The sequence below is a fragment of the Qipengyuania soli genome, from assembly GCF_015529805.1.
Lineage (GTDB): Bacteria > Pseudomonadota > Alphaproteobacteria > Sphingomonadales > Sphingomonadaceae > Qipengyuania > Qipengyuania soli.
This window is the reverse complement of sequence record NZ_CP064654.1, coordinates 563084-1466148: the sequence shown is the minus strand read 5'-3', so window position 1 is coordinate 1466148 and position 903065 is coordinate 563084. Positions and strand designations below refer to the sequence as shown.

892 protein-coding genes, 20 tRNA genes, 2 other RNA genes and 1 pseudogene (2 of these 915 running past the window's edge) are annotated in these 903065 nt (G+C 62.7%); 472 read left to right on the top strand and 443 right to left on the bottom strand.

Annotated elements, in window-relative coordinates:
- Nucleotides 1-988: the 3' portion of a glycosyltransferase family 4 protein gene (locus IRL76_RS07335; RefSeq protein WP_200980738.1), read on the top strand. Its footprint begins 368 nt before the window's first position; the window shows 988 of its 1356 coding nt (coding positions 369-1356); the start codon falls outside the window, past its left edge; it ends in the stop codon at nucleotides 986-988.
- Entirely contained in the window at nucleotides 988-2160 is a 1173-nt protein-coding gene (locus IRL76_RS07330; RefSeq protein WP_200980737.1) for a polysaccharide biosynthesis/export family protein, read from the top strand. The genes IRL76_RS07335 and IRL76_RS07330 overlap by 1 nt, the downstream gene beginning before the upstream one ends.
- Here IRL76_RS07330 and IRL76_RS07325 read toward each other — a convergent pair.
- From IRL76_RS07325 to IRL76_RS07315, 3 genes are all read right to left on the bottom strand, one after another.
- Nucleotides 2157-3815: a bifunctional GNAT family N-acetyltransferase/carbon-nitrogen hydrolase family protein gene (locus tag IRL76_RS07325; RefSeq protein ID WP_200980736.1), complete on the bottom strand. Its 1659-nt coding sequence runs from the start codon at nucleotides 3813-3815 to the stop codon at nucleotides 2157-2159. The genes IRL76_RS07330 and IRL76_RS07325 overlap by 4 nt on opposite strands.
- A 104-nt stretch (nucleotides 3816-3919) precedes the next feature.
- Entirely contained in the window at nucleotides 3920-5143 is a 1224-nt protein-coding gene (locus IRL76_RS07320; protein ID WP_200980735.1) for an NADP-dependent isocitrate dehydrogenase, read from the bottom strand.
- 102 nt (nucleotides 5144-5245) lie between these two features.
- Complete coding sequence (locus IRL76_RS07315; protein WP_246449578.1) at nucleotides 5246-6478, bottom strand: WcaI family glycosyltransferase; 1233 nt, start codon at nucleotides 6476-6478, stop codon at nucleotides 5246-5248.
- A 493-nt stretch (nucleotides 6479-6971) separates the two neighbouring features.
- Between IRL76_RS07315 and IRL76_RS07310 the strand changes: the two genes are divergently transcribed.
- The 12 genes from IRL76_RS07310 to IRL76_RS07255 all read left to right on the top strand — a co-directional run bounded on the left by IRL76_RS07310 (nucleotide 6972) and on the right by IRL76_RS07255 (nucleotide 20341).
- Nucleotides 6972-8339 carry an exopolysaccharide biosynthesis polyprenyl glycosylphosphotransferase gene (locus tag IRL76_RS07310; RefSeq protein WP_200980733.1) on the top strand — a complete coding sequence of 456 codons (1368 nt, stop codon included), beginning with the start codon at nucleotides 6972-6974 and terminating at the stop codon, nucleotides 8337-8339.
- A gap of 181 nt (nucleotides 8340-8520) precedes the next feature.
- Entirely contained in the window at nucleotides 8521-8787 is a 267-nt protein-coding gene (locus tag IRL76_RS07305) for a hypothetical protein (protein WP_246449575.1), read from the top strand.
- Nucleotides 8788-8931: 144 nt separating this feature from the next.
- Nucleotides 8932-10203 carry an O-antigen ligase family protein gene (locus tag IRL76_RS07300; protein WP_246450076.1) on the top strand — a complete coding sequence of 424 codons (1272 nt, stop codon included), beginning with the start codon at nucleotides 8932-8934 and terminating at the stop codon, nucleotides 10201-10203.
- On the top strand, nucleotides 10200-10889 hold the full coding sequence (locus IRL76_RS07295) for a polysaccharide biosynthesis/export family protein (RefSeq protein ID WP_246449572.1): 690 nt from the start codon (nucleotides 10200-10202) through the stop codon (nucleotides 10887-10889). Before IRL76_RS07300 ends, IRL76_RS07295 begins: the two co-directional genes overlap by 4 nt.
- A gap of 20 nt (nucleotides 10890-10909) precedes the next feature.
- On the top strand, nucleotides 10910-13123 hold the full coding sequence (locus tag IRL76_RS07290) for a GumC family protein (RefSeq protein ID WP_200984105.1): 2214 nt from the start codon (nucleotides 10910-10912) through the stop codon (nucleotides 13121-13123).
- Complete coding sequence (locus IRL76_RS07285) at nucleotides 13123-14274, top strand: hypothetical protein (RefSeq protein WP_200984104.1); 1152 nt, start codon at nucleotides 13123-13125, stop codon at nucleotides 14272-14274. Before IRL76_RS07290 ends, IRL76_RS07285 begins: the two co-directional genes overlap by 1 nt.
- Nucleotides 14271-15197 (top strand): glycosyltransferase family 2 protein, encoded by a 927-nt coding sequence (locus IRL76_RS07280; protein WP_200984103.1) that lies wholly within the window; start codon nucleotides 14271-14273, stop codon nucleotides 15195-15197. The genes IRL76_RS07285 and IRL76_RS07280 overlap by 4 nt, the downstream gene beginning before the upstream one ends.
- Before the next feature lie 4 nt (nucleotides 15198-15201).
- A complete protein-coding gene (locus IRL76_RS14650) occupies nucleotides 15202-15801 on the top strand; it encodes an acyltransferase (RefSeq protein ID WP_281388133.1) in 600 nt (199 codons plus the stop codon).
- Complete coding sequence (locus IRL76_RS07270; protein WP_343072323.1) at nucleotides 15794-17125, top strand: O-antigen ligase family protein; 1332 nt, start codon at nucleotides 15794-15796, stop codon at nucleotides 17123-17125. Before IRL76_RS14650 ends, IRL76_RS07270 begins: the two co-directional genes overlap by 8 nt.
- A gap of 60 nt (nucleotides 17126-17185) precedes the next feature.
- Entirely contained in the window at nucleotides 17186-17875 is a 690-nt protein-coding gene (locus tag IRL76_RS07265; protein ID WP_200984101.1) for an FkbM family methyltransferase, read from the top strand.
- A 75-nt stretch (nucleotides 17876-17950) separates the two neighbouring features.
- Nucleotides 17951-19144 carry a lipopolysaccharide biosynthesis protein gene (locus IRL76_RS07260; RefSeq protein ID WP_200984100.1) on the top strand — a complete coding sequence of 398 codons (1194 nt, stop codon included), beginning with the start codon at nucleotides 17951-17953 and terminating at the stop codon, nucleotides 19142-19144.
- 69 nt (nucleotides 19145-19213) lie between these two features.
- Complete coding sequence (locus IRL76_RS07255) at nucleotides 19214-20341, top strand: SGNH/GDSL hydrolase family protein (RefSeq protein ID WP_200984099.1); 1128 nt, start codon at nucleotides 19214-19216, stop codon at nucleotides 20339-20341.
- Nucleotides 20342-20352: 11 nt separating this feature from the next.
- On the opposite strand, the gene IRL76_RS07250 is transcribed toward IRL76_RS07255, so the two are convergent.
- The 7 genes from IRL76_RS07250 to cpdR all read right to left on the bottom strand — a co-directional run bounded on the left by IRL76_RS07250 (nucleotide 20353) and on the right by cpdR (nucleotide 26324).
- Nucleotides 20353-21489, bottom strand: a complete 1137-nt coding sequence (locus IRL76_RS07250; RefSeq protein ID WP_200984098.1) for a glycosyltransferase family 4 protein — start codon at nucleotides 21487-21489, stop codon at nucleotides 20353-20355.
- On the bottom strand, nucleotides 21486-22709 hold the full coding sequence (locus tag IRL76_RS07245) for a glycosyltransferase family 4 protein (protein ID WP_200984097.1): 1224 nt from the start codon (nucleotides 22707-22709) through the stop codon (nucleotides 21486-21488). The genes IRL76_RS07250 and IRL76_RS07245 overlap by 4 nt, the downstream gene beginning before the upstream one ends.
- Complete coding sequence (locus IRL76_RS07240; protein ID WP_200984096.1) at nucleotides 22706-23461, bottom strand: WecB/TagA/CpsF family glycosyltransferase; 756 nt, start codon at nucleotides 23459-23461, stop codon at nucleotides 22706-22708. The genes IRL76_RS07245 and IRL76_RS07240 overlap by 4 nt, the downstream gene beginning before the upstream one ends.
- A 31-nt stretch (nucleotides 23462-23492) precedes the next feature.
- A complete protein-coding gene (gene fcl / locus IRL76_RS07235) occupies nucleotides 23493-24458 on the bottom strand; it encodes a GDP-L-fucose synthase (protein ID WP_200984095.1) in 966 nt (321 codons plus the stop codon).
- Nucleotides 24455-25516, bottom strand: coding sequence for a GDP-mannose 4,6-dehydratase (gmd, locus tag IRL76_RS07230; protein ID WP_200984094.1), 1062 nt, complete (start codon nucleotides 25514-25516; stop codon nucleotides 24455-24457). Before gmd ends, fcl begins: the two co-directional genes overlap by 4 nt.
- A 266-nt stretch (nucleotides 25517-25782) precedes the next feature.
- Nucleotides 25783-25857 (bottom strand) — tRNA-Val (locus tag IRL76_RS07225).
- A 77-nt stretch (nucleotides 25858-25934) separates the two neighbouring features.
- Nucleotides 25935-26324 carry a cell cycle two-component system response regulator CpdR gene (gene cpdR / locus IRL76_RS07220; RefSeq protein WP_200984093.1) on the bottom strand — a complete coding sequence of 130 codons (390 nt, stop codon included), beginning with the start codon at nucleotides 26322-26324 and terminating at the stop codon, nucleotides 25935-25937.
- Between the two features lie 160 nt (nucleotides 26325-26484).
- On the opposite strand from cpdR, the gene IRL76_RS07215 reads away from it, so the two are divergent.
- Nucleotides 26485-27771, top strand: coding sequence for a lipopolysaccharide biosynthesis protein (locus IRL76_RS07215; RefSeq protein WP_200984092.1), 1287 nt, complete (start codon nucleotides 26485-26487; stop codon nucleotides 27769-27771).
- 31 nt (nucleotides 27772-27802) lie between these two features.
- On the top strand, nucleotides 27803-28744 hold the full coding sequence (locus IRL76_RS07210) for an N-formylglutamate amidohydrolase (RefSeq protein ID WP_200984091.1): 942 nt from the start codon (nucleotides 27803-27805) through the stop codon (nucleotides 28742-28744).
- A gap of 201 nt (nucleotides 28745-28945) precedes the next feature.
- Here IRL76_RS07210 and IRL76_RS07205 read toward each other — a convergent pair whose 3' ends face one another.
- The 5 genes from IRL76_RS07205 to IRL76_RS07185 all read right to left on the bottom strand — a co-directional run bounded on the left by IRL76_RS07205 (nucleotide 28946) and on the right by IRL76_RS07185 (nucleotide 34189).
- Nucleotides 28946-29743 (bottom strand): class I mannose-6-phosphate isomerase, encoded by a 798-nt coding sequence (locus IRL76_RS07205; RefSeq protein ID WP_200984090.1) that lies wholly within the window; start codon nucleotides 29741-29743, stop codon nucleotides 28946-28948.
- The gene (locus IRL76_RS07200; RefSeq protein WP_200984089.1) at nucleotides 29743-30780 is read right to left on the bottom strand and encodes a mannose-1-phosphate guanylyltransferase; all 1038 of its coding nucleotides are present in this window, start codon (nucleotides 30778-30780) and stop codon (nucleotides 29743-29745) included. Before IRL76_RS07200 ends, IRL76_RS07205 begins: the two co-directional genes overlap by 1 nt.
- 90 nt (nucleotides 30781-30870) lie before the next feature.
- Complete coding sequence (locus IRL76_RS07195; protein WP_200984088.1) at nucleotides 30871-31881, bottom strand: M48 family metalloprotease; 1011 nt, start codon at nucleotides 31879-31881, stop codon at nucleotides 30871-30873.
- Nucleotides 31882-31885: 4 nt separating this feature from the next.
- Nucleotides 31886-32674 carry a SapC family protein gene (locus IRL76_RS07190; RefSeq protein WP_200984087.1) on the bottom strand — a complete coding sequence of 263 codons (789 nt, stop codon included), beginning with the start codon at nucleotides 32672-32674 and terminating at the stop codon, nucleotides 31886-31888.
- Nucleotides 32675-32740: 66 nt separating this feature from the next.
- Nucleotides 32741-34189 carry an FAD-binding oxidoreductase gene (locus IRL76_RS07185; protein ID WP_200984086.1) on the bottom strand — a complete coding sequence of 483 codons (1449 nt, stop codon included), beginning with the start codon at nucleotides 34187-34189 and terminating at the stop codon, nucleotides 32741-32743.
- Nucleotides 34190-34440: 251 nt separating this feature from the next.
- Here IRL76_RS07185 and IRL76_RS07180 point away from each other — a divergent pair, with 251 nt between their 5' ends.
- From IRL76_RS07180 to IRL76_RS07165, 4 genes are all read left to right on the top strand, one after another.
- Nucleotides 34441-34908, top strand: a complete 468-nt coding sequence (locus IRL76_RS07180; protein WP_200984085.1) for a hypothetical protein — start codon at nucleotides 34441-34443, stop codon at nucleotides 34906-34908.
- 127 nt (nucleotides 34909-35035) lie between these two features.
- Nucleotides 35036-36418 carry a DEAD/DEAH box helicase gene (locus IRL76_RS07175; protein ID WP_200984084.1) on the top strand — a complete coding sequence of 461 codons (1383 nt, stop codon included), beginning with the start codon at nucleotides 35036-35038 and terminating at the stop codon, nucleotides 36416-36418.
- Between the two features lie 69 nt (nucleotides 36419-36487).
- Nucleotides 36488-37309 (top strand): sterol desaturase family protein, encoded by an 822-nt coding sequence (locus IRL76_RS07170; protein WP_200984083.1) that lies wholly within the window; start codon nucleotides 36488-36490, stop codon nucleotides 37307-37309.
- 37 nt (nucleotides 37310-37346) lie between these two features.
- Nucleotides 37347-38018: an O-methyltransferase gene (locus IRL76_RS07165; protein WP_200984082.1), complete on the top strand. Its 672-nt coding sequence runs from the start codon at nucleotides 37347-37349 to the stop codon at nucleotides 38016-38018.
- Here IRL76_RS07165 and IRL76_RS07160 read toward each other — a convergent pair.
- Nucleotides 38002-40311, bottom strand: a complete 2310-nt coding sequence (locus IRL76_RS07160; protein ID WP_200984222.1) for an ATP-dependent helicase — start codon at nucleotides 40309-40311, stop codon at nucleotides 38002-38004. The two genes, IRL76_RS07165 and IRL76_RS07160, sit on opposite strands and share 17 nt — an antisense overlap.
- A 119-nt stretch (nucleotides 40312-40430) precedes the next feature.
- Here IRL76_RS07160 and IRL76_RS07155 point away from each other — a divergent pair, with 119 nt between their 5' ends.
- Nucleotides 40431-41033 (top strand): hypothetical protein, encoded by a 603-nt coding sequence (locus IRL76_RS07155; RefSeq protein WP_200984081.1) that lies wholly within the window; start codon nucleotides 40431-40433, stop codon nucleotides 41031-41033.
- 95 nt (nucleotides 41034-41128) lie between these two features.
- Here IRL76_RS07155 and rsmD read toward each other — a convergent pair whose 3' ends face one another.
- Genes rsmD through IRL76_RS07140 form a run of 3 tightly spaced genes read right to left on the bottom strand, consistent with a single transcriptional unit; the run spans nucleotide 41129 to nucleotide 43620 of the window.
- Nucleotides 41129-41674 (bottom strand): 16S rRNA (guanine(966)-N(2))-methyltransferase RsmD, encoded by a 546-nt coding sequence (gene rsmD, locus IRL76_RS07150; RefSeq protein ID WP_200984080.1) that lies wholly within the window; start codon nucleotides 41672-41674, stop codon nucleotides 41129-41131.
- Nucleotides 41671-42438, bottom strand: coding sequence for a pseudouridine synthase (locus IRL76_RS07145; protein WP_200984079.1), 768 nt, complete (start codon nucleotides 42436-42438; stop codon nucleotides 41671-41673). Before IRL76_RS07145 ends, rsmD begins: the two co-directional genes overlap by 4 nt.
- Before the next feature lie 18 nt (nucleotides 42439-42456).
- Nucleotides 42457-43620, bottom strand: a complete 1164-nt coding sequence (locus IRL76_RS07140; protein ID WP_200984078.1) for an aromatic ring-hydroxylating oxygenase subunit alpha — start codon at nucleotides 43618-43620, stop codon at nucleotides 42457-42459.
- A gap of 73 nt (nucleotides 43621-43693) precedes the next feature.
- Between IRL76_RS07140 and IRL76_RS07135 the strand changes: the two genes are divergently transcribed.
- Nucleotides 43694-45421, top strand: a complete 1728-nt coding sequence (locus tag IRL76_RS07135) for an AmpG family muropeptide MFS transporter (protein ID WP_200984077.1) — start codon at nucleotides 43694-43696, stop codon at nucleotides 45419-45421.
- 34 nt (nucleotides 45422-45455) lie between these two features.
- Nucleotides 45456-45791 (top strand): hypothetical protein, encoded by a 336-nt coding sequence (locus IRL76_RS07130; RefSeq protein ID WP_200984076.1) that lies wholly within the window; start codon nucleotides 45456-45458, stop codon nucleotides 45789-45791.
- A 3-nt stretch (nucleotides 45792-45794) separates the two neighbouring features.
- Here IRL76_RS07130 and IRL76_RS07125 read toward each other — a convergent pair whose 3' ends face one another.
- The 4 genes from IRL76_RS07125 to trpB all read right to left on the bottom strand — a co-directional run bounded on the left by IRL76_RS07125 (nucleotide 45795) and on the right by trpB (nucleotide 50138).
- The gene (locus IRL76_RS07125) at nucleotides 45795-47090 is read right to left on the bottom strand and encodes a bifunctional folylpolyglutamate synthase/dihydrofolate synthase (RefSeq protein WP_200984075.1); all 1296 of its coding nucleotides are present in this window, start codon (nucleotides 47088-47090) and stop codon (nucleotides 45795-45797) included.
- Nucleotides 47091-47098: 8 nt separating this feature from the next.
- Complete coding sequence (gene accD, locus IRL76_RS07120; RefSeq protein WP_200984074.1) at nucleotides 47099-47947, bottom strand: acetyl-CoA carboxylase, carboxyltransferase subunit beta; 849 nt, start codon at nucleotides 47945-47947, stop codon at nucleotides 47099-47101.
- A 3-nt stretch (nucleotides 47948-47950) separates the two neighbouring features.
- A complete protein-coding gene (trpA, locus tag IRL76_RS07115) occupies nucleotides 47951-48736 on the bottom strand; it encodes a tryptophan synthase subunit alpha (RefSeq protein ID WP_200984073.1) in 786 nt (261 codons plus the stop codon).
- A gap of 187 nt (nucleotides 48737-48923) precedes the next feature.
- On the bottom strand, nucleotides 48924-50138 hold the full coding sequence (gene trpB, locus IRL76_RS07110) for a tryptophan synthase subunit beta (protein WP_200984072.1): 1215 nt from the start codon (nucleotides 50136-50138) through the stop codon (nucleotides 48924-48926).
- 265 nt (nucleotides 50139-50403) lie between these two features.
- Between trpB and IRL76_RS07105 the strand changes: the two genes are divergently transcribed.
- Nucleotides 50404-50850 (top strand): outer membrane protein, encoded by a 447-nt coding sequence (locus tag IRL76_RS07105; RefSeq protein WP_200984071.1) that lies wholly within the window; start codon nucleotides 50404-50406, stop codon nucleotides 50848-50850.
- A gap of 51 nt (nucleotides 50851-50901) precedes the next feature.
- On the opposite strand, the gene IRL76_RS07100 is transcribed toward IRL76_RS07105, so the two are convergent.
- From IRL76_RS07100 to purB, 5 genes are read right to left on the bottom strand one after another with little or no spacing between them, the layout of a single operon-like run.
- Nucleotides 50902-51537 (bottom strand): phosphoribosylanthranilate isomerase, encoded by a 636-nt coding sequence (locus IRL76_RS07100; protein ID WP_200984070.1) that lies wholly within the window; start codon nucleotides 51535-51537, stop codon nucleotides 50902-50904.
- 2 nt (nucleotides 51538-51539) lie between these two features.
- Complete coding sequence (locus tag IRL76_RS07095; RefSeq protein WP_200984069.1) at nucleotides 51540-51902, bottom strand: bleomycin resistance protein; 363 nt, start codon at nucleotides 51900-51902, stop codon at nucleotides 51540-51542.
- 1 nt (nucleotide 51903) lies between these two features.
- Nucleotides 51904-52578 carry an orotidine-5'-phosphate decarboxylase gene (gene pyrF, locus IRL76_RS07090; protein WP_200984068.1) on the bottom strand — a complete coding sequence of 225 codons (675 nt, stop codon included), beginning with the start codon at nucleotides 52576-52578 and terminating at the stop codon, nucleotides 51904-51906.
- Nucleotides 52575-52904 (bottom strand): DUF1049 domain-containing protein, encoded by a 330-nt coding sequence (locus tag IRL76_RS07085; protein ID WP_200984067.1) that lies wholly within the window; start codon nucleotides 52902-52904, stop codon nucleotides 52575-52577. Before IRL76_RS07085 ends, pyrF begins: the two co-directional genes overlap by 4 nt.
- A 60-nt stretch (nucleotides 52905-52964) precedes the next feature.
- Nucleotides 52965-54275: an adenylosuccinate lyase gene (purB, locus tag IRL76_RS07080; protein ID WP_200984066.1), complete on the bottom strand. Its 1311-nt coding sequence runs from the start codon at nucleotides 54273-54275 to the stop codon at nucleotides 52965-52967.
- A 201-nt stretch (nucleotides 54276-54476) separates the two neighbouring features.
- Between purB and IRL76_RS07075 the strand changes: the two genes are divergently transcribed.
- Nucleotides 54477-57260 (top strand): DUF3857 domain-containing protein, encoded by a 2784-nt coding sequence (locus tag IRL76_RS07075; RefSeq protein WP_200984065.1) that lies wholly within the window; start codon nucleotides 54477-54479, stop codon nucleotides 57258-57260.
- Here IRL76_RS07075 and radC read toward each other — a convergent pair.
- Nucleotides 57257-57967, bottom strand: a complete 711-nt coding sequence (gene radC, locus IRL76_RS07070; RefSeq protein WP_200984221.1) for a RadC family protein — start codon at nucleotides 57965-57967, stop codon at nucleotides 57257-57259. The genes IRL76_RS07075 and radC overlap by 4 nt on opposite strands.
- A 59-nt stretch (nucleotides 57968-58026) precedes the next feature.
- On the opposite strand from radC, the gene IRL76_RS07065 reads away from it, so the two are divergent.
- The 8 genes from IRL76_RS07065 (at nucleotide 58027) to IRL76_RS07030 (ending at nucleotide 64693) form a co-directional block, all read left to right on the top strand.
- A complete protein-coding gene (locus IRL76_RS07065) occupies nucleotides 58027-61263 on the top strand; it encodes an intermembrane phospholipid transport protein YdbH family protein (protein WP_200984064.1) in 3237 nt (1078 codons plus the stop codon).
- Between the two features lie 74 nt (nucleotides 61264-61337).
- Nucleotides 61338-61523: a YnbE family lipoprotein gene (locus IRL76_RS07060; protein WP_246450048.1), complete on the top strand. Its 186-nt coding sequence runs from the start codon at nucleotides 61338-61340 to the stop codon at nucleotides 61521-61523.
- Nucleotides 61523-61927, top strand: coding sequence for a YdbL family probable chaperone protein (locus tag IRL76_RS07055; protein WP_425504515.1), 405 nt, complete (start codon nucleotides 61523-61525; stop codon nucleotides 61925-61927). The genes IRL76_RS07060 and IRL76_RS07055 overlap by 1 nt, the downstream gene beginning before the upstream one ends.
- A gap of 189 nt (nucleotides 61928-62116) precedes the next feature.
- Nucleotides 62117-62443 carry an AtpZ/AtpI family protein gene (locus IRL76_RS07050; RefSeq protein WP_200984063.1) on the top strand — a complete coding sequence of 109 codons (327 nt, stop codon included), beginning with the start codon at nucleotides 62117-62119 and terminating at the stop codon, nucleotides 62441-62443.
- 46 nt (nucleotides 62444-62489) lie between these two features.
- Nucleotides 62490-63275: a F0F1 ATP synthase subunit A gene (locus IRL76_RS07045; protein WP_200984062.1), complete on the top strand. Its 786-nt coding sequence runs from the start codon at nucleotides 62490-62492 to the stop codon at nucleotides 63273-63275.
- Nucleotides 63276-63315: 40 nt separating this feature from the next.
- Nucleotides 63316-63543 carry a F0F1 ATP synthase subunit C gene (locus tag IRL76_RS07040; protein ID WP_040964046.1) on the top strand — a complete coding sequence of 76 codons (228 nt, stop codon included), beginning with the start codon at nucleotides 63316-63318 and terminating at the stop codon, nucleotides 63541-63543.
- An 84-nt stretch (nucleotides 63544-63627) separates the two neighbouring features.
- A complete protein-coding gene (locus IRL76_RS07035; protein ID WP_200984061.1) occupies nucleotides 63628-64122 on the top strand; it encodes a F0F1 ATP synthase subunit B family protein in 495 nt (164 codons plus the stop codon).
- A complete protein-coding gene (locus tag IRL76_RS07030; RefSeq protein ID WP_200984060.1) occupies nucleotides 64115-64693 on the top strand; it encodes a F0F1 ATP synthase subunit B family protein in 579 nt (192 codons plus the stop codon). Before IRL76_RS07035 ends, IRL76_RS07030 begins: the two co-directional genes overlap by 8 nt.
- A gap of 57 nt (nucleotides 64694-64750) precedes the next feature.
- On the opposite strand, the gene IRL76_RS07025 is transcribed toward IRL76_RS07030, so the two are convergent.
- The 10 genes from IRL76_RS07025 to aroA all read right to left on the bottom strand — a co-directional run bounded on the left by IRL76_RS07025 (nucleotide 64751) and on the right by aroA (nucleotide 73346).
- Nucleotides 64751-65725, bottom strand: a complete 975-nt coding sequence (locus tag IRL76_RS07025; protein ID WP_200984059.1) for an NADPH:quinone oxidoreductase family protein — start codon at nucleotides 65723-65725, stop codon at nucleotides 64751-64753.
- Between the two features lies 1 nt (nucleotide 65726).
- Nucleotides 65727-66053: a DOPA 4,5-dioxygenase family protein gene (locus IRL76_RS07020; RefSeq protein WP_200984058.1), complete on the bottom strand. Its 327-nt coding sequence runs from the start codon at nucleotides 66051-66053 to the stop codon at nucleotides 65727-65729.
- Between the two features lie 2 nt (nucleotides 66054-66055).
- Nucleotides 66056-66811 carry a hydroxyacylglutathione hydrolase gene (gene gloB / locus IRL76_RS07015; RefSeq protein ID WP_200984057.1) on the bottom strand — a complete coding sequence of 252 codons (756 nt, stop codon included), beginning with the start codon at nucleotides 66809-66811 and terminating at the stop codon, nucleotides 66056-66058.
- Nucleotides 66812-66936: 125 nt separating this feature from the next.
- Nucleotides 66937-68640, bottom strand: a complete 1704-nt coding sequence (gene rpsA, locus IRL76_RS07010; RefSeq protein ID WP_200984056.1) for a 30S ribosomal protein S1 — start codon at nucleotides 68638-68640, stop codon at nucleotides 66937-66939.
- Between the two features lie 274 nt (nucleotides 68641-68914).
- The gene (locus IRL76_RS07005) at nucleotides 68915-69286 is read right to left on the bottom strand and encodes a hypothetical protein (protein ID WP_200984055.1); all 372 of its coding nucleotides are present in this window, start codon (nucleotides 69284-69286) and stop codon (nucleotides 68915-68917) included.
- 155 nt (nucleotides 69287-69441) lie between these two features.
- Entirely contained in the window at nucleotides 69442-70065 is a 624-nt protein-coding gene (locus tag IRL76_RS07000) for a DUF2238 domain-containing protein (protein ID WP_246450047.1), read from the bottom strand.
- A gap of 74 nt (nucleotides 70066-70139) precedes the next feature.
- On the bottom strand, nucleotides 70140-71090 hold the full coding sequence (locus tag IRL76_RS06995) for a bifunctional helix-turn-helix transcriptional regulator/GNAT family N-acetyltransferase (protein WP_200984053.1): 951 nt from the start codon (nucleotides 71088-71090) through the stop codon (nucleotides 70140-70142).
- A 71-nt stretch (nucleotides 71091-71161) separates the two neighbouring features.
- A complete protein-coding gene (locus IRL76_RS06990; RefSeq protein ID WP_200984052.1) occupies nucleotides 71162-71782 on the bottom strand; it encodes a (d)CMP kinase in 621 nt (206 codons plus the stop codon).
- Nucleotides 71779-72027 (bottom strand): CBU_0592 family membrane protein, encoded by a 249-nt coding sequence (locus IRL76_RS06985; RefSeq protein ID WP_200984218.1) that lies wholly within the window; start codon nucleotides 72025-72027, stop codon nucleotides 71779-71781. The genes IRL76_RS06990 and IRL76_RS06985 overlap by 4 nt, the downstream gene beginning before the upstream one ends.
- 5 nt (nucleotides 72028-72032) lie before the next feature.
- The gene (aroA, locus tag IRL76_RS06980) at nucleotides 72033-73346 is read right to left on the bottom strand and encodes a 3-phosphoshikimate 1-carboxyvinyltransferase (protein ID WP_200984051.1); all 1314 of its coding nucleotides are present in this window, start codon (nucleotides 73344-73346) and stop codon (nucleotides 72033-72035) included.
- Between the two features lie 169 nt (nucleotides 73347-73515).
- On the opposite strand from aroA, the gene IRL76_RS06975 reads away from it, so the two are divergent.
- The 7 genes from IRL76_RS06975 to IRL76_RS06945 all read left to right on the top strand — a co-directional run bounded on the left by IRL76_RS06975 (nucleotide 73516) and on the right by IRL76_RS06945 (nucleotide 78125).
- Nucleotides 73516-73854, top strand: a complete 339-nt coding sequence (locus tag IRL76_RS06975; protein ID WP_200984050.1) for an FYDLN acid domain-containing protein — start codon at nucleotides 73516-73518, stop codon at nucleotides 73852-73854.
- Nucleotides 73855-73944: 90 nt separating this feature from the next.
- Nucleotides 73945-74020, top strand: a tRNA-Ala gene (locus IRL76_RS06970).
- Between the two features lie 178 nt (nucleotides 74021-74198).
- Nucleotides 74199-75671: a signal recognition particle protein gene (ffh, locus tag IRL76_RS06965; protein WP_200984049.1), complete on the top strand. Its 1473-nt coding sequence runs from the start codon at nucleotides 74199-74201 to the stop codon at nucleotides 75669-75671.
- A 34-nt stretch (nucleotides 75672-75705) separates the two neighbouring features.
- The gene (gene rpsP / locus IRL76_RS06960; protein ID WP_200984048.1) at nucleotides 75706-76227 is read left to right on the top strand and encodes a 30S ribosomal protein S16; all 522 of its coding nucleotides are present in this window, start codon (nucleotides 75706-75708) and stop codon (nucleotides 76225-76227) included.
- A 9-nt stretch (nucleotides 76228-76236) separates the two neighbouring features.
- Complete coding sequence (rimM, locus tag IRL76_RS06955; protein ID WP_200984047.1) at nucleotides 76237-76725, top strand: ribosome maturation factor RimM; 489 nt, start codon at nucleotides 76237-76239, stop codon at nucleotides 76723-76725.
- A gap of 6 nt (nucleotides 76726-76731) precedes the next feature.
- Nucleotides 76732-77283 (top strand): glycine-rich domain-containing protein, encoded by a 552-nt coding sequence (locus tag IRL76_RS06950; RefSeq protein WP_200984046.1) that lies wholly within the window; start codon nucleotides 76732-76734, stop codon nucleotides 77281-77283.
- A 2-nt stretch (nucleotides 77284-77285) separates the two neighbouring features.
- Entirely contained in the window at nucleotides 77286-78125 is an 840-nt protein-coding gene (locus tag IRL76_RS06945) for a TIGR04222 domain-containing membrane protein (RefSeq protein ID WP_200984045.1), read from the top strand.
- Here IRL76_RS06945 and IRL76_RS06940 read toward each other — a convergent pair.
- Nucleotides 78122-79042, bottom strand: coding sequence for an NAD(P)/FAD-dependent oxidoreductase (locus IRL76_RS06940; protein ID WP_200984044.1), 921 nt, complete (start codon nucleotides 79040-79042; stop codon nucleotides 78122-78124). The two genes, IRL76_RS06945 and IRL76_RS06940, sit on opposite strands and share 4 nt — an antisense overlap.
- Nucleotides 79043-79098: 56 nt before the next feature.
- On the opposite strand from IRL76_RS06940, the gene trmD reads away from it, so the two are divergent.
- The 6 genes from trmD to IRL76_RS06910 all read left to right on the top strand — a co-directional run bounded on the left by trmD (nucleotide 79099) and on the right by IRL76_RS06910 (nucleotide 85252).
- Nucleotides 79099-79824, top strand: coding sequence for a tRNA (guanosine(37)-N1)-methyltransferase TrmD (gene trmD, locus IRL76_RS06935; RefSeq protein ID WP_200984043.1), 726 nt, complete (start codon nucleotides 79099-79101; stop codon nucleotides 79822-79824).
- A gap of 12 nt (nucleotides 79825-79836) precedes the next feature.
- The gene (gene rplS / locus IRL76_RS06930) at nucleotides 79837-80205 is read left to right on the top strand and encodes a 50S ribosomal protein L19 (protein WP_281388132.1); all 369 of its coding nucleotides are present in this window, start codon (nucleotides 79837-79839) and stop codon (nucleotides 80203-80205) included.
- A 396-nt stretch (nucleotides 80206-80601) separates the two neighbouring features.
- Nucleotides 80602-82746, top strand: a complete 2145-nt coding sequence (locus IRL76_RS06925) for a S9 family peptidase (protein WP_246450073.1) — start codon at nucleotides 80602-80604, stop codon at nucleotides 82744-82746.
- Nucleotides 82747-82831: 85 nt separating this feature from the next.
- Nucleotides 82832-83857, top strand: a complete 1026-nt coding sequence (locus tag IRL76_RS06920; RefSeq protein WP_200984041.1) for an aspartate-semialdehyde dehydrogenase — start codon at nucleotides 82832-82834, stop codon at nucleotides 83855-83857.
- Between the two features lie 55 nt (nucleotides 83858-83912).
- Nucleotides 83913-84644 carry a dimethylarginine dimethylaminohydrolase family protein gene (locus IRL76_RS06915; RefSeq protein ID WP_246450046.1) on the top strand — a complete coding sequence of 244 codons (732 nt, stop codon included), beginning with the start codon at nucleotides 83913-83915 and terminating at the stop codon, nucleotides 84642-84644.
- A gap of 38 nt (nucleotides 84645-84682) precedes the next feature.
- Complete coding sequence (locus IRL76_RS06910; RefSeq protein WP_200984040.1) at nucleotides 84683-85252, top strand: hypothetical protein; 570 nt, start codon at nucleotides 84683-84685, stop codon at nucleotides 85250-85252.
- On the opposite strand, the gene IRL76_RS06905 is transcribed toward IRL76_RS06910, so the two are convergent.
- The 3 genes from IRL76_RS06905 to IRL76_RS06895 are packed head-to-tail and all read right to left on the bottom strand — an operon-like array spanning nucleotide 85253 to nucleotide 88361.
- The gene (locus IRL76_RS06905) at nucleotides 85253-86836 is read right to left on the bottom strand and encodes a DHA2 family efflux MFS transporter permease subunit (RefSeq protein ID WP_200984039.1); all 1584 of its coding nucleotides are present in this window, start codon (nucleotides 86834-86836) and stop codon (nucleotides 85253-85255) included.
- A gap of 3 nt (nucleotides 86837-86839) precedes the next feature.
- On the bottom strand, nucleotides 86840-87922 hold the full coding sequence (locus tag IRL76_RS06900) for an HlyD family secretion protein (RefSeq protein ID WP_200984038.1): 1083 nt from the start codon (nucleotides 87920-87922) through the stop codon (nucleotides 86840-86842).
- Nucleotides 87915-88361: a MarR family winged helix-turn-helix transcriptional regulator gene (locus IRL76_RS06895; protein WP_200984037.1), complete on the bottom strand. Its 447-nt coding sequence runs from the start codon at nucleotides 88359-88361 to the stop codon at nucleotides 87915-87917. The genes IRL76_RS06900 and IRL76_RS06895 overlap by 8 nt, the downstream gene beginning before the upstream one ends.
- Nucleotides 88362-88439: 78 nt before the next feature.
- Between IRL76_RS06895 and IRL76_RS06890 the strand changes: the two genes are divergently transcribed.
- From IRL76_RS06890 to IRL76_RS06850, 9 genes are all read left to right on the top strand, one after another.
- A complete protein-coding gene (locus tag IRL76_RS06890; protein ID WP_200984036.1) occupies nucleotides 88440-89087 on the top strand; it encodes a 2-hydroxychromene-2-carboxylate isomerase in 648 nt (215 codons plus the stop codon).
- Nucleotides 89084-89533, top strand: coding sequence for a GFA family protein (locus tag IRL76_RS06885; protein WP_200984035.1), 450 nt, complete (start codon nucleotides 89084-89086; stop codon nucleotides 89531-89533). Before IRL76_RS06890 ends, IRL76_RS06885 begins: the two co-directional genes overlap by 4 nt.
- Nucleotides 89530-89979, top strand: coding sequence for a GFA family protein (locus tag IRL76_RS06880; protein ID WP_200984034.1), 450 nt, complete (start codon nucleotides 89530-89532; stop codon nucleotides 89977-89979). The genes IRL76_RS06885 and IRL76_RS06880 overlap by 4 nt, the downstream gene beginning before the upstream one ends.
- Nucleotides 89976-90731, top strand: coding sequence for an alpha/beta fold hydrolase (locus IRL76_RS06875; protein WP_200984033.1), 756 nt, complete (start codon nucleotides 89976-89978; stop codon nucleotides 90729-90731). Before IRL76_RS06880 ends, IRL76_RS06875 begins: the two co-directional genes overlap by 4 nt.
- Nucleotides 90728-91246, top strand: a complete 519-nt coding sequence (locus IRL76_RS06870; RefSeq protein ID WP_200984032.1) for a hypothetical protein — start codon at nucleotides 90728-90730, stop codon at nucleotides 91244-91246. The genes IRL76_RS06875 and IRL76_RS06870 overlap by 4 nt, the downstream gene beginning before the upstream one ends.
- A 71-nt stretch (nucleotides 91247-91317) precedes the next feature.
- Nucleotides 91318-93183: a M2 family metallopeptidase gene (locus IRL76_RS06865; protein ID WP_200984031.1), complete on the top strand. Its 1866-nt coding sequence runs from the start codon at nucleotides 91318-91320 to the stop codon at nucleotides 93181-93183.
- Between the two features lie 67 nt (nucleotides 93184-93250).
- The gene (locus IRL76_RS06860; RefSeq protein ID WP_200984030.1) at nucleotides 93251-93712 is read left to right on the top strand and encodes an ATP-dependent zinc protease family protein; all 462 of its coding nucleotides are present in this window, start codon (nucleotides 93251-93253) and stop codon (nucleotides 93710-93712) included.
- A complete protein-coding gene (gene rimK / locus IRL76_RS06855; protein WP_200984029.1) occupies nucleotides 93709-94614 on the top strand; it encodes a 30S ribosomal protein S6--L-glutamate ligase in 906 nt (301 codons plus the stop codon). The genes IRL76_RS06860 and rimK overlap by 4 nt, the downstream gene beginning before the upstream one ends.
- Nucleotides 94611-95426: an alpha/beta fold hydrolase gene (locus IRL76_RS06850; RefSeq protein WP_246450044.1), complete on the top strand. Its 816-nt coding sequence runs from the start codon at nucleotides 94611-94613 to the stop codon at nucleotides 95424-95426. The genes rimK and IRL76_RS06850 overlap by 4 nt, the downstream gene beginning before the upstream one ends.
- Nucleotides 95427-95478: 52 nt before the next feature.
- On the opposite strand, the gene IRL76_RS06845 is transcribed toward IRL76_RS06850, so the two are convergent.
- The 5 genes from IRL76_RS06845 to rpsF all read right to left on the bottom strand — a co-directional run bounded on the left by IRL76_RS06845 (nucleotide 95479) and on the right by rpsF (nucleotide 99083).
- A complete protein-coding gene (locus IRL76_RS06845; protein ID WP_200984028.1) occupies nucleotides 95479-96252 on the bottom strand; it encodes an SDR family NAD(P)-dependent oxidoreductase in 774 nt (257 codons plus the stop codon).
- A 31-nt stretch (nucleotides 96253-96283) separates the two neighbouring features.
- Nucleotides 96284-97723 (bottom strand): AMP nucleosidase, encoded by a 1440-nt coding sequence (locus IRL76_RS06840; RefSeq protein WP_200984027.1) that lies wholly within the window; start codon nucleotides 97721-97723, stop codon nucleotides 96284-96286.
- A 142-nt stretch (nucleotides 97724-97865) separates the two neighbouring features.
- Entirely contained in the window at nucleotides 97866-98480 is a 615-nt protein-coding gene (rplI, locus tag IRL76_RS06835; RefSeq protein ID WP_200984026.1) for a 50S ribosomal protein L9, read from the bottom strand.
- Between the two features lie 13 nt (nucleotides 98481-98493).
- A complete protein-coding gene (gene rpsR / locus IRL76_RS06830) occupies nucleotides 98494-98718 on the bottom strand; it encodes a 30S ribosomal protein S18 (RefSeq protein ID WP_094062939.1) in 225 nt (74 codons plus the stop codon).
- Nucleotides 98718-99083 carry a 30S ribosomal protein S6 gene (gene rpsF, locus IRL76_RS06825; protein ID WP_200984025.1) on the bottom strand — a complete coding sequence of 122 codons (366 nt, stop codon included), beginning with the start codon at nucleotides 99081-99083 and terminating at the stop codon, nucleotides 98718-98720. Before rpsF ends, rpsR begins: the two co-directional genes overlap by 1 nt.
- Nucleotides 99084-99274: 191 nt before the next feature.
- Here rpsF and IRL76_RS06820 point away from each other — a divergent pair, with 191 nt between their 5' ends.
- Entirely contained in the window at nucleotides 99275-100222 is a 948-nt protein-coding gene (locus tag IRL76_RS06820) for a DUF808 domain-containing protein (protein ID WP_200984024.1), read from the top strand.
- Nucleotides 100215-100853, top strand: coding sequence for a glutathione S-transferase family protein (locus IRL76_RS06815; RefSeq protein ID WP_200984023.1), 639 nt, complete (start codon nucleotides 100215-100217; stop codon nucleotides 100851-100853). The genes IRL76_RS06820 and IRL76_RS06815 overlap by 8 nt, the downstream gene beginning before the upstream one ends.
- On the opposite strand, the gene IRL76_RS06810 is transcribed toward IRL76_RS06815, so the two are convergent.
- Nucleotides 100850-102289: a glutamate ligase domain-containing protein gene (locus tag IRL76_RS06810; protein WP_200984022.1), complete on the bottom strand. Its 1440-nt coding sequence runs from the start codon at nucleotides 102287-102289 to the stop codon at nucleotides 100850-100852. The genes IRL76_RS06815 and IRL76_RS06810 overlap by 4 nt on opposite strands.
- Nucleotides 102290-102356: 67 nt before the next feature.
- On the opposite strand from IRL76_RS06810, the gene IRL76_RS06805 reads away from it, so the two are divergent.
- The 4 genes from IRL76_RS06805 (at nucleotide 102357) to dnaN (ending at nucleotide 106171) form a co-directional block, all read left to right on the top strand.
- The gene (locus IRL76_RS06805; protein WP_200984214.1) at nucleotides 102357-103184 is read left to right on the top strand and encodes an LD-carboxypeptidase; all 828 of its coding nucleotides are present in this window, start codon (nucleotides 102357-102359) and stop codon (nucleotides 103182-103184) included.
- Between the two features lie 26 nt (nucleotides 103185-103210).
- Nucleotides 103211-104149, top strand: coding sequence for an ACP S-malonyltransferase (fabD, locus tag IRL76_RS06800; protein WP_200984021.1), 939 nt, complete (start codon nucleotides 103211-103213; stop codon nucleotides 104147-104149).
- Nucleotides 104149-104901, top strand: coding sequence for a 3-oxoacyl-[acyl-carrier-protein] reductase (fabG, locus tag IRL76_RS06795; protein ID WP_200984020.1), 753 nt, complete (start codon nucleotides 104149-104151; stop codon nucleotides 104899-104901). The genes fabD and fabG overlap by 1 nt, the downstream gene beginning before the upstream one ends.
- Nucleotides 104902-105046: 145 nt before the next feature.
- On the top strand, nucleotides 105047-106171 hold the full coding sequence (gene dnaN / locus IRL76_RS06790) for a DNA polymerase III subunit beta (RefSeq protein WP_200984019.1): 1125 nt from the start codon (nucleotides 105047-105049) through the stop codon (nucleotides 106169-106171).
- On the opposite strand, the gene IRL76_RS06785 is transcribed toward dnaN, so the two are convergent.
- The gene (locus tag IRL76_RS06785) at nucleotides 106152-107132 is read right to left on the bottom strand and encodes an acyltransferase family protein (RefSeq protein WP_200984018.1); all 981 of its coding nucleotides are present in this window, start codon (nucleotides 107130-107132) and stop codon (nucleotides 106152-106154) included. The genes dnaN and IRL76_RS06785 overlap by 20 nt on opposite strands.
- Nucleotides 107133-107229: 97 nt before the next feature.
- Between IRL76_RS06785 and IRL76_RS06780 the strand changes: the two genes are divergently transcribed.
- Entirely contained in the window at nucleotides 107230-108300 is a 1071-nt protein-coding gene (locus IRL76_RS06780; RefSeq protein ID WP_200984017.1) for a DUF2855 family protein, read from the top strand.
- Here the strand turns inward: IRL76_RS06780 and IRL76_RS06775 are convergent.
- From IRL76_RS06775 to IRL76_RS06745, 7 genes are all read right to left on the bottom strand, one after another.
- Nucleotides 108297-109724 carry an amidase gene (locus tag IRL76_RS06775; protein ID WP_200984016.1) on the bottom strand — a complete coding sequence of 476 codons (1428 nt, stop codon included), beginning with the start codon at nucleotides 109722-109724 and terminating at the stop codon, nucleotides 108297-108299. The genes IRL76_RS06780 and IRL76_RS06775 overlap by 4 nt on opposite strands.
- 14 nt (nucleotides 109725-109738) lie before the next feature.
- Nucleotides 109739-110749 (bottom strand): zinc-dependent alcohol dehydrogenase family protein, encoded by a 1011-nt coding sequence (locus IRL76_RS06770; RefSeq protein WP_200984015.1) that lies wholly within the window; start codon nucleotides 110747-110749, stop codon nucleotides 109739-109741.
- Entirely contained in the window at nucleotides 110746-112497 is a 1752-nt protein-coding gene (locus tag IRL76_RS06765; RefSeq protein WP_200984014.1) for an N-acyl-D-amino-acid deacylase family protein, read from the bottom strand. Before IRL76_RS06765 ends, IRL76_RS06770 begins: the two co-directional genes overlap by 4 nt.
- Before the next feature lie 55 nt (nucleotides 112498-112552).
- On the bottom strand, nucleotides 112553-114043 hold the full coding sequence (locus tag IRL76_RS06760) for an MFS transporter (protein ID WP_200984013.1): 1491 nt from the start codon (nucleotides 114041-114043) through the stop codon (nucleotides 112553-112555).
- Between the two features lie 44 nt (nucleotides 114044-114087).
- A complete protein-coding gene (locus IRL76_RS06755; RefSeq protein WP_246450043.1) occupies nucleotides 114088-114930 on the bottom strand; it encodes an alpha/beta fold hydrolase in 843 nt (280 codons plus the stop codon).
- 46 nt (nucleotides 114931-114976) lie between these two features.
- A complete protein-coding gene (locus tag IRL76_RS06750; protein ID WP_200984012.1) occupies nucleotides 114977-116665 on the bottom strand; it encodes a PHA/PHB synthase family protein in 1689 nt (562 codons plus the stop codon).
- 88 nt (nucleotides 116666-116753) lie between these two features.
- Complete coding sequence (locus IRL76_RS06745; RefSeq protein WP_200984011.1) at nucleotides 116754-118064, bottom strand: FAD-dependent oxidoreductase; 1311 nt, start codon at nucleotides 118062-118064, stop codon at nucleotides 116754-116756.
- A gap of 189 nt (nucleotides 118065-118253) precedes the next feature.
- On the opposite strand from IRL76_RS06745, the gene IRL76_RS06740 reads away from it, so the two are divergent.
- The 5 genes from IRL76_RS06740 to IRL76_RS06720 all read left to right on the top strand — a co-directional run bounded on the left by IRL76_RS06740 (nucleotide 118254) and on the right by IRL76_RS06720 (nucleotide 126807).
- Nucleotides 118254-120458: a putative bifunctional diguanylate cyclase/phosphodiesterase gene (locus tag IRL76_RS06740; protein WP_200984010.1), complete on the top strand. Its 2205-nt coding sequence runs from the start codon at nucleotides 118254-118256 to the stop codon at nucleotides 120456-120458.
- 101 nt (nucleotides 120459-120559) lie between these two features.
- On the top strand, nucleotides 120560-122752 hold the full coding sequence (locus tag IRL76_RS06735; RefSeq protein WP_200984009.1) for a putative bifunctional diguanylate cyclase/phosphodiesterase: 2193 nt from the start codon (nucleotides 120560-120562) through the stop codon (nucleotides 122750-122752).
- Between the two features lie 53 nt (nucleotides 122753-122805).
- Nucleotides 122806-124623 (top strand): translation elongation factor 4, encoded by a 1818-nt coding sequence (gene lepA / locus IRL76_RS06730; protein ID WP_200984008.1) that lies wholly within the window; start codon nucleotides 122806-122808, stop codon nucleotides 124621-124623.
- A gap of 64 nt (nucleotides 124624-124687) precedes the next feature.
- Nucleotides 124688-125818, top strand: coding sequence for a hypothetical protein (locus IRL76_RS06725; RefSeq protein WP_200984007.1), 1131 nt, complete (start codon nucleotides 124688-124690; stop codon nucleotides 125816-125818).
- Nucleotides 125818-126807, top strand: a complete 990-nt coding sequence (locus IRL76_RS06720; protein ID WP_200984006.1) for a hypothetical protein — start codon at nucleotides 125818-125820, stop codon at nucleotides 126805-126807. The genes IRL76_RS06725 and IRL76_RS06720 overlap by 1 nt, the downstream gene beginning before the upstream one ends.
- Here the strand turns inward: IRL76_RS06720 and IRL76_RS06715 are convergent.
- The 5 genes from IRL76_RS06715 to IRL76_RS06695 all read right to left on the bottom strand — a co-directional run bounded on the left by IRL76_RS06715 (nucleotide 126804) and on the right by IRL76_RS06695 (nucleotide 131383).
- Nucleotides 126804-127649, bottom strand: a complete 846-nt coding sequence (locus tag IRL76_RS06715; protein WP_200984005.1) for a DNA adenine methylase — start codon at nucleotides 127647-127649, stop codon at nucleotides 126804-126806. The two genes, IRL76_RS06720 and IRL76_RS06715, sit on opposite strands and share 4 nt — an antisense overlap.
- 151 nt (nucleotides 127650-127800) lie before the next feature.
- Complete coding sequence (locus tag IRL76_RS06710; protein ID WP_200984004.1) at nucleotides 127801-128637, bottom strand: hypothetical protein; 837 nt, start codon at nucleotides 128635-128637, stop codon at nucleotides 127801-127803.
- 55 nt (nucleotides 128638-128692) lie between these two features.
- Nucleotides 128693-129223 carry an SRPBCC family protein gene (locus tag IRL76_RS06705; RefSeq protein WP_200984003.1) on the bottom strand — a complete coding sequence of 177 codons (531 nt, stop codon included), beginning with the start codon at nucleotides 129221-129223 and terminating at the stop codon, nucleotides 128693-128695.
- Nucleotides 129224-129291: 68 nt separating this feature from the next.
- A complete protein-coding gene (locus IRL76_RS06700) occupies nucleotides 129292-130557 on the bottom strand; it encodes a glutamate-5-semialdehyde dehydrogenase (RefSeq protein WP_200984002.1) in 1266 nt (421 codons plus the stop codon).
- A 4-nt stretch (nucleotides 130558-130561) separates the two neighbouring features.
- Nucleotides 130562-131383, bottom strand: coding sequence for a pyrroline-5-carboxylate reductase family protein (locus tag IRL76_RS06695; RefSeq protein ID WP_246450042.1), 822 nt, complete (start codon nucleotides 131381-131383; stop codon nucleotides 130562-130564).
- A 249-nt stretch (nucleotides 131384-131632) separates the two neighbouring features.
- On the opposite strand from IRL76_RS06695, the gene IRL76_RS06690 reads away from it, so the two are divergent.
- Nucleotides 131633-131806 (top strand): DUF465 domain-containing protein, encoded by a 174-nt coding sequence (locus IRL76_RS06690; RefSeq protein WP_200984001.1) that lies wholly within the window; start codon nucleotides 131633-131635, stop codon nucleotides 131804-131806.
- Nucleotides 131807-131916: 110 nt separating this feature from the next.
- The gene (locus IRL76_RS06685; protein WP_200984211.1) at nucleotides 131917-132915 is read left to right on the top strand and encodes a TerC family protein; all 999 of its coding nucleotides are present in this window, start codon (nucleotides 131917-131919) and stop codon (nucleotides 132913-132915) included.
- A gap of 15 nt (nucleotides 132916-132930) precedes the next feature.
- Here the strand turns inward: IRL76_RS06685 and IRL76_RS06680 are convergent, their stop codons facing one another.
- Nucleotides 132931-133110 carry a Flp family type IVb pilin gene (locus IRL76_RS06680; protein WP_200984000.1) on the bottom strand — a complete coding sequence of 60 codons (180 nt, stop codon included), beginning with the start codon at nucleotides 133108-133110 and terminating at the stop codon, nucleotides 132931-132933.
- Nucleotides 133111-133279: 169 nt separating this feature from the next.
- Between IRL76_RS06680 and IRL76_RS06675 the strand changes: the two genes are divergently transcribed.
- Complete coding sequence (locus IRL76_RS06675) at nucleotides 133280-134089, top strand: outer membrane protein assembly factor BamD (protein ID WP_200983999.1); 810 nt, start codon at nucleotides 133280-133282, stop codon at nucleotides 134087-134089.
- Nucleotides 134090-134101: 12 nt separating this feature from the next.
- On the opposite strand, the gene IRL76_RS06670 is transcribed toward IRL76_RS06675, so the two are convergent.
- A complete protein-coding gene (locus tag IRL76_RS06670; protein WP_200983998.1) occupies nucleotides 134102-135271 on the bottom strand; it encodes a GGDEF domain-containing protein in 1170 nt (389 codons plus the stop codon).
- Between the two features lie 114 nt (nucleotides 135272-135385).
- Between IRL76_RS06670 and recN the strand changes: the two genes are divergently transcribed.
- Both recN and IRL76_RS06660 read left to right on the top strand, forming a co-directional pair.
- Nucleotides 135386-137050 carry a DNA repair protein RecN gene (gene recN / locus IRL76_RS06665; RefSeq protein ID WP_200984210.1) on the top strand — a complete coding sequence of 555 codons (1665 nt, stop codon included), beginning with the start codon at nucleotides 135386-135388 and terminating at the stop codon, nucleotides 137048-137050.
- 20 nt (nucleotides 137051-137070) lie between these two features.
- Nucleotides 137071-137625, top strand: coding sequence for a hypothetical protein (locus IRL76_RS06660; protein ID WP_200983997.1), 555 nt, complete (start codon nucleotides 137071-137073; stop codon nucleotides 137623-137625).
- Nucleotides 137626-137634: 9 nt separating this feature from the next.
- Here IRL76_RS06660 and IRL76_RS06655 read toward each other — a convergent pair whose 3' ends face one another.
- Complete coding sequence (locus IRL76_RS06655) at nucleotides 137635-138132, bottom strand: DUF2165 family protein (protein WP_200983996.1); 498 nt, start codon at nucleotides 138130-138132, stop codon at nucleotides 137635-137637.
- 77 nt (nucleotides 138133-138209) lie between these two features.
- On the opposite strand from IRL76_RS06655, the gene ligA reads away from it, so the two are divergent.
- From ligA to IRL76_RS06635, 4 genes are all read left to right on the top strand, one after another.
- Nucleotides 138210-140288 carry an NAD-dependent DNA ligase LigA gene (gene ligA / locus IRL76_RS06650; protein WP_200983995.1) on the top strand — a complete coding sequence of 693 codons (2079 nt, stop codon included), beginning with the start codon at nucleotides 138210-138212 and terminating at the stop codon, nucleotides 140286-140288.
- 39 nt (nucleotides 140289-140327) lie between these two features.
- Nucleotides 140328-141116 carry a c-type cytochrome gene (locus tag IRL76_RS06645; protein ID WP_200983994.1) on the top strand — a complete coding sequence of 263 codons (789 nt, stop codon included), beginning with the start codon at nucleotides 140328-140330 and terminating at the stop codon, nucleotides 141114-141116.
- Nucleotides 141113-141607, top strand: a complete 495-nt coding sequence (locus IRL76_RS06640; RefSeq protein ID WP_200983993.1) for a CinA family protein — start codon at nucleotides 141113-141115, stop codon at nucleotides 141605-141607. The genes IRL76_RS06645 and IRL76_RS06640 overlap by 4 nt, the downstream gene beginning before the upstream one ends.
- A gap of 93 nt (nucleotides 141608-141700) precedes the next feature.
- The gene (locus tag IRL76_RS06635; protein ID WP_200983992.1) at nucleotides 141701-143167 is read left to right on the top strand and encodes an FAD-binding protein; all 1467 of its coding nucleotides are present in this window, start codon (nucleotides 141701-141703) and stop codon (nucleotides 143165-143167) included.
- On the opposite strand, the gene IRL76_RS06630 is transcribed toward IRL76_RS06635, so the two are convergent.
- From IRL76_RS06630 to IRL76_RS06615, 4 genes are read right to left on the bottom strand one after another with little or no spacing between them, the layout of a single operon-like run.
- Complete coding sequence (locus IRL76_RS06630; RefSeq protein WP_246450041.1) at nucleotides 143164-143859, bottom strand: TIGR02117 family protein; 696 nt, start codon at nucleotides 143857-143859, stop codon at nucleotides 143164-143166. The genes IRL76_RS06635 and IRL76_RS06630 overlap by 4 nt on opposite strands.
- Nucleotides 143832-144737 (bottom strand): 50S ribosomal protein L11 methyltransferase, encoded by a 906-nt coding sequence (locus tag IRL76_RS06625; RefSeq protein WP_246450040.1) that lies wholly within the window; start codon nucleotides 144735-144737, stop codon nucleotides 143832-143834. Before IRL76_RS06625 ends, IRL76_RS06630 begins: the two co-directional genes overlap by 28 nt.
- Nucleotides 144730-145707 carry a subclass B3 metallo-beta-lactamase gene (bla, locus tag IRL76_RS06620; RefSeq protein WP_200983990.1) on the bottom strand — a complete coding sequence of 326 codons (978 nt, stop codon included), beginning with the start codon at nucleotides 145705-145707 and terminating at the stop codon, nucleotides 144730-144732. The genes IRL76_RS06625 and bla overlap by 8 nt, the downstream gene beginning before the upstream one ends.
- Nucleotides 145697-146407: an SDR family NAD(P)-dependent oxidoreductase gene (locus IRL76_RS06615; RefSeq protein ID WP_200983989.1), complete on the bottom strand. Its 711-nt coding sequence runs from the start codon at nucleotides 146405-146407 to the stop codon at nucleotides 145697-145699. The genes bla and IRL76_RS06615 overlap by 11 nt, the downstream gene beginning before the upstream one ends.
- Nucleotides 146408-146515: 108 nt before the next feature.
- On the opposite strand from IRL76_RS06615, the gene sdhC reads away from it, so the two are divergent.
- The 5 genes from sdhC to IRL76_RS06590 are packed head-to-tail and all read left to right on the top strand — an operon-like array spanning nucleotide 146516 to nucleotide 151265.
- Nucleotides 146516-146896 carry a succinate dehydrogenase, cytochrome b556 subunit gene (gene sdhC, locus IRL76_RS06610; RefSeq protein WP_200983988.1) on the top strand — a complete coding sequence of 127 codons (381 nt, stop codon included), beginning with the start codon at nucleotides 146516-146518 and terminating at the stop codon, nucleotides 146894-146896.
- 9 nt (nucleotides 146897-146905) lie between these two features.
- Nucleotides 146906-147292 carry a succinate dehydrogenase, hydrophobic membrane anchor protein gene (sdhD, locus tag IRL76_RS06605; protein ID WP_200983987.1) on the top strand — a complete coding sequence of 129 codons (387 nt, stop codon included), beginning with the start codon at nucleotides 146906-146908 and terminating at the stop codon, nucleotides 147290-147292.
- On the top strand, nucleotides 147292-149133 hold the full coding sequence (gene sdhA / locus IRL76_RS06600) for a succinate dehydrogenase flavoprotein subunit (protein ID WP_200983986.1): 1842 nt from the start codon (nucleotides 147292-147294) through the stop codon (nucleotides 149131-149133). The genes sdhD and sdhA overlap by 1 nt, the downstream gene beginning before the upstream one ends.
- Nucleotides 149130-149900, top strand: a complete 771-nt coding sequence (locus IRL76_RS06595; protein WP_200983985.1) for a hypothetical protein — start codon at nucleotides 149130-149132, stop codon at nucleotides 149898-149900. Before sdhA ends, IRL76_RS06595 begins: the two co-directional genes overlap by 4 nt.
- 48 nt (nucleotides 149901-149948) lie before the next feature.
- On the top strand, nucleotides 149949-151265 hold the full coding sequence (locus tag IRL76_RS06590; protein WP_200983984.1) for a M20/M25/M40 family metallo-hydrolase: 1317 nt from the start codon (nucleotides 149949-149951) through the stop codon (nucleotides 151263-151265).
- Here the strand turns inward: IRL76_RS06590 and IRL76_RS06585 are convergent.
- Nucleotides 151262-151786: a cysteine dioxygenase gene (locus IRL76_RS06585; RefSeq protein WP_200983983.1), complete on the bottom strand. Its 525-nt coding sequence runs from the start codon at nucleotides 151784-151786 to the stop codon at nucleotides 151262-151264. The two genes, IRL76_RS06590 and IRL76_RS06585, sit on opposite strands and share 4 nt — an antisense overlap.
- A 92-nt stretch (nucleotides 151787-151878) precedes the next feature.
- Between IRL76_RS06585 and IRL76_RS06580 the strand changes: the two genes are divergently transcribed.
- The gene (locus IRL76_RS06580; protein ID WP_246450038.1) at nucleotides 151879-152745 is read left to right on the top strand and encodes a glycoside hydrolase; all 867 of its coding nucleotides are present in this window, start codon (nucleotides 151879-151881) and stop codon (nucleotides 152743-152745) included.
- 108 nt (nucleotides 152746-152853) lie between these two features.
- Nucleotides 152854-154131, top strand: a complete 1278-nt coding sequence (locus IRL76_RS06575) for an amino acid permease (protein ID WP_200983982.1) — start codon at nucleotides 152854-152856, stop codon at nucleotides 154129-154131.
- Here IRL76_RS06575 and IRL76_RS06570 read toward each other — a convergent pair.
- Complete coding sequence (locus IRL76_RS06570; protein ID WP_200983981.1) at nucleotides 154128-154760, bottom strand: peptidylprolyl isomerase; 633 nt, start codon at nucleotides 154758-154760, stop codon at nucleotides 154128-154130. The two genes, IRL76_RS06575 and IRL76_RS06570, sit on opposite strands and share 4 nt — an antisense overlap.
- A gap of 132 nt (nucleotides 154761-154892) precedes the next feature.
- On the opposite strand from IRL76_RS06570, the gene IRL76_RS06565 reads away from it, so the two are divergent.
- On the top strand, nucleotides 154893-155282 hold the full coding sequence (locus tag IRL76_RS06565; protein WP_200983980.1) for a BlaI/MecI/CopY family transcriptional regulator: 390 nt from the start codon (nucleotides 154893-154895) through the stop codon (nucleotides 155280-155282).
- Entirely contained in the window at nucleotides 155279-156973 is a 1695-nt protein-coding gene (locus IRL76_RS06560) for a M56 family metallopeptidase (protein WP_200983979.1), read from the top strand. The genes IRL76_RS06565 and IRL76_RS06560 overlap by 4 nt, the downstream gene beginning before the upstream one ends.
- Nucleotides 156974-157048: 75 nt before the next feature.
- Here the strand turns inward: IRL76_RS06560 and ypfJ are convergent, their stop codons facing one another.
- Nucleotides 157049-157900 carry a KPN_02809 family neutral zinc metallopeptidase gene (gene ypfJ / locus IRL76_RS06555; protein WP_200983978.1) on the bottom strand — a complete coding sequence of 284 codons (852 nt, stop codon included), beginning with the start codon at nucleotides 157898-157900 and terminating at the stop codon, nucleotides 157049-157051.
- 78 nt (nucleotides 157901-157978) lie between these two features.
- Here ypfJ and IRL76_RS06550 point away from each other — a divergent pair, with 78 nt between their 5' ends.
- Nucleotides 157979-158734, top strand: a complete 756-nt coding sequence (locus IRL76_RS06550) for a 3-hydroxybutyrate dehydrogenase (protein WP_200983977.1) — start codon at nucleotides 157979-157981, stop codon at nucleotides 158732-158734.
- Between the two features lie 6 nt (nucleotides 158735-158740).
- Here the strand turns inward: IRL76_RS06550 and IRL76_RS06545 are convergent, their stop codons facing one another.
- Nucleotides 158741-159679 carry a homocysteine S-methyltransferase family protein gene (locus IRL76_RS06545; protein ID WP_200983976.1) on the bottom strand — a complete coding sequence of 313 codons (939 nt, stop codon included), beginning with the start codon at nucleotides 159677-159679 and terminating at the stop codon, nucleotides 158741-158743.
- A gap of 133 nt (nucleotides 159680-159812) precedes the next feature.
- Between IRL76_RS06545 and guaB the strand changes: the two genes are divergently transcribed.
- From guaB to IRL76_RS06530, 3 genes are all read left to right on the top strand, one after another.
- Nucleotides 159813-161312: an IMP dehydrogenase gene (guaB, locus tag IRL76_RS06540; protein ID WP_200983975.1), complete on the top strand. Its 1500-nt coding sequence runs from the start codon at nucleotides 159813-159815 to the stop codon at nucleotides 161310-161312.
- Nucleotides 161313-161315: 3 nt separating this feature from the next.
- Nucleotides 161316-162494 (top strand): RsmB/NOP family class I SAM-dependent RNA methyltransferase, encoded by a 1179-nt coding sequence (locus tag IRL76_RS06535; protein ID WP_200983974.1) that lies wholly within the window; start codon nucleotides 161316-161318, stop codon nucleotides 162492-162494.
- A 62-nt stretch (nucleotides 162495-162556) separates the two neighbouring features.
- Entirely contained in the window at nucleotides 162557-163063 is a 507-nt protein-coding gene (locus IRL76_RS06530; protein ID WP_200983973.1) for a tetratricopeptide repeat protein, read from the top strand.
- Nucleotides 163064-163067: 4 nt separating this feature from the next.
- Here the strand turns inward: IRL76_RS06530 and IRL76_RS06525 are convergent, their stop codons facing one another.
- Nucleotides 163068-163544 (bottom strand): RNA pyrophosphohydrolase, encoded by a 477-nt coding sequence (locus IRL76_RS06525; protein WP_200983972.1) that lies wholly within the window; start codon nucleotides 163542-163544, stop codon nucleotides 163068-163070.
- Entirely contained in the window at nucleotides 163541-164491 is a 951-nt protein-coding gene (locus tag IRL76_RS06520) for an alpha/beta hydrolase (RefSeq protein WP_200983971.1), read from the bottom strand. The genes IRL76_RS06525 and IRL76_RS06520 overlap by 4 nt, the downstream gene beginning before the upstream one ends.
- 180 nt (nucleotides 164492-164671) lie before the next feature.
- Here IRL76_RS06520 and IRL76_RS06515 point away from each other — a divergent pair, with 180 nt between their 5' ends.
- The 3 genes from IRL76_RS06515 to IRL76_RS06505 are packed head-to-tail and all read left to right on the top strand — an operon-like array spanning nucleotide 164672 to nucleotide 168617.
- Nucleotides 164672-166612 carry a 2-oxoacid:acceptor oxidoreductase subunit alpha gene (locus IRL76_RS06515; protein ID WP_200983970.1) on the top strand — a complete coding sequence of 647 codons (1941 nt, stop codon included), beginning with the start codon at nucleotides 164672-164674 and terminating at the stop codon, nucleotides 166610-166612.
- Nucleotides 166612-167646, top strand: a complete 1035-nt coding sequence (locus IRL76_RS06510; protein WP_200983969.1) for a 2-oxoacid:ferredoxin oxidoreductase subunit beta — start codon at nucleotides 166612-166614, stop codon at nucleotides 167644-167646. Before IRL76_RS06515 ends, IRL76_RS06510 begins: the two co-directional genes overlap by 1 nt.
- Before the next feature lie 20 nt (nucleotides 167647-167666).
- Nucleotides 167667-168617 carry a metal-dependent hydrolase gene (locus IRL76_RS06505; protein ID WP_200983968.1) on the top strand — a complete coding sequence of 317 codons (951 nt, stop codon included), beginning with the start codon at nucleotides 167667-167669 and terminating at the stop codon, nucleotides 168615-168617.
- Here the strand turns inward: IRL76_RS06505 and IRL76_RS06500 are convergent.
- Complete coding sequence (locus IRL76_RS06500) at nucleotides 168614-169378, bottom strand: phosphatase PAP2 family protein (protein ID WP_200983967.1); 765 nt, start codon at nucleotides 169376-169378, stop codon at nucleotides 168614-168616. The genes IRL76_RS06505 and IRL76_RS06500 overlap by 4 nt on opposite strands.
- A 47-nt stretch (nucleotides 169379-169425) precedes the next feature.
- Between IRL76_RS06500 and IRL76_RS06495 the strand changes: the two genes are divergently transcribed.
- The 3 genes from IRL76_RS06495 to IRL76_RS06485 are packed head-to-tail and all read left to right on the top strand — an operon-like array spanning nucleotide 169426 to nucleotide 173301.
- Entirely contained in the window at nucleotides 169426-170820 is a 1395-nt protein-coding gene (locus IRL76_RS06495) for a cryptochrome/photolyase family protein (protein ID WP_200983966.1), read from the top strand.
- Nucleotides 170821-170857: 37 nt separating this feature from the next.
- A complete protein-coding gene (locus IRL76_RS06490; RefSeq protein WP_200983965.1) occupies nucleotides 170858-172108 on the top strand; it encodes an SAM-dependent methyltransferase in 1251 nt (416 codons plus the stop codon).
- Nucleotides 172105-173301, top strand: a complete 1197-nt coding sequence (locus tag IRL76_RS06485; RefSeq protein ID WP_200983964.1) for a serine hydrolase domain-containing protein — start codon at nucleotides 172105-172107, stop codon at nucleotides 173299-173301. Before IRL76_RS06490 ends, IRL76_RS06485 begins: the two co-directional genes overlap by 4 nt.
- A 134-nt stretch (nucleotides 173302-173435) precedes the next feature.
- Here IRL76_RS06485 and IRL76_RS06480 read toward each other — a convergent pair whose 3' ends face one another.
- The 3 genes from IRL76_RS06480 to purF all read right to left on the bottom strand — a co-directional run bounded on the left by IRL76_RS06480 (nucleotide 173436) and on the right by purF (nucleotide 176082).
- Complete coding sequence (locus IRL76_RS06480) at nucleotides 173436-173783, bottom strand: PilZ domain-containing protein (RefSeq protein WP_200984207.1); 348 nt, start codon at nucleotides 173781-173783, stop codon at nucleotides 173436-173438.
- A 116-nt stretch (nucleotides 173784-173899) separates the two neighbouring features.
- Entirely contained in the window at nucleotides 173900-174610 is a 711-nt protein-coding gene (locus IRL76_RS06475) for an SDR family NAD(P)-dependent oxidoreductase (RefSeq protein WP_200983963.1), read from the bottom strand.
- Complete coding sequence (gene purF / locus IRL76_RS06470) at nucleotides 174610-176082, bottom strand: amidophosphoribosyltransferase (RefSeq protein WP_200983962.1); 1473 nt, start codon at nucleotides 176080-176082, stop codon at nucleotides 174610-174612. Before purF ends, IRL76_RS06475 begins: the two co-directional genes overlap by 1 nt.
- A gap of 170 nt (nucleotides 176083-176252) precedes the next feature.
- Here purF and IRL76_RS06465 point away from each other — a divergent pair, with 170 nt between their 5' ends.
- The 10 genes from IRL76_RS06465 to IRL76_RS06420 all read left to right on the top strand — a co-directional run bounded on the left by IRL76_RS06465 (nucleotide 176253) and on the right by IRL76_RS06420 (nucleotide 186894).
- Entirely contained in the window at nucleotides 176253-177494 is a 1242-nt protein-coding gene (locus IRL76_RS06465) for a lipoprotein-releasing ABC transporter permease subunit (RefSeq protein WP_200983961.1), read from the top strand.
- Nucleotides 177487-178173, top strand: a complete 687-nt coding sequence (locus tag IRL76_RS06460) for an ABC transporter ATP-binding protein (protein ID WP_200983960.1) — start codon at nucleotides 177487-177489, stop codon at nucleotides 178171-178173. Before IRL76_RS06465 ends, IRL76_RS06460 begins: the two co-directional genes overlap by 8 nt.
- 45 nt (nucleotides 178174-178218) lie before the next feature.
- Nucleotides 178219-178497 (top strand): hypothetical protein, encoded by a 279-nt coding sequence (locus tag IRL76_RS06455; RefSeq protein WP_200983959.1) that lies wholly within the window; start codon nucleotides 178219-178221, stop codon nucleotides 178495-178497.
- Between the two features lie 91 nt (nucleotides 178498-178588).
- Nucleotides 178589-179068, top strand: a complete 480-nt coding sequence (locus tag IRL76_RS06450; RefSeq protein ID WP_200983958.1) for a glutathione peroxidase — start codon at nucleotides 178589-178591, stop codon at nucleotides 179066-179068.
- Nucleotides 179069-179099: 31 nt separating this feature from the next.
- Nucleotides 179100-179423, top strand: coding sequence for a hypothetical protein (locus IRL76_RS06445; RefSeq protein WP_200983957.1), 324 nt, complete (start codon nucleotides 179100-179102; stop codon nucleotides 179421-179423).
- 35 nt (nucleotides 179424-179458) lie between these two features.
- Nucleotides 179459-180769 (top strand): DUF418 domain-containing protein, encoded by a 1311-nt coding sequence (locus IRL76_RS06440; RefSeq protein WP_200983956.1) that lies wholly within the window; start codon nucleotides 179459-179461, stop codon nucleotides 180767-180769.
- Nucleotides 180770-180842: 73 nt separating this feature from the next.
- Nucleotides 180843-184316, top strand: a complete 3474-nt coding sequence (dnaE, locus tag IRL76_RS06435) for a DNA polymerase III subunit alpha (RefSeq protein WP_200983955.1) — start codon at nucleotides 180843-180845, stop codon at nucleotides 184314-184316.
- 41 nt (nucleotides 184317-184357) lie between these two features.
- The gene (locus IRL76_RS06430; RefSeq protein ID WP_246450036.1) at nucleotides 184358-185956 is read left to right on the top strand and encodes a long-chain fatty acid--CoA ligase; all 1599 of its coding nucleotides are present in this window, start codon (nucleotides 184358-184360) and stop codon (nucleotides 185954-185956) included.
- Nucleotides 185949-186470 carry a GNAT family N-acetyltransferase gene (locus IRL76_RS06425; protein ID WP_246450034.1) on the top strand — a complete coding sequence of 174 codons (522 nt, stop codon included), beginning with the start codon at nucleotides 185949-185951 and terminating at the stop codon, nucleotides 186468-186470. The genes IRL76_RS06430 and IRL76_RS06425 overlap by 8 nt, the downstream gene beginning before the upstream one ends.
- Entirely contained in the window at nucleotides 186463-186894 is a 432-nt protein-coding gene (locus tag IRL76_RS06420; protein ID WP_200983953.1) for a DUF1330 domain-containing protein, read from the top strand. Before IRL76_RS06425 ends, IRL76_RS06420 begins: the two co-directional genes overlap by 8 nt.
- 7 nt (nucleotides 186895-186901) lie before the next feature.
- On the opposite strand, the gene IRL76_RS06415 is transcribed toward IRL76_RS06420, so the two are convergent.
- The 5 genes from IRL76_RS06415 to IRL76_RS06395 form a co-directional block, all read right to left on the bottom strand.
- Nucleotides 186902-188413, bottom strand: a complete 1512-nt coding sequence (locus tag IRL76_RS06415; protein ID WP_200983952.1) for a M20/M25/M40 family metallo-hydrolase — start codon at nucleotides 188411-188413, stop codon at nucleotides 186902-186904.
- Nucleotides 188414-188478: 65 nt separating this feature from the next.
- The gene (locus IRL76_RS06410; protein WP_425504513.1) at nucleotides 188479-189576 is read right to left on the bottom strand and encodes a PA0069 family radical SAM protein; all 1098 of its coding nucleotides are present in this window, start codon (nucleotides 189574-189576) and stop codon (nucleotides 188479-188481) included.
- 40 nt (nucleotides 189577-189616) lie between these two features.
- Nucleotides 189617-190144, bottom strand: a complete 528-nt coding sequence (gene moaB / locus IRL76_RS06405; protein ID WP_200983950.1) for a molybdenum cofactor biosynthesis protein B — start codon at nucleotides 190142-190144, stop codon at nucleotides 189617-189619.
- 12 nt (nucleotides 190145-190156) lie between these two features.
- Nucleotides 190157-191908, bottom strand: a complete 1752-nt coding sequence (locus IRL76_RS06400) for a lytic transglycosylase domain-containing protein (protein ID WP_246450031.1) — start codon at nucleotides 191906-191908, stop codon at nucleotides 190157-190159.
- Nucleotides 191878-192663, bottom strand: coding sequence for a uracil-DNA glycosylase family protein (locus IRL76_RS06395; protein ID WP_200983948.1), 786 nt, complete (start codon nucleotides 192661-192663; stop codon nucleotides 191878-191880). Before IRL76_RS06395 ends, IRL76_RS06400 begins: the two co-directional genes overlap by 31 nt.
- A 79-nt stretch (nucleotides 192664-192742) precedes the next feature.
- Here IRL76_RS06395 and IRL76_RS06390 point away from each other — a divergent pair, with 79 nt between their 5' ends.
- The 8 genes from IRL76_RS06390 to IRL76_RS06355 all read left to right on the top strand — a co-directional run bounded on the left by IRL76_RS06390 (nucleotide 192743) and on the right by IRL76_RS06355 (nucleotide 201339).
- On the top strand, nucleotides 192743-194392 hold the full coding sequence (locus IRL76_RS06390; RefSeq protein ID WP_200983947.1) for an electron transfer flavoprotein-ubiquinone oxidoreductase: 1650 nt from the start codon (nucleotides 192743-192745) through the stop codon (nucleotides 194390-194392).
- A gap of 8 nt (nucleotides 194393-194400) precedes the next feature.
- The gene (locus tag IRL76_RS06385; protein ID WP_200983946.1) at nucleotides 194401-194904 is read left to right on the top strand and encodes a hypothetical protein; all 504 of its coding nucleotides are present in this window, start codon (nucleotides 194401-194403) and stop codon (nucleotides 194902-194904) included.
- Between the two features lie 7 nt (nucleotides 194905-194911).
- The gene (locus IRL76_RS06380; protein WP_200983945.1) at nucleotides 194912-195718 is read left to right on the top strand and encodes a 4-(cytidine 5'-diphospho)-2-C-methyl-D-erythritol kinase; all 807 of its coding nucleotides are present in this window, start codon (nucleotides 194912-194914) and stop codon (nucleotides 195716-195718) included.
- Complete coding sequence (locus IRL76_RS06375) at nucleotides 195715-196440, top strand: N-formylglutamate amidohydrolase (protein WP_200983944.1); 726 nt, start codon at nucleotides 195715-195717, stop codon at nucleotides 196438-196440. The genes IRL76_RS06380 and IRL76_RS06375 overlap by 4 nt, the downstream gene beginning before the upstream one ends.
- 90 nt (nucleotides 196441-196530) lie before the next feature.
- Nucleotides 196531-198375 carry a dihydroxy-acid dehydratase gene (gene ilvD, locus IRL76_RS06370; RefSeq protein WP_200983943.1) on the top strand — a complete coding sequence of 615 codons (1845 nt, stop codon included), beginning with the start codon at nucleotides 196531-196533 and terminating at the stop codon, nucleotides 198373-198375.
- A gap of 38 nt (nucleotides 198376-198413) precedes the next feature.
- On the top strand, nucleotides 198414-198770 hold the full coding sequence (locus IRL76_RS06365; RefSeq protein WP_200983942.1) for a hypothetical protein: 357 nt from the start codon (nucleotides 198414-198416) through the stop codon (nucleotides 198768-198770).
- Nucleotides 198767-200152, top strand: coding sequence for an NAD(P)H-hydrate dehydratase (locus tag IRL76_RS06360; RefSeq protein WP_246450029.1), 1386 nt, complete (start codon nucleotides 198767-198769; stop codon nucleotides 200150-200152). The genes IRL76_RS06365 and IRL76_RS06360 overlap by 4 nt, the downstream gene beginning before the upstream one ends.
- Entirely contained in the window at nucleotides 200149-201339 is a 1191-nt protein-coding gene (locus IRL76_RS06355) for a class I SAM-dependent RNA methyltransferase (RefSeq protein ID WP_200983941.1), read from the top strand. Before IRL76_RS06360 ends, IRL76_RS06355 begins: the two co-directional genes overlap by 4 nt.
- Here the strand turns inward: IRL76_RS06355 and IRL76_RS06350 are convergent.
- From IRL76_RS06350 to IRL76_RS06335, 4 genes are read right to left on the bottom strand one after another with little or no spacing between them, the layout of a single operon-like run.
- Nucleotides 201336-202115: a hydrolase 1, exosortase A system-associated gene (locus tag IRL76_RS06350; RefSeq protein WP_200983940.1), complete on the bottom strand. Its 780-nt coding sequence runs from the start codon at nucleotides 202113-202115 to the stop codon at nucleotides 201336-201338. The two genes, IRL76_RS06355 and IRL76_RS06350, sit on opposite strands and share 4 nt — an antisense overlap.
- Nucleotides 202112-202741 (bottom strand): alpha/beta hydrolase family protein, encoded by a 630-nt coding sequence (locus IRL76_RS06345; RefSeq protein ID WP_246450027.1) that lies wholly within the window; start codon nucleotides 202739-202741, stop codon nucleotides 202112-202114. Before IRL76_RS06345 ends, IRL76_RS06350 begins: the two co-directional genes overlap by 4 nt.
- A gap of 58 nt (nucleotides 202742-202799) precedes the next feature.
- On the bottom strand, nucleotides 202800-203078 hold the full coding sequence (locus IRL76_RS06340; protein ID WP_200983938.1) for an acyl carrier protein: 279 nt from the start codon (nucleotides 203076-203078) through the stop codon (nucleotides 202800-202802).
- Nucleotides 203079-203116: 38 nt separating this feature from the next.
- The gene (locus IRL76_RS06335; RefSeq protein WP_246450026.1) at nucleotides 203117-204106 is read right to left on the bottom strand and encodes a GNAT family N-acetyltransferase; all 990 of its coding nucleotides are present in this window, start codon (nucleotides 204104-204106) and stop codon (nucleotides 203117-203119) included.
- Nucleotides 204107-204132: 26 nt separating this feature from the next.
- On the opposite strand from IRL76_RS06335, the gene IRL76_RS06330 reads away from it, so the two are divergent.
- The 12 genes from IRL76_RS06330 to IRL76_RS06275 all read left to right on the top strand — a co-directional run bounded on the left by IRL76_RS06330 (nucleotide 204133) and on the right by IRL76_RS06275 (nucleotide 219202).
- On the top strand, nucleotides 204133-205647 hold the full coding sequence (locus IRL76_RS06330; protein WP_200983937.1) for an acyl-CoA ligase (AMP-forming), exosortase A system-associated: 1515 nt from the start codon (nucleotides 204133-204135) through the stop codon (nucleotides 205645-205647).
- Nucleotides 205644-206870 carry a pyridoxal-dependent decarboxylase, exosortase A system-associated gene (locus tag IRL76_RS06325; RefSeq protein ID WP_200983936.1) on the top strand — a complete coding sequence of 409 codons (1227 nt, stop codon included), beginning with the start codon at nucleotides 205644-205646 and terminating at the stop codon, nucleotides 206868-206870. The genes IRL76_RS06330 and IRL76_RS06325 overlap by 4 nt, the downstream gene beginning before the upstream one ends.
- A 162-nt stretch (nucleotides 206871-207032) precedes the next feature.
- Nucleotides 207033-207674 carry an XrtA/PEP-CTERM system exopolysaccharide export protein gene (locus tag IRL76_RS06320; RefSeq protein WP_200983935.1) on the top strand — a complete coding sequence of 214 codons (642 nt, stop codon included), beginning with the start codon at nucleotides 207033-207035 and terminating at the stop codon, nucleotides 207672-207674.
- 15 nt (nucleotides 207675-207689) lie between these two features.
- Nucleotides 207690-209210, top strand: a complete 1521-nt coding sequence (locus IRL76_RS06315; RefSeq protein WP_200983934.1) for an XrtA system polysaccharide chain length determinant — start codon at nucleotides 207690-207692, stop codon at nucleotides 209208-209210.
- Nucleotides 209211-209225: 15 nt separating this feature from the next.
- Nucleotides 209226-210260, top strand: coding sequence for a P-loop NTPase family protein (locus tag IRL76_RS06310; RefSeq protein ID WP_246450025.1), 1035 nt, complete (start codon nucleotides 209226-209228; stop codon nucleotides 210258-210260).
- A gap of 4 nt (nucleotides 210261-210264) precedes the next feature.
- Complete coding sequence (locus IRL76_RS06305; RefSeq protein WP_200983932.1) at nucleotides 210265-211926, top strand: preprotein translocase subunit YajC; 1662 nt, start codon at nucleotides 210265-210267, stop codon at nucleotides 211924-211926.
- Between the two features lie 13 nt (nucleotides 211927-211939).
- The gene (locus IRL76_RS06300) at nucleotides 211940-213157 is read left to right on the top strand and encodes an XrtA/PEP-CTERM system-associated ATPase (protein WP_200983931.1); all 1218 of its coding nucleotides are present in this window, start codon (nucleotides 211940-211942) and stop codon (nucleotides 213155-213157) included.
- Nucleotides 213158-213173: 16 nt separating this feature from the next.
- Nucleotides 213174-214046, top strand: coding sequence for an XrtA system polysaccharide deacetylase (locus IRL76_RS06295; protein ID WP_200983930.1), 873 nt, complete (start codon nucleotides 213174-213176; stop codon nucleotides 214044-214046).
- Nucleotides 214043-215104 carry a FemAB family XrtA/PEP-CTERM system-associated protein gene (locus IRL76_RS06290; protein ID WP_200983929.1) on the top strand — a complete coding sequence of 354 codons (1062 nt, stop codon included), beginning with the start codon at nucleotides 214043-214045 and terminating at the stop codon, nucleotides 215102-215104. Before IRL76_RS06295 ends, IRL76_RS06290 begins: the two co-directional genes overlap by 4 nt.
- A 3-nt stretch (nucleotides 215105-215107) precedes the next feature.
- Complete coding sequence (locus IRL76_RS06285) at nucleotides 215108-216331, top strand: TIGR03087 family PEP-CTERM/XrtA system glycosyltransferase (protein ID WP_200983928.1); 1224 nt, start codon at nucleotides 215108-215110, stop codon at nucleotides 216329-216331.
- Nucleotides 216321-217292, top strand: a complete 972-nt coding sequence (gene xrtA, locus IRL76_RS06280; protein ID WP_200983927.1) for an exosortase A — start codon at nucleotides 216321-216323, stop codon at nucleotides 217290-217292. The genes IRL76_RS06285 and xrtA overlap by 11 nt, the downstream gene beginning before the upstream one ends.
- 11 nt (nucleotides 217293-217303) lie before the next feature.
- Nucleotides 217304-219202 carry an XrtA/PEP-CTERM system amidotransferase gene (locus IRL76_RS06275; protein ID WP_200983926.1) on the top strand — a complete coding sequence of 633 codons (1899 nt, stop codon included), beginning with the start codon at nucleotides 217304-217306 and terminating at the stop codon, nucleotides 219200-219202.
- Here the strand turns inward: IRL76_RS06275 and IRL76_RS06270 are convergent.
- Together IRL76_RS06270 and IRL76_RS06265 are read right to left on the bottom strand one after the other, a co-directional pair.
- On the bottom strand, nucleotides 219199-219897 hold the full coding sequence (locus tag IRL76_RS06270; RefSeq protein WP_200983925.1) for a pirin family protein: 699 nt from the start codon (nucleotides 219895-219897) through the stop codon (nucleotides 219199-219201). The genes IRL76_RS06275 and IRL76_RS06270 overlap by 4 nt on opposite strands.
- 64 nt (nucleotides 219898-219961) lie before the next feature.
- Nucleotides 219962-220771 carry a COG4705 family protein gene (locus tag IRL76_RS06265; RefSeq protein ID WP_200983924.1) on the bottom strand — a complete coding sequence of 270 codons (810 nt, stop codon included), beginning with the start codon at nucleotides 220769-220771 and terminating at the stop codon, nucleotides 219962-219964.
- Between the two features lie 120 nt (nucleotides 220772-220891).
- Between IRL76_RS06265 and IRL76_RS06260 the strand changes: the two genes are divergently transcribed.
- A complete protein-coding gene (locus IRL76_RS06260) occupies nucleotides 220892-221368 on the top strand; it encodes a helix-turn-helix transcriptional regulator (protein WP_200983923.1) in 477 nt (158 codons plus the stop codon).
- Here the strand turns inward: IRL76_RS06260 and zapE are convergent.
- The 3 genes from zapE to IRL76_RS06245 are packed head-to-tail and all read right to left on the bottom strand — an operon-like array spanning nucleotide 221365 to nucleotide 223726.
- Nucleotides 221365-222477, bottom strand: coding sequence for a cell division protein ZapE (zapE, locus tag IRL76_RS06255; RefSeq protein ID WP_200983922.1), 1113 nt, complete (start codon nucleotides 222475-222477; stop codon nucleotides 221365-221367). The genes IRL76_RS06260 and zapE overlap by 4 nt on opposite strands.
- Nucleotides 222474-222944 carry a PaaI family thioesterase gene (locus tag IRL76_RS06250; protein WP_200983921.1) on the bottom strand — a complete coding sequence of 157 codons (471 nt, stop codon included), beginning with the start codon at nucleotides 222942-222944 and terminating at the stop codon, nucleotides 222474-222476. The genes zapE and IRL76_RS06250 overlap by 4 nt, the downstream gene beginning before the upstream one ends.
- Entirely contained in the window at nucleotides 222944-223726 is a 783-nt protein-coding gene (locus tag IRL76_RS06245) for a succinate dehydrogenase iron-sulfur subunit (protein WP_281388130.1), read from the bottom strand. Before IRL76_RS06245 ends, IRL76_RS06250 begins: the two co-directional genes overlap by 1 nt.
- Nucleotides 223727-223936: 210 nt before the next feature.
- Between IRL76_RS06245 and IRL76_RS06240 the strand changes: the two genes are divergently transcribed.
- Nucleotides 223937-224665, top strand: coding sequence for an SDR family NAD(P)-dependent oxidoreductase (locus IRL76_RS06240; protein WP_200983920.1), 729 nt, complete (start codon nucleotides 223937-223939; stop codon nucleotides 224663-224665).
- Nucleotides 224666-224701: 36 nt separating this feature from the next.
- Nucleotides 224702-225349 (top strand): HAD family hydrolase, encoded by a 648-nt coding sequence (locus IRL76_RS06235; protein ID WP_200983919.1) that lies wholly within the window; start codon nucleotides 224702-224704, stop codon nucleotides 225347-225349.
- On the opposite strand, the gene IRL76_RS06230 is transcribed toward IRL76_RS06235, so the two are convergent.
- Nucleotides 225336-226430: a glycosyltransferase gene (locus tag IRL76_RS06230; RefSeq protein WP_246450024.1), complete on the bottom strand. Its 1095-nt coding sequence runs from the start codon at nucleotides 226428-226430 to the stop codon at nucleotides 225336-225338. The genes IRL76_RS06235 and IRL76_RS06230 overlap by 14 nt on opposite strands.
- Before the next feature lie 3 nt (nucleotides 226431-226433).
- Nucleotides 226434-227606: a hypothetical protein gene (locus IRL76_RS06225; RefSeq protein WP_200983918.1), complete on the bottom strand. Its 1173-nt coding sequence runs from the start codon at nucleotides 227604-227606 to the stop codon at nucleotides 226434-226436.
- Nucleotides 227607-227734: 128 nt separating this feature from the next.
- Between IRL76_RS06225 and IRL76_RS06220 the strand changes: the two genes are divergently transcribed.
- The 3 genes from IRL76_RS06220 (at nucleotide 227735) to IRL76_RS06210 (ending at nucleotide 230538) form a co-directional block, all read left to right on the top strand.
- The gene (locus IRL76_RS06220) at nucleotides 227735-229081 is read left to right on the top strand and encodes a lipopolysaccharide biosynthesis protein (protein ID WP_246450023.1); all 1347 of its coding nucleotides are present in this window, start codon (nucleotides 227735-227737) and stop codon (nucleotides 229079-229081) included.
- Nucleotides 229078-229830, top strand: a complete 753-nt coding sequence (locus tag IRL76_RS06215) for a nucleotidyltransferase family protein (RefSeq protein ID WP_200983917.1) — start codon at nucleotides 229078-229080, stop codon at nucleotides 229828-229830. The genes IRL76_RS06220 and IRL76_RS06215 overlap by 4 nt, the downstream gene beginning before the upstream one ends.
- Nucleotides 229831-229935: 105 nt before the next feature.
- A complete protein-coding gene (locus tag IRL76_RS06210) occupies nucleotides 229936-230538 on the top strand; it encodes a class I SAM-dependent methyltransferase (protein WP_246450071.1) in 603 nt (200 codons plus the stop codon).
- 7 nt (nucleotides 230539-230545) lie between these two features.
- On the opposite strand, the gene IRL76_RS06205 is transcribed toward IRL76_RS06210, so the two are convergent.
- Nucleotides 230546-231526 (bottom strand): MBL fold metallo-hydrolase, encoded by a 981-nt coding sequence (locus IRL76_RS06205; protein WP_200983915.1) that lies wholly within the window; start codon nucleotides 231524-231526, stop codon nucleotides 230546-230548.
- A 2-nt stretch (nucleotides 231527-231528) separates the two neighbouring features.
- Nucleotides 231529-234186, bottom strand: coding sequence for an Rne/Rng family ribonuclease (locus IRL76_RS06200; protein WP_200983914.1), 2658 nt, complete (start codon nucleotides 234184-234186; stop codon nucleotides 231529-231531).
- A 397-nt stretch (nucleotides 234187-234583) separates the two neighbouring features.
- Here IRL76_RS06200 and IRL76_RS06195 point away from each other — a divergent pair, with 397 nt between their 5' ends.
- From IRL76_RS06195 to IRL76_RS06170, 6 genes are all read left to right on the top strand, one after another.
- Entirely contained in the window at nucleotides 234584-235441 is an 858-nt protein-coding gene (locus IRL76_RS06195; RefSeq protein WP_200983913.1) for an N-acetylmuramoyl-L-alanine amidase family protein, read from the top strand.
- Between the two features lie 63 nt (nucleotides 235442-235504).
- Entirely contained in the window at nucleotides 235505-238006 is a 2502-nt protein-coding gene (locus IRL76_RS06190; protein ID WP_425504510.1) for a penicillin-binding protein 1A, read from the top strand.
- A gap of 75 nt (nucleotides 238007-238081) precedes the next feature.
- Complete coding sequence (gene prfB, locus IRL76_RS06185) at nucleotides 238082-239209, top strand: peptide chain release factor 2 (protein ID WP_200983912.1); 1128 nt, start codon at nucleotides 238082-238084, stop codon at nucleotides 239207-239209.
- A gap of 53 nt (nucleotides 239210-239262) precedes the next feature.
- Nucleotides 239263-239964 (top strand): class I SAM-dependent methyltransferase, encoded by a 702-nt coding sequence (locus tag IRL76_RS06180; protein ID WP_200984199.1) that lies wholly within the window; start codon nucleotides 239263-239265, stop codon nucleotides 239962-239964.
- Complete coding sequence (locus IRL76_RS06175; RefSeq protein WP_200983911.1) at nucleotides 239964-241370, top strand: NAD(P)H-dependent flavin oxidoreductase; 1407 nt, start codon at nucleotides 239964-239966, stop codon at nucleotides 241368-241370. Before IRL76_RS06180 ends, IRL76_RS06175 begins: the two co-directional genes overlap by 1 nt.
- A gap of 27 nt (nucleotides 241371-241397) precedes the next feature.
- Nucleotides 241398-241868, top strand: coding sequence for a GNAT family N-acetyltransferase (locus IRL76_RS06170; RefSeq protein WP_200983910.1), 471 nt, complete (start codon nucleotides 241398-241400; stop codon nucleotides 241866-241868).
- A gap of 26 nt (nucleotides 241869-241894) precedes the next feature.
- Here IRL76_RS06170 and IRL76_RS06165 read toward each other — a convergent pair whose 3' ends face one another.
- Nucleotides 241895-242911 carry a 2-hydroxyacid dehydrogenase gene (locus IRL76_RS06165; protein WP_200983909.1) on the bottom strand — a complete coding sequence of 339 codons (1017 nt, stop codon included), beginning with the start codon at nucleotides 242909-242911 and terminating at the stop codon, nucleotides 241895-241897.
- Between the two features lie 105 nt (nucleotides 242912-243016).
- Between IRL76_RS06165 and IRL76_RS06160 the strand changes: the two genes are divergently transcribed.
- On the top strand, nucleotides 243017-243484 hold the full coding sequence (locus IRL76_RS06160) for an SH3 domain-containing protein (RefSeq protein ID WP_200983908.1): 468 nt from the start codon (nucleotides 243017-243019) through the stop codon (nucleotides 243482-243484).
- Nucleotides 243485-243536: 52 nt separating this feature from the next.
- Here the strand turns inward: IRL76_RS06160 and IRL76_RS06155 are convergent, their stop codons facing one another.
- From IRL76_RS06155 to IRL76_RS06140, 4 genes are all read right to left on the bottom strand, one after another.
- On the bottom strand, nucleotides 243537-243962 hold the full coding sequence (locus IRL76_RS06155; RefSeq protein ID WP_200983907.1) for a hypothetical protein: 426 nt from the start codon (nucleotides 243960-243962) through the stop codon (nucleotides 243537-243539).
- A 125-nt stretch (nucleotides 243963-244087) separates the two neighbouring features.
- The gene (locus IRL76_RS06150) at nucleotides 244088-244504 is read right to left on the bottom strand and encodes a hypothetical protein (protein ID WP_200983906.1); all 417 of its coding nucleotides are present in this window, start codon (nucleotides 244502-244504) and stop codon (nucleotides 244088-244090) included.
- Nucleotides 244505-244682: 178 nt separating this feature from the next.
- Nucleotides 244683-245096 carry a hypothetical protein gene (locus tag IRL76_RS06145; RefSeq protein WP_200983905.1) on the bottom strand — a complete coding sequence of 138 codons (414 nt, stop codon included), beginning with the start codon at nucleotides 245094-245096 and terminating at the stop codon, nucleotides 244683-244685.
- Nucleotides 245097-245183: 87 nt separating this feature from the next.
- Nucleotides 245184-246380, bottom strand: coding sequence for a thiolase family protein (locus tag IRL76_RS06140; protein ID WP_200983904.1), 1197 nt, complete (start codon nucleotides 246378-246380; stop codon nucleotides 245184-245186).
- An 88-nt stretch (nucleotides 246381-246468) separates the two neighbouring features.
- On the opposite strand from IRL76_RS06140, the gene IRL76_RS06135 reads away from it, so the two are divergent.
- The 21 genes from IRL76_RS06135 (at nucleotide 246469) to IRL76_RS06035 (ending at nucleotide 266711) form a co-directional block, all read left to right on the top strand.
- Nucleotides 246469-247899 carry a coniferyl aldehyde dehydrogenase gene (locus IRL76_RS06135; protein ID WP_200983903.1) on the top strand — a complete coding sequence of 477 codons (1431 nt, stop codon included), beginning with the start codon at nucleotides 246469-246471 and terminating at the stop codon, nucleotides 247897-247899.
- Nucleotides 247900-248034: 135 nt separating this feature from the next.
- Nucleotides 248035-248409 carry an NADH-quinone oxidoreductase subunit A gene (ndhC, locus tag IRL76_RS06130; RefSeq protein ID WP_200983902.1) on the top strand — a complete coding sequence of 125 codons (375 nt, stop codon included), beginning with the start codon at nucleotides 248035-248037 and terminating at the stop codon, nucleotides 248407-248409.
- 4 nt (nucleotides 248410-248413) lie between these two features.
- The gene (locus IRL76_RS06125; protein ID WP_200983901.1) at nucleotides 248414-248968 is read left to right on the top strand and encodes a NuoB/complex I 20 kDa subunit family protein; all 555 of its coding nucleotides are present in this window, start codon (nucleotides 248414-248416) and stop codon (nucleotides 248966-248968) included.
- Between the two features lie 7 nt (nucleotides 248969-248975).
- The gene (locus IRL76_RS06120; protein ID WP_200983900.1) at nucleotides 248976-249890 is read left to right on the top strand and encodes an NADH-quinone oxidoreductase subunit C; all 915 of its coding nucleotides are present in this window, start codon (nucleotides 248976-248978) and stop codon (nucleotides 249888-249890) included.
- Complete coding sequence (locus IRL76_RS06115; RefSeq protein WP_200983899.1) at nucleotides 249890-250432, top strand: hypothetical protein; 543 nt, start codon at nucleotides 249890-249892, stop codon at nucleotides 250430-250432. The genes IRL76_RS06120 and IRL76_RS06115 overlap by 1 nt, the downstream gene beginning before the upstream one ends.
- Nucleotides 250429-251646, top strand: coding sequence for an NADH-quinone oxidoreductase subunit D (locus tag IRL76_RS06110; RefSeq protein WP_200983898.1), 1218 nt, complete (start codon nucleotides 250429-250431; stop codon nucleotides 251644-251646). Before IRL76_RS06115 ends, IRL76_RS06110 begins: the two co-directional genes overlap by 4 nt.
- Entirely contained in the window at nucleotides 251646-252314 is a 669-nt protein-coding gene (locus IRL76_RS06105) for a complex I 24 kDa subunit family protein (RefSeq protein ID WP_200983897.1), read from the top strand. The genes IRL76_RS06110 and IRL76_RS06105 overlap by 1 nt, the downstream gene beginning before the upstream one ends.
- On the top strand, nucleotides 252314-252454 hold the full coding sequence (locus IRL76_RS06100) for a hypothetical protein (RefSeq protein ID WP_200983896.1): 141 nt from the start codon (nucleotides 252314-252316) through the stop codon (nucleotides 252452-252454). The genes IRL76_RS06105 and IRL76_RS06100 overlap by 1 nt, the downstream gene beginning before the upstream one ends.
- A complete protein-coding gene (gene nuoF, locus IRL76_RS06095; protein WP_200983895.1) occupies nucleotides 252454-253746 on the top strand; it encodes an NADH-quinone oxidoreductase subunit NuoF in 1293 nt (430 codons plus the stop codon). The genes IRL76_RS06100 and nuoF overlap by 1 nt, the downstream gene beginning before the upstream one ends.
- Nucleotides 253746-255755 (top strand): NADH-quinone oxidoreductase subunit NuoG, encoded by a 2010-nt coding sequence (gene nuoG / locus IRL76_RS06090; protein WP_200983894.1) that lies wholly within the window; start codon nucleotides 253746-253748, stop codon nucleotides 255753-255755. The genes nuoF and nuoG overlap by 1 nt, the downstream gene beginning before the upstream one ends.
- Entirely contained in the window at nucleotides 255752-256834 is a 1083-nt protein-coding gene (gene nuoH / locus IRL76_RS06085) for an NADH-quinone oxidoreductase subunit NuoH (RefSeq protein ID WP_200983893.1), read from the top strand. Before nuoG ends, nuoH begins: the two co-directional genes overlap by 4 nt.
- Nucleotides 256831-257319, top strand: a complete 489-nt coding sequence (gene nuoI / locus IRL76_RS06080) for an NADH-quinone oxidoreductase subunit NuoI (protein WP_200983892.1) — start codon at nucleotides 256831-256833, stop codon at nucleotides 257317-257319. Before nuoH ends, nuoI begins: the two co-directional genes overlap by 4 nt.
- A 12-nt stretch (nucleotides 257320-257331) precedes the next feature.
- On the top strand, nucleotides 257332-257955 hold the full coding sequence (locus tag IRL76_RS06075; protein ID WP_200983891.1) for an NADH-quinone oxidoreductase subunit J: 624 nt from the start codon (nucleotides 257332-257334) through the stop codon (nucleotides 257953-257955).
- Nucleotides 257952-258257 carry an NADH-quinone oxidoreductase subunit NuoK gene (gene nuoK, locus IRL76_RS06070; protein ID WP_200983890.1) on the top strand — a complete coding sequence of 102 codons (306 nt, stop codon included), beginning with the start codon at nucleotides 257952-257954 and terminating at the stop codon, nucleotides 258255-258257. The genes IRL76_RS06075 and nuoK overlap by 4 nt, the downstream gene beginning before the upstream one ends.
- 6 nt (nucleotides 258258-258263) lie before the next feature.
- Entirely contained in the window at nucleotides 258264-260255 is a 1992-nt protein-coding gene (gene nuoL / locus IRL76_RS06065; protein WP_200983889.1) for an NADH-quinone oxidoreductase subunit L, read from the top strand.
- Nucleotides 260255-261826, top strand: coding sequence for an NADH-quinone oxidoreductase subunit M (locus IRL76_RS06060; protein ID WP_200983888.1), 1572 nt, complete (start codon nucleotides 260255-260257; stop codon nucleotides 261824-261826). Before nuoL ends, IRL76_RS06060 begins: the two co-directional genes overlap by 1 nt.
- A complete protein-coding gene (gene nuoN / locus IRL76_RS06055; RefSeq protein WP_200983887.1) occupies nucleotides 261826-263289 on the top strand; it encodes an NADH-quinone oxidoreductase subunit NuoN in 1464 nt (487 codons plus the stop codon). The genes IRL76_RS06060 and nuoN overlap by 1 nt, the downstream gene beginning before the upstream one ends.
- On the top strand, nucleotides 263286-264008 hold the full coding sequence (locus IRL76_RS06050) for a biotin--[acetyl-CoA-carboxylase] ligase (protein WP_200983886.1): 723 nt from the start codon (nucleotides 263286-263288) through the stop codon (nucleotides 264006-264008). The genes nuoN and IRL76_RS06050 overlap by 4 nt, the downstream gene beginning before the upstream one ends.
- 3 nt (nucleotides 264009-264011) lie before the next feature.
- The gene (locus IRL76_RS06045; RefSeq protein ID WP_200983885.1) at nucleotides 264012-264785 is read left to right on the top strand and encodes a type III pantothenate kinase; all 774 of its coding nucleotides are present in this window, start codon (nucleotides 264012-264014) and stop codon (nucleotides 264783-264785) included.
- Nucleotides 264782-266431: a ribonuclease J gene (locus IRL76_RS06040; RefSeq protein ID WP_200983884.1), complete on the top strand. Its 1650-nt coding sequence runs from the start codon at nucleotides 264782-264784 to the stop codon at nucleotides 266429-266431. The genes IRL76_RS06045 and IRL76_RS06040 overlap by 4 nt, the downstream gene beginning before the upstream one ends.
- A gap of 7 nt (nucleotides 266432-266438) precedes the next feature.
- A complete protein-coding gene (locus IRL76_RS06035; protein ID WP_200983883.1) occupies nucleotides 266439-266711 on the top strand; it encodes a DUF1467 family protein in 273 nt (90 codons plus the stop codon).
- A 4-nt stretch (nucleotides 266712-266715) separates the two neighbouring features.
- On the opposite strand, the gene IRL76_RS06030 is transcribed toward IRL76_RS06035, so the two are convergent.
- On the bottom strand, nucleotides 266716-269334 hold the full coding sequence (locus IRL76_RS06030; RefSeq protein WP_200983882.1) for a coiled-coil domain-containing protein: 2619 nt from the start codon (nucleotides 269332-269334) through the stop codon (nucleotides 266716-266718).
- A gap of 72 nt (nucleotides 269335-269406) precedes the next feature.
- Between IRL76_RS06030 and IRL76_RS06025 the strand changes: the two genes are divergently transcribed.
- The 4 genes from IRL76_RS06025 to IRL76_RS06010 all read left to right on the top strand — a co-directional run bounded on the left by IRL76_RS06025 (nucleotide 269407) and on the right by IRL76_RS06010 (nucleotide 273439).
- Nucleotides 269407-269712, top strand: coding sequence for an Hpt domain-containing protein (locus IRL76_RS06025; RefSeq protein WP_200983881.1), 306 nt, complete (start codon nucleotides 269407-269409; stop codon nucleotides 269710-269712).
- 73 nt (nucleotides 269713-269785) lie between these two features.
- Complete coding sequence (locus IRL76_RS06020; protein ID WP_200983880.1) at nucleotides 269786-270988, top strand: hypothetical protein; 1203 nt, start codon at nucleotides 269786-269788, stop codon at nucleotides 270986-270988.
- A 35-nt stretch (nucleotides 270989-271023) separates the two neighbouring features.
- Complete coding sequence (locus tag IRL76_RS06015) at nucleotides 271024-271989, top strand: hypothetical protein (RefSeq protein ID WP_200983879.1); 966 nt, start codon at nucleotides 271024-271026, stop codon at nucleotides 271987-271989.
- 1 nt (nucleotide 271990) lies between these two features.
- Entirely contained in the window at nucleotides 271991-273439 is a 1449-nt protein-coding gene (locus tag IRL76_RS06010) for a sensor histidine kinase (protein ID WP_200983878.1), read from the top strand.
- A 51-nt stretch (nucleotides 273440-273490) separates the two neighbouring features.
- Here the strand turns inward: IRL76_RS06010 and IRL76_RS06005 are convergent, their stop codons facing one another.
- A complete protein-coding gene (locus IRL76_RS06005) occupies nucleotides 273491-274777 on the bottom strand; it encodes a citrate synthase (protein ID WP_200983877.1) in 1287 nt (428 codons plus the stop codon).
- A gap of 10 nt (nucleotides 274778-274787) precedes the next feature.
- On the bottom strand, nucleotides 274788-276248 hold the full coding sequence (gltX, locus tag IRL76_RS06000; RefSeq protein ID WP_200983876.1) for a glutamate--tRNA ligase: 1461 nt from the start codon (nucleotides 276246-276248) through the stop codon (nucleotides 274788-274790).
- A 265-nt stretch (nucleotides 276249-276513) separates the two neighbouring features.
- Here gltX and IRL76_RS05995 point away from each other — a divergent pair, with 265 nt between their 5' ends.
- The gene (locus tag IRL76_RS05995; protein WP_246450022.1) at nucleotides 276514-278538 is read left to right on the top strand and encodes a ComEC/Rec2 family competence protein; all 2025 of its coding nucleotides are present in this window, start codon (nucleotides 276514-276516) and stop codon (nucleotides 278536-278538) included.
- Nucleotides 278539-278567: 29 nt separating this feature from the next.
- On the opposite strand, the gene lexA is transcribed toward IRL76_RS05995, so the two are convergent.
- From lexA to IRL76_RS05955, 8 genes are all read right to left on the bottom strand, one after another.
- The gene (gene lexA / locus IRL76_RS05990) at nucleotides 278568-279257 is read right to left on the bottom strand and encodes a transcriptional repressor LexA (RefSeq protein ID WP_200983874.1); all 690 of its coding nucleotides are present in this window, start codon (nucleotides 279255-279257) and stop codon (nucleotides 278568-278570) included.
- Between the two features lie 138 nt (nucleotides 279258-279395).
- Nucleotides 279396-280181, bottom strand: a complete 786-nt coding sequence (gene trpC / locus IRL76_RS05985) for an indole-3-glycerol phosphate synthase TrpC (protein WP_200983873.1) — start codon at nucleotides 280179-280181, stop codon at nucleotides 279396-279398.
- Entirely contained in the window at nucleotides 280178-281170 is a 993-nt protein-coding gene (gene trpD, locus IRL76_RS05980; protein WP_200983872.1) for an anthranilate phosphoribosyltransferase, read from the bottom strand. The genes trpC and trpD overlap by 4 nt, the downstream gene beginning before the upstream one ends.
- Nucleotides 281167-281781 carry an anthranilate synthase component II gene (locus tag IRL76_RS05975; RefSeq protein WP_200983871.1) on the bottom strand — a complete coding sequence of 205 codons (615 nt, stop codon included), beginning with the start codon at nucleotides 281779-281781 and terminating at the stop codon, nucleotides 281167-281169. Before IRL76_RS05975 ends, trpD begins: the two co-directional genes overlap by 4 nt.
- Nucleotides 281782-281840: 59 nt before the next feature.
- A complete protein-coding gene (pip, locus tag IRL76_RS05970; RefSeq protein ID WP_200983870.1) occupies nucleotides 281841-282803 on the bottom strand; it encodes a prolyl aminopeptidase in 963 nt (320 codons plus the stop codon).
- Complete coding sequence (locus IRL76_RS05965) at nucleotides 282800-283630, bottom strand: phosphodiester glycosidase family protein (protein ID WP_200983869.1); 831 nt, start codon at nucleotides 283628-283630, stop codon at nucleotides 282800-282802. The genes pip and IRL76_RS05965 overlap by 4 nt, the downstream gene beginning before the upstream one ends.
- Entirely contained in the window at nucleotides 283627-285126 is a 1500-nt protein-coding gene (gene trpE / locus IRL76_RS05960) for an anthranilate synthase component I (protein WP_246450021.1), read from the bottom strand. The genes IRL76_RS05965 and trpE overlap by 4 nt, the downstream gene beginning before the upstream one ends.
- 7 nt (nucleotides 285127-285133) lie before the next feature.
- Nucleotides 285134-287071 carry a peptidylprolyl isomerase gene (locus tag IRL76_RS05955; RefSeq protein ID WP_200983867.1) on the bottom strand — a complete coding sequence of 646 codons (1938 nt, stop codon included), beginning with the start codon at nucleotides 287069-287071 and terminating at the stop codon, nucleotides 285134-285136.
- Between the two features lie 203 nt (nucleotides 287072-287274).
- On the opposite strand from IRL76_RS05955, the gene tpiA reads away from it, so the two are divergent.
- The 3 genes from tpiA to pyrG all read left to right on the top strand — a co-directional run bounded on the left by tpiA (nucleotide 287275) and on the right by pyrG (nucleotide 290248).
- On the top strand, nucleotides 287275-288036 hold the full coding sequence (gene tpiA / locus IRL76_RS05950) for a triose-phosphate isomerase (protein WP_200983866.1): 762 nt from the start codon (nucleotides 287275-287277) through the stop codon (nucleotides 288034-288036).
- Between the two features lie 90 nt (nucleotides 288037-288126).
- Nucleotides 288127-288510: a preprotein translocase subunit SecG gene (gene secG / locus IRL76_RS05945; protein ID WP_200983865.1), complete on the top strand. Its 384-nt coding sequence runs from the start codon at nucleotides 288127-288129 to the stop codon at nucleotides 288508-288510.
- 103 nt (nucleotides 288511-288613) lie between these two features.
- A complete protein-coding gene (pyrG, locus tag IRL76_RS05940) occupies nucleotides 288614-290248 on the top strand; it encodes a CTP synthase (protein ID WP_200983864.1) in 1635 nt (544 codons plus the stop codon).
- Between the two features lie 332 nt (nucleotides 290249-290580).
- Here pyrG and IRL76_RS05935 read toward each other — a convergent pair whose 3' ends face one another.
- Nucleotides 290581-291051 carry an Hsp20 family protein gene (locus tag IRL76_RS05935; protein WP_200983863.1) on the bottom strand — a complete coding sequence of 157 codons (471 nt, stop codon included), beginning with the start codon at nucleotides 291049-291051 and terminating at the stop codon, nucleotides 290581-290583.
- A 160-nt stretch (nucleotides 291052-291211) separates the two neighbouring features.
- Between IRL76_RS05935 and grxC the strand changes: the two genes are divergently transcribed.
- From grxC to IRL76_RS05915, 4 genes are all read left to right on the top strand, one after another.
- On the top strand, nucleotides 291212-291475 hold the full coding sequence (grxC, locus tag IRL76_RS05930) for a glutaredoxin 3 (RefSeq protein WP_200983862.1): 264 nt from the start codon (nucleotides 291212-291214) through the stop codon (nucleotides 291473-291475).
- A complete protein-coding gene (locus tag IRL76_RS05925; RefSeq protein ID WP_200983861.1) occupies nucleotides 291476-292294 on the top strand; it encodes a carbon-nitrogen hydrolase family protein in 819 nt (272 codons plus the stop codon). It abuts the gene before it with no gap.
- 8 nt (nucleotides 292295-292302) lie between these two features.
- Nucleotides 292303-292755: a DUF1178 family protein gene (locus IRL76_RS05920; protein WP_200983860.1), complete on the top strand. Its 453-nt coding sequence runs from the start codon at nucleotides 292303-292305 to the stop codon at nucleotides 292753-292755.
- A gap of 37 nt (nucleotides 292756-292792) precedes the next feature.
- Nucleotides 292793-292869, top strand: a tRNA-Arg gene (locus IRL76_RS05915).
- 10 nt (nucleotides 292870-292879) lie between these two features.
- Here the strand turns inward: IRL76_RS05915 and IRL76_RS05910 are convergent.
- The 5 genes from IRL76_RS05910 to hppD all read right to left on the bottom strand — a co-directional run bounded on the left by IRL76_RS05910 (nucleotide 292880) and on the right by hppD (nucleotide 297632).
- A complete protein-coding gene (locus tag IRL76_RS05910) occupies nucleotides 292880-294058 on the bottom strand; it encodes an MFS transporter (RefSeq protein ID WP_200983859.1) in 1179 nt (392 codons plus the stop codon).
- Entirely contained in the window at nucleotides 294055-294969 is a 915-nt protein-coding gene (locus tag IRL76_RS05905) for a haloalkane dehalogenase (RefSeq protein ID WP_200983858.1), read from the bottom strand. Before IRL76_RS05905 ends, IRL76_RS05910 begins: the two co-directional genes overlap by 4 nt.
- Before the next feature lie 45 nt (nucleotides 294970-295014).
- Nucleotides 295015-295893: a mechanosensitive ion channel family protein gene (locus tag IRL76_RS05900; RefSeq protein WP_246450020.1), complete on the bottom strand. Its 879-nt coding sequence runs from the start codon at nucleotides 295891-295893 to the stop codon at nucleotides 295015-295017.
- 81 nt (nucleotides 295894-295974) lie between these two features.
- The gene (locus IRL76_RS05895) at nucleotides 295975-296532 is read right to left on the bottom strand and encodes a VOC family protein (RefSeq protein ID WP_200983857.1); all 558 of its coding nucleotides are present in this window, start codon (nucleotides 296530-296532) and stop codon (nucleotides 295975-295977) included.
- A complete protein-coding gene (gene hppD / locus IRL76_RS05890) occupies nucleotides 296529-297632 on the bottom strand; it encodes a 4-hydroxyphenylpyruvate dioxygenase (protein ID WP_200983856.1) in 1104 nt (367 codons plus the stop codon). The genes IRL76_RS05895 and hppD overlap by 4 nt, the downstream gene beginning before the upstream one ends.
- A gap of 153 nt (nucleotides 297633-297785) precedes the next feature.
- Between hppD and IRL76_RS05885 the strand changes: the two genes are divergently transcribed.
- The 5 genes from IRL76_RS05885 to IRL76_RS05865 all read left to right on the top strand — a co-directional run bounded on the left by IRL76_RS05885 (nucleotide 297786) and on the right by IRL76_RS05865 (nucleotide 301935).
- Nucleotides 297786-298307, top strand: coding sequence for a VOC family protein (locus IRL76_RS05885; RefSeq protein ID WP_200983855.1), 522 nt, complete (start codon nucleotides 297786-297788; stop codon nucleotides 298305-298307).
- Complete coding sequence (locus IRL76_RS05880; RefSeq protein ID WP_200983854.1) at nucleotides 298307-298942, top strand: carboxymuconolactone decarboxylase family protein; 636 nt, start codon at nucleotides 298307-298309, stop codon at nucleotides 298940-298942. Before IRL76_RS05885 ends, IRL76_RS05880 begins: the two co-directional genes overlap by 1 nt.
- Nucleotides 298943-299038: 96 nt before the next feature.
- On the top strand, nucleotides 299039-299335 hold the full coding sequence (locus tag IRL76_RS05875; protein WP_246450018.1) for an FtsB family cell division protein: 297 nt from the start codon (nucleotides 299039-299041) through the stop codon (nucleotides 299333-299335).
- A gap of 128 nt (nucleotides 299336-299463) precedes the next feature.
- The gene (pdhA, locus tag IRL76_RS05870; RefSeq protein ID WP_200983852.1) at nucleotides 299464-300552 is read left to right on the top strand and encodes a pyruvate dehydrogenase (acetyl-transferring) E1 component subunit alpha; all 1089 of its coding nucleotides are present in this window, start codon (nucleotides 299464-299466) and stop codon (nucleotides 300550-300552) included.
- Between the two features lie 3 nt (nucleotides 300553-300555).
- Nucleotides 300556-301935, top strand: coding sequence for a pyruvate dehydrogenase complex E1 component subunit beta (locus IRL76_RS05865; protein WP_200983851.1), 1380 nt, complete (start codon nucleotides 300556-300558; stop codon nucleotides 301933-301935).
- Between the two features lie 18 nt (nucleotides 301936-301953).
- Here IRL76_RS05865 and IRL76_RS05860 read toward each other — a convergent pair whose 3' ends face one another.
- The 3 genes from IRL76_RS05860 to IRL76_RS05850 are packed head-to-tail and all read right to left on the bottom strand — an operon-like array spanning nucleotide 301954 to nucleotide 304396.
- A complete protein-coding gene (locus IRL76_RS05860) occupies nucleotides 301954-302385 on the bottom strand; it encodes a TadE/TadG family type IV pilus assembly protein (protein ID WP_200983850.1) in 432 nt (143 codons plus the stop codon).
- A complete protein-coding gene (locus tag IRL76_RS05855; protein ID WP_200983849.1) occupies nucleotides 302385-302837 on the bottom strand; it encodes a TadE/TadG family type IV pilus assembly protein in 453 nt (150 codons plus the stop codon). The genes IRL76_RS05860 and IRL76_RS05855 overlap by 1 nt, the downstream gene beginning before the upstream one ends.
- Nucleotides 302834-304396 (bottom strand): TadE/TadG family type IV pilus assembly protein, encoded by a 1563-nt coding sequence (locus tag IRL76_RS05850; protein WP_200983848.1) that lies wholly within the window; start codon nucleotides 304394-304396, stop codon nucleotides 302834-302836. The genes IRL76_RS05855 and IRL76_RS05850 overlap by 4 nt, the downstream gene beginning before the upstream one ends.
- A 362-nt stretch (nucleotides 304397-304758) precedes the next feature.
- Between IRL76_RS05850 and IRL76_RS05845 the strand changes: the two genes are divergently transcribed.
- The 5 genes from IRL76_RS05845 to IRL76_RS05825 are packed head-to-tail and all read left to right on the top strand — an operon-like array spanning nucleotide 304759 to nucleotide 308083.
- Nucleotides 304759-306021 (top strand): pilus assembly protein TadG-related protein, encoded by a 1263-nt coding sequence (locus IRL76_RS05845; RefSeq protein WP_200983847.1) that lies wholly within the window; start codon nucleotides 304759-304761, stop codon nucleotides 306019-306021.
- Complete coding sequence (locus tag IRL76_RS05840) at nucleotides 306018-306479, top strand: TadE/TadG family type IV pilus assembly protein (RefSeq protein ID WP_200983846.1); 462 nt, start codon at nucleotides 306018-306020, stop codon at nucleotides 306477-306479. Before IRL76_RS05845 ends, IRL76_RS05840 begins: the two co-directional genes overlap by 4 nt.
- Entirely contained in the window at nucleotides 306476-306880 is a 405-nt protein-coding gene (locus IRL76_RS05835; protein ID WP_200983845.1) for a TadE/TadG family type IV pilus assembly protein, read from the top strand. Before IRL76_RS05840 ends, IRL76_RS05835 begins: the two co-directional genes overlap by 4 nt.
- 48 nt (nucleotides 306881-306928) lie before the next feature.
- Complete coding sequence (locus IRL76_RS05830; RefSeq protein WP_200983844.1) at nucleotides 306929-307591, top strand: hypothetical protein; 663 nt, start codon at nucleotides 306929-306931, stop codon at nucleotides 307589-307591.
- Between the two features lie 33 nt (nucleotides 307592-307624).
- Nucleotides 307625-308083: an EF-hand domain-containing protein gene (locus IRL76_RS05825; protein ID WP_200983843.1), complete on the top strand. Its 459-nt coding sequence runs from the start codon at nucleotides 307625-307627 to the stop codon at nucleotides 308081-308083.
- Here the strand turns inward: IRL76_RS05825 and trmFO are convergent, their stop codons facing one another.
- On the bottom strand, nucleotides 308084-309451 hold the full coding sequence (gene trmFO / locus IRL76_RS05820; protein ID WP_200983842.1) for a methylenetetrahydrofolate--tRNA-(uracil(54)-C(5))-methyltransferase (FADH(2)-oxidizing) TrmFO: 1368 nt from the start codon (nucleotides 309449-309451) through the stop codon (nucleotides 308084-308086). It lies immediately after the preceding gene.
- Between the two features lie 66 nt (nucleotides 309452-309517).
- On the opposite strand from trmFO, the gene IRL76_RS05815 reads away from it, so the two are divergent.
- A complete protein-coding gene (locus IRL76_RS05815; protein ID WP_200983841.1) occupies nucleotides 309518-310183 on the top strand; it encodes a lysoplasmalogenase family protein in 666 nt (221 codons plus the stop codon).
- Here the strand turns inward: IRL76_RS05815 and IRL76_RS05810 are convergent.
- Together IRL76_RS05810 and gyrA are read right to left on the bottom strand one after the other, a co-directional pair.
- Nucleotides 310180-311022 (bottom strand): TauD/TfdA dioxygenase family protein, encoded by an 843-nt coding sequence (locus IRL76_RS05810; RefSeq protein ID WP_200983840.1) that lies wholly within the window; start codon nucleotides 311020-311022, stop codon nucleotides 310180-310182. The genes IRL76_RS05815 and IRL76_RS05810 overlap by 4 nt on opposite strands.
- Nucleotides 311019-313850, bottom strand: coding sequence for a DNA gyrase subunit A (gyrA, locus tag IRL76_RS05805; protein WP_200983839.1), 2832 nt, complete (start codon nucleotides 313848-313850; stop codon nucleotides 311019-311021). Before gyrA ends, IRL76_RS05810 begins: the two co-directional genes overlap by 4 nt.
- Before the next feature lie 298 nt (nucleotides 313851-314148).
- Here gyrA and IRL76_RS05800 point away from each other — a divergent pair, with 298 nt between their 5' ends.
- Nucleotides 314149-315441 carry a hypothetical protein gene (locus tag IRL76_RS05800; protein WP_200983838.1) on the top strand — a complete coding sequence of 431 codons (1293 nt, stop codon included), beginning with the start codon at nucleotides 314149-314151 and terminating at the stop codon, nucleotides 315439-315441.
- Between the two features lie 81 nt (nucleotides 315442-315522).
- On the opposite strand, the gene IRL76_RS05795 is transcribed toward IRL76_RS05800, so the two are convergent.
- Together IRL76_RS05795 and IRL76_RS05790 are read right to left on the bottom strand one after the other, a co-directional pair.
- Nucleotides 315523-316248, bottom strand: a complete 726-nt coding sequence (locus IRL76_RS05795; protein ID WP_200983837.1) for an NYN domain-containing protein — start codon at nucleotides 316246-316248, stop codon at nucleotides 315523-315525.
- Between the two features lie 39 nt (nucleotides 316249-316287).
- A complete protein-coding gene (locus IRL76_RS05790) occupies nucleotides 316288-316926 on the bottom strand; it encodes a carbonic anhydrase (RefSeq protein WP_200983836.1) in 639 nt (212 codons plus the stop codon).
- Between the two features lie 98 nt (nucleotides 316927-317024).
- Between IRL76_RS05790 and lipA the strand changes: the two genes are divergently transcribed.
- Entirely contained in the window at nucleotides 317025-317966 is a 942-nt protein-coding gene (gene lipA / locus IRL76_RS05785; protein ID WP_200983835.1) for a lipoyl synthase, read from the top strand.
- Nucleotides 317966-318424 (top strand): type II toxin-antitoxin system RatA family toxin, encoded by a 459-nt coding sequence (locus tag IRL76_RS05780; protein ID WP_200983834.1) that lies wholly within the window; start codon nucleotides 317966-317968, stop codon nucleotides 318422-318424. Before lipA ends, IRL76_RS05780 begins: the two co-directional genes overlap by 1 nt.
- Here the strand turns inward: IRL76_RS05780 and IRL76_RS05775 are convergent.
- Nucleotides 318385-318888: a CinA family protein gene (locus tag IRL76_RS05775; RefSeq protein WP_200983833.1), complete on the bottom strand. Its 504-nt coding sequence runs from the start codon at nucleotides 318886-318888 to the stop codon at nucleotides 318385-318387. The genes IRL76_RS05780 and IRL76_RS05775 overlap by 40 nt on opposite strands.
- A gap of 4 nt (nucleotides 318889-318892) precedes the next feature.
- Nucleotides 318893-320041, bottom strand: coding sequence for a bifunctional 2-C-methyl-D-erythritol 4-phosphate cytidylyltransferase/2-C-methyl-D-erythritol 2,4-cyclodiphosphate synthase (locus IRL76_RS05770; protein WP_200983832.1), 1149 nt, complete (start codon nucleotides 320039-320041; stop codon nucleotides 318893-318895).
- 79 nt (nucleotides 320042-320120) lie between these two features.
- Between IRL76_RS05770 and dusB the strand changes: the two genes are divergently transcribed.
- The 7 genes from dusB (at nucleotide 320121) to hflX (ending at nucleotide 329346) form a co-directional block, all read left to right on the top strand.
- A complete protein-coding gene (gene dusB / locus IRL76_RS05765; protein WP_200983831.1) occupies nucleotides 320121-321140 on the top strand; it encodes a tRNA dihydrouridine synthase DusB in 1020 nt (339 codons plus the stop codon).
- The gene (locus IRL76_RS05760; RefSeq protein WP_200983830.1) at nucleotides 321137-322195 is read left to right on the top strand and encodes a two-component system sensor histidine kinase NtrB; all 1059 of its coding nucleotides are present in this window, start codon (nucleotides 321137-321139) and stop codon (nucleotides 322193-322195) included. Before dusB ends, IRL76_RS05760 begins: the two co-directional genes overlap by 4 nt.
- 9 nt (nucleotides 322196-322204) lie before the next feature.
- Nucleotides 322205-323617 (top strand): nitrogen regulation protein NR(I), encoded by a 1413-nt coding sequence (gene ntrC / locus IRL76_RS05755; RefSeq protein ID WP_200983829.1) that lies wholly within the window; start codon nucleotides 322205-322207, stop codon nucleotides 323615-323617.
- Nucleotides 323618-323678: 61 nt separating this feature from the next.
- Nucleotides 323679-325892, top strand: coding sequence for a sensor histidine kinase (locus IRL76_RS05750; RefSeq protein WP_200983828.1), 2214 nt, complete (start codon nucleotides 323679-323681; stop codon nucleotides 325890-325892).
- A 22-nt stretch (nucleotides 325893-325914) separates the two neighbouring features.
- Nucleotides 325915-327300, top strand: a complete 1386-nt coding sequence (gene ntrX, locus IRL76_RS05745) for a nitrogen assimilation response regulator NtrX (RefSeq protein ID WP_200983827.1) — start codon at nucleotides 325915-325917, stop codon at nucleotides 327298-327300.
- Nucleotides 327301-327463: 163 nt separating this feature from the next.
- Nucleotides 327464-328021 (top strand): RNA chaperone Hfq, encoded by a 558-nt coding sequence (hfq, locus tag IRL76_RS05740; RefSeq protein WP_200983826.1) that lies wholly within the window; start codon nucleotides 327464-327466, stop codon nucleotides 328019-328021.
- Nucleotides 328000-329346, top strand: coding sequence for a GTPase HflX (gene hflX, locus IRL76_RS05735; protein ID WP_484573265.1), 1347 nt, complete (start codon nucleotides 328000-328002; stop codon nucleotides 329344-329346). Before hfq ends, hflX begins: the two co-directional genes overlap by 22 nt.
- A gap of 2 nt (nucleotides 329347-329348) precedes the next feature.
- Here hflX and mazG read toward each other — a convergent pair whose 3' ends face one another.
- The 9 genes from mazG to IRL76_RS05690 form a co-directional block, all read right to left on the bottom strand.
- Nucleotides 329349-330113, bottom strand: a complete 765-nt coding sequence (gene mazG, locus IRL76_RS05730; RefSeq protein ID WP_200983825.1) for a nucleoside triphosphate pyrophosphohydrolase — start codon at nucleotides 330111-330113, stop codon at nucleotides 329349-329351.
- Between the two features lie 288 nt (nucleotides 330114-330401).
- Nucleotides 330402-331169: an MBL fold metallo-hydrolase gene (locus tag IRL76_RS05725; protein ID WP_200983824.1), complete on the bottom strand. Its 768-nt coding sequence runs from the start codon at nucleotides 331167-331169 to the stop codon at nucleotides 330402-330404.
- A complete protein-coding gene (locus tag IRL76_RS05720) occupies nucleotides 331166-331942 on the bottom strand; it encodes a TatD family hydrolase (protein ID WP_200983823.1) in 777 nt (258 codons plus the stop codon). Before IRL76_RS05720 ends, IRL76_RS05725 begins: the two co-directional genes overlap by 4 nt.
- On the bottom strand, nucleotides 331942-333510 hold the full coding sequence (gene metG, locus IRL76_RS05715) for a methionine--tRNA ligase (protein WP_200983822.1): 1569 nt from the start codon (nucleotides 333508-333510) through the stop codon (nucleotides 331942-331944). The genes IRL76_RS05720 and metG overlap by 1 nt, the downstream gene beginning before the upstream one ends.
- Nucleotides 333503-334453 carry an AAA family ATPase gene (locus IRL76_RS05710; RefSeq protein WP_200983821.1) on the bottom strand — a complete coding sequence of 317 codons (951 nt, stop codon included), beginning with the start codon at nucleotides 334451-334453 and terminating at the stop codon, nucleotides 333503-333505. The genes metG and IRL76_RS05710 overlap by 8 nt, the downstream gene beginning before the upstream one ends.
- Entirely contained in the window at nucleotides 334450-335088 is a 639-nt protein-coding gene (gene tmk / locus IRL76_RS05705; protein ID WP_200983820.1) for a dTMP kinase, read from the bottom strand. Before tmk ends, IRL76_RS05710 begins: the two co-directional genes overlap by 4 nt.
- Complete coding sequence (locus IRL76_RS05700; RefSeq protein ID WP_200983819.1) at nucleotides 335085-336269, bottom strand: D-alanyl-D-alanine carboxypeptidase family protein; 1185 nt, start codon at nucleotides 336267-336269, stop codon at nucleotides 335085-335087. Before IRL76_RS05700 ends, tmk begins: the two co-directional genes overlap by 4 nt.
- 9 nt (nucleotides 336270-336278) lie before the next feature.
- Nucleotides 336279-337226, bottom strand: coding sequence for an SPOR domain-containing protein (locus tag IRL76_RS05695; protein WP_216629305.1), 948 nt, complete (start codon nucleotides 337224-337226; stop codon nucleotides 336279-336281).
- Nucleotides 337210-338232: a lytic murein transglycosylase gene (locus tag IRL76_RS05690; RefSeq protein WP_200983817.1), complete on the bottom strand. Its 1023-nt coding sequence runs from the start codon at nucleotides 338230-338232 to the stop codon at nucleotides 337210-337212. The genes IRL76_RS05695 and IRL76_RS05690 overlap by 17 nt, the downstream gene beginning before the upstream one ends.
- 120 nt (nucleotides 338233-338352) lie before the next feature.
- On the opposite strand from IRL76_RS05690, the gene IRL76_RS05685 reads away from it, so the two are divergent.
- Nucleotides 338353-338442 (top strand) — tRNA-Ser (locus IRL76_RS05685).
- A gap of 8 nt (nucleotides 338443-338450) precedes the next feature.
- Here the strand turns inward: IRL76_RS05685 and IRL76_RS05680 are convergent.
- The 8 genes from IRL76_RS05680 to IRL76_RS05645 all read right to left on the bottom strand — a co-directional run bounded on the left by IRL76_RS05680 (nucleotide 338451) and on the right by IRL76_RS05645 (nucleotide 345778).
- Nucleotides 338451-338624 (bottom strand): hypothetical protein, encoded by a 174-nt coding sequence (locus tag IRL76_RS05680; RefSeq protein WP_200983816.1) that lies wholly within the window; start codon nucleotides 338622-338624, stop codon nucleotides 338451-338453.
- Between the two features lie 85 nt (nucleotides 338625-338709).
- Nucleotides 338710-339441, bottom strand: a complete 732-nt coding sequence (locus IRL76_RS05675; protein ID WP_246450016.1) for a sulfotransferase-like domain-containing protein — start codon at nucleotides 339439-339441, stop codon at nucleotides 338710-338712.
- Nucleotides 339438-340364, bottom strand: a complete 927-nt coding sequence (locus IRL76_RS05670; RefSeq protein ID WP_200983815.1) for an aminotransferase class IV — start codon at nucleotides 340362-340364, stop codon at nucleotides 339438-339440. Before IRL76_RS05670 ends, IRL76_RS05675 begins: the two co-directional genes overlap by 4 nt.
- Before the next feature lie 4 nt (nucleotides 340365-340368).
- On the bottom strand, nucleotides 340369-342228 hold the full coding sequence (locus IRL76_RS05665; RefSeq protein ID WP_200983814.1) for a monovalent cation:proton antiporter-2 (CPA2) family protein: 1860 nt from the start codon (nucleotides 342226-342228) through the stop codon (nucleotides 340369-340371).
- Nucleotides 342229-342256: 28 nt separating this feature from the next.
- Nucleotides 342257-343669, bottom strand: a complete 1413-nt coding sequence (lpdA, locus tag IRL76_RS05660) for a dihydrolipoyl dehydrogenase (RefSeq protein ID WP_200983813.1) — start codon at nucleotides 343667-343669, stop codon at nucleotides 342257-342259.
- A 167-nt stretch (nucleotides 343670-343836) separates the two neighbouring features.
- Nucleotides 343837-344178 (bottom strand): acyl-CoA thioesterase, encoded by a 342-nt coding sequence (locus IRL76_RS05655; RefSeq protein WP_200984195.1) that lies wholly within the window; start codon nucleotides 344176-344178, stop codon nucleotides 343837-343839.
- Nucleotides 344179-344207: 29 nt separating this feature from the next.
- The gene (locus IRL76_RS05650) at nucleotides 344208-344501 is read right to left on the bottom strand and encodes a hypothetical protein (RefSeq protein WP_200983812.1); all 294 of its coding nucleotides are present in this window, start codon (nucleotides 344499-344501) and stop codon (nucleotides 344208-344210) included.
- A complete protein-coding gene (locus IRL76_RS05645) occupies nucleotides 344498-345778 on the bottom strand; it encodes a pyruvate dehydrogenase complex dihydrolipoamide acetyltransferase (protein WP_200983811.1) in 1281 nt (426 codons plus the stop codon). The genes IRL76_RS05650 and IRL76_RS05645 overlap by 4 nt, the downstream gene beginning before the upstream one ends.
- 130 nt (nucleotides 345779-345908) lie before the next feature.
- Here IRL76_RS05645 and IRL76_RS05640 point away from each other — a divergent pair, with 130 nt between their 5' ends.
- Nucleotides 345909-346361, top strand: coding sequence for a universal stress protein (locus tag IRL76_RS05640; RefSeq protein ID WP_200983810.1), 453 nt, complete (start codon nucleotides 345909-345911; stop codon nucleotides 346359-346361).
- Here IRL76_RS05640 and IRL76_RS05635 read toward each other — a convergent pair.
- Nucleotides 346358-346738 (bottom strand): hypothetical protein, encoded by a 381-nt coding sequence (locus IRL76_RS05635; RefSeq protein WP_200983809.1) that lies wholly within the window; start codon nucleotides 346736-346738, stop codon nucleotides 346358-346360. The two genes, IRL76_RS05640 and IRL76_RS05635, sit on opposite strands and share 4 nt — an antisense overlap.
- A 121-nt stretch (nucleotides 346739-346859) precedes the next feature.
- Here IRL76_RS05635 and IRL76_RS05630 point away from each other — a divergent pair, with 121 nt between their 5' ends.
- On the top strand, nucleotides 346860-347639 hold the full coding sequence (locus IRL76_RS05630) for a helix-turn-helix domain-containing protein (RefSeq protein WP_200983808.1): 780 nt from the start codon (nucleotides 346860-346862) through the stop codon (nucleotides 347637-347639).
- On the opposite strand, the gene rnr is transcribed toward IRL76_RS05630, so the two are convergent.
- From rnr to radA, 9 genes are all read right to left on the bottom strand, one after another.
- Complete coding sequence (rnr, locus tag IRL76_RS05625; protein ID WP_200983807.1) at nucleotides 347636-349897, bottom strand: ribonuclease R; 2262 nt, start codon at nucleotides 349895-349897, stop codon at nucleotides 347636-347638. The genes IRL76_RS05630 and rnr overlap by 4 nt on opposite strands.
- A 69-nt stretch (nucleotides 349898-349966) precedes the next feature.
- Nucleotides 349967-351328, bottom strand: a complete 1362-nt coding sequence (locus IRL76_RS05620; RefSeq protein ID WP_200983806.1) for a M28 family peptidase — start codon at nucleotides 351326-351328, stop codon at nucleotides 349967-349969.
- 37 nt (nucleotides 351329-351365) lie between these two features.
- Nucleotides 351366-352910 (bottom strand): proline--tRNA ligase, encoded by a 1545-nt coding sequence (gene proS, locus IRL76_RS05615; protein WP_200983805.1) that lies wholly within the window; start codon nucleotides 352908-352910, stop codon nucleotides 351366-351368.
- 50 nt (nucleotides 352911-352960) lie between these two features.
- A complete protein-coding gene (gene phaR / locus IRL76_RS05610) occupies nucleotides 352961-353503 on the bottom strand; it encodes a polyhydroxyalkanoate synthesis repressor PhaR (RefSeq protein ID WP_200983804.1) in 543 nt (180 codons plus the stop codon).
- Between the two features lie 73 nt (nucleotides 353504-353576).
- Nucleotides 353577-354614 (bottom strand): alanine racemase, encoded by a 1038-nt coding sequence (alr, locus tag IRL76_RS05605; protein WP_200983803.1) that lies wholly within the window; start codon nucleotides 354612-354614, stop codon nucleotides 353577-353579.
- Nucleotides 354615-354621: 7 nt separating this feature from the next.
- Complete coding sequence (locus IRL76_RS05600; RefSeq protein WP_200983802.1) at nucleotides 354622-356268, bottom strand: MFS transporter; 1647 nt, start codon at nucleotides 356266-356268, stop codon at nucleotides 354622-354624.
- Nucleotides 356269-356313: 45 nt separating this feature from the next.
- Nucleotides 356314-356748, bottom strand: a complete 435-nt coding sequence (locus IRL76_RS05595; RefSeq protein ID WP_200983801.1) for an iron-sulfur cluster assembly scaffold protein — start codon at nucleotides 356746-356748, stop codon at nucleotides 356314-356316.
- The gene (locus IRL76_RS05590) at nucleotides 356745-357269 is read right to left on the bottom strand and encodes a CvpA family protein (protein ID WP_200983800.1); all 525 of its coding nucleotides are present in this window, start codon (nucleotides 357267-357269) and stop codon (nucleotides 356745-356747) included. The genes IRL76_RS05595 and IRL76_RS05590 overlap by 4 nt, the downstream gene beginning before the upstream one ends.
- A gap of 17 nt (nucleotides 357270-357286) precedes the next feature.
- Nucleotides 357287-358651 carry a DNA repair protein RadA gene (gene radA / locus IRL76_RS05585; RefSeq protein WP_200983799.1) on the bottom strand — a complete coding sequence of 455 codons (1365 nt, stop codon included), beginning with the start codon at nucleotides 358649-358651 and terminating at the stop codon, nucleotides 357287-357289.
- A gap of 72 nt (nucleotides 358652-358723) precedes the next feature.
- On the opposite strand from radA, the gene IRL76_RS05580 reads away from it, so the two are divergent.
- Entirely contained in the window at nucleotides 358724-361039 is a 2316-nt protein-coding gene (locus IRL76_RS05580; RefSeq protein WP_200983798.1) for a patatin-like protein, read from the top strand.
- Here the strand turns inward: IRL76_RS05580 and dnaJ are convergent.
- Nucleotides 361036-362154 (bottom strand): molecular chaperone DnaJ, encoded by a 1119-nt coding sequence (dnaJ, locus tag IRL76_RS05575; protein WP_200983797.1) that lies wholly within the window; start codon nucleotides 362152-362154, stop codon nucleotides 361036-361038. The genes IRL76_RS05580 and dnaJ overlap by 4 nt on opposite strands.
- Nucleotides 362155-362228: 74 nt before the next feature.
- Nucleotides 362229-364160 (bottom strand): molecular chaperone DnaK, encoded by a 1932-nt coding sequence (gene dnaK / locus IRL76_RS05570; protein WP_200983796.1) that lies wholly within the window; start codon nucleotides 364158-364160, stop codon nucleotides 362229-362231.
- Between the two features lie 186 nt (nucleotides 364161-364346).
- Between dnaK and IRL76_RS05565 the strand changes: the two genes are divergently transcribed.
- The 4 genes from IRL76_RS05565 (at nucleotide 364347) to IRL76_RS05550 (ending at nucleotide 367143) form a co-directional block, all read left to right on the top strand.
- Nucleotides 364347-364829, top strand: a complete 483-nt coding sequence (locus tag IRL76_RS05565; RefSeq protein WP_200983795.1) for a copper chaperone PCu(A)C — start codon at nucleotides 364347-364349, stop codon at nucleotides 364827-364829.
- Between the two features lie 80 nt (nucleotides 364830-364909).
- A complete protein-coding gene (locus IRL76_RS05560) occupies nucleotides 364910-365365 on the top strand; it encodes a vgr related protein (RefSeq protein ID WP_246450015.1) in 456 nt (151 codons plus the stop codon).
- A gap of 108 nt (nucleotides 365366-365473) precedes the next feature.
- Nucleotides 365474-366637, top strand: a complete 1164-nt coding sequence (locus tag IRL76_RS05555; RefSeq protein ID WP_200983794.1) for a PrnB family protein — start codon at nucleotides 365474-365476, stop codon at nucleotides 366635-366637.
- 38 nt (nucleotides 366638-366675) lie between these two features.
- On the top strand, nucleotides 366676-367143 hold the full coding sequence (locus IRL76_RS05550; RefSeq protein ID WP_200983793.1) for a hypothetical protein: 468 nt from the start codon (nucleotides 366676-366678) through the stop codon (nucleotides 367141-367143).
- On the opposite strand, the gene IRL76_RS05545 is transcribed toward IRL76_RS05550, so the two are convergent.
- Genes IRL76_RS05545 through hrcA form a run of 3 tightly spaced genes read right to left on the bottom strand, consistent with a single transcriptional unit; the run spans nucleotide 367140 to nucleotide 370558 of the window.
- A complete protein-coding gene (locus IRL76_RS05545; protein WP_200983792.1) occupies nucleotides 367140-368888 on the bottom strand; it encodes a DUF885 domain-containing protein in 1749 nt (582 codons plus the stop codon). The genes IRL76_RS05550 and IRL76_RS05545 overlap by 4 nt on opposite strands.
- Before the next feature lie 22 nt (nucleotides 368889-368910).
- Nucleotides 368911-369498, bottom strand: a complete 588-nt coding sequence (locus IRL76_RS05540) for a nucleotide exchange factor GrpE (protein WP_246450069.1) — start codon at nucleotides 369496-369498, stop codon at nucleotides 368911-368913.
- Nucleotides 369499-369514: 16 nt separating this feature from the next.
- Nucleotides 369515-370558 carry a heat-inducible transcriptional repressor HrcA gene (gene hrcA, locus IRL76_RS05535; RefSeq protein ID WP_200983791.1) on the bottom strand — a complete coding sequence of 348 codons (1044 nt, stop codon included), beginning with the start codon at nucleotides 370556-370558 and terminating at the stop codon, nucleotides 369515-369517.
- 84 nt (nucleotides 370559-370642) lie between these two features.
- Here hrcA and rph point away from each other — a divergent pair, with 84 nt between their 5' ends.
- Both rph and rdgB read left to right on the top strand, forming a co-directional pair.
- Nucleotides 370643-371359 carry a ribonuclease PH gene (gene rph / locus IRL76_RS05530; RefSeq protein ID WP_200983790.1) on the top strand — a complete coding sequence of 239 codons (717 nt, stop codon included), beginning with the start codon at nucleotides 370643-370645 and terminating at the stop codon, nucleotides 371357-371359.
- Complete coding sequence (rdgB, locus tag IRL76_RS05525; RefSeq protein ID WP_200983789.1) at nucleotides 371356-371982, top strand: RdgB/HAM1 family non-canonical purine NTP pyrophosphatase; 627 nt, start codon at nucleotides 371356-371358, stop codon at nucleotides 371980-371982. Before rph ends, rdgB begins: the two co-directional genes overlap by 4 nt.
- A 4-nt stretch (nucleotides 371983-371986) precedes the next feature.
- On the opposite strand, the gene IRL76_RS05520 is transcribed toward rdgB, so the two are convergent.
- On the bottom strand, nucleotides 371987-372535 hold the full coding sequence (locus tag IRL76_RS05520; protein WP_200983788.1) for a CAP domain-containing protein: 549 nt from the start codon (nucleotides 372533-372535) through the stop codon (nucleotides 371987-371989).
- Nucleotides 372536-372581: 46 nt separating this feature from the next.
- Between IRL76_RS05520 and hemW the strand changes: the two genes are divergently transcribed.
- On the top strand, nucleotides 372582-373736 hold the full coding sequence (hemW, locus tag IRL76_RS05515) for a radical SAM family heme chaperone HemW (RefSeq protein WP_200983787.1): 1155 nt from the start codon (nucleotides 372582-372584) through the stop codon (nucleotides 373734-373736).
- Nucleotides 373733-374629, top strand: coding sequence for a tyrosine recombinase XerC (locus IRL76_RS05510; RefSeq protein WP_200983786.1), 897 nt, complete (start codon nucleotides 373733-373735; stop codon nucleotides 374627-374629). Before hemW ends, IRL76_RS05510 begins: the two co-directional genes overlap by 4 nt.
- On the opposite strand, the gene IRL76_RS05505 is transcribed toward IRL76_RS05510, so the two are convergent.
- From IRL76_RS05505 to rsmI, 4 genes are read right to left on the bottom strand one after another with little or no spacing between them, the layout of a single operon-like run.
- Complete coding sequence (locus tag IRL76_RS05505) at nucleotides 374626-375234, bottom strand: DedA family protein (protein WP_200983785.1); 609 nt, start codon at nucleotides 375232-375234, stop codon at nucleotides 374626-374628. The two genes, IRL76_RS05510 and IRL76_RS05505, sit on opposite strands and share 4 nt — an antisense overlap.
- A 22-nt stretch (nucleotides 375235-375256) precedes the next feature.
- Nucleotides 375257-376225 carry a glutathione synthase gene (gene gshB / locus IRL76_RS05500; protein ID WP_200983784.1) on the bottom strand — a complete coding sequence of 323 codons (969 nt, stop codon included), beginning with the start codon at nucleotides 376223-376225 and terminating at the stop codon, nucleotides 375257-375259.
- Between the two features lie 9 nt (nucleotides 376226-376234).
- The gene (locus IRL76_RS05495) at nucleotides 376235-376585 is read right to left on the bottom strand and encodes a YraN family protein (protein ID WP_200983783.1); all 351 of its coding nucleotides are present in this window, start codon (nucleotides 376583-376585) and stop codon (nucleotides 376235-376237) included.
- Nucleotides 376582-377433, bottom strand: a complete 852-nt coding sequence (gene rsmI, locus IRL76_RS05490; RefSeq protein WP_200983782.1) for a 16S rRNA (cytidine(1402)-2'-O)-methyltransferase — start codon at nucleotides 377431-377433, stop codon at nucleotides 376582-376584. The genes IRL76_RS05495 and rsmI overlap by 4 nt, the downstream gene beginning before the upstream one ends.
- Nucleotides 377434-377469: 36 nt before the next feature.
- Between rsmI and IRL76_RS05485 the strand changes: the two genes are divergently transcribed.
- From IRL76_RS05485 to IRL76_RS05470, 4 genes are all read left to right on the top strand, one after another.
- Nucleotides 377470-378624 (top strand): penicillin-binding protein activator, encoded by a 1155-nt coding sequence (locus IRL76_RS05485; protein ID WP_200983781.1) that lies wholly within the window; start codon nucleotides 377470-377472, stop codon nucleotides 378622-378624.
- Between the two features lie 62 nt (nucleotides 378625-378686).
- Entirely contained in the window at nucleotides 378687-380663 is a 1977-nt protein-coding gene (parE, locus tag IRL76_RS05480) for a DNA topoisomerase IV subunit B (protein WP_200983780.1), read from the top strand.
- A gap of 252 nt (nucleotides 380664-380915) precedes the next feature.
- Nucleotides 380916-382163: a DUF3422 domain-containing protein gene (locus IRL76_RS05475; RefSeq protein WP_246450014.1), complete on the top strand. Its 1248-nt coding sequence runs from the start codon at nucleotides 380916-380918 to the stop codon at nucleotides 382161-382163.
- A 92-nt stretch (nucleotides 382164-382255) separates the two neighbouring features.
- The gene (locus tag IRL76_RS05470) at nucleotides 382256-383110 is read left to right on the top strand and encodes an AAA family ATPase (protein ID WP_200983779.1); all 855 of its coding nucleotides are present in this window, start codon (nucleotides 382256-382258) and stop codon (nucleotides 383108-383110) included.
- Between the two features lie 73 nt (nucleotides 383111-383183).
- Here the strand turns inward: IRL76_RS05470 and IRL76_RS05465 are convergent, their stop codons facing one another.
- A complete protein-coding gene (locus IRL76_RS05465; RefSeq protein WP_200983778.1) occupies nucleotides 383184-384584 on the bottom strand; it encodes a methyl-accepting chemotaxis protein in 1401 nt (466 codons plus the stop codon).
- Nucleotides 384585-384704: 120 nt separating this feature from the next.
- Between IRL76_RS05465 and IRL76_RS05460 the strand changes: the two genes are divergently transcribed.
- Genes IRL76_RS05460 through IRL76_RS05445 form a run of 4 tightly spaced genes read left to right on the top strand, consistent with a single transcriptional unit; the run spans nucleotide 384705 to nucleotide 388208 of the window.
- Nucleotides 384705-385886, top strand: a complete 1182-nt coding sequence (locus IRL76_RS05460) for a vWA domain-containing protein (protein ID WP_200983777.1) — start codon at nucleotides 384705-384707, stop codon at nucleotides 385884-385886.
- Entirely contained in the window at nucleotides 385883-386512 is a 630-nt protein-coding gene (locus IRL76_RS05455; RefSeq protein WP_200983776.1) for a hypothetical protein, read from the top strand. The genes IRL76_RS05460 and IRL76_RS05455 overlap by 4 nt, the downstream gene beginning before the upstream one ends.
- 56 nt (nucleotides 386513-386568) lie before the next feature.
- A complete protein-coding gene (locus IRL76_RS05450; RefSeq protein WP_200983775.1) occupies nucleotides 386569-387372 on the top strand; it encodes a lipid II flippase Amj family protein in 804 nt (267 codons plus the stop codon).
- A complete protein-coding gene (locus IRL76_RS05445; protein WP_200983774.1) occupies nucleotides 387369-388208 on the top strand; it encodes a DUF817 domain-containing protein in 840 nt (279 codons plus the stop codon). Before IRL76_RS05450 ends, IRL76_RS05445 begins: the two co-directional genes overlap by 4 nt.
- On the opposite strand, the gene IRL76_RS05440 is transcribed toward IRL76_RS05445, so the two are convergent.
- From IRL76_RS05440 to IRL76_RS05430, 3 genes are all read right to left on the bottom strand, one after another.
- On the bottom strand, nucleotides 388205-389491 hold the full coding sequence (locus IRL76_RS05440) for a spinster family MFS transporter (RefSeq protein WP_200983773.1): 1287 nt from the start codon (nucleotides 389489-389491) through the stop codon (nucleotides 388205-388207). The genes IRL76_RS05445 and IRL76_RS05440 overlap by 4 nt on opposite strands.
- Nucleotides 389492-389570: 79 nt before the next feature.
- A complete protein-coding gene (locus tag IRL76_RS05435) occupies nucleotides 389571-390773 on the bottom strand; it encodes an exo-beta-N-acetylmuramidase NamZ family protein (RefSeq protein WP_200983772.1) in 1203 nt (400 codons plus the stop codon).
- Nucleotides 390774-390775: 2 nt separating this feature from the next.
- Complete coding sequence (locus IRL76_RS05430; RefSeq protein ID WP_200983771.1) at nucleotides 390776-391294, bottom strand: DOMON domain-containing protein; 519 nt, start codon at nucleotides 391292-391294, stop codon at nucleotides 390776-390778.
- Between the two features lie 79 nt (nucleotides 391295-391373).
- On the opposite strand from IRL76_RS05430, the gene tyrS reads away from it, so the two are divergent.
- The 5 genes from tyrS to IRL76_RS05405 all read left to right on the top strand — a co-directional run bounded on the left by tyrS (nucleotide 391374) and on the right by IRL76_RS05405 (nucleotide 396053).
- Entirely contained in the window at nucleotides 391374-392603 is a 1230-nt protein-coding gene (gene tyrS / locus IRL76_RS05425) for a tyrosine--tRNA ligase (RefSeq protein ID WP_200983770.1), read from the top strand.
- Nucleotides 392604-392713: 110 nt separating this feature from the next.
- Nucleotides 392714-393052, top strand: coding sequence for a PilZ domain-containing protein (locus tag IRL76_RS05420; RefSeq protein WP_200983769.1), 339 nt, complete (start codon nucleotides 392714-392716; stop codon nucleotides 393050-393052).
- 63 nt (nucleotides 393053-393115) lie between these two features.
- Nucleotides 393116-394444: an MFS transporter gene (locus tag IRL76_RS05415; RefSeq protein WP_200983768.1), complete on the top strand. Its 1329-nt coding sequence runs from the start codon at nucleotides 393116-393118 to the stop codon at nucleotides 394442-394444.
- Nucleotides 394441-395358 (top strand): cysteine synthase A, encoded by a 918-nt coding sequence (gene cysK, locus IRL76_RS05410; RefSeq protein ID WP_200983767.1) that lies wholly within the window; start codon nucleotides 394441-394443, stop codon nucleotides 395356-395358. Before IRL76_RS05415 ends, cysK begins: the two co-directional genes overlap by 4 nt.
- On the top strand, nucleotides 395355-396053 hold the full coding sequence (locus IRL76_RS05405; RefSeq protein WP_200983766.1) for a dienelactone hydrolase family protein: 699 nt from the start codon (nucleotides 395355-395357) through the stop codon (nucleotides 396051-396053). The genes cysK and IRL76_RS05405 overlap by 4 nt, the downstream gene beginning before the upstream one ends.
- A gap of 54 nt (nucleotides 396054-396107) precedes the next feature.
- Here the strand turns inward: IRL76_RS05405 and IRL76_RS05400 are convergent, their stop codons facing one another.
- The 4 genes from IRL76_RS05400 to IRL76_RS05385 form a co-directional block, all read right to left on the bottom strand.
- The gene (locus tag IRL76_RS05400; protein WP_200983765.1) at nucleotides 396108-397913 is read right to left on the bottom strand and encodes an acyl-CoA dehydrogenase C-terminal domain-containing protein; all 1806 of its coding nucleotides are present in this window, start codon (nucleotides 397911-397913) and stop codon (nucleotides 396108-396110) included.
- A gap of 51 nt (nucleotides 397914-397964) precedes the next feature.
- Nucleotides 397965-398420 carry a MerR family transcriptional regulator gene (locus IRL76_RS05395; RefSeq protein WP_200983764.1) on the bottom strand — a complete coding sequence of 152 codons (456 nt, stop codon included), beginning with the start codon at nucleotides 398418-398420 and terminating at the stop codon, nucleotides 397965-397967.
- A 32-nt stretch (nucleotides 398421-398452) separates the two neighbouring features.
- Nucleotides 398453-398785, bottom strand: coding sequence for a phosphoribosyl-AMP cyclohydrolase (gene hisI, locus IRL76_RS05390; RefSeq protein ID WP_200984191.1), 333 nt, complete (start codon nucleotides 398783-398785; stop codon nucleotides 398453-398455).
- Nucleotides 398786-399168: 383 nt separating this feature from the next.
- On the bottom strand, nucleotides 399169-399942 hold the full coding sequence (locus tag IRL76_RS05385; RefSeq protein WP_200983763.1) for a ComF family protein: 774 nt from the start codon (nucleotides 399940-399942) through the stop codon (nucleotides 399169-399171).
- A 108-nt stretch (nucleotides 399943-400050) separates the two neighbouring features.
- On the opposite strand from IRL76_RS05385, the gene IRL76_RS05380 reads away from it, so the two are divergent.
- Complete coding sequence (locus IRL76_RS05380; RefSeq protein WP_343072321.1) at nucleotides 400051-400755, top strand: methyltransferase domain-containing protein; 705 nt, start codon at nucleotides 400051-400053, stop codon at nucleotides 400753-400755.
- On the opposite strand, the gene ppdK is transcribed toward IRL76_RS05380, so the two are convergent.
- The 3 genes from ppdK to IRL76_RS05365 are packed head-to-tail and all read right to left on the bottom strand — an operon-like array spanning nucleotide 400752 to nucleotide 406531.
- Nucleotides 400752-403418 (bottom strand): pyruvate, phosphate dikinase, encoded by a 2667-nt coding sequence (gene ppdK / locus IRL76_RS05375; RefSeq protein WP_200983761.1) that lies wholly within the window; start codon nucleotides 403416-403418, stop codon nucleotides 400752-400754. The two genes, IRL76_RS05380 and ppdK, sit on opposite strands and share 4 nt — an antisense overlap.
- 57 nt (nucleotides 403419-403475) lie before the next feature.
- Nucleotides 403476-405635 (bottom strand): glycine--tRNA ligase subunit beta, encoded by a 2160-nt coding sequence (gene glyS, locus IRL76_RS05370; protein ID WP_200983760.1) that lies wholly within the window; start codon nucleotides 405633-405635, stop codon nucleotides 403476-403478.
- Nucleotides 405632-406531 carry a glycine--tRNA ligase subunit alpha gene (locus IRL76_RS05365; protein ID WP_200983759.1) on the bottom strand — a complete coding sequence of 300 codons (900 nt, stop codon included), beginning with the start codon at nucleotides 406529-406531 and terminating at the stop codon, nucleotides 405632-405634. Before IRL76_RS05365 ends, glyS begins: the two co-directional genes overlap by 4 nt.
- A gap of 193 nt (nucleotides 406532-406724) precedes the next feature.
- Here IRL76_RS05365 and IRL76_RS05360 point away from each other — a divergent pair, with 193 nt between their 5' ends.
- The 13 genes from IRL76_RS05360 to IRL76_RS05300 all read left to right on the top strand — a co-directional run bounded on the left by IRL76_RS05360 (nucleotide 406725) and on the right by IRL76_RS05300 (nucleotide 414430).
- Entirely contained in the window at nucleotides 406725-407045 is a 321-nt protein-coding gene (locus IRL76_RS05360; protein WP_200983758.1) for a UrcA family protein, read from the top strand.
- A gap of 61 nt (nucleotides 407046-407106) precedes the next feature.
- The gene (locus tag IRL76_RS05355) at nucleotides 407107-407502 is read left to right on the top strand and encodes a hypothetical protein (RefSeq protein WP_200983757.1); all 396 of its coding nucleotides are present in this window, start codon (nucleotides 407107-407109) and stop codon (nucleotides 407500-407502) included.
- Between the two features lie 16 nt (nucleotides 407503-407518).
- On the top strand, nucleotides 407519-407893 hold the full coding sequence (locus tag IRL76_RS05350) for a hypothetical protein (RefSeq protein WP_200983756.1): 375 nt from the start codon (nucleotides 407519-407521) through the stop codon (nucleotides 407891-407893).
- A 74-nt stretch (nucleotides 407894-407967) separates the two neighbouring features.
- On the top strand, nucleotides 407968-408402 hold the full coding sequence (locus tag IRL76_RS05345) for a hypothetical protein (RefSeq protein WP_200983755.1): 435 nt from the start codon (nucleotides 407968-407970) through the stop codon (nucleotides 408400-408402).
- Nucleotides 408399-408593, top strand: a complete 195-nt coding sequence (locus IRL76_RS05340; protein WP_200983754.1) for a helix-turn-helix transcriptional regulator — start codon at nucleotides 408399-408401, stop codon at nucleotides 408591-408593. Before IRL76_RS05345 ends, IRL76_RS05340 begins: the two co-directional genes overlap by 4 nt.
- The gene (locus tag IRL76_RS05335) at nucleotides 408580-409233 is read left to right on the top strand and encodes a hypothetical protein (RefSeq protein ID WP_200983753.1); all 654 of its coding nucleotides are present in this window, start codon (nucleotides 408580-408582) and stop codon (nucleotides 409231-409233) included. The genes IRL76_RS05340 and IRL76_RS05335 overlap by 14 nt, the downstream gene beginning before the upstream one ends.
- 60 nt (nucleotides 409234-409293) lie before the next feature.
- Nucleotides 409294-410226: a TraB/GumN family protein gene (locus IRL76_RS05330; RefSeq protein WP_200983752.1), complete on the top strand. Its 933-nt coding sequence runs from the start codon at nucleotides 409294-409296 to the stop codon at nucleotides 410224-410226.
- Nucleotides 410227-410245: 19 nt separating this feature from the next.
- Complete coding sequence (locus IRL76_RS05325) at nucleotides 410246-411136, top strand: TraB/GumN family protein (RefSeq protein ID WP_200983751.1); 891 nt, start codon at nucleotides 410246-410248, stop codon at nucleotides 411134-411136.
- 152 nt (nucleotides 411137-411288) lie between these two features.
- A complete protein-coding gene (locus tag IRL76_RS05320) occupies nucleotides 411289-411975 on the top strand; it encodes a 50S ribosomal protein L25/general stress protein Ctc (RefSeq protein WP_200983750.1) in 687 nt (228 codons plus the stop codon).
- Between the two features lie 80 nt (nucleotides 411976-412055).
- The gene (locus IRL76_RS05315; protein WP_200983749.1) at nucleotides 412056-412472 is read left to right on the top strand and encodes a DUF1330 domain-containing protein; all 417 of its coding nucleotides are present in this window, start codon (nucleotides 412056-412058) and stop codon (nucleotides 412470-412472) included.
- A 12-nt stretch (nucleotides 412473-412484) separates the two neighbouring features.
- Nucleotides 412485-412985, top strand: a complete 501-nt coding sequence (locus IRL76_RS05310; protein ID WP_200983748.1) for an AAA family ATPase — start codon at nucleotides 412485-412487, stop codon at nucleotides 412983-412985.
- 14 nt (nucleotides 412986-412999) lie between these two features.
- Nucleotides 413000-413569: an aminoacyl-tRNA hydrolase gene (gene pth, locus IRL76_RS05305; RefSeq protein ID WP_200983747.1), complete on the top strand. Its 570-nt coding sequence runs from the start codon at nucleotides 413000-413002 to the stop codon at nucleotides 413567-413569.
- Between the two features lie 138 nt (nucleotides 413570-413707).
- Nucleotides 413708-414430, top strand: a complete 723-nt coding sequence (locus IRL76_RS05300) for a cistern family PEP-CTERM protein (RefSeq protein ID WP_246450013.1) — start codon at nucleotides 413708-413710, stop codon at nucleotides 414428-414430.
- Nucleotides 414431-414513: 83 nt separating this feature from the next.
- Here IRL76_RS05300 and IRL76_RS05295 read toward each other — a convergent pair whose 3' ends face one another.
- Nucleotides 414514-416037 carry a tetratricopeptide repeat protein gene (locus IRL76_RS05295; RefSeq protein WP_200983746.1) on the bottom strand — a complete coding sequence of 508 codons (1524 nt, stop codon included), beginning with the start codon at nucleotides 416035-416037 and terminating at the stop codon, nucleotides 414514-414516.
- 82 nt (nucleotides 416038-416119) lie between these two features.
- On the opposite strand from IRL76_RS05295, the gene IRL76_RS05290 reads away from it, so the two are divergent.
- The 7 genes from IRL76_RS05290 (at nucleotide 416120) to IRL76_RS05260 (ending at nucleotide 423504) form a co-directional block, all read left to right on the top strand.
- Nucleotides 416120-417115, top strand: a complete 996-nt coding sequence (locus IRL76_RS05290) for an SDR family oxidoreductase (RefSeq protein ID WP_200983745.1) — start codon at nucleotides 416120-416122, stop codon at nucleotides 417113-417115.
- A 64-nt stretch (nucleotides 417116-417179) separates the two neighbouring features.
- Nucleotides 417180-418280: a redox-regulated ATPase YchF gene (gene ychF, locus IRL76_RS05285; protein WP_200983744.1), complete on the top strand. Its 1101-nt coding sequence runs from the start codon at nucleotides 417180-417182 to the stop codon at nucleotides 418278-418280.
- A gap of 407 nt (nucleotides 418281-418687) precedes the next feature.
- On the top strand, nucleotides 418688-420121 hold the full coding sequence (locus IRL76_RS05280) for a hypothetical protein (protein WP_200983743.1): 1434 nt from the start codon (nucleotides 418688-418690) through the stop codon (nucleotides 420119-420121).
- A 10-nt stretch (nucleotides 420122-420131) separates the two neighbouring features.
- Nucleotides 420132-421397 carry an alkaline phosphatase family protein gene (locus IRL76_RS05275; RefSeq protein ID WP_425504518.1) on the top strand — a complete coding sequence of 422 codons (1266 nt, stop codon included), beginning with the start codon at nucleotides 420132-420134 and terminating at the stop codon, nucleotides 421395-421397.
- Between the two features lie 71 nt (nucleotides 421398-421468).
- Entirely contained in the window at nucleotides 421469-422272 is an 804-nt protein-coding gene (locus IRL76_RS05270) for a DUF1206 domain-containing protein (protein ID WP_200983741.1), read from the top strand.
- Nucleotides 422273-422282: 10 nt separating this feature from the next.
- A complete protein-coding gene (locus IRL76_RS05265) occupies nucleotides 422283-423029 on the top strand; it encodes a MauE/DoxX family redox-associated membrane protein (protein WP_246450012.1) in 747 nt (248 codons plus the stop codon).
- Between the two features lie 16 nt (nucleotides 423030-423045).
- On the top strand, nucleotides 423046-423504 hold the full coding sequence (locus IRL76_RS05260; protein ID WP_200983740.1) for a MaoC family dehydratase: 459 nt from the start codon (nucleotides 423046-423048) through the stop codon (nucleotides 423502-423504).
- A gap of 1 nt (nucleotide 423505) precedes the next feature.
- On the opposite strand, the gene IRL76_RS05255 is transcribed toward IRL76_RS05260, so the two are convergent.
- The gene (locus IRL76_RS05255) at nucleotides 423506-423991 is read right to left on the bottom strand and encodes a hypothetical protein (RefSeq protein ID WP_200983739.1); all 486 of its coding nucleotides are present in this window, start codon (nucleotides 423989-423991) and stop codon (nucleotides 423506-423508) included.
- Nucleotides 423991-425793, bottom strand: coding sequence for a DNA mismatch repair endonuclease MutL (gene mutL / locus IRL76_RS05250; protein ID WP_200983738.1), 1803 nt, complete (start codon nucleotides 425791-425793; stop codon nucleotides 423991-423993). Before mutL ends, IRL76_RS05255 begins: the two co-directional genes overlap by 1 nt.
- Nucleotides 425794-425988: 195 nt before the next feature.
- Between mutL and IRL76_RS05245 the strand changes: the two genes are divergently transcribed.
- The 5 genes from IRL76_RS05245 (at nucleotide 425989) to rodA (ending at nucleotide 431746) form a co-directional block, all read left to right on the top strand.
- Nucleotides 425989-427032 (top strand): rod shape-determining protein, encoded by a 1044-nt coding sequence (locus tag IRL76_RS05245; protein WP_200983737.1) that lies wholly within the window; start codon nucleotides 425989-425991, stop codon nucleotides 427030-427032.
- Nucleotides 427033-427045: 13 nt separating this feature from the next.
- On the top strand, nucleotides 427046-427936 hold the full coding sequence (locus IRL76_RS05240) for a rod shape-determining protein MreC (RefSeq protein ID WP_200983736.1): 891 nt from the start codon (nucleotides 427046-427048) through the stop codon (nucleotides 427934-427936).
- Nucleotides 427937-428034: 98 nt separating this feature from the next.
- On the top strand, nucleotides 428035-428490 hold the full coding sequence (locus IRL76_RS05235; protein ID WP_343072320.1) for a rod shape-determining protein MreD: 456 nt from the start codon (nucleotides 428035-428037) through the stop codon (nucleotides 428488-428490).
- Nucleotides 428487-430631 carry a penicillin-binding protein 2 gene (gene mrdA / locus IRL76_RS05230; protein ID WP_200983734.1) on the top strand — a complete coding sequence of 715 codons (2145 nt, stop codon included), beginning with the start codon at nucleotides 428487-428489 and terminating at the stop codon, nucleotides 430629-430631. The genes IRL76_RS05235 and mrdA overlap by 4 nt, the downstream gene beginning before the upstream one ends.
- A complete protein-coding gene (rodA, locus tag IRL76_RS05225) occupies nucleotides 430628-431746 on the top strand; it encodes a rod shape-determining protein RodA (protein ID WP_200983733.1) in 1119 nt (372 codons plus the stop codon). Before mrdA ends, rodA begins: the two co-directional genes overlap by 4 nt.
- On the opposite strand, the gene IRL76_RS05220 is transcribed toward rodA, so the two are convergent.
- Nucleotides 431743-432450: a helix-turn-helix transcriptional regulator gene (locus IRL76_RS05220; RefSeq protein WP_200983732.1), complete on the bottom strand. Its 708-nt coding sequence runs from the start codon at nucleotides 432448-432450 to the stop codon at nucleotides 431743-431745. The genes rodA and IRL76_RS05220 overlap by 4 nt on opposite strands.
- A gap of 144 nt (nucleotides 432451-432594) precedes the next feature.
- Between IRL76_RS05220 and IRL76_RS05215 the strand changes: the two genes are divergently transcribed.
- The 6 genes from IRL76_RS05215 to IRL76_RS05190 all read left to right on the top strand — a co-directional run bounded on the left by IRL76_RS05215 (nucleotide 432595) and on the right by IRL76_RS05190 (nucleotide 436225).
- On the top strand, nucleotides 432595-432894 hold the full coding sequence (locus IRL76_RS05215; RefSeq protein ID WP_200983731.1) for a hypothetical protein: 300 nt from the start codon (nucleotides 432595-432597) through the stop codon (nucleotides 432892-432894).
- 111 nt (nucleotides 432895-433005) lie between these two features.
- Nucleotides 433006-433081: transfer RNA gene (locus tag IRL76_RS05210), tRNA-Lys, on the top strand.
- Nucleotides 433082-433151: 70 nt separating this feature from the next.
- Nucleotides 433152-434423 (top strand): 3,4-dihydroxy-2-butanone-4-phosphate synthase, encoded by a 1272-nt coding sequence (ribB, locus tag IRL76_RS05205; RefSeq protein WP_200983730.1) that lies wholly within the window; start codon nucleotides 433152-433154, stop codon nucleotides 434421-434423.
- Between the two features lie 26 nt (nucleotides 434424-434449).
- Nucleotides 434450-434965 (top strand): CYTH domain-containing protein, encoded by a 516-nt coding sequence (locus IRL76_RS05200; protein WP_200983729.1) that lies wholly within the window; start codon nucleotides 434450-434452, stop codon nucleotides 434963-434965.
- 2 nt (nucleotides 434966-434967) lie between these two features.
- Nucleotides 434968-435390 carry a 6,7-dimethyl-8-ribityllumazine synthase gene (ribH, locus tag IRL76_RS05195; RefSeq protein ID WP_200983728.1) on the top strand — a complete coding sequence of 141 codons (423 nt, stop codon included), beginning with the start codon at nucleotides 434968-434970 and terminating at the stop codon, nucleotides 435388-435390.
- Between the two features lie 4 nt (nucleotides 435391-435394).
- Nucleotides 435395-436225: a DMT family transporter gene (locus IRL76_RS05190; RefSeq protein ID WP_200983727.1), complete on the top strand. Its 831-nt coding sequence runs from the start codon at nucleotides 435395-435397 to the stop codon at nucleotides 436223-436225.
- Here the strand turns inward: IRL76_RS05190 and IRL76_RS05185 are convergent.
- The 4 genes from IRL76_RS05185 to IRL76_RS14530 form a co-directional block, all read right to left on the bottom strand.
- Entirely contained in the window at nucleotides 436222-437313 is a 1092-nt protein-coding gene (locus tag IRL76_RS05185) for an Rv3169 family protein (RefSeq protein ID WP_200983726.1), read from the bottom strand. The genes IRL76_RS05190 and IRL76_RS05185 overlap by 4 nt on opposite strands.
- A complete protein-coding gene (locus IRL76_RS05180) occupies nucleotides 437313-438362 on the bottom strand; it encodes a phosphotransferase family protein (protein WP_200983725.1) in 1050 nt (349 codons plus the stop codon). The genes IRL76_RS05185 and IRL76_RS05180 overlap by 1 nt, the downstream gene beginning before the upstream one ends.
- 78 nt (nucleotides 438363-438440) lie before the next feature.
- The gene (gene eno, locus IRL76_RS05175) at nucleotides 438441-439730 is read right to left on the bottom strand and encodes a phosphopyruvate hydratase (RefSeq protein WP_200983724.1); all 1290 of its coding nucleotides are present in this window, start codon (nucleotides 439728-439730) and stop codon (nucleotides 438441-438443) included.
- A gap of 106 nt (nucleotides 439731-439836) precedes the next feature.
- Nucleotides 439837-440043, bottom strand: a complete 207-nt coding sequence (locus IRL76_RS14530) for a hypothetical protein (protein WP_246450011.1) — start codon at nucleotides 440041-440043, stop codon at nucleotides 439837-439839.
- Here IRL76_RS14530 and IRL76_RS05170 point away from each other — a divergent pair.
- The 6 genes from IRL76_RS05170 to IRL76_RS05145 all read left to right on the top strand — a co-directional run bounded on the left by IRL76_RS05170 (nucleotide 440042) and on the right by IRL76_RS05145 (nucleotide 442723).
- Nucleotides 440042-440527 (top strand): hypothetical protein, encoded by a 486-nt coding sequence (locus IRL76_RS05170; RefSeq protein ID WP_246450010.1) that lies wholly within the window; start codon nucleotides 440042-440044, stop codon nucleotides 440525-440527. The genes IRL76_RS14530 and IRL76_RS05170 overlap by 2 nt on opposite strands.
- Before the next feature lie 24 nt (nucleotides 440528-440551).
- Nucleotides 440552-440980, top strand: a complete 429-nt coding sequence (locus tag IRL76_RS05165) for a phage holin family protein (RefSeq protein WP_200983722.1) — start codon at nucleotides 440552-440554, stop codon at nucleotides 440978-440980.
- On the top strand, nucleotides 440977-441300 hold the full coding sequence (locus tag IRL76_RS05160) for a hypothetical protein (RefSeq protein ID WP_200983721.1): 324 nt from the start codon (nucleotides 440977-440979) through the stop codon (nucleotides 441298-441300). Before IRL76_RS05165 ends, IRL76_RS05160 begins: the two co-directional genes overlap by 4 nt.
- Before the next feature lie 48 nt (nucleotides 441301-441348).
- Complete coding sequence (locus tag IRL76_RS05155) at nucleotides 441349-441882, top strand: hypothetical protein (RefSeq protein ID WP_200983720.1); 534 nt, start codon at nucleotides 441349-441351, stop codon at nucleotides 441880-441882.
- Between the two features lie 109 nt (nucleotides 441883-441991).
- The gene (locus tag IRL76_RS05150) at nucleotides 441992-442222 is read left to right on the top strand and encodes a DUF4170 domain-containing protein (RefSeq protein WP_200983719.1); all 231 of its coding nucleotides are present in this window, start codon (nucleotides 441992-441994) and stop codon (nucleotides 442220-442222) included.
- A gap of 12 nt (nucleotides 442223-442234) precedes the next feature.
- Nucleotides 442235-442723 (top strand): GNAT family N-acetyltransferase, encoded by a 489-nt coding sequence (locus IRL76_RS05145; RefSeq protein WP_200983718.1) that lies wholly within the window; start codon nucleotides 442235-442237, stop codon nucleotides 442721-442723.
- Between the two features lie 9 nt (nucleotides 442724-442732).
- Here IRL76_RS05145 and IRL76_RS05140 read toward each other — a convergent pair whose 3' ends face one another.
- The 4 genes from IRL76_RS05140 to carA form a co-directional block, all read right to left on the bottom strand.
- Nucleotides 442733-443020, bottom strand: coding sequence for a hypothetical protein (locus IRL76_RS05140; protein ID WP_200983717.1), 288 nt, complete (start codon nucleotides 443018-443020; stop codon nucleotides 442733-442735).
- Nucleotides 443021-443047: 27 nt separating this feature from the next.
- Nucleotides 443048-443515 carry a transcription elongation factor GreA gene (greA, locus tag IRL76_RS05135; protein ID WP_200983716.1) on the bottom strand — a complete coding sequence of 156 codons (468 nt, stop codon included), beginning with the start codon at nucleotides 443513-443515 and terminating at the stop codon, nucleotides 443048-443050.
- Between the two features lie 112 nt (nucleotides 443516-443627).
- Entirely contained in the window at nucleotides 443628-446951 is a 3324-nt protein-coding gene (carB, locus tag IRL76_RS05130) for a carbamoyl-phosphate synthase large subunit (RefSeq protein WP_200983715.1), read from the bottom strand.
- Nucleotides 446952-448130: a glutamine-hydrolyzing carbamoyl-phosphate synthase small subunit gene (gene carA / locus IRL76_RS05125; RefSeq protein WP_200983714.1), complete on the bottom strand. Its 1179-nt coding sequence runs from the start codon at nucleotides 448128-448130 to the stop codon at nucleotides 446952-446954.
- Nucleotides 448131-448294: 164 nt separating this feature from the next.
- Between carA and IRL76_RS05120 the strand changes: the two genes are divergently transcribed.
- Genes IRL76_RS05120 through rpoD form a run of 4 tightly spaced genes read left to right on the top strand, consistent with a single transcriptional unit; the run spans nucleotide 448295 to nucleotide 453424 of the window.
- Nucleotides 448295-448747 carry a GatB/YqeY domain-containing protein gene (locus tag IRL76_RS05120; protein WP_200983713.1) on the top strand — a complete coding sequence of 151 codons (453 nt, stop codon included), beginning with the start codon at nucleotides 448295-448297 and terminating at the stop codon, nucleotides 448745-448747.
- Nucleotides 448744-449436 carry a putative periplasmic lipoprotein gene (locus IRL76_RS05115; RefSeq protein WP_200983712.1) on the top strand — a complete coding sequence of 231 codons (693 nt, stop codon included), beginning with the start codon at nucleotides 448744-448746 and terminating at the stop codon, nucleotides 449434-449436. The genes IRL76_RS05120 and IRL76_RS05115 overlap by 4 nt, the downstream gene beginning before the upstream one ends.
- A 36-nt stretch (nucleotides 449437-449472) precedes the next feature.
- Nucleotides 449473-451320 carry a DNA primase gene (gene dnaG / locus IRL76_RS05110; RefSeq protein ID WP_200983711.1) on the top strand — a complete coding sequence of 616 codons (1848 nt, stop codon included), beginning with the start codon at nucleotides 449473-449475 and terminating at the stop codon, nucleotides 451318-451320.
- A 52-nt stretch (nucleotides 451321-451372) separates the two neighbouring features.
- The gene (gene rpoD, locus IRL76_RS05105) at nucleotides 451373-453424 is read left to right on the top strand and encodes an RNA polymerase sigma factor RpoD (protein WP_200983710.1); all 2052 of its coding nucleotides are present in this window, start codon (nucleotides 451373-451375) and stop codon (nucleotides 453422-453424) included.
- A 6-nt stretch (nucleotides 453425-453430) separates the two neighbouring features.
- Here the strand turns inward: rpoD and IRL76_RS05100 are convergent, their stop codons facing one another.
- Entirely contained in the window at nucleotides 453431-453922 is a 492-nt protein-coding gene (locus tag IRL76_RS05100; protein WP_200983709.1) for a GNAT family N-acetyltransferase, read from the bottom strand.
- 243 nt (nucleotides 453923-454165) lie between these two features.
- On the opposite strand from IRL76_RS05100, the gene rpiB reads away from it, so the two are divergent.
- From rpiB to IRL76_RS05065, 7 genes are all read left to right on the top strand, one after another.
- On the top strand, nucleotides 454166-454603 hold the full coding sequence (rpiB, locus tag IRL76_RS05095; RefSeq protein WP_200984188.1) for a ribose 5-phosphate isomerase B: 438 nt from the start codon (nucleotides 454166-454168) through the stop codon (nucleotides 454601-454603).
- A 37-nt stretch (nucleotides 454604-454640) separates the two neighbouring features.
- On the top strand, nucleotides 454641-455918 hold the full coding sequence (glyA, locus tag IRL76_RS05090) for a serine hydroxymethyltransferase (protein WP_200983708.1): 1278 nt from the start codon (nucleotides 454641-454643) through the stop codon (nucleotides 455916-455918).
- 11 nt (nucleotides 455919-455929) lie between these two features.
- The gene (locus tag IRL76_RS05085; protein ID WP_200983707.1) at nucleotides 455930-456154 is read left to right on the top strand and encodes a hypothetical protein; all 225 of its coding nucleotides are present in this window, start codon (nucleotides 455930-455932) and stop codon (nucleotides 456152-456154) included.
- 93 nt (nucleotides 456155-456247) lie between these two features.
- Nucleotides 456248-456472, top strand: a complete 225-nt coding sequence (locus IRL76_RS05080; protein ID WP_200983706.1) for a hypothetical protein — start codon at nucleotides 456248-456250, stop codon at nucleotides 456470-456472.
- Nucleotides 456473-456949 (top strand): transcriptional regulator NrdR, encoded by a 477-nt coding sequence (nrdR, locus tag IRL76_RS05075; protein ID WP_200983705.1) that lies wholly within the window; start codon nucleotides 456473-456475, stop codon nucleotides 456947-456949.
- Nucleotides 456942-457667: an RNA methyltransferase gene (locus IRL76_RS05070; protein ID WP_200983704.1), complete on the top strand. Its 726-nt coding sequence runs from the start codon at nucleotides 456942-456944 to the stop codon at nucleotides 457665-457667. The genes nrdR and IRL76_RS05070 overlap by 8 nt, the downstream gene beginning before the upstream one ends.
- Before the next feature lie 74 nt (nucleotides 457668-457741).
- Entirely contained in the window at nucleotides 457742-457966 is a 225-nt protein-coding gene (locus IRL76_RS05065; protein ID WP_200983703.1) for a hypothetical protein, read from the top strand.
- 12 nt (nucleotides 457967-457978) lie between these two features.
- Here IRL76_RS05065 and IRL76_RS05060 read toward each other — a convergent pair whose 3' ends face one another.
- Nucleotides 457979-458290 carry a chorismate mutase gene (locus tag IRL76_RS05060; protein WP_200983702.1) on the bottom strand — a complete coding sequence of 104 codons (312 nt, stop codon included), beginning with the start codon at nucleotides 458288-458290 and terminating at the stop codon, nucleotides 457979-457981.
- Nucleotides 458291-458347: 57 nt separating this feature from the next.
- Nucleotides 458348-460174 (bottom strand): GMC family oxidoreductase, encoded by a 1827-nt coding sequence (locus IRL76_RS05055; protein ID WP_200983701.1) that lies wholly within the window; start codon nucleotides 460172-460174, stop codon nucleotides 458348-458350.
- Between the two features lie 258 nt (nucleotides 460175-460432).
- Here IRL76_RS05055 and rpsD point away from each other — a divergent pair, with 258 nt between their 5' ends.
- Complete coding sequence (rpsD, locus tag IRL76_RS05050) at nucleotides 460433-461047, top strand: 30S ribosomal protein S4 (RefSeq protein ID WP_200983700.1); 615 nt, start codon at nucleotides 460433-460435, stop codon at nucleotides 461045-461047.
- 121 nt (nucleotides 461048-461168) lie between these two features.
- The gene (locus tag IRL76_RS05045) at nucleotides 461169-461339 is read left to right on the top strand and encodes a hypothetical protein (RefSeq protein WP_200983699.1); all 171 of its coding nucleotides are present in this window, start codon (nucleotides 461169-461171) and stop codon (nucleotides 461337-461339) included.
- Here the strand turns inward: IRL76_RS05045 and IRL76_RS05040 are convergent.
- From IRL76_RS05040 to IRL76_RS05010, 7 genes are all read right to left on the bottom strand, one after another.
- The gene (locus tag IRL76_RS05040) at nucleotides 461336-462097 is read right to left on the bottom strand and encodes a M50 family metallopeptidase (protein ID WP_246450007.1); all 762 of its coding nucleotides are present in this window, start codon (nucleotides 462095-462097) and stop codon (nucleotides 461336-461338) included. The genes IRL76_RS05045 and IRL76_RS05040 overlap by 4 nt on opposite strands.
- A 2-nt stretch (nucleotides 462098-462099) precedes the next feature.
- Complete coding sequence (locus IRL76_RS05035; protein ID WP_200983698.1) at nucleotides 462100-464097, bottom strand: alpha/beta hydrolase family protein; 1998 nt, start codon at nucleotides 464095-464097, stop codon at nucleotides 462100-462102.
- Nucleotides 464098-464156: 59 nt separating this feature from the next.
- Nucleotides 464157-465287: a tRNA guanosine(34) transglycosylase Tgt gene (gene tgt, locus IRL76_RS05030; protein ID WP_200983697.1), complete on the bottom strand. Its 1131-nt coding sequence runs from the start codon at nucleotides 465285-465287 to the stop codon at nucleotides 464157-464159.
- An 80-nt stretch (nucleotides 465288-465367) separates the two neighbouring features.
- On the bottom strand, nucleotides 465368-465922 hold the full coding sequence (locus IRL76_RS05025) for an outer membrane beta-barrel protein (RefSeq protein ID WP_200983696.1): 555 nt from the start codon (nucleotides 465920-465922) through the stop codon (nucleotides 465368-465370).
- A gap of 100 nt (nucleotides 465923-466022) precedes the next feature.
- The gene (locus IRL76_RS05020) at nucleotides 466023-466787 is read right to left on the bottom strand and encodes an ABC transporter permease (protein ID WP_200983695.1); all 765 of its coding nucleotides are present in this window, start codon (nucleotides 466785-466787) and stop codon (nucleotides 466023-466025) included.
- Nucleotides 466787-467719 carry an ABC transporter ATP-binding protein gene (locus IRL76_RS05015; protein WP_200983694.1) on the bottom strand — a complete coding sequence of 311 codons (933 nt, stop codon included), beginning with the start codon at nucleotides 467717-467719 and terminating at the stop codon, nucleotides 466787-466789. The genes IRL76_RS05020 and IRL76_RS05015 overlap by 1 nt, the downstream gene beginning before the upstream one ends.
- The gene (locus IRL76_RS05010) at nucleotides 467720-469150 is read right to left on the bottom strand and encodes an 8'-apo-carotenoid 13,14-cleaving dioxygenase (protein WP_200983693.1); all 1431 of its coding nucleotides are present in this window, start codon (nucleotides 469148-469150) and stop codon (nucleotides 467720-467722) included.
- Between the two features lie 45 nt (nucleotides 469151-469195).
- Here IRL76_RS05010 and IRL76_RS05005 point away from each other — a divergent pair, with 45 nt between their 5' ends.
- The gene (locus IRL76_RS05005) at nucleotides 469196-469774 is read left to right on the top strand and encodes a TetR/AcrR family transcriptional regulator (RefSeq protein WP_200984186.1); all 579 of its coding nucleotides are present in this window, start codon (nucleotides 469196-469198) and stop codon (nucleotides 469772-469774) included.
- On the opposite strand, the gene queA is transcribed toward IRL76_RS05005, so the two are convergent.
- From queA to IRL76_RS04980, 5 genes are all read right to left on the bottom strand, one after another.
- Nucleotides 469771-470802 (bottom strand): tRNA preQ1(34) S-adenosylmethionine ribosyltransferase-isomerase QueA, encoded by a 1032-nt coding sequence (gene queA / locus IRL76_RS05000; RefSeq protein WP_200983692.1) that lies wholly within the window; start codon nucleotides 470800-470802, stop codon nucleotides 469771-469773. The genes IRL76_RS05005 and queA overlap by 4 nt on opposite strands.
- A gap of 39 nt (nucleotides 470803-470841) precedes the next feature.
- A complete protein-coding gene (locus IRL76_RS04995; RefSeq protein ID WP_200983691.1) occupies nucleotides 470842-471540 on the bottom strand; it encodes a peptidylprolyl isomerase in 699 nt (232 codons plus the stop codon).
- An 85-nt stretch (nucleotides 471541-471625) separates the two neighbouring features.
- Nucleotides 471626-472138 carry a pantetheine-phosphate adenylyltransferase gene (coaD, locus tag IRL76_RS04990; RefSeq protein WP_200984185.1) on the bottom strand — a complete coding sequence of 171 codons (513 nt, stop codon included), beginning with the start codon at nucleotides 472136-472138 and terminating at the stop codon, nucleotides 471626-471628.
- Nucleotides 472135-473043: a polyprenyl synthetase family protein gene (locus IRL76_RS04985; RefSeq protein ID WP_200983690.1), complete on the bottom strand. Its 909-nt coding sequence runs from the start codon at nucleotides 473041-473043 to the stop codon at nucleotides 472135-472137. The genes coaD and IRL76_RS04985 overlap by 4 nt, the downstream gene beginning before the upstream one ends.
- A complete protein-coding gene (locus IRL76_RS04980) occupies nucleotides 473040-473297 on the bottom strand; it encodes an exodeoxyribonuclease VII small subunit (protein WP_200983689.1) in 258 nt (85 codons plus the stop codon). Before IRL76_RS04980 ends, IRL76_RS04985 begins: the two co-directional genes overlap by 4 nt.
- A gap of 64 nt (nucleotides 473298-473361) precedes the next feature.
- Here IRL76_RS04980 and IRL76_RS04975 point away from each other — a divergent pair, with 64 nt between their 5' ends.
- The 7 genes from IRL76_RS04975 to IRL76_RS04945 are packed head-to-tail and all read left to right on the top strand — an operon-like array spanning nucleotide 473362 to nucleotide 478802.
- Nucleotides 473362-473757: a DUF2177 family protein gene (locus tag IRL76_RS04975; RefSeq protein WP_200983688.1), complete on the top strand. Its 396-nt coding sequence runs from the start codon at nucleotides 473362-473364 to the stop codon at nucleotides 473755-473757.
- 7 nt (nucleotides 473758-473764) lie between these two features.
- Nucleotides 473765-474445 (top strand): hypothetical protein, encoded by a 681-nt coding sequence (locus IRL76_RS04970; RefSeq protein ID WP_200983687.1) that lies wholly within the window; start codon nucleotides 473765-473767, stop codon nucleotides 474443-474445.
- A gap of 10 nt (nucleotides 474446-474455) precedes the next feature.
- Entirely contained in the window at nucleotides 474456-476702 is a 2247-nt protein-coding gene (purL, locus tag IRL76_RS04965; RefSeq protein WP_200983686.1) for a phosphoribosylformylglycinamidine synthase subunit PurL, read from the top strand.
- Complete coding sequence (locus IRL76_RS04960) at nucleotides 476699-477094, top strand: DUF1801 domain-containing protein (protein ID WP_200983685.1); 396 nt, start codon at nucleotides 476699-476701, stop codon at nucleotides 477092-477094. The genes purL and IRL76_RS04960 overlap by 4 nt, the downstream gene beginning before the upstream one ends.
- Nucleotides 477095-477098: 4 nt before the next feature.
- Nucleotides 477099-477506 carry a DUF3052 family protein gene (locus tag IRL76_RS04955; protein ID WP_200983684.1) on the top strand — a complete coding sequence of 136 codons (408 nt, stop codon included), beginning with the start codon at nucleotides 477099-477101 and terminating at the stop codon, nucleotides 477504-477506.
- Entirely contained in the window at nucleotides 477506-478177 is a 672-nt protein-coding gene (locus tag IRL76_RS04950; protein WP_200983683.1) for a nitroreductase family protein, read from the top strand. Before IRL76_RS04955 ends, IRL76_RS04950 begins: the two co-directional genes overlap by 1 nt.
- Nucleotides 478178-478205: 28 nt before the next feature.
- Nucleotides 478206-478802, top strand: a complete 597-nt coding sequence (locus IRL76_RS04945) for a cytochrome b family protein (protein ID WP_200983682.1) — start codon at nucleotides 478206-478208, stop codon at nucleotides 478800-478802.
- On the opposite strand, the gene IRL76_RS04940 is transcribed toward IRL76_RS04945, so the two are convergent.
- Complete coding sequence (locus tag IRL76_RS04940; protein WP_200983681.1) at nucleotides 478799-479629, bottom strand: Coq4 family protein; 831 nt, start codon at nucleotides 479627-479629, stop codon at nucleotides 478799-478801. The two genes, IRL76_RS04945 and IRL76_RS04940, sit on opposite strands and share 4 nt — an antisense overlap.
- Nucleotides 479630-479699: 70 nt before the next feature.
- Nucleotides 479700-480593, bottom strand: coding sequence for a phosphoserine phosphatase SerB (serB, locus tag IRL76_RS04935; protein WP_246450005.1), 894 nt, complete (start codon nucleotides 480591-480593; stop codon nucleotides 479700-479702).
- On the opposite strand from serB, the gene miaA reads away from it, so the two are divergent.
- From miaA to IRL76_RS04895, 8 genes are all read left to right on the top strand, one after another.
- Nucleotides 480586-481551: a tRNA (adenosine(37)-N6)-dimethylallyltransferase MiaA gene (miaA, locus tag IRL76_RS04930; RefSeq protein ID WP_200983679.1), complete on the top strand. Its 966-nt coding sequence runs from the start codon at nucleotides 480586-480588 to the stop codon at nucleotides 481549-481551. The genes serB and miaA overlap by 8 nt on opposite strands.
- Before the next feature lie 109 nt (nucleotides 481552-481660).
- Nucleotides 481661-483412, top strand: a complete 1752-nt coding sequence (gene ilvB, locus IRL76_RS04925) for a biosynthetic-type acetolactate synthase large subunit (protein ID WP_200983678.1) — start codon at nucleotides 481661-481663, stop codon at nucleotides 483410-483412.
- Nucleotides 483412-483711 (top strand): hypothetical protein, encoded by a 300-nt coding sequence (locus IRL76_RS04920; protein WP_200983677.1) that lies wholly within the window; start codon nucleotides 483412-483414, stop codon nucleotides 483709-483711. The genes ilvB and IRL76_RS04920 overlap by 1 nt, the downstream gene beginning before the upstream one ends.
- Complete coding sequence (gene ilvN, locus IRL76_RS04915) at nucleotides 483708-484223, top strand: acetolactate synthase small subunit (RefSeq protein WP_200983676.1); 516 nt, start codon at nucleotides 483708-483710, stop codon at nucleotides 484221-484223. The genes IRL76_RS04920 and ilvN overlap by 4 nt, the downstream gene beginning before the upstream one ends.
- 13 nt (nucleotides 484224-484236) lie before the next feature.
- Entirely contained in the window at nucleotides 484237-485271 is a 1035-nt protein-coding gene (ilvC, locus tag IRL76_RS04910) for a ketol-acid reductoisomerase (RefSeq protein WP_200983675.1), read from the top strand.
- Between the two features lie 13 nt (nucleotides 485272-485284).
- Complete coding sequence (locus IRL76_RS04905) at nucleotides 485285-485635, top strand: DUF2200 domain-containing protein (protein WP_200983674.1); 351 nt, start codon at nucleotides 485285-485287, stop codon at nucleotides 485633-485635.
- Nucleotides 485632-486219 carry a DUF6151 family protein gene (locus IRL76_RS04900; RefSeq protein WP_246450004.1) on the top strand — a complete coding sequence of 196 codons (588 nt, stop codon included), beginning with the start codon at nucleotides 485632-485634 and terminating at the stop codon, nucleotides 486217-486219. Before IRL76_RS04905 ends, IRL76_RS04900 begins: the two co-directional genes overlap by 4 nt.
- Complete coding sequence (locus tag IRL76_RS04895) at nucleotides 486216-487364, top strand: alpha-hydroxy acid oxidase (RefSeq protein WP_200983672.1); 1149 nt, start codon at nucleotides 486216-486218, stop codon at nucleotides 487362-487364. Before IRL76_RS04900 ends, IRL76_RS04895 begins: the two co-directional genes overlap by 4 nt.
- On the opposite strand, the gene IRL76_RS04890 is transcribed toward IRL76_RS04895, so the two are convergent.
- Together IRL76_RS04890 and IRL76_RS04885 are read right to left on the bottom strand one after the other, a co-directional pair.
- The gene (locus IRL76_RS04890; protein WP_200983670.1) at nucleotides 487361-488488 is read right to left on the bottom strand and encodes an epoxide hydrolase family protein; all 1128 of its coding nucleotides are present in this window, start codon (nucleotides 488486-488488) and stop codon (nucleotides 487361-487363) included. The genes IRL76_RS04895 and IRL76_RS04890 overlap by 4 nt on opposite strands.
- Nucleotides 488489-488490: 2 nt before the next feature.
- Nucleotides 488491-488913, bottom strand: a complete 423-nt coding sequence (locus IRL76_RS04885; RefSeq protein WP_200983668.1) for a PaaI family thioesterase — start codon at nucleotides 488911-488913, stop codon at nucleotides 488491-488493.
- A gap of 225 nt (nucleotides 488914-489138) precedes the next feature.
- Between IRL76_RS04885 and leuA the strand changes: the two genes are divergently transcribed.
- Together leuA and IRL76_RS04875 are read left to right on the top strand one after the other, a co-directional pair.
- On the top strand, nucleotides 489139-490821 hold the full coding sequence (leuA, locus tag IRL76_RS04880) for a 2-isopropylmalate synthase (RefSeq protein WP_200983666.1): 1683 nt from the start codon (nucleotides 489139-489141) through the stop codon (nucleotides 490819-490821).
- A gap of 62 nt (nucleotides 490822-490883) precedes the next feature.
- The gene (locus IRL76_RS04875) at nucleotides 490884-491717 is read left to right on the top strand and encodes a hypothetical protein (protein WP_200983664.1); all 834 of its coding nucleotides are present in this window, start codon (nucleotides 490884-490886) and stop codon (nucleotides 491715-491717) included.
- A gap of 35 nt (nucleotides 491718-491752) precedes the next feature.
- Here IRL76_RS04875 and IRL76_RS04870 read toward each other — a convergent pair whose 3' ends face one another.
- Entirely contained in the window at nucleotides 491753-491890 is a 138-nt protein-coding gene (locus tag IRL76_RS04870; RefSeq protein WP_200983662.1) for a hypothetical protein, read from the bottom strand.
- A 358-nt stretch (nucleotides 491891-492248) separates the two neighbouring features.
- On the opposite strand from IRL76_RS04870, the gene IRL76_RS04865 reads away from it, so the two are divergent.
- Together IRL76_RS04865 and IRL76_RS04860 are read left to right on the top strand one after the other, a co-directional pair.
- Nucleotides 492249-493298: an amidohydrolase family protein gene (locus IRL76_RS04865; RefSeq protein WP_200983660.1), complete on the top strand. Its 1050-nt coding sequence runs from the start codon at nucleotides 492249-492251 to the stop codon at nucleotides 493296-493298.
- An 83-nt stretch (nucleotides 493299-493381) separates the two neighbouring features.
- Nucleotides 493382-494350, top strand: coding sequence for an NAD(P)H-dependent flavin oxidoreductase (locus IRL76_RS04860; RefSeq protein WP_200983659.1), 969 nt, complete (start codon nucleotides 493382-493384; stop codon nucleotides 494348-494350).
- Here the strand turns inward: IRL76_RS04860 and IRL76_RS04855 are convergent.
- The 3 genes from IRL76_RS04855 to IRL76_RS04845 form a co-directional block, all read right to left on the bottom strand.
- The gene (locus IRL76_RS04855) at nucleotides 494347-494841 is read right to left on the bottom strand and encodes an AHH domain-containing protein (RefSeq protein ID WP_200983658.1); all 495 of its coding nucleotides are present in this window, start codon (nucleotides 494839-494841) and stop codon (nucleotides 494347-494349) included. The two genes, IRL76_RS04860 and IRL76_RS04855, sit on opposite strands and share 4 nt — an antisense overlap.
- Nucleotides 494842-494879: 38 nt before the next feature.
- Nucleotides 494880-495632, bottom strand: coding sequence for a hypothetical protein (locus IRL76_RS04850; RefSeq protein ID WP_200983657.1), 753 nt, complete (start codon nucleotides 495630-495632; stop codon nucleotides 494880-494882).
- A 140-nt stretch (nucleotides 495633-495772) separates the two neighbouring features.
- The gene (locus IRL76_RS04845; RefSeq protein WP_200983656.1) at nucleotides 495773-496258 is read right to left on the bottom strand and encodes a flavodoxin family protein; all 486 of its coding nucleotides are present in this window, start codon (nucleotides 496256-496258) and stop codon (nucleotides 495773-495775) included.
- Between the two features lie 79 nt (nucleotides 496259-496337).
- On the opposite strand from IRL76_RS04845, the gene recJ reads away from it, so the two are divergent.
- From recJ to phoB, 11 genes are all read left to right on the top strand, one after another.
- Nucleotides 496338-498122 carry a single-stranded-DNA-specific exonuclease RecJ gene (gene recJ / locus IRL76_RS04840; protein WP_200983655.1) on the top strand — a complete coding sequence of 595 codons (1785 nt, stop codon included), beginning with the start codon at nucleotides 496338-496340 and terminating at the stop codon, nucleotides 498120-498122.
- An 82-nt stretch (nucleotides 498123-498204) separates the two neighbouring features.
- A tRNA-Glu gene (locus IRL76_RS04835) sits at nucleotides 498205-498279 on the top strand.
- A gap of 48 nt (nucleotides 498280-498327) precedes the next feature.
- Nucleotides 498328-498402: transfer RNA gene (locus IRL76_RS04830), tRNA-Glu, on the top strand.
- 156 nt (nucleotides 498403-498558) lie between these two features.
- Complete coding sequence (locus tag IRL76_RS04825; RefSeq protein ID WP_246450000.1) at nucleotides 498559-499653, top strand: sensor histidine kinase; 1095 nt, start codon at nucleotides 498559-498561, stop codon at nucleotides 499651-499653.
- A 133-nt stretch (nucleotides 499654-499786) separates the two neighbouring features.
- Nucleotides 499787-501163, top strand: a complete 1377-nt coding sequence (locus tag IRL76_RS04820) for an OprO/OprP family phosphate-selective porin (RefSeq protein WP_200983653.1) — start codon at nucleotides 499787-499789, stop codon at nucleotides 501161-501163.
- 79 nt (nucleotides 501164-501242) lie between these two features.
- On the top strand, nucleotides 501243-502289 hold the full coding sequence (locus tag IRL76_RS04815; protein ID WP_200983652.1) for a substrate-binding domain-containing protein: 1047 nt from the start codon (nucleotides 501243-501245) through the stop codon (nucleotides 502287-502289).
- Nucleotides 502290-502304: 15 nt separating this feature from the next.
- Nucleotides 502305-503690, top strand: a complete 1386-nt coding sequence (pstC, locus tag IRL76_RS04810) for a phosphate ABC transporter permease subunit PstC (RefSeq protein WP_200983650.1) — start codon at nucleotides 502305-502307, stop codon at nucleotides 503688-503690.
- Complete coding sequence (gene pstA / locus IRL76_RS04805; RefSeq protein WP_200983649.1) at nucleotides 503683-504933, top strand: phosphate ABC transporter permease PstA; 1251 nt, start codon at nucleotides 503683-503685, stop codon at nucleotides 504931-504933. Before pstC ends, pstA begins: the two co-directional genes overlap by 8 nt.
- Before the next feature lie 38 nt (nucleotides 504934-504971).
- A complete protein-coding gene (pstB, locus tag IRL76_RS04800) occupies nucleotides 504972-505718 on the top strand; it encodes a phosphate ABC transporter ATP-binding protein PstB (RefSeq protein ID WP_216629308.1) in 747 nt (248 codons plus the stop codon).
- A complete protein-coding gene (phoU, locus tag IRL76_RS04795) occupies nucleotides 505718-506389 on the top strand; it encodes a phosphate signaling complex protein PhoU (RefSeq protein ID WP_200983645.1) in 672 nt (223 codons plus the stop codon). Before pstB ends, phoU begins: the two co-directional genes overlap by 1 nt.
- Nucleotides 506390-506459: 70 nt before the next feature.
- Entirely contained in the window at nucleotides 506460-507149 is a 690-nt protein-coding gene (gene phoB, locus IRL76_RS04790; RefSeq protein WP_200983643.1) for a phosphate regulon transcriptional regulator PhoB, read from the top strand.
- A gap of 3 nt (nucleotides 507150-507152) precedes the next feature.
- On the opposite strand, the gene IRL76_RS04785 is transcribed toward phoB, so the two are convergent.
- Genes IRL76_RS04785 through IRL76_RS04765 form a run of 5 tightly spaced genes read right to left on the bottom strand, consistent with a single transcriptional unit; the run spans nucleotide 507153 to nucleotide 515035 of the window.
- Complete coding sequence (locus IRL76_RS04785; protein ID WP_200983640.1) at nucleotides 507153-508040, bottom strand: alpha/beta hydrolase family protein; 888 nt, start codon at nucleotides 508038-508040, stop codon at nucleotides 507153-507155.
- Nucleotides 508041-508068: 28 nt separating this feature from the next.
- Nucleotides 508069-508704, bottom strand: a complete 636-nt coding sequence (locus tag IRL76_RS04780; protein WP_200983639.1) for a LysE family translocator — start codon at nucleotides 508702-508704, stop codon at nucleotides 508069-508071.
- A gap of 10 nt (nucleotides 508705-508714) precedes the next feature.
- A complete protein-coding gene (locus IRL76_RS04775; protein ID WP_200983637.1) occupies nucleotides 508715-512326 on the bottom strand; it encodes an error-prone DNA polymerase in 3612 nt (1203 codons plus the stop codon).
- A 1-nt stretch (nucleotide 512327) separates the two neighbouring features.
- Nucleotides 512328-513794: a UdgX family uracil-DNA binding protein gene (locus tag IRL76_RS04770; protein ID WP_200983635.1), complete on the bottom strand. Its 1467-nt coding sequence runs from the start codon at nucleotides 513792-513794 to the stop codon at nucleotides 512328-512330.
- Nucleotides 513791-515035 carry a putative DNA modification/repair radical SAM protein gene (locus IRL76_RS04765; RefSeq protein ID WP_200983632.1) on the bottom strand — a complete coding sequence of 415 codons (1245 nt, stop codon included), beginning with the start codon at nucleotides 515033-515035 and terminating at the stop codon, nucleotides 513791-513793. The genes IRL76_RS04770 and IRL76_RS04765 overlap by 4 nt, the downstream gene beginning before the upstream one ends.
- Nucleotides 515036-515172: 137 nt before the next feature.
- Between IRL76_RS04765 and IRL76_RS04760 the strand changes: the two genes are divergently transcribed.
- Complete coding sequence (locus tag IRL76_RS04760; protein WP_200983630.1) at nucleotides 515173-515571, top strand: PilZ domain-containing protein; 399 nt, start codon at nucleotides 515173-515175, stop codon at nucleotides 515569-515571.
- 53 nt (nucleotides 515572-515624) lie between these two features.
- Entirely contained in the window at nucleotides 515625-515966 is a 342-nt protein-coding gene (locus IRL76_RS04755; RefSeq protein WP_200983628.1) for a hypothetical protein, read from the top strand.
- A gap of 2 nt (nucleotides 515967-515968) precedes the next feature.
- On the opposite strand, the gene IRL76_RS04750 is transcribed toward IRL76_RS04755, so the two are convergent.
- Together IRL76_RS04750 and IRL76_RS04745 are read right to left on the bottom strand one after the other, a co-directional pair.
- Nucleotides 515969-517552, bottom strand: a complete 1584-nt coding sequence (locus tag IRL76_RS04750) for a Y-family DNA polymerase (protein WP_246449996.1) — start codon at nucleotides 517550-517552, stop codon at nucleotides 515969-515971.
- A gap of 2 nt (nucleotides 517553-517554) precedes the next feature.
- Nucleotides 517555-518343: a hypothetical protein gene (locus IRL76_RS04745; protein WP_200983626.1), complete on the bottom strand. Its 789-nt coding sequence runs from the start codon at nucleotides 518341-518343 to the stop codon at nucleotides 517555-517557.
- 147 nt (nucleotides 518344-518490) lie between these two features.
- Here IRL76_RS04745 and IRL76_RS04740 point away from each other — a divergent pair, with 147 nt between their 5' ends.
- Nucleotides 518491-518976: a pyridoxamine 5'-phosphate oxidase family protein gene (locus tag IRL76_RS04740; RefSeq protein ID WP_200983624.1), complete on the top strand. Its 486-nt coding sequence runs from the start codon at nucleotides 518491-518493 to the stop codon at nucleotides 518974-518976.
- 72 nt (nucleotides 518977-519048) lie between these two features.
- Here the strand turns inward: IRL76_RS04740 and IRL76_RS04735 are convergent, their stop codons facing one another.
- Entirely contained in the window at nucleotides 519049-520629 is a 1581-nt protein-coding gene (locus tag IRL76_RS04735) for an amino acid permease (RefSeq protein WP_200983621.1), read from the bottom strand.
- A gap of 137 nt (nucleotides 520630-520766) precedes the next feature.
- On the opposite strand from IRL76_RS04735, the gene panB reads away from it, so the two are divergent.
- Nucleotides 520767-521639, top strand: a complete 873-nt coding sequence (gene panB / locus IRL76_RS04730) for a 3-methyl-2-oxobutanoate hydroxymethyltransferase (RefSeq protein ID WP_200983620.1) — start codon at nucleotides 520767-520769, stop codon at nucleotides 521637-521639.
- Nucleotides 521640-521648: 9 nt separating this feature from the next.
- Complete coding sequence (locus IRL76_RS04725) at nucleotides 521649-522716, top strand: DUF475 domain-containing protein (protein WP_200983619.1); 1068 nt, start codon at nucleotides 521649-521651, stop codon at nucleotides 522714-522716.
- Here IRL76_RS04725 and IRL76_RS04720 read toward each other — a convergent pair.
- The 3 genes and pseudogenes from IRL76_RS04720 to IRL76_RS14695 all read right to left on the bottom strand — a co-directional run.
- Nucleotides 522649-523650, bottom strand: coding sequence for a bile acid:sodium symporter family protein (locus IRL76_RS04720; RefSeq protein WP_200983618.1), 1002 nt, complete (start codon nucleotides 523648-523650; stop codon nucleotides 522649-522651). The genes IRL76_RS04725 and IRL76_RS04720 overlap by 68 nt on opposite strands.
- Nucleotides 523651-523689: 39 nt before the next feature.
- Nucleotides 523690-524031: a hypothetical protein gene (locus IRL76_RS14525; protein WP_246449994.1), complete on the bottom strand. Its 342-nt coding sequence runs from the start codon at nucleotides 524029-524031 to the stop codon at nucleotides 523690-523692.
- Between the two features lie 87 nt (nucleotides 524032-524118).
- Nucleotides 524119-525096, bottom strand: a pseudogene (locus IRL76_RS14695) (tetratricopeptide repeat protein); the annotation flags it as partial.
- Between the two features lie 27 nt (nucleotides 525097-525123).
- On the opposite strand from IRL76_RS14695, the gene IRL76_RS14515 reads away from it, so the two are divergent.
- Nucleotides 525124-525456, top strand: a complete 333-nt coding sequence (locus IRL76_RS14515) for a hypothetical protein (protein ID WP_246449990.1) — start codon at nucleotides 525124-525126, stop codon at nucleotides 525454-525456.
- Here the strand turns inward: IRL76_RS14515 and prsR are convergent.
- The 5 genes from prsR to IRL76_RS04690 all read right to left on the bottom strand — a co-directional run bounded on the left by prsR (nucleotide 525404) and on the right by IRL76_RS04690 (nucleotide 532160).
- The gene (prsR, locus tag IRL76_RS04710; RefSeq protein ID WP_200983616.1) at nucleotides 525404-526771 is read right to left on the bottom strand and encodes a PEP-CTERM-box response regulator transcription factor; all 1368 of its coding nucleotides are present in this window, start codon (nucleotides 526769-526771) and stop codon (nucleotides 525404-525406) included. The genes IRL76_RS14515 and prsR overlap by 53 nt on opposite strands.
- A 1-nt stretch (nucleotide 526772) precedes the next feature.
- Nucleotides 526773-528881, bottom strand: coding sequence for an XrtA/PEP-CTERM system histidine kinase PrsK (gene prsK / locus IRL76_RS04705; protein WP_200983615.1), 2109 nt, complete (start codon nucleotides 528879-528881; stop codon nucleotides 526773-526775).
- On the bottom strand, nucleotides 528881-530266 hold the full coding sequence (locus tag IRL76_RS04700; RefSeq protein WP_200983613.1) for a TIGR03013 family XrtA/PEP-CTERM system glycosyltransferase: 1386 nt from the start codon (nucleotides 530264-530266) through the stop codon (nucleotides 528881-528883). The genes prsK and IRL76_RS04700 overlap by 1 nt, the downstream gene beginning before the upstream one ends.
- A 135-nt stretch (nucleotides 530267-530401) precedes the next feature.
- Entirely contained in the window at nucleotides 530402-530695 is a 294-nt protein-coding gene (locus tag IRL76_RS04695) for a hypothetical protein (protein ID WP_200983611.1), read from the bottom strand.
- Nucleotides 530696-530777: 82 nt separating this feature from the next.
- A complete protein-coding gene (locus IRL76_RS04690) occupies nucleotides 530778-532160 on the bottom strand; it encodes a helix-turn-helix domain-containing protein (RefSeq protein WP_200983609.1) in 1383 nt (460 codons plus the stop codon).
- A gap of 152 nt (nucleotides 532161-532312) precedes the next feature.
- On the opposite strand from IRL76_RS04690, the gene IRL76_RS04685 reads away from it, so the two are divergent.
- The gene (locus IRL76_RS04685; protein ID WP_200983607.1) at nucleotides 532313-533911 is read left to right on the top strand and encodes an isocitrate lyase; all 1599 of its coding nucleotides are present in this window, start codon (nucleotides 532313-532315) and stop codon (nucleotides 533909-533911) included.
- Nucleotides 533912-533931: 20 nt separating this feature from the next.
- The gene (locus IRL76_RS04680) at nucleotides 533932-534114 is read left to right on the top strand and encodes a hypothetical protein (protein ID WP_200983605.1); all 183 of its coding nucleotides are present in this window, start codon (nucleotides 533932-533934) and stop codon (nucleotides 534112-534114) included.
- Nucleotides 534115-534201: 87 nt separating this feature from the next.
- Here the strand turns inward: IRL76_RS04680 and IRL76_RS04675 are convergent, their stop codons facing one another.
- From IRL76_RS04675 to efp, 6 genes are all read right to left on the bottom strand, one after another.
- Nucleotides 534202-535533: a M20 metallopeptidase family protein gene (locus IRL76_RS04675; RefSeq protein ID WP_200983603.1), complete on the bottom strand. Its 1332-nt coding sequence runs from the start codon at nucleotides 535531-535533 to the stop codon at nucleotides 534202-534204.
- Between the two features lie 123 nt (nucleotides 535534-535656).
- On the bottom strand, nucleotides 535657-537456 hold the full coding sequence (locus IRL76_RS04670; RefSeq protein ID WP_200983601.1) for an SLC13 family permease: 1800 nt from the start codon (nucleotides 537454-537456) through the stop codon (nucleotides 535657-535659).
- Between the two features lie 85 nt (nucleotides 537457-537541).
- Nucleotides 537542-537625: transfer RNA gene (locus tag IRL76_RS04665), tRNA-Leu, on the bottom strand.
- A gap of 35 nt (nucleotides 537626-537660) precedes the next feature.
- Nucleotides 537661-538482, bottom strand: a complete 822-nt coding sequence (locus tag IRL76_RS04660; protein ID WP_200983598.1) for an inositol monophosphatase family protein — start codon at nucleotides 538480-538482, stop codon at nucleotides 537661-537663.
- 10 nt (nucleotides 538483-538492) lie between these two features.
- A complete protein-coding gene (locus tag IRL76_RS04655) occupies nucleotides 538493-538846 on the bottom strand; it encodes a hypothetical protein (RefSeq protein ID WP_200983596.1) in 354 nt (117 codons plus the stop codon).
- A gap of 6 nt (nucleotides 538847-538852) precedes the next feature.
- Entirely contained in the window at nucleotides 538853-539416 is a 564-nt protein-coding gene (efp, locus tag IRL76_RS04650; RefSeq protein ID WP_200983594.1) for an elongation factor P, read from the bottom strand.
- 146 nt (nucleotides 539417-539562) lie between these two features.
- Between efp and IRL76_RS04645 the strand changes: the two genes are divergently transcribed.
- A complete protein-coding gene (locus tag IRL76_RS04645) occupies nucleotides 539563-539928 on the top strand; it encodes an elongation factor P (protein ID WP_200983592.1) in 366 nt (121 codons plus the stop codon).
- Nucleotides 539929-539931: 3 nt separating this feature from the next.
- Here IRL76_RS04645 and IRL76_RS04640 read toward each other — a convergent pair whose 3' ends face one another.
- Genes IRL76_RS04640 through thiE form a run of 3 tightly spaced genes read right to left on the bottom strand, consistent with a single transcriptional unit; the run spans nucleotide 539932 to nucleotide 542534 of the window.
- Nucleotides 539932-540621 carry a M23 family metallopeptidase gene (locus IRL76_RS04640; protein ID WP_200983590.1) on the bottom strand — a complete coding sequence of 230 codons (690 nt, stop codon included), beginning with the start codon at nucleotides 540619-540621 and terminating at the stop codon, nucleotides 539932-539934.
- Nucleotides 540622-540638: 17 nt separating this feature from the next.
- Complete coding sequence (locus IRL76_RS04635; RefSeq protein WP_200983588.1) at nucleotides 540639-541844, bottom strand: L,D-transpeptidase family protein; 1206 nt, start codon at nucleotides 541842-541844, stop codon at nucleotides 540639-540641.
- 54 nt (nucleotides 541845-541898) lie between these two features.
- Complete coding sequence (thiE, locus tag IRL76_RS04630; protein WP_200983586.1) at nucleotides 541899-542534, bottom strand: thiamine phosphate synthase; 636 nt, start codon at nucleotides 542532-542534, stop codon at nucleotides 541899-541901.
- Nucleotides 542535-542614: 80 nt separating this feature from the next.
- Between thiE and IRL76_RS04625 the strand changes: the two genes are divergently transcribed.
- Complete coding sequence (locus IRL76_RS04625) at nucleotides 542615-543040, top strand: hypothetical protein (protein WP_200983584.1); 426 nt, start codon at nucleotides 542615-542617, stop codon at nucleotides 543038-543040.
- Between the two features lie 3 nt (nucleotides 543041-543043).
- Here the strand turns inward: IRL76_RS04625 and IRL76_RS04620 are convergent, their stop codons facing one another.
- From IRL76_RS04620 to tkt, 5 genes are all read right to left on the bottom strand, one after another.
- Nucleotides 543044-543931, bottom strand: coding sequence for a fructose bisphosphate aldolase (locus tag IRL76_RS04620; protein WP_200983581.1), 888 nt, complete (start codon nucleotides 543929-543931; stop codon nucleotides 543044-543046).
- Between the two features lie 80 nt (nucleotides 543932-544011).
- The gene (locus tag IRL76_RS04615; RefSeq protein WP_200983579.1) at nucleotides 544012-544452 is read right to left on the bottom strand and encodes a PaaI family thioesterase; all 441 of its coding nucleotides are present in this window, start codon (nucleotides 544450-544452) and stop codon (nucleotides 544012-544014) included.
- The gene (locus IRL76_RS04610; protein WP_200983577.1) at nucleotides 544449-545648 is read right to left on the bottom strand and encodes a phosphoglycerate kinase; all 1200 of its coding nucleotides are present in this window, start codon (nucleotides 545646-545648) and stop codon (nucleotides 544449-544451) included. Before IRL76_RS04610 ends, IRL76_RS04615 begins: the two co-directional genes overlap by 4 nt.
- A 10-nt stretch (nucleotides 545649-545658) precedes the next feature.
- Nucleotides 545659-546666: a type I glyceraldehyde-3-phosphate dehydrogenase gene (gap, locus tag IRL76_RS04605; RefSeq protein ID WP_200983574.1), complete on the bottom strand. Its 1008-nt coding sequence runs from the start codon at nucleotides 546664-546666 to the stop codon at nucleotides 545659-545661.
- A 16-nt stretch (nucleotides 546667-546682) separates the two neighbouring features.
- Nucleotides 546683-548683: a transketolase gene (tkt, locus tag IRL76_RS04600; RefSeq protein ID WP_200983572.1), complete on the bottom strand. Its 2001-nt coding sequence runs from the start codon at nucleotides 548681-548683 to the stop codon at nucleotides 546683-546685.
- A gap of 175 nt (nucleotides 548684-548858) precedes the next feature.
- On the opposite strand from tkt, the gene IRL76_RS04595 reads away from it, so the two are divergent.
- From IRL76_RS04595 to IRL76_RS04565, 7 genes are all read left to right on the top strand, one after another.
- Complete coding sequence (locus tag IRL76_RS04595; RefSeq protein WP_246449988.1) at nucleotides 548859-549053, top strand: hypothetical protein; 195 nt, start codon at nucleotides 548859-548861, stop codon at nucleotides 549051-549053.
- Nucleotides 549050-549382 (top strand): cell division protein ZapA, encoded by a 333-nt coding sequence (locus tag IRL76_RS04590; RefSeq protein ID WP_200983571.1) that lies wholly within the window; start codon nucleotides 549050-549052, stop codon nucleotides 549380-549382. Before IRL76_RS04595 ends, IRL76_RS04590 begins: the two co-directional genes overlap by 4 nt.
- A gap of 10 nt (nucleotides 549383-549392) precedes the next feature.
- Nucleotides 549393-549563, top strand: a non-coding RNA gene (gene ssrS / locus IRL76_RS04585) — 6S RNA.
- Nucleotides 549564-549593: 30 nt separating this feature from the next.
- Nucleotides 549594-550175: a 5-formyltetrahydrofolate cyclo-ligase gene (locus tag IRL76_RS04580; protein WP_200983569.1), complete on the top strand. Its 582-nt coding sequence runs from the start codon at nucleotides 549594-549596 to the stop codon at nucleotides 550173-550175.
- Nucleotides 550172-550387, top strand: coding sequence for a DUF2842 domain-containing protein (locus IRL76_RS04575; RefSeq protein ID WP_200983567.1), 216 nt, complete (start codon nucleotides 550172-550174; stop codon nucleotides 550385-550387). The genes IRL76_RS04580 and IRL76_RS04575 overlap by 4 nt, the downstream gene beginning before the upstream one ends.
- Before the next feature lie 60 nt (nucleotides 550388-550447).
- Nucleotides 550448-551893, top strand: coding sequence for an MFS transporter (locus tag IRL76_RS04570; protein ID WP_246449986.1), 1446 nt, complete (start codon nucleotides 550448-550450; stop codon nucleotides 551891-551893).
- Nucleotides 551890-552948 (top strand): MBL fold metallo-hydrolase, encoded by a 1059-nt coding sequence (locus tag IRL76_RS04565; protein WP_200983566.1) that lies wholly within the window; start codon nucleotides 551890-551892, stop codon nucleotides 552946-552948. Before IRL76_RS04570 ends, IRL76_RS04565 begins: the two co-directional genes overlap by 4 nt.
- A 13-nt stretch (nucleotides 552949-552961) precedes the next feature.
- On the opposite strand, the gene IRL76_RS04560 is transcribed toward IRL76_RS04565, so the two are convergent.
- The 6 genes from IRL76_RS04560 to IRL76_RS04535 form a co-directional block, all read right to left on the bottom strand.
- A tRNA-Asp gene (locus IRL76_RS04560) sits at nucleotides 552962-553038 on the bottom strand.
- Nucleotides 553039-553340: 302 nt separating this feature from the next.
- On the bottom strand, nucleotides 553341-553931 hold the full coding sequence (locus IRL76_RS04555) for a YdeI/OmpD-associated family protein (RefSeq protein WP_200983564.1): 591 nt from the start codon (nucleotides 553929-553931) through the stop codon (nucleotides 553341-553343).
- A gap of 35 nt (nucleotides 553932-553966) precedes the next feature.
- Nucleotides 553967-555250, bottom strand: a complete 1284-nt coding sequence (locus IRL76_RS04550) for a dihydrolipoamide acetyltransferase family protein (protein ID WP_200983562.1) — start codon at nucleotides 555248-555250, stop codon at nucleotides 553967-553969.
- A 5-nt stretch (nucleotides 555251-555255) separates the two neighbouring features.
- Nucleotides 555256-556254, bottom strand: coding sequence for an alpha-ketoacid dehydrogenase subunit beta (locus IRL76_RS04545; RefSeq protein ID WP_200984180.1), 999 nt, complete (start codon nucleotides 556252-556254; stop codon nucleotides 555256-555258).
- Nucleotides 556255-556310: 56 nt separating this feature from the next.
- Nucleotides 556311-557612: a 3-methyl-2-oxobutanoate dehydrogenase (2-methylpropanoyl-transferring) subunit alpha gene (locus IRL76_RS04540; protein ID WP_200983560.1), complete on the bottom strand. Its 1302-nt coding sequence runs from the start codon at nucleotides 557610-557612 to the stop codon at nucleotides 556311-556313.
- Nucleotides 557613-557691: 79 nt separating this feature from the next.
- Nucleotides 557692-558618, bottom strand: a complete 927-nt coding sequence (locus tag IRL76_RS04535; protein ID WP_200983558.1) for a thymidylate synthase — start codon at nucleotides 558616-558618, stop codon at nucleotides 557692-557694.
- 137 nt (nucleotides 558619-558755) lie between these two features.
- On the opposite strand from IRL76_RS04535, the gene IRL76_RS04530 reads away from it, so the two are divergent.
- From IRL76_RS04530 to IRL76_RS04525, 3 genes are all read left to right on the top strand, one after another.
- Nucleotides 558756-558832: transfer RNA gene (locus IRL76_RS04530), tRNA-Pro, on the top strand.
- Between the two features lie 84 nt (nucleotides 558833-558916).
- Complete coding sequence (locus tag IRL76_RS14645; RefSeq protein WP_281388125.1) at nucleotides 558917-559045, top strand: hypothetical protein; 129 nt, start codon at nucleotides 558917-558919, stop codon at nucleotides 559043-559045.
- A gap of 8 nt (nucleotides 559046-559053) precedes the next feature.
- Nucleotides 559054-559515, top strand: a complete 462-nt coding sequence (locus tag IRL76_RS04525) for a low molecular weight protein-tyrosine-phosphatase (protein ID WP_200983556.1) — start codon at nucleotides 559054-559056, stop codon at nucleotides 559513-559515.
- A 9-nt stretch (nucleotides 559516-559524) separates the two neighbouring features.
- On the opposite strand, the gene IRL76_RS04520 is transcribed toward IRL76_RS04525, so the two are convergent.
- The 3 genes from IRL76_RS04520 to IRL76_RS04510 all read right to left on the bottom strand — a co-directional run bounded on the left by IRL76_RS04520 (nucleotide 559525) and on the right by IRL76_RS04510 (nucleotide 564860).
- Entirely contained in the window at nucleotides 559525-561288 is a 1764-nt protein-coding gene (locus tag IRL76_RS04520) for a TIR domain-containing protein (protein ID WP_200983554.1), read from the bottom strand.
- A gap of 69 nt (nucleotides 561289-561357) precedes the next feature.
- Entirely contained in the window at nucleotides 561358-563421 is a 2064-nt protein-coding gene (gene recG / locus IRL76_RS04515; protein ID WP_200983553.1) for an ATP-dependent DNA helicase RecG, read from the bottom strand.
- 17 nt (nucleotides 563422-563438) lie between these two features.
- Nucleotides 563439-564860: a pyridoxal phosphate-dependent decarboxylase family protein gene (locus IRL76_RS04510; RefSeq protein WP_200983551.1), complete on the bottom strand. Its 1422-nt coding sequence runs from the start codon at nucleotides 564858-564860 to the stop codon at nucleotides 563439-563441.
- Nucleotides 564861-564954: 94 nt separating this feature from the next.
- On the opposite strand from IRL76_RS04510, the gene IRL76_RS04505 reads away from it, so the two are divergent.
- The gene (locus tag IRL76_RS04505) at nucleotides 564955-565233 is read left to right on the top strand and encodes an FAD assembly factor SdhE (RefSeq protein WP_246449984.1); all 279 of its coding nucleotides are present in this window, start codon (nucleotides 564955-564957) and stop codon (nucleotides 565231-565233) included.
- Nucleotides 565234-565349: 116 nt separating this feature from the next.
- Nucleotides 565350-568841, top strand: a complete 3492-nt coding sequence (gene mfd, locus IRL76_RS04500; protein ID WP_200983547.1) for a transcription-repair coupling factor — start codon at nucleotides 565350-565352, stop codon at nucleotides 568839-568841.
- Here the strand turns inward: mfd and IRL76_RS04495 are convergent.
- Nucleotides 568838-570157, bottom strand: coding sequence for a bifunctional diguanylate cyclase/phosphodiesterase (locus IRL76_RS04495; RefSeq protein ID WP_200983545.1), 1320 nt, complete (start codon nucleotides 570155-570157; stop codon nucleotides 568838-568840). The two genes, mfd and IRL76_RS04495, sit on opposite strands and share 4 nt — an antisense overlap.
- Nucleotides 570158-570290: 133 nt before the next feature.
- On the opposite strand from IRL76_RS04495, the gene IRL76_RS04490 reads away from it, so the two are divergent.
- Together IRL76_RS04490 and IRL76_RS04485 are read left to right on the top strand one after the other, a co-directional pair.
- Nucleotides 570291-571070, top strand: coding sequence for an NAD kinase (locus tag IRL76_RS04490; RefSeq protein ID WP_200983543.1), 780 nt, complete (start codon nucleotides 570291-570293; stop codon nucleotides 571068-571070).
- Between the two features lie 96 nt (nucleotides 571071-571166).
- Nucleotides 571167-571241, top strand: a tRNA-Asn gene (locus IRL76_RS04485).
- 49 nt (nucleotides 571242-571290) lie between these two features.
- Here IRL76_RS04485 and IRL76_RS04480 read toward each other — a convergent pair.
- Nucleotides 571291-572028, bottom strand: coding sequence for a sulfite exporter TauE/SafE family protein (locus IRL76_RS04480; protein ID WP_200983541.1), 738 nt, complete (start codon nucleotides 572026-572028; stop codon nucleotides 571291-571293).
- 68 nt (nucleotides 572029-572096) lie between these two features.
- On the opposite strand from IRL76_RS04480, the gene IRL76_RS04475 reads away from it, so the two are divergent.
- Nucleotides 572097-572714 (top strand): GNAT family N-acetyltransferase, encoded by a 618-nt coding sequence (locus tag IRL76_RS04475; RefSeq protein WP_200983539.1) that lies wholly within the window; start codon nucleotides 572097-572099, stop codon nucleotides 572712-572714.
- 31 nt (nucleotides 572715-572745) lie between these two features.
- Here IRL76_RS04475 and secA read toward each other — a convergent pair whose 3' ends face one another.
- Nucleotides 572746-575496, bottom strand: a complete 2751-nt coding sequence (secA, locus tag IRL76_RS04470) for a preprotein translocase subunit SecA (protein ID WP_200983537.1) — start codon at nucleotides 575494-575496, stop codon at nucleotides 572746-572748.
- A gap of 92 nt (nucleotides 575497-575588) precedes the next feature.
- Nucleotides 575589-575861, bottom strand: coding sequence for a hypothetical protein (locus IRL76_RS04465; protein ID WP_200983535.1), 273 nt, complete (start codon nucleotides 575859-575861; stop codon nucleotides 575589-575591).
- Nucleotides 575862-575993: 132 nt separating this feature from the next.
- On the opposite strand from IRL76_RS04465, the gene IRL76_RS04460 reads away from it, so the two are divergent.
- From IRL76_RS04460 to IRL76_RS04445, 4 genes are read left to right on the top strand one after another with little or no spacing between them, the layout of a single operon-like run.
- On the top strand, nucleotides 575994-578036 hold the full coding sequence (locus tag IRL76_RS04460; RefSeq protein WP_246449982.1) for a spermine/spermidine synthase domain-containing protein: 2043 nt from the start codon (nucleotides 575994-575996) through the stop codon (nucleotides 578034-578036).
- A 40-nt stretch (nucleotides 578037-578076) separates the two neighbouring features.
- Entirely contained in the window at nucleotides 578077-579303 is a 1227-nt protein-coding gene (gene argJ / locus IRL76_RS04455) for a bifunctional glutamate N-acetyltransferase/amino-acid acetyltransferase ArgJ (RefSeq protein ID WP_200983531.1), read from the top strand.
- Between the two features lie 6 nt (nucleotides 579304-579309).
- Nucleotides 579310-579918 carry a glutathione S-transferase family protein gene (locus IRL76_RS04450; RefSeq protein WP_200983529.1) on the top strand — a complete coding sequence of 203 codons (609 nt, stop codon included), beginning with the start codon at nucleotides 579310-579312 and terminating at the stop codon, nucleotides 579916-579918.
- Nucleotides 579919-579959: 41 nt separating this feature from the next.
- Entirely contained in the window at nucleotides 579960-580727 is a 768-nt protein-coding gene (locus tag IRL76_RS04445) for an inositol monophosphatase family protein (protein ID WP_200984179.1), read from the top strand.
- Here the strand turns inward: IRL76_RS04445 and trxA are convergent.
- The 9 genes from trxA to IRL76_RS04400 form a co-directional block, all read right to left on the bottom strand.
- A complete protein-coding gene (gene trxA / locus IRL76_RS04440; RefSeq protein WP_200983527.1) occupies nucleotides 580724-581044 on the bottom strand; it encodes a thioredoxin in 321 nt (106 codons plus the stop codon). The genes IRL76_RS04445 and trxA overlap by 4 nt on opposite strands.
- Before the next feature lie 48 nt (nucleotides 581045-581092).
- A complete protein-coding gene (gene addA, locus IRL76_RS04435) occupies nucleotides 581093-584569 on the bottom strand; it encodes a double-strand break repair helicase AddA (RefSeq protein ID WP_200983525.1) in 3477 nt (1158 codons plus the stop codon).
- Nucleotides 584566-587568 (bottom strand): double-strand break repair protein AddB, encoded by a 3003-nt coding sequence (addB, locus tag IRL76_RS04430; protein ID WP_200983523.1) that lies wholly within the window; start codon nucleotides 587566-587568, stop codon nucleotides 584566-584568. Before addB ends, addA begins: the two co-directional genes overlap by 4 nt.
- Entirely contained in the window at nucleotides 587561-588283 is a 723-nt protein-coding gene (locus IRL76_RS04425) for a nucleotidyltransferase family protein (RefSeq protein WP_200983521.1), read from the bottom strand. The genes addB and IRL76_RS04425 overlap by 8 nt, the downstream gene beginning before the upstream one ends.
- Nucleotides 588280-589269 (bottom strand): aminoglycoside phosphotransferase family protein, encoded by a 990-nt coding sequence (locus tag IRL76_RS04420; protein WP_200983519.1) that lies wholly within the window; start codon nucleotides 589267-589269, stop codon nucleotides 588280-588282. Before IRL76_RS04420 ends, IRL76_RS04425 begins: the two co-directional genes overlap by 4 nt.
- Nucleotides 589266-589703 (bottom strand): tRNA (adenosine(37)-N6)-threonylcarbamoyltransferase complex ATPase subunit type 1 TsaE, encoded by a 438-nt coding sequence (gene tsaE / locus IRL76_RS04415; protein ID WP_200983517.1) that lies wholly within the window; start codon nucleotides 589701-589703, stop codon nucleotides 589266-589268. Before tsaE ends, IRL76_RS04420 begins: the two co-directional genes overlap by 4 nt.
- Entirely contained in the window at nucleotides 589700-592042 is a 2343-nt protein-coding gene (locus IRL76_RS04410) for a PAS domain-containing sensor histidine kinase (protein WP_200983516.1), read from the bottom strand. The genes tsaE and IRL76_RS04410 overlap by 4 nt, the downstream gene beginning before the upstream one ends.
- 73 nt (nucleotides 592043-592115) lie before the next feature.
- Nucleotides 592116-593525, bottom strand: a complete 1410-nt coding sequence (ahcY, locus tag IRL76_RS04405) for an adenosylhomocysteinase (protein ID WP_200983515.1) — start codon at nucleotides 593523-593525, stop codon at nucleotides 592116-592118.
- Nucleotides 593526-593653: 128 nt separating this feature from the next.
- Entirely contained in the window at nucleotides 593654-594118 is a 465-nt protein-coding gene (locus IRL76_RS04400) for an S-adenosyl-L-homocysteine hydrolase (RefSeq protein ID WP_200983514.1), read from the bottom strand.
- A gap of 175 nt (nucleotides 594119-594293) precedes the next feature.
- Here IRL76_RS04400 and IRL76_RS04395 point away from each other — a divergent pair, with 175 nt between their 5' ends.
- On the top strand, nucleotides 594294-594773 hold the full coding sequence (locus IRL76_RS04395) for a peroxiredoxin (protein ID WP_200983513.1): 480 nt from the start codon (nucleotides 594294-594296) through the stop codon (nucleotides 594771-594773).
- A gap of 86 nt (nucleotides 594774-594859) precedes the next feature.
- Nucleotides 594860-595123, top strand: coding sequence for a hypothetical protein (locus IRL76_RS04390; protein WP_200983512.1), 264 nt, complete (start codon nucleotides 594860-594862; stop codon nucleotides 595121-595123).
- A 4-nt stretch (nucleotides 595124-595127) separates the two neighbouring features.
- On the opposite strand, the gene folE is transcribed toward IRL76_RS04390, so the two are convergent.
- The 3 genes from folE to IRL76_RS04375 are packed head-to-tail and all read right to left on the bottom strand — an operon-like array spanning nucleotide 595128 to nucleotide 597786.
- On the bottom strand, nucleotides 595128-595739 hold the full coding sequence (folE, locus tag IRL76_RS04385) for a GTP cyclohydrolase I FolE (RefSeq protein WP_200983511.1): 612 nt from the start codon (nucleotides 595737-595739) through the stop codon (nucleotides 595128-595130).
- Nucleotides 595736-597271, bottom strand: a complete 1536-nt coding sequence (locus tag IRL76_RS04380; RefSeq protein ID WP_246449980.1) for a phospholipase D-like domain-containing protein — start codon at nucleotides 597269-597271, stop codon at nucleotides 595736-595738. The genes folE and IRL76_RS04380 overlap by 4 nt, the downstream gene beginning before the upstream one ends.
- 23 nt (nucleotides 597272-597294) lie before the next feature.
- Nucleotides 597295-597786 carry a hemerythrin domain-containing protein gene (locus tag IRL76_RS04375; RefSeq protein WP_200983510.1) on the bottom strand — a complete coding sequence of 164 codons (492 nt, stop codon included), beginning with the start codon at nucleotides 597784-597786 and terminating at the stop codon, nucleotides 597295-597297.
- An 89-nt stretch (nucleotides 597787-597875) separates the two neighbouring features.
- On the opposite strand from IRL76_RS04375, the gene IRL76_RS04370 reads away from it, so the two are divergent.
- The gene (locus tag IRL76_RS04370) at nucleotides 597876-598274 is read left to right on the top strand and encodes a metallopeptidase family protein (protein WP_200983509.1); all 399 of its coding nucleotides are present in this window, start codon (nucleotides 597876-597878) and stop codon (nucleotides 598272-598274) included.
- A gap of 47 nt (nucleotides 598275-598321) precedes the next feature.
- Here IRL76_RS04370 and IRL76_RS04365 read toward each other — a convergent pair.
- Nucleotides 598322-598398, bottom strand: a tRNA-Arg gene (locus tag IRL76_RS04365).
- A gap of 44 nt (nucleotides 598399-598442) precedes the next feature.
- Nucleotides 598443-598844 carry an NUDIX domain-containing protein gene (locus tag IRL76_RS04360; RefSeq protein WP_200984177.1) on the bottom strand — a complete coding sequence of 134 codons (402 nt, stop codon included), beginning with the start codon at nucleotides 598842-598844 and terminating at the stop codon, nucleotides 598443-598445.
- A gap of 112 nt (nucleotides 598845-598956) precedes the next feature.
- Between IRL76_RS04360 and IRL76_RS04355 the strand changes: the two genes are divergently transcribed.
- Together IRL76_RS04355 and IRL76_RS04350 are read left to right on the top strand one after the other, a co-directional pair.
- Entirely contained in the window at nucleotides 598957-599139 is a 183-nt protein-coding gene (locus IRL76_RS04355; protein ID WP_200983508.1) for a Flp family type IVb pilin, read from the top strand.
- Between the two features lie 121 nt (nucleotides 599140-599260).
- Nucleotides 599261-599440: a Flp family type IVb pilin gene (locus IRL76_RS04350; RefSeq protein ID WP_200983507.1), complete on the top strand. Its 180-nt coding sequence runs from the start codon at nucleotides 599261-599263 to the stop codon at nucleotides 599438-599440.
- An 82-nt stretch (nucleotides 599441-599522) separates the two neighbouring features.
- On the opposite strand, the gene IRL76_RS04345 is transcribed toward IRL76_RS04350, so the two are convergent.
- The 4 genes from IRL76_RS04345 to IRL76_RS04330 form a co-directional block, all read right to left on the bottom strand.
- Nucleotides 599523-600992 carry a M48 family metalloprotease gene (locus IRL76_RS04345; protein ID WP_200983505.1) on the bottom strand — a complete coding sequence of 490 codons (1470 nt, stop codon included), beginning with the start codon at nucleotides 600990-600992 and terminating at the stop codon, nucleotides 599523-599525.
- 113 nt (nucleotides 600993-601105) lie between these two features.
- Nucleotides 601106-602050, bottom strand: coding sequence for an acetyl-CoA carboxylase carboxyltransferase subunit alpha (locus IRL76_RS04340; RefSeq protein WP_200983503.1), 945 nt, complete (start codon nucleotides 602048-602050; stop codon nucleotides 601106-601108).
- A gap of 9 nt (nucleotides 602051-602059) precedes the next feature.
- Nucleotides 602060-602938, bottom strand: coding sequence for a tyrosine recombinase (locus IRL76_RS04335; RefSeq protein WP_200983501.1), 879 nt, complete (start codon nucleotides 602936-602938; stop codon nucleotides 602060-602062).
- 1 nt (nucleotide 602939) lies between these two features.
- Nucleotides 602940-604766 (bottom strand): beta-ketoacyl-[acyl-carrier-protein] synthase family protein, encoded by a 1827-nt coding sequence (locus IRL76_RS04330; protein ID WP_200983499.1) that lies wholly within the window; start codon nucleotides 604764-604766, stop codon nucleotides 602940-602942.
- Nucleotides 604767-604972: 206 nt separating this feature from the next.
- On the opposite strand from IRL76_RS04330, the gene IRL76_RS04325 reads away from it, so the two are divergent.
- From IRL76_RS04325 to IRL76_RS04310, 4 genes are read left to right on the top strand one after another with little or no spacing between them, the layout of a single operon-like run.
- A complete protein-coding gene (locus tag IRL76_RS04325; protein WP_200983497.1) occupies nucleotides 604973-605539 on the top strand; it encodes a shikimate kinase in 567 nt (188 codons plus the stop codon).
- Nucleotides 605530-606639, top strand: a complete 1110-nt coding sequence (gene aroB / locus IRL76_RS04320) for a 3-dehydroquinate synthase (RefSeq protein ID WP_200983495.1) — start codon at nucleotides 605530-605532, stop codon at nucleotides 606637-606639. Before IRL76_RS04325 ends, aroB begins: the two co-directional genes overlap by 10 nt.
- 32 nt (nucleotides 606640-606671) lie before the next feature.
- Complete coding sequence (locus IRL76_RS04315; RefSeq protein ID WP_200983493.1) at nucleotides 606672-607442, top strand: cyclase family protein; 771 nt, start codon at nucleotides 606672-606674, stop codon at nucleotides 607440-607442.
- Nucleotides 607442-607999 carry a phosphotransferase-like protein gene (locus tag IRL76_RS04310; RefSeq protein ID WP_200983491.1) on the top strand — a complete coding sequence of 186 codons (558 nt, stop codon included), beginning with the start codon at nucleotides 607442-607444 and terminating at the stop codon, nucleotides 607997-607999. The genes IRL76_RS04315 and IRL76_RS04310 overlap by 1 nt, the downstream gene beginning before the upstream one ends.
- Here the strand turns inward: IRL76_RS04310 and IRL76_RS04305 are convergent.
- From IRL76_RS04305 to IRL76_RS04255, 11 genes are all read right to left on the bottom strand, one after another.
- On the bottom strand, nucleotides 607996-608256 hold the full coding sequence (locus IRL76_RS04305; RefSeq protein ID WP_200983489.1) for a hypothetical protein: 261 nt from the start codon (nucleotides 608254-608256) through the stop codon (nucleotides 607996-607998). The genes IRL76_RS04310 and IRL76_RS04305 overlap by 4 nt on opposite strands.
- Nucleotides 608257-608440: 184 nt before the next feature.
- Complete coding sequence (locus IRL76_RS04300; protein ID WP_200983487.1) at nucleotides 608441-610462, bottom strand: acetyl-CoA carboxylase biotin carboxylase subunit; 2022 nt, start codon at nucleotides 610460-610462, stop codon at nucleotides 608441-608443.
- A gap of 89 nt (nucleotides 610463-610551) precedes the next feature.
- Nucleotides 610552-610989: a hypothetical protein gene (locus IRL76_RS04295; RefSeq protein ID WP_200983485.1), complete on the bottom strand. Its 438-nt coding sequence runs from the start codon at nucleotides 610987-610989 to the stop codon at nucleotides 610552-610554.
- A gap of 143 nt (nucleotides 610990-611132) precedes the next feature.
- Nucleotides 611133-612146, bottom strand: a complete 1014-nt coding sequence (gene bioB / locus IRL76_RS04290; protein ID WP_200983484.1) for a biotin synthase BioB — start codon at nucleotides 612144-612146, stop codon at nucleotides 611133-611135.
- Nucleotides 612143-612604 carry a DMT family transporter gene (locus IRL76_RS04285; RefSeq protein WP_246449976.1) on the bottom strand — a complete coding sequence of 154 codons (462 nt, stop codon included), beginning with the start codon at nucleotides 612602-612604 and terminating at the stop codon, nucleotides 612143-612145. The genes bioB and IRL76_RS04285 overlap by 4 nt, the downstream gene beginning before the upstream one ends.
- Nucleotides 612601-614850, bottom strand: coding sequence for a methylmalonyl-CoA mutase (scpA, locus tag IRL76_RS04280; RefSeq protein WP_200983483.1), 2250 nt, complete (start codon nucleotides 614848-614850; stop codon nucleotides 612601-612603). Before scpA ends, IRL76_RS04285 begins: the two co-directional genes overlap by 4 nt.
- An 8-nt stretch (nucleotides 614851-614858) precedes the next feature.
- The gene (locus IRL76_RS04275) at nucleotides 614859-615470 is read right to left on the bottom strand and encodes a glutathione S-transferase family protein (RefSeq protein ID WP_200983482.1); all 612 of its coding nucleotides are present in this window, start codon (nucleotides 615468-615470) and stop codon (nucleotides 614859-614861) included.
- Nucleotides 615471-615493: 23 nt separating this feature from the next.
- The gene (gene mce, locus IRL76_RS04270) at nucleotides 615494-615943 is read right to left on the bottom strand and encodes a methylmalonyl-CoA epimerase (RefSeq protein ID WP_200983481.1); all 450 of its coding nucleotides are present in this window, start codon (nucleotides 615941-615943) and stop codon (nucleotides 615494-615496) included.
- Nucleotides 615940-616179 carry a hypothetical protein gene (locus tag IRL76_RS04265; RefSeq protein WP_200983480.1) on the bottom strand — a complete coding sequence of 80 codons (240 nt, stop codon included), beginning with the start codon at nucleotides 616177-616179 and terminating at the stop codon, nucleotides 615940-615942. The genes mce and IRL76_RS04265 overlap by 4 nt, the downstream gene beginning before the upstream one ends.
- Before the next feature lie 12 nt (nucleotides 616180-616191).
- On the bottom strand, nucleotides 616192-617724 hold the full coding sequence (locus tag IRL76_RS04260; protein WP_200983479.1) for an acyl-CoA carboxylase subunit beta: 1533 nt from the start codon (nucleotides 617722-617724) through the stop codon (nucleotides 616192-616194).
- Nucleotides 617725-617778: 54 nt separating this feature from the next.
- Nucleotides 617779-618516 (bottom strand): TlyA family RNA methyltransferase, encoded by a 738-nt coding sequence (locus IRL76_RS04255; RefSeq protein WP_200983477.1) that lies wholly within the window; start codon nucleotides 618514-618516, stop codon nucleotides 617779-617781.
- 34 nt (nucleotides 618517-618550) lie between these two features.
- On the opposite strand from IRL76_RS04255, the gene IRL76_RS04250 reads away from it, so the two are divergent.
- Both IRL76_RS04250 and IRL76_RS04245 read left to right on the top strand, forming a co-directional pair.
- Nucleotides 618551-619093: a hypothetical protein gene (locus tag IRL76_RS04250; RefSeq protein ID WP_200983475.1), complete on the top strand. Its 543-nt coding sequence runs from the start codon at nucleotides 618551-618553 to the stop codon at nucleotides 619091-619093.
- Between the two features lie 394 nt (nucleotides 619094-619487).
- Nucleotides 619488-620564, top strand: coding sequence for a branched-chain amino acid aminotransferase (locus tag IRL76_RS04245; protein ID WP_200983473.1), 1077 nt, complete (start codon nucleotides 619488-619490; stop codon nucleotides 620562-620564).
- Here IRL76_RS04245 and IRL76_RS04240 read toward each other — a convergent pair whose 3' ends face one another.
- The 4 genes from IRL76_RS04240 to IRL76_RS04225 form a co-directional block, all read right to left on the bottom strand.
- The gene (locus IRL76_RS04240; protein WP_200983471.1) at nucleotides 620565-621452 is read right to left on the bottom strand and encodes a DMT family transporter; all 888 of its coding nucleotides are present in this window, start codon (nucleotides 621450-621452) and stop codon (nucleotides 620565-620567) included.
- On the bottom strand, nucleotides 621449-623521 hold the full coding sequence (locus IRL76_RS04235; protein WP_200984175.1) for an NAD(+) synthase: 2073 nt from the start codon (nucleotides 623519-623521) through the stop codon (nucleotides 621449-621451). Before IRL76_RS04235 ends, IRL76_RS04240 begins: the two co-directional genes overlap by 4 nt.
- A gap of 279 nt (nucleotides 623522-623800) precedes the next feature.
- Nucleotides 623801-624814, bottom strand: a complete 1014-nt coding sequence (locus tag IRL76_RS04230) for a sensor histidine kinase (protein ID WP_200983469.1) — start codon at nucleotides 624812-624814, stop codon at nucleotides 623801-623803.
- Between the two features lie 132 nt (nucleotides 624815-624946).
- A complete protein-coding gene (locus IRL76_RS04225; protein ID WP_200984174.1) occupies nucleotides 624947-625948 on the bottom strand; it encodes a DNA topoisomerase IB in 1002 nt (333 codons plus the stop codon).
- Nucleotides 625949-626047: 99 nt separating this feature from the next.
- Here IRL76_RS04225 and yghU point away from each other — a divergent pair, with 99 nt between their 5' ends.
- The 4 genes from yghU (at nucleotide 626048) to IRL76_RS04205 (ending at nucleotide 629480) form a co-directional block, all read left to right on the top strand.
- Nucleotides 626048-626899 (top strand): glutathione-dependent disulfide-bond oxidoreductase, encoded by an 852-nt coding sequence (gene yghU, locus IRL76_RS04220; protein ID WP_200983467.1) that lies wholly within the window; start codon nucleotides 626048-626050, stop codon nucleotides 626897-626899.
- A 50-nt stretch (nucleotides 626900-626949) separates the two neighbouring features.
- Nucleotides 626950-627024, top strand: a tRNA-Gln gene (locus IRL76_RS04215).
- A gap of 87 nt (nucleotides 627025-627111) precedes the next feature.
- Complete coding sequence (locus IRL76_RS04210) at nucleotides 627112-628617, top strand: acetyl-CoA acetyltransferase (RefSeq protein ID WP_200983465.1); 1506 nt, start codon at nucleotides 627112-627114, stop codon at nucleotides 628615-628617.
- 77 nt (nucleotides 628618-628694) lie between these two features.
- Nucleotides 628695-629480, top strand: a complete 786-nt coding sequence (locus IRL76_RS04205; RefSeq protein WP_200983462.1) for an enoyl-CoA hydratase-related protein — start codon at nucleotides 628695-628697, stop codon at nucleotides 629478-629480.
- Nucleotides 629481-629488: 8 nt separating this feature from the next.
- Here IRL76_RS04205 and IRL76_RS04200 read toward each other — a convergent pair whose 3' ends face one another.
- Genes IRL76_RS04200 through IRL76_RS04175 form a run of 6 tightly spaced genes read right to left on the bottom strand, consistent with a single transcriptional unit; the run spans nucleotide 629489 to nucleotide 636882 of the window.
- A complete protein-coding gene (locus tag IRL76_RS04200) occupies nucleotides 629489-630112 on the bottom strand; it encodes an isochorismatase family protein (RefSeq protein ID WP_200983460.1) in 624 nt (207 codons plus the stop codon).
- Entirely contained in the window at nucleotides 630112-631308 is a 1197-nt protein-coding gene (locus tag IRL76_RS04195) for a CaiB/BaiF CoA transferase family protein (protein WP_200983458.1), read from the bottom strand. Before IRL76_RS04195 ends, IRL76_RS04200 begins: the two co-directional genes overlap by 1 nt.
- Complete coding sequence (locus IRL76_RS04190; protein WP_200983456.1) at nucleotides 631305-633200, bottom strand: hydantoinase B/oxoprolinase family protein; 1896 nt, start codon at nucleotides 633198-633200, stop codon at nucleotides 631305-631307. The genes IRL76_RS04195 and IRL76_RS04190 overlap by 4 nt, the downstream gene beginning before the upstream one ends.
- 3 nt (nucleotides 633201-633203) lie before the next feature.
- Nucleotides 633204-635261, bottom strand: coding sequence for a hydantoinase/oxoprolinase family protein (locus IRL76_RS04185; protein ID WP_200983454.1), 2058 nt, complete (start codon nucleotides 635259-635261; stop codon nucleotides 633204-633206).
- Nucleotides 635261-636205 carry a hydroxymethylglutaryl-CoA lyase gene (locus tag IRL76_RS04180; RefSeq protein ID WP_246449975.1) on the bottom strand — a complete coding sequence of 315 codons (945 nt, stop codon included), beginning with the start codon at nucleotides 636203-636205 and terminating at the stop codon, nucleotides 635261-635263. Before IRL76_RS04180 ends, IRL76_RS04185 begins: the two co-directional genes overlap by 1 nt.
- The gene (locus tag IRL76_RS04175) at nucleotides 636202-636882 is read right to left on the bottom strand and encodes a GntR family transcriptional regulator (protein ID WP_200983452.1); all 681 of its coding nucleotides are present in this window, start codon (nucleotides 636880-636882) and stop codon (nucleotides 636202-636204) included. Before IRL76_RS04175 ends, IRL76_RS04180 begins: the two co-directional genes overlap by 4 nt.
- Nucleotides 636883-636997: 115 nt before the next feature.
- Between IRL76_RS04175 and IRL76_RS04170 the strand changes: the two genes are divergently transcribed.
- Genes IRL76_RS04170 through IRL76_RS04155 form a run of 4 tightly spaced genes read left to right on the top strand, consistent with a single transcriptional unit; the run spans nucleotide 636998 to nucleotide 641095 of the window.
- Nucleotides 636998-639514 (top strand): TonB-dependent receptor, encoded by a 2517-nt coding sequence (locus IRL76_RS04170; RefSeq protein WP_200983450.1) that lies wholly within the window; start codon nucleotides 636998-637000, stop codon nucleotides 639512-639514.
- On the top strand, nucleotides 639514-640272 hold the full coding sequence (locus tag IRL76_RS04165; RefSeq protein ID WP_200983448.1) for an aspartate/glutamate racemase family protein: 759 nt from the start codon (nucleotides 639514-639516) through the stop codon (nucleotides 640270-640272). Before IRL76_RS04170 ends, IRL76_RS04165 begins: the two co-directional genes overlap by 1 nt.
- On the top strand, nucleotides 640269-640697 hold the full coding sequence (locus IRL76_RS04160) for a nuclear transport factor 2 family protein (RefSeq protein ID WP_200983446.1): 429 nt from the start codon (nucleotides 640269-640271) through the stop codon (nucleotides 640695-640697). Before IRL76_RS04165 ends, IRL76_RS04160 begins: the two co-directional genes overlap by 4 nt.
- Nucleotides 640697-641095 carry a nuclear transport factor 2 family protein gene (locus IRL76_RS04155; RefSeq protein WP_200983443.1) on the top strand — a complete coding sequence of 133 codons (399 nt, stop codon included), beginning with the start codon at nucleotides 640697-640699 and terminating at the stop codon, nucleotides 641093-641095. Before IRL76_RS04160 ends, IRL76_RS04155 begins: the two co-directional genes overlap by 1 nt.
- Before the next feature lie 9 nt (nucleotides 641096-641104).
- Here the strand turns inward: IRL76_RS04155 and IRL76_RS04150 are convergent, their stop codons facing one another.
- Complete coding sequence (locus tag IRL76_RS04150) at nucleotides 641105-642433, bottom strand: surface lipoprotein assembly modifier (RefSeq protein WP_200983441.1); 1329 nt, start codon at nucleotides 642431-642433, stop codon at nucleotides 641105-641107.
- A 1-nt stretch (nucleotide 642434) separates the two neighbouring features.
- Entirely contained in the window at nucleotides 642435-642854 is a 420-nt protein-coding gene (locus IRL76_RS04145) for a HupA family protein (RefSeq protein WP_200983439.1), read from the bottom strand.
- A gap of 658 nt (nucleotides 642855-643512) precedes the next feature.
- On the opposite strand from IRL76_RS04145, the gene IRL76_RS04140 reads away from it, so the two are divergent.
- Nucleotides 643513-645561: a TonB-dependent receptor gene (locus IRL76_RS04140; protein WP_200983437.1), complete on the top strand. Its 2049-nt coding sequence runs from the start codon at nucleotides 643513-643515 to the stop codon at nucleotides 645559-645561.
- Between the two features lies 1 nt (nucleotide 645562).
- Here the strand turns inward: IRL76_RS04140 and IRL76_RS04135 are convergent, their stop codons facing one another.
- The gene (locus tag IRL76_RS04135) at nucleotides 645563-647119 is read right to left on the bottom strand and encodes a tetratricopeptide repeat protein (RefSeq protein ID WP_200983435.1); all 1557 of its coding nucleotides are present in this window, start codon (nucleotides 647117-647119) and stop codon (nucleotides 645563-645565) included.
- 243 nt (nucleotides 647120-647362) lie between these two features.
- On the opposite strand from IRL76_RS04135, the gene IRL76_RS04130 reads away from it, so the two are divergent.
- A complete protein-coding gene (locus IRL76_RS04130; protein WP_200983434.1) occupies nucleotides 647363-648046 on the top strand; it encodes an outer membrane protein in 684 nt (227 codons plus the stop codon).
- 46 nt (nucleotides 648047-648092) lie between these two features.
- On the opposite strand, the gene IRL76_RS04125 is transcribed toward IRL76_RS04130, so the two are convergent.
- Entirely contained in the window at nucleotides 648093-648719 is a 627-nt protein-coding gene (locus tag IRL76_RS04125) for a TetR/AcrR family transcriptional regulator (protein WP_200983432.1), read from the bottom strand.
- A gap of 73 nt (nucleotides 648720-648792) precedes the next feature.
- On the opposite strand from IRL76_RS04125, the gene IRL76_RS04120 reads away from it, so the two are divergent.
- From IRL76_RS04120 to IRL76_RS04105, 4 genes are read left to right on the top strand one after another with little or no spacing between them, the layout of a single operon-like run.
- Entirely contained in the window at nucleotides 648793-649929 is a 1137-nt protein-coding gene (locus IRL76_RS04120; RefSeq protein WP_200983430.1) for an ABC transporter permease, read from the top strand.
- Between the two features lie 11 nt (nucleotides 649930-649940).
- On the top strand, nucleotides 649941-650672 hold the full coding sequence (locus IRL76_RS04115; protein ID WP_200984172.1) for an ABC transporter ATP-binding protein: 732 nt from the start codon (nucleotides 649941-649943) through the stop codon (nucleotides 650670-650672).
- Nucleotide 650673: 1 nt separating this feature from the next.
- Nucleotides 650674-651657: an efflux RND transporter periplasmic adaptor subunit gene (locus IRL76_RS04110; RefSeq protein ID WP_200983428.1), complete on the top strand. Its 984-nt coding sequence runs from the start codon at nucleotides 650674-650676 to the stop codon at nucleotides 651655-651657.
- The gene (locus tag IRL76_RS04105) at nucleotides 651654-653060 is read left to right on the top strand and encodes an efflux transporter outer membrane subunit (protein ID WP_200983425.1); all 1407 of its coding nucleotides are present in this window, start codon (nucleotides 651654-651656) and stop codon (nucleotides 653058-653060) included. Before IRL76_RS04110 ends, IRL76_RS04105 begins: the two co-directional genes overlap by 4 nt.
- A gap of 20 nt (nucleotides 653061-653080) precedes the next feature.
- Here the strand turns inward: IRL76_RS04105 and IRL76_RS04100 are convergent, their stop codons facing one another.
- Nucleotides 653081-653725: a S41 family peptidase gene (locus tag IRL76_RS04100; RefSeq protein WP_200983423.1), complete on the bottom strand. Its 645-nt coding sequence runs from the start codon at nucleotides 653723-653725 to the stop codon at nucleotides 653081-653083.
- 88 nt (nucleotides 653726-653813) lie between these two features.
- Nucleotides 653814-655154 (bottom strand): L,D-transpeptidase family protein, encoded by a 1341-nt coding sequence (locus IRL76_RS04095; protein ID WP_246449974.1) that lies wholly within the window; start codon nucleotides 655152-655154, stop codon nucleotides 653814-653816.
- On the opposite strand from IRL76_RS04095, the gene IRL76_RS04090 reads away from it, so the two are divergent.
- Entirely contained in the window at nucleotides 655075-655710 is a 636-nt protein-coding gene (locus IRL76_RS04090; protein WP_200983419.1) for a murein L,D-transpeptidase catalytic domain family protein, read from the top strand. The two genes, IRL76_RS04095 and IRL76_RS04090, sit on opposite strands and share 80 nt — an antisense overlap.
- Nucleotides 655711-656390: 680 nt before the next feature.
- On the opposite strand, the gene IRL76_RS04085 is transcribed toward IRL76_RS04090, so the two are convergent.
- The 4 genes from IRL76_RS04085 to IRL76_RS04070 form a co-directional block, all read right to left on the bottom strand.
- Complete coding sequence (locus IRL76_RS04085) at nucleotides 656391-657302, bottom strand: DUF5655 domain-containing protein (protein ID WP_200983417.1); 912 nt, start codon at nucleotides 657300-657302, stop codon at nucleotides 656391-656393.
- 2 nt (nucleotides 657303-657304) lie between these two features.
- Entirely contained in the window at nucleotides 657305-658924 is a 1620-nt protein-coding gene (locus IRL76_RS04080; RefSeq protein WP_200983415.1) for an RNA-directed DNA polymerase, read from the bottom strand.
- Nucleotides 658925-658989: 65 nt separating this feature from the next.
- Nucleotides 658990-659937: a tyrosine-type recombinase/integrase gene (locus IRL76_RS04075; RefSeq protein ID WP_200983413.1), complete on the bottom strand. Its 948-nt coding sequence runs from the start codon at nucleotides 659935-659937 to the stop codon at nucleotides 658990-658992.
- A gap of 75 nt (nucleotides 659938-660012) precedes the next feature.
- Entirely contained in the window at nucleotides 660013-660315 is a 303-nt protein-coding gene (locus tag IRL76_RS04070; protein WP_200983411.1) for a hypothetical protein, read from the bottom strand.
- A 148-nt stretch (nucleotides 660316-660463) separates the two neighbouring features.
- Between IRL76_RS04070 and IRL76_RS04065 the strand changes: the two genes are divergently transcribed.
- Nucleotides 660464-660721, top strand: a complete 258-nt coding sequence (locus IRL76_RS04065; RefSeq protein WP_200983409.1) for a hypothetical protein — start codon at nucleotides 660464-660466, stop codon at nucleotides 660719-660721.
- Between the two features lie 477 nt (nucleotides 660722-661198).
- Here IRL76_RS04065 and IRL76_RS14500 read toward each other — a convergent pair whose 3' ends face one another.
- Together IRL76_RS14500 and IRL76_RS04060 are read right to left on the bottom strand one after the other, a co-directional pair.
- Nucleotides 661199-661912, bottom strand: coding sequence for a hypothetical protein (locus IRL76_RS14500; protein WP_216629304.1), 714 nt, complete (start codon nucleotides 661910-661912; stop codon nucleotides 661199-661201).
- Nucleotides 661913-663001: 1089 nt separating this feature from the next.
- A complete protein-coding gene (locus tag IRL76_RS04060) occupies nucleotides 663002-664228 on the bottom strand; it encodes a hypothetical protein (RefSeq protein WP_200983407.1) in 1227 nt (408 codons plus the stop codon).
- A 269-nt stretch (nucleotides 664229-664497) separates the two neighbouring features.
- Here IRL76_RS04060 and IRL76_RS04055 point away from each other — a divergent pair, with 269 nt between their 5' ends.
- Genes IRL76_RS04055 through IRL76_RS04040 form a run of 4 tightly spaced genes read left to right on the top strand, consistent with a single transcriptional unit; the run spans nucleotide 664498 to nucleotide 671773 of the window.
- A complete protein-coding gene (locus tag IRL76_RS04055) occupies nucleotides 664498-666012 on the top strand; it encodes an ATP-binding protein (protein WP_246449973.1) in 1515 nt (504 codons plus the stop codon).
- Nucleotides 665897-668755, top strand: coding sequence for a Z1 domain-containing protein (locus tag IRL76_RS04050; protein ID WP_246449972.1), 2859 nt, complete (start codon nucleotides 665897-665899; stop codon nucleotides 668753-668755). The genes IRL76_RS04055 and IRL76_RS04050 overlap by 116 nt, the downstream gene beginning before the upstream one ends.
- A complete protein-coding gene (locus tag IRL76_RS04045; protein ID WP_200983405.1) occupies nucleotides 668748-669716 on the top strand; it encodes a PD-(D/E)XK motif protein in 969 nt (322 codons plus the stop codon). Before IRL76_RS04050 ends, IRL76_RS04045 begins: the two co-directional genes overlap by 8 nt.
- Nucleotides 669713-671773 carry an AIPR family protein gene (locus tag IRL76_RS04040; RefSeq protein WP_200983403.1) on the top strand — a complete coding sequence of 687 codons (2061 nt, stop codon included), beginning with the start codon at nucleotides 669713-669715 and terminating at the stop codon, nucleotides 671771-671773. The genes IRL76_RS04045 and IRL76_RS04040 overlap by 4 nt, the downstream gene beginning before the upstream one ends.
- Here the strand turns inward: IRL76_RS04040 and IRL76_RS04035 are convergent.
- Nucleotides 671767-673332: a DNA cytosine methyltransferase gene (locus tag IRL76_RS04035; protein WP_246449971.1), complete on the bottom strand. Its 1566-nt coding sequence runs from the start codon at nucleotides 673330-673332 to the stop codon at nucleotides 671767-671769. The two genes, IRL76_RS04040 and IRL76_RS04035, sit on opposite strands and share 7 nt — an antisense overlap.
- A 45-nt stretch (nucleotides 673333-673377) precedes the next feature.
- Between IRL76_RS04035 and IRL76_RS04030 the strand changes: the two genes are divergently transcribed.
- Nucleotides 673378-673830 (top strand): very short patch repair endonuclease, encoded by a 453-nt coding sequence (locus tag IRL76_RS04030; RefSeq protein WP_200983401.1) that lies wholly within the window; start codon nucleotides 673378-673380, stop codon nucleotides 673828-673830.
- Nucleotides 673831-673926: 96 nt separating this feature from the next.
- Here the strand turns inward: IRL76_RS04030 and IRL76_RS04025 are convergent.
- From IRL76_RS04025 to IRL76_RS04005, 5 genes are all read right to left on the bottom strand, one after another.
- Nucleotides 673927-674003 (bottom strand) — tRNA-Met (locus IRL76_RS04025).
- Between the two features lie 273 nt (nucleotides 674004-674276).
- Nucleotides 674277-674819: a 2'-5' RNA ligase family protein gene (locus IRL76_RS04020; protein WP_246449970.1), complete on the bottom strand. Its 543-nt coding sequence runs from the start codon at nucleotides 674817-674819 to the stop codon at nucleotides 674277-674279.
- Nucleotides 674816-675790, bottom strand: a complete 975-nt coding sequence (gene mltG / locus IRL76_RS04015) for an endolytic transglycosylase MltG (RefSeq protein WP_200983397.1) — start codon at nucleotides 675788-675790, stop codon at nucleotides 674816-674818. Before mltG ends, IRL76_RS04020 begins: the two co-directional genes overlap by 4 nt.
- Nucleotide 675791: 1 nt before the next feature.
- The gene (gene fabF, locus IRL76_RS04010; RefSeq protein ID WP_200983395.1) at nucleotides 675792-677051 is read right to left on the bottom strand and encodes a beta-ketoacyl-ACP synthase II; all 1260 of its coding nucleotides are present in this window, start codon (nucleotides 677049-677051) and stop codon (nucleotides 675792-675794) included.
- A 93-nt stretch (nucleotides 677052-677144) separates the two neighbouring features.
- The gene (locus IRL76_RS04005; RefSeq protein ID WP_006834437.1) at nucleotides 677145-677381 is read right to left on the bottom strand and encodes an acyl carrier protein; all 237 of its coding nucleotides are present in this window, start codon (nucleotides 677379-677381) and stop codon (nucleotides 677145-677147) included.
- A 151-nt stretch (nucleotides 677382-677532) separates the two neighbouring features.
- Between IRL76_RS04005 and IRL76_RS04000 the strand changes: the two genes are divergently transcribed.
- Together IRL76_RS04000 and IRL76_RS03995 are read left to right on the top strand one after the other, a co-directional pair.
- On the top strand, nucleotides 677533-679512 hold the full coding sequence (locus IRL76_RS04000) for a serine hydrolase domain-containing protein (RefSeq protein ID WP_200983393.1): 1980 nt from the start codon (nucleotides 677533-677535) through the stop codon (nucleotides 679510-679512).
- Between the two features lie 111 nt (nucleotides 679513-679623).
- Nucleotides 679624-680055, top strand: a complete 432-nt coding sequence (locus IRL76_RS03995) for a ferritin-like domain-containing protein (RefSeq protein WP_200983391.1) — start codon at nucleotides 679624-679626, stop codon at nucleotides 680053-680055.
- 63 nt (nucleotides 680056-680118) lie between these two features.
- Here IRL76_RS03995 and aspS read toward each other — a convergent pair whose 3' ends face one another.
- Nucleotides 680119-681903 carry an aspartate--tRNA ligase gene (aspS, locus tag IRL76_RS03990; RefSeq protein ID WP_200983389.1) on the bottom strand — a complete coding sequence of 595 codons (1785 nt, stop codon included), beginning with the start codon at nucleotides 681901-681903 and terminating at the stop codon, nucleotides 680119-680121.
- A gap of 187 nt (nucleotides 681904-682090) precedes the next feature.
- On the opposite strand from aspS, the gene rnd reads away from it, so the two are divergent.
- Both rnd and IRL76_RS03980 read left to right on the top strand, forming a co-directional pair.
- The gene (rnd, locus tag IRL76_RS03985; RefSeq protein ID WP_200983388.1) at nucleotides 682091-683293 is read left to right on the top strand and encodes a ribonuclease D; all 1203 of its coding nucleotides are present in this window, start codon (nucleotides 682091-682093) and stop codon (nucleotides 683291-683293) included.
- A 7-nt stretch (nucleotides 683294-683300) separates the two neighbouring features.
- Complete coding sequence (locus tag IRL76_RS03980; RefSeq protein ID WP_200983386.1) at nucleotides 683301-684197, top strand: hydrogen peroxide-inducible genes activator; 897 nt, start codon at nucleotides 683301-683303, stop codon at nucleotides 684195-684197.
- On the opposite strand, the gene IRL76_RS03975 is transcribed toward IRL76_RS03980, so the two are convergent.
- On the bottom strand, nucleotides 684194-684442 hold the full coding sequence (locus IRL76_RS03975; RefSeq protein WP_200983384.1) for a hypothetical protein: 249 nt from the start codon (nucleotides 684440-684442) through the stop codon (nucleotides 684194-684196). The genes IRL76_RS03980 and IRL76_RS03975 overlap by 4 nt on opposite strands.
- Before the next feature lie 62 nt (nucleotides 684443-684504).
- On the bottom strand, nucleotides 684505-685098 hold the full coding sequence (pgsA, locus tag IRL76_RS03970; RefSeq protein ID WP_200983383.1) for a CDP-diacylglycerol--glycerol-3-phosphate 3-phosphatidyltransferase: 594 nt from the start codon (nucleotides 685096-685098) through the stop codon (nucleotides 684505-684507).
- A 113-nt stretch (nucleotides 685099-685211) separates the two neighbouring features.
- Between pgsA and IRL76_RS03965 the strand changes: the two genes are divergently transcribed.
- Nucleotides 685212-686540, top strand: a complete 1329-nt coding sequence (locus IRL76_RS03965) for an MFS transporter (protein ID WP_200983382.1) — start codon at nucleotides 685212-685214, stop codon at nucleotides 686538-686540.
- A gap of 4 nt (nucleotides 686541-686544) precedes the next feature.
- On the opposite strand, the gene IRL76_RS03960 is transcribed toward IRL76_RS03965, so the two are convergent.
- Nucleotides 686545-686739 carry a hypothetical protein gene (locus IRL76_RS03960; RefSeq protein WP_200983381.1) on the bottom strand — a complete coding sequence of 65 codons (195 nt, stop codon included), beginning with the start codon at nucleotides 686737-686739 and terminating at the stop codon, nucleotides 686545-686547.
- A 139-nt stretch (nucleotides 686740-686878) separates the two neighbouring features.
- Here IRL76_RS03960 and IRL76_RS03955 point away from each other — a divergent pair, with 139 nt between their 5' ends.
- A complete protein-coding gene (locus IRL76_RS03955) occupies nucleotides 686879-688546 on the top strand; it encodes a thiamine pyrophosphate-binding protein (RefSeq protein ID WP_200983380.1) in 1668 nt (555 codons plus the stop codon).
- A gap of 65 nt (nucleotides 688547-688611) precedes the next feature.
- Here the strand turns inward: IRL76_RS03955 and IRL76_RS03950 are convergent, their stop codons facing one another.
- Together IRL76_RS03950 and IRL76_RS03945 are read right to left on the bottom strand one after the other, a co-directional pair.
- A complete protein-coding gene (locus IRL76_RS03950) occupies nucleotides 688612-688794 on the bottom strand; it encodes a CsbD family protein (protein ID WP_200983379.1) in 183 nt (60 codons plus the stop codon).
- 117 nt (nucleotides 688795-688911) lie between these two features.
- A complete protein-coding gene (locus tag IRL76_RS03945) occupies nucleotides 688912-689319 on the bottom strand; it encodes an EVE domain-containing protein (RefSeq protein WP_200983377.1) in 408 nt (135 codons plus the stop codon).
- A 158-nt stretch (nucleotides 689320-689477) separates the two neighbouring features.
- Here IRL76_RS03945 and IRL76_RS03940 point away from each other — a divergent pair, with 158 nt between their 5' ends.
- The 7 genes from IRL76_RS03940 to IRL76_RS03910 all read left to right on the top strand — a co-directional run bounded on the left by IRL76_RS03940 (nucleotide 689478) and on the right by IRL76_RS03910 (nucleotide 697122).
- Nucleotides 689478-691169, top strand: coding sequence for a putative bifunctional diguanylate cyclase/phosphodiesterase (locus IRL76_RS03940; RefSeq protein WP_246449969.1), 1692 nt, complete (start codon nucleotides 689478-689480; stop codon nucleotides 691167-691169).
- Nucleotides 691170-691219: 50 nt separating this feature from the next.
- Nucleotides 691220-692029, top strand: a complete 810-nt coding sequence (gene dapF / locus IRL76_RS03935) for a diaminopimelate epimerase (protein WP_200983375.1) — start codon at nucleotides 691220-691222, stop codon at nucleotides 692027-692029.
- Nucleotides 692026-693198 carry a MiaB/RimO family radical SAM methylthiotransferase gene (locus IRL76_RS03930; RefSeq protein WP_200983373.1) on the top strand — a complete coding sequence of 391 codons (1173 nt, stop codon included), beginning with the start codon at nucleotides 692026-692028 and terminating at the stop codon, nucleotides 693196-693198. Before dapF ends, IRL76_RS03930 begins: the two co-directional genes overlap by 4 nt.
- Nucleotides 693195-694121 carry a signal recognition particle-docking protein FtsY gene (gene ftsY, locus IRL76_RS03925; RefSeq protein ID WP_200983371.1) on the top strand — a complete coding sequence of 309 codons (927 nt, stop codon included), beginning with the start codon at nucleotides 693195-693197 and terminating at the stop codon, nucleotides 694119-694121. Before IRL76_RS03930 ends, ftsY begins: the two co-directional genes overlap by 4 nt.
- On the top strand, nucleotides 694121-694774 hold the full coding sequence (locus IRL76_RS03920; RefSeq protein ID WP_200983369.1) for an inner membrane-spanning protein YciB: 654 nt from the start codon (nucleotides 694121-694123) through the stop codon (nucleotides 694772-694774). The genes ftsY and IRL76_RS03920 overlap by 1 nt, the downstream gene beginning before the upstream one ends.
- Nucleotides 694775-694797: 23 nt before the next feature.
- Nucleotides 694798-695097: a putative quinol monooxygenase gene (locus tag IRL76_RS03915; RefSeq protein ID WP_200983367.1), complete on the top strand. Its 300-nt coding sequence runs from the start codon at nucleotides 694798-694800 to the stop codon at nucleotides 695095-695097.
- 141 nt (nucleotides 695098-695238) lie between these two features.
- Nucleotides 695239-697122: a TIR domain-containing protein gene (locus tag IRL76_RS03910; RefSeq protein WP_200983365.1), complete on the top strand. Its 1884-nt coding sequence runs from the start codon at nucleotides 695239-695241 to the stop codon at nucleotides 697120-697122.
- Between the two features lie 60 nt (nucleotides 697123-697182).
- On the opposite strand, the gene IRL76_RS03905 is transcribed toward IRL76_RS03910, so the two are convergent.
- The 10 genes from IRL76_RS03905 to IRL76_RS03860 all read right to left on the bottom strand — a co-directional run bounded on the left by IRL76_RS03905 (nucleotide 697183) and on the right by IRL76_RS03860 (nucleotide 705400).
- Nucleotides 697183-699129 carry a potassium transporter Kup gene (locus IRL76_RS03905; protein ID WP_200983363.1) on the bottom strand — a complete coding sequence of 649 codons (1947 nt, stop codon included), beginning with the start codon at nucleotides 699127-699129 and terminating at the stop codon, nucleotides 697183-697185.
- Between the two features lie 119 nt (nucleotides 699130-699248).
- Nucleotides 699249-699905, bottom strand: coding sequence for a tetratricopeptide repeat protein (locus tag IRL76_RS03900; RefSeq protein WP_200983361.1), 657 nt, complete (start codon nucleotides 699903-699905; stop codon nucleotides 699249-699251).
- The gene (locus tag IRL76_RS03895) at nucleotides 699902-700318 is read right to left on the bottom strand and encodes a cytochrome c-type biogenesis protein (RefSeq protein ID WP_200983360.1); all 417 of its coding nucleotides are present in this window, start codon (nucleotides 700316-700318) and stop codon (nucleotides 699902-699904) included. Before IRL76_RS03895 ends, IRL76_RS03900 begins: the two co-directional genes overlap by 4 nt.
- On the bottom strand, nucleotides 700315-700842 hold the full coding sequence (locus IRL76_RS03890) for a DsbE family thiol:disulfide interchange protein (protein WP_200983358.1): 528 nt from the start codon (nucleotides 700840-700842) through the stop codon (nucleotides 700315-700317). Before IRL76_RS03890 ends, IRL76_RS03895 begins: the two co-directional genes overlap by 4 nt.
- Nucleotides 700839-702794 (bottom strand): heme lyase CcmF/NrfE family subunit, encoded by a 1956-nt coding sequence (locus tag IRL76_RS03885; RefSeq protein WP_200983356.1) that lies wholly within the window; start codon nucleotides 702792-702794, stop codon nucleotides 700839-700841. The genes IRL76_RS03890 and IRL76_RS03885 overlap by 4 nt, the downstream gene beginning before the upstream one ends.
- A complete protein-coding gene (gene ccmE, locus IRL76_RS03880) occupies nucleotides 702791-703252 on the bottom strand; it encodes a cytochrome c maturation protein CcmE (protein ID WP_200984167.1) in 462 nt (153 codons plus the stop codon). Before ccmE ends, IRL76_RS03885 begins: the two co-directional genes overlap by 4 nt.
- 5 nt (nucleotides 703253-703257) lie before the next feature.
- Entirely contained in the window at nucleotides 703258-703398 is a 141-nt protein-coding gene (locus IRL76_RS03875) for a hypothetical protein (RefSeq protein ID WP_200983354.1), read from the bottom strand.
- Nucleotides 703398-704120, bottom strand: a complete 723-nt coding sequence (gene ccmC, locus IRL76_RS03870) for a heme ABC transporter permease CcmC (protein ID WP_200983352.1) — start codon at nucleotides 704118-704120, stop codon at nucleotides 703398-703400. The genes IRL76_RS03875 and ccmC overlap by 1 nt, the downstream gene beginning before the upstream one ends.
- An 87-nt stretch (nucleotides 704121-704207) precedes the next feature.
- Nucleotides 704208-705272 carry a Leu/Phe/Val dehydrogenase gene (locus tag IRL76_RS03865; RefSeq protein WP_200983350.1) on the bottom strand — a complete coding sequence of 355 codons (1065 nt, stop codon included), beginning with the start codon at nucleotides 705270-705272 and terminating at the stop codon, nucleotides 704208-704210.
- A gap of 51 nt (nucleotides 705273-705323) precedes the next feature.
- A tRNA-His gene (locus IRL76_RS03860) sits at nucleotides 705324-705400 on the bottom strand.
- A 183-nt stretch (nucleotides 705401-705583) separates the two neighbouring features.
- Between IRL76_RS03860 and IRL76_RS03855 the strand changes: the two genes are divergently transcribed.
- Both IRL76_RS03855 and IRL76_RS03850 read left to right on the top strand, forming a co-directional pair.
- Nucleotides 705584-706219 (top strand): prolyl hydroxylase family protein, encoded by a 636-nt coding sequence (locus IRL76_RS03855; RefSeq protein ID WP_200983348.1) that lies wholly within the window; start codon nucleotides 705584-705586, stop codon nucleotides 706217-706219.
- Nucleotides 706219-706536 (top strand): TraR/DksA family transcriptional regulator, encoded by a 318-nt coding sequence (locus tag IRL76_RS03850; RefSeq protein WP_200983346.1) that lies wholly within the window; start codon nucleotides 706219-706221, stop codon nucleotides 706534-706536. Before IRL76_RS03855 ends, IRL76_RS03850 begins: the two co-directional genes overlap by 1 nt.
- A gap of 66 nt (nucleotides 706537-706602) precedes the next feature.
- Here the strand turns inward: IRL76_RS03850 and rpmE are convergent, their stop codons facing one another.
- From rpmE to rpsB, 14 genes are all read right to left on the bottom strand, one after another.
- Complete coding sequence (gene rpmE / locus IRL76_RS03845; RefSeq protein WP_200983343.1) at nucleotides 706603-706827, bottom strand: 50S ribosomal protein L31; 225 nt, start codon at nucleotides 706825-706827, stop codon at nucleotides 706603-706605.
- A gap of 94 nt (nucleotides 706828-706921) precedes the next feature.
- Nucleotides 706922-707380 carry a 3-hydroxyacyl-ACP dehydratase FabZ gene (gene fabZ / locus IRL76_RS03840; RefSeq protein ID WP_200983342.1) on the bottom strand — a complete coding sequence of 153 codons (459 nt, stop codon included), beginning with the start codon at nucleotides 707378-707380 and terminating at the stop codon, nucleotides 706922-706924.
- Nucleotides 707381-707403: 23 nt separating this feature from the next.
- Entirely contained in the window at nucleotides 707404-708081 is a 678-nt protein-coding gene (locus tag IRL76_RS03835) for an OmpH family outer membrane protein (RefSeq protein WP_200983341.1), read from the bottom strand.
- Entirely contained in the window at nucleotides 708081-710762 is a 2682-nt protein-coding gene (gene bamA / locus IRL76_RS03830; protein ID WP_200983339.1) for an outer membrane protein assembly factor BamA, read from the bottom strand. Before bamA ends, IRL76_RS03835 begins: the two co-directional genes overlap by 1 nt.
- A gap of 170 nt (nucleotides 710763-710932) precedes the next feature.
- A complete protein-coding gene (rseP, locus tag IRL76_RS03825; RefSeq protein WP_246449967.1) occupies nucleotides 710933-712075 on the bottom strand; it encodes an RIP metalloprotease RseP in 1143 nt (380 codons plus the stop codon).
- A gap of 1 nt (nucleotide 712076) precedes the next feature.
- Nucleotides 712077-713225, bottom strand: coding sequence for a 1-deoxy-D-xylulose-5-phosphate reductoisomerase (dxr, locus tag IRL76_RS03820; protein ID WP_200984166.1), 1149 nt, complete (start codon nucleotides 713223-713225; stop codon nucleotides 712077-712079).
- Nucleotides 713225-713944, bottom strand: coding sequence for a phosphatidate cytidylyltransferase (locus tag IRL76_RS03815; RefSeq protein ID WP_246449965.1), 720 nt, complete (start codon nucleotides 713942-713944; stop codon nucleotides 713225-713227). Before IRL76_RS03815 ends, dxr begins: the two co-directional genes overlap by 1 nt.
- A complete protein-coding gene (gene uppS / locus IRL76_RS03810) occupies nucleotides 713931-714614 on the bottom strand; it encodes a polyprenyl diphosphate synthase (RefSeq protein WP_200983335.1) in 684 nt (227 codons plus the stop codon). Before uppS ends, IRL76_RS03815 begins: the two co-directional genes overlap by 14 nt.
- A gap of 22 nt (nucleotides 714615-714636) precedes the next feature.
- Nucleotides 714637-715194, bottom strand: coding sequence for a ribosome recycling factor (gene frr, locus IRL76_RS03805; RefSeq protein WP_200983333.1), 558 nt, complete (start codon nucleotides 715192-715194; stop codon nucleotides 714637-714639).
- A gap of 28 nt (nucleotides 715195-715222) precedes the next feature.
- A complete protein-coding gene (gene pyrH, locus IRL76_RS03800) occupies nucleotides 715223-715939 on the bottom strand; it encodes a UMP kinase (RefSeq protein ID WP_200983331.1) in 717 nt (238 codons plus the stop codon).
- A 169-nt stretch (nucleotides 715940-716108) separates the two neighbouring features.
- A complete protein-coding gene (locus IRL76_RS03795; protein ID WP_200983329.1) occupies nucleotides 716109-716396 on the bottom strand; it encodes a hypothetical protein in 288 nt (95 codons plus the stop codon).
- A gap of 156 nt (nucleotides 716397-716552) precedes the next feature.
- On the bottom strand, nucleotides 716553-717683 hold the full coding sequence (locus tag IRL76_RS03790) for a right-handed parallel beta-helix repeat-containing protein (protein ID WP_200983327.1): 1131 nt from the start codon (nucleotides 717681-717683) through the stop codon (nucleotides 716553-716555).
- 166 nt (nucleotides 717684-717849) lie between these two features.
- A complete protein-coding gene (tsf, locus tag IRL76_RS03785; protein WP_200983325.1) occupies nucleotides 717850-718776 on the bottom strand; it encodes a translation elongation factor Ts in 927 nt (308 codons plus the stop codon).
- 111 nt (nucleotides 718777-718887) lie between these two features.
- Nucleotides 718888-719640: a 30S ribosomal protein S2 gene (gene rpsB / locus IRL76_RS03780; RefSeq protein WP_200983323.1), complete on the bottom strand. Its 753-nt coding sequence runs from the start codon at nucleotides 719638-719640 to the stop codon at nucleotides 718888-718890.
- A 297-nt stretch (nucleotides 719641-719937) separates the two neighbouring features.
- Between rpsB and IRL76_RS03775 the strand changes: the two genes are divergently transcribed.
- Together IRL76_RS03775 and IRL76_RS03770 are read left to right on the top strand one after the other, a co-directional pair.
- Entirely contained in the window at nucleotides 719938-720705 is a 768-nt protein-coding gene (locus IRL76_RS03775) for an SIMPL domain-containing protein (protein WP_200983321.1), read from the top strand.
- Between the two features lie 226 nt (nucleotides 720706-720931).
- Nucleotides 720932-721174 carry a hypothetical protein gene (locus IRL76_RS03770; RefSeq protein ID WP_200983319.1) on the top strand — a complete coding sequence of 81 codons (243 nt, stop codon included), beginning with the start codon at nucleotides 720932-720934 and terminating at the stop codon, nucleotides 721172-721174.
- Here IRL76_RS03770 and IRL76_RS03765 read toward each other — a convergent pair.
- The 3 genes from IRL76_RS03765 to IRL76_RS03755 are packed head-to-tail and all read right to left on the bottom strand — an operon-like array spanning nucleotide 721158 to nucleotide 723913.
- Complete coding sequence (locus IRL76_RS03765) at nucleotides 721158-721982, bottom strand: CDP-alcohol phosphatidyltransferase family protein (RefSeq protein ID WP_200983317.1); 825 nt, start codon at nucleotides 721980-721982, stop codon at nucleotides 721158-721160. The two genes, IRL76_RS03770 and IRL76_RS03765, sit on opposite strands and share 17 nt — an antisense overlap.
- The gene (locus tag IRL76_RS03760; RefSeq protein ID WP_200983315.1) at nucleotides 721979-722731 is read right to left on the bottom strand and encodes a phosphatidylserine decarboxylase; all 753 of its coding nucleotides are present in this window, start codon (nucleotides 722729-722731) and stop codon (nucleotides 721979-721981) included. Before IRL76_RS03760 ends, IRL76_RS03765 begins: the two co-directional genes overlap by 4 nt.
- Before the next feature lie 39 nt (nucleotides 722732-722770).
- The gene (locus IRL76_RS03755; protein ID WP_200983313.1) at nucleotides 722771-723913 is read right to left on the bottom strand and encodes a beta-ketoacyl-ACP synthase III; all 1143 of its coding nucleotides are present in this window, start codon (nucleotides 723911-723913) and stop codon (nucleotides 722771-722773) included.
- A 77-nt stretch (nucleotides 723914-723990) separates the two neighbouring features.
- Between IRL76_RS03755 and IRL76_RS03750 the strand changes: the two genes are divergently transcribed.
- On the top strand, nucleotides 723991-724716 hold the full coding sequence (locus IRL76_RS03750; RefSeq protein ID WP_200983311.1) for a Crp/Fnr family transcriptional regulator: 726 nt from the start codon (nucleotides 723991-723993) through the stop codon (nucleotides 724714-724716).
- A gap of 27 nt (nucleotides 724717-724743) precedes the next feature.
- On the opposite strand, the gene IRL76_RS03745 is transcribed toward IRL76_RS03750, so the two are convergent.
- Nucleotides 724744-724829 (bottom strand) — tRNA-Tyr (locus IRL76_RS03745).
- Nucleotides 724830-724980: 151 nt separating this feature from the next.
- On the opposite strand from IRL76_RS03745, the gene rlmB reads away from it, so the two are divergent.
- Complete coding sequence (rlmB, locus tag IRL76_RS03740) at nucleotides 724981-725769, top strand: 23S rRNA (guanosine(2251)-2'-O)-methyltransferase RlmB (RefSeq protein WP_200984164.1); 789 nt, start codon at nucleotides 724981-724983, stop codon at nucleotides 725767-725769.
- Between the two features lie 18 nt (nucleotides 725770-725787).
- The gene (locus IRL76_RS03735) at nucleotides 725788-726636 is read left to right on the top strand and encodes a hypothetical protein (protein ID WP_200983309.1); all 849 of its coding nucleotides are present in this window, start codon (nucleotides 725788-725790) and stop codon (nucleotides 726634-726636) included.
- Between the two features lie 100 nt (nucleotides 726637-726736).
- On the opposite strand, the gene IRL76_RS03730 is transcribed toward IRL76_RS03735, so the two are convergent.
- The 10 genes from IRL76_RS03730 to IRL76_RS03685 all read right to left on the bottom strand — a co-directional run bounded on the left by IRL76_RS03730 (nucleotide 726737) and on the right by IRL76_RS03685 (nucleotide 737576).
- Complete coding sequence (locus IRL76_RS03730) at nucleotides 726737-727009, bottom strand: HU family DNA-binding protein (RefSeq protein ID WP_200983307.1); 273 nt, start codon at nucleotides 727007-727009, stop codon at nucleotides 726737-726739.
- Between the two features lie 254 nt (nucleotides 727010-727263).
- The gene (gene lon, locus IRL76_RS03725) at nucleotides 727264-729657 is read right to left on the bottom strand and encodes an endopeptidase La (RefSeq protein WP_200983305.1); all 2394 of its coding nucleotides are present in this window, start codon (nucleotides 729655-729657) and stop codon (nucleotides 727264-727266) included.
- Between the two features lie 118 nt (nucleotides 729658-729775).
- On the bottom strand, nucleotides 729776-730111 hold the full coding sequence (locus IRL76_RS03720) for a YbaB/EbfC family nucleoid-associated protein (protein WP_200983303.1): 336 nt from the start codon (nucleotides 730109-730111) through the stop codon (nucleotides 729776-729778).
- Complete coding sequence (locus IRL76_RS03715) at nucleotides 730108-731916, bottom strand: DNA polymerase III subunit gamma/tau (protein ID WP_200983301.1); 1809 nt, start codon at nucleotides 731914-731916, stop codon at nucleotides 730108-730110. Before IRL76_RS03715 ends, IRL76_RS03720 begins: the two co-directional genes overlap by 4 nt.
- Nucleotides 731917-731921: 5 nt before the next feature.
- A complete protein-coding gene (locus IRL76_RS03710; RefSeq protein WP_200983299.1) occupies nucleotides 731922-732557 on the bottom strand; it encodes a hypothetical protein in 636 nt (211 codons plus the stop codon).
- 54 nt (nucleotides 732558-732611) lie between these two features.
- Nucleotides 732612-732706: signal recognition particle sRNA small type (gene ffs, locus IRL76_RS03705), an RNA gene on the bottom strand.
- A gap of 34 nt (nucleotides 732707-732740) precedes the next feature.
- Nucleotides 732741-733019: an ETC complex I subunit gene (locus tag IRL76_RS03700; protein ID WP_200983297.1), complete on the bottom strand. Its 279-nt coding sequence runs from the start codon at nucleotides 733017-733019 to the stop codon at nucleotides 732741-732743.
- Nucleotides 733020-733037: 18 nt separating this feature from the next.
- On the bottom strand, nucleotides 733038-735461 hold the full coding sequence (gene hrpB / locus IRL76_RS03695) for an ATP-dependent helicase HrpB (protein ID WP_200983295.1): 2424 nt from the start codon (nucleotides 735459-735461) through the stop codon (nucleotides 733038-733040).
- Between the two features lie 31 nt (nucleotides 735462-735492).
- Nucleotides 735493-736509 (bottom strand): aldo/keto reductase, encoded by a 1017-nt coding sequence (locus IRL76_RS03690; protein ID WP_200983293.1) that lies wholly within the window; start codon nucleotides 736507-736509, stop codon nucleotides 735493-735495.
- Between the two features lie 50 nt (nucleotides 736510-736559).
- Nucleotides 736560-737576: a polyprenyl synthetase family protein gene (locus tag IRL76_RS03685; protein ID WP_200983291.1), complete on the bottom strand. Its 1017-nt coding sequence runs from the start codon at nucleotides 737574-737576 to the stop codon at nucleotides 736560-736562.
- A gap of 65 nt (nucleotides 737577-737641) precedes the next feature.
- Here IRL76_RS03685 and IRL76_RS03680 point away from each other — a divergent pair, with 65 nt between their 5' ends.
- A complete protein-coding gene (locus IRL76_RS03680) occupies nucleotides 737642-737938 on the top strand; it encodes a chorismate mutase (RefSeq protein ID WP_200983290.1) in 297 nt (98 codons plus the stop codon).
- Here the strand turns inward: IRL76_RS03680 and IRL76_RS03675 are convergent, their stop codons facing one another.
- The 4 genes from IRL76_RS03675 to IRL76_RS03660 all read right to left on the bottom strand — a co-directional run bounded on the left by IRL76_RS03675 (nucleotide 737939) and on the right by IRL76_RS03660 (nucleotide 741253).
- The gene (locus IRL76_RS03675) at nucleotides 737939-739276 is read right to left on the bottom strand and encodes a sensor histidine kinase (RefSeq protein ID WP_200984163.1); all 1338 of its coding nucleotides are present in this window, start codon (nucleotides 739274-739276) and stop codon (nucleotides 737939-737941) included.
- Nucleotides 739277-739385: 109 nt separating this feature from the next.
- A complete protein-coding gene (locus tag IRL76_RS03670; RefSeq protein WP_200983288.1) occupies nucleotides 739386-740063 on the bottom strand; it encodes a response regulator transcription factor in 678 nt (225 codons plus the stop codon).
- A 96-nt stretch (nucleotides 740064-740159) separates the two neighbouring features.
- Nucleotides 740160-740465: a PepSY domain-containing protein gene (locus IRL76_RS03665; RefSeq protein ID WP_200983286.1), complete on the bottom strand. Its 306-nt coding sequence runs from the start codon at nucleotides 740463-740465 to the stop codon at nucleotides 740160-740162.
- Nucleotides 740466-740536: 71 nt separating this feature from the next.
- Entirely contained in the window at nucleotides 740537-741253 is a 717-nt protein-coding gene (locus IRL76_RS03660; RefSeq protein ID WP_200983284.1) for an SIMPL domain-containing protein, read from the bottom strand.
- A gap of 135 nt (nucleotides 741254-741388) precedes the next feature.
- On the opposite strand from IRL76_RS03660, the gene IRL76_RS03655 reads away from it, so the two are divergent.
- From IRL76_RS03655 to IRL76_RS03645, 3 genes are read left to right on the top strand one after another with little or no spacing between them, the layout of a single operon-like run.
- On the top strand, nucleotides 741389-742957 hold the full coding sequence (locus IRL76_RS03655; RefSeq protein WP_200983282.1) for an amidohydrolase family protein: 1569 nt from the start codon (nucleotides 741389-741391) through the stop codon (nucleotides 742955-742957).
- Nucleotides 742958-742999: 42 nt separating this feature from the next.
- Complete coding sequence (locus tag IRL76_RS03650) at nucleotides 743000-744805, top strand: ABC-F family ATP-binding cassette domain-containing protein (protein WP_200983280.1); 1806 nt, start codon at nucleotides 743000-743002, stop codon at nucleotides 744803-744805.
- Complete coding sequence (locus IRL76_RS03645) at nucleotides 744802-745368, top strand: uracil-DNA glycosylase family protein (protein ID WP_200983278.1); 567 nt, start codon at nucleotides 744802-744804, stop codon at nucleotides 745366-745368. The genes IRL76_RS03650 and IRL76_RS03645 overlap by 4 nt, the downstream gene beginning before the upstream one ends.
- 66 nt (nucleotides 745369-745434) lie before the next feature.
- Here IRL76_RS03645 and IRL76_RS03640 read toward each other — a convergent pair whose 3' ends face one another.
- Nucleotides 745435-745908, bottom strand: coding sequence for a DUF6456 domain-containing protein (locus IRL76_RS03640; protein ID WP_200983276.1), 474 nt, complete (start codon nucleotides 745906-745908; stop codon nucleotides 745435-745437).
- Between the two features lie 89 nt (nucleotides 745909-745997).
- Here IRL76_RS03640 and IRL76_RS03635 point away from each other — a divergent pair, with 89 nt between their 5' ends.
- Nucleotides 745998-746570 carry a helix-turn-helix transcriptional regulator gene (locus tag IRL76_RS03635; protein WP_200983274.1) on the top strand — a complete coding sequence of 191 codons (573 nt, stop codon included), beginning with the start codon at nucleotides 745998-746000 and terminating at the stop codon, nucleotides 746568-746570.
- Entirely contained in the window at nucleotides 746567-747757 is a 1191-nt protein-coding gene (locus tag IRL76_RS03630) for a glycosyltransferase (RefSeq protein WP_200983272.1), read from the top strand. The genes IRL76_RS03635 and IRL76_RS03630 overlap by 4 nt, the downstream gene beginning before the upstream one ends.
- Here the strand turns inward: IRL76_RS03630 and secF are convergent.
- The 3 genes from secF to yajC are packed head-to-tail and all read right to left on the bottom strand — an operon-like array spanning nucleotide 747754 to nucleotide 750691.
- Nucleotides 747754-748731: a protein translocase subunit SecF gene (secF, locus tag IRL76_RS03625; protein WP_200983270.1), complete on the bottom strand. Its 978-nt coding sequence runs from the start codon at nucleotides 748729-748731 to the stop codon at nucleotides 747754-747756. The two genes, IRL76_RS03630 and secF, sit on opposite strands and share 4 nt — an antisense overlap.
- Before the next feature lie 15 nt (nucleotides 748732-748746).
- Entirely contained in the window at nucleotides 748747-750345 is a 1599-nt protein-coding gene (secD, locus tag IRL76_RS03620; RefSeq protein WP_200983268.1) for a protein translocase subunit SecD, read from the bottom strand.
- A 19-nt stretch (nucleotides 750346-750364) separates the two neighbouring features.
- Complete coding sequence (gene yajC, locus IRL76_RS03615; protein WP_200983266.1) at nucleotides 750365-750691, bottom strand: preprotein translocase subunit YajC; 327 nt, start codon at nucleotides 750689-750691, stop codon at nucleotides 750365-750367.
- A gap of 200 nt (nucleotides 750692-750891) precedes the next feature.
- Here yajC and IRL76_RS03610 point away from each other — a divergent pair.
- Nucleotides 750892-750968 (top strand) — tRNA-Pro (locus tag IRL76_RS03610).
- A gap of 119 nt (nucleotides 750969-751087) precedes the next feature.
- Nucleotides 751088-751501 carry a holin family protein gene (locus IRL76_RS03605; RefSeq protein WP_200983264.1) on the top strand — a complete coding sequence of 138 codons (414 nt, stop codon included), beginning with the start codon at nucleotides 751088-751090 and terminating at the stop codon, nucleotides 751499-751501.
- Between the two features lie 6 nt (nucleotides 751502-751507).
- Here the strand turns inward: IRL76_RS03605 and IRL76_RS03600 are convergent, their stop codons facing one another.
- From IRL76_RS03600 to IRL76_RS03590, 3 genes are read right to left on the bottom strand one after another with little or no spacing between them, the layout of a single operon-like run.
- The gene (locus tag IRL76_RS03600) at nucleotides 751508-751819 is read right to left on the bottom strand and encodes a P-II family nitrogen regulator (RefSeq protein ID WP_200983262.1); all 312 of its coding nucleotides are present in this window, start codon (nucleotides 751817-751819) and stop codon (nucleotides 751508-751510) included.
- Nucleotides 751816-752778: a sodium-dependent bicarbonate transport family permease gene (locus IRL76_RS03595; RefSeq protein ID WP_200983260.1), complete on the bottom strand. Its 963-nt coding sequence runs from the start codon at nucleotides 752776-752778 to the stop codon at nucleotides 751816-751818. The genes IRL76_RS03600 and IRL76_RS03595 overlap by 4 nt, the downstream gene beginning before the upstream one ends.
- A 42-nt stretch (nucleotides 752779-752820) precedes the next feature.
- Nucleotides 752821-753618: a carbonic anhydrase gene (locus IRL76_RS03590; RefSeq protein ID WP_246449963.1), complete on the bottom strand. Its 798-nt coding sequence runs from the start codon at nucleotides 753616-753618 to the stop codon at nucleotides 752821-752823.
- Nucleotides 753619-753673: 55 nt separating this feature from the next.
- On the opposite strand from IRL76_RS03590, the gene IRL76_RS03585 reads away from it, so the two are divergent.
- The 4 genes from IRL76_RS03585 to accC all read left to right on the top strand — a co-directional run bounded on the left by IRL76_RS03585 (nucleotide 753674) and on the right by accC (nucleotide 757005).
- A complete protein-coding gene (locus IRL76_RS03585; protein WP_200983259.1) occupies nucleotides 753674-754579 on the top strand; it encodes a hydrogen peroxide-inducible genes activator in 906 nt (301 codons plus the stop codon).
- Nucleotides 754580-754655: 76 nt separating this feature from the next.
- Nucleotides 754656-755087 carry a type II 3-dehydroquinate dehydratase gene (locus tag IRL76_RS03580; protein ID WP_200983258.1) on the top strand — a complete coding sequence of 144 codons (432 nt, stop codon included), beginning with the start codon at nucleotides 754656-754658 and terminating at the stop codon, nucleotides 755085-755087.
- Nucleotides 755088-755163: 76 nt separating this feature from the next.
- Nucleotides 755164-755652 (top strand): acetyl-CoA carboxylase biotin carboxyl carrier protein, encoded by a 489-nt coding sequence (gene accB, locus IRL76_RS03575; protein WP_200983257.1) that lies wholly within the window; start codon nucleotides 755164-755166, stop codon nucleotides 755650-755652.
- A 3-nt stretch (nucleotides 755653-755655) separates the two neighbouring features.
- A complete protein-coding gene (accC, locus tag IRL76_RS03570; RefSeq protein ID WP_200983255.1) occupies nucleotides 755656-757005 on the top strand; it encodes an acetyl-CoA carboxylase biotin carboxylase subunit in 1350 nt (449 codons plus the stop codon).
- A 19-nt stretch (nucleotides 757006-757024) separates the two neighbouring features.
- Here the strand turns inward: accC and IRL76_RS03565 are convergent, their stop codons facing one another.
- On the bottom strand, nucleotides 757025-757600 hold the full coding sequence (locus IRL76_RS03565) for a TetR/AcrR family transcriptional regulator (RefSeq protein WP_281388124.1): 576 nt from the start codon (nucleotides 757598-757600) through the stop codon (nucleotides 757025-757027).
- 82 nt (nucleotides 757601-757682) lie between these two features.
- Here IRL76_RS03565 and IRL76_RS03560 point away from each other — a divergent pair, with 82 nt between their 5' ends.
- Nucleotides 757683-758057: a nuclear transport factor 2 family protein gene (locus IRL76_RS03560; RefSeq protein WP_200983250.1), complete on the top strand. Its 375-nt coding sequence runs from the start codon at nucleotides 757683-757685 to the stop codon at nucleotides 758055-758057.
- Nucleotides 758058-758106: 49 nt separating this feature from the next.
- On the opposite strand, the gene IRL76_RS03555 is transcribed toward IRL76_RS03560, so the two are convergent.
- Nucleotides 758107-758541, bottom strand: coding sequence for a GFA family protein (locus tag IRL76_RS03555; RefSeq protein ID WP_200983248.1), 435 nt, complete (start codon nucleotides 758539-758541; stop codon nucleotides 758107-758109).
- A gap of 8 nt (nucleotides 758542-758549) precedes the next feature.
- Nucleotides 758550-759014 carry an Lrp/AsnC family transcriptional regulator gene (locus IRL76_RS03550; RefSeq protein WP_200984161.1) on the bottom strand — a complete coding sequence of 155 codons (465 nt, stop codon included), beginning with the start codon at nucleotides 759012-759014 and terminating at the stop codon, nucleotides 758550-758552.
- 229 nt (nucleotides 759015-759243) lie between these two features.
- Here IRL76_RS03550 and IRL76_RS03545 point away from each other — a divergent pair, with 229 nt between their 5' ends.
- From IRL76_RS03545 to IRL76_RS03530, 4 genes are all read left to right on the top strand, one after another.
- A complete protein-coding gene (locus IRL76_RS03545) occupies nucleotides 759244-761019 on the top strand; it encodes a sensor histidine kinase (protein WP_200983247.1) in 1776 nt (591 codons plus the stop codon).
- Between the two features lie 234 nt (nucleotides 761020-761253).
- Complete coding sequence (locus IRL76_RS03540) at nucleotides 761254-762057, top strand: polysaccharide deacetylase family protein (protein WP_425504508.1); 804 nt, start codon at nucleotides 761254-761256, stop codon at nucleotides 762055-762057.
- A 57-nt stretch (nucleotides 762058-762114) separates the two neighbouring features.
- Nucleotides 762115-762191, top strand: a tRNA-Ile gene (locus tag IRL76_RS03535).
- A 26-nt stretch (nucleotides 762192-762217) separates the two neighbouring features.
- Nucleotides 762218-762294 (top strand) — tRNA-Pro (locus IRL76_RS03530).
- Between the two features lie 24 nt (nucleotides 762295-762318).
- Here IRL76_RS03530 and IRL76_RS03525 read toward each other — a convergent pair.
- From IRL76_RS03525 to IRL76_RS03515, 3 genes are read right to left on the bottom strand one after another with little or no spacing between them, the layout of a single operon-like run.
- The gene (locus tag IRL76_RS03525) at nucleotides 762319-762462 is read right to left on the bottom strand and encodes a DUF2474 domain-containing protein (protein ID WP_200983245.1); all 144 of its coding nucleotides are present in this window, start codon (nucleotides 762460-762462) and stop codon (nucleotides 762319-762321) included.
- The gene (cydB, locus tag IRL76_RS03520) at nucleotides 762462-763469 is read right to left on the bottom strand and encodes a cytochrome d ubiquinol oxidase subunit II (RefSeq protein WP_200983243.1); all 1008 of its coding nucleotides are present in this window, start codon (nucleotides 763467-763469) and stop codon (nucleotides 762462-762464) included. Before cydB ends, IRL76_RS03525 begins: the two co-directional genes overlap by 1 nt.
- Nucleotides 763459-764916, bottom strand: coding sequence for a cytochrome ubiquinol oxidase subunit I (locus IRL76_RS03515; RefSeq protein ID WP_281388123.1), 1458 nt, complete (start codon nucleotides 764914-764916; stop codon nucleotides 763459-763461). Before IRL76_RS03515 ends, cydB begins: the two co-directional genes overlap by 11 nt.
- 177 nt (nucleotides 764917-765093) lie before the next feature.
- Between IRL76_RS03515 and IRL76_RS03510 the strand changes: the two genes are divergently transcribed.
- Nucleotides 765094-765402 carry an ArsR/SmtB family transcription factor gene (locus tag IRL76_RS03510; RefSeq protein ID WP_200983241.1) on the top strand — a complete coding sequence of 103 codons (309 nt, stop codon included), beginning with the start codon at nucleotides 765094-765096 and terminating at the stop codon, nucleotides 765400-765402.
- 61 nt (nucleotides 765403-765463) lie between these two features.
- Nucleotides 765464-766789 carry an MATE family efflux transporter gene (locus IRL76_RS03505; RefSeq protein WP_200983239.1) on the top strand — a complete coding sequence of 442 codons (1326 nt, stop codon included), beginning with the start codon at nucleotides 765464-765466 and terminating at the stop codon, nucleotides 766787-766789.
- On the opposite strand, the gene IRL76_RS03500 is transcribed toward IRL76_RS03505, so the two are convergent.
- The 3 genes from IRL76_RS03500 to IRL76_RS03490 all read right to left on the bottom strand — a co-directional run bounded on the left by IRL76_RS03500 (nucleotide 766786) and on the right by IRL76_RS03490 (nucleotide 770686).
- Nucleotides 766786-767988 carry a GGDEF domain-containing protein gene (locus tag IRL76_RS03500; protein WP_200983238.1) on the bottom strand — a complete coding sequence of 401 codons (1203 nt, stop codon included), beginning with the start codon at nucleotides 767986-767988 and terminating at the stop codon, nucleotides 766786-766788. The genes IRL76_RS03505 and IRL76_RS03500 overlap by 4 nt on opposite strands.
- Nucleotides 767989-768061: 73 nt before the next feature.
- Nucleotides 768062-769441 carry a M20/M25/M40 family metallo-hydrolase gene (locus IRL76_RS03495; protein WP_200983215.1) on the bottom strand — a complete coding sequence of 460 codons (1380 nt, stop codon included), beginning with the start codon at nucleotides 769439-769441 and terminating at the stop codon, nucleotides 768062-768064.
- A 48-nt stretch (nucleotides 769442-769489) separates the two neighbouring features.
- Nucleotides 769490-770686 (bottom strand): glycosyltransferase, encoded by a 1197-nt coding sequence (locus IRL76_RS03490; RefSeq protein WP_200983213.1) that lies wholly within the window; start codon nucleotides 770684-770686, stop codon nucleotides 769490-769492.
- A gap of 138 nt (nucleotides 770687-770824) precedes the next feature.
- Here IRL76_RS03490 and ettA point away from each other — a divergent pair, with 138 nt between their 5' ends.
- Nucleotides 770825-772498 (top strand): energy-dependent translational throttle protein EttA, encoded by a 1674-nt coding sequence (ettA, locus tag IRL76_RS03485; protein WP_200983211.1) that lies wholly within the window; start codon nucleotides 770825-770827, stop codon nucleotides 772496-772498.
- A gap of 50 nt (nucleotides 772499-772548) precedes the next feature.
- Nucleotides 772549-774357: a sensor domain-containing diguanylate cyclase gene (locus IRL76_RS03480; protein WP_343072319.1), complete on the top strand. Its 1809-nt coding sequence runs from the start codon at nucleotides 772549-772551 to the stop codon at nucleotides 774355-774357.
- Here IRL76_RS03480 and IRL76_RS03475 read toward each other — a convergent pair.
- Entirely contained in the window at nucleotides 774347-775018 is a 672-nt protein-coding gene (locus tag IRL76_RS03475) for a pyridoxamine 5'-phosphate oxidase family protein (protein ID WP_246449961.1), read from the bottom strand. The two genes, IRL76_RS03480 and IRL76_RS03475, sit on opposite strands and share 11 nt — an antisense overlap.
- Before the next feature lie 87 nt (nucleotides 775019-775105).
- Between IRL76_RS03475 and IRL76_RS03470 the strand changes: the two genes are divergently transcribed.
- The gene (locus IRL76_RS03470) at nucleotides 775106-776077 is read left to right on the top strand and encodes an RcnB family protein (protein ID WP_200983207.1); all 972 of its coding nucleotides are present in this window, start codon (nucleotides 775106-775108) and stop codon (nucleotides 776075-776077) included.
- Nucleotides 776078-776160: 83 nt separating this feature from the next.
- On the opposite strand, the gene IRL76_RS03465 is transcribed toward IRL76_RS03470, so the two are convergent.
- On the bottom strand, nucleotides 776161-776715 hold the full coding sequence (locus IRL76_RS03465) for a cytochrome b (protein WP_200983205.1): 555 nt from the start codon (nucleotides 776713-776715) through the stop codon (nucleotides 776161-776163).
- Nucleotides 776716-776815: 100 nt separating this feature from the next.
- Here IRL76_RS03465 and IRL76_RS03460 point away from each other — a divergent pair, with 100 nt between their 5' ends.
- Nucleotides 776816-777484, top strand: a complete 669-nt coding sequence (locus IRL76_RS03460; RefSeq protein WP_200983203.1) for a prolyl hydroxylase family protein — start codon at nucleotides 776816-776818, stop codon at nucleotides 777482-777484.
- 4 nt (nucleotides 777485-777488) lie between these two features.
- On the opposite strand, the gene IRL76_RS03455 is transcribed toward IRL76_RS03460, so the two are convergent.
- Nucleotides 777489-779114: a lysine--tRNA ligase gene (locus tag IRL76_RS03455; protein WP_200983201.1), complete on the bottom strand. Its 1626-nt coding sequence runs from the start codon at nucleotides 779112-779114 to the stop codon at nucleotides 777489-777491.
- A 505-nt stretch (nucleotides 779115-779619) separates the two neighbouring features.
- On the opposite strand from IRL76_RS03455, the gene IRL76_RS03450 reads away from it, so the two are divergent.
- The 4 genes from IRL76_RS03450 to IRL76_RS03435 all read left to right on the top strand — a co-directional run bounded on the left by IRL76_RS03450 (nucleotide 779620) and on the right by IRL76_RS03435 (nucleotide 781448).
- A complete protein-coding gene (locus tag IRL76_RS03450; RefSeq protein ID WP_200983199.1) occupies nucleotides 779620-779847 on the top strand; it encodes a hypothetical protein in 228 nt (75 codons plus the stop codon).
- Nucleotides 779848-780259: 412 nt separating this feature from the next.
- Nucleotides 780260-780502, top strand: a complete 243-nt coding sequence (locus IRL76_RS03445; RefSeq protein WP_200983197.1) for a hypothetical protein — start codon at nucleotides 780260-780262, stop codon at nucleotides 780500-780502.
- 77 nt (nucleotides 780503-780579) lie between these two features.
- On the top strand, nucleotides 780580-780801 hold the full coding sequence (locus IRL76_RS03440; protein ID WP_200983195.1) for a hypothetical protein: 222 nt from the start codon (nucleotides 780580-780582) through the stop codon (nucleotides 780799-780801).
- A gap of 335 nt (nucleotides 780802-781136) precedes the next feature.
- Nucleotides 781137-781448: a hypothetical protein gene (locus tag IRL76_RS03435; RefSeq protein WP_200983193.1), complete on the top strand. Its 312-nt coding sequence runs from the start codon at nucleotides 781137-781139 to the stop codon at nucleotides 781446-781448.
- Nucleotides 781449-781519: 71 nt separating this feature from the next.
- On the opposite strand, the gene IRL76_RS03430 is transcribed toward IRL76_RS03435, so the two are convergent.
- Nucleotides 781520-781969 (bottom strand): Lrp/AsnC family transcriptional regulator, encoded by a 450-nt coding sequence (locus IRL76_RS03430; RefSeq protein WP_246449959.1) that lies wholly within the window; start codon nucleotides 781967-781969, stop codon nucleotides 781520-781522.
- 117 nt (nucleotides 781970-782086) lie between these two features.
- On the opposite strand from IRL76_RS03430, the gene IRL76_RS03425 reads away from it, so the two are divergent.
- Nucleotides 782087-783295 (top strand): methionine gamma-lyase, encoded by a 1209-nt coding sequence (locus tag IRL76_RS03425; RefSeq protein ID WP_200983189.1) that lies wholly within the window; start codon nucleotides 782087-782089, stop codon nucleotides 783293-783295.
- A 73-nt stretch (nucleotides 783296-783368) separates the two neighbouring features.
- On the opposite strand, the gene IRL76_RS03420 is transcribed toward IRL76_RS03425, so the two are convergent.
- On the bottom strand, nucleotides 783369-784307 hold the full coding sequence (locus IRL76_RS03420) for a hypothetical protein (RefSeq protein WP_200983187.1): 939 nt from the start codon (nucleotides 784305-784307) through the stop codon (nucleotides 783369-783371).
- A 195-nt stretch (nucleotides 784308-784502) separates the two neighbouring features.
- Here IRL76_RS03420 and IRL76_RS03415 point away from each other — a divergent pair, with 195 nt between their 5' ends.
- The 3 genes from IRL76_RS03415 to IRL76_RS03405 all read left to right on the top strand — a co-directional run bounded on the left by IRL76_RS03415 (nucleotide 784503) and on the right by IRL76_RS03405 (nucleotide 789051).
- Nucleotides 784503-787256 (top strand): ATP-dependent DNA helicase, encoded by a 2754-nt coding sequence (locus tag IRL76_RS03415; RefSeq protein ID WP_200983185.1) that lies wholly within the window; start codon nucleotides 784503-784505, stop codon nucleotides 787254-787256.
- Nucleotides 787253-787780 carry a SixA phosphatase family protein gene (locus IRL76_RS03410; RefSeq protein ID WP_200983183.1) on the top strand — a complete coding sequence of 176 codons (528 nt, stop codon included), beginning with the start codon at nucleotides 787253-787255 and terminating at the stop codon, nucleotides 787778-787780. Before IRL76_RS03415 ends, IRL76_RS03410 begins: the two co-directional genes overlap by 4 nt.
- Before the next feature lie 89 nt (nucleotides 787781-787869).
- Entirely contained in the window at nucleotides 787870-789051 is a 1182-nt protein-coding gene (locus tag IRL76_RS03405) for an acyltransferase family protein (protein WP_200983181.1), read from the top strand.
- A gap of 15 nt (nucleotides 789052-789066) precedes the next feature.
- Here IRL76_RS03405 and soxR read toward each other — a convergent pair whose 3' ends face one another.
- Nucleotides 789067-789504 carry a redox-sensitive transcriptional activator SoxR gene (gene soxR / locus IRL76_RS03400; RefSeq protein ID WP_200983179.1) on the bottom strand — a complete coding sequence of 146 codons (438 nt, stop codon included), beginning with the start codon at nucleotides 789502-789504 and terminating at the stop codon, nucleotides 789067-789069.
- A 113-nt stretch (nucleotides 789505-789617) separates the two neighbouring features.
- On the opposite strand from soxR, the gene IRL76_RS03395 reads away from it, so the two are divergent.
- Both IRL76_RS03395 and IRL76_RS03390 read left to right on the top strand, forming a co-directional pair.
- Nucleotides 789618-789992: a VOC family protein gene (locus IRL76_RS03395; protein ID WP_200983177.1), complete on the top strand. Its 375-nt coding sequence runs from the start codon at nucleotides 789618-789620 to the stop codon at nucleotides 789990-789992.
- Nucleotides 789993-790153: 161 nt separating this feature from the next.
- On the top strand, nucleotides 790154-791413 hold the full coding sequence (locus tag IRL76_RS03390) for a Xaa-Pro dipeptidase (RefSeq protein WP_200983175.1): 1260 nt from the start codon (nucleotides 790154-790156) through the stop codon (nucleotides 791411-791413).
- Here the strand turns inward: IRL76_RS03390 and IRL76_RS03385 are convergent.
- The 3 genes from IRL76_RS03385 to ubiA are packed head-to-tail and all read right to left on the bottom strand — an operon-like array spanning nucleotide 791388 to nucleotide 793296.
- Entirely contained in the window at nucleotides 791388-791714 is a 327-nt protein-coding gene (locus tag IRL76_RS03385) for an ArsR/SmtB family transcription factor (RefSeq protein WP_200983173.1), read from the bottom strand. The two genes, IRL76_RS03390 and IRL76_RS03385, sit on opposite strands and share 26 nt — an antisense overlap.
- 47 nt (nucleotides 791715-791761) lie before the next feature.
- Nucleotides 791762-792382, bottom strand: a complete 621-nt coding sequence (locus tag IRL76_RS03380) for an SOS response-associated peptidase (protein WP_200983171.1) — start codon at nucleotides 792380-792382, stop codon at nucleotides 791762-791764.
- Nucleotides 792382-793296, bottom strand: coding sequence for a 4-hydroxybenzoate octaprenyltransferase (ubiA, locus tag IRL76_RS03375; RefSeq protein ID WP_200983169.1), 915 nt, complete (start codon nucleotides 793294-793296; stop codon nucleotides 792382-792384). The genes IRL76_RS03380 and ubiA overlap by 1 nt, the downstream gene beginning before the upstream one ends.
- Nucleotides 793297-793335: 39 nt before the next feature.
- On the opposite strand from ubiA, the gene IRL76_RS03370 reads away from it, so the two are divergent.
- From IRL76_RS03370 to IRL76_RS03360, 3 genes are read left to right on the top strand one after another with little or no spacing between them, the layout of a single operon-like run.
- Nucleotides 793336-794091, top strand: a complete 756-nt coding sequence (locus tag IRL76_RS03370) for a 16S rRNA (uracil(1498)-N(3))-methyltransferase (RefSeq protein ID WP_200983168.1) — start codon at nucleotides 793336-793338, stop codon at nucleotides 794089-794091.
- A gap of 41 nt (nucleotides 794092-794132) precedes the next feature.
- Complete coding sequence (locus tag IRL76_RS03365) at nucleotides 794133-795503, top strand: glutamate--cysteine ligase (protein WP_200983166.1); 1371 nt, start codon at nucleotides 794133-794135, stop codon at nucleotides 795501-795503.
- Between the two features lie 16 nt (nucleotides 795504-795519).
- Nucleotides 795520-795822 carry a putative quinol monooxygenase gene (locus IRL76_RS03360; RefSeq protein ID WP_200983163.1) on the top strand — a complete coding sequence of 101 codons (303 nt, stop codon included), beginning with the start codon at nucleotides 795520-795522 and terminating at the stop codon, nucleotides 795820-795822.
- Here IRL76_RS03360 and IRL76_RS03355 read toward each other — a convergent pair.
- The 5 genes from IRL76_RS03355 to IRL76_RS03335 all read right to left on the bottom strand — a co-directional run bounded on the left by IRL76_RS03355 (nucleotide 795782) and on the right by IRL76_RS03335 (nucleotide 801488).
- Nucleotides 795782-797137 carry a methyltransferase family protein gene (locus tag IRL76_RS03355; RefSeq protein WP_200983161.1) on the bottom strand — a complete coding sequence of 452 codons (1356 nt, stop codon included), beginning with the start codon at nucleotides 797135-797137 and terminating at the stop codon, nucleotides 795782-795784. The genes IRL76_RS03360 and IRL76_RS03355 overlap by 41 nt on opposite strands.
- Before the next feature lie 56 nt (nucleotides 797138-797193).
- Nucleotides 797194-798534, bottom strand: a complete 1341-nt coding sequence (locus IRL76_RS03350; RefSeq protein WP_246449958.1) for an outer membrane protein assembly factor BamB family protein — start codon at nucleotides 798532-798534, stop codon at nucleotides 797194-797196.
- 38 nt (nucleotides 798535-798572) lie between these two features.
- On the bottom strand, nucleotides 798573-799367 hold the full coding sequence (locus tag IRL76_RS03345) for a tetratricopeptide repeat protein (protein WP_246449957.1): 795 nt from the start codon (nucleotides 799365-799367) through the stop codon (nucleotides 798573-798575).
- Between the two features lie 115 nt (nucleotides 799368-799482).
- Nucleotides 799483-800625 carry a glycosyltransferase family 4 protein gene (locus IRL76_RS03340; RefSeq protein ID WP_200983157.1) on the bottom strand — a complete coding sequence of 381 codons (1143 nt, stop codon included), beginning with the start codon at nucleotides 800623-800625 and terminating at the stop codon, nucleotides 799483-799485.
- Complete coding sequence (locus IRL76_RS03335) at nucleotides 800622-801488, bottom strand: alpha/beta fold hydrolase (protein WP_200983155.1); 867 nt, start codon at nucleotides 801486-801488, stop codon at nucleotides 800622-800624. The genes IRL76_RS03340 and IRL76_RS03335 overlap by 4 nt, the downstream gene beginning before the upstream one ends.
- A 74-nt stretch (nucleotides 801489-801562) precedes the next feature.
- Between IRL76_RS03335 and IRL76_RS03330 the strand changes: the two genes are divergently transcribed.
- Nucleotides 801563-802954, top strand: a complete 1392-nt coding sequence (locus tag IRL76_RS03330; protein ID WP_200983153.1) for a protein adenylyltransferase SelO family protein — start codon at nucleotides 801563-801565, stop codon at nucleotides 802952-802954.
- Between the two features lie 81 nt (nucleotides 802955-803035).
- Nucleotides 803036-804451: a succinylglutamate-semialdehyde dehydrogenase gene (gene astD / locus IRL76_RS03325; RefSeq protein ID WP_200983151.1), complete on the top strand. Its 1416-nt coding sequence runs from the start codon at nucleotides 803036-803038 to the stop codon at nucleotides 804449-804451.
- A gap of 9 nt (nucleotides 804452-804460) precedes the next feature.
- Here the strand turns inward: astD and IRL76_RS03320 are convergent, their stop codons facing one another.
- Together IRL76_RS03320 and IRL76_RS03315 are read right to left on the bottom strand one after the other, a co-directional pair.
- Nucleotides 804461-805171, bottom strand: a complete 711-nt coding sequence (locus IRL76_RS03320) for a hypothetical protein (RefSeq protein ID WP_200983149.1) — start codon at nucleotides 805169-805171, stop codon at nucleotides 804461-804463.
- 213 nt (nucleotides 805172-805384) lie between these two features.
- On the bottom strand, nucleotides 805385-805885 hold the full coding sequence (locus tag IRL76_RS03315; RefSeq protein WP_200983146.1) for a glycine zipper 2TM domain-containing protein: 501 nt from the start codon (nucleotides 805883-805885) through the stop codon (nucleotides 805385-805387).
- A gap of 182 nt (nucleotides 805886-806067) precedes the next feature.
- On the opposite strand from IRL76_RS03315, the gene rarD reads away from it, so the two are divergent.
- A complete protein-coding gene (gene rarD / locus IRL76_RS03310; RefSeq protein ID WP_200983144.1) occupies nucleotides 806068-806970 on the top strand; it encodes an EamA family transporter RarD in 903 nt (300 codons plus the stop codon).
- On the opposite strand, the gene pyrC is transcribed toward rarD, so the two are convergent.
- Entirely contained in the window at nucleotides 806948-807985 is a 1038-nt protein-coding gene (gene pyrC, locus IRL76_RS03305) for a dihydroorotase (RefSeq protein ID WP_200983142.1), read from the bottom strand. The genes rarD and pyrC overlap by 23 nt on opposite strands.
- Nucleotides 807986-808023: 38 nt before the next feature.
- On the opposite strand from pyrC, the gene ygfZ reads away from it, so the two are divergent.
- Nucleotides 808024-808764, top strand: a complete 741-nt coding sequence (ygfZ, locus tag IRL76_RS03300; RefSeq protein ID WP_200983140.1) for a CAF17-like 4Fe-4S cluster assembly/insertion protein YgfZ — start codon at nucleotides 808024-808026, stop codon at nucleotides 808762-808764.
- Here the strand turns inward: ygfZ and IRL76_RS03295 are convergent.
- Entirely contained in the window at nucleotides 808748-809347 is a 600-nt protein-coding gene (locus tag IRL76_RS03295; protein WP_200983138.1) for a TetR/AcrR family transcriptional regulator, read from the bottom strand. The genes ygfZ and IRL76_RS03295 overlap by 17 nt on opposite strands.
- Nucleotides 809348-809463: 116 nt before the next feature.
- Here IRL76_RS03295 and IRL76_RS03290 point away from each other — a divergent pair, with 116 nt between their 5' ends.
- Nucleotides 809464-810342, top strand: coding sequence for a metal-dependent hydrolase (locus IRL76_RS03290; protein ID WP_200983136.1), 879 nt, complete (start codon nucleotides 809464-809466; stop codon nucleotides 810340-810342).
- Between the two features lie 59 nt (nucleotides 810343-810401).
- Here the strand turns inward: IRL76_RS03290 and IRL76_RS03285 are convergent, their stop codons facing one another.
- From IRL76_RS03285 to rplU, 3 genes are all read right to left on the bottom strand, one after another.
- Nucleotides 810402-810935: a GNAT family N-acetyltransferase gene (locus IRL76_RS03285; RefSeq protein ID WP_200983134.1), complete on the bottom strand. Its 534-nt coding sequence runs from the start codon at nucleotides 810933-810935 to the stop codon at nucleotides 810402-810404.
- 203 nt (nucleotides 810936-811138) lie between these two features.
- Complete coding sequence (rpmA, locus tag IRL76_RS03280) at nucleotides 811139-811408, bottom strand: 50S ribosomal protein L27 (protein ID WP_200983133.1); 270 nt, start codon at nucleotides 811406-811408, stop codon at nucleotides 811139-811141.
- A gap of 12 nt (nucleotides 811409-811420) precedes the next feature.
- Complete coding sequence (gene rplU, locus IRL76_RS03275) at nucleotides 811421-811897, bottom strand: 50S ribosomal protein L21 (protein ID WP_200983131.1); 477 nt, start codon at nucleotides 811895-811897, stop codon at nucleotides 811421-811423.
- A 132-nt stretch (nucleotides 811898-812029) separates the two neighbouring features.
- On the opposite strand from rplU, the gene IRL76_RS03270 reads away from it, so the two are divergent.
- Nucleotides 812030-812605 (top strand): hypothetical protein, encoded by a 576-nt coding sequence (locus IRL76_RS03270; protein ID WP_216629303.1) that lies wholly within the window; start codon nucleotides 812030-812032, stop codon nucleotides 812603-812605.
- Nucleotides 812606-812671: 66 nt separating this feature from the next.
- Here IRL76_RS03270 and IRL76_RS03265 read toward each other — a convergent pair whose 3' ends face one another.
- From IRL76_RS03265 to coxB, 15 genes are all read right to left on the bottom strand, one after another.
- Entirely contained in the window at nucleotides 812672-813103 is a 432-nt protein-coding gene (locus IRL76_RS03265; protein WP_200983127.1) for a hypothetical protein, read from the bottom strand.
- Between the two features lie 79 nt (nucleotides 813104-813182).
- Nucleotides 813183-813650: a molybdenum cofactor biosynthesis protein MoaE gene (locus IRL76_RS03260; RefSeq protein WP_200983125.1), complete on the bottom strand. Its 468-nt coding sequence runs from the start codon at nucleotides 813648-813650 to the stop codon at nucleotides 813183-813185.
- A complete protein-coding gene (locus IRL76_RS03255) occupies nucleotides 813643-813882 on the bottom strand; it encodes a MoaD/ThiS family protein (protein WP_200983123.1) in 240 nt (79 codons plus the stop codon). Before IRL76_RS03255 ends, IRL76_RS03260 begins: the two co-directional genes overlap by 8 nt.
- 3 nt (nucleotides 813883-813885) lie before the next feature.
- Nucleotides 813886-814185, bottom strand: coding sequence for a Rossmann fold domain-containing protein (locus tag IRL76_RS03250; protein WP_200983121.1), 300 nt, complete (start codon nucleotides 814183-814185; stop codon nucleotides 813886-813888).
- Nucleotides 814185-814556, bottom strand: coding sequence for a dihydroneopterin aldolase (locus IRL76_RS03245; protein WP_200983119.1), 372 nt, complete (start codon nucleotides 814554-814556; stop codon nucleotides 814185-814187). Before IRL76_RS03245 ends, IRL76_RS03250 begins: the two co-directional genes overlap by 1 nt.
- 9 nt (nucleotides 814557-814565) lie before the next feature.
- Nucleotides 814566-815456, bottom strand: coding sequence for a class I SAM-dependent methyltransferase (locus tag IRL76_RS03240; protein ID WP_200983117.1), 891 nt, complete (start codon nucleotides 815454-815456; stop codon nucleotides 814566-814568).
- Nucleotides 815456-816847: a threonine synthase gene (thrC, locus tag IRL76_RS03235; RefSeq protein WP_200983115.1), complete on the bottom strand. Its 1392-nt coding sequence runs from the start codon at nucleotides 816845-816847 to the stop codon at nucleotides 815456-815458. Before thrC ends, IRL76_RS03240 begins: the two co-directional genes overlap by 1 nt.
- A 50-nt stretch (nucleotides 816848-816897) precedes the next feature.
- Nucleotides 816898-817488, bottom strand: a complete 591-nt coding sequence (locus tag IRL76_RS03230; protein WP_200983109.1) for an SURF1 family protein — start codon at nucleotides 817486-817488, stop codon at nucleotides 816898-816900.
- Nucleotides 817489-817566: 78 nt separating this feature from the next.
- Nucleotides 817567-818388 (bottom strand): cytochrome c oxidase subunit 3, encoded by an 822-nt coding sequence (locus tag IRL76_RS03225; protein WP_200983107.1) that lies wholly within the window; start codon nucleotides 818386-818388, stop codon nucleotides 817567-817569.
- A 65-nt stretch (nucleotides 818389-818453) separates the two neighbouring features.
- Nucleotides 818454-819026, bottom strand: a complete 573-nt coding sequence (locus IRL76_RS03220; RefSeq protein ID WP_200983105.1) for a cytochrome c oxidase assembly protein — start codon at nucleotides 819024-819026, stop codon at nucleotides 818454-818456.
- Between the two features lie 7 nt (nucleotides 819027-819033).
- The gene (locus tag IRL76_RS14640) at nucleotides 819034-819156 is read right to left on the bottom strand and encodes a hypothetical protein (RefSeq protein WP_281388141.1); all 123 of its coding nucleotides are present in this window, start codon (nucleotides 819154-819156) and stop codon (nucleotides 819034-819036) included.
- On the bottom strand, nucleotides 819156-820070 hold the full coding sequence (locus IRL76_RS03215) for a heme o synthase (RefSeq protein ID WP_200984156.1): 915 nt from the start codon (nucleotides 820068-820070) through the stop codon (nucleotides 819156-819158). Before IRL76_RS03215 ends, IRL76_RS14640 begins: the two co-directional genes overlap by 1 nt.
- Before the next feature lie 23 nt (nucleotides 820071-820093).
- A complete protein-coding gene (locus tag IRL76_RS03210) occupies nucleotides 820094-821065 on the bottom strand; it encodes an alpha/beta fold hydrolase (protein ID WP_246449955.1) in 972 nt (323 codons plus the stop codon).
- A gap of 76 nt (nucleotides 821066-821141) precedes the next feature.
- Nucleotides 821142-822854: a cytochrome c oxidase subunit I gene (gene ctaD / locus IRL76_RS03205; protein ID WP_200983103.1), complete on the bottom strand. Its 1713-nt coding sequence runs from the start codon at nucleotides 822852-822854 to the stop codon at nucleotides 821142-821144.
- 41 nt (nucleotides 822855-822895) lie between these two features.
- Entirely contained in the window at nucleotides 822896-823975 is a 1080-nt protein-coding gene (coxB, locus tag IRL76_RS03200; protein ID WP_200983102.1) for a cytochrome c oxidase subunit II, read from the bottom strand.
- A gap of 211 nt (nucleotides 823976-824186) precedes the next feature.
- On the opposite strand from coxB, the gene pyrE reads away from it, so the two are divergent.
- Genes pyrE through ruvX form a run of 7 tightly spaced genes read left to right on the top strand, consistent with a single transcriptional unit; the run spans nucleotide 824187 to nucleotide 829616 of the window.
- Nucleotides 824187-824768, top strand: a complete 582-nt coding sequence (pyrE, locus tag IRL76_RS03195; RefSeq protein WP_200983087.1) for an orotate phosphoribosyltransferase — start codon at nucleotides 824187-824189, stop codon at nucleotides 824766-824768.
- Nucleotides 824765-825508: a pyridoxine 5'-phosphate synthase gene (locus IRL76_RS03190; RefSeq protein ID WP_200983086.1), complete on the top strand. Its 744-nt coding sequence runs from the start codon at nucleotides 824765-824767 to the stop codon at nucleotides 825506-825508. The genes pyrE and IRL76_RS03190 overlap by 4 nt, the downstream gene beginning before the upstream one ends.
- On the top strand, nucleotides 825505-825906 hold the full coding sequence (gene acpS, locus IRL76_RS03185; protein WP_200983084.1) for a holo-ACP synthase: 402 nt from the start codon (nucleotides 825505-825507) through the stop codon (nucleotides 825904-825906). The genes IRL76_RS03190 and acpS overlap by 4 nt, the downstream gene beginning before the upstream one ends.
- Nucleotides 825903-826784, top strand: coding sequence for a signal peptidase I (gene lepB / locus IRL76_RS03180; RefSeq protein ID WP_200983082.1), 882 nt, complete (start codon nucleotides 825903-825905; stop codon nucleotides 826782-826784). Before acpS ends, lepB begins: the two co-directional genes overlap by 4 nt.
- Nucleotides 826781-827917, top strand: a complete 1137-nt coding sequence (locus tag IRL76_RS03175; protein WP_200983080.1) for an AI-2E family transporter — start codon at nucleotides 826781-826783, stop codon at nucleotides 827915-827917. Before lepB ends, IRL76_RS03175 begins: the two co-directional genes overlap by 4 nt.
- Nucleotides 827917-829152: a DUF3089 domain-containing protein gene (locus IRL76_RS03170; protein ID WP_200983078.1), complete on the top strand. Its 1236-nt coding sequence runs from the start codon at nucleotides 827917-827919 to the stop codon at nucleotides 829150-829152. Before IRL76_RS03175 ends, IRL76_RS03170 begins: the two co-directional genes overlap by 1 nt.
- Nucleotides 829131-829616, top strand: coding sequence for a Holliday junction resolvase RuvX (gene ruvX, locus IRL76_RS03165; RefSeq protein WP_200983076.1), 486 nt, complete (start codon nucleotides 829131-829133; stop codon nucleotides 829614-829616). The genes IRL76_RS03170 and ruvX overlap by 22 nt, the downstream gene beginning before the upstream one ends.
- Here ruvX and IRL76_RS03160 read toward each other — a convergent pair.
- The 3 genes from IRL76_RS03160 to IRL76_RS03150 are packed head-to-tail and all read right to left on the bottom strand — an operon-like array spanning nucleotide 829613 to nucleotide 831637.
- Nucleotides 829613-830509 (bottom strand): transposase, encoded by an 897-nt coding sequence (locus tag IRL76_RS03160; protein WP_200983074.1) that lies wholly within the window; start codon nucleotides 830507-830509, stop codon nucleotides 829613-829615. The genes ruvX and IRL76_RS03160 overlap by 4 nt on opposite strands.
- Nucleotides 830497-831468, bottom strand: coding sequence for a HEAT repeat domain-containing protein (locus IRL76_RS03155; RefSeq protein ID WP_200983072.1), 972 nt, complete (start codon nucleotides 831466-831468; stop codon nucleotides 830497-830499). Before IRL76_RS03155 ends, IRL76_RS03160 begins: the two co-directional genes overlap by 13 nt.
- A gap of 13 nt (nucleotides 831469-831481) precedes the next feature.
- Complete coding sequence (locus IRL76_RS03150) at nucleotides 831482-831637, bottom strand: hypothetical protein (protein WP_200983070.1); 156 nt, start codon at nucleotides 831635-831637, stop codon at nucleotides 831482-831484.
- Nucleotides 831638-831770: 133 nt separating this feature from the next.
- Between IRL76_RS03150 and IRL76_RS03145 the strand changes: the two genes are divergently transcribed.
- A complete protein-coding gene (locus IRL76_RS03145; RefSeq protein WP_200983068.1) occupies nucleotides 831771-832229 on the top strand; it encodes a PaaI family thioesterase in 459 nt (152 codons plus the stop codon).
- On the top strand, nucleotides 832222-832626 hold the full coding sequence (locus tag IRL76_RS03140; protein ID WP_200983066.1) for a PaaI family thioesterase: 405 nt from the start codon (nucleotides 832222-832224) through the stop codon (nucleotides 832624-832626). Before IRL76_RS03145 ends, IRL76_RS03140 begins: the two co-directional genes overlap by 8 nt.
- On the opposite strand, the gene IRL76_RS03135 is transcribed toward IRL76_RS03140, so the two are convergent.
- Together IRL76_RS03135 and cobS are read right to left on the bottom strand one after the other, a co-directional pair.
- The gene (locus IRL76_RS03135) at nucleotides 832623-834800 is read right to left on the bottom strand and encodes a transglycosylase domain-containing protein (protein ID WP_200983063.1); all 2178 of its coding nucleotides are present in this window, start codon (nucleotides 834798-834800) and stop codon (nucleotides 832623-832625) included. The two genes, IRL76_RS03140 and IRL76_RS03135, sit on opposite strands and share 4 nt — an antisense overlap.
- A gap of 60 nt (nucleotides 834801-834860) precedes the next feature.
- Nucleotides 834861-835856, bottom strand: coding sequence for a cobaltochelatase subunit CobS (gene cobS / locus IRL76_RS03130; protein ID WP_200983062.1), 996 nt, complete (start codon nucleotides 835854-835856; stop codon nucleotides 834861-834863).
- A 95-nt stretch (nucleotides 835857-835951) separates the two neighbouring features.
- On the opposite strand from cobS, the gene IRL76_RS03125 reads away from it, so the two are divergent.
- The 9 genes from IRL76_RS03125 (at nucleotide 835952) to IRL76_RS03085 (ending at nucleotide 841602) form a co-directional block, all read left to right on the top strand.
- The gene (locus IRL76_RS03125) at nucleotides 835952-836752 is read left to right on the top strand and encodes an oxygenase MpaB family protein (protein WP_246449954.1); all 801 of its coding nucleotides are present in this window, start codon (nucleotides 835952-835954) and stop codon (nucleotides 836750-836752) included.
- A gap of 77 nt (nucleotides 836753-836829) precedes the next feature.
- A complete protein-coding gene (locus IRL76_RS03120; RefSeq protein WP_200983060.1) occupies nucleotides 836830-837465 on the top strand; it encodes a TetR/AcrR family transcriptional regulator in 636 nt (211 codons plus the stop codon).
- The gene (locus IRL76_RS03115; RefSeq protein WP_200983059.1) at nucleotides 837462-837899 is read left to right on the top strand and encodes a VOC family protein; all 438 of its coding nucleotides are present in this window, start codon (nucleotides 837462-837464) and stop codon (nucleotides 837897-837899) included. Before IRL76_RS03120 ends, IRL76_RS03115 begins: the two co-directional genes overlap by 4 nt.
- Nucleotides 837899-838573, top strand: a complete 675-nt coding sequence (locus tag IRL76_RS03110; protein WP_200983058.1) for a glutathione S-transferase family protein — start codon at nucleotides 837899-837901, stop codon at nucleotides 838571-838573. Before IRL76_RS03115 ends, IRL76_RS03110 begins: the two co-directional genes overlap by 1 nt.
- 12 nt (nucleotides 838574-838585) lie before the next feature.
- Nucleotides 838586-838957, top strand: a complete 372-nt coding sequence (locus IRL76_RS03105; RefSeq protein WP_200983057.1) for a DUF1428 domain-containing protein — start codon at nucleotides 838586-838588, stop codon at nucleotides 838955-838957.
- A 3-nt stretch (nucleotides 838958-838960) separates the two neighbouring features.
- Nucleotides 838961-839773, top strand: a complete 813-nt coding sequence (locus IRL76_RS03100) for a VOC family protein (RefSeq protein WP_200983056.1) — start codon at nucleotides 838961-838963, stop codon at nucleotides 839771-839773.
- The gene (locus IRL76_RS03095) at nucleotides 839770-840249 is read left to right on the top strand and encodes a VOC family protein (protein ID WP_200983054.1); all 480 of its coding nucleotides are present in this window, start codon (nucleotides 839770-839772) and stop codon (nucleotides 840247-840249) included. The genes IRL76_RS03100 and IRL76_RS03095 overlap by 4 nt, the downstream gene beginning before the upstream one ends.
- Before the next feature lie 4 nt (nucleotides 840250-840253).
- On the top strand, nucleotides 840254-840928 hold the full coding sequence (locus tag IRL76_RS03090; RefSeq protein ID WP_200983053.1) for a dihydrofolate reductase family protein: 675 nt from the start codon (nucleotides 840254-840256) through the stop codon (nucleotides 840926-840928).
- Complete coding sequence (locus tag IRL76_RS03085) at nucleotides 840925-841602, top strand: glutathione S-transferase family protein (RefSeq protein WP_200983050.1); 678 nt, start codon at nucleotides 840925-840927, stop codon at nucleotides 841600-841602. The genes IRL76_RS03090 and IRL76_RS03085 overlap by 4 nt, the downstream gene beginning before the upstream one ends.
- A 3-nt stretch (nucleotides 841603-841605) precedes the next feature.
- Here the strand turns inward: IRL76_RS03085 and IRL76_RS03080 are convergent, their stop codons facing one another.
- A complete protein-coding gene (locus IRL76_RS03080; RefSeq protein ID WP_200983049.1) occupies nucleotides 841606-842199 on the bottom strand; it encodes a J domain-containing protein in 594 nt (197 codons plus the stop codon).
- Nucleotides 842200-842259: 60 nt separating this feature from the next.
- On the opposite strand from IRL76_RS03080, the gene IRL76_RS03075 reads away from it, so the two are divergent.
- The 4 genes from IRL76_RS03075 to IRL76_RS03060 are packed head-to-tail and all read left to right on the top strand — an operon-like array spanning nucleotide 842260 to nucleotide 845159.
- The gene (locus IRL76_RS03075) at nucleotides 842260-842532 is read left to right on the top strand and encodes a BolA family protein (protein WP_200983047.1); all 273 of its coding nucleotides are present in this window, start codon (nucleotides 842260-842262) and stop codon (nucleotides 842530-842532) included.
- An 11-nt stretch (nucleotides 842533-842543) separates the two neighbouring features.
- A complete protein-coding gene (locus IRL76_RS03070) occupies nucleotides 842544-843434 on the top strand; it encodes a pirin family protein (protein ID WP_200983045.1) in 891 nt (296 codons plus the stop codon).
- Nucleotides 843435-843444: 10 nt separating this feature from the next.
- Nucleotides 843445-844257, top strand: a complete 813-nt coding sequence (locus IRL76_RS03065; RefSeq protein WP_200983043.1) for an SDR family NAD(P)-dependent oxidoreductase — start codon at nucleotides 843445-843447, stop codon at nucleotides 844255-844257.
- Nucleotides 844258-844259: 2 nt separating this feature from the next.
- Nucleotides 844260-845159 (top strand): alpha/beta fold hydrolase, encoded by a 900-nt coding sequence (locus IRL76_RS03060; protein ID WP_200983041.1) that lies wholly within the window; start codon nucleotides 844260-844262, stop codon nucleotides 845157-845159.
- Here the strand turns inward: IRL76_RS03060 and IRL76_RS03055 are convergent.
- Complete coding sequence (locus IRL76_RS03055) at nucleotides 845156-846253, bottom strand: DUF2332 domain-containing protein (protein WP_200983040.1); 1098 nt, start codon at nucleotides 846251-846253, stop codon at nucleotides 845156-845158. The genes IRL76_RS03060 and IRL76_RS03055 overlap by 4 nt on opposite strands.
- Before the next feature lie 42 nt (nucleotides 846254-846295).
- Between IRL76_RS03055 and hisG the strand changes: the two genes are divergently transcribed.
- Genes hisG through nusB form a run of 3 tightly spaced genes read left to right on the top strand, consistent with a single transcriptional unit; the run spans nucleotide 846296 to nucleotide 848675 of the window.
- Complete coding sequence (gene hisG / locus IRL76_RS03050) at nucleotides 846296-846934, top strand: ATP phosphoribosyltransferase (protein ID WP_200983038.1); 639 nt, start codon at nucleotides 846296-846298, stop codon at nucleotides 846932-846934.
- Nucleotides 846934-848226 (top strand): histidinol dehydrogenase, encoded by a 1293-nt coding sequence (gene hisD / locus IRL76_RS03045; protein WP_200983036.1) that lies wholly within the window; start codon nucleotides 846934-846936, stop codon nucleotides 848224-848226. The genes hisG and hisD overlap by 1 nt, the downstream gene beginning before the upstream one ends.
- The gene (gene nusB, locus IRL76_RS03040; RefSeq protein ID WP_200983034.1) at nucleotides 848223-848675 is read left to right on the top strand and encodes a transcription antitermination factor NusB; all 453 of its coding nucleotides are present in this window, start codon (nucleotides 848223-848225) and stop codon (nucleotides 848673-848675) included. Before hisD ends, nusB begins: the two co-directional genes overlap by 4 nt.
- Nucleotides 848676-848679: 4 nt before the next feature.
- Here the strand turns inward: nusB and IRL76_RS03035 are convergent, their stop codons facing one another.
- A complete protein-coding gene (locus tag IRL76_RS03035) occupies nucleotides 848680-849651 on the bottom strand; it encodes an alpha/beta hydrolase (protein WP_200983032.1) in 972 nt (323 codons plus the stop codon).
- 59 nt (nucleotides 849652-849710) lie between these two features.
- Between IRL76_RS03035 and thiL the strand changes: the two genes are divergently transcribed.
- The 7 genes from thiL (at nucleotide 849711) to IRL76_RS03000 (ending at nucleotide 859642) form a co-directional block, all read left to right on the top strand.
- On the top strand, nucleotides 849711-850577 hold the full coding sequence (gene thiL / locus IRL76_RS03030; protein ID WP_246449952.1) for a thiamine-phosphate kinase: 867 nt from the start codon (nucleotides 849711-849713) through the stop codon (nucleotides 850575-850577).
- A 152-nt stretch (nucleotides 850578-850729) separates the two neighbouring features.
- Nucleotides 850730-852820, top strand: coding sequence for a sodium-translocating pyrophosphatase (locus IRL76_RS03025; RefSeq protein ID WP_200983030.1), 2091 nt, complete (start codon nucleotides 850730-850732; stop codon nucleotides 852818-852820).
- A gap of 100 nt (nucleotides 852821-852920) precedes the next feature.
- A complete protein-coding gene (locus IRL76_RS03020) occupies nucleotides 852921-854141 on the top strand; it encodes a GNAT family N-acetyltransferase (RefSeq protein ID WP_200983028.1) in 1221 nt (406 codons plus the stop codon).
- Entirely contained in the window at nucleotides 854138-854974 is an 837-nt protein-coding gene (locus IRL76_RS03015) for a lysine-specific demethylase (RefSeq protein ID WP_200983026.1), read from the top strand. Before IRL76_RS03020 ends, IRL76_RS03015 begins: the two co-directional genes overlap by 4 nt.
- A gap of 21 nt (nucleotides 854975-854995) precedes the next feature.
- Nucleotides 854996-855916 carry an acyl-CoA thioesterase gene (locus IRL76_RS03010; protein ID WP_200983024.1) on the top strand — a complete coding sequence of 307 codons (921 nt, stop codon included), beginning with the start codon at nucleotides 854996-854998 and terminating at the stop codon, nucleotides 855914-855916.
- Nucleotides 855917-856043: 127 nt separating this feature from the next.
- Nucleotides 856044-857870 (top strand): DEAD/DEAH box helicase, encoded by a 1827-nt coding sequence (locus IRL76_RS03005; protein ID WP_200983022.1) that lies wholly within the window; start codon nucleotides 856044-856046, stop codon nucleotides 857868-857870.
- 50 nt (nucleotides 857871-857920) lie between these two features.
- Nucleotides 857921-859642, top strand: a complete 1722-nt coding sequence (locus tag IRL76_RS03000) for an alpha/beta hydrolase family protein (protein ID WP_200983020.1) — start codon at nucleotides 857921-857923, stop codon at nucleotides 859640-859642.
- Here IRL76_RS03000 and IRL76_RS02995 read toward each other — a convergent pair.
- On the bottom strand, nucleotides 859639-860292 hold the full coding sequence (locus IRL76_RS02995) for a Crp/Fnr family transcriptional regulator (protein ID WP_200983018.1): 654 nt from the start codon (nucleotides 860290-860292) through the stop codon (nucleotides 859639-859641). The two genes, IRL76_RS03000 and IRL76_RS02995, sit on opposite strands and share 4 nt — an antisense overlap.
- A 58-nt stretch (nucleotides 860293-860350) precedes the next feature.
- On the opposite strand from IRL76_RS02995, the gene IRL76_RS02990 reads away from it, so the two are divergent.
- Nucleotides 860351-860944, top strand: coding sequence for an HD domain-containing protein (locus IRL76_RS02990; RefSeq protein ID WP_200983016.1), 594 nt, complete (start codon nucleotides 860351-860353; stop codon nucleotides 860942-860944).
- A gap of 11 nt (nucleotides 860945-860955) precedes the next feature.
- Nucleotides 860956-861750, top strand: a complete 795-nt coding sequence (locus IRL76_RS02985) for a class II aldolase/adducin family protein (protein WP_200983014.1) — start codon at nucleotides 860956-860958, stop codon at nucleotides 861748-861750.
- A 32-nt stretch (nucleotides 861751-861782) separates the two neighbouring features.
- Here the strand turns inward: IRL76_RS02985 and IRL76_RS02980 are convergent, their stop codons facing one another.
- From IRL76_RS02980 to uvrC, 4 genes are all read right to left on the bottom strand, one after another.
- Entirely contained in the window at nucleotides 861783-862601 is an 819-nt protein-coding gene (locus IRL76_RS02980; RefSeq protein WP_200983012.1) for a universal stress protein, read from the bottom strand.
- Nucleotides 862602-862765: 164 nt separating this feature from the next.
- Nucleotides 862766-863260, bottom strand: a complete 495-nt coding sequence (locus IRL76_RS02975; protein WP_200983010.1) for a hypothetical protein — start codon at nucleotides 863258-863260, stop codon at nucleotides 862766-862768.
- 118 nt (nucleotides 863261-863378) lie between these two features.
- Nucleotides 863379-863891: a lipocalin-like domain-containing protein gene (locus tag IRL76_RS02970; protein WP_200983008.1), complete on the bottom strand. Its 513-nt coding sequence runs from the start codon at nucleotides 863889-863891 to the stop codon at nucleotides 863379-863381.
- Nucleotides 863892-863966: 75 nt separating this feature from the next.
- Nucleotides 863967-865925, bottom strand: coding sequence for an excinuclease ABC subunit UvrC (gene uvrC, locus IRL76_RS02965; RefSeq protein ID WP_200983007.1), 1959 nt, complete (start codon nucleotides 865923-865925; stop codon nucleotides 863967-863969).
- 56 nt (nucleotides 865926-865981) lie between these two features.
- On the opposite strand from uvrC, the gene IRL76_RS02960 reads away from it, so the two are divergent.
- The 3 genes from IRL76_RS02960 (at nucleotide 865982) to IRL76_RS02950 (ending at nucleotide 869688) form a co-directional block, all read left to right on the top strand.
- Nucleotides 865982-867151 carry a BaiN/RdsA family NAD(P)/FAD-dependent oxidoreductase gene (locus IRL76_RS02960; RefSeq protein WP_200983005.1) on the top strand — a complete coding sequence of 390 codons (1170 nt, stop codon included), beginning with the start codon at nucleotides 865982-865984 and terminating at the stop codon, nucleotides 867149-867151.
- 156 nt (nucleotides 867152-867307) lie between these two features.
- Nucleotides 867308-868900 carry a WS/DGAT/MGAT family O-acyltransferase gene (locus tag IRL76_RS02955; protein ID WP_246449950.1) on the top strand — a complete coding sequence of 531 codons (1593 nt, stop codon included), beginning with the start codon at nucleotides 867308-867310 and terminating at the stop codon, nucleotides 868898-868900.
- Nucleotides 868897-869688 carry an esterase/lipase family protein gene (locus tag IRL76_RS02950; RefSeq protein ID WP_246449949.1) on the top strand — a complete coding sequence of 264 codons (792 nt, stop codon included), beginning with the start codon at nucleotides 868897-868899 and terminating at the stop codon, nucleotides 869686-869688. The genes IRL76_RS02955 and IRL76_RS02950 overlap by 4 nt, the downstream gene beginning before the upstream one ends.
- A 9-nt stretch (nucleotides 869689-869697) precedes the next feature.
- Here the strand turns inward: IRL76_RS02950 and IRL76_RS02945 are convergent, their stop codons facing one another.
- Nucleotides 869698-872478 (bottom strand): TonB-dependent receptor, encoded by a 2781-nt coding sequence (locus IRL76_RS02945; protein WP_200983003.1) that lies wholly within the window; start codon nucleotides 872476-872478, stop codon nucleotides 869698-869700.
- Nucleotides 872479-872698: 220 nt separating this feature from the next.
- Between IRL76_RS02945 and infA the strand changes: the two genes are divergently transcribed.
- The 5 genes from infA to IRL76_RS02920 all read left to right on the top strand — a co-directional run bounded on the left by infA (nucleotide 872699) and on the right by IRL76_RS02920 (nucleotide 874844).
- On the top strand, nucleotides 872699-872944 hold the full coding sequence (gene infA, locus IRL76_RS02940) for a translation initiation factor IF-1 (RefSeq protein ID WP_007163491.1): 246 nt from the start codon (nucleotides 872699-872701) through the stop codon (nucleotides 872942-872944).
- A 6-nt stretch (nucleotides 872945-872950) separates the two neighbouring features.
- On the top strand, nucleotides 872951-873526 hold the full coding sequence (locus IRL76_RS02935) for a Maf family protein (protein ID WP_200983001.1): 576 nt from the start codon (nucleotides 872951-872953) through the stop codon (nucleotides 873524-873526).
- Nucleotides 873519-874499, top strand: coding sequence for a ribonuclease (locus tag IRL76_RS02930; RefSeq protein ID WP_200982999.1), 981 nt, complete (start codon nucleotides 873519-873521; stop codon nucleotides 874497-874499). The genes IRL76_RS02935 and IRL76_RS02930 overlap by 8 nt, the downstream gene beginning before the upstream one ends.
- Nucleotides 874492-874680 carry a DNA gyrase inhibitor YacG gene (locus tag IRL76_RS02925; RefSeq protein ID WP_200982997.1) on the top strand — a complete coding sequence of 63 codons (189 nt, stop codon included), beginning with the start codon at nucleotides 874492-874494 and terminating at the stop codon, nucleotides 874678-874680. Before IRL76_RS02930 ends, IRL76_RS02925 begins: the two co-directional genes overlap by 8 nt.
- 89 nt (nucleotides 874681-874769) lie before the next feature.
- A tRNA-Phe gene (locus IRL76_RS02920) sits at nucleotides 874770-874844 on the top strand.
- A 5-nt stretch (nucleotides 874845-874849) separates the two neighbouring features.
- Here IRL76_RS02920 and IRL76_RS02915 read toward each other — a convergent pair.
- On the bottom strand, nucleotides 874850-875749 hold the full coding sequence (locus tag IRL76_RS02915) for a phosphoenolpyruvate carboxykinase (ATP) (RefSeq protein WP_200982995.1): 900 nt from the start codon (nucleotides 875747-875749) through the stop codon (nucleotides 874850-874852).
- A 76-nt stretch (nucleotides 875750-875825) separates the two neighbouring features.
- Between IRL76_RS02915 and IRL76_RS02910 the strand changes: the two genes are divergently transcribed.
- Complete coding sequence (locus tag IRL76_RS02910; RefSeq protein WP_200982992.1) at nucleotides 875826-877133, top strand: cation:proton antiporter; 1308 nt, start codon at nucleotides 875826-875828, stop codon at nucleotides 877131-877133.
- 124 nt (nucleotides 877134-877257) lie between these two features.
- Entirely contained in the window at nucleotides 877258-878061 is an 804-nt protein-coding gene (gene purC / locus IRL76_RS02905; RefSeq protein ID WP_200982990.1) for a phosphoribosylaminoimidazolesuccinocarboxamide synthase, read from the top strand.
- Here purC and IRL76_RS02900 read toward each other — a convergent pair whose 3' ends face one another.
- The gene (locus IRL76_RS02900) at nucleotides 878062-878949 is read right to left on the bottom strand and encodes a diacylglycerol/lipid kinase family protein (RefSeq protein ID WP_246449947.1); all 888 of its coding nucleotides are present in this window, start codon (nucleotides 878947-878949) and stop codon (nucleotides 878062-878064) included.
- A gap of 106 nt (nucleotides 878950-879055) precedes the next feature.
- Between IRL76_RS02900 and IRL76_RS02895 the strand changes: the two genes are divergently transcribed.
- Complete coding sequence (locus tag IRL76_RS02895; RefSeq protein WP_200982987.1) at nucleotides 879056-881884, top strand: M16 family metallopeptidase; 2829 nt, start codon at nucleotides 879056-879058, stop codon at nucleotides 881882-881884.
- Nucleotides 881885-881934: 50 nt separating this feature from the next.
- On the opposite strand, the gene IRL76_RS02890 is transcribed toward IRL76_RS02895, so the two are convergent.
- A complete protein-coding gene (locus tag IRL76_RS02890; protein ID WP_200982985.1) occupies nucleotides 881935-884160 on the bottom strand; it encodes a TonB-dependent receptor in 2226 nt (741 codons plus the stop codon).
- A 269-nt stretch (nucleotides 884161-884429) separates the two neighbouring features.
- Between IRL76_RS02890 and purS the strand changes: the two genes are divergently transcribed.
- Both purS and purQ read left to right on the top strand, forming a co-directional pair.
- Nucleotides 884430-884663: a phosphoribosylformylglycinamidine synthase subunit PurS gene (gene purS / locus IRL76_RS02885; protein WP_200982984.1), complete on the top strand. Its 234-nt coding sequence runs from the start codon at nucleotides 884430-884432 to the stop codon at nucleotides 884661-884663.
- Nucleotides 884663-885340 (top strand): phosphoribosylformylglycinamidine synthase subunit PurQ, encoded by a 678-nt coding sequence (gene purQ, locus IRL76_RS02880; protein ID WP_200982982.1) that lies wholly within the window; start codon nucleotides 884663-884665, stop codon nucleotides 885338-885340. Before purS ends, purQ begins: the two co-directional genes overlap by 1 nt.
- On the opposite strand, the gene IRL76_RS02875 is transcribed toward purQ, so the two are convergent.
- The 4 genes from IRL76_RS02875 to IRL76_RS02860 form a co-directional block, all read right to left on the bottom strand.
- Complete coding sequence (locus IRL76_RS02875) at nucleotides 885341-887707, bottom strand: putative bifunctional diguanylate cyclase/phosphodiesterase (protein WP_246449945.1); 2367 nt, start codon at nucleotides 887705-887707, stop codon at nucleotides 885341-885343. It lies immediately after the preceding gene.
- A gap of 80 nt (nucleotides 887708-887787) precedes the next feature.
- The gene (locus tag IRL76_RS02870) at nucleotides 887788-888165 is read right to left on the bottom strand and encodes a GFA family protein (RefSeq protein ID WP_200982980.1); all 378 of its coding nucleotides are present in this window, start codon (nucleotides 888163-888165) and stop codon (nucleotides 887788-887790) included.
- On the bottom strand, nucleotides 888162-889985 hold the full coding sequence (gene glmS, locus IRL76_RS02865; RefSeq protein WP_200982978.1) for a glutamine--fructose-6-phosphate transaminase (isomerizing): 1824 nt from the start codon (nucleotides 889983-889985) through the stop codon (nucleotides 888162-888164). Before glmS ends, IRL76_RS02870 begins: the two co-directional genes overlap by 4 nt.
- Before the next feature lie 60 nt (nucleotides 889986-890045).
- The gene (locus tag IRL76_RS02860; RefSeq protein ID WP_200982976.1) at nucleotides 890046-890942 is read right to left on the bottom strand and encodes a DMT family transporter; all 897 of its coding nucleotides are present in this window, start codon (nucleotides 890940-890942) and stop codon (nucleotides 890046-890048) included.
- A gap of 273 nt (nucleotides 890943-891215) precedes the next feature.
- Here IRL76_RS02860 and IRL76_RS02855 point away from each other — a divergent pair, with 273 nt between their 5' ends.
- Complete coding sequence (locus tag IRL76_RS02855) at nucleotides 891216-892727, top strand: TadA family conjugal transfer-associated ATPase (RefSeq protein ID WP_200982974.1); 1512 nt, start codon at nucleotides 891216-891218, stop codon at nucleotides 892725-892727.
- Between the two features lie 129 nt (nucleotides 892728-892856).
- On the opposite strand, the gene IRL76_RS02850 is transcribed toward IRL76_RS02855, so the two are convergent.
- Nucleotides 892857-893093: a hypothetical protein gene (locus tag IRL76_RS02850; protein ID WP_246449943.1), complete on the bottom strand. Its 237-nt coding sequence runs from the start codon at nucleotides 893091-893093 to the stop codon at nucleotides 892857-892859.
- A gap of 83 nt (nucleotides 893094-893176) precedes the next feature.
- On the opposite strand from IRL76_RS02850, the gene IRL76_RS02845 reads away from it, so the two are divergent.
- Both IRL76_RS02845 and IRL76_RS02840 read left to right on the top strand, forming a co-directional pair.
- The gene (locus IRL76_RS02845; RefSeq protein ID WP_246449941.1) at nucleotides 893177-894070 is read left to right on the top strand and encodes a DMT family transporter; all 894 of its coding nucleotides are present in this window, start codon (nucleotides 893177-893179) and stop codon (nucleotides 894068-894070) included.
- A 62-nt stretch (nucleotides 894071-894132) separates the two neighbouring features.
- Entirely contained in the window at nucleotides 894133-894264 is a 132-nt protein-coding gene (locus tag IRL76_RS02840) for an entericidin A/B family lipoprotein (RefSeq protein WP_200982970.1), read from the top strand.
- Nucleotides 894265-894297: 33 nt separating this feature from the next.
- Here IRL76_RS02840 and IRL76_RS02835 read toward each other — a convergent pair whose 3' ends face one another.
- The 9 genes from IRL76_RS02835 to IRL76_RS02795 form a co-directional block, all read right to left on the bottom strand.
- On the bottom strand, nucleotides 894298-895848 hold the full coding sequence (locus IRL76_RS02835) for a fatty acid--CoA ligase (RefSeq protein ID WP_200982968.1): 1551 nt from the start codon (nucleotides 895846-895848) through the stop codon (nucleotides 894298-894300).
- A gap of 93 nt (nucleotides 895849-895941) precedes the next feature.
- Nucleotides 895942-896394 carry an ABA4-like family protein gene (locus IRL76_RS02830; RefSeq protein WP_200982966.1) on the bottom strand — a complete coding sequence of 151 codons (453 nt, stop codon included), beginning with the start codon at nucleotides 896392-896394 and terminating at the stop codon, nucleotides 895942-895944.
- Between the two features lie 3 nt (nucleotides 896395-896397).
- On the bottom strand, nucleotides 896398-897375 hold the full coding sequence (locus IRL76_RS02825; RefSeq protein WP_200982964.1) for a bile acid:sodium symporter family protein: 978 nt from the start codon (nucleotides 897373-897375) through the stop codon (nucleotides 896398-896400).
- 20 nt (nucleotides 897376-897395) lie between these two features.
- Nucleotides 897396-898097 (bottom strand): NAD(P)H-binding protein, encoded by a 702-nt coding sequence (locus IRL76_RS02820; protein WP_200982962.1) that lies wholly within the window; start codon nucleotides 898095-898097, stop codon nucleotides 897396-897398.
- Complete coding sequence (locus tag IRL76_RS02815) at nucleotides 898090-899250, bottom strand: deoxyguanosinetriphosphate triphosphohydrolase (protein WP_200982960.1); 1161 nt, start codon at nucleotides 899248-899250, stop codon at nucleotides 898090-898092. The genes IRL76_RS02820 and IRL76_RS02815 overlap by 8 nt, the downstream gene beginning before the upstream one ends.
- A 130-nt stretch (nucleotides 899251-899380) precedes the next feature.
- On the bottom strand, nucleotides 899381-900508 hold the full coding sequence (locus tag IRL76_RS02810; RefSeq protein ID WP_246449939.1) for a S8 family serine peptidase: 1128 nt from the start codon (nucleotides 900506-900508) through the stop codon (nucleotides 899381-899383).
- 133 nt (nucleotides 900509-900641) lie between these two features.
- Nucleotides 900642-901331, bottom strand: coding sequence for an aspartate/glutamate racemase family protein (locus IRL76_RS02805; protein WP_200982958.1), 690 nt, complete (start codon nucleotides 901329-901331; stop codon nucleotides 900642-900644).
- 55 nt (nucleotides 901332-901386) lie between these two features.
- Nucleotides 901387-902388, bottom strand: coding sequence for an alpha/beta fold hydrolase (locus IRL76_RS02800; RefSeq protein ID WP_200982956.1), 1002 nt, complete (start codon nucleotides 902386-902388; stop codon nucleotides 901387-901389).
- On the bottom strand, nucleotides 902385-903065 hold the 3' portion of the coding sequence (locus tag IRL76_RS02795; protein ID WP_200982953.1) for an SO2930 family diheme c-type cytochrome. The gene runs 330 nt beyond the window's last position; the window shows 681 of its 1011 coding nt (coding positions 331-1011); its start codon lies beyond the right edge, outside the window; the stop codon is at nucleotides 902385-902387. Before IRL76_RS02795 ends, IRL76_RS02800 begins: the two co-directional genes overlap by 4 nt.

Sequence of the window (903065 nt, the reverse complement as noted above, 5' to 3'; positions counted from 1 at the left end):
GAATGCTCAGGGCGCGTTCTGGATGTGGCAGCGTCCGGTCAACATCCGCATGCCCGAACAACCCGACCTTGCGCACTGGACCTATCCGCTACCGGTTGCGATCAAGGGGCGACCGAACATTTACACGATGCACGATCTAGTGCCGCTGAAACTTCCCTACACGACTCTCGATAACAAGCGCCGTTACCTGAAGCTCATGCGCCTGCTCGGTCGTCGCGCGGACCACATCGTTACCGTCTCGGAGAACTCCAAGCGCGACCTTGTCGAGCTGGTCGGTATTCCCGAGGAGAAGATCACTAACACTTACCAGTCTGTCCAGATTCCCGCGAAATATCGCGACAAACCCGAAGAGCAGGTTGCCAGGGAGGTCGAAGGCGTGACCGGCTTCCCCCACAAGGGCTATTTCCTGTTCTGGGGCTCGCTGGAGCCGAAGAAGAATATCGGTCGCATGATCGAATCCTACCTCGCCAGCCAAGTGGAAACGCCGCTGGTCATTATCGGCGCGCAGGCATGGAAGGCCGAGCGGGAACTTGCTCTCCTCAACGAGGGCCGCGTAGAAATCTGGGACAACGGCAGCATGGCCGAAATCCGCGGCATCACAGGTCCGGAACGGCGGAGGGGCGCGCGCAAGCACATTATCCGGCTCGACTACGTGCCCTTCAGCCTTCTGGTTAGCCTGATACGCGGTGCAAAGGCGGCGCTTTTCCCATCGCTGTACGAGGGGTTTGGCCTGCCAGCGCTTGAAGCCATGCTGCTGGGAACCCCGGTGATCTGTTCGAACACGTCATCGCTGCCCGAAGTTGTCGGGGATGCCGCCATGACCGTCGATCCCTATGATCCGCAGGCTTTGACTGCCGCGATCAGGGCGATCGATGCGGATGGAGGCCTGCGCGAAGATCTCGCCCGGCGAGGTATGGTTCAGGCAGCCGAGTATAGTCCGGCAAATTATCGCGATCGCCTTCAGGCGGTCTATTCGAGGTTCCTGTGATGCTACGTAAATCCTCAAACATTTCCGGAGCCGTCGCACTTTCGCTGCTCGCGATCACGACCGCCGGTTGCTCCGCATTCGGTGCTGCGGGACCTGGCACAGGGGCGGTCCGCAAGCTTGAGGGGACGAGTTACGCCAATGCGGATATCGCCGTTGTCGATCTCGACGTGGCTGCAGCCGATCGCCTGACGGAGCATCGTCGCGCTACGAGCTTCGCGCAGGTGTTTGCGGGCGATCCGCGCATCACTCCGCTGATCGAAAGCGGAGACATCGTAGGCGTCACGATCTGGGAGGCACCGCCTGCGGTGCTCTTCGGTAGCGTCGTGCCCGGAGGCGCAAACGGGGCGATGGCATCGCAAAGCTCGACCATCCCCGAACAGCCAGTCGATGAGCAGGGCAATATCGCCGTGCCTTTTGTGGGCAAGGTGGCAGTCGCAGGACGGTCTCCCGAAGACGTCCAGCTTGAAATCGCGCGGCGGCTGAGGGGTAGGGCGCATGATCCCCAGGTTCTGGTACGTATGCTGGGGAACCAGGCCAACAATGTGACGGTGCTCGGGAAGGTTGCGAGCACGAGGCGCGTTCCCCTTACCGCCAGCGGCGAACGTCTTCTCGACGTACTGGCCGCTGCCGGGGGTCCCACGGAAGATGTCGACAAGACCACCGTACGCCTGACGCGAGGAGCGACCGCCGCGACCATGCCGCTCGATGCGGTCATCCTCGACCCCGCGCAGAACGTGCCGCTTCGCGCGAACGACGTGCTGACGGTGATCCACCAGCCGTACAGCTTCATTGCCCTCGGTGCGGTTGCCAAGAATGCCGAGGTGCCATTCGAAGGCTCGGGCCTGACGCTCGCCCAGGCGCTCGGTCGGATTGGCGGACTGCGCGATGACAGGGCTGACATTCGCGGCGTTTTCGTCTTCCGCTTCGAGGATCCCGATGTCCTGCCGGCGCAGGTGGCGGACGCCGGGCGACGCAATCCCGAGGGCAGGGTTCCGGTAGTTTACCGCCTCGACCTGTCCGACGCATCGAGCTTCTTCGTCGCGCAGGAATTCGCCATTCGCGACGACGATGTTCTCTACGTGTCGAGCGCTCCTGGTGCCGACCTGCAGAAGTTCCTCACGACCCTTTCCAGTGCTGCCTTGTCGACCATCGCAATCGGGAATTCGCTCTAGCCTCCACCGGGGCCGGTAGGTCCAAGGGGCTCGCGACGCGGGCGCGGTTTGCCTCTGTGCTTGCCGTCCTCGTCCCATTCGATGCGGTAGAGGTCAAAGCGACGGTCGGCGAGGTTGCGGACCGTACCCTCCGCACGAGCCCAGCTGAGGTCGGCGAGGTTGATGTCGCTAATGGTGAGCGTCTCCACGTTCTCGGTCGCTTCGGCGGCAATCCCGTCGCGGGCGAAGGGAAAATCGCACGGCGTCAGGATGCAGCTCTGGGCATACTGGATGTCCATGTTGCCGACATTGGGCAGGTTACCGACATTGCCGCTGAGGACGACGAAGCACTGGTTCTCGATCGCGCGAGCCTGACCGCAATAGCGCACACGCAGATACCCTTGGCGGCTGTCGGTGCAGAACGGCACGAATATGATGCGGGCACCTTCGTCCGCCAGGCGGCGACTGAGTTCCGGGAATTCGCTGTCATAGCATATCTGCACGCCAATCGGGCCGCAGTCGGTCTGGATGACGTCGATCTTGTCGCCACCCTTGATGTTCCACCAGTATCGCTCGTTGGGCGTGGGATGGATCTTTTCCTGCTCATGCACCGAACCGTCGCGGAGGCAGACGTAAGCGACATTATGGATGTCCCCATCGTCCATGCGGGTCGGGTGGCTCCCCGCGATGATATTGATGTTGAAGCGCATCGCCATGTCGGAGATGTCCTGCTTCAGGCGCGGAGTGTACTCGGAGAGACGCTCGATCGCCTCGACTGGGGAGAGTTCCTTTTCCTCGTAACTCAGCAGCATCAGGGTGAAGAGCTCGGGAAAGAGGATGAAGTCGCTCTCGTAATCGCTTGCGACATCGACGAAATATTCGATGGTTGAGAGGAATTCCGCGTAGTCCTTTACGGCGCGGGCCTGCAGTTGGCAGGTCGCCACGCGAACTGCCTCCACTCCGCGGGGCAGGCGCTTCTTGGGCGGCTGGTCGGCTTCCACATAGGGATTGCGCCATACCATCATCACGGCATTGGCTTCGGATGCCTTGTCCTCGGGCAGGTAGTTTTCGAGCACGCGTTCGGGCTCGAATCCGTTGGCCAGCTGGAAGCGCAACACGGGATCATGGATCTTCCCGGCGACGACCTGGTCGAGGTAATCCTGTGGGCCGTCGACCTTGCGTTTGTGCCGGCGGTAATTGGGCATCCGGCCTGCAAAGATCACGCCCTTAAGGTCGTTCTCCTCAGCCAGGGCACGGCGTTCCTCGTACAGCCTGCGGCCGATGCGCACGCCGCGTACCTTGGGATCGACGCACATTTCGTAGCCGTAGAGCCAGTCGCCGGTGGGGTCGTGGCGACTGCCGAATCCGTTGCCGGTGATCTCATCCCAGTCGTGGTCTTGAAAGGCCAGCGTCTCGGCCACCTGCATCGTCGCGCAATAGCCGACGACTTCCTCGTCGAGCAGGGCGACGAAACAGCCTTCGCGGAAGTTGTTGATCTGCCCGCGTACCTCACCGTGGGTGTAGGCCGGCATGTCGTTGTAGACCCGCCGCACGAGGTTCGCGATGCCGGGAATGTCCCTGATCCGTGCATTGCGGATCTCGAGCCGCCGCTGGCCGAACTTCTCGCTCGCCTTGCGGCGGGTAGCAGGTTTCTTCTTCGCAGGTGTCTTGGCCAATTGCCCCTCGTTTCGTCCGGATAAAGAAAATCCGGGACCGGCGCTGGGCCGATCCCGGATATGTCAGCCTTGGTAAGGCAATGCGGGAAGGGGGAGGGTGTTCCTTAGGCCCAGCCAGCCATTTCCTTCTCGAGGTTCTGAACGATTGCCTCGAAGAACTGCTCGGTGGTCATCCAGCTCTGTTCGGGGCCGATGAGGAGCGCGAGGTCCTTGGTCATCTTGCCGCTTTCGACGGTCTTGATGCAGACCTTCTCGAGCGTCTCTGCAAAGCGGACGACGTCGGGCGTATTGTCGAACTTGCCGCGATACATGAGGCCGCGGGTCCAGGCGAAGATCGAGGCAATCGGGTTGGTCGAGGTCGCCTTGCCTTGCTGGTGCTGGCGATAGTGGCGCGTGACCGTGCCGTGAGCGGCCTCCGCTTCCACGGTCTTGCCGTCCGGCGTCATCAGGACCGAAGTCATCAGGCCGAGCGAACCGAAGCCCTGCGCGACCGTATCGGACTGCACGTCGCCGTCATAGTTCTTGCAGGCCCAGACGAACTTGCCGTTCCACTTCAGCGCCGATGCGACCATGTCGTCGATCAGGCGGTGTTCGTAGACGATGTTCTTTTCCTTGAACTTCTCTGCGAAGCCCTCGGTGTCGAACACCTCCTGGAACAGGTCCTTGAAGCGCCCGTCGTATGCCTTCATGATCGTGTTCTTGGTCGACAGATACACCGGCCAACCGAGGTTGAGGCCGTAGTTGAAGCTCGCCCGGGCGAAGTCGCGGATCGAATCGTCGAGGTTGTACATCGCCATGGCGACGCCCGAACTCGGGAAGTCGAAGACCTCGAGATCGAGGTTTTCGCCATTCTCACCCTCGAACACCAGGCGCAGCTTGCCAGGCCCAGGGATCAGCGTGTCGGTTGCGCGATACTGGTCGCCGAATGCGTGGCGACCGACGACGATCGGATCGGTCCAGCCGGGCACCAGGCGCGGCACGTTGTCGATTACGATGGGTTCGCGGAAGACGACGCCGCCGAGGATGTTGCGGATCGTGCCGTTGGGCGACTTCCACATCTTCTTCAGGTTGAATTCCTCGACGCGGGCTTCGTCGGGAGTGATCGTGGCGCACTTAACGCCTACGCCATACTGCTTGATGGCATTTGCGGCATCGATGGTGATCTGGTCGTCCGTCTCGTCACGCTTCTCGACCGAGAGGTCGTAGTACTTCAGGTCGACATCGAGATAGGGCAGGATCAGCCGTTCGCGGATCCACTGCCAGATGATGCGGGTCATTTCGTCGCCGTCGAGTTCGACGACCGGGTTTGCCACCTTGATCTTCGCCATGGGTTTCCTGTCTTTTGCGAGATGAGTTGCGCGCGCCATAGCAGAGCCTTGCGAAGGGGCAAGGTTTGCGCGGGTGCGAATGGCTGCGAACGATCTTTCGGCTCAACGTTTCGCTAAACGAGGGACACCCGCAGCTTCCATGAAAGGCGCAAGTATCTCCTGCTTGTTCCAGCGCGTTTCGGCCCGGAGGCGTGCAGCGGCAGAAAAGCGGGAGTGTAGGGCTGGGTCTTCCATAAGCGTGACGATGGCTGAAGCAAATGCATCAGCGTCGCGCGGCGGGGTTACCAGCCCGACGCCTTCGACTTCCTGCGACAGGCCGGTTCCTTCGACCGCAGTTGCAACCACGGGCCGGCCGGATGCCAGCATGTTGGCCAGTTTCGATGGCAGCATAAGGTCGGCGGCCCGCTCGAGATGCGGCAAAAGGTGGATCGTCGCGAGGCCAAGCAGCTCCCCCAGTTCCGCACGCGGCTGGAGGTCGTGGAACTGCACGTTGGGGAGCGAACCTGATCGCTCTTCCAGGGCCGACCGGTCGGACCCATTGCCGCAGATTACGAAGGTCAGATCTTTGCGGTCCTTCAGGATCCTGGCTGCATCGATAATGAGGTCCAGCCCTTGCTTGTTCGCAATGTTGCCCGAGTAGAGCGCCACGTGAGGCGTCTTGACTGCCCAGCGTTCGCGATATGAGGACGGGGCGCTTAGCGGGGAGATCTGGTCCAGGTCTGCCCAGTTGCGCATCTCGACAATGCGGTCCTGCTGGACATCATTCTGGGCCAGGCGCTTGCACATCTGGGAAGATATCGTGCTCACGGTATCGAACTTGCCAAATGTCCAGCGCTCGAAGCGCTTGGCCAGGCGAGCAATGAACCCGCTATCACCCAGCAAGCCGGTCGCAAAAGCGGCCTGCACCTCGAAATCCTGCACGTGCAGCCAGCTTCTCGCCCCGCAAACTTTGGCTGCAACGAGTGCGATGGGCGCAGCGAGAAGCGATGGTGCGACGGTCATGACGATGTCGGGTCTGGTCCGTATCGCCGCCGTGATAGCGGGAAAGAAGGCCGAAAGGCCAAACGTCGCGTAGTGGACGATCCTCCTGAAGCCCGTAGGCTTCGAAGGGACGTAAATGGGGCATCGACAGATGCGCGCTGCGCCATGAGCACCGGATTGCCAGCCAGCCTTGTATCCTGGCCAGGTATGCCACTGGGGATAGTAAGGCTTGGCAGCTACGATCGTCGCTTCATGGCCATGGCCTAACCAATGCTCGACCAATTGCGTGCTGTAATGGCCTACGCCGATTTCCTCGGGTGCGAAATTGAGGCCCAGAAACAGAAGACGCGTCACCGCGCAGCTCCCCTGTGGGCTACGCAAGTGTGCCGCGACTGGTTCAACGCAAGAGCATGCGTTGAATTGCATTGCGTCTTCATATTGCCTTCACTGCTTCCCGAGGACCGCATTTCTGTTGTTGAGCCGGGCACGCGGCTTGTGCTGGGTGCCTGCCATCTGTAGTTCGGATGCCGGTCGCTACTCCTATTCTCCAGCCGGCAGCATTATGTCTCGCGTGAGCTGGCGATGGATTCCGGCCGACTAAACCAATCAGGATGCAGGCTCGGAAATTGCCGGATAGCTTCGAAAATAAAGTGCTCCGGGTGGCTCAGCGTGTGCAACTTGCGCGCGACTATGATGGCACCGCGCCTTCCGGAAAACCCGTTTGTGGGCCTTTTCGGGGGAAAGTGCTGCACGCAGGCCGCATCGTCGCCTATTCGGATCGCTTCGCAGCCCCGTCTTTGACTAGGACGATGCATGGGCTAGTCGGGGCAGCGTACGAGTATCAACAATGCTGAGACAAAAGCTCCCTGACAGTAAGCCGCGTACCTCGAAGGAGGATCTGCGGATTCGTTTGTACCTGTTCCAGGGCCTGGGGGACATTGCAGTCGTTCTGGGCAGCTTCTTGCTGGCCGGCGGGCTCTATATGGGCCAATGGCCCTCGCATTTCGCGCTCGCGATGAGCTATGCCTACATCCCGCTGTTCGTCATCATGTCGGTGTACCAGCGCAGCTATTCGATCCCCGCCCTGTACGACGTGAGGTATGCAGTCGGAAGGGCTACCTTGGCGCTCGTCACGTCCGCCCTCCTTTGTTTCGTGGTCATCTTCTATGCACAAGCGAACGAGAAATTCTCGCGCGTGATGTTCTCGATGGCACTGGTCTCGTCATGGATGGGCATCAGCGTAATCCGCTGGATTACCCACGAACTGATTGAGAAATACTACAGCGGCGCCGCGAGCAATGTGCTGATCGTCCACGACGGCGGTCCGCACGTGGAGGTCAAAGGCGCGCAATACATGTCTACCGAGGACTTGCCGGTCCACCTCGCCCGCTACGAACCCGAATCGCTGGACGTGTTCGGGCGATTGTTTCGCACAATGGACAGGGTGATCGTCAGTTGTTCTGTGGAGCGCCGCCTCGACTGGGCCGAGATTCTAAGGGCTGCAGGAGTACGAGGCGAGGTTGTATCGCAGTCGCTCGAGGAGCTTGGTGCTCTCGCACTTGAACGAGAGAATGGCTGGGTGAGTGTGGTCATTTCCACCGGACCGCTTGGCCTGCGCGACCGCTTCATCAAGCGGATCATGGATGTCGCAATCACCATACCTGCGCTGATCTTGCTGAGTCCCATCATGTTGATCACTGCCGTCGCCATCAAGCTCGAGGACGGCGGTCCAATTTTCTTCGTGCAAGAGCGCATGGGCAGGTCGAATTGCCTCTTCAAGATGCTCAAATTCCGATCGATGTCGGTTGGCGATCTGGATGTTCGAGGCGATCGGTCGACGTCCCGCACTGACAGCCGCGTGACACGTGTCGGATCATTCATCAGGAAGACAAGTATTGATGAGCTCCCTCAGCTAATAAATGTCCTTCGGTCAGAAATGAGTATTGTCGGTCCGCGCCCGCACGCCTTGGGGTCTCAGGCCGGCGACAAGCTGTTTTGGGAAATCCACAGCGACTACTGGCAGCGTCATTCGCTCAAGCCAGGCCTCACTGGCTTGGCGCAAGTCCGTGGATTCAGAGGCGCAACCGAAACGGAGGGGCATTTGACCGACCGTCTGACTGCCGATCTTGAGTACATTCGAAACTGGTCGCCGATGGGGGATATCCGCATCATGCTTGCGACCGCCAGGGTGCTGATACATCCCAATGCATATTAGCATTTGCTATAAATGAAATTGTGGATTTCGTCTTATTCTAGAAACCTTTCGCCGACATTTGTGTTTGTGCAACACCCTGTGGGGAAATGTCAGTAACTCAGTTTTAACCTGTTGCGCTTCAATGGGATCGTTGCTACCCGCCCTAACGCAAGCGCAAGAAAACAAATTTAGGAGATTACCAATGAAGACCAGCCGCCTTCTGATTGGCCTCGGTGCTGCCGCTATGTCGATCGCACCGGTTGCTGCCCAGGCAGGTACCCGTGCATCGGATGCCGGTGCCGTTGCGGTCCAGCCGGTCAAGATGTCGACCGTTACTCGTTCGGCTCAGACTGCTGAAAAGAAGAACGAACTCGGCGGCCCCGGCCTCATCATCGCGATCCTGGCCGTTGCCGCGATCATCGCCGGCATCGTTATCGCTGCCGACGACGACAAGTCGCCGGGCGCGTAAGCTTCCGCGAAGTTTCGAAACCCGCCGACCGCGAGGTCGGCGGGTTTTTTGTTATCTTTTCGCAATGTCGGGGTGGCAGTGAAAAGACCGAAAAGCTCCACTAGGCTGGGGCGGATTCTGCCATTCATTGCAGAGCCGTCCTTGGTGATATTCCTCGTGGCCGTCCTCCTGGGCGGGGGTGGCAGCCGCTATGCGCTGTCCAATCTTTCCGTTCAGCTGGTTGCCATCGGGTACCTGGTGTTCGCCATCGACCGCGCGATGACGGGGTGGCGTGACTTGCGAACATCACTGCGTGTCCTCGTGGCGATTACCCTTTTATTGCCGCTCGTGCAGCTGATCCCTCTTCCTCCGGCTCTCTGGCAAGCCCTCCCGGGCGGTGAGACCGCATTGCGGTCGCGAGAACTCGTCGGTGCCTCCAGCCAATGGTTCCCCTTGACGCAGGATAGGGCGCGAACCGTGCTCGCTTTCGCGGCACTTGTCCCTCCTTTCGTCATTGCTGTCCTGCGTCCGCGGGAAGACTTTTCGCAAATATTCGTGCGCTTGATCGTTGGTCTTGGCGTACTCAATATTTCGCTCGGTGCAGTGCAGTTCGTGGCGGGTGCCAACATACCTTACGGCTACCCGATGGTTGAGACGGGTCGGATCTACGGCTTGTTCGCAAACCACAACACCAGCGGCCTGTTTTTCGTCGTGGCATTGTGCTCGCTCGCCGGGCTCGAAATCGATGCAGCATCCAAACGTGTGCAGATGGCTTTGAAGATCGCCCTTGGCGGCCTGTTCGTCATTGGTGTGCTGTTGACGCAGTCGCGTTCGAGCGCAGTCTTGATGCTGATCCCGCTCCTGTATTTCGTTTTTGCGTTTCTGCGCGCAAGATCAAGGAGCGGCCGCTCGCTGAACTGGAAGGTTTTCGTTCCAGTCGTGGCATTCGCCCTGGTCGTCGCATGGTTCGGATTGACGCAGGAACGGCTCGGCCAGACCATGGAGCGCTTCGGCGATCTTCAGGATGAAAGGCCCGCAATCTGGCGGGATACCCTTGCCGCAATAACTGCCTATTTCCCTTTCGGGAGCGGGATCGGGTCATTCGACGAAGTATTCCAGTATTTCGAATCCCTGGAAACGCTGTCTCCCGCCTTCGCTCGCCGAGCGCACAACGACTACCTAGAGCTCGGAGTTGAGGCTGGCATTTTGGGCTGGCTGCTGCTCGGAGGATGGCTGTTTTGGGGTGCTTGGACGTGGCTGGCCCAGAAGTCGCGCGGACTTGATGGATCACAGGTAGCTGCGAGCCTCGCAATCCTGTCAATCGCAGGTCAATCGGCGATAGACTACCCGCTCCGCAATCAGGCCTTTTTGTGCCTTGCTGTCATTTTTGTCGTTATGCTAGCTGGCCGCTCGCTCAATAAGGGATCGGGTCATTGAAATTCCTTCGCGCTTTGGCAATTCTCTCGGGGACGCTCCTCGTTACAGGATGCTTTTCTCCCGCTGCGGATATGCCGCGAGGTGAAGCTGCATATCGGCTCATGCCGCCACCTGACACGGTCAATGGACCTCAAGTCTATCGTATCGGCGTCCTGGATGTCCTTTCGGTTCGCGTTTTCCAGGAAGAGGAACTCTCTTTCGAGACGCTGGCGGTCGATGCTGCCGGGACCATCAATTTCCCGCTGGTCGGTGAAGTGCAGGCAGCTGGTAAGACGCCTATCGAACTCAGTGACGAGCTCGAGGCTGGCCTCGGTTCGCGCTTCATCCGCAATCCCCAGGTCGTCGTAGGTGTCGTGTCGTCAGCAGGGCAGCGCGTGACCGTGGACGGAAGCGTCGCCGAACCTGGCGTCTACGAGATCGCCGGTAACTCCTCTCTACTTGAATCAATCGCGCGGGCGCAGGGTACGACCAATGTCGCTTCGGAGAAGGAAGTCATCATCTTCCGCATGATCGACGGGCAGCGCTACGGCGCTCTGTTCGACCTGCGCCAAATTCGCGAAGGCAAGGCGCCCGACCCGGAAGTTCTGGGTGGTGACAGGATTGTCGTCGGACTTTCGGGCGTGAAGAGTGCGTATCAGGACTTCCTGCGCGCCGCTCCGCTCCTCAACGTATTTACCAGGTTTTGATCGACATGGCAGCACGCCCCTTGGAACCCGCAACCGTCTACGGGGTACCGCCTCAAAACGAACCTGGCAGGGAATATGTCAGTTCGGGTGACGATGGTCGCATGGTCGAACTCGACCTGCACGCGATCTATTCCGCCGTCCGGCGGAACCTGCTGTGGATCGCCCTGATCATGGCCGCTTTTGTCGGTCTTGGTATTGTGGCGACCTTGTTGACCGTCCCGCAGTACGTCGCGACCTCGAGCGTTCTGGTCGAGCAAGAGACCGAGAAGATTATCGAGGAATCGACCAGTCCCGCTGGTTATCAGGACGCTGATCGCTTCCTTCGTACGCAGGCGGACATCATCGGATCGGTTGCTCTCGCCACCCGCGTGGTCGAATCCGAGGGTCTGGCCGAGAATGCGAATTTCTTCACCGCGTTGGGTGCCGAATATCCGACCAATGAGAATGTCGATGCCGTCGATCTCGGGCCCGAGGGCCTGCCCGGCCTTCGTCGCTCCCTTGCCGCCGATCTCCTCCTGAACAATCTTGAGATTTCGCTCCCTACCCAGAGCAGGCTGATCGGCATCAGTTTTTCCAGTAGCGATCCCAATCTCTCCGCTTCCATCGCAAATGCGGTCGCTTCGAACTATCTCGAGAGCAATCTCGCGAGAAAGTTCGACAGCTCCGCCTATGCGCGTGAGTTCCTCGCGCAGCAGCTCAGCGATGCCCGCGACAAGGTTGAGAAGAGCGAGCGCGATCTCAACCAGTATTCGCGTGCAGCGGGCCTCATCCGTGTTTCTGGTCAGGGGCAGAACGCAGACAAGGAAACCACCCTGTCGGTGACCAATGATGCACTGGTCCAGTTGAACGCTGCATCCACTGCCGCCACAGCCGAACGCATTGCAGCTGAGAAGCGCTGGCAGAATGTCGCAGGTATCGCCCCGCTTTCGATCCCCGAAGTGCTTGCCAATTCCGCCGTCCAGCAGCTGCTGACGGAACGGGCCAAGGTCGCAGCGTCGCTTGCCGAAGAGCGTGTAAAACACCTCGAGGAGCATCCCAATGTGCAGGCACTCGAAGCCCAACTGCGCGATGTCGACTCCCAGATCGCCTCGCTCGGCCAGTCGATCAAGCGGACGATCCGCCTAGATTATGAAACCGCGCGCGAACGCGAGGGTTCGATACAGGGCAGGCTCGCTTCGACGCGCGGGGAAGCATTGGACGAGCAGGACCGCGGCGTGCAGTATAACCTGCTCAAACGCGTGGCGGAAACCGATCGCGCGCTCTACAACACGCTCTTGACGCGCTTCAATGAATTGAGTGCCACCGCCGGCGCGGCTTCCAACAACGTTTCCATAGTCGACCTTGCGGAAGCTCCGCGCAAACCGGACTCACCGAAACCGCTGCTCAATATGCTGCTTTCTCTGCTTGGCGGGATGATCTTCAGCGGCCTCTTCGTCGCCGGGCGTGAATTGCTTGACGATACCGTCCGCACGCCGACCGACGTTGAAGAAAAGCTTGGTCTGCCATTGCTGGGCATGATCCCGATGGCGGAGGGTGAATTCATCGAGGATGACCTCGACGATCCGAAGTCCGGCGCAAGCGAGGCGTACCAGTCGCTGGTAACCAACCTGCGCTATTATTCGGCCGACGGTATTCCGAAGACGATCCTGGTCACCAGTTCGCAGCAGGGGGAGGGCAAGTCGACCACATCGCTGCAGTTGGCGCGCGAATTCGCAAAGCTGAACAAGCGTACTTTGCTGATCGACGCCGACCTTCGTCGACCGACGCTGCACCGTCGTCTCCCGGGACGTCGCGAAGTGGATGGGTTCACCTCCGTCCTTGCCGGTGAGAAGACCCCTGCCGAAGTTATCGTCCAGTCGGACCGGCCAAACCTCGATTTCATGACAGCACTCCCGATTCCGCCTGCACCCTCGGCACTTCTGGCAACGGCTGACATCAAGGGACTGATCGAACGGCTTGGCGAACATTATGATCATATCATTTTCGACGCGCCACCGGTACTCGGATTGTCGGATGCTCCGTCGATGGCGGCGCAGATCCACTCGGCGATCCTCGTTGTTGACTCGACGAGCGGCAAGCGCGGCGGGGTGAACTCCGCGCTTGGGCGTCTTGCCATGGTCAATTCGCGTCCGATGGGGGCGGTGCTCACCAAGTTCGATCCGCGTCAGGCGGGTAGCGCTTACAGCTACTATGGCTCGGGATATTATTCGTACGAGCATAGCAGTTCGGACTGATGAGCAAGTTCGGCAACCCGCGTTTCGTTGTTGCCCTGCTGCTCGGCATTCTGATCGCAGGGGTTTTCACGGTCTTCCAGTTCGACAGGGCGGCGCGCGACAACACGCGCATGGTGCCGCTCGTGCCGCACGGCCTCGGAGGTTTTGCCGACGAAAGGCGCGCGGAACGGCTGCTGGCCGAAGACCCCGTTTCAGCCGGTGATGCGGTCTCCGACATTCTGCGCATTCGGCCAGTCGACGTCAGCCATCTTTCGCATTTTGCGCAGTGGGCCGCAGAGGCCGATCGCATGCAATTGGCGAGTGCAGCATTGTCCGAAGCGGCCAAGCGCGGGTGGCGTGGCCCGTACGTCCAGATAACTGTGCTGGGCAGTGCGCTGGCGGCAGGCAAATACGAGGAAGCGGTCAACCGTCTCGACGCCCTTTCGCGGACCGAGGCCGACCAAAGGATCATTTCCGCCGCGCTTGACGCGATGCTGCAATTTCCTGCCACCCATGCGGACCTCGCCAAGATGATTGGCGAGAGCGACTTCCTGGCACAATCGACGGTCGCGCACGTCTACGTCTCACCGGCGAGCCGGCATACGTTGGGTAAACTCATCGCGACTATGTCCAATAGTTCCGATGCTCTTGGATGTGATGGTCGCGGAAGGATCGCCAGTGTCCTCCTTGTCAACGGCGATAGTCTAGGGTCCCAGCTCTGGCCCAAAGAGTGCTGGACTCCTGGGTCGGAAGGTCTTGGCTTCGCTTATCCGGATCGCGAGTATGATCCTCGTGGTTGGACATTTCCCAGATCCGGCGGGATTTCGCTCCGCATGCTGGGTACGGGCGCTCTGACGATCGAGAACAGGAATTTTCTCCGTCGGCAAGCCGCCTCCAGATTTCTGACCTTCGCGCCTGGGCAGCACACAATTGTTATTTCGAGAAAGGATAGTGACTCTGCTTCGCTACCGGGTCGGAGACGCGCCGACGTGCTGACGCGAGTGTTTTGCCTGGAAGTTGAAGGCAAGGGGAGCAGATTCCTCGCGGAAAAACAGAATGCGGGCGACTTTTCTTTCGAAGTTCCAGCCGATTGCAAGGTTCAGCACCTACGGGTGGAAGTGGAGCGTGGTCGCGTTGAGGGACTTAGGCTTACCGTGCGGGACATGATGTGACCGTCACGCCCCAAATGCCGAATGACAGTATTGGCAACGTTGAAGGAATGCCCAGGCTCGCCGTACTGCTGGTATCGCATAACCGTCGAGATTCTACTGTCCGGGCGCTGCAAGCATTGCGGAATAGCGAGGGCTTCGAGATCGAGGTCGTGCTGTTCGACGATGCAAGTAATGATGGCACCGATACGGCAGTACGCGAGGTGTGGCCGACTGCGCATATTGTGCATGGTGATGGCACGGCTTTTTGGAATGGTGGCCTCTATGCCGCCTGGAACGCATCGCTGGGGCTGGAGCCAGATGCATTTCTCTGGCTGAACGATGATGTAGTCCTCGATCCGACAGCTATCGAACAGCTCAGATCGGCATGGGACGATCAGCGCGAGCGCGGTCACCATCAATTCATCCTGGTTGGGGCAACAAGAAACTCGGATGGGCTTCAGACCTACGGCGGCATTTCGGCTCGAGTATCGCCGACGTCCATTGCGCTGGAACTCGCCGGCCTTGCCGACAATCCGGTGGCCGTAGACACGTTCAACGGAAACATCGTTCTTGTCCCTGCCGAAGTGGTAAGAAAGATCGGTATCAATGATCCTGGGTATTTTCACAATCTCGGAGATATCGACTACGGGCTGCGCGCAACCGCAGCTGGAATCCCTATCCTGCAGTTGGCCGGATCGCTCGGTGTCTGCGAAGCCAATGTCGAGAAATCATCTAAAGGATATGGTTCGCCGCACCTCTCGGTTTTCGAGCAATGGCGAAAGGTGAATACGCATCACGGCCTTCCACCTCGCAGCTGGTGGCTTTACACGCGCCGGCATTCAGGTCGGTGGTGGCCGCTGCATTTCCTCTTGCCCTATCGCCACCTGCTCAAGTTCTGGCGGTTGGGGGGCGATAGCCCACGAGAGCAGTCGAATGGCAACTAGGTACTTGGCCTCCAAGATTCAGGGAATTCGCTGGAGGATTCATTCGGCGATTGGCCGGGCATTCCTACGGGCAATCGGTGTGGAACTGGGGCGAGCGGCGCGTTTCAGCGGCAAGATGCTCGTTTTCAGGCCGGGCAGGTCGAGAATAACCATCGGTGATCGCTTTGTCGGGGTTAGCCGAGCGGATTCCACCGCCTTGGGCGTATCGCGTCCGGTAATCTTGCGCTGCATGAATGAAGAGGCGGAGATCCGCATTGGCGATGATTGCGGAATGAGTGGGACCGTCATTTGCAGTGCCGTATCGGTCACTATTGGCCATCGTTGTCTGTTTGGAGCAGACGTGACCATCTTCGATACCGATTTCCATCCAAAAGAGGCAACTAATCGTCGCTATGCGAAGCCTGTATGGAATGAAATCTCCGCTCCTGTCGTCATTGGTGATGACGTGTTCGTCGGCACCCGCGCGATCATACAGAAGGGGGTAAGGATCGGTGACGGAGCGATAATTGCTGCTGGCAGCGTTGTGACCAAGGATGTGCCACCTGGAATGTCGGTTGGCGGTGCCCCGGCGGCACCAATTGGGGTTGTCGTTGGCGATGAATGAATTTGGCACCCCTCAGGCCACCGGCCCTTGGGTTGGAGCTGCGACCCCGCTGCCAGGCAAGACAAGTCGAACCGTTACCATCTCCAGGATCGCACCTGTCCTTTTCGCGATCTGGGTGACATTGCTGTGCAACCTGTACACCGAGATGTCTTTCAGCCTTCAGTTATTTGAAATATATTCTTATAACGTTTGGCTATCTGATATTACTCTCTTTTCATGGGTATTCACGGTCATTTGTTTGATAAACAGGATCAGCTTTCGGCAAAATATTAAGATTCTTATTTTCTTTTACATCGCGTTAGTTGCCATAACGCTTTTGCGCGGCTTGTTGATCGATCCCCTGCAAGCTGCGTTCTGGGCGCGAAATCCCCTGGTCGTTCCCTTGGCTATGGCGTCCGCCTGCCTTGTGGGGCTGCGATACGAAGACCTCAGAAAAATCGCTAGAATTCTGATTGGCTTCGCACTTATTTTGGCGACGCTCGCGGTTCTCCGTAGCGGAATCTCGCCGGGATTCCCGTTCTACGCAGACACCTTGGGGCAGAACGAGGGGCGTCCTCTCTCCGCATCCGGCGGCATGCTGCTTGCGCTCGCAGGGGCATTGGTTGCGGCCGGAATGTTGAATGTCAGCCGTTGGGCGGCGATCTTCCTGTTCCTGTTTCTTTTGGTAGGATTGATCTTGAGTGGTCAGGGAACCGCGCTGATTGCCTTTCTGGCGATGAGCGCTGCCATACTCATGCTGCAATCGATCTCAGCCCGTATCATTGCCCTCTTGTACTTGTTTGCCTTCAACGTGGCTGGGCTCTTCATCTTCCTTGTAATCGGTATCGAGAACATCCTTCCGGCGAACCTGACCACGTTCTTCGAACAACGCTTGATGAACCGTTCGACGCGTCAGTCGATCTGGGATGCATTCCAAGGGCTAATTCAAGACGCACCGATGACTATCAAGGCGATTGGATTTCCCGCAGGTCAAAGACCCCCGCTCACCTTCATCCTTCCCAATGGGCGATTGACCAGCTGGGACGCCAGTCTGCACAGTCAGTTCTTCGGTGCAATCGGTGACACCGGTTATCTGGGAATGCTCGCGCTGGCGTCAGCCATGGTTTTGGTCGCCTATTCGCTGCTGTTCAAGCCGGTGCCCCATAAGGATGGCGCAAAAGCAAATCTCGTGGCCGTCGTCTTCCTTATCGGGTGCCTGATCTCCGGCTATTCCTACGAGTGGAGAGATGTTCTTTCGATCCCACTCTTCATTGTTATCGCGGTTGCGCTTATGCAACGTGGAAGGCGATCTCCTCGATTTGCGATCAGCATTCGGCAAAGGTAGGGCGCTGCAAGGGAGGCGCGAATCTCACTTCTCGGCAAACTAAGGGCTCTCGCCAGGAATATGGGCCTCGAGGTCCAACGCGCGAACGAACTGACCGTGTGGCGAAAACGTCTTCCAGCAATTCTTGCGGGACAGAACATCGAGTATGTCGTCGACGTTGGCGCAAATGACGGCGAGTTTGCCAAATCCTTGTTCGATAACGGCTATCTCGGCCACGTCCTCTCAATCGAACCACTCCCGGTCGCATGGCATGCCCTTCGAGACATCGCGGCAAAATACGGTTCCGAGAGGTGGACGATTGCACCACGCATGGTAGTCGGAGCTGACGCTGGCCACGTGACCTTTTATGAAGCGGGAAACAGTGTCAGCAGTTCGATGCTGCCAATGCTGGATTCGCATGTCGAGGCCGCGCCGGGCAGTGCCGTGATCGGATCTATCGAAGTTTCGATGCAGACTCTTGACCAGTTGTTGTCGGCAGCTCCCGTCGATGAACCCATTCATCTGAAGCTCGATGTGCAGGGGGCCGAGCACCTCGTACTGCAGGGTGCTCGCGAAAGTCTTGCGAAGCGTATCCGGAGCGTCCAGCTTGAGATGAGCCTCATGCAACTCTACGACGGCCAGAAATCGGCGGGTGAGCTTGACGAATTCCTTCGTTCTTGCGGATTCCAGCTATGGGACATTGTTCCCGGCTTCCGTGATGTGAGATCGTTGCGCTTACTGCAATACGACGGTCTATACATCAAAGGCTGACCGTTGGTCCGAACTCCACGATGATGGAAACCGAAAGCGACCGACGTGGTCAGAGATAACTTGCGCAAGAGTGGCATGGCCATATTGGACCCGCTGGTAACCAGTGGGGCCGTCTTCCTTGTGCAGGGCGCTATCCTGTTCACTGCGAGCAAGACCGAATTCGCCGTATTCAGCCTGGCCTATTCCTATGTGATCATGGGGCAGGTGTTGATGGCATCCCTGTTCGGCGCTCCCTTCATCACCGTCCTGACGCGCGGGCATTCGCAGGACGAACAGCGAGCTATGGGGAAGGGCTTCCTACGGCTCCAGTTGGGATTGACGGTGGTTCCGGCGCTTGTTGGCGTGGCGCTGGCGATCTTGCTTGGTCTGCCTCCCATGATCGCGATTGCGAGTGCCGCAGCATTCGTGGTCCTTTCCTATCGGGATGCCTTGCGTAGCCTTCTGGTTTCCAGCCTTCAGGTAGCGGCCGCACTGAGAGTTGCGATTGTTTTCGCGATTGTGTGCGCATCAAGCCTTTCCGTCATCTATATGACGGTAGGCCGGATCGATGCGCGGACGGGCTTGTTGGTGCTTGCCGTGTCGTCCGCAATTGGCGTTTCCGGCAGCATGCTGACAGCGGCAACGAGTGCGGCCACCATTCCGGCGGACGCCAGACGAACACTGTTCGGCATGGCTGCTTGGTCTCTGCCAGGGTCGATCGTGATTTGGCTCCAAGGAAGCTTCTATCTGACCATTGTAGCCATCAGTATCGACCTTGCATCGGTCGGAGAGATTTCAGCGTCGCGGATGCTCATCATGCCGGTGATGATCATGAGCTCCGGAATAATGCGGCTTCTGCAGGTGCGTTTCGCGGGATTGTATCGCCAAGAAGGCGTTACATCGGCCACGAAGCTTGCCAGAAAGATTGCAATCATTGTCCTGGTCGTCGGGACTGTCGCCAGCGCCTTGGTCTTCCTCGTTGCCAGCAGAATTCCGGCCTCGGTGGTGCCGCAGGCGTATTCGGAAGTTCCGACGCTTACAGGGGCCTGGGCACTTTTTGCGACGGCAAATATCGCTCGCGGTGCCTACTCGACGCTTTATCAGGCAATGGGCCACTACCGCGAAATTTTCACACTCAACTTGCTTACCCTGCCGCCGATTCTGCTTGGAGTTGCTTTCGCCCCAGCGCATTTCGGCCTCTTGGCCGCCATCATTCCCATGGCTTTGGGTGAACTTGCTCTTCTTGCTCTGTTGGCCATGCGGATCAATCGACAGCCCTCCGGCGCCTGACGCAGTTTTCGCTTTCCTACAGTGTTCCCAGTTACCTAGGCGTGGCTTGGAACAAAGAGGAAACAGACCATGCCAAGTCAGCAATCCATAGTCGCTCCTGCAGGTTATGTGCCGCAGTTCGCCATCTCATTCGGCGAGGGTGAAGCAATCGGCGTTTCACGCGATCGTCCCTTGCCAATACAATCACGGACGAGAGTGGCAGAGAGCGTGGTCGAGCGCGTGGCCCGCGAAGGTTCGCAGGCGACAAACACCTACTTCAAAGGCGACAACTCAGGGACTTCCTATTCCGTCGGCCAGGCCCTGGGTGTCTACACGCCACCGCCCGGTCGCTCCACCTGGATTGAAGCGATCACCATCTGTTCGACCCGCGATGTTACCATCTGGATCCAACGTCTCGATGCACAATTGAATGCAAATGCCGCAGGTCCCGCTCTGCAGGCTGTGATGGTGGGGCCAACTTTTGGAGCGACGACCGTCGTCCCGGTCAATGGCTTCCTTCGTGAGGGCGAGTCGCTGTCATACGTCTTGCGGACAGCAGTGCCGCAGAACGCCGGAGCTGACTTTTCGTTTTTCTGCGGAATGCAGGGCCGTCTCGTTTCGAACGACTTTTTCCATGAGGCCCCGAGAACGATGCTAGTGCTGGGTGACAGCATCAGCACGACGACAATAGGCGGCGGCAATGCCTATGGAGGCGACTTCTTCCATGCGCACCTCGCCACATCATTGCGCAGCGAGGGCAAGGACATCCGGCGGATAGTCAAGGGTGACGGCGGTTGGCGCGCCAGGCATGGAGCAACGGCGATGCGCCGTGGCAGCCTGAACGTCGGAGAACTCGATCTCCTTTTGGTCATGCTGGGCACCAACGATACGTCAATCAGCGAATTCACGGACAATCTAGCCGCGCTCGTGCAGTGGAAGAAGAACCAGTATCCGGCCACGCCAATGGTTCTGCTCGCCCCGGCTCCGAGACTGGATGCGGCGGAAGCCACCTACCTTGTCCCCCTGCGTGCTGCTGCAGATGGGCTGGTTACCCAGCTTGCCGACCCGTTGGTTCATCTTGTCGATTGCGGGAATGCCTTCGCTGCAAACTCGGCAAATTTGCCGGACAACGTGCATCCATCAGCCGCAGCGCATGTCGCGATCGCAAACCACGTCCGCAGTGCGCTGTTGGCCAACGGAGTATGGCAAGCTCTTTGAGACTACTAAGATCAGGGCCTGGCGAGCGCTTCGAGGACTCCATTCGCAAAGCGTTCCGCCATGGCCTCGATCGAGTAGCGATCAGCCAATTTACGCGCCTCGTCCTGCATTGATGCCAAACCGCCCTGGTCGCGCAGCAGATCGATGACTGCAGCGGCATAGGCGGCGGGATCCTGCCAATCTGGAACGATCATCCCGTTAACACCGTCTTCGAGATAAGCGATTTCCGGACTGTGGTAGGGGAAGTCGGTCGTTATCGTGGGCAGACCCATCGTCGCCGCATCGAGGATCGCCAGTCCTACGAGACCAGGCATCAGGAAAATCTGGCCCAGGCTCATCAGGCCTACTTTTTCGGCTCCGAAACGAGGCCCGACGATCTTTATCCAGTCATTCCCTTCTGCGAGCCTTTTCAGCCTCGCCAATTCCGGTCCGCCTCCGACGATTACCAGTTCGAAGTCGCGGACACCGGCCCTGATACGCTTGGCGGCATCGATCAGGAAATCGAGCCTCTTATCCTCGTAGAGGCCTCCCACAAAGATACCGATATTCCGGCCATTGAGATCAAATTCGGATCGGATGCGATCGACATCGGATGCTGAAAGTCCGGCGGACAAAGTCCGCACTTCGGCTGTATCGACCGAGTTCTCGAATACCGTAATCTGGTCCGGCGGATAGCCGAGATCGATCAGGTGGCTCTTGGTCTGATGAGTGTAGGCGAACCACCAGTCCACCTTGCCTGCCCAAAAGCGTTTCCAGCGTTCGGCCCGGCTATTCGGATTGCGCGACTGGAAATTCCTGCCGTGACCGAAATAAGCCACCTTTGCGGTTAGCAACCGACGCAAAGCTTGAAGCGGGTAATTGCTGAGAATGCGGTTTTCCTGCCCCACTATGAGCAGGTCAGCTGTGAGGTCTGATAATCCGGATTGCCACAGGAGCTTGCCTCTCGAACCGATCGCGTATGAGCGCATTCGCTGGGTCCAGGGCAGTTCAACAGTGTCCATCTTGGCAATTTCGTCACCGCGAGGCGTGCCTACTCGCAAGACATAATCAACTTCGTGCTGATGGAGGAGGTCCCGAACGCGTTCGTGGAACGCCACTCTGTAGTGGGTGAGGATCTCTGCCCGGAAGACCACACGTTTTCGTTTCACGAGCCGGTCCTTCCCGGATCGAGTTTTCCCGCACGCTGGCGCGCATCGGAAATCGCTCCTCGATAGACTTGTTCGAGGACCTCCATCGTGTGCTCAGGAGCGAATTCTTCTTGGTAACGCGACAAGGACTGGCCGATCATGCGGGAGAGCAGATCGTCATCGCTCAAAGAGTCGATCGCCGCGCACAGTTCGCGGCCATTACCCGGGTCGAACAGAAAGCCAGTTTGGGAATCCGTCACGATCTTGGTCAATCCCCCGATCCGCGCGGCGATCACCGGGGTCCCTGTTGCCATCGCTTCGACCGCAACTAGGCCGAACATCTCCGGACACAAGGAGGGGACGATAAGGGCTCTTGCCCGGCCGATGTTAGATAGCATCGCCTGATGGTCGAGATGTCCGAGAAAGGTCACGTTAGGAGGAGCAATACTCTCGAGCATTTGCCGGTCAGGTCCGTCACCAATGATCAGCAGCGGTTCCTGTCGTTCACGCCACGTCTGTACGAGGAAACCGACACCCTTTTCGGGGGACAGGCGCCCGGCATAGACGAAATGGCTTCGCTCGGCGGGCGAGGCTGGCGTAGTGGCGTGGATTGAGACGGGGTTCGCCTTGGCTACCATCCGGTTCGACGGAACGCCTGCCTTTTCGAAGATTGTACGGGCTGCTTCGGTGAGGATGATGAAGCGATCGACCTTATTCTGCCAAGTGCCCAACGCTTTGTGAGTCTGGATCATTGCGGCAATTGCGGCCGAACCCGTCCGAGAACCGCGATAACAGCGATGAACGATGGCGGGCAGGGGAGACTGGCCGACGCACTGATCGCAATAGGTGCCATCCCTGAAGAGAGTGCCGTTCGCGCAGGCTATGCGGAAGTTGTGCAGGGTCAGCACGCTGGCGACGCTATGTTCGCGTGTCGCGTCGAAAATCGCAGGGCTGAACTTCGGGAAAAAATTATGGACGTGAACTACGTCCGGGCGACAGGAGAGGATAGCGTCTGAGACCAGCTTCCTGCCCCGAAAACTGTAAGTGGCACCAAGACCATTGGCCAACTTGCCGCCGAGACCGACGATGTCGTCATTCGAGAGTTGCAGGCGATGAACTTGATGACCTGCCTTCTCGAGTAAGGTCGTTTCGTCTTCGAAAACACGGTCCTCGCCGCCGGCAAGCTGGTAGCGATTGTGGACCGCAAGGACGGTCAGTTTGTCTTTCGATGCCGCGCTCAAGATTTCTTCGCCAGGCGTCGTCGGGCGAGGGACCAAAGAAACTTCGACCCGAATTTCAAATAGCGACGCGACAGGCGTTTCGGCTCCTGAGAGATGCGGTAAGCCCATTCGAGGCCGGTTTTCTGCATCCAAGGCGGCGCACGCCGTACTTCGCCGGAGTGGAAATCGAACGCAGCGCCCACCCCGATAAGGGTCTGTGGCAAGTGGCTGTAGTTGCGCCACATCCAGACGTCCTGTTTGGGCGAAGAAAGTCCGACCCACACGATATCGGCTCCGCTATCACGAATGTGCGTTTGGATATCTTCTTGCTCGGCGGGTGTCATCGCTCGGAAGGGCGGCGTCGCGCAGCCGACAATGCGCACTCCCGGAAAGCGTGCGCGCATCCTTTCGGCAAGCTTTTCAGCCACGCCGTCCTTGCCGCCGAAGAAGAAGTGCCGCAGACCGTTTTCAGGTGACCGGCGCATCATCTCCTCGAAGAGATCAGGTCCGCACACGCGTTCAACCTCAAATCCTTGGCGGCGGCCGAGATAAACCAAGGGCATGCCGTCGGGCACGATCATCGATGCTTCGCGATGAAGTGGGCTGATCTCCTCGTCTTCCGATATCGCGACCAGGCTCGCCACATCCCTGACGCAGACGAAGCGCCCGGTGGCGTCGGTCGACCATTGCTCGAGCAGGGTCGCGGCGCTCTCCATTGTAACGACCGAAACCGGTACGCCCAGTACATCGTAGCTCTCGGGTACTGACTTCATCGTGTCATGAACCTGGCCATCGAGCCCTGGATCAGACGACCTCGCGGACTTGCGATGTGTCAAGCAAGTCGCGAACGCCTTCATAGGTGGATGCGATTCCTTCGCTGAGGCTTATTTTGGGCGCCCACCCCAGATTGCGCAGACGAGTCGAATCCATCAGTTTTCGCGGCGTGCCGTCGGGCTTTGTCGCATCCCGTTCCACGCGCCCATTGAAGCCGACAATTTCGGCGACAAGTTCGGCAAGGCTACCGATCGATATTTCCTCTCCCGAACCGACGTTTACGTGTTCCTCGCCGGAGTAGTTCTGCAACAGGAAGACGCAGGCGTCGGCGAGATCGTCGACGTGGAGAAATTCGCGCAACGGCGTACCGCTTCCCCAGATCACCATGCTCTCGGCGTCGTTCTGCTTTGCAGTGTGGGCCTTGCGGATCAGGGCAGGGAGTACATGACTGCTGTTGAGGTCGTAGTTGTCGCCTGGACCATAGAGGTTTGTTGGCATCGCACTGATGAAGTCGCAGCCATGCTCGCGGCGATAAGCCTGGCACAGCTTGATCCCTGCAATCTTGGCGATCGCATACCATTCGTTGGTCGGTTCGAGCGGACCTGACAGCAGACTGTCTTCGGGAATCGGCTGGGGAGCCAGCTTGGGATAAATGCAGGACGAGCCGAGGAACAGGAGTTTGCCGACATCGGTCTTGCGCGCCGCCTCGATCGAATTGGCTGCGATCATAAGGTTGTCGTAGAGGAATTGCGCCGGATAGCTGTCGTTGGCGAGGATGCCGCCAACTTTTGCGGCTGCCACGATGACGGTATCGGGGCGATTTTCCGCGAACCACGCATCGACTGCTGCCTGGTTGCGGAGGTCAACCGAACGGTCGGCAGTAAGGATTTCACACCCCTCGCTGGAGAGGCGACGCACCAGAGCCGAACCTACCATGCCTCCATGACCGGAAACATAGACCCGCTTGCCAGAGAGGTTGTATGGTCGGCCCATCATGCGTCCTTGGCGATAGGGGCCGAACGCATGATTTCCAGGTCGGCGAGCACCATTTCGCGTGCCAATTCGCGGGGGCCGGTGTCGTGGGTCCAGCCCAGCTTCTCGCGCGCCTTGGTCGGGTCGCCGATGAGCAGGTCGACCTCGGTCGGGCGGAAATAGCGCGGATCGACTTCAACGAGCAGACGGCCATCGTCCTTGGCATAGCCCTTCTCGTCGATGCCTTCTCCGCGAAACTCGATGGGAATACCGGCATCTTCGAATGCCCATCGTACGAATTCGCGCACCTCGGTGGTCACGCCTGTGGCTAGGACATAGTCGTCCGGCTCGTCCTGCTGGGCGATCAGCCACATGCCGCGAACATATTCCCGCGCATGGCCCCAGTCGCGCTTGGCGTCGAGATTGCCGAGATACAGGCGATCCTGTCGGCCGAGGGCGATTGCTGCCGCGGCGCGGGTGATTTTGCGGGTGACGAAGGTCTCGCCGCGCAGCGGGCTCTCGTGGTTGAACAGGATGCCGTTCGACGCGTGAATGCCGTAGGCTTCGCGGTAATTGACCGTGATCCAGTAGCCGTAGAGCTTTGCCGCTGCATAGGGACTGCGCGGATAGAAGGGCGTGGTTTCGCGTTGCGGGACTTCCTGCACGAGGCCGTAAAGCTCGCTCGTGGAAGCTTGATAGAAGCGGGTCTTGTTCTCAAGCTTCAGGATGCGGATGGCCTCGAGCAGGCGCAGCGTGCCGATCGCGTCGGCATTGGCGGTGTACTCGGGTGTTTCGAAACTGACCTGCACGTGACTCTGTGCGGCGAGGTTGTAGATTTCGTCCGGCTGGACCTCCTGCACGATCCGGATGAGGTTCGTCGCATCGGTCATGTCACCATAGTGGAGGATGAGCTGCGGATCGACGACATGCGGGTCTTCGTAAATGTCTTCGATACGACCGGTATTGAATGACGACGAGCGCCGCTTCACGCCGTGGACTTCATAACCCTTTTCAAGCAGCAGGCGCGCAAGATAGGCACCATCCTGGCCGGTAACGCCGGTAATCAAAGCTCTTTTCGTCACTTAAAATCTCATCGTCAGTTGGCTGGTGAGCGCGGGCATGACGGCTTTCCGGTTGGTGTTTTCTTATCCGTAAACCGAAGATGCAACCCATATGCTCGTTCAACCGACCCTATGGCTGCTGGTCTTCTCGCTGGCAACCGCAAGAAGAAGGATTTTGGGGGCGAAATTCAGGGTGTTGAGGTCATGAGAGCCATAGCTCTGCAAATCGCAATCTCCGGCTTGCGGAGTGGACCAGTCTGTCGTCGATCAGATCGGGAAGTTGCTGATGGTGGGCGTACCAAGGTTCGAACTTGGGACCCCTACGATGTCAACATAGTGCTCTACCACTGAGCTATACGCCCACACCATCATGTGGCCCCGTCTGCGGGGCAGGGCGGCCCAATAGCGGCCACGTATCGGGCACGCAAGGCCTAAAACATCAAAGTCTGGCGGCCGTCCGTTCTTCCAGGACTCTTTCGACCTCCAGCACCAGGTCGCGCAGGTGGAAGGGCTTGGAAAGCACCTTCGCATGCGGTTGTTCGCGGCTGGCTTTCAGCGTCACCGCTGCAAAGCCGGTAATGAACATGACCTTGGTTTCGGGGCTGATCTCGTTGCATCGCTGGGCCAGTTCGATCCCATCCATCTCCGGCATCACGATGTCGGACAGTAGCAGGCTGTAGCTGGTGGATTCGAGCAGGGGCAGGGCAGCGGTACCGCGATCGACCGAATCGACGTCGTATCCGGCATTTACGAGCGCACGCTCGAGGTAGACGCGCATGGCGTCATCATCTTCTGCAAGAAGGATCCTGGGTACAGCGTTTCCGTTCATGCCTCCCCCCTTAACCTGGTTCGTTTAAGAAAACATATACTCGCCACCCAGAGCTCATCGCTCAAGGGAAATTCCGAGCATGTCCCTCTTAGGAGCCAAACGGTGCGAAAAGGCGAAGCAGCGATTGACGGGATCGATCATCGCGGTGTCTGACGCGAAGATGGCGCGCGACACCCGAAACCAGCTTTACAGCTTCATCAGGGAAGGCGCCGCCGTCGGTCTCCTGCGCGCGGGGGCAGTTCTGGCGATGCTGGCCTTTGTCGCTTGCACGTCGAACTGGTTGTCGGCAGCTGACTTCGGAGTTCTGGCCCTGCTGGTGTCGTTCACGACATTAGCCGCAGGCTTTGGCGGCTTTGGCCAAGCGGAAATGATTATCCGGAGTGTCGCGCATCGGCGTGTCGATGGTGACGAAGCCCCCGAAATTGCAGTTCCCAACGAAGTTATTGGTCTCGTAACCTGGGTGTCGACAATTTTCGGGCTCGCAATTGCGGTCTACCTGGAATTTGCAGGGTACCCCGGCATTGTCTGTATCGCGGCTTTGCTGATGACGATCGGCCTCAGCGTCATGACCGCCCTGACCGGGGCTGCACGTATTTCCAACCGCTACGCGCTTGCCATGGCTCCCCGAGAAATCGTCTGGCGGGCGGTCGCGATTTTCGCTTTGGGCTCCTTGGCTGCATTGGGTAGGCGACCCGAGGTTGGCGCGGCAGCCATTCTCGTCGGTTCGTCGATCATATTGTGCGCTCTCTGGCAGGCAAGGCGCCTGCAGGTGAGATGGAGTTCGCTCCTGAAGCCCTCAACCGATGCTTTGCAGAAGAGTTATCTCGTCTCTAGCGGCACGATTGCGGTTTCGATGCTGGCACTTGTCGCCATGAACACCGTAGACGTGATTGTGGTGGGGGAACGTATCTCGGCGGATGCCGCAGCGGCCTATTTCCCTGCCAACCGGCTGGCGTTGCTCGCATCATTCGCTTCCATGCCCATACAGCTGGTGGTCGAACAGCGCTTTGCTGCAGAACTTGCGACCAATGATCGCATGGCGATGCAGCGGACTGCCAATCAAGCGACCTTGCTGCATTTCATCCTCTGCCTGTCGCTCGGAATCTGCGTTGTCGGTGGTTTCCCATTCTACGAGGGTCTGTTTCCCACGGCCGACCTGCTCACTCTGAAATTGCTTGCGATCCTTGTGGCCGGGACAATCCTGAGCAGCCTGCTGGGCATGTCGGGTTCGATCCTGGTGATGGCCGGTCATCAGGACGTGTTTGCCAAGACGACAATCATTGCAGCCATCTGTGCGACAGCATTGCTTCTCGTAGCTGCCTCGGCGGGCAATCTCCTGATAATTGCTGCAGTCTTTGCCGGTGTCGAATTGGCCCGAAAGGCGGTGCTTGCCGTGCATGCTTACCGTCTTACCGGGATTCTTCCCATTGCTAGGCTACGGCTTTGACAGGTCGTCCCAAATCGGCGAACTTTCCTGCATGGACGGCACTGGTGACGAATTCTTCGCAAGCCTAGTTCCCGGGGGCGAAGTTCCCGGGACAGGTTTGCCGGCGTTCAGATCCAGTGACCTGCGGAAATGTGCTCTGCCGATCGTCGTCGCGGCACCTCACGGGGGGAGGTCGTACCCGGCAAGTCTCCTCGCCGATATGCGCAACGAGTCCGTAAGGATCCGGCTGGAAGACAGATTTGTCGATCTCCTTGCGCTCGAAATAGCGCGGCAGACCGGAGCCGCGCTGCTCCTGGCGGAAGCCCCGCGGGCAATGATCGACCTCAATCGCGCGCCCGACGATGTCGACTGGGGAATGGTCAGCGGGAAACCGGCAGTGCGGACACGCAACTCTCTCGCCAACCGCCGCGCTCGATCCGGTCTTGGGCTCGTGCCGCGTCGTCTCCCCGCATTCGGGGAGATTTGGCGTTCTCCGATTTCGCACGAGGAGCTCGGACGTCGCGTTTCAACGATCCACCAGCCCTATCACCGAGAACTCGGGAAAATGCTGGACCTTGTCCGCGACCAGTGGGGCGCTGCCCTGCTTATCGACCTGCATTCCATGCCCCCACTGAAACCTCGGTTCAGCGAGGAGCGTGCGGCCGAGTTCGTGGTAGGCGATCGTTTCGGCGCATCGTGCAATGAACGCCTCACCAGCATTAGCCTGCGTTACCTCGAAGACCAGAACCGCCCCGCAGCCAGGAATCGGCCGTATTCTGGCGGTTACGTCCTTGATCGCCATGGCCATCCCCAACGCGGGGTGCATGCGCTCCAGCTCGAGGTGTGCCGATCAAGCTATCTTTGTTCGCGGCTCGATGGCCCCAGCATGCGTCTTCCCGCCCTCGCTAGGATGCTTTCGGGAATGGTACGAGGCCTGGCGCGCGAAGTTGCCGCGATAGGCGGTGCGTCACTCAGCCCGCTTGCAGCGGAATGAAAAAACCACCTCGTGCAGATCGCACGAGGTGGCCAAGGTTCAGGGAGGAAATGCACTCTCGTGCATCATGTCGGACAGGCCATGAGGGAAGCACTGCCGACACCTGAAATGTAAGATTGGTGCAGACCTGTTTCAAGCGGTCGGACGCAACGTCAACCGAGCCACAGGTCGCAGGTGGAACACGGATTATCGCGTGATCTGTCAGCCCTGGGGCTGGGCGACCAGTAGAAGCCCGTCCCCGCCGATTTCGACCGTAGCAATGTCATCGACGAACGAACATTCTCCGATGGCCAGTTCCACCCCATCGACGCTTGCCCTTCCTTCGAAAGGTATGAGCAGGGCCTTTCCGATCCATTCGGCGATCGCGCCAGTTTCGTTCGTGGCGACCGAAGCAAGCCGGAAATGTTCGCTGTCGACCAGCTGCGTATCCTCTCCCAGTCGGCTGCGATAGTGGGATGGATAGGGCTCTGTGATCGCGACCTGCATCGCATCATCGAGGTGAAGCTCGCGAGGCCTGCCGTAATCGTAAAGGCGGAACGTGATGTCGGTGTTCTGCTGAACCTCGATCAGGCTGACTCCGCCTCCAATGGCATGGACCGTGCCGGCGGGAATATAGAAGGCATCGCCACGTTCCACCGGATGCCACTCGAGCAAATCCACGATCGATCCGTCGAGAGCGGCAGAGCGCATGGCTTCGGGGCTTACCCGCTCGCGGAAACCGACTGCGATCGTTGCCCCATCTTCTGCGGCGGTGATTACCCAGCACTCGCTCTTCCCGGAGCGACCCAAACCCATGGCCTGGGCCTGATCATCGCTGGGATGGGCCTGCACGGAAAGCCGTTCGGAAGCGAAAAGTGCCTTGACGAGCAGGCTTTGGAGCTCAGCTGGCGGATCGTACCAGACTTCTCCGATGCGCACATCCTGCGGCGCACCGAAGACTGGCGGGAGCCGATCGACGCCCCACACCTTCTCGACGAACTTGCGCTCCAGCTTCTGCATCAGTTGGACTTCTTCTTGCCGATCTCGCCGACCCGCTGGACCTTGCTGCGACTGGTGACGAGGATCGAATCCCCGTCGACCACAACGACCACATCGTCGAGGCCGATGACGGCAACGTAGGGACCATCGGTATCGATCATTGAGCCGGTGCCATCCACGATCTCGCCGTCTCCAACAACGACGTTGCCGGCATCGTCGGGTATGCGGCGGGCTGCAAGAGCATCCCAATTGCCAATGTCGGACCAGCCCATCGAAGCTTCGACCATCGCCGCACGATCAGTATTCTCCATGACCGCGTAATCGACCGAGTCTCCCTCGACCGAAGCGAAAAGGTCAGGGTCCGGGTAGATGTTCTCGCCATCGACACGCGCATTCGCAAAGGCATCGGCGACTGCAGCGGCGAGGGCAGGGCGGTGCCGTTCAAGTTCGGAGAGGAACTTGCCTGCACGAAAGGCAAATATTCCCCCGTTCCAGGCATAGCCGCCGTCCGAGAGAAAGGCCTTCGCCCGCTCGAGGTCTGGCTTCTCGACAAAGCTATGTACAGCAAAGCCGCCGCCAACCTGTTCTCCGCGATGTATATAGCCATAGCCCGTTTCAGGCGCGGTCGCTTCGATGCCGAAGGACACCAGCCAGTCATCCGAAGCGAGTTCCGCTGCGGCAATGGCCGAGGCGATGAACGCCTCCGTATCCTCGATGTGGTGATCACTGGGGCAAACCAGCATGACATCATCCGGCTCGATTGCGTGCGCTGCGAGCGCGATGGCAGGTGCCGTGTTGCGGCCCATCGGCTCGACGATGAAGCGCGTATCTGGTGCAATCTTTGCGGCCTGTTCGGTCGCAAAAGGCATATGGTCGGCGCCGACAACAATGACCGGCGCGGCGAAGACAGTGCGATCCGAGCATCGCGATAATGCCTGCTCATACAGCGTTTGTTCGCCGAGAAGAGGAATGAAAGGCTTCGGTCGATGAGCGCGGCTCCGGGGCCACAAACGTGTCCCACTACCGCCGCACAGGATGACCGGCACGATTTTTGCCATTACTTCCAATTCTCCTTTGACCCGGAACTGGTCTCCTCCCCTAGCGCCGGCAGGCACCAGTTGGAATCCCCAAAGGTCGGGAATTGGGAACTATTGCGAGGACCCGGCTCCCAGCATCGGCGAAAAACCTGTCCGCCAGTCCGCATCTCCGTGGTTCCGAATTCGGGCATCGAGAAGGGCGATTTCGGCCTCTATGAACTCCACTCGTTCATCCCATCCGTCATGGGTCCGCTTGCGGAGCAGGCCCCCGCCGTACCTGGGGCCCCACCGTCGCATGAAGGAAACCGCCGCTCGGGGATCGTAGCCTGCGTTGTGGAGCAGCCAGGGCATCAACCGGTCCGCGTCGCGTTCCGACAGCCTGATGTTAGACTGAGTCCTGCCGAGGCGATCGAGAGTGGCGACATGCGCCAGAAGGTTATGGGCAAGCTCGTGTGCGACTGCGGCAGCGAACTCGTCCTCCGAATAGCCGAAAGCAGGAAAGTTCTGTCCCAGCATCACGCGTTCGCCGTCGGCCTCTGCGGCTCGCGCCTCGTCGAGCAATTCGAAACGCGATGTACAGGCCGGGACGCCGGAAATCGCATCAGTGCGCTCGTTGCCGTCTGTGTCGCGCCAAACAAGGCGAAGCTGCCCTGTCGAGAGCGATTGATCGAACTGTTCGCGTAATTGTGTAAGGCGCTTCCATCCTGGGCGGGTAGGCGGGAAGTTGTCTTCGATGCCAGCGTCGGCAAATGCAACAAGTGTATCGTTCTGCTTCAACCCGACGCGCTCGGCGGGCGAACCGCTTGCCACGGACTGCACGCCGATATCCCCGGAGAGGCCGAACAGGCGACGCACGGCGGCTGGATCGCCATAGCTTTCTGCATCGTGGAGGAGGAGACCACTAGCCAGCGACTGGCGTTCGCAATAACGAGCGTTGGCAGTGACCAGGCGATAGCCGGTCGTGAACAGCCTATCTTCGCGCTGCTGGAACAGCTCAAGGCTGCTGGCCTCCTTCGAACCGGGTTCTCCAGGCCTTCCAGCGCTTGTCGCGGGAGCACAGGAGGCAACCGCAAACGCAAAGAGGGCGCCCCGGAAAATCCGGAGCGCCCCCTTCGATCTCATGGCGTCATGCAGTGGGGATCGCATCGGTAGCGGCGTTGGCCTTCGGTGCGGTACCCTGCTGAACCTGGCGCGAGAAGATGATGCGCATCTGTTCGAGCGAGAACAGGTGGGCAAACAGCAGCGGCAGCAGGCCGTTTTCGTTCCACTTGCGCAGCTGGTCACCACGCATGTTGCGAAGCTTTTCCTGATCGATCATCTGGAAACCGCGGTAAACGAACGGCTGGGCATTGTCGCCCTGCTGGATGGCGACTTCGCCGTCCATAAGCAGGTCGTGTTCCTTGATTTCGTTCATGAAGTTCTGGGTCCGCTGACCCGCCTGCTCGAAATTCTCGCAGAAATCGAGAACCATGCGGGTCGCTTCGGTCGGCTCCTTGCCGTCGAACAGGGCCTGGCCTTCGTCAAATTCACCAACCGAGTCGGCTGTCGGATCAAAGCACAGCGACAGCTCGTCGGCGTCGGGACGCAGGCGTGCGAGCATGAAGGGATAGCGGCGAACGTAGGCCGGAATGTAGGTCGGCTCGAGCAGCTTTCCGGTCTCATCGACAAAGGTATTCACGCCTTCGTTGAGGCCCATCAGCGCCAGCGGAAGCGGACTGTCACCCGAGGAGAAGACGATCGGGAAGTGGCGCTGGGCCTGGATGAACTCGTCAACTGTCAACGGAATGGCATGCTGCTTTGCAAGCCACGGAGCCAATTCCATCGCACGCGTGCGGAAATTGCTGTGGTCATTGCTGTTGAGCGGCATGAGGTCGTTGTAGAACAAGGGCAGGTTCGGCTGCGGCGCGCTGGCCATGGAATCTCTCCAAAATCTTCGAATTGTACGCCGCGCCAAAGGCACGCGCGCGTGAAGCACGGCGCCTTAAGGTGTTGCGCCCTCTGGCGCAAGCGGCACGAGCTTGCCGGGGTTCAGCAATCCCTTTGGATCGAGCGCATTCTTGATGGTGCGCATCATTGCCAGTGCGACGGGATTGCCGAGGCGACCAAGTTCGTCGCGCTTCATCTGGCCAATCCCGTGTTCGGCACTGATCGAGCCACCCCATTGGGTAACTCGGTCATGGACGAAAGCACTGATCTGCTTGCCGGTCGATGCCTCCCACTCGCCCCTGACAGCTCCTTTGGGGGCAAGGACATGAAAGTGAATGTTGCCATCGCCAAGATGACCGAACCCTACTGCAGTCGTACCAGGAAAGCGCGCCTCCACTTCGGGACCGACCTGTTCGACGAACTTGGCCATCGTGGAAACGGGAACGGAGATATCATGCTGCATCGCGGGCCCAATGGCTCGCTCGGCTGGGGCGATCTCGTCGCGCAGCCTCCAGAACGCTTCAGCCTGCGCTTCGTTGGCGGCAATTGTCGCATCTTCGATCAGCCTGCGCTCCATTGCCATGGTGAGCAGGTTTTCCGCTGATTGGCGAAGCGCTTCGCCTTGTCCCGGTGCCGCAACCAGTTCCACGAGCGCAAACCATGAATGGGCACCAGCAAGGGGTGAACGAGCGGTGGGTACATGGGCCAGCACCGATTCAAGGCAATGAGCGGGGAGAACCTCGAAACCCTCAAGGCTTTCTCCGACAAGCTCGTCTGCTAGAAGCAGAAATTCCCTCGCACTGCCGATGGAATCGAGGCCTGCCCAAAGGACCGTGCGCTCGCCAATTTCGGGCATGAGGCGCAACGTTGCAGCTGTTACTATTCCGAGAGTTCCTTCCGACCCGATCAGCATTTGCTTGAGGTCGAAGCCGCGATTGTCCTTTTTGAGCGGTATTAGGCTCTCGAACACCGATCCATCGGCGAGGACCGCCTCGAGCCCTAGGACCTGTGCCCGCATCGTGCCGTGGCGAAGGACCTGCGTCCCGCCGGCATTGGTAGAGATCAGTCCACCGATCGTCGCGGATCCCTTTCCGCCGAGGGTAAGCGGGAAGCGGAGCCGGTTCTTCTCTGCGAGATCGTGCAGGTTTTGGAGGATTACACCTGCCTCGCAGGTCACCTGGCGACCGGCCACGTCGAGGTCGCGTATCGCGTCCATCTTGCGCAGCGAAAGCAGAACTGCCGAACCTGTGTCATCGGGAGTGGCGCCGCCGGACATCCCACTGTTGCCGCCCTGGGGCACGATCGGCACGCCATGTTCGCCGCAAAGCCTGACAAAGGCCGAGACCTCTGCGGTCGAGGCAGGCGAGGCGAGGCCCAGTGCCCTGCCGGAATAGCGGCCGCGCCAATCGGTAAGCCAGGGGCTCACGAGTTCGGGATCGGTGGCAAAGCCGCGCGCGCCGAGCAGTTCGGTGGCGGCTGCGATGAATGCTTGGGGCTCGGACATTGCGGCCTCCTTGCCACACTTGTCGCACCATCCGCCAGCGTTTGACGAGAAAGCGGTTCCAATTAAGCCGTTATTCAAGCGAAACAGTTAGACAGGCCGCCAACCGCACTATCGACGCGGCCGAGGAGTAGTCCAGACCGCCTATGCCGCTGATGTCCGTCCTTCTTTCCGTGTTGCTGCCGTTCGGCGCTCCGGGATTGGAGCCTGTCGGGCAGGATGTGGTGCATCAGGTCGAAGAACGGGAAGGTGCCGTGAGGACCGGACCTATTTCCCGCCGTGCGCCGAACTGGATGAGCTTTTCGGGTAGCGTGCCGGTGCCGGTAGCCAACCAGGTCCGGATCGAGGGGCAGATGATCCTGCGTATCAGTCCGCAACCGGGAACCGTGCGTCCGGACATGCTTACCGAATTCCAGACACGCCAGAAGGCACAACTGCCGCGCCTCGTTGAACGGCCAATGGGCCAGTGCATCGCGACGAACAACATCGTCGGAGTTTCGGACCGCGGAAGCCGGCTGGTCATGTATATGCGCGATCGCAGCATGGTTTCGGCGCGACTGGAGAAATCGTGCAGCCCGCGCGATTTCTATCTCGGCTTTTACATGGAGCGCAACAGCGACGGGCAGCTTTGCGTCGATCGTGACAGGCTGATGAGCCGTGCGGGGGCGCAATGCCAGGTATCGCAGTTCAACCGACTGGTTCTTGTCCAGTCCGACGACTGACGGGCTGGCACCCGTCAGGCGCGCAAAACTTGACTTCCGGGTCCAAAACGGCAAAGGGCGCGGCCAGTCGGAACCGCGCGCGCGCGGATCGTCTTCGACCCAAGTTCCAAGGACACATTCGAACCGCATGACTTTCGCCGATCTCGGCCTTTCACCAGACTTGCTCAAAGCGGTCGAAGAAGCCGGCTACACCGAGCCGACCGCCATCCAGCGTGAGGCGATCCCGCCTGTCCTGATGATGAAGGACATCATCGGTATTGCGCAGACTGGCACGGGCAAGACCGCCAGTTTCGTGCTGCCGATGATCGACATCATGGCGCATGGTCGTCGCCGGGCGATGATGCCGCGCTCGCTGATCCTGGAACCGACCCGCGAACTCGCCGCGCAGGTGGCCGAAAACTTCGAAAAGTACGGCAAGAACCACGATCTCAAGATGGCGCTGCTGATCGGTGGCGTGCAGATGGGCGACCAGGTCAAGGCGCTGAACGAGGGCGTCGACGTCCTGATCGCGACCCCGGGCCGCCTGATGGACCTCTTCGAACGCGGCAAAATCCTGCTCAACGGCTGCGAGCTCCTGGTTATCGACGAAGCCGACCGCATGCTCGACATGGGCTTCATCCCGGACATCGAGTTCATTTGCGACAAGCTGCCCGAAACGCGCCAGACCATGCTCTTTTCGGCAACCATGCCGCCTCCGATCGAGAAGCTGGCCAAGAAGTTCCTCAACAATCCCAAGCGGATCGAGGTCAGCCGTGCTGCTTCGACCAACAAGGACATCACCGCGTTCAAAGTGCCGGTGAAGACCCGCCAGAAGCGCGAAACCTTGCGCTGGTTGCTTGACCACGACCATGTCGAGACGGCGATCATTTTCGCCAACCGCAAGACCACCGTGCGCGAACTCAACAAGAGCTTGCAGAGCCACGGTTATGCGAGTGCCGAAATCCATGGTGACATGGATCAGTCGAGCCGCCTCAAGGAACTGGCACGGTTCAAGGCGGGCGAGGTGAACATCCTCGTCGCGTCCGACGTTGCTGCACGCGGTCTCGACATCAAGGGCGTGAGCCACGTGTTCAACTTCGACACGCCGTGGCACCCGGACGATTACGTCCATCGCATCGGTCGCACGGGCCGCGCGGGTGCCAAGGGACGCGCCTTCACCTTCGTTGCGGAGGATGACGCGGAGGCGATCGCCAATGTCGAGAAGCTGACCGGTTCCGAAGTACCGGTATTCGGCAAGAAGGATGTCCGGGTCGAGCTCAAGGAGCCTTCACAGGACAATCGCGACGAAGCTGCCGACCAGGATGAACGCAAGGAAGAGCCGCGCGCCCATTCGGACAGGGGCGCTCGCAAGTCACGCGAGGAGCGCGCGCCGCGGTCGGTAAAGCCCAAGCGGGAAGACAAGCCAGAACGCCAGCCGCGCCGCGAGCGTCAATTCGACGACGAGCCGACGGCACCGGGTGAATGGAACGGCCCGATGCCCGGATTCCTCGACGTTTCCGCGCTTTCCTGAGCCAGATCGAACGGTTCGCCGGGCCGGGATTGAGCCTTTGTTTACCAAGCTTGGTGCATGGTTGCACCGATGGGGCTTTTTCTCGATCTTTTGCGCAATGTGCTGCTGATCCTTGCCGCTCATGGGGTGGTTTTCGGACTGCTCGCGTTTGCGACCAAGCGGAACGGCTTCATCAAGGCGGTTGGGGCGACACGGGAAGAATTCTCGAAGAACCTCGCGCTAGCTATCTTCAATTCTGTCCTGCTGGCTCCGTTTTTCGAGGCACCGAGCGGGGCACTGCATGCAACCATCGGGACAAATCCGACGCTCGCCAGCTTTTGGGAGGGGACTAATGAGGTTCTCGTCCTCGCTGCGGCCGCGGTTCTCATCGACTTCGCCGCCTACTGGCGTCACCGGCTCGAACATGAGCCTGGGCTCTGGCGTTTCCATGCGACACATCATTCAGACACTGCGATTCATTGGCTGACGGTTCATCGCAAGCACCCGGTCGGAAAGCTCCTGAGCGTACTGATCGATCTTCTGCCCGTGGTGGCACTGGGATTCCCGCTCTGGTCGATCGCTGCCGCACAGTTGCTGCGCACCTTCTGGGGGTATCTCGCCCATGCGGATGTGCCCTGGACCTTCGGGCGTTTCGGCAAGGTCATGATCTCGCCTGCGGCCCATCGCCTGCATCACATTCGTGACGAGCGACTGATGGGGACCAACTACTCCAACACCTTCGCCTTCCTCGACGTGATGTTCGGCACCTATGTCGACCCGACACCGCACGTGAATTGCGAGACGGGTATCGAAGAGGGACCGCGCAGTTTCTGGGGTGAACTCGCTCGCCCGTGGGAGGCGCGATATCGCGACAGCAAACCGAGCGAGCAGGTGGACGAAGCCGCCGCGTAAGCTGTCACTGCCGGATTGTCGCTGCTATGATCGGCCCATGGGGCTGTGGGCAAAAATCTGGCGTGGGGGCGGGAGGCGCAATCCGCGTTTTCGCGACGAACTCGGTAACCTCGTCCCGGCTGGCCGCCTGCTGAGGAATGGGCCGCGAGCTATCTCAACCGGCCTCGGACGAAAGCTTTTGGGCAGGCGTCCTCCGCGCCCGTGGATTTCGTACGATGCCGCGAATGCCATAGCGGAGCTTCTCGATCCTACACGTTCGCGCGTCTTCGAGTTCGGATCGGGGATGTCGACCGCATGGTATGCGGCGCGCGCAGCTTCGGTCGAGAGCGTCGAGAGCGATCCGCAGTGGTATGCGCAGGTTTCACGGCAACTGGCCGATTGCGACCGCGTCTCTGTGCGCCTTGCCAGCGAGAAGGCCCAATATGTCACCATGCCGGAAGGTGCGGCCTACGACCTCATCATGATCGATGGGGCTTGGCGTTGCGCATGTGCGAGGGAGGCTACCGAACATCTCGCGCCTGGCGGGGTCATCTACCTCGACAATGCCGACAAGCAGGGGGGAACCTCAGGGGATCTCGGAAAAGCGAGACGAATCCTCATCGAGTTCGCGGAAGAGCGGGGCATGTCCTGGACCGAAGTGACTGACTTCGCCCCGACGCAGTTCTTCGTCGAGCGAGGTCTGTGGATCGGGCCTAATCCGCCGGCTTGACGAAGCTGTCGATCACTCGCTTCTCGCCTGCCTTCTCGAAGTCGATGGTCAGCTTGTTGCCTTCCTGATCCGTGACCGTGCCGTACCCGAACTTATCGTGGAAGACGCGTGCACCGATGGCGATATCGGTGCGCGGCTTGGCGGCAAAACTCGCCGCGCTCTTGCCCGGCTCGGGAAGGCGTTTGGGAGTGGCGTCGTAACCGGTGCTCAGGGCGCGCTGCCAACCGGGGCCTCGCGCTGTCGAGCGGTCCGGGCGGCTGGTGGAAACATGTGCGAAAGGATCTTCGTTCTCGGTCCAGTTCGCCCGCCAAAGGGAAGCGCCGCCTGCCATCGTGGTCTCGCGATTGACCGTGTCCTGCGGAAGTTCCTCGATGAACCGGCTCGGGATGGAGCTGGTCCACTGCCCATAGATGCGGCGGTTTGCTGCGTGCAGGATCGTGCAGCGGCGTTTCGCGCGCGTTATCGCGACATAGGCGAGGCGCCGTTCCTCCTCGAGACTGGCGAGCCCGCCTTCATCGAGCGCGCGTTGGCTCGGGAAGACGCCTTCCTCCCAACCGGGCAGGAAGACATGGTCGAACTCCAGCCCCTTGGCGGCGTGCATGGTCATGATGGTGACCTTTTCGCCATCGTCACGCGCATCGTTGTCCATCACCAGGCTGACGTGTTCGAGGAAGTCGGTGAGCGACTCGTAATCTTCCATCGCCCGGGCGAGTTCGGACAGGTTTTCGAGCCGGCCTGCGCTTTCGGCACTGCGATCCTTCTGCAGCATCTCCTCGTAACCGCTCTCGGTCACGACCATGCGAAGAAGTTCGGATGGGGTGACCTTGGTCGATTGGTCTCGCCAGTGCGCGAATTGACCGAGCAGTCCGACCAGAGTGTTGCGCGCGCGGGGAGGCAGTTCGTCGCTGTCGGCAAGATCCAGGCTGGCAGCGGCGAGCGGCGCCTGGATCCGGCGCGCATGGCGGCGCATGGTTTCGAGCGCCTTGGCCCCTAGGCCACGCTTGGGCTGGTTGTGGATACGCTCGAATGCAAGGTCGTCCGCCGGTTGCTCGATCATACGCAAATAGGCGAGGGCATCGCGGATTTCGGCGCGCTCGTAGAAACGGAAACCGCCCACGATGCGGTAGTTGAGCCCGATCTGGATAAATCGGTCCTCGAACTCGCGCGTCTGGTATTGGGCGCGCACGAGGATCGCGATCTGGTCGAGCGGGGCACCCTCCGCCTCCAGTCGCTCGATTTCCTCTCCCACACGGCGGGCTTCCTCTGGTCCGTCCCACACGCCGATGACGCGGACCTTCTCACCTGCCGGCAGTTCGGTCCACAGCGTCTTGCCGAGCCGTTCGCTATTGGCGTTGATGAGACCCGAAGCCGCCGCAAGGATTTGCGGGGTGGAACGATAATTCTGTTCGAGCTTGATTACCGCGGCTCCAGGAAAATCCTTTTCGAACCGGAGGATATTGGCGACTTCTGCGCCGCGCCATGAATATATGGACTGATCGTCGTCACCGACCACGCAGATGTTCTTCCGGCTCTGCGCGAGCAGGCGCAGCCACAAATACTGGACCTGGTTGGTGTCCTGGTATTCGTCGACGAGGATGTACTTGAAGCGCTGCTGGTACTGCTCGAGCACGTCATGGTGGGTGCGGAAGATATTGAGCATGTGGAGCAGGAGGTCGCCGAAATCGCAGGCGTTCAGTTCCTTCAGCCGGTCCTGGTACAGCTTGTAGAATTGTGCGCCGCGACCATTGGCATAGGCCTCGTTCTCGATCGCATCGAGGTCACCGGGGTTGAGACCACGGTTCTTCCACCTGTCGATCAGCCCCGCCAGCTGCCTGGCAGGCCAGCGCTTCTCGTCGAGGTCGTTCTGCTGGATGAGCTGCTTGAGGAGACGCAACTGGTCGTCGGTGTCGATGATCGTGTAGTTGCTCTGCAACCCGACAAGTTCGGCGTGGCGGCGGAGCATGCGGGCGCCGATCGAATGGAAAGTGCCGAGCCAGGGCATGCCTTCAACCGCATCGCCGATGTGGCGTGCGACGCGTTCGCGCATCTCGCGTGCCGCCTTGTTGGTGAAGGTGACGCAGAGAATCTCGCTTGGCCACGCCCGTCGCATTGCGATGAGATGTGCAAGCCTTGCGGTAAGGGCCGCGGTCTTGCCCGTGCCCGCACCGGCCAGCATCAGCACCGGCCCTTCCGTGGTCAGAACCGCCTCTCGCTGGGGCTCGTTCAGAACGGCCGCATAGGCGGGAATCCGCTGGTCCTGGCCAGTTTCCAAAGGGGCGGGGAAGTCCGACATGATCACCGGAACAGCTAGTGAACGCGGGCCCACAGCGCAAGGGCGCAGCGCGCAGGTCCCCGGAACCCTTGACCCCGCTCCGGCGTAGTGGAGGCAATGACAATTCTGGAGAGCTTACAATGAAGAAGCTGTTTTTCGCTGGCGCCGCCGCGCTCGCCTTTACCGCCATACCTGCCGCAGCGCAGGACGTGGCCGTCGATGCCGAGGGCAATGTCTACGTCCTGACCGAGGTCCAGCAGAGCGATTACGACGGCTGGCCCGTTGAACGCCAGACCGCTTATCTCGGCTGGCCCTATGGCGTGCAGGAATATTACTGGACGCTCACCCCGACACAGCTCGATGGCTGGTGGGTGCTGACCGATCCGCAGCGCGTCAGCGTCTATGAAATGACGCCCGACCAGCGCGAGATCGCCTGGACCCAGATTGCGGCGCAGATGAACAAGAGCACCACCGCCGCGGTCGCCACCACGGCCGCAGCTTCGGCCAGCACGATGCAGCCGCGCTTTGTCAGCAATGCCGTCGTTCAGACCACCCCTGCGGCAGACACTGCTGCAACCGGCGACGACCTGCCGGTCTGTACGCCGAAGCAGCAGGACAACTGCATCAACTCCTGGGAAAAGAACAAGACCGGTAACCGTCCGCTGAATTACTGGCCGGGCCGCCCGGCGAGCGAGATCAGCGCCGAGCGCGGTACGCTGCCGGTAAACGAACCGACCGATTAACCCGGTTACGTCCAGCGCGCGAAATTCCTTTGCGGAGTTGTGCGCTGCGCTTGGAGGGGGCGGGGCCGCCGCGGCGGTCTCGCCCTTTTCGATTCTCAGGTGTCGAGGCGAAGAATTGTCAGCTTGGCCTTGCCGACCTTGCGCTCCGCTTCGATGCGCAGCGACTTCAGCGAAACCTCTTCGTTCGATCTCGTTTCGAGAGCGATCCAGGTCGTCGCATCGATCCAGCCCAGCCGCAGCATTCGGTCGAGCGCGACAATTCCTGCTCCCGTTTCGTAGGGCGGATCGAGCAAGATCAGCTCGTGGGCCTTTTTCGCCGGGCCGAGCGATAGGACGGAGCCCTGTTGCACGGTCGCACGCTGGCGCGCGCCGAGTGCATCGATATTGGCACGAATGGCCTTGATGGCGGAAGCATCCTGCTCGACGAAAAGGCAGGATGCAGCGCCACGCGACAAAGCCTCCAGTCCGAGTGCGCCCGAACCGGCAAACAGGTCGAGTACGTGCAGGTCCTCGAAACTTCCAAGCCTGCTCGCCAGCATGTTGAAAAGGGTTTCGCGGGTGCGATCTGCCGTGGGACGCGTCAGATCACCCGGAGGTGCGACGAGTTTGCGCCCACGCCATTCGCCAGCAATAATCCTCACTTGCGGAAACCGCGCGCCAGCTCGCGCTTGAATGCCTCGACGTCGCCGCGCTTGATCTCTGTCGCCCGGCCGCGTGGGAGGTCGCCGATGTGGAACGGGCCATAGCCGATGCGCAGCAGCCTGTTCACCTCAAGCCCCAGGTGTTCGAGCACGCGGCGTACTTCGCGGTTCTTGCCTTCGCGCAAGGTCATTTCGATCCAGCGGTTCCGGCCCGAGCCACGCTCAAGGTTCGCTTCGATCTGCCCGTAACGGATGCCGTCGATCTCGACCCCTTCGATGAGTTCGTCGAGCTGTGCCTGGGTTACGTCGCCGAAGGCGCGGGCGCGGTAGGTGCGCGGAACGCCGGTGGCGGGCAATTCCATCGCGCGCTTTACCTCGCCGTCATTGGTCAGGAGCAGGAGGCCCTCTGTGTTGTAGTCCAGGCGGCCCACCGGCATCACCCGCCCTGCGTCCTTGGGCAAGGCGTTGCGCAGGGCGTCGTAGATCGTCGTCCGCCCCTTGGGGTCGTATTCCGTGGTCAGCATTCCGGCTGGTTTGTGGAAAGCGAAAAGGCGGGTTTCCTGCGCCTTGCCGACCGGTTTCCCGTCGACAGTGACCCCGTTCAGGTTATCCAGCTTCACGGCTGGCGTGTCGAGCACCTTGCCATTGAGCGCGACGCGGCCCTCGGCGATCATGCGCTCGATCTCGCGACGGCTGGCCACGCCCGCACGCGCGAGCAGCTTGGCGATGCGGTCGCCTTCTTCGGGAAGTCGGTTGTCGGACATGGTCGCGCGGTTAGGCCTTCAGTTGGCTGCGCGCAAGGCTTCCTCGACCGTCTCGTGGAAGCGCCTGATGCCGCCTTCCATGGTCCCGAGCGTCAGGAACGGAATGGCACCGGTCGACAAGCCCTGCTGGCCGAGCTCGGCGGCACGGAAGTCTTCGGAGGCGAAAACCCCGCCGTCGAGCAGTGCCCAGCTGCGCTCCCAGTGGTCGCGCGCCTTGTCGGTTGCCGGGTGCTCGGGAATGAGCATGAAGTCCTCCACCAGCGTGTGATCGTGCGACTGAGGCATCATCACCATGAGGTTGATGTAGTCGGGGCTGGGAATGACGAGTGCGCCGGGCAGCATCTGGTAGGCGAAAGTAACGACACGGCGCAGCTCGCCCATATTCGCAAGGTCGACGCCTTCCATTTCCTCCAGCCGTCCGACCGCGCTGCGCGAATGCGGGCCGATCATGTCGCCGCTGGTCGCACCGTCCTTGAAGAACGGGCCGATCGTCTTCGCGTGCAGGCGGGTGACGTGATAGCTCTCGAGGAAGGCATCCATGATGAGCTTCCAGTTGCCCGCGACCGAATGGGTCTTGCGACGGAACAGTACCTGTTCGCCCATGCCGAGGGCATCGAAATCCTCGCCAAGCTTCTCGGCCAGCGCGAAGTCCGCAGTATCCTCGCGCGGGCAGAACCAGATCAGGCCGCCGGTTTCCCTGGAAGGCAGCTCGACCAGGCCGTAGCCGCCTTTGTCGAGACCGGGGAAAGTGTCGGGGCGGGGCAGGGCGAGAAGGCGCCCGTCCACCGAATAGGTCCACGCGTGGTAAGGGCAGACCAGCTTCTTGGCGCATTGCACCTCGCTGCCTTCGACCAGTCGCGTGCCGCGGTGGCGGCAGACGTTGAGGAAGACATGAACATCGCCCGATGCATCACGGGTGATGAGGAGGGGGCGGCCCGTGGCGTCGTGCGGCACCGCCATGCCCGGATCGGGCAGCAGCGCCGAAGGGCACAGGATTTGCGGCAGGCGGTCGTAGATCGCCGCCTTCTCGCGTGCCCAGTATTCAGGATCGGTATAGACCTGCGCCGGCACGGTGCTGGCATCGGCGGCATCGCGCTTCCGGCCTTCGGCGATGTCGCGCGCGAGTGCGATCATTCCGTCGGTCGGGCGGCGCGAGGAATTTTTGGTGTCGACAGCGCTCATGACGCCAGTTCCTCTCGCTCTCTCTCGGAGCTAGTGTCGCAAAAAACCGGCGCAAACGGAAGGACGCTAGGGAATGGCTGAGGTCGCGGAGACAAAGAAGATATCGGGCATGCGCGCGCTCGGCATGGCGCTGGGCAATCGCAAGACCGGCTTCATGCTGCTTTTCGGCTTTTCCAGCGGTCTTCCATTCGCCCTTTTCCTGGGCACGCTGTTCGCCTGGCTGACCGAGGCGGAAGTCGAGCTGGAGACGATGGGTATCTTCTCGCTCATCGGGCTTGCATATGCCTTCCAGTTCCTGTGGTCGCCGCTGATCGACAAGGTCGACCTCCCGCTGCTGCGCAAGTTGGGCAAGCGCAAGCAGTGGATCGTGCCGATGCAGCTGCTGTTGGGGGCCATCCTGGTCACGATGAGCCTGCTCGACCCGCGCAGCCAGCTGGGAATGTTCTCCCTCCTTGCGGGCATCGGTGCCTTTGCGAGCGCAACACAGGACATTGCGATAAACGCCTGGCGTATCGACGTGGCGGACGAGAAGGCCACGATCGACGTCCTTTCGACCATCTACCAGATGGGCTACCGTCTATCGTCACTCGTGGGCGGCGCGCTCGGCCTCATTATCGCGGCACGCATCGGCTGGCCCGAGACATACCTGATGATGGGTGCAATCCTGCTGGTGGCGGGCGCGATCTGCCTGATGGCGCCGAACGCCGATGGCGACGCCGCGCAGACCAGTGCTTTCGGGGACGAGCAGGTTCGTGCGCTGCGCAAGGCCGGCGAGATCGAGCCGGCAATCCGCAATCGCGCGCTGGCGCTGGTCGGTCTGCTGTGGGCAGGCGCAATTGGCGTGGTGCTGGCCTTCATGATCATGTCGATGACCTATGCGCCCGAGGACCGGCCCAATCCGACCGACTTCACCTTGAATGTCGGCCCCTGGATTATTGTCGCCACGATCGTGCTGCCCGCACTCATCGCAGGCTGGCTCGCCTCGCAGCAGCGCAAGGGCATGCACCTGCTGGCTGAGGATGCTCCGCCTGCTTCAGGTACAGCTTATGCACTCGATCACCTGTACCGCGCATTGGTGCTGCCGCTCGTCGAATTCGTCGGCAGGATGGGTTGGTCCCTGGTGCTCATCCTTGCGGTCGTGCTTACCTACCGCATCTGCGACGCGATCTGGGGCACCTTCGCCTATCCATTCTATCTCGGCGAACTGCAGTACACGAACGACGAGGTGGCCTTCGCGTCCAAGTTCTTCGGTGTCGGCGCCATCATCCTCGGCCTCGCCCTCGGTGGCTGGCTGCTGACTGTGGTCGGGCGGATGCCGACGCTGCTCCTCGGCGGGATCCTGGCTGCTCTGACCAACCTGCTCTACGCCGACCTCGCCGCAGGCGGAGCGAACATGGGTGCGCTGAGCAGCATGATCGGGTTCACGGCCCTGGTCGAAAGCTTCCCGGGTGGCTCGGAGAAACTTGCCCGGCTGATGATCACCATCGGCTTCGAGAACCTTGCCATCGGTATCGCCGGGGCCGCCTACATCGCGTGGCTTTCATCGATCGTCTCGAAGAAGTTCAGCGCCGTCCAGTATGCTCTTCTTTCGTCGCTAACCTTGCTCGTTGGCACGCTCGGGCGCGGTGCGCTGGGCGAGATGATCGAGAAGCAGGGCTTCTACGACGTTTTCGTCCTCACGACCTGGATTGGCCTGGGTGCTGCGGTGCTCGTCTGCATCGAGTGGTGGCGCGAAAGCCGGTCGAAGGCTGCCGCCGGGATAGTCGCTCCGGAAGCCGGAGAGACCGGGCAGGCCGGTTAAGCCAAGTCTAACTATTTTCGTGTATGGGTCAGGAATGAGCGCGGTGCCGAATCCCTCGGATGATCACTCCAAGCGCGATTTCCTTCGGGTGGAAGTCGGGCTGGCTGCGCAACTCATCACCCTCGAAGGCGCTCCGAAGAGCGTTAGAATTCTCGATTTGTCACAAGGCGGCGCGCGCATCGCGGTGCCGGAGAGCATGTCCACAGTGGGCATTCGCGACTGCTTGCTGAGCTGGCTCAACTTCGAGGCCTTCGGATCGGTCGGGCGGCGCACGGGTAACGAGATAGCCATCGTCTTCGACGAACCATTGCGCCCGGTCGTGATCAAGAAGACGAAGGACCACTCGCCCTTCGTCGTCCGCAGTCTCTAGGCTCTAATCCGGGAACTCTTCGTTGAGCCGCAGGGCCTCGCCCGCGAGGTAGAGCGAACCTGCGACCAGGACAGGCAACTCGTCCCGGGGAAGCTTCTCGAAAGCTTCTGGAAGGCTTCCGGCACTCCGCGCTTCCGGACCGAATACGTCGACGCCGTGCCACTCGTGTCCCGGAACCGGAACCACGGAAATGCTGGCAATCGACTTGCCGAGCGGACCTACGAGCGACGCAGGATCCTTGGCCGACAACATTCCGATGACGAGGTGGAAGCGCTGCCCCCGGAAATGGTTCGCAAGAGCCAGCCCGGCACTCGGATTATGGCCTCCGTCGAGCCAGACTTCTCGTCCACCTGTGAGTGGTCCTTCAGCCATTCGTTGCAGTCGGGCAGGCCACCGGGCCGAACGAACACCTTTGACCATCGCCTCGTGGCTTACGGGAATGCTGCGCTGATGATGCAGCATGGCGATGGCCAATCCCGCGTTACTCACCTGATGCGCACCGGACAGGGAAGGCAGGGGCAGGACTATCTGGGAGTCGGCATCGACCACAGCGAAGTTCTGCCCGTCCGCCAGGATCCGGAAATCCACGCCTTCCATGATGATCGGAGCGCCGACCCTTTCGGCAACTTCGAAGATTACCGCTGCAGCGCTTTGCGTGGGGCCGAGTGCAATCAGCGGCACTCCTGGCTTGGCGATGCCGACCTTCTCGAAAGCGATCCGCGCCATGGGTGCTTCCGGCACACCTTCTTCCGGTGCCAGAAGGAAGCGCTCGTGGTCGATGCCAAGGGCTGCGATTCCGCATGCAGCGAGAACTTCGGGCTCGAGTACGTTGGTCGCGTCGAAACGACCGCCAAGTCCGACCTCGACCACGCAGGCGTCCGCAGGCACGCGCGCGAATTCGGCGAATGCGGCGGCGATAGTGACCTCGAAGAAGCTGGGATTGAGGTCTTCCCCGACATCCAGCACCTCCGCCAGCAATTCCGCGAGGCGTTCATCGGAAATGAGCTCGCCTGCGACCCGGATTCGTTCGTTGTAGCGGACGAGATGCGGGCTGATTGTCGCGTGGACCTTGTACCCTTGTGCCTCCAGCATGGCGCGCAGGAAGGCGCAGATCGAACCCTTGCCGTTAGTCCCCGCGACATGGAACACGGGCGGGAGACGCTTGTGCGGATCGCCCAGGCGCGCAAGCAGGGCGCGGATGGTGTCGAGGCCCAGACGCCCCTCGGGCACGGAAAGACGGCCCAGCCGGTCGAGCTGCTCCTGGACGGCAGAACTGTCGGAGCGGGCGAAATCCCGCATGGCGCGGATCAGGCGGCCTTGGCGGGTGCCAGGTAATCGATCAGCGTCGCCAGCGTGTCCTTCAGGTCATGCCGATGGACGACCATGTCGACCATGCCGTGCTTGTGCAGGTACTCGGCACGCTGGAACCCGTCGGGCAATTGCTCGCGGATGGTGTCCTGGATCACGCGCTGGCCGGCAAAGCCGATGAGTGCACCCGGTTCGGCGAGGTGGACGTCGCCCAGCATGGCGTAGCTTGCCGTGACACCGCCGGTCGTCGGGTCGGTCAGCACGACGATGTAGGGCAGGCCCGCTTCCTTGAGACGGCGTGTCATAACGGTCGCCTTCGGCATCTGCATGAGGCTGAGGATCCCCTCCTGCATGCGCGCGCCGCCGGCTGCGGTCACGACGATGTAGGGGCACTTGCGCTTCAGGGCGCGCTCGGCACCCTGGCAAAAGGCGGTGCCCACGGCCATGCCCATCGACCCACCCATGAAGCCGAAATCCTGCACCCCGACGACGGCGGGCATACCCTCGATTTCACCGGAACCGACGAGGAAGGCATCCTTGTGCGGGCTGTTGGCGCGGGCCTTCTTGAGGCGGTCGGTATACTTCGACGTGTCGCGGAACTTGAGCGGGTCTTCCTTCACATCGGGGATGGGGAGGACCTCGAAGCCTTCGTCCAGCAGCTGGCTCAGGCGCTCGTCGGCACCGATACGGCCATGGTGGTCGCAGCGCGGGCAGACGAAGGCGTTTTCCTCGTACTCCTGCGCGAAGACCATCTGCTGGCACCCGGGGCATTTGACCCACAGGTCCTTGTCGGTGCTGCGCTTGGACAGCGAGGTGATCGAATTGCGGACGCGGGTGAACCAGTTCATGGGTTAGCCCCTTGCCGCCGAATGCACCGCCTTGGCAAGACCTGCCGTGAGTTCGCGCAGCTTTGCCGGAGCATCATTGCCGTAACGTCCGACAATCTCGACCAACGCCGAACCGACCACTACGCCATCGGCAACCTTGGCAATCTCGCCCGCCTGTTCAGGTGTGCGCACGCCGAAACCGACCGCGACAGGCAGGTCGGTGGCGGCCTTGAGCCTTGCAACCGCGTCTTCGATGCTGGCCTGCGCGGCTTGCTGGAGGCCGGTGATGCCCGCGACCGAGACGTAGTAGAGGAAGCCCGACGACCCCTCGAGCACCTGCGGAAGACGCTTGGCATCGGTGGTAGGGGTGGCGAGGCGGATCGGGGAAATCCCCTTGTCGCGCAGCGCCGGACCGAGCGCGTCGTCCTCTTCCGGCGGAATATCGACGCAGATCACTCCGTCGATGCCTGCGTCGGTACACGCCTGTGCAAACCACTCGGGGCCACGCCGAACCATCGGGTTGGCATAGCCCATCAGCACCAGCGGGATGTCAGGGTGCCGCTGGCGGAAATCGGCGGCGATCTGGAAAACGTCGGCGGTGGTCGTACCGGCACCGAGCGAGCGCAGGTTCGCCGACTGGATCGCGGGGCCGTCGGCCATCGGATCGGTAAAGGGCATGCCCAGCTCGATCACATCCGCGCCGCCCGCGACCAGCGCGTCGAGATTGGCCGCCGTGTCGCCGTCGCCCGCAGTGATGAAGCAGACGAGGGCGGGGTGGGGCTTTGAGAAAGCGTTGGAGAAGCGGGTCATTTCAGAAAGTTCGTTTTCCAACGTGTGAGCTTCAAAAGGATAGTAAGAAATACGAAATCAATGATCACCTTGGTAGCATCGATTTCTAGGGAGTTCTCAGTCAGAACAGCATTCAATATCCAGACCCCGCCAACCGCGATTGCGGCAATCGTCGTTCCAAACAGAAGTGAACCAGTGAAGTTTCGCGTCACATCTCCACTCCCAGCTTGTCGGCCACGGTGAAGATGTCCTTGTCGCCGCGTCCGCACAGGTTCGCGAGGATGATCGCGTCCTTGGGCATGGTTGGGGCGACCTTGGCCACCGCTGCGATGGCGTGGCTCGGCTCCAATGCGGGGATGATGCCCTCGGTGCGGCAGAGGAGCTGGAAGGCGTCGAGCGCCTCTTCGTCGGTCGCGGCGGTGTATTCGACGCGGCCCATGTCCTTGAGCCAGGCGTGCTCCGGCCCGATCCCGGGATAGTCGAGCCCCGCACTGATCGAGTGGCCTTCGGTGATCTGGCCGTCCTCGTCCTGCAGCAGGTATGTCTTGTTGCCGTGGAGGATGCCCGGAAATCCGCCGAGCAGGCTCGCGGCGTGTTGGTCGCCGTCGAGGCCGTAGCCCGCCGCTTCGACTCCGAGCATGCGCACGTCGGGATCGTCGAGGAAGGGGTGGAACAGACCGAGCGCGTTCGAGCCGCCCCCGATCGCTGCAACCAGCAGGTCAGGCAGGCGGTCGATGCGGCTGAGCATCTGCGCGCGGGCCTCCTTGCCGATCACGCTCTGGAAGTCGCGGACGAGCTCGGGATAGGGGTGCGGGCCCGCAGCGGTGCCGATGATGTAGAAGGTGTCGTGGACGTTCGCGACCCAGTAGCGGAGCGCCTCGTTCATCGCGTCCTTAAGCGTGGCGGCCCCGGCGGTGACCGGAACGACCTCTGCGCCGAGCAGCTTCATGCGGAAGACATTGGGCTGCTGGCGGGCAACGTCGGTCGCGCCCATGAAGATGGTGCAGGGCAGGCCGAAGCGCGCGCAGACCGTGGCGGTGGCGACGCCGTGCTGGCCCGCGCCGGTCTCGGCAATGATGCGGGTCTTGCCCATGCGCATGGCGAGCAGGATCTGCCCGATGCAATTGTTGATTTTGTGCGCGCCCGTGTGGTTGAGCTCGTCGCGCTTGAACCAGACCTGCGCGCCGCCCAACTCTTCCGTAAGCCGCTCGGCGAAATAGAGCGGGCTCGGGCGGCCGACATAGTGTTCGAGCAGGTCGTCGAACTGCGCCTGGAATGCCGGATCGGCCTGCGCGGCGCGGTATTCGCGCTCGAGGTCGAGGATCAGCGGCATCAGCGTCTCGGCGACATAGCGCCCGCCGTAGTCGCCGAAATGCCCGCGTTCGTCGGGCATGGTGCGGTAGGAATTGGCTTTGGTGTCCATCGGCCGTGGCGCTTCGCAAAAGCGGGTCCGCTTGTCCAGCAAGCTGTCGTCTGAACCAGGATAGGCAGGGTTCGCCCGGCCGATCCTTTCACATTTGTTTATCAAATGGAAAGCTGGTGTTCAGGAACTGTCACCTTCACGCAACAAGTAACATTTCATGCGTTGCATTATTACATTTGTGTATTGCCGACCTAAGGCGGGGATATCAAATTATGTGCACCAGACGGGAGCATTCCCGCTGTGAAAAACAAAGGATAATAAGTTTATGCGTAAGATCGCTCTGCTTGGCGCCGTTGCAGTTGCAGCCGTCGCCGTCCCCGCGCAGGCCAATGAAAGCCGCGCCGAAGTCCGTGGCGGCATCGCCTGGGCTGCGGGCCAGGAAGAAGCAGTTCTCGGCGTTGCTGCCGGTCACGATTTCGACCTCGGCACCACCGCATTCTTCGGCGTCGAAGGTTCGGCCGACAAGATTCTCGTCGACGGTTCGGACATCGTCTGGGGCGCGACCGGTCGTCTGGGCGCCAAGGTCGGCACCGCCGGCAAGATCTACGGCACCGCTGGCTACAGCTTCGGTGACGGCGACGCCTTCCACGCCGGTGCCGGCTACCAGCACAAGCTGGGCTCGGCTGCCTACCTCAAGGTTGAGTACCGTCACTTCTTCGACGACGTCGTCGACGTGAACACCGCTGCCGTCGGCCTCGGTCTCACCTTCTGATCCTTCGCAAGATCGAACAGGGAAGGGCGGTCCTGCGGGGCCGCCCTTTTTCTATGCGGCTCGCGCCGCCATGCAAAAGGCACGGATGAGGGCCGCATCCTTGACGCCCGGCGCGCGCTCGACGCCGCTCGCCGTGTCGACCAGCGGCGCTCCGGTCGCCGCGATCGCCTCGGCCACATTCTGCGGATCCAATCCACCAGCCAGGCCCCAAGGCAGAGGGGGAGTGACGGACGCGATCAGCGACCAGTCGAACGAATGTCCCATCCCGCCGGGCAGCGCGCTTCCCTTGGGAGTCTTTGCGTCCCAGAGCATGAAATCGGCCGCATCGATGTGATTGACGGCCAGAGTGTCGAGGTGGGACTCGACCTCGATCACGGCCCACACTGGCAGGCCGAAACGCTCCCTGATCCGTAGCCGGCGCAAGGCTGTCGTCCGGTTGAGCTGGAGAGCGGCGAGATCGGCATGCGCGACTGCGGCCTCGATTTCCTCATCGGTCGGATCGACGAAGACGCCGACAAGCGGGATGCGACCACTCGCCGTCCTGCCCAGCAGGCCTGCTGTCTCGGCATCGGCGAAGCGGGGGCTTGGGGGATAGAAGTTCAGGCCGACATAGCTCGCGCCCGCGCCGATGGCTGCTTCGAGTGCCTCGGTCGTCGTCACGCCGCAAATCTTGATCTGGGCCGACACGATCAGGGGTTCTGGATGAGCCGCAACAATGAGCAGTCCGGGTCGATCAGATAGGCGATTTCGAGGCCGCTCGCCTCCCGCTGGGGCGGGTGATACCGCGGAAAGCCTTGGCGGGTATTGGGAATCCCCGCGGCGACCACAGCTTCCATCAAGCCGGCAAAGTCGTCGACGCGCAAGCACGAGCCAAAGGAACTCGTCGCCGGATCGAAGTCGGGCCAAGGGAAGAATTCGAGCTGCAGGTCGCCCCGGCAAAGGATCATCCAGCCATTGTCGCGCCAGGTCCGCTCGAAGCCGAGCGCTGCGTAGAACTTCTCCGTCGCATCGAAATCGCGTGCGGGCAGGTTGGGCGTGGCGCGATCGGCCATTTTAGAGGGTCGCTTCGATCTCGCGCGCTGCCTTCGCCGGATCATCTGCCCGGCTGATCGGGCGTCCGATGACAAGCACGCTCGCACCATCATCGCGCGCCTGGCGCGGGGTGACGACGCGCTTCTGGTCGCCGACGGCGCTGCCTGCGGGACGCAGGCCTGGGACGACGAAATAGCCGTCCTTCCATTGGTCGTGAACCGCCTTCACCTCGTGTCCCGAGCATACGATTCCGTCGAGCCCGGCATCGTGGGACAGTTCCGCAAGGCGCAGCACATGGTCATGGGCCGAACCAGACACGCCCGTCCGTTCGAGGTCGCGCTGGTCCATGCTGGTTAGCATGGTGACGCCGACTACCTTGGTATTCTCACCCGCCGCCGCCTTGGCATCTTCCAGCATCGCACGACCGCCGCTGGCATGGACTGTCACGATCGAAGGTTCGAGCTGGTGGATGGCGTACATCGCGCCGGCCACGGTGTTGGGTATGTCGTAGAGCTTGAGGTCGAGGAAGATCGGCAGCCCGATCTGGCCGATCATGTGAACGCCGTGCGCACCGTGGGCGCAGAAGAATTCGAGACCCAGCTTGATGCCGCCGACGTGGCCCTTGACCTTCTTCGCGAGGTCAATGCCATCGCGCAGGCGGGGAACGTCGAGGGCGAGATAGATCGGGTTGCTCATAGGGGTTTGTCGGGTTCCGGTTCGACGGGATTGGCTGGTTCGCCGGTGGGGGTCGGCGTGGGGATGGGTTCCTTGGGCGTCGCAAGCCGCGTCGTCGCCGCTTCCAGAGCGTTGACCCGGCGGGTCATGCGCCACTTGTTCGCGCGGTGGATCAGCCACATCGGCAAGAGGCCCAGGAGGAAAGAGATCACGACGAGCGCGGGCAGCTTGGTCTCGAGCACGAGGTTCGACCACAGTTGGACCTCGACCGGCTTCCAGTTGAAGAAGCTGAATGCCAGAAGTGCGAACAGCACCAGGACCCAGACGACCGTGCGAATGATCTGCATTGTTTCTCGAGCTCCCCTTTTGCCCTTTTGCGTCTTGCTAGGCCCGGGAAGCGCTCGCGTCTAGCCGAAGACCCGTGCGAAGATCGTGTCGACGTGCTTGAAGTGGTAATCGAGGTCGAACTTCTCCTCGAGTTCCTTTTCGGAAAGCGCGGCAGTCACTTCTTCGTCCTGCTTGAGCAGGTCGAGGAGCATCAGGCGACCATCCGATTCCCACACCTTCATCGCGTTGCGCTGGACCAGGCGATAGGCATCGTCGCGGGTCTTGCCGGCCTGTGTCAGCGCCAGGAGCACGCGCTGCGAATGGATAAGGCCGCCCATGCGATCCATGTTCGCCTGCATGCGCTCGGGGTAGACAAGCAGCTTGTCGACCACGTTGGTCAGGCGGGCGAGGGCGAAGTCGAGCGTGATCGTCGCATCGGGACCGATGAAGCGTTCGACCGAGGAGTGGCTGATGTCCCGCTCGTGCCACAGGGCGACGTTTTCCAGCGCGGGGAGGGCATAGGCGCGGATCATGCGCGCCTGGCCGGTGAGGTTTTCCGTCAGGATCGGGTTGCGCTTGTGCGGCATCGCCGACGAACCCTTCTGGCCGGGCGCGAAGTATTCTTCGGCCTCGAGTACTTCGGTGCGCTGGAGGTGGCGGATTTCGATGGCGAGGCGTTCGATCGACCCGGCGATTACCGCGAGGGTAGAAAAGTACATCGCGTGGCGGTCGCGCGGGATGACCTGCGTCGATACGGGTTCGACCGAGAGGCCCATCTTCCCGGCGACATATTCTTCGACCGAGGGGTCGATGTTGGCGAAGGTCCCGACCGCGCCCGAAATCGCGCAGGTCGCGATTTCTGCGCGCGCGGCTTTGAGGCGCGCCTTGCAGCGGTCGAATTCGGCATAGGCCTGAGCCAGCTTGAGGCCGAAGGTCACCGGTTCGGCATGGATGCCGTGGCTGCGCCCGATGGTGGCGGTGTACTTGTGCTCCTCGGCCCGACGCTTGATGGCGGCGAGGAGATCGTCGAGATCTGCCAGCAGGATGTCGCTCGCCTGGGCCAGCTGCACGGCCAGCGTTGTGTCGAGCACGTCCGAACTGGTCATGCCCTGGTGCATGAAGCGCGCCTCTGGGCCGACCTGTTCCGCGACCCAGTCGAGGAACGCGATGACATCGTGCTTGAGGATTCGCTCCTTCTCGTCGATCGCCTCGACATCGATCTTCGGATTGGTCGCCCACCAATCCCACAAGGCCTTGCCCGCACTCGGCGGCACAACACCCAGCTCGCCCAGCTTCTCGGTCGCATGCGCCTCGATCTCGAACCAGATGCGATACTTCGCTTCCGGCTCCCAGATGGCGGTCATGTCGGGGCGGGCGTAGCGAGGGACCATGGTACAGGGGACTCCGGAGCGGGATGAGAGAGTTGGCGCTGCCGCTAGGCGCGGTGCCGCAAAATCGCAACCCGCTAGAGGGCAGCCATCCAGAGTGAACTCGTGCGCATATGGCGACGAAATGCTCTCTACAAGCGACAAACCGATTGCAACTGCGCAGCTTGGGTATACGCTCACTCCAAAGTCTTGGGAGAGACATTTGTGAGAGCCGGTTTCCTGCTTGCGGTCGCGCCGCTTGCCTTCATTTCAGTACCCGCCCTTGCTGGCGAGGAAGTCAGGTTTGCGGAGGCCCCGGCGTGGGTGGCCCCGTTCGATTTCGACACGGCCCTGGCCAAGAAGCAGGAAGTCGTGGTCTTCGACCGCCAGCTACGGCTCGAAGACGGCGTGGTCAGCCGATACACCGATATCGCTTACGACGTGCGCAATACAGAAGTGCTCGCCCGCCTCGGTACGGTGCAGTTCGGCTGGCTTCCCGACAAGGGCGACCTGACGATCCATCGCCTGCAGATACTGCGCGACGGCAAGATCATCGACCTGGTGGCGCAGGGCGTGCGCCCCGAGATCATCCGCCGCGAGACCGAGCTCGAGCGGCGTACGGTGAACGGCGCGCTCACGGCATTGTTCAAGATTCCCGGCATCAAGGTCGGCGACGTGCTGAGATTCTCCAGCACTACCACCAGTCGCGATCAGGCGCTGGCTGGATCGATGCAGGCGACCGAGGCGCTGACCGCTGAACCCACACGCCTTGGTTTCGGGCGGTTGCGCATCTCATGGCCGGAATCGGCCCACATCACTCACGCCACTCTTGGCGGGGCGCCGCAGCCCACCGTTACCAGGGCAAAGGGCTTCGAGACTATCGAAGTGATGCTACCTATCGCCCAGCCCATCGAGATGCCCACCGACGCGCCAGGGCGTTTCCAGCTGACACCGGCGATCATGGCGGGAAGCTTTGCCAGTTGGTCCGATGTGGCTGCCGTCATGGCTCCACACTACCGGACCGATGGTGCGATCGTACCGGGCTCGCCGCTGGCGAAGGAGGTCGCACGGATCCGGTCTGCCACCTCCGTACCCCTGGAACGGGTGGCGCTTGCCCTCCAGAGTGTGCAGGACGAGGTCAACTACCTCATGAACGGGATGGATGGCGGCAATTACCTGCCCCAAACGCCGGAAGAAACCTGGACCCTGCGTTACGGCGACTGCAAGGCCAAGACCCTGCTGCTGCTTGCCATGCTGCGCGAGCTGGGAGTCGATGCCGAGGCGGTGATGGTCAATGCCACCAATGGCGACGCGGTTTCGGCATGGCAGCCGCTGCCCGGCGCTTTTGACCACGTCATCGTTCGCGCGAAGGTCGATGGCGAGGATTACTGGCTCGACGGTACAAGCGCAGGTGCGCGCCTCGACACGCTGCGCGAGGTGCCGAACTTCGTCTATGCCCTGCCGATCCGCGCAGACGGTTCGGAACTTGTGCGGATGGAGCAGCGCTGGCCGACCGTGCCTGACCGGATCATGCGCATCACCTACGACTTCACTCGCGGCGTCGATCTTCCCGGACTCTATGAAATCGACGTGGAAACGCATGGCGTGCTCGGCGCGCAAATGCGGGCGAGGGCGAGCGAAAGCGATCCAAAGATCGCCATCGCCTATGCCCAGAAGTACATGGAGGATGTGCTCGACAGCGTCGTCTACGATGCCGCTTTCTCTTACGACCCCTCAACCGGGACCGGAAGACTGAAGGCGAAGGGCATCCTGAGCGACTCGTTCAAGATCGACCAGGATGCGGCGACCTTCAAGATCTACACCGCGTCGACCAACTGGGCGTTCGACCCGGACCGCGCGAGGGCGGCATGGCGGAACGTGCCCTACAAGGTGGGAGGCCCGATGACCTCTGCCGAGGAAGCGGTCATCATCCTGCCTGAAAGCGGCGCAGGCGCGAGCGTGACGGGCACTGGCAACCTCGCGCCTCGGACGATTGCCGGCACCAGGTTTGAACGTTCGCTGTCGCTCGACAAGGGCGTGGTAAAGGTGAAGGATTCGTCCAGTTTCGTGCCGGTCGAAATTCCGGCCACGGACATTCCTGCCGAGAAGGCTGCGATGCGCGCGCTGGCTAGCGCCGACCCCGAGGTGAAGATCGCTTCCCCGCGCCGCTATTGGGAATTCGACGACAAGGAAATTGCCCAGCGCGTTGCGAGTCTGCGGGAAGGGGCTGATGCGCTCGTCAAACTGATGCCGGAGGAGAGCAACTACTACATGTTGCGCGGTGCCCTTTACACCATGGCGCGCGACTACGATGCGGCGCTTTCCGACATCGACAGGGCGATCGATATCGACGGCACTGCGCTGGCCTATTCCACACGCGCCGAAATCCTCACCGATGCCGGTCGTTATGACGAGGCGGTCCTCGCCGCCGAAACCGCCTACGACCTGACCGGCGACCTCGCCCACGGCACGGCGTATGCGAACGCCCTGTCGGTCGCCGGACGGCCCGAAGAAGGGCTCGCGGTACTCGATGCTATCGACGTAAGTGGTGATGACCGTTCCTCCCTTGCGCAGGTATTCGCCGAGATCGCCGGCCCGACCGGACGTGTCGAGGAAGCCTGGAAGATGCTCGAGGAAGTGCTCAAGGATCGCCCCGGCGATGAACTGGTCCTCAATTCGCAGTGCTGGTTCATGGGTACCTGGAATTACCGCGTGGCGGACGGTGAGCAGCTTTGCGACAAGGCAGTGAAGGCGGGCGGGTACAGCGCTGCCGCTCTCGATAGCAGAGCCCTGCTGTTCCATCGCCTGGGTCGCGAAGATGATGCGCTGGACGACCTCGAAGCAGCACTGCGCAAGCAGCCCGAACAGGCAGCGAGCCTCTATTTGCGCGGCATCATCCGACTGGGGACGGGCCAGGCCGATGGGAGGAAGGACATCGAGCATGCCCTGCGCCTGTCGCCCGACATTGCCATACGCTACCAGCGCTACGGCATCTCACCTAAGCGTTAGACCAGCCCTTTCGCGCGGAGTGAAACGTGCCCACTTCGCCCGACGATCACATGATCGTGGACCGTGACGCCCAGCAGGCGCCCGGCTTCTGCAATACGCTGGGTAATCTGGATGTCCGCGCGACTGGGCTCGGGATTGCCACTGGGATGGTTGTGCACGAGGATCAGCGCGGTCGCCCCGATGTCCAGCGCCTTGCGGATGACTTCACGCGGATGGATTGCCGCTTCATCGATAGTGCCATCGCCCACGTGGTGGTCGAGGATCAGCCGGTTCTGCGTGTTGAGATAGAGCACACGTACGCGTTCGACCGTGAGGTGAGCCATGTCGACGGCCAGATAATCGAGGAGCGCCTGCCAGCTGCCGAGTACCGGCTTGTCTTCCACCACACCCCGGGTCATCCGTCGTGCCGAAAGCGCAACGGCATGGAGCGCGGCGGCACTCGCTTCGCCCATTCCCCTGACCTGGCGCAGTGCCCCGGCTTCGGCATTGAGCACTGCCGAAAACGAACCGAAATGCGCGATCAGTGCCTTGGCGAGTGGCTTGGTGTCGCCCTGCCGGATGGCAGAAAACAGAAGGAACTCCAGCAGCTCATAGTCGGCCAGCGCCTCGCTTCCACCCTTCAGCAGGCGTTGACGAAGCCGTTCGCGGTGGCCGGTCCCTGAATGGGCAGCCGAATTATTCGCATTGTCCGGCAACCAAACCCCCACACGATACGTTTCAGACACTTGATTGCCTTTCGTGCGCGGCTCGCGCAAGTGTGGGTTCAATGGAGAGGGACGCGGAAGACGGTCAATTTCTGGATTACGGCGGTGAGGAAATTCGACCGCGCTCCCGCTTGCGCAAGAAGCGCTACGCGGTTCCCAGTGCGCTGCTCGCCGTACTTTTTGCCGCTCTCATAGTTGCATGGTTTTCCCGCGAGAGAATCGCGAACAATATCATTGCCGACCAGCTCGAATCTTATGGACTTCCAGCAACTTACGAGATCGAGAAGATCGCCGGCACGAATCAGGTACTATCGAATCTCGTTATCGGCGATCCGGCCGCCCCCGATTTCACTGCCGAAAAGGTGGTTGTACGATTGCGTTACCGGCTCGGCCTGCCCGAGATCGGCGCCGTCCTGCTCGTGAAGCCCAGGATCTATGGCACTTATCTCGATGGAAAACTCAGTTTCGGATCGCTCGACAAGGTGATCTTCGCCGAGAGCGACCAGCCGCCGGGACTTCCTGATCTGAACCTGACGATACGCGACGGGCGAGGCCTGATCGAAAGCGAATTCGGGCCGATGGGACTCAAGCTGGACGGCTCGGGTCGGCTAAACGGGGGCTTTTCGGGATTGTTGGCGGCGACTGCACCCAATTTGTCTACCCCAAATTGCGATGCCCGCGATGCTACCGCCTTCGGAAGGATCAGCGTCGCATCAGGGAGACCGAAGTTCCAGGGGCCCATCCGCCTCGCCACGTTGGTCTGTGGTTCGGATGGCCTCTCCCTGTCCGACTATGCCGTGCAGATGAATGCGTCGCTCGACGATGCATTGGCCAATCCATCGCTGCAGGCGTCTATCGATGGCGGCAGGACCCGCTACGGGGAATACGCCGCCGCTTCACTATCGGGAACAGTGAGGGCGCAGTTGCGTGATGTTGTGTCCACCGCACGCTATTCGCTGGCCGCCAGAGGTGCACAGTCGCCGCAGGCGCTCGCCGCAGTCCTCACCGCCGAAGGCCAGCTGAGGGCCTCCAAAGGCTTCGAGCGGATCAAGGTCGACAGTGCTGTCGAAGGCAATGGCATCCGGTTGGGTGAGCAGTCGCTCGATGCACTTCAAGGGCTGGCGCGCACCGGCAAGGACACGTTGCTGGCTCCGATCACGCGCAAATTGGCCAACGCCCTCGCCGCCGAGGCACGTGGCAGCGACCTGCAGGCGGACGTCCGGTTCCGCAAAGACGGCAGGCGCATTTCGTTCCTGGCTCCCCAGGCAGAACTTCGCGGTGGCAGCGGTGCCAGAATTCTCTCCTTGTCGCGGGTCGAGATAGCAAGCGGTGGCGACAAGCCTTCGCGGTTTGCCGGGAATATCGCAACCGGTGGGTCCAACCTTCCGCGACTGACTGGCCGTATGGAGCGGGCAAGCAATGGCAATTCGCTCTTTCGCCTCGCTATGGAGCGATATGAAGCCCAAGGATCGGCAATCGCAATCCCCCGACTGCTGGTCGACCAGGCAAGCGACGGGGCGCTTCGTTTCGCCGGCGAAATCGAGGCGAGCGGCCCTCTCCCAGGGGGTAGGGCGCGCAACCTACGTGTGCCTCTCGACGGCCGCTGGGCTCCTGGTGGAGCCGTGGCAATCTGGACCAGTTGCACTGATATCGGCTTCGACGAGCTGGAGCTGGCCAACCTGCGCTTCGACAAGCACCGATTGACCCTGTGCCCGCCGCGAGGCCGATCAATTTTCTCCAATGGCGCCGACGGGATGCGGATCGCTGCCGGTGCGACGTCGCTGGATTTGTCGGGCTATGTTGGCGAAACGCCGATCAGACTGTCCTCGGGACCGGTCGGGTTTGCTTATCCTGGTGTAATGACGGCACGGCAGGTCGATGTTGCGCTTGGGCCGGCGGCTACCGCGAGCAGGTTCCGGATCTCGGATCTCGATGCAAGGATCGGGGACAATATTGCCGGAACCTTCACCGATGCGGATGTAACGCTGGCTGCGGTCCCTCTCGATATCCGCGAAGCGTGGGGCAATTGGGACTACACGGCGGGCACGGTGACAATCGCCGACAGCGCATTCCGCCTGCTCGATCGCAATGAGCCTGACCGCTTCGAGCCGCTTGCTGCACGCGGGGCGGGGCTGACCTTGAAAGACAATGTCATCCTCGCTCGCGCCGAATTGCGCCATCCGGGCACCGATCGCCTCGTCACGATTGCCGACATCAGGCACAACCTCGCGACTGGGGCGGGGCACGCCAATCTCGATGTCCCTGGCCTGGTATTCGACGAGAGGCTCCAGCCCGATCAGCTTACGCCTTTGGCATTGGGTGTCATTGCCAATGCCGATGGAACGGTCACCGGCAAGGGACGAATAGACTGGGCCGCCAACGGAAACGTTACCAGTTCTGGAACATTCGGCACCGAAGGTCTCGATTTCGCTGCTGCATTCGGCCCGGTGAAGGGCGCCAGCGGCACGATCGAATTCACCGATCTGCTCAATCTTACGACCGCTCCGAACCAGAAGCTGCGAGTTGCCTCGATCAACCCTGGTATCGAAGTGCTCGATGGCGAGATCGAGTTCGCATTGAGAGATGGAACCCTGCTCGCCGTCGCAGGCGGCAGCTGGCCCTTCATGGGTGGACGACTGCTCTTGCGCGATGTCGACTTCAACTTCGGCGTCAGTGAGGAGCGACGTTACATCTTCGAGATCGTCGGACTCGAGGCGGCGCAGTTTGTGGCCCAGATGGAACTGGAGAATATCTCTGCGACCGGCACCTTCGACGGGACGGTGCCAATTGTCTTCGATGCGAACGGCAACGGCAAGATTGATACTGGCGTCCTCATCTCCCGTCCACCGGGAGGGAACGTGTCCTATGTCGGCGAACTGACATACAAGGACCTGTCACCCATCGCCAATTTCGCCTTCGATGCGCTCAAGAGTCTCAACTACGACCAGATGCGCGTAATTATGGAAGGTCCGCTTACGGGCGAGATCGTCACTCGCGTGCGATTCGATGGCGTGAGCCAGGGTGAGGGCGCCAAGTCCAACTTCGTGACCAAGCAGCTGGCCAAGCTGCCGCTCCAGTTCCGGATCAACATCCGCGCGCAGTTCTACCAGCTGCTGACCAGCATGAAGGCGCTTTACGATCCCTCTGCCGTACGCGACCCGCGCGAGCTGGGCCTGTTGTCCGACGATGGCAAACGCCTGCTGCGCCGCTCCGTGACCGGCGAAGAGGCCGAACCTAAAATCGAGCCGGAAGACGTAATTCCGGATGAACCCACCATTCAGGAGCAGGAAAGCGAGTAGGGGCTATGAAGACCGTTGAATTGACGGACCGCGCAAGCGCTGCGACAAACCCTGTCATGCAGGGGAGCAGGGCGATGCACGGTGCGAAACGGATGGCGGCGGCTACGCTTGCTCCGCTCGCGCTTGCCGGATGCATCACAGTGAATGCGCCCGAAGAGCCGATCGTGATCGAGCTCAACGTCAACATCCGCCAGGAAGTGATCTATCGCCTCGCTGAAGACGCGGGGAACACAATCGAAGAGAACGCGGATATTTTTTGATGGGTGACATGATGACCAAGCGAATTTCCAGGGCGGTGCTGGCCACCGCCGCGATCGCGACCGCTCTTGGCGGCATCGCGAGCCCCGCCTTTGCCCAGCGCGATCCGGCTTATGCCGCTGCTCGCGCCAGCGGGCAGGTAGGCGAGAAAATGGACGGCTATCTCGGCATTGTCGGCGCATCGAACGCCGAGTTGCAGCGCATCGTCAACGACATCAACATCAAGCGCCGCGCGGTCTACTCAGAACGTGCCAAGGCGACCAACGCCACGCTTGAGGAATATGCGTTGACCGCAGGCTGCCAGGCGATCCTGGCCACCGCGCCGGGCGAAAAGTACCAGGCTCCGGACGGTAGCTGGGCGACCCGCGGCGCAGGCGCTCCACTGCGCGATTCGCGTTGTCCCTAAGTCAGGAAAGGTAACTTCCTAACCGCTTGCCCCGTCGCCCCAGTGGCGGCGGGGTTATACTTTGAGCCATAGAGGCGCGAAACAGGGGTCTGGCGTGTTGACTCGCCCATGCCCCCCTTCTAAGGGGGCGGCGCCCTCGGCGGGCAAGTCCGTGCCCGTGCCGCGCAACCCCCTTAAAAGGAGCAAGGCATGAGCAACGACGAGCCCGCACGGGAGCCCATCCAGGAGGATGCGCGGATCGATGCGCTGGAAAAGCGGCTTGAAGCCGCACAGCAGCGTGAAGAGGAGCGCAACCGCCCGCAGGCATCGGGTGCCGACGCGAATTATCGTAGCGGCAACCGTGTACTGGCGGATCTTCTTGGCGGGCTCCTCGGCGGATCGGTGATCGGATATGCCATCGGCTATTTTACCGGCACCAATCCCTGGGGTCTGTTGGTCGGCCTGTTCCTCGGGATCGTGGTCGCCTTCAGGAACATCATCCGTGCGGCTAATGTGCGCCCCGACAATCAGCCCTGACCGGGCTTTCGGGGCGCTGTTTACAGGATTTAGGGGTTAGCGAGACGTGGCAGTCGAAGCCAAAGTCGACCCGATGCACCAGTTCACGATCGAACCGATTGCCGGTTCGGCCAACTGGGAGCTCATGGGCTACAATATCGCCTTCACCAACAGCGCGTTGTGGATGCTGATCACCACCGTGGTGCTCTTCCTCTTCGTCGCCGGCGGCATGAAGCGCGAGCTCGTGCCTGGACGCTGGCAGATGATGGTAGAAACCTTCACCGGTTTCATCGACAACATGCTCGAAGCGAACATTGGCAAGGCAGGGCGCAAGTACGTGCCTTACGTCTTCAGCCTGTTCATGTTCATCCTCTTCGCCAACCTCCTCGGCCTCATGCCGCTTGGTGTTATCGGCCTCCATCCCTTCACGTTTACCAGCCATTTCACCGTGACTGGCGTGCTGGCGATCCTGAGTTTCTCGATCGTCCTCCTGGTCGGCTTCTGGAAGCACGGTCTCCACTTCTTCAGCCTGTTCGTGCCGCACGGCACGCCGCTGCCGATGATCCCGGTGATCGCGCCGATCGAGTTCATCTCGTTCATGGTGCGTCCGTTCAGCCTCGGCCTGCGACTTTTCGTCGCCATGATGGCCGGTCACGTCCTGCTTGAAGTGCTTTCGAGCTTCGTGATCGACGGCACCAATGCCGGAGCCCTGTGGACCGGCGTGGTCGGCCTGCCGAGCTTCCTGCTGATGATCGGCATCTGCGCGCTGGAACTGCTGGTGGCCGGCATCCAGGCCTACGTTTTCGCTCTTCTGACGTCGCTGTACATCAACGACGCTGAGAACCTTCACTAAGTTTCGTTTCAATATATCTGATTTCCCAAAGGAGTTTGTCATGGAAGTAGAAGCTGCAAAGCTGGTTGGCGCCGGTCTCGCTGCAATCGGTGCCGGCATGGCCGCCATCGGTGTGGGTAACGTCTTCGGTTCGTTCCTCGAAAGCGCTCTGCGCAACCCGGGCGCTGCCGACGGCCAGCAGGGCCGCCTCTTCATCGGCTTCGCCGCTGCCGAACTTCTCGGCCTGCTGGCGTTCGTCGTTGCAATGATCCTGATCTTCGTCGCCTAATAGCAACGATCAGTCATTCCGGTCGGTCGGGGTTTGTTCCGACCGGCCGCAAGATTACCCCGTACCCGCCTTTCGAGAGCTGACATGCCACAGATAGCACAGCTTGCCGAAACATGGTCCAGCCAGGTCTTCTGGTTGCTGGTCTTCTTCGGCATCACCTTTTTCGTCATCGGTCGGGGCATGGTCCCCAAGGTGATGGAGACGGTTGCCCAGCGTGATTCCCAGATCGCCGCCGACCTCGCCGCTGCCAAGGCCGCTCGCGATGCCGCCGACGAGCAGGAAGAGGCATGGCGGGTGCGCGAGAACGAGAACCGCGCCGCGGCCCAGGCGATTGTCGCCAAGGCCAAGAGCGACGCGGCTGCCTCGTCCGACAAGAAGCTCAAGGCTGCGCAGGCGCGTCTCGACAAGAAGCTTGAGGAAGCGGAAGTGCGGATCTCCGAAGCCCGCACAGCGGCGCTCGCCGAAGTGCAGGATGTGGCTGTCGAGGCCGCACAGGACATCGTCTCTCGCCTCGCAGGGGTGAAGGTGACCAAGCCTGCCGCGAGTAAGGCCGTCAAGGAGGCAATGACTCATGGCTGAAGCAACCGCCGCACCCGAGGTCTTCGCCACGGAAGCAGCCGAAGCCTTCGTCGAAGAAGGCCATGGCGGTGCGCCGACCCATGCCGAACCCGAACTGTTTGGCCTTGCACCATTCCAGGTGGTTTCGATCGCGATGTTCGTCCTGCTCCTGATCGCCTTCTTCGGCGCCAAGGTTCACAAGACCATCGCCGGCGGGCTCGACAGCAAGATCGCCGCGATCAAGGACCAGCTGGACGAAGCCAAGCAGCTCCGTGCGGAAGCCGAGGCGCTTCGCAACGAATATGCCGCTAAGATCGCCGGTGCCGAGAAGGACGCCGAAGCCATGCTCGCCAACGCGCAGCATGAAGCCGACGCCATCCTCGAGAAGGCCGAAGCCGACAGCAAGGCGATGGTCGAACGCCGCAAGCGTATGGCGGAAGACAAGATCGCTGCTGCCGAGCGTGAAGCGGTGGAGGATGTCCGCAATCGTGCCGTCAACGCCGCAACCGCAGCCAGCCGCAAGCTGATCGCCGAAAAGCATGACGCCGATGCCGATCGCTCGCTGGCCGACAAGGTCATCGCGGGAATCTGATCCGCGTCGATAGGTGAGAAATCGAGAGGGCGGTCCTGCGGGGCCGCCCTTTTCGATTCAGGGTTCCAATACGATCTTCCCGATGATCTCGCCGCGCTGCATGGCCTCGAACGCCTCGCGCCAGCGGTCGAGCGGGAGAATTCGGTCGACGTGCGGCGTAATTCGCCTTTCGCTCGCAAGTCGAGCAAGCTCCGCTGCGATACGCTTGCCCCGTTCGGGGAAGCGGCGGGCGTATTCCCCGGCCCGCACTCCGACCACCGAGAAACCCTTTATGAGCGGAATATTGACCGCAATCTCGGGTATGCGCCCCGCGACGAAGCCGATGACCAGCAGCTTGCCGCCGAAGGTTATGCACCGGGTGCTCTCGTCGAACACGTCGCCGCCGACAGGGTCGTAGACGAGGTCACACAAGCGACCATCGGTCAGCTCTGCTACCTGTTCGCGAAACCGCCCGGTGTTGAGGATGGCCGCGTCCGGTTTCACAATGCTCTCTATCGGCCCGAGCTTGTCCTGGCGGTGGGTGGCGGCAATGACGTTGGCGCCCAATGCCTTGGCGAGGTCACACGCGGCGAGACCGACACCACCGCTGGCACCGTGGACCAAGACCGTTTGTCCAGGCTGCAAGTGCCCAAGCTCGACCAGCGCAACATATGCGGTGTGGTAGGCCGCGCCCATCGAGGCGGCTGCGGCAAATGAGAGGCGCTCGGGTATGGGGCGGAGCGAGGATGCGGAGAGAGCCACGTATTCGGCAAAGGCGCCGGTCTTGGCGCCACCCATGACGCGATCGCCAACTGCGAACGGGGATCCTTCCGGTGCCTCGACGACCTCGCCTGCCATTTCCAGGCCGGAAACGAAGGGCACCTCGGGTTTGAACTGGTATCCGCCCTGCGTCATCAGCAGGTCGGGAAAGTTGAGCGATGCCGCTCGCACCCTTACCAGGACCTCGCCTTCGCCGCATTCCGGTACGGGCAAATCGGCGAGCGCGACGCCTGAAAGGTCGTCCGACAGTCTGCTGACGAGAACGGCCTTCATCTCAGTCGAAAATCGTTATGTCGAGTGCTTCCGACTGGCCGAACCAGATGACGTATTTCGTGTGGTCATCGAGATCGTTGCCACTGAGGCCATGCGCGAAGATGGTCAGATCCCCACGCGCCTCGGAGGCCCAGGCAGCAAATTCCGCGAACTGTTCGGGACGCATCGAAAGCTGGCAGGATCCGCGCGGATGCGGTCCGACCGGTGCGGTGTGGAAATGTCCGACAGGCACATTGAATGTTTCGTAAGCTGCCTTGGCGAAGGCGCGCGCAGTCTCGAGCTCGGGCGGATCGAAATAGATGTGCGCGTGATAGCCCCGGATCGCCATCGTCAGAAATTGTCCTTGGCGTGGCGCAGGGCGGCGAAGGTCTCAGCGGGGTTCGTTCCGCCCCAGCGGTCGCGCAGTTCAGCGCTGTCGGCACGCAGGAAGGGATTGGTCAGCAATTCGCGCGAAAGAACCGTGGGCACGGTCGGCTCGCCCTTGGCGCGCTTTTCCTCGACACGGGCGGCATAGAGACGAAGTTCCGCATTGTCGGGGTCGGCATGAAGAGCGAAGCGAGCGTTCGATGCGGTGTATTCATGCGCGCAGTAGAGCAGGGTGTTGGGCGGCAATTGCCTGATCCGCTCGAGGCTGTGCCAGAATTGATCCGGCTGACCCTCGAACATCCGCCCGCAGCCAAGCGCGAACACGCTATCGCCGACAAATGCCAAGTCAGCATTTGAGACGTGGTAGGCGATGTGGCCGTTGGTGTGGCCCGACACGTCGATCACGCGCGCCTGCCAATCGCCAAGCATCACTGCATCGCCATTGCTCACCACGCGGTCGATCGGCGCGATACGTTCGACTTCCTTGGGAGCGATGACCTTTGCTCCCGTCGCTTCGACAATGGTGGCATTCCCGCCGGCATGGTCAGGATGCCAGTGAGTGTTCCAGATCTGGGTGATCTGCCACGCCTTCTCGCGGGCCTGCTTGAGATATTCGGCACCGTCGGGCGTATCGATTGCCGCGGTCTCACCACTCTCGGGATCGTGGAGCAGGTAGCCGTAATTATCGGACAGGCAGGGAAACTGGTGAACTTCGAGCATGGCGGTCTGCTGTCCTTCAGCGCGATGGATGCCTGAATGTAGGACGCGCGACCCAATGAGGAAAGGCCCGCCTGCGGGTCTCGCAAGCGGGCCTTCCTGATTACCTTCGAAAAGGTGGGAAGAACTTAGTCTTCCTTCTTCTTCAGCGCTTCGCCGAGGATGTCGCCGAGCGATGCACCCGAGTCCGACGAACCGAACTGTGCCACGGCTTCCTTTTCCTCGTGGATCTGGCGAGCCTTGATCGAGAAGTTGGGCTTCTTCGAGCGGTCGAAACCGGTGACCATGGCGTCGACCTTCTGGCCGGGCTGGAAGCGGTCCGGACGCTGCTCGTCGCGGTCGCGGCCGAGGTCCGAGCGCTTGATGAAGCCGGTGGCGCCATCGTCGCCGACCTGCACTTCGAGACCGCCGTCACGCACTTCGAGAACGGTCACGGTGACCACCTCGTTCTTGCGCAGCGAGCTGCCGGCGCCGGCTTCGGTCGGAGCACCCTTTTCGAGCTGCTTCATGCCGAGGCTGATGCGTTCCTTGTCGGTGTCGACGTCGAGAACGACGGCTTCGACCTGCTCGCCCTTGCGGTGCAGGGCGAGGGCGTCTTCACCCGAGATGCCCCATGCGATGTCCGACATGTGAACCATGCCGTCGACGTCGCCATCGAGGCCGATGAACAGGCCGAATTCGGTTGCGTTCTTGACTTCGCCGGTGACCTTGGTGCCGACCGGGTGCTTCTCCGCGAACTCTTCCCACGGATTGCGCTGAGCCTGCTTGAGACCGAGGCTGATGCGGCGCTTGTCGCTGTCGACCTCGAGGACCATGACTTCGACTTCCTGCGAGGTCGAAACGATCTTGCCCGGGTGGACGTTCTTCTTGGTCCAGCTCATTTCCGAAACGTGGACCAGGCCTTCGATGCCAGGTTCGATTTCGACGAAGGCGCCATATTCGGTGATGTTGGTGACGGTGCCCGTCATCTTCATGCCGATCGGATACTTCGCGGCGACGCCGTCCCACGGATCGCTTTCGAGCTGCTTCATGCCGAGGCTGATGCGCTGCGTGTCTTCGTTGATGCGGATGATCTGGACGGTCACGGTCTGGCCGATCTCGATCATTTCGCTCGGGTGGTTGACGCGCTTGTAGCTCATGTCGGTGACATGCAGCAGGCCGTCGATGCCACCGAGGTCGACGAACGCACCGTAGTCGGTGATGTTCTTCACGACGCCGTCGATCACCTGGCCTTCGGTCAGGTCGTTGATCAGCTCGCTGCGCTGTTCGGCGCGGGTTTCTTCAAGCACCGCGCGACGCGAAACGACGATATTGCCGCGACGACGGTCCATCTTGAGGATCTGGAAGGGCTGGGCCATGTCCATCAGCGGAGCGACGTCGCGCACCGGACGGATGTCGACCTGCGAACCGGGCAGGAAGGCCACGGCGCCGTCGAGGTCGACGGTGAAGCCGCCCTTGACGCGGCCGAAGATGCGGCCTTCGACGCGCTTGCCTTCGCCGAACTCGCTTTCCAGCTTGTCCCAGGCGGCTTCGCGGCGGGCGCGGTCGCGTGACAGCATTGCTTCGCCGTCGGCGTTCTCGACGCGGTCGACGAACACTTCGACTTCGTCACCGACTGCCGGTGCCGTGTCGCCTTCGCCGCGCATGAATTCCTTGATGTCGATGCGGCCTTCGCTCTTGAGGCCGACGTCGATCATTGCATAGCCGTTCTCGACGGCAGTGACGGTGCCCTTGACGACGCGACCCTCGAAGCCGCCGTCATCGGCGCCACCGAGCTGCTCGTCGAGCATCTTCGCGAAATCGTCGCGAGTTGGATTGGCAGAGGTTGCCATATGGATAGTCCTTCGATCGTTTTGCTACCGGCCGCCGGTTTTCCCGGGGTCTTTCTCCGTCTGCTCGCACCATTGCGGGCCGTACGGGGCAAGAGGCCGACTTCTCCGCGAGGCCCCATGCCGCCGCGAAGGTCCTTCAATCCGGAGATTGGGAGAACGGGCGCGCGCCTAGGCGATGAAAGCGCGAAACGCAAGGAAATTGCATCGGACTTGAGGGGGGAAGCATGGCGAGGACGCGCCCTATTATTGCGTCCCCGCCATTGCCCGTCGGTATCTACCAGGCGTCGTACCCGCTGCGGCTCGTATTGTCGGCGCAAGCATCAAAGCGCGCCTGGAGTTTGGCCGGAGCTGAACTGGCGTCTGCTTGCGCATCGCGCCAGGCGTCCCAGGCTGCACCGAATTTGGCGGCGTTTGGCGTCTTTCCTATCCACCAGAAGGTCGCCTGGTCGGCGTCCTGGATCGGGGTGATGATTGTGGTCGAATAGCCGTAGCTCTTACCCCACGTGTTGAAGTCCTTCACGATGGCCATGTACTGGCCCATCGTGCACCCATTTTTCAGCTTCTGGCCAATGACGTCCCAGTGTTCAGCATGCGCCGAAGTTGGCGCAAAGCTCAGCAGTACCGCTGCAAAAAGCAACTTCTTCATAGGTGCTCTCCCTGCTTTGGGGCGGGACACCACATGTCGTGCTTGTCACGAATGCGCGTCGGCGCCCATGGGCGACCCTATCGCGACCTCATTCGGTGGCGGACTTCTGCGCCTGTCGGGAGGTTTGTGCAATGCCCCTGAAGGCTACTCGGTTGTCAGCTGCTCGCACTTACCCGCGACAATTGGCGATTGTGGAGCTTCGTCAACAACATGAGAGCAGCGAGCGCTCCAACAAGGCACATGAGCATATCCCACTGGGTGTCCCAAGGGTCTCCCTGGGTGCCGAGAAACTCGTCCGCCCCTTGGCCTAGCGCCATTGCCGCGCCGAACTCGATCAGTTCGTAGGAAGTACTCACGGCCAGGCAGCAGGCCATTACGAGGGCCGTCAGCAACCAGCCCGGTCGCAGGCTACCCAGCCTGATGAGCAGCTCGCGCAGAACGATTGCCGGGACGAAACCCTGGATGAAATGTCCGAAGCGGTCGTAGGGGTTGCGTGCAAGGTCCAGCCAGTCCTGCACCGCAAAGCCGACCGGCACGCGGGCGTAGGTGTAAGCTCCGCCGAGCATCAGCACGAGTCCGTGGAAACCGATCAGGGCCAAGGCTAACGTGGTCAGCTCAAAGCGCTTTCCGGTCAGCCACAGGATGGGCAGTGCTATCAGCGCCGGGGCGACCTCCATCCACCAGGTGGCGCGGTCATGGGGAGACCACCCGGAGGCGAGGAGGGCGAGAGCCCAGACGGCGCTGAGCCCGATCAGTTTGGTCTCATAGTCCTTGTTCAACGCACGCTCCCCTCCGTGGTCGCCGGACCGGATACTAATTGCCGCGCCCGACATGCGGCAAGTGGCAGTCGGTCTCAGACACCGGTGTAGAGCATGGCCACGTTGCATCGATCATAGCGGGCGCCGTAATCTGCCATGATCCCGGCATCGTGCTCGAAGCCCAGCTTCTCGTAGAGGTGGACGGCCGCGGCACACTTGCGATTGGTCAGTAGGTAGAGCTTTTCGGCACCTAGTTGGCGCGCCCGATCGATCATGCCTTCGAGCAAGAACTCCCCGGCCTTGAGGCCGCGCGCACTTTCCCGGACACCCATCTTGGTGAGTTCGAAAGCTGCTGGGCCCGTTTTCTGCAAGGCGCAGGCGCCGACGATGCCGAGACCGGCTGCGTGGACGAACATGATGTCGCCGCCGGAATCGATGATCCGTTCCTGCGGATTTTCGAGGACGTCGCGGTCTGTTTGTTCGAGAACGAACATCGCCTCGATCCACTCGGCGTTGATGTCATGGAACTCGTGGGCGAGGGCTGGGTCCCAGCCGAGCAGGGTCAGCCGGCCCGGTTCCGATTGCATGGCCCGTTCGGCGATCGAGGCTTCGGACAGCGACTCCTCGATAACGGCGAGCTGGCGAAGGAAATCGCCTTCGAGACGGTCCAGAATTTGTTCGGCGGCCATGCCGACGCGCGGCCAGACGTCGGACGCGATCACGTTGACGGTCCGTGTGCCTTCAGCCGTGAGGCCAATCATACGACTGCGCTGGTCGTCGCATTCGACATCGGCCACCATGCCGAGCTTTGTCAGCTGTCCGATGGTGCGGGTCATGCCCGGCTGGCTGGTGCCGCTGGCGTCTGCGAGCTGGCCGATGGTCTTCGGTCCGGTGCGCAGTGCAGCCATGGCTGCCATGTGACCCGGCTGGAGGGGGATGCCGGCATCGGCGATAATCTGCGCCGCGCTGGCCTGCATCCGCTCGCCAAGGCGCTTCAGCCTGCTGCCGAGGAAGGCTGGGCCCATCTGCGCAACGACGTCGACCATGCGAATCTCCATAACGTGTTATATAACAGGTTATGGAATTAGAGACCGCATGGCAAGAGGCGGCTCAGGACTTAGTCGAGTGCTTTTTCCACCACACTAATCGCCGCAGCGATCGCCGCGTCGCGATCCAGTGCGCTGGTGTCGATTACATGAGCGTCTGCTGCCGGAACGAGTGGGGCGACTGCCCGGTTGGTATCGCGTTCGTCCCGACGGCGCAGGTCGTCTTCGATTTCTGCGAGCGTCACTTTGACGCCGCGCTGCTGCATCTCGAGGAAACGCCGTTTCGCCCGCGCTGCCACGCTGGCGGTGACGAACAGCTTTACCTCGGCCTCCGGAGCGATGACCGTCCCGATATCGCGTCCGTCGAGAACGGCGCCACCTTCCTGCAGGGCGAACTGGCGCTGGCGTTCGTAGAGCGCCTGTCGCACCGAAGGATGAACCGAAACCCGGCTTGCCAGCCCTCCGGTTTCTTCGGTTCGCAAGTGGGGATCGTCGAGCAGGCTGTCGGGGAAGCTGGTCGCCGCCAGTGCATCGCCTCCGTTGCCGGGGTCGCCGCCGTCGAGGAACACCTGCCGCCCGACCGCGCGATAGAGCAGGCCTGTATCGAGGTGCGGCAGGCCGAAGTGCGCGGCAAGCGCCTTGGCAATGGTGCCCTTGCCCGAGGCCGTGGGGCCATCGACCGCAATGATCATGCGGGGTTTCTCCGGGCGCGCATCGCCTTCACCAATCCGTAGATCGCAATCGCTGCCCAGAAACCCTCGAGCACCAGGCTCGGCAGGTTGGTGTGGACCAGCAGCGAAACCGTCAGCAAGGCCGCGCCCGCAAGGTTGGTCCCGTGAAGTACGAACGGGTTCGGTTTCGTCTTGGCGGTCAAATACGCATAAGCGCCAATGATGCAGGCCATGCCGACAAAGCCGACGAGCGTGTAGATATCCATTCCGTTCACGCTGCCGCCTCGTCCAGCAACGTCATGAAGTTCGGGAAACTCGTGGCGATTGGCTCGGTGCTATCGACCTCGACCCCGTCGCGGCTGGCTAGGCCCGCTACCGCCATGCTCATTGCGATGCGGTGGTCGAGATGGGTTTCGGTCGCCTTGCTGGCAGTGCCGCGCAAGGGTGCGCCGCCGCTGCCCTGGATCACCAGGCCGTCTTCAAGCTCCTCCAGCGGGACGCCTGCTCCGGTAAGGGCGGCGGCCATGGCCGACAGGCGATCGCTTTCCTTGACGCGCAGCTCCTCGAGCCCGCTGGTTACCGTCGTGCCTTCTGCCATCGCAGCGGCAACAAACAGCACGGGAAATTCGTCGACCATGCTCGGCACGACATCGGGATCGACTTCGATACCCTTAAGCTGAGAATGGCGCACCCGAAGGTCTGCAACGGGTTCACCCCCGACTTCGCGCTCGTCGAGCTTTTCGATGTCCGCGCCCATCTGTGCCAGGACGCGGAAGATTCCATCGCGTGTCGGATTGAGGCCGACGTTCTCGATGACGAGATTGCTGCCGGGCACGATGCTGGCCGCCACTGCAAAAAAAGCGGCAGAGGAGGGGTCGCCCGGTACGGTGATGTCGCAGGGGTGAAGGTCTGCGGTACCATGGATGCGGATGATACGCTCGCCCTCGGCTTCTTCGACGGTCAGGTCGGCTCCGAAACCGCGCAGCATGCGCTCGGTGTGATCCCGGGTGGGCACCGGCTCGATAACCGTCGTTATGCCCGGCGTGTTCAACCCCGCCAGCAGCACTGCGCTCTTCACCTGTGCACTCGCCACGGGGAGGCGGTATTCAATAGGCACCGCCGGCTGCATCCCCTTCATCATCAGCGGCAGGCGACCGCCGGGGGAGGGCGTAAAGCTCGCCCCCATGGTGGAAAGCGGATCGATCACCCGCCGCATCGGCCGTTTCGACAGACTGGCATCACCGGTGAAGGCCACAGTGATGCCGTGGCTGGCGACAAGGCCCATAAGAAGGCGCGTAGAGGTGCCGGAATTGCCCATGTCGAGCGCCTGCTCCGGCTGGAGCAATCCGCCGACGCCGACACCGTCAACGATCCAGTCATCCCCATCGCGTCCGATCATCGCACCCATGGCGCGCAGGGCCGCGGCGGTGGCAAGGACATCCTCGCCTTCGAGCAGGCCGGAAATGCGGCTACGTCCGACAGCGAGCGCGCCGAACATGAGCGAGCGGTGGCTGATCGACTTGTCGCCCGGCACGCGAATGCGGCCGGTAAGAGGGCCAGAGGGTTGAAAGCGGTGTGAGGTCACATAATCTCTTGGTTGGCGTGGCTTTGCGCGCGAGCGCTTTGACAGCGCGAAAACAGTCTGGCAAGGCGCGCGCGCAGTTGATTCCCGGCCTCCGGGATCCCATCATCAACAATACGAATTCAAGCGCTCCGGAGCGGTATGTCACGGAGCAGAAAACCAAGGATTACACATGGTCAAACCGGAATGGGGCACGAAGCGTACCTGCCCGAAGTGCGGCACTCGCTTCTACGATCTGACGAAGGACGATCCCGTCACCTGCATCGAATGCGGTGAGGAATGGGATCCGGAGCCCGTGCTCAAGTCGAAGCAGCCGATTCCCTTCGAAGAAGAGAAGAAGAAGGACATCGAGGCGGACAGCGATCTCGGTGGCGACGACGATGACGATCTGGACATCGACATCGACGAAGACGACGATTCGCCCGACAACGAAGTCGACCTCGGCGGCGACGACGACCTCGGCGTCGAGACCAAGTCGAAGGGCGACGACGACGATTCCGACGATAGCTAATTTTGCTGTTGCATTGCGGTGAGGGCCCTTATATTGGGCGCCTCCCGCAAGGGTGACACGCCTCCCAGGACGTGTCGCAGGAAATGGCTCGGGGCCTTAGCTCAGCTGGGAGAGCGCTACAATGGCATTGTAGAGGTCAGCGGTTCGATCCCGCTAGGCTCCACCATTTCACCCGGATTTGATGGTAGCGGGTCGTGGCGACGGCTGCGACCTGCTTCCATCACACCCGGGCATTAGTTTGGGATTACAGGGGCTTGTCCCCACGCTGGCCGACGAGTTCTCGTCCGCCGGCGTTTTTCGCGTTTTCCGGCATCCGTTGCGGCGCCGGGGTTTGGAGTAGGCACGTGTTCGACAACCTGTCCGATCGTCTCGGCAATGTGTTCGACAAGCTGCGCGGGCGCGGTGCGCTCAGCGAGCAGGACGTGCGCGATGCCATGCGCGAGGTCCGCGTGGCACTGCTCGAAGCCGACGTCGCGCTGCCTGTCGTGCGCCGCTTCGTCGATGCGGTCACCGAAAAGGCGATCGGTTCGGAAGTCCTCAAGTCGGTCACGCCCGGACAGCAGGTCGTCAAGATCGTCAGCGACGAACTGACCGAGATGCTCGGCGGCGACGAGCCTGCCGAACTCAACTTCGCCGCGCGCCCGCCGGTCGTCATCATGATGGTCGGTCTGCAGGGCTCGGGTAAGACGACTACGACCGCCAAGCTCGGCAAGCTGATCAAGGAAAAGCACGGCAAGAAGGCGATCATGGCGTCGCTCGACGTCAATCGCCCCGCCGCGCAGGAACAGCTCAAGGTTCTCGGCGAGCAGGTGAACGTCGCTACCCTGCCGATCATTCCGGGCCAGCAGCCGGTCGATATCGCCCGCCGTGCGATGGAGAGCGCCAAGCTGCAGGCCGCCGACGTGCTTCTGCTCGACACTGCAGGTCGCCTCCACGTCGACGAAGCGCTGATGGCCGAGATGAAGGCAATTGCCAGCGTCTCGGCACCGACCGAAGTGCTGCTGGTGGTCGACAGCCTGACCGGCCAGGACGCGGTCAACGTCGCGCAGAGCTTTACCGGCGAGGTGCCGCTGACCGGCGTCGTGCTGACCCGTATGGACGGCGATGCCCGCGGCGGTGCGGCGCTGTCGATGCGCTATGTCACCGGCAAGCCGATCAAGTTCGCAGGTACGGGCGAAAAGCTCGACGCGATCGAGGCTTTCGATGCCAAGCGCGTTGCCGGTCGCATCCTCGGCATGGGCGATGTGGTTTCGCTGGTCGAGAAGGCCGCCGCGACGATTAAGCAGGACGAAGCCGAAGCGCTCGCCAAGAAGATGGCGCAGGGCAAGTTCGACCTCGACGACCTGCGCATGCAGCTTCGCCAGATGCAGCAGATGGGCGGCCTCGGCATGCTCGCAGGCATGATGCCCGGCATGAAGAAGGCCAAGGCGGCGATGGCGGCGAGCGGGATGGACGACAAGGTCCTCGTGCACATGGATGCCATCATCGGTTCGATGACTCCCAAGGAGCGCAAGCGTCCCGAACTGCTCAATGCAAAGCGCAAGAAGCGCGTGGCGGCCGGTTCGGGCACCGATGTGCAGTCGGTCAACAAGGTCCTGAAGATGCACCAGGAAATGGCGCGCGCCATGAAGCAGATCAAGAAGATGGGCGGTTTGAAGGGCCTCGGCGCCCTGTTCGGCAAAGGCGGCCTCGGCGCCGCTATGCCGGGCCTGGGTGGAGCGGGTGGCATGCCCGGTCTCGGCGGGCCCTCGGGTGGACCGGGCGTGGACATGGACACGCTTCCCCCCGACCTCCAGGACTTGCTCAAGAAGAAATAAGTTTCAGACGTTTACATTCGAAAGGTAATATCAAATGGCAGTTGCAATCCGTCTTTCGCGCGGTGGCGCCAAGAAGCGTCCTTACTACCGCATCGTCGTCTCCGACACGCGCAGCCCGCGTGACGGCAAGTACCTCGAGCAGATCGGCACCTACAACCCGATGCTGCCGAAGGATTCGGGCGAGCGCGTGAAGCTCGACGAAGACCGTGCACGTCACTGGCTGAGCGTTGGCGCCAAGCCGACCGACCGCGTCCACCGCTTCCTCGACGCCGCCGGCGTCCTTGAGCGTGCACCGCGCAACAACCCGAAGAAGGGCGAACCGGGCGAAGCTGCCAAGGAACGCGCTGAAGAGAAGGCTGCCAAGGCTGCCGAAGCCGAGGAAGCTGCCAAGGCTGCCGAGGAAGAAGCCAACGCACCGGCTGAAGAAGCTGCCGCTGAAGAAGTCGCTGCCGAAGAAGCTCCGGCCGAAGAAGCTGCCGCTGAGGAAGCTCCCGCTGAGGAAGCTGCTGCTGAAGAGGCTCCGGCCGAAGACGCAGCCGAAGAAAAGGCCGAGTAAGCCTTTCCCATGTCGGACAAGCCCCTCACGCTGGCCGCCGTCACCGGCGCGCATGGCGTGGCGGGCGAAGTCCGCCTGAAGCTGTTGGGCGAGGGGCTCGATGCCCTCAAATCGCACAAGAGCTTCAACGATGGTTCGCTGACCCTCGTAAAGATCCGCAGCGACAACAAGGGCGGTGCCATCGCGCGCTTTGCCGAGGTGTCGGATCGCACCATGGCGGAGCAGCTGCGCGGCACCGCCCTTTCCGTTTCCCGTGAAGAGCTTCCAGGGCTGGAGGAGGGGGAATTCTATTTCTCCGACCTCCTCGACCTGCCTGTCGTAACCGACACGGGCGAGGATGTCGGACGGGTCTGCGCGGTCGAGAATTTCGGCGCCACCGACATCGTCGAAATCGAGAAGCCCGACGGCAAGAAGTTCATGGTCCCGCTGACCGAGCAGGCCGTGCCCAAGTGGGATGCGAGCCGGTTAGTGATTTCGGAGGCATTCTGGGATAGGTAGTCGGCGATGTCCGCCGTCGCCTCAGACCTCTGGCAGCGCCTTGCCGCCTACGAGATCGGCCCTCCCACCGCATCGCTGACCTTTGCCCAGCGTCTCGCGCGCGAGAACCGTTGGACGCTGCAATTCGCCGAGCGCGTAATCCGCGAGTACAAACGCTTCTGCTATCTCGCAGTAACTTCCGGGCACGAGGTTACTCCGTCCGATGCTGTCGACCAGGCCTGGCACCTGCACCTCACCTACAGCCGCGATTACTGGGAGCGTTTTTGTCCTGACGTTCTCGGGATGAGCCTCCACCATGGCCCTACCGCCGGCGGGGCGGTCGAGCGAAGGCGCTACTATGACCAGTATGCCGCGACGCTGAAGAGTTACGAGGAAGCTTTCGGCGAGCCTCCGCCACCCGACATCTGGCGCGATGCTCAGAGGCGCTTTGCGATCGACCCCAAGGCTTTTCGGGTGAACCCGAAAGACGTCATGGTCCTGTCACGAAACTGGCTGATAATCATCCCCATGGCAGGGACCTTGCTCTTTGTCGGCGCCCTGCTGGTCGCAGGGAGTTAGACATGATCTCCGGCTTTTCCGCATATTCCGGCAGCGAATTCCTGATGTTCTTCGGGACATTGATGGCGATGGCGATCATCGCGGGTTGGTGGCTGCCGAACTTCCTGAGGGCTGAAGGGCGCGACCAACGGGTCAGCGATCCCGGCGAACTCGCTTTCCTAGCCGGTGGCCCCAAGCGCTATACCGAGGCCACTCTCGCCTGGTTGCTGGGCAGAGGGGAAATTGAGGACGGAAGCGAAAACAAGCTGCGGGTGGTGCGTCAGGGCGGGACCACTCCGGGCGAGCGGGCGCTGACGGCGAAGGTTGGCGAGTTCGGGATCACCGAGGCTTACACGACGCTCAAGCCATACCTGCAGGACATCAAGCAGAGCCTCGCGGGCCGCGAGCTTATGATGGACAGCGGCAGCCGCTGGACGATGCGTCTGATCGGCACTGTGCCCTATCTCGTGGTCCTCACCATCGGCTGGTACCGCAAGGAGGCGGGTCAGGCACTGGGCGAACCGACCGGCTTTCTCTCGACAATGCTTTTCATCACCCTGGTCCTCGCCGTGTGGCGGTTTGCCGTCCTCGATCCCCGTACGCGCGCAGGACAGCGGGCAGTAAAGGAAGTGCAGGACCAGTCGATCCGATTGAAGACCGCGCCCACGGATGGGGAACTCGGCCTCGGGGTCGCGCTGTTCGGTACCGCGATCCTTGCCGGCACACCCTTTGCCCAACTCCATTCGATGCGCCAGGCGGCCAGCTCCGGTCCGGACGGTGGCTATTCCTCCGACAGCGGAAGCAGCAGCGACGGTGGAGGCGATGGAGGGTGCGGGGGCGGCTGCGGCGGCTGTGGCGGTTAGCGCCTGAGAGGTCGCTCTTCAGCAAGGTGGTTGCGGATTGTCGTGGCGGCCACGCCTGCCTGACCCATCGCATGGCTGATCTGGTCGAGGCCGATGACGACATCGCCTGCCGCGAAGAGGCCCGGCACGCTCGTTTCCATGTGATCGTCGACGATGATGCAGTCATCCTCGCCCACTTTCGCACCGCACGAGACGGCAAGGCCCGAGCGGACGACCGAACCGAGGGCGGGGTACATCGAATCGAAATGCATTCGGCCTTCGGCGGTGTCGAATGCGATCCGGCCGTTCTCGATAGCGAAGCCGCCACAAGGGCCGGCGACCCTTGCTATCCCGGCGGTTTCGAGCGCCTTGGAGCACTGCTCGGAAAGATCATGGTCGCCCCCCGGCGAAACCAGCGTCAGGTCGGCAGTATAGGTGCGGATGAATTGCGCCTCGGCCGTGCCATGGTCGCCCGTGCCGATGACCGCGACCTTCTTGTCGGTGACCTCGTAACCGTCGCAGACGGGGCAATAGCGAATGAGGCCGCGACTCATCGCCTCGTCGTGCAATTGCGCGTCGATGCCATCGGGGCGATTGTTGACGACACCCGTGGCGAGCAGGACGCTGCGTGCGCGAAATTCCAGGTCGTCACAGGTGACGATGAAGACCTTCCCGTCCTTTTTGAGGTCGGTCACCCGCTTGGGTTCCCTCAGGGCGCCGTAGCGCGCTGCCTGCTCCCGCATCCTCTCGAGCAAGTCCTCACCATGGATGCCATCGGGAAACCCGGCGTGGTTGTGGCTCGTCGGGATCCAGCTTGCGCGGCTCGTCCCGCAGTCGAACAGGCGGATCGAGAGGTGGTAGCGGGCAAGGTATATCGCTGCGGTCAGGCCGGCCGGCCCTGCGCCAACGATGATGCAGTCGTCGATTTGGTCGCTCATGCGCGCTTGAACGCGCGGGATGGCAAAGCGTTGCGTGAGGCGCTAGGCGGCGGCGCATGAGTTTCGCCGCGACCATCCTTACACTCTATCCCGAAATGTTTCCGGGCCCGCTCGGCGTTTCGCTCGCCGGGAGGGCAATGGAGCGCGGCGACTGGTCGTGCGAGGCGGTCCAGGTTCGCGATTTCGCGAAGGACAAGCATCGCACCGTGGACGATACACCGGCGGGTGGTGGGGCAGGGATGGTGCTCAAGCCTGACGTCATCGGAGCAGCGCTTGCGAGCGTTGCAGATGACCGACCGATACTCGCAATGACTCCGCGCGGGAAACCGATCACTCAGGAACGCATTCGCGAGATCGCTGCCGGTCCGGGGTTGACCATCCTGTGCGGTCGTTTCGAAGGCTTCGACGAGCGCATTTTCGAGGCTTTTCCGCAGGTCGAGCAGGTGTCGCTGGCGGACATCGTCCTCTCGGGCGGAGAGCCCGCCGCGCTGGCGATTCTCGACGCTTGCATTCGCCTGCTTCCGGGGGTAATGGGCGCGCCCACAAGCGGGCACGAGGAGTCGTTCGAGGACGGTCTCCTGGAATACCCGCAATATACCCGACCTCAGGAATGGGAAGGGCGCACGATCCCTGAAGTGCTGCGATCGGGGGATCATGCGAAAATCGCTGCTTGGCGCAAGGCAAGGAGCGAAGAAGACACTCGGTTACGCAGGCCGGACCTTTGGGAGCGTTACAGTGACGCTCGGGACCGACCTGCCTCTGGCGCGCGGCGAAAAGACTAAGGATATGGTTCAATGAACCTCATTCAGCAGCTCGAGGCGGAAGCCATCGAGAACCTCGGGAAGGACATTCCCGAATTCCGCGCCGGTGACACCGTGCGCGTCGGCGTGAAGGTTGTCGAAGGCACCCGTGAGCGCGTCCAGAATTTCGAAGGCGTTGTCATTGCCCGCTCGAACCGCGGCATGGGCAGCAACTTCACTGTCCGCAAGATGAGCTTCGGTGAAGGCGTGGAACGCGTGTTCCCGCTCTACTCGCCGATCGTCGACAGCATCACCGTGGTCCGCCGCGGCGTCGTGCGTCGCGCCAAGCTCTATTACCTGCGTGGCCGCACCGGCAAGCGCGCTCGTATCGCCGAGCGCAAGGTCAACGCGCCCAAGGCGTAATTCCTCCTTTCCGCAAGGACGGGAAAGTATAAAGGGCGGCTCCCTTGCGGGGGCCGCCCTTTTGCGTGGGGATCGTGAAGGAGCCGGTATTGGCTCCCCTTCGATGGTGCCGCCGCGGAACTAGTGAGCCGGAAACGCCCCGTGACGACGAGGCCTTTGTCGCAGCCGGATGTTAAGGGGATTTAAGGAAGCGCGCTTAAGGCGAAATTAGGCATGATTTTCCTCCGCCCGGTGCTTCGACTTGCCACTGGAGCCGCTCCTCGGCATCAGGCTTTGCCTGTCGCCAGGAGAGAAGCTTTGCGAAAACCGATCCTTGCCACCGCTCTGGCGCTGGGCACTTGCCTTGCTGCGCCGCTTGCTGCGCAATCCGTCACCAACAAGCAGGAAACCGCCCCCATGGAGCTGACCTTCGAACGCGTCTTTGCCTCGCCCTCGCTCGACGGGCCGGCCCCGCGCAAGGCTAAGCTGTCGCCCGACGGACGCTATCTGACCCTCCTGCGCAACCGGGCCGAGGATAAGGAACGCTACGACCTGTGGGCCTATGACCGCGAGACCATGGCGTGGTCGATGCTGGTCGACAGCGAGAAATTGGGATCGGGCCGCGAACTCAGCGAAGACGAGAAGATGCAGCGCGAGCGCGCGCGGGTCGGCAACCTCAAGGGCATCATCGACTACCAGTGGACGTCCGACGGCAAGGGCATACTGGTGCCACTCGACGGCGACCTCATCCTCGCTCGGCTCGATGGCGAGATCGTCCGCCTGACCGATACGGAGGAGAGCGAACTCAATCCCGGGGTCAGCGACACCGGGCGCTATGTGTCATTCGTGCGCGACCGCCAGCTGTGGGTCGGCGAGATCGGCAAGGATGCCGCGCCGGTAACGCCGAAGGAAGGCGAGGACATTCGCTGGGGTGAAGCGGAATTCGTCGCGCAAGAGGAAATGGCACGCCTGTCGGGCTACTGGTGGTCACCCGATGACAAGCGCCTCGTAGTCGAGCGGTTCGACGAGAGCATGGTCGGTGTCGTCACGCGCGCAGCGATCGGCGCAATGGGGACCAAGGTTTACGAGCAGCGCTATCCTGTCGCAGGCAGCGCCAACGCGGTGGTCGAACTCTATGTGATGGATCCCGATGGTCAGAACCGAGTGAAGGTCGACCTTGGCGAAAATACCGACATCTACCTCGCCCGGGTCGATTGGTCGCCTGATGGCGAAGCACTCTACGTCCAGCGCCAGAACCGCGAGCAGACCGTTCTCGACATGCTCAAGGTCGATCCGGCGACCGGCAAGACCAGCGTGTTGTTCACCGAACACGCGGCGATGAAGGACTACTGGATCAACCTCAGCGACAACTACAAATGGCTCGCTGACCGATCGCTGCTGTGGTGGTCCGAACGCGACGGATACGGACACCTCTACTTGTTCCGTAAAGGCAAGTGGACGCAGTTGACCAAGGGCGAGTGGGTCGTGACCGACCTTGTCGGGATCGACCAGAAGAAGGGCCTCGCGTTCTTTCGCGGAACCAAGGACTCGGTGTTGGCGCCGCAGATCTACTCGATTCCCCTGACTGGCGGGAAACCGGCTCGGCTGACCGACCCGGCGTTCTCGAATGCAGCGAGCATGGACAAGAACGGGCAGACGCTGTTGGTCACACGATCGAACGACGACACTCCGCCGCAGAGCTTCCTGGCCGACCAGAACGGGCAGCGTATCGCCTGGATCGAGGAGAATGCGCTCGACGCCTCGCACCCCTACGCCCCCTACCTCGCCAGCCACAGGCCGGTGCAATATGGCACCATTCCAGCCGCTGACGGCACCCCGCTCCATTGGGAGATGGTCACGCCCGAGATGGCGCCCGGCAAACGCTACCCGGTCTATTTCTATCACTATGGCGGACCGGGGCCGCAGATCGTCAGCAAGGCATGGGACGGTGCGCTGCGGCAGGCGATAGTCGACGGGGGTTACATCTGGTTTGCGCTCGACAACCGCGGCAGCGCCAATCGCGGCGTCAGGTTCGAACAGCCGATCTATCGCGCCATGGGCGGGGTCGAGGTCGCCGACCAGAAGGCGGGGGGCGAGTACTTGAAGACGCTCCCCTTCGTCGATCCCGACAAGATCGCCATCGATGGCTGGTCATACGGCGGATACATGACGCTCAAGATGCTGGAGGCCGATCCGGGCCTCTACGCCGCAGGCATCAGCGGCGCCCCAGTGACCAAGTGGGAGCTCTATGACACCCATTATACCGAGCGCTACATGGGGACGCCGGAAAAGGACGGAGCAGCCTATGCCAAGTCCTCGGCGCTGGCGGATGCGGTCAAGATCACCGACCCGCTGCTCGTCATCCATGGCATGGCCGACGACAATGTCGTGTTCGAGAACGCTACGGCGGTCATTGCCGAAATGCAGGCCGCCAACGTCCCGTTCGAAATGATGCTCTATCCCGGGTATACTCACCGTGTCGCCGGCGAGAAGATTTCGCCGCACCGCTATAACACGGTATTTCGTTTCCTCGAGGCGCATGGGGTTACCCCGCCCGAGTAGCGCTTTCGTATGCGATAGCGCCTCTGCCATTGCGAAAGCGCCGGGAGACGCTATTTCCGCGTCTCCTTACCGATGGAGTGTTGAATTGGGCTATCGTGTTGCCGTGGTCGGCGCGACCGGGAATGTCGGACGCGAAATGATGATGGTGCTCGCCGAGCGCGAGTTTCCCTGTGACGAGGTGGCAGCTGTCGCCTCGAGCCGATCGGTCGGCTCGGAAGTCGAATTCGGCGACACCGGCAAGATGCTCAAATGCCAGAACATCGAGCACTTCGACTGGAATGGCTGGGACATCGCCCTGTTTGCGGCGGGCAGCGGTCCGGCGAAGGAATACGCGCCCAAGGCTGCGGCTGCCGGATGCGTGGTCATCGACAACAGCTCGCTGTTCCGCATGGATCCCGACGTGCCGCTGATCGTGCCGGAAGTGAATCCGCACGCCATCCACGACTACAAGAAGCGCAACATCATCGCCAATCCCAACTGCTCGACCGCGCAGCTGGTCGTCGCGCTGAAGCCGCTGCACGATGCGGCGACGATCAAGCGCGTGGTCGTCTCAACCTATCAGTCGGTTTCCGGCGCGGGCAAGGCGGGGATGGACGAGCTGTTCGAGCAGAGCCGCAACATCTTCGTCGGCGATCCGGTAGAGCCGGTGAAATTCACCAAGCAGATCGCCTTCAACGTCATCCCGCACATCGACGTCTTCATCGACGATGGGTCGACCAAGGAAGAGTGGAAGATGGTGGTCGAGACCAAGAAAATCCTCGATCCCAAGATCAAGCTCACCGCCACCTGCGTGCGCGTGCCGGTGTTCGTTGGCCACTCCGAAGCCGTCAGCATCGAGTTCGAGAACGAACTGGGCGCCGAACAGGCGATGGAAATCCTGCGCGAGGCGCCGGGCGTCATGCTCGTCGACAAGCGCGAAGACGGCGGATACGTGACCCCGATCGAAGCGGCTGGCGACAGCGCGACCTATGTTTCGCGCGTGCGCGAGGATCCGACGGTCGAGAACGGGCTCAACCTGTGGTGCGTCTCCGACAATTTGCGCAAAGGCGCGGCGCTGAACGCGGTGCAGATCGCGGAGCTTCTCGGGCGCGAGTGCCTCAAGAAGGGCTGACGACCTGGCTGTCTACGATTTCACCCACGCGCTCCTGCGGGCTCCCTCACAGAGCGTGACGCAGGGGCTGCGTGACGGTGACCACGACGGCCCTGCCTATGACGATGTCTTGCGCGAGCATACGGCTTACGCCGCAGCGCTGCGCTCGCTCGGCCTTGCCGTCGAGATACTCGAGCCGCTCGAAGATTATCCGGATTCGATCTTCGTCGAGGACCCGGCGCTGGTGTTCGGCGAAGGCGCGATCCTGCTCAATTCAGGAGCGCCGAGCAGGGCCGGCGAAGTCGCCGAGATCGCACCGACGCTCGAAAGACTTTTCCCGCAAGTCCTTAGCTTGATCGAAGGCCATGTCGATGGTGGCGACGTGCTCGTTACGCCCGGCGAAGTGTTGATCGGCCTATCTGCTCGGACCGATCAGACGGGAGCCGAGGCGCTGATCGTGGCGCTGGCGCAGTTGGGTCGAAAGGGAAGGGTGGTCGCAACGCCTGCTGGAGTGCTGCATTTCAAGACGGGTTGCGGGCTCATCGAAGAGGAAACCGTCGCTGTCGTTGCCGAACTCGACGACGACGCCCTGTTCGGTGGCATGCGGCGGGTGATTGTCCCCGCTGAGGAAGCAGCGGGTGCGAACCTCCTCAGAGTGAGGGACACGGTCCTGGTGGGTGAGGAATTTCCCCGGATCAGAGATTTGGTCGAGGCGCACGGCGTGACCACCATGGCGCTCCCCGTTTCCGCAATCGGCAAGATCGACGCGGGCTTGTCATGCATGTCGCTGCGTTGGCTGGCGACTTGAATCCCGGAACGCTTTTCCCGCCCGTCGCTTGTGCAGGCATGAACAAAAAGGCCATCCTGCTCGCTCTGCCTCTGGCTCTTGCCGCATGTGGCAAATCGGAACCCGCGCCATCCCCCTCGGGGTCGGTTGAGACTGCCTCTCCCGATGCGCAGCGCGCGTCTGACCGCTTGTCGGGTGCGAAGATCGTGTTGGATGCGAACGGACTAGGAGCGAAGGGCGGCATACCCCTCCGTTTCGGGGCTACTCGAACCGAAGTGGACGCTTTGGCGGCCAAGTCCTTCGGCGCAGAGGGCGAGAAATCGAGCAATGGCGAATGTGGCGCAGGCCCGATGGACTTCAGCCAGTATGGCCCGTTGCAGGTCGCCTATCTCGACGGCAAGTTCGCAGGCTGGTTCCTGCGCACGGGCGGAGGCGTCGTGACCAGCGACGGAATTCGCCCCGGCATAACAATGGATGCACTCAAGGGTGAACGTCAGGTCAGGGAAATCGAAAGCACCCTGCCGGGCGAGTTCGAATATACCACCGCAGACTACGGCACGATCATGGGGTTTGCCGAGGGCGGTAAGATCACCTCGCTCGCCGCCGGCGTAACCTGCTTCTTCCGCTGATCACTCGCCGGGTGGAGGCAAGGGTGCTCCCATCGGCTTTGGTCGCCGCATTATGAAGGCAAGCGGGACAGCCGCCAGCGTGATCCACATCATCATCCAGAAATCGTCGATATAGGCGACCATCGCGGCCTGACGATTGGCTTCCAGGTCGAGCATGCGCAACGCCACTTCGCCGAGGTTCTGGTAGCGGTCGACCGTGCTCACATCGATCACGCTGGACACCGAAGCTCCCGTCACTTCGGATGCGATGTCAGCATGGGCAGTCTGCAGATTTCGCGCCAGCATGACTGTGGTCAGCGAGATGCCCGCCGATGCGCCGAGCGAGCGGAACAGATTGAGCAAGCTCGAACCGTCGGTCCGCAGGCGTGGTGGCAGGGTGCCAAACGCGCTGACATTGAGCGGGATGAAGACGAGACCCATGCCGAGCCCCTGCACGAGACCCGACGCGACGATGTGAAGGCGATCAACGCCCAACGACCACTGGGCCATCTCGTACAGAGAGATTGCGCAGATGATAAAGCCGGTCGCGACAACCGGACGGGGATCGAAGTTCCTTCGCATCGCCATTCCGGCAAACTGCATCGAGATGAGCACGCCGATCCCGCGCGGCATCAACACCAGTCCGGTATCGATCACGTCATAACCCATCAGCTGCTGCAGCATGGGCGGCAGAAGGGCCATTGTCGCGAACATGACGACTCCGATGGCAAGCATGAAGCCCATCGCAATGGCGAAGTTCCGATCGGCGAACAGTGCCCGGTCGAACAGCGGCATCTTCGCAGTGTTGAGGTGGATTACCGCCATCCAGGTCGCCGAGATGAACAGGAAGGTCCACATCCAGATTTCGTAACTGTCGTACCAGTCGAGCGTCTGTCCGCGATCGAGAAGCATCTGGAAACTGGCTAGCGCGATGCCGACGAACGCGAAGCCGGCGAGGTCGAAGGGGCGCTTTTCAATCTCCCGGTGAGGCAGGTACGCCATCAGGATTGCCAGGCTCAGGATACCGATGGGCAGGTTGACGTAGAACACCCAGCGCCAGTTTGCCTGCTCGGTCAGCCAACCACCCAACACTGGTCCCAGAATGGGGCCGATCATGATGCCCATGCCCCACAGGGCCATCATTTGAGCGTGTTTACTGGGCTTGTTGGTGTCGAGCATGAAGGCCTGGCTCAAGGGCGCGATGAACGCGCCCGAGATGCCCTGCAGGGCCCGGAACAGCACCATTTCCTCGAGGTTCTGCGCGATCCCGCACAGCATCGATGTGACGATGAACGCGAAAACCGACCCGATGAACAGCCGGCGTCCGCCGATGCGGTCCGACAGCCATCCGGTGATGGGCAGGGCCACGGCGCTGGCGACGATATAGCTCGTCAACACCCAGGTGATTGTCTCGGTAGTCGCGCCCAGGCTGGTGCGCATGTGGGGGATCGCGACGTTGGCGATGGTCGTGTCGAGGATCTGGAGAAGCGATGCCCCCATGATCCCGATTACCAGCACGCCGGGATTGTCGACGGGCAGTTGGGCCACGTCAGCCGCAGGGGCTGCTGGTGCGCCCGATCCCGAGGGGATGGCACGAGTTGCCATAGCTTAGTGCTTCTTGCCGTCGGTGAAGACGGTAACCTCGGTCGACAGGCCCGCGATCAGGGGGCGCGGGCTCGTCTCGTCGATGGCGATCCGCACGGGAACACGCTGGGTGACCTTGACCCAGTTACCCGTGGCGTTCTGCGCCGGGATGACGGAGAATTCGCTACCGGTGCCTGCACCGATCGAGGCGACGTGACCCTTCAGCTTGAGGCCCGGATAGGCGTCGAACTCAACTTCGGCAGGCTGTCCCACCTGCATGTTGGCTAGGTCGGTTTCCTTGAAATTGGCTTCCACATAGCTGCTGCCGTCGGCGACCAGCGTCAGCACAGGCAGGCCCTGGACGACCTGTTGTCCGGCCTGGAGCCGGTCGGCTTGCGCGATACGGCCAGCAGCGGGGGCGCGAACCTCTGTCCGGCGTAGCTGGAGCTGGGCAACCGCCCGCTGTGCCTTGCCCGTGGCGACCTGCGGGTTCTCGCCCGGGACAGCCGAGCCGGTTGCGAGCTTGGCGCCAGCGGCCTGCTGCCGCGCTTCGGCCTGGCGCAGTTGCTCGCGCGCCTGGTTTACTGCGTGCTGGGCCGCATCGTGTTCGGTCTTGGTCAGGAAGCCACGGTTGAACAACTCGTCCTTGCGGCGGAAATTCGCTTGCGCAAAAGCGATGTCCTCGCGTGCGGCCGCAATGTCTGCGCCCGAGAGGTCGGCCGAATTCGACAGCGCGGTCACATTGGCCTGCGCAGTTGCGATGGCGGCATCGGCCTGCGCGATCTGGAGGCGATAGGGCTCGGGATCGATACGGAAAAGCAGGTCGCCAGTCTTAACGCTGTCGCCTTCCTTGACCATCACCTCGACAATCTCGCCGCCGACTTGCGAACTGATCGATACCTTGTCCTGCTGGATATAGGCGTTGTCGGTGCTGACCTGGCCCTGCAGCGAAAGCCAATAGAAGCCTCCCGCGACTAGCAGCACCAAGGGAACGCTGAGCATCAGGGCCAGGCGGCCCCATTTGCGCTTGGGCTTGTCGGTGGCAACATAGTCCTCGACGATGACCGTATTGGTCTCACCCTGGATCTGCGGATCGGCCTCAGCCATTTGCGACGTCCTTGAATTCACGTTCGGCCGACAGATTGGCCGAAACTTTCTCGAGCAGTTCGGCCAGCGTCTCGCGCTCGCCACTGGAAAGGCCCTCGGCCATGTCCTCGACCAGGCCGTTGACGATAACCCGCAAGGGCTCGACGATTTCCCGGCTTTTCGCAGTGAGGTGGAGCAGGCGAGCCCGCCGATCGGTCGGATCGGGCACGCGCTCGATCCACCCCGCTTCTTCCATGCGGTCTACGAGACGGGTGAGTGTGATCGGCTCGACCTCGATCCGTTCGGCATAGAAGGCCTGGTTGTTGTCGGGAAATTTGAACAGGCTGAGCAGTAAGCGCGCCTGCACGGCAGTCAGGCCGAGGCTCCGCACACGTTCGTCGAATGTCTTGCGCAGCAATCGACCGCTGTCAGAAAGAAGATATCCGAGATTGGTTTCCATAGCGGCGCATATAATAAGCATGCTTACTATTGCAAGCAAGACTTCACGCGGCGATACGAATGCACGAGGGAGGACTCGATGACGCTCACTGCCGATCTCTTTTTCAGCTTCCGATCGCCCTACAGCTACCTTTCGAGCGGCAGGTACCGTGCCATGTCGGAGGAATATGACGTCGATATCGCGCTGCGTCCGGTCTATCCGCTAGCAGTGCGCCAGCCCGATTTCTTCGAGCGCAATCATCCCAACTGGCTCGGTTACACCATGCGCGACATGATCCGTGTGGCGCAGTTCCACAGCATCCCCTTCGGTGCGCCGCGACCCGATCCAATCATTCAGAACGTGATGACGCGGGAAATTGCAGCCGAGCAGCCTTACATCCGTCGTGTCACGCGGATGGGGCAGGCGGCAGCGAGGCGGGGCAAGGGGCTCGTATTCGCAGCCGAGGCCGGGCGGATGATATGGGGTGGGCAAGAGAACTGGCACGAGGGTGACCATCTTGCGACGGCTTTGGAGCGTGCCGGTCTCGATGCGACCGAAATCGAAGTCGAGGTCGCGAGCGAGGCCGAGGCGCTCGATGCGGAAATCGCGGCCAACCAGGCCGCGCTCGAAGCGGCAGGTCACTGGGGCGTACCGACCCTTGTCTTCGAGGGGGAGCCGTTCTTCGGACAGGATCGTATCGACATGGTCAAATGGCGCATGGAGCAGAGAGGTCTGGCAAGGCGATGAAAGGCGAAGTGACCGGCGGGTGCCTTTGCGGATCGGTGCGCTACACTTTGCGCGAAGGTTTCCGGCTCAACCCCTACGCCTGCCATTGCACCGACTGCCAGAGCCGCACCGGCTCGGCCTTCAGCGAACACATGCTGTTCGCACTCGGCGATCTGGAGATCTCCGGCGAACTCGATGTCGGAGAATACGACCAGCCCAGTGGAGCGCATTCGCGCATTTTCGGCTGTGTCCGGTGCAAGTCGCGGATCTACGCAGTGAACGACAGTCGCGAAGGGATGGCCAGTTTGCGCTGCGGAACACTCGATTTGAGCGCTTCATTCACACCTGCCGCGCATGTCTGGGTGAAGAGCAAGCAGCCGTGGATCGGCCTGCCAGCCGATGCCAGGGTAATGGAAGAACAGCCGCGCAGCAGCGAGGACTGGATCAAGTTCGTGGGGATAGCATGAGTTATTCAGGTGTGAAGGAAGGCGGCTGCCAGTGCGGCCGCGTCCGGTACAGAGTCGATGTCGAGGGTGCCGAGGCCTACCTCTGCCATTGCCGCATGTGCCAGAAGGCGACCGGCGGCTTCGCGGCGGCCTTCGTGCAGGTCGAAGACGATCACCTGACTTGGGAAAGCCAACCAGATTGGTACGACAGCAGTCCGATCGCACAGCGCCCGTTCTGCAAGCATTGCGGCACGCCGCTGGGCTTCCGCTTCAAGGACGGGACGGGCCAGGATTTGACGGTCGGCAGCTTCGACGATCCCTCCGATTTCGTGCCGATTGCCCATGCCGGAGCCGAGAGCCTGCACGAGGCATGGATCGACCTTCGTGCGCTCCCCCGGCAACGCAGCGAAGACACCAAGAGTGTCGCCGACCGCTGGCACCAGGCAGGTCTTGAGGTTCCCGAATGAGAACCGAGCGCTTCGCCAGTTTCGACGGAGTCGAACTTGCCCTGCATCGTCACGGGGCAGGCAGGCCATTCGTCCTGCTCCACGGCCTGTTCTCGAGTTCGGAGATGAACTGGATCAAGTGGGGGCACCACGAGACCATCGCGGCGCGCGGCTTTGAAGTGCTGATGCTGGATTTCCGGGTGCACGGGGAGAGCGAGGTGCCGACCGATCCGGCCGCCTATCCGCAAAACGTCTTGGTGCGTGATGTCGTGGCATTGGTCGAGCATCTGGGATTGCAGGACTACGACCTTGGCGGCTTTTCGCTCGGTGCTCGCACGACGCTCCATGCCACGGCCAAGGACTTCCTCGAACCTGCTCGCGTCGTCATCGGTGGCATGGGGACCGCGGGGCTCGGCGAGTGGCAGAAGCGCGCGGGCTTTTTCCGCAGGGTTATCGATGAATTCGACAGCATCGAACAGGGCGATCCGGCCTATTTCTCCAAGATGTTCCTGAAGTCGCAGGGCGTCGACCGGGTCGCTGCACGCATGTTGCTCGACACCATGCCGGACCTCGACCTTGCCATGCTCGACAACATCACCGTACCCGCGCTGGTGGTCTGCGGCGAGGAAGACCGGGACAATGGCTCGGCGTCCGAACTGGCCGCGCTCCTTCCCGATGCCACATTCGTCGAAGTACCGGGCAATCACATGAGCAGCTGCACCAAGCCGGAAATGGGACAGGCGATTGCCGATTGGCTGGGAGACACCGCATGACACTCAAGCGCGCCTTTCTCTGGACCTGGATCGGCGGACTGGTCCTGTTCGCCATTGTGATCGCATTGAGCCTGCCGCTTGTCCTGACCGAAGTGCCGGGGGGCATCGCCGATCATCAGGCCGCCGCGACGGCGGCAGAAGTCGATCGGATCCAGAACGCATGGCGCCTGGCCGGACTATGGAACCAGGCGGCGATCGCGATGATTGGGGACCTCGTCTTGATCGGCGTGTACGGCGTTGGCTGCATGCTCGGGGGAAGGCACTTCATGACCTCCTCCACGTCTCGGGTCCGCTCTCTGGGCATGGTCTCGCTCATGGCAGGCTTCCTCTTCCTCGCCACCGACTACACTGAAACGGTGGCGCAGTTCGTGCAGCTCGTCCAATTTGAAGGCGACGATGTGCTTGCGGGACTTGCTGCGACGGTGAGGCCAATCAAGATGGCCGCGTGGATCATCGCGACCTTGGCTATCCTCCTGGCGCTCGCCCTCGACCGGAAATCGCGCCGCACCGCTTGATTAAGCTTGGCTGCAGGTGCAATCCGGTAGCCAATGAAACCAGTCGCAGATTTCCACCCGAGAGGATGACAATGAAAATCGCCCCCGTCGCGCTGTCCGCGCTCGCCATTTCGCTCGCCGCCTGTACAACTGCCAATGCGGAGCCGGTCGAGAGCGCGCCGCTGGCGCCCGCCGCCGCATCCGCCGACCAATACCCGCTGACGCCGCAAGGTGCCGCCGACTGGGTGGCGATGGTCGAAAAGGAACAGGGCAGGCTGATCGTCGAACAGGCACGCATCGACTGGATCAACGCCACTTACATCACCGACGATACAAACGCGCTTGCAGCCGATATCGGCGGCAGGGTCGCGGCAAAGTCGGTCGACTATGCCCTCGAAGCGGCCAAGTTTGCCGAAGTGAAGGGGCTTGATCCCGACGTCGAGCGCAAGCTCAACATCCTGCGCACCGCAATCAATCTTCCCGCTCCCACTACCGAGGGTGCCGCAGAGCGTGCTGCCCAGCTCGCCGTCGGCCTCGGCGCGAAATATGGTGCGGGCAAGGGCACGCTCAACGGCAAGCCGATCAACGGGTCGGATATCGAGGCCGAGATGGGCAACCTCAATCACACACCTGCGGAGTACGCGGAGATGTGGGCCAGCTGGCACACCAATGTCGGTGCGCCGATGAAGGGCGAGTACCAGGAGCTAGTGGGACTTTCGAACGCGGGGGCCAAGGAACTCGGCTTCTCCGACGTGGGTGCCATGTGGCGTTCCGGCTACGACATGACTCCCGAACAGTTTGCCGCCGAGACGGAGCGTATGTGGCAGGAAGTGAAGCCGCTCTACTTGGCGCTGCACACCTACGTCCGCTGGAAGCTCAACGAGAAGTACGGCGACAAGGTCCAGCCCAAGACCGGCCCGATCCGCGCTGACCTGCTCGGCAACATGTGGGCGCAGGAATGGGGCAATATCTACCCGCTCGTCGCACCCAAGGGCGCAGGCGACGTCGGATACGACATCTCCGACCTAATCGCCAAGAAGGGCATGAACGAGATCGACATGGTCAAGGCGGGTGAGGGCTTCTTCTCCTCGCTCGGTTTCGCGCCGCTGCCGGACACGTTCTGGACCCGCAGCCAATTTACCAAGCCCGCCGACCGCGAAGTGGTCTGCCACGCATCGGCCTGGGACATCGACAATGTCGACGATCTGCGCATCAAGATGTGCATCAAGCCCAATGCCGACGACTTCGTGACCATCCACCACGAGCTCGGCCACAACTACTACCAGCGCGCCTACAACGAGCAGCCGTTCCTCTATCTGAACGGTGCCAATGACGGCTTCCACGAGGCAATCGGCGACACCATCGCGCTTTCGATCACGCCAGAATACCTCGTCCAGATCGGCATGCTCGACCGCAAGGACGTGCCGAGCGCGGACAAGGATATCGGCCTGCTGCTTCGTCAGGCGATGGACAAGGTCGCGTTCCTGCCCTTCGGCCTGCTGGTTGACCGCTGGCGCTGGGGCGTGTTCGACGGCTCGATCACCCCTGCCGAATACAACACCGCGTGGCACGGTCTGAAGCTGCAGTACCAAGGCATCACTCCGCCGGTCGAGCGGCCTGCCGACGCATTCGATGCGGGTGCCAAGTACCACATCCCTGGCAATGTCAGCTACACGCGCTACTTCCTTGCGCGCCTGCTACAGTTCCAGTTCTACAAGGCCGCTTGTGACCAGGCCGGCTGGAAGGGGCCGCTTCACCGCTGTTCGTTCTACGGCAACAAGGAAGTCGGCAAGAACCTCAAGGCGATGCTCGAAATGGGCGCAAGCAAGCCTTGGCCCGATGCGCTGGAGGCATTCACCGGCGAGCGCCAGATGAGCGGCAAGGCGATGATGGAATACTTCGCTCCGCTCAAGAAGTGGCTCGACGAGCAGAACAAGGGCAAGCCGAGCGGTTGGTAATCCGACCGATCTTTGCCATGGGACCTCGACCCGGCAAGCGTGAGGCTTGCCGGGCGGGGGATTGCTGATGGCGAAGAACAAGGTTTTGCCGGTCGTGGGCTGGCGCGAACTGGTCCACCTGCCCGAACTCGGTCTGTCGGGCATTCCGGCAAAGATCGATACGGGCGCGCGAACCTCTTCGCTGCATGCAACGGTGCTTGAAGAGTTTGAGCGTGAAGGTCAGAAGTACGTGCGCTTCGCGGTCGACTTCCCGCAGCAGAAAGTGCGGCAGATCTGCGAAGCGGTGCATGTCGACATTCGTGGCATCACCAGTTCTAATGGCGAAACACAGTACCGTTACGTCATCAAGACGCCGATGCGGATCGGCGATGCTGAGTTTCGCGCCGAGATCAGCCTCGCAAACCGCTCGGACATGAAATTTCCCATGCTTGTCGGGCGCTCGTCGCTAAGACGCCGGTTTGTAGTCGATTCGGGCTATTCCTGGCTGCAGACGCCGGAGCTGGAAACCAAAAAGGGTCACAAGCCATGAAGATCGCCATGCTGGCGCGAAATCCGAACCTGTATTCGCACCAGCGGCTGCTGGAGGCGGCGGAGCAGCGCGGACACCAGCTCGACATCCTCAACACGCTGCGATGTACGGTGAATATCGCCAGCCATCGTCCGACGGTCAGCTACAATGGCGAAACCGTGGCGAAGTACGATGCAGTCATCCCGCGTATCGGGGCTTCGATCACCAACTACGGTCTTGCGGTCTTGCGCCAGTTCGAAATGAGCGGCGTGTGGCCATTGAACGAGAGCGTCGCCATCGGCCGCAGCCGCGACAAGCTGCGCTCGATGCAAATCCTTGCCAAGCACGGCATCGGTCTGCCGCTGACGGCCTACGCAAACGACCCCAAGCAGGCAGAAGAAATCATCAAGGCGGTGAAGGGACCGCCGGTGGTGATCAAGCTGCTCGAAGGGACACAGGGCATCGGTGTCGTGCTTGCCGAGACCATGAGCAGCGCAAAGTCGGTGATCGAGGCGTTCCGCGGCGCCAACGTCAACATCCTCGTCCAGGAATTCATCAAGGAAGCCGGCGGCACCGACATCCGTGCGCTCGTTATCGGCGGCAAGGTTGTCGCCGCGATGAAGCGCACCGGTGCAGCCGATGATTTCCGCAGCAACCTCCACCGTGGAGGCAGTGCCGAGCTGGTCAAGATCACGCCCGCAGAGCGGTCGACCGCCGTCAGCGCTGCCAAGCGCATGGGCCTCAACGTCTGCGGCGTGGACATGCTTCGGTCAAATCACGGTCCGGTGATCATGGAGGTCAACAGCTCGCCCGGTCTCGAGGGCATCGAAAGTGCGACGGGCAAGGATATCGCCGGCATGATCATCGACTTCGTCGTCGCCAATGCCAAGGCAGGGAAGACCAAGACCAAAGGCAAGGGGTGACTGAGGATCCGGCCACCCTTCACACGACCACTCGCGAAGGCGTCAAACTCGCTTGGTGGGAGCGTGGAGAGCAATTCCGCGGCAGCGCCCCGACAATGGTATTCGCGCATGCAACCGGCTTCCACGGCCGTGTATTCGATGCCATCGCCGAGTTTTTTCCCAAACGCCATATCCTTCAACTCGACATGCGCGGGCACGGCCGTTCGCAAAGTGTCCGAATTGAGCATTGGATCGAGTTCGCCCGCGACATTGCTGCCGTTTTGGCGGAAGCGCGTGTAGGGGCCGCGCAAGGCATCGGCCATTCGATGGGCGCGCATTCCATCCTCCAATGCGCCGCCGACAATCCTGACCTGTTCTCGCGGCTCGTCCTTTTCGACCCTGTGGTGCTTTCACCGGAGCTCTATGAAGGCGCCGATCCGATCGAGGATCATCCGACTTCTCGCCGCAAGAACCGGTTCGCCGGCGTCGAAGAAATGATCGACAGGTTTCGCAGTCGCGATCCCTATGACCTGTTCGATGGGCGAGTGTTCGAAGATTACTCTCGCTTCGGACTGCTACCGGCAACAGATGGGGAAGGCATGGTGCTCGCCTGCGCCCCGGAAACGGAGGCGAGCGTCTACATGACCAGCCGCAGCAATCCTGGAGTTCTCGATGCTGCGCGAAAGCTAGCCTGCCCAACCCTGGTGGTGCGGGCGAAGCAATTGGGAATGCACGACTTCAAGTCTTCACCGACCTGGCCCGGGCTGGCCGCTGCGATCCCTTATGGGCGCGACCTTTACCGTCCGGACATGACCCATTTCCATCCCTTCTAGGATCCGGCTGATGCCGCACGGATCATCGGCGAATGGATGGAAGTCAACTAAACTACGCGTTTCGCGCCATCAGTCCCCCATCGACCGGGATGACCGCACCGGTGATGTAGCTTGCAGCGGGTAGAACGAGAGAGAGCGTCATGTGCGCGACTTCCTCGGGATCGCCATATCTCTTCAAGGCAGTGCGACGCTTGGCGAAGATCACCTTGTGTTCGTCCGGCACCTTGTCGGTCATCGCCGTGCTGATTGGGCCGGGACAGATGCAATTGACCGTGATCCCTTCGGGCCCGAGATCGACCGCCAGGCCACGGGTCAGCCCGGTCACGCCGGTCTTGGCGGCGACATAAGGTGTATCTCCGGGTGTTGCACCGAGACCTTCGGTCGAAGCGATATTGACGATCCGCGCCGCATCGCTCTTGCGCAGGTGGGGGAGGGCAGCCCGGACCATTCGCTGGTGGGCGGTGAGCATGACTGCAAGCGAACGAGCCCAGATTTCCTCGTAGGCATCGCCCTCGTCGAGGGGGCAGAAGCTGGAAACGCCGGCATTGTTGACGAGGATGTCGATCCCGCCGAAGTCTTCCGCGACCTGAGCAACCACACGCTTGATAGCGTCTGCGTCACCAACATCGAGCGCATAGGGCCTGGCATTAGTCCCGCAATCTCGCGCAACTTCCTGGCAGGCCGCTACGTCGAGATCGGTCACCGCGACCTTGGCACCCTGTTCGGCGAACAACCTTGCAGTAGCGCGCCCCATTCCGCTGGCGGCGCCGGTCACGATAGCGACACGTCCGGCAATTGATCGCGATCGGTTCGGTGTTTCCGACATCCATCTCTCCCCTACAATCAAGGGGAGCTTATCACCTGAACGGCGGCTCGTTGAAAGCGCGCAGTTTGCGGCTGTGGAGCCTCGGCCCCTCGTCACGTAGCAGGCGACAGGCGGTGACGCCGATCTCGAGATGGGCCGCGATCGCTTCTTCGTAGAACTTGTTAGCCTGGCCGGGCAGCTTGATTTCGCCGTGAAGCGGTTTGTCCGAAACGCATAGCAGCGTGCCGTAGGGGACGCGGAAGCGGTACCCCTGTCCGGCGATGGTAGCGCTTTCCATGTCGACCCCGACTGCGCGACTGAGGCTCATGCGGTGGGCCGACTGGGTATAGCGAAGCTCCCAGTTACGGTCGTCGGTGGTGACTACGGTGCCGGTGCGCATGCGCTTCTTGAGATCGGCACCATGTTCGCCCGACACCATTTCGGCGGCCTTGGCGAGAGCCTGCTGGACCTCGGCGATGGCGGGCAGGGGAATCTCCGGCGGAAGGACGGGATCGAGCACGTGGTCGTCGCGCAGGTATGCATGCGCGAGTACGTAGTCGCCGATCTTCTGGCTCGGACGAAGGCCTCCACAGTGGCCGATCATCAGCCAGGCCTCGGGGCGCAGTACGGCGAGGTGGTCGCAAATCGTCTTCGCGTTTGAAGGTCCGACGCCGATATTCACCAGCGTGATACCCTCGTGGTCGGGACCGACGAGGTGATAGGCCGGCATCTGGTGACGTCGCCACGCGGTATCGGACAACTGTTCGCGCGCGTTTTCGGTCTTCTCGGTGAGCAGGAGACCACCGGCGCCGGCCAGCGCAGTGTAACCGTTCTCGCCCAGCTGTGCGCCCGCCCAATCGACGAATTCGTCGACATAGCGGTGGTAGTTGGTGAACAGGATGAAGCGCTGGAAGTGCTCGGGCGCCGTCCCGGTATAGTGGGCAAGACGCGCAAGGCTGAAATCGGTGCGCAGGCCATCGAACAGCGAAAGTGGGATGGCGTCGTCTGCGCCGCCAAGGATCATGCCGTCCGCCAGCTCGTCACCGATGTCGGCAAGCTCGGTTGAGGGGAAGTGGCGAGCGACCGAGTTGGGATCTACTCCGACGAGTACCGAACTGGCCTCGCCATCGAGCACATAGGGGAAGGGGATTTCCTGGCGCGAGGAGCCGACCTCAACCTCGACCTCGTAATTTTCCGAGATCAGTTCGAGCTGTTCCTTGAGATAGTCGCGAAACAGTGCCGGGCGGGTAACCGTGGTGGTGTAAAGGCCCGGCGCATTGAGGCGGCCAAAGGCACGGTTGCGGTCTTCCGGTTGTTCGCCGCCGCGAAAGCGCAGGCGCAGTTCGGGATAGGCATAGCTGCCGTCGGCGCGGCGCTCGGGTGCGGGAAGATCGCGGTTGCGACCGTAGGCGATGACATCCTCGCGCAGCCGAAGGACTGCGGTTTCGTAGACGGCCTCGAGCCGGTCGAGGACCTGGTCGATATTTTCCATGGGCGTTTACTCCTGCCTCTTGTGTTTATCGTTGGCGTTTATCGTTTTGGCCCCATGCCACATGGCAGGGGTATATTACAAAAAGGGCGCGACCCTTGCGGATCGCGCCCTCTTGTTCTCTTGAGAGAGTTTCGAAGCAGGCTCAGGCCTCTTCTTCGCTCTCGCTGCCTTCGAGCATGTCGGCGGGGATTTCGCCGGGCTCGAGCGTGGGGTCGACGGCTTCGGTGAAACCGGCGCCGCCTTCGGCAGCCTGATCTTCTTCGAACATGGCAGCCATGACGTCGACGCCCTGGCGCTGCAGTTCAGCCTCGTCGTCCGAACGGGCGACATTGGCCTTGATCGTGATCGAGACTTCGGGGTGCAGGTCGACGCGAACATCGTGCATGCCGATGGTCTTGATCGGATGACCCATGATCACCTGCTTCTTGTCGATCTCGTGGCCCTGCTCGCCGAGAGCAAGGGCGATGTCACGGACATTGACCGAACCGTAGAGCTGGCCGGTGTTCGACGACGCGCGGATCAGGACGATCTCTGCGCCTTCGACCTTCTGGCCGGCCTTTTCGGCTTCGGTGCGGCGTTCCGCGTTTTCCTTTTCCAGGCGGTCGCGATTCGCTTCGAAGACCTTCTTGTTGGCTTCGTTGGCGCGCAGTGCCTTCTTCTGCGGGAGCAGGAAGTTGCGGGCATAGCCGTCCTTCACGGTGACGACGTCGCCGATGGTGCCGAGCTTCTCGATACGTTCGAGGAGAATGATATCCATGTGCCTTCTCCTCTTACTTCACGATGTACGGCAGCAGGCCGATGTGGCGGGCGCGCTTGATGGCCTTGGCCAGTTCACGCTGCTTCTTCGCGCTGACGGCGGTGATGCGGCTCGGGACGATCTTGCCACGCTCGGACATGAAGCCCTGGAGGAGGCGCACATCCTTGTAGTCGATCGCGGGGGCGTTCTTGCCCGAGAACGGGCAGGACTTGCGGCGGCGGAAAAACGGGCGGGCCATCAGTCGCGCTCCTCACGGTTTTCGCGACGCTTCTTGTCGCGTTCGTTCTTGCGCATCATGACCGACGGGCCAGCTTCGTGCTGGTCCACGGCGATCGTCATGTAACGGATCACGTCTTCGTTGATGCGGGTCTGGCGCTCGAGTTCTGCAACGACGGAGCCGGGGCCCTCGATGTTGAGCAGAACGAAGTGCGCCTTGCGGTTGCGGTCGATCTTGTAGGCGAGGTTCTTGAGGCCCCAAGTCTCCGTCTTGGTGACCTTGCCGTCGTTCTTCTCGACAATCTCGGTAGCCTGCGCTGCCAATGCATCGACCTGAGCCTGGCTCAGATCCTGGCGCGCAAGGAACACGTGCTCATAAAGAGCCATGTGGACTTCCTTTCACTTCGGGCCGATCGCTGGCTGATCCGCGGGATTGCGGGGCCCCTCCGGCTTTCTTCGAATCCCTGCCCGGAAGCGAGGGATGCGCGCACATAGCCGGATTTGCGGGGAATGCAAGGCTTGCGACCTTGGAACGGTGCGGGCAGGGCGGCATTGGGTGTGAAACGAAGGAGATTTGCGTGCCCGGTGGACTTGTCGCCCTGCTTGATGACGTGGCCGTGATCGCCCGTGCAGCCGCCGCTTCGATAGACGATGTAGGCGTGGCCGCATCCAAAGCGGGTTCGAAGGCTGCGGGTGTTGTCATCGATGATGCTGCCGTAACGCCGAACTACGTGACCGGTTTTACGCCCGATCGCGAGCTTCCGATCATTGCCAAGATCACCCGGGGGAGCCTTTTCAACAAGCTGGTCATCCTCCTGCCGGCAGCCCTCCTGCTCAGCGCCTTCCTGCCGTGGGCCATAACTCCCATCCTCATGCTCGGCGGTGCCTATCTAAGCTATGAAGGGGCCGAGAAGGTCATGGAGTGGCTGACCGGCGAAGAGCACGGCGACACTCTGGAAGACCCGATCGAGGACATGGCCGTCTTCGAAAAGCAGCGGGTCAACGGCGCGATCCGGACCGACCTCATCCTTTCCGCCGAGATCATGGCGATTACGCTTTCGTCCGTCGCGGATGAATCGCTGATTGTTCGCGCGGGTGTGCTCGCGCTTGTGGGCGTTGCGATAACCTTCGGCATCTATGGCGCCGTCGCGCTGATCGTGAAAATGGACGATATCGGCCTACACCTTGCCAAGAGCGAACGGCCGGCGACCGAACGCTTCGGATGCTGGTTGGTGCATGCCATGCCTAAGGTGCTCACTATCCTCTCTTTTGTCGGCACAATTGCGATGCTGTGGGTAGGCGGCGGAATCATCCTGCACGGCCTCGAAGAACTCGGCGTGCATGGTCCTGCCGATATTGCGCACAATCTTCAGCATGCCGTCGAGATGGCGACAGGGGCTCTGGCAGGCGTGCTGGGCTGGCTTTCCTACGCCCTTGCCTCGGCTGTCGTCGGGCTGGTGCTTGGCTTCCTCATCGCCTTCCTCCTTCACAAGGTCCTTCGGCTAGGCCCGCACTCGCATGACTGAAGTACCGCTCCTTTATACCTGCGCACGTTCGCGCGGATTTCGCGCCACCTGGGCTGCGGAGGAAGCTGGTATCGAGATCGAGTTGAAACTCCTTCCGTTCCCGCCACGGTTCCAGGCGCCCGAATATCTGGAGATAAATCCTCTCGGCACGGTACCCATGCTTGTCGACGGCGAGGCTCGCATGACCGAAAGCTGCGCGATCGCCCACTATCTTGCGACCAAGTGCGGGTACACCGATCTCGCAATTGCCCCGGGCGAGCCGGACTACGCGGCCTATTGCGATTTCACTTACCACGCCGACGCAACGATCACCTTCCCGCAGACAGTCTACATGCGGTTCGCCCTGTTCGAAAAGGACAAGGGTTGGGAAGAGGCTGGCCACGCCTATGCCAAGTGGTTCTGGAAGCGTTTGGTTAAGCTCGAACAGCGTCTCGAAACGCGCGACTATCTCTGCGCAGACCGCTTCACGGTGGCCGACATATGTTGCGGCTATGCGCTGGTCTTGGCCGAGCGTGTCGGGCTTGATGAAGGCGTGCCGGACAGCCTCAAGGCTTACCGTGATCGCCTCAAGGCACGTGAAGGTTTCCGCCGTGCCTGGGATCGCGAGAGCGCAGGCCCCGGCGCGATCTAGGACAGGCGCTGGAAGATATCGCGGGCGAAGTCGCTCAGCGTATCGTCGCGTGCGCCCATCACCACGATGCGGTCTCCCGGTGACGCGATGCTGACGATGCGGTCGCCCACTGCCTTGCGGCTCGGGATGTAGTCAGCACGGCCACCGGCTTCCTCGACCATGCGCACGATCCTTTCGCTCCCCTCGCTGCGATCGACAGTGCCGCCGAAATAGACCGGGTCGCACAGGATCACGCGGTCATCGGGCTCCAGCTCGTGAGCAAAAGTCTCGGCGAGTTCGTGGCCCATCTGGCGCAGCGGGCCATAGCCATGGGGCTGGAAGAAGGCGATGACGCGGCCCGGGTGCGCGCGCAGGGTCCGCAGCGTCGCAGCGCATTTCTCCGGATTATGGCCGAAGTCGTCGATGACGGTAATTGCCGCAACAGTGGTGCCGACAATGTCGAATCGCCGCGCCAGGCCCTGGAAATCGGCCAAGGCCGCGACGGCACTGGCCACCCGTATGCCGGCAGCCGCTGCTCCGGCAATCGCCGCGAGGGCGTTGGAAAGATTGTGCCTGCCGGGGAGGGCGAGGCGCAGGGCGTGTTCGCTACCGTCGTGGCGGTCCACCACGAGCGCTGCCTGCCGAACCGGTCCCTCGGCGATAGAGCCGGGCACGATACCGATCTGGGCCTTCTCTTGTTCGATCCCGAAAGTGATGACTTCTTTCGCACGCGGCAGCAGCGCCAGAGCTTCGGGATCGTCGGCATTGATTACCGCGATACGGCTGCGTTCGAGGTAGTCGCCGAAAAGCTGGCGCAGTTCCTCCATGCTCTTGTGGTCGAGACTGACGTTGAGCAGCACGCCGACCGCCGGACGATAAAGCGCGATGGACCCGTCGCTTTCGTCCACTTCGCTGACGTAGATCGACTGGCTGCCAACGACTGCACTGGCATAAGGCCGCTCCGGCGAGACGAAGTTCTTCATCACCGCGCCGTTCATGATCGTCGGCTCCCGCCCACACGCATGCAGGATCCAGCCCAGCATGCCCGTCACGGTCGACTTGCCGCTGGTCCCGGCAATCGCGAGACCTGCTCCGCTGGTGTTGAACAGGATCGAATTCAGCTCCGCCCGGGTGAGGCGCAGGCACCCCAGTTCCCTGGCGCGCTGAACTTCGGGAACGGTATCTTCGATCGCGGCCGAGGCGACGAGAATCTGGTCCTTCGAAACGATGCCACTGCCGTCCTGCGGGTGAAGGACCAGTCCCTGATCCTGCATAGCTGCAAACTTGTCAGGCGTGCGGCCTTGGTCGAAGCTGCGGTCGGACCCCTCTACCGTGCAGCCGCGTCCCTTGAGAATCTGGGCAAGCGGCAGCATTCCCGAACCGCCGATACCGCAGAAGAAGAACGGGCGGGCGAAAAGCTCCTCGGGAGTGGGCATGTCTGGAGTGCTGTCGGTCATTGCGCGCACCGCTATGCAGTTGTCAGCATGAACACAAGCGGGCATGGGATGGCCCGTGCCAAGCGAGCTGCGCTCTATCGCCATCTGTGCCCCCGCAACACCGCTCAAGCGGGTGTGGGCAGACGAGGTACTGGCGATTGCCGAGACCGAGTTTCCCAGCCTCGAACTTCATTTCCATGACCAGTGCTTCATCGAGGACGGGCATTTCGCCGGAAACGATGCTGTGCGTCTGTCCGCTCTGCTCGATTGTGCAGACGACCCACAATTCGATGCGGTCTGGTTCGCCAAGGGCGGCTATGGCTCGAACCGCATCGCTGGCGAGTTTTTCGGGCGCATGGGCGAAGCGGCGCGGCGCAAGACCTATTTCGGCTATTCTGATCTCGGTACGCTGCTCGGCGGTCTCTATCGTGCCGGGATCGGCCATGCCGTACACTCGCCCATGCCGGTCGATATCATGCGCGAGGGCGGGGCGGACGCAATCCGTCGTGTGCTTCGCTGGTTTTCCGGTGATCGCGACGGTCTCGAGCCTGGACTGACCGGAGCTCCTGCCGCGGCGTTCAATCTCTATACGCTGGCCATGATGGCCGGCACCGAATTCATGCCCACTCTCGCAGGCCATGAGGTGCTGGTGGAAGAGGTCGGAGAGTATGAATACGCGATCGACCGGCTGTTCTTCCATGTGACCGCCCACCTGCGCGACGTAGCCGGTTTGCGCCTTGGCCAGGTCACGGCAGTCCCCGAAAACGACCGCCCATTCGGAGCAGGTGTCGAGGATATTGCCCGTTACTGGTGCGACAAGCGCGGCCTAGAATATCTCGGTCGCGCCGAGATCGGACACACGTCTGCCAACAGGATCGTGCCCTTCGGACTTGAGGCGGACGCAGGCCGCCGCTAGGCGCGCCGCGCGTGAAGGAGAGAACAATGAACGCATTCATCTTCCCCGGCCAGGGAAGCCAGAAGGTCGGCATGGGCGTCGAGCTCGCCGAGGCCAGCGCCCACGCCCGCGAGGTTTTCGAGGAAGTCGACGAGGCATTGGGGCAGAAGCTCTCGGCCCTGATGAAGGACGGTCCCGAGGCCGATCTTACGATGACCGCCAATGCGCAGCCCGCGATCATGGCTAACTCCATCGCCACTTTGCGCGTGCTGGAGAAGGAATTCGGCGTGATCCTCGCCGACAAGGCCGAGTGTGTCGCGGGCCACTCGCTCGGCGAATACAGCGCACTGTGCGCCGCCGGGGCTTTCTCGCTCAGCGATGCCGCGAGGCTCCTTCGACTGCGCGGGACGGCGATGCAGGATGCAGTGCCGGTTGGCGTCGGCGCGATGGCGGCACTGCTCGGTGCGGACATCGAAAAGGCTACGGCACTGGCCGCTGCGGCGGCTCAGGGGCAGGTTTGCGAGGTCGCCAACGACAACGATCCGACGCAGGTAGTCATATCGGGTCATGTAGAGGCAATCGAGCGTGCTATAGAGCTCGCCAAGGATCACGGGATCAAGCGCGGCATCAAGCTGCCCGTGTCGGCACCATTCCATTGTTCGCTGATGGAGCCGGCGGCGCGCCGCATGGAGGCTGCGCTCGGCGACGCCCCGCCACAGGCATTCTCCGTTCCCATTTTTGCCAACGTGACTGCCGCGCGCGTTACCGATGCGGGCGAGGAACAGAGGTTGCTGGTCGAGCAGGTGACCGGCCGTGTGCGCTGGCGCGAGAGCGTGCTGGCCATGCATGCGGCGGGGATCGATCGCTTCGTCGAACTCGGCGGCAAGGTCCTCGGCCCGATGGTCGGCCGGATCGCGCCCGACGCCGCGACGGTAAGCCTCGTCACGATGGAAGATCTCGAGAATTTCGCGAAGGAGCAGGGATAATGTTCAGCCTCGAAGGAAAGACCGCGCTCGTCACCGGCGCCAGCGGCGGTATCGGTTCCTCGATCGCCTATGCGCTGGCGAAGCAGGGGGCTCGCCTCGCACTCTCGGGCTCGAACGCGGCCAAGCTGCGCTCCTTCCGCGAGCAGCTCAACGACGAGTTCGGCCATGACCACGTCGAGATCACTTGCGACCTGTCGAACACGACGCAGGTCGAGGAACTGATCCCGGCAACCGTCGACACGCTCGGCAAGATCGACATCCTCGTCAACAATGCCGGCATCACGCGCGACAATCTCGCCATGCGGATGAAGGACGAGGAGTGGGACGATGTTATCCGCATCAACCTCGAGGCGAGCTTCCGCCTGATGCGCGCCGCCGCCCGCCCGATGATGAAGGCGCGCCATGGGCGGATCATTTCGATCACCAGCGTGGTCGGGGCGACCGGCAATCCGGGCCAGATGAACTACACCGCGGCCAAGGCAGGCCTTACCGGCATGTCGAAGAGCCTGGCGCAGGAACTGGCGAGCCGCGGGGTCACCGTGAACTGCGTCGCTCCCGGCTTCATCCGAACCGCGATGACCGACGCTCTGACCGACGACCAGAAGGCCGCGATCAATGCCCGCATCCCGATGGGGCGCATGGGTGAAGGCGACGAGATCGGAGCCGCCGTGGCCTATCTCGCCAGCGACGAGGCCGCCTATGTCACGGGTCAGACGCTGCACGTGAACGGCGGCATGGCGATGATCAGCTAAATCGCCAGTTTTCCCCAAGGAAAGCAGGGGCAGGGCGCTGCAGCCTTGCCCCCTTTGGCGGCCTCGCTAGGGTGAATATCCGTATTCCGGCGCTCAGGGGGCGATTCCGGCCCCTTCTGCGCCCAGCAGGGACGAAAGAAGGACCATGAAGGCCACTATCGAACGCGCAACACTCCTGCGCTGTCTCTCACACGTGCAGTCGGTGGTGGAACGCCGCAACACGATCCCCATCCTGTCGAATGTGCTGATCGAGGCCGAAGGCGACAATTCGCTCAAGGTCATGGCGACCGACCTCGACCTCCAGGTGATCGAGCACATGAGCGCCAGCGTCGAAAGCCCGGGTTCGATCACGGTTTCCGCGCACCTGCTGTTCGATATCGCCCGCAAGCTGCCCGAAGGCAGCCAGGTCAGCCTCGAAACCGCCGAAAACCGCATGGCCGTGAAGGCCGGACGCAGCCGTTTCAGCCTGCCGACCCTGCCGCGCGATGATTTCCCGGTGATCGTCGAAGGCGACCTGCCGACCAGCTTCGAAGTGCCCGCCAAGACGCTGGCCGAGCTGATCGATCGCACCCGTTTCGCGATCTCGACCGAAGAGACCCGCTATTACCTCAACGGCATCTTCCTGCACGTTTCGGACGAGGACCAGCCGGTGCTCAAGGCCGCCGCGACCGACGGTCACCGTCTTGCGCGTTTCACCATTGCCCGCCCTGACGGCGCAGAGGGAATGCCCGACGTTATCGTGCCGCGCAAAGCCGTGGCCGAGCTGCGCAAGCTGCTGGAAGAAGCGATGGACGGCAATGTCCAGATCGACCTTTCGGCGAGCAAGGTCCGTTTCACCCTTGGTGGCGAGGGCGGTGTCGTTCTCACCAGCAAGCTGATCGACGGAACCTTCCCCGACTATTCGCGCGTCATTCCAACGGGTAACGACAAGCTCCTCAAGCTTGATCCAAAGAGTTTCTTCGAGGGTGTGGACCGCGTTGCGACCATCGCCACGGAGAAGACCCGTGCGGTCAAGATGGGCCTCGACCGGGACAAGGTAACGCTGACCGTGACCTCGCCCGACAATGGCGTCGCATCGGAAGAAGTGCCTGCCGAGTATTCGGCTGATGCTTTCGAGATCGGCTTCAATGCGACCTATCTCAAGGACATCCTCAACCAGATCGACAGCGACACTGTCGAAATCCATCTGGCCGATGCGGGTGCCCCGACGCTGATCCGCAAGAACGACGATTCACCGGCGCTCTACGTCCTCATGCCGATGCGGGTCTGACCTCGGCGCGACCGCGCTTGCGCAGCAGGTCGAGCTTGCTGCGCAGGGGGCGGTCGAGGAGACGATCCAGAGCTACACTTGCAATAACCAGCGCGGCGCAAGCGGTCAGGACCGCTGCGTCGCTTGCGCCCACCATCAGCGCGAGCAAGGGGACGTGAATGCAGTATAGCGGATAGGACGCATCGCCGAGGAAGGCCGCGAGACGACGCTGCGGGACTTCGACCTGGCTCGCCGCTGCAGTGAGAGCGGGGACACCGAGAAGTACGAAGGCAAGCGCTGCCCGATTATCCGCTTCACCAACCAGCATGAATACGCCGGCCAGAGGTAGGGCAAGGGACCAGCCGAGGGTCGAAAGCCTGGCCGTGGTGCGACTGATCGTCATTCGATGGACGATAACCCCGGCGCTGAACGCATAGCCGACACGTGCAAACCCGGCGCCAAAACTCACCCAGTCTGCACCGAGGTCGGCGAAACGCATTGGTGTCCCGGAATAACCTGCGAGGACCAATCCCGAAGCACCCGCGATCACCGCGAGGGTCAATGTGTTCAACTGATGCAGAACCAGCGCAAAGGCGATGTAGGTCACCATCTCGAAGAGCAGTGACCAGAGTGGCGGGTTGGCAGGGTAGAGCAATCCGTCCGAAAGCCAGTTCGGCAGGAGGAAGAGCATCCCCGCGTGCCCGCCATGTATGGCTATTCCCAGCAATGCCCCCAGCGCCAGCATCGGCCAGAGGCGCACGATCCGGCGCTCTACGAACTCGCGCGCGCCCAACCCGTCACGCAGGCGCATCTCGTAGGCGCGGGCAATGACGAATCCACTGAGGCAGAAGAACAGGTCCACGGCGAGATAACCGCCCGGCACCTGGAACCCGACGTCCTGACGGACATGGAACAGCATCACGCCGATGGCGGCCAGCCCGCGCATGGCGTCTATCGTGGCAAAGCGCTTGTCCGGATGCATTCCATGGGCCCCCGGCCGTCGGGATAGCCTTTCATGGTTAAGGAAGGCTTGCAGGCCGGCGCGGGGGCGCTAGCTTGGCAGCGCAAGGAGAGCCGAAATGCAGCAAGTCCACGTCGCCAAATCCGACCTCACCAATGCCGAGCTGGTCGATGCGGATGCAGGCCCTCTCGCAGACGGTGCCGTCCGCCTCGCCGTCGAGAGCTTTTCGGTCACTTCGAACAATGTGACCTATGCCGTCGTCGGCGACGGTTTTGGCTACTGGAACTTCTTTCCTGCGCCCGAGGGCAAGGGCATCGTGCCGATGTGGGGTCACGCTCGCGTCATCGAGAGTAATTGTCCCGATATCGCGGTGGGCGAACGCGTTTACGGCTATCTCCCCATGGCGAGCCATCTCGACGTGGTGCCCGGCAAAGTCACCGCGGGCGGGTTCGTCGACACAGCGGCGCATCGCCAGCCGATGAGCCCGATCTACAACCAGTATTCACGTCTCGCTGCCGACCCCGAACACGATCCCTCGCGCGAGGGGGAACGGATGATCTTCGGTCCGCTGTTCAAGACCGGCTTCCTGATCGAATACTTCATGCGGTCGGAAAACTGGTTCGGCGCAGACCAGCTGGTCATTACCAGCGCTTCGTCCAAGACGGCGATGGGCCTCGCCAGCGTTGCCAAGCATCGTTCGCCTTCGGTGCGGCGGATTGGCCTTACCTCGGCCGGCAATGTGGAGTTCGTGAAGGCGAGCGGCCTGTACGATGAAGTCCTGCCCTATGATGCGGTGGGCGATATTGCGGCACGCCCGAGCGTTTCGGTCGATTTTGCGGGCAGCTCCAACCTCCTGCGGGCGGTGCATTCACACCTCGGGGACGACCTCAAATACTCCTGCCTTGTCGGCGTGACCCATGTTGAGGAGCGGGGTGCCGGTACCGATGGCATTCCGGGACCGACGCCGACGCTGTTCTTCGCCCCCGACCATGCCGTCGCCCTGTTCAAGGAAGTCGGTCCGGAACAGGCCGGCCAGCTCATGGCGCAAAGCTGGGCCGGATTTCTTGGCGATTGCGGCAACAGCGTCACCATCGAACGCCACGCAGGACTAGAGGCAGCGCGCAAGGTCTTCGTCGACATGGTCGGCGGCGCGGTCGATCCCGCCAAGGGGATCGTGATCGAACCCTAGAGCGGGGGGCGCCGGTCGAGCCAAGGCTGGGCGGTTTCCAATTGCGTCGCGAGCTGGAGCAGCAGCGCTTCCTCGCCAACCCGGCCGACGAACTGCGTGCCCATCGGCAGGCCTTCGGGCGTCCACCACAACGGCACGTTGATCGCCGGCTGGCCCGTGGCGTTCTGGATGGCCGTGAAGGGCACGTAGTCGGTCATGGCGCCGAAGCCGGTCTCCACATCTTCGCTGTCGAGCACGAACGTGCCATTCCGCGGGGGTGGAGCACCGAGGGTTGGTGTCAGCCAGATGTCGAAATTCGCATGCCAGGCAGCGACCGCGCGGGCCATCTGCTGCAACTGGAAGATCGCGCCCCATAGCTGCGGCGCCGAGGTGGCCTTGCCGATGGCATAGAGGCCCCGCGTAAGCCCCTCGAGATTGTCCGGACCGGGTTTCTGGCCCGTCATCTGGCAGATACCGTCGATCTGCATGGCCGCGCCGCTCGCCCAGATGGCGATAAAGGGCTCGAACAGGGCCTCACTGGTCACCGGTGGAGAAGCTTCTTCGACATGGTGACCCAGATCCTCGCACAGCCTCGCTGCGTGTTCGACGGCCGCGACGGCCTGCGGATCGAGCGGGCTTCCGCCACCCGGGCGGGTTCGCGCAAAACCGATGCGCAGGCGCGGGCAGGGCTGCTGCGATGCCGCCAGCCAGTTGGCGGGAGCCGCAGGCGCGGAATAGGGATCGCCGGGCGCAGGCCCTGCGGTCACGTCAAGCATGACGGCGGTGTCGCGCACGCTCCTGCTGACGACATGTTCTGCCACGATGCCGCCCATGACGTCGCCGAGCATGGGTCCCAGAGGATTGCGCGCTCGGGTGGGTTTGAGGCCAACCAGCCCGTTGCAACTTGCCGGAATTCGGATCGAACCGCCGCCGTCATTGGCATGTGCGACCGCAACCATGCCGCTTGCCACTGCGGCCCCCGATCCACCCGATGAGCCGCCGGTCGAATGCTCTGCGCCCCAAGGGTTCTTCGCCGGACCATAGAGTTTGCTCTCGGTCGTGCCGACTAGGCCGAACTCGGGCACGTTGGTCTTGCCGATGGGGACGAGGCCGCCAGCCAGGAACCGTTCGACCAGCGTCGAGGTGAAAGGCATCGGCACGGGCGGGCAGAGCCGCGATCCATTGCGCGTCGGCCAGCCTTCGAGGTCGCCGAGGATGTCCTTGAGGAGGAAGGGAACACCCTTGAACGGCCCGGTCGGCAAGTTCCCTCGGGCACGGTCGCGGGCGCCGTCGTAATCGCTGAAGACCACGGCATTGAGCTGCGGGTTCAGCCTTTCGATCTGCGCAATCGCCAGATCGACAAGCTCGATGGGCGCGACATCACCCTTGGCGACGAGTTCGGCCATGCCGAGTGCGTCGAGGCGTTCGTACTCGGCAGGCGACATCGCAAGTTCTCCCTTCAGATTGCTACGGCGATCTTCCCGAAATGCCCGCCGCTTTCCTGGTGGCGGAAGGCATCGGCGAGGCGCTCGAGTTCGAAGGTGTCCGAAATTACCGGCTTTATGCCGTTCGCTTCGATCCCTGCGATCATGTCGAGTTGCTGCTGGCGACTGCCCACCGTGAGGCCCTGAACCCGCAGGTTCTTGGCCATCAACAGTGCGGTCTGCACCGGACCGGCAAATCCCGCCAGCACGCCTATCAAAGCTACGTGGCCACCCACGCGGGTAGCCAGCATCGACTGGTCGAGCGTGCCCGCACCGCCGATTTCGACCACGCAGTCCACACCGCGTCCGCCAGTCAGTTCAAGGACCTTGGGGCCCCATGCCTCGACTTCGCGATAGTTGATGAGGTGGTCGGCACCCATTTCCTTCAAGCGCTCGAGCTTCTGGCCGCTCGAACTGGTCGCGATGACCGTTGCACCCGCCGCCTTGGCGAACTGCAGGGCGAAAATCGATACGCCTCCGGTGCCTTGAACCAGCACGGTGTCCCCCGGCTTGACCGCATTGTCGACGAACAGCGCCCGCCACGCCGTAAGGCCGGCGCAGGTCAGCGTTGCTGCCTCGGCATGGGTGTAGCCCCTGGGAACGCGAGTGAACCAGCTTGTCGGCGCGGTCATCGCCTCGCGCGCGTAGCCGTCGATCCCGTCGCCCGGGACGCGGGTGAACGCGGTCGCAGGAGGCCGCCCGTCGAGCCAGTCGGGGAAGAAGGTGCTGACCACCGCGTCATCGACCTTGTAGTCGGTCACGCCGTCGCCCACCGCCACCACCTCACCGGCGCCATCCGACATCGGAATTCGCCCGAGTGCGGAAGGGATCATCCCCTTGACCACGGCATAGTCGTGGAAGTTCAAGGAACTCGCCTTCAGCGCAACCGTAATTTCGCCTGGGCCTGGATCGGGCGCATCGGCTACATCGGCATATTCGAGTGCTTCGAGAGTGGAAGGCGTCGCGCCGGTGCGGATCGCCTTCATTCGGCAGCCTCCGCCATCTCGATACGTTGCGGGCCACGGATCAAATTGCCCGGGGTCTCTCCGGTCCACTGACCCTCGCGGAAAGTAACCTTGCCGTTCTTGATCGTGGCGATGTAGCCCTCTGCCTTCTGGAGCAGGCGCTTGCCACCAGCCGGAAGGTCGAAGGCAAGCCAGGGCTTGCCCAGCTTCAGGCGGTCCATGTCGATGATGTTGAGATCCGCGAGGTATCCCGGCGCGATCACGCCGCGATCATCGAGGCCATAGAGTCGGGCAGTGTCCGAGCACTGGCGCTTGACCGCGTTTTCCAACGTGATGGTGCCGCGCGAACGATCGCGCACCCAGTGCTGGAGCATGAAGGTGGGCGACGCAGCATCGCAAATGGTGCCGCAGTGCGCGCCGCCATCCGACAGCGAATTCACCGTATCGTCCGACTGCTGCAGGTCCATCAGGAAGTCGAGGTTGCCGTCGGCGTAATTGAGGATCGGCAGGTAGATGAACCCCTTGCCCTCGTCGCGGCACAGCAGGTTGTAGGCGTATTCGTCGCCGGAAACGCCCGCCTTTTCAGCGCGGGCAAGAACGCTCTCCTCTGCCGTGGGTTCGTAGTTGAAGTCCGGATCCATCTCGAACTGGTATCCCCAACCACCGCACACGACCATGATCAGGCCGATAATGTCATGGTTTACCTCGCTGAGATCGTTGGTCTCGGACAGCAACTGCGCCTTGAAGGCCGGGTCGAGCAGCTTGGCGCGTTGTTCTTCCCACGGGAGTCCTTCGATCGCTTGCCAGCTCGGGCGGAAGCGGAACGGGTGCACTGTCCCCTGCCAGGCCATCACGATGCCGTTACCGCGAAGCGCGATTTGCGCGACGATGTTGGCGCCGTTGTCGTTTTCGGCGCGCATGCATTCAATCTGCTCCTCGAGCGGCATTTCCTTGGCGATGGACTGGAGGGCGGCGAAGGTAACGGGAAGGCCGGTTTCGCGGCTGAGTTTGCCCATCCAGCCGAACTCGTCCCACTCGCGCATCATGTCGCTGGCCATCTCGAAAACGCCATGGCCAGCGCGGCCCATGGCCCGACCGATGGCGACGAGCTCTTCCGCGGTGGCGGTGGTGCCGGGCACCACTTCTCCGTCGATGTCGCGGTGAAGTACGGTTCGAGAGGTGGAAAAGCCGAGCGCGCCGGCCCTTACACCGTCTTCGACGATGGCCGACATCTTGGCGATGTCATCCTCGGTCGGGATGGCACCGGGCCGTTCGCGGTCGCCCAGGACATAGGCGCGTACTGCGCCATGCGGGACGTGCGTACCGACATCGACGGTGCGCGGCAGGCGCTCGAGTTCATCGAGATATTCGGGGAAGGTTTCCCAGTTCCACGAGAGGCCCTCCGCAAGTGCGGTGCCGGGAATGTCCTCGACCCCTTCCATGAGCCCGATCAGCCATTCGTGCTTGTCCTTGTGCGCCGGGGCGAAGCCGACGCCGCAATTGCCCATGATGACCGTGGTAACGCCGTGCCAGCTCGACGGGGCCATTTCCTGGTCCCAGGTTGCCTGCCCGTCGTAATGCGTGTGGACGTCGACGAAGCCGGGAGTGACAAGATGTCCGCCCGCATCGATCTCCTCCGCCGCATCTCCGGTCACCTTGCCGACTTGCGCGATCAGGCCGTCCTTGACCGCGATATCGCCCGAGAATCGTGCGCCCCCCGTTCCGTCTACAATGGTGGCGTTACGTACGATCAGGTCGAATGCGGGCATGGGGAAACTCCTCTCTCTCGAAAGGAAGGTCTCACAATGAAACCGATGAGTCCAGCTATCCCTTCGCTGCGCCTCGCGCGGGCATGGAAACGGTCAAAAGCACGGTCAATCCGATGACGAACAGCAGGGAAATCGATGCCATGCCTACACGCTGGCTGGTAAACCAGAGCGTGAAATACTGGACGAGAAGCGGTCCCATCCAGACCGTGATCGTGCCTGCAATTGCAAAGAGACCGAAGAATTCCCCGCTTCGTCCGGGGGGAGCAAGGGCCACCAACATCGTCCTGCTCGATGCGATGCTGGCTGTCGCCGTAACCGCGACCACGCTGATAAGGCCGAGATAGGTCAGGTCGGAGAGGGTCTTGAAAACCAGTCCGTCCCAGACCTGGAAGTTGTCGATGAGGCCAAGGAAAAGGCTGTCCCGGGTTATGCTCAGCTGGACGAGGCCGGTAATGACCATGGCCAGAATTTCGACCGCCAGCGCCCGCTTGACGCCGATGCGGTCTTCAAGCCATCCGCCGAAAATTCCGCCGCCGAAGGCGCAAGCACTGGCGAAGATGGCGTAGCACAGCATCTCGAGGAAGCCCCAGCCGAGGAAGAGCGCCACGTAGACTGCTCCCAGCGCAAGCAACGCAGCCATGGCATCGGCATAGAACATGCGGGCGAGAAGGAATTTCATGAGCTCGCGATATTTCGATGCCTCGCGGACGGTTTGCCGGACGCTCCTGACCCCCTCGACCATCGCGGTACGCCAACTGGCGCCGGCAACGCCCGGATCGCGTGCATTGAGGAAGAAGGGGATCGAGAAAACCGCCAGCCAGACCGCGCAAATGGGGCCGACGAGGCGCGCATGTTCGAACTCGTCGAGGTCAATCCCGAACTGGGGCACGGGGAAGGGCCACGAAATTGTCGCAGGGAGAACGAACAACACCGCAATCGCGATGAAGATCAGCGTCGCGGCAAGGTTCCCGAGGCCGAGGCCGAGGCCGGAAATCATCGCCAGCCGGTCCGGTGTTCCGGCAACGCTGAGCATCGAGTTGTGCGTCACTTCGGAATAGGTGAAGCTCACATAGGCGATGACCAGAAGCGCCATGATCGCAGGTGTCGACAGACCCTCGCCCCCGGGCATTGCAAACCACAGCAGCGCGGAGCAGATGACGATCGCTGTCACAGGCAAAGCGAGCACTATCTTCAGCCTGCCTCCGCGATCCAGTGCTGCGCCGAGGAAGGGCGCAGTCAGGGCAGCTATCAGGCCTGCCCATTTCGTTACCGAGGCAATGGTCGCCTGACCCTGCGCATTGGCCGTGTTCCGGGCGGTTTCGGGATCGAGACCGTCAAGAGCGCCGCTTGCCAGCAAGTCCGCGCCGATGATGTCGCGCGCGAAATACGGCGCGAAAATGTAGATGACGACGAGAATGTAATAGGGGTTGCGCGCCCATTCGAAGAGAGCCCAGGCGAAGCCGGTCTTCCCCAGCGCGCCTCCGTCACCCGAAATGGGCCGCGCTACAGCGAGCGCGGGCGTATCGTCATTGATTGTTGCGTCCATCGGTCAGGTTTCTCTCTCCATGCCCGATGATCCGCCTTGGGCCGTCAGGCCGCCCGGCGACGCTCCGCATCGGTGTCGGGAGCGTCGAGGAAGTCCCTCAGTGCAGCCACGCTTTCGTCTGCGTGTGTCAGCAGGAACAGGTGACCACCGCCCTTGAATACCTCCAACCTGGCATTGGGTATGGCAGAGGCGAGAATGCGACCGTTGATGAGCGGGACGATCTGATCTTCGTCACCCATCATCACGAGCGTTTCCTTGCTCATGAAGGGCAGGGCGGGAAGGCTGGTCCAGCCGAGCATGGCCAGGAGTTGGTAGAAATAGCCGCGCGGGCTCGGCGGCTTGAGGCGCCCGATGTGACTGTCCTTCTGGTGCTTGGCACCGTCCCGATCGACACCGCCGTAGAGCGTCTGGAAGTGCTCGTTCATGAACTTGGGGTCGATGTAGCGGCGCGGATTCGCCATTTTTGTCAGCGCTGCAGGATTGCCGGGGACCATCAGCATGCCGGCTGTCGTCGCTACGAGCACCAGCCGCCGGGTCACGCCAGGATGCTGCAGGGCGAAATGCTGCGCCATGGCACCGCCCCACGAGACACCCATTACGTCGACGAGATCGAGGCCCAACTGGTCGAGGATCTGGCTTGCCGTCCAGCTCATCGTGAACGGATTGTAGGGCACGGTCGGATCGGGGCTTTCACCAGTTCCCGGCATGTCGAACATGACGAACCCTCGTTCGGGGAGCTGTTCGGCGAGAGGGGCAACCGCTTCGATATTCGCGCCAATCCCGTTGAAGAACAGGATCGGTGGGTGCTCCGACTTCTTGTCGAGCCGCCAGGTGGCCACTCTCAGCGTGCGACCGCCGGCCTCCATCATGCGGATGGTGGCGGTCATGGACTTGTCCTTGCGTGCGGTCACGTCGGGTGCCTTCGTAGCGATTTCAGCAGGGCTCCATAACGTAAAGACCCGGGGCGGGGTCCAGTGCCGGGAACTCCTTGTTCCCCGTTTTCGCAGGTGCCGCCTTCTTCTTTCCTGAACGGGCCTGCATCCAGTCCATCCAGTAGGGCCACCAGCTGCCGGCCACTTCCTCGGTACCCTTCAGCCATTCGTCGGCGGTATCGGGCAGCTTCTTCTTGGCGTCGGACTGGATGTAGTACTTCGCCTTGGGGTTGCCGGGGGGGTTGAGGATCGCCTGCATGTGGCCGGAATGGCTGAGAACATAAGTCACGTCCTTCGAGCCAAACAGGCGGGTCGAGCGATAGGTGGCCTTCCACGGGGTGATGTGGTCGGTGACGCCGCCAAGGATGAAGAGATCGCTCGTCACCTTCGACAGGTCGATCTTGTGGTCGACCATCTCGACCTCGCCCTTCTTGGTAAAGGCGAGCGTTTCGAAGATCGTCAGGAAGTCGCCCATCAGCGCGCCGGACAAATTGGTCGCGTCGGCATTCCAGAACAGCACGTCAAAGGCCGGCGGATCCTGTCCGAGCAGGTAGTTGTTGATGACGTAGTTCCAGATGAGGTCGTTCGGACGCAGCCAGGCGAAACCGCGGGCAAGGTCGTCGCCCTTGATAATGCCCTTCTTGGCGGCGCGCTGTTTTGCGAGCGCCAAACCGTTTTCGCTCACCAGCGAACCGGCCTCGATATCGTTTTGCATCGGGTGCAGGACGCAGACCATGAGTGTCAGCGAACCGAGGAGGTCGTCACCGTCGGAGGCCAGCTTGCTCGCCACCATCGATGCGGTCTGACCGCCCGAGCATCCTGCCGAAACATTGACCTTCTTCGAACCCGTGATCTTGCTGACCGTCTCCATCGCGAGCCGGCACGAATTCACGTAGTCGGCCATGTCCCAATGGCCCTGTTCCTTTGACGGGTTCTTCCAGCTGATGACGAAGGTCTGGATGCCGTTGTCGAGCTGGTATTTCACCACCGATTTCTCGGGACTGAGATCGTTGATGTACATCTTGTTGATCTGCGGCGGGATCGTCAGCTGCGGGATCTCATACACCTCGTCGGTTGTCGGGGCGTAGTGGATGAGTTCCATCATCTCGGTGCGCAGGACGACGTCGCCCTTCGATGTCGCAACGTTTTCGCCGAGCTTGAACGGCTTCTTGTCAACCTGGCTGACCATGCCCTTGTTGTGGACCATGTCGTCGTAAGCGTTCTTGAGGCCCTTGATAAGGCTGAGGCCGCCGCTCGTGATGGCCATCTTCTGGGCGGTCGGATTGCCGACCAGGGTGTTCGTCGGAGCGAGCCCGTCGATGATGATATTTGAAATGAAGCGCGCCCGATCCTTCTCCAGCTCGTCGAGCTCGAGATCCTCCAGCCACTTCGCCGCACCCTTCTGGACGGCGAGATAGTACTGCATGCCGGCACGCATGAAGGGGTTGTACTGCCACGCGGGGTCCTGAAAGCGCTTGTCCTTGGGATTGGGCGCCAGATCGCTCTTGCCGGTCATGATCTTGATCATGTCCTGACCCATTTCCTGGCCGTGCTTCATCAGGCGCTGCGGGTCGGACGCCGTTTCACGAAGCATCACCGCGACGGCACCGAAAATGTCCTCACGCGTGAGACCGACGAGCGGGCCAAGAGCGCTGGTGTACTGGGCGGCTTCGTCTTCGAGCTTGGCCATTTGGCGGCTACCTCCGGTAGAAATCGGGACCTTAGATGCGACCTTTCAACGGGTAATGCTGCGGCACCGTTCCGATTGCAAGGCGAAGTCAATTGTCGCGTGCAGCAATCATGCTCTCGACGTCGACGAACTTCTCGCGAGGGGAACCGTGGCGTGCGGCGGCCTCTTCGGCCTGTTCGATCTTCTGCCAGTCTCGGAAGGTCACGACATCAATTCCGCGCGAGGTGGCAAGCTCATCGAAGCCCTCACGGCCCCGCTTTCTTCCACCCGGGCCGATGTCCTGCTCAACCACGTCAATCACAGCGTATCCGTCAGGTCGGTTGGTACCGATCGTGCCGCTGGGGCCTCGCTTGGCCCATCCGACGCAATAAAGACCGGGGAGGATGCGCCCCTCGTCATTAGGAAAACGCCCTGCTCGCTCGTCGAAGGGGACACCGTCGATCGGTGAACTGCGGTATCCGATGCAGGATACAACGAGATCGGCGGGGATCGTGTAGGTCTCGCCAGTCGAAATTGCGCGACCGGCTTCGACCTTCGTCCGCTCGACTTCGATTTCGCTTACCTTGCCACCTGTCCCGCGCAAGGAAACGGGGCTGGCAAAGAAATCGAACTCGATCGCGATCCGCTTTTCGCCATGGATGCTTTCCGGGATCGCAGCAAAGTCACGCAGCAGTGTGACCGATTTGCGCAAGCCGGGCTCGAGAATCGCATCGTCGTCGACGGGCGGTAAGTCAGCAGCATCGACATGCGGACTTGCCCGGTCGAGATGCATGAGCTCTCCCAACTCCTTCGGCGTCATCATGATCTGATGCGGCCCGCGCCGACCGAGGATCGTGACCGTCTCGATGTTCGACCCGCACAGTTCTTCAAGCGCATGGCTTACAATATCGGAGCCTTCGAATTCACAACGTTCTTTCGAAAGTATCCTTGCAACATCGAGCGCGACATTTCCCATGCCGATGACCACGGCGTTGCGTCCGGCAAGGTTGGGGTCGAGATCTGCGAATTGCGGATGCCCATTGTACCACCCGACAAAAGCGGCACTGCCGATGACATTCTCTAGGTCTGCGCCCTCGATATCTAGCTGACGATCATGCGGTGCACCGGTCGCGAAGACGATCGCATCATAGAGATCCTGAAGCTCTTTCACGGTCACGTCCGTCCCGACCGCAACGTTTCCAACGAACCTGACATTGTCCGTGAGCGCGACCTTCTCGTAGCGCTTCGAAACCGCTTTGATCGACTGGTGATCGGGCGCAACGCCAGTACGGATCAGCCCATAAGGAACGGGCAGCCGGTCGAACACGTCGACCCGCACATCTTCGCCCCATTTCTTCACTGCCGCTTCGGCGGTGTAATAGCCCGCCGGACCCGAGCCGACGATTGCGATGTGACGCATCCAGGTCCTCTCCCCGAGAAGCAGTCAGGCACACAAGCACATGGCGGGCGCGGCTGGCAAGTGGGCGCGGTGGACAAGAGCCTTGAAGGTCATGGTTATGCGTTTGGAAAGGAATTCGGCCTAAGCGTCACGACATCTGAATCAATGAGCCGAATGGGATCGCCGGTTCAAATTTGAAAGAGATTGGGAATGGCAGGGTTCTTCGCGCGATCCAATCGCGCCAAAGTTCAGCAGGTCGAAAGTGCGGCGGTACAACCGATCGGAAGCGATACGCTTCGTCGCGTGGAATTGCTCGACAGCTTCGAAAACGCGGGACTTGGCTGGTTCTGGGCGACGGATGCGCAGGGTCGCCTGATCTACCTTTCTGAGAACGCCATGAACAAGCTCGGCTGCAAGGCCGAGGAAATAATCGGCACCCACCTTGCCAAATTGTTCACTCACGAGGTGGAAGAGCAGGGCGGACAGCAGCCGGAACGCCCGCTGAACTTTCTCCTCGGAGCAAGAAATTCGATCACCCAGTACCCGGTACGGCTTGCTTTGGGATCGAGCGAGATGTGGTGGGAAATTGCCGGCAAGCCGCAGTTCGACGACCACCAGGAATTCATCGGCTATCGTGGCAGTGCGAAGGACATTTCCTCGAGCTTCCAGAGCAGGCGCGATGCCGAGCGCATGGCACAGTATGATTCGCTTACCGGCCTTGCCAATCGGCATCGCATGAACAAGCGCCTGGATGCGACCTTGCAGGCCTTTCGCAATTCCAAGCGCAGTTGCGCGTTGCTGATGCTCGACCTCGACCGCTTCAAGCAGGTCAACGATACGCTCGGTCACCCGGCGGGGGATGAATTGCTTCGCCAGGTGGCAGCGCGGCTAGAGAAAGTCGTCGGCGACAAAGGTGAAATCGGCCGTTTGGGTGGTGACGAATTCCAGGTCATTCTCCCAGACATGGACGATCGCGGCGATCTTGGCGAACTTTCGCAACGCATCATCCAGATGATCTCGCAGCCGTACCAGATCAACGGGTCGCGCGCGATCATCGGGACCTCTGTCGGCGTTGCGGTAGCGCCGTATGACGGTGTGGAATCCGACGAGCTGATCAAGGCGGCTGACCTTGCTCTTTATGCTGCAAAAGGTGGTGGACGCGGTCAGTACCGCTTCTTCCACATCGACTTTACCGATGGTGCGAAGCACCGGCGTCAGATCGAAGAAGACCTGCGCGATGCGCTCGAAAACAACGAGCTCAAGATGCACTATCAGCCGATCGTCGATGCCAAGACGCACATGCTGAAGTGCCTCGAGGCTCTGATGCGCTGGGAGCATCCTGAGCGCGGCTTTATCCCGCCGTCACAGTTCATCCCGGTCGCCGAAGACATCGGCATGATCAAGCATCTGGGCGAATGGGCCCTGCTGGCAACATGCAAGCAGGCCAAGGAATGGCCGGTCGAACTGCGTGTGGCGGTGAACGTTTCCCCGATCCAGTTTGCGCGGGACGATTTCCCTGCGCTGGTGAAGTCGGTTCTGCTTGAATCGGGTCTCGAACCGCATCGCCTCGAACTCGAAATCACCGAAAGCGTTTTCGTCGGTGACGCAGAGCGCACCCAATCCATGTTCGAGGAACTGAAGCGCATCGGCGTGCGACTGGCACTCGACGATTTTGGCACGGGATACAGCTCGCTCAGCTATTTGCAAAAGGCCCCCTTCGATAAGATCAAGATCGACCAGAGCTTCGTCCGTGGGGCTACCGAAAAGGGTAACAACAACCCGGCGATCATGAGTGCTATCGTGAGCCTTGCCGAATCCCTTGGCATGGAAACGGTCGCAGAGGGAGTCGAGACGAAGGACGAGCTCAATCTCGTCACAGAGCGCGGCGCCAGCCATGTCCAGGGTTTCATCTTTTCGCAGGCGATACCGCACGAAGAGCTGCTTGAGCGCCTCGAAAAGGGCGAGTTGCGCTACGAGCCGCGTGGACCCGAGCGGTTCAGGGCCGATCGCAAGTCGGTCTATCGCAAGATCAGCCTGTTCCACGATGATCACAAGTATAATGTGACCCTCCGGAACCTGTCGAAGACCGGCGCCATGATCGAGGGACTGCTGAACGTTCCACTGGACACCAAGGTTGTACTCAACCTTGGTGGTGGCCAGCTCGCGGTCGCCACGGTACGTCGCTCCGATAGCCATATGCAGGGGCTCGAATTCGAAACCCCGCTGATCAGCGATGGTGCCGATGGCTTGTGCACGCGGCACAGGGTTTCGCCTTACCAGATTGAAGCGGCCGGCAAGCCGCTCGAGAAGCTTCCCGACGATCCCTACGAAATGCTGATGGCCGAACTTCGCGCGACCGGAAGAGGCAAGTCCTTCCTGGAGGTGGATCTAAGCGCAAATCGTCGTCAAATGTGATGTGAGCCCCGTGCATTTCATCGCGGACGTTAGGGTAAAACTAACCATTCCCTACTAGTCCCGATTCATATCGACGCAGGATTTGGCGAGGCTGAACGAGCATGGGGGCTATGCCCTTCTCCGATTTCTTCAAGAGCAAGCGGGCTGGCGAAGCTTCCGTCGGTGCGTCACCGGCGGGCTTCGACAGTTCGGCCAAGATTGCTGTTGTCGAGGAAATTGAGACCGCGGGCGCTTATGGCTTCTGGAAGACCGATAGCCAGGGGCGCATCGCCTATCTGAGCGGTTGGATCGTCGCTGCTCTCGGAGCCGATTTTTCCCATCTTGACGGACGTCCCTTCCAGCAGGCCTTCGTGCCCGTCGAAGGTGAGGCCGACGGCCGCTCGCTGGGTCTCAAGCTAGGGACGCGCAAGAGTTTCTCGAATCTCGCCGTTCAGGGCGGGGGCGAGGCAGGTAGTCTGGTGCTCCAGCTTTCGGGCCGCCCGCTATACGATGACTCAGGCAGTTTCCTTGGCTTCCGTGGCAGTGCCGTGGACGTGACCGAGGAATACCGCGCCGAAGAAGAAGCCAACCGCCTCGCCAAATTCGATTCATTGACGGGTCTCGCCAACCGTCACCGGATGGAACAGCGCATCGATTCCACTCTCCACGCCTTCCGTAGCGCCAAGCGGGCGGCGGCGCTGATGATGCTCGACCTTGATCGCTTCAAGCAAGTCAATGACACGCTGGGTCATGCTGCGGGGGACCAGCTGTTGCAGCAGGTCGCAGAACGCCTGCATGGTGCGATTGCTGGTCGCGGCGAAATCGGTCGCCTTGGTGGGGACGAGTTCCAGGTCCTGATCCCCGACCTCGATGATCGCGGGGAGCTGGGTGAGATCGCAAAGAAGATCATCCAGATCGTTTCTCAGCCATACTCGGTGGAAGAAGGACGTTGCTCCATCGGCTGTTCGGTTGGCATTGCCGTCGCCCCCTACGACGGGGTCGAGCGCGACGAGCTAACCCGTGCTGCGGACCTTGCTCTCTATGCCTCGAAAAACGGTGGGCGCGGGCAGTTTCGCTTCTACGCCGCCGACCTCGAGCATGAAGCAACCCTTCGCAAGCGCATGGAGGAAGATCTCGCCGAGGCCATCGAGGCGGGGCATTTCACGCTCGAATACCAACCGGTAGTCTCTCTGGCCGACAACCGTGTGGTCGCTCTCGAGGCTCAGTATTGCTGGGCCGACGAGGAGCGAGGGCGCGTCGAGGCCGACACCTTCCTGCCTATCGCCGAGGGCAGCCGCCTGATTGTTCCGATTGGCGAATGGGGCCTGCGGAAAGCCTGTGAGGATGCAGTCACCTGGCCTGAATCGCTGGTCGTGGCCATGCACATCAGCCCCGTGCAGTTCGATGCCAACGGCTTTGTCGAGACGGTAGAAAGCGTTCTTGAAAAGACCGGACTGGACCCGGCGCGCCTGGAACTTCGGCTTCCCGAGTCGGTTCTGCTCGGCGATGGCTCCAAGGTCGACAAGGCGATGGCCAGCCTCTTCAAGCTGGGCGTTCGATTGACGCTGGATCAGTTCGGAAGCGGGTTGTCATCGCTCAGCTACCTACGCCGCGCTCCGTTCAATGCGCTGCGCATCGGCGCCGACTTCTTCGAACCCGTCATGGGCAACGACCTTGGTGACATGGAACTCGTCCGCGCGGTTGTTGCGCTGGCTGGAGCTATGGGAATGGAAACGGTCGCCTCCGGTGTCCATGCCCTGGCCCTGATGCAGGAACTGAAGCGGCTTGGCGTCAACCAGGTTTGCGGTTTCGTCTATTCGGGCGCTCTTACCGCCGACGAAGTGGCGGAAGAGATCGCCAAGGGCGAGTGGAGGCTTGCCCCGACCGATACCGGAACTCAGCGCGCCGGTCGCCGCACAGTCTTCCGCAAGATTGGGGTCATCCACGAGGATCACTATTACGACGTTACGCTGCGCAATCTTTCACGCACGGGCGCGATGATCCAGGGGCTTGAGGACGTACCTGTCGGGACAATGTTCGTGCTCGACTTCGGACAGGGCCAGCTTGCGGTGTGCACGGTGCGCCGGACGATGGACGACACGCAGGGGCTCGAGTTCGAACAGGAGCTGGTCGATGACGGGGCAGGGGGGCTGTGCACCCGTCACCGCGTGAGCCCGTATGAGTTGGCAGCAGCTGGAGCACCGCTCCAGGCGCTGCCCCCGGGCAAGTACACTCTGGCGCAGGGGTTGGCCTCCGGTGGCTCATTCGCTCAGTTCAAGCTTTCGTCCAACGCGCCGAAACAGCAGGCTGCCTGAGCCTCTCATTGCTTGCTGACAGGTCGCTGCAGCGCCGCTAATGGGGCGGCGCAATGACTGACCTTTCCAAGATCCGCAATTTCTCCATCATCGCGCATATCGACCATGGCAAGTCGACGCTCGCCGACCGGCTGATCCAGCACACCGGCGGGCTGACCGAGCGCGAGATGTCCGAGCAAGTCCTTGATAACATGGACATCGAGAAGGAGCGCGGCATCACCATCAAGGCGCAGACCGTGCGCCTCGCCTACACCGCCCGCGATGGCGAGACCTATGAGCTCAACCTCATGGACACGCCCGGCCACGTCGACTTCGCCTACGAGGTCAGCCGCAGCCTCGCAGCGTGCGAGGGCGCGCTGCTGGTGGTCGACGCCGCGCAAGGGGTGGAGGCGCAGACCCTCGCCAACGTCTACCAGTCGATCGAGCACGACCACGAGATCGTCCCCGTCATCAACAAGATCGACCTCCCCGCGGCCGAGCCCGAGAAGGTCAAGGCCGAGATCGAGGACATCATCGGCCTCGACGCGTCCGAAGCCGTGCTCACATCCGCGAAATCCGGCATCGGCATCGAGGAAACGCTCGAAGCCATCGTCGCCAAGATCCCCCCGCCCAAGGGCGACCGCGACGCCCCCTTGAAGGCCATGCTGGTCGACAGCTGGTACGACCCCTACCTCGGCGTGGTCATCCTCGTCCGCGTGATCGACGGCGTCATCAAGAAGGGCCTGCAGGTCAAGTTCATGCAGGGCGGCACCCAGCACCTCATCGACCGCGTCGGCGCCTTCACCCCCAAGCGCGTCGACCTGCCCGAGATCGGCCCGGGCGAGATCGGCTTCATCACCGCGCAGATCAAGGAAGTCGAGCAGGCCCGAGTCGGCGACACCATCACCACGGTCAAAAATGGCGCTGCGGACGCCCTGGCCGGCTACAAGGAAGTGCAGCCGGTGGTGTTCTGCGGCCTGTTCCCGGTCGACGCCGCCGATTTCGAGAAGCTGCGCGAGAGCATCGCCAAGCTGCGCCTCAACGATGCCAGCTTCAGCTTCGAGATGGAAAGCTCCGCCGCGCTGGGCTTCGGCTTCCGCTGCGGCTTCCTCGGCCTGCTGCACCTGGAAATCATCCAGGAGCGCCTCAGCCGCGAATACGACCTCGACCTCATCACCACCGCGCCATCGGTGGAATACCGCATCCAGCTCGGCCACACGAAGAATGAGGATGCGAAGTCGATCATGCTGCACAACCCGGCCGACTGGCCGGACACCAACCGCATCGAGGTGATCGAGGAGCCATGGATCAAGGCGGTGATCTACACGCCCGACGAATACCTCGGCTCGATCCTCAAGCTGTGCCAGGACCGCCGCGGCATCCAGACCGACCTCACCTATGTCGGCGGCCGCGCGCAGGTGACCTACGAGCTGCCGCTGAACGAGGTGGTGTTCGACTTCTACGACCGGCTGAAGAGCATCAGCCGCGGCTATGCCAGCTTCGATTACGAACAGATCGGCCTGCGCGAAGGCGACCTCGTCAAGATGAACATCCTCGTCAACAACGAGCCGGTCGACGCCCTGTCACTGATCGTCCACCGCTCCGTTGCCGAAGAGCGCGGCCGCGGCATGTGCGAGCGCCTCAAGGACCTCATCCCGCGCCACCTGTTCAAGATCCCAATCCAGGCCGCGATCGGCGGCAAGATCATCGCCCGCGAAACTATCGCCGCCCTGCGCAAGGACGTCACCGCCAAGTGCTACGGCGGCGACATTACGCGCAAGAAGAAGCTGCTGGAGAAGCAGAAGAAGGGCAAGGCGCGGATGCGCGAGTATGGCAATGTGAGCATTCCGCAGGAGGCGTTTATTGCTGCGCTGCGGATGGGGGAGGAGTGAGAAATTGCGGTATGGGACTGGAAGCCGTAAGATGCAATTTGCAGTGGGATTGGGGATTTGATTGATGGCTAGCTGGGACCGCTATTTTGGAGGTGGGCAACGCGGAAAAGTTCCCGTCGATGAGCTGCACTTTGATCGAAATAACCCACGCTTTACACCTGATAAGCAACCTAAGAGCAACACCGATGTAGCGATTATTGAATATCTTGATCGCACGGCTGATCTTGGAGAACTGGTTCAATCGATTGCAGCTAGTGGCTACGTTGATATTGAGCCGCTTATTGTAATTGACAGAAATGATGAATTGATCGTTCTTGAGGGGAATCGTCGATTGGGGGCGCTGAAGGTGCTCCGAGACCCCAAGATTGCCGAAGCCTCGAATGTCGCGGTTCCAGAATTGTCAGATGAGATCAAGAAAACGTTACAAGAAGTGTCCGCTTTTTTGGTTCATCACGAGGACGAGGCGCGAAATCTCATTGGTTTCAAACATATCAACGGACCTCAGGGCTGGGATGCTTACGCGAAGGCTCTGTACGCAAGTAATTGGCTTGATGACGAACTTAAGAAGGGTGATGGTGGACTAAGCCTCACTGATATCGCGGCAAGGATGGGCGACAAACATGACACTCTGTACCGTATTGTCAGCGCGATTTATGTCTTGCAGCAAGCAGAAGCAGCTGAAATATTTCGAGTAGAGGATCGCGTTAAGAAAAACTTTCACTTCTCGCATCTCTATACGGCCCTGACTTATTCCGAGTATCGCGATTTCTTGGGACTCGACAAAGCAGACCGGACGGCCAACCCCCCCAAGAACCCTGTTCCTCCGGAGAACCTTGATCGTTTGCAGCGAATATTGGTTTGGCTTTACGGAAAGAAATCGGAAAATAGGCAACCAGCAATACGCACTCAGGCACCTGATCTCTCAAACCTAAAGAAAGTTTTGGGCAATCAGGTCGCTCGAAGGATTATGATGGAGCGCAATGACCTATTCGAAGCATTGCAAATGACAGTTGAAGGCGGCGATCGCTTCAGTAAAGCGCTGGTTGATGCGCAGTCATCGCTCCGAACCGCCGTCACAGAAGTTGTCAACGCTGACGATGACGAAGAAACAATCTCCATCGCGGAGGATGTAAGAACGCGTGCCAATTTTATTTTGCGCTCGCTAATCGCACACAAAGCAGCCTCGAGCGAATAATGACTTTCGCTCATGCGCTAAGTGCGCCTCCGCTTGATGCGGACAACGTTCTGCTCGTTGATTGGCTGGAAATACTGTGCTTCTTTGATCCTCGGGGCGTTGCTCGACTGGATGAAATCGACAATGTCATAGCGATCCAAGCGGAAGAGGGCTTGTATGATGACGCTCGTGCTGATGCATTGAAAGATGAGCTAAGAGAATTAATCGAGAACGAAGTCGATATTCGATCCGAAAGCCTCAAAGATGCTTATCCGTTTGAGCTATCGGAAGACGGTGAGGAGCTAAGGATTAAGCCTCGGACGCATCGACGTGGAATGTCATTTTATTTGACCTGTTTGATCGTGTCTCATTTCAGCAAGTCTCCGATACTCTTAACGCCTCCCGATGATAATGAAGAGGCCGTAATGAGAAAGCGTCATTTTCAAACGTTTTCGACTATTGCTGTGGCGGGTTATGTAGAAGGACCCGCCGTATCATTTGGGTGGCCCCGGCAAACTGGCGAGACGATAACCGAAGCGGTCTCACGGTGTTGTGATAGTTCTCAGACCGGTACGGCACGAATTCCTCCAGGGCCGGTAGCTGCGGCGCGGGCCAAAGACGGCGGAATGGACGTAATTGCATGGAGGGTAGCCGTGAACGGTGGGCCGCCTCCATCATATATGTGTTTCGGTCAGGCGGCGAGCGGGCACTTGTGGGCGGGAAAAAGTTCGAAAGACGAACTAGAGAGCTTTCTCGAAGGTTATTTCTTAGACCGCCCAGCCTGCAATTACACGACGGTCACGGTCATTCCGTTCCGATTAACTGAAGAAGCTCATGCGCAATTTGGGCACCGTCATGGTTCAATACTCGACAGACTGCGCGCGCCGCGTGCAGCTTTAATTGCGATGGAGTTGGCGCAAGATGGGCTTGAATTCGATGAACTCACCAACGCGTACAAATTAGGAATTTGGTTGGCTCGCTACCGTGGAATAATTAGAGAGGCAGCCTAATACGGGGTAACGCAAATTTCCTGTTCTGTCCGGCGCCTTCGCATTGAATATTTCACAGGCACAGAACCTACGTTGGATGCCTCAAAATTCTCCCGAATGAGGCTGCAATCATCGTAGGTTACCAACCAATTCCTGACGTGGTTATCGTCTTGTAAAAACTTCGCTAAGTCTCGGTGCTTCAAATCGTTCATGCCGTTTAGATATAGTTTTTTTCCGGCTCGGACATAAGGCGGGTCTATGAAAAAGAAACAGCTATTTGCTGCTTCTTTTTCGAATTCGCGAAGAAACCGAAGTCCATCTCGGTTACTCAAAATAATTCTATGCGCATTTTGGCCTAGCCATTTAATTCGTTTTGCCATGGTCTCTGGATACCAACGAGCATCAATTTTCCACTTTCCAAGTTGAGAGATCCCGCCAATTGGCCCGGCGCCTAATATGACACCCGAATGATTGGTTCTGTTGAGATAATACGTAGAGAATCCAAGCTCAAAAAGGTCGGTTTCACCAACCTCAGATTCGACGACGTCACGATGCTGCCTCCACGTGTCGATATCGACCGCTGTCGCCCGAATTCTCTCGATGAACAAATCCGTGTGATTAAGCATCGCCCACCACGCAGCATAAATACGCCTGTCAAAGTCGTTCAGAAAAATAGCATCGACAATGGCGCTGTTCAGTAGTTCTATCGCAGCGCCAGCTCCACCTGCGTAGGGCTCAGCATAACTTGTAATCGTCGCATCCGAATTACGTATTTTCTCAGCAAGCAATTCGGTCAATGAAGCCTTGCCCCCCGGATATCGGAAAGGTGTAGACCCGGCACCAAACCGGTCAAATGACGACATTCAGAGCTCTTCCGTAAAATTCATGGTGGTTGTCGGCCGCGTGACACTAGGACGTGAAGTCATGAAAGTCGAATTGTGATTTTTGCGCACGAATTCAGCAAGGTACGAGAATTCAATCCCTCTGCTGTAAGTCCGATGCAACAGTTTCAATCTAATCCCACCCCTCATCCCTCAGCGTCCGCCACTTCGGATTCTCCTCCTCGGGCGCAGGCTTCGGCGCGGATTTGCGGAAGTCGGGCGGGGGCAGGGGCATGGGCTGCTCCGCTGGTGTCGGTTTGCGCGGGCCGGCGTACCTCGGGTGCTCCGGGTCCTCGCTCGCGCGGTAGCCGTTCGCTGCGTCCTCGTCGCGCAGGCGGGTGAACTCGGCATAGGCGGCCAGCGTGCGCGGGCTCATCGTTGCTTCCATCTGGCGGCGGAAGGCCTCGACCTTGCGTTCGATGCTGGCGCGCACCTCGGCGGGGGAGACTGCGGTCCTGGCCCGCTCGGCCGCGGCTTCCTCCTCCCACTCGCGCCGCCATTCCTTGCGCCAGCGCTTCTTGTGTCGTTCGAGGTCCATCTGGCCGACCGCGTTGAGGCCTTTTGCGCCGCCTTCCGCAAAGCGCTCGGGCGCGCGGTTCCTCAGCATGAACATCAGCAGGCGGTCGTTGTAGGATATGCGCGTGCCGACGAGCTGGCCGTAGGAGTAGACGGGCACCTCCACCCCGTTCAATGCGCGGTCCATCGCGACGTCCTCGATCCGGCGCATCCCGAAGTCGAGCACGGCCTCCCACGCGGCGGCGAACTCCTCGGCCCCTTCCTGGCGGCGCAAATGGTAGGCGCCGTGGGTGGAGCGGCCGACCGAGCGGCACGCGGCTGCGACGCTGCCGGTGTCCGCCAGTGCCTCGATAAAGGCGCGCTGGACCTGCGGTTTCCACCCGTTGCTGCGCTCCTTCAAACGCGGGACAGGGGTGAAGGCGGGGAGGGTGGTTGCGGGTTTGCGCTCGCTCATCCGCGAGGATGGAGCAGAAACGCGGCGAGTAGGAAACCCGGTGGGGGCGGACGGCTCAGGCGAACTGCTGCGCTTCGACCTTGCGCACCGCTTCGGTGCCCTGTTCGGCATGGAGCTTCATCTTCTCGACCGCATTGTTGCAGCCCATCGCCATCATCATGACGTGCCGCTTGTACTTGGCGAGCGGCAGGGGTTCGGTGAACTGCGCCTCGACCAGCAGGGTGACGAGACAGGGACCGCCATCCTGCGGTTCGATGGTCCAGCGCTCTTCGGTCGAGACCAACTCGCCCTGCTTGGGCTCGGCCACGCTGCGGTAGGCGTAGGTTGTCAGGTCCACCGCTTCGGAGACGGTATTGAAGTAGGCGGCGTCGGGCATCTGCCTGATGACGAGCTTCCAGACCTCCGGCGATTGCGAGACTTGCGTCAGCGAATGGCCCAGAGCGCGCTTGGCATTGGTCGGGCTGGCGAAATCGATCAGGCCGAAGATCCGCTCCGCCGGGGCATCGATCTCGATCTCGAAGTCGAAGGTGACGGGCTCCTCGGGCGCCATCTCCGGTTTGAACAGGTTCTTGAGCCAGCCGAACATATGCAACCTCCCGTGCCTGCGGTGAGGGTGCAGGCATGGCAGGTGCAGGTCAACACCGGGTTATCGCATCAGGGCCGAACCTGCCCGCTACCATGGACGAGGTACTTGAAGCTTGTCAGCTGTTCGAGGCCGACGGGGCCGCGGGCATGCATCTTGCCGGTGGCGATGCCGATTTCCGCGCCCATGCCGAACTCGCCCCCGTCGGCGAACTGGGTCGAGGCATTGTGCATGACGATGGCGCTGTCGATTGCAGTCATGAAGCGGCGGGCGGCTTCGGCATCCTCGGCCATGATGGCGTCGGTATGGTGGCTCGAGTGTTCGTCCACCCAGGCGATGGCTTCGTCGAGTCCGCCGACCACCTTCACCGAGGCGATGCTGTCGAGGTATTCGGTGTCCCAGTCGGCTTCGGTCGCGGGTCGGATGTGCGTGTCGATCGCGACAGCCTCGGCATCGCCGCGCAATTCGCAGTCGGCGCCCAGGATGGCAGTCAGGCGCGGGATGAAGTCGGGCGCCACCGCGCGGTCGACGACAATGCTTTCCAGCGAACCGCACACGCCTGTGCGTCGCAGCTTGGCATTGCGAATGACAGTGGCCGCCTTGTCGAGATCGGCGCTTTCGTGGACGTAGGTGTGGCAGTTGCCGTCGAGGTGGAGGAGGGTGGGGACCCTGGCCTTGTCGCGTACCAGTTCGACGAGCCCGCGCCCGCCGCGCGGGATGACGAGGTCGATGTGCTCGACATCTTCCAGCAATGCCGCCACTGCCTCGCGGTCGGGCGTCTGGATTGCCTGCACGGCATCGGCAGGTAGCCCGGCTGCCTCGAGCCCTGCCTGCATCGCGCCCACGATCACGCGGGTCGAATGGCGGCTTTCCGAACCGCCGCGCAGGATCACGGCATTGCCGCTCTTGAGGCATAGCGCGCTGGCGTCGGCACCGACATTGGGGCGGCTTTCGTAGATCATGCCGATGACGCCGATGGGCACGGCGACACGCTCGATGACGAGGCCGTTGGGCCGCTCTGTCGTCGCCAGCACGCGCCCGACGGGATCGGGCAGGGCGGCAATGTCCTCGAGAGCCCTCGCCATGTCCTCGATCCGTTCGGAAGTCAGGCGCAGGCGATCGATGAAGCTGTCGGGCTTGCTGTCCTTGACGCTGTCGACATCGCGCGCATTGGCTTCGAGCAGTTCGGCCTCGCGGCTGCGCAGCGCAGTGGCAGCGGCAAGCAGCGCGCGGTTCTTCGCCTCGGTCGACGCGCCGGCAAGGCGGCGCGCGGCCTTGCGCGCGCGGCTGCCCAGTTCGTGGACGTGGATGCGGGGGTCTTGTGTCTGGTCAGTCATGTTATCAGCGCAATTCTACCGCACGATTGTATGCCGCTTCCAGCGTTTCTCTAAGTCGCTCGGTAAGCCCCGCGTCTCCGTTAAGGGCATTGAGCCCGGCGGCGGTTGTTCCGGCCTTGCTGGTGACCGAATTGCGCAGTTCCTCGAGATCGGGCGCATCCGGCTGCAGTGCCATCGCAATCGCGCCGTCCATCGTGCCGAGCACCATGGCGCGCGCATCCTCGGGCGGGAAGCCGAGAGCGATGGCGGCCTCGACATAGGCACGGGCGATTTCGAAGACGTAGCCGGGGCCGGAGCCGGACACTGCGGTGACGCGGTCGATCATGTCCTCGTTCTCCAGCACGACCGCTGTGCCCGTCCGCTTCATCATGGCGGTTGCGTGGGCGAGGGGGGCACCTTCCGCGCCCGGGCCTGCGAACAGCCCGCTCACGCCCTTGCCGACAGCGGAAGGAAGGTTGGGCATGACGCGCACCACCGGAGCGCCGCCCATCACGCGCGAGAGGCGCTCGATCGAACAGCCCGCCGCGATCGACAGGACGTAGCCGCCCTCGGCCAGCATCGGTGCATAGGCTGGCAGGATATCGTCCACCATCTGCGGCTTGATCGCGGCGATCACAACGTCGAATGTCTCGCCTGCGATTTCCGATCCGTCACGGAGCAGCCGTGCGCCCTCGGGCGCGGTGTCGAGCGCCGGATCGACGATCGTGAAACGCTCGCCTCCGCGCATCCAGTGGGACACGAGCGCGCCGCCCATCTTGCCGCAGCCGATCATCAGGATGTTGGAGAAGGGAATTGTCGTTCGCCCGGATATTGAATGGAATGGCACGGGTGTTCGGGAACGCCCGGCAATCGGGCAAGCAATTTTTTTCTCACGCCCTTGAAACCGGATCGCTTCGCTCGCATTTAATCACTGCGGACCGGGCCCCTCTGGCGCGTGCGTTTTTGGACCACGCGTGATGTCGGACCGCATCGGACATGCCGATGCGAGCTGACGGGCCCTCTTCCCTCCCCCCCAAAGCTCGAAAGCCCGCATTGGCTGTCCGATCAACGCTAGCCCCCTTTGACGGAGACTACGATGACGGCCCGAGTATTCAGACTTACCCAGATCCACCAGAGGATCGACGAACGCCTGCGCTTGGAGTTGCGCAAGCGGCGCCCCGACTGGGCTGAGCTATCCCGGCTCAAGAAGATGAAACTGCGCGTGAAGGACGCGCTCCATCGGATCGCGAGGCGCGGGAAGACGGCCTGAAGGCGTCTTTCCGTCCCCGCTGCCGCGGCGGTGCGCTGCCCCCATCACGCGCCGCCGCGGTTTCCCGTGCCTGAGCGGCAAAATGCTCGACTTTACCGGATAGCTCCATGATCGAATTCCTGACCGCCGACTGGCTCGGCACGCCTGCCTGGTTCTGGGTGGCATTCCTGGCCATCGTCGCCATCCTCACCGCATTCGACCTCGGCGTCCTCCACAAGGAGGACCGCGAGATGGGGATCGCGGAGAGCCTGAAGCTGTCGGCGTTCTACATCGGTGTCGCCATGCTGTTCGGCGGCTGGGTCTGGCTCGAACGCGGCGGAGAGGCGGGCATGGCCTACTTCACCGGCTTCTTCATCGAGAAGGCGCTGTCGATCGACAACGTCTTCGTGATCAGCCTGATCTTCACCTATTTCGCCATTCCCCCGAAATACCAGTACCGCGCGCTTCTCTGGGGCATCATGGCGGTGATCGTCTTGCGCGGCCTGATGATAGCCGGCGGTGCAGCCCTGCTGTCCGAGGCCTATTGGGTCCTCTACCTCTTCGCCGCATTCCTCGTGTTCACCGGCATCAAGATGTTTTTCGCCGGCGACCAGCCGATGGACGTTGGCAACAATGCGGCGGTGAAGTGGATATCGCGCCACATGCGGGTGACGCCGCAGCTGCACGACCAGCATTTCTTCGTGAAGGTTCCCGACGAGAAGACGGGCAAGCTGGTCCGCGCGGCGACACCCTTGTTCCTGGCGTTGGTGGTCATCAACCTCGCCGACCTCGTCTTTGCGGTCGACAGCGTGCCGGCGATCTTCGCGATCACCACCGACACCTTCATCGTCTACACCAGCAACATCTTCGCGATCCTCGGCCTGCGGGCACTTTATTTCGCGCTCGCGGCGATGGTGCACCGCTTCCACTACCTGAAGTACGCACTGGCCGCAGTGCTGGTGTTTATCGGATCGAAGATCTTCGTCAGCGATTTCCTGCTCGGCGGGGACAAGTTCCCCGCATGGATCAGCCTCGGCGTCACTGCCGCGCTGATCGCGGCTGGCGTGGGCTATTCGCTGTGGAAGACGAAGGGGCAGGCAGAGGCCGACTGGCCGGCACCGGCGCCATAGGGCGCCGGGCTGGCATCAGGCAGCGGTGTTGCCGTTGCTCATCGTGGTGCCGATCTTGTTCATCGTGGTCGACAGCTCGTTGCCGACCGCCTGAAGCGAGGCAATGGCGGCGATCGCGATGAGGGCGACCAGCAGTCCGTATTCGATTGCGGTGGCACCGCTTTCGTCGCTTGCGAGGTTTCGTATCAGCTTCATGTCCGTCCCGACCTATGACTATGACGAATATGGGATAGCGACGCTGGGTTAGCCCGCGCTTGCCGCATGTGGTTAAGATGGAGTTACCGCCACGGCCGGTCGCGATGCAGGGGACAGAGCGGCGAACTTCACTTGGCGTTCAGCAGGGCGCTGGTTATAGGCTCGGCGCATGACGACGCCTTCGCATTCCAAGAGCAAGCTCTTTCTCGCCGCGGCCGTGGCCGGTGCCAGCCTTCTTACCGCCGGTTGTGCAAGTCGCGGGGGCGGAGATGACATCAAGAATACCGCCTATGTCGCGCGCGATGTCGAATCGCTCTACGCCGAAGCAAAGCGTCGCCTCGATCGCGGCCAGCCGAAGATCGCGGCCAGCCTGTTCGACGAGGTCGAGCGCCAGCATCCCTATTCGCCCTGGGCCCGCCGCGCCCAGCTGATGAGCGCCTTCAGCTACTACGTCGCGGCCGACTACAACAAGTCGATCGCCGCTTCGCAGCGCTTCCTGTCGATCCACCCGGGCAACAAGGATGCGCCTTACGCCTATTACCTGATCGCGCTCAGCTATTACGAGCAGATCAGCGACGTGCAGCGCGACCAGAAGATCACCGAGCAGGCGCTGACCGCGCTGAACGAGGTGAAGCGTCGCTTCCCCTCCACCGAGTATGCTTCCGACGCCCAGCTCAAGATCGACCTCGTGCAGGACCACCTGGCAGGCAAGGAGATGGAAATCGGTCGCTATTACGAGCGCTCGGGCAAGTGGATCGCGGCGCAGATCCGCTTCCAGAACGTTGTCGACAATTTCCAGACCACCAGCCACGCGGCCGAGGCGCTTTATCGTCTGACCGAAACCAGCCTCGCGCTCGGCATTCCCAACGAAGCGGTCAAGTATGCCGCCGTCCTTGGTGCAAACTATCCGGGCAGCGAGTGGTACGAGAAGGCCTACGACCTCGTGCGCAAGCACAACGCGGGCACCAGCGCGAGCTGATAGTCGCGCGGCTCACGCCGCAACACTGGCGTCCTTGCTGTCCAATTCCTGCATTTCCGCCTGGGCGTTGATTTCCCCGGCGAAGGCCAGGCGATTGCGGCCCCGGCTCTTGGCCTCATAAAGCGCGCTGTCGGCCTTGCGGTAGAGATTGCGCCAGGATTCCTCGCATTCGAGGCGTCCGAAAGCGACACCGATGCTCGCCGTCACTTGCGCCCCGTGCGGCATGGCCGAGGTGCGGATGTCCTGCAGCAAGGCCAGGCCAGCGGGACCCGAAATCAGCTCCAGTGGCCCGAACAGGGCGAATTCTTCGCCTCCCATGCGGGCAGGCATGACACCCGGCGCAGCATGGCTGCCGATAATCTCCGCGATTTCGCAAAGCACCTGGTCACCGACTTCGTGCCCGAAGCGGTCGTTGATGTATTTGAAGTGGTCGATGTCGATCAGCATCAGCCCGCATTCGCTCTGGTCGAGCGACGGCGTCTGCACCAGCTCCAGCACTGCGCGGCGGTTGGCGAGGCCGGTCAGCGCATCCGTCTGCGCCTGGTGGCGCGCCTTGTCCTGCAGCGTCAGCAACTGGATCACGCGCGCCTGCTGGCTGTCGATCATCACCATCTGGAAGACGCCAGCCATCAGCAGGCTCAGAGCAGCGGCGGCCTCGGCATGGGTGCCCATGAAAATCATCAGCAAGGCAATCGGAACGAGGTCGACGAAGAGGTTGGCGACCGAACCCAGCTTCACGCCCGACAGGCAGAAGGCCGTCGCAAGCCCGCCCATCGCGAGGATGATCGGGAAATGCAGGCGAGCTTCCACCGGCGCGACCCACCAGCTGAGGATGCACCACGTGGTGCACAGGACAGCCCCGAAGACCGAGGACACCGAGGATTCGAACATGAACTTGCGCGCGCGCCAGGGCTTTTCGGCAAATTGCCAGTCGTTGCGCAGGACCACGATCGACATGGCGCAATATGCGGCCATGACGCCGGGCAGGACATAGCGCACCACCCAGTGCGCCTCCGGTGCTCCCGCGAACATGGCGATGAGCGAATTGACGAACATAGCCTTGAACAACCACGGCGCCTTGCGCTGCAATTCGTTCGCCGCGTGGACGAAGTAATCGTCCCGGATCGCTTCCGGGAGATCGGGAATCGCCCGTTCCAGCAGTCGGTCAGTCCAGCGGCTCATACCCAATGCCCTAGCGGCAAATCGCTAAATATCCGTCAACCAATGATTTATCCCTGTTGGCAGGAACGCACGGGACGCTGACATTCGCGCGTCCAGTCACTACTATGGCGGATGATGCTCACCCGGCTTGCCATCAGGAACATCGTGCTGATCGAAGCGCTCGAGCTCGACTTCGGGCGCGGGCTCGGCGTGCTCACGGGCGAAACGGGTGCGGGCAAGTCGATCCTCCTCGATGCCCTTGGCCTCGTGCTCGGCAATCGCGCCGACAGCGGCCTCGTCCGCGCGGGCGAGGACAAGGCCAGCGTCACCGCCAGCTTCGAGTTTGCAGCCCTTCCTTCGGGCATTTCCGAACTGCTCGAGGATGCCGATATCGAGATCGAGGAGGGCGAGCCGCTGATCCTGCGCCGCCAGCTGAAGGCGGACGGCGGCAGCAAGGCCTTCGTCAACGACCAGTCGGTCAGCGTCGCGCTGCTGCGCGAAATGGCCGCGCACCTTGTCGAACTGCACGGCCAGCACGACGATCGCGGCTTGGTGAACCCGCGCGGACACCGCGCGTTGCTCGACCGCTTTGCCGGGGCGGATGCCGCGCGCGTCGAGGACTGCTGGCGCAAGTGGCGCGGTACCGAAGATGCGCTGGCACAGGCGCGCCAGGCGCTTGAGGATGCCCGCGCCGACCAGGACCTGCTGCTTGCACACCTTGCAGAACTCACCGCGCTCGAACCGCAAGCGGGTGAGGAAGCGCGTCTCGCCGAGACCCGTGCGACGATGCAGAAGGGCGAAAAGCTGTCGGGTGACCTCGAGGAGCTGCGGCACATCTGGGAAGGCTCGGATTCGCCTCTGGCGGCATTGCGCGTCGCCGCGCGCAAGCTGGACCGGATCGCGCCCGAACATCCCCTGCTGGCAGAGGCGCTGGCCGCACTCGACCGCGCGGTAATCGAAGCGGGAGAAGCAGAGGAAAAGCTGCAGCACGCGGCCGAGGCGCTCGAACACGACCCGCAGGCGCTTGAAGCGGCAGAGACGCGGCTTTTCGATCTTCGGGCACTGGCTCGCAAGCACCGCTGCGAGGTCGACGAACTGCCCGTCAGGATGCGCGAGTTCCGCAAGGCACTGGAGTCGATCGAGGGCGGCGAGGCCGAACTCGACGCGCTCGAGGCTGCGGCCAAGGAGGCGGGCCAGCGTTACCGCGCCGAGGCCGAGGCGCTGCATGCCAACCGCGTCGCCGCCGCTTTGCGGCTGGACGAGGCAGTGGCGCGCGAGCTGGTGCCGCTGAAGCTCGATGCCGCACGTTTTCGCACTGCCGTCGCAGACCTGCCCGAGGACCGCTGGGGACCGCACGGCATGGACAGCGTCGAATTCCTCATCTCGACCAATCCCGGAGCCGACTTCGCGCCGCTCAACAAGATCGCCAGTGGCGGCGAACTCTCGCGCTTCATCCTCGCGCTCAAGGTCGCGCTGGCGGAGCAGGGCGGGGCAGCAACCGTGATTTTCGACGAGATCGACCGCGGTGTCGGCGGCGCTGTGGCCAGCGCCATCGGTGAACGCCTCGCGCGGCTGGCAGCCGACGGGCAATTGCTGGCTGTCACGCACTCGCCGCAGGTCGCGGCCCGCGGGCGCACGCACTACATGATCGCCAAGTCGTCGGAGGGCACGGTAACCCGCACCGGCGTGGTCCTGCTCGACGATGCCGGTCGGCAGGAGGAGATCGCCCGGATGCTCAGCGGGGCGGAAGTCACGCCCGAAGCGCGGGCACAGGCGGACAGGTTGCTGGAAAAGGCCTGATTGCAGGCACTCGATCGGCGATGGTGCGTTACTTCGATGTGACGCGCGCCATTATCCATATGTCGGCCCTCGGGCTTCTCGCCACGCTTTCCGCCTGCGCACCCTACCTGCCGCGATACTCCCCCGCCAACGAGGCCTTCGAGACGGGCTTCTACGAAAATATCGAGACACCGCGGCTGGCTTTGCTCGAATACCGGCTGGCCAGGTATTTCGCCTGGAAGGAGCGTCCCTACGAGGTGGTGTGCGCGTCCGAAGAAAAGCCGTCGGTGATCAACGGCAAGACTGAACGTGCGCCGCTTGCCCCCGATGTCGAACTTGCGCTGATCAAACGATTCCCGGGTCTCTCGCCGCTGACCCGTTGCAAGGAGCAGGGCAATGATGTCGTCGCGGTCGATACCGGCGTCCCTTCGGCAATCTTCGACGTCAACGAATTCACGTGCGAGGCGCCCGACAATTGTGTCGGCTGGGGTGGCTATTACGCCAACGGCCAGCACGGCTGGAGCTATTACCGCCTGAAGTTCGAGCGCGGCGAATGGCGGATCAAGCCGGAAGATCTCGGCATTGTGGTGACCTGAAAAGGCGGTTCAGCCTGCCCCCTGTTCCTCGCTCTGGCTGAGGTAGATCAGCGTCATCATCGCCATGCCGCCGAAAATCCAGGACCCGTCTAATGGCCCCTGTCCAAGCGGCATCTGCCAGAGCTGGTAGCCGGCGACGGCAACTCCCTGGAACAGGCCCCACCAGTTCACCACGGCGCAGCCCATGCCGATCTTCGCCCACTTCTTGCCTGCGATGAAGGAAGCGGCATCCGCGCGGCGCAGCGACCATAGCTTCCACCCGCCATAAAGCCCGAGACCCGCCGCAGCAGCTTCGAGCGAGAATACGAGCACCATCGCGATCGCAATGAGAAAGCCCGGCGGCACCGGGAGCAAGGTTACGGGGTAGGCTTCCTGGTCCGCATGACTGGTCGTGTAGACGAAGAAGTCATGGGCCTGCGGCAGGTTGGCGATATTGTGCGCAACATACAGCAGGGCCATCAGCCCCACGCATGCGCTCGTGACTGCCTTGAGAATGCGGTCGGTCATCGGCTCCCCCTCTGGAGATTGCACGACCCGGCCAAGTGGCACTTTTCCCGGTGCCACGGCTCATGCATAGCTTGGCCATGGGAATCGACCAAATCGCACCTGTGGACATGACCGAGGCCGATGCCGCCAATGAGTTGATGCGGCTGGCAAAAGCCATCGCGCATCATGACCTGCTCTACCACGCCGAAGACTCACCCGAGATAAGCGACCAGGAGTACGATGCGCTGGTCCGGCGCAATGCCGCGCTGGAGGCGGCTTTCCCGCATCTGGTTCGCGAGGACAGCCCTTCGCGCAAGGTCGGCCATGCCATCGCCTCCTCGCCGCTGAGCAAGGTGACGCACGAGGTTCGCATGATGAGCCTCGACAACGGCTTCTCCGACGAGGAGATTGCCGAATGGGTGGCGCGCGTGCGGCGCTTCCTCGCGCTGGGCGAGGGCGATCCGATCGCCTTTACGGCAGAGGACAAGATTGACGGCCTCTCCTGCTCGCTGCGCTACGAAAAAGGCGTTCTGGTGCGGGCCGCCACACGCGGCGACGGGCAGGTCGGTGAAGACGTCACTGCCAACGTCCAGCACATTGCCGATATCCCGAAAATGCTGCGCAACAATCCGCCCGAGGTGTTCGAGGTGCGCGGCGAAGTCTACATCGAAAAACAGGCCTTTGCTGCGCTAAATGCTGCACAGCAAGAGATAGGCGGAAAGCTCTTTGCCAACCCGCGAAATGCTGCAGCAGGATCATTGCGGCAGAAGGACGACAAGGTGACCGCGCAGCGCCCCTTGCGCTTCTGGGCGCATGGCTGGGGCGCAGCCAGCGAAGTGCCCGCCGACACGCAGCATGGCGTGGTCGGGAAGCTGCGCGAATGGGGCTTCCCCGTTTCGCCGCACTTCACCGTGGTAGATAGTCTCGAGGGGTTGCTTGCCGCCTATGCCGCCATCGGCAAGTCGCGGCCTGACCTGCCCTATGAAATCGACGGCGTGGTCTACAAGGTCGACCGTCTGGATTACCAGCAACGGCTCGGCTTCGTCGCCAAGGCCCCGCGCTGGGCGCTGGCGCACAAGTTCCCGGCCGAGCGTGCGGAGACAACGCTCGAATCCATCGACATTCAGGTCGGGCGCACCGGCAAGCTGACTCCGGTCGGTCGCCTCGCACCCGTCCTCGTCGGCGGTGTGACGGTCACCAACGTCACGCTCCACAACCGCGACGAGATCGCCCGTCTCGGGGTCCGACCGGGCGACCGCGTGGTCGTGCAGCGCGCGGGCGACGTTATTCCACAGCTTGTGGATAACCTTACCCGCGAGACCCCTCGCAACCCCTTCGTCTTCCCCGACCACTGCCCCGAATGCGGCAGCGAAGCCGTGGCCGAGGAAGGCGAGGTCGATGTGCGCTGCACCGGGGGGCTCATCTGTCCGGCACAACGCACGGAAAGATTGAAGCATTTCGTCTCTCGGGAGGCGCTCGACATCGACGGGCTGGGGGAGAAGACCATCGACCAGTTCTTCGCCCTGGGATGGCTCGAAAGCCCGGCGGATATCTACCGCCTGAAGGATCGCCGCGAGGACATCCTGGCGCTCGACGGATGGCAGTACCGATCTGTGGAAAAGCTTGTGGATAGCATCGAGGCGCGCCGCCAGCCCGACGCCGCCCGCCTGCTCTTCGGCCTCGGCATCCGCCACGTCGGCGCGGTGACCGCGCGCGACCTGATGAAGAACTTCCACGAGCTGCCCGCGCTCCGCCATGCCGCTCAACAGGCGCATGACGGCGATGCCGATGCGTTGGCGGCTTTGACGTCGATCGACGGGATCGGAGGCGCGGTGGTGGAGGCGCTGGGCGACTTCTTCCACGAACCGCACAATGTCGCGGTGTGGGAGGACATTCTCTCCGAGGTCAGCCCGCCGCCCTATGTGGTCGAAACGAAGGAAAGCCCGGTCAGCGGCAAGACGGTCGTCTTTACCGGCAAGCTCGAAACCATGAGCCGCGACGAGGCCAAGGCGCAGGCCGAACGGCTGGGAGCCAAGGCCGCCGGATCGGTAAGCGCCAAGACCGATTTGCTGGTCGCAGGGCCGGGCGCCGGGAGCAAGCTCAAGAAGGCTGCTGAACTCGGCATCGAGGTGATAGACGAAGCGGGCTGGGCGGAGATCGTCAAAGCCGCAGGATAGGGGGATGCCATGGGGAAGGCAGGACTTTTAGCGTTGCTTGTGCTGGCTTCGGCTGCCTGTTCGGAAGCCGAGCAAGAGGTCGAGCCGGCAGCGCCGGTGACTTTCGCCCGCGTCTCGGCCAACGATGTCGCGCATGGAGAGCGCATCGCCGCAGTGCTCGGTTGCAGCGGCTGCCATGAAAGCAACCTGCAGGGCCGCGACTGGAGCGACGAGATGGGGGTGCTGTGGACCGCCAACCTCACGCGCAGCGCCGAGAAGCATAGCGATGCGGAAATGGTCGCCATGATCACCACCGGTCGCAAGCCCGGGCGAGAACTCCATGGGATGCCGAGCCATATCTTCACCAAGCTCGATCCATCGGACCTTGCTGCCATCCTTGCCTTCGTGCGCAGCAAGCCGGTGGGCGGAGATGTCCATCCCGAACCCACTTTCGGACCGGAACTGCGCAAGATGATGGCCGATGGGACCTACAAGTCATCGGCGCAGGAAGTGGCCGGGCAGGGCGAGGCATGGCCGGCCGATGCTGGACCCGCACATGCGCTTGGGCGCTATATCGTCCGTGCGACCTGCGCCGAATGCCACGGGCTCGACCTCAAGGGCGGCAAACCGCCATTTCCGGGTGACAAGGAACGCCCCGACCTGACGCTGATGGTACCGGCCTACGATCCGGCGGATTTCCTGAAGCTGTTGCACACTGGCAAGGCGGCGGGCGACCGCGAAGTGAGCCTGATGAGCGAGGTGTCGCGCAATCGCTTCGCCCATCTCACCGACGAGGAGGTGGAGGCCGTGCGAAGCTACATCGTCGCTGTCTCGGAAACCGCCAATTGACCCTGTCCGAACTCCACCCTCAGGCTCTGCGCATCGCGGACCTGTTGCGTGCGCGGGGCGAGAAGATCGCCGTTGCCGACGGTGCGACCGGCGGCATGATCGCGGCTAGCCTGCTGACCGTGCCCGGCGCGCTCAACTTCTTTGTCGGGGGAGGGGTGGTCTATTCCTTCCGTGCACGCGACGTCCTGTTCGCCCTGCCGCGCGATGCCTATGCCGGAATGCGCGGCGCCAGCGCTGACTATGCCCTGCTCCAGGCCAATGCGATCCGTGACAATTTCGGAGCCGACTGGGGCATCGCCGAAAGCGGATCGGTCGGCGGCTCGACCCATCCCTCGGGTGCACTGGCAGGCCAGAGTTGCGTCGCCATCGTCGGGCCGGAGGGCCTGGAACGAACGTCCCTGACCCAGACCGGCAGCGATGATCGCATCGCCAACATGGAGGCCTTCACCCGCGCCGCGCTGGACTATCTCGAGGCGGTCCTTCGCTGTTGAATGACCTTCGCGTTGCATGTCGTTTCCTTCCTCGCAATGATTGGCGCTTGGCTATAGGCTCGGCCTGGGGGTCGCACTTGGGGGAGGTGCATCATGCGAAGGTTTTTCCGCGAACGGCGGGAAAAACGCGAAATTGCACAGGCAGTTGGTCGCGAAGGCAAGCGCCGCATCTTTTCCTGGATCCACGTCTTTCGCGGCGAAGCGGAAGCACTGATCCCGAATGACGAGACCAAGCTTGCGGCGGACATCGCCAAGGGCTGTTTTTCCTGCGTCGGCCAGTCGCATTCCTACAACGGCGTCCAGATCGTCCCCGGCATCAATGCGATGATGATGCCCGAAGGGGGGTTCAAGAACCTCTCCTATGATCCCGCGACCGGCATCGCCACGGTCGGGGCCTCGATTTCGGTCAGGACATGCAAGGAATTCCTGCTCACCCACGACCGCCGCCTGCTCAACTCGGGCAACTTCATGGCACAGACAGTGGTGGGTGCGCTGATGACCGGGACCCACGGTTTCGGCGAGCGCGCGGTGATGGCCGATGCGATCCATGCGCTGACCTTCCTCGACGGAAATGGCCAGCGCGTGCGGCTTCAACGCGGTGACGCCGACTTCCCCTATGTCGCGCTGTCGTTCGGCACCATTGCCCCGATCATCGAGATCGAGATCGAAACCGTCCCGACCGAGGCATTCATTTCGAACAGTCACATCAACCGGCTGTCGAAACTGCGCGAATTGCAGCAGGGCACCATCGCATCGAACTGGTGCGTCCTGCCCTATTCGGACCCCGAGGACCCCATGATGATGCTTCACGCACTGGCGCATTGTGCGGTTGCACAGCGGGTGCCGGAGAAGAAGAGCGGCGGTGGCATCTTCGCACCCATCGCACGCTGGGTAATCGGGAATTACCAGACGCTCGACCGCTTCCTGCCGATGCTCCGTCGCCCGATGCAGCGGGTCCTCGACCGGCTGAATGTGAAGCAGCACACGCAGATCCAGACCGATCCGCGCGACCTCGACTATCTCTACGATCCCAAGCCGGGGCTTGCGAGCGAACGCGCGCCCGACATCCTCCACGGCATGTTCTCCACCACCTACACCGGCTATAATCTCGCTTTCTTCGTGCCGCTGGAGAAGGGGCCGGCAGTGGTGAAGTTCATCATGCGCGAGGCCGACGACCTGCGCGATCTGGGCTTCTTCCTCAAGGGCATCATCAGCGTGCGCGAGATAACCGGGACTTCGGATGTGAAGTTCGCCGCAAACCATCGCGAGCCGATGGCGGCGATCGACCTCTTCGCCGATCCGCGCGACTATGCCTGGCTGGAGCGGCTGCAACGACTAGTGCTGCAATACGAACCGGCAACGCGCCCGCATTTCGGCAAGAGTGCGCTGATGCCGGAGTTCCGCTCATCGCTCGGGCAGGACAACCTCGACCGGCTGATGAACATTCATCGCCAGCACTATCCCAAGGCGAACCTGATGTTCAGCGAGCGGGTGCGGGCCTTTCTCGATGTGGGCAAGCCGCTGCCGGGAGAAGCAGCGGCAGATGCCAGGCTCGCCTAGGCGCCCGGCTGCGGCACCCACTTCATGACCCCGCCGGGGAACGGGGTCCACAGCCCCGTCCTGATCCCAGCCGATGCCAGCGTGTCGCTGGTCCACTGGTTGCACGTGTTGCCCAGGTGATAGGTGCCGGGCGCGTCGTAGAATACGTCGTAGACGTCATAGCCACGCAGCGGCGGCCTCCTGTCGCGGGGAAGGACCTGCCTTTCGATACTGCGTACAAGACGGGCATATTGCGCGTGCGATATCCGCAGCACGCGTACGTCGCTGTCGGGCGCCGGACGGACGTAATGCGCGACATGCAGCAATCCGTCGCCGCCGATTGCTGCGCCGATGGCAGTCACGGGGCTGAGGTCGGCCCAGGTCGGTGTATCGAGGAAGACCTTGCGCTCGCCCCAGCTCACCGAGATGTGCGTGTACGGGCGATCCGCTGCCGGGATGTCGGTCGCGGGAAAGTCGGTGCTCCAGTCCTTTTCCGGCGTGACCACCGGCATGACGATCCCGGTGTGGATGCCGTTGGTCTCGATCATGATGTCGACGCCCTTGGCGGGCTGCGACCAGTCGCCGTTGCGCGGGACGGAGCTGCCGATCCAGGCCGACAGCAGGAACAGCGCGACCACCACGAACAGCGCGAACACGGCCCATGCGCACCAGCGCAGGATCCGCTTCACCGAACGCGGCTCTTGCGCAGCCACAGGATCGACCAGTCGCCGTTGACGAGGCGCCGCGCGAGGCGGAAACCGCGCTGGCGATAAGCGCTGCGTACCCGGGCTTCCTGCGTTTCCAGCAATCCGGCGAGAAGGAGGTTGCCGCCGGGTGGCACCGCTTCGGAAAACTCCTGCGCCAGCTCGACCAGCGGCCCGGCGAGGATGTTGGCGATGAACAGGTCGTAGGGGCCTCGCACCTTGAGCAGGGGATCGTCCATGCCGTCGGCGATGACCATGGTCAGCTCGCCAGCATTCGCACCCAACGCTACGCCGTTCAGGCCCGCATTCTCCTCTACCACGCCTGCGCAAACGGCATCGATGTCCGAAGCGGTTGCCCTGGCTCCCGGCCACAGGTGCATCGCGGCAAAGGCGAGCAGGCCGGTGCCGGTCCCGATGTCGGCGATATTGCGCGCAGCCACGCCCTCGCGCTTCATCAGGTCGAGCATGGCGAGGCAGCCGGCCGTGGTATTGTGCTGGCCGGTCCCGAAGGCCTGGCTAGCGGGGATGACGAAATCGACCGCACGCACGTCAGGCGCATGGTCCCGCGTGCGGACATGGAAGCGCCCGGCGTAGATCGGCTCGACGTTCTTCTGGCTTTCGGTCACCCAGTCGGTGTCGGGCAGCTGCTCGGCGAAGAGCGGAGGGGCCTTGCCTTCGAACAGCTTCCCCACTCGCCGCAGGTCGGCAAGGGTCGGCTTGCGGTCGAGATAGACCTCCAGCGTCCATTCCTCGGGCCGGTCGTCGGCAACTTCCATGCCGGTGACGACCCAGTCCTCGGGCCAGTCGGGTATTTCCTCGTAAGCGACCAGCGCGTGACGCGCCTCGTCCTTCGAGCATTCTCCGACGATCTTCCAGGTGTCAGCCACCGGCGTTTTCCTTGGCGAGACGCTTGTCGAGTGCCGCTTCCTGCTGGCGGGCATATGCCTCGCACTGGCCGTAGCCGCCGAACCCGCCGGCCTTGATCCGGTCGAGCATCTGGCTGCCCGAAGGGTGCGGGGTGAAAAGTTCGTCGCAGGGCAGGGCGGCAACCTTGGCGAAGCTGCGGCGGAAGGTCGCGACAAGGTCGGGGTGATCGGTAAAGCGATAATCGTCAGCCGACACCGCGGACAGGCTGTCGACATAGGCTATTCGGCGGCACACCGGCGGCTCGTCGGGGAGGGCACAGGCGGTCCAGGTCCAGCTCAGCGCGCCCGGCGTGTGACCGGGTGTTGCGTGGGCGGTGAGCCTGTTCTGCGAGGTCAGCGGATCGGTCGTCAGAGCGACCACTTCGCCGTCAGCCACCACGCGGTCGACATTGACGGAGCCCATGGCCGGATGGCCGGCATCGGCCTGCGGGTCTTCTGCCGAAGGCAAGCCGGTGCGGAATGTCTCCAGCGCGGCGGCACTGGCAACGACCTTTGCCCCGGTCGCGCTGACGAGCGCGCTGTGACCGCCGACATGGTCGAAATGTTCATGGCTCATCAGGATGTAGCGGATGTCGTGCGGGTCGACGCCGATCTTGCGGATGTTTTCGAGGACATGCGCAGCCCCCTTTTCGGTGCCGCTGTCGATCAGGATGTGCCCGGCAGGGTCCGCGATAAGGATCGACGAGATGCCGCAAGTCCCGACATACCATGTGCCGCCAAGGATCTGGAAGGGAGGGGCGGGCTTGTCCCACTCGTCCCAGTCCTCGCAGGTCTCGGCAAAGGCTTGCGCACCGTTTCCGGCGAGGATGCGCTGGGGCATTTTCGCATTCTCGACAGCGGTCGCGAACCCGCTTCCGGCGTCGGCCGGTGCAGTGGCCGGAGCGGTCGTGCAGGCGGCAAGGGCCACAAGTGGCAGGAGCCTAGCGTACATAGCTTGCTCCATTGGCATCCAGCGTCGCGCCTGTCAGCGATGGCGGGGCATCCAGTGCGCAGAATTCGACGAGCTTGCCGATTTCCTCCGGTGTCGCCACACGGCCGAGCGGGATGTCGGCGAGCAGGCCCGCGCCCCCGCGGCTGGCGAGATAGTCGCCGGCCATCGCCGTATCGGTGAATCCCGGCGTGATTGCGAAGCTGAGAATGCCCTCACCGGCATATTGCCGCGCGATGGTCTTGTGCATCGCCAGCATCCCGCCCTTGCTCGCCGCATAGTGCCAGTGCGCGGGAGAATCGCCGCGGTGCCCGGCGCGGCTGGCGACATGGACGATTCGTCCACCGACGCCGCGTTCCTGCCAGTGGCGAACGGCGAAGCGGCTCAGCTGCGCCGCCGCAGTGAGGTTGATACGCATGGTGTCCTCCCATGCGTCGAGCCATTCGATGTCCGAGGCATCGAGCGGGCTGGCGACGAACATGCCGGCGTTGTTCACCAGCACATCGATTTCGCCGCCGGCGCGGGCAAGGGCCGCTTCCCACAATTCCTGCGGTGCGCCGGGGTCCGAAAAGTCGGCGGGGACGGTGTCCACCGAATCGCTACGGGTAGCCTGTCCGATGACTTTTGCGCCGCGCGCCTCGAGGCATTGTCTGGCTGCTGCGCCTATGCCGCGCGAGGAGCCGGTGAGAAGGATGCATGTCATGCATCATGCTATTCGAAAATTTGCAGCCTTTGTCGAGGCCGCCTGCCTTGCACGGCGCGCGCACTTCGCTAAGGGAAGGCCACCAAATCAACGCAACGGACGAGATATATGGCGAACCGGCCGATCGCACCGCATCTGCAAATCTGGAAATGGGGCCCGCACATGGCGGCCTCGATCCTTCACCGCATCACCGGAGACGGGATGGCCTTCGTCGGCCTCGGCGTGCTGCTGTGGTGGCTCGGCGCAATGGCCGGCGGGGCGGAAACCTATGCGACCTTCCAGGCCGCCATGGGATCACCGCTCGGCATGATCGTGCTGGTCGGCCTGTCGTGGGCATTCTTCAGTCACATGATGACGGGCCTTCGCCACTTCGTCCTCGACATCGGTGCCGGTTACGAACTCGACACGAACAAGATGTGGTCGATGCTCGCACCGGCCATCGGCATCCTCCTCACCGCCGCCTTCTGGGCGGTCGTGCTTCTCAAGTGAGCCGCGAACATGGGTAACGGAACCTCCATCGGACGCGTACGCGGGCTGGGCTCGGCGCACGAAGGCGCGCATCACTGGCTGGTCCAGCGCTTCACCGCCATCGGCAACCTCGTGCTGATGCTCTTTCTAGCAGTCAGCCTCGCCATGCTGCCCGACTATTCGTTCGGCACCGTGAGCGGCTGGGCCTCGCAGACGCTGCCCGCGACCGCGCTGGCGCTGCTGGTGATCTCGGTCTTCTGGCACGCGCGCCTCGGCCTGCAGGTGCTGATCGAGGATTATGTCCATGACGCCGGCAGCAAGTTCGGCGTGCTTGCCCTTCTCAACCTTGCAACCATCGGCGGCGCTGCCTTCGGCATCGTGTCCATCGCGCGCCTCGCCCTTGGAGGAGCCGCCTGATGGCCCGGAACGACACTTTCGAAATCGGCGGTCGCGCCTATCCGATCATCGACCACACCTATGACACGGTGGTTGTCGGCGCCGGCGGTTCGGGCCTGCGTGCCACCATGGGTTCGGCAGAGGCAGGGCTGAAGACGGCCTGCATCACCAAGGTTTTCCCGACCCGTTCGCACACCGTCGCCGCACAGGGCGGCATCGCTGCCTCGCTCGGCAACAACTCGCCCGACCACTGGTCGTGGCACATGTACGATACCGTCAAGGGTTCCGACTGGCTCGGTGACCAGGACGCGATCGAATACATGGTCCGTGAAGCCCCGCAGGCGGTCTACGAGCTCGAGCATGCCGGTGTGCCGTTCAGCCGTAACGAGGACGGGACGATCTACCAGCGTCCGTTCGGCGGCCACATGCAGAACATGGGTGAAGGCCCGCCGGTCCAGCGCACCTGCGCTGCGGCCGACCGTACCGGCCACGCCATGCTCCACGCGCTCTACCAGCAGAGCCTGAAGTACGATGCGGACTTCTTCATCGAGTATTTCGCGCTCGACCTGATCATGAAGGACGGTCCGGGCGGCAAGGAATGCGTCGGCGTCATCGCAATGTGCCTCGACGACGGCACCATCCACCGCTTCCGTTCGAAGGCGGTGGTGCTGGCGACCGGCGGCTATGGCCGGTGCTACTTCACCGCGACTTCGGCGCACACCTGCACCGGTGACGGTGGCGGCATGGTGCTGCGCGCAGGGCTCCCGCTGCAGGACATGGAGTTCGTCCAGTTCCACCCGACCGGCATTTACGGCGCGGGCGTGCTCATCACCGAAGGCGCGCGCGGCGAGGGCGGCTACCTCACCAACTCCGAAGGCGAGCGTTTCATGGAACGCTATGCCCCGAGCGCCAAGGACCTCGCGTCGCGCGACGTCGTCTCGCGCTCTATGGCGCTGGAAATGCGCGAAGGCCGCGGTGTGGGCCCTGAAAAGGACCACATCTACCTTCACCTCGACCACATCGACCCCAAGATTCTCGCCGAACGCCTCCCGGGCATTACCGAGAGCGGCAAGATCTTCGCCGGTGTCGACCTGACGCGCCAGCCGCTGCCGGTGACGCCGACCGTCCACTACAACATGGGCGGCATCCCCTGTAACTTCCACGGCGAGGTGATGGCGGGCGATCCCAAGGATCCCGAAAAGACCGTCCCCGGCCTGTTCGCAGTGGGCGAGGCGGCCTGCGTGTCGGTCCATGGCGCGAACCGCCTCGGCTCGAACTCGCTGATCGACCTCGTGGTGTTCGGCCGCGCGACCGGCCACCGCCTCAAGGAAATCATCACCCCGGGCACCAGCCATGACGAGCTTCCGGCCGACAGCGCCGATCTCGCGCTGACCCGTCTCGACCACTTCCGCCATGCCGCGGGCGGCTCGCCCACGGCGCAGGTGCGCGCCGAGATGCAGAAGGCGATGACCCGCCACGCTGCCGTGTTCCGCGACAGCAAGCTGCTGTCCGAAGGCGTCGAGGCGCTCCAGTCGGTCAACAAGCGGATGCAGGACATCAACGTCACCGACCGCTCGCTGATCTGGAACAGCGACCTTATCGAGACGCTCGAACTCGACAACCTCATGGCGCAGGCCAATGTGACCATGGCGTCGGCCGAGAACCGCAAGGAAAGCCGCGGCGCCCACGCGCACGAGGACTTCCCGGATCGCGACGACAAGAACTGGATGAAGCACACCATCGCCTGGTTTGAAGGCTGGGGCGGAAACGGCGGCGGCGTCAGGATCGACTACCGTCCGGTGCACGAATACACGCTCACCGACGACATCGAGTACATCAAGCCGAAGAAGCGGGTGTATTGACCCGCAAGTCGCCAGCGCTGTTCCTACAGCGCCTGGCGCGTCATCTTCGTGCGCAGGACTGGACCGCTGCGGCCATCGAGTTCGTGCTCGTGGTCGTCGGCGTGTTCATGGGCTTCCAGCTCACCCAGTGGAACGAGGACAGGGTCTCCCGCGCGCACGAGAAGACCCTCATGCGTAACGTCGCCCGCGATTTGCGTGACGATGTCGAGGAGATGGACGAGAATGTCCGCACCGCCTCGTCACGGATGGCTTCGCTCGATCACCTCCTGAGGCTCGCAGGCGACTGGAACCCGCCGAAGGAATTTCCGTCCTCGCGCTTTTCGATTCAGGTCGAGCAGGTCGCCCCGTTCGACCCGAAGTCTGAATACCGCGTAGGCATCGAGGCCTTCATCCTCAGCTTCTACGACGGCAACCGCTTTGCCTACGAGGCGCTGATCAACAATGACGGCGTCAACGTCGTCCAGGACCAGGAGCGGCTGAGCGAGATCCAGAAATATTATGCCCTGGTCGACCAACTGCTGACGTTCGAACAGTCGCTTGCGGAGAACCGTTTGCGGATGCTCGATGCGATGCAGGCAGAGGGCATTTCGGCGGTGGATGGCTCCAGTTTCGAGAAGGTCGCGCAAGTCGTGCGGCAACGACCCGCATTGCGCGCAGCGATCGAGAATTACTGGTTCTATGCCAACCGGCAGGTTTTCCTGACGAAGCAACTCAGCGCCGAAGCCGACCGGCTGGCTGACGAGATCGAGGCAGATTACCCGGGGTGACGTGCCAATCGCATTGACTCGCTGGGAGGTTCGCGGCCAACTCCTGCCATGCGTTTTCCCATACCCGCGCTGGCCCTTCTTGCCGGCATCGCCTCTCCCGCTGCAGCAGAACTTTCCGCGCCCGAGCAGGTCATGATGACCACCGTCGAGGGCGGGTTCGAGCGTGACGCCGAGTTCCTGACCCGGATTGCCTCGGTCAACAGCGGCACGCTCAACTTCGATGGCGTGAGGCAGGTCGCCGAAATGGTTGCACCCGAATTCGAGGCGTTGGGCTTCACCACCGAATGGATCGACCAGTCGGCAGCAGGTCGGGCAGGGCACCTTTTCGCACGGCACAAGGGCAAGGCGGGCACGACACGGATGCTGCTGATCGCGCATCTCGACACCGTGTTCGAGCAGGACTCGCCGTTTCAGTCGGTAACGCGTGAGGGCAATATCCTCACCGGCCCCGGGGTCGAGGACGACAAGGGCGGTATCGTCGTCATCCTCGCGGCGCTGCGTGCGATGAAGGCGGCGGGCACCCTCGACGATGCCAATATCGTGGTCGCCATGACCGGTGACGAAGAGAGCGCCGGCAACCCCATTGCGACGGCGCGGGCGGACCTCGTGGCGGCAGCAAAGGAGGCCGACGTCGCACTCGATTTCGAGAGCCTCAACATCGAGGACGGCGTCGACATGGGTTCGATCGCCCGCCGCTCTTCGAACAGCTGGACGGTCACCGCGACGGGCAAGGAAGGACATTCCAGCCAGATCTTCACGGACGGTGCAGGTTTCGGTGCGATCTACGAACTGGCGCGCATCCTCGACACCTTCCGTCGCGAATTGCGCGAGGAGGACCTGACCTACAACGTCGGGCTGATAGCGGGCGGTGCGCGCGCTTCGGTGACCGACAACAATTCCGCTGCCCGGGCGAACGGGAAGTCGAACATCATTGCCCCGGTTGCCGTTGCCAATGGCGATCTGCGCACGCTGACACCCGAACAGACCGACCGCGTGGTTGCGAAGATGCAGGCGATCGTGGCCGATCATCTTCCCGGTACGGGCGCCACGATCGAGTTCGATTTCCGCTATCCGCCGATGGGCCCGACCGATGGCAACCGCGCTCTCCTCGACCGGCTGAACGCAATCAATGCCGACATGGGATTGCCCGAAATGCCGATCCTGCCGCCGGCCAAGCGCGGGGCAGGGGACGTCAACTTCGTCGCGTCCCATGTCGACGGGCTGATTGGCTTCGGGCCCTCCGGTTCGGGCAGCCACGCGCCGGGCGAGACCGTCGACCTGACGACCTTCACCCGCCAGGCGCAGCGTGCGGCAATCATGATGAGCAGGCTGGCCGAAGACGTCTATTGTCGTCCCGAGGACTAGCCGTCGGTCATCCTGTCCCACTGGAACGGGATTTCCTCCAGCGTTTGCGGGTCCCAGGAACTGCGGTCCACCTCGAGCAGGTTCCCGCCATAGACGTGAATCGCCACCAGCGGTTCGTCGAGCGGGTTGGCGATCGCGTGGATGGCATCGACGGTGTTGGCGAGGACGCCCGGCGCCACGACCGAAACTTCGCGAACCTTCCTGAGACCCGTCTCCTCGTCCCTCTCGAAGAAGGTATTGTCTTCCCTGCCTGCCGCCACGCCAACCACCGACCACAGGCTGTGATTGTGCGGAGAAGTCGAGAACCCCGCCGGGATTGCCCCGGCAAGGACCGTCAGTCGCTCGTCCTTGTGGATCACCAGGTCGCGAAGTTCGCGGCAATCGGACCTTCGGGCTGCTGCCGCGACGACTGCAGGGTCGCGTACGATCTCTGCCATGACGCGCTCGGCGCTGGCCTGCGGATCGGGCGAAGCGACGGCATCGGCGAAGCGGCGAATGATGCTTTCGAGCGGCTGTTCCATGGCGGCATCAGAACACAAAATCGCGGTTTCGGCAAAAGCGCGCGCGAACAAGTGTTTGCTGCGCATGGCCGGGCCCATTACGGGTCGTGCCGATGAAAACCCGCTTGCCCCTCCTTGCTCTTGCCGTGCTGGCCGCAGGGTGCTCGGCGCAGGTAGGTCGCCCCGCCACGGCGGACGCAGTGCCAGCCTTCTATGCCAAGGAGGTTACCGCGCGCGGCATTCCCATTCGTTCTTCGGCAAAGGTGCGCGACGAGGCGCTACTGGCCGCGCGCGACATGGTGAGATCGATGTTTTCGCACCGGCCCGAACTGGCGAAATGGCTTGCGAGGAACGACTATCGCGTCGCCATTATCGCGGTGGACGAGGCGCTCCTCGACCTGCCCGAGAACGCGGCGTGGAAGAAACCTGCCAAGGATGATCCCAGGCTGACACGCTGCGAGCTGAAGCACTACGATGCCCGCATCGGCGCGCTGAGCGACCGCCAGTACTGGGACAACCGTGCGCGCGGTATCGGCGGCGAGCGGACGGTCGGATCGGAAGAGGACGTGCTCGGCCTCCCGGTCAGCCGCTACTACGGCGAAACGATCTTCGTCCACGAGATGGGGCACAACGTCCTCTTCGCGATCGAGGCGGTTGATCCGGCCCTCTACGCCCGAGTGGAAGCAGCCTACGCCAATGCCCTCAAGTCCGGCCTTTGGCTCAACGAATACACCACGACGACGCTGCAGGAATACTGGGCCGAGGGAACCCAGTTCTGGTTCGATTCGAACAAGCTTCAGGCATTCGACGGGCGTCGCATCCTTGGGCACGAGGACCTCGCGGCCTACGATCCGCAGCTCTATGCTGCGTTGGCGGACGCATACGGTACGAACCACAAGCTCAGGTCCGATCCGTTCTACCTCAGCGAACTCCGCGTTCCGAAGGGTCCGATCCCGAAGAATACCGCCGAGGAATGTTAGCTTTTCGCTTGGCATGACGGACGCCCTGACGCATCGTCCGCGACGGGGGAGGATTACCATGACAGATCGGCCAAGCGTTTGAGCGGGGACGTCACGGTTTCACGCCGCATGGGACTCGGCCTCGCCACATTGTTGGTGGCGGGCAACCTGATAGGGTCGGGCATCTACCTGTTACCGGCGACACTTGGCGCCATCGGCAGCATCAGCCTGTTCGGCTGGATCATCGCTGCCCTGGGGGCGCTGGTGCTGGGCGGGGTATTTGCCCTCATCATGGTCGTTCGCCCGAGCGAGGATGGCCTGGCCGACATGATCCGTGCGGGCATGGGGCCGTACTGGGGTTTCCAGAGCACGATCCTCTACTGGATTGGTTGCTGGCTCGCCAACATTGCCATCGCGCTCGCGGTGACGGGATACCTCAGCGTCTTCTTCCCGGTCATCGCCAGCCCGACTTGGACGGCGGTGACGACTTCGGCGGTCATCTGGCTGCTCACGCTGGTATCGATCATGGGGCCGCGAGCGATCGGCAAGATGCATATCCTGACGCTCGGCATCGGTCTCATCCCGCTGCTGGCCGCAGGAACCCTCGGCTGGCTGTGGTTTGATCCGGACTTGTTTGCCGCATCATGGAACGTGTCGGGCGAGAGCGGTGGCTCGGCGGTCTACGGTTCGCTGCTGTCGGTTTTCTGGGCATTTGTGGGTGTCGAGTGCGCCGCGATGGTCGCACGCACGGTCGAGAACCCTGCACGAAATGTACCGCTGGCGACGATGGGCGGGGTGGGGTTGGCAGCGCTAATCTACATGTTCGCGTCGACCGCGATCTTCGGGCTGGTCCCTGCCGCGGAGCTCTCTGCATCGTCAGCGCCTTTCGCGCTTGCCGTCGAGCGTATCCTGGGGGCAGCGGCAGCGGGTCTCGTAGCCATCTGCGCGATCATGAAGGCTTCAGGCACTTGCGGCGGGTGGATCTTCGTGACGGGCGAGACCACGCTGTGGTCCGCTTCGGCAGGCTTTCTCCCGCGCTGGCTGGCAAAGCCGGATGCGAGGGGCATCCCGGTTCGGGCACTGGTGGTCATGGCCGTTGTGATGACCATCGCTGTCTTTGCTACCGCTGCTCCGTCGTTGGCCGAGCAGTTCGAAACGCTCATCAACGCGGTCGTCGTCTTCACTCTAGTGACCTACGTTTACGCCGCGATCGCACTGGTCCGTTTCACCAAGGGAGCATCGCGCACGATCCGCGCCACTGCGATAGTCACGGCAGTGCTCGCGACTGCTTTCTCGATATTGCTGATCGCTTCCTCGGGCGAGACGCTCTTGCTGGTAACGGCAGCTATTGCGCTTTGCACCGTCCCCGCATGGTTCGTCGTGAAGCGGGGGGCCACGCCGGCCTAGTCGGCATCAACACGCCGCGCGGTAACGATCTTCACGGGTTCGGCCAGCATCTGGCCCTTCATCCAGCCGTCACCCTTGTCCGGGTCGGTCGGCATGGCATGGATCGCCTCGACCACGTCCATCCCCTCGACGACGTGTCCGAAAGCGGCGAAGCCTGCCTGTCGGTCAGGATCGGCGTTGTCGGGATCGGCATCCATGCTCGGCAAGGCCCGTAGCAGGATGGAAAAATCACCCGTCGCAGATCCGGGTGCATAGCGCGCCATCGACAACGTCCCGCGCTTGTGCAGCACGCCGGTCTGGCTCGTCGGCTCGTGCGCGATGGGTTCAAGAGTACGGTCGGGATCGTATTGCGTCCCCGCCTGGATCAGGCCGTTAGGCTGCTCGTCCCAGTCAAGCCGCATCGCGCGGTAGAAGACGATGCCGTCGAAACGCTTCTCGTCGACATAGCGCAGGAAATTGGCAGCGGTGATCGGTGCACGTTCGGTTTCGATAGCAACAGTGATGTCGCCGGCGGTGGTCGAGAGGATCACGCGATCAGTCCTCGGTTCCGGAGGCGCCCCCGAGTCCTGGGCAGCGAGCGGGGTGGCGAAGAGGGCAAGAACGGCGAGAGCGCGTGCGATCCAAGTCATCGGTCCATCCTGAAACGTCGTTGGTCGACAAGCAAGCTGTTGGACGGTTCATTAATCCACGCTTCAGGTTTACATTCGTAGTCGTTACGCTTACAGGCGTAGTCGAAGAACCGCGCCTGAGGGAGTAGAGTGATGGCGAAGCGCAAGGAAGCGCCCGGAGAGAGGATCAGCGACGCCGAGTACGCGGTGATGGAAGTGCTGTGGGAGAAGAGCCCGCTCACTGCCGCGGACGTCTGCGACAAGATCTGTGCCGAGCGTGACTGGTCGATGCCCACCGTCAAGACGCTGCTGAGCCGCCTCGTTGCAAAGGAGGCGGTCGGCACCGAACCCCTGGGACGCAAGTTCCTCTACAGCCCGCTCATCGAACGCGCCGACTATGTCGGTGGTGAATCGCTGCGACTGGTCGATCGCCTCTTCGGCGGCCGCGCAGCACCGCTCTTCGCCCAGCTCGCAGAGAACGAAGCGTTGAGCGAGAGGGACCTCGAGGAAATCGAGGCTCTCCTGAGGGAGATGCGCAAATGACCGAAGTGCTGAGGGAATACTTCGACTGGTTCCTGCTCGACACCTTGTTGTGGACCGGGGGCCTTATTGCCTTCGTGCTCCTGCTGCGGCGTCCTGTTGCGCGCCACCTCGGGCCGGGTGCAGCCTATTCGCTGTGGGCACTACCTGCCGTGAGGCTGCTGTTTCCGCCGGTTACCCTGCCGGCATGGATGGCGCCCCAGGTTACGGCCGATGCGGTCATTTCCGACGCCACCATGACGCCTGTCGCCGAGACGGGGGGATACACGCTGGCGTCGGTAGCCACGCTTCCCGAAGGCACGATGCACACGTTGCCCGATCCGACCGACTTCACCACGCCGCTCGTGCTGTTGTGGCTGGTGGGCGCCGTTATCTTCCTAGTGCGCCGGTTCTGGCTTTATGGAGAGCTTCGTCGCGAATTGCTCGACGATGCGGTCCCTGTGGGCGAGTCCGGGAATATCCGGCTGGTCGAGACACCGGCCATCTCGGGACCGCTCGCGTTCGGCGTGCTCGACAAGGTGGTCGCGCTCCCGGTCGGCTTCATGACCTCGCGCAACCGCCAGGCGCGTGACCTCGCCATTGCTCACGAACTCGAACACCACCGCGGTCGTGACCTGCTTGCCAATATCCTCGTGCAGCCGCTTTTTGCGCTGCACTGGTTCAATCCGCTTGGCTGGATGGGCTGGACCGCGCTGCGTCGCGACCAGGAAGCAGCCTGCGATGCCCGCGTCGTGGCGAGCCGCCCGCACGAGGAACGCGCCGCCTATGCCAGCGTAATCGCCGATTTTGCCCGTCGCCCGCAGGCCGCTCCGCGACCTGCGCTCGCGGCACCGATGGCCTGTCCGGTTTTGGGGGACAAATCCATCATTCAACGACTGAGGAATCTGTCCATGACCGACGTTTCGAGGCGCCGCCGCATTGCCGGTCGCGCCGGCATCGCTGCCGCGCTTTTCGCGCTGCCGATGACCGCATCCATCTGTTACGCCACGGCTGCCGAGCCCGAGCCGCCGACGCCGCCCGAGGCTCCTGCCGCACCGCTTCCTCCCGAACCGCCGGCAGCACCCGATGCTCCCGACGCGCCTGATGCGCCCGATTTCGAGCGCGACATGGCGGATCTCGACCGCGAGCTGGCGGATCTGGACCGCGAACTTGCCGACATCGATCGCGAGGTGACCGAAACGCGCGATGAGAACGGTCGGGTGGAACGCCGCGTCATCGTCCGCCGCAATTCCGATTGGGACAAGGGCGAGAAGGGTGAAAAGGGCGACCGCCTTGTCGAACGCCGGATCATTCGCGCGGAAAACGAAAGGATGACCGCCGAAGAACGCGCCGAAATGCAGGCCGAACTTCGCGAAGCCATGGCCGAAATGCGCCGCGAGCTTGGCGAGAATGGCGAGATGCATCGCGAAATCCGCATGGCCATGGCCGAAGCCCGCGCTGCCTCTGCGGAAGCCGGTTCGCATGCTCCCCAGGTCAAGATTGCATGCAAGGACAAGGAGAACATCGTGACCACCGGCAAGGACAGGCAGGGTCGCGAAACGATCTTTGTCTGCGAAGCCAATGCCGACCGCGTTGCGCTCAAGGCGATGAAGTCGGCCCGCAAGGCTATCGAAAGCGATCGCAACCTTTCGCGGGAAGAGCGCGCCGAAGCCTTGCGCGCGCTGGACGAGGAAATCGCCCGCCAGTCGCGCTGATCAATCCCCTGCGCGCAAAACGAGAGCGGCCGCCGGTGCTTCCGGCGGCCGCTTTTGGTTTTCTCGAGCTGAAACTCAGCCGACGTTGGTGATCGCGTCGCAGGCCTTGTCGTCACCCTGCAGGCCAAGGCGCAGAGCCTGGCTGCGCTGGGCGCTGGTGCCGTGGGTGAAATTCTCGCTCGAGACGCGTCCGCCGGTCAGGCGATCATCGCCGATGGCGGCAGCGGCGGTCATACCCTCTTCGATGTCCCCGGGCTCGATGAGATTGCGGTTCTTGCCCGCCCAGACGCCGGCATAGCAATCGGCCTGCAACTCCATTCGCACCTGCAGCTGGTTGGCCATCCGCGGGTTCTGTTGCTGCGCACTCTGGATCTGCCCGGCAATGCCGGTAATCTTCTGCACGTGGTGACCGTATTCATGCGCGATCACATAGTAGCGGGCGAAATCGCCACCAGCACCCAGTTGGCGCTCGAGCGTGTCGTAAAAGGCAGTGTCGATGTAGATCGTCTCGTCGCCCGGGCAGTAGAACGGCCCCATCGAGGAACTGCCTGCACCGCATGCCGTGCGGACGCCGCCGCCGCCATAAAGGTCGAGCGCTGGCTGCTTGAACTGGTTGCCGAAGCCCTGCTGCTGGAAGGCCTGCGCCCAGGTCCGGTTGAGCGAATCGAGCGCGTTGCAGGCCTCGGTGGCGTATTCGCTGCTGGTACAGATCGCCTGCTCGTCGGTGTTGGCGGGCCCAGCCTGCTGCGTCTGCTGGCCAACCTGGTCGACCACGGCGGCAGTCTGGAAAGGATCGAGGCCGAAGATGAAATAGCCCAGCGCGGCTATGACTATCGTGCCGCAACCGAGGCCGCCTGCCTTGCCTACGCCGCCTCCGCCGCTCGAGCGGACATTGATATTTCCGGTGTCGAACGGATTGAGCCTCATCTGCTTCCCCCTTGGTCTGGGCTTGTTTCTTGCCCTTTATCGGGCCAACGCATGCCAAGACAACGCTCGGAGGTCCAAATGTTTCTCGAAGGAAAACGCGCTCTCGTAACCGGTTCGACATCGGGCATTGGCCTGGCGACGGCGCGGGCCCTGCGCGCCGAAGGTGCCGAAGTCGTGCTCAACGGTTTCGGCCATGCGGGCGAGATTGCGAAATTGTGCGAGGAACTGGGTGCAACCCATTCCGGCGCCGACCTCACCGACGTTGCCCAGGTCGAAGCGATGATGGCCGAGGCGGGCGATATCGACATCCTCGTCAACAACGCCGGGATGCAGCACGTCGCACCGGTTGAGGAATTCCCCGTCGCCAAGTGGGACACGATCATCGCCCTCAATCTGACCGCCGCATTCCACACCACGCGCCTCGCGGTGCCGGCCATGAAGCGCAAGGGCTGGGGGCGGATCATCAACACGGCGAGCGCCCATTCCAAGGTCGCGAGCCCGTTCAAGAGCGCCTACAACGCGGCCAAGCACGGGCTCGACGGCTTCACCAAGACCATCGGCCTCGAGCTTGCCGAGTTCGGCATTACCGCCAACTGCATCAGCCCCGGCTACGTCTGGACCCCGCTGGTCGAAAACCAGATCCCCGACACGATGAAAGCGCGCAATATGACGCGCGAGCAGGTCATCAACGACGTCCTGCTGGTCAAGCAGGCGACGAAGAAGTTCGTCCAGCCCGCCGAAATCGGCGCGCTGGCGGTCTTCCTCTGTCGTGACGAAATGCAGAACGTGAACGGTGCCAACTGGAGCATCGACGGTGGCTGGACGGCGGAGTGACCTTGGCTAGCCGGTCAGGCACGCTTCCGCGATCGCGGTGACGTGTTCGAGATCGGTGCCGCAGCATCCGCCGAGTACGTTTATCGACGGATGGCGCGCGATGAGGTCGCGGTGGAGGTTTGCGAGTTCCTGAGGGTCCCCGCGGTCGAGTTCGGTCATCGCGTCGAGTTCGGCATGGCTGCAACGCGAAGCATTGGCGCGCACACCTCTGATGCGCTCGCCGACGTTCGCCGATGCTTCTCCCACAGCGGCAAGGAAATGGTCGGGATGGGCGCAGTTGACCATGTAGTAGGCGGCATAGCCATCTGTCGCGGCATCCACTTCTGCAATCGCATCGGCCAGCGGCTGGCCGGTCGGTAGTCGGCCGTCGGTCTCGACGGTGAAGCTGATCGCAACCGGAAGCCCGGCATCGCGTGCGGCCATGACCACGCCGGCCGCTTCCGGCACGTTCGTCATGGTAATGGCGGCGATCATTTCGCAGCCGGCGCGCTTCATCGTGCCGATCTGGCTCGCATGGTAATCCCTCGCTTCGCTTGCCTCCATTACGGCGCCGGGGTCGTAACCGTCCCCGCGCGGGCCGACGCAGCCGCTGAGGACGAGGACCGGGATAAGACCTTCGTACTCGTTCTTCAGTCGCGCCATCAGCGTGATGGCCTCGCTGACGAGCCGCGCCAGTTCGTCCTCGGTCAATCCCAGCGGCTCCGCCCAGTCCGAGCTTGCGCGCCAGGTGGCGCTTTCGAGGATGAAGCCGACTTTCTTGCTCGCCGCGAGGTCCAGGAAACCGCGATAATAGTCGGTGAGCGCCGCGCGCCCCTCTTCGCTCTGGAGCAGGGTCACCGAGGCGAAATAAGGAAGGTCGATACCCCGGTTGAAGATGATATCGGTCTCCAGGCCGGCATCGGTCAGGCAGCGGGAACTGAGCTGCGGAAGGGCATGCGTCGTCATCAGGCACCTCGCGTTGAAGGTTGTGGAACAGACGCGATCCCGTGCCTCCTGATATTCCTGCTGTGGTCGAAGGGCAACGGGAGGAAAGGGGGTAGAGCCTGACCCCCTAGCGCCCGTCACAAACCGTCGTTACATGGGCCGCCACGAATCTCCCGGCAGGAACCTTATTGTGGCAAATCTCGATATCCCCCTCGGCCTTACTTTCGACGACGTCCTGCTCGTGCCGGCCGAAAGCGATATCCTGCCTTCCATGGCCAACACCGCCACGCGGCTGACGCGCGAGATTTCGCTCAATATCCCGGTCATTTCCTCGGCGATGGACACCGTCACCGAAGCCGACATGGCGATCGCCATGGCGCAGCTTGGCGGTATCGGCGTGCTCCATCGCAATTTCGAAGTGGCCGACCAGGCCGCGGCCGTGCGCGCGGTGAAGCGTTACGAGAGCGGCATGGTGGTCAATCCCATCACCATCCACCCCGATGCGACCCTTGGCGAAGCGCAGGAAATCATGGCCGCGAACCGCATCAGCGGGATTCCGGTAACCGATGCCTCGGGCAAGCTCTGCGGCATCCTCACCAACCGCGATGTCCGCTTTGCCGAGAATCCGCGCCAGCCGGTCAAGGAATTGATGACCACCGAGAATCTTGCCACCGTGCCGCTGGGTACGAGCCAGGAAGAGGCCCGTCGTCTCCTCCACGCGCGGCGGATCGAAAAGCTGCTGGTGGTCGACGGGGCGCAGAACTGCGTCGGCCTCATCACCGTCAAGGACATCGAGAAGGCAGTCGCCTATCCCGAGGCAACCAAGGATGCGCAGGGTCGCCTTCGCGTTGCCGCTGCGACGACCGTAGGCGACAAGGGTTTCGAACGTACCGAAGCGCTGATCGATGCAGGCGTGGACGTGGTCGTCATCGACACCGCGCATGGTCACAACAAGGACGTCGCGCACGCAGTCGAACGGGTCAAGGCGCTGTCGAACTCGGTCCAGGTCATCGCGGGTAACGTAGCCACCGCCGAAGCCACCAAGGCGCTCATCGGCGCAGGTGCCGATGCGGTGAAGGTCGGCATCGGCCCGGGTTCGATCTGCACCACACGCGTCGTCGCAGGCGTTGGCGTGCCGCAACTGACCGCGATCATGGATTGCGCCGAGGAAGCCGAGAAGTCGGGCGTTCCCGTCATCGGCGATGGTGGCCTGCGCACCAGTGGCGATGCCGCGAAGGCTCTTGCGGCAGGTGCCTCGACGATCATGGTCGGGTCGATGCTGGCAGGGACCGAGGAAGCACCGGGCGAGACCTTCATCTACCAGGGCCGCAGCTACAAGAGCTATCGCGGGATGGGCAGCGTGGGCGCCATGGCGCGTGGCAGCGCCGACCGATACTTCCAGGCCGACGTCAGCCAGCAGAAGCTGGTCCCCGAAGGTATCGAGGGGCAGGTGCCCTACAAGGGCCCGGCAGCGGCAGTGATCCACCAGCTCGTAGGCGGCATCAAGGCGGCCATGGGCTACACCGGAAGCGCGACGATCGCCGACCTCAAGACGCGCGGCAAGTTCGTCCGCATCACCAATGCCGGCCTTGCCGAGAGCCATGTCCACGACGTGTCGATCACGCGGGAAGCGCCCAACTATCCGACGCGCTAGGTCATGACTCCCGCCGCGCGGGTCCAGACCGCCATCGAACTACTCGACAAGGTGATCGCCTCGGCGCGTGCCAAGGGCGCACCTGCCGACCGCATCCTTGCCGACTGGTTCAAATCCAACCGCTTCGCGGGGTCCAAAGACCGCCGCGCGATCCGCGACCTCGTTTTCGCCGCCATTCGCGCTTGCGGGCCGGTTCCGGAATCGGGGCGCGCCGCAATGCTGCGACTGGCTCAAGTGGACGGATCAATCCTGCCGCTGTTCGACGGCTCCAACTATGGCCCCAAGGTCATCGAAGAGAGTGAAGAAGCCGCTGCCGGAGGAACCGCCCCGGATTGGCTCGCAAAGGAACTCGCCGTCTCGGGCATCGAGGGCGTAGATGCAGAGGCAATGCTGGGCAGGGCGCCGCTCGATTTGCGCGTCAATACCCTCAAGGCCCAGCGTGCCACGATCCAGCTTCCGGTTGCGGCGGAAACAACCGCCGCGCCGAACGGTCTGAGACTTCCGTCAGGCACTCCGGTCGAGCAGTGGGAGGAATTCCGCGAGGGCAAGATCGAGGTGCAGGACACCGGATCGCAGCTTGCCTGTGAGGCTGTCGCCGCCCAGCCCGGCGAGACCGTGATCGACGTGTGTGCCGGCGGCGGGGGCAAGACGCTCGCGCTGTCAGCGGCGATGGACAATCTCGGGCGCGTCATCGCCTCGGACACGGACCGTTCGCGCCTGTCGCGGCTCATGCCGCGCGCCGAACGGGCGGGGGCGACGAATATCGAGACGCGCCTGCTTGATCCGGGCAAGGAACTCGATGCGCTGGCCGACCTCGAAGGCAAGGCCGATGCCGTGCTCGTCGATGCGCCATGTTCGGGGACCGGCACCTGGCGCCGCAACCCGGAGGCGCGTTGGCGGCTCGACGAGAAGGAACTCGCCCGACTGGTCGACATCCAGGCGCGCCTGCTCGACATCGCTGCGCGCCTCGTGCGTCCCGGGGGGCGTCTGGTCTACGTCACCTGCTCGCTGCTCGACGCCGAAGGGGCGGGGCAGTTCGATGCCTTCCTCTCGCGCAGCCCCGATTTTGCCCCACACGCCACCAGTCTTCCGCTCGGGGCACCGCGGGGGCAGGGAATTCGCCTCACGCCGAAAGCCGACGATACCGACGGTTTTTTCATCGCTTGTGCAGGAAGGGCATGATAGCCCTCTAAGCCATGGCCGATATGCCTGCCTCTGGACTGCATTCCCCGCTGGAGAAAATCATGCGTTTTGCCCCCGTTGCCGCCGCCCTTTCGCTGGCTCTCGCCATGACTGCGAGCGTTAGCAGCGGAGCGGAACGCGCGCCGGAGCCGCGCGCCGCCGCTCTGATCGCCAAGGGCAAGGCCGCGCTCGCCGCTGGTGATGTCCAAGGCGCGATCGACAGCTACGAAGCGGCGCTGGCAATGGATCCGGGATATACACCGCTGCTGCTGCGCCTTGCCGAGGCGGCTCGTGCCGATGGCCTGCAGGGCAAGGCGATCCGCTACTACCGCGAGGCGCTGACCCGCGAGCCGCGCAATTTCGCTGCCATGGCAGGCGAGGGCGAGGCGTTGGTCGAACGCGGTGCGATGGACAAGGCGCGCGCCAACCTCGCCAAGCTCGAATCCTTGTGCGGCAAGGGCTGCGCGGAAACGACTGCACTGACAGCACGCATCGCTGCCGGCCCGCCTGCCAAGGTCAAGACCGCCGAAGCGGTCCTGCCGGAAACGAAGTCGCCGCAGACGAACTGATCGTTCAGACCAGTTCGCGGAACGCTTCGACCACGGTGCGATAGACGCGCTTCTTGAACGGCACGATCAGCTCGGGAAGCTGGTCCGGTTCGACCCATTTCCAGTCGCAGAACTCTGGCGGATCATGCGCTTCGAGATCGATATGATGGTCCTCGCCGGTAAAGCGGGCGAGGAACCAGACCTGCTCCTGCCCGCGATACTTGCCGCCCCACAATTTGCCGATGAGTTCTTCGGGCAGGTCGTAGCGGATGGCTTCCTCGGTCTGCTGGATGATGCTGACGTGTTCGGCGCGCGCGCCCGTCTCCTCGGCCAGCTCGCGCATGGCCGCATCACGCAGGTCCTCTCCCGGATCGACGCCGCCCTGCGGCATTTGCCACCAGTCGCCTTCCTTGTTGTCGATGCGGCGACCGACGAACACGAGGCCAGCGGAATTCACCAGCATCACGCCGACGCAGGGGCGGTAGGCGGTCGGTATGCTCATCCGTGCCTCGCAAGCATCATTTTCATCGCGGCAAAGACGTAATCGAGATCCTTCTGATAGCTCGGTACGGCCTGGCGCAGGTTGCTGAAGCTGTGCGTGCCGCCTTTGACCTCGATGAACACGTGATCGATGCCCGCATTGCTGAGCGCTGCGCCGTAATCGCGACCTGAGTCGCGGATCGGGTCGAGGCTGGCGGTCACCAGCACGGCAGGCGGGGTGCCCGCATGGTCCCCGAGGATAGGCATGGCCCGCCAGTCGTCCTTGTCGGGCTTATAGTTCGCTTCGAAAAACTCCATCCCAGCTCTGGTCAGGACGAAACCCTCGGCGAAGTCGACGACGCTTTGCGACTTCGCCCAGTCGCTGGCGAGCGGGAAGATCGGGACCTGAAGGATTACCGGAACCGCTGCCGCCTCGCGCATCAGCGCCTGGGTGACGACAATCGCTGCATTGCCCCCGGCGCTGTCGCCGATCGGGACCAGTCCGGTCGCCGGGCGCCCCAGTTCTGTAGGCGATCCGGCGACCCAGCGGGTCGCGGCGACGCAATCTTCGATCGCCGCAGGAAAGGGTGCCTCGGGCGCGCAGCGATAGTCGACCGCCACCACGGGCAGGTCCATCTGATGGGCGATTTCGGTGCACAGGTTGTGGTGGGTGTTGAGGTCGCCGATGACGAAACCACCACCGTGATAGAAGCAGATCACCGGTCCGGGGCCGCGGCTTTCGCGCGAGTCATAGAGGCGCAGCGCAATGTCGCCGGCAGGTCCGGGGCATGACAGGTCGCGGATTACGGCAAGGTCGCGTGCGGGCGCATCGGCCATGTCGTGGAGCGCCTGATAACCGGCGCGGGCCTCTTCCAGGGAAACCTCGTCCAACGGCGGGCCACCGGCTGCCTCGAGAAGCGCAAGGAAGGCGCGCACATCCTCGCGGACATAGGGTTCGGTGTCAGCCATGCATTCTCTCCCCGGCTTTGCGTTGCTTTTCGGGACTTAGCGTGTCGGCGGTGCTTTTCCACGCTCGATTTTCTCGCTAGCAGAGAAAAACTTGATTGCGAGAGAGGGGGGTGGGGCCTACCTGCCGCACCCCGAAGAGACGGGCGCCGCACCCGACGGCGCAAGACAAGGATATACCGGATGGCAACAGCCGCCACCAAGCCGCAGGATAGCGGCCTGCCCGAAACCCCCGAGACGGTAGTCGTACGCTTTGCGGGCGATTCCGGTGACGGCATGCAGCTCACGGGCGGGCAGTTCACGCTCTCCACGGCGCTGGCCGGCAATGATCTTGCGACTTTCCCCGACTTCCCGGCGGAAATCCGCGCGCCCCAGGGTACGCTGTTCGGGGTCTCTGCCTTCCAGATCAACTTTGGCAGCCGCCAGATCAACACGGCGGGCGATGCGCCGGATGTGCTGGTGGCCATGAACCCGGCGGCGCTCAAGGTGAACCTCGCGGCGTTGAAGCCCGGCGGCCTGATCATCGCCGACACGGGCGAATTCACCAAGCGCAACCTCGACAAGGCGAAGTACGACACCAACCCTCTCGAGGACGGCAGCCTTGCCAAGTGGCAGGTCCTTGCCTTCGACATCAGCGCGCAGACGATCGAGGCGGTGAAGCCCTACGGCCTCGGCAACAAGGACGCGCTGCGCTGCAAGAACATGTGGACCCTCGGCCTTGCGCTGTGGATGTTCGATCGCGACCGCGAGCCCTTGCACGAGTGGCTGCGCCAGAAGTTCCGCACCAAGCCCGACATTGCCGATGCCAATATCGCCGCGCTCGATGCCGGCCACGCCTATGGCGAAACGGCCGAACTGAGCGGTCCGCTCAAGCAGGTCCATGTCGACCCCGTGCCGTCCGCGCCGGGCCTTTACCGGACCATCACGGGTGCCGAAGCGGTTTCGCTCGGTCTTGTGGCAGGCGCACAGCTGGCAGAGCTGCCGATGTTCTTCGGCGGCTATCCGATTACTCCGGCTTCGGCGATCCTGCACCACCTGGCGCGGCTCAAGGAATTCGACGTCACCACCTTCCAGGCGGAAGACGAGATTGCCGCAATCTGCGCCGCTATCGGCGCGAGCTATGCGGGTAGCCTTGGCGTCACCTCCTCGTCCGGTCCCGGCATCGCGCTCAAGGGCGAGGCGATGGGCCTTGCGATCATGACCGAGCTGCCGCTTGTTATCGTGAATTCGCAGCGTGGTGGCCCCTCGACGGGCCTGCCGACCAAGACCGAGCAGAGCGACCTCTACCAGGCGGTCTATGGCCGCAATGGCGATGCGCCCATGCCGGTGATTGCCGCCCGCAGCCCGTCCGACGCGTTCGAGGTGGCGATCGAGGCCTGCCGCATTGCGGTCGAATACATGACTCCCGTCATGTTGCTGACCGACGGCTATATCGCCAATGCGGCCGAGCCCTGGAAGGTGCCGAACCCGGCCGACTATGCGCCGTTCCCGGCGAAGTTCCTCGAAGAGAAGAACGACGGTGACAATCTGCTTCCCTACAAGCGCGATGCGAAGGGCGCGCGCCCGTGGATTAAGCCCGGCACGCCCGGCCTGATGCATCGCATCGGCGGCATCGAGAAGCACGAGCTGACCGGCAATATCGATTATTCGCCCGACAACCACCAGCGCATGACCGACCTGCGCAAGGGCAAGGTCGATCACGTGAAGGTGCCCGACCAGGAGGTCTGCCTCGGCAACACTTCCGGCAAACTTGCCGTGGTCGGCTGGGGATCGACTTATGGTCCGATCCACCGCGCAGTCGATAATTGTCGCAATAGGGGACTCGATGTCAGCCACATCCATGTGCGCCACATCTGGCCGCTACCGGCCAACCTCGGCGACCTTCTGCGCGGTTTCGACAAGGTGCTCGTGCCCGAGATGAACACCGGCCAGTTCAAGACCGTGCTGCGCGACCAGTACCTGGTCGATGCCCAGCCGTTGACCAAGACGAGCGGCCAGCCATTCCAGATCGCCGAACTGGAAGCGGCGATCGCCAAATTCTTTGACGGCGTGGCCGGGAACGAGGGGGGCGAGGTTCCCGTCAATGACCAGCAATTGCCCAGTCCCAAAGCGGAGAACGACTAATGAACGCTCCGGTCAAAATCGAAACCACGCTCAAGGACTGGGAAACCGACCAGGAGGTCCGCTGGTGCCCCGGTTGCGGTGACTATGCTATCCTGAAGGCCGTGCAGCGCACGCTTCCCCAGCTTGGCTGCGATCCCGCGAAGACGGTATTCATCAGCGGCATCGGCTGTTCCAGCCGCTTCCCCTATTACGTCGAGAGCTATGGCTTCCATACCATCCATGGTCGCGCACCGGCCTTTGCGACCGGAGCCAAGCTGGCAAATCCGGATCTGGATATCTGGCTGGTAACCGGCGACGGTGACGGATTGTCTATTGGTGGCAATCACTTGATGCACGTTCTTCGACGCAATGTGAACATGCAGATCATGCTGTTCAATAACGAGATCTACGGCCTGACCAAGGGTCAGTACTCGCCCACCAGTCGCGAAGGGACGCGCTCGCCCTCGACCCCGCTCGGCAGCTACGACCACCCGGCACGTCCCGCGGCATTCGCCCTCGGCGCCGGTGCGCGCTTCGTCGGTCGCGGTTTCGATGTGTCGAAGAACCTTCCCGACGTGCTCAAGGCGGCCCATGCCCACCAGGGCGCGGCCTTTATCGAGATCTTTCAGAACTGCATCGTCTACAACAAGGACGTGTTCGACGATTTCGCTGCTCCCAAGGGAGCCGAGGATCGCCAGCTCTGGCTCGAAAACGGCCAGCCGATGCTTTTCGCGGGCGGCACCAAGGGCATCGCCCTTGACCGCGATGCATTGACGCTCAAGGTCGTCGATGTGGCGGACGGCAACTGGGAGGCTGCAGGCGTGATCGTCCACGACGTTACCAACCGCTCGGTCGCGCACATGTTGGTCGAAATGCCCTTCGGCGCATTTCCGATGGCTCTCGGCGTCCTCTACGACGACCCGCGTCCGACCTTCGAGGCAGCCGCGATGGAGGAAAAGGCCAAGGCAAGCGAAGGCAAGGAAGCAAACCTCGCCAAGCTGCTCGGCAAGGGGCAGACGTGGACGGTAAGCGGTACGGCAAAGGACCCCGTGTGACGGAAGGGTAGTCCAGTCACATGGACAACCTGACACACAGCCTTGTCGGCGCGCTGATCGGACAGACGGGACTGAAGCGCAAAACCGGGCTGGCGATGCCCGCGCTGATCATCGGGGCCAATCTGCCCGATGTAGATGCAGCCTGTTTCCTCTGGCTCGACGGGGTCGAACATCTCGGCTTTCGTCGCGGTATTACCCACGGGCCGCCGGCGCTGCTGCTTCTCCCGTTGGTTCTTGCTGGCCTGCTCTACGGCTTCGATCGCTGGCAGGCGAAGCGCGGAACAAGGCCGCCAGCGCGCCTGCCGGTGAGCTTCAAGTGGCTCTACCTGCTGGCCTTCATCGCGTGCCTGACCCACCCGGCGCTCGACTGGCTGAACGTCTATGGCATCCGCCTCCTGATGCCCTTTTCGGATCGCTGGTTCTATGGCGACACGCTGTTCATCATCGACATCTGGCTTTGGGCCCTGCTGGGTTTCGCCACATGGTTTTCGCTGAGGCGAGAAAGGCAGGGCGGCAACTGGGTGAGGCCCGCGCGGGTCGCACTTACGGTCGCTTGCGGCTATATCCTCATCAACGGCTTCATCACGCGCGACGCCGAGCGCATGCGGTTGATGGATGCGCACTATGCCCACACCATTGCCGCGCCGGTGCCTTTGTTTTTCTGGAAGCGTCAGCTGATCTTCCCGAACCAGGAGGGCAACCACTCGCTGATCGACAACTATTCCGGTCCGGGCGAGGGTCGCCTGAACGTGCGCCGGCTCGGCGGGGTCACGCTTGCCGATTGTCGACTATCGAACGCAGCGGAGCGGGATCCGCAGGTGAGAGCCTTCCTCGTGTGGTCCCGCGTGCCGTTCGTCGAATACCGTCGCGATGGGCTGTGGCTACGCGATGCGCGTTTCGCTGATCCCAATATCGGCGACCGCTTCGCTGTTCGTTTGCCCGAAGGTACCTGCGACGTTTTTTTCCGCTAGTGTACGGCTGTCTCCAGCTTCTCGCCTGCGGGACTGTCGGCAACGGCCTTGGCCGGCTTGTAGAGCAGGGCGGCAGCGGTGAATGCCCAGGCGGCTCCGCCCATCCAGCCGGCAGTGACGTCGCTCGGGAAATGGACTCCCAGCATCACCCGGCTCCATGCGATCATTGCGGAAAGCACCATCGCCGTGCCGATCATCGTATAGCGAACCGAATGGCGCTTGCTCATCGAGGCGAAGGCCAGCGCCATGCCGATATAGATCATTGCCGACGCGAAACTGTGTCCGCTGGGGAAGCTGTTACCGCCGGCTTCGGTCAGGTGGGGCACGATTTCTGGGCGGTCGCGACCGATGAGCCACTTCATGAGGTTGTTCAACATCCAGCCGAAGAATACCGTGCTGGCAAACAGGACAGCCTCGCGCCGCAAGCGCAGGAACAGGAGGGCGACTATCGCGCCGATCGTGATGAGCGTGCTCAGCAATACCCCGCCGAGCGAAGTGATGTCGCGAACGGCCTCATGGATGAACGGTCCGCCGCGAGGGTGGAAGTCAGCACCGGTCCGGTAGAGATGCAGGCCCCAGTCGTCGAAGGTACCGGTCATCCCGTGAGTGACCAGATAGACCATGGTTGCCCAGCCAACCCAGAGGATGGCGGCAGATACGAGAGCTTTCGTACGATCGACGGTAAATCCGCGCTCCGGCAGGCGGACATGTTCGGCTGGGACCGGCTGGTCCTCTGCCTCGACGAATTGGGAGCTGTGCATATCCATGACTGGGGGAACAAGCGCAGGTCCAATTGGGTTCCGCAGGCATGAGTTCACCACAGATTGTCTGGCTAAGGCGCGATCTCCGGCTGGCCGACCAACCAGCATTCCACGCCGCAGCCAAATCCGGCCCTGTCATTCCAGTCCACGTCCTCGATGACGGGCGTGCGGGCGACCATGCCTATGGCGGCGCGTCGCGCTGGTGGCTCCACCATTCTCTGGAAAGCCTGGGAGCGACGCTGGGCTCGCATCATTCGCGGATCGTCCTTCGTCGCGGTGATGCGCCGCAGGTCCTTGCCAGCTTGGCCGAGGAAACCGGGGCGACTTGCATCCACGCGCTTCGACACTACGAGCCTTGGTGGAAGGAGGCCGAGGACGAGCTGCGCGATGCCTTGCCCGACGGCCGGGAGCTTTGTCTCTACGATGGAAATTACCTCCTGCCTCCGGGTAGCGTGACCACCGGATCGGGCGATCCCTACAAGATCTACACTCCGTTTTCGAAGGCGATGCTCGAGCGTATGCCGCCCCGTGAGCCGTTGCCGGAGCCTGATACGATCCATTCTCCCGAGAGCTGGCCCGAAAGCGATGCTCTGGCGGACTGGAGCTTGCTCCCCACGCGCCCCGACTGGGCGGGCGGGATGCGCGAGTTCTGGGAGGTTGGCGAAACGGCTGCGTGCGAAAGGCTGAACTGGTGGGCCGACGAAGTCGCTTCCTACGACAATGGTCGCAACCTTCCGTCCGAAGACATGACATCGCGTTTGTCGCCTCACTTGCACTGGGGCGAAATCAGTCCGGCGCAGGTGTGGCACAAGCTCAAGGACAAGCGCAGCGAGGGCTGGCGTGTGTTTGCCAAGGAACTGATCTGGCGCGACTACGCGCAGAACGTCATCGACCAGTTCCCCGATTACCCGCGGGACAGTTACCGGACCTACGACGAGCGCAAGCTGTGGCGGAATCCCAAAATGGGACACCTCATCCAGTCCGATCTCGAACGCTGGCAGCGCGGCATGACCGGCTATCCGGTCGTCGATGCCGGCATGCGCCAGCTGTGGCAAACCGGGTGGATGCACAACCGCGTGCGGATGATCGCCGCCAGCTTCCTGGTGAAGCACCTCCTTATCGACTGGCGCTTCGGCGAACAGTGGTTCTGGGACACGCTGGTCGATGCCGACTACGGCAACAATGGCGTCAACTGGCAGTGGATTTCTGGCACCGGTGTCGACAGCAACATGTTCGTGCGGATCATGGCGCCACTGACGCAGAGCGAGAAGTTCGACTCCGCTGGCTACATTCGCGAATATGTGCCGGAACTTGCGAAACTTTCCGATGCCGAGATCCACGATCCGGCCGACAGCAGGCGGGGCGCCTATCCGAAGAAGATGATCGGCCACAAGGAGGCACGCGAAAGAGCGCTTGCAGCCTACGCCGAAGCGAAGGGTTAGCTTGCCTCGCGCCGCGCTGCGCGTAATAGCGGCGGCAATGGACATGCAGACCACCATCCGCGGCCGCGACCTCGTCGAGGGTTCACGCCGTTTTGCCCGCAAGCCGGGGTTTTTCGCGCGACTGGTCGCACCCGGCTTCGAGAAGATCCTCGGCAAGATCGATGCTGCGCTGGTTTCGGGGACGATTTACGGCGTTCTTCCCGACGGGACAGAGCGCAAACTCGGCGGACGCGCACCCGGCTTCGAATGCACGGTCGAACTGCGCAGCTACAATGCGTTGCTGCGCCTGGCGAGCAACGGCTCGGTCGGTTGGTACCAGGCGTGGGAAGCGGGAGAATGGTGGAGCCCCGACCCGGTGCCGCTCTTCGCGCTTTTCGTGCAGCATGCCGAGCGCCTGGGTGACACCGCGCGCGCAAAGGGGCCGTTCCGCCACGCCCTGCGCCTTGCCCACCTGTTCAACCGCAACACCGAGGAAGGATCGCAGAAGAACATTTCTGCGCACTATGACCTCGGCAACGACTTCTACGCGCCGTGGCTCGACCCGACGATGAGCTACTCTTCCGCGCTCGACGTGGCCGGTGACGGGCTCGAGGCCGCGCAGAAGCGCAAGTGGTCCGCGCTGGCGTCACGCATCGGTGATGCCGCCACGGTGCTCGAGATCGGCTGCGGCTGGGGCGGGCTTGCGGACGACCTTGCGGCACGAGGCAGTGACGTCACCGCCATCAGCCTGTCGGACGAACAACTGGCATGGGCGAGGGCGCACCACTCATCGTCGATCGATTTCCGCAAGCAGGATTATCGCGATACGTCCGGCCAGTTCGACGCCATCGTCAGCGTCGAGATGGTCGAGGCACTGGGACGCGAATACTGGCCGACCTTCATGGACTGCGTCGCGCGCAATTTGAAGCCGGGCGGTCGCGCGGCGATCCAGTACATATCCATGCGCGACGTGCTGTTCGACGAATATGCCAAGAGCGCCGATTTCATCCAGGCATACATCTTCCCGGGAGGCCTGCTGATCCGCACCAGCGAGTTCCGCCGACTGGCCGAGGAGCGCGGTCTGGAATGGCGCGACCAGGCTGATTTCGGTCTCGACTATGCCGAGACGCTGAAGCTGTGGCGTCAGAACTTCGATGCGGCGGAAAAACAGGGACGCCTGCCGCACGGATTCGATGCGCGCTTCTGCGATCTCTGGCGCTATTACCTGATGTATTGCGAAGGCGGTTTCCGTGGTGGCGGCATCGATGTCCACCAGGTGACGCTGGTCAAAGGGGGAGAGACAAAATGAAGCGATTGCTGCTTTCGATCAGCGTGCTGGCCTTGGCCGGCTGCGTAACGGCGAACGACGATACGCTAACCGCACATGTTGCGGCAGCGCCCGCGGTCACGCAGTCGGTCCCGGCGAATCCGGCGACCATGGATCCGAGCGACTCGATCCTGTTCTGGAGCGACGAGCGGCGGTCCGCGGCCTTCCGCAAGATGGAGGACTCCTTCCCCGGCCTCGAAGTTGCCGCGCCCCGTCATACCCGCACGCTGACGCGCGGTCCCGAACTGTCGGACGGGCTCAAGGCCGCCATCCGCGAATACATGGAGCGGACCAATGCGTCTGGCATGATGGTGCTCGATCACGGGGTGGTCCGGTTCGAGGAATACCGTCTCGGCATGACGGCGGACGAACGCTGGACTAGCTTCTCCGTGGCCAAGAGCTTCACCTCGACCTTGCTCGGGGCAGCCATCGCGGACGGGAAGATCGGCTCCATCGACACCCCGGTTACCGACATCATTCCAGAGCTTGCCGGGACTGCCTACGATGGCGTCACCGTCGGCCAGATTGCGACGATGACTTCGGGCGTGGCGTGGAACGAGGACTATTCCGATCCCAAAAGCGACGTGGCCAGGATGCTGGCCATCGAGCCGGTTGCGGGCGAGTCGCAAGCTGTAACCTTTGCGCGCACCCTGAAGCGCGAAGCTCCGGCGGGCAGCAAGTGGGTCTACAAGACGCTCGAGACCAACCTGCTCGGCCTCATCGTGGAGAAAGCTACGGGCAAGTCGCTCGCCGCCTATGCGGCAGAGAAGATCGTCGAGCCCGCAGGCTTTTCCGGAGGGCTGTTCTGGATGCAGGACCTCACCGGCGGCAATATCGGTGGCTGCTGCCTCTCGGTCCGGCTTTCGGACTATGCCCGCTTCGGCCAGTTCGTGCTCGAAGGCGGCAAGGGCGTGGTGCCCGATGGCTGGTTCGCGAAGGCGGGCGGGCGCCAGGTCGATTTCGCTCCGCAGGCTCCCGGCTTCGGCTATGGCTACCAGTGGTGGACTTATCCCGGCGGGAACTTCGGTGCGCAGGGCATCTTCGGGCAGGCGATCACCATCGTCCCTTCCGAACAGGTGGTCGTCGCCATCATCAGCAACTGGCCCAAGGCCACCAGCAGCGGCGGGCGCGCCGATTTCCGCGAGCTCGTCGACGCGATCGTCAAGAACAAGTGATCTAGGGAGTGGTGGCGGCGTCCGCGAAGGGCACCGCCACCGACGACGACTTTCCGGACACGGTTCAGGCCGCGCCCTTCGGGTCGCCGCCAATGTGGTCGGTGTCGTCGCCTAGCTTGTCGAAAGCTGCCCGCTCAGTAGGGGCGGTAGTTGCCCGCGCCGGTGTAACGGGCGATGATGTTGTCGTGCACGATCGGGCTCAGCAATTCGCTGAAGGCGCAGCCGACCATGCAGTTCTCCCACCACACGACCTGCGCCTGGAGCGATTCAAGGCCGGGCAGGGTGAGCCAGCACAACTGGCCTTCGTGCATGCGATTGATCGCAGCCGCCGAAAAGCCGGAGATCGACAGATCGTGGACCACCGTCTGAAAGGCACGGCCGCCAGAGGCGCGTAGCTGTCCCGGAATGGTCAGCTTCGTCCGCGGCGCGCAGCGATCCTCTTGCGCAGCTACCAGGTATCGGTCCTGTGTCTGATAGGTCATGTCGCGCCCTTCCGTCTCGTCTTCATTCCGGCTCATAAGTCACCTCGCGCACACGCGGTGTATCTGGCGGAATTTCGGCTTTTGACGTTACCAAAGGGTAAACGGCGCGGGTTAATTCACCCTTCCACGCGCTCTCGGTGGAAACCCGTGAAATCGTTAACAAGCAGCTCGACGATGCGATTTGCGACGGCTTCGGGGGGTTTGACCGTCTGCGGGTCCTCGCCGGGATAGGCCTTGGCTCGCATTGCCGTGCGAGTCGCACCCGGATCGATCACGGCCACGCGCACCTTGGAAATCTTCTCGATTTCGGCGGCATAGCTTTCGAGGATGTTGTCGAAAGCGGCCTTGGTCGAACCATACGCTGCCCAGTAAGCACGCGGAGCGGCTCCGACGCTGCTGGTCAGCCCGATTACCCGCGCGCCGTCGGCGCGCTTCAGCAGCGGGTCGAAATTGGCGAGCAGCGACTGGGTGGCGAGGACGTTGATCGTGACGGCCTGGCTGAGCTGCTTGCCGTCGATCTGCGTAACCGATGTGAGGGTCGGCAGGTAAGCGGCAGAAATAACGAGGTAATCAAGCTTGTCCCAGCGACCGGAAAGTGCCGAAGCGAGGCGTGCAATCCCGTCCGGTTCGGCAAGGTCTACCGGGGCAATGGTCGAATTGCCGCCAGCTTCGTGGATCTCGTCCTCGACCGCCTCGAGCGCGCGGACATCGCGGCCGGTCAGGACCACGTGCACTCCTTCGGCGGCAAGCGCCTTGGCCGTCGCCGCGCCGATGCCTTTGCTGGCCCCCGTGACGAGGGCGAGGCGTCCTTCAAGCCGCTTGGTCATTACTCGGCAGCCTCCACCGGCAGCACCAGCTGGTCCTGCCGTTCTTCACGCCGCGCGAGATCGGTCAGCGAGGTGGGATAGTCGCCGGTGAAGCAGGCGTCGCAGAACTGCGGGCATTCGCGCTTGCGCGGACCTTCGCCGACGGCGCGGTAAAGCCCGTCGATCGACACGAAAGCAAGGCTGTCCGCCTTGATGAATTCGCGCATCGGCTCGATGTCCATGCGTGCGGCGAGCAGCTTGCTGCGTTCTGGCGTGTCGACGCCATAGAAGCAGCTGTGCGCGGTCGGCGGGCTAGCGACGCGGAAATGCACTTCCTTCGCACCTGCGTCACGCATCATCTCGACGATTTGCATCGAGGTGGTGCCGCGAACAATGGAATCGTCGATCAGGACGATGCGCTTGCCTTCGACCATCGCACGATTGGCGTTGTGCTTGCGCTTTACCCCGGCATGGCGGGCGCCGTCCGAAGGCTGGATGAAGGTACGTCCGACGTAGTGCGAACGGATGATGCCCAGTTCGAAAGGAATGCCCGATTCCTGCGCATAGCCGATGGCGGCGGGGACACCGGAGTCGGGAACCGGAATGACGATGTCGGCATCGACCGGCTTTTCGCGTGCAAGCTCGGCACCGATGGCCTTGCGCGCCTCGTAAATGCTGCGACCGTCGAAGACCGAGTCGGGGCGGCTGAAATAGACGTGCTCGAAGATGCACGGGCGCGGCTTGTGCGATCCGAACGGGTGAAGCGAATCGACGTTGCCATCGAAGTCGACCTTGATGATCTCGCCCGGTTCGACCTGGCGGACGAACTCTGCGCCGACCACGTCGAAGGCGACTGTTTCGGAGGCAAACACGGTCGCATCGCCGATCCGGCCCATCTGCAGCGGGCGGATGCCCAACGGGTCGCGGCAAGCGATCATGCCCTCCCGCGTCATCACGATCAGCGCATAGGCGCCTTCAAGCAGGCGCAGCGCATCGATCAGGCGATCCATGATCGTCGGGTAACGGCTCGTCGCGACGAGGTGTATGATCACCTCGGTGTCGCTGGTCGACTGGAAGATCGAACCGCGGCGGACGAGATCGTCGCGCAGAACCCCGGCATTCGAAATATTGCCGTTGTGCGCGACGGCGAAACCGCCGCTGGCAAGGTCGGCGTAGAGCGGCTGCACGTTGCGCAGACCCGCACCACCGGTGGTCGAATAGCGGACATGGCCGGCAGCCATGAAGCCCGGGAGTTCGGCGATAGCCTCCTGGCTGGAGAAATTCTCCGCCACATGGCCGAGGCCGCGACGCGAATAGAATTCCGCACCGTCGAAGCTGGTAATGCCCGCCGCCTCCTGGCCACGGTGCTGCAGGGCGTGGAGGCCCAGCGCCGTGGCGGCAGCGGCATCGGCCGCATTGATTGCGCCGAACACGCCGCACTCTTCGCGCAGCTTGTCGCCATCCTCGTCGAGAAACGGGTGGGTAAAGTTCATCGAGGGCCTGTCCGCCGCCTGCATTCCGGATGCGCGCCCCAATGGCGATGTTACGCTCCGATTACAAGGGTGGTGCGACGAGGAGTCCCCCGTGAGGAACGATTTCATTGCGCCGAAAGGTTTGCCTGCCTAAAGCCGCGCCGAGCAAAACTCGAACCAAACGGGCTGCCTTGATCCTATCCCCTTTTGAATGGACGATCGCCAAACGCTACCTGCTTCCGGGCAGGGGCGAGGCCTTCATCGCGCTGGTCGCGGGCATTTCCATCGGCGTCGTCATGCTGTCCGTGGCCATGCTGGTCATCGTGATGAGCGTCATGAACGGCTTCCGCGCCGAACTGCTCGACAAGATCGTCGGCCTCAACGGCCATGCCATCGTCCAGGCCTACGGCGGACGCATGGATGACTGGGAAAACATCCTCAACGAGGTCAGGAAAACCCCCGGGGTCGTCGAAGCCAGCCCGCTGATCGAACAGCCGCTGATGACTACCTTCAACGGGCGGGTCGAGGGTATCCTGGCGCGCGGCAACACGATGGAAGATATCCGCAAGTTCCAGGACAAGCTGGTCAGCGGCAGCCTCGATCCGATCCAGCCGGGGGCCGGCAAGGTCGCGATTGGTGTCCGGCTTGCCGAGAACATCGGCGCACGCGTCGGTGACACGATCACCATCATAAACCCGCAGGGACGCCCGACCCCGTTCGGCACCGTGCCGCGCCAGGTGGGTTACGAGGTCGCTGCGATCTTCGAAGTGGGCGTTTACGACTATGACGGCGCCTTCGTGATCATGCCGATGCAGGATGCGCAGACGCTGCTGCTGCTGGGTGACACGGTGGGCATGATCGAGGTGAAGGTCGCGGATCCCGACAAGGTCGGCGACATCCTCGAACCGGTCCAGCGGGCCGTTCAAGGCAGGGCGGTCGTCGCCGACTGGAAGACCATCAATGCCACCCTGTTCGAGGCCCTGCAGGTCGAACGTGTCGCCATGGCCTTTGCCCTGAGCTTCATGGTCCTCGTCGCGGCGTTCAACATCCTTTCGAGCCTCGTGATGCTGGTGCGCGCCAAGACCCGCGACATCGCGATCATGCGCACCATGGGCGCAACCCGGCAAAGCCTGATGAAGATCTTCGTCACCACCGGCTTCACCGTCGGTGCGATCGGGACGGTGGCAGGCCTGATCTTCGGCTTTGTCGTGCTGTTTTTCCGCCAGGGCATCGTGGAGATTATCGGCAAGGTCACCGGCCAGAACCTGTGGGATCCGCAGGTGCGCTTCCTGACCACGCTGCCATCCAAGACCGATCCCATCGAAGTGGCGATGATCGTGTTGCTTGCCTTGGTGCTCAGCTTCCTCGCCACGCTTTACCCGGCGTGGAAGGCGGCAAGCACCGATCCGGTTCAGGTGCTGCGCTATGAGTGAGAATGGCGTGAAACCTGTTGTCGAGCTCAAGGGCCTGACCCGCAGCTTCGAGCAAGGTGGGGTGCGGATCGATGTCCTCCGCGGTGTCGACCTGACCATCCGTCCGGGAGAGATCGTTGCGCTGCTCGGCCCCTCGGGCTCGGGCAAGTCGACCCTGCTGCAGGCCGTCGGCCTTCTCGAAGGCGGCTTCGGCGGCGAAATCGTCATTGCCGGGGAATCGGCCGAGAAGTCGGACTCCCACGCCCGCACCATGCTGCGGCGCAACCACCTCGGTTTCGTCTACCAGTTCCACCACTTGCTGCCCGATTTCGATGCGCGCGAGAACGTGATCCTTCCGCAACTCGTGGCGGACAAGCCGCGCGAGGAAGCCGAGGCGAGGGCGGAGCAGCTGCTCACCGCGCTCGGTCTCGGACATCGGATGGACCATCGGCCAAGCCAGCTATCGGGCGGCGAACAGCAGCGCGTGGCCGTAGCACGCGGGCTTGCCAACCGACCCAAGCTGGTGCTCGCCGACGAGCCGACCGGCAACCTCGACGAGGCCACCAGCGATCGCGTTTTGGCGGAATTCCTCGCTCTGGTGCGGGGAGAAGGCAGTGCGGCCCTGATCGCGACGCATAACGAGCGCCTGGCGCAGAAGATGGATCGTATCGTTCGATTGCATGAAGGTGTTCTGGAATAGGACCCTCATGCTATTTCGCTCGTTACGAGGCGAAGGAGGACCCGGATGACCGATCACCCAAGCACGTTCAACGCTACCGACTGCCACCGCGAGGGAATCCAGTGGGACGCCCGCGCATCGCTCCACCGCGAAGGTGCTGGCAGCGGGCTGTTCGAAGGCGCGAAGGGGCTGCGCAGCGGGTCGTTCGCCGAACTGGTCCACCACATAATGCTGATGCCCGAACGCGATCGTGACAGGTATTACATCGAGAAGCACGGGGACCGGGAATTCCACCTGCCCGAAATTCTCGCACTTGCTTCGCGGGACGACTTTCCCGCTTTGTAGAGAGCATTTCGCAGTCCATGGGTCGCTCGACCAAGGCATGACATGGACGACCTGCTTTGATTTCGTTTGCCGTCACAAGGAATAGCCCCGCATGACCACCATCGCCGATTTCTCCGTCGCCACGAACAAAGGCGAGGAACTCGACCTCAAGGAGAAGCTCGGCAAGGTGCTGCTCGTCGTGAACACGGCCAGCAAGTGCGGCTTCACTCCGCAATACGACGGGCTGGAAAAGCTTTTCCAGGACTACAAGGACAAGGGCTTCGAAGTGCTGGCCTTTCCCTGCAACCAGTTCGGCGGACAGGAACCCGGCGATGCCGAGGAAATCGAGCAATTCTGCAAGGTCAATTTCGGCCTCACCTTCCCGCTGATGGCAAAGGTCGATGTCAACGGCGCGGATGCCAGCCCGCTGTTCGACTGGATGAAGGGCGAAGCGCCCGGCCTGATGGGTTCGAAGGCGATCAAGTGGAACTTCACCAAGTTCCTCGTCGACCGCGAAGGCCATGTAGTGAAGCGCTATGGCCCGGCCGACGCGCCGAAGACAATCGCCAAGGATATCGAGAAGCTGCTGTAACTCCGCCGGGTAGCTCGACGAAGGTCATGCCATGCTTGCCGATATCAACCAGTGGTTCCTTTCGCTCGGCGCGGATTACGGGGTGAACCCGTATGTCTTCGGCGCGATTTACGTGGGAGCGATCCCGTTCTTCTTCGCCTCGATCGGCTGGCTGGTGAAGCGGGCGCGGGCAGGGCGATCGACTGTCGTACCGACCATGTGCGCGGGTTTCTGCTTCATTTCCGCCTATCTCTACCTCGCCATCGCGGGGCGTAACATTCCGTTGTGGGTGTGGATCTTCCTCGGCGTGCTCGTGCTGTACGGCGCCTGGTCGACGATCCGCGATACGCGGCGCAAAATTCGCGAGGGCCGCTGACTAGCCGAAATTGCTGGTGACGCAGTGGAAATCCGGTGGCAGACCTTGCCACCGGGGGTCGCATCGCGTGGAAATGCGGGGGTGCGTTGATGGAGGAATTGAGGGGGACGCTCGCTGCGCCGGTTGCGCAGAACGAGCGGATCGACGAGGTCGATGTCCTGCGCGGTTTCGCGCTCCTCGGCGTGCTGACAGTCAACTTCGTCGGGTTTGCAGGTGGTGGCCTGATGGCCACCGACACACAGCTTGCGACGCTGCCAACCGCGCGCCTCGATCACATTGTCGATTTCATCGTCGAGGTCCTCCTGGTGGACAAGGCGAACACGATCTTCGCCACGCTGTTCGGGCTTGGCTTCTACATCCAGATCAGTCGCAACGGGGATCGCCCCGGCTTCGTCGCGCGCTATTCTCGCCGACTTGCCTGGTTGTGGGTTTTCGGCATGCTCAACCTCACGCTCCTGTGGGTGTGGGACATCCTCAACGTCTATGCGATCGCCGGGTTCATCCTGCTCGCGGCGAGGCACTGGAAGACCCGGACCTTCGTCATCGTCGGTTTCCTCCTCGCGATGATTTCGACCGATGTTCAGAGAGCGGTTGCGGAGATGGCAGGCATACCGCTGATGGACTGGGAGCCTTATTCCGATGCCAGCGTCCATGCACGGCAGGCTGCTAGCGAGGCGGGTGACTATCTCGGAATGGTCGGCCTCATGTGGCGCTACACCCGGGATGAGTGGTTTGTCGGGGGATTGTTCCTCGTATGGCTGGCCTATGCGCCGGGACGCTTCATGCTCGGGGCAGCGATTGGCCGTAGCGGTCTGGTCGACAACATCGCCGGAAATCTCCCCCTGCTACGCCGAATTCGCAATGTAATCCTGCCGCTGGGCCTGCTCGTGGCGCTGGCCATCGTCAGCGTGGATGCCGGCGCTCCGGGTATCGACGAGAAGGCCGGCGGATACATTCGCTCTTTCCTCGAATCTCCGGCGGCACTGCTTCTTGCTGCAGGCTATGCCTGCATGGTCGCAACCGGTTGGCACAATCCGACAGGAAGGCGCATCCTCGCGCCCTTCCGGCCGGTAGGGCAAATGGCGCTGACGAATTACCTCATGCAGGGCTTGGCCTACGCCTTCGTGCTGTTCGGTATCGGCCCCGGCCTCGCGCTCGGGGGCAAGATCGGCACCTCTATCGTAGTCCTCATCTGCCTCGCCTTCTTCGCTTTCCAGATGGCGTTCAGCGCATGGTGGCTGGCGCGCTATCGCTTTGGCCCGATGGAGTGGTTGTGGCGCTGGCTGACCTATGGCGGGAGCGCACCTGCGATGCGGCGGCTCGCCCCGGCACAAGCGGCCGCCTGAAGCCCACAGGATTTTCCCAAACTAACCGAGTCCCGCCCTTGGCCCGGGGCGTCGGCATCCGCATATTGGGAGGATGCCGTTCAAGCCCTTCGTTCCCCTGCGCGTCCTGTCCGCCTATTCGATGCTCGAAGGGGCGATCGATCCCAAGGCGATGGCGAAGCTGGCGAAGGAACGCGGCTTTCCCGCCATGGCCATCTGTGACCGCAACGGCCTTTATGGTGCGGTCATGTTCGCCAATGCCTGCAAGGCGGAAGGCATCCAGCCTATCATTGGCACCCTGCTCGGCGTGGCGCGCGATGCGGAGGGCAAGCAGGTCGATTACCTCCCGCTCTTCGCCCAGGACGAGGCGGGCTACGACAATCTCTGCCATCTCGTAAGCCGGGCGCATCTCGACCGGCCGCTGGAATTCGACCCGCATGTGCGGATGCGCGATTTCGAAGGCCATACCGACGGCCTGATCGCGCTGACCGGTGCGAGCGAGGGGGCGGTGACGCGGCTGCTCGCCGAAGGCCAGCAGCCCCACGCCGAGGCTGTACTGGACCGTTTGCAGGGTTTCTTCCCCGGGCGCCTCTACATCGAACTCGCCCGCCGCGGGAACGAAGTGGAGGAGCGCGCCGAGGAAGCACTCATCGACCTCGCCTATGCGCGCGACCTGCCGCTGGTCGCGACCAATCCAGCGAATTTTGCCGAGGCGCACATGCACAAGGCGCATGACGCCATGCTGTGCATCGCCGGATCGACCCACGTCGATGCCGAAGACCGCCTGCGCTCCAATCCGGAGAGCTACGTCAAGACCTACCACATGATGGACGAGGCCTTCGCCGACCTGCCCGAGGCGGTTGAAAACACGCTCGTCATCGCCCAGCGCTGCGCTTACGCTCCACCCTATCGAAAGCCGATCCTGCCCAGCCTTGCCGGCGATCTCGAGGGCGAGGCACGGATGCTGGAGGAGGATGCACGCAAGGGCCTCGAAGCCCGTCTCGCGCTCTACGAGGATTTTCCGGAGGAAGAACGGCAGGCCTATTTCGAGCGCCTCAAGTTCGAGGTCGACATCATTAACCAGATGGGCTTCCCCGGCTACTTCCTGATCGTTGCCGACTTCATCAAATGGGCCAAGGAACAGGATATCCCCGTGGGGCCGGGGCGTGGTTCGGGTGCTGGCTCGCTGGTCGCCTGGGCGCTGACCATCACCGACCTCGACCCGATCAAGCTGGGACTGCTGTTCGAGCGTTTCCTCAACCCCGAACGCGTCTCGATGCCGGACTTCGATATCGACTTCTGCGAAACGCGGCGCGGCGAGGTGATCCGCTACGTGCAGGCGAAGTACGGTCACGACCACGTGGCGCAGATCATCACTTTCGGCAAGCTCAAGGCCCGCGCCGTGCTGCGCGATACGGGCCGCATCCTCCAGATGAGCTATGGTCACGTCGACCGGCTGTGCAAGATGGTGCCCAACCATCCGACCGACCCCTGGACCCTGCCGCGCGCGCTGAATGGCGCTGCGGACTTCAAGCGCGAATACGACAACGACAACGAGGTGAAGCGCCTCGTCGACCTCGCGATGCAGCTCGAGGGTTTCCCACGCAACAGCTCGACCCACGCGGCCGGCGTGGTGATCGGCGACCGGCCGCTGGCGCAGCTCGTTCCGCTGTACCGCGACCCGCGTTCGGACATGCCGGTGACGCAGTACGACATGAAGAATGTCGAGAGCAGCGGCCTGGTGAAGTTCGACTTCCTCGGGCTGAAGACGCTTTCGGTGCTCAAGAAGGCGACCGACCTGCTGAAGAAGCGGGACATCGCCATCGACCTTTCCACGCTGCCGCTGGACGACGCCAAGGTCTACGAGCTCATGAAGAGCGGCAACACAGTCGGCGTGTTTCAGCTGGAATCGGAGGGCATGCGGCGCACGCTGACCGCGGTGAAGCCGACCAACTTCGGCGACATCATCGCGCTCGTCTCGCTCTATCGGCCCGGCCCGATGGACAACATCCCGCTGTTCGGCAAGCGCAAGGCGGGCGAGGTGCCGATCGAATACCCCCATGCGAAGCTCGAAGGCATCCTTGCCGAAACCTACGGCATCTTCGTCTACCAGGAACAGGTCATGCAGGCCGCGCAGATCCTTGCGGGGTATTCGCTCGGCGACGCTGACCTGCTGCGCCGCGCAATGGGCAAGAAGGTCCAGGCTGAAATGGATGCGCAGCGCCAGCGCTTCGTCGACGGGTGCAAGGAAGTGTCCGGCATCGAGAAGAACGAGGCGAATGCCCTGTTCGACTTGATCGACAAGTTCGCCGGCTACGGCTTCAACAAGTCGCACGCCGCCGCCTACGCGCTGCTTGCCTACCAGACCGCTTGGCTGAAGGCGCATTACCCGGAGGAGTTCTACGCCGCCTCGATGTGCTTCGACATGCACCAGTCGGAAAAGTTGGCGGTTTTCGTCGACGATGCGCGGCGTAGCGGGATCAAGATCCTACCGCCCTCGCTGAACCACTCGGAGGCCGAGTTCACCGTCGAACAGACCGACGAGGGCTATGCCGTCCGATACGCGCTGGCGGGCATCCGCAATGTCGGCGAACGGGCGATGGAGGCGATCGTCGACGAGCGTGAAGGTTCGGGCCTCTACCAGAGCCTGCAGGACCTGTTCGAGCGCCTACCCAAGGGTGCGATGAACTCGCGACAGTTGGAGGCGCTGGCCAGTGCCGGTGCGCTCGATGAATTCGAGCCGAACCGTGCGAGGGTATTCGCCAATGCCGATATGCTGCTGGCTGTCGCCGATGCGGCCGAGCGCGAGCGGTCGAGCGGGCAGGCGGCGCTGTTCGGTGGCGAAGATGCGACGGAGGACACGCTGCGGCTCAAGGAAGTCGAACCGTGGAGCCGCGCCGACCAGATGGCGCGCGAGAAGGAGAACTTCGGGTTCTACTTCGCCGAACACCCGGTCGAGGCATGGCGCACCGTCGCTTCGGCCCAAGGGGCGCGGTCCTATGCCTCGCTGATGGCGGGCGGAGCGCCTCCGGGCGGACGCGCGGGCGCGGTCATGGCGGCGATGGTCGAGAAGGTGAACAAGGGCACGACACGCCGCGGGAAGCCGTTCATCCGGGCTGACTTCTCCGACAGCTCCGGCCAGTTCAGTGCCGCCTGCTTCGAGGAAGGGCTGGTCGAGAAATTCCTCGAATGGGCCGACAACCAGACCTGCGTGAAGCTCAATGTCGAGCTCGACAGCCCGAGCCCCGACGAGCCCCCACGGATCACCGTTCGCGGCGCGGTGCCGCTGTCCGAGGTCCGCGGGTCGACGCCCATGCTGCTGACACTCGACATCGCCGACACCGATGCATTGATGCAGCTCGCAATCGAGCTCACCGCGGCGGGCGAGGGATGTGACGAGGTCCATGCCACCCTGCTTACCGGCGACGATCCCTCGCCGGTCATGAACCTCGGCCGGGCCTTCAATATCGACGGCGACCTCGCCGAACGCTTGGCAAGCGTGCACGGTCTTGCCAAGGTGCAGCTGACCGCGCGGCGAGGAGCGGGCCACCTGCGTCTCGTCGCCTGATTCTGCGCCCCATAAGAGGGCCAAAGGGACGAGGAGAGAACATGCAGCTCGGAGCGATGCAGGACTGGACCATGCGGATCACGCATGTTGTCGACCACGCAGCACGCGAGGCGGGGACGCGCGAGATCGTCACCCGCTGGGCGGACGGCAGTGAAACTCGCACCAACTGGGCAGGTATCCGCCATGATGCCAAGCGCATGGCGCAGGCACTCCTCGCGCTCGGACTGAAGAAGGGGGACAAGGTCGCGAGCATGGCGATGAACCATTCGCGCCACCTCGTCAGCTGGTACGGTGTCGCCGGCATGGGCGGGGTGCTGCACACGGTGAACCCGCGCCTGTTCGACGACCAGCTCGACTATATCGTCAATCACGCCGAGGATAAGGTGATGATCTACGATGCGGCGTTCCAGCCGATCGTCGATCGCATGAAGGACCGCTGGACCACGGTCGAACATTACATCTGCTTCGATTCGGGCGAGCATTCACCTGCGTTCGAGGACTGGATCGGCGCGCAGGACGGAGACTTTGACTGGGTCCAGGGCGACGAGCGCGACCCGTGCATGATCTGCTACACCAGCGGCACCACAGGCAATCCCAAGGGCGTGCAGTATGAGCACCGCTCGACCTTGCTTCATGCGATGGCTGGCTTGCAGACCACGGCCTTCAACTTCGCGCCGTCATCGGTGATGCTGCCGGTCGTGCCCATGTTCCACGCCGCGAGCTGGGGCCTGCCCTATTCAGGCGGCATGGCAGGCATCAAGTTCGTCTTCAGCGCGGTCAACGACCCTGCGGTGCTGCACGAACTGATGATCCGCGAAGGCGTGACCGACAGCGCCGGCGTGCCGACCGTATGGCTCGCTCACTTCCAGTATTGCGATGCGCAGGGCATCGACCTGCCGCCGTTGAAGGCTGCGACCATCGGCGGCTCGGCTGCGCCGAAGTTCATGATCGAGCGGCTCATGAAAAACGGCACCCGCGTCCAGCATGCCTGGGGCATGACCGAAACGAGCCCCATCGGCACGGTCGGCGGGCCGACTGCCGACTGGGATAACCTCAGCTTCGACGAGAAAGTCGCCAAGACCATGAAGCAGGGCCGCCCGATCTTCGGCGTGGAACTGCGCATCGTCAGTCTCGATGACATGACCACCGAATTGCCGCGCGACGGGGAGACTTCGGGCGCACTGCAGATCCGCGGTCCCTGGGTGCTCAAGCGCTACTTCAAGGCCGAGCATGACGCTGCCAATGCCGAGGGCTGGTTCGACACGGGCGACGTCGGCGTGATCCACCCCGATGGCACGCTGCAACTGACCGACCGGACCAAGGACGTGATCAAGTCAGGCGGCGAGTGGATCAGCTCGGTGGAACTGGAAAACGCCGCTGTCGGCCACCCTGCCGTGGCCGAAGCCGCCTGCATTGGCATGCCGCACCCCAAGTGGGACGAGCGTCCGGTACTTTTCGTCGTGAAGAAGGAAGGCATCGAGTGCACCGGTGCGGAGATCACCGAATTCCTGACCGACAAGATCGCGAAATGGTGGCTCCCCGATGCGGTCGAATTCGTCGACGACATTCCGCACACCGCCACTGGCAAGATCAGCAAGAAGGACCTGCGCGACCGCTTTGCGGACTACACGCTTGGCTGACCTGCAGATCAGGCCCGCGCATCCCGGTGACGCGCGGGCCATCAGTGCCATTTACGATTACCACGTCGCCCATGGCACTGCCTCCTTCGACAGCGAGGGGCCGAGTGAGGCCGAGTGGGCGCAGAAGATCGCGGACATCTCCGCGAAGGGTTGGCCCTTCCTAGTCGCCGAGCGTGCAGGGGAGGTGCTTGGCTATGCCTATGCCACGCAATTCCGGCCTCGCGCTGCCTACGCCCGGACCTGCGAGAACAGCATTTACATCGCAGCCGAGGCGCGCGGGATGGGAATAGGCTCGCTCCTGCTCGGTAACCTCCTCGAGGCCTCGCGCGAATGCGGATTCAAGCAGATGATAGCCGTCATCGGAGGCGGGGAGCCCGCTTCTGTCGCGCTCCATGCCAAGCTCGGCTTCGCCCACGCCGGCCGGATGCGCAATGTCGGCTTCAAGTTCGGGCGGGTTCTCGATACCGTCTATATGCAATGCGACCTGACAGGAGAGGGATGGGACCATGACTGAGCGCTATATCGACCCGAGCCCGGCCAATTTCGCCGCCTTCAAGGACCTTCCGCGCGACGAGCCGATCCACATGCTCAACCTGCTGCTTTATCGCGACCATGCCGAATACCCCGAGGGGCACGAGCATCACGGCAATGGCTGGTCGGGTCGGCGGGCTTATGAAGAGTACGGCAAAACCAGCGGCCCGATCTTCCGTCGCGTCGGCGGCAGCATCGTGTGGCGCGGAGCATTCCAGACCATGGTAACGGGCCCTGCCGACAAGCAGTGGCACGACGGCTTCGTCGCGCAATATCCGAACAGCGCGGCGTTCTTCGAGATGATCAAGGATCCTGACTACCAGAAGGCAGTGGTGAACCGCACCGCCGCGCTGGTCGACAGTCGCTTGATCCGTTTCAAGCCCGGGTCGGCCGGGGCGGGCTTCTGACCCCGGTCTACTTCTTCCCTTTCTTCGCCTCTTCCGCGACGACGTAGAGATAGTCCACATAAGCCATCGTGGCCTGATCAAGGCCGTAAACCTTGGGGTCGCTGCTTTCGATCAGGAACCATTCGTTGGGCGCATGCGCTCCGCCGCCTCGTCCCAGGCCGAATTGTGATGCAGGCAGGTTCAGGGGAGCCCCGTTGAAAATCACGCCCGGCCAGCTTCCGGCATTACGCGGTGTGATCGAGTAGGGGATGCCGGTGCGTTCGAAGAGTGTCTTCTGCGCGCGGATCAGGGTGCTGTCTTCGTCGGTCTCGTTCGGGCCGTAGCCGCCCGAGACAGTGACCTGCACGTCGTCAAAGCCACGCTTGGCAAGGTGGGCTTTGAGCTTGGATACCGCCTCGTCCTTGGTCATCGCAGGTACGAGGCGGAATTCGAGCTTGGCTTCGGCACGCCCGGGCAGGACGGTCTTGCCGCCCGGTCCGGTATAGCCTGCAATCAGGCCCTGGATATTGACGGTCGGCTGAGAAACCAGACGTTCGAGGCTGGTCACATAGGGCTCGTCATCGATCCACCGACCGACACCAAGCAGCTTTTTCGCATCCTCTTCCGGGTTGCGCTTCGCACCTTCGGCAATCAGGTCCTTCTGGCGCTGCGTGAGGGGCTTCACGTTTTCAAACCATCCGTCGATCGCCGGCGTGTGCCCATCGTCCGCCGCCAGTGTGTCGAGAGCCTTGACCAGCCGCCATGCCGGGCTTTCGATCCGCGCATGGTTGGAAGAGTGGATGTCGGTCTTGGGATAGCGGTCCGAGGTCTCTCCCCCGACCACAAGCTGGAACTCGATCGCCCCCTTGGCGCCCAGCGTGATGTTCGCGCTGCCATCCTTGCTCTGTGCCGCTGCGGGGATGAAAACGCCGATGGTCTTCGATAATGCTTCGCGGACCTGAGGTGCGGCAACCACCTGCGGGAAGTTCGTCGAGGCGACCTCCTCCTCGCCCTCGGCGACCAGGACGAGGTTTACGGGAAGCTTCCGGCCGCTCGCCTGGATGGCCTTTAGCGCTGCGAGAAAGGCCATTTCAGGCCCCTTCTGGTTCACCGCCCCGCGCCCGACCAGCGCCTTGCCTTCGCCTTCGCGCTCGACGATCGCTCCTTCGAGTGGGGGAGAATTCCATTCGGAAGGATCGAACTGCTTCACATCGTACATGAAATAGATGCCAAGGGTGGTCTTTGCCCCCGCATCGAGCGTCGCGAAAACACCCGGAACGCCGTCGGTGGGAATGATCTCGGCCTTCTGGAAGCCCGCGTCGAGCGCGAGCTGACGCATGTATTCCGCGCCTGCCGGCGTGTTCATCTTTTCCGCAGCAATGGTCGGCAGGGCGATCCAGTCCCGCAGGGCCTTGATCGTGGTGTCGCGCTGATTGGCCACGGTCTCGGCAATGGCCGCCCGATCAGGCGTTTCCGCCGATGCAGGGACTCCGGAAATTGCCAGCAATGCCAGCACGCTCAAGGATGTCTTCAGCCGCATTTGATATCTCTCCCGCCTGTCGTTCCGGTACGAGCCTAACAGGCGCAAGTCATTGCGCAATGCCTCTATAGAAGGCGCATCTGTCCGCCCACGGCCGGTGGTCTGAATTTCGTGCAGTCCAGTTCGAACTTCGCCTTGCCCAGACCGGCCCGCTTGCATGCAAGGCGGAAACGGGCACGGAAGAGATCGGCCCAAACACCGGTCGGCTTCATCCGGCTGAAGAAGTTTGGATCGTTGTCCTTCCCATCGCGGATCGACCTCACGATGCTCATCACCTTGTCTCCGCGCTCTGGGTAGTGGACAGACAGCCACTCACGGAAGAGCGGGGCAACTTCATGCGGCAGGCGCAGGGGTATCCAGCCGCAAGAATCAACACCGAGAGCGGCCGCGCGCTGGACGGTCTCCTCCATGAATTCGTCCGTGATCGCCGGGATGACCGGGGCGACCGAACAGTGGCTTGGAACGCCAGCATCGACGAGTTTCTGTAAAGCTGCGAGGCGCTTGGCCGGAGAAGCTGCGCGCGGTTCGAGCTTGCCAGACAGCCTGGGGTCCAGCGTTGTCACCGATATCGCCACCGCCACGAGGCGTAGCCTGGCCATTTCCTCGAGCAGATCGAGATCTGCAACGACGCGGTCCGACTTGGTAGTGATCGTGACCGGGTGTCGCGCATCCAGGCAAACCTCGAGGACGCTGCGTGTTATGCGATAGCGGTTCTCGATAGGTTGGTACGGATCGGTGTTGGTGCCCATGGCGATGGGTTTGGGTCGGTACTTCGGCTTCGCTAGCGTCGCCCGGAGGATCTCGGCCGCGTTCGGCTTGGCAAACAGCTTGGTCTCGAAATCGAGGCCAGGGGACAGGTCGTGGTAGGCATGGGTAGGCCTGGCGAAGCAATAGACGCAGCCATGCTCGCATCCACGATAGGCGTTGATCGAGCGGTCGAAACCGATGTCGGGCGACTGGTTGAAGCTGAGGATCGTCTTGGGACGTTCTTCGGTGACCTCAGTCTTCAGTTTTATCGGAGGACCACCTTCGAGATTGCCCAGCATCTCCATGTAGTCGCGCCAGTCGCCATCAACTTCGCGCGTGGCGAGGCCGAAGCGCGTCGGCACGTCAGCGCCTTGCGCGCCGCGTCCGGCAATGGCTGGGGCGAGTCGGCGTTCCACGCATGAGAACATACATGGAACGAAAGCGTTCGAACAGAGGTTACCGCTCTCGCAGGCGCGGCATTAGCTCGACGAAATTGCAGGGCCGATTGCGGCTGTCGAGCTGCTCGGCCAGGATCATGTCCCAACCGTCCTTCACCGCGCCGTTCGAGCCAGGCAGGGCAAAGATATAGGTCCCGCGCGCCAGCACCGCACAGGCTCGACTCTGGATCGTGCTGGTGCCGATGGTCTTGTAGCTGAGCCAGCGGAACAGTTCGCCGAAGCCGGGGATGTCCTTGCTTTTCACGCGGTCGAGCGCCTCGGGGGTAACGTCGCGCCCGGTCAGTCCGGTTCCGCCCGTGGTGATGACGCAATCGATCGCCTCGTCATCGATCCAGCGGTGGAGGTGTGCTGCAATCTGTTCGACGCTGTCTCGGCTGATCTCGCGCGCGGAAAGTTCGTGGCCGGCGCCAAGTATGCGCTCGGCGAGGATGTCCCCGGAAGTGTCATCGGCCAAAGTGCGCGAATCCGAGATCGTCAGCAGGGCAATCCGGATCGGCTTGAAGGTGCGGCTTTCGTCGATTGCCATGTTCGGTAATCCCTATCTCGCCCGCGGAAACATGGGCCAATCGTTCTCGGCAAGTTCCTTGCGACTTGGCGCGGGTGCATCGGCCTGTCGCAAGTACATCCAGTAATTGCGCATCACGATGGCGACGTATCCGCGCGTCTCCCAATAGGGGATCGATTCCATGTAGAGCAGCGGGTCGTTCTGGTCGCGGACCTCGCTCTCCCAACGGGAAACGGGTGTCGGTCCCGCATTATAGGCCGCCATGACCTTGGGCAGCTTTCCTTGCGTATATCCTGCCGATCCCAGCGATTCGAGCGTGCGCTGGCCGAAGGCGAGGTTTACTGCGGGGTCCTTGAGATTTGCGCTCGCGCTCATGTTGATCGAAGCGGCGTATTCACGCGCGGCGATAGGCCGGATCTGCATCAGGCCGATGGCATTCGCCGGGCTGACGACGCTCTCGCGAAAGTTCGACTCCTGCAGCGCGTGGGCGAATGCCAGTGCCGGGTCGATGCGCCATCCGCCAACAGGTGCACGGAAAGTGACCGGATAGCGCAAGCTTGGATGCGAGGAAGCGCCGCGCGGCGCATTGTAGGCCATGAAGTTCTGGGCACCGGTCAGACCCAGCGCGCGTGCCAGGCGCGACAAGGCACCGAAGTCCGCCGGATCGCCTGTCCGCACCAGCCAGCGCAGAACCTCGTCGGCCTCGTCTCTCCTGCCGATTTCGGCGAGCATGACCGCCTGCCTCGCAGCATCCTCGTCTCCCAGCCGACGCCAATCCTCCGGTGTCAGGTCGGGGGTCGCATGGGTTCCCGGCAAATCTCGGCCGAGTTGTTCGTGGGCGAGCATGCCATACAGGGTTTCGGGATATCGCGTCGCGGCGCGCAGCTGCTCGGCCGCACGTTCCGGCTCGCGGCAGCGGGTGAGGGCGCGGCTCGCCCAGTAATTCGCCGCAGTCGCCAGCTCGGGATTGGTGGCGCTTCCGGCACTGCGCAGGAACGCCTTGGCCGCATTGTCGCAATCGCCCAGCCGCCACGCGGAAAGGCCTGCAACCCAGTCTCCCTCGGCCAGCCAGGGACCGCTGCCGCCATCGCGCACGCTCTCCGCCTGTGCCCAGGCCTGCGCATCGCGGTTCTCGATGTAATAGCTCCAGGCGATGCGCTGGCGCCACTCGGCACGCGCGTCACCGGACAGGGTCGCATCGACACCGTCGAGCAACAGCCGCGCACCATCGGGATCGTCCTTGGTGATCCGCTCGAGGATAGCCTCGCCGACCGAGGCCGGCATCGTGCCATCCTGCACGCTAGACGGGCGGATGCGCTTGCTGAGGCCGGGCTGGCGCACCAGTTCGCGTTCGCGCGGGAGGTAAGGCGCATTCTCCAACCCGCGAGTCTGTCCGAGGCGCACGATCCCGGCTGCCTGCGGCAGGCGGCTGTAGCGCGAAAGCCAGTCCTGGATCCGGGGCAATTCGATGCGCGGGCTTTGCGGGTGGAGGTAGTAGCTTGCCAGCGCTGCACCGTGCAGCGGGCCTTCGCTGCGCTCGGTCAGCATCACCTCGACCCGGCTCCAGTTCTGGGTGTCGATGGCTTCGTAGAACGAGCCGTAGAACGCACGGTCTTCATCCGACAAGAGGCGCGGGAGTGCCTGCTGGTGCGAGCGGGTGAAGTACTCGACACTGCTTTCCTGCACGGCAGCTGGCTGGGCAGCGAGCGGTGCGGCGAGGGTCAGGGCAATTATCGGGGGGAGGTATTTGGGAGTCATGCGGTCCAGTCGAGCCAGCGTTGCCACATCCGGGCGCGGCGGGCGGGGGAGCGGGCGATTTGCGATAGTTCGGGAGCGGACAGCAGCGGGATCATCGTGCCGCCGCATTCGATGGCCAGCGGTTCCTGCGCCTGTTCGGGAGCAATGCCGAACAAGGCCAGCTGTCCGCGACCCACGGCGAGCAGGCGCTGCGGCCGTGCCAGTGCGATATGGTGGCGCACGACCTCGCCGAGCCTGGCGCGCGAGAGTTCCTGCCAGTCGGGCAAAGCCATGGCCGAGGGGAGGGCGCTGGCAAGATAGGTCTCGTGCTCGGCCACGCCCATCGCTTTCAGCAGCGAAACCAGCAACTGCCCGGCTCCGCCTGTCAGCAGGCCTTCCGCATCATCCTGCTCGGGCTGGCCGACCAGGACCATCAACCTTGCTCCGGCAACTCCGCGCGGCGGAAGGCGCCTGTCGAGCGCGCCTTCGCCGAGAGAGGCCTCGGTCATCCACCATTCGCGAAAATTTTCCAGCGTGTCGGGCCACCCGGTCTGCGGCCCGCCCATAACCGGACGATCTTCCTGTTCGAGAGCACGCTGGAGCGGGCTTTGGGGAGGAGGAGCGACCGCAATGGGTGGCGGCGGAGCCGCTACGGCATCTTCGGGCTCGGGCTTTGCCAGCCAGTCAGTGGCTTCTTCCGAAAAATCGCAGTCGACGCCTGCCTCGCGCCACCAGTCGAGCGCCCCCTCGATCGCGTCGAGGGGCGTGAAATCGCCGGTTTCGAGGGGGATTGCATCGCTCATCGGTTGGTCGCAGGTCTTGACCTCTAACGCGCCACCAATCAAGGCATCGAGACCGAATACGCGACGAAAAGAGAGTGACATGAGCGAACGCGAATCGATGCCCTGCGACGTAGTGATCATCGGCGGCGGCCCGGCGGGCCTCGCGGCGGCGATCCGGTTGAAGCAGATCAACGGCGAACTCGAAGTCGTCGTGCTCGAAAAGGGCAGCGAAATCGGCGCCCACATCCTCTCCGGCGCGGTGGTCGATCCCAAGGCGCTCGACGAACTTCTGCCCGAATGGCGGACCATGGGTTGCCCGATGGCGGAGACGCCGGTGACCGACAACTGGCACTGGGTGCTCTCGGAAACCGGCAAGTCGGACATGCCGCACCTGATCATGCCGCCGTTCCTTTCGAACGATGGCAATTACACCGGTTCGCTCGGCAATCTTTGCCGGTGGCTGGCCGAACAGGCCGAGGGTCTGGGGGTCATGATCTTCCCGGGCTTCCCCGCTGCCGAAGTGCTTTTCGACGAGAGTGGTGCGGTTACCGGCGTGGCGACGCAGGACATGGGCATCGCGGCCGATGGCAGCCACAAGGGCGACTACCAGCCCGGTATGGAGATCCACGCCAAGTACACGCTCTTCGCCGAAGGCGCGCGCGGCAACCTCACCAAGCAAATGAAGGCAAAGTACGACCTTGAGGCGGATTGCCAGCCGCAGGTCTACGGCATCGGGATCAAGGAACTGTGGGACATCGATCCCGCCAAGCACGAACAGGGTCGCGTGATCCACACGCAGGGCTGGCCGCTGAGCGAGACCGGCACCTGGGGCGGCGGGTTCCTCTACCACCAGGCGAATGGGCAGGTGGCCGTGGGCTTCGTGACCGCGCTCGACTATGCCAATCCCTACGTTTCGCCCTACCAGGAATTCCAGCGCTGGAAGCACCATCCGGAGATCGCCGCGATCCTCGAAGGTGGCAAGCGGGTCGCCTACGGCGCGCGCGCGATCAACGAGGGTGGCTGGCAGTCGGTGCCCAAGCTTGCTTTCCCGGGCGGCGCGCTGATCGGCTGTTCGGCCGGCTTCGTGAACGTGCCGCGCATCAAGGGCAGCCACACCGCGATGAAGAGCGGGATGCTTGCCGCTGAAAGCATTGCGGCAGCGGTCGCCGCAGGCAGCCAGCACAGCGAACTGATGGATTATGACGCCGCAGTCCGGTCGAGCTGGATCGCCACGGAGCTGAAGCTCGTGCAGAACGCGCAGCCTGCCGTCGCCAAGTGGGGCGAAGATCTCGGCACCGTGATCGCCGGGATCGACATGTGGATGCGGACGCTCAAGATCGGCCTGCCGATCACCATGAAGCACCACCGTGACTACACCGCCCTCCAGCGTGCCGACCTGCACAAGCCGATCGACTATCCGAAGCCCGACGGAAAGCTGAGCTTCGACCGCCTGACCAATGTCGCCTTCAGCTACACCAACCATGCCGAGGACCAGCCCGTCCACCTGCAGGTCAAGGACATGGAACTGCAAAAGGCGAGCGAGCTCGGCGTCTTCGCCGGACCCTCGACCCGCTACTGCCCGGCAGGCGTCTACGAATGGCTGGTCGACGAGGCGACGGGCGAGCCCAAGTACCAGATCAATTCGCAGAACTGTGTCCACTGCAAGACCTGCGACATCAAGGACCCCAACCAGAACATCAACTGGACCACGCCCGAAGGCGGCGGCGGGCCGAACTACCCGAATATGTGATCGCTAAGGTGGCTAAGGCTGAATGCGAATGTTCGACGCTTGGTGTATTCCACATCGTCGGAATGGGCGACAGCGAGGGCCGGGATAAACGCATCTTCGCCTCCCTTGAGAATGTCATCAACTATGGCGAGGATAAGTGGTGGCTTTATGTGTCGAGGTGTTCGGCTTGTGGGCAAGACTGGATGATAGCCCAGGAGGAACGGATTCACGACTTCTATTACCTCAGGCGACTTTCTCACGATGAGATGCAAAAGATATCTGCACAGAACGAATGGCCGCCGGACTTTCTTAGCTTTGAGGAGGTAATCAAGCTCGGTCCGGATAACTCTCATGTAGCGACATTCTTCGATGCCAACGATCTGACCGATACAATCAAGGAACTGATGGAAGCTCGAGCCGAGATAACCGCATCAGAGGTTGCCTATCTATTCTGCTTATCTGAGCGTGAAGCGAAGCGTCTGATGGACCGAGCGAGGCGGATGACATGGTCTCAGCTTCGGCCTTTTGCCTGAGTCCGAGATGCGCGAAACCGCCTACGCCAAGATCAACCTCGCGCTGCATGTCCGCAGGCGGCGCGAGGATGGGTATCATGAGCTCGAGACGGTCTTTGCATTCGTCGACAGGGGTGATGTCCTGCGGGCTACGCAATCTCCGCGCGACAGGTTGACGACAGTCGGTGAATTCGGCGGCGCGCTTACCGATCCGTTCGACAACATCGTCATGCGCGCGCTTGGTGCCTTGCCGCGTTTCGAGGGAATGGACATCACCCTCAAAAAGAACCTTCCTGTCGCAGCGGGATTGGGCGGGGGATCGGCGGACGCCGGGGCGATTTTCCGCATGGTCGAGATGTCACACGGCCTGCCCGACGACTGGCGCGAACGGGCGGCGAAGCTGGGCGCTGACGTCCCGGCTTGTATCGAGAGCCGCACTTGCATCGGTCGGGGGACGGGGACCGAACTCGAACCTGCCGACGATAGCCTTTCAGGAACACCGGTATTGCTGGTCAACCCGCGCGTGCCCCTCTCGACCGGGCCGGTGTTCCAGCACTGGGACGGTGAGGACCGGGGCGCACTGCCGGAGGGTGATGTGCGAACCGTTTCGCTCGAGGGACGCAACGATCTCGAGGCACCCGCCATTTCGCTATGCCCGCAGGTCGCGGGAGTCCTTGCCGCGCTGCACGGAACTTCGCCGTTTCTCGCCCGTATGTCAGGTTCTGGCGCGACCTGTTTCGCGCTGTTCGAAACCGAAACAGCGCGGGACGAGGGCGCGGCACGCATCGCCGCCGAGCATCCGGGCTGGTGGCAGATGAAGGGCAAGCTCAGATGATCGATGGCAGGCCGTACCGGCAGGCAGGTGTCGGCGACCTGAGAACCGGTGGCGTGATTTGCGTCGCCGACCATGCCTCGAACCACGTCCCGGCCGGTGTCGAACTCGGCATCGATCGATCGTTGCTGAACGATCACATCGCGATCGACATCGGCGTGGAGGGCGTTGCCGACCGGCTTGCACGCCGCCATGGTCTGCCCGCACACATTGCCAGCGTCAGCCGCCTGGTCTGCGACTTCAATCGCGACGAGGAGGATCCGGCCGCCGTACCGACAACCAGCGACGGTCACCTGATCCCCGGCAATATCGGGGCGGATGTCGAAGCACGCCTCGACCGCTTTCACCGGCCCTATCACGACGCGCTCGCCGATTTCGTTGCCGCAGCTCGACCAAGGCTCATCGTCGCGCTTCACAGCTTTACCCCGGCCTTGAAAACCAGTGACCAGGAACGACCTTGGGAGGTGGCCCTGCTCTACAACGAGGACGACCGGGCAGCGCGGCATGCCATCAGAATGCTCGGCCAGCAGGGGCTGAATGTGGGCGATAACGAGCCCTATTCGGGCAAGGATCTCAATGCGACGATGAACCGTCATGCCGAGGCGAACGGCATTCCCTATTGCGCGATCGAGATCCGGCAGGATCAGATTGCGACCGAAGCCGGGCAGGCGCGCTGGGCCATGCTGTTGGCCGATGTGATGGGCCGCGTCGCGCTCGAAGTCTGAAAGGCAGGCTTGGCCCGCCTCGCGCAAATCCAGCGTTAGCACCCGGCTGTCTCTCTGCTAGGCTTCGTGCCAAGCCAAGAGAGATCAGTCATGCCCGCCTACCGTTCACGCACTACCACCCATGGCCGCAACATGGCCGGAGCACGCGGATTGTGGCGTGCGACAGGAATGAAGGACGGCGATTTCGGGAAGCCGATCATCGCGGTTGTGAACAGCTTTACACAGTTTGTCCCCGGACATGTCCACCTCAAGGACCTTGGCCAGCTGGTTGCGCGCGAGATCGAGGCAGCCGGCGGCGTGGCCAAGGAATTCAACACCATCGCGGTCGATGATGGCATCGCCATGGGCCACGACGGGATGCTCTATTCGCTGCCCAGTCGCGACCTCATCGCCGACAGCGTCGAGTACATGGTCAATGCCCACTGTGCCGATGCGATGGTGTGCATTTCCAACTGCGACAAGATCACCCCGGGCATGCTGATGGCGGCGCTGCGGCTCAATGTGCCCGCAGTCTTCGTCAGCGGCGGACCGATGGAAGCGGGCAAGGTCGTTCTCAAGGGCAAGGAGGTCGCGCTCGACCTTGTCGATGCGATGGTGGCTGCGGCAGACGAGGCATACAGCGACGAGGAAGTGACCGCGATCGAGCAGAACGCCTGCCCGACCTGCGGGTCATGCAGCGGCATGTTCACTGCCAACTCGATGAACTGCCTCACCGAAGCGTTGGGCCTGTCGCTGCCGGGCAATGGCTCGACGCTGGCGACCCACGCCGACCGCAAGGGCCTGTTCGAGCGCGCGGGGCGGCTCGTGGTTACGCTGGCCAAGCGCTATTACGAAGAGGAGGACGAAAGCGTCCTGCCGCGCTCCATCGCCAGCTTCGAAGCGTTCGAGAACGCGATGAGCCTCGACATCGCCATGGGCGGGTCGACCAACACCGTGCTCCACCTGCTCGCCGCTGCGCATGAAGCGGGCGTCGATTTCAGCATGAAGGATATCGACCGGCTCAGCCGCCAGGTGCCGTGCCTGTCGAAGGTCGCTCCGGCCAAGAGCGACGTCCACATGGAGGACGTTCATCGCGCTGGCGGCATCATGGCGATCCTCGGCGAGCTCGAGAAGGCAGGCCTGCTCCATACCGCGCTGCCGACCGTACACAGCCCGACAATGGGCGATGCTCTGGACGACTGGGACATCGGCCGGACGCAGAACAACAAGGTGCGCGAATTCTTCTCAGCCGCGCCCGGTGGGGTTCCGACACAGACCGCATTCAGCCAGTCGCGCCGCTGGGAAGAGCTCGATCTCGACCGTGAGAACGGGGTAATCCGCAGCGCCGAACATGCCTTCAGCAAGGATGGCGGGCTGGCAGTGCTTTACGGAAATATCGCGCGCGAGGGTTGCATCGTGAAGACGGCGGGCGTGGACGAGAGCATCCTGAATTTCTCTGGCCCGGCAAAGGTTTACGAGAGCCAGGACGATGCCGTGACCGCAATCCTGACAGGACAGGTTGTAGAGGGTGACGTAGTGGTTATTCGCTATGAGGGACCACGCGGCGGTCCTGGCATGCAGGAAATGCTCTACCCGACCAGCTATCTTAAATCGAAGGGGCTGGGGGCGGCCTGTGCGCTGCTGACCGACGGGCGTTTTTCGGGCGGCACTTCCGGCCTTTCGATCGGTCACGTTTCGCCCGAGGCCGCCGAGGGCGGCGAGATCGGTCTGGTCGAGAGCGGGGACATCGTCGAGATTTCGATTCCCGACCGGACCATCAACCTTGTGGTGTCTGACGAGGTCCTGGCCGAGCGCCGTGCGGCGCAGGACGCCAAGGGCTGGACTCCTGCCAAGCAGCGCGAGCGTCGCGTGTCTCCTGCACTCGAAGCCTATGCTGCGATGACCACCTCTGCCGCGCGCGGGGCAATCCGCGACGTGTCGCAAATCAAGCGCTGAGGCTTGCCCCCGCCTGCTGCGCGTGGCAGCGGCGCGGGATGATCACGACGCGCTTGGCCTTTTCGATGCTACTCGCCGTGGGCGCGCTTGGCGGTTGCTCTGCCGAGGTGTCGCCGGATGTGGCGGAGCAGGGCGGCAGGCCGGTCGAATGCGCCTTGGGCAATGCTGCCGACTTCGAGCCGGGCTGCAGGTTGGTCGAGGTCGCCGACAAGGGGGCAACCTATTTCATCGTCCGCCATCCGGACGGTGGCTTCCGACGGCTTGAGCTTGCCGAAACCGCGAGCGGGTTCGTCGCCGGAGATGGTGCCGCCGCATCCATGAGCACTCGCGAAGGCGACTATGTCATCCTTTCTGTCGGGGGCGACCGGTACCGGTGGAAGGAAACCGCGCAGTGAGCGATCCAGTCCTTACCGTTGCCCAGATGCGGGCTGCCGAACAGGCCGCGATGGCTGCAGGCACCAGCGAATGGGAACTGATGCAGCGCGCCGGGCGCGGGGCTGCACACTGGGTCGCGCGCATGGCTGCGGGCAGGGCGGTGACGGTGCTCTGCGGTCCGGGCAACAACGGCGGCGACGGTTACGTGATAGCCGAGGAACTTCGCAGACAAGGTAACCACGTCAGGGTGGTCGCGCCGCTTGATCCAGGAACCGCAACCGCACGCATCGCTGCCGAGGCGTATCAAGGTGAGCGTCAGGAGATGGCGACGAGGTTGGGCGATCCGGTCGTGGTGGATTGCCTGTTTGGTTACGGATTGTCGCGCGAGGTTTCGGGCGAGTTCGCGAAATTGCTCGAACTTCTCGGTATTACCGATTGTTTCAAAATAGCAATTGACGCCCCCAGCAGCGTCGAGAGCGACACCGGAAAACTGCTTGGGCCCATGGTCGAATACGACCTGACCCTTGCACTAGGGGCATGGAAGCAGGCGCATTTCCTTATGCCTGCGAGTGCGCACATGGGGGCCTTGCGGTGCGTACCCATAGGGCTAGCAATCGACGAGGGTGTCAGCGTGGAATCGCAAAGGCCACGCATTGCCGCACCATCGACCGACGATCACAAATATCGGCGCGGGCTGCTTGCCATCATAGCAGGCGCAATGCCCGGTGCGCCCCTCCTGGCAGCCGAGGCGGCGATGCGGGCGGGGGCAGGGTATGTGAAGCTGCTCAGCAATCACTCGCACCCCGATGCACCGGCTGAACTTGTCGTCACCGAACAGGTGAACGAAGCGCTCGATGATGCGCGGAACAGTGCCTTGCTGTTCGGTCCGGGCGCAGGGCGTGACGAAGCTGCGAGGGATATCCTCGTCCAGGTTCTCGAGCGCCGCCTGCCGACCGTTCTCGACGCCGATGCGCTGCACCTCCTCGATCCCGACATGCTGGAAGGTGGCGACGTCACGAAGCTGTGCATCACTCCGCACGAAGGCGAACTGGCGCGGTTATGCGATGCCTTTGGCGTCACGGCGGACAGCAAGCTCGATCGTGCACGCGGCCTGCACGACGTCACCGGACTGACCGTGCTTGCCAAGGGACCGGACACGATCCTCGTCGGTGACGGCGCGACGCGTTTCTTTCCGCGCGGTTCGAGCTGGCTCTCGGTCGCGGGAACGGGCGATGTCCTCGCCGGCATAGTGGCGTCACGACTGGCTGGGCACGGCGATCCGCTGCGCGCTTGCGAGGAGGGTGAGTGGCTGCACCACGAAGCTGCACGACTGGCGTCACCGGCTTTCACTGCCGGCGATCTTGCGCGAGCGGTCAAACCGGCCATGGCGTCATTCCTGTGAGCGAGGAAGTCATCCGCATTGCCGCCAAGGGCGATGGCGTCACCGCGTCTGGTCGTCATGTGCCCGGAGGCGTGCCGGGTGACGTCGTGAATGATGACGGCACTCTCTCTCCGGGGCCGCATCATGCAACACCGCCGTGCCGCCACTTCGGTACCTGCGGGGGATGCCAGCTCCAGCAGGCGGATGAAGAGGCACTGCGCGGCTTCGTCACCGAACGGGTGGCTTTCGCAGCCGAGGGGCAGGGGATTGCGGTTGGAGAGCTCCTGCCGACCCGTCTCTCCCCGCCGCGTACGCGCCGACGCGCAACGCTCCATGGCCTGCGGGCCGGGCAGGGCGCGGTACTGGGGTTCAGGGAAAGGGGCTCCCACCGGATTGTCGACATGAAGGAGTGCCACATCCTCCTTCCGCAGCTGTTCGATCTCGTCGCCCCCTTGCGCGTCCTTGTTGCAAAGCACGCGGAGCGCCAGCCGGTCGACATCGAACTGACCACCATCGATCAGGGTATCGACTGCACGGTGAAGGGCATCGCTGCCGAGGGACTCGCGACGACGGAGGCCATGCTCGACTTCGCCCGCGACCATTCACTCGCGCGCCTGTCGCTGGATCGCGGATACGGGCCGGAAACTGTCTGGGAACCGGTCCCTGCCACCGTCACCCTGGCGGAAGTCGCAGTGCCGTTCCCGCACGGCAGCTTTCTCCAGCCGACCGCGGACGGTGAGAGCGCTCTGGTGGAAGACGCCAGGGCCTTTATCGGCGACGCAGCGACGATAGCCGATCTTTTCTCCGGTCTCGGCACATTCGCCTTTTCGCTGGTCGAGGGACGCAAGGTCCTGGCGGTCGAGGCAGCTCGCGATGCGCATCTGGCCTGCAAGGCAGCGGCGAACATGCGCGGGCTGCAGGTACATTCGCTCCATCGCGACCTGTTTCGCAACCCGCTGCAGGCGGATGAGGCGGGACGGTTCGGCGCGATCCTGCTCGATCCGCCGCGTGCCGGTGCGAGGGAACAGGTCGCCCAGATCGCGGCCAGCACGGCCACGCGCGTTGCCTACATCAGCTGCAACCCGCAAAGCTGGGCAAAGGATGCCAAGACCCTGATCGAGGCAGGCTTCAGGCTCGAAAAGCTGCGTCCGGTCGGCCAGTTTCGCTGGTCGACCCATGTCGAACTGACGAGCTATTTCACGCGCTAGGCGCGCAGGACCTCCAGGATCCGGTCGAGGAGCCATTTCTGGCCCTCTTCGCTCGAATAGGAATGGTCAGCTCCGCCGCAGCGCAGGATTCGCGTGTCGCCCTTGTCCCAGCGTTCGGCGAAAAGCTGGCCGGTGCGGTCACGCTCGGCGATCAGGATCTGCACCGGACCGCCGAACCCTGACAGCCCTGAACGGAGCTCTTCCGTGAGCGTAGAGGGCGCCGCCCTTGCCCGGGTCGCCTGCGCCAGTCCGCGCGCCAGCTTGCCCAGGTCCACCTTGCCGGTCAGCAGCCGCACCACTTCGCGCGGGTTCCTCAGCTTGTCGGCGTAGCGGGAGCGGACTTCGGCGGAGGACGTGGTGTGATCGTCCTCGTCACCGTCGATGGTCCACGGGTTGCTGAGGATCAATGCGTCGAAATCCTCGCCCCCGGCCAGCATCAGCGCCGAGGCCGCATCGCAATTGCCGAAGCCGACGACGCGCTCGACGCGGGGGGCAATGGCGCGAAACGCGGCAAGGGCGGCGGCAATGTCCTTGCGCGAGCGGCGGAACCCGCGGTTCTCGCCCTCACTGTCACCGATGCCGCGGCGATCGAAGCGGAACACCGGGAAGCCGGCGCTCGCCAGTTCTGCCGCGAGCCGAGCCTGTCCGTTGAAGGCGCCCGCGCGCACCTCGTTGCCACCCGATACGATAAGCAGGCCGGTCCTGCCCGCAGCCTCGTCCAACGTCGCGCCGCAACGGCGCCCCTGGCATTCGAAGGTCAGCGCCATGCGGGTCATTCCGAAAGCGCTTTCCCGGCGACGATCGCGGCGAGGGCGCTGGCCTGTTCCGGATCGTAATCGTTTTCCGAGCGCAGCCAGATCGAGGTGCCGCCGACGTCGGACTGACCCACAAGCTCGTGTCCTTCACCGGCCTCCCAGGTTTCCGCCTCGAGCTCGCGCACAAGTGCCGGTCCGAGATCCCAGCCAGCGATGGTAATGCCGTCTTGCCGGGCGGTTGCGAGGATATCGGCGCTCGTCATGCTCGCGCCTGCTTCCCTGGCCGCGACGAGATGGGTCCTGACGAGACCGCGCAGTACCTGCGACGGCTTGGGCGGGGCAAACAGCCAGCCCGGCAATTCATCGGGTGCGAACCAGGCTCCGGACCGCATGGCGAGGATATGGGTCGCCCGGAAATGGCCCGCAGCGGCATTTGCGGCCTGCCGCCACCCGGCCAGGGTCTGCTCTGCGTGAGGCGCGAGGCTTTCGTTGCAGCCCGGCAGGTCAGGGAGGAAACTGTCGACCTCTGTTTTGTCGAGAAGCTTCATGGTTTCATAGATTTGATGGCGAAACTTGTTGGCCTCTTCGAAGAGCGGTGCGAGCACCAGCACGCGCCGTTCCCGGCGCTTGTCGAAGGCCAGTGCCATTTCTTCCCCACTGCCGCCTACGGGTGTGGGGCAGGGCCAGCTGACGTACACGTGCCTCTCAGGCTCCGGCCACCTTCGCCTCGGCGAAGGTCAGGAGGCCGCCGTAGGTCTCCAGCATTTCTGCTTCCAGGTCCTCGTCGTCGATCACGATGCCGAGACGGTCTTCCATCTCGGTGAGGAGCGTTGCGACCGCCATCGAGTCGAGCTCAGGGATATGGCCGAACAGCCCCGTGTCGCTATCGAACGCCGCCACTTGCTCGCCGTCGAGCGACAGGACGTCGCTCAGGATGGATCGCAGGGCGGTGTCCGTATCGGTGCTGGCAGTCTCGGCAGTCATGTAACTCGTCAATTCCCCTGGCTCAGGAGGCCACGGCCTTAGCGGCGGGGCGATTGGCGTGCAAGGCGACGGGCCAGCGCCTTGGCCAGAGGCAGCCAGGCCGCGGGCTGGCGCCAATCGAGGCAGGTCAGGCGGTAGCGGGCCCGCACACGCTCCATCCAGTCGCGCTTGTAGGCATCGGTCCCCGTGCCGAAGTCGACGAGGTCAACCTTGTCGGTATCGATGACATGCTCGAACATTGCCGCACTGAGCGTCGTACCGGCCGAAAGCGGCTTTGCGGCTTCGACATGGGCCAGCTTGTGGATGTAGGCCGTGCCATTCTCCACGGTCCAGAACTGGGCGGCGACCGGTTCCCCCCCCGATCTGGCGATGCCGATGCGAATGCGCCCGGATTCGCCTTCCGCGCGGGCAAAGGCTTCGAGCATGTCGGCGCGCTCTTCTTCGGGCTTCCAGCTGGCTTCATAGACCTTGCGATAGTCTCGCCATGCGGCCTCGTCGAAGGTGCGTAGGACTTGCGTCTCGACCTTGCCCGCCTTGCGCTTGAGCGTCGTGCGCATCTGGCCGGGGCGATAGGACCAGTAGCCAGCGAAATCGCGACCTTCGACCGGGAGCACATGGTTTTCGTCGCACTGCTCCCTGAACACCACCCACCCGGCCTTGCGAAATGCAGCGACGGTACGCGACGCGCTGCCGTCCTCGTCCGGAACGGGTTGCAGGACGATGCAATGGGTGCGGCTGCGCAGGTCTCGCGCAACGCCAGCCACCGCTTCGTCGGCAATTTCGTCGTTCCGACACAGGGGGCGCCAGGTGAAACTGAACCAGTTGACGAGGCTGCGCAGGCCCTCGGGGCTTTCGCACAAGGGCAGGGCGACCTTGCGGTGGGCATCCTCGCCGATGACGATGAGCGGTTGCGCGACATGCTCGCAAAGCAGCGAAAACCACTCGGAACGGTCGAAAGGACCGGTGGCAAACCGGTCGAAGTCTTGCAGTTTCTCGGCCTTGTCGTGATAGCTGACCGCGATGCTCACCCGGATATCCTTGCTGCGGAGCCCCGATGTCTGATCACACGCCCCATCCGCTCGATCAACTGGCGGAGCGCGGCGATGCACAGGCGCCTGCGCTGGTGCTGCGAGACCGGACCCTAGATTACGCCGCACTGCGCGAGCGCGTGGCGCAGCTCGCCGGGTGGCTGGCAAGCAGGGCGGAGAAGGGCGCAAGGGTCGCCAGCTGGGCTGCCAAGGGAGAGCTTACCTGCCTGCTCCCGCTGGCGGCAGCGAGGGCAGGGCTGGTCCATGTCCCGATCAATCCGCTCCTCAAGCGGGCGCAGGCGGCCCACATCCTCGCCGACAGCGGCTCCGTGCTGCTGATGGGCAACAAGGCGCGGATCGCCACCCTCGAGGAAAGTGATCTGCCGGCCGATTGCGAGGTGTTCGAGGAAGGCGAGGCCCTGCTGGCGGCGAGCGTTCTCGACAGCCCCCTTCCGCCCTCCGCAAACGATCCCGACGACTTGGCTGCAATCCTCTATACCAGCGGTTCCACCGGGCGGCCGAAAGGCGTCATGCTGAGCCATGCGAACATGTGGCTGGGTGCCGTCTCGGTAGCGGATTACCTCGACATGCGACCCGATGACGTCACGCTGTCGGTCCTGCCGCTCAGCTTCGACTATGGCCAGAACCAGCTCCTTTCGACCTGGTATGCTGGCGGCAGCGTAGTGCCGCTCGACTATCTCTTCCCGCGCGACGTCGCCAAGGCTTGCCAGAAGCACGCTATCACCACGCTTGCCGCAGTTCCGCCGCTCTGGGTGCAACTGACCGAACTCAACTGGAGCGATGAAGCAAAGGCGTCGCTGCGGCGATTGACCAATTCGGGCGGGGCGCTGACCACCGACCTCGTGCGCGATCTGCGCCGGCTGTTTCCCGATGCCCGCCTGTTCCCGATGTACGGCCTGACCGAGGCCTTTCGCTCGACATACCTCGATCCCGCACTGGTGGACGAGCACCCGACTTCGATGGGCACGGCCATTCCGTTCGCCGAGATCCTGGTCATCGCCGACAGCGGCGAGGTTGCAGCCCCGGGCGAGGAGGGCGAACTCGTCCACTGCGGACCTTTGGTTGCGCAGGGGTACTGGCAGGATCCCGAGCGCACGGCGGAACGGTTCAAGCCCGCCCCGGCGGCCTCGCACTACGGCGGCATGGCCGTCTGGTCGGGCGACCGTGCCAGACGGGAGGCCGACGGCCTGCTCTATTTCGTCGGGCGACGCGACGCGATGATCAAGTCCTCGGGCAACCGGATCAGCCCGCAGGAAATCGAGAGTGCGGCACTTGCTACGGGCCTTGTCGCCGAGGCCGTTGCGCTCGGCGTCAAGGACGAGCGTCTGGGCGATGCCATCCACCTCGTCGTCCGTGCCGCTGCGAACGCGGTCGGTGCACAGGAAGAGCTGCTCAAGGCCTTGCACAAGGAGCTCCCGACTTTCATGCATCCGCATGTGATCCACTGGCGCGACAAACTCCCGCTCAATCCCAACGGCAAGCTCGACCGCAACGCGATTGCCGAGGAAATCGGCGCATGAAGCCGGTCGGCCCCATCCCGGCAGGATACGCCGCCATCGATGGTGAACTGGCCATAGCGGGGCGGAAGGCGTCGGAGATTGTCGACGAGGCCGGTTCGACGCCGTTGTTCGTCTATTCTCGCGAATTGATCGAAGCGCGCGTACAGAAACTGCGCGATGCTCTCCCGGAACGAATCCGGCTGAATTATGCGATAAAAGCCAATAGCTTTGCGCCCGTTCTTCAGCACGTGTCGCAAATTGTCGATGGCCTCGACATTGCATCAGCCGGTGAACTCGAGATGGTCCGGGGAATCGGATATGACCTCACCCGCGTCAGCTTTGCCGGCCCCGGAAAGCGCGATGCCGAGCTTGAGGCGGCCATCGCTGCAGGTGTCACTCTCAACCTCGAGAGCGAGAACGAGGCCCGCCGCGCGCTCGCTATCGGCGAGAAACTGGGTGTCGTGCCGCGTCTTGCGATCCGGGTGAACCCGGATTTCGAGCTCAGGGGATCGGGCATGAAGATGGGCGGTGGGGCAAAGCCCTTCGGCGTCGATGCGGCCCGCGTTCCTGCGCTGGCCCGCGAGATCGTCGATGCCGGTTGCGATTGGCGCGGGCTCCACATCTTCACCGGCAGCCAGGCGCTGTCAGCGGAGGCGGTCATCGACATGCAGGCGAAAGTTCTCGACTGCGCCCACCGCATCGCCAGCGAGGCAGGTGTCCCCCTTCCGAAGCTCAACATGGGCGGCGGTTTCGGCATTCCGTACTTCGCCGGCGACGAGCCGCTCGACCTCGACGCCGTAGGCGAGGCGCTGGAGCGCGAACTCGCGGCATTGCCCGACACGCTGGCCGCTGCCGATCTCTTTGTCGAACTCGGCCGCTACATCGTGGGCGAGGCCGGGGTCTATCTGACCCGCATCGTCGATCGCAAGGAAAGCTACGGCGAAACCTACCTCGTCACGGACGGGGGCCTCCACCATCAGCTCGCGGCCTCGGGCAATTTCGGGACAGTTGTGCGCCGCAATTATCCGGTTGCCATCGCCACCCGTTTCGATGCCGAGCCGGTGGAAGAGGCCAATGTCGTCGGGTGCCTTTGCACTCCGCTTGACCGCCTCGCCGACAAGGCGCACCTGTCGCGAGCGGAGATCGGCGACCTCGTGGCGGTGTTCTGCGCCGGTGCCTATGGCGCGAGCGCGTCGCCCAGCGCCTTCCTCGGACAGGGACCGGCAGCCGAAGTCCTGATTTGAGACACCCGCCAAAAATGCGCTAAACCCGCAGAAATCCGGCGGGTTTGGGGTCGATGGATAACGGTATGTTCACCTTTCGCAGGCAAGTATCGCCCCAAACAGGGACGACGGGGCGCCATCGGTGTCCCCTGCTGCCCTGCACGAATGACGGGGATACCGAATATGCGTCTTGATCGTACCGCCTCCCTCCTTGCCGGGTGCGCCGTGGCCTCGCTGGCCCTCGGCGGATGCACGGCAGGCGGGCCGGAGCTGCCGCCCGCGACCTTCGTCGCGCTGCAGGAAGGTCCGGGCGAGGACTATGTGATCGGCCCGCTCGACGAGCTGACGATCCATGTCTGGCGCAATCCCGAACTGGGCGCGGAGAAGATCCAGGTGCGCCCCGATGGCCGCATCACCATCCCGCTGGTCAAGGATATGCCCGCCGTCGGCAAGACGCCGTCGATGCTGGAAGAGGACATCCGCCTCCAGCTGAGCCAGTATATCGAGGATCCGCTGGTCTCGGTCATCGTCAACGAATTCGCCGGTACCTTCAGCCAGCAGGTTCGCATCGTCGGTGCGACGGAACAGCCTGCATCGCTGCCCTATCGCGCGAACATGACCGTGCTCGATGCGATGATCGCGGTTGGCGGCCTGTCGGAATTCGCAGCGGGCAACCGTGCCAAGCTGATCCGCTTCGACAAGCAGGCAGGCAAGCAGCAGGAATATGCCCTGCGCCTGACCGACCTGCTGAAGCGCGGCGACAGCAAGGCGAACGTGATGTTGCAGCCTGGGGATGTGATCATCATCCCCGAAAGCACCTTCTAAGGGGTCTGCGGGGGCATGCAGGAAGTCTTCGACGAGATACGCAGCGCGCTGCACACGGTTTGGAACCGGCGGTGGCTGGCGCTGGCCGTGGCCTGGGGCGTTTGCGTCCTGGGCTGGCTGCTCGTCGCCCTGATCCCCAACAGCTACGAGAGCCGTGCGCGCATCTATGTCGAGCTTGACGACGTGCTGTCGAAGCAGCTCGATATTTCGGGCGAAGGACAACAGGCGATCACCAAGGTGCGCCAGACGCTGACCAGTGCGGTCAACCTCGAAAAGGTCATTCGCCAGACCCGTCTCGGCGAAAAGGTCGAAACGCAGCGCGAAATGCAGCGCGCGGTCGATAATCTGACCGAGAAGGTCGTGGTCAAGAACTCGCAGGACAATCTCTTCGAACTGACCGCCACCATCGGTGATTCCAGCTTCAGCGATGCCGAGAACGCAGCGCTGGCGCAGGACGTGGTCCAGAAGCTGATCGACATCTTTCGCGAGGAGAACGTTGCCGGCAACCGCGGACAGGTCGCCGACACGATCGTCTTCCTCGACCAGCAACTCGACGACCGGAAGAAGGAGCTTGAAGCCGCCGAGCAGCGCCGCCTTGGTTTCGAGGCACAGCATCCCGACCTGATCGGCGGGACCACCACGGTTTCCTCGCGGATCAACTCGATGCGCGACGAGATGCGCGGCGTCGATGCCGATATCGCTGCCGCCCAGAGCGCCCTGGCCGCCATCAATGGCCAGCTTTCCAGCACTCCGCGCTCGATTACCATGCCCGGCGAGAGCGGCGGTGCGCGCGGGGCATTGGCGCAGGCGCAGTCGCAGCTTTCGGCCATGCGCGCACGCGGCCTGACCGACAGCCATCCCGACGTGCAGGCGCAGAAGCGCCAGGTCGAGGCGCTGCGCGAGCAGGCTGCCGGTGAACCCGCAGGTGCCGGCGGTTCGCCCAATCCGGCTTATACCTCGCTTGTCTCGATCAAGGCGGAGCGACAGGCGAACGTGCAGGCTCTTCAGGCTCGCAAGGCTGCGCTGCAGGCGGACATCTCTGGCCTGATCGCTTCGCAGGCGGATGAGCCTGCCGTGGCGGCCGAGGCCAACCGCATCAGCCGCGATTACGAGGTGCTCAAGGAAAAATACGACGAGCTTCTCAAGAACCGCGAGGAAATGCGCTTGCGTGGCCAGGTGGAAACCGAGCGCAGCGCCTTCCAGTTCGAAGTGATCGATCCGCCCACGGCGCCGCGCAAGCCCGCTGCACCCAACCGTCCCCTGCTGCTGATCGGTGTGCTTATTGCCGGTATCGCCGCGGGCTGCGGTGCGGCCTTTGCGATGGGCCTGCTCCGGTCAAGCTTCACCACGGCCGAGAAGCTGGAGCGGGTGCTAGACCTGCCGGTCATCGGCACGGTGTCGCGTTCGATGACCAGCGAAGCGCGCAGCGTTGAAAGGGCGCAGCTCAAGAAATTCTTCGCTGCCAGCGGAGCACTGGCCGCGGTCTGCTTCCTGCTGCTGGTGGTCGAAATCATCCAGGTCGGCTCGGTGGCCTGAGGGGGAACGGTGTCCGTGAACAAGCCCACCAAGATCACGCCGCCCGAGGGCAGCAAGAAGCGCGATGGCGGTTCGCTGTTCGAGCGCGCGAGCGGTGCGTTCGGCCTCGACCGGCTCGCCTCCGCACCCGTGCCTTCGAAGCTGGAGAGCGACAAGGCCAAGAAGTTCGCCCCGCAACGGCGCAAGGAAGAGGCTGCTCCCGAGCAGCCGAAGCGTCGTGCGTCGGATTACATCGGTGCGCCTGCGGAAGCGCAGGCCGCGCCGACTGCGCCAGCAGAGGCTGCCGCAAGTCCTGCTCCCGCCCTCGAGCCATTGGTTCGCTTCAAGGGCGAGAAGCGCGAGGTCGTCCGTTCGCTCCTGCGAGAGCAGGGGTTGATCGACCCGGACGGCGGCTCTTCGACACTGCTCGAGGAATTTCGCATCATCAAGCGCCAAGTGCTTGCCGCAGCCAAGGCGGAAGGCACGGCCCAGTCGCGCCGCGTGCTCGTCTGCTCGCCGCATCCCAACGAGGGCAAGACCTTCTGCGCGCTCAACCTCGCCATCGCGCTTGCGGGTGAGCGCGACATGGAAGTGCTGCTGATCGACGCAGACTTCGGCAAGCCGTCGATCATGAACAAGCTCGGGCTGGAAGCGGGCAAGGGCTTCATGGATGTTCTCGCCGACCCCTCGCAGCACGTCGAGGACTGCGTCGTCGGAACCGACATCGGTGGGCTTTTCGTACTTCCGGCAGGCGAGCGCACGGGTCGCGACAGCGAGTACCTCGCCAGTGAGCGCACCTGGGAGGTGCTCAACCGCCTTACCCGTGGTGCGCCCAACCGCATCATCGTGTTCGACAGCCCTCCGGCACTGGCTGCGACACCCGCCGCGGAACTGGCCAAGCATGTCGGCCAGGCGCTGCTCGTCGCCCGCGCGGATATGACCGGACAGGCGGCGCTCGAGGACGCGATCGACCTCCTGTCCGCGTGCCCCGACATCAAGTTGCTGCTCAATGATGCGACCTTCAATCCCAGCGGCCGCAAGTTCGGCAGCTACTACGGATACGGGGAATAGGGGTATGACCCGCATCTCCGCATGCCGCACCTTCGGTGCGCTGGCCACCCTGGCCCTGCTGGCGTCGACCGGACCGCTGGCCGCGCAGGAAGCCGGCAGCGACGCGCATTCAGGCAAGGAAGGTGATCGCCGCCCGACCGGCCACCTGCGGATCGATCCGTATATCGAGGCAAACTCGATCGCGACCTGGCAGATTTCGCCGGGCGACGATGTTGTCACCTACACCCAGCTCGCCGCAGGGGTCGATGCATCGCTGATCGGGCGCAACAACGGCGCCACGGTGTCTCTGCGCTACGAACGCACTTTCGCCCACCAGGACGAAGGCGTCGATACCGACAGCATCACCGGCCTGGCACGTGGTTTCACGACTATCGTTCCCAACGTCCTGACCTTCGAGGCGGGTGGATTGGCAAACCGCACCAGTGTCGATGCGAATGGCCGTTCGATCATCGCGCCGCTGGCTGATGCCGACCTGTCGACGCATACCTACTCGGCCTATGCCGGGCCTACGCTGCAGACGCGGGCGGGCAATGTCGATGTCAGCGCGAACTACCGCATCGGCTATACACGCGTCGACGGGCCGGATTTCGTCACTACCGGCGGCCAGGTCGCCGACGTCTTCGACGAAAGCGTCAGTCACAGCGCGAACGTCCGTGCCGGGATCGCGCCGGGACACGGCCTGCCGGTCGGAGTCGGCGTGGGCGCAGGCTTTTACCAGGAAGATGTCACCAACCTCGACCAGCGCGTCCGCGATGCCTACGTGCGTGGCGACGTGACGGTGCCGGTCTCGCCGACCGTTGCACTGGTCGGCGGCATCGGCGTCGAGGACGTGGAAGTCTCGAGCCGCGATGCCCTGCGCGACACCAATGGTGCGCCCGTGGTCGGGACCGATGGCCGCTACGTTGTCGATCCTTCCAGCCCGCGCGTCATCGCCTACGAAGCCGATGGCCTCATCTGGGATGTCGGCGTGGTCTGGCGCCCGAGCAGCCGCACGCAATTGCAGGCGACCTTCGGCCATCGCTACGACAGCGAGACCTTCTACGGCAATTTCTCGTGGAAACCCGATCGTCGCAGCACCTTCTCGGTCAATGTCTATGACGGCGTGCAGGGCTTCGGCGGCCGCCTCAACAATGCTCTGGCATCGCTGCCGGTCGATTTCGACGTGGTCCGCGACCCCGTTACAGGCGAAATTACCGGCTGTGCCAACAGCCTCGACGGTTCAGGCTGCATCGACGGTCTGCTCGGTTCGGTCCGCTCCTCCGTTTTCCGCGGTCGCGGGGTGCTCGCCAGCTACACGCACCAGGCGGGCCGCATGACCATGGGCGTGGGTGTCGGCTACGACCGTCGCAAGTTCATCGGAGCGCCGGGAACGGTGCTCGCACTGGCCGACGGCATTGTCGATGAGAGCCTGTTCGTCGCGGCCAATCTCGACGGTCCGCTCGGACGCGGCAATTTCTCGATCACGACCTACGCCAACTGGTTCGAGAGCGGCGCGACCAGCCTTGGCGACGCCTTCTCGGTGGGCGCTTCCGCATCCTACAACGAACGCGTCTGGCGCGGACTTTCCGCCCGGGCCGCGATCGCTCTCAACATGCTCGACGCAAAGGCCGCACCGGAAGAGCTACTCACCGCCTCCGCGCTTCTCGGCCTGCGCTACGATTTCTGATAAGGACGCTTCGATGTACGAGGAATTCTACGGTTTCAGCGAGCGGCCCTTCCAGCTCACGCCCGATCCGGCGTTCTATTTCGAGAGCGTCACGCACAAGAAGGCGCTGAGCTACCTCGGCTATGGCCTCAATCAGGGTGAAGGCTTCGTGGTCATCACCGGCGAGGTCGGCGCGGGCAAGTCGACGCTGGTCGCACACCTGAAGCAAAAGCTCGACGGCGAGCGGATGACCGTGGGCGAAGTGGTCACCAGCGCCCTTGATGGCGAGGAAATGATCCATGTCGCCGCGCGCAGCTTCGGCCTCGACATCGAAGGCGGAGACAAGGCCGCAGCTCTGGCTGCCATCGAACTGTTTTTGCACGAGGAAGCGCGCAATGGCCGCCGCGTCCTGCTGATCGTCGACGAGGCACAGAACCTGTCGATCGGCGCCCTCGAAGAGCTGCGCATGCTGTCAAACTTCCAGCTCGGATCGCACCCGCTGCTCCAGACACTGTTGCTCGGCCAGCCCGAGTTCAAGCACCTGCTCGCCCAGTCGGACGAGCTCGAGCAGCTCCGCCAGCGCGTCATCGCAGCACATCACCTGGAGCCGATGCAGCCGGGCGAAATCGAACCATACGTGACCCATCGCCTTCATCACGTGGGCTGGGACGGTAACCCCGAGCTCGACAGCGCGCTGTGGGTGAAGCTGCACAAGGCGACGGGCGGCATCCCGCGCAAGGTCAACCAGGTGATGAATCGCCTGCTCCTCATGGGCGCGCTGGAGGAACAGTCGGTCCTCGAAGCCGACATGCTCGATGCCGTTCTCGAAGAGATGGAAGGCGACAATTCCGCCGAGGTCGAGGCCGCCCCGGCACCGCGTGCGCGTCCGGATCGCGACCTTCCTGCCGCCGATGCCATCGCCAAGGCGCGCAGCGAGGCGGCTCCCGTTGCCGCTCCCGCTCCCGCACAGCAAGCGATGTCGCCCGAACAGGAAAAGGGCCTGCTCGACCACCAGATCGACGCCATCGAACAGGCGTTTGCCGCGCGTGACAAGCACATGGCTGCGCTGCGCCGCGAGGTCGAGAAACTGGCGGCTTCGCGCGGCGAGGGTGGCGGCGAAGTGCCTGCCGACCTGGACCAGCGCCTGTCCGCAATCGAGCGTCGCCTCGACGAACAGGAGCAATCGCTCCGTCACGTTCTGGCGATGATGATCGACTATTTCGAAAGCCAGGCGACGCGCGCCGCGGCCTAGTTTAATCGAGGGGGCGATGAACGAGCAGCGGATCGTCAACGGCCTCTCGGTCGACGTCGAGGACTGGTTCCAGGTCGGGGCGTTCGAGAAGACCATCTCGCGCGACGACTGGGATTCGCTCCAGTTGCGTGTCGGCGACAATGTCGCGCGCATCCTCGACCTGTTCGATGCCGCCGGGGTCAGGGCGACCTTCTTCACGCTGGGCTGGGTGGCGGAACGCAACAAGCCTGCGATGCGCGCCATCGTCGAGCGCGGGCACGAGCTTGCGAGCCACGGTTACGATCACACCCGTGTCTTCACTTTCACGCCGGACGAATTCGCTGCCGACATCGCGAAGGCGAGGGCGATACTCGAAGACGCGGGCGGGGTGGAGATCAGCGGCTACCGCGCGCCGAGTTTCTCGATCGACCAGCGCAATCCGTGGGCGCACAACGTGCTGGCCGAGCACGGCTATGCCTATTCCTCCAGCGTCGCCCCGGTGGTGCACGACCACTATGGCTGGCGCGAGGCCCCACGCTTCGCCTTCGATCCCGTCCCGGGAAGCGACCTCGTCGAGATCCCGGTGACGACGGCGATCTTCCGCGGGAAACGGTTGGCGGCAGGCGGAGGCGGGTTCTTCCGCGTGCTGCCCTATGGCTTCAGCCGCTGGGCGATCCGCCAGGTGAACAGCCGGGAAAAGCGTCCGGCGATCTTCTATTTTCATCCGTGGGAAGTCGATCCTGACCAACCACGCGTGGCCGATGCGCCGTTGCGCTCGCGCCTGCGCCACTACACCAACCTGTCGCGGATGGAGGGCAAGCTTTCCGACCTGCTGGGCGAATTTGCCTGGGGCCGGATGGACGAGCTCGCCGCGATCGAAAAGGCGCGCAGCATGGCCTGGGCCGCATGAATGCGCCGATGAGCCATTCCGCCACGATCCGCCTCGCCGACCTGTCCGATGCAGGGGAGGTGACCCGGATCGAGGGCTTCGTTGCGGACGCAGGTGGGAGTGTCTTCCATCGCCCGCTCTGGTTGAGCGCCATCGAGCGCGGCACGGGCAATCGGGCGCATGGCCTCCTGATCGAACGCGGCGGTGTGATCGCTGGTTGGTTGCCGTTGAGCGCCGTTAGCTCGCCGATCTTCGGCAAGGCGCTGGTATCGAGCGGCTTCGGCGTGGGTGGCGGGGTTCTCGTCGGTCGGCAGGACGATGCCGTGCGACTGTGCCGCGCCGCCGAGGAACTGGCCGGACGCATGTCGGTCGGCACGGTGGAACTGCGTGGCGCCGATGCTCCCGACGACTGGGAAGTGATCGGGGGACGCCACGCGAACTTCGCCGCCGATCTTGCTGCCGATGACGAGGCGCAGCTGCTTGCTATTCCCCGCAAGGCGCGGGCCGAAGTGCGCAAGGGCCTCGAAAACGATCTGCAGGTGTCGGTCGGCTCGGGCGAGGACGACCGCCGCGCGCATTTCGCGGCCTATTCGGAAAGCGTGCGCAACCTCGGAACTCCGGTCTTTCCGCGAAGCCTGTTCGATGCGGTGCTCGACCTGTTCGGTGAGGACGCGGACATCCTGACGGTGCGACATGGCGACACCCCGGTCGCCAGCGTCCTCTCGCTCTACCACCGCGGCACGGTCATGCCCTTCTGGGGCGGAGGGCCCTTCGCTGCCCGATCGCTGCGCGCCAACGAGCGGATGTATTACGAGCTGATGTGCCACGCCCGTCGGAAGGGTTGCACCCGCTTCGACTTTGGACGTTCGAAGACCGCCAGCGGACCATTCTCTTTCAAGAAGAACTGGGGTTTCGAACCCGAACCTCTGGTCTATCGCAGCTGGAGCGGCGGGGGCGTTGCCGCGCGCAATATCGACCCGACCGATGAAGGAAACTCGGCCAAGATCGAAATCTGGAAGAAGCTGCCGCTGCCGATCGCGAACATGATCGGCCCCTGGATCGCGCGCGGCCTGGGCTGAACGATGGGCGACATTCTGTTCCTTTCGCACCGGGTGCCTTTCCCGCCCGATCGCGGCGACAAGATCCGTTCGCACCACCTCCTGAAAGGGTTGGCAAAGATCGCGCCGGTGCACGTCGCGACCTTTGGCGAAACTGCGCAGGACATGGCGCAGAAGGGCGAGCTCAAGGCGATCGCAAAGTCGCATGTGTTGAAGCACCGTCACCGTCCGCTGTGGCTCGCCGGGATCGAGGCAGTGCTGACCGGCAAGCCTGTAAGCCTTTCGGCCTTCGAAGACCTCGCGATCAGCAATTACGTGCGCAAGACCATCCGTGATCACCGGGTCGATACGATCTTCGTCTTCTCGGGCCAGATGGGGCAATACATTCCCGAGGACTTCCGGGGCCGGGTGATCGTCGACCTGTGCGACGTCGATAGCGCCAAGTTCGAGGCCTATGCGGATGCAGGCCAGCGTCGGTGGATCAATGCCCGCGAGGCGCGCCTGCTCTCGCGCGAGGAAGAGCGCCTTGCGCATCGTGCGGATACAACCCTGCTCATCAGCGACAGTGAGGCAGGGCTGCTGCGAAGCCGTATCGCGAATGCAGGTGACGCGAACATCGCGGCCCTTGGCAATGGCATCGACGCGCACTTCTTCGATCCAGCGCAGGTCGGTTTGCAGGACGATCTCGAGGTAGGCGACGACCCGCAACTCGTCTTCACCGGGCAGATGGATTACCCGCCGAACATTGCTGCGGTCGAATGGGTCATGGCCGAGGTCATGCCGCGCTTGCGCCAGCGCTATTTGCGCGCCCGCTTTCACATCGTCGGACGCGCGCCCGGGCCCGCGCTGAAATCGCGCCACGGCGAGAACGGCGTTCGGGTATGGGGCGAGGTCGCGGATGTCCGCCCGTTCCTCAAGTCCGCAGATGTCGTGCTCGCCCCGCTGCTCATCGCGCGCGGTGTGCAGAACAAGGTCCTGGAGGCGATGGCGATGGCCAGGCCCGTTGTCCTCACACCTGCAGCCGCGACTGGTATCGATGCCCGATCCGGACATGACTTCATCGTCGCCGAACCGAAGGGCGAGGAGATTGTCCGCGAAATCTCTGCCCTGGTCGAAGATCCGTTCCGCTCAGGAGAGATCGGAAGGTCTGCGCGGCAGTTCGTGGTCGGGGAGATGGGCTGGGACGCGGTATATCGCCAGCTCGCCGAATTCGTGTCGGGCGCGCAAGGGGCCGGACATGGTGGCTGAGGTGGCAACAGCCTGGAAGTCCTTCGCGATCCGGCTCGCGCTCGCATGGGCGGCACTGTTCGTGCTGACCTTCCCCCAATGGCAGGCGATGGCCTACCTCTGGTGGAACGTAGCGACCTACAGCTTCATCCTGCTCCTCCCGCCGATCATTGCGTGGCTGGCGTGGATGCGGCGCCATGAGCTGGCCAAGCTGACCCCGATCGCATGGTGGCCGGGGCTCGCATGGTTGGCGCTGGGTCTGATCATCTGGACAGGTGGTCGGGCGAGCGGGATCGACCTTTTTGCACAAGCAGGAACGGTGATGGCCTTTCAGGGAGCCGCGATCACTCTCCTGGGCCTGCGTGCCAGTCTGATCCTGGCACTCCCCATCGCGTATTCGAGCTTCCTTGTGCCCTTTGGCGACGAGATCGTGCCGCAGTTGCAGGCCATCACTGCACATATGGCAACGTCTCTCACCGAACTGAGCGGTGTGGAGACGGTGTCGGACGGCATCCATATCGACACGCCTGCCGGGCTGTTCATCGTCGCCGAAGCATGCTCGGGCGTGCGCTTCCTCATTGCGATGGTCGCATTGGGCGTGCTGGTGATCTTCACCTGCTTCGACAGCTGGAGCCGCCGGGCGTGGTTCATCCTCGCCTGTTTCGTGGTCCCGATCATCGCCAACGGCATCCGCGCATGGGCAACGATCTTCGTGGCACAATATGTCGGGGCCGAGCGTGCGGGGAGCTTCGACCACATCGTCTATGGCTGGTTCTTCTTCGGCATCGTGATCGCAATCGTGCTCGGCGTGGCATGGCGGTTCTTCGAACGCGATCCCGAGGAGGCTGGCTGGACGCTGGAGGAGGTGGACCGTCTCGGCATCGTGTCCCGCCTCGGTGAGAAACCCGTTCCGGCGAACCTCGCCCTCGGTGCGATACTGCTGGTCGCTTTGCTCTTTGCCGCACTCGCGCGACTGGTCTAGGCGAAGCGCATATGTGCGGGATCGCGGGGATTTTCCATTACGAGACGGTGAAGCCGGTCGATCCCAAGCGGGTCGAGCGGATGGCCGACGCGCTCGCCCATCGCGGGCCCGACGGATCGGGCGTGTGGACCGCGCCGGGCATCGGGCTGGCCCACCGCCGCCTGTCGATCATCGACCTGGCAGGTTCGCCACAACCGATGCACTCGGATGACGGGCGTGCGGTCATCGTCTTCAATGGCGAGATCTACAACTACCGCCGCTTGCGGCACGAGCTGGAGAAAGACGGTTTCGCCTTTCGCACCGATGGCGATACCGAGACCATTCTTGCCGCGTGGCGCAAGTGGGGGCCCGATTGCCTGTCGCGGCTCGACGGCATGTTCGCCTTCGCTCTCTATGATCTCGAGACGCGCCAGCTGTTCCTCGCCCGCGATCGGCTGGGCGTGAAGCCACTCTACCTCGCGCGGCTTGAGGGCGGGGCGCTTGCCTTTGCCAGCGAACTGAAAGGCCTGCTCGCCAATCCGCTGATGCGCCGGAAGATCGATCCGCTGGCGATCGAGGACTACATGGCCTGGGGCTATGTCCCCGACCATCGCGCAATCCTGCAGGGGGTCGAGAAGCTGCCTGCCGGACATTTCATGCTGCTAGAACACGGGCGCGAAATTCCCCCGCCGAAACAGTGGTGGGACGTCTCTTTCGCAGAGCGCGAAAATGGGACCAGCGAGGACCATTCTGCCAAGCTGCTCCACCTGATGCGCGAAGGCGTCACCAGCCGGATGGTCGCCGATGTGCCCCTGGGTGCATTCCTGTCGGGCGGGGTGGATTCGTCCAGCGTGGTAGCTCTCATGGCCGAGGCGAGCGCCAAGCCGGTGACGAGTTGTTCGATCGGTTTCGATGTCGCCAGTGTCGACGAGACCAGCCACGCACGCAAGATCGCCGAGCTTTTCGCGACCGACCACCACGAACGCATTGTCTCCGCCGACCAGTTCGACGAGATCGACCGCATCGCTGCAATTTTCGACGAGCCCTTTGCGGATGCCAGCGCGCTGCCGACCTTGCGGGTTTGCGAGCTGGCACGCGAGCACGTCACCGTCGCACTTTCGGGCGACGGGGCAGACGAGGCCTTTGCCGGCTATCGCAGGCAGGTTTTCCATCGGCGCGAGGAACAGGCGCGCAGTTTCCTTCCCGCAGCCTTGCGCGGCCCGATCTTCGGCAACCTCGGGTACATCTGGCCCAAGGCTGACTGGGCGCCGCGTCCGCTGCGTGCCAAGGCAACGCTGCTCTCGCTGTCCGAAAGCGGGGAGGCGGGATACGCCCGCGCGCTGTCGATCCTCGCACCCGAACAGCGGCAGGTGCTTTATGGCGACACCCTGTTGCGGGAGCGTGGCGATTATCGGGCCGAACAGCCATTCGAGAAGCTGATGAGAGAGTCTCCCGCGCGCAGCGGCCTCGACCGGGCGCAGTATGCCGACCTCAAGTTCTGGCTGCCGGGCGATATCCTGACCAAGACCGACCGCACCAGCATGGCCGTGAGCCTGGAAGCGCGCGAGCCGCTGCTCGACCATCGCCTGATCGAGTTCGCCGCCCGCCTGCCCGAGCGCCAGCGTATTCGCCGCACTACCGGCAAGTGGCTGATGAAGCACACGATGGAACGCTACCTGCCGGAAGACATCCTCTACCGCCCCAAGCAGGGCTTCGTGACCCCTATCGCGCAGTGGTTCAGGGGCCCGCTCGCGGACCAGGCGCGCTCGATCGCGGGGAGCGAGATGCTTGTTGGCAGCGGATGGTTCGACCGCAAGGCACTTGCGCGCCTTGCGGACGACCATGTGACGGGAAGGGCCGACAATTCGCGGCCCCTGTGGCAGTTGCTGATGCTCGAGAAGTCGCTCAGGAACCTTTCGCCCGCCTCCTAGCGTGCGTCGACCAGCACGACCTCGGCATCGTCGATTGCCTCGACCACGATCTCGGTTTCGCCGGTAACGGCAATCCCGTCGCGCGGCTGAGCCTCTTGGCCGTTGACCTTCACCCGGCCTTTCGGCGCGACGAGGTACTGGTGACGCTGGCCCGAGGTCTTCCACACGGCGCTCTGACCTGCGGCAAGAGTGGTCGCTGCGACCTTCGCGTCGGTGCGGATCGACAGGGCGTCGTCGCCTTCGGGATCGCCGCTGGCGAGGATTTCGAACCCGCCCTCGCGGCTCGCCTTGGGGAACTCGCGTTGGCCCCAGCCGGGGGCTTCGCCTGCACGGTCGGGGATGATCCAGATCTGGAACAGCGTCGTGGCCTCGTCCTCGAGATTGTATTCGGCATGGGTGATGCCGGTGCCAGCGCTCATCACCTGCACGTCGCCGGCGGCCGTGCGACCTTCGTTGCCGAGGCTGTCCTTGTGGGTGATAGCGCCGGTGCGGACGAAGGTCACGATTTCCATGTCACGGTGCGGGTGGGGAGGAAAACCGCTGCGCGCGGCGATGGTGTCATCGTTCCACACGCGGATGCTGCCCCAGCCCATGCGAGCCGGATCGTGGTAGTTGGCGAAGCTGAAATGGTGCCTCGCATCGAGCCAGCCGTGGTCTGCGTGCCCGAGCGAGGCGAAGGGACGGATGTCGATCATGTCGGTATTCTCACATCGGCGGGGAGAGTTTGTCCGCCGGAAGCGAGGTTTATGTGGGGTCGCTTCAGAGGCTTTCAACTGTGCCCGGATGTGAACCTGCGCGCTGCGGGATGACGAGGATCAGGACCACGATTGCGGCTGCCAGGACAGCCGTTGCGACGGGCCTGCTCAGGTCGAGACCACCCTTGGCGATCGGCTTGTCGAGGAAATCGCCCACCGTCGCACCAAGGGGTCGCGTCAGGATGAAGGCGGCCCAGAACAGGAGCACGTGGCTGATCTTCGACCAGTAGTAGAGCGCTGCAAGGACAGCGAGCAATCCGCCGAAAAGTGCTGCACCGCCGAGGTAGCCGAAGCCGCCAGTATCCGCCGCCCAGTCGCCCAGTGCAGTGCCGAGCGTCTGCGAGAAGGTGATCGTCAGCCAGTAGAACATCTCCGCCCGCGGAGTTGAGACGGTGTTGACGTCGATCGTGCCGAGGCTGGCCTTCCAGCTGACAAGGCTCGCCACGACGAGACCGAACAGCAGCAACGAACCGCCGGTGTAGCCGATGCCGATCGAACGCGTGGCGAAATCGGCCAGCGTGGTGCCCGCGGTCGTGGATGCGAGAATGGTCGCCCAGTAGAGCCAGGGGTTGTATCGCTTCGCCCGGATCTCTGCCCCCACTAGGCCGATCAGCAGCGCGCCGAAGATGGCCGTGCCGACCAGGTAACCGTTTAGGCCGCCTTGTCCGGCTTGCGGAGTCGTTTCGCCAAGCCAACTCATCGAGACTGTGTCGCCTCCGGTTTCGCCTAGCGTGGTGGCGAGTATCTTGATGATCCAGAATCCCAGAGTCACCGCCGGTACCTTGCTGGCCTGTAAGAGTTCGCTTCTCGTCATGACGCGCCTTTCGCTGCTGCGTGTTATGAAGAAGCTATGCGTGAACCGGCATTTTCGCCCATAAGCGGATGCGTATTCGCGCTTTTCTAAGCGGGCGCTGAGACTAGGCGGGAGTTGGTTTTGGAGCAATCGCGGGTCAAATATGCAGCGGCGCTGCTGGCACTACAGTTCGGGGCGGCGGCATTCTTCCTCGCCGACACGGTCTGGGATGCGAGCCGCAATGCCGATGGCGAGGGGACGGTGCTGAGCGGTCTGGAAATCGGACTTGCCCTGGCATTGGTCGCCGCGATCGGTTTCGGAGCGGTATTGCTGAGGCAGATGGTTCGCGATGCCCATCGCCGGGAGGAGGCCCTCGCACTCGCGAAGGGTGCGCTGGGCGACGTTGTGGCGCGGCGCTTCGGTGACTGGGGCCTGTCGAAGGGTGAGGCCGATGTCGCCATGTTCGCGATGAAGGGGTGCAGCATCGCCGAGATTGCCTCTATGCGTGGTTCTGCCGAGGGCACGGTGCGGGCGCAGCTCAGCCAGGTCTATGCCAAGGCGGGAGTGTCGAGCCAGTCAGGCTTCGTCGCGCTCTTCGTCGAGGAATTGCTCGACTAGGCGACCCCGTGGCCCTTGGCCATGTAGTCGGCGCTCTGCATTTCCTTGAGGCGGCTCACAGTTCGCTCGAATTCAAAAGCACCGTCACCGCTGGTGTAGAGGTCTTCCGGAGCGGCGGCAGCGGTGGCGAACAGCTTCACGTTGTTCTCGTAGAGCGCGTCGATCAGCTTGGTGAAGCGGATCGCCTCGTTGCGGTTGTCGGGCGACATCTTCGGAATGCCGACCACGATCACCGTGTGGAAGGCATGGGCGATAGCGAGATAGTCCGCCGCACCGCGGTTCTCGCCGCACAAGCGCTTGAAGCTGAACACGCCGACGCCCTTGAGGCTCTTGGGAACGTGGAGAGTGCGTCCGCCTCCCAGGTCGAGTTCGCCCGAAGGGACGTTCGCCGCGTCCTCCGGTTTGTAGTCCGTCAGGCGGAAGAACGCCTCGCGCACCTGCGCGGTGGCATTGTCGCCCAGCGGCGAATGCCAGGTTGCAAGATCGCCCAGGCGGTCGAGGCGATAGTCTACCGGACCATCGAGCGTCAGCACGTCCAGCTCCGCCTCGATCAGATCGATGAAGGGCAGGAATAGCGAGCGGTTGAGGCCATCCTTGTAGAGGTCGCGGGGAGGGCGGTTGCTTGTCGTGACCACGGTGACAGCTTCGTCGCGGATCAGCGCAGTGAACAGGCGGCTCATGATCGCCGCATCGGCGGTGTTCGTGACCACCATCTCGTCGAAGGCGAGGCACCGGACGCCATCGGCAATCCGCGTTGCGACCGGCTTGATCGGATCGCCGGCTTCCTTCTTGCGCTCCTCGCGGATCAGCCGGTCGACCTCGAGCATGAATTCGTGGAAATGCGTGCGACGCTTCTCGCCAATGCCCAACGTCTCGACGAAGAGGTCCATCAGCATCGACTTTCCGCGTCCGACGCCACCCCACATGTAGACGCCCTGCGGTCGCGTATTGCGACCGCCGAAGAGCTGGCTGAGCAGCCCGCCCGAAGTCTCGGACTCGAGGTCCTTCTGCAGCTTGTCGAGCCGTTCCGCCGCGCGGCGTTGGTCCGGGTCGGAGCGCAATTCGCCCGCGGCGACCAGCCGCTCGTAACGGGCGAGCATTCCGCTCATGACGCGATGCGGCGCTTCATCTTCTTGACGATGCCGGAGAAGCTGGCGACGGTCTCGTCACCCTGTTCGACCGTGCCACGCACGAATACCATGCTGCCGGTCTCACGCACGATTTCGCAGACGGCGTCGAGCGGGCGGTCCATCTTGCCGGCACCGACGAACTGGGTGGAAAGCTCGACCGTGACCGAGGGCCCGGCATTGCCGGTGCCGATCGTGTGCATGGTCGTGAACAGGCTGATGTCGATCAGCGAGAGCGTCACTGCGCCGTGGATGATGCCCTGCAGGTTCTCGTGCCGCCGTTCGGGAAACATGCGCAGGCGCGCTTTCCCGTCATCGTCGACGCGGGTGATGAGCTTGCCCATCACCGCGCCGTTGAACAGCGTCTGGTCCTTGAGGTTCCAGTTCTTCCAACCCGGGTTCTCCGGGTCGGGTTCGTGGTCGAAAACCTCGTCCGAGAAGCGCGCCATCAGATAGCGCGTTCGGCCATCATCTTCTTGGTTTCGGCGATCGCCTTGGCGGGGCTGAGGCCCTTGGGGCAGACGTTCGCGCAGTTCATGATGGTGTGGCAGCGATAGAGGCGGAAGGGGTCTTCCAGCTGGTCGAGCCGCTCGCCGGTCATTTCGTCACGGCTGTCGGCCAGCCAGCGATAGGCCTGCAGCAGGATCGCAGGGCCGAGGAACTTGTCGCTGTTCCACCAGTAGCTCGGGCACGAAGTCGAGCAGCAGGCGCACAGGATGCACTCGTAAAGCCCGTCGAGCTTCTCGCGCTGTTCGGGCGACTGGAGACGCTCCTTGCCGCTCGGCGTGGTCGAGACCGTCTGGAGCCACGGGCGGATACTGGCGTACTGCGCGTAGAAGTGCGTGAAGTCGGGGACGAGGTCCTTGATCACGTCCATGCTCGGCAGCGGGGTGATGCGCACCTCGCCCTTCAGGTCTTCGATCGCGGTGGTGCAGGCGAGGCCGTTCTTGCCGTTCATGTTCATCGAGCACGACCCGCAGATGCCTTCGCGGCACGAGCGGCGGAAGGTCAGCGTCGGGTCGATCTCGTTCTTGATCTTGAACAGCGCGTCGAGAACCATCGGTCCGCAATCGTCGAGGTCGAGCTCGAAGGTGTCGTAGCGCGGGTTCTCCCCACTGTCGGGATCGTAACGGTAGATCTTGAACTTGCGGATGCGACCGCCGCCCTGCGCCGGATGGGCGCGGGTCTTGCCGGTGATCTTCGAATTCGCGGGGAGGGTGAAACTCGCCATTACGCTATCGGTCCTGTTGCTTTGCGAAACCCACTTAGCGCCTCGGACGAGTGGCGCAAGACCGAGTATGACGCATTTCCCGCAATGCCTGTCCTAAAGGATGGAACACATGGAACACGGTCATGAAGAAAACCCGTCCGAAGGGCTGAATGGCCGATTTTCGGCGCATTCGAGGGGAACCGGTAGGTCATCTAACGGGTCTAGGTCGACATGGACGATGTAGGAAAGGGGTTCCGCCGCTCGGTGGTGTTCGGTGCCGGAGGCGGCATAGGTCGCGCACTGGCCGAGGCGCTGCTGTCGCATGGGGTGGAGGTATGGTGTGGCAGTCGCAGCGGCGACACGGACCTCAAAGGAGCGCGCAGCTTCGTTTTCGACCTCGCCGACGAGGACAGTATCGCCAGGATAGCGGAAAATTTGCGGGCAACTCCGCCTGACCTCGTCATCGCGGCCACCGGAGTCCTGACGCTCAGCGGAGGAAGTAGTCCCGAACGCAGCCTGCGCCAGATCGACGCGGCCGTCATGGAAGAGATGTTCCGCATCAACACCATCGGTCCTGCACTCATCGCCAAGCACATGCTGCCCCTGTTCCCGCGCGAAGGACGCTGTGCCTTCGTGGCGCTGTCTGCACGGGTTGGCTCGATCTCCGACAACCGGCTTGGCGGCTGGCACAGCTACCGGGCGAGCAAGGCGGCGCTCAACATGCTGGTGCGCAATTTCGCCATCGAGATGGGGCGGACCCACAAGCGCTCCGTCGTGGCGGCCCTGCATCCCGGGACGGTCGATACCAGGCTTTCCGCACCGTTCCAGTCCGGTTTGCCCGAGGGGCAACTGAGGAAGCCCGAAGATGCGGCACGAAACCTTCTCGGCGTGATTGACGCCTTGACGCCGGCCGACAGCGGCAAGGTCTTCGACTGGAAGGGTGAGGAAATCGCCCCCTGACTTGATTGCGTCCTGCTGCGCTGGCACTCGCGCCACATGCGGATCGCCATCTACGACCTCGACAACACGCTGACGCGACGGGCGACCTTTACGCCCTTCCTCGTCTTTGCGGCGCGCCGGATTGCCCCGTGGAGGCTGGCGCTTCTGCCGGTCTGGGTGGCGATGATGATCGGTTATCGCATCGGGCTATACGACCGCACAATGCTCAAGACCCGCGGGATGCGGCTTATGCTGGGCAATGCACCGGTCGCGACGCTGCAGGAGGCAGGTCGTGAATTTGCTGCGCATCGTGCCCGCAACGGAGGCTTCATGCCTGCGACCCTGGCATTTCTTGAAGAGGATCGTGCTAAGGGTGCCCAAATCCTTGTCGCGACCGCTGCGTTCGAATTCTACGCCCGCGCATTTGCCGACCACCTCGGGATCGAGACACTGATCGGGACGCGCTGGGACGGGCACACGATCCCTGGCGGCAATTGCTATGCCGAGACCAAGCTCGCCCGCGTGCGCGCATGGGCGGCAGAACAGGGCCTCTCATTGGAAGAGTCGGAGCTGCGCTTCGTAAGCGACAGCTTCGCCGATGCGCCGCTCCTGGAACTGGCCGACGAGGCGATATTCGTGAGTATGAGCGCGGGCAAGCGAACCAGGGCAAAAGCGCGCGGCTGGCGGGTGATCAGCGCGGATTGAGCAGTTTTTCGAGCCGGCCCACGATTTCTGCCCCCACGGCATCGAAGCGGTCCTGCGAGAACTTTTCGAGGACCCGTGCCCGAGCAGCCTGGCCCAGTGCGGCAAGCTTTTCCGGTTCGGCGAGCAGCTCCGCGAGTGCAGCGGCCAGCGATTGCGCATCGCCCACCTCGACCACCCGACCGATGGCTGGCGTGTCGACGGTGAATGGCATCTCTCCCGTACGCGACACGATCACCGGTAGGCCCGCCTGCATTGCCTCGTGCGCGGCGATGCAGAACCCTTCACGGCGCGACGGCTGGAGGTAGAGGTGTAGGCCGGCGAGGTATTCGGCGGGGTCGCTGGCAAAGCCGATGAAGTCGATGGTGTCGATGCCGCGCGCCTTCGCCTGCGCACGCAGGTCCGCCTCGTCAGCGCCGGTGCCGGCAATTTCGATCCTGTAGGGCGTCGTCGGCGCATCGGCCCGCGAATGCATCAGCGCGAGGGCCTCGATGAGGATGTCGTAGCCCTTGTTGGGGTGCAGGCGACCGAGGCTGCCGATCCTCACAGTCTCGCCCTTCTGCCAGGGCCTAGACTGCGGTGCATCGGGTTCGGCAGCGAAGATCGGCCAGGTTACGAGGTTCGCCGCAGGAATGCCGAGGCGCTCCGTGGTCAGGGCAGCCACCTGCGCGCTATCGGCAACCCAGATGTCGGCCGACTTCGCCCGCCAGCGAAGGAGGCGTTCGTTCCACGGCTTGAGGAACGCATTGTGCTGCCAGCTGACGACCGGGACGCCCAGCGTGCGGCCCGCGACCTGGCCGAGCAGCGTGGCCCGGGTCAGCGATGTCCAGACGACGTCAGCATTCCATCGACGCGCTTCGTCCCTGATCCAGCGATAGGCGGCCAGTTGGTCCTTTTCGCCTCCGTCGCGGACAAGCGGCTCGATCCCCTCCGCCCGAAGCCGCTCGATGGCGAGCCCATTGCGGCGAGTGAGGGCCATGACCAGAACCTCGGCACCAGCCTTCTCGAGCGCGCGCACGATCTTGGGGAGGGGGGTCTGCGCCCCGCCGCCTTCCATCGAATTGATCACATAGGCTATGCGCACCCGTCACCCCCTCCGCCGCGCGATGGCTTCGGCGATGGCGTTCGCGGCACGTTCCGACGCGGGCGTGTCGGAAAGCGCGAAGGTATGGGCGATCAGTTGCTCCTGCTCGGGGCGATATTTTCGACCGCTTTCTTCCCAGTCGGCCAATGCCGCGGCGAGGGCCGAGATGCTCTCGACCCGCTCCCCGGTCCGCAGGAAGGGCAGGGTTTCTTCACCCTGCGAACCCAGCGCACCATTGGGATCGAGCAGGAATACCGGCCGCGGGCGAACGAGGAATTCGTAAAGCTGGCTCGATGCATCACCGATGTAACCGTCCGCGCCAAGCATGTAGGACATGTCGAACAGTCGCGGGCCATCGACATCGACGAGCACGTTGGAAGCTGCGAGGTCCTCTTCGGGTATCTCCGGGCGCATCCTGCCGACCTTGTATTCGGGCGAAATGTGCATCGACTTGCGGAACAGCATGACATGCGGCGCAAAGACCAGGTTGTAGGCTTGACCCTGATCGCTCGCGAACCACCGCAGCAGGTCGGGACCGGCATCGTACCAGCTCGACAGGTGCGGGTCGAAATGCGGATTGTAGACGAAGGTCGGGCGGCCGTTGCCGAAGAAGTCGGGCCGCGCGTCGATGTCGACCCCTTCGAACTTGGAATAGCCGGTGACCTGGATCTTCGCCGCATCGACGCCATTGGCGACAAGCTGCTCCTTCATCTTGGGTCCCGCGACGAGGCTGAGGTCGAACTTGCGATGGTCGGGGTGGAAGGTGACGCTGCGGTCACCCGTGCCGTGGGGTACGCGGATGAAGAGCGGTGCCGTGCGCGGGTGGAGACGCTTCTTTACCCGAAGACACGTCCGCTCGGTCGAAATAACCGCATCGCTCGCGGCAAACAGCGGCTGGTGGACCCGCAGGCGCGCCAGTCGCGTGACCGGGGCGATCTTGTCCAGAAGGCTGCTGACGGCTCTTGCCACGGGTGGCAGCGACAGTTCCTGCCAGACAATCCGTTCCGCATCCCCGGGACGCAAGAGCTCCTCTACCCGCGCGCGGATGGCGTCGCTGGCATAGGCGACGACCGTTTCCACTTCCGGATGGAGGCGTGCCATTGCGCCTGCGACCGGGGCAAGGTGGGCGACCTGGTGTGCCGCATCGTGGTTGAACAGGAAGACCGCCCGGGACATGGGCCGCGCGGATAGGGCAACGACTCGTCGATGCAAAGTGAATTGCAGCCGCGCGCCGATTGCCTACATACGCGCCAGCAGCTACCGCGCTGCCGAGTATCGGGCCGCGTGCCGCTTCGGGATTTGTAATGGAACTTGCGGACATGGAGACGGACCGGCCCGGCGAGCCCCGGCGCGGCGGTCTGCTCAACATCCTCAAGAATGTCGCCTGGCTGATGGGCGGGAAGGGCTTCGGGGCGGTTTGCTCCATTGCCTATCTCGCGATTCTGTCGCGCTCTCTGGGCCTCAAGAACTTCGGCCACTTCTCGCTGATCTTTGCGACCGGTCTCGCGCTGGTGGCCCTGGCGAGCTTCCAGACGTGGCAGACTGTCGTCAAATTCGGCGCCGATCCTGCGCACCGGAAGGACTGGCGGAATTTCGGGCGCCTGGTCTGGCTGTGCGGCGCAATCGACGTGTCGGGCGCGATAGTCGGCACCATCGTCGCTTATGTGGTCTATTACGGTTTCGGCGGCGCGCTGGATCTCAACCCCGAATTCATCGACATGGCCTTCTGGTTCAATGTCGCGCTGCTGTGGTCGCGCATGACCACTCCCAACGGCATCGTCCGTGTCCTCGATCGCTTCGATCTGGGCACCTATGTCGAGGCGGTGGTCCCGGCGGGTCGCCTGATCGCTTCGCTGGTTATCATCCTATGGGGGCCGACAGTCGGGCGTTTTCTCTTCGCCTGGGCCTTCTTCGACCTTCTGACGGGAGCTCTCTATTGGCTTGTCGCCTGGCGGCTCGTGCCGAAGGCGCTCAGTCGCGAGAATTTCGGCCATTTCCGCGAAACGCTGACGAGCAATCCCGAAGTGCCGAAGTTCTTCGGCATCACCTATGCCAGCTCCACGCTCGATGCGATCTACAAACAGGGGCCGGTGCTGGCGGTGGGCTATCTTCTCGGGACCAGCGCGGCGGGACTCTACCGCCTTGCCGACCAGCTGGGACAAGGCATTGGCAAGCTCTCGGGCATGCTCACCCGTGCGATCTTCCCCGAGTTCGCCGTCGCGCGGACCACGCAATCGATCGATCTCTTCCGCAAGCTGGTTCGCCAGGTAACGGTTATCGCCGCGCTGGCGGGTGCGGTTGTGACGCTTGTTGCGGTCTTCCTCGGCGAGCCCTTGCTGACACTCATCGGCGGGGACGCCTACACGCGCGGCGCAGTCATCCTGATCCCGCTGGCGGTAGCGGCATCCTTCGAATTGGCCTCCGTTACCTATGAACCGATGCTCTATTCGACCGGCCATGCGCAATATCCACTGGCCATCCGACTGATCGCAGTTTCCGTGCTCGGTATCGGCATCCTCGCATTGTCGCCCATGGGGCCGATCGGCGTGGGTATCGCTGTCGCCTGCGGCATGGCGGTGTTGTGGATGCTCATGAGCGCGACTGTCTGGCGCGTGATGCGGGGCCTCGTGAGGGCGGAGCGCGCGCAGTGACCTCGGCTCTGGTGCTGGCGGGAACGCGGCCGGGCGGTGACCCGCTGGCGGGCGCGGAAGGCAAGCCCCACAAGGCACTGATTGAAATCGAGGGGAGGGCGCTGCTGGATCGCGTGGTCACTGCACTGCGTGGGGCAAACATCGAACGCATCGGTGTCTCGTGCGACGAAGGTCCGGTCGCTGACTTGGCACGCACGCTCGGGTGCGAAGTCCTCCCTACCGGCACGGGGCCTAGCGAGAGTGCCAGCATAGCCTTCGCATCGCTGGGAGCGCCGATTGTCATCACAACTGCCGATCACGCCCTGCTGCAGGCAGCGTGGGTGACCGAATTGGTCACGAATACACCCGCTGATGCCGATCTCGGCGTGGCTCTCGCCAGGCAGGAGGATATCGAAGCCGCCGTGCCGGGTTCCAAGCGCACCTATCTGCGTTTTGCCGACGGCGCGTGGTCGGGCTGCAACTTGTTCTACCTTCGCACACCCCGCGCCCAGGCGGCGCTGGCCACGTGGCGCAGCGTCGAGGCGGATCGCAAGCGTCCGTGGCGAATTGCTGGTAGGCTCGGGCTCGGAACCCTCGTGTCCTACGCATTCGGGCGACTTGGCCTCGCACAGGGGATCGAAAGGCTCGGCAAGCGCATCGGAATCGAAGCGCGCCTTGTCCGGGCATCCAATGGTCTCGCCGCAGTCGACGTCGACAAGCCGCAGGACCTGCAGGACATTCGCGCTTATCTTGCGAGAACCGCAACATAGCACCGATTTCCAGTTCCCACCGGTGAAGTTTCAGGCATAATAACAGCTCCTTTGAGGGGAGGAGCGGCAAGGATGGGCTTGCGGCAGTTTTACGATCGCCACGTCATGCCGCGCATGATCACGCTGGCATGCGGCCAGAAAGGCATCGCCAAACGGCGACGCGAGATTGTGCCATTGGCCGAGGGCAAGGTATTCGAACTCGGCTGCGGCGGCGGCCTGAACCAGGCGTTATACGACACCGATCTCGTCACCAGTTTCTCCGGCATCGACCCGCATGAAAAGCTGCTAGAGGGCGCACGGGCGCAGGCGGCGGCCAAGGGCTGGGATGTCGATATCCGCCAGGGAGTGGGCGAAGACATTCCGTTCCGCGACGGCATGTTCGACACGGTCGTGTGCACCTACACGCTGTGTTCGGTACAGGACCCGGCGCAGGTGATGTCCGAGATGCGCCGGATCCTTCGGCCCGGGGGCAAATTGCTGTTTCTCGAACATGGCCGTGCGCCGGATGCGAGTGTCGCCAAATGGCAGGACCGGATCGAGCCGATATGGAAGCCCCTCGCCGGTGGCTGCCACCTGACACGTCCGATTGGTTCGGCGCTGCGCGGCGCCGGTTTTTCGGTCGAGCCGCTCGGGCAGGCCTATCTCGACAAGGCGCCCAAGGTCATGGGCTGGATGGAATGGGGCGTCGCCCGCAAGGAAGGGATGTAGCCTTCGCCTAGAAGGCGCGCACGCCGCCTATCGGCAGTGTCCACGCGTTCGCCTCGCCATATTGCTGTTCCAGCGCTGCTCGCCGGAATCGTTCCGGTGCTTCGAACGGGTCCTCCGGTGTCAACATCACCGTCCCCCAGTGCATGCCGAGCGCCGCGCTTGCCCCGATGTCGCGGGCGATGGCAATGCCTTCCTCGGGCGTGGCGTGGCTTGCCTGCATGATGCTGCGCGGTTCGTAGGCACCGATACCGACGATGGCGAGGTCGAACGGGCCCGCTCGCTGGCCGATTTCGCTGAACACGGCGCCCGGTGCCGTATCTCCGCCGAACCAGACGTTGCGATCGGAGGAGGCAAAGCCAAAGCTGCACCAGAGTGTCCGGTTACGGTCGAACAGGCCACGTCCCGAGAAGTGGACCGCAGGCAGGCAGCTCAGGGTGAGCGAGTCGAGCTGCCAGTCCTGCCACCAGTCGAGTTCCACGATGTGTCGGTAGCCGAGCCGGGACATCAGCCTACCGACGCCTAGAGGGCAGACAACGGGGGTTTCGCTGCGCCAGCGATAGCTGCGCAGGGCCCGCACATCGATGTGGTCGTAATGGTTGTGGCTGATCGCAATCAGGTCGACTCTGGGCAGTTCGGCCGCGGCGACCGCCGCCGGAATGAATCGCTTCGGGCCGAATCCCAGCGGTCCGGCAGTCCGACTGAGGTAGGGGTCCGTAAGGACGAGTTTGCCTGACATGCGCATGGCGAAGCAGGCATGGCCGAGCCAGGCTACGTGATTTTCAGGGAGGTTGGCGAGATCCAGCGGATCAGCGGCAACGTGCCCATCGGGTACCGGCGGCAGCTTGGCGCGCCGCATGTCGAGCAGCAGGAAGCGCAGGAAATCGCGAAGTGTAGCGTCCTGGCGCGGACTTCCGGGGGGATTGCGGAAACCCCCGCCGACGCGGTGATGCGCAGGGCGCGTCGCGTCGTCGGCGGGGTATCCGTGCAAGCCTATTCGCCGAAGGTGCGCTGCCACCACCCGCGACGCGGCGAACCGCCTTCATCGGTCGGTGCGGCGTCTTCAGCCTGCGGTGCTTCTTCGGCAGGAGCATCGCCCGTTGCTTCGGGAGCAGGCTCCGCCTTCTTCTTGCGAGTACGCTTCGGCTTGGGCGCCTCTTCTGCGGGAGCCTCGGCTTCGGCGGCTTCGGCTGCAGGCTCTTCGGCCTTCTTTTTGCGCGTACGCTTGGCCTTGGGCTTTTCCTCGGCAGGTGCCTCGGCTTCGACTTCTGCCTCGGGAGCTGGCTCCTCGACCTTCTTCTTGCGCGTGCGCTTGGCCTTGGGCTTGGGCGCCTCTTCCTCCGCAGCTGCTTCGGCGGTTTCGGGCGAGCCTTCCGGTCCTGCGACAACGGCCATGTCGTCGACCACCTGTTCGGATACCTCGGCCAGGTTTTCGGCGTCTTCCGCCGTCACCTCGTCCGAACCGCGACCGCGACCGCGACCGCCCCGGCGGCGACCACCGCGACGGCGACGCTTCTTCGGGCGATCCTCGCCGTCTTCATCGCCGCGTTCGGCGGGGGCTTCCTCGCCTTCTGCTTCTTCGGCCTCGCTGCCTTCATCGCCTTCCTCGCGGTCGCGGCGCTTGTTGCGTCCACGTCCACCACGACGGCGGCGGCGCTTCTTGTCTCGCGAGCGATCGTCGTCGCGCGCTTCGGCTTCTTCCTCGTCCTCGTCCTCGTCGATTTCCTCGACGTCGTAGTCATCGTCTTCTTCGACGGCGATGGTTTCGAAACGCGGGGCGTTGGTCGGACGCGGGCCCGAGCTGCCGACGCTCATCTTGGCGCCTTCGTCCTCGCCTTCCGGACGCACGACCACGGTCACGCCGTAGCGCTCCTCGATCTCCATCAGGTCGGCGCGCTTCTCGTTCAGGAGATAGACCGCCGCTTCGGTGCTGGCACCGAGGGTGATGATCGTTCCCTTGCCCTTGGCCGCTTCCTCTTCGATGAGGCGTAGCGCCGAGAGGCCCGCCGAAGAGGCAGTGCGCACGAGGCCGGTGCCGTCGCAATGCGGGCAATCGCGGGTGGTAGCTTCGAGCACACCGGTGCGCAGGCGCTGGCGGCTCATTTCCATGAGGCCGAAGCTGGAGATGCGGCCGACCTGGATGCGCGCACGATCGTTCTTGAGCGCCTCCTTCATGGCCTTCTCGACCTTGCGGGTGTTCGAGTGGTGCTCCTGATCGATGAAGTCGATCACGACCAGGCCGGCCATGTCGCGCAGGCGGAGCTGGCGGGCAATCTCGCGCGCGGCCTCGAGGTTGGTCGAGAGCGCGGTCTGCTCGATATTGTGCTCCTTGGTGGAGCGGCCCGAGTTGATGTCGATCGAGACCAGGGCTTCGGTCGGGTTGATGACGAGGTAGCCGCCGCTCTTAAGCTGCACGACCGGATCGTACATTGCCTTCAACTGGTCTTCCGCACCATAGCGCTGGAACAGCGGCACCGGGTCGGCATACTGCTTAACCCTGCGCGCGTGGCTGGGCATCAACAACTTCATGAATTCCTTGGCCGACTTGTAGCCGCTTTCGCCCTCGACGACGACTTCCTCGATCTCCTTGTTGTAGATGTCGCGGATGGCGCGCTTGATCAGATCGCTGTCCGAATGGATCAGCGCAGGCGCGGCCGAGGCGAGGGTCTTCTCGCGGATTTCGTCCCACAGGCGGGCAAGGTAGTCGAAGTCGCGCTTGATTTCCGGCTTCGTGCGGCTGAGGCCGGCGGTGCGGACGATCAGGCCCATCGACTTGGGCAGCGTCAGGTCGGAGACGATCTGCTTCAGCCGCTTGCGGTCGCTGGCGCTCGAAATCTTGCGCGAGATGCCGCCGCCGTGGCTGCTGTTCGGCATGAGCACGGTGTAGCGGCCGGCAAGGCTGAGATAGGTGGTGAGGGCCGCGCCCTTGTTGCCGCGTTCTTCCTTGACGACCTGGACGAGCAGCACCTGGCGGCGCTGGATGACATCCTGGATCTTGTAGCGGCGGCGCAGTTCCATGCGGCGTGCGCGGGCGTCGTCGACACCCTTCGCGCGGGCACGGCCACCCTTGCCCTGGCGGCGTCCGCGGCCCTTGCGGCCCCGGCCACGACTGCGGTCTTCGCCGTCTTCGGCGGTTTCGTCTTCTTCCTCGTCCGAATCGTCCTCGTCGTCGCCATTGCCGTCGACGTGGCCTTCCTCGATCGTGGCGACATCGTCCTTTTCGGAGGTATCGACCTCTTCCAGACCGTCTTCGGCAAGGTCCTCGACGAGGCTTTCAGCGCTTTCATCCTCGGCGTCGTATTCGTCGCCGGGCATTTCGCCGCGGTCTTCTTCCTCCTCGCGGAGGCGAGCCTCTTCCTCGGCCACTTCCGCTTCGGCCGCGAGCAGGGCTTCGCGGTCTTCCTTGGGAATCTGGTAGTAGTCGGGATGGATTTCGCTGAAAGCGAGGAACCCGTGGCGGTTGCCGCCGAAGTCGACGAAGGCCGCCTGAAGCGACGGTTCGACCCTGGTTACTTTCGCGAGATAGATATTGCCTTTGATCTGCTTGTGATCGGCAGATTCGAAATCGAACTCCTCAATCCGGTTTCCCTTGAGGACCGCCACCCGGGTTTCTTCCTGGTGGCGCGCATCGATAAGCATGCGCGTTGCCATGTAATATACTCCAGCCGCTGCGGGGCGGGGCGGACCCTGCCTTCGCGCGGCGCATCATGTTGGGGATTCCGCGTCCCTCTGCGATGGGCGCGGCGTTTGCGGACCGACCGGATCGCTCGATGGAGCGGGGCCGGGTATTCGTGACTGCGGGAGTGCTCATGCGCATGTCCTGCGCTGACCGGCCCGACGCAAACGCGCTGCTGGCTTCTGCCTGCATTGCGAATGTCGGGGAGGGACGGAGCATATCCTGCATCAACCTGTAATTCTTGGCTATCCTTCGGTGCTTAGCCCGTATGCGGGGGCACAGGATTGCCGATGCGGCATCGCTAGCACCGTGGGTTTCGATGGGCAACCATATTGCGCGGAACGACAACATAGCCCTAACCCCGGCGCTGCAATGTCACGGCGCGCGCAACTCACGGTCCTGCTTCTGGTTCTCGGCCTCGCGGTCGCGGTCGCAGGGGCCGTCTACTGGTGGGCCTTTTCCACCAAGGGCTACACGCAGCGCATTACCTTGCCGGAGGCGACGCAGGGCTATGTCCTGCCGACAGTGAGGGGTGACAGCAGGTTGCCTCTGGTCGTTATCGACGCCGGACACGGGGGGCACGATCCCGGCGCTGCGGGCCAGGGCCTGGTCGAGAAGAATCTCGTACTGAAGCTGGCGCTGGCCCTTCGCGATCAGCTCGAAAAGGATGGTGACGTGCGCGTCGCGCTGACCCGCGACGATGACCGTTACCTGCTTCATTCCGAGCGGTTCGAAATTGCCCGGAGGCTCGATGCATCGCTGTTCGTGTCGATCCACGCAGACAGCGCTGGCGATGCGAGCGACGTAGCGGGAGCCAGCATCTATACGCTATCCAACGAGGCATCGAGCGAGGCAGCCGCGCGATTTGCCGAGCGGGAGAACGCCTCGGACAGGGTCAACGGCGTTGAGTTGGGCGACCAGAGCGACACGGTCAGCAACATCCTCGTCGAACTTTCGCAACGGCGCACGCAGGAGCAATCGGGAGAACTGTCGCGCCTTATTTTGCGCGAAGGACGGGAGGTCGGGCTCGGCTTCCATCCCCAACCGCAAAGGTCGGCCGCTCTCAAGGTGTTGCGCGCACCGGATGTGCCTTCGGTCCTTTTCGAAAGCGGTTTCATTACCAACAAGGACGAGGCTGCGCGGTTGTCTTCACCCGAAGGACAGCGTCGTTTCGCCGAAACAATGGCACGGGCCATCCGCATCTATTTCGCCCGCCAGAAAGAAAGCTGAAAAAGCCGCGCTGTTCGTTCTGGCGATTTGCCGAATTGGCGTGCTAGAGGCGCATTCCACATCATGCTCGAACAATCCACTCTCGACTATTATCGCCATCGCCTGATGAACGACCCGCAGCGCCTGCGTGCGTGGTTCACGGTCAATTGGGCGCACAGCCAGCGGCTTCGCGTGGCGAGCTACATTGCCGGATTCGGGGTGGTGATGATCGTGCTGGGTTGGGCGACCCTGGCGCGGAACCTGCCTGACGCTGAATCGCTCGTTGATTACGAAACCCCGCTGCCCACCGTGGTTCGCGGCGTCGATGGCGAGATCGTCCATTCCTACGCTCGCGAACGACGCGTACAGCTACAATATGTCGATTTCCCGGCGCGCCTGATCGAGGCGTTCCTTTCTGCCGAGGACAAGACATTCTTCCGCCACGGCGGTGTCGATCTGACCGGCACGCTGGGTGCCGTGATCGACTACGCCAACCCGATGCGCAGAGGTCGTGCGGTCGGCGGTTCGACGATTACACAGCAGGTTGCGAAAAACCTGCTTCTCGGTGACGAGTATTCGGTCACCCGCAAGCTCAAGGAAATGATCCTCGCGACACGCATCGAAGGCGTGCTGACGAAGAAGGAAATCCTCGAGCTGTACCTCAACGAAATCCCGCTCGGCCGCCGCAGCTTCGGCGTCCAGGCTGCCGCACGCGCCTATTTCGACAAGGACGTCGGTGATCTTGCCCTCCATGAAGCTGCATTCCTCGCAATCCTGCCAAAGGCGCCCGAGCGATATGGCCGCAAGAAGTTCGAAGGAATGGCCATTGCGCGGCGCAATTTCGTGCTCGACCAGATGGTTGCCAATGACTTCGTCTCGGCAGCCGATGCGGCCAAAGCCAAGGCAATGCCCTTGGGCCTGGTGCAGCAGCGTAGCGAACGTTCGGCCGACGCCGGATACTTTCTCGAGGAAGTGCGCCGCCAGCTGATCGACAAATTCGGAGAGACCGCCGAAGAAGGCAGCAACAGCGTCTATGCCGGCGGCTTGTGGGTACGCACCTCGCTCGACATCGAGCTGCAAAATGCCGGTCGCGATGCGTTGCGCGGCGCGTTGCTGCGCTATCATGGAAATCGCGGCTTCACCGGTCCGGTTGCGACGCTGAATCCGGATAACGGCGATCTCACTTCGCAGCTGGCCTCTTCGAACCTCTCGATCAACTACAAGGGCTGGCGAGTCGGCGTCGTGGTCGCACCGGGCCGGATCGGTTTTTCCGACGGCGAAGAGTACCCGATCGTCGATGCGCCCTCGACGCTCAAGACAGGTGATGTGGTCGCTGCGGAGAAGAGCGGCAATGGCTTCCGCCTGCGCGCCATTCCGGAAGTGTCCGGTGCATTCCTTGCCGAAGCACCGCAGACCGGCCGTGTCCTCGCCATGCAGGGCGGCTTCGATAGCCGCCTCGGCGCCTTCAACCGTGCGACGCAGGCACTGCGCCAGCCGGGTTCCACCATCAAGCCTTTCGTTTATGCCGCTGCGCTCGACCAGGGCATGACCCCGGCGACGCAGGTCCCGGACCAGACCTTCTGCGTCTACCAGGGTGCGGGATTGGGCGAGAAGTGCTTCCGCAACTTCGGCGGCGGCGGCGGCGGGGTTCACACAATGCGCTGGGGCCTTGAGCAGTCGCGCAACCTGATGACGGTCCACATCGCCGATACGACCGGCATGGACAACGTCATCAAGACCTTCAAGCGTGTCGGAATCGGCAGCTACGACCCGTATTATTCCTTCGCGCTCGGTGCTGGTGACACCACGGTTGCGCGCATGGTCAATGCCTATGCCGCGCTGGCCAACTGGGGTCGCCAGAACGCAGGCTCGGTCATCGACTATGTCCAGGACCGCCGCGGAAAGGTCATTTTCCGCAGCGACAAGCGCAACTGCACGGGCTGCAACATGGAGCAGTGGGACGGGCAGCCGATGCCGCGCTTCGAACCGTCAGGCAAACAGGTTCTCGACCCGCGCACGGCGTTCCAGGTTGTCCACATGCTGCAGGGTGTGGTCACGCGCGGCACAGCCGTGCGCCTGCGCGATCTCAATCTCCCGCTGTTCGGCAAGACGGGGACGACAAACGGCCCGACCAACGCCTGGTTCGTCGGCGGTTCTCCCGACATCGTCGCCGGCATGTACGTGGGCTTCGACCAGCCGCGAAACCTCGGCGGGTGGGTACAGGGCGGCAATACCGCCGCGCCGATCATGAAGGAATTCGTCCAGAAGACGAAGGACCGCTGGATTGCGGAAGACTTTGTCGCCCCCCCGGGCGTGCGCATGGTCAAGATCGACCGTGTCACTGGCAAGCGCGTTTTCGAGGGCACGCCGACCGACGATCCCAAGGCATCGATCATCTGGGAGGCGTTCAAGCCCGATACCGAACCGCCGCGCGCCACGCGTTCCGACGCGATTGCCGCGAAGCGCAACGAAATCCTCGAGCTGATCCGGCGCGCCCGTCAGGGGCCATCCGCGGAGTCGAAAGCGAAGGAAAGCAATGCGACGCGTCCCGGCGATTTCGTCGAGGAACAGGGCGGCGTCTATTAACCGCTTTCCCCGCGCAGCTTTACAATCGCCGCCCGCACGTTAGGGGCGGGCCAGCAAATCTGAAGGAATATTCCCATGCGTGCCGAAGGGCAGGCCCACATCGACAGGATCGTCGCCGCACTGCAGCTTGTGCGCCAGTCGCTCGACTGGGAGCGCGCATTGCGCCGCCTCGACGAACTCGACGCCCGCGTCCAGGACCCCAAGCTGTGGGACGATCCCAAGCAGGCTCAGGCGATCACGCAGGAACAGAAGCGCCTCGAAACCGCGATCAACACCGTGCGCGAGATCGAGAGCGAGATGTCGGATGCTGTCGAATTCGTCGAAATGGGCGAAGCCGAGGGCGATGACGAGGTGGTCGCCGAGGGACTTGCCAGCTTGGCAGGCCTTGCCGAGCGCGCAGACCGCGACAAGGTCCAGGCGCTGCTTTCGGGTGAGGCCGACAGCAATGACACCTATCTCGAAATCCATGCCGGCGCGGGCGGGACCGAAAGTCAGGACTGGGCCGAGATGCTGTTCCGCATGTACGGCCGCTGGGCCGAACGGAAAGGCTTCAAGGTCGAGACTGTCGAATACCAGGCGGGTGAAGCGGCCGGCATCAAGTCCGCGACGCTGCTGCTCAAGGGCGAGAACGCCTATGGCTATGCCAAAACGGAAAGCGGTGTTCATCGCCTGGTCCGCATCAGCCCCTACGACAGCTCGGCGCGTCGCCACACCAGCTTCAGCTCGGTCTGGGTTTATCCCGTGATCGACGACAGCTTCGAGATCGCGATCAATCCGGCAGACCTCAAGATCGATACCTACCGCGCCTCGGGTGCAGGCGGCCAGCACGTCAACACGACCGACTCTGCCGTCCGCATCACCCACCAGCCAACCGGAATCGTCGTGGCCAGCCAGCAGGACCGCAGCCAGCACAAGAACCGCGATATCGCGATGAACATGCTCAAGGCGCGGCTCTACGAACGCGAGATGGCCGAACGTGAAGCTGCGGCGTCGGGCGAGTATCAGGAAAAGAGCGACATCGGTTGGGGGCACCAGATCCGCAGCTACGTCCTCCAGCCGTACCAGATGGTGAAGGACCTGCGCACCGGCGTGACTTCGCCGACGCCCGACGACGTCCTCGACGGCGATCTCGACCCGTTCATTTCGGCTGCCCTGGCGCAGCGCGTTACCGGCGAAACGGTCGAGGTGGAGGACGCCGAGTGAGGCGTAGCCTCGCTCTCCTCCTTCCCCTCGCAGTGCTGGTAACGGCCTGCGATATGGGCGCGTCGTCCGAAGCCGATGAGAAGTTTCCCAAGCCCGATCGCCCGGTGTCCACTGCCGGTTCGAACCAATTCTCGACCGAAGACCAGCGTGACAGTCGTGGCGAGGCCGAGACGGTGATGAAACTTGCCGAAATCGAACCTGGGATGACGGTCGCGGATATCGGCGCAGGCAATGGCTATTATACAGTGCGTCTCGCCGAACGTGTCGGCAAGACCGGCCGTGTCCTTGCGCAGGATATCGATCGCGAAGCGCTTGCCGGGCTGGCGAGGCGCGTCGAGCGACAGCGACTGGATAACGTCTCGATCCGCCTCGGCGAATTTGCCGATCCCAAGCTTCCCGACAACAGCTTTGACCGCATCTTCATGGTCCACATGTACCATGAGATCGAACAACCCTACGAATTCCTCTGGCGAATGTGGCCGGCGCTGCGTTCCGGCGGACAGGTGGTGGTTGTCGACGTCGACCGCCCGACCGATGCGCACGGGATCGACCCGCTGCTGCTCTCGTGCGAATTCGAGCGCGTTGGCTACGAGCTTGTCGCCTTCAAGGATGCGCCCGAGTTGTCGGGCTACTATGCACAGTTCAAGGCGGCGGCTAGGAGGCCGCAGCCGGGAGAGATCAAGCCATGTCGCGGCGACAAGTCCGCGCAGGGTGAAGAGGCGCAGATGCGCCTGACCGAGAGAGAGAAAGCATAATGAGTTTCAAGGGTCTGAGCCCGATTGTTTACGGTGGCAAGGAAGTCTGGCCGCTGGTCGAAGGGGGCAAGGGTGTTTCGGCGACGAATCACCAGAGTTCGGGCGCATGGGCGGCAGCCGGGGGCATCGGCACGGTCAGCGCGGTCAACGCGGACAGCTACGATGAGGACGGCAACCCGATCCCTCAGGTCTATCCGCAAGCGACCCGCAAGGAGCGCTTCGAGCAGCTCGTCCGCTATGGCATCGATGGCGCCACCGAACAGGTGAAACGGGCCTACGAGATCGCCAACGGCAAGGGCGCGATCAACATCAACGTGTTGTGGGAAATGGGCGGGGCTCAGCAGGTCCTCGAGGGCGTGCTGGAGAACTGCAAGGGCCTGATTACCGGCGTCACCTGCGGTGCGGGCATGCCCTACAAGCTCGCCGAGATCGCGGCGAAGCACAACGTCCACTACCTGCCTATCATCTCCTCGGCCCGCGCATTCCGCGCGCTGTGGAAGCGCAGTTATTCCAAGGTCCCCGAACTGATGGCCGCCGTGGTCTACGAGGATCCGTGGCTGGCAGGCGGGCACAATGGCCTGTCCAATGCCGAAGACCCGCTGGTTCCCGAAGATCCCTATCCCCGCGTCAAGGCGCTGCGCGAAACGATGCGCGCCGAGGGTGTGAGCGAGGATACCGGCATCGTCATGGCTGGCGGCGTCTGGTTCCTGCGCGAGTGGGAAAACTGGATCGACAATCCCGAATTGGGCAAGGTCCTGTTCCAGTTCGGTACCCGCCCGTTGCTGACGCACGAAAGCCCGATTCCGCAGGTCTGGAAGGACATGCTGCGCACGGTCGAGCCGGGCGATGTCCTGCTGCACAAGTTTTCGCCCACTGGCTTCTATTCGAGCGCGGTGAAGACGCCCTTCCTTTACGACCTGATGCACCGTTCGGAGCGCCAGATCCCGATCTTCAAGCGCGACCAGGAAGAAGGCACCATTCCGCTCGCCGACCACGGCAAGGCGAAGTACTTCTTCGTTCACCCCGGCGACCAGCGGAAGGCGCTGGCGTGGATGCATGAAGGTTTCACCGAAGCGCTCAAGACTCCGGACGACACGGTTGTCTTCGTCACTTCCGAAAGTGCCGAGCAGATCCGTGCCGACCAGCAAGGCTGCATGGGCTGCTTGTCGCACTGCCAGTTTTCGAGCTGGAAGGATCACGACGACCATACCACCGGCCGTCTCGCCGACCCGCGCAGCTTCTGCATCCAGAAGACGCTGCAGGACATCGCCCACGGTGGCGATCCGGACGAGAACCTCGCCTTTGCCGGCCACGCTGCCTATCGCTTCAAGCAGGACCCGTTCTACTCGAACAACTTCACTCCGACGGTGAAGGAACTGGTCGAGCGGATCTTGACGGGCGACTAGGTCACTTTCGCAGGGATCGGCATCGCAATGACTGCCCAGCACGTTTCGATCCGCACTGTGCATCCATCGCAGCCCGAAGTGTCGGCATTGCTGGACCTGCATCTGCATGCGGCGCGGACAGGTACGAAGGCCGGTTATTCCTTCGCCCTCGATCATTCGGCGCTGGCAAAGCCGGGCATCACCCTCTTCGGGGTCTATGCTGGCGACGAACTCGTCGCGCTCGGTGCGCTGAGCGAACTGGGCAATGACGAACTCGAAGTGAAGTCGATGCGTGTCGCCCCAGGCAATGTCGGCAAGGGCTACGGGCGCCTGATCCTCGATCACCTCATTGCCGAGGCTCGCAAGCGAGGGGCAGTAACGATGCGGCTCGAAACGGGGACCACGCCCGACTACGTGCCGGCGAACGGGCTCTATTCGTCAGCCGGCTTCATCCCGACGGGACCGTTCGCGCAATATGCGGCCTCCGACCACAACCGGTTCTACGCCCTGACGCTTTGAAAGCCGAAGCGGCACGTCAGCTGCGCTCAGACCAGACCCTCGAGAACCTGGTCGGGCGGGCGGTGTCCGTCCGCCCACATGCGGATATTGGCGATAACCTTGAGGCCCGAATCCTCGCGCCCCTCACGCGTTGCGCTGCCGATATGGGGCAGGGTCATGACGTTAGGATGGCGGATCAGACGACGGTCCACGTTAGGCTCGTCGGGATAGACGTCGAGGCCCGCCCCGGCGAGCTTGCCGCTTTCCAGAGCAGCGATCAGCGCTTCCTGGTCGACGAGGTCGCCGCGGGCCGTATTGATGATGCAGGCACCGTCCTTCATCAGGCCGATCCGGCGGGCGTCGATCATGTGGTGGGTGTCTGGACCAGCGGGGCAGTGAAGGGTGAGGATGTCGGCCTGCGCCATCAGCTCGTCGAGCGTTTCTACCCAACGCGCGGCGAACATGCGTTCGACCGCCTCGGGCATGCGCTTGCGGTTGTGATAGGCGATTTCGAGCCCGAAGGCGCGCGCCCGGTGGGCGACGGCCTGCCCGATGCGGCCCATGCCGACGATGCCGAGAACCTTGCCGGCCAGCTTGGTGCCGAGCAGTGCGGTTGGCGTCCAACCGGTCCACTTGCCGCTGCGGATGAGCTCCACGCCCTCGCGAATCCGGCGGGGAACGCCGATGATCCCGGCCATGGCCAGGTCCGCCGTGTCGTCGGTGAATACGCCAGGGGTGTTGGTGACCATGATGCCGTGGCGACCGGCGGCCTTTAGATCGATGTGCTCTGTCCCGGCCCCGAAGTTGGCGATGAGGCGCAGGTCCTGACCTGCTGCCGCGATCATGTCGGCATCGATCTTGTCGGTGACGGTCGGGACCAGGACATCGCATCGCTGCATCGCGGCAACCAGTTCCTCTCGCGACAGTGGCGTGTCGCTCCGGTTGAGCGTGACTTCGAACAGTTCGCCGAAGCGTTCCTCTACCGAAGGCATGAGGTGTCGCGTCACGAAAACGCGCGGGGTTCGCTCGAGCCGTTTCTCGACTGTGTCGCTGGTGCTTTCCATCTTGTGCCAGCGCTACGGCGAGCGATGGCTGCGGGTCAAGCGGTTGCGCATGACTTGCACCGCTCATGTTGCCGCGGGCAGGGCGAATCGGGTAGGAACAAGGCCATGATTGTCAGGCTCTTGTCCCTTGTTTCCCTGCTGGCGCTGCTCGTGACCCCGGCACACGCACAGGACCGCGAGGTTCCCTATTGGGCGACCGTGCGGGCCAAGGAACTGAACATGCGCGTTGGACCCAGTGCGGACTACAAGGTCGACTGGGTCTATCGCAGGCCGGGGCTGCCGGTGAAGGTCATTCGCGTCATGGAGGGCTGGCGCCTGATCCAGGATCCCGATGGCGACAAGGGCTGGGTGGTCGCGCGGCTCCTCAGCCCCGACCGTGGAGCGATCGTCGTCGGTAAGGGGCAGACCGAATTGCGGCTCGATCCGGAAGCGGATGCTCCCGTGAAGTGGCGCGTCGAACCAGGTGTCGTCGGAACACTTGGCGATTGCGACGATGGCTGGTGCGAATTCACCGTCGGGAATCGCGGCGGTTGGATTCTCGAAAAGCGATTGTGGGGCGCAGGCGAACCTTGAACGAAAACGGGCGACCCGTAGGTCGCCCGCTCTGCCTTGGTATTGGAAATGCTCAGCCCGCCGGAGCCGGGGCCGCGGCGGTGGCATCGACCTTGCGCACGGTCGAGACGACCTTGCCGTCGCCGTCGGTCACCTGGAAGCTGCCGTCGGGGCCGGGGGCGCCGCCTGTGAAGCACGCTTCGGGGGCATCGCCCGCAGGATCGAAGCACATCTTCGCGCCATCCTGGCGCCATGTTCCACGCTCGGTCTCCGTGCCGTCGGCGGTGGCGTCGACATAGGTTCCGTCGGAATTGATCGTTTCCATGACCACGGTGCCGTCGGCCATCTTGATCTCGTATGATCCGGCCATGTCGCCGGTCGCAGTCGCATCCATGGTGGTGTCCGCTGCCGTCGTCTCAACGGGCGTGGGCGGTGCCTCTTCCTTCGAACCGCAGGCGGCGAGGGCAGCTGTGGCTGCCAGCAAGATTGCGTACTTCATCGGAAATTCCTCCCATTTGTTGGACACTTCGATGAAGATGCAACGTGCGGTTGCCGGAAATGGTCCCGCATCGACGGAAAAAGGGGATAGCTCCCGAGCCACCCCCTTTCCCGAAATATTCGCGGTTATTCGGCAGCGGTCTCGCCAGCTTGCGCAGCTGCTGGTTTGACTGACACCGTAACTCCCTTGTCACTCACCGACGAGAATGTGCCGTCGGCCGCGGCAGGAGATGCGGTCCAGCAGGTATCGTTCTCGTTGGGCGGATCACTGGTGAAGCAGGTCTTCCCGTCGGCGAAGGTATAAGTTCCCTTGCTCGCTTCACCCGCAGGATTTGTGCCCGACCAGGTACCGTCCGCATTCACTGTGAAAGGAGTCGCGGTGCCATCTTCGTAGGTGACGGTGTAGTCGCCCGGTACGGGAGCCCCGGCATCGGTTGCGGGTTCTGGTGCGGCGGCGGTTGTTTCTTCCGCGGCGGGCTCCGGAGCTGGTTGCGAACAGGCGGCAAGCGCCGCAATTGCGGCGCAGGCAAACAGTTTCCTCATGAATGTATCCTCTCAACCGTTTGTAACGCGAACCCTGGACGCGAACCGGTCGATCTTCTGTCGGATCGGGCGCTGTATGCGCTTCCAATGACGCTGATGCAATGCAGGGTCCCGGCGGTCGTTGCCGCAGGAGGGGCGGGGAGGTTACCGGCCTTCCCGCCCCGATCGCTATCGCGCGCTATTCGGTAGTGGCCGCAGTTGCCGGTCGGACGGTAACGGGATCGCCTTCGTCCGGAGTTGCCGTGAATGAGCCGTCGTCGCCCGGCGCGCTTTCGGTAAAGCACATGGGCTTCGCCCCTTCGGTGGTCGGTGTGAAGCAGGTCTTGCCGTCAACGACGGCATAAGTTCCCTCTTCCGCAACTGTTCCATCGGCAGCGACGTCGGAATAGGTCCCGTCGGCGTTGATATTGGCAGTCATCTTCGAGCCATCGGCGTTGGTGACTTCGTAGACGCCGGCAGGCGAACCGTTAGCGACGGCTCCCGCCGGTGCGGCTTCTTCCACCGGTGCTTCGGCGGTTGCGGTGTCCTCAGCCGGCTCCTGCGAGCAAGCCGCAAGAGCTAACGCGCCTGCCAACATGATCAGTTTGCGCATATCCCATCTCCCCTTGTGCTAGCGCAACCCGACCGGTTGCGTAGCATAGGAGGCATGCGGGATGTACCGCAAAGCTGTGGCCTGGGCCTAGACGAGCTCGACAGCCACCGCGGTTGCTTCGCCACCGCCGATGCAGAGCGAAGCCACGCCGCGCTTCTTGCCCTGCTGCTTGAGGGCGTTGAGAAGCGTCACGATGATGCGCGTCCCGCTGGCGCCGATCGGGTGACCGAGTGCGGTTGCGCCGCCGTTGACGTTGATCCGGTCGTGCGGGATGCCGATGTCGCGCATTGCGAACATGGCGACGCAGGCGAAAGCCTCGTTCACTTCCCACAGGTCGACGTCGTCGGTCGACCAGCCGGCCTTGTCGAGTACCTTCTTGATCGCGCCCACGGGGGCTACGGTGAAGTCCTTCGGCTCCTGCGCATGCGCGGCCATGGCGACAATCTTCGCGACCGGCTGCTGGCCGTTGGCGCTGGCAAGGCTCTCGCGGGTCAGGACGACAGCAGCCGCACCGTCCGAAATCGACGAGGAGGTGGCGGCGGTGATGGTGCCGTCCTTGGCGAAGGCGGGACGCAGGGTCGGGATCTTGTCGGGCTTGCCCTTGCCGGGCTGCTCGTCATGCTCGACCGTCACTTCGCCCGCGCGAGTGGCGAAAGTCACCGGAACGACCTCACCATCGAATGCGCCGCTCTCGATTGCGGCATTGGCGCGACGCAGCGATTCGATCGAATAGCCGTCCATGTCCTCACGCGTGAGCTGGTACTCGTTGGCGGTGTCCTGCGCGAAGGTGCCCATCGCGCGGCCTTCATCGTAGGCGTCTTCGAGACCGTCGAGGAACATGTGGTCATAGGCAGTGTCGTGCCCGATGCGCGCGCCCGAACGGTGCTTCTTGAGGAGGTATGGCGCGTTGGTCATGCTCTCCATGCCGCCGGCGACGACATAGTCGACCGTGCCGCTGGCAAGTGCTTCGGCGCCCATGATGACCGTCTGCATGCCGCTGCCGCAGACCTTGTTGACCGTGGTCGCCTGGACCGACTTGGGCAGGCCAGCCTTGATCGTCGCCTGGCGGGCAGGGGCCTGGCCCAGGCCTGCGGGGAGCACGCAGCCCATGTAGGTACGATCGAACTTCTCAGGCGAGACGCCCGAGCGCTCGACTGCCGCCTTGACCGCTGTTGCGCCAAGATCGGTCGCCGATACGTCCGACAACGCGCCCTGCATGCCGCCCATGGGGGTGCGGGCGTAGGAAAGGATCACGACGGGATCGGCGGCGCTGAACTGGGTCATCTTGTGCAAGTCCTCGGGTTCTGGAATATCTCGCGGTCGAGATAGGACAGGCGTCGCTGCGGCGCAACATGGACCATGGGAGAATACGATGGCAGACGATCGCAAGGCTGAAATGGAAGCCGTTCTCAGGAAGCAGCGCGCTGCCCATCACCAGATGCGCCCTGAGCCGATGTCTCTGCGCAAGGACCGCATCGAACGGGCGATGAACCTGCTCAAGAAGCACGGCGAGGACCTGTGCAAGACAATGGCGGCCGATTTCGGCAGCCGTAGCCCGCACCAGTCGATGATTACCGACATTGCCGGCACGGTCGGTTTCGGGAAATACTGCCTCAAGAACATGGACAAGTGGTGCCGGACCGAGAAACGCCACGTCCAGTTCCCGCTCGGCCTGCTCGGCGCGAAGGCGGAACTGCGTTATGAGCCCAAGGGCGTGGTCGGTATCCTCAGTCCCTGGAATTTCCCGGTCAATCTCAGCTTCGGGCCGCTTATGCAGGTCTTCGCTGCGGGCAACCGCGCGATGATCAAGCCATCGGAATTCACCGAGAAGACCAGCCTGCTGATGAGGGAGCTGGTCGAGGAATACTTCACCGCCGACGAGTGCGCGGTTTTCACCGGCGGCCCCGAAGTGGCTCATGCCTTCAGTACGCTGCCGTTCGACCACCTCGTCTTCACCGGCTCGACCGCGACCGGCCGCAAGGTGATGGAGGCCGCCGCCGCAAACCTTGTTCCGGTCACGCTCGAACTCGGCGGCAAGAGCCCGGTGTTCATGGGCGAGAGCGCCGACTTCGCCAAGGCGGGCGAGCGCGTGGCGCTGGGCAAGATGATGAACGCCGGGCAGATCTGTCTCGCACCGGACTACCTCTATGTCCCCGAAAGCAAGCAGGACGAGGCGATCCACGGCGTGTGGCAGGGCACGGCCAACATGTATCCGACACTGCTCGAGAACGAGGACTATGCCAGCGTCGTGACCGACCGCCATTTCGATCGCTTGCAGTCGCTGGTCGCCGACGCGCGCGACAAGGGCGCAGAAGTGATCGAGGTCAATCCAGGCAACGAGGACTTCTCGAGCACGAACAGCCGCAAGATGCCGCTCACCATCCTCAAGAACGTCACCGAGGACATGAAGGCGATGCAGGAGGAAATCTTCGGCCCGGTCCTGCCGGTGAAGACCTATAAGCACATCGACGAGGCGATCGACTATGTGAACGAGCACGACCGTCCACTCGGCCTTTATTACTTCGGCGAGAACAGTGCCGAACGCGAGAAGGTGCTGACGAAGACCATCAGCGGCGGCGTCACGGTGAACGACGTTATCTTCCACGTTTCGATGGAAGACCTTCCCTTCGGCGGCGTCGGCCCCTCGGGTATGGGCAGCTATCACGGGGTAGAGGGCTTCCGCGAGTTCAGCCATGCGCGCAGCGTCTATACGCAGCCGAAGATCGATATCGCCAAGCTCGGCGGGTTCAAGCCGCCCTATGGCGCGGCGACCGAGAAGGCTGTGAAGACCATGATGAAGTAAGGGCGCGCGCCCTTCTCGACTGATGTCGCATCCCGCGCAATCGTTTGTGCGGGATTTGCGCTATCCGCACCCTTGCACCTCGCAAGCGAGCGGCCTAGAGGCGGGCGCGAACCCAGCCCCCGGATGGAATCACGCGTGGTCGACCTAGAGCAATATCTCCCGATCCTGATCTTCCTGTTCATCGCACTCGGCCTGTCGGCACTCTTCGTGTTCCTGCCGATGGGCGTTGCCCGCCTGACCGGCGCGCACAACCCCGATGCAGAGAAGCTCAGCGAGTATGAATGCGGCTTTCCCGCCTTCGAAGATCCGCGCAGCCAGTTCGACGTGCGCTTCTACCTGATCGCCATCCTGTTCATCATCTTCGATCTCGAAGCGGCCTTCCTGTTCCCCTGGGCGGTCAGCCTCGACCTGACCGGTTGGCCGGGTTGGATCACCATGATGGTGTTCCTCTTCGAACTCGCCGTCGGCCTCGCCTATGCGTGGAAGGTCGGCGCGCTGGAGTGGGAGTGATCCGATGAGCCAGCAGAGCATCATCATCCCGCCCGCGGCCCAGCCGGGTGACATCCGCCAGCCGGATGCCGACTATTTCAACGCGCTCCAGACCGAGGTGAACGACAAGGGATTCCTCGTCACCAGCACCGAAGACCTGTTCCAGTGGGCGCGCACCGGATCGCTGTGGTGGATGACCTTCGGCCTCGCCTGCTGCGCGGTCGAGATGATCCACGTGAACATGCCGCGTTATGACATGGAGCGTTTCGGCGTCGCACCGCGCGCCTCCCCGCGCCAGTCGGACGTGATGATCGTTGCGGGCACACTTTGTAACAAGATGGCCCCGGCGCTACGCAAGGTTTACGACCAGATGTCGGACCCCAAGTACGTCATCAGCATGGGCAGCTGCGCCAACGGTGGCGGCTACTATCACTACAGCTATAGCGTGGTGCGCGGCTGCGACCGGATCGTTCCGGTCGACATCTACGTGCCGGGTTGTCCGCCGACTGCCGAAGCGCTGCTCTACGGCGTGATGCAGCTGCAGCGGAAGATCCGCCGCTCGGGCACGATCGAGAGGTAAGGGCGCCATGGCAACGCTTCATTCCGCGCCCCGCTTTACCGTGATCGAGGGCCTCAAGGACACGCTGGCAACCGCGCTCGGCGACCATCTGGTCGAGGCACACGAAGAGCACGGCGAGCTGCTGCTCACGGTCAAGCGTTCCTCGGTCGAGGACGCGCTTCGCATCCTGCGCGACAATCATGAATACCAGCAGCTGATGGAGATTGCGGGCGTCGACTACCCGGGACGCGCAGAGCGTTTCGAGGTCGTTTACATGCTGCTGTCGGTCACCAGGAACAGCCGCATCATGGTCAAGTGCATGGCGGCCGAGGATACCCCGGTTCCGACCGCGACGACGCTGTGGCCCAACGCGGGCTGGCTCGAGCGCGAGGTGTTCGACATGTACGGCGTGCTCTTTGCCGGCAACACCGACCTGCGCCGCATCCTCACCGACTACGGCTTCGAAGGTCATCCCTTCCGCAAGGACTTCCCGCTGACCGGCTATACCGAGCTGCGCTATTCGGAAGACCTCAAGCGTGTCGTCTACGAGCCCGTGAAGCTGGCGCAGGACCTGCGCCAGTTCGACTTCATGTCGCCGTGGGAAGGTGCGGATTATGTGCTTCCGGGTGACGAGAAGGCTGCAACCCCGCCAGTCGCCGAACCCAAGACCACGGAAAAGCCCGCCGACACCGGGGCAGGGGCGAAGACCGACGCGAAGGCTGCCGACAAGGTTGCCGACGCTCCGGCTGCCAAGGACGGCGGCAAGGACGCACCGGCGCCCGAGCCGACCGAGACGCGACCCGCTCGCGCCAAGCGTGCCGGCAAGACCAGCGGCACCAAGGCCGCTACCGAACCCAAGGCGAAGAAGGCGCCGGCAAAGAAGCCTGCCGCCAAGAAGCCTGCGGCCAAGCGCAAGCCTGCCGCAAAGAAGGACGAGAAGTGATGCGTCGCCTCCTGCCCATCGCCATATTCGCGCTTGCCGCCTGCTCGCAGCCTTCCGCCGAGCAGGAGAGCGCAGACGATTTCGCCGACCGCATCGGCCAGCAGGGCGGGGCCGCGCAGGGCCAGCTCGACCCGTCGCAGCCTGATCCCAATGCGCCGAATGTTGCGCAGGCCGCTCCTCCGGCCAATGTCGATCTCACCACGCTCCAGCAGTTGGGTGACGTCGGCGGCGTCAACCTCGGCCCGCGTGAAGGTGGCTGCACTCTAATGGTCGGTGAGCAGGAGATGCTGATCGCCGTGGGCATGAAAGAGCCGTCGCTGCCGGGCAAGGCCGTGGTCCGGGTGGGTGACACGCTTGTGATGGCCGATTCCGGTCCCGGTGGACTCGCTGCAATCAAGGCGGGCACGACCTTCAGCGGCGAAGGCTTCAAGGTCCAGGTCTCGCCTGCTGCCGGCCAGGCACAGAGCCGCCCCGCGAAGGTCAGCGTGACTGATGCATCGGGCAAGTCGCAAAGCTACTCCGGCAATTGGATTTGCGCATGAGCAGTGCCTTCCAGATCGAAGAATCGCCGACCACCGGCGACGAGGTCATCACCAATTACACGATCAACTTCGGGCCCCAGCACCCAGCGGCGCACGGCGTGCTGCGCATGGTCATGGAACTCGACGGCGAGATCATCGAGCGGATCGACCCGCACGTCGGCCTGCTGCATCGCGGCACCGAAAAGCTGATCGAGAACAAGACCTACCTCCAGGCGCTGCCGTATTTCGACCGCCTCGATTATTGTTCGCCGCTGAACATGGAGCACAGCTACGTGCTCGCGATCGAGAAGCTCCTCAACCTCGAGGTGCCCGAACGTGCGCAGTACCTGCGTGTCCTCTTCGCCGAGCTTTCGCGCATCTGCAACCACATGCTTAACATCGGCAGTCACGTGATGGACGTCGGCGCGATGACGCCGAACCTGTGGGTGTTCGAACTGCGCGAGGATTGCCTCAACTTCTTCGAGCGGGCCGCCGGTGCGCGCATGCACATGGCTTGGTTCCGTCCTGGCGGCGTCCACCAGGACGTGCCCGAGAAGCTGCTGGTCGATATCGGTCACTGGGTCGACACGCGCCTGCCCGAACTGTTCGGCGACGCGATGAGCCTGGTGCTCGACAACCGCATCTTCAAGCAGCGTAATGTCGACATCGCCGTGGTGAGCAAGGACGATGCGCTGGCATGGGGCTTCAGCGGCCCGATGATCCGCGCCGCCGGCATCCCGTGGGACCTCAGGAAGTCGCAGCCCTACGACGTCTATGACCGGATGGAGTTCGACATTCCCGTAGGCACCAATTCGGACTGCTACGACCGCTTCATGGTCCGCGTGAAGGAAGTCTACGAGAGCGCGAAGATCATCAAGCAGTGCCTTGCGCAGATGCCGCAAGGCCCGATCTGCTCCGACGACCGCAAGGTCGCGCCGCCCAAGCGCGCCGAAATGAAGCAGTCGATGGAAGCGCTAATCCACCACTTCAAGCTCTATACCGAGGGCTTCCACGTGCCCGCGGGCGAGGTCTACGTCGCCACGGAAAGCCCCAAGGGCGAATTCGGCGTCTATCTCGTCAGCGACGGCTCGAACAAACCCTACCGCTGCAAAATCCGTCCCACGGCCTTCAGCCACCTGCAAGCAATGGATTTCATGTCGAAGGGCCACATGCTGCCTGATGCCACCGCCATCCTCGGCGCCATCGACGTCGTGTTCGGGGAGTGCGACCGCTAATGGCCGACCGTAACCCCGCACCCGATACACCCGAGCTGCGCGAACGCTGGGGTGGCTTCGAGTTCAACGATGCCTATCGCGAGAAGGCTGACCGCGCGATCGCGCGCTATCCCGAGGGGCGCCAGCGTTCGGCAGTGATGCCGCTGCTCGACCTTGCCCAGCGCCAGGTCGGCGAAGAGACCAATACGCAGGGCTGGCTGCCGCTGCCGGTGATCGAATATGTCGCCGACTATCTCGACATGCCGGTGATCCGCGTGCTCGAGGTCGCCAGCTTCTACTTCATGTACAACCTCGTGCCCGTGGGCAAGTACCACGTGCAGGTCTGCGGCACGACGCCGTGCATGCTGCGCGGCTCGGATGGGCTGTTCGAAACCTGCAAGAAGCGCGGCATGAGCAAGGGTCACGTTTCGGACGACGGCCTCTGGACCCTTACCGAGGTCGAGTGCATGGGCAATTGCGCCACCGCGCCGATGGTCCAGATCAACGACGACAACTACGAGGACCTCACGCCCGAGAGCCTCGACGCAATCCTCGATGCGCTGGCCAGGGGCGAGCAGCCGAAGACCGGCACGCAGGTCCCGGGCAAGAAGACCAGCGAGCCCGAAGGCGGCCCGACCACGCTCAAGGACATGGTCTCGGCCAATCACGACTACCGGAAGGAATGGTGATGAGCATCGTTACCGTCCTGATCGCGCTGGTCGTCTGTTTCATCGCCTGGAAGGTGCTGACCGGCATCATCAAGTTCGGGCTGATCGCCGTCGTCCTCGTCGGCGCCCTCTATTTCCTCTCGCAGGGAGGTTTCGCCTGATGCTCGCCGACAAGGATCGCATCTTCACCAACCTCTACGGCTTCCAGGACTGGGGCCTGAAGGCGGCGCAGCAGCGCGGCGACTGGGACGATACCAAGTCGCTGATCGCGCGCGGGCAGGACGCCATCATCGAGGAAGTGAAGGCCTCGGGCCTTCGCGGTCGTGGTGGCGCTGGCTTCCCCACGGGGCTCAAGTGGTCGTTCATGCCGAAGGAGAGCAAGGACGGCCGTCCGAGCTTCCTCGTCATCAATGCTGACGAATCCGAACCCGGCTCGTGCAAGGACCGCGAGATCATCCGCCACGATCCGCACAAGCTGATCGAAGGCGCGCTGGTCGCCGGTTTCGCCATGCGGGCCAGGGCGGCCTACATCTACATCCGCGGCGAATACATCCGCGAAGCCGAGACGCTGCAGAAGGCCATCGACGAGGCCTATGCCGCGGGCCTGATCGGCAAGAACGCCAGCAAGTCCGGCTACGATTTCGATGTCTTCATGCACCGCGGTGCGGGCGCGTACATCTGCGGCGAAGAGACCGCGATGATCGAAAGCCTCGAAGGCAAGAAGGGCCAGCCGCGGCTCAAGCCGCCGTTCCCGGCGGGTGCCGGCCTTTATGGCTGCCCGACCACGGTCAACAACGTGGAATCGATCGCCGTGGTCCCGACCATCCTGCGTCGCGGCGCGAGCTGGTTCGCGAGCTGCGGACGCGAGAACAACAAGGGCACCAAGCTGTTCCAGATCAGCGGCCACGTAAACAAGCCCTGCGTGGTCGAGGAAGCGCTCAGCATTCCGTTCAGCGAGCTGATCGAAAAGCACTGTGGCGGCATTCGCGGCGGCAAGGACAACCTCCTCGCCGTGATCCCCGGCGGCTCGTCGGTCCCGCTGGTCCCGGCAGAGCAGATCTGGGACGCGCCGATGGATTTCGACGGTCTCAAGGACCTGGGTTCGGGTCTCGGCACGGCCGGTGTCATCGTGATGGACAAGTCGACAGATATCGTCCGTGCGATCAGCCGCCTCAGCTACTTCTACAAGCACGAGAGCTGTGGCCAGTGCACCCCATGCCGCGAAGGCACGGGCTGGATGTGGCGCATGATGGAACGCCTGCGCACCGGCGATGCGGCAATCGAGGAAATCGACATGCTGCAGCAGGTCACCAAACAGGTCGAAGGCCACACCATCTGCGCGCTGGGCGATGCGGCGGCTTGGCCGATCCAGGGCCTCATCCGCCACTTCCGCCCCGAGCTCGAGCGCCGGATCGAAGAACACAACGCCAAGTTCGCGGAGGCCGCGGAGTAATGCCTAAAGTCACCGTAGACGGTCAGGAAATCGAGGTTCCCAACGGGGCGACCGTCCTGCAGGCTTGCGAGCTTGCCGGAAAGGAAATCCCGCGCTTCTGCTATCATGAGCGGCTGAGCATCGCCGGCAACTGCCGCATGTGCCTGGTCGAGGTGAAGCCCGGACCGCCGAAGCCGCAGGCAAGTTGCGCGCTCCCGGCTACCGAAGGTCAGGAAATCCGCACCGACAGCCAGATGGTCAAGACCGCGCGCGAAGGGGTGATGGAGTTCCTCCTCATCAATCACCCGCTCGATTGCCCGATCTGCGACCAGGGCGGCGAATGCGACCTGCAGGACCAGTCGGTCGCCTATGGCCGTGGCGGCTCGCGCTATCACGAGAACAAGCGCGCCGTGACCGAGAAGTACATGGGCCCGCTGATCAAGACTGTCATGACCCGCTGCATCCACTGCACCCGTTGCGTGCGCTTCAGCGAGGAGATCGCGGGCGTGGACGAGATCGGCGCGGTCGGTCGCGGCGAGGACATGCAGATCACGACCTATCTCGAGCAAGCAGCGGAGCACGAGCTGTCTGCCAATGTGATCGACCTGTGTCCGGTCGGCGCGCTCACCTCGCGGCCCTACGCCTTCGAGGCGCGGCCGTGGGAACTCAAGAAGACGCTCAGCATCGACGTGTCCGATGCGGTCGGCGCAAACATCCGCCTCGACAGCCGCGGCCGCGAAGTCATGCGCGCGCTTCCGCGGATCAATGACGACGTCAACGAGGAATGGCTGTCCGACAAGGGGCGCTACATGGTTGACGGCCTGACCAAGCGCCGCCTCGACAAGGTCTTCATGCGCAAGAAGGGCGGCCTCAAGCCCGCGACCTGGGACGAGGCTTTCGCGGCCATCGCCAAGGCCAAGCCGGGCAAGGCCATTGCCGCGATTGCCGGTGACATGGTCGATTGCGAGACGATGTTCGCCGCCAAGGCACTGCTGAAGGCTTGCGGGTCGAACCTCCTCGAAGGCCGCCAGACCGGCATGGATTACGACGTGTCGAACCTCGCCGCGGTCAATTTCAATTCGACTTTCGCCGGGATCGAGACCGCCGATGCGATCCTGATCGTCGGCAGCCACGTCCGCTGGGAAGCGCCGCTGGTCAACGTGCGCATCCGCAAGGCGGTGAAGCGCGGTGCGCAGGTATTCGTGGTCGGGCCCTTCTGGGACACGACCTACCCCGCGCATTTCCTCGGTGACGATCTCTCGGTCCTCGGCGACCTGCCCAAGGAAGTGGCCGAAGTGTTCAAGGGTTCCGAGCGTCCCGCGATCATCATGGGCGGTGCGGCACTGGCTCGCGGCGCACTTGGCGCAGGCCTCGCTTTCGCCGAGCAGTTCGGCCTCGTGAAGGATGGCTGGAACGGCTTCAACGTCATGCACTTCAGCGCCGCGCGCATGGGCGGTCTTATGCTCGGTTACGCGCAGAAGGGCGGGATGAAGGACATTGTGGCGGCCAAGCCCAAGGTGGTCATCAGCCTCGGCGCGGACGAGATGGACTTCGAACCCTTCGCCGACGCGATCAAGGTCTACATCGGCCACCATGGCGACAAGGGCGCGCACGCGGCGGACATCATCCTGCCGGGCGCGAGCTTTGCCGAGAAGGACGGAACCTACGTCAACACCGAAGGCCGCGTGCAGTTCGCCGAGAAGGCAGTGTTCGCTCCGGGTGACGCGCGAGAAGACTGGACGATCCTGCGTGCGCTTGCCGATGCGCTGGGCGTGAACGTCGGTTTCGACAGCTTTGCGCAACTGCAGTCGGCTATGATCGCGGAAGTGCCTGCGCTGGGCGAGGAAGGTCTCGCCAGCTACGGCGCGTTGCCCAAGGCGGACAAGAAGGCCAAGGCAGAAGGCGTGATTTCCGGCTATCCGATCAAGGACTTCTATCTCACCAACCCGATCGCCCGCGCCAGCGAGGTGATGCAGCGCTGCTCGGCAGAACTGCTCCACGGCGGCGCCCTGGCGGAGGCTGCGGAATGACCGAAGCATTTCAACTACCATTTTGGACGCCTTGGGGGCCTTGGGATTGGAACCTGTCGTATGAGGCTGCCTGGTTCTGGGCGACCATCTCCGGCATCCTGCTGATTGCCCTGCCGCTGATGTTGGCGGTGGCGATGATCATCTACGTCGACCGCAAGATCTGGGCCGCCATGGCGCTTCGCCGCGGTCCCAACGTTGTCGGCCCCTGGGGCCTGCTCCAGTCTTTCGCTGACGGTCTCAAGGTCTTCCTGCAGGAAACCATCATCCCGACGGCGTCCAACAAGGGCATCTTCCTGATTGCGCCGATCATCACCTTCACCGTGGCTCTGCTCGCCTGGGCAGTGGTGCCGTTCGGCCCCGAGGCGGTGCTTTCGGACATCAATGTCGGTCTGCTCTACATCCTCGCGATCAGCTCGCTCGGCGTTTACGGCGTGGTGATGAGCGGGTGGGCTTCGAACTCGAAGTACCCGTTCTTCTCCGCCATGCGCGCAGCAGCGCAGATGATCAGCTACGAGGTCTCGATCGGCTTCATCCTGATCTGCGTCGTCCTGTGGGCGGGCACGTTCAACATGAACGGCATCGTCATGGCGCAGGAAGGCCATGTCCTGGGCCTGTTCAACGGCTTCGGCTTCAACCCGCTGCTGTTCCCGCTCTGGGTGATGTTCCTGATCTCGGCGCTGGCCGAAACCGCGCGTGCCCCCTTCGACCTGACCGAGGCGGAGAGCGAGCTCGTCGCCGGTTACCAGACCGAATATTCCTCGATGAGCTTCGCGCTCTTCTGGCTGGGCGAATATGCCAACGTGCTGCTGATGTGCGCGCTCAACGCCATCCTGTTCTGGGGTGGCTGGCTGCCGCCGCTCAACGTCGACCTGCTTCCGGGATTCTATGTCCCGGGCTGGATCTGGCTGTTCGGCAAGATCTTCATTTTCTTCTTCATCTTCAGCTGGGTGAAGGCCACCGTCCCGCGCTATCGCTATGACCAGCTGATGCGCCTGGGCTGGAAGGTATTCCTCCCGCTGAGCCTCTTCTTTGTCGTTCTTATCAGTGGCTACCTGATGGCCACGGGGCATTTCGCATGACCAGCGTCGCGCATCTCATCAAGTCGTTCACCCTGTGGGAGTTCGTGAAGGCGCATGCCCTCACGCTGAAGTACTTCTTCAAGCCCAAGGCGACGATCAACTACCCCTTCGAGAAGAACCCGCTGAGCCCGCGCTTCCGCGGTGAGCACGCCCTGCGTCGCTATCCGAATGGCGAGGAACGCTGCATTGCGTGCAAGCTGTGCGAGGCGATCTGCCCGGCACAGGCCATCACCATCGAAGCCGAACCGCGCGAGGACGGCAGCCGCCGCACCACGCGCTACGACATCGACATGACCAAGTGCATCTTCTGCGGCTTCTGCCAAGAAGCCTGCCCGGTCGATGCAATCGTCGAGGGTCCGAACTTCGAATATTCGACCGAAACCCGCGAGGAGCTGCTTTACGACAAGGCCAAGCTGCTCGCCAATGGTGACAAGTGGGAGCGTGCCATCGCCGCGAACCTTGAAGCCGATGCACCGTATCGATAGGGGGCCGCGCCAATGATCCAGACGCTCGCCTTCTATCTCTTCGCCGTCATGGTGACCGCCAGCGCGGTCATGGTGATCACGGCGCGCAACCCGGTGCATTCGGTACTGTGGCTGATCCTCGCTTTCTTCAACGGGGCGGGGCTGATGGTCCTTGTCGGCGCCGAATTCATCGCTGCGCTGCTGGTCATCGTGTACGTCGGCGCAGTCGCGGTGCTCTTTCTCTTCGTGGTCATGATGCTCGACATCGACTTTTCGGAGATGCGGGCAGGCTTCGTGAAGAACTTTCCGCTCGGGATCGCCATCGCGCTGGTCCTGCTGGTCGAACTGCTGGTCGGCATCGGCGCCTACAAGATCGGCGCACTTGAACTCGGCACTGCCAGCGGCGCTGCTGCACCCATTGCCGACCGTGCCAATATCGAGAGCATCGGTGCGGTCCTCTACCGCGACTACCTGTTCCTGTTCGAGGCGGCCGGGATCATCCTGCTCGTCGCGATGGTCGGCGCGATCGTCCTCACCCACCGCCAGCGCCCCGATGGCGCGCGCGGCCAGCAGGACATTTCCAAGCAGGTCCGTCGCCGGCCCGAGGAAGCAACCGTCATGAAGCAGCCCGAAATCGGGCAGGGGGTCGAGCTGTGATCGGCATCGAACACTATGTCTTCGTCAGCGCGATCCTGTTCGTGCTCGGCGTGCTGGGCATCTTCCTCAACCGCAAGAACATCATCGTCATCCTGATGGCGATCGAGCTGATCCTGCTCAGCGTGAACATCAACCTCGTCGCCTTCAGCGCCTTCCTTGGCGACCTGGTCGGCCAGGTCTTCGCCATGTTCGTGCTGACCGTGGCAGCGGGCGAGGCAGCCGTCGGGCTTGCCATCCTTGTCATCTATTTCCGTGGCCGCGGCACCATCGCGGTCGACGACGTCGACCGGCTGAAGGGGTAAGCCACGGTGCATCCGATCATCGCAATCGTCTTCCTGCCGCTGCTCGCCGCAATCGTCGGCGGGCTGGTCAACAAGTCCGCGCCCAGCGTCTTCACCAAGGGGCTGACAACCGGCGCGCTTTTCGTCAGCTGTGCGCTGAGCTGGCCGATCTTCCTCGGCTTCGTCGGCGGCTCCTACGAACCGGCCGTGGTTCCCGTGCTCAAGTGGGTGGCTTCGGGCGACCTCGCCTTCGACTGGGCATTGCGCGTCGACACGCTGACTGCGGTCATGCTGGTGGTCATCACCACCGTCTCGGCGCTCGTCCACCTCTACAGCTGGGGCTACATGGAGGAAGATCCGGACCAGCCGCGGTTCTTCGCCTACCTCTCGCTCTTCACCTTCGCCATGCTCATGCTGGTGACCGCCGACAACCTCGTCCAGATGTTCTTCGGTTGGGAAGGCGTGGGCCTCGCGAGCTACCTGCTGATCGGTTTCTGGTTCAAGAAGCCCAGCGCCAACGCCGCCGCAATCAAGGCCTTCGTGGTCAACCGTGTCGGCGATCTTGGCTTCATGATGGGCATCTTCGGCACCTTCTGGGTATTCGGAACGGTGTCCATCCCTGCGATCCTCGAGGCCGCGCCCGGCATGAGCGGGGCGACCATCGGCTTCCTCGGCTATCGCGTCCACACGATGGATGTGCTCTGCATCCTCCTGTTCATCGGTGCGATGGGCAAGTCGGCGCAGCTGGGCCTCCACACATGGCTCCCGGATGCCATGGAAGGCCCGACGCCGGTGTCCGCGCTGATCCACGCCGCGACCATGGTGACCGCAGGCGTGTTCATGGTCTGCCGCCTGTCGCCGATGTTCGAGACGGCGCCCGTCGCACTCTCGATGGTTACCTTCGTCGGCGCCGCCACCTGTATCTTTGCCGCGACCGTCGGCACGACGCAGTGGGACATCAAGCGCGTCATCGCCTATTCGACCTGCTCGCAGCTCGGCTACATGTTCTTTGCTGCGGGCGTCGGTGCCTATGGCGCGGCCATGTTCCACCTGTTCACGCACGCCTTCTTCAAGGCGCTGCTGTTCCTCGGTGCCGGCTCGGTCATCCACGCGATGCACCACGAGCAGGACATGCGCTATTACGGCGACCTGCGTAAGCACATCCCGCTGACCTTCTGGGCGATGATGGCCGGCACGCTGGCGATCACCGGCGTCGGCATTTACTGGATCCATGCAGGGTTCGCCGGCTTCCACTCGAAGGATGCGATTCTCGAAGCCGCCTTCGCGCGTGGCACCGAACTGGGCAATTTCGCCTTCTGGATGGGCGCCTTCGCTGCACTGCTGACCAGCTTCTACAGCTGGCGCCTGATGTTCCTCACCTTCTGGGGCAAGGCCCGCTGGATCGAGAGCGAGCACATCCAGCACAGCGTCCACAAGACGCCCGAAGAGGCCGGGGAAGACACTACTGGCGGATACCACCCGCACGAAAGCCCGCTGACCATGCTGATCCCGCTGGGCATACTCAGCCTGGGTGCAGTGTTCGCAGGATGGGTTTTCAGCCCCTACTTCCTCGAAAGCCCGGAATTCTGGGGCGGCTCGATCTTCTACAACCAGGGCCTGATGCATGCCATGCACGGCGTTCCGCTGTGGGTGAAGCTGGCGGCGACCGTCGTCATGCTGCTCGGCCTGTTCACTGCCTGGATGGCCTACATCAAGGACACCAGCATCCCGGGCAAGGCCGTGGAGCAGCTCGGTCCGGTGTACCGCTTCCTCTACAACAAGTGGTATTTCGACGAGCTCTACCACTACCTCTTCGTCGTCCCCGCCTTCTGGCTGGGCCGCCAGTTCTGGAAACTTGGCGACATCGGCACGATCGACCGCTTCGGCCCCAACGGCATTGCCTGGGTGGTCGAGCAGGGCTCGATAGGAGCACGCAAGTTCCAGACCGGATATCTCTATAGCTATGCGCTGGTGATGCTCCTCGGGCTCGTCGCCGCGATCACCTGGGTGCTGTTCTGATGGAGTTCCCCATCCTCTCTCTGATGCTCGCGGTTCCGCTTGCCGGTGCCATTGCCTGTCTTTTCCTGGGTGCGCAGAGCGCGCGCATGGTGGCGCTCGGCGCAACCCTGTTCGACCTCGCGCTCGGCATCCTGCTGTGGCTGAACTACGACATCGGCGGCGCGCAGTGGCAGTTCACCGAGCGGGCCGAGATTTTCGCCGGTTTCAGCTACGCCCTCGGCATCGATGGCATCGCGCTGATGCTGATCATGCTCAGCGTCTTCCTGATGCCGATCTGCATCCTTGCCAGCTGGGACGCGATTACCAAGCGCGTGGGCGAATACATGGCCGCCTTCCTGCTAATGGAAGTACTGATGATCGGCGTTTTCGCCGCGCAGGACATGTTCCTGTTCTACATCTTCTTCGAGGCCGGCCTGATCCCGATGTACCTGATCATCGGCGTGTGGGGCGGAGATAACCGCATCTACGCCTCGTATAAGTTCTTCCTCTACACGCTGCTCGGCTCGGTGCTGATGCTGATCGCGATGATGTGGATGGTGAACGAGGCGAACACCACCGACATCCCGACGCTGCTCAACTACGACTTCAGCCCGCAGGCGCAGACCTGGCTGTGGCTGGCCTTCTTCGCCAGCTTCGCGGTGAAGATGCCGATGTGGCCGGTCCACACCTGGCTCCCCGACGCCCACGTGCAGGCGCCGACCGCAGGTTCGGTGATCCTGGCAGGCGTCCTGTTGAAGCTGGGCGGATACGGTTTCATCCGCTTCAGCCTGCCGATGTTCCCCGATGCTTCCGCGCAGTTCGCATGGCTCATCTTCGCCCTGTCGATGATTGCGGTGGTTTACACCTCGCTCGTCGCGCTGGTGCAGCACGACATGAAGAAGCTCATCGCCTATTCCTCGGTCGCGCACATGGCGATTGTGACCGTCGGTCTGTTCGCCTTCAATTCGCAGGGCCTCGAAGGCGCGATGATGGTCATGCTCGGTCACGGCCTGGTGTCTGGCGCGCTCTTCCTCTGCGTCGGCGTGATCTACGACCGCCTGCACACCCGCGAGATCTCGCGCTACGGCGGGCTGGCGATCAACATGCCCAAATATGCGCTGTTCTTCATGCTCTTCACCATGGCCTCGGTCGGCCTTCCTGGCACGAGCAACTTCGTCGGAGAATTCCTGGCGCTGGCCGGCATCTACAAGGTTTCGACCTTCGTGACGCTGGTTTGCACCACCGGCATTATCCTTGGTGCGGCCTACATGCTGTACCTCTATCGCCGCGTGGCCTTCGGGGCGCAGGTCAACGACGATGCTGCACGCATGCTCGATCTGAATGCGCGTGAATGGGCCATGCTTGCCCCGATCGCAGCAGCGGTGCTGTGGATGGGCGTGTATCCGGAAAGTTTCCTTGCCCCGATGCGCCAGGACATCGCAGCGCTGGAAGCGCGCATTGCGCGCGCCGCGCCAGACTACGATTCCGACAACAAGGTCGGCACTCCGAAAGAGCATAATGCCAATTACATTGCCGCCTCGCATGGTGAGACCCATGGCGAACCCGCCGCAGCCGAGGAGGGAGCGCACTGATGTCCTACGCTAGTTCGCTCTACTTTACCGGCGTCGAAGTCGGTCTTTCGCTCACCGGCCTCGTATTGCTGCTCGTTGCGGCATGGGGTGGCACCAAGACCGCGCGCGCCGTGACCGCAGCAGCCGTGGTCGCGTTGCTCGGCGCCACCGCCTTCAGCGCGCACCTGTTCGATCTCGCGACCGGCGAAGTCGCAGGCCGCGCGTTCGGCGACCTCTACCGGGCCGACGCGTTCGGCAGCTTCGCCAAGATCCTCATCTACGTTGCGACCGCTGCCGTGCTGGTCGTTACCCCGCGCTTCTTCGCGCAGGGCAATGCCTATCGGGTCGAATACCCGGTGCTGATGCTCTTCAATGCCATCGGCATGGGCATGATGGTTTCGGCCACCGACCTGATGACGCTCTATATCGGTCTCGAGATGTCGAGCCTGTCGAGCTACGTGCTGGCGAGCTTCCTCAAGCAGGATGCCCGCTCGAACGAGGCAGGCCTCAAGTACTTCGTCCTCGGCGCGCTGGCCTCGGGCATCATCCTGTATGGTGTGAGCCTGATCTACGGTTTCACCGGCAGTACCAACTACGAGGGCATTCGCGCTGCTTTCGAGACACAGTTCTCGTCCGGCGCGCTGTTCGGTGTCGTGTTCGTGCTTGCCGGGCTTGCCTTCAAGGTCAGTGCGGTGCCGTTCCACATGTGGACCCCGGACGTCTACGAGGGCGCCCCGACACCGGTCACCGCGTTCTTCGCCAGCGCCCCCAAGGTGGCAGCGATGAGCATGCTGGTGCGCATGGCGATGGAGCCTTTCGCGGGCGAAGTCGACAGCTGGCGCCAGATCGTGGGGTTCATGGCGCTCGCATCGATCCTGATCGGCGCTGCAGGGGCTATCGCTCAGCAAAACCTCAAGCGACTGCTCGCCTATTCGTCGATCAACAATGTCGGCTTCATCCTCATTGGCTTGGTAGCAGCAAGTCCAGCGGGTGTCGCAGCAGTGCTCACCTATCTCGCGATCTATGTCGCGATGACCGTCGGAAGCTTCACTGCGCTCCTCATGCTGCGCGATCCGATGGGGAACCAGCTTGAAACCTTTGCCGATATTTCCGGCCTCTCGACCAGGCGTCCGGCGCTCGCATGGTGCCTGCTCGCGCTGATGTTCAGCCTTGCCGGTATCCCGCCGCTGTTCGGCTTCTGGGGCAAGTTCGTTGTGTTCCAGACTGCCGTGCAGGCCAATCTCGTCCCGCTCGCTGCCATCGGTATCGCGGCGAGCGTGATCGGCGCGTTCTACTACCTCAAGTTCATCAAGGTGATGTTCTTCGACGAACCGACCCGCGAGGTGGAGACTGAAAGCCCGATCAGCCACTGGATCGTGCTGGGCCTTAGTGTCGCGGTCATTTCGCCGCTCGGTTACCTGCTCACGATCCCGCTCGGCAATTGGGCAGCGCAGGCAGCGGCATCCTTCACGCTCGCGATGTGATCCGCACACTCGTCGAAACCGGCTCGACCAATTCGGACCTCGCCGCGCAGTTGCGCGCTGGCGAGGCTGTGCGCGAAGGGGACTGGCTCGTCGCCGACTGGCAGGTTGCGGGCAGGGGACGCCAGGGACGCACCTGGTTCGACGGGACAGGGAATTTCATGGGCTCGACCGTCGTGCGCCTCGGGAGCCGTGATCCGGCGCCGGCGTCGCTTGCGCTCGTGGCGGGGCTGGCGGCGTATGAGGCGGTTGTGCCTTACCTCGTCGAGCCCGGTGCACTGCAACTGAAGTGGCCCAATGACCTTTTGCTCGGCGGAGCGAAGCTTGCAGGGATCCTGCTCGAGCGCGAAGGCGACGCAATAATCGTCGGCATGGGCATCAATCTTGCCCGGGCCCCTGAGCTGCCGGACCGCCGCACGGTGGCTCTTTCGGCGCTTGGTCCGGCACCGGATCGCGATGGGTTCGCCGCAAATCTTGCGACAGCTTTCGACCGCGAACTGGAACGCTGGCGGACCTATGGCATCGAACCGCTTGTTCGGCGTTGGGAAAGCGTCGCGCATCCACCAGGGACCGCGCTGACCGTCCATCCGCCCGGCGAGCGGCCACTCGAAGGCGCTTTTGCAGGCCTTGCACCCGATGGATCGCTGATGCTGCGCTTGGCGGATGGCTCAACCCGTGCCATCCACGCCGGTGACGTGATGCTCGCTACCGAGGAGAGATAGGCGATGCTGCTCGCAGCCGATGTCGGCAATACGAACGTGGTCTTCGCCCTATTCGACGGGCGCGAGATCAAGACCCGCTGGCGCATCGCCACGGATCCGCGCCGAACAGGCGACGAATACGCAGTCTGGCTGCTCCAGCTGCTCGAAATCGAGGGCTATTCGCGCGAGGACGTGACGCAGATCATCATTGGTTCCGTCGTTCCGCGTTCGATCCACAATCTCACCGTTCTGGCGGAGAAATACTTCGACGTAACGCCGCTGATCGCGGGGCAGGGCAGGGCCGAATGGGGGATCGAGATCGACGTCGATCTGCCGAGTTCGCTTGGTGCAGATCGCGCGCTCAATGCCATCGCCGCGCACAAGAAGTGGGAGGGCGACCTCATCGTGGTCGATTTCGGCACTGCGACGACCTTTGATGCCGTCGATTTCAAGGGTGCCTACAAGGGCGGCATCATTGCACCCGGCATCAACCTCTCACTCGATGCGCTAGTCGGAAATACCGCAAAGCTGCCGCGGATTGCCATCCAGAAACCGACCAGTAACTCGGTCATTGGCCGCAACACCGAAGACCAGATGCTGATCGGGGTGTTCTGGGGCTATGTCGCCTTGATCGAAGGACTCATCGAGCGAATGAAGAAGGAAATCGGTCGTCCGGCAAAGGTTGTCGCAACGGGAGGTCTTGCCCTCCTGTTCGACGAGCACACCGAGCTCTTTGACGAAGTCGACAGCGACCTGACTTTGGACGGGCTGGCCATCCTTGCGGAGCGCTGCGCTTGAAGAAGGATTTCACCCCGGAAGACGAACTGCTGTTCCTGGCCCTCGGCGGGTCGGGCGAGATCGGCATGAACGTGAACCTCTACGGCTGCCAGGGCCGCTGGATCATGGTGGATCTTGGTATGACCTTCTCGGGTGACCAGTATCCTGGCGTTGATCTCGTTTTCGCCGACCTGCAGTTCATCGAGGAGCGTTCGGACAAGCTCGACGCCATCGTCCTGACCCATGCACACGAGGACCACATCGGCGCCGTGCCCTATTTTGCCGCCGACCTCGGCGTGCCGATCTACGCGACGCCGTTTACGGCTGACCTGGTCCTGCGCAAGCTCGAGGAAGCGGGGATCGCCGATGACATCGAACTGCACGTAATCGAGGACGATCACGGTAGGCTCCAGGTGGGTCCGTTCGGCATCACCTACATCCCGCTCGCGCACTCGATCGCCGAGGGCAATGCTCTACTGATCGAAACGCCCCACGGCCGCATCTTCCATACCGGCGACTGGAAGCTCGACGAAGATCCCATCATCGGCGAACCGACCACTGAGGAAGAACTCACTGCCATCGGCGACGAGGGTGTTCTGGCGCTGGTCTGCGACAGCACCAATGTCTTCAATCCGGCTCCGAGCGGCTCGGAAGGTGCTGTCTACAAGGGCCTGCTCGAGGAAGTCGGGAGGCACTCGGGGAAGCGCGTGCTGGTCACGACTTTCGCTAGCAATGTCGCTCGTCTCCAGACTCTGGGCGAGGTCGCGCGAGAGACCGGGCGCAAGGTCTGCGTCGCCGGTCGATCGCTCGACCGCATCATCGAGGTGGCGCAGGACAATGGCTATCTCACCGATTTCCCCGAACCGGTCGACTTCGACACGGCCATGCGCTTGCCGCGTGGCGAACTGCTCATCCTTGCCACAGGCGGGCAAGGCGAGCCAAGAGCCGCGCTTGCCCGCATTGCCGAGGAGAACCATCCGCTCGAGCTTTCAGCAGGCGATGTGGTGCTGTTTTCCAGCCGCCAGATCCCGGGCAATGAAATCTCCATCGGCGTAGTCCAGAACCGTCTGGCCGCTCGCGGCATCACCATGGTCACCGACCGGCAGAGCATGATCCATGTTTCGGGTCACCCTGGGCGACCGGAACTTGAGGCGCTCTACGGATGGCTGCGCCCCGACATCCTTGTGCCCGTTCATGGCGAGATGCGCCACATGCAGGAGCAGGGACGTCTCGGGAAATCGACGGGCATCCCGGCACAGGTCGTGCAGCAGAACGGCGATCTCGTGCGCCTCGCACCGGGGGCACCCGGAAAGATTGCTGAGGTAAGGGCAGGGCGGCTCGTTCTCGACGGCGACATTATAGTGCCGGCAGACGGTGAAGCGATTGCCATGCGGCGCCGGATCATGCGCGAAGGTGTGGTTATCGTGGCGCTCGACGGCAATCTTAACCCTCGCATCGACAGCCTCGGCCTCCCGCTGGACGAGGACTATCCCGAGTTCATCGCGGAGGCGCAGAACGACATTAGCGAGGCGCTCGGCAAGCTGAAGGGCAAGGACCGCAAGGAGCCGGGATCGATCCACGAAGCGGCAAGGCTCGCGGCCCGCCGTGCGGCACAGCGCTGGTCGGGCAAGCGTCCGCAGGTTCGCGTCATCCTCCCCAACATGTGAGCCGGCCATGCAGTGGACCAGTATCCTCGCGATCTATTTCCTCTTCCTCGTCTTCAGCGCATTCCTGCTGCTCCCGTTCGGGGTGAAAACCCATGATGAGGTCGGTGCGGAGAAGGTCCCCGGACAGGCCGATAGCGCGCCGGTCGATTTTCGTCCGGGCCGCCTGATGCTGCGTGCAATGATCATCGCGGCGGTTCTGACAACCGCCTACGTCCTCAATTACATCAATGGCTGGATCGTCCCGCAGGACCTGATCTTCTTCGGCCCCGACGCCCGCTGAAGTCTTATTGCCGCAGGCGTTCCAGTGCCTGCGCCATCGCCACGTAGAGCTTGCCCATGTCGCTCGACAGCAGCGTCACGCTGAGTGCGTGACCGTCGCGGGTCGAGAGCATGGTGCGCAGCATCGATTCGAAGTCATGGATGTAGCGGCTGACATGCTCTCGGAAATCGTGGTCGGTGTCGTAAAGCTCGGCAATCTCGCGCGCCTCGGTGTTGTCCAGCAGTCGTACCGCACGGCGAGTGAAGATGCCCCGATCCCCGCGCAGGTAGCTCGCCCAGGCGGTGTCGGTTACCTCGGTGCTCAGCGCCTTGGCGATGTCGATGGCATTCGAGTTCAGGCTCTCGGTAATTAGCGCCACACGACGCGAAAAGTCGTTCCCGACCTCCTCGCTCGCACGTTCGCGTGCCTGCGCAATGCGACTTTCCAGATTGCCGGTCAGCTCGTTCACCTTGGCCAGCTGGTCGCGCATCATGCGGATAGTTTCGCGGCCAGCATTGGTCGAACGAGAGGTCGCCTCGTCGATCTTGCCCAGCGCCTGTTCGGTATGTTCGGCCAGCGCGCGATCGATGGCCTGCGCGCTTTGTTCGCCGACACGGTCGGCGATCTTCGCAAGGCGATCTCCCTGCTCGGTCTCGATCGCCGCAATCGCGTCGCGAGCGCTGCTTTCGAGTTGTTCGATAGCTGCGCGCAGTTCGTTCTTAGCTCTCTCGGCAACGGCCTCATTTTCGCTGCCCAGCGCAGAAACGCTGTCTCGCAAGCGCTCGATGCTACCAATTTGCGCGGTTGCGGTTTCGGCGAATCGGGACTGGAATGCCTCGATTTCGGCAATTGCAGAGCGGGCCCGCTGGTCGGTCAGCTCCATGCTTGCCGCAGCATCCGAGCCTGCAGCGCCGGCAGTCTCGAGGAGAGCCTTGATATCCCGGGCGCGTGTTTCGATTGCAGTGAGGCGCTGTTCACTCGACGCCATCGCCTCAGGCAGGATTTCGCGACCCTGCTTGGCACTCGCCTGGATGAGTTCGAGAAGCCGCACGCTTGCGTCGGTCAGTGCAGCGACCGCCATGTCGGTGCCATCAAGGGCCTCGCGGCTTTCCAACAGCTTGGCGTTCAGTGCGTCGACGCTGTCGGCAATGGCACCGCTGGCTTCGCGGCCCTGGCTTTCGACCTTGGCAAAGCTCGAACCCAGCTCGGCTAGGCGGGCCACGAGGTTTTCGCCTTCACGCACGAGCGCCTGGGCGCTTTCGGCATGCGAGCGCTGGCGATCCTCGAGCGCGGCGTCGAGAGTCTCGAGGCGCGAACGCATCGCGGCGATGGCCGCCTGCTCGGCCTCCTCGAGTTCGACCCGACGCTTGGCATTCTGTTCGTCGAAGGCGCGGTTGCGCTCGGTGATGCGTTCGTCGACCGCAGTCGCCTCCTCGAATAACGCCTTGAGCTTGGTATTTGCGGCAACCAGGGCGGATTCGTCGATCTTGCGGATCTCCTCGATAGCTTCGCGAAGACGGTCGGCCATCGCGTTGACCTGACTGCCCCATGCTTCGATCGCCGCCTTCTCTCCGTCTCTCACACCGATAGAGATGCGTGTGGATTCCAGCTGGAGGCTCTGGATCCGTTCGCGCAGGGTAGCGAGCGCGGCCTCGTGTTCCGCATCGGCAGCCACGCGCGCCGATTCCAGTTCGGCACGAAGCGCATCGGCGCGCGCGCGAATCGAAGCGAGTGCATCGACTTCGCGGCTGTCGAGGTCGGCACGGAAAACCTCGCTCTGTTCGCGCAAGGTTGCAAAGCGTGCGTCGGCGACGGTGCCCAGCTGTTCGGTCTGTTCGGTGAACGCTTCGAGCGCTTCATCGACGCGAGTGCGCAGCGAAGTAACCTGGCGTTCGCTTGCGGCTCCGAAGTCGTTGAGGCGCTTGAAGCCCTCAATCAATTCGTCGACCTGCGACTTGGCGGTCCGTCCGGCACTGCCGATCTGGTTCGAGACGTCCTTCGCGGAATTAGCGAGGACCGGGAGGTTGTCACGCAGCCGGTCCATGTTCTCGAGCGCCGTTTCGCTGACCTTGGCGATGGCGTCGACCTGCTCACCATTGTGCCTGATAAGGCCCTGGAGGCGATCGGCATTTTCGGAAATCCGTTCGGAGGCCGATCGGCCGAGGTATTCGAGATCGCGCGTCTGCGAGGTCAGGAATTCACGCGCCAGGCTGAGTTCGCGGTTCACAGTGACGAGTCGTTCCTCGAGCCGCGACGATTCTTCGCGCAGCGACAAGGCTACCTCGCCGTAACGTTGGGCCTCACGGGTGGAGTTGCGCATGGCGAGGAGCCACAATGAAACGACCAGCAGAACGGGGATCGACCATGAGGTAATCCAGCCGCTCCATTGCTGGGCTGTCGCGCCGACGAACATCGCGGCGCTGTTTGCCCAGACATAGAAAGCAGTCCATGCGGCGATGGCCACGATCGCGACCGTGGGGGCAATCCATTGCGTGGAATTGGTTTGCTGTTCCTCTTCCCACACCTCCGTCGCCTCGTAGACATCGTCTGAAGCTTCCTCGACAACCTCCTCTGTAAGAAGGATTTCATCGGTTGACGACGAGTCCCCATCGGAGACGGCCTGGATCAGTGAGCGCTTTCTCATGAGCGTGAAGCTATCACGAAAACGACATGCTTAAACCCACTTTAACCCTTTGGCTGGTATGGTTTGCGACCAATGACTTACCAGCAGGGACCCTTTCTCGCGGCGCTTGGCGCAGCATCCGGTGATGACCCGGCGCTGCAGGCCGAGCTGCGTGCTGCGTTTGTCGAGAGCGTGGAGCGGCAGCTGGACCTGCTGCGCCGCGCCCGTTGTGACGGCAACTGGAGCGTTGCCGCGCAAAGGCTCCACGCCATTGCCGGAAGTTTCCATGTCGAGGAACTGCGCCAGTTGGCCGATGATGCGCAGAGTGCTGCCCCTGGTGAGCCTACGATCCTGACGAGGCTGGCGGAACTGGTGACCGAGTTGCGCATCGAAGCCTGAGGGTAAGGCCGCCTTTGGGCTGGCTCTTGTGCCTCCGGATACCTAGAACACCGGCAAACACCACCACGGGTCGTTGAAGAAACTGCCGGAGCACGACTTGCGCGTCGCCCTCTTGTCCACACTAGACCATTCGCCCGCGCTGGGACGGATCCGGCCTGCGTTCCGCCATTTTGCAGGTTCGCGGATCATCGAAAGGCAAGTTGATCTCGCCCTGGCTGCCGATTGCGGCACGATTGCTTGCCTCGTCGATGGCATCGGGCGCGAAGTGATAGAGGCCCAGAAGCGCGCCGAAGCCGCAGGCGTCCGTTTCGTTGCCATGCAGGAAACCCGTCCACTTTCCGGACTTGTATCGGCCGCGGACGAGATTTTCGTTGTTGGTGCGGGACTGCTTCCCGCCGACGAGGTCGTGCTCAAGTACTCTGTACGTCCATCAGTGCTGGTCTTCCCCGCTGAGGACGCCGTGCCGCTGGGATATGAGCGTATCGACGCCGAATTCGCCTGGGCGGGAGTTTTCCTCGCGCATGGCAGTACAGTCGAAAGGCTGGCGGAGCTGCCACCTGACGCGGATGTCATTTCGGCCTTGTTGCGCATTGCGCTGCAATCGGGGGTTCGGATCCAGCCGATAGAGAAGCGCCTCATTGACGTGGGCAGGTGGCATCTCGACCCGACGGTCGAGCAGCTCGACGAGCGCGAACAGCAATGGATCCGCGATCACGCGGCTGCTGCCAGCTTCGCCGCACCGGGCCTTGCAGTATCCGAACGCATTGGAGCGCGACTGGCGAAAGACGTGCTGGGCGGGCGTTGGGCACGCCTGCCTGCCATTTTGGCGGGCCTTTCAGGCGTTATTGCCATGTCGCTGGCCTTGCTCGGATGGGAGATCACTGCGCTGGGCTTCGGTGCCCTGATGGCCATGCTGGGCGCAGCTGGTGAAACGGTCGAGCGAATTGCCCTGGCAGGCCAGGCCGCAGCGCGGCGCTCTGCATTGGCGAGGACAATCGACTGGCTGACCGATCCGGTTCTCGCCATCCTAATCGCCCTTGCATCGCCCGAAGATACCGAATGGCTTCGCCTGTTCGTCCCTGTTGTCCTGTTCGGCCTGCTCCGGCTTGGCCATCGCATGGTAGGGTCCAGATTTCGCGAGACATATCGTGATCGGGTGGCACTTTCGATACTGCTGCTACCCGCGGCCTTCCTCGGTATAGTGCAGCCGGTGACCGCCGTTCTCGTGCTATTGGTGATGCTCTCGCTTTTCTTCGCCCCGACAAGCGGCGAATAACGGCGAATTAACCATGCAAGTGCTAGTGTAAGCCCATGAAGATGCACGACCCCGTGCCTGAGTCCGGCGAAAAGACCCGGACGGCGGCTCTGCGCGATGAATTGGCGCAGGGTAACGCCATGCTCGCACGCGTTGCACCTATCCTCTCGCATCTCCTGGCGACACCCGACCATTCGTTGTTCAGTGACGAGCTGGTCGCGCGTATTCGGGGCATGTGCCACGACATGGCATGGCAAATCCTGCGTGCGCAGGCCGAAGCGACTGGAGAGAAGGGAAGGGACGCCTTTGCCGACCGCCATGGCGAGGATCTTGCCGAACATTTCTTTGCCAGCCCCGCGATACTCTCGCACTGCCATGCGCTTGCGCTTGAGTGGCAGCTGAGCGAGCGCATGGAGCAGCAGTACGGGATCGATCCCGTGCTGTCGCCATTGCTGCAGGAACTGATCGCCTCTCCCGAGAGCAGTCAGGCGAGCGCCGCCATGGCCGCGCTCGCAACACAAGCGCGTTTCGCACAGGCACAACGCCGCATGGAGCTGCCGCTCGCGGAACTGCCCGGCGACCTGTTCCACGCCTTGCTGCTGGCCTGGCGCACCTTCAACGGGCAGCGTCGCTCGGATGCGATGATCCGGGCGGAGGCCAAACTGCGCAATGGCTATGACGAGAGCACCAATCGCCTGGCCCTGCTGGCTCGCCTCGTCTCCGGGATGGCTGACGATGCGACCGCCGCACTAGACGTAACGGGCGCAGGCGTTGCACTCTTCCTAACCGCGCTCGGTGCGCGTTCCGGCCAGTCGCGCGGCATGGCCGTCCTGTCCACGAACGAGAAGCAGGTCTTGAGGCTTGCTCTTGGTCTGAGGGCCGCAGGGCTTTCGCGCGAACAGCTTGAAGTCGAGGTCATGCGACTGCATCCACAGGCCGATCCCCAGCGAGCGATTGGCGAGATTACGGCTTCGGAAGCTGCACAATTGCTGGCCGAAGCCGGCTCATTGGGGGTGAGCTGAGATGACCACTGTCGGGACTCGCTATATCGCCCATGGGCGGGCAGATGCCGAAGGTCGCCTCGTTGAGGCCCAGGAACCCTTGGCGGGCCTGCAGGAAGCCTGCGGGGGGCGGGTTGGTGAAACCATTGCAGTCCCCGAATTGCGCTCGCTGGTGGAAAAGGCGCGGCACTACGGACTGCGCCTCGCGCGCCAGTTCTCGGCTGTCGATGGCGATAACCGGATTACGGCATGGGTCGAATTGGCACCCGAGTTCGATGAGCAAGGCAATTTTGCCGCCTGTGCCATCGATGTCGTCAACTGGAATAGCGAGGAGTTGCCGCCCGAGAACGAACTCGACGCCGCCCGCCGCCGGGTCGAAATCAACCGCCACCTCGCCGACTGCACGGCCCGTTTGGACCCCAAGCAAGGCATTCTGTCGGTCGTGACGGAAGCTCAGGACCTCGCGCAATTCGTCGAGGCGACGCGCGAAGCGATAGGCCGCCCGTGGACCGATTTCGTCACCTTGCCGGGAAACAGCCACGAACAACCGCTCCATTGGCGGCTTCTCGACGGCGCTCGCTGCCAGATAGAAGGATCCGGGCGCGAATGGACTGCCCATCTCGAACCGCTCGGCCAGATGGAGCCGGGCAGCGCCGGCTTCGTGCTCTACCTCACGGCCTCCTCGCCAGAACCCGTTACGGGAGAGAGCGCGTCGCCCAGCGGCATCGAGGGTGCCTCTTTCGGTCGCGACCTGACGCCGGTGCTGCGGCAGCCCATCAATCGCATCATTGCCAATGCCGAGACGATCCGAACCAAGCTCGCCGGCCCCATTGCCGATGAATACAGTTCCTATGCCGCGGACATTGCCACGGCGGCGCAGCACCTTCTCGCTCTGATCGACGATCTTTCGGATCTGGAAGTCGTGGAATCGGACGAGTTCGTAACTGCGCCCGACCGCATAGAGCTTGCTGACGTAGCGCGCCGAGCCTGTGGCATCCTCGGGGTGCGTGCGCAGGAGAAGGGTATCACGTTGGTGCCGCCGGTCGAAGGCGAGAGCCAGTTGGCCATCGCCGAGTTTCGCCGTGTCCTGCAGATCCTGCTCAACCTTGTCGGCAATGCGATCCGCTATTCACCTGATCAGAGCCAGGTCTGGATACGTCTCGACCGGGTCGGCAACCGGGCGCTGATTACCGTGGCCGACCAAGGCATGGGGCTCGACCAGAACCAGCAGTCCAAGGTGTTCGAGAAGTTCGAGCGTCTTGGGCGCAGCGGCGATGGCGGCTCGGGCCTCGGCCTCTACATCTCGCGTCGTATCGCACGGGCGATGGATGGCGACCTCACTGTCGAAAGTGCGCCAGGGCAGGGAGCGCGGTTTACCTTGTCGGTGCCCGCAGCCGACGACATGCGCGGCGAGATGCGCGACGGCCCCGGCAAGGATGTGCCGCGCGCGGACGACGAAAACGGTGGCTGAAACGAAAAAGGGGCGCCGAAGCACCCCTTGATCGTTGTCCTGCTCTTGCGATTAGCGCTGGCCGATGGGCACGTAATCGCGTTCCGTCGGACCAGTGTAGAGCTGGCGCGGGCGACCGATGACTTGGCCGGGATCGGAAATCATCTCGTTCCACTGCGCGACCCAGCCCACGGTGCGGGCAAGGGCGAAGAGCACGGTGAACATCGTCGTCGGGAAACCGATCGCGTTGAGGATGATGCCCGAGTAGAAATCGACGTTCGGGAAAAGCTTCTTTTCCTTGAAGTAGTCGTCGCTTAGCGCGAGCTCCTCGAGCCGCAGCGCGGTTTCGAAAACCGGGTCATTGACGTTGAGCGCTTCGAACACTTCACGCAGCGTCTGCTGCATGACAGTCGCACGCGGATCGTAGTTCTTGTAGACGCGGTGGCCAAAGCCCATCAGGCGGAACGGATCGTTCTTGTCCTTGGCGCGCTCGATGTAGTGCGGGATGCGATCGGGCGAGCCGATTTCCTGCAACATGTTCAGCGCTGCTTCGTTGGCACCGCCATGCGCCGGACCCCACAGGCACGCGATGCCGGCGGCGATACAGGCGAAGGGGTTGGCGCCCGACGAGCCGGCAAGGCGGACGGTGGAGGTCGACGCGTTCTGTTCGTGGTCGGCATGGAGGATGAAGATACGATCCATTGCACGCTCGATGGCGGGATGGATTTCGTATTCCTCGGCCGGCACGCCGAAGGTCATGCGCAGGAAGTTGCCGGTGTAGCTGAGATCGTTCTTCGGATAGAGGAACGGCTGACCGATGGAGTACTTGTACGCCATCGCGGCGATCGTCGGCATCTTGGCGATCAGGCGGTGACTGCTGATCTTGCGGTGCTCCGGATCGGAGATGTCGGTGCTGTCGTGATAAAATGCCGACAGGGCGCCAACCACGCCGCACATCACCGCCATCGGGTGCGCATCGCGACGGAAGCCGCGATAGAACGTCGCCAGCTGCTCGTGCAGCATCGTATGGCGGCTGATCGTCCAGGTGAAGTCGTCCAGTTCCTTCTGCGAGGGCAACTCGCCATTGAGCAGAAGGTAGCTGACTTCCATGAAGCTCGAATGCTCGGCCAGCTGGCCGATCGGATAGCCGCGGTGGAGCAGGACGCCCTCTTCACCGTCGATATAGGTCAGCGCGCTCTCGCAGCTCGCGGTCGACTTGTAGCCGGGATCGTAAGTGAATGCGCCGGTCTCGCCGTACAGCTTGCGGATGTCGATGACATCGGGTCCGACGCTGCCTTCAAGAACCGGGAATTGGTGGGTCGTGCCACCGAGATCGAGAGTTGCCTGCTTGTCGGCCACGCGTTTCTCCTCAAACTTCCTTTGCTGCTTCTGCCGAGCGGGCCTGCGCGTCGATCCGCGCGAGCGCCTCATCCCTTCCCAGCAGGACCAGCACATCGAAAATACCGGGCGACGTTGTCGTACCGGTCAATGCTGCGCGCATGGGCTGCGCGAGCTTGCCGAGACCCAATCCAAGCGTCTCCGCATACGATTTCGTAGTGGCTTCAAGTCCCTCGATTGTCCAGTCATTTTGCAGGTGCAGCATTTTTGAAAGGCCGGAAAGAAGTTCCCGTGCATTGTCGTCCAGAAGTTCCGCCGCCTTCTCAGTCATCGCCAGCGGCCGCTTTGCGAAGAGAAATGCAGCACCTTCAGCAAGTTCATTGGTGGACTTCGCACGTAGCTTCAGGACGGGCATCGCCTTGGTGAGCAAATCCGCATCCGCTTTCGGACCGATCTTTTCGGCCACGATCAGCGCCAGGCGTCGATCATCGGCCTCGCGGATGTAGTGACCGTTGAGGTTCTGCAGCTTCTTGATGTCGAAGCGCGCCGGGCCCTTGCCGACACCGTCGAGATCGAAAAGCTCGACGGCTTCCTCCTTGGTGATTTCCTCGCGGTCGCCATGGCCCCAACCGAGACGCAGCAGGTAGTTGAACAGCGCTTCGGGGAGGACTCCTTCCTGGTCGCGATAGGCCTCGACACCGACTGCGCCGTGACGCTTCGACATCTTCGCGCCATCGGGGCCGTGGATCAGCGGCACGTGGGCGTAGACCGGATCCGGCCAGTTGCCCTCGATGGCGTTCATGGCGCGGATGATTGGCAGCTGGCGGAACGCGTTGTTGATGTGGTCGTCGCCGCGAATGATGTGCGTGACGCCCATGTCATGGTCGTCCACCACCACTGCCAGCATATAGGTCGGCGTGCCGTCCGAGCGCAGCAGGATGTAGTCGTCGATCTCGTTGTTCTGGACGGTGATCCTGCCCTGGACCGCATCGTCGATTGTGGTCGCGCCTCCGGTCGGCACCTTCAGGCGGATAACGTAGGGCGCACCCGCAGGCGCTTCCGACGGATCGCGGTCGCGCCAGCGGCGGTCATAGCGCAAGGGCAGCTTGGCGGCGCGCTGTTGCTCGCGCATTGCCTCCAGTTCCTCGGGCGTGGCGAAGCACTTGTAGGCATGGCCGGCAGCGAGAAGCTGGTGGGCAACCTCGGCATGACGCTCCGCGCGATCAGACTGGAACATGGGCGCATCGTCGAAATCGAGACCGAGCCAATCGAGCCCCTCGATGATCTTGTCGATCGCGTCCTGCGTGCTGCGCTTGCGGTCGGTGTCCTCGATCCGCAGCAGCACGCGGCCACCATGATGGCGGGCATAGAGCCAGTTGAAGAGCGCCGTGCGCGCACCGCCGATATGGAGATATCCGGTGGGCGAGGGAGCAAAGCGGGTGACGACCTGTCCGGCAGTCTTTCCGGCGCCGCTCACACTATCGCTTGCCATTGTCTCTCGCTTCCTTTCAAACACTTACATGGCGACGCGGGGGACGCCCTTGATACCGATGGGGGAGGCGGACGATCACGTCCGTCGGGTCGTGCCGCGCCCTTGGCGCATGCGCGCGCTCTTGTCCAGATTCGCGGAGGGTGCGGAAGGGTTGCTCGCGTCGGCTAGGTTCGATCGCGGGCCATGGATTACCGTTGGTTTCGCAGCAGGTATCGGGGTTTGGTTCGGTCTCGCCTCGCCTTATCAATGGTTGGCGGCCATGGGCATGCTGGCCCTCCTTTCCGCGGCTGCAATTGCATTGTGGCGGAGCCGGGATGGGCGCGCTCACCTGCTCTATGCCACGGTTGCCGTTGCTGTGGCGATTGTAGCCGGCATCGCGGTGGTCTGGCTGCGCTCGGAGTTGATCGGAGCCGAGCCCATTCCTTCACCGCGCTTCGAGCGGATAGACGCCCGGATAATCGAACGCGATGAGCAACCGGCCGAGGGAAGGGTGCGCCTTACGGTCGCGGCGAGTGATCCGGAGACCGGCAGGGCGCTTGCCTATCGCATAAACCTTCCCCTTGAGCGGGACTCCTTGGCCTTCCGGGAGGGCGCAAGGATACGCTTTGCCGCGCGCCTGATGCCGCCGGCCCCGCCAATCGTTCCCGGGGCCTACAATTTCGCCCGGCGTGCCTGGTTCGACGGATTGTCTGCGACTGGTGCGGTGGCCGGCGATGTGCAACTGGTTGAGAGCCCCGGGGAGGGAAGTGCGAACCTCGCTGGAATACAGCGAGGCCTTTCCGAGTTCGTGCGGGCCCGGCTTTCCGGAGGGGCCGGATCTATTGCAGCTACTCTTGCGAGCGGAGATCGCGGAGCCATCTCAGAAGCGGACGAGGAGGCCATGCGCGATGCTGGCCTGACGCACTTGCTTTCGATCAGCGGATTGCATGTCAGCGCAGTCATCGCGGCTGCATATGTCCTGACCTTGCGGCTGCTTGCGCTGTGGCCATGGTTGGCCCTGCGCGTCCGTCTGCCATTGGTGGCGGCGGTTGTCGGTGCGGGAATGGGGATCGCATATACGTTGCTGACAGGCGCGGAGGTGCCGACTGTTCGCAGCTGTATCGGGGCAGTGCTGGTACTGATCGCATTGGCATTGGGGCGCGAGCCTTTGTCCATGCGCATGGTCGCAGTGGCAGCGCTGGCAGTCCTGTTACTGTGGCCAGAATCTCTCGTCGGGCCGAGCTTCCAGATGAGCTTCGCCGCCGTGATCGCCATCGTAGCGCTGCACAACTGCGATCCGGTGAAGCAATTCCTGACTCCCCGTGACGAGGGGCTGCTGCGCAAATGGGGCAGACGCCTGGTCATGCTGTTCGTGACCGGAATGGTCATCGAACTGGCGCTGATGCCGGTGGTGTTGTTCCACTTTCACCGTGCGGGGGTGTACGGCGCATTTGCCAATTTGCTGGCAATTCCCTTGGTGACCTTCGTTTCCATGCCGCTGGTTGCTTTGGCCCTGATGCTCGATGTGGTTGGAGCCGGGGCACCGGTTTGGTGGCTCGCCGGCAAGTCGATCGAGGCCTTGCTTGCCATCGCGCATTTCGTGGCCGACCAGCCAGGGGCCGTGCGGCTTTCGCCCCCGGTTCCCCTGACGGCCATGCTTCTCTTCGTAGCCGGGGCGCTGTGGCTGGCGCTGTGGCACGGGAACAAGAGATTGTGGGGGTTGGTCCCGGTCATGGTTGGAACGCTTTGGATGCTGGTCGCCCCGATGCCCGACGTGCTGGTCACGCGCGACGGGCAGGACCTTGGCATTGTGGAAGCAGGAGAAACGCTGATCGTCCTGCGCGAAAGCAAGGGCGGCTACGCGCGGGACAACCTCATGGAGATCGCCGCAACAAGGAGCGAGCCCAATGCTCTGGCGGATTGGAACAAAGCGAGATGTAGCGATGACTTCTGCATCGTGACGATCGAGCGATCGCGGCGCGATTGGCGATTGCTGATCGCCCGGAGCCGTAACCTGATCGAGGAAAGAGCGCTGGCGGCCGCCTGCGCACAAGTCGATATCGTAATCGCGCCGAGATACCTTCCGCGCTCGTGCAAACCGCGATGGGTGCGGATCGATCGGCGCTTTCTCGATCGGGAGGGTGGAACTGCCCTCTACCTTTCTGGCGAACGGATCGAAACGGTCGCCCAAGCAGAAGGCGGGCATGGCTGGTGGTCACCGCACGAGCGAACCTGGAAGAAGAACGGCGCGCCTTTCCCGAAAGAAGAGCGCGCCGCAAGCAATCCCGCAAAGACATTTGCCGGACACTGAGCTTCCTTCGAGCGCAGTGTCGTCTCCGGTCAATGGTAGCGTCGTAGCAGGCCTGCGAGTTTGCCCTGAACCTTGACCCGATGCGGTTCGTAAATCTGCGGCTCGTAGGCCCCATTCGCCGGATCGAGGCGGACACGACCCGCCTCACGCCGCAGGTACTTGAGCGTCGCCTCCTCGTTGTCGACGAGGGCCACGACAATCTCTCCGTCACGAGCACTGTCCGTGCGGCGGACGAGGGCGAAGTCACCGTCGAAAATCCCTGCCTCGATCATCGAGTCACCGGACACCTCGAGCGCATAGTGTTCACCCGGACCGAGCAGTGCAGCCGGGACAGGCATGCTCGACTGACCTTCGATGGCCTCGATCGGCGCGCCCGCGGCAATGCGGCCGTGGAGCGGGACGTCAATGATGTCGTTGGCCGGAGCTGGGGCCGGAGCGCGAGGTGCGGCAGCAGCGATCACCGCGTCATTTGCAGCCCGCGGGCGTGACGAGCTGGTTACTGCGTCTTCCGGAAGCTTCACGACCTCCAGCGCACGAGCCCGGTTGGGCAGGCGCCGGATGAACCCGCGTTCTTCAAGCGCGGAGATCAGGCGGTGGACGCCAGACTTGCTCTTGAGGTCGAGCGCCTCCTTCATTTCTTCGAAGCTGGGCGAAATTCCCGTCTCCTCCAGCTTCTGCTGGATGAAGCGGATCAACTCGTGCTGCTTGGCGGTCAGCATGACTGCGAAACTCCCGTGTCGCCTGTTCACAACCGTGTGAACGAATGTGGAACAATTAGGCAACTCGAATCGCCAAGTCAAGCAATTCAGCCATTTTCGAGCTATCGGGTGTGGAACAAGTGTTCGCGGTACGTCCCGCTAGCCGCAAAGCAGTGCGCGCGTAGCAGATGCGACGTCGCCCTGTCGCATCAGGCTCTCGCCGACGAGGAAGCTGCGCACCCCGGCACTAGCGAGCCGGACACAATCGGCATGCGTTGCGATACCGCTTTCCCCTACCAGCAAGGTGCCCTCTGGCGCCAGGGGAGCCAGCCTTTCGGTAGTCGCGAGGTCGGTGACGAACGTCCGCAGATCACGATTATTGACTCCGATAAGGCGCGATTCGAGCGCTGACGCTCGCTCCATTTCGGATTCGTCGTGAACCTCGACAAGCACGTCCATGCCAAGTTCGATCGCGGCAGCTTCGATCTCGCGCATCTCCGCATCTTCGAGCGCAGCCACGATGATCAGGATCGCGTCGGCGCCAATGGCGCGCGCTTCGGCAACTTGCCACGGGTCGACCATGAAATCCTTGCGCAGGACCGGAAGGCCGCAAGCAGCCCGGGCCTCGACCAAGTAATCCTCGTGCCCCTGGAAGTACGGCGCATCGGTCAGTACGGAGAGGCAAGCGGCACCCCCTGCGGCGTAGTCGCGGGCGTGCTGAGCCGGATGAAAGTCTTCCCGGATCAATCCCTTGGATGGCGAAGCTTTCTTCACTTCTGCAATCAGGCCGAAGCCATCAGCCTGCGCCTTCTCAAGTGATGTCCTGAAACCGCGAGGTGCGGATTGCTCGCTGGCCAATGCCGCAAGGTCGGCAAGTGAACGCATCGCCTTGCGCACAGCGACTTCCTCGCGCTTGGTGGCGCAGATTTCGATCAGTTTGTTCATCGGGCCATCTCGATCCAGCGCGATAGGAGTCTTTTCGTAGCGCCCGAATCCAGTGCTTCGGCCGCCAGCTCAGCACCCTCGGCCCAGTCGTCAGTACGCCCGGCGACCATCAGCGCGGCGGCGGAATTGAACTTCACCGTCTCGCGATAGGCGCTTTGTTCGCCGTCGAGCAGCGCGGCCAGTGCCTTCGCATTGTGTGCCGGATCCCCGCCACGGATCGCCTCGAGCGGAGCGTGATCCAACCCCGCCATGGTCGCATCGACGCGCTTCATGGCAAATTCGTGCCCGGTGACGTCCGCCATCTCGTTGCCGCCGGCGAGGCTCAGCTCATCGAGCCCCTCGTCGCCCGAGACGATGAAGGTTCGCTCGGTTCCGAGCCGCGCCGTCGCATCGCCATAGATCGAGACGTAGCCCGGGCGCGCGATGCCGATCAGCTGACGCTTGATCCCGACCGGGTTCGACAGCGGCCCCATGAGGTTGAAGATCGTCCGACGGCCCAACTGCTTGCGAATAGGCTGGATGCGCACCATCGCCGGATGGTGATTGGGTGCGAAGAGGAAGCAGATGCCGAGTTCGGCCAGCGTCTTTTCCGCGGTCCGCCCTGCTGCCGCCATGTCGAGCCCGAGTACTTCGAGCGTGTCGGCCACACCCGAAAGCGAGGAAATCGCCCGGTTTCCATGTCGCGCCACGGGTACGCCGCAGGACGCAACCACCAGGCCAACTGCGGTCGAGACGTTGAGCGTGTGGTGCCCGTCGCCGCCGGTGCCGCAGACGTCGATCGCATTGTCCGGCCCGGCCACCGGAATGTAACGCGCGCGCAAGGCCCGCGCCGCACCGGCAATCTCGTCCGCGGTCTCGCTGCGCTCGGTCATGGCGAGGAGGAAGCGAGCAATCTCCTCGTCGCTGGCATCGCCGTCGAGGATCCAGCCGAAGACCTCCTCGGCCTCGCTTTCGGTCATGTGCGGAACGGCAAGCGGCAGGTGCTTCATGCGATTTCGCGCGCCTCGATCCCGCAGAGCGCGAGGAAGTTCGCGAGCAGGGCATGGCCGTGCTCGGTGGCGATGCTCTCGGGATGAAACTGCACCCCGTGGATCGGCAGTTCGCGGTGGCGGAATCCCATCACGCTGCTGCCGTCGAGGCCCGGCGTCTCGCTTGTCGCGTTCACGACTAAATCGTCGGGAATGTCCTCGACCACCAGCGAGTGATAGCGGGTGGCGGTGAAGGGTGACGGCAATCCGGCAAAGACGCCGCTGCCGTCATGCGTCACGGGTGACGTCTTGCCATGCATCAGCCCGCCGCGGACCACATTGCCGCCAAAGTGCTGCCCGATGGACTGGTGCCCGAGGCATACGCCGAGCAGAGGTTTGCCCGCATCGGCGCATGCCGCCACGAGGTCGAGACTGACGCCGGCCTCGTTAGGCGTGCATGGTCCGGGCGAGATCAGGAAGCCCGCTGCCCCGCTGGAAATCGCCTGCCCCGCCGAAATGGCGTCATTGCGCACCACCTCCACGCCTGCGCCAAGCTCCATGAGGTAATGGACCAGGTTGAAGGTGAAGCTGTCATAGTTGTCTATGACAAGGATGGTGCGGCTGTCGGTCATTCGTGGCGTCAATGGCGGCGCGGGGCCGCTCTATCAAGCAAGATAAGCTGGACCTGACGTCACGCCTGCTTGCCAGCGAACCTGTCGCTCGCACGCACAAGCCCGTCGGTGATACCAGGTTCGGTGTAAAGGTGGCCGCCGTCGGGCACCAATTGCAGTTCCACCTCGGGCCACACCTGCTTCAAATCCCACGCCGAGCGGGGCGGGGTGCAGCAGTCGTGGCGCCCCTGCACGATCACGCCGGGAATGTCCGCCAGCTTCCATGCATTATCAAGCAACTGCCCTTCCTCAAGGAAACAGCCATTGCGGAAATAGTGGTTCTCGATCCGCGCGGTGGCGACGGCGTTCTCGCCTTCGGCCATGTGGTCGACCGTGTCTTCCTGCGGCAGGAGCGTACAGGTCACACCCTCCCAGCGGTTCCACGCCGCAGCGGCGGCCTTGCGCACTTCGGGATCGGGATCGTCGAGCAGGTCGCGATAGGCTTCGACCAGGTCGTCCTGCTTGTCCTCGTCGACATGGGCGACGAAATTGTCCCATTCCTCGGGATAGAGTTCGCTCGCGCCAAAGGTGCAAAGCCAGTCGAGTTCGATCTGGCGGCCGAGGAAGATGCCGCGCAGGACCAGTTCGCTCACCCGGTCGGGATGGGTCTGGGCATAGGACAGCGCAAGCGTCGAACCCCAGCTGCCGCCGAACACGAGCCATTGTTCATGCCCGCACATCTCGCGCAGCTTCTCCATGTCGCGGACGAGATGCCAAGTTGTATTGTGCTCGAGAGAGGCGAACGGAGTCGAGCGGCCACAGCCACGCTGGTCAAACAGCAAGACGTCGTACAGCGCCGGGTCGAACTGGCGACGCTGGCCCGGGCTGCATCCGGCGCCGGGGCCGCCATGCAGGAAGACCGCGGGCTTGCCACCTGGCGTACCGACCTTTTCCCAGTAGATTGTGTGGCCGTCACCAACCTCGAGCATACCCGTCTCGTAAGGCTCGATTTCGGGATAGAGCGTGCGGCGTTCCTGGGTCATTCCGCGTCCTTCCTCTCAACGACGACGATCGGACCGATAGGGGCGCCCGTATCGAGCCGGTCGGTCGCCGGGTTCCACAGCTGCGAGACGGTCCCATCGAGGTAAAGAGCGTTCTTCACCTTGAGCTCGTCACGATAGAATCGCGCGATCTTGCCGAAAGAGACCGGCGCATTGGAAATAACGAAATGCGCGCGGCCCTGATCGTCGACGCCCACTGCGTTGCGCACAAGACGCGATGGGCCGTCATTGGTAATTTCGGGATGGAGTTTGCCGTCAACGACCAGCATGGGTCCAGATTGTGTCCCAAAGACAGGTCGGTCCTTGACGTTGGCAAGAAAATCGTCGGTCGTACGGACGTGCCATTCTCCGTTGGTACCGTAGAACACGCCGTTCGGCTTCATGTGGAAATTGCCTTCGCCGTCGGCGGTGTTGAGCTCCTTCAGACGCTCCGAATTCTCGACGAAATAGCCGATCGGCTTGCCCTCGTCGTCGAACATTCCGGCGTTCATTGCGAAGGCAACCTTGTCGGGAGAATGCGTTTTCGCAAACTCGCTCAGGCTGCGATAGGGAGCTTCTCCGCTAGGACCCAGATCCATCGAGATGGTGTGGCGCGAAGGCGTTGCGAGGCAATGCGTCAGGGGAGCATCTTCGAAAATGATCGAGCGACAGGCACTTTCCACAGCGCTCGCGACACTGGGAGTGGGTGTCGGCGTCGCGGCATCGGCCTTGCCGTCAATCCGAGTCCGCGCCACGGGCTTCCCTTCGGGCTGCGCTTCGCAGGCCGTCAGGGCCATCAGAGAAAGGATGGCGATAGTCGTCGTCTTCATTGGCCGAAACCGGGCTCCTGGGCTAGGCGAACCGCCTCTCTTGCCGCAGCGAGTAGGGCCCCCGCCTTGGCTTCGCATTCGCGCTGTTCATAAGCTGGCTCGCTGTCGGCGACGATCCCTGCACCTGCCTGCACATGCATTTCGCCGTCTTTCACCACTGCGGTCCGCAAGACAATACAACTGTCGACGGAACCATCGGGCGCAAAATACCCCACGCCCCCGGCATAGGGGCCGCGGGTGCTGGGCTCGAGCTCCGCGATGATTTCGCACGCTCGAATCTTGGGGGCACCGCTAACAGTGCCCGCAGGGAAACCTGCGAAGAGCGCGTCCAGCGCATCGCGATCTTCTGCCAGACGACCGACGACGTTGCTGACGATATGCATGACGTGGCTGTAACGTTCGACGGTGAAACTTTCGGTGACTGTAACGCTGCCGGATTCGGCGACCCTGCCGACGTCGTTGCGGCCAAGGTCGAGGAGCATCAAGTGCTCAGCACGCTCTTTCGGGTCGGACAGAAGCGATTGTTCGGCAAGCCGATCTTCTGCAGCAGTAGCGCCACGTGGTCTCGTTCCTGCAATCGGGCGAATGGTCACTTCGCCGTCGCGGACGCGCACGAGAATTTCAGGACTTGAACCGACGACTGCGAAGCCGGGCAGGTCGAGCAGATAGAGGAAGGGCGAAGGGTTCACCCTGCGCAACGAGCGATAAAGCGCCATCGGCGGCAGTTCGAAGGGCGAGGTGAAGCGCTGTGACAGCACTACCTGGAAGATGTCGCCCGCAGTGATGTATTCCTTCGCACGCAGGACCATCGCCTCGTAATCTGCGGCGGGCATTGTCGGCGACAATGCCGGCTCGGGATGCGCGCTGGCGTCGACATGTTCGAGCGCCGTGGGACGGGATAGCTTGCGGAGGACCTCGTCGATGCGATCCGCTGCGATTTCGACCGATCCACCCTGCCAGACTGGTGCAATGCAGTAGAGCGCATCGCTCAGTCGGTCGAAAATGAGGATGACGGTGGGCCGAACGAACAACATGTCGGGCAACTCGAGCGCTTCATCCGCAGGTCTGGGTAGCTTCTCTACAAGCCCGATCGTTTCGTACCCGAAGTAGCCGACGAGGCAGGCGAGGGCAGGGGGCAGCTCTTCTGGCACGTCACAGCGACAATCACGCACGAGCGTTCGGAGTGCGTCAAGGGTGCCCGCGTCGCAGGCCTCGAATGCCTCGCGATTGCTGCGCCAAGCGGCATTGATCTGGGCGTTTTGGCCCGTCGCTCGAAAGACGAGATCGGGATCGAGGCCGATGAGGCTGTAGCGTCCGCGCACCTCGCCGCCCTCGACGGATTCGAGCAGGAAGTCGCCGCGTCCCTCCTCGAACAGCTTTAGGGCTGCACCGACAGGGGTCTCTGTATCGGCCACGACCTTGCGCCAGACGAGCGCAGCGCGGCCTGCCTCCAGCTCGGCGCGTGCCCGCCCTTCGCCTTCGAGCAAACCGGTCAAGCGCGCCTCAATTCTCGCCGAGCAACTGCTTGCGAACGGCGTCGATGGCCGACTGGTTGCGCTCGACGCCCAGTTCATCGCGCATGGCGAAGCTCAGCTGCTTGGCGAACTCGTCGCCTAGCAGTGGCCCCATCTGGGTTCGTGCCTGTGCGATCAGGGGATCGTCCTTGGCAAGATTGTCCATCGTCACATCAGCAAGGTTCACGACATAGAAGCCAGCCTTGTTGGGGCCTTCGAGCTTCTTCGTGGTTCCTTCCGCCATGCTGAAGAGGAGGGCCAGCGGAGGAGGGATGCGACGCTCACGTTCTGCAGCCAGCTGTTCACGCGTCAGATTGACTGCGTCGGGACTCGGGAGTGCGACCTTTTCGGCCGCGAGGGCCGCAGCAAGTGTCGTGCCGCTCCGCACCTTTTTGAGTATCCTGTCCGCAGCAGCCTGAGCTGCCTTCATGCCTTCGGCCTGGCGCCAGCTCTGCGCGACGACTTCCTTGATTTCCCCGAAGGGCGCAGTCGCAGCTGGGGTGATGTCGCTCACCTCGTAAACGAGATAGTCCTGACCACCGGCCAAGGGTGCAATCTCCGGCTCTTCCTCCTCCATCTGGAAGGCGGTCGAAAGTGCAGGTGCAAGAATTGCGGGTAGCGTCTCGTTCGGCGAACGATAGATGCGACCGTCGGCGAGAGCGGGCTGGGTTGTCGTAAGCTCGAGACCACGCTCCTCAGCAATTTCACTGAGCGTTGCCCCGTCGCTAATCTGATCTTCGATTTCGATGGCGAGGTTGGCGAGGCCCGTCGATCGCTTCTCTGTGCGGAGGGCATCTTCGATCTCGCCGCGCACCTGCGCGAGCGTGCGAGCCGGCTTGGAATTGACCGAATCGATCCGGGCAACGTGCCAGCCGAGGGAGCTGCGAGCCGGTTGAGCGACCGATCCCCGTGCTGCGCTGAAATACGCCTTGGCCACTGCTTCGGAAGCCTGGCCGGCCAATGCCTTGCGGTCGACCTCGGTCACCGGAGCAGCACGAAGGCCTGCCTCACGCGCTACCGCTTCAAGCGATGCGCCCCCTTCAACACGCTGGCGGATCGACTTTGCCGCTGCTTCTGTCGGAACGATGATCTGGGTGAAATTGCGTGTTTCGCTGGCAGCGTACTGCGCCTTGTCGCGCTCGTAGCGGGCCGCAATTTCCGCGTCGGTGGGATTGACCCGATCTCCAAGCGCAGCGGCATCGAAAGTGGCGAAACGGATAACGCGCCGCTCTGGGCGCACGAAGAGCGCTCGGTTCGAATCATAGAATGCTTTGAGCGTGCTGTCCGATACGGGACCCTTCGGCGCATAAGCAGCCGAAGGAAGCAGGGCGATCGTCCCTTGGCGGCGCTCCTTGAATAGCTGGGCATAGCGATAGGCCAGCTTTTGCGGGACCGTCGCGCCGAACGATGCCGGCATGAACACTTGTTGCGAGAGAAGCGAAGTACCAAGGTCGTCACGCGCCTGCGCGTCTGTAATGCGCTGTTGTGCGAGAACCTGGCGATAGGCAGTCTCGCTGAAATTTCCGTCGGGACCGCGGAACGCCGGAATCGTCCGGATTTCGCTGTTCACCAGGTTCGCGCCGGCCCTGATTCCGTATTTCTCGGCAAAGCCTTTGAGCGAAAACCGGTCGATGAGCGCATCCAGGACCTGTTCGAGACCTTTCTCGGCGACGAAGGTCTGCATCGTGATCGTCGGGCGATCCTGGCGCACCCGGTCGAGACCATTGTTCGCAGCGCGGATTAGATCACTGGTGCCGATCTTCTGGTCCCCGACAACCGCCACCCGGTCGCCGCCAGCCACACCACCGAAGGTCCCGGTGCTGGACACGTCGGCACTGGCAAAGGCCAATGCGATGAGGCCAAGGAAAACCAATGCGAGCGCGAGGCCCAGCTTGGTCTTGAACATGTTGCGGAAGAACTGGAGCATGGTCTGCGGGCGATCCCGTAAGCTTGATTGGCGGGCTTCCCATGTGCGAGCGGCCCTTCGTCGAGTGGGCGCTTTATCCGCCCTGCGACCTCCCCGCAACAGGTGCGAAAGGGTTTTGACGCGCAAACAAAGCTTGTCTAGCGAAGCCTACACCTTGGCCCCTATAGCGGACCGCAAACATCCATTCATCGCAGGAATTCGCAATGGCCGAACGGCCCTACATCGTTGGCAATTGGAAAATGAACGGCACGCGCGCCATGCTGTCGGAAGCGCGCGCCATTGACCGCGCTGCACAGCGCTACATGAAGGTCGAGGTCGCTCTGGCTCCTCCCTACACGCTGATTCATGCGGTCCACCGCGAAGCTGAGCAGATCGGCATCGGCGCGCAGGACTGCCATCCCGGAGCAGAAGGTGCGCACACCGGCGACATCGCCGCATCCATGCTGGCTGACGCGGGAGCGAAGTTCGTAATTCTCGGACACAGTGAGCGTCGCCAGGACCACGGCGAGACTAACAAGCTCATCAACGCCAAGATCGAATCAGCCCTGGAAGCGGGTCTTCGGGTCATCCTTTGCTGCGGCGAAACGCTGGAAACCCGAGATGCCGGAGATGCGGAGGACTTCGTTCTGCGCCAGCTCAAGTCTGCGTTGCCGGCGTTCGGTGACCCGGCGGAGCGCCTGACCATCGCCTACGAACCGATCTGGGCGATCGGCACAGGACGCACCGCCACTGCACAGGACATCGAGGCGATGCACCGAGCCATCCGTGCGCTTCTCGACAATACCTATGGCGAGGATGTCTCCGCACAGGTCCGCATCCTCTACGGCGGTTCGGTGAAGCCCGAGAATGCGCGCGAAATTCTTTCGACGCCGGAAGTCGGCGGGGCACTCGTTGGCGGCGCTAGCCTCAGCGCCGAGAGCTTCCTCGGCATCGTCGTCGGCGCTTCCGAAGCCGAAGAGGCCTGATCGGGGCGGCAGGGCCGCACGGCCTTGTCGTTTCGCTCGTGCGCGCCTAGATGCGCGACTGATCCGAATTCTTGAAGAGTACCCCTTTCGATGTTTCTGTTTCTCACCGTCCTCCAGGCGATCGTCGCAGCCGCTCTTGTCGGTGTTATCCTGATGCAGCGCTCGGAAGGCGGCGGCCTTGGCATCGGCGGTAGCCCATCGGGCATGCTGAGCGCGCGCGGCGCGGCGGATTTCCTTACCCGCTCGACCCGCTGGCTGGCCATTCTCTTCGTTGTTCTGTCGATCGCCCTTGCTGCAGTCGCAGTGAAGAACTCGGGCAACAACAGCCTCGAATCGACTCTTGATCGAGCGGTTGCACCATCGCAGCCGGTCGATCCGCTCGGCGCGGCAACCACCGGCGAGCAGCCGGCGACCGCTCCTGCGGCAGCAGAGACTGCTCCGGCCGCCGATCCGCTGGCCGACGTAGCCGAATAACCACAACCGCAGCGCGAATTGTGGATTGCGCCGCAAATGCGGCGCAATTCGCATGGCTTTGCGCTTGCCCCGACTCCAATCCTCAGCTTAAGGCCCGACTCCCATGGCGCGGTATATTTTCATCACCGGCGGCGTGGTCTCCTCGCTTGGCAAAGGTCTGATGGCAGCATCGCTTGCTGCCCTCCTCCAGGCGCGCGGCTACAAGGTCCGCATTCGTAAGTTCGATCCCTACCTTAACGTGGATCCCGGGACGATGAGTCCCTATCAGCACGGCGAGGTCTATGTGACCGACGACGGAGCGGAGACCGACCTCGACCTCGGCCATTACGAGCGTTTCACGGGCGTTTCTGCGCACCAGGGCGACAACGTCACTTCGGGCCGGATCTACCAGCAGATCATCGCCAAGGAACGCCGCGGCGATTACCTCGGCGCGACGGTGCAGGTGGTCCCGCACGTCACCGATGCGATCAAGGAATTCGCGCTCGCCGACCAGGGCGACCACGATTTCATCCTTTGCGAGATCGGCGGTACGGTCGGTGACATCGAAAGCCTTCCTTTCATGGAGGCGATTCGCCAGCTGAGGAACGAGCTAGAGCCACTGCAGTCGCTGAGCGTCCATGTGACGCTGGTCCCCTACATCAAGGCTGCGGGCGAGTTGAAGACCAAGCCGACCCAGCACTCGGTCCGTGAGCTGGCCAGCCTGGGCATCAAGCCCGACGTGCTGCTGTGCCGCGCCGAGCATCCGATACCGGACGGCGAGCGCCAGAAGATCGCCAACTTCTGCAACGTCCGCAAGGAAGCGGTAATCCCGGCCCTCGACGCGCCTTCTATCTACTCGGTCCCGCTGCAATACCACGCGGAAGGTCTCGACAGCGAAGTGCTGCGTGGGTTCGGCATCACCGACGCGCCCGAACCCGACCTGTCGCGCTGGTACGACGTCGTCGATCGCCATCAGAACCCCGAGGGCGAGGTCACCATCGGCGTGGTCGGCAAGTATGTCGGCCTTCAGGACGCCTACAAGTCGCTCAACGAGGCGCTCGTCCATGGCGGCATGGCCAACCGGGTGAAGGTCAACATCAACTGGATCGATGCGGAAATCTTCGAGCAGGGAGACAGCGACATCGCCGCCCAGCTCGAACCGATGCACGCGATCCTCGTGCCAGGCGGATTCGGTGAACGCGGAAGCGAGGGCAAGATCGCTGCGGTGCGCTTTGCGCGTGAGCGCAATGTTCCGTTCTTCGGGATCTGTCTCGGAATGCAGATGGCCTGCATCGAAGGGGCTCGTGCGGCCGGCTTCGATAAGGCAAGCTCCACCGAGTTCGGCGAAACGAGCGAGCCGGTGGTTGGCATCATTACCGAATGGATGACGCAGGAGGGGCTCCAGACCCGGGAAGCCGGCGGGGACCTTGGCGGGACAATGCGCCTGGGCGCTTACGAAGCGAAGCTTACTGCCAACAGCCACGTTTCCACCATCTATGGGGGAGCCACCACGATTTCGGAGCGCCACCGTCACCGCTACGAGGTCAACGGTGCCTACATGGCTCCGCTGGAAAAGCAGGGCCTTATCTTCTCGGGCATGTCTCCCGACGGGCTTCTTCCGGAGATCGTCGAGCGTCCTGACCACCCATGGTTCGTGGGGGTGCAATTCCATCCGGAATTGAAATCCAAACCCTTCGATCCCCACCCGCTTTTCGCTGGATTCGTCAGGGCTGCGTTGGAACAGGCGCGTCTCGTTTAGAAACTTTTTGGAAGTAACTCCTCTCCCAAGTCACTGATTTGGTTGGGGTCAGTCTGAAAACACTTGTAACCATGCGACAAACGGCAGTTTTCCGCCGGTTTGCGGGTTTATCTTTTGACATATCTGGGGCAAAAGCCCGGCATTGCTGACGCAAATTTGCGTGGGCTTTCGAGACATTAGCAACGCCAAAGAGCGGTGGGCTTGCCTCGAAGCCGGTTGTCTTCTGCGACCCGGACGGCCGATTTTGGGGCTTGGCGGCGTTATGCGTCGCGGGGGCGGAACCTCGGTTCCGCCCCCTATTGATTCCAACGATCTTGGTCGGAGACTGAGGCTCAGGCGGCCTTGGAGCCGTCGTCCTCGTCCTTCACCACCTCGAGCGTCTTCTGCGCGCCGATCATGACCTTCTTCGGCTTCATCGCTTCCGGCACTTCGCGCACCAGATCGATGATCAGAAGACCGTCGGCGAGGTCGGCATTATCGACGCGTACATAGTCGGCCAGTTCGAAGCGTCGTTCGAAGCCGCGGTTGGCGATGCCGATGTGCAGCATCTCGCCTTCGGCGGTTTCATCGCGCTTCTTGCCCTGGATCGTAAGCAGGTTCTGCTGGGCGGTGATGTCGAGGTCGGCAGGACGGAAACCGGCCACCGCAAGAGTGATGCGATATTCGTCGTCACCGCGACGCTCGATGTTGAAGGGGGGGTAGTTGTCGCCACCGGCGTTGCGCGCCTGGCGCTCCATCAGGTCGAACAGGCGGTCGAAGCCGACGGTGGAACGACGATAGGGGGTAAAGTCCATACGGTTCATCGAAACAAATCCTCTCTTTGAGCGATTCATCATGGCGGGGCCCGTTTTGGCACCCCGTCGCCGCTGCAGCCTGCAACGGCACCTTCGAGATAGGCGAGGCGAAATGTCTTTCAAGACGTGAAGTGGCGCACTAGCTCAGAGACAAACTGCGAGGTCATGCATGAGTCATCCCCCTGTCGTCATCTACACCAAGTTCGGCTGTGGTTATTGCTTCCGCGCCAAGCGGCTGCTCGACCAGAAGGGGGTAGATTACACCGAGCATGACATCACCATGGGCGGTCCCAAGCGTTCCGAAATGCTGGAACGCGCACCGGGTGCGATGACCGTCCCGCAGATTTTCATAGGCGATATCCACGTCGGCGGGTCGGATGACCTCCATGCCCTCGAGCGAGAGGGCAAGCTGGATGCGATGCTGGAAGCCTGAGTGACGCGGATAGCGCTCTTCCAGATGAACACGGGCATCGATCCCGTGGCGAATGCACGTGATCTGGGCGAGGCGGTCCGGCAGGCAGCAGGGGAGGGTGCATCGATGCTATTCACCCCCGAAATGTCGGGACTGCTGGATCGCAATCGCGCGCGAGGCGCCTCGTCCATCGTGCCCGAAAACCAGAACCCCAGCCTCGCGGCAGTGCGCGAGGCAGCGGCGGCGACGGGGATTTGGGTGTCTATCGGATCATTGGCGGTGATTGCCGAGGACGGGCGCTGGGCAAACAGGGCTTTCGTAGTGAACGGGCAAGGCGAGGTAGTGGCCCGTTACGACAAGATGCACATGTTCGATGTCGACCTGGCCACGGGCGAGAGCTGGCGGGAATCGAACGCCTACAAGCCTGGCGACCAGGTGGTCGTGGTCGAGGATACGCCGGTTGGACGCCTGGGCCTGACCATCTGCTATGACCTGCGCTTTCCTGCCCTGTTCGAGGCACTCGGCAACCGCCTGTGCGATGTCATTGCCATCCCTGCCGCCTTCACCGTGCCCACGGGGAAGGCGCACTGGCATGTCATGCAGCGGGCGCGGGCAATCGAAGCCAGCGCCTTCGTCGTTGCGGCAGCGCAGGTCGGCGAACACGAGGATGGGCGGCAAACGTTTGGCCACAGCCTGGTGGTGGATCCTTGGGGCGACGTACTTCTCGACATGGGGGGCGAGCACTCGGGAATTGGCTTTGCGGAGATCGACCTCGGCCGGATCGCCGAGGTGCGCACTCAGGTTCCCAGCCTTGCCAACCGGCGTGAGATCGCCAAATAGGCGCCACGATGATCGTATTCGACCTCTGCTGCAGCGAAGGCCATCGTTTCGAGGGCTGGTTCGGCTCGTCCGGTGATTACAGTTCCCAGCAGGGGCGGGGGCTGGTCACTTGCCCGGCATGCGGTTCGTCACAGGTCGACAAGGCGCCCATGGCTCCTGCGGTTCCCGCCAAGGGGAATACGCGGGCCGAGCAATCGACGCAGATGGTACGCGGGGAAATGCCGGCCGAGGTGAAGCAGGCGCTGAAGGCCCTGGCCGAGGCGCAGGCGAAAGCTCTCGAAAAATCCACCTGGGTTGGCGCGGACTTCGCCGAAAAGGCGCGGTCAATGCACTACGGAGAAGCAGACGAAGCGCCGATCCACGGCCAGGCTTCGAAGGAAGAGGCCGAGGAGATGCTGGCGGAAGGCATTGCCGTCGCCCCTTTGCTGTTCCCGGTCGCACCGCCCGAAGAACTCAACTGATTGTTTCTGCTTTCCCAGCCGCTATAGGGGGCCGGGGGCGCCCGTAGCTCAGCAGGATAGAGCACCAGATTCCTAATCTGGGGGCCACAGGTTCGAATCCTGTCGGGCGCACCATTTCCTTGGTCTATCTGCCCAGCCGCCTTGCATAGCTGGCCAAGGCGCTGAGCAGCAGGGACATTCCCACCAGCAGTAGGCACGTGCCGGTCCAGCCAAAGCGATCGTATGTTGCCGTGCCCGCGAAACTGGCGAGGCCTGCACCCGAAAACATCAACACAACGTAGGCAGTGGTGAGCCTGGTTCGAACTTCCGGTTGGAGCGAGAGGAAGGTCATCCGACTGGTCACGTCTATGCCGGGGCCAACGAGATTGGTGACGAATAACGGCAGGAGGAGAGTGATAATCGAACCGCCGAGGGGCCAGAGTAGGCAGATCCCGCAAAGCTGCAGCAGCGCGAACATGGAGCGCGCCTTGCGTGGTCCGACACGATCCGCCCAGCGGCCGAGGCGTGGGGTCGAGAAGACGCTAACCGCCGCGATACCCGCGAGATATCCTACCGTGTCGGTGCCGTACCCCATCTCCGGCGAAGTCAGGTAAAGCGACAGCCCGAGCCACATGGCGACGAACTGCCCGAAATTGAGCGACTGGATCGCGCCAGACAAGAGAACTTCGGTGTGCGTTCGCACTATGGGAAAGACCGACTTCAGCAGCGCCGGGTAGCTCCCGTGCGCGACTGCTCCCGCCTCGCGGGCCTCCATGATGCGAGGAAGCATCAGCGTGACGGCCACCATCAGACCCGTCGCAATCCAATAGACTGTATGCCAGCCGAAGTGCTCTGCGAGGACGCCAGCCCCGACCCGTGCAAGCAAGATGCCGAGAACAGCCCCTGAAGCGATCAGCGCTGTGACGTGGCCGAGCCTTTCGGGCGCTACTCGCTTCGAGGCATAGGCGGGCAGCAGGTAAGGGGTGATCGTGAAGAATCCGAGCAGCGTCGATCCGGCGACGAACAGCGCAAAGTCCTGCGCCAGCGTCATCGCGACCATCGACAGCGTCTGCCCGGTCACGCAGATTGTCGCGAGGCGGCGATTGGACAAGCGATCGCCCAGCGGCAGAAGCAGGAAAATGCCGAGGGCAAGGGCGATCTGGTTGAGCGCCGGCACCAGACCGATACGCGCATGGCTCACTCCGAAATGATCGGCGACCTCGCCGATGATCGGGTGAATGTAATAGGCATTGGCCACCACCGCGCCCGAGGCAATTGCCAGGGCGATTTCCTGCCGTTTGGTGAGGTGGGAGGCTTCGTTCAAGCGAGATGGCCGGCCTTGCGGGCCATGTCGATGATCCCTTGGGCAAGTTCGACGGGCCGGTCCTCCTGGCTGAAATGCCCGCACCGGGTCAGCATTGCGTGCGGCTGACCCTCGGCACCCTTGATGCGCTTGCTCAGCATGGGGCCACCCGCTCCCAGGACCGGATCATCCTCGCCGAACAGGGTCAGGAAGGGACCGCTGAATGCCTCGAGCCCTTTCCACGCCTCCAGATTGTCGGCAATTCCGTCCATCCCGTCCTCGACCGGCACGAGCTGCGGAAAGGCTCGCGCTCCGGCCTTGCTTGGCTCATCGGGGAAGGGGGCATCATATGCCGCAACCTCTGCGTCGCTCAGCTCGGTCTGTGTCGCCCTCTGGAGGATTCCGCCGATTGCGAACTCGGGAGAACTGCGCGCAAATTCGCGCCATGCCGTGAACCCGTCGGAGACCTTGCCGCCGGTGGGGAGGGCAGCGTTGCTCGCAACCACGCAGGTGAAGCGATCCGGCTCCTGTCCCACCATGCGCAGGCCTAGCAGGCTGCCCCAATCCTGGCAGAATAGCGCGGCGGGGCGAGGCTCGACGGCGTTGCGCCATTGTTTCAGCCATTCGACATGGCGGGCATAGGTGTAGAATGAAATGTCGTCCGGTTTGTCGCTCTTGCCGAAGCCGATGAGGTCGGGGGCGAGCACACGAAAACCGGCATCGACCAGGATCGGGATCATCTTGCGGTAGAGAAACGACCAGCTCGGCTCGCCATGGAGGAGCAACACGGGCGGCGCTTCCTTAGGTCCCTCGTCCACATAGTGCTGGCGTGCGGTCAGTCCGTGGCCAAGGTCGACCTCGAACCAGTGCTCGGCAAAGGGATAATCGGGCAGGTCGGCGAAACGATCGGCGGGTGTGCGAAGGATGTCCATCGGCGTTTCTCCCTCAACCGGACAACCCAGTCTCGAAAAGAAACCCTAAGGGGTCTTCTTGCGCATGTCACCCAGTTGGCTGACCGGTACGGTCTCTTTGAAAGTGTGGGTGATGTAGGGGAAGGGAATCTCGATGTGCGCTTCGTCGAGCGCCGACTTGATAGCGCGGACGACCTTGTCCTTGCTCTCCCAACCCGAGCGCGGTGTCGATCCGGCCCACCACCGCACCAGGAAGTCTACCGAGCTCGCGTTGAACTCGTGCGCAAAAATGTCGACCCCCTTGCTTGCAAGCACCACATCGACGCCTTCCACTGCACGGCGGATGATGTCGGCGGCATGGTCGAGATTGGTATCGTAACTGACCCCGACGACGATCTCGTGCCGGCGCTGGTCGACGTCGGTGAGGATCTTCACCGGGTTCTTGAAAAGTATGGAGTTCGGTACGATCGTCAGCTCGCCCGAGAGCTTGCGGACGTGCGTTTCGCGCATGTTTATGTGTTCGACCTTGCCGGTAATGCCTTCGCATTCGATCACGTCGCCGATGCGCATTTTCTCCCGCACCATGATCAGTACGCCGGCAAGAAAATTCTCGAAAATGTCCTGAAACGCAAAGCCGATCGCCACCGCACCTATGCCTAGGCCAGCAAGCAGGCTTGCGGGGGTAAGCTCAGGGATGACTACGACTGCGGCCACGAAGATGCCGAAAACCCAGATCGACAGGCGCACCAGCGTATCGACAAGCGTCTTGAGGCTGGCACGGATGTCGGTCCGTCCGACCAACATGTCAGAGATGCGCACGGCGAAGCGCGCCGTAATCCAGGTCAGGAAAAGGACGAAGACTGCAATAGCGAGTGCGGGCAAGCTTTCGACGAAGCCTTCCCCCATCTCCTGCAATTGATCGCGCAGGGTGGCGATATAGTTCACGCGTGCAAAACTCCCTTTGCAGGGCAACGGGAATGCCTGCGAAAGGGTTCCGGAATACTAAGGACTAGTCCTTAGCAGTCGTTAGCCAACACCGTGTTCCTTGCGCGCGATCTCGTGCAGCCAGTCGGCATGGCGCGGAGCCTTCTTGGTCTGGCTCCATTCGTCGAGCATAAGCGGCGCGACGCGCTTCAGCTCGGCATACTGCTCGTCAGTACCGATGTCGGTCGCCAGTTCGACACGGTGACCGTTGGGGTCGAAGAAGTAGATCGACTTGAAGATGCCGTGGTGCGTTGGCCCGAGGACGTCGATGCCGAGGCTTTCGACATGCTCCTTTGCGGCCAGCAATTCCTCTTCCGAGCCCACGCGGAAGGCAAGGTGCTGGACCCATTGCGGCGTGTTCTCGTCACGGCCCATTTCGGGCTGATTGGGCAGCTCGAAAAAGGCGAGGACGTTGCCGTTACCCGCGTCGAGAAAGACGTGCATGTAAGGGTCGTAGGCTCCGGTCGAGGGGACATGATCCTCCGCAAATGCGGTGGTATATTCCATGCCCAAGACCTTGCCGTACCAATCGACGGTCTCTTTCGCGTCCTTGCAGCGATAGGCAGCGTGGTGGATGCCGGATGGCTTGATCGCGCTCATTCCGCCGGTTCCTTCTCCACGTTCAAAACACCGCGCTTGATCTGGTCGCGTTCCATGCTCTCGAACAGTGCCTTGAAGTTGCCTTCGCCGAAGCCCTCGTCACCCTTGCGCTGGATGAATTCGAAGAACACCGGACCGACCTGCGCCTCAGCGAAGATCTGCAAGAGGAGGCGAGGGGAACCGCCCTCGGTCGTGCCGTCGAGGAGAATGCCGCGCATCTTGAGCTCGTCGACCGGCTCGCCGTGTTCGGGCAGTCGCTCGGGCAGCATCTCGTAATAGGTTTCCGGCGGGGCTGTCATGAAGGGGACACCCAGTTTCTTGAGGTTGTCCCAGCAGCCCACGAGGTCGTCGCAGATCAGCGCGATGTGCTGGATGCCTTCGCCGTTGAACTCGCGAAGGAACTCCTCGATCTGGCCCTTGCCGCCTTCGCCTTCCTCATTGAGGGGAATGCGGATTTTGCCGTCGGGGGCGGTAAGCGCCTTCGAGGTCAGGCCGGTATACTCGCCCTTGATGTCGAAGAAGCGGATTTCGCGGAAGTTGAAGAGCGTCTCGTAATAGTCCGCCCAGTACTTCATGCGCCCGTTGTAGACGTTGTGGGTCAGGTGATCGATCACGTTGAAGCCGGCGCCGACCGGGTGCTTCTCGACACCAGGCAGGTATTCGAAATCGATGTCGTAGATCGAAAGGCCGTTGCCTTCTGTGTCCTCGTAACGGTCGATCAGGTAGACGATGGCACCACCGATACCGCGGATTGCGGGAATATGCAGTTCCATCGGGCCGGTCTGGACCGCGACGGGCTCCGCACCGCGTTCAAGCAGTTCGGCATAGGCCTTTCGTGCGTCACGGACGCGGAAACCCATGCCACAGGCGGAGGGGCCGTGTTCGCGGGCGAAATACCAGGCGGCGCTCTTGGGTTCGTAGTTGATGATGAGGTTGATCTGGCCTTGGCGCCACAGGTCGACATCCTTCGAACGGTGCTTGGCGACAAGCGTGAAGCCCATTGCCTGGAACACGGGTTCGATCACGCCCTTTTTCGGTGCGCAGAATTCGACGAATTCGAAGCCGTCGAGACCGATGGGATTGTCGAAGAGATCAGCCATTGTCACCCTCTGGAATGCTGGATTGGTTTCGTTGGAAACTAGTTACACCTGAAACCGGTTGGTGTCAAGAAAGGCAGCCGCAAATGACGCGCACGGTTCCGATTGCACGACAAGCCGTTGCTTGGCATCCTCTCGCCCAGAGGAGAGCAGGTCATGTTCAAGGTGAAGGGCATCAATCATATCGCACTGGTATGTCGCGATATGAAGGAAACGGTCCAATTCTATTCCGGCGTGCTGGGCATGCCGTTGGTCAAGACCGTCCAGTTGCCGGACGGTGGCCAGCACTTCTTCTTCGACTGCGGGGGTGGGGCTGCCGTCGCCTTCTTCTGGTGGAAGGACGGACCGCCAGCGGCCCCCGGCATCGCCTCGGTCAAGAGCTTTCCCTATGAATCCAAGACCGCCGTTGGATCGATGAACCACATTGCCTTTGACATGGAGGAGAGCGAGCTTGAGGCCGCCGTCGACAAGCTCGAGGCTGCCGGCATTCCTCACACCCACGCGGTCGTGAATCACGACGACAGCCAGATGGGCGTTGCGCAGGAGATGCACGAGGGGGTGTTCGTACGTTCGGTCTATTTCACCGACCCCAACGGGATAATGATGGAATTCGCAGCCTACACGAAGGAATTCACACCCGAGGACGTACGCCACGAGCCTGCGACGGTGGACGCCTGATGCCCCGCCTGCGCGAAATTCCCCGCGACGAGGCCGATACCGAAGTCGCGCTGCCGCTTTACAAGCTGCTGTTCGGCGAACGCGATCCGGTCACCGATCCCGGCACCGACACGGGCACGCCGGGGGATTGGTGGACCGTCTTTGCGAATTCGCCCGATACCCTCCGGCACGCGGCGCAGGGCTTCGGCTATTACCGCAATCCCGCTCGCCAGATCGACCCTGTCCTGCGGGAACTGGGGCAGACCTGGGCGGGCTATGCCGTCGGCAGCCAATTCGTGTTCTCCCAGCATTGCAAGAGCTTGCGCGGACTTGGTGTAAGCGATGAGAAGATCGCTGCCGTGCCGACGTGGCAGACCAGCGAGCTGTTCGACAAATGCGAACGGCTCGTTCTTGCATATGCCGACAGGCTCGTGACCCACAGGGGCAGGGTGCCCGACGCACTGTTTGCCGAACTGAAGACGGAGTTCTCGGACGTCGAGATCCTCGAGCTCACCTACATCACCTGCCTTTACGACATGCATGCAGTGATGAGCAAAGCGCTGAGGACCGAATTCGACGACCGCGACGACCCGATTGTCGAGGTCGCCGCGCCGGAGGATTTCTCGGCCCGGGACTTCCTTGATACCGGTCGTTAGCAGTCCGGCAGAGGATAATTCTCTCGTCCTGTCGCGAAGGTACTTGCGCGCGACTCCGGATTGTGATTCTGTGTCTCAATGCGGCGCGGCAAATCCATGATGGCATTACGAAAAGCCAAGGTCTCCCAACACGGAGCCCTTGCCGCACTGCTCGTCATGGGCGGGATTGCCATCGCGGGTCCTTCCGGCCTGCTCGCCTGGAGTGAGAACCTACGCGTTCTCGACCAACGCAAGGCCCAGCTTGCTGCGCTCGAGAAAGAGCGTGATGCGCTGGCCAACAAAGTCGAACTGCTCGACCGCGATCACGCCGATCCCGACATGGTCGGTGAGCTGCTCCGCAGCCAGTTGAACGTCGTCCACCCGGACGAAGTCGTCATCAAGCTCGAAGACTAACCCACCTGTAAACCGGCCCTTTCCGTAAGGGTTTTCGTATGCATTGCTCGCCGGTTGTTGCGCGGGCGCGCGGCCTGTGCCTATAGGCCCGTGCATATTCCTCCCCGGAAGAACAAGGATCCGAAGTCTTGGCCAAAGCCCCCCGGAGCAAGAAGACCGCCGCGAAGTCAGCAGCTGAAGACACAGTTGGAGGCAGGGACTTCGTCCTGCATTCGCTGCAGGAAATGCTGGAAGGCGACCGCCGCTACGGCGCGAGCAAGGAGGAGATGCTCCACTTCTACGAGCAGATGCTCCTCATTCGTCGTTTCGAGGAACGGGCAGGGCAGCTTTACGGCCTCGGCCTCATCGGTGGCTTCTGCCATCTCTACATCGGCCAGGAAGCGGTTGCGGTTGGTCTCCAGTCGGCTCTGACCGAGAAGCTCGACAGCGTCATTACCGGCTATCGCGACCATGGCCACATGCTCGCCTACGGTATCGATCCCAAGGTCATCATGGCAGAGCTGACCGGTCGCGAAGCCGGCATCTCGAAGGGCAAGGGCGGGTCGATGCACATGTTCTCGACCGAGCATAAGTTCTACGGCGGCCACGGCATCGTGGGCGCGCAGGTTGCGCTGGGTGGCGGTCTTGCGCTGGCTCACCAGTACAGCGGCGACGGCGGCCTGTGCCTCGCCTATTTCGGCGACGGCGCCGCCAACCAAGGCCAGGTCTACGAGACCTTCAACATGGCGGCCTTGTGGAAGCTCCCGATCGTCTTCGTGGTGGAGAACAACCAGTACGCCATGGGCACCGCGGTCACCCGCAGCTCGGCCGAAACCGAGTTCTATCGCCGCGGGACCGCGTTCCGCATTCCGGGCATGAAGGTCAACGGCATGGACGTGCTCGAAGTGCGCCAGGCGGCCGAGATCGCTTTTGCCCATGTCCGTGCGGGTAATGGCCCGGTGCTGATGGAGTGCGAGACCTACCGCTATCGCGGCCACTCCATGTCCGACCCGGCCAAGTACCGCACTCGCGAGGAAGTGCAGGACGTGCGCGAACACAAGGACCCGATCGAGGGTCTTAAGAAGACCCTGATCGAACAGGGCAGCAGCGAGGACGATTTGAAGGCGATCGACAAGGACATCCGCAAGGTGGTCAGCGAAGCGGCGGACTTCGCCGAAAATTCGCCCGAGCCGGAGGCTGCCGAACTCTACACCGATGTTCTGGTGGAGGAGTATTGAGCCATGGCTATCGAATTGAAGATGCCCGCGCTGTCGCCCACCATGGAAGAGGGCACGCTTGCCAAGTGGCTCAAGTCCGAAGGTGACGAGATCGCGATCGGCGACATCATCGCCGAAATCGAGACCGACAAGGCGACGATGGAATTCGAAGCCGTCGATGAAGGCACGCTCGGCAAGATCCTCGTCGCGGAAGGCACCGAGGGCGTGAAGGTCGGCACCGTTATCGCGATGATTTCGGGCGAGGGAGAGGACGCCGTCACTTCCGCCACCGAAGCCGCCCCAGCAGCGAACATCCCGGGCGAGGGCAAGGACGTGGGCCGGGAGCCGAGTGAAGCCGAAATTACCAAACCGGCTCGCAAGGTCGACGTGAAGGACCCCGACGTGCCCGACGGCACCAGCTTCACTTCGGTCACCGTGCGCGAAGCACTTCGCGATGGCATGGCCGAGGAAATGCGCCGTGACGAGCGCGTCTTCGTGATGGGCGAGGAGGTTGCCCAGTACCAGGGTGCCTACAAGGTCACGCAGGGCCTGCTCGACGAGTTCGGCCCCAAGCGCGTCATCGACACGCCGATCACGGAATACGGCTTTGCCGGCATCGGCACCGGTGCCGCCATGGGTGGCCTGCGTCCGATCGTCGAATTCATGACCTTCAACTTCGCCATGCAGGCGATCGACCACATCATCAACTCGGCAGCCAAGACGAACTACATGTCCGGTGGCCAGATGCGCTGTCCGGTGGTGTTCCGTGGCCCGAACGGCGCGGCAAGCCGCGTCGGCGCACAGCACAGCCAGAACTACGGCCCCTGGTATGCCAGCGTGCCCGGCTTGATTGTGATCGCACCCTATGATGCGGCCGATGCCAAGGGCCTGATGAAGGCCGCAATCCGTTGCGAAGACCCCGTCGTGTTCCTTGAGAACGAGCTCGTCTATGGCCGCAGCTTCGATGTCCCGGATATCGACGACTACGTCCTGCCGATCGGCAAGGCACGCATCATGCGCGAAGGTTCCGACGTGACCATCGTCGCATACTCGATTGCCGTGGGTCTCGCGCTCGAAGCTGCCGAGCAGCTGGCGGGCGAGGGGATCGACGCCGAGGTCATCGACCTTCGCACACTCCGTCCGCTCGACAAAGAAGCGATCCTGACCTCGTTGGCCAAGACCAATCGTCTCGTCATTGCAGAAGAAGGCTGGCCGACCTGCTCAATCGCTTCGGAGGTGATTGCGATCTGCATGGAGGAGGGTTTCGACCACCTCGATGCACCGGTCACCCGCGTCTGCGACGAGGACGTTCCGCTGCCCTATGCTGCAAATCTCGAAAAGCTGGCGTTAATCGATACGCCGCGCATCGTGAATGCGGCGAAGAAGGTCTGCTACCGCGACTGATCGCCGCTGCCCCTCGACCTACTCGTCGATGACGAAGATCGAGCGGGTGAACTTGAGCTGCGGCGGAGTGATCGGAATGATCGGCATGTAGCTGGGCGGGGTATAGGTCACGACCAGCGTCTTCTCGAATGTGCCATCCACACGCGAGGCAGCTACCGGAGTGACCGTGGCGGCGAAGCTGGACTGCAGCAAGTAGGGTGCCTTGGTCGCGATGCCCCTGGCATAGGTTTCCAGCGCCGCGTCGGTCACCTCGTTCTTCTTCTGGTATTCGATCACCGCATACCGGGCCGTGTCAGATGCAATGCCGCGCATGGCATTGTAAGACTGCATGGCAGAACCGACCTGGATCACGCCGAAAATCATCCCGAAGATGACGGGCGCCAGAATGGCGAACTCCACCACGGTCGAGCCCCGGACATCGTGACGGAGATGAGCAAACAGAGCGCGCATCACGACACCTGTACCCTTCGAGTAATGTCGTACTGGATCGTGCGACCGACGCCGAAACTGGTCCATATCGGCGTATAGCTGTCGAGCATGCGGATCTCGATATACTCGGAGATCTCGTCGTTGGTGCCGCAAGCCGTGCTCGCCGACACCAGCGTCGTGCTGGCGTTGCAGCGATACTGTGTCGTAAGAGTAACCTTGTTGGTCGCCAGGCCTGCGGAGCTTTCCACGATTGCCTCGATCTTGGCTTTCTCCGCCGCGTCTCCGGGCGGGTTGGCCAGCACCACGGCCGCAGCTTCCGCGGCAGCCGATTGAAGCTCACTGTTACGCGCCACGATGCGGCTGACCTCGAAGCCGCCGAGGACCAGGATGGCCAGAACCGGCAGGACAATGGCCGTTTCGATGACCACAGTGCCGCGATCGCTCCGCAACAGGCGGGTGAAGGCGGCGATCACGACACCAGCCTCACGCGTGTTCCGCCACCGCCTACCACCACATCGGGTTCCTTCCCGACAGGACAGAGAGTCGTCAGGTCGGCGGTACCGCTGATCTGGATCGTATTCGACATGAGCATGAGGCATTGGCTGCTGGCGCTCATATGGCCAGCCAGCTGCACGTCGCTGCGCGGCATGTAGACAATGCCGTTCAGCTCGAAATTCGCGCCGCCGTTGATCTTGCTCTTGGCAGAACCGGCCGAACTTGGATCTTCGAATATCAGCATGCCGGCAATCTTGGTGGCCGTTTCGGAGTCGACCCCAGCGGCGACCATTTCGGTCGAAGACATGGGCGACAGGCTGACTTCGGCACCGCCGTTGATTTGCAGTTCGGCTCCGCCCTTGAGAACGAAGAGAACCCCGCTGCCGATAAGCTTGTTGCCGGCATTCAGTTTGAACTTGCCGCCATTGATCACGTAGATGCCGCTCGACAGCACAGTGTCGCAGCTGATCTCGAAGTCGGTGTAGGTGCCGGGCTGCATGGCTCCGGCAGCTGCCGTCTCCTGCACAATGTTCGAATATTCGTACTTGGTCGTGGAGGATTCCTCCTCCCAGATCGTGTCCGGACCGTTGCCCGTCTTCTTGTAGGGACCGACGACCTTGAGGTCGGAAGTGTAGTCGACCGGCTGACTCGTGAAAGTCATCGACAAGGTGGTCGTGATCGACGTCGTCGGGGCCTGGGCGCCAGAGTAGGTGTAGACACCGGCCTTGACGGCCTTGGCCTCGGTCTGGCCCTTGTAATACTTGTAGGTGGCGACCTTTGTGGCCTTTTCGTCCGCCGTCCACTTGCCGGTCGAGTATCCGCACGACAGTGTCCGCGGCGTAGGGTTGTCAGGCGGCGTGATCCCCTCGAACGGATCGATCAGGTCTTCGAGGTTCTCAACCACGGCGGCGTTCTCGAACGCTCCGGAACCGTCACTGATGCTGCCGCCGGAAATCGCGAAATTGATGTCCTGCGGGCCGCTACCCCCATTGGTGCGAACCGAGGTCGCGGAGGTTGACCGTGCTCCGACGCCGCATTTCGCATCGACTGTCGGATCGCCATTGAACCAGAGCGCGGAATTGGCCGTTGTGTTGAGCGCGTAGAGGCATGGGTTGTATTCCTCGAGCTCTTCGAACGAGGCTTGCGCCTTGACCGCGACGTCCGTTGCAGAACCGATCAGAAGCTTGCTGAAGGGCAAGTTCGTGGTGATCTTCGCAGTCACAACCACGCTGTTCTGCTTGTCGTCCCCGTAATCCTCGATGTCGTAGGTAAGGGTAGGGGAGTAGCCTGAGGTGGTCGACAGGTTGGCACTGAATTCCTGCAACGCGCGCGTCTTGTAGTAGACGCCCTTGTCGCCATTGCCTCGCGCCCATGCCCCGGCGACCGCTGCCTGGTCGACTGCGTACTGAAGCTCGCGCTTGAACATGTAGTACTGGGCCAGGTCGACCCCCAGACCTGCGCCACCGAAAATGACAGGTGCACCCATGGCAGTGAGCATCAGGGCATTGCCACTGACATCTGCGCGAACTGCTCGCATCAAGCGGCGCAAGCGATTGTCGATCATAATAGCCCCACGTTGTCCCGTTCCGGTTCCGGGATTTCGGAGCAAACGCCTAGTTCGACAGGGTAAAATCGAGGTTAATGACTGCCTCGGAAGACCCTGAGGAAGACTTGGTCCTCTAGCTCGAAGGGCTGCCTGGCGTCTTTCGCATTTCAGTGATTACCAATTACCGGGCTCCGGAAATTAAGACATTCGTTACCGAGCGGGAATGGCGCAAATCCAATGGCTTGAGCGGATCAGGGGGCGGAAATTTCAGTCCGATTTAACCTTCCTCTTTCAGCATTTTCCAAGGCGTCCGTGGCATAAGTAGGTCGAGCCGGTCGAAAGGATGACCAAAGATGTTCGAGAGTGCCAAGACCTTCCTGCGCAGCCTTCGCAAAAGCACGCAGGGCAATGTCATGACCCTCATGGGGCTTTCCATGGTGCCGCTGGTGGGGACCGTCGGTCTTGCCGTCGATGGTGCGCAGTGGATCACGTGGAAGCGCGAACTTCGCAGCGCCGCCGATGCCGGTGCGATCGCGGGCGCAAACTCGCTCAAGGCCGGTGGCGATGCAGCAGCGGTCGACACCGCCGTCCGCAAGGTCCTCGGCTACAACAACCAGCGCGCCTACACGATCAACGCCATCGAAACGCCCCCGACCACCGGCAAGTTTGCCGGTCAGAAGGGCATGGTTCGCATCGTCCTGTCGACCAAGCAGAAGCTCCCCTTCTCGAGCATGTTCCTGAAGACCACTCCGACCATCAGCGTCGAAGCTGTCGCCCAGGCGTCGAGCGAAGTGGTGAACTGCATGATCGCCCTGTCGAACTCCGGTTCGGCGCTGAGCATCACGGGTTCTGCCTCGGTCAACATGAACTGCGGCCTGCAGTCGAACTCAAACTTTGATGCGACTTCTTCGGACACCATCAAGGCCGGTGCGCTTTCTGCAGTCGGTACAGTCAATCAGGGTAACAGCATCACGTCCGACACGGCGATCAATAACGGCGTCGCCGCATCGGCCGATCCTTTCGCCAATCTGGTGTCCAACCCTAACCAGGTCTGCAGCAACTGGCCTTTGATCTCGGGCAACAACAATACCCTGAGCCCCGGTTGCTACAAGGGAATTCAGATCCAGGCCAACGCCAAGCTTACCCTCAATCCCGGCACGTACTACCTCGGCGAAAAGGGCCTGAGTGTTGGCGGTAATGCCACCGTGATCGGGAATGGCGTCACGCTGGTCTTCACCAATACCGATTCCCCGTTCAACAGTTCGAAGATCGGCACCTTCAGCGCGCAGGGCACTTCGAACCTCCAGCTTACCGCTCCGTCCTCTGGCTCGTATGCCGGCATCCTGATCCACCAGGACAGCCGTACGCCGCTCGGCACCGGAACCAACGGCGGCTTCGCTGTCACCGGAGATTCCAACTCGAAGTTCGATGGTGCGATTTATGCACCGAGCACCCGCGTGACCTTTACTGGCAACAGCGGCATGACGACCGACTGCCTGCAAATCATTTCTCAATACATCGCCTTTAGTGGGAACACCTCGGTGTCGAACAGCTGCCCGTCGGGTCGCGGCGTGGTGTCCTTCACCGGCGACAAGTTCTTGAGGATGCGTCAGTGATTTCGAGGATTGCAAAGCGACTGGCGAGCGAGACACGCGGTAACGCGACGCTCGAGCTCGCCTTCGCGACGCCGATCCTGCTGACGATGGCCCTCGCTTCGGTCGATGCGACCATGGGCTTCATGCACCGCATGAAAATGCAGCAATATGCGCAGGTCGGCGCGGATTACGTTTTCGCAAAGATGGAATCCGTCCCGCTCGATCCGGTCATCAAGGCTGAAATGGTCCTCGCGACGGGGCTTCCGGCCAACAAGATTACGGTCACGTCATGGATCGAGTGCGACTCATCCAAGGCGAACCAGACCCTCGGCATCTGCAACAAGCCGACCGCGGTCGTGACCAAGTTCGTCAAGATCGAGGTCAAGGACACCTACACGCCGATCCTGAACATCCCGGGGTACGCGAACTACGTCAAGTCGTTCGACTACACCGGCCACGTCACGGTGCAGACCCAGTGAGCAGGCTGCTGCGCAACCTTGTTGGCGACCGGAAGGGTGCCGCCGCCGTCGAATTCGGCCTCGCGATCCCGGTCGCGCTGGTCATGCTGCTCGGCGCCATGAACATGGGCATCTACCTCTATTTCAAGAACTCAATGACTACGGCGATCGACGAGACGGCTCGCGCAGCCATCCTCTATCCGCAACCGAGCGATGCGGAGCTTTCAACGAAGTTCGAGAGCAATCTCCTCACCGCCAAGAAATTCGGTTCAGCCGCAGTTACCCTGACGCGGGGAACATCGACGGATGGTCGCAAGTACGTCGAGCTGGTGGGTACGGGCAGCTACCCGGTGAACTTGGTGTTCGTGAATCTTGGCTCGCTGCCGGTTCGCTCGACTCGCCGCGCCTACTTCCAGGAGTGATCCTTCGCCCGAGCTTGAATGTGTGCATGCTTGCGCCATAAGCGCGGCATGATCGCTGCCGAGAGCCTACTTCCTCCTGAACTTGAACTGGCAATCGCCCACTCCAGGCCCGACGATCGGGCGGCGCTGAAAGCGATGTTCGAGCTCGATCGCAATCTCGGCCGCGCCGTTGCACAGGCGAGCGAGGCAATCGTCGGCCAGTTGCGGCTCGCCTGGTGGCGCGATGCACTTTCCGCTCCCCTCCTTGAACGTCCGACAGGCAATCCGCTGGTCGATGACATCGGGACCGCCTTTGGTGCAGTCTCTGCCGAACTTGCCTGCCTGGTCGACGGTTGGGAGGCATTCCTTCTGGCGGAGAGCCTCGACGAGTCCTCTATTGATCCGCTTCTCGACGGTCGTGAGAAGGCTTGGCTAACCTACGCCAGGCACACGCAGGTTTCCGCCGATTTCGAACCGGAAATCCGCCGCGCAGCGCGACTTTGGTCGATTGCCGATCTGGTCGCAGGGGTGAGCGGTGCGAGCGATCGCGCCGCTCTCGTTGCAATTGCCGGAACAGTGCCGGCGCAGGGCCGTCGCCTTCCTCGCCGTCTGCGTGGGCTGGCGATCCTTCAGGCGCTTGCCGGCCGGTCGCTCAAACGTGGGGGCTGCCCGCTCCTGTCCGACAGGGGAGCCGCACTCACAGCGTTGCGTTCGATAGTGTTCGGACGCTAAGACGTTGCAGTCATTCGGGAATTGGGGGCGCGCGTGAGAGGTGTCGTATTGGGGAGCTTCGCCACGCTTGCGCTCGGCGGTTTGGGAATGTTCTGGTGGCAAGGAAGGGCTCAGGTCGAACAAGCCGCACCGCCGCCGTTGGCCGCACCGGCTACCGAACCGCTCCCCGAAGTTCCCGAAAGCGATCCTGGTAACATGCTCGGTCCCGAGCCGCCCGAGGCAAGCGAGCTGACCAGGGAACAGCAACGCTTCTTCCGCTATGACCGCAATCGCGACTGGCGGGTCAGCCGAGTGGAAATGCTCTCGACGCGCAGCGATGCTTTCCGCAAGCTCGACAAGGACGGCAATAACCTGCTCGATTTCGAAGAATGGGCAGTGGCGACCGTAGACAAGTTCGAGGGCGCCGACGCCGACAAGGACAACCAGCTAACGCCGGCCGAGTTTGCGACAACGAAGCCGAAGCCCGTAAAGAAGCGGAAGTGCGCCTGCTAATCAGGCGTCAACCAGCGCGCTGCTGGCGATCCAGTCCCTGAGGTCGGCCTTGGCGCGGCCGGTATAGGCTTCCTTGCGCACCTTCTTGCCCACCTCGTGAAGCGGCGGGAACAGGCCGAAATTGACGTTCATGGGCTGGTAGGTCTCCGCCTCGGCGTCCCCAGTGATGTGTGCCAGCAGCGCGCCAAAAGCGGTGGTGCGGGGCGGGGCACTCCACTCGCGTCCGGCGAGTTCGGCTGCGGCCATCATTCCCGCCATCAGCCCGACCGCAGAGCTTTCTACGTAACCTTCGCAGCCGGTGACCTGTCCGGCGAAGCGGATATGCGATGCATTGCGCAGGCGCAGCTGGCGATCGAGCACCATGGGCGAGTTGAGGAAGGTGTTGCGGTGGAGGCCGCCAAGCCGTGCGAACTCGGCATTCTCAAGGCCGGGGATCGTACGGAAAAGCTCGACCTGCGCCGCATATTTGAGCTTGGTCTGGAAGCCGACCATGTTCCATAACGTACCGAGCTTGTTATCCTGCCGCAGCTGCACGACGGCATAGGGCCAGCGGCCTTGCGGGAATTCTTCCGACGTATCGAAGGGGTTGTCGAGCCCGACTCCCTTCATCGGGCCGTAGCGCAAGGTTTCGACCCCGCGCGCGGCCATCACCTCGATCGGCATGCACCCGTCGAAATAGGGCGTGTCCTGCTCCCACTCGCGGAATTCGGTCTTCTCGCCATCCATCAGGCCTTGGTGGAATGCGAGATACTGCTCCCGGGTCATCGGGCAGTTGATGTAATCGCCGCCCTCGTTCGAGGCCTCGGTGCGCTTGTTCCAGCGGGACTGGATCCAGCATTTCGACATGTCGATACTGTCGCGATGGACGATGGGAGCGATGGCATCGAAAAAGGCGAGGCGGTCCTGCCCGGTCGCTGCAACGATGCTCTCGGCGAGCGACTGAGCGGTAAGAGGCCCGGTCGCGACGATGGTGGGACCGGAGGAGGGGAGGGCATCGATGCGCTCGCGCACGACCGCCACGTTGGGGTGGTTTTCGAGCGATCGCTGGACTTCCTCGGAGAAGACATCGCGATCCACAGCCATTGCGCTGCCGGCAGGGACGCGAGCAATCTCGCCGGCACGCATGATCAGGCTGTCGAGCTGGCGCATCTCGTAATGAAGCAGGCCCACCGCGTTCTTGTCGCTGTCGTCGGAACGGAAGCTGTTCGAACAAACCAGCTCGGCCAGCCCGTCGGTCTGGTGGGCAGGCGTCATGTCGCCCGATCCGCGCATCTCGGACAAGCGAACGCGGAAGCCGCGCTGGGCAAGCTGCCAGGCGGCTTCGCTCCCGGCGAGGCCGCCGCCGATAATGTGGATATCGTGGGTCATTGGCGGCGCAGTTAGGCTTGCATGGTTGGCCCATCAAGCCCTAGCGCTCACCAAGAGGGGAGTTCCATGCCCAAGCGCGCACTTGCCGAACATCGTCCGTGGCTGCTGGCGAGCCTGACAGCTTCGTTGGCGTTCTATTTCGTGACCAGGGACTGGCTGCCACTGACGCCGGTCCCGGAACTGTATCTTGCGCTGCTCAAGGGGGCCGGTGTCGGTTTCCTTGCCGTATATGCATGGGTTCGTCATCCGGAGCGCGATGCGAAGGTGATATCGCTGGTCATGCTGCTTGGCGCATTGGGTGATGCCCTGCTCGACCTGTTCTTCGAGGTAGGTGCTGGCTTCTTCCTGGCAGGGCACCTCGTCGCCAGCGTTTTCTACCTCCAGCATCGACGCAAGGCTTATCGCGGGAGCCAGATCGGGGCTGCCGTCGCTCTCCTCGTCGCGACCCCGCTCATATCGTGGCTTCTTACCCGCGAGCCTCTTGTCCTGCTCTACTCGGTGGGTCTGGGGATCATGGCGGCGACAGCATGGGCGAGCCGGTTTCCGCGTTATCGGGTCGGGATCGGCGCAGTGCTGTTCGTAATCTCGGACTGGCTAATTTTCGCTCGCATGGGGGTACCCGCAATGAAGCCGGTAGCCGATTGGCTCGTCTGGCCGATCTACTACTCGGGCCAGTTCCTCATCGCGACGGGTGTCATCCAGACCCTGCGGAGTGACCGTAACCGCCCCTAGGCGGCGAAGGCGGCTATCGTGGTGCGGTGCAGTTCGCGCCGGTGACCTTCGTAGCCGCCGGTCGCCTTGTGCAGGACAGCCCGGTTGTCCCACATGACCAGCATGTCGGGCTCCCAGCGATGGCGATAGACGAACTCCTCTCGTGACTGCCATGCGGCAAGTTCGGCGAGGAATGGGAATGCCTCGGCATCGTCCATCCCCTCGATCCCGACGATATAGCCTAGCGTGGAGTAGAGGCACTCCTCACCGGTTTCGGGGTGACGCTGGACCAGCGGGTGGGTTCGGGTCTCGCGCGCGCTTTCGCCCGGGCGAATGGCCATCGAGCGGCCCTTGTCCTTCTCGCCGTAAGTTCCGTCCGGGGCATAGGCCAGCTTGGCGCTGTGAATTGCCGTCAACGAGCGCAGGTAGTCCTTGCGATCCTCGGGCAGGGCCGCAAATGCCGCGCCCTGGTCTGCGAATAGCGTGTCCCCGCCCGTCGGCGGAATGTCGATCGCCAGCAGGCATGTCCCCGCAGGTGGACGTTCGAGGAAACTCCAGTCGCTGTGCCAGTTCTCGGCAAAGAGCGGGGTCGTCTCATCCGCTTCGCGCAGGATAGCTGCGATGTTGCGGCGGCCCTCGATGGGCGCAAAGAACGGGTCCTCTCCGAACCCGCCCATCAGCCTTGTAAAGGTCTCGAGATCGTCATCGTCGAGCGACTGCCCGGCGAATGCCAGCACCTTGTGTTCGAGCCACAAAGCGCGGATTGGGCTAACTTGATCGCGCGTCAGAGCCTGAGAAAGGTCGAGCCCAGTGACGCGTGCCCCGCACGCCTGTCCACTGGGCTCGACCTTCATCGTCATCCGCCGGGTTCGCCTTCGATATTCTTGTCCGAGTGCGCAGTGGTGTAAGGCTCGGTGTCCTTGGCGGCAAGGTCTGCCATTTCCTCGGCCACTGCCTCCTCGGCGGCGTTCTCCGGCTCCTCGGTCTCGTCGATCAGCGCCGCGCCGACGACATGCTCACCCGAAGCGACATTGAAGATGCGGATGCCTGCGGAACCACGGCCGATGATACGGAAACCGCCCGGATCCTCGCCTTCAAGCATGTGGCGGAAGTCGATCGGCAGGCGGATCAGCTTGGCCTGGTCGGTCACGAGCATCAGCTGCGAGCCATGCTTGACCGGGAAGCTGGCGACCACCGGACCGTTCCGCTCGGGATTGCTCTCGGGAGTACCGATATTGGTAAGACCCTGGCCGCCGCGGCCGATTGTCCGGTATTCATAGGCGGACGAAATCTTGCCATAGCCATTGGCGGTAATGGTGAGGACGAATTCCTCGCCCTCTGCCATCCGGGCAACTGTCTCTTCATCGAGAGCAGCCTCTGCGTCGTTGTCCTTCCACGGCGCGGCGCGAAGATAGGCATCACGCTGCTCCGTCGTCCATTCGCCGGCATCGAGCACCGCCATCGAGACGACCTTCTGGCCATCCTTGAGCTTCATGCCGCGCACGCCGATACCGGTGCGGCTCTTGGTCTCGCGCGCGTCGGTGGCGGAGAAACGGATCGCCTTGCCCGCATCCGAAGCGAGGAAGATTTCCTGTTCCTCGGTCAGCAGTTCGACCCCGATCAGGCGGTCACCGCTGCCTTCGACGAAGCCCATCGCGTATTTCCCGTTCGAGGGCACATTGGTGAAGGCATCCATCGAATTTCGGCGAACCATGCCCTGCTCGGTCGCAAAGACGATGTTGAGGTTGCTCCACTCGTTTTCGTCTTCAGGCAGGGGCAGGACATTCGTCACGCGCTCCTCGTCGCCGAGTGGCAGGAGGTTGACCATCGGACGACCTTTGGTCGTGGGGCCGCCCTCGGGCAGTTTCCATACCTTCATGCGATATACGCGACCGGTGTTGGTGAAGAACAGCACCGGGTTGTGCGTTGAGGTGACGAACATCTCGACGACGGCATCCTCGTCCTTCGTCGCCATGCCGCTGCGACCCTTGCCCCCGCGGTTCTGCGCACGGAAGGCGTCGAGCGGAGTGCGCTTGATGTAGCCACCATGGGTCACGGTCACGACCATGTCCTCGCGCTCGATCAGGTCCTCGTCCTCGAGGCCGTCCCAGGCGGGAGCGATTTCGGAGACACGCGGGGTCGCGTAGTTGGCGCGGATTTCCTGCAGTTCCTCGCGCATGACGCCGTAGAGCTTCACGCGGTCGGCAAGGATCGAGAGGTATTCCTCGATCGCGATGCTCAGTTCCTTGAGCTCGTCGCCGATCTCGTCGCGACCCAGCGCGGTCAGGCGGTGCAGGCGCAGGTCGAGGATCGCCTTAACCTGCCGTTCGGAGAGGCGGTAGGTGCCGCCATGTTCGTCCTCGGTCGGTTCGATGGCCTCGACCAGCGCAATGTACTGGGCGATGTCGCCGATCGGCCATTCCTTGGCGAGCAGCTTGGCGCGGGCGTCGGCGGGATTCGACGAACCGCGGATCATTGCCACGACCTCGTCGAGGTTCGACACCGCAACCACGAGGCCGAGCAAGATGTGCGCCCGTTCGCGTGCCTTGTTCAGTTCGAACTTGGTCCGGCGGGTGATCACCTCTTCGCGGAAGCCGATGAAGGCCTGGATGAACTCGCGCAGGGTCAGGGTTTCGGGGCGGCCGCCACGGATGGCGAGCATGTTCGCGGGGAAGCTCGCCTGCGCTGGCGTGTAGCGCCAGATCTGGTTGAGCACGACTTCGGGCGAGGCATCCCGCTTCAGGTCGACAACAACGCGAACACCTTCACGCGAGGATTCGTCACGAATGTCGGAAATACCCTCGATCCGCTTGTCCTTGGCCGCCTCGGCAATCTTCTCGACCAGCGAGCTCTTGCCGACCTGGTAGGGAATCGAGGTGAGGACTATCGACCGGCGGTCATTGCGGCCGGTCTCGAATTCGTGGCGTGCACGCATCAGGATGGAGCCTCGCCCGGTTGTGTAGGCCGCTCGCGAGCCGGACTTGCCGAGAATCAGTGGTGCGGTCGGGAAATCCGGGCCAGGGATGATCTCGAACAGTTCCTCGCTGGTGATCGCGGGGTTGTCCATGAATGCGAAACAGCCGTCGATGACTTCGCCGAGATTGTGCGGCGGGATGTTGGTCGCCATGCCGACCGCGATGCCGCCTGCGCCGTTGACCAGCAGGTTGGGGAAGCGGGCAGGGAGGACCGTGGGCTCCTGCCGCGAACCGTCGTAGTTGTCGGTGAAGTCGACGGTATCCTTGTCGAGATCGTCGAGCAGCGCGTTGGCGACGCGGGCAAGGCGGGCTTCGGTATAGCGCATCGAAGCCGGCGGATCGGGGTCCATCGAACCGAAGTTGCCCTGACCGTCGATCAGCGGGACGCGGAGCGACCAGTCCTGCGTCATGCGGGCGAGAGCATCATAGATCGCGGCGTCACCGTGGGGGTGGTAGTTGCCCATCACGTCGCCGACGATCTTGGCGCTCTTGCGATAGGGGCGCCCGGCGACGAATCCGCCTTCCTGACTGGCGAAGAGGATGCGCCGATGAACCGGCTTCAACCCGTCGCGCACATCTGGAAGCGCACGGCTGACGATCACGCTCATCGCGTAATCGAGGTAGCTCGTCTTCATCTCATCGACGATGTCGATGCGGGTATATTCGCCGCCATCGAAGGCGGGAGGGTTCAGGACTTCGGTATCGTCTGACAAAACGCTGTTTTCCGTACTGTGAACTGCTTATGTTCTGAGGTGCCCGAACTTAGGCGAGAGGGCGTCAAAGCGCCACCGAGCGGGGGGAACGAAGCGCCGTATCGAGCGCTTTTTCCACATATGGGTGGTCTGTGCGCCCGTGGAAACCCTGAACGGCGGGCACAGGTCGCATTCAATGCGCATTCAGCCGCATTTGCGTAGAAGATTTGCAATGAGAGCACACACGCGGCATGGGCCGCAGGATTGAATTTTACCCTCTTCGCGCTCAGACCCCTAACCACTCTTGGGAGCCTAGATTATGATTTTCTCGTCCCTCGTCCGCAAGACGGGCTCGTCCTCCGCTTTCGCCCTTGCCATCGCCCTGACCGCCGGTCTCGGTGTCAGCGCCGTTGCCCTCGAAACTCCGGCCTACGCAGCCAAGGAGAAGAAGGAAAAGCCGGCCAAGTCGAATTATTCGAAGGGCTTCATTACCGCTTACAAGCCGGTAGCCGATCAGTTCAACTCGGCCGCTCCTGACTATGCGGCGATCAAGGCTGCAATCCCCGCGGTCGTTGCTGCCACCGAAACCGAGGACGATCGTCACGCGGTTGGCGGCCTGCTCGTGAACCTCGGCCAGAAGACCAACGACATGGCACTTGCACGCCAGGGTCTCGAACTGATGCTCGGCAGCGGCAAGGTCGCTCCCGAACAGGTCGGCGTGTACAACTTCCAGGCTGGCCAGCTGGCCTACCAGCAGAAGGACTATCCGGCCGCTCGCCGCTTCCTCCAGGCTGCAATCGACGCCGGCTATGCCGACAATGACCCTGAAATCTTCGTCGCGGAAAGCTATTTCGGCGAGAACAAGACCGCCGAAGGTCTCGCCTACCTGACCGGTGTTGTCGATGCGCGTCGCGCAGCTGGCAAGCCGATCAACGAAGCGTGGATCAAGCGTGGCCTGGCCATGGCCTACAACAACAGCCTGGTGAGCGAAGCTCAGAAGTACGCCAAGCTCTACGTTTCGGAATTCCCGGGCGAAGCCAGCTGGGGTGACGCGGTCGCCATCATGCTGAATACCGGCGGCTACCAGAACCCGGAGATCCTCGATCTCCTGCGCCTTGGCCGTCGCACCTCGTCGCTCCGTGAAGGGCGCACCTATCTCGAGTATCTCGACGCTGCCGATTATCGCCGTCTGCCGGCGGAAGTCGTCACCGTGATCGACGAAGGCATCGCCAAGGGCAAGCTGCGCAAGGATGACGCCTATGTCGCCGACACTCGTCGCCAGGCTGCAGAGCGCGTTGCGGTGGACCAGAAGGATATGCCCTCGCTGATGAAGAGCGCCCGTGCCAGCGGCGCGACCCTGAACTCGGTCATGGCAGCTGGCGATGCGCTTCTCAGCATGGGCCGTGGCGCCGAAGCCGAGGAGTTCTACACCAAGGCGCTTGGCCAGGCAGGGGTCAACACCCCGCTCGTCCTGACCCGTCTCGGCATCGCCCAGGTTGATCAGGGCAAGTACGCCGAAGCGCAGGCGACCTTCAACAAGGTCGAGGGTGCTCGCCAGGCGATTGCCAGCCTGTGGGCGGTCTATGCCGCTCAGGAAGCTGGTTCGATGTAACGAGCCGTTTTCGGTTGAAGTAAGGAGGGCGCGGGTTCGAAAGGACCCGCGCCCTTTCCTTTGGCCGCAGAAGGAAGGCTGTCAGCGCAGGCGCTTGACGAAGACCTGCCCGTCGTTGCGCCGCTCGATGCTGAAGTTGGGCACGGCCTCGATCAGGTCGATGAGCCGCGCAAAACCGTAGTTGCGGGTGTCGAAACTGGAGCGGTTGCCGGCGCGTTGCCCGACTTCGGACAGCTTCGCGAAGCCGTTTTCGTCACGCTTGCTGGCATTGTAGGCGTCGAACAGCAGGTCGAGCAGTTCCTGGTCGAGCACGTTCGATGCAGTTGCGCCCTTGGCGCCGCTCTCGCGTCGCTCGTCCTTCTCGGCCTTTATCAGCGCGTTGACGTCGATGAACCGCGTGCATGCCTGCCGGAACGCCTCGGGCGTCTTCTCGCCGCCGAAGCCATAGACGGGCAGGCCATCCTGACGGATGCGCATGGCCAGCGGCATGAAGTCGCTGTCGGAAGACATGATGCCGAATCCGTCGACCCGTCCGCGAAACAGCATGTCCATCGCATCGATGGTCATTTTCATGTCGGTAGCGTTCTTGCCCTTGGTCAGGTCGAATTGCTGCTGCGGTTCGATGCCGTAACGATGCATCAGGTCGACCCAGCCCTTGAGGCTTGCCTTGCGCCAGTTGCCATAGGCCCGTCGGATATTCACCTGTCCCAGTTCCGCAAGCACGGTCAGGACGGGATCGATGCCCGCAGGACTGGCATTGTCCGCGTCGATCAGGAGGGCGATGTTGCGCTGCGAGAATTCGGCCATGGCGCCCAGATGGCCATGCCCTGCTTGGCGGGCAAGCACTTATTTGGCGGGGCGAAACTTGCCGGTTTGCTCATCGAGGAGGTAGAGGATGCCGTCGGAGATGGCGAAATAGGCACCGCGCAGCGCGAGAGTGCCGCGCTTCTCCTTTTCCTGCACGCATGGGAAGGTCCGCAGGTTGGCTAGACTGACCTTGACGGCAGCAAGCTCCATGGCTCGCTCGGCGGTCCTGCCTTTCGTGCCCAGTTCCGACGCGATCGGCTCGCGCACTTCGTCCAGCATGTCGATCCAGTGAGCCACGAAGCCGCCTTCGCCCAACTCGTTGCCATGCAGGTCCTGCGTCAGGGCCGCCTGGCAACCGCCGCACATGCCATGACCCATGACGACGACTTCCTTGACCCGCAGGAACTGGATCGCAAATTCGAGAGCGGCGGACACGCCGTGCCGACCCGGCGTGGTCTCATAAGGCGGAACGAGAGCCGCCACGTTACGGACGACGAAAATCTCGCCTGGGTCCACGTCGAAAATCTGGGCCGGATCGACTCGACTGTCCGAACAGGCGATCACCATCACCTGAGGTGATTGGCCTTCCTTGAGCTCTTCCCATCGATCGTGCTGGCGCTTCCAGTCACCGCTACGGAAACGGCCATAGCCGTCGATCATCTCGTCAAAGCTCTTCATTCCGGCCCCGCTGCAATGTTTCAGAGTTCGAAGCAAGGGATTCGCGAATAGCTATGCGGCTTGCCCGAGCGGGGCAGGGGGCCTAGATGGGCCGCGACATGAACGACCTATCCTCCGCACCCGCACCCGAAGGCGAACGTCCGCGCATGCAGCGCAAGCCCGACTGGATTCGCGTGAAGGCACCTGTGAGCCAGGGCTACAACGAAACGCGCAAGCTGATGCGTGAACTCAACCTTCACACGGTGTGCGAGGAAGCGGCCTGCCCGAACATCGGCGAGTGCTGGACCAAGAAGCATGCCACGGTGATGATCCTTGGCGATACCTGCACCCGCGCCTGCCGGTTCTGCAATATCAAGACGGGCATGCCCATGCCGGTCGATCCGCTCGAACCCGAACACACGGCGGCGGCCGCAGCTGCCATGGGTCTCGAGCACATCGTCATCACCAGCGTCGATCGTGACGACCTTCCCGACCGCGGGGCTGGCCAGTTCGTCAAGGTCATCAACGCACTTCGCCGCGAGACCCCGAATACCACGATCGAAATTCTCACGCCCGACTTCAAGGGACGTATGAAGCAGTCGATCGAAGAGATTTGCGAAGCTGGCCCCGACGTATTCAACCACAATCTCGAGACCGTTCCCCGCCTCTACCCGACGATCCGGCCCGGTGCGCGCTACTATGCCTCGCTGCGCCTGCTTGAAGAGGTGAAGGCACATAATCCGCTGATCTTCACCAAGTCGGGTATCATGCTCGGGCTCGGCGAAGCTCGCCTCGAAGTCCACCAGGTGATGGATGACATGCGCAGCGCGGACATCGATTTTATTACCATGGGCCAGTACCTGCAGCCGACGCCGAAACACGCGAAGGTGGAGGAGTTCGTGACTCCCAAGCAGTTCGCTGCCTATGGCGCGATTGCCCGCGCAAAGGGTTTCCTCCAGGTTGCAGCGAGCCCGCTGACCCGCTCGAGCTATCACGCCGGCGACGATTTCGCCCAGATGCGCGCGGCGCGCGAAGCAAAGCTCGCCAAACAGGGCGCCTGATGCCGGGAATCCGGGAAAAGCGTTTTCTGCCATACACCTGCGAGCAGATGTTCGATCTGGTCGCAGATGTTGCGAGCTATCCCAAGTTCCTGCCGTGGGTAGTCGCGACACGCATCAAATCCGACACCGAAACCGAAATGGTCGCGGACATGCTGGTCGGTTTCAAGGCCATTCGCGAGAAGTTCACCTCGCGCGTCGAGAAGCGGCGTCCGGAGCATATCGAGGTTTTCTACGTCGACGGACCGCTGAAAGATCTCGACAACAACTGGACGTTCACGCCCGCTCCCGGTGGATGCGAGGTGGATTTCTGCGTCGATTTTGCCTTTCGTAGCGCAGTGTTCGAAGCACTGGCAGGCCAGTATTTCGACCGGGCATTTCGGAAGATGGTGGGCGCTTTCGAGCAGCGCGCCAATGAACTTTACGGCAGCAGCAGCTCGAGCGCGCAGATCGTCGCCTGACGGCGGATATCGCCGCGCGTCGTCGGGTCGAAGCGTTTCATTTCCCCGTCGGGCTCGCCTTCCTGGCCGCGCACCACGCGGGCAAACACTACAGTCCCGACAGGTTTGAACTCGGTTCCGCCACCGGGTCCGGCCACGCCGCTGATGGCAACGGCGACATCTGCGCCGGAGTTTTCGAGCGCCCCTTTTGCCATCGCCCATGCACAGGCGATCGATACCGCGCCGAAGGTCTCGATGATGTCGAGCGGTACACCGAGGCACTCCATCTTCGCTTCGTTGGAATAGGTGATGAACCCGCGGTCCAGTACTGCCGATGATCCCGGTACGTCGGTAAGCGCTCCGCAGACGAGCCCGCCGGTGCAGCTCTCGGCGAGGGCGACCTTGCGACCGGCTGCGACATTGGCCTTGATCACCTTCTCGGCGAGATCGGTGATTTCCTTGGGAAAGGGGCTGTCTTCGATCATGGCGCTACCCTTGTTGACGGACCACGGTTGCGATCGCCTGCGTGGCGATGCCTTCGCCACGACCGGCAAAGCCAAGCCGTTCGGTGGTCGTCGCCTTCACCGATACGCGGTCGCTGTCAATGCCAAGCAAGGCGGCGATGCGGTCACGGATTGCGGGTCGGTGAGGTCCGATCTTCGGCTCTTCGCAGATGATGGTCAGATCGACATTCGAGATCCTGAAGTCGGATTTCCTTGCCAGTTCAGCAGCATGGGCGAGGAACCTGTCGCTGCTTGCACCTTTCCACTGCGGGTCGCTCGGGGGAAAATGGGTTCCGATATCGCCGTCGCCGATGGCCCCCAAGATGGCATCGGTCAGTGCATGGAGCGCTACGTCGGCATCGCTATGGCCCGCGAGTCCCTTGTCGTGTTCGATCCGGATACCGCCTAGCCACAACTCCTCGCCGGCGACGAGGCGATGGACGTCAAAGCCCATCCCCGTGCGAATGTCCGGTGTATCGGTCATGAAATCCCCTGCAAAAGTCAGTTTGGCGAGGCGCTCGTGTCCTTCGACGAGGGCAATGGTCTCACCCGCGGCGCGCAGGACCTGGGCATCGTCCCCGGCATTCGTCGGTCCGCTCCATGCACGATGGGCGGCCAGGATGTCCGCGAACCTGAATGCCTGGGGGGTCTGCACCCGGCGCAGCGTGTCGCGCTCCGCGCTGCCGGCCATCACGCCGCCTGCGTCGACTGCCAGGCTGTCGACTACGGGAAGGGCCGGTATTGCTCCCGGGTGATTGGCAAGTGCGGCAAGCAGCCGTTCGATGACTTCACGCGGCAAATCCGGACGTGCTGCGTCGTGGATGAGGACGCGATCAGCGGCAGAAACAGCGTCGAGTCCACGGGCAACCGAATCCTGCCGGGTTTCCCCGCCGATGACCAGGGTGATCCCTTCAAGCCCGACTAGCACTGCCCGTGCTGCGTCCTCGCCATTTTCGGGGATGACCACCACAAGCGGATGCGCGCCCGCGTCCAGTAGCGTCTCGACCGAATGGCGTAGAACAGGTTTGCCGCGCCAGCTTGCGAACTGTTTGGGAAGAGGCTGCCCTGCGCGCAGTCCCCTGCCTGCGGCGACGACCACGGCGGCGAATGGGGGCAGGGCAGCGGCAATGGGCATAGCGCCCGGCGCTAGCCGCTTGCCGTTTTCGCTGCAACGCACTATGTGGCTGCCCAATATTTAGGCACAACCCTCCGATATGAGCACGCTCCCCCTTCCTCCGGTCCCGCCGAAGCCGATCAACATCGGTTCTGTGACTATCGACACGCCGGTTGTCCTGGCGCCGATGACTGGCGTTACCGACCTGCCTTTCCGCAGGCTCGTCCGCAGCTACGGGTCGGGTCTGAATGTTACCGAGATGATCGCGAGCGAGGCGGCGATCCGCGAGACGCGTCAGAGCATCCAGAAGGCTGCATGGGACCATATCGAGGAACCTGTTTCCATGCAGCTCGTCGGCTGCGATCCCGCGAGCATGGCGGAGGCTGCCAAGCTGCAGGAAGGCAACGGGGCGGCCATCATTGACATCAATTTCGGTTGCCCGGTCCGTAAGGTCGTCGGCCAGTTGGCCGGTTCTGCCCTGATGCGCGAAGTGCCGCTTGCAACGAGGCTGATGGAGTCGACCGTCAAGGCCGTCAACGTGCCGGTCACGGTTAAGATGCGGATGGGGTGGGACCATTCGGATCTCAACGCACCCGAACTTGCGAAGATCGCCGAGGATCTCGGTGTGAAAATGATCACCGTCCACGGCCGTACACGCAACCAGATGTACAAGGGTAGCGCCGACTGGGCCTTTGTGCGCAAGGTCAAGGATGCGGTTTCCATTCCCGTCGTCGTCAACGGTGATATCTGTGGGATCGAGGACGCGGCGAAAGCCTTGGAGCAATCGAGTGCAGACGGCGTGATGATCGGTCGCGGAGCCTATGGCCGGCCCTGGCTCCTGGGCCAGGTCATGCACTGGTGGCGGACCGGCGAAATGATTGCGAGCCCCGACTTCGATGAGCAGTATGCAGTAGTGCGCGACCACTACACGGCGATGCTCGACCACTACGGGATGGATGTCGGTGTGAAGATCGCCCGGAAGCACCTTGGTTGGTACACCAAGGGAATGCACGGCTCCGCCGACTTCCGTAACAAGGTTAACTTCATCGACGATGCTGCTGTAGTTCTTGATGAACTTGAGCGGTTTTACGATCCCTTCCTGCGTCGCCGCGCGGCATGATGTCTCTGTCCGGCGGGCCTGAAGCAAGCGCCCAGATCGCCGGGATGATTTTTGCCGTCCTGCTGCTCGACGGTGATGATCGGATTGTGGAGTCCAATAGCGCCGCCGAAGAGATGCTTGGCCGCAGCAGCAACCGCCTGGTCGGGATGCATTTGTTCGACGCAATCGGTGTCGAGGATGACCGCATGCGGATCGGCCTCGCCAGCAATGAATCACGCATTATCGCGCGCGGGATCACCATCGGAACGGTTTTCGGCGATCGCCGGGTCAACTTCACCAGTTCGCCCATGCCCTCCCATCCGGGATGGCGTGTGGTGACACTTTCCGATGTCGGTCAGCCGGAGAATTCGGATGATGAGGAGCGCGTCGAACTTCGCGCACCAGCGGTTCTCGCGCACGAGATCAAGAACCCGCTCGCTGCCATCCGGGGGGCAAGCCAATTGCTGGAGCGCAGGGTGGAGGGTCGCGACCGCCCACTCGCCAAGATGATCTCAAGCGAAGTGGATCGCATTGCCCAGCTGATCGACCGGATGCAGCAACTTGGCGCCAAGCCGATAGAGGTCACAGGTCCCTGCAACCTTCACGAAGCCGTGCGCAATGCCATGGCCACTGTGCGCGCAGGGCGCAATGATGGCTGCGAGCTCGTCGAGGAATTCGATCCTTCGCTTCCCCCTGTTGCGGCTCAGCAGGGGGCACTCGAGCAGGTCCTCATCAACCTGATCGCGAATGCTTGCGATGCTAGTCGAGACCTCGAAAATCCGCAGGTAACCGTACGAACGCGCTACGTAAGCGGCCTCGTTTTCAATGCCATCCGCTTCGGCAAGGCTACAAGGCTACCGATCGAAATTACCGTGACGGACTCGGGCCCCGGCATCGACCCGAGCCTGCGCGATCACGTATTCGAGCCCTTTGTCTCGAGCAAACCGCAGGGACAGGGGCTCGGCCTTGCACTCGTGCGCAAGCTCCTGAGAGACATGGGTGGGCGAATTTCGCACGAACGTGACGAGCGTGCGGGTGTGACGCATTTCAGGATCAACCTGCCAGTGGCGGGGTAGGGGAGGAACATGGCGCATTCGGCACTTCTCGTCGAGGACGATCGGGGGATCGCGACGGTTATCACCGAAGCCCTGCGTGACGAGGGTTTCGACGTCACTGCTTGTGACAGCATTTCGCGTCGTGACGCCATTCTGGCCGAACGCGCATTTGACGTCATGCTGACCGACGTCATCCTTACCGACGGCGACGGGTTGGCGTCGATCGATGCCGTGCGGGACGTGGCGCCCGACATGCCGGTCATTGTGCTTTCCGCTCAAAACACGCTGGATACGGCGGTTCGAGCGAGTGATAGCCATGCTTTCGAGTATTTCCCCAAGCCCTTCGATCTTGATGACCTGACCCAGGCGGTAAGACAGGCTGTAGCCAACCGGCCTCGTCCCTCCGGGGATGCAAACGAGCCCGACACCGAACTCCCGCTAATCGGGCGCAGCCCGGCGATGCAGGGCGTCTACCGGATGATAACAAGGGTGCTGCGCAATGACCTTACGGTTCTTGTCACGGGTGAGTCCGGCACCGGGAAGGAGCTGGTGGCGGAGGCCATCCACCAATTGGGGGCCCGCAAGACCGGACCCTTCGTCGCGGTCAACATGGCAGCCATCCCGCACGATTTACTCGAAAGCGAGCTATTCGGGCACGAGCGTGGCGCCTTTACCGGTGCCGTCAGCCAGCAAATCGGCAAGTTCGAGCAGGCAAATGGCGGTACTCTGTTCCTCGACGAGATTGGCGACATGCCCGCCGAAGCTCAAACGCGATTGCTGAGAGCTCTCCAATCAGGTCGCATTCGCCGGGTCGGGGGACGACAGGAAATCGGAGTCGACGTAAGGATCATCGCTGCGACCAACCGTGACCTTGGACCCATGATTGCGAGCGGTTCCTTCCGTGAAGACCTGTATTATCGGCTCAACGTCGTCCCGATCCACCTCCCGCCGCTGCGTGAACGTGCAGAAGACATCGGCGCATTGGTAAGGCACTTCCTTGCCCAGGCGGCTTCGGAGGGTCTTCCGCGTCGCCAGATCGCCCATGACGCGGTGGCACAGCTCGCGACACGCCAATGGCCCGGAAATGTTCGCGAGCTGCGCAATGTCGTGTTCCGACTGGCTCTCATGGCACGTGACGAGGTAATCGATGCGCCTACATTGATTGATAGCTTGCCTGCCGAAAGACATGCAGATTCCGGCGAGGCGGAAGATGGTTTCGAGGCTGCATTGCGTGGTTGGCTCGCTGCAAATGGTACAACGCCGGGCAATTTATATCACGGAGCGCTGGCCGCATTCGAGAAACCTCTGTTCGAGCACGCCCTCCAGCAGACCGAAGGAAACCAGCTGCGCGCTGCACAGCTACTGGGGATCAATCGCAACACTCTTCGCAAGCGCCTTGCGGACCTCCAAATAGCCCCGGAACGCTTCGTTAGACGGCATTAGCGGGCATTTTGTCGATTTTGTCCTTGCAAAAGTGCAACACGAGCGTTGTAACGCCGCAACGATGGCGACCCCGGCCAATTCAGCGATAAAGACCCCTCCGAGATGGTGGCGAAAGTTCCTCGTCGCCTCTCGCCGAGCGAACATTTTCGCCTACGTGGAAATCTTCTTCATCGTTGCATTCCTGCTCATGGTGGCCAGCACGTATGCTGCCTTCACCACGGCGCCTCCGAACGGGCAATTGTTGCCGAGCAGGCAGGTGGCGGCGCTTTTGATCGGAACGCTGATCCCGGCCATGGCACTGCTCGTACTGGCGGGGCGCAGGCTGGCATTGCGACGCGCGGCCGGCAGCACGGCACGACTGCATGTGCGCCTGGTCTTCTTCTTCTCGATGATTGCCGCAGTGCCGACACTCCTGGTGGCGGGGTTCGCCGCGTTTCTCTTTCAATCCGGCGTGGATTTCTGGTTTTCCGACAACTCGCGCGGACTCATGGAGAATGCGAACCAGTTGGCCGAGAGCTACTATGCTGAAAACCAGCTCGACCTCGGAAACGAGACCATCTCGATGGCTATGGACATGCGGTCCATCCTCCAGAAGGTTCAAGTTACAGATCCCAATTTCGCTCTCGTCTACCAGTATCAGGCCGAACCGCGTGACGTGGTTGAAAGCGCTATCCTGCAGGCCTTGCCCGACGGCACCATGCGAACCGCGGTGGTCTACGGTCTTTCGGAGGGCAGTGACCCGATACCCTTTGCTCAATCGGCGATGGGGCCTCTGTCCAAGAACGAGCAGGTCGTCGTGCGCGGCAGTCCCGAGCGGATCGAGGCGGTTGCGCCGATCGATCGCGAAACCGGCATATATCTTTACACTGCAAGAAGTTCGGAGGCCTCAAGCTTCCGCAGCTGGCAAAGCGCGCGCTCGATATCCGATGCATATGACGAGCTTACCAAACGTGCCCGCGCCCTGCAGTTGCGATTCAACCTTGCGCTGTTCTTTGTCAGCCTGGCGCTTGTCGGGTTGTCGGTCTGGTTCGCGCTGCGCTTTGCAGATCGACAGGTGGAGCCGCTAACCGACCTCGTTGCCGCGGCGAGGAAGGTGGGTGCCGGCAACTTCTCGCTCCGGGTCGAGGGACGCACCGGCGCAGACGAAATCGGCATGCTCAACCGCGCCTTCAACCGCATGACGGCGCAACTTGAAAAGCAGACGGATGCGTTGGTTTCGGCCAATGCCGAACTGGAAGAGCGGCGCAGTTTCATCGAAGCTGTGCTGGAATCCGTGAGTGCCGGCGTGATCTCGATCGACCGCGAGCTCAACGTATTGCTCATGAACGCACCGGCGCAGGCCATGCTCATGGACGATGCCGAAGCCACCCCGCAACCCACGACGCTGTCGGAACTCGCTCCACAGATTACGGCGATGGTGGTGGCTGGCCTGACTCAGGGTGTGATCAGTCACTCGCGCCGGGGTGAACTGCTCACTCTGGCCGTGAAGATCGGAGAAGAGTCCGAAGGCTACGTTATCACTTTCGAGGATATCACCCGCCAGTTGCTCGATCAGCGACAAGCGGCCTGGTCCGACGTTGCTCGCCGCATTGCGCACGAGATCAAGAACCCGCTCACACCAATCCAGCTGGCGACCGAGCGCCTGAAGCGACGCTATCGCAAGCAGATCGAGCAGGACGGCGAATTGTTCGATGAATTGACCAGCACGATTGTCCGGCAAGTCGGGGACCTTCGCAAGATGGTCGACGAATTCTCAAGCTTTGCCCGCTTGCCCAAGCCTGTATTCCGACCCGAGGATGCGCTCGATCTCGTCCGTCAGTCGCTGTTCCTCCAGGAAGTCGCGCACCCCGACATCAACTATTCGCTGGACACCAATGCCGATGGGCCGATCCGCATCCAGTGCGATCGACACCAGGTCGGACAGGCGGTGACAAACATTCTCAAGAACGCATTCGAAGCGATCGAAGCGAAATCTGTGAATGCGGAGCCGGACTACCGCGGCAAGATCGCGGTCAGGGTTCGCGAGGACGAGGAGTCGTTTACGGTTTCCGTCGAGGACAACGGCATCGGCCTGCCACAGGACCGCGAGCGCATTCTCGAACCCTATGTCACGACACGCGAGAAGGGCACCGGACTCGGCCTCGCGATCGTCAACAAGATTGTCGAGGAGCACGGGGGCGAGATGACGTTCTCCTCAATCGAAAGTGGCGGGACGCGCGTGACCATGCGCTTCGCCCGCGACCCGCACACCGTTCGCGGTGAGGGCAACCCTTGATGCAAAGTGAAGGTACGGACCGATGGCGCTAGACATCCTGATCGTCGACGACGAACGCGACATCCGCGATCTCGTGGCGGGCGTTCTGAGCGACGAAGGCTACGAATGCAGGACTGCAGGTGACAGCACCAGCGCCTTGGCGGCGGTCGATGAGCGCAGGCCGAGCCTCGTCCTCCTCGACGTCTGGTTGCATGGCAGCCCAATGGACGGGCTCGAAGTGCTCGACGCCATCAAGGCTCGCGAACCGGACCTTCCGGTCATTGTCTTTTCGGGCCACGGTAACATCGACACAGCGGTAAGTGCGGTAAGCCGAGGCGCGGTGGACTTCCTCGAGAAACCTTTCGAGGCTGAGCGCCTGCTCCATCTGGTCGACCGTGCTACAGAAACCGAGAGGCTGCGACGCGAAAACACGCGCTTGCGCGAGGGCATGGTTCAGAACGGCGAGTTCACTGGCAATTCGACCGTGATCAACGCTGTGCGCGCTACGCTGAAGCGTGTGGCGAACACTGGCAGCCGCGTCCTCATCAGTGGTCCCGCCGGAACGGGTAAGGAAGTGGCCGCGCGACTGCTTCACAGCTGGAGTCCACGGGCCGAGAAGGCCTTCGTGATCGTTAATTCGGCCCGGATCACACCGGAACGGTTCGAGGAGGAACTGTTCGGAGAGGAAGCGGACGGCAAGCTGGTCAGGCCTGGACTCCTCGAAATGGCGGATGGGGGAACCCTTTATCTCGACGAGGTTGCCGACATGCCGCTCTCCACTCAGGCGCGTATATTGCGCGTTTTGACGGAACAGAGCTTCGTGCGCGTCGGCGGCTCACGCCAGATCGGAGTCGACGTCCGGGTGGTCAGTTCGACCGCTCGAGATCTTCAGAAGGAAATGGAGGAGAAGCGGTTTCGCGAAGACCTCTTCTATCGTCTCAACGTGGTGCCGGTTGAGGTGCCCTCACTGGCGGAGCGTAGGGACGACATCCCCGCGCTCGCGAATACATTCTTCGCGCACTATGCTGCTGAGCAGGGCTTACGTCCCCCGACGATTAGCGAAGAGGCATTGGCGGCGCTTCAAGCCTACGACTGGCCAGGCAACGTGCGCCAGCTGCGCAACGTGGTGGAGCGCACCGTGATCCTGACGCCACGAGAACAGCTCGAGCACATCGAAACGGAGATGCTCCCCGAAGAAGTGCTCGGAGGCAAGGTGGGCGGAAATGGCGGCGTAGCCGCACTAATGGGAGCGCCTTTGCGCGAAGCTCGCGAGAGCTTCGAGCGCGAGTACCTGACCATCCAGATACGCCGCTTCTCGGGGAATATTTCCAAGACGGCGAGCTTCATCGGGATGGAGCGTTCAGCCCTCCATCGTAAATTGAAGCTCCTGGGTATGGCCGACAAGAAGCCGGGGGATCGCAAGAACTGAACGAATAAATCGCTGCTCCCAATCGGGAAAGCGATACAATCATTGCGAAATTCGAGTCGAAACGCCACAATAGGCGTGCACGCAATGACGTGCGCGAAATCGGGTGCGGTGGGCGCCCAGATTGCGGTCCGTTCAGGCGGCCGCCAAGAACGGAGAGACAGCTATGTCCGAACGTACCCTTACTGCTCGTCCGCGTCCGGAAAAACCGGCGGCCGAGAAGACCGCAGGGGGTGGGGCAGGGGGCCAGAAACAAGGCAACCTGCAAGATGCCTTCCTAAACCTCTTGCGCCGCAACAAGACGCCGGTGACCATGTTCCTGGTCAAGGGCGTGAAGCTGCAGGGCATCGTGACCTGGTTCGACAATTTCTCGATCCTGCTGCGGCGGGATGGTCAGTCGCAGCTGGTCTACAAGCACGCCATCAGCACGATCATGCCGGGCCAGCCGGTCGATGCCTCGCAATTCGCCAGCCAGAACTCGAACGCACGGCAGCGCTTGTTGCAGGACGTATTCCTTAGCCGCGTTCGCCAGGCAGAGGCGCAAGTGACCATGTTCCTCGTCAACGGCGTCATGCTGCAGGGCAAGATCGCCGCTTACGACCTCTTCTGCATGTTGCTTGAGCGCGACGGGTATGTGCAGCTGGCTTACAAACATGCCGTTTCCACGATTCAGCCGACCACGCCGGTCGACCTGACCGAGGAATGGGAAGAGGACGACAACTGAGTTTCGACGACAACCTGATGGGCGAAGTCTCGCGCGGCGCGCGAGCCCTCGTCATTTGCCCGGACATCCGGGGCATTCGCTACGATCTCGACGCGGCCTCGCGGCTCGCCGAGGCGGAAGGGCTTGCGCTCGCCATCGGTATTATCGTCGCCGAAAGCCTCATTCTGCCCGTGCGCGAGGTGCGGCCGAACCTGCTGTTTGGGGCAGGTCAGGTCGAAAACATCCGTATTGCATGCGAGCAGAATGAGGCTGAACTGGTTGTCGTCGATGGCGCTCTCAGCCCGATCCAGCAGCGCAATCTCGAGGAGAAACTGGCGCGGAAGGTAATCGACCGAACCGGCTTGATCCTCGAAATCTTCGGTGAACGCGCTGCAACGGCCGAGGGTCGCCTGCAGGTCGAGCTTGCCCATCTCGACTACCAGCAGAGCCGTCTCGTCCGCAGCTGGACTCACCTCGAGCGCCAGCGCGGCGGTTTCGGTTTCCTTGGCGGTCCGGGTGAAACGCAGATTGAAGCGGACCGACGCATGATCCGGCAGCGCATGGGTCGTCTGCGGAAGGAGCTGGAGCAGGTTCGCAAGACTCGCGGTCTGCATCGCGAGCGCCGCGAACGCGCCCCGTGGCCGGTCATTGCCCTGGTGGGATACACCAACGCCGGGAAATCGACCCTGTTTAACCGGCTCACCGGTGCCGGGGTCATGGCGGAGGATCTGCTGTTCGCCACGCTGGACCCGACAATGCGGGCCATTACTCTGCCTGGCGTTGAGAAGGCCATCCTCTCCGACACCGTTGGCTTCATCTCCGATTTGCCGACCCAGCTGGTTGCGGCATTCCGGGCGACCCTCGAGGAGGTGACCGCCGCGGACATAATTTGCCACGTGCGTGACATCTCCAATGCATCGTCTGCCGCGCAGAAAGCCCAGGTACTCGATGTCCTGCGTGATCTCGGGGTGATCGAAGGGGAGGGGGAGGTTTCCGCCATTCCGATCATCGAGATTTGGAACAAGTGGGACCAGCTCGAGGCCGACGATGCCGAGGAACTGGCATCGCTCGCGGCAGCGGATGAATCGGTTGTCCCGCTTTCAGCGCTAACCGGTGACGGCGTGGAAGAGCTGTTGGCGACGCTGGGTGACATGCTCACCCGCAAGGCAGCTTTCCGGACCTATGAAATCCCTGCCAGTGACGGGCGCAAGATCGCCTGGCTCTATGCCCATGGCGACGTGGTAGACGATGTTGCTGCCGAGGCGGCCGAGAAGGGGCCAACGCGCAAGATCAGCGTTCGGCTCAATCCCAAGGAGCTGGGGCAGTTCGAAACCCTCGACTGGTAAGTTCAGGCGGTATCGCGCTTCGCGCGCTGCCAGTAGGCTTCCTGCTCATCCAGGTCTAGCGACGCGAAGTCCTTACCGTCCAGTCGAGAAAGCTCTTCCATCTTCCTGAATCGATATTCGAATTTCGAATTCGATGCGCGAAGTGCTTGCTCTGGTTCCACACCGTAGCGGCGAACGATGTTTACGGCCACGAACAGGACATCACCAGCTTCCAAGAGCCGCTCTTCGACGGTTTCTGCGGCCTCGAGCTCTTCGAGCTCTTCCCGCAGCTTGGCCAGCGGACCTTCGACATCCGGCCATTCGAAGCCGACGCGCGCTGCTCGTTTCTGCAACTTACCTGAGCGCAGTAGCGCCGGTAAAGCTGCTGCAATGCCATCGAGTGCGCCATGCGAGCCATTCGCGGAGCGCTCTGCTGCTTTCAAATCTTCCCAGCGAGAGTCTTCCATGATGCCGCCTTCGGCGCCGAAGATATGCGGGTGGCGCGCTTCCATCTTGTCGCTGATGTCGCGGGCTACGTCTGCAAAGCTGAAATGGCCGGCTTCCTCAGCCATCCGGGAGTGAAAGACCACCTGGAAGAGAAGATCGCCGAGTTCGCCGCGCAAATCCTCCATGTCATTCCGGTCGATTGCGTCGGAAACCTCGTAAGCTTCCTCGATCGTGTATGGGGCAATGGTGGAGAAATCCTGCGCTGTGTCCCATTCGCAACCGCGCACTGGATCGCGCAGCTGGGCCATAATTGCGAGCAGTCGGTTCATTTCGTCGGACATGGCGTTGAGGTAGCTGGTCCCGTCGATCGCCGGAAGAGGGCCTGGGGGAGCCCTCCACGACCCAATTCGGCTGAGATGATAATATATATTATGTTAAGCTTGAGATCAGGGCGAGCTTGGGTGGCTATCGAACTAGGTAGATGAAAAGGATCACCGCGGCGAATATTCCGGCCCACGCTCCTGCCATAAAGAAGCCCTTGCGCCAGGTTACGTTGTGGGACCGAAATCCGGAAGAAACCAGGATCAGGACGCCAACCAGAGAAACAAGCGATACGATCTGATGTTCGCTCACGCCTCGATCTCCAGTCCATCGTACCCGACGGTCACGCCCTTAGGCACCTCGTCGCACAGGCTGCGATAATCCATGCTCTTGTCCATATGGGTCAGGACGGTTTGCCGGGCCTTGCATTTGCGCCCGAGTTCAATGGCCATGTCGAAATGCGCATGCGTCGGATGCGGCTTTCGCCGCAGGCAGTCGACCACGAGAATATCTGTTCCTTCGAAGCATCGGACCATTTGAGGTGTAATCTCGCTGAAATCCGTCGCGTAAACGATTGATTTCCCATCAGCCTCGAAGCGAAAGCCCGTGTTGGACACGGGACCATGCGGCATTTCGACATGGTCGAAAGAAAATCCGGCAACCATGTGCATTTGGCCGAGCAACTTGAGGTCTATTATCGTGGGATAGCCGAACTGCCCTTCGAATATGTAGTCGAACCTGCGGCGCAAGCGCGCACTGGTTACCTCGCTCGCAAATCCGGGAATGGGATTGCTGCGATCATAGCGCATGACCCTGAGATCATCGATGCCGTGACAATGGTCCGCATGATCATGGGTCCAAAAGACGGCATCAATCTTATCGACTGAGTTCGCGAGCAACTGCGCGCGCAAGTCGGTCGAAGTATCGACGAGTATTCGTTGGCCTGCATCGTTCTCGACGATGATCGAAACACGCGTACGCCGGTTTCGAGGTTCTGTCGGGTCGCATTCACCCCAGTCGTTGCCGACCCGAGGCACCCCGGTCGACGTGCCGGAGCCGAGCATCAGTAACTTCACGCTGCTGCCTTGCTGAATAGCGAAAAGAAATTGCGTGTCGTGTATCCGGCCAGTTCGTCGAGTGTCTCACCACGTAGATCTGCAATGAAGGCGGCAGTGTCCCGGACGTAGCCTGGCTCGCAGCTCTTGCCGCGGTGCGGCACAGGGGCGAGGAAGGGACTGTCGGTTTCGACAAGCAAGCGATCGCGCGGAATAGTCTTTGCCACTTCCTGGAGTTCACGGGCATTCTTGAAGGTCACGATGCCTGAAATCGATATGGAAAGCCCCAGCTCGAGAACGCGTTTGCCGAATTCGGCTGACGCCGTGAAGCAGTGAATGAGCGCCGGGAATGCGCCCTTCCCCATCTCTTCTCTCAAGATGGCGATCGTGTCGTCCTCTGCGTCGCGGGTATGGATGATCACCGGAAGCTGCGTCTCGCGCGCGACGTCGATGTGCAGACGGAACAGGCGTTGTTGCGCGGCGCGGTCGGAATGGTCGTAATAGTAGTCGAGACCGGTCTCACCGATGCCGATAACCTTGGGATCGCACGTTGCCTCGAACAGTTCATCGCGCTCGAGATCGAGATGCTGGTCGGCATGATGCGGATGGATGCCGACACTGGCATAGACGTCATTTGTGGCCCGCGCGGTCCCTACCACCCTGCCCCACTCCGCACGCTTGGTGGAGATATTGAGGAAGGCCCCTACCCCCGCCTCGCGTGCCCGATCGAGCACACCGGCCTGATCGTCGACCAGGCCATCGTATTCGAGATGGCAGTGGCTATCGACGAGCATCAGGCGGTTTCGTCCTCTGCCAGTTCGACCCTGGGGAACAGCGGGGTCGGTGCCGCGATCTGGAAGTCGCTCTCGGCCAGAGGCGAATACCAGTGGCTGCCTATTCCCTCGTAGGTGCGCAGTTCATCGCCCACGCCCATGAGGTCGAGCAGTTTGGCGCTGCTCGCCGGGATGACAGGAGCGATCGCGACGGCAAGCTGCGCAATGCAGATGTAGAGTGTCGCCAGGACCGTCTCCATGCGCTCCGGGTCTGACTTCCGCAGGGTCCATGGAGCTTGTGCGTCGATGTAGGCGTTGCAGGCAAAGACGGCCTGCAGCCAAGCCTCAACCGCCTGATGGAGCGCAAGAGAATCGAATGCCGCAGGGATATCCGTGCGGACGGCCTTGTCGACGATATCGAACAGTTCCGCATCGGCACGGTCGTGACCACGGATCGCGGGAAGATGTCCCTCGAGGTTCTTGGCGATGAACCCGAGTGTGCGCTGCGCCAGGTTGCCGAAGGCGTTCCCCAATTCGCCGTTCGCTCGCTGGACAATGGCCTCGGCCGAGTAACTGCCGTCCTGGCCGAATGCGATCTCGCGAATGAAGAAGTACCGCAGCTGGTCCACACCGAACCGTTCGGCGAGTTCCATCGGATCGACGACGTTGCCCGCGCTCTTGCTCATCTTCTCCCCGCCGCGCGCGAGGAGGAAGCCATGGCTGAACACCTGCTTCGGCAACGCGAGACCGGCGCTCATCAGGAAGGCAGGCCAATAGACCGTGTGAAAGCGTGTGATGTCCTTGCCGATCATGTGAACGTCGGCAGGCCAGTAACGCTGGAACATCTCGCCTTCGGAGTCCGGGAAACCGACGCCAGTCATGTACGTGGTCAGCGCGTCAACCCACACATACATCACGTGACCATCGCTGTCGGGAACGGGTACGCCCCAATCGAAGCTCGTGCGCGAGACGCTGAGGTCCTTCAGCCCGCCCTCGACGAAGCGCAGCACTTCGTTCCGGCGACTCTCCGGCCGGATGAAGTCGGGATTGTCGCGGTAAAGCGCTAGGAGTCTGTCCTGATAGGCTGAAAGCCTGAAGAACCACGTCTCTTCAGCCGTCCACTCGACGGGAGTACCTTGCGGGGAGAGTTTCCCCCCTCCCTCGCCTTCGTTAAGTTCGCTCTCGTCGTAAAATGCCTCGTCGCGGACCGAATACCAACCTTCGTAACGGTCGAGGTACAGGTCGCCATTGGCTTCCATGCGCTTCCACAGCTCGATGCTGGCCGCCTTGTGGCGATCCTCCGTGGTACGCACGAATTCGTCATAAGACAAGTTAAGCCTGTTCGCCATGTCACGGAAATGTCCTGACATTTCGTCGGCCAGATCGATCGTGGCACGGCCTTGGTTGCGGGCCGTCTGGTCCATCTTGAGCCCATGCTCATCGGTGCCGGTGACAAAGCGCACGTCCCGACCACGCTGGCGCTGGTGCCGGGCCACGACGTCGGTTGCAATCCCTTCATAGGCATGACCGATGTGCGGCCGTCCGTTGGGGTAATTGATCGCGGTGGTAATGTAGAAAGGTTCAGCCATCGGCCCGCTCGCTAGCCTTAGCGGCGTTCGCGAGCAAGGTGCCGATTTCCATCGCGAGCAATCCGGCATCGAAGTTGTAGGTCGGGTGTTCGCCCGCGAGCCGCACCAGTTCCGCATGAGCATCGATTACGGGGCGCGGGTCAACGGCGCTCCCATCGACCATTTCGGCAAGGGTAGAACGTGCGAGATCCAGTACACCCTGGATCCTCTCGCGGTCCGGCCGAGCACCGATAGCAGCGGCAAGTCCTCCGCGAAGGGAGAAGTCGGGATCTCCATGCTCCACAATACGGCGCATGAGACTCGCAACCTTGCCGAGCTCCATCTCGACGAACGCCAACGCTGCGCCTGGGGATCCGGCTGCAGCGGCGATTGCTGCCTGTACGGTGGACTGATCGGAATGTGGCGCAAGCTGCGAAAGGAGGGATGCGATCTCCGCGTCGGGCACCGTAGGGAAGCGTAGTACCCGACAACGCGACCGGATAGTAGGCAGAAGGCGTGCAGGACTATGTGCCACGAGCAGAAAGAAAGTCCCTTGCGGGGGCTCTTCCAGGCTCTTGAGAAGCGCGTTCGCGGCATTGCGCTCGAGATCGTCCGACGGATCGATGATGATGGCGCGTCTGCTTCCTGCCGTGGGGCGGGTAGTGAGGCGCTGCTGCATCTGGCGTACCTGCGCTATGCGGATGCTGCGCGAAAGTTCGAAGGGCTTGCCTTCCTCGCGCTTGCGCTCCTCCTTTTCATCCTTCGGCCCTTGGGTCAGGACATGGATGTCAGGATGATGTTCGATGTTGGGATCCGCGCCGACAAGTTCGCGTGCAGCGGCTTGCGCGAAGCTCGCCTTGCCGACACCACGCTTCCCAGCGAGGAGCCACGCGTGGTGCATGCGCGAGCCGGCCATCGCCTCGCGCCACTCGTGCCAGGCATCCTGATGGCCGAGAAGGGTCATTGCCCGCTCTCGAAATATCCGTCGATTGCCGACATGACGCGTTCGTGGACCTGTTCGATCGATCCTGTTCCGTCGATCACGCGAAACCGCTCGGGCTCTTGCCTGGCGAAGTCGAGAAAAGCCGCGTTGACGGACGCGTGATATTCAGCGGTTCGTCCGCCGATAGCGTCCGTCTCGTCGCCATCGCGTGCAGCGAGACGGGCCGAAACGCTTGCCGCAGGAGCATCGAAGACAAGAGTCAGATCTGGCTTGATGCCGTGGCTGCCGACCTCGTGTAGGGCGAGGACGCGATCATCGCCCAATGCGCCGGCAATTCCCTGATAGGCACGGCTCGAATCGAGAAAACGATCGCACACGACCCATTGGCCGACCTCGATGGCGGGAAGGATGCGTCGTGCGACGTGGTCGGAGCGCGCCGCTGCAAAAAGCAAGGCTTCGGCCTCCCTCGTCCAGCCATCGCCGGGGGGATGGAGCAGGAGTTCCCGGATTGCTTCGGCTCCCGGTGTTCCGCCCGGTTCGCGGGTCAGGACGACGGTGATGCCTCTAGCTGCCAATGCTTCCGCCAGCAGTTGGGCCTGGGTCGACTTACCCATCCCTTCGCCACCCTCGAAGGCGATGAAGCGACCGCGGGTCACGTGATCCAGCTCCGCATTCCGTTAAACACGCGTTGTAGGAGATTGGCTTCGACCACTGCTTCCCGCGCTTTGAGCGGCACGCGATATTGCGGCATGCCATCAATCGTCACTACCATTTCCGCCACCTCCTCACCTTTGGCGATCGGTGCCTGTAACGGCCCTTCATAGCGCAGAGTGTAGGAGATAGCTGGATTGGTGCCCTTGAGAACGTCGACATAAAACGGCCCGTCGGTAACCAGATTGACCAGCGGCGCTCCACCATCCTGAACCTTGGCACTGGCGATAATCTGTCCGCGCGCAAAAACGCGACGAGGTTCGAAGGCGGAAAAGCCCCACTCGATGAACTCTCGCGACGCCTTATTCCGCGCCCGCCCCGTAGGGCTTCCCGCCACGACCATGATCAGCCGCTGGCCATTTCGCACGGCCGACCCGAGGAATCCGTACCCCGCCTGGTTCGTGAACCCTGTCTTGATGCCATCCGCGCCTGGGACCACACCTGAAATCGGGTCATGGTTGCGTTGTTCGATGTTGTTGTACTTGAACCCCGTCGCGCCCACGAAATGGCGGTATTTCGAGGGATGGCGCGCAATCATTGCCTTGCCTAATGTCGCAAGATCCTGCGCGGTAACCCAGGTGTTGCCTTCGTCCATCCAGCCATTCGGAGTGCCGTAGTGGCTGTCGTGCATCCCAATTTCGCGCGCCTTTGCGTTCATTGCAGCGACCCAGTCCTCGACCGTTCCGGCCGCCCCTTCGGCCAGTACCACCGCCCCGTCGTTGGCCGACACGGTCGTAACCCCGTGCAGGAGGTCGTCCACGGACACAGGGACATTCGCGGAGAGAAACATCGTCGATCCGACGCGATGCCATTTGCGAAACGTTTCGGGCCGCATGACGAAGGATTGGCGCGGATTGAGCCTGCCTTCCTCCATCCATTCGAAGGCCAGGAAGGTGGTCATTACCTTGGTTATGGAAGCAGGCATGAAGCGCCTGTCGGCATCCCGAGCATACAGAACCTGCCCGCTGCGTGCATCGACGAGGTAGGCGATGGGAGCGTCGACAGGAGAAGGTATCGCAGCTTCACGCGGAGAACGAGCGCCAAGAGGAGATGCTACGGATAGTGCCGCCAATGTGACGATGGAAAATAATGTAGTACGCAAACCTGCTCCGGCGCCGGTCGCCATGCCGGCTTGTCAGTCGAGTGTTCTGATCTCGGCGTCGCTATAACCTTGTGCTTGCAGCTTGGCGAGCGCGTCCGCGGCCTGTCCACGAGTTGCGTAGTGGCCCGCTCTAACTATCGTCAGTCGTCCGGCTTCCACAAGGAATCCACCAACCTTCTTAGCTAGTCGTTCCGCATTACTGCGTACGGAAAAAGCTCCTAGCTGGACGGTGAACTTGCCCGTCTCCCCTCCAAGTTCGTCAGCCGAGGGCGATGATGCGGCATCTTGCGCATCTACCTCTGCCACTACTTCGACAGAGGCAGCCCCTGCTGGTGGTGTCGGATCAATGGATTGGATTGCATCGGCGGCAGGTACGCTCCCGCTCACCTGCGTCTGGCGCGGATCTGCGAGTGAAACCGAGCCCGCCTTTGGCAATTTCTTGCGCAGGACGACGAGGAGGCCTTCTGGCGTGTCCATCCGCGGGCTGGCCTCCTGCCCTGCCCTTAGCTTGGCGCGCATTTCTTCGGGCGGATTGACCCGGCGCATGCGAACAGGGGCACCATCAGCGATGCCCAGTTGTGCCATCGCAGTCGGGGACAGGGCGACCAAGCGTTCGTTGGTCATCGGACCCCGCCTCTCGACCCGAACAAGGATGGTACGCCCGCTGTCGAGCGCGGTGACTTCCACATAGCTCGGCAAAGGCAAAATCCGGTCCGCCGCCGTGACACCGATCGTGCTTTCGCCATCAATCGCGGCATAACCGACGTGGTCATAGTTCATCACGTCGGCAGGGACGTACTTTACGCCCTCGATCTCGAATGGCTCACCGATGATCATCGGATAGTCTGCTGATGGCCCGTTTACGACGGTTGGGGCTGCATCCACACCGGCTCGCTCTCGAGCATGGGTGGAGCAAGCTCCGAGGGTCATGGCCACGCCGAAGACTGTGGCTGCCGCTGCAATCCTATCGAGCAATCTCATCCGCAAGAAGCCCCACGCTCATCGCATAATAGTTCGAGCAGTTATATTCGAGGATGACCCGATAATTCGAGGTTAAGAGCCATGCGGGAGTGCCGGCCCCGTCGGGCTGAAAGATCGTAGCCTGAACATTGTCGCTAAGAGGCCGTTGGGGTTGCACACCCAGGGCACGCCATTCTGCGACGGTCTTGTATACGCTATGTCGTTCGTGAACCCGCTCACACACGGGTGCGGTGATTTTCGTGCGATAAGCCGATGGATCGAAGCCTGATGGCACATAGGCTCGTACTCCCCACGGCTCACCCCGCCGCCAGCCGGCATCGCGGAAGTAGTTTGCGATCGAGGCCAATGCATCGGAACCGTTGTTCATGATATCTGCACGGCCATCGCCGTCGCCGTCAGCGGCCAGGCGGAGATAGACCGATGGCAAGAACTGCGGATTGCCGAACGCACCAGCCCAACTTCCCTTCAAGTCGCTACGAGAGTAACCCTTGTCCGCGACCTTCATCAGATCGACCCACTCGGTCGCGAAGAGGTCGCGGCGGCGCCCTTCCCACGCGAGGGTGGCGAGGGCCTGGGACAGGTCGAACCCGCCCTTTACCGCGCCATAGGCGGTCTCATGACCCCATATGGCGGTGATTATCTCGCCCGGAACGCCATAGGCCTGCTCGATCGCGCGGATTCTGCCTTGGTAATTGGCATAGGCCCGTCGACCTCCACTGATCCGCGCATCATCGACATGCGTCGCGATGTAGGGGGCGAGCGCTGGAAATCCGCTACGCGTCGGAGTTCCAGGTTGCGATCGGTCGAGTTCGATTACCCGATAGTTTGGTTCCAGCCCTGCAGTCATTCGCTGGATCGTTGCTTCGGAAACGCCCTCGGCCCTGGCTCTTGCAATCAAGAGCTGTAGGTACGCATCGAAAGACAAACCGCTTTGTGCAACTGCTGGTCCTGTCGATAGCGAAAGGGTGGCAATTCCAATGAAGGCGGTCAGTCGGCTCAATCTCATGATTCCAGATTGTCGCAGACGCGAGATGAATGGCAAGTGTCACGGGCCTTTGAGAAAATTTTTCACGATGAAGCGGGGCGTGACAAACTCATCGGGCCTCGCTAGCTGCCTTCGGGCTGCGGACAGGTGGCAGAGTGGTTGAATGCAGCGGTCTTGAAAACCGCCGTGGGTGCAAGCCCACCGTGGGTTCGAATCCCACCCTGTCCGCCACGCCTTCCCTATTCCGGCGACATGACCAATGACGAGTTCCGGCGGTTTGGAATAGGGTAATCTTCGGGCTCGACCGAGGATTGATTGCGCAGTGCGATATGATCTTCGACCAGACCGCCATCTGCGGTCCCTAGGTCCTGGCGTTCAGCGCCCTGCGGCTCATCGAGAATTTCATATTCCATGTGCGACTCTCCTCGCACTGGGAAACGGCAGTCTGGGAATTTGGTTGCCGGCTCGGAGACGGGAGGTTTCGAGCCTGCGACGAGCCTACCGGGCGACGATCCGGAACCTGGCCAATGCTTCGTAATCGTTCATGCAGCTGTTTGCGACAGCAGCATATTCTTTGCTGAGCACCGGTAGGTCACCCGGTGGCGGACCGAAGCCAGTCGACGTGTTTACCGCGTCATACCAGTGACTTTGCCAGACCCCATCGTTCGGGTGCGGTCCCTTTGTCCAAGTCAGCATTCCGGGATCCCAGGCAATGCCCAAGGCTTCACACAAGCGGGCGAGAACAGCTTCCGGATCGGACAGAATATCCGCACTGTCGATAACCGGCGGAGGCGCTCCGAGGCGATCGGATATCCGTTCGAAATATTCTCGTTGGCGCGCCGTGCCCAGATGTTCGGGACGGATGGCGGTTCTCTTGTTCGCATAGCTCGCCGCAACCCGACGAGGATCGCGAATGAGGAAGGCATGCCTATGATCGGGGAAGTCCTCGATCGAGATCGGACCTTCCATGTGGTGCGACATGTGCTTCTGATACCAGACCGAGCTGCCGTCCGGAGCACGGCCCTGCAAGGTCGCCGCGACGCTGTGCCAGTCGCAATCCATGTCGGCCATTACCTCTTCGGCCATCGGTTGCGGATCGCCGGTTTCCCGGAGATATGCACCGTAGAATGGCTCGTCGCTGACAAAGGTGTCGGCCCTGTTCGAGAAGCTTCGCATCATCGCTGTCGAAAGGTTGCGCGGTCCCGACCACATGGCGATGCGAAGGGTCACGGACGTGCCCTGCCTTTCACATCTTCGGCGAGCCGGGCAAGATACAGTTGCTGGAGGCGTTCGACCATCGGTCCACGGTCTTTGCCAAGGACGCGGCCGTCTATTTCCCCGATAGGAGCAACGCCGGCAAATGTGCCTGTGGTGAAGGCCTCGTCTGCGCCATAGACATGCGTAAGCGAGAAGTTGCGCTCACGCACCGTGATGCCTGCTGCCCGCGCGATCTCGATAACTACCCCGCGGGTTATCCCGTCGAGGCAATAGTCGCCACTAGAAGTCCAGACTTCACCCTCCTTCACGATGAAGAAGTGGGTCGAGTTGCAGGTTGCCACGAACCCATGTGGATCGAGCATCAGGCCCTCGTCGGCGCCTGCCTGCGCCGCCTGGATACAGGCGGTTATGCAGTTCAGCTTGGAATGCGAATTGAGCATGGGATCCTGCACGTCGGGATATCCGCGACGCACATGGACGGTCGCCAGCCTGAGCATTCGTGTCGCCGTCTCGGGCGCGGGTTCCTTCCATTCGGGAATGATGACGATGGTGGCGGGTGTCACCACAACACGCGGGTCCTGGTAGGGTGTGGAGCGAATGCCGCGCGTGACCATCAGCCGGATGTGAACGCCGTCTTCCGACATGCCGTTCGCATCGAGCACGGCGTAAAGCCGTCGTTCCAACTCCTCACGCGTGATGCCGATATCCATGTGGATCGCCTTGGCACCCCGCCATAGTCGATCGAGGTGCCGGTCGAGGAAAGCAAGCCGCCCATGGTGCAGCCGGATACCTTCCCAGACCCCGTCACCCAGCATGAAGCCGCTGTCGAAGACGCTGATCTTTGCCTCTGGGCGGGGGAAATGCTGGCCGTTGATATCGATAAGCACATTCTCGTTGCGCGCATCGGGTACGTAGAGGTGGGTGCCCTGCGTCATCTCGTCAGCGTCCCCTGCTGGCAATTTCGTCCATCGCGTCGCGCAGTTTGGGGTCCCATTCGGCCTTTAGCTCCCTGATCTTTGCCAAGAGCGCCTCGTTCTCGTGCGCGGGAATATCGAGGCGATAGACATCTGCGATCTCGCGCATCGAAGTACGGTCCATCGCTTCCCAAGCATCGACCATGGCGATCGCCGCCTGACGGTCGTGACCCAGCGCCTCGTATACCGACCGGCCCATGCGCAACGCGCTGTCATAGGTCTCGCGAACGATGTCGCGGCAACCCATCGCCCACAAGTGGTATACGTGGTCCCGGTCCTTGGCGCGTGCGATCACATGCAGGTCCGGAAAATTGTCGCATGCGTAACGGACAAGCTTGTCGATCTGCTCGCGCTCGTCGAGCGCCACGACCAGTATCCTGGCCCTGTCGATCCCCGCGCTTGCAAGCAGGTCGGGCCGTGTCGCATCGCCGTAATAGGTTTTGATGCCGAACTTCTTCAGATTTTCGAGATGCTGGCTGTTGTAGTCGATGACGGTCGCATGGTGCCCTGCCGCATCGAGCATGCGGTCGACTATGCCACCGACGCGACCGCGCCCGGCAATGATGATAGGGTTTTCGACCTCGATCGTGTCGGTATCCCGCACGTCCGACGCGCCGCAATAGGCGTGGGCGATGACCTTGTCGAAAAGGATGAACAGCAATGGCGTGACGAGCATGGTCAGGGCCACGATCAGCAACAGCAGATCGGCCATGTCCTGCGGCAGGATCGCATTGCCGACAGCGAAGGAAATCAGGACGAAGGCGAACTCGCCAGCCTGGGGCAGCGCCAGAGCGAACAGCCACAGCGATTCCCTCCGCAAGCCCGAGAGTCTGCCAACGAAAAGGAGCACGGCAATCTTCACCAGAATGACGACTGCCGCCCAGAAGGCGACTTCCCCGAACCGTTCGAATGCAAGAGCAAAGTCGATACCGGCCCCGACAGTGATGAAGAACAGGCCGAGCAACAGCCCCTTGAACGGGTCCACGTCGCTTTCGAGCTCGTGCCGGTATTCGCTGTTGGCCAGCACGACGCCCGCGATGAATGTGCCAAGGGCCGGTGAGAGGCCGACCAGCGTCATGAGCAGTGCTATACCGATGACGAAAACGAGGCCGGCGGCAGTGAAGAGCTCGCGTAGATTGGCCTTGGCGATGAAGCGGAAGATCGGCCGGGTCAGGTAATTCCCGATGAATGCGACTGCAGCCACTGCGCCCACTCGAACGAGCGCAGCCATCCATGCAGACATGTCCGCCGTAAGGTCGAAGCCTCCGCCGTGGGCTCCTGCTTCACCCGCGGCGGCGACTACACCGAACTGTGGAAGTGCGAGCAGTGGCAGTATTGCGAGAATGGGAATGACCGCGACGTCCTGGAAGAGAAGGACCGAGAAGGATGCTTCCCCGCCTTCGCTTTTCATCAAGCCCTTCTCGTTGAGCGACTGGACGATGATCGCGGTGGACGACAATGCGAGGATCATGCCGATGGCTAGCGCAGTCTGCCACTGGTTGCCGCTGACGAGCGCAACGGCTGCGAGCGCGAGAGTGGTGAGAACGACCTGCCCTCCCCCCGTGCCGATAAGTTTGCCACGCATCGCCCAAAGCTGTTTGGGTTCAAGCTCGAGTCCGACGATGAACAGCATCATCACGACGCCGAATTCGGCGAAGACCTGAAGAGCCTCTACGTCGACCCTGAGCGCGGCGAGCAGCGGGGCAATCGCCATTCCCGCAAGAAGGTAGCCGAGCACCGACCCCAATCCGAGGCGCGAGGCGATCGGAACAGCCACCAGGCCCGCCACGAGGATGAGGAAGGCGAGGATCAGGAAACCGGTCAACTCGCTCTCCCCCTACTTGTGGCGCAGGTCAGATATGCAGCGCCCGCCCGTAGGCCGCAAGCACGCTCTCGTGCATGCTTTCGCTGATGGTCGGATGCGGGAAGACGGTGTTCATCAGCTCCGCCTCGGTCGTCTCCAGCGTCTTGCCGACGACGAAGCCTTGGATCATCTCGGTCACTTCCGCGCCGACCATGTGCGCGCCGAGCAGTTCGCCGGTCTTTGCATCGAACACGGTCTTCACGAAGCCAGCCGCCTCGCCCAGCGCGATCGCCTTGCCGTTGCCGACGAAGGGGAACTTGCCGACCTTGAGCGTGTAGCCAGCTTCCTTGGCCTTCGCCTCGGTCAGGCCGACGCTGGCGATCTGCGGGTGGCAGTATGTGCAGCCCGGGATATTGCCGCGGTCGAGCGGGTGCGGGTGGACGTCCTTGTTGCCGAGTTCCTTGGCAATCGCCTCGGCGGTGGTGACGCCTTCGTGGCTCGCCTTGTGCGCAAGCCAGGGTCCGGGGGTGCAATCGCCGATTGCCCACAGGCCCTTCGACCTGGTGCGGCCGTAAGGATCGATCTGGATGAAGCCGCGATCCATCTCGACCAGCTTTTCGAGACCCACGTTCTCCGTGTTCGGGACGATGCCGATGGCGACGATGACGTGGCTGAACTCGGTCTCGGTAATGGTACCCTTGCCGTCCTTGATCTTGGCCTTCACGCCCTTGTCGGAGACGACCAGCGCCTCGACCCCGGCGCCGGTCATGATCTCGATACCCTGCTTGGTCAGCGAGGCTTCGAGGAAGTCGGACACGTCGACATCTTCCACCGGAACGATGCGGTCGAGCATTTCGACCACGGTCACATCGCAGCCCATGTCGTTGTAGAAGCTGGCGAACTCGATCCCGATCGCGCCCGACCCGATCACCAGAAGCTTCTTGGGCATTTTCGGCGGGGTCATCGCGTGGCGATAGGTCCACACCCGCTTGCCGTCGGCGGGAGCAAACGGCAGGTCGCGCGCGCGGGCGCCGGTGGCGACGATGAGGTGCTTGGCGGTGAGCTTCTCTTCGCCCTTTTCGCCTTTCACGGTGAGGCTGGTCGGACCGGTCAGCTGCCCCTCGCCCATATGAACCGTGATCTTGTTCTTCTTCATCAGGTGGGTGACGCCGGCGTTGAGTTGCTTCGCAACGCCGCGGCTGCGCTTCACCACTGCCTCGAGGTCCGCCTCGATTGTGCCCGCGATCTTCAGGCCATAGTCGTTCGCATGCTGGGCATAGTGGAGTATCTCTGCCGAGCGCAGCAGCGCCTTGGTCGGAATACAGCCCCAGTTGAGGCAGATGCCGCCGAGCAATTCGCGCTCGACGATGGCAGTCTTGAGACCCAGCTGCGCGCAGCGGATCGCCGCGACATAGCCGCCGGGTCCGGAGCCGAGAACGATAACGTCGTAGGAAGCAGACATGATGGATTAGCCTTCGGTTTGTCCGACAGGATGGAACACATGGAACACGGTACTGCAGCTAAAAAGCAGCGCTTCTGTGCAGGGGGAAAAGGAATAGGTATTCGAGCGGTTTGCGGGGCTGGTCATGCCGCTGATTTTACCCGCAGAGGAGGGATGTAGGACAGCGCTCACGACCCGTTCGCCGCGACGGCCCGGGGCCGGTCGTTATCGTCGAGCAGCACGAACTTGAACGTGCCTTGCGCTACCTTCGTCTCGGCCTCGCCATTGCGCTCGCGGGCGATGGCTTCAGCGGTGATGGTGAGCGAGGTGTTTCCAGTCGCAGCGACTGTGCAATAGACCGAGAGCTCGTCGCCCACCTGCATCGCGCCGGGGAAGGCGAAATCGGTTGCCGAGACGACTACCGCCTTGCCCTTCCCCTCGCGGCTCGCGAGCGAACCTGCGCCGAGCGCCATCTGGCTCATCAGCCATCCGCCGAACACCCCGCCATAGGGGTTGAGGTCGGTCGGCATGGCGGTGACGCGGATTTGGGGTTGGCGGGTCAAATCTTGAAGTCCCAACCTGACAGTCGAAGCCCGTAAAGTACGACGGCTATCGCGCCGAGCACACCGCCTGAAGCGTGCCAAAAGGGACTTGGTTTGCCGAACAGCGCAATTGCTGTCGTGACGCAGGCCAAGGCATACAGACCAATCGCGAGAGTGGCGGCAATAAGGCGATAATTCGGGACAGAGAGCGATAAGAACGTCAGGAAAGCCAGCGCGACAAAACCGGCCGCCATTGCCAGCCCAAGCAATCCCAAGGCAGCTGCCAAAAGCTTGACCAGGGTGTCGCTCAAACCACCAGCCCCATCGGGTTCTCCACCAGCTGCTGGAATGCCTGCATCAGCGCCGCGCCGTCCGCGCCGTCGATGGCGCGGTGGTCGAAGCTGCCGGTGGCGCTCATCACGGTGGCGACGCCCAGTGCGCCATCGATCACCCACGGACGCTGCTCGCCCGCGCCGACCGCGAGGATCATCGCCTGCGGCGGGTTGATCACCGCGTCGAACTGCTTGGTACCGAACATGCCGAGGTTGGAGAGCGAGGCGGTACCGCCCTGGAATTCATGTGGCTGCAACTTGCCGTCCTTGGCTTTGCCCGCCAGCTCCTTCATCTCGGTGCTGATCTGCGCGAGGCCCTTGCGGCCCGCATCCCGGATGATCGGCGTGATCAGGCCCGAAGGCGCGGCGACCGCGACCGAGATATCCTCGCGGCTGTATTGGAACAGTTCGTCGCCCTGGAAGCTGACGTTGCACTTGGGCACACGCTGGAGAGCGCGGGCGAGCGCCTTGATGAGGAGGTCGTTGACCGAGAGCTTCACGCCATCGGCCTCGAGGCTCTTGTTGAGCTCGCCGCGCAGCTTGAGCAGCGCATCCAAGCGCACGTCCACGGTGAGGTAGATGTGCGGGATGGTCTGCTTCGCTTCGGTCAGGCGACGCGCGATGACCTTGCGGACATTGTTGAGCTTCTGCGCTTCGTAAGGCGCATCGAGATCGCCGCCGAGCGTGGCGGGCTTGACCGGCGCGGCAGCCGCAGGAGCGGCAGTCTCCGCCTTCGGCGGTGTTGCGCCGGTGCTGGCCCCCTCGACATCGGCCTTGACGATTCGACCGTTCGGGCCGGTTCCCTTGACGCCTGCAAGGTCCACGCCCTTCTGCTCGGCAATGCGCTTGGCGAGAGGCGAGGCAAGGATGCGGTCGCCCGAAGCCTTGGGTGCCGCGGAAGCTGCCGGTGCAGCCGCGGGAGCGGGAGCCGGAGCCGGTGCAGCCTCGGCCTTGGGTGCGGGCTTGGCTTCCTCAGCAGCAGGTGCGGCCGCCGCAGCCGCGCTGACATCCTCGCCCTCTTCGGCAAGCATGGCGATGACCGTGCCGACCTTCACGCCTTCGGTCCCGGCCTCGACCGCGATGGAGGCGATCACGCCTTCGTCCACCGCCTCGAATTCCATCGTCGCCTTGTCGGTTTCGATTTCGGCCATGATGTCGCCGGCGCTCACGGTATCGCCGGGTTTTACCAGCCATTTTGCGAGGGTTCCCTCCTCCATGGTGGGCGAAAGGGCGGGCATCTTGATCGGCGTGGGCATGTTTGACGTTACGTCCTCGCTGGGGAGAGAGTTCGCAGGCACCTCTGGCCAAAATGAACCGTTGCTGCAAGGTGCTTGCGCAGAATACGAATTACCGAGTAACCCGCGCCAAGGGAGCCGGGGAGCACATATGCGTATCTACCTAGTCGTGATGGACGAAACCGACGAAGCGAAACAGGCGCTTCGCTTCGCCTCGCTGCGTGCGCAGAAGACCGGCGGATCGGTGCATATCCTCGCGCTGGTGCCGCAGCAGACCTTCAATGCCTTTGGCGCGGTCCAGGCCACCATCGAGCAGGAAGCGCGCGAACGGGCCGAGGTCATGGCCAACAACGCAGCCGGCAACATCTTCGCCGAAAGCGGCCGCATGCCAGTCATCGCCGTGCGTCCCGGTGCCCCTGCAGACGTCATCCGCAAGTACATCGAAGAGCACGGCGAGATCGCGGCGCTGGTGCTGGGGGCGAGCGCCGATGGCGGGCCGGGTCCGCTGGTGAACCACTTCTCCGGCCATGCGGGCGGCCTCAGCTGCCCGCTCTATCTCATCCCCGGCGGGCTGAGCCGCGAAGACCTGGATCGCCTTGCCTAGGCGGTCCGGGGTGTGTGGCCGAGATTCCTGAGGCCGCGCCACTCCATCAAGGTGAAGAATTCAACGGCTGCTGCCTGCGCGATCACGAACGCATGCCCGAGCGGCGTCAGCTGACCGAAATACGTGAACCAGACGCCTACGCTGGCAATCACCCATCCTGCATTTCCAGCGACGATCAAGGCCACCAGAGAGCGGGTCGGAGCGACTGCCTGCCAGAGGAAAAGCGCGGCGGACGGGATACAGATCCATCCGGCAATGGCGATGATGGACCGGGGCAATCCGGTGAGGTCTGCCAAGGCTTGCGGCAAGCCAAGGCAAAGCACGATGAAAGTCGCCGCGCTGGCAGCATCCAGCAACAAGGTGTTACGCAGGTTCATGTCGGTTACTCCGCTTTCAGGAGGCTAGACATTCTCCCGATCGACGCAGCCAGTCGATTACCCGTGAGGTAATGGAATTGCTTCTCCTCGCACGCTAGGCGTGGTGGCGAAGGAGCAAGCGATGGACGTTGCACCGTTGGGCCAGCAGTTGCGCGAATGGCGTGCACGTCGCCGGATGAGCCAGATGGACCTGGCCCTCGACACCGAGATATCGACGCGGCACCTAAGCTTTATCGAGACGGGACGCTCCCGCCCCAGCCCCGAGGTAATCGAGCGTCTGGCGGAAAGCCTCGACGTTCCTCATCGCGCTCGCAATGCATTGCTGCTCGCCGCAGGCTACGCGCCTGAATACCGCGAACGAGCGCTGGACAGCGACGAACTGGCGGCGATGCGGGACATCGTCGATCATGTGCTGGCCGGACACGAGCCCTACCCCGCTCTCGCGGTTGACCGGCACTGGAACATGGTCGCCGCCAATGCCGCAGTGACGATCCTGACGGAACAGGTGGCCCCGAGCCTGCTAGCGCCACCTGCCAACGTTCTCCGAATAGCCCTGCACCCCGACGGTCTCGCCCCCCAGATCGTCAACTACGATGAATGGCGCGCACATATCTTGCATCGACTGGACCGGCAGGTCGAAGCCAGCGCCGACCCCGTCCTGGCCGCCTTGCGCGAAGAGCTGTCTGGATACGACCGGCAGGCCAATGACAACCACACCGGAGTAGCCAACGATATAGCCGTGCCACTAATTATCGACACGGTCGTCGGTCGCGTCTCATTCGTCTCGACGGTGACGATCTTCGGGACACCCGTGGACGTCACCTTGTCCGAACTCGCGATCGAGGCGTTTTACCCCGCCGACAGGGAATCAGCGCAATTGTTGCAGCGCCTGCAAGCCTAGCGCTTCTTGCCGCGACCCTGGTGGCGGATGTTCTTGGGTCGTCCTCGCTGGCCCTGCTCGTGCTTCTGCCGGGGAGCGCCTTTCCCCTTTTGCGGCGGCTTGCTGCGCGGCGGCGGACGATGGCCGCGCTTCTCGATCGCGGCACCGTCGCTATGGGGCACTTCGAACTTGAGGGCGCCGGTCAACGCATTGGCTTCGGCCAGTTTCAACTTGAGCCGGTCACCAACGGCATATTCCGTGCCGCTTTGCTCGCCGATCAGCTTCTGCGCTTTTTCGTCGTAGCTGAAATACTCGCGGCCCAGCGTGCTGACCGGGACCAGCCCGTCACCGCCCAGCTTGTCGATCGTGGCGAAAAAGCCGAAGCCCTGCACGCCGGTAATGCGCGTGTCGAAGGTTTCGCCCACGCGGCCGGAGAGCCATGCCGCGACATAGCGGTCGATGGTGTCGCGTTCCGCCTCCATCGCCCGGCGCTCGGTCTGGCTGATCGCATCGGTGATCTGGTGCAACGCACTCTTGTCGCGGTCCGACAGGCCGGTGGTTTCGGGCAGGTCGACCTTCGGCTTCGGCTGCTCGAGCTTGTAGGCATCGACCAGCGCGCGGTGGACCAGCAGATCGGAATAGCGGCGGATAGGCGAGGTGAAGTGGGCATAGCTGCCCAGCGCAAGGCCGAAATGGCCGGCGTTCGCGGGGCCGTAATAGGCCTGCGTCTGGCTGCGCAGTACTGCCTCCATGATCAGCGCCTTTTCGGACGGATCGGCAATGTCCTTGAGCATGCGGTTGAACAGGCCGGGAGTGACGACCTGGGCCATCGCCAGCTTGCGGCCTTGCGTGGCGAGATAATCGCGCAGGGCAATCAGCTTCTCGCGGCTCGGCTGTTCGTGGATGCGATAGACCACGGGTGCGGTCTTGGCCTCCAGGGCCTTGGCGGCGGCGACGTTGGCGGCGATCATGAAATCCTCGACCACGCGGTGCGCATCAAGGCGTTCGCGAATGGCGATCTCCTCGATCTTGCCTGCATCGTTGAGCTTCACCTGCCTCTCGGGCAGCTCAAGGTCGAGCGGATCGCGCGCCTCGCGTGCCTTGAACAGCAGTTTCCACGCCCCCCACAGGTTCTGGAGGTATTCGGGCGCGTCGCCAGCATCGATGGCCGCCTGCGCGTCCTCGTAGGCAATGTTCGCAGCGAGCCGCACGATGGCGCGGGTAAAGCGCCAACTGTTGACCTTGCCCTCGGCATCGATATGCATATGGCAAACCATCGCAGCGCGATCCACGTCCTGCTTGAGCGAACAGACGTCTGCGCTGAGAATCTCGGGGAGCATCGGCACGACGCGGTCGGGGAAATAGACCGAATTGCCGCGCTTCCTTGCCTCGCGATCGAGCGCGCCGCCCGGGCGGACGTAATAGGACACATCGGCAATCGCGACGATGGCGTTGTAGCCGCCCTTCCCGTCCGGCTCGGCCCAGATGGCATCGTCATGATCGCGGGCATCGGCAGGGTCGATGGCAACGATGGGGACCGCACGCAGGTACTCGCGTGTCTCGGTGTTCAGGGCCAGTTCGGTCGCTGTTCGGGCCTCATCGAGCGCTTCATTCGCGAATGTATGCGGGATGCCGTGCTTGGCGATGGCGATCAGGCTGAAGGCCTTGGGCGCCAGCGGATCGCCGATGACCTCGACCACCTTGACCTTCGAGCGGACCGATTTGCCCATCCTTTCGGCGAGGATGAGATCACCTTCCTTCGCTTCGCCCAGCTCGCCGATGGGCGCGGAATCGCGGACGCGCTTGTCGACCGGCGCCAGCCAGGGATTGCCCGCACCGTCCATTTCGACGACGCCCATCATCCCCTCGGTGCGCGCCGGCAGCTTTTTCATCGGATGAGCGATCCAGCCGCTACCGACCTCTTCGGTGCGGGCAAGGAAACGGTCGCCACGCTTGAGCGCGGCCATCTTCTTCGTTTCCTTGACGGTCAGCCGGGGCGGCTTTCCGGGCGCATCAGGTGCCCAGTTTTCGGGTTCGGCGATCGGCTCGCCATCCTCGATCCCGACCACCTTCAATACGGTCACCTTCGGGACGCCGCCCATCCGGTGATAGGCAGTGCGCTTCCCGTCGATCAGGCCTTCTTCGGCCATGTCCTTGAGACGCTTCTTGAGCGCGATCTTCTCCTGCCCCTTGAGGCCGAAGGCCTTGGCGATTTCACGCTTACCTGCGGGGGTTTCGGAGCTCTGGAGGAATTCGAGTATCTGTTCCTTGCTCGGCATCCCCGCCTGCAATTTCGCGGGGCGCCGGCTTTTGTTCTGTTTTGTCATGCGCGCCATATGGGGACGCGCTTACTCGCTGTCATCCTTCTTGGATAAGACAGGCGCGTATTGGCCGGCCGGGACCGCGCTGGCAACGGGTCCGCTCGTGCCGTCCTTGCCGACTGCGCTCACCCCGAAGATCCAGTCGTCGCCGCGTACGCCTTCAAGGCGGGCACTGGTCGCAACGACGTTCGCGATCACCGGATCCTCGGGCCAGTAAGGCTCGTCGGTACGACGCTGCCAGACCGAGTAACCGATGGCACCCGGCACCTCCTCCCAGCTGACATCGGTGAAGGTCTGGACCGCCGCCTTCGCGATGGACTTGGGCGGGTTGGGAGTGCGGGCAAGAGCGTCAAGTGCGCGAATGTTCAATTGCGTCACGCGGGCAAGATAGGGAAAGTCCATCTTGTCGGGCGTATCGCCATATTCGATGCCATCCTCGGTCCGCAGGTCCTGGTGCTGCCAGTTGTAGTTCTCGACCGCGACGGTGATCCGCACCGCGGGATACCCTTTCTCGAGGAACGGTATCTGGTCCCCGCCGCGTCCCATGCGGTCGGCACGCCAGATCTGACGGACATCGAGGCTCCCGTCCGTGTTCTCAGCGAGCCGGTCGATATACCGCGAGAGGTTCCTGCCGGGGGTGTCGTTCTCCCCGCCTTCCCTTCGCTGCATGGCGCGCAGTTCGTCGGTCAGGTCGGCCCGCGGGCCTTCCGAGAATACGCGGACATGAGCATCGTCGCACCAGCCATCGCTGCCGCAGGACCCGCCGACGATATCGTTGTTGAGCACGCCCTTGACGTTCCAGCCCTGCTCCGCCGCATAGTCGGCCATCAGGCGGCCGCCGAAGAGGCCCTGTTCCTCACCGGAGAGGAGCGCATAGACGATCGTCACCGGATAGCGTCGCTGCGTGAGGTTGCGCGCCGCTTCGAGCACCAACACCGTTCCCGAACCGTCGTCATTCGCGCCCGGCGCATCCTTCTGCCAGTCTAGAGGATCTGAAACGCGACTGTCGATGTGCCCCTGAACGATCACGACCTCATTCGGGCGCTCGTAGCCGCGCTGGATGGCGACGGCGTTGCGCAGACGGACCGGGTTCGGAATGCGATCGCCTTGCACCATGCGTTCCGGGGTGACGACTTCTAGGCATCCTCCGCACTCCGTCGAAATTCGTCCGAATTCGGCAAGGCCCCAGTCGACCGCCGCGCCGATCCCGCGTTTCGGATTATCCTGTTCGGAAAGCGTATGTCGTGTCCCGAATGCGACCAGCGTGTCGATGTCGGCACGCAACCGAGATTCCGAAACCCCGGCGCCCGGGTCGGTAGCTGGCGGAGGCGTGCCTTGCGCCGAAAGCGGGGTCGAAACGAGGAGGGCGAGAGGTGCGAGCTTTTTCATGCCAGCCCGTCTCGGCCAATCCCCGTGTCAGATCAAGTCAGTAGGCCTTTGCCAGCAACACCCGCTCAACCGCCTTCTCACCGGTAAAGATGCAAGCGCCATCGGCAGGGGCCGAACCGATCGGCACGTTGCGCATGGTGAGCTTGTGAGCCTTGAGCTGCTCGACAATCTTGTCGAGCGCGGCGCCGGTGGGCTTCGACCACTGGACTTCAATCCAACCCGGGTACTTGGCATCGCCACCGAAATGCGCCTCGACCTGGGCGAAGTCGGTTACGCCGCGGGTCATGTTCGCCTCGCGACGCTCGGTCGCCTGGGTAAGCAGCGATGCCTGCATGTCGGCGAGCACATCGGGGATGGTCTGACCGGCCACCTCGCGCGTCGGGGTCTGGAAGGCGGGCTTACCGGTCGCTTCGTCCCACAGGCGATCGCGGCGCAGCATGCTGACCACGCCGTTCTCCATGTCGCGACCACCGACCTCGACGATGACCGGGGCACCCTTGCGCACCCAGTCCCAGCGTTTCTGTGCCGCCTTGCCCGGGCGCGTATCCAGCAGGACGCGCAGCGGTTCGCTCAGCACGTGCTGGCTGGCGAGCGTCGCACGCAGGCCCTCGCAATATTCAATCAGCTTCGCATCGCCATCGTCCTCGCGCAGCATCGGCAGAATGATGACCTGCTGCGGCGCGATCCTGGGAGGCAGACGCAGGCCGTCGTCATCGCCATGCGTCATGATGACCCCGCCGACCATGCGGGTCGATACGCCCCAGCTGGTTGTGTGGGCATATGTCTGCGAGCCCTCGCGGTCCTGGTACTGGATGCCGCTGGCCTGGGCGAAATTGGTGCCGAGATAGTGGCTGGTGCCGGCCTGCAATGCCTTGCCGTCCTGCATCATCGCCTCGATCGACCAGGTTTCGACCGCACCGGGGAATCGTTCGTTCTCGGGCTTCTCGCCAGCGATCACGGCAAGGCTCAGGTCCTCGTCCGCAAAAGCGCGATAGACCTCAAGCATCCGGAGCGTGTGCTCCTTCGCCTCGGCCTCGTCGGCATGTGCCGTGTGTCCTTCCTGCCAGAGGAATTCACTGGTGCGCAGGAACATGCGGGTGCGCATTTCCCAGCGGACGACGTTGGCCCACTGATTGAGCTTGAGCGGCAGGTCGCGCCACGACTGGACCCAGCGCGCCATCGCGTCGCCGATGATGGTTTCGGAGGTGGGACGGACGACCAGCGGCTCTTCCAGCTTTGCCTCGGGATCGGGGATCAGGCCGCCCTCGGGACCGGCGATAAGGCGGTGGTGGGTGACCACGGCCATTTCCTTGGCGAAGCCGTCGACATGCTCTGCCTCCCGGGCGAAGTTCGAGAGCGGAATGAACAGCGGGAAATAGCAGTTGTCATGGCCGGTCGCCTTGATCCGGTCATCGAGCAGGCGCTGCATGCGCTCCCAGATGCCGTAGCCCCACGGCTTGATGACCATGCAGCCGCGCACCCCCGACTCCTCGGCCATTTCGGCGGCGGAGATGACTTCCTGGTACCAGGCGGCGAAATCGTCGGCGCGCTTGGTGTTCAAGGCATGGCGGATCTGGGCCACGTCGCAAATTCCCGTAATCTAGCAGTTCAAAAGGCGACGGGCCGATGCCGCTATTTGCTGAGTTCGTCCAGCTTCTTCTGCATCGCCGCCATCTGCTCGCGCATCTTGGCCAGTTCGTCCGATTGGTCCGGCTTGGCTGCCTTGCGCGCACCGGGGATGAAGGCTTCGGCCGCGCCCTGCATCATCTTCAGGTTCACTTCGGCCATCTTGGCAAGCGGGTTCGACGAAATGCCCTTCATGAAGGCGTCATGCAGTTGCTCGCGGTTCTTGCGGAAATTGGCCATGCTCGCTTCGAGGTAACTCGGCATCATCGACTGCATAGAATTGCCGTACATCGAGATGAGGTCGCGCAGGAAGCTGACCGGCAGCATCTGCGATCCGCTGGATTCTTCCTCGACGATGATCTGCGTCAGGATGGTGTGGGTGATGTCGTCGCCCGTTTTCGCGTCGAGCACCTGGAAGTCGACATTCTCGCGCACCATGCCGGCGAGGTCGTCGAGCGTAATATAGCTGCTGGTATCGGTGTTGTAGAGCCGCCGGTTGGCGTATTTCTTGATGATGATCGGCTCGCCTTCAGCTGTACGCTTGGCCATGTGCTCGCAACTCCCCGTTTGTGCGTTGCGATGGTCTTAGCACTCGCACAATGTGCAGCGCAACACGCAGCTGTCAGCGTGTAAACCGACGTCCCAGAACGGTAAGCAATTCATATTGCGAAAGAGAGGTTTGCTGCGCAGCATTGGGCAGGTGATAGGGCAACTCAACCCAGTCACCCTCGGCAATCTCGGGCGCGTGCGTCAGGTCGATCACGATCATGTCCATCGAGACCTTCCCGAGGATCGGCAGCGAGATATCGCCGTGTTTAAAGTGTCCTCCACCCCAGGCGCGAAGGATGCCGTCTGCGTACCCCAGCGAAACGACACCGACACGCATGGCAGTGGGTGCAGTGAACGTGGCGTTGTAACCGACGGTGTCGCCCGCAGAGAGAAGCCGGGTCTGGATGATCGCAGCCTGCGGGCGTGCTACCTGACGGATTGCGTCATCGAATGCCTTGGTCGGGACACCCCCGTACAGAGCAAGGCCGGGCCGTGTCAGCGCAAAGTGGTAGTCGCCGCCAAGACCGATTCCGGCGCTGTTGGCGAGGCTGGTTTCCCGATGACGAACATGCGGCATGACGGCCTTGAAACTCGCCAGCTGGCGAGCGTTCATGTCGCTATCCTCGTCCGCGCAGGCGAGGTGGCTCATCAGGATGCGCACATCGAGTGCCTGAATAGAAGGTTCCGTGACCTCGCGCGTCGAGATCCCGAGGCGATTGATGCCGGTATCGACCATCAGGTGACAGGGACCGCCACCGGTCTCGGACCACAGCTTCGCCTGCCTGACGCTGTCGATTACGGGAATGACGCCAGTGGCCCTCGCAAACGCGGCGTCATCTACGCTGAGCGGGCCGTGCAGGACCGCGATCTGCGCGGCGGGCACATGGCGAAGCACGTCCGGAACCTCATTCCAGTGGGCGACGAAGAAATCGCGGCAACCAGCGTCCCGAAGAACAGGCACGCACGCGTCCACGCCTAGACCATAGCAATCGGCCTTCACCGCAGCCCCTGCTCTCGCCGCGCCGGACATGGCGTCAAGCGCGCGCCAGTTGTGGGCAAGCGCGTCAGTGTCGATATCGAGCCGCAGGGTCGGCGGCGGCAGTTCGGTCATCAAGTCCTCATGGAAGTACGGGCGAGGCTGGCGGATCTTCTCCGCTTTCCTCGAAGTCGCTCGGCGGTCCGCTCGGGATGCCCCACCATGCCACGACGAGGCCGAAGGCCATCACACCCCAGCAATACCAGAGGCCCGCGTAGGCGTTCCCGGTGCTGGCGACAATATACCCCGCGATGAGCGGCAGGAATCCGCCGAGATAGCCCGCGCCCATGTGATACGGGATCGACATCGAGGAATAGCGGATGCGCGCCGGGAACATCTCTGCAAGCAATGCCGCAACCGAGCCGTAGGTCAGCGCGGAAAGCATCCCCAGCGAGCAAAGCAGCGCGATGATCCCGATGAGGCTTCCAGGTGGCGGCGTCTGCTTGGAGAAGTCGTAACCCTTGGCTTCGAGAGCCGACTGCAGTGCCGCCTTACGTCCCGCGTCGTCGGTCATGTCGATAGGGATAATCTCACCCCCCACTGTCGCGCGAGCCTCGCCATAAGGATCGGCTACCGCGTAGGAGACGCCGAGAGAAGTCAGGTCGGCAAGGAGGCGGCCGCATTCGGTGGCCTGTTTGCTGGCGAAGGGATCGTAGGTGCAGTTCTCTCCCGCAACGACGACCGGAGCCTCGCGCGCGCTGCTGGCCAGCCCCGGATTACTCAGCGCACCCAGCCCCCAGAAGATCGGGAACAGGAAGACCAGCGTCGCGATCGCACCGATGATGATCGGTTTCTTGCGGCCCACCTTGTCGGACCAGCGCCCGACCCAGATGTAGAACGACATGGAAATCAGGCCCGAGATGAGCATGACCCACTCGGTCAGGCTGTCCTCCATCCGCATCGGGCCGCGGAGGAACGAAAGGCCGTAGAAGAAGGCTGTGTACCAGATCACCGTCAGCACACCCGCAACGCCGAAGAGAGCGACGAAAATGCGCTTCTTGTTGCCGGGGTAGGTGAAGCTTTCGACGAAGGGGTTGCCCGCTGTCTCGCCCGCAGCCTTCATCGCCTGGAACACCGGGCTCTCGTTGAGCTTCAGTCGCATCCAGAGAGATATGGCCAGCAGGATTATCGAGAGCAGGAACGGCACACGCCAGCCCCAGGCTGCGAAGTCGTCAGCGGGGATCAATGCGCGGCATGCAGCCACCACGGCGATCGAAAGCACGAACCCGCCGACCACGCTCGCCTGGATGAAACTGGTGTAATAGCCGCGCTTTTCGGGAGGGGCGTGTTCGGCGACATAGATGGCAGCGCCGCCATACTCGCCGCCAAGCGCCAGGCCCTGGAGGATGCGCAGGCCGAGAACGATGAGTGGCGCAGCAAGGCCAATGCTCGCTGCCCCGGGGATGAGGCCGACGCCTGCCGTGGCGATACCCATGAGCGTAACTGTCACAAGGAAGGTGTACTTGCGTCCAAGCTTGTCTCCGAGGAAGCCGAAGAGGATGGCACCCAGAGGCCGAAATCCGAAGCCGACCGCGAAGCCCGCCCAGACCAGCAGAATTTCCAGCGTTTCGTTGTCGCTCGGGAAGAAAGCGGCGCCGATGAGCGCAGCAAGCGTGCCGTAGATGAAGAAATCATACCACTCGAAGATCGTCCCCGCCGAACTTGCCGCGATGACCAGGCGAATTTCCTTGTCGGTCGGTTCTCTGTGCGTGGCGCCATCTGCAGCCATTCGTAATGCTCCCCTCTCGGTCCCTTTGTATTTCGAGCAAGCGGTCTAGCCGTCGCCCTCACCCTTGCAAAGCGCATCGATCGCCGCTCTCCACGGCAGCTGGATCGCCTCGTGCCGTCCGGGATAATCGCGTGCCGGAATCAGCGCAGTGAATCGCGGCCAGCGTGGCAGACCCTCCCCACCAGAAAGCCAGCCCTCGACTTCTTCAAGGTGCACTTGCAATTCTCTAGCCGTCAGGCCCTCTGCCGAGCGCGCGAAGATAGCGGCGGCGGCTTGCCCGACGGCGCAGGCTGCCACTTTCAACCCAGGTTCGGAGACGACCTCGGCCGACATTGAAGAGAGGACGATCGTGCTGCCGCAAGTGCGCGATCGGGCATGGCCCAGGGCAGGTGCTGAGGTCCGGATCGGGTAATCGGCAAGTTCGACGGCGAGTGACAGCAATTGCGGAGAATACAGCACCCCGCTTGGCCTGGCGGTCATTCTTCCCCGGTAGCCTGCTGCTTGTTGAGACGCGCACGGCGTTCCGCCAACACTTCTACCAAGGCGCGCGAGCTTGCGTCGATCAGTTCATAGCTGCGTGCGGTTGTGATCCATGCTGGGCGCCCCTTGTAGCTCCACACGGTATCGTAGCCGAGCACGAGGAGAGAAAAGGCGAGGATCGTGATCAAGATGCCTTTGAGCGCGCCGAAGCCGAAACCCAGCACGCGGTCGATCGGTCCGAGGATCGAATTCTTCGAAGCTTGCCCTACGTTGTTGGCGATGACCTTCATCGCGGCATAGGGAATGAGGAGCAACAATGTGAACGCGAGCAGCGAGGTTGTGATGTCGGCCCCGATGTAATTCTGCATGGCCAGCGTCAGCGGGGTGTGCAGGTAGCGGATGGCAAAAGCCGCAAGAACCCAGGCTCCCATCGAAAGTACTTCCTGCACAAAGCCACGCATAAAGCCGCCAACAGCGGCTATGCCCACGATGAGCAGAACTATGAGATCGAAACCCGTCATGACCCTTTGGACGGGTATTAGGTCCCGACGATACGGTCAACGAGGTTCGCGAGTTGTCCCAAGCCTGAGTACTCGAGTTCCGAAGAGATGCCCTTGGCATCGGACGGACCGAAACCTTTTGCGAAACCGAGCTTGGCTGCTTCGCGCAAGCGCATTCCCGCGTGGGCCACAGGTCTGACTTCGCCTGAAAGCGACACCTCGCCGAGCCAAACGCTGCGTTCGGGTAATGGTTTGTCGGCAAGTGCGCTCACCAGCGCCGCGGCGACTGCGAGGTCTGCGGCAGGATCGGACAGCCGATATCCACCCGAGACGTTGAGATAGACTTCTGCCGAACTGAAATTGAGACCGCAGCGCGACTCCAGGACTGCGAGCAACATGGCCAGTCTCCCACTATCCCAGCCAACCACGGCCCGGCGCGGTGTTGCGCCCGACTGCAGCCGGACGATGAGCGCCTGTATCTCGACAAGAACGGGTCGCGTCCCTTCCATGGCGGGAAAGACCGCGCTGCCCGCCATCGGCCGGTCATGGCCGGAGAGGAACAGCATGGACGGGTTGGCAACCTCTTCCAGTCCTTCGCCGGCCATGGCGAAGACCCCGATCTCGTCGACCGCACCGAAGCGGTTCTTGAGCGCGCGCAGGATGCGATACTGGTGGCTGCGCTCCCCCTCGAAGCTCATCACCACATCGACCATGTGCTCCAGCACGCGTGGCCCGGCGATGTTACCGTCCTTGGTCACGTGGCCGACCAGCACCAGCGCGACATTGTTTTCCTTGGCGTAACGGATCAGTTCGAAGGCGCATCCACGCACCTGGCTTACCGTGCCGGGAGCGCCCTCGATCGTGTCCGAATGCATTGTCTGAATCGAATCGATCACAAGGAAACGCGGTGCATCCATCCCGCCAAGCGTCGTCAGAATGTCGCGTACACCGGTTGCAGAAGCGAGCTTGACCGGTGCATCGGACAGTCCGAGCCGTGCCGCCCGCATGCGCACCTGGCCCGTCGCTTCTTCCCCGCTGACATAGACGACCCCATGTCCCTCACGGGCAATTCGGGCCGCAGCCTGCAACAGGAGGGTCGATTTCCCGATTCCCGGATCACCTCCCATCAGGATGGCGGATCCGGGCACCAGCCCGCCGCCCAGCGCGCGGTCGAATTCGGCAAGTCCGGTCGGTTGACGCGTCGGAAGAAGGCCCGGCTTGTCGAGATCGACGAACTCGATCCCCCTGCCCCCGCTCGAAAGGTCGTGCTTGAGCGAGAAGACCGTTGCGGGCGCTTCTTCGCTCAACGTGTTCCACTCGGCACAGTCGGCGCACTGCCCCTGCCAGCGGTGGGAGACACTACCACAGGCTTGGCAGACATAGCGTTTCTTTGGCTTGGCCATGCAGTCTAGCTAACCGGAACAATTCAAGAACGCAATTGCCTTGCGCGTTCTATCCATGCATGACAGTCTTCGATGCGTCAGAAAGAATTGCGAATTGCGCTGATCTGCTACGGCGGGGTGAGCCTGGCGGTCTATATGCACGGTGTAACACGCGAGTTATGGCAACTGGCGCGGGCGAGCCGGGATTTTCATACCCATGACGCGCCCCGCAGTGGCGTCGATGCGGTATATCGCCGGCTCCTCGAAAGGATTGAAGAAGACCAGGGCCTGCGCATCCGCATCCTGCCCGACATCATGAGCGGTGCCAGCGCGGGCGGGATCAACGCCGTCTTCCTCGCCCAGGCAATCCACTCCGGCCAGTCCCTCGAACCACTGACCAATCTGTGGCTTGAGGTCGCCGACGTGGACCAGCTCGTGGACCCCGATGCCAAACCTTCCTGGCGCTTGTCGAAGATCTGGGCTCAACCATTCGCCAACTGGATGCTTAGCCGGCCTGGTAGCGACATCGCCAGCACGGTGGCGCCCGAAACGCGCGCCGAAGTCGAGCACAAGGTTTCGCACCTGATCCGCGGTCGCTGGTTCGAACCGCCCTTTTCCGGGCTCGGATTTTCCAAACTGCTGGAGAAGGCATTCAGCGCGATGGCGGAAACCCGATCGGAAGCCCCGTTGCTTCCTCCGGGTCATCCGCTGGACCTTTACGTCACAACGACCGATTACCACGGCTACCTCGAACTGTTGCGGCTCAACAGTCCGCCGGTGGTCGAGGACACAGAGCATCGAATGCCTATCACCTTTCGTGCTCGAAGCCCGCTGCATGGAGGAGAAAGTCTCGCAAATCCGCTGGAGCTCGTTTTTGCCGCTCGCGCGACGGCCAGCTTCCCCGGCGCTTTCCCCCCACTTCGGATCGAGGAAATCGATGCGCTCGCCGAGCAATCGGGTCGCCATTGGAGCGGGCGCGAGGCTTTTCTCGAGCGCATCATGCCGGTCCATGCCGAACGCGACACCATGCACCATGTGTCGCTGATCGATGGGTCGGTGCTGGTGAACAAGCCCTTCGCCGGGGCAATCGCCGCATTGCAAGGCCGCCCGGCCCAGCGTGAGGTCGACCGGCGCTTTGTCTACGTTGATCCACGCCCCGACCGTTTCAGTCATCGGCGTGAGGGCCTGGACCAGCCCGTCGGTTTCTTTTCCGCAATTTTCGGCTCGCTCTCGACGATCCCGCGCGAGCAACCGATCAGGGACAATCTCGAGCAACTGGAGGAACAAAGCCGCGAGGCCGCGCGGATGACGCGCATCGTTGCCGCTCTGCGTCCCGAGGTCGATGCGGCGGTGGAGAAACTGTTCGGAAGGACGCTGTTTCTCGATCGCCCTACTCCTCCCCGTCTCGCAGCGTGGCGCAAGAAGGCCCAGCAAGCAGCGGCGGAAACGGCAGGATACGCGTTTCATTCATACGCCCAGGCCAAGTTTGCCGGCATCGTTACCCGACTGGCGCGCCTTTCGTTGTTGGCAGCGCCAAAGCTGGGCCTTGAAGATACCGGCCCGATCGAGTCCGTCTTGCGTGCTGAACTGGAACGCCGCGGTCTCGCCAGTCTCGTTGCACCTGGCGGCGGAGCATCTGCAGAGGCTATCGACTTCCTTCGCAGGTACGACATTGGCTTTCGCATCCGCCGCCTGCGACTTCTGGCCCGCAGGCTTTCACGCGATTGGGAGGCGGACCCGGACATACCCGACGACGCCCTCGAGGCAGGCCGCGATGCGGTCTACAAGATCATGTCCTTGTTTTTCGAGCTGGAGGGTGTTGCGGCGCTGGGCGCCAAATTCGAACCACTGGCACAGCATGTCATGACCGAGCCCGGTCCGGTACTGGATTTCATCGATATCGCCCGGAACCTGCCATCGGTGGACGATAAGGCAGAAGAAATGTTCGCCGATGCGCTTGAAGCGATGCCGAAGAACCTGCGTCGTCGCATGCTCTTCGCCTACCTCGGCTTTCCCTTTTACGACGTCGCCACGCTTCCGTTGCTTCGCAATGAGGGTCTAACCGAATTCGATCCGGTGAAAGTCGACCGGATCAGTCCCGACGACGCCCGCAGCATCCGCGCAGGCGGTACACAAGCTACCTTGCGCGGGATTGAGTTCTACAATTTCGGCGCCTTCTTCAGCCGCGCCTACCGCGAGAACGATTATCTCTGGGGGCGGCTGCACGGGGCCGAGCGTATGATCGACCTCGTCTGTTCAACGATGCAGCACCCCTTCCCGGAGGACACGATACGGCATTTCAAACGGGACGCGTTTCACGCCGTCCTGGACGAGGAGCAGATATCCGGGCGCTGTTCGCTGAAGCTTATCGACGAAATCAGGCGTGAAGTGAGCGAGAGGCTACATTAACCCCCGAAGGTGCTTTTCAGCTTGTCGAAGAAGCCCCGGCTTTCCGGGCATTCGTCGCCAGTTTCGGTTTCACGGAACTGTTCGAGTAGCGCTCGCTGCTGCTTGCTGAGCTTCGTGGGAGTTTCGACGGCAATTTCAATAACGAGATCGCCGCGTCCTCGTCCTTGAAGGACAGGCATGCCGGCACCACGCTGGCGCAATTGCTTGCCCGACTGGATGCCCGCCGGAATCTCGATCGTGACTTCCTCGCCATCAAGGTTGGGAATGTCGATCGAACCGCCGAGAGCAGCCTTGGTGAAGCTGATCGGCACACGCGTCGCCAATGTCGTGCCTTCGCGCTGGAAAATCGCATGCGGCTTCACATGAACGAAGATGTAGAGATCGCCCGGGGGCGCTCCACGCGGCCCGGCCTCCCCCTTTCCGGAAAGCCGAATGCGCGTACCGGTATCAACACCGGGCGGGATTTCGACTTCGAGCTTTTGCGGGCGATCGACCCGTCCTTCCCCGCCGCAATCGCGGCACGGCGAGGTAATTACCTCGCCACTGCCATGGCAGTTCGGACAGGGACGTTCGACAACGAAGAAGCCCTGCTTGGCCCTTACCTGTCCGCGCCCGCTACAAAGGTTGCAAGTGCGTGCACGCGTTCCGGGCGTCGCACCCGAGCCATGGCAGGTCTCGCAGTTCTGCGAGACCTCGATCTCGATCTCGGCGGACTTGCCATGAAAAGCATCCTCGAGATCGATCTGCATGTCGTAGCGCAGGTCGGCTCCGCGACGCGGTTGTGCACGACCACCGCCGCCGAAGGCGCTGCCGAAGATGGTTTCGAAGATATCGCCGATGTCGCCGAAATCTGAGCCCGGATGGCCTGCACCCGGTCCACCATTCTGGAAGGCTGCATGGCCGTAACGGTCATAGGCTGCACGCTTTTGCGGGTCCTTGAGGCATTCATAGGCGGCGCTCACCGCCTTGAACTTGTCCTCGTTCTCCTTGCACCCGGCATTGCGATCCGGATGATACTGCATCGCAAGCTTGCGATAGGCGCTCTTGATGGTCGCGCCGTCCGCATCGCGCGAAACGCCCAGGACCTCGTAAAAATCGACTTCGGTTGCTGACATTGTTCTATCCGCCCCAAACCTAGCCGCCACCGGAGCTAATTGGCACCGGTGGCGGTTGGGTTATCATCAGGCGATCAGTTCTTGCCGTCTTCGTCGACTTCGGAAAATTCCGCGTCGACCACTTCCTCGTCGGCAGCAGCATCGCCGCCGGCGGCATCACCTTCGGGGGACGGCGAGGCTGCAGCAGCCTGCTCGGCTTCATAGATGGTCTGACCCATCTTCATCGCCACTTCGGTCAGCTCCTGCGAGGCGCTGTTGATCGCGGCAGCATCGTCGCCTTCGAGCGCGGTCTTTACGGCTGCGATCTTGGTTTCGATGTCCGACTTCAGCGAAGCGTCGATCTTGTCGCCATGTTCAGCGAGCTGCTTCTCGGTCGTGTGGACCAGGCTGTCGGCCTGGTTGCGCGCTTCCGCACCCTCACGCCGCTTCTTGTCTTCCTCGGCGAACTTTTCGGCATCCTTGACCATCTGGTCGATGTCGGCGTCGCTGAGGCCGCCCGAGGCCTGGATGCGGATCTGCTGTTCTTTGCCGGTACCCTTGTCCTTGGCCGACACGTTGACGATGCCGTTCGCGTCGATGTCGAAGGTGACTTCGATCTGCGGAACGCCGCGAGGCGCCGGAGGAAGGCCGACGAGGTCGAACTGGCCGAGCAGCTTGTTGTCCGCTGCCATCTCGCGCTCACCCTGGAACACACGGATCGTAACAGCCTGCTGGTTGTCCTCGGCCGTCGAGTAGGTCTGCGTCTTCTTAGTCGGGATCGTCGTGTTGCGATCGATCATGCGGGTGAACACGCCGCCCAGCGTTTCGATGCCCAGCGAAAGCGGGGTCACGTCGAGCAAAAGGACGTCCTTGACGTCACCCTGCAGAACGCCGGCCTGGATGGCAGCACCCATGGCGACGACTTCGTCCGGGTTCACACCGGTATGCGGCTTCTTGCCGAAGAACTCCTCGACCACTTCGCGCACCTTGGGCATGCGGGTCATACCGCCCACCAGAACCACTTCGTCAACGCCGCCCTTGTCGATACCGGCATCGGCCAAGGCCTTCTTGCAGGGCTCCAGCGTGCGCTGGATGAGGTTGCCGACGAGCTGCTCGAGCTTCGAACGGGTCAGCGTTTCCACCAGGTGCAGCGGCGTGGTTGCGCCACCTTCCATGCGGGCAGTGATGAAGGGCAGGTTGATTTCGGTCTGGGCCGAGCTCGACAGTTCGATCTTTGCCTTTTCGGCTGCTTCCTTGAGGCGCTGAAGGGCGAGCTTGTCGGTGCGGAGATCCATGTTCTCCTTCTTCTTGAACTCGTCCGCGAGATATTCGACAATCGCGCTGTCGAAGTCTTCGCCGCCCAGGAAGGTGTCGCCGTTGGTCGACTTCACCTCGAAAACGCCGTCACCGATCTCGAGGATCGAAACGTCGAAGGTGCCGCCGCCAAGGTCGTAGACTGCGATCGTCTTTCCGTCGTCCTTCTCCATGCCATAGGCAAGAGCGGCTGCGGTCGGTTCGTTGATGATGCGCAGGACCTCGAGACCCGCGATCTGGCCGGCGTCCTTGGTCGCCTGGCGCTGCGCGTCGTTGAAGTATGCGGGAACGGTGATGACCGCTTGGGTCACGGTTTCACCAAGATAGCTTTCGGCGGTTTCCTTCATCTTCTGGAGGATGAAGGCGGAAACCTGGCTGGGGCTGTATTCCTCGCCACCTGCTTCGACCCATGCGTCGCCGTTCTTGCCCTTGACGATGTCATAGGGGACCAACTCCATGTCCTTCTTGGTCATGGGGTCGTCGAAGCGGCGGCCGATGAGGCGCTTGATCGCGAAAAGGGTGTTGTCCGGGTTGGTAACGGCCTGGCGCTTGGCAGGCTGGCCGATCAGGCGCTCGCTGTCCTTGGTGAAGGCAACGATCGAGGGCGTGGTGCGCGCGCCTTCCGAATTCTCGATGACCTTGGGCTTGCCGCCGTCCATCACGGCAACGCAGCTGTTGGTGGTGCCGAGGTCGATACCGATTACTTTAGCCATGGTTTCCCCATCAGTTGGTTCGTTGGACGCCGCCCTGTCGGTCTCCCGTCTTTGGCAAGACCACTCGGCGGCTCGTTGAGAGTGGTGTGTTAGGTGTGTGTTACTGATGGGATATAGGTGCGGTTTCACTTGGCACAAGAGAGGTGCCCCGCTAGTTTTTTACCCGTACAACAGGGAGACAATTCGATGAATTTCGCGCGTTTCGCAGGCTTGGCCCTTCTCGCAGCTGCATTACCTCTGGCAGGATGCACAGGAGGCAATGCTCCATCCGAAACCTCCGCGGACAAGAGCGAAACGGGACTGGAAGTCACCGATGCCCGCTTGGTTCTCCCTGCCGTTTCCGGAAATCCGGGCGCGGTCTATTTCAATGTCGAGAATAAGGGTGACCGCAATGTCGCAATCCGCAGTGCCAGCGTCAAAGGCGCAAGCAGTGCAATGATGCACGAAATGGCCGAGTGGGACGGCGAGATGGTCATGGGTGAAATGGGTCCTCCCATGCTCCAGCCCGGCGATAAGGTCAGCTTCGAGCCGGGCGGAAAGCATGTCATGGCCTTCGATCTAGACTCCTCGCTGGTAGCCGGGGGCAAGACTGAGCTGACCCTGACGATTGCTGGTGGCAAGAGCGTGACTGCCGAAGCAGATATCAAGGGTCCTGGGGACGAGCGCTGACCAACCTGACCGACACATTGGGTGTAGAAACCCATCAGTCCGATGCCCTACCTTCGTGTCCCATCGGTGGCGAGCGATGCTTGACGGGTGGTGAAGTTGCCTTGGGAGCGGAAATTTTCGGCTCTGCGATCGACTTTGACCGGGTCACCATTCGGCGGCGTAAGTTCTTCCCCTTTCAACCTCGCAAGGTCACCATGGCTCCGCGCGGTCACCTGCATTTCCACCCCCATGGAGAGAATTATTGCGATGATTTCGCCCATGCCGACATATTTCGCCAGGCACACTTCATCCATGAGCTAACCCATGTCTGGCAGGTGCAGACAAAGGGTAAGTGGTACTTACTGACGCACCGGATGCCTTGGGCCAGATACGATTACAGCCTGAAGCCTGGTTGGGGCCTTGAGAAATACGGTATCGAACAGCAGGCCGAAATCGTTCGCCACGCATTTTTGCTGCGCAAGGGTGTCAAACTTGCAGGGGTTAGCGACAAGACTGCTTACGAAATCCTCGTCCGATTTCCCGGCGCTACGCTCTGATCCTTCCACAATGATTCCGTAGCGTCACTTGAGCAAACCGGTTTCATTGGATACGAATGCACGCGTTGACCGGGCGGCCCAACCCGCGCCCGGCGATGAGTCACTCACATGGAGCTTTCCGACTACGGTATGAGCCGCGAGCGCGGCTACCTTTCGCATTACGAAATCGACGAGGTTACCCTTCCCGCACAATTCGCGCCCATCGTGGAGGCAGCAGGCAATCTTTCGGCGCTGCTGACCAGCGGCCGTGTGCGGCACTTCCTCGATGCACTGCCCGATCCCGACATCGGTGAATGGGCCATAACTGCGCCCGAAGAGGAAGTGCGCACCGCGATGGTCCACTACTCCTTCATCGTGCAGGGCTACGTCTGGGGCGAACCCACACCGCCCGCGCACCTGCCCGCCAATCTCGCACGCCCGATGTGCGCAATTGCCGATCGCCTCGGCCAGGCACCGCTTCTTCCCTATTCCGGCTATGTGCTCGACAACTGGTACCGGCTCGACAAGACCGGCCCCGTCACGCTCGACAACATCGCCATGTACCAGAACTTCCTTGGCGGTGCGGACGAGAACTGGTTCGTCCTGGTCCATGTCGCGATCGAGGCCGAGGCCGGCGTCTTGCTCGACAACGCGGCGAAGCTGGTGACCATTGCCAAGACTGGCGATGAAGCAGAGGCAACGCGCCTGCTGCGCGAAATGGACGAGGCGTGGGAGCGCATCTACGCCCACTTCGCCCGCATGCCCGAGCAGTGCGATCCCTACATCTACTTCCACCGCGTGCGTCCCTACATCCATGGCTGGGCGAACAACCCGGCACTGGCAGGCGGCGGCCTCGTCTACAAAGGTATGAAGCGTTACGAGGACAAGCCGCAGGCCTTCCGCGGCCAGACCGGCTCGCAGTCGAGCATCGTCCCGGCGATGGATGCCCTGTTCCAGGTCGGCCACAGCGACGATCCGCTGCGCCAGTTCCTCGACGAGCTGCACCAGTACCGCCCCGTCGAGCACCGCCGCTTCATCGAGGACCTTGCCGCTCAGTCGACGCTGCGCACTTTCGTCGCAGGGACCGACAACGCGGAACTGAAGGCGGCTTTCAACGCCTGCCTAGAACAGTCGGCGCGTTTCCGGACCCGACACCTCGAATATGCCGCCAGCTACATCAACAAGCAGGCCGGCAGCATCGCGGGGAACGACCCCGATGTCGGCACCGGCGGCACGCCGTTCATGAAATACCTCAAGAAGCACCGCGACGAGAACGCCGCGCAGCTGGTTTAGTTTAGGATTCGGCAGGGATTTTTTGCTACGATTAGCAAATGAGCAGCAATATCCCTGCCGAGTTTTCTATCGCTCGGAGTGAGTTCATAGATGCCCACAATCATGCCGACCAGTCGGTTCGGGAAAGATTGGCCGTCTTGAAGATCGCTTCAAAGACTTTACTTGCTCAGAATATCGAAGCTCTTCGTAAGACCCCGGCGGCACCAAGCTACTCGAAGTCAGAAAAGGCTCGGGTTGATGGACTCCTCGACGAGCTCGTCGAGTTGAACGGCATTCGATGCGATATCGTGCATTCTCGAATGCAGGTTCTTCAAGTCAATCAAGTTGCCAATGCATTTTTTGCCAATGTTCAAGATCAGCAGAAGCTTGGTCGGACCGGCCTGTTGTTAACGCTCAACGAGTTACGATGCTGCACGAACACGCTTGGTAGGATTGCGCGTGAAATATCGAAGCTCGAACAGAAGCCACACGCAGCCTCCGCTGTTTCGAAAACGACCGCCTCCTAATCGTACTTCACCCCGGGAAGTCCTTGGCCGCCATCGGCGATGAAGGCGTCGATCCGCTCTTCAAGCACCGGGAGCGGAACCGACCCCAGCGACAGCACCACATCATGGAACTTGCGGATGTCGAATGCCGGACCGAGCTCCTTTTCGGCCTTTGCTCTCACCCGGCGAATGGTCATTTCACCCAGCTTGTAAGCCAGGGCCTGCCCGGGCCAGCTGATGTAGCGATCGACCTCCGTGCCGACCTCGTGCGTCGATAGCGCAGTGCGGGATGCGAGGTAATCCATCGCCTTTTCGCGGCTCCATCCGTACTGGTGGATGCCAGTATCGATCACCAGTCGAACCGCGCGCCACATCTCGTAACTGAGCTGGCCGAAACGCTCGTAGGGCGTGCGATAAATGCCCATCTCGTTACCGAGATACTCGGTGTAGAGACCCCAACCCTCGCCAAAACCGGAGAAGTAGGTTTCGCGACGGAAGCGCGGCGCCTCGGCCTGTTCCAGTGCCACGCCGGCCTGGAAGCTATGGCCCGGTATACACTCGTGCATGGTGAGGGCCGGAATGTTGTACAGCGGACGCGATGGCAGGTCGTAGGTATTCATCTGGCACGCATCGAGCCCGCCCCGCCCCGCCGTGTAGAATGGTGCAATCGCCGGATCGACCGGGCGAATGGTGAAGCGATGGCGTGGCAGGAAGCCGAAATAGTCTGCAATCTTTCCATCGACACGCTTCGCGACATAGGCCGATACGCCCATCAGCTCGTCAGGCGTTTTGGCGACAAACTGGGGGTCGGTCCTCAGGAAGTGGACGAACTCCTGTAGAGTGCCCTCGAACCCGGCCTCTGCTTTCACCTTCTCCATCTCGGCGGTGATGCGGGCTACTTCCGACAGGCCGATCTGGTGAATTTGCTCGGCGGTCAGGTCCAGCGTAGTATATTCGCGGATCTGCTGCTCGTAGTAGGCCTTGCCGTCGGGGAACTCGCTTGCTCCCGGTGTCGTGCGCGTCTTCGGCAGGTACTCGTCACGGAAAAATGCCAGGAAGTCGCGATATGCCGGCGTTACCGCTTCGGAGATCGCCGCCCTGCCCTCTGCCAGCAAACGCTCGCGCTCTGCAGCGGGGAAGCGCTCGGGCATCTGCTTGAACGCGCCCCAGAACGGACTCTTCTCGGGATCGTCCACCACGTAAGCTGCAAGCGAGGCATCGCGACCCTCCAATGTAACTCGAGGTACGCTGAAACCGCGCTTCAGGCCTGCGTGGGCGTTTGCCTTGTTCTCGGCAAAGAACCGGGGAAGGTCGCGCATCCGGCTTATGTAGCGATCGTATTCTTCGACCGTGGTGAAGCCATTACGCGCAGCGAGATAGCTCCAGAAGCTGTTGTCACTATCGAATGGCATTTCCCATTCGCGAAACTTCGCATCGCCGATTTCGGTCTGGAGCAGGTGGCGAAATACGGCAGCGTCGGTCTTGCCTTCCGCGGTCAATGCCCCGCCGTCGATGCTATCCAGCTTCGCCAGCATGGTCTTGGCATATTGCGCGCGCTGGCGATTGGCCTCCGGGGTTACCGACCAGAACTTGCCGCCCGGGGTCGTGCTACCGTTGGCTTCTTCGATCTGCCCGTAATCGGACAGTCGCTGCGAATACCACTGGTCCGCCAGCGCCGACACCTGCGCGTCGGCACTCTCTTGCGCCATGGCCGGAACCGACAAAGTGGCGACGAGGACCGCCGCCGGATAGAAAGCAGTCCTCATCGGAATTCCCTTCTGTAGGGGATCAGTCAGGCTTCTTTGCGACGCCGACCATTGCCGGACGAAGCAGGCGATCCTTGATCATGTAGCCGGCCTGCATTTCCTGAACGATGGTGCCGGGCTCTGCATCTGCCGTCGGGATTTCGAGCATGGCCTGGTGCTGGTTCGGATCCAGCGGCATGCCTGTCGAGGCGATGCGGGTGATGCCGTTCTGCGAGAAGACTTTCTCCAGCTCGCGTTGGGTGGCCTCTATACCGGCGATGAACCCTTTCGACTTCTCGCTCTCGCGCAATTCGTCGGGGATGTGGTCGAGAGCGCGCGCAAGGTTATCGGCAACGCTCAGGATGTCCCGTGCAAAGCCAGTCGCGGCATAGTTGCGCGCATCCTGGATTTCCTTTTCGAGACGACGGCGCACGTTCTGCGTTTCCGCGCGTGCATAGAGCACGTCCTGCATGGCGGCTTCGAGATCGTCCTTGAGCTTGCCCAGCGCCTCGCCCAGCGAACCCTCTTCGTTCTCGCCATTGTCGCGCATGTGCTCGGGCACGCCTTCCATCTCGCGCGCCACTTCCTCGTCGACCGCCTTGGTCCGCGGTTCGTCCTTGTTCTCGTCGATCACTTGAAAAACCCTGTCAGCCTATTCTCTTGCCCAATGATCGGGCCGTGAAATCCACCATGGGGACGACGCGCGCGTAATTCAACCGAGTCGGGCCGATCACGCCCAGCACGCCGACCACCTTGCCCTCGCGGTCGCGGTATGGCGCGGCGATGACGGATGAGCCGGAAAGCGAGAACAGGCGGTTCTCGCTTCCGATGAAAATACGCATGGCTTCGGCCTGCCGCGCGCGTTCGAGAAGTTCGGACACCGATTGCTTGTTTTCGAGGTCGTCGAGGAGAGATCGGACGCGGTCGATATCGGCAAGGGCGCTTTCGTCGAGTAGATTCGCCTGGCCGCGCACGATGAGCACAGGGCGGTTGGCCGCGTCCTCCGTCCAGGTTGCTATGCCCCGCCGAACGAGATCTCTGCTAGCTTCGTCGAGTGCGCTTTTCCCCGACGCGATTTCGCTCTCGACCAGATGAGCCGCCTCGGCAAGGGTTCGCCCGGCAGCACGGGCAGTGAGATAGTTGCTCACCTGCTCCAGGGACGATCGCAGCGCCTCGGCTGGTAACGGGAGAATCCGATTTTCGACGTGCCCGTCCTCGCCCACCAGTACTGCCAATACGCGACTGGCATCGAGCGGCGTCAGCGAAACTTGCGCAAGCCTCGGCTCTCGGCGCGGGACCATGACCATGCCGGCCGCGCCCGAGAGATCGGACAGCAGCGCGGACGTTTCTTCCAACGCCCGTTCGATCGGCCCCGGTTCGGAAAGGCGCTGCTCGATGGCCGCACGCTCCTCGCGTGTAGGCTCTGCAACCTGCATCATGGCATCGACGAACAGACGCAGCCCGGTTTCAGTTGGCATGCGTCCTGCACTGGTGTGCGGGGCAGACAGCAACCCCCTCGTCTCAAGATCGGCGAGGACATTTCGGATCGAAGCCGGGGAGAGATTTAGCCCCCCCTCGCCGGCCAGGGTCTTCGAGCCCACCGGGATGCCGCTGTCGAGATAGCCTTCAACGACGAGACGGAAAATCTCGCGTGCACGGTCGCTGAGGTCGGTGAGCGGGGGTGAATTCATCCGCCCTTTCTAGCCGCTCCCCTTGCGGCCTCAAGACCCTTGCGCCAAACGCGGACCCGAGAATCGCCTGCACTGGAGAAACACATGCGACCTTCCGGACGCGCGCCCGACGAGATGCGCGCCATCACTATCGAAACCGGCTTTACCAAGCACGCCGAGGGAAGCTGCCTGATCAGCTTTGGCGAAACCCGGGTGCTGTGCACCGCCAGCGTCGAGGACCGTCTGCCGCCCTGGATGCGCGGCAAGAACGAAGGCTGGGTCACCGGCGAATATTCAATGCTTCCACGCGCCACCCACACCCGCGGCCAGCGCGAGGCAGCCAAGGGCAAGCAGAGTGGACGAACGCAGGAAATCCAGAGACTTATCGGTCGCTCCTTGCGCGCCGTGGTAGACATGAAAAAACTCGGTGAGCACCAGATCACGCTCGACTGTGACGTGCTGCAGGCCGATGGCGGAACGCGTACGGCATCCATTTCTGGCGCGTGGGTTGCCCTGCGGCTTGCAGTCGATGGCCTGATGAAGTCGGGCGCTATCAAGGAAGACCCGATCACTGCAAAAGTGGCCGCAATCTCCTGTGGTATCTACAACGGCACTCCGGTGCTCGACCTCGACTACCCAGAGGACAGCAGCGCCGATGCCGACGCGAACTTCGTGTTGATCGAAGGCGGCAAGATTGCCGAGGCACAGGCCACCGCCGAGGGCGCTCCCTATGACGAGGAAGGCTTCCTGCGCCTCCTACGGCTTGCCCAGATCGGCTGCGCGCAGATCTTCAAGGCCCAGGAAGAGGCCACGCGCAAATGACCCGCAGGCTCGGCTCGGGATCGCTGGTGATCGCCACCCACAATGCGGGCAAGCTCAAGGAGATCTCCGCTCTCCTCGATCCGCATGGCGTGAAGTGCATCTCGGCCGGGTCGCTGGGCCTGCCCGAACCTGCGGAAACCGGGACGACCTTCGTCCAGAATGCGCTGATCAAGGCCCGTGCGGCGGCAGAGGCGTCGGGCCTTGCTGCCCTCGCCGACGACAGCGGCCTGTCGGTGGATGCCCTCGACGGCAGGCCCGGAGTCTACACCGCCGACTGGGCCGAGCGCCAGTGGTTCGAAGGCGATCCGGGCCGCGACTGGTACATGGCCATGGGCAAGGTAGAGGGGATGCTCCAGCAAAAGGGAGCCGACGTCGACCGTTCGTGCGCCTTCCATTGCGTTCTCGCGCTGGCGTGGCCGGACGGGGAGTACGCGATCTACGAGGGAAAGGCTCCGGGGACCCTGACCTGGCCACCGCGTGGCACCATGGGTTTCGGTTACGATCCGGTGTTCGTGCCGATCGGACGCACCCATACCTTTGCTGAGCTTGACCCGGAGGAAAAGCATCGCATCAGCCACCGGGCCGATGCCTTTGCCAAGCTGGTTGCCGAGCAATTCGGCTAGGCGCTCAATAGGCGCGCTGACCCCAAACATTGCCGGCGGGCCAGTAGCGACAGACGAGGACGTCGTTTCCACGAGCAGTGACGACTGCGCAGCCTACTTCCTGCGTGTTGCGCCACACGACCTGCGTATAGTGACCGACATCCTTCCAGTTTCCCGTGCGCGAGATGTTGGGCAAGGCTTCGTGCCGGTAGTTCTTGCGCTCGTCGATGAACATGCCGACCATCGTTTCCACCGGCCAATTGCCGGCGGTCCCCATCCAGAGATTCTCGCCCGTGCCGTTCCGGATCGCCCGGTCGGCATGGTCCAGCCTGCCCCGGCGCGAAAGTTCCTGCGCCCAGTCGCGCGCCTCGTCCTCGAGATGCACGTTCCACTTGAGCTTCGGCAGGTTCAAGCGCGCGCGCTCGTCATTATGCATCTTGAGCATCCGCGCCGCGAGATGCAGATCCGACGTCGCGCCCGGCGACGATGCGCTTGCGGCCACGGCGATCCCCGTGGCACACAGCAATCCCAACGCGCCGACAAGCGACGCGACCCGTTTTTTTGACCCGTCCATGGGCGCGTAAATTCCGCCCGCAAGATTAAGATTGGCTGAAGGCATCTTGGCTCGCGCTCTCTACATACACTGGCCTTTCTGCCTCGCGAAATGTCCCTACTGCGACTTCAACAGCCACGTCCGTGACAGTGCTGACATGGGTGCCTGGGAGGCGGCGTTGTTGGCCGACATGCGCCACGAAGCGGCGCAGGTTTCTTCTGAGGAACCGCTCGCAAGTATCTTTTTTGGCGGAGGAACTCCCTCCCTCATGCCACCGCGCCTGGTCGAAAGGTTGCTGCGGGAAGCCGAAGATATCTGGGGTTTCGACGACGGGATCGAGATCACGCTGGAAGGCAATCCATCCTCCGTCGAAGCCGCCAATTTCGCCGCGCTGGTCACCGCCGGGGTCAATCGAGTGTCACTGGGCGTACAGAGTCTGCGGGACGAGACGCTCCGTTTTCTCGGCAGGCTGCACGATGCTGTAGAGGCTGTAGAGGCTCTTGTAGTAGCGCAGCGCACATTCAAACGTGTCTCATTCGACCTGATCTATGCCCGGCCGGGCCAGAGCGAGTCGGATTGGCGCCAGGAATTGTCCGAGGCCCTCGACCTCGGAACAGGCCATCTCTCGCTGTACCAGCTGACAATCGAGCCTGCGACGCGGTTTGCCACTGACGTCCGGCTGGGCGTCTTCGATCCGCTTGACGATGACCGGGCGGCTGACCTGTTTGCCCTCACCCGCGAGATGACCGAGGCGGCAGGACTTCCCGAATACGAGGTCAGCAACCACGCGCGTCCCGGCGAGGAAAGCCGCCACAATCTCACCTACTGGCGTTACCAGGACTACATGGGGATCGGTCCCGGCGCTCACGGGCGCCGCAACGGCATTGCTACGACACGGCATCGCAAGCCTGAGAACTACCTGGCAGCCGTGAGCGAACGCGGACACGGCATTGCGGAAGAGCGGGTGCTCGGAACGATGGAGCAGGCATCCGAAGCCTTGCTGATGGGCCTCAGACTTGCCGAGGGGATCGATCTCGCAGCGATTGCGCGGCGATTTGGCGTCACGCCTGCCACGCTTGTCGATGACGCCAAGCTGGCGCTCTACCGCGACCTCGGCCTTGCGTGGCAGGCGCACGGGCGCATTGGCGTCACGCCGCAGGGAATGCCGCTGCTCGATGCGTTGCTGGGCGAGCTGGTGCAGGCAGACCTCGTGACGTCATGAGCAAGGCCGACCTGCTCGAGGCATGGCACAATCACCTCGCGCTCGGGCGGCGCCGTTCGCCGCACACGGTGCGGGCTTATGGAGCCGCGGCGGAACGACTGCTTTCCAGTACAGGCTTCACCAGCTTCGACGACGTCGCCGACGTCACCGCGATGCAATTGCGCAACCATCTGGCGTCACGCCGCGCAGACGGACTGTCCAATGCCTCCGCTGCGCGGGAACTCTCGGCCCTCAAGGGCTTCGTGTCCTTCGCCAGGGCGCAGGCCGGTCGCGAGCGGGCAGAAGCCCCGCGCCTGCGTGGCCCGCGGATCAAGAAGGGCCTGCCACGCCCCGTGACGCCGGACGATGCAGTCGGCCTTGCCGACACGGTCGGCGAGTTGGCGGCCACGGAGTGGATTGGTGCTCGCGATCGCGCCGTGCTTCTCCTTCTGTATGGCGCGGGCATGCGCATTGCCGAGGCACTTTCCCTCAAGGGTGGCGACCTGCCACTGGGAGAGCGGCTGACCGTGACGGGCAAAGGCGGAAAGCAACGCGTGGTGCCGCTGCTGCCGGTCATCAGGGGCGCAGTCGCCACCTATGCCGACAAGTGCCCCTGGCGACTTACCAGCGATGGTCCGCTGTTCCGTGGCGCGAAAGGTGGCGCACTGTCGCAGGGCATGGTCCAGAAGGCGACGGCCCAGGCGCGCAAGGCACTCGGCCTGCCCGATACTGCCACACCGCACGCCCTGCGGCACAGCTTCGCGACGCACTTGCTCGGCGCGGGTGCCGACCTGCGCAGCCTTCAGGAACTGCTCGGTCATGCCAGCCTGGGTTCGACGCAGATTTACACGAAAGTCGATGCCGCGAGCCTGCTGGAAACCTACCGCAACGCCCACCCGCGAGAGCAAGACTAATCGCCCGTCTCGCTCGGGCTCCAGGTGATCACGCGGTAAGCGTACCAGACCACGCCACCGGCAAGGAAAAGGCCGACCGCCCAGCCCGCTGCCGTCTCGTAGCGCGCCATGAGGCCCGAAACCGCCCCGCCTCCGGCGATCAACGCGCCGTTCCAGATGAGCGAGCCGAGGAAGGTGAACAGGACGAAACGCCACGGTTTCATCCTCGCCAGGCCCGCCGGGAGCGAGATGATGGTCCGCAGGAAGGGCGAGAAGCGCAGGATGAAGACGATCCAATCGCCGTTTCGGCGAAACCTGTCCCGCGCTTCGACGAATTCATGCCACTCGAACGTCAGCCAACGGCCATAGCGCATAATGAAAGCCTTGAGGTTTTCCTCTCTCCAACGCCGGCCGAGCCAGTACCAGAAGAGGTTTCCCGCGACCGTGCCGGCTGTCCCGATCAGCAGCAGCGGGAGGAAGGCCATCTGCCCGCGCGCCACCAGCACGCCGCCATACCCCATGATGATTTCCGACGGGATCGGCGGAAAAATGTTCTCCAGCGCCATCAGCAGGAAGATGCCGACGTATCCGCCGCTGGCGATGGTGTTCAGGATGAAGGCGTTCATGCCTTGAGAATGCGCTTGTCGGTTATTGGTTCGCCTGCCGCCGCTCGATGGCATCCCAGATGAGGCCAGGCGTGTCAGTCCCATTGAACCGGTCGATGGCAATGATCCCCGTCGGGCTGGTGACGTTTATCTCGGTCAGGTACTTGCCGCCGATCACGTCGATGCCGACGAAGACCAGGCCGCGGCGTTTGAGTTCGGGGCCCATGGCATCGCAGATTTCCTGCTCGCGCTCCGAAAGCTGCGTCGCCTCGGCATGGCCGCCTTGGGCGAGGTTGGAGCGAAACTCGCCCTCGCCCGGAAAACGATTGATTGCCCCTGCAACCTCGCCATCGACGAGGACGATGCGCTTGTCGCCTTCGGCCACCTCGGGAAGGAACGGCTGGACCATGTGCGGTTCGGGCCAGGTCTGGTTGAAGACCTCGCTCAGCGCCGAAAGATTGGTCCCTTCGGCGTCGATGCGGAAGATCGCCTTGCCGCCATTGCCATGAAGCGGCTTCACCACGACCGAGCCGTGCTTCTTCTGGAATTCGCGAATGTCGTCGAGGCTGCGCGCGACGAGTGTCGGCGGCATGAAACGCGCGTAATCGAGAACGAACATCTTTTCCGGCGCATTCACCACCTCGCGCGGATCGTTGACCACAAGTGTCGTGCCTTTGAGCCGGTCGAGCAGGAAAGCAGCGCTGATGTAGCCGAGGTGGAACGGCGGATCCTGCCGCATGAGCACCACGTCGATGTCGCGCGCAAGGTCGATCCGGCGACGTTCTCCGGCACTGAAGTGATCCCCGGCAACGCGCTGAACGGTGACGGGCGCGGCATGGGCGGTAATCTTGCCCATCGGTGTGCCGTCGCCTTCGTAGGCGAGCGAGGCGACGTCGTAGTGCCACACCTCGTGCCCGCGTGCCTGCGCTGCCAGCATCAGGGCAAACGAGCTGTCGCCCGCGATATTGATGCTTTCCAGCGGGTCCATCTGTACCGCGACGCGCAGGCCCATGCCGATCTCCTAAGGTTGCCAGGCGTTCGCGATGTGGCGAGGGAAAGCGCCGGGCGCAAGCAGGATAACGTCCAGCGTGATATCCTCGCCTTGGGTGGCGTAGCGATGTGCGACTGCCTCGACCGCCGCCGCAACGCGCGAAAGCCTGCGCTCATCGATTGCGAGGTCGAGTTCCTCCCGCTTGCGCCGCCATTTGACCTCGACGAAAGCGACAAGCCGACCACGTTTCGCCACGAGGTCGATTTCGCCCGCCGGGGTCTTCACCCTTCTGTCGAGAATTTGCCAACCCTTGGCGCGGAGCCACAGCGCCGCCCTCGCCTCTCCGTCGCGGCCGCTCCTTTCGGCAATCTCGCGCTTCATTCGCCGCGCAGTTCCATCGCCCGCTTGTAGAGTTCCTTGCGGTCGAGTCCGGTGACCTTGGCGACGTGCGCAGCTGCCTGCGAGGTCTTCATGGTGGTCAATGCGTCGGCAAGCAGCATGTCTGCATCGTTGCCGCTCATCACCTGTTCGATCGGTGGCCCTACCAGCAGCACGATTTCGCCCTTGGGCGGATGCGCATCGTAATAGGCTATCAGGCCGGGCGGCATGCCGCGTCGCGCTTCCTCGTGCAGCTTGGTCAGTTCGCGCGCAACGGCCACTTCACGATTGGGAAGTGCATGGTCGATCGCGTCGAGCGACTTCAGCAGGCGCGGCGCCGTTTCGTAGAAGATCAGCGTCGCGTCGATGCCGGCCAGTTCCTCCAGGAATTCGCGGCGCGCCTTGTCCTTCGACGGCAGGAAACCTGCAAACATGAAACGGTCGTTGGGAAGGCCCGAGAGGGTCAGCCCCATTACCGCCGCGCAGGGTCCCGGCAGCGCCGTGACCGGTATTCCTTCCGCCCGGCAATCGTTGACGAGGCGATATCCGGGGTCGCTGACCAGCGGAGTCCCCGCATCGCTGACCAGTGCGACTGCCCGCGTCCGCATCGATTCGACCAGACGCGAACGGTCGCGATGCTCGCTGTGGTCGTCGTATCGCCAGAGCGGCTTTGAAATACCGAGATGTTTCAGGAGTTTGCCAGTCACCCGAGTATCCTCGCAAGCCACGCCGTCGCAGCGGCGCAGGACATCGACCGCACGCAGGGTGATGTCGCCGAGGTTGCCGATAGGGGTGGCAACGATATAGAGCCCCGGATCGAGGCTATTTTCGGGAGGGGCGTTTTCGCTCACCCTCCCCCAATGGACAGATGTAAGGGACGCGGCAAGATGAAGCGCTGGACTATCGACCGTCGAGCCATGGTGACGATGGGGTTGGCAGCCCTGCTGGCGGGGTGCGCCGTCATTCCGAAGGGGGCACAAAGGCCCGGTCCGGTAGAAACGCCGACGGGTGAGCCGACCGAGGCGCTGCCAACCGACGAAACGCGCCATCGCATTGCCCTGCTCGTCCCGATGACGGGTTCGAACGGCAACGTCGGGCAGGCGATCGCCAATGCGACCACCATGGCGCTGCTCGACACCAATGCGAGCAACTTGCGCATCACGACCTACGACACGGCCATCGGACCTCAGGCGGCGGCGAAGAAGGCGGTGCAAGAGGGGAACAAGCTGATCCTCGGCCCGCTGCTGGGCACGAACGTGCCCTCGGTCCTTGCGGAGGCTCGTCCGGCGAACGTTCCGGTCATCACCTTCTCCAACGATACGACTGTCGGCGGACCGGACGTCTTCGTCATGGGCCACATCCCCGAACAGTCGATCATGCGCACCATCCAGTATGCCCGGACGAAGGGCTCGCAGAACTTCGCCATTCTCTCGCCGGGCGGCGAATATGGCGAACGCGCCGAAGCGGCGATGAAGCAGGCAGTCGCGACATTCGGCGGCAAGGTCGTGCACACCGAACGCTATTCGCGCGGCAACACCTCGATCGTCAGCGCAGCGCAGCGAATGAAGGCGAAGGGCGGCTACGATGCGGTTCTCATCGCCGAGGGCGCACGACTGTCCATACAAGCAGCCGGCGTGCTCAAGCCTGGCGGTGCAGGGTCCGCACGTCTGCTGGGGACCGAACTCCTGAGCGGGGAAAGCTCGATCACCAAGGCTTCCGCCATGCGTGGGACCTTGTTCTCCGCCGTGTCGGACAGCCGCTACAAGCGTTTCGTCGACAGTTACGAAGCCCGTTTCGGCAGCCAGCCCTATCGTGTGGCAACGCTCGGTTACGATGCTGTCCTGCTGACCCTGCGCGTCGCACGTGACTGGAAGGTCGGAAAGGCATTCCCGATCAAGAGCCTGCGCAGCGAGGACGGTTTCCTCGGCCTCGACGGCGCCTTCCGCTTCAAGAATTCGGGCGTGGTCGAACGTGCCATGGAGTTGCGCGAAGTGCGCGCGAACGAGGTGGTCGTCGTGGAGGCAGCGCCCGCCCGTTTCTGAGGGGGCGGATAACCCGCGCCGTGCGCTTGTAGCGGTGCGAGCCACCACGATATAGCGAAGCCATGTCCGACGACCTTTTCGACAATACCCCCGCGACCAGCGGCGATTACGACGCATCCTCCATCGAAGTCCTCGAAGGGCTCGAACCCGTGCGCCGCCGCCCCGGCATGTACATTGGCGGGACCGACGACCGCGCATTGCACCACCTTGTCGCCGAAGTGCTCGACAATGCCATGGACGAGGCGGTCGCTGGCCATGCGAGCCGGATCGAAATGCGCCTCGACGAGAACAATCGCGTCACCATTTCCGACAACGGTCGCGGGATCCCGGTGGCCGAGCATCCCAAGTATCCGGGCAAGTCGACGCTCGAGGTCATTCTCACCACCCTGCACTCCGGCGGCAAGTTCTCGGGCAAGGCCTATGCCACCAGCGGCGGCCTCCACGGCGTCGGCGTCAGCGTGGTCAATGCCCTGTCGAGCGACACCCGCGTCGAAGTCGCACGCGACCGTCAGCTATACGCGCAGGAATTCTCCAAGGGTCATCCGACCGGCAAGCTGCAGGAGCTTGGTCCGACGCCCAACCGTCGCGGCACCACCGTGTCCTTCGTGCCGGATACCGAGATTTTCGGCGACCGTGCCTTCAGCCCCAAGCGCCTGTTCAAGCTGGCGCGTTCGAAGGCCTACCTCTTTGCCGGCGTCGAAATCCGTTGGAAGTGCGCCCCTTCGCTCGCCACCGACGATGTGCCCGAAGAGGCGGTATTCAAGTTCCCCGGCGGCCTTGCCGATCACCTTGCCGAACAGATCGGCGGGCGCGAATGCGTCACCTCGCAGCCTTTCGTCGGTTCGCAGGATTTCCCGGAAGAACAGGGCCGCGTCGAATGGGCAATTGCCTGGCCGCTGTTCTCCGACGGGTCGACCAGCTGGTACTGCAACACCGTCCCGACGCCCGACGGCGGTACCCATGAACAGGGCGTTCGCGCCGCGCTGACCAAGGGCCTGCGTGCCTTCGGCGAACTGACGGGCACCAAGAAGGCAAAGGACATCTCCGCCGACGACGTGATGACGGGCGCCGAAGTCATGCTGAGCGTCTTCATCCGCGACCCGCAATTCCAGTCGCAGACCAAGGATCGCCTGACCTCGCCCGAGGCAGCGCGCCTTGTCGAGAATGCGGTGCGCGACCACTTCGACCACTTCCTCACCGATAACATGGACCGGGGCAAGGCGCTGCTGGGACAGGTGATGGAGCGCATGGACGAGCGCCTGCGCCGCAAGGCGGAACGCGAGGTCAAGCGCAAGACCGCGACCAATGCCAAGAAGCTGCGCCTGCCCGGTAAGCTGACCGACTGTTCTGGCGAAGGCGACGGCGAAACAGAACTTTTCATCGTCGAAGGCGACAGTGCCGGCGGCAGCGCCAAGCAGGCACGCGACCGCAAGACGCAGGCAATCCTGCCGATCCGCGGCAAGATCCTCAACGTCGCGTCAGCGACGGCCGACAAGATCCGCGCCAATACCGAAATCGCCGACCTTACCCTCGCCATGGGTTGTGGAACGCGCAAGGATTGCGACCCGGAAAACCTGCGCTACGACCGCATCATCATCATGACCGACGCCGACGTCGATGGCGCGCATATCGCCACGCTGCTGATGACCTTCTTCTTCCAGGAAATGCCCGAGGTCGTGCGCAATGGTCACCTCTACCTCGCGCAGCCGCCACTCTATCGCCTGACCGCAGGCAAGGAGAGCCGCTACGCCCGCGACGACATCCACCGCAAGGAGCTGGAAGAGACGGTCTTCAAGGGCAAGAAGGTCGAGGTTGCGCGCTTCAAGGGCCTGGGTGAAATGAACCCCGGCCAGCTGCGCGAAACCACGATGAACCCGGAAAGCCGCAGCCTCATCCGCATCACCCTGCCGCAGGAATTCGAACAGCGTGCAGTGGTCAAGGAACTGGTCGACCAGCTCATGGGCCGCAATCCCGAGCATCGTTTCAACTTCATCCAGAACAACGCGGGCGAGTTCGACCGCGAAATGATCGACGCTTGATGAACTGGTGATGCGCGCGTTTGTCGATCTGCTTGGCACCTTCTCTCCAGCGCTCGCCGACGCGGCCAAGAAGTTTGCATCCGACCCCCAAACCACGACCCCTGTGGAATAGACCTCTCGCGATAATCGGGTCCTCGCATTCGGAATTGCTCCGAAGCACAATTGCTGCATCGATCTTCTGGCGCGAAGCCGTGACCCTCGCATGATGTCCCAACGTATGTTAGGATATGCTAATATGAGGAGGGTCCGCGCTTGCGCGAGCACGAACTACGGCAGCAGATAAACACGGAAATGCACCTTCGCCGGTGGCCGCCCTTGAACGCTCCTGCGTATCTCCTCCAAAATCTCAGGATTGTTGCACCCGAAGAACGAGATGCAGAAAACGAGCTTGTAGGTAGGTGGCTCGATAGTTCGGCACCGCTGGACCCGACCTGTCGCCATGTTTCGGGCTCTCTTCCGGGTGGTACGCCGTTCACTTGGGAACGACATACCGAAGGCTCGACGATCACAGTTTTCCATGATGGCGCCCCGGAAAAATTGGCGCTGGATGATACCCTGAGAAAACTGGACTCCTTGCCCGGCAAGGTCCTGCGTGCGACCGAAATCATCCTGGTGGCGAGCGAACGGGATGCGCATTCCATCTTGCCCGGACTCAAATTCAACGACGGGGAACTCGTTTCCTCGCAGATTGGCGGCGCTATGCGCTTCTGGTCCGATTTCAGACTCCACGAACGCCGGTATGGCCGCGTGCTGGTGGCGACGTGCGGTGCCGAAGCGGGGACGATTTCGCGGATAGTCCAGCAACTCCAGGAACTGGGAAACTATCGCAATCTTGCCCTTCTCGCCCTGCCGACAGTGCGTCGCCAATGGGCAGAACTGGACGGTGCGGAAGCAGAACTGGGTCGTATCGCCGAACGCGTCTCGGACCCCGCCACGAATGACGACGACCTCCTCGAAGGAGTTTCCGAACTCTCCTTGAACATTGCCAACCTGACGAATGAGGTTGGCTATCGGCTCGATGCTACGCGCGCCTATGCCGAGCTGGTCTCCGAGCGGCTCGAGGATCTTGCCCCCGAGCCGATCGGCAATCACCAGTCGCTCACCAGTTTCACTCGCCGCAGGCTTATGCCCGCCGTGCGTACCTGCGCGGCGCACCGCGATCGCCTGCTCATCCTCTCGCAGCGGGCGGCGAACCTGACAGCGCTGCTGAGAGCACGTGTGGAAACACGCATCGAAAACCAGAACGCGCGACTGCTGGGATCAATGGAGCGAACGTCACAGCGCCAGATGCGCCTGCAGCAACTTGTCGAAGGCCTGTCGATCTTTGCCCTCGCCTACTATGGTGTTGGCCTGTTGGGATATGTCCTCGACGCGATGGACGAGCATCAGGGCTTGCCAACCCATGCCATGATCAAGGCTTGGGCCGTTCCCGTCTTCATGGCTACGATCTGGCTTGGAATACACGCGGTAAAGCGGCGCATCCTGGCGGATGACGGTTAAGCCGGGCGGCGTACCGCTCAGGGGAAGCAACTGGCTCTTGCCCTTAGCGTCGACGCACCCTAACGCTAACGTAAAGTTGCAAGGGAAAACCGATGTCCGACCAGTCCCGTTTTGAAGGTACCAGCTCCTACATCGCTACCGAAGACCTCAAGGTCGCGGTGAATGCAGCAGTCACGCTGCGCCGCCCGTTGCTGGTCAAGGGCGAGCCAGGCACGGGCAAGACGGTCCTTGCGCACGAGATTTCCAAGGCCCTCAATGCGCCGCTGATCGAATGGAACGTCAAGTCGACGACCAAGGCGCAACAGGGCCTTTACGAATACGACGCCGTGGCCCGCCTGCGCGACGGCCAGCTTGGCGACGAGCGTGTCCACGACATCTCGAACTACATCAAGAAGGGCAAGCTGTGGGAGGCCTTCACCAGCCCTGAACTGCCCGTCCTGCTCATCGACGAGATCGACAAGGCCGACATCGAGTTCCCGAACGACCTGTTGCAGGAACTCGATCGCATGAGTTTCGACGTCTACGAAACGCACACGCGGATCGAGGCCAAGGAACGTCCGATCGTCGTCATCACCTCGAACAACGAGAAGGAACTGCCCGACGCATTCCTGCGCCGCTGCTTCTTCCACTACATCAAGTTCCCCGACCGCGAGACGATGCGTGACATCATCGAGGTCCACTATCCCGGAATCCAGAAGAACCTCGTCACCAAGGCGATGGATATATTCTACGAAATCCGCGAAGTCCCCGGCCTCAAGAAGAAGCCGTCGACCAGCGAACTGCTCGACTGGCTCAAGCTGCTCCTCAACGAAGACATGCCCGTCGAGGTGCTGCAGGACAGCAATCCCAACGCCGCCATCCCTCCGCTGCATGGCGCGCTGCTCAAGAACGAGCAGGACGTGATGATGTTCGAACGGCTGGCCTTCATGGCGCGCCGCCAGAGCTGACGCCTGTTGCCGCAACGAAAAAGGGGCGCGTTCCATTGCCGGAACGCGCCCCTTATTGTTTCTGCGGGGGCAATCAGTCGAAGGTGTAAGCCAGCTCGGAATCACCCCAGCGGCGGCCGTTGATGAACAACGGCACGTAGACGTTGCGCACCACGATGTAGTTCTTGCCATCGCCCTCCTGGCGATAGACTGCCATGGTGTAGGGATCGCTGCTGGCCTTCGAGACGAGGTCGACACCTTCGAGGATGATACGGCCGTTACGGCAGAATTTGGTGTCGTGCGCGATGTCGCCGGTGGGCTGGCGCGAATGGGCACTGACGTGGGTCGGCAGGAAGCCTCTCATGTCTGCCGGCGAGCACATCTTGATGTAGCCGCCTTCGGCAACCACGGCGTCGATCACGGGGCGCCAATTGCGGTCAGCCCAGTCGCTCAGCGTGGTGCGGTAGAGCTGCGGGTTCGTGCCGGGGACCGGGCGGTAGTTCTGGTCGAACAATTGCTCCATGGTCAGTTCCCCCTTGGCAATTGCCTCTTCGGCAATGCGGGCGAGGTTCTGGCAATGGGCCATTGCGCGATCGACCATGGCGCTGTCCTGCGGCGAGAGACCCGCCTTGACCAGCTTGTCGAACATGTCGCTGGCTGTGAGTTCGAGGTCTTCCATGCGACCATGCGCGGTCTCGAGCTTGGCCTCGTTCTCGGTGACTGCTCCGTCGAAATCGGTCAAGACGTCCTGGACGCGGTGAACATGCTCCGAAATCGTCGCAGTGTTGCGGGCGATCTGGTCCTGCTGGGCATCGACCTCGTTGATCAGTTCGGTAACGCCGAGGAGCGTGTGCTCGATCGCCGAGACCGAGCTCTTTGCCTCCGCGCTGGCGGTGGCCCCGACCTGGATTTTCTCGATTACCTGTTCGGCTTCGAGACCCAGCATGTCGATTGTGCGGCCGATTTCCTCGGTGGCCTTGCGGGTCTCGCTGGCGAGTGTCTTTACCTCGTTGGCGACCACAGCGAAGGTGCGGCCCTGCTCGCCGGCACGCATCGCCTCGATCGTGGCATTGAGAGCGAGTATATTGGTTGTCTCGGCAATCTGGTCGATTTCCTGTGAGCTGCGCCGCACCTGGTCCATTGCTGCAGCGAAGCCGGTGACATGTTCGGTCAGCGTTTCGACAAGGCCGAGGAGATTGCCGATCTGGCCGAGCGAGTTGCCGATGAGTTCCGAGCCTTGGGCAAGCCTGTCGATCGCACGTTCCGAAAGGAGCCGTGCCTCGTCGCTGGCTTCGAGCACCTTGCGCTGGTCCTCGTCGAGCGCAGAAACGGTACCCTGCAACTCGATGTATTCGGCACGCAAATGCCCGAAAGAATCGATGACGCCCTGAACGATACCGGCGACGTCGGTGCACCCGACGGTGACCTTGCCGCAGCTTTCCGGGATCTGGCTGATGTTCGCCGCGCCCTTGGCATTGATTGCACTGAGTTCCATGTACGGACTGACCCCTGTTGTGTGTCCTTTGGCATGCCAGATAAACAGGAATGGTTATTGGCGGGTTAAGCGTGGCGCTTTTCACTTCGCCTCCGCCGCCGGTCGCGCTAGGCTGTCACCATGTTCTTCAACTTCGTCGACGAGCTGCGTGCAGCAGGCATCCCCGCAAGCTTCAAGGAGCACCTCACCCTGCTGGAGGCGCTCGACAAGGACGTGATCGAGCAGACGCCCGAGGCGTTCTACTACCTGTCGCGCGCGACCTTCGTGAAGGACGAGGGGTTGATCGATCGCTTCGACCAGGTCTTCGCCAAGGTTTTCAAGGGAATAATGTCGGACTACGGGCAAAACCCGGTCGACATTCCCGAGGATTGGCTGAAGGCCGTCGCCGAGAAGTTCCTCTCCGAAGAGGAGATGGAGGCGATCAAGTCGCTGGGGTCCTGGGACGAGATCATGGAGACGCTGAAGAAGCGGCTCGAGGAACAGGAAAAGCGCCACCAGGGCGGCAACAAGTGGATCGGGACCGGGGGCACCTCCCCCTTCGGCAACGCGGGATATAACCCCGAGGGCGTCCGCATCGGGGGCGAGAGCAAGCACAAGCGGGCGCTCAAGGTCTGGGACAAGCGCGAGTTCAAGAACCTCGACAACACCAAGGAACTTGGCACCCGCAATATCAAGATGGCGCTGCGCCGCCTGCGCCGCTTTGCCCGTGAAGGCGCGGCAGACGAACTCGACCTGGATGCAACGATCGACGGGACCGCCAAGCAGGGCTGGCTCGACATCCACATGCGCCCCGAGCGGCACAATGCCGTGAAGTTGCTGCTGTTTCTGGATGTCGGCGGTTCGATGGACCCTTTCATCAAGCTCTGCGAGGAACTGTTCAGCGCGGCGACGACCGAGTTCAAGAACCTCGAGTTCTTCTACTTCCACAATTGCCTCTACGAGGGGGTCTGGAAGGACAACCGCCGCCGCTGGCAGGAGCGGACCAAGACCTGGGACGTGCTCCACAAATACGGGCACGACTACAAGGTCATCTTCGTCGGCGATGCGGCGATGAGCCCCTACGAGATCACTCATCCGGGCGGCAGCGTCGAGCACATGAACGAGGAAGCGGGCGCGGTTTGGATGCAGCGCATGGTCAACACCTATCCCGCAACCGTGTGGCTCAATCCGGTGCCGGAGAAGCAGTGGAACTATTCGCAGTCGACCAAAGTGATGAAGCAGCTGGTCAATGACCGCATGTATCCGCTGACGCTCGACGGGCTCGACGACGCGATGCGCGAGTTGAGCCGCAAGCAGGGATGAGCTTGGCCTCAGGGGACGGCCACGTTTGCATCGCCAGCTGCACGCACGATCTGGGCGGCGAAACCCGCCTGTTCTCCTATGCACCCGTGGCGGATACGCGGATCCATCAGGGTGAAGCGATGGCGATCAAGGCCTTCGGCATTCCGGTGAGATCACCCCTCACGCCCTACATCTCTGTCTGGCGCAGCGAATTCTCACCGCGCATGGATGCGCACACTCCGCCGAAGAAGGTTTACCTCAACGCGATCTTCGGGGACGACCCCTGGCATCCCCCGGCATCGCTGGTCGAGCATGCCGAACTGCGTCAGCGAAGGGATGAGCTCATTTTTGCCGCGGTCTGGGCCGTCGACGGCGCCGATCCGGTCCTCGAACGTTTCGCTGTCGAGATCCGCGCCGATGGCGGGCACACGCACTTCAGGTCAATGCACGATGACGAGAACGCGCGTATGCTGGATATCGCCTGGGGGAGCCTGCACCTGCCTGCTCATGGCGCGGACAACGTTTCCTTCAATTTGCGCGCCGTGATGCCCGAACGGTATAACTTCAGAGAAGACGTTCGCGACCGACGGGTCGAAGTAAATCTAACCGGTTCTGCCGGCCCCATTCCGGGCTGGATCAACTATTGAGCGGGGCTTACGCTTTCGCCGTGGCGTGCGACGATTTGTCAGTCTAGGCGCACGGGATGGACTCTCCGCTGCTTGTCATCTGCCTGCTGACATTCGCCATCCACCTGATCGGCACCCTGGCCTATTCGGCACGCATTGCAGGCGTGCGAACCCAGCGGATCGCGCTGAGCTTTGCATTATTCAACATCCTCGTGCTGTTCTCGCGTACCGCCAACGGCTTCCTCGGCCCGTTCCTTGCCAAGCGCATCGAAACGCGGCTTCATAGCGGTGCGGGCACCGGTCTCGAAGCCGATTTTCGCCTCGTGCTGCTGTCGGCCACAATCGCGGTGCTTTCCGGTATCCTCCTGATCCCGACGGGCCAACGCGTCTTTTCGAGAGCGATCGGCTATTTTCAGAACAACCGCTCGACTACGCGCCTGCTCCTGCGCAGCGCGAGCCCGGCGGGCCTGAAAGTGATGAAGGAGTCGGTCACACTCCCCAGCCCTTCGCAACTGGCATCGTTGCGCGGCGGTCCGGGCGTCGGCTGGAGCGTACTGTTCGGCAACATGATGGCTCAGGCCCTGCTGACGGTCGGCGTTCTCGCGTCGCTTTACGCCGGCTACCTCGCGCCCGAGTTCCGGGTGACGGCAAGCCAGCTTTCTGCGGTGGTGAACGGCTTTGCGACCATCCTGCTGTTCGCACTCATCGACCCGCAATTGTCGGTCATGACCGACGACGTGGTGGACGGGAAAGTCTCCGAGGGCCAGTTTCGCAGGACCATCGGGTGGATTTCCCTGAGCCGCCTTGCTGGCACCCTGCTGGCGCAGGCTGTGTTCGTACCGGCCGCGATGGCGATTGCTGCGATCGCGGTGTACGTTTGACCTTTCACCACTCCCGCTTCGAGGCGGTACGCCTCCGCCTCGAACAGTTCGATCCCGGGACCGGTTGGAGATTGTGGCTCTACGAATTCCTGCTGTTCGGCTTCAAGCAGGCCTGGGCGTGCCTGTTCGGCGCACTCATGTTGATCCTGCTGCTGGGCACCCACCTCTTCTATCCCGAGGGTGCGCCACTTCATCGCTACGACTTCATCACGCTCGGAGCCGTCGTCATTCAGGGAGTGATGCTGGCGCTGCGTCTGGAAACGCTGGAGGAGGCGAAGGTCATCCTCATCTTCCACGTAGTCGGCACGGTCATGGAGTTGTTCAAGACCGCCGCCGGATCGTGGCTCTATCCCGAAGCGAGTGTCCTTCACATTGGGGCCGTCCCGCTTTTTTCGGGCTTCATGTACGCCAGCGTCGGCAGCTACATCGCCCGCGTCTGGCGAATTTTCGACTTCCGCTTTTCGAATTATCCGCCGCGATGGGCAACGTACCTCCTGGCAGCCGCGATTTACGCAAACTTCTTCGCGCATCATTGGCTGCCCGATGTCCGCATCCTGATATTCGCAGCAGTAGGCTGGTATTTCGCCTTCACGAAAATCCACTTCCGCAATTGGCGCAGACACCGCTGGATGCCTCTTCTCGTCGGCTTCCTGCTGGTCGCGCTGTTCATCTGGTTCGCCGAGAATATCGGCACCTACGCAAGGGCGTGGAGCTACCCCGGCCAGGAGAACGAGTGGAAGATGGTCGGCATCGGCAAGCTGGGCAGCTGGTACCTGCTGATGATCATCAGTTTCGTTCTCGTCAGCCTGGTCAATCCCGTCAGAAAGCCCGACTAGCCCTTCTGGTCGAGTTCCTCGTCGAGCCGCAGGCTGCACCGCCAGAAGAAGAACGCTGGGATCAGGCTCATGACGCTGGCACTGTAGAGAACCCACTGGACGCTGTCTTCGCCCAAGGACGGCTTCAGAACGTCGGACAACATGCCGAAGAGCAGGGGCCCGAGGCCGAGGCCGATGAGGTTCTGGAAGAACAGCAGCACCGCCGATGCCAGTGCCCTCGCCTGCGGCGTCACAAGTCCCTGAACGCTCGAATAGGTCGGGCCATAATAGAGCGAGCCGAGGAAAGTCGGGAAGAACAGGATCAGCAAGGCAATGCGCCAGTCGCTCGCCGAATAGCCAAGGATCGCGGTGGGGGCGACAAGCAGCATTCCGAGCGCCGCCGCTGTCAGCACGTGCTGGCGTTTGACCGCTCCATATCGGTCGGCGATCTTGCCGCTGAGCCAGGTCCCGAGGATTCCCCCGGCCCCATTGACGATACCGAACCACAGGCCGACCTGGCCCGGCGTCAGACCGTGCGTGCGCTGGAAGAAGATCGTTGCCCACGTCGTCTTCCCGTAGCTGAGGAACGCGGCCGAGGAGGCCGCAATCAGCAACAGCACCATTGCCCTGCTGGAGAGGATCGAGCGGATCGCCTCACCGGTCGCCATGCCTGGAGGGGGTGAAGCTGCAGTAGCTTCGGCCATATGCCTGCGCGGGTCCTTCAGGACGAACCACACGACCAATGCCATGGCCACTCCGGGCAAGCCGACGATCATGAAGGCCTTGCGCCAGCCAAGGACGTCGACGAGCTGGCCGCCGATGATCATGCCGAGGACAGTCCCGATCGGGATGCCGAGGGCGTAAAATCCCAGCGCCGAGGCGCGTTTTTCCTTCGGAACGAGGTCGCTGATGAGCGAATGCGCCGCAGGCGTACAGCCCGCCTCACCAACGCCCACGCCGATCCGTGCGAGGAGAAGCTGGATGAAGTTGTTCGCGAGTCCGCACAGCGCGGTCATGCCCGACCAGACCGCCAGAGCGACAGCAATCAACCGTGGGCGATTGGTCGTCGGCCGATCGGCATAGCGCGCAATCGGCAGGCCCAGCACAGTGTAGAACAGCGCAAATGCAAGGCCGGTCATCAGTCCGATCTGCGTGTCCGAAAGCTTCAGATCCTTCGCAATCGGTTCGGCGAGGATGTTGACGATCTGACGGTCGATGAAATTGAAGATGTAGACGATCAGCAAGATCCAGAGCGTCACACGCACGGTTTTGCTCGTGTCGCCCACTGGCGCAGCTGTGGCCATTAATTCCTCTCCAGAAGCGCGGGTATGCCCGTCACGTCTGGAGAACGTTCCTTAATTCGAAGGCTTGGTCAAGCGCGGATCAGGAATACAGAAGATGCGGTGCGATGGTCTGGCGCCATTCAGCCTCGTCCGCCGAAGCGATGGCCTCTAGGTCGCCGGGCTCCGCCTCGGCATCATCGACCCATTCGCGCAGGGACGGTCCGCCGTTGATAACGTCGATGGCGAGACGGTCGAATTCGTACTCGTAGGGGAAATCGCGCCAGATCTCGTAGTCAGGGTAGAGCGTGCGGATCGCCTTGAAGGCGAGCGCCTGCAAACGCCACGGGCGGAACTCGTGATGGTCGTAGAACGGACCTTCGGCGTGGATCATCAGCGCATTGCAAAGGGTCTTCGCGTGCTTGTGGAAGGTCGGTTCGAACCAGCACTCGCGCACGGCGCAGCCGCGTAGCCAGCTGGGCGCCACGCGGTTCATCTCGTCGAGGACGGCGCCCGCATCGACATCGGGCGCGCCGAACAGGATTTCGAGCGGCCGTGTGGTCCCCCTGCCCTCACTCAGCGTCGTGCCCTCGAGCATCACCGTGCCGGCATAGGCGCGCGCCATGTTGAGGTTTGCCGCGTTCGGGCTTGGATTGATCCAGATGCGGTCGTCCGGCCAGCCATAGCCGGGAGCCTTGCCCGGTTGCCATCCGGTCATCTCGACAACCCGGTAATCGAGGTCGAGCTTGAAATGCTCGCGGAACCACAGGCCCATCTCGCCCATGGTCAGGCCGTGGCGCATGGGCATGGGAGCGGCGCCGACGAAGCTTTCCTGCCCCGGAACCAGAAGTGTACCTTCTACCGGCCCGCCTGCCGGATTGGGGCGATCGAGCACCCAGACTTCCTTGCCCGCCTTGGCCGCTTCATCCATCAGGTAGAGCAGCGTCGTGATGAAGGTGTAGATGCGGCAGCCGAGATCCTGCAGGTCGAACAGGAACACGTCGGCAGAGGACATCATCTGCCCGCTAGGTCGACGAACCTCGCCGTAAAGGCTGAAGATCGGGATGCCGTAGCGAGGATCGGTCTCGTCCTCGGTCTCGACCATGTTGTCCTGCTTGTCGCCCTTGAGCCCGTGCTGGGGCCCGAAGGCGCTGGTCACGTTGATGCCCCGTTCGACCAGAGCGTCGAGTGAATGCTTCAATTGCGCGGTGACCGACGCCGGATGCGCGACCAGAGCGACGCGCTTTCCCTTGAGCTGGGCGACGAGGTCGTCCTCTGCAAGCAGCCGGTCGATGCCGAAACGCACGCTCACAGGCGCCCCGCGAGATGCAGCTTGCGGCAGGTGGTCGAATGGAATTCCGGCTTCCCCTCCTGGAATGCGAGCGCCCAGAACTGGATGTTGCCGTCCTTGTCCTCGACGATCCCGTTCAGCGCGACCGCGGCAGGGGTCGGCAGTTCGGATTTGATTTCCGCCGACAGGATCAGCTCGTGCGCATCATGGGTGCAATCGATATCGACCAAGGCTGGAGCATCGCGGCTGTTGAGGCGGAAATCGTCGAAGTCGTAACAGGCCCAGCGGGTCGAGGGCGAGAGGTTGAATTCGCGGTAGTAAGTCCCGCTCTCCGGCTGCCAGAAGATCTCGAAGCAGGTCGTCTTCCAGAGATTGTCCATCCGCTCCGGCGCAGCAGCTTCGGGCACCTTGATCGACGCAATGTCGCCGACGAAGCGAAACCGGGCGCGGCACCCTTCGTTCGTGGGTTCGATTTCGGCCTCTACCTTGGTGATGGGGCCGGGGGCGCAGTGGGGGTGCAGGACAAGCGAGTGCATGGCGCCGCTATTGCGCAGCAGAAAAGCCTCCGCAAGCCACTTGGGAGAACGGTTCACCGCTGCTAGAGGCCCTGCCACCATGAGCACCTACACCTCCGATCTCCTGCGCCTGCTCGAAGAGCGTGGCTACATCCACCAGATCACCGATCCGGCGGGCCTCGATGCCCTTGCCGCCAAGCAGGTCATCCCGGGGTATATCGGCTTTGATGCCACTGCGCCTTCGCTGCACATCGGCAGCCTCGTACAGATCATGATGCTGCGTCGCCTGCAACAGGCCGGGCACAAGCCCATCGTGGTCATGGGCGGCGGCACCACCAAGGTCGGCGATCCCAGCGGCAAGGACGAAAGCCGCAAGATGCTCACGAATGAGGATATCGACGCCAACATCGCCGGTATTCGCAAGGTGTTCGAGCGCTTGCTCGCCTTCGGTGACGGACCGACCGATGCTGTGATGGTCAATAATGACGAGTGGCTGAGCAAGCTCGGCTATATCGAGCTGCTGCGTGACGTCGGCCCGCATTTCACGATCAATCGCATGTTGACCTTCGATTCGGTCAAACTGCGGCTCGAGCGCGAGCAGCCGCTGACCTTCCTCGAATTCAACTACATGATCCTTCAGGCCTACGACTTCCGCGAGCTGGCACAGCGCTACGCCTGCCGTCTGCAGATGGGTGGCAGCGACCAGTGGGGCAATATCGTCAATGGCATGGAACTGGGACGCCGGATGGACGGGACCGAATTGTTCGGCCTGACCACGCCGCTGCTCACGACTGCCGACGGGTCAAAGATGGGCAAGACCGCCGCGGGTGCCGTCTGGCTCAACGAGGAGCAGCTGCCGAGTTATGATTTCTGGCAGTACTGGCGCAACGTCGACGACCGCGACGTCGGTCGTTTCCTGCGCCTGTTCACCGACATCCCGCTGACCAAGATCGAACGCCTCGAATCGCTCGAGGGAGCCGAGATCAACTCGGCAAAGGCGATTCTTGCGAACGAGGTAACCAAGCTCGTTCGGGGTGAAGAGGCGGCGGCACTGGCGGAGCGTACCGCAGCGGAGACCTTCTCCGGTGGCGGTGCGGGCGAGGACCTCCCTTCCCTGTCGGTCGGCGCCGAAGGCATGCGTATCGGCGCAGCACTGACCGAACTCGGATTCACCGCCTCCAACGGAGAAGCAAAGCGCAAGCTGGCGGAGGGCGCGGTCAAGCTCGACGGCGAGACGATCAGCGATCCGGGCTATCTGGTTTCGCTGGCCGAGGGCACCGAGGCGAAGCTGAGCCTGGGCAAGAAAAAGCACGCAATCTTGCGCCCGTGAGCGGTGGCCCCTGCAGGCGCGGTTCATAATTCTTCAGCGCGGGTTTACCAATTTTCAGCCTTTTGCGGCGATACCACCATTCGAGTCATTCTAGTGGAAGGATCGCATCGATGGGTGCCGGAGCACAACTCAGCGTAACCGACCAGCGGCGCATGGCGCGCCACCCGGTCGATCACCCCGTGATTGCCGAACATTTCGGCAAGGGCGATCTGCGCCTGCATATCGCGAATATCTCGGCCAATGGTTTCATGGTCGACAATGCCGACGGCCTCGTCCGCGGCGACCGCGTGATTATTCGTCTTCCGGTGGTCGGACGCATCGAATCCTATGTCATCTGGTGCCGCGACAACCGCGCGGGCTTTCAGTTCGAGCGGATCATCCGCGTCGACGATTTCCTCGCGCTAATCGATACGCTTCAACCGAACCCGCGCCTGCGCAAGCTGCGCTGATAATAAACTTCTGATTCCAGAACGCGAAGCAGGCGCGTCTTCACAACCGAAGACGCGCCTGCCATGCGTTTGGGCGTGAGCGAAAAACAAGCGACATCGCCGGAGCCAACCTCGCCGCTCGCGATCGGCGACTTTCGGCGCTACTGGCTGGCCCGGTTCTTTGCAGTATTCGCGACCATGTCGATGGTCGTACTGATCGGCTACCAGGCCTACGACATTGCCCGCACCGATTACGGCTACACCCGCAGCGAGGGTGCGTTCCTGCTTGGCCTGCTGGGCCTGGCGCAGTTCATCCCGCTTCTCCTGCTTACACCGGTCGCGGGTTGGGCCGCCGATCGCTTTGACCGCCGGACCGTAGCCGCGCTGGCGAACCTCACCGACTGCACGGTCGCAGGATTGCTGGCTTTCATGACCTGGAGCGACACGCTTACCCTGCCCGGCGTGTTCACGCTGGCGGCGATGCACGGCGCAGCCCGCGTCTTCGTCGGTCCAGCAATGAGCGCGGTCGCCCCGAACATCGTCCCGCCTCGCCTGCTGCCGCGAGCGATCGCCATGTCCAGCATCGCATGGCAGGTGGCGAGCGTTATCGGACCCGCCGCGGGCGGGTTCGTATTTGCCGAGAGCAACTGGCTGCCACATGTCATTTCGGCCGGTCTGCTCATCTGTTCGGCCATCCTCATCCGTTCGATCCGGCCCATCCGTGCGGAACAGGACGCGACGCCGCTTCATCCGGTACGCCAGATGATCGAGGGCGCACAGTTTACCTGGCGCCAGAAGTTCCTTCTCGGCTGCATCACACTCGATTTGTTCGCAGTCCTGCTTGGCGGTGCGACTGCCATGCTCCCCGTGTTTGCGCGCGATATCCTGATGGTCGGCCCGGAAGGCCTCGGTATCATGCGCGGCGCGCCGGCAATCGGGGCCTCGGCGGTGGCGTTGTGGATGGCGTGGAAACCGCTGGAGCATAATGTCGGCCCCAAGATGTTGTGGGCTGTCGTTGTGTTTGGCGCGGCGACCATCGTTTTCGGCCTCAGCCGAAATTTCGCCCTGTCGCTGGCCATGCTCACCCTGCTTGGCGCGGCGGACATGATTTCGGTCTTTGTCCGTTCGAGCCTGGTCCAGCTGAACACACCCGACCGGATGCGCGGCCGCGTCTCGTCCATCTCCGGCCTCGCTATCTCCGCCTCCAATGAACTGGGCGAGATGCAATCGGGCTTGGCCGCCGCATTCTTCGGTGCTGCGGGCGCAGTTGTATTCGGCGGCGTGGGTGCCATAGTGGTGACCGCGATCTGGGCAGTAATCTTCCCCCAGCTGCGCCAGGCCAAGACCTTCGAACCAGAATTCCTGCCGGACACAACCGGCGCCAGTCCGACCCGCAAGGAGGCACTCACATGAAAGCCGATTCCGTCCTCGCCACCATCGGAGGCACACCGCACATCCGCCTTTCGCGCCTCTTCCCCGACCACGAGGTCTGGGTGAAGAACGAGCGCGCCAACCCTGGCGGGTCGATCAAGGACCGTATCGGTCTCGCCATGATCGAAGATGCGGAGAAGGACGGACGCCTCAAGCCTGGCGGCACTATCATCGAGCCGACGAGCGGCAATACCGGCATCGGCCTGGCTATGACTGCCGCGGTCAAGGGCTACAAGCTCATCCTCGTCATGCCCGAAAGCATGAGCATGGAACGCCGCCGCCTGATGCTCGCCTATGGTGCCAGCTTCGACCTGACACCCAAGGAAAAGGGCATGAAGGGCGCAATCGAGCGGGCGCAGGAACTGATTGCCTCCACGCCGAACTCGTGGATGCCGAGCCAGTTCGACAATGACAGCAACTGGAAGGTCCATGGCCGCACGACGGCGCTCGAAATCCTCAGCGATTTCACCGAGACCCCGGTCGATGTCCTGATCACCGGCGTCGGGACCGGCGGCCACCTCACGGGATGTGCGGAGGTACTGAAAGCCGCCTGGCCCGAGATGAAGGCCTTCGCGGTCGAGCCGACGCTCTCGCCCGTCATCAGCGGCGGTCAACCCGGACCGCACCCCATCCAGGGGATCGGCGCGGGCTTTATTCCGGCCAACCTGCACACCCAGACTATCGATGGCGCGATCCAGGTCGATCCCGAAGATGCCAAGGAAATGGCGCGGCAGTGCGCCGCCAGGGAGGGTATCCTCGTAGGCATTTCGAGTGGCGCGACGCTCGCGGCCATCAAGCAGAAGCTGGCCGACCTGCCGGAAGGCTCGCGCGTGCTCGGCTTCAACTACGACACCGGCGAGCGCTACCTCTCGGTGCCGGACTTCCTGCCCGAATGAGCGCGTTCCAGCGCGTCGACTATGTCGACGGTGACAAGCCACTCGTAGGCTTGCACATGCGCCCCGAAGGACCGGCGCGTGCGGCAGTCGCGGTGTTCCCGACCTTCATGAACTCCACCCCCGGCGTGGAGGCGAAGGCCCGAGCGCTCGTCGAAGCCGGGTATGCAGTGCTGATCGGGGATTTCTATGGTCCGGAAACCCCGTCGGACTTCCAGCAGGCGTTCGCGGTCATGACCAAGTTGAGGTCGGACCCGGACGCCATGCGCACGCGCTTGCGGGCGACGATTGCAAAGCTTCGCGACCTCGAACCCGACCTGCCGCAGCTGGCCATCGGCTTCTGCCTTGGCGGTTTCGCCGTGCTGGAAATGGCGCGTGACGGACAGGACCTTGCTGCCGTGGTCAGCTTCCACGGAATTCTCGAAACACCGCTCAAGGCGAAGGATGAGTTCACGACGCGCATCCTTGTCTGCCACGGCGATGCCGACGCACTCGTGCCGCGCAGCCAGGTGATGGCGTTCTGGGAAGAAATGGACGCCGTGAAGGCAAACTGGCACTTTCACAGCTACTCCGGCACCGAACACGGCTTCACCAACCGGGCCATGCTCGATGGCTCGCCCAATCCGGCCTATGACGCCAGCGCGGACAGGCAGAGCTGGGCAGCGATGCATTCGTTCTTCGACGAAGTCCTGGGCTGAACGAAAAAGGCCCGGGTTCTACGCCCGGGCCCTTCCGTCACTTTCGTGCCGACTTCATGCAGCCGTGGCGAACGCCTCGGCTCCCAGTGCCATCATGCTGTCGGCGCCGCTTTCGAGCTTGCGGCGCAGCGCGCCGGCGTCGGGCAGGAAGCGGTCCATGTAATAGCGCGCGGTGGCGAGCTTGGCTTCGTAGAAGGCCTTGTCGTCGGTGCCATTGGCCAGCGCTGCCTGCGCGACCTTGGCCATGCGCAGCCACATCCAGCCCAGCGTCACGATGCCCATGATGTGCATGTAGTGATGCGCGCCGGCCCCGAGGTGGTTGGGGTTCTGCATCGCGTTCTGCATGAACCACATGGTCGATGCCTGGTGCTGGCCAAGCGCCTTTTCGAGCGCTTCGGCAAGCGGGCCAAGGGTCTCGTCACCCTTAGCAGCTGCAATGTCGTCACCCACAGCCTTGAAGAACGCCTGGATCGCCGCGCCGCCGCCCTGGGCGAGCTTGCGGCCGCACAGGTCCATTGCCTGCACGCCATTGGTGCCTTCGTAGATCATGGCGATACGGGCATCGCGCACGAACTGGCTCATGCCCCATTCCTCAATGTAGCCGTGGCCACCGAAGACCTGCTGCATGTTGGTTGCAACGTCATAGCCCTTGTCGGTGCCGTAGCCCTTGATGACCGGCGTCAGCAGGCCGATCATCGCATCTGCCTCGGCGCGTTCCTCTTCGGTCGGTGCCTTGTGGCTGAGGTCGACCAGCAGGGCACCCCACAGGCACAGCGCGCGCATGCCTTCGGTGAAGGCCTTGGCGTCCATCAGCATGCGGCGCACGTCCGGGTGGACGAAGATCGGGTCGGCCTGCGCGTTGGGATCGGCCGGACCGGTAAGCGCCCGTCCCTGGCGACGGTCGAGCGCATAGGCGACTGCGTTCTGGTAGGCGGCTTCGGCCTGCGACAGGCCTTGGATGCCGACGCCGAGGCGCGCAGCGTTCATCATGATGAACATGGCGGCGAGCCCCTTGTTCTCCTCGCCCACGAGCCAGCCCTTGGCGCCGTCGTAGTTCAGCACGCAGGTCGAGTTCGCGTGGATGCCCATCTTGTGTTCGATCGAGCCGCACATCACGCCGTTGCGCTCGCCCAGCGAGCCGTCGTCATTGACGAGGAACTTCGGCACCACGAACAGCGAAATGCCCTTGGTGCTGTCGGGCGCGCCGGGCGTCTTGGCCAGCACGAGGTGGATGATGTTCTCGGCCATGTCGTGTTCGCCGGCGGAGATGAAGATCTTGGTACCCGTGATGGCATAGCTGCCATCGCCCTGGGGCTCCGCCTTGGTACGGATCATGCCGAGGTCCGTGCCGCAGTGCGGCTCGGTCAGGTTCATGGTGCCGGTCCATTCGTTGGAGATCATCTTGTGGAGATACTTCTCCTTCTGCTCCTGCGAACCCTTGGCGATCAGCGCCGAGACCGCGCCATTGGTGAGGCCAGGGTACATGCCAAAGGCCTGGTTGGCGCTCGAGATGAACTCTTCCATGACCATGCCGAGGACGTGCGGCATGCCCTGCCCGCCAAATTCCTCCGGCGCCGATAGCGTGCCCCAGCCCGCTGCGCGGAACTGGTCGAAAGCTTCCTTGAAGCCCTTGGGCGTGGTTACAGAGCCGTCGGGGTGGCGCGTGCAACCCTCCTGATCGCCCGACTGGTTGATCGGCGCCAGTACCTCGGCACAGAAACGACCCCCTTCATTGATCACCGCGTCGGTAACATCGGGCGTCGCCATCTCGAAACCAGGCAGGTTGCCGTAGCTGGCGAGGTCGATCACCTCATTGACGATAAAACGCGTGTCGCGGGTCGGCGCGGTATAGGTGGGCATCTTGTGTGTCCTTGGTATTGGTTTCGGTCGGTTTCCCGCCGGGGAGGCAAATCAGTCGAGCTGCGTCTCAACAAGCGTCACGAACTCGGTCAGTTCCTTGATGGAGCTGTCGATGTCGGCGCGCTGGGCCTTGAGCTTGGCAATGTGCGTCCTGCACTTCTCGATCGTGACGCGGCGTTGTTCCTGGCGCCCGTCATCGAGATCGTAAAGGTCGATCATCTCGCGAATTTCGGTCAGCGAGAACCCGACATTCTTGGCGCGCATGATCCACGCCAGGCGCGCCCGGTCACGCTTCGAATAGATGCGGGTCAGGCCGATGCGCGACGGCGCAATCAGCCCCTCGTCTTCATAGAAGCGCAGCGCGCGCGCGGTACAGTCAAACTCGCTTGTCAGGTCCGAAATCGAGTACTGCTCCCGGTCGAGCTTGTCCGGACGATCGAGATGCGCGCCCGCGTGGCGACGGTCGGTGTCGGCGTGCGGGAGGTTGCTGGGCAGCGGCTGTGTCATGTTGACCCAATAGCCGAACGTTTACGTAAGCGTCAAGACTTGACGCGGTGGAGAGTGTCACCGTCAAGGACGCGGTAGAAGCAACTTGTGGCCCCGGTATGACAGGTCGGACCTGCGGGCGAACAGCGCAACACAATCGCGTCCTGGTCGCAGTCGACAAGCATCTCGACCACCTTGAGCACGTTCCCCGAACTCTCACCCTTTTTCCACAGGCGCCCGCGCGATCGCGAATGGAAGTGAGCCTTCCCCGAGGCGCGAGTCGCCTCGAGCGCCTCGGCGTCCATGAAAGCCACCATGAGAACCGATCCGTCGTTCGCATCGGTAACGACTGCGGTCAGCAAACCCTTGTCGTCGAACTTCGGCATGAAGTCGGTGCCGACCTCTCGGGCCAGTTTTTCGTCCACGGGGCTTCCTTTTTGTGCGTTGCAGAAGTGCTTGGTGCTTGTTGCACGATAACCACAAATGCCAGTCAAAATCGACGCCGGATCGGAATCAATATTCCAACAACAGTAAGTTTGTTGAACATTGGCCTTCGCAGGCAAGTGAGGCCTGCCCACCGGAGCAGCGGTGCCATCAGAGCGCCAGGTTCATGGGGGTCCCGGATACGCTGCCGTGTTGAGGGTTTGCACGGCGCATCCGGAAACGATGAGGGATGGACTAGGTGCTGCTGGGGGGCCGCACCGTCATCGAAAGATGGGTCCGGTAATATTCGTCACGTGGCGCCCGGGTCCGAAAGGACCCGGGCGTTTCACTTGGCAGGGCTGGAGCGCGACAGGTCGATCGCTTCATCGAGGACGCGCGAGAAGCACGCGATTCGCACGCTCGCGGCACCGGCCTTCCTCAATTCCCTTACGCAGGCAGCGCTCGTCGCCCCGCTGGTCAGCACATCGTCGACCAGCAGGACATCGCGTCCGCCAATCTTGCGCCTCCCAGTGCCGGTCACCGAAATTGCGCCTGCCAACGCCTTGTTGCGCGCCTTGGCACCCAGACTACCCAGACTCGGCGTTGGCCTGCTGCGCTGTAGCGCATCGACAAGCAGGCGACCGTGACCGAGCTTTTCCAGTTCCTTTCCCAGCAAGGCTGCCTGATTGAATCCGCGGCTCCACAACCGGCGCCGATGCAGCGGCACGGGCACTATCACTGTTTCGGGATCGGGATCCGGAAGGCGCGCAGCAATCAATCGGGCAAGCATGGGGGCAAGGGCAATTCGCCCTCCGTGCTTGAACGCCAGGATGAGCTTTCGCGAGGTCTGCGTGTAGAGCGTCCCGGCATGGATGCCGTCGTGCTTTGGCGGATTGGCCAGGCATGGAGCGCAGACGGCTCCCTCTGTCGGTCCGGTATCACCGAAGGGCCTCTGGCAACTTGCGCAGGAAGGGCCCGACGGGATGACCAGGTCGCCCCAGCAATCGGTGCACAGTCCGCCATGCGCTCCGATCGCCTCGCCACATGCGGCGCAACGGGGCGGATAAACGAAATCGAGAAGCGGCGCGAGACTCTCGGAAATCATGCGACTTTTCGACATTGGTGCTTGCTGCCGCGCTTGCGTGCGAAGAGCAAGAGCGGCAGGGCGGACGATATGGCGAATTCGGCCCCTCCCCGCATATTCTCTCGCAGTCGTCGGATCGCAGCCTTGAGGCGCGCACGGGTCAGGCAGTCGCAGCGCGACGCTGCGCGCTACGTCTTCGACGACATGGTCGAGGATGTGCTCGAGCGGCTGGAATTCATGCGTTTCGAACCGAAGCGCGCACTTGTCGTGGGCGACATCACCTCGACCCTGGCATTGTCGCTGCGAGGACGAGGCGCCCATGTCGATGAGCGCGACGTCGCCAGTCTCGATGAGGAATTGCCGATAGGCGGCTCGCCTTACGACCTCATCGTCAGCCTCGCCTCGCTCGACCGGGTCAACGACCTTCCCGGCGCCCTCCTCCACATTCGCACCGCGCTTGCCCCTGACGGTCTCTTCATTGCGAGCCTGATCGGGGCAGGCAGCCTAGCCCATCTGCGTGCGGCCATGATCGCGGCCCAGCCAGAGCGGCCCGAACCGCGGATGCACCCTCTGGTCGACAATGCCGCGGCATCGGCGCTTCTCCAGCGCGCCCTATTCAAGCGCCAAGTGGTGGACAGCCGGAGCCTCACCGTCGCCTTTCCATCGATGGACAAGCTCGTTTCGGACCTGCGCGACCAGGGTCTGGGCAATGTTCTCGCCCAGCCTGCCTCGGCTCTCGGGAAAGACGAATTACAGCGTGCCCGCGAGGCCTTCCGCAAGGGAGCCAACAAGCACGGCAGAGTCCTCGAAGCACTCGAGGTTCTGACCCTAACCGGCTGGAAAGACTAGCGCAGGCTGGCTTGTGCTGCCGCCAGCCTGGCAATCGGCACGCGATAGGGCGAGGCGCTGACGTAATCGAGACCGGTCTTCTCGCAGAAAGCGATGCTAGCCGGATCGCCACCGTGCTCGCCGCAGATACCGAGCTTGATACCCTGGCGGGTTGCTCGCCCGCGCTCTGCAGCAATCTCCACCAGCTGGCCAACGCCATCCACGTCGAGGCTGACGAAGGGGTCGCGCGCGAAGATGCCTTTCTCGACATAGGCCGTGAGGAAGCGCCCTGCATCGTCACGACTGACGCCGAGCGTGGTCTGCGTAAGGTCGTTCGTCCCGAAGCTGAAGAACTCGCCCACTTCGGCGATTTCGCCCGCCATCAGTGCCGCACGCGGAAGTTCGATCATGGTACCAACGAGGTATTCGATGGTCGTCCCGGATGCCGCGAACACTTCCTGCGCGGCCTTGTCGACGACACCCTTGAGTATTTCGAGCTCGCGCCTCGTCGCCACAAGCGGGATCATGATCTCCGGCACCGGAGCCTCGCCCGACGCCTTGGCCACTTCACACGCCGCTTCGAAGATGGCGCGGGCCTGCATTTCGTAGATCTCGGGATAGGTGATGCCGAGGCGGCAACCACGATGACCGAGCATCGGGTTGAACTCGTGCAACTCCCCTGCCCTGCGCTTTAGCTGGTCGACATCGCGGCCCGTTGCATTGGCCAGTTCGACGAAGTCCGCATCCTCGTGCGGCAGGAATTCGTGGAGCGGCGGATCGAGCAGTCGGATCGTGCACGGCAGGCCGACCATGACTTCGAATATTTTCACGAAGTCGCCGCGCTGTTCGGGGAGCAGCCTGTCGAGTGCCGCACGTCGCCCGGCTTCGTTCTCGGCGAGGATCATCTGGCGCACGAGGCTGATGCGGTCGGCATCGAAGAACATGTGCTCGGTGCGGCAGAGGCCGATACCCTCGGCCCCGAACTGACGCGCCATGCGGCAGTCCGCTTCGGTCTCCGCATTGGTGCGAACCCGCATCCGGCGATACTTGTCGGCCCATTCCATCAGAACGCCGAAATCGCCGGCAAGCTCTGGTTCGATGGTCGCCACTTCGCCCGCCATGACCTGCCCGTTCGAACCGTCGATGGTGATCGTGTCGCCTTCTTTCAGCTCGCGATTGCCGATAGTTAGCACACGGCCTTCGCGGGCGATCGAAACCTGCGAGGCACCCGAAACACAAGGGCGGCCCATGCCGCGTGCGACCACGGCGGCGTGGCTGGTCATGCCACCGCGCGCGGTCAGGATGCCGACGGCGGCATGCATACCGTGGATGTCCTCGGGAGAAGTCTCGACCCGGACAAGGATAACCTTCTCGCCGCGATTGGCCCAGACTTCGGCAGTATCGGCGTCGAGCACGATCTTGCCGCTCGCCGCACCGGGAGACGCGGGCAAGCCGCTGGTCAGGACATCGCGCGGAGCATCGGGATCCAGCGTCGGGTGGAGCAGCTGGTCGAGCGCCATGGGATCGACACGCAGGATCGCGGTCTTTTCGTCGATCAGCCCCTCGCCGACCATTTCGACCGCCATCTTGAGCGCGGCCTTGGCCGTGCGCTTGCCGCTGCGCGTCTGGAGCATCCACAGCTTGCCCTGCTGCACGGTAAACTCGATGTCCTGCATGTCGCGGTAGTGCCGCTCGAGCAAGTCGAAGACGCGCGCCAGTTCGCCATAGGCCTCGGGCATGGCCTCCTCCATGCTCAGCGGCTTGGCGTTGGCAGCCTCCCGCGCAGCCTTGGTGAGGTACTGCGGGGTGCGGATACCGGCGACGACATCCTCGCCCTGCGCATTTACCAGCCACTCGCCGTAGTAGGCGCGCTCGCCGGTCGAGGGATCGCGGGTGAAGGCGACGCCGGTGGCGCTGGTTTCTCCCATGTTGCCGAACACCATTGCCTGTACGTTCACCGCCGTACCCATGTCGTGCGGGATGTCGTTGAGGCGGCGGTAGATCTTGGCGCGCTCGCTGTCCCAGCTGTCGAAGACTGCGCGGATGGCACCCCACAACTGTTCGTTCGGGTCCTGCGGGAACGGCGCGTCGTGCTCTTCGGTGACAATGCGCTTGTACTCGGCGACCAGCGACTTCCAGTCATCCGCTGACATTTCGGTGTCGGCGTAATAGTCGTTGTCTTCCTTGGCGATTTCGAGCGCTTCCTCGAACAGGCCATGGTCGACGCCGAGCACCACGTCGGAATACATTTGGATGAAGCGGCGATAGCTGTCCCAAGCGAAGCGTTCGTCGCCCGAGGTCGCAGCGAGACCTTCCACTGTCTCGTCATTCAGGCCAAGATTGAGGACGGTGTCCATCATTCCGGGCATCGAGACGGCCGCGCCCGAACGGACCGAGACGAGAAGCGGATCGGCCGCATCACCGAAGCCCTTGCCGACCGTGCGCTCGACGTGGGCCAGTGCCTCGGCAACATCGGCGCGCAGCTTGTCGGAGAAATCCGCGCCCTGATCGAGGTACTTGAGGCACTCCTCGGTCGCGATGGTGAAACCCGGAGGAACCGGCAAGCCGATGCTGGCCATTTCCGCCAGATTGGCGCCCTTGCCGCCGACGACGGTCTTGTCCTTCTGCCGTGCATTCGAATGCGGAGCATTCCCGCCGAAGGTGAAGACCGTGTCGTTACTCATCAGGGCAGTCCCTACAGGATGGAACACATGGAACAGGGTCCATGCGAATGAAACGGATCAGCCTTCGATCCGACTGAAGTCCGCAACTTTGTGCACTGCAGCACGGAAGGCCGCAAGCAGGTCGAGCCGGTTTGCCCGCTTGTTTTCTTCATCCGCATTTACCGTCACTTCATCGAAGAAGCGGTCGATCGGCGCGCGCAGCGAGGCAAGCGCAGCCATGGCGGCGGCGAAATCCTCGGCGGCGATGGCCTTGGCGGCCTGCGGCTGAGCGGTGGCGAGAGCGTCCATCAGCGCCTTTTCGGCAGGTTCCGGCGTGTAGGAAAGGTCGCGCGCATGGCGCTCGGCCATCTTGGCGTCGATCACTGCCTTCATGTCTGGATCGTCGACCAGCGCCAGCGGATCTTCCTCGCCCGTGCGGCTGATCTCGCCCTCGATCCCGTGCCAGTCTTCCTTCTTGAGGATATTGGCCGCGCGCTTGTAGCCGGCGAGGAGGTTCGCGCCGTCGTCGGTGTCCATGAACGAAGTTAGCGCGCGCGCGCGGGCCTCGACCCGGTCCACGCGCATGTCCGTCCGCCCTTGCCAGGCACGCGATGCCTGGATGTAATCGTGGCGCACGCCCTCATCGCGCAGCTGGACCGCCAGGCGGTCGAGCAGGAAGTCGGCCAGCTTTTCCGCCAGCGCAGGAAGCGGCTTGCTCGCCCATGCGTGCACCACTTGGTCGAGTTCGAGTTTCAAATTGTTCGCCTGGACCAGGCGAAGGTAACCGAGCGCGGCGCGACGAAGGGCAAAAGGATCCTTCGAGCCGGTCGGCAGGATGTCGATCTTGAAGAAGCTCAAGAGATTGTCGAGCTTGTCGGCAAGGCTGACTGCGACGGTGGTCGGCGCTGTCGGCACCTCGTCTCTCGCCCCGACCGGCTTGTAGTGATCGCGGATCGCATCGGCGACTTCTTCCGGCAGACCCTCGGCCCGAGCGTAGTATCCCCCCATCAGCCCCTGAAGTTCGGGAAACTCGCCAACCATTTCAGTGACGAGATCTGCTTTCGACAGCTCCGCCGCCATGCGGGCCAGCTTGTGGTCGCCATTGGGTGCCTTGGCGTCGAAGACGAGCCAGTCGGCGAGCTTGGCGACGCGGTCGACCTTGTCGTCCAGGGTGCCGAGCTTTTCGTGGAAGGTGATGCGCGACAGCTTTCGCGCCTGCTGGGCGAGCAGCGTCTTGCGATCCTGCTCCCAGAAGAACCGCGCATCGGAGAGACGCGCCGCGAGGACCTTGCGGTTGCCGTCGACGATCGCCGCGCCGCCATCCGCGGCCTCGATGTTGGCGGTGCAGACGAAGGCGTTGGCGAGTTTGCCTGCACTATCCTCACAAACGAAGTATTTCTGGTTCACGCGCGCGGTGAGCTGGATGACCTCCGGCGGCACATCGAGGAAAGCCTCGTCGAAACGGCCGAGCAGCGGCACCGGCCATTCAGTGAGGCCCGCGTTCTCGATCACCAACCCCTCGTCCTCAACCAGCTTGAGGCCGGCGTCCGCGGCGACCTTGGCCGCGCCTGAGCGGATCATGTCCTGCCGTTCGGCATGGTCGACGATCACATGACCGGCGCGCAGCTTGACCGCATAGTCGTCGGCATTGCCGATGGTGATGTCGCCCGAGTGATGGAAGCGGTGGCCGAGCGTGACCGCGCCCGAAGTGACACCATGCACCTCGCACTCGACGACGTCGTCGCCCAGCAGGGCAACGATGCCCGACAGCGGGCGCACCCAGCGCAGGCTCTCGGTCGAGAGCGAGGCTGCTCCCCAGCGCATCGACTTGGGCCAGGCGAAATCGCGGATGATCGCCGGAATGGCTTCGGCGAGCACGTCCTTGGTCGCCCGGCCGGGCTTTTCGATCACTGCGAACCAGGTGTTGCGGCCCTTCACGTCGCGCAATTCGAGGCTCTCGCGGACAACGCCGTTCTTGCGGCAGAAGCCGTCGATCGCGGCATCGGGAGCGCCCTCGGGCGGGCCCTTGGCTTCTTCGCTCACGGCCTCGGTCGCTACGGGAAGGCCGCGCGTGATCAGGGCGAGGCGGCGCGGGGTCGACCAGACGGTAATTTCACCGACCGAAACGCCCGCAGCCTCCATCTCGCGCCGGAACAGGCGTTCGAGTTCGTCGCGTGCGCCAGCCTGCATCCGAGCGGGAATTTCTTCGCTGCGCAGTTCGAGGAGCAAGTCGCTCATGCCGACCACTCCGGAAACTTCTGCGCCCAGCCTGCGGCTTCCTTGGCCATGTGTGCCTCGCAGCTTCCGCGCGCCAGATCGCGGACGCGGCCCATATAGCTCGCACGCTCCTGCACGCTGATCACGCCGCGGGCCTGCAGCAGGTTGAAGATGTGGCTCGCCTCGACCGCCTGTTCGTAGGCAGCGATGGGGACCTCGTTGGCAAGCGCGTTCTTGCACTCGGCCTCGGCCTTGTTGAACAGGTCAAACAGAGCGTCGGTCTCGGCGACCTCGAAGTTCCACTTCGACATCTGCTTCTCATTCTCGAGGAAGACGTCGCCATAGGTCACGCCGTGCCCGTTGAAATCGAGGTCGTACACGTTGTCGACGCCCTGGATGTACATCGCGAGGCGTTCGAGCCCGTAGGTCAGCTCGCCCGCGACCGGCTTGCAGTCGAAGCCGCCCATCTGCTGGAAATAGGTGAACTGGGTCACTTCCATCCCGTCGCACCAGACTTCCCAGCCCAGGCCCCAGGCGCCCAGCGTGGGGCTTTCCCAGTCGTCCTCGACGAAGCGGATGTCGTGCTTGAGCGGATCGATCCCGATGACGCGCAAGCTCTCGAGATACCAGTCCTGGATGTCGGGCGGGCTCGGCTTCAGGATCACCTGGTACTGGTAATAGTGCTGCAACCGGTTCGGGTTCTCGCCGTAACGGCCGTCGGTCGGGCGGCGGCACGGCTGGACGAAGGCCGCGTTCCAGGGCTCGGGCCCGAGTGCGCGCAGGGTGGTCGCGGTGTGAAAGGTCCCTGCCCCCATGCGCATGTCATAGGGCTGGAGGATAAGGCAGCCCTTCGCGCTCCAGAAATCGTGGAGTGCGAGGATCATGTCCTGGAATGAATTTTGCGGATTGCGGTCCATGGCGCGGGGCTTTGGCGGATGCGCGAAAATGCGTCAATGCCGCTATGCAGCAAGGCAGAAAATGACAGGTTATCCGGACATCGTGTCAGGTATTGTTGACATAGTCAGCGAATCGCGACATATAGTCAGGACAACCTGACACACCGGAAGGTTGACCTCACCACTGGACCCTACATCCAACTGGAGGATTGTCATGAAGAAGATCGCTTTCCTGTTCGCCACTCTCGCACTCGTCCCCGCTCCTGCTCTTGCCGAGGATACGGTCTCGGTTACGATCGAAACCCGCGACCTTAATCTCGCCGATCCCGTCGACCAGCTGCGTCTAGACAATCGGGTCGAGCGGTCGATCCGCGAGGCGTGCGACAATGATGCCCGCGACGGCGCGTCGCTCTCCGACCAGCGCCAGTGCCGCACCGAATTGCGCAAGGCCGCCCGCGCCGGTGTGGCCGTTGCCATCGCGAAAACTCCGAACTTCCGCCTCTCGAACGCGGTCAGCGAAGACGCTGGCGCCTGAAAACAACTTCCGCCCGGACCGGGACCCAACATCCCGGTCGGGCGGCAACGTGAGTAGAGACATGCCGACTGCCCCGAAAATCTCCCGCTCATCGCTCCACCTCGCCGCAGGCTGGGTCGGGGTGGTCGCCATAGTTTTCATGTGGGCCCGCAAGGCCGACGCTCTGTCGGGCACGGTCGGCACGATCTGGGGCATCCTGTTCGTCCTCACCGTGCTCGTGCTGTTCGTGACCCGCAATGCCGACGAATACGTCGCCGCACTCTGGCGCGCGGGGGCCGGTGCGGCCTTCATCGCGCTGATTGCCTGGGAATTGTTCGGCCCCGCCATGGAAGGGTTCATCGATGGCCTAGCCGGGGTCGAAGACAAGATGGACTTTCCTGCGAGCGCAAGTCCTGCGGTTGCCTACACCGCATTCTTCGCCGCCCACACCTGGGCTCGAATCCGCGGAACGTATTGATCTGGAGCCCACCGAAATGCCGTACAACCCCAACGCCATTACCGTCGACGACCGCGGCTTCACCATGAAGATGATGTGGGTCGGACTGGGCTCTTCGCTGCTGCTTCTCACCGGCAAGATCTATGGTTTTTACGACCATATCGAGGCGCTGGCGGGTGGCTTCACCGCCGGCTCGCTCATCGGCCTCGCCTTTATCGGACGGCAGGACGAATATTTCCAAAGCCTCGTTTACTTTGCAGCGCGCTGGGCGCTGAGCATTACCGGACTTTGGCTGTTCGCCAGCATCCTCTCGTTCACCCGGGACTATGTCGACGACACCGTGTTCGGCCTGGTTGCCATCGCTGTGACCTTTCACCTGGCCTTCACCTGGGCGCGGCTGAGAGGGTACTGAGAATGCAACACGTATCGCAATCGCCTGGGAAGGCGAAATCGACCGCGCGCCGCAGCCGGCTCTACTTTCGGCTGATGGACATATGCCTGTTCTTTTTGGTCGTTGGCCTGATCGACTGGATCGTTAGCCATTACGACGTGGAGAATGCTCCGGCCTGGTATCTCGCTGGCGGGCTGGTGATGATCATCTTCAATAGCTTCGTCCCGCTGTTCCTCATGGTCGCAAGTTTCATGCGCGACGATTACGCCGAGGGGCTGGTGAAGCGCAGCTTGCGGGTGATGGCCTACGGGGCGGCGTTAATACCACCCTTCCTCCTCATCGGGCCGTGGGTACTGGGAGGCATCTTCGTGAACACCGACTTGCGTGCTCCGGACTTCTACCGCGAGTTCTATAACGCCTTCTATCTCAGCGAAATGCGACCCGAACTGGTGCTCCGGAGAGTTTGGTTCCTTTACATGCTTTCCTTCGTCGGGATCTTCCAGTTCCTGCGCTGGAAGGACAGCCGATGAAGAACCGCCTCCGCGTCCTTCGTGCCGAACGGGAGTGGAGCCAGGCGGAGCTGGCCATGCATCTCGACGTGTCGCGTCAGGCAGTCAACGCGATCGAGACGGGCAAGCACGATCCCTCCCTACCCCTCGCCTTCCGCATCGCGCGGCTGTTCGACATGCCAATTGAGGAAATATTCGATGACGAAAACTGACCTGTCGGATGCCCCTGGCGAGGTCGTGCCGGGTTCTGCCCGCTATTGGCGCAACCTCTTGCTGTGGGCGGTTGGCCTTGGCCTCTTCCTGCCTTTTGCCATCCTTCCGGTCATTCTTGCCCGCAAGGCCGACGGTCCGCTCGACTGGCTGGTCATCGCCGCTATCGGGATCGCTTCGATCTTCGTGGGCCGCATCTTCTGGCGTACTGCGCCCGATTTCACCATGGGTGAGCCCCGCACTGCGCGCGGTATCAGGATGCGCTGGATCCTGGTGGGAATAGCCCTGCTGGGACCGCTGGCCGGATACCCTTTGATTGCGCATCGCGGACCCAATGGCGAACGTCTCGATCTGTTCAGCAATGCGGCTCTGCCCGGCAGCGTTGTCCTGCCAATGCTGGGGGTGTGGTGCATCGCCATACCGCTGCTGGTATTCCTTGTGCGTCGCAATTCGGATGACTTCATGCGCAGCGCCAACGACTTCGGCTTCATGGTCGGCGGACAGCTGTTCTACTTTGTGGCGCCCGTCTGGTGGCTCGCCTGGCGTGGCGGATTCCTGCCGCGACCAGACGTCATGATCCTCTTTATCGTGACGCTAGTGGTCGTAAATCTGGCAAATCTTTGGAAACGCCATCATGGCTGATCTTGTCTTGGGCCACGGGCAACCTATCAAGTAGATTGAATTCCACGGATTTACCCGAACATGAAACGTGTCCTTCTCGGTACTGCTGCCTGCTTTTCCCTGCTCTTCCAGGGTGCTGCCGCTCAGGCGCAGGATGCAGTCTCCGATGTTGCCCCCGCACTGGCAGTTGCTGTCGAGGACCCGAAGGAGCTGTCTGGTCCGGCCCTGTGGATGCTCGCGGACGAGGACACGACCATCTACCTCTTCGGCACCGTCCACGCCCTGCCGCGCGAGGTCAAGTGGCGGGTGGGCCCCGTCGAGCAGGCGCTGGAGTATTCGAGCACTCTGGTGACTGAGATTCCCGGGGACGCGATTACCGATCCGTCTTCCCAGCAGATGATAGCTGCCAAGGCGATGCTGAGCGGTAACAAGACTATGCGCGACCTGCTCGATGCCGACCAGCGCGTTTCGTACGAAACCGCGATGTCGAAGCTGGGCCTGCCGGTCGACGCATTCGACCGCTTTGAACCATGGTTCGCGGGCATGACACTGGCAATGCTGCCTTTGCTCAAGGCTGGTTACGACATGGACTCCGGTGTCGAGAAGGTCATCGAAAAGGATCTGTCTCCGCAGGTAACGCGCGATGCACTGGAGACCATAGGTTTCCAGATCGACATGTTCGACCAGCTCCCGATGCAATCGCAGATCTCTTTCCTTATGTCCTCTGCGGAGAATATCGAATCCGTCTCGCCGATGATGGACAAGATGGTCGCCGAATGGATGGAAGGCGATGCAGACGGCCTCGCAGCCCTCCTAAACGAGGGCCTGACCGATCCCGTTCTGACCAACATCCTACTCTATAACCGCAATGCGAAGTGGGCGGAGTGGATCGACAATCGCATGGACAAGCCCGGCGCTGTCTTCGTCGCGGTTGGCGCAGGCCACCTCGCCGGGGAAAAGAGCGTCCAGTATTATCTCACGCAGCGCGGATTCCGGGTCGAGCGGGTCCAGTAGGCCAGCGATCCGTGAGCGCATGAACCCGCTGGCGAAAGCGATCTTCGGTGTCCTTTTCGGGACACTGTTGCTTGCCGGGTGCGGCAAGAAGGACAAGGAGTTTGCCGAGGCTGGCTCCCAACCGGCCCTGTGGGAAATCCGCGATGGTTCGGGCAACGTTGAAGGCTGGCTCTTCGGAACGATCCATGCCCTGCCTGAAGGAACCAGATGGCGTACTGCCCGGCTGCAGTCCGCGATCGACGAGGCCGACCTGCTGGTTGTCGAGGTCGGCAATCTCGCGGATGGAGCGGCAATGGCAGCGCAATTCCGCAGGCTGGCGTTCGACGGTCCGCAAGGCAAAATCCGCAGCCGCGTGACTCCAGCCTACAGGGAAAAACTCGATGCAGCGCTCGAGAAGGCGAGTATTGCCGAAAGTGATCTCGACACAATGGAGACATGGGCCGCCGCCCTTGCCCTCGCCCAGGCCGCACAGGATGGCGACGGGGGCAATGGTGCCGATCTCGCCCTGCTGGCCGACTTCAGGGGCCGGAGTGTCGAGGAGCTGGAAGGCGCGCAAAGGCAACTGTCGATTTTCGACACCCTGCCCGAGACCGATCAACGCGACCTGTTGCAGGCGGTGATCGACGAGATCACCGACGGAACCTCGGAAGACGACCGTCTCGCCCGAGATTGGCTGCGCGGCGATGTGGATGCGTTATCCCGCACTGCCGACGGTGGAATGCTCGCCGATCCGGAACTGCGCGAGGCACTGCTGGTACGGCGCAATCGCGAATGGTCAGCAAAACTGGCGACCATATTGGCACGCCCAGAGAAACCTCTCGTCGCAGTGGGCGCCGGCCACATGGGCGGACCCGATGGTCTTGCGGCAATGCTCGAGGCCCGCGGGTACAGCGTGGCAAGGACGCAATAGCCTGGCGCAGCTCTGTGGCGGGATTTCCGGCCCTGCACACCAAGGCTTGCCTTTTGTCCCCCTTCCCCCTAATGGCGCGCCCTTCGGCGTCATGGTCATCCCTGGAGGCGTGGCGGACCGAAGCATTCAAACGCATTCGAAAGGCAATACAGATGAGCGACGCTCTGACCCTGCCGGCCGAGGCGCGCGAACGGGCTGGCAAGGGAGCCTCCCGTCAACTGCGCCGCGATGGCCGCGTCCCTGCCGTGATTTACGGCGGCAAGGAAGAACCCACACTGATTCACGTGGAAGCCAAGGAACTGGTTCGCCAGCTCGGCACCGGCCACTTCATGAACTCGATCGTCGAGATCGAGATCGGTGGCAAGAAGGTCCGCACGCTTCCCAAGGACGTCGCTGTCCATCCCGTGAGCGACCGCCCGGAACACGTCGACTTCCTCCGCCTTGCAAAGGGCGCGAAGGTCGAAGTGAACGTGCCTGTCGTGTTCGCCAACGAAGAGAAGAGCCCGGGCCTCAAGAAGGGCGGCGTTCTGAACATCGTCCGTCACGAACTCGACCTCATCTGCGATGCCGACAAGATCCCGAGCGAAATCGAGATCGACGTCACCGGCAAGGATGTGGGCGATTCGATCCACATCAGCGAAGTGACCCTGCCCGCCGGCAGCGAGAGCGCGATCACCGATCGCGACTTCACCATCGCCACGCTGGTCGCTCCCTCGGCACTCAAGAAGGCCGAAGGCGACACTTCGTCGGCCGACGCCGCTTCGGTACCCGCCAGCGCCCAGGCTGCTGACGAAGCCGAAGAAGAAGAAACCACCGAAGAAGAAGGCGGCGCGGAGTAATCCCTGCCCCACCCTTCGCGGGTTTCCTGAAGCGCCGGTCCCGAGAGGGGCCGGCGTTTTGCTTTTATGGAGGGGAAGTCATGGCAGAATACCTGGAAGTTACGCCCGAACAGGGAGCACGCTTCTTCGGCAACCCGAAACCGGGAGCGGTCGTGATGCTCAACCTGCTGCGCTTCCGCGAGCGTGCCGATTACTCGCACGCACCCGCGCTGGAGCCGGAAGGCGGAGTGACAGGCGAACAGGCCTATCGCATCTACATGGACGAGCTTGAGCCCTTGCTGGTGGCCAGTGGGGGTGAGGTCCTGTTTTCAGGCAGCGCGGACGGATTCCTGATCGGTCCGGCTGAGGAGGCTTGGGACTACGTCGTTCTCGTTCGGCAAGCGAACCAGCAGAGCTTCCTCGCATTCGCTTCCGATCCCGAAGCCCAGCGCATCACTTGCCATCGGACCGCTGCGGTCGCGGACTCGCGGCTGTTGCCGATCTGGCCCACCGCCTGACCTCGCAAGATCGTGGAGCGCGTCCTCGTCATCGGCTCGCCAGGGGCGGGAAAGTCGACCTTTGCTCGCGCTCTCGCGCAGCACAGTGGCCTTCCCCTGATCCACCTTGACGCACACTACCACCTGCCAGGCTGGACCGAACCTGATCCGGCAGACTGGGATGCCAAGCTCGACACGCTGCTTGCAGGCGACAGCTGGATCATCGACGGCAATTACGGCGGCAGCATGGAACGCAGGCTGGCTCTGGCCGACACGGCGATCCTGCTCGACTATCCGACGTTACTGTGTCTCTGGCGCCTGGTGAAGCGCATCACGACACTGCACGGAACCGTCCGTCCCGATGCCCCGCCGGGATGTCCCGAAAGGTTCGATCTCGAATTTCTCCACAACGTCGCCGTCTTTCGTCGCGTGAAAACGCCAGCGCTCGAACGTCGCCTCGGGGCTTTCCCCGGACGGATCGTTCGTTTCCGTCGCCCTTCAGAGGCGCAGGCCTTTCTCGACGCGCTCGCTTGAGCTAGCAGCCGCGCATGCAGATCTGGACTGGCCTCGGAAATCCCGGACCGCAATATGCGCTCCACCGGCACAATGTCGGCTTCATGGTCTGCGACCTGCTGGCGGAGATGTACGATTTCGGCCCGGTCCAGAAGAAGTTTTCGGGATGGGTGCAGGAAGGTCGGATCGGCAACCAGAAGATCCTGCTGCTTAAACCCGCAACTTACATGAACGAGAGCGGCCGTTCGGTGAGCGAGGCACTGCGCTTCTACAAGCTGGATGTCGACACCCTGACAGTGTTCCATGACGAACTCGACCTTGCCCCGTTCAAGGTAAAGGTTCGGACCGGGGGTGGACTGGCCGGGCATAATGGCCTGCGCAGCATCAACCAGCACCTCGGGCCGGATTTTCGGCGGGTACGGATTGGCATCGGTCATCCCGGCGATAAGGAGCGAGTCACCGGCCATGTGTTGGGTAATTATGCCAAGTCGGAAATGGACGACCTTGCCGACATGCTGGCGGCTATCGGCGCGGAAGCTGAATGGCTCGCTCGTGGAGACGATGCCCGTTTCATGAGTGAACTGGCGTTACGCCTGCAGGACTGACCACTCGCGAGCGGTTAGCATCCTTCCAGCAGCTTGTTCCCCTTTGAGACAGACCCGACTGCGCGCTGGCAATGCCACTAAGGACGTGACACTTCGGAACCTGCAAATCAGGCAAGTCATTCCGATTTGGGGGCAATTGTGAACTTCAAGCGTTTCATCACCAGTGCCATGGCACTCATCGGACTGGCGACTGCCACTCCCGCGATCGCGGAACCGATCCTGCTGGATTCCGGCTCGGTCGGCGACAGCTTTACCATCGATTTCGACGGCTTCGTCAATGGTGGCCCCTCGCTCGACGGTCTCAATTCCTCCCTCACGCTCACGCTTACGGCGATCGAAAACGGCATCTACACCTTCGATTATTCGCTGACCAACACCGGCGCGGCTGACGATGGCATTACCTCGCGTGTCTCGGGCTTCGCGTTCAACACTGACCCCGACATCGACGCGGCGACCAGCACCGGAACCTACGGCTACACAAACACTGATTCCAACTATCCGAACGGTATCGGCACCGTGGACGTCTGTTTCCAGGCCCAGAGCACCGGAAGCTGCGCAGGCGGCGGTTCGGGCGGCGTCTATGATGGTGCGACTGGGACCGGCACGCTGAGCCTCAGCTTCGGCACGGCGCCTGCAAGCCTGACCCTCGACGACTTCTTTGTCCGCTACCAGTCGATCAGCGGTATTGACGGCGTGACCTCGGCCAGCGGTCGCCAGATCACCTCGACCAGCTCGTCGGGCGGCAACGACGTCCCCGAACCAGGCATGGTCCTGCTGTTCGGCATGGCTGTCCTGGCCATTGCGTTCGGCGCCCGTGGACGTGGGCAGGCAGCGACAAAGGTTCGCGTAGCCTACGCCTGAGCGTCGGCCATACAATTCAAGCGCATTCGGCGGCGCGTGGTTTCGATCACGCGCCGCTTTCATTTCGTGCCGATGTTTGGTGCCTAGCTCGCCTCGGCCTGTCCCAGATGACGGGCAATCGTGCGATTGTCCGGGTCGAGCTTTGCTGCGCGCCTGAGCATTTCGAGACCGCGGGCCTTCGAACCGGACTGGACCAGCATCCAGCCTGCGGTGTCGAGGATCGAGGCGTTCTCCGGCTCCAGCTTGACTGCACGAAGCGCCATGTCGAGCGCCTCGCTATCCTTGCCCAGCTGCTGCTTGGCAAAGGCAAGATTGTTGAGGACCATCGCGTTTTCGCCGCCGGTCCGGGTCAGGATGCTCTGATAGAGAGACTCCGCATCGCTCCATTGCCGGTTGCGGAGTGCGCGATCGGCTTTTGCTAATTCACCGCCGATCCATTCGGGTGAGGGTGTGCTGAGACGCTTTTCGAACGATGCCGCGCCATCGCTCCCAGCGCCCTTGGCTGCAAGACTGGCCAGCTTCAGTTCCTCGGGCGTGGCATCGGGTCTGCTCGCAAGCGGACGGATCGTGGCCAGCGCGCCCGCAGGGTCGCGCGAAGCCAGCTGCGCCCGCACAACAAGCCGCCTTAGGGCTCGCGATCCGCCATGGCGTTTGAGTGAAGGCTCCAAAACGCCCAGTGCTACCGCTGGTTGGTCGAGCTCGATAAGCGCCCGACCATAGAGCGCTGTGACGACCGGATTGACCCGCAACTCGTCCTCATGTGGCTGGAGGATGGACCGGACCTTGGCCCAGTCGCCTTGCTTCCCTGCCAGCCTTGCGGACAGGAAGATGACCGATTGCTCGTCAGGTGCTTCTTCCGAAAGGCTCGCCGCCAGGGGTTCAGCATCCTTGAGGCGTCCAAGCGAGATCAGCACTTCCGCCTTGCCAACGCGCCCGTCGAAATTGGCGGGATGCAGTTCGAGCACGCGATCGAACGATGCGAGCGCGCCGGGCAATTCGTTTCGCGCCAGGCGCATGTCGGCACGAACCAGGTGAGCCTCGACCATTCGCGGGTCGAGCTTGAGCGCCCTGCCCACCAATGCGTCGGCTTTGGCAGCTTCGCCCTGCAGCAGCGAGAAGCGGGCATAGGAAGCCAGCAGCGAAGCATCGGGCGCTGCGCGGCCGGCACCGGCTGCAAACGCCTCTGCCGCCTTGTCGACCTCGCCTAACCCGATATAAGCCAGAGCGCGAACCCGGTCGGCGGCGCCCGTTTCCAGCCCGTCGACCAGGGCAATGCCCTTGTCGTACTGACCGCGCAGGACTTCGGCCTCACCTGCCACAGCAGCCACGTCCGGGCGGTCCGTCATTTCCTTTGGCAACTTTGCCAGCGTAGATGTGGCACCTTCCCCATCGCCGAGTGCAATCTGGGTCCGCGCCAGAAGCACGCGCATTTCATGGTCATCGGGTTTTTCGCGTAGCCCACTGATCAGTGCGACACGCGCCCCGCGGTAATCATTGGCGGCGAATGCTTCGCGTCCGTTGGCAAAGCTCGTCTCCGGGCTCGGCGAGCATGCGGACAGCGCCGCGGCTATCAGGATCGTGGTGGAAAGCAGTCGATTGCGGATCATGGTTTACGCCTACCACGAGAGAATAAACCATTGATGAAAGCACCGGGCGCGGTGTTAGGATTCGAAGCAAGGGAGAGAGCAAATGCCGCAGATTGATCGCAGGAGCCTTCTGGCCGGAGCCGCCGCCACCGGAGCGACACTTGCCGGAAGTCGCGTAGCATTGGCGGATGCGATCGAACCGGCGAGCGGACTTTCTGGTAAGGCCATACTGATCACGGGCACTTCATCCGGGTTCGGGCGCCTTGCTAGCGAACTCTTCGCGCGCGCGGGGGCGAAGGTTTTTGCCACCATGCGCAACCTTCCCCGGCCCGAGGCGGAGGAATTGCGGAAACTTGCCCGGGACGAGAAGCTGGACATCCATGTCATCGAAATCGATGTGCTCGACGATGCGCAGGTCGCTGCGGGCGTGGCAGAGGCCGAGAGAATTGCCGGACGCGGCATGGATGTACTCGTCAACAATGCGGGCATCGGCATTACCGGGCCGATAGAAGTCCAGGACATGGAAGCGACGCGCCTGGCTTTCGATACGAACGTCCTCGGGTACCAAAGACTGGCCCGCGCCGTACTCCCCGGTATGCGGGCCGGGAAGCAGGGCCACATATTCGCAGTGTCCAGCCAGTTGGGACGCGTGATTGTCCCATACGCAGGCCACTATTCGGCAACGAAATTCGCGGTTGAAGCATTGTTCGAGCAACTCGCTTACGAGCTTGTGCCGCATAATATCGGCGTCACTATCATCGAGCCGGGTGGTTATCCCACCAAAGTCTGGGTCAACCGAAACCGTTATTCGAAGGAGCTGAAGGAGCGCGTGGATCAGCGCCATCTGGACGGGTACCCGCAGGTAGTCGCACGCATGGGACAGGAAGATGGTTCGGGGCGCACTGCCGACCCCATGGACGTGCCCAAAGCGATGGCGCGTGTTCTTGGCATGCCCCCTGGCACGCGGCCGCTCCGGCTCCCGGTGAGCGGTGGAGACATCCCGCAGGTCGCAATCAACGAGGTCTGCGCACGCACGCAGGTAGAATGGCTCGGTAGATCGCCGCTTGGGCCGCTCGTCCGGGCTGTTCACAAGGCCTGATCTGCTGGCAATCCTTTCCGCTTCTGGCTAAGGGCGCGGCCAAAGCCATATTCCGGAGTTTTCGATGGGTTTCCGTTGCGGGATCGTCGGCCTGCCCAACGTGGGCAAGTCCACCCTTTTCAATGCACTGACCGAAACGCAGGCCGCGCAGGCCGCGAACTACCCGTTCTGCACGATCGAGCCCAATGTCGGGCAGGTCTCGGTGCCGGACGAGCGGCTCGACAAGATTGCCGCCATTGCCGGCAGCGCCAAGATCATCCCGACGCAGCTCGCCTTCGTCGATATCGCCGGCCTCGTGAAGGGTGCCAGCAAGGGCGAGGGCCTGGGAAACCAGTTCCTCGGCAACATCCGCGAGGTGGATGCGATCGTCCACGTGCTGCGCTGCTTTGAGGATGACGATATCCAGCACGTCGCCAACAAGGTCGATCCGATTGCCGATGCCGAGGTGGTCGAAACCGAGCTGATGCTCGCCGACCTCGAAAGTCTCGAGAAGCGCGTTCCTGCCGCAGCCAAGCGCGCAACCGGCGGCGGCAAGGAAGCGAAGCTGATGGCCTCCGTCCTTGGCCAGGCACTCGACCTGCTGCGCGAGGGCAAACCTGCCCGCCTGACCGAGCCCAAGGACGATGAAGAGGCACGGATATTCCGCCAGGCACAGCTGCTGACCGCCAAGCCCGTTCTCTACGTCTGCAACGTCGCGGAAGAGGATGCTTCGACCGGCAATGCCCTGTCCGAACTGGTGTTCGCCAAGGCCGCTGCCGAGGGCGCGGAAGCGGTCGTCGTCTCGGCAGCCATCGAGAGCGAACTGGTCGCCATGCCTGCCGAGGATCGCGCCGAATACCTTACCGAACTCGGGCTCGACGAAAGCGGCCTCAGCCGTGTCATCCGCGCAGGCTACAAACTGCTCGGCCTGAAGACATTCTTCACCGCCGGACCAAAGGAAGCCCGTGCATGGACCTTCCCGAGCGGTGCGAAAGCTCCGCAGGCAGCGGGCGAAATCCATACCGATTTCGAACGCGGCTTCATCCGCGCCGAGACCATCGCCTTCGACGACTATGTCGGACTCGGCGGCGAAGGCGGCGCGAAGGAAGCCGGCAAGCTGCGCCAGGAAGGCAAGGAATACGTGGTGCAGGACGGCGACGTGATGCTGTTCAAGTTCAACGTGTGATTGGCAGCGCAGCCGGAACCACCTAGATACGTACCATGCGGACGCTGATGCTTGCCCTGTTTGTCGTGATGCTGGCCTTGCCGGGCCTTGCTCGCGCGAGCACCTGCGGCGAAATGCAGGCCTCGGCAGCTCAGACTCATCATGGCAGATCCCATCATGAAGGCGGGCAGTCGAATGATGACCATGCCGCTACTGCATCGTCACACCAATGCATCGGATGCGCGCCCCTGAGCACCCCCGCCGACGAATTTGCTCTTGTGGAATTGACCGGCATATCGCCGGTGACGGACCTGGTGGCCCGGCTCAGCTCCCGCGCGCCCCCGCCCGACACGCCTCCGCCCCGTCTCTAGTCAGGATTCGACGGCCCCAGCGCCGACCAATCAAGGCAAACAGACGGACCAACCATAATGATACTTCGCACTCTGGCGCTGCTTGGCGGCGCAGTCATCGCATATCCTGCCGCAGCGCAGGACCATTCGCATCATGATGCGACACCGCAATCGGCTAGCGAAACCGCCGACCAGTCACACGACATGGAACAAATGGACCATTCGCAAATGGACCATTCCCAGATGGATCACGGCCAGCACCAAATGGCCGAGGACGATGCCTGCATCGCGATCGGATACGTCCTGCGCACCAAGGAGGGTTCCGGAACTTCGCTTCTACCCGGTGCTTCTGAGGGCGTCGGCGGCGCTTGCGGGGGTATGCCCATGGGTCATCATGGCCTGATGCTGGCGAACGACCCATGGATGGTCATGGCCCACGGCTTCGTCTCGACGCAGTACACCGACCATTCGGGCCCGCGCGGTGACGACCAGCTCTACGTGACTTCGATGGGCATGCTCAATGCGGAGCGCCAGACCGGCTGGGGGCGCATCCAGTTGAAGAGCATGTTCAGCCTCGAACCGCTCATGGATGCGAGGGGCTATCCCAACCTCTTCGCGACCGGGGAAACCGCCGACGGCGAGCCACTGGTCGACCGGCAGCATCCTCACGACCTCTTCATGGAGCTTGCTGCACGCATCGACGTAAATGTCGGTGAAGGAGCCACGGTGTTCCTTTACGGCGGCCCGGTGGGCGAACCGGCACTCGGACCGAGCGCCTTCATGCATCGCGATTCCGCAGCCCTCAATCCGGAACCGCCGATCACCCATCACTGGTTCGATTCCACGCACATCACCTACGGCGTCGTGACCGCAGGCGTGAAGACTTCAGCCTTCCAGCTTGAGGGATCGCTGTTCCGCGGCGCAGAGCCGGATGAGGACCGGTGGGATATCGAGACGCCCAAGCTCGACAGCTATTCGCTTCGCGGCACCCTGACGCCCAGCGCGAACCTGGCGATCCAGGCCAGCTATGGCTGGATCAAGGAACCCGAGGCGGTCCATCCCGGTGAGGACGAACGTCGCTTCACGGCATCGGCTCACTACGCCAACTTCGACGGACTTTCGGCCATGCTGGCTTTCAGTTCGAAGCGCAGGGTCGAAGATCACGCGGACGAACTGCCGGGCGAGGAACACGACGATAGCCCGCTGACCGCATGGCTGGCAGAGGTCAACTACGACCTTGACAAGTCGAACACCGTATTTGGCCGGTTCGAGAACGTCGCCAATGACGAGCTCTTCCCCGACCATGACGATCCGCTACATGACCAGCGTTTTCGTGTGTCGAAGTTCCAGTTCGGCTATGCGCATCGGATCGATCTGAAGCCGTTCGAGCTTGCGTTGGGCGCTTCAGGCGCCTTCTATGGCAAGCCTGACGTGCTCGACGGCGTTTATGGAAAGAACCCCTTCGGCGCGACGGTCTTCGCACGGCTGTCACTCGTCGGCGGGGGACATTGAGGAAATGAAGATGGGTCACCGGTTCACCACTGCAATCGCCGCCGCTGCTCTCGCACTGTCAGGCTGTGCTCCTGCGGTGGAAAGCGCTTCCGCCCCGGTGGCGGTCCAGGAGGCACGCGAGCCGGTGACCATCCTTGTCTCCATCGACGGTTTCCGTTCGGACTATCTCGAACGCGGCATGACCCCGACGCTTTCGGGGCTTGCTGCAACCGGCGTCCGGGCGGACATGTCCCCTTCCTTTCCCAGCAAGACCTTTCCCAATCACTGGACCCTGGTGACGGGCCTGGTGCCCGACCATAACGGTATCACTGCCAACAAGATGGAGGATCCAGCCCGACCGAACGAGGTCTTCACCATGGCCACGGTCGATCCCTTCTGGTGGTCCGACGCAAAGCCTGTTTGGGTCGAAGCCGAGGAAGCCGGCATCCGCAGCGCAGCGATGTTCTGGCCCGGCTCGGCAGTGCCATGGGGCGGCAAGGTCGAAGGCTGGGGTCCGGTCGAGGGTGGCGTGATGGCGCAGGACTGGCAGGCATTCTCGATGCAGGTCACGAACACGCAGCGGGTCAATTCCGTGCTCGACTGGCTCCGTCGACCGGCCGACATCAGGCCGGCTTTCGTCACGCTCTATTTCGACACGGTGGATACCGCCGGACACGATGGCGGACCCGACAGCGAGGAGGTGAACGCCGCCCTTCGCGATGTCGACAAATACGTCGGCATGCTGGTCGACGGGCTGGCCAAGCTGGGGCAACCGGCCAACCTGGTCATCGTTGCCGACCATGGAATGGCCGCGACCAGTTCTGAACGGGTTATCGCGCTCGACTCCTTGGTGGATCCGGCATTCTACAGACTTGTTGAAAACGGCCCTTACGCGACGTTCGAGGCAACAGCTGGCAATGCAACGAAACTGGAAGCGGCTCTCCTGAAACCGCATGACCACATGGAGTGCTGGCGCAAGTCGGAAATCCCGGCGCGCTTCCAATACGGCACGCACCCGCGCATTCCCAGCTACCTTTGCCTCGCCGAAGTGGGCTGGAACATTCTCCCCACCAAGCCAACCTCCCCATGGTCCGGCGGGACGCACGGGTACGATCCGTTCGCAAAGGAAATGGATGCGCTGTTCATCGCCAACGGGCCTGCGTTTCGCCCCGGGACGAAGTTGCCCAATTTCCAGAATACGTCAGTTGCTCCGCTGGTTCGCAAGCTGATCGGCTTGCCCCAGTCGACACCGTCGGACGGGACCGTCGACCCGATCCTTCCCGCACTCAAGAACTGACCAGCGGCTCCCTTTTCCCGGAACGCTCGGCGGGTTCGCGCCGTTGTGCGTGAAACAAGGGAAGTGAGGCGATGGTAGACAAATCCGAGAAATTCAACTGGCTGGTCCGCGTGGGATTTGCAGCGCGCGGCATTACGTACCTGCTTCTCGGATATCTCGCCCTCAGCACCGCCGGTGAAGCCAAGGGCGGCGGCGCAGCGGTCTACGACTATCTCCAGGAAGTTCCCTTTGGCACGCCTCTACTTTGGCTCATGGCCATTGGCTTGCTGGCCTATGCAGGCTTCAGGCTCATCTCTGCAATCGGCGACATCCAGCACCACGGCAGCGACACCAAGGGCCTGCTGAAGCGCGTGGGCGATGTTGCGAGCGGCGTTGCACACCTTTTCCTCTCCTACGCCTGCTATCAATTTGCCGTGGGTGAAAAGCAGAGTTCGGACACCGATGGTGGCAGCCAGGAAATGGCAGGCACCGTCTTGTCGATGGACCTGGGCTCGGTGCTCATCGGCATTCTTGGCATTGGCTTCATGGTCGGCGCATTCATGCAGGCCAAGAAAACCGCGACCGCCAGCTTCATGAACCGCATCAGTGCGCGCGCACCTGGCGGCGTGAAAACGGTCGGGCAGATTGGCCACGCGGCACGCAGTATCGTCTTCGCCATAATCGGCTGGTCGATGATCAAGGGTGCGTGGTTTTCAAGCGAGAGCCAGATCAAGGGACTTGGCGAGGCCATCTTGTCGTTGCGCGACAATGGCCTGCTCTACACTTTCGTTGCCGTCGGCCTGATCATGTTCGGCGTCTTCAGCCTCGTGACCGCGCGTTATCGGATCATCCCAGATTTCGGGCCCGAGGGGTTGAAACCCAAATTTCGCGCCTGACATTCTCAGGATGACCGACACCAAGACCGCCGAAATCCATCGCATGGTGATGGACACCCATGTTTGCCCCTATGGCGTGAAAGCCAAATGGCTTCTCGAGAAGAACGGCTTCAAGGTTGAGGACCACCACCTCACCACCCGCGAGCAGACAGACAATTTCAAAGAGCGGCACGCTGTCTCGACAACACCGCAGATCTTCATCGGTGGCGAACGGATCGGTGGTTACACCGACCTCCGCAAATACCTTGGCAGGCCACTCCCCGAGGCGGGGTCGACAAGTTACATTCCGGTGCTGGCCGTGTTTGTCGCGGCCGCGGCGCTTGCGCTGGCGGTCAGCCATTTGAGCTTTGGGAATGCGCTCACAATGCGCGCTGCCGAGTGGTTCATCTCGTTTTCGATGGTCATCCTCGCCATGCTCAAACTGCAGGATGTCGAGAAGTTCTCTTCGATGTTCCTCGGTTACGACCTCCTGGGCCGACGCCTGGTGCCATATTCCTACGCTTACCCCTTTCTCGAGTTCGGCGCCGGGGTCCTGATGGCCGCTCACGCGTTCGACTGGATTTCCATCCCGGTCGCACTGTTCATCGGGACGATCGGTGCCGTCAGCGTGTTCTATGCGGTGTATATCCAGAAACGCGATATCAAATGCGCCTGCGTCGGAGGATCGAGCAACGTGCCGCTCGGCTTCGTTTCGCTGACCGAGAACCTTGCCATGATCGCCATGGCGATTTGGATGTTGCTAAGCCCTGCCGCCTGATCCATTGCAATTTGCAATGCAGTTTTACGAAGACATTGCCGTCGGGCACAAGCAAGCTTTCGGGCATTACGAGGTCACTCGCGAAGAGGTCATCGACTTCGCCTCCCGCTACGACCCCCAGCCATTCCATCTTGACGATGCCGCAGCGGCGCAGACCCATTTCGGGCGCCTGTCCGCCAGCGGATGGCATACTTGCGCGATGACGATGGCGATGCTCGTCGAGAACCTGAAAGCCAACAAACAGGCCGGCCTAGGCTCACCCGGCGTTGACCAGTTGCGTTGGAAGAAGCCGGTCTATCCCGGCGATACCCTGCGGTGCGAGAGCGAGGTGATCGAGAAACGTCGCAGTGCGAGCCGGCCCGAAATGGGCATCTTCAAGAGCAAACTCACCGTGTTCAACCAGGATGACGAACCGGTCATGGAGATGGTGTCGAACGGCCTGATCCGTACCCGCGACCCGCAGGGTACTGACTAGGTCAGGCGCCGCATTGTGCGATCCCTGTCGCACGATAGACGACCCGGTCCTTCCCGTCCTTGACGGTTAGTGTTCCCGAATAGTCGCTGGTCTCGTCACCGGTCGGCGCACCGCTGTCCCGGTCGAGATCGAGCGTGAAGGAATAATCCTTCCCGTCGTACTTGTGCCGCGCGAGATAGGGCAGCTCATCGCTGCCCTTGTCGGCCGCAAATCGCAGAATCTCCTCTCCGCGCTTCATGTAGCCTTCGTCCGCCATGGCCAGCGCAATCGCGCCAAGGCCGCCACCGTCGGGCGCGAAGTTGCACCCCGCCCCATAGAGCCCGTATTTCTCGATATCGGGATAGCGGATCGGACGCGGGTCGAGCATTTCCGGCGGTGCTTCCTGGTTTGCCTCGACTTCAGCCACTGCGGCCTGCCGGTCCGCCTCGCTAGGTTCCGAGGAACAGGCGCCAAGCAATAGCAAGGCAACAGTAATTGCGAACCGCATCAATGCCTCCCGAAGAGTTTCTCGACGTCTTCCATGGAGAGCTTAACCCACGTGGGCCGCCCATGGTTGCATTGGCCCGAACGTGGTGTCCGCTCCATTTCACGCAGAAGAGCGTTCATTTCGTCGACGCGCAAAGGGCGCCCCGCCCGAACCGAGCCGTGACATGCCATGGTGGCCAGCACCAGATCGAGCTTCTCGCCAAGCAGCAAAGCTTCGCCGTTCAAGGCAAGGTCGTCATCGATGTCGCGTAACAGCTTTTCGGGATCGGTCCTTGCGATGGCGTGGGGCATGCTGCGGACCAGCATGGCAGAGGGGCCGAAGCGCTCGATGGCCAGTCCGAGTTCAGCGAGCTTGTCGGCAGCATCCTCGAGCCTGTCGCAGGATGTCTCGTCCATCTCGACCACTTCAGGGATCAGCAATGCCTGGCTCCGGGAGACAGCGTCCTCCGCTCCCGCAGCACGCAACCGCTCCAGCACGAGACGTTCGTGCGCGGCGTGCTGATCGACCAGGATCAGCCCGTCCTTGGTCTCGGCAACGATGTAGGTGTTGGCGACCTGCCCGCGCGCGATGCCCAGGGGGAAATCCTGTTCCTCGGCGGTCACGGGCGAGGCCTCCTCCGCCCTCCCCCGTGGAGCAGCCATGACCTCCGCTTCGACACCGCGCCACACGGCATTGGCCTCCGCAACGCGCGGCTGCGGCGCTGTCCAGTCGCGTCCGGCAAAGATCGACCGCAGCGCCGGTGCAGGCTCTTCGCGAACCGGCTCTGCCTGCCAGCGTGACATTGCCCCCGCGTCGGGAGATTGCGCGCTACGCTTGTCGCCGGTGGCCAGCGCCTGCCTTAGCCCCGAGACGATGAAGCCGCGCACAGCCTGCGCATCCCTGAAGCGGACTTCTGTCTTCGCCGGATGGACGTTCACGTCCACGTCCTCGGGCGGGAGGTCGAGGAACAGGGCGAGCACCGCATGGCGGTCGCGCGCCAGCATGTCGGCGTAGGCGCCACGGACTGAGCCGGTCAGCAGGCGGTCCTTCACCGGGCGACCGTTGACGAAAAGGTACTGGTGATCGGCGATGCCGCGATTGTAGGTTGGCAGACCGGCGATCCCGGTCAGCCGCATTGCTCCGCGTTCGACATCGATCGAAACGCCATTGTCCTTTAGTTCGCGCGCAACGATCTGGGCGACGCGATTCTCCAAGCCCTCCCCACCTTGGAGGCCGAGCACCCTGCGGTCGGCATGATCGAGCGTGATCGCAACGTCGGGCCGCGCCATGGCGAGACGGCGCACGACATCGACGCATGCCGCATATTCGCTTCGTGCAGTGCGCAGGAACTTGCGGCGTGCCGGCACCTTCCCGAAGAGGTTCTCGACCCGCACCCGCGTTCCGGGCGGCAGGGCCGCAGGGCCTTCCGCGACCAGCTCGCCATGATCGACGACGCGCTTCCAACCCTGCTCGGCGCCCTGAGGCCGGCTTTCGAGAGTGAACCGCGCGACACTGGCAATGCTCGGCAGAGCCTCTCCGCGGAAGCCCAATGTGACCACCTGCTCGATGGCTTCGTCCGGTAGCTTCGATGTTGCATGGCGTTCGAGGGCAAGAGCCATTTCGTCGGGCGACATGCCGCAGCCATCGTCGGTAACTTCGAGACTCGCCAGACCGCCGTCGACCAGCTTTACCGCTATCCGCGTGGCACCTGCGTCGATGGCATTTTCGACCAGTTCCTTGAGCGCCGACGACGGGCGCTCCACCACCTCTCCCGCAGCAATGCGATTGACGAGATTCTCGGGCAGGCGGCGAATTTCAGGCATGAGACTGCAGGGTAGCGACGAACCGCCACGAATCCGAGGCCAGACGTTGCTCTTTTACCCAAGGGAATTGCGGAAATTTTTGGCCTTTTGCCCATTGTGTCGCTAAAGAGCCGCCACCAATCCCCCTCAGGGTTGTCGCACGGGTCGCGCGGCGCGCCTTCCCACCCTCACGATCAAACGGAATATCGAGCGAAAATGGGCTTCTGGAACAATCTCTTCAAACTCGGTTCGCAGAACATGGCGATCGACCTCGGCACCGCGAACACGCTGGTCTACGTACAGGATCAGGGCATCATCCTGAACGAGCCGTCGGTGGTCGCGATCGAGACGATCAACGGCGTGAAGCGCGTGAAGGCCGTGGGCGACGATGCGAAGATGATGATGGGCAAGACCCCCGACAGCATCGAAGCTATCCGCCCGCTGCGTGACGGCGTTATCGCCGACATCGAAATTGCCGAAGAGATGATCAAGCATTTCATCCGCAAGGTGCACGGCCGCAAGAGCCTGCTGCGCTATCCGGAAATCACCATTTGCGTTCCCTCGGGCTCGACCTCGGTTGAACGCCGCGCCATCCGCGACGCGGCATCGAACGCAGGCGCCTCGCAGGTATTCCTGATTCTCGAGCCCATGGCAGCAGCGATTGGCGCCGACATGCCTGTGACCGAGCCGGTAGGCTCGATGGTCGTCGACATCGGCGGCGGCACGACCGAGGTTGCAGTACTTTCGCTCCGCGGCCTTGCCTACACTACCTCGGTGCGCACGGGCGGCGACAAGATGGACGAAGCGATCGTTTCCTATGTCCGACGACACCACAACCTTCTGATCGGTGAAGCTACTGCCGAGCGCATCAAGAAGGACTACGGTATCGCCCGCACACCCGAAGACGGCGTTGGCGAGAGCATCACCATCAAGGGACGTGACCTGGTCAACGGCGTGCCCAAGGAAATCACGATCAACCAGGGGCACATCGCCGAAGCGCTCAGCGAACCTATCGGCGCTATCGTCGAAGGCGTTCGCATCGCGCTTGAGAACACTGCCCCCGAATTGGCAGCGGACATTGTCGACCAGGGCATCGTGCTCACCGGCGGCGGCGCGCTGATCGGCGGGCTGGACGAGTACCTTCGCGAGGAAACCGGTCTGCCGGTGACCATCGCAGAAGATCCGCTGTCCTGTGTCGCGATCGGCACCGGTCGAGCAATGGAAGATCCCGTCTATCGCGGCGTGCTGATGACGGCCTGAGGAAGGACTTTCCATGGCGCCGACAGGCCAACGGCGCTCGAGCTATTCGCGCAGGGCGCAGTACAACCTTTTCACCGGCTACATTATTGCCGGCATCGGCGCTCTCATCGGCGCCGTGCTGCTTACGCTCTCATTGTTCCAGCCCAACCTGTTCGGCTGGGCGCGGAGCGGTGCGAGCGACACGATCGCGCCTGCTACGGAGGCAAGCGCCACGGTTCGCACCGAGAGCAAGAGTTGGTGGGATTCGATCACCGGATACTATCGCGCCGGTTCGAAGAATGCTGCACTCAAGCGGGAAATGGAAATCGCGCGCATTCGGCTCGCCGAGGCAGATGCGATCCGCCAAGAAAACAAGCGTCTCAAGACCTTTCTAGGCCTCGACGACAAGGCGATTAAGCCTGTCGCGGTTGCCCGCCTGATCGGATCCTCCGCATCGAGCACGCGCCGCTTCGCCTATGTTGGCGCAGGTCGGGACAAGGGTGTTGAAGTGGGAATGCCCATCCGCTCACCGCGCGGCATTGTCGGCAGGGTGCTGGAAGTGGGTGGCGACAGCGCCCGCGTTCTTCTTCTGACCGACAGCGAAAGTGTCCTGCCGGTACGCCGGGCAAAGGATGAAGTCGTGGCATTCGCTGAAGGACGCGGTGACAGTCTGCTGCGTATCCGTCTTATCAATCTCGGAATCAATCCGCTCAAGCCCGGGGACCTCTTCGTCACCAGTGGTGCTGGCGGTTATTACCGCCCCGGAATTGCCGTGGCCATCGTTACTCAGGTCACCGACGACGGTGGCCTTGCACGGGTTGTCAGCGATCCTGCAGCCACAGACTTTGTCGCTGTCGAACCCATCTTCGAGCGTGAAGCGGTGGAGGCACTCAAGACGCCGGTCGAACAGGAGCTGTCCGACTGATGGAGCGGATGAACCCGCGTTCGCGCAGCGATGCTTATGGAAGCCGTATCAATAGATCGCATTCGACGCTCGTTGCGAATGTCCTACCTTGGCTGAGCGTGCTCGCAGCCTCGATCCTACCTGTATTCCTGATCGCTGTCGCGCTTCCCATGATGCCACCGCTCGGGTTTCTCCTCCTGCTGGGGTGGAGACTGGTGCGGCCCGGGTTGCTGCCGGTCTGGGCCGGACTTCCGCTCGGAATGTTCGATGACCTGTTCAATGGTCAGCCGTTCGGCTTCGGCGTGTTCTCATGGTCGCTGGCACTCATAGCGATCGAAATCATCGAAACCCGCCTGCCCTGGCGCAGTTTCTGGCAGGACTGGTTCACAGCTGGTATATTGATTGCGGCCTATCTGGTCGGTGGCTGGATCCTGTCCGGCGCCACTCCCACGATTCATTCGTTCATTTCTCTCGTGCCCCAGCTGCTCTTTTCCATCTTGGCATTTCCCATCGTCGCACGCGTGGTCGCGCGCCTCGATCGCCTGCGCCTTACGCGCTGGATGAGGACGCAATGAGGCGCTTCGGGAAAAAGCGGCAGAGCAGCATCCTCACCCAGACGATGCTCGACAATGCCTTCGACCGCCGAACCTTCGTTATCGGAACGGCGATGGGAGGGGTGGGAGTCCTGCTCGCCGCGCGCATGGGTTACATCGCCATTGCGGAGAACGAGAAGTATAAGCTCGAATCCGAAAGCAATCGCGTCAACCTGTCCCTCATCCCGCCGCGACGAGGCTGGATACTCGACCGCAATGGTGCACCGCTCGCATCAAATCGGGCGGACTTCCGTGTCGACATCATTCCCGACCGCACCCCTGACCCGGACAAGACGCTGGAGGAACTCACCCGCATTCTGTCGCTCGACAAGAACCAGGCTGCAGACGTTCGCAAGGCGTTCGACGATTCTCCTGGTTTCCAGCCTGTCGAGGTGGCGTCTGGACTGAAATACGAACAATTCGCGGCTGTCAGCGTCCGGTTGCCCGATCTTCCCGGCGTCGTGCCCCAACGCGGCTTTTCTCGCTACTATCCGACGGGACCTTCGGTAGGTCATCTTATCGGCTACGTCGGCGCAGCTAATGCCGAGGAATTCAAGGAGCAGGATCGCAATCCACTGCTCGTCACGCCCGGCTACAAAATCGGCAAGGATGGGCTGGAAAAGCAGTTCGAGCAGGAACTGCGCGGGATCCCCGGCGGGCGGCGCGTAGAAGTGACTGCATCCGGCCGCATCGTACGCGACCTCGAAACGCGCGAAGATATCCAGGGCGATCCGGTGCAGCTGACCATCGACGGGCCACTGCAGGACTATGCCGCGCGTCGCATCGGGCTGGAGAGCGGCTCGGTAGTGGTGCTGGACTGCGAAAGCGGTGACATCCTCTGCATGGCATCCATGCCGAGCTTCGACCCCAACAGCTTTTCGCAAGGCATCGGTCGAGTTGAATACGCAATGCTTAGCGAGGATGAGCGCGTTCCGCTGCGCAACAAGGTATTGAAGGGGCTGTATCCCCCAGGCTCGACCGTGAAGCCGATGGTCTCGATGTCCTTCCTCAAGGCCGGTCTTGACCCGGACGAGTCGGTCTTCTGCGGAGGCGGACTACGGGTGGGGAACCGCGTTTTCGGCTGCTGGAACCGTCGCGGGCACGGAATGGTCAATATGGCCAAGGGCATCTACCAATCCTGCGACGTGTATTTCTACCACTTCGCGCAGCGGATTGGCATGGACCCCATCGCCGCGATGGCCCGTACCTGCGGGATGGGACAGCAATTCGATCTGCCCGTGGCAAGCCAGTTCTACGGCACAGTTCCCGACCCTGCGTGGAAGCTCAAGAAGTACGGTCGCGAATGGCAGACCTTCGACACGGTCAACGCCACGATCGGGCAAGGCTACATGCTTGCCAATCCCTTGCAGCTGGCGGTCATGGCAGGACGACTGGCGACCGGCCGGCACCTTGCGCCTAACCTGCTCAAGAAGGAATCGACCCGCTTCGCGAAGGCCGACTTCAATGAAGAGCATGTGCGCTATGTCCGACAGGCCATGAGCGATGTCGTCAACGGTCCAGGAACGGCCGGAAGGGCGCGCCTGCCCATTCCCGACGTGATGATGGCTGGAAAGACCGGGACGGCGCAGGTCGTCGGCCTGAACCTGTCGAACGGTAAATCGGGACCATGGAAGTATCGGGACCACGGCTTGTTCATCTTCTTCGCCCCGTTCGACAAACCGAAGTACGCCGGTGCTGTCGTCATCGAGCACGGCGGGGGGTCGGGTGCGGCCTATCCGATTGCAAGGGACGTCATGACGTTCCTGTTCGATCCCGCGAAGGGAATGGATGCCCTGCGCTCAATGGAAGCGCAGTGGGGCGGTACCGCGCAACAACGGCTCGATGCACGGTATCGCGCATATGCCGCTGCAGCCGGTGAATCCGTAAAGCCAGTTCCTGCACGTGACGAGGACATCTTCGACCAGGTTGAGGCAGAGGCACGGATCGACGCGCGGCGACAGGAAGAAATCGCAGGTGAGACTGTGCGACCGCGCAATGACACGCAGCCGCACGAAGACAGTCCCCCGCCTTCCTCGATAATTGACCCAGCGCCAGTTGCGACAGATGCGGCGGCTGGCGTCCCGACCACAACTCCAGCCACTGGTACCCCCGGGCCGCAATGACAGGTATCGTCCCTGCCCCTATCGCTCGGCAGCCTTGGCAGATGCTGTTCCCGCTGGTGACGCTGATTTGTTTCGGCGCTTTGGTGCTCTACTCGGCTGCAGGCGGGTCATGGACTCCCTACGCCCTGTCGCACCTCATGCGTTTTTGCGTCTTCCTGACGATGGCTTTCGTCCTCAGCAGGTTTTCCCGCGATCTCGCGATGTTCTTCGCCTTTCCGATTTATGGCGTGATCGTCCTCCTGCTGGTGATCGTTGAAGCGGTCGGTTTCGTTGGTGGTGGCAGCCAGCGATGGCTCGACCTCGGTTTCATGCAGTTACAGCCGTCGGAGTTGATGAAGCCCGCCATCGTCCTGGTACTGGCCCGGTTCTATGCCAGCTTGCCCGTCGGTATGGTTCCGACCTGGCGTTCGCTCGTTCCTGCGGGCGCGATCATTGGGCTGCCCATGGCTCTCGTCCTGCTGCAGCCCGACCTTGGGACATCGCTTGCTATCGGCTTCGGTGGCGCGATCGTAATGTTCGTCGCCGGACTGCCGCTGCGTTGGTTCGTGGGAGCAGGTGCAGCAGGCGCGGTGATTGCCCCGCTCGCCTTCTTCTTCGGACTCAAGGAATACCAGCAAAAGCGCGTCTTCACCTTCCTCGATCCGGAAAGCGATCCGCTGGGCGACGGCTATCACATTACCCAGTCAAAGATCGCGATCGGTTCTGGCGGCTTTTCGGGCAAGGGCTTCAACGAGGGGTCGCAAAGTCACCTGAACTACCTACCGGAACCGCATACCGACTTCATTTTCGCCACGATGGCGGAAGAGTGGGGATTTATTGGCGGGTTGGTGGTGCTGGGCGCATTCGCCCTCATCCTCAGCTGGGGCCTTTCCGTCGCTCGCAACAGCAACGACCGCTTCGGCAAGTTGCTGGCGACCGGGATGACAGCGACCGTCTTCTTCTACGTAGCCATCAATTTGATGATGGTCATGGGGCTCGCACCGGTGGTGGGCATTCCACTCCCCTTCATGAGCCACGGCGGTAGCTCCATGATGACGAACATGATCTGCTTGGGATCACTGATGATGGTCAACCGCTGGAACCAGATGGCGCCTCGCTCGGGACTGTCGGGCTAGAGCCGAAGCAGGTTCAACTTCAGCGCACGGATAATCGCACCCACGCGGTTGTGGGCGCCCAGCTTGTCGTGAAGCCTCTTCGAATAAGTCCGGACCGTCTCAGGCGAGAGGTCGAGGATGGTCGCAATCTCGGTCACCGATTTTCCCCGCGCCAGCCACCGCAGCACCTCGGTCTCCCGGTCAGACAGAACCGGGCTTTCACGTCCTTCGTTGAGCAGGCGGCTAACCCGCGCCTGCGATGCCTGGGCTACCGCACCCAGCTTGGCCAGCATAGGGGCGTCTGCACTCTCCATCGGACGATCGAAGTCGAAACTTGCGTAAGCCTCGCGTCCGCCGGGGCCAAACAGGGGGAGGCCGAACCCGTGATGTAATCCGTGGTCTCGCATCGCCGAGAAGTAGGCCTCATGTTCGGGAGTATTCTCTTCCAGTTCCATCGCCTCGCGCCAACTGATCCGCTGACCATGGCGCATGGTCCGTTCAGGGATCGGATCGTGGCTTCGAAAATCCCGATGGTAGAGGTCCATCCACTCGTCTGCGAACCCCGAGGCCACAACGGCAGTACGATCCGAGTTGGCCGAATCCAGAACCGGGGAAAAATGGTAACTCTGTCGCACGGCACCAAGGCCAGATGCGAACTCGCTGGCGAGCAAGAGCACCGCACCGACATCGGTGAGTTTTTCGATTTCGAGCAGCGTGTCGAGCATACCCCTCTCCCGGGTAGCCGCCGGCTGTCCCCCGGCTTTGCTACTTTCAGCGACAGGTCGAAAATGATAATTGGCGCGGCATTGTCGATCAACCTTGGAGAGAGGTCTGGTCGGCGAAGGGATCGCAAATTGAACAAGCCAAAAATGAATTCGCCCACCGTCGGACGACGTGTGTCCGACACAGACATGCGCGTCATTCGCGTCCGGTCATCGATCGAACTGGGCAACGAAATATTTCACCTCGTCGGCAAGGCTGGCGAGCGTGGTAAATCGCTGACTATATGGGATTTGCGCAGGATGCTCGATGCTCCGCTCGAGAAGGTATTCGTGGCATTGAGAGCGCTCGAACACGAGCGCCTGATTACCCGGGGAATGCCTACCCACGATGTGTTGAGCGCGCCCATCACTCTTACCGAAGACGGCCGCGAAATATATTTTTCCTGACGCCCGATTTTGCTCCATTTAAGGCCTTTCAATCCGCGCGAGGCCCGCTATATGAGCGCCTCCCCCGAGTCGGGGCGCCGGTTTATCCGGCCACGCGGCAAGCCGCAGTGTGGACGCATAGCTCAGTTGGTAGAGCAGCTGACTCTTAATCAGCGGGTCCTAGGTTCGAGCCCTAGTGCGTCCACCACCACCCCCCATCACACAATGATGTCGTAGCGGAATTGGTAATCACATTACGATGTGATAGACTGAGTCGCATGACCACTGACACCATCACTCGCGTTCGTACCATCGTCACGGAAGGCTCCATGACCCGGGCGGGCCTCGCACGAGCAGCCGGGCTCCATGCCAACACCCTGCGCGACTGCGCGGAGGATGGCTGGAACCCGACGGCAGACACCCTCGGCAAACTCCAGCGATTCCTCGATGCCAACGATGAAACGCCAGTCCTGGTGCCCATCGAAGAAATAATCGAGGAAGCGCGCAACGGGCGCATGTTCGTCCTGGTAGATGACGAGGATCGCGAGAACGAGGGCGACCTGGTCATTCCAGCGCAAATGGCGACACCCGATGCCATCAACTTCATGGCGATGCATGGCCGCGGCCTCATCTGTCTCACGCTGACCCGTGAACGCACCGAGCAGCTCGGCCTCGAACTCATGAGCCGCAGCAACGGGACCCGCCATGAAACAGCCTTCACCGTGTCGATCGAGGCGCGCGAAGGGGTCACCACCGGTATTTCCGCAGCAGACCGCGCGCGCACTGTATCGGTGGCAATCGACCCGACTCGCAATGCGCAGGATATCGTTACGCCGGGCCACGTCTTCCCGCTGATCGCCCGTGATGGCGGCGTGCTCGTTCGTGCCGGCCATACCGAGGCAGCAGTCGATATCTCGCGGCTTGCGGGTCTCAACCCTTCGGGCGTGATCTGCGAGATCATGAACGAGGACGGCAGCATGGCTCGCCTGGAAGACCTCGTCGGGTTTGCCCGCCGCCACGGATTGAAGATCGGGACCATTCGCGACCTCATCGAATACCGTATGCGGCATGACCACCTGGTCGAGCGGGCCAGTGAAAGTGCTTTCGTCTCCGACTATGGCGGCGACTGGAAAGCAATGACCTATCGCAATGCCGTCGACGGGAGCACGCATGTCGCCCTGCAAAAGGGCGCGGTCGAGAAAGGCAAGCCCACTCTCGTCCGCATGCATCGTATTTCCATCTTCGACGACGTCCTCGGCCGCCGGGGTGAGCGCAAGCGCACTCTGCAACGGGCCATGAAAGCCATCGGCGACAACGGTAGCGGGGTTGTCGTCCTGCTGATGCCGAACAGACCGGAAAGCCTGCAGAACGAGGTTGGCGGTGTCCGTCCTGCGGACAGCGGCGAACTGCGCGAATACGGGGTCGGAGCGCAAATTCTCGCCGACCTCGGCGTGCATGAGATGGAATTGCTAACGAACTCGCATCACAACGTCGTCGGCCTCGAAGGATACGGCATTTCCGTCACGGGCGAGCGCCCGATACCGGAGTGAACGCTTCAGGCTTCCTGTTGAAGCGCATGAGGACTGCCGCCCACGAGGCTGCGGAGCCCAAGTACGCGCACCTCGAACGCGAGCGCCGCTGGCTCGTCGATCACGAAAGCATCGATCTCGAGGCGTTGAAAGATCCGATCACAATCCGCGATCGCTATATCGAGGGAACCAGGTTGCGCCTCCGCGAGATGTCATGCGGGGACGAGCGAGTGTGGAAGTTGACACGCAAGTACGAGTGCGTTGATCCCCTCGCCCGACCGATCGTCACGGCATACATCGAAGATGCCGAGCATCGCGTCCTGTGTGATTTACCGGCCATCGAACTGATCAAGACGCGCTTCAAACTCGCGCACGATGGTTTCGATTATTCGGTCGACAGGTTCGACGGCCCGCTGCAAGGGCTCTGGCTCTCCGAAATCGAACTCGAGGATGGCGCAGAGCTCGCCGCCCTCCCGAACCCCTCCTGGAGCCTTGCGGACGTCAGCGACGATCCGCGCTACCAAGGTTACACACTCGCCCAATGCGGCATTCCCAAGGATTGATCATGGCCCGTTTTCTCATCGTCGAAGCCCGTTTCTATGACCACCTCAACGACATGCTGGTCGATGGTGCCCGTACGGCGCTGGAGGCCGCTGGCCACGAAGTCGAGGTTCTGACGGTTCCGGGAGCACTCGAGATTCCGGGCGCCATCGCGCTGGCGACTGAAAGCGAACGCTACGATGGCTACGTTGCCGTCGGCGTCGTCATCCGCGGCGAGACCTATCACTTCGAGATCGTCGCCGGCGAAAGTGCGCGCGGGATCATGGCGCTCACCATGGACGGTGTCGCGATCGGCAACGGCATCCTCACGGTCGAGAACGAGGAACAGGCCATCGTCCGCGCGGATCGCCATCAGAAGGACAAGGGTGGCGAGGCAGCGAAAGCCGCCCTCGCCCTGTTCGCGCTGCAACAGCGCTTCGCTGCATGATGCGATGATCGACGGCCCCGCAATGATGATGGTTGCCTCTGGCGCCATCCATGCGGTGGTCAATGCCGTCCTCAAGTCTGGCGACGACAAGCTGGCGCGTCGTGCGCTGATCGACCTCAGCGGCGGTCTGCTCGTGCTTCCGGCCGTGCTGTTCTTCCCCATGCCGTCTGGCGCCTGGAGCTGGCTGGCGGGGTCGCTGATGGTGCATGCCGTCTATTTCCTCGCACTGGTCCGCGCCTTCGAAGTGTCGGACATGAGCGCCAGTTATCCGGTTATGCGCGGCACGGCTCCGGTGTTCGCAGCGATGGGCGGAGTTTTCATTCTAGGCGATGCGATCACCTTACCCATTGCAATGGGTATGGGACTGGTCGTGAGCGGGATAATGCTCAGCGCAATCGGTCGCCATCTGACGCCTGCCGCATTGGGATACTCATTGCTGACCGGATTGGCAGTGGCTTGCTACACCGTTCTTGACGCCGGCGGTGTGCGGAATGCCCCCAGCCCGGCTTCATACATTGCCTGGGCATTTCTCATCCTTGGCGCAGGAATCGGTGCGGGTTTCGGCGCGTGGCGAGGTAGCGAATTCCTGATCTACGCACGGGCCAACTGGAAGTCCTGCACACTTGCCGGAGCATTGGGTGTGGTTTCCTATGGACTGGCGTTGCTGGCCTATTCCATCGGCGACCTGCCGCGCCTCGCCCCTTTGCGCGAAAGCTCGATCCTGTTCGCGCTGGTGATCGCGGTCCTCTTCCTGGGCGAGAGGGCGGACCGCCTTAAAATCTTCGGCGGAGTGCTGATCTTCGTCGGGGTCGCGACCCTGCTCCTCGCCCGTTAGGTCGCCCCGTCGAGGAACTGGGTCAGCCCCAGCGGCGAGAACGGCCCCATGATCAGCTGTTCGAACACACCGATACCGACGGTCCCGTCGCCGGCTTCAACGCGGACGGGCATCTGGACGTGGAGATTCTCGGGCAACAGAGGGTCGAGATCCTCCAGATGGATATCCTCACGCTCGACCACCAGCGGTCCCCTGTAGTGCCCGTGGCCCCATTCCGGGTGCGTATAGCCGAGGCCACGCATCTGGAAGCGCCCCAGCGGTTCGAAGCTCACCTGTTCCGGAGCTCCGCGCACGGCGAGCGATAGGGTGCCTCCCGCGGGCCAGCGTGTGCCCTGGTGAAGGCGGGTACGCATGCTGCCATGCCCTTCCGACAATTGCGCAGCTTCCGCGCCCTCGTCCGCCCATGCGGCCCGAGTGTTCCAAGCCTCGCCGTGTTCGTCGTTGTTGACGTGGAAGAACAGCGAACCTTGGGGGAAATTGACCGGTGTCCACTGCCAGAAGAAGCCGGGAAATGTGTGACCGGGCATGGGCTGCGGGTCCCGTGCCCCGACGGGACGAACTCCCCAGCTGCGATCCCGCGTGCCCATTGTATCCGGCGCGAGATCGCGGCGGTTCCCGTCGACCTCGATCCAGCCCTCGTATCGGCCGTTCTGGGTCATCCGCGTGTAGTCCATGAATGCGCGCGGACCGATACGATGGGTGAAGCGCGGTTCCTCGATGGGAAAGGCTCGCCCGGTGAAGGTCACGTCTGCCGCCATTCCCTCGAACGGCTCGAGCCGGATACGAAGCTTGTTGAGCGGCTCGAGCACTTCGATCGAGATCGGCCCGACAGCCATCGCCATGCGTTCCATGTGAAGTTCGGCGCTGGCATGGATGCAGTGCTGCACACCGTCACGGATAAAATTGAAGTGTGCGTCGATGACATCGAGATGGGGATACACACCCAGCGCGATCGCGAAGAAGCCGCTGCCGTCTGGCGCATAGCCGTTGAAGAAATAGCGGTCGTAGAAATTCCGGTCCGTCCCGGAATAGGCGATGGGTTCAGGCGTCTGGTGGATCGGATATTCGTCACCGCGGGTCAGGACCATCAAATCGTCTCCTTCAGTGCACCGATACTGTCACGCGCGAGTGCAAGTGAACAGGAACCTCGGGCCATGGACAGGAAGTTGTCGTCTCCGCGTGCCGTCCGCTCGACGAAAGCCGCGCTGAATACTGCCGTGCTCACGCCATGGAGCACGCCGCGGCGGTAGTCATCCCAGACCTCTTCGCGCGTAAGCTCCACGCCGTGAGCCGTCATCTCGGCCAGCCACAGGTCCAGCAATTCATCTTCGTTATCGCGCCAGAGCTTCTCGCCGATGCCGCAACCCATGAAGTATGCGACGTCCGTGAGGGCATTGCCGATGGTCACGGTCTGCCAGTCGAGTACCGCGATCGGTTCCGCCCCGCCCCCGATATCGAACAGCATGTTGTCGAGCCGGAAATCGCCGTGGACGATGCACTTCGGCGGCTCGGTGCGATGGAACCAGATGGGCGCGGCTTCGGCGAGTTCCTCACAAATGCGCATCAGTTCTGGTTCCAGCGAGTCCGCATAGCGCTCACGAAATACCGCTTGGGCCTGGGGGTAAAGACCGGCAATCGTCTCGCCCAGGCTGGCAGGCGGCTGGATCCACGCTGCCTGAAGCAGGTCCTCCCTGCCCCAGCTCGGGGCATGGATGGCCGCCGCCTGCCTCATGGCGTGACGTGCATCCTCTATCCCGCACCCTGCGATCTGGTCACCCTGACGAGCAGGTCCCACATCCTCGAAGAGAAGGATGAACTCGCCACCATCCTCACTAACATCTGCGAAGTGAACGTTCGGCACGCGCACTTCGAGATGCGGTGCGGTCTGGCGATAGAACTCGACCTCCTTGCGGTAGAGACCGAACATGATTGCCGTGCCGCGGCTCGCGGCGTCAGCTGCCGGAAACTTGCCAGCAAGGGTGCGCGGTGCGCCGTCAGCTTCCAGCGTGAACCTGACGCTGTCGCCGACCTGGCCCGTACCGATAGGCTTCCAGCTGACCGAACGCACTTCTGCATCCAGCACTTCGCCAAGCCATTGCGGCGTCACATCGTCAGGATGTGCCGGAAATGAAACCAAACCCTCTCTCCCGGGTGCGTTTTCTCAACGCTAACCCCGGTGGAGCGGCGTGACAATCACCTCAATAGAGGTGCCCCGTCAGAACTTCAGGCTGCCGAAGCAGGCACTGCCGGCATAGACCGCGCTGTCCCCGAGCTCTTCCTCTATGCGAATGAGCTGGTTGTACTTCGCAAGCCGGTCCGAACGCGCAAGCGAGCCGGTCTTGATCTGGCCGCAGTTGGTCGCGACTGCGAGATCGGCGATGGTTGCATCCTCGGTTTCGCCCGAACGGTGCGACATGACGGCGGTATAGCCCGCGCGGTTCGCGATGCTCACTGCGTCCAGTGTTTCGGACAGCGTACCGATCTGGTTGACCTTCACCAGCAGCGAGTTGGCAAGGCCCTGGTCGATGCCTTCGCGCAGACGCTGGGGGTTGGTCACGAAAAGGTCATCGCCGACCAGCTGGACATTGCCGCCGATCCGGTCGGTCAGCGCCTTCCAACCCTCGAAATCGTCCTCGGCCATGCCATCCTCGATCGAACGGATCGGGTAGTCGCGACACAGGGCGTCGAGATACTCGGCCATGTCATGGCCGTTGAGGGCGAGGTTCTCGCCAGCGATCAGATACTGGCCGTCCTTGAAGAATTCGGTCGAGGCGCAGTCGAGTGCCAGAGCGATGTCATCGCCTGGCTTGAACCCCGCCTGTTCGATCGAAGCCATGATGAAGTCCAGCGCATCGCGCGTACTTGCAAGATCGGGTGCGAAACCGCCCTCGTCGCCGACTGCGGTGGCAAGGCCCTTCTCGTGCAGCTTCTTCTTGAGCGTGTGGAAGACTTCCGCGCCCCAGCGCACCGCTTCGGCCAGGCTGTCCGCGCCGACCGGCATGATCATGAATTCCTGGATGTCGATCGGATTGTCGGCGTGCTCGCCCCCATTGATGATGTTCATCATCGGAACGGGCAGGACGTGCGCCGACACGCCACCAATGTAGCTGTACAGCGGCAGGCCGCGGGCATTGGCCGCAGCCTTGGCTATTGCCATGCTGGTGCCGAGGATGGCGTTGGCGCCGATACGGCCCTTGTTCGCAGTGCCATCGAGCGCGATCATGGACAGGTCGATGTCGCGCTGGTCTTCGGCGTCGAAGGCGCCGATCAGCAGGTCGCGTATCTCGGTATTAACCGCCTCGACTGCCTTGGTAACACCCTTGCCAAGGTAGCGATCCTTGTCACCGTCGCGCAGTTCCACCGCCTCGTGGGCGCCGGTCGAAGCGCCAGAGGGCACGGCTGCGCGACCGAAGCTGCCGTCTTCCAGCAGAACATCGACTTCGACCGTGGGATTGCCACGGCTGTCGAGAATTTCGCGGGCGTGGATATCGATGATCGCAGTCATGCCAGTGGCGCTCCGGTGAAAGGTGTTGTAAATAGCTATTACACCCCCAAATGGGGAGTCGGTGGCGCTCTATGCTCCGGAACATCGGGGCGCAAGTTGCGTTGCATCAAGGACTACCGCGTTCGACAAGAGTAGCGGTGATGAATACGAATTTGAGGGCAAGGACAAGAACGATGGCTGACACTCCAGCAACCGGGGCGCCAAAGAAGACCAAGACCACCGGAACCAAGAAAAACACCGCGAAAAAGTCCACCACCGCAAAGCCGCGCAAGCCCGCGGCAAGCAAGGGTGAAGCAAAGGAGACCACTCCCATGACCACTGATAACCGCACAGAAGCGAAGTCGCGTTTCAACGCCGCGCTCGAAGAAGCCAAGGCAGGCGCTGCCGCCCTCAAGGCCGAAGGCCGCGACCGCGCTGTCGCCTACCGCGATCAGGCCAAGGGCAAGAGCGAAGATTGGGTGGCCGATGCGAAGGCCTATGGAGCCGATGCCAAGGTCAAGGGCAAGGAACTGGCCACCGAAGGCAAGGTGAAGGCGGGCGAAGGCCTGCGCGCCCTCAGCCGCGTGGTCAACGAAAACGCCCAGGAAGTCGATGACCGCCTCGGTGCCAAGTATGGCGACTATGCCCGTTCGGCATCGCGCACGCTCGATGGATATGCCGCGAAGCTCGACGAAAAGACAGTCGACGACCTCGTCGAAGATGGTCGCGAATTCGTCCGCAAGAGCCCCGGCACCGCCATCGGCATCGCCGCAATTGCAGGCTTCTTCCTGTCCCGCCTGTTCCGCCGGTCGCGCTAATCCGACCACGCGGAGGGGCTGCAGATGAGAGATGAAGGTATCGAGCGGTCGGAAGAGTTTTCCGGACCGCTCGACCTGCCCGATGAATATGGTCCGTCGGAAGAGGAAGGCACCGGTAACGGTCCCTCGCTCACCGACGATATCTTCGCGCTGATCGACGACGGAAAGACTTATGCCGAGGCAGAAGTCGCGTTCCAGAAGAGCCGCGCGGGTTATGCGGCCAATCGCGCAGCCGGGGCGGTAGCCTTTGGCTTGGGAGCCTTTGGGGTCTTCCACCTTGCGCTGATCGCCGCGACCGTGGGTGTCGTAATCGCACTGGTCCCGCTCGTGGGACCGTGGATCGCGACCGGCATCGTCACCCTGTTCCTAGTCATAGCGGGTTTCGTTCTCTTGCGACTGCTAAAGGGGCGTATCGAAGATATCCGTTCGGCATTCGAGGATTCTGGCGAATGAGCGACCGTCGCGCCCGAATGATCGAAGATCGCTATTTGCGCGATTCCGCCAAAGCTTTGGTGGAGGCCGACCTGGAACACCTCAAGACTGGCCTATCCCAACGTGGCCTGACCGAACGCGCCTTCGACAAGGTGCGAGAGGGCGCAGTCGATATCTACGAAGAAGCCGTCGAGGTCGCCGAAGACAACAAGGGCGCACTTGCGGCGCTAATCGCAGCAGTGGTCGTGTGGTTCGCTCGCAATCCTATTCTTTCGCTGCTCGGACTGGGCGAGGAACCGGACGATGCGGCAGCCGAACGCGACGAAGCGGAGGAACGGTGAGCCGCTGATTAGCGTTTCATCGCCGAGACACATATTCTGGAGGAAATCATGGCCGACACCGCCAAACCCGCCAACGTCACCCCTATCAGTGCCGACAGCAAGCTCTCCGACCAGCAAAAGCGTGACCAGCTGCGCGCACGCATCGAGGCAGGTGAGAAGCGCAACGAGCAGCGAACCCTGGTCGACCAGGCGAAGGACGCCGCAGACACTGCAGTCGCATTCACGAAAAAGCACCCCTACGCTGTCATCGGCGGCGCGATAGCCGTCGGCCTCGCCATTGGCGCGATGACCAAGCCGGGGCGCCGCCTAGGCAAACGTGGTGGAGTGTTCGCCGGCCTCGTTGCCGACGCGGCCCTCGCATACGGTGCACGCATGATCGACAACGCCAGCAACGCAGCGCACCTGGCTGGCGATCGTTTCGAAGATTTTGGAGAAACGGCAGCCTCGACCGCCCGTGACTTACGTCGCGAAGCAGCAGGCAGGCTCGATGCCGCCGGTGAGGTCCTACGGGCTACATCTCGCAAGGCGACGCGTGGCGGATCGCGTGCAGCTCAGGCCATCAAGACGCGCCTGACCCACTGAGAGCCCACTTTTTAAGCATGCCGTAGCGGCGCGACGGGGTTGCCTGTCGCGCCGCTTTCGCTATGGGGCGCACGCAATCTCCTCCTCCCCCTTCGAGAAAGACTTCAAAATGGAAGAAACCGAGAGCAAGCAGACGCTCTACCTCGTCATGGGCGGTCGCGTGACCGATCCCCGCGCTGTGACCTTCGCCGACCCCGAAGGCATTCATGTTGCCGGCGTGTTCAGCAGCTACGACGCTGCGGTCGACGCATGGCGCGCCAATGCACAGCGGACTGTCGACGATGCAGAAATGAAGTACGTGGTCGTGCACCTGCACAAGTTGCTCGATCCGAGCGCCTAAAGAACTGATCAGGTGGAGTATGCGATCCGCCGCTTCCGGGACGAAGATGCCCAGGCTCTAGCCAGCATCATGGGGGCGGCGATCTCATACATTGGAACCCATGCCTACACGCAGCAACAGGTCGACGCATGGTTTGCGCGTCACCACACTCCAGAACGGTATCTCGAGCGCGCAGCTGCCGGGCATGTTATCTTCGTTGCGACCGACCCGGATGACAGTCCGGTCGCCTACACGCTGCTCGAGGCCGATGGGCACCTCGACCATCTATACTGCCACCCCGATCATACGCGTCGCGGGATCGCGGAGAAGCTGCTCGAGCGTTCGGAGCAGGAGGCCCGCGCGATCGGCTGCACCAGGCTGTATACGGAGGCGAGCGATCTCGCCCGCCCGGCCTTCGAGCGTTCGGGGTACACGGCTACGCACAGGCGAGAATTCGAGATCGCGCACGGCGATCACATGGTCCCGATCCACAATTGGGCGATGGAGAAGCAGCTGGCCTGAAGGCTTGCTTCAGCGGGTGACGACAAATGCGGCGATGGCGGCTCCCACGGCGAGCATGGTGACCATGCGGCCCCGCCGTTGAGAGCGCAATTCCGCCCAACGAGCCTCGTCGAGGTACCAGCGGTCGCGTCCGCCGGGACGCACGATGTCGAGGCCCTTCAAGCGGTCGAACGCTCGCTTTCGGCTCCCGAGATCGGGCTCATAGGCGATTGCATCGGCAGCGCTGGTTGCGCCCTTGCCAAGGAAATGCCGGGCAACACGCTTTTCGGCGACCAGCCTGATTGGTGGTGTTGCCATTGCTCTCGCCCCCCCCTTTGCGATGCCCTAGATGAACTCGATCTTCTCGATGAGGTAAAACTTGTCGCCTGAGGGGACAGTCACTTCGACCTCTTCGTCGACCTGCTTGCCGATCAGCGCACGGCCAATGGGCGAATTGTAGCTGATCCGCCCCTTGTTCGCATCGGCCTCGGTCTGGCCGACAATCTGGTACTTGATCGGCTTGTCATCCTCGTCAAGCAGGGTGACGGTCGCACCGAAAATCACCTTGTCGCCTGAGAGAGTAGTCGGATCGATGATCTGGGCGCGGCTGACCTTGTCCTCGATCTCTGCGATCATCGCTTCGACCTGGCCCTGACGCTCCTTGGCAGCGTGATATTCTGCGTTTTCCGAGAGGTCGCCATGCGCGCGAGCTTCCTCGATTGCATCGACGATCCTCGGGCGTTCGGCGCGCAGGACCTTGAGGTCCGCAGTCAGCTTCTCATAGCCCTCTGCCAGCATCGGCACCTTTTCCATGGGCCCCTGTTCCTTCCTTACTCACCCCGTCGCTGGGACAATTCGAACCCGGTCCGCAGGATGCGGAGCCTGTCGCTTCGAATGTCGGGAGGGGAAATGCGTCTTGTTCTTGTCAGCTATAATAGTCTTGCAATGAACGCACTTCAAGCTGGCTCGGCGAGACCTCTGCTATGGATCGTGCCACGGCCACCGAGGCGGCAGCTGTCGTGTAGTACGGCAGCTTCTTCTCAAGCGCACTCGCGCGGATGGACTGGCTGTCTAGAAGAGACTGCCAACCCTCGGTGGTGTTGAAAATCAACGCCACTTCGCCGTCGATGATCGCATCCACGATGTGCGGACGACCCTCGGCCACCTTGTTGACCCGCTCGACCTCCAGGCCGCGCTCGGCAAGGAACCGCTGCGTGCCACCCGTGGCGATGACCTTGAAGCCCTGGTCGAGCAGGGTCTTCACCGCGGGGAGGATGACATCCTTGTCACTATCCTTCACCGATACGAACAGCGTGCCTTCGCGCGGCAGGTGCATGCCAGCACCCAGCTGCGACTTGAGGAAAGCGGCAGGGAAGTCCTTGTCGATCCCCATGACTTCGCCGGTCGACTTCATTTCCGGCGACAGCACCGGGTCAGAACCCGGGAAGCGCGCGAAGGGGAAGACGGCTTCCTTTACCGCCATGTGCTTGGGGCGGATGTCGAAGGGCTCGAACTCGTGCAGCCCCTCGCCTGCCATGACGCGTGCGGCGATCTTGGCGACCGGGCGGCCGATGGCCTTGGCGACGAAAGGCACAGTGCGGCTGGCGCGCGGGTTGACCTCGATAAGGTAGACCTCGCCATCCTTCACCGCGAACTGGACGTTCATCAGGCCACGGACCTGAAGTGCCTTGGCGAGCGCCTCAGCCTGCCGTTCCATTTCGGCGATGATGTCGTCGGGCAGGCTGTACGGCGGCAGAGTGCAGGCGCTGTCGCCCGAGTGGACGCCGGCTTCCTCGATATGCTGCATGACGCCGGCGATGCGAACCTCAAAGCCGTCCGAGACCACATCGACGTCGCATTCGACGGCATCGCGCAGATACTGGTCGACCAGCACCGGGCTGTCTCCCGAAACGTTGACCGCCGTGTTGATGTAGTCGTCGAGCTGCGCCTCGCTATCGACGATCTCCATCGCGCGGCCGCCAAGGACGTAGCTCGGGCGCAGGAGCACCGGGTAGCCGATGGTGCGGGCCACGGCGGCGGCTTCGTCACGGCTGCGTGCAATGCCGTTGTCGGGCTGCTTGAGCTTGAGCTTGGCGACCAGCTTGGCGAAGCGTTCGCGATCCTCGGCAAGGTCGATGGCATCGGGGCTGGTACCGAGGATCGGAACGCCCTCCCGTTCGAGCGCAGCTGCAAGCTTCAGCGGGGTCTGCCCGCCAAACTGGACGATCACGCCCACGACCTCGCCCTTCGACATCTCGACGCGCATGATCTCGAGCACGTCCTCTTCTGTCAGCGGCTCGAAATAGAGGCGGTCGGAGGTGTCGTAGTCCGTCGAGACCGTTTCCGGGTTGCAGTTGACCATGATGGTCTCGAACCCGGCTTCGGCAAGGGCGAAACAAGCGTGGACGCAGCAGTAGTCGAACTCGATGCCCTGCCCGATGCGGTTCGGGCCACCGCCGAGAATGACGATCTTCTTGCGGTCCGACGGGTTCGCCTCGTCTTCCGGCTCACCGAAGGTAGGCGCCTCGTAAGTCGAGTACATGTAGGGCGTGATCGCTTCGAACTCGGCAGCGCAGCTGTCGATCCGCTTGTAGACCGGATAGACGCCGAGCTTGTGGCGCAGCTTGCGCACCTCTTCCTCGCTCGTCGCGCCCGCCATGGCGCGCAACGCGTCATGGAGCAGGCCCGAACGCCGCGCCTGGGTCTCGGCAAGCCCGCCCGCAACGCCGACCGAACGCACCGCCAGCGTGGCGAGGCGCTTGTCTGAGAAGCCCATGGCCTTCAGGCGACGCATCTCCGCTGCGTCGCGAGGCAGGCCGTTGTGGCCGAGCATCTGCTCCTCGTAGATGATCGCTTCGATCTGGCGCAGGAACCACGGGTCGAAGCCGGTGATCGGCTGGATTTCTTCGACGCTCAGCCCCTCGCGGAAGGCCTGGGCGATCTTGAGGATGCGGTCGGGCGTACGCTGCGAAAGGGCGGCGAAAATCTGGTCCTTGGGCACGCCTTCGAGCTCGACCACGCGGTTGAACCCGTCCAGCCCGGTTTCGAGGCCGCGCAGCGCCTTCTGCATCGATTCCGCGAAGCAGCGCCCGATCGCCATGACCTCTCCGACCGACTTCATCGCGGTCGACAGCTCGTTCTTCGAACCCTTGAACTTCTCGAACGCGAAGCGCGGGATCTTCGTCACGACATAGTCGATGGTCGGCTCGAAGCTGGCGGGCGTCGCGCCGGTAATCTCGTTCTGGATCTCGTCGAGCGTGTAGCCAACCGCCAGCTTCGCCGCGACGCGCGCGATGGGGAAGCCGGTGGCCTTGGATGCCAGCGCCGAGGAGCGCGAGACGCGCGGGTTCATCTCGATGACGATCAGGCGGCCGTCCTTCGGATTGACTGCGAACTGTACGTTGGAACCACCTGTTTCCACGCCGATTTCGCGCAGCACGTTGATGCTGGCGGTGCGCATGATCTGGTATTCCTTGTCGGTAAGCGTCAGCGCCGGGGCGACGGTGATCGAGTCTCCCGTGTGAACGCCCATCGGATCGACGTTCTCGATCGAACAGATGATGATGCAGTTGTCCTTGCGATCGCGGACAACCTCCATCTCGTATTCCTTCCAGCCGAGGAGCGATTCCTCGATCAGGACCTCGGTCGTGGGCGAGGCGTCGAGACCTTCGCGCACGATCCGCTCGAACTCGGCCTTGTTGTAGGCAATGCCGCCACCGGTACCGCCGAGCGTGAAGCTGGGACGGATGATCGCGGGCAGGCCCGTGGTCTCGAGCACATTGAGCGCTTCCTCGACCGTGTGCGCCACGCCGCTGCGCGCGCTTTCGAGGCCGATCTTGTCCATCGCAGCGCGGAAACGCTGGCGATTCTCAGCCTTGTCGATGGCATCGGCATCGGCACCGATCATCTTGACGCCGTACTTCTCCAGCGTGCCGTCGTTGAACAACGAGAGCGCGCAGTTGAGCGCCGTCTGCCCGCCCATTGTCGGTAGCACCGCGTCGGGCCGCTCCTTCTCGATGATCTTGGCAACGATGTCGGGCGTGATCGGCTCGACATAGGTCGCGTCGGCCATCTCTGGATCGGTCATGATCGTAGCGGGGTTGGAGTTGACCAGGACGACCCGGTAGCCCTCCTCCTTCAGCGCCTTGATCGCCTGCGTGCCGGAATAGTCGAACTCGCAAGCCTGGCCGATGATGATCGGACCAGCGCCAATGACGAGGATCGAGGAGATGTCAGTTCTTTTGGGCATTTATCCGAGCATCCCAACGAATTTTTCAAAAAGGTAGAAGCTATCCTGCGGTCCGGGGCTCGCCTCGGGGTGGTATTGCACACCGAAGGCCTTCTTGCCCTTGATCGAGATGCCGCAATTGGTGCCGTCGAAGAGCGAGACGTGGGTCTGTTCGACCGAGTCCGGCAGTGTGTCGGCATCGACCGCGAAGCCGTGGTTCATGCTGGTGATCTCGACGAGGCCTTCGCTTTCGCCCCAGCTCGATCCCACGCGCTGGACCGGGTGATTGGCACCCCTATGGCCCTGGAACATCTTGGCGGTCTTTGCGCCCGCGGCGAGGCCGAGCATCTGGTGGCCGAGGCAGATGCCGAACAGCGGAATATCGCGCTCGAGCAGGCCCTTGATTACCGGCACGGCATACTCGCCCGTCGCCGCCGGGTCGCCGGGGCCGTTCGAAAGGAACACGCCGTCGGGTTCGAGACGCAGGATTTCCTCCAGCGTGCTGCGCGCCGGTACGACGGTCACCTTGGCCCCTGCCTTGACCAGGTTGCGGAAGATATTGTCCTTGGCGCCATAGTCGATCGCGACGACATGGGGGCGCTCGTGGCCTGCCTCATGGTAGCCGAAGCCCAGCTGCCAATGCCCGCCGCGCCAGTCCTCCAGAACGCCGCGCGTCACGGACGGAACGAGGTCGAGCCCTTCGAGCCCGCTCCACTCGGCGGCCTGTTTCTTTAGCGCCTTCAGGTCGAATTCGCCGCGCGGACTGTGTGCGATCACCGCGTTGGGCGCGCCGTTAAGGCGAATGCGACGTGTCAGGGCGCGGGTGTCGACTCCCGAAAGCCCGATCTTTCCGTGCGCTGTCATCCACTCGACGAATTCCTGCTGCGCCCGGAAGTTCGATTGCGGCGTCACCTCCTGCCGAACAATGCAGCCAACCGCGCCCAGGCCACGACTCTCGTGATCTTCCTCGTTCGCGCCGACATTGCCGATGTGCGGGAAGGTGAAGGTGACGATCTGGCTGTCGTAGGAGGGATCGGTCATCACCTCCTGGTAGCCGGTCATGGCGGTGTTGAAGCAGACCTCGCCGACGGCAGAACCCGTCGCGCCGAAGCCTTTGCCCCAGATTACAGTTCCGTCCGCGAGGACGAGGACTCCCGTCGCGCCTTTGGGTTGCGCGTGCGAGAATGCGGACAGGGCCATTGGGCTCTCCGAGTCAGGGGTTTCCGGCGATGTGTGCTAAGACCCAGCCGCTAGGGGTCTCGACGAGTCCCGTCAACCCGCCAATCTGCACAAGTCTTGGCTTTGCGGCGCGCTGCCCTAAATGAGGCGTGAATCATCCACAGCTTACTGACACAGGGACTTCCATGCTTCGCGAGAAAATCCAGGCCGAAACCGTCACCGCCATGAAGGCCAAGGACAAGGAGCGCACTGCCGCGCTCCGCCTGATCGGGGCGAAGATCAAGGATCGCGACATCGAACTGCGCACTTCGGACAAGAAGCCGGAGGACAATGAGCTCGTCACCGACGTGCTCATGAAAATGGCCAAGCAGCGCCGCGAATCGATCGAAATGTACGAAGGCGGCGGACGCCAGGAACTCGCCGACAAGGAAAAGGCCGAGCTCGCGGTGATCGAGGAATTCCTGCCCAAGCAGATGAGCGAGGATGAAACCCGCGCTGCCATCGCCGCGATCAAGGGCGAGATCGGCGCCGAGGGTATGAAGGACATGGGCCGCCTGATGGGTGAACTCAAATCCCGCCACGGCGCTTCGCTCGACATGAGCAAGGCCAGCGGCCTGGTGAAGGAAGCGCTTTCGTGAAGCGTCACGCGCTCGCCCTGCCCCTGCTGATTGTGCTTGCGGCGTGCGGCAAGAGCGACCCCGAGCCGCTGCCCACCCCGACGGCCACGGTCGCCGCACCGCGCAACCTCGTTGCCGCAGACCTCAACCTGGCGACGCTCGGCGCGAAAGTGGTCGGGCCGCAGGGCTCGCAAGTCGAAACCGTGCTCAGCGCCGGAAACGCCGAGATCGGCACTATGGTCAGCTATGTCGCCTGTCCTGCCGAGGTGACCGAATGCGTACCCGGAAAGATGCCCGAAGGCACGCTCTACACCTATGTGCATCAGGTCACTTTGGACGACGCCGAAAAGGATGAGATTAAGCCGACCTCCGGTCCTGAAGTGGTCGAAGCGGCGCCGACGCTTTTCCGCACGACGGCGAAGGCGCACGGCTTCACCGGTGCCATCGGCTACGCGAAGGCCGAGGCGGAGGCGGCGCTTGGCGCTCCCGAGGCCATTACCACTACCCTCGACAACGGCGGCCTGATCTGGCGCGTGACCGAAGGCGGAGGCTGGAAGCCCGGTTCGACCATCACCTTCTGGTGGCAGTCGACCCTCCCGCCTGCGGGACCTGCCGACAATTACCTGCTCGAAGTCGACGGTAACCATTCGGCAGCACGGGGGCCGTTTCCGGCTGAGGACAAGCCTGTGGAGGGCAAGAAGCCGCGCTAGCGGTGGCGGCGTCGGGTCTATAAGGTCTGCGACCTTATGGCGCTCACACCCCAATGGCTCGACGAACTGCGCGCGCGGACCACGTTGTCCGCGGTGATCGGTCGTACCCTGCGCCTGACCAAGGCGGGGCGCGAATACAAGGCCTGCTGCCCGTTCCACAACGAGAAGTCGCCCAGCTTCTACGTCAATGACGAGAAGGGCTTTTACCACTGCTTCGGCTGTGAGGCGCATGGGGACGCAATTCGCTGGCTGACCGACCAGCGCGGCATGCCGTTCATGGATGCGGTCAAGGAACTGGCCGGCGAAGCGGGAATGGAAGTTCCTGCCCCCGACCCGCGTGCTGCGGAACGGGCGGAGAAGCGCGCCAGTCTTCACGACGTGACCGGCGCCGCGCAGGAATGGTTCGCCGGCAACCTGACGTCGCCCGAAGGGGCGCAGGCGAGAGCCTATCTTGCACGACGCGGCTTCTCGGACGCGACAATCCGCGAATTCGGCTTCGGCTTCGCGCCTGAAAGCAAGCAGGCACTGAAGGGCGCGTTATCTCGTTTCGACGAGTCCATGCTGATCGAATCCGGCATGCGTATCTCGGTCGAAGACAAGGAACCCTACGACAGGTTCCGCAATCGCCTGATGCTGCCCATCCACGACATGCGCGGGCGGGTCATCGCCTTCGGCGGCCGCGTGCTCGATCCCGAAGGCAAGCCGAAGTACCTCAACAGCCCCGATACTCCGCTCTTCGACAAGGGGCGTACGCTCTACAACCTCCACCGCGCTGCTCCTGCCGCCCGGCAGACTGGGCGGATCATCGTGGTCGAGGGCTACATGGATGCAATCGCCCTCGCCAACGCCGGTATTCGCGAGGCGGTTGCACCGCTCGGTACGGCGCTGACCGAGAACCAGATCGAGCTGCTCTGGCGCCAGGTCGAACGGCCGATACTGTGCTTTGATGGCGACAATGCCGGCCAGCGGGCGGCCATGCGGGCAATCCAGCGCGTCCTGCCAATGCTTCGCCCTGCCCACTCGCTCTCGATAGTCCGCCTGCCCAGTGGCATGGATCCGGACGACCTCATCCGCGAAAAGGGCGCAAGTGCGATCGAGGAACTTTTGTCGCGACCTGTCAGCCTGCTCGATACCCTTTGGGATTTTGAGCGCATGTCCGCTCCCCTCGACACACCCGAGGACAAGGCCGGACTCAAGGCGCGCCTGCTTGACCATGTCGAGACCATCCAGCACCCTGACATCCGTTCGCTCTACAAGCGCGAGCTGCTCGAGCGGTTTTCCGAATTCGCCTTCCCCTCGCGCCCACAGCGCGAATTCGCGCCGCGCAAGACCTTCCGAAAAGGCGAGTGGAAGCAGCCCGCGCCCGCCCTGTCGCCGGTAGCGCGCGAGCAGCTTACGCGGGCCATATCCGGTGGCTCACGCGACGCCCTTGCCCGTGCCGTTATTGCCGGCCTCGTTCGGTTCCCAGACCAGATCCACCGCCACGAGCATGCCCTGCACCAGTTCGCCATGCGTGACAGAAATGTCGGTCCCGCCATCGATTCGCTGCTGGAGGCGGCCGAGACGCTTGATTTGTCCGCGCAATCGCCCATATCGCTCGCACACGGCCTTCCCGCCCCACCGGAAAAAGCTCATTTCGCCTTCCTCGATGAAGGCACCGACCCGGGTGATGCGCGCGAGGATCTGGCCGAGGCTGTGTCGCTGCTGGTCGAAAGGCCCGCGCTCGAATCCGCTTTGGCGGAGGCGACTGCGCGCTTCGATCGCGACCCGGAAGGTTCTTTCGCCGAACAGGCCCGATTGCGCGAGCGCTTACTGGCCCTTAACGAGCGTTTGAAACAGTTCGGGCGGCGGAAGGCTGCTGCGGCCGACGAAACGGGTTCATGATGGCTAAGGGTGCAGGTCCCGGACGCCTTACAGATTAGGTTGACTGAAGTTTATGGCCACCAAGTCGAAGTCTGGCGACAATGACGACGCACCGCTGATCGATCTCAACGAAGCATCGATCAAGAAGCTGATCGCCAAGGCGAAAAAGCGCGGATACGTCACCTATGACGAACTCAACGACGCCCTTCCGCAGGGCGAGATGAGTTCCGACCAGATCGAGGATATCCAGTCAGCGCTGTCCGACATGGGCGTGCAGATCGTCGAGAGTGACGAGGACGCCGAGGCGGCCGAGGATTCGGACAACGACGTCGAGGAAATCGCCGCCGACGATTCGGACGACGACGACGACGATTCGAAGCCTGCAAAAAAGACTGCAGCGGCCTCCAAGAAGCTGGCGACCGGCGAACGCACCGATGACCCGGTGCGCATGTACCTGCGCGAAATGGGTGCGGTCGAACTGCTCAGCCGCGAAGGCGAAATCGCCATTGCCAAGCGCATCGAGGCCGGGCGCGACATGATGATCATGGGCCTGTGCCAGAGCCCGATCACCTTCCACGCCATCATCCAGTGGTCCGAAGCCCTCAACAACGAGGAAATGCAGCTGCGCGAGATTCTCGATCTCGACGCGATGCTTTCCAAGGAACCGCCTGCCGACAAGCTCGCCGACGACGCCGAGGACGATGACGACGACGGCGAGATCTCCGAAGCGACTGCGGGCCCGACCATCCGCGACGACGACGAGGTCGAGGAAGAGGAAGACGTCGACGAAGACGAGGACGAGGACGGCGAAGGCTCGTCCAAGCGTCGCGCCGCGGACGATGACGACGAGGAAGACAACACCATGTCCCTCGCCCAGATGGAAGCCGCGCTCAAGCCGGATGCCATCGAACGTTTTGCCCGCATCACGGACCTCTTCGGCAAGTTCGAGAAGCTCCAGGCCGAGCGAGTCGAGATCATGGGCCGCGGCGAGGCTTTCCCGCCGGCCAAGGAAAAGAAGTACGAAGCGCTGAGCGAACAGCTCACCGCTGAAGTCGAAAGCGTCCAATTCCACGCGACCAAGATCGAGTTCCTGGTCGACAACCTCTACGCCTTCAACCGTCGCCTCACGGCGCTGGGTGGCCAGATGCTGCGCCTTGCCGAGCGCCACAAGGTCAAGCGCGCCGACTTCCTCGATGCCTATATCGGCAACGAGCTCGACGATACCTGGCTCACCGACCGCGCCAAGAAGGACAAGAAGTGGGCAGCTTTCGCCGAGCGTGAAGCCGATGCGGTAGAACGCATCCGTGCGGAAATCTCCGACATCGCCAGCCAGACCGGCATGGCGCTCGACGAGTTCCGTCGCATTGTGAACATGGTCCAGAAGGGTGAACGCGAAGCGCGTATCGCCAAGAAGGAAATGGTCGAGGCGAACCTGCGCCTGGTGATCTCGATCGCGAAGAAGTACACCAACCGCGGCCTGCAGTTCCTCGACCTCATCCAGGAAGGCAACATCGGCCTGATGAAGGCGGTCGACAAGTTCGAATACCGCCGCGGCTATAAGTTCAGCACCTATGCGACATGGTGGATCAGGCAGGCGATTACCCGCTCGATCGCCGACCAGGCACGCACCATCCGTATCCCGGTCCACATGATCGAGACGATCAACAAGCTGGTCCGCACGAGCCGCCAGTTCCTCCACGAGGAAGGTCGCGAGCCGACGCCGGAAGAGATGGCCGCACGCCTCTCGATGCCGCTCGAAAAGGTTCGCAAGGTGATGAAGATCGCCAAGGAACCGATTTCGCTCGAAACGCCGATCGGCGACGAGGAAGACAGCCATCTGGGCGACTTCATTCAGGATCCAAATGCCATCATCCCGGTCGATGCGGCGATCCAGTCGAACCTCAAGGAAACGGTCACCCGTGTCCTTGCCTCGCTCACGCCGCGCGAAGAGCGCGTGCTGCGCATGCGTTTCGGTATCGGCATGAACACCGATCACACGCTCGAGGAAGTCGGTCAGCAGTTCTCGGTGACCCGCGAACGTATCCGTCAGATCGAGGCGAAGGCGCTGCGCAAGCTCAAGCACCCGAGCCGCAGCCGCAAGATGAGGTCCTTTCTGGACCAGTAAGTTTGGCTAGAGCTTCGTCGTCCACCATTGGGATGCGACGACGAGGCCAGCCTCTTCCAATAGGCGGTTTTTCAGGTCGTCGGCCTTGGGGCTGACTGCTATGAGCTGCTTCCAGCCAAGCTTTTTCGCGTTGCGCACGATTGCGGCGAGCAGAGCCCCTGCGACTTCCTCCCATCGCTCATCGTCCAACACAGCGAAATCGTCGAGCGTTCCGGTATCACCGGGGGCGTATACAGGAGGTGCGGGGGTTTCCAGCGCCAGCGCGAAGCCAATCACCGCCCCGGCTTCCTCTGCCACCAGGAAGATGTGCTCCTCCTTCCCGACGAGCGACCCCAGATACATCGTCGTCATCGCTGCCGAACCCGGTGCCGGGCGCCAGAATTGCGGTGACCAGTGGGCAAGTTTGTCGCGATATGCGCCCAATATGCCGACGATTTCGGGTATGTCGCCAAGCGTTGCCGGACGAGTCGCTATGCCTGATTCCGATTGGGATGCCATGCCGCAACTCCCCAGCAGAAGACCTCCGCCCACGAAGCATAGGGCATCGCGCCTGTTGGTCATGAGATCCATTGCCGGATCATGTAGCAATCGCTCAAATTAGTAAGCCTTCGTCGACCTTTGTTCGATTCCTGACGACCAACGTATTCACCCACATGTGCCGGTTCACCCGGTCCAACAGCAGTGGTCGAAAAGCAAGGCTTTGGGGTGGAGGGAATCGGTTACCTCGCCTATGGGGCCGCCATGCGTATCGCCATTGCCTCCGACCATGCCGCCATCGACCTTAAAGCCGAACTGCGTGAATGGTTGATCGAGCAGGGGCACGAGGTTGCCGATCTTGGCCCCGATACCACTGACAGCGTCGACTATCCGGACTTCGGATACAAGCTTGCCTCGGTGGTTGCCGACGGGACCGCAGAACGCGGCGTTGCCCTCTGCGGATCGGGCATCGGCATTTCGATCAGCGTCAACCGCAACCCTGCCGTCCGTTGCGCGCTGGTGTCGGAACCTCTGTCCGCTTCGCTAGCCCGTGAGCACAATGACGCGAATTGCATTGCCATGGGTGCGCGCCTGACCGGCAGCGACATGGCCAAGGCGTGTCTCGAAGCCTTCCTCACCACCGATTTCGCCGGCGGACGCCATCAGCGCCGCGTCGACAAGCTTTCGAACCCGGAGACCTGATTTGGCCACCCAGCCCGCTTCCCATGACCGCGATCCGATGGACCGCTTCTGGCATGACACGCTTGCCGAGGCCGATCCCGAAATCCATGCCGCCATCCGTAAGGAACTGAAGCGCCAGCAGGACAAGATCGAACTCATCGCGTCGGAGAACATCGCTTCGACCGCCGTTCTCGAAGCCACCGGATCGGTCTTCACCAACAAATACGCGGAAGGCTATCCCGGCAAACGGTATTACGGCGGCTGCGACTATGCCGATGTGGTGGAGACGCTCGCCATCGAGCGTGCCAAGCAGTTGTTCGGTTGCAACTTCGCCAACGTCCAGCCCAACTCGGGCAGCCAGATGAACCAGGCTGTGTTCCTCGCGCTCCTTCAGCCGGGCGACACCTTCATGGGCCTCGACCTCAATTCGGGCGGTCATCTTACCCATGGCTCGCCCGTCAACATGAGCGGCAAGTGGTTCTCGCCCGTAAGCTATGGCGTGCGCCGCGAGGACGAGCGTATCGACATGGACGAGGTCATGGCGACCGCCAAGGCGCACAAACCCAAGCTCATCATCGCCGGCGGCACCGCCTACTCACGCGTGTGGGACTGGGAAGCCTTCCGCAAGGTTGCTGACGAAGTCGGCGCCTACCTGATGGTCGACATGAGCCACATCTCCGGCCTTGTCGCAGGCGGCGCACATCCTTCCCCCTTCCCGCATGCCCATGTGGTCACCACCACCACACACAAGTCGTTGCGCGGCCCGCGTTCGGGCGTGATCCTTTGGAACGACGAGGAACTGACCAAGCCGCTCAACATGGCGGTCTTCCCCGGCCTCCAGGGCGGTCCGCTGATGCATGTCGTCGCCGCCAAGGCGGTTGCGTTCGGAGAGGCGCTGCGTCCCGACTTCAAGGACTATGCCCGCCGCGTCGTCGACAACGCCCGTGCGCTTGCCGCGAGCCTCGAGGAAAACGGCCTGCGCGTGGTTTCGGGTGGCACGGACAACCATTCTATGCTGGTCGACCTCACGGCCAAGGACGTCACCGGCAAGGATGCCGAGAAGGGCCTAGATCGCGCCTGGCTGACCTGCAACAAGAACGGCATTCCCTACGACACGCGCAGCCCCTTCGTTACAAGCGGCGTCCGCCTTGGCACGCCGGCAGGCACGACGCGCGGTTTCGGGACGGAAGAGTTCCGGAAGATTGGCGCGCTCATCGCCGAAGTGGTAGACGGTCTGTCGCGCAATGGCCCCGAGGGTGACGGTCAGGTCGAAGAAGCGGTGCGTGGCAAGGTCGCCGAACTCTGCGCTGCCTTCCCGGTTTATCCCGGCCGCTGAGGAGAGAGCATATGGACGAACAGGATCCCAAGCATCAGGACCACGACCTCATTCCCGACGCTCAGGAAGAGGTGAAGAGCATGCTTAAGCAGGGCCTCGATCATCCGTCCACGAAACCTGTACTTGCCGGTGCGGCGGTTGGCGCGGTCGTGGGCGGAGTCCTGCCAGTGGTAACGTGGCCCATTGGCCTTATCGCGGGAGCAGGCTTCATGCTTTACAGGCGCCTAAGGCCCTGATTTCTTCGCCAACTTGGACCAATACTCGCGTGACATAGCGCTGTAATTGTGGTCATTCCTTCCGACAACTATTCGATTTCCAGGAGAATATTCATGTCGGATCGCGATGAACGTCCCAAAGATCCCAACCTGTTTCCGGATGCGGCAGAAGAACTCAAGGACATGATCAACGAAGGACTCAATCATCCTTCATCGAAGCCGGTCCTGAAGGGTGCTGCTGTCGGAGCCGCCGCAGGTATCTTCGTGCCGGTGGTCGGCCCGCTCATTGGCGGTGTCGCGGGTGCAGGCTACGCCCTCTACAAACGTATACGGACCTAAATGCGCTGCCCATTCTGTGCACATGACGACAGCCAGGTAAAGGACAGCCGGCCGACCGAGGACAACACCTCGATCCGCCGGCGTCGCCAGTGTTCAAGCTGTGGGGGCAGGTTCACGACATTCGAGCGCGTACAGCTTCGCGAGGTGACGGTGGTCAAGTCGGGTGACCGTCGCGAACCGTTCGACCGCGGCAAGCTGGAACAGTCGATAACCCTCGCCTGCCGCAAGCGCGACGTGCCGCAAGAGCGCATCGACCAGCTCGTCAGCGGTATCCAGCGCCAGGTCGAAACAGCGGGCGAGGCCGAGGTTTCCTCTCAACGCATCGGCGAAATGGTCATGAACGGCCTGCGCCAGCTCGACAGCGTGGCCTATATCCGTTTCGCCTCGGTCTATCGCGACTTCAGCGAAGCGCGCGATTTCGAAGAATTTGCCAGCACCGTGCAGGAAGCGGCCCAAGACGGAAAGTCGCGTGGCTGATACGAACAAGCCCGTGGTGGTACTCGTCCGGCCGCAGCTGGGCGAGAATATCGGCAAGGCGGCGCGCGCCATGCTCAATTTCGGCCTGACCGAAATGCGCCTGGTCGAGCCGCGTGACGGCTGGCCCAATCCCTCGGCCGGACCCGCCGCTGCGGGAGCGGACACCGTGCTCGAACAGGCGCGGGTTTTCGCCACTACCGCAGAGGCGGTGGCCGACTGCGCGCATGTCTATGCGACTACGGTGCGCAAACGCGGTGTGACAAAGCCGGTTCTTACCCCCGAAGAAGCAGCGCGCGAAATGACTGAGAATGTTGGACGCAGCGCTTTCCTGTTCGGACCCGAACGCTCGGGTCTCGAGACCGAGGACGTCGCCCTTGCGCGAGCCATCCTGACAGTCCCGATCAATCCTGAATTCGGATCTCTCAACCTCGCGCAGGCCGTGATCCTTTGCGCCTATGAGTGGTCAAAGAACCAGAAACTGGTGCAGCCCACGCAGGAGGAACTCCTCCCACCGGCGCCGCAGGAAGAACTCGAAGGCCTGATCGAGCACCTTGAACGCATGCTGGAGCCGAAGGGATATTACCTTCCGGAAAGCCGGTCGGATGCAACCCGACGGACGTTGCGTGGAGTATTGACCAAACCAGGCTGGAACCACCTCGAAGTACGAACGCTGCGAGGCGTGCTTTCTTCGCTGGAAAGGCCACCCCGAAGTCGTTGATCGAGCGACCATGGACTATCGAGTGGGCTCTATCTAGGCCCTCTTGGATGCTTGTTTTGTTTTAGGATTTTTCGATGCGTACTGCCGTGATCGCCTGCTGCTTTGCCTTTCTTTCCACCCCCCTGGTCGCCCAGGAGGCCAACGAGGTGCGGAAGGAGGAAAAAGCCGACACCCAGGACGCGGCGACGAAGAAGGAAGACGAGATCTGCAAGTTCATCCGCACCGACATGAACAGCAGGCGCAAGCAGAAGGTCTGCATGACGTCGGAAGAGTGGGTCCGCTTCAACCGCGGTAATTGATGCGCGGCCGCGTCAGGCCCTGATGCGGTCCCATTCGACGAGTTCGTAAGCTATCGAACTCTCGACCAACAAGTCCCAGATCTTGGCCAGATCCGGACCCGGCAGGCCGCGCGTTTCGGCGTCCGCGCGCGCGTTGTCGACTACCTCTGCCTTTCGGGCTTCATCGCGCACAACACTTCGGTCCGTTTTGATCCGCGCCGCCGCTCGCATGTAACCGAAGCGACGATCCAGCAATTGCATGAGTTCGCGATCGGTCGCGTCGACACCGGCGCGAACTTCGACCATCGTTTCACATTCCTCGGGCAACAGAATTGTCTCGTTCATGGGGCGGCGCACTGCCCTCTGCAGCGCCTTTTGTCGAGCGCCAAGTCGGCTGCGACCCTAGGCCGTTTCCATCGCGATCGTGTGATCCTCCCTGATCAGGTCCGAAGCACGCTCGCCGATCATGATACTCGGCGCGTTGATGTTTCCGCTCGGTATCTCGGGCATGACGCTGGCGTCGGCGATGCGAAGATTTTTCACCCCCTTCACTCTCAGGCGCTCGTCGACCACATCCCCCATCCGGCATGTGCAGGAAAGATGGTAGACCGTGGCCGCGAAATGCAGCGCCACGTTCTCCAGCATGGCGTCGCTCGGCACATCGCCATCGCGATAATCGTGCATTTTTGCCAGCTTGGGAGGAGCCATCCATCCGCCCAATCCCCCGGGCCAGTTGGCAGCAATCTCGAACACCTTGCGCTGGATTGCGACCATGATTTTGAGGTCGTGGGGATCGTCGAAATAGTTCAGGTTGATTTCCGGCTGGACCGACGGATCGGCGCTCGAGATGACCAGTTCGCCTTCGCCATGGGGAACACAGTTGCTGGCGAGGATGATCACGTTTTCCGCCTCGGGCGCGAAGACTGCGTCGGGATTGTCGAAGAACTGGTCGACATCGATCAGCAGGCGGTCCGCAATCACGTCGCGACCATAGCACGTGGGGACAAATCCGATCTGCGCGTCATGGGTGTAATCGTCGCCCAGGCCGGTCGAGAAAAAGCCGATGCCATCGTAGATCGAGGAAGCAGCATAGCCTGTGCCGTGTTCGTTCCATTCGGCTAGCCGGCGTTCCGCTTCATCCTTGATTGCCTGCTTTTCCGGGCTGAGGGTTGCGTCATCGACGGGATCTTCCGGGAGCGGACCGTCTGGTCCGCGCAGGGCATCGGGTCCTGCCGACAATCCCAACTCCGCGAGGGGAACACCTACTCCCGGGGCCCTGAACGCCATGGGTACCTGGTAGTGATCCTTGAGGTGTTTGCCGACGTGCGGATTGTCGAGGCGACAGTGGATGCCGACCGCCTCCAGCTCGCGCCGACAGCCGACTCCCGAAAGCATCAGCAGGTGCGGGGATCCTACTGCACCGGCGCTGAGAACGGTTTCGCGGCGCGCGTGAACCTGCTGCAATCCCCCCGTCGCATCACGGTACTCTATTCCCCGACAGGCAAGGTCGTGACCGTCTCCATCAAGCAGCAGTTTCGTGACGTGCGCTCCGGTAATGATCGTGAGGTTGGTTCTCTCTTCGGCCTTGCCTTCGAGATAGCCATGATAGGTGCTTGAACGACGACCATCCCTTGTGTTGGTCTGGACCAGCGAGACGACTCCATTTGGATCGAAGCGGCCACTGCCGTTGTAGTCGCCCGAGGGGATCCCGACCGCTTCCGCAGCTTGCACGAACTGCCGCGCGGCAGGGATGACGGGCGAGCGTATCCCCACCCCGATGGGGCCCGAGGTCCCCCGTCCCTCGCTATCGATGATCGCCTCGTTCGATGGCCGGACTTCCTCCATGCGTTCGAAACAATGCCGGACGTCGGCGAAGCTCCACCCGGTTGCTCCGCGGGCGGCCCAATTGTCGAAGTCGCCGGGATGACCCTTCACATAGACCATGTAGTTGATGCCCGACGATCCACCGAGCATCCGCCCGCGCGGGACAGGAACGGTCTTGTTCAGGAAGCCTTGGGCACCCTTCCCCGCGCTGCCCCTGAACATCCAGTCGGTTTCGGGGTCGAGCTGAAGTGAAGCGCAAGCCATCGGCATCGCCTCGTGCGCAGGCGGCTTTCCACCTGCCTCTATCAGTGCAACTGTGACCTGCGGATCTTCAGTCAACCTTGCAGCAAGCGCTGCTCCGGCCGAACCTCCACCGACGACGACAAAGTCGAATGTTTGGGGCATTGACCAGCCTCCCCTCTCCCGGGATGTGCGGCCCTGTCCATCCCGGCGTGCTACACCCGACCGAGCCACGCGCCAACGGCAATTCGGTGTAAGCAGACCGGTTGACGCGAGCGGGAAAACTGCTAATGGCGCGCCTTCGCGAATTGGCCCCGTACCCCGGTGAAGCGGTGGCCGCGCTGGAGAACAGCTCCAGCGGTGCGATGCCGGGTTGAAGCACCATCGATGGGATGGTGACAGCAAATTGAAGGATTACGTCTCATGACGAAGCGCACCAGCGCCAAGTACAAGCTCGACCGCCGGATGGGCGAAAACATCTGGGGTCGTCCGAATTCGCCGGTCAACAAGCGTTCTTACGGCCCGGGCCAGCACGGTCAGCGCCGCAAGGGCAAGATGAGCGACTTCGGTCTCCAGCTGCGCGCGAAGCAGAAGCTCAAGGGCTACTACGGCGACGTCACCGAAAAGCAGTTCAAGCGCACCTACATCGAAGCGTCGCGCATGAAGGGCGACACTGGCCAGAACCTGATCGGCCTGCTCGAACAGCGCCTCGACATGGTCGTCTACCGCGCCAAGTTCGCGCCGACCATCTTCTCGGCCCGCCAGATCGTTTCGCACGGCCACATCTACGTCAACGGCGTGAAGTGCAACATCGCCTCGCGTCGCGTGAAGGTCGGTGACGTGATCAGCCTCGGCAAGAAGGCCCAGGAAATGGCGCTCGTCATCGAAGCGCAGAGCCTGCCCGAGCGTGACATTCCCGACTACGTCGCTACCGACGGCAACGACAAGGTGACCTTCACCCGCGTGCCGAAGCTCGACGAAGTGCCTTACCCAGTCACCATGGAACCGAACCTGGTCGTCGAGTTCTACTCGCGCTAAGTTCCGACGATATCGTCACGAAAGAGGGCGGTCCTGCGGGGCCGCCCTTTTCGTTTCAATTCACCGCATTTTCAGGGGTTTGCAGGGAACCGAGAGCCTCCTCGCGCTTAATGCAGGTGCGATGACCCAATACCGGTTCCTGACCCCCAAACGCCGCGGCAAATGGTATGATAGCTTGCGCGAGGCGCAGGCGCGGGCAAATGCCATCGGCGCGGGGTTTCTCGACGGGACGGGTACTTTCATCCCGTACAGGGGAACAATCCTGGAGATGCGCGAGAAGGAGCCGGCCTAGTAGCGGCTGGCGACCTGGAGCGCTTTCCAGACCATGGCAACGATCGCCACCGTGATGGCCCCTCCCCAGAACCAGTAAGGCAGGATCAGTGCATCGGCGATCCTGGCGGTATCCGACAAGGCCGCGTGCCCGCCAACAACCCCGCCCGGACTGAAGAGGTAGTCGAAGTCCTGGTAGACACTTACAGCGCCCTGCACGCCGAGAAACTCGACTGATATGCGCTGCCACTTCTCACTGCCTCGTGCCGCGATGTAGAGCGCGGCAAGGGCGAATAGCGGCAGCACCACCCAGCCCACGATCGACCGCACCCAGATCAGCGTTGTGACAAGCAGGGCGGCGCCAAGGCCGAGCAAGGCCAGTCGCGTGGCGCGGCGCGAGCGCGACGCGATGATCATCAACGATCCTGCGATACTGGGACCCAGCAGCCCCGCCGCCGCGACTATGGCCTGTCCCACCGACCAGAGGCCTCCGGAATGTTCGGCATAGCCGGATCCATTGGCAAAGATCACCAGGCGCTGGAAGTTGGCGCCCAGCGCCGCCGCGGTCAGGCCGTGCGCCATCTCGTGCCACCAGGTCGAAAGCAGGGTGAACGGCATCAGCACCAACGTGCCGATCTGGGTCTGCCAGGCGATGATCGTCAGAACCGCGAAGGCAACGATATAAGTCTGTTCCCGCCTCTTGACCGGTTGCACCTGATCCTCCGCATAGGGCAGGCCCCACTTGGCCGGGACAACGATCTGCCTGTTCTCCTTCGCCACTGTCAGCCTCCGAGGTTCGTATCGAGGAACTTGTCGATATCAGAGAGCATCTTGAATCGTGCCTTGGATTCTTCAAGCTGATGATCGAGGCCGTCGAACTCGACATAGGTTACAGCCTTACCCACTTCCTTGAGACGCTTTTCCATGAAGCGCGATTGGTCGACCACGACGTTCTGGTCCAAAGTCCCGTGGAACAGCAGGACCGGGGCCTTCATCACCGAAGCGTTCTGCGCAGGGCTGCCTTCCCGGACATGCGCGCCCTCGCCCAGGAAACCCCGCACGAGGCGCGAATTGGTGAAATAGGTTGCATGTTCTCGCATCTTGGCGAGATCGGTCACGGGCGCGATGGCCACGACAGCCTTGAACAGGTCGGGATCGAGGACCTGCGACTGGAGCGCCGCATAACCGCCATAGGACCATCCAACGATGGCCAGCTTGGTGGGATCGGCAATTCCTTGCTTGACCAGCCAGCGCCCTGCGTCATTGACGTCGCCGATTGCCACTTTCCAGTCCTGGAAGCCATTGCGGCCGAACCATGCCTCGCCATAGCCCGCCGAGCCGCGGAAATTGGGCTGGAGAACCGCGTAACCGCGCGCGGCAAAGAATTGCACCAGCCAGTCGAAACCCCACTCGTCGCGCGCGCTTGGCCCGCCGTGCGGAAGAACAATTGCCTTCAGCCCCTTGCCCGTCGAACCCTTGGGAAGGGTGAGGTAGCCGGGGATCTGGGTTCCGTCGGAGGCGGTGAAGTTGACCGGCTTCATCTCCGCCATCGCCGACGCATCCATGTGGCTGCGCATGTCGAGCAGGGGTTCCATCTGGTTGGTCTTGCGATCAAGCAGGTAAACCGTGCCGGGATCGACGTCGCTTGCAGCGATGATCAGCAGCTTGTTCTCGTCGGCGCTCGCATCGACGATATTGACAAGCGGCTTACCGGGCAAGGCAGCCGCGAGACCTGATGAAAGCTTGCGGAATACCGGGTCGAAATAGTCGATATTGCGCCTTTCGGTCGCGAAGCTCACCCCGACCACACGTCGTTGCCGTCCCACGCGAATAAGGGAATCGACCTCGATCCCATCCTTCGCCGAAACGAGCTCCGGCACCGCAGGATTGGCGAGCGAAACCTTGTAGATCGCATCATATCCGTTCTTCGATCCGAAGCCGTATGCAATGTCCAACTCAGAATCGACCGCGACCGGGACAAATCCCGTGTTTCCGCCCCCTGGCTGTAGCGTCTCCTTCGACAGCATCTTCCACTCGCTGCTGCCCTTCGGCCGATAATAGTAAGTACGATCTTCCTTGTAGACGCCGGTGCTGCGGTCGCGCGCGTGGCGCATCTTGAGGCGCACCTCACCAAACTGGTCGGCAATGTATCGCTCGGCATCGACGTCCGGATGGACCTTGATCTGACGCTTGCCGGTGGTGACATCGATGCTGTCGACGCCAAGCCCTTCGCGATCATTGGAAGCGCGCGTTCCGATCGACCGTTCCTTGACCCAGTCCCGCGTCATGAGGATCTGGTTCTTCTCCCCCGGAACGTCCAGTGCGACCACCGAACCACCGTCCTGGGTCACGCGAAGCATGCGCGAATTGGTCTGCTGGGACATCAATCGAGCCGCCCCGTCGACGGCAGAAACCGACATCGTCCGGTCATACCCCAAGAGCAGGTTTCCATCCTGTCGGATGAAATACAGGGAGCAGACGAGATGCGTATCGGTTGCCCAATCGCATTCATCAAGATCGGTGTTTTCTTCCGAATTGGCGATAACAGCCACAGGCTGGGCCGTACCCGCGAGGTCGATCACGTAGAGAATTTCGCCACGATCGCCCTGGGGAGCGATATAGGAGATCTTGTCACCCGAAGGCGACAGACTGACGTCGAGGACAACCGGCCGCAGTGCAAACTTGGCCGCAGTTTCCTCCGCCGTTCCGGCTTGTAAGGCCTGAGATGCGAAAGCAATTGCCGTACAGCACGCTCCGCTTGCTATCTTCCAGAAAGTCATGCGCCCCCCCATTCAAGTAATGGGGTGAAGCTATACAATTCCGTCGTGAACGCAACGCGCTATCGGTTGTAATATTCAGTCCTGAATTGCGATGCGAATTCGGTAAATCGTCCATCGGCAATCGCATCGCGCATGGCCTGCATCAGTTGCTGGTAAAAGGCGATGTTATGCTCGGTCATCAGCATCGCCCCGAGGATTTCGTTCGAGCGGACGAGATGATGGATATAGGCGCGGCTGTAAGTCCCGCAGGTGTCACAGGAACAGCGGTTGTCGAGCGGCTCCTGGTCCTCGGCAAAGCGGGCGTTGCGCAGGTTGATCGGCCCGTTCCAGGTGAATGCCTGACCATTTCGACCCGATCGACTGGGGAGGACGCAATCAAACATGTCGACCCCGCGCTCGACCGCGCCGACGAGATCGTCGGGCTTGCCCACGCCCATGAGGTAGCGCGGGCGGTGAGCCGGCAGTTGTCCCGGAGCGAAGTCGAGCGTGGCGAACATCGCCTCCTGCCCCTCTCCTACGGCAAGTCCACCAATCGCATAGCCGTCGAAGCCGATGTCGGTGAGCTTGTCGGCGCTCGCCTTGCGCAGTTCTTCGTCGAGCGCACCCTGCTGGATACCGAACAAGGCCGATCGGGCTGCATGCTCCTCTCCGCTGTCGAAGCCGTCGCGGCTGCGCTTCGCCCAGCGCATGGACATTTCCATGCTTGCTGCAATCTCTTCCCGCGGACGATCGGCGCGCGGGCATTCGTCGAAAGCCATGACGATGTCGCTGCCCAGCAGGCGCTGGATTTCCATGCTGCGTTCGGGCGTCAGCATATGCTTCGATCCATCGAGGTGACTGCGAAACTCGACCCCCTCTTCGGTCAGTTTGCGCAATTCCGACAGGCTCATCACCTGGTAGCCGCCACTGTCGGTCAGGATCGGGCGGTGCCAGTTCATGAACTTGTGCAGCCCGCCGAGCTTGGCGACGCGTTCCGCACCGGGGCGGAGCATCAGGTGGTAGGTATTGCCAAGGATGATGTCGGCGCCGGTCTTGCGCACCGTCTCAGGCTTCATCGCCTTTACTGTCGCAGCCGTGCCGACGGGCATGAAGGCGGGCGTCCGGATATCGCCGCGCGTCATCCGGATCGTGCCGGTGCGCGCCTTGCCGTCAGTGGCGTGGATATCAAACTGGAAACGGGGAGCAGTCATGCCCGCCCCGCTAGCGGGGGGATGACGCCAAGTCATCCCGAAAGAGGGGGCGGCAGGCGCGAAGCCCGCCGCCCACCGGATCAGAAGCGCATGCCGACGCCGACAGTGCCACGCAGCGTGTCGAACGAAACCGTATCGACGTTGGCGCGGATGAAGGTCTTGCCGAGCGGCACATCGACGCCCGCGCCGACCATCACGTCTCCGTCGGTATCGTCGAAATCGCTGAAGTCGAAATCATCGGCGCCGGTGATCGCATTGAGGTCGAGATCGATCCATTGGTAGCCGACGCGGCCATAGACCTTGGCGCCGCCGGGCATGGCGAAGCCGAGGCGGCCCGACAGGCCATACTCGCTGTCGATCGCGTCGGTGCCGAGGTTGAAGTTGCCTTCGACGCCCGCGAACAGGCCGGTGCCGACCGGAACGTCGTAGCCTGCGGCAATGCCGAAGATGGGGCTCGAATCGTTGATCTCGAGACCAACGACAGCGGCCTGGACTTCATCTTCGACATTGAGGTCGTGAATACCCGCGGTCACGGCGACGAAGCCGCTGCCCGGTACCACGTCCTGTGCCTGAGCGGCTGTGGGGAGAGCGATCGCCGGAGCGGCGATTGCGAGTGCAAGTACGGTCTTCCTCATGAAAGGAACTTCCTTTTTGATTATCGAGCGCCGCCCTCGCGACGCACGTGCCCTATCTCAGCAATACACTTGCTGTTTCATGAACGAATTGAGGGATTTGTCAGGCGCGAAGGCGCCAGCCTGTCCTGAAGATATAGGCGATGACAGCCACGCAGATGGCAAGGAAAGCCATGGTGATCGCGAAGCTGACACGAATGTCGACGTCGGCACTTCCATAGAAGGTCCAGCGCAATCCGCTGACGAGATAGACGATCGGGTTGAACAGCGCGATCGTGTCCCACGGCTTGGGCAGCATATCGATCGAATAGAAGGTCCCGCCAAGGAAAGTCAGCGGGGTGAGGAAGAGCATGGGAATGATGCCCAGCTTCTCGAAATTGTCCGCCCAGATGCCAAGGATGAAGCCGAACAGGCTGAAGGCGGCCGCGACCAGCATGATGTAGATCACCGCAAGCAGCGGGTGGGCGATGTGATAGTCCACGAAGAGGCGTGCGGTGACGAGGATGATCGTCGCCAAAATGAGGCTCTTGGTAGCCGCTGCGCCGACGAAGCCGATCAGGGTCTCCGCGACACCGACCGGCGCGCTTAGCAGTTCGTAGATCGTGCCGGTGAACTTGGGCATGTAGATGCCGAAGCTCGAATTGCTGGTTGTTTCGCCGAGCAGTGTCAGCATCAACAGGCCTGGAATGATGAAGGCGCCGTAATCGACCCCGCCGAGGTCGGGCATCCGCCCGCCGATCGCCGCTCCGAAGACGATGAAATAGAGCGAGGTTGTGAGCACCGGGGCAAGCACAGACTGGAATGCCGTACGCAGGAAACGGACCAGCTCGCGCTTGTAGATCGACCAGGTGGAACGCCAGGCAATCATCAGCCGTCCTCCCCGAGCAAGCTGACGAAGATGTCTTCAAGGCTGCTCTCCCGGGTCTCGATGCCCGTGTAATCGATGCCGGCGCGTGTCAGCGCCTTGGTCACCTCTGCCACCTCGGCCTTGCCCTTCCCCGTGCCGTCGCCACCGCGATAGCGCAGCGAAGTGCCGCCTTCCTCGAGCTCGACCGGAAAGCCCGCAATGGCCGCTGGCAATTCAGCCATCGGCTCGGCCAGAGCTATATGCGCCTCGGTTCGGCCGAGACGCGCCATCAGGGCATCCTTCTCGTCGACCATAAGGATCCGGCCCTTGGAAATGATGCCGACACGGTCGGCCATCTCCTCGGCTTCCTCGATGTAATGGGTCGTCAGGATGATCGTGACGCCACGCGCACGCATCTGGTCGATGATCGCCCACATGCCCTTGCGCAGCTCGACATCGACGCCCGCAGTCGGCTCGTCGAGGAACAGCAGGTCGGGCTCGTGCGCTAGTGCCTTGGCGATCAGGACACGGCGTTTCATACCGCCGGAGAGCGCCCGGATCTGCTCGTCCTTCTTGTCCCACAGGGCAAGGCTCCGGAGGATTTCCTCGATCCGCGCCTTGTCGGGCGAGACGCCGAACAGTCCACGCGAATAGGAGACGGCGCGATAAACCGTCTCGAACATGTCGGTGGCCATTTCCTGCGGAACTAGGCCGATACGCGCCCTCGCCTTGCGCCAGTCGCTTTCGAGATCGAGTCCGAAAGCGCGAATGGTCCCACCACTCGAACGCACAAGTCCGCAAACCGCACCGATCAGGGTGGTCTTGCCGGCACCGTTAGGCCCCAGCAGGGCGAAGATCTCTCCCCGCCGGATCGTCAGGTCGACATTGTCGAGGGCTTTCAGCCCGCCGGGATAGACCTTGGTCAGGCCGCTGAGTTCGAGAATCGGCTCCACTCAGTCGTGGCTAGCGGCAATCCAGTTCCCGTGGAAGCCCGGTGGGATGATGTGGGGGATATGCACCGAGGCAACCGGTTCCAGCGAAACAGCATCGAGGATTTCGAGACTGGTCGTCCCGGCATTCCGGTTGACCACATAGCCCATCACCCAACCGTCACCTTCCGGTGCGCTTGCCGAGCGCGGGACGAAGACGAATTCGCCCGGCATGCTGCCTTCGCCGAAATAATGCGCGATCCGCTCACCCGTCTCGAGGTCGTGTCGGTATATCGGCATCGAGCCGAAGAAATCCGCCTCGCCCGAAATCCCATCGCTCCAGAGGTAGCGATAGGGCTTGGTGAAATATCGCTCGTCCGGGCGCGGGAATTCCTGCGCGGTTTCGTCGAGAGTGACGCGCTCGACACTTCCGGCCGCGGGATCAATGGTCCAGCGCTCCAGTCCGAGCGGGTGGCCATAAGGCCCAGGCATGTCGCCATCGAAGATCGTCTCATAGGCGCAGACATCCATGATCACACGTCCGGTACCGTCCTCGAAGCTGTTGCCGACGTGGAAGACGTAGCAAGGGTCGACGTTGCACCAGATCACATCGTCGGCAGACCCGGTGCGCGGGATGAGGCCCACGCGGGCCTGGTGCTCGCGGTTCCAGCGATACGGGAACTTGTGTCCCGCCAGCAGCGCCTTCATCGAGAAGGTCACGGGCAGGTCGAGGATGATCGCGTAGTTTCTGGTGAGCGCGCAATCGTGGATCGAAGGGCCATGCGCGACCGGGATGACGGTCTCTCGCAGGACCGTTCCCTGCTTGTCGAGCACGACGTGGCGGATGCGATCGGCCTCGTCCCCCTGATAGCAGATGGCATGGTGTTCACCCGTTTCGGGGCACTGGTGCGGGTGCGCGGTAAACGATCCGGCAAGCCCACCGCCGAAGTTGCTGTAGGCGACGCTTTCGAGATTGCCGTCGAGTTCGACCGGGTATGAGCCGGCTTCCACCAACGCCATGATCTTGTCGCCCACACCAAGGACGTTGGTGTTGACGGTGTCGCTGAACCCGCGACGCGGTCCCGGTGCGGCTGCGGGGCCGCCCTTCCCTTCGAGCTCGCGCGACTTGATGTAGCGATTGCGGTACCATTCGGCCTTGCCGTCCTTGAGGCGGATGCCGTGAACCATACCGTCGCCGATAAACCAGTGATGCCCGTTTCCGGCCTCACCGAACGGGTTGGGACCGATGCGGACATAACGACCGTCCAGTTCCGTCGGGATGGTGCCGGTAACCGTCAGGTCGGTCAGCGTCAGTTCCGACTTCATCGGGGTGTGGACGCCATGCAGGAACGGATTTTCGTCCGCATCATCCAGACGCCGACGATTGATCCCCGCAACGGTCATGATTGCAGGGGCTACCGCCTTGCGGATGGTTTTTTCGATCACGCTTGCCATTTCCGACTCGCTCCGTCTAAAGTGAACGCTGTAAACATACGGATGATGGTAACAGTGTCAACATCGAATGAAGCCTACCACCACGGAAGCCTCCGCGAAGCGCTCGTCGAGGCAGGGATTGCCGCGCTGGAGGGACGCGAAGGCAAGGACATTTCCCTGCGCGAACTGGCGCGCACGGTAGGGGTCTCGCCAACGGCAGTGTACCGACATTTCCCCGACAAGAAGGCCTTGGCCGATGCGCTGGCGACCGAAGGGTTGAAGATGCTCTACACCGCGCAGAAGGCGGCCTCCGACAAGGCAGGGGGAGGACCTGGCGCCTTTGCCGAAACGGGACGTGCCTATGTCCGCTTCGCGCTCGCCCACCCTGCCCTGTTTCGCTTCATGTTCACCCAGGGCGATCCCGTCCTTCATGGTCCCGAAAACGACCAGGCGCAGGCACTCCTGGCAGCGAACTCGCTCGCAATCACGGGGGACAAGGAAAGTGCCGAGCGTCTCGCGCTGCAGGCGTGGGCAGTGGCCCATGGCGTGGCCATGCTCATGCTCGACGGGCGCATCCCCGCAGAAGACGGATTGATCGACCGCTTGATCGACCAGCGCAGCCTGTTTTCGTCGGATGCTTGCTAGGGCAGCAGCAGCGAGGAATCGCCGTAACTGTAGAAGCGGTATCCGTTGGCGATGGCATGTTCATAGGCGGCCATCATCCGATCACGCCCCATCAGCGCGCTCACCAGCATCATCAAGGTCGACTTGGGAAGGTGGAAATTCGTCATCAGCCCGTCGACCGCGCGGAAGTGATAACCGGGCGTGATGAATATCGAAGTGTCTCCCGCGAAAGGCTTGATAATGCGATCTTCCCCTGTCGCGCTTTCGAGTAGGCGCAGACTGGTGGTTCCAACGGCGATGATCCGACCGCGGTTCCGGCGAACGGCATTCAGGCGTTCCGCCGTCTCGGGGTCGATACGACCGAACTCGGCGTGCATGGCATGGTCGTCGGTGTCGTCGACCTTTACCGGCAGGAAGGTACCTGCCCCGACGTGTAAAGTCAGCGTCTCGCGCCCGATTCCTGCCGCATCGAGTGCATCGATCAAATTCGGCGTGAAGTGCAAGGCGGCGGTCGGGGCGGCCACGGCGCCGTCCTCGCGCGCGAACATGGTCTGGTAGTCTTCGCGATCACGATCGTCTGTCGCACGCTTGCCGGCGATATATGGTGGCAGCGGCATGCGCCCTGCCCGCTCCAGCAGCAGCTCGACCGGCTCGTCGCCTTCGAAGGCGAGTACGATGCTCCCGTCGGCCAGGCGGTCCTCGGCAATCGCCGCTACGCCACCGCCAAACTCGACACGGTCGCCGGGGCGCAGTCGTTTGGCGTTGCGCACAAAGGCCTGCCAGCGCCTGAGATCGATACGCTTGTGCAGGGTGGCACCGATCTTGGCATCGCCCCGCCTGCCCTCGAGCTGGGCGGGGATGACCCGTGTGTCATTGAAAACCAGTACGTCACCGGCGCGCAGCAGCGAGTGCAAGTCGCTGACGCTGAAATCGCGGAAAGGCACATCGCCTCCCTCGACCAGCAACATGCGCGCGGAATCGCGTGGCACCGCCGGGCGCAGGGCAATCAGCTCCTGCGGGAGTTCGAAATCGAAGAGGTCGACCTTCATAGCGGCGCTCGCATAGTCGCGGGCGCCGCGAGATGAAAGTCAGTTGCCGATCGGCGCGTTGAGCTCGTCGGCGGAAATATTCGCCTCGATGCGCGGTGCCGGGGCGGCCGGGACCGGCTTGTTGTCGGACGCGATGGATGCCTGAACGATGCGCGTGGGGTTGGCAGGCGGCTCGCCACGCTGGATCGCATCGACCGCAGCCATGTTCGAAATCACGCGACCGAAGTTGGTGTACTTGTTGTCGAGGCTAAAGCGCGGAAGGAAGACGATGAAGAACTGGCTGTTCGCGCTGTCTTCGCTGGCCGCGCGCGCCATCGACACTGTGCCGCGAACGTGCGGCATCTTGTTGAATTCCTGCTTCAGGTCAGGGAGCTGCGAGCCACCCGTACCAGTACCGGTCGGATCGCCCGTCTGCGCCATGAAGCCTTCGATTACGCGATGGAAAATGATGCCATCGTAGAAGCCCTGGCGGGCAAGCGTCTTCACGCGATCGACGTGTTGCGGCGCCCAGCTAGGCATCAGACGGATGGAAACGCGCTGGCCGTTCGAAAGGTCGAGCAGAAGGATATTATCCGGATCGACTGCCATGTCGTAGCTGATTGGCTGGAATACGCGCTGATCGGTGGCCGGTGCATCAGCCGTGGCCTGTGCAGCTGCATCGGCTTCCTGCGCCATCGCGGCAACGGGAGCGATCGCGACGAGGGCGGCAGCAGCAAGGGCAAGGGAAGACTTGAGCATCGTGATTCCGTCGAATTGTCTTGAGTGGGGCACGCTCTAGCGAGCGGGGTCTGTCCGTTCAATGAATAGCTTGGCGCTGCAGCAGTTAGCCCACAACCTTGCCGAGTTTGGCGACGCGCGCCTCGACATCTGCCCGCACAGCCGGGGTCACGAACTTTTCGATTTCTCCCCCGTAAAGTGCGATTTCCTTCACCAGCCGGCTGGCAATCGGCTGCAACGAAATTTCAGCCATGAGGAAGACCGTTTCGATGTCATGGTTCAGCTGTCGGTTCATGCCGGTCAGCTGATATTCGTACTCGAAGTCGGTCACGCCGCGGATCCCGCGCACGATGGTCGTTGCCCCCTGTTTTGCGGCGAAATCAACGAGAAGCGAATTGAAACCGACGACACGGCAGTTCTTGCAGCCGATCGCGGCCACTTCGCGCTCAACCATCGCGATGCGCTCTTCATCGTCGAACATCGGCGATTTGGCGATGTTGGTGGTCACGCCGATGATCAGCTCGTCGACCAGTTTCGCCCCGCGCTCGATAATGTCCATGTGTCCGAGCGTGATCGGGTCGAAAGTCCCCGGATAGACGCCAATGCGCTTCGCCATCAGTGATCCCTCTTCACGATGAAACGTGCCAGTTCGACCAGCAGTCTGGCGTCTTCGCCATGGCTGGCCAGATGGCTCCCTGCCTGTTCCACAAGCATTTCGGCCTGTGCCCGGGCCTGCTCCACGCCCATCAGCGTGACGAAGGTACGCTTGCCCTGCCCCTCGTCCTTGCGCAGCGCCTTGCCGGCCTTGTCCTGGTCACCCTCGACGTCGAGAAGGTCGTCGGCAATCTGGAAGGCAAGGCCGATGTCGCGGGCATAGGCACGCAAATGCGCGCGTCCTTCCGGCGGTATGCGGCCGAGCACGGCGCCCATCTCGACACTGGCGGCCAGCAGGGCGCCGGTCTTGAGCTGTTGCAGCCGGGTCACCTGCCGCAGGTCGTAATCCTGTTCTTCGGACATCATGTCCATCATCTGCCCGCCGGCCATTCCGTCGTGACCGCTGGCCCGCGCAAGGGTGGCCACCAGCTCGGCGCGAACGAATGGGTCGGTGCTGGTGTCAGGCTGAGTGAGAATGTCGAAAGCGAGCGCGTGGAGGCTGTCGCCTGCAAGAACAGCCGTTGCTTCATCGAAGGCCATGTGGACGGTCGGCTTGCCATGCCTGAGATCGTCATCATCCATGCAGGGAAGATCGTCATGGATGAGTGAGTATGCGTGGATCGCCTCTACAGCACAGCCCGCATTCACCGCGGCATTGTGATTGACCCCGAACAATTCGGCCGTAGCCACGACCAGCAGTGGTCGGACCCGCTTACCTCCGCCAATTGCCGCGTAACGCATCGCCTCCACCAAGCGAGCACGGCTGTCCTGCGGAACAGGAAGGAATGCGTCGAACGCGCTGTCGACTTCGTCCTGGATACGCTCGAAAGCCTCGCTCAGAAGGTCCGGCTTGGTGGTCACGAGGTTCACTGCGACCCATCCGCGTCGAAGGGCACGGTACCAGAGGGAACACCGCCGGTGCCTTGGACAATCTTCTCGATCCTTGCCTGCGCCGCATCCAGGCGGGCCTGGCAGGCCTTGCGTAGCGCCTCACCGCGTTCGTACAGGTCGATGCTCTCGTCGAGCGGGACTTCGCCGCTCTCCAGTTGCCGCACCACCCCCTCGAGGGCGCGTAGCGCTTCCTCGAAGGACATCTCTCCAATCGCTTTGGGATCCTCTGCCATCGCGGTGGAGCATTGACCGTGCGCGAACACGCGGTCAAGTAAGCGGAAAAAGCGGGGAGCGGATATGACGTGGATTGTCGCCTACATTGCAGCGGCACTGGTGTTCGGCCTGCTCGATGCACTCTGGCTCGGTTGGGCCGGAAACAATTTCTACCGACCCCACCTCGGTGACATGCTGGCGGACAGCTTCCGCATGGCCCCTGCATTGGTGTTCTACGGAGCTTACATCGCCGGAATGGTGTGGTTCGCCGTGCGCCCGGGACTTGCCGGTGGCGTCGGGAATGCAGCATTGAACGGGGCCCTGTTGGGTGCCCTTTGCTACGCCACCTACGACCTGACAAACCAATCTACGCTGCGCCAATGGTCGACCACCATCACTATCGTCGACATCTGCTGGGGAGCCTTCGCCACCGCCGTCGCAGCCAGTGCGGCCACCTATATCGCAACGAAATTCGGCTGAGGCGCCCATGTATATCGGACATTTCGCTACGGCCTTCGCCGCCCGCGCCATAACTGACGAATCGCCAAGGCTCGGAACGCTGTTCATCGCCGCGCAGGCGATCGACTGGCTCTTCTTCACCTTTGCCATCGTCGGAATCGAAAAGCTGAGGATCGTCCCCGGGATCACCCGGATGAACCCGCTCGATCTCTACCATATGCCGATAACGCACAGCCTGCTGGGCACCATTGCGATCGCCATCGCGTTCGGTGGCGCGGTCTATTACGCAAGCCGCAATGTCGTCGCGAGCACTTGGGCCGCCATCGTGGTCGCTTCGCACTGGTTGCTCGACCTCCTTGTTCATCGCCCCGACCTGACGCTGGCAGGAACAGGTCCCAAGCTTGGCCTCGGACTGTGGAACCAGCCTGCCATTGAAATGCCGCTGGAGCTGGGCTTGGTCCTGCTAACCTTCATCTGGTATGTGAAGCGCACGAAGGGCCCGCTGGTACCTCCCCTCGTGTTACTTGGCACAATGTTGCTGTTCCAGGCGATCAACTGGTTCGGCCCGCAGCCCGAAGAGGCAGGAATTGCGATATACCTTACAGCGCTATTGAGTTTCGGAATCCTGACCGCGCTTGCTTTCTGGCTCGATGAAACTCGGTGGCATAAGAACCGCGTGGGGCTGGCGGTTGCGAGCGCGCGCCGCTAAGGGCGCGCGCATGGCTACCATCGAGTCCCAGATCACCCCCGAGATCGTTGCCCAGCACGGGCTTTCCGAAGAAGAATACGAGCGCGTGCTGCACGCCCTCGGCCGCGAACCCAATCTGGTCGAGCTCGGCATCTTCTCGGTCATGTGGTCGGAGCACTGTTCCTACAAGTCCTCGCGCCTGCACCTGAAGAAGCTGCCCACCGAAGCTCCCTGGGTCATCTGCGGTCCGGGCGAGAATGCCGGCGTGATCGACATCGGCGACGGGCAGGCGGCGATCTTCAAGATGGAGAGCCACAACCACCCCAGCTACATCGAGCCCTACCAGGGCGCAGCGACCGGCGTCGGCGGAATTTTGCGCGACGTTTTCACCATGGGCGCGCGCCCGGTGGCGAACGCCAACGCGCTGCGCTTCGGGCGGCCCGACCACCCGAAGATGCAGCACCTCGTCAAGGGCGTGGTCGCAGGGATCGGTGGCTACGGCAATTGTGTCGGCGTGCCCACCGTTTGCGGCGAGACCAACTTCCACCCCGCCTATGACGGGAACATCCTCGTCAATGCGATGACCGTCGGCGTCGCCGATGCGGACAAGATCTTCTACTCGGCCGCGACCGGGGTCGGGAACCCGATCGTCTACGTCGGCTCCAAGACCGGCCGCGACGGTATTCACGGCGCGACCATGGCCTCTGCCGATTTCGGCGAGGATGCCGAGGAAAAGCGCCCGACCGTGCAGGTCGGCGATCCGTTCACCGAAAAGCTGCTGATCGAGGCCTGCCTCGAACTGATGGCGACCGACGCCATCGTCGCGATCCAGGACATGGGTGCGGCGGGCCTGACCTCCTCCTCGGTGGAAATGGCCACCAACGGCAAGGCCGGCATCCGGCTCGACATGAACAAGGTGCCGTGCCGCGAAGAGGGCATGACGCCCTACGAAATGATGCTGAGCGAGAGCCAGGAGCGCATGCTCATGGTTCTCAAGCCCGGCAAGGAAGCCATGGCCGAAGCCATCTTCAAGAAGTGGGAGCTCGACTTCGCGGTTATCGGTGAAGTCACCGACACCCGCCACATGGTGCTCGAATTCAACGGCGAGGTCGTGTGCGACATCCCGCTCGGCCCGCTCGCCGCAGACGCGCCCGAATACGATCGCCCCTACATGTCGAAGGAAGCGTATACCGCCTGGGCCGGCATCAAGCCGATGACCGAGCGTCCCGATACCGACGACGTCGGCGGCGACCTGCTCAAGCTGCTCGCCTCCCCCAACCTGTCCTCGCGCCGCTGGATTTCGGAGCAGTATGACAGCCAGGTCGGTGCCGACACGCTTCAGACCGGCGGCGATGCGGGTGTGGTCCGCGTCCACGGCACGAAGAAGGCACTCGCAATCAGCACCGATTGCACGCCACGCTATGTCTTCGCCGACCCCTACGAGGGTGGCAAGCAGGCGATTGCCGAAGCCTATCGCAACCTTTGCGCGGTCGGTGCGCGGCCGCTGGCAGTGACCAACTGCCTCAACTTCGCCAATCCCCAGCGGCCCGAGATCATGGCCCAGTTCGTCCATGCGCTCGAAGGCATGGGCCGCGCCTGCCGCGTGCTCGACTTCCCGATCGTGTCGGGCAACGTCAGCCTCTATAACGAGAGCAAGGCGACTGGCGGCGGTTCCGCGATCCTGCCAACGCCCGCCATCGGTGGCGTCGGCATCATCGACGACTACGACCACATGATGACCATGCCCTTCAAGGCCGAGGGCGAGGCGATCTACCTCATCCACGCCGAGGAATGGGCAACCGCCGATCCGGAACGCTCGCATCTAGGGAAGTCGCTGTGGCTGTCGGAAATCCATGGCCGTGACGAAGGCCGTACCCCGCCGACCGATCTGACGGTCGAGAAGAACGCCGGCAAGATCGTCCTCGAACTCATCGCCGATGGACTCGTCAGCGCAGTGCATGACGTGTCGGACGGCGGCCTTGCGGTCGCTCTCGCCGAAATGGCGATGGCAGGCGGCATTGGTGCCGACGTCGAATGGAACGACGAATACACCAAGGCTGCCTGGTGGTTTGGCGAGGACCAGGGACGCTATGTGATCACCGTTCCCGACACCAATGCGCTCAACGAAGCCCTCGCCAAGGGCACCGAAGACGCGGAAACCGCCTCGATCGGCTTCCGCCGTATCGGCCGCACCGGCGGCGACGCGCTATTCGGCAAGACCATCGCCGAGATGAAGGCCGCGCACACCAGCTTCTTCCATGAGTGGATGGAGGGGTGAGCAAGCCCGCCACGATCGACGAATATCACGGCGCCCAAGGCGCAGGGAGCGCCACGCTTATGGCGCAACTCCGTGAGATCATCGACCAGGTGCTGCCCGAAGCGGAATCCAAAATCTGGCACGCCCATCCCGTGTGGTTCTTGGATGGCAATCCGGTTGTCGGCTACTCACAACTCAAAGGCGTTGTGCGATTGCTGTTCTGGAGCGGCCAGTCGTTCTCGTCGGCTGGCCTTGAACCCAGCGGCAGTTTCAAGGCTGCTGAATGCCGCTACTCGAATGCAGCGGATATCGATCACCATGCCCTACGCGAATGGCTGGCGGAATCCCGCAGCACGCAGTGGGACTACAAGAACATCGTGAAACGGCGCGGCAAGCTGGAGAGGCTCTGCTGAAGCGATGTCGTCGGGATACTCAGGAACTCCGCTGGCCAAGAAGCTCTCGTTGCGTGACGGGCAGCGTGTGTGGTTCGACGGCATGCCTGAGAGCGTGCAGGACGAGATTGACGAGTACGCGCTTGAATTGACCTTCGTCTCCGGACCTGAAGATGCGCCCGACGCGGCCCACATCTTTGTGACGGAGCGCGCCGACATGGAAGCCAAGCTGACGACATTGCGCCAATCCATGGCCACGGACGGGCAGGTCTGGGTTAGCTGGCCGAAGAAGGCATCGAAAGTCCCGACCGACATCACCGAGGACACGATCCGTGAGGTCTGCCTGCCGATGGGTTTGGTCGACACGAAAGTTTGCGCGGTCGACGACGTCTGGTCGGGCCTCAAGCTGGTCATCCGCAAGGAATTGCGCTGATGCGCGACCACGAGACGGTTCCCTACTCGTTACCCCAACTGCCCGACGACGAGCGCATCGCACGGGCACAGGACTTCCGCGACAAGATCGTCGAGCGTCGCAGCTGCCGCTATTTCTCCGACGCACAAGTCCCGCGAGAGATCATCGAGGCTGCCATCGTCGCTGCAGGAAGCGCACCCAATGGTGCCAACCACCAGCCCTGGCATTTCGCCGTGGTCTCATCCCCCGACAAGAAGCGCGCGATCCGCGAGGCGGCTGAGGCGGAAGAAGCCGAATTCTATGCCGGAAAAGCCAGCGAAGAGTGGCTCGCCGCACTCGCCCCGCTGGGAACCGATCCCGAAAAGCCTTTCCTCGAATCCGCGCCGTGGCTGATCGTCGTCTTCGCCCAGCGCAAGGGCGGCATTGCCGAAGACGGCAAGACACAGAACTATTACGTCAACGAAAGCGTCGGCATTGCCTGTGGCATGCTGATCGCGACGCTGCACGAGGCGGGACTTGCCACCCTCACCCATACGCCTTCGCCGATGGGCTTCCTGCGCGAGATCTGTGGCCGACCCGATCATGAAAAACCGCTAATGATCGTTGTCGCCGGACTTCCCGCGGAAGGTGCGACGGTTCCGGCGAAGGCCCTCGAGAAAAAGCCTCTGGAGCAGATCGCTACTTGGCTTTAGCCTCCTCTGCCTCAGCAAGGGGGTAGTCATGGAGAAGAGCTGGCCGATGTGGCTGGGCCTGGTCCTGGGATTGGGCGCAATTGGCGCTGGATTGGCTTTCTGGCCTACGCCCGAACTGCAATGGTCGGCAGCAACACGCTACTCCGCGCGGATCGGCTTTCCGCTCCTGATCCTCACCTATTCCGCCCGCCCTTTGTTCGACCTGACGCACAGCGACTGGGCGCGGTCAATTTTGGCCAGGCGCAAATGGATCGGGCTCGGCTTTGCCATGAGCCATTCTGTCCACCTCGTCGCGATCGTGACGCTGTTCCGCCTTCGCGGCGAAGTTCCGGAAACGGTCACGATCATAGGCGGCGGCTTCGCCTACGTGCTGCTCTATGCGATGGCGCTTACTTCAAACCGGCGCGCAATGCAGGCACTTGGACGCTGGTGGAAGCGGCTTCACCTTCTCGGCATCCACTACCTCTGGTTCATATTCGCCCAAAGCTACCTTGGCCGGATCTTCCGGGAAGGCACGGAATTCGAAGGTGCCATGGGATTGACGATCGCACTTGCAGCCGCCGGCTTGAGGGCCGCGGCATGGGTCCGGAAACGCAATCTTCGAAAGGTCGCTGTCGCCAGCTAGGCCGCGGCGAGCTTGGCCTGGTCCTTGGCCATGAGATCGTAAGGGTCGATCCCCTCTTCTCGCCAGATGCGGTGACATTCGCGGTACCAGTGGGGGTCGGGAATGTTCAACTCGCGGCGGGCTTCAACGAGATCTTTCGCGAGGAGTTCACGAATTGAAAGGCCGACAAGCGGCGGGCAGGCCTTGCCTGTGCGATGAGCCTCGCGCGTGGCCTTCATCACCGGCGCCGCGCTTTTGACGAGTTTCTTGATGTGAAGCGAGCCGGCGTAGCCGAGCAGCAGGTGGCCATGCGCCGGGCTCTGGCCGTGGGTGAAGAGCAGGACGCACTGCTCGCCAAGTGCATCACGGCCGTAGCCAGTGAGAACATGCATCAGGTCGTGCGTATCGCGCTGGCGAAAGCCGAACCACTGCACGAGGTCGGGATAAGTCGGGCGACCGGATTTTTCCGATTCCTCGACCAGTCCTGCAGCCGTAAGTCCTTCCCGCTCCATGAAGTCGCAATAGGCATGCGCAACGCTGCCCTCCGGCAACTTACGGAGCGCATCGTGGTCATCGAGGATGGCGGGCAAGAACGGTTCGCTCTCGCGCAGTGCTTCGCCCTGCTCGCTCAGCATCAGGGCGCGGACGCGGGGCATGAAGTTCTTGCTGGGCAGCGCCTCATAGATCTTGAAGACCTCCGCCGTGTTCTCCTTGTCCTTGAGGAGTTCGCGGAAGTGCCTGAGAGCCACAAGCGGCTGGTACTTGGGAACGGGACGATCAGGATGGCGCAGCGGCGTCCCGTCGCTCGCGGCCTCGATTCCATGCAATACAGTCGTCTGGTCGTTCATTTCCGGCTACCCTTCTGGACCGGTCTCTAATCGCAACCAGTTAAACATAATTGGACGCGCGCGCCAAATTTTATCGTGTGACCGATTCCAGCCACTCGCTGCGCGGAATGCCGAGGAGTTTCAGGATGACGCGCAAATCAGCGCTGGCAATCCGTCCGTTTGCTGCGTCCCTCGCCTTGGGCTTGGCGCGATAGGCAATGCCGTAGTCGGCGGCCTGGATCATCGGGATGTCGTTCGCCCCATCGCCTGTGGCGAGTACGCGGGCACCCTCGCCCAGTTTTTCACGCTCTTCCTCCAGTGTCGCGAGCTTTGTCGAGGCGTCGCTGATGGGACCGGCCAACCCGCCAGTCAGCTTGCCGCCGGACACCGCCAGGCGATTGCCGACTACCCGCTCGAACCCGAGCTGCTCTGCTACCGGATCTGCGAAGTGGTGGAATCCGCCGGTAACCAGCACGGTACGGCAGCCCTTGTTCCGCAAGGTGGCGACCAATGCGGCAGCGCCTTCGACCGGACGAATGCGGTCTGCGAGACAATCGTCGATTGCACCCTCGCCCAGACCTTCGAGCAGTCCGACGCGCTCTTTCAGGGCGCTCTGGAAATCGAGTTCGCCCTGCATGGCCCGTTCGGTGATTTCGGCAACCTTGTCCTTGATCCCGGCGTAATCGGCCAGCTCGTCGATGCATTCCTGCCCGATCATGGTCGAATCCATGTCCGATACGAACAGGCGCGGGACTTCGATTTCGTGATCGGCGACCAGTAAATCGCAATCGCCGAAATGATCGACGATCGCCGCGGTAAGCACTGCCTTTTCGCCATGCGGCAGGGACAGCTGGAGCACATCGTCACCCGAATCCAGCAGTCCCGCCATGGCCAGGGGCAAACCGGCCTGTGCAAGGGCTGCGCTCAACCGGTCGAGCCGGGTATCAAGGTCGGCGTGGTCTGCTATCAGACGCGCGATGAGCAAGACGAATTCTCCCGAAAATCCAGCAGTGAGGAAACCGGTCGCGCTCATTGCAGGGCCGACCGCCAGCGGCAAGAGCGATCTCGCGGTCAGGCTGGCACAGCAGGTCGAGGCCGGGGGCCGACGCGCGGTGGTGATCAATGCCGACAGTGCGCAGGTCTATGCCGACCTGAAGGTCCTGTCTGCCCGTCCCGACGAAACCGAGATGGGCGGGATCGAGCATCGCCTGTTCGGCGCGTGGGACGGGGCCGAACCGTGCTCTGCGGCCGACTGGGCCGCAGCAGCGCGGCGCGAGATCGAGGCGCTGCATGATGAGGATGCCGTGCCCGTGCTAGTCGGCGGGACGGGCCTCTACATGCGGACCCTGCTCGAAGGCATTGCCCCCGTCCCCGCTATCGAACCGGTGATCCGCGAGCAGGTGCGCAATATGCCGCAGGCCGATGCCCGCGCTGCGCTTGAGCGGGAGGATCCCGGTGCCGCTGCCCGTCTCGCTCCGGCTGATGCGTCACGCACCACGCGAGCGCTCGAGGTCGTGCGATCCACAGGACTGACACTCACCGATTGGCAGGCGCGCAAGGAGGGCGGGATCGGGGATACCGTCAACCTCGCACCACTGATCCTGCTGCCCGATCGCGAGTGGCTCTACGAAAGATGCGATCGCCGGTTCGAATTCATGCTGGAACGCGGCGCGATCGAGGAAGTCGAGGCGCTGCTCGAACGCGGGCTCGATCCTGCGCTCCCGGTCATGCGCGCCATCGGCGTGCCCGAGATCTCGGCAATGCTCAAAGGCGAACTTGGGCGCCCTCAAGCAATCGCCGCTGGCCAGCAGGCGACACGGCAGTACGCCAAGCGGCAGTACACGTGGTTCCGCCACCAACCACCGGAGGACTGGCCTCGGGTTGATAACAAAAGCATTGCCGATATCAGTTTTCTTGTATCTTTATTGCGTGAAAGTGGTTGACAGTGAAATCGCATCAGCGGTAAAGCGCTGATAGTCGGCCCGGCGCTCCAGACCCCAGCGCCGGGCCGATTTGTAACTTCAAGCCATGTAAACGGGTCCGGAGGGTATTGTGAGTAGCGAGCGCAGCGGCGCGTCCATCCTGATTGAATGCCTCAAACGGCAGGGGGTGGAGTTCGTCTTCGGCTATCCCGGCGGCGCCGTGCTGCCGATTTACGACGAGCTTTTCGCCGATAAGGACATCCGCCACATCCTCGTCCGCCACGAGGCAGGGGCAGCACATGCGGCGGAAGGTTATGCCCGCTCGACCGGAAAGCCCGGCGTGGTTCTCGTCACCAGCGGTCCGGGTGCGACCAATGCCGTGACCGGCATCGCCGATGCCTACATGGACTCGATCCCGATGGTGGTGATCACCGGGCAGGTTCCGACTGCGCTGATCGGCACCGATGCGTTTCAGGAAGCCGATACCATCGGCCTCACCCGCCACTGCACCAAGCACAACTATCTGGTGAAGGACCCCGAGCGGCTGCAGGCCACGATCGAGGAAGCCTTCCGCATCGCCACGACCGGTCGACCCGGCCCGGTGGTCGTCGACATTCCCAAGGACGTGCAGATCGCGCTTGCCAGCTGGGACGAGCAGGACACTGCCCCCCTGCCCTCGCATCGCTACCAGCCCCGCGTCGTCGGCGCGGCGGACGAGATTGCCGAGGCGGTTGCCATGATCGCATCGGCACAGCGGCCGGTCTTCTACACCGGAGGAGGCGTCGTCAACGCCGGTCCGCGCGCTTCGGAGATGCTGCGCAAGCTGCAGGACCTGACCGGCGCTCCCGTCACCAGTACGCTGATGGGGCTCGGCGCTTTTCCCGCGGATCATCCCGACTGGCTCGGCATGCTCGGCATGCACGGCACCTACGAAGCCAACATGGCGATGAACAAGGCCGACCTGATCGTCGCCATCGGCGCGCGCTTCGATGACCGCGTGACCGGCCGGCTCGATGCCTTTGCGCCCGAAGCCAAGAAAATCCACATCGATATCGACCGGGCGAGCATCAACAAGATCGTCCCTGTCGACCTCGGCATCGTCGGTGATTGCGGCCATGTGCTCGAACAGCTGGTCGAGGCTTGGGGCGGAGGCAACACGCGCGACCTCGGCGAATGGAAGGCCCGCATCCTCGGCTGGAAGGCGCGCGACTGCCTCGCCTATCCCGACAAGGGCAGTGACCTCATCATGCCGCAGAAGAGCATCGAACGGCTATTCGCGCTGACCAAACACCTCGATCCCATCATCACCACCGAAGTCGGCCAGCACCAGATGTGGGCGGCGCAGTATTTCGGATTCTTCGGACCCAACCGCTGGCTGACCAGCGGTGGCCTCGGCACCATGGGCTATGGCCTGCCTGCTGCCATCGGCGCGCAGCTGGGCAACCCGGACCGCCTGGTCATCGACGTGGCTGGCGAGGCGAGCATCCAGATGAACATCCAGGAACTCGGCACAGCGAGCCAGTATCGCCTGCCGGTGAAGGTCTTCATCCTCAATAACGAATACATGGGCATGGTCCGCCAGTGGCAGGAACTGACCTATGAGAGCCGCTATTCGAACAGCTATTCGGACAGCCTGCCGGACTTCGTGAAACTGGCCGAGGCCTATGGCTGGAAGGGCATCCGCATCGAGGACGAAAGCCAGCTCGACGCGGGGATCGAGGAAATGCTCGCGCATGACGGGCCGGTCATGGTCGACTGCATGGTCGCCAAGGAAGCCAATTGCTTCCCGATGATCCCCAGCGGCGCGGCACACACCGACATGCTGCTTTACGGCGATCACGTCGAAGGCACGATGGACGATGAAGCCAAGGCACTTGTGTGATGGGCATGATGGCAAACTTTCCAGAACATTTCGCCGCGCGTGCTGAACGCCGCTGCTGGTTCACCCGTAGCGATGCCGAGCAGCTGCTCGACTGGCTCGAGGACAATGGCGAGCGTTTCGTCGGCATGGAGGTCGCCCAGAAGCAGGCCGACGGTAGCTGGCTGCTGCTCGACGAAGGCCTCGACCTCGCCCGCCAGACCGACAATTTTGAGGCGGTGCGCCGCGGCAAGGACTTCCTGCGCGAATACGACGGCGAAGGCCGCATGTTCGAGCCGCTGTGGCAGGGGCCCATGGCATGAAGATCGCCCAGCAGGCGTCCGAGCGCCACGTCCTCAACGTGATCGTCGACAACGAGGCGGGCATCCTCGCCAAGATAGCCGGCATGTTCACCGCGCGCGGCTACAACATCGACAGTCTGACCGTGGCCGACATTTCGGAAGACCATGCCATCAGCCGCATCACCATCGTGACGCGCGGGCCGGAACCCGTCATCGACCAGATCCGCGCCCAGCTTGAGCGACTGGTGCCGGTGCACAAGGTCATCGACCTCACCGAGAGCGGCGCGCATGTCGAGCGCGAACTGGCGCTGGTGAAGGTTTCCGGCAAGGGCGACAACCGCGTGGAGGCGCTGCGCATCGCGGAGCTGTTCCGCGCGAAGGTCGTCGACACCACCACCAGCAGTTTCGTCTTCGAACTGACCGGCGCGCCGGACAAGATCGACAGTTTCATCGCCCTGATGCGCGAACTCGGCCTCGAAGAGGTCGGCCGCTCGGGGATCGTGGGTATGATGCGCGGCGCAGCCGGCGCGTAGAACGAGGGATCCAATGCAAGTCTATTACGATACCGATTGCGACACCAACCTGATCAAGGACAAGAAGGTCGCCATCGTCGGCTACGGCAGCCAGGGCCACGCCCATGCCCAGAACCTGCGCGACAGCGGCGTCGGCGAAGTCGCCATCGCCCTGCGTCCCGGCTCGGCCACGGCGAAGAAGGCGGAGGCGGCCGGTTTCACGGTCAAGACCGTGTCCGAAGCCGCCGAGTGGGCCGACGTGCTGATGATCCTCGCCCCCGACGAACACCAGGCGGCGATCTATGCCGACGAGGTCGCGGGCAAGATGCGCCCCGGTACCGCGCTTGCCTTTGCGCATGGCCTCAACATCCATTTCGGCCTGATCGATCCGCCGGCAGACGTCGACGTCATCATGATCGCCCCCAAGGGTCCCGGCCACACCGTGCGCGGCGAATACCTCAAGGGCGGCGGCGTACCGTGCCTCATCGCGGTTCACCAGGAATCGAGCCAGTCGGGCGGCAACGGCTTCGCCAAGCAGCTCGCCCTGTCCTATGCCAGCGCGGTAGGCGGCGGTCGCTCGGGCATCATCGAGACCAACTTCAAGGAAGAGTGCGAGACCGACCTCTTCGGCGAACAGGCAGTGCTTTGCGGCGGTATCACCCACCTTATCCAGGCAGGGTTCGAGACGCTGGTCGAGGCAGGTTACGCGCCCGAAATGGCCTATTTCGAGTGCCTCCACGAAACCAAGCTGATCGTCGACCTGCTCTATGAAGGCGGCATCGCCAACATGCGCTACTCGATCTCGAACACCGCAGAATACGGTGACATCAAGACCGGCCCGCGCATCATTACCGACGAGACCAAGGCGGAAATGAAGCGCGTCCTCAAGGACATCCAGTCTGGTCGCTTCGTGAAGGACTTCGTGCTCGACAACCAGGCCGGCCAGCCTGAACTCAAGGCAAGCCGCAAGGCTGCCGCTGCCCATCCGATCGAGCAGACCGGCGCCCAGTTGCGCGCCATGATGCCCTGGATCGGCGCCAACAAGCTGGTCGACAAGGACAAGAACTGATAGCCCGAAGGGCATGGCAGGACATCGCATCTACGCCATGCCCTTCGCGGGCGTGCACCGTGCCTATATCGCCAAGGCGGAGAAAAAGGGCCGCACGCGCGAGGAGGTGGACGAGGTCATCCGCTGGCTGACCGGCTATTCCCAGTCCGAGCTCGACGGGCATGTCGAACAGCAGACCGACTTCACGCACTTCTTCGGCGAAGCGCCGATGAACCCCGATCGCACGCTCATCACCGGCAAGGTCTGCGGCGTCCAGGTCGAAACCGTCGAAGAGCCGCTGATGCGCGAGATCCGCTATCTCGACAAGCTGGTCGACGAACTCGCCAAGGGGCGACCGATGGAAAAGATCCTTCGCAAGCCGTGAACTTCGCCTGCGAGTGCGGAGCCGTTGCAGGCACGATCGACAAGGCAACAAGTGCCGAGGGCGATCACGTCATCTGCCATTGCAAGGACTGCCGTGACCTGGTCCGGCACTTCGGAAAAGAAGCGCGCATCCTCGACGCCAATGGCGGCACCGCACTCTACCAGTCGCGATGTGCACGCATGCATCTCAATCGCGGCAAGGAGATGCTCGCGGGGCTCCACATGACCGACGGCCCGACCTTGCGCTGGTACGCGAAGTGTTGCGGGACGCCGATGTTCAATGCCTACAAGAACGGCCGCATCCCCTATATCACCACGCTGCTGGCGAACTGCGATCAGGCAGGACGCAATGCTCTGGGAGCGCCGCTGGGCCATCTCTTCCTTGATGAAGCGACCGGCGACACTTCCCTGCTTCGCCCTCTCTCGATGGGTCGTTTGATGCGCCGTTTCTTCAGGCGGATGGTCAAGGATATCGTTACCGGCGACCGTCGCCGGAGCGAACTCTACGACGCCGCGACGCTTGAGCCGATCGCAAAACCGCGTCACCTGAGCGCAGCCGAACAACATGCACTGGGGCGCGCATGAAACTCACCGACTGCCACAACATCGACGACTTCCGGAAGCTGGCCCGGCAGCGGCTGCCTTGGCCGGTGTTCGACTACATCGACGGTGCAGCCGACGACGAGATCACCAAGGCGCGCAACACCAGTGCCTTTGACGATGTCGACCTCGTCCCGGATGTGCTTGCGGGCGTCGCGGAAATCGACACTTCCTGCATGATCATGGGTCGCAAGAGCGCGCTGCCGCTGATGCTCAGCCCCACGGCACTTCAGCGCGCCTTTCACCGCGACGGCGAGCGTGCCGTCGCCAAGGCTGCCGAGAAATTCGGCGTGTGGTTCGGAATTTCCAGCCTCGCGACGCATTCGATCGAGGAGATCGCCGCGCTGACCGACGGACCGAAGCTGTTCCAGCTCTATGTTCACAAGGACAAGGGCCTCAACGCCAGCATGATCGAGCGCTGCCAGGCAGCGAAGTTCGACGCCATTGCCCTGACTGTCGACACCATCGTCTCGGGCAAGCGCGAGCGGTGCCTTCGTTCCGGCTTCACCACCCCTCCACGCTTCACGCCTTCGGCCCTGTGGAGCTACGCCACGCGCCCGCGCTGGACGCTCGACTATGTCTTCGGGCCGAAGTTCCGCCTGCCCAATCTCGACGGGCACGTGCAGGAAGGCACGGGCAAGGCGGTCAGCATCCAGGACTATTTCAACACCATGCTCGACACGAACATGGATTGGGACACTGCCGCGCGGATTCGGCAGGACTGGGGCGGCAAGTTCGCATTGAAGGGCGTGATGAGCGCCGCCGACGCGCGTCGGGCGGTCGAGATCGGGGCCGACGCGATCATGATCTCGAACCACGGCGGTCGGCAGCTCGATGGCAGCCGCGCGCCCTTCGACCAGCTGCGCGAAATCGTCGATGCGGTGGGCGGGGAGATCGAGATCATCCTCGATGGCGGCGTCCGGCGCGGGACCCATGTGCTCAAGAGCCTCGCAGCCGGGGCCACCGCTGCATCAGGTGGACGACTGTATCTCTACGCCCTTGCAGCAGCCGGCCAGCCCGGTGTCGAGCGCGCTGTCGGCATCCTCAAGGAAGAGATCGAGCGCGGAATGCGGCTGATGGGCGTCACGTCGGTCAGCCAGTTGAATCCAGACCGGCTGCGCCGGCGCTAGGCCATCATCCCGAAACAGGCGCGCAGTTCGGCGACAAAGGTCTCAGGCTGCTCCCACGCAGCGAAATGACCGCCCTTCTCCACTTCGTTCCAGTAGACGAGGTGCGTGAGCGTCCGCTCTGCCCATTCGCGCGGAGCAGGAAGGATTTCCTTCGGGAAAGCCGTTGCACCGGCAGGTATGGCGACAGTGCCGGCCCCGAACTTGGCAAAGCTCTCCCAGTATAACCGCGCCGCCGACGCCCCTGTCGCGGGGAGCCAGTAGAGCATGATATCGTCGAGCACCTGGTCCATCGACAAGGCGTCCCACGGCGATCCGCCATTGTCGGTCCAGTAATAGACCTTCTCGAGAATCCACCCGGCGAGCCCGACGGGAGAATCGACCAGCGAATAGCCGATCGTCTGCGGCCGCGTGCTCTGTTCCTTGGAATATCCCGAGTCCCACTCCTGGTAGAAGCCGAGACGCTGGAAGGCGCGCAGGACTTTGGGGTCCTGGCTCTGCATGTCGTCGGGGCCCGGGCGGCCCAGCGGCATGTTGAGGTGGATGCCCTTGCACCCTTCCGGCGCGAGCTGGCCGATTGCGGTAGTCACCGCCGCGCCCCAGTCGCCGCCCTGCGCGACCCAATGGCCATAGCCGAGCCGCTGCATCAGTTCGGCCCATGCACGGGCGATCTTCTCGACGCCCCAACCGGTGCCCGATGGCTTGCCCGAAAACCCGTACCCGGGCAGCGATGGCGCGACGACGTGGAAAGCCATGTCGTCGGGATTCGATGGCTCGGCCAGTTCGTCGATGATGCCGAGGAACTCGACCACCGACCCCGGCCAGCCATGCGTGATGACCAGCGGCAGCGCGTCGGACCGCGACGATTTGCGATGGAGGAAATGGATGTCGAGCCCGTCGATCTCGGTGATGAACTGACCGATGGAATTGAGCCGTGCCTCGCAGCGCCGCCAGTCGTATTCGATCCGCCAATAGGCGACGAGTTCGCGCAGGGCAGCCAGCGGCGTCCCTTGCGACCAGTCGTCCACCGTCTCGGCCTCGGGCCAGCGTGTCTGATCGAGCCGGTCCGCGAGACGAACGAGTTCATCCTCCGCAACATTGAGTTCGAACGGCCTGATCTCACCCATTGTTATCCTCCCGTCGCCTTTTTCGAGGCTTCCATGACCCGGCTGACGTCGGCCAGCAGGATCGTGCTCGTTGCCTTCGCCAGGACCCTGCCCTGCGTGTCCTTGAGATGGCCTTCATAGAAGCTCGTGTGCTTGCCGTGCCGTTCCACCCAGGCTTCGGCAATCACTATGCCGGGCCGTGTCGGGGCAAAGAAGCTGACCTTGAGTTCGAGTGTCATGGGGACGATGCCGGGCCCGTTCTTCGCGATAGCAGCGTGCGCCATTGCCGCATCGATCCATCCCGTGATGAAGCCGCCCTGCACCACGCCGCCCGAATGGCATTGCTCGGGCTTGGCTTCGTATTCCAGGCTCGCCTTGCCCTCTGGATCGAGCGACACCACCCGGACGAGACCGAGAGTGGTGCTGAGCGGATGCGGTTCGGACATTCTTCCCCCTGTGCGATGCAAGATAATTTCTCGGGATGCCCAAGCCTGTTTTGCTTTACAACCCTTCCCTGCTTTCGCATAGCAACTCACATGCACAACGCACTCGGCCTTATTCTGCGACTTACACGCCCTTGGGCGTGATAGCTGGCGTGCCGGAGCGGGCGCGCTGAGCGCCCAAGGGAACAACCTCCACCCCGAAGCTTCCGCAAGAACCGAGATTTTCCGATGTCCATGCTCCGCGATCCGAGCGCCAAATATTCGCCCTTCCCGCAGGTCCCGCTGACCGACCGGCAGTGGCCGGGCCGAACCATCACCGCCCCGCCGCGCTGGCTGTCGACCGACCTTCGCGACGGCAACCAGGCGATCGTCGATCCGATGGACGCGCACAAGAAGAACCGTTTCTTCGACCTACTCGTCGAAATCGGGGTGAAGGAAATCGAGGTCGGTTTCCCCAGTGCGGGCGCTACCGAGTTCGATTTCATCTCGGGTCTCGTAAAATCGGGCCGCATTCCCGACGACGTGATCGTCCAAGTGCTCACCCAGAGCCGCGAGGACCTGATCCGCACCAGCTTTGCCAGCCTCACCGGTGCGCGGGCGGCCATCGTCCACCTCTACAACGCGGTCAGCCCCGCCTGGCGCGAGGTCGTGTTCGGGATGACCAAGGACCAGGTCCGCGAAATCGCCGTCACCGGCGCCAAGGTCATGCGCGACGAAGCGGCCAAGCAACCGGGCACCAACTGGCACTTCGAGTATTCGCCGGAGACCTTCTCCACTGCAGAACTCGATTTCAGCCTGGAGGTCTGCGAGGCGGTGATGGGCGTCCTCAAGCCCACGCCCGATCATCCGATCATCCTCAACCTGCCGGCAACGGTCGAGGCGGCGACGCCGAACATCTATGCCGACCAGGTCGAATACTTCATCCGCAATCTCCCGAACCGCGAGAGTGCAATCATCAGCCTGCACACCCACAACGATCGCGGCACGGGCGTCGCGGCGGCGGAGCTGGCGCTGATGGCCGGTGCCGACCGCGTCGAAGGCTGCTTGTTCGGCAATGGCGAGCGCACCGGCAACTGCTGCCTCGTGACAATGGCGCTCAACATGTACACGCAGGGCGTCGACCCCAAGCTCGATTTTTCTGACATCGACCGGGTGATCGAGACTGTCGAGTACTGCAACCAGCTCCCCGTCCACCAGCGCCATCCCTATGGCGGCGAACTAGTCTACACGGCCTTCTCGGGTAGCCATCAGGACGCGATCAAGAAGGGTTTCGCGGCACACGCGAGCCAGAATTCGCCAGCATGGCGCGTACCCTACCTGCCGATCGACCCCGCCGATCTTGGCCGCAGCTACGAGGCGGTGATCCGCGTCAACTCGCAGTCCGGCAAGGGTGGCTTCGCCTGGGTCCTGGAGCAGGACAAGGGCCTTAAGCTGCCCAAGAAGATGCAGGCCGACTTCAGCCCGCACGTGCAGCGCATGGCCGACGCGCTTGGCCGGGAGCTGACTGCCGCTGATATCTGGGACGCCTTCCGCCATGCCTATTACGTCAAGATGGAACCGCGCCAGTTCCGCCTGGTCGATTACGAAGAAAGCCGTGCATCGGACGGAACCCGCCTGTTTGCCGGCACCATCGAGGTCGACGGGAAGGCACAAAGCGTTTCGGGTCGCGGCAACGGCCTCATATCCAGCGTGATGAGCACACTGGCGGACAGCTTCGGCGTCGATCTCGAGGTGGTCGACTACACCGAGCACGCGCTTGGTGCCGGTACCGACGCCAATGCGGCCGCCTATCTCGAATGTCGGACAGGTGACGGTCGGACCGTCTGGGGCTGCGGCATCGATGAAGACGTCGCGACAGCCAGCGTCCGCGCCGTACTCAGCGCTGCCAATGCTGTGGCACGCCAAGGCTAAGAACGAATACTATAAATTGAACGTTTCCGACATAATGCCCTTGCGCCATGGACTTTCTCTCCATGGCGCTTATTTCCTTCGCCATGGTCTCCCCGCCCGAGAAATTGCCAGCGTACGTGGTCAAGGCTGCCGATCTCTCCGCGCTATATTATCTCGACACTGCACACCCGCGTCCTCGGACAATGGAGTGGATCAATCGCGGCACCGACCAGCGTCTGCGTCCCTCGACCATCGACATGCTCTTGCGCACGATGTTCCGCGAAACTCACACGCCTAGCGTCCAGAAACTCCATGATTCAGCCGGCCTTCGCGCCGAATTCCGATCAGAACGCGAACGCGACAGCTTCGCTCGCGCCTTCGATATCGCCCGCAAGAAATTGAATGAAAGCAAGGATTTCATCCTGACCTCCGTGTTCGACCAGCTTGAAGCGGCGAACGCCGCCGTGCTGGCGATCAAGTCAGTTGGTGTTCCTGACGAGGCAATTTCTCTCGTCTGGCGGGCTAGCAACTATCTCGACCAGCCCTACGAGCCGCCCAAGGGTCACTCGGTTGGCGAAATCACCACGGGCGTCGTGGGCGGCGGTATTGCCGGTGCCTTGTTCGGCATGGCGGTGCTGTTCGTGCCGGGCGTTGGTCCGGTGGCCGTAGCGGGCGCGCTGACCGCATCAGCTTTCGGCTCGGTTGCAGGTGTCAGCGGCGTCATCGGCGCGACCGGCAGCGCAATTGCCAAGATGTTGAGCGATCACGACGTCGACGGGGTCGAGGTCGGCTTCTACGAACAGGAAATTCGCCGCGGCAAGGTTTTCGTATCGGTCGACACCCGCAAGTGCGAAGATTGCAGGGACGAGGTCGTCGGCCTGTTTGCGAGCATGGGAGGCCGCAGGGCCGAAAGCTGATCCGTCGCGGTCAGGTCAGAACGAGAAGTGCAGTTTCAGCGCTTGATGGCGAAGAAGGCAAACAGACCCGCAGCCATCCACACCTTCCCATGACGTGGGCCCACGCGCGGGACGAATGCCGGATCGTCGTCATCTTCGGCATAGGCGTAGCTTTCGGCTACCTGGCCCGCCATGAATGGACGCGCCTGCTGCAAGTGAGACGACCGCGATGCGGTCTCCAGACCTTTCCTGCCAAAAACCATCGGAATTGCCCCCCGATCGCTGAACTGTCCGGCAAGAATAGCTCGTCGAGGTTCCCAAATTGTTACTGCGCCGGAAAGCATGTCTGGCGCTTTTCCTACTCTGCATTGCACGCCTACGAACGGCCTGTGACAGAGTGTTGGATCTGGCAAAGGTTTCGGCTGAAGGCATTGCGCCTGCGTACCCGCAGTTTCACTTGCCAGAACCGTGTTCCATGTGTTCCATCCTGTTGGAACAAGGCCGGGGATCCCTCATCCGATCCTGCATGCGTCCAAAGGGAGAGAGACCGACATGAGCGAAGCCATCATCGACCCTGACCTGCCGATCATCGACCCGCATCACCACCTGTGGGACCTGCGGCCACTGATGAGCGCTTTCCCGGAACCTCGGCATGACTTCCTCGAGGCGCTGGTTGGCGCGGCCTACTACACCTTCGACGAGCTCCACGCAGACACGCACAGCGGCCATAACGTGGTGGGGACCGTGTTCATGGAATGCGGCGCGTTCTACGATGCCTCGCGCGGCGAATCGCTGAAGACGGTGGGCGAAGTCGAGTTCGTCAACGGGGTTGCGGCACAGGGTGCGAGCGGACTTTATGGCGACTATCGCCCGTGCGCTGCCATCGTGGGTCATGCTGACCTGACGCTGGGCGATGCGGTGAAACCGGTGATCGAGGCTCTGGTCGCTGCCGGCAACGGGCGCTTCCGCGGCATTCGCCATGCTGCCGCCTGGGATGCCGATCCGGAGGTCCTCGGCCCTCCCTTCCATGCGCCAGAGGGCCTGTACAATTCCGACGCCTTCCGTGCCGGTTTTGCCGCCTATTCCGAATATGGCCTGACTTTCGATGCCTGGCTGCTCGAACCGCAGCTGGGTGACGTCCTCGCGCTGGCACGGGCTTTCCCGCAGCAGCAGATCGTGCTCGACCACTGCGGAACCCCGCTCAACATCGCAAGCTATCGCGGCAAGCTGCATGAAAACTTCGATCGCTGGCGCCGTTCGATCCACGCCTTGGCCGAATGTCCCAATGTCGCCGTGAAGCTCGGCGGCCTCGCCATGGCCTTCTGCGGCCTCCCTGAAGAAGGGCCGATGAAGGGCCACGGATCGGAGCATCTGGCGGCAATGTGGCGCCCCTACATCGACACCTGCATCGAAGCTTTCGGACCCGATCGCGGGATGTTCGAGAGCAATTACCCGGTCGACCGCTGGGGCGCGAGCTACGCCGAGTTGTGGAATGCCTTCAAGCGCCTTGCCCAGGGCGCCAGCGCCGACGAGAAGCATGCCCTCTTCGCCGGAACTGCTGCGCGCATCTACGGCATCGAGCACGTCCTGCCTGCTGCTTGACGTTTACGTAACGTCATCCTCGACAAGCGCATTCGTGCGCCATAAGCAGATTTGCGTTTCATAGAGCAACGGAGAGTCCCCGCATGTCCCTTCCCGCCCCGTTCGATCGCCTGCGCCTTCCCGTCATCGGATCGCCGCTCTTTATCGTGTCGGGTCCGGAACTGGTAATCGCACAGTGCAAGGCGGGGATCGTGGGCAGCTTTCCCGCGCTCAACGCACGCCCGCAGAGCCAGCTCGACGAATGGCTCCACCAGATCACCGAGGAACTGGCCGCGCACAACCGCGACAATCCCGACCGTCCGGCCGCTCCCTATGCGGTCAACCAGATCGTCCACAAGTCGAACGACCGCCTCGACGCCGACATGGCCACTTGCGCAAAGTGGCAGGTGCCCCTGGTCATCACCTCGCTCGGCGCGCTCGAGGATGTGTTTGCCGCGGTAAAGGGCTGGGGCGGCATTACCATGCACGACGTCATCAACGACCGCTTTGCCCGCAAGGCGATCGAAAAGGGTGCGACCGGCCTGATACCGGTGGCCGCAGGGGCCGGTGGCCATGCCGGCGTGCTCAGCCCTTTTGCGCTGATGCAGGAAATCCGCAGCTGGTTCGATGGCCTTATCGCCCTGTCGGGCTCCATCGCGCATGGCCGTTCGATCCTGGCGGCACAGGCTCTGGGCGCCGACTTCGCCTACATCGGTTCGCCCTGGATCGCGACGAGCGAAGCCAATGCCGACCAGCGCTACAAGGATGCCATCGTCGAAGGCAGCGCCAGCGGCATCGTCTACACCAACCTCTTCACCGGGGTTCATGGCAACTACCTGCGTTCCAGCATCGAGGCCGCCGGCCTCGATCCGGAGAACCTGCCGCAGAGCGATCCTTCGAAGATGAACTTCGGCAGCGGCGGCAACACCAAGGCCAAGGCGTGGAAGGACATCTGGGGTTCGGGTCAGGGCATCGGTACAGTCACGCGCTCTGCTCCTGTCGAGGAGACGGTGGCACGTCTCGAGGCTGAGTACCGCGCGGCCAAGGAAGCGCTGGCCAAGGCGACCGCCTAGGCCGCCGCCCACAACTCCTCGGCGAGTGCGTCGAGGCTCGAAAAGTCTACGCCGGCCCCAAGCGGATCCTTGCGATTGAGCATCAGCGGCTGCCGGCAATCGAGTAGCCTGCGCCGCAGACCCTTCTGCAGCAAAGCCAGGCGCATGGCCGCTGCCTCGTGGTTGTCGGTCCCGAACCTTACCCGATCGCGCGCCCAGGCTCGTTCGATCCGTCCGACCCTGTCGGCGACCATCGCGTTGTAGTCGCGATGCGGCCCCCGGTGCAGCGGGAGCAGAAGCCTGCCCACCGCTTCCTCGCGTGCCGGGAGGAGCATTCCGTTCCGTCGGAAGTCGTCGAAGCCGATCCTCTCCCTCCCGACTGCGTCGAAGAACGGCGTGAAGCACCTCATTGTCAGGAGCTGGCAGGGCAAGAGATGATGACGTTGCAACGAAGGGTCATATTGCGCACCATCGCGGCGATTAACCTTCCGGAAGGGGAGAGGTCTTCGCAACCCGGTCTGGGCAGCGATGCGAGCGGGTGGATCTGCGATCAAGCCAGCTCGACGAAGATCAACTTCCCTTCAGAGTCGGGGCGCAAATGCATTTCCCGACCTTCGAAGGTGAATGGCATGACGTGATCCGGTGGTAGGCTGCCGACGAGCAGGTGTACGACCCTCACCGCCAACCTCGCGGCCGCAATGCGATCGGCCGACAGAGCGGGTTCGAGGGCAATTTCGCGATCGGCAAGGAACGCGAGGCCGTCACTCCGCATGCTGCCATCTTCACCGAAGACATATCCGACAAGACCGAGCGACGGAAACGGACCACCGGCGAGCCATTCGCCGACGATCCGCCTGAAGAGATCGGGTCCGATGAGGGAGCGGGCGGGTGACCAGTAGGCCCCACGAAATTCCCCGCTCGTCTCAGCCAGCAGCAGCGCCAGTTGCAGCATGGTTCGAACGACCGGGAGACTGTTGGTGCCTTCGGCCAGGTGAGGACCGGGAAAAAGTCCGATGGCTTCGAAGTCCCCGCCATCGATATCAGCCGAACACCCGAAACGGTGCGCCACAGGTCCGGTAGTCAATGCGGGGCCATCGCCCAGCCCCAGGACATCGAAAGTAAGGCCGTGACAGACGAGTTCGAGCCATGACGACAGCTCCGCCTCGCGCTCGTCTTTCAGGATTTGATCGGCTTGGACCGGATCATGGCTAACGAACGCGGTGTCGCTGTTTGCCAACTGTTCGACGACGGCACGTCTCGATGGGCGCTGCCCCTTTCCGAAGAATAGGAAAACGCCCGGCATATCCCTCGCCGTGTCAGTACCAGCGTAAATTCTCACCCCCCCGAAAATCGTCGCGCCCCTCCAATTGTCTGAGACTGCGACAGTTTTCACCGTCGTGTCCAGAAAATCCCACTAATATTGGTCCAGTACGGACGAAGTTACTAGTAGATGCCTAACGCGATGCCCTCGGCGAGCGCCTGACCGATTTCGCGGGCTTTTTCCAGAGTGGCCTGCGGCACGGTTTTCTGTGCGAGGATTTCTTCCGCCGACTGGGCATGGGTTATGACGATCCAGCCATCCATCGCTTTTCGCAGACGCCAGCCTGTTGCTATCCGGTCCAGCTGTCGCTGCGCCCCTTCCCCATCGGAACCGGCTGCAATGACCGAGGTATAAGGTCTGCCTTCGATCCTCCCGAGGACCGGGTAGTAGCAGCGATCGAACATCTCTTTCATCGCACCGGTCATTGATGCGAGATTTTCGGGACAGGTGAAGAGGTAGCCGGTGGCTGCGATCAGTTCTTCCGGCCCGACTTGCGAACAATGAAGCAGCTGGGCGCGCTCTCCTGCGCCATCCGCAACCGCTCGCGCCAGGGCCTCAGCTGTGCCTGTACGGCTGTGCCAGACGATGAGAAGTTGTCCACCTTCCATCACGCCAATTTCGCCAGCGCCTGTCGATTGTCAATCGAGCCTGCTTTGCCATCGCCCCCGCTGCGGCTAGGATGCCGCAATGGCATCGCAGGCCCTCTCCCACGTATTCGGCGTCTCACGCTCCCTCAATGAAAGGGCATGGCGCTGGCGCGGTGGTAACATGGAGCTGGCCGCTGGAATGGGTTCCGGCGAGGATATCGTCAGCCAGCTGCTCCTGGCGCGTGGTGTCGCGAGAGAGGATCTCGCGCGGCATCGGAACCCTACACTGAGGGATTTCCTACCCGACCCTTCCGCCTTCCGCGACATGGATGCCGCTGCAGACCGGATCGCGCAGGCGGTTCTGTCGGGCGAGCGGATCACGATCTACGGCGACTACGACGTCGACGGCGCGACGAGTTCAGCCCTTCTCATCCGTCTCCTGCGCGATCTCGGCGTGGAGGCAGGCTACTACATTCCCGATCGCCTGCTCGAGGGCTACGGCCCTTCGGGAGAGGCGCTGGTCAGGCTGGGAGAACAGGGCAGCAGCCTTGTCGTCACTGTCGATTGCGGCGCCATGGCGCACGAAGCACTGGCTATGGCGAACGACGCGGGCGTCGATGTAATCGTTGTCGACCACCACAAGTGCTCGGCCGAACTGCCGCGCGCCGTCGCACTGGTGAACCCGAACCGGCTGGACGAAGACGACCTCGTCGCCTCGCATGGCCACCTTGCTGCGGTCGGCGTTGCCTTCCTGCTGGCGGTCGCACTGGTGCGCACCCTGCGGGCGCAGGACTATTTCGCGTCTCGCAAGGAGCCGGACCTGTTCGCACTGCTCGACCTCGTGGCGCTGGGCACAGTGGCCGATGTCGCCGCCCTGCACGGCCTCAATCGGGCGTTCGTGGCGCAGGGTCTCAAGGTCATGGGCAGGCGCGACAATATCGGCATGTCGGCCCTCATCGACGCAAGCCGGCTGAAGCGCGCCCCTGCCTGCAGCGACCTCGGCTTCGCGCTCGGCCCGCGGATCAATGCCGGAGGTCGCGTGGGAGAATCGACGCTCGGTGTACGCCTCCTCACCACCGAGGATCCCGAGGAGGCGCGCGTTATCGCCGCCCAGCTCTCGGCGCTCAACGACGAGCGTCGCGCGATCGAGGCCGAAGTGCAGGCTGCGGCCGAGGAACAATTGGCCGCACAGCACAACCGCGCGGTGCACTTGCTGGCGGGACGCGGGTGGCATCCGGGGGTCATCGGAATCGTCGCGGGGCGGATCAAGGAGAAGACCGGGAAACCCTCGCTGGTCATCGCGCTCGACGATGAATCGGGTCAGGGCAAGGGATCGGGCCGCTCGATCGCTGGCGTGGACCTCGGTGCCGCGATTATCCGCGCACGGGACGAAGGCCTTCTGGTGGCTGGCGGCGGGCACGCAATGGCTGCCGGGTTGACGGTCGATGCCGCACAGGTCGAGGCCCTCGCCGAATGGCTCGACACGCATCTGGAGGGGCAGGTCGCCCGTGCGTCGGCCAGTCGCGAGATGTTGCTCGACGTCGCCGTCGCGCCGGGAGGACTGACGCCCGATCTCGTCAACTCGCTGGAAGAAGGCGGACCCTACGGGGTCGGCTGGCCCGGACCGCGGATCGCGGTAGGCCCGGTACGGCTGGTCAAATGCGATATCGTCGGCACGGACCACGTTCGCATCATTGCCGCAGGCGATGATGGCCGCAGCTTCAAGGGAATCGCCTTCCGCGCTGCCGAGAGCGCCATGGGCCAGGCGCTCCTCCACGCGGCGCAGGGCCGTCGAATGTGGCTGGCGGGACGCGCCAAGATCGACGACTGGGGCAACCGGCCCCAGGCGGAACTCCACCTCGAAGATGCCGCGTGGGCCGATTGACGACAAAGCTTTGCCGCAGCGCACATTGAAGGGTTGACGCCTCACCAACCCGCCTCTAAGTGCGCCGCCACGCCACCGATGTGGCCCCTTCGTCTAGCGGTCAGGACGCGGCCCTTTCACGGCTGAAACACGGGTTCGATTCCCGTAGGGGTCACCACGGTGGCGTTTTCGATTCCGGCCGGCCACATGGCCAGAACCCTGGAACGGCCCCTTCGTCTAGCGGTCAGGACGCGGCCCTCTCACGGCTGAAACACGGGTTCGATTCCCGTAGGGGTCACCACTTTCGTGACTTTCTCCGAAACTGGTTGGCAGAGCCACAGACTGGCGGCTAAGCCGCGCCACGATGAATGGGCGCCCACTCCCCTGGTCCGGAATATCAATCGCGCTCATAGCATGCGCGTTTCTGGCATTTTTCGGGGTCGACCTTGTCGCAGTCTTGGCCATTCTGCTCGTTTGGGTCGGCTCGCTATGGCTCGTCGGTGCCGAGCCTCCGCCGACCAGCGACACCAGCAACAACGGCTCGCTCACCCGCGATTCGATGCGCGACCTGTTCGAGCATTCGGAAACCCCCGTCATCATCACCGAACGCGACCGGGTGGTCATTGCCAACCATGCGGCACGCGCGCTGCTTGGGGCGCACATCATCGGGCAGGACGTGCGCATGGCACTGCGCCAGCCCGAGGCGGTGCGACTGATCGAACGCGGCTCCGACGGAACCGCGATCGTCCGCAATCTTGCGCGTCGGCATGATATCTGGCGCGTCAATCGCAAGACGATGAACGATGGCCTCGCCGTGATCGAGTTTGTCAGCAAGACCGCCGAAGCGGACATCTCGCGCGCCCATACCGACTTCGTCGCCAATGCCAGCCATGAACTGCGCACGCCGCTGGCGTCGATCATCGGTTATGTCGAAACGCTGCAGGAAGACGTCGAACACCTGCAACCGGCGGTCGCGGAACGGTTCCTAGGGACCATCCATCGTGAATCGAAACGGCTTCAGGACCTTGTCAGCGACCTCATGTCGCTATCTCGGATCGAGGCCGAAAAGCACGATTTGCCCGAGGCGCGAATCGAACTGGCAGGCCTGGTGGAACGTGCTGCGCGCGACGGCGCCGGAAGCGAGCGTGCTGACCGGCTGGAGTTCACGTCCGAGGGCAGCTTCTGGGTCCGCGGCGACGAACAGCAGCTCGAACAGCTCGTCCGCAACCTTGTCGACAATGCCCTGAAGTACGGCGATGCCGACAAGCCAGTATCCGTGGCTGTCGAGCAGCGGAGCGAGAATCGGGTGAGAATCGTCGTTACGGACCGCGGCGACGGTATTCCCGCCGAGCATGTCCCTCACCTCACACGACGTTTCTATCGCACCGACCCCGGCCGTAGCCGTGCATCGGGTGGCACGGGGCTCGGCCTCGCGATCGTGAAGCATATCGTCGAACGTCATCGCGGACGGCTCGATATCGAAAGCACACCGGGTGAAGGGACGCGGGTGACAGTCAGCCTGCCTCTCGAGAGCGAACAACAGGTCGACTAATCGAGCCCGGAACGGGGTTATCCACCGGATTTCCACCGGTCGGAGACACCTACGCGACAACTGTCACATTAGTGTAATCTGCCGGTCATAGGGGCGTCGCCAGATCGTAACCGACTCCCCAAAAGGATCCACAATGACCCGCATATTCCGCCTTTCGGTGGCTGCCGCCGCGCTCAGCTGCACCATGGCCACCCCGGTACTTGCGCAAGACGTCACCGTCACCGCCGACGAACTGGCCGCAATGCGCGCCCAGCTCCAGGCAATGAACGCCCGTATCGACCAGCTCGAAGGCGAACTGGCCGCGGCCAAGGCTGCCAATGACGCACAGGACGCCACGATTGCGGCGCAGGCCGAGACGGTTGCCGCCATTCCCGTCGCCAAGGAACCCGACAGCAAGATCGCCTGGAAGGGCGCACCTGTCATCGAAGGCAAGGGTGGCTGGAGCTTCAAGCCGCGCGGTCGCCTGATGTATGACGCCGGCTTCACCAACGCACCTGATTCGACCGGCCGCAGCGATGGCTTCGGCAATGAAGTGCGCCGCGCGCGCCTTGGCGTCGAAGGCGACATCCCGGGCGGCTTCGGCTACAAGTTCGAACTCGACTTCGCGCACAATGAAGTCGAGGCGGCCGATGCCTACCTTTCCTATACCGATGGTCCGATCGAAGTCATCGTCGGCCACCAGAACAACTTCCAGTCGCTGGAAGAGCTGACCAGCAGCCTGAACACGACCTTCATCGAGCGCGCGGCCTTTACCGACGCATTCGCCTTCGAACGTCGCATCGGTGCATCGGTCACCTACAAGGGCGGCGACTTCATGGCGCAGGGCGGTGTCTTCACCGACAATTTCGCCGACACCGAGACTAACAATCGCGGTGCCGACGCGCGCCTCGTCTACATGCCGAAGATGGGCAAGACCCAGCTCCACTTCGGTGGTTCGGTGCATTACAACGACATCGCCGAAGATGGCGCCACCGTGCGTTACCGCCAGCGTCCGCTAGTCCACTTCACCTCCGAGCGCTTCATCAACACCGGCAATATCCCTGCCGACAGCGAATTCGGCCTCGGCCTGGAAGCTGCCATGATCTCCGGACCGTTCCACGCGGCGGCCGAAGGTTACTGGCAGAAGGTCAACCTCGCCGGCGCCGGTGCCAACCCGACCTTCTTCGGCGGTTATGCAGAAGTCGGCTACTACCTCACCAAGGGTGACACCCGCGGTTACAAGAGCGGCAAGTTCGACCGCTCGAAGCCGGCCAACCCGTTCAACAAGGGCGGCATGGGATCGCTGCAGCTCAACCTGCGCTATGACTTCCTCGACCTCAATGACGCCGGCATCGTCGGCGGCACCCAGGACGGCCTGCTCGCATCGCTGATCTGGAAGCCGACCGACTACACCCTGTTCGGTGTCAACTACGGCATCCTGCAGTATGACGATGCGGTTTACGCTCTCGCCGACGGCGATCGCTCGTACAATGTCGATGCCTTCGGCGTCCGCGCACAGATCGATTTCTGATCACGCGTCAGACTATTGTCGCAACCGTGTAACATTGAGGCGCTTTGGCGCCGCTAGTTTCCAACCAAGGGGCTTTCCCATGACCAAGTTCAAGACCATCGCTTTCCTGGCTGTTTCGACCGTCGCTCTTGCCGCTTGCGGCAGCAATGGTGGTGATTCGGCTACCCGCGACTCGATCCGCGCTGCCGGTTCGTCGACCGTCTATCCGTTCGCCAAGGCCGTCGCCGAGGCATTCAGCCGCGACAACCCCAACTTCAAGGCTCCGATCATCGAATCGATCGGTTCGGGCGCCGGCATCGAAGCATTCTGCAAGGGCGAAGGCTTCGAAACTCCCGACATCGCGAACGCATCGCGTCGCATGAAGGCAAGCGAGTTCGAAACCTGCAAGACCAACGGCGTCACCGACATCGTTGAAATCCAGGTCGGCCTCGACGGCATCGCGCTGGCTTCGTCGAAGGGCGGGATCACCATGAACCTGACTCCGAAGATCGTTTACGAAGCGCTGGCCGCCAAGCCTTACGGCAAGGACCAGACCGCCAAGACCTGGAAGGACGTCGATCCTTCGCTCCCGGCGACCCCGATCCTCGTCTATGGCCCGCCGTCGACTTCGGGTACCCGTGACGCGCTCAAGGAACTGATCCTCGAAGCCGGTTGCAAGACCGACGAGGCGACCAAGGCGCTCAAGGAAACGAACGAGGACGAATTCAAGAAGATCTGCACCGAAGTCCGTGCGGACGGCGCCTATGTCGACCAGGGCGAGCAGGACAACCTGATCGTGCAGAAGATCGAAGGCAACAAGAACGCCGTCGGCATCTTCGGCTATTCCTACCTCGAAGAGAACGCCGACAAGGTCCAGGGCCTGACCATGAACGGTGTCGAGCCGACCTACGACAACATCGCAAGCTTCGAATATCCGGGCGCCCGCCCGCTGTTCATGTACGTGAAGAAGAACCACCTCGACGCCGTTCCGGGCCTCAAGGAATACCTCGCCGCATGGACGAAGATGTGGGCAAAGGATGGCCCGCTTGCAAAGCATGGGCTTGTCGCGTCGCCGGATGACGTTATGGCGACCAGCACAAAGGCCGCTACCGAGTACACCCTGCTCGACGGCTCGCAGCTGAAGTAAGGTTATATAACACGCATGTCGCCAACCATCTTGCTACTCCTGGCCCTTGGCCTCGGGCTTGCCGGATGGTTGGCGGCCCGCGCGCGTGCCTGGACCTTCAAACGCCAGAGCACTGACGGCCGCATTGCGAGCCTGCCAAGCTATCACGCCTGGTATGTCGCGTTGTGGGTCGTCCTTCCGGTCCTCGCCTTTGCCGCCACCTGGTCGGCACTGGCGCCGGGACTGGTGACGCAGTCGGTCCTGGCCGATCCGGCCGCCGCCCAGCTTCCAGCCTTCGGCTTCCAGCGCCAGGCGATCCTCAACGAGGCGCGCAACGTCGCGACCGGAGCTGCCCCCGCTGTATTCAACCAGCAGGCTGCCGCGCTGGTCGAACCTTTCCGCGATGCCCTGACGTTCTACAACTGGACCGGCATTGCCGCGACGCTGGTCATCGCGTTTCTTGCCGGGACTTGGGCCTTCCTTCGCCTGAAGCCCGACTTTGCCGCCCGCACCAAGGTCGAACGGATCGTGATGGTGATCCTCCTCGGCGCGTCGCTGGTAGCGATCCTGACGACCATCGGCATCCTTGCCAGCCTCGTCTTCGAGACGGTGCGATTCTTCGGCATGGTCTCGCCGATCGACTTCCTCTTCGGTACGCACTGGGGCCCCGACCCGATGGCCAATGCCTCCGCGGTCGACGGCAGCCGCTACGGTGCCATTCCGCTGTTCTGGGGAACGCTGTTCATCGGCGCGATCATCGCCATGATCGTGGCCATTCCGCTCGGACTGATGAGCGCGATCTACCTTACGCAATATGCCGCGCCGGGACTGCGCAAATGGATCAAGCCCGCGCTCGAGATCCTCGCCGGCGTGCCGACCGTGGTCTACGGCTATTTCGCCGCCCTCACCATTGCACCCGCCATCCGCGATCTCGCTTTGGCGCTGGGCGTTTCCAACCCCTCGAGCGAAAGCGCGCTGGCAGCAGGCCTCGTCATGGGCGTGATGATCATCCCCTTCGTGTCCTCGATGGCAGACGATTCCATCGCCGCCGTCCCGCAGGCCATGCGCGACGGCAGCCTGGCGATGGGCGCGACGACCAGCGAGACCATCCGCCGCGTGCTGGTTCCCGCAGCCCTCCCCGGCATCGTCGCGGGCATCATGCTCGCCATCAGCCGCGCCATTGGCGAGACCATGATCGTGGTCATGGCTGCCTCCACCGCCGCCAATTTGACCGCCAACCCGCTCGAGGCGATGACCACGGTCACGGTCCAGATCGTCGCCATGCTGACCGGTGAAGGCAGTTTCGATCACCCCGCAACGCTGAGCGCCTTCGCGCTCGGCTTCGTCCTGTTCATGGTCACCCTCGGCCTGAATTTCGTCGCCCTGCGCGTCGTGAAGAGGTTCCGCGAAGCATATGAGTGAGCGCGTCGCCCCCACCCGCACCGCCGAATTCGAGGCGCGACTGCAGAAGCGCTACGCTGCGGAAAAACGCTTCAAGGCCGTCGGCCTCGGCGCGATCCTGTTTTCGATTACGGTGTTGCTGTTCCTGCTCGTCACGATGACCCTGAACGGCATCGGCGGCTTCCAGCGGGTCGAAATGGATGTGCCGATCAATTTCGCCGAAGCCGGCATTGCCGCCGACCCCACGGCGATGGCCCAGCCCGATGCGGTCAACACCCTGCAGGCACAGGGCCTCGCCGAAGTGGTCGCGTTCTTCGCGAGCAAGGAACTCGGCGATGAAGCCGCTGCGGAAATCGGGCCTGATGCGTGGCGCGACGTCGCTGATGCCATAATCGAAGATCCCTCCATCCTGCGCGAGGAAGTGACATTTTCGCTGCCGACGTCCGCAAAGCTGGCCTCCGCCTATTCCGGAGATGGTTCGCCCGAGATGCGCAAGCTTGCAACCAAGCTGACCGCAGAAGGCAAGCTAGAGAAAAACTTCGACGTCGGCTTCCTGTCACGCTCGGACGCCACCAATCCGCAGCAGGTGGGGATCTGGGGTGCACTCAAGGGCTCGATGCTGACCATGGCGATCACGCTGATGCTCGCCTTCCCGATCGGCGTCCTTGCGGCACTTTACCTCGAGGAATACGCGCCCAAGAACCGCTGGACCGACCTGATCGAGGTTTCGATCAACAACCTTGCCGCGGTCCCCTCCATCATCTTCGGCCTCCTTGGCCTCGCGGTCTTCCTGTGGATTTTCCCGAGCTATCGCTCAGCACCGCTCATCGGCGGCATGACGCTGGCACTGATGACCATGCCGGTAATCGTGATTTCCGGCCGCAACGCGATCAAGGCAGTTCCGCCCAGCATCCGCGATGGCGCACTCGCTATCGGTGCATCGCCGGTGCAGGTCGTGTTCCACCACGTCCTGCCGCTCGCACTGCCCGGCATCCTTACCGGAACCATCATCGGCATGGCCCGCGCGCTCGGCGAAACCGCGCCGCTGCTGATGATCGGCATGCGCGCCTTCGTGGCGACGCCGCCTGACGGATTTACCTCCCCCGCGACCGTGCTCCCGGTCCAGATCTTCCTCTGGTCGGACGAAATCGACCGCGGTTTCGTGGAACGCACCAGCGCGGCGATTATCGTGCTATTGCTGTTCCTGCTCGTCATGAACGGGCTCGCAATCTACCTGCGCAACAAGTTCGAGAAAAAGTGGTGACCGTAGTTCACGAAAACCTTGAAGTGACCGACGCCAAGATGAGCGCGCGCGACGTCTCCGTATTCTACGGGGACAAGAAGGCCATCGACGAGGTGTCCATCGACATCCCGACGCAGTACGTCACGGCCTTCATCGGCCCCTCGGGCTGCGGCAAGTCGACCTTCCTGCGCACGCTCAATCGCATGAACGACACCATCCCCTCGGCCCGGGTCGAAGGCGAGATCACGCTCGATGGCGAGGATATCTACCGTTCGAAGATGGACGTCGTGCAGTTGCGCGCGCGCGTCGGCATGGTGTTCCAGAAGCCGAATCCCTTCCCCAAGTCGATCTACGAGAACATCGCCTACGGCCCGAAAATCCATGGCCTGGCAGAAGGCAAGGAAGAGCTCGACGCCATCGTAGAAAAGTCGCTCCAGCGTGCCGGCCTGTGGAACGAGGTCAAGGACCGCCTGCAGGACAGCGGCACCGCGCTTTCGGGCGGCCAGCAGCAGCGTCTGTGCATCGCCCGCGCGATCGCCGTCGACCCCGAGGTCATCCTGATGGACGAACCGTGCTCGGCCCTCGACCCCATCGCGACCGCGAAGATCGAGGAACTGATCGCTGAACTCGCTGGCAGCTACGCCATCGTCATCGTTACCCACTCGATGCAGCAGGCTGCCCGCGTCAGCCAGCGCACTGCCTTCTTCCATCTCGGAAAGATGGTAGAATACGGTCGCACATCGGACATCTTCACCAACCCGCTCGAACAGCGGACGCAGGACTACATTACAGGGCGTTACGGCTGATGCAGGAACATACCGTCAAGGCATTCGACGAGGATATCACCCGGCTGCGCGGCCTGATCGCGGAGATGGGCGGTCTGGCCGAGGCTGCAATCCAGGAAGCGATGGACGCCCTGATCCAGGGCGACGACGAGCTCGCGAAGAAGGTCGTCAAGGGCGACAAGAAGATCGACGCGCTGGAGAGCGAGGTCGACAAGCTGGCCGTCCGTATCATCGCCCTTCGCGCCCCGATGGCCGACGACCTGCGCGAAGTCATCGCCGCGCTCAAGATCGCGGGCGTTGTCGAGCGTATCGGCGACTATTCGAAGAACATCGCCAAGGCGAGCAAGGAAATCGGCCCGAACCGCAAGAAGTTCGAGCCGCTGACCCTGCTTCCCGCGATGGCCGAAGTGGCCGGCGAGATGGTCCACGACGTGCTGACCGCCTATGCCGCCCGCGATGCCGAACTGGCGCGCGAAGTCATTGCGACCGACGAGAAGGTCGATGCCTTCTACAATTCGATCTTCCGCAACCTCGTCAGCCACATGGTCGAAAATCCGTCGACGATCTCGAGCGCGGCCCAGCTGCTGTTCGTCGCCCGCAACCTCGAGCGCATTGGCGACCATGCGACCAATGTTGCCGAAATGGTGCACTTCGCGGCGACCGGGAATTATCCGCCCGACGGGGACGCCTGACACAAATCTGTAGCGCAAGGGTCATAAAGCAGTGCCGACCGAGAATGGAAATCCGCGGGAAGGCAAACTTTTGAACGCGCCCAAGCTTTTGCTGGTCGAAGACGATCCGGCTCTCTCAGAACTGCTCGAATACCGTTTCAACAACGAAGGCTACAACGTCCGCACCACTGCGGACGGCGATGAAGCCTTGCTCATGGCGGCCGAAGACTCGCCGGACCTCGTCATTCTCGACTGGATGATCGAGGGCACGAGCGGGATCGAGGTTTGCCGTCGCCTGCGCCGCGACAAGGAAACGGCCCACGTTCCGATCATCATGCTGACTGCGCGCGAAGCCGAGGACGACCGCATCCGCGGCCTCGAAACCGGTGCGGACGACTATCTCACCAAGCCGTTTTCCCCGCGCGAGCTCCTGGCGCGCGTTTCGGCCGTCATGCGGCGTATCCGTCCCGCACTTGCCGGCGAGACAATCGAGGTAGGCGACATCTCGCTCGATCCTGTCGCGCACAAGGTAAGGCGCCGTGGCAACACCCTCCAGCTGGGGCCTACCGAATACCGCCTGCTCAAGTTCTTCATGGAAAGTCCGGGCCGCGTGTTCAGCCGCAACCAGTTGCTCGATGGCGTCTGGGGTACCGAAAGCGATATCGAGCTGCGCACGGTCGACGTCCATATCCGTCGCCTGCGCAAGGCGATCGAGATCGACGGTGCCAAGGACCCGATCCGCACCGTTCGCAGCGCGGGCTACTCGCTCGAAGCCGGCTGAGGACTAGTCGGCTGCGCCTTCGAGCGTTGCCAGCCATCGCAGGACATGGGCCTGGAGCGCTATGCGCTTGCCCGACCAACTGTGGTCGGTCGCCTCGTGGATCGCCGTCACCTTCTCTCCCCCGGCCTTGCGGATCGACTCGACCAGCGCGTCGGTCATGAAGGCCAGGTCGTCGTCCGAACTGAGGATGAGGTGCGACTTGCCCGCCAGTTGCGGTGCGTACTGGAGGAAGTCGAAGGCCGCCTGGTTGGCGATGAGTTCGTCCGCCATCATCTCGGGTGACGTGTCGGCCAGCGTTTCGGCGTTGCCGGCGGACCTTTTGGCAAGGTCCCCACGCTCGAGCCTCCCTACCCAGCCCATGTTTGCCGCCGAGATCAGGCCCATGCCGATGAGGCCGCTATCCTGTCCGGCCGTCATGGCCGAGACCCAGCCACCCATCGAGTGGCCGATGATTGCTATCCGGCTGGTATCGACACCGAGCTTGGCGGCATTTTCCGGATCGCGCAGGTAAGCGAGCACCGCCGCTGCGTCCTCGGGGTTCTGGGCGAAGCGGAAGGAGCCGGGGCTGCCCCACGACCCGCGATAGTTGAAGGCGACAGCGTTCCATCCTGCGCGCCGAACGGCCTGTGCGAGGTCGAGGTTCTTCTCGTTTCCCGGCCAGCCATGGCAGATGAGCAGCGTTGGGTGCGGACCGGGGCCGCTGGCGACATAAGCGATGGCGTTGATCTCGACGCCCCCACTGGGAATGTGCAGCGTTTCCATCCGCGGGGGGTGCTCTGCGTCGGGTGCGGGATCGGTGTAGATCGCTGCGGGGATGTCAGACTGCGCTCCTGCACCGACCGGAGTTGCAAATACCGCGGCGGTAGCCAGCAGCAGGATGGATCGGCGCATGTCAGTCTCCCCTTGTCTCGGGCCTATCTCACACGGGTGTGGAGAGGAGGTCCAGCAATATGAGCGCCGCGATGAGCAGAAATGCGATCCCCATGCTCCGATCGATCCAGCGCCGCGTCGCCGGTCGCTCGATCGCTCCGGCGAGGCTGCGCCCGGCGAAGATGTAGAGTGCTCCCACCATGAGATCGATCGCCAGTGCGATCACCGCGAGCGAGAGGATCTGGCCCCAAATCGGCTTGGCGGCGTTCACGAAGGGCGGGATCAGCGCGACCATGTAGACGAGCGACTTGGGATTGCTCGCGGCGACCACGATCCCGTCGCGGAAGGCGTTGCGCGACGAAGCCTCGGGGATTGGCGCGTGCTCCTCGTCGACATGAAAGGAATGGCGCACCGCCTTCAGGCCCATCCAGGCAAGGTAGGCGATACCGGCCAGCGCCAACATCCGGAATGCGAGGGGATAGGCCCTGGCCAGCGTGCCCAGTCCCAGCCCTGCCATGACCCACCAGACGACATAGCCCAGTTGCATCCCGAGCAGTGCGGCCCAGCCCGCCCTCGCTTCGCGCCAGATCGCCTGGCCCATCACGAACAGCATCGACTGCCCCGGCACTATGCTGGTCGCGGCGGTCACGAGCATGAAGGCGATGATCTTGTCCGGATCGAGCATGGTCGGCGCCCTAGTGGAAGTCGCGGCTGGGTGGAATGATTCGCACGTCACGCGGGTGCCTGCCCTGCCATCCACATTCGCGATTGCCCGGCGGCGGCTCCTGCCAGGGCTCGACCGGCTGGTAGGGATCGTCCTTGCCCTCGCGCAGGTTGTCGCGCGGGTTGAACTTGTCGGGCAGCGGCGAATTGACATGATCGGCACGGGCGACGGGTGCATTCAGCATGTCATCGGACAGATGGTACAGCTGATGCGTCGCATCCTCCATGTGATGCGCTATAACGTGTATAACTTCATCGTCGTATTCTACACGGCCACGCACCTCCATAAGGCGTGAACCCATCACCACACGGCGTTGTTTTTCCTTGAGATCGGGCCACACAACGAGGTTGATGACACCCGTCTCGTCCTCCAGCGTGATGAAGCAAACACCCTTCGCCGAACCCGGTCGCTGGCGGATCAGCACCACCCCGGCGACATGGACCATGGAGCGAAACTTGCGCTCGCGCAGGTCGCAGGCGCGCACGAAACCGCGTTCGGCGAGGCTCGCACGTAGGAAGGCCATCGGGTGGGCCTTCAGGCTCAGGCGCGTGGTCTGGTAATCGGCCACCACCTCCTCTGACAGCGGCATTACGGGGAGCCGGGTGCGCGAGGTCTCCGCCCCCTCGTCCCGCGCCGCCGCCGCAGCGAACAGCGGCAGGTCCGGCCCGCCGATCAGGCTGCGCGCATCCCAGAGGGCCTGTCGCCGCGTCAGGTTCATCGAACCGAAGCAGTCGGCGCTCGCAAGCCGCTCGACATGCGCCGGCCCTATGCGCGCACGGTCCCTCAGCGCCGTGACGTCAGCGTAAGCACCCCGCTCCTCGCGCTCGGCAATCAGCCGTGCCGCCACGGCTTCCGGCAAGCCGTCCACCTGCCTCAGGCCAAGCCGCAACGCGATATGCCTGTCGAGACGGCCGCTGTCGCCACCACTGCCGTCACGCCGATGTGTGGCTTCACTCACCTGCTCCAGCGTGCAGTCCCACTGCGACAAATTGACGTCGGCAGGCAGCACTTTGACGCCATGTTCGACGACGTCACGCACGATCTGCGCCGGGGCGTAAAAGCCCATCGGCTGCGAATTGAGCAGCGCGCAACCGAAGGCTGCGGGGAAATGGCACTTGAGCCAGCTCGACACGTAGACGAGGTGCGCGAAGCTCGCCGCATGGCTCTCGGGAAAACCGTATTCGCCGAAACCGCGGATCTGGTTGAAGCAGCGCTGCGCGAACTCGCGGTCGTAACCGCGGTGGACCATGCGCTCTACCATCATGTCCTGCAATTCGTCGACCATGCCGCGGCTGCGGAAGGTGGCCATCGCCTTGCGCAACCGGTTCGCCTCGAGCGATGAGAACTTGGCCGCGTCGAGCGCGATCTTCATCGCCTGCTCCTGGAAGATCGGGACGCCAAGCGTGCGCTCGAGGATGCTGGAAAGCTCGTCGGGCGGACCGTGTTCGGGAGATGGTGCGGGAATGACGACCTGTTCCGCCCCGCGGCGACGCTTGAGATATGGGTGGACCATGTCGCCCTGGATCGGGCCGGGACGGACGATGGCAACCTGGATGACGAGATCGTAGAATTCGCGCGGGCGCAGCCGTGGCAGCATGTTCATCTGCGCCCGGCTCTCGACCTGGAACACGCCGAGCGAGTCCCCCTTGCGCAGCATGGCATAGGTCTCGGGGTCCTCGCGCGGGACGGTTGCAAGGCTCAGGGGGCGGTTGTGATGATCGTCGAGCAGGTCGAGGCACTTGCGGATGCAGGTCAGCATGCCCAGTGCCAGCACATCGACCTTGAGGATGCCCAGCGCCTCGATATCGTCCTTGTCCCACTCGATGAAACTACGCTCGGGCATGGCGCCGTTGCCGATCGGCACGGTCTCGGTCAGCGCACCTTCGGTGAGGATGAAACCACCGACATGCTGCGACAAATGACGCGGCATGCCAATCATTTGCTCGGTCAGCTTGAGAACACGCCGCAAGTGCGGGTCGGTGACGTCCATCCCTGTTTCGGCAGCGTGCCGCTCGCTGATCTCGCGGCCCCATCCGCCCCAGACGGTCCTGGACAGGGCAGCGGTGACATCCTCGGTCAGGCCCATCGCCTTGCCGACCTCGCGGATGGCCATGCGCGGGCGGTAATGGATCACCGTGGCGCACAGACCGGCGCGATGGCGGCCATACTTGCCGTAGATGTACTGGATCACCTCCTCGCGCCGCTCGTGCTCGAAATCGACGTCGATGTCGGGCGGCTCCTTGCGTTCCTCCGAGATGAAACGGTCGAACAGCAGCGCGTGCTTGGCCGGGTCGACTGATGTGATGCCGAGGCAATAGCACACCGCCGAGTTCGCCGCACTGCCGCGCCCCTGGCAAAGGATCGGCGGATCGACCCCGCGCGCGTAGTCGACGATGTCCTTGATGGTGAGGAAATAGCGCGCCAGCTCCAGCTTGCCGATCAGCGCCAGTTCGCGCTCCAGCGTGGCGCGCACCGTGTCGGGCACACCGCTGGGATAGCGCCATTGCGCGCCCTTCCACGTCTCGCTCTCGAGGAATTGCTGCGGTGACTGGCCGTCGGGGTAGATCTCTTCCGGATACTCGTAGCGCAGTTCGTCGAGGCTGAAGTTGCAGGCATCGGCCACTTGGCGTGCGGCGGCAATGGCGTGGGGCCAGCGCTCGAACAGGCGCACCATCGTCTCGGGCGGCTTCAGGTAACGCTCGGCATTGCCATGGAGCAGGTGCCCGGCGGCAGCGACGGTGGTCTTGTGCCGGATCGCCGTCATCACGTCCTGCAACGGCCGCCGGTCGGGTGTCGCGTAATGCACGTCGTTGGTCGCAAGGATGGCGAGACCATTCGCCCTTGCCAGCGCGTCGAGCTGCTCGATCCGCGCGACATCATCGCCGGTATGGAGATAGCTGGCGGCAATATGGCGTAGAGTTGGTAGCTGGTCGACGAGGTGGGGAAGAAGATCGGGAAATGACTTCCTTACCTTGTCATCCCCGCGCAGGCGGGGATCCAGGGTGGGCTTGCGTTGTGCTTCGCTGGATTCCCGCCTGCGCGGGAATGACGGACCTTCCGGAAACGGCACCACATTGCTTTCGACCGAAATCGTGAACTCGCGGGCTAGGTCACGTGGCGGGAGCAGGACCAGTTGCACCCCCTCGGCATGGCCGGCCAGCATGGTGAGCGAGATGTCGCAGGCGCCCTTCTCCTGCCATTCGCCGTCAAGCGTCTGCATCCGTCCTGCACTGATGAGCCGGCACAACCGTCCATAGGCTTCACGGTCGATTGGATAGGCGAGGAAGGCCAGACCTTCGACGGTTTCTATCCTGCAGCCGATAAGCGGCTTCAATTTCAGCGTTTTTGCTTCAGTATGCACACGCACGATACCGGCCATGGTATTGGCATCGGCAATCCCGATGGCATCGTACCCCAACGCGCGGGCCTGCAGCACCAGGTCGACCGCATCGCTCGCCCCGCGCAGGAAGCTGAAGCAGGAGGCGATACCGAGTTCGACGAAGGGTGCGCGCGGCGGTGCGTCGATCAGCTCGGGGTCGAGTTCGATCGTCCGCTTGGGGATCTGGAGGTCGTTCTCGGGCATCTCACCCCCTCACTTCCCCGAGCCGCACCTTGACCGCCGCAAGGTCGGCATCGAACAGCCGCGCCTGTTCCTCGCGCGCGGGGCCTTCGAGGCGCAGGAGGTAGGACGGGTGCACAGTGACCCACAGCTCGCTGCCGTCCTCCAGCGGGATCGGCTTGCCGCGCACTTTCGAGATACTCACCGTCCTGCCCAGCACGCTGCGCGCCGCGCTGGCACCCATGGCGAGCACCAGTTTCGGCTGCACGATCGCGCGCTCGCCCTCGATCCACCAGCGGCAGGTGTCGATTTCCTTCGCGCCCGGGTTCTGGTGCAGGCGCCGCTTGCCGCGCTGGACGTATTTGAAATGCTTCACCGCATTGGTGAGGTAGGCCGTGCGCCGGTCGATCCCTGCCTTTTCGAGGTGAACGTCGAGCAATTGCCCTGCCGGCCCCACAAAGGGGCGACCCTGCAAATCCTCGTTGTCGCCCGGCTGCTCGCCAACGATCATGAGCGCCGCATCGCGCGGCCCCTCGCCCATCACCGCATTGTTGTCGAGCGCGCCGATGGGGCACTTGCGGCAGGCGTGGATGGCGCGGTCGATCCCCTCCAGCGTGTCGGGCCGTTCCTCGAATTCAAGCGCGCCCTTCTCGACCATCGCCGCCTCGCGGTTCTGCGCGCCCGCGATGAGGTCCGGGATGAGCGAAGCCTCGGGCATGTTCTTCCAGTATTTCTTCGGCATCTCCTTCAGCATCGCGCCGACTTTCAGTCGCGCGGGGTTGAAGATCGACGCATAGTACTTGCGCCAGAGGTCCTCCATCGGATCGCCGCCAGGCGCATCGCTGCGCTGTGCGGGCGGCCCTTCGGACATGATGCTCCCATCCCAGTGCAAGCTGCCGCGCGGGGTCAGGATCGACCAGCGCATGTTCGAAAAGCGCCGCATGAAGAAGCCTGCATTGGCGCGCAGGATGTGGTGCTCGGGCTCGAACCAGGCGACGTAGTGCTCGCCCGCTTCCTCCCCGAGCGCATCAGGGTCGCTCTCCACAAGCCGGAAGCGGACGAAGGCGTGCATCTTGTGACTGTCGCGGCGGACGTTCTTGTCGAGTTCCTCGATCCGCCGGACATCGAGATCGGCCTTGTCCTCCATGATCCGGGGATTGGCCTGCAGCCGCCACAACAAGCGGTAGAGCAGCGCAAAGCGTTCGGTGTCCGAATGAAGCGCTGCATTGCGCGCCAGTTGCACGAAGCGGCGATTGGCGCGGACGGGACGCGCATCAGCGGGTGGGACCGGCATGCGGCGCTCGCCATGCGAGAAGAGGTCGCCGCTGCCGCCCGGTTCGACCCAGGCAATACGGTCGGGCGGCACCTCGCACTGGACAAGCGCACGGGCGCGCTCGCGCCAGAAGTCGAAATCGTCGGCATCGGGCAGGTTGACGACGTAATAGGTGCCGAGCCGGACGTGCTGGAGGCCAAGAGCCTGTTTAACAGTCATGCGACAAACAGCTCCAACTGCTCGGTCTTCGGCGCGAGCAGGCTGCGCAGATCGGCGCGGTCGGTCAGCAACACGGGCCGCCAGTCGACGGTGCAGATGAACGGCCGCACCTTGGTGATCGACAGCGTCAGTCGCGCCACATCGTCCAAGCGCAGGGTGCGGTGGCGGCGACTGGCGAGGATCTTGCCCACCGCCTTCACGCCGAGGCCCGGCACGCGCAGTAGCTGCTCCTTGCTCGCGCAGTTCACGTCGACCGGAAACTGCTCGCGGAACTTGAGCGCCCACGCGAGCTTGGGGTCGATGTCGAGCGGCAGGTTCCCGTCCGCCTCGGTCGCCTGCATCACCTCGGCCGGCTTGTAGCCGTAGAAGCGCATCAGCCAATCCGACTGGTAGAGCCGGTGTTCACGGATCAGCGGCGGGCGCTTCAGCGGCAGCACCGCGCTCGCATCGGGGATCGGCGAGAGGGCGCTGTAGTACACGCGGCGCAGCTTGAAGCTGTCGTAGAGCCGGCTCGCCTTGCCCACGATGTCGCTGTCGGTCGCGGCATCGGCGCCGACGATCATCTGCGTCGACTGGCCCGCAGGCGCAAAGCGCGGGGCGTGCTTGAAGCGCTTCCTCGCATCCTTCGCCTCGACGAGATCGGCCTTCACCTTGCCCATCGCGCCTTCGATCTGCGCTGCGCTCTTGTCGGGCGCGAGGCGGGTCAGGCCGCTGTCGGTCGGCAGTTCGACATTGATCGAGATACGGTCGGCGTAGAGCCCCGCCTGGTGGACGATCTCCGGATCCGCCTCGGGAATGGTCTTGAGGTGAATGTAGCCGCGAAAATCGTGTTCTTCCCGCAGGATGCGTGCGACTTCTACCAGCTGCTCCATCGTGTGGTTCGAGCTTTTCACGATGCCCGACGACAGGAACAGCCCCTCGATGTAGTTGCGCCGGTAGAACGCGAGCGTGAGGTCGACCACCTCCTGCGGCGTGAACCGCGCGCGGGCCACGTTCGAGCTCTTGCGATTGACGCAGTAGTGGCAGTCGAACACGCAGTGGTTGGTCAGCAGTATCTTGAGCAGGCTGATGCAACGGCCGTCGGGCGCATAGGCGTGGCAGATGCCCATCCCCTCGGTCGAGCCGATGCCCTTGCCGCCCATTGAGTTGCGCTTGGCCGTGCCGGACGAGGCGCAGGAGGCATCGTATTTCGCCGCATCCGCAAGGATTTCGAGCTTCTGGAGGACCGATTGCGAGGACATATGTTCTATATATGTTCCCAACAATCCTTCGCCAATAACAAAAGGCAATCGTCATGGTTAAATTGCGCTCACCAAGCCCGTGAGAGCGCATTTAACCACCCAAGGCGTTATCCTCGCCCGACAACAGGAGGACATGGGTGGCGCTATTTCGGAGGAATGCGGCTGTCGCGCAGCCGGAACGCCGCGCGAGCCGAAGATATGCTGTCGATTGCCCTGCCCGGCTCAAGATGCTCGGTGGCGACCGCATCGGCCGCCTCAGTGACCTTTCCGAGGCAGGTGCCCGCCTCGACACGCCCAACCCACCGGTGGAAGGCGTTTCCGGCCTGCTCGAGTGGGCGGACCAGGAGCATTTCTGCAAGGTCGTCTGGGTCAACGACAACAGCTGCGGCCTGATCTTCGAACGCCCGATCCCGATGGCGGTAGTGGAACATGCCAGCCAGACGGTCGAGGCGCCCAGCGGGCCGGTGGCCAATTTCGGGAATATCCCGCTCGGCCAGAAACGGTCGCGCCGAAGCGAGTTCCTCCGCTCGGAATAGGCGTTCAGTCGCGGGCAAGGCGATCGGGGGCATGGGGCCGTTTGGAGGAACCGATGCGCGCCATTCTTGCCTTTTCTGCCCTCGCGATGCTCGCCGTACCCGCTTTCGCGGCACAGGAGCCTGCAGACCAACACGCGGAGGCGACGCATGATGCCCATCCGGCCCCGCGGACCTGCACGCCAGCGCAGACGGTCGTTCCGCCGTTCAACAATACGCCCGAGGCGATGGAACAGTCCCGCGTGGCCGCAACGATTTTGCGTGGCGATGAAATCTGCAAGACCAGCGCCCTTTTCCCGGAGAAGTCGGTGATCGAGCACGGTGAGGAGCAGCCTGTCCTGCCGGAAGAGGCTGCTGACGAGCCTGCGGAAGAACCCGCTCCCGAGCAGCCCGCCTGAGTTTAGGCGCAGAGTCCCTGCAGATACCAGTCGGGCAGCCCGCCGTTGCGGTCGCTACCCCTCCCGTCACCGATGATCCCTTGGCGGTAGATCCAGTAACGGCGCCCATGGTCATCCTCGATCCGGTAGTAATCGCGCAGGCGCGCGCTGCCACGCTCGCGCCACCATTCGGGGGCAATCCGTTCCGGTCCCTCCACCCGCACCACCTCGTGCACGGAGCCGCGCCAGCGAAAGCGTTGGGGGTAGCCGTCCGGGGTAGCATAGAGCACCGCGATCATTTCCGGTTTCTCAAGCATTTTCAGTGGCCTCTCGTGAAAAGCGAGTAAGCCTTGCGAAGCCGGTTCCGGGTCGAGCGGCGGCTGCCAGCGCTGCGCCCGTTCGGGCAAGTGGCTGGCAAAGGGCACCGGCCGGCTGACCGCGCGCGGGCCGAGGCGGACAGTCAGCCGGTCGATGCACGCGGAAAGCGAAGTCCCGTGGCTTTCCGCCGCAGCCTCGATATCGCCCTGCTCCAGCGCGAGCGGTTCGGCCCAGCTGGCACGCAGGCGCAGCATCTCGATCCCGAAGCCAGCGTCGACATCGTCGAGCCTGGCCGCGAACAGTCGCACGATATGCGCCGGATCGCGTGTCGCTGCGGCCATTTCGAGGCGGCGTACGACCACCTCGCCATCGACACGCCACAGGCCGAGTTCGAGGCGACGCGCGCCCAACCCCCTGCCCTCCAGCTCGCGTGCCATGTCGGCGGCAAGATCTGACACCACCGTGTCGAGCAATTGCCGGTGGCGGATCGGCTCCATCAGCCGGCGCTGAACCAGCGGCATCTGCACCGGCACCACGGGCAACAGCGGCTCGGGCACAAGGCCAAGCAGCTGGTCGAGCCGGATCAGCGGATTGGCCGCAGGCGACTTGCGGTTGCGGAAGCGCCGCTGGATCGCATCGCGGCCGATGGTCGAAACCTCTCCCAGTCGCTTGAGGCCGAGACGGCGCAGCACGGTGACGACATCCTTGTCGAGCCTCAGTGCCGCGACGGGCAGGTCGGACAGGGCACGCGCGATACCTTCACGTCCCTCCACGATCGTGCCCGGCGGCCCGTAGTGCGCCAGTGCCCAAGCCGCGCCTGCAGTGGGCGCGATGGCGGTGCGCACTGCCAGTTCGCGGCGGGCGAAGGCATTATGGACATCCTCGACCAATCTCGTCTCGCCGCCGAAGAGGTGCGGGACCGAGGTTACATCGACCAGCAGCCCGTCGGGCGCATCGAGCGCCGACCACGGCCCCCATCGCTGCGCCCAGACGGCAAGGCTCTCGAGAAAGGCAAGATCACCCGCTGGATCGGAAGGCGCGGTAATGAGCTGCGGGCACAGCGTACGTGCGTCTGCCAGCATCATTCCGGGTCGTGCTCCCGCTTCCGACCCGGGACGGTTGGCAGCTTCGATGCGAGGTCCGTGCGCAGTGTCGGCGATCAGGACGAGCGGCTGCCTGTCGAACTCGCGACGCTCTTTCCCACCGCCCTGCCGCCAGCGATCCATCGCCAGTGCAGGAAGCCAGATCGAGAGTATCCTGCGCGGGCGGTCGTTGCCGTGCCCGATCATGTTCACGCTCCTTGCGGAAGCCGCCTGCGCTGCAGCCCCGCAGTCCAGTCCATCGCGCCTCCGGTGTCGTTGTCCGCGGCCCGCTCGCGCATTGCCTTCAGTCGAACACCGTCCTGGTGCAGCAGCCATTCGCCCGGCGCATGGGTACGGGCGCGGAACAGTTCGGCCCGCCATGCCGGTACGCCGGGCGCCTGCGCGTTCCAGCGGAGCGGTGCGGAAGGCACCGAGGTCACCTCCCAGCGCATCCGCGCCGAAGACAGGTCGCGCTGAGCATCGAGACGGACGAGAAACAGCGGCACACCGTGTTTCTGCGCCGCCAGCGTCAGCCGCCGCGAGGCGGTAAAATCGAGCGCCCGCGGATTGCCGGACACTTCCCCGATCACGAAGGCGAGGTCGCGGCAGCGCAAACCCTCTTCCAGGGCAAAGAGCGCATCCTCCGGCTTATCGGCAAGGACGTGGATTAGCCTTGTCGCCAGTTCCAGCGGCAGGCCGGCACGATAGGGGCGCCCACTCAGTCGTGCTGCCTCGCGCGTCTGGACCCATAGCACCTCACGGCGGTCCTCTTCCTCACGCCCTTCCCCACGGGGAATGCTGCGCCAGTCGTCTAGGGCCAGCGCCAGAGCCACCGCCGCGCCCGCCCCTTCGCGCGATGAGGCGAAGATTTCGCTGTGCAATGCTGGCCCGGATTGCGCAGCCAGCCCCGGACGCCACCGGGCACTGCGCCGCGTGGAAATCGCGGCGACATCCTCAAAGGCCGTGAAAGGCAGTGGAGCAGGATCAGTATGGATCATAGGGAATCGACTCGTCTGTTCCTATTATGTTCCATGTCGATGTGATAGGCAATTCATCCGTGGCCTGCCCCGTCCGAGCGTGAACGCCGGAACGACCCGCCCACCGCATGCGTATGAAAGACAAACGCAATCACGAAAGGCCCCCTCATGAAAAACTCCGCAGGCAACCCCGACGAACTGAAGCAGAAGTTCTGGAAGGCGATGGCAGACTCGCCATTCCTGTTCCTTGAACTCGAAGGTCAGTCGGACACTTCGGTCCCCATGACCGCGCAGCTCGACAAGGATGCCAACAGCGCGATCTGGTTCTTCACCCAGAAGAAGAGCGACTTCGCCAAGCTCGGCAAGGCCAAGGCCAGCTTCACCGCCAAGAACCATGACCTGTTCGCCCGCTTCGATGGCACGCTCTCGGTCGAAACCAGCCAGGAACGCTTCGAGCAGTTCTGGAACAACTTCGTCAAGGCATGGTACGACGGCGGTAAGGACGATCCGGACCTGCTTTTCCTGCGCATGGACCTCGGTCAGGCAGAAATCTGGGGTATGGACATCGGCCTGCTCAACACTGCCAAGATGGCGCTGGGCATGACCATCCACGACGAGGCGGAAAAGCGCCACGTCGAAGCAGTCGACATCTGATCTGACAGCCGCACAAAAGAAAAGGGCCGCTCCCGAGAGGGGGCGGCCCTTCTTTTTCACCTAGGCGAAAGCTCAGTCCGCCGGCGGGTGAATCGGAATCTGGGTTTCCTCACCAGCAACATCGTCGACGACCTCGACGATACCACGGCCCAAATGGCTGCTGCCACGGCTGTAAAGGAAGTAGACGATGATACCGAGTACGCCCCATCCGGGAAGGAAGAGCATCGCGTCGATCGGCAGGTTAAGGAACAGGAACACACAGCCCGCAATCGTCAGCGGAGCAATGATCCACGCCATCGGCACACGGAAGGCGCGCTTGCGCTCCGGGTCACGCCGACGAAGGACCAGCAAAGCGATGGCTACCATCATGAACGCATAAAGTGTGCCCGCGTTGGAGATGTCGGCCAGCTTCCCGACAGGGAAGAAGGCTGCTCCCAATGCAACTGCACCACCCGTCATCATGGTGACGATGTGGGGAGTCTTGTACTTGGGGTGCACCGTGCTGAGCTTTTCGGGCAGCAGGCCGTCACGTGCCATCACGAAGAAGATGCGGGTCTGGCCGAAGATCAGCACGAGGATGACCGAAGGCAGCGCGAGAAACGCCGCAATCCCGAGCAGGTTACCGATGCCCGACCATCCGATCTGGCGCAGAACGTGAGCGAGAGCTTCGTTAGAGCAGACTAGCGGAAGCTGGTCCGCAGCGTAGGTAGCGCACTGGCGGGCAAGCTCTTCGGAACCGGCAGGGAACGGCACTCCGTTCGGACCCATGATCGGCTGGCCACCGATGGTGCCAACAGCACCAGCAGCAACGAGGATGTAGAACACCGTGCAGAACAGCAGCGAGCCGACGAGGCCGATCGGCACATTCTTCTGCGGATCCTTCGTTTCTTCCGCTGCGGTAGAAACCGCGTCGAAGCCGACATATGCGAAGAAGATCGTTGCAGCGGCGCCCACCGCACCGACGCCCGTTCCCCAGCCACCGAAGATCCCGGCAGGCAGGAACGGGTTGAAGCGTTCAGCATCGAACTCGGGGCTTGTCAAAGTCAGCGCAACGAAGGCCGTCAGCGCCGTTACCTTGATTGCCACGAGGATGGCGTTGACCTTGGCGCTTTCGCTGGTCCCGACGATCAGCAATCCGGTGACCAGCAAGGCAATCAGAAGTGCGGGCAGGTTGATGAGGCCCCCTGGTGCGCCGCCAAGCGCGAGCGGGCCTGCAGCCAGCCATGGTGGAAGGGTTACGCCCAACAACTCGTTCAGGAAGGTCCCGCTGAAATAGCCCGACCAGCCGACCGAAACGGCCGCTGCGGCAATGGCGTATTCCATGATCAGCGCCCAACCGACCGTCCACGCAAGAAACTCGCCCATGGTGGCATAACTGTAGGTATAGGCAGATCCAGCGACCGGGATCATTGCGGCGATCTCAGCGTAGCAGAGCGCTGCGATGATGCAGACGAACCCTGCGATGGCAAAAGCCAGCATGAGGCCGGGACCGGCCTTCTGCGCGCCTGCTGCGGTAAGAACGAAGATACCGGTGCCGATCACGCAGCCGATGCCGAACAGCATGAGCTGGAACCAACCGAGCGTGCGCTTGAGCGATTTTTTCTCCGCCGTTGCCAGAATGGCGTCGAGCGGTTTGACCCTATCCAGGAGCATGTGGATTATTCCTCCCATTGGCGGCGCAGCCTTGCCGCGCTTCGCGAATGGGAGGGGACCCTAACGCAAGACCGTTCCATTACAAGGCGCAAACTGCGGGCTTTCCCCTCATAAGTGGCGCGTCTAGAAGGCTCGCCATGTCAACGACCTTCCAGCTCGAGACGAGCACCAGCCGCGCCAATCCGACTCCCAGGCCGATGAAGCGCCTTACGGTGCCCAAGATCCGCACACGCAAGACCGACGGCAAGACGGGGGAACCACTCGTCATGCTGACGGCATACACCGCGCGACAAGCCCAAATTCTCGATCGGCATTGCGATCTCCTGCTCGTCGGGGATTCGCTCGGGCAGGTAATTTATGGTCTGCCATCCACTGTGCCCGTCACACTGGAAATGATGGCGGCACATGGCGCCGCTGTGGTTCGCGGAAGCTATCATGCAGTTGTCGTAGTGGACATGCCGTTCGGCTCATACGAAGCCTCCAAGGAACAGGCCTTCGAAAGCGCCTCGTATCTCGTCAAGCAGACGGGCGCCGCGGCAGTGAAGCTGGAAGGCGGTGCGCCGATGGCAGAGACCATAGCCTTCCTCAACCAGCGCGGAATCCCTGTGATGGGCCACGTCGGACTGACTCCGCAGGCCGTCAATGTTCTGGGCGGTTATGCCGCACGCGGAAGGACCGATGCCGAGGCAGAAACCATCGTGGGGGATGCCAAGGCGCTCGACGATGCCGGAGCCTTCGCCATTGTTATCGAAGGCGTGGTCGAACCGATCGCCATCGAGGTTACCCGGTCTGTCTCTTGCCCCACGATCGGGATAGGCGCGTCATCGCAATGTGACGGCCAGGTACTGGTGACCGAAGACATGCTCGGCATGTTCGAGCGCGTGCCCAAGTTCGTGAAGAAGTTCGAGAGCATTTCGGAGGTCATTGAACGCAATGTCGCGCAATATGCGCAAGAGGTTCGCGATCGCAGTTTCCCCGGGCCTGAGCAAACCTACCAGCCCAAGGACTGAGCTGCGACCATGAGCACTTTCCTGCGTTTCTACGGCTTTTCGCTGGTCTTCACGGTCGTGTGTCTCGGCTTGGGAGCATGGTACGGGTTTTCCAGCACAGGGACGATCCCGGGCACGTTTTCGATGCTTTGGATCATCGTCGTCCTGTCGGTTCTGGAAATCTCCCTCAGCTTCGACAACGCGGTCGTGAACGCCTCTGTTCTCAAGCAAATGGACGAAGTCTGGCAAAAGCGTTTTCTGACCTGGGGAATTGCCTTTGCCGTTTTCGGTATGCGTGTTGTTTTCCCGCTCGCCATCGTAGCAATCGCCGCCGGGATCGGCCCGATGGACGCGGTGAACCTGTCATTGAACCGTCCAGACGAATATGAACGCATCGTCTCATCCGCACATGTCGGCATTGCTGGTTTCGGCGGGGCGTTCCTGGCCATGGTCGGCCTCAAGTTCTTTTTCGATCTCGACAAGGAGATTCACTGGATACGCTGGATTGAAGAGCAGCTCAGCAGGTTTGCAGCGCTGCCGGCGGCAGAAATCGCCCTTCTCCTCCTCGCGCTGTGGGGCATCTCGACGATGCTGCAGCCAGACGAGGCGCTGACATTCTTGGTTGCGGGGATACTTGGCCTCGTAACCTTCATCGCAGTCGAAGGCATCAACGCGATCCTTGAGGCCAAGGAAGAGGCCCGCGCGCTTCAAGGTGCCGTAATGCGGAGTGGCCTTGGGGGATTCCTATACCTCAACGTCCTTGATGCCAGCTTCAGCTTCGACGGGGTCATTGGTGCCTTCGCCTTGTCGAACAACATGATCGTCATCGCGCTTGGTCTATCCATCGGTGCGATGTTCGTCCGTTCCATGACGATCCACCTTGTTCGCAAAGGTACGCTTGCCGCTTATCGCTTCCTGGAGCACGGCGCCTTCTGGGCGATCATCGTGCTTGGCGCCATCATGCTGCTCTCGGCTCGCTTTCACATATCCGAGACAGTGACAGGGCTGATCGGTGCTGTGCTGATCGGTCTCAGCTTTGCGTGGTCGGTCCGTTATAATCGGCGCCATCCGGATGAGGTGGACCAGCCAGCCGGCTAGCGATCGGCGCAGCGACCACCAACTGGAAGAAATGGTAGATCAGCAAGGCGATCACCACAAAACCCGCAGTTTTGGTGGGGAACATGATAGTTGCAAGCGGAGCACCCACAGCAGCGCTCTTCTGGGCAGCCGCGAATAGAAATGCGATCCGGTCCCCGCGCTCAAGCCCCAGCACACCGCCTGCCCCCCACGCTCCCCAGTTCCCGGCCAGCAGGAACAGTGCGACGAGTGCCAGGATCGACAGCCAGTCGAAGACATTTACCCGGGTCCAGATACCCTGTTCGACTGCCCCGGAGAATGCGACATATATCGCCGCAGCGATGGCAAAGCGATCAATCCAGACGATCTTCCCCTTGTGCTTCGCAATGAACAAGCCCGCCCATCCCTGGGCAAACTGACCGATTGCGAATGGCAGGATGAGAAGTAGCATGATCTTCATGATGACTTCGGAACCGACAGCCCCGCTTCCGCTGCCACCCAGGGCGAGGAAGATCGGGACTGTGACGAAGACCCCGAGGATGTTGAGCAGCGCGGCACCGACGACCGAAAGCGCGACATTTCCTCCGGCCAGCGATGTGTAGGACGTCGCAGACTGCACCGTCGAAGGGAGGGTCCCAAGGTAGAGGAATCCCAGAGCGACCGACGGAGCCAACCATCCCGATGCGAGCTTCGCGAGACCGAGACCGATCAAGGCCATCACGCCAAATACCCATAGCACAAGAGGCAAAAGGAACCGCAGGTTCCTAAACCCTGCCACAATGTCCTTCCGCGCAATGCGCAGGCCGTTGAGCAGGAAGAGCACGAATATCGCGGCATTGGCCACACCTTGTGCAATGATGCGCGCCTCACCGGTTGCCGGGACAATCGCCGCTAACAGAATTGCCAAGACGAGCATGCGCAGCATCGGGTCGGCGAAAAGCGTTCTGGCGGCCATCTAGTGTCACTTACTTGGCCCCACCGCTTTGTCGAGCCATCACCGCCGATCGAGTGAGCGAAGCTTGGTGGACAATTCTGCCCTCGCCTCCAATTGGTCACGGGGGAGAGAGCCGAGCAAGGCTCGTACAGCGCTCTGGTTCATAGGCTGCAGCGAATTGGCGGCGATGGCATACTGCAAGGCCTCCTCGCTTTCGCCCAGATGAGCGGCGGCAATACTTCGTGCCGAAAGTACCCAGGGCACGCGCCCATGACCCAAGGATATGGCATGATCGAGCAGCGCGGCGGCCCGGGTCCATTGCCCTTCGAGCGCGTAGGCATCGGAAAGCATTGCTGCGGCCTCTCCGTTCATCGGATTGGCGACTACGAAGTCTTCGAGCATGTATCGCGCGGCGGCTTTCCCGTTCACGCTTGATGCCATCCGAGGGACCAGTGGCCACGGCTTCCGGACCTTCGCCGACTTCGAGTACGCTTGAGCTGCCTCGTCCCTGTTTCCGCTGGCCAACAATGCGTCACCCAGCAGCGCCAGGGCATCGCCGGAACCCGGGAACTGCCTGGCGAAGGCACGAGCCTGACCGAGAGCGTCGACGGATTGTCCGCGGGCGATCGCTGACCTGATCCGATCCCTTTCTTCAGGTAGTCCACCGCTTATCGGAAGGGCTGACAGACCTCGGCTTCCCTGCGCAGCAAGGTCGAGAAATCGCGAAGCCGACACACGATCATCCATGGCCTCGTATGCCCTGCCGACGAGGGTCCGAAGGTAGTTGGAACCGGCCGGACCGGCTGCCCGCTTCTCGAACCGGTGAACCAGCTCTGCTTCGCTACCGCCTCGCGACAGGGCCAGCGCCAGCAAATCTACCACCCGTCCGTTGTCAGGCTGTCGTCCGTACAGGCGGTCCAGTGTCTGCGCGGCGCTGTCGAAGTTGCCTTCGTGAATGTCGATGATCGCCGAAAGAAGAAGCGCGGACGCGACTCCCTCTTTCCCGAGCCCAGACCTTTCCAGAAAGTCCCTTGCGAGAGAGAACTTCCCTCCACGCGCGGCGATGACCCCCTGGATAAACTCTCCGCGGGGATGGCCGACGGCCTGTCCACCTTCACCGCGAAGTACCTCCAGGGCAGCCTTTGCCCGTCCCGCATCGCCCAAGGTCGCGGCGAGGTCGACACGGATATCGAGATTACCGGGTTGTGCGGCGAGCGCCCTCTCGAACCACCGGATACTCGGCACGACCCCCTGCGAATCTCTCGACAGCTGGCCTCTAAACTGCAGAGCTACGGCCTGCTGCGGTCCAAGCGCTACAGCTCGATCGGCCGCTTCGAGAGCCTGCAACTGTTCACCGCCACGATACCGAAGCCGGCCGATGTCCACCCAGAGCGCAGCACTTCCGGGGTCCAGAGACAATGAACGGTCAAATGCCTGACCGGCTGCAGGCAGGTTGCCCCTCGCCATGGCCAATTGGCCCTGCATCCGAAGTCCATGAGCCCGCGTATCTTCGCTGAAATTCCCCGGATCGAGCCATCTTGCAGCTTCCTCCAGATCGCCTCTGGCCAGGGCAGCCTCGCCAAAGTAGGCAGCGAGGGCCGGGGCTGGTGCACCTTCGGACAGCAGCTCATCGAGGATAAATTTGGCGCCAGCCGCATGTCCGGATGCCAGCTCGCCTTTGGCACGCTCCAGCGGAGCAACGTCTGGGCTTCGTTGACCGCAACCGGTCAGCCCCGCAGTGCAGGCGAGCAGCAGAATTCCAAGGGCGAGGCGATCACGCCTGGAGGTCATACTGTTTCAGGAGATCGTATAGCGTCGGCCGACTGATCCCCAGCAACTTCGCCGTGTTCGAAATGTTGCCTTCGGTTCTTGCGAGAGCCTGACGGATCATTCGCCTGTCGGCCTGCTCGCGAGCCGTCTTGAGGTTCAGCGCCAGGTCCGCGCCATCATCACCGGTATCCAGCAGATCGAGATCTTCGGCACCGACGAGCTTGCCATCAGCCATGATCACTGCGCGTTTCACTCGGTTCTCGAGTTCGCGGACATTGCCCGGCCAGCCCCAATTGTCGATCGCCGACAGCGCATCGGGCGCGAAGCCCTTGACGTGCGGGTTCATCTCGGCGGAAAAACGCGCAAGGAAATGCTTGGCGAGGAGCACGGCGTCGCCCGGGCGCTCCGAAAGAGTGGGCACCTTCACCACGATCTCGGCCAGGCGATAGTAGAGGTCCTCGCGGAAGGTGCCCTCGCCGATCATGGCTTCGAGGTCCTGGTGCGTCGCACAGACGATACGTGTGTCCACTGCGATCGGCTTGCGGCCACCGATGCGTTCGATGGTTCGCTCCTGCAGGAAACGGAGGAGCTTCACTTGCAACGGCAAGGGAATGTCGCCGACCTCGTCGAGGAACAGGGTTCCGCCATCGGCAAGTTCGATTTTACCCTCTGTCGTCTTTACCGCCCCGGTGAATGCGCCCTTTTCATGCCCGAACAGCTCACTTTCGAGCAAATTCTCGGGGATCGCCGCGCAGTTGATGGCGATGAAGGCTCCGCTGCGTCGGTCGCTTGCCTGATGCAGACCCTTGGCGAGGAGTTCCTTGCCGGTACCACTCGCTCCCAGGAGCATGACAGAGACATTGGTCGGTGCGACACGTTCGATGGTGCGTGCGACCTTGCCCATTTCCGGCGCTGCCGTGATCATGGAACCGAGGACCGTGCGATCCTCGCCAACCTTGTCCGCAAGGCGGCGGTTCTCGCTTTCGATCTGGTGCAGGCGATAGGCCCGCTGGACGATCAGGCCCAGCGTGTCGATGTCGACGGGCTTCTGATAGAAATCGTAGGCGCCCTGCTCGATCGCACGCAGAGCGCTTTCACGCGCGCCGTGACCCGATGCGACGATGACCTTGGTGTCCGGCTTCATAGCCATGATCGCCTCAAGCACCGCAAAGCCTTCGCTCGTGCCGTCGGGATCCGGCGGCAGGCCGAGATCGAGCGTAACGACAGGCGGCGCTTCCGCGCGCAGGGCCGCCAGCGCCGCCTCGCGGTTTCCTGCGATGACGACTTCGAAGTCGTCATAGGCCCACTTGAGCTGTGCCTGCAGGCCTTCGTCGTCTTCGACGATGAGCAGTGTTGGTCTCGTATCGGCCATATCAGACGGTCTCGTAGTTTGCAGGGTCAGGGCTGCGCCTGATCAGTTGGTCGGCAGCCAGCAAAGGCAACGCGACGGTGAAGCGCGATCCGATCCCTTCGCGGGATTCGACATCGAGGCGACCACCCATTGCCCGAACCATCTCGCGAGCCTCGAACGCGCCAATGCCGAAGCCGCCATCCTTCGATGAAACGAACGGCTTGAAAAGTCCGTTGCGGAGGAACTGCGGGCTCATGCCACGCCCGTTGTCGATCACGTTGATCTTGCCGCAGACACCATCCGAATAGACTTCAAGCGCCACCGCGCTGTCGTTGTCGCTCGCATCGATTGCATTCTGGACCAGGTGAACCAGAGCCTGCTCCAATGCTTCACTGTCCCCGGTTACCAATGCACTCTCCACCCGCAGGAGCGAAACGGTGTGCAGGTGGGCAAAGCGCTTCTGGAGAGTGCGGGCAACAACTGCCATGTCGAATGGCTCCGCCTTCGCAGTGTCCTTCGGGCCATAGCGCGCAAGGCGTGCCAGCAGGGCATTGAGCTTGTCTGCGCTGTTGCGCAGCGTCACCAGCATGTCCTTGCGGAATTCCGGCTTGTCGGCATGTTTTTCGGCGTTGCGAAGCAACAGCGACATCTGGCTCGACAGGTTCTTGATGTCATGCATCACGAAGGCCATCCGCCGGTTGAATTCATCAAAGCGTCCAGCTTCCAGCAGTGCCGCCTGACCGCTTTCCTCAGCTAGGTAGCTGGCCAGCTGTCGCCCGACGACGGTCAGGAGATCGAAATCCTCCCAATCGAGTTTGCGCATCGCGGGGGGGCGGGAAAGGACGGCAAGTCCTACCAGGCGGTCGAAGTGAAGCAGCGGAACTGCTGCCCAGACACGCCTGTCGTCGCGCAACCACTGAGGCACAGCATCACGTTCACCGTAGTGGTCCTTGCCGTCGCGCACTTCATCGAGGTCGAGGATCAGCTCCTCGCGTTCTAGTATCGCCGAGAGCGCTGCAGGAGCTGCGGGCGCCGGGATCTCATCGCCATGCCAGCGCCATTTTGCGGCAATCTGCAGCGCACCGGTTTCATCCGGTACCAGTAGCAGGCCCGATGGACTGTCAGTGATATCGGCAAGCGCCTTGACTGCACGCTCCTGCAGGCTGGTTTCATCGAAGCCTGTCCTGCCGATTGTATGAGTAAATCGGATCCACTCGGCGCGGTAATCGTAGCGGTGCTTGAACAGGTGCTTGATTGCCGTCACGCGAAGCCAGCCGCGCATGCGCTGTGACGGCAACCAGATCAGCGCCAGAGCTCCGGCTGCGATCACCAGTCCCACTTGCGCAAGCCTCGCCAGATCGCCGGTCAGCAGGTCCAGCCACCGCGCCACCGCGACCATCATGACGAGGTAGGCACCGATCACCAGCAATGACAGGAAACGGAAAGTGACAGCACGCGATGGACGGAACTCCAGGCCTGCCGCCGCTCGGGCAAAGCCGAACGCAAAGGGGACTGCGACAATACCCGCTGCCAGACCCCGGACGGCCGCAATCTGGCCAGGAACCGCACCGATAATATAGCTGACGGTGTAATAGTTGAGGTCAAACGCCCAGAGACCGGCCAAAGCTGCGGCATTCCACCGCAACAAGCTGCGCGAGGCCACGGATGCACCGATGTAGAGGTTATGAACGAGCACCAGTGCGCCGATGGCCACCATTATCCGGAAAAGTACGGCGGTCTCGAAGACGAGCGAGGCTATCTCCGGGGTAAAGGAGTAACGCTTTGCCAGCAGCAGCAAGGCGAAGTGCAATATTTCTACGAAGCCAAGTGCAACCATCGCGGGCCGCACGATGCGCAGGCTCTCGTCACGACCATCGTTCGCGAAATGGCGAAACAGCACAAACAACCACCCAAGATTGCGTGCGATTTCGGTCAGCTCGACCATAAAGTTGCTAGGCTCGAAACTCGCCGCCGCGAAGCACCAGTTTGCAGTTAGCGCTAGCGCGGCAATAGCTGGCGCCCGGTCGCTGCGGTTGGGATCGCCCCTGCTGCCCACCCAGACCGCGGCGATGGCACAAATAATCGCGCCGATCGAATAGGCGGCATATGATAGGGTCCCCGCCCAGATCATCAGCGCGCACCTGCCGGCCAGAGGATCACCCGCGCAGTCTGCAACAGGATCAGGATGTCGAGGAAGGGAGTGTAGTTCTTCGCGTAGTACAGATCGTACTCGAGCTTGTGCCTCGCATCCTCGATGCTTGCGCCATAGGGATAGTTGATCTGCGCCCAGCCCGTGATCCCTGGCTTCACCACATGACGTTCCGCGTAATAGGGCAGCTCGCGTTCAAGATCGGCCACGAAATGCGGCACTTCGGGACGTGGTCCAACGAAGCTCATTTCGCCCTTCAGGACACTCCACAGCTGCGGGAGTTCATCGATGCGAACCTTGCGAATGATCCGTCCAATGCGGGTAATGCGCGGATCGTTCTCCTCTGCCCATTTCGCACCGTTGGCTTCCGCATCGGTGCGCATCGAACGCAGTTTGATGAGAGTGAAATCTTCTCCGTAGAGGCCCACGCGGCGCTGGCGAAAGAACGCTGGCCCCTTGCTCTCAAGCTTCACCGCGGCCGCAAAGATGACGATCAGGGGCAAGGCGACCACCAGGATGACCAGGCTGACCGCAACATCGAAGCCGCGCTTGAGTATACGTGAAATCCGCTGCTCGGCCGAAAAGCCGTCCGAAAAGATCAGCCAGCTGGGGTTGAGTGTGTCTAGGTCGACGCGGCCCGTCTCGCGCTCGATGAAGCTCGAGTAATCGTTGACGTTCACGCCCTTCGTCTTGATCCTCAGCAGTTCCTTCAATGGCAGCGAGTTGCGGCGCTCCTCCAATGCGAGGACAACTTCGCTGGCGCCAAGCCGCTCGACGTAGCGACCGAAATCCTGGATCGACTGCCGTGGGACGGGATGTTCGATTTCGGGCGTACAGTCGCCCATGTCGACGAATGCGGTAGCGATGAAACCGCTTCCCGGCCTCTTCGAAAGCCGCATCAGCCGAGCAGCGCGCTTCCCCGAGCCAAGCACAAGTATCCGCCGACGAAAGGTCTCGATGCCGATCATTCTCTCCGCGAAGTAGCGCGAAATGACGAGCCCGAAGAAGGCGATGATGGTCGCGTAGAACAGGATCGAGCGCCAGAACACCGATCCTGGCAGGATGAAGTTGGCGATGGCAATCGCACCCACGCCCAGCAATATTGCAACGAGCATGCGGGAAGCAGCGAAGCGAATGGAGCGCAATGCCTCAGGGCTGTAGGCACCAACCGCGATCATCGTGAGCCAAGTCACCAGCGCAAATCCGCTCAGCTCGATCAAACGGTTCTCGAGCAATCCGATACTGCTTCCGATCTGCGTGATACGGATGCGCCAGGCGACTTCGCCGGCGGCCACAAGGACAAGCAGGTCCAATATGCCGAGCAGCACGACATTGTACGAGATGTAGTGCTTGAAAAGGCGGATCATCTTGTCCGGGCTCGCGAATTCCAGGTGTCGGAATTCTTGACTAGCAGACAGGGATGAATTGTCGGTAAATTTTACACTGACAAGAATAAGGGCGACGAAGCAGTGCCTCGCCGCCCTTGTTCGTCGAGAATCGCCTTAGTTGGAAACGGCGTCCTGAACGGCTTCGCCGGCATTCTGGGCGGCATCGCCAACCTCGTTGGCAGCATTGCCGACTTCGTTGGCGGCTTCCGCAACCGCATTGTCCTTGGCCACTTCCGCGCCGCTCATCTGGGTGAGGAAGAAGATGCCCACTATGGCGACGATCAGGACGAGAAGCAGGATGCCCCAGTTTGTCCCGCCGCTGCGGCCTTCACCGTCGGTAATGACAGTATGAGTGGTATGCGTATCGCCGGTCGGCGTGGTCGTTTCGGTGATGCGTTCTTCGGTCATGTTTCGCTCCCTGCGAATGAGATTTTGGAGCGTAAAACGTGTGCGACCCCGCTGCGGTTCCTCATCCGCCGAAGATCGTTGGTTAATTGCCTGCAAACTCGAACGGCGTGATGCCGTAGCGGACCGGATCGAAAGTGAGCCGTCGACCGGTGGGTGGCAGCGATCTCTGGCTGCACCGTACCCGATGGCAACGACGGCAGCCGGGGCCGATCGGTTGCGCATCGTCCGAGCGCAACGAAATGCCCCGCGCCTGGGCAAGATCGCCCGCGAGGACCGCCTCCACTCCGATCGAGACGACGAATTGCGTTTCGCCCGGCTCCCCGCGCCCTTCGACCGTGCGGGAAATCGTCAGCCAGCCCCCCTCGCGTTCCCCCGCAACGTCGAGTGAAACAAACTGCACCTGCAATTCCCCTGCGCGCTCGAATGCGCGGTGCGCATACCAGAGGGGGCAACTGACGTCGGAATTGACGAACCGCGCAGTGCTCGCCCCGACGAAGGTTTTCGAGAACTGGCCAGCGCGGTCGACCCGCACCATGAAGAACGGCAGCCCGCGCTGCCCGACGCGCTGGAGAGTGGTCAGGCGATGGGCAAGCTGCTCGAAGCTCACGCTGAAGCGCCTTAACAAGACCGGCAAGTCGTATCCGGTGGCTTCACAGGCACGCAGGAAACGGGAGTACGGCATCAGGAGCGCCGCGGCGAAATACCCATCGAGATGGCGCGTGAACAGCCCTCGTGCGGTCTCGTCATCGAACTGCGCACCCTTGGCGATGGCATCGATTTCGTCGCGAAATTCCAGGCGCGCAATTGCAAGCGCGAGCTGGAAATTGCGCGATGCCGCGCTGAGCATTTCGGAAAGCTGGATCTGGCGCGCATGGAGGTCGAGACGGCGCATGCTGTCGGGCATGACGTCGCGCGGCAGGATGCGAACGGAAAGCTGGTGCCGCTCTCGCAGACGGTCTGTCAGCGCGAGGCCTATATCTCCGCGCGACAGGCGCATTTCATCGGCCAGTTCCTCGGCAGCGTTGTCGAGATCGGCGAAATGATTGCGCCATTTCTCGATCTCCCGGCGCAGCGCGAACAAGGGATCGTCCTCTTCGACGGGTGCCCGCCCTGCATTATCGTAGAGGCGCGCAAATGCCGCCGCGGCCTGGGGAGCGCTGGCGAGCAATTCCTGCATTTCGTCACGGTCGATGCCGAGGTCGGCAAAGCGCTCGTCGGCGAAACGGCGGGCGAGACCATCGATGCCGCCGATCGCCTCATCCTCGCGCAAGGTGCGGGGATCGAAGTCGAACTGCTCGACCAGGCGCATGACCACGCGCGCACTGATCGGACGCTGGTTGCGCTCGATCAGGTTGAGGTAGCTCGGAGAGATTTCCAGTCGTGTGGCCGTCGCGGCCTGTGTGAGCCCCTCACGCTTGCGCAGGCGACGAATGGCAGGACCGGCGAAGAGGGCTTCCTCAGCCATTGGGTGTCACTTTCTTTACATATTTACACGTGCCCTACCGCATTCGCGTCGATCTAGACAAGATTTTTTGTAAATTTTCCTGTCGCGAATCTCCGCCCTCCCCCACATCGGTTGCGAGGCGATCACGCCCCAGACGATCAAGGAGCATACCCGTGACCTACTCGGCCCGGATCAAGGAACTGAACGAAACCATCGCTGCCAACGGCGCCCCCTGGGCTGCCATCGACGCCGAGAGCGCAGCGCGCATGGTCGTACAGAACCGCTTCCCCACCGGCCTCGACATCGCGAAGTACACCGCGAAGATCATGCGCGCCGACATGGAAGCCTATGACCGCGATCCTGCGAACTACACGCAGTCGCTCGGCACCTGGCACGGTTTCATTGCGCAGCAGAAGTTAATCAGCATCAAGAAGCATTTCGGCAATACCAAGCGCCGTTACCTTTACCTCTCGGGGTGGATGGTCGCCGCCCTGCGCAGCGAGTTCGGCCCACTGCCCGACCAGTCGATGCACGAGAAGACCTCGGTCTCTTCGCTGATCGGCGAACTCTACACCTTCCTGAAGCAGGCCGATGCCCGTGAACTGGGTGGCCTGTTCCGCGAACTCGACGCTGCCAAGGCCGCGGGCGACGCCGTCGCCACGCACCGCCTGCTGCGCCAGATCGACGAGCATGAAACGCACGTCGTTCCGATCATCGCCGACATCGACGCCGGATTCGGCAACGCAGAGGCGACGTACCTGCTTGCCAAGAAGATGATCGAGGCGGGTGCCTGCGCACTGCAAATCGAGAACCAGGTGTCGGACGAAAAGCAGTGCGGCCACCAGGACGGCAAGGTCACCGTGCCGCACGAGGACTTCCTCCAGAAGATCCGTGCGATCCGCTACGCCTTCCTCGAACTGGGCGTTCCCGACGGCATCATCGTTGCGCGCACAGACTCGCTCGGCGCGGGCCTGACCAAGCAGATCGCCTACTCGACCGAGCCCGGCGACCTGGGCGACCAGTACAACGCCTTCCTCGATTGCGACGAAGTCGATCCGTCAGATATCAAGAACGGTCAGGTCTTCATCAGCCGCGACGGCAAGCTGCTGGCACCCAAGCGCCTGCCCAGCAACCTCTACCAGTTCCGTTCGGGGACCGGAGAGGACCGCTGCGTGCTCGACTGCATCACCTCGCTCCAGAACGGCGCGGACCTGCTGTGGATCGAGACCGAGAAGCCGCACATCGAGCAGATCGCCGGCATGGTCGACCGCATCCGCGAGGTCATTCCGAACGCCAAGCTGGTCTACAACAACTCGCCCAGCTTCAACTGGACGCTGAACTTCCGCCAGCAGGTTTACGATGCCTGGGAAGCGGCAGGCAAGGACGTGTCGGCCTATGATCGGGCCAAGCTGATGAGCATCGACTACGACGCGACCGATCTGGCCGCCGAAGCCGACGAGAAGATCCGGACCTTCCAGCGCGATGCTGCGAAGCGCGCCGGCATCTTCCACCACCTCATCACGCTGCCGACCTACCACACGGCTGCGCTGAGCACGGACAACCTCGCCAAGGAATACTTCGGCGACCAGGCGATGCTGGGCTACGTCAAGAACGTCCAGCGCGAGGAAATCCGCCAGGGCATCGCTTGCGTGAAGCACCAGAACATGAGTGGCAGCGACATCGGCGACGACCACAAGGAATACTTCGCCGGCGAAGCAGCGCTCAAGGCTGGCGGTGCTGCAAACACCATGAACCAGTTCGCTGCGGCGTAAGGAGAGAGAGGATGACGAGCATGACCGACGACACTCCGAAGACGGAACCGGGCCGCGCCCGCGCACTGTTCTCGACCGCCGACTTCCGCCTGCTGCGTACCGCGCTCACCGCCTACGCCCGCCAGACGGACGACCGCGAGGAGTTGGCCAAGATCAACGCGCTGCACCACCGCCTCGGCACCTACGTGCCGTCAGACGGTTGACGGGCAACTAGAATTCAACAGTTCTCCTGGGGAGGAGAATACGGCCGTCGGAGTGTCCCCAACACTCCGGCGGCCACAATTTTATGACTAGCCCTTGGTTTTCGACATGAGGTCGATGGCCGTGCTCGCCAGAGCCTCTGCCCCCGCTGCGATAACCTTTTCCGCATCCGGCGCCCAGAAGGGTGAATGGAGCGAAGGCAAGGTCGCCCCCGTTTTTGCGGCCTCCTCGATGACTTCAGTCCGTTCGCCTCCGACCCACAGCATCACCGACTGGACATTCGCCGGATCGGCCCGGCGATAGCGCGAGAAGTCCTCGCCCGGCATGATCGGCGGGGCGCTCACAACCCTTTCAGCACCGAAACGTTCGACCAGCGGAGCGACGACCTGCGCAGTGAAGCCGGGTTCATTGATCAGCGATGGCGTGAAGCCCTCGCCGAACTTCACCTCGGGCATCAGGTTCTCGGGCACGCCCGAAGCCATGGCCTCGCCCGCAACGATCCGCTTGATCCCGTCGATCAGCCGCGCTCGCTGTTCATCGGTGAAGCTGCGCACGGTAAGTTGGAGGTGGGCGGAATCCGAAATGATGTTGTAGCGCGAGCCCGCATGGAAGCTGCCAACGGTCACGACCGCGGGTTCTATCGGATTGTTCTCGCGACTGACCAGGGTTTGCAGGCGCATCACGATGGCACTCGCAAGGACGATCGGGTCCTTTGTCGTATGCGGAGCCGCGCCGTGGCCGCCGACCCCCTTCACGTAGATGTCGACGCTGTCGACATTGGCCATTGCCGGACCACTGGCATAGGCAATCATGCCCGCCGGAACGCCCGACATGTCATGAAAGGCCAGAGCGTAGTCGGGCTTGGGAAAGCGCGTGTAGAGCCCGTCGTCGAGCATCGCCTTGGCGCCCTCGCCCGTTTCTTCCGCCGGCTGTCCGATCATGACGAGCGTGCCTGACCATTCGCCCTTGCGTGCAGCCATCTGGCGAGCGGTCGCGATCCACGCTGTCATGTGCGTGTCATGGCCGCAGGCGTGCATGATGCCGGTTTCGCCGCCGGAAGGCGGGATGCCGCGCTGCTTGCTGGCAAAGGGAAGCCCGGTCTGCTCGACCACGGGCAAGGCGTCCATGTCGGCCCGGATCATGACGGTCGGCCCCGGCCCGTTCTCGAGAACTGCGACGATGCCTGTCCTGCCGACGCCTTCGGTGACCTTGAAGCCCGCCTTGCGCGCGGCATCGGCCATGACCTTGGCCGACCGTACCTCCTGGAAGCTCAGCTCGGGGTGCTGGTGCAGGTCACGGTAGATTGCCATCAGTGACGGCATGTCGGCGGCGATGGCGGTGCGCAGGTCATCCGCGCTGGCAGGAGTCGCCGTAGCGGCCATTGCCAGAGCGACGAGTGCTGCAGGACCCGGATTGGACATTCTTCTCACTCTCCCAACGGGATGGAACACATGGAACACGGTCCATGAAACCTGAAAACTCGCCGCATGACCTTACATCGGCGTTGCGCTCACTGTTGCAGAGCCGTCACCGTTAGGAAAGGCTCACAGCCCGTAGGTCACCACCAACGCGATCGACAAGGTAGTGACCATGAGCAAGACCAGCGGCACGCCGGTACGGATATAATCCCGGAATTCGTAGGAGCCTTCGGACATGATCAACATGTTCGTCTGGTACGCAATGGGCGTCGCGTAACATAGGTTGCAGCCGAACAGCACGGCAAGCACCAGCGGTTCGGGAGGCAAGCCAAGTCGGGTCGCGATGGCAAAGGCGATGGGTGTGCCCACCGTGGCAGCGGTCGCGTTCGAGGCGAAGTTGGTGAGGAATGTAACCGCCAGCATGATCGCCGCGAGTGCGGCAGCAGGAGGCAGGTGTTGCAGGCCCAGCGCCATGACACCGCCAATCCATTCCGCAGCCCCGCTGTCGAGGATGATCTTGCCGATCGCAATGCTTGCGGCGACGAGGACGATGACCTTTGCCGAGAGTGCACGCCCGACACGGTCGAACTTCACGCATCCGGTAACGAACATCAGGATCGCCCCGGCAAGGGCGGAAATCGCGATCGGCAGGAAGCCGACCGAGGCAAGCCCAACCGAACCGACCATGATCCCTCCGGCCAGGAGTGCCTTCGAGCGGCGGGGGAGTTCGCGCATACCTTCGAGTATGAGCAGGCTGTCCGCACGGGCGAAGGACTGGAGATCGTCGGGCAGGCCCATGACCAGCAGGACATCACCCTCGGCAAAACGCTGTTCTCCGCCTTCCAGGGGAATTTCGCGCTCACCCAGAATGCGGTCCGGCCGGTGAATGCCGATCACCGCTACGCCATAAAGGTCGGCAATTCCGGATGACGGGAGAGTGCGACCGATAAGCCGGGAGTCCACCGTTACGGTCATTTCGACGACCGCGATATCGACACGGCTTTCATCGGACCTGCGCTTTATGCGGTCGAGGACCCAGCTGGGTGCCGTATCACCCCTCAGGATGCGCGATGCCTCCTCGATCGCCTCGTGGGTCCCCGACATGCGCAGGCGTTGGTTGGGACGCAGGAGTCCCAGCGGGACGTCGCCAAACTCGATTTCCGCGGGAAGCCTAGAGAATACCTCGCTCAGCTCACGCCCGTTAAGAATCGAATTTTCGGTAATCCGCAAACGCGTTTCGAACCTGCGCGAGGCGTGGGTTTTCTCCACCCGGTTGTCGCCCAGCATGCGAGGCATCACCAGCCAGAGGTACGGCAAGGCGAAAATTGCGGACACGAGCACAATTGGCGTGAACGAAAACACCGACATCTGTCGCAGACCGAGGTCGACGGCGATCGAGGCCACCAGGATATTGGTCGAGGTGCCGATCGTCGTGGCCATGCCGCCGATCAACACTGCGGCGTTGAGCGGTATCAGTGTCTTCGACGAGGCCATGCCACCGCGTGCGGCAAGCTGCACGAATATCGGCAGCAGGAGCACCATGACCGGCGTGTCGTTGACTCCCATTGAAAGGAGGAACGCAACAACCAGCGACAGCAGGAGGCCCAACTGGCCGTTCAGCTTGAACACCCGCTCGAGGAATCGCGCCGCCGGATCCAGCGCCCCGGTGACGACTAGCCCCCGCCCCATGATCATCAGTGCGCAAATTGTGATGAGTGCGTAGTGCCCGAAGCCTGAGAATGCCGTCGTCAGCCCGTCAGTGGGCTTGGTATCGGGCAGCGGGAAGAAATAAAGGCCGACGGCAATGACGGCGATCGTCAGGAGCGAGATGATCTCGACCGACATCTTTCCGCGCGCAAAGCCGACGAACATTGCAATGGTCACGGCCATGGCCGCGATGGCGTGGTATGAAGGAACCCCGATCATCTGTGCCGGGCAATTTCAAACCTTTGCCCACAACACAAGGTAATTCGGGATTTCCCGACCCGGAGGTCGCAAGCGATCTGGTGGCTGGTACCCCTGGCCGGACTCGAACCGGCACTTCAAAGAAACTCGATTTTGAGTCGAGCGCGTCTACCAATTCCGCCACAGGGGCACTGGGTCGGGAGCGCGGGAGTTAGCCGCGCTCGTTCAAGCCTTCAAGGCGTTTGCCAGCAATTTGTGCAGCTTCGAATGCAAGGCATCGTTGGCGGCGAGCACCTGGCTCGCATGGATCGGCATAGAACGTCCACGGAAGTCGGACACGAAACCACCCGCTTCGCGCACGATTAGGCAACCGGCAGCCGTGTCCCAGTCGTTGAGGCCGCTTTCCCAGAAGCCGTCGAAACGTCCCGCAGCAAGCCATGCGAGGTCGAGCGAAGCAGTGCCGAAGCGGCGGATGCCAGCAACCTGCGGACCCACCGCTGCGAAGATCTTGGTCCATTCGCCGAAGTCGCCGTGGCTTTGGAACGGGATACCGGTTGCAATCAGCGCTTCGGGAAGGCGGCTGCGGCCGGAAACACGCAGGCGCCCGTCGTGCAGCCACGCACCGCGGCTCTTCTCGGCCCAGAAGGTCTCGTCCGTAACGGGGTTGTAGACGACGCCCGCAACCACATCGCCCCAGCCCGATCCGTCGAGCTTGGGCTCCTGCGCGGCGATCGAGATGGCGAAATGCGGGATGCCGTGGAGGAAGTTGCTGGTTCCGTCGAGCGGATCGACGATCCAGCGCGGCTTGGTCGGATCGCCTTCGATCGTACCGGCTTCCTCCATCACGAAGCCCCAGTCAGGGCGCGCGGCAAGGAGCTCGTCGTAGATCGCGCGTTCGGCGCGCATGTCGGCCTTGGACACGAAGTCTGCCGGGCCCTTGAAGCTCACCTGCAGGTGCTCGACCTCGCCGAAATCGCGGCGCAGGCGGCCACCCGCCTTGCGCGCGGCTTTCTCCATTACGCGGATGAGTCCGGATACTGCGGCCATGGGTACTCTCTTATTCGGTCAGGACACGGATCGAGCGGGCCTGCAAATGGATGTCACCCCACTCGCAACTCATGTCGAACTTCGTGCCCTCGATATTGAAGGAATGAATGGCGAAGCGGCGCTTGTTCCCGCCGCTTGCGTTGTCGGCACGCTCGAGCGTCAGCTTCGAGATGCCGGCGAATTTCAGCATGCCGGGATGGAAGCAATGCTCCTCACCCTCGCCCGGCGCCTCGTAGTCGGGGTGCTCGGGCGCCAGGCAGAAGTCCATCTCCAGCGTCAGTTCATCGTCGTTGATCACCACCCCCAGCAGGACGCTGTTGGCGACATCGACATTCTCGAACCGGCTGGCGACGGACTTGCCCATGCCCGGTCAGTTGGCCTTGCCGACGTAGGTCTGTTCGTAAACGTCGACCACGATGCGCGTGCCGCTTTCGATGTGCGGGGGCACCATGATGCGCACGCCGTTGTCGAGGATCGCGGGCTTGTAGGATGACGATGCCGTCTGGCCCTTAACCACCGCGTCCGCCTCGACGATGGTGGCTTCGATCTGGGCGGGCAGTTCCACCGAGATCGGCTTCTCTTCCCACAGTTCGAGGGTAACCTGCATGCCGTCCTGGAGGAACGGGCGTGCATCTCCAAGGAGATCGCTCGGCAGGGTGATCTGTTCGTAGGTGTCGTTGTCCATGAACACCAGCATCTCGCCGTCTTCGTAGAGGAACTGGAATTCCTTGGTGTCGAGCCGCACGCGCTCGACCGTGTCGGCGCTGCGGAAGCGGACGTTGGTCTTGCGGCCGTCCTGCAGGTTCTTCATCTCGACCTGCATGTAGGCACCGCCCTTGCCGGGCTGGGTGTGCTGGATCTTGGCGACCTTCCAGATGCCGCCTTCGTATTCGAGAATGTTGCCCGGACGGATGTCCACGCCGCTGATCTTCATGGGGAAGCTACCTTCGACTTGTAAAAGAGCGTGCCTGCCCGATTGGGGAGGCGTTGTGCGCCGCGCGCCTTAGCGGAGAGCGAGGCATCGGGCAAGCGAGTGGAAAATCGGCCGGCTAGGTGTTATATGTACATCGGACGGATCGTATGAAGACACTTGCAAGACTGCTTCTCGCTGCTGCCGCAGCGGGCTCCCTCACCACGCCGCTGGCGGCGCAGGGCCGCCTCGGCCTTGTCGAACAGGGGGAATATGTCTGTGCCCTGCCCGGCGACGCCACTGGCGCGGCATGGATCGAGCAGGAGGGGAAGGCGTTCTCGATTATCGAGGGCTCCAGCTATCGCACCGACCGCGGCAACGGCACCTATCTTGCCGAAGGTCGCCAGATCACTTTCACGCGCGGCCCGCTCAAGGGAATGAAGCTGATGGTGCTGGGTTCGGGCCTGCTCCAGGAAATCGGGCGCGACGGGAAATTGACCCGCCTGCGCTGCCATCGCGCCGGACCGCTTCGCTAGGTCCTACTTGCCGCGCAGCAGCGGATAGGGATTGAGCGCAACAGCCGGTTCCCACCATTCGGCATCGGGCATCGTCTGCAGGATGGCAAAGTGCAGGTGCGGTGCTTCGTCCGAGGCATTGCCCGTGCTGCCTACCGTCCCGAGCCGCTGCCCCCGACGGATTTTCTGGCCTTCCTTGAGGCCCTCCGCATATTTGTCGAGATGCGCGTAGTAGTAGATCGTCTCGCCGTCGGTCGAACGCACGTAGATCGTGTTGCCCCCGGCATCGGAACGGAAGAGTTTCTCCACCTCTCCTGGCGCAGCCGCGACGATCGTCGTGCCCTTGGGGGCCATGATGTCGATGGCCTCATGGAGCCGCTGCCCCCCGGCGCGCGAGTCACTGAAGGTGTCCGTCAGATCGCCTGCGCGGATGTTGAGCACCGGGATCAGGAGATCGCCCGCCGCGAGCGTGCTCGGCGCAGAGACCGGTCGCGTATCAAGCATTCCAGCCTGCGGAGCATCGGTCGCCGAGCCGGCGGCACCGGACGCCCCCGCGGTGGACGAAGGGCTCGGCGCGGCCTCGGCAGGCCGGGTGGAACCGCGCTGGCTGGCGCTTCCGGCATTCTCGATTAGAGTGCCGCCTGCCACGATCCAGACAGCGCTGGTCAACGTGGCGGTGACGACGATGGTCAGTATCCGGTCAGCAAAGCTCATGGCGCCACCCTGGCTCCTCATGCCTCGAAAATTACCTTGGTCGATTGCGAGACCATTCCGGCAAGGCGCGCTGCATCCCAGTTCGTGAGCCTCACGCATCCACTACTCTGCGCGCGGCCGATTGTTTCCGGATCAGGCGTGCCGTGAATACCGTAGTGTTCCTTGCTGAGGTCGATCCAGACGACGCCGACCGGCGAATTGGGACCCGGCGGCAGCTTGTGCGTACCGTCGTCGGAGTTGTCCTTGCCAAGGACTTCGGGATCGTAGGCGTAAGGCGGATTGTAGGCCTCGCCGAGGATCTTCCATTCGCCCAGAGGGAGCGGAAACTCGCTCGAACCCGAACTGACGGTGAATAGCGCGACCAGCTTGTCGCCATTGTAGGCCTTGAGGGTCTTGCCCGCCTTGCTGACGACGATGCGATCAACCTCTGGCTGTTCGGTCCCCACGCCAAGCGATGCAAGCGTCTGCTGCCAGCTTCTCTCCTTGACCGATCCCTTCGCGATCTTGTCCGCGCCGATATTCGGAACGCGGATCTGCTGCCCGGCGCGGAAGAAACTCGGTTGTTGTCCATCCGGGCGAGCAACATCAGGCGTCGGGGAAGCGGCAGGGTTGGGCCCCTTGCCTTCAACAGCCCCCGCCGGCTGGCCGTTCGGGTTGAGCTGTTTGAGGACGCCGATCGTGGTGTGAAAGCGTTCTGCCAACCGCTCGTCCAGTGACGCATATCCAAGCGTTTCGAGCTTGGCTTTCTCGGCAACGTCGTCGGGCATGTCGGTGTATTCGGTTGTTCCCCAGCTGGCCGGAATGGTGACTACACGGGTTGCCGGGATCTGCTTCCATGCGCTCAGCTTGGCCTTTGTCTGTTCGTCCAGCTTTCCGGTGACGGACAGGTCATTTGCCTCCTGGAAGCCACGCAGCGCGTTCTCGGTCGACATACCCATCTTGCCATCGATCACTCCCGGCCCGAAGCCGATACGATCGAGCACCACCTGCGCCTGCATGATGGGACGCTCCTCGGCATCGGGAATGGCGTCCTTGGAGATGGACCCGTCGTCGTTGGAAGCCATCGAATCCGCCAGGTTGTCGGCGTCGTAGGTGTCGTATCCCCAGTCCTCGCCCGCATCGGTGGTGGCGACTCTATCGGTGTCCTGTTTGGCGTTGTCCTGACCGGCAAGGCCGCAGGCGGCGAGCGCGAATAGCGAAGCGGTGGCGATGAGGTGGCGCATGAGAAACTCCCTAGTGTTCAGGGACGCGACCCGCCCCCATTCAGGGCATTCAACTCACTTGGGCGCCATTTGCTCCGCGAAAGCATTGATTGCAGCCACTTCATCGCCCGACCAGACTGCGCCGGACACGGCGAGGAAGTCTGCTCCAGCTTCGACCAGCGGACGGCAATTCTGTGGTGTAATTCCCCCGATGGCGACCGAAGGAAGCTCGACCATTTCACTCCACCATTCAAGCAGTTCGAGGTCGGCCTCGTGCTCGGTTTCCTTGGTCGAGCTGGGGAAGAATGCACCGAAAGCGACGTAATCGGCGCCCGCCTCTCCGGCTTCGAGTGCGAGGTGGCGCGAGCCATGGCAAGTCACCCCGATCTGCGCGTCGCGGCCCAGTTCCTCACGCGCCTCCCGCGGATCGCCGTCCTTCTGGCCCAGATGAACGCCATCGGCACCAAGCCGCTTTGCGAGCGCAACGGAATCGTTGACGATGAAAGCCACGTCGTGTGCCGCACATATGGCCTGCAAAGGCTGGGCAAGCCGCGCGGCCTCGTGCTGGTCGACACCCTTCACCCTGAACTGGAACGCAGTGACAAGACCCTTGCCCGCCACGAGCGCGCGTTCGAGCCGCTGCGGGAAATCCCCCGAAACGTCGAGCGGAGAGATCAGGTAGAGCTGGCAAAGAGTGGTTTCGTCGGTCATCGGCGCGCTTCGTATCGTCGCAAGGGCGTTTCGTCACCTATTCAGATTGGCGCAATGCAAAACGGCGCTATTTCAGCGCCATGACCACGACCCGCACGGCACTTGCCGCACTCGCCCTCGCCTCGTCCACTCTCGCTGCCTGCGTTGTGGTGCCCGATGCACCCAATGTCATCGGCACACCCTGGAACGAGGGAACGCCGGTTCCGCTCGGTCAGCCGGTGAAAGTGGCGGACATCGTGGTCACGCCGATCCGCGTTGTCGAGGACAGCCGCTGTCCGATCAACGCACGCTGCGTTTGGGCCGGCCGCCTCGTCGTGGAGACACGGATCGACGGCGCGGGCTGGCGCGATACCGCCAACATCACGCTGGGCGAAACCTACGGCACGCACGAAAAAGTCGTCCGCCTGATCGCAGGCGAACCGAACAAGACCACGCAGGAAGAGATCAAGCCGAACCAGTACCGCTTCACCTACGAAGACGGTGCCTGGTACGTCGAGTACAAGTAGGCGTCAGGCGACGCTGGCGGCGTGGATCTGGTCGATCGCGCTCGACAGCGTCCCGTCGAATTCCTCGTCGCTCTGCTGGTGGCGCAGGTCCTGCAGCAGGCCGCGGCTGAAACTGGCGATCATGCCCGGGTTCTTTGCCAGGTGTTCGCAGGCTTCGTCAGTCGAATAGCCACCCGAGAGCGCGACTACGCGCAGCACCTTGGGATGGCTGGTCAGGCCGGTGTAGAGCCCTGCTTCCTTGGGGATCGACAGCTTGAGCATGACCTGCTGGCCATCGGGAAGCGCATCAAGACCTTCCTCGATGGCCGCGAGCATGATCTTCTCGCCCTCGGCACGATCGGCCGCAGTGATGTCGTATTCGGGCTCGAGGATCGGGACGAGGCCGCAGGACAGGATTCGCGAACCTTCGGCGAACTGCTGTGCGACTGCTTCCTTGATGCCTGCCGGATTGGCCGACTTGATGACCGAGCGCATCTTGGTGCCGAAGACACCGAGCTCCCGGGCGCGGTTGCACATGTCCTCCAGACCCGGGTTGGGCTTCATCAGCTGCGCACCGTCACGCTCGTCCTCGAGGCCCTTGTCGACCTTGAGGAAGGGGACGATGCCACGCTCGGCCAGGCGATGCGGGACCGGCTTGCCGCCGCTCGATCCGTCCATCGTCTTTTCGAACAGGATGGCGCCGATGACCTTGCCATTGCCGAAGCAGGGGCTTTCGATGATCCGCTGGCGCATCGCGTGGATGAGGCCGAACATCTCGTCCTCGGTGGTCCAGGCACCTTCCTCGATGCCATAGCCCTTAAGCGCCTTGGGCGTGGAGCCGCCCGACTGGTCGAGCGCCGCGATAAAACCCTGTCCGGTCGCGACCCGCGCGCGCATTTCGTCGAAAGTCATCCGAGAATCCCCGTGTCCGTGCATTCGTATGCGCGGCCCAATAGCCAAGCCTCTTCGCACCTGCAACAGCAGCGCGTCGCCTAGGTCCGGTTTATCTTCCGGATGATGCCGGTGAAGCTCAGCGCAGGCTTGCCGTCGCCCGTGATCATGCCGCGCACGAAGATCGTCTTGCCCCCGCCACGGGTAATCTCGCCTCGTGCTTCGACCAGTTCCCCGACCGCGATCGGGCCGAGGAAATCGCCCGAAAGGTTGATCGTGACACCGAAACTGTTGCCCAGTTCGGGATAGGCGATGGAGAAGAGCGCGAAGTCGGCAAAGGTCAGCATACAGCCGCCGTGCATCGACCCGCCGCCGTTCATGTGCTGCGGCCCGGCGCGAAAGGCGGAGACCCAGCTATCGCCTTCCTCGCGCATGTAGAACGGACCGGTGCGCGTTTCGAAGGCGTCGTGGTCCCAGGTGCGCCAACCAGCCCATTCGCCCTCGGTAATGAGGGTCGGGCCGCGGTTTTCCATCTCGCTCATTCGGACAGCGCTGCCACGCCGGGCAGGTCCTTACCTTCCATCCACTCGAGGAAGGCCCCGCCTGCGGTCGAGACGAAGGTGAAATCGTCTTTCACGCCCGCGTGGGCAAGCGCCGCAACGGTATCGCCCCCGCCTGCAACCGACGTGAGCGAACCGTCCTGCGTCAGTGCCGCGGCCGTGCGCGCCAAAGCCACAGTTGCCGCATCGAACGGCGCCGTCTCGAACGCGCCCATCGGGCCGTTCCAGACCAGCGTGCGACAGGTCTTGAGGACATCGCCCAGCGCCTCGACCGCAAGCGGGCCGACGTCGAGGATCATCTCGTCCGCTGCGACCTCGTGCACGTTGCAGGTGCGCATGCTCGGCGGGTTGGCGGCAAATTCCTTCGCGACCACGACGTCATAGGGCAGGTGCACCGTGCATCCGGCATGCCCGGCTTCGTCCATGATGCGGTTCGCAGTGTCGGTCAGGTCATGCTCGCACAGCGATTTCCCGACATTGACGCCCTTTGCGGCGAGGAAGGTGTTGGCCATGCCCCCGCCGATGATCAGGTGCTGGACCTTCCCGACGAGGTTGTGGAGCACGTCTAGCTTGGTCGAAACCTTGGCTCCACCGACCACCGCCGCAACCGGGGTTTCAGGATCGCCGAGAGCGGCGTTGAGCGCCCGCAGTTCGGCTTCCATCGCCCTTCCGGCATAGGCAGGCAGTAAGTGCGCGATGCCCTCGGTTGTCGCATGTGCGCGGTGCGAGGCGGAGAAGGCATCATTGACATAGAAATCGCCGATCGCCGCGATGCCCTTGGCAAATTCGGGATCGTTGGCTTCCTCGCCCGGCCAGAAGCGGACGTTGTCGAGCAGGCCGATGTCGCCATTGCGCAGGATGCCGACCGCCTGTTCGACCACCGGGCCCATGACTTCGGGGATGAACATGATCTCGCGATCGAGCACACGCTCGACATCGCCCTGCACCATGCTGGTGCTCATGGTCGAATGGCGCGCCCCCTTGGGTCGGCCGAAATGGGCGAGGAGCAGGACCTTGGCGCCCTTGTCCGCCAGTTCGAGAATGGTCGGCTTGACCGCCTCGACCCGGGTGACGTCGCTGGCGCGGCCTTCCTGCATCGGCAGGTTGAGATCGACGCGCACCAGCGCGACCTTGCCGGTGATGTCGCCAAGGTCGTCCAGGGTCCTGAAGTTGCTCATGTGTCAGTCCTTAGAGGAAGCTCGCCATCACGCCCGCAGTGTCGATCAAGCGGTTCGAGAAGCCCCATTCGTTGTCGTACCAGCTAACCACGCGGCACAGCTTGCCTTCCATTACCGCCGTTTCGAGGCTGTCGATGGTCGAGCTGGCGGGCTGGTGGTTGAAGTCGCTGCTGACCAGCGGCTGGTCGGTGTAGTCGAGCACGCCCTTGAGCGGGCCTTCGGCAGCGGCCTTAAGCGCCGCGTTGAGCTCGTCCTTGCTGGTAGCGCGGCCCGGGGTGAACACCAGGTCGACCAGGCTGACGTTGGGCGTTGGCACTCGGACCGACGAACCGTCGAGCTTGCCCTTCAATTCTGGCAGGACGAGGCCGACCGCGCGGGCTGCGCCGGTGGTGGTCGGGATCATGTTTTGGGCACCGCCACGGGCACGACGCATGTCGCTGTGCATCTGGTCGAGCATGCGCTGGTCGTTGGTGTAGCTGTGGATCGTGGTCATGAAGCCGCGCTCGATGCCAACGGTCTCGTGCAGCACCTTGGCCATCGGCGCGAGACAGTTGGTGGTGCAGCTGGCGTTCGACACGATCACATCGTCGGCGGTCAGCGTCTTGTGGTTCACGCCATAGACAATGGTGGCCGAGACATTGTTGGCCGGGGCCGAGATCAGCACGCGCTTGGCACCCGCCTTGAGGTGCGGTTCTGAAGCTTCGTGGCTTTGAAAGAAGCCGGTGCATTCGAGCGCGATGTCGATGCCCTGCGCGGCGTGCGGCAAGTTGCCCGGATCACGTTCGCTGGTGACGACAATCTTCTTGCCGTTCACCGCAATGAAGCCGTCGCCGACCTCGACCGTGCCGGGGAAACGGCCATGGGTGGAATCGTACTGGAACAGCAAGGCGTTCGACTTGGTATCGGCCAGGTCGTTGATGCTGACCAGCTCGAGGTCGTGGTCGGTGCGCTCGAGAATCGCCCGCGCCACGAGGCGGCCGATACGTCCGAAACCGTTGATTGCAACCTTCGTCGTCATTGCAAGGAACTCCTGCTTAACCGTTCAATTTCTTGGTGATTTGCGGAACGATGGCGTCCGCAACGAGACCGAATTTCTCGAAGAGCTGTTCCGCCGGGGCCGAGGCGCCGAAGCGGTCGATGCCGATGGTAATGCCGTCACTGCCCACGAAACGCTCCCAGCCCTGGGTTACGCCTGCTTCTATCGAAACCTTGAGCACATCGGCAGGCAATACGTCTGCACGATAAGCCGCGTCCTGTGCCGCGAACAATTCCATGCAGGGCATGGACACGACGTCGGCGCCGATGCCCTGTGCCTCGAGCTGCACAGCGCAGTCCATTGCTACGGCCACTTCGGAACCCGTGGCAACCAGCACTACCTTGCGCGCCGCTTCGGCAGCTTTGAGCCGATAGGCGCCCTTGGCGGAGCGGTTTGTCGCGGCGGTCCAATCGGCATCGCCCTCGCCCCGCAGCTGCGGCAGGTTCTGGCGGCTCAGCGCAAGGACGGCAGGGGACTTCGGCGCTTCGAGTGCAAGCGCCCAGCATTCCGCCGTCTCGATCGTGTCGCACGGGCGATAAACGTTGAGATTGGGGATGAGGCGCATGCTCATGATCTGTTCGATCGGCTGGTGCGTCGGGCCGTCTTCGCCCAGCCCGATGCTGTCATGCGTCAGGACATAAGTGGCGTTGATCTGCTGCAGCGCCGAGAGGCGGATCGCATTGCGGCAATAGTCGCTGAAGATCAGGAATGTGCCGCCATAGGGTGCGACGCCGCCGTGCAGCGCCATCCCATTCATCGCGGCGGCCATGCCAAATTCGCGAATGCCGTAGTAGACATAGCGCCCGCTGTAGTCGTCGGCGCTGAATGGCGTGGTCGAGGCGGTCTTGGTGTTGTTCGAACCGGTAAGGTCCGCCGAACCGCCGATCAGCTGAGGAAGCTTCTCTGTCAGCGGACCGAGCGCCATTTCCGACGCCTTGCGCGTGGCGACGGTCTTGGGATTCGCGGCAAGATCGCGAATATAGTCTTCGAGCGCCGGGCTCGCCCGATTGCCGATACCCGCCATGTGCTCTTCGAAGCGCGTACGCAGATCGCTGTCCTTGTCGAGACGAGCGCGCCATTCGCCGTGGGCCTGCGCACCGCGATCGGCGGTCGAGCGCCAGTCGGTGAGGATGTCGTCCGGCACTACGAAAGGTTCGGCGGTCCAGCCCAGATATTCGCGGGCAGCGGAAACTTCATCGGCTCCGAGCGGAGCGCCGTGGACGTTGTGGCCGCCTTGCTTGTTGGGTGCGCCCTTGCCGATGACCGTGCGACAGGCGATCAGCGAGGGGCGTTCATCCGCAATCGCTTCGTCGATCGCACGGCGGATGTCGGCAAAATCATGCCCGTCACACTCGGTGACATGCCATCCGGTCGCCTCGTAGCGGGCCTTGATATTCTCGCTAGTCGAAAGATCGGTGTCGCCGTCGATGGTGATGCGGTTGTCGTCCCACAGCACGTTCATCTGGCCGAGGTTGAGATGTCCGGCGAGACCGATGGCTTCGTGGTTGATGCCTTCCATCAGGCAGCCATCACCGGCCACGACCCAAGTACGGTGATTGACAAGGTCGCTTCCGAAGACGGCGTTCAGATGCCGTTCCGCCATGGCCATGCCGACCGCCATGGCAAGGCCCTGGCCGAGAGGGCCGGTGGTGCATTCCACGCCATCAAGAAGAAAGTTTTCGGGGTGGCCGGCGCAAGGGCTGCCGAGCTGGCGGAAATTGCGGATGTCATCCATCGTCGGGCGGGCGTAGCCGGACAGGTGGAGGAGGCTGTAGATCAGCATCGAGCCGTGACCGGCGGACAGCACGAAGCGGTCGCGGTCGGCCCAGTCCGGTGCCCTGGGATCGTGGCGGAGGTATTCGCTCCAGAGCACGGTGGCGACATCGGCCATGCCCATCGGCATGCCGGGGTGCCCCGAATTCGCCGCCTGCACCGCATCCATCGAAAGCGCCCTGATGGCGTTGGCCATCTGGGTCATGCGTGCGGTGGGAAGGCTCATTCTGTTGCTCTCCGGAAAAGGGGCCGATTCGACGCGCGCACGCCATCGCGGAGGGGACGCACTAGGTCAACCCGCCCCCTCGCAAGTGCACACCCGCAACGACCCTCACCCCAGTTATCAACAGGCCGGGCCAACCCTTTGCCTGCACGCACCAATCTTGGTATTTATGCGCGCGATGAGTTCCGCACGCATCTCGCAGGCTATCGACCGTATCGACAGGGCTCTTGCCCGGATCGAAACGCAGGCCGCGCTCGGGCGTCGTGAAGGAACCGGGGAAGATGACCTCGCAATACGTCACGAAGCGCTCAAGGCGAGCGTACGAACCAGCTTGGGCGAACTCGACACGCTCATCGAAAGGCTGGAGAAATGAGCGACGTCTCGCTGGAGGTCGGCGGGCGAAAATATACCGTCGCTTGTGCCGACGGGCAGGAAGAGCACGTCCAGCGCCTTGCCTCGGTCATCGACGGGAAGCTCGGGACCATGGGCGCCAACCTCTCGTCGCAGGAAGCCAAGAACCTCTTGTTCGCGGCACTGCTGCTGGCCGACGAGCTTGACGAAGCGAAGCGGAACAACACTGCACCGCCCCCGGCTCCAAGCTCCGATTTCGACGTCGAACGTATCGCGACGCAGCTCGAACGCATTGCAGGCGCACTCGAAAACGCTGCACTGGTGCTTGAGGGCGGCCCGCATACCACCTAGATAGGCAGCGGCGGGACTGCCCGGCACGAGCTGCATGAATATCCCTGAGGCTATAAGCAATCCACGGGAGCTGTCCCTATCCTGGTCTGCGGGTTCGTCCTGGAGGTTGGGATATACGGCGCCCACCTGACGTTGAGGCGTCAGAGGATTTCGCCGGCAAACGACCCATGGTGGTTCCGCCACTCTCACCTGGGAAACGAGGAAGACCGCATTGCCGAAACAGGCAAAGGATGAACTGCGCAAGGCGCTTCGCGCAGCACGGCGCGAGCATGTGGCGGCCTTGCCAGCCAGCATGCGCGGGCTTGTCTTCCATAGGCCCCCAGCCCCGCTTCTCGATCTGATCCCGCTCGGTGCGATCGTCGGGCTTTACCGGGCGAACGAGCATGAAGCGCCAGCCGCGTCCTATGCGAAATTCCTCTTCGAACGCGGACACGAGTTGGCGCTCCCGCGGTTCTCGTCGCGCGGGACCGAAATGGAATTCGCCCGCTTTGCCGATCCGTTCGAGGAGGAAGACCTCGAGAACGGGCCGTATGGATTGCTCCAACCATTCGGCGATGCCCCACTCATGACACCGGACGTCGTTTTCGTCCCGCTTGTCGGCTTCACCGCAGAAGGAGATCGTCTCGGACAGGGCGGTGGGCATTACGACCGCTGGCTGGCCGATCATCCCGGCGTAACTGCAATCGGCCTTGCCTGGGATTGCCAGCTGGTCGAGAACCTGCCCGTCGAACAGCACGACCACCCGCTTGCAGCGGTGGTGACCCCGACCCGCATCTACGGACCCTTTGCATGAGAACCGAGCCCACCTGGCGCATTCCTGTCGGCATTCTCGGCCTTCTTGCCGCGCTCGCCGTCTATGGACTGATCGTCGCCCGCTATGTGCCGGAAATCATTGGCGGCTGGCCTACGCTCGCCCAGACGATCGTCTATGTTATCCTTGGGGTCATCTGGCTGCTCCCTCTAAGGCGCTTCCTGATCTGGATGGAAACCGGCCACTGGCGCTGATTGCCAATCGCAAATTGCTTCCCTAGCCTCTCTCCCGGAGAGACAGGGAGAGAGTACCGCATGGCCACAAGCACCGCCGCCCGCATGGACGGGGCGCAGGAAAAGCCATCCCTCGGCACCAAACTGGCCTACGGGTTCGGATCGGCCGCCTACGGGATCAAGAACAACGGCTTCGATTATTTCCTTCTGCTATTCTACGGGACGGTCGTTGGCCTCGAGCCAGGCCTCGTCGGTCTGGCCATCCTCATCGCCTTGGTTTTCGATGCCTTGAGCGATCCGCTGGTCGGCTACTGGTCCGACCACTTCCGCTCTCGCTGGGGCAGGCGCCACCCGTTCATGTATGCAGCCGCCCTGCCGGTAGCATTGACCTATTTCATGCTGTGGAACCCGCCCGAGCTCTCGCAGACCGGACTGTTCCTCTACCTGACCGGAATTTCGATCCTTATCCGGACCTTCATCACCTTCTACGAGACGCCGAGTTCTGCGCTCATCCCCGAACTCTCCCACGATTACGACGAGCGGACCACGCTGCAGTCCTACCGAATGTTCTTCGGCTGGTCTGGGGGCAACATCATGAGCATCATCATGTTCGGAGTCCTCCTTACCGGCCCGCTCGGCATGCGTGACCCGGATGCCTACGTCACGTACGGAATCATCGGATCGATCGCGATTTTCATTGCGATCATCGTGTCTGCCCTGGGAACCCACAGCCGCATCCCCCACCTCCATGTCCCCCCAATCCCGACAGAGAAGTTCAGCGCGCGGCGGATCTTCCGCGAGATGGTGGAAACCTTGAGCGAAAGGAGCTTCCTGGCCCTGTTCGCAGCCACGGTTCTCTTCGCCGTAGCCACAGGCCTTTCCGCCTCGTTGTCGTTCCTCCTGCTCAACTACTTCTGGGGCTTCAGCGAATTCCAGATCTTCATCTGGACTTGCACGGTGTTCTTTTCCGCGCTGCTCGGCTTCCTGATCGCTCCGCGCATAGGCAAGCGTTTCGGGAAGAAGAAGGGGACCATCATCCTCGGCCTTCTCGCTTTCACCATCCAGCCCGCTCCCGTCCTGCTGCGGCTCCTCGGACTGATGCCGGAGAACGGAGACCCGCTGCTCTTCCCCCTCGTCCTGTCGATCAACGTCATCGACCTTGCACTCATCATCGCGGTTACGGCAGTCGCCTTCTCGATGATTGCCGACCTGGTTGAATCCAACCAGGTGAAAACCGGCAGGCGGAGCGAAGGTGTCTACTACGCAGCGATGACCTTCACGCGAAAAACGACCCAGGGCCTGGGGGTGCTGTTCGCCGGCTTTATCCTGTCAGCCATTTCCTTTCCCCAAGGGGCGGATCCGGCCTCGGTCGACCCAGACACCTTGTGGAAGTTGGGCGCGTGGTATGCCCCATCGATGTTCTTCCTGTGGCTGAGTGCGCTGTTTTTCGTCTCGCGTTACAAGATCGACAAAGCGGGACATGAGGAAAACCTGAGAACCCTCAACTCGCAAGGACAGGCCGCATGAAACGCCTTGCGATCCTCGCGCTTGTCGTGGTGGTCGCGCTTGGTTTCTGGCTGGGCCAGGCAAGGATCGGCCAATTCCTGTTCGACAGGACGGTCGACCGCAATGTCGGGCGTGATGCCGCAGCCAGGCTTCCCGACGGCATCCAAGCCTATCTCTGCGGTAGTGGCTCCCCCCTCCCCGATGCTGAGCGCGCGGGTCCCTGCATCGGCGTCCTTGCCGGCAAACAGGCCTTCGTTTTCGACGCAGGTTCGGGCGCGATCCGCAAGCTCGGTCGCATGGGCTTCCCGATGGAAAGGCTGGAAGCGGGGTTCCTGACCCATCTCCATTCCGACCATCTCGACGGCCTGGGCGAGCTGATGTTGCAGGCGTGGATGGCGGGCGGACGCGACACCCCCCTGCCGATCTATGGCCCGCCAGGCACTGACCGGGTCGTGGCGGGGTTCGTGGAGGCCTACAGCATCGACCGTGGATACCGCATCGCCCATCACGGTCCCGAGGTGGCGAGGCCTAGCGGCTTTGGCGGAACCGCGCACATATTGGACCCGGCCAAGGGCGACATTGCGTGGCAGGGAGACGGCGTCACGATCAGGGTGATCGCAGTCGACCACAGGCCCGTCGACAACGCCTATGCCTATCGTATCGACTATGGCGGACGCGCATTGGTCATCAGCGGGGATACGGTAAAGTCCGATGCGCTTGCCCAATTCGCCAAGGGCGCGGACGTGCTGTTCCACGAGGCGCTCAACCCGGGGATGATCGGACATATCGGCAAGACACTGGCCGCGCGCGGAAACGCCGACGCCGCGAAGATCATGGCGGACATTCCGGACTATCACACTTCGCCCGAAGAGGCGGCGGAGGTAGCGCAGGAAGCTGGAGTGAAAGCCCTCGTGCTCTACCACCTCGTGCCCGGCCCGCCGGTCGCGCCCGTGGCCAAGGCCTTCCTCGGCAACGCGGAAGAGAAATTCGACGGTGAGCTGAGGATCGGTGAGGACGGCATGCTCGTCAGCCTACCCACGCATGGCGAGAGCATTGAATTCGACGATCTATTGTAGGAAAATCCCCAAGTGGCGCGAGTGACGGGGCTCGAACCCGCGACCTTCGGCGTGACAGGCCGACACTCTAACCAACTGAGCTACACCCGCGCAGCCACTTGGGAGCCGCGCCACTAAGGCAGGGTCCGATTCCTGTCAATGCCGATCTGGCCCCTTTTTTGCTCTTTTTCGAACTGTCGCAATTCCACTTCCCGTTTACTCGAAATTTACCTCGCCGCGCGACATTCGGGCGGGGTTATCGGCGTGGGGCAAACGGGGGGTTTGCAATGCTGAGGATGACATTTCTGGCGGTTTCGCTGACCATGCTGGCAGGCGGCGCCTATGCTGCGCAGTCGGCTCTCGACATCCAGTCGGCTGCCTACAGTCCGAAACCTGGCAAGTAACCCTGCTGCTTAGCAGGATTCGTACTTCCAGTTCCGTTTGCGGCCTTCGGTTAGCCATTCGATCGCCTGAGCGATCCGCTTGGAGCGCGTTTCTTCGCGTTTGGCGCGGGTGATCCATTCCAGGTATTCGCGGCGATGCGAGGGGGCGAAACCGTCGAACGCGGTCCGTGCAGCTTCGTTTTTAGCCAGTGCTGCGGCAAAATCCTCCGGCACGGGTATTTCCGATTTGGCTGTTCTTGGCCCCCTGCCCTTGGTCGCGCTTCCCACGCTGGTAACGCGTTCTGCTGCGGCCTTGATTGCTGCGACCAACACTTCCTTGCCCGGCAATTCGGCAAGCGATGCAATCTTGCCGTAGGCACCCATGCCATCGGCGCCCGTCACTCGCCCCTCGCCGTGGACGATGAAGGCGCAATGGGCCTTGAATGCGCTCATCCCGGCAACGTTCTTACCGCCTAGCATGAAGTGCGGCATGCCCCACTTCATGCCTTCCTCACCTTGCGGAAGCGCCTCGCGCGCCACTGACCGCAAATGCGTGAGGATTGGCTGCGCGAACGGCGCAGCCTTGGCGATGTAGTCGTCGACGCGCGGATCGGTCTTCATGGTACCCTCCCTACGGGAAGAACCATGATAGCCGATCAGCTCACCAGAATCAGCGCCGGACTTTCGATGAGCTTCCTCACCGCCTGGATGAAGCTTGCTGCATCCCAGCCATCGACGACGCGGTGGTCGCAGCTGATCGAGATGTTCATCAGCTTGCGCTTCTCGATCCGCTCGCCGCCATTGCCGTCGGGGACGAACATCGGGCGTTCGATGATGCGGTTGGGGCCGATGATAGCGACTTCGGGACGGTTGATGACCGGAGTGGTCGCCACGCCGCCGAGCGGGCCGAGCGAGGTCACGGTCAGCGTGCCGCCCTGCATCTCCTCGGCCTTGGCCTTGCCGGTGCGCGCCGCTTCGGCAAGGCGCGCAATCTCGTTCGCCAGCTGCCACAGGTTCTTCGCCTGCGCGTCCTTGATCACCGGGACCATCAGGCCGGCATCGGTCTGCGCCGCCATGCCCATGTTGACCGAACCGTAGCGGGTCACCACGCCGGCCTCGTCGTCATAGCGGGCATTGATCATCGGGAAATCGGGCAGGGTCTTGCAGATCGCGGTGATCAGCAGCGGCAGGATGGTCAGCTTCGGCTTGTCGCCACGATTGGCGTTGAGCTGCGCGCGCAGCTCTTCCAGCGCCGTCACGTCGCATTCCTCGACGTAGGAGAAGTGCGGGATGTTGCGCTTCGATGCGGCCATGTTCTCGGCGATGCGACGACGCATGCCGATGACCTTGATTTCCTCGTCCTTGCGAGCCGGAGCGGCAGCGCCGTAGCCGCCATTATACGACAGGAAAGCATCAAGGTCGCCGTGGCGTATGCGGCCATCCTCGGCAGGCTTCACGTGCGACAGGTCGACGCCGAGATCCTTGGCACGGGCGCGCACGGCGGGGGTCGCAAGGACCTTGGCATGCGGCTGCGGGTGCGGTGCCGGGGTCGGCGCAGGCAGCGGCTCGGGTTCCGGATCGACCGCGAGAGCGTGGTCCGCGTCGGACGCATCGGGAGTTTCGACCTCAATCCGCTCCTCGACCACTTCGGCCTTGGGCGCGGGCGCTTCTTCCTCGGGCGCGTCTTCGGGCGCTTCGCCCTCGACCTCGATCACGACCAGCATCGAGCCGATCGAGACCATGTCACCCTCGGCGCCGGCGATCTCGACGATCTTGCCGGTGACCGGGCTTTCCATCGGGACAGTCGCCTTGTCGGTCATCATGTCGACGAATTCTTCGTCCTCATTGACCGTGTCGCCGACAGCCTTGTGCCACTGCACGATCTCGGCCTCGGCAATGCCTTCGCCGATGTCGGGCATTTTGAAGGTGAATTTTGCCATGTCGGTTACTCGCTCAGGATCTTGTCGAGGGCCTCGCCGATGCGGATCGGTCCGGGGAAATAGGCCCATTCGAGGCTATGCGGATAAGGCGTGTCGAAGCCGGTAACGCGTTCGACGGGCGCCTCGAGATGATAGAAGCAGCGTTCGGTGACGAGCGCTGAAAGCTCGGCGCCGAAACCGCTGGTGCGGGTCGCTTCGTGGACGATCAGGCAGCGGCCGGTCTTGGCGACCGAAGCCTCGATGGCTTCGATGTCGAGCGGTACCAGCGTGCGGAGGTCGAGGATTTCGGCATCGACGCCCTTCTCGCGGCACACCGCCTCGACCACGTGGACCATCGTCCCGTAGGCGAGGATGGTGAGTTCGTCGCCAGTGGTGACATGACGCGCCTTGCCCAGCGGGATCTTGTAATGACCTTCGGGCACCAGGCTGGCGTCGAAGTTCTTCCACGGCTGGGCGGGCTTGTCATAGTAGCCGGTGAACGGTCCATTGTAGATGCGCTTCGGCTCGAAGAAGATCACCGGATCATTGTCCTCGATCGCCGAAATCAGCAGGCCCTTCGCGTCGTACGGCGTGCTAGGGATCACCGTCTTGAGACCAGCGACGTGGGTGAACAGCGCCTCCGGGCTCTGGCTATGCGTCTGGCCACCGAAGATGCCGCCGCCGAATGGCGAGCGCACGGTCATCGGTGCAATATACTCGCCCGCCGAACGATAGCGCAGGCGGGCAGCTTCAGAGATCAGCTGGTCGAGACCGGGATAGATGTAGTCGGCGAACTGGATTTCCGGAACCGGACGCAGGCCATAGGCGCCCATGCCCACCGCCGCGGCGATGATGCCGCATTCGGAAATCGGCGTGTCGAACACGCGGGTCTTGCCGTATTTTTCCTGCAAGCCCGCGGTGCAGCGGAACACGCCGCCGAAATAGCCGACGTCCTCGCCCATCACGACGATGTTGTCGTCGCGCTCCATGCTGACGTCGAGCGCTTCGTTGATCGCTTCGATCATATTGATGCGGCGTTCGGTGGTCGCGGCCTGAGCCGCGTCGCCCTTGACCTCGGTGCTCACAGCTTGAGCCCTCCTGGGAACTTGGTCTCGCGTTCGCGGATCGCTTGCTCGCTCTGTTCCTTGAGGTGCCAGGGCAACTCCTCGAACACGTCCTCGAACATGGTGCGGAACGGATGGTGCAAGCCATGGCCGAGGATGCCGTTGGCTTCCGCTTCCTTGGTGACGGCCTTGACGTATTCCGCCGCCTCGAGGTCCATCTTCTGCTGGCGCTCTTCGTCCCATTCACCGATGGCGATGAGGTGGTCCTTGAGCCGCGTGACGGGGTCGCCGAGCGGCCACTCGTTACGCTCCTGCGCGCTACGATAGCCAGAAGGATCGTCCGAGGTGGAATGCCCCTCGGCGCGATAGGTGAAGAACTCAATCAGCGTCGGACCGGCATTGGCGCGCGCACGATCGGCGGCCCACTTCTGCGCCGCATAGCAGGCCAACGCGTCATTACCGTCGACCCTGAGGCCAGCGAGGCCATAGCCGATGGCGCGCGCTGCGAAGGTCGTGCGCTCGCCGCCGGCAAAACCGGAGAAGCTCGAGATGGCCCACTGGTTGTTGACGACGTTGAGGATGACCGGCGCGTTGTAGACGGTCGCGAACAGGCAGGCCGAATGGAAGTCTCCCTCCGCCGTGCTGCCCTCGCCCACCCAGGTCGCGGCAATCCGGCTGTCGCCCTTGGCGGCGCTGGCCATGGCCCAGCCCACGGCCTGCGGCGTCTGCGTCGCGAGATTGCCGCTGATCGTGAAGAAGCTGTGCTCGCGGCTCGAATACATGATCGGCAGCTGGCGGCCCTTCAGCTTGTCGCCCTTGTTCGAGTAGATCTGGTTGATCATCTCGATCAGCGGGTAGCCGCGCTGGATCAGGATGCCCTGCTGGCGATAGCTCGGGAAGACCATGTCATCCGCCGCCAGCGCCATCGAGGCGGAGACGCTGGTCGCCTCTTCGCCGGTGCATTTCATGTAGAAGCTGGTTTTGCCCTGGCGCTGGCCACGAAACATGCGCTCGTCAAAGGCGCGGGTCATCGCCATGTGGCCGAGCATCCGACGAAGCGTTTCGGGATCGAGCTTCGGGTCCCAGGGGCCGTGGGCCTTGTTGTCCTCGCCCAGCACACGGACCAGCCCGAAGGCGAGGTCGCGCATGTCCTTGGGATCGCAGGTCTCGTCGGGGCGCGGCTGCACGCCAGCCTCCGGAATCTGCAGGTGCGAGAAGTCGACCGCGTCGCCGGGCCGGAACTTGGGTTCGGGGACATGGAGCGACAGCTTGGGGCGATTATCGCCCTCACCTGCCGCGCCTGCGGGCCTATCGGCCATATGAGACTCTCCCAGACGCAATCTTACGCGTTGGCGTTATATTATTTCACGCAGGAGAAACGGTCAAGTGTCGGCCGGATCAAACCGCGACGGGCGCCTTGATGGGCCCGTGCGGCGTGTAGTCGCGAACCTCGAAATCCTCAATGCGGTAGTCGAAAATCGAAGCCGGACGCTGCATGATCTCAAGCGTCGGGTGTCCCTGGGGTTCCCGCGACAGCTGCTCTTCGATGAGGTGCGCGTGGTTGAGGTAGAGGTGCGTATCCCCGCCCATCCAGACCAGTTCGCCCGGCAGCAGGTCGACCTGCTGCGCGAGCATCCGCGTCAGCAGCGCGGCAGACCATAGGTTGAACGGCAGACCGAGCGCCACGTCGCAGCTGCGCTGGTAGAGTACGCAATTGAGGCGGTCGCCCGCCACATGGAACTGGTAGGTCTTGTGGCACGGAGGCAGAGCCATGCGGTCGAGCTCGGCGACGTTCCAGCCTTCGATGATGTGGCGGCGGCTGCCCGGGTTGTTGCGTAGCGATTCGACGAGCTCGGCAACCTGGTTGATCCCGGGGCCCTTCTCGTACAGCCCGTCCTTGCGATAGTGGTAGGTCGGCCAGTCGACCCATTGCTTACCGTAGACGGGACCGAGATCGCCCCAGCGCTCGGCAAAGGCCTCGTCCTCGGCAATGCGCTGGACGAAATCCTCCAGCGAAATCTGCTCGCCGGTTTCCTTGACGTAGTTGGCGTGCGGCCACTCGTTCCAGATCTTCACGCCCTGCAGCACCAGCGGACGGATATTGGTGTCCCCGGTAAGGAACCACAGCAGTTCGCGCGTCGCGGTCTTCCAGTAGACGCGCTTGGTCGTGATCAGCGGCATGGCACCGTCAGCGAGGTCGAATCGCAACATCGCGCCCATGACCGAGCGCGTGCCGATTCCCGTCCGGTCCACCCGTTCGCTCCCCGCGCTCCAGATGTGGCGCATGAGGTCGAGATATTGCTGTTCGGGGTGGTTCTGGGACACGTCCGGCTCGTTCTTCAGGAGATTTTCCTCCTAGAGCGAATTTGCAGGAATTGCCCGCTTGCGCAGCCCACATTCCACACCTATAGGGCGCGCCTTGCTTCGCACCCGCAGCACCAGATGCAGCGGGCCGATCCGGTCGGGGAGTAGCTCAGCCTGGTAGAGCACTGTCTTCGGGAGGCAGGGGCCGGAGGTTCGAATCCTCTCTCCCCGACCACTTCGTTCATTGACGATCAAGCGTGACGCGGCAATTTGCCCGTCACCTCCGCGCAAGCGGCACACGGACAAGGGATCGTCATCAATGCTTCGCAAGATCATCATCGCATCGCTCATGGCGGCCGGCGCGCTTTCGCTGTCGGCATGCAACACCGTTCGCGGGCTCGGGGAAGACCTCCAGTCGGCGGCCAACTCGGTCGACGACGCGACCTGAGCCTGGCGATGACCAAGCCCGCGGTCCTGTTCGTCTGCCTCGGAAACATCTGCCGCTCGCCACTGGCGGAGGCGGCATTCCGGCGTGCGGCGCAGGACGCGGGACTGGATATCGAAACCGATAGCGCGGGTACGGCCAACTACCATGTCGGCGAGCCGCCGGACCCGCGCAGCGTCTCGGAGGCAGAGCGGCACGGGATCGACATTTCGCACTATCGCGGGCGCCAGCTGGCGGTCGAGGACTTTCACCATTTCGACATCATCGTCGGCATGGACCGCTCGAACATGGCGAATATCGGGCGAATCGATCCCGGCGACGGCAAGGCACGGGTTGCGATGATGATGGACCTCGTGCCGGGGCGGGAAGGCGCCGAGGTATCTGACCCCTGGTATGGCGGCGAGGACAATTTTCGCGACACCTGGGAAGATGTGAGCCTGGGCGCGAAGGCAATCCTCGACCTGTTGCGGTAACGCCGGCCTTCAGGCCTGGGCAGCACGCGCCATCAGCGCCTTGAAGCCGGGATCTTCTCGGATGGTATCGAGGTCGTTGTCGACCGCCATCCACTCGAACCAGCCGAGGTGGACCTCATCAGCCATCTTGCCCAACAGCCGCACCGCCATCTCGGGCTCGTTCAGCTGCGCCATGGCGCAGGCAAGGTTGTAAAGAAGGCGCATGTTCTCGGGGTCGAAGATTTCGGCCTTGCGAGTCATGTCGATGGCCTGCTCGGCTTCCCCAAGGGCAACCAGCGAAGCGACCATGAAACCCAGAACCCCGCCATGGTCGGGCTCGGTCTTGAGTATCTCCTCTCCCCGCGTGATGAAACGGCGCGCGGCGGCCTTCAATCGCTCCTCGTCGCCAAGGCCGGAATAACCCTGCATTACCATTCCCCGTGCCCGGTACTCGAGCGGCTCGAGCGCAATCGCACGCTCGAAACTGGCGATGGCCTCGGGATAATTTCGCTCCGCAAGATGAAGGTAGCCGGCAAGGACATGCGCGTCGTAGCAGTCTGGGTCCCGTTCCAGCGCGGCTTGCACCAGCGGTGCCGAAGCGGTCGATTTCGAGGCTGCATCACGCAGGGTTGCCTCGGCCAGCGCAGCATGCCCCTCCGCAACGCTGGCATCCGCGGCGATGGCCCTTTCCGCCCACTCGCGGGCCTGCGCCATCGAGGTGCCCGGGACGCCACGCTGCGCCATTTCAGCCTCGCCGATCGACATCAACGCCCACGCCCGCGCAAAGCCCGGATCGAGTTCGACCACGCGGCGACACAACCGTATCACAAGCGGTCGAATCCGCTCGCTACCGGTGCGGTTGAACTGCCGCGCGATGAGGAAGAGCTCGTATGCCTCGGAATTCGTCGCATCGCGCTGCCCGATAGCCTGTCGATCTTCGGGGGCGAGATGCAGTTTCAGCGCCGCGACGATGGACTGCGAAATCTCGTCCTGAATCGCGAATATGTCGTCGAGCGTGCGGTCGAAGCGCTCTGCCCATAACTGGGTGTCGCTCCTGGCATCGAATAGCTGGGCGGTGATCCGGACCCGCTCGCCAGCCTTGCGGACACTGCCCTCAAGGATGTGGGTCACACCGAGGCGCGCGGCCAGATCGGTTGGCGAAACCGTCCGCCCCTTGAACGAGAAGGCGGTGTTGCGGGAGACGACCGACATGCCAGGAATGCGGCCCATGTCGGTGATGATGTCTTCGCTCACCCCGTCGGAAAAATAGTCCTGCGCCGACTCGCCGCTCATGTTCACGAAGGGGAGGATCAGCACCGAAGGCTGTTGGGAAGCACTCGATGATGGCTGCGCAGGCTTCGGCCCGGTAATTGCCGCCACGCTTGCAAGGTCGGCTTCCGACCTGGTGCTGGCAAGACGCCTGACTCCCTCCAGCAGATCCAACCAACGTGCGTCACCCGTGTCTCCCGACCACCCGATCAAATCGGCGGTGTGAGTGAGTTCGAAAACGATCGGCCGATCGCAATCCTCGATCATCGCCGGGAGCAGCGTGCCTCGCCGGTCGGCGATCGTCGCTTCTGCCCGGACCCAGCGCGAGGCGACCGAACTGCTCGACCACAGCACCACCACCGCCCTGGCCGCACGCAAAGCCGCCTCGATGACCTCGTCGAACACCTCGCCGGTCTGGAGCGAATTGTCCCACCAGACCTCCAGACCCTGCGCCTCGAATGCCTTTGCAAACTGGCCGGCAATGGCGGCGTCCTTGCGGGCATAGGAGATGAAGACGTCGCTCACAGGCATCCCGCGTCAATGGCCGGTCGAGTGATGCTATTGGATTTGCAGCGCTCCGTCCAACGAATGGATTCAGCCGCCGCGCAGGGTCTTCACGCCATAGTCCCGCTCGAAAAGATAGAGCAACACGCGCGCCGCCTCACCGCGCGGCCCCTCGAGGCCGCCGTCGCGCTCCATGAGCAGGCGAGCATCGTCATAGGCTACCGGGAGCAGTTCGGTGATCTGCTCGAGGCCGGCGACGCTGAAGGGCGTGTCGCCCGACTGGCGCGTGCCGAGCAGTTCGCCCCCCCCGCGCAGGCGCAGGTCTTCCTCCGCCAACAGGAACCCGTCCTGCGTCTGGCGCATCAGCTTGAGGCGTTCCTGCGCGGTTTCGGACAGGCCTTCGCCATGGAGCAGGACGCAAAAGCTCTTCTCGCTGCCCCTGCCCACGCGTCCGCGCAACTGGTGCAATTGGGCAAGGCCGAAGCGCTCGGCTTGTTCGATGACCATCAGTGTCGCATTGGGCACATCGACCCCAACCTCGATGACGGTGGTCGCGACGAGCAGCTTGGCATCGCCGCTGGCGAAGCGCTCCATCGCCGCATCCTTCATCTCCGGTGCAAGCTGCCCATGGACGAGAACGACGTCCTTGCCGAACCGTTCTGCCAGCGCGGCATAACGCGCCTCGGCTGCGGCGATCTCGTCCGGCCCGTCGCTTTCGCGGACCATCGGGCAGACCCAATAGGCCTGGCATCCCTCGTCAAGCTGCGCGGCAAGGCGTTCGACCAGCGCTCCGACCCGGTCCTGCCCCATGACGACCGTATCGATCGCCTGACGCCCGGGAGGAAGCTCGTCGAGCTTGCTGACATCGAGCTCGCCATACTGGGCCAGCGTCAGCGTGCGCGGGATCGGTGTCGCGGTCATGGCGAGGACGTGCGGCGCGCGCTTGCCCTTGCTCGCCAGCATCAGCCGCTGGCCGACCCCGAAGCGGTGCTGCTCATCGATCACGACCATGGCGAGATTGTGATAGGCGACCGCGTCCTGGAAGATCGCGTGGGTACCGACGACAATGTCGATGCTGCCGTCGATGAGGCCCATGAGGGTCGCTTCGCGCGCCCTGCCCTTGTCGCGACCTGTCAGCAGCGCGACATGCGCTCCGGTCGGTTCGGCCATGCGGCGCAAGCTCTCATAGTGCTGGCGGGCGAGGATTTCGGTCGGCGCGAGAAGTGCCGCCTGTGCTCCCGCCTCGACCGCAATGAGCATGGCTTCGAGCGCGACCACGGTCTTGCCCGCACCGACGTCGCCCTGGAGCAGGCGCAGCATGGGCGATTCCTGCGCCATGTCGCCTTCGATTTCGGCAATCGACCGTTTCTGCGCACCGGTCAGCGGGAACGGGAGGTCGAGCTTGCCGCGATAGCTGCCGTCGCCCTGCAACGCCTGCCCGCGCCGCTTGCGGTTGTCGGCCCGCACCAGCATCAGCGCGAGGCTGTTGGCGAGCAGCTCGTCGTAGGCCAACCGGTCGCGGGCGAGCTTGTGTTCACCCTTGTGCGACAGGACCAGAGCGTCGCGCCAGGCAGGCCAGCCGGATTTCTCGACCTGACGCTCCTCGATCCATTCGGGAAGCTCGGGTGTGCGCGCCAAAGCCTGCTCGACGAGACCCGCCACCTTGGGCTGGGTCAGCCCCTCGGAAAGGCGATAGACCGGCTCGCAAAGGCGCTGCAGCGTCTCGCCACCCTCCTCGACCACATGGTCGGGGTGGACGATCTGGAGCATGTCGCCGAACCGTTCGAGCTTGCCCGCGACCCAGCGGGTCTCGCCCTGCGGCAGCTGCTTCTTGGCGGTATAGGATGCGCGCCCGAAATAGGTCAGCGCGAGGATGTTGCCGACGCTGTCCTGCGCCAGCACGCGATAGGGAGCGCGCGGGGACCGGCCGCCGCGGTGCTCGGTCACGGTCAGCTTGACGACGATCTGCTCGCCCTCGCCCGCCTCGTCGAGATTGTTGACCGCCCGCCGCGTAACGAAGCGTTCGGGCAGGTGGTAATCGAGATCGCGCACCCGCGTGAGGCCGAGTTTCTCCAGCGGCTTCTTCAGCTTGGGGCCGACACCTTCGAGCGCCTCGGTCTCGGTGAAGAGCGGGTTGAGAATATCGGGACGCATCGCGGGGGAGTTAGCGGCTAGGCACCGGCTTGCACAGCCTTCCAGGCCGAGAGCACGGCCTCGACCGTGATCGCGCCGTCCTCCATCGTGGTGGCGCAGGAACTGACCGAGAAACGGATGACCCATTGCCCGCGCCACAACGCCGGACCGGCGAAGGCGATCGATTCCTTTTGCAGTCGCTGCACGGTCGCCAGCGTCAGCCGGTCACCTTCTTCGACGTCACAGTCTCCACCGAAGCGGACCATGAACTGGTTGAGCTCGACCGGGCAGACCAATTCTGCACCCTCGATTGCCGCCATACCCGCCGCCATGGCCTGCGCCACCGCGACATTGCTTTCGACCATGCGGGCAATGCCTTCACGGCCGAGCTGACGGATCATCGCCCAAGCGGCGAAGCCTCGCGCGCGGCGCGAGAGTTCCATGACATAGGCGGACGGATCGCGCTCGTCCTCGTTGGCTGGCGGCAGGTAGCTAGCGGAAAAGGACATCGCCCGCCGATGCGCCTCGGCATCGCGGACAATGGCGAAACCGCAGTCATAGGGCGTCTGCAGCCATTTGTGCCCGTCAGTCGCCCAGCTGTCCGCCAGTTCGACCCCGTCGGCAAGGTGGCGCAGTTTCGGAGAAGAGCGCGACCACAGCCCGAATGCGCCATCGACGTGCATCCAGCCGCCCGCATCGCGGACCATCGGGGCGATCTCGTGGAAGGGATCGCTCACGCCGGTGTTGATCTGCCCGCACTGGGCAATCGCGATGACCGGCCCTTCGCCCTCGCCCAACGCCTTTTCGAAGTCGCCCGGGAGCATCCGGCCGAGGTCATCGGTCGCGACCTCGCGGACGCGCCGTGCGCCAAGGCCAAGGAATTTGAGCGCGGCATAGACCGTCGTATGGGCGTCGGCCCCGATCAGGACACGGATGGGTGGAGCCCCGAAGAGCCCGTCCGCCTCGACGTTCCAGCCGACTTTGCGAAGCTGCGCGCTGCGGGCAGCGGCGAGGGACACGAAGTTCGCCACCGTCGCACCAGTCACCACTCCCACCGAAGCAGTCCGCGGGAGGTCGAGCAGGTCGAGCAGCCATTCGACGGCCACCGCCTCGACCGCGCTGGCAGCCGGCGCGGCCTGGACATTGGCGGCGTTCTGCCCCCAGGCCGAGGTCAACCAGTCGGCGGCGACCCCGGTCGGGTGCGAATTGCCGATGACCCAGCCGAAAAAACGTGGCGCGGTCGTCCCGCGAATACCGTTGCGCGCCAGTTCGCCAAGTTCGCGGATGATGTCCTCTGCGTCCCCGCCCGTTTCGGGCACCGGGCCGCGAAACCGCCGGACCAGTTCAGGATAGCCGGCGGTCGGCGTAGCCTCGGCCTCGGCGATATCGCGCCGGAACTCTTCCGCCATCGAAGCGGCAAGGCGCATGGCCGCAAAACTTCTTTCGAGATCGTCCGCCACTGTCCGTCCACTCCGCTATCGCGCCCGCGCCACCCTTGATCGAAACCGGGCGATGGGTCAAAGGGCGAACCGACGCGAACGACAGGCATTTTCCTTGGCAGACCACCTCACATTCGAAGGCCGCAAGCAGCGCGCGCGATTCCGTGCATGGCACCGGGGCACGCGCGAGGCGGATTACATGATCGGCGGATTCTTCGACCGCTATCACGTAGGCTGGGGCGAGGACGACTTGCGCTGGTTCGAAGCACTGCTCGAGGAAGATGACGTCGACGTCATGGCCTGGGCACTGAAGACCCAGCCCGTGCCGCTCCGCTTTGCCGGACCGCTGATCGAGGCGATGCAGCTGCTCGATTACGTCGACATTCCGCGTTGACCTTCCTGCCCTAGCGCCTATCTCGCGCTGATAACACGCCGTACCCCCTTCCCGAACGGGCAGGGGGCAATCGTGCGTGCGCGGAACATCACGCTGACAGGAACGCTAGGAACCCAATGCCCGACATCTCCCGTATCCTGAAAGCCCGCGAACCCCTCACGCTCGCCCAGGTCGCACGCGGCGCACAGCCGCTGGTGATGGCCGATCTCGCCCGCGCCAGCACAGGCCGCGCTGTGTTCATCGCGCCCGACGATGCGGCGATGCGCGGGATCGTCGATGCCGCCGCCTTCTTCGCGCCCGAACTGGAAGTGATCGAATTCCCCGCATGGGATTCGCTACCCTACGACCGCGCGAGCCCGGCCCTGTCCATAAGCGCCCGCCGCCTTGCCGCGCTCCACCGCCTGCAGGTCGGCAAGGCAAAGGCGCAGCTGGTCGTCACGACAGCGAATGCGGTATTGCAGCGGGTACTCACCCCCTTCCGCATTCGCGAGAGCGTACGCGAATTCAAGGTCGGCACCGAGATGGGACGCGAGAGCCTCGCCGCCCTGCTCCAGCGCCAGGGTTACAGCCGCACCGATACTGTGATCGACAAGGGCGAATACGCGGTACGCGGCTCGATCGTCGACATCTTCCCAAGTGGCATGGAAGAGGCGCTGCGGCTCGATTTCTTCGGCGACGAACTGGAGTCCCTGCGCACCTTCGATCCGAACACGCAGATGAGCACTGGGCGGCTCGACTCGCACCTCTTGCTCCCCGCCAGCGAGGCGCTGCTCGACGAGGACAGCATCAAGCGCTTCCGCACCCGCTATCGCGAACTCTTCGCTGCCCATGCGACGCAGGATCCGCTCTACGAGGCGGTCAGCGAGGGACGCAGGCTGGCGGGCATGGAAAACTGGCTCCCGCTGTTCGAGGAAAGGTTGGCAACCTTCTTCGACCACCTCGGCAAGGATGACCTGCTGGTTGTCGACACCGCCGCACTCGGTGCAGCGGAGGAGCGGATCAAGGACATCGCCGATTATTTCGAGCAGCGAAAGGCTGCGAGCGGCCAGGCAAAAGGCAGTTACCGCCCGCTTGATCCGGCCTCGCTCTACCTGTCGGACGAAGAGTTCAAGGCTGCCCTTGCCGCGGCCCCCGCCCACCGCGCGACCGCGTTCGACGAGCCGGAGAGCGACAAGGTCGTCAGCTTCGGCTTCCGCTCGGGCCGCGACTTCGCGCCCGAACGTGCGCGCGGCGACAATGTCTATCCGGTGCTGGCCGATCACCTCAAGGCACTTGGCAAGGCGGGCAAGCGGCCGCTGATCGCTGCCTATTCCAAGGGCAGCCGCGCGCGCATCGCCTCGATCCTCGACGAGGCGGGGATGCCGGTGCAGCTGGCCGATACGTGGCAGGAAGCGCTCGGCCTTTCGGCGAAGGGCAAGGCAGCGGCGATGGTCCTGCCGCTCGAGGCGAGCTTCGCCAACGACGATATGGAGCTGCTGACCGAGCAGGACATCCTCGGCGACCGCCTCGTCAGGCGGAAGAAGAAGCGCAAGGACGCCGATGCTTTCCTCGCCGAACTGCAGGCGCTCAGCGTCGGCGACCTGATCGTCCATACTGAACACGGCATCGGCAAATACCTCGGCCTCGAACCGATCACTGTCGGCAAGTCGAAGCACGACTGCGTGATGTTGGAGTACCGTGGGGGCGACAAGCTCTACATCCCGGTCGAGAATATCGACGTCCTCAGCCGCTACGGATCGTCCGAAGAGGCGGTCATGCTCGACAAGCTCGGCGGTGAGGCCTGGCAGAAGCGCCGCGCGCGGCTTAAGGAGCGCATCCGCGAGATTGCCGGCGAACTGTTGAAGGTCGCGGCGCAGCGTGCCTTGCGCAAGGCGCCCGTGCTCGAGGTCGAACCCGGCCCATACAATCAGTTCCTCGACCGCTTCCCGTGGGAAGAAACCGACGACCAGGATCGCGCCATCGCCGACGTGTTCGCTGATCTTGAAAGCGGCAAGCCGATGGACCGGCTGGTCTGTGGCGACGTCGGTTTCGGCAAGACCGAGGTTGCCCTGCGCGCCGCATTCGTGGCGGCGATGAACGGGCAGCAGGTCGCCGTGGTCGCGCCGACCACCCTGCTCGCACGCCAGCATTTCGAGAATTTCGCAAACCGCTTCAACGGTTTTCCGCTCAAAGTTGGCAGGCTTTCACGCCTCGTCCCGGCAAAGGAAATGAAAGACACCCGCGATGGCCTTGCAAGCGGGGATATCGATATCGTCGTCGGCACCCACGCGATCCTGTCGAAGCAGACCGAGTTCAAGAATCTGGGCCTCGTCATCGTCGACGAGGAGCAGCGGTTCGGGGTGAACCACAAGGAAAAGCTCAAGCAGTTGCGCGCCGATGTCCATATGCTGACGCTGACCGCCACCCCCATTCCCCGCACCCTTCAGATGGCCATGTCGGGCCTGCGCGAGCTCTCGACGATTCAAACCCCGCCGGTCGATCGCCTGGCGGTGCGCACATACGTGATGGAATGGGACGACATGGTGATGCGCGAGGCGTTGCTGCGCGAACACCACCGTGGCGGGCAGAGCTTCATCGTCGTGCCGCGCATTTCGGACATGGAAGGGATCACCGACTGGTTGCACGAGCATGTGCCCGAGGTGAAGTTCGTCGCCGCACACGGCCAGATGGGCGCGGGTGAGATCGAGGAGCGGATGAGCGCCTTCTACGAGGGCAAGTACGATGTACTGCTGGCGACCACGATTGTCGAAAGCGGCCTCGACCTGCCGAGCGCGAACACGATCATCATCCACCGCGCGGATATCTTCGGCCTCGCCCAGCTCTACCAGTTGCGCGGGCGCGTCGGTCGTTCGAAGCTGCGCGCCTACGCCTACCTCACCTACGCCGCCGACACGCAGCTTTCCGAAGTGGCGGAGAAGCGCCTCAAGGTGCTGGGCGACCTCGACAGCCTCGGCGCGGGCTTCCAGCTGGCAAGCCACGACCTCGACATCCGCGGCGCGGGCAATCTGCTGGGCGACGAACAATCGGGCCATATCCGCGAGGTCGGCTTCGAACTCTACCAGTCGATGCTCGAGGACGCGATCCTCGCCGCCAAGGCGGGTGAACTCGGCCTCGAGGCCAAGCGCGAGGCAGTCAGCCCTCAGATCACGGTCGACGCACCGATCATGATCCCCGAGGATTACGTCCCCGACCTCGCCGTGCGCATGGCCCTCTATCGCCGCCTCAACGATGCCGCCGACAAGGCCGAGATCGAAGCGCTGGCGGCGGAAATGATCGACCGTTTCGGCGATTTGCCCCCTGCCACCGCCAACCTTGTCCGCCTGATCGAGATCAAGCACCAGGCTATCGACGCCAACATTGCCAAGATCGATGTGGGCGCAGCAGGGACACTGGTGACCTTCCACAAGGACGACTTCCCCGATCCTGTCGGGCTTCTGGCCTACGTCGATCGTTTGCAGGGCACGGCAAAGCTTCGTCCGGACATGAAGCTGGTCATCAGCCGTGCCTGGAATTCGCCCGAAAGCCGCCTGAACGGCCTGTTCCAACTAACCAAGGGCCTGTCCGGAATCGTCAAGAAATCTCGAAAAGACGAGAAAAAGGCCGCTTAAGAGGCGGCCATCTCTAGAAATTTCTGCGCCGATACCGGTTCGGAACGAACGAAGCCCTGGTAGTACTCGCATCCCTCCGCAGCGACGAGGCGACGCTGCGCCTCGTTTTCCACCCCTTCGACCACCACGGCAAGATCAAGCGCGCGCGCCATCGCGAGAATCGCCCGGAAAACGGCGAGATCACGTTCGTCCTCCAAGACGCCATCGATCATCGAACGGTCCAGCTTGATACAATCGATCGGCAAGACCTTGAGGTAACGGAAATTGCAGAACCCCGCCCCGAAATCGTCGAGCGCCAGGCGAATGTCGAACAGCTTCAGCTGATCGAGCACATGGCCGACGCGATCGAGGTCCGACAACAGGACCTGTTCGATGATTTCCAGCGTAATTCGCGACAGCGAGAATCCCGTACGCTCCGCCATGCGAGCGAATTCCATCGCAAAACTGTCGGCTGCAAGGTCGGCAGGTGTCACGTTCAACGATAGCCGCAGGTGCGATGGCCAGTGCGCCGCCTGCTGGAGCGCGCGCTTTGCAATGTGGCGCGACAACTGCGCGGTGTGATCCGCCCGCTCCGCAATCTGGAACAGCGTGCTTGCTCCGATGCGGCCCACAGTGGGGTGATGCCAGCGGGCCAGCGCCTCGGCCCCGATCATACGTTCGTCGGCCAGAGTGTATTGCGGCTGGAAGAGGATTTCGATCTCGTCATTGTCGATCGCGGCGAGAAGATCGCCTTCCAGTTCGCGAAAGGTCCTGCCGAGGCTTGCGGTTTCGCCGGTGGACCAGTCGATGCGTTGGCCCTGTCCGCCGCGCATTCGCGCCGAGGCCTCCGACAGCCGATCGAGCACCTGGTCGGGTCCATCGCCCTCGGTGACGCGCATCAGCGCAATACGCGGCCACAATCGCAATCGCGCCCCACCCTCGGGATTGGCAATGGGCATGGCGATGGCGTCAGCCAGAGCTTCCGCAAGCCATTGCCAGCGCTCGCGACTGCACTGCTGACGGGCGAGCAAAAGGAAATTGCCGCCGGTCAATCTGGCAGCAACCCACGCAGTGCTGTCTAGCTCGTCGCTGGCAAAATGACGTATCCGCTGCGCCACTTCGACCAGCGCGCCGTCACCGGCGCTCTCGCCGAATGCCACGTTGACCGTATCGATTCGCCCTAGCGAGATGAGCATGGCGTGGATCGGGCAGGCAATGCTGTCGCGCGGCCATTCTTCCTGCCAGCGCGCCATTGTCGCCCGGGCGTGCGCCGGGTCGGCGAGGCCGGTGAGGCTATCGCGGCTTTCCATGTTCGCGTGGTCGGGCAATGTGGCCATGTGATGACTCTTATCCTCCTGTCGCGAAATTTTGGCCAGCAATTCCGCTGTGTTGCCAAATGGGACGCGCACCCATAGGTACGCGCTTGCAACCGGAACCTGCGCGGTCGCGTGGTGGAGTAGAGGCGCAAAAATGGCAGATTACAGCCGCTTGGCACTTCTCGTCTCCGACTCGGAGCGTGCTCAGGAGGCGGCGGAGGATTATCGCCAGCTGGCCGATTGGGTTCCCCTCGAGGATGCCGATGCAGCAGTGGTCCTGGGGGGAGACGGCTTTATGCTTCAGAGCCTCCACACCATGCTCTACACCGGAAAGATCGTGCCGGCCTACGGCCTGAACCTCGGTACCGTCGGCTTCCTGATGAACCGCAATCGCCGGGCAGACCAACTGCTAGGGCGCATATCGCGGGCAAAGCCACACACTATCCTGCCTCTGGCGATGGAGGCGACAACCCAAGACGGCGCGGTAGTGCGCCACTGCGCCATCAACGAAGTCTCGTTGCTGCGTGAAACGCGCCAGACCGCCAAAATCGAAGTCAGCGTCGATGACAAGGTGCGGATCAAGGAACTGGTCTGCGATGGCGTGCTGGTCGCCACTCCGGCAGGCTCAACAGCTTACAACCTGTCGGCCGACGGGCCGATCCTGCCACTCGATTCGCAGCTCCTCGCCCTAACTCCCATCTCCGCGTTCCGGCCGAGACGGTGGAAAGGTGCCATCCTTCCCGACCGCAGTCGGATCTCTTTCAAGGTCCATGAATCGCAGAAGCGGCCCGTCAGTGCCGTCGCCGACCAGAAGGAAATCCGCGACGTTGCCGAAGTACACCTGGAGATCGCCCGCGAAAGTGCGTTGACCCTGCTTTTCGACCCCGGCCACGCGCTCGACGAACGCATAGTTTCCGAACAGTTCGTGTTCTGAGCGACACCACCGGAAATTCCGCGCAATTTTTGCCAATTGCCCGCTTGCCAAACCGCGGAGCCACCCATATAGGCGCACCCCTGCCTGACGGGCTGCTCCCCGATAGCTCAGCGGTAGAGTAGGTGACTGTTAATCACTTGGTCGTTGGTTCGAATCCAACTCGGGGAGCCACTTTCTGCACATCGCCAGAACGATAACCGCCTTTCGGGCGGCTTTTTCGTTATGCCGTCAGCAGGCGAAACCCCACCCAGAACACCAGCGCGGCCGTTCCCCAGCGGATCCATTTCTGCGGCAGTTTGTGCACCGCGATCCAGCTGCCGATCTGCCCGCCAATCGCCACCGCAATCAGCAGGGGCAGGCCGAAATCCATCGCGGCGACCAAACGCCCTTCTCCGCCCTTCAGAACCTGTCCTGCAAGGCCGAAGAGGGAATTCACCAGGATAAACAGGCTCGCAGTGGCGGCGATAGCGCGCGGATTGTTCCACCGGGTAAGGTGTAGAAGCGGGGCAAGGAAAATGCCGCCGCCGATACCGACCAGCCCCGCCAGGTATCCGAGGGGCGCCGCGGCCAGCGGGGCAAGCCTTGCCAGCCCATGCGGCCTTCCCTCGTCGCCTTCCTTGACGGGCAGCAGCATCGTCAATGCGGTGAGAACCAGGCTGGCCCCCAACAGCAGCATGAAGGCGCTCTCCCCGATCGGCGTCAGCCCGCCCAGGAATGCTGCTGGCGCAGCTATGGCTGTCAGGATTGCTGCCGGGCGCCAGGGTATCACACCTGCGCGGGCAAACCTGATCGTACCGCCAAGGACGACGACGAGGTTGCAGCACAGCGAAATCAGCGGAAGCACGCGGTAGTCGATGCCGGACAGGGCGAGGAGCGCGCTATATGTTGAGCCCCCGCCGAAACCAACGCTGGCGTAGAGCAAGGCAGTAACCAGGAAGGCAGCGAGCAAGAGCGGCATTTGCGACGCCTAGACCGCCCGGTGACGCTCAGCTAGCCTTCCCGCGCTTGCTTCTTGGGGGAAAGCACATGGATGCCGGCGAAATCGACCTTGGGTTGCAACTCAATCACGCAAGCAAGCGCGACGCGCGGAAGATCGGCAGCATCACCGCCGATGCCTTCCGAAACGACCCGTTCAACCTTTGGCTGTTCGGCAATTTTGCAGGAATCCGTAACCTGTTCCACATGCAGGCCCGCAACATCTACGTACCGCGCGGATACTGCTATTCACTTGGCGATGAAGGCGCATGCATGTGGATGCTGCCGGGGGGCGATGCCAGTTTCAGCAACTGGGACTATTTCCGTTTCGCAGTGCCCACTGCCCTCATGTGCGGTCCCGGCGCCGTGAAGCGCGGCATATTGACCGGCGAGGCCATGGACTCGGTCCATCCGAACTTTCCGCACGCCTACCTCTTCAGCATCGGCGTGCGACCTGCGGCGCAGGGCAAGGGGCTTGGGCGCAAGCTCATCGCACCGGTCCTGGCCGCATGTGACAGGGCGGAAATGCCCGCCTATCTTGAGAATTCGAACCCCGCAAACCACGGCTTCTACAGTTCGTGCGGCTTCGAAGTCTGCGGCGATCCGCTACATCCGCAGCCCAATAGCCCGCCCCTCGTCCCCATGTTGCGCCAGCCGCGGTCCGCATAGGGCGGAACCGCGGCTGGAGGGTCCTGCGGCGTCAGCCGATGGCGCCGTGACAGTGCTTGTACTTGTTACCCGAACCGCAGGGGCACATGGCGTTGCGGCTGATGTTCATCCCGGCATAAGGATTGTCGGTTGCCGCCCCGCCCGGTCCGACCGCAGCACGGGGGCTGCCCGCGAGCGATCCGAACAGCGCTTCCTGCGTCGCCGAACCGTCCCCGTCGTTCGAGTTCTCGAGACCGGTCAGCGGATCGATGTGACCCGTCAGGAATGCCGGGAGTTCCGGCAGGTCGATCATCGGCATCGGCTCGGGCTCGCGCAGTTCGAGACGGATGAGCTTGCTGGTGACCGTCTCGCGCAGCTTGTCGAGCATGCTTTCGAAGAGGCTGAAGGCCTCCTGCTTGTATTCGTTGATCGGCTGCTTCTGCGCATGCGCACGCATCCACACGACCTGGCGCAGGGCATCGAGCGTGGAGAGGTGTTCCTTCCACTCCTGGTCCATTTCCTGCAGCAGCACGCTCTTCTCGATCCGGCGCCACAGCGCTGGGTCGGCCGCGGCAACCTTGTTCTCCATGATCCGGTCGGCTTCCTCGCGGATGCGTTCCTCGATCAGTTCGGGCTCGACGTGGTCTTCCTCAACCCACTGTTCCATCGGCAGCGAAATTCCGAGAACCTCCTCGGTTCGCTCCTTGAGACCGGCGATATCCCACTGCTCCGGATACGAACCCGGGGGACATGCCGTGCCGACAAGGGCGTTGATCGCGTCGTGACGCATGTCGGCAACGACGTCGTCGACCGCCTCGCTGTCCATGATTTCCGCGCGCTGCTCGTAAATGACCTTGCGCTGATCGTTCATCACGTCGTCGTACTGAACGACCTGCTTGCGGATTTCGTAGTTGCGCGCTTCGACCTTCTTCTGGGCGGTTTCGATCGCTTTCGACAGCCACTTCGAACCGATGGCCTCACCATCTTCCAGGTTCGAGTTCATCATCCGCGAAAACAGCGTATCGGGGCCGAAGATGCGCAGCAAATCGTCCTCGAGACAGAGGTAGAAGCGGCTCAGACCAGGGTCGCCTTGGCGGCCCGAGCGCCCGCGAAGCTGGTTGTCGATGCGGCGGCTCTCGTGACGTTCGGTGCCGAGCACGAACAGGCCGCCTGCTTCGAGGACCCTACGCTTTTCCTCGGCGATCTCGGCCTTGATGCGAGCGATGGCCGCGTCCTTTTCGGGGCCATCCTCCATGCCGGAAAGTTCGTCTTCGATGCGGAATTCGAGGTTACCACCAAGCTGGATGTCGGTGCCGCGACCGGCCATGTTGGTAGCGATCGTGACCGCTCCGATACGGCCAGCCTGGGCCACGATGTGTGCTTCCTGTTCGTGGAAGCGGGCGTTGAGCACGGCGTGCTTCACCCCTTCCTTGTCGAGGAATTCGCTGAGAAGTTCTGACTTCTCGATGGAAACCGTACCGACGAGCACCGGCTGACCGGTCTCGTTCTTTTCGCGGATCGCCTTGGCGATGGCCTGGAACTTGTCCTGCGTGTTCTTGTAGAACTCGTCTTCCTCGTCGATGCGCTGGACGGGGACGTTGGTCGGAATCTCGACCACGTTCATCTTGTAGATGTCCCAGAACTCGTTCGCCTCGGTCGCTGCCGTACCGGTCATGCCCGACAGCTTGGGATACATGCGGAAGTAGTTCTGGAAGGTGATCGAGGCGAGGGTCTGGTTTTCCGGCTCGATCTTCACGCCTTCCTTGGCTTCGCAAGCCTGGTGGAGGCCGTTCGACCAGCGACGACCATCCATCATGCGCCCGGTGAACTCGTCGATGATGATGACCTTGTCGTCCTTGACGATGTAGTCGGTGTCACGCTTGAACATGTGAACCGCCTTCAGCGCCTGATCGAGGTGGTGGACGACCTGCGTATTCTCGACGTCATAAAGGTTGTCGGTAGCAAGCAGACCCTTTTCGATCAGCAGCTTCTCGATTTCCTCGGTGCCTTCTTCGGTAAGGCTGATGTTGCGGGTCTTCTCGTCCTTCTCGTACCAGGTCTCGGGGATCGTCTTCACCACCTCGTCGATCGCGATGTAGAGTTCGGACTTGTCCTCGGTCGGGCCCGAGATGATCAGCGGGGTACGCGCCTCGTCGATCAGGATCGAGTCCACCTCGTCGACGATGGCGAAGTTGAAGGGGCGCTGCACCATCTGGCTACGCTCGTGCTTCATGTTGTCGCGCAGGTAATCGAACCCAAGCTCGTTGTTGGTCGAGTAGGTGATGTCGGCGTTGTAGGCCTCGCGGCGCTGGAACTCGCTGAGGTCGGGCACGATCACGCCGATCGTGAGGCCGAGGAAGCGGTGCAGGCGCCCCATCCATTCCGCGTCGCGCTTGGCGAGATAGTCGTTGACGGTGACAACGTGGACGCCCTTGCCCTCGATGGCATTGAGGTAGGTCGCCAGCGTCGCGACGAGGGTCTTGCCCTCGCCCGTCTTCATTTCGGAAATCTCGCCACGGTGGAGGACGATGCCGCCGACCATCTGCACATCGAAGTGCCGCATTCCGAGGACGCGGACGGATGCCTCACGCACAGTGGCGAAGGCTTCGGGGAGGATATCGTCGAGCGTCTTGCCGTCAGCGAGCTGGGCGCGGAACTTGTCGGTCTGCGCCGCGAGTTCTTCGTCGGTAAGGGCCTGGATCTGCGGCTCCAGAGCATTGATCTGGTTGACGATCTTGCCGAGCGACTTGACGTAACGATCGTTGGACGAGCCGAAAACGGCCTTCATCACGGAATTGAGCATGGATTGGGTAGCCCCTGGGTAATTCTATATGGCAAATGCCCGCGCACGCTGATGGTGCCGGGCGACCGGATCGGAAACTTGTGGAAAGCGCGCTATTCGTAAGCGCGGTCGGGCCCGAACATCACGGTCGGGACCACGATGACGACGGTCGGCGCAGGACGGCAAGGAGTCGATTTCTCGCCCTTCAGCTTCTGCTGGACTTCACGGTCGGCGCAAACCGGCTTGCCCGACTTGGGTGCGACCGCATTGTCCGCCGCCTGCTCCACGCCGATGTCCACGCCGCTGCCGATGGCCGCCTGTGCAGGCGTGCCGTAAGCGGCAAGACCGCTGAGCAAGGCAAGGAGGGCGAGGAGCTGCCGGAACATCGTTATTCCACAATAGTGAGGCCCCACACCTTTGTCCATGGACGGTCGTCCGGCTTAAGAGTTCGCTAACCATAACGCCATATCGGTGGCTGCTGGACGCCCATCACGGGCGGAATGGGGACAGGGGATCACGTGACCAACGATACCGCACAGGCGCTCGACGCCTCCGAAGCCACCGGAAACAACGTGTTGGAAGGGTACGCCGCAAAACCGGTAGTCAGGCGGCTGGTTCTTTCAGCCTTCCTCATGCTGTTCCTCGAACTGGCATTAATCCGCTGGCTCGGCTCGAATGTCGTCCACCTGTCCTATTTCTCGAATTTCGTCCTTCTTGGATCTTTCCTCGGTATCGGAGCGGGCTTCCTGATCAGTCGGAAGAGCTGGTCCGTGTGGCCGATAACCTTGCCGCTGCTCTGCATCCTGGTGATCCTCGTGATCGTCTTCCCGGTTTCGATCGAGAGAAGCGGGTCGGACCTGATCTACTTTACCTCGCTCGAGATTAAGGGACCGCCTGCATGGCTCGCGTTGCCGATCGTCTTCCTTCTCGTGGCGGTTATTCTCGCGGGACCGGCAGAAATGGTCGGTCGCTGCTTCGCGCATCTTCCCCCGCTAATTTCCTATCGCAGCGACCTGCTTGGCTCGCTGGCTGGTATTCTCGCCTTTACCGCCCTTAGTTTCCTGCAGGCCCCATCGATCGTCTGGGGCATAATCGTACTGATTCCGATCGTGATCCTGAGTGCGAAGAACCGACGCCTTGTCAGCGCACTTTGGTCGATTGCCCTTTTGATCGGTCTGGGCATGGAAACCCTGCAACCAGGCGTTGCCTGGTCGCCATATTACAAGGTCCAAACCCAGAAAGTCGTCGAAGGCGATAAGGGCTTCCTCCTTATCCGCGCAAACGGTGTTCCGCACCAGCTGATGGCGCCAGCGGAATGGAAACTGAAGCAGGGTGAGCGCATCTATGAAACGCCCTACCTGCGCCTTCCCAAGAAGCTCGACGATGTCCTCATCGTCGGCGCAGGTTCGGGATCCGACGTGGCCATCGCGCTGAGCGAAGGCGCCAAGCATGTCGATGCCGTCGATATCGACCCGCTGATCATGGAAATCGGCGCCAAGAACAACATCAACCGCCCCTACCAGAATCCGGGCGTCACCCGTCACGTCAACGACGGTCGCGCTTTCCTCGAGAACACCGATCGCAAGTACGATCTCGTCCTGTTCGCCCTGCCTGACTCGCTTACGCTGGTCAGTGGCGCATCGCAGATCCGGCTCGAAAGCTTCCTCTTCACCCAGGAGGCAATGCAGTCGGTCAAGGACGTGTTGAAGCCCAACGGCGCCTTCGCAATGTACAATTACTACCGCGAGCCGTGGTTGATCGACCGTCTTGGCGGGACTGCACAGGCCGTGTTCGGCCACAAGCCATGCGTCGATACCTGGGCTGACGCTCAGGCCGTGGTCAGCGTCGCGATGAACGAAGCCGACCAGACCTGCGGCGAGGAATGGCAGCCGACCACCTCCATTTCCACCGTCAGTGACGATGCACCCTTCCTCTATTTCCGTGGCGGCACTTTCCCGCCCCTGTACGCCATCACCATTGCCGCGATCCTTCTCGCATCGCTGGCTACCATCCGCGTGCTCGGCGGACCGCTGGGGACCATGCGTCCCTACGCCGACCTGTTCTTCATGGGTGCTGCCTTCCTGCTGCTGGAAACCAAGAACATTGCCACTTTCGCCCTGCTTTTCGGCACGACCTGGTTCGTCAACGCGCTCGTCTTCGCAGGCGTCCTTGTTGTCGTGCTTGCGGCTGTCGAAACTGAGCGGAGAGTAAAGACACCGCCGCTCAAGGTCGTGTTCGTGGCGATTGCAGCCTCGCTTGCAGCGGCATGGATCATCAAGCCCGAATGGCTGCTGCCGCTAGGCTTCTGGCCGCGCCTTATCGCAGCGACCCTGCTGGCATTCGTCCCGATCTACCTGGCGAACATCGCCTTTGCGAAGCGCTTCCGTGAAAGCGGCGATTCGCAGAGCGCCTTTGCGATCAACCTTCTCGGCACGATCGTCGGCGGCTGCCTTGAGTATGCGGCGCTGTTCACTGGCTACAACAACCTGCTGATCGTGACCGGCCTGCTCTACCTTGCAGCCTTCCTGCTGGTACCCAAGGGACGCATGGCAGCTGCCTGAACGCTTGCGGGCGGAGGGGCGACGATATAGCGCGCGGGGCATGGACCTCGCGCGCTCTCCCCTCGCCCGCCCGTTTCCCGCAATGCCCGCCATATCCGGCGTGACGTTGCGCGTGGCGCGTGCCCGCTACAAGAACTGGGACAGGGCCGACCTGACTCTCGCCGAGCTGACACCCGGCACCGCTGTAGCGGGGGTGTTCACCAAGAGCGCCTGCGCTTCGAGCGAAGTCGAACTGGGGCGCGAACAGGCGCGATTGGGATCGGCCCGGGCCCTGGTGGTCAATGCCGGCAATTCCAACGCCTTCACCGGCTACCGCGGGCGCGAGGCGGTCGAGCAGATCATGGCGCAGGTGGCAGAGGCTCTGGACTGCCAGCCGAGCGAAGTCTTCGTTTCTTCTACCGGCGTGATCGGCGTTCCCTTGCCCCGCGACAAGGCCCGTGCAGGCGTGGAAGCTGCCCTGACTGCCCAGCCTTGCGGGTGGGAGGAAGCCGCCTCCGCTATCGGTACGACCGACACCTTCACCAAGGGCGCCGCGGCATCGGCAATGATCGGCAATACTCGCGTGGAACTGGCAGGCATAATCAAGGGCAGCGGCATGATCGCTCCCGATATGGCGACCATGCTCGGCTACGTTTTCACCGATGCTTCGGTCGAACCGGCATTCCTCCAGGAAATGCTGTCCAGGGCCAATGATGCGAGCTTCTCTTGCATCACGGTCGATGGCGACACCTCGACCAGCGACACGGTACTCGCCTTCGCCACCGGCAAAGCGGGCAACGCGCCTATCTCCTCTTGGGACGATGCGGGCGCCGATGCCTTCTACGCGGCGCTACTCGATGTTTGCCGCGAACTTTCGCACCTTGTCATCCGTGACGGGGAAGGCGCACAGAAGTTCATTGCGATCACCGTGACCGGTGCGGACAGCGACGCAAGCGCGCGCCGCGTCGGGCTTTCCATCGCCAATTCTCCCTTGGTCAAAACAGCAATTGCCGGCGGCGACGCCAACTGGGGACGCGTGGTGATGGCCGTGGGCAAGGCGGGTGAGCCCGCCGATCGCGACAGGCTTTCCATCGGCTTCGCAGGAACCTGGGCCGCAAGGGACGGACAGCCGCTGCCCGACTACGACGAAGCGCCGGTGGCAAAGCATCTCGAGGGGCAGGAGATCGACATTTCCGTCGATCTCGGCATCGGCGAAGGGCGGGCGACAGTGTGGACCTGCGATCTCACCCACGGATACATCGCGATCAACGCCGATTACCGGAGCTGAGGCGCCATGCTGACGATCTGGGGCCGCATCAATTCGCACAACGTCAAGAAGGTAGTTTGGCTCGCCGAGGAAATCGGCCTTCCCCACCAGCGCATCGACATGGGCGGGCAGTTCGGCTTCACCGATGCCTATCTCGCAGCCAATCCGAACCGCCTGATCCCGACCATCGACGATGATGGCTTCGTGCTGTGGGAATCGAATGCGATCCTGCGCTATCTTGCCGATCGCTACGGGCCCGAATTTCAGCCGGCAGATGCGCAACAGCGCGCCGCGGCAGACAAGTGGATGGATTGGCAGTTTTCCTTCGCCGATGCCCAGCGCAATGCCTTCATCGGTCTCGTCCGCAAGAAGCCGGAAGAGCGTGATGAGAACGCTATTGCCGCCTCAGCCAGCGCAGCGGGTAAGATGGTCGCAATTCTCGAAGCCGAACTCGAACGGCAGCCGTGGCTATCGGGCAAGCGGTTCGGGATCGGTGACATCCCGATGGGCGTCTACATCCACACCTGGCTGACCCTCCCCATCGAGCGCGCCGAGCGGCCTGCGGTGAAGGACTGGTATGCGCGCCTGCGCAAGCGTGAGGCTTTTGATCGCATCGCGCAGGTCCCGCTGACGTGACCGGAGCAGAAGGCGCCCTCGACCGCGAAATCCTCGCGCTCATGCGGCGGGTCACCGAACAGGCAATCCTGCCCCGGTATCGCAACCTCGCCGAGGGTGAGGTGCAGGACAAGGGCGGCAACGATCCCGTCACCATCGCCGACAAGGAAAGCGAAGCGCTCCTGCGCGAAGGCCTGGCGGCTATCGACTCCTCGCTCGCCTTCGTTGGCGAGGAAGCGGCGCATGCCGACCCGGGCATTCTCGAGCGGCTCGACCGACCCTGCTGGATTGTCGATCCCATCGACGGAACGCGCAACTTCGCTGCCGGACAGCCGCCTTTCGGAGTGATCGTCGCGCGCGCGGACGGCGGCGAGGCCCGGTCGGGCTGGATCTATGATTGCCTGAGCGGCCGGTTCTGCGTCGCGCACATGGGCAAGGGCGCCTCGATCGACGGGCAGGCCGTTACCTCGCGACCCACCGGCGCTACACCGCCCGTCGCCGCGATTTCACTGGTCTTCATGGATGAGGCGCGCCGGGAGGCGACGAAACGTCATGTTGCTCCCAACTATGCCCTGGTCGACGTGCCCTATTGCGCGGCCGAGCAGTATCCGCGCCTCGCGCTCGGTACGAACGATGTTTCCATCTTCGAGCGGACGCTGGCCTGGGATCATGCAGCTGGGGTTCTTTGGCTAAACGAGGCTGGCGGAATGGCAGCCAGACCGGACGGTTCACCCTACCGTGTCGACGAACACGGTCGCACCGGCCTCATAGGAGCGGCGAGCCCCTCCCTGTGGGAAGAGCTCGCCGGACTTTATTCGAAACTGGATTAGAGGACGCTCTCAAGCCACTGCTTGAGCTGACCTTTCGGTGCCGCGCCACGCATGTGGGCGGCGGGCTGTCCGTCCTTGAACAGGACGAGGTAGGGAATGCCCTGCACGCCCATGCCGCCGGGAACCTCCGGGTTTTCCATGATGTCCATCTTGGCGATGGTCACCTTGTCGGCAAGTTCTTCCGAAAGCTCTTCGAGCGCCGGAGCGATCATCTTGCACGGGCCACACCAGTCGGCCCAGAAATCGACCAGCACGGGCTTGTCGGATTCGAGCACGTCGCTCTTGAAGCTGGCATCGGTGACGGCGGTGGTTGCCATGGGAATTTCTCCTGAAATGCTTTGCACCGATGTGGGTGGCGCAGGCGATTACTCAAGCGGCGGCAGGGCGAAACTTTCCTGCGAGGCCGCAAACTGCGTCTTGTAGGCATCCAACCGTTCGCCGGGCAAGGCGAAGAGTTGCGGTGTCTGGGTATAGAGGACAGCTGCCTCGACTGTCCGGTCGGGATAGATGCGCTCAAGGGCAGCGACATAGGCAGCCATCTGCCGCATCGTGCTCTCGGGTATGGCGTCGAGCGAGGACGGAGGCCGCCGCGCGGTCTTGAAATCCACCACCACCACCCGCTCGCCCGTGACCAGCAGGCGGTCGGCGGTACCCATGACGACCTGGCCTTCGACCGTGGCGGCCAGAGGGATTTCGGCAAGCGCATCGGGACCGAAGATATCGGCGAAACCGGGCACGGCCAGGACTTCCAGTGCGCGTGCGAGCATCTCTTCGCGCGCTTCCCGGGACAGTTCGGCGGCTTGCCGCTCCAGCCATTTGCGCCCGCGCACTTCGCGGTCTTCCATCACCTGCGGCAGGCGTTCGAGCAGGGCATGTATCAGCGTGCCGCGCCGCGCGGCTTCAGCGGCATTGGCGGGAGGCAGCGGCGGATCGCTGCCCTCGACCTCGCCCAGTCCCGAGGGGGCCAGCGGTCTTGGCGGGCGCGGTTCGGGTCCCACTGTTCGGCGCGCCCATTCGGGCAATTCGAGCGCTTCATTCGCAGGCGCTTGGTGTTCCGCAGGCACCGGCGGCGCTCGCGTTCCGATTTCCCAGCGGGCACCCCAGATATCGTCGGCAAGTCCCTCGTCCTCGCCGAACAGGGCATGAAGCCGCGCAAACCAGCTGTCCTCATGCGGCCCGTTCTTCGCCTCGCGCGGCCCGAGCGACCCGCCGATGAACAGCGCCTCCTCTGCCCGCGTCATTGCGACGTAGAGCAGCCGCCAGTGCTCCTGCATCGCCCGCGCAGCCTTGGCCGCATCCGCCATGCGGACCGGACCGACCTTCTCCTCCTTGGAGAGCGCCGGAAGAGGAATGGTCCTCTGATGCCCGAACCCATGGGCATCATCGACCAGCTCAAGGTCGCCAGAAGGATCCGGCCTGATCGCTGCATCGGCAAGGACGACTATGGGCGCCTGCAGGCCCTTCGATCCATGGACGGTCATTACGCGAACCTGGTCACCGCCCTCGCCCGCCTCGCGCTTGAGGTCGGCGTCCCCGGCGTCGAACCAGCGGATGAAGCCCTGCAGGCTGGCAACATGCGCGCTGGCATAGGCGTTTGCGGCATTCAGCAGTTCATCGATCGGATCGTTGGCCTCGCGCCCGAGCCGCGCGACCAGCCTGCGCCGCCCATCCATCGGCCCCACCAGTATCCAGTGCAGGAGCTGTTGCGGGCTGTCGTAGTCGGCCCGACGGAGAATTTCGCGCAGCGCATCGACCGTTTCCCGGACCCGTGGCGCGTCATGGTCGCGCAGGTGCTCCCACAAACGCATTCCCTTGGTTCGATAGCCGTATTCGAGCAGTTCCTCCTGGCTCCAACCGACCAGCGGAGACACGAGCAGGCTGGCGAGAGTGAGATCGTCGAGCGGCTGCGCGGCAAAGCGGATTGCAGCCATCAGGTCCTTGACCGCCAGCGGATTGCCGAGGCGCAAACGGTCGACACCGGCCACAGGCACGCCATGGCAATACAACCGGGCCACTATCAGCGATGCAAGGTCGCGGCGTTTCTGGACGAGGATCATCACATCGCCCGGACCAGCACGCCGCGGCTTGTCTCCCTTTACCAGCGTGAAGCCGTCGCCTGCGGGATCGAACCAGCGCTTGACCTGCATAGCGATCTGGTCGGCCATCCGGCGGTCGTGCTTCGACAACCAGCCTTCTTCCTCGCCCGGCTCTTCACCCTCGCCACCCGGCCCGCGCACTTCCTTCCACAGGGTGACGAGACCGGGGCGGCTGCTGCCTCGGTGCTCGTCGTAGTCGTCGAGACCGAGACCTTCGGGGCCGATGCCCAGAATTGCGCGGTCGACGAACTCGAGGACAGTGGCGTTCGTACGATAGCTCTGGTCGAGCCCGTATTCGCGCAATCCGTTCGACCGCCGGTTGCTTCGGCTCCCGCGCAATTCCTCGGCCAGATCCGCAAGGCGCTTGCGATAATAGTCCCGCGCTTCGCGGAAATTCTCGGGGCTGGTGCCCTGGAAGCCGAAGATCGCCTGCTTATAGTCACCGACCGTGAAGATCGTGCGGATGATTTCGCCCCGTGCGCCTTCGCCCGAGAAATAGTCGTCCGTCAGCGCCTTGATGATCTGCCACTGCGCGGCATTGGTATCCTGCGCCTCGTCGACAAGGATATGATCGAAGCTGCGATCGAGCTTGTAACGGATCCAGTCGGCCATTTCGCTGTCAGCCAGCAGGGTTGCCGCGCGGGCGATCAGGTCGTCGAAATCGACCAGCCCCTCACGCTGCTTGGCCTTGTCCCATGCAAGCGCGAATGCGCGGCCAGCTTCCAGTTGCGGCGCCAGGAAGGCGGCGAGATCGAGCAAGGCGGCGCGTTCACGCACCATGGCCACAGCTTCGGCGAGGATTTCCTGATGGGCCGAGAACGACGGATCGACTTTCTCCGCGCCCGCCATCTTGCGCGGATCGCCATCCTTCTTGAGGAAAGTATCGAGGAATCCGCCGAGCTCGGCCAACCGGTCCTCGGCCCCGCTCGCGAGCCATCGATCGGCGAAATCGGCTGCGTTCTGCCCGGTGGCCGCGCTCCAGCCGCGGGCCGCGTCTCGCAGCGAACGTAGGGTAGCCACAGGGAAGGCAGCGTCGGTGCATCCTTCGGCAACCCAGCCCTGCCCGGCATCTGCCGGCATCCCGAGCGTCGCATGAACTCGCGCAGCCATCGGAGGCTGCCAGCTTCCCGGCCCCTGCCAAAGCTCCATGTGCGCGGCGCAACGCATCAGCCAGCCGCGCACTGCGTCGGGCCCCTTACGGCGGCTCATTTCGGCAATTGCGTCGCAGATTTGCGGATCATCTTCGGAAAGCAGGTCGGACAGAACCTGGCGGCTCAGCAGGTCGCGCTCGCGATCCTCCATGGGACGCGAACCCGGCAACATGCCGGCTTCTCCCGGAAAAGCGGCGAGAAGGTACTGCGCGAAAGCGTGGATCGTATCGATCCTGAGGCCGCCGCCCGGACAGTCGAGCACCCGCGCGAATAGCGCCCGTGCTCGCGCCTGCGTATCGGGATCGATCGGTGCGCCGAGGTAGCCGAGTTCCTTCGCAAGCTCGGTCCCCTCCATCCGTACCCAGCGGGCAAGAACGGAATTTACACGCACGGCCATCTCGGCCGCGCCCGCCTTGGTAAAAGTCAGGCAAAGGATTTGCGACGGGTCTGCACCGGGCTCCAGCAACAGCCGTAGCACGCGGGCGGAAAGGACCTGGGTCTTGCCAGTCCCCGCACTCGCCGAAAGCCACACGCTTTCGTGCGGATCGACCGCCGGGCGCTGCTCGCCCTGAAGGGGATAGACCTTCCCGCTCATGCAGCTTCATCCCCGTCCTGCAATGCGATCCACTCGTCCAACCGCATGAGCTGGTCGTAGGTGTCGTAGGCTGGGAAATTCGGGTTCTCGCGGGCCGTAAACGGGTCGCTTCCCTTGATGTAGCGACCAAACGCCTCGCTCAGCTTGGCCGCGGTCAGGGGCAAGAAGTCCTCCGGCAGTACGCCCGAGGTCTTGCGTCCGACCTTTAGCGGAACCTCGACATAGCCGAACCCATGGGGGTTATCGGCCTTCGCCTTGCCAAGCGACCAGTACTCGTAGCCGCCAGGGTCGCCACGCAGCTGTTCGAAACCTCCGCGCTCCGCGATCAGCCCAAGGATGCCGAGTTGCAGCGCGAAACCCTGCTCGACCATGGCTGCACTGGGTGGCTGCCCTGTCTTATAGTCGACGATGGCAAGCGTGCCGTTCTCCAGCCGATCGATGCGATCCGCTCGGCCGTGCACAGGCACACCTTCGAATTGCATGGACCCACGCTGTTCGACAGCAAGGACCTCGCGATCCTCGTACTGCTCTACCGTCTCCTCGACCCAGCGCAGCGCAGCCTGAAGCCGCGGGCGCCACAGGCCCCTCACCAACGGGTCTGCATTTTCGGCATCGAGCACGTCTTCCATGATCGCGACAATGCTCGCGGGTCGGCCGGCGATGCGTTCCTCGTGCCAGCGCTCGAGCACCTTGTGCGCGACGTTACCCTGCCAAAGCGCGTCGGGATCGGCATCGAGCGTGTCGAGTTCCGACAGGCCGAGGATCTTCTGTGCAAAGAACTGGTACGGGTCGCCCAGGAGCCGATCCAGTGCGGTCGCGGAAATGTCGACCTTGCGCTGCTCGGCACTGGGAACCGGTCGCGGTCGCGGATGCGCTTCCACGGGCGCAGCGCGGGCCATTGCGCGGGCGAGATCGATGGCGCCGGTCTCGCTGTGCCGGTCGAGCATGTCGCCGAGCAACGCCTGCACCCGCAAAAGGAACCGTGAGGGGATCGCAGGCCCGCCCTCGTCGCGCGCAGACCGGCTCAGGACCACCTCCGGAGCACCCAGGGCACCGGCAAGGTCGTGCGCCGAAAGCCCGATGCGGAAATCGCCTCCCGGCACGCCAAGCGCGCGGAGCACAGGTGGGGCGAGCAGGGAATCGACGCTGCCCCGCACTGGCCAGACACCTTCGTTAAGGCCTGCACAGATGACGAGGTCCGCGCGGTTCATGCGGCTTTCGAGCAAACCCAGAACCTGCACCCTTGCGTGGCCGCCATAGGGTGGTCGTACAGCGATCTGTTCCATCGCGTCGCGCAACGCGACAACTGCTTCGCGCCGATCGAGGGCGAAGCCTGCGTCGCGCGCATGAAGGCGCATGTCCTCGACAAACCCCGCAAGCGCGCGACCGTCCTCGCGGGCCCAGAGCCCCTCTCCGCACAGTGCCTCTCCCGCATTCGCCAATGCGTCGAGAAGTTCGACAAGACCGACCTCCTCGGGCAGCTGGAAGAGCGGTGAGAGGGCAGCTTCCACGGCCGCGAACCATTCACCGACCTTGGGGTGGCGTTCGGCCAGAATTCGCACGCAGGACGCAACGGGAGCCAGCCCGCCTTCCCTTCGCGGTCCGCGCAGCGCCCGCTCGACCCGGCGAAGCTGGCGCAGCCATGTCCCGCGTTCCATGCCGCCGTTCGCCAGCGGATGGCCCAGGAGTGCCATCAGCGGCACGGGTGCCGCATCCTCGGCCAGAACTTCGGCGAGCAGGAGCAGGAAACGCCCGGCGGGGGTCTGCGACAGCGGCCGGCCGGCGGAATCGTCAGCTGTGACGTTCCAGCGGGAAAGGTGATGCACCACCCGCCGGGCAAGCGCCCGGTCGGGAGTGACGACTGCGACGCGCCTTTCCGGCTGCTCCAAGGTTTCGCGAACGAGCAGCGCGATAGCCTGAGCTTCCTCTTCGGGATTGGCCGCCTGCATCACCCGCACGCCTGCCAAGCGACGCTTGTCTGCGGGGAGATCGACCCATGCCTTGCTCGCTTCGGGCGGCAGGAAGAGCGAGCCGATTGCGTGGCTGCGCTCCGGCGGCGCAGCCGTCATCCCGCGTCGGTGCCACGGCTGCACCTCCTCGCGCCGCACGCTCATGCGGTTGAGCAACAGCTTCAGGTGGTATTGCGGATGCGTGACCGCGTCATCACGGGCGAAAGGACTCTCTCCGGGCTCGGGGGCCGCCCCTGCCCTGCCGAGTTCGTCCCACACGACATCAGGCATTGTCAGGTCGAAATCGGGCAGGATCACGGCACCCTGCGGCAGGTCGGCCACGACGCGCAGCAGATTGGCAAGCGCCGGCGCGGCACTCGTCACGCCCGCCGCCACGATCGGGGTCAGCGGCGGGTTGGCCTTCCATTCGCGCGCCGCATGTTCGAACAGCCGGTTGCGGCGCGTCGCGGTGTCGATTGCGCCCCATTCGTCAAGCTGCGCCAGCCAGCGGGCCTGCACCTCGGCGAACAACCTCAGGCTGTCCTGCCAGTGACTCGACAGGTCGGGATAGATGCCGGTGACCTTGTCGTCGACAAGGTCGGAGGGCGATATGCCCTCCGCCAGCAGGCGATCCATCGTGGCAGCAGTTTCACGTGCCAGCCGCAGGAGCGTCGCCCCGCCGGGCGGATCGTCCATGTTCTTGCCGAGAATCTGGGCCAGGGCAAAGAGGCGGCGCTGCGGGTCTATTGCGGGTGGTACATCCGCACCACCGAGGGGGTCGAGCAAGGGACCGAGCGTCTCGTCGAGATCGAGGTCGCCGACGATCGCCACGCGCGGCATCAGCAAGCCATTCTGGCCGGATTCGCCGGCGTGACGAATGAAGGCTTCGGAGACAGTGCGGCGCGCGCGACTGCTCGGTAGCAGGAGAGTGAGCCGTGCTAGGCCAAGGTCGCCGTCGGCATATCGGGGTACCAGCCCTGCAACGAGGGCATCGGCAAAACCCCGGTGGGCAGCGATCGAATAGACCTTGGGACCCGGGCGGTCAGCCACCCCTGAGCGCCTCCTCGGTCGGAGCGATGTGGGCGGGCGTTCCTACTTCATACCACAGCCCGGTGAACGCGACGCCGTAAAGCCGGCCTTCCTCGATCGCGCGATCCCACAGCACGTTGGTCGAAAACTTGCCCTCCGGCGCGTCACGCAAAAGGCGATGCGACACGATCTGGATGCCGGTGTAGATGAAGGGCGCGATACGTCCCGGCTGCTTGCGGGTCAGGCGCCCTGCCCCGTCCATGTAGAAATCGCCCGTACCGTCGAAGTTGAATGCGCGCGCATGGCTCACCACCAGCAACAGCGCATCCATCTTGTCCGCGTCCCAGCGAGCGGAAAGGTCGGCAAAGGCATTGCGCGGCCCGTCGAGCCAGATGCTGTCGGCATTGCAGGCAAAGAAGGGATCGGGAAGCTGGCCGGCAGCCTGCGCCTTGATCATGCCCCCGCCGGTTTCGAGCAGGACCGCCCGTTCATCGGAAAAAACTACCGATGGAGCCTTGCGCTGGCCCACATGCGCCTCGATCGCGTCGGCGAGGTAGTGCACGTTGACCACCGCCTTGGCGACGCCCGCATCCTCCAGCCGGTCTAGCGCACGGTCGATGAGCGGCTTGCCGGCCACGCGAACCAGGGGCTTCGGCGTGGCAGCCGTCAGGGGACGCATGCGCTTGCCCAGCCCTGCCGCCATCAGCATTGCGGTGTCGGAAGCGAGCTTGCTCACTGCATCTCCCCGCCGAGCGAATCACGTATTTCCTGCGGGATATTGGCAGCGAACCACGCGGCCACGGGCGCGAGTGCCTCATGCGCGAGATCGCGTTCCATCGCCTGCCACACGCGCGGAATCATGGCGAGGTAGCGGTGCTTGCCGTCGCGCTTGCACAGGCGGGTGAAGATACCGACGATCTTGGTGTTCCTCTGCGCACCCAGGCGGGCGTAGTCGGCTTCGAAAAACTCGCCCGGATCGGCCGCAGCGCGATAGCGGCAGAGCATGTCATGCTCGAGCGTTTCGGAGACATCCCGGCGGGCATCCTGGAGCAGGCTGACGAGGTCGTAGGCCGGATGCCCGACCAGCGCGTCCTGGAAATCGATCAGCCCCTGTTCGCCCGCAAGCCTGCTCGGTTCGAGAAGCATGATGTTTTCCGCGTGATAGTCGCGCAGCACCGTCACGCCCGGAATCTGGCGGACCAGCAGCGGTGTCAGCGCCTCGTCCCATGTGGCACGCCAGCCGTCGAGGTCCACCTCGAGCCCCATCGCCGGACAGTACCATTCGACGAACAGGTCCACCTCGCGCCGATAAACGGCCATGTCGTATGGATCGAAAGGTCCCGGCGGCAGCTGGTGAAGCTGGACCAATGCGTCGATGGCTTGCGCGTAGATGTGCTCTTCATCGCGTGGATGGTCGTCGATCCATTCGCGCATGCGCTGGTCACCGAAGTCCTCGGTCAGCACCCAGCCACCTGCCGCATCCTCTGCGAGGATGTGCGGCGCGCGCATGCCATTGTCGTTCAGCCAGTGCGCGACGTGCAGGAACGGGCGAGGATCCTCGTGGGGCGGCGGGGCGTGCATCAGCATGGCGCTGCGGCTGCCCATGCGGATGCGGAAGTACCGGCGGAAACTGGCATCGCCGACCAGCGGTGCGATCTCCGCACCCTCCCATTCGGTATCGCCAAGAAATTCGTGTATGCCTTCCGGCAGCGCGTCGCTCATGGCCAGCGGCTTTGCCAATTGTCGCCCGGGGTTACAACGGCTTCGCGGCCCTCGCCCACTTTTTCCAGCGTGATTGAAAGGCAACCTGCCTCATGTGCGAAGCCGCCCGCGTGATCGGGCCATTCCGCGAGCAGTGCGGCGCCCTCGCGATAGTCGTCGAGCCCCAGCTCCTCGACCTCTGCCGGGTCCTCCAGCCGGTAGAAATCGGCATGGACCAGCGGGATGCGCAGCGCATCGTAGGTCTCGATGATCGTATAGGTCGGCGAAGGAACCTCTCCTTCATGACCGAGCGCGGCGATGATCGCCCGTGCGAGCGTGGTCTTGCCGGTCCCCAGATCGCCGGAAAGTGCCACGACATTACCCGGCTGGAGCTTTCCAGCGATTACCGCGCCGAAGTGCTCCATCGCGGCCAGATCGGGCAATTCCACCCTCACGGCAGCGTGATCGTCGCAGTGGTCCCGGCGTTGCGACGGCTCTGGAACTCGAGCGTTCCGCCATGCGCCTCGACCAGCTGGCGGGCGAGCGGGATGCCGAGACCCTGACGGCGTTCGATGCCCTTGCCGTCAGGCGCCATACGGATGCCCTCCAGCGCGCGGGCGAGTTCGTGCTGGCTCATGCCGGTGCCGTTGTCGGCGATGACGATCCTGGTGTCGCCACGCTTCCGGCCGATGTCGACAAGCAGCTTCCCGCCCTTGGGAGTGCCCTTGATCGCGTTGTCGAGGAGGTTGGTGATTGCCCGGCGCAGCTGCTGCGGATCGGCATTGATGATCTTGCCCGGATCGCCCTTGAGGTCGAGCGTCAGGCCAGCCTCGACGATCCGCTCTTCCTCGGCGCGGACGATGTCAGTGACGAAAGGCAGCAGGTCTATCTTCTGCTTCCGCAACGGCATCAGTCCGGCCTCGCTCTGCGACAGGTCGAGGACGTTCTCGACCTGCTCGGTGAGCTTGCCGACCGACAGCGTGATCGCCTGCACGTATTCGAGAGCCTGCGGTGTGAGTTCGCCTGCGACACCACTGGACAGAAGTTCGGCAAAGCCACCGATGGAGGTCAGCGGCGTGCGGAATTCGTAGCTCATGTTGGCAAGGAAGCGGGTCATGACCGCATCCGCCTCTTCCAGCGCGCGGTTGCGTTCGCGCAGGGCCTCTTCGGCCTGCCGCGAGGCGGTGACGTCGAGCACGGTCAGCAGGCCATTGCCGTCGGGCAGCGGGACGCCCGCGAAGTCGAGCGTGCGGCCGTCCGCCATCTCGATCCGCCCTTCGCGCTTCTTTCGGTCGAGGGTCGCCGAACGGATGGTGTTGCCGACGATCGCAACGGACTTGGGATCGGCGAGATTGGCCGCGATGGATTCTAGCAGGTCCTCTGCCTGCGGATGCCCGTCGAGCATTTCGGGATCGACACCCCATGCACCGGGGAAACCGCGGTTCCACAGCTCAAGGTGACCGTCCGGTGCGAACACCGCCAGTGCCTCGAACAGGCTGTCGAAGGTTGCCGTGCGAGTGCGAAGCAGAGTGTCGCGCATGGCCGACAAGGCCAGCTGTTCGGTCCGGTCCTCGGCGATCATGACGAGGCCCCCATCGGGCAGCGGCTGCGAGATGATGCGCAGGTGGGTGCTGTCCGAAAGCGGCCATGCTTCCTCGTGCGGTTCGTCGGACAGGAACCAGCGGGCGACCTCGTTGCGCCATGCGGGGAAGTCGCGAACCTCGGGAATACGCCCGTTCTCGCGCGCGATCAGCAGCATCTGCTCGAACGTGGTGCGGTCGTTGACCACACCCGGCGGCAGCGAGAAGACGCGGTGGAACGGCTGGTTGGCGAAGTTCATCCGGTGCTGGGCATCAAATTGCGCCACGCCGATGGAAAGCTGGTCGAGCATGGAGCGCTGGGCTTCGCGGAAGGCGCGGAATTCGCGCGCCTGCTCCTCCATCTCCTCGATGTCGACGGCGTAGCCGGCGATCCCCTCGCCCACCAGCGGCAGGTCGGTCACGCGGATCGTGCGTCGGGCGTTGTCGATGGTCGCGGATACGATGCGCTCGATCGGCTGGCGGCGGTCTGCCGCCTGTTGCGCGACTTGCGAGGCGGAGCGTCCACCAACGGTCTCGACCAGTTCGACCTGGTCGGCGACGACTTGGTCTGCGCTTTCGGCCCCGACCGCTTCGACATAGGCGCGGTTGACGAGGCGCAACTTCATGTCCGCCCCACGAAACCACATCGGCATCGGCGCCGCCTCGATCAGGCCGACAAGTGCACCGAAATCGTCCTGCGCGCGTGCCGCATCCTCGCGCAGCTGGCTGAGTTCCTGCTGGCTCTCGCTGTAGTCGAACACCCAGACGAGCGCCGCGCCACTGGGCGAAACCGCCGGGTCGGCAAGCGTGCCGTTGAGCGACAACGCGCGGCGCGATCCGGGGACGGTGATCGACATGCGGAAGGGCTTGGCGGTCTTCTGTGTCCGCCGGACCTTGCGCGTCAGTTCCTCGACCTGCTGTTCGGAAAGCCCGCTGCCGTCGAGATCGGCCAGTTCGCTGAGGAATTCGGGCACCTTGGCGAGCCCAAGCCACCGCGCGAAGCGGTCGGGCGCCTCGATCCTGCCGTCGGTCCGCACGAGCACGGGTATCGCCGGAGATTCCTCCAGCATCCGTGCCATGCGCAGCGCTGCTTTGCGGCTGGCGACGGTTTTCTGCTCGCGGCCGCTTGCGCGCAGCATCACCCAGACCGCGGCAGCGGTCCACAGGGCAAGCAGCAGGCCGACGACGGCTAGCAAAGCGGGTGAGGAATCCATCACCTGCCAGCTATGCGCCCTGTGGCGGGGATGCAATGGCAAGCCACTGCACTTCCCCGCAAAGGATTGTCACTTAGTAGCGATAGTGGTCCGGCTTGAACGGCCCGGCCACCGGCACGCCGATGTAGTCGGCCTGCTTCTGGCTGAGCTGGGTCAGCTTCACGCCGAGCTTGTCGAGGTGCAGCGCAGCGACCTTTTCGTCGAGGTGCTTGGGCAGGACGTAGACCTGGTTGTCGTAGTCGTCGCCCTTGGTCCACAGTTCGATCTGGGCCAGCGTCTGGTTGGTGAAGCTGAAGCTCATCACGAAGCTCGGGTGGCCGGTAGCGCAGGCGAGGTTCACCAGGCGCCCCTTGCCCAGCACGATGATTTCCTTGCCGTCGGGGAACTTGACCACGTCAGTGCCGGGCTTGAGTTCGTTCCACTCGTAGTTGTCGATCGCCGAGATCTGGATCTCGCTGTCGAAGTGGCCGATGTTGCAGACGATCGCCTTGTCCTTCATCGCCTCCATGTGGGCGGCGGTGATGACGTGCTCGTTGCCGGTCGCAGTGACGAAGATGTCGGCCTTGGTCACGGCTTCTTCCATGGTCACGACCTCGAAGCCGTCCATCGCCGCCTGCAGCGCGCAGATCGGGTCGATTTCGGTCACCAGCACGCGCGCACCGCCATTGCGGAGCGACTGGGCCGAGCCCTTGCCGACGTCGCCGAAGCCGGCGACGCAGGCGATCTTGCCCGAAAGCATGACGTCGGTTGCGCGGCGGATCGCGTCGACTAGCGACTCGCGGCAACCGTAGAGGTTGTCGAACTTCGACTTGGTGACGCTGTCGTTCACGTTGATCGCCGGGAACGGCAACTTGCCGCCCTTGGCGATGTGGTAGAGGCGGTGGACACCGGTGGTCGTCTCTTCGGAGACGCCCTTGATGTTCTTCACCGAGGCGGTGAGGTAGCCCGGCTTCTTGGCAACGAAGGCCTTGAGCGCACGCTGGAATTCGATTTCCTCGGCATTCTGCGGCTCGGGCAGTTCATCGCCGGCCTCGATGCGGGCACCCCACAGCGCGAACATGGTCGCATCGCCGCCATCGTCGAGGATGAGGTTGGCGGTCAGGTCCGGGTCTTCATCGGTCGACCAGTCGAAGATCGAGCCGACATAATCCCAATAGTCGGCCAGGCTCTCGCCCTTCACCGCGAACACCGGAATGTTGCGCGCGGCGATCGCGGCGGCGGCGTGGTCCTGGGTCGAGAAGATGTTGCAGGTCGCCCATCGCACGTCGGCACCCAGCGCCACCAGCGTCTCGATGAGGACAGCGGTCTGGATCGTCATGTGCAGCGAGCCGGTGATGCGCGCACCCTTGAGCGGCTGGCTGGCGCCGTATTCCTCACGCAGCGCCATCAGGCCGGGCATCTCGGTTTCGGCAATGGCAATTTCGGCGCGGCCATAGTCGGCCAGCGCAATGTCCTTGATCACGAAGTCGGTGAAGGCGGTCACGGTCAATCCTCGGGTGGATAGGGGATATGCACCGCAGATGCGAAAAGGGCGGCGCTTGTCGGCGCCGCCCCTAGCCGCTCCCCGGGTCGAGGGCAACAACCCCCGTAACCCGACGACCCCGAGAGAACCTAGCGGGCCGCGAAGCGCCCCCCGTTGCGCGGTCCCGATGCCAGGAGTTCATCGGCTGCGATTGACAGGTCTGCGGGATTCTTGCTGGCCGCGAGGTCGCTGGTGATGTCCTTGAGCGCGCCGCAATCGAGCCACGGGTGTCCCTGGCCGTACTGGTTGGCCATGCCCACGCTGATGCGGTCCAGTGCACGCTTGGCCCCTTTGGCACCGTGACGCTTTACGAGGCCAGCCTCGAGCGTCTTGGCAGCGCCGTTCAACGTCGTGATGTGGTTGGCCGAAAACTTGCGATACTGCGGCTGGAAATCGTCCTTGCCCATGCGGCAACGGAGCGAAGTCACCATCAGCATGATGTCGAGCTTGCGGATATTTTCAGCGTTTTGCGAAGGTGCGGCGCCCGCCGCCACTGGAGTCAATAGCACTGCTGCTGCGCTTGCGGCCGCAATGAAGGTCTTCCCGATGTGCATGTCCCTGTCTCCCTGCGGCGCGTCCCTGTGCCCGCTGGAGAGAAATTCGCACCGAGAAGTTTACCGGTCTTTAAAGAGCCGCAGTAAAGCAGAATTTACCATCCGGCGGCGGTTGCACTTGCCACACCGCCCGCCTACCTCCGGCACCGGACGGAATAGACAAGGAATCCAGGCAATGACGATTTCGGTGGGTGACAAGCTGCCCGACGTGACACTCGTGAAGGCGACCGAAGCCGGTCCCGAGAAAGTCCAGTCGAGCGAATATTTCAAGGGCAAGACTATCGCGCTTTTCTCGGTCCCGGGTGCCTTCACCCCGACTTGCTCCGCGCGCCACCTTCCCGGCTATGTCGACAAAGCCGACGAGCTCAAGGCCAAGGGTGTCGACGAAATCGTTGCTACCGCGGTCAACGACGCCTTCGTCATGGGTGCCTGGAAGGCTGCCAACGGCGCTGATGCAGTCACCATGCTGGCGGATGGCAACGGCGATTTCGCCGAAGCAGTCGGCCTGACGATGGATGGTTCGGGCTTCGGCATGGGCAAGCGTGGCCAGCGCTGGTCGGCCATCGTCGAGGACGGCGTGGTCAAGGAACTGAATGTCGAGGCTCCGGGGGATTTCTCGGTTTCGAGTGCGGAGCACCTGCTCGGGCAGCTCTGACGCCAACCGTCCCATCTGCGGACAATGTTGCGCCCCGCCTTGCACGACTCGCACGGCGGGGCTCATCATATGCGGGATTGGGGGGAATGGTGGATACTCCGGAAACCGATCCCGAAAGAGACTTCGGCGTCCTGCTGGGCTGGAAGGCTACGCCTGCCGGCAACCAGACGCTGCTCATCATGCAGAGCACTCGCAAGACTCCGCAGAGCAACGACGACGTGCGCGAGTTCCGCTATTTCATTACCAAGGAACAGGCGGTCCTGCTCGGTAATTACCTTTACATGGTAGCCGGCGAAACACCGCCCCGGCGCAAGCGACCGGGTCTGATAGAGCGCATCTTAAGCCGCTAAACCGTCAGCCGTAGCCCATCAGGCTGAGCACTTCCTTGCGACTGCGCTGGTCTTCCAGGAACGTACCCATCATCCGGCTGGTAATCATGCCGACGCCGGGCGTACGCACGCCGCGCGCGGTCATGCAGCTATGAGCTGCCTCGATCACCACCGCTACGCCTTGCGGCTGGAGGTTTTCCCAGATGCAATCGGCAACCTCGGCGGTAAGGCGCTCCTGCACCTGTAGGCGTCGGGCGAAGCCGTGGAGCACGCGGGCCAGCTTGGAGATGCCGACGACACGGTCATTGGGAAGATACGCGATCGCGGCCTTGCCGATGATCGGTGCCATGTGGTGCTCGCAGTGTGACTGGAACGGGATGTCCTTGAGCAGAACGATTTCGTTGTAGCCACCGACCTCCTCGAACACTCGGCTCAGATGGTACGCCGGGTCATCCTCGTAACCGAGACAGTATTCCTTCCACGCGCGCGCGACGCGCGCGGGCGTATCGAGAAGGCCCTCGCGCGTCGGATCATCGCCTGCCCATTCGATGAGCGTTCGAATTGCATCCTGCACATGCTCGGGCACCGGCGGCTTGCCGCGCGGGTCGTCTTCGTCGGGTCCTACAAGGCTGCTCACTTGCCCCTGATCCTCCTGATCCTGTTCCGGATGCGTCCCAAGCGGCTCCCATCGCGGAACATTCCACCTTTTGCAAATGGCTCGAACATGTCGCCGGGATCTTCGGGGTCGAGCAGCTGGCTCTGCGCCAGCGACTTTTCCGCATCGTTGAGTTCTGGCGGATGATAGCGGACGAGGTTTCGGCCGCTTTCGGTTTGGGTGTGATCGATCATTTCCGCGACCGAACCATGGCGGGCAATGAGATCATCGACCTCGTCCTCGTCCACCCCGGTATGCTCCGCGATGAGCGAACGACGCAGCGCCGCAATCGCATCGCCGGCATGGGAATTGGCCGGGCGTGCGGTGTCGATGAACACATCGCACTCCGAATCGAGACCCATCGAGCGGTTGTTGAGATTGGCCGAACCGATGCGAATGATCTCGTCGTCGACGATCGTCACTTTCGCGTGGACGTAGATCGGCGTTTCGCCGGTATAAGGGTTCCAGATCGAAAAGCGGTTCTTGTGGTCCGCCTCCTTGATGCAGCGGACCAGTTCGGCACGGGCATGGTCCATCGCCTGCTGTTCCAGCCAGCCATCGGCGTTGGCCGGGTGGACGATGACGATTTCAGGCGGGTCTTCCTCCTGCACGCGCGCAAGGATCGCCTCGGCAACCGCACGCGATGCGAAATACTGGCTTTCCGCGTAAATCAGCTTCTTCGCCCGCTTGATCTGCTCGACATAGAGTTGGCGAATCTCGTCGACCTTGTCCCAATCGCGATAGGCCGCGCGGGTACGCGCAATGCCGATCTCAACGTCTTCGAACTGTGCCTTGAGCGCTTCGGGCCAAGGGGAGTTGTCGCACGGGTCGATCTCGGGAATGGCTTCACCCCCGGCGCAGGTCCAGCGATCCGCGCCCAGTTCGGCCAAGGCCAGGGCAACGTCGCCTTCCATCATCATGGTCGCATCGTGCCAGGGGCCATATGACTTTCCACGTGGAGTCCTGCGCCGGGCATCCTCTTCGCGATGTTCGCGCGTGTCCCAGCGCTGGTCGGTCATGTCGATTCCACCGCACACCGCCACCCTGTTGTCGATTACGACGATCTTCTGGTGGTGACTGCACGCAACCGGATGAGCCGTATCGAACTTGAAGGTGATCCGCTTGTGCCGCGCCCAGCGGGCGATGTCGTACCACATCGTCCCGCGCCCGATCATCGAGAAGAGCCCGACGCTCCACTTGAGGATGCGGATGTCGATGTCTTTGCGCTTGCGCGCGATCCAGGCGATGAAGCTGCCCAGCCGCTTCGGGTGCTCGCTCTTCCAGCCACGCTGCCACCAGCGGCGGCCATGGTCGAGATGGATGCGGGTGTCGAAATCCCAGCCGATTAGCAGGATGCGATTGCGCGCATTGAGCATCGCATCCTGCATATGGGTGAAATAGTCCGCCGCATCGACGATCATCGTCGCGCGAGTGGCGTGTTCATAGCGCCATGTCCCGGGCTCGATGCCCGGCTCCAACTGCGAAGTGCAGCTGGGATCGATGTCGTTAGCCAAAAGTCTTCCCCCTGTACCGGCCGTTATTCCTTGGCGTCTTCCTTCTTCTCGGGCGTGACCTCGGCTTCGGCCTTCTCTTCCTTCTTCCGCCGCTCGAAAACACTGCGCATGTGCTTCATGTCGTTCTCGTCGAGGTATTCCTCGCACTCGGGGAAGTGCTCCTGCTCTTCCTCGTCGATGTGGTGACGATAGTCGTGGTCGAAGGTCTTGAACTTGGTCAGCCAGCCGCCTTCGGACATGTCGGTCGCAGCAAGATCGTTCAGCGCCTCCTCGATCTCGTGATGCTCGGCCACAGAGTGCCGCGTGTCATCGGTCGTCGGGGGCTTGCGCAGCATCGTGGAATACAGCGCCTGCTCCTCGGCAGCGGCATGGGCCTTCAGTTCCTTGGTCAGCTCGGTGAAGAGCATCTTGCGCTCTTCGCTCTCGCCAGAGGTCTCCAGCAGCCGATCGAGAAGTTCGCGATGCTTGTCGTGATCTTTCTTGAGGCGGTCGAAAATTTCGGCGGTGTCGGTCATGGGAAAGTCTCCTTTGCCCTTCCAACAGGTCAGCGGCGCACGGGTTCCGCAGCTTGCGCCCGAAACCGGTGCTGCCCATATCCCCAGCCATGTTCGAGCGACGACAGGGTCCGACACCTGGCCAGATGCAGCATATGGCCGAGGAGGTGATTGCCTCCCTTCCCGAGCAGTTCCGTGAGCAGATGGGCGAAATCGTCATGCAGGTGGTGGACTTCGCGACCACCGAACAGCTCGCATCGGTCGGCCTCACGGAACGCTGGCAATTGACCGGACTCTATGAAGGTCACCCGCTGCCCGATCGATCAATCTGGCAAAGCGGACGCATGCCAGCGCGAATCTGGTTGTTCCGCGAACCGCTGATCGCGGAATGGCGGGATACCGGCGTGCGGATGGACGACCTCATCCGCCACGTGGTCATTCACGAGGCGGGGCATCATTTCGGCTTCAGCGATGACGACATGCACTGGCTCGAGGACGAGGACGACTAGCCCAGGAACCACAAAAGCCCACCCCTCTTGCGAGGAATGGGCTTGTATGGCGCACCCGAAAGGATTCGAACCTCTGACCCCCAGATTCGTAGTCTGGTGCTCTATCCAGCTGAGCTACGGGTGCGCTGGAGGGCGCCACATAGGTGCGGGTTTCAGGCTTGGCAATCCCTAATCCGAAGCTTTTTCGAAGAGACCTGCAGCAAGGGCGATATCGAGAGGGGGCATGTCGAGTTCGAGGACGGCCGAAGGGGTGAACCACCCGATCTCCCCACCCTCCAGCGCGGCCAACGCGCTGCCGTCCCAACTGCAAGTGTAAAGAAGGATGACAATCGGGGATTCGCGTTCGCCAGGCTCTTCTTGCGCAAATCGACACGGCTCCAGCTTGCGCGGATCGAGCGTCAATCCAAGCTCTTCGGAAATCTCGCGAACAAGCGCTTGCGCAGGGTTTTCGCGCGATTCGACCTTGCCCCCCGGGAATTCCCATAGGCCGCCATGATGCTTTTCTTCAGGGCGGCGATGCATAAGCCAACGCCCCTTCCCGTCATGGAGAGCCAAGGCAACCACGCACATCCATGTCGGATTTTTTTCCAATTCCGCGTCTTCCCTCAACCGTTTCTTAACTCTGCCCCCCTTATCCCGTCGATGTCAGCTTCGACAAAGTGACAATTGGGGCAACTCTGAAATGGTCAAATTTCTCAAGAAACTGGGACAAGACACCAGCGGAGCCACTGCTGTCGAATACGGGCTGATCCTCGCCCTCATCTTCCTGGCCATGGTCGGCGGCATCTCTGCTTTCGGGCAGAGCACCATCGGCATGTGGACCAATGTGAAGGACAAGGTGGCTGCCGCAACGGCCGCTGCCTGAGGGAAGGAAAGTTGGCGAACGAGTTAGGAATTTCTCAACTTCTCGCCTGCTAAACGAAGATCGCTCGAACCGTACATTGTCGGAGAGAGCCGGGAACGAAGACTGAACCAGGAGACGACACATGAAGTTCATCAACAAGCTGCTTCGCGACGAACAGGGCGCGACCGCCATCGAATACGGCCTCATCGCTGCTCTGATCGCCGTTGCTGCGATCACCGCCATGCAGAGCCTCGGCAACGAACTGTCGACCACCTTCAACAAGGTCGGCACCTCGATGAGCGCTGCTAACACCGCTGCCTAAGCGATAGCACGCACACAAAGAGAAGGCGGCAGGAGCAATCCTGCCGCCTTTTTCTTTGCCTGAAGCAGATGTGGATCGGGGCTTAGCTGCCCCGCACCACGATCTTCACCTTCTGGCCGACGGTGACGTTTTCATTGGCAGTCAGGCCGTTGAGGACGCGGAAGCGTTCAACCTGGTTGTCGGTATAGGCCATCTTGCTCGCCAGCGAGGCGACGGTGTCGCCGCTGCGGACAGTGATCACGTCGAGAACACGCGGGATCACGCCGCTCGCCTGCTGCGCCGTGATCCGGCGCATCGACGAGAACATGGCGTTGAACGTGTTTGCCTGGCCCGCCGGGGTAATGGCGAGGAAGTGATACGCGCGATCATTGGCGAATTCGTAGGCGAATACGGTCACATCGACCTGTCCGCTGCTCGAATTCACGCGTGCCGTGCCGTATGCGGCCGGAATGCCGTTCACGGTGGTCTTCTGGATCGACGAAGGCGTGACCTGCTGTTCCTTGCTCAACGCCGAGAAGACGCTCTGCACATAGGTGTTGAGGTTGCCATTGTACGGCGCGAGCGAGAACTGTGCCTTACCGCTCTGACCGCTGATCGAGACGGCGCTCGTGCCGTTGATCATGTAAAAGCCCTGTGGTGCCGTGAACGCCAGTCGCAGTTCGGGATGAATGAACTCGCGTCCTTCGATGACGCCCTGCTTGGGGTCGTCGCCGTAGAGCAGCCCGTCGATGCGGGTGAGGAACGTATCGCGGTTGGTCACGCCGCTCATGCCCTGCGCCTTCGTCAGCGCGGTCTGGACACGGCTGGCCGGATCGGGGTGCGTCGACGCCCATTCCGGGATTGACGCATTGTCTCGGCCCATCAGGCGCGCATCGAGAGCGTTCTGCAACGCCAGGCTCTGCAGGACGGTTGCCATCGCCTTGGGATCGTAGCCCGCCTGGTTGAGGTAGCGGATGCCCAGTTCATCAGCTTCGAGTTCCTGCGTGCGCGAGAACTTCAGCGTCAGCAACTGCGAGCCCTGCAGGAAGGTCTGTCCGATCTGCTGTCCCAGCCCGCTGTTGCCGAGGAGGATGCCCGAAAGAATCGCACCTGCCGCGCCGAGCAGCGAATTCTGCTGCGCCTTGGCCTGGCGGCGTTGCGAGTGACGCGCCGCGACGTGGCCGACCTCGTGGCCGAGAACGCCGGCAAGTTCCGCTTCGTTGTTCATCAGGGCGACGAGCTGGCGGGTGGTGTAGATGTAGCCACCGGGAATGGCGAAGGCGTTGTTCACCGAGCTGTTGAGCAGCGACACGGTGAAGCTTTCGCGCGCGTTGCCGAGGCCCGACTGGACGGCGATGTTCTTGCCGACCTGTTCGACATATTGTGCCTGGCTGCCGGTCATCGCGCCGCCGAATTCGGCGAGCAGCTGCGGATGCGCTTCGGCTCCGGCCTGCGCCTCACTCTGGGTGATGGGGGCGGAGGCGTCGGGAATGCTGCCGGTACCCATGCAGCCCGCAAGCGCGAGCGAGAGTGTGGCGGTCGAGGCAGCAGCTAAGGATTTGAAACGCGGCATATGAGGGCTCCCCTTGCGCGGAAAGGCCGCACGAGCGACCCTCCTTAAGTTCGTGTATGCAAGGGGAAACCGGGAGGCCGGGCAGTTTGTTCCCGAGCTACCTCCCTGCCCGTTCAGCCGGCGATTTTCAGGAACCGCTCTTCCCGCATCCGGACCAGACTGGCAGAATCCTCGCGCGACAACATGTCTAGCTCCTCGCCAATGGCGGTGGCCAGCGTTTGTGCCGCCGCGCGCGCATCGCGATGCGCCCCGCCGACAGGTTCGGGGACGATGCGGTCGATAACGCCCAGATCGGCAAGGTTCTGTGCCGTGACCTTCATCGCTTCGGCAGCATCGGGAGCCTTCTCGGCCGTGCGCCATAGGATCGAGGCGCAACCTTCGGGCGAGATTACCGAATAGACCGCGTGTTCGAACATCAGCACCCGCTCGGCGCTGGCCAGTGCGACCGCGCCGCCCGAACCGCCCTCGCCCACGATCGCGGCGACCATGGGGACCGGCAGCGCGAGGCAGGCTTCGGTCGACCGGGCGATGGCTTCCGCCTGCCCGCGCTCTTCCGCCTCCACGCCCGGGAAAGCGCCCGAGGTGTCGACCAGCGTCACCACAGGCAGCCCGAAGCGTCCGGCCAGTTCCATCAGGCGGATCGCCTTGCGATAGCCCTCGGGCTTGCCCATGCCGAAATTGTGCTTGATGCGGCTCGCCGTGTCGTTGCCCTTTTCATGCCCGATCAGCACGACCTTGCGTCCACCCAGCTTGGCGAGGCCGCCGAGGATGGCATCGTCGTCGCCGTAGAGGCGATCGCCGCCCAGCGGGACGAATTCCTCGAACGCGTGTTCGACGTAGTCGCGGAAGTGCGGCCGCGACGGATGGCGTGCGACCTGGGTCTTTTGCCACGGCGTCAGGGACGAATAGGTGCTCGCCAGCAATTCGGCACTTTTGAGCTCGAGCCGCTGGAGTTCGTTGGAGATATCGACATCGTCGCCTTCGGACGCGCTGCGCAATTCGGCGATGCGCTGTTCCAGCTCCGCGACGGGCTTCTCGAATTCGAGGTAAGAAATCATCGCGTCGCGCTAGTCCGATGCGGCGCGGCGCGCAAGCGGATGCCGCTCGTTTACCAGCTTCACCAGTCGCGCAGCATCGACATGAGTGTAGATTTGCGTCGTGGAAATGTCGGCATGGCCGAGCAGCGTCTGCAGTGCGCGCAGGTCTGCCCCGCCCTCGAGCAGATGGGTTGCGAAGGCATGGCGCAGGACATGCGGGCTGAGCTTTTCCGGCGGCAATCCGGCACGGACGGCCAGTTCCTTGAGCAGTTGGTACAGCCGGATGCGGGAGAGGTGCTTGCTGCGCGACGGGAAGAGGAATTGCGTGCCTCCCTCGCGCAAGGGCAGCCAGCGTGAAAGCGCGGCGATTGCGCGTTGGCTGACCGGCACCATCCGCGCCTGTCCGCCCTTGCCCATGACCGTGATGAACGGTGCATCGCGCGGCACGGCCGACAGGGGCAAGGACACCAGTTCCGTCGCCCGCAGCCCGGAGCCGTAGAGCATTTCCAGCAGGGTAAGCAGCCGCACCGCAAGCGGATTGTCGCTTGCTGCCTCTTCCTCGGCCTGCGCGAACAGGTGTTCGACCTCGGCATGGCTGAGGATCTTGGGCAGCGGGCGCCGGGTTGCAGGGCGCGGCAGGGCGTGACTGGGATCATCCTCGCGCAGGCCCTCATCGACAAGGAAGCCGTAGAACTGGCGCAACGCGGAAACCTTGCGTGCCATCGTCGCCGGCGCGAGCGAGGTCCAGCCTTGTGTGAGCCTGGCGAGCTGCGCGGTCGATGCGCCGGCGAGCGAACTGCCGAGCATCTCCTCAGCCTGTTCGAGATCGCGTCCGTAGGCGAGGATGGTATTGCGTGCCGCGCCTCGCTCGGCAGCGAGCATGGCGAGGAAGTCGGGTATCGCGCTCACGTCAGGCGCGTGCGACCGCCTCCGCGGCGATCATCCGTGCTTCCGCCTCCAGCCCGACTGCGCGCAGGGCGGAAACGATGTGGAAAAGGTGACGCGCGGTCATCCTGTCCCAGCTGTCGCCCTGCATGCCGAGGCCCGCGAGCATGGCCACCAGCGCCGGGTTGCGCGCCTTTGCGGCGGCGTCGATGGCACGGGTCCAGCGGGTCTCGCCACCGAGGCTCATCGACAGGCGATCGCTGTAGTCCTTGATTTCGGCGTCCCCGATCCGTCCCAATCCGGCAAGCCCCGCCACCAGCATGCGCGACTTGCGCTGACCGGTGGAAGGATCGTCGTCGACGAAGCTGTCGAGTTCGCCGTTCGAGACGGCAGCCTGGCGCTTCGGCTCAGCCAGGGCCAGCAGTGCCCAGCCCAGCGAGCCTTCCTCGACCGTCGCGTTCCAACGCATTGCATCGCGGTCGAGACCGGCAGTGAGCATCGAGGCAATGAGTTCGCCCGCATCGTCGGCGAAATCCGACTGCGCGGGCATGCGCGCTGCGGCATAGGCGGTCAGCACCATGCGGGCGTAACCGAAGTCGCCCGCTCCGTTCCAAACGTCGCGAATGGCTGCGAGGCGGGCTGCCGGATCGCTGCCGACGTAGGCATCGCGCAGGCGGCTGGCGATGCGTGCCGCATCGTCATCGTCGCCCGGTTCGGCGTAAAGTTGCGAGTAGACGTCGACCATCGCTGCGGAAGAGAAGATGCCCGATTGGGCAGCGACATCCGCTCCGCGGAGCCGCTCGGTCGGCGAGAGCGCGGGCGTCACGGCGGCACTGCGCAACAGCGCATCGCCAAGGTCGTCGGTCAGGTTCTTGGGCAATGGTTCGCCCAGCGCATTGGCGAGCGCGAAACGCCAGGGGGTGACCTTGTCGATGCCGTCCCACTCGATGGTGACCGCCCGGCGTCCTTCACCCGCCGCCCCAGCGAAACGTTGTGCCAGCAGCACATCGATCTGCGCTCCCTCTCCGCGAGATTGCAGGCGGCGCAGGTCGTTGAGGCCCCGTGTTTCCTCGCCCGCATAGGCGTTGCAGATGCCCGCGAGCATCTTCCATTCGGCATCGTCGCGGTCGGTCTTCACGAGGCGTACTGCCGGACAGGCGCCGACGATATCCGCCGTGCCGATATAAGCGTCGACCGCCGCGTTCGCGAGCTGCGGCGAATAGTTCGCCGTGTCGATATCCTGCACCAGCGCCCGCGCAACACCATGTTCGCCCATCGTGTTGAGCACGCGGGCGCGCAGCGTGGCGAATTCGATCGGGCTCATGCCTTCGGGCGCAGCAAGGCGGCTCGCCAGAGCGCGACGCAGCAGGATATGGCCCCAGCGCGACACGAGCGGCGCCTTGGTGCCGGCAAGGGCGGCACGCACGAGCGCGGCTGGCTGTTTCGACAGCGATTCAGACGGCAGCCCGCCTTCGGCAAGCGCAATGACACCGGCCTTTTCGGGAGAGCGCCTTGCAGCCGCCGGAATATCGAACTTCGGCTTCAGCCCGAGGAAATCGTCGAGCTCGTCGGTGGTCATCTTTTCCAGTTCCTCGAGCGTCGGCAGCTTGCCGAAGTCGAAGCCGGAGGCCTCTGGCGCGCTCGAAGTCGCTGTCGGGAGCGGCTGGACCACCTCGCCCGGGATAGTCGGTGCGGGACGCGGGGTACCCGGCGATGGGGCCGGGGTCGTGCGGGGAGCAGGTGCCGGATTGTCGAAACCCGGCGGCAGCAGGTCCTCGGGCGCGTCCTGCGCGAACACCAGCGTGGAAGTCAGGGCAAGCGCCGCGCCGCCGATCAGCCAGGACGCCTTCATTGCACGCCTCCCGGCACCGAAATTTCCTGCTCGATCGGGTGCAGCGGTTCCTCGCCCCCGTCGATCCAGGCAAGGACGCACAGAGCCAGAAACGCCACCGCCAGTATTCCCCCGATCCGCCTAGAGCTCATGGCCAAGATTTTCGCGTCCCGTTTCAAGTGCTGATACCTTGTGCGCGCCCTAGCCCATCTCTAGGCACGGCGGCAATGACCCACGCGCTCGCCATGACCGAAGCAGAGATAGCCGGTATCGCAAACCGGCTGGATCGACCGGTGGTGCTGGTCGGGCTGATGGGCGTGGGCAAGTCGACTATCGGGCGACGCCTGGCAACCCTGCTCGACACCAGCTTCGTCGACGCCGACGAGGAAATCGAGCGCGCGGCCGACCGCAGCATCTCCGAAATCTTCGAAGCGCATGGCGAAGCGTATTTCCGCGACGGCGAGCGTCGCGTTATCGCACGCCTGATGGAAGAGGATTTCGGCGTCATCGCAACCGGCGGCGGCGCTTTTGTCGACGACGAGACGCGCTCGCTGATCCTCGAGCGCGGCCTGGCGGTCTGGCTCGATTGCGACATCGACACACTGGTCGAGCGCACCGGTCGTCGCAACACCCGTCCGCTGCTGCGAAACGGCAATCCCCGCGAAATCCTCACCGCGCTCAAGGAGAAGCGCGAAGGTGCGTATTCGCAGGCCCAATTGCATGTCATGACCGACGACGGTCCGCATACGGAGACCGTGAACCGCATCCTGGAGGCAATCGACGCATGGCTGTGATCGGGGTCGAACTGGCCGGCAGGAGCTATGACGTCGAGGTGGGTCACGGCCTGCTGGACGATGCCGCCACGCGTGCAAGGGCCTTCCTGCGCAAGGCCCGCGTGCCGGTCGTGGCCGACGAGAACGCGTGGGCCGCGCACGGGGAAAGACTGAAGAAGTCGCTCGGCGCGGCAGGACACGAAATCGCACTGTACAAGGTCGCATCCGGCGAAGGCTCCAAGAGCTGGGATTCGCTTGCCAAGCTGACCGACTGGCTGCTGGTGGAGGGCGTCGAGCGTGGCGACCATGTGCTGGCGCTGGGCGGCGGCGTGGTCGGCGACCTGACCGGCTTCGCCTGTGCCATCCTCAAGCGCGGTTGCGGCTTCGTGCAATTGCCGACTACGCTGCTTGCGCAGGTCGACAGTTCGGTCGGCGGCAAGACCGCGATCAACACTGCGGCGGGCAAGAACTTGATTGGCGCCTTCCACCAGCCTTCGTTGGTGCTGGCCGACCTCGACACGCTTGCCACGTTGCCCGCTCGCGAGATGCGCGCCGGATATGCCGAAGTCCTGAAGTACGGCGTCCTGGGCGATGCGGAGTTCTTCGACTGGCTGGCGGACCACGGGGCAGAGGTTGTCGCGCTCGAGCCTGCTGCGCTCGAACATGCAGTCGCCACCAGCGTCGCAGCGAAGGCCCGGATCGTTGCCGAAGACGAGCGTGAGACGAAGGATACGCGTGCGCTTCTCAATCTCGGACACACCTTCGGCCATGCGCTTGAGGCGGAAACCGGCTTCTCCGATCGGCTCCTGCACGGTGAGGGGGTGGCGTTGGGCATGGTGCTGGCGGCGCGTTACTCGGCCCGACGCGGCTTGATTGCCGAGACCGATGCCGGAATGGTCGCACGCGCAGTCGCGAATGCCGGCCTTCCGACTGGGATCGCCGGTTTGGGGCTGGATTGCGACGGCGCTGATCTGGTCGCGCACATGCTGCACGACAAGAAGATGGACGCGGGCACTTTGCGCTTCATCCTGCTCCGCGCCATAGGCGATGCCTTCGTCGCCAGGGACGTCGCGCTGGATGATGTGGCGGACTTCCTCGAGGGGCAGTTGCGCGGCAATTGACCGCCACCTGTGCTGCGCCCATGCTGCGCAGCATGACGCGCTTCATCGACCTCTCCATCCCCATCACCAACGACGTGGTTTCGGACCCCGAGGTGATGCGTCCGAAGATCACCTACATGACCCATGAGAACACATGGCAACAGATCGCCATGTTCTTCCCGGGGCTGGAGAAGGACGATCTGCCCGATGGCGAAGGCTGGGCGGTCGAGATGCTCGAACTCTCGACGCACAACGGCACGCACATGGATGCGCCGTGGCACTTCCATTCGACCACGAACAGCGGCGCGGCGCCTGCGCCGAGTATCGACGAAGCGCCGCTCGACCGCTTCCTGCGCCCGGGCGTAAGGCTCGATTTCAGCCACCTTCCGCACGGCCACGTCGTCACCGCTGCCGAGGTTGAAGAGGCCTTTGCCAAGATGGGCTATGAATTGCAGCCGCTCGATATCGTGCTGGTGCAATCGGGCGCCGTGTACGGAACCGAGAACTTCACCGATCAGGGTGTGGGCCTTGGCGAAGAAGCCACGCTGTGGCTTACCGAACGCGGAGTCGAGGTGGTCGGTACCGATGCGTGGAGCTGGGATGCGCCCTTCAGCCACACCGCGCGGCGCTGGGCGGAAGAGCGCGATCCGAAAATCATCTGGGAAGGCCACAAGGCCGGGCGCATCCAGCCCTATTACCAGATCGAGAAACTGACCAACCTTGCCGCACTTCCCGACCATGGCTTCACCGTCAGCTGCTTCCCGGTGAAGATCGAGCGCGCCAGCGCTGGCTGGATCCGCGCAGTGGCGATTATCGAGGAGTAATGGCGCGCGTCGTGGTACTCACGGGCGTCAGCAGCGCCGGCAAATCGTCACTTGCGCGAAAAATGCAGGACCAGGCCGAACGTGACTGGCTCCACGTCACTTTCGATAAGTTCATTTCGATGATCCCGGTCGGGCGGGAGACATCGCCCGAGTGGTTCGTGGTCAGAAATGCGGCGAAGGACCCGGATGTCCCGGAAATTTCCTTTACCAGCGGACCACGTGGACTGGAGTTACGCCAGGCCATGCGCGATTTCGTCAGGGTCGCAGCAGATCGCGGGATCGACATGATCGTCGATGACGTTTGCACGACCTTGGAAGTGGATGACTACCGCTCGCAACTGGCGGGCCACGACCTGACCGTCGTGCGCGTCGATGTCCCGCTGGCGGCGGCCGAGCGACGCGAGAAGGCGCGTGGCGACCGCATGATCGGGCTCACTCGAAACCAGGCGGGCCGCATTCACGAAGGTATCGACTACGATCTCACGGTGGTGAACGATGACGGCCAACTCGACGCCTGTGCGGCAAGGATCCTCGCCGCAGTTGACGCGAACGACTAGCTCGCGCGTGGTGTCAGGCGCGTAATCTTGCTGCCCGCGCCCATCGGCTGGTAGTCGACCATCATCGTGTCGTGCTCGGCGAAGAGGCGCTCGATTTCGCTCCTCCGGTCGAGCAATGTCATCGCGATGCCGGGCGCGAGGCTTTCGCCTTCGCCGATCTTGCCGAGCAATGCTGCAAGGTCAGCGATCGTCGCGTCCTCGGGGGTCTTGTGGTAGTGACCCCGCGTGTCGAAGAACCCTGTTCCCCTGTGTGCCATAACTGCGAACTCCTGTGCGTAAATGCTTCAGAAGCGACTCGAAGGAGGCCATTATCTGCGGGGTCGGGATTCCTTAAAAGCGGGTTTACCATGAACCGGCCCGTTAATTGCAATTTTGCAATATTGAGCAAGTGCACAATTGGAAAATTGCGCACCGATTTGGTAAATTCGAACGCGGACTTCGCTATTCGAGTTCGAGAATGATCTCATCGACCGCGAGGCTGTCGCCCTCGCCGGCGTTGATCTTGCTCACGACGGCCTGCTTCTCGGCGCGAAGGATGTTTTCCATCTTCATCGCTTCGACAGTGGCGAGCGGCTGGCCCGGCTGGACCTCCTCGCCCTCGCTGACGTGCAGCTTCACCAGCAGGCCAGGCATCGGGCAGATGAGCAGCTTGGACAGGTCGGGCGGGATCTTTTCGATCATGTGGGTGGCCAGATGCGCGATACGCGTCTGGAGGATCCGCAAGCGGTGCGTCGCGCCGCGCGTGGTAATCGCATAGCCAGTGCGGGTCTTCGCGAGCTGCAGGGTCAAAGCCTCGTCACCCAGCTCAAGATCGAGCATCGCCTCGCCCGGCGTGTATTCCATGTCGATGTCGACCGGTTCGCCATCGACAGTGATCGCATCCTCTTCCAGCACCACGCGATAATCGCGCTCACCGATGCGCACGGTCCAGTCGCCGGGTGCGTAGTAATGGTCGTGGAGTCGCTGATCGATCCGCCGTGCGCGGTCGGCATCGGCGGTGGCGATCACCCCGCCGACCGCCGCAAGGCCGCGCAGGAGCTCTTCCGAAGCGGCAGCACCGTGGAAGCCTTCGGGATATTCCTCGGCAATGAACCCCGTGGTCAGCTCGCCCGAACGGAAGCGCGGGTGCTGCATGATGGCATTGAGGAAATCGACATTGTGTCCGAGACCCTCGATCCGGAACGCATCGAGCGCCTGCACCTGCAAGTCCGCCGCCTCGTCGCGGGTTTCGCCCCAGGTGATCAACTTGGCGATCATCGGGTCGTAGAACATCGACACCTCGCCGCCCTCGAACACGCCATCATCGACGCGAACCCCGGCCACGCCGCGGCGGCCGTTCTCTGCCCCGTCATCGGCCCAGGGCTCGACCGGCGGCTGGTAACGCACCAGGCGACCGGTGGAAGGAAGGAAGCCACGGTAGGGATCTTCGGCATAAACGCGGTTTTCGATTGCCCAGCCGTCGATCTTCACATCGTCCTGCGTGAAGGAGAGCTTCTCACCCGCCGCGACACGTATCATTTGCTCGACAAGGTCTACGCCAGTGATCGCTTCCGTTACAGGATGCTCTACCTGCAGGCGGGTATTCATCTCGAGGAAGTAGAAGCTCTCGCCGCTCGGATCCGCGCCACTGACGATCAGTTCGACCGTGCCCGCGCTGTAGTATCCCACCGCGCGGGCCAGTGCGACGCACTGCTCGCCCATGGCCTTGCGCATCGCGGGCGTGACGAAGGGCGACGGCGCTTCCTCGACCACCTTCTGGTGACGGCGCTGGATGCTGCATTCGCGCTCGTTCAAATAGACGATGTTGCCGTGCTGGTCGCCGAGGATCTGGATCTCGATGTGGCGCGGATTGAGGATGAACTTCTCGATGAAGACGCGGTCGTCGCCGAAGGAGTTCAGCCCCTCGCGCTTCACGCTTTCGAAGCCCTCGCGCACGTCGGTCTCGTTGTAGGCAAGGCGCATGCCCTTGCCGCCGCCGCCGGCGCTAGCCTTCATCATCACCGGATAGCCGATCTCGTTCGAGATGCGCACCGCGTGCTCGGTATCCGCGATCTCGCCGACGAAGCCGGGGACGACGTTGACCCCCGCTTCCTTGGCCAGCTTCTTGGACTCGATCTTGTCACCCATCGCGGCGATGGCATTCACCGGCGGGCCGATGAAGGCGATGTTCTCCTTGGCCAGCGCCTCGGCGAAGCTGGTGCGTTCGGAGAGAAATCCATAACCCGGATGGACCGCCTCGGCCCCGGTTTGCTTGCAAGCGGCAATGATCTTGTCCGCGATCAGGTAGCTTTCCGCAGCCGGCGCCGGACCGATGTGCACGGCCTCATCCGCCATCCGCACGAAGGGCGCGCGCGCATCGGCGTCCGAATAGACGGCAACTGTCCTGATCCCCATCTCGCGTGCAGTCTTGATGACGCGGCAGGCGATTTCGCCACGGTTTGCGATCAGGATCTTGGAAAACATCGGGCCTCCGAAACGGACAGTCGTGTGACACGCCCATGCCGCAGCGGAGGCCCGGTATCAAGGCGCAGGTTTGCGCCATTGCGCGAGGGTCATTCGTTGATGTCGATATGACCGATCTGCGTCTGCTGTTCGAGGATGCATTCGTCGAACTCGGCGAACAGGGCCTTGGCCTTGTCCTCGCCCCCGGCCTGCTTGGAGAATTCGGCCATCCACTTGTCGCCGTCAGGGTCCTTTTTCCAACCCATCGATGCGATGCCGTTGCGCATCTTCATCGCCACGACAGAGTCCCACTCGCCAGTGCTCATGTGGAAATCGATCACGTCGTTCCAGCCGAGCGCCTTGTCGGTCTTTTCGAAGATCTCGATGATCTCATGGGCGCGCCCGCCCTTGCCTTCCTTCCACTTGATGAACTGGACGCGGTACCAGTCAACCTCGCGCAGTTCATGGGACGTTGCATCGTCGGCAGAGGCAGGGGTTGCGCTCAGTCCAAGGCCAAGCGCGGCGGCAGCAAGAATTAGCTTTTTCATCAGTCATCTCCCCGTTGAAGGATACGACCCGCAAAAGCGCCCGAATTATGAATTGTGCTGTTGTCCCCCAGCAGGGTTACCGGACCCGTCCAAGGGTCCTGTGTCAACCCCTGAGACCCAATCCTTGTAAGGAGGCGACATGATTACGCCGGAATTGCATCTCTCGCTTGGTGATCCCGCATCGGCTCCTGATTTTTCAGCGCGATAAGGCCAAGCTTGGCGAACAGCGCTGCATCGGAGTCGTCACCGGCATTGGGTGCGGTCAGCAGCTTGTCGCCGGTGAAGATCGAGTTCGCGCCCGCCATGAAGCACAGCGCCTGCGTGGCTTCGCTCATCGACTCTCGACCGGCGGAGAGCCGCACCATGCTCATCGGCATGCAGACGCGGGCCACCGCGACGGTGCGGACAAATTCGATATCGTCGATCTTGGCGAGCGGGGTATCGGCCAGCATGTCGCCCAACACCGTGCCCTTCACCGGCACCAGCGCGTTGACAGGTACGCTTTCGGGATGGCGTTCGATCGTAGCGAGCGTGTGGACGAAGCCCACCCGGTCCTCGCGCGTTTCGCCCATGCCGACGATCCCGCCGCTGCAGACGTTGATGCCCGCGTCGCGGACGTTCTGCAGCGTGTCGAGCCGGTCCTGGTAGTTGCGGGTCGAGATCACGCGCTCGTAGTATTCCGGCCCGGTGTCGACGTTGTGGTTGTAGTAGTCGAGGCCCGCTTCCTTGAGCATTTCCGCCTGCTTCGGCGTCAGCATGCCGAGCGTCATGCAGGTCTCCAGCCCCATGGCACGCACGCCCTTCACGATCTCGACGATGGCGGGCATGTCGCGGTCCTTGGGATTGCGCCAGGCGGCGCCCATGCAGAACCGCTGGCTGCCGTTGTCCTTCGCCTGCGCCGCGCGCTGGAGGACCGATTGCACCTCCATCAGCTTGGTCGCTTCTACACCGCTGTCGGCTTTCACCGACTGCGAGCAATAGCCGCAATCCTCCGGGCAACCGCCGGTCTTGATCGACAGCAGCGTGCAGAGCTGGACCTGCTCGGGCGGATGGAACTCGCGGTGGACGGTGGCGGCGCGGAACAGAAGTTCGGTAAAAGGCAGGTCGAAGAGGCCCGCGATCTCCTCGCGGGTCCAGTCGGTACGGATTTGGGTCATGCAGGTTTCCTGGCGAGGTATAGTCCGACTGCCATAACGACCAGCCCGAGGGCCCGCTTGGCAGTAATGGTGCTCTGGAGCGTCCCGAGCAGGCCGAAATGGTCGATGATGGCCGCTGCCACGATCTGCCCGAGCAATACGAAAAAGATCGCATTACCCAGCCCGATGCGCGGCGCGGAATAGGCAACCGACGTGGCGTAGAAGAGCATGACAATCGCGCCGACCCAAAGCCACGGCTTTTCGAAAGTGAAAGCGCTCGCAGGGGGATATCCGGTAAAGGTTAGCGTCGCGATCGCGATCGCGAAGCCGACAGCGAATGTTACTGCCGTGGCCGCCACCGGGCCGCCGAGTTGCTGGCTGAGCCCCGAGTTCAGCGCCGCGAAAACAGGAATTCCCAGTCCGGCAGCGAACATCATCGCGGCGATCGGCACGAACTGGCTGGAACCGGAAGCGCTCATTCAGCAGCCTCGTCCAGGTCCTCACCAGCAGGCGGCATATTGTGGCCGAGCAAGCGCAACATGTCCGCTGCGCACTCGACCACGTTCGAGCCTGGGCCGTAGATGCCCTGCACCCCGGCCTCGCGCAGGAAGTCGTAGTCCTGCGGCGGGATGACGCCGCCTGCGACAACCTTGATGTCGGGCCGACCGGCTTCCTTCAGCAGCCCGATCAGTTCGGGGATCAGGGTCTTGTGGCCTGCGGCAAGACTGCTCGCGCCGATAGCATCGACGCCATTGTCGAGCGCCATGTCGCGGGTTTCCTGCGGCGTCTGGAACAACGGGCCACTGAGCACGTCGAAGCCCATGTCGGCAAAGGCGCTGGCGATCACGTTGGCGCCGCGGTCGTGGCCGTCCTGGCCCATCTTCGCGACCATGATCTTGGGCTTGCGGCCAAGGCGACGTTCGACGGCCTGCACGCCTTCGACCACCTGCTCGTAACGCGGATCGCCCGCATAGGCGCTGGAATAGATCCCGCGTACCGGGCGCGGCAGCGTGTCGTAGCGCCCGAAGGCCGCTTCCATCGCCGCCGAGATTTCTCCCAGCGTCGCATCGTGTCGCGCGCATTCGACCGCGCGGGCGAGGAGGTTCACATCACCCTTCGCCTGCATCTCCGCGACCACCGACGGCGGCAGCGGCACGCCCTTCTCGTCGCGGCCGTCGGCAAGCGCAGCGCGGGCCGCGCGCGGATCGGCAGCAGCGGCCTCGGTCAGGGCCTTGAGCGCCGCCTGGCAGGCCGCTTCGTCGCGCCCTGCCCGCACCCGCTCGATACGAGCGATCTGGCTCTGGCGCACGGCGTGGTTGTCGATGTCGAGCGTGTCGAGCTGGTCTTCCTTGGCGAGCCGGTACTTGTTGACGCCGACGATCACCGTTTCGCCCTTGTCCACGCTCGCCTGCTTGGCGGCGGCGGCCATCTCGATAGCGGCCTTGGGCTTGCCGGTGGCGACATAGGCGGTCATCCCGCCTGCCGCGTCGACTTCCTGCAGCAGCTTTCGCGCTTCATCGACCAGCGCTGCGGTCAGGCTCTCGATGTAATAGCTGCCGCCCAGCGGGTCCGCGACCTTGGTGACGCCGCTCTCCTCCTGGATCACCAGCTGCGTGTTGCGCGCAATGCGGGCGGAGAAGTCGGTCGGCAGCGCAATCGCCTCGTCCAGCGCGTTGGTGTGGAGCGATTGCGTTCCGCCGAGCACCGCCGCCATCGCCTCTATCGTAGTGCGGATGACGTTGTTGTACGGGTCCTGCTCCTGCAGCGAGACGCCCGACGTCTGGCAATGGGTGCGCAGCATCTTCGACTTGGGATCCCTTGCCCCCAGCCCTTCCATCACGTCGTGCCACAGCGCGCGGCCCGCACGCATCTTGGCGATCTCCATGAAGAAGTTCATGCCGATGCCCCAGAAGAACGACAGCCGCGGCGCAAAGGCATCGATATCGAGCCCCGCCTCCATCGCGCGCTTCGCGTATTCCTTGCCGTCGGCGATGGTGAAGGCGAGTTCCTGCACTGCCGTCGCCCCGGCCTCGTGCATGTGATAGCCCGAGATCGAAATGCTGTTGAATTTCGGCATGTTGGCCGAGGTATATGCGATGATGTCGGAGACGATCCGCATGCTCGGCTCGGGCGGGTAGATGTAGGTGTTGCGGACCATGAACTCCTTGAGGATGTCGTTCTGGATGGTCCCGGCAAGCTTGTCCTGGCTCACGCCCTGCCGCTCGGCCGCGACGATGTAGAAGGCCATGACCGGGATTACCGCGCCGTTCATGGTCATCGACACGCTCATCTCGTCGAGCGGGATCTGGTCGAACAGGATTTCCATGTCGCGCACGGTGTCGATCGCGACGCCTGCCTTGCCGACATCGCCGACCACGCGCGGGTGGTCGCTGTCGTAGCCGCGGTGGGTCGCGAGGTCGAAAGCCACGCTCAGCCCCTTCTGGCCCGCAGCGAGGTTGCGGCGGTAGAAGGCGTTCGACTCCTCGGCGGTCGAGAAGCCGGCATACTGGCGGATCGTCCACGGACGGCCGGTATACATCGAGGCATAGGGCCCGCGCGTGAACGGCGCGATGCCGGGGACGCCGGCATCGATGCCGGCCATATCCTCGCTGGTGTAAAGCGGCTTCACGGCGATCCCCTCGGGCGTGTGCCATGTGAGGTCGCGGCCCTTCACTTCCTTGTCGGCAAGGGGCTTCCAGTCGTCGTATGTGGGTTTGTCGGTCATGGTCGCTCTCAGGCCTTGGCACTCGGGCGGGCGGACACGCGATCGTGCCAGCCGCGCAGGTTTTCGCAATCCTCTGGCATCCCGCAGCCGACGAATGTGGCGAAGTCGACTGTGGTCAGCAGCAGGATGTCGGCAGCAGTGTAGTCTTCACCGGCAATGAAATCGCGGTCCGCCAGCGACTGGTCGAAGAAGCGAAAGGCATCGGCGACGCGCGGCAGATTGGTCTCGCCCCACTCCTGGTTGCGACCGGGAATCGCGGCGGTGAAGGGATGCGTGTGAACCCAAACCTGTCCCACGGGCGCCATCGCGATCATTTCCGCGCGGCGGCACCACATCTCGATTGCGGCGATCTCGGTCGGGGTTGTGCCGAACAGCGGCGGTTCGGGGTGCAAAGCCTCGAGATAGCGCATGATCGCCACGCTCTCGGCAATCACGGTCCCATCATCGAGTTCGAGGATCGGCGTCTGCCCGCGCGGGTTCTTGGCGACGAATTCGGCAGACTTCTGTTCGCGCTTGGGGATCGAGACTTCCTGCGAAGGCAACTCGATGCCCTTCTCCGCCGCGAATATGCGGACGCGGCGCGGATTGGGCGCGGGGTTCGGGCTATCGTAGAACAGCAATGTCTTTCTCTCTCCCGCGCCGGTCAGTTCGACCAGTGCGCATTGTCCTTGGGCGTTTCCATGATCTCGGTCAGTTGGCCCATCATGTCCTTGGGGTGGAGGAAGAAGATGGGCGTCCCATGCGCGCCGATGCGGGTGGGGCCAAGGATGCGCTTGCCCAGTCCCTCGAACCAGCTGCGCGCTTCCTCGATATCCTCGACCTCGTAGCACAGGTGGTGCTGCCCGCCGGACGGGTTCTTCTCGAGAAAATTGTTGATGGGGCTGTCGGGGCCGAGCGGCTCGATCAGCTCGATCTGCGTGCCGTAGGTCCCATTCTGGCCGGGCGTATCGACAAAGCAGACCTTCACCCCCTGCGCCTCGAGATCGAAAGGTTTGTGGAACGAGGTCGCGCCCATGACATCGCGGTAATAGCGGATCGATTCCTCGATCGAGGGCGTGGCAACGCCGATGTGGTTGAGACGGCCGAGTTTCATCCGATTTTCTCCGGTAATGCCTCGCACTCGGACGAAGAAGTGGCAGGGTAGCGGTGCCATACGCCGTCGATTTTCAAGTCGGCCAAGATGGAACCCTTGTCTTCGTGAAAATGGAGGAGCGCGCGCCCCTTCCGGTAAAAAGTGCCGCGACTGCGTTCGACCAGACCTTCAATCGTCCTTAACCGGGCGAGCAATGGCTCGATCCTGTCCAGGTCATCAGCTTTGGCGTGACGCATTTCAACGGTATCCTAAAGCGGAATGTTATCGTGCTTCTTCCACGGGTTCTCGAGCTGCTTCGTCCGCAGCTTGCGTAGCCCCAGAGCAATCCGCCGCCGCGTCGAGTGCGGGTATATCACTTCGTCGATATAGCCGCGCTGGGCAGCCACGAAGGGGTTGGCGAAGCGGTCTTCGTATTCCTTTGTCCGGGCAGCGATCTGGTCGGGATCGTCCTTCTCCTGGCGGAAGATGATCTCCACCGCGCCTTTCGCGCCCATCACCGCGATTTCGGCGGTCGGCCAGGCGTAGTTTAGGTCCCCGCGCAGGTGCTTGGAGGCCATCACGTCGTAGGCGCCGCCATAGGCCTTGCGGGTGATGACGGTGATCTTGGGCACGGTCGCCTCGGCATAGGCGAAGAGCAGCTTCGCCCCGTGCTTGATGATGCCGTTGTGCTCCTGCGCCGTGCCAGGGAGGAAGCCGGGCACGTCGACAAAGGTCAGGATCGGGATTTCGAAGGCATCGCAGAAACGCACGAAGCGGGCGGCCTTCTTGGAAGAGTTGATGTCGAGTACACCCGCGAGCACCATCGGCTGGTTGGCGACGACGCCGACCGTGCGGCCTTCCATCCGGCCGAAGCCGCAGATGATGTTGCCCGCATGGTTGGGCTGGATCTCGAAGAAATCGCCCTCGTCCAGCACCTTACGGATCACTTCGTGCATGTCGTAGGGCTGGTTGGCGTTGTCGGGGATCAGCGTGTCGAGGCTCGGCTCCTCGCGATCCCAGGCGTCGCTGGTCGGGCGCTCTGGCACCTCCTCGCGGTTCGACAACGGCAAGTAGTCGAAGAAATCGCGCGTCGCGAGCAACGTCTCGATGTCGTTTTCGAAGCTGTTGTCGGCGACCGAGGTCTTGGTCGTGTGCGTCTTCGCGCCGCCCAGTTCCTCCTGCGTGACGACCTCGTTGGTCACCGTCTTCACCACATCGGGCCCGGTGACGAACATGTAGCTCGAATCCTCGACCATGAAGATGAAGTCGGTCATCGCCGGCGAATAGACCGCGCCGCCCGCACACGGGCCCATGATAAGGCTGATCTGCGGCACGACACCACTGGCAAGCACATTGCGCTGGAACACTTCGGCATAGCCGCCGAGAGAGGCGACGCCTTCCTGGATGCGTGCCCCGCCGGAATCGTTGAGGCCGATGACCGGCGCACCGACCTTCATCGCGGTGTCCATGACCTTGCAGATCTTCTCTGCATGGCGTTTGGAAAGAGAGCCGCCGAAGACGGTGAAATCCTGGCTGAAAACGTAGACGAGGCGACCATTGATGGTGCCCGATCCGGTGACCACACCGTCGCCGGGGATCTTCTGTTCGTCCATGCCGAAGTCTACGCAGTCGTGTTCGACATAGGTGTCGAGTTCCTCGAAGCTGCCTTCATCCAGCAGGACATCAAGTCGCTCGCGCGCGGTCAGCTTGCCCTTGGCGTGCTGTGCCGCGATCCGTTTTTCACCCCCGCCCAGCTTGGCTGCGGCGCGGCGGCGTTCCATTTCGGCGATGTTCGCGCTCATGCTCTCTCCGTGAATGCGATTGCCCGAGCGCCTAGAGCGCTATTGGCCGCAGCGTCAATCGCGAGTCGCGGAAATCAGGAATTCGATGTTGCCTTCCGGTCCCTTGATCGGGCTTTCGACAATGCCCTGCACCTCGAATCCGCGACCTTCGACCCATTCGCGGACCTCATCGCAGACACGCGCGTGTAGTGCAGGATCGCTGACGACGCCCTTCTTGCCGACTTCGTCACGCCCGACCTCGAACTGCGGCTTAATCAGCGCGACGAGGCGGCATTTGGGGGCGGCCAGTTCGAGCGGCCTTTCGAGAACCTTGGCAAGGCCGATGAAGCTCGCATCGCAGACCACCCAGTTGCACGGACGGTCGATCATTTCCGGCGTAAGGATGCGGGCACTCGTCTGTTCCAGCACGGTGACGCGCGGGTCCTGCCGCAGCTTCCACGCCAGCTGGTTGGTGCCACTGTCGACCGCGAAGACATGCTCCGCCCCGCCCTGCAGCAGGACGTCTGTAAACCCGCCGGTCGAGCTGCCGATATCCATCGCGACAGCGCCCCTGGGGTCGAGGCCGAAATGCTCGATCGCGTGCGCCAGCTTTATCCCGCCCCTGCTGACCCAGGGATGGTCACGGCCGCGCACGTCAAGCGGGGCATCATCGGGCATTTGCTGGCCAGGCTTTGACAGCTTGGTCTCGCCACTGAATACGAGGCCCGCCATGACCAGCGCCTGCGCCCGCGTGCGGCTCTCCACGAGCCCGCGGTCCACCAGCATCTGGTCGAGGCGCATCTTCTTAGCCATTGGAAAGAAAGCGCCTAGCGGGCATTGAGGACATATGAAACCGATCTATGCCAATGCCGCAGCTGCTCTTGCGCTGACATTCGCCATCGCCGCCTGCGTGCCGGCACCGGAGTCGACGCCTGCCCCGACGCCCACGCCGGCAGCTGCTATCCCGACGCCAACGCCCACTCCGCCCTCAGCGGCTCCGACATTCGATAACTGGATCGACGCACCGCAAACCTCGGGATCGTGGACCTATCGCGCGACGAACACCGGATCGATCGCCCTGTTCGGCGAGCCGCAGCAAGGCGCCCGTTTCTCTATCGAATGCAACCGCCAGGCCCGTAGCGTGATTCTCACGCGCGCATCGGGAAGCGATTCTTCCACAGCCATGATCATCAGGACCGAGACAGTTGACCGCACGCTGGCGGTCCAGAGCGGTTCGAGCAGCGTCAGCGCGAATCTGTCTGCCAGCGACCCGCTGCTCGATGCGATGGCCCTGACCCGTGGACGATTTGCCGTGGAGATGCCGGGGACTAGCGCGCTTTACCTGCCGAACTGGGCGGAAGTGACGCGGGTCATCGAGGACTGTCGCTAGGCAAGAAAAAGGCCCGCGCAAATCTGCCGGGCCACATCTAACAATTCTGACGTGGGAAAACTTTTTTTCAAGCCTTGTTTTCATCCCGTTCGCGCAACAAATTGGTAATCAAGATCAGCGGCGAAACGCGGTCTTGGGGTCCTTGGAAAGGGGCTTCTAGCTCACAAGCGCGAAAGGAGGTGATCCGATGTCTCATGGTTCAGCAGAGAGGTCGGCAAGTTTCCGCGCGAGGTACTATCGGTAAGCAGATACCGGATAGAGACTTCGTGAGCGGCACTTCCCGCCGCTGACCATGCGAAGGGCAGCACACCCAAGGGTGGCGCTGCCCTTCTCATTTTGGGCGATATAGTTTGCCTGCCTTGCGCAAGGCGCGTGCCCGGATTACCCGCGCCCTATGCAGTTCGAACACATCCCGCACCCGGCCACGACCTCCGACACCGATCGCGAGGCAATCCTCGCCAATCCCGGCTTCGGCACGCATTTCACCGATCACATGGTGACGATCGAATATACCGACGGCCAAGGTTGGCACGATGCGAAGGTCGAACCGCGCGCACCAATCATGCTCGATCCGGCTGCAGCCGTCCTGCATTACGCCCAGGAGATCTTCGAAGGACTCAAGGCCTACCGCCACGAGGACGGCTCCATCGCCCTCTTCCGTCCCGAAGAAAACGCGCGTCGGCTCAATGCGTCGGCAGATCGCCTTGCCATGCCACATGTGCCGGAAGAGCTCTTCGTCGAAGCTATCCGCCAGCTCATAGCCGTGGACGGCAAATGGGTACCGGGTGCGGAAGGCTCGTCGCTCTATCTGCGCCCCTTCATGATCGCGACCGAGGCCTTCCTCGGTGTCCGCCCGGCAAAACGCTACAAGTTCATGGTCATCGCGGGGCCTGCCGGAAACTACTTCAAGTCCGGCGCACCGGCCGTCAGCATCTGGATTTCGAGCTATACCCGCGCTGCTCCCGGCGGCACCGGTGCGGCCAAGTGCGGCGGCAACTATGCCGCCAGCCTCGTCCCGACGCGCGAAGCCTTTGCCCGTGGTCACGACCAGGTGCTGTTCCTCGATGCGGTCGAGCACAAGTGGGTCGAGGAACTTGGCGGCATGAACCTGTTCTTCGTGTTCGATGACGGCCGCGTCATCACTCCGCCGCTGACCGGCACGATCCTACCCGGCATCACTCGCGCCAGCCTCATCCAGCTCCTGCGCGAGGAAGGGCTCAACGTCAGTGAGGAACCCTACTCCATCGATCAGTGGCGCACCGATGCCCAAAGCGGGCACCTGCTCGAAACCATGGCCTGTGGCACCGCAGCAGTTGTGACGCCGGTCGGAAAGGTTGCAGGCGAGGACGGCGAGTTCACCATCGGCAGTGGCGGACCCGGCCAACTCACCAGCAAGATTCGCGAGAAGCTCGTCGGCATCCAGCGCGGCACCATTGCCGACACGCATGGCTGGGTCATGCCGATAGGCTGATCAGAGCCGCAGTTTCACCAGGAAACGCCGCGTAAAGGTCTCGCTCGGCCGGACGACGATGATCGCAACGCCGACCAGGGCGATGGCACCGCCGACGATCAGGCGGCCACCGACCGTATCACCCGTCAACCAGGCACCAAAGGCGATGGTGAGGATCGGCGTGAACAGCGTCAGGGGCACGATGACGTTCGTGTCGTAACGCTGGAGCATCTGGAAATAGGCGGTGTGCGCGCCGATCGACACGATGACCGCAGCGAAGAACAGGCATGCCGCTACCTCCCAAGGCGCAGCAATGACCGGTGCCATCAGGTCGTGCTCGAACAGCATCGAAAGTGGCCCCAGCACTGCGATCGATGCGACCGCGGCCCATGCCTGGAGACGGATCGACGAAATATCGAGCTTCTTGACGAAGACTGCGCCGAGCGCGCCGATCACGGCGGACACGAACACCAGCAGCAGCCCACTGCTCGCCTCCATCTGGCTCGATCCGGTCATGGCGAAGAACACCCCGCCGAAGGAGAGGCCGATGCCTAAACCGCGCTTCCAGCGGATTCTTTCTCCCAAAAAGATGATCGCAAACAAGACGGTCATCGGCGCGCCGGTAAGGCTGACGACGCCTGACGCCGAAGGGCTGGCGGTCTTGAGGCCCATGAAGAACAACGCGAAAGAACCGCCACCGATCGCAAGGCCAACAAGGAGCACCTTCCAGAGCTTTTCCGGCAACGGCCAGAGTAGGGGAGCGAGTGCGATCGCTACGATAAGCGAGCGCAGCACGGCATAGAACAGCGGCGGAACCGCAAAGTCGTCGACGGCAATCTTGCTGACGACAACATTGAGTGCCCAGACGATGTTGCAGAGCATCATCACAGCGATGGCACGCGCGGTCATGCTTTGCCTTCGGGAGGTAGGGAAGCAGCGAGCTCTGCCAGCCAGACATCGGCTACGGCATCGCTAGGTGCGCGCCAGTCGCCCCTGGGGCTTAGCGCCCCGCCAGCGGACACTTTCGGACCATTGGGCAAGGCGCTGCGCTTGAACTGGCTGAACCCGAAGAAGCGCTTGAGGAAATTCTCGAGCCATTTCGCGATGGTCGAAAGGTCGTATTCGTTCTTCGCACCTTCGGGAAAATCGATGGGCCAGAGACCCGACTTCGCGTCCTTCCAGGCATGCCAGGCAAGGAAGGCGACATGGCTCGGCTTCTGTCCCCAGCGGATGATGTGGTGGAGGAAGAAGTCGTTGAGCTCATAGGGACCGATGATCGATTCAGTGCTCTGGATTTTTCCGCTGGCATCGGCGGGGACGAGCTCGGGGCTGATCTCGGTGTCGAGAATGTCGGCCAGTACGGCATCGACCCCCTCGTCGAACTGGCCCGTCGCAATGGTCCAGCGGATGAGGTACTGGATCAGTGTCTTGGGCACGCCGGCATTGACGCCGTAATGGCTCATCTGGTCGCCAACACCGTATGTGCACCATCCAAGCGCCAGCTCGCTCAAGTCACCGGTCCCGATAACGAAACCGCCATGATGGCCCGACAGCCGGAAAAGGTAGTCTGTGCGCAGCCCAGCCTGCACGTTCTCGAACGTCGTGTCATAGACCGGTTCGCCGTCGGAGAACGGGTGCTCGATGTCCTCAAGCATCTGTCTCGCGGCGGGCTTGATGTCGATTTCGTCGGCCGTGATGCCGAACGCCTTCATCAGTTTCCAGGCATTGGATTTGGTTCCTTCCGAGGTCGCGAAGCCGGGCATCGTGTAGCCGCGGATGTCGGTGCGTGGGCGACCGAGCCTGTCGCAGGCCTTGGCGCAGACGAGCAGGGCATGCGTGCTGTCGAGCCCGCCCGAAATGCCGATGACCAGCGACTTCGCCTTCGTCGACTCGATCCGCCGCATCAGGGCATCGACCTGGATGTTGAATGCTTCGTAGCAATCCTCGTCCAGCTTGTGCGCGCGATTGGGCACGAAGGGAAAGCGGCGGATGGGACGTACCAGGCCCCTGTCTCCGCCCGAAGCGCCATGTGCAAACTCGACGCGGCGGAACCAGTCCTCCGGCCGACCTGCAGCCTCGGCCGCGTCGTTGAATGTCCCCATACGCAGCCGCTCGGCGATGATGCGCTGCGTGTCGACATCGACCACGCACAATTCGGGCTCGAGATCGAAGCGGGCGCTTTCGACCAGCAAGTCACCCATTTCGTAGATCATCCCCTGCCCGTCCCAGGCGAGGTCGGTCGTGCTCTCGCCGTGCCCGCTGGCGGAATAGGCGTAGGCGCAGACCGCGCGGCTGGAACTGGCACGGCTGAGAAGGTGGCGTTCGTCCGACTTGCCGATGGTGATGTTCGATGCAGACGGATTGAGCAGGATCGTCGCCCCGGCCAGCGCTGCCAGCGTTCCTGGGGGATTGGGCGACCAGAAGTCCTCGCAAATCTCGATACCGAAGGCGAAGCCCGGCATGTCCTGCGCGGCAAAGACGAGATCGGTGCCGAACGGAACCTCGGCACCGCCGGCATCGATGGTCAGCCCGATGCATTCGCGACCATGGGCAAACCAGCGCTTCTCATAATATTCGCGATAATTCGGCAGGAAACTTTTCGGCACGACGCCAAGCACATCGCCGCGCGCCATCACAATCGCGCAATTGTAGATGCGCCCATTGCGGCGCAGCGGCGCTCCGAAAACCAGCACCGGCGCTAGTTCGCATGTTTCCCGCGCAATCCGGGCCAGTTGCCTGTCGACCATGTCGAGTAGCGCTGTCTGCAAGTGCAGGTCGTCGAGTGCGTAGGAAGACAGCGCCAGTTCCGGATAAAGCAGCAGGTCGACACCGCGCTCTGCCGCGGTCCGTGCCTGCTCGATGATACCCTCGGCATTATAGGCGACGTCCGCTGTCCGCACCCGCGGGGTGGCAGTGGCTAACCGAACGAACCCGTGCGTGTGCAAATCATAAAAGCGATGTGTGGCGGCTTCGGCCATGGAACGGGGATCTTTCGCGGTGGAGGTGGGTATCGGCGCTGGGGCCAGCCAGTCGCCAGGTTCGCAAATGCCAAGATCGGAGAGACGGCGTTGGACGGCTGCACGGGCGATCTTGCCCTTCGCCTCCCAGCCATAGACCGTGCGGCTCGGCCAAGGCTCCGGCTCGCCGTAGCGAATGCCGAATTCTTCCGCCGTCAGAGGCGGATCGAGCGCCTCACGGAATGCGCGTATCTTTGCTCCGGCACGGTGCATGACACGCCAGTATCCTTTTCGGATACTTTAGGCAACAGAACTCTTGCAGGTCGCCATTTCACTACGATAGCCATGCAGAGCCGGACCCGAAACATGGGTTGCCCCTGCTTGCTGCGCGAATGCAGACATCAGGCTCGACCCCAAACCACCATCGACGCTGGGCACGGCATCCACCCCCACCCCGTTGTCTTCGATGGTAAGTCGCCAGTCACCGTCGATTACGGTGAAGAAGACCCCAATGTTGCCACGGCGCTCCTCGGGGAATGCATACTTGAGGCAATTCGATACCGCCTCGTTGAGATAAAGCCCGACCGCGACGGCCGCTTCCCGTGGCAGAGAGATGCGATCAATCTCGCGTGAAAGGGTCACGTTGTCGGGAATTGCAGCGCGCTCGATACGATCGAGCAGGACGTCGAGGTAAGGTTTCATCGCGACGTCGCTGTCGTGAGCCTGCTCCATCGCAAGGCTCGAATAGGCGTCGGCAAAGGTTCTAACGCGACCTGCGGCATCTTCCAGGGGACCATGAAGCTCGGGATTTCCCAGACGCCGCTTCTGGATTTCAAGCATGCTGGCGACGAGCGCGAAGTTGTTCTTCGTCCGGTGTTCGAGTTCCGTCAGTAAGGTAAGACGTCGGTCGGCATCCAATCGGATCTGCTCGACAGTGCTGTGGGCGGCCCGGCGAAACACCTCGGCGAAGAAAAGCAGGATCAACGCACAGGCAGCATTGAGCATTACCCTTGGCGGGTCGGTCGGATCGGAAAAATAGAAGGAATCCGCTTCGGGCAGGATGAAATACCAGGCCCACATGAACGTCGTGAGGAAAGCCGTGAGCCCCGCCCTCCAGTGTCCGTATAGTGTCGCAAGCAAGACTGTCGGATAGATAAGTGCAAAGGGCCCCGATGTTGGCGCCCACATGTCGAAAACGGAGCGCAGACCAATCATTGCGGTTGCGCAGAGGCCGCCGAATATGACCTGCGCCGCCAGCTTTCCCCTGCGTGAAAGAAACTGACGGCTTACATCGAATTGAGCAAGGCGTTGCATGGTTTGCGGACCCCGCGGAGCCGAACTCGGAGAGCGTGATCGCCGACCGACGCCGATGAGCTCCGCACTTTCGGCAGTAACGCGATACACCAATGCAATATGCGAGTCGAACTACAACGACCTCGGCGCAAATCAGGCTGCCAGAAGCTCGATTGCGCTCGGTGCTTGTTCCAGAAGGTCGAGAAGACCGCGCTCCTCTCGTGTCAGCCACTTGGTCGCTCTGGGAAGATCAAGATCCGCGCGCCATTCTTCCTGACGATCAACGAGGTCGATGACCGCAGGATGGATGTAGCTCTTGCGGGTCACTGCGGGCGTATTGCCCAGCTTGCCCGCGACGCAATCGAGCAGTTCCTTCATCGGCAGCTTGCCTTCGCCCGTTCGCAGGCATTCGAAACCCATCACGCTGGCATGCCAGGTCCGGAAATTCTTCGCCGTGAAGCGGTGGCCCATGGTCTCTTCAAGATAGGCGTTCACGTCACCGGAATCGACCGAATGGACCTCGCCGTCGTCGTCGACATATTTAAAGACGTTCTGCCCTGGGAGGTCCTGCATCTTGCGCACCACCCGCGCCAGGCTGCCATCTGAAAGAACGACTTCGCGCATCTGGCCAGACTTGCCCTTGTATTTGAGCCGGAGGGTCTTGCCGGTCACCTCGGCATGGCGGCGCCGCAGGGTCGTTGCACCGAAACTCTTGTTCTGCTGCGCATAGCCTTCATTCCCGACACGGATGGCGCCAAGATCGAGCAGGCGGACCACGCTCGCAACCGCGCGTTCAAACGTCAGTTCGCGCCCGGCGAGATCGGTTTCGACCCGCTTGCGCACGAGCGGCAGCAGATTGCCGAACGCGATGCAGCTGTCGAACTTCTCGCTCTCCCGCTGGGCGCGAAAGTCGGGGTGATAGCGGTACTGCTTGCGGCCCTTCGCATCGATCCCGGTTGCGAGGATATGGCCGTTGGGCGCCGGGCAGAACCACGCATCCACATACGCCGGCGGAAGCGCGATTGCATTGAGCCGGCGCTTCTCCTCCGCATCGCCGATCAGCTTCCCTTGCGGATCATAATACGCCCAGCCCTTGCCCGCTCGCTTGCGGGAGATTCCGGGAAGGTCGTCGTCGACATAGATCAGCTTCGTCATGGCGAAGTGAAGAACATTGGGATCGCTGTCACGGTTCCCCACCTTGCGACGAACGGATGAGTGACCTAGCCACTCGAGCCTGTGAGAAGGAGAAACCCCTTGGCCGACCCAACCTATACTCCCCCCGAAGTCTGGACCTTCGACGCCGAAAACGGCGGTCGTTTCGCAGCAATCAACGCCCCGACTTCGGGCGCAAGGTCCGAGAAGGAACTTCCGGTCGGTGAGCACGATTTCCAGCTCTATTCGCTGGCGACGCCCAATGGCGTGAAGGCCACCGTCATGTTCGAGGAACTGCTCGAAGCGGGATTTGCGGATGCCGAATATGATGCCTGGACGGTCAATATCTCCGACGGCAGCCAGTTCGGCTCGGGCTTCGTCGACCTCAACCCGAACTCCAAGATTCCTACAATGCTCGACAAGAGCGGTCCCGAGCCGGTTCGCGTTTTCGAAAGCGGCGCTATCCTGCTGCACCTCGCCGAGAAGTTCGGGGCATTTCTCCCGACCGATCACACGCGCGCCGAGGTCTTGAGCTGGCTCTTCTGGCAAGTCGGCAGCGCACCGTTCATCGGCGGCGGCTTCGGGCATTTCTATGCCTACGCACCGGAGAAATACGAATACCCAATCAACCGCTACGCCATGGAAACCAAGCGTCTTTTCGACGTAGCCGACAAGCGTCTCGCCCAGAGCGAATATCTCGGCGGCAAGGACTTCACGATCGCAGACATGGCGACGTGGCCATGGCTCGCCCCCTTCGTCGTAGGCGGTATTTACGGCGAAGCGCGCAAGTTCCTCTCGATCCATGAATACACCCACGTCGAACGCTGGGTGAAGCAGATCGCCGAGCGTCCCGGTGTTCGCCGCGGGCGGATCGTGAACAAGGCCTGGGGCGAAGAGGACGAGCAGCTGCTCGAACGCCATTCGGCCGCAGATTTCGAAGGCAAGAAGTTCTGATCAGCCCCCTTCACATCCCGGCAAGTGGCGCTATAGGAGCGCCCACTTGCTGGGGTGTAGCCAAGCGGTAAGGCACCGGTTTTTGGTACCGGCATGCGCAGGTTCGAATCCTGCCACCCCAGCCATCCTCTCCTTCATCTCCTGATGCCAAAACTTCGGTTGCGAAGCGCAACCGGACGATTAGGGTCTGTGGCACCAGGCAGGGAGAGAGCATGGCTGATATCGATCCGGAACGCGTACCCGTCATCGTCGGCGTCGGGCAGGTCAACGACCGACCCCAGCAACCGGGCGACGGGCTCGATCCTGTCGGTCTGATGGCCGAGGCGTTGCGACGCGCCGATGCCGACGCGGGCGGCGGATTGCTCGCCGATTGCGATAGCCTCAGCGTGGTTGCGCAACTCGCCTGGCCTCAGTTGAGCCCGGTCGATGGCAAGGTCGCCGAAGCACTCGGGATCAACCCTGCCCATTGCATGCAGACCGCCATGCCCAATGGCGACAGCCCGATCCTGCTACTCCATGAAGCCGCCAATCGCATCGGCGCAGGCGAGGCGAAAATCTGCGCCATCACCGGGGGCGAGGCGCTGCGAACTGCCGGCCAGCTCGCCGCGATGAAGCGCGCCGAAGGAGCAGACAAGCCCAATGCCCTTCGCGATGCCTCACACCGCGTCCGCAAAGGTTATGCGCAAGGGTACGGCCTCGTCGTCCCGACCGATGTCTATCCGCTTTACGAGAATGCGGGACGCACATCCTATGGCCAGACGCTGGCCGAAGGGCAGGCGGAGAGCGGCGTCATCTGGTCATTGATGAGCGAAGTTGCAGCGGACCGCGAAGGCGCGTGGATCCGCAAACCTGTTTCCGCCGATGACGTCGTGACACCAAGCGAATCGAACCGCCCGATCGCCTTCCCGTATACGAAGCTCCAGGTCGCGAATTCGTCGGTCAACCAAGGTGCCGGCTTCATCGTCACCAGTCTCGCCGAGGCGCGTCGGCGCGGGATTCCCGACGATGGGCTGGTATATATCGGTTATGGAGTTGCGGCGCATGAGAGCGGCAATTTCCTCAATCGCGACCGGTATGACGCCTCTCCCAGTCTCGCGACCTCGATCGAGCGAACAATGGAGCTCAACGGGGTCAAGGTCGAGGATCTCGCCCATGTCGAGCTCTACAGCTGCTTTCCCTGCGTGCCGAAGATGGCGCGACGCGTGCTGGGATGGCCACTCGACCGCCCTTCGACCGTGTTCGGCGGCCTGACGTTCGGCGGTGGCCCAATCGGCAACTACATGAGCCACGCCGTCGTGGCGATGGTCGAAAAGCTTCGCTGCACCGCAGACAAGGGCCTGCTCTTCGCTAACGGTGGCTACGCCACGCACAACCACACGATCCTGCTCGCCGGGAAACCGCTCCCGACCGTGTTCCCGCAGGACTTTGACTACCAGGCAGAAGCCGACCAGCGGCGCGGGCCCGTCCCTCGCCTCGACGAAGGCTATCGTGGTCCGGCGACCATCGAGACCTACACCGTGTTCTATGATCGGGAAGGATCGCCGACGAAAGGCGTGATCGTGGCAAGAACGCCCGAAGGCGATCGCACACTGGCATGTGTGCCAACAGAAGATGCCGAGGCGATCGGGTTCCTGACGGACGGAAAACACGAACCTGTCGGGACTTCCGGATCGATCATCGACGGCCCCGACGAACTGGCGATCTGGAAGCGGGCCTGACCCGACCGAGAACAGTTGCAATTCCGCACGGACCCGACCAAGAAACTTCACCAGAGAGACATGCAAGGGAGAGAGAAGTGAGTGATTTCGAGACCATCAAGACCGAACGCAATGGGTCGGTGCTGACGATCACTCTCAACCGCCCCGAGCGGCTCAACGCCTGCCCTCCCCAGATGGCCGACGAGATCTTCGACGCCATCCGCGAGCTCGGCGATGCGCGCGCAGTCCTGATCCGTGGCGAAGGGCGCGCCTTCTGTTCTGGCGCCGACCTCGCCGCCCGCGGCGAACGGACGATGAGCGGCGGCGATGGTGCCTTCCACTCGCTCTCGCGCCACTACAACCCGATGGTCATGGCGCTGGCAAACCTGCCGGTCCCGGTGGTCAGCATGGTCCAGGGACCGGCGGCTGGTGTCGGCTGTTCGATCGCCCTTGCGGCCGACTTCGTGGTCGCCGGCAAGAGCGGCTATTTCCTCCAGGCCTTCGTCAATATCGGGCTGGTCCCCGATGGCGGTTCGAGCTGGCTCCTGCCGCGCCTGGTCGGCACGGCCCAGGCAACCCGCATGATGATGCTCGGCGAAAAGATCCACGGCGAGGAAGCCGAGCGGATCGGCCTCATCTACAAATGCGTCGAGGATGACGCGCTGGAGCAGACCGCGAAAGATCTCGTCGAGAAACTCGCCAGTGGTCCGACTGTCGCGCTCGGCCTGATGAAGCGTACTCTTCGTGAAGGCCTGCAGCTGGATTTTGCTTCGACGCTTGCGGCGGAAGCAAATACCCAGCGGATCGCGGGCGGCACCAATGACGCGGTGGAAGGCGGCATGGCCTTCCTGCAGAAGCGCAAGACCAACTTCACCGGCAGCTGAGCGAGCTCTCAGGCCAGGAGACTGGCTCCGAATTCGCTGTCGACCAGCTCGGCGTATTTCGCCTGCAGGTCAAAAAGGTTCGCCTCGTGCGGCGCGGGATGGCGATCGGCACAGGCGTCGGTGACGACCAGCGGCACGAAGCCATGTTGCAAGGCGTCCAGTGCCGATGCACGGACGCAGCCCGAGGTCGAAAAGCCGCCGATCAGAAGCGTGTCGACGCCTGCCTCGTGAAGCCGTTCGGCAAGGCCGGTCGCGAAAAAGGCCGACGGGTATTGCTTGGTCACAACCCACTCGCCCTCGCGCGGTGTCAAGGCAGCAGGGAAGGCGCCCAATGGCGAACCGCGCTGGAAAACCTCGAGGACCGGGGCCTTGCGATAGAACAGCCCACCGTCGGCCCCGCCGGGCTCGTATTCGACATTGGTGAACACAATCGGGCGCCCACCCTTGCGCGCCGCATCGAGCAAGCGTGCGCCACTCTCGACCGCGGCAGGCGCCGTCTCGCAATAAAGCGGACTGTCCGGCTGCAGGTAGGCCTCGACCATGTCCACCAGCAACAACGCCGGAGATTGGCCCGGCGTCAGTCTGCCCGCGAAGGCCTGCGCATAGCTTTCCGCAAGCCCGTCATCCGCCATCAGATGACGCCCTGTGCCTTCAGCGCATCGAGGCCGTTCGGGTCCAGGCCGAGAAGGTCGCCATAGACCACGGCATTGTCCTGTCCGGGCACGGCCGGAGCAGGGCGACGAATGCCGGAGGGCGTCTTCGAGAATTTCGGGAATGCGTTCTGCATCTTGATCGGCCCACGGGTCTGCGTCTCGACCTCCACAATCGCCTCACGGGCCTGGAAATGCGGATCGTCCAACATGTCCTTCGCGGTATAGACGCGCCCGGCAGGGATGGAATGCCTGATCATTGCCGCATCGACCTCGTCGATCGTCAGGGTCGAAGTCCATGCGTTGACGAGGTCGTCCAGTTCGGTCTGGTGCTGCCCGCGGGCGAGGTGCGTCGAATAGCGCGGATCGCTCGCCAGTTCGGGCTGGCCCATCGCTTCGGCCAGGCGCGCGAAGATCTCGTCCTTGTTGGCACCGATCATGAAAGGCCCGTCCTTGCAGGTGTAGACGTTGGACGGCGCGATGCCGGGGAGGATTGAGCCGGAACGCTCGCGGATGAAGCCATTGTAGTCGTACTCCGGCACCAGCCCTTCCATGACCTGCAGCACAGCCTCGTAAAGCGCTGTATCGATGACCTGGCCCTCGCCGGTCCTTTCGCGGTGATGTAAGGCCGCAAGGATGCCCATGGTCCCGTATGTCGCACACAGTGTGTCACCGATGGAAATGCCCATGCGCGCCGGTGGGCGGTCCGGTTCGCCGACGACATAGCGCCAGCCCCCCATCGCCTCACCGATGCCGCCGAAGCCGGCACGGTCCGAATAGGGGCCGTCCTGCCCGTATCCCGACATACGCGCGATGATGAGCGAAGGCTTTTCCGCCAGCAGAACATCTGGGCCCAGTCGCCATTTCTCGAGCGTCCCGGGCTTGAAATTCTCGACCAGCACATCGGCAGTGAGGATCAGCTGCTTGGCCAGCGCCTGGCCCTCCGGCACGCGCAGGTTGCAGGTGACCGAGCGCTTGTTGCGCGCGATGACTTCCCACTGGACCTTCTCGTCGCCCTGCCCCCAGTCGCGCATCGGATCACCCTTGCCCGGAGGCTCGACCTTGATGACGTCGGCGCCCATGTCGCCCAGCAACTGACCACAGAACGGCCCGGCCAGAAGCTGGCCAAGTTCGACCACCCTCAGGCCCGCCAGGGATCCGACTGAGGCCGAAGTCACTCGGCTGCCTCCGCTTGCGGAACGTTACGCCAGACCGGCTGGATGGGTGCGGGAAGGCCCGTCTCCGCTTCGCAATTGGCGCGCAACTCGTCTATCGAGGGACCGTAGTCGAACAGCTTGTTGCCCTTGCGTGCTCCGCGCATCTGGCTGCGCAGTGTCTCGGTCGCAGAGGCATCGACAGTGCCATCGGTATCCGCGACCACACCATAGTCGCGTGCACCATCGGGAGTGACGAGGCCCTGCCTGATTTCGAGGCCAACCAGTTCGGGATCACGCTCCAGCGGATCGCCCCAGCCGCCCCCGCCCCAAGTGATGTAGTGGAGCTGGTCGCCTTCCCTGACCGCAATGTCGTCGGTCTTGTTGCCCACGATTTGGGTGGTGCCATCAGCGCGTTCGAGGATCTTTCGCGCGCGCTTGCCCGGCAGGCCGTCGTTCACGCCCCAGGGCGGAACAAACCAGCGATCGTCATGGATGCCGATCTGCCCGTCCGCGAGGAAACGGTAGGTCATGTGGATGCCGTTGCCTCCCCGATGCAGGCCCGCCCCGCCGCTGTCGGGTTCGGTTTCATAGCGTTCGATGCGCATGGGGAAATAGCGTTCGAGGAACTCGTTCGGCACGTTGGTGAAGCCGGGCCACAGCGAGTGCCCGTCCGGACCGTCGCCCAGCGGTCGGCCGGGAATGCCACCGAAGCCGATCTGGAACAGCTGGAACCACTCCCCTTCGCGGCCTTCACGGTTGTCCCACCCGGAATAGAACAGGTGCGGTGAGGAGCTGAAACCCGCGGCATTGAGGAACTCCGGGGTCTTCTGCCCCAATAGTCCGCCGAGGATGTCGAAGATACGCCCGAGGGCGTGGGTGCGACCCGACAGGGCTGCCGGGAATTTCGGTTTAAGGAGCGAGCCTTCGGGAATCCGAACCTCGATCAGGTCGTAAAACCCATCGTTGAACAGGATCTGCGGGTCGAAGACCATGATCATGTAGATGCCGAAGAACATCTTGAACATGTTCTCGTTGAGATAGAAGTTGATCGACGCGGCCGACTGCGGATCGGTCCCGTCGAAATCGAGGATGACCTTGTCGCCCTCGCGCCACATGGTGCAGCGGATCTTGTAGGGTCCGTAGCCGAGGCCATCGTCGCAGATGTAATCCTCGAAACTCACCGGCTCCTCCGCCACGGCCATGCCGATCAGCGCTTTCATCGCGCGATGGTTGCGGGCGAGCAGCTCCTGCGTCGCCGAGACGTAGACGTCGTCGCCGAAGCGGTTGGCCATCTCGACCACGCGATTGGCGGCGACGCGGCAACTGGCGATCAGCGCGTTGAGGTCGGCCTGGCACCAGTCGGGCTTGCGCGTCTGGTGCATGACCAGCTTCATCAGGTCTTCGTTATAGACCCCCTGCTTCCAGATCTTCACCGGCGGGATGCGCACGCCTTCCTCGAAGATCGACTTGGCATCGATCGGCATCGAACCGGCAACCTTGCCGCCGATGTCGCTCTGGTGGCCGAACATGGCAGTCCAGGCGAGCAGGCGACCGTCCTTGTAGACCGGCAGCAGGACCAGCCAATCATTCGAGTGGCTGATCGCGCCTTCGCAGGAATAGGGATCGGACAGGAAGATCATGTCGCCGTCCTCGATGGTCCCGTCGAAGCCCTTGAGGAAGCCGTCGATGAAGCTACCGAACTGGCCGACGATCATCTTGCCGTCGGGATCGGCGATCAGCGGGAAGGCATCGCCCTGCTCGCGGATACCGGGCGACATGGCGGTGCGCACCAGCGTCGCATCCATCTCGATACGGGCGTTGCGAAGTGCGTTTTCGATGATGTCGAGCGTGACCGGGTCGATGGCGATCTTGTCGAAGGGCTTGGCGTTCTGCTGGATGATCTGTGCGGGCATGGCTCAGGCCTCCTTCGCGGGATTGATGAGGATGTTGCCGACCGCATCGACCGTGGCGACGCAGCCATTTTCGATGAGCGTCGTCGAATCCATTTCGGTGACGATGGCAGGGCCAGGGATCACATCCGCCTGTTTCAATCGTGATCGGTCGTAGATCACTGCGGCCATCTCGCGACCGTCCATCCACAGTGTGTGATCGCGGATTTTCGCGGCTGAGGGGTCGCCATTGCCCTTCTCGAGCTCGGCGGCTGGCAGTTGCGGGGCCTCGCCCAGCGCGACGGCACGCAGGTTCACGATCTCGTGCGGGGTGTCCATGTTAAAGGTGAAAAGGCGTCGGTGTTCGTCGTCGAAGCGTTCGAGGATGCCGGCAATGCCCTTCTCGCGCAGGGTCGCCTGGTCGATGGTCAGCGGGACCTCGAAGGCCTGTCCGGCATAGCGCACGTCGACTTCGAACTCGCTCGTCACCTGGCTTTCGGGGATGCCGTCATTGGTCAGCTCGGCGCGGGTCTGCTTGGCCATGTCGTCGAGGATCGCAACCAGTTCCTCGACGTCGGTTTCAGTTGCAAGACGGCTGAAGCTGCGCGCAGTTTCGGTCCGCATCCGCGTCGTGGCATCGCCGAGAGCGCAGAGCACGCCGGGCGATACGGGCGAGATCGCGGGCCAGCTTCCCATCAGACGGGCCACGGCATTGACGTGGAGCGGCCCTGCTCCGCCGAAGCCCATCAGCGCGAAGTGCCGCGGGTCATAGCCCTGCTGGACCGAAATCATGCGGAGTGCGCCGAACATGTTCTCGTTGACGATGTCGATGATCCCGCGCGCCGCATCCATGAGCGGGATGCCGAGCGCGTCGGCGATCGTCTGGACCGCCTTCTTCGCGCCCTCTCGGTCGAGCTTGAACGAACCGCCGAGCAAGTCCTCGGGCAGGTAGCCGAGCACGACATTGGCATCGGTCACCGTCGGCTGCTCGCCGCCCTTGGCATAGGCGACCGGTCCCGGCACCGCACCTGCGGATTGCGGCCCCACGCGCAAGGCTCCGGTCAGCTCGGGGACATAGGCGATCGAGCCGCCACCCGCGCCGACGGTCTTCACATCGAGCGAAGAAGCGCGCACCGACAGGTGACCCACCTCGGTCGTGCGCACCCGGCGCGGCTCGAGGTTCTCGATCAGGGCGACGTCGGTCGAGGTGCCGCCGACATCGAGCGTCAGGATATTCTTGAATCCTGCGTTCTTCGCCACCCACAGCGCGCCGGTCACGCCACCTGCGGGTCCTGACATGAGTATGTTGACCGGGTGCTCTTCCGCTTTCTGGCTGCTCATCAGTCCGCCGTCGGAGCGCAGCAGCGAGAGCTTGCCCTTCACACCCGCATCGTGGAGCTTGGTCCGCAGGTTCGAGACGTACTTGCCGACCACCGGACGGACGGAGGCATTGGCTACGGTCGAGAGCGTCCGTTCGTATTCCTGCATCTCGGGCAGGACCTCGTGGCTGAGCGAGACGGGGACGTCCTGAAGGATTTCGTGTGCGATTTCGCCGATGCGCTTCTCGTGCCGACCGTCGACATAGGCGTTGATGAGGCTGACCGTGATCGCCTCGACCCCGGCATCGCGCAGCTGCGTCAGCTTGGCCCACACCTCGGCTTCGTCGAGCGGGCGCACTTCCTTACCGTCGGCGTCCATGCGGCCCTTCACCGTGACGGTATCTTCCAGCGCTGCAAGCGGTTGCGGCTTGGGCCAGACAATCCACGCAGCAAGCCCGCCGGGCACGAAGCTGCGCGCGATCTGCATGATGTCGCGATAGCCCTCGGTCGTGATCAGGCCGACGCGGGCCCCCTTCCCTTCGAGCACGGCATTTGTCGCGACCGTCGTTCCGTGGAGGAAGAACTCGATCTCGCCCGGATCGACGCCCGCTTCACCGGTGATCACGGTCACGCCGTTGAGGATGCCCTCCGAACTGTCGTGCGGGGTCGAGGGCGTCTTGTGCCGCCAGAAATTGCCGGTTTCATTGTCGAACAGCAGCAAGTCCGTGAAGGTGCCGCCGACATCGACGCCAAGCCGGTAACGCATCAGGCCGTTTCCTTTTCTTCGTGTTCCGCAGGGCGCGGGAAGCCGCCCGCCTTGCCCACCATTGCTGGCAATTGCTTGTCCATGACGCCCGCAAGCCAGCGGTTCGTTTCGATGAGTGCTTCAAGGTCTAGGCCGGTCGTTATGCCGGCACGTTCGAGCATGTAGGAGACATCCTCGGTCGCGACATTCCCGGCGGCTCCCGGAGCGAAGGGGCAGCCCCCGAGACCACCAATCGATGCATCGACGACCGTTGCGCCCGCTCCGATCGCCGCCCAGACATTGGCCAGGCCGGTGCCTCGGGTGTTGTGAAAGTGGACGCGTATCGGGATAGATCCGATAGCTGCGCGCACCTTCGCCACGAGGCTGGCGACATGCGCCGGATTGCCCACGCCGATCGTGTCGGCGAGCGCAATCTCGACCGGGTCCGCCTCGGCAATGGCAGCCGCCATCGCCACCACGCGGTCCTCGGCCACTTCGCCTTCGAAGGGGCAACCGAAGCTTGCCGCGATGGTTGCCTGCCCGGTGAGTCCGGCAAAGCGCGCGAGCGAGATGATCTGTTTCGATGCTTCGACCGAACCGTCGCTGGTCTGGCCCTGGTTGGCCATGGCGAAGCGGTCGGTCGCAACAGCAACCGCTCCAAGTTGGTCTATCCGACCAGTGGCGATGGCGCGGTCGGCACCGCGGGCATTCATGACGAGGCCGATGTAGGTCACGTCGTCGCGCTCGGGCAAACCATCGCACACCGCCTCCGCGTCGGCCATCTGGGGCACGGCACGCGGGTTAACGAAGCTGGTGACCTCGATGCGCCGCAAACCGGACGCAATGGCCCTCGCGATCAGTTCGAGCTTGTCCGCAGTCGAGACGGGTTGCTTCTCGTTCTGCAGCCCGTCGCGGGGACTGACCTCCACCATCTCCACGGCAGATGTATACATTTCTGCCGTCATGCCGTCCGCTTCCTCGCCGGGGAGTCGATAGCCGTCAGCCCACGGTGGGCATCGGCATAGGCATGGAAGGCGCGGCGGATGTGGCCGGCCATGATCGTTTCAGCCCAAGCCCCGTCCCGCCGGGCGAAGGCCGCGAGCAATTCGTCATGCTCCCCGCAGGATCGGCGCAACTCCTCCTCTCCATAATGATGTGCCGTGCGCCAGACGACCGGCTGTTCGATGACCGAAGCCAGCAGCGAGACGAGCTTGCGCGATCCCGCCATCTCGAGGATCAGCGCGTGAAATTCGCGATTGCGCTCAAGAAAGCGATCGACGTCCGGCGGAGAAGTGGTGACCGCCTGACGCAACTCGGCATTACAGGATCGCAGCGCCTTCAACGTGCCGTCATCCATGCGCTCGGCAGCACGACGCGCGGCGTGCCCTTCGAGCATTGCGCGCAGTTCGAAAACGTCGGCGATATCGTCAAGCGACCAGTCGGCGACAAAGCTGCGCTGGGTGTCGGTGCGCGCAACGAGCATATCCGCCTCGAGCCGGCGCAAGGCATCACGAACCGGTGTGCGCGAAACGCCGCAGCGCTCGGCCAGGGCTTCCTCGCCCAGGGCATCACCCGGAGCGAGCTCACCCGACATGATCATCTCGCGGATAGTACTGTAGGCCCTGTCCGATGCCCGCGACATCGCAATCTCCCGACGGCTTGACCGACTCGATTTGTATACAATATGAAGCACGAGTCGCAAGGCTCAATTCCCAACCCCGTGAGGGACGGGGGCGGGAAACCGGGGAGGTTTCCGTATGCGCGCGTTCAAGTCGTTTCTGCTTGCCACCATCGCCGCCGCTCCGCTGGTAGCGGCGCCCGCCGCTGCCCAGGAAGCGACCGACGCTTCGACCGAGTCGAGCGAGGACACGATCATCGTCACGGCACGGCGCCAGGCCGAACGGCTTCAGGACGTCCCTGCATCGGTTTCCGTGCTCACTGCCGACTCCATCGAGAAGACCGGGGCCGACAGCGCCGACGATTTCGCACAGCTGACGCCGGGTGTGACCATCGTTACCGGCACAGCGGAAGCGGGCGATACGCAGGTAAACATCCGCGGCATCAACGGTGCGCGCGATGCGGAAAGTTCGGTCGCCCTTGTGGTCGACGGCATCCTCAAGACCAATACCGCGCAGCTCAACCAGTCACAGGGGACATTGCGCCAGGTCGAAATACTCAAGGGTCCGCAGGGTGCCCTCTACGGTCGCAACGCTGCCGCCGGGGCGATAGTGCTGCAGACCCTCAAGCCCGGCGACAGCTTCGAAGGCGCGGTCAAGGCATCCTATGCCAACGAGAACACCTTCGAGGGTACGGCCCACATCGCGGGCCCCATCGGCGAAGGGCTCGGCTTCGTCCTTTCCGGCTATTACCGGACCACCGACGGCTTCTATCGCAACATCTACCTCGACAATGCCAAGGTCGTTGATGACCAGGAAACCTGGTCCGTCGATGGCCGCGTAGTGGCGCAACTGGGAAGCGATACCGAACTCGATGTTAAGGCTCGCTATGCGCAGCTGCGCGGGGCGTCGATCAACTTCAACGCTTCGTTCCACCTGCCCAATTTCGCAGGCGTAAACCCGGCGTTCTACGAGGACGTGAACAAGCACGACTTCCGCTATTACAGCAACATCCGCCCGACCAATGACCAGGACAGCTTCGACGTCTCGGCCAAGATCGAACACCGTTTCGGCGATAACCTGGTCCTGACAGCATGGGCGCTCTACTCCGATGTCGACCAGAGCCTCGTCGCGGACGGTACGTCGGCCGACTTCGCCCGTTATATCGGGGCTGCGGATACCGCTGGCGACCCCGCAGTGAACGCCTGCTTCGCATCCACCGCCGACCTCACAGGCTTCCCGGTAAACCAGCCGGGCTTCATCGGGCAGATCCCCGTCCCCTTCATCTTCGCCCCTGCGAACGGCTCGACCTTCGGACCCTACAGCCCGACGACATGCGACGGCACGCAGTTCCAGTCGCGCAACCAGCGTGACATCAGTGCTGAAATCCGCCTGGCATCGGACGGCAGCGGCCCGCTCAACTGGCAGCTCGGCGCGTACTACCTCAACATCGATCGTGAAGTCGGGGTCAGCCTTGGCGCCGACACGGGCGCAGGGGTGATCGAAAACCTCTACAACGCTCCGAACACGTCCAACCCGACCTCACTGCTCCTCAACGACGCATTCAAGACAAATGTCTACGCGGCCTTCGGATCGATCGATTACGAAGTCAGCCCGCAGTTCGATGTCGGCCTGGCCTTGCGCTACGATATCGAAGACCGCTCGACCACGTCGCTCGTTCCCAATGCGACCGACCCTTTCACCGGCGGCCCCATCAACCCGGGCCAGGCGTTCGGAACCCTCAGCCCCAAAAGCGCGACCTACAAGCAGCTCCAGCCGAAGGTGAACCTCAGCTGGAAACCCTCGCCCGACCTCAACATCTATGCGAACTGGGGCATCGGCTTCAAATCGGGCGGCTTCAACAACCAGGGTTCGTCGACCATCGTCGACCAGAACTTCACCCAGTTCTTCGGCGCAGACGTCACGATCGACGACGAATTCCGCAAGGAAAGGTCGAGTGCGTTCGAAGCGGGCATCAAGGGTGAGCTGCTTGATGGTGCGCTAACCTTCGACCTTGCCGGCTACTACACGAAGATCGACGACATGCAGTTCTTCGAATTCTTCGTCGGACCCTTCGGCCTTCTGCGCGTGGTCTCTAACATCGATGAGGTCCAGGTGAAGGGCGTCGAGCTCAACCTTGGTGCGAAGGTCACCGATGGCTGGAAGCTCTACGGCGCGTTCAACGTCACGGACAGCGAGATCAAGGCCAATGCCTCGCGTCCCTACACCGTAGGCAACAAGTCTCCCTATACTGCCGACTGGACGCTGAACCTCGGCACCGAGATCGACACGCCGCTGACCGACACGGTCGATTTCGTCATGCGCTGGGACTACCGCCTGACAGGGCCCACATGGTTCCACACGGTCCAGGACCAGGAACTACCAACGCTGTTCAGCGGACTGCTGCCAATCTCCGCACTCGGTCTCCCCGGTTTCGTCGGCAACGCCCGTTATGACGTGGCCAGGCGCGATACCTTCGGCGTTCTCAACGTACGCGGCGGGCTCGAATTCGGCAACTTCAGCGCCTATGTCTTCGCCGACAACGTCCTCGACGAGAAGTACCTGTCCGAAGTCATCCCGGCGGTCGAGTTCGGCGGGTCTTTCATCTCACCGGGCGCACGTCGTCTGGTCGGCGTGGAAATGGGATACAAGTTCTGATGGCCGATGGTCCGAACCATCGGATCAAAGTCATCGTTCCCATACCGATGGACGAAGCCGGGGTAGCTGCGCGAGCAGAGCAGTTACCCCAAGATTTCGTCGCCCCGGGCTTCAAGCCCGAATTCGCCGCCGTAGGCTGGGGCGCCGCGCTCGGCGACAGCTACCACGACATGCTCCTGATGGACTGGACGGTCTTCCAGGCGGGGATTGACGCCGAAGACCAGGGTTATTCGGGCGTTCTGATCGATACCGTATCCGACAGTGGCCTCCGCGCCCTTCGCTCGCGACTTTCGATCCCTGTCGTCGGCCCGGGCGAGGCGAGTTTCTGCACCGCAATGATGCTGGGCAAGAGCTTCTCCATCCTGACGATGTGGCCGCAGTGGTTCCCGCTCTACGAAAAGACGCTGACCGAATACGGCTTCTGGGACCGCGTTGCCTCGCTGCGTTCGATCGATACCCGACCAGACGTCACCGAGCTGCTCGCCGGTAAAGAAGAGGTGATCTTCGCCAAGCTGAAGGCAGAGGCCACCAAGGCCATCGAGGAGGATGGCGCGGATGTCATCGTCCTTGGTTCCACCACCATGCACCAGTCTGCCGCCTATCTGGCGAGCGAACTGCCCATACCCGTGCTCAATCCCGGACAGGTCGCATACAAGCATCTCGAGATGTTGATCGGGCTTGGCCTCACCCACTCGAAAAAGGCGTTCCCGGCGCCCGAAGTGGGCAAGGATGCCGACATCAGGAGGAATTTCGCATGAGCTGGAGCGAAGGCGGCACGGGGCAGGATGCCCTGCCCTACCCCTATTACATCGACATCGTGACCAAGCGTTATTTCGACGGCGTCGACAACAAGCAGATGGAAAAGGTGCTCGACTGCTTCACCGAAGATGCGATCCTGACCGAGCAGACGTCGAACACGGTCCACAACGGCATCGGCGCGATCCGGGCCATGTTCGAAAAACTCTTCGCCGATTTCTCCGACATCTGGCACGGCAATTTCGTCCATACCGCCGACCCGCAGAGCAATACGGTGTGCAGCCAGTTCACCGTGCTCATCACCCCGCAGGGCGGCGATGAACTGCGCTACGAGAACTGCAATCGCTTCTATCTGAAGGGCGACAAGTTCCACCGGGTCTATGTCTACATGAGCGGCGACAACCTGCTCAAGGAAGGGGACGCCTGATGCAGTATGCACCCACCCTTTCGCGCGCCGAACTGATCGATCTCGCAACGCAAAAGTACTTCGCAAATGTCGATGCCAAGGACATGGACGCGACGCTCGCCTGCTTTCACGACGAAGCATTATTCTGCGTCCAGACTGCCTTCACCCGGCATTCCGGCAAGGCGGAAATCCGCCGCATGTTCGAGGACTTTTTCGCCGGCTATGCCGACATCGTGCACAAGGATTTCACCTGCACGGTGGACGAGGCGAACGGACGCATCGCAGCCAGCTTCGAAGCTGTCCTGACCGGCCACGATGGCGAAGTGACCCGCCTCTTCAACACCAACTTCTGGCGCATCCGCGACGGCAAGTTCCAGGAAGTCTACGTCTACATGAGCGGGGCGAACCCGCTCGTCTGACCCGGGGTTTCAGAACGCCCTGCTCATGCCGAATTCCGTCCGGACCCGGGAATAATCGTAGAACTCGACCGTGCTGCGGTTCCGTTCGTAGGACAGGCGGGCGAAGGGAGACATCCCGTAAAGCGTGACTTGCCGGAAAACTGCGCCGATCTGTGCCCGGATGCTCGTGTCCTCGCGAGCTCTAGGCAACAATACGAGCCTCTCATCGGCCTTCAGTTTTCCGTAATCGAGGGAGGCCGTGACGGACGCCCGCCCAACTTCCCTGGTGGCAGCAATCCCGGTATTCCACGACCAGGTACTGAATGCATCGTCATTCGCCTTCAGGCGTGCCGCACCCACTGATGCAGCCATGTATAGGCGCGGCGACAGGGCACGCTCCAGCCGGGCCTGGCCCACCGCCGACCATGCGGTCTGCAGGCTGTTGAACAGGTTCTGCTGCCGCCCGCCCGACAGATCGATGCGCAATTGGGATACAGGGTTAAGCGGATAGGCGACGCCGAGAGCAAGTCTCGCGCTGCGTTGGGATGGCGACATGCCGAACCACGACTGACCCGCGATCGCATCGATCGAGACCCGCCCCTTGCCCAATGGCATCTCCGGTCCCGAAGCGATCTCAACGGCAATGTCGTTGAAGTCCGACTGTCGGTAGATGTTGGCCTGTCCGGTAATCCTGCTGTGCCACTGCACGCGAGACGACAGCGGGGCGCGCCAGTTTGCCATGATTCTCAGCGCCCCGCCGATCCCCGAGCGCTCCTTTCCTTCGTCCCCGATATCGAATTCGCCGATTACCGTGTCGAGCGTGTCTGACCTTGTGGCCCGGTTGATATTGGAGTCGGGTGCCAGCGCCAGTTCCACGTAAAGCCCGAACGGCTTTTCAGCCTGCAAGCTCGCAGCGATCCGGTCGACGAACTGCGCTGCCTTGCCGGAAAGCGATCCGGACTGCACAGCGCGCAGTTCACGCAAGGCTGCCTGGTTGTCTCCCAGCGTCCGGAGCAGAGCGGCCAGCTCCAGCCTGACCCGCGCAGCATCCGGTTCCTCGTCAAGAATGCGGCGGAGTAACACGGCCGCTTCTGTTTCCCGCTTCTGCGACCGGTAAAGCATGGCAAGGCGAAAGCGGGCTTCATTGTGCAACCGGCGATCGGGATTGTCCGCCAAGGCCAACAACACCTTCTCTGCAAGTACCGGGTCACCCGACCGCCATGCCCTGTCGGCAAGGCTGAACATTTCCGCCGGACTCAGCTGGCGTTGCGTCGTCGCTTCACCCGTTTCGGACGCGCCGGAAACTGCCTGGACCTCGCCGACGGCCATGCCGAGTGCGAGGCCCAGGCAGGCAAGCACCTCAGTTACCCTTCTTGCCGATCCATACACCCCGCAGCAGGCCCGACTCGTTCGTCCAGGGATTTACGTAGGGTGCCCACCATTGCGCTATCAGCTCGGCAGCCTGCGGTCCCGTAAACAGGCCATTGAAAGTACCCAGGTCGGTGAGCGATGCGTTGGCGAGTTGTCCCGAGAACTGGGTGCTGCCGACGCCGAAGACGGTGTTGACGAACTCGTAGCGACCGAGTGACCTCGTCTCGTCGTTATAGCTGTAGATTGTCGGGTCCATCGCACCCGCAAGGGTCCCGGCACCAAAATCGAACGTTAGGTCTGCCGTCCCTCCGACCAAGTAATTGTATGGGCGCACAACGAACTGCGATGCATCTGCCGGATCAGCATCGCCCCCGGCAACCTCGGCGTGATAGGTAGCTGACCCTGTCACCGGCACGTCGCTGGCCTGCGTTGCGAGTCCATAGGCAAAGAAGCCAGCTGGATATCCCCAACCATTCTCAAAAACGGCAGCAAGGTTGCTGTAGCTGTACTGGAGATCTTTCGCGACTGTTACACCGTATTGGCTCGATGACGGATAGTGGCTTTCATGGGGTTGATTCCTATCTACTACCGTCAAGGGGGTCGGATCACCTCCGAGGAATTGAACTGTGTACGAGTCCGAGGCAGCGTCCCACTGGAAAGCCACGGCATCGCCCAGCACTGCGAAATCTGTCGTTTCGGTGACACCGAGTTGCCCCGCTACGGGCCCTGCTGGCGGCGGAGGCGGAGGTGGCGCCGGCGGTGGCGGCGGTGGAGGCTGAGGGGTCGATGCCAAGGGGGCGGAACCACCTCCACAGGCCGCGAGAGAGGTCAGGGCAAGGGCGGCGAATACGATACGAACTGGTGACTGGATCATGGCATAGCCTCCGTTCCGACCCGTTCCCCGGGTATCCGGGTAGGGCATGAGCAAAGGTTGCACCTCGTCATCTGCCTCTGGCCATGACGGACAGCCGATGATTTGCCGATGATTCAGCAACCGAGCCCGATCGGCGTGGACTGTCGTCGCGACGAGGGTTAGCTTCTGAAAAATATCAGTTTGCGGGGGCTCGATGGAAAAGAGGTTCTTCGTACTCGTCCTGGCGGGTCTTGCTTTACCCGGCGCTGCCGCAGCGCAGGATTCTGCGGGCGATCGACCCACGGACGCACCACGGATCATTGTGACCGGGGAACGAATTCCGCGGACGCAGGCCGACACTGCTTCGAGCGTGTCGCTCGTCTCCGGCGACGATGCCGAAAAGGCCAGCGCCGACAGACTCGATCAGATTCTCGCGCTCGTTCCCAATGTGCAACTGGGGACCGGCGAGGAAGGCCCTGCCATTCGCGGACAGGATTCCACCGGACAATTGCGCAATCTTTTCGCCTTCCTCGGTGGTGCGCGGCCGCGCGTGACACTCCAAGTCGATGGTCGTCCCGTCAGCTTCTACGAATTTATCTCTGGATCCCAGTCTGCGTGGGACATCGCGCAGGTCGAGGTCTTCCGCAGCCCGCAGACCACTACGCAGGGTCGCAACTCGATAGCAGGCGCGATATTCGTGACCAGCAAGGACCCGACTCCCGATTGGGAGGGTCGCGCGCGCGCCATCGTAGGCGACTTCGATACACGGCAATTTTCAGCAATGGTCAGCGGTCCGATCGTCGAGGACCAGATTGCCTTTCGCGCTTCGGGCGATGTGCGCTTTTCTACCGTCTCGAGCGACATGACGGACGGAATACCGGGCGCAGATATCGACCGCGACGATTACGGCACGGCGCGATTGAAGGTGAAGGTCACGCCCACCGCCCTGCCCGGCGCTTCCGTGGAAACGACCTTAGCCTATACAAGGTCGCAAGCGCCCCAGTTCGAAGGCGTGAGCAAACCTTTCGAGGATCGGAAATTGCCGATCCCGAACCAGATGATCGGCGTCATGAAGGTCGAGGCCACATCGCTGACCTCCCGCGCCGAGATCGAGATGGCGGACGGCCTGCGGTCCACCTTGACGGTTTCATATGGCGATGCCGTGCTGCGCCGTTTCGGACTTCCCGGGCTTGGCAAGACGCGTGCCGACACATCCGATTTCTCCGTCGAGCAGACACTGCGCTGGCAACCGAGTTCGGCTTTCGACCTCGTAGTCGGGGCCAATCGTCTTACCCAGGACCAGACCCAATCGATCGACATCACCGGCTTGGGGATCGGGACGGGCAAGTTCGACGATGACCAAGATAGCTTAGGGATCTTGGGCGAGGCAAACTGGCACCTTCTGTCCACCCTCTCGCTAATCGCTGGATTGCGCTACCAACGTGACCGGCAAATTCGCGTGGGCAATGTCGGTACCATCATGCTCAACTACGACCGCACCTTCGATGCTTGGTTGCCGAAAGTCTCGCTGGCTTACGAGCCATACCCGGACTTCACTGCCGGTCTTCTGGTGCAACGCGCCTACAATCCCGGGGGCACCTCCATAAGCTTTCGCCGGCGGGCGGAGGATTCGTTCGAAGCCGAAAAGCTATGGAATTACGAGTTGTTCATGCGTGTCCGCAGCAGCGATGGCCGCGCGTCCTTTGCGGCGAACGCGTTCTACAACGATATTTCCGACGCCCAGCGATCGCAGCTCGTCCCCTTCACCTTGCCCAATGGTGAAGTCACCTATTTCAGCGAATTCGCCAACGCCCCTGCCGCACGCAGCTATGGCCTGGAAGCGGAGATCGCCTGGCGGGTGAACGACAGACTCGATGCGAGACTTGGCATGGGACTGCTCGACACGAGAGTCACCGAAACGGTAACCCCGCGGGACACCACGCTCGGCAAGGAATTCCAGCGTTCTCCCGGTCTTAGCGCGATGGCAGCGATCGACTGGCGCCCGGTCGATCGGTTCGAGTTGTCAGCCCAGCTTCGCCACCACAGCAGCTACTACAGCGATGATGCCAACACTCAGACACTCCGGATCAGCCCCTCCACGATCCTGGATGCTCGCGTCGAATACGAGTTCGGCCCGGTGTCCGTGTTCGGATATGTGAGAAACCTGTTCGACGAGTTTTCGCTGACTTACCTGATAACTCCCAACTTCGGGACCGCTATTGAGCCGCGCGCGGCAGGTGTCGGCCTCGAAGCGCGGTTCTAGGTCATGCGGGTCGAAGGAAGTCAGGCCCGATACCGCGCTTATCCCAGTAATCGGTCATACCGATTTCCTGCATTAGCGACATGAAACGCGGATCCTGCTGCATCTGCGCCCCAGACGGGACGAACAGCATATTGGTCTTGCGGCGTCGCTGGTCGGGGACGAATGGCTGGCCCGGTCGCCACTGCATCGCGGCGATCACCGGTCCACGCTCGAGATAGTAGGCATCGGCCAGCGCGAATGCCTGGTCGATTGCTCCCATAATGTTGAGCAGCATCATGCCGCTGACAACTGCCGCTACGCTCCGCGAAACTCCTCCCATCACCTGTCGCGAGGCCGCCTCGATTCCAGCAGGCTCGCGGGACTTTGCAGCCTGGAGTGAGGCCATGAGAGTCCCCACGAGCGGAGGCGGGAGCGGCGGCCTCGATGCAGCGTCGGCGACCTGCGCGATGGCGCGATCCAGTCGCCCGGTTCCGGCAAGCAACCACAGCTTGGCAAACCACATTCCGGGATCACGAGGCCACATTTCGAGACCGCGTTGCGCGACCCGGTCCGCTTCGGCAATCCGGTCGAGGAACCACAGCGAGTAAACCTGCTTGTAGGCGAAGGAGGCATCGAACGGAGCCTCGGCATTGAGCTTCTCGCGTTCGATCCCGGACTCTTTCATCCGGCCCACGGCGCCCATGAAGAACAGGCGCGCATCCTTCGTGTAGAGATGATCCGGATGCTCGGCGAGAACGGCATCGAAGCGCCGTTCCGCCGCTAACCAATCGCCGTAGTAGGGGATGTAGATAGCGAGCGCAGCTTTCGCATCGGCATTACCGGGGTCGAGCTGCAATGCCCGGTTCGCCGCCTCCTCGACCTTGGTGGCCGATATCTGGGCCTTTTCAATCGCGTGCTCGTCGATCCGTGCGTATGCCATGGCGAGCAAACCCCAGGCAGCCGAATTATGCGGCGATACCGAGACTGCCTGCTCCAGAAGCTTTATCGCGCGCATCATCGATTCCGGCGTCCCGGCCCGCATCGCGACCTGGCTCTCGTCCACCAGCTGTGTCGCCGGATCAGGCTTGCTGAACAGCAAGTATGCTGCCCCTCCAGCAGCGATGGTCAGGCCCCCGGCGATTGCCCAGCGCCGCGAAATACCCGGCCCTGGCAAATTTTCCGGTTGTCCCGCTTCCGGCGCTTCAAGTTCGGAAAGCCAGAGAGGTCCCGTCTCGGAGATCAGACGGTAGCCGGTACGCGGAATGGTTTCGACTTCGAAAGTGCCCTGTGCAATCCCCGTGGCTATTCTTCGGACTCCGGCGATCGCACGATTGAGGCTGTCGTCCCCGACGTATACGCCGCCCCAGCAGCGATCGAACAGCGCGTCGCGTGTCAGGACCTCGTTGCATGCCTCTGCCAGCGCGATCAGGACCTGCATCACGCGAGGTTCGATCTTTTCTGTCTCGCGACCGGCCCGCACCGTTCGGGTTGCCGGATCGACCTCGATCGCCCCGATAATGAAACCAGGATGGTCGGCCAGACTTGCCGCGGTTCTCAGAGTGCTTCGCGATATATCCATTCAGACCAAAGCCTCGTCGTGCCCAATCTCGCGGATGCCTTCGTCCCGTATAGCCAATCAGCTGCCGCAAGCATAGCCGACCAGCAGGCCTTAGATCGTGCTCAAAGGGATAGTCGCGGAAAACTGCGCAGTCTGCTGCACAAGTCGTCGATCACCAGTTCGTCAGAATTTGGTCGGGGCGCAATCATTCACTTCTCATGCCGATCAAGAGACGATTTCCGCTCCACATGGAGGAGCAAAGCGATGAGGAAGATAATTACAGCTGTTGGCATTTCGTTTGCAGCCTGCGCGTGCGCGACGCCTGCCAGCGCAGCCGAGGACGACGCTTGGTATGTCGCGGTGGCAGGGACGGTTTCCATTCTCGACGATTCAGAAACCGAGGTGGTCGGCCTCCCCGCGCCAATCGGAACGGTCAAAACGGTCAATGCCATGGGCACCGGCTACGGCTTCACTGTCGCTGTTGGCCGGGAGATCGGAATGGCCCGTCTCGAGATCGAAGGCGGATACGCGAGCAATGACTCGGATCATTACGTCGCGATCGCGCCGCCCACGGGCACCATTGCGGCTGAAGGGGGGCACAAGAGCTGGCGGGTCATGGGCAATGCCTATCTCGATTTCGGTTCGGGTGACCTCCGCCCATACCTAGGGGCGGGCGTCGGATATGCCGACATCAAGGCCCGGCTATTTTCTGCCCGCCCACCATTCCCGAACGAGGCACCGCTTCTCATCCTTGATGATAACAAGGGCGAATTCGTCTACCAGTTGATGGCCGGTGGCGCTTACAATGTTTCGCCAAAGATCGCGGTGACGGCGCAATACCGGTGGATGAGTGCCGGAAAGGTCCATTTCCGGGACCTCTCGAATTTCGAGGTCATCCGCGAGCATGAAGGTCACAATATCGACCTCGGTGTGAGGGTGAGATTCTGACCTGACGGGCGGTGGAGGAATGGTTGTCTAGACCATCTGCCGGCGGTCAATGCCGCGCATAGGCCCGGCAGAAGACCTCCACCGCCCCTTCGATACGCTTCCGGTTTTCGGTCGGATCGCTGGGCTGGCCGAAACGCCGGTCGAGATCGCCCATTCCCTTGCACATGCTTGCGAACTGTTCCGCTGCAAGCTCGGGGTCATCGACGTCGAGCTCGCCCGCGGCATTGAGCGCCGAGATGAAACTGGAAAACGCACGCTTCATGCGGTGAGGTCCGGCAGCGAGGAATGCTGCGCCGATCTCAGGCTCATGCTCGGTTTCGGCCGCGATCCGGCGGTCGAACTGGACCATGTCCTCCCGTGACAGGAAGGCGACCATCGCCTCGCCGATTGCCGTAAGGCGCTCGCGCAGCGAACCCCGCGGGATTTCTCGGATGGAGAAATGCCCGCTGATCGTCTCGCACTGGTTCTCCACCGACGCGGCGAAGAGGCCACGCTTGTCGCCGAAATGGTTATAGACGGTGACCTTCGACACGCCCGCATCGGCCGCCACCTGCTCGATGGAGGTCGCCGCAAACCCACGGTCGAAAAAGGCGCGCGTCGCCGCCGCGATGATCGCATCGCGCTTTGCGGTATCGGTGGGTCTTCCGACCCTCTTGCCTGCTTCAGTTGACAAAATGAACGCCACCGTTCAGTTGAACGACTGCGTTCAGTAATGGACGAGTCGAAGGGGCAAGGCAAGCGAGCGTATGATCTGGATTGCCATCAGGATGCTCACCGGCGACGCACAGAAATTCTATGGCCTCGTCTTCGGCATCGCCTTTTCCACCCTCCTCATCACCCAGCAGCTGACCATCTTCGTCAACCTCGTCGAGCGTGGCGCGAGCGGGGTCTACAATGTCGGCAATCCCGACGTCTGGGTGATGGACACAGTCAGTCGCACTACGGAAGTGAACTACGCCATGCCCTCGACTGCGCTCGACAAGGTGCGCGGCGTTCCGGGTGTCGAATGGGCGGTGCCGCACCTGCGCGCCGCGGCCTCGGTCCGGTCCGGCGACGGCGATCTCGAGGGGGTTGCGATCATCGGCGTCGATGACTCGACACTGATCGGCCTGCCCAAGCGCATGAAGGAAGGCAGCATCGACGTGCTGTCCCAGCCAGACAGCGTGATCATCGACGATACCGGCGTCATCAGGCTCTACGAGGATGGAACCGATCCGATCGGCCAGCGGCTCGAACTGAACGACCAGCGGGCAGTAATTCGCGGCGTTGCCGATGCCATCCCCAGCTTCACCAGCCAGGTCACGCTCTACACCAAGTACAGCGCGGCGCTCCGCTATGTGCCCGGCACCCGCAATCGCCTATCCTTCGTCCTCGTCGGCGCAGCGGACGGCGTGACCCCCGAGGAACTGGTCAAGCGGATCGAGAATGAGACCGGCCTGCGCGCCCGCACCCGCGATGAATTTGCGCAGGACGGCATCGACTTCATCATCGAGAACACGGGCATCCCGCTCAATTTCGGCATTACTGTCGCGCTCGGCTTCATCGTCGGCGTCGCCATCGTCGGGCTGACCTTCAGCCTCTTCATCCGCGACAACATCAAGCAATTCGGCGCCCTCAAGGCCATCGGCGTCACCAATGCCAAGATCCGTCGCATGGTAGCGGCCCAAGCCGGACTTGTCGGCCTGATCGGCTATGGGTTGGGGGTACTCGGCACGGTGGGCTTCCTGTGGAGCTTCTCCGGCAATCCCTTCTTCAAGGGCTTCTATATCCCTTGGCAGATCCCGCTTATCAGCCTGACCGCCGTAATCGTCATCCTGGCCCTCACCGGCTGGCTGGCGCTGCGTAACGTGCTGCGGACCGAGCCGGCATCGGTGTTCCGTTGATGGGCGAGAAGATGGACACGACCGCCATCGGCGGATGCGCACCCACGGCGGCAATCTGTACACGCGGAGTGACACGCGACTTCACTGCGGGCCAGCAGACTCTCACCGTCCTGCACGGGATCGATGTCGACATCCGTGCGGGCGAGCTGACCTTCCTCGTCGGCGAAAGCGGTTCAGGAAAGACGACGCTCATCTCGATCATGTGCGGCATCCTTTGGCCAACACTTGGCGAGGTGAAGGTTTTCGGCACCGACATCTACGCACTCGACGACACCGCGCTGGTCGAGTTCCGCCTGCAGAACATTGGCTTCATCTTCCAGCAGTACAATCTCATCCCCTCCATAGACGCGGCCAGCAATGCCGCAGTGCCGCTGATCGCACAGGGAATGCATCGCGATGAGGCGCGACAGCGTGCCATAGCAATGATGGAGAAGCTCAACATAGGCGACCAGGCACACAAGTTGCCGAGCCAGCTTTCGGGCGGCCAGCAGCAGCGTGTCGCGATTGCCCGCGCTCTTGTCCACGAACCTCGGCTGGTTGTCTGCGACGAGCCGACCGCCGCACTTGATGCCTCTTCGGGTCGCAGGGTGATGGACCTGCTGCGCGAGGTGGCTGTCGCCCCCGATCGGGCCTGCATCATCGTGACGCACGACAACCGCATCTTCGACCTCGCCGACCGTATCCTCGTGCTCGAGGATGGTCGCATCACCCATGACGGCACCGACATGCCGGAAGGACACTGACATGGCTTTCGATCCGCGAAACTTCAGCTTCTCGCGACAGATTTTGCCGGTGATCGCCGTCATCGGCCTCATCCTGGCAGTGTTCTTCATCTGGAACGGCTTGCCCGATCGTCAGCTGTCCGAACCCGAGCGTGAGCCGCCGCGTGCTCCCGCAGCGCTGGCCAATACGGAACGGGTAGCAGGAGCGGGGGTCGTCGAACCGTCGAGCGAAGTCATCCAGATCGGCTCCGCCCTCTCCGGCCTCGTGACCGGCCTTTATGTCGCGCCGGGAGATCGCGTTGGCGCGGGACAGGTCCTCTTCACCGTCGACGATCGCGCGGCGCGGGCTGCGCTGGGCGAAGCGAATGCGGCCATCGCGGAAGCCCGGGCCGCAATTGCCGAGGCGCAATCCGCGCGAGCAACGGCAGGCCGACAGCTCGCACTCTATCGCAATGTCGACGATCCGGCCGCCGTAAGCCGTGCGGAGGTTATCCGCGCCGAAGGCGAAGCGGCAGCGGCAAACGAGCGCCTCCGCCTCGCCCAGGCCCGGCTGCAATCCGCTCAAGCCCGTGCCAACTCGGCCAGTACCGAGATCGGCAGGTTGACGATCCGCGCGCCCATTGCCGGCGAAATCCTCGCGGTAAATATCCGCAAGGGCGAATACGTCAGCACCATGGGTGGCGGCGGATCGCAGCCGTTCATCGAGATGGGCCAGACCCAGCCGCTCCATGTCCGCATCGACATCGACGAGGAGCAGGCCCCGCGCGTTGCGTTGGGTGCACCTGCGACGGTCAGTCCGCGCGGTGCCTCGGATCGACAGGTGAAGGCGAAATTCGTCCGTGCCGAGCCTCTGGTCGTGCCCAAACGCTCGCTGACCAACAGCGCTGCAGAACGCGTCGATGTGCGTGTGCTGCAGGTGATCTACGAGCTGCCGGAAACCGACGGACTTTTCCGGGTCGGCCAGCAGGTCGACGCCTACATCGCTGCGAAAGAACCGGGCAAGTGAACCGTTACACGCTCCTCCTTGCGGTCAGTGCGCTATCGCTCTCCGGATGCGTGGCAGGTCCACCTCCCGAAGTCGCGACACCTGCACCCGAGCTTCCTCAGAGCTTCTACTATTCACCCGACACAGCGACCGCAGGATCTCTGGAAGCCCTGCTGCCGCAGGACGACCCCGCGTTCGTTGCGCTATCGGCGCAGGCGCTCTCTGCCTCGCCGACACTGGCCGAGGCAGCAGCGCGCATCGAACAGGCGCGCGCCGCTGCCGACCGCGCAGGTGCCGAGCGTCTCCCGAACATAGGTGCCAATGCGTCGGTCACCGGACAGCGTACCAATCCTGCCCAGTTTTCGTCCAACCTGCCGCCCGGGATTTCCTTCGACACCGAGCGCGTGTCCTATGGCGCGAACCTTACCGCGCGGTGGGATCCGGATATTCTTGGGCATTTGCGCGCGCAGGAACGCGCAGCACTCGCACGGGTCGATGCGGCGGACGCCAGTGCCCGAGGCGTGCGCAACGCTCTCCTCGGCGAAATCGCCGCCAGCGTCATCGACTGGCGCACGCTCGATCGCAGGCAGGCTGCTATCGAAAATGACCTTGCCGCAGCAGCCGAACTGGCGCGCCTTGCCGGCGTCCGCGAGCGTGCCGGGATTGCACCCGGTTTCGACCGGGTTCGTGCCGAGAGTTCGGCCAGTACTTCGCGCAGCCGCCTCGCTGCACTCGAAAGCGAGCGTGTGCGCCTCGTCGGCCGCCTCGTCACACTGACCGCGCAGCCTGCAACCGAAGTACGCACGGCTTTGGCGCAAGGCGCGCCGGCGCTGGATCAGCCGATCGCACCTGCCACCCTTCCTTCTGCCTTGCTGGTCAATCGACCGGACGTACTTGCGGCGGCGGCCACGCTCTCTGCCGAGGATGCAGAACTGGCCGCTGCTGCTCGCCGACGCTTTCCCGTGTTCGACCTTTCGGCCGCAGTGGGCCTTCTGGCATTCGGTATTGGCGACCTGTTCGACAGCCAGTCGGTTGTCGGCACTCTTGCTGCATCTGTCGCCGCGCCATTGCTCGACTTCGGTCGCATATCGGCCGAAATCGACGCCGCTGCCGCAAGCAAGAAGGCCGCTTTCGAGGCGTACCGCGGCGCGGTTTATTCTGCCTTGGGCGATGCCGAGGCGGCTTATGGCCTCGTCGCCTCTACTGATGCCGAGGCCGCTGCGGCACGCAACGAGGCAGCCAACCTCCAACGCGCCGCGCGTCTCGCCGAGACCCGCCAGAACGCCGGTCTTGCGGACTTCCTTACCGTGCTCGAAGCCAGGCGAGCTGCCGATGCCAGCGGTGAACGGGCCGCAGCAGCTGAAGGACGGGCGCGTCGTGCACGCGTGCTCTTGTGGCAAGCCCTGGGAGGGAGCGGCAGCTGACGCCTTGGCCGGGGTTGCGATCAGCGCCCGGAAACCCAGGCTCTCGCCGCATCCATGCAAGTATCGCGTCCCGACGCGATATCCGCCACCGTAGGGCTGATTTCCACATCGGGAAGAACACCACGGTCGGGCTGCGGCGTGGTCGGGAAATTGGCGATCAGGGGAACATCGAACTCGAGGCCGCTTCCCGGTAGGCGCACGAAGAAATAGGCCCCGCCATTGATCCCGCGAAGGTTGCCGCCGGTCTGTTCGCCGAACAGCCTGACGAGGCCAGCCTCCTGTGCCCGGCGCGCGAAGGAGAATGTGGCAGAGCTGCACGTCGGTCCGACCAGCACCGCCACGGGCAGTTCGAGCGTGGGGCCAACGGCCGGGATTGTATCGGTTGCTTCCCTGCCCAGTTCGAAGAACCCGTTGCCGAGGTCTTCCGCCCCCTCGCCAATGCTCCTGAACGATGGATCCCACGTATCGAGAAATTGATCGAGTTCAGGTGGCGTGCGGCGATAGCGCACCCATTGGCGATATCCTTCGAAGGACAAGTCACTATCGGTCAACCGGGAGAGAACGGTCAGGAGCGCGCTCAATGTCCCGGTTGCGATGCGATTTCGGATCGGACTGTCCAACGCAACGGCGATGGCAAGCAACTGCACGAATGCAACAAGCAGCACTGCCGTTCACCATCCGAAGACGAGACCATCGATCATCCCTCACTGGATTAGCGGGTCGTGATCGCAAGTCGAGTGGGGGAAACGCCCGTTAGCCCTTGGCGCCGATATCGCACCCCATGGCCTTCGCAGGCTGCATGTCGCCGTATGTTGCGGACATCTGCCTGATCAAGCCGTCCCGCCCGTAGATGTCGTCGAGAATGTTCACTCCACCGGCTCCGTCGTCCACCGCCGTAAAATAGGCGACGTATAGGGGCAGCGGTGATGGGATCGAGATTTCGGTAGTTTCGCCCCCGGCTACGATCCGGTCGATCTCCTCGCGTGACTTTACGCCCTGGAGCAGGGTCGCGGCATAGCCGATCGCGTCCCCGGTACGGATGCAACCATGGCTGAATGCGCGCACCGGTTTGTCGAACAACGTCTTGTTGGGAGTGTCATGCATGAACACCGAATATGGGTTGGGCATCACCAGCTTCATCTGGCCCAGCGCGTTGTTCGGCCCGGGCTTCTGCCGATACCGCCCGCTCGACCACACGTAGCCACGGGCCTTTGCCAGCGCAGGATTGCGCCGAACCAGCGCACCGACGCTTTCTCTCACAATGCTGGCTGGGATTTCCCACCAGGGGTTCAGCACCACACCCGTTATGGTGGCGTCGAACACCGGGGTGGGAGTCGATGTCTTGCCGACGATGACCCGCCAAGTCCCGGCCGGTTTGCCATCTCGCCATAAGTTGGCTTCGAAGCGCGCAGCATTCACAAGGACGTAATCGGTCCCCAGCGATCGAGGCATCCACCTCCAGCGTTCCATGTTGCGGGCGATGGCCTGGCGCTTCTTGAGATCGATTTCCGAGGCGTAAGCCGTCCGCAGCGCCGAATACTCCGGATGCGTCGGGCGCTGCATGGCGAAAAAAGTGTCGAGCGCGCCCGACTCCAGTGCCTTGTCGAGCATCTGCGCAAGGGAATCTTCGTCATCCGTGTCACGAATTTTCCAGCCCCGTCGTTCGCTGGGCCTGGCTGCGCCTTTGAGATGCTTCTTCGCAAGATCGAGCGCGATTTCCCGCGCCTCGGCTGAAATTTCTTTCTCATTGCCACGATCAACGGCCCTGTCGAGGTCCCGCGTAGAAATTGGCGGAAGTGCATCTTGTGGCGCAGCTGCAACCCATTGCCTGAGCTTCGTAATGTCCGCCGACGACCACTCGGGAGACATATCCTGCGCAAACGCCGGCGAGCATGTGAGCAGGCTTACCGAAAGCGCCAGCGCCGAATGCCGCAACATCCCTCTCGATCCGTCCAACCTTGCCTCCCCCAGTTGCGAACCCCACATCCTAACCTTGTTGCCCAGGGATCGCACCATGACAATCAGCAGACGCCAATTCATTGGTGCCGGAATATGTGTCGGCGCCGGTTTTGCATCTCCCGGAGGTGCGATCATCGCACCCGCTTCCCAATCGCCATCTATTCCTCCTTCTCCTGCCCTTCCCCCGGTCCCTCCGGTCATACAGAGTGGGTTGGAGGCCCTTTCCCGCCACCATGCCAGTGTCGTCCATCGCGACAGGATGGCAATTGCCGACTACAGTCAGGCATCGTCAGAGGCGCGCTTTCACATCATCGATGTCCAACAAGGGCGGATCGAGGCATCATACCTTGTATCCCACGGACGTGGTTCCGATCCGTCGAACTCGGGCTTCGTGGAACGGTTCTCGAACCGGCCCGGATCAAACGCCTCCTCTTCGGGCAGTTTCCTCACCGATGATATCTACTACGGCAAACATGGTCGATCGCGACGCCTGCTAGGGCTCGATGCCGAAAACAATCTCGCCTGGGATCGGGCCATCGTGATCCATGGGGCAGAGTACGTCGACAGGTCCATGGCTGAACTGCAGGGGCGTGTCGGACGTAGCCTGGGGTGCTTTGCCTTCGAACAAGGCAAGATCGACGAAATCCTCGAGCTACTCGGACCGGGCCGTTTGCTCTTCTCGACGAAATAGGTCCGCGTCCCGCGAGGATGCCGATGCTCGGCTACAAGATCGGAATGGTAGCGGAGGAGGGACTCGAACCCCCGACACGCGGATTATGATTCCAACGGAACCTGTGCGTAGACGCGTCTACGTGGGTGAGGATACCGATCACCGGTTCTGAGTCAGTCCGTCGCAGTTAATGCTTATAGCCTACCTACCCTCTTCACGTCTGCAGCGTATGAGATCCTGAAGCTCGCGCTCTCGATAGAGTTTGGGCGATCCAAAACCAGCTCAAGGACGGTAAATTGGGGCCCGAAGTATTCAAGAAAGTTCCAATCACGGTCCCCTGTCCAGTATTCGCTGATTAACGGATCGTATGGACGCCCGTCCTGAATGCGTGCGGAGATTTCATGGGTTATGCAGAAGGGGCCAACCGAGAATTTGGGCATGTTGACCTTGTAGATACGAAAGTCGCCAACTCCTTGAGCACGCATGAATTCGCAGCATGCAATATGCGAATCCGCTGCAAATAAGCAGGTCGAGCGAGATTGAGAATCTATTGGTCTAGCTTGATCTAACGCGACAACCGCATCAGGATAGAATAGCGTCTCCCGGTCTGCCGTAACCACCTGTCCGACTTGAAGAGTGTCACGAGTTGCGTGAAATAGGATCACCCTACTCTGCCTGTCGAACGACAACCCCGCACCACCTCAGGACTCTTCATAAGACCGCAATATGAGGGGCTTCGCCCGTTCGAGATCGTCGTGCGAGCTGATTGTCATTTCGAGGTCGCCTGTTCCGAAGTGCCCAATCTTACGCACATCGCGGGAAAAGCCTTCTTCCAGCTCGACCGTGTCGGGATCGAGCTTCAGGAACATCTTTATCTGGTTCAGCGTGGGTCGCACCTCGACGCATGCGAAGTTCTTTATGCGGCGGTAGGCAAGGTAGAACTGTGTGACCTTCTTAGTCACGTCATCGCCGCGACCCAACAGATAGGTTTCGGCATCTGCGAACAGCTCGGCAAGTTCCGGCCCCATGTCCTGCATATACTCGGACACGGTTTTGTCCTTGCGGGGCTTGGAGCCGTTACCAGCCGCAATCGCTGTGCTGGTTGAGCTTGTCGCAGACACGGCCGTCAGCAATTCGAGCAGCAAGAGATCATCGCCGAACTTGCGGTAGCGCACTAGTTCGATGTTCCTGCCCATCTGCTTGACGGCGTGTTCGTCATACTTCGTGAAGTCCGCCGCAATACAGATCAGGCGCGGTGCGCTCCATTCGATCGCTTCGGCGGATTGCTTCCCATAGCGATCGCGCACGAGGATCTCGAAATCACCGCGGTGGTCCATGAGCCAGTCGAGATAGAACAGTCCTTGGTTGATGACGTTCTCTGAGCGGTCGCGCTTGTATTCGATGATGACGGGATAGCCGTTCTCGTCGATGCCAAGTGTATCCATACGTCCACCGTGGGTGGTCGCGTATTCGCTGGCGAGGAAGCGCACGCCGAGCAGTGTGTCGAGGTTCGTCTCGAATTGTGTCTGGAGACCCTTTTCTAGCGGAGCTGAAGAACTTTCTAGCTCGCTCATCGCGGATCCTTGGGTTTGAAAGAGTTTAAGGTCACTCATAGCTATTCGTAGTTCTCCCAATCACGACCGTCTTCCCACAACAAATCTCGCAAAGCAGCTCGATCCCAGTCGCGAATCTGAAAGTCATCGGCCGTGAGGTTCCACCCTTCAAACGCGGCTACAGAAAATTGCCGCTCATCTGTCAGGTAGAATTTTACGTCGTGGTCTCGAAGTAAATCATAGTGGCTGCCGTCATCATCGGCCGTGCCGATCTTTCTAAAAGCTGCTGTGGTATCCCAACCATGCCTTTCTATTTCATAGAGAGGTAGCCATGCGGCGGATCCGAAGCCTGACTGCTTGTAACGAGAACGAATCTGCGCGGTTGGCGCGCTGAACAGGCCCTCTGCTCGTCCATGACTCAAGACCAAATCTACGAGCTCATTTGCGACACCAAAACACTGCGTGCATTGCGCTGCTCCAATCTTGGTGCGCAAGAAGATGGCCGCGTAAAGAAACCAGAGCAGGTTGCCGACGTCGTTTCTCCGGGAACAGACATCAACCCCCCATTTGATCAGTCGATTTGTATCGGTTGTGACACCATCCCGCTTATATATTCCGAGCAGTAGGGGTAAAACGAACCGAGCCTGGTGGGGCGCAGCATAGAGAAGTCGCTGTAGATACTCTTGCACAGCCTCTTGCTTTGGATTTGATGCAAGCACGCGAGCGAAGCGCTTCAAAGCATAGCCGATTACATTGGCGCCATCGTGTTCGTGAGCCAGACGGTAAAGAACCTCGAAGAACTGCTCAACGAAATGGTCATTATGGCCATCCAGCTGATCGAAATTTCGTTGAAAGTTGGACGGAGCAAAGTCGAGACCGTGCTGCACGGCTGTTTTGAAATCATTGAGGCGGAGTCCGTAGCGGCTGGTCACCCGAACAAATCGACTTTCGGCGTCTTCGGCTTCATGAGTTGAAAGAACGCCGAACTGATAGTCATCGATAGCATGGTAGATTTGCGTTGAAGAAAGACCTGAGCCAGCGGCAGTGAGTTCTGCATCAATGCGCGACAGGATAATCTCAGATACGATACGGGATGTATCGGGCCCAATGGGAATCCCAATAGTCTGCGCCTGGTTGCAACCTCGAACGAGGATATCAAGCGTGTCGCTCCAATGTCCTCGAAGGGCGCGATCTCGATATCTCTTTTTTGCGTCCTCCTTGCCGAGAACAGCCCAGGGGATCGAGTGCGTATAAATTGAACCATAGAACCTGTTGAGATCTAAGCTCAGGATGACTGGATAGACACTAGCAAGATGCTGCTGCCGTTTTCGTTTCGCGGCCAGCGAGGCAGTCCCGATGGCGCGGCCAGATTTCGCTACAGCGGGAAAAGTTGGGCGCACACCAGAGCACGAACTCAGACCATAGGTCTTAGTAATCTTCGACCAATGCTCTGCAATGAAGCTACTAAGCAGATAATAGCTTACGGGATTTACGACCCCGAACGTGCGAAGTGGGCCTCGAAACGTAGCACCATCGAAGGAAATGGTGCTGCCAACGTAGTTGTTTCCAGCGGTAATCTTCCCGATTGCAGTCGAGAAATTCCTCGTGGCGAAGCTTGGAGGAAGTTCGACCGGATAGAATCCGCGATCCAGCAAACGAGTCAATCTAGTGCGCTTCGACATTCCTTGTCTTAACGCACTAAATCTATTTGAAAATAGTCGCCAACGCTGGCGCGCTCTAGAACTTGTCAGGCTGCAAGCAGGCCTCGCTCCATCTCGCCCATAAGGTCCACATCCTTCGCGGGATCATGAAACAGGTGGCCATAGACGTCGTAGGTCATGGTGATCGACGAATGCCCTAGCATGGTCTGGATCTTCTTCGGTGGCCAACCTTGCTCAATGAAGAGCGATGCGGCCGCGTGGCGCATGGCATGCAGTGAGAGCCGTGGAGCGCCCTCCCCATCCACAATGCCGCACTTGAGCATCAGCGGCTTGAAGATGCGGTTGTAGATGTTCGAGTGGGTCTCGATGTTGCCAACTCCGTTAGGGAAGACCAGGTCGAGGGCACCAGAAGGACAAGACGGGTGCCACCCTTCTAGGACCTTTTTGAGTTCGGGGCCGAACGGGATCTCTCTACGGCTGGTCTTGCTTTTGCACGCCCCCATCTCGCAGTAGCGGTCGGCACGCTCCTTGACGGTGATGACATTGCGGTCGAAGTCTATCGCACTCCATTTGAGCCCGCGCAGCTCTGACATGCGCATACCGGTGAGCAAGGCAGTCATGATGATCGGCTTGTGGCGCTCCGGCGCTCCGGTGAGCAAAGCCTTGATCTCCGCCTTGGTCGGGAAGACACGGTCCGGTGCGTGGCGATCTGCGCGCCGGAGCTTCACGTCTCGAGCGACGTTATGCTGAACCAGCCCCCGCTCCTGGGCGGCGCTGATGATAGACCGAAGGGTTGTCAGGCACTTCTTCGCCATGGCCCGCGTGCTGTCCTGGAGCATGGCATCGAGGAAGTCGCGAACATTGGGCGCGCTCAGTTCCTTGAGCAGCAGATGCCCTATCTTCGGCTCAATGTGGTTCTTCACGTGCCCGCGATAAGAGTGAAGCGTGGCCCGCTCGAGCTGTTCAAGCTCGCAGCGTCGCATCCAGATCTCAGCGGCATCGGTGATGGTGATGCCTTCGGGTGGGGTAATCAAAATAATCTCCTATAACAGTGAGTTAGTGACACTATTATACGAGACACGGAGTGGTTTGTCGGGTTGGGATTTCGCCTACTCGCTGGGTTTTTTCGCCTTTCGCTCACGTGCTTCGCGCGCGATTTCCTTCAGGACGCGATTAACTTCACGCGCATTAGCTAAGACGAAACGCTTACGGTCTTCGTGACTGGCTCGCTTCCAATGATATGACAGAACGAGGGCGGGATCACGTGGCCCAGTCTTTCGATATCCTGCTCGCTTTGTAGCTTCGTAGACCTTGATCTGGCCGGCCTCAATCTGCTCGAGCATATCGTCGTGCCCGTCCTTCTTTAGACGCTTGAGATAGTAATCATTGTCGCGCTTGTCGCCTGCAGCCATTTCTGGTTTTTAGACGTGTCTACATAGACGCGTCAATCATCTGCAGCGACCGTGTGCGCTATTCCCCACCGCGATAGCTCATTGCCCACCCGACACCCATCTCGATCGCTGACAAGGTGCGCATACCGACAACAATAAAGGTATCACCATGAACGTCTACCAAGTCAGCAATATTGAGTTTGAACCGATCGTCATGCTGACCGATCATCACGAGCGAGCAATCTCCAAGTTCCAATGGGCACTTGCCGGAGGGCTTGGGTTTCTACCTCCGGTAAACTTCACACTGTCTTGGATCGACCCATCGACACTGCCCCTATCAGCGAGCCTTGAGGAACTGGTAACGGACGGCATTGAAGGCTTTGCTGAATGCACCATGGGGTCGTGGCAGCGCTTCGACTTCACGTAGCCGATCATGTCGGTGCGGTGCCTGGAGTTGACGAGCGACCGAGCGCACTCCGAAACCCTGCAACGCACCGACTTCCGCCTTCGGCCGTTGTAACCCGCAGAAAAGCGGAAGTCCTAGGATTTGCTTGTTTCCTCCACCCGGAACGTGCCGATCGCCGGGGTCTGTTGACGTCTGTCCTTGCATCGAATGGAGATAAACGCCGAGGGAAGCTTGGGGTGCGAAGACAACCAGATCAGATTTTGGTTTCCCTTCGGGCACTCCGAGGGAGAATCTCTTCTAATGCTGTCTGCATGGTCCGGCTTTGCCGGCCAGCATTAAACATTCAACGATGTTTATTCCGCTACGGCGTGACATGTTTTCGTATGGGATCTTCTCTAGGTATTCCGCGCTGTTCCGAGCAATCGAGTCAAATGAAGGCGGAACGCAAATGCCGGCACCAGTGCAATTTTCGTATGGGGTGGGCGTCATGTCGAGGCGCTAAATCTCGTATGGGGTGACCTCGGTGGTTTCTTTCACCAAGCCCGCCAGGGTCAACTTAGGGAAGACTGCGTTTCCGTCAGCCGCTTTCGTGCGCTCAAGCATGCTTATTCGTTCCAGAGCCTTCTCAACGCGATGACGCAACGAGTTCACGTTGTCGTGGTCCCATAGGCCTTTATCGATCATTTCTTTGGCTACGGTGTAAGGCTTCGCGTCTCGACCTTGAAATACCAACCGCGCCTTCGCCTCCCAGACGAAAGTATCGAAGAGTGGCCCATCAGCAGGGAGCTTTGAGAACCGTAACCCCGAGAGGGAGCCGACTTCAATTGCTGCTACATATCGTCCCCTTCGGAAAATTCGGTGTCGAGATAGTGCTGCGATGAGGTCTGGGGAAAAAGCACCCTGCTTTGCTCGTTCATTTTCGCGCCTCCTCCTCTCTCTTCTCTTCCTCTTACGTGTGTCCGCAAGATGTTTGGCCTCAAGCCTCGCGCACTCCTCGGAAACGAACTCATCGTTGACGCTAGTGAATGGGCCTTGATCCTTCAGGGCTCTGCGGAGATCAAGCCAAGGCAGTTGCCAAAGCTTGGACCCCTTAGTCTTCCACATAGCCAATGTGCCACCGGCCAATTCGAACGACCGGTGCGCTTCACAGATGACGTCTGAAGCATGGTTCAGCCGCTCGTGAGCTACAAGTTTGCAGGCATCTGCGAGCACGCACCTGGCACAGCGAGTTTCGATCACCCGACCGTCTCGTGCACGGCCTTGCGGACGCAAATGGTGGCGGAGGTATGCGGTTGGGATGCCAAAACACGGCCTCCCAAAGAACTTTGGAACCTTCGTGATATGTCCCCGCACGATCTGCACCTGCGAGCGATTGAAGGCTAGGACCGAAGGATACCTCATTTGCGTCCCATCGGGCTTCTTGAACGCGTCTGGCCGAGCCCAATGGTCGATCTTTTCATCATAACTCATGCGTTTCATTCGAATGAGGTCTGAAATAGCCATATCGCTCTTTTCCCCTTTCCTTTTCTCTTCGGATACTTCTCCTAGCGGCTATCAGACGCGATCGGCGTGGCTTATCTGTTGCAAATTTTGTCCGCGCTTTTAGATCGCTGCCAATGGCGCCAAAATCTCAACGAACCTTAGTCGACGGACAGGCTAAGAAACGCGCTCGTTGGAAGCGGAATAAGCGGGCACAGAGGGAGCGAGAACGACCGCAGCCCCCGCATGAGCTTCCCCCTGCAATTCTGTCGGCGATCGAAGCTGAACGTGTTCGGCGGCTTGCTCTCGGAAAGCCTGCGGATCTAACATTCAACATTACCAACCACGGTTGGGGTAGTGACGCCTTTCACTGCGATGTTTGGGCCGTTCTCACTAGATTGCGAGCGCAGTCTCCAGGCAAGCGAATAACGGCAGGGAAAGTGGCACATTGGATGCGTGAGAAAGGCTTATCCCATGGATATAGGCCGTCCTCTTTGCGCACCATGGTCTACCGAGCGTTCGACGCGATCGAACGAATGGAGTCTCCGAACTCAAATCCGGCATTCGGACGAAAGCGAGGGCCATGGTGGGATAAGTTCGACCCGTTCCTTTCGCGCTTGGCCAGTGACCGCGCGTGGCCATAAATCGAATGCCCATCCGCATTGCGAGGTGGAAAGCGCGATCCAATGATGTGATCCTCGCCGTCTTCGCATCGGAACATGGGCGCGGCTGGTCACGAGGCTGACCTTACCGAAAATAGCTTGCCTCGATTTGGTATACCGAAATTGGCTTACTAGCTCGGGGCAAGCTTCATCGAGAGGACTATTCCATATCCTGGACAATGGATCTGATGCGCGGCCTCAGCACATTGACCCAAGCATCTAGCCGCTGGCGAAGCCACTCGAATGCTTCGGCACGAACCGCCGCACTGTGTAGATCTCCGACGATCTTCTCTTCGTAGATTTTCTCCTTGCCACCGATGTTCGAGACTTGAACATCCCCTCCCAACTGATCTTCTATCGCTTGAAGGTCAGCCATCAGAGATTTCACGGCGTCTTCTCCGATATAACCAGACGAGTAGGAGAGAGTTAGGCCGACCCGCCCCTTCGTTATGTCCCTCCATACATTGATCCAACAGCTACCTTGAGGTGCTGGGAGCATGAAGCTCAGGTAGCCAAGTTTGGCTGGCTTTGGGATTGGCTGCTCAGGGTCATCCAATGAGAGCTCAGACAGGAATTCAGTCCAGAAAACCTGCTGTTCAGTAGAAAGGGACTGTCGATCCGCGTCAGCTGCGTCATTTTCGTCCTCTAGGATCGCATGTCCATCTGGGATCGCAATGACGTGCCGTGTGATCATTGTCGTCCGAGCCAGGACACGCGGCGTCACCAAGTGAGACCCGTCTGGCAAATGGAAGATTGGCATTTCTACCAAGCCCAATGAGAAATGGAGGCCCAGATGCTCCTGGAGATAGGTGGCAATCGCCTCGACACCTTCGCGGATGCCATCGCCGACGATCAGGAGAAGAAAGCGACCGCGCCGAAGGTTGGAAGTCAGTGCATCATTGAATGCAATCTCATCGACCTCATGGCCTGCTTCTCTGAGAAGCGTCAGAAGAGGATTGCCGGGCAAGTCAGTGCGTTTGGCCACCTCTCTCTGGAGGTCTGATGACGACCAGCGACTGAGCTCCTTTGCGTAATCAAGGATTTGCCCAACAACTTCTCGCCGACCTTCAGGGTTTCGCCAGAGCTTGCACTCAACAATGATTGGGAGGCCCGACGGTGTGATCAGCAAATTGTCGATCGGCCCGGCCATCGTGTTCAATTCGCGACAGATCGAGACAGGTGACGTAAAAACTGGATCGACTTCCGTGACCGGAACGCATTCCGGGTGCTGATGCACGAATGCCTGTATTTGCGCCTCACTGAAGCTACCCTCACCCCCCAGCGTCAAGGTTAGCTGCTGAAGCGCGGTGGTGGTTCCATCCTCAGCGACAAGGATGGGCGGGGTATGCTGTCTGGACATAGGTGCCAAAGGTCTCTTTTCAGTCACGATCGAAGTTTAATGACGGCCGTGCCAGTAATGCCAGCGAGAGCCAACATGGGAATACGTGTTCACTCTCACGGCAAAGTCAATGAGCCTCTTTCCGACTAATTTTGATCATTAACCATCAGGCTCTTGCCACTAAGGTTTCCCTGCTGCAGTTATACTGACGACAGGAAGCCATTGAATTGAGAGGCGCTTTTAGGATCCGGCACATCCTGCAAGGAGCGACCGCGGAGCGTTGCAATTCTAAGGCTACTACGGGGGATTCAAGAAAAGTGCCTGATAAAATCAGCGCGACCAGCGGAAATAGAACGGTGGCAGACGCGACGCCTTATGCAGCCTCGCTCATCCAGAGTCTGCGAGACATCGGGTATTCTTGTGAGACGGCACTCGCAGACATTATCGACAACTCGATAACGGCCGGTGCGCGCAAAATTGCCATTCTCTGTGATGCGAATGGTGCCGATCCCGCCATCGGCATTCTGGACGATGGACAGGGCATGGACCTTGGGGAACTTGTGGAAGCGATGCGCCCAGGCAGCCGCAACCCGCTTGACGTGCGCGATTCCGGTGACCTTGGCAGGTTTGGATTAGGCCTGAAAAGTGCGAGCTTTTCGCAATGCAAGAAGCTTACCGTCGTTAGTCGAAAGAACGGACAGACGGTTGGCGCTACGTGGGATCTCGACGAAGTAGGCCGGAGCAATCGCTGGGAGATCGAGACCCATCACGACGTCGCAAATCTCCTGTGGGCCGACAGGTTGGAAAATACTGGCACTTTAGTAATTTGGAGATCACTCGACCGGCTTTCAGGAGGCATAGAGAACGACGATCGAAGGCGCTCCGAGCATGTCAATCGGATGATCGCAGAGGCCGAACGTCATATCCGCCTCGTCTTTCACCGGTTCATGGAGGATGATCGACCACCCCTTCGACTATCGCTCAATGGACGCGAACTCGAACCACTTGACCCGTTTGGACGTGCGTTTCCCTCGCATCAATGCGAGCCGCGGGATGAGCTGAAGCTAGGGCGCGGAACTGTGATTTTTCAAAGTTTCACGCTTCCGCACCATAAGTCCATCTCGAAAGCCGATTGGGAAGATCTGGGCGGCCCCGACGGTCACCTCAAGAGCCAAGGCTTTTACGTCTATCGCGGGCGGCGCCTCATCATTGCAGGAAGCTGGCTGGGACTTGCTCGACAGACAGAACTGACAAAACTCTGTCGCATACGTGTCGACATACCGAACACGATGGATGCTGACTGGAAGATCGATGTAAAGAAGGCCTCTGCGCAACTTCCTCCTGCTGTCCGGGAGCGGATGCGCCTGCTCGTGGAGCGGCTCTCGCTGACTTCTCGCAGGACCTATCAGAGACGAGGCCAAAGGCTCGTCGATGAGACCAGCATGCCTCTCTGGCAGCGTGTCCAGAAGGACGGAACGATCATCTACCGGCCTGATCCGGCGCATCCGCTATTGTCGGACTTTTCAGCAAATCTTGCTCCGCAGCAGCAGGCGGAATTCGCCAATCTCATAGGCCTTCTCGGCTCCACTATGCCGGTTGCCGCGTTGCATGCCGACTTCTCGGGAAGCGCCGAAAAGGTGACCACCGAGGGCGTCGATACCGAGGCGGCGCGGCAGATGGCTGCCGCCATAATTCCGCGCCTTTTCGAGCAAGGGCATGACGCCGCAAGGGTGGAGACTCTCGTGCGACAGATCGATCCCTTCAGGGACAATTGGAGCGAAACTTCATCGCTTGTCGCGAACATCATCAAGGAACATGCCGGTAATGAATGACCCTCTCCGTCAGCTCGATCAAATGGTCTCGGTGCTCGTCGCGAATGACCAGAACAGGACGGGCGAGAGCATTCGCGAAAGGATCGAGCAGACCCGGGCGATCCCGATCTTCGAAGACGTTAGCGATGAGCAATGCGAGCAGCTGGCGCGCGAACTCGAGGAACGGATCGGTATCAGCATGGGCTTCGGGGCAGTCGTCACCTCGAAGGATTTCAAGCCGTGGCTGGAAGACGCCAAGGCGAACGAACTTTTCGAACCTTACTACTGGGATCGATACAAGAAGCTTCTCCAGGACAAGCGCCTTCCCGGTGATGTCATCACCTCGACCGACGAGGTTACCGACCGGATTTTGGGGCGCATGGGAAATCCGCGCGACGAGAAGGCTTGGGACCGGAAGGGCATGGTTGTCGGCCATGTCCAGAGTGGCAAGACGGCGAACTACACCGGTCTGGTATGCAAGGCGGCGGACGCCGGCTATCGGCTGATCGTGGTGATCGCGGGCATCCACAACAACCTGCGCAACCAGACCCAGGCACGCATAGACGAGGGCTTCATCGGTCGCGACACAGGTCGCCTCGAGCAACGTGACACGCGTGACAAACCAAAGATCATCGGGGTCGGACGCTACGATGCCAGGAAGGCTCCCGTTAGCCTCACGACCACGCTGAGGGACTTCAACAAGGCTACAGCGACCACCAATACCAGCCAGATCAGCTCTTACGCTGTCCCCGTCGTTCTCGTCATCAAGAAGAACTACCGGACGCTATCGAACCTCATCGACTGGCTCAAGGAACATAGCGCTCGCGAAGGGACGGAAATGGTCGATCAGCCGATGCTTCTGATCGATGATGAGGCCGACAATGCGTCAATCAATATTCAATACGGACGGAACGAGATATCGCGCATCAATGGACAGATCAGGGACCTTCTCGGGATGTTCCAGCGCAGTTGCTACGTCGGCTACACGGCAACCCCGTTCGCCAACATCTTCATCGATCCGGACACCGATGAGGATGTCGAGAACGAAGACCTGTTCCCTCGGCATTTCATCATCGGCCTCGATGCCCCGTCGAACTATTTCGGTGCGCGGAAGGTGTTCATCGACGGCCTGCCTGACGAGGAAGCCGAACGACCGCAGTATCTGAGATTCATTGAGGACAACGGCGACCTGCTGCCGGTCAAGCACAAGATCGACCACCCGATCACCGAGTTGCCGGAAAGCATGAAGGAGGCACTGAGAGCGTTCCTCATTGCCCGTGCCCTGAGGAATGCCCGTGGTCAGAAGGCGCAACACGCATCCATGCTGGTCAATGCCAGTCGATTCACCGGCATCCAGAATACCCTGAAGCTTCGGCTTTACGAGATCCTCAAGGTCTACGAGAATGCCTTGCGCGTGAACGGGAGCAGGTCCGACGCGATCGCTGCCAGCCCGGAGATCGCCGAGCTGCAGGAAACGTGGAAGGCCGAATATTCCTCGGTTTCCACGTGGGACGAGGTTCTCGCGAACCTTCTCGGCGCGGCGGCTTCGGCCCAGGTGATAGCGGTCAACAGTTCTTCACCCGGTAGCCTTGATTACGAAAATGCCGGCGACACAGGCCTCACCGTCATCGCCGTGGGCGGTTTCTCGCTATCCCGCGGCCTTACCCTTGAAGGCCTAACTGTGTCCTACTTCCTGCGAAACTCCATGATGTATGACACGCTGATGCAAATGGGCCGATGGTTCGGATACCGAACGAATTACGAGGATCTTTGCCGGATTTGGATGCCCGAAGAGGCGGCCTCCTGGTATGCCCACATCGCGGAAGCGACAGATGAGCTACTCCGCGAACTCAAACGCATGGAACAGACTAATGCAACGCCCGAGGAGTTCGGTCTGGCCGTGCGCAGTCACCCGAGCGCACTCATGGTGACCGCGCGAAACAAGATGGGTTCGGGTGAAAAGCACTTGTTCGTCGGGCTTTCGAACAACTTCATCGAAACGACGAAACTTGGCAACGATGAGGGGATAAGGCGGAGGAACCGCGAAGCGCAGACACGACTATTCGAAGGTTTGCGCAGAATCGGAAAAGAGCAGAATTCAGCGGAGGAAGTTCCGGGGGGATACCTGCTCAGGCATGTTCCGGTCGAGCTGGTCGACAGCTTCCTGCGGGAGTTCGACAATGTCCGCGAGTCCATTCTTACCGATACGCGACCTGTGCGGGAATACATTCGGAAGCGGTCGGCAGATGAGCTTGCCGAATGGGAATTACTTGTAGTCACTACCAGCCAGAGCCCCGAGCCAGTTCAGGAGATTGATGGCTGGCAGATCAAACCTGTGCGGCGAAGGATCGGTGGGAGCTCGCTTGAGGAGAACGGCCTTCTCGCGATCAGCGACAAGAAGGCTCGTCTGGCGTCACGTGGCGTGGAGCGAGCCGGCCTCTCTGATCATCAAAGGGAAAAGGCTGAGCAGGACTACCGAGCATCAAGCGAGGGCAAGGCGAAAAGCAACTTTCCCGATAGAATCTATCGGGAAGTGCGAAAGCGCCCTCTCCTCATACTGTTCAACATTCGCATCACCGACGATGGCCTGACCGAAAAGCAGGCCGCATTGCTACCGACCGAGCCAGTCGTTGGCTGGGGCATCAGCTTCCCTCCTTCAGCAAACGCCGACAAGAAGGTCGAATACATCCTGAATACAACAAAGCTTCAGGAGATGTTCGGCGATCCAGATGACGACGAAGAAACGGAGTTCGAAGATGACTGAGAACCCATGGGGGAATCTTCATTCGGGCGGCTCCGAAGCCAAGCGGGTTGATAGCAAGGGCAAGCACGATTTCTTCTGGGTCCTGTCGGACAAGGGCGAGCCGGGACTGGTCCTTCGCCTCGATACCGACACTGAAGCGATCCGCCCATTGCCGAAGATGAAGAATATCGACCTCTCGTATCGGGACCTCGAAGGCAGGCAAGGCTTGGTCCTGCTGCTCAAGGATCCCGAGCAGAAGGAACTGTTCGCAAGCCTCTGCCGTAGCATCGTTTCGGCCGGGGAACAGGCCGCGGAAAACGCGGACGCGCTTCAGAGGGCTCTGCGCCGGACCTTGCGCTGGCACCACCTCCTGCGTGGCGGACGGTCGGACATTCTGTCGCTCGAGGAACAGCGGGGTCTAATAGGAGAACTGCACTTTCTCGAGAAACTCATCGATCTGACCGGACCGAGTTCTGCGATCGAGGCATGGCGTGGTCCGTTTGGCTCGGCCAAGGATTTTGAACTTGGCGAATGCCTTGTTGAAGTGAAGGCCCGGCGCGGCGCCGCTAGACCGTATGTGCAAATCTCATCCGAAGATCAGCTTTCCGATATCGAAAGTGCGTCTCTTGTGCTGACAGTCGTGCCCGTAGACTCGGTCATCAAGCCGCACGGCATGACCCTTACCGATCATGTGCAGGCTCTCGAAGAAGTCTTCGCGCAAGTCGATCTCGAGACTTATTCGCGATGGGAGGAAGCCCTTGCTGCGACCGGCTTCGATTTCGAGGACGACTATTCCGAGCGCAGATGGATAGCTGGCGAACCTGACTTTTACTCAGTCCGCGATGATTTCCCCCGCATCACTACACCCTTGAAGCTTGGGGTTTCCGGTGTCCGATACTCGATCGCCCTCGACGCCTGCGTGCCGTTCGAAATAGCCTTCGAAGACGTCTCTTCGCTGATCACCGAAAGCCTTGCCAAATGAACGAAATGACGAGCTTCCATCGTGAACTGATTGCTGATGTTCAGGGTGATGCCGATGCGATGGGCCTCATAACGTCCGAAGCCTTCTTGGAGAAAGTGGGCGAGATCCTCGACGAGGCGGGAGAGATCAGCGCTTTCGAGCAGTGCTTCTACGAAGGCATGTATGACAAGAAATCGATCGGGATAAGCGCGTATTGCTGGGATCCCGGGGATGAAGAGGGCGTGCTAAGCATCATCATTTCCGACTTCGTCCGATCAGAAGAGCCACGGGGACTGCTGAAGGCCGACATCAAGGCTCTGCTGAACAAGCTGATCCAATTCACCAAGGCAGCCCGCGATACGAACTTCAGCGAGAAGCTCGAGGAAACAAGTTCAGCGTTCGTCTTCGCTGACTTCTTCGTTCGCAACATCAAGAAATTCGGCAAGATCAAGCTCATCCTCGTTACCAACCGGTTGAACAAGGCTCGGTCGTGGGACGCTCACAGTCTTGGAACCATTGCCGGAATTCCGACAACCGTATCGATCTGGGATCTCGCCCGCCTGGAGCGCTTCATCAGTTCGGGACAGACACGCGACGACCTCGTCGTGAATTTCGCCGATGATTTCGGCGAGCCGATATCCGTCCTGAAGGCGTCCTTTGAAGGAGCTCCTCTCGAGAGCTACATCGCCGTCGTGCCCGGATCGCAACTGGCCGATATCTACGACAAATGGGGAGCAAGGCTTCTCGAAGCGAACGTTCGCAGTTTTCTTCAGGCTAGGAATAAGGTGAACCGAGGGATCCGGGACACGATCAAGGACGATCCCTCCATGTTCTTCTCCTACAACAACGGTCTCACGGCGACCGCCGAGAGCGTCGAGGTAGTCCAGATGGAAGATGGGCTGTTCCTGATGTCAGCCGAGAACTTCCAGATCGTGAACGGGGGCCAGACGACCGCCTCCATACACGCGGCGAAGAAGCTCTCGCCAGCGCAACTGAAGAACGTCTTCGTGCAGATGAAGCTGACAGTCGTTCCGAAAGCGAGTGTTGAGGAGATTGTCCCGAACATCTCGCTTTTTGCAAACAGCCAGAACAAGGTGAATGCGGCCGACTTCTCTTCCAACCAGCCCTTCCATGTCCAGATGGAGGAGTTTTCCCGCCGCGTGCTGGCTCCGTCCGGGGAAGACGAATACCGGGAGACGAAGTGGTTCTATGAGCGGGCACGCGGGCAGTATGCAGACGAATACGGCAAGCGCAGCGTGGCAGAAAAGCGCAAGTTCAAGGCGGAGTTTCCGCGAAGCCAGTTCATCACCAAGACCGATCTGGCAAAATTCGAGAATTCCTATCGATGCAAGCCGCATGTTGTCAGCCTCGGTGCACAGAAAAACTTCGGCAACTTTGCCAGTGCGATCGGAAAGGAGTGGAAGAAGAACGAAAGTGAGTTCGACGAAACCTGGTTCAAACGCCTCGTCGCCAAGGCAATCATCTTCAGGACCCTCGAAAAGCTGGTGCCGGCCCAGGACTGGTATGAGGGAGGCTATCGCGCCAACATCGTGACCTACGCGTTTGCGAAGCTCGTCCATGATGCACAGCAGCAAGGAAAGGTGCCCGATCTTGACCGGGTCTGGAAACTTCAGCGCGTTCCGGCCGCTCTCGAAGAGGCATTGAAAGTTACCGCCAAGGCAGCGAACGAGCAGATCACGAACCCGCCTGACGGTGTCCGGAACTTCAGCGAGTGGGCCAAGAAACAGGCTTGCTGGGAACAGCTAAGCAGATTGAATCTCGATTACCCGGAGAGCTTCGGAGACGTTCTCGTGAGCCCGCAGGAAGCGAAGGCCGCCAAAGATAGTGATCGCAGGGATCGCAATGCGATGAGCGGTGCCGAAGCCATGACCGAAGTGATGCAGCAAGGAGGGGAATACTGGGGTCAGATTCTCAATTTCGGTCTGCACATGGGGAAAATCTCTCCCAAGGAGAAAGGCATCCTTACCGTCTGCTCACACATCCCGCAAAAACTGCCATCCGAGAAGCAGGCGGTCATCGCAATCGCAGTCGCAAACCGCCTCGAGCAATTCTACTGAACCGGAACCTGCTCTTTCGCTGGCTTATCCGGTTTGAGGGCAGAATCATCCAAGATCTTCCAGAGCACAGCGGCTATCTGTCTGGCTAGCAGAGGTGGAACAGCGTTACCGACCTGGACATACTGCTGCGTCCGGTTTCCTTCGAAGAAATAGTTATCGGGGAAGGTCTGCAGCCTCGCCGCCTCCCGAACCGTCAGGCTGCGACACTGGGCAGGATCCGGATGAATGAAGTAGTGCCCGTCCTTCGAGATGTGGCTCGTTATCGTGGTTGAAGGATGCTCCCAGAGCTGCACCCGGAAACGATCGGCAAACTTCCCGCTATTCCAGCTCTTGTGATCAGGAGCCAATGCGGGAGGAAAGTCCTTCGCTTTCGGAGTCCGGCCAGTGACCTCGGCGAACGTCGCGACGAATGCGTAGCGAGCGAGATCGCTGGGCATGTGACCTCTTGTCTCGTGGTTCGGCAGGCCTTCGAGATTGCGATCCTGCAACCAAGCGGCGATGACGTTATTTGCGATGGGGGCCGCATGCGTCCCCTTTCTGCCCAGCACCTTGTCGACCGCGAGGAACTCGTCGCGATATGCGTTGAGTCTGTTTCGCACTTCACCCATTTCGGATTGGTTTTGAAGTGCGCCGGCAGCTTCCGAAAAGGCTGTCGCCACCTGTGCTTGCCAGCGATCGCCGTCGTCGCCCCCGCGGCTCAATCCGCTTCTAAGGCGCTCCATACCACCCAAGACATCGGCCACTGTCACCGCTCTGTCGGCAGCCTCGAGGCGTGGGAAGTTCTCCCTCCCATTCACCAAGTCGGCGCGAACGCCCATTAGGATTACGCGATGCCGCTTCTGCGGGATGCCGAACTTTTCGGCGTATATGATGTTGCCGCGCAATCCGCCGTCGGGATGACTGACCAAAGGTATCAATCGATACCTGTCAGTCTCGCCTCCGATAGACCGGAGGTCAGCGATGATTCGATCTATCATGCTTTCCCCATCGACGGTGGCCGAGAGCATTCCCTTCACGTTCTCCATCACGAAGGCGGCTGGCTCGAGCCGTTCGATGATCCGGATATATTCCTTGTAAAGGAAATGCCGATGGTCGTCGGAAGCGACATATTCGGTATTGCCCTTGTTCCGGGCCCGACCCACCAGCGAGTATGCCTGACAGGGAGGCCCGCCGATGAGCACGGTTTCGCCTTCCCTGCTGAGGCGATCCAAGATCGGGTCGAGTTCGGCTCTGGCCTCATCAGATCCCAGTTCCAGCATACGCGTCTCGTCAATCGCCGCCTTCCACTGCTCCGGATACGCGCCGAAAAGATCTTCTCGAGAACGATTGTCGGCGAGAAACTGGTAGTAATCCCAAGGCAACGTTTCGAATTTCCGAGAGAAGGCTCTCAGTCGTAGCGTTGCGAACGCCGACTTCTCTTTCTCCACCGACAAGGCGATATCGAATGGCGACGAGCCATCATTTGCAACGAATGATGAGAAGCCTTCTGCGAGGCCGCCCGGCCCCGCAAAGACGTCTACTACCTTGAAACCAGAACCCAATTGCAGTCTTCCCTTCATCAGGCGTCTTACCAGGAAGGCTCGGATAATCCAGGATCAATTCACATGGCCGACATAGTAGATCCAGAAACGCGATCGCGAATGATGAGGGGCATTCGTGGCGCGAACACGAAACCGGAAATGAATGTGCGACGAAGACTGCATGCTGCCGGTTTCCGCTACGGGCTTCACCGCAAGGACCTGCCTGGCCGACCGGACCTTGTCATGCCGCGCCATGATGCGGTTGTATTCGTTCACGGTTGCTACTGGCACCGACACACGGGCTGCCGTCTCGCAACAATGCCATCCACGCGCACCGACTCTTGGGCGGCGAAATTTGCCGCCAATCAGGAGCGAGACCGTCGCAACATTACTGAGCTTCGCGGCAGTGACTGGCGGGTGGCGATCGTCTGGGAATGCGCGGTCAGGACCGCGTCCGGTGCTGACAAATCCGTTGAGGAACTGATTGAATGGCTGCTCTCCGACCAGCAGCATATCGAAATACAGCGCCCAAGCTGAAGCGGGTGCACTTCTAAAGCGTCAGATCGGTTCGATTGAATACTGGCGCGAGCGACCGCCTCGCCGTGCTAATACCTTTGGAAAGCAAGAAATTCCTGGTAGCGGAGGAGGGACTCGAACCCCCGACACGCGGATTATGATTCCGCTGCTCTAACCACCTGAGCTACTCCGCCCCGAAAGGCATGCCGGGGCGGCAAGGCCCGCACGACAGGCGGCGCATTTAGGGCGGTGTCAGCCCCCGGTCAACTGCCGAAATGGACCGATTTGCGATTATGGCACGGGGAGGGAATCCATACTCGATCAGATGAACAAGAGAGGGCACCCCTGCCGTCGGGCAAACAGTTGCAGACAGCGGATAGTTGCCACCGCCACGGCATCAGCAAGGACGAAAAGCCCGCCGGTCGCGGGGCTATTGAGTGCTTTTGGATCTCTACCGCCCATCCGCTTCAGGCTGTTGCTCGCCCGCGAAACGTAAATTGCCTGACCGGCTCCCATGGTCCACCCCGGTAGCGGAACAGCTCCAGCCCGCGAAAGGTGAAGGGTTGGTCGGGAATGGTGCCTTCAAGCTCTTCCTGCAGCGCCTTGGCCTCGCGGGCGAGCACCTTGTTCTGGATCGTGACGTGTAGGCGTGGGCGGTGCTGGTCCTGCCCGGTCAGGAGGCCGCGAAACCGGTCTGCCAGCTCGTCGCGCAGGCGCAACATTCCCTCGCTCCGGAGGCGGATGGCGGTGCCGCCGCCTAGCGGCATGATGCCCGCAACCTCCGCTGCGACGGGTGCGAACTCGCTCGCAGCTGCCTTGCAGGCCGAAACCACCTCGTCCTCGCACATCCCTGGAAGCGCGTGGAACAGCGTGACGTGCGCTTCCAGATAGTTGCGCTCGGGCGGAAAATGGGCGGTCCTCAGCGCAGTGAAGCGCGCATGCAGGTGCTCGGGCAGCTGCGCCGTCAGAATGAGCGGCGCATCGTCGCGGGGATGCGCCTGCCCGCTCACATCTCTCCGCGCTTGCGGCGGATTTCGAACCATTTGGCGACGTTTGCGTTATGCTCGTCCAGCGTCCTGGCGAAGGCATGGCCGCCCGTACCGTCCGCGACCATATAGCGTGCCTCGGTCTTGGCCGGGTTGAGCACTGCCGCGATGGATTCGCGGCCAGGGTTGGTGATCGGACCCTTGGGCAGACCGACCATCGAATAGGTGTTGTAGTCGTTGATCGCGGCGATTTCCGACTGCTTGATACGGCGACCGAGCGGCTTGCCCTTGGTGATCGGGTAGATGATCGTCGGGTCGGCCTGCAGCAGCATCCCGTCCTTCACACGGTTCGAATAGAGGCCGGCGACCATCCTGCGCTCGCGCGGGACTCCGGTTTCCTTTTCCACGATCGAGGCGAGGATGACTGCGTCCTTCACATTGTCGACCGCGATGTCATTGCCCCGCTTCGGCCAGGCTTCGGCGAGGTAGTTCTGCATCGCCGCCTGCATCCGGGCGAGGACCGCGGCACGCGTTTCGCCACGCTCGAAATCGTAGCTGTCGGGCAGCACCGAACCCTCCGCCGGGACGGGGATTTCGCCCGTGAGCAGGTCTTCCGCCATCAGGCGTTCCCACACCATGATCGAGGGCAGGCCCTCGGGGATGGTCACGAGACGGGCAAGCGCATTGCCATGCTGGAAGGTGTCGAGAATGCTGGCCGGACTCGCACCGGCGGGGATCAGGAACTCCCCGGCCTTGATCGGGTCCGACGAGCCGAAGATCTTCGCCCGCAGCAGGAAGGCATCGGCGGAAGACACGAGGCCTTCCTCCGCGAGCTTGTTGGCCACCGAGGTCAGCGACGCGCCGGAGGGCACGATGAAGTTCGTGTCCTCCTCGACATCCGCGCCGCCCCACCAGCCCGACAGGAACCATGCCGCGCCGACCAGCAGCACCAGCGCGAGGATCGCACCGAGACCCAGCGCGCCGGTCTTTTTCACGTCAGTCGACCTTCTTGACGATCAGCGATGCGTTGGTGCCGCCGAAGCCAAAGCTGTTGTTCAGCGCAGCCTTCACTTCGCGCTTCTTGGCCTTGTGCGGAACGAGGTCGACGCCCTCGGTACCCTCGTCCGGATCGTCGAGATTAAGTGTCGGCGGAACGATCTGGTCGCGGATGGCGAGAATGCAGAAGATCGCCTCCACAGCACCGGCACCGCCGAGAAGGTGACCGATGGCCGACTTGGTCGAGCTCATCGAAGCACCGCTGAGATCATCGCCCAGAACGCGCTTCACGGCGCCCAGTTCGATCGTGTCGGCCATGGTCGACGTGCCATGGGCATTGACATAGTCGATGTCACCCGGCTCCATCCCGGCCTTGCGCAGCGCCATGCGCATCGCAAGCTCGGCACCTTTGCCTTCCGGGTGCGGAGCTGTGACGTGATAGGCATCGCCCGACAGGCCATAGCCGACCACTTCGGCATAGATCTTTGCGCCGCGCGCCTTGGCGTGCTCGTATTCTTCCAGCACGACGACGCCTGCACCCTCGCCCATGACGAAGCCGTCGCGGTTCCTGTCGTAGGGACGGCTCGCCTCGGTCGGGCGGTCGTTCATGCTCATGTTGAGCGCCTTGGCCTGCGCGAAGCCGGCCACGCCAAGCGGGTTGATGGTCGATTCCGAACCACCCGCCAACATAACGTCGGCATCGCCGTCCTTGATCATGCGGGCGGCGTCACCGATCGAGTGCGCGCCGGTCGAACAGGCGGTCACAACGGCGTGGTTGGGGCCCATGAGGCCGTACTTGATCGAAACCTGGCCGCTGATGAGGTTGATCAGGCGCCCATGGACGAAGTGCGGCGAAACACGGCCCGGGCCACGTTCGGCCAGCACCAGTGATTCGCTCTCGATGCCCGGAAGGCCGCCAATGCCCGAGCCAATCGAACAGCCGGCGCGCAGCTTGAGGTCATCGTCCATGTCCGCCAGGCCCGCATCCTCGAGCGCCTGTCCGGCAGCATCGATGCCATAGATGATGAACGGATCGACCTGGCGCTGGACCTTGAAGTCGACGCGCTTGTCGGGGTCGAAACCCCATTCATGGTCCTTGGGCTTCACCTCGCAGGCGATGGTGCACTTCTGCCCCTCGGTATCGAAGCGGGTAATCTGCCCAGCCCCGCTCTTGCCCGCAATCAGGTTTGCCCAGCTCGTTTCGACATCTCCACCCAGCGGGGTGACGAGGCCAAGACCGGTAACGACCACACGACGCATGCAATTCTCCGCAAAATGACAACAGGCCCGGCCCGTTATCGGGTCGGGCCTGTCCGTTCCCGCCTCAGGGGCAGGGTCCGTTGAGCGTCAGGCTTAGCCCTTGTGCTCTTCGATATACTTGGTGGCGTCACCAACGGTGGTGATCTTCTCGGCCGCATCGTCGGGGATTTCCACGCCGAATTCTTCCTCGAACGCCATGACCAGTTCGACGATGTCGAGGCTGTCCGCACCGAGGTCGTCGATGAAGCTGGCTTCCTGGGTCACCTTGTCGGCTTCGACGCCGAGGTGCTCGACGACAATCTTCTGCACGCGGTCGGCAGTATCGCTCATTTTATTCCCTCTCGAATTCTTGGGGGTTTGAAAGTTGGGTTTCGCCCTAATGAACGGGCGCGCCCTGCGCAAGGGGCAGGATGCAACCATCGAAATTGACCTGTCATAATCAAGGCGTATTATGCCGATAAGACAGATGGAGAGAATGCCGATGAAACGCTTTGCCCTGATCACCTCCGCCCTGCTGCTCGCAGCATCGCCGTTGCCGCTGCTGGCCCAGGAAGCTGCCGAGTCGCAAGCTCCGGTGGCAGTGGAAACGGGAACCGGTGCCATGATGGTTCCGATCCCGGGTTGGGCGAGCGAGACCCGCGACGGGATGCTGGTGTTCACTGCCCCGGAAGGCGATGTCACCGCCGCCCTCGTCGCGGTCGACGCTGCCACCGACGGTCAGGATGCCGTAAAGCGGGCCTGGACGAAGTTCGATCCTGCATTCGCACGCGAAATCGAACTGGCGCAGGACCCGCCGGCGCGCGAAGGCTGGGACCAGATCACCGTCGTCAACTACAAGAGTTCACCGGCGGAAAAGGTCGCGGTCCAGGGCATCGGCCTGCGCAAGGGTGACGGCTGGACGGTCGTCCTGATCAATGGCGCGCTGGCGACCGTCGCCAAACGCGGGGCCCAGATCAACCAGGCCTTCGGCTCGTTGCGCCCGGCGGACTACGCCAAGGAAAGCTTTGCCGGAAAGGCAGCCAACGACCTGACAGCGGCGCGCATCGCCGAGCTGACCGGCTACGTCGAAAAGGCGATGGAAGGACTGGAGATTCCCGGCGTCGGCCTCGCTCTGATCGAGGACGGCAAGATCGTCTGGGAAGGTGGCCTCGGCGTGACGAGTCGCGGCGGGACGGACAAGGTGGACAAGGACACCGAGTTCATGATTGCCTCCAACACCAAGGGCATGGCCACGCTGCTGCTGTCGACGCTGGTCGACGAAGGCAAGCTGGCCTGGGACCAGAAGGTAACCGATGTCTACCCCAGCTTCCGGCTCGGCAGCGACGAGACGACATCGAAAGTCCTTGTCGAACACCTGATCTGTGCCTGCACCGGCCTGCCGCGCAAGGACATGCAGTGGGTGATGAACACCAGCCACACGACGCCTGCGAGCGACACCTTCGTGCAACTGGCCGCCACCGAGCCGACCAGCGGTTTTGGCGAGGTCTTCCAGTACAACAACCTGATGGCCAGCGCGGCCGGGTACATCGGCGGTCACCTCGTATATCCTGACATGGAACTGGGTGCGGCCTTCGACCGGGCGATGTCCGAACGCATCTTTTCGCCCCTCGGCATGACCCGAACGACCTTCGATTTCAGCAAGGCGATGGCGACCAACTGGGCCCGTCCCCACGCGCGTGGCTACGACGGCCCGGTCGAAGCGGCCCCGATGGACTGGAACTACATGGTCTATCCCTACCGACCTGCCGGCGGCGCATGGTCGAGCGCGCATGACATGGCGCTGTATACGCTGAACGAGCTCAACAAGGGCAAGCTGGCGGATGGCAGGCAGCTCGCATCCGAGAAGAACCTGCTCAAGCGCCGCCAGCACTATGTCCCGACGGGCGAGGAAAGCTGGTATGGCATGGGGCTTATGCAGAGCAGCGGTCTCGGCAAGGACGTGTTCTTCCACGGCGGCAGCCTGATCGGCTACAAGAGCAACTTCTGGTTCATTCCCGAAGACCGGGTCGGCGCGGTGCTGCTGACCAATTCGGATACCGGCCAGGCCTTGCTCGGACTGTTCGAGCGCAAGCTCATGGAAGTGCTCTACGACGGCAAGGACGAGGCGGACGAAAACCTCACCGCTGCCGTCTCGCTGGGCGCGGAAGCCCGCGAGACATTCCGCAAGCAGGTCGATCCGAAGGGCGATGCAGAGGTCCTGGCGCAGCTGGCGCCACGCTACACCAACGCAGACCTCGGCCCGCTGACGTTCGCGAAGAAGGACGGCGTTACAGTCGCCACCATGACCTCGGGCAGTTCGGCTGTCGGCACACAGGCGAACGATGACGGAACGACCTCGATCGTGATGATGGTCCCCGGCTTCTTCGGCTTCCCGCTGGTGGTGGGCGAGCGCGACGGGAAACGCGCGCTGATCCTTCTCGATGCGCAGCACGAGTACGTCTTCCTCGAAGACGCGGGCTGAAGCGCACGATAATTCGGGTGTGCGGAGTGGAGCCGCGGCAAATCGCGGGACCCACTCCGCCACATCGCTCGTTGGAGTTGCATCAACCCATTGGAAAAGGGACGCAATTCCATGAGCACTACCGTATTCAAGAGCCTCGTCGACACAACCTTCGATTCTGTCGAAGGATACCGCAAGGCAGCCGATAAGGCCGACAATCCGCAGCTGCAGCAGGCCTTGGCCAATCGCTGCCAGCAGCGCGAACAGACCCTCCAGCAAATGAACGCCGAACTCGAGCGTCAGGGCGATGAACTCGTCACTGAGGGCACATTGATGGGTGAAGCCCACCAGATGTGGCAGAGCATCACCAGCGCATTCGAAAGCAATGACGAAGCCGCCGCAGAGCGTGTCGAGGAAGGCGAAGACTACCTTCGCGGCAAGTTCGAAGCCGCGCTGCAGAGCGACCAGCTCGAAGCCAGCGAGCGCGCAATCGTCCAGCAGGCCTATGACGACATCTGCCGCGGCGAACAGTTCGGCGACAGCATCGAACGACAGTTCGACTGAGCGATATCCAACCCGCTCAAAGAAGGAGGCCCCGGAGCAATCCGGGGCCTTTTTGATTTAAGCTCAGTTACCCGGCTTGGGCGCTTCGACCGTGCGAATGTGCACGTCGCGCAGCTGGCGCGGCTCGACCTGGCTGGGCGCGCCCATCATCAGATCCTGCGCCTTCTGGTTGAGCGGGAATGCAATCACCTCGCGGATGTTCGGCTCGTCCGCCAGCAGCATGACGATGCGGTCGATACCCGGAGCCGAGCCGCCGTGCGGCGGCGCGCCGAGCTTGAATGCCTCGATCATGCCGCTGAAGTTCTCGTCGACCGATTCCTTGCTGTAACCGGCGATCTCGAACGCCTTGTACATGATGTCCGGGCGGTGATTACGGATGGCGCCGCTGGACAGCTCGTAGCCGTTGCAGACGATGTCGTACTGCCAGGCCTTGATGTCGAGCGGGTCCTGTGTTTCCAGCGCCTCCATCTCGCCCTGCGGCATCGAGAAGGGGTTGTGGCTGAAGTCGACCTTCTTCTGCTCCTCGTCGTATTCGAACATCGGGAAGTCGACGATCCAGCAGAACTTGAAACAGCCTTCCTCGATCAGGCCAAGTTCCTCGGCGACGCGGGTGCGGGCGGCACCGGCAAGCTTGGCGGCGTCCTTTTCCTTGCCCGCGGCGAAGAACAGGCCGTCGTTCTCGCCAAGGCCCAGCTCGGCGTAGAGTTTCTCCATGCCTTCGGTGCCGTGGTTCTTGGCGATCGGGCCGCCGAATTCGCCGCCCTTGCGAGTGACGTAGCCGAGCCCGGCAAAGCCTTCACGGCGCGCCCAGTCGTTCATGTCGTCGAAGAACTTGCGGCTCTTCTCATGCGTATTCGGAGCCGGAACCACGCGCACGCGACCGCCGGTGCCGACGATTTTCTCGAACAGGCCAAAGCCCGAGGTCGTGAAGTGATCGGTCACGTCGCTGATGATCAGCGGGTTGCGCAGGTCGGGCTTGTCCGAACCGTACTTCAGCATCGCTTCGGCATAGGGAATGCGCGGGAACGTGCCTGCCGGGGTCACGGTCTTGCCGCCCGAGAATTCCTCGAACACGCCCGCCAGCACCGGCTCGATCGCCTGGAAGACGTCTTCCTGCGTGACGAAGCTCATCTCAAAGTCGAGCTGGTAGAATTCCGGGCTACGGTCGGCGCGCAAATCCTCGTCGCGGAAGCACGGCGCGATCTGGAAATAGCGGTCGAAGCCCGCGACCATCAGCAGCTGCTTGAACATCTGCGGCGCCTGCGGCAGCGCGTAGAAGCGACCCGGGTGGAGACGGCTCGGCACGAGATAATCGCGCGCGCCTTCGGGACTGGAAGCGCCAAGGATCGGGGTCTGGAATTCGGTGAAGCCCTGGTCGATCATCCGGCGCCGCAGCGATGCGATGACGTTCGAGCGCAGCACGATGTTCTTGTGAAGGCGCTCGCGACGCAGGTCGACGAAGCGGTACTTGAGGCGGGTTTCTTCCGGATAATCCTCGGCCGAATTGACGATCAGCGGCAGGTCTTCCGCGCGGCTCTGGACGGTGACTTCGCGGGCGAAGACCTCGATTTCGCCGGTCGGCAGGTTCGGGTTCACCGCAACGTCTGCGCGGGCCTTCACATTGCCGTCGATGGTGACGACCGATTCCAGCTTCAGCTTCTCGAGCACGGGCAGCGCGGGGCTGTCGCTGTCGGCGACGATCTGGGTGATGCCGTAGTGATCGCGCAGGTCGACGAATAGCACACCGCCGTGGTCGCGCTTGTTATGAACCCAGCCCGAAAGACGAACGGTTTCGCCGACAGCGGCTTTCGTCAGCTGTGCGCAGTTGTGGGTACGATAGGCGTGCATCTAAATTCTTTCCATTTTCGGAGCTATGGCGCTAGGGGCGCGGCGTGATTCCTCGGGGCGCCCTCTAGCAGGAATCGCGCGCGCTAACAGGGCAAGCCCGGACATTTGTCAAGTTCGGGGGCGTTCGGGATTTGGGCCGCAGCAGGCCCGGGGGCGGCACTCCGCCCGACAGACACGAAACGATACGATGAAGATACACGACCTGATTACCACGACCGAAGCCCTCGCCGACCTGTGCGAGCGGCTGGCGAAGAGCGAATTCGTCACCGTCGACACCGAATTCATGCGCGAGAACACCTACTGGCCTGAACTGTGCCTGGTGCAGATCGCCAATGAGGAAGAAGCCGCGGCGATCGACCCGCTGGCCGACGGGATCGACCTCAAACCCCTTTGGGACCTGATGTGCGAGAACGAGGAGGTCCTCAAGGTTTTCCACGCCGGCGGCCAGGACGTCGAGATCGTCTACAATTTCACCGGCAAGACCCCGCACCCGATCTTCGACACGCAGATTGCGATGATGGCGATCAGCCAGTCCGAGCAGATCGGCTATGCCAATCTCGTCGAAAGCTGGCTCGGCTTCACGGTCGACAAGGGCGCGCGCTTCACCGACTGGAGCCGCCGTCCGCTGACCGACCGGCAGATCGAATACGCCATCGGCGACGTGACCCACCTGTCGAAGATCTTCCCCAAGATCCTCAAGAAGCTGATCAAAACCGGCCGCGGGGCTTGGCTCAATGCCGAAATGGACAAGCTCGCCGATCCGGAGAACTACGCCAATGACGCAGGGCTGGCTTGGCGGCGCATCCGTTCGCCCGGGCGCAACCCGGCAGTCCTTGGCCGCCTCAAGGCGCTCGCCGCATGGCGCGAGGCCGAAGCGCAGCACAAGAACATCCCGCGCGGCCGCATCATGCGCGACGAGACTCTGGCCGACATCGCCAGCCACCCGCCCAAGAAGCAGCCCGACCTGGTCAAGGTTCGGGGCCTGTCGAACGCTTGGAAAGACAACGACATCGGCAAGCGCCTGATGAAGGTGCTCGAAAAGGCCGAACCGCTGCCCAAGGAAGAAATGCCGGAGAAGCCCAAGGTTGGTGCTCCGCTGGGCAAGGAAGGCGCGCTTGTCGCCGACCTCCTCAAGCTGCTGCTCAAGGTTCGCGCCCGCGAGATCGATGTGGCCGCACGCCTTCTCACCCGTGCCGACGAAATGGAAGCGCTTGCCGCGGGCGTGCGCAAGCTGCCCCTTCTCGAAGGCTGGCGCTATGAGGTATTTGGCAAGGACGCGCTCGACCTGGTCGAAGGCAAGATGGCTTTCGCCGTCAAGAACGGTCGCCTGCACATGACCCATGTCGACGATGTCGAACCGCCCGTCATCGAGGCGCAGGCGGCGGAGTAGACTTCCCTTGAGCACGTACCTGCCCACGCTGAAACAGCTGCAGTATCTCGTCGCACTGCACGAGCACGGCCACTTCGGCCGCGCCGCCGAGGCGAGTTTCGTTTCCCAGTCGACCCTGTCGGCGGGCATCCGCGAACTGGAATCGCTGCTCGGCGTGACGTTGGTCGAACGCAGCCGCCGCGTCGTGCGCTTCACCGCGCTCGGCAATCAGGTGGTCGCCAAGGCTCACCGCGTCCTGCGCGAGGCGGAAGAACTGGCCGATCTCGTCCAGGCAGCGGGCAAGCCGCTCGCGGGCCAGCTACGCATGAGCGTCATCCCGACGATCGCGCCCTTCCTGCTGCCGCGTTTCCTGCCACGCCTGCGCAAGGAACGACCCGACCTCCAGCTTTTCCTGCGCGAGGAGACCAGCCACGACGCAGTCGAATCGCTTCAGCACGGCCGGGTCGATTGCGTGCTGCTCGCCCTTCCCTTCAATACGGGCGAGGTCGAGAAGGCGCACATCTCGGACGACGAGCTTTATGTAGCCTTCCCCAAGAACGATCCGCGCGATCCGCCCGAGGTCATTCCCCCAAGCATGATCGACGAGGGTCGCCTCCTGCTGCTCGAGGACGGACACTGCCTCAAGGAGCATGCGCTGGCCGCCTGCAACCGGCCCGAACTGCGCGCCTCGGCAACCATGATCGGGACCAGCCTCCACACTCTGGTGCAGATGGTCGACAACGGCCTGGGCCTGACGATGCTGCCGAAGATGGCTGTGGACGCCGGCATCCTGAACGGCACCGACGTCGTCGCCCGCCCGCTCAAGAGCAAGAGCGCGACACGCGAGATCGCGCTGATCTGGCGCAAGAACTCCCCGCGCCGCGACGATTTCGAATTGCTGGCGAAGGAATTGCGGGCCGGTTAGGCCGCAACGCGTGCCTTGAGGAAGCGATCGGCCTTCTTCACCGCGATGATCGGGACGATCACACTCAACGCGATGCCACCGAGCGAGCAGGCGGCGAGATAGATCGCCATCGGTGTCCCGCCCGAGAGGTAAAGGCCATAGAGGACCGGCGCCGCGAGGATCAGTCCGCGCACTTCATTCAGGATGAAGGCTATGGCCCCAATCTTGAGCAGGGCGGATAGAAGAAGGTGAAGCGAGGCACTCATGTGCCTGCTTGTGATGGCAAAAAGTTTATATCAGGTTGATTGCGTGCACGGGCTGGTGCGCATCAATCCATGTGCTTGAGGCCCACGCGCAGGTAGTCCCAGCCGGTGATGACCGTCAGCGCCGCAGCGGCCCACAGCGTCGTCAGGCCAACGGTATGCGGCACGTTCGCTTCAAGCTCGCCCAGCATGACCGTCCAGCGCGGCAGACCCTGCCCGAGGATGAGCGATCCCAGCGCCACCATCTGGAAAGTCGTCTTCCACTTGGCGAGTCGGCTGACCGGTACGGACACCTGGAGCGGACCGAGAAATTCGCGCAGGCCCGAAACCGCGATCTCGCGCATCAGTATGATGAGCCCGGCGACGACGTGCATGTCGCCGACATAGGGCCCACGCAGCACTCCCTGCGCCGCCAGGACGAGGATCACTGCCGCGACCATGATCTTGTCCGCGATCGGATCGAGGAAAATGCCCAGCTTCGACACCGTCCCGCTCGACCGTGCCAGATAGCCGTCGAAGTAATCGGTTATTCCCATGGCGCAGTAGAGCGCGAAGGCCATCAGGTATCCGTTTTCCCACCCAGGCCACCACAGCAGGAAGGCTAGCAGCGGGATCGCCACAATGCGCGAGAGGGTCAGTATGTTAGGAAGCGTCAGCATCTTGCCCATCCCCTAGCGCGTTGCGGCTCGCCGCAAAAGACGCCGCTTTGCCCTTGTCCGCCACGAGCATCGCTCTACACAGGGGGCCGAGAGCGGCTTTAGCCCGGGGGGTCATGACTACATCTTCGCAATTGCTGCGGTCGAGGCGGTTCCTGCCGCTGTTCATCACGCAGCTGTTCAACGCCTTCAACGACAATCTCTACAAGACCGCGATGGTCCTGTTCGTCGTATATCAGGTCTACAACGACGAGAGCCAGGAAGCGGCGTTCAGCGGGCTCGCTTCGGGCCTGTTCATCTTGCCATTCTTCATCCTGTCGGCCCTGGCCGGGCAATTGGCTGACATGCGCGACAAGGCGCGGATCATCCGCATAGTGAAGTTCTGCGAAATCATCATCATGTCGGTCGGCGCGATCGGGCTGGTGATGGCATGGAAGGGAATGGCGGTCGATACGGTCGCCATCCCGCTCTTGCTCGCCGCCCTGTTCGCAATGGGCGTTCACTCGACCTTCTTCGGCCCGATCAAATACGCCATCTTGCCCCAGCATCTCGCGAAGGAAGAGGTGCTCGCAGGGACCGGCTGGGTAGAAGCGGGGACATATGTAGCGATCCTGGCAGGGACAATCCTTGCCGGCTGGATCGAGGTCGAGGTCGCCGCCGTCGGGATCATCCTGACCGCAATCATTGGGTGGGTCATCAGCCTGCAGGTACCCCCTGCGCCGCCGCAAGGTGAGGTCGAAAAGCTGGACTGGCACATCCTGCGAGCATCGGTGAAGCTGGTGCGCGACACCATGCACAATCCCGAAGTGTTCTATGCCATCCTCGCGATCAGCTTCTTCTGGACCATCGGCGCGGTGCTGTTCATCCAGTTTCCGCCACTAGCGAAGAACGTAATCATGGCCTCGAAAGAGGTGGCAAGCCTGTTCCTGGTCGTCTTTTCCGTCGGGGTAGCAATCGGATCGGTAGCGGTTAACCGCCTGCTCAAGGGCTCGGTCTCGGCACGCTACGCTTCACGCTCGGTGCTCGTCATGGCGCTGTTCGTCGTGGCCTTCTACGTCGTCTGCAAGATTTGGGCGACCGAGGCTCCGGACCAGCTGCTCGACGTCCCGGGCTTCATCGCCTGGCCAATGGCGAGTCTTCTCCTGCTGTGCCTGCTGGGCGTTGCTGTGGCCGGCGGCATGTTCGTCGTGCCTCTCTACGCCTTCCTCACCACGCGCGTCGCGCCCGACAAGGCATCGCGCACGATCGCCGCCAACAATATCGTGAATTCGGGGGCGATGGTCGGCGGCTCTCTGCTCGCAATGGCGATGAGCGCGGCCGGTGTACCGATCGTCGAACAAGTCCTGATCAGTGCGGGGATGTGCCTGTTCTCCGCATGGCTCGGCAAGCGTCTGCACCAGGCAGAAGAAGTGGCCGCCGAAGCGACGCTGGCTGCCGGACCCTAGCTTTTCAGACGATGAAGGCGAGAACAGCTGCGACTGTAGCGAGATAGGTCGTTGCGACACCCCGAACGTCGTCTGCAGTAAGCTTCCAGCTCACCGGTTCGGTGGCAGGAATGTCGGCGAAGGCCACCCGGCGCTGCGGCAGGCTCGCCCGGAACCAGTGCCGGGCCGTTTCGCTCGAAAGGACAAGTGCGCGTCTCATGATGGTGAGTTAACGCTTATTTAACGCTTCGGTATCCTGCACTTTTTCAGCTGTTCCGAAGTGACACGATTCACGCGAAATTAACCATATTCCTGACGGTGATTGCGAAGTTTCGAGCGGCGGGCTAACCGCCTCGCCCATGAGAGCAACAGCTACGCCAGAAGCCGCCCGACTCCTCGTCGATTGCCTTGCAGTGCAGGGCTGCGACCGGATCTTCACCGTTCCAGGTGAAAGCTTCCTCCAGGTCCTCGACGGTCTTGGCCAGCAATCCCAGATCGAGGTCGTGACCTGCCGTCAAGAAGGCGGCGTGGCGTTCATGGCCTGTGCCGATGGAGCAATGACCGGTCGCCCGGGCGTGGCCTTCGTGACTCGCGGTCCGGGTGCGACCAACGCCAGCATAGGCGTCCATGTCGCGATGCAGGATTCCCAGCCGATGATCCTCTTCGTCGGCGACGTCGACAGCGAGATGCGTGACCGCGAAGGCTTCCAGGAAGTCGATTTCGCGGCATTCTTCGGACCCATTGCCAAGTGGGCCGCGCGGATCGACTCGGCCGACCGCATTCCCGAGTACGTCGCCCGCGCCTACGCAACCGCGATGTCGGGTCGCCCTGGCCCCGTCGTCCTCGCGCTGCCTGAGGACATGCTGAGCCGCGATACCGACAGCACGCCGCGCCCGCGTGTCGAACGCCCCGCACAGGCCCCCTGCCCTGACGCCATCCAGACCATGATGGCGATGATTGCCGATGCCGCTTCCCCGGTGGCGATCATCGGCGGCGCAGGATGGAACGCCAAGGCGCGCGAGCATTTCCAGCTCTTCGCCGAGCGCCTCGGCATCCCTGTGGCCACGGCTTTCCGCCGCCAGGACGCGATCGCGCCGTCGAGCCCGGTCTATGCCGGCAACCTGGGCTATGGCCCCAACCCCAAGCTGGTCGAGCGGGTCAAGAATGCCGACCTCATCCTTGCGGTGGGTGCACGGCTGGGCGAGGCGACCACCGATGGCTACACGGTGCCGCCGCTGACCGCGCCCGACCGCAAGCTCATCCACATTCACCCGGACGCGGACGAACTGAACCGGGTCTATCCGGCGGACCTCGCCATCTGTGCCGGCATGGACGAATTCGCCGAAAGTGCCGCGCTGTGGGACGAAGGCGATGCAATCGACTTCGACGCCGGTCGCGAGGCGCATGCGGAATGGGAAGCATGGGCCACCGCGCATCCCAACGGCCACAAGCTCGACATGGGCCAGTGCGTTCAGTTCATGCGCGACACCTTCCCGGCGGACACGATCGTCTGCAACGGTGCCGGGAATTTCGCCGGCTGGTGGCACCGCTACTGGCGCTATGCCGGATACCCCAGTCAACTTGCCCCGACCTGCGGCGCGATGGGTTACGGCGTCCCGGCCGCAGTATCGGCAGCGCTTCGTCATCCTGAACGCATGGTTGTCTCCATCGCGGGTGATGGCGATTTCCTGATGAACGGTCAGGAACTCGCCACCGCGGTCCAGCATGGCGCGAACCTTCTCGTTATCGTCGTCGACAATGGTGCCTATGGTACCATCCGCATGCACCAGGAGCGGGAGTTCCCGGGCGAGGATCGCATCAGCGGCACACGGCTCGCCAATCCCGACTTCGCGGCTTTAGGTGCGGCCTTCGGTGGCTGGACTGCGCATGCTGAAACGACCGACGAGTTCAAGGCTGCTCTCTCCGAAGCACAGGGACGCACCGGCCTGCGCCTCATCCATTGCCTGATCGACATCGAGCAGCTTGCGGCAAGCGGCGCCAGTGTGAGCGGGCTGCGCAACCGCTAAACGGCGAAAGGGCCGTCTCCCGGTGGGAAACGGCCCTCTCTCGCTGCTGCAAGCTGTCAGCGAACTCAGATGTCGTTGCCGAGCGCGCCTTCGACTTCGCCCTTGAACTGCTGGGCTTCGCCCTTGCGTTCCTGGCCTTCACCCTCGCGTTCGAGGCGCTCGTTGCCGGTCATTTCACCGACCGCCTGCTTGGTGTTGCCGGCCAGTTCGTTGGCATTGCCTTTGATCTTTTCGCTAAGTTCGCCCATGTGGCGTCTCCTTCTGTCTGATGCACCAAAACCGGCGCGTTTACAGTAGGATAATGCCCCGTCTGGAGCCAACGTTCCGGACGTTGCGGTAAGCCGGTCCGGGTATGCGACGGGAGCCTACGCTCCCCCCATCTCCAGAATTACGGTCCATTCTTCGGGTGTCAGTTCCGCGACAGAAAGACGCGAGAGTTTGATCAGTTCGCATTCGGCCAGGCGGGGCTCAGCCTTGATTGCCTTCAGCGTCACCGGCTTCGGGATGACCGATTTGGGCTTCACCTTCACCGCTGCCCATTTGCCTTCCGGGTCGGTGGGGTCGGTCAAACCGGACTCGCTGATCTCGACGATGCCGACGATTTCCTTCCCGATGTTGGAGTGATAGAAAAAGGCCTGGTCGCCGACTTCCATGGCCGCGAGATTGTTCTTGGCCCTGTGATTGCGCACGCCGTCCCACGTGCCTTCCCCTTCGGCATTCAGGTCATCCCAGCTGTAGGCGTCGGGTTCCGATTTCATCAGCCAGTAACGCATTTTCGCGAGCTCATCCCTTTCTGCCGGTTCGGTATGCAGCCGCACCTAGCCTTCAGGGCGTCGACTGACCAGAGTCACAGGCATGGCAACCCGGCAATTAACCGCTTTTTAGTCGCGAACCGCTAGTTCGGAGGACCAGTGAACACCAGGGGGCGGGCTTGGCCGCGAACAAAAACACGAACACGGGTGGCGCAGACGTGCAATCGACGGCGAAAGACGTTCGCCGCGATCACGATGTCGTGACATTGGGGATCGCGATCGCTGCCGTCATACTCTTCGTCGGCACCGCCGGCGTCGCCGTACCAACGCTGATGCGTAGCTGGATCCATTCAGCTCCGTCTCCCGACCTAATTCTCACAAATGCGCTGCTGCTCAACATTGCGTTGATCCTGCTGGGCTGGAATCGCCTGAAGGCCCTGAATTCCGAGCTGGAGACCCGCCGCCGTTCCGAGGAAGAAGCTCGCAAGCTTGCGGATCTCGACCATCTGACGGGATGCTACAACCGTCGCAGCTTCACTGCGGCGCTGGGCCACTTGTTGACCGATGGGGTCGGTAATGAACGCGCGCTCGCCGCGATAGCGCTCGACCTCGACAACTTCAAGCAGGTCAATGATCTCAACGGACACCAGGCCGGGGACGAGGTGCTGCGCAGTACCGCTGCACGCATACTCAAGCTCCTGCCCGAAGGGGCCCTGCTTGCCCGCCTTGGCGGCGACGAGTTCGTCTGCGTGGTGCCCTATCACCCGCAAGTACCTGATCGCATCGACCAGCTTGCCACCCGTATCATCGAGCAGGTCGCCAGTCCCGTGCTCCATGAAGGTAGCGCGGTTGACGTTACCATGTCGGTCGGCATCGCTTCGAGCATCCAGATAGAAGATACGAACCTTGGCGAGTTGTCCGCCCAACGCCTCATGCACAAGGCGGACATTGCGATGTATCATGCCAAGAAGCAGGGGAAGAACCGCTTCTACTGGTTCGAAATGCCGATGGAGAACGAGCTGCGCTTCCGCAACGAGCTGGAAGCAGGCATCCGCCGCGGTATCGCGTTGGGCGAGTTCAAACCCTACTACGAACAGCAGGTCGACCTCGAAAGCGGCCAGTTGGTAGGTTTCGAGATGCTGGCCCGTTGGGAATCGCCCGAACTCGGTCTCGTCGGTCCCGATATCTTCATCCCCATCGCCGAGGAGATCGGCGTTATCGGCGAGCTCAGCGAACGCCTGATCGCCCAGGCCTTCGAAGACGCGAAGGAGTGGGATTCGGAAATCTCCCTGTCGGTGAACATCTCGCCGGTACAGATGCGCGATCCGTGGTTTGCCCAGAAGCTGCTCAAGCTGCTGGTCAAGCACCGCTTCCCTGCCAACCGGCTCGATATCGAGATCACCGAGAGCTGCCTGCACGAGAATATCGGCATGGTCCGCTCGATGATCACCTCGCTGCGCAACCAGGGCGTGCAGGTCAGCCTCGACGATTTCGGCACGGGCTACTCGAGCCTGTCGCAGCTGCGCAGCCTGCCTTTCGATCGCCTCAAGATCGACCGCAGTTTCATCTCCGAGCTCAAGGAATCGGATAATCGCGGCAAGCTGGTCGATGCGATCATTTCCATGGGCGACGGCCTAAAGCTTCCGATCACCGCAGAAGGCGTGGAGAACGAAGCCGTTCTCGAAGCGCTCAAGGGCATGGGAAAACTCAAGGGACAGGGATACCACTATGGTCGCCCGGAGCCGGCCGACAAGGTGATCGAACGCCTCGCTGCGCAGGACCGCCTCGCCAAGACCTCGCTGGAGAACGTCACCGAAGTCGATTTCAAGGCTGCAGACGAAAAGCGCGGCGGCGGCAAGAAGGCCGGCTGACGCGCTGGCCACTGGACGCTGCGCGCGCCAGTGCATAGATGCCGCGCACGATGCGCGTCGATTTCACCAAGATGCACGGCCTCGGCAACGACTTTGTCGTGCTGGACGCGCGTGCCGCACCTCTTCCAGCGATGGACGAAGCGACGGCGCGCGCCATAGCCGACCGGCGCACGGGCATTGGCTGCGACCAGCTGATCCTGCTCGAGCCGAGCGATACCGCAGATTTCCGCATGCGGATCTTCAACCATGACGGCAGCGAGGTGGAAGCCTGCGGCAATGCCAGCCGCGCGGTAGCGCTCCTGCACGGATCCGCGGCAAGGGTCGAAACCTCGGGCGGGGTCATTGCGGTCGAACCGCGTAATGGCGGCGCGAGCGTGGACATGGGAGAACCGCGCTTCGATTGGGACGCGATACCGGTGGCCTACGCGATGGACACGCTGCGAATGCCTGTGGGATGGGAAGGCCTCGAAGCGCCCGGAGCGGTCAATGTCGGCAATCCGCATGTGATATTTTTCGTGCCCGACACCGACGCCATCCCGCTCGGCGAAATCGGTCCGGAGATCGAGAGCGACCCGCTCTTTCCCGAGCGGATCAACGTCAACATCGCCACCATCGTCGACCGCCAGCACATCCGCTTGCGCGTATGGGAACGCGGTGCGGGCCTTACCCGCGCCTGCGGCACCGGGGCATGTGCCACGGCAGTCCATGCCATGCGGCGCGGGCTGGTCGAGCGCGAAGTGACCGTGACGCTGCCCGGCGGCGATCTCGAGATCGCGTGGGACGAGGGCAACCGCATCCACATGACGGGCCCTGCGACTGAGAGCTTTCGCGGCAGTTTCGAGTGGGGCGACTTCGCTTGAGCGCACCGCAGGTCATTTCGCTCGGCTGTCGCCTGAACATCTCCGAAAGCGAGCAGATTCGCGCGATGCTGGCGCAGGAGCGTGATCTCGTGGTCGTCAATAGCTGTGCCGTCACCAGCGAGGCTGTGCGCCAGACGCGGCAGGCCATCCGCAGGGCGCGGCGCGACAATCCGGCGGCGCGCCTGCTTGTCACCGGCTGCGCAACGGAAGTCGAGCGCGAGCAACTGGCCGCCATGCCCGAGGTCGACGGCTTCGTCGCCAATACGGCCAAGCTCGACCCGCGCGCGTGGAACGTACCCGCCGCGGTGCCTGCCCCGCAGGACCGTACCCGTGCCTTCATCGCGGTGCAGAACGGTTGCGACCATGCCTGCACTTTCTGCATCATCCCGCAAGGGCGCGGGCCGAGCCGTTCGCTGACCATCGCGCAAGTGCTTGCCGAGGTGGAAAGGCACCTCGAATACGGCGCATCGGAGGTGGTACTGACCGGGGTCGACGTCACCTCATGGGGTCACGACCTGCCCGGAAATCCGCCACTCGGCGAGCTCGTACAGGCAGTGCTCGACACTTTTCCGAACCTCACCCGCCTGCGCATGTCGTCCCTCGACGGGATCGAGATCGACCCGCTGCTGTTCGAACTTTTCGCCGGCGAGCAGCGGCTGATGCCCCACCTGCACCTCTCGCTCCAGCACGGGCACGATCTCGTCCTGAAGCGCATGAAGCGGCGACACCTGCGGCACCATGCTGTAGACCTTGTAGAGCGTCTCGTAGCGCTCCGCCCCGATCTTGCAGTGGGTGCGGACCTGATCGCGGGCTTCCCGACAGAGACCGACGACCATCACGCGGCGAACCTGTCGATCGTCCGCGACCTGCGGATCGTTCACGGCCACATCTTCCCCTACTCGCCCCGCCCCGGCACCCCTGCCGCGCGGATGCCGCAGGTCGAGCGCGAAACCGTCAAGCGCCGCGCCGCCCAACTTCGTGCGGTCGCCACGCAGACCCGCGACGAGTGGCTGGCGTCGCTCGTCGATAAGCCGCACAGCGTCCTCGCCGAGCGCGACGGGACGGGCTACACCCCGCACTTCGCACGCGTCGCCCTGCCCCATGGGACCACGCCCGGTGAAATCCTCACCGTCACGCCGCAACGATACGAGAATGGCCTGCTGCAATGAGTGACAAACCGAGCTGGACCGAACGCCTGTTCGGCGGCTTCCGCAAGACTTCCGAGAAGCTGACCGCCAATCTCGCCGAAACGGTGAGCAAGGCGAAGCTCGACGATGCGACGCTCGACGATGTCGAGGATGCGCTGATCCTCTCCGACCTCGGCCCTTCCGCTGCTGCGCGCATCCGCGAGAAGCTGCGCGAGAAGCGCTTCGGCCTCGAAATCAGCGAGAAGGAACTGAAGGAAGCCGTGGCCGAGGAAATCGCCGCGATCCTGCGTCCGGTGGCGAAACCGCTCGAGATCACTGCCTTCCCGCGTCCGCAGGTGCTGCTGGTGATCGGCGTCAACGGCAGCGGCAAGACCACCACCATCGCCAAGCTCGCGCACCTCTTCCAGGAAGACGACTATGCCGTGATGCTGGCGGCAGGAGACACCTTCCGCGCCGCCGCCATCGGCCAGCTGGCCACCTGGGCAGAGCGCGTCGGCGTCCCCATCGTGCGCGGACCCGAGGGCGGCGATCCGGCGAGCATCGTGTTCGACGCGGTCAAGCAGGCGACCGACGTCGGCACCGACGTGCTGATCGTCGACACCGCCGGCCGCCTCCAGAACAAGCGCGAGCTGATGGACGAACTGGCCAAGATCCGCAAAGTCCTCGGCCGTCTCAACCCCGAGGCGCCGCACGATGTCGTGCTCGTGCTCGATGCCACCAACGGGCAGAACGCGCTCGCGCAGATCGACGTGTTCAAGGAAGTCGCGGGCGTCACCGGCCTCGTCATGACGAAGCTCGACGGCACCGCGCGCGGCGGCGTCCTGGTGCAGGCGGCAGAACAGTATGGCCTTCCCATCCATGCCATCGGCGTGGGTGAGAAGATCGACGATTTGCGCCCCTTCGACCCCGACCTTGTCGCGCGCGTAATCGCGGGAGTGGCCTGATGAGCGAAGCCCCAGCCGCCAAGCCGAAACCGAAGTCCGGCTGGCTCAACATCCTCGTCGACTATGGCCCGTTGCTGGTCTTCCTCGGCGTCTACAAATTCTACCAGCCGCCCGTCGACCACACCTTCGGCGAGATCGCGGCAGTGATCTACGGCACCATCGCCTTCATGATCGCGGCGGTCGTCGCGCTGGCCTTCAGCAAGTGGAAGTTCGGCCACGTCTCGCCGATGCTGATCCTTTCGACCACGCTGATCGTCGGCTTCGGCGGCCTGACCATCTGGCTGCAGGACGAGAAGTTCATCCAGATCAAACCGACCGCGATCTACCTGCTGTTCGGCGTCCTGCTGATCGGCGGCTGGCTGCGCGGCAAGGCGCTGCTTCAGGTCCTGCTCGAAGCCGCCTTCGAAGGCGTCGACCAGGAGGGCTGGCTCAAGCTGTCGCGCAACTGGGGCGTGTTCTTCTTCGCCCTCGCCGCACTCAACGAGGTCCTGCGCATGCAGCTGAGCTTCGAAAGCTGGCTCTGGGCCAAGCTGTGGGTGTTCATGCCGCTCAGCTTCCTCTTCACCTTCACCCAGATCCCGATGCTGCTGAAGCATGGGCTGGCACTCGACGATGTCGACGAGGTGGCCAAGGACGAACCGCCCACGGCGTAGCAAACAGGGGCGCGAGGGACTCTATGCTGCTGATCGTTGGCACTTTCCGGCTGCCGCCCGAGAACCTCGCTTCTGCGCGGCAAGCCATGAAATCGATGGTCGATGCCAGCCGCGCTGAGCCCGGTTGCCTCCAATACGACTACGCCGAAGACGTCTTCGATCCGGGCCTGATCCACGTAATCGAACGCTGGGCCGATCGTCCGGCCCTCGACGCACATTTGGCGTCGGACCACATCAGTGCATGGCGCGCCAGCTGGAGCGATTTCGGCATCGGCGACCGCGACTTGTGCCTGTTTGAAGGCGACGATCCGAAACCGGTCTGACGCCACCATGCGGTGCCCCAAGACAGCTTCCCTGTCCCGGGCGGGAGATGGGGCCGAACGGTCTTCGCTTGCAATTCTCCCGGCAGGATTAAATATCGGGCCACATTCGGCGCAAGGCAGCTTGCGTGGTGGGAGGCGTGCTTGTCTGCACCAGACATCTTCCTGTCTTACAGCCATGAAGACGCGAAGCGCGCAAAGCTGTTCGCCGATGCCTTGGCGGGCGAAGGCTTCGAAGTGTGGTGGGATATCGCCCTGCGCACGGGGGAAACTTTCGACACGGAAATCGAGCAGGCGCTAAAGGCCGCCAAGGCGGTGGTAGTGTTGTGGTCCAGGAGTTCGGTGGACAGTCGCTGGGTCAGGGCGGAAGCGACTTTCGCGGACCGATATCGAACATTGGTCCCCGTCATGATCGAGCCATGCGACAGGCCGATCATGTTCGAACTGACGCATACGGCAGAGCTTTCGCACTGGCTGGGTGACCTTTTCGATCCTGCCTGGCGTGTTTTTCTTGGCGACGTGCGCACCTGCGTCGGCCTTTCGCAATCACCCCTGACCAAGGCTTCGGCCCGCGATCCGCTTCCGCCAATCGATCAGCTGGCGGTTGCGGTTCTCCCATTCGTCAACATGAGCAGTGATCCGGAACAGGAACACTTCAGCGACGGGATTACCGAAGACATCATCACCGACCTCTCGAGGGTTTCGGAACTGAGAGTCATTCCGCGCAGTTCGGTCTTCACCTTCAAGGGCAAGAATGTCGACACGGCTGTGATTGCACGCCAGCTCAATGTGACCCACCTGCTTGAAGGCAGCGTGCGCAGGTCTGGCAATCGCGTGCGCCTCACTGCGCAGCTCATCGATGCCGCAACCAGCAATCATGTCTGGGCACAGCGCTACGATCGCGAATTGAGTGACATCTTCGATCTGCAGGATGAGTTGTCGACAGCGATTATCGAAGCATTGAAGTTACGGCTGGTCCCGACGGCACCGGGTACATGTGCCTTGCCAGGCACGCGAAACCTGGAAGCTTACGATCTCTTCAACCGGGCAAGGGCCTTGGCCGGAACGATGGAGATCGCCAGGCTCTTCTCCGCACCGGATCTCTATCGCCAATGCCTGGCGATCGATCCGGACTTCGGTCAGGCCTGGGTCGACTACGGACTGACCCTGTTTACCGTGCTGACCTACATGCCCAAGAACCTCTTCGACAGCTGGGAGGACCTCGACCTTGCGTGCAAAAGGTCGATCGAGCTGGCGCCGGATAACAACACCAGCCTCAGCCTGACTGCCTACAAGGCACAATGGGAATACGATTGGCCAGCTGCCGCCGCGGCGATTTCACGGATTGAGACAATTCCGGACTGGTCTACCGGTTTGTTGTCTGTTCAATGGGGCTTGGGGTATCTGGCCGATGGCATCGAGACGTGTCTAGCCTGGTGCAAGTCGGAACCAATGATCCTGCAAAGTTCCCTGTCGCTGCAGATGGCGTTCGACCTCGCTCATCGTCCAGAGGAAGCGGCTAGAGAATACATCCGCAGCAAGAGCTTGCTGGGCTCTCGTTCGGCGACCGACCTGTTCGCGATGTACAGAGCGATGGTAGCCGGCGACCACGATGCCGCTCGGGGTCATCTGCAAGCGATAGTCGATCAAGGCGAATTCCCGGGAGTGTTCTGGCAGGATGTCCTGGACCGCTTCGACGATCCGCCAAATGCTCTCCAATACCTGCGTGGTGACTTTTCGAATCCTGAAGCGGATCACACGCTGCGTATGCTGTTGATTGCCGAGTTTGCCGCCTACTTCGGAGACGAAGACCTTGCGTTCGCCGCCCTTCGCAAAGGGCTGGTCGAGCAAAGGCACGGCTTCGGTGTCATTCACCTGTGGTTCCCGATTTATCGCGAACTGCGCAAGAGCCCGCGCTTCAAGCAGATATTGGTCGACATCGGACTTGTCGATTTCTGGCGAAAGAGCGGCAGATGGGGCGACTTCGTCCGGCCACTGGGTGACGACGACTTCGAGCTGATTGGCTGATGATCCGGACGTGCGGTTCCAGCCCGCCGACAGGTGGCGAGCTGCACCTTGCGCCCCGCCCTAAATTTCCAGCTGGCTGCCCAGTTCCACCACGCGGTTGGTCGGCAGGCGGAAGAAGTCCATCGCGGTCGCGGCGTTGCGCAGCATCCAGGCGAACACCTTTTCCCGCCAGATCGGCATGCCCGGCTTGGGGCTGGCGATCAGGGTCTGGCGGCTGAGGAAGAAGCTGGTGTGCATCATGTCGAATTCGCCGCCGCAACGCTGCATCTGCTTGAGGCCTTCGGGCACGTTGGTTTCTTCCATGAAACCATAGTGCAGGACGACGCGGTAGAAACCGTCGCCAAGGTCCGTCATCTCGCAGCGTTCCGCGGGATCGATGTAGGGCACCTCGGCGATCAGCACGGTCAGGATGACCACGCGTTCGTGGAGCACCTTGTTGTGCTTGATGTTGTGCAGCAGTGCGCTCGGCACGCCGGCGGTCTGGCTGGCCATGAAGATTGCCGTGCCGGGAACGCGGGTGGCGCTGTTCTTGGCACTCTTGGCGAAGATTTCGATCGGCAGCGCAACTTCGCTCATGCGCTCGCGCATCAGCTTGCGGCCCTTCGACCAGGTCGTCAGCAGGGTGAAGGCGATCGCGCCGATCATCAGAGGGAACCAGCCGCCGTAAGGCACCTTGGGCAGGTTGGCGAAGAAGTATGCGCCGTCGACGAAGATGAAGAGCACGAAGACCGGCAGCGCCATCCACCAGCGCCATTTCCACACGGCCACCAGCAGCACGCCCATCAGCAGCGTGTCGATGAACATCGCGCCGGTCACGGCGATGCCGTAGGCCGCGGCAAGGTTGCTGGAATTCTGGAACATCAGCACCAGCAGGATGACCGCCACCATCAGCGCATTATTGATGAAGGGGATGTAGATCTGCCCGTGATGGGTCGCGCTGGTGTGCGCGGTCGACAGGCGCGGGATGAAGCCCAGCTGGATCGCCTGGTGGGTGATCGAAAAGGCCCCGCTGATCACTGCCTGGCTGGCGATAAACGTGGCGCAGGTGGCCAGCAGGACCAGTGGAAGCCGGAACTGCTCGGGTGCCATGTTGAAGAACGGGCTCTGCATGGCGATGGCGGTCTGGGCCGGGTCCATCGCCGCAATCATCGCGCCCTGTCCGAAGTAGTTCATCAGCAGGCACGGCATGACGAAGCCGAACCACGACAGGCGCATCGGCCCGCGACCGAAGTGGCCCATGTCGGAATAAAGCGCCTCTGCGCCCGTCACGGCCAGCACGACCGAACCCAGCGCGAGGAAGGCGATCCACTTGTCGGTGAGGAAGAATTGCACCGCATACCAGGGATTGAGAGCCTGGAGGATGTAGGGGTTCTGGACGATGTGAATCACGCCCAGCACAGCGATCGTGACGAAGTAGACGATCATGATCGGCGCGAAGAGCTTGCCGACCGTCGCCGTTCCCCGTTTCTGGATCAGGAACAGCCCGACCAGCAAGACGAGTGCGATGGGAATGACCAGCGGTTCGAGACCGGCGTTGACGACCGTCAGACCCTCGACCGCGGAAAGGACCGAAATCGCGGGAGTGATCATGCTGTCGCCGTAGAACAGCGCCGTGGCGAAGACGCCCAGCAGCACGGTAATCCAGCCGTACCTCGTCGCCCCGATATGGCGCGACAGCTTGGCGACGAGGGCCAGCGTGCCGCCCTGCCCCTTGTTGTCGGCGCGCATCAGGATGGTGACGTACTGGATCGAGACGATCAGCGTCATCGACCAGAAGATCAGGCTGACCACACCATAGATATGCAGCTTGTCGATCGCGAGGCTGTGTTCGCCAAGGAAGGTTTCGCGGAACGCGTAGAGCGGGCTCGTACCGATATCGCCGAAGACGACACCGACCGCACCGATGGCCAGAGCGGCCTTCGAACTCGAGCCGTGCCCGTGCGAATGGTCGCCGTCGCCATCAACTTCGTTGGGCACGGCGGTTTGCGGCACGACGGCATCGCTCATAGGAAAAACTTGTCCTGACGCATTGGGTCAAAAACCTGCATTGTGGCTGGCCAGCCAGCGCAAGCCGCGCCGATTAGCAGCCTGTTCGGACCATCGCAACCAATTGCGCAACCGTCGGATTACTGTCCTGTTCCGGAACTATCGGGCGCAGGACCGATGCCGAGCAGGGCATCGAGCCGCTGGAGGCGCATTTCGAGCGCCGGGCGCCATGCTGCATCGGCCGGCGCTTCTTCGAGCAGTTCGCTCCACAATGCACGGGTCTGTCCCGGCTGGCCCGCGCGCAACAGCGCAAGACCGAGGAAATAGGTCGGTGCGGGATTGCCCGGCTGCACTTCCTCGGCCTGCGAATAGGCGTAGAGGGCCGCCGCGGTAAGCTGGCCGTTCGCATGCTCGACCAGCGCATTGCCCAGCGCCAGCCAGGCCTCGCCATCGCGAGGATTTTCCGAGACCGCATTGCGCAGGAAATTTGCGGCATGCTCGAACTGTCCGCGCCGCGCGAAGGCATCGGCGGTCACCACGAAGCGCGAGGGAAGCGCAGTGTCGGGATAGAACTCGCGCCGCGCCTCGACCAGCAATTCGCCAGTTTCGGACTGCTGGGCGGACGGGCCGGCCGCAGGAGCCGAAGCCAGGTCCGGCGAGCCCTGCATGGCATAGCCCGCAAGGCCGAAAAGGAGCGCGGCGGCAAACAGCATCCACAGGCTGCGCGGCAGCTTGAGGGCGTAAACCGCGATGCCGAAAGTCAGCGCAGCCAGCGCTATGATCGGGAGCCAGGTCATCCGCGCCTCCCGAAGCGACGATAGAGGATCGCCCCGGCGACCAGCACCAGCAGCAGGGGAACGGCGAACAGCGGCCAGGTCGATGCGCTCACTTCGGGCTTGTAGCTGACGTAATCGCCATAGCGCTCCATCAGCCAGGCGCGGATCGACTCCGGATCCTCGCCCGCCGCGATGCGGATGCGGACCTGGTGGCGCATGTCGCCTGCCATCGGCGCATCGCTGTCGGCGATCGACTGCGACTGGCACTTGAGGCAGCGCAGCGTCTCCATCAGTTCCTGCGCCTTCGCTTCTTGTGCCGGATCGTCGAGCTGGCGATAGGCATAGGGCGCGGGCGGCATGGTGTCCTGCGCATGCGCGGGACCGAACAGCGCAAGAGCGAACACCATGTTAAGCAGCAGAATGAAGCGCTTCATTGTCCCGCCTCGCGCAGCTTTTTGAGCAACATGGGCACATTCTCGGCCCGCACATCACCGATGTGCTGGTAACGGATGACGCCCTTGCCATCGATCACGAAGGTCTCGGGGACACCCGACGAACCGATCGCCAGCTGCACCTCCGACAGGTCGTCGCGGCCGATGCGGGAATAGGGATTGCCGTGCTGCGCAAGGAAGCGCGCAACGTCCTCGGGCCGGTCGCGGATGGCGATGCCGACGATCTCGACGCCCTGACGCTTCAACGCATCGAGATGCGGCGCTTCGGCAATGCACGGCACGCACCAGCTCGCCCAGATGTTGAGCAGGCGCGGCTTGCCGTCCTTGAAGTCGGCATTGGCCGCCCCCAGCGAACCCTCCATCGCGGGCGGGAGCGCGAAATAGGGGAGCTCCTTACCGATCATGCGGCTTTCGACGAACTCGTCCTTGGGCTGCGTCAGCTGGTAGGCGGCAAGGCCGAGGAAGGCCGAGAACAGCAGCAGCGGGACCCACAGGCGCCAGCTCATGCGAGTTTCTCCTGCTCGGCCCGGCGCGATGCCATGCGGCGCACGACCTCGCGCCGCTTGAGATCGGCCAGCACGCGTCCGACGAGCGCGAGAACCCCGCCGAAGGCCACGAGTAGTCCACCGAGCCAGATCAACGGGACGAAGGGTTTCCACCAGAGGCGCAGCTGCCAGCGTCCGTCGGGCGCGCGGTCACCCATGACGGCGTAGAGCTGGCCGTTCCAGCGGGTCACCAGTGCGCTTTCCGTGGTCTGCTGCGGAGGCGCCCAGAAATTGCGCGCCTGCGGGTCGATGATGGTCGGCTCGCCGCCGGCATAGCTCGCGGCCATGCGCCCTTCGATGGCGGTCCAGTTGGGTCCCGCGACCGGCTCGACGCCCTGCAAGGTGATCGTCCACGGGCCGACCGTGGTGCTCTGCCCGATTTCGACAGCGGCGAGGCGTTCCTTCGAGAAGGCGCTCTCGCTCGCCATGCCAAGCAGAGCGACAGCGATGCCGAAGTGGGCGACGACCATCCCCCAAGTCGCAATGGGCACGCGGGTGAGCTTGCGCCCGCGCAGCGGCAGGAGGCTGCCGACACCGACGGCAAGTCCGAGCGCGAGGCCGAGTAGCGGCAGGAGTTCGACCTGCGCGACAAGGCTGAAGAGGACAATCGCCGCCAGCGTCAGGGCAGCGATAATGGCGATTTCGTTGCGGACGCGGTCGAGCCGGTCGCGCCGCCAGCGCAGCAGCGGCCCTACGGCCATCACCACAAGCATGGGCACAGTGAAGATCGCGCCGACCGGGTTGAAATAGGGAGGACCAACCGAAACGCGCACGTCGAAGGCCTCGGTCACCAGCGGGTAGAGCGTGCCGAGCAGGACTATCGCCAGGATGGCGCTGAGCATGACGTTGTTGAACACCAGCGCGCCCTCGCGGCTGGCGACGGCGAAGCGCTCGCCCTCGCTCACTGTCCCGGCGCGCAGGCTGAACAGCAAAAGCGCCCCGCCGATGTAGAGCGTAAGGAGCATGAGGATGAAACTGCCGCGCTCGGGATCGACGGCGAAGGCGTGGACGCTGGTCAAGATGCCCGAACGCACGAGGAAGGTGCCGACCATGCTCATCGAAAAGGCGACCACACCAAGCATGATCGTCCACACGCGCAGCGCATCGCGGCTGGCGAGGACGCTCGCCGAATGCAGCAGCGCGGTCGCGGCAAGCCACGGCATCAGCGAGGCATTTTCGACCGGGTCCCAGAACCACCAGCCGCCCCAGCCCAGCTCGTAATAGGCCCAGTAGCTGCCGGCGGTGATGCCCACGGTCAGGAACACCCAGGCGCCGAGCACCCAGGGGCGCATTGCGCGGGCAAAATCGGGGGTCACCTGCCGCGTCAGCAGCGCGCCGACAGCGAAGCTGAAGGCAACCGAGAGGCCGACATAGCCCAGATAGAGCGTCGGCGGGTGGAAGGCGAGACCGAGATCCTGCAGCAGCGGGTTGAGTCCCATCCCTTCCGCTGCCGGTGTCGGAAGTCGCTCGAAGGGGTTCGAGCTGAACAGGAGAAATGCATAGAAGCCCAGCGAAACCACGCCCTGCGCGGCCAGTGTCGCCTGCATGGTGCGTTCCGGCAGGCGGCGCTCGACGAGTGCGATGAGTGCCCCCGCCAGAGCCATGACGGTGACCCATAGCAACATCGAGCCTTCGTGATTGCCCCATGCACCGGCGATCTTGAACACCAGCGGCTTCATCGAGTGCGAATTCGCGACGACCAGCTTCACCGACAGGTCTGTGACCGCGAACAGCCACAGCAGCATGACGAAAGAAATCGAAACAAGGACGCCCTGCACAACGGCGGCGGGCCGGATCAGCCCGGCAAGTTCGGTCTCGTCGCCAGCCCGAACTGCAAGGAAGCCCGCAACCATCTGCAGCGCGGCGAGCGCGGCGGCGAGCCACAGGGCAGCAAGTCCGACCTCTGCAATCATTCTAGCCCGACCGTGGTTTCCTCGGCCATCCTGGAGGCCTGCTGCTGGGTCATGCCCTCCAGTTCCTTGGGCACATAATTCTCGTCATGCTTGGCAAGGAGGTTGTCGGCGACAAAGGTCCCGTCGGCTTCCAGCCGCCCTTCGGCAACCACGCCTGACCCCTCAACGAAAAGGTCGGGTGCGATGCCGCTGAAGCGTACCGGCACGCGCGAGCTCTCGTTGCCAGTGACATTGAACCGCAGAGTTACACCATCGGCATCGGTCTTGAGCGAGCCCCTCTCGACCATCCCGCCAAGCCGCACCGCCTGTCCCACTTGCGGAGGGTCGGCGAGCATCTGCTCGGGCAGGTAGAAATAGCTCGCCTGATTGCGCAGCGCATAGGTCGCGAGAAGGCCCGCGCCGACGATGGCAATGAGTGCGAGGACCACGAGGACCAGTCGCTGGTGCTTGGCTTTCATCGCGCTCACTTGCCCCGTGCCTCCTCGCGCCGGCGTTCGGCCCGCTTCATGTCGAACCAGGCCCACGCGACCATGGCCAACGTGCCGAGGACACCGACCGCATAGGCGGCCACGACGAAATCCCACTGGTCCAGCGCCACGCGCATCAGATGTCCTCCATCGCCTTGCGTCGCAGGCGTGCCTCGGCCTGGATATCGGCCAGCAATGCCCGCATCCGGGCCAGCACGACGCCGCCAAACAGCAGCGAGAAGCCGATCACCGCGATCAGCAGCGGCACGAGAAATGCAGCGTCGATCGCGCTCTTGCCCATGGTGATGCTGGGCGGCTGGTGGAGCGAGTTCCACCACACCACCGAACGGTTGATAATCGGGATATTGATCGCACCGAGCAGACCGAAAATCGCCGGAATGCGAGGCGACACGCCCTCGCGCTCCACCGCCTGTGCCAGCGCGATGTACGCGACATAGAGGAAGGCGAGCACAAGCATGCTCGTCAGCCGGCCGTCCCATACCCACCAGGTACCCCAGGTGGGGCGGCCCCAGATCGAGCCGGTGACGAGGCATATCACTGTGAAGGCGAGGCCAGGTACCGCCGCACCCCGCGCAGCCAGCGCGGCGAGCGGATGACGCCATACCAGGAAGACGAGGCTCGACACCGCAATCGCAGTCCAGCCGCCCATGCCCAGCCATGCGGCGGGGACATGGAGGAAGAGGATGCGGACGGTTTCGCCCATCAGGCGATCGGGCGGAACCTGCGTCAGGCCCCACCATAGCGCACCCGCGCTGACGATCAGGCCGCTCACGATGAGCAGCGGAGTCAGCCAGCGAGCAAGCGAAAGGAAGCGTTTGGGGTTCGCGAAGCCGTGCATCTGTTATCCGTCCGCGGCTGCTTTGGCAGGGGCCGGGTTCGGAAACAATGGCCCAAAGGTCCGGCTCCCCCGCGAAAGGCGGAAAAATTACCGCCCAATGAGCTCCTGCGCCATGCGGTCGGCGACCTGGTCGGGCGACTGCCCGGTGGCATCGCTTTCCTGCCAGATCTGCTCGAGCCGCCCGGGAATCAGCGCGATCCGCTTGCGCACTTCGTTGATGTCGCAGGGTGCCTTGTCGTTGCGGCACAGATATTCGAGCGTCACGGAGATGATGCCGCCGGCATTGATGACATAATCGGGCGCATAAAGAATGCCGCGCTTGGCGAGCATGGGGCCGTGCTCGGGGCGCTTCAGCTGGTTGTTCGCACCGCCGGCCACCATCTGGCAGTCGAGGCGCGCGATGCCCTCGTCATCGAGGATGGCGCCGAGCGCGTTGGGGCTGAACACGTCACAGGCCACCGACATGATCGCATCGGGTGCCGCCGTGTCTGCGCCCAACTCGGTCGCCAGGGCCTCGGCGCGGTCCATGTGAATGTCCGACAAGGTCAGCCTGGCGCCCTCCCTGGCGAGCAGGCGGGCGACGCCGCCACCGACGCTGCCGGTACCCTGGATGGCGACATGGACGCCCTCCATGCTGTCCTTGCCCATCTTGTGCTTCACCGCGGCCTTGATGCCGAGGAAGATGCCGAGCGCGGTGAACGGGCCCGGATCGCCGCCCGCAGCATCCTCGCCCTCGACCGGGAGGCCGGAAACGTGTTGCGTGCGCTGGGCAACGGCGGCCATGTCGGCTTCCGAAATACCCACGTCTTCCGCCGTCACATACTTGCCGCCGAGTGCATCGACCGCGTCTGCAAAGGCCGCCAGCATTTCCGGCGTCTTCGTCTTGTCGGCATCGGCCAGGATCACCGCCTTGCCCCCGCCCATCGGCAGGCCGGCCATGGCGTTCTTGTAGCTCATCCCGCGGCTCAGGCGCAGCGCATCGCGCATCGCGTCCTCGGGGTTGGCATAGTGCCAGAAGCGGGTGCCGCCGGCACCGGGCCCGAGATGGGTGGAATGGAGAGCAATAATTGCGGTGAGGCCGCTCTTCGGATCGCGTACGACCTCGACCAGTTCGTGGTCGTCGTAGTCAGCTTCGGTCCAGAATGCCGTCATCGCGCTTAGCCCCGCAATCATGTGTCGGAGCGGTCATAAGGGGGGAGAAAATGGGGCGATCGACGGGGTTCGAACCCGCGACCTCCGGTACCACAAACCGGCGCTCTAACCAACTGAGCTACGATCGCCACATGCCCCCGGAACCGCCCGGGAAGGGGGCCTGATACGCCTCGCGGTGACAGCGTCAACCCGCCCTGCGCAACGGCGCGTGCCTGTTGCACAACACGTTCGAAATGGGAAGTGAAAAAGCGCAGCGGAGGCTTCCGGTGAAACTATCTTTCGCGGCGCGTTGCGCACTATAACTAGACACCATGACAAGCAGCGGCGAATCTTCGGCAGAGACCCTCCTGTCACATCCCGGAGTCCAGCGCGTTCCCAGCGACAAGCTGGAACTGTTCCAACTCAAGGACTTCCTGTCCGCCGACATGTGCACCGACCTCATCGCGCTGATCGACAAGGACCGTCGTCCCTCGACCCTCGCGGATGCCGGGGACGACCATTACTTCCGCACCAGCGAAACTTGCGATCTGTCCGCGGAGGAACCGCGGGTAAAGGAACTGGAAGAGCTGTTCTTCGCCCTGAACGGCATCGACCCGGCGCATGGCGAGCCGGTTCAGGGCCAACGCTACGCCGTGGGCCAGGAGTTCAAGGCACATTGCGACTATTTCAATCCGGGCGGCGCCGACTGGGTGAAATACTGTTCGGTCGCGGGCCAGCGAACCTGGACTTTCATGATCTATCTCAATGACGTCGATGCCGGCGGTGCTACACGGTTCAAGACGGTCGGCAAGATGTTCCAGCCGGAACGCGGCAAGCTGGTCTGCTGGAACAACCGCCGGCCCGACAAACGTGAGAACCCCAATACGCTCCATCACGGGATGAAGGTGCGCAAGGGGACCAAGTACGTGATCACGAAGTGGTATCGCGAAAAGCCGTGGGGATGGTGATGGACGATTATTCGGGAATTAGGGTCAGGCTCGAAAAGAGGCTCGGAGAACTCCTCGAGCGGGTCGAGGACATCGAGGACGATCTGCGTGGCCCTCTCGACGCGGATTTCAGCGAGCAAGCCGTAGACCTTGCGGATGACGAGGCGCTGGAAGGGGTGGATGCAGTCCTGCGCAACGAAATCTCACAGATTCGCATGGCCTTGCAGCGCATGGACAACGGCACCTACGGCACTTGCAGCCAATGCGGGAAGGCTATCTCCCGTGCCCGGCTCGAAGCGCGACCTATCGCGACCCGCTGTATCGACTGCGCCCAGTAAGCGCGCCAAACGAGAAAGGGCGGCCCAAACGGACCGCCCTTCCCTGATTTCGAAAGCCTTTGAAGCTTACTTCTTGAGGCTGAGACCACCGAAGCGCTTGTTGAAGGCTGCGACGCGGCCGCCTTCCTGAAGCTGCTGCTTGCCACCGGTCCAGGCCGGGTGGCTCGTGGGGTCGATTTCGAGGGCGAGCGTGTCGCCTTCCTTGCCCCAGGTCGAGCGGGTCTGGAATTCGGTACCATCGGTCATCTTGACCGTGATCATGTGATAGTCGGGGTGCCCTTCGGCCTTCATGATATTCGTCCTTCTAGCTTCGGAACGGTTCCGACCGGTCCAGCTGTGAATGGGAAAGGCGCGCGCATAGCGGCGAGCGCCGGGATTGGCAACCTTATTCCGGCGCGTCGGCGATCATCGCGGTAAAGCTGACTTCGCAGGTCACCTTGCCATCGACCGAGGCCTCGCCTGCGAACTTGCACACGCGGGCACGCTTCTGGACGAACTCGGCCTTGAGGTCGAGCAGGCAGCCCGGCGTCACGGGTGCACGGAACTTCGCATTCTCGATGGCCATGAAATAGACGAGCTTGCCGGAGCCTGCGAGGCCGAGGCTTTCCACTGCGAGCACGCCCGCAGCCTGCGCCAGCGCCTCGATCTGGAGGACGCCGGGCATGATCGGCGCGCCGGGGAAATGGCCCTGGAAAAAGTCCTCGTTGAAGCTGACCGCCTTGATCGCATGGATGCGCTCGTCGACGACCAGTTCCTTCACCCGGTCGACCAGGAGCAGGGGATAGCGGTGTGGCAGGCGCTTCAGCACCTCCACGACGTCGAAACCGGTGGTTTCCTCGCTCATGCCCTGCCCCCTTCTTGGTCGGATCAGCGGCCGGTCGGCTGCTGCTGTTGCGGCTGCTGGTTCTGCTGCGCGGCAGCTGCCTGCTGCTGGGCAACGCCCACCAGGATCTGCGCCACGGTCTGCTGGGTGGCCAGCGATTCCTGGCGCGGACGCCAGCCTGCCGGCGGAGTGATCTGCACCGAAGGCATGCGCTTGTTTATCACGGCGACGAGTGCGTCGGTGACGTTGACCGAATCGGGTGCCCACTGGATCGCGTCCGGGGTGAGCATGATCTGGATCTTCTTGTCGTTGACGACCTGCTGCTGGACATTGGCGTAGTCGTTGATCAGCTGCTCGATGGCATAGGTCTGGGCAAGAACGATCGGCTGGGTCGTCTGCGCGATCGTCTGTTCCTTCGCCTGCAGCTGGTCGACCGCAGTTTTGTTGGCCGTGGCCTCCTGCTGGCTGAGCTGCCCGTCCTTGTTGGTGTCGAGCGTCTGCTGCAGCGTTGCCATTTCCTGGCGCAGCGTACGGATCTGGGCGATCTGCGCGGCATACTGCTGCTCGATCTGCTGGTAAGCGGTGATGCGCGCCTGGGCGCGCACGATCACGGCTTCGGGGCTGCTGGTGGCGATGCCGGCGACCTGCGCCGAAGCAGGGGTAGCAGCAACGGCTGCGGCGGCCAGAACGGCACCGGCAGCGAGTTTGATCTTGGTATTCATCAGAATTGCGTTCCTACGTTGAAGGAGAAGGTCTTGGTGTCGTCACCGACCTGACTCTTAAGGACCTTCGATACATCGATCCTGAACGGACCGAAGGGTGAGTTCCAGTTGACGCCGAAGCCGACCGAAACGCGCGGCGATACGCTGTCGCCGACGAAGACTTCCTTGAAGCCTGCCGCGCGGTACTGCGGAGTGTTCGTCGCGCCGCTTGGCGAGATCGGGTTGGTAACCGAAGAGAAGACCTCGTTGCCGCTCGCGTCGGTACCCGACTGCAAATACAGCTGCTGGCCGAGGTCGTTGGTCAGCGGTACGCCGTTCGGGAAATCCTGGAGGATCGGCTCGGTGATGCCGAAAAGCGAGCCGACGTCGACGAAGACCGACGGACGGAGGCCCATCTCGCGCGCACCGCTGCCAAGTGGGATCTCGAGCTCGGCGCGACCGAGGTAATAGGCCCTGCCACCCAGCGAGTCGTCGAGACGGTTCTTGGAATTGAGAGCATCCTCCAGCGCCTGCGGCACATCGGGCGTTGTCGGATCGTTGTCGTCATCGAAGTACGGCAGGCGCACGATGCGCGGGCCGACGCCCCTGATGTCGAAGCCGCGCATCTGCGGTTCGCCCAGGAAGAAGCGGTTGATCAGGCGAACGTTGTCCGTACCCGGAGTGTTGCTGTCCTTCAGACCCTTGATCCAGCCGCCTTCGCCGGCCAGCGAGAAGATGAACCCGCTACCGATGCCCCAGTACTTGGCCAGGCGGGCGCGGCTGCGCAGGTAACGTTCCGAGCCGCCAAGGCCGGCGAATTCGGTCGTCCAGCTGATCGTCTCGCCGCGCGTGGGGCGCAGGCGGCTGTCGAGCGTGTCGTAGTTAAGGGTCAGACCGACGATCGAGCTCGAACGCTTGCCGATTGCCTCGCACAGGAAGCGGCTGGCCTTGGTCGGATCGCACGCGCCGTTGGTGAAGAACTCGTTCCCGAGCGACACGTCGTCGTAGTTGAAAGTGTAGCTTCCGACGGCCGACATGTATTCGGTCAATGGCACGCCCGCGCGCAGCGAAAGGCCGGTGGTGGCCTGCTTGTAGGTCGTGTTGCGCTGGTTGTTGCGGAAGTTGAAGCTGTTGAGGTCGCGGCGGTAGATGTCCACACCAGCCGAAATATTGCGGTCGAAGACATAGGGTTCGGTGAAGCTGACCTGGGCCGACTTCGAATAGCGCGAGTAGTTGAGGCTTAGGCCAACTGTCTGACCACGGCCGCGGAAGTTGCGCTGCTGGATCGAGCCGGCGAGGATGAAGCTTTCAAGCGAACTGAAGCCGGCCGACAGCTGCAACTGGCCGGTAGCCTGCTCCTCGACATTGGCTTCGAGAACAATGCGGTCGGGCTGGCTGCCCTCGACCTGGTTGATCTCGAAGTTTTCCTGGAAGTAGCCCAGCGAGTTGATGCGCGAGGTCGAACGCTTGACCGCCAGCGAATTGAAGGCATCGCCCTCGGCCACACGGAATTCGCGGCGCAGGACCTTGTCCTGGGTCAGCGTGTTTCCGTTGACGTCGATCCGCTCGACATAGACGCGTGGCGCTTCGCGGAGGACGAACTGGACCGACATGGTCTTGTCGTCAGGATTGCGCGAGAAATTCGGCGAGACGTCGGCAAAGGCGTAGCCGAAGGTTCCGGCCAGCTCGGTCAACTGCTCCACCGTGTCCTCGACCTGCTTGGCATCGTACCAGTCGCCGGTCTTCATCGGCAGACGCGTCGACATCGCCTTGCTGTCGAAATCGCGGATCTGGCTGTCGACCGAGACGTCGGCGAACTTGTAGCGTTCCCCTTCCTCGACGACGTAGGTGATGATGAAGTCCTTCTTGTCCGGCGTCAGCTCTGCGACCGCCGAAACCACGCGGAAGTCGGCATAGCCTTCGGTCAGATAGAACTGGCGCAGGAGCTGCTGGTCATAGGCCAGGCGGTCCGGGTCATAGCTGGTGTTCGAGCTGAAGAAGCTCGTCAGGCGCGCCTGTTTCGTCAGCATTTCGCCACGCAGTTCGCCGTCGGAGAACTTCTCGTTACCGATGATATTGATCTGCCGGACCTTGGACTTGGGCCCTTCGTTGATCTCGAAGACGATATCGACGCGGTTCTGGCTCAGCTCGACCATCTTCGGCTCGACAGTGGCGGCGAAACGGCCCTGACGCTTGTAGAGCTCGATGATGCGGGTCACGTCCGCACGGACCTTCGAACGAGTGAATATCTGTCGCGGCGAGAGCTTGATCTCGGGCAGGATCTTGTCGACCTTGAGGCGCTTGTTGCCCTCGATAATGATCCGGTTGACCACCGGGTTTTCGACGATCGTGATGACCACGTTGCCGTCATTGTTGACCACGCTGGCGTTGGAGAACAGTTCGGTCGCGTAAAGGTCCTTCAGGACCTGGTCACCGACCGCCTGGCTCCACACGTCGCCCGGGCGCAAACGGATGTAGGACAGGATCGTCTGCGGCTCGAGACGCTGTGCACCGGCCACGGCAATCGTGCGCACCACTTCGGACTGGGCGGCTGGGGCGGCCTGTGCCGCAGCGGCATCTGTTGCTTCCTGTGCCATTGCCGCCTGCGGGATACCGGCCAGCATGGTGCCGGCAAGCAGGCTGATCGCCAGCCGCGCGCAGGGGGTGGAACGTCGCGTGGCGGCAGTTGCAAAGTCAGTCATCGACAAGGAGTTTCCCGTCCTCGAAACAATATTCAGAACCGGCTGTTGCTACCCGATCCGGCAAAGAGCCCGCCGCACCCGGGGAAGCTCGACCGTCCCCTGCCCGATGCGCACTCGCCAATCAAGCATTGCTACAGTGAATTGCCGGTTCTCGCGCTCCCTTTCCCCGGCTATTTCCCGAAGATCGGGAGGCCAGCCAGGTCGTTCACCGTGACGAACACCATCAGCATGAGCACGAGGGCCACGCCGGCGCGGTACGCCACTTCCTGACCGCGCGGGCCGACCGGCTTCCGGCGGACCGCTTCAGCCGCGTAGAAAGCCAGGTGCCCGCCGTCGAGGGCCGGGATTGGCAGGAGGTTGATGAATGCCAAATTAAGCGAAATCAGCGCCGCGAAGTTGATGAAGGCGAGCGCGCCCATGCTCAACTGCTCGCCGGAAAACTTCGCGATTTTTACCGGCCCGCCGAGTTCCTTGACCGAGCGTTCGCCATTGATGATCTGGCCCATGCCGGTGATCATCATCTCGATGATGCCGCGCGAATGATCGACTGCAAGTCCGACGCTCGCGACGATGCCTTGCGGCACATACTGGTAGTCGACTGCCTTGGCCTGAATTCCGACGAGCCCTATGCGCGAGATATTGCCGAACTGGTCGGTGATCTCGCGGCTCGCTGCGGTCACTTCAAAATGGCGCTCGCTTCCGTCGCGCATCACTGCGAAATCGAGGGTGCGTCCCGGGAACATCAGCACCGCATCCTGGAGATCCCGGAAACCCCGCATCTGCTTGCCATCCACCGCGACGATCCGGTCCCCGATCTCAAGGCCCGCCTGTTGCGCGGCCGAACCTTGCGCAAACTCGGCGATCGTCAGCTGCTGGTCCGCGTTGGCCGGTACCGGCTTGCCGTAAAAGGCGAAGAAGCTCGCAAAAATAGCGAGGGTAAGAATGATGTTCGTCGCAGGCCCTGCAAAAACGATCAGCGCGCGCTTCCAAAGGGCCGCGTGGTGGAAGCTCCCTTCCCGCTCATCCGCCTCCGCTTTGGCGATAGCCTCGGCATCGGGGATGCTGGCCGGGTTCATGTCGCCCTTGAACTGGACATACCCGCCCAAGGGAATGGCCGCGAGCTTCCAGCGCGTCCCACGTTTGTCGGTGAAGCCCCAGATTTCCTTGCCGAAACCGACCGAGAATGCTTCCGCCTGCACGCCGAACCAGCGGCCGACAATGTAGTGACCCAACTCGTGAACGGTCACCAGCGGCCCCAGCAGCAACGGGAAGCCGATGACGTAATACAGCCAAAGGGGAATAGTGCTTTCCAAGTCAGGCGAGCTCCAGCAATTCGTTCGCGCGTTTGCGCGCACTCCCATCAACGCCCAGGACCTCTTCTAGGGTCCGCGGCGGGTCAGGCAATTGCCCTTCCGAGAGCACGCGCTCCACCAATAGGGGAATGCGGCTGAATGCAATCTTACGCTCGAGGAAGGCCGCAACCGCGATTTCGTTTGCGGCATTGAGTATTGCCGGCGCCGCGCCGCCCGCCTGCGCCGCCTCGCGCGCAAGGCGTGTCGCAGGAAACCGCACCTCGTCGGGTGCGAAGAAGCTGAGTTCACCTATGGCGGCCAGGTCGAGGGGTGCCATGGGCGTATCCATGCGCAGCGGCCACGCGAGGCACGACGCGATGGGCACGCGCATGTCCGAAGGCCCAAGCTGGGCCAGGGTAGAGCCGTCGCGATATTCGACCATCGAATGGATTACGCTCTGCGGATGCACGACGATGCGAATGCGATCGAGGCCCACCGGAAACAGATGATGCGCCTCAATCAGTTCGAGGCCCTTGTTGAACATGGTTGCGCTGTCGACGCTGATCTTGGCGCCCATGTCCCAATTGGGGTGGGCGATTGCCTGTTCCGGCGTCACCGCGTCGAGATTTTCTACCAGGCGCAGGGGGCCTCCGCTGGCGGTCAGGGTAATCGACCGCACGTCCTCGATACGATTGCCGGATAGGCACTGGAATATCGCGTTGTGTTCGGAATCGACGGGTAGCAGCGTGGCGCCGTGACGCTTCACGGCTTCGGTCATGACCTCGCCCGCCGAAACCAGTGCCTCCTTGTTCGCCAGTGCGATTGTTCCACCCTGCTCGATCGCAGCCATCACCGGGCCCAGCCCTGCACAGCCGACGATCGCGGCGACGGTCATGTCTACCGGGCGCGATGCGGCCTCGCATAGCGCTGCTCGGCCACCCGCTGCCTCGATCCCGCTGCCGGCCAGAGCGGCGCGCAGCTCGTCGAGCCGCGTCTCGTCGGCGATAACCGCCACCTCAGCGTCGAATTCACGGGCCATCGCAGCAAGGGCCGCGACATTGGAATGGGCGGTGAGCGCCACGACTTTCCATTCCTCGCCATTGCGCCGCACAAGGTCGAGCGTCTGCTCGCCCACCGAACCTGTCGCGCCGAGAATGGAAATCGAACGGATCACGAAATTCCGCGCACCAGAAGTCCGGCGAGGATGACGACCGGGATCATGCCGTCGGTTCGATCAAAGAAGCCGCCATGCCCCGGAATGAGATTCGAGCTGTCCTTCACGCCTGCCTTGCGCTTGAGCCAGCTTTCGAAGAAGTCGCCCGCCTGAGCTGCTACCGCGACCAGCAAGCCGATCCCGAGAATCTGGAGCATCTCCTGCGGCTCGAACCATAGCGTCTTGTCACCTGAGATGGCGTGCGCAACCACGTAGACCCAGCCACCGACCCACAGTGTCGCCCCAATGACCGCGCCGAGCAGGCCTGCCCAGGTTTTCGACGGGCTGATTGCAGGCGCGATCTTCGGTCCGCCTAACGCGCGACCGGTAAAATATGCGAAGGTGTCGACGAAGATCACCGCGCCAACGACCCCGACCACCATGGGGACCGGCATCTTGGTGAGCATGAAGCCGGCGATACCGACATAGGCGACCCCGGCGGCAACACCGAGAATGCGCAGCGGCAGGCTCGCCGTCGCTTTCAGCACCAGCATCACGAACTCGAATAGAGTCGTAGCCACAACGGCGACGATGAAGATGTCGAGCCACGGATCACCGGCCTTCAGCGCCCCGATGGCAAGGCCCAGCATCACGACAGCCGAGACAATCCGTACCGGAAGGTCGGCGTTCTTTCTCGCGGGAGCCGCTGGCTCCGCCATTACCTCAACGTCCGCCAAATCGCCTCTCCCGGTTGGCAAAGTCATCGAGCGCGGCGCGCAGATGGTCCGGGTTAAAGTCGGGCCACAGCACGTCGGTGAATATCATTTCCGCATAGGCCGCCTGCCACAAGAGAAAATTGCTCAACCGCACTTCGCCACTGGTGCGGATCAACAGGTCGAGTGGCGGCAGATCGGCGGTGAAAAGGTGTCGGGCAATGGCCGCCTCGTCGATTTCGCCCTCGGCCGCCGCCAGCCGCGCCGCGCGGGCAATCTCGGCATGCGATCCGTAGTTGAGCGCCACTGCCAGCGTGCGCGACCCATGCGCGGTCTGCGCCAAGGCATCCTCGAGCATTTCGACGATATCGGGCGCAAGCCCCTGCCAGTCACCAATAATAGCCAGCTTCACGTCGTTGGCGATGAATTCGGGCAGGTCGGATTTGATGAACTTGCGCATCAGGTTCATGAGGTCGTCGACCTCGTCCTCGGGCCGCTTCCAGTTCTCCGAACTGAAGGCATAGAGGGTCAGGCACTCGATCGAGGTGTCCTTGAGCGAACGGACGAGCTCGCGCACCGCCTCCACGCCCTTGCGGTGGCCCATTGCGCGCGGCAGGTGCTTGCGCTTCGCCCAGCGGCCGTTGCCATCCATGATGATGGCAACATGCCGGGCCTGTTGGCCTTCGCCGCTCATTCTCGTCCCCGGCCCCGATCCCTTACTGGGTCAGGATTTCCTTTTCCTTGGCCTGCGCGGCCTGCTCGGCCTCGCCGACATACTTGTCGGTCAGCTTCTGGACCTCGTCCTCCGACCGCTTGCGGTCGTCTTCGGAGATTTCCTTCTTCTTCTCGTCTTCCTTGAGCGCTTCCATGCCGTCGCGGCGGACGTTGCGGATCGCGATCTTCGCCTGTTCGGCATACTGGCCGGCCAGCTTGGCGAGGTCCTTGCGGCGCTCTTCGGTCAGGTCCGGCATCGGCAGGCGCAGCGTCTGGCCATCGATCATCGGGTTCAAACCGAGGTTGGCCTTGGCAATGCCCTTCTCGACCGCGATCAGGTTCGACTTGTCCCACACCTGCACGCTGAGCATGCGCGGCTCGGGTGCCGAAACGGTGGCGACCTGGTTCAGCGGCATCATCGCGCCGTAAACCTCGACCACGACGGGATCGAGCAGGCTGGTGTTGGCGCGGCCGGTGCGCAGGCCCGAAAGGTCGCCCTTCAGGCTTTCGACAGCGCCGTTCATGCGGCGCTCGATGTCGGCTTTGTCGTACTTGGCCATGTCAGGCTTCCTCTTGTCTTCGTATCGTTCAGTTCTGGACGACCGTTTGCGTCCCCTCGCCCGCGATGACCCGGGCAAGATTGCCCTTCTCGCGGATCGAGAAAACGACGATCGGAATATTGTTGTCGCGGCACAGGGCGACGGCGCTGGCATCCATGACCTTGAGGTCGTCCGCCAGGACCTTGCTGTAAGTCACGGTTTCGAAGCGCTTTGCTTCGGAATTCTTCTTCGGATCGCTGTCATAGACCCCATCGACGCTGGTGCCCTTGAGTAGCGCATCGCACTTCATTTCCGCCGCACGCAGCGCAGCGCCACTGTCGGTGGTGAAATAGGGAGCGCCGACACCGGCGGCGAAGATGACCACGCGACCCTTTTCGAGGTGGCGTTCGGCACGGCGGCGGATCACCGGTTCGCAAACCTGGTCCATCTGCAGCGCGCTCTGCACGCGGGTCTGGACGCCGAGCTGTTCGAGCGCGTTCTGCATCGCCAGCGCGTTCATGACGGTGGCGAGCATGCCCATGTAGTCGGCCTGCGCGCGGTCCATGCCCTGCGCCGCCCCGGCCATGCCGCGGAAGATGTTACCGCCGCCGATGACGAGGCAGATTTCGAGCCCCGTATCCTTCGCCGCCTTCACTTCCTTGGCCAGTTCCATGACGAAAGCCGGGTCGATCCCGAACTGCTGGTCGCCCATGAGCACTTCGCCCGAAAGCTTGAGCAGGACGCGTTTCATCGAAGATACGGGCATGGAGGCTTGAGAATCCGTGTTGCGACGTGGGATGCGGCTCCTTAGCGACGAAGGGGGCAAGGCGCAAAGGGAAAGCCAGAAGGCCTCCAACAGGGCAACGACGCGCGCGACCGCTTTCGGGGCCAATCATGCAGATCAAGGTTTGACCGCCTTTGGGTGGGAAGTGGCCCTAGCCGAAAATTACTGATGCGCTCGAGAAGCCCTTTGACGATCGAGCTTCCTCCTCGGCTTGTTCGACATTCGCAAATACGCCCGTGATGAGGTGCCACGCCTTTGCAGGTTGAGAGAGTTCTTCGTCGCTTGCCCAGCGATCATCCAGAATTTCACTTGCCCAAGTCCATTCAGGCTCCTCTGGCCAGCGATGTTGCTCATAAAGGACGAAGTGGCCGTCCTGACGTTCAACAATCGCAATCCGGCTGCACTCATTGGGATGGATCAAGATGCGTTCGACCTTCACATCACCAACCTATTAAGCAAGCATAACGTCCGCAATCGGGTCGTTCAGGGAATGTCCGCCCAATCTCCACAAACAGCCGAAAGCCGACACCATCCTCGAGTTGGGATGATCAAATTTCCTACGTCAGACTCGCTCGTCAGCCTCGCATCGGCACTTTCAGCTATTGAGCAATGCGCAGCCCCGGGCAGTGCAAGCGCGGTTGTCTTGCAGTTGTGGACGCCCTCGATCGGGGATGCGGGCCAGATCGACCACCGCAGCGATAATTTCGCCGTTGAATTCATTCCCTGAGATGCGGTTGCCCGTCATTTCGGTCCAGGACTTCGATCGCACGTGTTGCTGGTAGAGGAATGGCTTCGTCCCCCGGGACAGGAAAACCATGTTGTTCGTGACAAGATTGTCGTGACCGCCATGGATCTGGAAAGCGTAGCTTCCCCGGCCCTCGATACGGTTGCCACGGACGGTCACGTAGGATGCCCAATCGTCAAGGTAGATACCCCTGCCCTTGGCCGAAGGCGGGCCGAAATCGCGCACATCATTGTCGGCGATGAGCGTGCCGCGGCTGCTGCGTCCACGATCGTTGATGTAAATGGCACCGCAATCGGCAATGACGCGGCAAGTCTGTTCGACCCGGTTGCCGGCAATGACGATATTGCTGACATCGGAATTGCTGTTCGTATCGACCTGGATTCCAGCGTAGTCGGCGCCCTTCACGCGATTGCGTTCCACGATAGCGCCGGCCACGTTGCCGGTCAGATGAATGGCGCCCTGGCTCCACCCGTTGCTGCGCGTTTCCAGAATGCGGTTTTCGCGGATTGTCACTCCGCGTGCGTCCGTCACGAAGATGCCGCGCTGCGGAAATCCACTGATGGTGAGGCCCGAGATGCGTGCCCGATCTGCCTTCACGACGATAGCTGAGGCAGCGCCACCCGAGGTAAGCACTGCCGGCCGATCGGCGCTCGAGACGAGAGTAACATTCCGCAATCCGCGCTCGATGACGATCGGGTCGGCAAGGCGGAACTGGCCCGACAGGACAACCGTGACAGGAAGTCCGGAACGGCCTGCCAGCGCCATCGCCATTGCGGGCGTGCGTAGCGCTTCGCCGGGCGACATGCCGGACCGTGAATCACTGCCATTTGCGTCGACGTAAATCGTCGTTTCCGCCTGTCCGGCCTGGGCGCCGTTCACGCTACCGAGCGCAGCAAGCGCCACCAGTGCGAAGCTTGCAAAAGGCTTCCCGTTCCAGCGCTTGCCGGATGCATCGGGTTTGGGAGAAACTCGCTTTGTCATGAACCCCGATTACAGGCCAAGGGCTGCAGGCAAGCTGAATTCGTCGACCGCTCGCCGTTCATGTTGGGAACTCTCTCTATGAACGAAGCGGTGAGTGGGGCCCCATACGAAAAAGGCCGCCGAACCGAAGTTCGGCGGCCCTTGTTCTTGAGGAAGCGCTTGTCGCTTAGCCGGCGACGGCAGCGGCGACTTCTGCGGCGAAGTCGCTCTCTTCCTTCTCGATGCCCTCGCCCAGCTGGAAGCGGACGTAGTCCACCAGCTCGACCTTGGCGCCGACGTCCTTGGCGGCCTGCTCGACGACCTGCGAAATCGGGGTCTTGTTGTCGATGACATAGACCTGGCTCAGCAGGGCGTTTTCCTTGGCGTACTTGTTGACCGCGCCGTCGACCATCTTGGCCTGGACTTCAGCCGGCTTGCCGCTTTCGGCAGCCTTTTCGGCAGCGATCTTGCGCTCGCGATCGAGCACTTCGCTGTCGAGGCCTTCGGCGGTCAGCGCCTGCGGGAAAGCAGCGGCGATGTGCATGCCGAGCTTCTTGCCGAGTTCGGCCAGCTTGTCCTTGTCCCCTTCGCTCTGGAGAGCGACGAGCACGCCGATCTTGCCGAGGTCCGATGCGACCGCGTTGTGGATGTAGGGAACAACCACGCCGTCGGTGACCGAGACGGTCTTGATGCGGCGGATCTGCTGGTTCTCGCCGATCGTCGCGACGTTGTCGGTCAGCTTGTCGCCGACGGTGCCGCCGGTCGGGTAGGCAGCAGCCTTGAGCGTGTCGACGTCGTCACCGGCGGTGCCGAGCGCGACCTGCGTGGTCTTGCGCACGAAGTCCTGGAACTGGTCGTTCTTCGCGACGAAGTCGGTTTCCGAGTTCACTTCGACGGCAACGCCCTTGGTGCCTTCGACGGCAACGCCGACGAGGCCTTCGGCCGCAGTGCGGCTCGACTTCTTCTGGGCGGTGGCGAGGCCCTTGGCGCGTAGCGCGTCGACAGCGGCTTCGATGTCGCCATTCGCACCTTCGAGCGCCTTCTTGGCGTCCATCATGCCCGCGCCGGTCTTTTCGCGCAGGGCCTTCACGTCAGCGGCAGTGAATGCAGCCATGGTATTCTTCCTTCTTGAATTAATGTGCGGGCACCGGGCCAGCTGTGGAGCGGCCCGGCGCGTAGCTTCGCATTGTGACGGGCGCGCGTAGGCACCCGTCCAAAGTCAGGCTCAGGCCTCGACGCTCTCTTCCGGCGGATTTTCCATCGCACCGACGTCGGCACCCGAATCCTGGATGCCTTCGCCACGACCGCTCTTGGCAGCGTTGGCAATCGCATCGCAGTACAGCTTGATGGCGCGGGCGGCGTCATCATTGCCCGGGATCGGGAAGGCGATGCCTTCGGGATCGACGTTGGTGTCGAGAACCGCGACCACCGGGATGCCGAGAACGTTGGCTTCCTTGATGGCGAGGTCTTCCATGTTGGCGTCGATCACGAACATCACGTCCGGAATGCCGCCCATGTTGCGGATGCCGCCGAGCGACATTTCGAGCTTGTCCCGCTTGCGGGTCAGGTCGAGCACTTCCTTCTTGGTCAGGCCCGCAGTGTCACCGGCAAGGCGCTCGTCGAGCGTCTTGAGGTACTTGATGCGTTCGCTGATGGTCTTCCAGTTGGTGAGCATGCCGCCCAGCCAGCGGTGGTTGACGAAGTGCTGGCCCGAAGCGAGCGCGGCTTCGCGGATCGCGTCCTGCGCCTGGCGCTTGGTACCGACGAACAGCACCTTGCCGCCCGAACGTGCGGTCTGCTGCACGAAGTCGAGCGCGCGCGCGAACAGCGGCACAGTCTGCGACAGGTCGATGATGTGGATGCCGTTGCGCGCGCCGAAGATGTACGGCTTCATGCGCGGGTTCCAACGGTGGGTCTGGTGGCCGAAGTGTGCGCCGGCCTCGATCAATTGCTGCATGGTGACGGTAGGAGCCGCCATAATCATATTCCTTTCCGGTTATGCCTCTGGAAAGCTGGAACCCGAGTTGCGGAGTATCCCGCGACGGGCACCGGTATGAGCGCCTTCCATGTGGATTTTCGCCGCTCGTCCGACCGCGAAAAACCGGTCGACCTGACTGCGAAGGCGGCCCCTTAGCGCCCCTCGGGGGGAAATGCCATCGAAAAATGCCTGCTCCGGGGCATCGGCAGCGATCGCAGTAATACTCCGTTCATCTACAAAATTGCACAGTTCATCGCAGTTGATCGCGATGAGGCGACGACCGTTAGGGAGGTTGGCATGACAGAGCAAAGTGGGTTCTTTTCGGATTTTGCGCGCAACAACCGGATCGCTTTCCTCGGCGGCAGCCTGATCCTTGCCCTTGGCATGACGGCGGGATCGGTAGCCCTGGCGAAGGGAATGGTGAGCATGAAGCGTGCCGACCGCGAAGTCACCGTACGCGGTGTGGCGCAGCGCAACGTTACTGCAAATCGCGCGTCCTGGTCGGTGGGTTATTCCGAAAGCGCCTATACCCTCGCAGATGCCCTCGCCGCGGTCGATCGCGACACCACGATGATCCGCACCTATCTCGCCAAGCACAGCTTCACAGGTGAGCAGACCACCCCGAGCAGCGCCAGCATCTCGGTTTCCGACGAATACATCAACGGCAAGACGACTGGACGGAAGGTCTATTCGGTCAGTCGCGCCATCGGCTTTGACACCGAGAATGTCGCCGGCGTGGGCGCGATCGAGGCGAACAAGGACGAATTGGCGCAGGCGGGACTGGTCGTCGACAGCACGAATGCCAGCTACGAATATACCGAGCTCGACAAGGTGAAGCCCGAAATGATTGCCGCTGCGACCAAGGATGCTCGCCGAGCGGCCGAAAAGTTCGCCAATGATTCGGGCTCATTGGTCGGTGGCATCAAGACCGCAACGCAAGGCTACTTTTCCGTCTCAAGTCGCGAATCGGGCAGCAGCGACGGGGACTACGGCGGATCGAGCACGGCGAGCAGCCCCGACCAGCGGGTGCGCGTGGTGACGACGATCGATTATTACCTCGACTAGGCGGATATGCGGGGAATTCGGGCCGGATTCCCCCTTTCGCGCAGTGTCGGTTTCAACGGTTTGACGACAAATACGCGCAACCGGTCGCGAAAAGCGCTTGACAAGGGAGAACAAAACGAGAACATTGTTCTCATCGCCGGAACCGCCGGCGGGCAATAAGGGTTTTCCACTAGATTTCCCCGGCCTGTCAACAGGCAAGTCGACAGCCGGGCAGGGAGAATTTGCAATGTTCGCACTGTTCCTGACCGCCGCCGTCGCCCTCACTTTCGTGGCAGCAACGGCTGTGCTCGCCGATAGCGGACTGCGCTGGTGGTCCGCTTTCGGCCAGCTGCGCCGCGAAGTCGCACGCACGGCGATCGTCGCGCCGTTGCCGGTGCTGCGCAGCCCGACTACCTCTGGCGGATGTTCCGGCTTCGACCGCTCGCCGGCTCGGCCTGTCGCGAAGGTTTCGCTCAGCCGCGCCGCTTGACGCGCGAGTATCGCATCAAGGTGAACGGCAGCAGAGCGAGGTAGCCGATACCGATTGCGCTTAGCGTCCACCAGGGCTCCACGAGCAAGGCTGCGAACATCAGTCCCACGAATGCCAGTACCCAGATACGGATCCCGCGGCGCGGACGAAGCGATGTCCAGCTGGGCGTCGCCATGCTGGAAATCATGAGCAAGGCGACCGCGACCAGCCATGGCGCGACCAGAATAGGCTCACGAAATGCCTCGAGGCCTGTTGCCGACCACAAGTAGAACGGCATGAACGCCAGCCCTGCCCCCATGGGTGCCGGAACACCGGTGAGGAAGCCCAGTGACTTGTGCGGCTGTTCGTCCATGTCGATCTGGGCATTGAAGCGCGCAAGCCTGAGAGCACAGCAGATCGCCAGCGCCAGCGCGGCAAACCAGCCCCAGCGCGGCTCGACCGAGAGCGACCAGAGATAGATGATGATCGCGGGTGCGGTTCCGAAGCTGAGCGAGTCCGCCAAGCTGTCGAGTTCCGCCCCGAAACGCGATTGCGCTTTCAGGAGCCGCGCAATCCTGCCGTCGATGCCGTCGAGCAGCCCCGCGACGATAATCGCGACTGCCGCAGCAGCCCACTGTTCCGAAATCGCGAACCTGATCCCGGTAAGACCCGAACACAGCGCCGCAGCAGTGATCGCATTGGGCGCCATCGCACGCAGCGTCAGTCCGCGCGACTTGCCCATCAGCGGCCTCTCGTCCTCGGCGGACTTTGGACCGAGGCGAGCGCGCTCTTCCGGCTCCGGCGTGGGCTCGGGCGGCAACAGGCTCACTGTGCCACGCCCTCGATCAGCTTCTGCGTGCCGATTTCGGCGAGTACAGTCTCACCCGCAATGATCCGCTGGCCGAGCATGACCTTCGAATCGGTCCCTGCGGGCAGGTAGACGTCGACGCGGCTGCCGAACCGGATGAGGCCCACGCGCTGGCCGACGCCAACCGTATCGCCCGGCTTGACGAAGGGGACGATGCGCCGCGCCACCAGTCCGGCGATCTGGGTAAAGCCGATTTTCAGCCCGTCCATCCGCTCGATCAGGATGTGCTGGCGCTCGTTCTCCTCGCTCGCCTTGTCGAGGCCAGCGTCGACGAAACTTCCCGGGATATAGATAACCCGGCGGATCGTGCCTGCCACGGGGGCGCGATTGATGTGCACGTCGAAAACCGACATGAAGATCGAGATGCGAGTGACAGGGCCCGGCTGCAAACCACTATGCTCGGTACCGTCGTCGATCATCAATTCCTTGGGCGGTTCGACCTGCTTTATCAGCGTGACCAGCCCGTCCGCCGGCGCGACGATGACGCGATCATCCTGCGGCACCACACGCTCGGGGTCGCGGAAGAAGGCAAAGACACCGGCCGAAAGCAGCAGCAGCGGCCAGCCAACGATTTCCCAATCGAGACCGAACAGAAAACCGAGGCTGATCACCACGGCGATCAGGCCAAACTTGCGGCCTTCGGGATGGATGGGGGGGAAGGACCAGCGGACATCGCCGCGGCCCTGATTGTCGAGAAGATCACCTGCCATGAAGGGCACTTAGGCGCACAATCCCAGCGCCACAAGGCGTCAGGCGGCCTTGCGTACGAACACTGTCCCTGCCGAATAGCCTGCACCGAAACTGCAAATCAGGCCCGTGTCGCCCTCTTTCAGGTCCGCGCTGTGGAGGTGGAAAGCGATGATCGAGCCTGCACTCGAAGTATTCCCGTAAGTGTCGAGAACGGTCGGGCTTTCGTCGGCATCCGCCTCATGACCGAGCACGCGATGGGCGATCAAACGGTTCATGCCCGTGTTCGCCTGGTGAAGCCACAGGCGGCGCAGTCCCTTCGGATCGATACCCAGCCGTTCCGCCTCGGTGACAATCATTTCCGCGACCATCGGCACCACTTCCTTGAAGACCTTGCGCCCTTCCTGGACGAACAGCTTGTCCGCCCCGCCCTTGCTTTCGGGATAGGCGCGGTTGAGGAAGCCGAAGTTGTTGCGGATATTGTTGGAGAACACCGTCTTCAGGCGCGTGCCCAGAATGTCCCAGTGCTCCTTCGGCGCGATCGCGGCATCTTCGACCAGCACTGCGGTGGCGACGTCGCCGAAGATGAAATGGCTGTCCCGGTCGCGCCAGTTGAGGTGGCCGCTGGTGATTTCCGGACTGACAACCAGCACGCTCTTGGCGTTGCCTGCACGGATATAGTCCGCGGCGGTCTGGATACCGAAGGTGGCGCTGGAGCAGGCGACATTCATGTCGAAGCCGAAGCCGTCGATACCCAGTGCCTGCTGGATCTCGATAGCCATCGCCGGATAGGGCCGCTCCATGTTGGAGGCTGCACACAGCACCGCATCCACATCCTCCGCCTTACGTCCGGCACGCGCCAGTGCATCGCGCGCCGCCTTCACCCCGATCTCGGCGAGGATTGAAAGCTCGTCGTTCGACCGCTCGGGCCAGCGTGGGGCCATTATTTCAGGATCGAGCACCGGCGCCTTGGCCATGACATGCCGTGCCTTGATACCGCTTGCCTTCTCGATGAACTCGACCGAGCTTTCCTGCAGCGGCTCCACCTCGCCGGCCTCGATGGCATCCGCATAGGCGGCGTTGTGGCGCCGCACAAACTCGTTGAAACTGGCAACCAGTTCCTCGTTCGTGATGCTCTCTTCGGGCGTGAAGAGGCCCGTTGCGGAAATGACGGGACGGCCGGTCAGCGCTGTATCGTGAGTCATGGCCGGCGGGATTAGGCCCCTGTTGGAATTGGAGCAAGCGGTTGGCAGTATCGTCTCACCGGACTATGACAATTGCGATGGATCAATCGCACGCCAACTCGACGGTGAATTTCTGCCAGTCCTGCGCAATCCGCAACCGTGCGATTTGCGCCGACCTCGACGAGCAGGAGATTGGCGTTCTCAACAAGCTGGGCCGTCGTCGCCGTATCCAGGCTGGCGAACAGCTGCTGTGGGAAGGTGACGAAGCCCTCTTGGTGGCCAACGTCATCGAGGGCGTTCTGAAGCTCTCTACCCAGACATCGGATGGACGCGAGCAGATATTGGGACTCGCCTACCCTTCCGATTTCCTGGGCCGACCGTTCGGCGAGACCGCCCCTTATGGGGTGGAGGCACTGACCGATGCTTATGTCTGCGTATTCGAAAGGCGCGATTTCGACCGCTTCACCCGCGAACACCCGCGCCTGGAGCACAAGCTGTTGGAGCGCACCCTGGCCGAGCTCGACAAGACGAGGCGCTGGATGCTGCTTCTCGGCAGGCTCAATGCGGAACAGAAGCTCGCGACGTTCCTCCTCGAAATTGCCGATCGCCTGAGCGAGAAAACCTGCGCTGCGATCCACTTGGGCCCATCCGAGCACATCACGCTGCCCCTGTCGCGCCAGCAGATTGCCGACGTCCTTGGGCTCACGATCGAGACAGTCAGCCGGCAGCTGACGAAGCTGAAGAACGACAGCCTGATCGACCTTCCAGCACGGCGCGAAGTCGTGATTCTCGACGCAGCAGGGCTTTCCCACCGCGCGAACTGACCGCCATCTGTTGTGAAGAAGGGCGGGTGGTGGACAGGGCTGGATTCGAACCAGCGTACGCTTGCACGGGCAGATTTACAGTCTGCTGCCTTTAACCACTCGGCCACCTGTCCACACGGGTTCGCCCGATCTCGCTAGGGAGAAAATGCTGGGGAAGCCATAAGGCTCCCCGGCCGAGAGGCGCCCCTTTGGCGAAGCGGCGCTTGCCTGTCAATGGCCTCGCTGGCAGAGGCCGCATTCGAAGTTTCTGACTGGAAGAATATGATGGCCAAAGGCGAACGCAAGCGCGCCCTGCGCGGCCGCGCGGGCAGGATGAAGGGAGGTCGGGGAAGCGGCCGGGCAAGTAGCGGAGCCGTGCGGCTCTGGGGCCGACATGCGGTCGAAGCAGCACTGAAAAACCCCGATCGCGTCCACCGCAAACTGTGGGCAACGCGCGAAGGAGTCGAATCGCTCGACGGCGAGTTGCCGCAAGACTTCCCGCTCGAGTACGCCGATGTCGCCGACCTCGCGCGCCTCGTCGCCAAGGATGCGCCGCACCAGGGGCTCGTCCTGGAATGCGCGCCGCTCGAGGACATCCATCTCGACGAAGTGCTGGGCGGCGATCCCGATGCGCCGATTGTGGTGCTCGACCAGGTTACCGATCCGCACAATGTCGGCGCGATCATGCGCTCTGCAGCTGCTTTCGGTGCCGCCGCGATCGTCACGCAGGATCGCCATGCTCCGCCCGAAGGCGGCGTTATTGCTAAGTCGGCCTCTGGCGCACTCGAAGTCCTGCCATGGGTCCGCGTGGTCAACCTTGCCCGCGCGCTCGAACAGCTGGCCGAAGCCGGATACTGGCGCATCGGGCTGACCGGCTCGGCCGAGGCGACGCTGGCCGAGGCCCTGCCCGCAGGCCCCGTTGCCTTGGTCCTCGGTGCGGAAGGCGAAGGCATGCGCCACAATATCGAGGCGCATTGCGATGCACTCGCCAAGCTTCCGATCGGTGACACGATCGAAAGCCTCAACGTTTCGAATGCTGCCGCGATTGCGCTATACGCCGTGGCAACTCGATAGACATTCCAAGGGGGGAAAATGATTTCGACCAAGATACGCGCGGCTGCGCTGGCAGGTGTCAGTGCGTTCATGCTGAGCGGGTGCCTGCTGACACCGGGCAAGTTCGCGAGCGAACTGCACCTTATGAAGGACGGCAGCTTCTCGTACGCCTACGACGGCGAAATCCAGATGCTGGCCCTGAGCAAACTCGCGGAAATGGGAAACAAGACCGAGGAAGAGTTCAAGGCCGAGTGCTGGAACGACGATTTCGAGGAGCGTGATTGCACTTCTGACGAGGTCGCGGAACAGAAGAAGGATTGGGAGACCGGGGCCGCCGAACGTCGCGAGAAGAAGGCACAGGAAGCCGAACAGATGAAGGCATTCCTCGGCGGGATCGATCCTTCAAATCCCGAAGCGGCAAAGGAACTTGCGGAACGGCTGCAACGGCAGCGCGGCTGGAACGCGGTGGTCTACAAGGGCGACGGCCTGTTCGACGTCGATTTCGCGATTTCGGGACAGCTCTCGCACGACTTTGCATTCCCGATGATAGAGAAGCTGCCGATGGCCAATGTCTTCGTCAGCGTGAACCTGCGCGATGAAAAGCAGGTTAGGATTGATGCGCCCGGCTTCGCGGCCATGGGTGGCGGCAATCCGATGCAGGGCATGATGTCCGGGCTGGCCGGCCTTGGTGCCATGGCGAGCGAGGGCGGCGAAAGCGTGCCCAAGTTCGCCACGCCCGAAGGCACCTTTGCCATCGTCACGGACGGGCGTATTCTTGCGAACAATACCGACGAGGGCCCCAAGGCTGATGCCAAGGGGCAGCGGCTGGCATGGGCGATAACCGCACGCACGGAACAAGCCCCCACGGCACTCATCGCGTTTGACTGAGAAACGAAAAACGCCGCACCTGCCATGAGCGGGTGCGGCGTGTTCTTTAGCCATGGACGCTGCGTCTGCGATCGCGACGCCGTGGCGGAACTTCAGTCTGTCAGTTGACCGAATCCTTGAGGCCCTTGCCGGCCTTGAACTTCGGCTGGTTCGATGCCTTGATGGTCATCGGTTCGCCAGTGCGCGGGTTGCGGCCGGTCGAGGCCTTGCGTTTCGCGACCGAGAACGTGCCGAAGCCAACCAGGCGGACTTCATCGCCCTTGGACAGTGCCTTGGTGATCGAATCGAACACGCCCTCGACGGCGCTCGAAGCATCACTCTTGGAAAGGCCACTGGCATCGGCAACCGCGCTGATCAGGTCGTTCTTGTTCATTTGTGGGAACCCCCTCGTTCTTCTCGTAAAAAAATGTTCGGTGAATCGCCTTCCCGAATGCGGGGGAATTGAGAGTTTTTTGACCCGGGTGTCAAAGCCAAATTCGGCCAAAATGCGACGTTTTCGGCCCTGAATCGGGTCAAGACGAGGTGAACGCGCCGTTTACTTTGGCGCGTTCACTGACAGGTCCTTTTTGACAACGGAATATCGTCCCGCCGGTGGAGGCGAGTCGCTGCAGCGCACAATATCAAATGCTAATGCGCGGTCGGCGAAGGCGTTGCGGTGTGCGGGTGGTCGGGCTGGCTGGCCAGATCATCCGCCTCGGTCCACTCGATCGGCTCCGGCTTCGAAACCAGTGCGTGTTCGAGCACCTCGTCGACATGCGAGACGGCGACGATCTCGAGGCCTTCCTTCACATTGTCCGGAATCTCGGCCAGATCCTTCACGTTCTCTTCGGGAATCAGCACCTTCTTGATCCCGCCGCGAAGCGCAGCGAGGAGCTTCTCCTTGAGACCGCCGATGGCCAGCACGCGACCACGCAATGTGACCTCGCCGGTCATCGCAACGTCCGGGCGAACGGCAACGCCCGACAGCGCGGAGACAATCGAGGTGACCATGCCAACACCCGCGCTGGGACCATCCTTGGGCACCGCGCCTTCGGGAAGGTGGATGTGGATGTTGCGGCGCTGGAACAGGCTCGGCTTGATCCCGTAGTGCGGAGCGCGGGCCTTCACGAAGCTGAAGGCGGCCGCGATGCTTTCGGTCATCACGTCGCCGAGCTTGCCGGTGGTCTTGATCTCGCCCTTGCCCGGCGTGGTGACGCTTTCGATGGTGAGCAACTCGCCGCCGACCTCGGTCCATGCAAGGCCCGTGACCGCGCCGACCTGCGCCTCTTCCTCGCCCATGCCGTGCTTGAACTTGCGCACGCCGGCATAGTCGCTGAGGTTTTCGGTCGTGATCTCGACGCTCGTCGCCTTGCCTTCGAGGATCTTGCGCAGCGACTTACGCGCCAGTCGTGCCAGTTCGCGCTCGAGCGTGCGGACGCCTGCCTCGCGCGTGTAGTAGCGGATGAGGTCACGCAGCCCATCCTCAGTCAGCGAGAACTCGCCCTTCTTCAGGCCATGCTCCTTGACCTGCTTGGGCAGCAGGTGGCGCTTGGCGATCTCGACCTTCTCGTCCTCGGTGTAACCCTCGAGCCGGATGATCTCCATGCGGTCGAGCAGCGGCTGCGGCAGGTTGAGGCTGTTCGCGGTGGTCACGAACATGATGTCCGACAGGTCGAGGTCGAGCTCCAGGTAGTGGTCCTGGAACTTGTTGTTCTGTTCGGGGTCGAGCACTTCGAGCAGCGCCGACGCCGGATCGCCGCGGAAATCCTGTCCGAGCTTGTCGATTTCATCGAGCAGGAACAGCGGGTTCGACTTACCGGCCTTCTTGAGATTGGTGACGATCTTGCCCGGGAGCGAGCCGATATAGGTACGGCGGTGTCCGCGAATCTCCGCCTCGTCGCGCACGCCGCCCAGCGACTGGCGCACGAACTCGCGGCCCGTCGCCTTGGCGATGGACTTGCCGAGGCTCGTCTTGCCTACGCCCGGAGGGCCGACGAGGCACAGGATCGGCCCCTTCAACTTGCGGGTACGCGCCTGCACCGCGAGGTATTCGATGATACGGTCCTTGACCTTCTCGAGACCGTAGTGATCCGCATCGAGGATTTCCTGCGCCTTGGCGATGTCCTTCTTGACCTTGCTCTTCTTGCCCCAGGGCAGGCCAAGCAGCACGTCGAGATAGTTGCGGATGACGGTCGCCTCGGCGCTCATCGGCTGCATCGAGCGCAGCTTCTTGAGTTCCGCCTCGGCCTTCTCGCGCGCTTCCTTTGATAGCTTGGTCTTGGCGATCTTCTCGGTCAGTTCGGCGATCTCGTTGCCGCCGTCCTCATCGCCGCCACCCAGCTCGTTCTGGATCGCCTTCAACTGCTCGTTGAGGTAATATTCGCGCTGCGTCTTCTCCATCTGCCGCTTCACGCGACCACGGATGCGACGCTCTACCTGCAGCACAGACAGCTCGCCTTCCATGAAGGACATGACCATCTCGAGCCGCTTCAGGGGATCGTGCTCGACCAGCAGCGCCTGCTTGTCGGATACCTTGGCATTGATCGAGGCGGCGATCGTGTCGGCCAGTTCACCGGCATCGTCGATGTCGGTCAGCTGGTCAGCAGCATCCTCGCCGATCTTCTTGTTCAGCTTGGCATATTCGCCGAACTGCTCGATCACCTGGCGCATCATGGCCAGCACTTCGCTGCCCGATGCGGTCACGGCATCGCGGTAGGAAACCTCGGCAACGACATGATCGCCCTGCTCGACCAGCCGGTCGAGCGTGGCGCGACGCGAGCCCTGGACCAGCACGCGGACCGTGCCGTCGGGCAGCTTCAGGAGCTGCAGCACCTGCGCCACTACGCCAACGTCGTAGAGATCGTCACGCTCAGGGTCGTCGCAGCCCGGGTCGAGCTGGGCGAGAAGGAAAATGTCCTTAGATCCCTCCATCGCGGTTTCCAGCGCGGCAACCGACTTGTCGCGACCCACGAAAAGCGGGACGACCATGCCGGGAAAGACGACGATGTCGCGAAGGGGAAGAAGGGGAAAGCTGGCAGTCATAGATCAATTCCGTCCGGGCCATTAGGGCCGTTTGACGGGAATATGGTGACGTAGTCCCCCCTTCGCAACGGATAGGGAAAAAGGTGTGTGGAAGAGCGGAGGATTCCGCCCTTTCCGATCACATTCCCGGCAGCTTCATGCCCGGGGGAAGGCCGATGCCCTGCTGGATCTTGGCCATCTCCTCACCCGAAACGCGGTCCGCCTTGTCGCGCGCATCGTTGAAGGCAGCGGTGACGAGGTCCTCGACGATCTGCTTTTCTTCGGGTTTCATCAGGCTTTCGTCGATGGTCACGCCGAGAATGCGGCCGCGCGCGGTGGCGCGGACCTGCACAAGGCCGCCGCCGGCGTTGCCGACCACTTCGAGTTCGTCGAGCTTGGCCTGCGCCTCGCCCATCTGCTTCTGGATGGTCTCGGCAGCCTTCTGGGCCTGTGCGAGCATCTCTTCCATGTTCATGCGTTTCTACTCCAGGGTATATCGCGCCGACGGGGGGCATCGGCGCCGTCTTCGATCAGTTCGGCATATGGAAAGGCCTCGAAAGCGGCCTTCACCAGCGGATGCGAACGGGTTGCGGCAGCGGCAGCCTCGCGGGCGGCCTCCGCCTGCTCGACGAGCGAGGGAGCGCCCTCGCCGCCGGGAATCACCTCAACCGACCAGCGTTTGCCGGTCACGGCCAGCAAGGCATCGCGCAGCATCGGCAGGACGTCGTCGGTAAACTTCGGATCGCGCCCGAACTTGAGGATGCCGTCGGCCAGTTCCTGCACGCGAACCTGCAAGCGCATGACGCTCGCGGCAAGCGGCTGCCCCGCATGATCTATCTTGTCGACGAGCGTCGCCCAATCAAGCGATGCGCTTGCAGCAGGCGTCGCGCTTTCCGCGTTCGTGGGGGTTTGCGAAGGCGTGGGCCCGCGCTCGGCGAGCTCTTCAAGTTTCTTCGCCAACTTGCCGGGATCGGGCATCTGGCCGGCATGCATGACCCGCAACAGGGCCATACGCAGCGAAACCAGCGGGTCTGGCGCAAGGCGCACCTCCTCGTGACCCTTGAGCAGGAGTTGCCACAAGCGGTGCACCTGACCGACTTCCAAGGAGCTGGCCCAGCCTGAAATCTGATCGCGTTCCTCGGCGGTCGTCGCATCGACCTCGCCACCCGATACCTGCGCCAGCGCTATCCGGTGGGCGAGGTCCATCTGCGCGCGCATCAGCGCCAGGGGTTCGACGCCAAGCGCATATTGCTCGTCAATCAGGCCTAGCAGCGACTTGCCTTCGCCCGCGAGGAGGTGGCCGAACAGGCGCCTCTGCGCGGTCTTGTCTGCAAGCCCGAGCATGTCCCGAACGCGCTCTGCCGTGACCCTGCCCTCGGTCTCGAGGTCGGCATGGGCGATCGCCTGGTCGAGGATCGAAAGACCGTCGCGCGCCGAACCCTCGGCAGCGTTGGCGACAATATGCAGGGCTTCGGGCTCGGCCTCGATGCCTTCCTTGCGGCAAATTTCGGCAAAATGTGCCTGGAGCAATTCCACCGGAATCCGGCGCAGGTCGAAGCGCTGGGTGCGGCTGAGAACCGTGACCGGCAGTTTCTCGACCTCGGTGGTCGCGAAGAGGAACTTCACATGCGCCGGCGGCTCCTCAAGTGTCTTCAGCAAGGCATTGAAAGCATTGCGCGACAACATGTGGACTTCGTCGATGATGTAGATCTTGTATCGCGCCGAGACGGCGGCATAGCGCACCGCCTCGATGATCTCGCGCACGTCGTCGACACCGGTGTGCGAGGCAGCGTCCATCTCGATCACGTCGATATGGCGGCCTTCCGCGATGGCACGGCAGGGCTCGCACTGACCACATGGGCTGATCGTCGGCCCGCCCTGCCCGTCCGGCCCGATACAATTGAGCGCCTTTGCGATGAGCCGGGCGGTCGAGGTTTTCCCGACCCCGCGGACACCGGTCATCAGGAAGGCATGAGCGAGCCGGTCGCGCGCGATGGCATTGGCCAACGTGCGGACCATCGCCTCCTGGCCGATCAGTTCGGCAAACGTCTGCGGACGGTACTTGCGCGCGAGAACGCGGTATGGCTGTGCGGCCACTTTGACCGGTTTGGGCGCATCCGGGACCTGCGAATGAAGCGCTTCATCAGGCACCGTACGGGGCTCCGGCGCACCGAACATCGATTCCTGTCCGGCCTCCTCCAGTTCGGCGGCGCTCGGTTTCGGCTCGTCCTTTTCCTCCGACCAAGGAGGCGAATCCATATTCTCTGGTGAATCACCCATGCCGATTATCTAGGCACGGTTGCCCCGCTTGTCGAAGCGCTATCGGCAACTGTTCCGTCAAGTCCGAGCTTTATGCCCCATTCGGATGTGGGCAGCACGTTCGAGTATTCGAGCCCGTAGCTCGCGATCGCCAGCAAGAGAGCAACGATCACCGCCCAGCGCTTATTTGTCTTCCAGGCCCAGATCACCGGCCCGAAGTAGATGAGCTTGTGAACGAAGAACCAGTATTCAGTGATCTTTGGAACGGCCCGCGTGAAAAGCAGCAGGTGCAGGATCACGTTGACGGTGAGGATGCCACCCAGGACATAACGCTTCCGCGCCCAGAAATTCTCGTCCAGCGACAGCCAGTCGTCAGGGGTGCGCGGAAAGACCAGCGCGGCCGACAGGAAATAGAGCAGCGCGACGACCAGCGCGATGAAGATCGTCGGCCAGTTGATCAGGATGATATCCCGCGCCGACCAGGTGAACAGCCAGAAGCTGCTGATGTCGAGCAGGACGAAAATCGCGAGCAGCGGCGTCAGCACACCGATCGGCCGGCGGCGGTGACCGTCGATGGCGTCGGCGAACCTGACGGCGACTTCGGCCACGGTGAGGCCCAGGAGGAGCCCGAAAAAGGAAAAGAAATACTCGAAATCGCTCATGCCCACCCCCCGGCGATGCGGGCAGCATGACTCAAGCAATCATTGGGGGAAAGTGGAAAAGGAGCCGGCCGACCCGCCGCAATCCACCTGGGCTGCTTCCTTCCGGACCTGACCCGGTGAGCGAACGCAAACGTCCGACCGACTCCCGGACGCGCATATGGCGACCGGTCGATGAAAAATCAATTACCGAAAATTGTCGGCGTAAGCCTGCAGCTTGAGACCCTTGGGCGGGGTCGCATGGACCCGGGCCGTGATGCCGTAGCGCTCCGCATAGGCCTTCGCCTCGTCCTTGCTCTCAAAGGTCAGCTGTACCTGAGCCTGCGTGTCGCCGCTGCCGGTCCAGCCCATCAGGGGATCGGGACGACGAGCCTCCGACTGCTCGAACTCGAGCACCCACTCGTCAGTCCGGGCCTTGCCCGACTGCATTGCGTTCTTCGGTCGCTGGTAGATTCGTGCTGCCATAGTGCGTGAGCCTCTAATTCAACCTTCCGAGCGAGAAAAGGCGTTCTTGGTCTTCAAACTGGGCTTTTCGGCCCAAGGTTCCTCCGGCCAGCGATGCTTGGGATAGCGACCCTTCATCTCCTTGCGAACATCGGCCCAGCTGCCGCGCCAGAATCCGGCTAGGTCGCGTGTCGACTGGATCGGCCGGCCCGCCGGACTGGTGAGCTTGAGCAGGAGCGGCGTGTCACCGACCAGCGGATGGCTTTCGAGTCCGAACAGGGCCTGCACGCGCACCTCGACGCTGGGGGCATCGTCCCCGGCATAGTCGATCGGGTGGGTCGTCCCCGCTGGCGAGGTGAATTCGCGAGGTGCCAGCCGATCGAGCCGCTGGCGCGTATCCCAATCAAGCATTGCGAGAAGCGCGTCCGCCAGCCTGCCCTTCGGCAGGTCGAGGTCGCGTCGACCGGCAAGCAGGGGAACCAGCCAGCTATCGGCATTTTCGGCCAGTCGGACAGGCGATAATTCCTCGACACGGGCATAGCTGGCGCGTGCAAGCAGTTCCGTCGGAAGGAGTTTTGCCGGGTTCTCCAGTGCCTTTTCCACAAGCATGTCCACAATCGCCTGCGGATCGGGCGACGGGTCCGAACCGCTTGCCAGCGTGATCGCTCCCAGCCGCCTCTCGACGAGCGCCTCGACCCGCGCGCCGGTCCATCGCAGGCGCTGGTGGCGTTCGATCCTGTCGGGCAGCCACTCGAGCAAGTCGGCTTCGTCGAGCGCGATAGCGGCAGTGATACGCGCACCCTTCGCCTGCCCCTGCGCATCGCCGATCACGAGGTATGGCGCGCGCGCCAGCGGCGATGCGGGATCGAGTACGAAGCCCCTGCCTCCTGCGGCCACCCAACTTTCGCCGCTCGCATCGCGACGCTTTGCGATAAATTCGGGGCGTCCAGCGGCAAGGAGGATCGCGGGGGGTGGTCCGCCCTCGCCAACCCTGACGACAAGGCTTTCGGCGCTCCTTGCCCAGCGTGCGGCCAACTTGCGGCTTGCCTCCGCCTTGGCCCCGCGATCCGCATTCCAGCGCGACAGCCGCTGTTCGAGATCCTCGCCGCGCCCGCCAAGCCCGCGCTCCTGCAACAGCAGCGCCAACCGCGCGGCGGTTTCGGCCACTCCGCGCTCGGCTCCGAACAGCACCGTCGCGGCACCTTGCGGGTCGAGCGGAAGCTGCGCGAGTTGCTCGCCGCGCGGGGTTATACGCCCTTCCCCGTCGAGCGCGCCGAGTGCCTGAAGTGTGGTGCGGGCTGCAGAGACCGAGGGAGGCGGTGGCGGGTCCAGCCATTGCAGGCTGGCGGGATCGGTGGTTCCCCACCGCGCAAGGCCCAGCACCAGCGGGGCTAGGTCGGCCGTAAGCATTTCGGGCGGGTCGTAGGCGGGCCGCCCTGCGTGCCCCGCTTCCTCCCATAGGCGATAGGCGACGCCCGGCCCCTGGCGCGCCGCGCGCCCCGCGCGCTGGGCGGCGGCAGCCTGACTGGCACGGCGGGTAACGAGATGGGTGGTCCCGGCGGCACGGTCGAATTCGGCATGGCGTGACAGGCCGCTGTCGACCACCACCGACACGCCGTCGAGGGTCAGCGAGGTCTCGGCAATGGCGGTCGCCAATACGATCCTGCGCCGACCTTCCGGATCGCGGCGAATGGCGGCACGTTGTCCCGCCGGCTCGACCTGCCCATGTAGTGGCAGGACCAGCGCCGAGGGAAGCCGCGCCTCCAGCCGTTCGCGCGTTCGCTCGATCTCGCCGACGCCGGGAAGGAAGGCAAGGATGTCGCCCTCTTCCTGCTTCCAGGCTGTAGCGATGGCCGATGTCATCGCATCCTCGATACGCTCCTGCGGCGAGGAGCCCAGCCACTCGATCCGCAACGGGTGCGCCCTGCCCTCGCTCTCGATGACAGGAGTATCGCCGCCCAGAAGGCTGGCGAAGCGCGCACCATCGATTGTCGCCGACATGACCAGTACGCGCAGGTCCTCGCGCAGGACGCTGCGGCTTTCGAGCGCCAGCGCCAGGCCGAGATCGCTGTCGAGGTGCCGTTCGTGTGCCTCGTCGAACAGCACCGCGGACACGCCCTCCAGCTCGGGATCGGCGAGGATCGTGTTCACGAAGATCGCCTCGGTCACCACGAGAATGCGGGTCTTCGCCGAACGCTTGCTGTCGAGGCGGGTCAGGTAGCCGACGGTTTCGCCCGGCTTCTCGCCCAGCATCTCCGCCATCCGCTCCGCCGCCGCCCTCGCGGCGACACGGCGCGGGGAGGTCAGGATGATGGTACCCGTGCACCATTCCTCGTTGATCAACGCAGGCGCGACGGCGGTCGTCTTGCCCGCGCCAGGCGGCGCAATCAGCACCGCCCCGCTCGTCCGGCGCAGTGCGGCGAGCAGGTCGGGAAGCACCGAGTCGATCGGTAGCCGGGTCACGCCAGCCTGATGCGGATGCCGGGCTCTCGTATCAACCCATGGGGTACATGATTTCGCGCGAAACCGCGTTGATCGCCTTAAGCGTCTCTTCGCTCAGGGCGACATCGGCAGCGGCGAGGATTTCATCGACCTGGTCCTGCCGGCTTGCGCCGACAATGGTGGAGGCGACAAAGTCGTGCTGCTTCGACCAGGCGACCGCCAGCGTCACGGGGCTTATGTCGAGACCCTGCGCGATCTCGGCGAAACGCGCGGTCGAGGCGAGCGACTTTTCGTTGACGAAGCGCCTCGCCATCGTTGCCTGGCGTCCGCCAATCTCGAGATAGCGCGAAAAGCGCGCACCCTCCGGCCGCGCGCCATCGGCATACTTGCCCGACAGAACCCCGCCGCCGATCGGCGAATAGGGGATCAGGCTCACGCCTTCCTTGCGGCAGACCTGCGCCAGTTCGTCCTCGAACCGGCGGTTGTTGAGGCTGAAATTGTTCTGGATTGTCTGGTAGCGCACCGTCCCCAGCCGCTCTGCGGTGGAGATCGACTTCATCAGACCCCAGCTAGTCTCGTTCGAGCAGCCGACGATCCGCACCTTGCCCGCGCGCACCAGTTCGTCGAGCACTTCCATCGTCTCGTCATAGGGCGTGTCGTGATCGGGCCAGTGGGTCTGGTAGAGGTCGATGTAGTCGGTGCCGAGCTTCTTTAGGCTGTCCTCGACCGCGACCATGATGTTGCGCCGGTCGAGCGCGGTCATGCCTTCGCGCTTGGGGCTGCGGAACCAGACGTGGCTGGGGCCCGAGACCTTGGTGGCGAGAATGATCGCATCGCGCGGCTTGGTCTTGAGCCACCTGCCGACGATTTCCTCGGTCCGGCCGACGTACTTCTTGTCCGGCGGGACGGGATAGCCCTCGGCAGTGTCGAAGAAATTGATCCCGGCATCGAAACTCTGGTCGAGGATGCGCAGCGCCTCGGCCTCGTCGGTCTGGCTGCCGAAGGTCATCGTCCCCATGCAGATATCCGAAACGACGATGGCCGATGTGCCGAGGCGCTTGAATTGCATGGGAATTGGTCTCCTGATCCGGTTGCGACCCGGTTTCGGTGTGAGAGGTGTCAGTAACCCCGGGCTACGGCGAAGAGGGCGGCCTGCGTCATCGCCTGCCGCGCCCTGCTGTCGGGGAAGATCGACAGCGCGTCGATCGCGCGCTGGGCGAAGTGGCGCGCACGGGCGCGCGTGTCGGCCACGGCATTGTGCCGGTCGATCAGCCTGATCGCATGGTCGAGGTCTTCGTCGCTGGTGCGGTGCCCGGCGATGGCGGCTTTCCAGAAGGTCCGCTCTTCCTCGTCCCCGCGAGCGTAGGCGAGGATGACGGGCAGCGTCATCTTGCCCTCGCGGAAGTCGTCGCCACGGTCCTTGCCCATGGTGGCGGCGTTGGAATCATAGTCCAGCGCATCGTCGACCAGCTGGAAGGCTACACCGAGGTTGCGGCCATATTCGTCGAGCGCCTGCTCCTGCTCCTCGCTGCATTCGGCGACCACTGCCGCGATGCGGCTCGCGGCGGCGAAGAGCGCGGCGGTCTTTGCGCGGATGATGTGGAGGTAGCGCTGCTCGCTCGTGTCGATCTTGCGCTGCGCGGTCAGCTGGTCGACCTCGCCCTCCGCGATGATGGCGCTGGCGCTGGAAAGGATCTTGAGGACCTTGAGGCTGCCGTCCTCGACCATCAATTCGAAGGCGCGGCTGAACAGGAAATCTCCGACCAGCACGGTCGCCGGATTGCCGAAGATGATGTTGGCGGCTGCCTTCCCGCGCCTGAGGTCGCTGCCATCGACGACATCGTCATGCAGCAGGGTTGCGGTGTGGATGAACTCGACCGCCGCGGCGAGCTTGTAGTGCCGGGCACCGTTATATCCGACGACCTCGGCCCCGGCGAGAGTCAGCATAGGGCGCAGGCGCTTGCCGCCGCCCGAAATGAGATGGCCCGCCAGCGCCGGTATCAGCGGCACTTCGCTTTGCATCCGGTCGAGGATGACCTGGTTGACCTGGTTCATGCCCGGAGCGGTCAGAGCCAGCATGGGCTCGATCGAGGCTTCGGGTTCCTTGCGCGGCAGGGGTACGACGTCGGCTGTCATTTCGGCTTGGCCATGGGCTGCACTTGCTTTCTTGGCAAGCGTGGATTCGGTGTTAGCGTGCTCAAATGAACAACGCGCCAGCCCAAGATCCGGTCCTCGCCAGCTATCGCCAGAGTATCGACAACATCGATGCCGCGCTGATCCACATTCTTGCGGAGCGCTTCCGGATCACCCAGGCCGTCGGCGAGCACAAGGCGAAGAATGCCCTCCCCCCCGCCGATCCGGGCAGGGAGCAGTCCCAGATTGCGCGACTGCGGCGGTTGGCAGAGGAAAGTCAGCTCGATCCCGAATTCAGCGAAAAGTTCATCCGCTTCATCATCGACGAGGTGATCCGCCACCACGAGCAGGCGCGGCAAGGATAATCAGCCGGCCCGCGGCAGGCTGAGCCTCACCAGCAATCCGCCAAGATCTTCGCTCTCGCCGAGATCGACCGAACCGCCATAGATTTCCGCAACATCGCGCACGATAGCGAGGCCGAGGCCCGTACCCGGCTTGCCCGTGTCGAGGCGCGCGCCGCGATCAAAGATGCGGGTGCGTTCCTTTTCCGGAATGCCGGTTCCATCATCCTCAACCCAGATCACGCATTGTTCCGAACCGGGTTCGGCATCGATCGTCGCGAATACGCTACCACCGCCGTACTTGGCAGCGTTCTCGATCAGATTGCCGAGAATTTCATCGAGATCCTGCCGCTCGATGCTGACGGCTGCCTGCTTGTTGCCGTCGAGATCGAAACGCGTGTGCTCGTAGATGCGGGTCACCGCGCGAAGGACACTCTCGGCGCTCGGCCAGACCTCGGCGTAGCTGTGACCCGATGCCCTTCGGCCCACGGCCCGCGCCCGCGCAAGGTGGTGCTCGACGTGGCGTTGCATCGTCTTGGTTTCGCGGAAAACTAGGTCGGCGAGCTGCGGATCGCGGGCGGTCGCAGCATTGGTTAGGACCGTCAGCGGGGTCTTGAGCGCATGGGCAAGGTTGCCGGCATGGGTACGCGCTTCCTCGGCCTGCTTCTCGGTGTGAGCGAGCAGCGCGTTGATTTCCTCGACCAGCGGCTCGACTTCGAGCGGTAGCGGCTCCTCAATGCGGTTGCTGCCCTTGCTGCGCATCGACTGGATCGCAGCACGCACGCGCCGCAAGGGCGAAAGGCCATACCAACTCTGCAACATCGCCATGGCCATCAGGCCCAGGCCAAGCGCGGCGAAGCTCCACAGCAGGATCGAATGAATGCGAGTGGTCTGGTAATCGAGTTCCTCGCGCGCGGATGCCACGGCGAAGGTCCAGCGGGTTTCGCTGTCAGGCAGGATGACGGAGCGCTCGACGATACGCAGCGGCTCGTCCTTGAACTGGTTGGAATCGTAGAAGTGCGGATCAGTGTCGAAGTGGTTTTCGCGCAGCTTCAATGGCGTGTCCCACAAGGAGCGCGAAGGTTTCGCCTCCAGCGAATAGGACGGCGTATCTTCCTGTCCCTGACCCGAAATTTGCCAGTAGAGGCCGCTGTTGGGTTCGAGGAAGCGCGGCTCGCCGAGCGGGCGGTTGAAATACACCTCGCCGTCGGGGCCGATTTCCGACACCACGATCATCGAATTGAGCAGGTATTCGAGTTGGTCGTCGAAATTGCTCTCGATCATCCTTGTAAGCGTGCGGTCGAGAAGGAAGCCGCCACCGACGAGGAGCACGCCTATCCACACGGCGGCGATCGCCATCATGCGGGTGGCGAGACTGCGCCGCCGCTGGGGCGCAGCCGCTATCGGGCCACCAGTGGCCTCGCCGGCCGGCGCCTCGTGCTCCTGCGTCGCCCGCTGCGTGGCGTCAGGATCAGGCGCGCGGCTGGTCGGCGGGATCGTCGAGGCTGTATCCAAGTCCACGGATCGTCGTGATTACATCCGCACCCAGCTTCTTGCGGATGCGAGTGACGAAAACCTCGATCGTGTTCGAATCGCGATCGAAATCCTGGTCGTAGATGTGTTCGATGAGTTCTGTACGGCTGACCACCTTGCCCTTGTGGTGCATGAGGTAGCTGAGCAGCTTGTATTCCTGCGCCGTCAGCTTGACCGGTTCACCCTTGAGCGTGACGCGGCCCGAGCGCGTATCCAGCCGGACATCGCCCGCAGTTAGTTCGCTCGAAGTATTGCCCGAAGCGCGACGAATAAGCGCGCGCAGGCGGGCGATCAGTTCCTCGGTCTGGAAGGGCTTGGCAAGGTAGTCGTCCGCCCCGGCATCGAGGCCTGCGACCTTGTCGCTCCAGCTGTCGCGTGCAGTGAGCACCAGGACTGGGAAGCTGCGGCCTTCCTTGCGCCACATACCGAGGACGGTCAGCCCGTCGATTTCAGGCAGGCCGAGGTCGAGGATCACGGCATCGTAATCCTCCGTGCTGCCCATGAAATGGCCGTCTTCGCCATCGGTGGACAGGTCCACCGCGTAACCGGTCTGTTCCAGCGTCGATTTAAGCTGTTGGCCGAGCGTGGGCTCGTCCTCGACGATCAGGATCCTCATGAATGTCCGTCCTTGGATAGTTTGTGACGCATTTCGTTCATGTAGATGAACGCGTCAACCTGAACGGAGTTTCGCACCCGCGAAACCATTGGGAAATCACTTGCTACGGCGAAGGATCTTGCCGGTGCGCGCATCGACATCGACGAACAGCACGCGGCCGTCCTTGATGAACTTCAGGCGATAGGCGAGTGCCGTCGGGTCGTAAGCCGGGCCGAGGTATTCGGCGCCCTTCATGCTCGGCAGGATGCGCGCCTCGATATCACGCAGGCGCATGATGTTGCCCGCACTCATCTCGCGACGTGCCTCGCCCTGTTCGTTGCTGCGCTGCGCGAACGCAGGCGCGGCCGCAACCGGACCGGCAAGGATGCCAAAGGCAAGAATGGAGGCGAGGATGCGCTTCATGATGTCGCCATGCCTAAGCCCGCCGCATTGAACAAGGTGTGAATGTTCACGGCGGCGGGCGTTCAGCAAGTTCAGCGAGTGAGTTCGTACTTCACCGTCAACGTCACCTGCGAGGCGACACGGCCCGGGCGGGTTGGCGTAGAAGCCTGGATCGCGACAGCCGTCGGCACTGCCCGCTGCATCATGTCGTACACCGGCTGTTGATAGCCAAGCTGCTCTTCGACCGCGAGGAGACGGACGCCCGAATAGCCGCTCATGCGCGCATAATCTGCGGCTTGGGCGCCAGCGGCCTTGAAGGCTGCGGCTCGGGCCTGCGCCTTCTGCGGTTCGTCGTCGACGATACCCCATACAGGGCCGCTCAGATTGGTCGCCCCAGCCGCGACGAGAGCGTCGAGCACCGGACCGATCTTCTTCAAGTCGCGCAACTCGACCGAGACGTTGTTCGAGGCGTCGTAGCCGAGAAACCGCTGCACATTGTTCGGCCCGTAATTGTACTGCGGGCTCAGAGTGATGCCGGTGGTCTGGACGTACTCGTCCGCCACACCAAGCTGGCGCAGCCGGGTGAGCACTTTTTCCATCTCTGTGGCGTTGAGACGCATCGCCTCCACTGCAGTCATCGCCCGGGTGGTGACGCCCGCACCGACCATCGCCTTGTCCGGATCGCCCAGCACCTGCTGCGAGACCTGGAGCTCGACCACGGGTCCCTGCGCGGCAATCTCGACCTCGGCAGCCTGGGCCTGGCCCGCCGCAGCGGCAGCGAGAACAACTGGAATTGCAAAAGCTTTCATGGGTTTGCTCCTTGGGGTTCGCAGCAATTGTCGCGAAAGCTCGTTTACGGTTGGCTGAACGGATGTGTTCCCTCCCGTGGCCCTTCCCATGGCCGGAACGAACCGATAGACCGGAAGGCAACGGGAGGGACTTCGATGCGAATTGCGCGACACATGCTGGCGGCACTGGCGCTGGCCTTCACGACGGCTGCGGCGGCACAGCAAGGCATGGAGCCGGTCCCTTCCCGCCCGACAGACGAAGGCGAGGGTCCTTTCGGCAAGCTGCTCATCACCGGAGCTTCGGTGATCGAAGGCACGGGCACTCCGCCCATGGGACCGGTCGACATCCTCGTCGAGGGTAACAGGATCGCGCAGCTCTATCCCGGCGGCGCGCCCGAGGATGTTCGCAAAGCGGCGCAGAAGACCGTCGATGCGAAGGGCATGTTCGTCCTGCCCGGTTTCGTCGACGTCCATGGCCACAATGGCGATCCCGACAAGGCGCCCCAGCCCTCCTATGGATACAAGCTCTGGCTCGCCCACGGGGTGACCACGGTGCGCGGCGTCAGCTTCTATTTCGGTCCGGGCTCGCCCGACATTTCCGATACCCAGCGTAGCGCCGCCAACACCATTACCGCCCCGCGCCTGATCCCCTACGCCGTATTCGGCGACAAGTGGTCGCGCGGCGATCCGGACACGCCGGCCAAGGCACGCGAGTGGGTGCGCTGGGCCAAGGCGAACGGATACTGGGGCGTCAAGTTCTTCAACTCCGAGACGCCCGAGGTGTTCAAGGCGGCACTCGACGAGGCGGAGCTGCAGCAGATGGGCACCGTTGCCCACCTCGCCCAGACCGGCGTTGCAGAAGTGACCGCGCGCAAGGCGATCGAACTCGGGCTCGACGGCGTCACTCACTTCTACGGCCATTTCGAAAGCCTGCTGAAGGACGGTCGCCTGGTCCGCTATCCGGACAACTACAATTACATGGACGAGCAGTCCCGCTTCGGGTGGGTCGCCCGGCTTGCCCCGCAGACAGTAGAGCCAGGCAGCGACGAGTGGAACGAGTATGTCGATTTCCTGATCGACAAGTACGTCACCATGAGCCCGACGTTCAACATCTATTCTGCCAGCCGCGACGTGATGCGTGCCCGCGGCTTCGACTGGCATGCCAAGTACACACTGCCGTCGCTGATGAACTATTATGCCCCGAGCCCGACCAATCACGGCAGCTACTACAAGGACTGGACGACCGAGGACGAGGTCGCCTGGCGCGGCTTCTACGAGAAGTGGTTCAAGCTGGTGCACGATTTCCACCGCAAGGGCGGGCGCGTCACTGCGGGGTCCGATCCGGGCTATATCTACCAGACCTGGGGCTTCGCCTACATCGGCGAGCTCGAAATGCTGCGCGAGGCGGGCCTGACCCCGCTCGAGGTCATTCGCGCCGCCACCATCGACGGCGCGCGTGAGATCTACGCACCACTGGGCCAGGAACCGCCGATGGGCCGCATCGCCGTGGGCAAGCTCGCCGATCTCGTCATCGTGCCGGAGAACCCCCTCGCCAATCTCAAGGTCCTTTATGGCACCGGTCATACACGCCTCAATCGCGAGACGGGGGTGATCGAGCAGGTCGGTGGGGTGCGCTGGACCGTCAAGGACGGCATCGTCTACGACGCTCCAGCCCTGCTTGCCGACGTGGCCCGCATGGTCGAGGAACAGAAGGCCGCCCGCTAGCGGCTTGCGGAGCGGCGCGCGCGCGACTACCTCGCGCGCTCCATGGCGCAACCACCGATCCTCAGCCTCGAAGGCCTCGCTCTCCAGCAGGGGGGCAAGTGGCTGTTCGGCGGACCCGATAACGATCCGCTCGACCTTCATATCGGCCCGCGTGACCGGCTCGCGCTGATCGGCCGCAACGGCGTCGGCAAGACCACGCTCTTCAAGCTGATCGACGACCGGATCGAGGCCGACAAGGGCCAGCGCAAGGTCAAGCCGGGCACGCGCATAGTGCTGCTCGAGCAGGACCCCGACCTGACCGGCTACTCGACGTTGATGGACTGGGCACTGGCGGGCGAACACGCGCCTGCGGAACACGAGATCGAATCCATCGCCGGCCAGCTCGGCATCGACATGAGCCGCGATGCATCCAGTGCGAGCGGCGGCGAGAAGCGGCGCGCTGCCATCGCGCGGGCGCTGGCTCAGGAGCCCGACCTGCTACTGATGGACGAGCCGACCAACCACCTCGACCTCGGTGCGATCGACTGGCTCGAAGGCTGGCTCGACCGGTACAAGGGCGCCTTCGTCGTCATCAGCCACGACCGCACGTTCCTCAAGCGCCTGACGCGCGCGACGATCTGGCTCGACCGCGGGAACCTTCGCCGCAAGGAAGTCGGCTTCGGTGGATACGAGGCGTGGGAAGAGGCGGTCTATGCCGAGGAAGCGCGGGCGGCAGAGAAGCTCGACGCCAAGCTCAAGCTCGAGGCGCACTGGCTCGAACGCGGGGTGACCGCGCGGCGCAAGCGTAACCAGGGGCGGCTCGAAAAGCTGTGGCAGATGCGCGCCCAGCGTGCCTCGATGATCGCAAACGCGGGCACAGCCAAGCTTAAGCTGGCAACCGAGGAGGACTTCAAGTCGAAGTCGGTCATCGTCGCCGAGAACATCACCAAGTCTTTTGGCGACCGTGCGATCATCAAGCCCTTCTCGCTGCGCATCCAGCGCGGCGACCGGATCGGTATCGTGGGCGCGAACGGCGCGGGCAAGACGACGCTGCTCAAAATGCTCACCGGCGAACTCGCGCCCGACAGCGGCAAGGTCGAGATCGCCAAGACGCTGACCGGCGTGATGATCGACCAGCAGCGCCAGCTCCTGACTGACGACAAGACGGTGCGCCAGGTTCTGGCCGAAGGCGGCGACTGGATCGATGTCCGGGGGTCGCGCAAGCATGTGCAAGGCTACCTCAAGGAGTTCCTGTTCGACCCGAAGATCGTCGACATGAAGGTCGCAGTCCTGTCGGGCGGTGAGCGGTCGCGCCTGCTGTTGGCGCGTGAATTCGCCAAGGCATCCAATCTCCTCGTGCTCGACGAGCCGACCAACGACCTCGACCTTGAGACGCTCGACCTCCTGCAGGAAGTCATCGCGGACTACGAAGGCACCGTCCTCATCGTCAGCCACGACCGCGACTTCCTCGACCGGACCGTGACCATCACGCTGGGCCTCGACGGATCGGGCAAGGTCGACATTGTTGCCGGCGGTTACGAGGACTGGGAGGCCAAGCGTCGTGCTCCCGTGGCGTCCAAAGCCAAGACTGCCAAGGCGGAAGACAAGCCTGCGCCCCCTCCCCCGCCTGCCCCGAAGTCGACCAAGCTCTCCTACAAGGACCAGCGCGACTACGAACTCCTGCCGGCGCGGATCGAGGAACTCGAGGCCGCCATCAGCAAGGGTGAGACGATCCTGTCCGACCCCGACCTCTACACCTCCGATCCGCAGAAGTTCGCCAATATCTCCAAGGGCATCGAGAATGCCCGGGCCGAGAAGGACGCTGCCGAAGAGCGCTGGCTCGCTCTTGCGGAGATGGTCGAGGGGTGAGCATCCAGCGGGAGATTGCGGCCTGCACCCTGTGCGCCGAACACCTCCCGCACGGCGTCCGGCCGGTCACCAGCTTCTCCCCCACCGCACGCCTGCTGGTCATCGGACAGGCGCCCGGATCGAAGGTTCACGAAAGCGGCATCCCCTGGGATGATGCCAGCGGCGACCGCCTGCGCGACTGGACCGGCCTTTCGAAGGAGCAGATGTACGACCCAGCCAAGGTCGCACTCGTCCCCATGGGTTTCTGCTATCCGGGCAAGGCCAGCGGTGGCGACAAGCCGCCGCGTCCCGAATGCGCGCCACGCTGGCATGACCTGATCCTCGACATCCTGCCGCAGGATCGGCTCACGCTGCTGGTCGGCACCTATGCGCAGGCGCGCTACCTGCCCGAGGCCCGCAAGCTTTCGATGACCGACCGCATCCGGGAATTTCGCCAGTTCCTCCCCTGCTTCCTGCCCCTGCCGCACCCGGCCTGGCGATCGACTATCTGGATGCGCCGGAACCCCTGGTTCGAGGCCGAAGTCATTCCAGAGCTGCGGCAGGCGGTTGCCGCCCACGCCTAGGGCCACTTCGCGGCCAGTCCTACAGGATGGAACACATGGAACACAGTCCTGACCAAACAAACGCGCTCACCTGATCCGGTAGAAATCCGCCACCCGGTCGAGCGCCAGTTTCAGCACCAGCTTGCCGCTGCGCGCGGGCCATTGCAGCGCCTTTTCGGCATCGGGCAGCCCTTCGCACGCGCAGGCAACGCGCCAGAGGATGTCGCTCAATCCCGCTCCCGCCTCTGTCATCGCACCGTCGAACCGTGCCTTGGCAGCAATTTGCCGCTCGGATGGCGTCAAGCCGTCACCGCCCCCGCCGTCGACTCGCACCGGGTCCCAGCGCATGGTGACCGATGGCGACAATTGCGCACGTTCGTAGTCGCTCCGCAACCGCTCCCCGGCATCGAACTGGCGATCTGACAGGTGTCCACGCGAGTGGAGCCAAGTCAGCGGGCTTTCGGCGAGATTGACCGTTACGCTCCGGCGCCTCCTGTGTGCCTCGCCGCCGCGGCGCGGACCTTCGATGGTGAGTTCACGTTCGACGAGCTTGCGGTGCATCGGGATCTCCTCAGGTTGGAAATCAGCCTTGCAATTGTCTGGTTCATGTAGGAAAGGTTGAAAACCAAATCGGTTAACGGAGGGGCGATTTGATCAACCGCATTCGCGACATCCGCAAGCAGAAGGGCTGGACGCTTGCCGACCTTGCCGAGGCATGCAGCCCACCTACCACTCCGCAGACCGTCGGGCGGCTCGAAACCGGGATGCGCAACCTCTCGCTCAAGTGGATGGAGCGGATTGCCACCGCCCTCGAGGTCGATCCGGAACTGCTCGTCCGCTCGGAAAAAGGGGGGCATCCGCAGGTCGTTGCAAGTCTGGGCGCGAGCGGACCGGAAGCCCTCGCCACTCCGCGTGACGCGATCCTCACAACCGAACTCGGAAACGAGGGTGCCCTGATGGTCCTCGCCATAGATTATCCGCACGGTGAATATCGTCCGGGCGACCAGCTATGGCTTCGCCAGATTGAGCCGGCGCATGCCGGCCGGGCCATCAATCGTGACGTGCTTGTACCGAGAAAGGCCGGTCGCTTCGCCTTCGGGCGGCTTATCGACCGGCAGGGCACGCTGGTGGGCATCCTTCCGCCCGGACACGGAGAGAAGCAGCAGGTCGTCGACAATCCGCCCTGGATCGCGGTTGCCGAAATGCTGGTCCGTTCGCTGTGAGCACTGCCAAGACCCGCCGCGTCCTTTCGCTCTCCACGCTCTTTCCCAACGAGGCCAACCCACGCTTCGGCATCTTCGTTGCGCGCTCGCTCGAGGCGCTGCAGCGCGACACGCATTGGGAGGCAGTGGTCGTCAATCCCATCGGCCTGCCGCCCGTGGCCGTAGGACGATACAAGGCGCTGCAGGAGGCGGCGATTGACGGAACCGATTTCGGACTGACGGTCCATCGTCCGACCTTCCCCCTGATCCCCAGGTTCGGAGGGAGGCTCAACCCCGGCGCCATTGCGCGGGCGGTGATGCCCCTCGCGCGCAGACTCCACGCCGCGACACCCTTCGACCTCATCGATGCGCAGTTCTTCTATCCCGATGGCCCCGCGGCAATGATGATCGCGCGCGAACTGGGCCTGCCGTTTTCCGTGAAGGCCCGCGGCGCGGACATTCACTACTGGGGTGCCCGCTCCTATGGCCGCAAGGCGCTGCTCGAGACGGCCAGTGCCGCCGCCGGCGTGCTGGCAGTTTGCGATGCGCTGGCCGATGACATGGCCGCACTCGGGATGGACCGAGCGAAGATCACGACCCATTACACCGGTCTTGATCGTGACCTCTTCCGCCCTCTCGACCATACCGGCCTGCGCGCGACGATTGCCGACACCTTCGACGTTCCTTGCACCAAGGACGAGACGCTCCTGCTCAGCGTCGGCGCGCTGATCGAGCGCAAGGGCCAGGGGCTCATCATCAAGGCCATGGGAGGGCTCCCCGACGCACGGCTGTTACTCGTCGGAAAGGGCGAGGACGAAGCTTCGCTGCGCAAGCTGGCCAAGGAAGTCGGCGTCGCGGACCGTGTCCATTTCCTCGGCAGCCAGCCGCCATCATCGCTCGCGCCGCTCTACTCTGCTGCGGATATGATGGTCCTTCCCTCCGCCAGCGAGGGTCTGGCGAATGCCTGGATCGAGGCGCTCGCTTGCGGCACCCCCCTGGTCATTACCGATGCGGGTGGTGCGCGCGAGATCGTGAAAACCCCTGATGCGGGCGTGATTGTCGCGCGTAATTGTCGCGCCATTGCCGAAGGGATCCGCCAGATAAGCGAACGCCCCCGCTCACCCGAAAAGGTGGCAGAGGCGGTCGGGAATTTCAGCTGGCAGGCCAACGGCGAAGCGCTGGCCGCCTACTATGACAGGATCGTCTAGACCTCGCCGCGGGCGAGGCGTTCCTGCTTGTCGGTTGCGCTTTCCGTCGGGATGAAGCTGTCGCTGGTGACGCCCATCCACACCAGCAGCGGGGCTGCCATGTAGATCGAGCTGTAGGTACCCACGAAGATACCCAGCGTGATGCCCGCAACCATGCCGAACAGGCTGGCCGGACCGAACAGCAGAAGCGGGATCAGCGCGATAAGCAGCGTCAGCGAGGTCATAACGGTACGCGCCAGCGTCTCGTTGACAGACAGGTCGAGCAGTTCCGGCAATGGCATCTTCCGGAACTTCTTCAGGTTCTCGCGGATGCGGTCGTAGACGACGATGGTGTCGTTGAGCGAATAGCCGATGATGGCCAGGATCGCGGCGATGATCTGCAGGCTAAATTCGAGCTGGAACAGGGCAAACATGCCGAGTGTGAGGCTGACGTCGTGGAACAATGCGAAGAGGCCGCCGACACCGAACTGCCACTCGAAACGCACCCAGATGTAGATTGCCACCGCCAGCATCGCCGCGAGCAGTGCGTAGACCGCCTGGGTCCGGAACTCTCCGGAAACCTTGCCCGACACGTTGTCGTTCCCGTCGAGGCGGAAATCCGGATAATCGGTCTTCAGCTTGTCGACGATCTGGTTAGCCGCTGCCTGGGCCGCGTCCTTGTCGGCCGACACTTCGTCCGGAAGACGAACGCGGATCGAGACCTGGTTATCCTCGCCGAAGCGCTGGACCACAGGATCGCCATAGCCGAGCGTCGCCACCTTTTCGCGCAGGTCGGCCACCGGGGCCTCCGCGCTCTGGGTGAATGTCGCACGCACTTCGAGGCCGCCCGAAAAGTCGACGCCGTAATTGAGGCCCTTGGTCAGGACGAGCGCCCAGCTTGCCGCGATCAGCAGGATGCTGACGGCGAAGAAGGGCACGCGCCAGCGCAGGAACTTGATGTTGGTGTCGTCGGGGACGAGCTTGAGGAGTTTCATCGTTCTCGCCTCCGCTTACAGGTTGAGATCGTTGGGCCGCGCCTTGCGCAGCCATCCGGCGACCCACATGCGGGTCATGGTCACGCCGGTAAAGACGCTGGTGAAAAGGCCGATCACGAGCACGACCGCGAAACCGCGAACCGGACCCGAGCCGAACAGGAACAACAGCACGCCGGCGATGAAGTTGGTGACGTTGGCGTCGTAGATCGCGCGGCTCGCTTCCTTGTACCCGTTTTCGACCGCGGCGACGACACGGCGGCCGCGCTTGCGCTCTTCACGGATACGTTCGTTGATCAGCACGTTGGCGTCCACTGCGGCACCGATGGTCAGCACGAAGCCGGCGATACCGGGCAGTGTCAGCGTGGTGCCGAGGCCGGCCATGATGCCGAGGATCATCAGCACGTTGATGACCAATGCCGCGGTGGCGTAGATGCCGAAGCGACCGTAGGTGAAGATCATCAGCAGCACGACGAGCAGCGACCCGATGCTCATCGCGATCAGGCCCTTCTTGATCGAGTCCGCGCCGAGGTCGGGACCCACGGTGCGCTCTTCGATAACGGCGAGGTCGACGGGGAGTGCACCCGAACGCAACGAAATCGCCAGTCGATTGGCCGTCTCTACCGAGAAACCGCCCGAAATCTGGGCAGTGCCGCCGCGGATCGGCTCGTTGATGTTAGGTGCCGAAAGCACCTTGCCGTCGAGGATGATGGCGAAGGGCTTGCCGACGTTTTCGGTCGTCAGCTTGGCGAAACGGCGGCCGCCGTCGCTGTCGAACTGGATGTTGACCACCGGCTGGTTTGTCTGCGGTTCGAAGCTCTGCTGCGCGCCCGTCAGGTTGTCGCCGCGGATGCCGCCAAGGCGACGCACGGCGATCGACGAGCCCGCAAAGTCGGAGGTTTCGGCATAAGGGACGATCTCGCTACCCGGAGGGGCGAGGCCCTGCTGCACGTCGCTCGGCAGGGCGTTCTGGTCGACCAGCTTGAATTCGAGCTGCGCGGTTTCACCGAGCAACGCCTTGAGCGCATCGGGATCCTGCAGGCCGGGGACCTGCACCACGATGCGCGTGTCGCCCTGGCGAATGATCGTCGGTTCGCGCGTGCCCAGTTCGTCGATACGCTTGCGGACCACCTCGATCGCGCTTTCCATCGCGTCGGAAACCGCGGTGTCGACGCCTTCCTGCGTCTGGGTCAGGATGATGCGATTGCCGTCCTCGACCGACAGGTTCCATTCGCGCACGAGGCCCGTACCGTTGATCGAGGGCAGCATGATTTCGCGGGCACGGTCGATTTCGGTCGGGTCGTCGAGTATGAAACTGAGCCGACCGCCGCGGGTCGAGACATCGCCGATGCGAATGCGCGGTTCGGCATTGCGCATAAGACCACGGACGTTCTCTTCCATGTTCTCGAGGCGTTGAGCAGCAACCTGCTTGCTGTCGGCCTCGAGCAGGATGTGGCTACCCCCAGCAAGGTCGAGACCGAGGTTGACCATCGGGTCGGGCAGCGCTTCGGGCCAGCGAACGCTGGTGAACGACAGCAGTGACGGGAGTGCAGCAAGACAGGCAAGCCCGGTTATGAGCCAGAGCCAGGCCTTCTTCCATGTGGGGAAGTCGAGCATATGGGTGTTCGCCCTCGCCTCAGTCGTTCGCCGCGGGCGTGCCGCGCGAGGACAGGACTTCGCCGATGGTGCCGCGAACCGCCTTCACCACCATGCCCTTGGCCACTTCCACATGGACGAAGTGCTCTTCCACCTTGGTGATCTTGCCGACGAGTCCACCACCGGTCACGACTTCATCGCCTTTCTTGAGCCCCTCGACCTTTTCGCGGTGCTGCTTCTGCTGGCGCATCTGCGGACGGATTATGAGGAACCACAGGATCAGCAGCATGCCGAGAGGCAGGATCCAGCCGGTCCAAGCGGGCGGCTGGGCCGCGGTGGAACTGGCGGCGGCAAGGAAATCGAGCATCGGGGAATTACCTGTCGTATGGTTGTCGCGACCGGCCGCAAGTGGGTGCGCGGGATGGCTCGTTCAAGCACCCCCCGCACGCCCGATGGCCGAAGTGCGGGCGCGGTTAGCAGCAATGCTGGCGCAGGGCAACGAATTGGGTGAGACGGGCGCTTGCCATGCCCCGATGTCCCGCCTATAGGGCCGCCCTCCACTGGTCTCGGGACGTAGCGCAGCCTGGTAGCGCATCACACTGGGGGTGTGGGGGTCGGAGGTTCGAATCCTCTCGTCCCGACCAGTGGTTTCCTCCCCAAACTCCGGCGATTGCGACGTACTGCTGTGCGTTTGCGTCCAATCGCCTTTCCTACACGAACCATTGTGGTTAGCTGATTCGGTCTCGCCAACCGGAGACGCCACATGCCGCTCATCGAATCGCTTATCGGCCCGATCGCCTCGATCATCGACAAGGTCATCCCCGACAAGGAAGCCCGTGCCAAGGCCAAGCTCGAACTGCTGACGCTGGAAGGCACACAGGAACTCAAGCAGATCGAGGCACGCCTGTCGGCGATCGTCGCCGAGGCGCAGAGCAGCGACCCTTGGACCAGCCGTGCCCGTCCCAGCTTCCTCTACACCATGTACGCGCTCATCCTGTTCAGCGTGCCGATGGGGGTGATCGCCGCCTTCAATCCTGCTGCTGCCTTTGCCATCGGCGACGGCATGACCAGATACCTCGCTGCGTTGCCCGATGCGCTCTACGCGCTCTTCGGCACGGGCTACCTCGGCTATTCCGCTGCGCGCCAATGGGGGAAGGTCAAGGGCGTCGATCAGTAGGGACGCCTAGAACCTTTCCGGACGGATGACGTCCACGGTCGAACGCAGGACCACCAGTCCATGACTGTCGAGCAATGGCGCGATCATCTGCAGAAAAGTCTCCGCCCGATCAGGATTGGCAATCGTCAGGAAGATGTATTTTGCCGTCGCCCCGCTAATGAGATCCTCGGACCAATCGCCGTGTCGACCGCGCCCACTCTCGGTGCGGATCAGCGTGTGACCGGTAATCCCCGCAGCCTCTGCCATGTCGGCGAGACGCGGCGCGAGCGGCGCGTCGACCAGGACTTCGATCCTTTCACGGGGCGTCGTCTCGATCATAGCAGGGCTCCAAGGGTCTCGGACATCCACCGGAAGAGCGGGATGCCCAGTACTATGTTGAACGGGAAGGTCACGCCAAGCGACATCGCGAGATACAGGCCGGCGTCAGCCTGCGGCAGTGACAGGCGCATCGCTGCCGGCACGGCGATGTAGGATGCACTCGCACCAAGGATGCCGAGCGCGGCGGCCGAGGGCGCATCGAGCCCGATCAGGGTCCCGATCGTCACCGCGATGGTTCCGTTCATGATCGGGAATGCGACTGCAAGGGTTGCCAGGCGCCAGGTAAGGGCCCGGGTCTTGAGTATGCGGCGCATTGCGATCAGGCCCATGTCGAGCAGGAAGAGGCACAGGACACCGGTGAAGCCGGCCTTGAACAATGGCGAGATCGGCTCGAAGCCTTTCTCGCCGATGAGCATGCCGATTGCGAAGCTGCCCAGAAGCAATACGACCGAGCCGTTGAACAACACCTCGCGCATCAGCTCGCGCGACAAGGCGCTGCCACCCTGTTTGCGCGCAATGAACAGGCCGGAAAGGATAGCGGGAGTTTCCATCATCGCGAGGACCGCGACCATGAAGCCGGCAACCACGAAGCCGTTGTCGCCGTAGACCTGGCTGGCAGTCACGAAGGTGACGACACTGACCGATCCGTAGTGCGCGGCAACTGCGCCGGTGTTCGTCCGGTCCAGCCCACCAAAGCGCGCCAGCGCCGGGGCGACCAAGAAAGGTATGGAGGCACTCAGGAGCAAACCTGCCCCCAGCGCCGTGACGAGTTCGGGTCCGATGCCCGCATTGGCGACTTCAACGCCGCCCTTAAGGCCGATCGCGGCCATCAAGTAGAGCGACATCCCCTTGGCGATGGTTTCCGGCACGGCGAGATCCGATCGCGCCGCCGCAGCAAGGGCCCCCAGTACGAAGAAAAGTACCGGCGCCGAAAGCAGGGTCGCAGAAAGCTGATCCATTTCCTACTCCTTGTCTGTTTCCGGCGCCGGTCAGGGGACGACTTATTCGGGAGCGACCAGCAGGCGGCCGTTGCGCGGCTGGATTGAACGCGCGCTGGGTCCGAGAGCGCCGCTGAGCTTGGCGATCTGTGCAGCGCTAGCCTCGACCGAAACGTCTGCGACATGCCAGTTCACCCCTTCGCTGCATGGCGGCGTGGTGAGCGAACCCATGTAGCGATAGACGTCGAGATCGGTCGGGATCATGTCATCGATGTTGACCGAGAGGGCGGCACCATTGCCCTTGGCATGAGCCTTCAACAGGGCATCGATGGCGGGATTCTCGCTCCCCTCGGTGAAGAAGACACCGAGGACGCCGAGCTCCCCGGCCTGCGTCGCGTGAACGAAGTGCGCCACCATCGGATAGCGCTTGCCGTTTACGGCATGCTCCGAGGGCGTGTGAAAGTGAACCTGCAGCAGGTCGAAGGTCTTGTCGCCGCTGGTCATGCCCTTGCCCTGTCCGGGCGTGAAGTCGATCTGGACCTTCTGCTTGGCCAGCGCGAGCTTGCCGCTGGCTTCGCCGAAGCGGGTTTCGAGCTTGATGTCGCCACGGGCGTCGGGGCTGGTGAGGTCGATGGGAGACTGCATACTGCCCGCGTCGCAAGTGGCGTATTCGGCTCGGATGTCACCCCAGTGCTCGTGGGTCTCGCCGTCGCCGAATGACCAGTCCTTGTCCTGCGCAATGGCAGCACCGGACAGACCGAGCGTCAGCGCTGCGGCAATTGCGAAGTTCTTCATCATGCTCTCCTCGAAACTCGTGCGGCCTGGGCCGCCATCGCGGCGCCACATGAGGGAAAGCATCATGATAATCCAATTCGAACTCTTGCGGATTCTCGATAAGATTTGCTAATGTGTATTCATGCCCTCGATCCGCCAGTTCGAGATGTTCGCCAAGATCGCCGAGACCGGCAGCATGGGGGAGGCTGCCTTGGCGCTCGGCCTGACGCAGCCGGCCCTTAGCCAGCAGCTCCGCTCGCTCGAGGACGCGCTGGGCCTGAAACTCTTCGAGCGCGTGCCCAAGGGCATGCAACTGACGCCCGGGGGCCGCGAACTCATCCAATCCGCGCGTAGCGTGCTTGGTGCGGTGAGGGATTTCGGCGAAGTCGCCGACCGGGTGGCCTCGCGACCCGCTGGCACCATCCGTTTTGGCGTAACGCCTACCATCGGCCCCTACCTGATGCCGCAAGTCATCAAGGAGCTCCACCGGCGCTACCCCGCACTCCGGCTCTACATCCGCGAGGGCATCCCCTCGGTCCAGCAAGGCGAATTGGCAGCGGGAGAACTCGACATGGTCCTGTCGCCCATGCCTATCGCGGGTCGTGGCCTGCACATAGAACCGCTTTTTCGTGAGCCGTTACGGATCGTGGCACCGCCGGACGATCCACTCCTTACGCTCGACAGGCTCACGAGGCGTTCGTTCGGTGGCCGAACATTCCTCACACTCGACCACCGCCATCACTATCACCGTCAACTCGAAGGGGTTTGCGCGCAGTTCGGCGCCACGATTCTGGCGGATTACGAGGGAACCAGCCTCGATGCGTTGCGGCAAATGGCTGCCTCGGGCGTCGGCCTGGCAATGCTGCCCGAAATCTACGTCCGCTCGAACGCGGGCGGGATCGACGGCGTGAGGATCGCCGAGCCCGGCAACTGGACCGAATACCGCAGCGTAGGGGCGGCCTGGCGCTCGTCTGCTGTGTTCGCGAAGTTGTATCAGGAGGTCGCCGACATCGTCAGCGAAGAGGCCCGGCGCCTGCTGGCCAATTAGACATTATCGCGACCCGTCCCGGGACTGGATGCGTCGCGCTCTTCCGTAGTGCCTGCGATCGGGCTAACCCAGAGCGATGCAGACAATCTTCGTTCTTAACGGCCCCAATCTCAACCTGCTCGGCATGCGGGAGCCGGAGATCTATGGCTCCGACACCCTCGACGACATCGCCCACACCCTCCACGAACAGGCCAAGGGCCTCGGCGTCGAAATCGATATGCGCCAGACCAACCACGAGGGCGTGCTGGTCGACTGGCTGCACGAAGCGCGCGAGGTCGGAGCCAAGGCGGTGCTGCTCAACGCGGGAGCCTATACCCACACCTCCATCGCCCTGCTCGACGCGATCAAGGCGATCGGCGTGCCTGTGATAGAGGTGCACCTGTCCGATCCCTCGAAGCGCGAGGAGTTTCGCCACATCTCCTACGTCGGCATGGGCGCGGTGGACGAAGTGAAAGGTCTTGGCCCGCGCAGCTATTCCGTAGCGTTGGAGAAGGCTGCTGCGCTGTAAATTGCAGCTTCTCACCCCTTGTCACACGCGCCAGCCCGGCGCATAGGCGCTGCCACGCAACAGATAACGAGGTCCCATGGCCGACCATAAAGGCACCGCCGGCAAGTCCGGAATGAACGTCGATACCGCTCTCGTGCGCGAACTTGCCGAGATGCTGGGCGAAACCGGTCTCACCGAAATCGAAGTCGAGGATGGCGAGCGGAAAATCCGCGTGTCGCGCGGCGGCGGGGTGGCGATGGCCGCTCCCGCGATGCCGATGATGACGTCTGCCCCCGCTGCCGCACCTGCTGCAGCCGCCCCTGCACCTGAAGCACCCGCAGCCGCGGATACCGCCGGCGCAATCAAGTCTCCCATGGTCGGTACTGTCTATCTCGCTCCCGAACCGGGCGCAGCCGACTTCGTGAAGGTCGGCGACAGCGTCAAGGAAGGCCAGACGCTGGTCATCGTCGAGGCGATGAAGGTGATGAACCCGATCGCCGCCGACAAGTCGGGCATGGTCAAGGCCATCCTTGTCGAGAACGCCCAGCCGGTCGAATTCGACCAGCCGCTTATCGTCATCGGCTGATCCATGGGTATTTCGCGCATACTGATCGCCAACCGCGGCGAAATCGCGCTGCGCATCCATCGCGCGGCGCATGAAATGGGCATCGAGACGGTCGCGGTCCACTCCACCGCCGACGCCGATGCCATGCATGTCCGCCTCGCCGACCACGCGGTGTGCATCGGTCCGCCGAGTGCGACCGACAGCTACCTCAACATCGCCAACATCATCTCGGCCGCCGAGATCGCGCATGCCGATGCGATCCACCCGGGTTATGGCTTCCTGTCCGAGAACGCCAAGTTCGCCGAGATCGTCGAAGCGCATGACCTCAAATGGATCGGCCCCAAGCCCGAACACATCCGCACCATGGGCGACAAGGTCGAGGCGAAGCGCACCGCGGGCGCCCTCGGCCTGCCGCTGGTGCCCGGCTCCGACGGTGCCGTCTCCGACATCGACGAGGCGCGCGAGATCGCAGCCGAGATCGGCTACCCCGTCATCATCAAGGCGGCGAGCGGCGGCGGTGGTCGCGGCATGAAGGTGTGCGAGAGCGAGGACCAGCTCGAGACGCTGATGCAGCAGGCCGGCAGCGAGGCGAAAGCCGCCTTCGGCGACGCGACCGTCTATATCGAGAAATATCTCGGTAATCCGCGCCACATCGAATTCCAGGTCTTCGGTGACGGCAATGGCAATGCCATCCATCTCGGCGAACGCGACTGCTCGCTCCAGCGCCGCCACCAGAAGGTGCTCGAGGAAGCGCCCTCCCCCGTCCTCTCGGTCGAGGACCGCATGCGGATGGGCGAAATCTGCGCCAAGGCGATGCGCGACATGGCCTATCGCGGCGCCGGCACCATCGAATTCCTGTGGGAAGACGGCGAGTTCTACTTCATCGAGATGAACACCCGCCTGCAGGTCGAACATCCGGTTACCGAAGCGATCACCGGCCTCGACCTCGTGCGCGAACAGATCCGCATCGCCGATGGCCAGCCGCTTTCGGTCACGCAGGACGAGATCGAGTTCAAAGGACACGCCATCGAGTGCCGCATCAATGCGGAAGACCCCTGGACCTTCGCGCCATCGCCCGGCCTCGTCAGCTACTTCCACGCCGCCGGCGGGATGCACGTGCGCGTCGATAGCGGGCTCTATGCCGGCTACCGGATCCCGCCGTACTACGACAGCATGATTGCCAAGCTGATCGTATACGGTCGCACCCGCAACGGCTGCATGATGCGCCTCAAGCGTGCGCTCGAGGAAATGGTCGTGGAAGGGGTGAAAACCAATATCCCGCTGCACCAGGCGCTGCTCCAGCAGGCGGACGTTCAGAGCGGAGATTACTCGATCAAATGGCTCGAGGAATGGTTGAAGGAGCGCGAAGGCTAGGAAGCCCGAAAACGGGCACTCAGCCGAGCGAAGTCAGGATAGCGTCGACCACTGGCCCGATCGTTCCCGCGGCGGCCTTGCGATCGCTTCGGGGGAGCACCGCGACCTCGGCAACCATTCCATTGATGAGCCGCGCGGCGAGCAAAGGATCGGACAGCGAAACCTGCCCCAGTTCCATCGCTTCTTCGAGCAAGGCCTGAAACAGCCGCAGGGTGAGCTCGTCCTCGATTTCCCGGACTTTCGAGCTACCAAGCGCAGCCGGCCCGATCTGAAGCAGGATACGCGCTACGTCGGGCTCGTTAAGTTCGTTCAGCCAGGCGCTGCAAGCAAGCTTCAACCGTTCGACCGGTGGCAGGTCTCCCGAGACGCTGGTCGCCGCCCGCTTAACGGCGGCGTGCGATTCTTCGCGATAGATTGTCTCGACGATTTCCGCCTTGCTGGCGAAGTGGTGGTATAAAGCTCCTTTGCTCAGCCCCGCTTCGGCAAGGACGCTCAATGTCGTAGTAGCCTCCAGGCCTCGCTCGAGAAGCGATTTTCGAAACACGGCGCAGATCGCGTTGCGTGTCGTCTCGGATCTTTCCTGCTGGCGCGGCATGGTCAGGCTTTACATCAATGCTTGGGTGTTACAAAACAAACCAACGGTCGGTTTGTTAGCCCGGTCGCGATGGAGATCGAACATGAACCCTGCCTTCGACAACCTCGACCGCATGCTGGCGATCTGGAATTCCGACGATGCGGAAGAGAAACGCCGGCTGGCCGACCTGGCGCTGGAACATAACGTCCATTTCGCCGATCCCAATCACAACATTGTCGGGCGCGATGCATTCCTGGCAATGGCCGAACACGTGCAAAAGCGCATCCCCGGCGCGATCTATTCCCGCGCCAGCCGCATCGACGTGCAGAACAATTTCTGCCGCTATCACTGGGCCATCGACCTGAACGGCCAGCGCCTGATGGACGGCTTCGACATGACCGAGGTCAACGACAGTGGCAGGATCGTGAAAGTGATCGGCTTTTTCGGGAAACTTGAAGGGGACGCTTCAAGCATGTGACCGGAAGCGCGATCTGGCAGTGCGACCCGATTAAGCTTGACGATCTGCGCTAGTCGAAGGTGAACCCTGCGGCCTTGGCTTCGGCGATGACTTCTGCGCCTGTCTGGCGGGGATGGTCGCCGGCCAGACAGCACCAGTCGGCTGCCTCATCGGTGAAGATCTCCTTCTCCACTGCGAACCGGCGTGAGCCGTCAAAGAGACCGGCTGAGAAGCTGCGGTTGCCGGTAGGCAGGAAACGGAACCACAAGTTGCTCCCGCAAGTCCTGCAGAACGCGCGTTCGGCCCATTCGCTGGAGCGGTAGACTTTGGCGTGCTCTTCGCCGCGCACGGTCATCTGCTTGCCCGTCTGCGCACTGTAGAATGCTCCACCCCAGCGACGGCACATGCTGCACTGACAGATTTCGACCTCTGCGCTGGGGCCTTCGATCACGATGCTGACCGCGCCGCACAGGCAGTGGCCTTCGATCGTGTCGTGGACTTCCATCCTGCAATTCAGCCCAGCGGGACGCCCGGCTCGTGCTTGCTGGTACGGATCGTCAGCGAGGTCTTGACGCTCGCCACATTGGGCGCGGGCGTCAGCTTGCTGGTGAGGAATTCCTGGAAGCCCTGCAAGTCGCGGGCGACGATCTTGAGGATGAAGTCGATCTCGCCATTGAGCATGTGCACTTCGCGCACTTCGGGCAGTTCCTTCATCGCCGCTTCGAATTCACGCAGCGCGTCCTCGGCCTGGCTCTTCAGGCTGACCATGGCGAATACGGTGATGGAGAATCCGAGCTTCCCGGGTTCGAGATCGGCATGATAGCCCTTGATGACCCCCTCTTCCTCGAGCGCGCGGACGCGGCGCAGGCAGGGCGGTGCGGTCAGGCCGACGCGATGGGCCAGCTCGACGTTGGTGATGCGCCCCTCGGCCTGAAGCTCGGAGAGGAGCTTGCGGTCGATTTCGTCGAGATTGGCCATAACTTCATCTGCCCCTGAATCTTGAGCTGCCATGCGGTCGCGCGAGTCAGCATACGAAATGTTGACAACGCATATGCGACTTATTGGCTAACATTATTATCTTTGCCAGCAATTGTCCCGCTTTGCAACGCGCAGGCAACTTCTCGTTCAGTGTAATTTTTTCACAGATAGAAACCCTCGCGCTGCCATGGTTTACGGCCCGCAAACCGTCTAACCGACCGGAGAACCGATGCATTTCGACGACCGCCTCGCCACTGTGCTGCGCAACCGCGCCACGGGCGAGCGCGCGGGAAAGACGCAATTCCGGCAACTTATCGACCTTTTGGGCGAACGGCCGCAGGCCGGTGACCCCGCGCTCAAGGCCGCCGCATACCTGCGACTCATCGCACTGGCAGAGATGATTCCCGTCCCCGAGCGCGCCAAGATCGTCGGTGAAACCGGCTGGCGGTTCCGCAATCCGGAGCTGGTTCGCTGGTTCGGGGAGGCCCATCCGTCGATCGCGGCCGCTGCCCTCTATCGCGCCGAACTGTCCGGCGCCGAGTGGGAAGAGCTGATACCGCGCCTGCCGATCCGCGCGCGCGGCTTCCTCCGCCATCGCCGCGACCTTCCCATGGAAGCGGTTCGCGTGCTCGACCAGCTGGGCGTCCAGGACCGTGCGCTTCCCCTGCCCGACATGGTGCAGATGCTGGTCGACGATCCGGACGAGGCTGCAGCGCCCGAAATTCCCGAAGCACCCGAGCCGCTGATCCTTTCCCCTGCAAACGACATCGAAGTCGCAAGTGAGGAAGAACCGGAATCCCAAGCGGGGTCGGAACCCGCGCAGGAGCCGGAACCAGCTGCGAAAATGCCCGATGGCGAAGGCATCCGTGCGCTGGTCGAGCGGATCGAGACCTTCAAGCGCAACCGCGCCGAAGCAACGGCGAATGATGCGCCTTCGCTGCCCATGGCCGGGCTGGACGCGGCGCCTGTACGCAAGCGGATCGATGCTTTTATCTTCGGCACCGATTCCGAAGGACGGATCGACTGGGCCGAAGGCGACGTCGCCGCAATGGTCATCGGGACCACGCTCACCGCACGACATGATGCCGATGCGCGCGAGGACGATTTCGCTTCAGCGCTGCTTCACCGTCGGCCCCTTCGAGGAGCTCGCTTCACCCTGAGCGGCGCTCCTGCCATTTCCGGCGACTGGATCGTCGATGCCACCCCGCGGTTTACCCGCGGGGACGGCCGGTTCTTCGGCTACGCCGGCCGCTTCCGGCGCTCGGCTGGCATGGCAGAGGCAGACCGCAATGCCGGGGCAGACCGCTTGCGCCAGCTGCTCCACGAACTGCGCACGCCGGTCAATGCCATGCAGGGTTATTCCGAGGTCATCCAACAGCAGGTTTTTGGCCCGACACCGCACGAATACCGCGCCCTCGCCGCCTCGATCGCGGGGGACAGCGCCCGCATCCTGGCCGGGTTCGACGAACTCGATCGCCTGGCAAAGCTGGAGACGGGTGCCATTGATCTCGAGGCAGGGGCCAGCGACTTCGCAGGGATCGTGCGCACGCAGGTCAAGCAACTCCAGTCCGTGCTCAGCCCGCGCGTCGCGCGCTTCGATGCGACCGTGCATGAGGTTGCCGCTCTCCTTCCGCTGGCTCAGCAGGAGGCCGAGATGCTCGCGTGGCGCGTATTGGCGACTTTGGCCGGTGCCACAGGTGCAGGCGAGGCGATCAAGCTCGACCTCAAGACCGAGGGGGACGAAGTTTCGCTGCGGGCACAGTTGCCGGCATCGCTCGCCGCGACCGAGGAACTGTTCTCGTCGGAAGCCCGGTCGGCATCGAGCACGCTAAGCTCTGGCATCTTCGGTGCCGGCTTCTCGCTGCGGCTGGCCCGTGCCGAGGCGCGCTCTGCCGGCGGTGAGCTCGTTCGCGACGACAAGTGGTTGATCCTGTCGCTCCCGCTCTTGACCCCCGAGGATGCCCTGCCTAGCCCCAACGACATCAATGGTCGCGCCGCGGGATAATCCGCCACCGAATTCACTTCCGCTGGGGCTTCGACGATCACCAATGCCAACCTTCTGGACCCGCCGCGCAGGCAGCAGGCGGCAAGATTTGCCGAAGGCTTCGGGCAGCGCGCACTGCTGACGGTCGACACGGAAGAGGAGTTCGACTGGAAGGGCGATTTTTCCCGCGACGGTTACGGGCTCGACAGCATCCGCCGCATCTCAAAGCTGCAGCAATTCTGCGAGGGAATCGGTGTGTCGCCCGTCTATCTCGTGGACTGGCCGGTCGCCAATTCGCCGGTGGCACAAGAAGTCATCGGTTCCGCGGTTGCAGCCGGGAAGGCAGAGATCGGCATCCAGCTGCATCCCTGGGTCAACCCGCCCTTCGATGAAGAGGTCGATCGCCACAACAGCTTCGCCGGGAACCTGCCGCACGCGCTCGAACGCGAGAAGTTCTCCCTCCTGCGCGACCTTATCGAAGAGAAGTTCGCAACCCCCCCCCGGATCTACCGCGCGGGTCGATACGGCATCGGCAGGGAAACCGCCCGCATGCTGGCCGACTCGGGTGTCGCTATCGACACCTCGGTGCGCGCCTGCTTCGACTACAGCGCCGAAGGTGGTCCGGACTACAGCGCCCATCCGGTCGCTCCCTATTGGGCCGATGGCGAGCGCAAGCTGCTCGAGCTGCCCCTGACCACCGTCTACTGGGGCATGCTCCGCCGCCAGGGAGAGACGCTCTATCCATTGACCAAGCGCTTTCCGCGCGCGGCAGGGGTCCTGTCACGCCTCGGCCTGCTTGAACGCATCGCGCTCACGCCCGAAGGCGTTTCGAGCGAAGAGGCGCTGCGCGGGATCGACATTGCGCTGGACGATGGCCTGCCACTGCTGGTGCTCAGCTTCCACAGCCCCTCGCTTGTTCCAGGTTACACACCATATGTTCGCGACGAGGACGATCTCGACCGGTTCTACGAATGGCTGCGGTCGGTATACGGCTATTTCGACTTGCGCGGGGTGCGGCCGACAACCGTTGCGGAAATCATGGACGCAGTCGACGTCTAGCGACTTGCCAGTGCAACTGCGCGCGGCTAGGCGCTCTGCTCCGCATGCGGCGCATGGGGGCCTGTAGCTCAGTTGGTTAGAGCTGGCCGCTCATAACGGCTAGGTCGCGGGTTCGAGTCCTGCCGGGCCCACCAGTCGCAGCGCGGTGTTGAAACAGTGTCGGGGAGTGGCGCAGTCCGGTAGCGCGCCTGCTTTGGGAGCAGGATGTCGCAGGTTCGAATCCTGTCTCCCCGACCATTTCATTTCCCTGTGACGACGGCTTCAGGAAAACCACAGCCTCAGCAGGTACGCGACTGCTCCCAGCAGGGTGACACTTGCCAGCCAAATTGCCGCCATCCAGCCGAGGCGGCGCCAGAGTGGCTGCCCTTCGGCTTTCTCGGCACCATCCAGCGGCGCGAGCCGCATCAGTGGTACCCTTCCGTCCCGACCTTGCCGCGGAAGACCCAATAGGCCCAGCCGGTGTAGGCGAGGATCACGGGCATGATGAAGGCGGTGCCCCAGAGCATGAAGACTTGGCTGCGCTCGGGTGCAGCGGCGTCCCAGATGGTCACCTGGTCGGGCACAACATAAGGCCACATCGATACGCCCAACCCCGCCATCCCAAGCAGGAACAGGCCGAGGGCGAGCAAGAACGGGCGATAGGTCCGCCGCTTCGCCAGCGCACGCAGCAAGGCGAATGCGATGATCCCCGTCAGCAGCGGGACCTGGGCGGCGAACAGCACATTGGGCATGGTGAACCAGCGTTCGAAGTACTGCGCATCGAGGAACGGCGTGTAGAGGCTCACCGCGACAAGAAGCCCCAAAGTGGCAAAGAATGTCACCTTGGCGAGGCGATAGGCATGATCGAGACAGCGTCCCTCCACTTTCACAATGAGCCACGTCGCGCCAAGCAGCGCATAGCCTGCGGTAACACCCAGTCCGGTCAGCAGCGTATACGGCGTCAGCCAGTCGAACCAGGTACCCGCATATGCGCGGTCGACCACTTCGATCCCCTGCAACAACGCGCCGAGCACCATCCCCTGAGACATCGCGGCAACGATGGAACCGACGGTGAAGGCGAAGTCCCAGAACGCCCTGTGTCCCGGGTCGCGCCAGCGGAATTCGAAGGCTACTCCGCGAAACACGAGCCCCAACAACATGGCGATAATGAGCGGATAGGTCGCCGGCAGCACGATACCGTAGGCCATCGGGAATGCAGCAAGGAGCCCCCCTCCTCCCAACACCAGCCAAGTCTCGTTCCCGTCCCACACGGGCGCGATCGAGTTCATCGCCTGGTCGCGCTCCACCCCCACATCGAAGAAGGGGAAGAGGATGCCGATGCCGAGGTCGAAACCGTCCATGATGACATAGGCGAAAACCGCGAAGGCGATGATGAAAGCCCAGACGGTGGTAAGGTCGATATCAACGCCCATCGGTCGCCTCCTCGGCGCTGTCGGGCAGGACATCGGGATCCTCGCCGGGATTCTGCGTTGGCCCGGGCGTGATGCCGGCGGTGCGGATCGGCCCCTTCTCGGTGCGCTTGACGCCCTTCTCGCCAGGATGCGGCGCGCCGCTCATAAGGCGCAGGATGTACCAGGTGCCGACACCGAAAACCGCGAAATAGACCAGCACAAAGGCCAGAAGCGACATTGCCACCGCGGGCGCGTCGAGCGGACTGGCGCTCTCGGCGGTGCGGAGGAGGCCATAAACCGTGAAGGGCTGGCGCCCGACTTCGGTGGTTATCCAGCCCGCGATCACTGCGACGAAACCGGCAGGGCCCATTGCCACCGCCGCGCGGTGCAGCGGCCTCCAGTCGTATAGCTTGCCCCGCATCCGGGCGACCAGGCTCCATGCGCCGATGCCGAGCATGGCGAAGCCGATGCCGACCATGACGCGGAACGCCCAGAAGACCGGGAATACGGGTGGCTGGTCCGCGTCGGGCACTGTGTCGAGGCCCTTGAGCGGTGCGTCGGATTCATGCTTCAGGATCAAGCTGGAGAGCTTGGGAATGCCAACCGCGTAATCGAGCCGCCGTTCCTTGTCGTTCGGAATGCCGAACAGGTAGAGCGGAGCGCCGTCTGGATGACTTTCGTAATGCCCCTCCATCGCCATGACCTTGACCGGCTGGTGCTCGAGCGTGTTGAGTCCATGCATGTCGCCTGCGAAAATCTGCACCGGGGCGACCAGTGCCGCCATCCACATCGCCATCGAGAACATCTTGCGCGCGTGGGCGTTCGTGCGGTCTTTCAGGAGATGCCAAGCACCAACGCCTCCCACGACGAACGCGGTTGTGAGGTATGCCGCAATCACCGTGTGAACGAGACGATAGGGGAAGCTGGGATTGAAAATGATGTTCAGCCAGCTTTCGCCCGGCATGAATTGCCCGTTTGCACCAATCTCGTAACCGGTCGGCGTCTGCATCCAGCTGTTCACGCTCAGGATCCAGAAGGCCGACACGAACGTGCCCAGCGCAACCATCAGCGTGGCGGTGAAATGCAACCCGCGCCCGACCTTGTTCATGCCGAACAGCATCACGCCGAGAAAGCCTGCCTCGAGGAAGAATGCCGTCAGCACCTCGTAGGCCATCAGCGGCCCGATGACCGGCCCGGCCTTGTCCGAGAAAACCGACCAGTTGGTCCCGAACTGATAGCTCATCACGATGCCGCTCACGACGCCCATGGCAAAGGCGATGGCGAAGATCTTCAGCCAGTACTTGAACAGGTCGCGATAAAGATCCTGACCGGTTTTCAGCCACAGCCCTTCGAGCACGGCGAGATAGCTCGCCAGCCCGATCGAGAATGCCGGGAAGATGAAGTGGAAGCTCACCGTGAAGGCGAACTGGATTCGGGCGAGCAGCAGCGCGTCGAACTGATCCAACATGGCGCCCCCTTACATCATCGCGCGGCCGGCGACATTGCTACTCTTGCACGACAAATGCAATTTCGTGCAATTTTATCCAAAGTGTAATTCAGTTTTGCGTAATATGATAAGTATCATATGATTACGCTGCCGGTGCTGGCTTGGCGTGCGAGTCCGCACCGGGGGAGAGAGCCGGTCATGAGCCAAGCAAAACTGGGCGAACGTTGTCCTTCGATCGATGCATTGAAGGCACTTGCGCATCCTTCGCGCCTCCAGATCCTCTGCACACTGGGATCGAACCGCCTGTCGGTCGGTGAGATCGAAGCGGCCACAGGTATTACCCAACCTGCATTGTCGCAACAGCTGCGCGTCCTGCGTGATGCGGACCTCGTCGAAGCCGAGCGGGAAGCGAAGCAGGTGTTCTACTGCGTCCATCGCGAGCGCCTGGAAGATGTCGTCGACCGGATAGGCAACATCATTCCCGTCCCCCGGGCGAAGGCCGCCTGAGCGACCCGCACCGGGCCATTCGACACTTGCCCTGACCGGCTTGAGTCCGCACACGCACTGCGTGAACTCCAGACGCGCGAACCCGACACCGAACATCGATACCCGAGTGATCTGGGCCATCGCGCTCCCCGCAATGATTACCAATGTTGCGACCGCGCTGATCGGCGTCGGGGACATGTGGATCGTCGGCCAGCTCGGCGATGCAGCGACCCAAGGTGCGGTCGATGTCGGGGCCAAGCTTTTCGCAGTCCTCTTCACCGTGATGAACTTCCTCAAGACCGGGACTACCGGCCTGGTCGCACAAGCGGGCACGCGCTTGGGCCAGCGCGAGCAGGCAGCAATCATTTTGCGCGGCCTGGTGGTCGGGTTTGCCATCGCAATCGTGTTGCTGATCGCGAAACCGGTGCTGCTGCCCCTCATGCTCAGGGCTCTTGGAGCGGACGGAGATGTGGCCATCGCGGCCCGGACATATGCCGATATCCGCTACTGGAGCGCCCCCGCGGTCATGGCGAATTTTGCTTTTGTCGGCTTTCTTGTCGGTCGTCGGCGCATGCGCGAGGTCCTGGTCATCGAAATTGCCTACAATGCCCTGAATGTTGCGCTTGGCCTGTGGCTCGCGCTCGGCCTCGACTGGGGCATTGCGGGCATTGGCTGGTCGAGCTTCATCGCAGAATTCGCGAAGCTTGGTGCCTGCGCCTTCCTCGTGAGGCGTCGCGATGCCGCGGACCTGCGTGAAGCTATCGCCGATCGCGCGCACTTGTCGCTGGCGGCGCTGCGCCCGTTTCTCTCGGTGAACCGGGATCTCTTCCTGAGAACGGTGGTGCTGATGGTAGCGCTTGCCGCCCTCACCCGACTTGGGGCCGAAAGGGGGCCGGTGGTGCTCGCCGCCAACGGCATCATCTACCAGCTCTTCGTCCTTTCCGCGCTTCTCCTCGACGGCTTCGAGAATGCTGCGCAGGTCCTCAACGGCGAACGCATGGGGGCCGAGGATCGCGAAGGATTCATCGCTTACGTCAGGGCGATCCTGTGGCGCGGCTTCGCAGTCGCCGGCCTGCTTGCGATCTTGTTCGCTCTTGCCGGTCGCACAATAATCGAAAGCTTCGCCGCGACAGGAGCTGTAGCGCACGAAGCATCCGCCATGTTGCCTTGGCTGATTGCGATTCCCTTCGCAGGCATTGCAAGCTTCGTATTCGACGGGGTCTTCGTCGGCGCCAGCTGGACCCGCGCCCTACTGGTCAGCATGGCAGGTGCCGCAGCAGGCTATGCAGTCCTGCTTTGGCTAACCTGGCCGTTTGGCAATAGCGGACTCTGGCTGTCCTTCGTCGCGTTCCTGGTATTGAGGGCGGGCCTGCAAATGGCCCAGATGCCAAGGTTGCTGCGAGGCTAGGCCGAGGCCGTGCGGACCTCGCGATCCAGCGGCAGTCGGGCAAGATTGTTCTCACGCTCAGGCAGGCAAACGCGGTCGCGACCGCTCTCCTTGGCGCGGTACAGCTCGGCATCGGCCCGCGCGAACAACTTGCCATAGCCTTCGCCCTCGCGTCGCGCTGCGACGCCAAAGCTTGCGGTCAGGCGAGTGTCGTCCGGCATTCCGGCAATCCGGGTATCTGCGAACCGTCGACGAATGCGATCGGCCATGGTCTTGGCGCTTGCCGCATCACAGTTCCACGCGATGATGCAGAATTCCTCACCCCCGATGCGTCCGGCGATGTCGCTGTGACGGATCATGCCGTCGACCACCGAACCGAAAATGGCGATCGCCTTGTCGCCGACCTGGTGGCCATAGACGTCGTTGACGCTCTTGAAATGGTCGATGTCGGCGACGACGATCGCTATCGGGACGCCCTCCTGCTTGGCACGCTCTATGGTTGAGAGCGCGTCCTGCTCGAATGCGCGGCGCGAACGCAAGCCGGTCAGCACATCGCGCTGGGCTCGCTCGCGCTCGCCCTGGATCAGGTCCCACGCACATGCCCAGATCAGGCATACGGCCGTCGCCAGCGATTGGATGGTCACTGCGACGCTAAGCACCGAATAGTAGATGGATTCCCGATAATCGCTGGCAGCCGAGCCCCCCGCGATCAGCAGGGTCAACGCGGGACGGATGAAGAACTGCGCTGCGGAAATCGCGAACAGGACTGTCACGAGTTTGTCGAGTGCTGAGCGCCGCGGAGCTTGCAGCAGCGCCATCGTGCCGATTGTGAACATCACTCCATATCCGGTGTTCACGATATAGAGCCGGGGGCCCGTCTCATCGGACATTCCGACGGCAACCGCGAGCGTCAACGCTGTCAGGACATAGACGAGACCCAGGACCGGCAGCGAGACGTGCTGGTTCACACGCCTTGTCGCGCCCCAGATCACGCACACGCTGCCTGCGGTGTAGAATAGCTGGGTGAGGTGAAAGACGTAAAATGCGCCCGTATCGGGGAGAAGGTGTGTCGCGACGAATCCGAGACCAAAAAACAGGTAGGCCCCGGCAAAGGCAAGGACGTAGGACCCCATCTTGCCCCGCCGCCAAAGCAGCAGGAACACGCTGAAAAAGATCAGCGCCATCAACGGCGTGATCAGCCCAAGTATCTGTTCGCGCATGGATTAGAAGGCCCGTCCCATACGGATTGGCCTAGCGGCGAATAGTTAATTGCGCGTCAACCGTGCACCTGTCCTATTCGGCCAGTTTTATCCCGTTTGCCCTGTTGGCCAGCGTGCCGACAACAGCAGTCCAGACAGCGACATTCTGGCGAAGCTGCACCGGATCGACCTTGTCCAGCGTATCGTCGGGAGTGTGATGCAGGTCGAAATAGCGCGTTCCGTCCTGCTGCAGGTCGACCAGTGCCCCCTTCTGCTCGCGCACCACATTGAGATCAGCTCCACCCCCTGCCTGCTGCATGGACGGGGCGACACCGAAAGGCGCTACTGCCGCAGAAAGCTGCGCGTACAAGTCGGCGTCGGTCTTCGTGAAATTGCTGTCGATCCGCCAGATGCGGTCGGCCCCGAAGTCGCTTTCAATCCCGAGCAAGAAGGGCTCATCCTTATGCGCCGCGGCATAAGCCTTGGAGCCCCACAGCCCGGTCTCCTCGGCCCCTGCGAAGAGCACGCGGATGGTGCGCAGCGGCTTGCCGTGCGCCGCCACCTGCTTGGCGGCAGCCGCGATGATGGCGCAGCCTGCACCATCGTCTATAGCCCCGGTACCGAGATCCCAGCTGTCCAGATGGCAGGCGAGAAGGACCGGCGGAAGCGAGGGGTCGCGGCCGACGATTTCGCCTGTCACATTCCCACTCTTCGTCGTTCCAAGGTCGCGCGGCGTGAGGACGAGCTTCATCCGCACGCTCCTGGGCTGGCGTGCGAAGATGCGTTCGAGGTTGTCGGCATCGGGATTGGACAATGCGCCGGCCGGGGTCGCGGCGACCCCTTCCGGGAAGGTCGTGCCGCCGGTATGGGGCGTGCGGTGGTTCTCGGTCCCGATCGAGCGGATAACCGTGGCGATGGCACCCTTGCTGGCGGCGAGGCCTGCACCGGTCCAGCGGGCGGGTCCGGCGAAGCCATAGCCAGAGCCGTCCTGCGTCGGGCGCATGTCATGGCTGATGAATGCGATCTTCCCGTTCAGGCTGCCCGGTTCCGCCGCCTGGAGGTGCGCGTAGGTCGGGAAATATACCACTTCGGCCTCGATGCCGTCGGGTCCGGTGGAGGCACTCGTCCCGAGTGCCGTAATGCGCATCGGCTGGGCATAGGGGACGGTGACCTCCGCCTTTTCCTCTCCGCGTACCCAGGTCTGCATGTCGTATGGCTCTTCGATCACATTGGCGAAGCCATTGCGCGTGAGCCACTGGACCGCCCAGCTACGGCCCCTTGCCTCGGCCTCGGTCCCAGCCATGCGCGGTCCGACCTCTGTCGTGATCCCCTCGAGAAAATCCCACGCAGTCTTGTCCTCTTCGAGGGCCTTCTGCGCCTGGTCGCCGAGCGTCCATTTGGGCGGCGAGGTCGCGTTCGAGGGAGTGGCGATGGCGAGCGAGAGCGCGGCGAGCGCGAGTGGCGACCTTGTCATGGCAGGCGTGCTATTGCGCTCACCTTGCCGTGTCCAGCGATCAGTCGCTCAACCGACTTCGCATTCCTGCCAAAAGCGTTCGATGTCCGCTGCTGGGCCGTTTTCCGGGTCCACGAGCATCTCGACGGCATCGGCAAATCGCGCCGCGTCGGCGAGCCATGTGTGTTCCGATGCGGCGCGGCTGAGTTCAACCCAGTTGGCCTCGCTCGAAGCTGTTGCTGCCATGGCCCGAGCGATACTTTCGGGCGAGGCCGGTTCGACGACATGCCCGCTCACCCCGCTCCGGACCAGTGCGTCACCCGCACCGACGTTGGGCGAAGTTATCGAGGGGATGCCCAGGGCCACGGCCTCGTTCACGACATTGCCCCATTGTTCTTCGGTGGAGACGAGGCACAGCGCGAGAGCGCGGCTGAGTTGCGCCGACACGCCTGCACTGTCGGTCGCTCCGGCAAAGGTGACGCAATTCGCAATCCCGAGGGTTTCCGCAAGTGTTTCAAGTTCCCCGCGAAGAGGACCGTCGCCGACAAGCATGAGCCTTCGCGCGCCCTTCCCCGCTGCCGCTGCATATCGCCGATATCCTTCCAGCAATGTCGGCAGGTTCTTCTTTCCGACCAGTCGCCCGACATAGGTGAAAGGGCGATCTGCCCACGCGACGGGTTCGAAGGGGGCTTGCTGCCTGACGCGTTCCACCGAAAGCGTGTTGTAACCCGGCAGGATATCAGCTTCGTCGAAACCGAGGAACATCAGGTAGTCGCGCTGGCGCGGACCGGCGACGATTGCCGAGGAATAACCCTGGAGGAGCTTCGACTTCACCTGTTCGCGTACGAGGTTGCGCGGCTTGTCGTCGAACTTGGAGCACGACATCGCCACCATCTTGCGCCCCTTCGCCCGCCTGCGCCATGACAGGGCAACTATGTCCACGTCGCTCCACGGGATGCCCGAGAGCACCCATTCGCAATGCCGGAGCTTCTCCGCATAGGCGATCAGCCGTTCGAGCCTTCCGATGTCCTCGTATTTCCGGCCCGGAAACAACGTGAGGTAGTCCGCCTCGCAAGTCTCGCGTTTGGGCTCCCACGAATAGGTATCTTCGCCGCTTGCACACTCGACGCCAAGCACTCTCGCCCTGCCCTTGAGCCGTGCGGCTGCCGCTTCGATCCGGTCGATGTGATAGGGCGCGAAGTGGGTGAACAGTATCGCGACCGTGGGAAGCGTTCCCGCCACAACTTCGAACTCGACCTCTTCCATTGCGCGGGGGGCTAGGGGAAAGAAGATGCGAAGCCAATCCCGAGCTTGCCCCTTTGCCCCGGCGTCATTATCTGGCGCCCCATACCTGCCGGGCACGTTCCGCCCGCTCATCCCATTCTGTTTCGAAGGATCCGCCTGATGGCCGCCCAATATGCCTATGTCATGAAGGACATGACCAAGACCTTCCCCGGCGCCCAGAAGCCGGTGCTGTCGAATATCAACCTGCAGTTCTACCAGGGCGCGAAGATCGGCATCGTCGGTCCTAACGGTGCCGGCAAGTCGACGCTGATCAAGATCATGGCGGGTATCGACAAGGACTTCACCGGCGAAGCTTGGCCCGGAGAGAACATCACTGTCGGCTATCTCGAGCAGGAACCCGAGCTCGATCCGACCAAGACCGTCCTAGAGAACGTCCGCGAAGGCGCCAAGGAAACCGCCGACCTCGTCGCTCGCTTCAACGAAATCAGCGCGCTGATGTGCGAGCCCGATGCCGATTTCGACGCGCTGGGCGCGGAAATGGGCGAGCTGCAGGACAAGATCGATGCAGTCGACGGCTGGACGCTCGACAACCAGCTCGAGGTCGCGATGGAAGCGCTGCGCTGCCCTCCCGGCGACTGGCCGGTCAAGGACCTGTCGGGTGGTGAAAAGCGCCGCGTCGCGCTGACCCGCCTGCTGATCCAGAAGCCCAGCATCCTGCTGCTCGACGAACCGACCAACCACCTCGACGCCGAAAGCGTCCAGTGGCTCGAAAACCACCTCAAGGAATACGCGGGTGCGGTGCTGATGATCACCCACGACCGCTACTTCCTCGACAACGTCGTCGGCTGGATCCTCGAACTCGACCGCGGGTCGTACTATCCATACGAAGGCAATTACTCGACCTACCTAGAGAAGAAGGCGAAGCGTCTCGAGCAGGAAAGCCGCGAGGAATCGGGCAAGCAAAAGGCCCTCCAGCGCGAGCTCGAGTGGATCCGCCAGACCCCGGCCGCACGGCAGACCAAGTCCAAGGCGCGTATCCGCAAGTTCGAGGAACTGCAGAACAGCCAAGACAACCGGCAGGTCGGCAAGGCCCAGATCGTCATCCAGGTGCCCGAGCGTCTTGGCGGCAAGGTCATCGAGGCCAAGGGCATTTCCAAGGCCTATGGCGACAAGCTGCTGTTCGAAGACCTGTCGTTCACCCTTCCCCCGGGCGGTATTGTCGGCGTGATCGGTCCGAACGGCGCGGGCAAGTCGACGCTGTTCAAGATTCTTACGGGCAAGGAAACACCCGACAGCGGCACGATCGAGATCGGCTCGACCGTGCGCCTCGGCTATGTCGACCAGAGCCGTGATCATCTCGACCCCAAGCACAACGTCTGGGAAGAGATTTCCGATGGCCTCGACTACATGAAAGTCAATGGCCAGGACATGAGCACGCGCGCCTATGTCGGCGCGTTCAACTTCAAGGGCGCGGACCAGCAGAAGAACGTCGGCAAACTGTCGGGTGGTGAACGCAACCGCGTCCACATGGCCAAGATGCTCAAGGCCGGCGGCAACGTCCTGCTGCTGGACGAGCCGACCAACGACCTCGACGTCGAAACCCTTGCAGCGCTGGAAGATGCGATCGAGAACTTTGCTGGCTGCGCCGTGGTCATCAGCCACGACCGCTTCTTCCTCGACCGCCTGGCGACGCACATCCTGGCATTCGAAGGCAACAGCCATGTCGAATGGTTCGAAGGAAACTTCGAAGCCTATGAAGAGGACAAGAGACGCCGCCTCGGTGACGCTGCCGATCGTCCGACCCGCCTCGCCTACAAGAAGCTAACGCGTTAATTGCCCCGACAATATTCCCGGTCTAAGGCGCGTCCCAAGGGGGACATGCCTTGGACCGTGGGATTGCAGGTAGAAGCGAAAACATAGTCTGGCCTGTCGCGTACAGTCTGGCGTGGCTGGGATGCGCCATGGTCGCGCTCGACCTGACGCAAGGCGAAGATGGCATTGCCGCCGTATGGCCATCGAGCGGCATTTTCGTCGCCTCGCTCATGCACCTGGGACGACAGGGCCGCATCTCGACCACTGCGGGCGTCGCCCTTGCCAGCCTGCTCGCCAATTACCTCGGCGGTGTGCCGATCCTCGCCTGTTTCGGCTACACTATCGCCAATCTCGCGGAGGGTTGGTCGGTCTTCTTCCTAATGGGAGGAGAAAAGAGTCGCGGCGAACTACTGGCAAAGCCTCTCAACCTGATCAGGTTCGCCGCTTCGGCCATCGTAATAAGCTGCCTGAGCGCGCTCGTCGCAGGGCTACTGTCTACCAATCTCGACCTCCGGTTCCTGAGTTCGTGGGCGAGCACAGTGGGCCTGGGCATGCTGATCGTCGCGCCATTCATCCTGTTCCTTGTCCAGCATGACAATGGCTATCTGCGCCTTAACAGCCTGCGTGCATTCTGGGTCTTGCTGCTTGTCGCCCTGACCAGTTTCGTCGCCTTCGGCCAAGCAGAGATACCCCTCCTCTTCCTGCCCCTTATTGCCATTTCCATCGCAACGGCCGTCCTCGGGATCAGTGGCACATCGCTCGCGCTGATGGTCGTTGCCGTCATCGGGTCGGTACTCACGATCTACAATACGGGGCCTGTGAGCGGCTATTTCCCCACACAGCACCAGCAGGTGCTCTACATGCAGGTCTACATCCTCGGCCTGCTGATTTCGGCACTCCCCATCGGTCTGCTCCTCGCGCAGCGTCAGCGTGACTTGCTTGAGCTGGAGTCGAGCAATCGCTTCCTGACCGCCGCGGAGAAGGCCGCGCGGGTCGGCCATTGGCGCTATTCGCCGAGCGAGGGACGCGTGTATCTTTCGGGCGAAGCTCGCCGGTTGTTCGGCAAGGAAGCCGAGCCGCGATCAATCGCGGATATTGCCGCGCTCTTCCATGCTGACGACCAGGCCCGGGTCGCGGGGATACTGCACCAGTCGCTGCAGACTGGAGTACCTTTCGTGTTCGAAGCACGTGTTCCGGGCGTCCAGGGTCAGGTTTTCGATACCGAGTGCCGCGGCGAACTTGGAACGCAGGCACGCGCGGAAGACTATGCCATCTTCGGGACCATCATGGATATCAGCGAGCGCGCGAGAACCATCCGCGAGCTTGCCCTTGCCCGCAGCAGGGCCGAGCGCGAGGCCAAGGAGGTCAAGCTCCTGGCCGAGACCGACCACCTCACCGGCATCGCCAACCGTCGCAAGATCATTTCGGACCTCGGCGATGCCGTGCGCGATGCAGCCAGGCACAATGAACTCCTCACCGTCGCAATGATCGACGTCGATCATTTCAAGGCCATCAATGACAGTTTCGGCCACGAAGCCGGCGACCGTATCCTTCAGGAAATGGGCACTTTGCTGACCGATCAGTTCGGTGGGCTGGGTACGGTCGGTCGGTTCGGTGGTGAAGAATTTCTGGTGGTCGCTCGGGGCGTTGCTGCAAGTGACCTTCAGCCCCGCTGTGCGGAGTTGTGCTCGCATGTCGAGACCCGCGCATGGTCGGTCGAGGGTCTGGACAAGGTAACTATCAGCGCGGGGATTGCCGAATTGGGCCTGGGTGCAAGTGAAGCCGACCTGCTCAAGGCCGCAGACAGCGCACTCTATTTTGCCAAGCGTGGCGGACGTAACCGAACCGTGGTTTTCGACCGGAACCACGTCACGGCGTAATCCAGCGTGCCGATTCGCGCGCGATTACGGCGCGGCGGTGTCCCGTTTGAGCGAGGGAGAACCAGTCGAATTCGCTGATTTCCACCAGCAGCACGGCAAAATTCTCCCTTGCCGGCGCGAGTTCGTCGTAACCCGGTTCTGCCCCCTCGAATTGCGGTGGCAGACCACTGGTCGGGCTATCGGCCAATTCACCCGGTCCTGCCCCGAGGTAGCACCTACGGGCAAAACGCGTGCTGCTCTCCCACGCCGCATCGACCAGAAGTCCGTTCAGGACCACGCGACCTATTCCTCGCGCCCTGACCTGGAGATTCGCTTCGCGGTCGTAGACGGTGACACCTACCCGACTGTCGCGTGCGATGGTGTATACTTTGGGAGCACGCGCGTCGGTGTGAAAGCGCATGGTCCAGTTGGCTTCATCGAAGGACCTCAATACCATCACGCGAGCATCCGCATCGGCAGTGGCTACCACAGGCGTGTGGAAAGCCGATCGGCGGTCATGCGCAGACTGCGCAAACCTGCGCGCAACATCTTCGCGGATTGCGTCCAGACTATCTAGCACGCCAATCCCTTGCGCTACTCCCGACTGTTTTCCAATCACGAAGTTGTTAATATCGAAGTGCTCGAACATGAACAGAAGGGTGACAGAGCGGTTCAGTTTCACGTCAGGACGTTGTGATACACAGTGACACATCGACAATGCGCCGCGGTGGTGGAGCGGCACTGGACGAGAGAAAAAAGGACACGCTCCATGACTTTGACCAATCTGTTGAAGGGTAGTGCTCTGGGGGCTCTCGCAGCCGCCACCGCGCTTACCGCCCTTCCCACCGAGGCCCAGGCAGCCTCGGTCAGCAATGAACCTCGCGCCGAGCGCAACCGCGATGGCGGGGACCGCGGCAAGCGTGCCGAGCGCATGCAGCAGCGCGTCGAACGCGCCGAGCAGCGCCAGGAATACCGCAAGGAAGCACCTCGCACCGAACAGCGCAGGCAGGCTCCTGCTCCGGTGGTCCAGCAGCCGAACCGTGGCGACGAACGACGTGGCAGCGACTGGAATCGTTCGGATCGTCGCTCGGACGTGGCCGTGGAACGTAGCGGCCGCGACTGGAATCGCTCCGATCGCCGATCGGGCGACCGGGTGATCGAACGCCGCGCAGAAGACCGCCGTGATGACCGTCGTGTCGAAGATCGCCGTGGGCGCGACATGGGAGTGTTCGGATCGACCGAAGGCCGCAATCGCGACTACCGGGACGGTCGCCGCGACTCGACCTATCGCGACGGGCGTCGGGACGGCTATCGCGATGGCAGTCGTGATGCTTACCGTGACGGTCGACGCGACGGATACCGCGATGGACGACGCGACGACAGCCGTCGCGCCCGTTATCACGATGGACGGCGCTGGCATGACTATGATCGCTGGGACCGCCGGGTATGGCGCGATAACCACCGCTACGACTGGTACAGCTATCGCAGCCACAACCGCAGCATCTTCCGCCTGGGCACCTACTACGCGCCCTACCGGGACTATCGTTATCGCCGCCTGAGCATCGGTTTCTATCTTGGAGACGTGTTCTTCGGCAGCCGTTACTGGATCAACGATCCCTGGCGCTATCGCTTGCCGGATGTCTACGGTCCCTACCGCTGGGTCCGTTACTATGACGATGTCCTGCTGGTCGACATCTACAGCGGCGAAGTGGTCGACGTGATCTACGACTTCTTCTGGTAAGCCTTAACGTCCACCGGCTTGAGAGTGGTCCGGTAGGCGAAAGAGAACCCCCGCCGAGAGATCGGCGGGGGTTTTTGCTTGTTTCAGCCCGGCACCTTGCCGAAGGGCAACATGCGGAAGATGCCCCCGTTCTTGTCGAAGAAGGTATGCTTCAGCGCACCAAGGATATGCAGCGCGATCAGGTAGATGAAGATCGACCCGCCGGTTGCGTGCGCTTCGAAGATCGTGTGGCTCAATTCCTTGTTTTCGCCCACCGGCAACGTCGGGATGGTGAACATGCCGAAGAAATCGATCGGGCGAGCACCAAAGGATGTGGCCAGCCAGCCGCCGATGGGAAGTCCGATCAGCAGCACGTAGAAGATGATGTGCACTGCGCGCGCCAGCTTGGCTTCCCATGGCTTCAGGTCTGCCGGCAGGGGGGGAACTGGGTGCGTCCAGCGCCACAGGAGTCGACCGACCGTCAGGGCCAGGATCAGCATCCCCCACGCCTTGTGGTAACCGTAAACTGCCATCTGGTCCGCGCCCTTGAGGTGGTGCGCCGTCTCGGCAATCCGCCAGTTCATGATGACAAGGATGGCGATGAGCCAGTGAAAGATCATCGCGCCGATCGAATAGCGGCGCGCAGCAGTGGTGTTCATGTCTCACTCCCCGAAGTTCGTCTGCACAAACTAGCGCTTACTGGCCGTCCGGCAAGCGATATGCTTGATGCGCCAGCGTGGCTTGCTAACACACGACCCCATGACCAAGACTGCAATCATCCCCGACCAGGATGCCCTGAAGCGCGTCGGCGCACAGGTTCGCAAGCGCCTCGAAGCCGATCCCAATGCCTACAAGATCCCCTCCGACAAGGCGGAAATCTTCGCCGTGGGCGACTTTCTCAGCGCCGAGGAGTGCCAGCGGCTGATCCGCATGATCGACCAGGTCGCCCAGCCGAGCCAGCTTCACGAAACGGCTTATATCGCCAAGTTCCGCACTTCGTATTCGGGGAACTTCAATCCGCACGATCCCTTCGTGAAGATGATCTCCCGGCGGATTGACGACCTGCTCGACATGAATCCGATCTGCGGCGAGAACATCCAGGGCCAGCGATACTTGCCGGGTCAGGAATTCAAGCCGCACAACGACTGGTTCTATACCGACCAGGAGTACTGGAAGCAGGAACGCAAGCGTGGCGGGCAGCGCTGCTGGACCGCGATGGCCTTCCTCAACGAGGTCGAAGAAGGCGGGCACACCCACTTCGTCGAAGTCGGGGTATCCATCGAGCCCAAGCCGGGGGTCCTGCTCGTGTGGAACAATGCCACGCCCGGGGGCGTGCCCAACGAGGATACGCTCCATGCCGGTACGCCGGTCGACAAGGGCGTGAAATACGTGCTGACCAAATGGTACCGCACGCGAAAGCACACCTGAGGCGTCAGCCCCGCGAGAGTGCCTCGGCGATCAGCTTGCGGCTGTTCGCGATCCCGTAGAGCGCGATGAAGCTGCCCATGCGCGGCCCCTGGTCGCTGCCGAGCAGCGTCTGATAGAGCGCCTTGAACCAGTCGCGCAGGTTCTCGAAGCCGTACTCCTCGCGCTTGCCGATTTCGTACACCTCGGTCTGGAGGTCCTCGGCACTCGCATCAGCCGGAGCGGCGGCGAGATACGCATCGAGCGCCTGCAAGGCCGCCGCCTCATTGGCAGTCGGAGCGCGCTTGGACAGTGTCGGCGCGATGTAGTCGCGGGTGTAGGCAACCGCCGTACCGATCAGCACCTCTAGCTCGGGCGTAACCTTGCCCGCACCGATGTAGGTCTCGAGGTATTCGCGCAGGTTCTCTTCGGTAGCCTCGGTCCCCAGCACGCTCGCAAGGTTGAGCAGCAGGCCATAGGTCACCGGCAGGCTGTCACCCGCGCCCGGAGCTTCCTCAGCTTCGTAGCCGCCATTGGCGCGCAACAGGTGCCACGCCGGATTGCCCAGCTGCTTGTCTAGCTCCTGCGTCGGCAGTGCCGACCGGAACTGCCAGTAATCGTCCACCGCCCGCGGGATGACCCCGACGTGGAGCTGCTTGGCGCTCTTGGGATTGGGGAAGATGTAGAGGCCCAGGCTCTCTTCCGAGCCATAGGTCAGCCATTCCTCGATCGTCAGGCCGTTGCCCTTGGACTTGGAGATCTTCTCGCCCTTCTCGTCGAGGAAGAGCTCGTAGATCAGCCCCTCGGGCTTCCTGCCGCCTAGCACCTGCACGATCTTGCCCGACTGGGTGACGCTGTCGGTCAGGTCCTTGCCGCACATCTCGTAATCGACGCCGAGCGCATACCAGCGCATTGCCCAGTCGACCTTCCACTGCAGCTTGCTCTGCCCACCCAGCGCGGACTGTTCGACCACGCTGCCGTCCGCGTCGGTAAAGCGGACGATACCCGCCTCGGCATCGACGACCTCGACCGGGACCTGCAGCACGACGCCCGTGATGGGGCTGACCGGCAGGATCGGCGAATAGGTCTGGCGGCGCTCCTCGCGCAGCGTCGGAAGCATGATGTCGAGGATCGCCTGGTTCTTGCGCAGTACCTGGCGCAGTGCCTCGTCGAAGGCGCCCGAATTGTACTCGTCGCTCGAGGACACGAACTCGTATTCGAAGCCGAACCGGTCGAGGAAGGCACGCAGCATCGCATTGTTGTGATGCGCGAAGCTCTCGTGCGTGCCGAAAGGGTCGGGAATACGCGTCAGCGGCTTGCCGAGATTGGCGGCGAGCACGGCCTTGTTCTCGATATTGTCGGGCACCTTGCGCAGCCCGTCCATGTCGTCGCTGAAGGCGACGAGGCGCGTCTTGCCGTCTTCCGGCTTCGCCCCGATCAGCGCCTCGAACGCGCGGCGAACCAGCGTGGTGCGCAGCACCTCCTGGAACGTGCCGATATGCGGCAGGCCCGAGGGACCGTATCCGGTTTCGAACAGGACTGGCGACCCGTCCGGCTTCGTGCCGTCGGGATAGCGCTTGAGCAGCTTCTGCGCCTCCTGGAACGGCCAGGCCTTGGACACGCGTGCGGCGGCGATCAGATCGGTCATGCTCATGGCCAACGCCTTTGCCGCTGCGTCCGCATTTCGCAAGTGCGAAGTGTTGGACGAATGTTGGAGCGAGCGGGAGAGAACCTCACAGGATGGAACACATGGAACACGGTCCTGGGAAAGATAGGGACGAGTGTCACTCTGGCGGCGGAAGTGTCACCCTTGCGGGGTGAAGTGTGACTTTCGGCTCGCGAGAAGGCCGATGCCGTGAGAAGTGATCGAGTTCCCATGGCACACTCGGTATCGCGAGCATGTCGAGTAGGACAGAGGTAGTTGGCCTGCCATCATGGCAGGGCGAGGCGGAGCTTTGTCTGAAAGCGGTCCGTCGGCTAACAACCCGATTTCAGGCTTTCAGCCAACGATAGTTTTTCCCTCGTTTCCCCTCCATGCAAGTGCGCACTAAGAGATAGAGGATGCAAGAACGCAATTCCGACTATGAAGATAATTGAATTCCATGTAGATTTGGCCGTTCGCCAACAGTACCTAGGTGGCCATATCTTAAAGGTGTCGCATGAAATTGTGGGTCAAAATTGTGATTGCAGGTTCGGTTTATTCGCTTGCTGGCTGCGCAACCTACACGCAAGGCAAGAGTCGAGAAGTTGCCATCGCTGAGTGTGAAAAGCTTGGGCAAAAATTCTTGGAGATCGAAACGATTGATCAGGGGGGCGCTTTCGGTGTCGCCGGGGTTCGAGGGGAGTGCGTCGACCTAGATGATCCTCGACTTCGTGGCGCAATCTAGCGTTGCCGCCTGAGACCTCGACTCCGAGCGGAAGGAGCAAATCCCTTCTAAAGTTTGGGTGGCAGTATTCCACCTAGTTGGTGACCGGTTTGCAGGGCATAAGGCATGCGAAGAGCAGACAATCAGTGCTCAACCCGATTGCCTAGCTAGATTTTAGGTACAGTTTCCTTAGAACAGAAAAGATGAGGAAAAACATGTGCTTTTCCAGTTAATCCGGAAGTACAGCAGCCTGTTTTTCGCGCTGCTGGGAAGCGTGGTGTACATAGGATGCCGCGAACTTGGCGCAGGCACTTGGTCTGCTCTTGGTGTCAGTTTTTCGATGGTCGCAATTGCAGCTTTCGTCCTTCGACGGAAGGCTCCGGGCACAAGGCTTGATGGACACGATGTCCGCTGACTTCCGTTCGAGGCGTCCATGGCAAGAAGGATCAAGGTCGAAGTCAACGTGAGTAGGGACGCGCGCAATTCGATCTTTCTTTGGGCGGCGAGCCTGATTGCCATTGCCATTCTATGGGCCGCCACCTCTCTAGACCTTGTCCCTGTTTTCCCAGATGAATGGACATTGCCAATCCTTGGCCTTTTGCTGGCCTTGAACGCAATCGAGATTGCAGGGCTCGTCCTAAAACGCCGTTCACGCAATGAGGAAAGCGAGAGATGACACCTGTCCGAGCCAAGCGAATTAGGGTCGCGACTGCATTGCGGCTCGGCTTGTGGGCATTGTTCCCATTCGCGCTAATGTGGGCGCTGATTTCTCTCGTTGTCGGCCTGTCCTATGGCGTCAGCCTGTTTCGGCTTGACGACCTCTGGCCGACTATCCTCTGGTTCCTGGTACTCGCTCTTCCGATCTGGATTTTTAAGACCTTACACTCGGCGGGGGATGATTGGCGAAAGCTGGCAATCACCTTGTTGGCGACGCTGGCGTTCGCAACTTTCTTCGCGCTTACGCAGGTGAAGTAGTACAGGTCGCTTTCCGTCCAGATTGGGCCCTAATTGTGGACAGAAGTGAGCGAGCATCGACTTTCGTGGCGAAATTCAGACCCCGGAGCATGAGCATTGGATGCCTTGTCGTTCTCATCATATTGATTGTTACGGCAATGCTCGGTTGGCCTCCGATCTGGAACGCACTGTTTAGGCTAGCTTACTGCCTAGACGGGGATGGCGGATGCCCGTGGCAATAATGTCCGCTTTCCACCCACCTGATGACCGCTTCACCGAGTTAGCGAAGCGCCACGAACGGACTGACCGCTAACGACCCGATTGCGGACATCAGCCTCAGGCGGCATCTTGCCATCATGAATAGCAACAAGTCACAATTTGAGCCGTCTGACCTCATGGCTGATGTGAGGCTCTATTCGGTGCAAGACGGAGGGAAGGCGCGACCAGCACTGCCGGGTTACAGATGTCCGTTGTTTACATCGAAGGACATAAGTCTCGGCGGATGGGAAGCTCAAATGCAGTTGACTGACGGCCCGTTTGAAGCGGGGACGGAACGGCGCGTCGGCTTCGTCTTCCTCACGGAGCAAGGTGCAGATGCCATAAGGCGAGCAAAACGATTTTACCTCTGGGAAGGACAATTTATCGGCGAGGCGACCGTCGTAGGGTAACGTCCGCCCTCCACCCAATATTCGCCCTTCGCGTTTACCTCGTGTGCCGCCAATAGCCGCCAACGAGACACTCAGGGCAATTCCACCGTGTCCTTCACCGTCCCGTAGACGAAACTCGTGTTGATGGTTGCGATGCCCGGCGTGTCGTGCAGCGTGCCGCGCATGAAATCCTCGTAGGCGTCGAGGCCTGCGACCACGATCTGGAGCAGGTAGTCCGAGCTTCCCGTCATCAAATGGCAGGTGAGGATCTGTGGCGTCTCGCGGACCCGCGCCTCGAAGGCGGCGACCACCTCGCGGTCATGCCGGGCGAGCGTGACCTGGACGAAAGCGCTCACGGGATAACCGGCCGCCTCGCGGTCGACGATGGCGACATAGCGGTCGATCACGCCCGAATGCTCGAGATTGCGCACCCGCCTGAGGCATGGCGAAGGCGAGAGGTTCACCCGCTCCGACAATTCCGCATTCGTCAGCCGCCCGTCGCGCTGGAGTTCGCGAAGTATCTGGCGATCTTTTGCGTCCATTGACCCCTTCGTTGGCATATAATGCTAATCTGAAGAACAATCGTGGCATAGATAGGAGAAAAATGCCAGCGTCACGACGCTATGATGGTGCCGAAACAACAAACAAGGGCACAAACCATGAGTCGCAAGCAGCTTTCAGGCTTCACCAGCCGCGCCATTCACCACGGGTACGACCCAGCTGAGAACATGGGTGCGCTGACCCCGCCGATGCACATGGCATCGACCTTCGCCTTCGAAAGTGCGGAACAGGGCGGCGCGATCTTTGCCGGTGAACAGGCGGGCTATTTCTACAGCCGCATCTCCAACCCGACGCTCGACCTGCTCGAACAACGCATCGCCACGCTCGAGGGTGCCGAGGCGGGTGTTGCCACCGCCAGCGGCATGGGCGCGATCACCGCAGTCATGTGGACGCTGCTCGCCGCCGGTGACGAGATCGTGACCGACAAGACGCTCTATGGCTGCACCTTCGCCTTCTTCCGCCACGGCCTCGCCAAGTTCGGGATCAAGGTCACCCATGTGGACCTGACCGATCCCGCAGCCCTCGAAGCCGCGATGAGCGATCGGGTGAAACTCGTCTATTTCGAAACGCCTGCGAACCCGAACATGCGCCTGGTTGACATCGCCGCTATCAGCACAGTGGCGCACGCTCATGGTGCCCAGGTCGTGGTCGACAACACCTATGCGACACCCGCCCTGACGCGCCCGATCGAACTCGGCGTGGATGTGGTCGTGCATTCGGCCACCAAGTACCTTGGCGGCCATGGCGATCTGGTTGGCGGCCTCGTTGCGGGCAGTGCCGAGACGATGCAGCGGGTCCGGCTGGAGGGCCTCAAGGACATGACCGGCGCGGTGATGAGCCCCTTCACCGCCACCCTCATCATGCGCGGCCTCAAGACACTGGCGCTACGGATGGAGCGGCACAGCGCCACCGCGCTCGACGTCGCGCGCTGGCTGGAAGCCCAGCCGCAGGTCGCGGCGGTCCACTACCCCGGCCTCGAAAGCTTCGCCCAGCACGAGCTCGCCAACCACCAGATGGCGTTGCCCGGCGGGATGATCGCCTTCGACCTTGCCGGCGGCTACGAGCAGGGCATTCGCTTCATGAACCGGCTCGGCATGATCATGCGCGCCGTGTCACTGGGCGATGCCGAAACCCTGATCCAGCATCCGGCATCGATGACCCACTCCACCTACACGCCCGAAGAACGCGCGGCGCACGGGATCGGCGAAGGATTGCTGCGACTGTCGGTTGGGCTGGAAGACAGCGACGACATCCTTGCGGACCTTGCCCAGGCGCTTGCCGCTTCGGACCTCGCCATCGCCGCCTGACACGCAATAGGGGTGCCCGACCCGAAGGCGGACACCCCTACCGCTGCGACGCCAGCTGAGGGTTGGGAGGGGATCAGGCGGTCGCAGGTCGCCAGCCACGGAGCTCTGGCCAGACATTGGTGTACTGGCTGAGGTCGATGCCCGGCTTGCGATCGGTAAAGCGGGTACCGATCGACTGGAGGATCAGTCGCGCACGCTTCGCCCGTGCCTTGTGCGACTGGAAGGGATTGGCGCGGTCCGGCTTGGCCGCGATCATGCGACGCAGCAGGTTGTCACGCTCGCGTTCGGTCTTCGGGGCAACCGGCGGGATCTCGACCGCAGCGCCGTTGCTCGAGGCAATCGGAGCGGTGGGTTCGAGGGCCGGCGTGGCGACGAGGGGAGCGGCGTCGTAGGCAGTCACGGCCGGTTCGCGGTCGAAGGTATCTACCGGACGCGTGACAACGGGCTGCTCGATCACCGGCACATCGACCACGCGGCGGCGGAGCGAACGCACCAGGAAGAAGGCGGCGAGGCCTACGCCGCCCGCAGCGAGCAGGGCGAATAGCAGCGCAGCACTCGACCCGTCCTTGACGGGTTCGGGAATGGATTCGAGTTCGGCCCGTGCAGCTGCGATCTCTGCCTCATTCGCAGTCGGCAGGATATCGGCTGTCGGCGCTGCGACCGCCTCGGTCGGCAATTCGGTCGCGGCAGCTGACGGCGCGGCGGGAGTCACGGCGGTGCGAGCGGTCGGCGCGGACGTTGCCCGACGTGGGCTTGCCGTCGTCGCTGCAGGCTCGGAAACCGGCGTGCCGGTGCGGGCAACCGGCTCGCTATCCGGTCCTGCGACGCTCGTCGCAGTCGCGGTAGGCACCGCTTCGGGAATGGCGATAACCGGCGCAGGCGAACTTGCTGGAGTCGGGACATCGAGGACGATGACCGGAGTCTCTTGGGCAAGCGTGGGAGTAGCGGAAAGCGCGGCCATGGCGGCAATCGCGATGGGGGCGCTGGCGAGCAGATGGCGGGTCTTGGTCATGCCGATAAAACCGGCAAGATTTGGCCACAGTTCCTGTAATCTCCCGTTCAGGAACCACCAACACACTGTTTTGAAACGCTTCGGATCGTTAATTTCGGGGCGGCGTGAAGACCGCTTGCGACGAACCGTTGGCAGGATTCAGACCTTCCCCGTCCCTCTGTTTACTTTTCGTTCCACACTAAGCATGGTCGAATCGTGAGCGCCCCGCTGCCCCTCCCTTCCCTCCACGCGAGCCACGCCGGGACCTGGCTGCGCGATGCCAACGGCAGTACTCGCGGCTGTTCGAAGGGCGAGGCTGTCATGGCCGCGGCCGATACCCCGCTGCTAATGATGAATGCCCCGCTGGTGGCAAGCAGGCTGGGCTATCCGGACCTCTCCGGCCTCGACCTGCTCGAGCTTTTCGCCTTCGTCCATCCGGCGAAGTTCTGCGTGCCGACGCCCAAGGGTCTGGCCCACGCGCTGGGGCTGGAGGAGCCTTCCGACGACGCAGGCGTGCCCTTGCTCCTGCAACAGGCGGCAGGTGCGCTCGTCGCCACGTGCGAGAGCGACACCTGGGAGCAGCGCGAAGGGGCGTGGTCGACCCTGCAATCGCTCGCGCGTCTGAGGTGGCCCTGGGCCGGTGTCCTCGCCCCGCATATCCGCCAGCCGGAGAAGGCCGAGAAATGGCTCTTCTCCAAGCTTGCCGAGTGGGAAGAAGCGCCGGATCGGCCCCAGCCGCAGCAGGTACTGATCGAGGAAGCCGAGATCGAAGGCCAACTCGCCCGCCTGACCGGAGAGGGCGCCGAGCAGCGCGACGGCCAGCGGCTGTTCTCGCGCGATGCGGGTAGCGTATTCGCCCCGCGCGACCGCGAGCGGCGGCCGCATATCCTCCTCGCGCAGGCCGGAACGGGCATCGGCAAGACGCTCGGCTATCTCGCACCCGCATCGCTGTGGGCGCGCTTGTCGGGCGGGACGGTCTGGGTCTCGACCTACACCAAGAACCTCCAGCGCCAGCTGCGCCGCGAAAGCGCCCGCGCATGGCCCGCGACGCGCCCCGACGGCACGCCCCCCGTTGTGGTTCGCAAGGGGCGCGAGAACTACCTCTGCCTGCTCAACCTAGAAGACGCACTGCAGGGCGGTTTCGCCGGACGCCCAGCCATCCTCGCGCATCTCGTCGCGCGGTGGGCGGCCTATTCTCAGGACGGCGACATGATCGGCGGAGACCTCCCCGGCTGGCTCGGCACTCTGTTTCGCAAGCGCGGCATCGCGGCGCTGACCGACCAGCGCGGCGAATGCGTCTATGCCGGCTGCCCGCACTACCGGAAGTGCTTCATCGAGAAGAGTGCCCGTGCCGCCGCGCAGGCCGACCTCGTCATCGCCAACCACGCGCTGGTGATGGTCAACGCCGCGCGCGGGCGCGATGCGGCCAACCGTCCCACGCGGATCGTGTTCGACGAGGGACATCACGTTTTCGATGCCGCCGATTCCACCTTCTCCGCCGCGCTCACCGGAGCCGAGGCGATCGAGCTGCGGCGCTGGATCGTCGGGCCGGAGAAGAACAGCCGCGGCCGCAGGCGCGGGCTGGCCGCACGGCTCGCCGATGTTGCGAGCTATGACGAGGCCGGAGGCGATGCGGTCGAGGCGGCGGTCGAGGCGGCGCATGCCCTCCCCTCCGACGGCTGGCTCGGCCGGCTGGTCGAGAATGCTCCGATCGGACCGCTGGAGGAATTGCTCGCTCAGGTCCGCGCCGTCACCTACGCGCGCGACGAGAGCGGGCAGGAGGCGGGATACGGCATCGAGACGGAGACCGCACAGCTACCCGGCGAGCTGGTCGAGGCCGCCGGTGCCGCCGCACAGGCGCTGGCCGAAATCCGCCAGCCGCTGTTGAAGCTCGCCGGCCGGCTCGAGGCTGTCCTGGAGGACGCACCCGACTGGCTCGACGGACAGGGCCGCGCCCGTATCGAAGGCGCGCGTCATTCGCTCGCCTGGCGCATCGACCTGATCGCCGCATGGGAAGCGCTGCTCGGGCGGCTCGGCGGGCCGGCGGATCCCGAGTTCGTCGACTGGCTGGCGGTCGATCGCAACGACGCGCGCGAATTCGACGTCGGGCTCTATCGCCACTGGCTCGACCCGATGAAACCCTTCGCCAAGGTGGTGCTCGAACCGGCGCACGGCGTCATGCTGACCAGCGCCACGCTGACCGATCGCGACGAGACCGGTCCGGATTGGGAGCATGCCATTGCCAAGAGCGGTGCGCTCCACCTCGACCTGAAACCGAAGACCGCCCAGGCGGACAGCCCGTTCGACTATGCGAGCCGGGCCGAGGTCATCATCGTCACCGACATCCGCAAGGGCGACATCCCGGCCATGGCGGGCGCCTATGCCCGGCTGATCGAGGCAAGCGATGGCGGCGTTCTCGGCCTTTTCACCGCGATCCGCCGGATGCGCGCGGTCTATGGGCGCATTGCCGACCGTCTCGCCCGCGCAGGACTTCCGCTCTATGCGCAGCATGTCGATCCCATCGACACCGGCACGCTGACCGACATCTTCCGCGACGACCCGCGCGCCAGCCTGCTCGGCACCGATGCCCTGCGCGACGGGGTCGATGTTCCCGGAGAATCCTTGCGCTGCGTGGTCATGGAAAGCGTGCCCTGGCCGCGTCCGACGATCCTCCACCGCGCCCGCCGCGCCGCTGCTGCCGAGCAGGAAGGCGGCGCCCAGCGTTACGACGACCGGATCATCCGTGCGCGGCTCGCACAGGCATTCGGCCGCCTGATCCGCAGTCGTGACGATGCGGGTCACTTCGTGGTCCTCTCGCCCGCCTTCCCCACCCGATTGCTGTCCGCGTTCCCGGCGGGCACGCCAGTCATACGTATGACATTGGAAGAGGCTTTACAGCGGGTCGCACAAGGTGTTGGAGGGACGCGAGAGAGCTTTGTGTCCGACGAAGCGGAGAGCCAGACCCAGTGAAGATCCTCGGCCTATTGCGGCATGCCAAGTCCGACTGGGGGAAAAGCGACAAGCGCGATTTCGACCGGGGCCTCAACGATCGCGGCCACCGCGGCGCGCAGGTCATCGGCGACCATATCCGCGACCATGGGGTCAAGTGGGACCTGCTCCTCGCCAGCCCGGCCGAGCGTGTGAAGCTGACCCTCGCCGATGCCCTGCCCGACCTCGAACCCGTGTGGGACGAACGGCTCTATCTCGCCGGCACCGACACGATCTGCGACGTGATCCGCGAGCATGGCGGCGACGCGAAGGCAGTGCTGGTGTCAGGTCACAACCCTGGCCTCGGCGACATGGTCTTCGAGATGGTCTCACCGAAAAACGAAAACGCCCTGTTCGACGAGGCCAAGGTCAAGTTCCCCACCGCCGCCTACGCCGTGTTCGAACTCGCCATCGACGACTGGGCCGACCTGCGCGAAGGCTGCGGCACGCTGGTCCATTTCGCGCGGCCGAGAGACTTGGACCCGGAGCTGGGGCCGGAGTACTAGGGGAAGTGGCGAGGTTCGGGCGCCATTTTCAGTGGCGCTAACGTTCTGAGTTGGGACGAAGCCGGGAAAAGAATTCACGTGCGTCATCGGTGAAACTGCGCCATCGTGAGAACGTTCTCACACTTCGTCGCGAGTTCGAGATGACAATAACCCAAGCCGGCGATCGCAAGACCTTCGAAACCCTGAACGGTATGCGCGGAATTGCCGCTCTGGCTGTTGCGACAATGCACATACAATGGTTTCTGGGGCCACTTCACCCGGCCATCGTCTCTGTGGTCGTAGATTTTTTCTTCGTCCTGAGCGGTTTCGTCATCGCCTACTCATACGAGGCCGAACTGGTGAACGGTTACCCGCGCCGCAGTTTTCTGCTGGCACGGTTGATCCGACTTTACCCGTTGTTCTTTCTGGGCCTGCTGCTCGGCGCGATTTCGAAGGCGATCTTCGAGTTTCCAGACAACCCCGTAGTCTATTGGGGCAACGTCGGTTTCAACCTCTTCATGCTGCCGTATCCGCTCCCATACCCACAGCAGTACGACGATCTGTACCCGCTGAATTATCCGGCCTGGTCGATCTTTTACGAGGGCATCGCATACATCCTCTTCGCACTGCTCATTCGACGCCTGACTGATCGTTGGCTGGTCTGCGTCATCTTGGCCGGCCTCGCCGCACTCATTTACACCGGGATCGTTGAAGGCACTCTCGACAGGGGAACCTGGCGACCAAGCGTGATTGGTGGGTTGGCGCGCGTGACGTTTTCCTTTTTTGCAGGCGTTGCGCTTCACCGCCTTTGGCTAAGGAGGCCCACAAAATGGGCTTTGCATCCAGTGTTGCTGTTTGCGCTACTGATCGTGCCCCTCCTGTGGCGCCCGGATGCAGTCGCGGTATGGGGCTGGCTCTACGAATTGCTGGTCATCGCGGTCTGGATGCCAATGATGGTCTGGCTCGGCGCTGGAAGCACGGCAAAAGGGAGATGGCACAAGATTTGCGCTGTTCTCGGAGTGGTCAGCTACCCACTCTATATCCTGCACGCGACGGTTTACCCTTACGTGTTCCACTACAATGACCCGGACAGTCCCGTGTTCTTCGAACAACACGCCCCATGGCCAGCTTTGAGCGTGATCCTGCTCCTTTGCCTCGCGTCATGGTTGCTGGCAGTCTATGTCGATCTTCCATTCCGCAGACGGTTGATCCGCGCGCTTCTGCCGCAACGCTCCCCGCAGCCAGCCAAAAATGAAAATGCAATGGAAGGTGATCCAGAGATCCGGTCGTAGGACGAGAGTCAGCTCTCAAAGCAGCACCCGCGGCCCCGCACCCTTTTCGGCCCACTTGTCGCCGGCATTGAACAGCGCGCATTTCTTCAGGCTGAGGCAGCCGCAGCCGATACAGCCGTCGAGGTCCTCGCGCACTTTCTCCAACTGGGCGATTTGCGCGTCGATGCGCTGGCGGATGGTGCCGCTGATGCGTTTCCAGTCGGCGGCATTGGGCGTGCGCCCCTGCGGCAGGCGCTTCATCGCCTCCTCGATCTCCGACAGCGACAGGCCCAGCTTCTGTGCGATCATGATGAAGCTCAGCCGGCGGATGTCGCTGCGCAGGAAGCGGCGTTGATTGCCATTGGTCCGCCAGGGCTCGACCAGCCCCTTGTCCTCGTAATACCGGATCGCCGAGACACTCAGGCCCGTGCGCGCAGCGAGTTCGCCGATGGTCAAAAGGTCGTTCGCTTTCATCGATCACAGCGATAGCGATTTTGCAGCTTGACCTCAAGTGAGGTTGAGGTTGCACAAGTCGGTGCATCGCATGTCGCCACACTCTCAACCTCCGGCGGCAAAGGAGATGCACAATGGCCCACGGCAATATCGAACACGTCAACATCACCGTTACCGACCCCGAACGCAGCAAGACCCTGTTCGAGGACCTGCTCGGGTGGAAGGAGCGGTGGCGCGGTCCCTCGCTGATGGGCGGGCGGACGATCCACGTCGGCGATGCGCACAATTACGTCGCCATCTACACCAACGATGCAGCTAAGGGCGGTTTCGCCAAGGGCGTGCCGCTGAACCACGTTGGCCTGCAGGTCGACGATCTCGACGCCGCCGAGAAGGTTGTGCTCGGCCACGGGCTCGAGACTTTCAGCCACAGCGAGTACGATCCGGGGCCGAGGAGCTTCTACTTCTTCGACTGGGACGGCATCGAATTCGAGGTGGTGAGCTATGAATGAGATCATCCCCCGCGCGCCGATGTTTGCGCAGCCGCTCTTCCCGCGCCGCAAGGCCAGCCAGGAGAAGCACAAGGACCGCCCTACCCCGTTTCCAACCCGTCCGGTTCGTGTATGAACTTCCCCCAAGGGGCGCGGATCTTGCGCCCCGCAGGGGAACCACCATGAAGCTTGCCGCCTGCGCCTCCGCGCTTGCCCTTTTCGTAGCCGCTCCGCTCGCTGCCGAAACGGTGGCCGTCACCGCCGACCGGTTGCTCGATGTCGAGAGCGGCAAGTACATCGCCGATCCGGTCGTGGTTATCGTCGACGGGAAGGTTTCGGCGGTGACGTCGGGCGGCGCGGTGCCGGATGGCGCGACGCATATCGACCTTGCCGGCAAGACCCTGTTGCCCGGCCTCATCGACATGCACGTCCACCTCGACGGGCGGCCCGAGTACGGCGGCTACACCGGCCTCCAGTTCACCGATAATTTCGCAACCGTCCTGGGCGTAGTGAATGCCGAGAAGATGCTGCAGGTCGGCTTTACGACCGTCCGCAACGTCGGCGACACCAACTACGATGTGAAGGCCGTCGACGAAGCGATCGAGGAAGGCTGGGTGCAAGGACCGCGGATCGTCACCGCCAACTATGCGCTTGGCGCGACCGGCGGGCATTGCGACGAGACCTACCTGCCGCCGAGCTTCGGTGCGAAGAGCCCGGGTGTCGCCGATTCCCCCGAGGAATTCCGCCTGCGCGTGCGAGAGCAGCGCAAGTATGGCGCCGAAGTCATCAAGGTCTGCGCAACCGGTGGCGTGTTCAGCCGCAACACCGAACCGGGCCAGCAACAGCTCCACGAGGAGGAACTTCGCGCGATTGCCGAGGAAGCTCACTTCTGGGGCCTCAAGGTTGCCGCCCACGCGCATGGAGCTGCGGGAATCAAGGCGGCGATCAAGGCCGGGATCGACACGATCGAGCATGCCAGCCTGATCGACGATGAAGGTATCCGCCTCGCCAAGCAGCACGGCACCTGGCTGTCGATGGACATCTACAACACCGACTACACCCAGCGCGTGGGCCGTTCGAACGGCACGCTGGAGGACAATTTGCGCAAGGACCGCGAGATCGCGCAGGCCCAGCGCGACAATTTCCGCAAGGCACACCAGGCCGGCGTCGGCATGGTCTTCGGCAGCGATGCCGGGGTGATGCCGCACGAGGAAGTCGGCGGGCAGTTCGCGGTCATGGTCGAATACGGCATGACCCCGATCGAGGCGATCCGCGCAGCGACGGTCAATGCGGCGCAGGCACTCGGCCAGGCGGGTCAGGTCGGCGTGGTGAAGCCGGGATCATGGGGCGACCTGATCGCCGTATCGGGCGACCCGCTGGTAGACGTAGGCGAACTCGCCGACGTCGATGCGGTGGTCAAATCCGGTGTGCGGGTGAAGTAACAGCGCGCTGCGAGCGAAAACCCGCAATCGCACCCATCGGTACATCCTCGAACCGGCCGAGCCAGCGGCGGGCCATTTTCGCCAGCGGTACGGGATTGAGGTAGTGCCGCTTGCACCGCCCGTCCCGCTCGCTTGCGACAAGTTCGGCCGCCTCGAGCACCGCCAGGTGCTTGGCCACCGCCTGTCGGGTCATCGGCAGGTCTTCGGAAAGGTCGGACAGCGTTAGCCCGCCTTCCTCGCTCAGCCGGTCCAGCAGGAGCCGGCGTGTGGGATCGGAAAGGGCGACGAAGGTGTCCGTCATGAAAGGGAAGCTATTCCTCCTTTTCCGAGTCGCTCAAGTTTTCGGGGTCAGAGCAAGCCGACTTGTCCACGACCGGACCACGGCTCCCCCGTACGGTCGAGGGTGAGTTCGCCCTGCCACGGACGGCACAAGGCAATCGCTTCTTGCGGAGTCCCACCCGTCCAGGTGGCGATATCGTCCTCGGCCAGCAGCACCGGCATGCGCGTGTGAACCTCTGCGGCGAGGCCGGCGGCATCGGTCATCACCATGGAGTAGACATCGCCCCATTCCTCGCTGGTGCGCCAGATGCCCGCAACTGCGAAGAGTTCCGCATCGGGGCGCGAGAGCCAGCTGCGGGTCATCGATCCCTTCTTCCCCTCGGCCTCGGCCCATGCCGTCACCGGGATGATGCAGCGCCGTTCCTCGAAGCTGTAGCGCCAGAAGAAGCCGGAGAGCTTGTCGGTGCGGGCATTGTTGACCGGCTTGGGCTTCAGCGGCTGGCCGTTCTTGCCCTTCAGCACCAGCGGGAAACCCCAGCTCATCTGGCGCAAGCGCCCTCCCTCGACGACTGCGCCCGGGTATCCGGGATAGACCTCGTCACCGAAGTTCGCGCCGCCCAGTTCGTTGACCACGTCGAACCACTTGGCGACCTCGTCCTTGTTCTTGGTCATGCGGTAGAGGTTGCACATCAGGCGTTCCCCACGATGAAGCAGGCGATCGCGACCAGTGCGCCCGTCCAGCGGTTGGAACGGAAACGGTCGAGCGGATTGGCACCGTCCTCTGGATCGAGCGTCACGACCTGCCAGGCAAGGTGGCCCGCAGCCGGCAGCAAGGCGAGCAGCGCCACCCAGTCCGCGCGATAAAGCCAGAAGGCCAGCGCCCAGAGCCCGATCGCCCCGGCATAGCATCCGGCAACGCCGCTCCTCACATGCGCGCCCATGCGCAAGGCGGAAGACCGAATGCCGACCAGCGCGTCGTCCTCGCGATCCTGCAGAGCGTAGATCGTGTCATAGCCGATCACCCACAGCGCCGCGCCCGCATACATTGCGGCAAGCGCATCCCAGTTGTCGGCCCGCAATTCCGTCCAGCCGACCAGCAGCCCCCAGGTGAACACCATGCCGAGCCACGCCTGTGGCCACCAAGTGATCCGCTTCATGAAGGGATAGGCCGCCACAAGTGCAACGCTCGCCAGCGCGACGCCCTGCGCCAGCGGTCGCAGCTGAAGCAGCACCAGAAGGCCGACGAGGCAGAGCGCGAGCAGCCATACCCTTGCCAGCTTCTTCGATACCCGTCCGCTTGCCACCGGCCTCACTGCCGTACGTGCCACCTGCCGGTCAAGGTCGGCATCGACAATGTCGTTGTAGACGCACCCCGCCCCGCGCATGGCGATACTGCCGAGCAGCAACCAGAGCACCAGTTCGACCTGCCACCCCGCTCCTGTCAGCCACACGCCCCATGCACACGGCCAGAATAACAGCCACCACCCGATGGGGCGATCGAAGCGGGCAAGCTGGGCCAGGTCACGCGGCAGCTGCGGCAGGCGCGCAATGATCCCGCGGTGCTCGGTGTCAGGGACGATTTCGGGGGCAGCGGCGTCGCTCATCGCTTGCTCCCTACCTTCCACCGTGCCACCTGCAAAGCCATGCCCGCAACACCCGCATGGCCGCCAAAGAGTGCTCCCCGCCTGTTCGTCGATGGTCCGATCGCCCTCGACTTGCCGGTGCATGTCGAAGGCAATCAGGCACATTACCTTGGCAAGGTGATGCGCGTCGCGCCCGGCGACGCCGTGATCCTGTGTGACGATGCGACCGGGGAATGGGCTGCGGAGGTGGTGGAGGCCGGCAAGCGCCACGTGACTCTCGCCCCACGCGAACTGCTGCGCGAGCGTGAGCCGGTGCCCGACTTCTGGCTCTGCCCGGCGCTCCTGAAGAAAGACCGCTTCGACCTCGTGCTCGAGAAGGCAACCGAGCTTGGCGTCGCGCGGATCGTACCCGTAGTCACGCGGCGCTGCGTTGCCGACAAACTCAACGCCGAACGCGCCCGTGCAGTCGCGACCGAGGCCGCCGAGCAGTGCGCCCGCACCGCCCTCCCCGAACTGGGCGAGCCGGTGAAGCTCGACAGCCTGCTGCGCGACTGGCCACAGGATCGCCACCTGTTCTTCGCCGACGAGAACGGCGGAGAGCCAGCCGCCGACGCATTCTGCTATGCCGAGGGGCCTGCTGCCCTGCTGGTCGGTCCCGAAGGCGGCTTCGACGAGGCAGAGCGTGCCGCGATCCGTGCCCATCCCGCCTCGGTCGCGATAAGTCTCGGCCCCCGTATCCTGCGCGGCGAAACGGCCGCGATAGCCGGCGTGGCAGTGTGGATGGCCGAGGCTGGCGACTGGATCGACGAAGAATAATTTCCTTTCCACGCAAGGTTCGGTTTTCTAACGCAACCGGCATGAGCACACGCGACACATCCGCCAAGGACGATCCCATCATCGAGTCGCGTGACCAGTTGGTCCAGCCAATGCAGCAGGGCGAGAAGCCCAAGGACGCCTGGCGCATCGGTACCGAGCACGAAAAGCTCGTCTACTGCCGCAAGACCTTCAAGGCCCCCTCCTATGACGAGCCCGGCGGCATCCGCGACATCCTGATGGCACTGACCGAGTTCGGTTGGGAACCGGTTGAAGAGAACGGCAAGGTTATCGCCATGCGCGGCGAGGACGGCACCGTGAGCCTTGAGCCCGCCGGACAGCTGGAACTGTCGGGCGCGCCGCTGGAAAACCTGCACCAGACCTGCGCCGAAACCGGACGGCACCTACAGCAGGTGAAGGAAGTCGGTGAGCGCTTCGATGTCGGCTTCCTTGGCCTCGGAATGTGGCCAGACAAGACCCGCGAAGAACTGCCGATCATGCCCAAGGGCCGCTACGACATCATGCTGCGGCACATGCCGCGCGTCGGCAGCCTTGGCCTCGACATGATGCTGCGCACCTGCACGATCCAGGTGAACCTCGACTATTCGTCCGAAGCCGACATGGCGCAGAAGTTCCGCACCAGTCTCGCGCTCCAGCCGCTTGCTACCGCGCTCTTCGCCAACTCGCCCTTCCTCGAAGGGAAACCCAACGGTTACCTGTCGTATCGCAGCCATATCTGGAGCGACACCGACCCCCACCGCACCGGCATGATCCCCTTCGTGTTCGACGAGGACTTCGGATACGAGCGATACGTTGACTACATGCTCGACGTGCCGATGTACTTCGTCTTCCGTGACGGGAAGTACATCGATGCAGCGGGCCTCAGCTTCCGCGACTTCCTCGATGGCAAGCTGTCGGTCCTGCCCGGCGAGAAGCCGACGCAGAGCGACTGGTGGGATCACCTGTCGACCGCCTTCCCCGAAGTGCGCCTCAAGAGCTTCCTCGAAATGCGCGGCGCCGATGGCGGCCCGTGGAGCCGCATCTGTGCCCTTCCCGCCTTCTGGGTCGGCCTGCTCTACGACCAGGGCGCGCTCGATGCCGCGTGGGACTTGGTCAAGGGCTGGTCGATGGACGAGCGCGAGGCCCTGCGCAACGCGGTGCCGAAGCTTGCTCTGGATGCCGAAATCCCCGGTGGCGGCAAGCTGCGCGACCTTGCCCGCGAGGTACTGAAGATTTCCCGCGCTGGCCTTACCGCACGCGGCAAGCTCAATTCCTCCGGCGACAACGAGACGGGCTTCCTCGAAACGCTCGACGAGATCGTCGCCAGCGGAAAGGTCCCGGCGCAGGTCCTCCTCGACCGTTACAACGGCGAATGGGGCGGAGACATCAAGCGCGTCTACAAATACAGTTTCTGAGCGAGGGAGAGCGGCGATGATCCAAATAAACGGTACCATCAAGCTGGCAGGCGATGCGGGACAGGACGTGATCGATGCGGTGGTGGCGATGGTCCGCGCCAGCCGCGCGGAAGATGGCTGCTACGATTACACCTTCGCCCGCGACCTCGCCGATCCCGATACGCTGATCCTGTTCGAACGCTGGCGCGATCGTGAAGCACTCGCCGCGCACGGGGCTTCGGCGCACATGAAGGAATTCCAGAAGGTCATGGCGGCGAACCCGCCGGTCGCGCGTGACCTCAGGATGTACGAGACGGACGAAGGCCAACCGCTCGGCTGAGCATGTCCGCCGCGCGTGTAAGGGGCGCGGTCAGCAGTCCGTATTCCGCCATGAAGGCGTGATATTCGCGATATTTCGGGTCTTCGCGCAGGAGATGCGCTTCCTCGGTCTTCGCGCGCCAGTAGTAGATGCCGTTGACGACGAAGAGGAAGAAGGTGTTGCGGATCGCCTCCACCGGGTTGCCGGTCGACACCAGAAACGGCAGCGTCGCGCACCACCAGAACAGGTTCTTGGAAACATATGCGGGATGGCGCGTGAAGCGGTAAGGCCCATTGGTCAGCACGCCGCGATAGGTCAGGTTCGAGAAGCGCAGGCCGAAAGCAAACGTCGCCCAGGCATAGGCCGCAGTGAGTGCCACCAGCAGAACGGCCCAGGCGCTCAGCAGGGCCGGATTGCCTTCCATCCAGTAGATCCAGCCGGGCGTGTTCTGCTCGTAATTGATCGCCTTCCCGTCACCGAGGATGCCCCAGACAAGCGGCGGATAGCAGATCAGCGCGGCCGCCCAGCCACCGAGGAAGGGATTCCCGCTGCGGATATGCGCGTCGAGCGGACGCATGGTGACGATGTAGCCGACCGTGCCGATGATCACGTCGACCATGAACATCGCCTCGATCACCGTCAGGGCGAGCTGGGCCGGGTTCTGCGCCAGCATGGCAAGGTCCGCGCTCACCACATGGTCGAAGGCGAAGGGCGTTATCGAAATCATGAAGGCGGTGAAGAACCCCTTGATGATCCAGGTGCGCCAGTGCGCCTTGACGGCTTCGAGCTCCCATCCTGCCTGGCGCGTTAGCAGTGCACCGAAGTGCCAGGCGTGATCCCTCGGTTGCGTCATGTAGCGGTCGATCCACATGACATAGGGGACCGACAGGATGACGAGCGGGATGGCCGACCATGCAAGCACGCGGATGGCGAAAACGTAGTTCCCGCTCCAGTACCAGCGGCACAGGCAATAGAGCGCCGCGATGATCGCCCAGGTGGCCCATATCCCGAACAGCTTGGTCCAGGTGATACGGCGGTCGGGCTTGCGCGATTTTCCGAGTCCCCAGTCGAGGCCCGTCGAGGGGCGCAGGTGGACCTTGTCGACCAAGATCGACCACAGCGCCATGGGCAGGGCGGCGGCGAACAGTGCCGCAAGCGCCGCGTGCGGTCCCGACATCACCTGATGCGGTCCGGGCAATTGCAACGCGTCGGCGATCGCTGGGTATGAGCGCGCGAAAGCGACCCAGCCGAACAGGCCGGCAAGGCCCATCAGCCCGACCGCCGCCGAAACGTCGCTTTCCGGCCGCGTCAGCCTTTCGGTGGATACGTCGCCCATCTTGCCCCCGCCCTTACACGAGAATGGTTAACAGGGCGGCGGCAGAAGGTCCAAAATCAGCGGAAGGCGGTGATCCGCCCGCTGTCGTCAAGGACATAGAGCGTCTTGTTGGCCACGATCGGCGCCAGCGTGACCGACTCGCCGATGTCCTGGAACAGGCTCGCCGAACCCTCGGCAGTGCTGATCTTGTAGATCTGGCCTTCCGAGTTCACGGCCCACAGGTTGTTGCCGGCGAGGACCGGTCCGTTCCAGAAGATCTGGCCCTTCTCGTCCTTCATGTCGCGCCACTTCGGCAGCTGCGTCAGCCAGCGTACCTTGCCCGAGCTGCGGGCAATCGCCAGCAGGCGCGCGTCGTCGGTGAGGGTGAAAATCCACTCGCCGGCGATAGCCGGGGTGGAAATGCCCGCAAGGTTGAGTTCCCAGATACGCTGTCCGGTGACCAGCTCGTAAGCCGCCATGCGACCGCCCTGGCCGAGTGCATAGACACGGCCCTGGTCGATGATCGGGTCGGCGTCGATGTCGGTGAGCGACGACACCGAGGTCGAAATCGATGTTTTCGCCAGAGCATCGGCCCACAAGGTGCGCCCGTTTTCGTATCGGTGCGCGATGAGTTCGCCCGAGCTGTAGCCTGCAATCACCGTACCTTGTCCGGCTGCGGGCGCGGCAACGCCGAAAACGCCTGCCAGCGTCGAGGAACCTGATTCCTGCCACTGGACCGAACCGTCGGCCAGGCTGAGGGCGAAGATCTGGTTGTCCTGGCTCATCACGAAAGCGAGGCCAAAGGCGATGGTCGGTGCACCGCGCAGCGGACCGCCGGGCTTTACCTTCCATTGCTGCGCCCCGTTGCCGGCATCGAGCGCGACTACGTTCCCGGCACCATCGGTCATGTAGACCTTGCCTGAATCATAGCTGGCGCCGCCGCCGAAGGACGAAGGCTTGAGGTCGCTCGCCATCTCTGCGGCATAGCTCCAGCGGCGCGCACCGGTCTGCGCGTCGAACGCGGTCAGTTGCCCGTCGCTGCCGACGGCGAAAAGCTTTCCATCGCCGACCACCGGAGCCGAGCCGAGGCGGCGCGTCTTGCTGGTACCTTCAACCTGCGTGGTGAAGGCGCGGGTCGGTGTCGCCGAAAGGGCTAGGTGTCCGTAGGACTTGCTCGCGGTGCCGCCGGCCTGCGCCCAGTCTGCATTGACCTGTTCGGGCGGCAGGACCACGGCCACGCCTGCAAGCGCAGGGTCGACCGAAGTGCTGGTGACGATCTTGGAAAGGATCGGCTGGCGTTCGCCCAAAGTCGGGGTCTGTTTCTTGTCACCCTTCCCGAACAGCCCGCCACTGCAGGCCGCAAGGCCGAGGGCAAGGGCTGCTACCAGCGCGCCACGCGAAATCGACTGTCGATCCATCCGTACCATCTTCCGTTCGTTCCGGCCCCGAAAGGCGCTTATTGTCCTGCCGCGGGCGCTTCGGCCCCGGCATCGCGTTCAAGACCCTGCTCCTTGAGCAGCGCATCGACGTCTTCGATTGCATCGACACCCAGCACGCCGGCCATCTGGCGCGCGCGCGACCTGAGCGTTTCGGGCACTTCGTCGTCCTTGGCGATCTGGGCGAACATTGCGCCTGCCTCGGCACGTTTGCCCATGTCGAGATAGGCATGGGCGACCATTTCGCCCGCGCTGCCGAAATAAGGGTTACCTGGAACCGCCAGCGGCTTGAGCGCGGCGATGATGTCGGCGCTCTTCATGGTGTCGTACTTGACCGAAATTTCCCGCACCTTGGCAAGGTCGCGCATGACCTGCGGGGCGCTGTCATCGGCCGCAACGGCGGCGAACAGCTTGGCTGCTTCTTCGGGACGTTGCTGCTGCGCGGCGATGCCGGCACGGATCATCCCGGCGGCCGCGGATGCCGCGCCTTCCTTTGCGCCGGCAAGTTCCTCGAGGCCATCATAGCCGCTCTTGAGGTTGCCTACGCCGACCTGATCGAGTGCACCGACGAGCACTTCGGAGTTCTTCTCCATCGCCGCTTCCTGGCGGCTCTGCCAGAACAGGTAGCCGCCGAACCCGACGAGCCCGGCAATCACGACGCCCAGCAGGGGCTTGCCCCACTTGGTCAGGAATTCCTCCGTATCGCCCTGGCGAACGGCATCGTCCACCTCGCGCAGCAGTGCTTCCTGCTCTGCGGCGTCTCGCTGGGCGAGCTTGTCTTCGCGGGTCATCGGGGTCTTGGGTGTGAGGGCCACTTGGGGCGGGCTCCGCTTGGGTTGTGAAAGGTTCGCGGGTCTTTAGGCAGTGCGCAGGTCAAGGGCAATGGTGCAACCAACCTGTCCCCGTCCGAGTGAACCGGGCATGAAAGCTCTACAAATCCCGCCGCATGGCACTGGAATAGAGCCGCCGGTAGGTCGCAACCATCTTCGCCTCGTCGAACTGCGCCACCGCCTTCGTCCGGTTGGCCTCTCCAAGGCGCGATCGAAGTTCCTTGGAGAGCGACAATTGCAGCAGGTTTTCGGCCAGTTCCGCCTCGTCACCGGGTGAGGAGATGTATTCCGCATTCTCGTCCGACACGATGTCGGCGATATCGCCCACCGCCGGGGCCGCGACCGGAAGGCCCGCTGCCATCGCCTCGACCACGGACAGGGGAAACTGCTCGGAATCGCTCGACAGGGCGAAGATGTCGAAAAGGCCGATTACGCGTGCAGGATCGTCCACCGCTCCGGGCAGGTGGACGCGGTGATTGACGCCCAGCCGGTCAGCTTCCGCCTCGATCGCCGCGCGCGCCTCGCCCTCGCCCAGGATGACGAGGTGCCAGTGTTCCTGCAGCGGGGCGAAGGCACGCACCAGGCGCGGCAGGTTCTTGATCGTCCTCAGCCCAGCCAGCGTGCCGACCCACATTTCGCCTGGACGCTTGATGGTCCGCAAAACGTCCTTCTTGGGGCGCATGGCGAAAGCCTTGGTGTCGATACCGTTGGGAATGCGCTTCACGCGGCCCAACGGCTGCTGCCAATCGACCAGCGCGATTTCCTCGAGCTTCTCCGATGGCACGACCAGTCCGGCCGACTTTCCCAGCGCGACACGGCGATACCAGGTGCGGCTGGTCTTCAGCTTCCTTAGTTCGCTTTCGTCGAAGCCGTCCTCGTGATGGATCAGCGGCGGGAGATTGTGCAGGTCCTTGAACAGCGTGTGCGCCATCACCGCGTCCATCGCGCCCCAGTTGTAGGTCAGGACGAGGTCGTAACCCTTCATCGCCCTTGCGATCTTCTGCAGGCGGCCGGGAAGCGGCAGGCCCTTCAGGCTGGGAAATTCCGGCTGCAGGATGACATGGATACCCCTGACGATGCCATCCGCAGCGCCCAGCCGCTCGGGTTCGGCGGACACTATCGTGTGGCGCGCCTTCGCTCCGAAAGCGTTGATCAGCTGGACAGTGCGCCGCTCCTTGCCACCGGCGGCGAAAGTCGACTGGAGGTGGAGGATATGCGGGACGCCGCCGTTCTTCGCGCTCATGCAAGTCCTGCGAGGAAACTGTCGATTGCCGCTCGGGCCTCTGGTTCGTCGAGCGTGGGCGCATGACCTACATCCGGAATCGTGGTCGCTGCCGCTGCAGGGGCACGTCTGCGCATTTCGGCGAAGGCTTCCTCGCCTAGCAGGCCCGAAATCCCTCCGCGCAGCATCAGCAGCGGCTTGGCGGCCAGCGTCTCGAAAGCGGGCCAGAGGTCGGGCGGGACCGCGTTTTCGTCGGCCGCAAGAATCGGCTCGGCGATCTTCATGTCGTAGTCGAACACGATGCGCCCGCCGCTCGACAGGGTCAGCGTGCGCTTGGCCATGGCAATCCACTGTTCGGTATCGAAACGCGGGAAGGTCGCCCCGTGAACTTCTTCGAGAGCACGGGCGGCATGCATCCAGGTGGGGAAGCTGCGCCCTTGCCCGACATAGCCCTTGATCGTGTCGAGGCCGCTGGTCTCGAGAACCGGACCGACGTCGTTGAGCACGGCACCGGCAATACGCTGCGGCTGCAATGTCGCGAGGATCATCGTGATCAGCCCGCCCATCGAGGTCCCGACCGACACGAAGCTCTCGATCCCCTCCTGGTCGAGCAGGGCCATCAGATCGCCGACATAGGTGGGCACGGCATAGGTGGCCGGGTCGTCCGAATAGTCGCTGTCCCCGCGTCCGCGCATTTCGGCAACGATCACGCGCCAACCCTGCGCGGCGATGTGGGGTGCAAGCGCCTCGAAATCGCGCGCATTGCGGGTCAGCCCATGCAGGCAGATCACCGGCGGGCGCGCATCGCTGCCGGGGTAATCGCGGAAATGGAGGGTGAGACCGTCGGCGCTCTGCCAGGTGCGGTCGGTGTAGCTGTTGTCCATTGCTGGCGGCGTTCGTCCCGTCGCTGGTTGGTGGCGCCCTTGTGCCGGACGCCTTCACCCCCCACTATCGCGACATGCGAGGAGAACCGCAAGCCGCGAGCTATCGCCCCGATCCTGCAATCCTCGAATTGTCAGACTGGCTCGGCGATCCGGTCGAGGCAGCCGATTTCCCCGAGACCAGGCTGCGCTTCCGCAACGACCGCCATGCTGCAAGCATCGGCCTCGCCGGGATGTCGGACGAGGAGTGGGTGGCGCATTTCGGACGCTTCGAGCCGCTGGAGGACAATCTCCCGCAACCGCTCGCCCTGCGATACCACGGCCACCAGTTCCGCGTTTACAATCCCGAACTGGGTGACGGGCGCGGTTTCCTCTTCGCCCAGATGCGCGATGGCCAAGACCGGCTGCTGGACCTGGGCACCAAGGGTTCGGGACGCACGCCGTGGAGCCGCGAAGGCGACGGGCGGCTGACGCTCAAAGGCGCGGTGCGCGAAATCCTTGCGACAGAGATGCTCGAGGCGCTCGGGGTCTACACCTCGAAGACCTTCAGCGTGGTCGAAACCGGCGAGGCGCTGCAGCGCGGCGACGAGCCTTCGCCGACGCGCTCGGCAGTGATGACCCGTCTCTCGCACGGTCACATCCGTATTGGCACCTTCCAGCGGCTCGCCGTATTCGAACAGCGCGATCACATGGCGCAGCTGGTCGATTATTGTCTTCATAGGTTCCCTGGTCCCGCTGCGAGCGGGACAGACGAAAACCCCGCCGCCACGTTGCTGGGACAGGTCGTGGAGCGCCTTGCCGACCTCGCCGCAAGCTGGATGGTCGCGGGCTTCGTCCACGGCGTCCTCAACAGCGACAACATGAACATCTCGGGCGAGAGCTTCGACTACGGCCCGTGGCGCTTCGCGCCGCGCTGGGACCCGGGCTTTACGGCCGCCTATTTCGACCACCAGGGCCTCTACGCCTTCGGCCGCCAGCCCGAGGCGCTGCACTGGAATTGCGGGCAGCTGGCCTTGGCATTGCGCCAGCTGTCCGACGCCCCGCCACTGATTGCCGCGATGGAGCGCTTCGGTCCTGCCTACATGGAAGCGATCGGGCGGCGCTGGTGCTGGCGTCTTGGCGTCGAATCGCGCGGGGCAGAGGAAGATGCCGCCCTCGTCGCCGCGAGCGAGGCGCATTTGCGCGAAAGCAGCGAGAGTCCCGATGCCTTCTTTTTTCGCCATCGCGGCGGCCGGGGAGCCCAGGGCAGCCTCGCCGAGGCACTTGCCGCCTATCAATTGCTCGATACGAGCCACGATTACTGGTCGGAGGAACAACCTCAGTCGATGCTGATCGAAGAGGTCGAATCGATCTGGTCCGCCATCGACCAGCGCGACGACTGGAGCGTGCTCGAAGCCAAGGTGGCTGCCCTGCGGCGCATGGGTGAAGCGCACGGGATCCCGCCGGGACCCCTTGGCCATGCGGGTTAGTTACATAAATGGATATTTGACCGCTTGCCTCGCCTCGCACATAGGCGCGGGCATCCGGGATCGCGACGCGGGAAGGTAGAAGTGTCTAGCAACGAACTGGTTTCCTTCGAGCCTGCAACCGGTGCCGAAATCTGGCGCGGCACGGCGGGCAATGTCGAAGCAGTCATCCACCGCGCGGCCGGTGCCAAGGCAGAGTGGGCGCGCACGCCGCTGGGCAACCGCATCGAGCTGCTCCGCCGCTTCGCAAATACCGTCCGCAAGCACGCCGAGCCCTTCGCCGAACTCATCGCCCGCGAAACCGGCAAGCCCCTGTGGGAAGCCCGCACCGAGGTCGAGGCGGTCATCGCCAAGGTGGAGATTTCGGTCACCGCCTATGCCGAGCGCACCGGCCAGAAGAAGCTCAACAGCGCCCTCCAGGGAACAGCGGCGCTGCGCCACAAGCCGCATGGGGTGATGGTCGTTCTCGGCCCGTACAACTTCCCCGCGCACCTGCCCAACGGCCACATCGTCCCCGCGCTGATTGCGGGCAATGTCATCATCTTCAAGCCGTCGGAGAAGACGCCGGCGGTGGGCGAATTTCTGACCCGTTGCTTCCACGAGGCAGGCATTTCCGAAAGCGTCATCCAGTGCATCCACGGCGGCCCGGAAGAGGGCAAGGCGTTGGTCGAGCACGATGCGATCGACGGCGTTCTCTTCACCGGCTCCGCACGCGCGGGCATCGCCATCAACCGCAAGCTGGCGACCAACCCGGGCAAGATCGTTGCGCTGGAAATGGGCGGCAACAATCCGATCGTTGCCATCGACACGCCCAAGCTGGAAGACGCGGCAGTCACCATCATCCAGTCCGCCTTCACCACCGCAGGCCAGCGCTGCACCGCAGCGCGACGCCTGATCATCGTCGATTCGATGTTCGACAAGCTGGTCGCCGAGGTTAAGCGCCTGACCGAACGGCTGATCGTCGACGAACCCTTCGCCGAACCCCAACCATTCATGGGCTGCGTGATCGACAACCAGACGGCGGACCTCTTGTCCGAGAGCTTCGTCGCTTTGATGAACCGTGGTGGACGCCCGGTCATGCACATGAAGCGCAAGGACGAGAGCCTTCCCTTCCTCAGCCCCGCCATCCTCGATGCGACGGACATTGCCGAACGTCCCGACATCGAGTTGTTCGGCCCGCTGCTGCAAGTCATCCGCGTGGCCGATTTCGATGCCGCTATCGCCGAGGCCAACAACACCCGTTACGGCCTCGCCGCTTCGCTGATTGGCGGCGGTCCGAAGGATTTCGAGCATTTCTGGACCGAAATCCGCGCCGGTGTGGTGAACTGGAACCGCCCGACCAACGGCGCATCCTCGGCCGCGCCGTTCGGCGGCGTCGGCCTGTCGGGCAACCATCGTCCCGCAGCCTTCTACGCCGCCGATTATTGCGCCTATCCGGTGGCGAGCACCGAGATGGAGCAGCCGCGCGCGAACATCGGTGTGGGCCTCAAGGACGCCTGACGCCCGTCCTTATTCGGACGTGACAAGATCGATCTGCGTCACGTCCGAAGGCAGGCGCGTGGCGTAGACGACGACGGCTGACTTGCCCTTGGTGCCGCTGAGGATATTCGCCTCGCCCTTGAGCACGTGTTCGACCGCGTAGCCTGCCGCCGTCGCGCGCGAGGCGTAGAAGGCGAAGACTTCGTCGATCTCCACCGGGGTGAGGAAGGTCACGATGCGCAGCGCACAATCGCCCTCGTCGGTGCCGGCGGCCTCCTGCGTATTGCCGCGCGGATAGACCGGGAAAGTGGCTGGCAGCTTCGCAGCCCAAGCCGCACCGTATTCGACGCTATCGGCGCAGTTCGCCCCACCCGGCGTGACGGCTGCCTTGGCGGCGGCGACCATCGCCTTCGTGTCGGGGGCATTCGCGGCGAGTTGGCGCGCGGCCGGCGCAGGCTTCATGTTTGCCGTGCCGCCAACCAGTTCTACCGCCCTCGTCCGGGCTGCTTCGATGGCGCGGATGCTCTTGTCGATTTCCGGAACCGCGTCGTTGCCGGTGCCCGAAAGCGCCGCGCCCGCCTCGTTGCGGTTGGCAAGGTCCGGGTCGGTCATGAGCTCGTCATTGAGCGCCTGCTGGCTGGCCGGATCCATCGCCTCGCCCTCTTTCGGACCGGTGGCGTTGTTACCGCAGGCCGAAACAAGTGCCAGTGCGGCAAGTGCAGAAATCGGACGCAAATTCATGGGGTCTCCCGCTATCGCTTGACGTTGTCACTGGCGCGGGACGCCTCCCGACGCCAGCCACCAGCGCCAGCTGCATCATAGCGGGACGGTGGTAGTCCCAAAAGGTAAAGGGCGCCGCCCGCCCCCGGAATTGGAGACAGACGACGCCCTCACGGCTCGGTGGAAGCCGTGCCTCGGGCCGTGGGTGGGCACGACCGAAGACTGGTGTTCAGATTATCCGCAGCGAGTGCTGGAGCGGTCGATCGCACGACCCAGCAGGGCGCCGCCGGCAGCGCCGAGGATGGCGCCAAGGGTCCGATCGCCGCCGCGACCCGCCACTTCGTGACCGATCAGGGCGCCGACACCCGCGCCGACCAGCAGGCCGGTGGTGCCATTTTCCTTGCGGCAGTAATAACGGCCGTCATTGCCGCGCCAGATGCGCGTGTCGCGGTAGACCGGCTCGCCATAATAGCGGTCGTAGCCCATGTAGTAGGGACGCGAGTACGAGCGATAGCGGCGGTCGTCGTAACGATTGTAGTGACCGTATTCCTCGTATTCACGATAGTGCTTGCGATGGCCCTTCTTCTTGCCGTGCTCGTAAGTCATGTCGCCATAGGCGGCATTGGCGTGCGCGACGGCCGATGCGTGGGCATCGGGGGCGGCGGCGGCGGGCATCGACAGGGTCATGCTCGAGGCCGCAAGTGCAATGGCGGCGGTGCGGAAAATCTTGGCCATTTTGCGGTTCCTTCTGGTTTCTTCAGGCGGTGAGACTCGGTGTCTGGTGTTAAGCTTTAGGCCCGCCTTCCTGAACAGAATGCAACGCGGCTGTCAGGATTCGAATTTGCGACAAAGCGACATTCCAGCAGCGACGAATTGTTGCTTGCGGGGCGATTCTCCTGCCCCTAGGCGCTGAATCGATGAACCAGCACCACCCCCACAGCGACCGCACCGGTCTTGGCGCGGCCTTCGGGGCCTATCTGATCTGGGGCTTCCTGCCGCTCTACCTGATCCTGGTGAAGTCGGTGCCGGCCTTCGAATTCGTCGGCTGGCGGATTATCTGGACGCTGCCGCTATGTTTGCTGATCGTCGCCTTCCGCAAGCAGGGGCCGGAAGTCCGCAGCGCGCTTGCCAACCCCAAGGTTCTGGGATTGCTGGCGCTCAGTTCCGCGCTCATTGCCATCAACTGGGTCGTCTACGTCTGGGCAATCCAATCCGGCCAGGTCTTCGCCGCAAGCCTCGGCTACTACATCAATCCGCTGGTCAACGTGCTGCTCGGCACGTTGCTGTTGGGTGAGAAACTGACCCGGCGCCAGTGGATCGCGGTCGGGCTCGCGGCGCTTGGCGTCTCGCTTTTGCTGGGCGGCGCGCTGACCACGCTCTGGATCAGCCTGACGCTTGCGCTCAGCTTCGGCACTTATGGATTGATCCGCAAGCAGGTCCCGGTCGGTTCGGTGCCCGGCCTGACCATCGAGTCCATGCTGCTGCTCGTACCGGCCACCGCGGTCGCCTGGTATTATGCGCAGACGCCGGCGGGTTCGGCATTCACGCAGAGCCTGGGCCTTGGCCTTGCGATCATGCTCGGCGGCGCACTGACGGCTTTCCCCCTGCTGCTCTTCGCCATCGCGGCGCGCCGGTTGCCCTATTCGACGCTGGGTTTCATCCAGTTCCTCGCGCCGAGCATCGTCTTCGTGCTCGGGCTGACTGTGTTCCACAAGCCGCTGCACCCGGCAGAGCTGGCCTGTTTCGCCTGTATCTGGGCGGCAGCCGCGATCTTCGTGTGGGACCTCGTCGCGCGGTCTAGGACGCCAGCCGCCAGCTGAGCGTTTCGCCTGCGTGGAAGGGGACGATCTCCGCTTCCCCGCCGCCAACCGTCGCCGGGACTTCGACCGGTGCCTTTTCCAGCGTAATCATGCTCTCGTTGGCCGGCAGGCCGTAAAAGCGCGGGCCGTTGAGCGAGGCAAAGGCCTCGAACCGGGCAAGCGCGCCTTCCTCGTCGAATACGGTGACATAGCTTTCCAGCGCATAGGGCGCGTTGAAGATGCCCGCGCAGCCGCAGTCGGTTTCCTTGGTATGCTTGTGGTGCGGCGCGCTGTCCGTGCCGAGGAAGTACTTCGTCGAACCCGAAGTCGCCGCCTTGCGCAGCGCCAGCCGGTGCTCCTCGCGCTTGGCAACGGGCAGGCAGTACATGTGCGGGCGAATTCCGCCGACAAGCATGGCGTTGCGGTTGATGTGGAGGTGCTGCGGGGTGATCGTCGCGGCGATGTTCGGTCCCGAAGCATCGACGAATTCCGCCGCCTGCCGGGTTGTGATGTGTTCGAAGATGATCTTCAGTTCCGGCAGCCGCGCGACCAGCGGCTGCATCACGCGGTCGATGAACACCGCCTCGCGGTCGAAGATGTCGATGTCGGCTTGCGTCACCTCGCCATGGACGCACAGCGGCATGCCGATTTCGGCCATGCGCTCGAGCACGCCCATGACATTGGCGATGTCGGTCACGCCCTGCGCCGAATTGGTGGTCGCCCCTGCCGGATAGAGCTTCACTGCGGTCAGCACACCATCCGCGAAACCGGCGGCCAGGTCGTCCGCGTCGCTCTGGTCGGTGAGATAGGCGGTCATCAGCGGGGTGAAGTCCACGCCCACGGGCACGGCGTCGACTATGCGCTCGCGATAGGCGGCGGCGAGTGCGCTCGTCGTCACCGGCGGGACGAGGTTCGGCATGACGATCGCGCGGGCGAACTGACGGGCGGTATGCGGCACCACGGCGCGCATGGTGGCACCGTCGCGAAAATGGAGATGCCAGTCGTCGGGGCGGCGGATTGTCAGCGATTCGGCCATGTGGTTGCCTATGGCGTCCGGTCGCCTATCTGTCACCCATGACCGCTACCCGCCTGTTCGACCGCGCCGTGATCCGCCTGACCCCCCAAGACGAGGGCGAGGACGTGGCCGCATTCCTCCAGGGCCTCGTGACCAATGACGTGACCGGCTTGCTGCCGGTCTATGCGGGCCTGCTGACGCCGCAGGGCAAGATGCTGTTCGACTTCATCGTATGGCCTGCAGGTCACGGCGAATTGCTGCTCGATTGCGAGGCTTCGGCGGCCGAGGAACTGGCGAAGCGGCTTTCGCTCTATCGCCTGCGGCGCAAGATCGACATTGCCGTGGATCCCGCTGTCGCGGTTCACTGGCAGAAAGAGCCTGGTGACGGCGGCGCGGCGGACCCGCGGCTTGCCGATCTTGGCCAGCGCTGGCTTGCGCCCGCCGGTGACGCGGATGAATCTGCCGACGCGGCGTGGCTGGCGCATCGCCTGGCGCTGGGTGTGCCCGAGGGGCACGCCGACATGCAGGACATACTCTGGCTGGAAACCAATGCCGTCGAGCTCAACGGCGTCAGCTTTACCAAGGGCTGTTACGTCGGGCAGGAGAACACGGCACGAATGAACTGGCGGCAGAAGGTCAACCGCCGGCTGGTCGTGGTCCCGCTGTCGCAGTCGAACGAGAAGCGCCGAAAGCATGCATATGATGCGCTCGATCTGGCCGTCGAACATCGGCGTGTCGAGGATATCGCGCCCGACGCTGCGCCCGAATGGATGCGCTCCGGCCTCAGCCCTGCGGAGTAAGCGCGGCGATCGAATTCATCAGCATCCGCTCGGCCCGGTCGCGGGCTGCGGTCTCCGGCAATCCGAGCGAGCGCGAGAGTGCCTGTCCGATCAAGGCATCGCCCATGGCCATCAGGACGAGCGCCAGCGTCTCTTCGTGAACCTGGAGCGGCGCGGCACCGTGCGCAGCCTCTTCAGGTGCGATTTCGTCGACGAGGTCATGGATCGTCTCGACGATCGGGGTCAGCGCATCTTCGTTACCGGTGAGGATCATCCAGCTGGCGAGTGCGCCGGCGCCCTCCTTGTCGAAAGCGTCGAAGGCGAGGTCGACCACTTCGCGTGGGCTACCCAGACCCGCCCTGCTCGCCCGAACCGCGTCGACGATGGTCGAGCACACGGTTTCGGCCAGATGGCGCGCCAGTTCGCGCTGCAATCCGGCAGCCGACCCGAAATGGTGGAGCAGGTTCGCATGCGTGCGCCCGATTCGCGCAGCCACGGCCTTCAGCGTTACCGCCTGGGGCCCGGCCTCGATCAGCAGGGCGCGTGCGGACTCCAGCGCAGCAAGGCGGGATTCTTCGGGTGACAGTCGTTTACGGGTCGCCATCGTTAAGGCGTTAGCTCATCGCATCGGCGGGGTGAAGCCCATGCGAGATGCTTATTGACAATTGTGTCAGTAAGCCTTACTTACACTGATGTAAGTTAACCCTAGTGGAGTTCCCGATGAACGCCCCTGTCCAATTCGATGTCGATACGCGCCGCAGCGTCCCCACCCCGGCGGACCTGACCCTGACTGTGCGCGACGAACGTTTCAACCGCGGCACCACCCCGCGCCGCTGGTGGGCCGGCGAGCCTTTTGGCACCGCCTGGCATAACGCACTTTCCGCGACCTTCCCGCGTGGCGAGGCCTTCTTCATCGAGGCCGTGAAGGCCCATCGCGACGGCGCCGACCCCAAGCTGGCCGCCGAGATCCGCGCTTTCGTGAAGCAGGAAATCAACCACACGCGCGAACACGTCGCCTTCAACCGTCTCGCCGAAGAACATGGCTATGATATCAAGGCGATCGACCAGCGCGTCGCCGAAATGCTGGCGCTGACGAAGGACCGTCCGGTCATCGTCAACCTTGCCGCGACCATGGCTCTCGAACACTACACGGCCATGATGGCCTACGAGTTCCTCGCGAACCCCAAGCATTTCAAGGATGCGGACGAGGAGGTTCGCAAGATGTGGGAATGGCATTCGATCGAAGAGATCGAGCACAAGGGCGTCGCCTACGACACCTATCTGCATGCCACTCGCGACTGGTCGCCCTGGCGCCGCTACAAGCTGCGCAGTCTGATGATGCTGATCGTCAGCTTCAACTTCTTCAGGAACCGCTGGAACGATACGCTCGAACTTCTGGCGCAGGACGGGATTACCGGCCGCAAGGCGAAGTGGGGCCTGTTCAAGTACCTTACCGTCAGCCCGGGTGTCGTGCGCCGGATCTTCCCGGCATGGTTGAGCTACTTCAAGCCCGGCTTCCACCCGTGGGACCACGACGACCGCGCCCTCATCAACAAGTTCGAGGGCGATTTCGAAGCGGCACTGATGCCCGCCGAGTAAGCCTCGGGTCTTCGAATGTGAAAAGGCCCCGCGAGCGATCGCGGGGCCTTTCTATTTGGTCAGGCGGCCATTGGCGGGAGCATGTCGGCCTCGTCGAGGTCGAGCACATACTCGATCGACGCAACCTGTTCGCCGCGCGCGAGGCTGTGGCGCTTGCCGATGCAGCCCGTGGGCACGAAACCGGCCTTGCGCAGCACCCTGCCCGATGCCGGGTTGTCGACGAAGTGCCCGGCAACCAGCCTGCGGTGACCGAGCAGCTTGGCCACTTCCACCACCCCGCGGGCAGCTTCGGCCGCATAGCCCCTGCCCCATGCGTCACGGGCGAACCAGTAACCGACCTCGGGCTGGCCATCGTGTTCGCCCAAGCCGGCCGAGCCGATGATCCGGCCACTGCCTGATTCGACCACGAGGAAATGGGGAAGGCGTTCGTCCTGGGGGAGTTCGACGAAGAACCTGGCGGCGGCCTCGTCATAGGGCCACGGCGCGCGCGCGAGGTTGCGGACGATACCCTCGTCGGCAATCGCTTCGAGCACGCCCTTCCAGTCTTCGGGCCAGGCAGGCCGCAACAGCAGCCTCTCCGTTACATGGAACATCGGTATTCTCCCCTTTGGACCACGCTCCGGGCTCCTAGGCCGGACGCGTGACAGTTGCGTGGCGGCGAAAGGAAATTTCGCCAGTCTGAGAGGGAGAAACGACAAGAGGGAGACGGGTCGGTCCCATCTCCCTCTTCAGCTGCCGGTGGTTATCCCGGCTGGGACCGTCCTGTCTGGACGATCCCTTTATCGGAGCGTCCGATTTATTCGGCGGCTTCTGCCATCATGTCTACCGACACGAACTTGCGACCGAGCTTGCCCTTGTGGAATCGCACGATACCGTCGGTAAGCGCGAAAAGGGTGTGGTCCTTGCCCATGCCGACATTGCTGCCCGGGTAGAACTTGGTGCCACGCTGGCGCACGATAATGTTGCCGGCGACCACGTCCTGGCTGCCGAACTTCTTCACACCAAGGCGACGACCGGCCGAGTCACGACCGTTGCGCGATGAACCGCCTGCTTTTTTATGTGCCATGGTTCGCGCTCCTTACTTCTTGGCTTCGGTCTTCTTGGCAGCAGCCTTCTTGGGCGCAGCCTTCTTGGCGGGAGCGGCCTTCTCGGCAGCTTCCTTCTTCGGCGCGGCCTTCTTGGCCGGAGCCTTTGCTTCCGCAGCGTCGGCCTTCGGAGCGGCTTCCTTCTTCGGAGCAGCCTTCTTCTCGGCCTTCGAATCGCCCACGGCGACGATGCGCAGCAGGGTCATCTGCTGGCGGTGGCCGTTCTTGCGACGATAGTTGTGACGGCGACGCTTCTTGAAAACGACGACCTTTTCGCTCTTCGCCTGCGCGATGATCTCGGCCGAAACGACGGTCTTGGCGGCATCGGCGAGCTTGTCGCCATCGCCGGCCAGCAGGACGTCGCCCAGCGTAATGGTGTCGCCGGCTTCGCCAGCGAGCTTTTCAACCGCGATCTTGTCTCCGGCGGCAACCCGGTACTGCTTGCCGCCCGTGCGCACTACTGCGAACATGGTGGTTATCTCTCAATCAATTAGCTTTGCCGTACTCTTGCGAATATACGGCGCACCCGTCGAGCCGCCGGATGGCGGCCCCGGAAAGAAGCGTGCCGTTAGGCGAAAGGTGGTTGCAAGTCAACGGCCCGGATGCGGATTTTTGCATGTCCGCTGGCGCGCCGCGTCACGCGTGATATGGAGGCGGCGATGACCGACCGCAAGTTCATTCGCCCTGCTCTCCTCGCCCTTGCCCTTTCCGGATGTGCCGGCACCGGCACCGACGGCTATCCCTCGCTCGCCATTCGCGATGTCGAGCGGGTCGAGGGCAACTTCGAACCTGCTCCTTCGCAGCAGCTCGATGTCCCTCCCGTAGAAGTCGACCTGAGCGGTGGTCTGGATGCGCGCCTTGCAGCGCTGGTGGCACAGGCACGCGAGGCCCATGCCACCTTCGCCGCTGCGCAGCCCGGAGCCGAAAAGCTGGTGGGCGCTGCTGCCGGCGCAGACATCGGGAGCGACAGCTGGGCCGCCGCGCAAGTGGCGCTGGCTGACCTCGATTCGGCGCGCAGCATTGCCGCGATTGCCCTCGGCGAACTCGACATCATCCATGCCGCCGCCTCGATCCAGGCAGAGGACGCCTCGGCCATCGATGTGGCGCGCGGGCAGGTCATCGACCTCATCAGCGAAGAAGACTCGGTCCTCGAGCGGCTGCGTTCGCGCGTTCGCTGATCCCGGAAAGAAAATCGCGGGACCGGTCGCCCGGCCCCGCGAGGTGTACTGGATACCGGGATTACCTTAGCCGGCAACGCTCCCCACGATCGTGACGGCCACGATGCCCCAACAGAATACCAGTACGGGAAGGATCAGGACCTGCACCGCGGCATCCTTCGCTGCCACGCGGCCGGTATGGGTCATAATGCCATGGAGCTTGAGTGCCCCCCAGCTCTTGGGCTTCTTCTGCGTCTCTTCCGGCGCAAGACGCGACCAGACGACCGGCAGGGCGAAACCCGCAATGATCGAAACAGCGAAGAGGACCATCGGCAGGATCAGCCCGCCCGAAGGCACGCCGATAGCCATGACCGCCAGGAAGCCGAGATAAAGCCCGACGGTCGCCATGTAGAACCCTTTCGGGAGCTCGAAGCTGCGATCCACGATGGTCGGGGTAACGGCATGGTCGCGGACATTTGCCTGGCCGGCGACGAGATCACGGGGGAGGTTCTTCGACATTTACGCTGCTCCTTGCTGTTGAGGAGCAAGTTGCGGCGAATCGGAAGCGGGTTCCTTGATATGGATCAACACCCTGGCGTTAGTTCCAGCGGGCAAGATCCGTATGGTCGATGTCGCGCGGTTCGATCCAGTGCCAGCCGTCCGCGCGCTTCTCGCGCTTCCACAGCCACGCCGCGCTCTTGAGGTGGTCCATCAGGTATTGCGCGGCATCGAAGGCATCGCGGCGATGGCGCGCTGCGGTGGCCACAAGGACGATCGCCTCGCCCGGCGTCATGACGCCGACCCGGTGCCAGACGAGTGCCCCGTCGAGCGAGAACCGGGTGCGGGCCTCTTCGGCCAATCCTTCCATGCCCGGCAGCGTCAGCGGTTCGTAGTGCGAAAGTTCCAGTGCCAGTACGTCGCCATCGGGACGGACCTTGCCGAGGAAGGAAACGACCCCGCCGGCCGCCTCGTGTGCGGCATTGAAGGCCGCCAGCGCCTCACCGACGCTCAGCCCCCTGTCGAGCAGGCGCACGTCGAGCGGGGTCGAGAGTGTCAGCCTAGCCACCGCTTACCGGCGGGAGCAGCGCGATCTCGTCTCCATCGTTGGCACGCAGCGCAGTCTTGTCGGCCAGCACCCGTCCGGCGCAGGCGACGTTTACGCGGTCCAGCCTGAGCTGTTCGGCAACCTCGGGTCCGACGACTTCGAGCAGTGTGTTCCAGCTTAGCGGCCCCGTGACCTCGCGCTCCTGCACTCCGGCAAGGTCGCGCAGGGGACCGAGGAAGAGGATCCGGACCATCGCTCAGGTCTCCAGGTACTGGCCGGTGATACCGGGCGCCGCTGCAAGATAGGTTTCGGTCGCGTCGACCGCTTCGCCCTCGCCCGCGACCATGTTGACCCGGCGCGGCGTGTGCTTGCGCGCGAGCCCGGCAACGATGGCCAGCCGCCATTCGCTATGCGTATGGTCGGCGGAAGGCACAACAATCATCACGTCCTCGCCCTTGCCGAGGAAGTCCTCGACATGGGCCAGCCAGTGCTGGTGGAACACGCCGGCTGCGGCGAGCGGATCGTCCGGCAGGCCGTCGACCGCAATTCGCTTCATCACCGGCGCTCGCGGTGGAGGGTGATGCCGATCTTCTCGTGCGCCTCGGCGATGGCGAGCTTGACGATCTTAACGGTGACCGCCTCGACGCGGCTGTCCTGCAGGAACAGGGTTTCGCAGACGTGGTCGGCAACTGCCTCGATCAGCTTGAAATGGACGCCTTCGGGCAAAGCTTCGGAGGCCGCGAACTTCAGATCCATGTAGTTCTTGCTCGCATCGAGCGAGGTCTCGGCCTCGTACTTCGCCAGCGGCTTCATCCGCGCCTGGATGGTGAAGCGCAGCGGCTGCGGGCGCCCGGTCTCTTCGGAATAGATGCCGGTGAGCACGTCGTGCTCGAAATCGGCCACCTCGAGGATCAGCGAATCGGTCATGGCCTGCCCCTAGCGCGGATTGGACCAGCGCGCGAAGATTGCGGTGGGGAGCAGGCGATCCGAATCCTCTTCCTGCACTGCAAGATCGCCGTGCTCGATCTTGCCAGGGAGGCCTGAGAACACCTCGTCGAGCAATCCGCCAAGCGCGAGGCTGCTCATGCGCACCGCATAGACGGTGAGGAACAGGAAGCTGCTGTCGGCATCGAGCAGCTGGCGGCAATCGGCGATGAGACCGGGCAGCCCTTCCTCCAGCCGCCAAACCTCGCCATCGGGACCACGCCCGAACTTGGGCGGATCGAGGATGATGCCATCGTAACGCCGTCCGCGCCGCACCTCGCGCGCGGTGTATTTCATCGCGTCCTCAACCAGCCAGCGGACCGGGCGGTCCTCCATGCCCGAAAGCGCGGCATTCTCGCGCGCCTGTGCGACCGACTTCTTGCTCGCATCAACATGGGTGACGCGGCCATATTTCGACAGGGCGAGCGAACCGACGCCGGTATAGCCGAACAGGTTCATCGTCTCGGCATCGTCCCTGCCGGCAAGCTGTTCGCCCATCCAGCTCCACACCGGGGCCATGTCGGGGAAGAAGCCAAGATGGCGGAAGGGCGTGCACTGAGCGTTGAAACGCACTTCGTCGCCCCAGCCAAGTTCCCAGCCCGCGCCCGGAACGTCCTTGAAGTATTGCCAGCGCCCGCCGCCGTCCTCATCGCTGCCGGGAACGAACTCGCCATGCGCATCCCAACCCTCAAGCCGAGGAGTCCACATGGCCTGCGGTTCGGGACGGATGAAGCTGTAGGGCCCGTAGGCCTCGAACTTGCGGCCATTGCCGCTGTCGAGCAGGCGATAGGCATCCCAGCCCTCGCCGACCATCAGCATGGGATTGCGGACGAGCTCGGCCATCAGGATGCGTTGGCGAGGATGTGGTCGCGCACAGCCTCGTAAGTGCCCGGGAGTTCGACGTAAGCCTCCTCGCGCGCGAAGAGGTCGCCGACACGGGCAGGCAGCGGCGGGCGCGTGCCGGTGGCACGTTCGACGGCATCATTGAATTTGGCCGGGTGAGCTGTGGCAAGCGTCACCACGGGAATATCGCCTGGTAGCTCGGCATGGCGGGCGGCGTGGAGACCAATCGCGGTGTGCGGGTCGATGATTTCGCCGCAATGCTCATAGGCCCAGCGCATCGACTGTGCGGTCTCGCCTTCGTCGGCACGCGTGCTGGTGAAGAGCGCCGAGGCACCCTGCTGCTGGGCATTGGTGAGGCGCATGGCCTTGCTCGCCTCAAAGGCGCGCATCTGCTCGGCGAGCGCCGCTCCGTCTCGTCCACCGACATCGAAAAGCAGGCGCTCGAAGTTGGAGGACACCTGGATGTCCATGCTCGGCGCGGCGGTCGGGGTGACCGTGCCGGTCGAATAGTCCCCTTGGGACAACGCACGGTGGAGGATGTCGTTGATGTTTGTGGCAACCACAAGGCGTTCGATCGGCAGGCCCATCTGCGCGGCGACATAGCCGGCGAAGACGTCCCCGAAATTGCCCGTCGGCACGCTGAAGGCGAGCTTGCGTTCGGGGCCGCCCAACTGGAGCGAGGCGGCAAAGTAATAGACCACCTGCGCCATCAGGCGGGCCCAATTGATCGAATTGACCGCTCCGATGCGATGCTTGGCCGTGACGTCGGCATCGGCGAAAATACGCTTCACCATGGCCTGCGCATCGTCAAAGCTGCCGTCGATGGCGATGTTGTGGACATTGGGCGCGCGCACCGTCGTCATCTGGCGACGCTGGACGTCGCTCACCCGGCCCTTGGGGTGGAGCATGAAGATCTCGACCCGGTCGAGGCCCGCAACCGCATCGATGGCTGCGCTGCCGGTATCTCCACTGGTCGCGCCAACAATGGTCAGGTTGCCATCCTCGCGCCCGAGGAATTCCTCGAAGAGCAGGCCGAGGAGCTGCAGCGCCACGTCCTTGAAGGCGAGCGTGGGGCCATGGAACAGCTCCAGCAGCCATTGCTGCTCGTCGAGCTGGACCAGCGGGGTCACCGCCTTGTGCGCGAAGCGGCCATAGGCCTGTGTCGTCAGCTCGAGCAGGCGGTCAGGCGTCAGGCAATCGCCGACAAAGGGCTGCATCACCCGCGCGGCGAGTTCTGCATAGGGCAGGCCGCGCATCGCCGTGATCTCGTCCTGCGTGAAGCGTGGCCATTCCTCTGGCACATAAAGTCCGCCATCCGAGGCGAGGCCAGCCAGCGTGACGCCGGCGAAATCGAGCGATGGCGCAGAGCCGCGGGTGGAGACGTATTTCATCGTGCGATGCGGTTAGCGGGCGGCGGGTGTACGGGCAAGCAAGGGGGGCTTTATTCCCCCTTAGCCTCCCTGCCCCCCGATTGAGTGCGGCGGCGCAGCGCGAGGACGTAGATCACCAGCGCCGTCAGGGCGAAGGAGAACCACTGACCGGCGTAAGCGAGATGATTGTTCGGCAGGTCCCTTGGGTCCGGCAACGCGAGGAGCTCAAGCCCGGGCACCTCGTCCGTCGCGACGATCCTGCCGCCGGGGGCAATCATTCCGCTGACCTCACCGCCGCTCCAAGGAACCGGTGCCGGATCGCGCGAGAAACCCAGGTCGATCTTCACGGGCCTGCCGTCAGGAAGGTAGCAGGTCACACGATGGGCTACACCGCTTTCGCCCCGCGCACTGGAGCCCGCAACTGTCGTCGCATTTATCAGGCTGGCGCAGGTCACGCGGGTACGGCGGTAAAGCACCCCATCGAGAGCGCGCTCGTCGCGCGGATATTCGACCTCCGACGACATGCTCAGCGAGCGCTCGGCATGTGCGATCAGCGCTTCCTTCTGCCCCTTGCGATCGAGCTGCCAGAAACCGAGCGCAATCATCGTCGCGATGGCGGCGGCAACGATTACAGTCGGGATGATGGGAATGCGGCGGGTCATGCGAGGGCTTTCTAAAAGCGAAGGGCAGCCTGACCTAAGCCGGGCTGCCCTCTGCCGTAATCCGAATGTCCGAGGACATCAGTGGATGGGTGCACCCCAGCCGCCCCAGACGTAGACGGCGACGAAGAGGAACAGCCACACCACGTCGACGAAGTGCCAGTACCACGCAGCCGCTTCGAAGCCGAAGTGCTGGCGCGGGGTGAAGTGGCCCTTGTAGGTGCGCACGAGGCAGACGATCAGGAAGATCGTGCCGACAAGCACGTGAAAGCCGTGGAAACCGGTCGCCATGTAGAATGCCGAGCCGTAGGTGTTGCCACCGAAGCCGAACGGCGCGTGGGCGTATTCATAGGCCTGGATGCTGGTGAACAGCGCGCCCAGCAGGATGGTCAGCCAGAGGCCCTTCTTGAGACCGTCACGGTCGCCATGGATCAGCGAGTGGTGCGCCCAGGTGACCGTGGTGCCCGAGCAAAGCAGGATCAGCGTGTTGAGCAGCGGCAGGCTGAAGGGGTCCATGACCGCTTCGATCGCCTTGGGCGGGAACTGCCCGCCAACCACCTCGGAAATCGTCGAGGGGAACAGTGCGAAGTCGAAGAAACTCCAGAACCAGCCGACGAAGAACATCACTTCCGAAGCGATGAACAGGATCATGCCGTAGCGCAGGTGAAGCTGCACGACGGGAGTGTGATCGCCGCGCTGGGCTTCCTTCACGATGTTCGAGAACCAGCTGAAGAAGGTCGCGATAAGGCCCATGATGCCAAGGCCGAGGACGATCTTCGCACTCGGCATGTCGTGCATGAACAGCACCATGCCGCTGGTGAATGTGAGCGCCGAAATCGAGCCGATCAGCGGCCAGATATCGGGTTCGAGAATGTGGTATTCGTGATTGACGTTGCCAGCCATGTTTACGCGTCCTGGTTTTCGCTTTGCGGAGGCCCTTAATGCGCCAATGCGCGCGGGTCTAGGGGCTACTCGGCTAAATCCAAAGCCCGGTGGAAAGTATATGACAGGGTAATCTGCTCAACCCCGTCCATGTTCGGATCGTCGAGCGCCTTCGGATCGACGTAATAAAGCACCGGCATGCGAACCTGCTGCCCCGGTTCGAGCACCTGCTCGGTGAAGCAGAAGCACTGGATCTTGTTGAAATACTTGCCGGCCTGCTCGGGCTCGACATTGAATGTCGCGGTGCCGGTGATGCGCTCGTTGGAATTGTTCTTGGCGATGTAGATGGCCATGTCGCGCTGGCCGATCGTGACCGTATCGGTCGGCTGTTCCGGGTGGAAGCTCCACGGTACGTCGCCCGCGGTGTTGGCATCGAAGCGAACCGAGATCGTTCGTGCCGCACCGCTCGCCGCCTGGCGAGCGGCGATGTCGGCGTCGCTCTCACTGGCGCGCTGGGTCGTGCCGCCGAAGCCGGTGACCTGGCAGAACAGCTGGTAAAGCGGGACAGCGGCATAACCGAGACCAAGCATCGCAGCAGCGCCAAGCAGCGCCAGCATTGCGGTGCGGTTCTTGCGGGCTTGCAGCGTTGCAGCAGTCATGATGGCCTCACATCCTGACGATGGTGATCACGTAGAACAGGACGGCAAGGCCCAGCAGGATGCCGCCGAGCACAAGATTGCGGCTCTTCTGGCGGCGACGGAATTCGGCTTCTTCTTCGGGAGTCATCATCAGGCCATCAACATGGGGGTGAGATAGGCATCCGCCACCAGCGCAGCGAACAGGGCGAAGAGATAGGCGACGCTGAAACCGAACAGGCGCTTTTCAGGCTTCATCGTATCGCCCTCCGCCGTGTCGCGCAGGCCCACAGGCAGCGCGAGGGCGAAGAAAGCAAGGCTGAGTGCCGAGGCGATCACGCCGTAGACCGCGCCCGTGTAGCCGAGATACCAAGGCGCGATGGCGATGGGGGCCAGCAGGACCGTGTAAACGAGGATCTGGCGACGGGTCGATTTCTCGCCCCTTACGACCGGCATCATTGGAATGCCGACATTTGCGTAATCGGTCTTCACGAACAGCGCGAGCGCCCAGAAATGCGGCGGCGTCCACATGAAGATGATCGCGAACAGCAGGACCGGCATCAAGGTGATGTCGCCGGTAACGGCAACCCAGCCGATCATCGGTGGGAAGGCCCCGGCGCCGCCTCCGATGACGATGTTCTGCGGTGTGCGCGGCTTGAGCCAGATGGTGTAGACCACAGCGTAGTAGAAGATCGAGATCGCCAGGATGGAAGCCGCAAGCCAGTTGACGCCCAGCCCCATGATGACGACCGAAGCAGCCGAGATGAGAATGCCGAAATCGCGTGCGTCGGTGCGATGAAGCCGACCTGCAGGCAGCGGGCGCTGCGCGGTACGCTTCATCCCGGCATCGATATCCGCTTCCCACCACTGGTTGAGCGCAGCCGCCCCGCCCGCGCCCAGCGCTATACAGAGAATGGCAGTGAAGCTCAGCACAGGGTGAATGCTTCCCGGCGCGGCAAGCAGGCCGCACAACCCGGTGAAGATCACCAGCGTCATCACGCGCGGCTTGGTCAGCGCAAAGAAGTCTCGCCAGTCGGCGGGGAGTTGGGTGGGGATCGCCTGGGTCATGGAATCGGGGGCCATATAGGGCGCTAGAGTCGCTTTAGCCAGTCGATCAGCAAGCGGTTGACCTCTTCGGGCCGCTCCTGCTGCGTCCAGTGGCCGACACCTTCGAGGACATGGCCTTCGACGCGCGGAGCGAACAGAAGCATCATGGCCACCGGGTCGGCAACCGCGCCGAAGAGGGTCGTGGCCGGATCGCGGGTGCCACCGATGAACAGCGCGGGCTGTTCGATCTTCTTGCCCACCCAGCCTTGCAGCCACTCGTAATCGTTCTCGTGGTTGCGGTAGCGGTTGAGCGGGCCTCGAAAGCCCGACGCCTTGAACTCGCCCTCGTAGTAGTCGAGGTCTTCCTCGGTCAGCCACGGGACGGGTTGCGGATCGGGCAACCCCTCGAGGAAGGTCGCGCCCAGCTGCTTGCTCCAGTATTCGCCCGGCGGGACATCGCCGCTGATCGAATACATCATCCGCGCCACCCAGTCGCGCGGATCGCGTTCGGCCTCATCCTCGGCCACACCCGGCTCCTGGAAATACTCCTGGTAGAAGAACCGGCCCTGGCTGGTGAAATTTTCGCGGAACACCTCGGTGAAGGGGCGTTGCGGCACGCCGGCGAACGGCACGGACATGCCCGCGACCGCGCGGAAGTGGTCGGGATTGGTGAGCGCGGTGTTCCATACGATCGGCGCCCCCCAGTCGTGCCCGATCAGCACAGCGGGTTCATCGGGGTGCAGCGCCAGTTTGAGGCCCACGAGATCTGCGACGATGTGTTCCATTGCGTAGGCATCGACTGCGTGAGGCTTGTCCGAGCCGCCATATCCCCGCACGTCGATGGCACAGGCGGTAAACCCGGCAGCGGCAACCGGGCCAAGCTGGTGACGCCAGCTGTACCAGCTTTCAGGAAAGCCATGGACCATGATGGCAAGCGGCGCCGTGCCCGGCTCCGGGCCCTCGATGGCACAGCGCAGGCTCAGTTCGCCGACATCGATGGTGCGCATTTCGGGCATGCTCTTCTCCTGGTCCTCAACGGCAAACGGCCGGCCCTTTGGGGACCGGCCGCTGCTTGTTCGATTGCCTTGCGCCTTACGCCGAAGCGGGCTTGGGGCTCATGTGATCGTCGGCAGTATGATGGTCTTCGATCACCGGCAGTTCGCTGAACTGGTGGAACGGCGGCGGGCTCGACAGCGTCCATTCGAGCGTCGTGGCGCCTTCGCCCCAGTAATTGTCTGCGGCCTTCTTGCCCGCCACGAAGGCGTACACGATGTTGGCAAAGAAGAAGATCATCGAACCGGCCATGATTTCGTAGCCGAGCGAGCTGATCTCGTTCCAGTAGGCATAGGCTTCCGCATAGTCGGGGTAGCGACGCGGCATGCCCTGCAGGCCGAGGAAGTGCTGCGGGAAGAAGATCACGTTCACGCCGATGAAGAAGCCCCAGAAGTGGAGGTGGGCCAGCAGCTCGGAGTGCATCTTGCCGCTCATCTTCGGGAACCAGTAGTAGAAGCCCGCGAAGAGCGAGAACACCGCACCCATCGACAGCACGTAGTGGAAGTGCGCGACGACGAAGTAGGTGTCGTGCACCACGTCGTCCACGCCGCCGTTGGCGAGGTACACGCCGGTAACGCCACCCACGGTGAACAGGAAGATCATGCCGATCGCCCAGACCATGGGCGACTTGAACTGGATGGAACCGCCCCACATGGTGGCGATCCAGCTGAAGATCTTCACGCCCGTCGGGACTGCGATGACCATGGTCGCCGCGGTGAAGTACATCTTCGTGTTAACGTCGAGGCCGACAGTGTACATGTGGTGGGCCCACACGACGAAGCCGACGACGCCGATTGCGACCATGGCGTAGGCCATGCCGAGGTAGCCGAACACCGGCTTGCGGCTGAAGGTCGCAACGATCTGCGAGATCATGCCGAAGCCCGGCAGGATCATGATGTACACTTCGGGGTGGCCGAAGAACCAGAACAGGTGCTGGTAAAGGATCGGGTCACCGCCGCCTGCGGGGTCGAAGAAGGTCGTGCCGAAGTTGCGGTCGGTGATCAGCATGGTGATCGCCGCAGCAAGCACGGGCAGCGCGAGCAGCAGGAGGAAGGCGGTAACGAGCACCGACCATACGAATAGCGGCATCTTGTGCAGGGTCATGCCCGGCGCGCGCATGTTGAAGATGGTGGTGATGAAGTTGGTCGCGCCGAGGATCGAGCCCGCACCCGCGAGGTGGAGCGAGAAGATCGCGAAGTCGACAGCCGGACCCTGCGAACCGCTGGTCGACAGCGGAGCATAGACGGTCCAGCCGGTACCCGCGCCCGGGCCGGTGCCGCCCGGTACGAACAGCGAGAACAGCAAGCTGAAGAACCCGGCGACGGTCAGCCAGAAGCTGATGTTGTTCATGCGCGGGAACGCCATGTCGGGCGCGCCGATCATGAGCGGTACGAACCAGTTGCCGAAGCCGCCGATCATGGCCGGCATGACCATGAAGAAGACCATGATCAGGCCGTGAGCCGTGATGAACACGTTCCACATGTGAAGCGAGGTGTCGAAGTCGGCATTGCCGCCCATGAACTCCGCCCAGAACTGCAGGTACTGGATGCCGGGCTGAGCCAGCTCCATGCGCATGATACCCGAAATCGCGCCACCGACGATGCCGGCGATGATCGCGAAGATCAGGTACAGCGTGCCGATGTCCTTGTGGTTGGTGGACATGAACCAGCGCGCGAAGAAGCCGGGCTTGTGGTCGGCATCATGGTGTGCGTGGTCGTCGTGAGCCTGGAAGTGGTCGGCGGTAGTGGCCATCGGTCTGTTCTCTCGGCTTCGTATATCAGTAATTGCTAATATCAGGTGGTGGCTTCAGCAGCAACCGGTGCGGCTTCGCCTTCAGCCGGCGCTGCGGCAGCCGGAGCTGCAGCAGGCGCCGCAGCTTCTTCAGCCTTCGCGCCCTTCACCGTTCCGCCCTGGGCAACGACCCAGGCGTTGAACTGGTCAAGAGGCAGCGCTTCGATGGCGATCGGCATGTAGCCGTGGCGCGCACCGCACAGCTCCGAACACTGGCCGAAGTAGACGCCCGGTTCCTTGATGATGAGCATCTTCTCGTTCAGGCGACCCGGGACCGCGTCGAGCTTGAACCACAGGCTCGGCACTGCGAACGAGTGGATCACGTCGGCTGCAGTGGTCTGCAGGCGGATCGGAACGCCGACCGGCAGGACCATGCGGTTGTCGACCGCGAGGTGCGACGGGCCGTCGTCATCTGTGCGGAAACGCTCGCCGGCCTTAACGTCAGCCTTTTCCTTGAGCATGTTCGACACGACTTCGAAGTCGCCATTGTCGGGATAATTGTAGCCCCAGTACCACTGGTAGCCGATCGCCTTGACGGTGATCGCATCCTTCGGCGGGCTCTTGTACTGCTTCGAGATCAACGTGATCGACGGGATCGCAATGCCGAGCAGGATCAGCGCCGGGACGACGGTCCAGACGACTTCGATCAGCGTGTTGTGGCTGGTCTTCGAGGGAACCGGGTTCGCCTTTGCATTGAAGCGGACGATGACGATGACGAAGAGCAGCAGCACGAAAGCGCTGATGATTGCCATCACCCAGACCAGGCCGATGTGCAGGCCGTGCGCGAAATCGCCGGTCGGCGAATACTGGTCCTGAACATCGATGCCACGTTCGACGGGCATGCCCTTGCCGGCAGTCGGCTTCATCGGCGTGTACGATCCTGCTGCAGGTGCAGCTGCATCGGCCGCGGTCACATCGGTCGCGGCAGCATCGGCAGCGACGGGCGCCTCGACAGCAGGCTCTACCTCAGCGGCAGGCGCGTCCTGCGCAACTGCCAGCACCGGGCTGAGCGTAAGGGCCAGTGCCATGGAAAGGCCGGCTGCGATGCGGTGGAACCCGTTGCGGGAGCCATGAAATTTCATCTCTGGACGCTCTTTCGTGTCTCGTTATCGGCTCGGTCGGAGTGACCCTCATTCACCGGCCGCGCGCAAGGGATTCCCCCGGCGCAGGGGCGCGATTTGGGCTGCCCTATAGGCAGGCTTTGCGCGGGCCTCAAGCGGGCAGGCGAGAAAAATATGCACATTCGTTTGCCCCTTGCCTAAAGCGGCGCAACGCGCTTTGAGCCAGACCGGTATGACAGACGAAGACATCCTCAGCGAATTCCGCGCCAGCGAGGCCCTCCTCGAAGGCCATTTCAAGCTCTCGAGCGGGCGCCACAGCGGGCATTACCTGCAGTGCGCGCGCGTGCTCATGAACCCGGAACGCGCCGGGCGGCTGGCACTTGCACTGGCCCAGCGAATCCCGCGTGAAATCCGCAGCCAGATCGACGTGGTGGTGAGCCCGGCGATGGGCGGATTGATCATCGGACACGAAATGGGCCGTGCCCTGGGCAAGGACGCCGTGTTTCTCGAACGGCCGGAGGGCGTCTTCCATTTGCGCCGCGGCTTCCGCCTTGAACCGGGCGCCAAGGTGCTGATGGTCGAGGACGTCGTGACGACCGGCCTTTCAAGCCGCGAAGCGATCGACGCCGTCGGGCGCGAAGGCGGCGAGGTTATTGCCGAGTGCGCGCTCGTCGACCGCTCCAATGGCACCGCCGACCTGGGCGTGCCCTTCTTCCCGCTCGTCGACATCAACTTCCCCTCCTATGCCGAGGATGAAGTGCCACCTGAACTGGCAGCGATCCCCGTGACAAAGCCCGGGAGCCGCGCGGCTTGAGCCAGCGACTGCGCCTCGGGGTGAACATCGACCATGTCGCGACCATCCGGAACGCGCGTGGCGGCGATCACCCCGATCCGGTGCGCGCGGCCGAGATCGTCGCAGCTGTGGGCGGTGACGGGATCACCGCCCATTTGCGCGAAGACCGGCGTCATATCCGCGACGCCGACCTGCGTCGTATCCAGGCAGCGACCGATCTGCCGCTGAACCTAGAGATGGCAGCGACCGAAGAGATGCTCGCCATCGCGCTGGCCCACCAGCCGCACGCCGCCTGCATCGTTCCCGAAAAGCGCGAGGAGCGTACCACCGAGGGCGGGCTCGACGCGGCAGGCCTGCACAACCAGCTTGCACCGATAGTCACGCGCCTTTCCGATGCGGGCATTCGCGTTTCGCTCTTCATCGAAGCAAGCGAGCGCCAGCTCGAAGCCGCGCAACGCCTTGGCGCGCCGGTGGTGGAGTTTCACACGGGCGAATACGCGCATGCCGGCCTCGACGGCGATGCCGAACGGGAAGCGCGCGAGCTGGATCGCATAGCGAGAATGTCCGCTCTCGCCCGCCAGCTGGGTATCGAACCGCACGCAGGGCACGGCCTGACCTACGAAAACGTGAAACCCATCGCCGCCATAGCCGAGCTGGCCGAGCTCAACATCGGCCATTATCTTGTCGGCGAAGCGGTATTCGTCGGATTGGAAGCAGCCGTGCGCCGGATGCGCGACCTGATGGACGAGGCGCGCCCGTGATCATCGGCCTCGGCTCCGACCTCTGCAATATCGAGCGGATCCAGAACTCCCTTCAACGCTTTGGCGAACGCTTCGAGCAGCGGGTCTTCACCGAAATCGAGATTTCCAAGGCCCGCCGCCGACCCTTCACCATCGCAGGCACCTACGCCAAGCGCTTCGCCGCCAAGGAAGCCTTCTCCAAGGCTGTCGGCACGGGATTTCGGCGGGGTGTATTCATGAAGGACATCGGCGTGGTGAACGCGCCTTCGGGTGCACCAACGCTCGCCCTTACCGGAGGGGCTGCAATCCGGCTTGCGGAAATGATTCCGCACGACCATGAGGCGCGCATTCATCTTACCCTCACCGACGATCATCCATGGGCTCAGGCCTACGTGATCATCGAGGCCATTCCCGCATGAGTACCGGCAGCCCGGCAGTGAACGACATTTCCAAGAAAAAGAAAGACAAGACCGACGATAAGGTCGACTGGCTGGCGGAAATCCGCGGTCTCGCCATCATGCTGCTCGCGGTCTTCGCGTTCCACAGCTTCATCGCGAAACCGTTCTATATCCCGTCGGAATCGATGATGCCGAACCTGCTCGTCGGCGACCGCCTGGTGGTGAGCAAGTATCCCTATGGCTGGAACTGGTCCTCGATCAGCTTCCACCTCGCGCCGCGTAGCAAGTGGCGGCTGTGGGCCGCGACCCCTGAATACGGCGACATCGTCATCCCCGTGCACCCGGAGCGTGACGAGGATTACATCAAGCGCGTCGTTGCTCTGCCCGGCGACCGCATCGCTGTCGAGAACGGCCAGATCATCCTCAACGGCACGCCGGTTCCACAGAAGGTTGAGCCCGCCATCGACCTGCCGCTCGATGCCAATTCGCGCTGCGACGGCTTCGACCTCGACAATTTCCGTGCCACCGACGACGCCGGCAAGCGCGTCTGCCGCGTCCCCGTCATGCGCGAAACCATGCCCAATGGCGCTACCTACCTGATCATCGACCACGAGCGGCAGCAGCTCGACAATTTCGCCGAGATCACCGTTCCCGACGATGCGGTTTTCGTAATGGGCGACAATCGCGACCATTCGGCCGATAGTCGCGAGACCATCAGCGACCGCGGCCTGCTGGGTCCCGTCCCTCTGGCCAATATCGGCGGACGGGCGGAGTTCATCACCTTCTCGCTCGACGGAACGACGACGCTGAACCCGATCAGCTGGTTTACAAGCTTGCGTGACGGACGCGCCTGGACCACTCTGCGGCCACCGCTCGCAGAGAGGAAAAGCACGCAATGACAGATACATCGCCGTCCGGTTCGACAAACGACAAGGGCGGTGACACTGCCGGGGCCAGCCCAACGCGGATCGAAAGTCCCAAGCTTCGTTACGAAGCGTCGAAGGCGCTCGTCTGGGGTCTCGTCATCGGGCTGATCGTCCTTGCGGTCCATCTGTCGCAGTCCTTGCTGGTTATCTTCGGGGCGCTTGTGTTCGCCGCCATGATCGATGGAGGAGCGCGCCTGCTGGGCCGCATCCTGCCGATAGGGCGCAACTGGCGCGTTGCGATCGTGCTGCTCCTGACCGTCGCCTTCCTGCTATGGCTCGGCTATTTCGCGGGTTCGCAGATTTCGCAGCAGGCCGCCGAATTTCCGGCCATCATCGGCGAGCAGATCGGTCGCTTGCTGGCGTTCCTCCAGTCCAAGGGCTTCGCGATCGGGCAGGAAGACGTTCAGAAGATCGCCAGCAACCTGGTCAGCGGCGTCGGCACGGTCACCAAGGCAATCGGCGGCATCTTCGGCGGGCTGACCACGGCCTTCCTGATTGCGATAATCGGCATCTATCTCGCCATCGACCCGCGGGTTTACGAGCGCGGTGTTGCGTGGATGATCCCCGAAGGCCGACGCGATGCCTTCTTCGATACGCTGAGCTATCAGGCCTACACCATGCGCCGCCTGCTCGCCGGTCGCCTCCTCGGTATGGGCTTCGAAGGGTTTTTCACCTGGATCATGCTGGCATTCGGCGGGATGATCATCGGGCTTGAACCGGTGCCGATGGCGGCGCTGCTCGGCTTGCTGACGGGTTTGCTCGCCTTCATCCCCAACATCGGAGCGATCATCTCCGGCGTGCTGATGGTGCTGGTCGGCTTTTCCGGCGGGACCGAGATGGGGCTCTATACGATCTTCGTCTATTTCCTCGTCCAGAACTTCGACGGGTACGTGCTTGTGCCGATGATCGCCAAGAAGACGGTCGATCTCGCCCCAGCCTTGGTTCTCTCCGCACAGCTCATCTTCGGTGCGTTGTTCGGGATCCTCGGCCTAGCGCTGGCTGACCCGATGCTGGCCATGATGAAGGTGGCGCTCGAGCGTCGCGCGGTCCGGCTGCAGAAGGGCGACGATGCCCGGCACGGTGCCATGAAGGCGGAGCCTGCCTGATGGCTCGCAAGTTCCTTTACCTGATTGCGGTGATCATCGTCATCGTCATCGCCGGTGCGATCGCCCTGTCGATCTGGTCGCGCGAGGCGACGCAGATCGCCTTCGTCCCACGCGGTGAATTCGTCGAACAGAAGCCGCTGGCGGCCAATGCGTACGAAGACCCGGACATGTGGTACTCGCGCCCCGGCATCGGAACCGAAGACCCGGCCCGATACCAGCCCGCCATTGCCGAAGCGCCTGTCGATCCCGCGACCCGAACTCCCTCGCCCGACGCGCCCGCCGCAGAGCAAAGCCTCGACCAGGGGAACCCGATGGCTGCGACCGCCACCCTGCCCGGTGAACCGGCCGATGCCAGTGAACTGCCGTCCTTTGCTGTCTTCTTCGTTCCCCCCACGAGTTACATCAAGGCTGGAGGCGACTGGAACGCGACGCTCGACGATGCCTCGACCAACAGCCGGGCCCGTCTCTTTCTCAAGGGCCTCGCAAGCCCGTTCAATCGCGCCGACGAGATCTGGGCACCCAAGTACCGCCAAGCAGGGGCAGGTGCCTTCCTTACCGACAAGCCCGAAGCGGCAAGGGCGATCGATGCTGCCTATGCCGACGTTCTCCAGGCCTTCCGCTATTTCGTGGAGAGCGTGGACGCCGACAAGCCGATCGTGCTCGCCGGGCACAGCCAGGGTGCGGCACATGCCCTGCGCCTCCTGCGCGAGGAAGTCGCCGGCACACCGCTCGAGAAGCGCATCGTCGCAGTCTACGCACCGGGCTGGCCGGTTTCGGTCGAACATGACCTTCCGGCCCTGCCTTTCCCGGCCTGCGCGGCGCCCGCACAGACACAGTGCCTGCTTGCCTGGTCGGCCTTTGCCGAAGATGGCGATGCTTCACTCATCATGGAACGCTACAAGGCGACGCCAGGTTATGATGGCCAGCCGCGCGGCGACGGTCCGATCCTCTGCGTCAATCCGCTGACCGGGTCCACCGGCGGCAATGCACCCGCGAGCGCCAACCTCGGCACTCTGGTGCCTGACGAGGGCATGACCTCGGGTTCGCTGGTTGCAGGAGCGGTGCCGGCGCGGTGCGGCAGTAATGGCCTGCTCTACATCGGCGAGCCCCCGACACTGGGAGAAGGCGTGCTGCCGGGTGGAAACTATCACGTCTATGATATCCCGCTGTTCTGGAAGAACGTGCAGGAAGACGTTGTCGCGCGGGTGAAGGCATGGACGCAAAGCCCTTCGTAACCGACAACCGGCTCGACTTCGGTGACGCGCTGCCCGACGGCGGTGCCTTGCTGGCGCTCGATGTCGGTACCAAGACAGTGGGCGTCGCAACCTGCGATGCGGGTTGGCGATTTGCCACGGCCGGCAAGACCATCATCCGTGGGAAGTTCGGCAAGGATAGCGAAGCCCTGCGCTCGATAGTCGCGGAGCGCGGCGTGCGCGGCGTCGTCATCGGCCTGCCGCGCAACATGGATGGCAGCGAAGGACCGCGTGCACAGGCCAGCCGTGCCTATGCGCGCAATGTCGCTGCCGCGCTGAACCTGCCGGTGCTGCTGTGGGACGAACGCTGGTCCACTGCCAGCGCGGAAGGGGCGATGATCGCCCAGGACATGAGCCGCGCCAAGCGCGCCGAGAAGATCGACAGCCACGCCGCCGCCGTCATCCTCCAGGGTGCGATCGACGCATTGGCAGGCGGCGGTTTCTAGGCCGCCAGCGCCCGCCTTCGCGCGGCCGCTTCCATCGCCAGCAGGCGACTTCCCGACAGCTCCGCTTCGCGCCACAGCGCATCCCGTTCGCCGGTTTCGCGACAGAGTCCTGCGCGCGCTTCATAGCTGGCCAGCCGCAACCGGTCGCTCGGATGTCGCCTGCCGAAGGTTTCGGCGAGATCCAGGGCGCGCTGGCCTCCCAGCCCGACTGCACAGCGCAGGAAGGTTTCGGTCGACGTCGGATTGAGCACGCCAGTCACCGCATTGCTGTCGAGATCGAAGCCGTACTGGTCGAACCAGCCCTGCGCGGCGTCCACATGCATGATGTTGAGCGATATCGAGGTCGCTTCCGGGGGCAATTGCGAATGGATGTCGACATGGGCGCGATAGTGCATCAGCCGTCCCTCGTGCAGCGCACTGCGTTCGACGAAGCGCAAGTTCGCCACCTCGCCACGGAAACCCGTCACGCTCACGTATTCGTATTCGTAATAGTCACTGCGGTACCCGGGTCCGAAGTAACCGACCGTCAGGAAGTCGAAATTGTGGTCGTGCGGCAGGCCATAGACGAAGTTGCGCGCGCCGCTGGCGGTGAAGCAGGCTTCGTCCTCGCTCGGCCAGATATTGGCGCGCAAGAAGCATTTTCCTCGGACGGGTGAGAGGACAATCGCCTGTGGCCCATAGGCGCTCTCTATCCCGCCGTCGCGATGGCGGTTGCGCAGCTGGTCCACCAGCAGGTCGCCGAGGAAGTCCCGGTTGCGGCCGAGACCTGCGAGAAGCTGTGCGGCCTCGAAAGTGCTCTCCTCGTCCGCGGGACTGAAACCGTCCCCGAGGAACGCCAGGGCATGCTCGATGGACAGCGACTCGGCGGCGAGGTTCTCGATTACACGGGGCATGGCACGCTCTCCTTCAGGCCCGCGAGTTGCGGATAGGCTTCGACGAGGTGGGCGCGCAGGGCACCCGCGTGGCCGGCCAGCGCGTCGTCGGTGGCATTGGCGCATTCGGTGAGCGCGGCAAAGCCTGTCGCGCTGTCGAGCGCGATGCATTCGCGCAATGCCTGCCAGCGAAAATGATCGCTGCCTTCGCGCGCCAATTCGGCAAGAAGTGGTGCCGCGTCGTGGCGTCCCATTCGTCCGAGCACCGCCATCGCGATCTCGCGCCGGCTCTCGCCCCTGTCCCCGCTGGCACGGTGCACCAAAGAACCGTCGTCAAGGCGAAATGCCCGTGAAGGACGAGGCTGAAGCGGCGATCGCGCCACTCTCAGCACCACCATCTGCCCGTGGATCTTCTCGGCAATCCGGGCAACATCGGGCGGGAAATGCATCGGTTCGCCCTCGACCACACGTCGCGGACTGCAATCGATGGCAGCATGGGTGCCAGTTTCCTGGATGAGTTCGGCAATGCGCAGGTCTGCGGCACCCGAAAGCACGATCTCATGCCGCTCGACGTCGGAAAACGAAACTGTCTCGGGAGCAGGTACGGCTGCCTCTTCGCCATATGCGAGCAGGGTCACGACGGCTGGGCCAGCCTGGATCAGCTGCAACATCGCAACCCCGTCCGACAGCTGGTGGCGAAACGGCACATGACCAAAGGGGTGGTCGCGCAATGCCGCTGCGATGCCTTCGATCAACGGCGTCACAAGAGCCGTTGCCATGGCATGGTCCCCGATCAGCTGGACAAGGGTGGGGCAGTCCTTCCATTCCGCTCCCTCGCCAAAGCGCTTCAGCTCGTCCCTTGCCGCGCCCCCCAAACCGGACGAGCGCCAGTCAGCAACCACCTTCTCCATCGCCTTTTGCGCCCGATGCTGCGCGGGGACATCCCCGCGCAGCGCACGCAATGCTTCGTTGGTCTGCATCGCGCCCTGGGCCTCAGAAAAGATTGCCGCCGGTCGTGTCGTAGACATAGACCATGACGACCACGACTGTGTCGTCCATCTTGCCGCCGCTGGCGACGAGGCTTCCGAACAGGCCGGTTACCTGGTCAATGCCGGGCAGGCTGGCGATGTCGATCTTGGGCAGATTCATGTTTTTGCTTCCCTAGTACCGGCGGGCCACGACCCCTTGTCCACGCCCGCCCGGGGCACTGCTGGCCTGTCCCTCGCCGCGCTTGAAATTAAAACATTGTAAGCTGCGGGAACCCGTGGCTATCGCGGCATGAATGACCGACCAGCCACGCAAATTCGATCCCCGTGCCGCGACGCCGTTCTTCGTCAGCAGGGGCCATTCCGGCTGGCTCGGCCTCAGATATTCCGACCATGGCGAGGACTGGGTTGAGCTCGAGTTACCGTGGCGTGAGGATTTGCTCGGAGAAGAGGGCCAGCGCGTCTTGGCATCGGGCCCGATCCTCAGCCTGATGGACATGGCGAGCGGCATGGCGATCTGGCGGGCGATGGATGATTTCACCGCGATCGCGACGCTGGACCTTCGCGTGGATTATGTTCGCCCCGCCCGCGAGGGTGCAGCCGTCTTCGGGCGCTCGCAGTGCTATCGCGTCACCCGCAGCGCCGCATTCGTCCGCGGTGTCGCCCACGATGGCGACATCGACGACCCAGTCGCCCACATCCAGGCCGTCTTCATGAAGATTGCTCCCAACACGCGGGTGATGCACGATGCCTGAGCAGGAGCAGATCGTCGCCTTGACGCCCTACGCGCGGTCGCTCGGCATCACGCATGATGGCTGGGACGCGGGTGTGCCCGTCATGCGGGTCGATTTCGACGAAACTGTAGAAGGGCGCCCCGAACACTATCACGGAGGTGCAACCGGCGGGTTGCTCGAGACGGCGGGCTATGCCGTGCTACGCGCCGAACTGGAGCGACTGGGTCGCGACGCCATGCTCAAGCCGATCAACATCACCGTTCAATACCTCGCCGCGGGCAAGAGCCGGACGAGCTTCGCCAAGGGACGGATAACCAAACTCGGGCGCCGCAGTGCCAATATCACCGTTGAGGCATGGCAGGACGATCCCGCACGGCCCATCGCCACTGCGGTCATGAATGTCCTCATGGCTGACTAGTTCGGTACGATTTCTTCCTCTCGGCGCCGGATCGCCCTCGCGGCTTCCTCGGCAGCACGGCGTCGCGCTTCCTCGATGGCAGCCTCGTCGACGACGACCCCCTGATCGCCGACCTCGATTTCAACCGGGATGCCGTCGATTTCGGTGGAGAGCACGGCCGTGCCGTCCCGCACACGTAGTCGAGACGTACCATCCCCAAGTGGAATGTCTTCAAGATCAGGTACGTCGAGCGGTTCGATGGGGCCGCCGGGATCCGCATTCTCGTCCGGATTGCTTTGCGGCGTCGACTGGACGCCCAATGCCTGTGTCATGAAGTCGCGCCAGATGCGAGCGGGCAGTCCGCCACCGGAAATGCCACCCTGCAACGGCGTATTGTCGTCATTGCCGATCCACACGCCCACGACCAGATCGCCTGCATAGCCCACGAACAGCGCATCGCGATTGTCCTGCGTTGTGCCTGTTTTGCCGAAATTGGGACCGCTCAACATTGCTGCCTTCCCTGTCCCGCTGTTGATGGCCGCGCGCAGAAGTTGTTCCATTTCGTCATGGGTAGACCGCGAGAAGCTCGACGGGCCGTCCACAAGGTTTTCGAACCAGTTGCGCTCAGGCTTGGCGAAAGCATGCGGCTCAACCGGATAGGCATTTGCCGCGACCGCAGCGTAAGCCGAGGTCAGTTCCAGAAGCGTCATCGTGCTCGTACCGAGCGCCATGGTGGGATCGCCCTTGTCGAGCGGAGACGTCACGCCGAGATCGCGTGCAGTGGCGATGACCTTGTCGCTACCGACCTCTTGCAGCAGGCGCACCGCCGCCACGTTGGAAGACTGCGCAAAAGCCTGCTCCAGCGTCAGTGTTGGAGAGTAGCGCCCGCGCGAGTTCTTGGGCCGATAACTCCCTTGCGTTATCTCGGAGTTGTCGATCAGGTCGTCGGGCTCCCACCCGGCCCGCAGCGCCGCGAGGTAGACGAACAGCTTGAAGGTCGATCCCGGTTGCCGCCTCGCCTGCGTCGCACGATTGAATGGTGACTTGGCGTAGTCCTTGCCGCCGATCATCGCCACGACCTCGCCATTGGTCCGCATCGCGACGAGAGCGACCTGGGCTTTGCCCAGGGGAGCACGCTGGGTGACCCGACGGGCAATGTTCTGGAGCCTGCTGTCGAGTGTGGTTGTGAGGGTCTGGCGGTCATAGCCGCCCTCGGTCACCTTGCGTGCTTCGGGCAGCGCCCAGTCGGCAAAATACGTTCCTGTCGGCAGGTTGTTACGCATCCGAACATCGAGTGACGGCGGCCGCACCTGGCGCGCCTCGGCCTTGGTGAGGTAGCCGGCGTCGACCATGGCGTTGGTGACCATGCCCATGCGCTTGACGGCACGGTCATAGTGACGCGTGGGTGCGTAGGCCGAAGGCGCCTGAACCAGGCCCGCGAGCATGATCGCCTGGTTCAGTCGCAGCTTTTCCGGCTGGCGATAGAAGTAATGCAGGCTTGCCGCGCGCAGGCCGTAAACGTTGTCACCGAAGTATGCATTCGAAAGGTAGCGCTCGAGGATTTCGTCCTTGGTCAGCCAGGCCTCCAGCCAGAAGGCAATCATCGCCTCGCGAGCCTTGCGCGTCAAAGTTCGCTCGGGAGAAAGGAATGTGAACTTGGCAAGCTGCTGGGTAATGGTACTTCCGCCGCCGGTACCGGTGAATGCCGCACGCGCTATGCCCCGCGGATCTACACCCCAATGGTCGTAGAAACGCCTGTCCTCGATTGCCATGAAGGCCTCGATGACGTGAGGTGGGAGTTTCGAGACATCAACGGGTTCGTCGGTAATCGCTCCGTTTCGCGCGATCGGCGTGCCGTCAGCGGCCAGCAAGGTGACTTGCGGCGCAGCGATCGGCTGCAACGACTTGTTGAGCGGTGCCGTGATGGCGAGCCATGCGAAAAGCACGATGAAAAGTCCGACCAGGCCAGCGGCGATACGCACCGCCCACCAACGCTTGCGCCGACCACGCCAATATTCCCGCTGCCACCAGCGCTGGCGACGCTTTTCCTCGAAGCGCACAGCATCGTCGAGACGGTCCAGGCGGTCGTCCCAGTCGTCGTAATCGAGCGAGTCGTGCAGCGCGTAGTATCCCCGGTGCGGCTCGAAGCCTGCGTCCGTGTCGCGCTTGCGCCTGAAAGTATCGAAAACGCCCATTGCCTACTGTGTTATACTAACAACACAGCCATGCATAGAGGGTTGCAGCTTAACCGCCCACTACGACGACCGTCCGACCACGCTTTCCGGCAAATCCTCTCCGAAGACGCGCTGGTAATATTCCGCCACCAGCATGCGTTCTTCCTCGTCGCACTTGTTGAGGAAGGAGACGCGGAAAGCGAAACCGATGTTGCCAAAGATCTCGTAGTTCTGGGCCCATGTGATGACCGTGCGCGGGCTCATCACCGTCGATATGTCGCCATTGATGAAGCCCTGGCGCGACAGGTCCGCAACCTTGACCATGTCGGCCAAAACCCTTGGATCGACGTCCGGTGCCTTGCCCTCGACGATCTTCTGCTCAGTGTCGGCGGGAAGGTAATTGAGGCCGACCACGATGTTCCAGCGGTCCATCTGGCCCTGGTTGATCTGCTGCGTGCCATGATAGAGGCCGGATGTGTCGCCTAGCCCGACCGTGTTCGCGGTGGCGAACAACCTGAAATAGGGATCGGGGTGGATCACGCGGTTCTGGTCGAGCAGGGTCAGCTTGCCGCGCTGTTCCAGAACGCGCTGGATCACGAACATCACGTCGGGGCGGCCCGCGTCGTATTCGTCGAACACCAGCGCCACCGGATGCTGCAGTGCCCACGGCAGCAGGCCTTCGCGGAATTCGGTCACCTGCAACCCGTCGCGCAGGACGATGGCGTCGCGCCCGACGAGGTCGATACGGCTGATGTGCGCGTCGAGGTTGATGCGGATGCAAGGCCAGCGCAGGCGCGCCGCGACCTGTTCGATATGCGTCGACTTGCCCGTGCCGTGATAGCCCTGGACCATCACGCGGCGATCGTGAGCAAAACCGGCGAGGATCGCCAGAGTCGTGTCGGGATCGAAGACGTATTCGGGATCGATCTCGGGAACGCGCTCGTCCTTCAGCGAGAAGGCGGGCACTTCCCAATCGACATCGATGCCGAAGACCTCGCGCACCTTCACCATGCGGTCCGGACCATCCATCAGCGTCTTGCCGCTGACGTCGATATTCGTGTTCTGCATCTTGTTCATCGCGCTTGCGGCCTAGGGATTTATCGCGGGCGCGCCAAGCCTATATTGGCAGTGTGAGTCGCCCAGACCCCCTCGAATTTCTACGCCAGCGGATAGTGGGCAACGTCCGCGCAGCCTTCAATGAGGGCGACGCCTCTGCAACGCCGAGACAGTCGTCCGACGATGCCCTGTTCGAGCGTGACAGCCCGATCCGGATGGTTCACGCGGACATCATCGGGATGATGGTCGGCGGAATCCGCAGCCTGTTCCTGCAGATGCTCCACCCCCATGCCTTGCAGGGCGTGCTCGACTTCTCCAACTTCCGCGAGGACATGCATGGCCGGCTCAGCCGGACAGCGCATTTCATCACGGACACGACTTTCGCCCAGCGCGACATCGCGATGCAGGCGATCGAGCGGGTTAATCGCATCCACTCCTCTGTCAACGGCACCCTGCCCGACGGCACGCCCTATTCCGCGCGCGATCCGCGCACCCTCGCCTGGGTCCATGTCGCGGAAGCGACCAGCTTCCTTGCGGCTTACTTGCGCCACGTGCGCCCGGACATGCCCGGCCACGAGCAGGACGAATACTATCGCCAGTTCGCTTTAATCGCCGCTGCATTGGGCGCCGATCCTGTCCCGACTAACCGGCGCGAGGCCGAAGCAGTATTTCGTGAATTGCGGGACGACCTGCGAACCAGCCCCGAGGCGCGCGAGGTCGCGCAATTCGTCGTCGCGATCAGGCCAGAGGGTGCGCCGGTCGCCCTGCAAAAGGCCATCATGGCCGAGTCCATTGCCCTATTGCCGCCATTTGCGCGGTCCATGCTTGGCCTCGAACGCCCGGGACTCGGGGGCATTCCGGCCCGCGCAGCGACTTGGGGTGCGGGCAAGACGCTGCGCTGGGCGTTTCGGCAATAGATTGATCCGACGCCATTTTCGTGCGCTTCGTCGCAAGCGCCTTGGCACCATACCAACCGGTTGGTATGGTGGGTCGCGTGATACCCAACCGCCCTTTCCGGCCTGCGCCCCAAAACGCTCGCGACAAACTGCTCGAGGCCGGTGTCCGGCTGATCCGCAAACAGGGGTTTGCTGCCACCTCGGTAGGTGAGCTGTGCGAAGAGGCGGGCGTCACCAAAGGCGCTTTCTTCCATCATTTCGATTCGAAGGAGGCTCTTGGCGTCGAACTTGCCCGCTACTGGAGCACGTCGACTTCGGGCTTCTTCGACGATGCTCCCTATCGCCAGATCGATGACCCGCTGGAACGCATCCTCGGGTATCTCGACTTGCGCATCGCGCTAGTCGGCGGCCCGACCGAAAGTTTCAGCTGCGTTGCCGGAACGATGATCCAGGAAGGCTTCCGATCGAGCGAGCCGATCCGCGCGGCCTGCGCGGACTCGATTCTCGGCAATGCCGACCTGTTCGTCGGCGACTTCGCCGAAGCGGTGTCGAAATACGGGATCGATGCCGACCCGCGCAGCCTGTCGATCCACATGCAGGTCGTCATCCAGGGCGCCTTCATCCTCGCCAAGACCCAGGAGACCGATGAACGCGCCGCCGCAATGGCGCGTGAAAGCCTGATGCACCTCAAGCGCTACCTCACCCTCCTCTTCGAAAAGGACGCCTCCCGATGACCCAGATGATCTTCGTGAACCTTCCCGTTTCCGACCTGGAGAAATCCAAGGCGTTCTATTCGGCAGTCGGCTTCACCAATGAACCGAAGTTCACCGACGAAACCGCTGCCGCGATGCAGCTGAGTGATGCCATCGTCGTCATGCTGCTGACGCACGAGAAGTGGAAGTCGTTCACCACGAAGGACATTCCCGATGCCAGGAAGACCGCGCAAGTCATGAACGCTCTGGGTGCCGAAAGCCGCGACGCGGTCGATGCCATGGTCGACAAGGCCGCTGGCGCCGGCGGAACGCCTGATTGTAATCCCAAGCAGGACTATGGCTTCATGTACGGCCGCAGCTTCGAGGATCCCGACGGCCACATCTGGGAAGTCTTCTGGATGGACCAAGCTGCTGTGGAAGTCGGTCCCGCCGAATTCGCCGAGGCACAGGGCTGATGTCGATGATCGATCCCGGCGCGCAGGTCGAGATCAGCGGCTACCGTTGGGTCCCGCCCTTCGCGCAGGGCTTCGTGCGCGACCTGCGCCCCCGTTGGGCTTGCGAGGAAGCGGGTGTTTCCTATCGCGAGCGGCTGGCCAATGTCGCCGACAAGCCGGACTGGCTCGTCGAGGGGCAACCGTGGAGCCAGATTCCGATTATCCGCGACGGCGAGATAACCTTCTTCGAAAGCGGTGCATCGCTGCTCCACCTGGCGCAGAAGAGTGAGATACTCCTGCCTGCAGACCCACAGAGGCAGGCGACGGCAATCTCTTGGCTGTTCGCCGCGTTCAACACGGTCGAGCCTCCGATTTTCGAACATGGCAACATCTCGTTCTTCGCCAAGGACGAGGAATGGGCAAAGCTGCGACGACCGAGTCTCGAAGAATTCCTCGGGCGGCGACTCGCCCCGCTGGAAGCAAGGCTAAGCGCCTCCGAATGGCTCGACGGCCAGTTCACCGTTGCGGACATTGCCATGGTCACCACGCTGAGGTCGCTCGGTGGTAGCCGCGTCCTGGCAGCGCATCCGGCTGTCGAGGCTTATGTTGCTCGCGGCGAAGCGCGCCCCGCATTCAAGCAGGCGATGGCAGACCAATTGGCCGCTTTCGCACGCCACCCTGACAACACGGATTGAAGGAGAGAGAGCATGTATGTGAACGGATTCGTGGTGCCCGTGCCGGAAGCCAACAAGGAAGCCTATCGCGTTGTGGCCGAGAAGTTCTGGCCGATTGCGAGGGACTATGGCTGCATCGGTCATGTCGAGGCGTGGGAGTCCGACGTGAAGGACGGACAGCACACGGATTTTCGCCGTGCGGTCAATCTGGAGGACGGCGAGAAGGTCGTCTTCAGCTGGATGGCCTGGCCCGACAAGGCGACTGCGGATGCGGCGCATGAGAAGATGATGGCCGATGAACGGATGCAGACCGAATTCGGCGCCCCCGATGGCAGCGACATGCCCTTCGACGGCAAGCGCATGATCATCGGTGGGTTCGAAACGATCTTCGAAGCGGAGGCCTGAGCTATGGCGGACGATCGCGGAGCCTTCATCTGGTACGAGCTGATGACCGACGACCCTGCGCGCGCGCGTGATTTTTACGCGGCAGTTGTTGGTTGGGATATCGATGCGGAAAACAGCGTGCCGGACGGCGCCATGGACTATCGCATGATCAATCGCGGCGATGGCGGGTTTGCGGGCGGTGTACTCGCGCTGTCGCAGGACATGCTTGCCAACGGCGCGAAACCGGGCTGGTTGGGCTATGTTCACGTGCCAGATGTCGATGCTGCAGCAGCCGCTTTTGTCGAAGCTGGTGGCGCGATCCACATGGGGCCAAACGATATGCCGGGTGTGGGTCGCATGGCGCTTGTTTCCGATCCGCAGGGGGCTGTGATCTACCTGATGACCCCCACCCCACCCCCCGGCAATCCTGACGCAAAGAGCGACATTTTCGACGTCGTGAAAGCGCGCCATTTCCGTTGGAACGAGCTGTGGACCACGGATCAGGCTGCTGCGACGGCTCTCTACACCAGCACCTTTGGATGGACCCAGGAAGGCGCCATGCCGATGGGGCCGATGGGCGATTATCTCTTCATCCAGCACGACGGCGTCGGGATCGGCGCGATCGGCAAGGCACAACCGGGAGGCGAAGGTTCGCGCTGGCAGCACTTCGTCGGCGTCGACGACATCGATCGCGCTTGCGCTGCGGTCAGTGACCATGGCGGCACGCGGGTGGGCGAACCTCAGCAAATCCCCGGGGGCGAATACTCCGTCTACGCCCACGACCCGAGCGGCGCGACAATCGGGCTCGTCGGTCCCCGCAAGGAGAGGACTCAATGAGCGACAAGCTGACCACCGTCCTGTGGTTCGACGGCGACGCCGAGGAAGCTGCGCGCTTCTATGCGGGCACGTTCCCCGACAGCTCTCTCGATGCGATCCACTACGCTCCGACCGATTTCCCGAGCGGGAAGCAGGGCGATCCCATCACCGTGGAGTTCACCCTTCTCGGTCGCCGTTTCTCGGGCCTCAATGGCGGTCCGATGTTCAAGCCCAACGAGGCCGTCAGTCTCATGGTCGTGACCGAGGACCAGGCCGAGACAGATCGTTACTGGGACGCGATTGTCGGCAATGGCGGCCAGGAAAGTGCCTGCGGCTGGTGCAAGGACAAGTGGGGCTTCTCATGGCAGATCACTCCGCGCACCATGCTCGACGCACTGGCGGCAGGTGGTGACGAGGCGCAGCGCGCCTTCACCGCGATGATGGACATGACCAGGCTCGACGTCGCCACGATAGACGCTGCCCGCAGGGGAGAATAGTTCGATGGCGCGAAGGATTGTCGGAGGGATGTTTCTCTCGCTCGACGGCGTGATGCAGGCGCCCGGCGGACCGGGTGAGGACCCGATGGGTGGGTTCGAAGAGGCCGGCTGGGTGTTCAAGCTGTGGGACGAAGGAATCGAGCCCGCCCTCGGCAAGCTGTTCGGCGGCGAATACGACCTGCTGCTGGGTCGGCGGACCTACGACATCTTCGCCGCCTACTGGCCTTATGCCGAAGGCGACAACAAGCCGATGAGCGAGGCGTTCACCAAGGCTGCCAAATACGTGCTGACGCGCGGAGATCAGGAACTCCCGTGGGAAAACAGCCACCGGCTATCCTCCATCGAAGCGGTGGCCGACCTGAAGCAGACCGACGGACCCGACCTCGTCATCCAGGGATCGAGTACGATCTATCCCGGCCTGCTGGCTGCCGGGCTGATCGACGAACTGGTTCTGATGACTTTTCCCGTCACGCTGGGCCACGGCAAGAGGATGTTCGGCGAAGGCACTCCCGTCGAACGACTGGACATGATCGATCACTGGATCACCGACAAGGGCACCGTGGTCGCGACCTATCGTCCGGCCGGGCCCTTGCCACCATATCCCGACGAAGCACCCATCCCCATCATCAGCGAGCGCGAAATCGAACGCCGCAGGCGCATTGAGGAGGGCACCTGGTGACCCTCGCTCTATATGGCCACCTTTTCTCAAGCTACACCTGGAAGGCACTGATCCCGCTTTACGCCAACGGGACGGAGTTCGAGTTCAGGCAAATCGGCCCCGGTTGCGACGAGGCGAATGCGGTTGTCCATTCCGCGCATCCGGCTGGCAAATTCCCCGTCCTGACCGACGGCGACATCGCGATCATCGAAGCGACAGCCATCGTCGAATACCTAGCCGTCCATCACCCTGGCCCGGCTCCACTCATACCGACCAATCCGGCGGCGGCGGTGGAAGCGCGAATGCTCGACAGGGTTTTCGACAACTACTTCCAGGGCGGCTTCCAGCGCGTGGTCGGCGCGTACCTCAGCAACACGGAGGTCGGCAACACCCCGACGATCGGGGAGCCCAACATACGGGAGGTCGAGGCCGGTAAAGCCGGTCTAAGACGCGCCTACCAATGGCTCGAAAGTTGGTTGGAAACGCACAGCCTTCCCCCGCACGTCAGCCTGGTGACCTGTGCCGCGGCACCTGCACTCTTCTATGCGGATTGGGTCGACCCGATCCCGGAGTCCTGTCCAAAGGTCATTGCTCTGCGCGAGGAATTGCTGGCGCTCCCCGAAGTCGCGCGCTGTGTCGAAGATGCGCGGCACTATCGTCCATATTTCCCGCCCGGAGCTCCCGAGCGCGACTGACAGTCAAGCGATCGCCCGCGACTTGCGCAAGGTCTGGTACGCTTCGACCACCTTACCCAATTGCGCTTCGTGGGTGCGGTCGCCGCCGTTGCGGTCGGGATGGTAGCGTCGGACCAGTTCGGAATAGCGCCGCCGCAGTCTCGCGCGATCGACATCAGTGCCCAGCCCCAACTCTTCGAGCGCCATCGCTTCCTCGCGACTGAAGCGACCGTCCATGGCCAGTTCGGCCTCACGCCGGGCCCGACTCTTGATACCAGCCGCGCGCGCCGCAATGGCATCGAGGGGATCATCGTAATCTGCCCAACGCGGCATCCCGTCGACACCGGAATTGGAGCGGAAACTGGGACTTTCGGTCCGCCAGCCGCTGGCAGGCGACTGCGCTTCGAAGATTTCCTCGGCGCTCATGCCCTCGAACCAGTCGTAGCCGGAATTGAATTCCCGCACGTGTTCAAGGCATAGCCACTGCCATTCGCCCGGACCGTCGAAACCATGCCCGCGCATGCCGGGCGCGCGAAATTCACCAGCTTCCCGGCAAGAAGGATGCGCACAGGTTCGCCCCTCGGCTTCGTAACGTCCGTGAAACTTTGTCTGGCGCATTCGTTCTAGAATGGGGAGCAGGATGCGCTATGGCTACCCCTGCAAAGGAGATTTTGGCTCATGAATGGACCCGTCCAGCAGGAAATGGAGCGCCTTCTGACCGAGGCATTCCGGCCCACGCGGCTCGAGGTCATCAATGACAGCGCCAAGCACCATGGCCACTCGGGAGACGATGGCAGCGGGGAATCACATTTCACGATTGTGATCGAGGCAGCCGCCTTTGCCGACAAGTCCCGCCTGGACAGGCAAAGAATGGTCAATCGCGCACTCGGGGACATACCCGGACAGCGGGTTCACGCCCTTGCCATCCAGGCATCGGCACCAACGGCATAGGAGGGCGACGGATGAGCCTTTTCGAACAGACGCTCACTCCGGTCACCCACGACCTTGGCCAGTTCGACGTCCGGCGCGTTCTCCCTGCGCGAAAGCGGACCATGGTCGGACCCTTCATTTTCGTCGACCAGTTTGGCCCGGCCCAGCTTGATCTTGGTACCGGCATGGATGTCCGCCCGCATCCCCACATCAACCTCGCGACGGTTACCTGGCTGTTCGAGGGTGTGATCGACCATCGCGACAGCCTCGGCACATTCTCGACCATCCGCCCGGGGCAGGTGAACCTGATGACCGCCGGCAGGGGCATCGTTCATTCCGAAAGGTCGCCTGAATCCGAACGCAAGAACGGACCACGACTATTTGGAATGCAGACCTGGCTCGCTCTTCCAGATGGGCGGGAAGAGATCGATCCCGCGTTTGAGGCGGTCACCGACCTGCCGGTCATCGAAGACGGTCGTGCCCGCGCAATCGTCATCATGGGTGAGCTTTGGGGCGAGCGCGCCCCCACGACCACTTACGCCGACACGATCTACGCAGAAATCCTGCTCGAAGCGGGCGGCGCCATTCCGCTTGAGGAAGATGCCGACGAACGCGCGGTCATGCTTGTTGCAGGAGAAGCCAGCGTCGATGGACATGACCTCAATCAGTACGAACTGGCCATCCTGCAGCCGGGCCGCGACATGACACTGGAAAGCGCGACCGGTGCACGGGTCATGCTGCTCGGCGGCGAGGCATTTGAAACACGCCGCCATGCCTGGTGGAACTTCGTCAGCTCGCGCCGCGAGCGTATCGAGCAAGCGAAGGCAGACTGGCGCGAGGGTCGCTTTCCCAAGGTTCCAGGGGATGAGGAGGAATACATTCCACTCCCCGACGGCGAGCCGAACACCGTAACTTATCCGTGAGGGGACCAACATGAGTTTCGAAGGCAAGACCGCCTGGATTACTGGCGCGAGCAGCGGCATCGGCGCAGCGCTTGCGCGCGAATGGGCCAACCGAGGCGCTAACATCATCCTGTCGGGCCGTGACGAGGCGCGCCTTGCGGAAGTCGCGGCGGATTTGCCGACCGAGACGCTGATCCTGCCCTTCGATGTCCGCGACGACGCAGAGATGCAAGCCGCGACAGACAAGGCAGTCGCGTGGAAGGGGGTCGACATATTCGTCGCCAATGCCGGTGTTTCCCAGCGCAGCGCAGCAGTCGATACCGACATCGCGGTCTACCGCGAGATCATCGACATCGACCTCACCGCCCAGATCGCGGCGACGCAGGCGCTGCTCCCGCATGTGACCGGGCGCGGTAGCGGGCACCTTCTGTTCATCAGCTCGATCGCGGGCAAGGTCGGCGTGCCGATGCGCACGGCCTATTGCGCGGCCAAGTTCGGGCTCGCCGGGTATGCCGACGCGCTCCGCGCAGAACTTTCCCAAAGCGGCGTGCAGGTCCATGTCATCTATCCCGGCTCTGTCGCCACCGACGTCAGCCGCAATGCGCTCACCTCCGACGGCAGCAAGCGCGGACGCAGCGACAGCGTCATCGATAACGGTATCCCGCCGCTGGAGGCAGCACAGCGCATCATCGATGCGGTCGAGGCAGGACAACGCGAGATCATCGTCGCCAACGGCATGGAGCAGGCAATGGGCGAGATGCGTCGCACGCCCGACCAGCTGCTCGACCAGGTCGCGGGCATGGTCGCAGCCGGCTACATGGAGAAGATGAAGGCGGAGGGCTGACCATGGAACAGAAGCGTGTCGATCTCGCCAACGGCATCCACCTCGACGTGGTCGACGAGGGACCGCGCGATGCACCGGCCTTGCTGTTCCTCCATGGCTTTCCCGAAAGCCACCGCACCTGGCGCAACCAGATCACGCATTTCTCCGACCGTTATCGCTGTGTCGCACCCGACCAGCGGGGCTATCGCGGCTCTTCAAAGCCGCAGGAAGTGTCTGAGTACACACCCGACAAGATGATCGGCGACGCCTTTGCGCTGATGGATGCACTGGGCATCGACAAGTTCAGCATCGTCGGTCACGACTGGGGCGGCGCGATCGCCTGGGGGGTTGCCTACGGCGGGATGATGAACGGGCGGGTGACACGTGCCATCATTGCCAACGCGCCCCATCCGGTGCTCTTCCCCAAGCTGCTCTACACCAACCGCCAGCAGCGCGAGGCGAGCCAGTATTTCCGCATCTTCCGCGACCCGGCAAACGATCCCATGATCCGCGAGCATGGGTTGGCCCCGGTGCTGATGAAGGCATTCGCGGGGCGCGAAGTCACCACGTCGATGGACCCGGTGGAACAGGCGCAACTGCTCCAGGACTGGTCGAACCCCGACGCCGCCTTCGGCATGCTCAACTATTATCGTGCAAGCCCGATGGAGGTGCTTTCGCTCGACGCGCCTTACGAGCTCCCCGCCGATTACCAGCCTTTCCCATTGCCCAAGCTGGCCATCCCGACGCTGGTGATCTGGGCGATGGATGACATGGCGCTGCCGCCCGCCAACCTCGAAGGGCTCGATGAAGTCATCGAGAACCCCGAAGTGGTGCAGGTTCCCGGGACCGGTCACTTCGTCCAGTGGGAAGCACCCGAAGCCTTCAATGCGGCGATGGAAGCTTTCCTCGAAAAGACCGCCTAGTTACCCAGCCACTCGATGTCGGCGCCGTGGGCGTGCGACCAGGTGAGTTGCGTCGCTTCTGCTCCGCCGGGCCAGTAGCGCACCTTGAGATTGTGGCGGTGGACGGTCCGGTCGGCCTCGACCGATACCCACGCCAGCGGAGTTTCGGCCGTAGCGCTCGCGCCTGCGGCCTCCATCGCTGCAGTCACCCTCTCCTGCTGGTCGGCAAGTACGTATTGCCAGACGATCGAGTGCAACAGCAGCCGGGTGGTGCCTGGCTCCTGCAGCTTTGCCAATTCGCGCTCGACGAATTCCGCTGCATTGATCTTCGTCAGGTCGGGTTTGCGCTCGGTTGCAGCACGAATGGCCGCCTCCATCCGCTCGAAACGGATCGTGTGTTCCGGCCAGATGTAGGCCTTTAGCCGTTGGGACTGGTTCGGGTCGGTCAGATCGACCGGTGCAACATCGCATCCCTTGGTCGATACGATCTCGATCTGCTTGTCGGGCGGAGCAGTCCCCTGCCATTCCGGCTTGAAGTGCATGACGGCGTCGGAAGGTCCAACCTGCACCCCGCCAAGATCATAGTGGTAGCGGTCGAGCATCAGGTTGATGCCCGCGCTTGACCCGATCTCGAGACATTCGAAGCGCGGCGGCAGGCCCTTGCCCGCGAGCCACAGCATGGCGGCGATGAAATTGCTTGACCGGCCCGCCTCGTTGGTCTGCGGCGGCCCGTCGAGCCAGGGCAGCAGTTGCGCCTCGTGTGCCGTCATGGCGTCGGCGATGATCGCAACATCGTCGGCACCGATGCCGCGATAGATGGGAGCTAACGCCGGCTCACGTCCCGTCAGGTGGAGCCAGTGCAGGCCCCCGGCGATGCGCAGCGGAAGCGCGTCGGCCAGGGGCGCGCCCTGCCATTCGGCAATCCGACGGGCGAGCGCATTGTCTAGCCCGCCCTCGATCGCAGCCCAGATCGCCGTGACCACCCGGGCGGTGATCGGAGCTCCGTTGTTGAGGCAATAAGCGACCTGGTTGCGGAACCCCTTGCCGACCGCGCCGTCACCCTTGGTGTCGATATGCATCTTCTCGTAGTGCGGTCTTTGCGCGGAATCGCCCATATACGTTGCCCTTTCGCAAGCGCTTGCCTATCTGCGCGCGACATGAGCGACAGCCTGACATTTGCCGTACCCAAGGGGCGCATCCTCGACGAGGCGCTGCCCGTGATGGCGCGTGCCGGCGTGGTGCCCGAAGACGCCTTCCACGACAAGGCCAACCGCTCGCTGACTTTCGCGACCACGCGCAGCGACATGAACATCATCCGCGTCCGGGCCTTCGACGTCGCGACCTTCGTCGCGCATGGTGCCGCGCAACTGGGTATCGTCGGTTCGGATGTGATCGAGGAATTCGACTACGCGGATCTGTATGCGCCCGTCGATCTTGATATCGGTCACTGCCATCTCGCGGTCGCCGAGCCGAAAGAAGGTGCCGCCAGTGTCGACGGGGCAAGCCATGTGCGGGTTGCCACCAAGTACCCCAACCTGACCCGCCGCTTTTTCGAGCAGCGCGGCGTGCAGGCCGAGTGCGTGAAACTCAACGGCGCGATGGAAATCGCCCCCGCACTGGGCCTCGCAGGCAGGATTGTCGACCTCGTTTCCTCCGGCCAGACGCTGAAGGACAATGGCCTTGTCGAGACGGGACACATCCTCGACATCAGCGCCCGGCTGATCGTCAACCGTGCCGCTCTCAAGACCGATCCACGCGTCGCCGCGCTGGTCGACGCATTCCGCAGGGACGTGTGATGCAGTTGCTCCGCACGACAGACCCGGATTTCGACAAGAAGTTCAGGCGCATAGTCCGCGACCGCCGCGAGAGCGACGTCGATGTGCAGCGCGATGTCGCGACCATTCTCAACGAGGTGCGCGAGCGTGGCGATGCCGCGCTGGTGGAATATTCGATGCGCTTCGACGACCACCGCCTCACCACCGAGGACGACTGGCGCATCTCTGCAGAGACCTGCAAGGCTGCGTATGAAGCGCTCGATCCGGCACTGAACAGTGCACTGAACACCGCCGCACAGCGCATCCGTTCCTACCACGAGAACCAGCTGCCGGCGGACCGCGATTACACCGATCATATCGGTATGCGCCTCGGCGCGCGCTGGTTGCCGGTTGATGCCGCAGGTCTCTATGTCCCGGGAGGTCGCGCTGCCTACCCGTCATCGCTGCTGATGAACGCAATCCCGGCCAAGGTTGCCGGCGTCGAGCGCCTCGTCGTCGTTACCCCGACGCCCAAGGGCCAGACCAATCCGCTCGTCCTCGCCGCCGCGCATATCGCGGGCGTGGACGAGATGTGGCGCGTCGGCGGGGCCCAGGCGGTTGCGGCGCTGGCCTACGGCACTGACCGCATCAAACGCGTCGATGTCGTCACCGGTCCGGGCAACGCCTGGGTCGCCGAGGCCAAGCGCCAGCTTTACGGCGTGGTCGGCATCGACATGGTCGCGGGTCCCAGCGAAATCCTGGTGATCGCCGATGCCAACAACAATCCCGAATGGATCGCCGCCGACCTCCTCAGCCAAGCCGAGCATGACCCGACCAGCCAGTCGATCCTGATCACCGACAGCGAGGCGCTGGCCCGGCAGGTGGGCGATGCCATCGACCTTGCGCTGATGAAGCTGGCCACTGCCAAGACCGCCAAGGCCAGCTGGGATGCGCACGGGCTGATCGTGATCGTCGAAAGCCTCGACCAGGCCCCCGCCCTCTCCGACCGGCTCGCTGCCGAGCACGTCGAGTTGATGGTCGACGACCCGCAGGCGCTGTTCGACCAGATGCGTCATGCCGGCAGCGTCTTCCTCGGCCGTCATACGCCCGAGGCCGTCGGCGATTACATCGCCGGCCCCAACCACGTCCTTCCCACCGGCCGCCGCGCCCGTTTCGCCAGCGGGCTGTCGGTGCTCGACTTCATGAAGCGCACCAGCTTCATCGACGCCTCCGATGCCGCGCTCGCCGCGATCGGACCGGCTGCCATCCGCCTTGCCGAGGCCGAGGGCCTTCCCGCCCACGCCCTCTCGATTGCCGTGAGATTGAACAAGTGACCCAGAATTCCCGCTCGCAGGCCCGTTCGGCCGCCCGCCTCGCCGCCGTCCAGGCGCTCTATCAGCAGCAGATGGAGGGCACCGCCCTTGCCCGCCTGCTCGACGAGTTCCACCAGCACCGCATCGGCCAGGTGGTCGAGGACGAGGAATATGCCGACGCCGATGTCGACTTCTTCGACGACGTAGTTTCGGGCGTCGATGCCCGACGCAGCGAGATCGACGACCTGTTGGCTGGCCGCCTTGCCGAAGGCTGGACGCTGGCGCGCCTCGACAAGACCATGCTCCAGATCCTGCGCGCCGGGACCTACGAACTGCTCGCGCGGCAGGACGTAACCAAGGCCACATCGATCAGCGAATATGTCGACGTCGCCAAGGCCTTCTTCGACGACCGCGAAGCGAAATTCGTCAACGGCATCCTCGACGCGGTGGCGAAGGAAGTGGGGCGCTAGTCCCTCAAGGGTCCTTCCGGTCGAGGAAGCCGAGCGGGATGTCGACCCGCTGGGCCCAGGCGTTCTCCTCGTGCTCGGCCCCGAAGAAGGCCCGGCTCTCGAACGCAGGCCCGGCCCACCCGCGCGCCGCCATCATCTCCCCGAAACGCGCGAAGTAAGGCGCGTAAAACGCATCGAGCGTGGCAGTGCCATGATCGATGTAGATGTGGTTTCGCGCCGGATCGAGACGCGTCGTGGCGAAATAGGCCGAGAACGCCTCGGCAACCTGTTTGGCCCGCAATTCGCTGTCGCCTTCGTCGGGATTCGACAGCGGCAGATGGGTCGAGAGGCCTGCCGCCTGGCCAAAGACCTCGGGATGCTCGCCAATCAGGTAGAGGCTCATCAGCCCGCCCATCGATGATCCCATTACTGCCGTGTCTTCCGGTCCCTTCAGGGTCCGGAACGTCGCATCGACGCGGCGTTTCAGGTCCTTGGCGACCATCGCTGCATAGCGGTCCCCGCGCAGTTGCGGACCTGCGGCGATGCCCGGGAAATCGATCGACAGGACCGACTTGCGGTACTCCTCGGGCAGGTGATCCATCAGCTTCTGCGGAAACAGCGTCTGATAGCGGTCCTTGGGGCTGCGCAGCCCGACGATGATCCACTCGCGCAAGTCCCCGCGTGCCGAGAGGCGTGTGACCGCTTCGTCCATCGCCCATTCCTTGTCGAAGTTCGACAGGCGGCGATCGAAGATATTCTCCGCATCGTGCATGTAGAGCACCGGGAAACGCCGCTTGGGGTGCGTCGCGTAACCTGCTGGCAGCCAGACCCAGATGTCACTGACACCGACGTCCTGGGCCGGGGCGAAGTCGGACCACCAGACGATTTTTCCGGAGCTCACCTGCGGGACGGCAGGCTTCGCCACGTCCTGCGCCGCTGCACCGACCGGGACGGACAGCGAAAGGGCGGCAAGCGCAAGGCGGAAGGTTAGTGACACGTCGAAGCCTCCATGCAATGTGCTGCAGCTATGGCAGCGGCAGAGTTTCCCGGAAAGTCGTGAGCGGCGAATTCGATTTCATCGCCAGCTTGCGCGCATTTGCGACGTCACCCGGGGCTCGCGGACTTGCCGACGACGCCGCCGTGATCGAGATCGGTGGCGAGACGCTCGTGCTGACGCACGATACGCTGGTCGAAGGTGTCCACGTTCTCGAGGGGCAGGACCCGGCGGACATCGCCTGGAAGCTGGTCGCGGTGAACCTGTCCGACCTTGCGGCCAAGGGCGCGGAGCCGGTCGGCATCCTCGTATCGCACATGCTTGGCGAGGGCGATGAGCGCTTCATCACGGGCCTTCGTGAAATCTGCTCCGAGTACGAAGTGCCTCTGCTTGGAGGCGATACTGTCCGCGGCGAGCGACAACGGGTATGGGGTTGCACGGCAATAGGCCGCGCGACCTGCAGTCCCGTGCCATCGCGGTCGGGCGCCCGACCCGGCGAGGCGCTGTGGATCGGCGGTTTCATCGGGCAGGCGATGCTCGGTTTCGAGGCGCTGCGCGACCGTACCGGAGCGAGCGACGTGGCCTATACACGCCCGCGCCCCCAGCTGGAACTCGGGCGCGCGCTTGCCCCTCACGCCAGCGCGATGATGGATGTTTCGGACGGGCTTCTGCTCGACGCCTCACGCATTGCGGCCGCAAGCCATTGCACGCTCGCCATCGATAGCGATGCGGTTGCAAGGATTGCATCACCGGACCGGCTCGACGAGGCAATGCGGTGGGGCGACGATTATGTCCTGCTGCTCACCGGACCGACCGATCTCGACGAACGCTTCGAAATCCACCGGATCGGCAGCGTTGTGGAGGCTGGGGAGTATCCGGTCCTCCTCGACGGCAGCCCGCCGCGGGGCAATCTCGGCTACACGCACTGAACTTTCGGCCAAGGCGGGGGAATAAGCGCGGGTTGCTGCGCTTTTCGGCCTTGTCACGCAATCAGTGGTCCTTATACCCCTCGCGCACATGCTCCGGCGTTTGTTGCGTCGGGTCGCATCAATCATAAAATCAAACGGGAGGGGAGTTTTCCGTGGATCTTGTTACCATTTCCATCCTGCTGGGATTGCTGGCCGTCGTGTACGGCTTCGTGACCAGCCGCCAGGTGCTGGGCAGCGGCGCCGGCAACGAAAAGATGCAGGAAATCGCTGCAGCCATCCAGGAAGGTGCGCAGGCCTATCTGAAGCGGCAGTACACCACCATCGCCATCGTCGGCGTGGTCGTGGCTGTGCTGGTGTTCGTATTCCTCGGCGGCATTCCGGCCACCGGCTTCGTCATCGGCGCGATCCTTTCGGGCGTGGCGGGTTTCATCGGGATGAACATCTCGGTGCGCTCGAACGTGCGCACGGCGGCGGCGGCGCAGAGCGGACTGCAGCAGGGTCTTACCCTTGCGTTCCGCGCAGGCGCCATCACCGGCATGCTGGTGGCGGGCCTCGCCCTCCTCGCGATTGCGGTGTTCTTCTGGTACCTGACCGGCCCCGCTGGTTATGCCGCCAATGACCGTCACGTGATCGACGGCCTCGTCGGTCTCGCCTTCGGCGCTTCGCTGATCTCGATCTTCGCGCGTCTGGGTGGCGGTATCTTCACCAAGGCTGCCGACGTCGGCGCCGACCTCGTCGGCAAGGTCGAGGCAGGCATCCCTGAAGACGATCCGCGCAACCCGGCAGTGATCGCCGACAACGTGGGCGACAACGTGGGCGACTGCGCCGGCATGGCTGCTGACCTGTTCGAGACCTATGTCGTTACCGTCGGTGCCACCATGGTCCTGACCGCGCTGCTGATGAAAGGCCTCGGCGACCTGCTGATGCCGATGATGGCGCTCCCGCTGCTGATCGGCGGCGCATGCATCCTCACCTCGATCATCGGCACTTACTTCGTCCGCCTCGGCGGCGGCACGAATGTCATGGGCGCGATGTACAAGGGCTTCCTCGTCACCGCGATCCTGTCGATTCCGCTGATCTATGTGGTGACCGACTATGCTCTTGGCGGGATGGCCACCGAGATTCCGGGCACCGGGTTCAACGGCATGGCGCTGTTCTTCTGCTCGCTGCTGGGCCTTGCGATCACCGGCCTGATCATCTGGATCACCGAGTACTACACCGGCACCAACTATCGCCCGGTCCGCTCGATCGCCAAGGCTTCGGAGACGGGCCACGGCACCAACGTGATCCAGGGTCTCGCCATCAGCCTTGAATCGACCGCCCTGCCGACCATCGTCATCGTCGCAGGCATCATTATCGCGTACTCGCTCGCGGGCCTTATCGGCATCGCGTACGCGGCAACCGCGATGCTGGCGCTGGCAGGTATGGTCGTGGCGCTCGACGCCTATGGTCCGGTGACCGACAATGCCGGCGGCATCGCCGAAATGGCCGGTCTCGACGACAGCGTTCGCGAGAAGACCGACCTGCTCGACGCCGTGGGCAATACGACCAAGGCTGTGACCAAGGGTTATGCGATCGGATCGGCCGGCCTCGCCGCGCTGGTTCTCTTCGCTGCCTACACCACCGACCTTCGCGAGTTCTTCCCGAACCTGACGGTCAACTTCAGCCTCGAGAACCCCTATGTCATCGTCGGCCTGCTGCTCGGCGCGCTGCTCCCGTACCTCTTCGGTGCGATGGGCATGACCGCCGTGGGCCGCGCAGCCGGTGACGTGGTGGTCGACGTGCGCGAGCAGTTCAAGAACAATCCCGGCATCATGACCTACGAGTCCAAGCCCGATTACGCGCGGACCGTGGACCTCGTGACCAAGGCTGCAATCAAGGAGATGATCATCCCCTCGATGCTGCCGGTTCTTGCCCCGATCGTGGTGTACTTCGTGATCACTTCGATTGCAGGCCAGGCCAACGGCTTCGCGGCGCTAGGCGCACTGCTCCTCGGCGTTATCGTCGGCGGTCTCTTCGTGGCGCTTTCCATGACCGCCGGCGGCGGCGCCTGGGACAATGCCAAGAAGTACATCGAAGACGGCAACCACGGCGGCAAGGGCTCTGAAGCCCACAAGGCTGCCGTGACCGGCGACACCGTCGGTGACCCGTACAAGGACACCGCCGGCCCTGCCGTGAACCCGATGATCAAGATCACCAACATCGTCGCGCTGCTGCTTCTCGCGGCTCTCGCGGCGGGCTAACTTCTTCGGATCCTAGTCCGGGAAACGAGGCGGCGGCATCTACGGGTGCCGCCGCCTTTTGCTTTTTGAAGGATTAAGTCTTTTTCAGCGCAGATGCGGTATGACGCGCGCGCACCGCGAAATGGTTCGCGACAGGAGGGTAGTTGGGCCGATGGGACTGGCCGATCCGGTGGCAACAGCCGACCGCGCCCATGATGGGGTCGCGGCCCCGGTCGGCCTGCGCGACGGCTTCCATGCGTTACCTTGGAACCGGCTCGACCTCGCAACGCTGCAACCGTACTGGCAGCGCCTCGCCGATTGCGCCTCCACCCCCAACCCGTTCTTCGAACCGTGGTATTTGAGACCGGCGCTGGAAGCCTTCGATCCCGGCGGCAGCGTCATGCTGTTGCTCCTCGTGGCCGATGCGAAGCTCGTCGGCCTGGTGCCCCATCACCAAGCCAACTCGTACCACGCGCGCAGCATTCCCAATTGCGCCATTTGGATGCACCACAATGCATTCCTCGGCAGCCCGCTGGTTGGCGCGGGTCACGAGGCGGATTTCTGGTCGAATTACCTCGCCTGGTGCGATCGGACGGGTGCCCGGATGCTTTTCCTCCACCTGCCCCAGCAGCCCAAGTACGGGGAATTGGCCGCAGCGCTCGACAAGGTCTGCAAGGACCAGCAGCGCTCCCTGCGCACTGTCATGGAGCAAAGGCGCGCCCTGCTTTCTTCCGATCTCACTGCCGCACGGTATCGCGAAGAGGCGCTGACCGCCAAGAAGCGCAAGGAATTGCGTCGCCAGTACAAGCGTCTCGGCGAATTGGGTGCGCTCGAACTGGTTCGCTCGCGCGATGGCGCACAGGTTGATCGCTGGATCGCGGATTTCCTCGCTCTTGAGGCTCGCGGCTGGAAGGGCAATGAAAGCTCTGCGCTTTCGAGCAATCCCGAAACCGAGCACCTTTTCCGCTCCGCCATCGAAAGCGCCGCGCAGATGGGGCGACTCGAGCGCCTTTCGCTCACGCTCGAGGGTCGCCCCATCGCCATGCTGGCCACCTTCCTTGCCGGGCGCGGCGCCTTCTCGTTCAAGACCGCCTATGACGAGGACCTCGCGCGGTTCTCGCCCGGGGTGCAGCTGCAACTCGCTAATCTCGACCTGCTCGACGATCCGGCCATCGACTGGTGCGACAGCTGCGCCGCGCAGGATCACGCCATGATCGACCACATCTGGCGCGAACGGCGCGAGATCGTGTGGCAGAGCGTGGCCATCGGACGCGGCCCGCGTCGCTGGGTGGGTGAGGCCTGGATGAAACTCGAAGAATGGCGCTGGAGTCGACGGAAATGACCGCCTTCCCACCAGAATCCCGCAGCACGTTCGCTGCCAACTATCCCGAGACCCCGCATGTGCTGCGTCACTCGCTGCAGCGCGACGAGCGCTTTTCGCTCGACGGTCTCGCGGGGCTGGCCGAAGCGCTGCCGGTCACCAGCATCGAGTACAATCGCGGCAATCTGCCGATCGGCGTCGATGGCAAGCCCGATGCGTCGGGCCTGACCATCGGGGAAACCATCCGCAAAATCGCCACCAGCGACAGCTGGGCGGTACTCAAGAACATCGAGCAGGTGCCAGAATATCGCTCCTTGCTGCTCGACCTGCTCGACGAAATCCGGCCGGTCATCGAGAGCAAGACCGGCTCCATGCTGAGGCCGCAGGGCTACATTTTCATCTCCAGCCCGAACGCGGTCACGCCCTACCATTTCGACCCGGAGCACAATATCCTGCTCCAGCTTGCCGGGACCAAGACGATGACCCAGTTCCCGGCAGGCGACGCGCGTTTCGCCCCCGACGAAGTGCACGAGAGCTACCACCTCGGCGGCCCTCGCGAACTGCCCTGGCGTGACGATCTGCTGGCAGGGGGCACGGCCTATACGCTCGATGCTGGCGAGGCTGTATTCGTCCCCGTGATGGCCCCGCATTTCGTGCGCAACGGCGCCCAAAGCTCGATCTCGCTTTCCATTACCTGGCGCAGCGAGTGGAGCTATGCCGAGGCCTATGCCCGATCTTTCAACGGCACTTTGCGGCGTATGGGCCTCAAGCCGCGCGCACCCGGTCGCTGGCCCGCGTCCAACAGCGCAAAGTCGACCGCATGGCGCGTGATGCGGCGCTTGACGCAAGCGTAAGGTCGCCGCAAAGCCGCTCTCGTGAGCGATACGAGAACCCCCGAGCAACTCGTCGCAGGCCTCGTGCGCCTGCTGACCGTCACCCGCGATGGCGAGGATGCCTTCACCGGCCGCAAGCAGGTCGGCGGCGTCGGTCGCGTCTTCGGCGGACAGGTTATCGCGCAGGCGCTACAGGCCGCCCAAGCCACCGCGCCCGAGGGACTGGAGGCGCATTCGCTCCACGCCTACTTCCTCCGCGGCGGCGAGGAAGGGATCGACATTTCCTACCGCACCGCGCGCGATTTCGACGGGCGCAGCTTCGCCAACCGCCGCGTCGTTGCGAGCCAGGTGGATGCCGATGGCAGCACGAGGCCGATCCTCAACCTCACCGCCAGCTTCCAGCGACCCGAGGAAGGCCTGGAGCATGACGACGTCGAAATGCCCGATGTCGCGCCACCCGAGGAACTGCAGAGCGACATGGACATCCGCCGCGAGATTGCCGAACGCGCCGGCGACCGGATGCCCGAAGCGCAGCGCGCGATCTTCCTGCGTCCCCGACCCATCGACATGCGCACGGCGGGCCGGCTGCACTGGATGAATCGCGAACCGAGCGAGCCGAAAGCCCACAGCTGGTTTCGCGCCGTCGCGCCCCTGCCCGACGATGCGGCGCTGCACCGCGCAGTGATCGCCTATGCCAGCGACTTCACCCTGCTCGGCACCAGTGCGCTGCCCCATGGCCTCAGCTGGATGCGCGGCGAGCTGGTCGGCGCGAGCCTCGATCATGCGATCTGGTTCCACCGCCCTGCCCGCGCAGACGAGTGGTTGCTCTACGCCACCGACAGTCCGTGGAGCGGATCCGGCCGAGGCTTCAACCGCGGCCGCATCTTCAACCGCGCCGGAGAGCTTGTTGCCAGCGTGGCGCAGGAAGGCATGATGCGGCAACGGGTGAAAAAAGAAGGCTGAACGGCCCCTTTCGCACCTGCACAAAAAACCACGAGCCAAACCGGGCCAAGCCTGCTATAGGCCCGGCCGAACAGTGCCAGAGCGCCTGCCCCCCGCCGCGCCGCGCTGTCGATAGAATCGAGAACCCATGTCTTTTGAAAACCTTCCGCCGGTGATCGGCGATGCGCTTGCGAATCGTGGTTACAGCGCTCTCACTCCAGTCCAGGCCGCCGTCATTGCCCCCGATGCGCAGGGCCGCGACCTCGTCGTTTCGGCGCAGACCGGCAGCGGCAAGACCGTCGCCTTCGGCCTTGCGCTCGCGCCCGAACTGCTGGGCGAGATCGGCGACATGCCGCTCAGCGAGCAGCCGCTGGTGCTTGTCATTGCGCCCACCCGTGAACTTGCGCTGCAAGTGAGCCGCGAACTCGGCTGGCTCTATGCCGGGGCCGGCCTGCGCATCGCGACCTGCGTCGGCGGGATGGACGCGAGCAAGGAACGCCGTGCGCTCCGGGCCGGGCCGGCCATCGTGGTCGGCACGCCGGGTCGCCTGCGCGACCACCTCGAGCGCGGCGCGCTCGACCTTTCGGGTCTTGTCGGCGTGGTCCTCGACGAAGCGGACGAGATGCTCGACATGGGCTTCCGCGAAGACCTCGAGGAGATCCTTGACGCGACGCCCGACAGCCGCCGCACCCTGCTGTTTTCCGCCACCATGCCCCGCCCGATCGAGCGCCTGGCCGAGCGCTACCAGCGCGATGCGCTGCGCCTCAGCCTTGTTGGCGAGGATCGTGGTCACGGCGACATTTCCTACCAGTGCATCACCGTCGGCCCGTCCGAAATCGAGCACGCGGTGGTCAATCTCCTGCGCTTCCATGAGGCGGAGACCGCGATCCTGTTCTGCGCCACGCGCGACAATGTGCGGCACCTCCACGCAACGCTGCAGGAGCGTGGCTTCGGCGTCGTCGCGCTGTCAGGCGAGCACTCTCAGTCGGAGCGTAACCAGGCGCTGCAGGCGCTGCGCGACCGTCGCGCTCGCGTCTGCGTTGCGACCGATGTCGCGGCGCGCGGGATCGACCTGCCTTCGCTGAGCCTCGTCGTCCATGTCGAAATCCCGCGCGATGCGGAGACGCTCCAGCACCGTTCTGGCCGTACCGGTCGCGCGGGCAAGAAGGGCATTGCGGCGATCATCGTCCCATACAACCGCCGTCGCCGGGTCGAAGGCCTGCTGCGCGGCGCGCGGATCGAGGCGGAGTGGCTCGACGCCCCGACGCCCGAGGCTATCCGCGCCAAGGATCGCACGCGCCTGATGGAGCGCCTGACCGAACCGCGCGAGTTCGACGAGGACGACCGCGAGCTCGCCGCCGATCTGATGAAGCGCATGCCGCCCGAGGATATCGCTGCCGCGCTCGTCCATTCGCATCGCGCCAGCATGCCGCAGCCGGAAGAGCTGCTCGCAAACACGCCCGAAGCGCGCGAGAAGGCCAAGGCCGAGCGTCACCGCCCGGGCTTCGAGGATGTGGTCTGGTTCAAGATGGACATAGGCCGGCGCCAGAATGCGGAGCCGCGCTGGATCCTGCCGCTAATCTGCCGTCGTGGGCACATCACCCGCAACGAGATCGGCGCGATAAAGGTCGGCGGGTTCGAGACCTACTTCCAGATTCCTCGCGCCATCGCGGCGAAGTTCGCCGACGCCGTTGCCCGCACCGCCTCCCCCGACGACGAACAGGACGCCATCCAGATCGTCGAGTCTGCCGAAGGCCCGCGTTTCGAGGCACGTCAGAACCGCCGTGACCGCGACAATGCCAGCGGTCCGCGCGTTCGCCCCCGTCCGATCGGCAAGGCACCGGGCGGCAAGGCGCCCGGCGGCTACAAAGGCAAGCCAGGCGGCGGCAAGCCGTTCGCAGGAAAGCCCAAGCCGGGCTTCAAGGGCAAGGGCAAGCCTTTCAAGGGCAAACCCGGCGCTTCCTCGCGCGGATAGTCACGCCCGACCAAGCTTGCTAGACGCTCATCCCGAGGGGGAACGAGCGAATGGCGACAAATGGCGTGACGGGGCAGGCGACCGACAAGCCGCGCTGGTGGTTGCTAGTAGCGGGCTTATTGCTGATCCTGGCTGGCGGATTTCTCGCCAAGCAAGTTCGCGAGGCAGGCGGCACTGCCGTCACCGATGTCCGTTTCGCCGGCACCGATGGCAAGCAGATGAGCGCCCTGCTCTACGTGCCTGCCAATGCCACGCCCGAGACGCCTGCGCCGGGCATTCTTGCGGTTCACGGCTACATCAATTCGCGCGAGACACAGGACGGTTTTGCGATCGAGTTCGCCCGCCGCGGCTATGTCGTGCTGGCGCTCGACCAGACCGGGCACGGCTATAGCGACGGGCCCGCCTTCTCGAACGGCTTCGGCGGTCCCGACGGGCTGACCTACCTTCGCTCGCTGCCGATGGTGGACAAGGACAATATCGGCCTCGAAGGCCACTCCATGGGCGGCTGGACCGTCCTCGCCGCCGCTGCCGCCATGCCCGATGCGTACAAGTCCGTGGTGCTCGAAGGGTCATCCACCGGCGCCCCCTTCGCGCAGGAGGGATCGCCGAGCTGGCCGCGCAATCTGGGCCTCGTTTTCAGCACTTACGACGAGTTCTCGCAGCTGATGTGGGGGACCAACCGTGCGGCGGACGTAGCACAAAGCAAGAAGCTGCAGGCCGTGTTCGGCACCGATACCGATGTCGAACCGGGGCGCGTCTATGGCGACACCGCGGCTGGAACCGCGCGCAAGCTTTACCAGCCAGCGACCACCCACCCCGGCGACCATTTCTCGCATGCCGCGATCGGCGATGCAGCCGACTGGTTCGCTGCAACGCTCGACGGGGGTAAGCCCCTCGCCGCCGACAACCAGACCTGGCTATGGAAGGAAATCGGCACGGGCGTTGGCCTTGTCGGCTTCGTCATGGTCGTCCTCGGTGCCATCGACCTGTTGCTGCGCCGCCCGTTCTTCGCTTCGCTGCGCGGCACCCCGACCCCCGCCAGGAACGCCAGGGACCAGGCATGGAAGCGTGACTTCGCCCTCGCCACGATCCTGCCCGCAGTGCTGTTTTTCCCCGTGTTCGGCGCGATCTACCTGCTCGTACCGGCAACGCCTTTCCTGCCGCAGATGGTGACAACGCAAGTGACCGTCTGGGCACTCCTGGGCGCAGGCTTGAGCCTGCTCGTGGGGCGCTTCACCAAGGCCTCGATCGAGGACACTCGCCCCGACTGGCTGCGCTCGCTCGCCCTTGCCGTGAGTACCGCGACAATCGCCTATGTAGTGGTCTGGCTGGTCGGGGCCCTGTTCCTGACCGACCTGCGCCTGTGGGTCGTGGCGATAAAGTTCCCAAGCGCGGCCCAATGGGGGATCGCGGCGATTTACGTCGTCCCGATTACCCTGGCATTTCTCGTCACCATGCGCGGGCTTGCTGGCCTGACAGTTGCGGGAGAGAGCGCGACCAGACGCTCGGTCTTCGCCATCCTCGCCCTCACCGGCGGCATCGCGGGTTTGCTGGTGATGATCTACGGTGTGCTCCTCGCAACCGGCACCCTCATCACCGCCTGGGATCCGCTGAGCACGGTCATCCTGATCCAGTTCGTCCCCGTACTCACCGCGCTGGCAATCATCGCCAGCTTCGTTTGGCAGCGCACCGGCAGCTATCGTCCTGCCGGGCTGATCGCGGGGCTTCTGGTGACCTTGTATGTCGTCGCGGGAACAGCAACGCAGGCCTAGGCCGACCAGGCCGCCAACCGCTCGACAGAGAGCACGCGCACGCCGCCATAGCCACGCTCGATCGCGCCTTCCTGCGCAATACGGGCGAGCACCTGCCCGGTCGTGACGCGCGAGACGCCGACGTGGTCCGCGAGTTGCTGCTGGGTCAGGGTAAGCTCGGCCCCTTCACGCGCCGCCAAGTCGACGAGGACCCGCGCGATCCTTGCTTGTGCTGACAGGCTTTGGTCGCCCTCGACCCGATCGAGTGCCGCACGCAGCTTGTTGGCCAGTGTCCCGAGCAGCCAACGCGCGACATGGGGCTTGTTCGCCATCAGACGGTCGACCTGCGCCATTTCGATCCACACGAGTGATGCCTCGCCTTCGGTAATCGCATCGACCTGCTGCGTGACCCCGGCGAAGCAGGCGACCTCGCCAATCAGGTCGCCTGGCCCGAGCACGGCGAACAAGGTCCGCTCCCCCTCGGGTCCGAAGCGGCAGGCCATTACGTGGCCACTCTCGATGAGCCAGAAGCCGGTCCCCGGGTCGCCGCGGTGAAGAACCGGCGTGCCGCCTGCGCAGTCGCGCCTGCGACCAACCTCGACCAGTGCCGCCAGAACCTCTCCCTCGGCCCTTGTCGGTGGCATGGCGACGAAATGATAAGTCCTTTGCATTCCTTTGCCTCATGCGCGCCTAGAAGGTGATTCGCAACTTTCGCCGGGGAGCGATGCCATGACCGAAGTGCTCGAAAAGACCGCCGCCTTCCGCACCATGACGGAGGGGACCCAGGAAGACTGGGACATCATCATGACCCACATGAAGCCCTTTGCCGAAAGCGGCGGGGCGCGAATCCTGGCACATCTCAAGCTGCTCGACGGCGACTTCGGCGGCTTTCCGGTCGACCGGCTGACCCACTGCCTGCAGACGGCCACCCGCGCCTATCGCGATGGAAAGCCCGAGGATTACGTGGTCATGGCGCTGCTGCACGACATCGGCGACACGCTGGGTGCGTACAACCATGCCGATATCGCCGCCGCGATCCTGCAGCCTTTCGTTTCGGAGGAACTCCACTGGATCGTGAAGCATCATGCAATTTTCCAAGGAAACAACTTCTTCCATTTCGTGGGCCTCGATCCCGATATGCGCGACCGTTTCCGGGACTCGCCGTATTTCGAGGCGACGCGCGAATTCATTGACAAGTACGACTGTCCGGCGTTCGATCCGGATTACGACAGCGAGCCGCTGGAATTTTTTGCACCGATGGTGATGCGCCTGTTCGAGCGTCCCAGGAGCAGCATCTACAAGTCGGCAGTCGAGCAGAACTGAGGAGAGCGACAATGGCCACCGTATTCGAAACCAAGTCAGCCAATGACGACAGCCACATCCGCGGTGCCGTGAGCGCCGAGGAATGGCAGGTCCGTGTAGATCTCGCCGCCGCCTATCGCCTCGTGGCGCTCTATGGTTGGGACGACCTCATCTTCACCCACCTCTCCGCCCGCGTTCCGGGACCGGAGCATCATTTCCTCATCAACCCCTACGACATGATGTTCGAGGAAATCACCGCCTCGAGCCTCGTCAAGATCGACACCGACGGCCAGCCGGTCCTGCCGACCGCGCATCCGGTCAATCCGGCGGGCTTCACCATCCATTCCGCGCTGCACATGAACTGCGAGGATGCCCACGCGGTGATGCACCTCCACACCCCCGACGGACAGGCGGTCAGCGCCATGTCTGAGGGGCTGATGGAGCACACGCAGACCGGGATGATCGCGCGCCACGACATCGCCTATCACGACTACGAAGGCATCGCGACCGACCTCGAGGAGCGCGAGCGGCTGGTCGAGGACATGGGCGACAAGCACGCCATGATCCTGCGCAACCACGGCACGCTGGCGATCGGCAAAACCGTAGCCCAGTGTTTCCTGCGCCTCTACTTCATCGAGCGTGCCTGCACTGCACAGGTCCGCATGCTGAGTGCGGGTCGCAAGAACCTCAACAACCCGCCGCAGGGCACGCCCGAGAAGGTCGAGAGCCAGACCCCTGCCGCAGGAATGGGGATGGTCGCCGATGGCCTCGCCTGGCCAGCCCTGCTGCGCAAGCTCGACCGGATCGATCCTAGCTTCCGCAACTGACGAGAGGGCGGCCCGAAGCCGCCCTCTTCACATCAGTTCGTCAACAGCAGGGGAATTCGCACGTCCGCGAGCATGTCGCGCGTCGTGCCGCCGAAGATCCGCTCCGACAGGCGCGTCCGCCCATAGGCCCCCATCACGATGAGACCGGCATGGCGAATTTCCGCTGCGGTGCGGATAGCCTCGGCGACGACATGCTCGCGCGGGTCGATTTCGACCAGCTGGCTCGATATCCCATGGCGCGAAAGGTAATCAGCACCACCGAGTGGAGGCAGGTCGTGAGGTTTCTCGCCCTTCGATGCCTCCTTGACCACCGCCAGATACACATCCTTGGCCTGTCGCAGGAATGGCACCGCGGCCTTGAGCGCATGCGATGCCTCGGCCGACCCGTCCCAAGCCACCAGTACAGGGGCACTGGCATCGAAGCGCGAGGCATTCTCTGGCAGCACCAGTACGGGGCAATCGGCCGTCACCGCCAGTTCGCCGGCTGTAAATGACGGCCCGGCATCGATTGCCTGCGGGTCCCGGGCCCCGACGACGATCAGGTCCTGCAGCGCGGACTCCTTGAGGAGGGCGCGCGCAGTCGGGCCGACCGTTTCGACCCAGTTCCACGGAACATCCTCGTTCCCGAGATCGGCGATGATCTTGTCGCGCACGCGGTTGGCCTCGTCCTGCCAGACTGGCGCAAGCGCGGCGAAGGTCGCTGCGTAGGGATCGATGGCCACACTCGCTTCGAACGGCACCGAATGGAGCAGCGTCACATGTGCTTCGAATGCCCGCGCAATATCGAGCACGGCATCGAGGCGCCCGGCGTTGCACGGGTCTCCGAGCGCATTGAACAGGATGGTTTTCATATCGCGTCTCCTCGCGGAGGCGGCGGTGACAAGCGACCGCTCGACAGCCTCGCTGTGGTCCTTGTCGGGCGAGAAGCGCGGCCTGTCGTTGATCTGGGACAAAATCGGATCGGCAGCGGGAGTGGAACGCAAACACCACAGAGGAAATGTGTGACCTTCCGTTTTCACCAGGTCGCGCACTCCGCGCGGCGAGTGCGGGAGAGAAGCGCAAGAAGCGCGGAATTGTCCGGATTGCGCCGCACTCCGGCGTAGCAACCACCTCGCAGAAACACCTGCCACAGCCCGGTCTCCACCCGCCATTTGAGCTGCTCGACTGTGACCTTTCGCGAGGGCTTCAATGCCTCGCGCGCTGCCATCAGCGCCGCGAGCAATCGCACCCTCCCTGCCTCCGACCCGGTCCGCGCCAGCGCTACGTCCCACGCCGCCGCGAAGCCTTCAGCACCCGGCCTCTCACGCAAGCGATAGGCCGTCTCGCGCGCCATCGACACCTCGCGCGCCGCCGCCGCAACCGAGCGTTTGGCGGCGAGGTGTCCGATGAACTCCGCCTGCCTCAGCGGTGTCCACCCATCCGCGCGAATGCGCACCGGGACGGCGTGGAACGGCGGGATGGCAATGGGCGGCGAGCGGGATTGCGGGACACGAGGACGGTAGTGCTTCATCCGCGAGGTTAGGGCACGAGAGTCGAGGTGTAGGAAAGGGGTGCTGACCCCATGTCATCCCAGCGTTCGCTGGGATGACATTTTTGGGGTGAAAAGCTGACTTAATAATGCATGCGCGTCAAAGCCGGCGCCAGCTCAGCACGTTGTGGCTGCCGGACGCGTCGTTCGGTTCCAAGGTTGTTAGCGTGACGACATCGCCGACAAGCTTCACGGCCCGACGATAAACAATGCCGGTTTCGGTAGGATCGAGAGACGACTGTACGAAATGAGTGACTACCGACCGGGCAGGATCGAACTCATATTTTCCATAGTAGGCATAGTAGCTGTGGAGGTACGCCAATTGCTCGTCCGCTGTCAGCTTCCTGAGGTTGCCATCCGACGGCATTGGCGCCCTTGCTGTGGCGATCTGCACCGACATCATACCGCTGGCCCCATAAACGATGAGCCCAGTGTAGGGGCGGGTATGGCCATCCCAAGGACCTGTTTCCCCGTCCTTTTGAACGGTCATCGCTTCGATCAATGACCATGATCCAACCAATGGATCTTGCGGCATCTGGCCCTTTGCGGAAGCTGCTCCTGCCGCCAAAGGCAAAGCTAATCCCGCTGTAAGAACGTTACGTCGTTTCAGCATGGCCATCTCCCTAGATAACCAATGCTAGCACATGACACGATGACCACAATCGGGTCGCTAGCGGACATCCACCCATCACCCCCCGGCGTGATAAAAATCGTAGATCTGCTGCGCCACGCCCTCGCTGATGCCGGGTGCACGTTTGAGGTCGTCCAGCGCCGCCGCCCTCACCTTCCCCGCCGTGCCGAAGTGCAGCAGGAGGGCGCGTTTGCGCGAGGGGCCGATGCCTGGGATTTCGTCCAGAGGTGAGGCGGTGATGGCACGGCTGCGTTTGGCGCGGTGGGCGCCGATGGCGTAGCGGTGGACCTCGTCGCGCAGGGTCTGGAGGTAGAACAGCAGCGGCGAATTGACGGGCAGCGTTTTCTCGCGTCCGTCGGGGAAGTGGAACACCTCGCGGCCTTCCCTGCCGTGATGAGGGCCCTTGGCGATGGCGATCAGCGGGACATCCTCGATCCCCATCTCCTCAAGAGTGTCGCGCACCGATGACATCTGGCCCTTGCCACCATCGATGAGGACGAGATCGGGCCAGACGGTCTCGTGGCTGTTTTTCTTGCCCGTGTCGCCATCGGGATTTTCGGCGAGGTTGCGGAAACGCCGCTCCATCACCTCGCGCATCATGCCGAAGTCGTCATTGGTCTGCGCGGTCTTGATGTTGAACTTGCGGTACTGGCCTTTCTCGAAGCCTTCGGGGCTGGCAACGACCATGGCGCCCAGCGCCTTGTCGCCCTGGATATGGCTGTTGTCGTAGACCTCGATCCGCTGCGGCACGTCCTCCAGTTCGAGGAATTCTGCCAGCTCGCGCATAATCTTGGCCTTGGTACCGCTTTCCGCGAGCCGCCGGTCGAGTGCCTCGACCGCGTTGCGCTGCGCCTGCTCCATCAGCTTGCGCCGCGTGCCGCGCTGGGGGATCGAAATGGCCACGGCGTGGCCCGCCTTCTCGGCCAGCGCCTCGGACACGAGCTCCTGCTCGGTCAGCTCGCGATCGACGAGGATCGTACGAGGTGGCGGCACTTCCTCGTAGAATTGCAGCAGCACGTCGGACAGCACTTCGGCGAGGTCGAGTTCGCCGGTGTTGCGCGGGTAGAAGGTGCGGTGGCCCCAGTTCTGCCCGCCGCGGATGAAGAAGGCCTGCACCCCGACCTGCCCGCCCTTGGCAGCAAGCGCGAAGACGTCGGCATCGCCCACTCCCTGCGCATTGATCGCCTGCGACCCCTGGATGAAGGTCGCTGCGCGCAGCCGGTCGCGCAGGATGGCGGCGGTCTCGAAATCGAGGTCGGCTGCGGCCTTGGCCATCTGCTTCTCGATCTGCGCCTGCACGGCGGAGGACTTGCCGCCGAGGAAGTCCTTCGCCTCGCGCACCAGGCTGTCGTAGCCCTGCTGGTCGATGCGCCCCACGCAAGGGGCCGAACAGCGCTTGATCTGGTAGAGCAGGCAGGGTCGGTCGCGATTGTTGAAGAAGCTGTCGGTGCAGCTTCGCAGCAGGAACAGTTTCTGCAGCGCGTTCAGCGTCTTGTTGACCGAACCTGCCGAAGCGAAGGGGCCGTAGTAATTGCCCTTGGCCTTGCGCGCGCCACGATGCTTCTGGATGCGCGGATATGCGTGATCGGCGCGCAGCAGGATGAATGGGAAGCTCTTGTCGTCGCGCAGCAGGACGTTGAACGGCGGGCGATAGCGCTTGATCAGCTGCGCTTCGAGCAACAGCGCCTCTGCCTCGGAATTGGTGGTGACGATCTCCATCCGCCGGGTCTGGCTGATCATCCGCTGGAGCCGGTTGGAGAGTCCTTTGACCTGCGCGTAGTTCGCGACCCGCGCCTTCAGGCTGCGCGCCTTGCCGACGTAGAGCACGTCGCCGCGCGTATCGAGCATGCGATAGACGCCGGGCTTGGGCTTTAGCACCTTCACCGTCTCGCGGATCGCGGTGATCCCCGCCTCGAGGTCGGGCTGCGCACTGGCGACAGTGTAGGCGGCGCGTTCCTCGTTGAAACGCTCCTTGCCTCGGGGATCAGGGGGAGAACCGGCTTTCGTGCGCGACATGGCATCGCAGATAGGAATCTTGCGCGCGAATGGCAAAGCGTGAATGGCGCTGCGCGATGCCAGAATTTGACGCGATCATTCTTGGAGGCGGGGCTGCTGGCCTAATGTGCGCCGCGCGTGCGGGCCAGCGCGGCAAGCGCGTGCTGGTCCTCGAAAAGGCCGAACAACCGGGTAAGAAAATCCTCATCTCGGGTGGCGGGCGGTGCAACTTCACCAATATCGGCGCGGGTCCGGCGAATTACCTCAGCGCCAATCCGCACTTCGCCAAGAGTGCGCTGGCCCGCTACACACCACGCGATTTCCTCGAACTCGTTGAGAGGTACGGGATTGCCTGGCACGAAAAGACGCTCGGCCAGCTCTTCTGCGACGGTTCGGCGAAGCAGATCGTCGCGATGCTGCTGGAGGAATGCGCAAAAGGCGGTGTCGAGGTGAAGTGTGGTGAGGAGGTCGTCGCAGTGTCCCAAAATGGGACATTCACTGTCCAAACGCAGTCGGAGGCCTACTCCGCTCATGCCCTCGTGATCGCCACCGGCGGCCCGTCGATACCCAAGATGGGCGCAACCGGTTTCGCCTATGACCTCGCCCGCCAGTTCGGGCTCAAGGTCGTCGAACCGCGTCCAGCACTCGTCCCACTTACCCTGGGCGGCGAAGAGGTGCTGTTTCGCGAAATATCCGGTGTTTCCGCACCCGTTGTCGCGACCGCCAACAAGACCAGCTTCGCCGAAGCGGCGCTTTTCACCCACCGTGGCCTGTCCGGTCCCTCGATCCTGCAAGTGAGTTCGTATTGGCGGCCGGGCGATCCGGTTGCGATCGACATCGTGCCCGATCGCGCTGCCGAATGGCTGCTCGATGCCAAGCGCGACCATCCGCGCGCCACCATTCGCTCGCTGCTGCGCGAAGCCCTGCCCGACCGCCTGGCCGACATTCTTGCGGATAAGATTGGTGTGGGCAGCGAATTGGCCAACACGGCGGACAAGGCGTTGCGAGCAGCCGGAGAGCGGCTCAAGCGCTGGGAATTCCACCCCAACGGCACCGAGGGCTTCGCCAAGGCAGAGGTCACCGTGGGCGGCATCTCGACCGCAGAACTCTCTTCCAAGACCATGAAAGCAAAGCGGATTCCCGGCCTCTACGCGATTGGGGAGGCGGTCGACGTTACCGGCTGGCTGGGCGGCTACAACTTCCAGTGGGCCTGGGCCAGCGGGGTCGCAGCCGGCGACGCGATCTGAGCCCTCGCCGCTAGGGAAGCCGTTTACCTAGGCGGCAAGTTGACGCGGAATCGTCAGATGTTAGCATCTGCAACATTCGGACCTGCGCAAAGCAGGCCGTACAGGAGAAGATGCCGCGGCGCTCAAGCAGCGAAGCGGTAGCGCGAAAGGAAGTCTATGCGCCAGCTCCAGGGGATGGATGCGAGTTTCGTCGCGCTGGAGACGCGCAATTCGCCGATGCACATCGGCTCGATACTGATCTACAACCCCGAAACTGCGCCCGGCGGCTTTGTTCGCTTCAAGGACATCCTGGCTTTCTTCGAGAGCCGCATGCAGCTCTCCCGCACGATCCGCCAGCGGCTGGTACGCGTGCCCTTCGATCTCGACTATCCCTACTGGATCGAGGACCCGGACTTCGACCTCGAATACCACGTCCGCCACATCGCCCTGCCCAAACCCGGCGACTGGCGGCAATTGTGCATCCAGGCGGCGCGCATCTTCGCCCGCCCGCTCGACCTGACCCGCCCGCCATGGGAGTTCACCGTGGTCGAGGGTCTCGAAAACATTCCCGGCATCGCGAAGGGCAGCTTCGCCATGGTCACCAAGGTGCACCACGCGGCCATCGACGGGATGAGCGGCATCGACCTGATGGAGGCGATGCACACGCTGACCCCCGACGAACCGCCGCCGGAGGCGAAGGACGACTGGAAGCCCGAGAAGGTCCCCAATCCGGTCGAACTGCTGGGCAAGAGCTATTTCAACGCCATTACCAACCCTCTCAAGCAGATCGAGGTCGCGGCGAAGGCTGCACCGGGTCTGGCCAAGGCATTGAAGGGCTTAGTCGCCAAGGAATTCGACGTTTCGGGCGAGATGATCGCGCCCAAGACCCGCTTCAACCGGGCGATTTCCGGCCACCGCGTGGTCGAGGGACGCAGCGTACCGCTGGCCGACATCAAGGCGATCCGCACCGCTGTCGAGGGCGCCAAGGTCAACGACGTGTTCCTGACCATCGTCGGCGGGGCGATGCGCAAGTACCTGCTCGCCAAGAACGACCTTCCGAAGAAGACGCTGACCGCAATGGCGCCGATCTCGGTCCGCTCGGCGACCGAGAAGGGTGACATGGGCAACCAGGTCGCCGCCATGGTCGCCCCGCTGGGCACCCACATCGAAGACCCGATCGAGCGGATGCGCTTCGTCCACGACCGAACGACAAATTCCAAGGCGATGACCGACGCCGTAGGCGCGCGCAACATGACCGAAGTGAGTAAGGTCAGCCCGGCGCTGTGGATGAGCCTCGGGGCGCAGCTCTACACCCGCCTCGGCCTCGCAAATCGCGGTGTGGGCCCGGTGTTCACCACGGTCGTCACCAATGTCCCGGGTCCGCCGGTTCCGATCTATTCCTCCGGCGCGAGGCTCGAGAGCATGATGGGCCTGCTGTGCCTAACCGACGGCATGGGCCTCGGCCATGTGGTCCAGTCCTATACCGACGAGGCGACCATCGCGTTTACTGCCTGCCGCGAACTGCTGCCCGATCCGGAATTCTACGCCCAGTGCATTGAGGACAGCTTCACCGAACTGCGCGATGCCGCAAAGAAGGCGGGTGGTGCGGCTGCGCCCAAGCCGGCGGAGGCAAAGGCACCAGCAACCAACAAGAAGCCCGCCGCCAAGAAGCGGGCACCAGCAACGAAAAAGGCCCCGGCGAAGGGCACCAAAGGGGTCGCCAGCCGTTCAGCGGCTGCCCCGAAAGGGAAAGGAAAAGCCACCACGTGACTGCAAAGACCAACGTTGCGCCGGATGAAGCCCGTCCGCCGCACATCGTTCTCGCGCTGACCGAACCGGGTCGCGCAATGACCGAACTCGCCAGTTTCTACGCGCTCACCCCGCTGATGGGGATGCTGCCGCGCGGCGACGGCCACGGCGTGCTGGTCCTGCCGGGCTTCATGGCTTCGGACTTCTCGACCGCTCCGCTTCGCCGCCTGCTGGCCAAGCTCGGCTACGATGCAGTGGGCTGGAACCTCGGACGCAATGTCCGCGTCGACAATGCGCGCATCGAGGCGATGATGGCCTGCGTCGACGAGCTTCACGCACGCACCGGCGGCAAGGTCAGCATCGTCGGCTGGAGCCTCGGCGGCGTATTCGCCCGCGAGCTCGCCAAGCTGGCACCGGAAAAGGTGCGGCAGGTGATCAGCCTCGGTTCGCCCATCAGCGATGATCGCAACCACACCAACGCGCGGCGCCTGTTCGAATATCTCAACGGCCATGAGCCCGAGCCCATTCGCAACGGCAATTTCCGCGAGCTGGCCAAGGCTCCGCCCGTCCCCACGACCTCGATCCTGACCAAGGCCGACGGCGTGGTCCACTGGCGCGGCTCGGTGCAGGATTGCGACCATGACCAGTGCGAGAACATCGAGGTGTTCGCCAGCCATTGCGGCCTGGGCGTCAATCCCGCTGCAGTCTACGCCATCGCCGACCGGCTGGCGCAGGAAGAGGGCAAGTGGCGCAAGTTCCAGCCAAGGGGGATTGCCAACATCGCCTTCCCGCGGACGCGACTGCACTGAGCCTTTGCGTCAGAATTGCTTCCTGAGGTCGATGCCGAAGTATCGGCCGACGGGATCGATGCGGCGCGGGTCGTAGGCATCGGGGATTTGCCCGCTGCTGTCGACGACCCTGCGCTGCCCGTCGAAGAGGTTGTTCACGACCAGCGACAGACGGAAGCCCTTGAGGAAACCGTCATCCTTCTTGAGAGCCTGCCCCAGATCGGCAAACAGGCGCAGGTCCACGGTCGCAAGGTCCCCGAAGAAGAGGTCGCTCGACCCCGGCAGGCCACTGCCGCGCAGCACGGCTTCGCCGATGTAATTGCCCGACACGCGCAAGCCGTAGCCACCCCAGAACAGCCCGCCTTCGAGGCGCGTTGTGTGTTTAGGCACCGCCCCGCCTCCGATGACTTCGCCGTCGAGCTGGTCATAGATCGGCCCACCGGGCGCTAGTTGTATCTCATTGTCGAGCGCAATCGAGTGGTTGAGGCTGACGAAGTATCGGCCCTGCCCGTTGTCACCGCCGCCGGGACCGAAGGGCATTCCTCCCCGGCCGCCCCTGCCGCCGCGTCCACCGCCCCCGCGCGCCTCGGCGCTGCGGGCTTCACCGCCCTGTCGCGCTCCGGGTGCGGCGCAGATCCGTTCCTTAATCGCGGCGAGCCTGTCCGGATCGACCGTGCCGTCCTCGCGCTTCAGCCGCTCGAGTATCTGCGGTGGGAGGGCGTCGATATTGGGCGGGTCGGTGCAGAGAGCCGTCCGCACGGCTTCGAAATCACGCTCGGTATTCTCGCTGCAAAAGCGGTCGCGCGCGTCCTTCACCAGGACAGGATCGGGCTTGCCGTCGGGCCCCATCAGGCGCTCGCGCATACGCTCCGGCAACAGGGAGAGATCGGGAGTCTCGGTTGCAGGTGCGGCGCAGAATTTCGCCCGCATCTCGCGGAAGCGGTTGGGATCGAACCCGCCACCACCACCGGGACCGCCCGCACCGGGCCTTCCCCCACCGAACCCCGGTGGACCGCCACGTCCCTGCTCCTGACCGCCACCGCTCTCGCGCGCCTTGCCAATGGTGCCGCGCGTGTTGAGACCGAAGCTGAGCGTCCTGCTCTTGGTGCGAAACAGCGTCACCGGACGGCGGTCGATGGCCAGCAGCTCGCCCGAAGTGCCGCGCGTGACGCGGTCCGGAAAGGCGCTTTCGAAAGCCGCCGAATAGGATGGCGAACTGAGAGTAACGTCGCTCGAGTTGTTGAGCGCGTAATCGACCTGGAAGCGCGTGTCCTTCCAGAAGGGCAATTCCCAGTTCGCACCAAACTTCCAGTCTGCCTGCGTTTCGGCGAGCAGCGACGGATTGCCGCCGGTGGTGACAGTCGCAAGCACGCTGTCACCGGTCACGAAATCGAACACGGGCACGTTGAAGCTGTCGATCCGCGGACGGCCAAGGTCGCTCAGCGTCGGGGCAACCTCGCGCCAGATCCGGGTCGCCTGCAAGTTGAGGCTGCGCGTCGGTGACCAGTTGAGCCCGGCGGTCCAGCTGTAAAGCCCGCCGAAGTCCGAGAGATCCTCCGAGCCGGCGGAGAAGTTGGCCGTCAGGCTGCCGATGGCACCCCAGGCGCCCTCATCCTCGGCAATCGGAACGGAGACGTTGACGCCTCCGCGCAAGCGGCGACGTGTCGCCTGAAGTCCTGTGTCCGACCGGGTATCCTCGCTCTCGATCCGCTTCCAGTCGAGGCCAAGATCGAAGGTTGTCGAAACCTCTCCGGCGGGCAGTTCGAGCGGATAGCCGACCAGTGTCGCCTTGTTGGTGACGGTCCAGGTGTTGCTCTGCGCAAGGTCGAAGCCGGTCTGGTCGCGCCGGTCGATCTCCGTATCGCCGAGCGCACGGATGACGTCGGTGGTGAATGTCCCCTGCCACCCGCCGAAACGCCGGTTGTAGGCTCCGGCAAAGGCATAGGTATCGGTCGTGCGCCGCGTTTCCAGCGGAGAGACGATGCCACCCACTTCGCGCAGGCCCGACAGGCCGAGGCTTTCCTCGCGTGTGACCGTGGCATTGAGGCTGGTCGATGCACCCGTGTCGATATCGGCGCGGACGTAGTTTGCCGTGCCTTCTACCTTGAGGCTGTCGGAAAGCAGCGTGCGATAAGGTGCCTCGTCATCGACACCGGCGATGCTCGAGGGAACAGTGAAGCCGCGCTCATCCTCGGTCAGAGGGCTGGAGTCCTCGACATCGAGGTTGAAGTTCAGCCGTCCGCCACTTGTAATCTTGAGATAGGTTAGCTCCTGCTCGTTGCGCGAATAGCCGCCATCCTGCGGCGCCTCGAGCTCGAGCTCCGCAGTGATCGAGGAATAGTTCGGCTTGAGCACGATGTTGACCACGCGCTGGTCGGGCGGGAAGCCGAGGCGCTGGGCGACCTCTTCGGGAAACACCTCGACCTTGGCGATGCTTTCGGGCGGGTAGTTGCGGAATTCGCGGAAGCTCGATACGCGGATGCCGTTGATCAGGAACACCGGCTGGCCACCTCCGCGTCCACCGCGCGCGCTGCCGCTGGCGGGCTCGATCGCGGAGATGATGTCGGCAATCGAACTCCCGCCGAAGGCCGCGATATCTGCGGCATCGTATTCGGCGACTGGCGGCTGGTCGGTGATCAGCTGGCCACGGATACGCTCGCCGGTGACGACGATGGTGCCGGGGTCGAGCGCCGCCGGTTCTTCCTGGGGCTTGCCATCCGACGGCGTGACCTGTGCGACATCCTGCGCCATCGCACAGGTCGACCAGGCGATGGCAGCCAGCGATACTGCAAATGCGGGGAGCTTACTCAACGATCACCTTCAAACTAAACCGAAACATGCCCCCGCCCTCTCGCACTTGCGGGAAGAACCCATGCCCCGCAAGGGCGGTTCCTGTATCGGTTTGTCGCTCGTCGAGACATATGGACTCTTGGTCGGCCCCGACCCGATGCGCCAAGGCTTCCCTTTTGGCCGCGCTCCGGCTAAAGGCGCCGCCACGCAATTTCTGACAATTTACGGATAACAAGACTGCATGGCCAAAGAAGAACTTCTCGAAATGCGCGGGCGCGTGGTCGAGCTGCTGCCGAACGCGATGTTCCGGGTGGAGCTCGAGAATGGCCACGAAGTGCTCGGTCATACCGCCGGCAAGATGCGCAAGAACCGCATCCGCGTGCTGGTGGGTGACGAGGTCCTGTGCGAACTGACGCCCTACGACCTGACCAAGGCGCGCATCACCTACCGCTTCATGCCCGGTCGCGGCGGCCCCGGCCCGCAGTAATCCGGCGTGGGTTCGCCCAAGCTCATCCTCGCATCCGCAAGTCCCCGCAGGCGCGAACTCATCGCGCGCCTCGGCCTGACGCCCGACGCGATCACCGCAGCCGATATCGACGAGAGCCCACGCAAGGGCGAACTTCCGCGCGATTACGCCAGGCGCATGGCGCGCGAGAAGGCAGAGACCGCTGCTTCGTCCGAAGGCTTCGTGCTCGCAGGCGACACCGTTGTCGCCGCCGGCCGCCGCATCCTGCCCAAGGCCGAGGACGAGGCGACCGCGCGCCAGTGCCTCGAACTGCTGTCGGGTCGGCGTCACCGAGTGCTGTCGGCCATCGCCCTGCGCGCACCTGACGGCACCATGCGTGAGCGACTGAGCGAGACTGTGGTCATCTTCAAGCGCCTCTCGCGCGAGGAGATCGAGGCCTACATCGCCAGCGACGAATGGCACGGCAAAGCGGGTGGCTATGCCATCCAGGGCATTGCCGAGGGTCTGATCAGCCGCATCCAGGGTAGCCATTCGGGCGTTGTCGGCCTGCCGCTCTACGAGACACGCGCGCTGCTCAAGGCGGCGGGGTTCGACCTTGCCTGACCGCTGGCTCGTCGAAGAAGGGATCGGCGAACATCGCGCGATCCGGCTCGGCGACAACGGCATCGATGCGGCGCGCGTCAGCTGGCCCGGAAGTGGGCTGGTAACCGGCGAGATCGCCGATGCGAAGCTGCTCGAAAGACTGGGCGAAGGCCGCGCGGGCCTGGTCGAGTTCGCCAATGGCGAGAAGGCCTTGTGCCCGCTCGTTCCCCGTCCAGTCAGCATCGGCGCCCCTGTCCGAATGCGGGTGACGCGCGAAGCCATGGCCGAACGGGGCCGGCTCAAGCTTGCCCAGTGCCGGTTCACCGAGAACCCGGTGAAGCCCGCTCCGTCGCTCGCCGAAGCCTTGGGCGAGGAGGCCGAAGTGCAAATCGTCCACCGTTTCCCGGACGACGCAGACTGGGACGATCTGTGGATGGAAGCCGCGATCCAGCAGGTCGATTTTTACGGCGGGAGCCTGCTCTTCGCCGAGACCCCGGCCATGACGCTGATCGACATCGACGGCGGGCCATTCGAAGCGATCACCTTCAATGGCATCCCGGCGCTGGCGCGCAGCATCGCGCGGTTCGACCTTGCCGGCAACATCGGTATCGATTTCCCCACCGTCAGCGACAAGGGAGATCGCAAGGTCGTCGATACCGGGCTGGAAGAAAACCTCGCACACTGGCCACATGAACGCACCGCCATGAACGGCTTCGGTTTCGTCCAGATCATCGCGCGGCTGGAGCGTCCCTCGCTCCTCCATCGCATCGCGCGCAACCGCGCGGGGGCTGCTGCCCGCGTGCTGCTGCGCAAGGCCGAGGGTCTGGCGGGGGCGGGTCGGATCGAGCTGTCCGCCCATCCCGCGGTCATCGACAAGCTGCGTCCCGAATGGCTCGACGAATTGCGCCGCCGGATGGGCCGCGAACTCTTGGTCAGGGCCGATCCCGGCATTGCGATTGCGGCTCCCCATGCCCAGATGGTCGATCATGCCTAACTCGTCCAAACCCTGCCCGATCTGCCGCAAGCCGCGCAGTGCCGAGTTCAGCCCGTTCTGCTCTTCGCGCTGCCGAGACCGCGATCTGGCGCAATGGTTCGGCGACGGTTACGCCGTGCCCGGTCGCCCTGCCATGCCCGAGGAAATCGCCGACGAAGTCCTGCGCACGCGCGAGGACTGAATTACCCCCTTGCCAAGGCGTGCCCGCTTCGCCATAGGCGCGCTCTCATTGCTCGCGGGGCTCTTGTAGCCCCTCCGCCGAAGCAGTGTGCCCGGGTAGCTCAGTGGTAGAGCAGACGACTGAAAATCGTCGTGTCGGTGGTTCGACTCCGCCCCTGGGCACCACTTCGCTACCCGAGCCGATCCAGCATCTCCGAAACCAGCCCGGCGCTCTCGCCGATTGCCCCGAGATCGCGCGGTCGGGTCAGGCGGAATACCTTGGCACCTGCGATGATTCGCGCTGCCAGCGCGCCCTGCTCGCCCCAGCGGCCCATGGTTTCGAGCGCTTCGGGGCGGTAGATCGTGCCGCTCAGGACCTCGGCAAGCGCTTCGCTGCCCGATAACGGCTCCAGCAACGGGGCCTCGCCGCTTTCCAGCACGACAATTGCGGCCAGCGGGAGCGGCGGACCTCCGGCATGGTTGGGTTCGATATGGCAGTGGAACTTGTCTTCGCGCATCACGTCGCGCTGGACCACGCGCTCGCGCCAGCCGAAATGATCGACCGCTGCACCCCACAGCTTGAGCCGCGAAGATGAAGGGTGGATCAGCGCACCCCCGGCGTTCGGCTCCACCTTCGAAAGATCGTCCCCAACCAGCCTCGCGCCCGTAGCTACCATGGCCGCCGCCATCGTGCTCTTGCCTTCGCCCGCATCACCACAAAACAGGGCTGCCCTGCCATCCAATTCCACGGCGCTGCCATGCCACATCGGATCGCCGCGCTGGTAACCGAGCACGCCCCAGGCACTTCCCAGTGTGAACAGACGCAGTTCAGCTGGGTCTACGGCGAGGCTCGGATAAAGCGTCATCCGACGTCCTGCCTCGAGCTCCCACCCGCCGACGCCTTCTATGCAGAAACCCGCAGTCGAGCCCGATGAATAGGTGCTGCCGTCCCTTGGAAACGCCGGAGAACGTTCGTCGGACAGCTCGATCTTGATGTCTGCGTGGCTAGCCGAACTGCTCGCAAAGCCGTCCCATTCCGGCAGGGCGATCTCGGACACGATTTCGAGGCCGGAGTGACGGTAGCGGTGCATGCGCGCACAATGCTGCCCAAGCCTTTGTTGGCGCGCAAGCTTCACCTTGCGTGGAACCCGCGCTACCCCCCATCCCATGCACGAAACAGCTTCCGCCGCACTGTCGGCGTTCGACATTGCCGCCCTGCTCGTCGTCACCGCCGCATTTCTTGGGTGGTTCAACCACCATTTCCTGCGCCTGCCGCATGTCATCGGCCTGACCGTCATGGGTGCGCTGGCAGCGACCGGACTGATGCTTGCCAATGCCCTGCTGCCAGGAGTCACAGTTGATGACCGCGTCGCTCGCCTGCTGGAGGAGCTGAATTTTACCGAGACACTGCTGCAAGGAATGCTCAGCTTCCTGCTTTTTGCAGGCGCCCTGCATGTCGATCTCGAGCGTCTACGCTCCGCCTGGCTGCCCGTTCTCCTGCTCTCGACTGTCGGCGTGATCGTCTCGACCGTGCTGGTCGGTTTCGCGACGATGGGCGTCGGTCTACTGCTGGGCCTTCCGATCGCGCCGATCTGGTACTTCGTTTTCGGCGCTCTAATCTCGCCCACTGATCCGGTTTCTGTCCTGGGCGTCCTGCGCGAGGAAAACGTCCCAGCATCGCTCCAGAGCGCAGTCGCGGGTGAAAGCCTGTTCAACGACGGTGTCGGTATCGTGGTCTTCACGATTCTTCTGGGGGCAGCGATAACAGGGGCGGAGTTTTCGCTCGCCGAAGGGGCCCGACTTTTCGCGATTGAAGCCGGTGGCGGCGTGGTGGTCGGACTGGTGTTCGGCTGGATCGGCTATCGCGCGCTGGCGAGCATGGACGAATACACCCTCGAAGTGCTCATCACTCTCGCCATCGTAATGGGCGGCTATGCATTATGTTCGGCCTTCCACATTTCCGGTCCCCTTGCCATGGCCGTAGCAGGCCTGTTGATCGGCAACCAGGGCGTTACCTATGCCATGAGCGACGTGACGCGCGACTACGTGATCAAGTTCTGGGAGCTGGTCGACGAGCTGCTGAATTCTGTCCTCTTCCTGCTCATCGGCCTCGAGATGATCGCTTTGGTACCCGGCCTCGATGACCTGGTTTTCGGCCTGGCGGTCATTCCGCTTACCTTGCTGGCCCGAGCTATCGCGGTCACAATCTCGACGAAGGCGATTCCCGCTGCGCGCCTAAGCGAAAAGGGCGCCGGGAGGGTCTTGTGGTGGGGCGGGCTGCGCGGAGGGATCTCGATCGCTCTCGCCCTCTCCCTCCCACCGGGCGAAACGCGCGAGCTGATACTGGCTGCAACGTTCGGCGCAGTCCTGTTCAGCGTCCTTGTCCAGCGAGCGACGCTGGGTCGGATGATCGCCAAGCTCAAGGAAGACCACGCACCGGCGGTGGAAGACCTCCCGTCCAAAGCGGTACACTGAACCCGCCCACAATTGCTTTCGCACCTGCGCTTCTGTATGCGCCAAGCGAACGCCCCGGGCCGCGGTCGCCAGCCGATTCCGCTACCGGGGCGACAGCTTTTTGAGCGATAAGGAATACTGTCCGATGGCACGTCGCCGCCAGATCTACGAAGGCAAGGCCAAGATCCTCTACGAAGGCCCCGAACCGGGCACGCTGATCCAGTATTTCAAGGACGACGCGACCGCCTTCAACGCCCAGAAGAAGGGCACGATCAACGGCAAGGGTGTGATCAACAACCGCATCAGCGAGTTCGTTTTCACCCGCCTTTCGCACATCGGCATCCCGACGCACTTCATCCGTCGCCTCAACATGCGCGAGCAGCTGATCCGCCAGGTCGAGATCATCCCGCTCGAAGTGATCGTGCGCAATGTAGCCGCCGGCTCGCTCAGCAAGCGTCTCGGCATCGAGGAAGGCGAGCTGCTCCCGCACACGTTGCTGGAATATTGCTACAAGGACGACAGCCTCGGCGACCCGCTGGTCTCGGAAGAGGAAATCGCCTGCTTCAACTGGTGCAGCCACGAAGAGATGCAGGACATCTCGTCGATGGCAATCCGCATCAACGACTTCCTGTGCGGCATGTTCAGCGCGATCGACATCCGCTTGGTCGACTTCAAACTCGAGTTCGGACGCATCTGGGACGGCGACTACAGCCGCGTGATCCTGGCCGACGAAATCAGCCCCGACGGCTGCCGCCTGTGGGACATCAACACCGGCGAAAAGCTCGACAAGGATCGTTTCCGCCGCGACCTTGGCGGGGAAAGCGAGGCCTATCAGGAAGTCGCCCGACGCCTCCGCCTGCTGCAGGACGACGACAGCGGTCCCGGCGAAGTGCTTGACATGAACGCACACCGCGGCCGCCTGCGCAGCTCGCCCAAGCCGAAGAAGTAATCAGACCACGTAGCGCAGCGTCAGGCCGCTTGGACCGATAGCCCAGGCGCAATCGGGCATGTGGTCGCCGTCGACTTGTACGGGAGTAACGCAACGGTCGAACTCGACGCGGCGGACAGAGCGTACTTCGGCAATGCCGAGGCGCGCCACCGACAGGTTGAACATGGCGGCAAGGCTGAGCGCGATGGTGCGAAGGCGGGTCGATTTCTTCAGCGATATGAGCTCGACCGAATCCGCGGCGAGTGCGGCCTGCGGGCTCAGGCGAAAGGGTCCGGCGTAGAGCGCCGCGCTCGACACGATCACGGCTTCGGCTGCGCATTCGAAACGCTCGCCATCGACGGCCGTACCCCTGATCTGCATCGCCGAGCGTGGCCATTCGCGCATCTGCTGCATCATCGCCACGACATAGGCATAGCGCCCGATGCGCTTTTTGAGCGGTCCCGACACGCGGGCAACCGCATGACTGTCCGGCCCGATTGAAAGGCACGATACGATCGGCATGTCGCCCAGCTGGTAGAGCGGTGCATGGATCCAGCTTTCCGAACCACGCTTCCAACCTTCCGCCAACTTGCGAGCGAAGGCTTCCGGCTGTCGCGGATAGCCCAGTTCTCGGGCCACGAGGTTGATCGTGCCCGAAGGCGCCACGGCGAGCGGGATACGCCCTGCATCCTCGCCGAGCGTCTTTACGCAATCGCGCAATGTCCCGTCGCCGCCATGGATGCAGATGAGATCCGCGTCGCCCGAGAACTGCGCCCCCTCGGCCGTCGTCGGCAGCGGGGTCACCTCGAACCCCTCGGAACGAAGCGCCGCTACCAGCGCATCGAGATGCGCCTGGCTGAAGCTGCCCGACACCGGATTATAGACGAGATCGAGCCTGCTCACGGGCATCTCCATATCGTGCCAATCGCACGAAAACACGGGCAAAATCGCCTCCAGCGTTAACAAGAAGGTTCACGCCATTGTCAGCCGGGTGCCGATAGGGCAGCCCTTGCCCATGATCATTCGCAAGTCTCTCTTTGCCGCCCTCCTTCTTACCACATCGTCGGTCGCTCATGCCGAAGCGGTAGGCTGGGATCCTGCTGCATGGGAACTGGAGGAAAGCGATATCCAGCCAGCCGACGGCTGGGTCTTCGGCAAGCTTGAAAACGGCATGCGCTACATCATTCGCCACAACGAGCGACCGGAGGGCACTGCACTTGTTCGCATGCTGGTTCATGCGGGCGCGTTGGATGAAAATGACGAGGAACGCGGCTTCGCCCACTATGTCGAGCACATGGCCTTCAATGGCTCGACCAATGTGCCCGAGGGCGAGATGGTCAAGCTGCTCGAACGCCTCGGTCTGGCCTTCGGCGCCGACACCAATGCCTCGACCGGCTTCGAGTACACCGAATACAAGCTCGACCTTCCGCGAGCCGACGAGGAACTGCTCGGCACCGCGCTGATGCTGATGCGCGAAACGGCGAGCGAGCTGACCATCACCCCAGAAGCGGTCGAGCGGGAGCGCGGCGTTGTGCTGTCCGAGCGGCGGGTGCGCAACACCTATGCGCTGCAGAACTTCGTCGACGGGCTGGAATTCACCTATCCCGAGGGACGGATGCCGGCCCGCCTGCCCATCGGCACGGTAGAGACCCTCGAAGCGGCAACCGCCACGGGGCTGCGGAGATTCTGGGAGCGTGAATACGTTCCCTCCTCGACCACCCTTGTCGTGGTGGGTGATTACGATCCTGCGAAGGTCGAGGCGGCCATCCGCGCACGTTTCGCCGACTGGAAGCCGGCAGTGTCTCCCGACCAGCCGAGCCCGGGGCCCGTCGATCCGGCGTATGCCGACGCCTATGACATCTACACCCACCCCGCCCTCGACGAGAGCGTGACGCTGATGCGCCACGCGGCCTTTGTCGATGCACCCGATACCATTGCGGCTCGGCAACAGGAAACCCTACGCCAAGTGGCAAGCGGCATAATCGGCCGCCGGATGAGCCGCGAGGCGCAGAAGGAAGACCCGCCATTCCGCGGAGCCTTCCTGCAACTTTCCGAACAGGACAATCTGTCGCGCACGACGCGACTTACCGTGGTGACGGAGGATGGCGGCTGGCAGCGCGGGCTCGACGCCGCGGTCGACCAGTATCGCCGCGCCATGGAGTACGGCTTCACCGCCGCCGAAGTGGCGGAACAGGTAGCCAATATCCGCAACTCGCTCGAAAACTCTGCGGCGCAGGAACCGACCCGCAGCAACGGCGGATGGCTAGGCGCGGCGCTCGCAACCGCTCAAGGCAATTCGGTGCCCGACAGTGCTGCCAATCGCCTCGCCCAGTTCGAGGCGATGGCCGACACCATCAGTCCTGAGGCCGTGCTTGGAGCGATGAAGGACGGCTGGCCCGAACTCGCAGCGCCGCTGGTGCGCTTTACCGGCAAGGCCGCACCCGAGGGTGGCGAAGGCGCACTGCGCGAGGCCGTCGCTGCCGCATATGCAAGGAAGGTCGATGCTCCGCCGCAGGAGGCCGTCACCGAGTTCGGCTATACCGATTTCGGAGCGCCTGGGAAAATCGTGTCCGACACGATGTCCGAAAGGCTCGACATCCGCACCTTGCGCTTCGCAAACGGTGTCATGCTCAACCTCAAGCAGACTACGCTCGAAAAGGATCGGGTGGCTGTGCAGCTCGGCATCGATGGCGGCCGGCTTGTCGACAGCAAGGAGAAACCGCTCGGCACCGAACTCTTCGGACGACTGGCAGCCGGTGGCCTGGGCAAGCATTCGCTCGACCAGTTACAAACATTGCTGGCGGGACGCTCGGTTGGCGGCAACATTTCGGTCGAGGACGATCGCTTCGCAATGTCCGGCAACACCACACCTAAGGATCTCGAATTCCAGCTCCAGGTTCTGGCCGCATTCGTGAGTGACCCGGGATACCGGGCCGAAGGTCTGGGGGCGTGGAGGCAGAGCCTTCCCGCATTCTTTGCCCGTCTCGACAAAACCCCATCGTCAGCCTTCGGGGAAGCGATGCGGAACATCGTCACGGATGGCGACCCACGCTTCTCGCGGCAGCCGCTCGAATCCTACCTCGCACTCGATTTCGGCAGCTTGCGCGATGCAATTTCCGATCGTCTGACCCGAGGCGCGATCGAAATCGCCGTCGTCGGCGACTTCGACCAGCAAAAGGCCATCGATGCGGTGGCCCGCACCCTTGGTGCACTTCCCCCGCGCGAAGCGAATTTTCGTCCCTATGACCAGGGAGAACGCCAGCGCAGCTTCACCAAGGAGCGTGGTCTAAAGATTGTCCGCCATGGCGGCGAGAAGGACCAGGCGCTGGTCAATCTCATGTGGCCCACCGCCGACGATAGCGACTGGGAGCGATCCACCCGCCTCACTCTCCTTGGACGCATTGTCCGACTTATGGTGACGGACACCCTGCGGGAAGAACTCGGCAAGACTTACGGTTCGGAAGTCGACACGACCCAGTCCGAGGTGTGGACCGGCTTCGGCACCTTCATGGTCGGTGCGCAGGTCGACGTGAAGGACATCGCTGCGACGCACGGGGCATTGGTTTCGGTCATAGAGAAGCTGCGGGCTGAACCGGTGGACCCAGACCTTCTCAAACGCGCCTTGCAGCCGGTACTCGAAAGTTTCGACAACCGGCTGAAGAGCAATGGCGGCTGGATGGGCTATGTCGACCGCGCCCAGAGCAAGCCGGAAGACATCGAGCGTTTTGTCACTGCCAAGGAGCGGTATTCGGCAGTTACACCCGAACAGATCATGGAAACGGCGCGCACCTACCTCGACCCCGCCGAGGCGGTCGAATTCCACGTCATTCCCGAAGGACAATAAGAAAGGGGCCGGACCCGCGGCCCGACCCCCTTCCTGTCAGATCAACCGGCTCAGTAGCTGAAGCGTGCCGACACGCCGAAGACGCGCGGGTCGTTCACGAAAGCCGTGTTGTTGTTGAAGTCGATGCCACCCTTCACATTGTCGGCATCGGTGATGTTGCGCACGAAGGCCGCCAGTTCGAAGCTGCCGTCGGTCTTGGCGTAACCGATACGGAGACCACCCTCGACCTGGTTGTTCGAGTTGAACTCCTTGCTTTCATACAGGAAGAAGTTGGTCTTCCCCTGATAGGCCCAGTCGGTGAACACGAACAGCTCGCCCGAATTGCCCATCGGAACAGCGTAACGTGCGGTGACGTCGGCGATCCACTCGGGCGCATTGGGGAACGGGTTGCCATCGACCAGTGCGCGGGTGTTGCCCGACAGCACGACCGTCGGATCGGTTACGGTGCACTGGGCGCAGATGCCCACGGCCAGCGTATCGTCCTGGATCTTCGTGTTGTTGTAGCTGAGGCCGGCCGTGATGAGGAAGTCAGGCGTCACCTGGAACGCGCTGTCGAGTTCGAAGCCGTAGCCGCGACCCTTGTCGGCATTCACCAGCTGGACGAGGTTGTCGGCACCACCCACGGCCGAGAACTGCGGGTCCTTGATCGTGTAGTAGTAGATCGCACCGTTCAGGCGCACCGTGCGACCGGCCAGCTCCGACTTGAAGCCGGCTTCGTAGCTCATGATCTTTTCGCTGGTTGCGATCGAGGGAGCCGAGAAGAAGGCCACGTCGCGGCCCTGGATGGTCGGGGCGCGGAAGCCGCTGGCCACGCGGGCATAGACGCTGGCGTCATCGCTGACATCGAGGAACGCTGCGGCATCCCAGCTCAGGCGAGCGTCGGAAACTTCACGCGCCTGCGGGGCAGAACCCGACTTGACGATGAAGTTCTTCTGGTCGTCGGTCCAGCGCAGGCCGCCGGTCAGCTTGAGAACGTCGCTGACGCGGGTCGAAACCTGCCCGAAGACCGCCCAGCTCTCGTTGGTGTGGTTGACGGTAACCGGCGGCGGGAAATCGAAGCCGACCGTTGTCACGTCGAAGTCGCTGTCGAAGTAGAAGCCGCCGACCTGCCATTCGATCGCACCGCCCGTTGCCGAGGCGAGACGGACTTCCTGGGTGAACTGGTCGAGCTCGATCGAGTCCTGCGTGTCCGAGGGGAACGGAATGAAGCCGGGACCCATCTCGGGGAGGAAGGACGCGCCGAAGCCACCGTCGATGTCGCCGCGGCTCGAGCCTTCGCTGTTCGCCCAGCTCGTGATGCTGGTGAAGGTGCCGAAGCCCGCATCGTAGTCAAGCTTCACAGTGGCGATGTCGGCCTTGTACTTGGCCTGATTGCCGCCACCCGCATCGAAGAAGACGGTGTCGCGATCGTAGTTTTCGTTCAGCTCGTTGTCGCCGGGCCCGAGGATGTTGGCGCGGAACAGCGTCGAAGTGCCGTCGAGGTCACGCACCGCATAGGTACCGAGGATCGAGAGCTCTTCCGTCGGCGTGATGAGCAGCTGGGCGCGGCCGGCGATTTCGTCATAGCCGCCGAGCGCGTTCTTTTCACCCGTGTAGCCATTATCGACCCAGTTGCCGCGGTGCTGCCACAGGCCGGAAAGGCGCATCGATACCATGCCGTCGACCAACGGGATGGTGACGCCGCCATCGGCCGAAACCGAACCGAAGCTGCCGACGCTGAGCGAACCGGCTACCGCAAACTCGTCACCCGGCTTGACGGTGTCGATCTTGACGATGCCCGCCGGGGTGTTGCGGCCGAACAGCGTGCCCTGAGGACCGCGCAGCACTTCGATGCGCTCGATGTCGAAGATGGGGAAGGACTTCAGCGTGACGTTTTCCATCACAACGTCGTCCATCACGACCGAAACCGGCTGCGAGGCAGCGAGGTCGAAGTCGGTGTTGCCGAGGCCGCGGATGTAGAAGCGCGGGGCTGCACGGCCGTTGGAGCTTTCGACGAAGAGGCCCGGGACGCGAGCGGCGAGCGCGGTGACTTCGGCACCGGCGTCGAAGATGGTCTTGACCGTGTCGGCCGACAGGGTGGCTGCCGAAACCGGCACCTCCTGCAGGTTTTCCTCGCGCCGGTTGGCGGTCACGATAATGGTATTGAGCTGGCCGTCTGCCTGCTCTTCGGCGCCGGTCGTGTCGGCATCCTGGGCATAGGCAGGCTGCGCGGCGATGGCAGCGATGGCGAAGGCGCTGGTCCCGATAAGACGGGCTGCGGTGCGGCTTAGTTTCATGTGGGGAATGTCCTGCTTGACCCCGCGCCGATCCTTGCGCGGGAATTTGGAGGGAAGTGGCCGGTTGGCCGTGGCCATGCCGTAGCAGATTGAAACCCGTTTGAGTCCCAACCACGTCCCGAATGCTTCAGATTCATTGCAACAGTTGCAACACTGCTACAGCGGTGGTTTTTCTGACACTCATGTGACCGCAGCGGATTGTCGCGTCGCTGCTGCTTGAACCGCGCACCCCTTCGCGGCATAGGCGCGCCAACACGAAAGGCCTGCCGATGAAGATCCGAGTCCACGTCAACCTCAAGCCCGGAGTGCTCGATCCGCAGGGTCGCGCCGTCCATCACGCGCTGGAAGGTCTCGGCTTCGAAGGCGTCGACGATGTGCGCGTAGGACGGCTGATTGAGCTGGATGTCGCCGACAGCACCTCCGATGAGGCACTTGACGACATGTGCCGCAAGCTGCTCGCCAACATGGTGATCGAGAACTACCGCATCGAGAAGGTCGCCTGATGTCGTTCCGCGCCGCCGTCGTCACTTTCCCCGGCTCCAACTGCGACCGCGACATGGCGGTGGCGATAGAGCGGATTTCGGGCACCGCCCCGCTGCGCGTCTGGCACGGTGACGCCGAATTGCCCGACGGCCTCGATTTCATCGCCCTCCCCGGCGGCTTCTCCTATGGCGATTACCTTCGCTCGGGCGCAATGGCGGCCAACAGTCCGATCATGCAGAGCGTTAAGGTAGCGGCCGATCGTGGCGTGCCGGTTCTGGGCGTCTGTAACGGTTTCCAGGTCCTCACCGAAGCCGGGCTCCTTCCGGGTGCGCTGCTCCGCAATGCGGGGCAGAACTTCATCTGCCGGACCGTGGGCCTCAAGGTCGAGAACGCGCAGTCGCTATTCACCGGCGGCTATGAAGCGGGTCAGGACATCCGCATCCCTGTTGCCCACCACGACGGCAATTTCTACGCCGACGACGCGACACTCGACCGGCTCGAAGGCGAAGGGCGCGTGGCATTCCGCTATACCGAGAGCGTAAACGGGTCGGCCCGAGATATCGCCGGGGTGCTCAATGCGGCAGGCAATGTGCTGGGCATGATGCCGCATCCGGAGCGAGCCATTGATCCCGCGCATGGTGGTACTGACGGGGTAGCGCTGTTCGAAAGCGCTGTCCGCGCGCTCGCGGACGCCTGATCAGGCAGACTTACGCTTAAGGTCGACGGCGCGGCGGGCAAACACCTGGCGCGCGTCCTCGGCACTCATCGGACGACCGAAGTGATAGCCCTGGATCTTGGTGCACCCGAGATCGCGAACCATGATGGCTTCATCGGCATTTTCGACACCTTCGGCAGTGGTGGTCATGTCGAGGCTTTGCGCCATGGCGACCACTGCGCGAATGATCGCCAGTGACTCGCGGCTCTGCTGGGCGGCACCCTGGACGAAGCTGCGGTCGACCTTGATCGTGGTGAAGTTGAGTTTGCGCAGGTAGCCGAGCGAGGAATAGCCGGTCCCGAAGTCGTCGAGTGCCACCGAACAGCCAAGTGCGATGCACTGCTCCAACGCTTTGCGCGCCACGCTGGCATCGCGCAGGAAGATGCTCTCGGTCACCTCGATCTCCAGTCGCTTGGGATCGAGTCCGCTGTGCGACAGCGCCCGGACCACGGTCGAGGCGAATTCGGGTTCGAGCAGCTGTTCGGGCGAGACGTTGATGTTCACCTTCACGTCGCTCGGCCAGTGGCGGGCGGCTTCGTTGCAGGCCTGCTGCATCACCCATGTACCGATCGGCACGATCAGGCGGGTATCTTCCGCCAGCGGGATGAACTTGGCCGGGCTTACGAAACCATGCTCAGAGCTGTTCCACCGGATCAGCGCTTCGAAGCTTACCACCTCTTCAGTGTGGGCATCGACCACGGGCTGGTAGTGGAGCGCCATCTCGTTCTTTTCGAGGGCGCTGCGAAGAGAGAATTCGAGCTGGCGCTTTTCCTCGGCATTGGCGTGGAGCGAAGGCTCGTATTCGCAGTGCTCGCCACCACCTTCATCCTTGGCGCGATAGAGCGCGAGGTCAGCGTTGCGCAGCATCTCCTCGACCGTCTTACCGTCGCGGGGGCCGATTGCAGAACCGACGCTGGCGCCAACGTAAAGGATCTGGTTTTCGATCTGGTAGGGTTCGGAAAGCTGCTCGATCACGGCCTTGGCGAGCTCTTCGATCTGGCGACGGTCACTTAGGTCGCGGATCACGATTCCGAACTCATCTCCGCCCAGTCGTCCGCACAGTTCGTGTTCGCCGACGATGCTCTTCAGACGATTCGCCACCTGGCCGAGCATCTCGTCGCCGACGAGGTGTCCCAGTGAATCATTGACCGCCTTGAAGCGGTCGAGATCGATCATCAGGAATGCGCAGCGCGATCGCCAGTGTTCGGCATAGGCGAGGGCTTCGCCCAATGCCTCGTTCAGCATCAGGCGGTTTGGCAGATGGGTAAGCGTGTCGTAGCGAGCGAGATAGGCGATCTTTTCCGAACTCTCGCGCTGTTCGGTGACGTCCGAACCGACCCCGCGAAAGCCCTGGAAGATGCCGTTGTCGTCGACAATCGGCGCACCGGAAAGCTCCCACCACCGCTGTCCGGTCGGCAGGGCGACACGGACGAGAAGGTCCGAAAAAGGCTCCTTGCGCTTGATCTTGTCGGCAAAGGCCTTCAGCGTTTCGCGGTACTCGTCATTGCTCCAGTTGGGGCCCGAGATCAGCTCGAGAAAGGCCACGCCCTCAACAGATTTGGCATCGCTGCCCAGTGCATAGGCGAAGCGCGGTGAAACGCCCTTCAGGCGCCGGCGCGTGTCAATCTGCCATAGCCAGTCGGCCTGCCCCTCCTCGAATTCGCGCAGGAGCATCGAGACAGTCTCGCTCTTCTCGTGCATCGCGGCTTCGGTAAGGCGCGAGGCGACAAAAACCCGGGCATTTTCGATAACGCCGAACACGGCGAAAACTACGCTGAAGAGGACCACCGTAACGAGCAGCCAGTTACCCGCGATGCCAGCGGCAAGAAGACCTCCGATCCCCACCGATGCCGAAAATGCCATCGAGCTGATCGGAGCACTGTAGCGACTGACAGAGGTGGCCAACATCAGCAGCGCCGCAACGCTCCATACGATCCACAGGCGATCGGCACCTCCCGAAGCGGCGAAGGCCATCATGCCCAGGCCCCAAATCACTCCCTTCGCCGCCGAAGCGACTGCATGTCGCCTGATTTCCTCAGCGCCGTAATGGGCAATCTCGGCAGTCAGTGCACGACGGTCCTCGGACACCGCCAAGGCAACTGCAAAGGCAAGCGCTACGCCCCATGCCCCGAGGAGGACATGGTCGACCCCGCTCCACAGCGTTGCCACGACGAGGAGGAGCGCCATCAGTTGGACCGACGCACGAACGACCGTCCGCTTTCCGAGCAGGGCATACTGATGACCGTGAACGCGCGCCCAGTCGGCGCCGTCAGGCGCATCCAGCCCGGTCGCCTGACGTATCGACAGGGGCCGGACCAATTGGGCCAAATCGGATTTCTGCTCGCTCACCCTGTCTGGTTAACGGGTAAGTCTTAGCTACCGGTAAATTTCCTAGGGCTCAGAAAGCACTTTGATGGTAAATTTTGGCTTTATTTTTCAGCATCCAAAGCCGCTTTTGCCGCCTCCCAATTGCGGCCGTCAAAAGGGACCTCGTTTACCGCGATCTGCCCCGGCCTATCGAGGCAGTTAAAATTAACACTCCAGCCATCGGGATGCGATCTCGGCCGGTAGAAACTCTTGATGCCGCAGGTCGAGCAGAAGAGATGGTCGGCCTTGCCAGTGCCGAACTTGTAGCTCGTCAGTGCGTCACCACCGCTCAGGAGCGTGAAATCCTCGCCCTTCACGATCAGATGGCGGAATCCAGTCATCGAACAGATCGAGCAATTGCAGATCAGCAGTTCGACCGGCGGATCGATCTCGATCGCGAAGCGCACCGCGCCGCAGTGGCAGCCGCCCTCCTCCCTCATTCGACCGTTACCGATTTTGCAAGGTTGCGAGGCTGGTCAACGTCCGTGCCTTTGACACAAGCGACGTGGTAGGCGAGCAACTGCACAGGGATGGCATAGACAAGCGGAGCAATCAGCGGATGCACCCTCGGCATCTCGATCGTGGCGAGGCAACCCTCGCCCGCCTGTTCGAGACCCTCCGCGTCGGAAATGAGCACAATCTTGCCCCCTCGGGCGCGGACTTCCTCCATGTTCGAAACGGTCTTTTCGAACAGCGGTCCCGAAGGAGCCAGCACGATTACAGGTACGGCTTCGTCGATCAGTGCGATCGGCCCGTGCTTCATCTCGCCCGAGGCATAACCTTCGGCGTGGATGTAGCTGATTTCCTTCAGTTTCAGCGCCCCTTCCATCGCCAGCGGGTAGTCTGGTCCACGGCCCAAGTAGAGGACGTCGCGCGCCGGGGCGATGAGGTGCGCCATCGAGGCAATGTCGTCGTCATGGTCCAATGCGCTGTTCAGCGCCGCCGGCGCCTCCAGGAGGTGGGCGACGACTTCCTGTTCCTCGGCCCGTGACATCAGGCCCTTCTTCACCGCCATATGTGCGGCAAGCGCCGCGAGCACCGCCAGCTGGCAGGTGAAGGCCTTGGTCGACGCCACTCCGATTTCCGGGCCGGCATGGGTCGGCAGCAGCAGGTCGGCCTCGCGCGCCATCGAGCTAGTAGGGACATTCACGACGACGCCGATCGTCTGGCCGTTCTCCTTGCAATGGCGCAAGGCAGCCAGTGTGTCCGCCGTCTCGCCGCTTTGCGAGATGAACAGTGCAAGCCCGCCATCTTCCAGCACCGGCTCGCGGTAACGGAACTCACTCGCCACATCGATGTCGACCGGCACGCGGGCAAACTGCTCGAACCAGTATTTCGCCACCATTCCGGCGTAATAGGACGTGCCGCAGGCGACGATGGTCACGCGGCGGATGCTCGAGATATCGAAATCGAACTGGGGCAGGGCCACCGAGTTGTCCGACTGGCGCAAATAGGAGCCGAGCGTCTGCGCGACCACTGTCGGCTGCTCGAAGATCTCCTTCTGCATGAAGTGGCGGTAATTGCCCTTCTCTACCGCAGCTGCCGACGCACCCGAGGTCTGCACCTGGCGTTCGACCGGTTCGTTCGCCTCATCGCGGATCGTCGCGCCATCATGGTCGATGACAACCCAGTCGCCTTCTTCAAGGTAGGTGATCTGCTGCGTCAGCGGAGCCAGCGCCAGCGCGTCGGAGCCGATGTATGTCTCGCCCTCGCCATAGCCAACAACCAGCGGCGAACCGCGCCGGGCGCCGATAAGGATACCGGGGTGGTCGCGGAAGGCGATGGCGAGCGCAAAAGCACCCCGCAAGCGCGGAAGAACCTCGCCGACGGCCTCCTCGGGCGACTTGCCCTGTTCGACCAACCAGGAAATGTGCTGGACAACGACTTCGGTGTCGGTGTCGCTCTCAAGAGTTCGCCCGGCATCTGCCAGCTCGGCCCGCAACTCCTTGAAATTCTCGATAATCCCGTTGTGGACCAAGGCGACAAATGGCGTGGCATGCGGGTGGGCATTCTTTGCCGTCGGCGCACCATGGGTTGCCCAGCGGGTGTGAGCAATGCCGACATTGCCAGGCGCAGGATTGGCCGCAAGTTCGACCACGAGATTGTTGAGCTTGCCCTCTGCGCGACGGCGCACCAGCTCGCCATCATGGATGGTGCAAACACCGGCACTGTCATAACCGCGGTACTCCATGCGCCGGAGGCCATCGACGAGCCGGTCCGCAACCGCTTCCTTGCCGACGATCCCGATTATTCCGCACATAGATTTCCGCCTTTTCGTATTCGCGTGTGACGCCGAGACTTAGCGACTATTCCCCGTCGATCAATCGGCGACGGGCGCTGCTTTCGGCGTGCTCCACCAGAGGATGAGGCCCGCCCCGATGATGATCGCTGCGCCTGCGAGTGTAGCGAGATCCGGAACATCGCCGAACCACCACCAGCCCATAAAGGTCGCGACGAGCATCTGTACATAGCTGGTCGGCGCAATGGTCGAGGCGCCTGCGCGCATGGTGCCGAGATAGGTCAGCCAATGAGCCGTGCTGGCGGTAAAAGCGACCACGGCGCACTTCGCAACAATGGTCCAGTCCGGCATTCCAATCCGGAGTGCTTCGAATTTGCTCAAGTGACCGCCAATTGCGGCAAGGACCATGGGTGGTGCCGCAACCACCGCAACGTAGGCCTGCATGGAAAGAGCGCTACCCTGCCCCGCGCTTGCCCTGTTGGCGATGACCAGAAGCGCGAAAAACGTGGCCGACGCGAGTGGCAGGAGTGCCACCCAGCCAAGCTCCGCAAAACTGGGCCGCAGGACAAGGGCGACCCCGGTCAGTGCCAGCGCAGAAACCAGCCAGACCATCGGACGCACATGTTCCCCCAGCAGGGGCCCGCTGAGCAATGCGACCAGCACGGGCGAGACGAAAGCGAGCGCCATTGCCGTCGCCAGGGGCATGTTGAAGATGGCGCTGAAGAAACACAGAGTTGCGCCGCCAACGCAAATGCCGCGGGCCAGCTGCAACCACGGATGGCTCGGCTTGAAACCACGTGGACCCTCGCTGCGCAGGAGCAAGGCCGAGAGAGCTATCGCTCCAAAGACATAGCGCAATGCCGCGACCGCCAGTGGCGACCACTGCCCTGCCATGGTCTTGATGACGGCGTCGCCGACCGACAGGAAGATGAAACCGGCAAGGGCCAAGAGTATGCCCCCGCGTTCTTGATGCTGCATTGCTGCGGATATCCGTCGTTTTCCCTGATCTTGGGCCGCTAGACGTTGCGCGGGATAGTGGCCAGCCCCTCTTGGCGTCGTGGAGCCTCGCTTCTCTCATCTTGCCGAAAAAATCGGCGAAAATCCGTGTTCTTGCGGTGTCCCTCTGACCGTCCGCATTAGCCAAAAATAAAGGTTTCCAACTTATTCACCACTCTTCGAGAGGCGTGGTTTCCCTGAGGGAGAGCACCTTCGCACACACGAAACACGTCAATATCGCGTGGGGGTTTTGGAATGAGCGCTTTCGGACGCAAGAACGGACCGGCAGGAATGGGTGCCGGGGCACGTCCGCAGTTCGGGGTCGCACGACCCATGCGTGGCGGCGGTTCTGCTGCTGAAGCCAAGGGCGGCGAACAGTTCCCGCCGATTCCCGACGAACCGGCAGCCGCAGCGCCCGCTGGAAAGCCTTCGCAAGGCGACGCAATGTCGCGCCTCGACGATCGCATGAACACCAGCCATTCGGGTGAATCGCAGGTTGGCGGCTTCGAAGCGAGTGTTCACAAGATCAAGGAACAGGTGCTCCCGCGCCTGCTCGAGCGCGTCGACCCGGAAGCAGCCGCGACCCTGTCGAAAGACGAGCTGTCGGAAGAATTCCGCCCGATCATCATGGAAGTGCTGGCCGAACTGAAGGTCACCCTTAACCGCCGTGAACAGTTCGCACTGGAAAAGGTTCTGGTCGACGAACTGCTCGGCTTCGGTCCGCTCGAAGAACTGCTCAACGATCCCGACGTGACCGACATCATGGTCAATGGTCCGGACCAGACCTACATCGAAAAGAAGGGCAAGCTCACCCTCGCGGGCATCAAGTTCCGTGACGAGAGCCACCTCTTCCAGATCGCCCAGCGCATCGTGAACCAGGTCGGCCGCCGCGTAGACCAGACCACCCCGCTGGCCGACGCCCGTCTCAAGGACGGCAGCCGTGTGAACGTCATCGTTCCGCCGTTGTCGCTCAAGGGCACCGCAATCTCGATTCGTAAGTTCTCCGAGAAGCCGATCACGCTCGACATGCTCAAGGACTTCGGTTCGATGAGCGAAAAGATGTGTACCGCACTCAAGATTGCGGGCGCATGCCGCATGAACATCGTCATCTCGGGTGGCACGGGTTCGGGTAAGACGACCATGCTCAACGCCCTGTCGAAGATGATCGACCCGGGTGAGCGAGTGCTGACCATCGAAGACGCGGCCGAACTTCGCCTGCAGCAGCCGCACTGGTTGCCGCTCGAAACGCGCCCGCCGAACCTTGAAGGCCAGGGTGCGATTACCATCGGCGACCTCGTCAAGAACGCCCTGCGTATGCGTCCTGACCGCATCATCCTGGGCGAAATTCGCGGCGCGGAGTGTTTCGACCTCCTGGCCGCGATGAACACGGGTCACGACGGTTCGATGTGTACGCTCCACGCCAACTCGCCGCGCGAATGTCTGGGCCGTATGGAAAACATGATCCTGATGGGCGACATCAAGATCCCCAAGGAAGCCATCAGCCGCCAGATCGCCGAATCGGTCGACCTCATCGTACAGGTGAAGCGTCTTCGCGACGGTTCACGCCGCACGACCAACATTACCGAAGTGATCGGGATGGAAGGCGACGTGATCGTGACGCAGGAGCTCTTCAAGTTCGAGTATCTCGACGAGAGCGACGACGGCAAGATCCTTGGCGAATTCCGCAGCTCGGGCCTGCGCCCCTATACGCTGGAGAAGGCCCGCCAGTTCGGCTTCGACCAGGCATATCTGGAAGCCTGCCTGTAACCTGTCGCGCCATTCAAGCTCGACGCTTCTCATTGCCGGTAGTCCCTGCGAAGTGCGCTTCGCGGCGCTGATGCTGCAAAGCTGGATGCTCATGCGCGGCAAGGCGGAGCGCCGCACGCGCGAAGACGCCTAGCCCGGATTGAACATTGCAGGCACGGCCACCGCCAGCAACCCGCCGCCGATCACTGCAAAGGTCAGGAACAAGCCCGTCCACGGCACCCAGCCGATGCGGTTGATCTGTGCCCGTTTCATCCGCCGCCGCTCCATCAAAGAGCATAGCGCGGCAAGGACGAGCATCCCGGCTCCCCATAGCGCCAGCAGTTCCGCATCGCTGGCAAAGAGAATTTCGTCGGGCAGCTTCCACATGATGCGCGGGCATATGGGGGAGCACATGGGGGCATGCAATTGCTTGCTTGCCAAAGGTTGCGCGGCAGCTAGGCCCTTGATCCGTGAGCGAACAGCACGTCCCCCAGCGACCGGGCTTTGCCCTCGCCTTGCGACTTTGCGCGGCTTTCACGCTGGCGACGCTGGTCATGCTGGTGAAATACACTGCCGAGAGCGGGGTGCATTTCGGCGAAATCCTGTTCTGGCGAGCCTCCCTGACCGTGCCGATGTTAGGCTTGTGGCTTGCCGCTCAAGGACAGCTGTCGAGGCTGAGGACCAACCGCATGCCTGCGCACATTCGGCGTGCGGTCCTCGGCATGATCGGAATGGCACTAACCTTCGGCGCCCCGATCTTGCTGCCACTGGCTGAATCGACAACGCTGGGCTTCACTACCCCGATCTTTGCCGTGATCCTCTCTGCACTCCTCCTGCGTGAAACGGTTGGTCCCTGGCGCTGGGGCGCGGTCATTGCAGGTTTCCTCGGCATCCTGGTCATCACCCAGCCCGGACAGTCGCATATGCCCATGTTCGGCGTCATCGTCGGCCTCAGCGGGGCCTTCATGGTGGCAGTAATCTCGATCCAGTTGCGCGATTTGGGCCGTACCGACGAACCGATCGCCATCGTGTTCTGGTTTTCGGCATGGTCGACGGCAGTCTTTGCCCTTGGCCTGCCCTTCTTCATCGAGGCACACAGCCCAAAGCAGTGGCTCCTGCTTCTGGCGATAGGAGCACTTGGCTGTGTGGCGCAGCTTCTCCTCACTGCGTCGCTTCGCTTCGGCCAGGTCGCGAGCGTAATCGTGATGGACTATTCCTCGCTCATCTGGGCGACACTCTATGGCTGGATGATCTGGAACCGCCTGCCACCGACGACCACCTGGCTGGGTGCACCGCTGGTCATAGGTGCGGGCGCGCTGATCGCCTGGCGCGAGCATCGCCTGTCGCGCCCGGGAACCGCGTAGTGCGCAACCCGTTTCTTAACCCATATCGCTCAAGTACGAGCTCTTCGACATGGAGAGAAAAGATGGTCCGTAAGTTTCTGCTTGCCCTCGGCATCACCACGATGGCGCTGACCGCCACCGCCTGCAACACCGTCAAGGGCCTTGGCAACGACATCGAATCCGTCGGCCAAGCCGGCGAAGACGCAATCGACTGACCTATCCGGCGGGCTGCATGACGCGGCCCGCCGTCAGTTGACCTGTCGGTCGCGACCTTCCCAATAGGGAGCGCGCAATTCACGCCGCAGGATCTTGCCGCTGGCATTGCGCGGCATCACGTCGATCACGTCGATGCTCTTGGGCACTTTGAAGCCTGCCAGCCGCTCGCGCGTGAAGGCAATGATATCGTTCGGTTCGACAGTCGCCCCCGGCTTGGGAACGACACAAGCCTTCACGGCCTCGCCCCAGGTTTCGTCTGGCACACCGATCACCGCGACTTCCGCCACCGCTGGGTGACCGTAGATCGCGCTCTCAACCTGCGCCGGATAGACATTCTCACCTCCCGAGATGATCATGTCCTTGATCCGGTCCTGTATGTAGACGTAGCCGTCTTCGTCCATGTAGGCGGCATCGCCGGTGTACATCCACCCGTCCTTGAGCGAGTTGGCGGTAGCCTCAGGCAGGTTCCAATAACCTGCCATGTTCGACGGACTCTTGCAGATGAGCTCGCCAACTTCGCCTAGCGGCAATTCATCTCCGTTCTCGTCCACGACCTTGAGCTCGGCACCCGGAACTGCCTTGCCCGCACTGCGCATGCGCTGGTTACCTTCGAGATCGTGGTCGTCGGGAGGCAGCATGGCAATAGTGCCGGTCGTCTCGGTCATTCCGTAACACTGGAGGAATCCTGCGGCAGGTATGGTCTTGACCGCTTCGCGCAGCAGGTCGAGCGGGATGGGAGCGGCACCGTACATCACATATTTGACGCCCGACATGTCGGTGGTTTTCGCTCTCGGGTGCTGGACCACCATCTGAAGCGCCGCCGGCACGATGAAGAGCCGAGTAATGCCCTGCTCGAATCCGTCGAGGACGCCCTCAGGTGAGAATTCCGCCTGGACGATGCCGCGGATGCCAGCTGCCATGGCCATGATGCCAAGCCCCGTCCCGCCGATGTGCGCGCAGGGCATGCAAATCAGGATGGCTTCGTCCTCGTCCCAACTTGACCAGGGCTGTGCGGCTTCCTCCGCAGGCAGGCGAAGCGAGAACAGGTTGCCGTTCGTGAGGACGGCACCCTTGGGGTTGCCGGTTGTGCCCGAGGTGTAGAGTTGCAGGATCGCATCATCGCGGCCGGCGGGCGTGAACTCATCTGCACTTGCTGCGGCGATCTGTGCCTTCGCAGTTGGCGTGTCGATAATCTCGGGAGGAGAATCCATCTGGCCGCAGGCCTTTGCCGCGAGTTCATCGAAACCTTCGTCGATGAACAAGACCTTCGCCCCCGTATCGCCGAGAATATAGGCAATCTCCGGCGGGGCGAGGCGCCACCCGATCGGGACCATCACCGCACCGACGCGCGCGGCAGAATAGAAGAGCTCGAAATAGTGGCGCGCGTTCTTGCCCAGCCAGGCAATCCTGTCGCCCTTGCCCACCCCATGCGACGCAAGCATGGACACAATCTGACGGGAGCGCACTTCAAGCTCCCCGAAGGTAATCGCGTCACCTTCCTGCTCCAGCGCGACCGCATCGGGTTTTTCCTGCGCCCAGTGTCGGATAAGCTCGTCAAACGTGAGCTTTTGCGTCGCTGCCATCAATCCTCTCCGCTGTTATCAGCTTTGATGAACATCATGCCACGCCGGTTGCATTAGGCAACCTGATTCCTGCCCCGCTTTGGCCTTTGCAGCCTATTCCCAGCGACCGTTCTTCCGGGCCCGCCTTTCGCGGACCAGCAGCCAGACAAACAGGCCGAAGGGACCGGCCATGAAGGTGAGAAACAGGATCGGCGCCTGCACCAGGCGCGAAAATTCCTTCGCATCCGCATCGCGTGCGATCCACAATCCGACGAAGAGATCGAAGGCGAGGTAGTGGATCCATCCGATTGTCACACCGCCGTCGCTGGCAAAGATCGACCGGACACCCTCGATCGTGGTGAAATCGACGGTTCCGCCTCCCGGGCCCTTCGGGTCGACCAGCCCGGCAAGAATGGCCGATATGCCGAGAGCATAGGCAAGGCACAGCATGCCCACGCCGAGATAAAGGATGGCCGCAAGCAGCGCGGGCTTGCGCGGCAGGAGGATAAGTGCCGCCCACATTGCCATGGCAAGCAGGTTCGCGATTCCGAATACGGTGTGCCACATGATCTAGGCTTCCTCCCTTTCCGTCCGGCGCCGCCACCATGAGGCGAGCAGGCTGCCGATGACGACGTGATAGACAGCCGATATCGCGCTGGGAACTGGAGCGAGCGCGGCCTGCAAGGGGTTGGCGAATTGCGCTGCAAAACTTGGCGTCGAGGCGAGCGTCGACCCGAGGCCGCTGTTCTGCATTCCCACCTCGATGCTGACTGTCCTCGCTACTTCTTCATCGAAGCGAAGAACACGCGTCAGCAAGTATCCCAAGGCGAATCCCGCCGCGTGCAGAAGGAACAGGGCAAGCAACAGGATCCCGGCGTGCTGGCTGATCAGGTTCTTTGATCGCGCAACGATTGCTCCGACGATCAGGACGACCAGAAGGACGGAGACCAGCGGAGCAATCGGTTCGATCTTTCGAGTTGCGTCGGGCATCAGGGCACGCAGCGCGACACCGAAAACGACGGGCACAAGCACGATGGCGATCATGGAACGGAACAACGCCCAGCGATCGATCTCGACGAACACGCCCGCAAGCCACCCTGTCAGCAGCGGTGTGGCGACGACGGCGACCAGGGTCGATGCCATGGTCATCGCCACTGAAAGAGCCACGTTGGCGCGCGCGAGGTAGGAAATGACGTTCGAAGCCGTGCCGCCCGGACAGCAAGCGACGAGGATGAGGCCCACGGCCAACCCGCCTTCCAGACCCAGCAATGTTGCCAGCACGATCCCGGCGAGCGGCATGATCGAGAACTGGAGCACCACTCCGGCAAGAACTGCGCGCGGCATCCGCAGCACACCCGTAAAATCATCGAGCGTCAGGGTAAGTCCCATGCCGAGCATGACCACGCCCAGCATGACACTGACGAGCGGCTGGCCGAAGGGAGCGATACTACCGTCGACAACCCAGAGGAACAGCGGCGGAAAGAACCATGCGAGCATGGTCCCGGCTAGCGTCCAGAATGCGAACAGTCGCGTCGCCCAGCCGATCATGCCCCCTCCCCCTTCAATCCCTAGTCGTCTTCGGCACCGATCTTCGGCAAACTCTTGGCCGCGCGAACAATCGCATCGTTATCGTGCACGAAGCGCCCCCTAGCGTTTCGTTTGGCAAGAGCCAATGCAGCGTCGGCAACTGTCTCCGCCTTGATGGCACGGTACTTGCGGTACTGCCCTTGCAGGGCAAGATTGACCAAGGGCGCAGCTGCAATCCCCAAGCGTTCCGCGACTCTTCGGTCGTTCTCGCGCGTCCCGCGAAGCAATCCGGGGCGCAGAATGTCGAGGCGTCCCAGTCGCAATTTGCCAAGGTCCCGCTCGACCTCGCCCTTGACGCGAAGGTAGAAGTTCTTCGACGCGAAGTCCGCCCCAACCGAACTGACGTGAACGAAACGTTCGACACCGTGCTCTTTCGCGGCCCTGGCGACAGCCATGACGAGATCCTGGTCCACCGCGCGGAATGCCGCTTCGTCCTGTCCAGACTTCTTCCATGTCGTGCCAAGCGCGCAAATGATCGCCTTCGGCTTGATCGCCTCAATCACTTCGTCCCACTGCGCAGGGTCTGCGACGAACATTTCCATCCGCGCCCCTTCGGGCAGCTTTGCCTCACGCCGGGCGATAGCGGTAAGGCGCAAATCCTCGCGCCCTACGCAAGCCTGCATGACGGTGCGGCCAATCAGGCCGGTCGAGCCGACAAGCGCAATGCGGATTGTCTCAGACATTGCTCAAACCTTCGGGTGCGCGACCATAGATCCGGCGCACCTGGTCGATGGCGTATCGATCGGTCATGCCGGCGATGAAGTCGGCGATATGGCGGCTGCGATGCGGTTCGGATGCGGGCATCTGCGAAAGCCAGTCATCGGGCATCGTCGATGAATCCTGACTATAGGCGACGAACAGGCGCGCAATCACGTCGCGCGCCCGCTCCGCTGTCGAAAGCTGGTCGGGGTGATAGTAGAGCCGCTCGTACATGAAGTGCTTGAGACCGCGTTCCTGGTCGCGCATCGCGGGCGAGAAAGTCGCCAGAGCATGTCCGGCGGCACGCACGTCGTCGGCGCTGTCGATGCCACCCAATTGCGACCGCGTTTGCACCAGTACATCGTTGACCATGGTACCGATCTGCGTACGCACGAGCTCGCGCAGCTGGCGGTCGCGCGATGCGTTCGGGAACCGCCGCTCCACCGCGCGCCACTGGTCGCCGAGCCAGTCGAGCGTAAGCAGGTCGTCAAGCTCGAGGAATCCGGCACGTAGGCCGTCATCGATATCGTGGTTGTCATAGGCGATGTCGTCGGCAATTGCCGCGACCTGGGCCTCAAGCGAAGGCCATTCGCCAAGCGAGAGCGGGAAGGCAGCGTCGACCTCCGCCAAAGCCCAATGTGGTGCGTCGACCGGGCCGTTGTGCTTGGCCATGCCTTCCAGCGTTTCCCAGGTGAGGTTGAGGCCCTCGTGTTCGCAATACGGGCTCTCGAGCCGTGCTAGCGTGCGGATTCCCTGCGCATTGTGGTCGTAACCGCCCGCGTGGGTCATTGCCTCTTCCAGTGCCTTCTCCCCTGCATGACCGAAGGGCGGATGGCCGATATCGTGAGCAAGGCAGAGGGCTTCGGTCAGGTCCTCGTCCAGACCAAGTTCGCGCGCGATCACCCGGCCAATCTGCGCGACCTCGATACTATGCGTCAGGCGCGTGCGATAATGGTCGCCGTCCGGTGCGATAAAGACCTGCGTCTTCGAGCGCAGGCGGCGGAAAGCGATCGAGTGAACTATCCGGTCCCGGTCGCGCTGGAACTCGCTGCGAGGACCGCGAGTTCCGTCGCGATTTTCGGCGAATTCGCGCCCGCGGGACTTGGCGGGGTCGGCAGCGTAGCGGGCTCTTTTCATGGGTGGCAGCGGCTTAGGTCAGGTACCCGCGCGCGACAACGTGAACGAAAAGCGAACCCGCCTGCTTATCGGCAAAAAGAAAGGGCCGCGCGACGTATGCCGCGCGGCCCCTCCCGATTTCGATATCCTATCAGTGGATGCCGATGGTGTCCGGCTTACCGTCGGGGTCATTGTTGACCGAACCGCCGCTGCGGATGGCACCAAGGAGCAGCAGGCCCGCCATGTGGGGGCTGGCCATCGAGGTGCCCGACAGGGTGGCATAACCGCCTCCCTTGTAGGTCGAGTAGATCGACGAACCCGGCTCGGCATAATCGACCGGCGGGTTGCCATAGTTCGAGAAGCTCGACCAATTGTCACCCTGTGCGAACGACGACACTGTGTAGATGTTCGGGTGGTTGGCCGATGCAGGTGACTTGGTAGTTGCGCTCGTGCTCTCGTTGCCTGCGGCCAGGGCAAACTTCAGTCCGCTTCCGGCTGCGGCAATGACTGCATCGTTGAGCGCCTGGCTAAAGCCGCCACCCAAGCTCATGTTGGCCACATCACCGCTTGCAGCAATGCTTGCTGCATAGTCGATGCCGGCGATGACGCCGCTGTTCGAACCCGAGCCGCGACGGTCGAGAACCTTGACCGGGATAACCGTTACGCCCGGAGCGACCCCGATGACGCCGATGCCGTTTCCGGCGATCGCAGCGATCGTGCCGGCGACGTGGGTGCCGTGGCCGTTGAGATCGTTTCCGTCACGATCCTTGGTGAAATTGCGCGCAAGCGAAGTGTTCACGTTGATATCGGGGTGGGTGAAGTCGACACCGGTGTCGATGACGATCGCTCGACCGGTCGCGCCGGTCTGACCGCCGTTAACGCGCTGGATGCCCCACGGCAGAGTCTCGGCCTGGGCGGTGACGCCACCCGGCTTGCCGCTCTGCATCGTGGTGATGACCTGGTCCTGCTCGCAGAAAGCGATGCGCGGGTTGTTGGCCTGCATCTTTGCAACGCCCTGGGCCGAAGCGTTGATGGAGAAGCCGCGAATGGTGTTCTGGTAGGTGTGGCCGACACCACCACCGGCAGCGTTGGCGGAGCGGGCCGCCTCGGCCTTGACGTTGCCCTTGGCGACGAGACCGGGGTTGAAAACGCAGATGTAGGAGTTCTCGATCTTGGAGCCTGCTGCGGGGGCCGATTGGGCCGTACCCGAGACAGACATCCCCGCTGCCGCAAGCGCAAGGACGCTCGCGGCCGCCATGCGACCAACGGTAATTTTCATATTGTGAGTCCCTTCCCAGAGTTAGGAAGGTGCATCATGCCGACAAAAAACTTTGCATCAATATCGTCATGGTAAATTTCGTTGAAAAAACTTCTTCGCGCTCTTTTCTATCGGTACCTGACCGATTGACGCATCATTCGAGTATCCAATCGGCAATTTCCTTGCAGTGGATCGTAGTTGAATCGAACACCGGCAGAACATTCGCATCGGTATCGACCACCAGTTCGAGTTCGGCACAGGCGAGGACGATCGCTTCCGCCCCTTCCTTTTCTTTCATCGTAATAATCGTCTTGATTGCCCGCTCTGCATCGCGCGTCACGCGACCCAGCATAAGTTCCTTGTAGATGATGCCATCGACCATCTCGACGTCTTCAGGCTGCGGAGGAAGCAAATCTACACCGTGCGCGACGAGACGCTGGCGATAGAAACTTTCGGTCATGACATATCGCGTGCCGAGCAGCGCCGCGCTCTTGCAGTCGGCCTCCTGCATCGCCCGACCGACACTGTCGGCGATATGGAGCACGGGTATCGAAACGGCTTCCGCTATGCGGTCGTACACCTTGTGCATCGCGTTCGCAGCGATCACCAGCCCCTCGGCCCCGGCACCCTCGAGCCGCCGTGCTGAATCGATCAGGATCGCGGCAACGGCATCCCAATCCTCTACCTGTTTCGCCTGGTAAATCTGCAAATAGTCGAGGCTCTCGATGAGCATCGGCGGGCCCGCCATGGGAGGAACCCTCTTCTGCACCAGCCGATTTATCCGTTCGTAATAGTCGCGGGTCGAGATCCAGCTCATCCCGCCAATCAACCCCAGTTTCCGCAAACCCTGCGCCCCTTCCTTTGTAACCGACGGTCAACCGTGCGGCCCTTAAACGATCCTAAGGCGTAGAAACGGACAGCGTTTCGACCGGTTCCGCAGAAGCCGGGCGACGCGTCGCCAGCGTTTTGTCGAGCCAGGCCGTCAGGTCTGCGACGCTCTTTTCCGGTGCCTCTTCCATCGGAAGGTGCCCGATCCCCGGGTAGTGGACCAGCTTGGCGTTGGGGAGATGGTCCATGTACCAGCCTGCCGCGTCATAGGGGATCAGAGCATCCTCTTCACCCCACATCACGAGCGTCGGGACCTGCATCGCAGCGACGCTTTCCGCCGAGAAGGACCTTCGTGGGGTAGAGAAGCGCTTGCGCGTGGCCGCGCGCGCGCCTGGATAGCGAGCCATCTCCCAATAGCGATCGACCGTCTCGGGGGTGACCACGGCTTGGTTCGATACGCTCTGCGACAGGCTCTTCTCGACAAGCGAACGCGGCAAGAGCTGGCTCATCAAGTCGCCGATGACCGGCTTGCCTGCGAGAGTGAAAGCAAGATTACCACTACCCTTGCGCTCGATCGGAGCTCCGCCCGCGTCGACGAGGATAAGCGCGTCGAGCCTGTCGGGATTGGCGATGGCGTATTCCATCGCGATCCCGCCACCCATCGAATTGCCTCCCAAGGTGAAAGTCCCGACCTCCAGTGCATCCGCAACTTCGTCGACATCGTCAACGAATGCCGTGAGGTCGTAATCGTCGTCGGGCGCAGGTCCGGTCAGCCCGTGGCCACGCTGGTCGAAGCGGATCACCCGGTACTTGTCGCGCAGGGCCTCGGTCCATTTCTGCCAAGAGGAAAGGTCGGCGTTCGAGCCGTGAAGCAGGATGATGACCGGCGCATCGCGCGGTCCCTCGTCGCGGAGATGGATTTCACGGCCATCGGCGAGCTTCACCAACTGCGACGGGGCAGTGGCATATTTCGCACGCATCTCCACGGGATCGGTATCGGGAACCCGAAACACGAAGAACAGCACGACCAGCAGGCCAAGCAGTATGCCAAGAATGCGCCAGAGCCACTTCATGGAGCCATCTCCTCGATCCACTTGCGCACGATGGCCAGCCCGTCGCTGTCGACCGTCTCCTTGCCAATCTCCGGCATGGCAACGCCCGGCTCGGTTGTGCTCATGCGATAAGCGATGATCGACTTGTCAGGTGCACCGGGGACAATGTCGAACAAATTTCCGCCTGCCCCGCGCCCGGCTGCCACCGGGCGCTTGCCGATGCCGATCGCGTGCGGGTCCTGCTGCTCCCAGCGCAGGTCGAGCCCGCTGTTCGATGCCGTGGCCCCGGGACGGTGGCAATGGGCGCAGTTCACGTCGAGGTAGGCGCGCGCCGCGGCCGTGAGGTTGGCGCTCTCGCGATCCTCCCACACGGGAAGCTGGTCGACATCCTGGGGCAATTTGTCGAGGTGCCCGGCATCGACCATCGCCGCGAGCCAGTCGCGTGACAGATTGCGCGCCTTGGGGCCAATCGGCGTCACTACACCGTTCAATCCGTGGCACTCCTTGCACTGGTTCTTGTTGGGGACGCGGTAGCTGATCGCCTCGCCCTTCGGCGTGACGAGGTCGAGCCGCGCCCCCGCTATTGCAAGCCGGGCCTCGGTCTGCTCGTCGTTCCACAGATAGGGCAGCGCGAGCCACCCGTCGGCACGGTGCAGGAGTACACGGGTTTCGATCAGGCGGCGCTTGCCATCCTGCTG

Coding starts and splice junctions, on each gene's coding strand:
- IRL76_RS07330 (WP_200980737.1), top strand. CDS start 988: ATGCTACGTAAATCCTCAAACATTTCCGGAGCCGTCGCACTTTCGCTG.
- IRL76_RS07320 (WP_200980735.1), bottom strand. CDS start 5,143: ATGGCGAAGATCAAGGTGGCAAACCCGGTCGTCGAACTCGACGGCGAC.
- IRL76_RS07310 (WP_200980733.1), top strand. CDS start 6,972: ATGCTGAGACAAAAGCTCCCTGACAGTAAGCCGCGTACCTCGAAGGAG.
- IRL76_RS07305 (WP_246449575.1), top strand. CDS start 8,521: ATGAAGACCAGCCGCCTTCTGATTGGCCTCGGTGCTGCCGCTATGTCG.
- IRL76_RS07285 (WP_200984104.1), top strand. CDS start 13,123: ATGAGCAAGTTCGGCAACCCGCGTTTCGTTGTTGCCCTGCTGCTCGGC.
- IRL76_RS07270 (WP_343072323.1), top strand. CDS start 15,794: ATGAATGAATTTGGCACCCCTCAGGCCACCGGCCCTTGGGTTGGAGCT.
- IRL76_RS07265 (WP_200984101.1), top strand. CDS start 17,186: ATGGGCCTCGAGGTCCAACGCGCGAACGAACTGACCGTGTGGCGAAAA.
- IRL76_RS07260 (WP_200984100.1), top strand. CDS start 17,951: ATGGCCATATTGGACCCGCTGGTAACCAGTGGGGCCGTCTTCCTTGTG.
- IRL76_RS07255 (WP_200984099.1), top strand. CDS start 19,214: ATGCCAAGTCAGCAATCCATAGTCGCTCCTGCAGGTTATGTGCCGCAG.
- IRL76_RS07240 (WP_200984096.1), bottom strand. CDS start 23,461: ATGAAGTCAGTACCCGAGAGCTACGATGTACTGGGCGTACCGGTTTCG.
- fcl (WP_200984095.1), bottom strand. CDS start 24,458: ATGATGGGCCGACCATACAACCTCTCTGGCAAGCGGGTCTATGTTTCC.
- cpdR (WP_200984093.1), bottom strand. CDS start 26,324: ATGAACGGAAACGCTGTACCCAGGATCCTTCTTGCAGAAGATGATGAC.
- IRL76_RS07215 (WP_200984092.1), top strand. CDS start 26,485: ATGGCGCGCGACACCCGAAACCAGCTTTACAGCTTCATCAGGGAAGGC.
- IRL76_RS07210 (WP_200984091.1), top strand. CDS start 27,803: ATGGACGGCACTGGTGACGAATTCTTCGCAAGCCTAGTTCCCGGGGGC.
- IRL76_RS07205 (WP_200984090.1), bottom strand. CDS start 29,743: ATGCAGAAGCTGGAGCGCAAGTTCGTCGAGAAGGTGTGGGGCGTCGAT.
- IRL76_RS07200 (WP_200984089.1), bottom strand. CDS start 30,780: ATGGCAAAAATCGTGCCGGTCATCCTGTGCGGCGGTAGTGGGACACGT.
- IRL76_RS07195 (WP_200984088.1), bottom strand. CDS start 31,881: ATGAGATCGAAGGGGGCGCTCCGGATTTTCCGGGGCGCCCTCTTTGCG.
- IRL76_RS07190 (WP_200984087.1), bottom strand. CDS start 32,674: ATGGCCAGCGCGCCGCAGCCGAACCTGCCCTTGTTCTACAACGACCTC.
- IRL76_RS07185 (WP_200984086.1), bottom strand. CDS start 34,189: ATGTCCGAGCCCCAAGCATTCATCGCAGCCGCCACCGAACTGCTCGGC.
- IRL76_RS07175 (WP_200984084.1), top strand. CDS start 35,036: ATGACTTTCGCCGATCTCGGCCTTTCACCAGACTTGCTCAAAGCGGTC.
- IRL76_RS07170 (WP_200984083.1), top strand. CDS start 36,488: ATGGGGCTTTTTCTCGATCTTTTGCGCAATGTGCTGCTGATCCTTGCC.
- IRL76_RS07165 (WP_200984082.1), top strand. CDS start 37,347: ATGGGGCTGTGGGCAAAAATCTGGCGTGGGGGCGGGAGGCGCAATCCG.
- IRL76_RS07160 (WP_200984222.1), bottom strand. CDS start 40,311: ATGTCGGACTTCCCCGCCCCTTTGGAAACTGGCCAGGACCAGCGGATT.
- IRL76_RS07155 (WP_200984081.1), top strand. CDS start 40,431: ATGAAGAAGCTGTTTTTCGCTGGCGCCGCCGCGCTCGCCTTTACCGCC.
- IRL76_RS07145 (WP_200984079.1), bottom strand. CDS start 42,438: ATGTCCGACAACCGACTTCCCGAAGAAGGCGACCGCATCGCCAAGCTG.
- IRL76_RS07140 (WP_200984078.1), bottom strand. CDS start 43,620: ATGAGCGCTGTCGACACCAAAAATTCCTCGCGCCGCCCGACCGACGGA.
- IRL76_RS07135 (WP_200984077.1), top strand. CDS start 43,694: ATGGCTGAGGTCGCGGAGACAAAGAAGATATCGGGCATGCGCGCGCTC.
- IRL76_RS07130 (WP_200984076.1), top strand. CDS start 45,456: ATGAGCGCGGTGCCGAATCCCTCGGATGATCACTCCAAGCGCGATTTC.
- IRL76_RS07125 (WP_200984075.1), bottom strand. CDS start 47,090: ATGCGGGATTTCGCCCGCTCCGACAGTTCTGCCGTCCAGGAGCAGCTC.
- accD (WP_200984074.1), bottom strand. CDS start 47,947: ATGAACTGGTTCACCCGCGTCCGCAATTCGATCACCTCGCTGTCCAAG.
- trpA (WP_200984073.1), bottom strand. CDS start 48,736: ATGACCCGCTTCTCCAACGCTTTCTCAAAGCCCCACCCCGCCCTCGTC.
- trpB (WP_200984072.1), bottom strand. CDS start 50,138: ATGGACACCAAAGCCAATTCCTACCGCACCATGCCCGACGAACGCGGG.
- IRL76_RS07105 (WP_200984071.1), top strand. CDS start 50,404: ATGCGTAAGATCGCTCTGCTTGGCGCCGTTGCAGTTGCAGCCGTCGCC.
- IRL76_RS07095 (WP_200984069.1), bottom strand. CDS start 51,902: ATGGCCGATCGCGCCACGCCCAACCTGCCCGCACGCGATTTCGATGCG.
- pyrF (WP_200984068.1), bottom strand. CDS start 52,578: ATGAGCAACCCGATCTATCTCGCCCTCGACGTTCCCCGCCTGCGCGAT.
- IRL76_RS07085 (WP_200984067.1), bottom strand. CDS start 52,904: ATGCAGATCATTCGCACGGTCGTCTGGGTCCTGGTGCTGTTCGCACTT.
- purB (WP_200984066.1), bottom strand. CDS start 54,275: ATGGTCCCTCGCTACGCCCGCCCCGACATGACCGCCATCTGGGAGCCG.
- IRL76_RS07065 (WP_200984064.1), top strand. CDS start 58,027: ATGGAGAGGGACGCGGAAGACGGTCAATTTCTGGATTACGGCGGTGAG.
- IRL76_RS07060 (WP_246450048.1), top strand. CDS start 61,338: ATGCACGGTGCGAAACGGATGGCGGCGGCTACGCTTGCTCCGCTCGCG.
- IRL76_RS07055 (WP_425504515.1), top strand. CDS start 61,523: ATGGGTGACATGATGACCAAGCGAATTTCCAGGGCGGTGCTGGCCACC.
- IRL76_RS07050 (WP_200984063.1), top strand. CDS start 62,117: ATGAGCAACGACGAGCCCGCACGGGAGCCCATCCAGGAGGATGCGCGG.
- IRL76_RS07040 (WP_040964046.1), top strand. CDS start 63,316: ATGGAAGTAGAAGCTGCAAAGCTGGTTGGCGCCGGTCTCGCTGCAATC.
- IRL76_RS07035 (WP_200984061.1), top strand. CDS start 63,628: ATGCCACAGATAGCACAGCTTGCCGAAACATGGTCCAGCCAGGTCTTC.
- IRL76_RS07030 (WP_200984060.1), top strand. CDS start 64,115: ATGGCTGAAGCAACCGCCGCACCCGAGGTCTTCGCCACGGAAGCAGCC.
- IRL76_RS07025 (WP_200984059.1), bottom strand. CDS start 65,725: ATGAAGGCCGTTCTCGTCAGCAGACTGTCGGACGACCTTTCAGGCGTC.
- IRL76_RS07020 (WP_200984058.1), bottom strand. CDS start 66,053: ATGGCGATCCGGGGCTATCACGCGCACATCTATTTCGATCCGCCCGAG.
- gloB (WP_200984057.1), bottom strand. CDS start 66,811: ATGCTCGAAGTTCACCAGTTTCCCTGCCTGTCCGATAATTACGGCTAC.
- rpsA (WP_200984056.1), bottom strand. CDS start 68,640: ATGGCAACCTCTGCCAATCCAACTCGCGACGATTTCGCGAAGATGCTC.
- IRL76_RS07005 (WP_200984055.1), bottom strand. CDS start 69,286: ATGAAGAAGTTGCTTTTTGCAGCGGTACTGCTGAGCTTTGCGCCAACT.
- IRL76_RS06995 (WP_200984053.1), bottom strand. CDS start 71,090: ATGGTCGACGTCGTTGCGCAGATGGGCCCAGCCTTCCTCGGCAGCAGG.
- IRL76_RS06990 (WP_200984052.1), bottom strand. CDS start 71,782: ATGATCATTGCGGTCGATGGCCCCACGGCCTCGGGCAAGGGCACCATT.
- IRL76_RS06985 (WP_200984218.1), bottom strand. CDS start 72,027: ATGGATATCTACACGCTCGTCGGCTTTGTCGGCATGGCCTGCATCATT.
- IRL76_RS06975 (WP_200984050.1), top strand. CDS start 73,516: ATGGTCAAACCGGAATGGGGCACGAAGCGTACCTGCCCGAAGTGCGGC.
- rpsP (WP_200984048.1), top strand. CDS start 75,706: ATGGCAGTTGCAATCCGTCTTTCGCGCGGTGGCGCCAAGAAGCGTCCT.
- rimM (WP_200984047.1), top strand. CDS start 76,237: ATGTCGGACAAGCCCCTCACGCTGGCCGCCGTCACCGGCGCGCATGGC.
- IRL76_RS06950 (WP_200984046.1), top strand. CDS start 76,732: ATGTCCGCCGTCGCCTCAGACCTCTGGCAGCGCCTTGCCGCCTACGAG.
- IRL76_RS06945 (WP_200984045.1), top strand. CDS start 77,286: ATGATCTCCGGCTTTTCCGCATATTCCGGCAGCGAATTCCTGATGTTC.
- IRL76_RS06940 (WP_200984044.1), bottom strand. CDS start 79,042: ATGAGCGACCAAATCGACGACTGCATCATCGTTGGCGCAGGGCCGGCC.
- trmD (WP_200984043.1), top strand. CDS start 79,099: ATGAGTTTCGCCGCGACCATCCTTACACTCTATCCCGAAATGTTTCCG.
- rplS (WP_281388132.1), top strand. CDS start 79,837: ATGAACCTCATTCAGCAGCTCGAGGCGGAAGCCATCGAGAACCTCGGG.
- IRL76_RS06925 (WP_246450073.1), top strand. CDS start 80,602: ATGGAGCTGACCTTCGAACGCGTCTTTGCCTCGCCCTCGCTCGACGGG.
- IRL76_RS06910 (WP_200984040.1), top strand. CDS start 84,683: ATGAACAAAAAGGCCATCCTGCTCGCTCTGCCTCTGGCTCTTGCCGCA.
- IRL76_RS06905 (WP_200984039.1), bottom strand. CDS start 86,836: ATGGCAACTCGTGCCATCCCCTCGGGATCGGGCGCACCAGCAGCCCCT.
- IRL76_RS06900 (WP_200984038.1), bottom strand. CDS start 87,922: ATGGCTGAGGCCGATCCGCAGATCCAGGGTGAGACCAATACGGTCATC.
- IRL76_RS06895 (WP_200984037.1), bottom strand. CDS start 88,361: ATGGAAACCAATCTCGGATATCTTCTTTCTGACAGCGGTCGATTGCTG.
- IRL76_RS06890 (WP_200984036.1), top strand. CDS start 88,440: ATGACGCTCACTGCCGATCTCTTTTTCAGCTTCCGATCGCCCTACAGC.
- IRL76_RS06885 (WP_200984035.1), top strand. CDS start 89,084: ATGAAAGGCGAAGTGACCGGCGGGTGCCTTTGCGGATCGGTGCGCTAC.
- IRL76_RS06880 (WP_200984034.1), top strand. CDS start 89,530: ATGAGTTATTCAGGTGTGAAGGAAGGCGGCTGCCAGTGCGGCCGCGTC.
- IRL76_RS06875 (WP_200984033.1), top strand. CDS start 89,976: ATGAGAACCGAGCGCTTCGCCAGTTTCGACGGAGTCGAACTTGCCCTG.
- IRL76_RS06870 (WP_200984032.1), top strand. CDS start 90,728: ATGACACTCAAGCGCGCCTTTCTCTGGACCTGGATCGGCGGACTGGTC.
- IRL76_RS06865 (WP_200984031.1), top strand. CDS start 91,318: ATGAAAATCGCCCCCGTCGCGCTGTCCGCGCTCGCCATTTCGCTCGCC.
- IRL76_RS06860 (WP_200984030.1), top strand. CDS start 93,251: ATGGCGAAGAACAAGGTTTTGCCGGTCGTGGGCTGGCGCGAACTGGTC.
- rimK (WP_200984029.1), top strand. CDS start 93,709: ATGAAGATCGCCATGCTGGCGCGAAATCCGAACCTGTATTCGCACCAG.
- IRL76_RS06845 (WP_200984028.1), bottom strand. CDS start 96,252: ATGTCGGAAACACCGAACCGATCGCGATCAATTGCCGGACGTGTCGCT.
- IRL76_RS06840 (WP_200984027.1), bottom strand. CDS start 97,723: ATGGAAAATATCGACCAGGTCCTCGACCGGCTCGAGGCCGTCTACGAA.
- rplI (WP_200984026.1), bottom strand. CDS start 98,480: ATGGATATCATTCTCCTCGAACGTATCGAGAAGCTCGGCACCATCGGC.
- rpsR (WP_094062939.1), bottom strand. CDS start 98,718: ATGGCCCGCCCGTTTTTCCGCCGCCGCAAGTCCTGCCCGTTCTCGGGC.
- rpsF (WP_200984025.1), bottom strand. CDS start 99,083: ATGGCTCTTTATGAGCACGTGTTCCTTGCGCGCCAGGATCTGAGCCAG.
- IRL76_RS06815 (WP_200984023.1), top strand. CDS start 100,215: ATGACTGAAGTACCGCTCCTTTATACCTGCGCACGTTCGCGCGGATTT.
- IRL76_RS06810 (WP_200984022.1), bottom strand. CDS start 102,289: ATGACCGACAGCACTCCAGACATGCCCACTCCCGAGGAGCTTTTCGCC.
- fabD (WP_200984021.1), top strand. CDS start 103,211: ATGAACGCATTCATCTTCCCCGGCCAGGGAAGCCAGAAGGTCGGCATG.
- fabG (WP_200984020.1), top strand. CDS start 104,149: ATGTTCAGCCTCGAAGGAAAGACCGCGCTCGTCACCGGCGCCAGCGGC.
- dnaN (WP_200984019.1), top strand. CDS start 105,047: ATGAAGGCCACTATCGAACGCGCAACACTCCTGCGCTGTCTCTCACAC.
- IRL76_RS06785 (WP_200984018.1), bottom strand. CDS start 107,132: ATGCATCCGGACAAGCGCTTTGCCACGATAGACGCCATGCGCGGGCTG.
- IRL76_RS06780 (WP_200984017.1), top strand. CDS start 107,230: ATGCAGCAAGTCCACGTCGCCAAATCCGACCTCACCAATGCCGAGCTG.
- IRL76_RS06775 (WP_200984016.1), bottom strand. CDS start 109,724: ATGTCGCCTGCCGAGTACGAACGCCTCGACGCACTCGGCATGGCCGAA.
- IRL76_RS06770 (WP_200984015.1), bottom strand. CDS start 110,749: ATGAAGGCGATCCGCACCGGCGCGACGCCTTCCACTCTCGAAGCACTC.
- IRL76_RS06765 (WP_200984014.1), bottom strand. CDS start 112,497: ATGCCCGCATTCGACCTGATCGTACGTAACGCCACCATTGTAGACGGA.
- IRL76_RS06760 (WP_200984013.1), bottom strand. CDS start 114,043: ATGGACGCAACAATCAATGACGATACGCCCGCGCTCGCTGTAGCGCGG.
- IRL76_RS06755 (WP_246450043.1), bottom strand. CDS start 114,930: ATGACCGCCACCATCCGCATGATGGAGGCCGGCGGTCGCACGCTGAGA.
- IRL76_RS06750 (WP_200984012.1), bottom strand. CDS start 116,665: ATGGCCAAGCTCGAAGACGAAGCCGCCCAGTACACCAGCGCTCTTGGC.
- IRL76_RS06745 (WP_200984011.1), bottom strand. CDS start 118,064: ATGCGTCACATCGCAATCGTCGGCTCGGGTCCGGCGGGCTATTACACC.
- IRL76_RS06740 (WP_200984010.1), top strand. CDS start 118,254: ATGGCAGGGTTCTTCGCGCGATCCAATCGCGCCAAAGTTCAGCAGGTC.
- IRL76_RS06735 (WP_200984009.1), top strand. CDS start 120,560: ATGGGGGCTATGCCCTTCTCCGATTTCTTCAAGAGCAAGCGGGCTGGC.
- lepA (WP_200984008.1), top strand. CDS start 122,806: ATGACTGACCTTTCCAAGATCCGCAATTTCTCCATCATCGCGCATATC.
- IRL76_RS06725 (WP_200984007.1), top strand. CDS start 124,688: ATGGCTAGCTGGGACCGCTATTTTGGAGGTGGGCAACGCGGAAAAGTT.
- IRL76_RS06720 (WP_200984006.1), top strand. CDS start 125,818: ATGACTTTCGCTCATGCGCTAAGTGCGCCTCCGCTTGATGCGGACAAC.
- IRL76_RS06715 (WP_200984005.1), bottom strand. CDS start 127,649: ATGTCGTCATTTGACCGGTTTGGTGCCGGGTCTACACCTTTCCGATAT.
- IRL76_RS06710 (WP_200984004.1), bottom strand. CDS start 128,637: ATGAGCGAGCGCAAACCCGCAACCACCCTCCCCGCCTTCACCCCTGTC.
- IRL76_RS06705 (WP_200984003.1), bottom strand. CDS start 129,223: ATGTTCGGCTGGCTCAAGAACCTGTTCAAACCGGAGATGGCGCCCGAG.
- IRL76_RS06700 (WP_200984002.1), bottom strand. CDS start 130,557: ATGACTGACCAGACACAAGACCCCCGCATCCACGTCCACGAACTGGGC.
- IRL76_RS06690 (WP_200984001.1), top strand. CDS start 131,633: ATGACGGCCCGAGTATTCAGACTTACCCAGATCCACCAGAGGATCGAC.
- IRL76_RS06680 (WP_200984000.1), bottom strand. CDS start 133,110: ATGAAGCTGATACGAAACCTCGCAAGCGACGAAAGCGGTGCCACCGCA.
- IRL76_RS06675 (WP_200983999.1), top strand. CDS start 133,280: ATGACGACGCCTTCGCATTCCAAGAGCAAGCTCTTTCTCGCCGCGGCC.
- IRL76_RS06670 (WP_200983998.1), bottom strand. CDS start 135,271: ATGAGCCGCTGGACTGACCGACTGCTGGAACGGGCGATTCCCGATCTC.
- recN (WP_200984210.1), top strand. CDS start 135,386: ATGCTCACCCGGCTTGCCATCAGGAACATCGTGCTGATCGAAGCGCTC.
- IRL76_RS06660 (WP_200983997.1), top strand. CDS start 137,071: ATGGTGCGTTACTTCGATGTGACGCGCGCCATTATCCATATGTCGGCC.
- IRL76_RS06655 (WP_200983996.1), bottom strand. CDS start 138,132: ATGACCGACCGCATTCTCAAGGCAGTCACGAGCGCATGCGTGGGGCTG.
- ligA (WP_200983995.1), top strand. CDS start 138,210: ATGGGAATCGACCAAATCGCACCTGTGGACATGACCGAGGCCGATGCC.
- IRL76_RS06635 (WP_200983992.1), top strand. CDS start 141,701: ATGCGAAGGTTTTTCCGCGAACGGCGGGAAAAACGCGAAATTGCACAG.
- bla (WP_200983990.1), bottom strand. CDS start 145,707: ATGTACGCTAGGCTCCTGCCACTTGTGGCCCTTGCCGCCTGCACGACC.
- IRL76_RS06615 (WP_200983989.1), bottom strand. CDS start 146,407: ATGACATGCATCCTTCTCACCGGCTCCTCGCGCGGCATAGGCGCAGCA.
- sdhC (WP_200983988.1), top strand. CDS start 146,516: ATGGCGAACCGGCCGATCGCACCGCATCTGCAAATCTGGAAATGGGGC.
- sdhD (WP_200983987.1), top strand. CDS start 146,906: ATGGGTAACGGAACCTCCATCGGACGCGTACGCGGGCTGGGCTCGGCG.
- sdhA (WP_200983986.1), top strand. CDS start 147,292: ATGGCCCGGAACGACACTTTCGAAATCGGCGGTCGCGCCTATCCGATC.
- IRL76_RS06590 (WP_200983984.1), top strand. CDS start 149,949: ATGCGTTTTCCCATACCCGCGCTGGCCCTTCTTGCCGGCATCGCCTCT.
- IRL76_RS06585 (WP_200983983.1), bottom strand. CDS start 151,786: ATGGAACAGCCGCTCGAAAGCATCATTCGCCGCTTCGCCGATGCCGTC.
- IRL76_RS06580 (WP_246450038.1), top strand. CDS start 151,879: ATGAAAACCCGCTTGCCCCTCCTTGCTCTTGCCGTGCTGGCCGCAGGG.
- IRL76_RS06575 (WP_200983982.1), top strand. CDS start 152,854: ATGGGACTCGGCCTCGCCACATTGTTGGTGGCGGGCAACCTGATAGGG.
- IRL76_RS06570 (WP_200983981.1), bottom strand. CDS start 154,760: ATGACTTGGATCGCACGCGCTCTCGCCGTTCTTGCCCTCTTCGCCACC.
- IRL76_RS06565 (WP_200983980.1), top strand. CDS start 154,893: ATGGCGAAGCGCAAGGAAGCGCCCGGAGAGAGGATCAGCGACGCCGAG.
- IRL76_RS06560 (WP_200983979.1), top strand. CDS start 155,279: ATGACCGAAGTGCTGAGGGAATACTTCGACTGGTTCCTGCTCGACACC.
- ypfJ (WP_200983978.1), bottom strand. CDS start 157,900: ATGAGGCTCAATCCGTTCGACACCGGAAATATCAATGTCCGCTCGAGC.
- IRL76_RS06550 (WP_200983977.1), top strand. CDS start 157,979: ATGTTTCTCGAAGGAAAACGCGCTCTCGTAACCGGTTCGACATCGGGC.
- IRL76_RS06545 (WP_200983976.1), bottom strand. CDS start 159,679: ATGACGACGCATGCCCTTCCGCAGCTCAGTTCCCGCTGCCTGACCGAT.
- guaB (WP_200983975.1), top strand. CDS start 159,813: ATGGGCCGCCACGAATCTCCCGGCAGGAACCTTATTGTGGCAAATCTC.
- IRL76_RS06535 (WP_200983974.1), top strand. CDS start 161,316: ATGACTCCCGCCGCGCGGGTCCAGACCGCCATCGAACTACTCGACAAG.
- IRL76_RS06530 (WP_200983973.1), top strand. CDS start 162,557: ATGCGTTTTGCCCCCGTTGCCGCCGCCCTTTCGCTGGCTCTCGCCATG.
- IRL76_RS06525 (WP_200983972.1), bottom strand. CDS start 163,544: ATGAGCATACCGACCGCCTACCGCCCCTGCGTCGGCGTGATGCTGGTG.
- IRL76_RS06520 (WP_200983971.1), bottom strand. CDS start 164,491: ATGGCTGACACCGAACCCTATGTCCGCGAGGATGTGCGCGCCTTCCTT.
- IRL76_RS06515 (WP_200983970.1), top strand. CDS start 164,672: ATGGCAACAGCCGCCACCAAGCCGCAGGATAGCGGCCTGCCCGAAACC.
- IRL76_RS06510 (WP_200983969.1), top strand. CDS start 166,612: ATGAACGCTCCGGTCAAAATCGAAACCACGCTCAAGGACTGGGAAACC.
- IRL76_RS06505 (WP_200983968.1), top strand. CDS start 167,667: ATGGACAACCTGACACACAGCCTTGTCGGCGCGCTGATCGGACAGACG.
- IRL76_RS06500 (WP_200983967.1), bottom strand. CDS start 169,378: ATGCACAGCTCCCAATTCGTCGAGGCAGAGGACCAGCCGGTCCCAGCC.
- IRL76_RS06495 (WP_200983966.1), top strand. CDS start 169,426: ATGAGTTCACCACAGATTGTCTGGCTAAGGCGCGATCTCCGGCTGGCC.
- IRL76_RS06490 (WP_200983965.1), top strand. CDS start 170,858: ATGGACATGCAGACCACCATCCGCGGCCGCGACCTCGTCGAGGGTTCA.
- IRL76_RS06485 (WP_200983964.1), top strand. CDS start 172,105: ATGAAGCGATTGCTGCTTTCGATCAGCGTGCTGGCCTTGGCCGGCTGC.
- IRL76_RS06480 (WP_200984207.1), bottom strand. CDS start 173,783: ATGACCTATCAGACACAGGACCGATACCTGGTAGCTGCGCAAGAGGAT.
- IRL76_RS06475 (WP_200983963.1), bottom strand. CDS start 174,610: ATGACCAAGCGGCTTGAAGGACGCCTCGCCCTCGTCACGGGGGCCAGC.
- purF (WP_200983962.1), bottom strand. CDS start 176,082: ATGAACTTTACCCACCCGTTTCTCGACGAGGATGGCGACAAGCTGCGC.
- IRL76_RS06460 (WP_200983960.1), top strand. CDS start 177,487: ATGAGTGAGAATGGCGTGAAACCTGTTGTCGAGCTCAAGGGCCTGACC.
- IRL76_RS06455 (WP_200983959.1), top strand. CDS start 178,219: ATGACCGATCACCCAAGCACGTTCAACGCTACCGACTGCCACCGCGAG.
- IRL76_RS06450 (WP_200983958.1), top strand. CDS start 178,589: ATGACCACCATCGCCGATTTCTCCGTCGCCACGAACAAAGGCGAGGAA.
- IRL76_RS06445 (WP_200983957.1), top strand. CDS start 179,100: ATGCTTGCCGATATCAACCAGTGGTTCCTTTCGCTCGGCGCGGATTAC.
- dnaE (WP_200983955.1), top strand. CDS start 180,843: ATGCCGTTCAAGCCCTTCGTTCCCCTGCGCGTCCTGTCCGCCTATTCG.
- IRL76_RS06430 (WP_246450036.1), top strand. CDS start 184,358: ATGCAGCTCGGAGCGATGCAGGACTGGACCATGCGGATCACGCATGTT.
- IRL76_RS06420 (WP_200983953.1), top strand. CDS start 186,463: ATGACTGAGCGCTATATCGACCCGAGCCCGGCCAATTTCGCCGCCTTC.
- IRL76_RS06415 (WP_200983952.1), bottom strand. CDS start 188,413: ATGCGGCTGAAGACATCCTTGAGCGTGCTGGCATTGCTGGCAATTTCC.
- moaB (WP_200983950.1), bottom strand. CDS start 190,144: ATGGCAATCGACGAAAGCCGCACCTTCAAGCCGATCCGGATTGCCCTG.
- IRL76_RS06395 (WP_200983948.1), bottom strand. CDS start 192,663: ATGAGCGATGCAATCCCCCTCGAAACCGGCGATTTCACGCCCCTCGAC.
- IRL76_RS06390 (WP_200983947.1), top strand. CDS start 192,743: ATGAGCGAACGCGAATCGATGCCCTGCGACGTAGTGATCATCGGCGGC.
- IRL76_RS06380 (WP_200983945.1), top strand. CDS start 194,912: ATGCGCGAAACCGCCTACGCCAAGATCAACCTCGCGCTGCATGTCCGC.
- IRL76_RS06375 (WP_200983944.1), top strand. CDS start 195,715: ATGATCGATGGCAGGCCGTACCGGCAGGCAGGTGTCGGCGACCTGAGA.
- ilvD (WP_200983943.1), top strand. CDS start 196,531: ATGCCCGCCTACCGTTCACGCACTACCACCCATGGCCGCAACATGGCC.
- IRL76_RS06365 (WP_200983942.1), top strand. CDS start 198,414: ATGATCACGACGCGCTTGGCCTTTTCGATGCTACTCGCCGTGGGCGCG.
- IRL76_RS06350 (WP_200983940.1), bottom strand. CDS start 202,115: ATGACCCGCATGGCGCTGACCTTCGAATGCCAGGGGCGCCGTTGCGGC.
- IRL76_RS06345 (WP_246450027.1), bottom strand. CDS start 202,741: ATGGCACTGGCCTTCGACAAGCGCCGGGAACGGCGCGTGCTGGTGCTC.
- IRL76_RS06340 (WP_200983938.1), bottom strand. CDS start 203,078: ATGACTGCCGAGACTGCCAGCACCGATACGGACACCGCCCTGCGATCC.
- IRL76_RS06330 (WP_200983937.1), top strand. CDS start 204,133: ATGTCTGATCACACGCCCCATCCGCTCGATCAACTGGCGGAGCGCGGC.
- IRL76_RS06325 (WP_200983936.1), top strand. CDS start 205,644: ATGAAGCCGGTCGGCCCCATCCCGGCAGGATACGCCGCCATCGATGGT.
- IRL76_RS06320 (WP_200983935.1), top strand. CDS start 207,033: ATGCGTCTTGATCGTACCGCCTCCCTCCTTGCCGGGTGCGCCGTGGCC.
- IRL76_RS06315 (WP_200983934.1), top strand. CDS start 207,690: ATGCAGGAAGTCTTCGACGAGATACGCAGCGCGCTGCACACGGTTTGG.
- IRL76_RS06305 (WP_200983932.1), top strand. CDS start 210,265: ATGACCCGCATCTCCGCATGCCGCACCTTCGGTGCGCTGGCCACCCTG.
- IRL76_RS06300 (WP_200983931.1), top strand. CDS start 211,940: ATGTACGAGGAATTCTACGGTTTCAGCGAGCGGCCCTTCCAGCTCACG.
- IRL76_RS06295 (WP_200983930.1), top strand. CDS start 213,174: ATGAACGAGCAGCGGATCGTCAACGGCCTCTCGGTCGACGTCGAGGAC.
- IRL76_RS06290 (WP_200983929.1), top strand. CDS start 214,043: ATGAATGCGCCGATGAGCCATTCCGCCACGATCCGCCTCGCCGACCTG.
- IRL76_RS06285 (WP_200983928.1), top strand. CDS start 215,108: ATGGGCGACATTCTGTTCCTTTCGCACCGGGTGCCTTTCCCGCCCGAT.
- xrtA (WP_200983927.1), top strand. CDS start 216,321: ATGGTGGCTGAGGTGGCAACAGCCTGGAAGTCCTTCGCGATCCGGCTC.
- IRL76_RS06275 (WP_200983926.1), top strand. CDS start 217,304: ATGTGCGGGATCGCGGGGATTTTCCATTACGAGACGGTGAAGCCGGTC.
- IRL76_RS06270 (WP_200983925.1), bottom strand. CDS start 219,897: ATGATCGACATCCGTCCCTTCGCCTCGCTCGGGCACGCAGACCACGGC.
- IRL76_RS06265 (WP_200983924.1), bottom strand. CDS start 220,771: ATGACGAGAAGCGAACTCTTACAGGCCAGCAAGGTACCGGCGGTGACT.
- zapE (WP_200983922.1), bottom strand. CDS start 222,477: ATGAGCGGAATGCTCGCCCGTTACGAGCGGCTGGTCGCCGCGGGCGAA.
- IRL76_RS06250 (WP_200983921.1), bottom strand. CDS start 222,944: ATGGCGCGCTTCTCGGACGAGGTTTTCGACCACGAACCCGACCCGGAG.
- IRL76_RS06245 (WP_281388130.1), bottom strand. CDS start 223,726: ATGGCGAGTTTCACCCTCCCCGCGAATTCGAAGATCACCGGCAAGACC.
- IRL76_RS06240 (WP_200983920.1), top strand. CDS start 223,937: ATGGACGATGTAGGAAAGGGGTTCCGCCGCTCGGTGGTGTTCGGTGCC.
- IRL76_RS06235 (WP_200983919.1), top strand. CDS start 224,702: ATGCGGATCGCCATCTACGACCTCGACAACACGCTGACGCGACGGGCG.
- IRL76_RS06225 (WP_200983918.1), bottom strand. CDS start 227,606: ATGTCCCGGGCGGTCTTCCTGTTCAACCACGATGCGGCACACCAGGTC.
- IRL76_RS06220 (WP_246450023.1), top strand. CDS start 227,735: ATGGAACTTGCGGACATGGAGACGGACCGGCCCGGCGAGCCCCGGCGC.
- IRL76_RS06210 (WP_246450071.1), top strand. CDS start 229,936: ATGCCGCGCATGATCACGCTGGCATGCGGCCAGAAAGGCATCGCCAAA.
- IRL76_RS06200 (WP_200983914.1), bottom strand. CDS start 234,186: ATGGCAACGCGCATGCTTATCGATGCGCGCCACCAGGAAGAAACCCGG.
- IRL76_RS06195 (WP_200983913.1), top strand. CDS start 234,584: ATGTCACGGCGCGCGCAACTCACGGTCCTGCTTCTGGTTCTCGGCCTC.
- IRL76_RS06190 (WP_425504510.1), top strand. CDS start 235,505: ATGCTCGAACAATCCACTCTCGACTATTATCGCCATCGCCTGATGAAC.
- prfB (WP_200983912.1), top strand. CDS start 238,082: ATGCGTGCCGAAGGGCAGGCCCACATCGACAGGATCGTCGCCGCACTG.
- IRL76_RS06180 (WP_200984199.1), top strand. CDS start 239,263: ATGGGCGCGTCGTCCGAAGCCGATGAGAAGTTTCCCAAGCCCGATCGC.
- IRL76_RS06175 (WP_200983911.1), top strand. CDS start 239,964: ATGAGTTTCAAGGGTCTGAGCCCGATTGTTTACGGTGGCAAGGAAGTC.
- IRL76_RS06170 (WP_200983910.1), top strand. CDS start 241,398: ATGACTGCCCAGCACGTTTCGATCCGCACTGTGCATCCATCGCAGCCC.
- IRL76_RS06165 (WP_200983909.1), bottom strand. CDS start 242,911: ATGGAAAGCACCAGCGACACAGTCGAGAAACGGCTCGAGCGAACCCCG.
- IRL76_RS06160 (WP_200983908.1), top strand. CDS start 243,017: ATGATTGTCAGGCTCTTGTCCCTTGTTTCCCTGCTGGCGCTGCTCGTG.
- IRL76_RS06155 (WP_200983907.1), bottom strand. CDS start 243,962: ATGAAGTACGCAATCTTGCTGGCAGCCACAGCTGCCCTCGCCGCCTGC.
- IRL76_RS06150 (WP_200983906.1), bottom strand. CDS start 244,504: ATGAGGAAACTGTTTGCCTGCGCCGCAATTGCGGCGCTTGCCGCCTGT.
- IRL76_RS06145 (WP_200983905.1), bottom strand. CDS start 245,096: ATGCGCAAACTGATCATGTTGGCAGGCGCGTTAGCTCTTGCGGCTTGC.
- IRL76_RS06140 (WP_200983904.1), bottom strand. CDS start 246,380: ATGACCCAGTTCAGCGCCGCCGATCCCGTCGTGATCCTTTCCTACGCC.
- IRL76_RS06135 (WP_200983903.1), top strand. CDS start 246,469: ATGGCAGACGATCGCAAGGCTGAAATGGAAGCCGTTCTCAGGAAGCAG.
- IRL76_RS06125 (WP_200983901.1), top strand. CDS start 248,414: ATGAGCCAGCAGAGCATCATCATCCCGCCCGCGGCCCAGCCGGGTGAC.
- IRL76_RS06120 (WP_200983900.1), top strand. CDS start 248,976: ATGGCAACGCTTCATTCCGCGCCCCGCTTTACCGTGATCGAGGGCCTC.
- IRL76_RS06115 (WP_200983899.1), top strand. CDS start 249,890: ATGCGTCGCCTCCTGCCCATCGCCATATTCGCGCTTGCCGCCTGCTCG.
- IRL76_RS06110 (WP_200983898.1), top strand. CDS start 250,429: ATGAGCAGTGCCTTCCAGATCGAAGAATCGCCGACCACCGGCGACGAG.
- IRL76_RS06105 (WP_200983897.1), top strand. CDS start 251,646: ATGGCCGACCGTAACCCCGCACCCGATACACCCGAGCTGCGCGAACGC.
- IRL76_RS06100 (WP_200983896.1), top strand. CDS start 252,314: ATGAGCATCGTTACCGTCCTGATCGCGCTGGTCGTCTGTTTCATCGCC.
- nuoF (WP_200983895.1), top strand. CDS start 252,454: ATGCTCGCCGACAAGGATCGCATCTTCACCAACCTCTACGGCTTCCAG.
- nuoG (WP_200983894.1), top strand. CDS start 253,746: ATGCCTAAAGTCACCGTAGACGGTCAGGAAATCGAGGTTCCCAACGGG.
- nuoH (WP_200983893.1), top strand. CDS start 255,752: ATGACCGAAGCATTTCAACTACCATTTTGGACGCCTTGGGGGCCTTGG.
- nuoI (WP_200983892.1), top strand. CDS start 256,831: ATGACCAGCGTCGCGCATCTCATCAAGTCGTTCACCCTGTGGGAGTTC.
- IRL76_RS06075 (WP_200983891.1), top strand. CDS start 257,332: ATGATCCAGACGCTCGCCTTCTATCTCTTCGCCGTCATGGTGACCGCC.
- IRL76_RS06060 (WP_200983888.1), top strand. CDS start 260,255: ATGGAGTTCCCCATCCTCTCTCTGATGCTCGCGGTTCCGCTTGCCGGT.
- nuoN (WP_200983887.1), top strand. CDS start 261,826: ATGTCCTACGCTAGTTCGCTCTACTTTACCGGCGTCGAAGTCGGTCTT.
- IRL76_RS06045 (WP_200983885.1), top strand. CDS start 264,012: ATGCTGCTCGCAGCCGATGTCGGCAATACGAACGTGGTCTTCGCCCTA.
- IRL76_RS06035 (WP_200983883.1), top strand. CDS start 266,439: ATGCAGTGGACCAGTATCCTCGCGATCTATTTCCTCTTCCTCGTCTTC.
- IRL76_RS06030 (WP_200983882.1), bottom strand. CDS start 269,334: ATGAGAAAGCGCTCACTGATCCAGGCCGTCTCCGATGGGGACTCGTCG.
- IRL76_RS06025 (WP_200983881.1), top strand. CDS start 269,407: ATGACTTACCAGCAGGGACCCTTTCTCGCGGCGCTTGGCGCAGCATCC.
- IRL76_RS06015 (WP_200983879.1), top strand. CDS start 271,024: ATGAAGATGCACGACCCCGTGCCTGAGTCCGGCGAAAAGACCCGGACG.
- IRL76_RS06010 (WP_200983878.1), top strand. CDS start 271,991: ATGACCACTGTCGGGACTCGCTATATCGCCCATGGGCGGGCAGATGCC.
- gltX (WP_200983876.1), bottom strand. CDS start 276,248: ATGGCAAGCGATAGTGTGAGCGGCGCCGGAAAGACTGCCGGACAGGTC.
- IRL76_RS05995 (WP_246450022.1), top strand. CDS start 276,514: ATGCTGGCCCTCCTTTCCGCGGCTGCAATTGCATTGTGGCGGAGCCGG.
- lexA (WP_200983874.1), bottom strand. CDS start 279,257: ATGCTGACCGCCAAGCAGCACGAGTTGATCCGCTTCATCCAGCAGAAG.
- trpC (WP_200983873.1), bottom strand. CDS start 280,181: ATGAACAAACTGATCGAAATCTGCGCCACCAAGCGCGAGGAAGTCGCT.
- trpD (WP_200983872.1), bottom strand. CDS start 281,170: ATGAAGCACCTGCCGCTTGCCGTTCCGCACATGACCGAAAGCGAGGCC.
- IRL76_RS05975 (WP_200983871.1), bottom strand. CDS start 281,781: ATGACCGACAGCCGCACCATCCTTGTCATAGACAACTATGACAGCTTC.
- pip (WP_200983870.1), bottom strand. CDS start 282,803: ATGACCCAGGAACGCCGCACGCTCTATCCCGAAATCGAGCCTTACGAG.
- IRL76_RS05965 (WP_200983869.1), bottom strand. CDS start 283,630: ATGAAGACGACGACTATCGCCATCCTTTCTCTGATGGCCCTGACGGCC.
- IRL76_RS05955 (WP_200983867.1), bottom strand. CDS start 287,071: ATGCTCCAGTTCTTCCGCAACATGTTCAAGACCAAGCTGGGCCTCGCG.
- tpiA (WP_200983866.1), top strand. CDS start 287,275: ATGGCCGAACGGCCCTACATCGTTGGCAATTGGAAAATGAACGGCACG.
- secG (WP_200983865.1), top strand. CDS start 288,127: ATGTTTCTGTTTCTCACCGTCCTCCAGGCGATCGTCGCAGCCGCTCTT.
- pyrG (WP_200983864.1), top strand. CDS start 288,614: ATGGCGCGGTATATTTTCATCACCGGCGGCGTGGTCTCCTCGCTTGGC.
- IRL76_RS05935 (WP_200983863.1), bottom strand. CDS start 291,051: ATGAACCGTATGGACTTTACCCCCTATCGTCGTTCCACCGTCGGCTTC.
- grxC (WP_200983862.1), top strand. CDS start 291,212: ATGAGTCATCCCCCTGTCGTCATCTACACCAAGTTCGGCTGTGGTTAT.
- IRL76_RS05920 (WP_200983860.1), top strand. CDS start 292,303: ATGATCGTATTCGACCTCTGCTGCAGCGAAGGCCATCGTTTCGAGGGC.
- IRL76_RS05905 (WP_200983858.1), bottom strand. CDS start 294,969: ATGGACATCCTTCGCACACCCGCCGATCGTTTCGCCGACCTGCCCGAT.
- IRL76_RS05895 (WP_200983857.1), bottom strand. CDS start 296,532: ATGAGCGCGATCAAGCCATCCGGCATCCACCACGCTGCCTATCGCTGC.
- hppD (WP_200983856.1), bottom strand. CDS start 297,632: ATGGCTGATCTCTTCGACAATCCCATCGGTCTCGACGGCTTCGAATTC.
- IRL76_RS05885 (WP_200983855.1), top strand. CDS start 297,786: ATGTTCAAGGTGAAGGGCATCAATCATATCGCACTGGTATGTCGCGAT.
- IRL76_RS05880 (WP_200983854.1), top strand. CDS start 298,307: ATGCCCCGCCTGCGCGAAATTCCCCGCGACGAGGCCGATACCGAAGTC.
- IRL76_RS05875 (WP_246450018.1), top strand. CDS start 299,039: ATGATGGCATTACGAAAAGCCAAGGTCTCCCAACACGGAGCCCTTGCC.
- IRL76_RS05865 (WP_200983851.1), top strand. CDS start 300,556: ATGGCTATCGAATTGAAGATGCCCGCGCTGTCGCCCACCATGGAAGAG.
- IRL76_RS05860 (WP_200983850.1), bottom strand. CDS start 302,385: ATGCGCGCTCTGTTTGCTCATCTCCGTCACGATGTCCGGGGCTCGACC.
- IRL76_RS05850 (WP_200983848.1), bottom strand. CDS start 304,396: ATGCGAGCAGTTCGCGCAGATGTCAGTGGCAATGCCCTGATGCTCACT.
- IRL76_RS05845 (WP_200983847.1), top strand. CDS start 304,759: ATGTTCGAGAGTGCCAAGACCTTCCTGCGCAGCCTTCGCAAAAGCACG.
- IRL76_RS05830 (WP_200983844.1), top strand. CDS start 306,929: ATGATCGCTGCCGAGAGCCTACTTCCTCCTGAACTTGAACTGGCAATC.
- trmFO (WP_200983842.1), bottom strand. CDS start 309,451: ATGACCCACGATATCCACATTATCGGCGGCGGCCTCGCCGGGAGCGAA.
- IRL76_RS05815 (WP_200983841.1), top strand. CDS start 309,518: ATGCCCAAGCGCGCACTTGCCGAACATCGTCCGTGGCTGCTGGCGAGC.
- IRL76_RS05810 (WP_200983840.1), bottom strand. CDS start 311,022: ATGACGATGAAGGTCGAGCCCAGTGGACAGGCGTGCGGGGCACGCGTC.
- IRL76_RS05800 (WP_200983838.1), top strand. CDS start 314,149: ATGATTTTCTCGTCCCTCGTCCGCAAGACGGGCTCGTCCTCCGCTTTC.
- IRL76_RS05795 (WP_200983837.1), bottom strand. CDS start 316,248: ATGGCCGAATTCTCGCAGCGCAACATCGCCCTCCTGATCGACGCGGAC.
- IRL76_RS05790 (WP_200983836.1), bottom strand. CDS start 316,926: ATGAAGAGCTTTGACGAGATGATCGACGGCTATGGCCGTTTCCGTAGC.
- lipA (WP_200983835.1), top strand. CDS start 317,025: ATGAACGACCTATCCTCCGCACCCGCACCCGAAGGCGAACGTCCGCGC.
- IRL76_RS05780 (WP_200983834.1), top strand. CDS start 317,966: ATGCCGGGAATCCGGGAAAAGCGTTTTCTGCCATACACCTGCGAGCAG.
- IRL76_RS05775 (WP_200983833.1), bottom strand. CDS start 318,888: ATGATCGAAGACAGCCCCTTTCCCAAGGAAATCACCGATCTCGCCGAG.
- IRL76_RS05770 (WP_200983832.1), bottom strand. CDS start 320,041: ATGCCCATTGCCGCTGCCCTGCCCCCATTCGCCGCCGTGGTCGTCGCC.
- dusB (WP_200983831.1), top strand. CDS start 320,121: ATGAGCACGCTCCCCCTTCCTCCGGTCCCGCCGAAGCCGATCAACATC.
- IRL76_RS05760 (WP_200983830.1), top strand. CDS start 321,137: ATGATGTCTCTGTCCGGCGGGCCTGAAGCAAGCGCCCAGATCGCCGGG.
- ntrC (WP_200983829.1), top strand. CDS start 322,205: ATGGCGCATTCGGCACTTCTCGTCGAGGACGATCGGGGGATCGCGACG.
- IRL76_RS05750 (WP_200983828.1), top strand. CDS start 323,679: ATGGCGACCCCGGCCAATTCAGCGATAAAGACCCCTCCGAGATGGTGG.
- ntrX (WP_200983827.1), top strand. CDS start 325,915: ATGGCGCTAGACATCCTGATCGTCGACGACGAACGCGACATCCGCGAT.
- hfq (WP_200983826.1), top strand. CDS start 327,464: ATGTCCGAACGTACCCTTACTGCTCGTCCGCGTCCGGAAAAACCGGCG.
- hflX (WP_484573265.1), top strand. CDS start 328,000: ATGGGAAGAGGACGACAACTGAGTTTCGACGACAACCTGATGGGCGAA.
- mazG (WP_200983825.1), bottom strand. CDS start 330,113: ATGTCCGACGAAATGAACCGACTGCTCGCAATTATGGCCCAGCTGCGC.
- IRL76_RS05720 (WP_200983823.1), bottom strand. CDS start 331,942: ATGCTCGTCGATAGCCACTGCCATCTCGAATACGATGGCCTGGTCGAC.
- metG (WP_200983822.1), bottom strand. CDS start 333,510: ATGGCTGAACCTTTCTACATTACCACCGCGATCAATTACCCCAACGGA.
- IRL76_RS05710 (WP_200983821.1), bottom strand. CDS start 334,453: ATGACCCTTCTCGGCCATCAGGATGCCTGGCACGAGTGGCGCGAGGCG.
- IRL76_RS05700 (WP_200983819.1), bottom strand. CDS start 336,269: ATGGCGACCGGCGCCGGAGCAGGTTTGCGTACTACATTATTTTCCATC.
- IRL76_RS05695 (WP_216629305.1), bottom strand. CDS start 337,226: ATGAGATTGCTCGATAGGATTGCAGCGGCAGCCACAGTCTTCGGCGTG.
- IRL76_RS05690 (WP_200983817.1), bottom strand. CDS start 338,232: ATGAGATTGAGCCGACTGACCGCCTTCATTGGAATTGCCACCCTTTCG.
- IRL76_RS05680 (WP_200983816.1), bottom strand. CDS start 338,624: ATGGAATATGAAATTCTCGATGAGCCGCAGGGCGCTGAACGCCAGGAC.
- IRL76_RS05670 (WP_200983815.1), bottom strand. CDS start 340,364: ATGACGCAGGGCACCCACCTCTACGTACCCGATGCGCGCAACGAGAAT.
- lpdA (WP_200983813.1), bottom strand. CDS start 343,669: ATGTCTGCTTCCTACGACGTTATCGTTCTCGGCTCCGGACCCGGCGGC.
- IRL76_RS05655 (WP_200984195.1), bottom strand. CDS start 344,178: ATGCCGACCGACCTCAACCCCTATGGCGGGGTGTTCGGCGGATGGCTG.
- IRL76_RS05645 (WP_200983811.1), bottom strand. CDS start 345,778: ATGCCCACGCCGATCAAGATGCCCGCCCTTTCGCCCACCATGGAGGAG.
- IRL76_RS05640 (WP_200983810.1), top strand. CDS start 345,909: ATGCGTATCTACCTAGTCGTGATGGACGAAACCGACGAAGCGAAACAG.
- IRL76_RS05635 (WP_200983809.1), bottom strand. CDS start 346,738: ATGAACCTGCGTAACACCTTGTTGCTGGATGCTGCCAGCGCGGCGACT.
- IRL76_RS05630 (WP_200983808.1), top strand. CDS start 346,860: ATGGACGTTGCACCGTTGGGCCAGCAGTTGCGCGAATGGCGTGCACGT.
- rnr (WP_200983807.1), bottom strand. CDS start 349,897: ATGCCGAGCAAGGAACAGATACTCGAATTCCTCCAGAGCTCCGAAACC.
- IRL76_RS05620 (WP_200983806.1), bottom strand. CDS start 351,328: ATGAAAAAGCTCGCACCTCTCGCCCTCCTCGTTTCGACCCCGCTTTCG.
- phaR (WP_200983804.1), bottom strand. CDS start 353,503: ATGGCCAAGCGTACAGCTGAAGGCGAGCCGATCATCATCAAGAAATAC.
- alr (WP_200983803.1), bottom strand. CDS start 354,614: ATGACCGAACTGCCGCCGCCGACCCTGCGGCTCGATATCGACACTGAC.
- IRL76_RS05600 (WP_200983802.1), bottom strand. CDS start 356,268: ATGGCTGCAGATGGCGCCACGCACAGAGAACCGACCGACAAGGAAATT.
- IRL76_RS05595 (WP_200983801.1), bottom strand. CDS start 356,748: ATGACCGCCAGGCCAAGCGGGGTGCTGTATTCTCCGCAATTGCTGTCA.
- IRL76_RS05590 (WP_200983800.1), bottom strand. CDS start 357,269: ATGACGGGTTTCGATCTCATAGTTCTGCTCATCGTGGGCATAGCCGCT.
- radA (WP_200983799.1), bottom strand. CDS start 358,651: ATGGCCAAGCCAAAGAAACGCTATGTCTGCCAAGCCTGTGGTAGTGTC.
- IRL76_RS05580 (WP_200983798.1), top strand. CDS start 358,724: ATGCGTCAGAAAGAATTGCGAATTGCGCTGATCTGCTACGGCGGGGTG.
- dnaJ (WP_200983797.1), bottom strand. CDS start 362,154: ATGTCAGCAACCGAAGTCGATTTTTACGAGGTCCTGGGCGTTTCGCGC.
- dnaK (WP_200983796.1), bottom strand. CDS start 364,160: ATGGCTAAAGTAATCGGTATCGACCTCGGCACCACCAACAGCTGCGTT.
- IRL76_RS05565 (WP_200983795.1), top strand. CDS start 364,347: ATGAATTTCGCGCGTTTCGCAGGCTTGGCCCTTCTCGCAGCTGCATTA.
- IRL76_RS05555 (WP_200983794.1), top strand. CDS start 365,474: ATGGAGCTTTCCGACTACGGTATGAGCCGCGAGCGCGGCTACCTTTCG.
- IRL76_RS05550 (WP_200983793.1), top strand. CDS start 366,676: ATGAGCAGCAATATCCCTGCCGAGTTTTCTATCGCTCGGAGTGAGTTC.
- IRL76_RS05545 (WP_200983792.1), bottom strand. CDS start 368,888: ATGAGGACTGCTTTCTATCCGGCGGCGGTCCTCGTCGCCACTTTGTCG.
- hrcA (WP_200983791.1), bottom strand. CDS start 370,558: ATGAATTCACCCCCGCTCACCGACCTCAGCGACCGTGCACGCGAGATT.
- rph (WP_200983790.1), top strand. CDS start 370,643: ATGCGACCTTCCGGACGCGCGCCCGACGAGATGCGCGCCATCACTATC.
- rdgB (WP_200983789.1), top strand. CDS start 371,356: ATGACCCGCAGGCTCGGCTCGGGATCGCTGGTGATCGCCACCCACAAT.
- IRL76_RS05520 (WP_200983788.1), bottom strand. CDS start 372,535: ATGGACGGGTCAAAAAAACGGGTCGCGTCGCTTGTCGGCGCGTTGGGA.
- IRL76_RS05510 (WP_200983786.1), top strand. CDS start 373,733: ATGAGCAAGGCCGACCTGCTCGAGGCATGGCACAATCACCTCGCGCTC.
- IRL76_RS05505 (WP_200983785.1), bottom strand. CDS start 375,234: ATGAACGCCTTCATCCTGAACACCATCGCCAGCGGCGGATACGTCGGC.
- gshB (WP_200983784.1), bottom strand. CDS start 376,225: ATGGGCCTGCGCGTCGCGGTACAGATGGACCCGCTGGAAAGCATCAAT.
- IRL76_RS05495 (WP_200983783.1), bottom strand. CDS start 376,585: ATGAAGCGCGAGATTGCCGAAAGGAGCGGCCGCGACGGAGAGGCGAGG.
- IRL76_RS05485 (WP_200983781.1), top strand. CDS start 377,470: ATGAAGCGCTGGACTATCGACCGTCGAGCCATGGTGACGATGGGGTTG.
- parE (WP_200983780.1), top strand. CDS start 378,687: ATGTCCGACGACCTTTTCGACAATACCCCCGCGACCAGCGGCGATTAC.
- IRL76_RS05470 (WP_200983779.1), top strand. CDS start 382,256: ATGTCCGACCAGTCCCGTTTTGAAGGTACCAGCTCCTACATCGCTACC.
- IRL76_RS05465 (WP_200983778.1), bottom strand. CDS start 384,584: ATGGAACTCAGTGCAATCAATGCCAAGGGCGCGGCGAACATCAGCCAG.
- IRL76_RS05460 (WP_200983777.1), top strand. CDS start 384,705: ATGTTCTTCAACTTCGTCGACGAGCTGCGTGCAGCAGGCATCCCCGCA.
- IRL76_RS05455 (WP_200983776.1), top strand. CDS start 385,883: ATGAGCTTGGCCTCAGGGGACGGCCACGTTTGCATCGCCAGCTGCACG.
- IRL76_RS05450 (WP_200983775.1), top strand. CDS start 386,569: ATGGACTCTCCGCTGCTTGTCATCTGCCTGCTGACATTCGCCATCCAC.
- IRL76_RS05440 (WP_200983773.1), bottom strand. CDS start 389,491: ATGGCCACAGCTGCGCCAGTGGGCGACACGAGCAAAACCGTGCGTGTG.
- IRL76_RS05430 (WP_200983771.1), bottom strand. CDS start 391,294: ATGCACTCGCTTGTCCTGCACCCCCACTGCGCCCCCGGCCCCATCACC.
- tyrS (WP_200983770.1), top strand. CDS start 391,374: ATGAGCACCTACACCTCCGATCTCCTGCGCCTGCTCGAAGAGCGTGGC.
- IRL76_RS05420 (WP_200983769.1), top strand. CDS start 392,714: ATGGGTGCCGGAGCACAACTCAGCGTAACCGACCAGCGGCGCATGGCG.
- IRL76_RS05415 (WP_200983768.1), top strand. CDS start 393,116: ATGCGTTTGGGCGTGAGCGAAAAACAAGCGACATCGCCGGAGCCAACC.
- cysK (WP_200983767.1), top strand. CDS start 394,441: ATGAAAGCCGATTCCGTCCTCGCCACCATCGGAGGCACACCGCACATC.
- IRL76_RS05405 (WP_200983766.1), top strand. CDS start 395,355: ATGAGCGCGTTCCAGCGCGTCGACTATGTCGACGGTGACAAGCCACTC.
- IRL76_RS05400 (WP_200983765.1), bottom strand. CDS start 397,913: ATGCCCACCTATACCGCGCCGACCCGCGACACGCGTTTTATCGTCAAT.
- IRL76_RS05395 (WP_200983764.1), bottom strand. CDS start 398,420: ATGACACAGCCGCTGCCCAGCAACCTCCCGCACGCCGACACCGACCGT.
- hisI (WP_200984191.1), bottom strand. CDS start 398,785: ATGCCGAAGTTCGACGACAAGGGTTTGCTGACCGCAGTCGTTACCGAT.
- IRL76_RS05385 (WP_200983763.1), bottom strand. CDS start 399,942: ATGTCGAAAAGTCGCATGATTTCCGAGAGTCTCGCGCCGCTTCTCGAT.
- ppdK (WP_200983761.1), bottom strand. CDS start 403,418: ATGAGTAACGACACGGTCTTCACCTTCGGCGGGAATGCTCCGCATTCG.
- glyS (WP_200983760.1), bottom strand. CDS start 405,635: ATGAGCGACTTGCTCCTCGAACTGCGCAGCGAAGAAATTCCCGCTCGG.
- IRL76_RS05365 (WP_200983759.1), bottom strand. CDS start 406,531: ATGGACCGCAATCCGCAAAATTCATTCCAGGACATGATCCTCGCACTC.
- IRL76_RS05360 (WP_200983758.1), top strand. CDS start 406,725: ATGAAGAAGATCGCTTTCCTGTTCGCCACTCTCGCACTCGTCCCCGCT.
- IRL76_RS05355 (WP_200983757.1), top strand. CDS start 407,107: ATGCCGACTGCCCCGAAAATCTCCCGCTCATCGCTCCACCTCGCCGCA.
- IRL76_RS05350 (WP_200983756.1), top strand. CDS start 407,519: ATGCCGTACAACCCCAACGCCATTACCGTCGACGACCGCGGCTTCACC.
- IRL76_RS05345 (WP_200983755.1), top strand. CDS start 407,968: ATGGACATATGCCTGTTCTTTTTGGTCGTTGGCCTGATCGACTGGATC.
- IRL76_RS05340 (WP_200983754.1), top strand. CDS start 408,399: ATGAAGAACCGCCTCCGCGTCCTTCGTGCCGAACGGGAGTGGAGCCAG.
- IRL76_RS05335 (WP_200983753.1), top strand. CDS start 408,580: ATGACGAAAACTGACCTGTCGGATGCCCCTGGCGAGGTCGTGCCGGGT.
- IRL76_RS05330 (WP_200983752.1), top strand. CDS start 409,294: ATGAAACGTGTCCTTCTCGGTACTGCTGCCTGCTTTTCCCTGCTCTTC.
- IRL76_RS05325 (WP_200983751.1), top strand. CDS start 410,246: ATGAACCCGCTGGCGAAAGCGATCTTCGGTGTCCTTTTCGGGACACTG.
- IRL76_RS05320 (WP_200983750.1), top strand. CDS start 411,289: ATGAGCGACGCTCTGACCCTGCCGGCCGAGGCGCGCGAACGGGCTGGC.
- IRL76_RS05315 (WP_200983749.1), top strand. CDS start 412,056: ATGGCAGAATACCTGGAAGTTACGCCCGAACAGGGAGCACGCTTCTTC.
- pth (WP_200983747.1), top strand. CDS start 413,000: ATGCAGATCTGGACTGGCCTCGGAAATCCCGGACCGCAATATGCGCTC.
- IRL76_RS05295 (WP_200983746.1), bottom strand. CDS start 416,037: ATGATCCGCAATCGACTGCTTTCCACCACGATCCTGATAGCCGCGGCG.
- IRL76_RS05290 (WP_200983745.1), top strand. CDS start 416,120: ATGCCGCAGATTGATCGCAGGAGCCTTCTGGCCGGAGCCGCCGCCACC.
- ychF (WP_200983744.1), top strand. CDS start 417,180: ATGGGTTTCCGTTGCGGGATCGTCGGCCTGCCCAACGTGGGCAAGTCC.
- IRL76_RS05280 (WP_200983743.1), top strand. CDS start 418,688: ATGATACTTCGCACTCTGGCGCTGCTTGGCGGCGCAGTCATCGCATAT.
- IRL76_RS05275 (WP_425504518.1), top strand. CDS start 420,132: ATGGGTCACCGGTTCACCACTGCAATCGCCGCCGCTGCTCTCGCACTG.
- IRL76_RS05270 (WP_200983741.1), top strand. CDS start 421,469: ATGGTAGACAAATCCGAGAAATTCAACTGGCTGGTCCGCGTGGGATTT.
- IRL76_RS05265 (WP_246450012.1), top strand. CDS start 422,283: ATGACCGACACCAAGACCGCCGAAATCCATCGCATGGTGATGGACACC.
- IRL76_RS05260 (WP_200983740.1), top strand. CDS start 423,046: ATGCAGTTTTACGAAGACATTGCCGTCGGGCACAAGCAAGCTTTCGGG.
- IRL76_RS05255 (WP_200983739.1), bottom strand. CDS start 423,991: ATGCGGTTCGCAATTACTGTTGCCTTGCTATTGCTTGGCGCCTGTTCC.
- mutL (WP_200983738.1), bottom strand. CDS start 425,793: ATGCCTGAAATTCGCCGCCTGCCCGAGAATCTCGTCAATCGCATTGCT.
- IRL76_RS05245 (WP_200983737.1), top strand. CDS start 425,989: ATGGGCTTCTGGAACAATCTCTTCAAACTCGGTTCGCAGAACATGGCG.
- IRL76_RS05240 (WP_200983736.1), top strand. CDS start 427,046: ATGGCGCCGACAGGCCAACGGCGCTCGAGCTATTCGCGCAGGGCGCAG.
- mrdA (WP_200983734.1), top strand. CDS start 428,487: ATGAGGCGCTTCGGGAAAAAGCGGCAGAGCAGCATCCTCACCCAGACG.
- rodA (WP_200983733.1), top strand. CDS start 430,628: ATGACAGGTATCGTCCCTGCCCCTATCGCTCGGCAGCCTTGGCAGATG.
- IRL76_RS05220 (WP_200983732.1), bottom strand. CDS start 432,450: ATGCTCGACACGCTGCTCGAAATCGAAAAACTCACCGATGTCGGTGCG.
- IRL76_RS05215 (WP_200983731.1), top strand. CDS start 432,595: ATGAATTCGCCCACCGTCGGACGACGTGTGTCCGACACAGACATGCGC.
- ribB (WP_200983730.1), top strand. CDS start 433,152: ATGACCACTGACACCATCACTCGCGTTCGTACCATCGTCACGGAAGGC.
- IRL76_RS05200 (WP_200983729.1), top strand. CDS start 434,450: ATGAGGACTGCCGCCCACGAGGCTGCGGAGCCCAAGTACGCGCACCTC.
- ribH (WP_200983728.1), top strand. CDS start 434,968: ATGGCCCGTTTTCTCATCGTCGAAGCCCGTTTCTATGACCACCTCAAC.
- IRL76_RS05190 (WP_200983727.1), top strand. CDS start 435,395: ATGATCGACGGCCCCGCAATGATGATGGTTGCCTCTGGCGCCATCCAT.
- IRL76_RS05185 (WP_200983726.1), bottom strand. CDS start 437,313: ATGGTCCTGACCCGCGGTGACGAATATCCGATCCACCAGACGCCTGAA.
- eno (WP_200983724.1), bottom strand. CDS start 439,730: ATGACTGCGATCATCGATATCCACGCCCGCGAAATTCTCGACAGCCGT.
- IRL76_RS05170 (WP_246450010.1), top strand. CDS start 440,042: ATGACCACTGATAACCGCACAGAAGCGAAGTCGCGTTTCAACGCCGCG.
- IRL76_RS14530 (WP_246450011.1), bottom strand. CDS start 440,043: ATGGGAGTGGTCTCCTTTGCTTCACCCTTGCTTGCCGCGGGCTTGCGC.
- IRL76_RS05165 (WP_200983722.1), top strand. CDS start 440,552: ATGAGAGATGAAGGTATCGAGCGGTCGGAAGAGTTTTCCGGACCGCTC.
- IRL76_RS05160 (WP_200983721.1), top strand. CDS start 440,977: ATGAGCGACCGTCGCGCCCGAATGATCGAAGATCGCTATTTGCGCGAT.
- IRL76_RS05155 (WP_200983720.1), top strand. CDS start 441,349: ATGGCCGACACCGCCAAACCCGCCAACGTCACCCCTATCAGTGCCGAC.
- IRL76_RS05150 (WP_200983719.1), top strand. CDS start 441,992: ATGGAAGAAACCGAGAGCAAGCAGACGCTCTACCTCGTCATGGGCGGT.
- IRL76_RS05140 (WP_200983717.1), bottom strand. CDS start 443,020: ATGGCAACACCACCAATCAGGCTGGTCGCCGAAAAGCGTGTTGCCCGG.
- greA (WP_200983716.1), bottom strand. CDS start 443,515: ATGGAAAAGGTGCCGATGCTGGCAGAGGGCTATGAGAAGCTGACTGCG.
- carB (WP_200983715.1), bottom strand. CDS start 446,951: ATGCCCAAAAGAACTGACATCTCCTCGATCCTCGTCATTGGCGCTGGT.
- carA (WP_200983714.1), bottom strand. CDS start 448,130: ATGGCCCTGTCCGCATTCTCGCACGCGCAACCCAAAGGCGCGACGGGA.
- IRL76_RS05120 (WP_200983713.1), top strand. CDS start 448,295: ATGCTTCGCGAGAAAATCCAGGCCGAAACCGTCACCGCCATGAAGGCC.
- dnaG (WP_200983711.1), top strand. CDS start 449,473: ATGGCGCTCACACCCCAATGGCTCGACGAACTGCGCGCGCGGACCACG.
- rpoD (WP_200983710.1), top strand. CDS start 451,373: ATGGCCACCAAGTCGAAGTCTGGCGACAATGACGACGCACCGCTGATC.
- IRL76_RS05100 (WP_200983709.1), bottom strand. CDS start 453,922: ATGGCATCCCAATCGGAATCAGGCATAGCGACTCGTCCGGCAACGCTT.
- rpiB (WP_200984188.1), top strand. CDS start 454,166: ATGCGTATCGCCATTGCCTCCGACCATGCCGCCATCGACCTTAAAGCC.
- glyA (WP_200983708.1), top strand. CDS start 454,641: ATGGACCGCTTCTGGCATGACACGCTTGCCGAGGCCGATCCCGAAATC.
- IRL76_RS05085 (WP_200983707.1), top strand. CDS start 455,930: ATGGACGAACAGGATCCCAAGCATCAGGACCACGACCTCATTCCCGAC.
- IRL76_RS05080 (WP_200983706.1), top strand. CDS start 456,248: ATGTCGGATCGCGATGAACGTCCCAAAGATCCCAACCTGTTTCCGGAT.
- nrdR (WP_200983705.1), top strand. CDS start 456,473: ATGCGCTGCCCATTCTGTGCACATGACGACAGCCAGGTAAAGGACAGC.
- IRL76_RS05065 (WP_200983703.1), top strand. CDS start 457,742: ATGCGTACTGCCGTGATCGCCTGCTGCTTTGCCTTTCTTTCCACCCCC.
- IRL76_RS05060 (WP_200983702.1), bottom strand. CDS start 458,290: ATGAACGAGACAATTCTGTTGCCCGAGGAATGTGAAACGATGGTCGAA.
- IRL76_RS05055 (WP_200983701.1), bottom strand. CDS start 460,174: ATGCCCCAAACATTCGACTTTGTCGTCGTCGGTGGAGGTTCGGCCGGA.
- rpsD (WP_200983700.1), top strand. CDS start 460,433: ATGACGAAGCGCACCAGCGCCAAGTACAAGCTCGACCGCCGGATGGGC.
- IRL76_RS05045 (WP_200983699.1), top strand. CDS start 461,169: ATGACCCAATACCGGTTCCTGACCCCCAAACGCCGCGGCAAATGGTAT.
- IRL76_RS05035 (WP_200983698.1), bottom strand. CDS start 464,097: ATGACTTTCTGGAAGATAGCAAGCGGAGCGTGCTGTACGGCAATTGCT.
- tgt (WP_200983697.1), bottom strand. CDS start 465,287: ATGACTGCTCCCCGTTTCCAGTTTGATATCCACGCCACTGACGGCAAG.
- IRL76_RS05025 (WP_200983696.1), bottom strand. CDS start 465,922: ATGAGGAAGACCGTACTTGCACTCGCAATCGCCGCTCCGGCGATCGCT.
- IRL76_RS05020 (WP_200983695.1), bottom strand. CDS start 466,787: ATGATTGCCTGGCGTTCCACCTGGTCGATCTACAAGCGCGAGCTGGTC.
- IRL76_RS05010 (WP_200983693.1), bottom strand. CDS start 469,150: ATGGCAAGCGTGATCGAAAAAACCATCCGCAAGGCGGTAGCCCCTGCA.
- IRL76_RS05005 (WP_200984186.1), top strand. CDS start 469,196: ATGGTAACAGTGTCAACATCGAATGAAGCCTACCACCACGGAAGCCTC.
- queA (WP_200983692.1), bottom strand. CDS start 470,802: ATGAAGGTCGACCTCTTCGATTTCGAACTCCCGCAGGAGCTGATTGCC.
- IRL76_RS04995 (WP_200983691.1), bottom strand. CDS start 471,540: ATGCTCAAGTCTTCCCTTGCCCTTGCTGCTGCCGCCCTCGTCGCGATC.
- IRL76_RS04980 (WP_200983689.1), bottom strand. CDS start 473,297: ATGGCAGAGGATCCCAAAGCGATTGGAGAGATGTCCTTCGAGGAAGCG.
- IRL76_RS04975 (WP_200983688.1), top strand. CDS start 473,362: ATGACGTGGATTGTCGCCTACATTGCAGCGGCACTGGTGTTCGGCCTG.
- IRL76_RS04970 (WP_200983687.1), top strand. CDS start 473,765: ATGTATATCGGACATTTCGCTACGGCCTTCGCCGCCCGCGCCATAACT.
- purL (WP_200983686.1), top strand. CDS start 474,456: ATGGCTACCATCGAGTCCCAGATCACCCCCGAGATCGTTGCCCAGCAC.
- IRL76_RS04955 (WP_200983684.1), top strand. CDS start 477,099: ATGTCGTCGGGATACTCAGGAACTCCGCTGGCCAAGAAGCTCTCGTTG.
- IRL76_RS04950 (WP_200983683.1), top strand. CDS start 477,506: ATGCGCGACCACGAGACGGTTCCCTACTCGTTACCCCAACTGCCCGAC.
- IRL76_RS04945 (WP_200983682.1), top strand. CDS start 478,206: ATGGAGAAGAGCTGGCCGATGTGGCTGGGCCTGGTCCTGGGATTGGGC.
- IRL76_RS04940 (WP_200983681.1), bottom strand. CDS start 479,629: ATGAACGACCAGACGACTGTATTGCATGGAATCGAGGCCGCGAGCGAC.
- miaA (WP_200983679.1), top strand. CDS start 480,586: ATGAGCAAGACGAATTCTCCCGAAAATCCAGCAGTGAGGAAACCGGTC.
- IRL76_RS04920 (WP_200983677.1), top strand. CDS start 483,412: ATGGGCATGATGGCAAACTTTCCAGAACATTTCGCCGCGCGTGCTGAA.
- ilvN (WP_200983676.1), top strand. CDS start 483,708: ATGAAGATCGCCCAGCAGGCGTCCGAGCGCCACGTCCTCAACGTGATC.
- ilvC (WP_200983675.1), top strand. CDS start 484,237: ATGCAAGTCTATTACGATACCGATTGCGACACCAACCTGATCAAGGAC.
- IRL76_RS04905 (WP_200983674.1), top strand. CDS start 485,285: ATGGCAGGACATCGCATCTACGCCATGCCCTTCGCGGGCGTGCACCGT.
- IRL76_RS04895 (WP_200983672.1), top strand. CDS start 486,216: ATGAAACTCACCGACTGCCACAACATCGACGACTTCCGGAAGCTGGCC.
- IRL76_RS04890 (WP_200983670.1), bottom strand. CDS start 488,488: ATGGGTGAGATCAGGCCGTTCGAACTCAATGTTGCGGAGGATGAACTC.
- IRL76_RS04885 (WP_200983668.1), bottom strand. CDS start 488,913: ATGTCCGAACCGCATCCGCTCAGCACCACTCTCGGTCTCGTCCGGGTG.
- leuA (WP_200983666.1), top strand. CDS start 489,139: ATGTCCATGCTCCGCGATCCGAGCGCCAAATATTCGCCCTTCCCGCAG.
- IRL76_RS04875 (WP_200983664.1), top strand. CDS start 490,884: ATGGCGCTTATTTCCTTCGCCATGGTCTCCCCGCCCGAGAAATTGCCA.
- IRL76_RS04870 (WP_200983662.1), bottom strand. CDS start 491,890: ATGGCGGGCCAGGTAGCCGAAAGCTACGCCTATGCCGAAGATGACGAC.
- IRL76_RS04865 (WP_200983660.1), top strand. CDS start 492,249: ATGAGCGAAGCCATCATCGACCCTGACCTGCCGATCATCGACCCGCAT.
- IRL76_RS04860 (WP_200983659.1), top strand. CDS start 493,382: ATGTCCCTTCCCGCCCCGTTCGATCGCCTGCGCCTTCCCGTCATCGGA.
- IRL76_RS04850 (WP_200983657.1), bottom strand. CDS start 495,632: ATGCCGGGCGTTTTCCTATTCTTCGGAAAGGGGCAGCGCCCATCGAGA.
- IRL76_RS04845 (WP_200983656.1), bottom strand. CDS start 496,258: ATGGAAGGTGGACAACTTCTCATCGTCTGGCACAGCCGTACAGGCACA.
- recJ (WP_200983655.1), top strand. CDS start 496,338: ATGGCATCGCAGGCCCTCTCCCACGTATTCGGCGTCTCACGCTCCCTC.
- IRL76_RS04820 (WP_200983653.1), top strand. CDS start 499,787: ATGACCCGCATATTCCGCCTTTCGGTGGCTGCCGCCGCGCTCAGCTGC.
- IRL76_RS04815 (WP_200983652.1), top strand. CDS start 501,243: ATGACCAAGTTCAAGACCATCGCTTTCCTGGCTGTTTCGACCGTCGCT.
- pstC (WP_200983650.1), top strand. CDS start 502,305: ATGTCGCCAACCATCTTGCTACTCCTGGCCCTTGGCCTCGGGCTTGCC.
- pstA (WP_200983649.1), top strand. CDS start 503,683: ATGAGTGAGCGCGTCGCCCCCACCCGCACCGCCGAATTCGAGGCGCGA.
- pstB (WP_216629308.1), top strand. CDS start 504,972: ATGAGCGCGCGCGACGTCTCCGTATTCTACGGGGACAAGAAGGCCATC.
- phoU (WP_200983645.1), top strand. CDS start 505,718: ATGCAGGAACATACCGTCAAGGCATTCGACGAGGATATCACCCGGCTG.
- IRL76_RS04785 (WP_200983640.1), bottom strand. CDS start 508,040: ATGCGCCGATCCATCCTGCTGCTGGCTACCGCCGCGGTATTTGCAACT.
- IRL76_RS04780 (WP_200983639.1), bottom strand. CDS start 508,704: ATGCTCGATCCGGACAAGATCATCGCCTTCATGCTCGTGACCGCCGCG.
- IRL76_RS04775 (WP_200983637.1), bottom strand. CDS start 512,326: ATGCCCGAGAACGACCTCCAGATCCCCAAGCGGACGATCGAACTCGAC.
- IRL76_RS04770 (WP_200983635.1), bottom strand. CDS start 513,794: ATGACTGTTAAACAGGCTCTTGGCCTCCAGCACGTCCGGCTCGGCACC.
- IRL76_RS04765 (WP_200983632.1), bottom strand. CDS start 515,035: ATGTCCTCGCAATCGGTCCTCCAGAAGCTCGAAATCCTTGCGGATGCG.
- IRL76_RS04755 (WP_200983628.1), top strand. CDS start 515,625: ATGCGCGCCATTCTTGCCTTTTCTGCCCTCGCGATGCTCGCCGTACCC.
- IRL76_RS04750 (WP_246449996.1), bottom strand. CDS start 517,552: ATGATCGGGCACGGCAACGACCGCCCGCGCAGGATACTCTCGATCTGG.
- IRL76_RS04745 (WP_200983626.1), bottom strand. CDS start 518,343: ATGATCCATACTGATCCTGCTCCACTGCCTTTCACGGCCTTTGAGGAT.
- IRL76_RS04740 (WP_200983624.1), top strand. CDS start 518,491: ATGAAAAACTCCGCAGGCAACCCCGACGAACTGAAGCAGAAGTTCTGG.
- IRL76_RS04735 (WP_200983621.1), bottom strand. CDS start 520,629: ATGCTCCTGGATAGGGTCAAACCGCTCGACGCCATTCTGGCAACGGCG.
- panB (WP_200983620.1), top strand. CDS start 520,767: ATGTCAACGACCTTCCAGCTCGAGACGAGCACCAGCCGCGCCAATCCG.
- IRL76_RS04725 (WP_200983619.1), top strand. CDS start 521,649: ATGAGCACTTTCCTGCGTTTCTACGGCTTTTCGCTGGTCTTCACGGTC.
- IRL76_RS04720 (WP_200983618.1), bottom strand. CDS start 523,650: ATGGCCGCCAGAACGCTTTTCGCCGACCCGATGCTGCGCATGCTCGTC.
- IRL76_RS14525 (WP_246449994.1), bottom strand. CDS start 524,031: ATGCTCGAAGACTTCGTAGTCGCCAATCCGATGAACGGAGAGGCCGCA.
- IRL76_RS14515 (WP_246449990.1), top strand. CDS start 525,124: ATGAGCCCGCGTATCTTCGCTGAAATTCCCCGGATCGAGCCATCTTGC.
- prsR (WP_200983616.1), bottom strand. CDS start 526,771: ATGGCCGATACGAGACCAACACTGCTCATCGTCGAAGACGACGAAGGC.
- prsK (WP_200983615.1), bottom strand. CDS start 528,881: ATGATCTGGGCGGGGACCCTATCATATGCCGCCTATTCGATCGGCGCG.
- IRL76_RS04700 (WP_200983613.1), bottom strand. CDS start 530,266: ATGATCCGCCTTTTCAAGCACTACATCTCGTACAATGTCGTGCTGCTC.
- IRL76_RS04695 (WP_200983611.1), bottom strand. CDS start 530,695: ATGACCGAAGAACGCATCACCGAAACGACCACGCCGACCGGCGATACG.
- IRL76_RS04690 (WP_200983609.1), bottom strand. CDS start 532,160: ATGGCTGAGGAAGCCCTCTTCGCCGGTCCTGCCATTCGTCGCCTGCGC.
- IRL76_RS04680 (WP_200983605.1), top strand. CDS start 533,932: ATGACCGACGACACTCCGAAGACGGAACCGGGCCGCGCCCGCGCACTG.
- IRL76_RS04675 (WP_200983603.1), bottom strand. CDS start 535,533: ATGTCCAATCCGGGTCCTGCAGCACTCGTCGCTCTGGCAATGGCCGCT.
- IRL76_RS04670 (WP_200983601.1), bottom strand. CDS start 537,456: ATGATCGGGGTTCCTTCATACCACGCCATCGCGGCCATGGCCGTGACC.
- IRL76_RS04660 (WP_200983598.1), bottom strand. CDS start 538,482: ATGGCCGCAGTATCCGGACTCATCCGCGTAATGGAGAAAGCCGCGCGC.
- IRL76_RS04655 (WP_200983596.1), bottom strand. CDS start 538,846: ATGGGCAAGTCCGTCGCCAGCCGGTTCGAGAATGTCGATGTCGCCAAC.
- efp (WP_200983594.1), bottom strand. CDS start 539,416: ATGAAGATCAGCGGCGTGGACATCCGTCCGGGCAACATTCTCGAATAC.
- IRL76_RS04645 (WP_200983592.1), top strand. CDS start 539,563: ATGAAGACACTTGCAAGACTGCTTCTCGCTGCTGCCGCAGCGGGCTCC.
- IRL76_RS04640 (WP_200983590.1), bottom strand. CDS start 540,621: ATGAGCTTTGCTGACCGGATACTGACCATCGTCGTCACCGCCACGTTG.
- IRL76_RS04635 (WP_200983588.1), bottom strand. CDS start 541,844: ATGCGCCACCTCATCGCCACCGCTTCGCTATTCGCGCTCGCCGCCTGC.
- thiE (WP_200983586.1), bottom strand. CDS start 542,534: ATGACCGACGAAACCACTCTTTGCCAGCTCTACCTGATCTCTCCGCTC.
- IRL76_RS04625 (WP_200983584.1), top strand. CDS start 542,615: ATGACCACGACCCGCACGGCACTTGCCGCACTCGCCCTCGCCTCGTCC.
- IRL76_RS04620 (WP_200983581.1), bottom strand. CDS start 543,931: ATGACTTTCGACGAAATGCGCGCGCGGGTCGCGACCGGACAGGGTTTT.
- IRL76_RS04615 (WP_200983579.1), bottom strand. CDS start 544,452: ATGAGCGAGATGGAAAACCGCGGCCCGACCCTCATTACCGAGGGCGAA.
- IRL76_RS04610 (WP_200983577.1), bottom strand. CDS start 545,648: ATGAGCAACTTCAGGACCCTGGACGACCTTGGCGACATCACCGGCAAG.
- gap (WP_200983574.1), bottom strand. CDS start 546,666: ATGACGACGAAGGTTGCAATCAACGGTTTCGGACGTATCGGCCGCCTC.
- tkt (WP_200983572.1), bottom strand. CDS start 548,683: ATGAGCCTTCCCACCGCACGCATGACCCAGATGGCCAACGCCATCAGG.
- IRL76_RS04595 (WP_246449988.1), top strand. CDS start 548,859: ATGAGTTCCGCACGCATCTCGCAGGCTATCGACCGTATCGACAGGGCT.
- IRL76_RS04590 (WP_200983571.1), top strand. CDS start 549,050: ATGAGCGACGTCTCGCTGGAGGTCGGCGGGCGAAAATATACCGTCGCT.
- IRL76_RS04575 (WP_200983567.1), top strand. CDS start 550,172: ATGAGAACCGAGCCCACCTGGCGCATTCCTGTCGGCATTCTCGGCCTT.
- IRL76_RS04570 (WP_246449986.1), top strand. CDS start 550,448: ATGGCCACAAGCACCGCCGCCCGCATGGACGGGGCGCAGGAAAAGCCA.
- IRL76_RS04565 (WP_200983566.1), top strand. CDS start 551,890: ATGAAACGCCTTGCGATCCTCGCGCTTGTCGTGGTGGTCGCGCTTGGT.
- IRL76_RS04555 (WP_200983564.1), bottom strand. CDS start 553,931: ATGAAGACCGATCCGCGCGTCGACGACTACATCGCCAAGGCTGCGCCG.
- IRL76_RS04550 (WP_200983562.1), bottom strand. CDS start 555,250: ATGGCAAAATTCACCTTCAAAATGCCCGACATCGGCGAAGGCATTGCC.
- IRL76_RS04545 (WP_200984180.1), bottom strand. CDS start 556,254: ATGATCGAAGCGATCAACGAAGCGCTCGACGTCAGCATGGAGCGCGAC.
- IRL76_RS04540 (WP_200983560.1), bottom strand. CDS start 557,612: ATGGCCGATAGGCCCGCAGGCGCGGCAGGTGAGGGCGATAATCGCCCC.
- IRL76_RS14645 (WP_281388125.1), top strand. CDS start 558,917: ATGCTTCGCAAGATCATCATCGCATCGCTCATGGCGGCCGGCGCGCTT.
- IRL76_RS04525 (WP_200983556.1), top strand. CDS start 559,054: ATGACCAAGCCCGCGGTCCTGTTCGTCTGCCTCGGAAACATCTGCCGC.
- recG (WP_200983553.1), bottom strand. CDS start 563,421: ATGCGTCCCGATATTCTCAACCCGCTCTTCACCGAGACCGAGGCGCTC.
- mfd (WP_200983547.1), top strand. CDS start 565,350: ATGCCCGACATCTCCCGTATCCTGAAAGCCCGCGAACCCCTCACGCTC.
- IRL76_RS04495 (WP_200983545.1), bottom strand. CDS start 570,157: ATGGCCACATTGCCCGACCACGCGAACATGGAAAGCCGCGATAGCCTC.
- IRL76_RS04490 (WP_200983543.1), top strand. CDS start 570,291: ATGGCAGATTACAGCCGCTTGGCACTTCTCGTCTCCGACTCGGAGCGT.
- IRL76_RS04480 (WP_200983541.1), bottom strand. CDS start 572,028: ATGCCGCTCTTGCTCGCTGCCTTCCTGGTTACTGCCTTGCTCTACGCC.
- IRL76_RS04475 (WP_200983539.1), top strand. CDS start 572,097: ATGGATGCCGGCGAAATCGACCTTGGGTTGCAACTCAATCACGCAAGC.
- secA (WP_200983537.1), bottom strand. CDS start 575,496: ATGCTCAATTCCGTGATGAAGGCCGTTTTCGGCTCGTCCAACGATCGT.
- IRL76_RS04465 (WP_200983535.1), bottom strand. CDS start 575,861: ATGTTCCGGCAGCTCCTCGCCCTCCTTGCCTTGCTCAGCGGTCTTGCC.
- argJ (WP_200983531.1), top strand. CDS start 578,077: ATGGACCTCGCGCGCTCTCCCCTCGCCCGCCCGTTTCCCGCAATGCCC.
- IRL76_RS04450 (WP_200983529.1), top strand. CDS start 579,310: ATGCTGACGATCTGGGGCCGCATCAATTCGCACAACGTCAAGAAGGTA.
- IRL76_RS04445 (WP_200984179.1), top strand. CDS start 579,960: ATGCGGCGGGTCACCGAACAGGCAATCCTGCCCCGGTATCGCAACCTC.
- trxA (WP_200983527.1), bottom strand. CDS start 581,044: ATGGCAACCACCGCCGTCACCGATGCCAGCTTCAAGAGCGACGTGCTC.
- addA (WP_200983525.1), bottom strand. CDS start 584,569: ATGAGCGGGAAGGTCTATCCCCTTCAGGGCGAGCAGCGCCCGGCGGTC.
- IRL76_RS04420 (WP_200983519.1), bottom strand. CDS start 589,269: ATGAGCGACGCGCTGCCGGAAGGCATACACGAATTTCTTGGCGATACC.
- IRL76_RS04410 (WP_200983516.1), bottom strand. CDS start 592,042: ATGGATTCCTCACCCGCTTTGCTAGCCGTCGTCGGCCTGCTGCTTGCC.
- IRL76_RS04400 (WP_200983514.1), bottom strand. CDS start 594,118: ATGCACATCGGGAAGACCTTCATTGCGGCCGCAAGCGCAGCAGCAGTG.
- IRL76_RS04395 (WP_200983513.1), top strand. CDS start 594,294: ATGACGATTTCGGTGGGTGACAAGCTGCCCGACGTGACACTCGTGAAG.
- IRL76_RS04390 (WP_200983512.1), top strand. CDS start 594,860: ATGGTGGATACTCCGGAAACCGATCCCGAAAGAGACTTCGGCGTCCTG.
- IRL76_RS04375 (WP_200983510.1), bottom strand. CDS start 597,786: ATGACCGACACCGCCGAAATTTTCGACCGCCTCAAGAAAGATCACGAC.
- IRL76_RS04370 (WP_200983509.1), top strand. CDS start 597,876: ATGTTCGAGCGACGACAGGGTCCGACACCTGGCCAGATGCAGCATATG.
- IRL76_RS04360 (WP_200984177.1), bottom strand. CDS start 598,844: ATGTGCGTGGTTGCCTTGGCTCTCCATGACGGGAAGGGGCGTTGGCTT.
- IRL76_RS04355 (WP_200983508.1), top strand. CDS start 598,957: ATGGTCAAATTTCTCAAGAAACTGGGACAAGACACCAGCGGAGCCACT.
- IRL76_RS04350 (WP_200983507.1), top strand. CDS start 599,261: ATGAAGTTCATCAACAAGCTGCTTCGCGACGAACAGGGCGCGACCGCC.
- IRL76_RS04345 (WP_200983505.1), bottom strand. CDS start 600,992: ATGCCGCGTTTCAAATCCTTAGCTGCTGCCTCGACCGCCACACTCTCG.
- IRL76_RS04340 (WP_200983503.1), bottom strand. CDS start 602,050: ATGATTTCTTACCTCGAATTCGAGAAGCCCGTCGCGGAGCTGGAACAG.
- IRL76_RS04330 (WP_200983499.1), bottom strand. CDS start 604,766: ATGAAGGCGTCCTGGCTGATCGGCGGCGCGGCGCTTGCCCTGACTTCC.
- IRL76_RS04325 (WP_200983497.1), top strand. CDS start 604,973: ATGACCCACGCGCTCGCCATGACCGAAGCAGAGATAGCCGGTATCGCA.
- aroB (WP_200983495.1), top strand. CDS start 605,530: ATGGCTGTGATCGGGGTCGAACTGGCCGGCAGGAGCTATGACGTCGAG.
- IRL76_RS04315 (WP_200983493.1), top strand. CDS start 606,672: ATGACGCGCTTCATCGACCTCTCCATCCCCATCACCAACGACGTGGTT.
- IRL76_RS04310 (WP_200983491.1), top strand. CDS start 607,442: ATGGCGCGCGTCGTGGTACTCACGGGCGTCAGCAGCGCCGGCAAATCG.
- IRL76_RS04305 (WP_200983489.1), bottom strand. CDS start 608,256: ATGGCACACAGGGGAACAGGGTTCTTCGACACGCGGGGTCACTACCAC.
- IRL76_RS04300 (WP_200983487.1), bottom strand. CDS start 610,462: ATGTTTTCCAAGATCCTGATCGCAAACCGTGGCGAAATCGCCTGCCGC.
- IRL76_RS04295 (WP_200983485.1), bottom strand. CDS start 610,989: ATGAAAAAGCTAATTCTTGCTGCCGCCGCGCTTGGCCTTGGACTGAGC.
- bioB (WP_200983484.1), bottom strand. CDS start 612,146: ATGACCCAAATCCGTACCGACTGGACCCGCGAGGAGATCGCGGGCCTC.
- IRL76_RS04285 (WP_246449976.1), bottom strand. CDS start 612,604: ATGAGCGCTTCCGGTTCCAGCCAGTTCGTGCCGATCGCCGCGATGATG.
- scpA (WP_200983483.1), bottom strand. CDS start 614,850: ATGACCGACAAACCCACATACGACGACTGGAAGCCCCTTGCCGACAAG.
- mce (WP_200983481.1), bottom strand. CDS start 615,943: ATGAAACTCGGCCGTCTCAACCACATCGGCGTTGCCACGCCCTCGATC.
- IRL76_RS04265 (WP_200983480.1), bottom strand. CDS start 616,179: ATGCGTCACGCCAAAGCTGATGACCTGGACAGGATCGAGCCATTGCTC.
- IRL76_RS04260 (WP_200983479.1), bottom strand. CDS start 617,724: ATGAGCGCGAACATCGCCGAAATGGAACGCCGCCGCGCCGCAGCCAAG.
- IRL76_RS04255 (WP_200983477.1), bottom strand. CDS start 618,516: ATGGCTAAGAAGATGCGCCTCGACCAGATGCTGGTGGACCGCGGGCTC.
- IRL76_RS04250 (WP_200983475.1), top strand. CDS start 618,551: ATGAAACCGATCTATGCCAATGCCGCAGCTGCTCTTGCGCTGACATTC.
- IRL76_RS04245 (WP_200983473.1), top strand. CDS start 619,488: ATGCAGTTCGAACACATCCCGCACCCGGCCACGACCTCCGACACCGAT.
- IRL76_RS04240 (WP_200983471.1), bottom strand. CDS start 621,452: ATGACCGCGCGTGCCATCGCTGTGATGATGCTCTGCAACATCGTCTGG.
- IRL76_RS04235 (WP_200984175.1), bottom strand. CDS start 623,521: ATGGCCGAAGCCGCCACACATCGCTTTTATGATTTGCACACGCACGGG.
- IRL76_RS04230 (WP_200983469.1), bottom strand. CDS start 624,814: ATGCAACGCCTTGCTCAATTCGATGTAAGCCGTCAGTTTCTTTCACGC.
- IRL76_RS04225 (WP_200984174.1), bottom strand. CDS start 625,948: ATGACGAAGCTGATCTATGTCGACGACGACCTTCCCGGAATCTCCCGC.
- IRL76_RS04210 (WP_200983465.1), top strand. CDS start 627,112: ATGGCTGATATCGATCCGGAACGCGTACCCGTCATCGTCGGCGTCGGG.
- IRL76_RS04200 (WP_200983460.1), bottom strand. CDS start 630,112: ATGGCGGATGACGGGCTTGCGGAAAGCTATGCGCAGGCCTTCGCGGGC.
- IRL76_RS04190 (WP_200983456.1), bottom strand. CDS start 633,200: ATGCCCGCACAGATCATCCAGCAGAACGCCAAGCCCTTCGACAAGATC.
- IRL76_RS04185 (WP_200983454.1), bottom strand. CDS start 635,261: ATGCGTTACCGGCTTGGCGTCGATGTCGGCGGCACCTTCACGGACTTG.
- IRL76_RS04180 (WP_246449975.1), bottom strand. CDS start 636,205: ATGACGGCAGAAATGTATACATCTGCCGTGGAGATGGTGGAGGTCAGT.
- IRL76_RS04175 (WP_200983452.1), bottom strand. CDS start 636,882: ATGTCGCGGGCATCGGACAGGGCCTACAGTACTATCCGCGAGATGATC.
- IRL76_RS04170 (WP_200983450.1), top strand. CDS start 636,998: ATGCGCGCGTTCAAGTCGTTTCTGCTTGCCACCATCGCCGCCGCTCCG.
- IRL76_RS04165 (WP_200983448.1), top strand. CDS start 639,514: ATGGCCGATGGTCCGAACCATCGGATCAAAGTCATCGTTCCCATACCG.
- IRL76_RS04160 (WP_200983446.1), top strand. CDS start 640,269: ATGAGCTGGAGCGAAGGCGGCACGGGGCAGGATGCCCTGCCCTACCCC.
- IRL76_RS04155 (WP_200983443.1), top strand. CDS start 640,697: ATGCAGTATGCACCCACCCTTTCGCGCGCCGAACTGATCGATCTCGCA.
- IRL76_RS04140 (WP_200983437.1), top strand. CDS start 643,513: ATGGAAAAGAGGTTCTTCGTACTCGTCCTGGCGGGTCTTGCTTTACCC.
- IRL76_RS04135 (WP_200983435.1), bottom strand. CDS start 647,119: ATGGATATATCGCGAAGCACTCTGAGAACCGCGGCAAGTCTGGCCGAC.
- IRL76_RS04130 (WP_200983434.1), top strand. CDS start 647,363: ATGAGGAAGATAATTACAGCTGTTGGCATTTCGTTTGCAGCCTGCGCG.
- IRL76_RS04120 (WP_200983430.1), top strand. CDS start 648,793: ATGATCTGGATTGCCATCAGGATGCTCACCGGCGACGCACAGAAATTC.
- IRL76_RS04115 (WP_200984172.1), top strand. CDS start 649,941: ATGGACACGACCGCCATCGGCGGATGCGCACCCACGGCGGCAATCTGT.
- IRL76_RS04110 (WP_200983428.1), top strand. CDS start 650,674: ATGGCTTTCGATCCGCGAAACTTCAGCTTCTCGCGACAGATTTTGCCG.
- IRL76_RS04090 (WP_200983419.1), top strand. CDS start 655,075: ATGACAATCAGCAGACGCCAATTCATTGGTGCCGGAATATGTGTCGGC.
- IRL76_RS04095 (WP_246449974.1), bottom strand. CDS start 655,154: ATGATCGCACCTCCGGGAGATGCAAAACCGGCGCCGACACATATTCCG.
- IRL76_RS04085 (WP_200983417.1), bottom strand. CDS start 657,302: ATGAGTGACCTTAAACTCTTTCAAACCCAAGGATCCGCGATGAGCGAG.
- IRL76_RS04080 (WP_200983415.1), bottom strand. CDS start 658,924: ATGTCGAAGCGCACTAGATTGACTCGTTTGCTGGATCGCGGATTCTAT.
- IRL76_RS04070 (WP_200983411.1), bottom strand. CDS start 660,315: ATGGCTGCAGGCGACAAGCGCGACAATGATTACTATCTCAAGCGTCTA.
- IRL76_RS04065 (WP_200983409.1), top strand. CDS start 660,464: ATGAACGTCTACCAAGTCAGCAATATTGAGTTTGAACCGATCGTCATG.
- IRL76_RS04050 (WP_246449972.1), top strand. CDS start 665,897: ATGACGCCGCAAGGGTGGAGACTCTCGTGCGACAGATCGATCCCTTCA.
- IRL76_RS04045 (WP_200983405.1), top strand. CDS start 668,748: ATGACTGAGAACCCATGGGGGAATCTTCATTCGGGCGGCTCCGAAGCC.
- IRL76_RS04040 (WP_200983403.1), top strand. CDS start 669,713: ATGAACGAAATGACGAGCTTCCATCGTGAACTGATTGCTGATGTTCAG.
- IRL76_RS04035 (WP_246449971.1), bottom strand. CDS start 673,332: ATGAAGGGAAGACTGCAATTGGGTTCTGGTTTCAAGGTAGTAGACGTC.
- IRL76_RS04030 (WP_200983401.1), top strand. CDS start 673,378: ATGGCCGACATAGTAGATCCAGAAACGCGATCGCGAATGATGAGGGGC.
- fabF (WP_200983395.1), bottom strand. CDS start 677,051: ATGCGTCGTGTGGTCGTTACCGGTCTTGGCCTCGTCACCCCGCTGGGT.
- IRL76_RS04005 (WP_006834437.1), bottom strand. CDS start 677,381: ATGAGCGATACTGCCGACCGCGTGCAGAAGATTGTCGTCGAGCACCTC.
- IRL76_RS04000 (WP_200983393.1), top strand. CDS start 677,533: ATGAAACGCTTTGCCCTGATCACCTCCGCCCTGCTGCTCGCAGCATCG.
- IRL76_RS03995 (WP_200983391.1), top strand. CDS start 679,624: ATGAGCACTACCGTATTCAAGAGCCTCGTCGACACAACCTTCGATTCT.
- aspS (WP_200983389.1), bottom strand. CDS start 681,903: ATGCACGCCTATCGTACCCACAACTGCGCACAGCTGACGAAAGCCGCT.
- rnd (WP_200983388.1), top strand. CDS start 682,091: ATGAAGATACACGACCTGATTACCACGACCGAAGCCCTCGCCGACCTG.
- IRL76_RS03975 (WP_200983384.1), bottom strand. CDS start 684,442: ATGAGTGCCTCGCTTCACCTTCTTCTATCCGCCCTGCTCAAGATTGGG.
- pgsA (WP_200983383.1), bottom strand. CDS start 685,098: ATGCTGACGCTTCCTAACATACTGACCCTCTCGCGCATTGTGGCGATC.
- IRL76_RS03965 (WP_200983382.1), top strand. CDS start 685,212: ATGACTACATCTTCGCAATTGCTGCGGTCGAGGCGGTTCCTGCCGCTG.
- IRL76_RS03960 (WP_200983381.1), bottom strand. CDS start 686,739: ATGAGACGCGCACTTGTCCTTTCGAGCGAAACGGCCCGGCACTGGTTC.
- IRL76_RS03955 (WP_200983380.1), top strand. CDS start 686,879: ATGAGAGCAACAGCTACGCCAGAAGCCGCCCGACTCCTCGTCGATTGC.
- IRL76_RS03950 (WP_200983379.1), bottom strand. CDS start 688,794: ATGGGCGAACTTAGCGAAAAGATCAAAGGCAATGCCAACGAACTGGCC.
- IRL76_RS03945 (WP_200983377.1), bottom strand. CDS start 689,319: ATGCGTTACTGGCTGATGAAATCGGAACCCGACGCCTACAGCTGGGAT.
- dapF (WP_200983375.1), top strand. CDS start 691,220: ATGCGCGTCGATTTCACCAAGATGCACGGCCTCGGCAACGACTTTGTC.
- ftsY (WP_200983371.1), top strand. CDS start 693,195: ATGAGTGACAAACCGAGCTGGACCGAACGCCTGTTCGGCGGCTTCCGC.
- IRL76_RS03920 (WP_200983369.1), top strand. CDS start 694,121: ATGAGCGAAGCCCCAGCCGCCAAGCCGAAACCGAAGTCCGGCTGGCTC.
- IRL76_RS03915 (WP_200983367.1), top strand. CDS start 694,798: ATGCTGCTGATCGTTGGCACTTTCCGGCTGCCGCCCGAGAACCTCGCT.
- IRL76_RS03905 (WP_200983363.1), bottom strand. CDS start 699,129: ATGAGCGATGCCGTCGTGCCGCAAACCGCCGTGCCCAACGAAGTTGAT.
- IRL76_RS03900 (WP_200983361.1), bottom strand. CDS start 699,905: ATGACCTGGCTCCCGATCATAGCGCTGGCTGCGCTGACTTTCGGCATC.
- IRL76_RS03895 (WP_200983360.1), bottom strand. CDS start 700,318: ATGAAGCGCTTCATTCTGCTGCTTAACATGGTGTTCGCTCTTGCGCTG.
- IRL76_RS03890 (WP_200983358.1), bottom strand. CDS start 700,842: ATGAGCTGGCGCCTGTGGGTCCCGCTGCTGCTGTTCTCGGCCTTCCTC.
- IRL76_RS03885 (WP_200983356.1), bottom strand. CDS start 702,794: ATGATTGCAGAGGTCGGACTTGCTGCCCTGTGGCTCGCCGCCGCGCTC.
- ccmE (WP_200984167.1), bottom strand. CDS start 703,252: ATGAAAGCCAAGCACCAGCGACTGGTCCTCGTGGTCCTCGCACTCATT.
- IRL76_RS03875 (WP_200983354.1), bottom strand. CDS start 703,398: ATGCGCGTGGCGCTGGACCAGTGGGATTTCGTCGTGGCCGCCTATGCG.
- ccmC (WP_200983352.1), bottom strand. CDS start 704,120: ATGCACGGCTTCGCGAACCCCAAACGCTTCCTTTCGCTTGCTCGCTGG.
- IRL76_RS03865 (WP_200983350.1), bottom strand. CDS start 705,272: ATGACGGCATTCTGGACCGAAGCTGACTACGACGACCACGAACTGGTC.
- IRL76_RS03855 (WP_200983348.1), top strand. CDS start 705,584: ATGACAAGCAGCGGCGAATCTTCGGCAGAGACCCTCCTGTCACATCCC.
- IRL76_RS03850 (WP_200983346.1), top strand. CDS start 706,219: ATGGACGATTATTCGGGAATTAGGGTCAGGCTCGAAAAGAGGCTCGGA.
- rpmE (WP_200983343.1), bottom strand. CDS start 706,827: ATGAAGGCCGAAGGGCACCCCGACTATCACATGATCACGGTCAAGATG.
- fabZ (WP_200983342.1), bottom strand. CDS start 707,380: ATGAGCGAGGAAACCACCGGTTTCGACGTCGTGGAGGTGCTGAAGCGC.
- IRL76_RS03835 (WP_200983341.1), bottom strand. CDS start 708,081: ATGAATACCAAGATCAAACTCGCTGCCGGTGCCGTTCTGGCCGCCGCA.
- bamA (WP_200983339.1), bottom strand. CDS start 710,762: ATGACTGACTTTGCAACTGCCGCCACGCGACGTTCCACCCCCTGCGCG.
- uppS (WP_200983335.1), bottom strand. CDS start 714,614: ATGAGCGGCGAAGGCCAACAGGCCCGGCATGTTGCCATCATCATGGAT.
- frr (WP_200983333.1), bottom strand. CDS start 715,194: ATGGCCAAGTACGACAAAGCCGACATCGAGCGCCGCATGAACGGCGCT.
- pyrH (WP_200983331.1), bottom strand. CDS start 715,939: ATGCCCGTATCTTCGATGAAACGCGTCCTGCTCAAGCTTTCGGGCGAA.
- IRL76_RS03790 (WP_200983327.1), bottom strand. CDS start 717,683: ATGACAAAGCGAGTTTCTCCCAAACCCGATGCATCCGGCAAGCGCTGG.
- tsf (WP_200983325.1), bottom strand. CDS start 718,776: ATGGCTGCATTCACTGCCGCTGACGTGAAGGCCCTGCGCGAAAAGACC.
- rpsB (WP_200983323.1), bottom strand. CDS start 719,640: ATGGCGGCTCCTACCGTCACCATGCAGCAATTGATCGAGGCCGGCGCA.
- IRL76_RS03775 (WP_200983321.1), top strand. CDS start 719,938: ATGACAGAGCAAAGTGGGTTCTTTTCGGATTTTGCGCGCAACAACCGG.
- IRL76_RS03770 (WP_200983319.1), top strand. CDS start 720,932: ATGTTCGCACTGTTCCTGACCGCCGCCGTCGCCCTCACTTTCGTGGCA.
- IRL76_RS03760 (WP_200983315.1), bottom strand. CDS start 722,731: ATGGCAGGTGATCTTCTCGACAATCAGGGCCGCGGCGATGTCCGCTGG.
- IRL76_RS03755 (WP_200983313.1), bottom strand. CDS start 723,913: ATGACTCACGATACAGCGCTGACCGGCCGTCCCGTCATTTCCGCAACG.
- IRL76_RS03750 (WP_200983311.1), top strand. CDS start 723,991: ATGGATCAATCGCACGCCAACTCGACGGTGAATTTCTGCCAGTCCTGC.
- rlmB (WP_200984164.1), top strand. CDS start 724,981: ATGGCCAAAGGCGAACGCAAGCGCGCCCTGCGCGGCCGCGCGGGCAGG.
- IRL76_RS03735 (WP_200983309.1), top strand. CDS start 725,788: ATGATTTCGACCAAGATACGCGCGGCTGCGCTGGCAGGTGTCAGTGCG.
- IRL76_RS03730 (WP_200983307.1), bottom strand. CDS start 727,009: ATGAACAAGAACGACCTGATCAGCGCGGTTGCCGATGCCAGTGGCCTT.
- lon (WP_200983305.1), bottom strand. CDS start 729,657: ATGACTGCCAGCTTTCCCCTTCTTCCCCTTCGCGACATCGTCGTCTTT.
- IRL76_RS03720 (WP_200983303.1), bottom strand. CDS start 730,111: ATGAACATGGAAGAGATGCTCGCACAGGCCCAGAAGGCTGCCGAGACC.
- IRL76_RS03715 (WP_200983301.1), bottom strand. CDS start 731,916: ATGGGTGATTCACCAGAGAATATGGATTCGCCTCCTTGGTCGGAGGAA.
- IRL76_RS03710 (WP_200983299.1), bottom strand. CDS start 732,557: ATGAGCGATTTCGAGTATTTCTTTTCCTTTTTCGGGCTCCTCCTGGGC.
- IRL76_RS03700 (WP_200983297.1), bottom strand. CDS start 733,019: ATGGCAGCACGAATCTACCAGCGACCGAAGAACGCAATGCAGTCGGGC.
- IRL76_RS03690 (WP_200983293.1), bottom strand. CDS start 736,509: ATGCAATTCAAGCGCCTCGGCACATCGGCCATCGTCGTTTCGGATATC.
- IRL76_RS03685 (WP_200983291.1), bottom strand. CDS start 737,576: ATGACAGCCGACGTCGTACCCCTGCCGCGCAAGGAACCCGAAGCCTCG.
- IRL76_RS03680 (WP_200983290.1), top strand. CDS start 737,642: ATGAACAACGCGCCAGCCCAAGATCCGGTCCTCGCCAGCTATCGCCAG.
- IRL76_RS03675 (WP_200984163.1), bottom strand. CDS start 739,276: ATGATGGCGATCGCCGCCGTGTGGATAGGCGTGCTCCTCGTCGGTGGC.
- IRL76_RS03670 (WP_200983288.1), bottom strand. CDS start 740,063: ATGAGGATCCTGATCGTCGAGGACGAGCCCACGCTCGGCCAACAGCTT.
- IRL76_RS03665 (WP_200983286.1), bottom strand. CDS start 740,465: ATGAAGCGCATCCTCGCCTCCATTCTTGCCTTTGGCATCCTTGCCGGT.
- IRL76_RS03660 (WP_200983284.1), bottom strand. CDS start 741,253: ATGAAAGCTTTTGCAATTCCAGTTGTTCTCGCTGCCGCTGCGGCGGGC.
- IRL76_RS03655 (WP_200983282.1), top strand. CDS start 741,389: ATGCGAATTGCGCGACACATGCTGGCGGCACTGGCGCTGGCCTTCACG.
- IRL76_RS03650 (WP_200983280.1), top strand. CDS start 743,000: ATGGCGCAACCACCGATCCTCAGCCTCGAAGGCCTCGCTCTCCAGCAG.
- IRL76_RS03640 (WP_200983276.1), bottom strand. CDS start 745,908: ATGCACCGCAAGCTCGTCGAACGTGAACTCACCATCGAAGGTCCGCGC.
- secF (WP_200983270.1), bottom strand. CDS start 748,731: ATGAAACTCCTCAAGCTCGTCCCCGACGACACCAACATCAAGTTCCTG.
- secD (WP_200983268.1), bottom strand. CDS start 750,345: ATGCTCGACTTCCCCACATGGAAGAAGGCCTGGCTCTGGCTCATAACC.
- yajC (WP_200983266.1), bottom strand. CDS start 750,691: ATGCTCGATTTCCTTGCCGCCGCCAGTTCCACCGCGGCCCAGCCGCCC.
- IRL76_RS03605 (WP_200983264.1), top strand. CDS start 751,088: ATGCCGCTCATCGAATCGCTTATCGGCCCGATCGCCTCGATCATCGAC.
- IRL76_RS03600 (WP_200983262.1), bottom strand. CDS start 751,819: ATGATCGAGACGACGCCCCGTGAAAGGATCGAAGTCCTGGTCGACGCG.
- IRL76_RS03595 (WP_200983260.1), bottom strand. CDS start 752,778: ATGGATCAGCTTTCTGCGACCCTGCTTTCGGCGCCGGTACTTTTCTTC.
- IRL76_RS03590 (WP_246449963.1), bottom strand. CDS start 753,618: ATGATGCTTTCCCTCATGTGGCGCCGCGATGGCGGCCCAGGCCGCACG.
- IRL76_RS03585 (WP_200983259.1), top strand. CDS start 753,674: ATGCCCTCGATCCGCCAGTTCGAGATGTTCGCCAAGATCGCCGAGACC.
- IRL76_RS03580 (WP_200983258.1), top strand. CDS start 754,656: ATGCAGACAATCTTCGTTCTTAACGGCCCCAATCTCAACCTGCTCGGC.
- accB (WP_200983257.1), top strand. CDS start 755,164: ATGGCCGACCATAAAGGCACCGCCGGCAAGTCCGGAATGAACGTCGAT.
- accC (WP_200983255.1), top strand. CDS start 755,656: ATGGGTATTTCGCGCATACTGATCGCCAACCGCGGCGAAATCGCGCTG.
- IRL76_RS03565 (WP_281388124.1), bottom strand. CDS start 757,600: ATGCCGCGCCAGCAGGAAAGATCCGAGACGACACGCAACGCGATCTGC.
- IRL76_RS03560 (WP_200983250.1), top strand. CDS start 757,683: ATGAACCCTGCCTTCGACAACCTCGACCGCATGCTGGCGATCTGGAAT.
- IRL76_RS03555 (WP_200983248.1), bottom strand. CDS start 758,541: ATGGAAGTCCACGACACGATCGAAGGCCACTGCCTGTGCGGCGCGGTC.
- IRL76_RS03550 (WP_200984161.1), bottom strand. CDS start 759,014: ATGGCCAATCTCGACGAAATCGACCGCAAGCTCCTCTCCGAGCTTCAG.
- IRL76_RS03545 (WP_200983247.1), top strand. CDS start 759,244: ATGCATTTCGACGACCGCCTCGCCACTGTGCTGCGCAACCGCGCCACG.
- IRL76_RS03525 (WP_200983245.1), bottom strand. CDS start 762,462: ATGCGGCTCGCGCCGCTGGATGGTGCCGAGAAAGCCGAAGGGCAGCCA.
- cydB (WP_200983243.1), bottom strand. CDS start 763,469: ATGGGCGTTGATATCGACCTTACCACCGTCTGGGCTTTCATCATCGCC.
- IRL76_RS03515 (WP_281388123.1), bottom strand. CDS start 764,916: ATGTTGGATCAGTTCGACGCGCTGCTGCTCGCCCGAATCCAGTTCGCC.
- IRL76_RS03510 (WP_200983241.1), top strand. CDS start 765,094: ATGAGCCAAGCAAAACTGGGCGAACGTTGTCCTTCGATCGATGCATTG.
- IRL76_RS03500 (WP_200983238.1), bottom strand. CDS start 767,988: ATGCGCGAACAGATACTTGGGCTGATCACGCCGTTGATGGCGCTGATC.
- IRL76_RS03495 (WP_200983215.1), bottom strand. CDS start 769,441: ATGACAAGGTCGCCACTCGCGCTCGCCGCGCTCTCGCTCGCCATCGCC.
- IRL76_RS03490 (WP_200983213.1), bottom strand. CDS start 770,686: ATGGAAGAGGTCGAGTTCGAAGTTGTGGCGGGAACGCTTCCCACGGTC.
- ettA (WP_200983211.1), top strand. CDS start 770,825: ATGGCCGCCCAATATGCCTATGTCATGAAGGACATGACCAAGACCTTC.
- IRL76_RS03470 (WP_200983207.1), top strand. CDS start 775,106: ATGACTTTGACCAATCTGTTGAAGGGTAGTGCTCTGGGGGCTCTCGCA.
- IRL76_RS03465 (WP_200983205.1), bottom strand. CDS start 776,715: ATGAACACCACTGCTGCGCGCCGCTATTCGATCGGCGCGATGATCTTT.
- IRL76_RS03460 (WP_200983203.1), top strand. CDS start 776,816: ATGACCAAGACTGCAATCATCCCCGACCAGGATGCCCTGAAGCGCGTC.
- IRL76_RS03455 (WP_200983201.1), bottom strand. CDS start 779,114: ATGAGCATGACCGATCTGATCGCCGCCGCACGCGTGTCCAAGGCCTGG.
- IRL76_RS03450 (WP_200983199.1), top strand. CDS start 779,620: ATGAAATTGTGGGTCAAAATTGTGATTGCAGGTTCGGTTTATTCGCTT.
- IRL76_RS03445 (WP_200983197.1), top strand. CDS start 780,260: ATGGCAAGAAGGATCAAGGTCGAAGTCAACGTGAGTAGGGACGCGCGC.
- IRL76_RS03440 (WP_200983195.1), top strand. CDS start 780,580: ATGTGGGCGCTGATTTCTCTCGTTGTCGGCCTGTCCTATGGCGTCAGC.
- IRL76_RS03435 (WP_200983193.1), top strand. CDS start 781,137: ATGAATAGCAACAAGTCACAATTTGAGCCGTCTGACCTCATGGCTGAT.
- IRL76_RS03430 (WP_246449959.1), bottom strand. CDS start 781,969: ATGGACGCAAAAGATCGCCAGATACTTCGCGAACTCCAGCGCGACGGG.
- IRL76_RS03425 (WP_200983189.1), top strand. CDS start 782,087: ATGAGTCGCAAGCAGCTTTCAGGCTTCACCAGCCGCGCCATTCACCAC.
- IRL76_RS03420 (WP_200983187.1), bottom strand. CDS start 784,307: ATGACCAAGACCCGCCATCTGCTCGCCAGCGCCCCCATCGCGATTGCC.
- soxR (WP_200983179.1), bottom strand. CDS start 789,504: ATGAAAGCGAACGACCTTTTGACCATCGGCGAACTCGCTGCGCGCACG.
- IRL76_RS03395 (WP_200983177.1), top strand. CDS start 789,618: ATGGCCCACGGCAATATCGAACACGTCAACATCACCGTTACCGACCCC.
- IRL76_RS03390 (WP_200983175.1), top strand. CDS start 790,154: ATGAAGCTTGCCGCCTGCGCCTCCGCGCTTGCCCTTTTCGTAGCCGCT.
- IRL76_RS03385 (WP_200983173.1), bottom strand. CDS start 791,714: ATGACGGACACCTTCGTCGCCCTTTCCGATCCCACACGCCGGCTCCTG.
- IRL76_RS03380 (WP_200983171.1), bottom strand. CDS start 792,382: ATGTGCAACCTCTACCGCATGACCAAGAACAAGGACGAGGTCGCCAAG.
- ubiA (WP_200983169.1), bottom strand. CDS start 793,296: ATGAGCGACGCCGCTGCCCCCGAAATCGTCCCTGACACCGAGCACCGC.
- IRL76_RS03370 (WP_200983168.1), top strand. CDS start 793,336: ATGCCCGCAACACCCGCATGGCCGCCAAAGAGTGCTCCCCGCCTGTTC.
- IRL76_RS03365 (WP_200983166.1), top strand. CDS start 794,133: ATGAGCACACGCGACACATCCGCCAAGGACGATCCCATCATCGAGTCG.
- IRL76_RS03360 (WP_200983163.1), top strand. CDS start 795,520: ATGATCCAAATAAACGGTACCATCAAGCTGGCAGGCGATGCGGGACAG.
- IRL76_RS03355 (WP_200983161.1), bottom strand. CDS start 797,137: ATGGGCGACGTATCCACCGAAAGGCTGACGCGGCCGGAAAGCGACGTT.
- IRL76_RS03350 (WP_246449958.1), bottom strand. CDS start 798,534: ATGGATCGACAGTCGATTTCGCGTGGCGCGCTGGTAGCAGCCCTTGCC.
- IRL76_RS03340 (WP_200983157.1), bottom strand. CDS start 800,625: ATGAGCGCGAAGAACGGCGGCGTCCCGCATATCCTCCACCTCCAGTCG.
- IRL76_RS03335 (WP_200983155.1), bottom strand. CDS start 801,488: ATGGACAACAGCTACACCGACCGCACCTGGCAGAGCGCCGACGGTCTC.
- IRL76_RS03330 (WP_200983153.1), top strand. CDS start 801,563: ATGCGAGGAGAACCGCAAGCCGCGAGCTATCGCCCCGATCCTGCAATC.
- IRL76_RS03320 (WP_200983149.1), bottom strand. CDS start 805,171: ATGAATTTGCGTCCGATTTCTGCACTTGCCGCACTGGCACTTGTTTCG.
- IRL76_RS03315 (WP_200983146.1), bottom strand. CDS start 805,885: ATGGCCAAGATTTTCCGCACCGCCGCCATTGCACTTGCGGCCTCGAGC.
- rarD (WP_200983144.1), top strand. CDS start 806,068: ATGAACCAGCACCACCCCCACAGCGACCGCACCGGTCTTGGCGCGGCC.
- pyrC (WP_200983142.1), bottom strand. CDS start 807,985: ATGGCCGAATCGCTGACAATCCGCCGCCCCGACGACTGGCATCTCCAT.
- ygfZ (WP_200983140.1), top strand. CDS start 808,024: ATGACCGCTACCCGCCTGTTCGACCGCGCCGTGATCCGCCTGACCCCC.
- IRL76_RS03295 (WP_200983138.1), bottom strand. CDS start 809,347: ATGGCGACCCGTAAACGACTGTCACCCGAAGAATCCCGCCTTGCTGCG.
- IRL76_RS03290 (WP_200983136.1), top strand. CDS start 809,464: ATGAACGCCCCTGTCCAATTCGATGTCGATACGCGCCGCAGCGTCCCC.
- IRL76_RS03285 (WP_200983134.1), bottom strand. CDS start 810,935: ATGTTCCATGTAACGGAGAGGCTGCTGTTGCGGCCTGCCTGGCCCGAA.
- rpmA (WP_200983133.1), bottom strand. CDS start 811,408: ATGGCACATAAAAAAGCAGGCGGTTCATCGCGCAACGGTCGTGACTCG.
- rplU (WP_200983131.1), bottom strand. CDS start 811,897: ATGTTCGCAGTAGTGCGCACGGGCGGCAAGCAGTACCGGGTTGCCGCC.
- IRL76_RS03270 (WP_216629303.1), top strand. CDS start 812,030: ATGCGGATTTTTGCATGTCCGCTGGCGCGCCGCGTCACGCGTGATATG.
- IRL76_RS03265 (WP_200983127.1), bottom strand. CDS start 813,103: ATGTCGAAGAACCTCCCCCGTGATCTCGTCGCCGGCCAGGCAAATGTC.
- IRL76_RS03255 (WP_200983123.1), bottom strand. CDS start 813,882: ATGGTCCGGATCCTCTTCCTCGGTCCCCTGCGCGACCTTGCCGGAGTG.
- IRL76_RS03250 (WP_200983121.1), bottom strand. CDS start 814,185: ATGAAGCGAATTGCGGTCGACGGCCTGCCGGACGATCCGCTCGCCGCA.
- IRL76_RS03245 (WP_200983119.1), bottom strand. CDS start 814,556: ATGACCGATTCGCTGATCCTCGAGGTGGCCGATTTCGAGCACGACGTG.
- IRL76_RS03240 (WP_200983117.1), bottom strand. CDS start 815,456: ATGGCCGAGCTCGTCCGCAATCCCATGCTGATGGTCGGCGAGGGCTGG.
- thrC (WP_200983115.1), bottom strand. CDS start 816,847: ATGAAATACGTCTCCACCCGCGGCTCTGCGCCATCGCTCGATTTCGCC.
- IRL76_RS03230 (WP_200983109.1), bottom strand. CDS start 817,488: ATGACCCGCCGCATTCCCATCATCCCGACTGTAATCGTTGCCGCCGCC.
- IRL76_RS03225 (WP_200983107.1), bottom strand. CDS start 818,388: ATGGCTGGCAACGTCAATCACGAATACCACATTCTCGAACCCGATATC.
- IRL76_RS03220 (WP_200983105.1), bottom strand. CDS start 819,026: ATGACTGCTGCAACGCTGCAAGCCCGCAAGAACCGCACCGCAATGCTG.
- IRL76_RS14640 (WP_281388141.1), bottom strand. CDS start 819,156: ATGATGACTCCCGAAGAAGAAGCCGAATTCCGTCGCCGCCAGAAGAGC.
- IRL76_RS03215 (WP_200984156.1), bottom strand. CDS start 820,070: ATGACCCAGGCGATCCCCACCCAACTCCCCGCCGACTGGCGAGACTTC.
- IRL76_RS03210 (WP_246449955.1), bottom strand. CDS start 821,065: ATGCCCGAAATGCGCACCATCGATGTCGGCGAACTGAGCCTGCGCTGT.
- ctaD (WP_200983103.1), bottom strand. CDS start 822,854: ATGGCCACTACCGCCGACCACTTCCAGGCTCACGACGACCACGCACAC.
- coxB (WP_200983102.1), bottom strand. CDS start 823,975: ATGAAATTTCATGGCTCCCGCAACGGGTTCCACCGCATCGCAGCCGGC.
- pyrE (WP_200983087.1), top strand. CDS start 824,187: ATGACAGACGAAGACATCCTCAGCGAATTCCGCGCCAGCGAGGCCCTC.
- lepB (WP_200983082.1), top strand. CDS start 825,903: ATGAGTACCGGCAGCCCGGCAGTGAACGACATTTCCAAGAAAAAGAAA.
- IRL76_RS03175 (WP_200983080.1), top strand. CDS start 826,781: ATGACAGATACATCGCCGTCCGGTTCGACAAACGACAAGGGCGGTGAC.
- IRL76_RS03170 (WP_200983078.1), top strand. CDS start 827,917: ATGGCTCGCAAGTTCCTTTACCTGATTGCGGTGATCATCGTCATCGTC.
- ruvX (WP_200983076.1), top strand. CDS start 829,131: ATGGACGCAAAGCCCTTCGTAACCGACAACCGGCTCGACTTCGGTGAC.
- IRL76_RS03160 (WP_200983074.1), bottom strand. CDS start 830,509: ATGCCCCGTGTAATCGAGAACCTCGCCGCCGAGTCGCTGTCCATCGAG.
- IRL76_RS03155 (WP_200983072.1), bottom strand. CDS start 831,468: ATGCAGACCAACGAAGCATTGCGTGCGCTGCGCGGGGATGTCCCCGCG.
- IRL76_RS03150 (WP_200983070.1), bottom strand. CDS start 831,637: ATGAATCTGCCCAAGATCGACATCGCCAGCCTGCCCGGCATTGACCAG.
- IRL76_RS03145 (WP_200983068.1), top strand. CDS start 831,771: ATGACCGACCAGCCACGCAAATTCGATCCCCGTGCCGCGACGCCGTTC.
- IRL76_RS03140 (WP_200983066.1), top strand. CDS start 832,222: ATGCCTGAGCAGGAGCAGATCGTCGCCTTGACGCCCTACGCGCGGTCG.
- IRL76_RS03135 (WP_200983063.1), bottom strand. CDS start 834,800: ATGGGCGTTTTCGATACTTTCAGGCGCAAGCGCGACACGGACGCAGGC.
- cobS (WP_200983062.1), bottom strand. CDS start 835,856: ATGAACAAGATGCAGAACACGAATATCGACGTCAGCGGCAAGACGCTG.
- IRL76_RS03115 (WP_200983059.1), top strand. CDS start 837,462: ATGACCCAGATGATCTTCGTGAACCTTCCCGTTTCCGACCTGGAGAAA.
- IRL76_RS03110 (WP_200983058.1), top strand. CDS start 837,899: ATGTCGATGATCGATCCCGGCGCGCAGGTCGAGATCAGCGGCTACCGT.
- IRL76_RS03105 (WP_200983057.1), top strand. CDS start 838,586: ATGTATGTGAACGGATTCGTGGTGCCCGTGCCGGAAGCCAACAAGGAA.
- IRL76_RS03100 (WP_200983056.1), top strand. CDS start 838,961: ATGGCGGACGATCGCGGAGCCTTCATCTGGTACGAGCTGATGACCGAC.
- IRL76_RS03095 (WP_200983054.1), top strand. CDS start 839,770: ATGAGCGACAAGCTGACCACCGTCCTGTGGTTCGACGGCGACGCCGAG.
- IRL76_RS03090 (WP_200983053.1), top strand. CDS start 840,254: ATGGCGCGAAGGATTGTCGGAGGGATGTTTCTCTCGCTCGACGGCGTG.
- IRL76_RS03080 (WP_200983049.1), bottom strand. CDS start 842,199: ATGCGCCAGACAAAGTTTCACGGACGTTACGAAGCCGAGGGGCGAACC.
- IRL76_RS03075 (WP_200983047.1), top strand. CDS start 842,260: ATGAATGGACCCGTCCAGCAGGAAATGGAGCGCCTTCTGACCGAGGCA.
- IRL76_RS03070 (WP_200983045.1), top strand. CDS start 842,544: ATGAGCCTTTTCGAACAGACGCTCACTCCGGTCACCCACGACCTTGGC.
- IRL76_RS03065 (WP_200983043.1), top strand. CDS start 843,445: ATGAGTTTCGAAGGCAAGACCGCCTGGATTACTGGCGCGAGCAGCGGC.
- IRL76_RS03060 (WP_200983041.1), top strand. CDS start 844,260: ATGGAACAGAAGCGTGTCGATCTCGCCAACGGCATCCACCTCGACGTG.
- IRL76_RS03055 (WP_200983040.1), bottom strand. CDS start 846,253: ATGGGCGATTCCGCGCAAAGACCGCACTACGAGAAGATGCATATCGAC.
- hisG (WP_200983038.1), top strand. CDS start 846,296: ATGAGCGACAGCCTGACATTTGCCGTACCCAAGGGGCGCATCCTCGAC.
- hisD (WP_200983036.1), top strand. CDS start 846,934: ATGCAGTTGCTCCGCACGACAGACCCGGATTTCGACAAGAAGTTCAGG.
- IRL76_RS03020 (WP_200983028.1), top strand. CDS start 852,921: ATGACGCGCGCGCACCGCGAAATGGTTCGCGACAGGAGGGTAGTTGGG.
- IRL76_RS03015 (WP_200983026.1), top strand. CDS start 854,138: ATGACCGCCTTCCCACCAGAATCCCGCAGCACGTTCGCTGCCAACTAT.
- IRL76_RS03005 (WP_200983022.1), top strand. CDS start 856,044: ATGTCTTTTGAAAACCTTCCGCCGGTGATCGGCGATGCGCTTGCGAAT.
- IRL76_RS03000 (WP_200983020.1), top strand. CDS start 857,921: ATGGCGACAAATGGCGTGACGGGGCAGGCGACCGACAAGCCGCGCTGG.
- IRL76_RS02995 (WP_200983018.1), bottom strand. CDS start 860,292: ATGCAAAGGACTTATCATTTCGTCGCCATGCCACCGACAAGGGCCGAG.
- IRL76_RS02990 (WP_200983016.1), top strand. CDS start 860,351: ATGACCGAAGTGCTCGAAAAGACCGCCGCCTTCCGCACCATGACGGAG.
- IRL76_RS02985 (WP_200983014.1), top strand. CDS start 860,956: ATGGCCACCGTATTCGAAACCAAGTCAGCCAATGACGACAGCCACATC.
- IRL76_RS02980 (WP_200983012.1), bottom strand. CDS start 862,601: ATGAAAACCATCCTGTTCAATGCGCTCGGAGACCCGTGCAACGCCGGG.
- IRL76_RS02975 (WP_200983010.1), bottom strand. CDS start 863,260: ATGAAGCACTACCGTCCTCGTGTCCCGCAATCCCGCTCGCCGCCCATT.
- IRL76_RS02970 (WP_200983008.1), bottom strand. CDS start 863,891: ATGCTGAAACGACGTAACGTTCTTACAGCGGGATTAGCTTTGCCTTTG.
- uvrC (WP_200983007.1), bottom strand. CDS start 865,925: ATGTCGCGCACGAAAGCCGGTTCTCCCCCTGATCCCCGAGGCAAGGAG.
- IRL76_RS02960 (WP_200983005.1), top strand. CDS start 865,982: ATGCCAGAATTTGACGCGATCATTCTTGGAGGCGGGGCTGCTGGCCTA.
- IRL76_RS02955 (WP_246449950.1), top strand. CDS start 867,308: ATGCGCCAGCTCCAGGGGATGGATGCGAGTTTCGTCGCGCTGGAGACG.
- infA (WP_007163491.1), top strand. CDS start 872,699: ATGGCCAAAGAAGAACTTCTCGAAATGCGCGGGCGCGTGGTCGAGCTG.
- IRL76_RS02925 (WP_200982997.1), top strand. CDS start 874,492: ATGCCTAACTCGTCCAAACCCTGCCCGATCTGCCGCAAGCCGCGCAGT.
- IRL76_RS02915 (WP_200982995.1), bottom strand. CDS start 875,749: ATGCACCGCTACCGTCACTCCGGCCTCGAAATCGTGTCCGAGATCGCC.
- IRL76_RS02910 (WP_200982992.1), top strand. CDS start 875,826: ATGCACGAAACAGCTTCCGCCGCACTGTCGGCGTTCGACATTGCCGCC.
- purC (WP_200982990.1), top strand. CDS start 877,258: ATGGCACGTCGCCGCCAGATCTACGAAGGCAAGGCCAAGATCCTCTAC.
- IRL76_RS02900 (WP_246449947.1), bottom strand. CDS start 878,949: ATGCCCGTGAGCAGGCTCGATCTCGTCTATAATCCGGTGTCGGGCAGC.
- IRL76_RS02895 (WP_200982987.1), top strand. CDS start 879,056: ATGATCATTCGCAAGTCTCTCTTTGCCGCCCTCCTTCTTACCACATCG.
- IRL76_RS02890 (WP_200982985.1), bottom strand. CDS start 884,160: ATGAAACTAAGCCGCACCGCAGCCCGTCTTATCGGGACCAGCGCCTTC.
- purS (WP_200982984.1), top strand. CDS start 884,430: ATGAAGATCCGAGTCCACGTCAACCTCAAGCCCGGAGTGCTCGATCCG.
- purQ (WP_200982982.1), top strand. CDS start 884,663: ATGTCGTTCCGCGCCGCCGTCGTCACTTTCCCCGGCTCCAACTGCGAC.
- IRL76_RS02870 (WP_200982980.1), bottom strand. CDS start 888,165: ATGAGGGAGGAGGGCGGCTGCCACTGCGGCGCGGTGCGCTTCGCGATC.
- glmS (WP_200982978.1), bottom strand. CDS start 889,985: ATGTGCGGAATAATCGGGATCGTCGGCAAGGAAGCGGTTGCGGACCGG.
- IRL76_RS02860 (WP_200982976.1), bottom strand. CDS start 890,942: ATGCAGCATCAAGAACGCGGGGGCATACTCTTGGCCCTTGCCGGTTTC.
- IRL76_RS02855 (WP_200982974.1), top strand. CDS start 891,216: ATGAGCGCTTTCGGACGCAAGAACGGACCGGCAGGAATGGGTGCCGGG.
- IRL76_RS02850 (WP_246449943.1), bottom strand. CDS start 893,093: ATGTGGAAGCTGCCCGACGAAATTCTCTTTGCCAGCGATGCGGAACTG.
- IRL76_RS02840 (WP_200982970.1), top strand. CDS start 894,133: ATGGTCCGTAAGTTTCTGCTTGCCCTCGGCATCACCACGATGGCGCTG.
- IRL76_RS02835 (WP_200982968.1), bottom strand. CDS start 895,848: ATGGCAGCGACGCAAAAGCTCACGTTTGACGAGCTTATCCGACACTGG.
- IRL76_RS02830 (WP_200982966.1), bottom strand. CDS start 896,394: ATGTGGCACACCGTATTCGGAATCGCGAACCTGCTTGCCATGGCAATG.
- IRL76_RS02825 (WP_200982964.1), bottom strand. CDS start 897,375: ATGATCGGCTGGGCGACGCGACTGTTCGCATTCTGGACGCTAGCCGGG.
- IRL76_RS02820 (WP_200982962.1), bottom strand. CDS start 898,097: ATGTCTGAGACAATCCGCATTGCGCTTGTCGGCTCGACCGGCCTGATT.
- IRL76_RS02815 (WP_200982960.1), bottom strand. CDS start 899,250: ATGAAAAGAGCCCGCTACGCTGCCGACCCCGCCAAGTCCCGCGGGCGC.
- IRL76_RS02810 (WP_246449939.1), bottom strand. CDS start 900,508: ATGAAAATTACCGTTGGTCGCATGGCGGCCGCGAGCGTCCTTGCGCTT.
- IRL76_RS02800 (WP_200982956.1), bottom strand. CDS start 902,388: ATGAAGTGGCTCTGGCGCATTCTTGGCATACTGCTTGGCCTGCTGGTC.